Origin of the sequence: Gemmobacter megaterium (genome assembly GCF_900156815.1) — a bacterium.
Taxonomy (GTDB): domain Bacteria; phylum Pseudomonadota; class Alphaproteobacteria; order Rhodobacterales; family Rhodobacteraceae; genus Wagnerdoeblera; species Wagnerdoeblera megaterium.
Window position 1 is genome coordinate 57,672 of sequence record NZ_FTOT01000002.1, and the last position, 785,300, is coordinate 842,971.

Consider the following 785,300-nt stretch of genomic DNA (forward strand, 5'->3'; position numbering starts at 1 on the left):
GTCCGCGAGGCATTTCGCCAGCTGGAGGCGCAGGGCCTGGCCGAGAACCTGCCCCGGCGCGGGGTGCGTGTCACCGATTTCGACATTGCCGAATTGCGCGAGGTGGCCGAGATGCGCGCCAGCCTGGAATCGCTGGCCCTGCGACATGCCGCGCCGCATATGACCAAGGCAATTCTTGCGCAGGCTGAAGAGGTTACACGGCTGTGTGACACCGCAACCGATGTCCGAGGCTGGGAGGCGGCCAACCGCCGATTTCACCAGATGATCCTGATGCCGTGCCAGATGCCGCGCCTGCTGAAAACCATCGACGACCTGCAAGCGGCCAGCGCGCGTTTCTTGCTGGCGGCCTGGCGGCAAGACTGGGAATCGCGCACCGATCACGACCACCGGACCATTCTGGACGCCCTGTCCCGCGGCCAGACCGATCTGGCCTGCGCCACCCTGGCGCGGCATGTCGGCTGGATCGGCAAGCGCAAGCCGGGCACAAAAAATTCCGACCCACGAGGAACTTACGAGATTTCCGGATAATTATCTATAATCTTGATTGCCGATCCTGCCAACTCTCGTCGAAAATATAGATAGAGCAGACATCTATCGACGGAGGATCCGCATGTCATCGTTCCCGCGTTCCGAACCCCAAACCCTGACCCAGCCCGCCGCGATGGGCCGCACTCTGGCGCTCGTGCTGGCCGCCGCCGCGCTGATTGCGCTGGGGGCCAAGGTGCAGGTGCCGTTCTGGCCCGTTCCCATGACGCTTCAGACCCTTGCCGTGCTGGTGATCGCGGCGGGGTTGGGGCCGCGCCTTGGTGTGGCGGCAATGGGCAGCTATCTGGCCGCAGGCATGGCCGGGCTGCCGGTCTTTGCAGCGGCAGGGGCGGCAGGGCCGGCCTATATGGCGGGGCCGACGGGCGGGTATCTGGTAGGGATGCTGGTGGCAGCCGGTGTCACCGGCTGGCTGGCGCAGGGGCGCGGCTGGGCGGGTCAGGCGCTGGCGATGCTGGCAGGCACCGCCGCCGTCTATGTCGTGGGCCTGAGCTGGCTGGCGACCTTTGTGCCCGCGTCGAAACTGATTGCGGCCGGGCTGGCGCCGTTCGTGCTGGGCGATGCGGTCAAGCTGGCACTGGCCTGCATGGGCCTGGCCGGGCTGCGCCAGTGGAAGGCGCGCAAGGCCTGAGCCTTGCACAGATGCCGGGGCGATCAGGCCCCGGCTACATGCCCAGATAGGCCTTTTGCACCTCTTCGCTTTTCAGCAGATCCGCCGCGGCGCCCTGCCCCGTGATCACGCCTTTTTCCAGCAGATAGCCCCGGTCGGAAATCGCCAGGCTGTGGTGCGAGTTCTGTTCCACCAGCAACACCCCCGCCCCGGTGGCCGCGATGCGCGGCAAGGCGCGGAACAGTTCCGCCGTCAGCAGCGGCGACAGGCCCAGCGAGGGTTCGTCCAGCAACAACAGCTTGGGGCAGGTCATCATCGCCCGACCAATCGCCACCATCTGTTGCTCGCCCCCGCTCATGGTGCCCGCGATCTGGCCAAGCCGCTGCTTGAGCTTGGGGAACACTTCGAACACCCGTTCCAGACTGGCCTCGGCCTGCGCGCGCGTGCGCGGCATGAACGCGCCAAGTGCCAGGTTTTCCGCCACGCTCAGCGTGCTGAACAGATGCCGCCCCTCGGGCACCAGTGCCAGCCCGGCCTCGACAATACGATGCGCAGGCAGTTTGTGCAGCGCCGTGCCGTCCAGCGTCACCCGTGCACCGGGATGGGGCGCGACCAGACCGGACAATGCCTTGATCAGCGTGGATTTCCCGGCCCCGTTGGACCCCAGGACGACCACGATTTCCCCCGCCGCAACCGTCAGCGCGGCGGATTCCAGCGCCAGATGCCTGCCATAGCTGACGGACAGCCCCGAAACCTCAAGCATGATGCGGTTCTCCCAGATAGGCTTCGACGACATGGGGGTCGGTCAGCACGGTGGCAGGCGTGCCTTCGGCGATCTTGCCCCCGGCGTTCATCACCACACAGCGGTCGCACAGCGAATGGATGGCCGACATGACATGTTCCACCATGATGATGGTGGTGCCCATGTCGCGCACCTTGCGGATGATCTCGATCCCGCTGCGCAGTTCGGTGGCGTTCAGCCCGGCCAGCCATTCATCCAGCAACAGCACCTTTGGCTCCATCGCCAGGGCACGGGCCAGTTCCAGCCGTTTCTGGTCGATATAAGTCAGCTTGGACACTTCCAGCCCGGCCTTGTCAGCCAGCCCCACCACCTCCAGATAGGTCTGGCAGCGGGTGACAAGCTCTGCATTCCAGGGCTGACCGGGGCGAAAGGCCATGCCGACGGCGGCATTCTCGGTCACGGTCATGTCGTCGATCAGGCGCAAAAGCTGAAAGGTGCGGGCGATCCCCTTGCGCGCCACCCGGTTGGCGGGCAGCCCCGAAATGACGGCGCCGTCCAGCGTGATCGTGCCCCGGTCCATCCCGAAGGCGCCCGAGATCAGGTTCATCGTCGTCGTCTTGCCCGAGCCGTTGGGCCCGATCAGCCCCAGAATCTCGCCCCGGTGCAGATCAAAGCTGACATCGTTCACCGCCACCAGCCCGCCAAAGGCCTTGCGCACGCCGTTCAGGCGCAGGATCGGGTCGGTCATGGGCGCTCTCCGGCTGGAACGGTGGGGGTGTCCGGCGCGCGGCGGGTCCGGGCAAAGGCCTCTTCGATCCGGCCGACGATGCCGTTGGGCAGCAGATAGACGATGACGATGAACACCAACCCCAGCAGCAGCGAAAACGCCTGCGGAAAGCGGCTGCCCAAGGCCTCGAACAGGAAGGACATCAGCAGCGCGCCCAGAAGCGGCCCCCAAATGCGGTGCATCCCGCCCAGCAGTGCCATGATCACCACCTGAAACGACAGCGTGGCGTTAAAGGCGATGGCCGGGTCGATATAGGTCCAGCGCGGCGCCATGATGGCCCCTGCCAGCGACATGATCACCGAACTGGCGACGAACAGCGCCAGCTTGGCAAAGGTCGGGTTCAGGCCGAAATGCCGCGCCATCGTCTCGTCCCCGCCGATCACCCGCAGCGCAAAGCCCAGGCGCGACCGTTGCAGCGCGACCGCCCCGATCAGCACCACCGCCAGCAGCGCCAGCAACTGCCAGAAGATCTGCGTCTGGGTGATGTCGAGAAAGATGTAGCGGCCAATCGACAGGGTGACATTCACCTCGTACCAGGTGACGAGCTGGCGCACCATTTCCGACAGACCGAAGGTGAAGATCACAAAATAGATGCCAGCCAGGCGCAGCGTGGCCAGCCCCACCACCAACGCCACCGCACCCCCGATCAGCGCGGCCATCGCCAGCACCGCAGGCCAGGGCATCGCCTCGCCCAGCACTGCCACGGTGTAGGAGCCGATGCCGAAAAACACCACGCTCGCCAGCGAGACATAGCGTGTCGGCCCCGAAAACAGCCCCCAGGCGGTGGCCAGAACCATGAAATTCAGGCAGCCGATGGCAAAGGCCAGTTGAAAGCTGGAGGCGACAAGGGGCGTAAAGGCCAGCGCGCCGAACACGGCGACGATCAGGGCATAGGGCCAGGGGGTCCGGCTGATCATCGCGCTGCCTTTCCGAAAATGCCCGACGGGCGCATCAGCAGCGTCAGCAGGAACACGGCATAGATCACCGCCACGGTCAGGCCGGGGTCAAGATAGGCCGCCACAAAGGCCTCGATCAGCCCCAGCGCCAGCCCGGCGATCAGCGCGCCCATCACATGGCCGACCCCGGCCATGATCACGACGATCAACGCCTTCATGGTAAAGACCACGCCCATCTCGGCGGTAAAGGTCATGTAGGTGCTGATCAGCACGCCCCCCAGCGCCGCGATGGCGCCGCCCAGGCCAAAGGCAAGGCCCGCCGCCCAGGTCACGTCGATGCCGACCAGCCGGGCCCCGACCGGATCGACCGCCACGGCGCGCAACGCCATGCCGGTCCGGGTGCGCATCAGCAGCCCATAGGCCAGCGCCCCGACCAGAACCGCCGCAATGAACGAGGCCAGCCGGTTCAGCGCCACCGTTTCCCCCATCAGATGCACCGGCACCGACAGATAGGAATAGCTGGTATAGTTGCCGCCGAAGAACAGCACGAGCACGCCCATCATCGCAAACAGCAACCCGAAGGTCAGCAGCAGGCTGTCGATCTCCAGCGCCATGGGCGATCTGGCCCGGCGCACGATCGGCATCAGCATCACCCGATAGACCAGCCAGGACAGGCCATAGGCCACAGGCACGATCACGATGGCCAGCAGATAGGGGCTGATCCCCAGCGTTCCGAACAGCATGAACACGGCAAAGGCGGCCCCGATCAGGAACTCGCCATAGCCAAGGTTCATCGTGCGCGACACGCCATATTGGATCGTCAGCCCCAGGGCCACCAGCGCATAGACCCCGCCAAGCGTCAGACCGCTCAGCACTGCGTTGACGAACATGGTATTTTCCCTTCGAGGAGTGCCGGGGCGCCATCAGGCGGCGCCCCGGCATCAGGTTTCAGCGTGCAGGCCAGGGGGCCTTGGGCATGACGAAATCGCCCCGGCCAGAGGCATCGGCAGGCCCCAGCCCCACGACCCAGCCATCGCGGATCTGCCCCGCCTTGAAGATGTTCGGCATCATCTGCGAGCCCAGGTTGATCTCGCCCAGCACAGTGTCGAAGGTGCCCGATTTCAGTTCTGCCGCAATGTCATCGCCCTTGAGGCTGCCGGTACGCTCGATGGCCTGTTCCATCGCCTGAAGTGCGGCATACATCACGATGGATCCCGCGCTGTCCGGGCGGCGGCCGGTCACTTCGACATGTTTGTCGATATAGCCCTTGACCCGCTCATCGGCGAGGTTGAGGCCCCCATGCGTCAGCAGCGTATCCGCGCTGGCCCCGAAACGGTCAAGGAACATCGGAAACGCGCCGCCGATGCCCACATACATGACGTTCGGGCTGAAATTGTGCAGTTGGGCATTGTCGGTGATCGCAATGGTATCCGGCGGATAGCTGAAGGCGACAAACGCCTTGGTGTCGCGCACCTCGGCCATGATCGAGGAAAAGTCCTGCGTGCCCACCGGATAGGTCCGGTCATAGGTCAGCTTGAACCCGGCCTCGGCAAAGGCCTTGCGCGCCGCCGCCGCAAGGTCGATCCCGAAGGCATCTGCGACCGAGACCATGGCGACATTGTCGTCGATATGCCCGGCGGCCCGTGCCTCGGCCATCAGTTCGACCACCGGCTCGGCCCAGGATGCCGCAGTGCCCGACAGCAGGAAGGCCCGCGGCCAACGCTTGATCAGATCGGGCGCGCGGTCGGTGATCGCGGTGGGCGTCGCCTGGATATAGCCGGCCCGGTCGAACAGCGGGCCAACCGCCAGGTTCAGCGCCGTGCCCCAGGGGGCCAGCAGGATATCCACCTTGTCCTGCGTGATCAGCCGTTCTACCGCCTTGACCGCTTCTTCGGAGTTCGAGCGGTCATCATATTCGATGATCTCGATGGGGCGTATCACATCGCCCACCTTGATCCCGCCCTTCTCGCGCAGATCATGGGCCCAAAGCTGATAGTTGGGCAGGATGGTTGTGCCCGCCCCGCCGGCATTCGGCCCGGTCAGCGAGATGGCATAGCCGATTTTGACCGGCGTCGTGGCATCCTTGGCCTGGGCGGGGGCCAGTCCCAGCCCCCCCATCAGCCCGATACCGGCCAACGAGGCCATGGCGGTTCGTCTGGTGAAAGTCATGTCTTCCTCCCTGAAGATCGTTTGGTCGCCTGAAAGGTGCGGCCGGGCTCCTCTTCCCGCCGCACCGGCCGAAGGGCGCGGGCCTAGCGGGCCAGCACCTGATGCAGCACCCGTCGCAGATCGGCGGCGGGATCGTCCGTCAGCACCGGCGCACGCCAGCAGACGTGATGGTCCGGGCGCACCAGCAGGCAGCCGCTGTCGCGGATCTCCGAGGCGCGCGCCCAGTCGCCGGAATGGTCCACATAGGGCTGACGCGGCCCGACAAGATGGGTGACAAGATCAATCCCCATTTCTGCCGCCACATCGCGCGCCGCCGTCACCCAGCCCTCGCCACCCAACCCGGTCAGCAGGCTGAACCGCCCGTGCCCGCACAGATCCAGGGTCGACACCTCGGCCCCGGTGTCGCGCCGGTACAGCCAGACATGCGGCAGACGGGCGCCGGGCCAAGTGGTGGGTTGATAGAACAGATCGGCATCCAGTTGGAAATCGGGTTCGATCTGGCCATCGCTGACAATGGCCGCCGACCGATACCGCTGGTTCATCTCGACACCATGGGCATCGAATTCGTATTTCTTGAACGCAATGGCCTTCCGGATCGCCTCGCGCTGCGCCTCGGCCTCGGGGGTGCCGCCGGTGCGGGCCTGAAGGTTCTTCTGCATCTGTTCGGGGTCCACCCCCTCGGCCATGCCAAGTGCGGCAAAGATCGGGCCGGTTTCACCGATCGACTGGTTCGCGCGGGTGACGATCTGCTTGGCGATGGGCGCGCGTTCGGCATCATAGCTGTCCAGCAGCCTGCCGCCCGCCTGCCCCTTGAGCACCATGGCCATCTTCCAGGCCAGGTTGAACGCATCCTGGATCGAGGTATTGGATCCCAGACCGTTCGACGGCGGATGGCGATGGATCGCATCGCCCATGCAGAACACCCGGCCATTGGCGGTGCGGGTGGCGTAATAATTGTTCACCGTCCAGATATTGGCCGACAAAAGCTCGATATCCAGATCCGGGTCGCCAATCAGTTGCCGCGCCACGCCGGTGGCGAATTCGGGCGTCACCTCGGGTTCCGGCCCGTTGATGTCATAGCCCCAGACGATCAGCCATTCGTTCCAGGGCCGCACCATCCGCACCAGCCCCATGCCGATCCCGCCCACATCGGCGCCCGGCTGCATCACCCAATACAGCACCGAGGGGCGGTGGGCGACATAGCGCGACAGATCGGCCCGGAACAGGATGTTCATGCTGCCGCCCACGCCCATCTTGCCTTCGAACGGCAGTCCGGCATGTTCGGCCACCAGCGATTTGCCGCCATCGGCGCCGATCAGGTATTTCGACCGCACCGTCAGCTCCTGCCCTGTCAGGCGATCGCGCAGGGTGGTGGTGACGCCATCCTCGTCCTGATCGTGGCGCAGATATTCGGTGGACATCCGCGCCTGTGTGCCGCGCGAACAGGCGGTCTTGAACAGCAGCGGCTCCATATAGGTCTGCGGCAGATCGTTCATCTTGGTCGGCGACGACATCAGATGTTCGGCGCGGCTGAGCGGATGGTTGCCCCAGGCTTTCATCCGGCCGATCTCTTCACCGGCCAGGCTTTCGCAAAAGATGTTCTCGCCCATCAGATCCTGGTGGGTGGCGAACATATACGCCTCGTCCTCGACCTCGCGGCCCAGATCGCGCAGCACCTCCATCGCACGCTGGTTGGTGATATGCGCGCGCGGCGTGTTGGCCAGCCAGCGATAGCGGTTCACCGCCATATTGGCGATGCCATAGCTGGACAAAAGCGCCGCCGCCGCCGAACCGGCAGGGCCGGTGCCGATGATAAGCACATCCGTCGTGATGTCAGCCATCGAGGGTTCCTTTCAACTCGGTCTGCTGGTCAGCCCGGCGGCGCGATGTCCAGATCACGAACATCGCCGCACATGCCGGCCTATCCTGTGAGGCTCCTCCCAGAACCCGCGCGGTCAGGGTATCCGCTTGAACGCGGGATATTGATCGGATCACGACGGGATAATATGATCCCGCGTTATGAAAATAGACAGCGAACACCTGGAGATTCTGGCCGTCATCGTCGAAAAGGGCGGCCTGACCGAAGGCGCCGAGGCGCTTGGCAAATCGCAACCCTCGGTCTCGCGCAGCATGGCGCTGCTGGAACAGCGCATCGGGATCCCGCTGTTCGAACCGGGACGCCGCCCGTTGCGCCCGACCGAACTGGGCCATAGCCTTGCGCGCATCGGCACGCGGATCCGCAATGCCAACCAGGAAGCCAGCCTGTTGATCCGCAGGTTCCAGCAAGGTCAGGCGGGGCGGCTGCGGGTGGGGGGATCGCCGATCTTCATGGATGGCGTGGTGTCGACCATGATCGCCGAATTCCAGACCCGCTATGGCGATATCCAGATCGAACAGAGCTATGGCTATCTGGACACGCTGGCCCAGGGGCTGCGCAACGGCTCGCTCGACATGGCCATCCTGCCGCTGCACACCAGCCAGGTGCCGCCCGAAATGACCTTTGTGCCCTTGCTGGCGGGGCACAATGTGATCGCGTGCCGCGCAACCCATCCGCTGACCCGGCGCAAGGGGATCACGCTGGCCGATATCGACAGCTTCACCTGGATCGCGCCCCCCACCGACAGCCCGCTGTTCCGCGACCTGCAACGCGCGATAAAATCCATCGGGGGCGAGGATTTCCGCGTCAGCTTTTCCGGCGGTTCTCTGGCGTCGATCCTGTCGGTCCTGACCGGATCGGATGCGCTGACGGTGCTGCCCTATTCGGTGGTGTTCCTGGCGCGGCGCACGATGCAACTGGACGTGCTGCCGCTGCGCATTGAACATCCCGACCGCCAACTGGGCCTGATGACGGCCACAGACCGGCCCCCCAAGGCCAATCTCAAGCCGTTCGTCGCGTTTCTGACCAGTGAGTTCCATCGGCTCCAGAACCGGATTGACCATGACCTGCAAGTGGCGCGGCGGCGGGGCTGACGGCTATTTCATCGCGATATAGGTCACGGGATCCATGGTCAGAAAGCGCACGGCCGTATGCAGGCCCGCCGCCTCCTGCACCATCGCGCGCAACTCTGCGCCGACCGCGCGCAGCACCTCGGGCGTGCGGGCATTGCCGGGCAACAGCATCAGCTCGGCATTGACCGGCGGCTGATCGGCCATTCCCGCCACCGGGATCACCGCCAACTGGCACGCGGCCTGCGGAATGCCCAGACGGTCGCTCAGCATGTCGCGCAAGGATGGCAGCGCGGCGCGCAGGGCCTCGCGCGCGGCAGGGCAATGCGTGTCATCGACAAAGAACTTGACGTTCGGCATCTCACCCTCTGACCAGCACGAAATCAAACGGCGAGCACCAGGCGGTATCGGCCCCGTCCAGCCGCTCATAAGGGGCGATCAGCGATTGCTTGACCCCGAACACCGCATCCGATGCCAGATAATCGTCGCCCCCCACGAACGTATGCGTCACCAGCCTTTGATACCCCGGCGCCGTAACCAGATAATGCATATGCGCCGGACGATAGGGATGCCGGCCAAGATGGCCCAGCATCTGCCCCACCGGGCCGTCATCGGGGATGGGATAGCTGACCGGCTTGATCCCGCGGAACGCATAACGGCCATCCGGCCCGGTGAAGAACCGCCCCCGGTTGTTCCACTTTGGCTGAATGCCGGGTTGCTGGACGTCATAATAGCCATCGGCATTGTCGGACCAGACATCGACGCAGGCGCCCTCGATCGGGGCGCCGTCCAGATCCAGCACGCGGCCTTCGAACAGGCAACTCTCGCCCTTGCCGTCCAGCGATATGGTCTCGCCCATCTGGCGGATCGGCGCATCGGCAACGTGGAACGGACCAAAGACGGTGTTTTCGGTTGCCCCTTCGGGGCGGCGGTTGTTGATGGCATCGACCAGCATCGACATACCCAGAACATCCGACAGCAGAATGAATTCCTGCCGCTCGCCCGAACACATCTGGCCGGTTCGGGTCAGAAAACCGATGCCATACTCCCATTCCTCCTGCGTCAGGTTCACCTCGACGGCGAATGCGTGCAGGTGCTTGACCAGACCTGTCATGACCTCGCGCAGGCGGGGGTCGGTGCTCTCGCCCATGCGCGCGTTCACGGTGTCAACGGAATTGGCTTCGGTGAAATAGCTCATGGTCGCATCCATCGTATTGCAGGGAGGAAGGCCCCGGCCCGCCACGGGCCGGGACATTCGCAGTCAGGACGTCAGAGGGCCGTGGGCACCGTCATTTCCTGGTTTCGACCAGATCATAGAATTGCCAGGTCCGGTCGCTCCAGACGCCGCCGATTTCGCGGCCCGCAGCGGTCACGATCGACGGTGCGATGGTGAAATGGTTCACCGCCACCATCATGTCGCGGAACACCCGCTGAATGGTTCCCGCGCGCAGGCCCGCCCCGCCCGCCGCACGATAGGCAAAGTTGCAGGCCGCCTCGCCCGCCTCGTGGATTTCCGATTTGGCCAGATGCACCATGGTGATCTGGCGGGTCGATACGGCCTCGCCCCGTTCGCAGGTCGCCTCGATATCGCCCCAGACCTCCATGACAAAGGCACGGGCGGCCCGGACGCGGGCCTCGGCACGGCCATAGTCGAACCAGAACTTCTCGCTTTCGCCCAGCAACCCGGCGCGGCCCGATTTGGTGCGCGCAAAGGCGGCGATCTCGTCCAGCATCCGGCGCGCGGCACCCATGGCCCAGCCGGTATGCCCAAAGGCCGCCAACCCGATGACGCCCAGACCGAACAGCTCTTTCAGGCGCTGGGGTTCGGCGGTGGCGATGGGAAAGGACATGTCTTCGGGGATGAACAGATCTTCGGCGGCATAGTCGATGGACCCTGTGCCCTTCAGCCCCAGCACATCCCAGTTGCCCAGGGGCTTGTGCTCGGGGATCGGCGCATGGACGCACAGGATCAACGGGCCGCCCGTCTTGGGATCCATTGCCGGTTTGCCGGTGCCGTCATCGACAAAGCAGGCGCTGTGCGAATAGGTGGCATGGCTGAATCCCGACCCATAGCTCCAGCGGCCCGACAGGCGGTATCCGCCCTCGACCTTCTTTGCCATGCCAAGCGGCGCGCCCTGCCCGGAAAATCGCTGGTCGATGCCGGTGTTGTACAGACGCGACGTGGCGCTGTCGGGCAGAAAGGCGGCCGACATGGCGCCGATAGCGGCGTGCACCATCGACACCCACCCGGCCGAACCAGAATACCAGGTGATCGCCTCGACCAGTTCCAGCGCGGCACGGGGCGGCAACTGCATTCCGCCCAACGCCTCGGGCACCAGGACATGCGACATGCGCAAGGGTTCCAGCGCCTTGAAACTTTCGGGCGTCAGCTCTCCGGCGGCATCATCGGCATCGGCGTTCTTTTCCAGCAGGGGGCCGATCTCGGCAATGCGCTTGAGCAGGTCGCGGTGATCGGATGTCTGGCCCCAGTACGAATGGCGCAGCGGCTTGTTCATGATGTCTCCTCCTCGGGAAAGGCGTCAGGCGGCGAGGAAATCGCCGATGGCGGTCATGGTCTCGGGGCGTTCCTGGGCCAGCAGGTGGCCGGCCCCCTCGACCAGATGCAGCCGTGCATCGGGCAGCGCCGCGACCCACAGCGGCGCCTGCGCGGCAGGCAGCAGCCGGTCCTCGGTGCCCCAGACGACCAGCGCGGGATTGGTGATGCGCGCCAGAAACCGGCGCAGGTTGGGGTGGCCCATCCCGTGATGCGCGCACAGACGCCCGACCATGTCCCCCTCGCGTCCGCGGGCGGCGCCAAACGCCTCGGCGGCGGCCGGATCGCTGCCATCGGGGAAATAGCGCAGCGCCACCGCCACATCATGGGCCAGATAGCCAGGCAGATCCTGCGGGGCGATGGCGCCCAGATCGGCCGCCGGATGCGCCGGATCGTTCAGCCCCGCAGGCGCCATCAGCACCACCTTGTCAAAGCGGTCGCGGGCAATGGCCGCCAGTTCGGTGGCCATCCAGCCGCCCATGGAAAACCCGATCAGATGGGGCTTTTCCGCCAGATCCAGCGCATCCAGCAGGTTCAGATAATGGACCAGCATGTCGCGCATGTCGGCGACATGGGGCGCATCGCCGGAATGGCCCATGCCGGGATGGCTGGGACACAGCACGCGAAAGCGGTCTGCCAGCCCGGCGGCAAAATCGAACCCCTCCAGCGTGGCGGCGCCATGCAGAAAGATCACCGGCTTGCCCGTGCCGATCGCCTTCACAACCGTCTGCACGCCGCCGATGTCGTAGGTCAACGTTTCGAAATCCACCGCCATGTCATCCTCCTTTGCCGGGGCCTTGCCCTGTGGGCCAGCCTGCCGCCGTGTCCCGCCTGAATGTTCCCATGCCGGGACCGCCGATGACATGCACATGCCCTCGTCCCGGCCCCGGACAGGGGCCAGAGTGCGGATCAAACCTGGAAAACATCCGCGCCCGGCTCCTCTCCGGTCGCGCTACGGGTCCACTATCGGGGGTGTTGCGCGGACAAGTCAAATGCGCAAACTCCGGTTCTATATAGCGATGCGTTATGTTTTCCAGCCCAGGGCACGGCAGTATCGCCTGCAAGCCGCCATATGGCCCGGATCAACGCGAGGTCTCCTCTCCGACGCCCGGCCCATGCAGCCAGCGGCGCACGGGAAACAACTGCACCCCGGTCCGATCCGAGATCAGGCCCCACAGCCCGCGCGGCGCAAACAGCATGACGACAATGGCAATGACCCCAAGCGTCAGCAGATACCAACTGCCATAATCCGCCAGCAGCGACCGCAGGGCAAAGAACACCAGCACGCCCAGGATGGGCCCTTCGATGGTGCCGATCCCGCCGATCACCACGATGAAGATGACATAGGCCGTCCAGTCCGTCAGCGCGAAGGCAGCATCGGGCGAGATGCGCGCGGTTTGCAGGAAGATCAGCGCGCCCGTTACCCCCGTCGCGGCAGAGGCCAGCAGGAACACTGCCCATTTCATCCGCCGCACATCGACACCGACCGAGCGCGCCGCCTCGATATTGTCGCGCACCGCGATCAGCCCCAGCCCCAGCCGGTTGCGCAACAGCCAGTAGATACCGCCGATCACCGCCACCGCCAGCATCAATGCCAGCCAATAGGCCAGGATGTCGCGCGCCGCCGCCGCCCGCACCCCGAACAGCGCCCCGATCCAGTCCAGCACCTTCATGCCGCTGGTCGCATCGCGGGGCAGCGATGTGCCGGTGCCACCGCCCAGGGCCTTCCACTGGGCGATGGACAGCCGCGCCACCTCGGCCATCACCCAGGTGCCGATGGCGAAATAGGCACCATGCAGGCGAAAGGCAAAGAACGCCATCGGCACCGCCAGCACCAGCGCCGCCAGCCCGCCCAGCAGCAGCGCCAGCAGCGGGTCCATGCCCGCCAGGATCACCCCGCCGAACAGCGCATAGGCGCCGATGCCGACAAAGGCCTGCTGCCCCACAGAGACCAGCCCGCCATAGCCCGCCAGCAGGTTCCAAAGCTGCGCCAGCGTCAGCATCGTCAGGATGTAGAACAGGTCCTGGATCAGCTTGCGCGAGGCAAAGGCAGGCAGCACCAGCCCCAGCACGATCAGCGCCAGCGCCAGCCCCCCCGTCACAAGGCCGGCACGGGTCAGGGTTGTCATGCGCCAATGCGTCGGTGTCATCTGCCCTGCCCTAGTCGTTGGCGCGCGGAAACAGCCCGCGCGGCCGAATCAGCAACACCGCCAGAAAGGCGATATGCCCGGCAAGGATTTGCCATTCCGGGTTGAGGGCCGCGCCCGTCGTCTGGGCGACCCCGAGGATCACCCCGCCGATCAGCGTGCCCCACAGGCTGCCCAGACCGCCGATGATCACGGCCTGAAACGCATAGATCAGCCGCGCCGGGCCAATGGCCGGATCGAAATTCGCCCGCGTTCCCAGATACAGCGCGGCAATCGTCACCACCACCATCGCCAGCCCGGTGGCCAGGGCAAAGATCCGCCTCGGGTCGATCCCCATCAGCCCTGCCGTCACCGGATCGTCAGAGGTGGCGCGGAACGCCCGGCCCAGCGGCGTGGCATAGATGATGCGGTTCAGCACCAGGATCACCGCCACCGCCGACCCAAAGGTCAACAGCGGCATCACGCCCAGGTTCAGCGGCCCGACCGCGACCGAGGCTCCTTCGAGCGCGGGGTTGGGAATACGGCGGCTGTCGGCGGAAAATCCTTCGAGCAGCGCGTTCTGAAGCGCAATGGACAGGCCGAACGTCACCAGCAGCGGCGGCAGGATATCGGGGCCAAGCACCCGGTTCAGCACCCAGCGTTGCAGCATCCAGCCCAGGCCGAACATCACCGGCGCCGCCACCAGCACCGCCAGCCAGGGCGACAGGCCCAGCAGGGTGACGACCAGCAGGATCAGATAGGCCGCCAGCACGATCAGATCGCCATGCGCCAGATTGACCAGCCGCATGATGCCGAACACAAGACTGAGGCCAGTGGCGAACAGCGCATACAGCCCGCCCAGCAGGATCCCCTGGGCAATCGTATCCAGCCAGATCATGCGTGACCTCCGAAATAGGCATCATGAATCGCCGCCCGGCTCAGATCGCCGGGGCGTCCGGTCAGGGTGACGCGCCCTTCCATCAGGCAATAGACCCGATCGGCCACCGTCAGCGCCTGGGTGATGTCCTGCTCGACCACCACCACCGCAGCGCCTGTCGCGCGGATGCGTGGCAGGGCGGCATAGATGTCGCGGATCACCACGGGCGCCAGGCCCAGGCTGATTTCGTCGCACAGCAGCAGGTCGGGGTTCGACATCAGCGCCCGTCCGATGGCAACCATCTGCTGCTGGCCACCTGACAGGGCGGTTCCGGGGCTGGCGCGCCGCTCGCGCAGGATGGGGAACAGTTCATAGACGCTTTCCAGCGCCCAGGGGCCGGTTCCTCGGCGCATCTGTGCACCGATCAGCAGGTTTTCTTCGACGGAAAGCGAGGGAAACAGCCGCCGTCCCTCGGGCACCATGGCAATACCGCGCTGCATGACCTGCGGTGCGGGCAGATGGCCGATGGGCACGCCCCGATGCAGGACCATGTCGGGCGCGCTGCGCAGCACACCGGAAATGGCGCGCATCAGCGTGGATTTTCCGGCCCCGTTCGCCCCGATGATCGCCACGCATTCACCGGGTTCCACGGCAATATCCACACCGAACAGCGCCTTGAAACGGTCATATCCGGCGTGAAGTCCGCAGGTCTGCAACAGCATCAGATGTCGATCCCCAGATAGATCTCGCGCACCTCGCGCGAGGCCATGATCTCCTCCGGCGCGCCCACGCCGATCAACCGGCCGAAATCCAGCACCGCCAGCCTCTCGACCACCGAATTGAGCGCGTGCAGCACATGCTCGATCCAGATGATCGTGGTGCCGCCTGCGTGAATCTCGCGGATGGTGTCCACCAGACTGCGGCATTCGGCCTCGGTCAGGCCCCCGGCGATCTCATCCAGCAACAGCAGCTCTGGCGCCGTCGCCATCGCGCGGGCCAGTTCCAGCCGCTTGCGGTCCAGCAGGCTCAGGCTTCCGGCCAGCCGGTTGGCCCTGGGCAACATTCCGGTGCGGCGCAGGATTTCGGCGCAATCCTGCGCCATCTGGTCGCGCGGCGCCCCTGCCCCGCCAAAGCTGGCCGCCGTCAGCAGATTTTCGAACACCGTCAGCCCCTCGAACGGCTGGGGGATCTGAAAACTGCGCCCAACCCCCATGCGGACCCGCGCCATGGCAGGCAGGCCCGTCACATCACGGCCCAGAAAGCCGATACGCCCGGCATCGGGCAGGACATTGCCGGTGATCAGGTTGAACAGCGTCGATTTGCCCGCGCCATTCGGGCCGATGATCCCCAGCGCCTGCCCGCGCGGCACCTGCAAGCTGACCGCATCAGTCACCTTGAGCGCCCCGTAGGATTTGGACACCGACTCAAGCTCCAGGATCATCGCGCGCTCCCCTCTGGCTGGATCATCGGGGGCGGTCGCCGGGGCCGCCCCCGGCGCTCAGGCCAAAGCCTCCATCGTGCCGCCTGCGGGGATCGCCGGAGCGGTCTGGTTATCGACAATCACCAGATCGAATCCGCCATCTGCCTGGCGGCGCCACTGCCCACCGACCAGCGGGGTCTTGCACACGTTCTGCGCGGCAAACGGCGGCACGCCCGCGCCATCCCAGGCGATGCGGCCGACCATGGTGTCCAGGCGGGTCGCGGCAATCGCCGCAGCCACCTTGTCGGCATCTTCGGGCGCATCGACGCGGCCCATCACATCGGCCGCAATCTCGAACAAGGAATGGATGAAACCGATGGGCTGGGTCCAGGGGCGCCCGGTTTCGCGGGTGAAATCCTCGGCCAGCGCACGGGCGTCCTGCCCGGTCAACGAGGAGGCGAACGGGTGATTGGGCGACCACCAGACCTCGGACGACAGGTTGTGCCCGGCCTCGCCCAGGGTTTCCACCGACTGCGGGAACAGCAGCGCCTTGGCCACTGTCACCGCCTTGGGGCGGAACCCCTGCTGGCGCGACTGGTTCCAGAAGGTGGTAAAGTCCGGCGGAATGACCACGCCGGTGACGATCTGAGCATCGGCAGCACGGAAGGCATTGATCTGGGCGGTGAAATCATCGCTGAGATTCTGATAGCGGCCCGGATCGGACAGGGTGAACCCCGCCGCCGCCAGACCGGGGCGCAGGCCATTGTCGGGGTCGCCCCAGGCATTGCCATCGGCATCGTTGGGAAACAGCCCGCCGACCTGTCGGTTGGTGCCCAGTTGTGCCCACATGTTGGTGAACACCGCGATCACATCTTCCAGCCCCCAGAAATAGTGGAACGCAAAGTCAAAGGGGCGCCAACTTTCGGGGTTGCCGGGGTTGCCCTGCTGGCCGATGAACCAGGGCTGCCAGGGCGCCTTGGTGGAAATACAGGGCACGCCCTCGGCCTCGCAGGTGGTGGCGACCGGATTGGTGTTCTCGGGCGTCGAGGCGACAAGCATCAGGTCGATGCCGTCCGAAATGATCAGATCCTTGGCCACCTCGGCTGCGCGCGTCGGGTTGGACTGGCTGTCCTTGACGATGACGTCAAAGTTCCGCCCGGCATCGGTCGCCAGAAACCGCGCGATATTGTAGGCATCGCTTTCGGCAAACCCCGCCAGCGGCCCGGTCTGCGGCGAGACATAGCCCAGCCTGATCTTGCGCCCCTGTGCAAGGGCTGGCGCCGCAAGCCCCGAAGCTGCAAGCGAAACACCGGCGGCCGAAGTCCCTAGAAAACTGCGTCTGGTCAGCATGGTCGTCCTCCCTTGGATGGTTCAACTGCCAGGGCGGCGCCCCTCCCAGGCGGCCTGCAGCAGATGGCGGATCCCGGCCTGATCAAAGGGTCGGGGGTTCGGATAGCGGTTTTTCACCGCCAGCGCGGCGGCGCGGTCCAGATCGGCCTCGGTCAGGCCCAGATCCTTCAGGCTTTCGGGGGCAGAGACGCGGCGCGCAAAATCCCACAGGCCGCCCCCCGCCGACCCGCCGCCAAAGGCATCGGCAATCGGGGCCAGCGCCTCTGGCACGGCATCTTCATTGAAGGCCGTGGTATAGGGCAACAGAATGGAATGCGTTTCGGCATGGGGTGTGTTGAACGACCCGCCCAGCACATGCGCCAGCTTGTGGTGCAGCGCCATCGAGACATGGCCAAGCGCGGTCGAACAGCACCAGGCGGCATACAGCGCCAGACCACGCGCCTGTGCATCCTGCGGATCGGCGATCAGGCGCGGCAGCGCCGTGGCGAACCGTGCCATGGCATCGCGGCACATCAACTCTATCACCGGGTTGCGATCGGGGGCATAGAACGCCTCCATCGCATGGGCGATGGCGTTCATCGCCGATGTCACCGTCAACCCCACCGGCAGGGTCAGCGTCAGGTCCACATCATAGATCACCGTTTCAGGCCGGATATCGGGGGACCGGCGCGTGGTCTTTTCGCCGTTCGCGGTCTCGCCCAGGATGTCTGTCATCTCGGAACCGGCGTAAGACGTGGGGATCACCAGTTGATCTGCGCCGGTCCGCACCGCTATGGCCTTGCCAAGCCCGGTCGTGGACCCGCCGCCCAGGCTGATCACCGCCGTGGCGCCGCTGTCGCGATAGGCGGCCAGGGCCGAGTCCGTCACCTCGACCGGGGTGTGCATCGCCGCCCCGGCGAATACCGCTGCGGCCCGCGCGCCCAGGCTGTCGGCCAGCCGCCGCGCATCGGCTTCCTGCTGCGGGGTGGACAGGACCAGCGCGCGGTCATGCCCCATACGGTCCAGTTCCGCGCCCGCTTGCGACAGGGTTCCGCGCCCAAAGACGACCCTGGTGGTCAGGCCGGGAAAAACGAAGGACTCTTTCATCGTGCCGCCTCCAGCGCGGGTGCGTGGCCAGCCACCAGATCGGCCAGCATGGCGCGCAGCATGGCGATTTCGGCCACAGCCACCTCGTGGCCCCGACCGGGGAACAGATCGGCCCGCAGCGCCCCCCCGCGCCGTCCCAGCGCCAGCGCCGCCTCGGCCCAGGCCCCGACGGGGATCCAGGGGTCATCGTCGCCGCCGGTCAGATAGACCGGCAAGCCCTGCGGGGCGCGGTCGGGCCGCACACAGGCGGCGGTGCCCACACGACAGCCCGTCAACAGGGCCGCTGCGGCAGGCGGCGGATCCCCCCGGCACAGATATTCCAGCGCCAGACAGGCGCCTTGCGAAAACCCCGCAAGCAGAAGGGGCCGGCCGGGATAGTCGGCACGGATCGCCGCCACCTCGGCCGACAGATGATCCAGCGCGGCGGACAACTGCGCGCGGGTCGGATCGTCCAGCGGATCGACGGCCCTTGCGTCATACCACGACCCGCGCGGCGCGCGGGGCAGATGAAAGGCCACATGCGCCGCGCCCAGCCGGTCCACCACATCGGTTTCCATCATCTCGGGCGACTGGCCACGGCCATGCACGAAGACGCACAGCGCCCGCACATCGCCCCCGCGCGCCCCGCAACGCAACGCCCCCGGCATGGCCATCAGGTGAAATCCGCCGCTTCCAGGCCTTCGCGCAATTCCGCCTCGCGGTCCTTGAACCACGGCGGAAACACCAGCGTCTTGCCGATCTGGCCCGGCGGTTCGTCCTTGGCCCAGCCTTCGGGCGTGGTCCAGGCCAGTTCGAACAGCGCCCCGCCAGGGCTGCGGACATAGCAGGATTTGAAGTAGTTGCGGTCCTTCTGTTCGGAAATATCGGTAAAGCCCAGGCCCTCGATATGGGCGCGCAGTGCCAGCTGGCTGTCCTCGTCGCCGGTGTTCAGCGCAAGATGGTGAATGGTGCCGCCGGACAGCGTCCAGGTGCCCTGCGGACTGCTGCGGTCGTCGATCACCTCGACCCGCTGGATCACGCCCGAGGCATCGGGCACGCGATAGACGGTCCCTTCGTGCGAGTCGGCCTCCTTGCTCAGCGGCAGGGCGATGGTCATGAAATCGTCCATCGCCGTGCGATCGAAACAGGCGACCAGCGCGCCGTAGATGCCTTTGATTCCATGCGCGGCACCAATGCCCTGACCGGCATTCACGATCGGCGCGCGCGGGTCGCTGTCGCTTTCGACCAGTTCATGCGGAATGCCACAGGGATGGGCAAAGGCCACCCGATCAGCCCCGAAGCGGGTAATCTTCTGCGCGGCGATACCGCGCGCGTTCAGCCGGTCCACCCAGAAATCGGCCGCGCCCATCGGTATCGCCTGCATGATCGTGCGCGACTGGTTGGTCCCGCGCCGCCCGTAGACACCAGGCTTGCGGAACGGAAATGTGGTGATGATCGTCGAGGCATCCCCGTCGGGCGAGCCATAATACAGGTGATACACCGGGATCACCCCGTCGAACAGCACCGTACGCTTGACCGAATGCAGGCCCAGCGTCTTGGTGTAAAAATCGAAATCCTCCTGCGCACCATCGGTGGACATCGTCAGATGATGGTAGCCGTTGATCCTGGACATGGCGTGCCCCTCCCCGAGCTGTCGGCCGCACAGCCGCATCCGGCAAAGCTGGCCGGGCATGTCGCGGGCTGTGGGCTATCAAAGCCCTCGATCACCGAAGGCCCCCTCCGGGCGGGAGTATGTCGCGCTGCGGATGAATGTGGGATGAGTTGTGCGCCGATAAAAATATCTTAAAGGTATATAATTCTCGTGCGACCCTGCCGCAGACCAGCGCACCCAACCGCTGGCGCCGGTCCCGCCGCCTCGCCGTTGCGCGGCATCCGGCAGCACCGTGCCGGGGCGCCGGGCGTTGGTTCAGCCCCGCGCATCCTCCAGGATCATCCGTGCGGCCTTTTCCGCGATCATCAGGGTGGGCGCGTTGGTATTGCCGCTGGTGATCGTCGGCATGACAGAGGCATCGGCCACCCGCAGCCGCCCCAGCGCACGGAACCGCAAGCGCGGATCGACGACCGAACCGGGATCGGCCCCCATCCGGCAGGTGCCTACGGGATGAAAGATGGTGGTCCCGATGTCGCCCGCCGCGCGCACCAGATCGGCCTCGGTCTCGTAGGTCGGGCCGGGGCGGTATTCCTCGGGGTGGAACCGGGCAAAGGCGGGTTGCGTGGCAATCTGCCGGGTCAGGCGAATGGACCGGGCCGCAACCTGCCGATCCGCCTCGGTCGCCAGATAGTTGGGCCGAATGGCGGGATGCTGGCGGAAATCGGCGGTTTTCACATGCACAGATCCCCGGCTGTCGGGCCGCAGGTTACACACGCTGGCGGTGATGGCGGGAAAGGGATGAACCGGGTCGCCGAATTTGTCCAGGCTGACCGGCTGGACATGGTATTCCAGATCCGCCGTCGCCTTTTCGGGGCCAGAACGGGTAAAGATGCCCAACTGGCTGGGCGCCATGGCCATGGGACCAGAGCGGTTGACCAGATATTCCAGCCCGATCGCCGCCTTGCCCCACAGGCTGCTGGCCTTTTCGTTCAGCGTGGGCACGCCCGTCACCTTGTAGACCAGCCGCAGTTGCAGATGGTCTTGCAGGTTTTCGCCGACCCCCGGCACCTCGACCTGTGGGGCGATCCCGGCGGCCTGAAGCACCTCGCCCCGGCCAACCCCCGACAGTTCCAGCAATTGCGGAGATCCGATGGCCCCCGCCGCCAGTATGGTTTCGCGCGCCGCGCGCACCTCTTTGCGCTGGCCGTCGTGGTGATAGACCACGCCCTGCACCTCGCCGTCCTCGATGATCAGGCGTTCGGCATGGGCGCCGGTCAGCACCAGCAGATTGGCCCGCCCCTTGGCCGGGCGCAGGAACGCCTTGGCCGTGTTCCAGCGGATGCCCCGGCGCTGGTTGACCTCGAAATAGCCCACGCCTTCGTTGTCGCCACGGTTGAAATCGTCGTTGCGCGGGATTCCGGCCTGAATGGCCGCATCCCGAAACGCATCCAGCACATCCCAATGCAGACGTGCCTTTTCCACCCGCCATTCCCCGCCCGCGCCATGCTGGTCATCGGCGCCCAGATGGTAATCCTCTTGTGCGCGGAACAGCGGCAGCACCTCGTCCCAGCCCCAGCCGGTGCAGCCCATCTGGCGCCAACCGTCGAAATCCTGCGCCTGGCCACGCATGTAGATCATGCCGTTGATCGACGAACAGCCCCCCAGAACCCGCCCGCGCGGATACAGCAGATCGCGCCCGTTCAGGCCCGGTTCTGCCTCGGTGCGAAAGCCCCAGTCCGTGCGCGGATTGCCGATGCAATACAGGTAGCCGACGGGAATGTGGATCCAGTGGTAATTGTCGCGCCCGCCCGCCTCCAGCAGCAGCACGCGGTTGCGCGGATCGGCCGACAGCCGGTTGGCCAGCACACATCCCGCACTGCCCGCGCCGATGATCACATAATCGAACCCGTCCATCCCGTTCCCCCGCCCTGTCTGAACATGCCCATCGCCACCTTGCCGGGGCGTTGGCGGCAAGGTGCCGCGAACGCGGATCGGGCGCAAGGCGGCGCGGCCGATTGTTTTTGCGCCACCGTTGACCCAGACTGCGCAAGGGCGGCCCGCCCCCCGCCCGCCACCTATGCCAAACCGGCGGCACCCCGCCCCTTGCCAGAGGCCATCTGCGGATGTCATCTGGCCCGAACGGTTGCAGCCCATGGCACGAGGCCCCGATGCGTCAGGATACCCGCCTTTCCCGCCTGCTCCATGTTCTGCTGCACATGGCCCAGACCGAGGCGCCCATGACCTCGGAGCAGATCGCGCAGATGCTGGGCTCCAATGCCGTGGTGGTGCGGCGCATCATGGCCGGGCTGCGCAATGCGGGCTATGTCGCGGCAGAGCGTGGCCATGGCGGCGGCTGGCGTCTGGTGCGGCCCACCGACCAGATCACGCTGATGGATGTCTACCGCTCGCTGGATGAACCCGACCTGTTCGCCTTCGGCTTTTCCAACCCGGCGCCGCAATGTCTGGTGGAACAGGCGGTGAATGCCACGATCGAGACCACCGTATCCGAGGCGGCGGCAGCCTTGCGCCAACGGTTCGGTCAGATCCGGCTGTCCGACATCGAACAGGATGTCGAGCGGCGATGGCAGGTGCTCCGCGACCTGCGGTATTGACCAGGCGACCCTGACCGGGCGGGGCCGCCCTGCTGTCATGGCAGGCGATGCAGCCATGCCTCGGAGGAAAACTTCTCTTGCGCAAGGGTCTCGGCGCTGGTCCGTTCCTCGGGCGTCAGGGCACCGTCCTGCCCACCGTTCAACGCGATGAAGGTCGCCTTCATGCGCGCCATCACCTCGGCCCGTTCCAGCCCCGTCTGGCTGCGCACCGGATCCACCCGTTTGGCGGCGCTGGCGATGCCCTTGTCCGACAGCTTTTCCCGCCCGATGCGCAGCACCTGCATCATCTTGTCGGCATCCATGTCATAGGCCATCGTGACATGGTGCAGCACCGCCCCGCCGGCATAGCGTTTCTGGGCGGCACCACCGATCTTGCCCCTGGAACTGGCGATGTCGTTCAAGGGCTTGTAGACCGCATCAATCCCCATGTCGTTCAGCGCCTGCAACGCCCAGGCGTCCAGAAACGCATAGGACGCGCCAAAATCCATGTCGGCCACCAGATCGGCAGGCGCGTATAGCGACCAGGTGATCGTCGATCCCGGCTCAACGAACATCGCCCCGCCTCCGGTGACCCGCCGCACCACCTGCACCCCCAGACGGGCGCAGGCCGCCAGATCGACCTCGTTCTGCACCGACTGGAAATTGCCGATGATGATGGCGGGGCGGTCCCATTGCCAGAACCGCAGGGTCGGGCCACGGCGGCCCGCCGCCACCTCGCGCGCAAGAACCTCGTCCAGCGCAAGATGCATCGCAGGCGACTGGATGCCGTCCAGCAGGGTCCATTCGTAGTCGCGCCAGCCGCGCGCCGTGCCAAGCGCGCGGCGCACCGCAATGGCGACGGCCTCGGGCGAGAATCCCATCAGCATCGCATCGGGACGCAGGCCCCGGCGGATCGCGGCGGCCATTCCGGCGGCGTCGGTCGTCGCCTCCAGCCCCTCCAGCGCGGCGATGATGTCACCCAGCGCCTCGTCAGGCTCAAGAAAGAAATCGCCCGAAATCCGCACATTGGCCAGCCGCCCGTCGCGCAGATCCAGATTCGCCACCACCAGCTTGCCCCCGATGACCTTGTATTCGCCGTGCATCGCCCGCCCCCTGCCTTGTCGCCCATGACCATCACCATGAAGCTTGCTGCCACATCGGGCCACAAATCGAAAGCCGGTCCGCCCGACAGGCGGCGCCAACCCGCCACGCGGCGCGAAATCCCCCCGGCGGCACTGGACCCTGCCCGCCACGCCCCCATATATAAGGATATGTGGCTGGTAAATGTTTGGCCGATCTGTGGTTTGAGGGGTAGACGCCGCGCATGATGGCCGGAATGACTGTTGCCGACTCCGCCGGGCCCGACCTTGTTGCCTGCCCGACCTGCGATGCGTTGCATCGTGTCGGGTCGGTTCCGTTGGGTGCGCGTGGCCGGTGCAGCCGCTGCGGAACGGTGCTGGCGGCGCCACGTGCCGGGGCGATGACTCGCATCGTGATGCTGGCCGCAACATCGCTGGTGCTGATGGTGGCGGCCGTGTTCTTTCCGTTCCTGGAAATCAGCGCCGGGGGCATGACGCGCAAGAGCTCTGTCCTTGATGCCGCGCTGGCCTTTTCCGACGGGCTGACCCTGCCGCTGACCCTGGCTGTGGCCGCATTCATCATCGTCTTGCCAGCCTTGCGGCTGGGGCTGATCATCTACGCGCTGGCCCCCATGGCGCTGGGATGGCATCCCGCCCGGCGGGCCGTGCCCGCCTTTCGCCTGGCAGAGTCCTTGCGGCCCTGGGCCATGGCCGAGATCTTCGTGATCGGCGTGGCCGTCGCGCTGGTGAAGGTGGGGGGACTTGCAACGCTGCACTTCGGCGTTGCCTTCTGGGCCTTTGTCCTGCTGGTGCTGGTCAATGTGCTGAATGACAACTTCATGTGCAGGCTCACGATATGGCGCACGCTGGAACAACGCAGCCGGTCCTGACCGCGCGCGGCGCGGGCTTGCGGGGGTGCCGCACCTGCGGCAAGGCCAATCCGGCCGAGGCAGCGCAATGCCTGCGCTGTGGCAGCGCCCTGCTGCCCGAACCGGGCTTGCAGGCAGTCTGGGCCTGGTTGTTCGCCGGAATGGTCGTCTACATTCCCGCCAACGTCTATCCCATGCTGCGCACGCTGACGATGGGACGGATGCAGGACAGCACCATTGTCGGCGGCGCGGTGGAACTGGCCCGCCACGGTTCGTGGGGTGTCGCGCTGATCGTCATTCTGGCCAGCGTGGTGATTCCGGTCGCAAAGTTCGGCATCATCGCCTATCTGGCGCTGGCAGTGCGCAATCGCTGGCCGATGCGGGGCAACAGCCGGCATCACCTGTACGAGATCGTCGAATTCGTCGGTCGCTGGTCGATGATCGACGTGTTTGTCGTCGCCATCCTGTCGGCGCTGGTGAAATTCAGCCTCGTCGCGACGATCGCGCCGGGGATCGCTGCGGTCAGCTTTGCCTTGTCGGTGATCTTCACCATGCTGGCCGCCCAAAGTTTCGACCCGCGCCTGATCTGGCGCTCTACGGATAGCAAGACCGCATGACCCAGCCGCCCGACATGGACATCCAGCCCGCCCGCCGGTCTTTCTGGCGCAACCTGTCGCCGGTCTGGCTGGTGCCGGTGCTGGCCGTTGCCGTTTCGCTGGGCATCGCCTGGCGCAGCTTCAACGACCGGGGCGTGCTGGTCGAGATCACGTTCCAGAACGCCGCGGGCATTTCGCCGGGCGAAACGGCGGTGCGGCTGCGCGATGTGCCCATCGGCCATGTCGAACGGGTGGCCTTTTCGCCGGATCTGTCCGAGGTGATCGTCTTCACCCGCATCGACCGCACCGTGGCAGAGGTGATCCCGCCCGATGCCAGCTTCTGGGTGGTGCGCCCCGAGGTCAGCGCGCGGGGCATCACAGGGCTGACGACGGTTCTGTCCGGCGTCTATATCGAAGCCTCGTTCCTGCCCGGCACCGACGACAGCGCGCGCCGGTTCACCGGGCTGGAGACCGCCCCGCTGGTGGCACCGGGGCGCGAGGGCACCCGCATCACCCTGCGCGCGCCCGACGGCAACCGGCTGACGCCCGGCGCCCCTGTGCTGTATCGCGGCATCCAGGTCGGCCATATCGAACGCCCCCGCCTGATGGACGGGCTGGACGGAATTGTCGTCGATGCCTTTATCGAAGCGCCGCATGATCAGCGCCTGACCACCGCGACGCGGTTCTGGGACACCTCGGGGTTTTCGGTCTCGCTCGGGCCTTCGGGTGTGCGGCTGAGCGTGGGCAACCTGGCCTCGTTGCTGACGGGAGGGATCACCTTTGATACGATCACCTCGGGCGGGGCGCCTGTCGCGGCCGATATGGTCTTTGAACTCTACACCGATGAAAACGCCGCGCGCGAAGGGGCGGCGATTGGGGCTGCGGTGAACGCGCTGCGCGTATCGGCGGAATTCGACGGATCGGTCCAGGGGCTGAATGCCGGGGCGCAGGTCCGCTATCGCGGGGTGCGCGTGGGCGAGGTCACGTCGATCAGCCCCAGAGTGACGATCATCAACGACACCCCCAGCGTGCGGATGCAGGTTTCGCTGGCGCTGGATCCTGCGGCGATGGGGCTGGCCGACGATGCCGGCCCGGCAGAACTGGAACAGGTGTTGTCCGGTCTGGTGGCCGAGGGCCTGCGCGCGCAGCTTGCGCCTGCCTCGTTCTTTCGCACCTCGCTGGTGATCGAACTGGTAGAGCGGCCCGAAGCCCCCCCCGCCACATTGATGCAGCCCGAGAATGGTGTGCCCGTCATCCCGTCGCTGCCATCCGACATTCCCGATCTGACCGCCACGGCGCAGGGGATGCTGGGCCGGATCAACAGCCTGCCGATCGAGGATCTGCTGACGCAGGCCATTTCGCTGATGGCGACGGCCGAAACCCTGATCGGCTCTGACGAGACCCGCGCCGCGCCGGGCGCCGTGGTGGCGCTGATGGACGAGGCGCGCAAGCTGATCGGCAGCGCGGATACCCAGGCGCTGCCCGGCGACATCCGCAGCGCCGTTGCCGGGCTGAGCGGTGTGCTGGAGGCGTTGAACGAACAAAAGGCCGTGGACCGTCTGGTCGCCGCACTGACCGCCGCAGAGGAGGCGGCCGGTTCGGTCAGCACCTCTGTCGAGGATTTCCCGGCCATCGCCGAAGAACTGCGTGCCGTGGTGCAAAAGGCCGACGCCCTGGAGATCGAAGGACTGATTGCATCTGCCAACAAGGTGCTGGACAGCGCGGATCGCTTTATCAACGCCGATGGAACCCAATCGCTGCCCCCCGCCCTGACCGGCGCCCTGGGCGAGATCGAGGCGGCGCTGGCAGAGTTGCGCGCAGGCGGTGTGGTGCCGAACATCAACAGCACTCTGGCCTCTGCCAGCACCGCGGCAGAGGCCGTGGCCGAGGCCACCAAGGATTTGCCGCAACTGGCCGCCCGGTTGGACCGGCTGGTTGATCAGGCCGAGGCGCTGGTTGGCGCCTATGGTGCGCGCTCGCCGGTGAACGAGGAAATCCTGTCGGCCCTGCGCGAGGCACGGGCAACCGCGCGGGCCTTCTCGCAACTTGCGCGGGCGCTGGAACGCAACCCCAATTCGCTCTTGTTTGGACGGTGACATGATGACCCTGCTGCCAAAAGCCCTGACGCTGCCCCTGATCCTGACGCTTGCCGCTTGCAGCGGCGAGTCGACACGGTTCCTGATCGAGCCTGCCCCGACCGAGGCGCCGGTGCGCCTGCGGGTGTCCAGCATCGAGATGCGCGAGGTTGTCCTGCCCGCCTATGCCGCCGACAGCCAGATCCTGGCCGAAGGGGCCGATGGCGGCCTGCGCCCGGTCAAGGGGGCGGAATGGGCGGATGGGTCGGCCCAGGCGGTGACGGCGCAACTGGCCCGCAGCCTCGATCTGCGCAGCACGGCCAGCGTGGCCGCCGAACCCTGGCCCCTGACCGAACCCGCCGATGTCCGCCTGGAGGTGCGCATCGACCGCATGGTTGCGCGGGCGGATGGCCGGTTCCAGCTTTCGGGGCAATATGCCCTTGCCTCGCCGGACCGCAAGATCCGCGACAGCCTGACCCGGTTCGACCTTTCGGCCCCGTTGGCCGACGAGGCGCCGGGCGCCATCGCGGCGGCCTATGCGCAAACCCTGGATCAGCTGGGCCGGCGCATCATCGCCACCTTGCAGGGCCGCTAAGACTGCCATCCGGGCCGCCGATGCGGCGGCCCTAGCCCGACATGGGCGGAGTGGCCGGGATCGCCGGGGCCTCCATCATATCGGCAACCTGGGCAAAGGCCGACAGGATGCCCGCCCGCACCGCCTCGTCCAGCGCCATGAAGGCGTCCTGGAACTGACGCCCGGACGGAACCGGCACCGCGCGCAGGGCACGGGCGCCTGCCTCGGTCAACGTCGTATGCACCACGCGCCGGTCCAGTGCCGAACGTTCGCGGCGGATCATGCCCTTGGCCTCCAGCTTGTCCAGAATCCCCACCACGGTGGGCGGGCTGAGATGCGCCGCCGCCGCAATGGCGCGGCTGTGCGCGCCTGCGCCCAGCGATTGCACGCAGGACAGCACCGAGACCTGCGGCAATGTCAGACCGAATTCCCGGTCGATCCGGCGCGAATGCACCTCGGTCGCATGGGCAATGCGGCGCAGCGAATGCTGCAAGCCCAGAAGTTCCATCGCATCGGTCGTGGTCAATTCCCGCCTCATAGGTTGAATACTAAACGTTAGAACACTAATTAGTGCGCATCAAATGAATTTCATGGAGGTTCGGCACCGACAATGTGCGGCATTTGCGGAGAAATCACTTTTGACGGCAGTCAGGCCAGCGCGGCCCGGATCGAGACCATGGCCGATGCCATGGCGCCCCGTGGCCCGGACGGGTCGGGCGTCGCGGTCTTTGGCCGCGTCGGGCTTGGGCATCGTCGGCTGAAGATCATCGACCTGTCCGATGCCGCGCGCCAGCCCTTTGTCGATCCGGCAACCGGGCTGAGCATTGCGTTCAACGGCTGTATCTACAACTACCCCGAGCTTCGGGCCGAGTTGGAGGCCAAGGGCCACCGCTTTGCCTCGACCGGGGATACAGAGGTCATCCTGAAGGCCTGGGCGGAATGGGGCGAGGAGACGCCCGCGCGGCTGTTCGGCATGTTCGCCTTTGCGCTGCACGACCGTGACAGCGGCACCGTCTGGCTGGTGCGCGACCGTTTCGGGATCAAGCCGCTCTATCTGGCCCAGACCGCCGGGCGGCTGCGCTTTGCCTCGACCCTGCCCGCGCTGGTGCGCTCGGGCGGTGTGGATACCAGCATCGACCGCGTGGCGCTGCACCATTACCTGAGTTGGCACGCCGTGGTGCCTGCCCCCCGCACGATCCTGCAAGGGGTGCGCAAGCTGCCCGCCGCCACGATCCGCCGTATCGCCGCCGATGGCACACAGACCGACCGCGTCTACTGGCGCCCCGACCACAGCCGCAGCGCCGAGGATCTGGCCCGCCCCGAGGCGGAATGGCAACAGATGCTGCTGGACGTCATGCGCCGTGCAGTCCGGCGCCGTATGGTGGCGGATGTGCCCGTGGGCGTGCTGTTGTCGGGTGGCGTGGACAGTTCGCTGATCACCGGGTTGCTGGCCGAGGAAGGGCAAAGCGATCTGGCCACCTATTCCATCGGCTTCGAGGCCGCCCATGGCGAAAGCGGCGACGAATTCCGCTGGTCCGACCTGATCGCCAAGCATTACGGCACCAACCATCACCGCATCTTCATTCCGTCCGAGGAAATGCGCGCCAACCTGCCCGCAACCATCGCGGCCATGTCGGAACCGATGGTGTCCTATGACAATGTCGGCTTTTACCTGTTGTCCCGCGAAGTGTCGAAGACCATCCGCGTGGTGCAATCGGGACAAGGGGCCGACGAAGTGTTCGGCGGCTATCACTGGTATCCGCCGATGGCGGGATCGAACGATCCGGTCAGCGACTATGCCGCCGCGTTCTTTGACCGCAGCCATGCCCGGATGGCGGAACATGTGGCCGCCGACTGGCTGTGCGACCGCGACGAAAGCCTGGAGTTCGTGCGCGCCCAGTTCGCCAGCCCCGGCGCGCAGGATCCGGTGGACAAGGCGCTGCGGATCGACACCAATGTCATGCTGGTGGACGATCCGGTGAAGCGGGTCGACAACATGACCATGGCCTGGGGTCTGGAGGCGCGGGTACCGTTCCTTGATCACGAGGTGGTGGAACTGGCCAACCGGATGCCTGCGGAGATCAAGCTGGCGCATGGTGGCAAGGGCATTCTCAAGGAAGCCTCGCGCCATGTGATCCCGCACGAGGTGATCGACCGGCCCAAGGGCTATTTCCCGGTGCCCGCGCTGAAATACATCGAAGGCCCCTATCTGGACATGGTGCGCGATGCGCTGACCTCGCAGGCCGCGCGCGAACGAGGGCTGTTCCGCAAGGACTATCTTGACCGGCTGTTCGCTGCCCCGGCGGACCATATCACCAAATTGCGCGGATCCGAACTGTGGCAGGTCGGGTTGCTGGAACTGTGGTTGCAAGAACAAGGGGTCTGACCCATGGCACGACAGAAGCTCTCCTCGGCGCATCGGTTGAAACGCATGAACGCCGAAAGCCTGTCGGCCCCGCAATCAAGGGAACAGCCCCGCGCGATGGTCGATTGCGGCTGGGGACGGCTGATCTTTGCCCAGACCTTCGAGTCGGATGCCGATCTGCCCGAGGTGCTGCGCGGCGAAAGCGCCGAAAGCCGCGACATCGCCTTTTACGTGCGCGACCCGCAGGTGGCCATCGCCCGCGCCCCGCAAGAGGTGTTCCTGGACCCCTCGCTGACCTGGCGGCTGGATCTGGCCACCTATCGCCCGGCCCGCCGGGCGCGGCGCGGCTTTCACGTGCGGCGCCTGACCAGCCGGACCGATGCGCAGGCGATCAACGCCATCTATGCCGAACATGCCATGGTGCCGGTGCCCGAAGACTATGTCTGGTCGCGCCGCGATGCCCGCACCGTCACCTTGCTGGTGGCCGAGGACGACCAGTCCGGCGAATTGATCGGCACGGTGATGGGGGTGGATCACGGACGGGCCTTTGACGACCCGGCGCGCGGTGCCTCGCTGTGGTCGCTGGCCGTCAGCGCGCGCACCGGGCACCCCGGCGTGGGCGAGGCGCTGGTGCGGCGACTGGCCGAACTGTTCCAGACCCGTGGCGCGGCCTATATGGATCTGTCGGTGCTGCATGACAACGCGCCTGCCTGTGCGCTGTATGAAAAGCTGGGCTTCCGGCGGATCAATGTCTTTACGCTCAAGCGGCGCAATGTGATCAACCAGCCGCTGTTCATCGGCGAATTGCCGGAGACGGCGCTGAACCCCTATGCCCGCATCATCGTCAACGAGGCGCGGCGGCGCGGCATCGGGATCGAGATCATCGACGCCGAAGGCGGCATCTTCCGGCTGACCCATGGCGGGCGGTCCGTCCTGTGCCGCGAGGCGCTGTCGGAACTGACCTCTGCCGTGGCGCTCTCGATCTGCGATGACAAGCGGGTGACACGCCGCGTGGTGGCGCGGGCTGGGCTGCGCCTGCCCGATGCGCTGAGCGAGGATAGCGCCATGGCCCGCCGCGCGTTTCTGGCGCAGCATGGCAGCCTTGTGGTGAAACCCGCGCGCGGCGAACAGGGCAAGGGCGTGGCCGTCGGCCTGACCGATCCCGACGCGGTCGAGGCGGCGGTCGAGGCGGCGCGCGCGCTGTGCCCCGAAGTGATCGTGGAAACCTGCTTTACCGGCACCGATCTGCGCCTTGTGGTGATCGGTGACGAGGTGGTGGCCGCCGCCATCCGCAAACCCGCCTGCGTGACCGGCGATGGCGTCACCCCGCTGCGCGCACTGGCCGAGGCGCAAAGCCGCCGCCGCGCCAGTGCCACCGGGGGCGAAAGCCGCATTCCGTTCGATGCCGAAACCGATCGCTGCATTGCCGATCAGGGGCTGGACTGGGACAGCATTCCCGACTCGGGGCGCGAGGTGGCATTGCGGAGAGCGGCCAATCTGCACACCGGCGGCACCATTGTCGATGTCACCGACCGCCTGCACCCGGTGCTGCGCGATGCGGCCCTGACGGCGGCCCGCGCCATCGGCATCCCTGTGACAGGCATAGATCTGATGGTCAAGGATCCCTCGCAGTCCGACTACGTGTTCATCGAGGCGAACGAACGCCCCGGTCTTGCCAATCACGAACCCCGCCCGACCGCAGAGCGTTTTGTCGATCTGCTGTTTCCCCTGACCGTGCCCGCAACCCGAAAGGACCGGCATGACACTGATGCCTGACCAAACCCTGCCCGAGATCGACGCCGACTATCTGCGCGACGAACTGGCTGCCCTGCTGGACATTCCCAGCCCGACCGGCCTGACCGATGGCGCCGTGGCCCATGTCTGTGGCGCGCTTCAGGCCATGGGGCTGGAGGTGGCGCTGACCCGGCTGGGCGCGATCCGTGCGCGGTTGCCCGGCGCCCAGGCCGAAGGGGCACGGGCCTGCGTCGGGCATCTGGACACGCTGGGCGCACAGGTCAAGGCGCTGAAACCCAACGGGCGGCTGGCGCTGGTGCCGGTGGGGCACTGGTCGGCCCGCTTTGCCGAAGGCGCCCGCGTGACCGTGATGGCAGAAACCACCCGCATCCGCGGCACGATCCTGCCACCGCTGGCCTCGGGCCATACCTTCGGCGACGAGGTGGACCGGGCGCCCATCGGGTGGGATCATGTCGAGTTGCGCATTGATGCCCGCGCCGAGACCGCCGCCGATCTGGAGGCGCTTGGCATTGCCATCGGCGATCATGTCGCCATCGACCCGCAGACCGAATTCATGGACAGCGGCTATATCGTCTCGCGCCATCTGGACGACAAGGCCGGGGTGGCCGCGATGCTGGCGGCGCTGAAATCGCTGGTGGCCAGCGGCCTGACGCCGCCGGTCGATTGCTGGTGGTTCTTCACCATCGCAGAGGAAGTGGGCCATGGCGCCGCGGGCGTGGTCCTGCCCGACATCGCCTCGCTGGTGGCGGTCGACAACGGGACGACGGCGCCGGGGCAGAATTCGCGCGAAACCGGCGTGACCATTGCCATGGCCGACCAGACCGGACCATTCGACTATCACCTGACCCGCAAGCTGGTGCAGTTGTGCCGCGCCGACGGCATCGACCATCAGAAGGACATTTTCCGCCACTACCGCTCTGACAGCGCCTCGGCGCTGGAGGCGGGGGCCGATGTGCGGACGGCCCTTGTCACCTTCGGCGTCGATGCCAGCCATGGATACGAGCGCATCCATATGGACGCGCTGACCTCGGTTGCGCGGCTGCTGGCGCTGTATGCGCTCAGCCCGGTCGAAATCGCGCAGGACGCACTTCCGTTGCACGATCCGCGAACCGGCGCCTGACCGCGCGGCTCAGCGTTCCGGGCGATAGGTCGGCCACGGGGTTCCCGGCGGATGCGACAGCAACGACCGCAGATGGTCGCGCCGCGCGGCCTGTACCCCCGGCGGGCACGGATGCCAGTGGCTGCGATTGCCCATCTCGGGCCGCCGACCATAGCACCAGCCCAAAGCGTCCAGACGGTCAGCCACCTCCTGACGCCAGTCACAGACCGGCGAGCGAGGGTCCGCGCCCTCTGGCCCAAGGCAGCGCCGGTCCAGCGCGCGTTCCTGCGCGATCAGCGACTCGATCCGGGGATCGGCAGGTTGCGCCACAGCAGGCATGGCAAGGACAAGGGCAGAGAACAACAACATACGCATGGCAAGACCTGTGATCTGGTGGCGTGACGGCAAGTCTACACAGATCGCCCGTTGAACGACAGGATTGGCAAAGCACAGTGCCGTGAGCCGGGGAACGGGGCGCCGCGCGGCACAAACCATCTGTCATTCCTGCGGCGGTCCGGCTATACGGCGCCATGACCGACACCTTGCCCCCCTGCCCCGACTGCGGATCCGCCTATACCTACGAGGTGGGCGCCCTGCTGAACTGTCCCGAATGCGGGCACGAATGGTCCGCCGAAACGGCACAGGACGCAGGAACCGATGTGCGCGACAGTGTCGGCAACCTGCTGGCGGATGGCGATACCGTTACGGTGATCAAGGACCTGAAGCTCAAGGGCACGTCCAGCGTGATCAAGGTTGGCACCAAGGTACGTGGCATCCGCATCGTCGAGGGGGATCACGACATTGATTGCCGGATCCCCGGCATTGGCCAGATCGGCCTCAAGTCGCAATTCGTGAAAAAGGTCTCCGACTAGCCGCACCAGCGCATCACATCGCCTTGGCCGCGCAAGCCGGGGCTGGCGTTGCAGGGGGCTGTGCGGGTATTCCGAACGGGTACCGGGGCGCACCGCCCCGTTGTGTCGGGATCGGGACCATGGCGCGCGCAAGATTCTGGCTCTATCGCGGTGTCCAAGGCGGGGTGCTGGCGCTGACCACCGGCCTGGGCGCGCTGGGGCTGTCGCAACAGACCCTTGTGCGCCCCTATGTCGATCGCGGCACCGAAAGCGCCGCGCGGGCCGTCGAATCCGCATTTCGCGCCACCTTTACCCCCGGCTGGGTCGCCCAATCGCTGAACGACGCCCTGGCGGCCGAGGATACCGACCGTGTGCTGTGGCTGGCCGATCTGGCCGACGCCGAAGGCGTGGCGCTGGATCCCGCGCAGGCCGCCATCGTGGCCCGGATCCGGGCAGAAGAGTCCGGCTGGATGAAGGCCGCAGGCGACTGCGCCGCCTGCGCCATCGACATTCGCAGCTGCGGATCCCTTGCGGAAATCAGCGCCTGCGCCATTCCGGTGGAACTGTCTCCGCTGGGCGACGTGAACGCGCTGCGCCGTCAGGGCCTGGCCGCCCTTGCGGGACAAGAGGTGGACAGGCTGGAAACCGGATTGGCGCTGGTCGGTCTGGCGGCGACTGCGGCGGTGGTCGCGTCGGGCGGATCGTCGGTGATGATCAAGGCGGGCGCCAGCACGGTGCGGATGACACGGCGGCTGGGAAATCTGACGCCCGGCATGGTGCGGGCGCTGGACGATGTCGCGGATCTGCCGGTGAACTGGGGCGCTGCGATGCGGATGGCCCCGCTGGACGAGATCACCGATACCGCACGTCTGGCGCGCGCCACCGGACTGGCCCGCGATGTGGGGCAGATCGCCAAAAATACCTCGGTCGCCGATACGCTGGTGCTGCTGCGCCATGTCGATGGCGCCGAGGATGCGGCACGTATGGCGCGGCTGTCGGATGTTGCGGGCACACGCACGCTGAGCCGGGTCGAGGTGCTGGGCAAGGCGCGCGCCTTCCGCGCCATGGTGCGGCTGTCGGATCTGGCGCTGGGAACGCTGGCCGCGCTCTATGCCGCTGTGTTGCAGGTGGTGCTGATGCTGTCGGGGCGGCTGGGGCGCGGGGTGGTGCGCGTGTTCAAACCCTGATCATTCCGCCGCCTTGGTCGCCGCCTCGATTTCAGAAGCCTTCTGTTCGACCAGTTCGACAATGTGATCCACCATCTGGTCATTGGTCATGCGGTGGCTTTGCTTGCCGGCCAGATAGACCATGCCGTTCCCGGCACCGCCGCCGGTAAAGCCGATGTCGGTCATCAGCGCCTCGCCCGGCCCGTTCACCACGCATCCGATGATCGACAGGCTGAGCGGCGTCTTGATATGTTCCAACCGCTGTTCCAGCTTCTCGACCGTCTTGATCACGTCGAACCCCTGGCGCGCACAACTGGGGCAGGAAATGATCTGCACCCCGCGCGTGCGCAGGCCGAGGGATTTCAGGATTTCGAACCCGACCTTCACCTCTTCGACCGGATCGGCGGACAGGGACACGCGGATCGTGTCGCCAATGCCGAACCACAGAAGCGAGCCCAGGCCGATGGCGGATTTCACCGTCCCCGCCATCAGGCCGCCCGCCTCGGTGATGCCCAGATGGATCGGCGCATCTGTGACGGTGGCCAGTTGCTGATAGGCCGCCGCCGCCATGAACACATCCGATGCCTTGACCGAGATCTTGAATTGGTGAAAGTCGTTGTCCTGCAACAGCTTGATGTGGTCGAGGCCGGATTCCACCATCGCATCGGGGCAAGGCTCGCCGTATTTGTCCAGCAGATGCTTTTCCAGCGATCCGGCATTGACGCCGATGCGGATGGAACAGCCGTGGTCCTTGGCGGCCTTGACCACTTCGGCCACGCGCTTGGCATCGCCGATATTGCCGGGGTTGATGCGCAGACAGGCGGCGCCTGCCTCGGCCGCCTCGATGGCGCGTTTGTAGTGGAAATGGATGTCGGCCACGATGGGCACCGGGCTTTCCGCCACGATCTGCCGCAGCGCACGGGTGCTTTCGACATCGGGGGTGGACACGCGCACGATGTCGGCCCCGGCATTCGCCGCGCGCTGGATCTGGTCGATGGTTGCGCGGGCATCGGTGGTCAGGGTGTTGGTCATGGTCTGCACCGTGATCGGTGCATCGCCGCCGACCAGCACATTGCCAACACGAATCTGGCGCGATTTGCGCCGGTCGATGTTGCGCCAGGGGCGGATAGGATTGTGCGACATGACCAGCCTCCGCGTTCAGGGGTCAGGACCAGATAGCCTTGCCCGGCAGGCCGGGCAAGGGCTGGCCGATCACTCCTGCGCGTCGTCGGTGCCCAGATGACGGGCTTGTGCCACCTGTACCAGACGGGCGACATCCGGTTTCTGGTCCAGATCGACCAACGCATATTTGCCCGCCAGCGCCTCGGGGGACAGCGCAACGTTGCTGACCACCTGTGCCCCGGCAGCGGCAGGACCATAGGCCTGGCCCTTGACCATGAAATAGACCGAACCGGAATTGCCCGCCCGCAGGGTCGGGGCGGCCTCGGCCTGCGGCACGACATAGGTTTCGCCCGCATCGAGGATCTTCTCGAACAGCACGGTTCCGTCTGCGGCGCGCACGCGCACCCACGAGGGTTGCACCGCCATGATCTCGACCGCGGGCGCCGCTTCTGCCAGCACGCGGACGGGCTGTTCCTCGACCTCGGCCAGCACCGCAGCCACGGCGGCATCGGTATCGGGACGCTCGGGCAGGATCGAGGCGATAGGGCCATCGCGCGAGACCATCTGCGGCACGTCCAGCGCCTGCGGACGATAAAGCCGCCCCAAAGCCTCTGCCGTGGGGGCCAATGGGCGTGTCTCTTCGGGCTGGCCGTCGGCCACCTTCAGGGCGCTGCCCGATCCCACATTGCCCAGCGGGTCGATGGAGGCCACCACAGACGGCGCCTGTTCGATCGGTGCCACCTGAACGCGCTGCACCTCGCGCAGGACGGACCAGCCGCCATAGCCGATACCGGCGATCAGCAGCAGCAGCACCAGAACGGACCCCGCCGCGCCCGGTTCGATCCGGCTGACCCAGCGTTCGCCACGCGGTACGAACAGCGCATTCGGATCGGCCAGTGCATCCAGCCCGCGCGGGCGCGGGCGCACAGGCTGCACTCGCGACGGCGTGTTGGACGACAATCCCTTGGGAATCGCCGTGAAATTCGCCTCGGTACAGAATTGTTGATAGGCGGAATCCGGGTCCATGCCCAGATACCGGGCATAGGACCGCACGTAGCCTGCCACAAATCCCGGCGTCTCGAAGGCCGATACATCGGCATTCTCGATCGCGGCAATGTAGGTGGCCTTGATCTTGAGTTCCCGCTGCACATCAAGCAGCGACTTTCCCAGCGTGGCGCGTTCGCCCCGCATCAGATCCCCCAGGCGCAGGTCATAATCGTCAAAGCCTTTCGGCTTCTCCTCAACCTCTGCCGAAGGTTTGCCCTTCCGCCAAATCATGCAGCCTGCCCCATGCCGATATTCTTGCTGCCGGTCGCCCCCGGCGGCGCGACTCGGCTTTTAGCGAAACCCCAAGGAATTTCTAGCACAGTTCGCTGCGTTGCACACACGAGGATTTGTATTAGGCGGACAACTCGGCACGATTTAGCGCACATTGCGCCCAGAGCGAATCCATCGCGTGCACCAGACGGTCAATCTGCCCCGAATCATGCACGGGCGACGGCGTGAACCGCAGCCGTTCGGTGCCACGCGGCACGGTGGGGAAGTTGATCGGCTGGACATAGATCCCGAAATCCTCCAGCAGCATGTCCGACAGCATCTTGCAATGCACCGGGTTCCCGACATGCACCGGCACGATATGGCTGCCATGGTCGATGATCGGCAGGCCCATGCCCTTGAGCCGCATCTTCAGGATGCGGGCGTGCAACTGCTGGGCATCGCGCAGCTTCTGCCCGTCTTCGGTCTTGAGCAGGCGGATCGAGGCGGCGGCCCCGGCCGCCACCACCGGCGGCAGCGATGTGGTGAAGATGAAGCCCGGCGCATAGCTGCGGATCGCATCCACCATGCGGGCCGATGCCGCGATATAGCCACCGAACACCCCGAACGCCTTGCCAAGCGTTGCATTGATGATGTCGATCCGATGCATCTGGCCATCGCGTTCGGCCACCCCGGCGCCACGCGGGCCATACATGCCGACGGCGTGCACCTCGTCCAGATAGGTCAGGGCGCCCACCTCTTCGGCCAGATCGCAGATTTCGCGGATCGGGCCAAAATCGCCATCCATCGAATAGATCGATTCAAAGGCGATCAGCTTGGGCGCGGCCGGATCATCCGCCGCAATCAGCTCGCGCAGATGGGCCACGTCGTTGTGGCGGAAGATGCGCTTGGGGCCATTGCCGCGCCGCACACCCTCGATCATCGAGGCATGGTTCAGCGCGTCGGAATAGATGATCAGCCCCGGAAACAGCAACCGCAAGGTGCTGAGCGTGGCATCATTGGCAATATAGGCCGAGGAAAAGACCAGCGCGGCCTCCTTGGCGTGCAAATCGGCAATCTCGGCCTCCAGCCGTTTGTGATAGACGGTCGTGCCAGAGATGTTGCGCGTGCCGCCCGATCCGGCGCCGGTGGCATCCAGCGCCTCGTGCATCGCGGCCAGAACCGTGGGGTTCTGGCCCATGCCCAGGTAATCGTTGCCGCACCACACGGTGATATCCTGCTCCGATCCGTCCGGCTTGCGCCAGACGGCATGGGGGAAATGGCCCTTGCGACGCTCGATGTCGATGAAGGTGCGATAACGGCCTTCGTCGTGCAGCCGTTGCAGGGCGGCATCCAGCTGGGCGTCGTAGGTCATCGGTGGTCTCCCGTGGCTTCCAGTGCTGCGGGTATGGCTACCGCGCGGCGGGGGCTTCGGCTTTGACATGCGTCAATAAAAGATGCACGGGAAGGGGGCAATTTGCCGCTACCCTGCACTTTTCCCCGGCAACCGGGGACATTCGCAGCCGCGCGAACCATGCCAAAAGCTGCTCAGCTTGACAACTTCATAAGCGTCAGCCCCGACAGGATAAGGCCCGCAGCGATCAACCGCGGCGCCGTCGCCGGTTCCCCCAGCGCGATGATCCCCACGGCAAAGGCGCCAAGTGCGCCGATGCCAGTCCAGATCGCATAGGCAGTGCCCAGGGGCAGAACCCGCATCGAGGCAGACAGCAAGGCAAAGCTGGCGATCATCGTTACAAGGGTGATCAGCGATGGAACCAGCCGGGTAAATCCGTGCGATTGCTTCATCGCAAAGGCCCAGACAACCTCCAGCAGACCTGCAAGACCAAGAAAGACCCAAGCCATGGACGACACTCCGAAAAGCGGGTCGTCCCGAACAGCCCCGATACGGGTGAGGTCGTCCTCACTGGCAGGCGCAATCTATTTAGTGCCGATCGCCCTGGAAATCAAGGGATCAGCGCGCCGGGGCCACCTCCAGCACGACAACGCAGTCGGGGCCCTTGGCCTTGGCCGCGTTGCAGGTGGCCATCGCATCGGCGCGGGCGGTTTCGGCATTTGGCAGATCGGAAATCGCCGTGGCCGAGGCGACCGGCTGGCCAGCGCGGATGAACCCTTCGCCCGGCGCGACGGCAATCGCAGTGTGGCGGCCCGGACGGGTGACGAACAGCGACAAGGCCTGTTCATTGGTCGACACCAGACGCAGGGTGCCCAGTTCTTCCTCTGTCAGGAAAGGATGCACATGCAGCGTGACCTGCTGCTGGCCAAGGCGCGTCACCTCGGTCGTCACCTGTTGCGCGGCAAGCGGGGTTGCCAGAACCGCCAGACCAAGACCCATCGTCGCAAAACGTATCATCTTCCGCTCCACCATTCACCGGAATACCGGGAGCCAATACACGCTGGCGCACGCCATGGACAGTCCCCCACGCGGGGGCTAGCGTGGAGTTGATGCGGCCAGACCGCGCCACGACAGGAGTTTCCCGCATGAGCCTGCAACCCGTCCTTGACCGGATCGACGCCGATCTGCCCGCCGCGCTGGAGCGGCTGATGGATTTGCTGCGCATCCCGTCGATTTCCACCGATCCGGCCTTCAAGGGCGATTGCGACCGGGCGGCGGACTGGATGGTCGCCGATCTGGCCTCGATGGGGTTTGATGCCCGCAAATGCCCGACACCGGGCCATCCGATGGTGGTCGCGCATCACAAGGGACCAGAGGGCACGCCCAACCTGCTGTTCTACGGCCATTATGACGTGCAGCCGGTGGACCCGCTGAACCTGTGGCACCGCGACCCCTTCGACCCCGAAGTGCAAGAGGAAAACGGCCAGCGCGTGATCCGTGGCCGTGGCGCCTCGGATGACAAGGGTCAGTTGATGACCTTTGTCGAGGCGTTCCGCGCCTGGATCGCCGTGCATGGCGCCCTGCCCTGTTCGATCACCGTATTTCTGGAAGGCGAAGAGGAATCCGGCTCGCCCTCGCTCATCCCGTTCATGCGCGACAATGCCGAGGAATTGCGCTGCGATCTGGCGGTGATCTGCGACACCGGGCTGTTCGACAGCCGGGTGCCCGCCATCACCACCATGCTGCGCGGCCTGCTGGGCGAGGAATTCACCATCCGCGGCCCCAACAAGGATTTGCATTCGGGCAGCTTTGGCGGCGCGGCCATCAACCCGCTGCGCGTGATGGCCAAGGCGCTCGCCTCGTTGCATGACGAAACCGGGCGCATCACTGTTCAGGGCTTTTATGACGACGTGCCCGAATTGCCGGACGATCTGCGCGCGCAATGGCAAGGGCTGGCCTTTGACCACGAGAAATTCCTGGGCGATGTCGGCCTGTCGCTGCCTGCCGGTGAACAGGATCGCACGCCGCTGGAAATGCTGTGGTCGCGCCCGACCTGCGAAATCAACGGCATGTGGGGCGGCTATACCGGCGCGGGCTTCAAGACCGTCCTGCCGTCCGAGGCCCATGCCAAGGTCAGCTTCCGCCTTGTCGGCCAGCAGGATCCCTTCAAGCTGCGCGAGGCGTTCCGCGACCATATCCGCGCCCATATCCCGGCCGATTGCACGGTGGACTTCCACGGCCACGGCGCGGCGCCCGCATCGGTCATGCCGGTCGATGACGCGGCCTTTGAACAATCCCGCGCCGCGCTGACCGAGGAATGGGGCATCCCGGCGGCCTATATCGGCTGTGGCGGGTCGATCCCCATCGCGGGCTATTTCCGCGACATTCTGGGCATGAACGCCATGCTGATCGGCTTTGGCAAGGATGACGACCAGATCCATTCACCGAATGAAAAGTACGATCTGGACTGTTTCCACAAGGGGATCCGCAGCTGGGCGCGGATTCTGGCGCGGGTCACGGCCTGAGCCCCTTGCGCGGGCGGGCCTCCTCGGCTACGGCGGCTCCCCCGCCGTATCAAGAGGTCTGCCATGCCCGCGCCCACGCTTGCCGTCGATTTCGGCACCTCGAACACCGCTGTCGCCATTCTGGAGAACGGCACCATCCGGCGGTTGGAGATCGAACGGGGGGCAGACACCTTGCCGACGGCCGTATTCTTTCCCTTGCGTGGCGAGATGCGCATCGGCTCTGACGCCGCGCGCGCGCTGATCGAAGGGGCCGAAGGGCGCTATATGCGCGCGTTGAAAAGCGTGCTTGGCACGGCGCTGTTCCACGAACCGCGCCTCATCGCCGGGCGCCGCCGGACGCTGGCCGATATTGTCACGGCATTTCTGGTGGCGCTGAAGGCGCGGGCCGAGGCACAGACCGGCCACCGCTTTACCCGTGTCCTGTCGGGACGGCCCGTGCATTTCCACACGAATGCCCCCGACCGCGACCAACAGGCCGAAGCTGATCTGCGCGGATGCTATCATGCCGCCGGGTTCGACACGGTGGAGTTCCTGTTCGAACCCGAAGCCGCCGCCATCTCCAGCCGCAACACCCAAGGATTGGGCCTGATCGTCGACATCGGCGGCGGCACATCGGATTTCACGGTGTTCCGCAGTGGCGCAAGGATGGAGATTCTGGCCAGCCACGGCATCCGACTGGGCGGGACGGATTTCGACCATGCGGTCTCGATGCATCATGCCATGCCGCTGCTGGGCCTTGGCGGGCAGTTGCGCCGCACCTTTGGCGAAGGGCTGCTGCCGGTACCGCGCGGGATTTACGTCGATCTGTCAACCTGGGCGATGATCCCTTTCCTCTACAGCCGCGATACCGAACGGCTGGTCGAGGACATGATGAAACACGCAGTCGATGTTCCGGCCATGGCACGGCTGGCCAGCGTGATCACCGATCAGCTTGGCCACGATCTGGCCTTTGCGGTCGAGGCGGGCAAGATCGCCGCGAACGAGGGGCATCGGGACGCCACCATCGACATGTCGATGATCGCACCGGGCCTGACGGCACCCATTTCCCCGGCCGGGCTGACCACTGCCCTGACCGAAAGCCGCCTGCCGCTGGGCACGGCCATCCGCCAGACCCTGTTCGCCGCTGGCACAGACCCCGAGGCGGTGCAGACCATCGTCCTCGTCGGCGGCTCCAGCCTGCTCTCGCTGGTCCAGCACGAGGCTCGGGCCGCCTGCCCCGCGGCGCACCTGCACCGGAGCGAAGTGTTCACGGCGGTAGTTGACGGGCTGGCACTGGCAACCGCCTGACATGCAAAAAGCCGCCCCGAGGGGCGGCCCTGCATAGGATCAATCAGGCGGATGCCTTACTTGATCTTGCCTTCCTTGTACTCGACATGCTTGCGCACGACCGGGTCGTATTTGGTGACCGAGAATTTCTCGGTCATGGTGCGGGCGTTCTTCTTGGTCACATAGAAGTGCCCGGTGCCCGCCGAGGAATTCAGGCGGATCTTGATGGTGGTCGGTTTCGCCATGGTCTGTCTCCTGCGCGATCTGGGGCAGCGGTCAGTCGCCGACAGGGCGCGGTCCGCAAAATCTGAGCCCCGCCTTTGCCTTGGTGGCCAGGCAGAGTCAAGCCGGAATATACCGGATCATGCCTTTGGCGCGGGTTTGCCAAGGCTGGCATGAAGCCCGGCGACCGTGGCGGGTTCCAGGGCAAGCCCTCTGGCAAGTGTGGCAAGAAATTGCGCTTCGGCCGGGCTGTCGCCCTGAATGGTCGTCACCGCAGCCGAATAGACTTGGGCGCGCGCCACATCCGCCGTATCGCGGGCCAGCGCGACGGGATCGACCGGGGCCATCATCTCGGCCTCGACAAAGGCGCGCTCCTCGGGCGTGGACTCGCCCAGATGTTCCATGATCACCGCACGCTCGGCATCGGTGATCTGCCCGTCTGCGCGCGCGGCCTGAATCATGGCCCGGATCATCAGCCGGGCATTGGTTTCAACGGCATCGGTCGCTGCCGTGGTCCCGGTCATCTGATCGATCATTCCGGTCACATTCGCACTGGCCGCAGCCCCCATGCCCCCCAGCGCGCCCAGAACACCGGAAAGCCCGCCAGCCCCGCCAGCGCCTGCGCCGCCCAGCTTGCCCAGCATGGCTTCGGCCTGCGCCGCCAGCCCTGCGGTCTGCGGATTCTTCTTCAGGGCATCCTGCACCCCGGCCATGCCCCCCATCTGCTTGTATTTGTCAAAGCCTTTGGCGGCGGCAAACCCTGCGGCCAATGTGGCAAGCGTGCGGACGAAACTCATGATGCGATTCCCTGTCTGCGGCGCCGGGCAACTGCCCGGTCTATTGAAACCATAGCGCAGGATCGACGCGGAACCGCGGGGAAAGTTCCCCGGCCGATCCGATCCGGCACAAAACCGCATATGGGAATGACGTCAGTTGCGCGGAAGGCCTGTAAGCCGGATTCTGTCCGGGGGTTGCCCCCTTGGATGACCATTCCTCTGGCCCCGCCGTTACCGGCGGGATCTAGCTGCCAACCCGGACCTCTCGGGCTGAAACATCCCTGCGGCGGTATCCCGGACCGAGGCCCTGGACCTGCCCCGCGCGAGGCCCCTATTCGGCATTGCTCCGGGTGGGGCTTGCCGTGCCGTCCCGGTTGCCCGGTCCGCGGTGGGCTCTTACTCCACCGTTTCACCCTTACCCCGCATGCGGGGCGGTCTCGTTCTCTGTGGCGCTTTCCCTGGGGTTGCCCCCGCCGGGCGTTACCCGGCACCCTTGCTTCATGGAGTCCGGACTTTCCTCGCATCCGGCGGTTTCCCCTTGCAGGGACTTCGCCGAACACGCGGTCATCCAGCCTTCCGCGCCCGCACTCCCTACGCGCGGCGCGCGGCGGCGTCAACGGCTCAGGCGCCCTCGCCCAGCCGATGTTCCATGGTCACCGACGGCTGCGCGCAACCGGCTTCGCCGACCACCCGCGCCGGAACCCCGGCCACCGTCGAACAGGGGGGGACATCGGCAAGCACAACCGATCCCGCCGCAATGCGCGAGCAATGTCCGACATGGATGTTGCCAAGCACCTTGGCCCCCGCACCGATCAGCACGCCATCGCCGATCTTCGGATGACGGTCGCCGTCTTCCTTGCCGGTGCCCCCCAAGGTTACCGAATGCAGCATGGATACATTGTCCCCGACCACCGCTGTCTCGCCAATGACGATCGAATGGGCATGGTCGATCATCAGCCCCTTCCCGATGCGCGCCGCAGGATGAATATCGACGCCAAACGCCTCCGACACACGCATCTGCACGAAATGCGCCATGTCGATCCGCCCGTTCCGCCATAGCCAATGGGCCACACGATAGGCCTGGATCGCCTGATAGCCCTTGAAGAACAGGATCGGCTGGATCAGCCGGTGGCAGGCCGGATCACGATCCAGCACCGCCATCATGTCGGCGCGGGCCGCCTGCCCCAACTGATCGTCGCTTGCATGGGCCTCGTCGGCGATCTCGCGCAGGATCTGCTCGCTCATCTCGCCCGAAGCCAGCTTGAGCGAGAACCTGTAGGACAAGGCACGTTCCAGCGTCGGATGATGCAGGATGCTGCCATGGATCAGCCCGCCCAGCAGGGGCTCCTGCCGCACGGCATCTTCGCATTCGCGGCGGATTCGGTCCCAGACGGGATCCACAGCGGCAAGGCGGTGCAGGGTGTCGGGCATGTCGGGCCTCCGTGACAGGCGTTCAGTCTAACAGATAGACCGCATGATCGCCACGGGAAGTGCCCCGCCGGAATTCCGCCTCAATCCGGCAGATCCATGCCACGCCACAGACCGGCTCCGACTCTGTCAGACACCTGCGCGACCTCCAGCCGCCAGGGCCCCAGCACATCATCGGCAATCCGCTCCGCGGTGGAATAGACCCATTCGGGCTGCGTCACCGTGACCTCACGCTTGATGATCGCGCCCTGCCGCACCCGCACGCGATAGCTTTCGGTCGCCTCGCCCAGCGGGACATCCTCCGACAGCCAGGTGTCCCCGTCGATCCGCGTGCGCCGCACCCAGGTGAACCGGTCGTCGCCGCCCGGCCGGTCATGGCGCAGATGCACAGGCGCCAGCGGACGCAACCCGTTGCCCGCAAACGCCTCTGCACGATGCACCACCGCCGGATCATCATAGCCGCGCGCGGCAACCCCGATGCGGTACTGCCGCGTCAGCCCGCGTTTCGACGGCGCAAGGGAAACCTGCCCGACCGTCCGGTCCAGTACGACCAGCACCGATCCCGCAGGCCATTCCTCAGGCATCACGGCATCGGTTCCCGCCTGCCCGCGCAACCGCAATGACAGATCCCACTCCCCCGGCGCCACCGCAGCCGCCTCGACATATTGCAGCACCTCCCAACCCTCCGCGCTGCCATCGCCAATGGCCACCGCATTCGCCCCGTTCAGCACCTGCGCCATGCTGGCCGATGACAACTGCCCCCGGATCATGCGGACCCGCAGCGCCTCGCCACGATCCCACAGGCCCGCCCGCGCTCGACGCAGCGGCGTCTGGGTCACACCGATTGCAGACGGCGCCGACACCAGCCGGTTCACCTCATATCCGGCATCCAGATCAGAGTCCCAGACGGCAACCGCACCCGGCCAAGGCAGCGCGGCCACCGCCAGATGCGGCGCCAGCGGATCTTCGGTTCCGGTCAGCAAGGGCAAATCCAGAAACACCGGAAAGACCGGAACAGGCGGCACAAAGGCACGCGGCACCGCCCGCGCCTCGGCCTCGTCCGACGCCACATAGACGGCAGGCTCGACCCGAACCGCCTCGATCACCCGCAGTCCCGCACTTTCGGCACGATCAATGCGGTACAGCCCCGCCGCGCCCAGATCCAGCACATCGCCCGCACCCAGCCTCGCCTGCGACGGCGGCAATGCCAACCGCGCGCCGTCCCGCGCCACGCGCGCCTCGGCCAGCCAGCGTTGCGCCAGCGCCCGTCCCTCTGCGCGCGTCAGCAGCAGCGGCAATTCCGACAGGGCGGCGCCCAGATTGACCTCATCGGGAAACGCGGCCTCTTCGGTGCCGGCGGCGAAATCCGCCTCGGCCTCGACAAATCCCACGCGAACCCGGCCTGCCACGCTCGCCCCGGCGGCGCGCGTCAGTTCCAGCACCCCCTCGGCATCGCGCTGCACCGCCAGATCCTCGGGCGCCACCCGCGCAGTGAGGCGGCCGTCCCGCATCCTGAACCGCAGAACGCCATCGCGCTCGACCACCTCGAACCCATATGCCAGCATCAGCGGTTGCAACGCCGCGCGCGCGGTGCCGCCATCCCCCTGCTGATAGCCGCGCACCACCCCGTACAGCCCCGAAACATCAACCGCCCCCACACCGGCCCGCGCGCAGATCTCCGCCACGACAGCGGCCAGCGGCTGCGAGGCGCTGCGCCCCGAGATCCAGTGCCCCCGGCTATAATTGCCCCCATCCGCCCAGATCTCGGTCCGGCCGGGAAATTGCGGAAAGGGCCGCGCATCCCAGGCCCAGACAAACGCCCGCGACATGTCAACCATCCGCCCGCCGTACAGGGGCGACAGCGGGTTGTTCCCGGCCTCTCGCCAATATCCGGCCATCGCGCGCAGATACTGCATCTGGATCAGGTCGTCGCGCCGCCCCGTGGAATATTTCGGCAAAGTGGATTCCGACGATTTGGGGTCCAGAAACAGGTTGGGCTGGTTGGTGCCCTTGTCGATCGCAGCGCACCCCATCTCGGTGAACCAGAAAGGTTTCGATCCCGGCACCCACATGCTCGGCTCGGCCTGACGCACGCCGTCAATCCGCGCATGATGCGCGTTCTCCCACCATCCGCGCAAATCCTTGTAGCGCCAGATCCAGTCCTCTCCATGCGCGACATCGGTGATCGGCGTGCGGATCTGCGCCGCCTCGCCCTGGGGGCTGGCATAATACCAGTGATACCCTTCGCCGCCCGCGACATTCGCCTTCAGATAGTCCAGATCATAGATCGCCCCCCATCCGGCATCCGCATGATCCTCGCCATCGCGCCAGTCCGACAGCGGCATGTAATTGTCGATCCCCACGAAATCGACCTGAGGATCGGCCCACAGCGGATCCAGATGGAAATAGCGGTTCCCCTCCGGGCTCTGATATCCCCAATATTCCGACCAGTCCGCCGCATAGGAAATCTTGCAGTCCGGTCCCAGGATGTCCCGCACCTCGGCCACCAGGTGCCGCAACGCCGCGACGGCCGGAAAGCTGTCCCCCGCCCCCCTGATCTGGGTCAGGCCCCGCATCTCCGATCCGACGCAAAATGCATCCACCCCGCCCGCCAGCGCGCATAGATGGGCATAGTGCAGGATGAACCGGCGATAGCCCCAGTCTCCCGCTGGCCCGGTGTAGACCACCTGCCCCTGCGCCCTCAGGAAATCTCCGGGCTGAACGGCGCCAAAGAACGCCGCCACCTCGGCATCGGCCGCCGCAGAACGGTCGGGGCTGTTGCCCCGCCCCGGCGCCACCGACAGCGTGATCCGGCCCCGCCATGGCAGCGCGGGCTGATCCGGCGCCCCTGACCAGGGATCGGCCAGCCCGTTCCCCGCCATCTGTTCCATCAGAACAAAGGGATAGAACATCACCGCCTGCCCGGCGTCCTTCAAGGCAGCAATCGCCTCCAGCACACTCGCATCGCCCGGAGACCCGCCATAGACCGGGCGCCCGTCGCCATCCTGCGGCACAGCCTGCGCCTGCGCACGACCGATCCCGCCGGCTCTCCAGGGTTGGCCCACCCCGTCAAAGCTCGTCTGTTCGACCTTGGGCTGCACCTGGCAACTGCCGCAGCGCAGATCGTTGCCGAACCAGCTGACAATCAGCGACACCGCGCCGCACCCCGGCGCCTCGCCCGCCAACTGGTCCAGCGCCAGCGAAAAGTCGGTGCGTCGACCGATGCCGTGCACATTCGCCGTCGCCGCCTGCCCCGGCCCATACGCAAGATGCACCGGCGTCGTCGCCAGCGCATATTCGCCGGTTCCCGGTATCATTGCCACGGCCTGCACCGCATCGGCCAGCCCGTCGGCCTCTGCCGCAGCACGGATCACTTCAAAGGAAAATTGCGGCACCCGGTTCCCGAACCGGCCCAGATCCAGATCCTCGATCACCACATAGGCAATCCCGCGATAGGCCGGCGCAAGCCCCGCGCCCTCGACAGCCTCGATCCTGGGATCGGGCAGTTGTGTCTCCGTCCCGGTATAGATCCGCAGATCCAGGCTGTCGGGATCCACCTCCTGGCCATCGGCCCAGATCCGCCCGACCCGCAGGATCACGCCTTCACACAGGGCCACCGCCAACGACACCGAATAGGAATACTCCAGCGACACCGGACGGCTCATGCCCTTGCCTCCGCGTGTCCGTGTCACATCCTCCTGAAACCGCGACGCCCAGATCACCTGCCCGCCCAGGCGCACCCGGCCCCAGACCTGCGCCACCGCCTGGCCTTCGCCCGCGCCCATCACACGAAAGCGGTCTACCCGCCCCACCTCGACCGGGGCCGAGCCGCGGCCCAGCAGCCGTTCGTCGATCACACGGCCCAGCGTGGCGCCAACGGCCCGGCCGATCACCGCACCCGACAGCCCCAGCACGGTGCCCCCGACACCCGATCCGATGGCAGCGCCCGCCGCCGACAGCAACAAGGTCGCCATTGCCTACCCCCATGCCTGCAAGACCACGCCTTGCCTTCGTTCTGACAGAAATATCCTCCGGGGGGCCGCCCCGGATCCGCCGCTGGTTCAACACCCCGCGACAGCGCCCGCATCCCCTGCGCGGCGTCAGTCCGGCCAGCCGAACCGCCCGGCGATCCGCCGTGCCCAGGGGCCCGACAGGGGGCTCTCCACCACGCAGTGCCCCGAATAGGCGTGAACGAAACTCGCCCCGGCACCCGTTTCGGCCTGCACCCCCAGATGCTTGGCAATACCGCCTGCCCGCATCCGGAACACCAGCACATCCCCCGGCGCCACCTTGGCCAGCGGCTTCTCCACCAACCAGTGCCGCGCGGCGTCCAGCAGCACTTCCTGCCGGTCCGGTTCGGCCCAATCAGCGGTATATGCCGGCACCGGACAGGGCTCCTGCCCGCGCACCGCCCGCCAGACGCCACGCAGCAGGCCCAGACAATCCGTCCCCGCACCGCGACACGAGGCCTGATGCACATAGGGTGTCCCGATCCAGCGCCGCGCCTCGGCCAGAACCCTAACCTGTACGTCGTCCGCCATCGTTCACCTCTCCCCCACGCGGCACCGCCGCCAGCCAGTCCTCGCCCGGAAGATGGGGAAAACCACGAAAGTTCAGAAAGTTGGCGAACTTCAACCGACAGGTTTCAGCCCTTCGGTCACATCCGGCTTCCAGCCGGATGCGGTCGCCCGCAACCACCGGCGCCCGGATCGCCTGCCACAGCTCCACACTGCGCGCCCGCCCGGACAGCCGGTCGTTCTTGATGACCTCGACCAATCCGGCCGCTGCACCGCTCAACACCACAAGGCGCCCGCGCTCGAACCAACGATCGTCAAAACCCAGAAAATCAGCGAACCGGAAAACACGCCCCTCATCCGCCTCCTCGACCTCGCGTTCCTCAAAATAGCCCCCCAAGGTCAGATCGACTCCGCAGCGCCCATCACCCAGAATGGCCGAACATGATACCTGATAGACACGACCCTGCGGCTGGTTCAGCAATTCGGTCAAACCGCGCAATTCGGCCTGAAACGCCCCGCCGGCTTGCGCCACTTCGCCGATGGTGCCGCGAAACTCCAGCATCCGCTGCGTCACATCGGCCCAGTTCACCTGCCAGGCCTCGACCTGCGCGCCGTCGAAGCGGCCCGCGAGCAGATCGGCCTCGGTGATGGCGGCATCCGACAAGGCACCGGCCGCCTCGGTGTTGTCCACCGCAAGGCCAGTGGTCTGGCTCAGCGCCCTCGCGCTCAGGCCCGCACCGGCGGCAAAGACCGTTTCGTCAAACACCAGATCGCGGTCGTGATCGGTAAAGCCCAGCACCACGCCATCGGCCCGCGTCACCCGCCAACAGCGGGCAACCGTGGTGGCCCCGGTCGCCAGATGATCCAGCAGACTGGTCATATCCGTACCTCCACCACTGGCACCACCGGCACATCCCCCGCCTGAAACGACGCAACGGACACAGCGATGCGGTCGGTGTCGAACCGCACAGGAACGTCGAACTCGAACCCGGCCCGCACCTCCACCCCCTCGGGCACCGGATCGGCAAAGCGGATCTGGCCGGTCGCCGGGTCCAGATCCCATGCCTCGGTCTCGACCATGGCGCGTCCCGCCAGACTGACCCGCACCGTGCCCACAACGGGTTTCGCCACCGGACGCCAATAGACCTGCGCCCCGGAATGATAGGCCTTGCGCAAGCCAAAGACCCGACTGGCCCCGTCGCCATGACCAAGGATCTGGTCCATGTCGCCGGGAACCGCCTTGGGCGCACAGGATTTGAAATCGGCCCAGTCCTTCCAGCGAAAGCCGTGCAACTGCCCGGCGCGCGCCTCAAAGAACGCCACCAGCGCGGCAACATCATCCAGCGATCGCAGCCCCAGCCCCGCATCATACCGCCGCCGGGAATGCGCCCAGGGGCTGTTCCTTTCCTCGAAACCGCTGGCCAGCGTCACGATCTCGGTGCGCCGCTCGGGTCCGCCGACCGAGCCAAAGCTCAGATTGGCGGGAAATCTCACCTCGTGGAATGCCATCTGAATCCCCGTCACCCGTTCCTGTGGCCGCGGGCCAGTGCCCGGCTCATCTGCGCCGCGATCTGGCTCTGGCTGCGCTGGAAGCCACCGACATCGGGGGTGGAAATGTTCATCACCACAGTCACCGCCCGCCCGCCGCCACTGGCCACCACGCCCAGCCGCCCATCGGCGCCGCGCGCCAGCGGCATGATCGCCTCTGGCCCCGCCTCGCCCATCAGCCCCGTGCCCCCCCGCATCGGGAACGCGACGGGAGAGGTCACGACGCCTCCCTGCGCAAAGGGCATCACCCGCCCCTGCGAAAACGCGCCGCCATTGGCAAAGGGCATCAACCCCGACAACAACGAGTTGATGCCGCCCGCAATCGCGCCGCCCACGGCGGTCTGCACCGGACGCATCGCTGTGTTGTAGACGCTGCTGACCATCGACTGCGCCACCTGCCGCAGCGCGTCCGACAGCTTCAGCCCGTCGAACACCAGCCCGTCAAAGGCCCGCCGCAGCCCGCCGCCGATGCCCAGTGTCAGGCTGCCCACCTCGCGCCCGGTGAACACCATGCTTTCCTGCATCCGGCGCAATTCGCCGTCGAACGCCGCCGTCATCGCCTGCGCGCCGCCAAGGCTTGCCTCCAGCGCTGCCAGTTGCTCCGACAGGCTGTCAATATCCGCCATCACCGCCTCCTGTCCTGCCATCGGGAAAGGCCGCCATCAGCGCCTCCAGCCGGGCCCGCCCGACCGGCACCTCGGCCTCGCCAATCCCCAGCATGATCCGCAATTCCACCGGGCTCAGGCGCCAGAACTCGGCCGGGGTCAGCCCCAGCCCGCCTGCCTCCCGGCGCCCCAGCCCCACCCGCATCAGCCCGGCCCAGTCGATGCGCCGCATCCTGCCTCCTCCGGCAGGGCAAAGGCCCGCGCCAATAGCTGCGCCGCCACCCGCGCCGCCGCCACCGGGCCGCCGTCCACCTCGGCCCGCCCCAGATCGGCGGCCGTCCCCGGCCAGCCGCCGCCGCGCAACCCCGCCAGCAACACCGCCAGCACATCGCGGGCCGAAAACCGCCCCGCCTCGAACCGTTCGACCAAGTCGATCAGGCTACCCGCCTGCACCGCCGCCTCCAGTTCGGCCAGCGCGCCCAGCGTCAGCCGCGCCACATGGCGTTCGCCGTCGATCACCACGGCCACCTCGCCTGCCCAGGGGTTCACACTCACAGCGCGACAAACTCCAGCGCCCCGGCCGACGCCAGGCTGAGGCTATAGGTCGCCTCGCCGTTGTGGCTCCCGGCATATTCGATGCTGGTGATCTGGAACCGCCCTTCGACGATGCCGAAATCCGGGATGACCACCTGAAACGCCGGCGTCTCGCCGTCGAAGAAGATCTGCCGCGCCCGCGCATCCGTGGCCGCGTCGCGGAACACCCCCGAGCCCGAGATCGAGGCGCTTTTCACCCCTGCCCCCGACAGCAGTTCACGCCAGCCGCCGGTGGAGTCCAGGCTGGTCACATCCACCGTTTCCGCATTGAAACTGATGCGCGTGGCCCGCAGGCCCGCCACCGTCTCGAACTGGCCATCATCCGAAAGATCAACCTTCAGCAATAGGTCCTTGCCGTTCTGCACTGCCATGGGAATCTCCGATTTTCCTGGGAATGCGGCCGCTGCGCCCGCGTGCGCCCGCCCGAATGTTGTAAAAGATCAAGCGGTGTTACAGCTCGACCCGCGCACGGAACGTCAGGTCGATCCGCCGCAACGCGCCATTGTCCAGCCGCAGGGCGCGGGCCTTCACGAACGACAGCCCCACCAGGCGGCCCCGCGCCAGTTCCAGCGCGGCGCCCTCCAGCGCATCGGAAATCGCTTCTGCGATGCCCTTTGCCGCCAGGAACCCCATGGCCCGGCTGACCACGCCCAGCACCAGGCGATGTTCCGCCCCCGCACCGGAAATGTCCGAGGCGTCGCGCGCCTCTTCCGTGCCGATCAGCACATAGGTGTCAGGCGCCTGCCCCGCCGGGACCGCATCCAGCACCGGCACCCCCGCCAGGGCAGGCCATCCGGCCAGCCGGTCGTATAGCGCCGCCTGCAAGGCGGCTGCCCCTGCATAGCTCATGCCGCTACCTCCTCGCGCGCGTGGCATGTCAGATAGCGACCTGCCGCATCGGCCTCGGCCACCGCCAGAATGCGGAACAGCCGCGCGCCCTCGCGCAGGCGCTGTCCGGCAACGGGGCGCGACGGCGCGCCCTCGGGTGCGCCCCGCACCGTGATCCGCAGCGCCACCTCGCCCAGGCTCACCGCCTCCGACCCGCCTTCACGGCCCGCACCCGGCAGCACCGCCGCCCACAGATCGCCCAGCGCGACCCAGGACACCACCAGGCCGCCCGCACCATCCGCGACCTCCGACCGTGCCTCCAGCACCATGCGCCGGTTCAAACGCAACGCCGTCATGCGCGCGCCCCCAGCATCCGCACCGTGCGCCACCGCTCGATCAGCGCCATCACGCCAAAGGGCATCGCGGCCACCGCGCTTTCGTGGCGCAACTCATGGTATTGCGCCGCCAGCAGCAGCACCGCCTGCCGCAAATCCGCTGGCACCGTGTCCCACCCGCCAAAACCCGCGTCGAACAGCACCTCGATCCGCCCGCCCGGCGACACGTGCGGCAACATCGGCCCCACCGCCACAAGGCGCGGACGATGCAGATCCGGCTCCAGCCGCCAGCGCGCCGCAGCCAGCGGCACTGCGGCCCCTGCGCTGTCCATCAATGTGACCGACACCACCTGCGCCACCGGCGCCACCGGCAGCGCCTGGGCCGAACGATCCCGCCAGCCGATCAGCTCCAGCGCAAACCGCCGCATGATCAGGGCCTTGCCGATCCGCCCCTCGATCGCCGCCATCGCAGATCGCAGATACCCCAGGATCAGCGCATCCTGCATCCCGTCGTCGGCAAACCCCGAACCCAGCCGCAAATGGTCCTTCAAAGCCTGCACCGGCAGCGCGGCATCCGGCACCGCCACCTGTTCCGTCAGCATCATGTCCCGCTCTCCTAACCCCTCTGCAAAGGGGGCGCGCACCCCCGGCGCCGCTCGGACGGAGGGGTATGCTAGACAACACCGTCAAAGGTGCGCGCCCGCCCGGCGACAGGGCACAAGCCCCGCCGCCGGACCCGACTCCCGTCAGGAGACGGCGAACCGCAACAGCTTGATGGCGGCAAAGTCGCTCACGTCGCCGCCGACACGCTTGGTGGCATAGAACAGCACATGTGGCTTTGCGCTGAACGGGTCGCGCAGCACACGCAGATCCGGGCGTTCGGCAATGGTATAGCCCGCGCGGAAGTCACCAAAGGCAATCGCATAGGTGCCTGCGCCGATATCCGGCATATCCTCGGCGATCAGCACCGGATAGCCCATCAGCCGCGCGGGTTCCCCGGCGGCCAGCCCGTCCGACCACAGAAAGCGGCCGTCGGCATCCTTCATCTTGCGAACCGCCCCGGCGGTCTTGGAATTCATCACGAAGGTTCCATTGGCCCGATAGCCCGCGTCCAGCGCATAGACCAGATCGACAATGGCATCGGCCGGGTTGGTCGTGCTGAAATCGCCCGCCGCGCCCGTGGCGACATACCCCAGACTGCCCCAGGCCCAGGCCGCATCGGCAACCTTGGTATGGTCCAGAAATCCCGTCGGCTTGCTGTCGCCATCCCCGCCGACAAAGGCCGCCGCCTCGGCGCGGGCGAACTTGTCCGCGATACGGCCGGCAAGCCAGCCCTCGATGTCAAAGGCCGCATCGTCCAGCAGCCGCTGGCTTGCCTTGGGCATGGCGTTCAACTCGTGCAGCGGGATGGAAATCCGCTCGATCTGCGCCGACCCCGTCTCGGCCACGGCCGTCGCCTCGGTCCCCCACCCATGGCCCACATCGCCCCGGTCCACCAGCACATCGAAACTGGTCGCCTCGACCTGAACCACATTCGCCACCTGACGCAGCGACGAGGTGGTGGTCAGCACCGCGCGGATGGTATCGGCCGTCTTGGGATCCACCAGATAGCCGCCCTCGGCGTTGACGGCGGTGTTCAGTCCCTTGCCCTCCAGCACCAGGCCCCGCAGGCCATCGTCATCGCCACAGCGCAGATAGGCGTCAAACGCCTTGCGATGGGGCACTTCCACTTCGGCAGTCATCGACAGGGCGGGGCGGCCATGGGCCATGGTCTTGCGATCCAGCATCGTCACACGCTCTTCCGTTTGTTGCAGACGTTTCTTCACCTCGGCCTGAAAGCCGGTGAACTCCTCCAGGAAACCCGCCATCCGGCGGGCCGCCTCGCCGGGCACAGCGTCCCCGGTCCGAGACTTCAGCTCGGTCATTCCTTGCTCCTTCGTGGAAATGGCCTCAGTGGCCCGCCAGCTCACGCCGCGCCTCGGCAAAGGCGTCGGTGAGCATCCCGATCAGATCCAGCCCGGCATCCGCCTTGGCCTGGACCCGTGCCGATGGCAGCATGGGGAATGTCACCAACGACACCTCCCACAACTCCACCTCGGCAAGCAGCCTGCGCCCCTTGCCGTCCTTTTCCGCCCGCTTGGTGCGATAGCCGATGGACAACCCGTCTACCGCCCCCGCAGCGATCAGCGCCACAGCCTCGCGGCCTCGCGCGACCTCGGGCAGCAACCGCCCCGACACCCACAGGCCGCGGTCATCCTCGCGCACCTCGTCCCAGACGCCGATGGGCTGCGCGGGGTCATGCTGCCACAGCATCTTCACCGCGCCGCCCCCCGCCTTCAGACTGGCCAACGAGACCGCATAGGCGCCGGGCAGCACCATATCGCCCCCCTGGTCGGTTGCCCCGAACAGACTGGCATAGCCCGCGATCCGCTGGTCACTGTCCACCGACAGCCCCCGCTCGGGCCGATGGAACTTGCGCTCCAGGCCCCCGTCATCCCAACCCATGTTGCCTCCTATCTCAACGCCGCCTTCAGGATGGCCTCGGCGCCCTGCGCCAGCAGAAACGCCGCCACCCCGTAAACCCCCAGCCAAAGCCGCTTTTCCAGCCGCTCCAGCGCATCGTCGATCTGCCCAAGCCGCCGCTCCAGCGCCGCCCAGCGTTCCTCGGCGACCCGCTCATTCGCCTCGATCCGCGCCGCCGCCGCATCGAAACTGTCATACAGAAACCGCGACCCGCCCGACGATCGCCGCGCCGTCATGCCCCCTCCGGCATCGGCGGCAAGCCCAGCAGGGCGCGCTTTTCCGCCAGCGTCAGGAACTCTGCCCCCGCCACACGCGCCCATTGGGCATCGCGTTCGGTGGCCAGGGCGGGCACCTGATCCAGATCGGGGCGAATCTCCACCGCATCGCCGCCAAAGCCCGACAGCCAATGCGCCACCGCCGCTGTCACCTTTGCCGCCAGCGGCAGCACCGTCAGACGAAAGAACGCGCGGTTCGCCTCCTGGTAATTCGCATAGGTGGCATCGCCGGGGATCCCCAGCAGCATGGGCGGCACGCCAAAGGCAATGGCAATTTCCCGCGCCGCCGCCTCCTTGGTCTGATGGAACTCCATGTCGCTGGGGCTGAAGCCCATCGGCTTCCAGTCCAGCCCACCCTCCAGCAGCATGGGGCGCCCGGCATTGCGCGCGCCCATGTGATGCGTCTCCATCTCGGTCACCAGACGGTCATACTGATCCGCGCTCAGCGACCCCGCCCCGTCCATCCCCTTGTAGACGATCGCACCCGAAGGCCGCGCCGCATTGTCCAGCAGCGCCTTGGACCATCGGCTCGCGCTCGAATGCACATCCAGCGCCACCGCCGCCGCCTGCAAGGGCGAGAACCCATAATGGTCATCCTGCGGATGGAACGCCCGGATATGGCACACCGGCTGCACCTCGCCCGTCATGTCGAACCGATGCCTGCGCCCGCCCACCGTGTAATCATAGGCCACCGGCCAGCCATCCGGCCCCGGAACCAGCGCCATCCGGTCCGGCCGCAGCACATGCAGTTCCGCCACGCCCGCCGTGCCCGGCACCGCCTCCAGATAGGCATTGCCCGACAACAGCAGATGGCCATAGACCGCCTCCAGGAAATCCGCCCGCCCCTGCACCGGATTGGGCCGCCGCATCAGCTCCAGCACCGGATGCACCTCATAGCGCCGCACGCTGTCCTGCACGACCAGCGGCAAGGCCGCCGCGCTTTCCGCAATCAGCTTCACCGCCCGGAACGCCACCGGATTGCCCTGAAACCCGCTGCGCGTCAGCGATACCGTATCCCGCGGGCTCCAGGCCACACCGCCGCCCGTCGCCATCGCCACAACCCGCCCGGTGGCGCTGGCCTTGGCCTCCGGCACCGTCTGCGCCGCGCCGCGCCTTAGAAAATCGAACACCATTCGCCGCTCCTGTTGATCAGCCAGGGCAGGACCGGGCTCCGGCTTGCCACCACCGGACCCATCCGCATTCCCTGCTCCCTGTGTGGAAAAACCCGCACGATCCACCGCGCGCGCCAGAAACAGACAGCCCGACAGACGCCCGCGCCCCGGTCCGCCGATCGCCCGTTTCATCTTGCCGCAAATACCCCGCGGGGGGTCCGGGGGGCGCGACGCCCCCCGGCGCCAGCCGCCCCGCGCCTACAATCCCCGGACGCGGGGCCGGCCACCCGGCTCGACCATCAGCTCGGTCAGCGCCCAGACCAGCGCATCCACGCGGTCCGGGCTGCCCTTGCCCTGATAGCCCTGCACCGTCATGCGGCACATCTGGTCCTCCAGACCACCCAGCCCACGCACGTGCCGTACCCGCCCCTGTTCGTACAACGCCGCCACCGGCTCGGCCCGCGCCGCCTTGCCGCGCGTGGCGCGCACGGCCTTGACCGGCGCCATGCCATCCACCGACCGGATCACCCGCGCCACCAGATCGCCGCCCTGGTTCACCTCGGCCACGATCCGTTCCGCCCCATGGCGTTCCCGCGCCGCCACCGCCGCGCGGGCCCACTGGTCGGGGCTTGCCCCGGCCACCGTCGCGTCTTCCAGAACAAAGGCGCGCCACTCCTGCGGCGCGCCTTTCATTTCCACCCCGACGACCACGATCCCGCATTCGTCCGATCTGTTGGTCCCCGTCACCGGCGGATCCACAGCCACCACCACCCGGTCCAGCGGCGGCACGGCTTCGACCCGGCACCCCTCGATCCCGGCGCTGGTCCACAGCGCACCTTCGGCATCTTCCAGCAACACACCGTCCAGTTCCTGCCGCCCCAGCCGCGTGCCCTGATACCGGATCCGCACCTCCTCCAGGAAACTGGCCGCCAGATAGGCCCGGTTCGCCTCGGTCGGCGCATGGGTCTCCACCGTCGAGGGGTTCCGCAGGATCGTCTTCAGCACGGCCACATTCTGCGGTGTCGTCGTGACCACCTGGCGCGGATGCTGCCCCAGCCGCAGCGCGAACTGCAACATGTCCCAGGTCGCCTCGGCCTTCTTCCACTTGGCCAGCTCATCGACCCAGGCCGCATCGAACTGCGGCCCCCGCAGACTGTCCGGCTCATGCGCCGAATAGATCTCGGCCACCGCGCCGTTGGGCCACAGCAGCCGCCGCCGCCCGGCCTGCCATTCGGGGCGCCGGTCGGGGGGCGCACAGGCCATGATCCCGCTTTCGCCAAAGATCATCACCTCGCGCACCTGATCCAGCGTTTCGCCCACCAGCGCCACGCGCCGTGCCCGCCCCGCATCGCAGGGCCGCGCGCCTTCCACCTCGGCGCGCACCCACTCGGCGCCCGCGCGGGTCTTGCCCGCGCCGCGTCCGCCCATGATGACCCAGGTTTTCCAGGCCCCTTCGGGCGGCAACTGATGCGGCAGCGCCCAGAATTCGAACACCCAGGGCAACGCGGCCAGCGTCGCATCGCTCAGCCCTCCCAGAAAGCCGTCAATCTGGTCCGGCGTCGCGGAGGCAAGCCAGGCGGCGCCCGATCTCATCGCGCGCCGCGTCAAGGTCGAACTCCCGGCCGCCTGCCAACTCTCCGGCGTCTCGGCGAAGTTTCTCAACATTCTGTCTCTCCGTGACCAGCACCTTCAGGGCGCCGCTGACGTCTTTGGTATAGGTGGCCAACTCCCGCGCCGTCTGGGCCGAGGCTTCCGCTTGCGCCTCGTCCAGAAGCTTTCTCAGGATGGTGCTGGCCAGATCGAACAATTCCAGGGCCTCCGCGGCTTCATTCCGCGAAAGCCCGTCTTGCGGGACCGACGTGTGGATTGTCATGGTGCTCGTGAACCTGCTCTCATGCACCCGCACGAGCGGAAACGGAAAAGCGGCCGAGGGGTTTCCCCCAGGCCGCTGACCCACTTCTTCTAGCATGCACTCTTTCTACCAAAGAGCGTTCGCTATGTCAATCCACTTTCGCAATGGTTGTGCATCGCACCTCCCTCCCCCCTCGTGGGAGAGGGGGAATGGCTCGCGTAACAAATTGACTCTGCTATGACTTTACGCCAGCAACTGCGCCCAGACCGGCACATGATCCGACGGTTTGTCCCGCCCCCGTTCGGCCTTGTCGATCCCCACATCCTCCAGCAGATCCGCGGCCTGCGGGCTCAACAGCAGGTGGTCGATTCGAATCCCGTTGTTCCGGTCCCAGGCCCCGGCCTGATAGTCCCAGAACGAATAATGCCCCGGCCCCTGCACCTTCAGCCGGAACGCATCATAATAGCCCAGCGCCAGAATCCGGCGGAACGCCGCCCGGCTTTCGGGGCGGAACAGCGCGTCATCCACCCAGGCCTCGGGCTTGGCGGCATCTTCGGGCTGCGGGATCACGTTGTAATCGCCCGCCATCACGACGGGCTCCTCGCTGGTCAGCAACGCGGCGGCCCGTGCGTGCATCCGCTCCATCCACGCCAGCTTGTAATCGAACTTCGGCCCCGGCGCCGGGTTGCCGTTGGGCAGATACAACCCCGCCACCCGGACCGCGCGCGCCGCGCCGATCACCGTCGCCTCGATCCAGCGCGCCTGCTCGTCGGTCTCGTCTCCCGGCAATCCGCGCGCGACATCCTCCAGCGGCAACCGCGACAGGATGCCGACGCCGTTGAACCCCTTTTGCCCATGGGTTTCCACGCGGTAGCCCATGTCCTCGAAATGCGCGCGCGGGAATCCGCTGTCGACCGACTTGATCTCCTGCAACAGCACCACATCGGGCAGCGCCTCGGGCAGCCAACGGGTCAGCGCCTCGAACCTCGCCTTTATCCCGTTGATATTGAATGTATAAATCCGCATCCCGCCCCCTCGCGCATCGCTCAGGCCCCATGATTACCCCGCTGCGGGCCACAGGCCAAGCATGGTTTCGCCATTGTTTCGCCCAAGTCGCCAAATGCGCAACCAGCACCTGAGTTTGTTTCCACATTAGGGTTTCCGAATCCTGACGAACCTGAGTAAGACTCATCTGAACAGGGATTCTCCAAGGCTGCCGCACACCATGTTCACACGTCCGGCATCCTTGCCCAGGTTCAGGAATGGTCCACCGGGCACGTGCGCCCATGCCTTGCCCACTGGGGTCACGTCGACATGAAGCGTATCTCGGCTGTCGCCTGCCTTGCCCTCTCTGCCTGCGTCACCCCGCAGCCGACAGAGGTGCCGCAGCGTCGCGCCATCGCGGCCCAGGTCACGCCGAACATGAACGCCATCAGCACCTTCGCCCCGCAAGCGGTCGCGCGGGTCTCACGGTCGAATACCTCTGTTGCGGCGGATTTCCTCGATCTCAGCTTCCGCATGGAAAGCGGCCGCACAATTCCGGTTCTTTCCCGGTTCGAAACGCCCATCCGCGTCGCGCTTACCGGCAATGTCCCCGCGACGGCGGCGCGGGATGCCTCGGCGCTGCTCGGGCGTCTGCGCGCCGAAGCGGGGCTTGATATTGCGCTGGCCCAGGGCGATCAGGCGAATATCGTCGTACAGTTCCTGCCACGCGCAACCATGCAGGCCGCCGTTCCCAATGCCGCATGTTTCGTGGTGCCCCGCGTGACATCGTGGGACGAATTCCGCGCCGCGCGCGGAACCTCCCGCATCGACTGGACCACGCTGACGGTGCGCGATCGCGCGGCCATCTTCATTCCCTCCGACGTTGCCCCGCAAGAGGCCCGCGACTGTCTGCACGAAGAACTCGCCCAGGCGCTTGGTCCGCTGAACGACATGTATCATCTGTCGGATTCGGTGTTCAATGACGACAACTTCAACGCCGTGCTGACCGGCTTTGACATGCTGGTCCTGCGCACCACCTATGCGCGCGAGCTGCGCAGCGGGATGACACGGGCCGAGGTGGCCGCCCGCCTGCCGTCCATCCTGCCCCGGCTGAACCCCGCAGGGGGCGGCGTCAGTGCCGGCGCAGGCGTTCAAACCCCGCGCGACTGGATCTCTGCGGTGGAAACCGCGCTGGCGCCCCGCTCCTCCGACAGCGCCCGCCGCGCGGGCGCCCAACGCGCGCTGGCCATGGCACAGGCCCAGGGCTGGACCGACAACCGCCGCGCCTTTGCCCATTTCCTCATGGGCCGGCTCTCCATGGGCAGCCAGATCGAACAGGCGGTGATCCACTTTGCCGAAGCTGCCCGGTTCTATGCCGCGCTTCCCGGCGGTGCATTGCATCAGGCCCATGTCGATATGCAGATGGCCGCCTTTGCCCTGTCGTCCGGCCAGTATGACGAAGTTCTGCGCCTGACCCAGCGTGCAACCCCTGTCGTCACCCGCGAACAGAACGCCGCCGTTCTGGCCACGCTTCAGATGCTGCGGGCCGAGGCGCTGTCCGCCACCGGTCGCGGCGCCGAAGCGCAGGCCGCACGTCTCGACAGTCTGGGCTGGGCGCGCTATGGCTTCGGCTCCGAGGCGCAGGTGAAGGCGCGCCTGTCCGAGGTTTCCGCCCTCGCAGCGCGCCGCACCGCAAGCCGGTAACCAACCGACCACGCGGGGGATAGCATGATCATCTTGGCCGGGCTCCTGATCGGGGCCGTCTGGGGCGCGTCGTTGGCGCGCAAGCGCAAGGGCTCGCGTCTGGACATTGCACAATATGCCGTTGGCTTTGCCATTGCCTTTGGCATTCTGGGCCTGTTCGCCACCCTGATCATCGACCGCTTCATCTGACCGGCGGAGGCAGCCATGTTCCTGCCCTTCTTCGATGCACTGCGCCGCCAGGGGGTTCCGGTCTCGCTGCGGGAATACCTGGCCTTTCTGGAAGGTGTCGGCGCAGGGCTTGTCACCTATGATGTCGATGGCTTCTACTATCTCGCCCGCACCGCCATGGTAAAGGACGAGCGCCACATCGACCGTTTCGACCGCGCCTTCGCCGCCGCCTTTTCCGGGCTGGAGGCTGTATCGGTCCAACAGGTGCTCGAGGCGCTGGACCTGCCGCCCGAATGGCTGGAAAAACTGGCGGAAAAGCATCTGACGCCCGAAGAAATGGCCGAAATCCAGGCGCTTGGCGGCTTTGACAAGCTGATGGAAACCCTGCGCCAGCGGCTGGAGGAACAGCAGGGCCGCCATCAGGGTGGCAACAAATGGGTCGGCACGGCCGGCACCTCGCCCTTTGGCGCCTATGGCTACAACCCCGAAGGCGTGCGGATCGGCCAGAAAGAGGGGCGCCACGGCCGCGCGGTCAAGGTCTGGGACAAGCGCGAATTCCGCAACCTCGACGATCAGGTCGAACTGGGCACGCGCAACATCAAGGTGGCCATGAAGCGGCTGCGCAAATGGGCCCGCGACGGCGCGCATGAGGAACTCGATCTCGACGGCACGATCCGCGCCACCGCCGAACAGGGCTGGCTGGATGTGAAAACCCGACCCGAGCGGCGCAACGCCGTCAAGGTGCTGATGTTCTTTGACGTCGGCGGCAGCATGGATCCGCATATCAAGGTGGTCGAGGAACTGTTCTCTGCCGCCCGCGCCGAATTCAAGCATCTGGAATATTTCTACTTTCACAACTGCCTGTACGAAGGTGTCTGGCGCGACAACCGCCGCCGGTGGGAGGCCCAGACCCCCACCGCCGAGGTGCTGCGCACCTATGGCCCCGACTGGAAATGCATCTTTGTCGGCGACGCCACCATGTCCCCCTACGAGGTGATGCATCCCGGTGGCGCCAATGAACACTGGAACCCCGAGGCCGGGCAGGTCTGGCTGGAACGTGCGCGCCAGCAATGGCCGGGCAATCTGTGGATCAACCCCACGCCGGAACGGTTCTGGGACCATACCCAATCCATCCGGCTGATCCGCCAGATCTTCGAGGACCGCATGGTTCCCATGACGCTGGACGGGCTGACCCGCGGCATCAAGGATCTGGGCCGGTGACACCGCGCAGGCGCCGCCACCTGCTTCTGACAGGGGCTGTGCTGGCGGCGGTCGTCGCGGCGATGTTTCTCACACGGGCGCTGCTGATCCTGGCAGGCTGGGGCCCGGATCCCGCCCGCCCCGTCGAAGGCTGGATGACACCGCGCTATCTGGTACAGGTCTATGATCTGCCGCCGGACCGGCTGGCTGAAACGCTGGGGGTGGATCCGCATGGCGCAAGAGGCGAGCCCCTGGAACGTATTGCCGCCCGGCGCGGCATTCCGCTGCGCACCTTGATCGACCAGGTCGAATCCCTGCGGGGGGACGACTGACCATGGCGCTGTCTGACGACCTGATGGCCATGGTTCCGGTCTATGGCCCCGGCCTGATCGGCGCGATCACCTTTGCCTCCTGCGTCGCGCTGCCGGTCCCGGCCTCGCTGGCGATGCTGATCGGCGGCGCCTTTGCCGCAACCGGCGATCTGGACGCCGACGAAATCGCCGCAGCCGCGCTGGCAGGGGCCGTCGCGGGCGACCAGATCGGCTGGTGGCTGGGCCGCACCGGGGCGCCCTTGCTGATGCGGATGGCGGCAACGCCCGCGCGCCGCCGCCTGCTGGACCGCGCCCAGTCGCGGCTGAACCGGCACGCCCTGCCCACCGTCTACCTGTCGCGCTGGCTGTTCAGCCCGCTCGGGCCATGGGTCAACCTGGCCGCCGGGGCGGCAGGCATGAAATGGGCGCCCTTCACCCTTGCCTCGGTGACTGGCGAGACGACATGGGTCGCGCTCTATGTCGGGCTTGGCTGGGTCTTTGCCTCTCAGGTGGACCGGCTGGGCGGGCTGGTGGCGGATCTGTCGGGCTTCGCCGCCGCGGCGGTGGTCGCGGCGCTGCTGGCGCGCGCAGTCTGGCGCAAACGCCGCGGCCGCCCCTAATCCGTCTCGCGGCCCGTCGCCTGCGCCAACCACGCCTGCATCGCCGCCCAGGCCCCCAGGTTCGCCTCGGCATTGGCGGCGGCAGTGCCCCCGTTGGTTGTCAGCACCCCCGACACGGGATGAACCGACGAAATCCGCGTCGTCGGCACATGGGGGAACAGGATGGAATGGCCCGCCTCGGGCCAGTTCTTCCAGACCACCGGATGCGGATGCCCCGCCGCTGTCAGGCTGGCCTGAACCATCAGCGCATATAGATCCGACGGCCAAGCCCCGTCATCCCCGCCCGAAATCAGCAGCACCGGCCCCCGGATGCGTTCCACCGGGATCCGGGCGCGCGCGCAGGCCTGCGGATCGCCCAGCGCCGTGACCATCGCCTTGCTGTTGCGCCGCGGCGGCGCCCCCTCGTCATAGGGTGCCCAACTGGCCGCGCGATTGTCATTCCAGATATGCACCAGCGGCACATCGTTCAGCAGCCACGACGGCCCGTCGCGCCCATGCGCCGGATCCGCCGCCGCCTGCCCGCCATGCACAAAGGCACTTGGCACCCAGCCGGCCACCGCCGACACCTTGTCGGGATAGGTCGCGCCCAGCAGCAACGCCAGTTCGCCCCCGCGCGACTGACCGCTGACAGCGACAAAGCCATCCTTGGGCTGCACCCTGGCGCGCAGCCAGTCCAGCGCGTCGGCAAAATACTCAAGCCGCGTGTTGGAGATATGGCGCTGCACCCCCGCATAGCCGAAATAGGCCAGCGTCATGGCATGATAGCCCTTGGCCGCCATCAGCGCGGCCCGCGGCTCGTTCACCCCGCCGTTCGATCCGTTGAGGAACATCACCGCAGGGAACGGCCCCGCGCCCGGCGGGCGATACAGCACGCCGACGATCCCGCCTTCGGAGATCTCTTCGCGCACCACGCCCGGCGCCAGCAGGCGCTGCACCAGGTCGGCCCGCGCCTCTGCACCGTCGGCCGACACCGTCAGCCGCGTCACCAGCGGCTCTGCGGTCGAGGCGTTGAATTGCGCATGGTCCCTGGCCCCGCCGGTCGGACTGACCTGCGACCAGATCAGCCCCATGTCCGAGACCCCCGCATAATCGCCGCCCACCGGCGCATCGCGGCCCAAATCCACCGCTCCCACCGCATCGGCCCGGAACACCGCCCGGCTGAGCCAGGGGTGGCCCGACCGGGACGTTTCCGTCCCGATCGTCACCAGCGCCCCCGGCTTTGCGCCGGATACGGTGATCCGCCGCGGCACGTCGATCAGGGCGTCGACCGGATCGACGCGCAGCGACAGGTTGGTCATGCGCCGTTACTCCGAACTAACCTGCATCGGCACCGAACGGTCCGAGGTCCAGGGAACCACTTTCAGGCCAGGGCGGCTGGCCCAGATGTTCTTGTAGTGGAACAGCGGGATGATCCCGACCTCGGCGCTCACCACCTTGACGGCATCGCGGATGATCGCCTCGCGTTTGGCATCGTCGAATTCCGAGGTCGCGGCCTCCAGCAGCCGGTCATGCTCGGCAGAGCTGTAGCGGCCCCAGTTCGATGCGCCCAGGCCCTTTTCCTTACTGACCGTGCCAAGGATCGTGGTCATGGCATAGGTGCCTTCGCCCGTGCCATTGCCCCAGGCAATCGTCGCCATGGCATATTCATTGGCATTCGCCCGCCCCGAATAGACCGAGAAGGGGACAACCTCGACCTGGGTTTCCACGCCCACGCGGGTCCAGAACTGGGCGATGGCCTGCGCGGCCTCCGGGGCCATCGGATAGCGTTCCCCCGGCACATGCATGGTCAGCTTGAAGCCGTCGGGATAGCCGGCCTCGGCCAGCAGCGCCTTGGCCCGGTCGGGATCAAAGGCGATGGGGCCGGTCTCGGGATCATATCCGAAGGTGCCTTCGGGCATCCACTGGCTGGCCACCGTGGCGCCGCCCCGCAACACGCGGTCGGCGATCAGGTCGCGGTTGATGGCAATGTTCAGCGCCTCGCGCACCCGCTGATCCAGCAAGGGGTTCACCTCCAGCGGCTTGCCGGACTTGTCGGTGATGAATTCGCTGGGTTCCGGGTTGAAGCTGGGTTGCAACAGCAGCGCCCGCAGGCCCGGATAGTCGTGCACCGTCACGGCATCGTTGTCGCGCAACGATTGCAGATCCGACAGCGAGACCTTGTCGATCACATCCACATCGCCTGCCAGCAAGGCCGCCGTCCGGGCCGCCGGATTGGCGATATAGCGGAAGGTCACGCGCTGCCATTCCGGCTTGTCGCCCCAGAAATCCTCGTTGCGCGTCATCACCACGCGATCGCCGGGCACATAGCTTTCCAGCTTGTAGGGCCCCTGGCTGACCATGGCCTTGCCGCTGTTGTAATCCTCGGTCGTTGCAGTGGCCCCGACATGCTTGCTGACAACGTAAACCGTGGACAGGTTGGTCGGCAGCAGCGGGTTGGGCACGTTCGTGCGGATGATGACGGTCTTGGGATCCTTGGCCTCGACCGACTCGACCGTGCGCACGAAGCCGCGGAAGCTCGCCACCGAACCGGGCACGTCGCGCACACGCTCATAGCTGAAGGCGATGTCGTCCGCCGTCACCGGCGTGCCATCGGTCCAGTTGGCGGTGTCGCGGATCTTGAACTCCCAGGTCTGGGGGTCGATCAGGGTCCAGCTTTCGGCCAGCCAAGGCACCAGGCCGCCGGTATCCTTGGGGGTCAGCGCGGCCCAGAACATCTGTCCCGCGTTATGATCCCCGGCATGGTTGTTCAACTGTGGATCAAGCGACGAGATCGGATCCGTATAGCCAAAGCGCAAGTCCTGCGCCGATGCGGCCGAGGCGATCAGCGCGGCGGCCAGCGCCGTCGAGATGGCAAGATGTTTCATCAAAGGCTCCCTTGTTGGCGTGTTGATTGGTCGTTGATGTCGTTCAGATGGCAGGCGCTGCGATGCCCTGCACCGATCTGCGCCAGTGCCGGGCGTTCGACGCGGCAGCGATCGAAGGCATGGGGACAGCGCGGATGAAAATGGCAGCCCTTGGGCGGGTCGATGGGGCTGGGGATCTCGCCCTTGATCGTCACCCAGGTCTTGCGGCGCTGGTTCAGGTCGGGCAACTCGCCCAGCAGGGCGCGGGTATAGGGATGATTGGCCGCGCCAGAGAATTGCAGCGCCGGAATATCCTCGACGATGCGGCCCAGATACATGATGACCACGCGGTCGCAGATGTGCTGCACCGCCCGCAGATCATGGCTGATGAACAGATAGGTCAGATTAAGTTCATCGCGCAGATCCATGAAAAGGTTCAGAATCTGCGCCTGGATCGACACATCCAGCGCCGCGATGGATTCGTCGCAGACCAGAAAACGCGGGGCCAGCGCCAGCGCGCGGGCAATGTTGATACGCTGACGCTGCCCGCCGGAAAACTGATGCGGAAAGCGTGACCGCACCGCCGGATCCAGCCCCACCCGCGCCAGTTGCGCGCTGACATAGCTGTCAAATCCGGCCTTGTCGGTCATGCCATGGACCAGCGGCGCCTCGCCCACCGCCTGATCCACACGCAGGCGCGGGTTCAGACTGGCCTGCGGATCCTGAAAGATCATCTGCACATCGCGGTGCACCGCCTTGTCGCGCGCCGCATCGCGGCCATAGACGCGCACCGTGCCGTCACTGGGTGTCATCAGCCCCGCCGCGATCCGGCCCAGCGTCGACTTGCCCGACCCGGATTCGCCCACCAGCCCGACAACCTCGCCGGGCGCGATGGTCAGATCGACCCCGTCCAGCGCATGGACCACCGGCTTTTGCGGTATCAGACCCAGCCGCACCGCGACCGAGCGTTTTTGTTCGCCAAAGCGTTTCGACACCCCGCGCAGGTCGAGAACGGGTTGATCGGCAGCACTCATGGCAAGGTCTCCTCGATGGCCGAGGCCGGGCCGGACAGCGGATGGAAACAGCGCACCCGCTGCGGCATGGCGGGGCCCAGCGTGGGCTGGCGCTGGCAATCGGCCGTTGCATGGGCACAGCGCGGGGCAAAGGCGCAGCCGGGCGGCGGGGCATACATGTTCGGCGCCGTTCCGGGGATCTGCTGCAACCGCGCGCCATGCGGCGCCTGCCCCGGTAAGCTGGCGATCAGCCCGGCGGTATAGGGATGGCGCGGCGCATCCAGCACCGGATCGACCGGCCCGATCTCGACAATCCGGCCCGCATACATCACCGCGATTTCATCCGCGATGCCCGCCACCACCGACAGGTCATGCGTGATCCAGATCATCGCCATGCCGGTCTGGCGCACCAGTTCCTGCACCTCGACAAGGATCTGCGCCTGGATCGACACATCCAGCGCGGTGGTCGGCTCGTCCGCAATGATCACGTCGGGACGGTTCAGCATGGCAATGGCAATCGCCACCCGCTGGCGCATTCCGCCCGACAACTGGTGCGGATAGGCATCCAGCCGACTTTCGGGGCTGGGAATGCCCGTCGCGGCCAGCGCATCACGGGCACGGGCGCGGGCGGTCGCGGTATCCACCCGCTCATGCGCCTGGATCGCCTCGATCATCTGGACACCGATGCGCAGCACCGGGTTCAGCGTCATCATCGGGTCCTGGAACACCATGGCGATGCGGTTGCCCTGCAACTGGCGCATCTGGCGGCGCGACAACCTGGCCAGATCCTGCCCCTTGTACAGGATCTGCCCGGCATGGATGCGCCCCGGCGGGTCGATCAACCCCATGATGGAAAACCCCGTCACCGACTTGCCGGACCCCGATTCCCCGACCAGCCCCAGCGTCTTGCCTGCGGACAGGGTAAAGGACACATCCTCGACCGCCCGCAACTCGCGCCCGCCCTGACGGAACCGGGTGCACAGGTTGCGAACCTCCAGCAGCGGCGCGCTCATGTCAGGGCCCTCGGGTCGAACACCTCGCGCAGACGGTCGGCGATCAGGTTGATGGAAACGATGGCGAACAGCAGCGTCAGGCCGGGAAAGAAGCTGATCCAGTAATCGCCCGACAGCATGTACTGGAACCCGTTCGACACCAGCAGGCCCAGCGAGGGCTGCGTCACCGGAACGCCCAGCCCCAGAAAGCTCAGCGTCGCCTCCAGCGTGATCGCGCGGGCAATCTGAAGCGTGCCGATCACGATCAGCGGCGGCAGGCAGTTGGGCAGGATATGGCGGATCAGGATGCGCCCCGCGCCCAACCCCAGCCCGCGCGCCGCCTCGACATAATCGCGCTGGCTCTCGACCAGCGCCTGGCCACGGGCGGAACGGGCGTAATAGGCCCATTCCATCAGCACCAGCACCAGCACCACATTGCCGACACCCCGGCCAAAGGCGGCCAGCATCAGCAGCGCGACCAGGATCGAGGGCAGCGCCATGACCAGATCCACGATCCGCATCAGCAGCGCATCGACCGACCCGCCCGCATAGGCCGCAATCAGGCCCAGCAGCGTGCCGACCGCCCCCGCGATCACGGCAGAACCGATGCCCACCGTCAGGCTGGTGCGCAGACCATACAGGATGGCCGAAAACAGATCGCGCCCCTGCCCGTCCGTCCCCAGCGCATAGATCATGTCACCGGCGAAATTGTCGGATCCCGGTGGCAGGCGCGCATCCATCACGTCGATCTGCATCAGATCATAGGGATTCTGCGGCGCGATCCATGGCGCAAACACCGCCAGAACCACGAACCCCAGCGCCATCACCAGCCCCAGAACGGCCAACGGCGAGCGGAAATAGGCACGCAGCTTGTCGGCCAGCGGCGATTGCGGCGGGGCTTCGGTCGTCGTCAGCGTCATTGCGGCGCCCCCCCGATACGGACCCGCGGATCAAGCACGCGGTAAAGGATATCGACGATCAGGTTGATCGTGACGAACAGCATGACGATCACCAGCAGATAGGCGACCACCACAGGCCGATCGAGCGCATTGATGCTGTCCAGGATCAGCTTGCCCGCACCGGGCCAGGCAAAGATGCTCTCGGTCACGACGGCAAAGGCGATGGTTGATCCCAGTTCCAGCCCCAGCACCGTGACCAGCGGGATCATGGTGTTGCGCAGGATATGCATCCGCACGATGCGCATGGGCGACAGGCCCTTGGCGCGGGCGAACTTGACGTAATCCAGCGCCACCACCTCGCGCACGCCGGACCGGGTCAGGCGGATGACCATCGAGACCTTGAACAGCGACAGGTTGATCGCAGGCAACACAAGGTGGCGTATCCCGTCCCATGTCAGGAATGACCATTCCGCGCCCAGAACCCGCACCGTCTCGCCCCGTCCGCTGGCAGGCAACAGGCCCATCTGCACGCTGAACACCATGATCAGCAGCAGGCCGACCCAGAAGGTGGGCAGCGAAAATCCCAGAATGGACCCGGTGGTGATCAACCGCGCCAGCGGGTTGTTCGGCTTCAACCCGGCGAACAGGCCCAGCGGAACGCCGATCACCACGGCAATGGTCAACGCGGCAAAGGCCAGTTCCAGCGTGGCGGGCAAGCGTTGCAGGATCAGCGTCACCGCAGGGGTGTTATAGACGAAGCTGCGCCCCATCTCGCCTTGCAACGCACTGACGAGAAAGCGGAAATACTGCACCCATATCGGCTGGTCCAGGCCAAGGTCGCGGATCAGCCGTTCGCGGTCTTCCAGCGTGCTTTCCTGCGACAGCAGCACATCGACCGGGCTGCCGACGAAATGCATGCCGACAAAGACGATGACCGACATGGCCAGCACGACCAGCACCGCCTGAAGGATCCGGCGCAGAAGCCAGACGCCCATGGTCATGCCGTCACCTCCTGCGGATGAGGGGCCGGGGTCCATTCGTCACCGAACACTTCGGGGATGCTGTGCTCCATCATCCGGCGATAGTGATGGTCGATGTCCTCGCGCCAGAGCGATCCGGCAATGCCACGGGCCAGCCGCCGCGCGCCTTCGGAGATGGCGGGAATATCGCCCGAGATGTTGCCTTGCGACATGACCGCCGGATAGCAGAAGCAATGCACCTGCCCGATCCCGGCCGCCTCGGCCCCCGGACGCGGCTGGAATTCGAACGCGGGGCCCAGATCGGGCAATCCCAACAGCCCCGCCGGATCCGCCTCTGGCACAGGCTGGATCCGGTCGCGCCACAGCCGGGCATCGCGGGCGATGCGGGCCAGAAACGGGCGTGCGGCCCAGTCCACCTTGAACCCGGTGGCAAAGACCACGAAATCCACCCGATAGGGGCCTTTGGTCGTGTCCAGCACCACCTCTGCCCCCTCCATCCGGGCGCCGGTCACGGCGCAGCCGAGGTGGAAATGTGCCGTCTCGTGACGCGAGACCCGCAACACGCTCAGGCGCGGCGGCGGCACCTGCGCCTCGGCCAGCGAGGTCTGGATGCGCCATTTCCAGTCATCGGCCAGATCGCGCATTCCGTAGACAGAGCCGGGATTGCCCATCGCCATGCCACGGTTGACGCGCGGAATATCCGCACGGCGGATCAACAGATCAACCCGCGCCGCCCCTGCCTCCAGCGCCGTGCCCGCGCTGTCCATGGCCGAGGCCCCGGCGCCGATCACCGCCACGCGCTTGCCGTGCAGCGCCGCATAATCGTTGCGGTCCGACGAATGCGCCCAGACCTCGCGCGGCAACGCCGCCACCAGGGGCGGCAGCGATGGCCCGCCCAGACCGTCGCGCCCGGTCGCCACCACCACACGGCGCGCGCGGCGCAGCAGGCGGCCTTCGGGGCCGATCATCTCCAACTCGACATGATCGGCCATCGGGCGGATGTCGGTCACGCGGTGATCGTTGCGCAGATCCAGCCCCAGAACCTCGCGGTACCAGCGCAGATAGTCCATCCATTGCAGGCGCGGGATCTTGTCCAGCCGCTCCCATTCGGCGGCGCCGAACTGCGCCTCGAACCAGGCGCGGAAGGTCAGCGACGGAATGCCCAGCGCCGGCCCGGTGAGGGTTTTGGGCGACCGCAGCGTTTCCATCCGTGCCGTCGTGGCCCATGGCCCCTCGTATCCCTTGGGGCGTTCGTCAAAGGCGGTCACGCGCAGCCCCATATGGCCCAGCACCGCCGTCACGGTCAGCCCGGCCATGCCCCCGCCGATCACGGCCACATCCAGCAGGGTTTCGCCCTCGTGGACCACATCGGGCACCCATCGGGCGGCAGGCAGCGTCAGGCAGGCCAGATCGCGCGCAACGCAGGCGTTCAACTCGGCCAGCGAGTTGGGGGTGGCGGTCATGGGGTTTCCTCCAAAAGGGCCATGCGGGCAACGATCTCGTGATGCGCTTCGGGCGGGCTGGTGACAAAACCGGGCACGCGGGCCTCGGCCTCGGCCTGCAAGGCGGCGATCAGGGCGGCGCTGCGGTCGCAGGGCTGGCCGGGGTTGGGCGTGACGACGCCGACATGATAGGGAATCGAGGTCTCCAGCGGCAAAAGCCGCACATCGGGCACCGGCGTTCCCGCAGAGGACAGCGGTTCGATCACGCTGATCCCGCAGCCCGCCCGCACAAAGGCCAGCACGTTCATGGTCGAATTGGTCTGGATGCTGGCGCGGGCCACCCCCGCCTGCGCCAGCGCGCGGCGGATGCGGCTGGGCAGGCCACGGGGGTTGCCAAGACCAACCATCGTCCGCTGGCGCAACGCCGCCAGCGCGACCGGCCCGGTCTGTTGCGCCAGGGGATCATCCTCGCGCACCGCCAGCACACAGGGCGCCGCGCCCATCCACCGGATCGTCAGATCGCGATGTTCCAGCGGCAGGCTGCTGGCGCCGATATCGGCATTGCCTTCGCAGACCTCGCTGCGCACCCGTTCGGGGCTGGTCGTTTCAATGACCATTTCGCCGCGGGTTTCGGGATCCAGCCGCTGGCAGGCATGGGGCAGCAGGCCAAAGGCCAGCGACGACACCGCCGCCACGCGCAGCGGCTTTTGCGGGCTTTCCCCCAACGAGCGGGCGCGCACCATCACATCGGCCACAGAGGACAGCGCGCGTTCCACATCATCGCGCAGCAACATGCCCACGCGGGTCAGCACCAGCCGCTGGCCCACCCGTTCGAACAGCGGCTGATCCAGTTCGCGTTCCAGATCCTGGATCATCCGGCTGACCGAAGGCTGCGAGGTATTCAGATGCCGCGCCGCCGCCGTGACGCTGCCCAGCGTGGCGACCACCAGATACGCCTCCAGCGCCTTCAGATTCCGCATGATGCGCCCCCGCCTGCCATTCAGTCCTCGGCCCGGACGGGATCGCCCAGCACATGCATCAGCCGGTTCGCCCAGCCGAACATCGCCGAGGCCAGCACCAGATCGGCAATTTCCAGATCATCCAGCCCCGCCGCCCGCAGCGCCGCGACCTCGTCTGCCCCCACCTCGGGCGGGGTCTGCGACAGCTTGACCGCGAAATCGAACATCGCCTGATCGCGGGCACCCAGCCGCGCCGCAGGACCGGCGCGAAAGATCTCGTCGGTCACACCGGGATCCTTGCTCAACTGCGCGTGACGCTGGGCATGGACCGCCGCGCAGTAGATGCAGCGGTTGACGATAGAGGCGCCGATGGCGCCGATCTCGCGCCCGGCGCGGTCCAGCCCGTCGCGGCCATACATCACCGCGTTGAACAGCGGCGAGCGGGCATCCAGGCTTTCGGCATCATGCGCCAGCACCAGCACATAATCGGAAACCTTGGTGTTCGACGGCGTGACCTTCAGCGCCTGCAACTGTTCGGGCGTTGCCTCGTCCAGCCGGACGGGCGTCACGCGCGGTTGCCAGCCGGGAACGACGCGGGTGAATTTGTGGATGATGCGGCTCATGCCCCGGCCCCCTTGATCAGCGACAGCCCCCGCGCAACGCGGCATTGATAGGCCAGAAAGGCCGCCATCTCGCACAGGCGCACCACATCGGCATCGGCAACGCCTGCGGCTTGCAGCGCCGCGATATCCGCGGCCAGAATGTCGCGCGGGCGGGTGGCCACGCGATCGACAAAGCCAAGAACGGTCTGTTCCACCGCATCGCGCCCGCTGTTGGCCGGATCGCCCAAGGGCCGCAGGGCCGGGTCGTCCACCTGGGCCAGATAGCCCTCTGCCAGCCCGGTCGCTGCGTGCTGGCGGCAGATCCGCGCCGCCACCGCATGGCGCCACTCCACCGGCCAGGCACCGGGCTGTGCCGGGGCCAGCACCGACTGGCGGGCCTTGCGGCTCATCTCGGCAATGTCGCTGCGGGCGGTCGGCAACAGGCCGAATCCGTCGTCATGAACTGGCTGTGCGGTCATCGCGCCTCTCCCCACAGAAAGCCGAATCTCGGCCGAATCATTCATCTTCTGCATCAAGTTGGATCTATCATTCATTTTATGTCTACCTTTTCCTGCATCGGTGCCCAAAAAAGAAACAGGCGTCCGCCCCTGCGAGGCCGGGGCGAACGCCTGTGCCAAAACTCTGTGCCAATGACGAATGTTTTACCCCGCGCCCTGCCCCCAAGGTCAGAGCGGCAGCGGGCGCGCGTCGAAAATCGATTCCATTGCGAAAAAGGATGTGACCGTCTCCAGCCCCTCCATGCGGATCAGTCGCTGATAGACGCCATCATAGGCCGCCATGTCGCTGGCCATGATCTTGAGCAGATAGTCGTAATCCCCGCTGATGCGGTAGAATCCGACCACCTCGGGGATGGTCTCGACATGCAGCCGGAACTGTCGCAGCCAATCGGTGGAATGGCGCCGCGTGCGCAGCATCACAAACACCGCCAGGGCCGCGCCCACCGCCTCGGGGGCGACACGGGCGGTATAGCCCTGGATCACCTCTGCCGTCTCCAGCGCCTTGAGCCGCCGCCACAATGCGTTTTGCGACAGCCCCACCTCCTCGGCCAGATCCCGTTGCGACCGGGACGAGTCTCGTTGCAGGGCGTGAAGAATGCGGCGGTCTATCTGATCTATTTTGTGGGTCATATTTCGATCAAACCTTGCATCATGGCTGCGCTCATGTGGTAAATTATGGGAAAATCGTTGAACGGGAAAGTGCTAGCGTTGATCCATGCCCGGAGACGCAACATGACCCTGCACCGCCAGCCCCGCCCCGCCACCAGCCTGCCTGCCCCCGATTGCGCCAACCGCGCCTGGGCCCGGCGCAGCATTGCACTGCTGCAAGGCGATGCCCGACGCTCGGCCGATACGCATCTGGTCAAGCCGGTGTTTTCCGGCCTGCGCGGCATCGACGTCTATCTCAAGGATGAAAGCACCCATCCGACCGGCAGCCTGAAACACCGGCTTGCGCGGTCCCTTGTGCTTTACGGCATCTGCAACGGCTTCATCGGGCCAGAAACCACGCTGGTCGAGGCGTCGTCCGGGTCTACCGCTGTTTCCGAGGCGTATTTCGCCCGGTTGCTGGGCCTGCCCTTTGTGGCGGTGATGACGCGCGGCACTTCGCGCCAGAAGGTGGCAGAGATCGAACGCTTTGGCGGGCGCTGCCATTTCGTTGACCGCGCCTGCGAGGTCTATGACGCGGCAGAGGCCATCGCCGCCCAGACCGGCGGGCATTATCTGGACCAGTTCACCTATGCCGAACGGGCAACCGACTGGCGCGGCAACAACAACATCGCCGAAAGCATCTTTACCCAGATGGAACAGGAACTGCATCCGGTTCCCGACTGGGTGGTCATGAGCGCGGGTACCGGCGGCACCTCGGCCACGCTGGGCCGCTATATCCGGTATCGCAACCTTGAGACGCAGCTATGCGTGGTGGATGTGGAAAACTCCGCCTTTTACGACTGCTACCAGACCGGCGACCGCTGTGTCACCAAGCCCACCGGATCGCGGATCGAAGGGATCGGACGGCCACGAGTGGAACCTTCGTTCCTGCCAACGGTGGTCGATCACATGATCCGGCTGCCTGACGCCGCCTCGATCGCGGCGGCGCGGGTGCTGTCGGACATGATCTTTCGCCGGGTCGGCCCTTCGACCGGCACGAATTTCCTTGGCCTGTGCTGCATTGCCGCCGACATGATGCAGTCGGGGCGCAGCGGCTCGCTGGTTTCGATCATCTGTGACAGCGGCGCGCGCTATAGCGACACCTATTACGATGACACCTGGCTGGAGGCGCAGGGCATCGACATCGCCCCGCATGTCGCCGCCCTCCATGAGTTTGTCGAAACCGGAGAGTGGCGCCTGCCCTTTGGCTCCCAGGGTCTGGTCTGATCCATCGCGGGCTGGACCGGCGGCGCCCTTGGCCCTAGGGTTCGCCCTGCACGAATCCCGGAAGGCCCGATGACCGAGACCCCCCGCTACCAGGTTCTGGCCCGCAAATACCGGCCCGAGACCTTTACCGATCTGGTCGGCCAGGACGCCATGGTGCGCACGCTCAAGAATGCGTTCGCGGCAGGGCGGATTGCGCAGGCGTTCATCATGACCGGCATCCGGGGCACCGGCAAGACGACCACCGCCCGCATCATCGCCAAGGGGCTGAACTGCATCGGCCCCGATGGCGCGGGCGGCCCGACGACCGAACCTTGCGGGGTGTGCGAACATTGCCGCGCGATCATCGAGGGACGCCATGTCGATGTGATGGAAATGGACGCCGCCAGCCGGACCGGCGTGGGCGATATCCGTGAAATTATTGACTCCGTTCACTATCGCGCGGCTTCGGCCCGCTACAAGGTGTATATCATCGACGAGGTTCACATGCTCTCGACCAGTGCGTTCAACGCGCTGCTCAAGACGCTGGAAGAACCGCCGCCGCATGTGAAATTCATCTTCGCCACCACGGAAATCCGCAAGGTTCCGGTGACGGTGCTGTCGCGCTGCCAGCGGTTCGACCTGCGTCGGATCGAGCCCGAGGTGATGATCGCCCTGCTGCGCAAGATCGCCGGGGCCGAGGGTGCACAGATCACCGATGCGGCGCTGTCGCTGATCACCCGCGCGGCCGAAGGCTCGGCCCGCGATGCCACCTCGCTGCTGGATCAGGCGATTTCCCATGGCGCGGGCGAAACCGGCGCCGATCAGGTGCGCGCCATGCTGGGGCTGGCCGACCGGGGCCGCGTGCTGGATCTGTTCGAGGCGATCATGCGCGGCGATGCGGCGGGCGCGCTGAACGAGCTGGGCACCCAATATGCCGATGGCGCCGACCCCATGGCCGTGCTGCGCGATCTGGCAGAGATCACCCATTGGCTTTCGGTGCTGCAAGTCACGCCCGAAGCTGCCGAAGACCCGACCGTCCCCCCCGACGAACGCGCGCGCGGGTTGGATCTGGCGGGCCGCCTGCCGATGCGGGCGCTGACCCGCATGTGGCAGATGCTACTGAAGGCGCTGGAGGAGGTCGCCCTGGCCCCCAATGCCATGATGGCCGCGGAAATGGCCGTCATCCGCCTGACCCATGTGGCCGATCTGCCCGATCCCGGCAGCCTGATGCGCGAATTGGCCGCCTTGCGCGATCAGCCAGGCGGGATTGCCGGGGCGATGGCGCCGGCCGGCGGTGGCGGTGGCGCGCCACGGGCGATGGCCGCGCACTCTGCCCCGCAGCGCAGCGTGACCCAGGCCAGCGGCGCCGCTGTCGCGCTGGCGCAGGCGCCCGGCGTGCTGCCCACCACCATGGCGGCACTGGCCGATCTGATCCGCGAAAAGCGCGACCTGAAACTGCTGGTCGAGGTCGAAAGCCATATCCGCCCGGTGCGCTTTGGTCCGGGCCGGATCGAATTCGAACCCACGCCGCAGGCCGCCCCCGACCTTGCGGCCCGGCTGGCCCAGCGTCTGCAACTGTGGACAGGGCAACGCTGGGGCATTTCGGTTGTCGGCACCGGCGGCGGATCGACGCTGGCCGAGGAAAAAGACGCCGATTTCACCGCCGCCAAGGCCGAAGCCGAACAGACCAATCCGCTGGTGCAGGCGGTTCTGGCCGCCTTTCCCGGCGCGCGCATCACCGAAATACGCTCTGCCGCGGCACTGGCCGAACAGGCCGCCGTCGAGGCGCTGCCCGAGGTCGAGGATGAATGGGATCCCTTTGAACAGGACTGACCCGTTCGCCCCTTGTTCTTCGCCCCTTGTTCCGGGGGCCTGCGCCCCGTATCTGTGTCACTGACAAGCACGGGAGACATGACATGCTGAAAGGTCTTGGCGGCCTGGGCGACATGGCCAAGATGATGAAGGCCGCGCAGGAGATGCAAGAGAAACTGGGCCAGATGCAGGCCGATCTTGCCAATCTGACGGTCACGGGGGAATCCGGCGCCGGGCTGGTCAAGGTGACAGCCACCGCCAAGGGCGAGGTCAAGTCGCTGGATATCGACCCGTCGATCCTCGTCGCTTCGGAAAAAGAGGTGGTCGAGGATCTGATCCTGGCCGCGATCCACGATGCGCAAGCCCGCGCGCAAGTGGCCGCACAGCGCGAAACGCAGCGGCTGGCGGACTCGCTGGGTCTGCCGCCCGGCATGAACCTTCCGCTCTAGGATGTCGGGCCCGAAGGGCGATATTGAAACACTGATCGCGCTGATGGCGCGCCTGCCGGGGCTGGGGCCGCGATCCGCGCGGCGCGCGGTGCTGCATCTGCTGCGCAAGCGCGACTTGCTGATGGCCCCGCTGGCCGAAACCATGGCACGCACCGCGGCCAGCACGCGCGACTGCGCCATCTGTGGCAACCTGACCGCGCAGGAGATCTGCGAGATCTGCGCCGCCCCCGCGCGCGCCACCGGCGAGATTTGCGTGGTCGAGGACGTGGCCGATCTGTGGGCGCTGGAACAGTCCGGCGCCTTCCGCGGGCAGTATCATGTGCTGGGTGGCACGCTGTCGCCGCTGGATGCCGTCGGGCCAGAGGATCTGCGCATTCCCGATCTTGTCGCCCGTGTCACGGACACCCGCGCAACCGAGGTTATCCTCGCCCTGCCTGCCACCGTCGATGGCCAGACGACCGCACATTACCTGGCCGATGCGCTGGCCGTCACGGGCGTAACCGTGTCGTCGCTGGCCCAAGGCGTGCCGGTGGGCGGAGAGCTCGACTATCTGGACGAAGGCACGATCACCGCCGCACTGCGCGCACGCCGAAGTTTCTGACGGCGACGATAGTCCCGGTCAGCCCTTGCCCTTGGCGATCAGCCCGCTAGTCTTGCACCAAGACGAGGTGCGAGGCGAACAGTGGAAACCGGGCTGGACACAACCAGAAACACCGATAAGCAAGCAGCCACAGTTTCCGGCGCTGCGTTTGACAGTATCCGGTCAGCCGGGCCAGCCGAAATGCACCGGATGCACATTTCCTACGTCAATGGCAGCCGTGTGCAGTTCACGCTGCATGAACTGCTGGGGTTTCATCGTGAGCGGCACTCGGCCACCCTGTTTCTTGCCACCTGGCTGGGGCTGATTTTTCTTGGCCCCTTCCCCGCCATGGCCGCCTTGCCGCTGGCCAATCAGGTGGTGTTCTGGGGGCTGGTCTTTCCGGGAACGTTCGCGGTCTATATGATCACGCTGATCGCCATGGGGCGGCACCTGCGGCTGGCGCGAAGCTGGATCGCCCATGTCGTCGGCGCCACGGCCTGCGGGCTGATCTCGCCTGAAATCGGGACATGGGTCGGGCTGGTCCATACCGGCTCGATGAGCCATCTGCGGCTGATCATCGGGGCCTTTTCACTGGTCTGCTCAATGGCCTCGGAATTCCTGATGGTCACCTATCTGATGCCGCGCTACGTGGCCCGGCTGCGTCGCGCGGCGCCAGAACCGGCCCCCGCCACTGCCCCACCGCAGGCCGCGACGCCGCCCGCGCCCCTGCCAACCACATCGCCTGCCGACACCACGGCCCGGCCCGCGCAACCCGCGATGGTCGTGCTGCTGGGGCGCCCCTTCGCGCTTGCGGATCTGCTGCTGATCTCGTCCGAGGAACATTACGTTCAGGTTCAGACCATCGACGGGCGGCATATGCTGCGCGGGCGGATTTCGGATATCGAGGCACAGTTGCCCGACACGCTGGGCCTGCGGGTTCATCGGTCGCATTGGGTGGCGGCAGCGGCGGTGGCCGGTCTGACCCGAACGCGCGAAGGCTGGACCCTTGACCTGACCGATGGCACGCAGGTTCCGGTCGCCCGTGCCCGGCGCGATGCGGTTCGCCAATGGATGGAGGCGATGGGCAAGGCCGCCTGACATGAAAAGGCCGCCCGAAGGGGCGGCCCATGACGCTCAGCGCACCAGCTGGTCGTCGTCATCCTCGTCGTCGTCGTCATCGCCCTGCGGCAGGTTGAAGAAGCTTTCCGCGTCAGAGTAATCCGCCGCCTTCTCTTCCTTGGACGACAGGCTGAACTCTGCAATCGCATCGGGGATGCGCGCATCGGGCGCCATGCCCAGCGAGGTCTGCGTCGAGACCAGCTTGCGCCGTTCGTCATCCGACATCACGCTGCCTTCGGCGGCGCGCTTCTTGACGGCGACCTGCACCGCCGCATCCAGTTCCGACTGGCGGCACAGCCCCAGCGCCACCGGATCGACCGGCGAGATGTTGGCAATGTTCCAGTGGGTGCGTTCGCGGATCTGCTGGATCGTCGGCTTGGTGGTGCCGACCAGTTTCGAGATCTGGCCATCCGACAGTTCGGGATGGAACTTGACCAACCACAGAATGGCGGCCGGACGGTCTTGCCGTTTGGACAGCGGCGTATAGCGCGGGCCGCGGCGTTTTTCCTCGCCCACGGCGGCGGCATTGAACTTGAGCTTCAGCCGGTACAGCGGATCTTTCTCGCCCCGATCAATCTCGATCTGGTCCAACTGGTTGTTGGCCACCGGATCAAAGCCCTTGACGCCCCCGGCAACATCGCCATCGGCGATGCCCTGCACTTCCAGCTCGTGCATACCGCAGAAATCTGCGACCTGCTTGAAGGTCAGCGTGGTGTTGTCCACCAGCCAGACAGCGGTTGCCCGCGCCATCAGCGGCTTTGTCATCGGATCACTCCTTTACAAATCTCTCCCGTGCCGGGAAAACGGCTGCGTCCCCGTTGGGTCCGCCGATCCTCGTTTTCGGGGAATTGCCGTCCCATATACGCTCACCGGCTGCCGGAGGAAAGAGAAAATGCGCCTGTTCGCCGCCATGCTGGCCGTCCTTTGCCAGTCGATGCCCGCGACCGCCGATCGCGCCGGGGCGTTCGACTATTACGTCCTCGCGCTTAGCTGGACCCCGAACTGGTGCGCCGAGGAGGGCGATTCCCGGCAGGATGACCGCTGCCGGACGGGGGCCGGTCTGGGCTGGGGGCTGCATGGGTTGTGGCCACAATACGAACGCGGCTGGCCGCAATACTGCCGGACGCCCGAACGCGACCCGACCCGCGCCGAAACCGCCGCGATGGGGCGGTTCATGGGATCGTCCGGGCTGGCCTGGCACCAGTGGAACAAGCACGGCCGCTGTTCGGGCCTGTCGGCGCAGGCGTATTTCCTCGCCTCGGCCCGTGCGCTTGGCAAGGTCAGGCTGCCCGAGATATTCGGCAAGCTCGACACATCGGTCCGCCTGCCCGCCAAGGTCGTCGAAGATGCCTTTCTGGAGGCGAATCCGGGCCTGACGCGCGATATGGTGACGGTCACTTGCAAGAACCGCGCGATTCAGGAAGTACGCATCTGCCTGACCCGTGATCTTGAACCCCGCCGCTGTGGCGCGGATGTGATACGGGATTGCACGCTGCGCGATGCAGCGATGGATCCGGTGCGCTGATCGGCGCACCGGCACGTTATACCCAGAGCCGCCTGATCAGAGCAGGCGCAGATCCCCGGCCGAAGCCCGGCCATCCCGGCCAGACAGCAGTTCGTAGGCCACTTTCTGATTGTCGTTCAGACCTTGCAGCCCGGCGCGTTCCACCGCCGAGATATGCACGAATACGTCCTTGCCACCATCATCGGGCGCAATGAAGCCGTAACCCTTCGTGGAGTTGAACCATTTCACGGTGCCGGTCGGCATTCCGTCTCTCCCAAGTCGCGTTCCCCCGTGGCGACATGCCGCGAGGACGTGCGGCAAGTCTTCCAGAAAACCGCGATGCCGGGGCATTGGCGGGCAGAAAGTCTGACGTCACGCGCCAAGCATGACCAAACGCAGAAAAAAATCAAGCGTGCGTTAACAATGACAGGGCGGTTCGCGCCGCCCTGCCCAATCCTTTGGCTGTCGCCCGCGGGATTACCGCTGATCGGGGGCCCTGGCCGCAGCGGCGAATTCGGCCACCGCCTCGTCCATCGTCATCGCAGCGGTCCGGGTATCGCCCAGCCGACGGACGGAAACGGTGCGTTCCTTCACCTCGTTCATGCCGATGGCGAGGATGACAGGCACCTTCGCCACGGAATGTTCGCGGACCTTGTAGTTGATCTTTTCGTTGCGCATGTCGGCTTCGGCGCGCACCCCGGCAAGGGTCAGCGCCTCGACCACTTCGGCGACATAGTCATCGGCATCCGACACGATGCTGGCCACCACCACCTGACGCGGGGCCAGCCAGAATGGCAGCTTGCCAGCGTGGTTTTCGATCAGGATGCCGATGAACCGCTCGAACGATCCAAGGCAGGCGCGGTGCAGCATGATCGGGCGGTGCTTCATCCCGTCTTCGCCGATGTAATGCGCATCCAGCCGTTCCGGCAGGTTCGGATCCACCTGGAAGGTGCCGCATTGCCAATCGCGCCCGATGGCATCGCGCAGCACGAATTCCAGCTTGGGCCCATAAAACGCGCCTTCGCCGGGGAAAATCTCGAAGGCATGGCCCGCCGCCGTCACGGCATTGGCCAGCGCCTCTTCGGCATAATCCCAGCTTTCCTCGGTGCCGATGCGCTTTTCGGGGCGGGTGGACAGTTTGATCCGCCATTCGTCAAAGCCCAGATCGGCATAGACCGCAGCGAGGAACTCGATGAATTTCTTCGCCTCGGCCTCGATCTGCGCTTCGGTGCAAAAGATATGTGCGTCGTCCTGGGTAAAGCCGCGCACCCGCATGATGCCGTGCAGCGCGCCCGAAGGTTCATACCGCGCGCAAGATCCGAATTCCGCCATCCGCAGCGGCAGGTCGCGGTAGGATTTCAGCCCGACATTGAAGATCTGCACATGGCAAGGGCAGTTCATCGGTTTCAGCGCGTTGATGGTCTTTTCGCGGGCGTGTTCCTCGTCCACTTCGACGATGAACATGTTTTCCTGGTAGTTTTCCCAGTGGCCCGACGCCTCCCACAGCTTGCGGTTCACAACCTGCGGGGTGTTCACCTCGACATAGCCGCCACGGCGCTGCTGGCGGCGCATGTAGTCCTGCAACTGCGTGTAGATCGTCCAGCCGTTCGGATGCCAGAAGATCTGGCCCGGCGCCTCTTCCTGCATGTGGAACAGGTTCATTTCGCGGCCCAGCTTGCGGTGGTCGCGTTTCGCGGCCTCCTCCAGCATGGTCAGATGGGCCTTGAGATCGTCGCGGTTGCGAAAGGCGATGCCGTAGATGCGCTGCAACATGGGGCGGGACGCATCGCCCAGCCAATAGGCCCCGGCCACATGGGTCAGCTTGAAGGCATCCGCAGGCACCTGGCCGGTATGTTGCAAATGCGGGCCACGGCACAGATCCTGCCAGTCGCCATGCCAGTACATGCGGATGTCTTCGCCCGCCGGGATCCGGTCGAGAAGTTCGATTTTGAACGGCTCGCCGCGATCTTCATAGTATTTGCGCGCGCGTTCGCGGTCCCAGAGTTCGGTTTTCACAGGCTCGCGGGCGTTGATGATCTGTTTCATCCTCGCTTCGATCTGGCCCAGATCCTCGGGGGTAAAGGGTTCGGCGCGGTCAAAGTCATAAAACCAGCCATAGTCGCGCACCGGGCCGATGGTCACCTTCACATCCGGCCAGATGTCCTGGACTGCGCGGGCCATGATATGGGCCAGATCGTGCCGGATCAGTTCCAGCGCAGGGCCTTCGTCTTTGATCGTGTTGATCGAGACGGATGCATCGGCAGGGATCGGCCAGGCCAGATCCCAATGCGCGCCGTTCACCTGCGCGGAAATGGCGGATTTCGCCAGCGAGGGCGCGATGGAGGCGGCGACCTCGGCGGGTGTCACACCTGCGGGATAGTCGCGCTGTTTGCCATCGGGAAAGGTCAGGGAAATCTGGCTCACGGCCTAGCTCCTCGTCGGTTTGGCGCCCACGGAACGCCCGGTTGCGGGTATATGGTGCCGTCCTTCTGCGGCTGGCCTTGGCCAAGGTCAAGCGGGATGCGGGATGTTTATGGATTGTTCTTGATCCAATCCGCAGGCTTTGGCAGTCTCGCCACAGGATGCGGAGGCCGTGATGCGCAGCTACGACGAAATTCTGGCGATTGCCGCCGAACGCAAGGGCGGCTTTGGCGCCGTGCTCGACGATGCCCCCGTGCCGCTGACGCCAGAGGCGCTGGCCGCCATCCCGGATGACCGCTGGCTGTCCACCATGGCGCGCGGCATCTTTCAGGCTGGCATCAGCTGGAAGGTGGTCGAGACGAAATGGCCCGGCATCGAAGAGGCGTTCCACGGCTTTGACGTCGGCCGCGTGTCGATGATGGACGACCTGTGGTTCGATGCGCTGGTGGCGGACCCCCGCGTGATCCGCTCGGCCCCCAAGATCGCCGCGATCCGCGACAATGCCGCGTTCATCCGTCGGGTCGCGGCGGAGCATGGCGGTTTCGGGCGCCGCATCGCCGACTGGCCAGCGCGCGACTTTGCCGGGTTGCTGGCCTGGCTGGCACGCGAGGGCAGTCGGCTGGGCGGATCGACCGGCCCCTACATGTTGCGGTTCATGGGGCGGGATGGCTATATCCTGTCGCAAGATGTGGTCAAACGGCTGATCGCCGAAGGGGTGATCGACGGCCCGCCCACCTCGGCCAAGGCGCGGGCGGCGGTGCAGGCGGCATTCGACCACTGGCAGGCACAATCGGGGCAGACCCTTACCACCATCAGCCGGGTTCTGGCGCGCAGTATCGGTTGAGCCTGCAGATTGGTCGGCGAAGGCGGGACTTGCGCCCCTCTGCGCATATCGCGGGGTCAGCGCCCCATGGCGTTCGGATCAACGCAATGGGGCGGCGGGGGTGCTTTCCGCGCGGCTGTGGGGCTGATACACAGGTGGCCGATATTGCGAGGAGTGACCATGCCGGAGTATCTGACCACGCCGCAAGGGCGACGGATCGCCTATCACCGCACAAAGGGTGCCGGGCCGGGCGTGGTGTTCCTGGGCGGGTTCCGTTCGGACATGACGGGCACCAAGGCGATGGCGCTTGAGGACTGGGCAGGCCGGACGGGACGCGCCTTTGTGCGATTCGACTATTCCGGCCATGGCGCGAGTTCCGAGGCGTTTCTGGATGGCTGTATCGGCGATTGGGCCGAAGATGCGGTCGCCGCGATCACGGCACTGACCCAGGGCCCGCAGGTGCTGGTCGGCTCCTCTATGGGCGGATGGATCGCCCTGCTGGCCGCCAAGGCACTGCCCGAGCGGGTTGCGGGGCTGGTGGGCATTGCCGCCGCGCCGGACTTTACCGAAGACAGCATGTGGGCCGGGTTTTCCGACAGCCAGAAGCTGGCGCTGACCACAAGCGGCCAATTGGACCTGCCGTCGGACTATTCCGACGCGCCCTATGTGATCACGCGGAAACTGATCGAGGATGGCCGCCAGCGGCTGGTCCTGCGCGATCCCCTGCCCCTGCCCATGCCGGTGCGCCTGCTGCAAGGGACAGCCGATACCGATGTGCCGCCCGCTGTCGCCTTGCGGCTGATGGATCATGCCGAAAGCCCGGATTTGCGGCTGACCTTGGTCAAGGGGGCCGATCACCGTTTCTCGACCCCTGACTGCCTGGCGCTGATCGAAGCGGCGCTGGAGGATGTTCTGGCGCGGATCGGAGGCTGAGATGCGGACATTCGGAAAATGGCTCGGGCGGGCCCTGCTGGTTCTGGTATTGCTGGCAGGCGCAGTCTGGCTGTGGCCGCGCGACACCCGGATTGCCCCGCCCGCCTTTGACGCGGCGGCGGTGCCTGCCGATCTGGAGGGCTGGCTGAAGGCGCGGGAAGATGTGTTCGCCGATCTGGTGCCCGGCACGCAAAAGCGGGTGATCTGGCACGATGTGCCCGGCGTCAGGACTCCGCTGTCGGTGGTCTATGTCCATGGATTTTCGGCCAGTTCCGAAGAATCCCGCCCGGTGCCCGACATGCTGGCCGGGGCGTTGGGCGCCAATCTTCATTTCACGCGGCTGGCCGGGCATGGGCGCGACGGCGCGGCGCTGGGGGCCGCCAGCGCAGAGGACTGGATGACCGACCTGGCAGAGGCGCTGGCCATCGGCGCCCGGATCGGTGATCGCGTGGTGGTGGTCGCCAGTTCGACCGGGGCCTCGATCGTGCTGGCGGGGCTTGCCACACCGGACCTGCGCGCCGCGATGCCTGCGGCAGAAAAGGTGGCAGGGGTGGCGATGATCTCGCCCAATCTGCGCCTGGCCTCGGCACTGGAAAACTGGGTTCTGGATCTGCCGGGCGCCGCGCATGTCCTGCCGGGGCTGATCGGCGCCGATCAGATCTGGCCCAGCCGCAACCCCGACCATGCCAGATACTGGACCTTGCGCTACCCGACCGCCGCGCTGTTTCCGATGGCCAAGGCCATGCGCGCCGCGCGGGCGGCCGATCCGGGGCGCGTGACCGTTCCGCTGCTTGTATTGACCTCGCCCGATGATGTTGTCGTCAGCCCGGCGGCAACCGAGGCGATGGCGGCGCGCTGGGGCGGCACGGTCGCTCGTGAAAGCTGGCCGCTGCGCGCGGGCATGGACCACGAGGCGCATGTGATCGCGGGGGATATCCGGTCCCCCGGCATGACAAAGGCGGTGGCCGACCGGCTGATCCTGTGGGCCGAGGGGCTATGACCCGCCCGCACTGATCAGGGTTCGCGCCAAAGGCCCCCGGCGCCCATGACGGGCGCCGGCGCCAAAGCGGTGTCAGACCGCCTGCAACTTGACGGCCGCCTTGGGCGCCGCCGAATTCGAATCGATGAAGTTCAGCACCAGCGGGCGGATGTTGTTGCGCCAGCTTTTCCCGGCAAAGATGCCGTAATGCCCCGCACCGGGTTCCAGATGCTGCGCCTTTTTGCTGGCGGGCAGTCCGGTGCACAGATCCAGCGCCGCGACGCATTGGCCGGGGGCGGAGATGTCGTCATTCGCCCCTTCGACCGTCATCACGGCCACCGAGGTGATGGCGCCGATATCAACCTTTTTTCCATCCACCACAAAGGCGTTGCGGGCAATCTCGAGGTTCTTGAAGATACGCTCGACGGTGGAAAGGTAGAATTCCGCCGTCATGTCCATGACCGCGAGATATTCGTCATAGAACACGTTGTGCCGGTCGTGTTCGCTGTCCTCGCCCTTGGATGCCGCGAGGATCTTGTCCTGGAACGCCTTGGAATGCGTTTCAAGGTTCATCGAGATGAACCCCGCCAGTTGCAGCAGCCCCGGATAGACCAGACGCCCGGCGCCCGCGTATTTGAAGCCGACGCGCTGGATGGCCAGATGTTCCAACTGGCCCATGGTCACGCGGCGTCCGAAATCGGTGACTTCGGTATCGGCGGCATCCGGGTCGATCGGGCCCCCGATCAGGATCAGGCTGCGCGGCTGGGCCTCGGGGTCTTCGGCCGCAAGATAGGCGGTGGCGGCCAGGGTCAGGGGCGCAGGCTGGCAGATGGCGACGACATGGGTATCGGGCCCAAGGTGGCGCATGAAATCCACCAGATAGAGCGTGTAATCCTCGATGTCGAATTTCCCGGCCGAAACCGGAATGTCACGCGCATTGTGCCAATCGGTCACATAGACGTCGCAGTCCGGCAGCAAGGATATGACGGTAGACCGGACCAATGTGGCATAATGGCCCGACATCGGCGCAACGATCATCACCTTTCGGGTGCGGGGCTCCTGCCCCAGCACCTTGAAATGGACCAGATCGCCAAAGGGGCGGGCCACGGCGGTTTCAACCTCGACCAGATGATCGCGGCCATCGTCGCCGACGATGGAGCGGATGCCCCAGTCGGGTTTGATGACCATGCGGGCAAAGCTGCGTTCGGTGACGCGGCCCCAGGCGGACATCATCTTGAACATCGGGCTGGGCGCCAGGCCCCAGACGGGCGAGGAGGCGAAGGCACGGGCTGTTGCACCAAGCCACTCGTTCGTGTTCCGAGTGGCTTCCATCACATCATAGGTGTACATATACTTCATGTCGTCTCCTTGCGCGGGGAGGAGCCCCGGCATCTCCGTCGCTTCCCCCCCAGTCAGGCGACGCAATGCTGCAAAGGCAAAATAGGGGGGAAAAGTTTACATGGCAACTGACGAGTATGCGGCTGCAGCACTGTCCGAGAAGATGCAGGCAAACCTGCAACGGATCGAGCAGCTGTCTCAACGGCTGGTTGCGGCACTGACCCGCAAGCAGGCCAGCGACCCCGCGCTGGAAGGCCCCGATCCGAACCTTTACATGCAGACGGCATCGGCCTGGATGCAGGACGCCATGAAGAACCCGGCGAAGGTGGTGGAACAGCAGGTCGCCTGGTGGGGCAAGACGCTGAAACACTATGTCGAGGCGCAGCATGTGCTGACCCAGGGCAAGCTGGCCGCTCCGCCCGATCCGGGCCCGAAGGACCGCCGCTTTGCCAATCCGCTGTGGGACACCCACCCGTATTTCAACTTTCTCAAGCAGCAATATCTGCTGAACGCCAAGGCATTGCAGGATGCCGTCGCCGGAATCGAGACGCTGGAGCCCAACGACCGCCACCGGGTGGAATATTTCACCCGGCAGATCACCGACATGATGTCGCCCACCAATTTCCTGGGCACCAATCCCGACGCGCTGGAAAAGGCCGTCGAAACCGAGGGCGAATCGCTGGTCCGCGGGCTGGAAAACCTGGTGCGCGACATCGAGGCCAACAATGGCGAGGTGCTGGTCACGCTGTCCGACCCCGAAGCCTTCAAGGTCGGGCACAATATCGGCACCACCCCCGGATCTGTCGTGTTCCGCAACCGGATCCTGGAGCTGATCCAGTTCACCCCGACGACCGACAAGGTCCATCGCACGCCCTTGCTGATCTTTCCGCCCTGGATCAACAAGTTCTACATCATGGATCTGAAGCCCCAGAACAGCCTGATCAAATGGATCGTCGATCAGGGTTTCACGCTGTTCGTGGTCAGTTGGAAGAACCCCGATGCCAGCTATGCCGATTTCGGCATGGATGATTACATCCGCGAAGGCTATCTGGAGGCGATCGACGCCGTGAAGGCGATCACCGGCGAAGACAAGATCAACGCCGTCGGCTATTGCATCGCGGGCACCACGCTGAGCCTGACGCTGGCGATGCTGGCACAACGCGGCGATCCGTCGATCAAATCCGCGACCTTCTTTACCATGTTGTCGGATTTCTCGGATCAGGGCGAATTCGCGCCGTTCCTGACAGACGATTTCGTCGACGGGATCGAACGGGAATGCAAGATCAAGGGCGTGCTCGCCTCGCAGATCATGGCGCGGACCTTCAGTTTTCTGCGCTCCAATGACCTGATCTATCAGCCCGCGATCCGCAGCTACATGATGGGCGAACGCCCGCCGGCCTTTGACCTGTTGTTCTGGAATGGCGACAGCACCAACCTGCCCGCCCGCATGGCCGTGGAATATCTGCGGTGGCTGTGCCAGCAGGACCGCTTTGCCCAGGGAACCTATGAAGTGGATGGCACGCCCGTCTCGCCCAAGGAGATCAAGCTGCCGATCTGCGCCATCGGTTGCGAGACCGACCATATCGCGGCCTGGAAGGCCAGCTTCAACGGGTTGCGGCGGTTCGGCTCCAAGGACAAGACCTTCATCATGTCGCAGTCGGGGCATATCGCCGGCATCATCAATCCGCCGGGCAAGGACAAATATGGCCATTACACCAACGAGACCCCGATTTCGGATCTGACGCCCGACGACTGGCTGAAGGACGCGACCTTTACCAAAGGGTCCTGGTGGCCGCGCTGGGGCCAGTGGCTGGCCAAGCGGTCCGGGGCCATGGTGGCGGCCCGCGAGCCCGGCAGCGTCGCGGGCTATCCGGTGCTGTGCCCATCGCCCGGAACCTATGTGCTGCGCGAATCAGGCGGGTCGGCGAACGCCGAGACCTGACCCCGCAGCCGGGGCGCCCGACACCCTCGGGCGCGCCACAGCGGGCCACTTTCCCCGTGGCGGAACCAGTGATGCCCCGCCCCAGGGGCCAGGTGTCATCGGGCCGTTACCTGCGGGCCGAATGTGCCGCATCCGGGCCGCAGCCGCGGGGCCAGATCGGTGCAGCGTGGCGCGCGCCCGCAAGGTGCCGGTAAACCACCAATCTGACGCGGAATTTTCACGGCTGGCCAAGCTCCACCGCGTTGCAGGACCGTTGCGCAGCCCCCAGATACCCTAAGCGGAATAGTCAGGCAGCGGGCGGATATGCTGCATCGCAGCAATTCAGTTTCCCCAAGAACGGAAGGAAAATCTGCAACGCGGATTCAGGTTTCCGTTAGGTAAATCTTCTGCAACGCAGCGCCAAACCCCTTGCAATGCTGCACCGCAGCATGTATATGGAAGATCAGCGCAGAGCAGGGAACGGTCCCTGAACGCAGCAAGGAGAATTGACATGGCCAAGACCAATGATTTCACCAAGACCTTCCAGGACATGATGGCCGCATTCCCGGTCGACACCACGTCGTTCCAGGATGCCTTCAAGACCCAGGCCGCCCTGGCAGAGAAAATGTCGAAAGTCGCTCTGGAAGCCGCCGAGAAATCGACGGAAATCACCGCGAAATGGACCAAGGACACCATCGCCAAGATGGGCGAAGTGACCAAGGCCAAGACCGAAGCCACCGATTACAGCAAAGCTGCCTCGGACTTCGCCTCGTCGGCTGCCGAAATGGCTGCCGAGAACATGGCTGCCTTTGCCGAAGTGGCGAAGAAAGTGCAGATGGAAACCGTCGAGCTGATGCTGGCCGCTGGCAAGGACATGTCGGAAGACGCGACCGCCGCTGTCAAGAAAGCCACTGCCGACGTGACCACCGCCGCCAAGAAGGCCACGACCGCCGCCGCCGCGAAGTAAGGCGCCGGACCCCGGTTCCGACCCCAGCTTCCCCTCCCCTCCCATCGGGGACCGGACCGGACACAAGGCGGGCCTTTCAGGCCCGCCTTTGGTTTTTTCTGCACACGCTTGCATTTTTTCTGCACTGGCATAGGCTTGTCGCAATCAGACACCGGGGAGGGAGCCTATGGCCAATACCGACAAGCCGCTCTTAATCAAGCGCTATGCGAGCCGTCGGCTCTACAACACCGAGACCAGCGATTACGTCACGCTGGAGGATATCGCCGGTTTCATCCGTGCGGGCCGCGAGGTCAGCATCGTCGATCTGAAATCCGGCGACGATCTGACCCGGCAATATCTGTTGCAGATCATCGCAGAACACGAATCCAAGGGTGATTCGGTCCTGCCCATCAATGTTCTGACCGATCTGGTCCGCAGCTACACCACCGAAGTAAACAGCGTGGTGCCCCAGTTCCTGGCCGCCAGCTTCGAGATGCTGCGCGAGGGGCAATCGAAGATGTTCGAGAACATGGGCGTGTTCCCCAACCCGATCTCCACCGTGCCTGGCTTCGAGGCGATGCAGCGCCAGCAAGAAGCGTTCATGAAGATGATGGCAGGCTGGCGCCCCGGCACCTCCGGCCCCGAGCGCGAAGACGGCGACGAGGGCAGCGCCAAGGAAGAACTGGCCGACATCAAAAAGCAACTGGCGGCATTGCAGGCCAAGCTGTCCAAACTCTGACAGCACAAAGGGGGGCCGCCTGCCCCCCTCTCGCCCGTCACACCCGCAATACCCCCTGCACTCCGCAAGGCGATGTGCCAGAGGCGCCGCGTAAACCGCCCTTGGGCTCAGACGGCGCGAACCTCCTCGGCGGCCGCGATCAGCGCATTGGCCAGAAAGTCGATCTCCTCCGCCGTCAGCCGGGCCGGAAGCCGCAGATCGCAGGTGCGCAAAAGCATGGCGCGGGTCTTTGGCAACTCCGGTGTCTCGGCCAGGAACTGCCAGTTCCAGAACGCGCGCGCATTGTCGGGCGACAACCCGAACACATGGGCTGCCGCCCCGCGGCGCCGCGCGGCGGCTTCGAACCGGCGCGCCTGATCATCCGACCAGCCCCCGCGCAGGCGGAACTGAATGGAATCCGGCGCGCGCTGTTCGGGCGGCAAGGCCGGGGGAACGGCAAAATGCGCGGTCGCGTTCAGCCTGTCCGCCATGCGGTCGTGGTTGGCCCGGCCTTGCGCGACCCGGCGCGCGATTTCTGGCAGTTGGGGCCGGATCACCGCCGCAGAGAGATTCTGCATCCGCATGTTGTACAGCGGCAGCCGGTTCTGCCAGTGATGATAACTGTTCTGAAGGCCGGGATGCTTTTTCCAGTTGTATTCATAGGCGCCCGACATGATCACCGCCCGCGCGGCGATTTCGGGATCGTCGGTGACGAACATGCCGCCTTCGCCCGCATTCACCAGCTTGTAGGATTGAAAGCTGAAGGCGCCGATCCTGCCGATCGTGCCAATGTTGCGGCCCTGCCAGGTGGTGCCCAGCGAATGAGCCGCATCTTCGACCACGGGAATGTCACGCGCGCCGCACAACGCCATGATGGCATCCATGTCCGAGGTATGGCCGCGCATGTGACTGATCATCACCGCCGCCGCCCCGTCGAGCTTGGCCGCGAAATCGGCCATGTCGATGCGCAGGCTGTCGTCAACCTCGATCAGAACGGGGGTGCAATCCGCGTGCAACACCGCCGACGGCACAGCGGCAAAGGTGAAGGCGGGCACCAGCACCCTGGCCCCGCGCGGCAGGTCCAGCGCCTTGAGCGCGAGGAACAACGCCGCCGAACAGGACGACACCGCCAGCGCATAGCGCACCCCCAGCAGCGCGGCGAACTCGGCCTCCAGCCGGGCCACGGGCGCCCCTTCGGGCGCCGTGTAGCGGAACAGATCGCCAGAGGCGAGCAATCGCTCGATTTCGGCCATGGCGGCAGGCGGGATCGGTTCGGCGTCGTAGAGGTTGGGCGCCTGCGGCAGCAGATCGGCGGACATGGGTCATTCCTGATCGGGGGCCTCGCGGGCCTTCGGTGCACCGAATATACGCTGGAGCGGGGATTTTCCAGCGGCGCGTTGCACACCGGCGGTCAGATGCCCAGCCGGTCGCGCAGGGCAAACCATGTCATCGCCAGCACAAGCACCGGATGCCGCAACAGCGTGCCGCCGGGAAACCGCGGCGTGGGCAGACGGGCCATCACATCGAACCGTGCGGTCTGGCCTGCAATGGCCTCGGCCATGATCTGCCCTGCCATGGTGGCCAGTGCCACCCCGTGACCGGAATAGCCCGAAGCCGACAGCACATTCGGCTGCGGCCGGATGAAACAGGGGTTGCGCGTGGGCGTGATGGCCAGCGTGCCGCCCCAGGCATGGTCGATCCGCGCATCGGCAAGCTGGGGGTAGACCTGCAACATCGGCTTGCGCACCGTCGCCGGAATATCGGGAAACCGCCAGCCATAGCTTTCTCCCCCCCCGAACAACAGGCGCCCGTCAGGGGTCTGGCGCCAGTAGTTCACCACAAAGCGGGAATCGGCCACGGCCACCGGGCGCGACAAAGGCGCGCGGCTGCCCAGCGGCTCGGTCGCCACGATGAAATTGTTGATCGGCATGACCCGCGCCGCCACCTTTGGATCCAGCCCACCGAGATAGCCATTGCAGGCAAGAATCACATGGTCGGCCCGAACCTCGCCCGCCGCCGTGCGCAGCCGCGCCGGACGACCGGGCTCCAGCGCCAGAACCTCGCTGTCCTCATGGATCACCGCGCCCGCCGCTTCGGCAGCCCGCGCCAGCCCCAGCGCAAAGTTCAACGGATGAATATGTGCCGCGCCACCATCCAGCTCGCCCCCCGCATAGACATCGGTACCCAGCAGGCCGGCGGTTTCGGCACGATCAAGCGGCGCGATCTGGTCATACCCGTAGTCCTCGGCCAGATGCGCGGCATAGCGACGGGCCGCCTCGACCTCTGACATGTGCTGAAAGGCATGGGCAACGCCAGGACGCCAATCGGCGCCGGGCATGTCGCGGGCCAGGTCGCAAACCAGGGCCTTGGCCGATTCGGCGATCTGCCACAGATGGCGCGCATCGTCGCGGCCCAGCCGTGCGGCGATCCAGTCCTGATCAAGACGCTGGCCAGAACCCACCTGCCCCCCGTTGCGCCCCGAGGCCCCCCAACCCACGCGATGCGCCTCAAGCACCATGACCCGCAGCCCCTGCCGCGCCAGATGCCATGCCGACGACAGGCCGGTATAGCCGCCCCCCACCACACAGACATCCACACAGACTTCCCCCCGCAAGGCCACCCGGCGCGGCGCGTCCACAGCCGTCGCCGCGTACCACGAGGCCGGATAGCTGCCCGGACGGTCATTTGCATGAAGCAGGTTCATCAGCACTCTCCGAAATGCGCCGCGACCCTAGCCCTTCGCGGCCCGGTTGGAAATGGGCGCCCCGACCGGACCACACACCCAGCCCCCACCCGACCCTCCGGGAGGGGTATTTTTCGCAAGATGAAATCGCAACCGGGTTCGAGGTGCTTTCATCTTGCCAAAAATACCCCCGCCGGAGGCGTCCGCCGCAGCAACCGGGCCGTGTCATCAGGCAGAGGCACCAGCGCGCCGCGCAAGCGGCGCAGGGCCCAAGGCCACGGGAATGCCCTGGGGCATTCACACGGGTGCGGGAGCCCCCCTTGCCCGCCCCCCGGCCCGCGGGCTACGATGCGCGCATTCATCATCCGAGAGTTCCATGCTGATCGGCATCCTGCAAACCGGCCATGCGCCAGACGCCCTTGTCGCGCAATCCGGCACCTATCCCGACATGTTCCGCAATCTGCTGGCCGGGCGGGGCTTCACCTTCCGCGACTATGCCGTCGTGGACATGCAGTTCCCCGCAGACGTCCATGACTGCGACGGCTGGTTGCTGACCGGCTCGCGCCATGGCGCCTATGAGGATCATCCCTTCATCGCGCCGCTGGAGGCGTTCATCCGCCGCGCCTATGCCGCGCATGTGCCCATGGTCGGCATCTGCTTTGGCCATCAGATCATCGCCCAGGCGCTGGGAGGCAAGGTGGAGAAATTCGCAGGCGGCTGGTCTGTCGGCGCGCAGGACTACGATTTTGGCGGCGAGACCATCCGGCTGAACGCCTGGCATCAGGATCAGGTCACCGCCCTGCCCCCTGGCGCGCAGGTGGTGGCGACCAGCCCCTTCTGCACCCATGCCGCGCTGGCCTATGGCGACCGTGCCTATACCGTGCAGGCACATCCCGAGTTTTCGAGCGATTTCGTGTCCGGGCTGATGGACAAGCGCGGCAAGGGCGTCGTGCCCGAGGCGCTGATGGACGCCGCACGCGACCGGCTGGACCAACCGCTTGACGACCAGACCATTGCCGCGCGCATTGCCGCCTTTTTCAAGGCGCCGCGCGGCCAGAAAAGGTAATCCCCATGTCCGGTGAATGGACCGAGAAGCTGCCCGAAGCCGCCCGCGACTATGTCTCGGGCCGTCGTCTGGACGAGGTGGAATGCATCGTGCCCGACATTGCCGGGGTGGCGCGCGGCAAGGCGATGCCCGCCTTCAAGTTCGAGCATCAGAAGAGCTTTTTCCTGCCGACCTCGATCTTCTTGCAGACGATCACCGGCGAATGGGCCGATGCGCCCAAGGGCGAGGATGAATACAAGGAACCGGACATGACGCTGGTTCCCGACTTCACCACGGCGACCGCGGCGCCCTGGACCGCCGACATCACCTTGCAGATCATCCATGATGCGCTGGACCAGAAGGGCGATCCGGTGCCGACCGCGCCGCGCAACGTGCTCAAGCATGTTCTGGGGCTGTATGCGGCCGAAGGCTGGCGCCCGGTGGTGGCGCCCGAGATGGAGTTCTTCTTTGTCGCACCGAACCTCGACCCCAACATGCCGGTACAGCCCCCGATGGGCCGGTCCGGTCGGAGGGCGGCCGCCAAACAGGCCTATTCCATGAGCGCGGTGGACGAATACGGCAAGGTGATCGACGACATCTATGATTTTGCCGAGGCCATGGGGCTGGAGATCGACGGCATCCTGCAAGAAGGTGGCGCTGGTCAGGTGGAAATCAACCTCGCGCATGGCAACCCTGTCGATCTGGCCGACCATATCTTCTATTTCAAGCGGATGATCCGCGAGGCGGCGTTGCGCCACCAGTGTTTCGCCACCTTCATGGCCAAGCCGATCGAGGGCGAGCCGGGCAGCGCCATGCATATCCATCATTCGGTGGTGGACATTGCCACGGGACGCAACATCTTTTCCGACGAGCAGGGCCGCGAAACGCCGGCCTTCCTGCATTTCATCGCCGGAATGCAGACGCATCTGCCAGCCGCAGTTGCGCTGCTGGCGCCCTATGTGAACAGCTATCGCCGCTATGTTCCCGACTTTGCCGCGCCGATCAATCTGGAATGGGGCCGCGACAACCGTACGACGGGGCTGCGGGTGCCGATTTCCGGCCCCGAGGCGCGACGGGTGGAAAACCGGCTGGCCGGGATGGATTGCAACCCCTACCTTGGCCTCGCCGCCAGTCTGGCCTGCGGCTATCTGGGCCTGAAAGAAGGCAAGGCGCCGCGCCCGGAATGCACGGTCAATGCCTATATGGGTGCGGATGAGCTGCCGTTGAACCTGTCCGATGCCATCGACCTGCTGGAAGAGGATGCCGCGCTGGTCGAGGTGCTGGGGCCGGATTTCGTGGCGCTGTATGCCTCGGTGAAGCGGCATGAATACAAGGAGTTCCAGCAGGTCATCAGCCCTTGGGAGCGTGAGCATCTGTTGCTGAACGTCTGAGCCTCCCTGGCGGCGGGCGCCGCCGGTGCATAGCCGGATGCGGCGCCTTGGGGCCCTGGGCGGCGGATTTGGGTATTTGCGGCAAGATGAATGGGCAGGGCAGTCCTGGTCAGCGGATCAGGATGGCGCGGAAGTCGTTGACATTGGTGCCGGTGGGCCCTGGTGTGAACAGATCACCCAGCGCGTCGAAGGCCGTCCAGGCGTTGTTGTCAGCCAATAGAGCGGCGGGATCATGCCCGAGCGCGCGCAGCGACGCGGCGGTGCTGCCGGTGGCAAAGGCGCCTGCATTCTGTTCGGATCCGTCGATACCATCGGTATCGGCGGCCAAGGCGGCAAAGGGGAGACCCTCGGTGGCAAGTGCAAGCGCAAGCAGGAATTCCGAATTGCGCCCGCCCTTGCCCTGGCCCTTGAGCGTGACGGTGGTTTCGCCCCCCGACAGGAGGACGACGGGCCGGGCAAAGGGACGGTCGCGCAGCGCGACCTCGCGGGCGATGGCGGCATGGACGCGGGCGACCTCGCGCGCTTCGCCTTCGATCGCATCCGACAGGATGACGGCGGGAATGCCAAGGGCCTGAGCCTGGGCGGCCGCGGCCTCGAGCGACAGGCGGGCCGAGGCGATGACCTGAACGCTGGTGCGGGCAAAGGCGGGGTCGGCCGGGTCGGGGGCCAGTCCGCGATGACCTGCCAGCCAGTCGGCCACGGTGGGCGGCAGGTCGATGCGCCAGTTGGCCACCAGCGCGCGGGCCTGGGTGCGGCTGGTGGCATCGGGAACCGTGGGGCCAGACGCAACCTGCGCCGGATCATCGCCCGGCACATCCGACACCACCAGCGTAACCACCTGTGCCGGGGCGGCCGCCAGTGCCAGCCGCCCGCCCTTGATGCCCGAGACCTGCTTGCGGATCGCATTCATGGCCGAGATCGGCGCCCCCGATGCCAGCAGCGCGCGGTTCAGCGCCGCCTCGTCCTCCAGCGTCAGATCGCCGGGGGGCATGGGCAGCAGGGCCGATCCGCCGCCGCAGATCAGCGCCACGACCAGATCGTCAGGGCCAAGGCCAGACACCGCCTGCATCAGCGCGGCAGAGGCCGCAAGGCCCGCCGCATCCGGCACGGGATGCGCCGCCTCGATCACGCGGATATGCCGGGTCGGGCAGGCATAGCCATAGCGGGTGACGACCACCCCGGAGAGAGGGCCGTCCCACAGCGTTTCAAAGGCCGCTGCAAGTTGCGCCGCCCCCTTGCCTGCCCCGACCACCACGGTCCGGCCCGCTGGCCGCGCGGGCAGATGCGCGGCCAGGGCGCGGGCGGGATCGGCGGCCGCGACGGCCGTGTCGAAAAGGCGGGTCAGCAAGGTGCGGTCGGTCTGGTCCATGGGGCGACCATAGCGCCAATCCGCCGCGTCGCCAGCGGTTTTCGGGCCGCCTAGAACCAATCGGTATCCGGATCGGGATCGGGGATCGCCGCCAGCAATTCGCGGGTATAGGCGGCCTGGGGATGGGCAAACACCTCGTCGCAGGGGCCATCCTCGACGATCTGGCCCTGATAGAGCACGATCACCCGGTCACACAACCGCCGGATTACCGACAGGTCATGGCTGATGAAGGCCAGTGTCAGCCCCAGATCGCGCACCCGGTCCTTGAGGATGGCCAGCACCTGCGCCTGGCTGGAGACGTCGAGGCCCGAGACGATTTCATCCGCCAGGATGAAATCGGGCCGCAGCGCGATGGCGCGGGCGATGCCCACGCGCTGACGCTGACCGCCGGACAGTTCATGCGGATAGCGGCTGGCAAAGCTGCGCGGCAGTCCGACCTGATCCAGCGCGCGCAGGGCCGTCTCGTGCGGGGCCTCGACGCCGTGCAGGATCAGCGGGGCGGCGATGATCTGTCCCACCCGGTGACGCGGATTGAGCGAGGACATCGGATCCTGAAAGATCATCTGGATCCGCCGACGGTAGGGGCGCAAGGCCGCCTCGGGCAGATGCGTGATGTCGGTGCCCTCGAACAGCACCCGCCCGCCCGAAGGTTCGAGCAGGCGCAACAGCGCGCGGCCCAGCGTGGACTTGCCCGACCCCGAGCCGCCGACGATGCCCACGATCTCGCCGCGCCGGATGCGGAAGGTCAGGCCCTTGAGGATCTCCAGCCGGGGGGCGGGGCCGAACAGCGGCTTGCGCGCCATATCGGCCAGCGACAGGCGCAGCCCTTGCACGTCGTAGATGTCATCCATGGCGCTGCATCCTGTCTGCGGCGGCCACCTCGGCCCGGACCGCCTGCACCACATGGTCGGGCACCGGGGTCAGGCTGGCGGCGGGGTCATCGTGGCGCGGGGTCGCGGCCAGAAGGGCGGCAGAATAGGGATGGCCCGGCGCCTTGAAGAACGACCGCACGTCGGTCTGTTCCAGCACCATCCCGCCATACAGAACCGTCATCTTCTGGCAGATCTTGGCGACCACCCCCAGATCATGCGTCACGAACAGCAGCGCCGTGTTGTGGCGCGCCTGCATGTCGCGGATCAGGCGCAGGATCTGCTTTTGCACCGTCACATCCAGCGCCGTCGTCGGTTCATCCGCCACGATCAGCTTTGGCTCGGCCGCAAAGGCCGATGCGATCAGGATGCGTTGGCGCATCCCGCCTGACAATTCATGCGGGTAGCAGCGCAAGACCCGGTCGGGATCGGGGATCTGCACCTCGGCCAGACTCTCGCGCGCCCGGTCGCGCGCACGCGCCTTGTCCCAGCCCAGAATGTCGACCAGCCGGTCGGTGATCTGCGGCGCGATGCGGCGGCTGGGGTTCAGCGCCGTCAGGGGATCCTGCGGGATCAGCGCCGCCTTGGCCCCGATGCGTTGGCGGCGCAGCCGGGGCGGCAGGGCCAGCAGGTTTTCGCCATCCATCTCGATCACGCCGCCCAGCACCTCGGCCGAACGTGGCAGAATGCCCAGGATCGCCTTGCCGATCATCGACTTGCCAGCACCGCTTTCCCCGACCAGCCCCATCACCTCGCCTGCATCCACAGACAGGGAAACGCCGCGCAGCAGCCGGTCGCCGGTGCCTTTCAGGCCGACAGTCAGGTTCTCGATATGCAGATAGCTCATCGCAACACCGGATCAAAGCGGTCCTTCAACCCTTCGCCCAGTTGGGAAAAGGACAGGACGGTCAGGAACAGCGCAACCAGCGGGACCACCAGCACCCACCATGCCTGATGGATCGAGGTGCGCCCCTCGGCGATCATCCCGCCCCAGGTGGGCTGGTCGGTCGAGATCGACAGGTTCACAAAGGACAGGATCGCCTCGACAATCACCGCAATGCCCATTTCCAGCGTCAGCAGCACCACGATGGTGGGCAGCACATTGGGCAGGATTTCCACCAGCAAGGTGGAAAACCGCCCCCGTCCCGCCACCTGCGCCGAGGCGACATAATCCATTGCGCCCTGCCCCATCGCCTCGGCCCGCACCACGCGGGCAAAGCGCGTCCAGTCGATGATCACAATGGCAATGATGATCGAGGTCAGCCCCGGCCCCATCACCGCGATCAGCAGGATGGCGAACAGCACCGGAGGAAAGGCCATCCAGATGTCGATGAACCGCGACACCACCATATCCACCCAGCCGCGATAGAATCCCGCCAGCAGCCCCAACGCGGCCCCCAGCACTGCCGTGGCCAGCCCGGCGACCAGCGCCACGGCAAAGGCCACACGGGCCCCGTGCAACAGGCGGCTCAGCACATCGCGCCCCAGTGAATCGGTGCCCAGCCAATACAGCGGATCGGCCCCCTGCACCCAGAAGGGCGGCATCCGCCCGGCGAACAGATCCTGCGCCAGCGGATCATGCGGCGCGATCCACGGCGCCAACAGCGCCGCCCCCGCCGCCAGCATCAGCCAGCCGCCCGACAACCACAGCCGCAGCCCTGCCCGGCGCCTGACCCTGGAACGTCCGTCAAGCATGGCGCAACCTCGGGTTCAATACGGTATACAGCAGATCGACAATCAGGTTCACCCCGGTGAAGATCAGCGCGAACAGGATCACGATGCCCTGGATCAGCGGCAGATCGCGGTTGATCACCGCATCAATGGCCATGTTGCCAAGCCCTTCATAGGAAAACAGCCGCTCGATGATCACCGTGCCACCGATCAGAAAGGTGAACTGCACCCCCACCAGCGTCAGCGTCGGCAGCACCGCATTGGGCAAGGCGTCGCGCGTGATCACATGGGTCTCGTCATAGCCCTTGGTACGGCTCAGCGTGACGTAGTCCAGATGCATCGTCTCTTTCAGGCTCTGCTTGAGCAGTTGTGCGATGATCGCCGCCAGCGGCAGCGCCAATGCCACCGCCGGCATGAACATATGCGCCACGATGTCGGCCCACAGATCGAACCGCAGCCGCAGCACGCTTTCGAACAGATAGAAATTGGTGGTGAACGGCAGGTCCAGGCTGGGCGAGATGCGCCCCGAAATGTGGAACACCGGCCACAGCACCCCGAACAGCAGGATCAGCACCAGCCCCCACAGGAAATCGGGCACCGACAGCGCCATACCATTGCCCACATCCACCGCCGCCTCTGTGCGGCCGCCCCGGAACCGGGTGCCGATCAGCGCCAGCGCGCCGCCCCAGACCACCGCCAGCACCAGCGCCATCACTGACAGCTCCAACGTGGCCGGTAGCCGCCCCAGCACCAGGCCCAGCACCGGCTGGCGCGTGCTGATCGACGTGCCGAAATCGCCGCGCAGCACCCCGCCCAGCCAGATAAAGAACTGCTCGGCAATGGATTTGTCCAGGCCATACAATGCCTTGAGCCGCAGCTCATCCTCTGGCGTCGCGCCAGGGGGCAACATCATGGCAATCGGGTTTCCGGGCACCACCCGGATGACGACAAACACGATCACCGCCACGCCCAACAGCGTGACCAGCGTGCTTGCCAGCCGCAACAGACTTCTTCTCAGCACAGGACGACCCCTGACATGCACGACACCACGCGGGCGCCCTGCTTCGCTCTGACCCAACTATTCTCGGGGGTTTCCCAAGGGGGGTGGACACCCCCCCTTGGGGCGGGGGTGCGGGGGCGGCAGCCCCCGCTTGCCCCCTCAGGCCCGCGTCATCAGATGCGGCAAGAGCGCGCCCGAGGCATGAGGCACCACCTTGACCCGTGCATCATGCAGGATCGGCTGGACATACTGGAACAGCGGCAGCACCAGCGCCTCTTCGGCGATATGGGCGCTGACCTTCTTCCAGCCGTCAATCCGCTTGGCCTCGTCCGGCTCGCCCCAGAGCGGGTTGATCATGTCGATCACATCCTGCCCGTCCCAGACCGAATGGGGCGAGGGGCCATACATCGCAAAGCCTGTCGAGGTAGTCGGATCACCCACCGAATTGCCCCAGTTGTAGAAGGCCGCCGGGGCCAGTTGATCGGCCGCGCGCAGTTCGAAATGCTTGGCCACCTCGTAGACCTCGATCTCGGCCTCGATGCCGACGCGGCGCCACAGGCCGACGATGGCCTGGATGATCTCGTAATCCTTGGGCTTGAAGCCACGGGTGGTCTGAATCTTGAACCGCACCGGATTTTCGGGGGAGTAACCCGAGGCGGCCAGCAGTTCCTTGGCCTTTTCCGGGTCATAGGGCACCTCGATACTGGCATCGAAGGCGTCGTATTCCGGGGTTTCCAGCGTGGCCAGCGGCACGCCATAGCCCGACAGCAGCCGGTCGATGATGGTCTGCTTGTCCACCGCCAGCACCGCCGCCTTGCGCACGTTGGGATCGAGCATCACGTCGATATCGTTGAAGAAGATCATCGCAATATCGGAAATCGGCGCCGCGGTCCCGGCAAGGCCGCTCCGGCCCTTGAGGCGGTCGAATTCCTCGTAGGGCATTTCCAGCGTGACATGGCTGTTGCCCGATTCCACCTCGGCCACGCGGCTGGCGGCATCGGTGACGAATTTGATGGTCACGGTCTCGAACGCAGGTGCGCCGCCCCAATAGTCGGGATTGGCCTTCAGCCGGACAAAGGCGTTGCGTTCGTAGCGGTCGACCATATAGGGGCCGGTGCCGATCGGCGCAGCCTCGAACCCTTCGGCCCCGACACGCTCGTAATACGCCTTGGGCAGCACATAGCCGGTCAGGAAATACATCCACTTGAAGATGGTGGGGTCGAACTGTTTGACATCGGCAATCACGCGGTTGCCCTCGACCCGGTGATTTTCCAGTGTGCCCCAGACGAACTGGATCGGGCTGCCGGTGTCGGGATTGGCCACGCGCGCCAAGCTCCAGGCGACATCCTCGGCGGTAAAGTCCGATCCGTCATGCCATTTGACGCCTTCGCGCACATCCATCCACACCTGGGTGCGGTCGTCGTTCCAGCCCCAGTCGGTCAGCAGGCCGGGCGCGGGCGACAGATCGGGCTTTTGCAGGATGAACTGATCAAAAACCGACTGGTACAGCCCCTGGATGGTGGGGTTCACGGCGCTGGGGCCGGTGGTCGGATCCCAGCTTGGCAGGTTGACGTTATAGGCGATGACCAGTTCGGTGATGGCCTGGGCCAGCACTGGCCTGGCAAAGGCCAGCGTCATGCTGGCGGCCGAAATCTGCAGCAGGCTGCGGCGCGAAAGTGTCATGGTGTTTCCCTGTTGGTTGCTTTGCTTTGTTGCTTGCGTCGTCGTCGGGTTGGTCGGTCGGTTCAGGCCCCTGCCAGCTTTTGCGCCAGCAGCCAGCCCGGCCCGGCCCCCGTGCCCGCCCCCGGCCAGACCGCAGCGCCGGTCAGGTGAAGGTTGCGCAAGGGGGTCGATCCGTCGGTGCGCCCGCGCATGGGCCGGAACAGGAAGTGCTGCGACAGGTGGTGGCTGCCACAGATCTGGTCGCCCCCCACCAGATTGGGGTTGTCGGCCTCCAGCGCGGCGGGGCTGACGATATGCTGCCCCAGGATATGACCGCGCAGGCCGGGGGCATAGCGTTCCAGGATGTCCAGCGCGCGTTCCGCCATTGGCCCCGACGCATCTGCCCAATCGGTGGCGGCGATCCGGCCAGCCGCATCGCCCAGAATGGTGCCGGGCACCATGCGGACCTGAACCCACAGCACATGCTTGCCCTCGGGCGCGCGGCTGGGATCGACCACGGTGGGCTGGCCGACAACCAGCGCCGGTTCATCCGGCAACAGCCCGGCGCTGGCCTGCTGATAGGTGCGCGCCATCTGGTCCAGCGAGGGTGCCAGATGCACATAGGCATAGCGGTGCAGATCTGCCCCTGCGGCCCAGGGCGGCAGCGCATCCATGGCCAGATGAATCATCATGGTGCCCGGCGCGTGGCGATAGCGCGTCATCGCCCCGTCAAAACCGGCATCGCCCGTGCCCCCGGTCAGCCGCATCAGCCCCTTGGGCGCGACGCCCGCGATCACCGCCTTGCGCGCGGTGATGGTCCGCCCATCCGCCAGTTCGATCCCGCTGGCCGCCTCGCCGGTGTGCAGGATGCGCACGACGGGGGCGTTGCATTCCACATGCCCGCCGCGCGCCGAAATCTCGGCCACCAGCGCATCTGTCACCCGGCCTGCCCCGCCCTTGGCCAGAACCATGCCGAAGGCCTGGCCTGCCATCCCCTCCAGATAGGGAAAAAGCGCGCCACCCGCGACGTCGGGAGCATAATCAAGATGCAGCCCCCAGGCGCCGAGGGTGGCCCGCAGGTGGGGAGACTCGAACGTGTCCTCCAGCCAGGCGCGGGGCGACGACAGCAGGAACTTGCCCATGTCCTGCGTGCCGCCGATGCCGCGCTCGCGCCAAAGGCGCCACAGAATGGATGCGAGTGCACGCATTTTCATGGGCGAGCCCAGCAGCGCGAAGATGTGATTCGCATCGGCCGGGAACTGGCCTGCCAACCGCGCCCATGTGGCTGCATCGGCTGCCGAGAACGCGGCAATCCGCGATTGCGTCTCGGCCAGGTCGGTGCCGATCCCCAGCCAGCGGCCATCCGGAAAGGCGCTGGCAAAGGGATGGCTCGTCGGCGCCAGTTCCAGCCCCCGTGCCATAAGCGCCGGGCCATACGCCTTGAAAAATTGGCTTCCAGCGAACAGCGACATGTTCATCGCGGCCCAGTCATGGCGGAATCCCGGCAGCGTATATGCCCCCGTGCGCACCGCGCCGCCCGGTTCGGCGGCCTGTTCGAACACGCCGACCGACCAGCCCCTGGCGGTCAGGTGCAGGGCACAGGCCAACGCATTGTGGCCCGCGCCGATGATCACGGCGTCGAACGTGTCGTTCATTGCTCCCTGGTCCTTCTTTTTAGAATATACTTGCAAATGCATTCATTTCTGTCCAGCATCATTTCACCGCATCCGACGGGGGCCCTACCCCCGCCAATCTCAGGGAGACATACGCATGACCTCTGCCGCCGTTCTGCAGAACCTCGGGACCATGATCCTTTCGGGGGGAATCGAGGTGGTCGATTGCTCGGGCACGCTCGGGCCCGAGACGCCGCTGCTGAAGCTGCCGCCGGAACTGGCCAAGGACACCCCGCCGATCAAGATCCACAAGATCAGCGAATACGACAATGACGGTCCGTTCTGGGCCTGGAACTGGCTGGAACTGGGCGAACATTCGGGCACCCATTTCGATGCGCCGCATCACTGGATCACCGGCAAGGACAACCCCGAAGGCTACACCGACACGCTGAAGGTGCAGCGGCTGGTCGCCCCGGTCAACGTGCTGGATTTCAGCAAGGAAGCCGCCGAGAACCACGATTTCCTGCTGACCATCGAACATGTGAAGGCCTGGGAGGCCGAACATGGCGAGATCGGCAAGGACGAATGGGTCGTGATGCGGTCGGACTGGGACAAACGCAACCATGACGAGGCGCTGTATCTGAACGCCGATGCCAACGGCCCGCATACCCCCGGACCGACGGCCGAGGTGATCCAGTACCTGATCGACAAGGGCATCGTCGGCTGGGGCACGCAGTGCATCGGCACTGATGCCGGTCTGGCCGGTGGCATGACCCCGCCCTTCCCGGCGCATAACCTGCTGCACGCCAACAACCGCTTTGGCCTGGCCTCGTTGACCAATCTGGACAAGCTGCCACCGAAAGGTGCGATCCTGATCGCGGCGCCGCTGAAGATCAAGCAGGGCACCGGCTCGCCGATCCGCGCGCTGGCGCTGGTTCCGAAGGCCTGACGCCATGGGGGCCGATCACGTCATCATCGGGTCGGGCATCAACGCGCTGGTCGCGGCGGCCCTGCTGTCGCGCAAGGGCAAGAAGGTGCTGGTTCTGGAACGCGCAGAGGTGCCCGGCGGGTGCCTGCGGACCGAAGCCGCCACCCTGCCCGGCTTTACCCATGACGTGATGGCCACCACCTTCGTGCTGTTCATCACGTCTCCGGCCTATGCAGAACTGGCCGGGGATCTGGCCCGGCACGGGCTGGAGTTCTGCCATACGCCCCATCCGACCGCCGTTCTGCGGCCGGGTGGCGAGGCGCTGGTCCTGACCACGGACCGCGCAGAGAATATTCGCAATTTCAATGATGTGCTGGCGGGCGACGGCGATCAGCATGGCCGCGATGTCGGCGCGCTGGAGGCGGATGCACCCTTCCTGTTCAGCCTGCTGGGCGGCAATCTGTGGTCGTGGAAAACCGCGCGGCTGCTGCTGGGTCAGGCGCGCAGGCGCGGCCTGTCCGGCCTTGCCGCCTGGTTCGGCACCGCACTGGCCCCCGCGCGCGGCTGGCTGGAAACCGACTACCGCAGCCCCGTCGTGCAGGCGTTGTGGGCGCCCTGGGTGCTGCATTGCGGCCTGACCCCCGAAAGCGCCTATTCCGGGCAGATGGCCAAGGTCGTCGCCTTTGCGCTGGAGGCTGCCGGGGCGCCCATCGTCAAGGGTGGATCGGTCGCCGCCGTCAACGCCTTTGTCAGCCTGATCGAGGCGAATGGCGGCGAGATCCGCACCGGCGCCGATGTGGACCGGATCCTTGTCCGGGATGGCCGCGTCACCGGCGTGCGCCTGTCCGGCGGCGTGGAAATCGCGGCCGGATCCGTCCTTGCCTCGGTTGCGCCGGGGCAACTGTACGGGCGGCTGCTGAACGGGGTGAACCTGCCACAGGACCGCGCCGCGACCCGGACCTTCCGCCATGGCCGCGCCGATTTCCAGTTGCATTACGCGCTGGACCGGGCGCCCGAATGGACCACACCGGGGCTGGATCAGGTGGCGCTGATCCATCTGGCCGACAGCATCGATTCGGTCTCCAAATCCGCGAACGAGGCCGAACGCGGCCTGTTCCCCGAAACCCCCACCATCTGCGTGGGCCAACCCACGGCGCTGGATCCGTCGCGCGCACCACAGGGCAAGGCGGTGATCTGGATCCAGATCCCCGATGCCCCCCGCGAGATCAAGGGCGATGCCGCAGGCCAGATCCCCGGCCGCACATGGGACGAAGCCACGCGCGAGGCGTTTGCCGACCGGATCGAGGCCATTCTGGCGCAGCACATCAAGGATTTCGACGCGATCAAGCTGGCCCGCCGCGCCTATAGCCCGGCGGATCTGGAGGCGATGAACATCAACCTTGTCGGCGGCGATCCCTATGGCGGGGCCTGTTCCATCGACCAGTTCTTTATCTGGCGTCCCTTTGCCCATTCGGCCAAGGGCAGCGCAGTGCGCGGGCTGACCCATATCGGCGCCTCGACCCATCCCGGCCCTGGTCTGGGCGGCGGATCGGGCTATCTGGCGGCCAAGGGCCTGGGCGCATGAGCGACGATCTGTCCCCCCACGACACGCTGCCACGTCTGGGCGAGATCGGGCTGTCGAATTTTGCGCCCTATCTGATGAACCGCATCATGGCGCGCTACAATGCGTCGCTGCGCGATGAGCTGACGAAACAGGGGCTGACCACGGCGAAAATGCGCGCGCTCGCCTCGCTTTCCGTGCTGGACGGGCCGCTGATCCGGGAACTGGCCGTCTATACGGTGATCGAACAATCCACCCTGTCGCGCGCGCTGGACCAGTTGGATGCAGCGGGCCTTGTGCGCCGCGAACCCGACCCGACCGACAGCCGCGCCACCCGCGTGACCATCACCGAGGCAGGCCGTGCCGCGCATGAGGCGCTGTGGCCGCAGATGTTCGACGCCTATGACCGCATGTTCCGGGGCATCCCCGACAGCGAACGGCGCGCCTTTGTAGGCACGCTGCAAAAGATACTCTCCAATATCCGCAAGCACGATATCTGACAGGAACCAGCCATGGCGGAACGCAGTTTCAAGGCCGAAGTCGAACACCTGCGCAAAGGTGCCGGCGAGACGTTCACCGGCGAGGGGATCCTCGCCATCACCAAGGCGCTGCTGGAAAACGGCGTCGGCTATGTCGGCGGCTATCAGGGGGCACCGATCAGCCATCTGATGGACGTGCTGGCCGATGCCGAGGAACTGCTGGGCGAGCTTGGCGTGCGCTTCGAGGCCAATGCCAACGAGGCCGCAGCGGGGGCCATGCTGGCCGCCTCGGTGCATTATCCCATTCGCGGCGCCATCACCTTTAAGGGACCGGTGGGGGTGAACGTCGCATCCGACGCGCTGGCGAACCTGGCATCCGGCGGGGTGACGGGCGGCGCGCTGATCATCGTGGGCGAGGATTACGGCGAAGGCTCCAGCATCATGCAGGAACGCACCCACGCCTTTGCGATGAAATCGCAGATGTGGCTGCTGGATCCGCGCCCCAACCTGCCGAGCATCGTCAAGGCGGTGGGTCACGGGTTTGAGCTGTCCGAGGCGTCGAACACCCCCGTCATGCTGACCGTGCGCATCCGCGCCTGCCATGTGACGGGCAGCTTCGAATGCAAGGACAACCGCGCGCCCACCCTGCCCGTGGCCGAGGCGCTGGCCAATCCGCGGTCGGATTTCAAGCGCGTCGTGCTGCCGCCCTATTCCTTCGTGCATGAACACGAAAAGATCGACGTGCGCTGGCCCGCAGCGGAAAAATACATCCGCGACAACCAGTTGAACGAATTTTTCGGGCCCGAGAAGTCCAAGATCGGCTTTGTCCTGCAAGGCGGGATGTACAACAACGTCATCCGCGCGCTGCAACGGCTGGGGCTGGCCGACATTTTCGGCAATACCGACATCCCGCTCTATGTGCTGAACGTCGCCTATCCGCTGGTCAAGGACGAGTTCCTGGAATTCTGCGAGGGCAAGGAGTCGATCCTCGTCATCGAGGAAGGCCAGCCCGAATTCATCGAACAGACGCTGACCACCTATCTCTACCGCGCCGGGTCCAAGGTGCAGGTCGAAGGCAAGGGCATCCTGCCGATGGCCGGGGAATACACCGGCCAGGTGCTGCTGGACAGCATCACCGCCTATCTGAAAAAGGCCGCGCCCGACATGGTGCCCGCCATGGTCCGCGCCCCCAATCAGGAGGCGCCGCAGATCCCCGATCTGTCCAAGGTCGTGCCGATCCGCCCGCCGGGGTTCTGCACCGGCTGCCCGGAACGCCCGATCTTTGCCGCCATCAAGCTGGTGCAGAAGGAACTGGGCAAGCATCAGATCGCCGGCGACATCGGCTGTCACCTGTTCGGCTCGCTGCCACCTTTCGAGGTGGGCGGCCAGACCATGGGCTATGGCCTGGGTCCTGCGGGCAACGGCGCCTTTGAGGGCGGCGGCAAGAAACGCTCCATCGCCATGGTGGGTGACGGCGGCTTCTGGCACAACGGCCTGTCGTCCTCGTTCACCAACATGGCCTTCAACAAGGCCGATGCGGTCGCGGTCGTGGTGGACAACTATTATTCGGCCGCGACCGGCGGGCAGGACATCATGTCGTCCCGCGCCAAGAACCCGACCAAGGCCACCAACAACCCGATTTCCAAGGCGCTGGAAGGCATTGGCATCAAATGGGTGCGCCAGATCGACCGCACCTATGACGTGACCCACATGCGTAACGTGCTGCGCGAGGCGCTGACCACCCCGGAAAAGGGCCCCAAGGTCATCGTCGCCTCGTCGGAATGCATGCTCAACAAGCAGCGCCGGGAAAAGCCGCTGACCGCCAAGGCCATCAAGGACGGTCGCCGGGTGGAAACCCCGCGCTTTGGCGTGGACGAGGATATCTGCACCGGCGATCACGCCTGCATGCGGCTGTCGGGCTGCCCCTCGCTGGGCCTCAAGGTGCTGGACGATCCCTTGCGCGACGATCCGGTCGCCAGCATCGACCAATCCTGCGTCGGCTGCGGCAACTGCGGCGAGGTGGCGGATGCCGCCGTCTTGTGCCCGTCGTTCTACGAGGCGCGGGTGGTGCACAACCCCAGCGCCATGGAAACCCGCATCGCCAAATGGCGCGATGGCATCATCGGCTGGCTGCAAGCGCGCCGCGCCGCGCGCCGCCTGAACTTTGGAGAGGCCGCATGAACGCCCCCCTGTCGCACAAGACGCCCGATGCCCGGCTGCAAGGCATCATCAAACTGGCAATCCTGGCCGTGGGCGGTCAGGGCGGCGGCGTCCTGACCAACTGGATCGAGGATCTGGCCCGCGCCAATGGCTATGCCGCCCAGGCCACCAGCGTGGCCGGCGTGGCCCAACGCACCGGCGCCACGGTCTATTACATAGAAATGGCGCCCGCCGCCGGGGGTGTGCCGATTTTCTCGCTGATGCCTGCTGCGGGCGATGTCGATGTGATGATCGCCGCCGAAATGATGGAGGCTGGCCGCTCGATCATGCGCGGCTTCGTCACCCCGGACCGCACCACCCTGATCGCCTCGACCCACCGCTCGCTGGCGGTGTCGGAAAAGATGGTGCCCGGCAACGGCATCGCCTCGGCGGACGAGGTGATGGCAGCGGCAGAAATCGCCGCCCGCCGGTTCATCGCGGCGAATTTCGATCAGGTGGCAGTGAAACAGGGCTCGGTGATCTCCGCCTCGATCTTTGGCGCGCTGGCCGCCTCGGGGGCACTGCCCTTCCCGCGCTCGGCGTTTGAGGATGCGATCCGCGCCGGGGGCAAGGGGGTCGAGGCCAGCCTGCGCGCCTTCAACGCCGGGTTCGACGCCGCGGTGAACGGCGTTCAGTCCGAGGCCGCGCCGGCCCCGAAACCCATGGCCAAGGCCGCCGTGTCCGGCCCTGCCCGGCTGAAAACGGAATGGGACAGGCTGGCCGCCCGCGCCGCCGCCCTGCCCGGCCCGGTGGCCGAAATGGCGCTGCCTGGCCTGGAAAAGGTGGTGGATTTCCAGGATCTTGCCTATGGCACCGAATATCTCGACCGGCTGGACAAGGTGCTGGCGCAAGACCGCGCCGAAAACGGCTGGGCGCTGGGGCGCGAGGCGGCAAAGTACATCGCCAATGCGCTGTGCTATGACGACATCATCCGCGTGGCCGACCGCAAGACCCGCGCCGCCCGGTTTGCCCGCATCAAGGGCGAGATGAAGGTCAAGGACGGCACCCTGATGCAGTTGACCGAATATTTCCATCCGCAGGCCGCCGAGATCAGCGGCATGATGCCCGCGGCCATGGGTGCGCGCTGGCAGGCCGACCCGGCGAAAATGGCCCGCCTGACCCGCTGGTTCGACAAGGGCCGCCGCCTGCGCTCCGACAGCCTGACAGCCTATGTCATGCTCTATGTGCTCGGCGGGATGAAGGGCTGGCGCCGGAAAACCCTGCGCCACCAGCAGGAACAGACCCACCTGCACCGCTGGCTGGAAACGGCCCTGTCCTACCGCGCTGCAAATTATGACCTGGCGGTCGAGGTGCTGCGCTGCCGCCGCCTGGTCAAGGGCTATTCCGACACCCACAGCCGCGGCCTGTCGAAATTCGACCGCGTGCTCGACGGCATCGCGCTGGTGGCCAACCGTGCCGACGCCGCCGACTGGGCCCGCCGCCTGCGCGAAGCGGCGCTCAAGGATGAAGATGGCACCGATCTGGACGGCGCGATCCAGACCATCCGCAGCTTCGCCTGACCACCCGCCATCCGCATCGGAAAAGGGGCGCCGCAAGGCGCCCCTTCATGTCATGCACTGCTGTCAGCGCCCGCCCAGGGGCCTTGCCCTTCCGCCCCCATTCATCTTGCCGAAAATACCCCACGGGGAGGTCTGGAGGGGTGTGAAACCCCTCCAGCGCCGGGGCCGGGCGTTCCCGTTCCGGCCCTCGCGCCTCAGCGGATGCCCGCCTTGGCCAGACGCGGCAGAACCTCGTCGGCGAAATAGGGGAACTCCTTGACATAATTGACAAAGGACAGCGTGGTCCCGGCCAGCCCGGCCTCGTGCAGGCTGATGATGCCCGCAGCCACCTGATCCGGCGTGCCGATCAACGGAAAGCCGCCATGCCCCAGCGCCATGCCAAAGCGCATCTGCGCCAGCAGGTCATGCGGGAACGACAGGGCAAAGGCGAATTGCAGCTTGATCAGGTTGTCGGTGGCTTCCCAATCCGCATTCTCGTCCACCACATAGTGGACGTAATCGCGCGCCTCTTTCTCGGTCGGGCGGCAGACCACATGGCTGAAGGTCAGCACATTGACATCGCGGCCCTTGGCGGCGGCCTGGGCCTTCAACTCGCCGATCTCGGTCTTGGTGCGGCCCAGGTCGATGGCGGGGGTAAACAGGAAATTCGCGTTGCTGGTGGCAAAGTCGCGGCCCTGCGGCGAGCCTGCGGCATTGATGATCGGCACATCGCCGCGCACCGGCGCAGGGCGGCCCTTCTGCCCGCGGATATTCTTGAAATACGTCCCGTCCCAGTCGAAATGTTCTTCGGATTTCCAGACCTTGCGGATCAGATCGAACCATTCCTGCGCATAGCCGTAGCGGGTTTCGTGATCATCGGCAAAGGCGATGCCCATGGCATCATATTCCGGCTTGTTCCAGCCGGCGACGATGTTCAGCCCGGCCCGGCCGTGGCCGATCTGGTCGATGGTCGCAATCTGCTTGGCCACCACGATCGGGTGGTTCGCCGTGGTGTGGATGGTCGCAAACACCGTCAGGTTCTTGGTCGAGGCCAGCAGGCCCGCGGCCCAGGTCATCGTCTCCAGCACGCCGCCATGAAAATCGGTCGGGCCGCCATAGCCGATCCAGCGCGCGATGGGCAGCATGAAGTCGATCCCGGCTTCGTCCAGCATCTTGGCCAGCGTGACGTTGCTGTCCCAACTCGCATCCCAGCGGTCGGGGATCTGCGTGGGTGTCATGCCCGACGAACAGTTGGTGGAAAAGGTGCCCAGCTTGAAGCCGCCGGTGGTCATCCGGTTTACAGTCATTGCAAACGTCCCTGTTGAGGTTTGGTGGTATTTTATGATTGAAAGTCTATCTTAAAATCGCATTGCGTCAACAGGATTGTCAGACCATGCTCCGCCCGTGCAAGGAGGCCCGCCATGGCAGAGAAACCCGAGTTTTCCCAAAAGGATAACACCAGGACGGGCGAGGATTTCACCTGGCATCTGGCGCATGGCGGCCCCGAGGCGGCGACGGCCGAGATGGAATTTGCCATCATGCGCGCCTTCGAAGGCTTTGGGCGCTGGCAGTCGGAATGTCTGGCGGCGGTGTGCGATCTGGCGGCGACGGGGCCGGAAAACGCCATGCTGCACATCATCCGCATGAACGAACGGCCGAAGTCGATCAAGGACATTGCCCGGCTGATGAACCGCGATGATGTGCCCAACATCCAGTATTCCCTGCGCAAGCTGATCGGCGCCGGGCTGGTGGAGCGCAAAGGGTCGGGGCGCAGCGGCGTGACCTATGAGGTGACGCAGGCGGGCCGCCGCGTCACCGATGACTACAGCGACGTCCGCCGCCGCCTGCTGATTGCCGCGATCACCGCACAACCGGGCCTCGCCGAACGGCTGACAGAGGCGACGCGCACCCTGACCCAGTTGACCGGCGTCTATGAAGAAGTGGCCCGCGTCGCCGCAACCCGGCGACGCGGATAGCTGTCAGATCGGTTCCAGCCGGTGAAAGCGCGACTGTTCATAGACCAGCGGCGCCCCGTCATTCAGCCGAACGCCGACGATGCGCCCGATCATCACGGTATGCGATCCCGCCTGCACCTGTTCGGCGACCTCGCAGCAGAAGGTGACGACGGCATCGGCCAGCATCGGCAAGCCGCGTTCGCAGGTCAGCCAGCGGCCTTGGGCAAACTTGTCCTCGCCTGTCACACCGCCTGCCCCGGCAAAACGCATGGCGGTGCTGCCACCATCCCCGGCCAGCAGCGACACGTTGAACATGCCCGTGTCGGCCACCATGGCGCAGGTGCCGGTCGCCCGGTTCAGGCACACCAGCAGGCTGGGCGGATCGGCCGTGACCGAACATACGGCGGTGGCGGTGATCCCACGCCGCTCACCCCCTCCTGCGGTGGTGATGATCGTCACCGCGCCGGGAAACCGGGCCATCGCGGCCCGGAAGGTGGCGGCATCTACCGGCACGCCCATGTCACGCCGCCTTGCGCAGATCGGCCAGATAGGCCCCGGCCGCATCCGGATCGGCAAACCACGGGAAGAAGTCGCGCGGATCGTCAAAGGCATTGGCCATGCGCTGCGCCAGTTCCGGGACGGCGCAGGCCGTTCCCATGATCTCCAGCACAAAGGGCGGCGGGGGTTGCAGCATCATGTTGGTCCAGCGCACGACCCATTGGGCATAGTCCCAGAACCGCTCGAACGTGGCGCGCATGAATGCCTCGTCATAGGCGCGCTCGCCGTGGCTCAGGATGCACTGCAAATAGACCGCCGCCGCCTTGGAGGCATTGTTGGACCCCTGCCCGGTGATCGGATCGTTCAGGCAAACCGCATCGCCCAGCCCCAACACCTTGCGCCCCGACGGCAGCGTGGCGACCGGATGGCGCACCGTGGGCGGAAAGCGACCGGCCAGAATGCCGTTCGGATCGGTCAGTTCGCAGCCCTTCGAGCGTTCGTATTCCCATGGCAGAAAGGTCTTGAGCACCCACAACGATTTTTCCAGATGCTGCTCGGGCGTCTTCACATCGGCCCAGCAATCCATCGGGCCGCCTGGGATGCCCTCCAGCACCATGATCTCGCACGGGCCGGTGGTGGTCAGCGACGGAAAGACGAAATATTCGCCCACGCCGGGGATCAGGTTGAACTCCACCGCCGAATGCGGCGCGCGCGGGGTCATGCCCGTGACATAGGTCAATGCCAGCGCACGCTGCGGCTTGTCAAAGGGCGAGCGGTCGGGATCGCGGGTGAACAACTGGCCGATCTCGCCCTTGCCAGAAGCGACGATGACCAGATCATCCTCGCGCGCAAAGGTTTCCAGTTCGGCAATCCCGGCATCCTTGATGACCAGTTGCCCGCCCAGTTTCTGGAATTCCTCCAGCCAGCGGGGCATCTTGACCCGCTGGTCCACGGCATAGGCGTTCTTGTCCAGCTTGCCGGTCCAGTCGATCAGTTTTTCGCCCGGCTTCTCGGGATGGGGCACGATGAAGTTGATGCCCTGCACCGGCGGGCAACTGTCGGACCAGAAATCTATTCCCAGATCGCGCTCATGCTGGACCGAGTTGGAAAACATGCACTGGCTGGACAGAACCTTGCCGTTGGCAATCTCCTCGCCGGTGCGGTTCTGCACGACGCGCACCTGATGGCCGGCCTTCAGCAGGCCGATGGCAACCATCAACCCCGATTGTCCGCCACCGACGATGGTGAATCTCCGCATAGTCATCTCCCTGTTATTGTTGATCATTCCATCAGTTTAGGAATGGCGGGCACCGCCTGTTCCGGGCCCATGGCGGTATAGCCGCCATCGACGCAGATATCGGTGCCGGTGATAAAGCTGGCCTCGTCCGAACACAGGAACAGCACGCTTTGCGCCACTTCCTCGGGGTTGCCCACCCGGCCCAGCAGGTGAAACGGTGCGGCCACGGCATCGGTCTTGGCGCGGTTGCCGCCGGTAAGCTGATCCATGATGTTCGACCAGGTCCAGCCGGGCGACACGGCATTCACCCGGATGCCATCAGGCGCCAGATCCATCGCCTGATTGCGCGTCAGTTGCAGGATCGCCGCCTTGGACACCGGATACAGCCACCGCCCGGTCTGTGCCACGCGGCTGGAAATCGAGCCGAAGTTGACGATCGCGCCCTTGTTGCGTGCCAGTTCCGCCCGCGCGGCCTGCATCAGCATGACCGAGCCGACAATATTGACATCCAGCGCCTCCAGCCATTCCGACCGGGTCGAGGCGGCGCCATTGTCCAGATAGGTGCAGGCGACATTGACCAGAAAGTCGATGCGGCCCCATTTTTCGGTGGTGGCTGCGACCAGCGCGGCAATATCCTCGTCGCTGCGCACATCGCAACGGGTAAAGGCCACGCCATCGCCCTCCATCGCGCGGCCAGCCTCTTCGGCAATGTCCGCCACCATCACCCGCACGCCTGCGGCGGTGAACGCCTGCACCACCGCCTGCCCGATCTTGGTGGCGCCGCCTGGCACGATGGCAACCTTGCCTTGCAATCCCCGCATGTCCCGCTCCCTGGTCTGTTTGAATTTCAAGCAGTCTTGGGCCAAGGCGCCTGCCCCGCTATCCGGCGCCCGCAGAGACTATCCGGAAAACGAAAAAATCTGGCGCGGGGCTGCGCGATTCTGCCACAGACGTGATACGCTGGCGTCACAACAGGGAAACCAGCGATGCTTCAGCCCCTGGCGCCACGGCCCTTGCAGGCCCATGCGCTGTTTCAGTCCACCGACCTTGACGAGGCGCGCGAGCGTGTCGCGGCCGTGTTTTGCCCGCACCGGCTGGAAACACTGGGGCGCCGCGCCCGGCTGAATGCGCGCCAGCATCATCTGCGCGGCGAGCGCCTGAGCCTGAACTACATCGAATATGGCGCCAAGGCACTGATCGCACCGGGGGAACTGGACAGATTCTATCTGGTGCAGATCCCGCTGGCAGGCGGGGCGATGATCGCCAATGGCGGGACGGCCTATTATTCGTCGCCTGCGCGTGCCGCCGTGCTGAACCCGCACCGTCCCACCACGATGATCTGGGACGAAGGCTGCGCGCAACTGCTGATCCAGATCGACCGCCAGGCGATGATGGACCATCTAGCCGCCCAACTGGGCGCGCGCTCTGACCGGATGCTGACCTTTGATGGCCCGCTGGATCTGACCACCGGCCCCGGCGCGGCGTTGCGGCGGCTGGCGCTATATCTGGCGGCCGAGGCCGATCAGGGCCGCGCACCGCTGGGTCAGGGGCTGATGGCGCGGCAGGTGGAATCGGCGCTGATGTCGGGGCTGCTGGATTCGGGCGCGCATGACCATGCGGCCCACCTTGGCCGCGCGCGCGCCGCACCGCGCCCGCGCCACCTTCGGCTGGCCGAAAGCTATATCGAGGCCAATCTGCGCCGCCCCCTGACCATCGAGGAGGTGGCGGCAGCGGCCGGAATTTCGGCCCGCGGACTGCAACTGGCGTTCCGGCAATGGCGCGGCACCACACCGCTGGGCTGGTGGCGCGACCGGCGGCTGGAGGCCGCCCATGCCGATCTGATGGCCGGCCAGACCAGCGTCACCGATACTGCGCTGGCCTGGGGCTTCACCCATTTCGGGCGGTTTGCCGAAAGCTATCGGGCGCGCTATGGCATTCCGCCGTCCGAGACCCTTCGCGCCGCCCGCACCCGGTTCGAAGACTGAGGGCCTTGACCTTTTCTTCCGGTTCTGGATCGTGCGCGCACCCTGACCGCGATGGTGCCCCATGCTTTTTGCCTATCGGCCCGATGGCCTCCGCCTTGCCCGGATGGACCATGACGCACCACCTGCCGCCGCGATGTGGCTGGATCTGTATCGCCCGATGCCCGCACAGGTCGAGGCGGTGCAGGCCCTGGGGCTGGAGGTGCCGACACTGGCCGATATGGAAGAGATCGAAATCTCCAACCGGCTGTATCGGGAGAATACATGACGGTCGTCCTGCCCGGCGCCGATGTGAACGGCGATCAGGTGTCGGGGCCCGTCACCTTCATCCTGACAGCGGAGAGGCTGGTGACCGTGCGCCACCACAACCCCCGCCCGTTCGAAACCTATCCGGGGCGAGCGGAAAAGGTGGGGCTCGGCTGCGGGCATCCCGGCGACATCCTGCTGGGCCTGTTCGAAGAGATCATTGGACGGCAGGCCGACCTGCTGGAAGGGGCGGGCAAGGCGTTGGACGAGGCCAGCCGCCGGGTCTATCACGAAGATCCGGGCACCGACATCGCCGCGCTGCGCAGCCTGCTGCGCAACACCGGGCTGGAGAACGAGCGCATCGGCCGGGTGCGGCTGGGGCTGTTGACACTGGAACGCGCATTGGGGTTTCTGGAACAGTCCCCCCAACCGCTGCCCAAGAAATTCGCCAGTGCGATCAAGGCAATGCGCCGCGATATCGGCGCGCTGTCGGTTCATGCCGACTTTCTGGGAACGCGGGTGGAAATGGCCAGCGATGTGACGCTTGGCATCATCAACATCGGCCAGAGCCAGACCACCAAGACCGTCTCGGTCGTCGCGGTGATCTTCATGCCCCCCACACTGGTGGCGTCGATCTACGGGATGAACTTTCGGATCATGCCGGAACTCGACTGGTCCCTGGGGTATCCGGGCGCTTTGGCGGCGATGCTGGCCTCGGCGGCCGGCGCCTATGCGTTCTTTCGCTGGCGGCGCTGCCTGTAGGGGGCGGTGGCCCGCCCCCGGCTAGTTCAGACGGTATCGAGATACAGCTCCACCTGCTCCTCGGGCGTCAACTCGGCCATGTAGTGCAATTCCTGCCGCTTGGTGAACATGTAGTTGCGCACCAGTTCGGGCGGCAGGATCCGCGCGATGAATGGCGATTTCTCAAAGGCGTCGATCGCGGCGGCCCAGGAACCGGGCAACTGCGCCAGATCCTCCATCGCATAGGCGTTGCCGGTGACAGGGGCCGGGGCTTGCAGCCCGTCCTCGATGCCCACAAGCGCCGCGCCCAGAATGGCCGCCAGCATCAGATAGGGGTTCACGTCCCCCCCGGCCACCCGATGCTCGATCCGCCGGGCCGAGGGGCTGCCCGACGGCACGCGAATGGCCACGGTCCGGTTCTCGTAGCCCCAGCAAATCGCCGTCGGCGCATGGGCACCGGGCACCAGCCGGTCATAGCTGTTCGCATGGGGTGCAAAGACCAGCGCGGAATCGTGCATTCCGGTCAGGCAGCCTGCCACCGCCTGCCGCAAGACCTCGGTCCCTTCGGGGCCGCCATTGTCAAACACGTTGCGCCCCTGGGCATCCAGCAGGCTGAAATGCGTATGCAGGCCATTGCCGGAATATTCCGGGTAAGGCTTGGCCATGAAACTGGCGGCAAAGCCATGGCGACGAGCCAGGCCCTTGACCAGCATCTTGAACAGCCAGGCATCATCGGCGGCGCGCAAGGCATCGTCGGTGTGCATCATGTTGATTTCGAACTGCCCCAACCCGGTTTCCGAGATGGCCGTATCGGCGGGAATATCCATCGCCTCGCAGGCATCGTAGAGATCGGTAAAGAAGGTGTCGAAGGCATCCAATGCCCGGATCGACATGGTTTCCGCCGCCTTGCGCCGCTTGCCGGATCGCGGGCTTGGCGGCACCTGCAAGGTCTTGCCGGAATCGTCGATCAGAAAGAACTCCAGCTCGACGGCGACAACCGGCGTCAGGCCGTGGGTGCGGTAACGGTCCACCACCGCACGCAGGGCATGGCGCGGATCGCCATCATAGGGCTGGCCATTCTCGCGGAACATCCAGATCGGCAACAGCGCCGTCGGCGCCTCCAGCCAGGGCATGGGCATGAAGCCGCGTTCGGTCGGGCGCAGGATGCCATCGGCATCGCCCATCTCGAACACCAGCGGGCTATCCTCGATATCCTCGCCCCAGATGTCGAGGTTCAGCACCGACATGGGAAAGCGCGTGCCGTTCTTGAGCACGTTTTCCGCAAAGCGGGCCGGAATGCGTTTGCCGCGCGCCTGACCGTTCAGGTCAGCGGCAGCCACGCGGATGGTGCGCACATCAGTGTGCTTGCGCAGCCAGTTTGACAGGTCTTTCATCGGATGATCTGCGGCCGATAGCGGAACTTTGGCCGCACCTCTCTTGGCAAATGCCGGTTGAGCCGCCGGTTGACCGCCCCAAAGGCGGCAATGATCCCCAGCGTCGCCAGAATGAAATAGGCGGCAATGATCGGATAGGCGACGAAGGGGTTGAAGGTCTGGTCCGCAAAATAGCGCGCGTAATACAACGCATCGCCCGATTGCTGCCAGGCGGGAAAGCCTGAAAAGAACACCAGCGTGGTGGCGTGAAACAGAAAGATCGCCTCGTTGGTATAGCTGGGCCAGGCCAGCCGCAGCATGGTGGGCCAGGTGATGCGGCGAAAGCGGGGCCAGCCCGACAGGCCGTAGGCATCCGCCGCCTCCATGTCGCCCCGCGGCACAGACCGCAGCGCACCATGGAAAATCTCTGCCGTATAGGCGGAGGTATTCAGGAACAGCACGATCAGCGCCCCAAGCCAGGCCCGCGTCAGCCAGCCGGTCGTGACCGAAAGCTCCACCAGCCCAAGGTTCAGCGTCCCTGTCACCTTGGGCAGGATCTGAAAGAACTCATAGGCAAAGAAGAACTGGATGAACAACGGCGAGCCGCGAAAGACAAAGATGAACGCCTTGGCAGGGGCCGACAGCCAGCGGATCGCGCTGCCCTTGGCCACCGCGATCGCCGTGGCCAGCCAGAACCCGAGCACCACCGCGACAAGAGCGAAATACAGGTTCCACAGCATCCCCGAACCGATCAGCACCACCTGATCGCACAACGAGATATCGGCGCCCTTGGGCAGAAGGGTGGCCCCGAACTCGCGCCCCAGTGCACGCAAGCCGTAGTCGGACAGGGATTCCGCACAGGTTCTCATGCCGCACCCGCCTTGCGCAGGGCCTCGCCCGCGGCCGTGGCCTGCCCGACGGACAGATGCCGCTGTACCCGGCCCAGCACCTTTTCACTGCCCCAGGTCAGCAGCAGATAGAACCCGAGCAGCGCCAGGAAATACCAGACCCGCCAGTCGGGATGCGGATAGGCGAAAATCTGGGTCTTGGATCCGCCCAGTTCGCGCGCCCAATACACGATGTCCTTGATCCCCAACAGGAACAGCAGGGGCGTCGCCTTGACCAGGATCATCCACAGATTCGACAGTCCCGGCAGGGCATAGACCCACATCTGCGGCAGGATCACCCGACGAAACGATTGCGCAGGCGACATGCCATAAGCCTCGGCCGTTTCGACCTGCGCGCGTGGAACCGCCGCCATGGCGCCCTTCAGCGTGTTGGCGGCAAATGCGCCGAACACCAGCGCAAAGGCCAGCAGCGCCAGCACAAAGGCATAGGCGTCATGCACATATTTCGGCGCCGACGACAGCGGCACCTTGGCCTGCGGGCAGACCACGAAATCCGCGCCCCGGCGCACCGGCTCTGTCCAGTCCGAACAACGCGTCACATGCATCAGATATTCCAGCCCCTGATCCACCGCGATCGGCACGAACAGAAAGAACACGATATCCGGCACCCCGCGCACCATGGCGATATAGCCATTTCCCAGCCAGGCCACCGGCGGCACATGGGACCGCGCCATCAGCGCCCCGCCAAAGCCGAAGGCCAGCGCCGACGGCGCCGCCAGCGCAAGCAGCAACAGCACAGTCAGCACCGACCAGTACATGGCCAGATGCGTGCCGGAGGTCAGGTAGCACGCGAACCACGCGGCACCTTCCAGCGATTTGGGATCGGCGCAGAATGCAAACATCTGGGAAGTGCCCGGAAAGGCGGGGCGCCGCAGGGGCGCCCCGGCCGTGGATCAGAACTTAGGCGATTCGGGGCCGAACCACTTTTCGATCAGCACATTCAACGTACCGTCAGCCTTCATCGTGCCGATGGCCGCATCGAACTTGCCACGCAACTCGGTGTCGGACTGGCGCAGCCCCATGCCGACGCCGCCTCCCAGCAGCACATCCTCGCCCACGAACATCAGCGCACCGCCGGATTCCGCCACGATCGGCGCCAGGAAATCCTTGTCGGCAAATACCGCATCCGCTTCCCCGTTGCGCACGGCCGCGATGGTTTCATCCGGCGTGGCAAATTCCACCAGCGTGGCGCCGGTTTCGGCGACATGGCCCGCCTGGATCGTGCCGGTCTGTGCCGCGATCACTGCGTTCAGATTGGCATCGCCCGCCGTCGCCACATAGGCCGATGCCGCAGGGGGGGTGTAGTTCTGGGTGAACGAGATCACCTTGGCGCGCTCTTCGGTGATCGACATGCCCGCGATGATCGTGTCGTAGTTGCCGGCGGTCAGGTTCGGAATGATCGAATCCCAATCGGTCGTCACCCATTCGCAGGTCAGTTCGGCGCGTTTGCACAGTTCGTCGCCCAACTCGCGCTCAAACCCGTCCACTTCACCCTTGTCGTTGATGAAGTTGAAAGGAGGATAGGCGCCCTCGGTGCCCATCCGCACCGTCTGCGCCATCGAGGCCGTGGCGGTCAGCGCCAGCACGCCCAGGGTAAGTGCAAGTTTCTTCATGTTTCCCCTCTGTCTTGTTATGGTTGATGAAGCTCAATGCGCCATGGTGGCCGACAGGAACTGACGCAACCGTTCCGATTTCGGTGCCCCGAACACCGCCCCCGGCGCGCCCTGTTCCTCGATCAGCCCCTTGTGCAAAAAGATCACATGGTCGCTCACATCGGCCGCCAGCTTCATGTCATGCGTCACGATCAGCATCGTGCGCCCCTCGTCGGCCAACGCCTTGATGACGCGCACCACTTCCTGCTCCAGTTCCGGATCCAGCGCGGATGTCGGCTCGTCGAACAACAGGGCGCGCGGCTCCATGCACAGGGCGCGGGCAATGGCGGCGCGCTGCTGCTGGCCACCCGACAGTTGCGCAGGCCAGGCATCGGCCTTGTCGGCGATGCCCACCTTGGCCAGATACTCCCGCGCCTTGGCCTCGACCTCGGCCCGGTCGCGGCCCAGCACGGTGACGGGCGCCTCCATGACGTTTTGCAGGATCGTCAGATGGCTCCACAGATTGAACTGCTGGAACACCATCGACAGATTGGTCCGGATACGCCGCACCTGCGCCTTGTCGGCCGGATGGCGGTGCAGCCCTTCGCCGCGCCAGCGCACCGGCTCGGCCTCAAAGATCACCTCTCCCTGCTGGCTGTCCTCCAGCAGGTTGCAGCATCGCAGCAAGGTGGATTTTCCCGACCCGGACGACCCGATCAGCGACACGACGTGACCCCTGGGCGCAACGAGATCGACGCCCTTCAGCACCTCAAGGCTGCCATAAGCCTTGTGCAGGCCACGAATTTCGATCACCGGCGCGGTTGCGGTGTTCACGTTATCCCCTGTCGTCTTGTTTTTGTTACCGACCAGTTGTGCCGATCCGGGCCCACATTGCAATGCGGATTTTGCAGCCCCGACGCCCTTGCGCCAAAAATTGATCAATTTACGCGACGGAAGGTCGGGCAATCGGTCGCCGGACTAACCCAGCAACCGCGCCGCCCGCTGCCGCGCCAGACCCGACTCCGGGTCCGTCACCCCCAGCAACGAGACCACAAGCCGCATCAAGCGGTCTTCCTCGGCATCCCGCCCACCATCGGCAAGGGCCACCGACCACAGCGCCTCGACCAGCCCGATCCGGTCCTCCAGCCGCACCGCCGCCTTGATCGCGCGGGTAAAGCGCACGGTATCCGGCGCCTCGCGCTCCAGCATTTCGGCCTCGGTCCGCAAGGCCGCCGCCCCCGGCGCATCCAGGCCGAACACCGCCGCCAGAACCCGGTCGATCCGCGCGATTTCCGCCAGGGCATAATCGCCGTCCGAACGCGCCAGCCGTACCATCAGAACCGCCAGGGCCACACGCGCCTCGTCCTGCGGCAGTTGCATCGGCTCCGGCGCCGCCAGCCACTGAAACAGCTTTCTCATCCCGCTCGCCCCGCTCGTCCGCCCATGTTCATCTTGCCCGAAATACCCTCGGGGGGTGAATGGCCCGGAACGGGCCAGAGGGGGGCAGACAGCCCCCCTTCCCCGGCACGTGCCCCGCGATCAGCCGTCCCAGCCTTCGACAATCACCATATCTCCGGTCGAGACCGGGTCGCGCAATGCCTTGGCAGCCTGATATTCTGGGCTGTCATAACAGGCGATGGCGGTCTCCAGACTGTCGAACTCGATCACCACGGTGCGGGCCTTGACCGCCCCCTCGCGCACCTCCTGCGCACCTCCACGCACGACAAAGCGCGCACCATATTTGCCAAAGGCCGCGGCATTGGCCTGTCGGTAGGCCTCGTAGGCCTGCGGATCGCGCACATCCACATGGGCGACCCAATATCCCTTTGCCATCATCCCCTCCGTTCCGGCACCCGGATGCGCCCTTCGGCCACCCGCACCGCCTGTCCTGCAACCCGCGCTGCCACCAGCGCACCATCCCTCACCACCGCCGTCAGGCGCAAGCGGCTGGGCCGCCCCATCTCGATCCCTTGATCGACCGTGATCTCGGTTTCCCCGTCGGCCAGCGCCCCCGCCTGCATCAGCACCGAGGCAAAGACCGCCGTGGCCGAGCCGGTGGCCGGATCTTCGGGCACCCCGGCGCCGGGCGCAAACATCCGCGCCTGAACCGACCGCGCGCCGGTCCGGCACCAGACCCACATCTTGCCCGGCAACCCCGCCGCCCCCAGCGCCGACCAGGCGGGTTCCTGCGGGCGGGCGCGGGCCAGCGCGTCCAGCGAGGCCACTTCGGGGTAGAGAAACCGCGATCCGCCCTCATGTACGCTGGCGCCCCGCACATCGGTCAGGCCCAGGGCCGTGGCGACCTGCGCCACATCAACTGGCATGGAAACCGCAAAAGGCACCACAGGCGCCGTGAACTCGGCCACCGGCGCCCCGCCCGTGCCCAATGTCACCGGAACCAGCCCGGCGCGTTCCTCCAGCACCAGCGCCCCGGTCAGCCCGCGCAGATCGGCCAGCAGCAGCGCGCAGCCGATGGTGGGATGTCCGGCAAAGGGGATTTCGGCCAGCGGCAGGAAAATCCGCACCTTGGCCGCATGAGCCGGATCCTCGGGCGTCTGGACAAAGATCGTCTCGGACAGGTTGAACTGCCGTGCGATGGTCTGCATCTGCCAGTCTTCCAGCCCATCGGCCTCCAGCACCACCGCCAGCGGATTGCCCGAAAACGGCCGGTCGGTGAACACGTCCAGAATGTGATAGTCCAGCATCATCCGCACCCCTGCCTACCCTGCTGATTGTCGCAAAACCTCAAACGCCCAGATCGCGGAACAGCGCCGAGATACGCGCAGCTTCTTCCGCCATCCCCCATGCGGGATTGATGACGAACATCCCGGACCCCACCATGCGATGACCCGGCCGCACCGGGGCAAAGCGCACCTCGTGGCGAAGGGCCTCGGGATGGGCGGCGACCAGCCGCTCCAGCATGGGGCGATGCGCCCCGCCGGTCAGCAGCGGATACCACAACACGATCACCCCGACCGGCCATTTGCGGGCAATGGCGCCGATCAGGCCCGGCAGGCGGTCGTAATCCTCTTTCACCTCGTAGGACGGGTCGATCACCAGCACCCCGCGCCGCGGTGTCGGCGGGCACATCGACAGCGCCATGGCCAGGCCGTCTTCGCGCCGCACATCGGCATAGACATCGGCCATCGCCTCGCACAGCGCGGCATGTTCGCGCGGGTGCAGTTCGGCCAGGACGATCCGGTCAAAGGGCCGCAGCAGCGCCGCGGCAATCCGGGGCGAGCCGGGATAGGCCGAAGGCCCCGCAACGGCCCGCACCGCATCCAGACAGCGGCGATAGGGATGATCGGGGGGAAACCCCGCCTCCATCCGGGCAATGCCGGCCGCCGCCTCGCCCGTCTTGACCGCCTCTGGCGCGTCCAGCGCATACAGGCCCCGACCGGAATGGGTTTCCATATAGGTCAGCGCCTTGTCCTTGGCGGTCATGTAGTCCAGCAACCACGCCAGCAGCGCGTGTTTCTGAACATCGGCCGGATTGCCGGCATGATAGATGTGCTGATAGGACAACATGCCCCAGCCCTAGCGCCTTGCCTTGTGCACGGCAAGCCGCGTCGCATTCGGACTTGCGCAGAGGCGCCGCCCGGTCCACCAAGACCTGCAAGAGGATCGCGCCGATGACCACGCCCAAACCCCTGACCCGCATCCAGCAGAAAAACCGCGAGATGATTCTTGCCGCCGCGCTGGAGGTCTTTTCGCAGCAGGGCTTTCGCGGGGCGACGCTGGACCAGATCGCCGAAGCCGCGGGCCTGTCCAAGCCCAACCTGCTGTATTACTTCCCCTCGAAGGAGGCGATGCACAGCGCCTTGCTGGATGATCTGCTCGACGTCTGGCTGCAACCCCTGCGCGATCTTGACCCCATGGGCGAACCCATGGAGGAACTGCTGCGCTATGTCCGCCGCAAACTGGACATGAGCCGCGACATGCCCCGCGAAAGCCGGCTGTTCGCCAACGAGATGCTGCAAGGCGCGCCGCGTGCCGGTCCCTTGCTGGACGGGCCGCTCAAGGCGCTGGTCGATGACAAGGCGGCAACCTTGCAGGACTGGATGGACGAGGGGCGCCTGGCACAGGTGCCGCCACAGCATCTGATCTTTTCGATCTGGGCGCTGACCCAGCACTATGCCGATTTCGAAATCCAGGTCCGCGCCGTGCTTGGCCCCGGCCATGATCCCTTTGACGAGGCCGGGGCCTTTCTGGACATGGTGTTCCGCCGCCTTCTGGAACCGGGACAGAACGCCCGCTAGCGCCCTGGTCGATATGGCGCCGCGCGGACGGACGGACGGGCCAGCCGGCCCGCCCGCCCGTCTCGCACTTGCGTCACCCGCCCTGCACCTAAAGCCCGCCCAGCACCTCGGCGGCAATCGCATAGCTGCGCTTGCGGGCCGCATGGTCATAGACCTGGGTCGCCAGGATCACCTCGTCCGGTTGCAGATCGGCGGTGATCCGCAGGATCTCGCGGCGCAGGGTTTCCGGCCCGCCGGTCGCCGAACAGGACAGCGCATGATCCACCCCGGCGCGGACCGACGGGGGGATGCGGCTGTCAATGTCATGGACCGGCGGTTGCAGCTTGCCCGGCCGCCCCAGCCGCAGATTGGCAAAGGTCTGCTGCATGGAGGTGCGCAGGAACCGCGCCTCGTCGTCGGTGTCAGCAGCAAAGCACCCCATGCCCATCATGAAATAGGGCTTGTCCAGCCAGGCCGAGGGGCGGAACTGCGCCCGATAGGTCGCCGCCGCCTGATGCAGGAAGTCCGGCGCGAAATGGCTGGCAAAGGCATAGGGCAACCCCAGATAGGCCGCCAACTGCGCGCCAAAGGTTGATGACCCGAGAATCCAGACCGGAACCTGCGTCCCCTGCCCCGGAAAGGCGTGCACGGGGCCGTCGGACGCATCTCCCAGAAAGCCCAGCAATTCCACGACATCCTCAGGGAAGGTATCCGCCCCCGCCATATAGCGCCGCAGCGCCCGCATCGTCGGCTGGTCGGTGCCCGGCGCACGGCCCAACCCAAGGTCGATGCGCCCAGGGAACAGCGTGGCCAGCGTGCCGAACTGTTCGGCCACCACCAGCGGCGCATGGTTGGGCAGCATGATCCCCCCGGCCCCCACCCGGATGGTCCGCGTGGCGGCCGCCACATGCTGGATCACCAGCGGCGTAGCAGCACTGGCAATACCCGGCATGTTGTGATGTTCGGCCAGCCAGTAACGGGTATAGCCTAGGCTCTCGGCATGTTGTGCCAGATCTGCCGAATTGCGCAACGCATCGGCAAAACTGCTGCCTTCGGGCACCGGCGCCAGATCCAGAACCGAAAATTTCATGCTGCCACCTCCAGCAGGCCACGGCCCTTCAACAGCGCCTCTGGCCCCGGCATCCGGCCCCGGAATGCGATGTAGAGATCATCGGCCTCGACCGACCCGCCCCGCGACAGGATGAACTCATGCAGCTTGGCCGCCATTCCCGGATCGAACGGCCCGCCCGCCTCTTCAAAGGCTTCGAAGGCATCGGCGTCCATCACCTCGGACCACATATAGCTGTAGTAGCCCGCCGCATAGCCGCCGCCCGAAAACACATGCCCGAAATGCGGTGTCGCATGCCGCATGACAATGGCGCGCGGCATCCCCAGACCGGCCAGAACCTCGGCCTGTTTCGCCATCGGATCCACCGGCGGCGCGCCTTCATGGAAGGCCATGTCCACCAGCGCCGAGGCGACATATTCCACCGTGGCAAACCCTTGGTCATAGGTCTGCGCCGCCAGCAAGCGGTCACGCAGATCGGCGGGCATCGGCGCGCCGGTCTGCCAATGCCGCGCATGGGCGTCCAGCACCTCGGGCACCGACAGCCAGTGTTCATACAACTGGCTGGGCAGTTCCACGAAATCGCGCGCCACATTGGTGCCCGACAGCGACCCATAGGTCACATCCGACAACATACCGTGCAACGCATGGCCGAACTCGTGGAACAGCGTGCGCGCATCATCCCATGACAACAGCGCCGGCGTCCCCTTGACGAAGTTGCACACATTCACGATCACCGGCCGCTCGGCGCCGCCAAACACCCGCTGACCGCGGAACGACGACATCCAGGCGCCCGAGCGTTTTGAGGGCCGGGCGAAATAATCGCCAATGAACACCGCCACATGGGTGCCGCCGCGCGTCACCTCCCAGGCCCGCGCATCGGGGTGATACAGCGGCACGTCCAGCGCCCGGAATTCCAGCCTGAACAAGCGGTTGGCACAGTCAAAGGCCGCCGCGATCATCGCATCCAGCGACAGATAGGGCTTCAGCGCCGCCTCATCCAGATCATGCTCAGCCTTGCGGCGCTTCTCGGAATAATACCGCCAGTCCCAGGGCTCCAGATCGCCATTGAGGCCATCGTCGTGCATCATCGCCGTCAGCACCGCCGCATCCGCCTCGGCCCGCGCCCTGGCAGGCGACCAGACCCGCATCAGCAGATCGCGCACTTTGCCCGCATCGCGTGCCATTTCGGTTTCCAGCTTGTAGGCCGCGAAATCCGCATAGCCCAGCAACTGCGCCCGCTCGTGCCGGATCGCCAGCGTTTCCGCCGCAATGCCGCGGTTGTCCGTAGCGCCGCCATTCTCACCCCGCGCCACCCAGGCACGAAAAGCACGTTCACGCAAATCACGCCGGGGCGAGAATTGCAGAAACGGCACGATCAGCGACCGGCCCAGCGTGATCACCGGCCCCGGACGCCCCCGCTCTGCCCCGGCATCACGGGCGGCGGTCCTGACAAACTCGGGCAACCCGTCCAGATCAGCCTCGGTCAGATCCATGAACCAGTCGCGCTCATCGGCAAGCAGGTTCTGCGAAAACTGCGTCCCAAGCACGGCGGCCCGCTCGTTGAGCGCCTTCATCCGCTCCGCCTGATCGGGCGCCAGCGCCGCGCCCGCCCGCACAAAGCCGCGCCGCGTCAACTCCAGCAACCGCACCTGCTCAGGCGTCAGATCCAGCCCGTCGCGGGCCTGCCACACCGCCTCGACCCGCGCGAACAGGGCCGGGTTCAGCACCCTTTCGCTGGAATAGGCCGCGAGCTTCGGCGCCAGATCGCGCTGCAACGCCTCGCGCGCGGGGGTGCTGTCCGCGCCGACCAGGTTGAAAAACACCCCTGCCACATGCTCCAGCCGGTCTTCGGCCGTTTCCATCGCCTCGATGGTATTGGCAAAGGTCGCAGGCTCGGGGTTTCCGGCAATCGCCGCAATAGTCGCCCGCGCCTCCTGCAAGGCCACCTCAAAGGCCGGGGCAAAATCCTCGTCCCGGATCTCGGCAAAGGGCGGCAGGTCGAACGGCAGCGCCGGGGGCGCCAGCAGCGGGTTGGTCATGGCAGATCTCCTTTGGCAGGAAACCTAGGCCCTCGCCCCCCGCGTTGAAAGCCCCGCCCCTTTCATCTTGCCCGAAATACCCTCGGGTGGGGTCCGGGGGAGGGTCCGAGGGCCCTCCCCCGGCGGGGGGTGCGGGGGGCAGGCCCCCCGCCCCTCCCTCAGACCAGATCGCCGGCCAGGGCACGCGCCATCAGGGCGCGGGTCTCGTCGATGCCATAGAGCGCGATGAACCCGCCAAAGCGTGGCCCCTCGCTGGCGCCCAGCAGCACCTCATACAGCGCCCTGAACCAGTCGCGCAGGGTCTCGAACCCATGATCCTTGCCAACGGCGAAGGCCAGCGATTGCAGCGCCTCGGCATCCAGCCCGCCCTCCCAGGCCGCCAGACGCGCCGACATATCCTCCATCGCCGCACGCTCCTGATCGGTCGGCAGGCGGAACACCCGCTTGGGCGCCACGAAATCGGCAAAGTAGCGCACGGCAAAACCCGCCGCCTGATCCAGTTGCGGATGGGTCTCGGGGCTGGCATCGGGCGCATAGCGACGGATAAAGCCCCACAGCCCCTTGGCATCCTTTGCCCCCGCCACCGAGGCCAGGTTCAGCAACATCGAGAACGGGACAACCATGTCCGATTTCGGCGGGGCGCCGGAATGGATATGCCAGACCGGGTTGTTCACCTGCTTGTCGGGGTCATTCGCTTCGGCATAGGCGCGCAGTTGCTGGTGATATTCGTCCACGGCCTTGGGGATCACGTCGAAATGCATCCGCTTGGCGGTTTTCGGCTTTTGATACATGAAATACGACAGGCTTTCGGTCGAGGCATAGGTCAGCCATTCGTCGATGGTCAGCCCGTTGCCTTTCGACTTGGAAATCTTCTCGCCGTTTTCATCCAGGAACAGCTCATAGGTGAAATGCTCGGGCTTCCTGCCACCAAGGATCTCGCAGATCCGGTCATAGATCGGCGTATTGGTGCTGTGGTCCTTGCCATACATTTCAAAGTCGACGTCCAGCGCCGCCCAGCGGGCACCGAAATCGGGCTTCCATTGCAGCTTCACATGGCCGCCGGTGACCGGCAGGGTCCATTCGCGGCCATCCTCGTCGTCAAAGGTGATGGTGCCGTCCTTGGCGTTCACCTCTTTCATCGGCACATAGAGCACCCGCCCCGTTTCCGGGTGGATCGGCAGGAAACACGAATAGCTTTGCTGGCGTTCTTCGCGCAGGCTGGCCAGCATCACCTCCATGATCGCGTCATAGCGTTCGGCGGCGCGCAACAGCACGGTGTCGAACTGGCCCGAGCGGTAGAAGTCGGTCGCACTGATGAATTCGTATTCGAACCCGAAAGTGTCGAGGAACCGGCGCAGCATGGCGTTGTTGTGATGGCCAAAGCTTTCGTACTCGCCGAACGGGTCGGGCACGCTGGTCAGCGGTTTCTGCACATTGGCCAGCAACATGTCCCGGTTGGGCACGTTGTCGGGCACCTTGCGCATCCCGTCCAGATCGTCCGAAAAACACACCAGCCGCGTCGGAATGTCGCTGATCAGCTCAAAGGCGCGGCGGATCATCGTGGTGCGCGCCACCTCGCCAAAGGTGCCGATATGCGGCAGGCCACTGGGGCCATAGCCGGTCTCGAACAGCACATGGCCCTTTTCCGGTGCCTTCTTTTCATACCGTTTGAGGATGCGGCGCGCCTCTTCGAACGGCCAGGCTTTCGATTTCATCGCGGCGTCACGCAAGGCAGACATCGGCGCATCCTCAACAAACCGTGCAAGCCCCATGCCGGCACGAACCCCCGCCCTCTATTGCCGGGGACGGCTCAGGTCAATAATCTGCGCAGCAAACCCGCTTGCAGGAGCCACCATGCCCGCCGATACCCCCTCGATGTCGCCCCAGGATGCCCTGGTCGCCGTGATGATTGCGGTCTCCGCCTCGGACGAACAGATGCACACGCCCGAACTGGTGGCCATCCAGCGCATCGTGAACCACCTCCCGGTGTTTGGTGATTATGACGCCGACCGGATGAAGACCATCGCCCAGACCGTCTTTGACCTGCTGGAAGAGGAAGACGGGCTGGACGCCCTGTTCGGCCTGGTGCGCGAGGCCCTGCCCGAACGGCTGTACGAAACCGCCTATGCGCTGGCCTGCGACGTGGCGGCAGCCGACGGCACCCTGCGGCAACCCGAACTGCGGATGCTGGAAGAGATCCGGCACGAGTTGAACGTCAGCCGTCTGCACGCGGCGGCCATCGAACAAGGCGCCAGGGCACGCCACCAGCGGCCATGACGGGAACGTCCTGATGCCGGCCTTCGGCGCATTCGGTGAAATCGCGCTGCTGCTGGTGATGGCCGCAGCCATCGGGCTTGTCGGCACGCTGGCCCGGCAGCCCCTGATCGTCAGCTTCATCGCCGTCGGCCTGATCGCGGGACCATCGGCGCTGGACGTGGTGCATTCCGATGAACAGATCCACCTGTTGTCGGAACTGGGCATTGCGGTGCTGTTGTTCCTGGTCGGGATCAAGCTGGACGTAAAGCTGATCCGGTCACTGGGCGTGGTCTCGGTGCTGACCGGCCTTGGCCAGGTGATGTTCACCGCCTTCTTCGGCTATCTGATCGGCCTTGCCCTGGGTCTTGGGCATGTCACCAGCCTGTATGTCGCCGTGGCGCTGACGTTTTCGTCAACCATCATCATCGTCAAGCTGCTGTCCGACAAACGCGAGATCGACGCGCTTCATGGCCAGATCGCCCTGGGCTTTCTGATCGTGCAGGATCTGGTCGTTGTTCTGGCAATGATCGTGCTGTCGGCCATCGGCATCGGCGCGCCGGGGCAGGATGGCGGCGCGGGCGGTTCGGTCACCGCGGTGCTTGTGTCTGGGTTGGCGATGGTTGCGGCGGTGGTGCTGTTCGTGCGCTATGCCGCCACCCCGCTGACCGAACGATTGGCGCGCGCGCCCGAGCTGCTGGTGATCTTTGCCATCGCGCTGGCCGCGATGTTTGCCGCGATCGGCGATCTGGTGGGGCTGGGCAAGGAGGTGGGTGGCCTGCTGGCAGGTGTGGCGCTGGCCTCTACCCCCTACCGCGAGACCATCGCCGCCCGGCTGGCCCCCTTGCGCGACTTTCTGTTGCTGTTCTTCTTCATCGCGCTTGGCGCGACGCTGGATCTGTCGCTGCTGGGCACACATGTGACCGGGGCCATCCTGTTCTCGGTGTTCGTGCTGGTGGGCAATCCGCTGATCGTATTGGCCATCATGGGCGCCATGGGCTATCGCAAGCGCACCGGCTTTCTGGCAGGGCTGACCGTGGCGCAAATCAGCGAATTCTCGCTGATCTTCATCGCGATGGGCGTCACCATTGGCCATGTGACCGAGGACGCCCTGGGCCTTGTGACCATGGTCGGACTGATCACCATCGCCGTATCTACCTATATGATCAGCTACTCGCATCAGCTCTACAAGGTTTTCGAACCGCTGCTTGGCGTCTTTGAACGCAAGGGCACCCCGCGCGAACCGTCAGAGACCGGGGGCCATGATGACGGCGGGTTCAAGGTCATCATCTTTGGGCTGGGCCGCTTTGGAACCGCCATCGGGCTGCGGCTGAAAAAGCGGGGCATCCGGGTGCTTGGCGTGGATTTCAACCCGCAGGCGGTGCGACGGTGGCGCGACCTGGGGCTGGAGGCGGATTTCGGCGATGCCAGCGACCCGGAGTTCATTGCGGAACTGCCCTTCCGCAGGGCGGAATGGATGGTCTCGACCGTTCCCGTGCATCCGACCGGCCTCAGCTACGAGGATACGCGCCGGACGCTGATCCAACTGGCCCGATCTGCGGGGTTTGCCGGACGCATCGCCGCCGCATCGCACAGTGCCGCAGAGACCGACGTGATGCAGGGGGCCGGGGTCGATCTGGTGCTGGAGCCCTTTCAGGATGCAGCGGACCGCGCCACAGACCTGCTGTGCGGCGCCGCCGGAGCAGAGCGCACCGACTTTCCCGAGATTGCCGCCGAAGGCCGGGCGCCGTTGTAGCCCCTGCCCCATCACAGCCGCGCGCCCGTGAACGCGAAGGGCCGCCCCCAGCCGGGGGCGGCCCTTGGTACCCAAAGCATCCGGGCCATCACCGCCCCGATCGGCCGACAGCTAGGCCAGCGCCTGCGACGGCGGGATCGACGGCAGGCCAAGCGCATCTCCGACCGCCGCATAGGTCAGGTGTCCGGCATGGACATTCAACCCGGCCAGCAGATGCGGATCCTCGGCGCAGGCGCGTTTCCAGCCCTTGTCGGCAAGCGCCAGCATGAAGGGCATGGTCGCATTGCCCAACGCCATGGTCGAGGTGCGGGCCACCGCGCCGGGCATGTTGGCGACGCAGTAATGGATCACGCCATCCACCGTATAGATCGGATCGGCATGGGTGGTCGCGCGGGCGGTTTCGAAACACCCGCCCTGGTCAATCGCCACATCGACGATGACAGAGCCCGGCTTCATGCTGGAAAGCTGCACGCGGCTGACCAGCTTGGGCGCCGCCGCACCGGGAATCAGCACGGCACCGATCACCATATCGGCCTCGGGCAGCAGGTCGGCCACGGCGGCCGCGCTGGAATATTGCGTGGTCAGACGGCCCTGGAAAATGTCATCCAGATAGGACATGCGCGGCACCGAACGGTCCAGCACGGTGACATTGGCGCCCATGCCCACGGCCACCCGCGCTGCGGCAGTGCCAACCACGCCGCCGCCGATGATCATGACATTCGCAGGCCGCACGCCGGGCACGCCCCCCAGCAGCACACCCCGCCCGCCATTGGCCTTTTGCAGCGCCCAGGCGCCCATCTGCGGCGCAAGACGCCCTGCCACTTCGGACATCGGCGCCAGCAGCGGCAGGCCGCCGTTGCGATCCGTCACCGTCTCGTAGGCAATGGCGGTCACACCCGAGGCCAGCAGGTCGCGGGTCTGATCCGGGTCGGGCGCCAGATGCAGGTAGGTGAACAGCAACTGACCTTCGCGCAGGCGCGCGCGCTCGACCGCCTGCGGCTCCTTGACCTTGACGACCATTTCGGCGGTGGCAAACACCTCTTCCGCCGTAGAGACGATCCGGGCGCCAGCGGCCTCGTAATCGGAATCGGCGAACCCGGCGCCCATGCCGGCCCCGGCCTCCATCAGCACCTCATGGCCATGGCCGACAGCCTCACGCGCGGCCTGTGGCGTAAGGCCGACGCGGAATTCCTGCGGTTTGATCTCTTTCGGGCAACCGATCTTCATGTATCCTCCCAAGGGGTCCAACCCGGTCTTGCCGCCGGGACATGGGTTGATGATGCGCGCGAATCGTCGCAAAGGTTTGGGAACTTGGCCCGAATACCTCGCCACCGACGCAAACCTGTTGCGCAGGATGCCGATTTGCCCGAAGATCCTTCGCATGAGCACGCTTGATCCGACCGACCGCCGCATTCTGACCGTCCTTCAGCGCGACGGGCGGATTTCCAATGCCGATCTGGCGGAACAGATCAACCTGTCTGCCTCGGCCTGCCACCGCCGGGTGCAGCGACTGGAAGAAGACGGCTATATCGACCGCTATGTTGCCTTGCTGGACGCGCGCCGCCTGGGGCGGCCGACCACCGTCTTTGTGGAGATCACGCTGCAAGGCCAGGCGGACGAATTGCTGGACGCCTTCGAGCGCGAGGTCGCCAAGGTGCCCGACGTGCTGGAATGCAACCTGATGGCCGGATCGGCCGATTATCTGCTCAAGATCGTGGCGCAGGATACCGAGGATTTTGCACGTATCCACCGGCAGTACCTCAGCCGCCTGCCCGGAGTCGCCAAGATGCAGTCGTCATTCTCCCTGCGCACGGTGCTGAAGACCACGGCGCTTTCCGTCTGACGCTGCGGGGTGAAACCGGCCAGACCGAACGGCCCGGCCGGTTCATCTTGCGATTCGGCCCTCAGATATGGACCTGCTGCGGCGGCACCTGAATCGGTCGACCGACAAAGGTCTTGTCGCCATCGCGGATTGCAATGCGGCCATCGCCCAACGCGCGGACGAAAAGCCCTTGAACTGACACACAACTTCCCAGCGTTATCGTGCGGATCATGTTTTCCCCCAAGGCTCCCCCAAACAAGCCTTCTGCAAGAGTTACCCATTCCGGCGACAAAAGCATCACAGATTTGATACTGCCGTGCAGAATAGCAGCAGTTTGGAAACACTTTATTGACGGCCACCCTGCCCCGCAAAGGAAAGGCCCCGGACGATGCCGGGGCCTTGTGACGTCAGACGCGGGCCGGTTCAGGCCTCGTCATCGTCCTTTTTCTTCTCGACGATCTCTGCCCCGGTCTCCTGATCGACCATCTTCATGCCAAGGCGGACCTTGCCGCGCTCGTCAAAGCCCAGCAGCTTGACCTTCACTTCCTGGCCTTCCTTCAACATCTCGTTCGGATGCTGAAGACGCTTGTTGGCGATCTGCGAGACATGCACCAGACCATCACGCTTGCCGAAGAAGTTCACAAAGGCGCCGAAATCAACCAGCTTCACCACTTTCCCGGTGTAGATCTGGCCCATTTCCGGCTCTGCCACGATCGACCAGATCATGTCATAGGCCTTCTTGATCGCCGCCGCATCGCTGGAGGCGATCTTGATCACGCCATCGTCGTTGATGTCGACCTTGGCACCCGAAACCTCGACGATCTCGCGGATGACCTTGCCGCCCGACCCGATCACTTCCCGGATCTTGTCGGTCGGAATGGTCAGCGTCTCGATCTTGGGGGCATATTCGCTGAAGCCTTGCGGGGCCGACAGCGCCTTGGACATCTCGCCCAGGATGTGCAGACGGCCGTCGCGGGCCTGCGCCAGCGCCTGTTTCATGATGTCCGGGGTGATCCCCGCCACCTTGATGTCCATCTGCAACGAGGTGATGCCGTTCTCGGTGCCTGCCACCTTGAAATCCATGTCGCCAAGGTGATCCTCGTCGCCCAGGATATCGGTCAGCACGGCGTATTTGCCACTGTCTTCCAGGATCAGACCCATGGCCACGCCCGCCACCGGCGCCTTCAGCGGAACACCGGCATCCATCATCGCCAGCGACGATCCGCAGACCGTTGCCATCGAGGACGACCCGTTGGATTCCGTGATCTCGGACACCAGACGCAAGGTATAGGGGAAGTCGGTTGGCGCCGGCAGAACCGCCTGAAGCGCGCGCCAGGCCAGCTTGCCATGGCCGATCTCGCGGCGGCCGGGGCTGCCCACGCGGCCAACCTCGCCCACCGAATAGGGGGGGAAGTTGTAATGCAGCAGGAAGTTCGACCGCGTGTTGCCGTTCAGCGCGTCGATGATCTGCTCATCCTCGCCGGTGCCCAGCGTGGTGACACAGATCGCCTGGGTCTCGCCACGGGTGAACAGGGCCGATCCATGGGTGCGCGGCAGCACGCCGGTTTCCACCATGATCGGGCGCACGGTTTTCGTGTCGCGCCCGTCGATCCGGGTGCCGTTGGCCACCACGTCGCCACGCAGGATCGACGATTCCAGCTTCTTGATCGCCGAACCAAGGTTGATGTCGGCCAGGTCTTCTTCGGTCATCGCGGCCTTGATGGCGGCAACGGCGGCCGAAATGGCATTGGTCCGCTCCTGCTTGTCGCGGATCGCAAAGGCAGCGCGCATCTGCGCCTCGCCTGCCGCTTTCACCTTGCCATAGATCGTGGTCAGATCCGGCGGGGTGAAATCGAACGGTTCCTTGGCGGCGGCTTCGGCCAGGTCGATGATCAGGTCGATGACCGGCTGCATCTGGTCGTGGCCAAAGACCACGGCGCCCAGCATTTCTTCCTCGGTCAGCTCGTAGGCTTCCGATTCCACCATCATCACGGCGTCCTTGGTGCCCGCGACGACCAGATCCAGACGCTGCTCGGGCTTGCCGCGCAGTTGGGTCATGTCGTCCATCGCAGGGTTCAGGACATATTTGCCATCGACGAAACCGACGCGGGCCGCACCGATCGGGCCCATGAAGGGAACGCCCGAAATGGTCAGCGCGGCCGAGGCGGCAATCATCGCCACGATATCGGGATCATTGACCAGATCGCACGACAGCACGGTCGCCATGACCAGCACTTCGTGCTTGAAACCTTCGACGAACAGCGGGCGGCAGGGACGGTCGATCAGACGCGAGGTCAGCGTCTCTTTTTCCGACGGGCGCGCCTCGCGCTTGAAAAAGCCGCCTGGGATCTTGCCGGCGGCGTAGTATTTTTCCTGATAATGCACGGTCAGGGGGAAGAAATCCTGGCCCGGTTTCGCCTGTTTGGCAAAGGTCACGTTGGCCATGACCGAGGTTTCGCCCAGCGTGGCGATGACAGAGCCATCCGCCTGACGGGCAACCTTCCCGGTTTCCAGCGTGAGCGTCTCATTGCCCCACTGGATGGATTTTCTGGTGATGTTGAACATTCAGTTTCCTCTGGGGAGCACTCCCGGCCCCTGCCGGGTCTCCCGATCCTATGGCGGCCCCATTGCCGCCGCTCCAATCCTTCGCATGTGCCCGGAGCCAAGGGCGTCACGTCACAGATGGACGCGGCACTTACACCAAATCGGGGCGTTTGGAAAGCACAAGATGCGCGCGCGGTCCCTGCCCCTGCCGCGCTCCGGGCCTTGCGCTGATGCAGATCTCCTCGGGGGGCAAGGTTCGCCCCCCTGCCCATGCCCCCGCGCGCTGCACTGGGCCCATGGGCAAAGGAAAACGCCCGCACCTTGCGGCACGGGCGATCCTTTGGTCTTTTGCGGCGACTTAGCGGCGCAGTCCCAGACGGCCGATCAACGCGGTATAGCGCGCCTGATCGCGGGCCTTCAGATAGTCCAGCAGCTTGCGGCGCTGGGCCACCATCATCAACAGGCCGCGACGCGAATGGTTGTCTTTCTTGTGCGACTTGAAGTGCTCGGTCAGCGTGGCGATACGCGACGACAGGATGGCGACCTGAACTTCGGGCGAACCGGTGTCGCCTTCTTTCGTGCCGTATTCCTTGATGAGCCGGGTCTTTTCTTCGACGGTGATCGACATCGGGGTCTCCTTTTCAGGTTCGGGGTGCATGGCGCAAGCCGGGATGTCGTCCAGCAGGGCCCGTGGAGTCACCCGCCGGTTCAGGCGGATGGGGGCCTTTAGGGCAAATTGCGCGAAAGATAAAGCCCAAACCGGGCCACAGGCACAAACGCAGGCGATCCGCTCCGCGTTCGCGCCTTGTTCACGCCACGATTCCCTGTTATTTATACATATATATCATAGTGTTAACCGAAATCATGGTTAATTTCGGCCATGCGGCGGAAAGGTGGGGGAAATGTTTGGACTGTTCGGAATGCTCGGTCTGCTGATGGTGGGACTGGCAGGCAGCAGCCTGGTCATGCGCGGCTCGACCAGCGAGGATGAGGACGCGCCGCCCGCAGAGCCCGACGCCCCGGAGCCCTCCGGGACCGAGGAGGACGCGGCCCAGCCCCCCGCACAGCTTTGGGATGCCGGGATCGACGAGGGGGCGCCCACGGGCGACAGCGCCGATCCCGCGCAGGAGGCCCCGGCGCACCCCCAGCCGCAAGACGCGCAGGCGCTGCCCCACAGGCTGCACATGGTGGCGGCAGACCACGGCGCGGCCGATGCGGCCCAGCGTCTGGTCGGCGGGCGGGGCAATGATGGCATCGAGGGCAGCGACGGCCGGGACCGCATCTTCGGCCGCCCCGGAGACGATCAGTTGCACGGCGGCGGCGACAACGACCGGATCCGCGGCGGCGACGGGGACGACACCGTGCTGGGAGGCTTTGGCGATGACCGGATCTGGGGCGCGACAGGCGACGACACGCTGTTCGGGCAGGAAGGCAACGATACCCTGTTCGGCGGCGCCGGACAGGATACGGTGCTTGGCGGCAACGGAAACGACACCCTTGCCGGGGACGAGGGCGACGACTGGCTGGCAGGCGGCATGGGCAACGATCTGCTGATTGCCGGTCCGGGGCAGGACACGCTGGATGGCGATGCCGGCGACGATACGCTTGTCGGGGCCTTTCACGGCGACTGGGGCAATGCCGGAAACTACCTCAACGGCGGCGAAGGCCATGATGTGCTGCGCGTCGGTGCGGGCGACATCGCCACCGGCGGCAACGGAATGGACCGTTTCGAGCTGGCCGCTGACACGCAGGGACAACTTGCCCGCATCATGGATTATGACCCCACGCAGGATGAGCTGATCGTGGTCTATGATGCCGCAGGCCCGGCGCCGCAGGTGACGCTGACCCCCGGCGGCATCGCCGATGATGTCCTCATCCTGCTGGATGGCAGGCCCGTGGCCGAGGTGGCCGGCGCCGCCGGACTGACCCCCGACAGCATCCGGCTGGCCCCGCGCTAGGTGCCCCGGCAGGGAACCCGCGGGCAGCACCGGAGCGCGGCGGCCCGGCCCGACGGGCGGGGGAATGCCCGGCGCCCGGCCCGCCCGGCTCGCGCAAGGCGCCGGGCGGCCTATGGCGCGGGCCAAGGCTGCGGACGCACCGCATAGGCGGTGTACAGCGGATGGCGAGGCTGCCCCTGCCCGGTCAGTCCAAGATGATGCAGCCGGTGCCCCGCCGCCCGCAACAGCGCCGCGACCTGCGCGCCGCGCCCCAGATGCGTGCCATGATTTCCCCAGCCACAAACCAGAAGCTCCACCTCCGCCATCGCCAGGACCAGCGCCGCATCGGCCCCGGCCCCCAGCGGATCGACGGCCCGTTTCAGATCGCGCGGGTCGGTGGCGCGATAGGCGAACAGGTTGCCGATCGAGATCCCGCCAAAGCCCATGGCACGGGCACGGGCGCCGCATCGGGCAATGGTCGGGTCGTCCTGCGCCTCGGTCGCGGTCGAGGGGTTCAGCATCACCCAGCCCAGGACCGGCCCCCCGGCCCAGCGCCGATGCAGCGCATGGCGAAAGGACAGGCACGGCGAATAGAGCGCCTGCGAGACGACAGGGCCGGCAATATGGTCGCGGCAGATCATCGCCGCGTGATGCCGCACCGCGCCCCTGTTGACAAGCCAGGCCGGGCCGCGCAGAGGAAGGCCATGATCTGGACCCTTTCACAGGTGGCCTTGGGCGGTGCTGTCGGCGCCGTCGCGCGGTTTGTCACCGTCAGCGGCATTGCCCGTCTGGCGGGCACCGGCTTTCCGCTGGGCACGATGGTGGTGAATGTGGCCGGATCGTTCCTGATGGGCGTGCTGTGGATCTGGCTGGAGGCGCGGGGGCTGACCCGGCTTGCGCCCTTGCTGATGGCGGGGGTTCTGGGTGGGTTTACCACCTTTTCCGCCTTTTCGCTGGATGTGCTGCGGCTGTGGGATACTGGCGAAACACTGGCGGCGGCGGGCTATGCAATGGGCTCGGTCATGCTGTCGGTCGGGGCACTGGTCGCTGGCGCGACCCTGATGCGGGGAATGGTATGAACAGCGTCCAGATGGTCACGGTGACCGAGGCCGAAGGCGAACAGCGGCTGGACCGCTGGATGAAGCGGCGGTTCGAGCAACTGAACCAGAGCGCCGTCGAAAAGATGTGCCGCACGGGACAGGTGCGGGTGGATGGCGCGCGCGCCAAGGCCAGCGACCGGGTGGCCCCCGGCATGGTCGTCCGCGTGCCCCCCCTGCCCGACACCCCGCCCGCGCCCAAAGCCGAAGGCGGCATCACCGCAGAGGATGCGGCGATGATCCAGTCCTGCGTGTTGTGGAAGGATCAGCACCTGATCGTGCTGAACAAGCCTGCGGGCCTGCCCAGCCAGGGCGGCAGCGGGCTGGACCACCGCCATGTCGACGGGCTGACCCCCGCGCTGATGTTCGGCTACAAGGAACGCCCCAAGCTGGTGCACCGGCTGGACAAGGACACCAGCGGCCTGCTGGTGCTGGCCCGCACCGACCGCGTGGCCCGCGCCCTGTCCGAAGCGTTCCGCCTGCGCACCACCCGCAAGATCTATTGGGCCGCCGTCGCTGGTGTGCCGAACCCCAAGATGGGCACCATCCGCTTTGGTCTGGTCAAGGCGCCGGGCCATGGCAAGTCGGGCGAGGGTGAAAAGATGATCTGCATCCACCCCAACAAGGTGGACGCAACCGAAGGCGCCAAGCGCGCGACGACCGATTACGCCGTGATGGAAATCCTTGGCTCTCGCGTCAGCTGGGTGGGTCTTGCCCCGATCACGGGGCGGACCCACCAGTTGCGCGCCCATATGGCCGAACTTGGCCATCCGATCATCGGCGATGGCAAATACGGTGGCAGCGGTCAGGAAAACATGGGCGATGGCTGGGGCGCGCAACTGGGCGGCGAGATCAGCCGCAAGCTGCACCTGCACGCAAGGCTGCTGAGCTTTGACCATCCGGTGACGAAAAAGCACATGACCTTTACCGCCCCCCTGCCGCAGCACATGGAAAAGACCTGGAAGACGCTGGGATGGGATGTGCATTCGGTCCCGCCGGATCCGTTCAACCTGGACAACTGGCCGGGCGTCACGGCACCCCGGCGGCGCGACTGACGAAAGAGGGTGGCATGAGCGGCTGGACGGCAAAGCGGTTCTGGACAACGGCGACGGTCGAGCCCGAGGGATCGGGCTGGGCGGTGCGGCTGGACGGGCGGGCGGTCAAGACCCCGGCCAAGGCGCCGCTGCTCGTGCCCACCAGGGCCATGGCCTGTGCAATCGCGGCCGAATGGGACGCGCAGGATGGCGTGGTGAAACCCGACACGATGCCTGTCACCCGCGCCGCCAATTCGGCCATCGACAAGGTGACACCGCAATTCGATGCCGTGGCCGAGATGCTGGCCGACTATGGCGGCACCGACCTGCTGTGCTACCGTGCCGAGGCCCCCGCCCCCCTGGCCGCCCGGCAGGCGGCAGCCTGGGATCCGCTGCTGGACTGGGCGGCGCATAGCCTTGGGGCACGGCTGGTCCCGGTGTTCGGCGTGGTGCCGGTGCCGCAGGATCCTGCCAGCCTTGACCGGCTGGCACAGCAGGTACGGGGCTTTGACCCGTTCCGCCTGACCGCGCTGTACGATCTGGTGGCGATCTCCGGCTCGCTTGTCATCGGGCTGGCCGTCGCATCCGGCCGGATCCCTGTCGACCAGGGCTGGATGATCTCGCGGATCGACGAACACTGGCAGGCCGAACAATGGGGGGCCGATGCCGAAGCCGAGGCCACCGAGGCAGTGAAACGCACCGCCATGCAGGATGCAGCGCGATTCCTGCACCTTTGCACCGCCGAATAGGCCGCGCCGAAACAGTGTTGCGCCAAACCGGGCCGATCAGCAAGGATCGGACCCGGACTATTGCGGCCTCAAGAACTTTCTGCAAATGCAAAGGCCTGAGTTACGCGAGCCTTGACGCAGCCAGCAGCTTCGTCGCACTATCTTCGATACCCCGTGGCAGGGACACGAAGGGCATCTTCAGCCGCTGCGGGATCCAAAAAGAATGATCCGCCGGGCCTTCCGGTGGCAACTCAGGAAGAGGTACGCATGAAAAAATCCGTTTTCCTTGGCACGCTTTCGCTGACTGCCCTCGCGGCGGGCTTCGCGTCGGCAGCCACGCTGGACGACGTCAAGGCGCGCGGCACGCTGAACTGTGGCGTGTCCACCGGCGTCAACGGTTTCTCTGCGCCCGACTCGAATGGCGTGTGGCAAGGCTTTGACGTGGCGATCTGCCGCGCTGTGGCGGCAGCCGTGCTGGGCGACCCGATGAAGGTGAACTTCATCACCACCACCGGCCAGACCCGTTTCTCGGCCCTGGCTTCGGGCGAGATCGACATCCTTGCCCGGAACACCACCTGGACCTTCAGCCGCGACGCGGACCTGAAATTCACCTTCGCTGGCGTGAACTACTATGACGGCCAGGGCTTCATGGTGAACAAGGCACTGGGCGTGTCGTCGGCAAAAGAACTGGACGGCGCGACCGTCTGCATCCAGACCGGCACCACGACCGAACTGAACCTGGCCGACTACTTCAAAGCCAACAACATGAAGTATGAGCCGGTTCCGATCGAAACCAACGCCGAAGCACAGCAGCAGTACCTTGCCGGTGCCTGTGACGTCTACACGACCGATGCTTCGGGCCTGGCCGCGACCCGCGCCACCTTTGCCGATGCAGAGAATCACATCGTTCTGCCCGAGATCATCTCCAAAGAGCCGCTCGGCCCGCTGGTGCGCCAGGGCGATGAACAGTGGTCGGACATCGCCCGCTGGACGCTGAACGCCCTGATCGCCGCCGAAGAATACGGCGTGACCTCGGCCAATATCGAGGAACTGGCAAAAAGCACCGAGAACCCCGAGATCAAGCGCCTTCTGGGCACCGAAGGGGAACTGGGCAAGATGCTGGGCCTGGACAACGACTGGGCCGTGCGCGCCATCAAGGCCGGCGGCAACTATGGCGAGATCTTCGCGTCGAACATCGGCGAGGCCACCCCGATCGGTCTGGCCCGCGGCCTGAACGCACAATGGACGCAAGGCGGCCTGCTCTACGCACCGCCCTTCCGCTAAGACACCACCGGAAGGGGCGCGGTTCCTGCGCCCCTTCCCGCTTTCTCGATCTGCGACAATCAATCCGCCCCGGCACATGCCGGAGAGTGCAAAGCGCCAGGCGGAGCAGGGGGTAAATTCATGGCGACCATGCCCGACGTCCGCAAGGACGGGTTTCGGCTGAGCATGCTGATATATGATACTCGGTATCGCTCAATCACGCTTCAGGTCATCTTTCTCGGTATCTTTGTCATTGCCGCATGGTGGCTGATCCACAATACCGTCGAAAACCTGCGTGCCCTTGGCAAGGATTTCAGCTTCGGTTTTCTGACGGTCCGCTCGGGCTATGACATCAACCAGAGGCTGATCGAGTATTCCAGCGACAGCACCCATGCCCGCGCATTTCTGGTCGGGTTGCTCAATACCTTGCTGGTGGCGTTTCTGGCCTGCATCAGCGCCACGGTCGTCGGGGTTCTGGCCGGTGTCCTGCGCCTGTCCAAGAACTGGCTCGTCGCCCGGCTGATGACGGTCTATGTCGAAGCCTTCCGCAACATCCCCTTGCTGATCTGGATCCTGCTGATCTTTGCGATCATGACAGAATCCATGCCCGCCCCCAGCGCCTTCCGCGGCGAGAACGCGACCAGTTCGATGATGCTGTTCGACAGCATTGCGGTCACAAACCGCGGTGTTTATGTGCCCGAACCGCTGTTCAGCCGGTCGCTTGGCAATCTCGATCTGGGCATCTTCCTGGTTTCGCTGGATCTTCTGGCCATTGTCGCGGTCATCCTGGGCAGCGTTCTGGCCAACCGCAAACTGCTGAAAACCGCCGAGCGGATCCAGAACGATACCGGCGTGCGTCCGGTCACCTGGTGGAAATCCATCCTGATCTTTCTGGCCCCGCTGGTGGTGCTGAAATTCGCGCTCGGGTTCCATCTGGGCCTGCCAGAGCTGCGCGGCTTCAACTTTGCCGATGGCACATTTCTGCGCAACTCGCTGATCGCGCTGTGGTTCGCGCTGACCGTCTATACCGGCGCCTTCATCGCCGAAACGGTGCGCGCCGGGATCATGGCCGTATCGCATGGTCAGACCGAGGCCGCAGCAGCCCTTGGCCTGCGTCCCGGCCGGATCATGAGCCTTGTGGTTCTGCCACAGGCGCTGCGCGTGATCATTCCCCCGATGATCTCGCAGTATCTCAACATCACCAAGAACACGTCCCTCGCCCTTGCCGTCGGGTATATGGACATCCGGTCCACCCTTGGCGGGATCACCATCAACCAGACCGGGCGCGAGCTGGAAGGGATGCTGCTGATGATGCTGACCTATCTGGTCATCAGCCTGCTGATCTCGATGGCGATGAACGTCTACAACGCCAGCGTCAAATTGAAGGAGCGCTGAGATGAGCGATACGCACGCCCAGACCGTTCCTTTCGTCCGCGACACGATGCTGCCGCAGCAAGCCCCGCCGACCAGTCAGATCGGTGCGGTGCGCTGGCTGCGCGAGAACCTGTTTTCCAGCGTGTTGAACGTGGCGCTCACGGTTCTTGCCGTCGGCACGATCGTGTGGATCGTCATGCACATCGGCCCCTGGCTGATGAATTCCGTCTGGAATGCCAACAGTCTGGCGGAATGCCGCCAGATCCTTGCCGGGGAATCCGGCGCCTGCTTTGCGGTGATCCGTGACCGCTGGCATCAGTTGATGTTCGGCTTCTACCCGTCGGATCTGTACTGGCGGCCGATCCTGGCCATGGTGCTGATGCTGGTCGCCATCGCGCCCATCCTGTTCGACAAGCTGCCGCGCAAGCTGATTTGGTTTTCGGCACTCTATCCGTTCGTGGCCTTCTGGCTGCTGTGGGGCGGCTCGCTTTGGCTGCCGCTGGCCGTGATCGGCGGCTTTGCGGTGGGCTACGGCGCCTTTCTCGGGCTGAGCCGGGTGACTGGCAGCGTCCTTGCACTGATCGGTGCCGTTCTGGCGGCCATCGTCTGGTGGGTCTGGCTGGCGGCCCCGGTGTCCTCGGCGCTGCAATCGGCGGTTTCCCTGTCGATCCGCCCGGTGCCCAGCCGTGATTTCGGCGGCTTCATGCTGTCGATCATCATCGGCGTCACCGGTATCGCGCTGTCGCTGCCGCTGGGCATCATGCTGGCGCTCGGTCGCAAGTCGGACATGCTGCTGATCAAGGCGATCAGCGTCGGCTTCATCGAATTCATCCGAGGCGTGCCGCTGATCACCCTGTTGTTCACCGCATCGCTGCTGCTGAACTACTTCCTGCCTCCGGGCACCAGCTTCGACATCATCCTGCGCGTGATCATCATGGTGACGCTATTCGCGGCCGCCTACATGGCCGAGGTGATCCGCGGCGGTCTGGCGGCCCTGCCCCGCGGCCAGTACGAGGCAGCGGATGCATTGGGGCTGGATTACTGGAAGGCGATGCGGCTGATCATCTTGCCGCAGGCCCTGAAAATCTCGATCCCCGGCATCGTCAACACCTTCATCGGGCTGTTCAAGGACACCACGCTGGTGGTGTTCATCGGCCTGCTGGATCCGATCGGCCTGTCGAACGCCATTCGCGCCGACACGAACTGGAACGGTATCTACTGGGAACTGTTCATCTTCATCGGCGTCTGCTTCTTCATCTTCTGCTTCGGCATGTCGCGTTATTCCATGTATCTGGAACGCCGGCTGAAGACGGACCATAGGTAAGGAATTCCCCCAATGTCCGAACTTGTACTCGACCACGACATCGACCGCAGCAAGATGAAGGTCTCGAACGAGATCGCCATCCAGATCGTCAAGATGAACAAGTGGTACGGCCAGTTCCACGTCCTGCGTGACATCGACATGACCGTTCATCGCGGCGAGCGTATCGTGATCTGCGGCCCCTCCGGCTCGGGCAAGTCCACCTTGATCCGCTGCATCAACCGGCTGGAGGAACACCAGTCCGGGCAGATCGTGGTGGATGGCACCGAACTGACCAGCGACCTCAAGAACATCGACAAGGTGCGGTCCGAGGTGGGCATGGTGTTCCAGCACTTCAACCTGTTCCCGCATCTGACCATCCTGGAGAACTGCACGCTGGCGCCGATCTGGGTGCGCAAGACCCCCAGAAAAGAGGCCGAGGAAATCGCCATGCACTTTCTGCGCAAGGTGAAAATCCCCGAGCAGGCGCTGAAGTACCCCGGCCAGTTGTCGGGCGGTCAGCAACAGCGCGTCGCCATCGCGCGGTCCTTGTGCATGAAGCCGCGCATCATGCTGTTCGACGAGCCGACCAGCGCCCTTGATCCCGAGATGATCAAGGAGGTGCTGGACACCATGATCGAGCTGGCCGAGGAAGGCATGACCATGCTTTGTGTGACGCATGAGATGGGCTTTGCCCAGGCGGTGGCGAACCGGGTGATCTTCATGGATCAGGGGCAGATCGTCGAACAGAACGAGCCCAAGGAATTCTTCAACAATCCCCAATCCGACCGGACGAAACTGTTCCTCAGCCAGATCCTTGGCCACTGACCACGTCGGGGCCCTGCCCCGCCGCGCATCCTTGCATTCTCTGGGCGGCGGGTTTGCGAAACCCGCCGTTTCCGTTTAAGGGCTGCCTCCAGCGGAGGCGCGAATGATCTTTACAGTGGCAATCGACGGGCCGGCAGCGGCCGGCAAGGGCACGATCAGCCGGGCGGTGGCGGCACGGTTCGGGTTTGCCCATCTGGATACCGGGCTGCTGTACCGGGCGGTCGGCGCCAAGGTCGCAGCCGGGGTAGAGCCAGAGGCGGCGGCGCTGGCGCTGGTCCCCGCAGATCTGGATGCCGCAGGTCTGCGCACCCTTGCGGCCGGGCAGGCCGCAAGCCGTGTTGCGGCCCTTCCCGCCGTGCGGGCGGCATTGATCGAGTTCCAGCGCCGCTTCGCGCGACAAGAGGGCGGCGCCGTGCTGGACGGGCGGGACATCGGCACCGTGATCTGCCCCGAGGCAGAGGTGAAATTGTATGTCACCGCCAGCCCTGAAATACGCGCCCACCGGCGCTGGCTGGAAGTCGGCGGCGATGCCGGGCAGGTTCTGGCCGAAGTGCGCGAACGCGATGCCCGCGACATGCACCGCGCCGATGCCCCGCTTCGCCCGGCGGCGGATGCCGTGGTGATCGACACGTCGGACATGCCCGTCGAAGAGGCCATCGCCCGGGCAACCGCGCTGATCGCCGCGCATATGGAAAGCCCATAGCATTCTATCTGTTAAGCCCGCCCTAACGCTGCCTGTGCCACCACTGGGTCCGGGTGAGACGAAAGGGTGATTGGAATGGCCAGGCAAGGCAATGCCGCGCCGGTCATCATCAAGCGCAAGAAGGTTGTCGGCGAACACGGGCATCATGGCGGGGCGTGGAAGGTCGCCTATGCCGATTTCGTGACCGCGATGATGGCGTTCTTTCTGCTGATGTGGCTGCTGAATGCGACGACCGAGAAGCAACGCAAGGGAATCGCGGATTATTTTGATCCGGTGATCGCGGTAAACCGGATTTCCGGCGGCGGCGACGGGGCCTTTGGCGGGGAAAGTATGTTCTCTGAGGATGTGCTGGCGCAGACCGGCACAGGGGCCAGCGCGGCCCGCCCGACGGAACAGCGGCAGGCCATGGGCCTCACCGGCGACGCCGAGGCCGCGGCAGAGCAACGCGCGCTCGAAGATCTGGACTCGGCCCTGCGCGCGACCAGCGGCGAAAGCATGACGATGGAGCGTCTGATGCGCCATGTGGTCACGCGGATCACGGACGAGGGTTTGGTCGTCGAACTGTTCGATCTGCCGGACTCGCCGCTGTTCATTCCCGCATCCGCCACCGCCACTCCGCTGTTGAAAGAGCTGATGCAGGTCGTGGCCGACAGCTTTCGGCTGGTGGGGAATCAGGTGGCGGTGCAGGGATTCGTGCCATCTTTTCCGATAACGCTGATCGAGAACCCCGTCTGGGCCCTGTCGGCAGAGCGGGCGCTGGGCGCGCGGGCCTTGTTGCAGGGGGCGGGCCTTGACCCCGAGCGTATTCAACGTGTTACCGGCTATGCCGACCGCCGCCCGGCCGTCAACGATCCCATGGCCCTGCGCAACAACCGGCTGGAACTCGTCCTGCTGCGCACCGGCAGATGAGCGGGCCGCGCGCATTAGGCGGAAATTAAGCCCACGCCGTCATTCTGCCTGCGGCACATGTCGCAGCAGTAGAAAGGCGCGATCAGATGACGATTTCCTCCTCGCTCAACGCCGGTGTGGCCGGGCTGAACGCCAATGCCGCCCGGCTGGCCTCGATTTCCGACAACATCGCCAATTCGGCGACCTATGGTTACAAGCGCAATACCGTCGATTTCCATTCGATGGTGATCGGCTCGTCAAACCCCGGCCGGTATACTGCGGGCGGCGTGCGCACCACGGCGCTGCGGCTGATCGACGAACGCGGGCCTTTGGTGCGCACCGACAATGCCACCGATCTGTCGGTGGACGGGCGCGGGTTTCTGCCTGTCACCTCGATGTCGTCTCTGGGCAGCGACGGGGCCGCCAGCACCTTGCAACTGATGACGACAGGATCCTTTCGCCCGGATGCCAGCGGCTATCTGACCACGGCCACCGGCCATGTGCTGATGGGCTGGCCTGCGGGTGCGGACGGGACGGTCGGGACACGAACCCGCGAATCCATGGCAGGGCTGGAACCTGTGCGCGTGAACATGAACCAGTTCACCGCAAATCCGACCACGGCCATCGGCCTGACCCTGAACCTGCCCGCCACAGCCACGACAGCGGGCGCCACAGGTGGCGCGCAGGAAGTGGCGATGGAATATTTCGACAATCTCGGCCTGTCGCGCACCCTGACCTTTTCCTTCACGCCCAATGTGCCTGCCACCGGCGCCTCGAACAGCTGGTCTCTCTCCATCCATGATTCCGCCTCGGATACCGTCGTGGGAGAATATACCATGGCCTTTGCCGACACCCAGACGGGCGGTGGTTTGCTGAATGCCATCACGACCCTGTCGGGCGGCGCCTATGACCCGGCGACGGGCGTGATGGCCCTGACGGTGGCAAGCGGCCCGATTTCGCTCAACATTGGCAAACCCGGCCAGTTGGACGGGATGACACAGTTGTCGTCCGATTTTTCCCCCGGCACGCAGACCAAGAACGGCACCCCCGTCGCGTCGATGGTCGCTGTGGAATTCGACTCTGCCGGCAATCTTTATGGCGTTTATGATCAAGGGTTTACTCGAAAACTCTACCAGGTGCCCGTCGCCGATGTCCGCAACCCCAACGGCCTTACTGCTGTCGGGGAACAGACCTACGAGGTGTCGATGGCCTCTGGCGGGTTCTACCTTTGGGATGCCGGCGATGGCCCCACCGGCGCCATGTCGCCCTATTCGCGCGAGGAAAGCGCGACGGATGTCGCGACCGAACTGACCCAGTTGATCCAGACCCAGCGCGCCTATTCCTCGAACGCAAAGGTCATCCAGACCGTGGACGAGATGTTGCAGGAAACCGCGAACCTCAAGCGTTGAACATAGGGAGGCAGGGCCATGAGCCTGTCGCAAAGCCTGACTGCGGCCATGTCCGGCCTGACCGCCGCCTCACGCGGGGCGCAGACCGTGGCCACCAACCTTGCCAACCTGCGCACCGCGGGCTTCGGGCGCCGAGATCTGCTGCTGAGCAGCCTTGCCAGTGGCGGGGTGCTGGTCGGCGCTGTCTTGCGCAACAGCACGCCGCTGATCACCGCAGACCGCCGCATCGCGCTGGCGGAAAGTTCGGTCGCGGACACGCGGCTGGGGTTTCGCACTGCGCTGGAGGGCTGGCTGGGAACACCGGGCACCGAAGGGTCGCTGACCACACGGATCGGGGCACTGGACTCCAGCTTGCTTGCCGCCGCAGCCGCGCCCGGAACCGAAGCGACGCTCGCAGCGGTGCTGAACGCGGCCATGGGGCTGGCCGGCACGCTTGCCAGTGTCTCGGCCAAGGTGCAGCAGGCCCGCAGCACGGCGGACGGCGCGATCGCCAATGATGTCGCCACGTTGAACCTGACGCTGGCACAGGTCGCCGACCTGAACCACAGCATCGTGAAAATGTCTGCCCTGGGGCGCGATACAGCGGCATTGGTCGATCAGCGTCAGGTGCTGGTCGACCAGATTGCCGCGATCGTTCCGTTGCGCGAGGTGCAGCGCGAGAATGGGCAGATCGCGCTCTATTCTGCCGGGGGCGCCACGCTTCTCGATGGCCGGCCGGCACATTTCGGCTTTGCGCAGGCGGGGGTGGTTGCCGCCGACTCGGGCGCCCTGTCTGACCTCACGATGAACGGGCGCCCCCTGTCCGCGGCGGATGGCGCGGCCATGGGCGGCGGCAGGCTTTCGGCGAATTTCGCCATCCGCGACGATCTGGGGCCTGCGGCCCAGCACCAGCTCGACGCCATCGCCCGCGATTTGATCACCCGGATGCAAGAGGCGGACTCGACCCTCGCCCCCGGCGCGGCGGGACTGTTCACCGATTCCGGCGCGGCATTCGACAGCGCGCGCGAACGCGGGCTGGCGTCACGGATCCGCGTGAACGCCGCCGTCGACCCGGCACAGGGCGGGGCGTTGTGGCGGCTGCGCGACGGGATTGGCGCTGTCTCGCCCGGTGACAGCGGGAACGGCGCAGGTCTGAGCGCCTGGGCCGCCGCCTTGTCCGAACCACGTGCTGCGGCGTCCGGCGGGTTCCTGCCCGGCTTGCGCAGCCTGTCCGGCCTGGCAGGCGACATGATGTCGGGGATCGCCACCGCGCGGCTGGCCGACGACGTTCAGGCCACCGTCGCCCACAGCCGCAGCAGCGCCCTGTCAGAACTGGAGGCCGCATCGGGCGTGGACAGCGACCGCGAGATGCAGATGCTGTTGCTGATCGAACGGTCCTATGCAGCAAATGCCAAAGTCATCCAAGCCGTGGATGGCATGATCGCAAACCTTCTGGAGATCTAAGCGATGACCATGATTTCATTGGGTGATCTGGCGCGCAACCTGATGCTTCAGCGCCAGACCTCTGCAACGCACAGCCGCCTGTCCAGACTGACACAGGAAATTGCCACCGGACGCCACGCCGATCAGGCCGCCGCGTCGCGCGGCAATCTGGGTCCGCTCTTGGGCATCGAGGCGGCACTGGCACGGATCGGCGGCTGGCAGACGGCCACCCGCACACTGGAGACCCGGCTTGACACGATGCAGGCCGCACTTGGCGCGCTGGATGGCATCGGCGGCGCGGTTGCCACGACCCTCCTCTCCGCAGGCAGCGCAACGCAGGATGACCAGGTCGATCTTGCCGCACAAGAGGCCCGGTCGCATCTGGACGCCGCCATCGGAATTCTGAACGCGCGCTCGGGCGATTATTCCGTCTTTGCCGGTGCCCGCAGTGACCATCCTGCCGTGATCAGCCCGGATGCGCTCCTCGATCTCGTGCTGCCGCTTGCCGCATCGCAAACGACCGCCGCCGGTGTTCAGGCCGCCATTGCCGCATGGTTCGACGATCCGGCCGGTTTCGACAGCCAGGCCTATACCGGGGGCGCCGCGCTGGCCGAGATCTGGGTCGGGCCGGAACAAAAGGCGGGGCTCCCGGTCACGGCCACGGATCCCGCGTTGAAATCGCTGCTTGCGGGCCTTGTGACGGCGGCGGTCATGGACCGTGGCATTCTCTCCGACGACCCCGTGCAGCGGCGCGAACTGGCGGGACGGGCAGGCGAAACGCTGTCGTCGAACGCAGCCCCGCGCACCGCACTTGCGGCCCGGATCGGCACAGTCCAGGCCCGGCTGACCCAGGCGCAGGCCCGCAATGCCGCCGAAGACTCCGTTCTGGGCATTGCGCGCAGCGGGCTTGTCTCGGTTGATCCCTATGCCACCGCGTCGGACATCGAAGCTACCCGGACCCAGTTGGAAACTCTCTACACCCTGACCGCGCGCCTGTCCGGTCTCAGCCTGATAGAGATGTTCAGATGATCCGCGTTGCCATATTCTGTCTGGTCTGCGCCGCACAGCCGGTTGCGGCGGCCCCGGTCCGGGTCAAGGATCTGGTCGAATTCGACGGCGTGCGCGGGAACGATCTGGTCGGCTACGGGCTTGTCGTGGGGCTCAACGGCTCGGGCGACGGGTTGCGCAACGCGCCCTTCACCGAAGAAATCCTGTCCAATCTGCTCGAACGGCTGGGCGTCAACGTCACTGGCGAGCAACTGCGCCCCAAGAATGTGGCCGCTGTGATGGTCACCGCCAGCCTGCCGCCCTTCTCCCGTGCCGGGGGCCGGATTGACGTGACGGTTTCCGCGATCGGCGATGCGAAAAGCCTGCTGGGTGGCACGTTGGTCATGACGCCGTTGAATGGTGCCGACGGCCAGATCTACGCCGTGGCGCAGGGGGCCGTGCTGGCTGGCGGCATCGCCGCCGAAGGCGCGGCTGCGCGCATTGTGCAAGGTGTGCCCACGGCCGGCGTGATCCCGAGCGGCGCACGGGTCGAGCGTGAAGTGGAATTCGACTTCACCACGCTCTCGGCCATCCGGCTGGCGCTGCGCAGCCCGGACTTCACCACGGCGGCGCGGATCGAGGCCGCAGTGAATGCGGAATTCGGCCGCCCGATTGCCTCCATGCTGGATGGCGGGACCGTGGCGGTGGACATCGACGCGGCGCGTATGCGCTCTGCCGCCCATGTCATTGGCCGGATCGAGAACATCCCGGTCGAACCCGAACGCCGCGCCCGCGTGGTCGTCGATCAGCGATCGGGAACCATCGTGATGGGGGCGGATGTCCGGATCAGCCGCGTTGCGGTTGCACAGGGCGGATTGACCCTGCGGGTCGACGAGACGCCGGTCGTTGTCCAGCCCAACCCTTTCAGCCGGGGCGAGAGCATCGTCGTTCCTCGCAGCGCGGCCGCCATCGACCAGCCCCCCGGCACCGGGCTGGCCGAGGTCAGCGGCGGGACCAACCTGTCCGAAATCGTCGCGGGGTTGAATGCCCTTGGGGTTGCACCGCGGGACATGATCGACATCCTCAAGACGATCAATGCTGCGGGGGCGCTGCACGCCGAATTCGTCGTCCAGTAGATCAGCAAAGGGTGCCAGGCCACGCGGCCCCGGCACCCTTTGCGCGATCTGTCTCAGGAATAGCTGCGGACCAGGGCGGCGGCGATCAGGCTCCAGCCATCGGCGACCACGAAGAACGCGAGTTTGAACGGCAGCGAGACGACAGCCGGCGGCACCATCATCATGCCCATCGACATCAGGATGGCCGCAACGACCAGATCAATGATCAGAAACGGCAGGAAAACCAGAAAACCGATCTGGAATGCGCGTTCGATCTCGCTCAGCAGAAAGGACGGCACCAACACCGACAGCGGCGCCTCGGGTGCAGCGGGCGTCTCTGCCAGGCCAGGGCGCAGCGCCGCAAGGGTTGCAAAGGTATCGGCATCAAGCCGCGCCGCCATGAATCGGCGGAACGGTTCCATGGACCTTGTGAAAGCCTCCTCCAGCGGCAGCCGCCCCTCGGAGAAGGGTGCCATGCCGGTTGTCCAGGCCTCGGTCAGGACGGGATCCATCACGAACCATGTCAGAAACAGCGCAAGGGTGATGATCAGCATGTTCGGCGGTGCCGCCTGCAAGCCGATCGCCTGCCGCAAGATGGACAGGACTGTGACAACAAAGGGGAAACAGGTGATCATCACCGCAAGGCCCGGCACAAGGCTGAGCAATGTCACCAATGCCAGCAGTTGCACCGTGCGCGCGGTGAAGGTGCCACCATCGCCCATGGTCAGCGTGATGTCCTGCGCGGCGGCCGGACCTGCCAGCAGAACCAGCAGCAGGGCAAGCCGGATCACGATCCGCCACGCAGGTTGACAACCTCTGTCAGGCGAACGGCCAGTTGGCCGGAGCTGTCTCCGTCGATCTCGTGCAATTCGCCGCGCGCGATCAGCCGGTCGCCAATATACAGATCCACCGGATCCTCGATCCGGCGGTCCAGCGACAAGACTGCATCGCGGCGCAGGCGCAACAACTCGCGGACCTGCAGGCGGGCCTTGCCGACAGAAACCGTGATCTCCATCGGCACCTGATCAAAGGGATGCACGCCATCCCCCGCCGTCACCTCATCCATGGCGGCTCTCCTTTGCGGCAAGAGTAAAGAAATCGTCCAGCGCGGCGCGGATCGTGGCCAGCGCGGCATCAATGTCGACCCGTGTCTCCGTCTCGCCCAGCCCGAGCCAGATCTGACCTGGGGGCAGCCCGTCATCCTCGTGGTAGGCAATCGGAAGGCCGGGCGTGGTGCCCACCATGGCCTCGACCCGCTGGCGGATCGACGGATGCAACACGACCCGGACCGGCGCCTCGGCGGCAATCTCGACATAGGGGGTCAGCGCCTCGGCCACCAGATGCGGCAAGGCGGCATGGGCAATCTCTGGCAGCAGACGTGTGGCGAGTTCGGCGACCAGAGGGTTGAGCGCGCGCAGAACATGGCTGCGTGCCTCGTGGTAGGTGAAGGCCAGCCCCTGCAGGTTGCGCGCGATATCCGTGCGGATCTCGGCATCCTGATCGGCCTGAGCGGTCACGGCATCATCCCAGCCCGCACGATATCCGGCCTCGAAACTGACCAGGCGATCCTCCTCGATGGCGGTGTCGGGCGCGGCGTTCTGCCGGGTCGGATCACGCTGTGGGCTTGTGCCGAAATCCTCCAGAATCAGGGGCATCAGCGGCTTTCCTCGCGGTCTTCCATCCAGGTGCGCAGAATCTCCACTGATTCGACCTGACGTTCTGCGATCAGTTGCCGCAGGCGTTCAACCGGATCGCGGGGTTGGCCCTCGCCGGCGCTGGTGGCGACGACAGGCATCGCGCCCATGTCCGCATCATCATCGATCTCTCCGGTCAGGACCGGCACGGAAGACGCGCGCACCGGCGGCAATGCCATTGGCGGTGCCGCCACATCGCGGGCCGGACGCAGCAGCGGGCGCAGCACAAACAGACCCAGGACGAGGATCACGCTGGCGATGACGCCAAGCTGGATCAGCGCCATCGGGTCCAGCCGGTCCAACACACCGGCGGTCGCCGCGTTTTCACCGCCTGGCACCGGCTCGAATTCCATCGACTTGATGGTGATCACATCTCCCCGCGCAGCGTCGAACCCAACGGCCGATGCAACAAGATCGCGCAGATCGGCAAGTTCGGCCTCGGCCCGCGGCTGCCAACTTCCATCGGCGGCGCGCAACCCGTCAATCAGGACGGCCACCGTCAGCCGGCGCACGCCACCGGGCGCGCGCAGCACCTCGCGCGCGGTTTCCGACACCTCATAGTTGATGCGTTCGCGGGTCTCTGCCCCTTGGCTGCGGCTGCCTTCGCCTTGCGCCGCGTCGCCCTCGGGCAGGTTCGACGCCACCGTCACCCCCGGAGGAGATCCGGTGGCCGAGTTGGTCTTTTCCTCGGTCTCGGAAGAGATCATCACCCGCCCCTGCGGGTCGAACCGCCGTTCGGAGATGGACTCGCGCTCGGTCACGATCTCGACGGTCAGTTCGACCATTGCGCGCCCCTGCCCGACCCGTGCCGCAAGCAGGCGTTCGACCGCGCGCTTCATCTCGTCGCCACGCCCTTCGGCTGCACCGCCAGGCGACAGGCCGGGCATCGGTATCAGGCCACCGGCGGCGTCGATCACCGACACATCCTCGACCCCCAGACCCGCAACCGCCGAAGCCACCAGGTGACGGACAGCCTGGGCCTGGGCCGGGGTCATCATCCCCGAGAAGGTCGACACCGTGACCGACGCCGTCGATCGCTGATCCCGCCGGAAAGGCTGCGCTGCGGGAACCGCCAGATGGACACGGGCGCTGCGGACAAAGGGGCTGGCCGCGATGGTTCGCGCAAGTTCGCCTTCCTTGGCCCGCAGATAGGCCGCATCGAACATCTGCGAGGTGGTCCCGAACCCCGAGAGCTGATCCAGAAGCTCGTATCCCGCCCCGCCACCGGCGGGCAGACCATCCGCCGCGAGCGCCATGCGCAGCTGGTCGCGTTGCGGTTCAGGCACCCAGATCGAATCGCCACGCACCTCATAGGCGACACCGCGCTGCCCCAACGCGCCCACGACGTCCCCTGCGGCGGGCGGCTCAAGTCCTGCATAAAGCAACGCCATCGAAGGCGACGCGGCCATGCGGGCCAACGCGAGAATGGCCGCGAACATGGCCACAGTCACCGCCACGACGACCATTCGCCGCCGCATGTCCAGCATGGACCAGAAGGAAAGCACCTGTTGCACCGGATTCTCCGATCAGCGGCATCGCCTGATGTCCGATGCTTCGCGGATTGGGCTTAATAATCGGTTAGTGCCCACGCGCTTATACCTGTCGATACCGAACGGAGGCCAAGATGACAGACAGCGCAGTCCAGCACGCCGACGAAACCGGGTCCGGAAAAGGGATCCGCACCCTGATTTTATCAGTGTTTCTGGCTCTTCTGGCCGGAGGGGGCGCGTTCTACGCCACCTGGTCGGGCCTGATTCCCAGCCCGCTGCAACAGGCACCACCACGGTTGGCCGCCTTGCCCGACATTGATTTCGTTGCGCTCGACCCTCTGGTCATAAGCCTGGCCAACGGCGGCCAGACCCGACACCTGCGGTTCACCGCCCAGATCGAGGTGGAGCGCCCGTACAAATCCGAGGTCGAGCATCTCAAGCCGCGCATTCTCGATCTGCTGAACGGCTATCTGCGCGCACTGACACCATCCGAGCTGGAGGCGCCGGCCGCACTGGTCCGTCTGCGCGCACAGATGCTGCGGCGGCTTCAGATCATCACGGGCGAAGGCCGGGTGCGCGACCTGCTGATCACCGAATTTGTCATTAATTGAAGGAGTTGCGGTGTGGAACTGATCGCCGATGTATTTCTGGCAGCCGGCGCCTTCGGCGCCGCTGTCTATTGTTTCGTGCTGCAGCGTCGCCTGCGCCGGTTCACACAGCTTGAAAGCGGAATGGGTGGGGCAATCGCCGTACTCTCGGCGCAGGTCGACGATCTGACCAAGGCGCTGGCGACCGCCCGCGGGGCGGCCAACGACTCGACAGGCCGTCTTGAGACACTGACAGTCCGCGCTGATTCCCTCGCCGCGCGACTGGAGCTGCTGGTCTCGTCCCTGCACGATCTGCCCGAAGCCGAGGACAGGGGCGATACCTCAGGCGACCGGCGCATGAGATTCGTACGTTCTCGTGGACGACGCGATTCGGTGGAGGTCGCCGAATGATCCGGCGCAACCGTGGCCCTGTGCGCGGGGTGTTGGTCTTTCTCGCGGGTCTGATGCTTGCATCGGGGCTGATCCGGGTCGGTCTCGGGCTGACCCAGGCGCAAGCGGTACCGGCCCCGGACACACCCATGCACGCGCAGCCTGCGGCGGGATGCGCACAGCCGGTCAAAGAATTGGCAGATGCTCTGGGCCTGCGTGAAAGTCGCCTGTCCGTTCAGGAATCGGCGATCAATCAGCGGATGGCGGCGCTCGCCCTTGTGGAAGAGGCGCTTGCCGCCCGGTTGCGTCAGGTCGAAGCGGCCGAGGCAAGCCTCTCTGCCACGCTCGCGGCGGCAGATGGCGCCGCCGAAGGCGATCTGACGCGGTTGACCAGCGTCTACGAGGCGATGAAACCCAAGGACGCCGCCGCGCTGTTTGGCGCGATGGCGCCGGAATTCGCCGCCGGCTTTCTGGGCCGAATGCAGCCCGAAGCCGCCGCCGCCGTCCTGTCCGGCATGAGTACGGAAGGCGCCTATGCCATTTCGGTGCTGCTGGCAGGGCGCAATGCCCGTGTGCCAACCGAATGATGCGACACTTTCTTAACCCGCCTCTGCGAGGCTCGGGGCAGGAAACGGAACGGGGATTCACCAATGATCGGTATCGTCGGCATAGCTGTGATCTTTGTCATGGTGTTCGGAGGCTATCTGGCCGCGGGCGGCAAGATGGGGATCATCATGAAATCCCTGCCTTTCGAACTGATGATGATCGGCGGGGCCGCTGTCGGGGCGTTTCTTCTGGGCAACGATGGCAGTTCTGCCAAGGCGACGCTGAAAGACATCGGCAAGGTGTTCAAGGGGCCGACGTGGAAACCGGCCGACTACCGCGATCTCCTGTGTCTGCTGTTCGAACTGATCCGCATCGCCGGGACGAATCCCGTCGCGCTGGAGGAACATGTTGAAAATCCCCACGACTCCGCAGTGTTCGGGCGATATCCGCGCATTCAGCACGACCACGAGGCCGTGGAGCTGATCTGCGATACATTGCGCGCCGCCTCGATGAACTACGACGATCCCCATCAGGTCGAGGAAGTCCTGGACAAGCGGATGGAGGCAACCCGCCATCACGCCCTGCACCCCAGCCATGCCTTGCAGACCATGGCTGACGGCCTGCCCGCGCTGGGGATCGTTGCGGCCGTTCTGGGCGTGATCAAGACCATGGGTTCCATCGACCAGCCACCCGAAGTCCTGGGCAAGATGATTGGCGGCGCGTTGGTCGGCACCTTTCTCGGGGTGTTTCTGGCCTATGGAATCGTGGGCCCGTTCGCCGCAAAGGTCCGGGCTGCGGTCGAGGAGGATCAGCATTTCTATGGCCTGATCCGCGAAGTACTGGTCGCCAACCTCCACCGCCACCCTGCAAACATCTGTATCGAGGTGGGTCGGCAGAATACCCCGCATCACGTGCGCCCGAGCTTTGGCGATCTCGAAGATGCGCTGCGCGCGCTCAAGCAAGAGGCCGCCTGAGATGCTGCGGCTGATCGTGCTTGCCTGGCTGGTCTTGTCTACGGGAGCCTTCGCGCAGGTGGTCACCGTGCGCTCGGGAGAGCACGACGGGTTCACACGGCTCGTCCTGACCTTTCCCGAACCGGCTGGCTGGGATTTCGGGCGAACCGGCGATGGCTATGGGTTTCGAACCCGGCAACCCCGCTGGCGCTATGATATCTCGACCGTGTTCTCGCTGATCCCACGGGATAGGCTGGCGGCGCTGTGGGTCGATCCGGACAGCGGCGTGCTGCGACTGGGGCTTGCCTGCCCCTGCCATGCGATTGCAACGCCGTTTCGTCCGGGGATCGTTGTGGTCGATATCCGTCCCGGCCCGCCACCCCCCGGTTCGCCCTTCGAACAGGTACTGGATAACGCCGGACGGGACATGCCACACCTAACGCAACGAACAGCATTGCGCCCCAGGGAGCGTCCTCGGGATTTCCGTCCGCTCCCCGCCCCTGCCCTGCCTGCCTGGCACCTGGCCGCAGACAAGGGCGCGGACCCGTCGCTGGTCCCGAACCTTGCCCTTGACCCCGATCCACGGGCGGCAGTGCTCAAGGAGCGCCTGCTCCGCGAGCTTTCCCGCGGCATCGCGGCTGGAAGCCTGAGCCCGATGGCCACCATTCCCGCCACACCTCCCCCCACAGCCAAGACCCCCGAGGTTGACGTCGGGCAGCCGCCGCCGGGGGGAACGCAACTGCGGGTTCTCCCCCATGACGCGACCGCGCTGGCGGGCCTGTCCGACACCGGGCGCGCCTGTGTTCCCGATGATCAACTGGACATACCCGCCTGGGGCGCGGATGCGCCGCCCGCCGATCAGATTGCGCGTTTGCGTGCCGGACTGTCGGGAGAGTTCGACCGGGCCGATACGTCGCGGATCCTCCAGCTTGCGCGGCTGTATGTTCACCTCGGTTTCGGAGCGGAAACACGGTCGTTGCTCGCAGCCTGGAACCTGGATGGTGCGGATCACAGCCTGTTGGACACACTGGGAATTCTGGTGGATGGCGGCCTGGCGGAGCGCGGGTTCGATGGCATGGCCAGTTGCAATGGTCGCGCGGCCCTGTGGGCCGTGCTCGCCTCGCCGCATCTGCCGCACAAGGACGCAACAAACACCGCAGCCGTGCTGCGCGCATTCTCGGAATTGCCCCTTGGGTTGCGCCGAACCCTTGGCGTTTCTCTGGCGGACAGGTTCCTTGCCGCAGGCGATTCGGCCACGGCGCGGAGCATTCGCGACGCGATCAGTCGTGCGACGGACCGGGAGGACGGGCCTGTCGGCCTGATCGACGCGGGCTTGGACCGCCAGTCCGGTGCGGCAGTGCAGGCGGAAGCCAAGTTGATCCAGGTCGCCCGGCACGACACCACCCTCGCACCGCGCGCCCGCGCGGACCTGATCGACAGCCGCATCCGCCGCGGTGAAACCCCCGATCCCGATACCATCGCCGAACTGGAGGCGTTGATGCGGGAGCAGCGGGGTAGCGCGGATGAACCCGCGCTGCGCCGGGCGCTTGCGCAAAGCCTTGTCCTGACCGGAAATGCGCAGCGCGCGTTCTCTGAACTTGCCGGCGGGGATCCCTCGCTCGCCGCGCATCTATGGTCCCTGCTCACGGAGCGTGGCGATGGCATGGACCTTGTCGAACAGGCTCTGACCGCTGGTGACAGCGCACAGCAACTGCTGCCGTCGGTCCGGCAGTCGGTCGCCCGCCGCCTGATTGCCAACGGTTTTCCCGATGCAACCGGGAATTGGTTGTCCGGCCTGCCTGAACCGGGCGCCGCACTGTTGCGGGCAGAGGCCGCCCTGGCAATGCGGGATGGGCGGGCCGCGCTGCGGGAACTTGCCGGACTTTCAGACGCTGACAGCAACCGCCTGCGCGCCGGTGCCTTCGAACTGGTCGGAAACCTGGACGAGGCACAGCAAGCCTGGGAGGATGCGGGCGATCCCGCACAGGCCGCCCGCGTGCGGTTTCTGGCCCGGCACTGGCGCGATCTGGATCCGTCCGACGATTCCACCATCGCAGAGCTGCTGTCGGCCGCCCTGGCACCGGCGCCAGAGGGATTGGCGGCCATCGGACTGGCCGATGGCCAGAGCCTCCTGGACGCCAGCCGGGCGACACGGCAGGCCGCCGACGGACTGCTGCGCGACATGCCCGTCCCTTGAACCGCGAAACCTTTCGTCAACCTCGATGTGTCACGATCTGGACAGGCAGAATGCCCATATGCGAGGCTCAGGTGACAACAGTCAGGTTCTACCCCTTCGCCGCGCTCCACCTCCCTGCCCTCGCCTTGATGGTCGGGTTGCTTGGGGCGACATCGGCCAACGGCCAGTCGGACCTGTGCGAGACAGCGGTCCGCATGGCATCGGCGGAAACCGGGGTACCGCTGCCCGTCCTGCGCGCCATCATGCTGGTCGAGACCGGACGAACGCTGGCCGGCACACCGCAGCCATGGCCCTGGGCCGTGAACCACGCCGGCACCAGCCACTGGTTTCCCTCGCGCAAAGCCGCGGTCGACTTTGCCGCACAGGCGCTTGCCGATGGGTCCGGCAACCTGGATATCGGCTGCTTCCAGATGAACCATCGCTGGCACGGCGCCAAATTCTCGTCGCTGGACCAGATGTTCGACCCGGTCGAGAATGCCCGCCAGGCCGCGCGGTTCCTGCAACAGCTGCATCGTGACAGCGGCGATTGGGCGCAGACCGCAGGGCGCTATCATTCCCGGACACCCCATCTGGCCGAACGCTACCGCGCGCGGTTTGCAACACAGCTGGCGGCTGCGGATCAGCCAGACATGCCCGCGCCAGTGCGCAAGGGTGCCAATGGTTTTCCGCTGCTGCACGCCGGCAAAGGCGGCGCTCTGGGATCCTTGGTGCCGGCGGATGCCTCCGCGCGGCGCCTGCTGTCGGGGTCCGGTACGCCTTTGATCGGGGGATGACATGGCGCCTGTGATCACGTTATCCTCGGTGTTCCGCCCCACTGTGCTGATGGCGCTGGCCCTGATGATGGTCATCGTGATGATGGTCCTTCCGGTTCCGGCCTGGCTTCTGGACATCGGGCTTGCCGCCTCCTTCGCGCTGGCGATCCTGATCTTCACTGTGACGCTGTTCATCGAACGGCCACTGGATTTCTCGTCGTTTCCGACGATCCTGCTGGCCAGCCTCATGCTGCGCCTGTCGCTCAACGTCTCCTCGACCAAGCTGATCATCGGCCAGGGCCATACTGGCACCCATGCGGCCGGTTCGGTGATCGAGGGGTTCGCCAGTTTCATCATGGGCGGGTCGGTGCTTCAGGGCCTGGTCATATTCGGGGTGCTGCTGATCGTGAATTTCATGGTCATCACGAAAGGGGCCGGCCGCATGGCAGAGGTCAGCGCCCGTTTCGCGCTGGATGGTATGCCTGGACGGCAGCTTGCCATCGACAGCGACATGAACGCAGGCGCCATCGACCACACCGAAGCGCGGACGCGCCGTGAACGCGAACTGGCCGAAACCACCTTCTTCGGGTCGCTGGACGGGGCGTCCAAATTCGTCAAGGGCGATGCGGTTGCCGGTCTGCTGATCACCCTGCTGAACATCCTGGTCGGGCTGGGCGTGGGCATCGTCGGACATGGAATGCCGTTTGGCCAGGCCTTTGAAACCTATGCGATCCTGACTGTCGGGGATGGGCTGGTCGGTCAGATACCGGCGGTGATCACCTCGGTGGCCGCCGCCTTGCTGATGGCGCGGGGCGGGGCGACCGGCGCGGTGGACACCGCGATGACCGCGCAGCTTGGCCGCTATCCGGCGGCGATTGGCACCGTGGCCGCGCTGATGCTGCTGTTCGCGGTGTTTCCCGGACTTCCGTTCCTGCCCTTTGTGACCGGCGCCGCCGGGCTTGCGGGCATCGCCTATTGGCTGCACCGGAACAGGAGCCGGGCGGCGGTTCCGGCGCCCGAGCCGCCCGCGACCCCGGCCAAACCCCGTGCCATGGGCGACATTCTGGACTTCGACGAAATCCATGTCGAGTTTGCCCCCGATCTGGTCGCCATGGTGCTTGACCCTGGCACCGGGCTGGATGTGCGCATCGCCTCGATCCGCACCCATATTGCCACCACCTATGGCATCATCTTGCCGGAAATGCGCCTCACCGACGAGGCGACCCTGCCGCCCGGCGGCTATCGCATCCGCATTCAGGGTGTCGAGGTGGTGCAGGATCGCCTGGTGCCCGACAGGGCGCTGCTGCTGTTGCCAGAGGGGCAGGATGTCGGCCCCGATGGCCAGGATGTCCGCGAGCCGGTCTATGGCGCCCCGGCGCGCTGGATCGCCACCGACCGGCAAGAGGATGCAACCCTTGCCGGGTTGACTGTCGTGTCTCCTGCCGAAATTCTGGCCACCCATCTGCTGGAGGTGCTCAAGGGCAACCTTGCGCGCCTGCTCACCTTGCGTGGTCTGCGCAGGTTGCTCGATGCGTTCATCGCCCCGTCGGACCCGACCAGAGCCGAGGCGAACCGCCGCCTGCTGGACGAGTTGATCCCCGAAAAAGTGCCGCTGGACCTGCTGCTGTCGGTCTTGAAGCTTTTGCTGGAGGAACGGGTTTCGGTGCGCAACCTGCCCCTGATCCTAGAGGCGATGGCAGAACTGCGGACCACGACGCTCGCCCCCGAGGCGGTCTGCGATCATGTGCGCCAGCGGCTGGGTTTCCAGTTGGTAGCAGAGCTGAAGCGGCCCGACGGAACCATTCCGCTGATCCAGATGGCCGCAGACTGGGAACAGATCTTCACGCGCTATCAGATCGACGGCAATCGCGGGCTGCATGATGTTGCCTTGCCCCCGGTCGAATTCACCCGATTGGCCAATGCTCTTGGCGCGCAGGTTGCCAAGGCCGCAGAGCAGGGTATTGCCCCGGTTCTGGTAACATCGGCGCTGCGCCGGCGGTTCCTGCGCGGTGTCGCAGCGGCGCGGGGGCTGTCGATCGCCGTTCTGTCCTATGACGAGATCGGGGCCGATGCCCGGCCTGCGCTGATCGGCATGGTCCCCGCATGACCGGATTGCAGGAGGCCCTCGACTGGATGGAAGGCAGCGGTCTTGCCCTGTTCTGGTCCGGCTTTCTGTGTTTCGTCCGCATCGGCGCGGTCATGGCACTGTTGCCCGCCTTTGGCGACCAGGCGGTCCCTGCACGGTTCCGCCTGGTCCTGGCACTGGGGCTGACATTGGCCGTTGCCCCCACAATCGCCGAACCCGCCGACATCCGGCCAGGCTCAATGCTGGCCGAGGCGGCTATCGGGCTTGCATTGGGCGCGGGCTTTCGGCTTTTCGTCGTCGCCTTGCAGGTGGCAGGGGCGATGGCGGCCCAGTCCACCTCGCTGGCGCAGATTTTCGCCGGGGCCGGGGCAGAGCCGCAATCGGCCATTTCATCGCTGCTGACGATGGCCGCGCTGGCCCTGGCCTTTTCCATCGGGCTTCACCTGCGCGCCGTCGAGGCGCTGATCCTGTCGCACCAGCTTTTGCCGCAGGGCCGGTTCCCGTTGGCAACCGATATGGCCGATTGGGGGCTGGCCCAGATCCGGCACTGTTTCGCTCTGGCGTTTTCCCTCGCCGCACCGTTCCTGATCGGGGGGATGCTGTACAATGCGGCGCTTGGCGCGATCAACAAGGCAATGCCAACCCTGATGGTTGCCTTCGTCGGCGCACCGGCATTGACCCTGGGCGGGCTGGTCTTGCTCGCCATCTGTGCCCCATTGATGCTGGCGGCCTGGCTGGACGTGTGGCTGGGCTGGCTTGCCGATCCGTTCTCGCTGGCACGGTGATACCGCATGGACGAACCGAATGCAGAAAAGGAATTCGCCCCGACCGAACGCCGTCTCGACGAGGCGCGCCGCAAGGGTGAGGTTCCGATCGGGCGCGATCTTCTGGCGGCGGCGGCCTTTGCCGGGCTGGTCCTCGCGGCAGTCGCCGCGCCGGACAGCCTGATCCGGCTGGGCCAGTCCGGCACCGTATTGCTGGATCAGGCCGACCGTCTCGCCCCGCTCTTTGCGTCGGGGGGGCCATCGCCCGCCGGTGCATTGGGGGCCGCCTTGCTCTTTGCGGTCCTGCCCTGGTTCGCTCTGCCGGCCCTGGCCGTGCTTGCCATGCTGATCGCCCAGAGAGCGCTGGTTTTCGCCACAGCGCGGCTGGAGCCGAAATTGTCGCGGATTTCCCTGCTTCAGGGGGCAAAGCGCAAGTTCGGTCGCGCCGGTCTGTTCGAATTCGGCAAGAGCTTTGCCAAACTTCTGGCCGTATCAGGAATTCTTGCCGGCTATCTGTCGGCCCGTGCGGCGGCAATCCTCCACAGCCTCTATCTTGAACCGCCGCAGGTGACGGCGCTGATGGTGCGGCTGCTGGTCGAATTCCTGCTGCTGGTCACGGTGCTGCAGGCGCTGATCGGCGGGCTGGATCTGTTGTGGCAGCGGCACGAACATTTGCGCCAACACCGTATGTCGCGCAAGGACATGACCGACGAGATGAAGCAGTCCGAGGGGGATCCGCATGTCAAGGCGCAGCGGCGCCAACGCGCGATGGAGATTGCAAGCAACCAGATGCTGGCCGATGTGCCAAAGGCCGATGTCGTTATCGTCAATCCCACGCATTATGCCGTTGCGTTGAAATGGAACCGCCAGTCCAGCGGCGCGCCGGTCTGCGTCGCCAAGGGGGTGGATACTGTGGCGGCACGCATCCGCGAGACGGCGGCGGCCGCGGGTGTACCCATCCGCAGCGATGCGCCAACGGCGCGCGCCCTTTATGCGTCTGTCGATCTTGGCCAGGAGATTCGGCCCGAACACTACCGCACGGTTGCAGCCGCCATCCGATTTGCGGAAGCGATGCGGCGCCGCGCCCATGCTCGGCGAGGGGCAGGAGACCAGACATGAACCTCGACATGCAAAGCCGCCTGCACCGGCTGGCCACCCTTGCCGCCCTGATCCAGGACCGGGCACAGGCGAGTTTGCGGCACCATACGCAGGCCTGCGCCGAAACGCGACAGCACCTGGCCAATCTGGATACGCCCGCCGCCGCACCCGCCGGGATCCCCCCGCAGGTGATGGAAAACGTCGCCGTGCAGCACCAGCAATGGGCCGGACCACAGCGCGCACGGTTGAATGCGGTCCTTGCGCGGCAGACGGCGGACAGGATGGCCGCCGAAACAGCGGCGCGCACGGCATTCGGCCGTGCGCATGTTCTGAATGAATTGCTTACCAGACAGCGGCCAGGCCGGGATTAACCGTCCTGCCGAAGAATATCGGTGATCAACACATCCGACACCGCCGCAGCGCCTGTCACCTTGCGCGCCGCCTCCAACAAGGCCCGGCGCAGGGCAACGAGGTTGCCGCCATCGGTGAATGTGCCACGAAAACCGCCGGCATTGGCGTGATCGAACAGCACGCGCAGAAATTCGTCCCGCAACTTTGGCTCGCGGGTGAAAATCGCGTCAGAGCCACCCACCGGCACCTCCAGGCTGAGCGCGAGCACAACCAGGGACCCGACCCGCCCGCCCTCCAGAACAGGCACGACGAACTGATTGGGCAATTTCACATAGTCGCGGGCGTCAGATGCGGTTGTGTCGGGCCCGGCCTCCTCGGGCGGGATCTCCGGTTCGGTCGTCGGGCGCAACACCAGGCCCGCCGCACCACCGGCGATGGCCCCCACGATCAGCACCACTAGAGGCAACAATTTGCGCAAGGCCAAACCTCCCTAGAACGGCAGGACAAGATCGGTGATCTGCTGTCCCCAGCGTGGCTGCTGGACATCGCTGATCTGCCCGCGACCGCCATAGGAAATGCGCGCGCCGGCGATCTTGTCATAAGTGATCTCGTTCTGGCGCGAGATGTCGCCCGGCCGGACATAGCCCGAGACCAGCAATTCGCGCAGCTCATGGTTGACCCGCACCTCCTGCTGGCCTTCGATCCGCAGAACGCCATTGGGCAGATCCTCGACCACTGTGGCGGCGACCCGCAACGCGAGCTTTTCCTTGCGCGCGACCGATCCATCCCCCGAAAAGGTCGAGGCGCCCTGCGCCTTGACAGCCTCTGCCATGCTCGCCCCTTCTGGAAGTTTCGCGTCGAGCCGCTGGGGGATGCCGAACAACTGGGGAATGCCCATCGAACTGTTACCGTTCCGCGATCTGTCGGTCGCGTTTGAAATCTCTGCCTTGTCGTCGATCTCGATCACTACGGTCAGAATATCGCCACGCCGCGCCGCACGGCGATCCCCGAACAGCGAGGCGCGCGTGGCCGTCCACAGCGAGGCCCCTTCGGTCGGGGCGGCACCCGCCGTTTCGGGAAAGGGCGCGGTGTACAGCGCATAATGTTGGGTGCCACCCTCCAGCGGGCTGAAACCGGGCGCCCGGCCCACCTCGTGCAGGCGGCCGCACCCCGAGACCAGGATCAAAAGACAGATGATCGCGCGCATTGGCAGTCCTCTTGGGTCAGGGTTGCACGGTTACGGCACCATCGGCCCCGATACGGCCGCTTACCGTGGATCGGGACGCCAGGTTCATCACGCGGATCGTATCGCCCACGGCCCCCCGCGACAGGGCACGCCCCTCTGTCTGGATCGACAGCCGACCGGACAGATAGCTCAGCGGCACGATCTGGTTGCGCTCGACGATGGCCGGCGGGCCAAGGTCGGTCGGGCGGATCGGCCGGCCGGCGTACAGCGTGACGCGCGCCTCCTGCCCGATCGCCTCCGCCGGGTCGCGCAACATACCCGGTCGCGTGTCGCGGATCAGGCCGATGTCGTCGGCCGTCAGCACGGTTTGGGCACGCAACGTGCGCGTTGCGACCAGCGTATCCGCATGGACAGGCGCGGCCAACAGAACCAGCCCAAGCCAACGCATCAGCGCACCTGCGTCGTGGCGCCCAGCATCTGGTCGGCTGCCGTGATGACCTTGGCATTCAGTTCATAGCCCCGCTGCGCCTTGATGAGTTCCGTCACCTCGCGCACCGCATCGACGGAACTGTCCTCCAGATAGCCCTGTCGCAGTGTGCCCAGACCATCTTCGCCAGGATTGCCGGCGATGGCAGGGCCCGACGCGGCGGTTTCGAGATAGAGGTTGGATCCCGTCGCCTCCAGTCCGCGCTCGTTGGTGAAGCCGACGAGGTTGAGCTGGCCAAGCTGTTCCGGCGCCACCCTGTCGGAGAAATAGGCCCAGACCTCGCCTGCGGCGTTGATCGACAGGCTGCGGGCGTCGGCGGGGATGGTAAGGCCAGGGGCCACCGGATGACCGTCAGAGGTGACGATCTGGCCGTCGGCGGACCGTTTCAGCCCGCCATCGCGGGTATAGGCCGACAGGCCGGAGGGCAATGTCACCTCCAGCCAGCCTCGTCCCTCGATGGCAAGGTCCAGATCGCCCCCGGTGGCCGTCAGCGTGCCCTGTTCCAGCATCTGCGCGACCGAAGTGGCCCGAACCCCCATGCCCAGTTGAAGGCCGGTCGGCAGCATGGTGCCGCTTTCGGAGGAGACGGTGCCGGGCCGCGCCATCTGCACGTAATGCAGATCGGCAAATTCCGCGCGCCGGGCGTTGTAGCCGGTCGTCGACATGTTGGCGAGGTTGTGGGACACCACATCCACCCGCATCTGTTGGGCCGCCATGCCGCTGGCGGCGATCTGAAGGGCCTTCATCGGGGTCTCCTATCGCCCAAGGGTTTGAATCACGCCGCGAATGCGCTCATCCTCGCGGTCCAGCAGGGACTGGCCCAGTTCATAGGCGCGCTGCACCTCGATCATGCGGGCGACTTCAAGGATCGGATCGGTGTTCGACCCTTCCAGATGGCCTTGCAGGATCGTGCCGCCGTCTTCCATCGGTTCGGGGGCATCTGCGGTGAACAATGTGCCGGCCTGGTGCCGCAGGCTTGTGGGATCGGCGGGGAGCCACAGGCCAATGCGCGCCACCGGCACGCCATCGGCGGAAAGCGTGCCGTCCCGCGCAAGGCTGACGGCGCGGGCCTCTGGCACCACGACAGGAGCGCCCCCGGCATCCAGCAGACGATAGCCGTCGGGGTTCAGCAATTCCCCCTCGGGGCCCGGCGTGAAATGCCCCGCACGGGACAGGCGTTCGCCCTGCGGCGTCTCGATCAGGAAAAAGCCGTCGCCCTGAATGGCAAAGTCAAAGCTGCCGCCCGTCGGTGCAAGATCGCCTTGCGACAGGTCGATCGCACGGGCCGACGCCCGCGCCATCGACAGCGACGGCGCATCCCCCAGCGCCCTGACATATTCCGAAAAGACGACGCCCTCGCGGCGAAATCCGGTGGTGGCCATATTGGCAAGGTTGTTCGCCACCACCTGCATTTCGCGCATCAGACCCGACTGGCGGGTAAGCCCGGCGTAGATTGCATTGTCCATGGATCAGCCTCCGGCGATCAGGGGTATGATGCGGCTGGTGAAGAAATCGGTCAGCGTGGCCGTCATGAACGACATCGACACCCAGAAGACGACCAGCATCGCCCCGACCTTGGGGACAAAGGTCAATGTCATCTCCTGTACCGAGGTCAGAGCCTGCAACAGGCCGATGGCCAGCCCGGCGATCAGCGCCACGGTCAGCAGCGGCGCCGCCATGCTGACCGCGACCCACAACCCCTGGCGCAACACATCGTAAATGACAGCCTCGCCCAGCATCAGACCGGCATCCGCAGGATTTCCTGATACGCCTCGACAACCTTGTCTCGCAGCGTCACGGCGGTTTCGACAGCCAGTTCGGTGGCCGACAGCGCCTGGACCAGGGCGTGGGGATCGGCCCGGCCGGTCATCGTGGCCCTGGCCGTCTCGTCCCCCGCATTCAGAACATCGGTGAAGTCCTGCGCAAGCCCGCGCAGCCCACCCGCCTGGGGTTCGGGCTGGGTGGCAGGCCGCGCACGGGCATAGGCATGGGCGGCAAGGCCGGAGGTAATATCCATTCTGGAACTCCTGTTCTGGATCAGCGCCGCAGAAGGTCGATCAGGCCCTGGGTCATCTGACGGGCCTGATCGAACATCCTGAGGTTCGCCTCATAGGATCGCTGCGCTTCGCGCGCGTCCGCGATTTCGACCACCATGTCGACATTCGATCCCTGATGGTGGCCGGTTTCATCGGCCAACGGATGGCCGGGGTCGTGGATCCGTTCGAGATCCGACGGGTCGAGGCGCACCGGGCCGGGCCGTACCAGCCCATCCATTGCGGTGCGAAAATCAATGGTCTTGCGCCGGTAGCCGGGCGTATCGGCATTGGCGATGTTTTCGGTGGAGTGGCGCAAGCGGCGGGCCTGTGCCTCCATCCCGGAGGCCGAGAGGGACAGGCTGTGCAAGAGGTCGGCCATGGTTTATCTCCGCCCCAGGGTTGCGCGAATGTTCCCCGACAGACTGCGATAGATGGCCAATGCCATGTCATGCGCCTGCCGCGCCTCGGCCGCCTTGACCATTTCGGCTTCGAGCGAGACGGAATTGCCATTGGGGCTGACATTCAGCCGATCCGGCATCATACCGGCACCGGCCTGGAAACCGCCGCCCAGATGACCGGCACGGGTGGCGCGCAACGCCATCCCCTGCCCCTGCCAGACATCGGCGAAACTGATCAGGTCGCGGGCGCGGTAGCCCGGCGTATCGGCATTGGCGACATTGGCGGCAATGACCCCCTGCCGTGCGGCGGCATGAGATGCCATGGCGCGCGCCATTGTCAGGACTTCGACCTTGTTGACGAACATCGGGATTCTCCCTGGCTCTGCTTCACCAAGGCTTAAGGGTGATTCCTTTAGAAACCGTAATGACCAGCAGGGAGTTTGCGGAATGGCCGGAATGGTATTCGATGGGCTGCGGGCCGAGGTGGCGGGCGTCCGTGTGGCGCGGCGCGTCGGCCGCATCGCCGGGCTGTCACGCGGGTTGATGGAAGTCTCGGGCCTGACACGCCAGACGGCCATGTCCGACCGGGTGGAGATCCTCGGGCGCGACGGCCCCTTGGGCGGCGAGGTGCTGGGCCTGTCGCACGACAGGGTGACGGTTCTGGCGGATGGCGGATCCGAAGGGTTGGGCATCGGCGATCCGGTCCTGGTGTCGGGCCGGTCTGACATAGCACCGGATGACAGCTGGATCGGCCGCGTGATAGATCCGTTCGGCCGTCCGCTGGACGGGCGGCCCCTGTTCCGGGGCGCCCTTGCGCGCCCGCTGCGTGCGCCTGCGCCCGCCGCCGCCACACGGCGGATGCTGGGCGGGCGACTGGAAACGGGCTTGCGCGCCTTCAACACCCTGTTGCCGCTGGTGCGCGGGCAACGGATCGGGCTGTTTGCCGGATCCGGTGTCGGCAAGTCCAACCTGCTGGCCAAGTTCGCCACCGGGGTGGAGGCGGATGTTGTCGTCATTGCCCTGATCGGAGAACGCGGGCGCGAGTTGCGGGCCTTCACCGAACGCGTGCTGGGGCCGAGGGGAATGGCCCGCAGCGTGGTGGTGGCCGCCACATCCGACCAGGCGCCGCTCGTGCGGCGACGCTGCGCCTGGACGGCGATGGCGGTGGCGGAACATTTCCGCGATCAGGGGATGCATGTGCTGCTGCTGGCCGATTCCGTCACCCGCTTTGCCGAGGCCCATCGCGAAATCGCACTTGCCGCCGGCGAGGAGGCGAGCCTGCGGGGCTATCCGCCCTCGGTCGCCCATGCCATCATGTCGCTGGCCGAACGCGCGGGGCCGGGGCCGACCGGCGCAGGCGATATCACGGCGGTGTTTTCGGTTCTGGTGCCCGGATCGGATATGGACGAACCCGTGGCCGACATCCTGCGGGGCACGCTGGATGGGCATGTCGTGCTGGATCGCAAGATTGCCGAACGCGGGCGGTTTCCCGCCATTGACCTGCTGCGCTCCGTCTCGCGCAGTCTGCCCGATGCGGCGACGCCTGACGAAAACGCGCTGATCACCCGCGCCCGCCATCTGCTGGGCGCCTGGGACCGTGCCGAACTGATGGTGCAGGCCGGGCTCTATGCGGCGGGCAGCGATCCGGTGGTGGATGCGGCGATCCGGGCCTGGCCCGATCTGGATGCCTTTCTGTCAGAAGACGAAGACGCCGACACGGCCGCAAGCTTTCGCCATCTGGCCGAATGCCTGCCCCGCGACGCCTAGGCGCATCCGGCCGCTCAGAATGGACAGGGCGCCGAGACTGTCAGGCTGGCGCCGGTGTCCGGGTGGCGCAGGCACAACGACTCCGCGTGCAGCATCAGGCGCGGATGGGCGCGCGCCGCGCCGGTGGCGTAAAGCGAATCCCCCAGGATCGGGTGGCCCAGTTCGGCCATATGCACCCGCAACTGGTGGCTGCGCCCGGTGCGGGGCATCAGATGCACGCGGGTTTCCCCCTGGCCGACCGCAATCACCTGCCAATCGGTCACGGCGGGCCTGCCGGTGTCGTGGTTCACATGCTGGCGCGGGCGGTTCGGCCAATCGACGATCAAGGGCAGGTCCACCGTACCCGTGGCTTGCGCCAATTCGCCATGCAGGCGGGCGACATACACCTTGGTGACGCTGCGCGCCTCGAACTGCTTGCCCAGCCCGCCTTGTGCGGCCTTGGTCCGGGCAAAGACCATGATCCCGGATGTATCCAGATCCAGCCGGTGCACCAGCAGGACATCGGGATAGTCGGCGCGCAAGCGGTTGATCAGGCAATCCGCCCGATCCTCGCCCCGACCTGGCACGGACAGCAGGCCCTCGGGCTTGTCCACGATCAGGATCGCACTGTCGGCGTGCAAGACCCGTGGCGGGCCTGGCGGCGGGTCATACTGAAAGGGCGTATCGGTCATGCCGCGGTCATACCGCCTGATGGCTCAGGCGTCGAGCGCAAGACGCGCGGCCAGACCTGCAAACAACACAGACGCGACGCGGTTCAGCGCCCCCATGCGACGGGCCAGCGCCTGCCCGGCATGGCCAGCGACAATGCCGTAGCCCATTGTGACCAACGTGCCGGTAAAGGCAAAGACCAGGCCCAGCGCAACGATCTGTTGCCAGATCGGCGGGCCACCCTGCACCACGAATTGCGGTAGAAAGGCCATCACGAACAGCACCGGCTTGGGGTTCAGCATATTGGTCAGCGCGCCTTTGCGAAACGCGCGCCACAAATCGGCCTGGCCGCGCGCCGCCCCTGTGGGGCCGGCATTCCACGCCTTGATGGCAAGCCACACCAGATAACCCGCGCCAGCCCAGCGCAGCACATCCAGCGCCGCGGGATGGGCCGCGATCAGGGCCGCCACCCCGGCCGCCGCCAACCCGACATGCCACAGCACCCCGCATCCGGCCCCAAAGCCTGATGCGGCCCCCGCGCGCGGCCCGCCCTGAATGCCACAGGCGGTGGCCAGCACCACATCCGCACCGGGCACCACATTGACGACAAGCCCGCCCAGCACAAAGGCAAGGAACTGATCTGGGGTGAGAAAACCGAGAATCTCTGTCATGGTCCACCGGCAGCGGGCCGGGCGACCACCGCCCGGCAAAACCATCTCGGGCTGGAGGGCCGATCAGCCCTGCAGCGTGCGCACCCCATATCCCTCGCTGCGGGCCTTCATGGCGGCAACGGCGGCAATGGCCCCGGCAGCGGTGGTGAAATAGGGGATCTTGTCCATCAGCGCCACGCGGCGGATATCGCGGCTGTCGGTGATCGACTGTGCGCCTTCGGTGGTGTTCATCACCACGGCGATCTCGCCGTTCTTGAGCGCGTCCACCACATTCGGGCGGCCTTCGTAGACCTTGCCGACCGGAATGGCCTTGACCCCTTCGGTCGCCAGCCATTTCGCCGTGCCACGGGTTGCCGTGATCTCGAAGCCCAGCCCAAGCAGATCGCGCGCCGCTTCGGCAAGGGCCGCCGTCTTGTCGGCATCCTTGATCGACAGGAACACCCGTCCGCTTTCGGGCAAATGCACACCAGCGCCCATCTGCGCCTTGAGGAAGGCCAGCGCAAAGGTGCGATCCCAGCCCATCACCTCGCCGGTCGACCGCATTTCCGGGCCAAGCAGCGGATCGACACCGGGGAAGCGGGCAAAGGGCAGCACCGCCTCCTTGACGCTGAACCACGGGGTTTTCGGATCGGCCAGGGTCAGCGGATCGGCCAGCGGCAGCGGCGTATCGGGGCCGACACCCGCCGGATAGGGCGCCCGCAGCGGGAAGGCCGACAGTTTTTCTCCGGCCATCACACGGGCGGCGATGCTGGCGATGGCGCTGTCGGTCGCCTTGGCGACAAAGGGCACGGTGCGGCTGGCGCGCGGGTTCACCTCCAGCACATAGATCGTACCGTCCTTGATGGCGAACTGCACGTTCATCAGGCCGACGACGTTCAGCGCGCGGGCCATCAGCACGGTCTGACGCTTCAGCTCCTCGACCGTTTCGGCATCCAGGCTGTGGGGCGGCAAACAGCAGGCGCTGTCACCGGAATGGACCCCCGCCTCCTCGATATGTTCCATGATTCCGGCCACATGCACCGCATCGCCGTCGCACAGCGCATCGACATCCACCTCGATCGCGCCGGTCAGATAGCTGTCCAGCAGCACGGGGTTCTTGCCCGAAACCTGCACGGCCGTGGTGATGTAGCGTTTGAGCTGATCGGCATCGCGCACGATTTCCATGGCCCGGCCGCCCAGCACGTAAGACGGGCGGATCACCAGCGGATAGCCCACACGTTCGGCAATCTTGAACGCCTCGTCGCCGGAATGGGCAATGCCATTGACCGGCTGTTTCAGGCCCAGATCGTTCAGCAGTTTCTGGAACCGTTCGCGGTCTTCGGCCAGGTCGATGGCATCGGGCGTGGTGCCAAGGATCGGGATGCCCTCGTCCTTGAGGGCCTGTGCCAGTTTCAGAGGAGTCTGGCCGCCGAACTGCACGATCACGCCGTGCAGCGTGCCCGCATCCTGTTCCACCCGCAGGATTTCCAGCACATGTTCCAGGGTCAGCGGTTCGAAATACAGCCGGTCCGAGGTGTCGTAATCCGTGGAAACGGTTTCAGGGTTGCAGTTGACCATGATCGTCTCATAGCCCGCCGCAGTCAGCGCATAGCAGGCATGGACACAGCAATAGTCGAACTCGATCCCCTGCCCGATCCGGTTGGGGCCACCGCCCAGGATGACGACCTTTTTCTTGTCGCTGGGCCGCGCTTCGCATTCCACATCGCCCATCGCGGGGACTTCGTAGGTGGAATACATGTAGGGCGTCTGCGCCTCGAATTCGGCGGCGCAGGTGTCGATGCGCTTGAACACCGCCTTGACGCCCAGATTGCGGCGGGCGCGGCGGATCTGGTCCTCGACGCGGCCCGTCAGGGTCGCCAGGCGCGCATCGGTGAACCCCATCATCTTGAGCTGACGCAGGCCATGTTCGGTGACTGGCAGGCCCTCCTTGCGGATCTGGGCCTCTGCCTCGATGATTTCGCGGATGCGGGCCAGGAACCACGGATCAAAGGCGGTGATCGCCTGGATTTCTTCGTCCGAGAACCCTTCGCGCATCGCCTGGGCGATCACGCGCAGCCGGTCGGGGGTTGCCTGGCTCAGCGCCTTGGAAATAGCCGCGTTGTCCGGGGCGCCCGGAATGGCGATTTCGTCAAAGCCGCTCAGGCCGGTTTCCAGCGAGGCCAGCGCCTTTTGCAGCGATTCGTGGATCGTGCGGCCAATCGCCATAGCCTCGCCCACCGATTTCATCGCGGTGGTCAGCAGCGGCTCGGATCCGGGGAACTTCTCAAAGGCAAAGCGCGGGATCTTGGTGACGACATAGTCGATGCTGGGCTCGAAGCTGGCAGGCGTCACCTTGGTGATGTCGTTGTCCAGCTCGTCCAGGGTATAGCCCACGGCCAGCTTGGCCGCGATCTTGGCAATCGGGAACCCCGTCGCCTTGGAGGCGAGCGCCGAGGACCGCGACACCCGCGGGTTCATCTCGATCACCACCATCCGGCCATCGGCAGGGTTGATCGCCCATTGCACGTTGGACCCGCCGGTTTCCACCCCGATCTCGCGCAGCACGGCAATGCTGCCGTTGCGCATGATCTGATATTCCTTGTCGGTCAGCGTCAGGGCCGGGGCCACCGTGATCGAATCGCCGGTGTGCACGCCCATCGGATCGACGTTTTCGATGGAACAGACGATGATGGCATTGTCGGCGCGGTCGCGCACCACCTCCATCTCGTATTCCTTCCAGCCCAGCAGGGATTCATCAACCAGAACCTGCGCCATCGGGCTGGCTTCGAGGCCGGAGCGCACGATCGCCTCATAGTCGTCGCGGTTATAGGCGACGCCCCCGCCAGTGCCACCAAGCGTAAAGGCCGGGCGAATGATCGCGGGCAGGCCGATGTGTTCCAGATCCTGCATCGCCTGCCGGATGCCTGCGGCGATGTCGTATTTGCCATTAGGCAGCTTGGGCGCCGCAACGATGGTGGCCTTGGGGTTTTCCAGCCCGATCCGGTCCATTGCCTCGCGGAACAGCTTGCGGTCCTCGGCCATTTCGATGGCCTGACGGTTGGCGCCGATCAGTTCGACCCCGAATTTCTCCAGCACGCCCATATCGGCCAGCGACAGGCTGGTGTTCAGCCCGGTCTGCCCGCCCATGGTGGGCAACAGCGCATCGGGGCGTTCGATCTCGATGATCTTGGCGACGACTTCGGGGGTGATCGGCTCGATATAGGTGGCATCCGCCAGCCCCGGATCGGTCATGATCGTCGCGGGGTTCGAGTTCACGAGGATGACGCGGTAGCCTTCCTCTTTCAGCGCCTTGCAGGCCTGGGCGCCCGAATAGTCGAACTCGCAGGCTTGGCCAATGACGATGGGCCCCGCGCCGATGATCATGATGGACTTGATATCGGTTCTTTTCGGCATGTCAGGACCCCTCGGCGCAAATTGTCCGGCGTTATATCCATGGGCGTCCCACGTGCAAGGCCGAATGGCACTCGGGCCGTCGATTGGGCAGCCGCGCGCGGGGCGACATCCGCCCCCCTTGCACGACCGACCCGGCCCGCGCACACTCCGGCAGGCATCTACGAGGTCAATTCATGCAGCCCCTGCCCCGGCTTGTCCAGAAACTTGCGGCATCGGCGCTGGTGCTGATGCTGGCCAGCCCGGAGGCGGTGGCGCATCCGCACGAGTTCATCGACGCGGGCGTCGAGTTGCGCTTCGACGCTGACGGGCGTCTGGCGGCGGTGCGTGTGGTCTGGGTCTATGACGATCTGACGTCGCTGATGATCCTGACCGACCGGGGCCTGGACCCGGACGGGCCGCTGACCGAGGCTCAGGCCGCAGATCTGTCGGGATTCGACATGGGCTGGGACGCGGATTTCGCAGGCGACACCTATCTGCTGATGGGCGACACGCCGCTGGACCTTGGCAGGCCGCAGGACTGGACGGCGCGCGTGGTGCAGGGCCGCATCATCACCACCCATGTCCGGCGGCTTTCCGCCCCTCTGCCCCCCGGCGCGGCGCCGTTTGTGGTGCAGGTCTACGACCCCGGCTATTACACCGCCTATACCATCGCCACCGCGCCGCTGATCCGGGGCCGCGAGGATTGCCGGGCCGAGGTCTATGGTCCCGACATCGCCGCTGCCGATGCTGCGCTGGCCGAGGCGATCCGGGAACTTTCGGGTGACGACCCCGAGGCGGATTTTCCCGCCATCGGGGCCGCCTATGCCGAGGAGGTGCGCGTGACATGTCGCCAGGACTGACCCGCTGGCTCGGGCTGAGCGCGCTGGCCGTCGTTGCGGGGCTGCTGGCGACTTGGGCGCTTGGCGGCTTTGACGCGCTGGCGGCACAGGGCATCGCCGCCCAGCGCGGCTTTCGCGATTCGCTGGCAGGCAGTCTGCGCGCCTTGCGCAGCGGTCAGGCCGGGGCGGTCTGGGGGCTGGTCGCGCTGTCCTTCGGCTACGGCGTGCTGCACGCGGCAGGGCCGGGCCATGGCAAGGTGCTGATCGGCGGGTATGGCGCGGGGGGGCGGGTGGCGCTGGTCCGGCTGGTCGGCATCGCGCTGGTGGCCAGCCTGGCGCAGGCGACGGTGGCCATCGTGCTGGTCTATGGCGGACTTGGCCTGTTCGGGCTGACACGCGATGCCATCGGGGCCGCAGGCGAAGGCTGGATGATGGTGACAGGCCATCTGATGATGGCCGCCATCGGCCTGTGGCTGGTCTGGCGCAGCCTGCGCGCCCTGCCGCGCCTGCCCGGCAGGCCGATGCAGGCGGCAGGCCAGACGATGCACAGCCACCATGGCCACGACCATCACGGCCACGGCCACCGGGACCAGCCTCCCCACGATCACAGCCATGGCCATCCGCCGCAGGACGGCACCTGCGCGGCATGTGGCCACCGTCACGGCCCTACGCTGGACGAGGTGCAGGCCGCCAGCACCTGGCGCGAGGCAGCGGCGCTGGTTGCGGGAATCGCCATTCGCCCCTGCACCGGGGCGCTGATGCTGCTGGTGCTGACCTGGCAACTGGGGCTGGTCTGGGCCGGTATCGCGGGGGCCTATGCCATGGGGCTGGGCACAGCCCTGATCACCACAGGCGTGGCCGTCCTGTCGGTCACGGCACGCGAAGGCGCGCTGGCGGGCCTGCCCGGCCTGGCGCGGGCACGGGCCGCCCTGCCCTTTGCCGGCATCGTCGCGGGACTGGTGATTGCGGGCGCGGCGCTGGTCATGCTGGCCAAGGGTGTCTGAACGGCCACAACCCCAAAGCGACGGACTTTCCTGTCTTGCCGCTTTTTCGGGCACAGTATAGACAGGTCGCTTCGCGCAATTTCGCCGCACCCGGTTCCCCGATGTCTGGTCTTCGCCTGTCCCCGCTTGCCCATGCCCGCGCCTTGCTGCTGCTGGCCTTTCCGCTGATCGGCAGCCACGTCGCGCAGATTCTGCTGCAAGTGACCGATACCATCATGCTGGGCTGGTACGGGGTCGAGGAACTGGCAGCAGGCGTGCTGGGCGCCTCGTCGTTCTTCATGGTGTTCATGCTGGGCTCGGGCTTTGCCCATGCGGTGATGCCAATGGCCGCCGCCGCGCTGGGGCGCGAGGATGAAACCCAGGTGCGCCGCGATGCCCGCATGGGCATGTGGCTGTCGATTGCCTATGGCGTTCTGGCCTTTCCGGTTTTCTGGTGGTCGGAGCCGTTGCTGCTGGCACTGGGGCAGCAACCCGAGATCGCCGCATTGGGGCAGGATTACATGCGCATCGCGGGGCTGGGCATGATTCCGGCCTTGCTGGTCATGGTGCTGAAAAGCTTCCTTGCCGCGATGGAACGGGCGCAGGTCGTGCTGTGGGTCACGCTGGCCGGGGTGGGCGTGAACATCGCCTTGAACTGGATGCTGATCTTCGGCAACTGGGGCTTTCCGGAACTGGGCATCCGCGGCGCGGCCATCGCCTCGGTTCTGGTGCAGGTGCTCAGCCTGATCGTCCTGGGCCTGTGGGTCGTCCTGCACCGCGATTTCCGCCGCTTTCGCCTGTTCCAGAACTTCTGGCGCCACGATGCGGCGCTGAAACAGGTCTGGCGGCTGGGATGGCCCATCGGCCTGACCTCGCTGATGGAGGGCGGGCTGTTTCACGCTGTCGCCCTTATGATGGGATGGATCGGCACGGTGGGACTGGCGGCGCACGGGATTGCGCTACAGATCACCGCGGCCACTTTCATGGTGCATGTCGGCCTGTCGAATGCCGCAACCGTGCGCGCGGGCCGGGCCGAAGGTGCGGGCGATGCCCAGCGGCTGCGCGATGGCGCCTGGGTGGCGCTGGTGGTCAGCCAGGGGCTGGGCGTCTTTGTGATTGCCGCATTCCTGCTGATGCCAGAGCCGCTGGTCCGGCTGTTCCTTGATGAAGCGCATCCGCGCGCGCCGCAGATCATCGCCTATGGCAGCATCCTGCTGGGCATGGCGGCGCTGTTCCAGGTGGCCGATGCGGCGCAGGTGATGGCGCTGGGGCTGCTGCGCGGCATCCGCGACACACGCGTGCCCATGGTGATCGCCATCGTATGCTATTGGGGCATTGGCCTGCCCGCCGCCTATATACTGGGGTTCAAGACCGACATGGGCGGCGTCGGCCTGTGGACCGGCCTTGTGATCGGCCTGTCGCTGGCAGCGGCGGCCCTGCTGGTACGGTTCTGGCGCCGCGCGCCCCGGCCCTGAGCCGGGTCAGGCGCGGCCCAGCTTTGCCTCGCGTGCCGAACGCAACTGCGCGAAATCCTCGCCGGCGTGATAGCTGGACCGGGTCAGAGGCGTGGCCGATACCATCAGAAACCCCTTGTTGCGCGCACTTTTCTCATAGGCGGCGAATTCATCGGGGGTGACGAAACGGGCCACGGCATGGTGCTTGGGCGTCGGTTGCAGATACTGGCCGATGGTCAGGAAATCGACATCCGCCGAACGCATGTCATCCATCACCTGCAAGACCCCCTGCCGATCCTCGCCCAGACCCACCATGATGCCGGATTTGGTGAACATGCCCGGATCCAGTTCCTTGACCCGTTGCAACAGGCGCAGCGAATGGAAATAGCGCGCACCGGGGCGCACTTCGTGATAAAGGCCAGGCACGGTTTCCAGATTGTGGTTGAACACATCGGGGCGCGCCTCGACCACCGCTTCCAGCGCGGAGGGCGGACAGCGCAGGAAATCCGGCGTCAGAATCTCGATCGTCGTCTCGGGCGCACGGTGGCGGATCGCGCGGATGGTCTGGGCAAAGTGGTCGGCCCCGCCATCGTCCAGATCGTCGCGGTCCACCGAGGTGATCACGACATGCTTGAGGCCCAGCTTCTGCACGGCATGGGCGACGCGGCCTGGTTCAAAGGCATCCAGTGTCTGCGGCTTGCCGGTGGCCACGTTGCAGAAGGTGCATCCGCGCGTGCAGATCTCGCCCATGATCATCATGGTGGCGTGGCCCTGGCTCCAGCATTCGCCAACGTTGGGGCAGCCCGCCTCCTCGCAGACCGTGACGAGGCGGTTCGCCTTCAACAGATCGCGCGTGGCCTTGTACCCTTCGGAGGTCGGGGCCTTGACGCGAATCCACGCCGGCTTTTTCGGCTGGGCATTGTCGGGACGATGCGCCTTTTCCGGATGGCGCTGGTCGGGCAACTTGAGATCGCGCACGGGAAGTTCCCCCTGACGGAATGACGTCCTTCCGGATACGCCGAAATGACCCCGAAGGCAACGGCGGGCGCCCCGCGCGGCGCATCTGTTTCGGTGGATCTGGATGCAGTTTCCCGCAGCGCGGCGGGACAGGAGTGAGTGACATGGTACGCAAGATGATTGCAGAGGCGCTGGGAACGCTGGTGCTGGTCCTGTTCGGATGTGGCGCGGCGGTGATTGCCGGCGCGGATGGTGCAAGCGGGATAGGATTGACGGGCATCGCGCTGGCCTTCGGGCTGGCCATCGTGGCCGCGGCCTATGGGCTGGGCGCGATATCCGGCGCGCATCTGAACCCCGCCGTGTCCCTGGGCATGGTGGCCGCCGGGCGGATGGGCTGGGGCGATGCCTTTGGCTATATGCTTGCACAGGTGATCGGCGCGGTGCTGGGCGCTGCGGTGCTGTATGGCATCGCATCGGGCACCGCGGGGTACAGCATCGCCCAGAATGGCCTTGGGCAGAACGGGTATGGCGCGGGCTATCTGGGCGAATACGGGCTGACAGCCGCACTGCTGTTCGAAGGCGCGATGACGTTCCTTTTTGTCACGGTCATTCTTGGGGCGACCGGCCCCGGTGCGGCCCCCGGATTTGCCGGTCTGGCCATCGGCCTGACCCTGACCGCCATCCATCTGGTCGGGATCAAGGTCACGGGCGTCTCGGTCAACCCCGCGCGTTCCATCGGGCCTGCGGTGTTTGTCGGCGGCAGGGCAATCGCGGATCTGTGGGTCTTCATCGTCGCGCCACTGGCGGGCGGCGGATTGGCCGGGATCCTTCACGCCATCGGCCTGACCCGCGCCGAAGACTAGGCAGGGCAACCGCCCGGCGTTGGATCGGTGCGAACCGGCCCCACCCTGGGCAACGGGGCCGCATCAGGGCCGGGTGACGGGACGTTCCCGTCCCGCCCGCCGCCCGAACCCGGAGGGATCTAGTTCCAGCAGGCGACCTGCACCGTCATGGCGGTGCCTGTCGCGGTCAGGTCTTCGGGGGACATCAGGCCGATGGGCGCAGGGGGCACAGTGCTGGCCATGCCGCGTTCCGCCAGAAGCGTCGCAATGGCCGTCGCAGGGGTCAGGTAAAAGACCCCATCGGGCAAGATGCGTGCGGGATCGACCGACGCGGGCTGCAACAGCCCGATGACCAGCCCGTCGGCGCCCAGCACCGGACCGCCGACATCCCCCGCCAAGGCAGGCAGGCTCAGCCGGGCACGGGTCTCGGCCCCGGTCAGATCGGCCGCAGCCTCGAACCGGCCAAAGGTCATGGTCGGCAGGGGCAGGTCTCCACCATAGGAATACCCGGCGACCGCCACATCCGTACCCGGCACCGGAAGGCGGGTCGCAAGTTCGGCATGGCCCAGCGGGGACAGCGCAGCGGCCGGGCGCAGAATGGCCAGCCCCGACACGGTATCCGCCGCCAACACCGATGCCTCCAGCCCTGCATCCAGCGTGATCCGGGCGCAGCCCTCGACATTGGCTGCTGCGGTCAACACATGGCCCTGTGCATCCGCATAGAACCCCGAGGCAGACCGCGCAGGCCGCCGCACCTCGACACCGGCCAGCAACCCGGCCCGTGTGGCTTCGTCCAGCGGCACAAGGCCGGGATCCAGCACGCGATCGCCAAACGGACGGAAGCTGGACTTCATCGCCTGAAGCACGCGGGTGGTGCGGGCCGAATCGGCGGTACGGGCGGTGATCAGAAAGCCCCGGATCGCCCCACGGGTCAGCTCTGCCTGGGCATGGGCCTCGACATCGGCGGTCCGGCCCGCAATCTCGAATCCGCGCGGATGGCGGTTGCGCGGGCCTTCGGACGGCATGACGGCCAAGGACTGGATCATGTCATACAGACCATACAGCGCCTCTTGATCCCCCGGCTGGCTGATCAGCCAGACCTGCACACCGCTGTCATCGCGGGCGGCGTATTGCGCAAAGGGCGGCGTGTAGCGGTCAAAGACCACCAGACCCAGCGGCAAGGAAATCTCGATGCCCGCCTCTTCGTCCCGCACGATTTCCAGCCCAAGTTCGGCCAGATCGGCCTGCCAGCCGTCGATCAGCGCGCGGCGCTGATCCGACAGCAGAACCCCGGTTGCCTCGGCCCCCTGCCCGGCCTGCCATGCGGCAATGGCCCCACGGGTGCCCGGCCCGAAGGCGCCGTCGATACCGGCAGTATAGACACCGTCCCATTGCAGGGCGCGCTGGATATCCATGCGTTCCTGGCGGGTCAGGGCGGCCTCTGCCCGGCGGGCCTCGGCCAGCGTTTCTACGGGCGGGGCCAAGGGAACCGCCTCGACCGGCGATGTCACCACAGGCGCAACCGGCTGCGGGGTGGCGGGTGGGGCGGCAGCGGCCTCCGGCTCTGGCGAGGCGGTCGTCACCTCTGCCCCGGCAGGCGGCCAGAACTGGCCGCGATACAGCCGCCCATCGGCAATGAAGCTGTCGCCAGGAACCCGCCCCATGGCGCGCAGATCGGACAGCCGGGCCGCCGCTTCGTCCGCAGCATAGGGGCCAAGCGCAATGGCAAACCACCCCGAGGCAAGGGCATGGCCGCTGACATCCGGCAGACCCATCGCCCAGTCGCGGGCACGATCCTCGGCGGCGGCGCGCGAATTCTTTGCCTCGATCTGGATCCAGACCTGCGCCTCGGCCCGCGCCGCACCCAGCCAGAGCATTGCCATCGCGGCCATCACCAGCGCCGCCACCATTCCCGAAATACGTTGCATCCTGCCCTTTCGCCCTTCCTGTCCAGCGACGCCAGAGGCGTCAATCCGGCCCTTGCGGACAATCACACCGAAGCGGCGATTGACCCTTCCCTGCCTCTTGCCTATGAGGACAGGGCTTTTCAAGAGGTCTGCCATGGCTGAAAGCCCCGAGAAACCCCGCAGTTTCCAGGAAGTGATCCTGCGCTTGCAGAATTACTGGGCGGCCCGTGGCTGCGCGGTGTTGCAACCCTACGACATGGAAGTCGGCGCCGGAACCTTCCATCCGGCCACCACATTGCGCGCGCTGGGATCGCGGGCATGGGCAGCCGCCTATGTCCAGCCCAGCCGCCGCCCCACCGACGGGCGCTATGGCGAAAACCCCAATCGCCTTCAGCACTATTATCAGTTCCAGGTCATCATCAAACCTTCGCCCCCCGACCTGCAGGATCTGTATCTGGGCAGCCTGCGCGCCATCGGGCTGGATCCGGCGCTGCACGACATCCGCTTTGTCGAAGATGACTGGGAAAGCCCCACTTTGGGCGCCTGGGGCCTGGGATGGGAGATCTGGTGCGACGGCATGGAAGTGTCGCAATTCACCTATTTCCAGCAGGTCGGCGGGCATGACTGCAAGCCTGTCTCGGGCGAGTTGACCTATGGGCTGGAACGGCTGGCGATGTATGTGCTGGGGGTGAGCCATGTCATGGACATGCCCTTCAACGATCCGCAATCGCCCATTCCGCTGACCTATGGCGACATCTTCCGCCAGACCGAACAGGAATACAGCCGCCACAACTTTGACGGCGCGACAACCGACATGCTGCTGCGCCATTTCGAGGATGCCGAGGCGGAATGCGACCGTCTGCTGGCCATGGAACCGGCGGATCCGCGCTTTCGCGGTCGCGCGAATGTGATGGTCCATCCCGCCTATGACCAGTGCATCAAGGCCAGCCACCTGTTCAACCTGCTCGACGCGCGCGGCGTGATCTCGGTGACCGAACGGCAGGCTTATATCGGGCGGGTGCGCGCATTGGCCAAGAAATGCGCCGATGCCTTTGTCGGCACCGAAGCCGCAGGGGCAACCCCGTGACCGGACGCATTGCCGCGATTGCCATCGTGCTCTCTGCCATTGTGGCCGGGGCCGCCATGTACTGGATGCAGGTCTATGCGTTCTACGACCGGCTGCCGGAAACGACCGTGCTGCGCGTCAGCACGGAAACCGGCGTTCAACCGCTGTCGCTGGCCGCATTCGAGGGGATCGACGCCAATTCCTCACCGCTGCGCTTTCGCGCCTGTGCCCGTCTGGCGGAGATGACCGAGGTGGCCCATGCCCTGCCCGCAACCGACCCCGACCCGCTGACAGCGCCGGGCTGGTTCGGCTGTTTCGACGCCGAGGCCATCGGAACCGCCATCAAGCGCGGCGAGGCCACGGCCTATCTGTCCGAACGCGAAATTCATCGCGGGGTGGACCGCCTGATCGCGGTATTCCCCGATGGCCGGGCCTATGCCTGGCACCAGCTCAACGGCACGTTGGAGGATTGATCCATGCCGGACCTTCTGATCGAGCTTTTCTCCGAGGAAATCCCGGCCCGTATGCAGGGCCGCGCCCGTGACGATCTGAAAAAGCTGGTCACCGACGGATTGGTCGAGGCAGGCCTGACCTATGCCAGCGCGGGCGCCTTTTCCACCCCGCGCCGGCTGGCGCTGACGGTGCAGGGCCTCAGCGCCCATTCGCCTGCCCTGAAGGAAGAGCGCAAGGGCCCGCGCACCGATGCGCCCGAGGCCGCGCTCGCAGGCTTCCTGCGCTCGACCGGGCTGACGAAAGAGCAACTGGAAATCCGCGACGACAAGAAGGCGCAGGTCTATTTTGCCGTCGTCGAAAAACCGGGCCGCCCGGCTGCTGCCATCGTGGCCGAGGTGCTGGAAAAAACCATCCGCACCTTCCCCTGGCCCAAGTCGATGCGCTGGGGGTCGGGCAGCCTGCGCTGGGTGCGCCCGCTGCATTCCATCCTGTGCATCCTGAGCGATGAGGCTGGCACCGAGGTCGTGGAGATGGAGGTCGATGGCCTGCACGCCGGGGCCACCACCGAGGGCCACCGCTTCATGGCGCCGGGTCGCTTTGCCGTATCGTCCTTCGACGACTACGCCGCCAAACTGCGCGCGGCCAAGGTGATGCTGGACGCCACCGAGCGCGCCGATCACATCTGGAACCACGCCACCCAGACCGCCTTTGCCCAAAGGCTGGAAATCGTGCCCGATGCCGGTCTGCTGACCGAAGTGGCGGGGCTGGTCGAATGGCCGGTCCCGCTGATGGGGCCGATCGCCGATGACTTCCTGCATCTGCCGCCCGAGGTGCTGCAAACCTCGATGCGCGAGCATCAGAAATTCTTTTCGGTGAAAAATCCGAAAACCGGCCGGATCGAGAAATTCCTGACCGTCGCCAATACCGAAACCGCCGACCATGGCGCGACAATCCTGGCCGGCAATGGCAAGGTGCTGGCCGCCCGCCTGTCCGATGCCCGCTTCTTCTGGGACAACGACCTGCGCGAGGCCAAATCCGGCATGGCGAAATGGGCCGAAGGGCTGCGCAGCGTGACCTTCCACAACAAGCTCGGCTCTCAGGCCGACCGGATCGACCGGATCGCCGCGCTGGCCCGCGACCTGGCCCCGGTGGTCGACGCCGCTCCCGATCAGGCCGAACGCGCCGCCCGCATCGCCAAGCTGGATCTGCGCTCGGCCATGGTCGGGGAATTCCCCGAACTGCAAGGCACGATGGGCCGCTATTATGCGCTTGAGGCGGGCGAGGACGCAGCCGTGGCCGATGCCGCGCGCGACCACTATTCGCCGCTTGGCCCGTCGGATGACGTGCCGACGGCGCCGGTCTCGGTCGCCGTCGCGCTGGCCGACAAGCTGGACACGCTGGCCGGGTTCTGGGCCATTGACGAAAAGCCCACAGGGTCGAAAGACCCCTTCGCCCTGCGTCGCGCGGCGTTGGGAGTGATCCGGTTGGTGCTGGGGAACGGCGCGCGGTTTGGCTTGGGCACTGTCATTGAGGCCGGTCTGCGAAATTTCGAGGAGACAAAGCGATTCTACAAGGTCGCAGAGCTCGACCTCCTCGCCTTCATCCACGACCGTCTCAAGGTCTTCCTGCGCGACGAAGGCATCCGGCACGACATCATCGACGCCTGCCTGGCCATGCCGGGCAATGATGACCTGACCCTGCTGGTCAAGCGGGCGCGCGACCTGTCGGCCATGCTGGCGACCGAGGATGGCGCAAACCTGATCCAGGGGTTCAAGCGCGCCAACAACATCCTCACCCAGGCCGAAGCCAAGGATGGCGTCGAATATTCCTACGGCGCCGATCCGAAATTCGCCGAAGGCCCCGAGGAAGCCGCGCTCTTTGCCGCCCTCGATGCTGCCGAGGCACAGATCGCCCCCGCCATGCAGGCCGAGGATTTCGCCGCCGCCATGGCCGCCATGGCCACCTTGCGCGCCCCGGTGGATGCGTTCTTCACCGCCGTCCAGGTCAACAGCGACAACCAGATCCTGCGCCGCAACCGGCTGAACCTGCTCAGCCGCATCCGCACCACCTGCGGCCAGGTCGCTGATCTGTCCCGGCTCGACGGCTGATCCAACGCAAAAGAGGCCACCCCGGCGGCGGCCTCTTTCATCTTGCCCCAAATACCCAAGCCCGGTCCGCCCTGACGCGGTCCCTCGCAGCAGGGCAAGGATCCGCGGCACCCTTGCCGCGCCCTTGGCCCGCCAGCCGTTTCATCTTGCCCCAAATACCCAGACCCGGCCCGCCACCCGGCGGACCATCGGGTCAGGGGCGCGCGGTCACGGGGCACCGCGGCCCCGCAGCGCGCCGACCCGCCCCTCAGCCTGCCAGCAGACCGTCCAGCAGTTTCGACAGATCGGCATAGGTCATGTTGCCGTGCTTCTTGCCGTTGATGACGAACGACGGCGTGGAATCGATGCCATCCGCCGCGCTGTCCTTCTGAAACTTGGCCACCATCGCCTCGGCCATCGCGCCATCCTGCATACAGGCGTCCAGCGCCTCGTTGGTCAGCCCGGCCTTCAACCCGATCTTGCGCAGCGCCGCCACCACATCGACCGCACCGCCCGCCCCCGACCAGTCGGCCTGTTCGGCATAAAGCATGTCCTGAATGCCGAAATAGCGCATTTCTCCGCCACAGCGCGCGACCATCGCGGCCCACAGGCCGTAGCGGTCAAAATACACTTCGCGGTAGATGAACCTGACCTTGCCGGTGTCGATGTAATTGGCCTTCAGATCCTTGAACACCCGCGCATGAAAGGTCGCGCAATGCGGGCAGGTATACGAGGCATATTCGACCACCGTCACCTTGGCATCGGGATTGCCGATGACCAGATCAGCCACTTCGGGCGCGGTGGCCGGGGTTTCGGCAAGGGCCGGGCGCATCAGCCCCGGAATCGCGGTGGCCAGGGCCGTCAGCGCCACGGCGCCAAGCAGGGTTCTGCGGTTCATCGACATTCCTCTCTCAGGTGCGCTTGCGGGATAGGACATTCTGCGCCAGTTGCTCAAGCGCGCGGCGCAGGCCATCGTCTGCAACATCATGGGCAACCGCCCGTGCCTCGGGGCCGGGTTCGGGCAAGGCGCGCGGGGCGTCGGACCGGGGGCCATGAGCGAACTCTGCCTGCCCGTCGGCAAAGCCGGTGGCGGCGGTCTGGGTGATATGGATACGCGAAATGGCATTGTAGCCATAGACGGCGTTGACGCGCTCGCGCAGGCGTTCCTTGCGCATCTCGACCATCGGCGCATGGGCCGGGGCCACCAGCAGGGTCAGCGTCGCGCCGATACCTTCGCGGGTGTAGCCCACCTTGACCGGACGGCTGATCGCGGCCAGATCGGCGCCCGCAACCTCGGCCCAATGGGTCAGCAGGCGGGTGACGGCAAAGCCCCGCGTCTCGCCCGCCTTCTGGATGCGGCGCGACATCAGCCCGCCAGCCGGTTCGAACCCACGCATCCGGCGCGAGGGCGAGAAGGCATCGGGGCTGTCGGGCTTGCGCGCCATCGGCGGGGTTTTCCTTGCGGTATCGGTGGCTATTGTAGCCCAACAGGCGGTATGTGCCACAGTGCAGCGGGAAAGGGCACTTGAAATATGCGTGACAGTTTCGCCATCGACCTGCTGGGCTGGTATGACCGGCACGCCCGCGCGCTGCCCTGGCGCATCGGCCCGGCAGATCGCGCGGCGGGGATGCGGCCCGATCCCTACCGGGTCTGGCTGTCCGAGGTGATGCTGCAACAGACGACCGTCGCGGCCGTCAGGGCCTATTTCGCGCGTTTCACCAGTCTTTGGCCCGATGTTCAGGCGCTGGCCGCCGCCCCGGATGCGGCGGTCATGGCGGAATGGGCAGGGCTTGGCTACTATGCCCGTGCGCGCAACCTGCTGGCTTGCGCGCGGGCAGTGGCGGCGCAAGGTGGCTTTCCCGATGCCGAGACCGGGCTGCGCCGGCTGCCCGGTATCGGTCCCTATACCGCCGCTGCCGTGGCCGCCATCGCCTTTGACCGGCCTGCCGTGGTGGTGGATGGCAATGTGGAACGGGTGATCAGCCGCGTCTTTGCAGTTCACGAACCGCTGCCCAGGTCGCGCCCGCAGATCGCCGCGCTGGCCGCTACGGTGACGCCGCAGGATCGCCCCGGCGATTATGCCCAGGCGATGATGGATCTGGGCGCGACGCTCTGTACCCCGCGCAATCCGGCCTGCGGCATCTGCCCGGTGATCGCCCATTGCGAGGGCCGCCGCGCCGGGATCGCGGCCGATCTGCCACGCAAGCAGGCGAAACCGGCCAAGCCGACACGGCGCGGCGTGGTCTTTGTCGCGCGCCGTACCGATGGGGCCATGCTGCTGGAACGCCGCCCCGACCGTGGCCTGCTGGGCGGAACGCTGGGCTGGCCCGGCGGCGACTGGTCCGAGACCCCCGCCCCCGCCCACCCCCCTCTGGCCGCACAGTGGACCCCGCTCAACACCGAGGTGCGCCATACCTTCACGCATTTCCACCTGATCCTGTCGGTACAGATCGCCCATGCCGCACCGGATGCCGAACCGGACAGCGGCACATTCGTGCCCGACTTTGCCCCCAGGAGCCTGCCGACGGTGATGCGCAAGGTCTGGGACGCCGCTGCGCCGCATTTCACCTGAGGTGCGGCACGGCGCACCATTCCCCTGCGCGCGCCTTGCGCTATGATCCCGCCTGCGACCCGGACCGCCGTCGCCCGAAAGGACACCGCCATGCCTGCCGAACCGACCCGTGGCGCCAGGGAGATCCGCCGCCTGAGAAACGCTCTGCCCTTCTGGATCTCGTTGCTGTTGCTGCCGGTGGCATGGGTGGCGGCGACGGTGGGCGGCTGGGCGGTGCTGCTGCTGCCGCTGTTCGGCTGGGGCATGGTCACGGTGCTGGATATTGCGGGCGGGCTGGACGAGTCCAACCCGGACCCGCAGGTCGGCGAGGGGGATCTGCTCTGGTACCGGCTGATCACCCTGATCTGGTTTCCGGTCCAGTTCGTGACCGTGTTCGGCTGTCTGTGGTGGGCGACCCATGGCGGCATGGAGGGCACGCTGGAAAAGATCGGGCTGTTCTTCGGCCTAGGCGTGATTTCCGGCGCGGTCGGCATCGTCTATGCCCACGAGCTGCTGCACCAGCGCAACCGGGCGGAACGCTGGCTGGGTGATCTGCTGTTGGCGATGGTGTTGTATTCGCATTTCCGCTCGGAACACCTGCTGGTGCATCACCGCTATGTCGCCACCCCGCGCGATCCGGTATCGGCCCGCTACAACGAAGGGTTCCACCGCTATTACCTGCGCGTGCTGCGAAGCTGTCCGCCATCCGCCTGGCGGGCCGAGGCGCAGATGCTGGCGCGCAAGGGGCTGGGCCCATGGCATTGGTCGAACCCGTTCTGGAAATACGCCGCATTGCAGGGCGCGATGCTGGGCCTTGCCCTGGCGATTGGCGGCTGGGCCGGGCTGGGGCTGTTTCTGGTGCAGGCGTCCAGTGCGATCTGGCAACTGGAACTGACAAACTACATCGAACATTATGGGCTGACCCGGCGTCATCTGGGCGATGGACGATACGAACATGTCCTGCCGCGCCATAGCTGGAACGCCGCGCACAAGGTATCCAACTGGTTCCTGATCAACCTTCAGCGTCATTCCGACCACCATTACAAGCCGGATCGCCGTTTTCCGCTGTTGCAGACCTATACCGCCGACGAGGCGCCGCAACTGCCCTATGGCTATCCGGCCATGACGACGCTGGCCATGATACCCCCGCTCTGGCGCCGGGTGATGAACCCGCGCGTGCGCGCCTGGCGGCGGCAATTCTATCCCGACATCGAGGATTGGACCCCCTACAATCGTGGGCGGCTGCCAAAACCGCGCGGCGCGTCCTGAGGCCATGTCTTTGCCCGAAAATTGCCGCAATTCGATGGATCGGGCATCCGCCACAGGCAGGTTCCGGCCCTAGCTCTGTCCGGGCCGCGTGACTCAAAAACGCGAGATAGCGCCATACCGGCTGGCCAGACCCACAAGATGTGTCGATTCGGACACATATGCCCGCCCGATTCGCCGATCCGCCCCATTTTCCGCACACGATTCGAATCGGGGAATTTTCCCACTGGCGATTGTGGCGGTCGTTGGGTATCTTCGTGGCAATAACAGAGAAAAAGCAGCCCAAGCGCTGCGGTCTGAGGCGGAGCAGTAACTATGGCTAAGGCGATTGATTTCGTCTTGCGCTCGCGTATGGGCGCAATTCGGAAAGGTGTGATCTCCGACGGTGACAACACCACCAGCATTGACCTGACAGGGGGCGGCGATGTGTCGCTGAACCTGCGCAAGGCCGATGTCCTCGGATATGTACGCGACGGCAACGATCTGCACATCACCCTGGCAGATGGGCGCATGGTGGCGGTCAAGGGCTATTTCGGCGCTTCGGGGCCCGCGAACCGGCTGTTCCTGTCGACCGATGGCGACATCACGATGGTGGCGCTGGATGGCGGACCCGAAAACAGCATGGTGCCGACCTATGGCCGCACCGACGCCTGGGGCAAATGGAGCCCGAATGACGCGCTGACCTTCCTGAACGATGTCGACGTCGCACCGGGCGAAGACGATATCGCGGGCATGGCCCCGTTTACACCGGCACTGCTGGGTGGGATCGGTGGCGGCCTGGGACCGGCCGCAGCCATCGTCGGCGGCGCCACGCTTCTGGCTGCCTCCAGCTCTGGCAGTTCCGCAGATCCGACGGAGCCGACAGAACCAACGGAACCGACAGAGCCAACGGAGCCAACGGAGCCGACAGAACCAACGGAGCCGACAGAACCCACGGAGCCGACGGAACCGACAGAACCAACGGAGCCGACAGAACCCACGGAACCAACGGAGCCGACAGAACCCACGGAGCCGACGGAGCCAACGGAGCCAACGGAGCCGACAGAACCCACGGAGCCAACGGAACCGACGGAGCCGACGGAACCGACAGAACCCACGGAGCCGACAGAACCCACGGAGCCGACGGAACCGACAGAACCAACGGAGCCGACAGAACCCACGGAGCCGACGGAGCCAACGGAGCCGACAGAACCCACGGAGCCAACGGAACCGACGGAGCCGACGGAGCCGACAGAACCCACGGAGCCAACGGAACCGACGGAGCCAACGGAGCCGACAGAACCCACGGAGCCAACGGAACCGACGGAACCGACGGAGCCGACGGAGCCGACAGAACCCACGGAGCCGACGGAACCGACAGAACCAACGGAGCCAACGGAACCGACGGAGCCGACGGAACCAACGGAGCCGACAGAACCCACGGAGCCGACGGAGCCAACGGAGCCGACAGAACCCACGGAGCCGACGGAGCCAACGGAACCGACGGAGCCAACGGAGCCAACGGAGCCGACAGAACCAACGGAACCGACAGAACCCACGGAGCCGACGGAGCCAACGGAACCGACAGAACCCACGGAGCCGACAGAACCCACGGAGCCGACGGAACCGACCGAGCCGACCTGCCCGACCGATCCGACAGAGCCAACGGTTCCGACAGAGCCGACCGAGCCAACGGAACCGACAGAACCCACGGAGCCGACGGCACCGACCGAGCCGACAGAGCCCACGGTTCCAACGGAACCGACCGAGCCAACGGAACCGACAGAACCCACGGAGCCGACGGCACCGACCGAGCCGACCTGCCCGACCGATCCGACAGAGCCCACGGTTCCGACAGAGCCGACCGAGCCAACGGAACCGACAGAACCCACGGAGCCGACGGCGCCGACCGATCCGACTTGCCCGACCGATCCGACAGAGCCCACGGCTCCGACAGAGCCGACCGAGCCAACGGAACCGACAGAACCCACGGAGCCGACGGCACCGACCGATCCTACCTGCCCGACCGATCCAACAGAGCCCACGGTTCCAACGGAACCGACCGAGCCAACGGAACCGACAGAACCAACGGAGCCAACGGCACCGACCGAGCCGACCTGCCCGACCGATCCGACAGAGCCCACGGTTCCGACAGAGCCGACCTGTCCGACAGAGCCGACCTGCCCTGTCACCGACGTCGATCCTTCGGTCGACAATCCGGGTGCGACATGGCTGATCACCGGCAATGACGCCGCACAGCGGATCAGTGTCACGGGCTGGGCTCCTGCCGGATCTGCGGTGGTCGTCGTCCTGGGCGGCAAGGCGGTGGCAGCCACCACCGGCGCCAATGGCCGCTGGGAGGTCGCCTTCGAGGGCGGCACACTCCCTGCGGATGGGACCTGGCGCGCCTCTGTCACCGTCACCGAACCAAGCGGAGAGGTGACGCATCTTGCCGGGCCACGGGCCATCATCGACCTGACCCCGCCGGATCTGGACCTGACCGCAGGCACCGAAAGCACCGGCCATGTGTTCGATACGGAGGACCGCGCCGATGGCGTGGAAATCGGCGGCACATCGGAACCCGGCGCCAGGATCACCATCACGCTGGAGGGCGTGGCTGGTGGCACCGCAACGGTCTGGGCCGGAATGGATGGCACATGGGACGTCACCTTCCCCGCCGGAATGTTCCCGACCGGCAACTATGAACAGCCGATCTCGGTCATGGCCGAAGACGCCTATGGCAATGCTGTCACCACCCGCGACGCGGTGGTCATCGACGCCCATGGCTGCGGCTGTGCCCGGATCAGCATCGATCCCGTGACCGCCGACAACACCGTCAACGCGGCCGAGGATCAGGCCGGCGTGACACTGAGCGGAACAGCCATGGCAGGCGCCACCGTCAGCCTGGTTCTGAAGCTGGAGAACGGCGAGACGCTGGAGGCGGAAACCACCGCCAACACCGCCGGGCTGTGGTCGGCACGGTTGCCCAAGGATCTGCTGCCGGATGGCGAATATGGCGCAACGCTGATTGCCACGGCAAAAGGCACGAACGGGGCCGAAGTGCGCGACGTGCACGAATTCCGGGTGGATACGCTGGTGAACACCGGCGAGATCCACGCCGACAGCGTCACGGGCGATGGCATCGTCAATGCAGCGGAACTGCTGGGCGGCTTCGTGCTCACCGGCAAGACCGAAGCAGGGGCCACCTCGGTCGATGTGCATTTCGAAGGGGTGCGCCGCGCGGCCACCGTCGCCAGCGATGGCAACTGGAGCGTGACCTTCGGTCCCGGCGAGATCGCGGGCGGCGAGTTCAGCTCGGCGGTCACGGTCCGGGCGGTCGATGCCGCAGGCAATGTGCGGATCGACACCGCGCTGATTGCCGTCGACAGCATCGCCCCCGAAGCGGCCCGGATCACCGGCGCCACCCATGGCACGGCAGGCGCATTGGGGCTGGCGACCGAGGGCGACGCCACGCTGTATGTGGTGGATGAGGACGGCCACAGTGCCGTCGCCTCGACAAGCTATGCCACACCGGCGGGCCAGATGCATTTCTTCGATGCGCCCTTGCCGGACGGCAGCACGCTGGTGGTCAGCAACATGGATGCGGCTGGCAACCGCACCGATGCGCTGGTGGTGCTGGGCGACGAAGGCCGGACCGAACTCGACCTGTCGCGGATGGATCTCGACGGGTTCCAGATCGCCGAAATCGACCTTGGCTTTGCGCCCGAGGCCAATCTGGTGATCACCGAGGCACAGTTGCGCGACCTGTCGGGCAGCACCGATGCGCTGGTGGTGCACGGCGATGCACAAGACACCGTCACGGCCCTGGGTGCGCAGGCAACCGGCGCCAATGTCGAGATCGAAGGCAACACCTACCACGTCTATACGCTGGGCGATGCAGGCGCGACGCTGATCGTGGGCGAGGACGTGACCGTCCATACCTCTGTCATCTGACGGGGCCTGTCCGACAGGGTCTTTGCCCTGTCGGACCTTACCATGTGACGAGTCGGAAAAGGGAACGTGGCCATGGTCGATCCGGCATACCGCGCCCTGATGCGGGGCGTATCTCTGGCCGGTCTGGCGCTGGCGCTGTCGGGCTGCATGGGCGGATGGACCCCCGGTGCCGGTGTCACGAAATCCGCGCAATCTCCGGGCCAGGAGGCGCTGGCCTCACGCCCTGAACGCAAGGTCGAGGGGTCGGCGGTCATCGCCGATCTGGCAGGCCGGCGCAGCATCCTTCCCGCCGGTTCCAGCTATGACCACATCGCCCGCGCGGTGCTGGCCGCCGATGCGGGCAGCGCACAGGCCGAATTGCGCGTGAAGCGACTGACCGCCGAGGCGCGGTCCAAGAACTGGCTGCCGTCGCTGGGCCCGTCGGTCAGCCTGACCTCGCTGAGTTCGGTGGCCACATCCTTGCTGTTGAACCAGACGCTGTTCGATTTCGGCCGCCGCAAGGCCGAGCGTGAATATGCGGTGGCCGATGTCGAGGTGGCGGCAGTAACCCTGTCGGTCGATGCGAACCGCAGGGTGTTCCAGGCGCTGAGCCTCTATGTCGATGCAGAGGCCGCGCGCGCCCGCACAGCCGTTGCCCTTGATGCGCTGTCCCGTCTGTCCGATTTCGACCGCATCATGGCCCTGCGCGTCCAGGGCGGGGTCGCCAACATGTCGGAGCAGACAGTCCTGCGCCAGAAACTGAACGAAATGCAGGCCACGCTCCAGGCCGACCGTGACGCCGAACTGCTGGCGGCATCGGAACTGGACCAGATGGCGCAGGCGCCGGTTTCGGGATCTGCCGGTCTGACAGAGTTGCCGGGCGCCATGCCGGGTGTCACGCCGCTGGCCGTCCGGCTTGCAGAGGCGGAAAAGGAACGTACCATTGCCGAACTGAAGGTCAACCGCGCGGACTATCTGCCGGGGCTGGGGGCCAGCAGCAATCTGGGCAAGGGTGGCATCGGTGTGTCGGGCGATATCGACAACGGGCTGGGTCTGGGCAGCAAGGCGGCGCTGGAAGCGGTGAACGCCGGGGCCGATGCGGCCGTCGCGCGGGTGGCACAGTCCGGGCAGGATGCCGCACGCAAGAAACAGGCGCTGGAACTGAAAATCGCAAACCTTGACCGGCAAAGCGCGGCACAAGCCGATGTGGCCCGGCAGATGCGCGACAACCTCCGGCGGTTCGAACAACAGTACAAGGCCGGGGTGCGACCGCTGATGGATCTTGTGACGCAGCACGAATCCCTTGCCGCAATGGAGCGTGATCTGGTCAACATGCGGCACGAACGCGCCCGCGCCCGGCTGGAAATCGCGCGCGATCTTGGCCTTCTGGCGGATGGGGCCGGGATATGACGGACAAGGTTGTCTCGTTCGACATGGGTGCGGCGCGCAGGGCGGGTCAGTCGACGCTGACCCCGCTGTCCCGCAGCGCAAGCCGCATCGAACGCGCCGCCACCACCGACCCTGCACCGCCGCCCTCTGCCCCGGTGCAGGACCAGCGCATCGGCGCACCCACAACGCCAGCCGCCCGCCCCCGGCCCGGACTATCGGCGCGCGCCAGGGCACGGGCCGAACTTGCAGCGGTCTATGCCGGCTGGCTGGGCACAGAGGTGCCACTCGCGGAACTGACCGAACATCTGATGCGCGAACATGGTGAGGCGCCGGTCGGCCTGACCGAATTGGCGGCAGCCCTGCGGTGTCATGGGCTGACCACCAGCGTCGAGACCACGCGCGCCCCCGCTGCCGGTCTGTGGCCCGCACTGGCCCGGATGACCAGCGGGCAACTGATCCTGGTCCTGTCGCAAGAGCGCGACACGCTGACCATCTACGACGCGACCCAGCCCGACCGCCGGGCCGAAGTCCCCGTGGCGGAATTCGCACCGTTCTTTGCCGGAGAGACCCTGCGCGCACGCCCGACCCTTGGCCAATTGACTAGGGCGCATACCGGCACGGGCAAGCCGCCGCATTGGTTCTGGGGCGAATTTCGCCACCATCGCCGCGCCTTTTCCGAAGTCGCCCTCGGGTCGTTCGTGGCCAATGTGCTGGCGGTGGCCGTCGCGCTGTTTTCGCTTCAGGTCTATGACAGGGTGATCCCGCATCAGTCGCAAGCCACGCTCTGGGTTCTGGCGATTGGCGCCGGGCTGGCGCTGCTGATGGAATCCATGCTGAAGCTCGCCCGCGCGCGGTTGATGGACAGCGCGGGCCGCCGGATCGAGCTGTCGATCCAGACCCGGCTGATGGACCGCCTGCTGGGCATGAAACGCGAGCCCGGCGGAGCCTCGCCCAGTTCGCTGTTCCAGGCGATGCGCGAATTCGGCTCGGTGCGTGAATTCTTCACCGCCTCGACCGTGGGAACCGTGGCCGACCTGCCCTTTCTGCTGCTGTTTCTGGTGCTGATCTGGTCGATCGGCGGGCCAATCGTTGCCGTGGTGGTGCTGGGCGGGATCCTGATGGTGATCCCCGGCTTTCTGGCGCAAAAGCGCATGGTGCGGCTGACGCAGGAAACCCATGGCGCGGGCGCCCGGTCGGCCCGGTTGCTGCACGAGACGATCTTCGAGGCGGAAACCCTGCGCACCCAGCGGGGCGAGGCGCGGGTCCGGCGGCTGTGGGCGGAACTTTCGGCGCTGACCTCGCTGAAATCCTCGGATCAGCGGCGGCTGGCATCGCAACTGACCTATTGGGCGCAAGGCGTTCAGCAGGCCACCTACATCACCACCGTCGTCATCGGCGCCTATATGGTGTTTGCCGGCGAGTATACGGTTGGCACCATTATCGCCATCGGTATCCTGACCGGGCGCACGCTGGCGCCGCTGTCGCAGTTGTCGGCGACCTTTGCGCGCTGGTCCAACGTCAAGACCGCGCTGGAAGGGCTGGAAACCATCGCCTCTGCCGATCAGGTCGAGGCCGAGGATCGCAGCTATCTGCGCCGCGACCGTATTGGCGGCGCCTGGGAGATGAAGGGCATCGCCTTTCGCTATGATGCCGATGGCACGGCGACGCTGGACATTCCCGCGCTGGCGATCACAGCGGGGCAGCGCATTGCCGTTCTGGGCCCGAATGGATCGGGCAAATCCACCTTCCTCAAGCTGCTTGCCGGGTTGTATGCGCCCAGCGAAGGGCGGCTGATGCTGGACGGTGTGGAAATGGCGCAGATCCACCCCCGCGACCTGCGCCGCTCGGTCGGGTATCTGGGGCAAGAGGTGCGGCTGTTCGCCGGAACCCTGCGCGACAACCTGAACCTCAGCCAGTTGGAACGCGACGACGACCGCCTGTTCGCCGCGCTGGAATTCGCCGGGCTGGCCCCCTTTGTCAAAGGGCATCCCAAGGGGCTGGACATGGAAATCCGCGATGGCGGCGAGGGGCTGTCGGTCGGCCAGCGCCAAAGCATCGGCTGGGCCCGCATCTGGTTGCAGGATCCGCGTGTCGTGCTGCTGGACGAACCCACCGCCGCGCTGGACCAGACACTGGAGGCGACCGTCGTGTCCCGGCTGGGGGCCTGGCTGCAGGGGCGCACGGCCATCATCGCCACTCACCGCGTGCCGATCCTGGCGCTGACGGACCGTGTGCTGATCCTGCAGAATGGCAAGCTGGCCGTGGACGGCCCGCGCGAGGCGGTGCTGGCCCATCTGATGAACGGCAAGGGCAACGCCCCCCGGCCGCAGACCGAGGTGCGTACCGGATGACCACCACATTCGAACAGGATCTGGAAGATCGGTCACGGATGCCCAGCCTGACCATCCGTCTGGTGGCCGCGACCGTCGCCCTGTTCATCGGCTGGGCCGCCTTTGCCACGGTCGATGAAATCGTGCGCGGCAACGGCGAGATCATTCCAACATCGCGGCCCCAGATCATCCAGAACCTCGAAGGCGGGATTCTGGCCGAGTTGATGGTGCGTCAGGGCGATGTGGTGAACCCCGGCGATGTGCTCGCCCGGTTGTACGGCACCCAGTTTCAAAGCCAGGTCGATGACCTGACCGCCCAGATCGACACGCTGGAAGTGCGCCGCCTGCGGCTGGAGGCCGAAGTGGCCGGGCACCACAGTTTTGACCTGCCGCCCAGCCTCGCCGCGCGGGTGCCCGACATCGCCGCATCGGAACGCGCCTTGCTCGTGGCCCGTCAGGCCGATTACGAAAGCCGCCGCGACGGCACCAAGCGGGTGCTGGATCAGGCCGCCAAGGAACGCAGCCTGCTGGAAGACCTGCACAAGAAGGAAATCGTCTCGCTGATTGAGGTGACCCGCGCGCGCAAGGCCCATTCCGACGCAGAGAACCGCCACAAGGAGATCATCACCCAGAGCGGGCTGGACCGCGCCAGCGAGCTGTCGGACACACTGAAGGAACTTGCCTCTTTGCGCCAGACGCTGAAGGCAGCGCAGGACCAGTTGAACCGCACCATCCTGACCTCGCCCATGAAGGGCATCGTCAACAGCCTGTCCGTCACCACCATCGGCGGTGTTGTCCGGCCCGGCGAGGAAATCCTCCAGATCATTCCGCTGGACGAGGAATTGTTCATCGAGGCCCGCGTCAAACCTCAGGACATTGCGAACGTCAAACCCGGCCAGAAGGCAACGATCAAGCTGTCGGCTTATGATTATACGATCTATGGCGCGATGCATGGCGAAGTCACCTTCGTCTCTGCCGATACGTTCAAGGACGAACGGTCACGCGACGAGCAGACCTACTACCGCGTCACAGTTTCTGTGGACATGGCGCATCTGTCCGAACGGCAGAGCACGCTGGAAATCCGCCCCGGTATGCAAGCAACGGTCGAACTGCACACCGGATCCAAGACGGTGCTGCATTACCTGACCAAGCCGCTGTACAAATCCCGCGAGGCGCTGCGCGAAAAATAGGAATCACATTCTAACTATTGAATTTGAATATATGAGCCGCTATATCGACAGGAACGGCAGGCGCGGGGCCTGCCTGCAACCTTTCGGATCCGCCATGACCCTTGATCGCGCCGTCCTGATGTTCGCTGGCTTTGTTGTCCTGCTCAGCCTTGCACTGGGGTATTTTCTGTCGCCCTACTGGTTCCTTCTGACCGCCTTTGCCGGGCTGAACATGATTCAGGCCTCGATCACCGGGTTCTGCCCGGCCGCCATGATCTTCAAGCTGTTCGGCATCAAGGAAGGCTGCGCCTTCCGCTGATCCTGCGCCACCACTCGCAGTGTGGGGGTCGTCCGTTGCGCGGGCGGCCCCTTTTCCTTTGGCGCGCTGCGCTGTAATCCGGGGGCATGAACACCCTGCCCCAGATCTACGAAACCCGCGTCGCCGATGGCAGCCTGCGCCCGGATCCCGCGCAAAAGGCGGTTCTGCCCCGGCTGGAAGAGTTGCGCCACTGGTTGGAAAGCACGGACGCACGGCCCAAGGGGCTGCTGTCCGGCCTGTTCCGCAAACCCCCTGCCCCGCCAAAGGGTCTGTATCTGTGGGGGGGCGTCGGGCGCGGCAAATCCATGCTGATGGATCTGTTCATCGACACTCTCGCAATTCCGGCCAAGCGCCGGGTGCATTTCCATGCCTTCATGCAGGAAATCCACCATGGGATGCACGCGGCGCGCAAGACCGGGGTGGATGACGCGCTGGCCCCGGTGGCCGCGACGGTGGCGCGGGATCTGCGACTGCTTGCATTCGACGAGATGCAGATCACCGACATCACCGACGCGATGATCGTGGGGCGGCTGTTCCAGATGCTGATGGATGCCGGCGTGGTGATCGTGACCACCTCGAACCGGCCTCCGGACGATCTGTACAAGAACGGGCTCAATCGCGGGCTGTTCCTGCCCTTCATTGATTTCCTCAAGGACCGGATGGAAATTCACCATCTGGAAAGCCCGAACGACTATCGCCAGCACAGGCTGGAAGGGGCGCAGGTGTATTTCGCGCCCGCCGATGCCAAGGCGAAACGGGCCATCGAGGAAATCTGGGGCGATCTGACCGGCGGCGGCACCGGGGACAAGCTGAAACTGGTGGTGAACGGCCGGGATCTTGTGCTGGATCAGGTGCAGAACGGCGTTGCCCGCGCCAGTTTCTGGGATCTGTGCGGCCGCCCCTTGGGGGCTGCGGACTTTCTGGCCATCGCCGATGCGGTGCGCGTGCTGATCCTGGAGGACATTCCCCGCCTGTCCGCGGCGAATTACAACGAGGCCAAGCGGTTCGTCACACTGGTCGATGCGCTGTACGAAGGCAAGGTGCGCCTGATCGCCTCGGCGGCGGATGTGCCCGAACACCTGTACATGGAAGGCACCGGCGCCTTCGAATTCGAACGCACGGCAAGCCGTCTGCGCGAGATGCAGGGCGAGGATTGGGGCCGCGACACCGCAGCCCCCTGACCTGCCGGGGCGCGCAAGGTATGATGCGCGCCGGACAGTCCGATCTGTCTGCCCCATTCTGTCTGCCCCATGCCGGGCGACCGCCCGGCACGGAGCCAAGACCAAGGGCTCAGCCCTCGGCGCGGGCCTGGCGCTTGCGCTCGTGCGGATCGAGATAGCGTTTGCGCAGGCGGATGATCTTGGGCGTGACCTCGACCAGCTCGTCATCGTCGATATAGGCGATGGACTCTTCCAGGCTCATCCGTACCGGGGTGGTCAGGCGCACCGCCTCGTCCGTGCCCGAGGCGCGCACGTTGGTCAGCTTCTTGCCCTTGAGCGGGTTGACCTCAAGGTCATTGTCGCGGCTGTGCTCGCCGATGATCATGCCTTCGTAAACCTGTTCCTGCGCGCCGATGAACAGCTTGCCACGCTCTTCCAGGTTCCACAGCGCATAAGCCACCGAAACGCCGTTTTCCATGCTGATCAGCACGCCCTGACGGCGGCCTTGAATGGCACCCTTGTAGGGGGCCCAGTCGTGGAAGATGCGGTTCAGCACGCCGGTGCCGCGGGTGTCGGTCAGGAACTGGCCGTGATAGCCGATCAGGCCGCGCGACGGCACATGCGCCACGATGCGGGTCTTGCCCACACCGGCCGGTTTCATCTCGACCAGATCGCCCTTGCGCTCGCCGGTCAGCTTGTCGATCACGGCGCCGGTGTATTCGTCATCGACATCGACGATGACCTCTTCGATGGGTTCCAGCCGCTCGCCGTTTTCCTCGCGCATGATCACGCGGGGACGGCTGATCGACAGTTCGAACCCTTCGCGGCGCATGTTCTCGATCAGAACGCCCATCTGCAATTCGCCCCGGCCCGAGACGATGAACGCCTCGCCGCCCGGAGTGTCCTCGATCTTGATGGCGACGTTCGATTCGGCCTCCTTGAACAGGCGTTCGCGGATGACGCGGCTTTGCACCTTGCTGCCGTCGCGGCCAGCCAGCGGCGAATCGTTGATGCCGAAGGTGACAGAGATGGTCGGCGGGTCGATCGGCTGCGCGGGCAGCGCGGCATCGACATCCAGCGCGCACAGCGTATCGGCCACGGTCGCCTTGCTCATGCCTGCCAGGCTGACGATGTCACCGGCCACAGCCTCGTCGATGGCGGTCTGCGCCAGACCGCGGAAGGCGAGGATCTTGGTGACGCGGAACTGTTCGATCCGGTCACCATCGCGGGTCAGCGCCTTGAGCGTGGTGCCCACGCTCAGCCGTCCCGATTCCACGCGGCCGGTCAGGATACGCCCGATGAACGGATCGGATCCCAGCGTGGTCGCCAACATGCGGAACGGTTCTTCGCTGCGGGTCTGTTGCGCCGGCGAGGGCACGTGACGCACGATCAGATCGAACAGCGCCGACAGATCCTTGCGCGGGCCGTCCAGCCCCTCATCCGCCCAGCCAGAGCGGCCAGAGGCATAGAGATGCGGGAAATCAAGCTGTTCGTCGCTGGCGCCCAGGTTGGCGAACAGGTCGAACACCTCGTTCAGCGCGCGGTCGGGTTCGGCATCGGGCTTGTCGACCTTGTTCAGCACCACGATGGGCCGCAGGTTCAGCGCCAGCGCCTTGGCCAACACGAACTTGGTCTGGGGCATCGGGCCTTCGGCGGCATCGACCAGCAGGCAGACGCCATCGACCATCGACAGGATCCGCTCCACCTCGCCACCGAAATCGGCGTGGCCGGGGGTGTCGACGATATTGACGCGCACACCCTTCCATTCCACCGAAGTCGCCTTGGCCAGGATGGTGATCCCGCGCTCGCGTTCGATGTCGTTGCTGTCCATCGCACGTTCGGTCACCTGCTGGTTCTCCCGATAGGTGCCGGACTGTTTCAGAAGCTCGTCCACCAGCGTGGTTTTGCCATGGTCGACGTGCGCGATGATCGCGATGTTGCGGATGTCCATATGTTCGCCTTGAATGCTGCGCTGCCGCGCATACACGAGCAAGAGCCGATTGGCCAGACTCAGCCGGGCAGATACCAGTCGCGGCGATGGTTCATGGCGATCACAAAATTCAGAACCAGCGCACCGACCAGCGACCACAGCACCTGTGGCAGCGGCAGAACAAGAAACGCCACCGCAAACAATGCCGCATCCCACCCCAGTTGCACCCAGCCCGCGCGGATGCCGAAACGGTCCTGTAGCAGGATGGCAACGATCGACACGCCGCCCAGGCTGGAGCCATGTCGGAACAGACCCAGCAGACCCACCCCGGCAATCACCCCGAACAGCAGCGCAGCCATGCCCGGATGCAGATAGGACAGGGTCAGGTAGTCGGGCAGCAGTTCGGCCAGCCAGGACACCGCCGACACCGCCGCGAGGCTTTTGAGCGCAAAGACCGGGCCGCGCGTCCACCAGGCCAATGCATAGAACGGCAGGTTCACCGCAAAGAAGACCCAGCCAAAGCCCCAGCCTGTGAGATACGAGACAAGCAGCGCCAGCCCCGCAGTGCCCCCTGTCACCAAGCCCGCAGAGCGCAGCAGCATGATGCCAGCCGCCCCGCCGATGATGGAAACGACCAAACCTTGCAGGTCTTCGATCCGGGAATAGCGCGGTGGGGTGGGGGCGACACTGGCGGTCATGGCATCCTCTTGGCCAAAGGCGTATCAAAGGATGTTGCACTGCCGCATATACGTCAATGACACTGACGCATTTTTAGCACCAGGCATGGCGGGTCTGCCCCCTGCGCATGACCTCAGGTGGCGATATAGCGGTCTTTGCGATGATTTATGGCAATAACCAGATTGACCACCAATGCACCGATGAAACTGTAGGCAACCGCAGAAACCGGCAGCATCAGCAAGGCCACGGCAAACAGGACGGCATCGAATCCCAACTGAACCCAGCCCGCGCGCCATCCCAGCCGGTCCTGCAACAGCAGCGCCAGAATGCCGATGCCTCCCAGGCTGGCCCCATGCCGGAACAGCGCCAGCAGCGCCGAACCAGAGGCCAGGCCGAACAGCACTGCGCCGAACAGCGGGTTCAGATTGGCAAAGCTGACCCACCCCGGCATCAGCATGGTCAGCGCCGACAGGATGGCGACCGCCGCAAAGGTCTTGAGCGTGAACTGCCAGCCCATCCGCCACAGTCCCAAGGCATAGAACGGAATATTGACCACAAAGAACACCGGGCCAAAGCCCCAGCCGGTCGCATAGGCAATCAGCACCGCAAGCCCCGCCGTCTGGCCGGTGACAAGGCCAAGATGCGTCAGAACCACCATGCCAAAGGCCGCCATCGTGGCACCATAGGCGATGCCTTGGGCATCTTCGGCCAGGGAATGGGTTTTGGGATCGGTCATGGTGCCCCTCGTTGCCGCAGCTTTGGTCCTCATGCCGCAGGAATGCCTGTGTCCGCAATGCCTCAGATCGGCAGGAAATCCGCGCCCCGGCGGTGGAAAGGCTGGACAGGCGCCTGCCCCCTGCGGCAATCCGTCGCTATCCGGCACATCAGACAGGAGGGCGGACAATGATCGTACGATTTACCGCACCTCGCGCCGGTGGGCACCATGATGGCGCATCCTGCGCCCGATATCCGGGCTGGTCGCGCCGTCAAGGCTGATCCATCGGCCGCCCGGCCCTCACTGTCTGTCACATCCCCCTGATCTGTCCGGCGCCACAGGGCGCCTGCCCAAGCGGCGCCGCGCGTGACGCGGGGGGTTTTCCACCTTTGATACGAAAGGCCGGTCCCTTGGGCCGGAGATGCCAGTCATGCACCTGTTGACCATTGACGACCTGATCCAGATCCACGGCCCGCGCCGCGTTCTGTTCGCGGCCCTTGGCGCCATGTTCACCCCCAGCCCACGCCTCAGGATCGGCGGGATCGAGGGCATGGACGACCGACTGCTGCGCGACATTGGCCTGCCACCCCGGAGCGGGGCACCCCCGAGGCTGCATTCGAGACTGATGCGGTAAGCGGCCCCGGCCCGTCACGCCGGAGTGACGGGCCGGACGACCGTTGATCAGAACAGAAAGTTGTCCGCATCGCGCAGATCGTCAAGCGCGACATTCTGCACCAGAACCGTGCCATCGCCGACCCGGAGCAGCACGTCATCGCCCTGCGCGGCAAAGGAAATGTCGCGCAGGCGAGAGGCGTTGCCGAACTGGAGCACGTCCATCCCGATCTCGAAATCGGTGATCACATCGTCGCCATGCCCACGGGCAAAGCGGAACACATCCGCGCCCCAGCCGCCGGTCAGCACATCATTGCCCTTGCCGCCGATCAGCGTGTCATCGCCATCCATTCCAAACAGCGAATCCTTGCCACCGCCGCCGCGCAGGACATTGCCCTCCTGATTGCCGACCAGCCGGTCCGCCTTGCCGCTGCCGGTCAGGTGCTCGAACCCGTCCAGCCAGAACCAGCCGCGCGAGTCCTTGCCCTCGGGGACGATCTGCTGATAGCCACTGGCCGACAAGGACACGTCAAGCGCCACCCTGGCCCGCGACAGATCCAGCGTATCACTGCCGTTTCCGCCCCAAATACGCACCGAGGCAAGCGGCTCCAGCCCGGCCGTGGCAAGCGTGTCATGGCCATCGCCCAGATCCACCAGACCGGCGCCGCCGGTGCCCAGCCGCACCAGATCGTCGCCATCCATGGTGCGGATCGTGCCGACATATTCGGCATTGGTCCTGACAACATCGCCGCCCAGCCCGGTCCGGATGGAATCGGCACCGCCCTTCAACACCAGGTCCACCCCATCGGGCCCCGTCGCCACCAGCGCCCCGACCCAGCCCTTGGAGGTGATCTTCTGCGTCGCGCCGGTGGTTCCGATCAGGGAGATCTGGCCAATCCCCCCGGTGCCGATCCGCAGGTCCACGGTGGTCTCATGCGCCACCAGCGCATCCACATGGCCCGCGCCGGTGGTCAGCCGCAGATCTCCCGCATCGGTCTTGAGCATGGAGATCCGGGCCGCGTCGGACAGGGTCAGGCGCATCTCTCCGCCTGCCATCATCGCCTGTTCGATCATGGCAGTTCCCGAAAGGTCAAAGGTCTTGACGCCCCCATCGCTGCGCAGGCTCTCAATCCGGGCGTCGCCGGTCATCGTCAGGCTGTCGCGCCCGTCATACAGCCGGACCCAGCCGATCGCGGCCCCCTCGCCCATGGTGATCCGGTCATTCCCGTCGCCCATGATCAGCGCCTCGACGCTGCCGGTCCCGGCAGTAAATCGGTTGTTGCCGCCGCCCATGTCGATGGTGGTGACGCGGCCGCTGCCGCCGATGACGGTATCGTTGCCCTCAAACAACTCGACCGATGTGGTTCGCCGGATGCCCAGCGTGATCGCATTGCTTTCGGTGTCAAAGGCGGTGATGTGGCGCACCCGCGTTTCGCCCAGCACGACCTGCGCCCCGCCATCCCCCAGCCACAGCCAGTCGATGCGGCGTTCCAGACCATCGCCGGACTCCGTGAAGCGTGACGAGACCCCGAAATCCCCAAGGCGCAGGTGGCGGATCAACCAGTCGCCCTGCATGGTGAAGTCCAGCCGATGGTCGGTTCCGTCGTCGGGAAAGGCGATCCCCAGAAAATCGAGCCGCCCGTCCTGCCAGGTGTAGGTCTGGTCAAGCTCTATTGGCGTGACCCCGTCCAGAACGATGGTGTGCACAACTGTGGCCATGTCCGTCTCCTCGCCCTTCGGCTGGCTGGCAGCTTTGGCGCACACTACCTGACCGGCAACGGTCCGGGCAATCTTCGCCCGGACCGTGTGGTGTTCACAACTTCGGTGGTGCTCAGACCCCGGCGTAGATGCTGGCCACGCGGGCCACGGCGGCCTCGGGGCTCATCTCCTCGGAGGTGCCGGTGCGGCGGCAGGTCAGTTCCACCTTGCCCGCAGCCAGGCCGCGCGGCCCCACCGTGATGCGCCAGGGCAGTCCGATCAGGTCCATGGTGGCGAATTTCGCGCCCGCCCGCTCGTCCCGGTCGTCATACAGCGCCTCGAGACCCTTGGCCGCAAGCCCCTTGTAGATACCTTCGCAGGCCAGATCGGTCGAACCATCGCCTTGCTTGAGGTTGACGATGCCAACCGGGAAAGGCGTCACGCCTTCGGGCCAGATGATGCCCTTGTCGTCGTGGCTCGCTTCGATGATCGCGCCCAGCAGGCGCGACACGCCAATGCCATGGCTGCCCATTTCCACCGGCACGCGGCTGCCGTCGGCGGTCACGACGGTGGCGCCCATCGACTCGGAATATTTGGTGCCGAAATAGAAGATCTGCCCCACCTCGATGCCGCGACCCACCTTGCGGTGTTCCTCGGGGATCTGGTCGAACAGCGCCGCATCATGGGTTTCATCGGTGCGCGCGTAAAGCGTGGTGAATTCCTCGCACACGGCGGCCACCTGCCCGCGGTCGTCATAGTCGATGTCGCGCGCGCCCAGTTTCAGCGCGGTGACGCGATCATCATAGAACACCTCGGATTCGCCGGTATTGGCCAGCACCAGGAATTCATGCGTATTGTCGCCGCCGATCGGGCCACTAGCCGCGCGCATCGGAATGGCGGTCAGGCCCATCCGCTCGTAGCTGCGCAGATAGCTGACCATGTGGCGATTGTAGGCATGCAAGGCGGCGTCGCGGTCCACGTCGAAGTTGTAGCCATCCTTCATCAGGAACTCGCGCCCGCGCATCACGCCAAAACGGGGGCGCACCTCATCGCGGAACTTCCACTGGATGTGATACAGCGTCAGCGGCAGATCCTTGTAGCTGCCGACATGGGCGCGGAAGATGTCGGTGATCATCTCCTCGTTGGTGGGCCCATACAGCATGTCGCGGTCGTGCCGGTCCTTGATGCGCAGCATTTCCTGGCCGTAGTCGTCATAGCGCCCGGATTCGCGCCACAGATCGGCCGGTTGCAACGTGGGCATCAGCAACGGGATATGGCCCGCGCGCTGCTGTTCCTCGTGCACGATCTGCTCGATCCGGCGCAGGACGCGATAGCCCAGCGGCAGCCAGGAATAGATGCCCGCCGCCTGCTGCTTGATCATCCCGGCCCGCAACATGTAGCGGTGCGAAACGATCTGCGCCTCGGCAGGGTTTTCCTTGAGAACGGGCAGGAAATAACGCGACAGACGCATCGGTGGCCTCCAGAATGCACGGGTCGCGCCGTCCTAGCGCGGCGCGGGCCAAAGCGCAATCGGCAGGGCGGCCTTGCACGAACCGCCTCTGGACGGCGACCACCCTGCACGGCTAGGGCTTTGGCAAAGGCGTCGCGCGCGCCGCTGAGCTGTTCGTGGCGGAACCGACATGCCCCCTGCACTGCGAAAACCGACGGTCTTGGCCCTGATCGTGATGGCTGGCGCAGCGGCCGCCCTTTCGGCGGTCCTGTCTCCGCCGGCACTGGTGGGCGGCGGGCTGCTTGCCCGTGGATATGTCGCCGACATCGACCGCGCGCCCATCCACGAGGTTGCCGACAACCTGTCGGGGCTGACCTATTCCGACGCGACAGGCACGTTGTTTTCCGTGACGAACCGCCCGCCACAGGTGGTGGAACTGACGCCGGACGGCCAGCTTGTGACCCTGATCCCGCTGGACGGGTATCTCGACCCCGAAGGCATCACGCATGTGGCTGGCGAGGTGTTCCTGATTGCCGACGAAGGCGACCAGAGCCTGCACCGCGTGACGATCAACGCGGGCACGCGGCGCCTTGCGGCAGCGCCCGACACGCGGGTCGCAACGGGGATCGGCGCCTGGCGGAACATGGGGATCGAGGGAATCTCCTGGGACGCACGGCACGGGCGGCTGTTCCTTGCACAGGAAATGCTGCCAATGCGCGCCCTGATCCTGGAAGGGTTCGACAGCGCGGCCCGCCTGACATCCGCGGCCCCGCAGGTCTCCGAGTGGTATCCCGCAAGCCTGTCCTCGCTGGAAACGCTGGACCTGTCTTCGCTGACCCTGCACGAAGCGACGGGGCATCTACTGTTGCTGAGCCACCTGTCCTCGGCAGTGGTGGAATATGACCAGACCGACCGCCTGATCGGGCGCATGGGGCTGGGTGGCGGGCAAAGCGGCCTTGCGGCTGGGATCGGGCAGGCCGAGGGGCTGGCGGTGGGGCCGGACGGGTCCATCTTTGTGGTGGCAGAACCCAACCTGTTCTATCGCTTTCGCATGGGTTCGCCCTTGCCATGATCCGCACCGAGCCGCGTGCCCCGTTTGCCTTCCGGCGTGGAATATGCGACCTGTGGCGAATGAACGCTCCGGCATCCCAGCTACGCCTGACGGGGGCAAGGCTTCTCGCCTTGTTCATGGTGCTTGCCGTGGCCGTTCTGTGGCAACCGCGCATCGCCGGTCGCACGGCCGGCGCCGGTCCGGCAGAGGCGTTGCTGACCACCGCGACGCTGCAAGGCGACAAGGGCCAGACACCCCGCGCCGCTGTCATGGTCAAACGCGCAACCGAGGATCGCGGTCCGGGCGCGCCCCCCGGCCTGATCCTTGCCGCCCTGCGCAGCATCGGCCCTGCCTGGCATCCGACACCCCAAGGCCGTGTCGCGGCAATTGCCGCCTGCCCCCCGGATCAGCCCTGCGCCCGACAGGCCCCGCGCGCACCGCCGCTGGCCTGATCGCCCATCTTTCGCCGCCCTGCCCCACGTCAGAGGCGTTCCTCTCCGTTGACCCGCCCGTCCCAGCGTGCCCGATGGCATGATCCGCACGGGCGCTTCTGGACACCACCCATGCAAAACACCGCCTTGTGGAAACGCCTCATCATCTGGGGCATCTGTCTTTGGGGCCTTCTGGCCGCCATGCCCAACGCCTTTTACACGCAAGTGGAAAAGCACAACGATGCCGCTGCGCTGATCGAGACCGGCGCGACGCTGACGCCCGAACAAACCTCTGAACTGGCCGGCTGGCCGAACTGGTTGCCGTCCAGCCTGGTCGCGCTGGGGCTTGACCTGCGCGGGGGCGCGCATCTGCTGGCCGAAGTGCGGGTGCAGGATGTCTATGCCGCGCGCATGGACAGCTTCTGGCCCGAGGTGCGCGACACGCTGCGCGCCCAGCGTGATCAGGTCGGCGCGATACGCCGCATCACCGGCGCCCCTGGCGAGCTGAAGGTGGAAATCGGCAACCCCGACGGGATGCAGGCGGCGGCAGATGCGATCCGCAAGCTGGCCACCCCTGTCGTCAGCCTGACCGGCGTGGGCCAGAACGACATCGAGGTCTCGACCGCCGCCAATACGCTGACCATTCGCCTGTCCGATGCCGAACGCGCCGGGATGGACGACCGGACAATGCGGCAAAGCCTGGAAATCATCCGCCGCCGCGTGGACGAGGTGGGCACCCGCGAGCCGACGATCCAGCGTCAGGGTGCCGACCGTATCCTGATTCAGGTGCCCGGCATCGGTTCGGCGGCCGAACTCAAGGCGCTGATCGGGACCACGGCGAAACTGACCTTCAACCCTGTCATTGGCGTGGCCTCCAGCGCCGATGAGGTGGCGCCGGTCGGCGCCACGGTGCTGCCCTCGATGGATCAGCCGGGGGTTTACTACATCATCGAACAGTTGCCCGTCGTCACCGGCGAGGAACTGGTCGATGCCCAGCCCGCCTTTGACCAGAACGGTCGCCCGGCGGTGAACTTCCGCTTCAACCCATCGGGCGCGCGGGTCTTTGGGGATTATACGGCCAACAACATCGGCCGCCCCTTTGCCATCGTGCTGGATGACGAGGTGATTTCGGCACCGACGATCCAGAGCCACATTCCCGGCGGCTCGGGCATCATCACCGGGCGCTTCACGGTCGAGGAAAGCACCCAGCTTGCCGTTCTGCTGCGCGCCGGTGCCTTGCCCGCTGGCATGGACTTTCTGGAAGAACGCACCGTCGGCCCGGAACTGGGCCAGGACAGCATCGACGCAGGCAAGACCGCCTCGATCATCGCCATGGTGGCCGTCATCGTCTTCATGGTTGCGGTCTATGGCACCTACGGCATGATCGCCAACGTGGCCCTGACCATCAACGTGCTGCTGATCCTTGCCATCCTCTCGGCACTGGGCGCAACGCTCACCCTGCCCGGCATCGCGGGCATCGTCCTGACGATGGGCATGGCGGTGGATGCCAACGTTCTGATCTTCGAACGCGCCCGAGAAGAATTGCGATTGGGCAAACCGGCAGGGCGTGCCATCGAGCTGGGCTTTGACAAGGCGCTGTCGGCGATCATGGATTCGAACATCACCGGCCTGCTGACGGCGGTGATCATGTTCTCGGTCGGCTCTGGTCCGGTGCGCGGCTTTGCCGTGACGCTGGGGATCGGGATCATCACCTCGATGTTCACCGCGGTCTATGTGACGCGCCTGCTGATCCACACCTGGAACAGCCTCCGCAAGCCCCGCAGCGCGCCGCTCAAGGGGTTCATCACGCTGATCCCCAACGATACCAAGATCAACTTCTTCCGCTGGCAATGGGCGACCTTCGGCACCTCGATGGCGATGATGGCCGCGTCGATCGTGCTGATCGCCACAATGGGGCTGAACTTTGGCATCGACTTCCGGGGGGGCACAACCATCCGGACAGAATCGACCCAGGCGGTGGATGTGGGCATCTACCGGACCGCGCTGACACCGCTGGACCTGGGCGATGTGGCGATCACGCAGGTCTTTGACCCGACCTTCCGCGACAACCAGCATGTCGCCATGATCCGCATCCAGGCGCAGGAAGGCGACGAGGCGATCACGCCCGAGATCATCACGAGCATCGAAGCCGCGCTCAAGGCGGTGGATCCGGCGATCACTTTCCCCTCGGTCGAATCCGTCGGGCCGAAAGTATCGTCCGAGTTGATCTGGCTTGCACTGGCGGCGGTCGCGGCCGGATCGGTCGGCATCCTGATCTATATCTGGCTGCGGTTCGAATGGCAGTTCGCGGTGGGTCTGGTTGTCGCGCTTCTGCATGACGTGATCGTCACGGTCGGGATCTATTCGTTGTTCCAGCTCAGGTTCGACCTGACCATCGTGGCCGCGCTGCTGACCATCCTTGGCTATTCGGTCAATGACACGGTCGTCATCTTTGACCGCCTGCGCGAAAACATGGCCAAATACAAATCCATGCCGCTACGCGACATGATGAACTTGACCACGAACGAAACCCTTGGACGAACGTTGATGACAGCGATCACCACGATCCTTGCGCTGACCGCGCTGATCGTGTTCGGCGGCGACGTGATCCGGGGCTTTGTCTTCGCCATGCTGCTGGGCGTGTTCCTTGGCACATGGTCCACGCTGTATGTCGCCAAGAACATTGTGCTGCTCCTTGGGCTCGACCGCAGCGACAAGCCCAAGAAGAAGGGATCGGATCACGAATTCTCCAAGATCGACGCCTGAAAAACCGCCGGGCCCCGTTTCGGGGCCCGGCACGATTCCCCACCGAAAGGGCGATCCATGAAAGGCTGGCGTCAGCCGCGCGCGTTGCGCTTCAGGATCATCTGGGTCTGCGTCACCTGCGCCGCCAGCTTGCCATCCCCGCGGTAGACAGAGGTCTGCCACACCTTGGTTGTCCGCCCGTTGTGCAGCAACCGTGCCACCGCCCGCGCGGTATCGCCGAATTCCAGCGACCGGAAGAAGTTGGTCTTGCTTTCCGAAGTGGTGGTGAATTCGTCCTCGGCCACATGCAGAAAGGTCGCCGTGCCGCCGGTATTGTCCGCAAGCGACATCAACGCGCCACCGTGCAGCACACCGTTGCGATTGATCAGCGCCTCGGTCACGGGCATCTCGGCCACCACTTCCTCGGGCGTGGCCGACACGACCCTGATGCCCAGATGGCGCGCATAGGGCGGCTGGCCATCCACAACGATCTCGACGTATCTGTCTTCCATCCTGCGCTCCTTCGGTTCCGTCGCGGGTATGGGCGTGGCCTGTACCCCTGTCAACGTCGCCGATGCCGGGTCTCGATCCGGCGGTCGGGTCTGACAGATCGGCACGATTAGCTGATTTGCAATTATCAGATTTGATATTGCACAATATTTGCAAATTTTCTGATTTCTTCTTTGTCACAGCATCGCCCTGCCCTATGGTCGCCGCGACAGAACGGGGAGACTGCGATGAAGGACATCCTGCAAGAGCTCGAAGACCGCCGCGCCGTGGCGCGTATGGGCGGGGGCGAACGCCGGATCGCGGCGCAGCACGCCAAGGGCAAACTGACCGCGCGCGAACGGATAGAGCTGTTGCTTGACGAAGGCTCGTTCGAAGAATTCGACATGTTCGTCGCCCATCGCTGCACCGATTTCGGCATGGAACAGGACCGCCCTGCGGGGGATGGCGTGGTGACAGGCTGGGGCACGATCAACGGGCGCCAAGTCTATGTCTTTTCGCAGGATTTCACGGTCTTTGGCGGCTCGCTGTCGGAAACCCATGCCCAGAAGATCTGCAAGATCATGGACATGGCGATGCAGAATGGCGCCCCGGTGATCGGCATGAACGACTCGGGCGGCGCACGGATTCAGGAAGGCGTGGCCTCTCTGGCCGGCTATGCGGATGTGTTCCAGCGCAACATCATGGCCAGCGGTGTGGTGCCGCAGATCAGCCTGATCATGGGCCCCTGCGCAGGCGGGGCCGTCTATTCGCCCGCGATGACCGACTTCATCTTCATGGTGAAGGACAGCAGCTACATGTTTGTCACCGGCCCCGACGTGGTCAAAACCGTGACGAACGAGGTGGTGACGGCCGAGGAACTGGGCGGCGCCATCACCCACACCAAGAAATCCAGCGTGGCCGACGGCGCCTATGAAAACGATGTCGAGGCGATTGCCGAAACCCGCCGCCTGTTCGATTTTCTGCCGTTGTCGAACCGCGAAAAGGCCCCGGTGCGCCCGTTCTTTGATGATCCGGCGCGGGTGGAATCCAGCCTCGACAGCCTGATCCCCGACAACCCGAACCAGCCCTATGACATGAAGGAGCTGATCACGAAGGTTGCCGACGAAGGCGACTTCTTCGAGATCCAGAAGGATTACGCTGGCAACATCATCACCGGCTTTGTCCGAATCGAAGGGCAGACGGTCGGCGTGGTGGCGAACCAGCCGATGGTGCTGGCCGGATGTCTGGATATCGACAGCAGCCGCAAGGCCGCGCGATTCGTCCGGTTCTGCGATGCCTTCGAGGTGCCGATCCTGACGCTTGTGGATGTTCCGGGCTTCCTGCCCGGAACGGGCCAGGAATATGGCGGCGTCATCAAGCACGGGGCAAAGCTGCTGTTCGCCTATGGCGAGGCGACCGTGCCCAAGGTGACGGTGATCACCCGCAAGGCCTATGGCGGCGCCTATGACGTGATGGCCTCCAAACACCTGCGCGGCGATTTCAACTATGCCTGGCCAACGGCAGAAATTGCCGTGATGGGCGCCAAGGGGGCGGTCGAAATCCTGTATCGCAGCGAACTGGCCGACAAGGACAAGATCGCAGCCCGCACCAAGGATTACGAAGACCGCTTCGCCAACCCCTTTGTCGCGGCCGAAAAGGGCTTCATCGACGAGGTGATCATGCCACATTCGACGCGCCGCCGGGTGGCACGGGCCTTTGCGAGCCTTCGGAACAAGAAGCTCTCGAACCCGTGGAAAAAGCACGACAACATCCCGTTGTGATCCTGCGATGCGCGGGGCCTGGGCCGTCGCATTGCTGACAGTATCTCCTGCCTTCGGGCAGGAACTGGTACCTGTTCCATCCGGGCAACCCGTGACCTTGCAGGACGTCGTCCTGAACGCACCCGGCCCCGCCGGATTGACCGCCCGTTTCCGCTTTGTCGCGCCGCAGATCGCGCGATTTGGCGGAACGATAGATTTCGAAACCGCAGTCGCCGACATGGATCACCTGTGCGCCACCTATGCCCTGCCGCGAATCGACACCATCACCGGGCCGCGCCCGGCCGAGGTGGTGATCTCGTTGTCGGACAGGCCGGTGGAGTTCGGCGTGATCACCCCCGAGGCGACACAGTTCTTCGAAGCCTATTCGATCCAGGATGGCACCTGCGTATGGGAGGCGTTCTGATGCGGTCACGCGATGCCTCCGCCTGTGATGCAGGCCAGCCACAAGGCGGATCTATGGCGGCGATGCCATGGGCGAAGCCATGCGCATACGCTATGATATTGCCTCGCGGCCCGTTCATGGCCGTGGTATTGCAGCCGTCGCCGGGCACCACATCCGCCCGGACGAACCCGGATAACAGGAGCAGTGGATGTCCTTTACCCTTCGCGCCACCTCGGCACTCATGCTGGTCGCCTTCGTTGCGGCCTGCGCCAAGAAAGAAGAGCCGGTCTATGTCACCGAGCCGGTTCCCGCCGCGCCGGTCTACACCGGCAAGTACAAGTGATCTGACAACAGGTCATCGCTCGCGGGCAGGCACGGGCCTGCCCGGAGCAAGCCTTCCGCGCGCCATGGCCGGAAGGAGTTCCCGATGCTGAAACATCGCGGGTTTCCGGGCCGACTGCCCGGTACGGATTTTCAATTCGTCATTCGCCGCGCCAACAAGGACGGCGCAACCAAGATCATCCGGCGCGAACGCTATGCCGACCGCGCCTATCCCGATCGCATGGCCGATCAGGGCTTCATGCAGGCCCTTTGGGAACAGTTCGGCGAAGACCCGTTCGAGCGCGGCAATCTGGATGCCGGCCGCCTGTCCTGGCTGTTCGGCCGCGAAGTGGTGCCGGCCGAAGATCCGTTCAACCCGGCCTCGTATGACGCACTGCTGCGCATCGACGTCAAACGCGCCCGCGCCGCCTTTCCCGAAGTCTTTGCCGAACCCGAAGGCCCGTGGTCGCCTGACGAGGACGATTGGGACGACGAGGATCTGGACGACGAGGACGAGGCATGACCCCGCCGATGTCCCTGCGCAACCGGCGAACTGCCGCGCATCCCGCCGCGGGGCGCAACGTACCGCTTGCACAGATGGCATCGGCACCGAATGCTGGGTGCAGGCTGGCGCGTGTGCGTCGTGTCGGCCCGATCCTGCTGGATCACCCCCCTTCCCATGACTTGCGCCCGGACCGCCTGTCGGCCGGGCGCACTTTTCCCGACCGGGATCGCGCCGGAACCGGGCGGAATTTCGCCGCGCCCGGAAAGTTGATCGGTATTGCCATTGCAGCGGGAACCGCGTTGCGGGACTCTGCGTTCATACAACCAGAACACCGCAAACGAGGCAGTTCCCCATGCGCAAGCTCATTCTTCTTCCGTTCCTCATCGCGCCGCTTGCCGGCTGTATGCAGGATCCCATGTCGCGCGGTGCCGGTGGCGCCGTCGCGGGTGCCGTCATCGCCGATGCCACGGGGGGCAGCGCGCTTACCGGCGCCGTTGTCGGTGGCCTGGCCGGTGCCGCGACCTGCGGCGTCAACGTCGGCCTGCCGCCGTGCCGTCCGCGCTACTGATCTGATCCGCGCCGCTTCGCTGCGGCGCCCCGCCCTGTTGCAAACCACCCGGAGCCTGCGGCCTCGGGTGGTTTTTTCATGTCTTGCGCCCGCAGTCCCGCGCGCATCCCAGGAGGACCAATGTTCAAGAAGATCCTGATCGCCAACCGGGGCGAGATCGCCTGCCGTGTCATCAAGACCGCGCGCAAGATGGGCATCCAGACGGTTGCGGTCTATTCCGACGCCGATCGCAACGCGCTGCATGTGCGCATGGCAGACGAGGCGGTGCATATCGGCCCGTCGCCTGCGAACCAGTCCTATATCGTGATCGACAAGATCATGCAGGCCATCCGGCAGACCGGCGCCGAAGCCGTGCACCCCGGTTATGGCTTTCTGTCCGAAAACATGAACTTTGCCGCCGCCCTGGAAAAGGAAGGCGTGGTGTTCATCGGCCCGCCCAGCCCGGCCATCGAGGCGATGGGGGACAAGATCACCTCGAAAAAACTGGCGCAAGAGGCCGGTGTCTCGACCGTGCCCGGCTATATGGGCCTGATTGCCGACGCGGATGAGGCCGTGAAGATCTCGAACGAGATCGGCTATCCGGTGATGATCAAGGCCTCTGCGGGCGGCGGCGGCAAAGGGATGCGCATCGCCTGGTCGGAATCCGAGGTCAAGGAAGGCTTTGAATCGTCCAAGAACGAAGCCGCCAACAGCTTTGGCGACGACCGGATCTTTATCGAGAAATTCGTGACGCAACCGCGCCACATCGAAATTCAGGTGCTGGCCGACAAGAAAGGCAACTGCGTCTATCTGCACGAGCGCGAATGCAGCATCCAGCGGCGCAACCAGAAGGTCATCGAAGAAGCACCTTCGCCGTTCCTGGACGAGGCCACGCGCAAGGCGATGGGCGAACAGGCCTGTGCCCTGGCCAAGGCGGTGGGCTATACCAGCGCGGGCACGGTGGAATTCATCGTCGACGGGAATCGCAACTTCTATTTCCTGGAAATGAACACCCGCCTTCAGGTGGAACACCCTGTCACCGAACTGATCACCGGGATCGACCTGGTGGAACAGATGATCCGCGTGGCCGCAGGCGAACCGCTGCCCTTCGCCCAGGGGGATCTGAAGATCAACGGCTGGGCGATGGAATCGCGGCTGTACGCCGAGGATCCCTATCGCAACTTCCTGCCCTCGATCGGCCGCCTGACGCGCTATCGGCCGCCAGCCGAGGGCGAGACGACCCGCGGCGGCATCGTGCGCAATGACACCGGCGTCTATGAGGGGGGCGAGATCAGCATGTTCTACGACCCGATGATCGCCAAGCTGTGCACCTGGGCGCCCACCCGCGAAGCCGCGATCGAGGAAATGCGCCTGGCGCTGGACACGTTCGAGGTGGAGGGCATCGGGCACAACCTGCCCTTTGTTGCCGCCGTGATGGACCATCCGAAATTCGTCGCAGGCGACATGACCACCGCCTTCATCGCCGAGGAATACCCCGATGGGTTCCAGGGCGCCGCGCTGGACGAGTCCCAGTTGCGCAAGGTGGCCGCCGCCGCAGCCGCGATGAACCGGCTGGCCGAGATCCGCCGCACCCGCATCTCTGGCACCATGGACAACCATCAGCGCCGGGTCGGCAATGATTGGGTGGTATCGGTCGGCGGGCATGAACTTGCGGTAAAGATCGACGCCGACCGCGACGGGGCGACCGTGACCTTTACCGATGGCGCGGCGCATCGCGTGACGTCGGACTGGACGCCCGGTAGCCAGCTGGCCCGCACGACCGTCGATGGCGCGCCGGTGGTGATGAAAGTGGGCGAGATCCCGATGGGCTTCCGCCTGCGGCTGCGCGGCGCGGATCTCAAGGTTCATGTCCGCACCCCGCGCGCGGCGGAACTGGCCAAGCTGATGCCGGAAAAACTGCCGCCCGACACCTCGCGCTTCCTGCTGTGCCCGATGCCGGGTCTGGTGGTGAAGATCAACGTCTCCGAAGGGGACGAGGTGCAGGAAGGTCAGGCCCTGGCCACCGTCGAGGCGATGAAGATGGAAAACATCCTGCGCGCCGAAAAGAAGGCCGTGATCAAGAAGATCAACGCCGCCCCCGGCGCCAGCCTGAAGGTGGACGATGTGATCATGGAGTTCGAGTGAGCGTCACCCGAAGGGGCCATCCATGCGGCAAGGTTCGATCCAGCCACAGACGGACGCAGGCGGCGTGCCGCCCGCGTCGCCCTACCGCCCCGAGGGGTGCCGTTCCAGCACTTCCTGGCGGCGCAGGGGAAACTTGTCGATGGCTGCGATGATCTCGCGCACATCCCAGGGCAGCGGCTTGCGGATCACGGGTTGCAAATCCTTGTCCAGCAGCACCAGCGAAAAGCCGCGCGGGCGGTATCGCTGCCGCCATTCGCTGCGCGCGGCGGGATCGGCATCGAACACCACCACAACATCGCGTTCCGCCAAGGCGTCGGGATTGCGGGCCAGCAACTCCAGCTGGCGCTGGAAATTCGGATCGTTCGGACTGTCGGCAAAGACCAGAATGGGGCGGGTGACGAACATCTGGTCCGCCATCACCACCTCGTCCGCGGGCTTGGCATCAAATTCCAGGGCCTGCACCGGCCCGACCATCAGCGGCCACAGGGCCGCAAGCAGAACATAGAGCGGTTTCATCGCGCCTCCCTTGTTCCCCATACATAGGGGCGGGCGCCGCGAAACCCAAGACAATCCGGGGAGTTCCCCGCATCAGACCAAGGAGAATGGGCGTGGCCGACAAGCTCGATCAATGGCGCCAGCTGGCAAGCAAGGAACTCAAGGGCGCCGATCCCGACGAGAAACTGGCCTGGAACACGCTGGAAGGCATCCGGGTCAAACCGCTTTACACCGAGGAGGACGTCAAGGGCCTGCCCCAGATCGGCGAAATCCCCGGCGTGGCGCCCTTTACCCGTGGGGTCCGTGCCACGATGTATGCCGGGCGGCCCTGGACGATCCGGCAATATGCGGGCTTTTCCACCGCCGAGGAATCGAATGCCTTCTACCGCAAGGCTCTGGCGGCCGGGCAACAGGGCGTGTCGGTAGCCTTCGATCTGGCCACCCATCGCGGCTATGATAGCGACCATCCCCGCGTGGTGGGCGATGTCGGCAAGGCGGGTGTGGCCATCGACAGCGTCGAGGACATGAAGATCCTGTTCGACGGCATCCCGCTGGACAAGGTGTCGGTGTCGATGACGATGAATGGCGCTGTGATCCCGATTCTGGCCAATTTCATTGTCACCGGCGAGGAACAGGGCCACGACCGCGCGCTGCTGTCGGGCACGATCCAGAACGACATCCTCAAGGAATTCATGGTCCGCAACACCTATATCTATCCGCCCGAGCCCTCGATGCGGATCATTGCGGACATCATCGAATACACCTCGAAGGAGATGCCGAAGTTCAACAGCATCTCGATCTCTGGCTACCACATGCAGGAGGCCGGCGCGAACCTGGTGCAGGAGCTGGCCTTTACCCTGGCCGATGGCCGCGAATATGTGCGCGCCGCGATTGCCGCAGGCATGGATGTGGATGCGTTCGCCGGGCGGCTGTCGTTCTTCTTTGCCATCGGCATGAACTTCTTCATGGAGGCGGCCAAGCTGCGCGCCGCGCGCCTGTTGTGGACGCGCATCATGCAGGAATTCGAGCCGAAGAAACCCGGCAGCCTGATGCTGCGCACCCATTGCCAGACCTCGGGCGTGTCGTTGCAGGAACAGGATCCCTATAACAACGTGATCCGCACCGCCTATGAGGCGATGGCGGCGGCGCTGGGGGGCACGCAATCGCTGCACACCAATGCCCTCGACGAGGCCATTGCGCTGCCGACCGAATTCAGCGCCCGCATCGCGCGCAACACCCAGTTGATCCTGCAAGAGGAAACCGGCATCACCCATGTCGTCGATCCGCTGGCCGGGTCGTATTACGTCGAAAGCCTGACAGCGGAACTGGCCGAAAAGGCCTGGGCGCTGATCGAAGAGGTCGAGGCGATGGGCGGCATGACCAAGGCCGTGGCCAGCGGGATGCCCAAGCTGCGGATCGAGGAAACCGCCGCACGGCGCCAGGCGCTGATCGACCGGGGCGAAGATGTGATCGTCGGCGTCAACAAGTACAAGCTGGCCAAGCAGGATCCGATCGACATCCTGGAGATCGACAACACCAAGGTCCGCGATTCCCAGATTGCCCGGCTGGAGCAGATGCGCGCCACCCGCGACGAGGCGAAATGCGAGGCGGCGCTGCTGGAACTGGGCCGGCGCACCGTCGAGGGCGGCAACCTGCTGGAGGCCGCGGTCGAATGTGCCCGCGCTCGTGCCAGCGTGGGGGAAATCTCGCTGGCCATGGAAGGGACTTTCGGACGGCATCGGGCAGAGGTGAAGACATTGGCAGGGGTATACGGGGCCGCCTACGAGGGCGACGAGGGCTTTGCCGCCATCCAGAAGGATGTCGAGGATTTCGCCGCCGAAGAGGGCCGCCGCCCGCGGATGCTGGTGGTCAAGATGGGCCAGGACGGCCATGATCGCGGTGCCAAGGTGATTGCCACCGCCTTTGCCGACATCGGCTTTGACGTCGATGTCGGGCCGCTGTTCCAGACCCCAGAAGAAGCCGCACAGGATGCCATCGACAATGACGTGCATATCGTCGGCATTTCCTCGCAGGCCGCCGGACACAAGACGCTGGCGCCCAAACTGGTCGAGGCGCTGCAGGCCGCAGGTGCCGGGGACATTCTGGTGATCTGCGGCGGGGTCATCCCGCAGCAGGATTACCAGTATCTTTACGATCGCGGGGTAAAGGCGATCTTTGGGCCGGGCACCAACATTCCCGATGCGGCGCGTGACATCCTCAAGCTGATCCGCGCAGCGCGGTCTGCCTGAAGGCGCCGCCGGGGGCGGGCGCCTCGTCCTTTGGCCGCCGCCGCAGGCCCTGTCGGCCGGTCGAGGCAAGCGATTGCCGCACGGCTGGCAGGGTCAGCAGCCTTCGGCGCGATATCCGGTTCCTCGGCGCGGCAGGACCGCGCCGGATCGCAGACAGGCCATTGCGCCTTTGGCGGGGGCGCGGCAGTCTGCGCGCCAGGGACTCGGGCGCAGGAGCGGGCATGGCACTGACACTGGACATGATGGACGGGCTGGCGGTCTACGGCCCGGCCATCGGAGAGGCCCTGCCCGGCGTGGTGATCGTCCACGGATCGGAAGGGCCCGCCGCCGGATGGAGCCATCGCTTCGCCGCGATCCTGGCCGCACATGGCATGTTGGCAGCCCCCTGGGCCTATGGTGCCGGGGATTTGTGGCACGCAGGGCCGATTGCCGATGTGCCGTTGCCAGAGTTGATTGCGGCCGGGCATATATTGGCGCGGCATCCGCGCTGCCGGGGCGTGGGGGTGTTTGGCTGGTCGTTCGGGGGCGGTCTGGTGCTGATCGCGTCGGCGCTTCAGGGTGCCGAAGGGCCCTTCAAGGCGGTTGCCAGCCATGCCGGGGCAGATTTCGTGACGCAAGCCTTCGACCCGGCGAACTTCCTGTCGGGGGAGCATCGGCGCAGACCGGGACCAGAGGCGCCGCGCGCCCTTGTCTGGCCCGGCGAAGAGGCCGCGCTGGCGCCTGGAACGCCGCTGCCGCTCGACCGGCTGCGCGTTCCGGTCTTTCTGTCGGTCGGCGATGCCGATCCGGTCTGGCCCCATGAGCAGACCCTGAACATCGCCGCGACATTGCGCGCGCAGGGCAAGGCCGTCGATCTGATGATCGGCAAGGATCAGGGGCATGGCTACGACTTTGACCACGAACCAGAGCTGTGGGCGCGGCTGCTGGCCTTCTTTGGGGAGCATCTGTGATGCTGTGGCTGGATCATGTCGCGGTCGCCTGCACCGGACTGGAGACGGGCGTCACAGCGGCAGAGAACGCCCTTGGGGTGGCATTGGCACCGGGGGGTGAGCATGTGGCAATGGGCACGCACAACCGCCTGCTGTCGCTGGGCGCCGGGGAATACCTGGAGGTGATCGCCATCAACCCCACCGCACCGCCGCCGGGGCGGCCGCGGTGGTTCGATCTTGACCGTTTCGCCGGCCCGCCCCGATTGGCAAGCTGGGTCTGTGCCTGTGACGACATGGCGACCGCGCTTGCCGCCTGCCCTGCCGGGGTGGGGCGGCCCATGGAACTGGCGCGGGGCGATCTGCGCTGGCAGATGGCGGTTCCCGATGACGGGCGACTGCCATTCGACGGCGTGTTTCCGGCGTTGATCCGCTGGGATGGCAGCGCCCATCCCGCCCCACGCCTGCCGGATCATGGCGTTCGGCTGACCGGCCTTCGGCTGAGCCATCCCGAGGCCGATGCGCTGCGGCAGACCCTGGCCGCGTTGATCGCAGATCCGCGCCTTGTGGTGACGCAAGGGGCCCCCGGCCTGTCCGCCACCTTCTCCACCCCGCAGGGAGAGCGTCGGCTGTGATCCGCGCGGCCCGGCCAGACGATGCCCCCGCGATACTCGCCTTCTGGAACCCGCTGATCCGCGAGACCCTTGTCACCTTCAACCCGACGGAAAAGACCGAGACAGAGCTGCGCGCGACAATCGAAGCCAAGCCTCTGGCAGGACAGGCGTTTCTTGTGGCGGAAGTTGACGGGGCGATTCTGGGCTTTGTCACCTATGGCCAGTTTCGCGCCGGGGTCGGCTATGGCCGGGCGATGGAGCACACCATCATCCTCGCGCCGGCCGCGCAGGGCAAGGGCGTGGGACGCGCGCTGATGGCCGCCGCCGAAGATCACGCCCGCCGCCAAGGATACCATATCATGGTGGCGGCGGTGTCGGGCGGCAACCCGCAGGGCCGTGCGTTTCATGCGGCGCTTGGCTATGCCGAAGTCGGCGTCATCCCCGAAGCGGGCTGGAAATTCGACCGCTACTGGGATCTTGTGCTGATGCAGAAAGTTCTGACCTGACAGCGCCGGGCGCCGCCGTTATGCTGGCACCATGTCGATCTGGACCCGCATTTCCGAAGCACTGGCCGCCCTTGCCAATGGCGAGGGGCTGGCGGCTGTGTTCGACCGCCTGCGTACCCCGCCAGAGCGTTCGATCGCCTTCACCATCGCCATCATCGGTCTGGGCGCCAAGATGGCCAAGGCCGATGGCGAAGTGACCCGCGACGAGGTGCGCGCCTTTCGCCAGATCTTTTTCATCCCGCCACAGGAAGAGGCGAATGCGGCCCGTGTCTTCAATCTCGCCCGTCAGGACGTGGCCGGGTATGACGCCTATGCCCGCAAGATCGCGCGGATGTTCGCAGGCGACCGCGAGACGCTGATGGACATCATGGAGGGACTGTTCCGCATTGCGGTGGCCGACGGCGACTACCACGAGGCGGAAGATGCGTTCCTGCGCGACGTTGCCGGGATCTTCGGCCTGCGCGAATGCTGCTTCAGAGGGTTGCGCGAACGCCATGTTCCGAACCTTCCGCATGATCCTTATGATGTGCTGGACGTTGACCATGACGCACCGCTGGAAGAGATCCGCGCGGCCTGGCGCACGGCAGTCAAGGAGAACCACCCGGATCGCATTCAGGCGCGCGGGGTGCCGCCCGAAGCCGTCCGGTTGGCCGAGCAGCGCCTGATTGCCATCAATGCGGCCTGGGAGGAGATCAGCCAGGCACGCGCGGCGTGATGCGACTGGCAACCTGGAACATCGAATGGATGAACGCGCTGTTCGATGACGACGGCGAACCGCTGGACGATGACGGACCATCGGCCAGATACCGCGTGACACGGCGCGAACAGCTGGTTGGCATCGGAATCGTTCTGGCCGCAATGGATGCCGATGCGGTGTTCATCGTCGAGGCACCCGACGACAACCGACGCCGCAGCACGGTGCGCGCGCTGGAAACGCTGGCCGAGGTATGTGGCCTGCGCACCCGCCGCGCCATCATGGGGTATCGCAGCGACACAGAGCAGGAACTCGCGCTGCTGTATGATCCCGACAGGATGAGCGTGGCGGTCGATCCGCAGCATTCCGACAACGCGCCACGCTTCGATGGCGACGCCACAATAGACCTTGGCAATGGCAACGGGGCCGAGCTGATACGCTTCGCCCGCCCACCGCTGGAACTGGCCGTCACGCCTGCCAGAGGAACGCCATTCCGCCTGATCGGCGCCCATGCAAAATCCAAGGCACCGCACGGCGCGCGCACCAAGGCCGATGTCTGGCGGCTGGGCTTGGCGAACCGCCGCAAGCAGTTGGCCCAGTGCATCTGGCTGCGGAGGCGCATCGAAGCCCATCTGACGGCTGGCGACGATCTGATCGTGATGGGCGACCTGAACGACGGACCCGGCATCGATTCCTTCGAAGGGGTTTTCGGCATCTCCGGGGTCGAGATCGTCATGGGATGCGCCGAAATGGCAGGATGTTCGATCAGCGGGCCGATGCGCCTGCACGATCCACATGCCATGGAGGCGCTGCGGCGGCCCATGGGCGGCGGGCCGTCCAGCGCACGATTTTACAGCAAGGAAACCGAACGGTACTTTTCGGCGCTGCTGGACTATATCCTGGTTTCGCCCTCTCTGGCCGCCAGGCGGCCGAAATGGCGGATCTGGCATCCTTTCGACGATCCGGTCTGCTGGAAAACCCCCGAGTTGCGACAGGCCCTTCTGGCAGCGTCGGATCACTTCCCGGTGACGCTGGATTTGCCGTCGTGACGTTGTCCCGATGCGGGGCTAATCTGCGCCTATGCGTGTGTCCGTTGCCCTTGCCCTCCTGCTGCTGACAACCGCCCCTGCGGCGGCTGACGATCCGCCCGCGGCCGCACCACCGGCAGACAGCGAGATGGATCAGGGGCTAAGTCTGCTGGGCGAAGGCGCGCGGCTGCTGTTTCGCGGCCTGATGGCAGAGATGGAACCGGCGCTGGATGAAATGGCCGGGCAGTTGCAGGCAATGGAACCCATGCTGCGGTCGCTAGCGGAAATGATCGGCGACATGCGCGCCTATGATGCCCCGGTCAAGCTGCCGAACGGCGACATCCTGATCCGCCGCAAGCCGCCCGTGATCGTGCCGGAGACCGACTCACCGGCAGAGCCCGAGATCGAGCTTTAGCCGCCGGCGGCGATCACCTTGAACACGCATGGATCGCTGACCAGTTCCGGGGGGGTCGCACACAGCCCCTGGGCCACCTGCCAGGCCGCCAGCACCTTGGGCACATAGGCGCGGGTTTCGGCATAGGGGGGAACGCCACCGTTGGTTTTGACCGCCCCCTCCCCCGCATTATAGGCCGCCAGCACCATCAGCGGATCGCCGTCGAAATGCTTCATCAACCAGTCGAGATAGGCGACCCCTCCGCGCAGGTTCTGCACCGGATCCGTGCTGTCCGTCACCCCGAAGCGGCTCGCCGTGGCCGGGATCAACTGCATCAGCCCGACCGCTCCGGCACTGCTGACCGCATCGGCGCGGCCACCGCTTTCGATCCCCATCACCGCCAGCACCAGCGCCGGAGAAACCCGTGTGCCGATGGTCGCCTTGAGGATCTCTGTGCCAAAGCGGTTCGCCATATCCTGCATGGCCTGCATCCGCGGCGCCGCCACGCTGCCCCCACCCGGCGCCTTGCCCAGCATCTCCAGCGCCTTGCCAAAGCGTCCCGTCACGGAGCCCAGCGTTGGCGTCACCTCCGCCCAATACCAGTCGAACAAGCCAGGCGCACCAGAGGGCGGCGGCGGGGCCACCGCCCCCCCTTCGACGGAGACCTGCGGTTCCGGCCGGGCCGCGGGGATCGCCAGCAGTCGCGCCTGTTCCGCCGGGTCGATCTGCACCAGCGCGCGCTTTTCGCCGGCGGCAGGCACCTTGACCCGTTTGAAGGTGAAATCGTTGGTCGGGGCTTCGGCCCATCCCGGCGCAGCCGCCAGTGCGGCGGCAACGACACCCGCACATAGGCCGATACGCGCCCCCGTTGCGAGGCGCCGCCCAACTTGAAACTGCAACATCACTGCTCTGCCCGTTATTGCCCGGCTTTGCGCCAGTTTGCCAGAATATACCCGATTTCAGAAGTCTTGCGTGATCGCTGCGGCAATCGCCCGGCAAAAGCGGCAAATCTGCCGCGATCCGCCAGGGGAGTCATCAGACTTCATACAAATTACTATTTAATATCAAGTAATTAGATTAAAATTTGGATAGTTTGATTAGTCCGAAAATACCCGATACCTGCCCAACTCGTGCCACGATTCAAAGGCCATATCCACTCATGCCAAGACGGAAGGCAGACCGGAACAGAGGCCGGGATGACGCACTCCAGACCGGCGAACTGAACCGAGCAAACATCCTGTTGGAAGGACTCCAGAATGAAACTCTTCTCGCTGCTGAAAAAATTCCGTGCCGACGAATCGGGCGCCGTGACCGTTGACTGGGTCGTGCTGACCGCCGCCATCGTGGGCCTGGGCGTCATCGTCATCCAGACCGTCGGCGGTGGCATCACCACCGTGGCCGATGAAATGGCCCTCAAGATCGAAGAAACCGTCGTCGGCTACTGATAGCCCCCTGGCAACCTGATTTCCCGATATCGCGGCTGATCGTGCCACAGGGCGCTGGTCGCAAGAAACCAAAGGACAAGACCATGAAACTCTTCTCGCTGCTGAAAAAATTCCGTGCCGACGAATCGGGCGCCGTGACCGTTGACTGGGTCGTGCTGACCGCCGCCATCGTGGGCTTGGGCGTCATCGTCATCCAGACCGTCGGCGGTGGCATCACCACCGTGGCCGATGAAATGGCCCTCAAGATCGAAGAAACCGTCGTCGGCTACTGATAGCCGCCGCTCTGGTAAACTCAGGCAAAGGCCGCGCCACGGGCGCGGCCTTTCCTCTTTCGCATCCCCAGGCATCGCGCGGCGATTGACGCCACGATTGTTCATCGAGCTTCCGTACAACCTCCCTGTTTTCGCCACATTCCACCGACACTCTTTTCCAATAGCGCCGCACGGGGCGGAAGCGGAACCGGGAGACACCAGTGAAGCGGGTTGCGAACGACTTCATGACGAACGAGGACGGCGCGGTCTCGGCCGATTTCGTTGTCCTGACTGCCGGTGTGATCGGGCTGTGTATGCTGTTCATCATTCCGGTCCTGAACGAATCGGTGAACTGGGGACAGGCGATTGCCGATCTGGCATCGCGCAACCTGGGGAACTGAACGGGTGACTCGGCCGAAAGCCAAGGGGGCTGGCCGTCAGATCGAGGAAGACTGAGATGCGTATGGTATTTTCGTTGGTCATGGTGCTCGGGATCGCGCTCGCTGGCTTTGCCGCCTGGAAAACGTCGCAATTCATCAACGTGACCAAGGCGCGCGAGCAAGCGGCCTTGCGGCGCATCGTGCCGACGGTCGAGGTGTTCGTCGCCAAGAAGCCCCTGCCCTTCGGCCATGTGCTGACCCCGGATGATGTGGTCAAGGTCGCCTGGCCAAAGAACGCCCTGCCCGAGAACACGTTCCAGGATCCGGCACTGCTGTTCCCCGGCGATGGCGCCCGCCAACGTACCGTGATCCGCCAGATGGAAAAGTTTGAACCCCTGCTCGTCTCCAAGGTCACGGAACCCGGCGAGGATGCGGGCCTGAACACCCGCCTTGGTCGCGGGATGCGGGCCTTTACCATCCGCGTCGATGCCTCGTCCGGTGTATCGGGCTTTCTGCGCCCCGGCGACCGGGTGGATATCTACTGGACCGGCACGACGGCCGGCCTCACCGACGAACGCTCTGGCGAGATCACCAAGCTGATCGAATCCGGCATCAATATCGTCGCCATCGACCAGAACACGGAAGGCGGCTCTTCCAGCGCGGCCCGCACCGTGACGGTTGAAATCTCGCCGCAGCAGGTTGCCCGGCTCGCCCAGGCGCAAATGACCGGCCGACTGGCCTTGTCGCTGGTAGGTATCGCCGACGACACCCAGGCCGCCGCCGCCGATGTCGACAAACGCGGGCTGCTGGGCATCGAGCGCGAGGAAATCGCGCCGGTAGAAGCCGCAAGGGTCTGCACCATCCGCACCCGCAAAGGCGCCGAGGTGGTGGAGATCCCGATCCCCTGCACCAACTGAGCCCCGATCCGGCACTCCGGCCGCGGTGCGCCCACCAGGGCCGCCGCGGCCTTGCGTTGCGCAGCATGGCCATTGCAGCGATGCGATCACACGGCCCTTGCGCCCTGATCCGGGTATACACACCGCAGCCATCCGACGCAGGCCACGGGCGCCGACAGACGGATCAGCCCCGGAAATGCTTGGACAGCTTCAACCCCTGGCCCTGATAATTGGACGCGATTCCAGCGCCGTACAGCGTATCCGGGCGCTCGGTCATGCGTTCATACACCAGCCGGCCCACCACCTGCCCATGCTCCAGCACAAAGGGCGCCTCGTGGCAGCGCACTTCGAGCACCCCCCGGCTGCCCGCGCCCCCCGCAGCGGCATGGCCGAACCCAGGATCGAAAAACCCGGCGTAATGCACCCGGAATTCCCCGACCATCGCAAGATAGGGCGCCATTTCAGCCGCATGATCCGGCGGGATTGTCACGGCCTCGCGGCTGACAAGAATATAGAAAGCGCCGGGGTCCAGGATGATGCGTCCCTGGGCGCTGTGCACCTCTTCCCAGAAGTCGGCAGGATCATAGGCGCCGACCCGGTCCAGGTCGATCACGCCGGTATGCGGCTTGGCGCGGTAGCCCACCAGATCGCCGTCCTTTGGGCGCAGGTCCACAGAGAACCCCAGCCCGCCGGAAATCAGCGGCTCGCCCGACACCAACGGTTCCCGCGCATGGAGAGCCGCCAAGGCGGCATCGTCCAGCATCGCATTCCCCCGGCGCAGGCGCAGCTGATTCAGCCGCATTCCCGGCCGCACCAATACCGAAAAACTGCGCGGACAGATCTCGGCATACAGCGGGCCGTGATACCCTGCCGGGATCCTGTCGAATTCCACACCGCCATCCGTGATCGTCCGGGTCAGAAGATCCAGCCGCCCGGTCGAGCTTTTGGCATTGGCCACTCCGCCGACATCCCCCGGCAACGCGAGATGTTCCATCAAAGGCACGACATAGACGCAGCCCTTCTCCAGCACAGCGCCATGGGTCAGATCCACCCGATGCATCTCGAATTCGGCAATCCGGTCCGCGACCCGCTGCCCCTGCCCGGCCAGGAACGACGCGCGCACGCGATAGGCCACCATGCCCAATCGCAAATCCAGGCTGGCTGGCTGTATCTGCCCCGGCGGAACGGCGGGATCGGCGGCGATGGCACCATCGGCGATCATCTGCCGGATCGTCTGAGCAGGCAGAACGCCGTCACCCATGATAGCCCCCTTGGAAAACGGAACCGCCCGCGCTGCCGAATGGCAGGCGGGCGGTTTCGGTAATGGTCGGGCCGGTGAGATTCGAACTCACGACCTTCCGCCCCCCAGACGGACGCGCTAACCAGGCTGCGCCACGGCCCGACGAGGGGGATACATACCCATATTCCGCGCAGGAGCAAGGGCGAAATCGCGTCACGCCAAACCTATTGCGATCACACATGCCCCCCGTCGATGCGATCACGCAACAGACGCAGGTCGCGGGCAATGTCTCGCAGGATCATGCGGTTCTGGGCCGAGGGCGAAATCCGCCGGATATGCCTTGCCAGCAAAGGCATATCGTACTGCATGTCATCGGGTGCCGACGATTGGGCTGTCTCGGGCACCCGCAGGACGGGCGCCGACAGCGAAACCGGCGCAGGGGGCTGCGCGAACAATGGCAACCCTTCGAACGGATGGGCCGCGGCGCCGGAGGGATCGGAAAGGTCCGGCACCGGGGGATCATCCCCCGCGAGATGCCCTTCGGCAGACGTCCCCGCCGGTGGCGCCTCTGGCGGGGCGCGCAGCATATCATCCTCCTCGGCCGCAGTGAGCGGCGCATGGTCTGTGACAGATGGTTGGTCGTCCGCCACCGGCTCGGGCGGGATCGAGAGTGTTCCGCCTGACGCAGCAGGCGCCGCCTCGACCATGAGATGCTCCGCAGGTTCGTGCAGCGCCGCTTCGTCCAACGCATCCAGCGATGGGGCGGGCTGGGTGTCCGGCGCTGACAGGTCCGGCGCTGACAGGGCGCTGTCCGGCAGGGGCGGATCTGACGGCCCGCTCGGCCCATCGGCCTGGGGCTGCGTCTCCGCGTTCTCCACTGCGCCCGCAGGCAAAGGCAGCGCGGCATCGGGCTGGCGCGGGCCGGGCCACGGGATCACCCGCTCTGCCCCGGCTGGCGGCGGGGCCACGACAGTCGCATCCTCATCGGACCATTCCTGCTGCGCATCGGAGGCAAGCCCCTGATCCGCCAATTCACAGACATGCCGGACACCCTGTTCGCGCAGGATCTTCTGCACACCGCGGATCGTGATGCCCTGATCGTGCAACAGACGCCGGATGCCCGCCAGCAGCGCGACATCCGTTGGTCGATAATACCGCCGCCCACCGGCCCGTTTCACCGGGCGGATCTGCGTGAACCGGCTTTCCCAGAACCGCAGAACATGCGCAGGCACCTCCAGCAGGTCGGCGACCTCGCTGATCGTGCGGAACGCATCGGGCGATTTTTCCATCCGCCCTGCGCCCTTCAGCCTTTGCCAGCCGCCACGCGATCCTTCATCAGGTGCGAGGGCCGGAAGGACAGCACGCGGCGCGGCGAAATCGGCACCTCTTCGCCCGTCTTGGGATTGCGACCAACGCGGGCGGCCTTGTCCCGCACCGAGAAGGTGCCGAACGAGGAAATCTTCACCGTCTCTCCGGCGACCAGCGCATCCGAGACATGTTGCAGAACCGATTCAACAAGTTGCGCCGATTCATTGCGCGACAGCCCGACCTCTCGGAATACGGCTTCGCTCAGATCCATGCGTGTCAGAGTCTTTTCGCCCATACCGTCCCCCCGGTGTTTGGGGCAGAATGGGCCAGCCAATTTTCCGAGTCAATATCAATGGCTTGCAGTGGCGCCTTGACGCCTACCAGCGCAGCACCACCGCGCCCCAGGCCAGACCGCCGCCGATGGCCTCTGTCACCAGCAAATCACCCTGCTTGATCTGCCCGCGCGCCTTGCCGACCGAAAGCGCCAGGGGGATCGACGCGGCCGAAGTGTTGCCATGGTCCTGCACGGTGACGATCACCCGCTCCATGGGAACCTGCATCCGTTCGGCAGTGGCCGTAATGATGCGCAGATTGGCCTGATGCGGCACGATCCAGTCCACATCGGCGCCGCTCAGCCCGGCCTTGTCCAATGCGGTATGGGCGGTTTCAGCCAGCTTCTGCACCGCATGTTTGAAAACGGCATTCCCCTGCATCCGCAGATACCCGGCCTGTCCGGTCGAGGACACCCCGCCATCGACATACAACAGGTCGCGGTAGCGTCCGTCGGAATGCAGATCGACCGACAGGATCCCGCGATCTGCGACCGCACCCGTCCCGTCTTGGGCCTCCAGCACCAGGGCACCGGCGCCATCACCGAACAGCACGCAGGTGCCGCGGTCAGTCCAGTCCATGATGCGCGAAAAGGTCTCTGCACCGATCACCAGAACGCGGCGGGCCTGTCCCGACAGAATCAGCCCGTTGGCGTTGGCCAGCGCAAAGACGAATCCGGCACAGACCGCCTGCACATCATAGGCAAAGCCCCGTGTCGTCCCCAGCCCGGCCTGAACCATGGTGGCCACCGAGGGAAACGTGAAATCCGGTGTCGAGGTTGCCACGACAATCGCGTCGATGCTGTCCGCCGGCATACCGGCATCGGCCAGTGCCGCCTGAGCGGCACGGATGGCCAGATCAGAGGTCGCCTGCCCCTCGGCCGCGAAATGCCGCTGCTGGATACCAGAGCGCGACCTGATCCAGGCGTCGGTGGTGTCGAGGGTTTTCTCGAATTCGCTGTTGGGGACCACGCGTTCGGGCAAATAATGCCCAACGCCCCGTACGACGGCGCGGATTGTCATGAATTGAACGCGGCTCCTTCCCCCTGCCCGGCCGTATCCTGCCCCGCCGCACCGGCAGATGCAACCCGCGCGGCCAGTCGTTCGATGAACCCTGCGCGAGCGAGCCGGCAGGCCAGACCGATCGCAGCCTCGACGCCCATCGCATCGGCCGACCCATGGGATTTCACAACCGTGCCGTTCAACCCCAGAAAGACCCCGCCATTCACCCGGCGCGGATCAATCCGCGTCTGCAACCGCTTCAATGAGGTCAGCGCCAGCAACGCGGCAATCTTGGACAGGAACGTCGCATTGAACGCCGCGCGCAGCGCATCGCCGACAAACCGGGCCGTGCCCTCGCCGGTCTTGAGCGCGATGTTTCCGGTGAAACCATCGGTCACGATCACATCGACCCGGTCAGAGGGGATATCCCCGCCTTCGACGAACCCGACATAGTCAAAGCCACCCGCCCCGGTGGCCGGACCGATCAGATCATGCGCGGCCTTCAGCTCTGCCCGGCCCTTGTGCTCTTCGGTGCCGACATTCAGCAACCCCACGCGCGGCCGCGCCAGACCAAGGCCGTTCCGCGCATAGGACGCCCCCATCAGGGCATATTGCAGCAGGTCGGGCGCATCCGCCTTTACGTCGGCGCCAACGTCCAGCATCACATTGAACCCGCCGGGGTTCCGGCTGGGCCACAGACAGGCGATGGCCGGACGGTTCACGCCGGGCATCCGGCGCAGACGGATCATGGAAACCGCCATCAGCGCGCCGGTATTGCCACAAGACACCGCCGCCGCCGCCTCGCCCGAGCGCACGGCCTCGATGCAGGACCACATCGACGTGCCTTCGCCATGCCGCATGACCTGGCTCGGCTTGTCCTCCATCGTCACCACCCGTGGGGCGTGACGCAGTTCCACCATGGACGAAAGGCCCGGCTTCTTGTCTAGAAGCGGGCGCAAAACGGCTTCGTCGCCATGCAGGATCACGCGGACATCAGGGTTGGCAGCGATAACCGCTGCCACGCCCGAAACAACAGCCGAAGGGCCGCGATCTCCGCCCATCGCATCGACCGATATGACCAGACCTTGCCGCGATCCGGCATGTCCAGCGTGATCAGTCTGTTCCGATCCGGTCGAACCCATGGCGGAACGCGGCAAGCGGCGTCAGGCCGAAGCCTTACGCCGCGTCCTCGTCCAGATCGACTTCGCTTGCGGTCGAGACCACTTCGCGCGAATCGTAGTGGCCGCAGGCACCGCACACATGGTGCGGGCGCTTCAGCTCACCGCAGTTCGGGCATTCATTGGGGTTCGCGGCGACGAGCGCATCATGGGCACGACGCATGTTGCGGCGCGAACGGGTGACTCGGTTCTGCGGAACGGCCATTTCTAAACCTCGGGCTTGTCGGGGACACGCCCCTGATTCTCTTGCGTAAATCGCTCTGATCGCCGGATTTTGACCGGCTTGGTGCGACCTGTCTTGCGAGGCGCGGAACATAGACGGATTCTGCGCGGGCGCAAGGGGTTTCTGCGGGGTCCGGCGGCTCAGCCCTCCAGCTTTCCCTTCAGCGCCGCCAGGCCGGCAAAGGGCCGCAATGCCTCGTCGGTCAGCGGCTCTGTCCCCGGCTCGGTGAACACGGCCTGCCCCAGTTCGGCGCCGGGCGCGCGCGGATAGTCGGGCAAGGCCAGGGCCAGCGCCTCGACCATCACGGCCTCCAGATCGACCGCCTCGGGCAAGGGCTCGCGGCTGTCATCCGCCGGCATCTCCACCTCGTCGCCGTCCGGGTCCGGCATGTCGGCGACGTAGACCCGACCCACCCGGACATCGAGCGCGAAGGGCACGGGTGCAAGCGTGACAACGCAGGCCTGATCGCCTGCCGCTTCCAGCCGCCCGTCCAGCGCAACATCCGAGCGGCCATGCGGCCGCAACTCGCCGCTGAAGCGCAACTGCGTCAACGTCAGAAGCCCCAGGTCGTCGGCCAGGGCTGCGCGATCCGGCGCATCGGGCGCAAGCTCGAACGCGCGGCGGCGGTTGCCGGTCAGTTCCGCAGTGCGGATACGGTTGGTGGAACGGTCGGTCATGCGGGCCTCCGTCTGATCGCGCGGTCTTGCTTGAACCGCGCCGAAACCTTCTGTAAGCCGGATAGGAGGCTTCGGCAGTCAAGACAAGAGGACGCGATGGCTAAGGCGATAATCGGGTTGCGCATGGCCCTGGTTGGGTTGGCGCTGCTGACGCTTGGCGCCTGCGCCGAGATCATCCGTAACCACGGCTATACACCATCTGACGAGGAACTGGCCGATGTCGTCGTCGGAACGGACACCCGCCAGTCGGTTGCGGCCAAGGTCGGGCGCCCCTCGGCCGGTGGCCTGATGGCCGACAGCGGCTGGTACTATGTCCAAAGCCAATGGTCCCATCGCGGTGCCCGCGCGCCCGAGGAAATCGACCGTCAGGTTCTGGCGGTCAGCTTTGATGACCGGGGCCGCGTGGCCAATATCGAAAGGTTCGGCTTGCAGGACGGCCAGGTCGTTGCCTTGTCGCGCCGCGTGACAGAGACCAACATCCGCGGCGTCGGGTTCATCCGGCAGATGATGGGCAACCTCGGCCGCTTCGACGCCGGCCAGTTCATCCGCCAGGGGCTCTGACCCACCCGGCACAGGCGACCGGAGGCTGGCATCGCCCGCCTCCGGCGCGACAGGTGGAGCAGGGACCAAAGGCACGCCGTCCTGGGATTTACGGACAGCGGCCTGCCTGTGCGGCGACTCAGCCGCGCGCGGCCATGAAGCGTTGCAGCCGTGCCAACCCCTCTGCAATGTCGGCGGTCGCCCGCGCATATGAAAAGCGCAGCGTCCGGTGCCCGCGCACGGGATCGAAATCCAGCCCCGGCGTGACCGCAACCCCAGCCCCGTTCAGGATGTCGGCGGCCAGCGCGCGGCTGTCATCGGTCAGGTCGGACACATCGGCATAGATATAGAACGCCCCGTCTGGCGGCGCGATCCGCGTGAACCCTGCTTTGGGCAACCCCTCCAGCATCAGGCGGCGATTCTCGGCATAGACGGCCCGATTTGCCTCCAGCTCCGGGATGCAGTCCAGCGCGGCCAAGGCGGCGATCTGGCTGGCATGGGGCGGGCAGATGAACATGTTCTGTGCCAGGCGTTCGACAGGCCGCACCAGCCCGTCGGGAACCACCATCCAGCCAATGCGCCAGCCGGTCATCGAGAAGTATTTCGAGAACGAGTTGATAACCACCACCTCGTCCGTAACCTCCAGCGCGCTGACCGCCGGGGTCTCGTAATGCAGCCCGTGGTAGATCTCGTCAGAGATCAACGCGATGCCCTGCGCAGCGCAATGGGCGGCAAGGGCCGCCAGTTCGGCCTTGCCCAGCATGGTTCCCGACGGGTTGCCGGGCGACGCGACAATAAGCCCTGCCAGATCCTCGGAAATCTGCGCAGGAACCGGCTGGAACCGCGTTTCCGGGCCGGTCGGCACGCCGACGGCCGTCAGGGACAGCGCCTTGAGGATATGCCGGTAGCTCGGGTATCCCGGCAGGCCAAGCCCCACCTTGTCGCCCGCCTCGAACAGGGCGGTGAACGCCAGCAGGAACGCGGCAGAGGATCCGGCCGTCACCACCACCCGCTCGGGGCTCACCTCGACGCCATACCAGCGGCGATAGAGCTGTGCGATTCCCGCACGCAGTTCCGGCAGGCCAAGCGCCACGGTATATCCCAGCGGATCGCGCCCCATCGCATCGGCCAGCGCCTGTCGCGCCGCCTCTGGCGCCGGGGTGCCCGGTTGCCCCACTTCCATGTGGATGATGTGGCGCCCCTGCACCTCCAGGCTGCGCGCGGCCTCCATCACGTCCATCACGATGAAGGGATCCACATCGCCTCGACTTGAAACCCGCATGTGCTGCCCCCTATGGTACATTAAGACCGTGGACTTGTTCCGCGCCGGCGCCCCCCGGTCAAGGGTCGATCATCAATCACCGCCGGACCTCCGGCACCTCAACCGGAGTGACCATGCGCCTTCTGACCGCCGCCCTTTGCCTTGCCCTTGCTGCACCGGCCTCGGCCCTTGATCTCTCCGCGATGTCCGCCACCGAACGCACGGCCTTTGGTCAGGCGGTGCGGGAATATCTGCTGGAAAATCCCGAGGTGCTGATGGAGGCGATAGGGGTTCTGGAACAAAAGCGCGAAGCCGATCAGGTTGCCACTGATCTGAAGATCATGCGCGACAATGCCGATATGCTTTACACCAATCCCGCAGACTGGGTGGGCGGCAATCCGGCAGGCGATGTGACGGTGGTGGAATTTCTCGACTATCGCTGCGGCTATTGCCGGAAGGCATGGGAGGATGTGGAAAACCTGGTCGCCGCCGATGGCAACATCCGGCTGGTGCTGAAGGAGTTTCCGATTCTGGGCGAGGATTCGCTTGCCTCGTCGCAATTCGCCATTGCCGCGCGCAAACTGGGCGGCGACGAGACCTACAAGAAGGCGCATGATGCGCTGATCTCGCTGGTCGGCCCGGCGGATGAGGCCGCGCTGTCCGATCTGGCAGAGGACCTCGGGCTCGACCCGGCCAAGGTTGCCGCCGAGATGATGTCGGACGAGACGGCGGCCATCATCCGCGCCAACCATCAGCTTGCGACCTTGCTGCAAATCAATGGCACGCCCACCTTCGTGGTGAACGAAACCATGGTGCGTGGCTATGTCCCGATGGACGGGATGCGCCAGATCGTCGATGGCCAGCGCAAGAAGGCAAACTGAGCCGGAGCCGTCACCTTTGTGTGACCCTTGGCGGAAATCGGCCGCCCGAACAGCCGTGTTTGCGGTAACACCATGATTTGGCGGGGATTCCGCGCTTTCGCCTTACCGAAATCCGGTGTAACGGGGCGGCAATCCCCTTTTCATGGAGTCGCGCATGACCATTACCATCGGCATCAACGGCTTTGGCCGCATCGGGCGCTGCACGCTGTCCCATATCGCCGAGGCTGCGCGGACGGACGTGCGCGTGGTCGCCATGAATGCCACCGGCCCGATCGAGACCAATGCCCATCTGCTGAAATACGACAGCGTGCATGGCCGGTTCGGTGGCACGGTCAAGGTGGATGGCACCACGATGGATGTGGGTCAGGGCCCGATCCGCGTGATGTCCACCTACAACCCCGAGGAACTGGACTGGTCCGGCGTCGATGTCGTTCTGGAATGCTCGGGCAAGTTCAACGACCGCGACAAGGCCGCCGTCCACCTGCGCCATGGCGCCAAGCGGGTGCTGGTGTCGGCCCCGGCCAAGAGGGCTGACAAGACCATCGTGTTCGGTGTGAACGACGGCACGCTGACCGCCGAGGATCTGGTCGTGTCGAACGGATCGTGCACGACCAACTGCCTGGCCCCGCTGGCCAAGGTGCTGAACGACACGGTCGGAATCGAATCGGGCATCATGACCACGATCCATTCCTACACCGGCGATCAGCCCACGCTGGACCGCCGCCACAGCGACCTCTACCGTGCCCGTGCTGCGGCCATGGCAATGATCCCGACAACCACCGGCGCTGCCAAGGCCCTGGGCGATGTGCTGCCCGAACTTCAGGGCAAGCTGGATGGCTCGGCCGTGCGGGTGCCGACGCCGAACGTGTCCTGCGTTGATCTGACCTTTTATGCCGGCAAGGATGTGACCGCCGCCGAGATCAACGAAATCATGCGCGAAGCCGCTGCCGGTCCGATGGGCGCGGTGTTGGGGTATGACCCCGAGCCCAAGGTCTCGATAGATTTCAACCATACCACGCAATCGTCGATCTTCGCGCCGGACCAGACCCGCGTGGTCGGCAAGCGCATGGTGCGCGTGCTGTCGTGGTACGACAACGAATGGGGGTTCTCGGCCCGCATGGCGGATGTGGCGGCGGCGATGGGCCGTCTGCTCTGATCCCGCTATGCCATCGTGACACGGGAAAGGGGCCGCAAGGCCCCTTTTGCTTGCCTGCACGGCGCGCCCGGCTTAACGCTGGCACCGACCGGAACCGTAGGAACCGACACTGTGACCAACACGCTCGCCATCATCCTTGCCGGGCTGGTTCTGGCCGGACTGGGCCTGGACTACCTGCTTGGGACCGGCGCGGGGCTGTTTCTGGCCCGGCGCTTTCTTGATCTGGTCGACTGGATGGTCTTCTGGCGATAGCCCAGCAAGTGGCTATTCGGATGTCAGCGCCGCCGTCAGCGGAGCCAGCGCCAAAGAGGCCGCCCGTCCGTCCAGCGCCCATTCCAGCAGCGCCGTCACGGTTTCGGGGCGCAACCGGCCCAGCACAACCGCGCGCCCGTCCTGCTGCGCCTTGAAGGCCGCACGGTCCAGGTAGCGGCGGATCACCGGCGACGTTTCCTCCTTGGCGTCCAGATCACGAAAGATGGAAACCGTCGGCAACCCGCCGCGCCGCGCGATCTGATCTGCGGCGTTCAACCCGCGATCCCAGGTCACAAGCGCAAATCCACGCGCGGCCAGGGCGGGGGCCAGCGCCCCGGCCCAGGCACGATCCCCCTGCATCCCGCCGTCCGGCAGATCGACAACCGCCAGCGCCTGCGGAAACTGTGCCTCCAATGCCTCCATGGCGATTTCCATGTCGGCCGGGCCGCCCCGGCGCGGCAGGCCCGAGGCCAGCAAGGCCACCTCTTGCCCGGCGGCCCGCCAGACTGCGGCACGGTCCTGCGCATCGGGGTGCGACGGGTCCACGACCAGCGTCAGGGCCAGATCACTGGCCGCCAGTTCTGCCAGATCGACAGACATATCGGCACTGTCCAGCAACAGCACAGCGAATGGCGGCTTGGCATCGGAGTTGGCAAACGGACGCGCATTCCGCGCCAGCGCACCAACGGGCACCGTCGCTTGCGGCTCCGCCAGGGGCGCATCCTCGGGCGCGGCGATCCGGGGCAACCGCCCTGTCCGCACCCCCTCGACCGCACCGCTGAAGCCCGGCGCCGGACGGGGCGGGGGGGTACCTTCGGCCTCTGGCTCTGGTGTGTCGGGCCGTGTCTGCGGGGTCGGAACCGGCGCGTCGGGCAGAACCCGCGGCCCATCCGCCATCCGCTCCTCCTCGGCCAGGGGCGGAGGGCTGGGGGCTGCCAGTTCGGGGACCGGATCCGCCGGGGGCAGAACGGGCGCCGCCTCTGACGGGACGGCCAGTGCTGGCGGCGCCGCCGGAGCCTCGGTCGGGACCGGCGCCACAGGCGACAGATCCCCGGTGCTGCCGGGCAGGTCGGGCACCGGCGCGGGCAGTATCGAGGAGGGCGGCAGATCCACCGGCCCGCTGTCCGGCGCAGATGGCGCGACAGGCCGATCCACTGGCGCGACCGCCTGCGGCAATGTCGCCGGAGGCTGATCCGCACCGTCGGCCAGCACCGGCGCCGTGTCAGCGTCGTCCCCCGCCTCGCCTTCGGCATCCGGGGGTGCGGTCGCGGGAGGCTCTGTCGGCGGCGCTTCGGCATCGGGCATCGCTTCGGGTGTCAGGGGCTGCTGGGCGGGCACCTCTGGCAGGTCCGTCGCGGGAGCTTCGGGCAATGCGGGTTCCGCCGGTTCGACAGGCCCGGCGTCCGGGGTCTCGACAGGATCTGGAACTGCGGACGGGCTGGCGGGGTCTGCCACCGGCTCTGCCGGGGTTGGCTCCGGGGGCGCCACAATCGGCGGCGTTTCGGGTGCTGACGGTGCTGCGGGGGGGGTGGCCGGATCGGGCGACACCCCGACAGGCGTTTCTGCAACCGGAGACACCGGCAAAGGTGTGGTCAACGAGACCGCCACCAGCCCGACGCCCCCCAGAACCCCGCCCCAGAACATCCCTGCCAGAATTCCCCGGATCACAGATCCCTCCTGCCTCATACTGCCGCACGGTCCGGCAAACCTGTCCGTGGCGGTCTTGACGCCCTGCCCGCGCTGCGCGCATCTATAGCGCGACATCGGACGGGGTTCACCCCCTGAATACGCCGCAGACCGGCACAACGCCATGGGGGCACCGGCATGATCCTGCTGATCGATAACTACGACAGCTTCACTTTCAACCTGGTCCACTACCTTGGCGAACTTGGGGCAGAGGTGAAAGTGGTGCGCAATGACGCGCTGGACGTCGGGCAGGCCATGGGCCTTGGACCCGATGCGATCGTGTTGTCGCCTGGTCCCTGCGACCCTGACCGGGCGGGGATCTGCCTGCCCCTGACACTGGCCGCCGCCAAGGCGCGGGTGCCGCTGCTGGGCGTTTGCCTCGGCCATCAGACTATCGGCCAGGCCTTTGGCGGCCAGGTGGTCCGCGCCCCGCAGATCGTGCATGGCAAGACCGACCTGATGCAGCATCAGGGCCAGGGCGTGTTCGCCGGATTGCCCAACCCGCTGCGCGCCACCCGCTATCATTCGCTGGTGGTGGACCGCGCCACCCTGCCCGCCTGCCTTGACATTACCGCCGAGACCGGAGACGGGCTGATCATGGGCCTGCGCCACCGCGATCTGCCGATCGAAGGCGTGCAGTTCCACCCGGAATCCATCGCCTCGGATCATGGCCACGACATGCTCCGCAATTTCCTGACCAAAGCAAGGGTGCCCGCATGAGCATGGCCCTCAAGCCGCTGATCGCTGCCGCCAGCATCCGCCCCCTGACACGCGCCGAGGCAGAGGACGCGTTCGGCATCCTGTTCGCGGGCGAAGCAACCCCGGCACAGATGGGCGGTCTGCTGATGGCGCTGCGCACGCGGGGCGAAACGGTGGACGAATATGCCGCTGCCGCCTCGGTGATGCGGGCGAAATGCGTCAAGGTGACCGCCCCCGAAGGCGCAATCGACATCGTGGGAACCGGCGGCGATGGCAAGGGCACGCTGAACATCTCGACAGCCACATCCCTGGTCGTTGCCGGGGCCGGCGTCACGGTGGCCAAACATGGAAACCGCAATCTGTCGTCCAAATCCGGCGCCGCAGATGCGCTGACCGAACTGGGGCTGAACGTGATGGTCGGGCCCGACATCGTGGAGCGCTGCCTGACCGAGGCGGGCATCGGTTTCATGATGGCACCCATGCACCACCCGGCCACCCGCCATGTCGCGCCGGTGCGGATGGAACTCGGCACCCGCACCATCTTCAACATCCTCGGACCGCTGACCAACCCGGCCGGCGTGCGGCGGCAACTGACCGGCACTTTCGCCGCCGATCTCTGCCGTCCGATGGCCGACACACTGGCCGCGCTGGGGGCCGTCAAGGCATGGATCGTGCATGGAGGCGACGGGACCGACGAACTGTCGATCGCCGCCCCATCGACCGTTGCGGCGTTGCAAGACGGGATCGTGACCGAATTCACCCTATCGCCCGACGATGCGGGCCTGCCCTGGCATCCGTTCGAAAAGCTGCTTGGCGGAAGCCCGGCCGAAAACGCCGTCGCGCTGCGCGCGCTGCTGGATGGCGAGACCGGCGCCTATCGGGATGCCGTGCTGCTGAACTCTGCCGCGGCCTTGATCGTTGCCGACCATGCCACCACCCTGCCCGAGGGCGTGGACATGGCCCGCAGATCGCTGGACAGCGGCGCCGCACGGGACCGGCTTGACCGGCTGCGTCGGATCACGCCCGCACAATGAACCGGCCAGAGCCCCCCGCCGCCTGGGCACACCTGCCGTTTTTCGCAACGCAATGGCCCGCGCTTTGGGACCGGCTGGCCGCAAATCCCGGCTGGCAGCCAGCCCCCGAGGCGATCTTTCGTGCCCTGGCGCTGACCCCGCCCGATGCGGCACGGGTGGTGATCCTGGGGCAGGATCCCTACCATACGCCAGGCCGCGCCACCGGGCTGGCCTTTGGGTTTCCCCCTGGCACACCGCCCAGGGACAGCCTGCGCAACATCCTGACCGAGGTTGCCACCGACACCGGCCATGTCGCGCCCTCTGCCGATCTGACCGGCTGGGCGCGGCAGGGGGTTCTGCTGCTGAACACGGTGCTGACCGTGCCTGTCGGCCAGGCCAATGGCCACAAGGGTTGGGGCTGGGAACCACTGGTCGCGCAGATCCTGTCGCACCTGGCCACAACCGCACCGCGGGCCTTCCTGCTGTGGGGGGCGCCTGCGCAAAAGCTGTGCGCCAAGCTGCCGCGTGATGGGCACCTGTTCGTCGAAAGCCCCCATCCGTCGCCACTTGCCGCCTATCGCGGGTTCTTCGGTTCGCGCCCGTTCAGTGCCACCAATCGCTGGCTGGCCGCACAGGGCCTGTCCGAAATCGACTGGTCGGCCTGAGCGGTCCCGCGCCAGGATCGCATGGGCCACCGACCATGCCCAAAGCCTTCCATTCGCGGCGCTCCCGCGCTACTCACGGGAAAAGGAGATCGCCCATGACCACGATCCTCGACCGTATCAAGGCCTACAAGCTGGAAGAGATCGCCGCCGCCAAGGCCGCGTTGCCGCTCTCGGATCTTCAGGCCCAGGTGGCTGCCGCCCCCAGCCCGCGCGACTTTTCCGAGGCGCTGAGCCGTGCGGCCGTTCAAGGCTATGGGCTGATTGCCGAGATCAAGAAAGCCAGCCCGTCCAAAGGGTTGATCCGCCCCGATTTCGATCCGCCAGCCCTTGCCCGCGCCTATGAGGAGGGCGGCGCCGCCTGTCTGTCGGTCCTGACCGATGGCCCCTCGTTCCAAGGCGCGCCCGAGTTTCTGATGCAGGCACGCGCGGCGACCGAACTGCCCTGCCTGCGCAAGGATTTCCTGTACGACCCCTGGCAGGTGCTGGAGGCGCGGGCCTGGGGCGCGGACTGCATCCTGATCATCATGGCCTCGGTCGATGACACGCTGGCGGCCGAACTTGAAACCACGGCCATGGATCTGGGCATGGATGTCCTGATCGAAATCCATGACCGGGACGAGCTGGAACGCGCAACCCGCCTGCAATCGCCGCTGATCGGCATCAACAACCGGAACCTGCATACCTTCGAAACCAGCCTTGGGGCCACGCGCGACCTGTCGCGTCGCGTGCCCGAAGACCGGCAGGTCGTTTCGGAAAGCGGATTGTTCACCCCCGCAGATCTGGCAGACATGGCACAATACGGCGTCCGCCGGTTCCTGATCGGCGAGGCGCTGATGCGACAGGACGATGTTGCCGCAGCCACCAGGACATTGCTGGGCCAGCCGCTGACGGCACAGGGCGGGCTCTAGGGATGCTGACGCATTTCGACGGCAAGGGTCAGGCCCATATGGTCGATGTCTCGGACAAGGACGTCACATCGCGCACGGCCGTTGCACAGGGCGAGGTGCGGATGTCGGCCGCCACGCTTGCCCTTGCGACCGATGGCGGCGCGAAAAAGGGCGATGTGCTGGGCGTCGCACGGCTGGCAGGCATCATGGGGGCCAAGCGCACCGCCGACCTGATCCCGCTGTGCCACCCCCTGCCCATCACCAAGGTTGCGGTTGAGTTGACCCCGGACACTGACCTGCCCGGCATCCGCATCACCGCCACCGTCCGGACCACCGGCCAGACCGGCGTCGAGATGGAGGCGCTGACGGCCGTTTCCGTCGCCGCGCTGACGATCTATGACATGCTCAAGGCCGCTGAAAAGGGGATGGAGATCGGCGCGATCCGGTTGGTGCGAAAGGAAGGCGGCAAATCCGGCCGCTACGAGGCGCCATGATCCCCGTCGACGATGCGCTGAGGCGTCTCCTGTCGCTGGTTCCCCCCGTTCAGGCCGAACCGCTGGCGCTGGCGCAGGCGGCGGGTCGCGTTCTTTGGGCCGATGCGGTAGCGGACCGTGCGCAGCCGCCCTTTGCGGCCTCGGCGATGGATGGCTATGCCATCGCAACCCAGCCGATGGCAGGCCAGACCTTTGACATCATCGGCACCGCCCAGGCAGGGGCCGGATTTTCCGGTCGCGTCGGCCCCGGCGAAGCGGTGCGCATATTTACCGGTGCCTCGGTTCCCCAGGGGGCCCAATGGGTGGTGATCCAGGAAGATGTGACGCGGGACGGCGCGCGCATTACCATTTCCGACACTCTGGGAGACGGCAGAAACATCCGCCCCGCCGGAGCCGACTTTTCCGCCGGATACCGGCTGACCGCGCCACGGCGTCTTCGCGCCGCCGACCTTGCCCTGCTGGCCGCGATGAACTGCGCCACGCTCTCGGTCGCGCGCAAACCCGTGGTGGCGTTGATTGCGACCGGCGACGAACTCGTCCAGCCGGGAGAGCCCCCCGGCCCGAACCAGATCGTCGCCTCGAACATCTTTGCATTGAAAGCCATGGCAGAGGCCGAAGGCGCGCATGTCCGCCTCTTGCCCATCGCACGCGACACCCAGGCGGCGCTGACCCAGGTTCTGGCGTTGGCCCGTGGTGCCGATGTGATCGTCACCATCGGCGGCGCGTCAGTGGGCGACCATGACCTGGTGGCCCGCGTGGCAGAGGCCGAAGGAATGGAGCTTGCGTTCCACAAGATCGCCATGCGCCCTGGCAAGCCGCTGCTGTCGGGCAGGCTGGACGGCTCGATCCTGCTGGGCCTGCCCGGCAATCCGGTCTCGGCAATCATATGCGGCCATCTGTTCCTGGTGCCGCTGGTGCGCGCCCTGCAAGGGCTGCCCGACCCGGCGCCGCGACCGCTCAGGGCGCGTCTGGTCTGCGACCTCCCGGCCAACGGGCCGCGCGCCCATTACATGCGCGCCGTGCTGACGGGCGACGACGGCCTGCCCATGATCGACCCGTTTCCCGATCAGGACAGCGGTCGCCTGACGCCATTGGCAGGCGCGCAGGCCCTGCTCATCCGCCCGGTTTCTGCCCCCGCCGCAACCGTCGGCGATGTCGTGGACTACCTGCCGCTTGTCTAGCACGAATGGTTGACACAAAACGGGAACGGTGACAGAACATACCGGAACCTTGGCGAAAGGGGCCGGAATGCTGACCCGCAAACAGCTGGAACTGCTGGATTTCATTCGTGTCCGGATGGAGGCCGATGGCGTTCCCCCATCCTTTGACGAGATGAAGGATGCGCTTGACCTGAAGTCGAAATCCGGCATTCACCGGCTGATCACGGCATTGGAAGAGCGGGGGTTCATCCGCCGTCTGGCGCATCGCGCCCGTGCGATCGAAATCGTCAAACTGCCCGAAGCCATGGAAAAACCGGGCTTTCGCCCCCGTCTGGTGGCCCAGACGCCAGCCCCGCCCAGCGGTGCGCTGCCGGTTGCGGCAATCCATGCCCTTGAACTGCCCGTCATGGGCCGTATTGCGGCAGGCGTGCCGATCGAGGCGATCAACCATGTCTCGCATCATGTTGCCGTTCCGGGCTCGATGCTGACAGGCAGCGGCCAGCACTACGCGCTGGAAGTGCGCGGGGATTCGATGATCGAGGCAGGTATCAACGATGGAGACATCGTGGTGATCCGCGAACAGATCACGGCCGAGAATGGCGATATCGTCGTTGCTCTCGTCGAAGATCAGGAAGCCACATTGAAGCGCTTTCGCCGCCGCAATGGCATGATCGCGCTGGAGGCGGCGAACCCCGCCTATGAAACCCGCGTCTACCCCGATCATGCCGTCAAGGTGCAGGGACGTCTGGTTGGCCTGATCCGTACCTACTGACCGGATGCCTGCGCATCGCGCGGGCTTTGGAACGTCAGGGCCGTCAACTGCGCCGGATCGGGCGGGGGTGGGTGCCCTGACCATCGGCGCAAGTGGCTTGGGCGTGTTGCGCGCAGGTCCAGCCGGCCCTCTGGGTCCAGGCGGATCGCCAGCGGCCCCGTGCGCGTCAAAAGGGACTGGTCGATCACGCGGCATCCTTGCGGCGGCGGCCCGTCAAGCCGTCCGGCCAGAATGACAAGATCCGCATCGGCACAGGCGGCCTCGACACGCTGGGCGGCGCCCTTGCCTGTCAGCGACGCCCCCAGAACCGGACCCAGCGCAAACCTCAGATCCCCCTTGACCCCTGTAAAGCCGGCTCTGCGGGCGGCCATGTCCTGAATCGCGGGATCGCCATCGTTCTCCAGCCAGCTTCGCGCCGAAAAGCCATTGCCACGCGGGGCGGATATGGCCCGCCCACCGTCGCCCATCAGCCCCAGCAAAGCCCCATCCGCCGATATCAGCAGATGAGGGCGATCCTCTTGCCACAGCAGCAGCACCGCCACGACCGGCAAGGCACCCAGCAACCGCGCGCGCCCGCGCATCAAGACCAACGTACAGCCCCCCAGCGCCAGAACAGGCAGCGCCCAAGGCGCAGGGGCGGCAATCATGGTCACGGCGCCGTCCCATCCTGCAACCATGCGCGCGATCGCCAGAATCCACCCTGTCCCGAGGTCCAGCAGCCACAAGGCCGGTGCCCCCAGCCCGACCGGCGCGAGCACCGCCGCCATGACGGCCGAGGGCATCACCATCAGCCCCATCAGCGGCGATGCCAGCACATTCGCAACCAGCCCGTAGTCGGTGAAACGGTTGAAATGCGCCGCAGCAAACGGCGCCGAGGCAAATCCCGCCAACACCGACGATACGACCAGAGCCACAAGCGGCCGCAGCCAGCCTGGCATCCGCCCCGGAGGAACCAGCCGGGAAAAGGCGCCAAAGCCCGCCACCAACGCAACCGTCGCCGCAAAGGACATCTGAAAGCCGGGTTCTGCCACGCCTTCGGGTTGCAATGTCAGCAGGACGACCGCCGCCATCGCGACCGAGCGCAGGGTCACGGCGCGACGGTCCAACAGGACCGCCCCCAGCATCATGGCCACCATCACAAAAGCGCGGCTGGTGGCCACATCCCCGCCCGACAGCACCAGGTAAAAGGCCGCCGCCACCAGCGCGACCACCGCCGCCACCTTGCGCGTCGGTATGCGCAACGCCAAAGGCGGGATCATCGCCAACCCATACCGCAAGGCCGCAAAGACAAATCCCGCCAGCAGCCCCATATGTACCCCCGAGATCGACACAAGGTGGTACAAGCTGGAGTCGCGCAAGGCACGCACGGCCTCGGCCCCCATGCCCGAACGGTCCCCCGTCATCATCGCGGCGGCAAACGCCCCCGGCTCTCCAGGGATGGCGGCTTGCAACGACTGCGACAGATACATGCGCAGGCGGGTGATCCAGGCCTCCCATGCCGCGGGTGGGCTATGAGGCAGGACCGGCGTGCGCACATATCCGACCGCGCCAAGCCCCCTGAACCACGAAAGACGCTGAAAATCGAACCCGCCGGGTTCGACCGCACCCTCCGGCGGGGTCAGATGCGCCGTCATCATCACCCGCATCCCCGGCTGCGGATCGACAAAGCCCTGATCGCCATGCAGCGCCACCCGCACCCGCCCCGGCGTGCGCTCGGGCGGTACCCGCTCCAGCACCACCCGGTCGAGCGTCAGGCGCGGCCGATCCGACTGCGAACGGTCGATATCGACGATCCGCCCCTCGACCGGACCGTAGTAGCGAAAACCGAGCACCGGCGCGGCCACCCTGTCCGACCGCGCGCCTGCCAACAGAAAGCCCAGACAGCCGGCCAGCAAGGCGGCCCCCAGGGGCTGGACCACCGCCGCCGGCGCCTGCCAGACGGCCAGTCCGGCCAGCGCCAGACCGAACGCGACCCAATAGGCCCCCGCAGGTTCCCCCGGCCAGGACAACCACATGCCGATGCCGCAGGCCATGCAGACCGGCACCCAGGGAAACAACCGCCCCCGTTCCGCCAGCAGCCATGCGCCGACCCCGCCCACTTGCCGCGCCCCCCGCGATTGCCTAGACAGTCAGCGATCGTGAACCAAATTGGTTTCCCGAACGTTAATCCAGAAGACCGCACCCGAAAGGCCCCGCCCATGCCCGGCCCTGCCGACCGCCCCGTCGTGACCCGCTTTGCCCCCTCGCCCACCGGCTATCTGCATATCGGCGGGGCCCGGACCGCGCTGTTCAACTGGCTTTACGCCCGAGGCCGCGGCGGCAGGTTCCTGTTGCGGATCGAGGATACCGACCGCGAACGCTCCACCCCCGAGGCGACGGCCGCCATCCTGCAGGGGCTGCAATGGCTGGGTCTGGATTGGGACGGCGCGGCAATCAGCCAGTTCGAACGCGCCCCCCGCCATGCCGACGTCGCGCATGAAATGCTGGCGCGCGGCAAGGCCTACAAGTGCTTTTCCACCCCCGAGCAGATCAACGCCTTCCGCGAGACGGAAAAGGCGGCGGGGCGCTATCCGGTCTTTCTCAGCCCCTGGCGCGACGCCGATCCCGCGATCCATCCCGAAGGCGCCCCCTATGTGATCCGCATGAAGGCGCCGCGCGTCGGCGAAACCGTGGTCCGGGACGCGGTGCAGGGCGACGTGCGCGTAAAGAACGAGAACCTCGACGACATGATCGTGCTGCGCTCGGACGGAACGCCGGTCTACATGCTGGCCGTGGTGGTTGACGACCACGACATGGGCGTCACCCATGTGATCCGCGGCGACGATCACCTGAACAACGCCTTTCGCCAACAGATGGTCTATGACGCAATGGAATGGGAGATTCCGGTCTGGGCGCATATACCACTTATTCACGGTCCCGATGGCAAAAAGCTGTCCAAGCGGCATGGGGCGGTAGGTTTGCACGAATACGCGACACTGGGCTATCCGGCGCAAGCCATGCGCAACTACCTGTCCCGGCTGGGCTGGGCGCATGGCGATGCCGAGTTCTTTTCCGACGCCCAGGCCATCGAATGGTTCGATCTGGCGGGAATCGGCCGCGCGCCTGCACGGCTGGATTTCAAGAAGCTCGAGAATCTGTCGGGCCAGCACATTGCCAGCATGGACGACGCCGCACTGCTGCACGAATTGCAGGCATATCTGCAAGCCGCCGGCCGCCCGCCCCTGACCGATCCACAGGCCGACATGATGTTGCGCGCCATGCCCGCACTCAAGGAACGATCCAAGACTTTCCCGGAACTGCTTGACAAGGCAACGTTTATCCTGGTCGCGCGCCCACTTTCCCCTGAGCCCAAGGCCCTGGCTGCGCTGGATCCGGTATCCCGTGGTATACTGTCCGAATTGACGCCGCGCCTGCAAACTGCTACTTGGTCGCGCGAGACGCTTGAGGCGGTGGTAGCGGAAACAGCCGCCACACACGGGCTGGGGTTGGGCAAGATTGCCGCACCGCTGCGTGCGGCGCTGGCAGGCCGGACCGTCACCCCCAGCGTCTTCGACATGATGCTGGTCATCGGGCGTGACGAATCGATGGCGCGGCTTGCGGAGGCTGCGGTCTGGCCGGCATCGGCCTGACCCCTCCGTGCGGGAATGAGCTTTCGCAGGGGCAACTGCCCCGGCACCTAGAAGAGGGACCAGAATGCCGAAACAGATCAAGACCGCCAAGCTGACGCTCGACGACAAGACCTATGACCTGCCGGTGTATGCCCCGACGGTCGGCCCCGACGTGATCGACATCGGCAAGCTCTATGGGCAGGCGGGCGTCTTTACCTTCGACCCCGGCTTCACCTCGACGGCTGCTTGCGACTCGACCATCACCTATATCGATGGCGACAAGGGCGAGCTGCTGTATCGCGGCTATCCCATCGAACAACTGGCCGAGCAGTCGCACCACCTCGAAGTCTGCTACCTGCTGCTGTACGGCGAACTGCCGACCAAGGCCCAGATGATCGACTTTGAAACCCGTGTGACCCGCCACACGATGGTGCATGAACAGATGCACAACTTCTTCCGTGGCTTCCGCCGCGATGCGCATCCGATGGCCACCATGGTCGGCGTGGTGGGCGCGATGTCCGCGTTCTACCACGACTCGACCGACATCAACGATCCCTGGCAGCGCGAGGTTGCCGCGATCCGCATGATCGCCAAGATCCCGACCATTGCCGCCATGGCCTATAAATATTCGGTCGGCCAACCCTTCGTCTATCCGAAGAACGACCTCAGCTATGCGGGCAACTTCCTGCGCATGTGCTTTTCGGTCCCGGCCGAGGACTATGTGGTCAACCCGATCCTGGAAAAGGCGATGGACCGCATCATGATGCTCCATGCCGACCACGAACAGAACGCCTCGACCTCGACCGTGCGTCTGGCTGGCTCGTCGGGCGCCAATCCCTTCGCCTGCATCGCGGCCGGCATTGCCTGTCTTTGGGGACCGGCCCATGGCGGCGCCAACCAGGCCTGCCTCGAAATGCTGCGCGAGATCGGCACCGTGGACCGCATCCCCGAATTCATCGCGCGCGCCAAGGACAAGAACGATCCCTTCCGCCTGATGGGCTTTGGCCACCGCGTCTACAAGAACTTCGACCCGCGCGCCAAGGTGATGAAGGAATCGGCCGACGAGGTGCTCAACCTGCTGGGCATCCACGACAACGAGACGCTGAGGGTCGCCAAGGAGCTGGAGAAGATCGCGCTCGAAGACCCCTATTTCGTCGAGAAGAAGCTCTATCCCAACGTCGATTTCTATTCGGGCATCATCCTCGAGGCGATGGGCTTCCCGACCTCGATGTTCACCCCGATCTTCGCCCTGTCGCGCGCCGTGGGCTGGATCGCCCAATGGAAAGAGATGATCTCGGATCCGGCCGGCAAGATCGGCCGCCCGCGTCAGCTCTATGTCGGCGCCACCATGCGCGACTACGCCCCCGTCGAGACGCGCTGATACGCCGCACGATCCCAGACCAAGGCCCTGCCCGACCGGCAGGGCCTTTTGCATGATGCCGGCCGCCCTTGCCATCCCACGCGCCCCTGCCCCATTCATCTTGCCGGAAATACCCTCGGGGGTGAATTGGCCGCAGGCCAAGAGGGGGGCTGACAGCCCCCCTTCGCCAGCCCCCCCGCGATACCGCTTGAGTTTCAGCGCGAAACATACCAGATGGTCGGTATTATCATGTCAGGTCGAATCATGCCCACCATCCTGCAATCCTGGGCGGCGCTTGGCGTCGCCATCGTGCTCGAAGTCGCCGGGTCGTCGTTTCTGTTGAAATCCGAACAGTTCAGCCGGCTTGTCCCCTCGGCCATGACGCTGATCCTCTATGCGCTGGCGTTCTACATGCTGTCCTTTGCCCTGCGGCATATTCCCCTTGGGGTGGCCTATGCAATCTGGTCGGGGGTTGGCATCGTGCTGACCGCAATGATCAGCGTCGTCATCTTCCGCCAGAGCCTGGATATGGCAGCCCTGGTCGGCATCGGCTTCATCATGACCGGCGTGATCATCATGAACGCCTTCTCGCGCGCGGCGGCCCATTGAGCGGGGCGCATCACCGCCGCAAGCAGCCCGATCTGGTGCGGGCCACCATCCTGGCCGAGGCCGGGGCGCTGGCTGCGCGGATCGGGGTGCAGGCCCTGACGGTTCAGGCCGTTGCCGAAGCCTCGGGCGTCACAAAGGGCGGCTTGCTGCACCACTTCCCCAGCAAGGATTTGATGGTGCGCGCCCTTCAGGCCGAGGCCATCGACGCATTCCAGTCCGCGATTGCCGGATACATGGCCGCAGATCCGCTGCCCCAGGGGCGTTTCACCCGTGCCTATGTCCGGACTTGCCTGGACGGCGCGGCCGATGGCCCCTCCCCCATGCTGATCGCCGCGCTCTGGGCCGATCCGATCCTGCGCCGCGACTGGTATGACTGGATGGCACGGCAAGAGACGCGCCATGCCGCAACCGACGGCACCCCGCAGTTGCAACAGCTCCGCTTTGCCGCCGATGGGGTCTGGCTGGCGCTGACCAATGGCAATGATGTCAGCGATTGGCTGGACCGGCTGCTCGACGCCACCCGTGCCTAATGTGCGCGGCGCGGCGGATCGCGACGGCCGGACACCGGCAGAACCAGCAGCGCGGTGCCGATCACAAGCCCCGTGATGCCGGGCACCGGCCCATGTACAAACGTTGCCAGCCCCAGCAACGGAATGCCCGTCACTGTCAGCACCGCGCGCAGCACTCTGGCATGGGCGGGGCGCGAACGGCGGGCAATCAGAACCGCCGCCAGCCAGAACGCCATGCTGATCGTCGTCAGAATCATCGGCGGCCCTCTATGGCTCGTCGCGCGCTCACGCGGCGGATTGTGCAGCCCTCAGGGCCTCGGGCAGGCCGTTCGCCCAGGTCGAGATGGTCCCCGCCCCAAGGCATACAACCATATCCCCCGGCCGCGCCTGTTCACGCACCAGACGGGCCAGATCGGCCTCGTCCAGAATGGCACGGGCGTGGCGATGGCCATGGGCGATCAACCCGGCGACCAGATCATCCCGGCTGGCGCCCGGAATGGGGTCTTCGCCTGCGGCATAGATCTCGGCTATGGCAACGACATCGGCCTCGTTGAAACAGGTGCAGAAGTCCTCGAACAGATGCGACAGGCGGCTGTATCGGTGGGGCTGATGCACAGCGATCACCCGCCCCCTGGTCGCCTGACGTGCGGCCTTGAGCACCGCCGTGATTTCTACCGGATGGTGGCCGTAGTCGTCGATGATGGTAACGCCATTCACCTCGCCGACCTTGGTGAAACGCCGGTTGACCCCGCCGAACTTTGCCAGCGCCTCACGGATATCCTCTCGCGAGATGCCAAGATGGCGGGCCACCGCCACCGCAGACAGCGCGTTCGACACATTGTGGTCGCCCGGCATCGGCAGCGTACATCCCTCGATCATCGCCCCCTCGCCTTCGCCCTGCAACTGGATGTCGAAATGGGCAACACCGTTCTCATAGTGCAACCCGGTGGCGCGCACGTCGGCCTGCGCATTGAACCCGAAGGTGACGACCCGGCGATCCGTGACACGGCCGACCAGCGCCTGCACCTCGGGGTGATCGGTGCAACAGACCGCAAGGCCATAGAACGGGATGTTCGAGACGAAATCGGTGAACCCCTTGCGCAGCGCGTCAAAGCTGCCCCAGTGCTCCATATGTTCGGGGTCGATGTTGGTCACGATGGCGATGGTGGCCGGCAGACGGTTGAAGCTTCCGTCCGACTCGTCGGCCTCGACCACCATCCATTCCCCCGCGCCCGCGCGCGCGTTCGACCCATAGGCATGGATCACGCCGCCGTTGATGACCGTCGGATCAACGCCCCCCTTGTCCAGCAGCGCCGCGACCATCGTGGTTGTCGTCGTCTTGCCATGCGTGCCGGCGATGGCGACGTTTGACTTCAACCGCATGAGTTCGGCCAGCATCTCGGCCCGCCGGACCACCGGCAACTTGCGCCGGCGCGCTTCCTCAAGCTCAAGGTTGCCCTTCTTGATCGCAGAGGAAATGACCACGACGGCGGCATTGCCGATGTTCTCCGCCGCCTGCCCTTCAAAGAATGTTGCGCCCAGCCTGACCAGCCGGTCGGTGATCCGGCTGGCCTTGGCATCCGACCCTTGCACGGTATAGCCAAGCGTGATCAGCACCTCGGCGATGCCGGACATGCCGATACCGCCGATACCGACGAAATGGATAGGGCCAAGCTCATGTGGCAGTTTGGTGGCGGGGCTCATGTCTTGGCTTTCGTAGCTAGCTCGCTCACAAGGTGAACAAGGGCATCGGTTGCATCGGGGCGGCTGGCACGCAAGGCGTTGTTCGCCATGCGCAAGGCGGCTGGCGGATCGCCCAGAACGGTTGCGATCTGGTCCGCCAGTGCGGTGGCATCTGCCGCAGGTTCCGGCATCAGGATGGCGGCCTGCGCCTCGACCAGCCCACGGGCATTCGCTGTCTGATGGTCGCCCGTCGCGGCTGCAAACGGGATCAAGATCGACGGGCGGCCGATCACCGAGATATCGGCCACCGACGAGGCGCCGGACCGCGATATGACCAGTTGCGCCTCGGACAGGCGGCGAGGGATATCCGCAAAGAACGGCTCGACCTCGGCACGGATACCCGCCGCATCATAGGCGGCTGCGACACGCTCCATGTCTTCGGGCCGGGCCTGGTGCGCAATGCGCAGATTTCCCCGCAAACGCTCTGGCAGCCGGGCCATCGCCTCGGGCACCACATCCGACAGGATGCGCGCGCCCTGGCTGCCACCGATCACCAACAGGCTCATGGGATAGTCACCGGGCGGGATATAGCCTGCCCCGGCCCGCTCCAGAACCGCCGCGCGCACAGGGTTTCCGGTATGCGTCCCCTCGACACCGGCGGGCAGGGCCGTGGGCCAGGTGCCGCAGGCCACCGCATCGACCCGCGCGGCAAATAGCCGGTTCACCTTGCCCAGAATGCCATTCTGTTCGTGGATCATGCGGGGCAGCCGCAGCGCCGTTGCCGCAGACAGCGCGGGTATCGACGGATAGCCGCCAAACCCCACCACCACCGCCGGACGGTCGCGCAGCATGGACCAGACCGCCGCCACCACCCCGCCCGCGATGCGCAGGGGCACCAGCGCCTTGGCCGCCCCACCGCCGCGGGCAAAGGTGGCCGAGCTGACCTGTTCGATCCCCACGGCTTGCGGAAAGCCACCGGCGTAGCGGGCGCCACGCGCATCGGTCGACAGTTTCACGCGCCAACCGCGGGCGATCATGGCCTCGGCAAGCGCCTGGGCCGGAAACATGTGCCCGCCGGTTCCCCCGGCCGCGATCAACAGCAACGGTGCGGTCATTTCAGCGCCCCCGACGCAGCAGGAGGTTGCTGATCTCTCCTTGCGGGCGATGGCGCGTCAGCGCGAACAGCGCCCCGACCGTCAAACCCGCCGCAACCACCGAAGAGCCGCCATAGGACACGAACGGCAGCGTCATCCCCTTGGTCGGCAGCAGTCGCACCGCCACCCCCATATTGATCATCGCTTGAACAGAGAAGATGCAGGCCAGCCCGGCGCCCGCCAGCCGGATGAAAGGATCGCGCTCGCGCGTCAGCCGCATCAGCGAACGGATGACGATGGTGCCGTACAGCAGGATGATCAGGCTGACCAGAACAAGGCCATATTCCTCGGCGGCAACCGCAATGATGAAATCGGTATGCGCATCGGGCAGTTGCCATTTCACCTGCCCTTCGCCAACGCCGGTGCCGAAGAAGCCGCCATTCTGGATGGCCGTGGTCGCATAGCCGATCTGGGTGCGCGGGTCGATCTCGGCAGACAGAAAGCCGTTGATCCGCCCGGCAAAATGGCTGGAACTGTTGTAGGCCACCGTGCCGCCCGCCACCACAAGCGAGGCCACGACCAGAAGGATCCGCATCGGAGCGCCCGAGACGAAATAGACGACGCCCCAGCCGAACAGCACCAGCGACGCCTGCCCGAAGTCGGGTTGCAACACCAGCAGCGCGGTGACCAGGATCAGCAGCCCGAAGGACCAAGCGCGCCCCGGTGGACCGTTGATGTCCGCCGCCGCCGCGATCAGCCAGGCTGTCACGATGATGAATCCGGGCTTGAGAAATTCAGAGGGCTGCACCGAGCCGAAGCCCAGCGAAAACCAGCGCACCGCGCCCTTGCCATAGTTGGTGCCGAAGAACGGCAACAGCATCAAACCAATGAATGCGACCAGAAACAGCACAACCCCCAGCCGCCGGATCTGGCGCGGGTCCATCATCGAGGTGCAGACCATGGCGGCGATCGCGGCAAGGCCAAAGGCCAGTTGCCGCTGCACATAATGGAACGACGGCAGGTTGTTCCGCTCTGCCAGCGGCACGCTGGCCGCCAGACCCAGCAACAGCCCGATACAGAACAGCGCCAGCACAGCAGCCATCGACCATTTGTCGATGGTTCGCCACCATCGCGGAAGAACTGGCTCACCTGCCCGCAGGGGCAAGGTGCCATGCACCATTTCCGTCATTGCTGTCCGCCTGTCTCTGGCCCGCGCCCACGGGGTCTGCACTGCTCTAACCTGCCCGGTGTCCGGGTCTTGGCCATGAATCTACCCCGAAGCCGCCCGATTTTCCAGCATAAAGGCGGGGGATCGGCGGTTGGACGCGCGCCTGTCGCAATGTTGAACAAATGGTTGAAAAATGGCCAGGATACCCTATATCTCGCAGGCTGGCCGTGGTCGGTCCGACAAGATGATGTGGTGTACATTCGCGTCCCATGCGCCTGGCGCATGACTGACATTCCGAATGGGAAATACCGAATCGCCACTAAAACGTCATATTCGGCCATAGGTCTGCGGACGCAATACGCATAATTATAACGACGGAAACACAAGGACGACGAAATGGCTGATTTCGTTGATGGAAGCGCCTTCAACTTCGAGCAGGGCCAGCGCGCGCGCAAGCTGTTTGCCGCCGTCGTGCTTGCTGCTTTGGACGACGCTATCGCGGATGACAAGAAATACGGCAATGGACCCGAGCAAATCGCCCGCTGGGCACGCTCGCGCGATGGGCGCGAAGTGCTGTCCTGCGCCGGTATCGACCCGAACGAACGGGTGGTCAAAGGGCTGATGGAATTTGTCGGCAAGGGTGTCCGGACTTCGGTCGCACTGTCGCGCGAAGAATCCGAACGCCGTGCGGCGATGGAAGCCGAGCATTCCGAAGCTGCCTGATCCGGGCTGCCCCATTCACGAAAGCCGCGCCTGTCCTCAGGCGCGGCTTTCGTTTTGCCTTGGGCGTGCGTGATCAGGTCGGGCTTAGACAATACCGCGGGCGGTCAAGGCCCGGCCAATCTCTGTGCGGATCATCTTGCGCAGGTTCCGGGTGACACGCTCGCCAATCTCGCCCTGCAACTCCTCGCGCAGCACGTCGCGGATCAGGTCGCGCAACAGCGCCTCGTCCAGCATCGGCCCATGCAAGGAAGCGTCCTGCCCGACAGGCTCTGACAGGGCGGCAGGGGCCTGAACATCATCCTGCACGGCTGGAACAGCGTCCGCGTCCTCTGTGTCGTCCTGATAGAACGGCGCTTCGGCCGCATCGGCAATCCGGTGAATCGCAAGCGGAACATCCGGCACCGAATCCGCCTCGTCGTCGAAGGACTGCTCTTGCGCGTCAAGAATTGCTTCCAGCTCGGCCAGGCGAACCGCAAGATCGGGCTGCGGCGTTTCCACTGCTGGCGGCGGAACGGCTGGTTTTGGCTGCCGGACAGGTCGGTCCACGCGCAGCGCAGGTGTCAGGACCAGACGCGGCACCTGTTCGAACGCGGGTTCTGCGACCGGCGACGCGACACGCAGATCCTCTGAAACCAAGCGCCGGATCGAAGACAGGACGTCCTCGATCTCGACATTGCTCATACGGTCGCTCATGCGAAGCCTGCCCCGGTGTGTTTTTCACAGTCTAGCCACGAAACCTCCCGGACACAACAGACCGGGAAATTTGCGCGGATTTCTGCGGGGTCAGTTCCGCTGGTAGGTCTGCAAAATCCGGTCCAGACGTTTGCCCTGTGCCGAAGCGGCCGGAGCGTTCTTGACCGCATTGTAATAGGCGGTCACGTCATAGGTCGGGATGCCCAGCTTCAGATGCTCGACTGTCAGATAGCCCATTGCCGCCAGCAGGCCGTAGGTCGAAATGTACTCGTTCGTCACAACCGTCAGCCGGTCGGCGCGCGCATCCAGAAGTTCCTGTTCGGCATTCAGCAGATCCAGCGTCGTCCGGGCGCCAAGCGTGGTTTCCTCGCGCACACCGTCATAGGCGGCCTGCGCGGCCACGATCTGACGATCGGTCGCTTCGATAGAGGCGCGGGCAACACTGCGCTGCGCCCAGGCCTCGCCTACGGCCTGTTCGACCTCTGCCACCTTGTACTGAAGTGCCGAGCGGGCCGCATCGCGCTGCGCCATCGCCCTGCGGTAGGCCGAGGACATGCCGCCGCCCTGATACAGCCGCTGGGACAGGCCCAATGTGACCGAACGATCCACAAGCCCGGAATCATCCATGCCCACGCTGCCTTGCACCGTCACCGACGGCCCCATCCGGGCCTTGGCGCGCTGAAGATTGATCTCGGCGGCTGCCAACTGGTGCTGAAGCTGCTTGATCGCATAATGCTGTCCGCGGGCGATCCGCTTTGCTTCCTCGACACTGCGGGCGGTGACGGGCAGGCGCGGCGGATTGCTCAGCCGGCCCGGCGGCTTGCCGATGGCGAGAATATAGGTTTCGCGCCCCACCAGCACGTTGCCTTGCGCGGCCGAAAGCTCTGCACGGGCCCCTGCCAGACGCGCTTCGGCCAGGGCCACATCGGTACGGGTGATCTCGCCCAGGTCGAACCGATCCTGCGCAGCCTCAAGTTCGCGCGTCAGAACACGCACGTTGCCCTGCCGCAGCGCAACGATGTCTTCATACATCCGTAGCATCATGTAGGCACGCACGGCGCTGTACAGCACCGAATGCTCAACCCCGATCAGCCCCTGACGGGTCGCAAGCACCGTTTCCTTGGCCGCCGCGATCCCCATGCGGTTCACGCCACCATCATACAGCGTCAGGCTGGCGGTCAGGCTGGCGGTCAGCGTCAGGCTGTCGGGCGACACGCTGGCACCAGTGGGCAACCGCGCCTCGTTGTGCAGATGCGTGGCACGGGTCACGAAATCCACCACCGGGCGCAATGCCGAAACCGCCTGCGCCACATCCTCGTCCGCAGCCCGCAGCAACGCGCGGTTCTGCTCCAGAAGACTGGAATTCTTGTAGGCAGAGATCAGGGCATCGCCCAGAGTTTCCGCCTGCACCGGGGCCGCAGCCACAATGGCCACCGCTGCCCCCAGCATCATCTGCCTTGCCCTGCCCAGCATCCTGCCCGCTTCCTTCTTGTTGACCCTGCTCCGGGGTTCTTGCTTCGGGGTCTTACAATGCGAATTGCCGCTTGCGCCCGAACCCCGGCAAAACCGGGGCTGCCGCATTGAACGCATCGCGCCATACAATTCCGTCGCCGGATTTTGTGCCAATCCTTACAACGCCAAGTTCACCCTGCATGAACAGGCATCCGATGCGCCCGCCAGGCTTGAGCTGCGTCACCAGCGCCTCGGGCACCTCTTCGACGCCACCTTCCACGCAGATCACATCATAGGGCGCGTGCCTGGCAGCCCCATCGGTCAGCGCACCGGCGACGACGGCAACGTTATCCACCCGCTGTTCGCCAAGTGCGGCCTGCATCTCGGCGGCAAGCGGCTCTTCCTCCAGGGCGACCACGGCTTCGGCCATACGGGCGATCACGGCCGCCGAATAGCCAAGGCCGGCCCCTACATCCAGCACAAGCTCGTCCGCCTGGACGTTCAGCGCATCCAGCATCTTGGCCAGAGTGCGCGGATCCAGCACCACGCGGCGCGGGCCAAGCGGCAGGTTTTCGCCCATATAGGCGGCCTCGCGCCGGTCCGATGGCACATAGGCCTCGCGCGGGACGGCCAGCATGGCGGCGATTACCGGGTATTTGGTCACATCCGATGGGCGGATCTGGTTGTCGACCATCATCACGCGGCGGGCGGCGAAATCCGACATTGGGGGCCTTCAAAGCAGATTGATTACGCTAGTCTCTTGCCACAATCGACGCGACGGGGCAACCGCCGTGGCCGCCGCAGTCATGCGCCTGTGTCCACGGAATATTCCGCCAGCAGTTGCATTCCGAACAGCCGGGGGATCTCTACCTTGGGGCAACGGTCCTGCACCACTGCAAGCCCCCTTGCGCGCGCGGCGGCCGCGGCCTCGGCATTGGCGATGCCCATCTGCATCCAGACCGTGCGCAGATGCGGCAGATGCGCGAGCGCCTCGTCGACCACCGGCGGAACCTGCTCGGATCGGCGGAAGATGTCCACCATATCCACCTGCACCTCGGGCGGGATGTCGGCAAAGCTGGCCAGGATCGTCTGCCCGAGCGCCTGTTCGCCCGCCCGTGCCGGATTGACGGGAATGATCCGGTATCCCCGGTCCTCCAGAAATCTGGCCACGTAATTGCTGGGCTTCAGTTCGTCGGGCACGATGCCGGCCACCGCGATCACCCGCGTGGTGGAGAGGATGCGGCGCAGCGTCGCATCGTCGGTCTGGTCGGCCATGAGATCACCTCCAAAGAAAAAGGCGCCCGGGGAGGTTATCCGGGCGCCAGTGTTGGAACGAGGGACAGTGAGAACAGGCGCGGAAGTTCCAATTCCGCACCTGTAGACTGAGATAGGAATGTTTCGATTGCGTAAAAGCCCGGTCGCGCATGTGTGATCAAGCCCCGCGCGTCGCTTCGTACAACGACACCGCTGCGGCGTTCGAAACGTTGAGCGACCCGAACCCCCCGCCATAGGGAATACGCACCAGCGCATCACAGGTCTCGCGGGTTTTTTCGCGCAGGCCGGGCCCTTCGGCGCCCAGAACCAGCCCGATGGGCCGCCCGTCGGCCATCGCCACACCATCGGCCAGGCTCTGCTCTGCCTCGCCATGCAGGCCCAGCAGCAGATATCCCATCTCGCGCAGCGCGACCATCGCCTCGGACAGGTTGGTCACGCGCAGGTAGGGCTGACGTTCCAGTGCGCCCGATGCGGTTTTCGCAAGTGCGCCGGTTTCGGGGGCCGAATGGTGGCGCGGCGCAATCACCGCGCGCGCGCCGAACACCTCCGCCGAGCGCAGGATCGCGCCGACATTGTGCGGGTCGGTCACACGATCCAGCAGAACGACAAGGGGGCGCCCTGCCCCGGACACCGCCACATCCTCCAACGTGCCCCAATCCAGCGGGCGCACCTCCAGCGCGGCGCCCTGATGGACCGACTCGGGGTCGATGGGCGCCTGAAACTTGCGGGCGTCCTGCATCTCGGGGTCCATGCCGCTGATGCCTATGGCCTCGGCCAGCTTGTCGGCGGCATTCTTGGTGACCAGCAGGCGCAGCTTTTCCCGTGCCGGGTTCTGCAATGCATCACGTACGGCATGAAGACCGAACAGCCAGACGGTTTCCCGGTCTGCCGCGATCTTGGCGCGTTCCTTGTCAATCACCCAGGCGGGTTTCTTCATGGGTCTTCTCCTGATGCCCCCCAAGATGCGCCCCTCACGCGCCCGGCGCAAGAGGCCGAAACTTCGCGCATCCGGGCCCCATTCCGCCCTTGACGTCCCCCGACCGCTTCGATATTCCCGCCGCAGCGTCGGGCGACGTGCTGCAAGGTGCGGCAGCGGACTGTAACTCCGCCGGGGAGACCCATGCCTGGTTCGATTCCAGGGTCGCCCACCATTTCCCCTTGACTTGCAAGGCAATGGTGAAATACCGACGATGCCGAAGCATTGCCAAACAGGGCAGCTCCAAACATCAGCCCGCAGAATCCTAACGAATACGTGACACGACTTTCCGTACCGGTACTTCCTTCATTCGACGCACTACACAACTCGCCACAAGAGAGCATTTTGGTCCGCGCAATACAGCGCAGCTAAGAAAGTAGCCCATTGGCAAAAGTTGTCTCAGTAGCCGACGTGTTCATAGACACGAATATTTTGAAGTTTTCAGCAGTCAAGAAGCATGTATTCCGCCCGAGGAAAGACAAGATCAACTGGGGAGGCATAGAGCAAGAGATTGTGGTGCACGACATGTTCACCACGAATGACCTAAACAAGATCAAGAACGAAACGCAGAAGCGCGACGCGGTTCTCTTGGGAATGCTGGCTTATGCAGGTATCTCTGGCCAACTCAGGTATCATATTCACCTAGAAGTTGACCTTGAAACGTGGGGGCTGCCGGGCATGGCAAGCGCCTCCGGTCGCTTCTTCGGCTGTCCAATCCACGAAGTAGCTGACCCAATCGCTCCACAATCTCGCATTATCGCCGGTGGGCCAAAGAAGCCTAGAGAATATGTGCTGGATTTTCTGTCGGGTATTCAGCACCCGCGCTATATTGAACTAACGAAAATGACGGGGGCGTATCAAGGAAAAGGCAAACCGCTGAACCTAAACCAAGCACGCGACGCGTACCACATCTGGTGTGCCGAATGCTCCAATATGAACTACTTTCTAACGATGGACTACAAACTTAAAAAGGTTGTAGATACAGCGAAGATCACGACACCGGTTGCTATCAAAACGCCTGACCAGCTCTTGCGGGAAGTTGTGCCGAAATTTGGCGTCATAGGCGCAATCAAGTTTATGTGGCAAGGATACCGCTTCACAGTACCTCGCGTTGGCTTTGAAGAAGGCAAGGGGTGGACCTAAAAAAGAACTCCGCCGAAGCGGAGCTAAGTGCTTTCACACCTTGAACGCGGCTGGCGTCTCGTTCCACTTTTCCATCCGCGGAGGCTTGCCGGGGCGCCTGAAACCCGGCAGATTCGCTGCATGTCGATGCTGGCGGCCCTCCCGTGCGGAACCGCGTGTACCGGCCCTGCCACCTCGTCCTGAAGCGGTTCGAAAAGGTTGACCCGCCCCGGCGGGTGAGCTGCATACCGCAGCAAGATACGGAGAACACCAGATGACCAGACATGATCCCATCGTCATCGTCGGCGCCGCGCGCACCCCCATGGGCGGGTTTCAAGGCGACTTCACCCATGCGATGGCCGCCGATCTGGGCGCCGTGGCCATTGGCGCAGCCCTGGCCGGCGCCGGACTTGCCCCCGACGCGGTGAATGAGGTGGTGATGGGCTGCGTCTTGCCCGCAGGTCAGGGCCAGGCCCCGGCCCGGCAGGCGGCGCTGAAGGCGGGGCTGCCGCTGGGCGCCGGGGCGACGACCGTCAACAAGATGTGCGGATCGGGAATGCGCGCGGCGATGTTCGCCCATGACATGCTGCTGGCCGGATCGCAGGATGTGATGGTGGCGGGCGGCATGGAAAGCATGACCAATTCCCCTTACCTGCTGCCGAAAATGCGCGGCGGGGCGCGGATCGGCCATGCGCAGGTGCTGGACCACATGTTTCTCGACGGGCTGGAAGATGCCTATGACAAGGGCCGCCTGATGGGCACCTTTGCCGAGGATTGCGCGCAGGCGATGCAGTTCACCCGCCAGCAACAGGACGACTATGCCATCACCTCGCTGACCCGCGCGCAACGCGCCATCACCGAAGGACTGTTCGCGGCCGAGGTGGCCCCGGTCACGGTGCGCGCAGGCAAGTCGGAAACCGTCGTCACCATCGACGAACAACCCGGCAAGGCGCGGCTGGACAAGATCCCCACGCTGAAACCAGCGTTCCGCGAGGGCGGCACGGTGACGGCGGCCAATTCTTCGTCCATCTCGGACGGGGCTGCGGCGCTGGTGATGATGCGCGCCTCCGAGGCGGAACGCCGCGGCCTGACCCCGCGCGCCATTCTGGTGGGCCATTCCACCCATGCCGACAAGCCGGGGCTGTTCCCCACCGCGCCCATTGGCGCGATGACCAAACTGTCGGACAAGACAGGCTGGAGCCTGAAAGACGTGGATCTGTTCGAGATCAACGAGGCGTTCGCGGTGGTCGCCATGGCCGCCATGCGCGAACTGGACCTGCCGCATGACAAGGTGAACGTGCATGGCGGCGCCTGCGCCCTTGGCCATCCCATCGGGGCATCCGGCGCGCGGGTGATGGTGACGCTGCTGGCCGCGCTGGAAACCTACGGGCTGAAGCGCGGCATCGCCTCGCTGTGCATCGGCGGGGGCGAGGCGACGGCCGTTGCCATTGAACGGGTGATCTGATGCTGCTGACCGAAACCCAGGAACAGATCCGCGACGCCGCCCGCGCCTTTGCTCAGGACCGTCTTGCCCCCGGTGCCGCACAACGCGACCGCGATCACAGCTTTCCCCGTGCCGAGATTGCCGAGATGGGCGCATTGGGCTTCATGGGGATGCTGGTCCCCGAGGATTACGGCGGGTCAGACCTTGGCACCGTGGCCTATGCGCTGGCGCTGGAAGAGATCGCGGCCGGCGAAGGCGCGACCTCTACCATCCTGTCGGTGCATTCCTCGGTCGGCTGCGCGCCGATCCTGCGCTTTGGCACCGAAGACCAGAAACAGCGGTTCTTGCCGAAGATGGCATCGGGCGAATGGATCGGCGCCTTTGCCCTGACCGAACCGCAGGCGGGGTCTGATGCCTCGGCGCTCAGGACGCGGGCACGGCGCGAGGGCGACCACTACATCATCGACGGCACCAAGCAATTCATCACCAGCGGCAAGAACGCAGGCGTGACGATTGTCTTTGCCGTCACCGACCCTGCGGCAGGGAAAAAGGGGATCACCGCCTTTATCGTGCCCACGGATACGCCCGGCTACGAGGTGGTGTCGATTGAACGCAAGCTGGGGCAGAATGCGTCGGACACCTGCGCTCTGGCCTTTGCCAACATGCGTGTGCCGGTGGAAAACCGGCTGGGCGCCGAAGGCGAGGGGTATCGGATCGCACTGGCCAATCTGGAAGGCGGACGCATCGGGATTGCCGCGCAGGCGGTCGGCATGGCACGGTCCGCGCTGGACCATGCGACGGCCTATGCCAAAGAGCGCAAGGCCTTTGGCCAGCCGATCTTTGCCAATCAGGCGATTGCGTTCAAACTGGCGGACATGGCAACCAAGGTCGCGATGGCCCGCCACATGGTCCTCCATGCGGCGGCGCTGCGCGAGGCGGGGCGCCCCTGCCTGACCGAGGCGTCGATGGCCAAGCTGGTCGCGTCGGAAATGGCAGAAGAGGTCTGTTCAGCGGCCATCCAGATCCACGGTGGCTATGGCTATCTGGCGGATTACCCGGTCGAACGGATCTACCGCGATGTCCGGGTCTGCCAGATTTACGAAGGCACCTCCGAAGTGCAGCGGCTGGTCATCGCCCGATCGCTCTGAGGCTGATCTGGATCAAGGCGGCCCCGGCCCTGCGATGACAGGCTGGGGCCGTAGCTGATTGGGGGATCACATGCGCCTGATGTTGCCTGCCGTGCTTGCCCTGCTGTCTGCCCTGCCCGTGCAGGCGCAGGACGCCACACGTGGCGCCGCGATCTTTGCGCGACATTGCGCGGCCTGTCATGGGGCCGAGGCCGACGGCCAAGGCCCAATGGCGGCGATATTGACCCTGCCACCGACCGACCTGACACGGCTGTCAGCCGGCGGTGCCTTTCCAACCATCCGGGTGGTGATGCGGATCGACGGGCGCGATGCGCTTGTGGCCCACGGGTCGCCAATGCCACTGTTTGGTCAGTTGTATGAACGGCAGGACGTCACAATCACGACGCAGGATGGCACGCCGGTGGTGACAAGCGCGGAGATCGCCGATCTTCTGGCCCATCTGGAACGCCTTCAGCGGCCCTGATTCACCGGATCAGAGCACGTCCAGCACGGCCTCGGGCGGGCGACCTATGGCAGCGCCACGAGGACCGATCAGGATGGGACGCTCAATCAGCTTTGGCGCGGCGGCAAGGTGATCGAGGATCTGGTCATCGCCCAGATCGCGCGGCAACTCTGGTGCATCCTTCCACCGGATCAGGCTGTGTGCAGGCAGGTTCAGCGCCACCAACTCTGCCCGGCTGGGCGGGTCGTCCAGATACCGCCGGATATCGGGCACCAGCCCGCACGCCTCCAGCAAGGCAAGCGCCTTGCGCGACGTGGAACACCGCGGATTGTGCCACAGGATCAAAGCCATGCCCCACGCCCCGTGCCGGTCAAGTCGGACACACGGGCAAGGCCATTCGCCGCCAGATGCGCCTCGATTCCACGCACGATCTGCGGCACCAGCGAAAAGCCCTGATAGACCAGCGCCGAATACACCTGCACCGCAGATGCGCCAGCCTTCAGTTTCTCGACGGCCTGCTCGGCCGACCCGATGCCGCCCACACCGATCAAGGGTATCCTGCCGCCTGTCGCCTGGGACAGCAGCGCCAGCACGCGCGTAGACTTTTCGAACAACGGTGCCCCTGAAAGACCACCAGCCTCGCCCCGGCTGGCACTTTTCAGACCTTCGCGCGAAAGCGTGGTGTTGGTGGCGATGATCGCGGCAATTCCCGCACCCATCGAGACCTCGGCAATGGCCGCAATCTCCTCCGGGTTCAGATCCGGCGCGATCTTCAGAAAGACCGGGATCGGACGGGGCAGCGCGGCACGGGCCTGCATCACCCTGTCCAGCAAGGCTGCAAGCGCAGCGGGCCCTTGCAGATCCCGCAGCTTTTCCGTGTTGGGGGACGACACATTGACCGTGGCGAAATCGACATGCGGGCCGCAGTGCGCCAGCACCCTGGCAAAGTCGCCTGCCCGATCCTCGCTGTCCTTGTTCGCCCCCAGATTCAGGCCCACAGGCACTGCGCCGGGGCGGCGGGCGGACAGCCGGGCGGCAATCGCCTCTGCCCCCTCGTTGTTAAATCCAAAGCGGTTGATCACTGCCCGATCCTCGGTCAGGCGGAACAGCCGGGGGCGGGGGTTACCGGGTTGCGGGCGGGGCGTGGCCGCACCCACCTCGACAAAGCCGAAACCGGCGCCCGCCAGCGGCGCAAGCGCGACGGCATTCTTGTCATAGCCCGCCGCCAGCCCGACCGGGTTCGGCAGTTCCAGCCCTGCCAGCCGCGTTGCCAGACGCTCCGAGGTCAGCAGCCCCGGCAAAGGCACCACCCCGGCCCGCAGCGCGGCCAGGGACAAGCCATGTCCGGTCTCGGGGTCGATCCGGTGCAAAAGGCCCAGGCCCAGGCGTTCGATCAGAGTCACCAGACACCTTCAGGAAAAATGTGGCCCGAAGCACCGAGCGGCAGGGACTTGTCCCACAAAACCTCGTCCAGACGCAGCGCCCGATACAGATGGGGAAACAAGGCCCCGCCCCGCGACGGTTCCCATTTCAGGGCAGTTCCAAGGCGGTCGGGATCGACAGCCACCAGCACCAGATCGCTTTGGGTGGCGAAATGCTTGGCCGCCGTTTCGGCCACCTGGGCCGCCGTGGAAAAATGGATATATCCATCGGCCAGATCGACCGGGGCGCCCAGCGTCTCGCCTGCGGCCTTGAAGGCATCCCATTCGGGGCGGAGGAAGATCTTGTAGATAGGCATGGCCGTTCCATGCCCCGGATTGCAAGCCGGGTCAATCCGGCAGGCCCCGCAGCACCAGAGAGAGCGCAATCGCCCACATCGTCAGCCCGACGATCACCTCCAGAATCACCCAGGCGCGTGGGCGCGCAAAGACCGGCGCCAAGGCCCGCGCGCCAAAGCCCAGCGCCGAAAAGAACGTCAGCGATGCACAGGCCGCCGCAATCCCGAAGGCCAGCCGGTGCGGTGCGTATTGCGCCGAAATCGCGCCCAGCAGCACCACGGTATCCAGATAGACATGCGGATTGGCCCAGGTGAACATCAGGCACATCAGCAGCACACGGCCCAGAGGCGCCGGCACACCGGGGGCAGGCATCAGCGCCTCACCCCCCTTGAGTGCCGCCTTGAACCTGAGCGCACCATAAAGCAGCAAGAATCCGGCCCCACCCCACAGCATGACCGGGCCAAGCCATGGCACCGCCGTGCTCAGCCGCCCAAAACCCGCCACCCCGGCGCCGATCAGCACCGCATCGGAGATGGCGCAGACCAGCACAACCGCCAGCACATGCTCGCGCCGCAAACCTTGCCGCAACACAAAGGCATTCTGCGCGCCGATGGCGGCGATCAATCCGATCGAAGTTCCAAAACCGGCCAGCGCTGCCTGCAACATCATGTTCTCCCGTTGACCAGCGTTGACTAGTCAGTTCGGCGAGATTAGCCAAGATAAACAATCTAATCATGGATAAGTATCTCTAATGATGGATCCCGCTCAGCTTGCGGCGCTGGCCGCCATTCACCGACGCGGCAGCTTTGAGGCGGCGGCAGGCGTTCTGGGCGTGACCCCCTCGGCCATTTCCCAGCGCCTGAAAGCCCTGGAGGACCGGATGGGCTGTGTGCTCATTCGCCGGGGCAGTCCTTGCCTGGCAACACCTCCCGGCTTGCGGTTGATTCGCCATCACGACGAGATTGCCGCACTGGAAGCCGCGCTTGCCCAGGATTTGCAGATGGGGACGACCGGCCCGGTCACCCTGCGGCTTGCGGTAAATGCCGACAGCCTGGCGACATGGGTCATCCCCGCCCTTGCCGCCGTAGACGGCGCGCTGTTCGACCTGGTGATCGACGATCAGGCCCATAGCCAGGACTGGTTGCGCCGGGGCGAGGTGGCGGCGGCCGTCACCTCGCACCCCGGACCGCTTCAAGGCTGCGAGACGGTCGCCCTGGGCCATCTGCGATACCGGGCCACGGCCAGTCCCGGCTATATGGCCCGCTGGATGCCCGGCGGGGCGAGCCGGGCCAACCTTGCCACGGCGCCCGGCTTGACATTTTCCGACAAGGACACGCTCCAGAACGATTGGATCCTGGCCAATTTCGGCACCGGGCTTGTCTTTCCAACCCATCGCCTGGCCTCAAGCCATGGGTTCGTCGATGCCGCGCTGGCCGGGTTGGGCTGGGGCATGAACCCCGAGCCGCTGGTGGCAGAGCACCTGGCGGCTGGCCGTCTGCTGGAGATCGCGCCGGACCGGGCGCTGGATGTGCCGCTGTACTGGCAATTCACCCGGCAATCGGCCCCCGTCCTGGCCCCCGTCACCCGCGCCATGCGGGCAGAGGCGGCACGGGCGCTTTTGTCGCCAGACGTCACAGGTGCCGGTTTCTGAAATAGCCCGCCCCGCCAGCGACGGACCCGATGCCGACGGTTGCGCAGAAGCGCGCGCGGCACTGTCATGCAGTTGTTACACAAACGCAGCACAAGCGTCACGAAGCACGGCTATCTCGTCCTTAGCGGTCGAATCCCGGCCCGTTCATCAAAGGAGCGATCCATGTCCTTCGTGAAACTCTCGGCTTCGGCCCTTGCCATTGCCGCCGTCTCTGCCACCGCCGCAATGGCGCGCGACCAGATCCGCATCGTCGGCTCGTCCACCGTGTTCCCCTACACCCAGGCGGCTGCAGAAGAATTCGCCAACCAGACCGGCGCCCCGGCCCCGATCGTGGAATCGACCGGCACCGGCGGCGGCTTCCAGGTGTTCTGCGGCGGTATCGGTGAAGGCCATCCCGACATCACCGGCGCCTCGCGGGCCATCAAGAAGTCGGAATTCGACCTCTGCGTCCAGAACGGCGTAACCGAAATTTCCGAAGCCCTGATCGGCAACGACGGCCTGTCGATGTCGGTGGCGCGCGCGAATGACTTCGACTGGGACATGACGCTGGGCGAAATGTTCCTGGCTCTGGCCGCCGAGGTTCCGGTGGATGGCGAATGGAAAGCCAACCCCTACAAGATGTGGAACGAGATCAACGCCGATTTCCCGGCGACCCCGATCACCGTTTATGGCCCCCCGCCCACCTCGGGCACCCGCGACGCCTGGGTTGAAATCGCCATGCATGGCGGCTGCAAGCAGCTCGACTTCGTGAAATCCGGCGGGTTTGACAGCAAGTGGGTCAACGAGAACTGCTCGCGGATGCGCACCGACGGCCCGTTCATCGAGGCTGGCGAGAATGACAACCTGATCGTGCAGCAGCTTGTCGCCAACCCCAACGCGCATGGCATCTTCGGCTATTCGTTCCTGTACGAGAACGCCGACAAGCTGAAGGGCGTCAAGTTCGGCGGCGTCGAGCCGACCTTTGACACCATCGCCACCTATGACTATCCGATCTCGCGCCCGCTGTTCTTCTACGTCAAGAATGCGCATCGCGGCGTGATCCCGAACATGCAGGAATTCATCGAAGAGTACATGTCCGATGCGGCCCTGCAACAAGGCGGCTATCTGGCAGAGCGCGGCATGACCCCGCTGCCGGAAGCCAAGATGAAGGAAGTTCAGGCCGCGGTGATCGAAGGCGTTGCCATGTCGGCCCCGACCAAGTGATACGACCGGCGCGGCCTGCCCCATCGGGCGGGCCGCGCACCCTTTCCAGGCAGGACAGGCCATGACCTTGATCGCATTCCTTCTTTTGTTCGCGGCAGCCATTCTTGGCTATGTCCTGAACCGTTCCGCAGCCCGCAGTCTTCGTGCAGGTGGTGCGCAGCTTCATTCTCTGAGCACCTTTCACGGCGGCTTTGCCGCCTTGCTGGTTCTGGTGCCGACCTTCCTTTTCATCATCTTGTGGCTCCTGTTCCACGCCTCGGTGCTTGATCGGCTGACCATGGGCGGCCTGCCCGCAGGCACGCTGGACGGGCTTGACAGCGGTGCGACACAACTGATCTTGGCCGAAATCAAATCCATTGCGGGCGGACGGATTTTCGGATCGCCCGAACCCTGGAAGATCGAGGCCGCCGAGCGCCTGGCAGGCTATCGCGCCATGTCGGCCAATCTGATGCTTGGCCTGACCGCGCTGTTGGCGCTTGGCCTGCTGGTCATCGCACGGCGCACTGTGTCCCCAGAGTTCCGCGCCCGGCAGCGCGCCGAAGGCATCATCAAGGGACTTATGATCTTCTGCTCGTCGGTCGCCATCTTTACCACGATCGGCATCATTGCATCGCTGGTGTTCGAAACCGTCCGCTTCTTTCAGATGGTTCCGTGGCACGAGTTTCTGTTCGGCACCACCTGGGAACCCCAGATGCCGATCCGCGCCGATCAGATCGCGGCCGAAGGCGCCTTTGGCTGGCTGCCTGTTTTCCTGGGCACGTTGGTCATCACGGTGGTGGCGCTGTTCTTTGCGGTGCCCATCGGCCTGCTGTCGGCGATCTATCTGAACGAATTTGCCAGCCCGCGCTTTCGCAAGTTCGCCAAGCCGGTGCTGGAAGTGCTGGCCGGGGTGCCGACGGTCGTCTACGGATTTTTCGCCGTGCTGACCATTGCGCCAGCCTTGCGCACCTTCGGAGAGATGACCGGGCTGCCGATTGCACCCAACACGGCGATGGCCGCCGGTCTGGTAATGGGGGTGATGCTGATCCCCTTCATTTCGTCCTTCGCGGATGACGCCCTGTCGGCGGTGCCCCGCGCCCTGCGGGACGGTGCGCTGGCCTTGGGGGCAACCCGCGCGGAAACGGTTCTGAACGTGCTGTTCCCCGCGGCAATCCCCGGCATCGTGGGCGGGGTTCTGCTGGCGGTCAGCCGCGCCATCGGGGAAACCATGATCGTGGTGATGGCCGCCGGTCTGATGGCGAAGATGACGATCAACCCGCTGGATAGTGTGACGACCGTGACCGTGCAGATCGTGACCCTGCTGATCGGGGATACCTCGTTCGACAGCCCCAAGACACTCGCCGCGTTCGCCCTGGGCTTCATGCTGTTCATCGTGACGCTGGGGATCAACGTTCTGGCCTTGCGCATCGTGCACAAGTACCGCGAAATCTATGACTGAGGACCGGACAATGACCGACATGACCTCGCACCCCGGCCCCAAGTCCATCGACTGGACATCGGATGAAATCGGCGCCCGCGTGCGCAAGCGCAAGGCGGCCGAGAACCGGCTGCGCTACATCGGGCTGGGCGCCATCGGGATCGCCTTTGCCATGCTGGCGCTGCTGATATCGTCGCTGGTCTCGACGGGCTGGCAAGCGTTCCGGCAGACCCATGTGACGATCCAGGTGACCTATACGCCGGAGTTCATCAACCCTGACAACCTGCAACGGTCCAACTATCGCGGCTTGCTGGAAGCGACGATGCTGGACCTGATCCCCGGCGCCACCAATGGCCGGAGTGTTGCGGCGATCCTGTCCAACGGCGCGCAATTTACCGCCCGCGACCGGATCATCGCCGATCCTGCGCTGATGGGGCAGACGGTCACGCTGCGGGTTCCGACCTCTGATCCCTATGATCAGTTGGCCAAGGGCCTGATCGACCGCGACACGCCCGAAGCCAACCGCCGCCTGAAGAACGACGAGATCGCCGCCTTTGACGCCCTGCTGTCGCAAGGGGTGGTGTCCAAGCCATTCAACTGGGCCCTGCTGGGGAACGCGGATTCGCGCTTTCCGGAACAGGCTGGCCTGAAAGGGGCGCTTTGGGGGTCGTTCTACGCGCTCTTGACCTGCTTCCTGCTGGCCTTTCCCATCGGCATCGGTGCGGCAATCTATCTTGAGGAATTCGCCCCCAAGAACAAGATGTCCGACTTCATCGAAGTGAACATCAACAATCTCGCGGCCGTTCCTTCGGTGGTGTTCGGCTTGCTGGCACTGGCGGTGTTCCTCGGCTGGTTCGGCATGGGGCGGTCCATCCCCTTTGTCGGTGGCATGACGCTGGCCCTGATGACCCTGCCGACGATCATCATCGCCACCCGCGCGGCACTGAAGGCGGTTCCGCCCAGCATCCGCGAGGCAGCACTTGGCGTTGGCGCCAGCAAGCAGCAGGTGGTGTTCCACCATGTCCTGCCGCTGGCGATGCCCGGCATCCTGACCGGCACGATCATCGGCCTGGCCCAGGCGCTGGGGGAAACCGCGCCCCTGCTGCTGATCGGGATGAACGCCTTTGTCACCGCTGCCCCTGCAACCCCGTTCGACCCCTCGACAGCCCTGCCGACGCAGATCTTCATCTGGGCCGACAGCCCCGAACGTGGGTTCGTCAGCCGCACCTCGGCCGCCATTCTGGTGCTGCTCGGGTTCCTGGTGATGATGAACGCCGTTGCCATCTATCTTCGTAACCGCTTCGAGCGGCGCTGGTAAGAAAGTATAGCCATGAACGACATGCGCATCGTGGAGAGAACCGTGGACAGCCATCAGACCAAGATTACCGCCCGCGGCGTTCAAGTGTATTACGGCGAAAAGCACGCGCTCAAGGATGTCGATGTCGACATCCTGGACAAGACCGTCACCGCCTTCATCGGCCCTTCGGGCTGCGGGAAATCCACCTTCCTGCGCTGTCTGAACCGGATGAACGACACCGTGGCCATTGCACGGGTGCAAGGCGACATCCGGCTGGATGGCGACGACATCTATGACAAGCGGGTCGATCCGGTGCAACTGCGCGCCAAGGTCGGGATGGTGTTCCAGAAACCGAACCCCTTTCCAAAGTCGATCTATGACAACGTCGCCTATGGCCCGCGCATTCACGGGCTGACGGCCAACAAGGCCGAACTGGACGCAATCGTCGAAACATCGCTGCGCAAGGCTGCATTGTGGAACGAGGTCAAGGACCGGCTGGCTGAAAGCGGAACCGGCCTGTCAGGCGGCCAGCAACAGCGCCTGTGCATCGCCCGTGCCATCGCCACCAGCCCCGAGGTGCTGCTGATGGACGAGCCGTGCTCGGCGCTCGACCCTATCGCAACCGCACAGGTCGAAGAACTGATCGACGAACTGCGCAGCCAGTTCTCGGTGGTGATCGTGACCCATTCGATGCAACAGGCTGCCCGTGTCAGCCAGCGCACCGCCTTTTTCCACCTCGGCAATCTGGTGGAATACGGCGAGACGGGCCAGATCTTTACCAACCCCAAGGATCCGCGCACCGAATCCTACATCACCGGCCGCATCGGCTGATCGGAGAGCGACCATGAGCCATCAACCGCACATCGCCTCGGCTTTCGACCGCGATCTTGAAGCCGTGCAGGCGCTGATCATGAAAATGGGGGGGCTGGTCGAGGCCGCCATCCTCGATTGCGCCCGCGCCCTGGAAACCCGTGACGAAGAACTGGCCCGCCAGGTCGTCGCCGGCGACAAGGTGATCGACGCCCTCGAAGCGCAGGTGAACGACGAAACCGCCCGCCTTATCGCCCTGCGCTCCCCCACCGCGACCGACCTGCGCACCGCACTGACGGTGATGAAGATCGCAGGATCGCTGGAGCGTATGGGAGACTACGCCAAGAACATCGCCAAACGTTCGACCGTGCTGTCACAATCGGCCCCGATCGGCGGCACCGCCGGCACCGCGCGCCGCATGGCCAAGCTGGTGGAACAGATGCTCAAGGACGCGCTGGATGCCTATATCCGCCGCGACGTGGCCCTGGCCGCCGACGTGCGCCAGCGCGACAAGGATGTAGACCAGATCTACAACACGCTGTTTCGCGTCCTGCTGACCCACATGCTGGAGGATCCGCGCGCGATCACCAATTCGATGCACCTGCATTTCATTGCCAAGAACCTGGAGCGCATGGGCGACCATTCGACCAGCATCGCAGAGCAGGTGATCTATCTTGTCACCGGCGAGTTGCCCGACGAGGCGCGTCCCAAGGGTGACAGCACTGCATTCGTCACCTCTGCCAAAGACTGAAGAGGCCCAAGATGCTTGCGCAACGACAACCTGTCGTGCTGCTGGTCGAGGATGAAAGCGCGCAGCGCGAAGTCCTGACCTACAACCTCGAAGCCGAAGGCTTCAACGTGGTCAGTGCCGTCAATGGCGACGAGGCCCTGTTGATGGTTCAGGAAGAGGCCCCCGATCTGGTGCTGCTGGACTGGATGCTGCCCAATGTCAGCGGAATCGAGGTCTGCCGCCAGATCAAGGCCCGCCCCGAAACGCGCAGCATTCCGGTCATCATGCTGTCCGCCAGATCCGAGGAACTGGACCGCGTCCGCGGGCTGGAAACCGGGGCTGACGATTATGTGGTCAAACCGTATTCCGTGGCCGAGCTGATGGCCCGCCTGCGGACCCAACTGCGGCGGGTGCGCCCGGCGGCGGCGGGTGAACGGCTGGTCTGGCAGGATATCCTGCTGGATGCCGCCGAACATCGCGTCTGGCGCGACAGCCAACCGATCAGCCTTGGTCCGACAGAGTTCCGCCTGCTGACCACCTTCATGGAAAAACCGGGTCGCGTGCTGTCACGCGAACAGCTTCTGGACCGGGTCTGGGGCCGCGACATCTATGTCGATACCCGGACCGTGGATGTCCACGTCGGGCGGCTGCGCAAGGCATTGATGAAGCAAGGCGGAACAGACCCGATCCGCACCGTGCGCGGGGCGGGGTATTCGCTGGGCTGACGGCGTTGTGAAGTCTGTGCGCATGGGCTAGAGTCTCGCCCAAGATGAAGGCAGGGCCTGACCAAAGGGCCAGGGCAGAATGACGGCGCTTCGCAAATACGCCAGACTGGAAACCATCGGCTTGTGGCGCCCCGTGCCCGATGCCCAGCGGCGCGAGGTGATTGTGTCGTTCGGCGAAGCATCGCTGGTGCTGACTGACGGGCGCACCGAAATGCCGCTGAGCCATTGGTCGCTGCCCGCAGTGCAGCGGCGCAACCCCGGCGAGATGCCGGCGCTTTTTGCCCCAAGTGGCGACACGATGGCCGAAACCCTCGAGATCGACGACCCCGGCATGATCGAGGCGATCGAGACCATCCGTACCGCGGTTCAACGCCGCCGCCCCCGGCGCGGGCGCGGACGGCTTGCCGTTGTGGCGGTGACCGGCATGGCCATCCTCGCAGGGGCCGTGTTCTGGCTGCCCGGCGCGGTGGTCGGGCACACCACCCGCATCGTCCCCTTTGTCAAACGCGAACAGATCGGGCGCGATCTTCTGGTGTCGATGGCCCGGTTCACCGGCACGCCCTGCGCCGACCCGCAAGGGCTGGCTGTTCTGGGGCGGCTGTCCGCGCGCCTGTTCGGCCGCGATGGCGCACAGGTCGTGGTGCTGCGCGACGGCTTGCCTGCGGGGGGAACGGCCCATGTGCCGGGGCGGCATCTGCTGGTCGATCACAGTCTGATCGAACTGCCCGACGGCCCCGAGGTTCTGGCCGGCCATCTGATCGTCGAAAGGTTGCGCGGGGATCTGTCAGACCCGCTGGCAGAGGTTCTGCGGGCTGCCGGACTGCGCGCCACCTTCACGCTGTTGGCAACCGGCAGCCTGCCCGCCTCTGCACTGGAAGGACAGGCACAGACCCGCCTGCGCGCCCCCGCCATTGCGTTGCCGACCGAGCAGGTGCTGGCGCGATTTGCAGCAGCGGGCGTGCCAGCCACCCCCTATGCGCTGTCGGTGGATCCCAGCGGCACCACGACGCGCGCATTGATCGAGAACGATCCCATTGCACCCGGAACATCGCCACGACTGATGGCCGACGCCGACTGGCTGGCCTTGCAGGCGATCTGCCGCCGCTAAGCACCGGAAACGAAAACCGCCGCCCCGATCAGGGCGGCGATATGCGCATTACACCATTCGGGCTGTGATCAGCGCCGCAGGATGGCGTCCCCGAACCCGGCACCGCGCGCGGCCTGCAAGGCCGACGCCGCCTGCGCCTCGGACGCGAATGGCCCGGCCCGCACGATCTGCACCGGCTTGCCCTTGATCGCGCCACGACTGACCTGCACCGGCAATCCCATGGCCTGCAACCGCGCCACCGCGCGCGCAGCGTTCTGGGCCACGCCAAAGCTGCCGACCTGCACGAACCTTGCCCCGGTGGCCCCTTGCGGCACCATCACGCCTTTCGAGCTTGCCACCGCCCGTCGCGGCTGCGCAGAGGCAGGATCGCGCAGGGTTTGCGGCACCTCATCCGTCCAGACCTGCCGCATCTGCCAGTTCCCCTCGGCACTGCCACGCGCGCGGTTGGGGTTCAGCCGATCATCCCGCCAGGCTGCCTTGTAGCCCGGCGGCGGAGTCATCAGATCGGACGATGCAACCCGCGCGGCCTGCGTCACAGGTGCGGGAACGGGCCCGTCCGCCGGGATGCCCGGCACTCCGGCCAGCACCACATTCGGCACCGGCTTCGGGCTGTTGGAACACAACAGGATCGTGCGTCCATCCCGCAGCGCATAGTAATGGCCATGAGGGGCCCGGTCCGGGCATCCCGCATGGCGATTGACCAGCGGAGGATGGCCGCCGGTCGTGACCGCAGAGCGATCATGCGCCACCACCAGCGGCGCAGCCCTGGGCGCCGTCACCGGGACCGCGGCAGGCGGCGGCGGTGTCGAACCCGACGCAGTCGCGGCGCGCAAGGGCATAGGCTTGCCATAGGTCACAGGCGGCGGAACATATTGCGACGGGGCAACCCCCTGCGCCACCGGGGCGGCACGCACGGGCGCCGCGGCAACAGCGACCGGCGCCGGTGCGGCCAGTTCGCGCCGGGCCTGTGCCATTACGGCCGACGTCGGCGCCTGTCCGCAGATCGGCTTGCGCGCGCGGTCGATCCGGGCCACCCAGTTCACCTGCCCGCCATGCCCGGCGCGGATGTACAGGCACCCCCGGCTGTCGACATATTGCTGACCGGAAAATCCCGGAGGCGGCAATTCCGCAGGCGGGCGGCTCTGCGCATTGGCAATGGATACACTTGCAGCGGCCGCAACCAGGGCGACCGGCAGAATTTTAAGCAGCATGACTACCCCCTAGCAGCTCAGGGCATCATGGCGCCCTTCATCTTGCGAGTAAAGCCCCTGCCAACGCTTGATACGGTGTTACTTCGTCCCGAACATCCGATCGCCCGCATCGCCAAGGCCAGGCACGATATAGCCATGATCGTTCAGGCACTCATCCACCGCCGCGGTCACGATCGGCACGTCGGGATGCGCCGCCTGCATCCGGGCGATCCCTTCGGGCGAGGCAAGCAGACACAGGAAGCGGATTTCGCGCGCGCCCTTCTGTTTCAGCAAGTCCACCGCCGCAACCGAGGAATTGCCGGTCGCCAGCATCGGATCGACGACGATTGTCACCCGGTCCTCCAGGTGATCCGGCACCTTGCAGTAATACTGCACGGGTTGCAGGGACTCGGGATCGCGGTACAGGCCGACAAATCCGACCCGCGCCGCCGGGATCAACTCCAGAATCCCGTCCAGCAGTCCATTGCCCGCCCGCAGGATGGAAATCAGCGCCAGCTTCTTGCCCTCGATCGCCGGCGCGTCCATCTGGCACAGCGGGGTTTCGATCTGCCGCGTGGTCATCGGCAGTTCACGCGTGACCTCATAGGCCAGCAGCAGGCTGATTTCGCGCAAAAGCTGACGGAACGAGGCGGTCGAGGTGCCCTTGTCGCGCATGATCGTCAGCTTGTGCTGCACCAGCGGGTGCGACACGACAGTCAGGTGTTCCAACATCAGGCGGCCTCCAGTACCTTGGCGATCTTGGCCTTGGTATCCGCATCACAGAAGGCGGCGTCAAGCGCGGTCCGGCTGATCCGGGCAAACTGCCCGTCATCCCAGTCGAACGCGCGGTGCAGCATCTGGAACTCATGCTCCATGGTCGTATGGAAAAACGGCGGATCGTCGGTGGACACCGTCACCCTGACCCCGCGCCGGTCGAGTTCGCTGATCGAATGCTTGCGCCAGTCCGGGAACACCCCCAGCGCGATATTCGACCCCGGACAGACCTCCAGCACGATCCCGCGCTCTGCCAGTTCATCCACCAGCGCCAGATCCTCGATGGCGCGCACGCCATGACCAACCCGCTCCACCCCAAGGTCGCTCAACACGTCCCGGATGCTCTGCGGTCCGCCCCATTCCCCGGCATGAGCGGTCAGCCGCAACCCGGCCTCGCGCGCACAGTCAAAGGACCAGCGGAAATCCTTGGGCTGGCCCGAGGTCTCATCCCCCGCAATGCCAAAGCCGGTGATGAAATCGCCCACCGTCTCGGCGGCACAAAGCGCGGTTTCCCGCGCCTTGTCGGGGCCAAAATGCCGGATGCAGGTGACAATGCCGCGCAACTCCGGCCCGCCCTGCACCGCAACCGCAGATGCGGCATCCCGGATCGCATGAAGATACTCGCGCCACGCCCCCAGATCGCGCCCGCCACAGAAATCCGGGCTTACAAAGGTCTCGGCATAGACCACGCCACTCGCCGCGCATTGTTCCAGCACGGCACGGGTCAGGCGCGCGTAATCCTCCGGGGTCTGCAACACACTGGTCGCGGCCTCGTAAACCTTTAAAAAGTGCCAGAAATCGGTAAAGACATACCCGCCCTGCGCATCGAAAATCCCGGAAATGTCGATGGATTTCTCCTTCGCAAGCCCGCGCACAAAAGCCGGGGGCGCAGCCCCTTCCAGATGCAGATGCAGTTCGACCTTTGGCAGCACCGCGTTCTCCTTCAGCTTGCTCCAAATACCCCAGGGGGGTCCGGGGGGCTGGCCCCCCGGTTCCGTCAGATCAGATTGCGTCCCGGTCCGGGGGACGTGAGACCCAGATGCGCGGCGACTGTCGCCGCCACATCGGTGAACCCACACAAACCCAGCGCCCCGACACCCGCTCCCGCACACAACACCGGCACGCGCTCGCGTGTGTGCTCGGTGCCGCGCCAGGTCGGGTCGTTGCCGTGATCGGCAGTGAACACGGCCAGATCTCCGGGCTGCAACCGGCGCAGCATCTGCCCGGCCTGGGCATCGAACCATTCCAGCGCCCGCGCATAGCCCGCAACGTCGCGCGGATGGCCATACAGGCTGTCAAACTCGACGAAGTTGGCAAAGGTCAAGGATCCCGGCTCCGCCTCTTCCGTCAATCGCAGCAGATGTTCGAAAAGGTCAGCATCGCTCTTGCCCTTGTGCAGGGTACCGATCCCGCGCATCGAGAAGATGTCGCCGATCTTGCCCACGGCATGGGTCGCCCGTCCGGCCTGTGCTGCGACGTCCAGCAGGGTATCGGCCGGCGGGGCGATGGCAAAATCCTTGCGGTTCGCGGTGCGCCGGAAATCGCCGCAGCCGCCGGTGAACGGACGCGCGATCACCCGGCCCACCTTCATCGCGTGCAGGGTCGGGGCCAAATCGGCGCACAACGTCAGCAGACGCTCCAGCCCGAACGCCTCTTCGTGGGCGGCAATCTGAAACACGCTGTCGGCACTGGTATAGCAGATCGGCCAGCCGGTGCGCAGATGCGCCTCGCAATGTTCCGCTATGATGGGCACGCCCGAGGCGTGGCAGTTTCCCAAAATTCCCCCGGTTCCCGCCAGGGCACAGACCTGCGCCACCAGATCGGCAGGAAAGGCAGGGCGGGTATCGGGGAAATAGGTCCAGTCCCACGGCACCGGAACACCGGCCAGTTCCCAGTGCCCCGACGGGGTGTCCTTGCCCCGCGACACTTCGGTTGCAGCGCCCCAGCGCCCCTGCGGCACGGCGCCAAGACCCGGCGCCTCCACTCCACTCGCCAGCCGGATCGCGGCGCCCAGTCCAAGCCCGTCCAGCACCGGCATGTGCAGCGGCCCGCTGCGCCCGGTCTCTGCGCACCCGTCGGCACAGGCTTGCGCGATATGGCCCAGCGTGTTCGCGCCTTCGTCCCCGAAGGCCGCAGCATCAGGGGCGCCGCCGCAGCCCACAGAGTCCATCACGATCAGAAAGACACGCGCCATCTCAGCCCACCCGGTCCTGCACCAGTTGCGGAAGGCCGGGGCTATCGCCCAGATCATAGGCCGCCTGCAAGGCCGCAATCGCACGATCCGCCGCCACTGACGTTGCGGCATGGACGCGGGCAAGGGGTTCACCCGGCCCTGCCGTCATCCCCAGACCTTTCAGGTCAGAGAACCCTACGCCCGGATCAATGCTGTCGCCATTGCGCAGGCGCCCGCCCCCCAGATGCACCACCGCCTCGCCCACCGCACGGGTATCAATGCGCGCGACGATACCCTGGCCAACGGCCGGCACATCGCGGATGACCGGCGCGGCGGGCAGATACACCGACCAGCGCGCCAGAAAATCTGCCGGCCCCCCTTGGGCGGCGATCATGCGGGCAAAGCGGTCTGCGGCCCGGCCCGACTCCAGGCTGGCAAGGATGCGCTGGCCGCCCGCATCGGCATTGACCGCAGCGCCGCACAGGGCCAGCAATTCGCCCCCCAGCGCGACGGTCAGATCCCGCAGCCTCGGATGCACCCTGTCGCCGGTCAGCGTGCCCATCACCTCGGCCACCTCCAGCGCATTGCCTGCGCAAGCCGCCAATGGCTGGTCCATATCGGTGATCAGCGCCGAGGTGCGGCAACCTGCGCCATTGGCCGTCGTGACCAGCGAACGCGCCAGCCCCTGCGCCTGCGCCGCCGAGGGCAGAAAGGCGCCCGACCCGACCTTGACGTCCAGCACCAGCGCATCAAGCCCCGCCGCCAGCTTTTTGGACAGGATCGACGCTGTGATCAGGTCGATGCTTTCCACCGTCGCCGTCACGTCGCGGATCGCATAGAGGCGCCGGTCTGCAGGGGCGATCTCGGCTGTGGCCGCAACGATGGCACAGCCGACATCGGCCACGATACGGCGAAAGTCGGCCTCGGACTGATCGACGCGGTAGCCGGGGATCGCCTCCAGCTTGTCCAGTGTTCCGCCGGTATGCCCAAGGCCGCGGCCCGACACCATCGGCACATAGACCCCGCAATCGGCCAGCGCCGGTGCCAGAAGCAGCGAAATGGAATCCCCCACCCCGCCTGTCGAATGCTTGTCCACGACGGGGGCGGGCATGTTCCAGCGCAGGACACGGCCGGAATCGCGCATCGCTTCGGTCAGCGCGACGCGGCCCGCCTCGCCCAGCCCTTTCAGCAGGACGGCCATGGCAAAGGCGCCCGCCTGCGCATCGGTCACGCCGCCATCGGCCAGCCCGCCAGCGAACCAGCGCAGATCATCGGCCGAAGGCATCCCCCCGTCGCGCAGCGTGGCGATGATGCGCCGCGCGTCGGTCATGTGCGATCCATATGGCCGGGGGTAAAGGCGCCCGGCAGCAACTCGCCGATGGTTGTGACATGCGTTTCGCCATCGGTGGTGCACAATGTAACGGTGGTGTCCGGTGCACCGAATTCCGCCAGTTTTTGCCGACAGCCCCCGCATGGCGGCACAGGCGCCGGGCAATCGGCAATGACCAGAACCTCGGTCAGCCGGGTTTCCCCTGCGGCGACCATGGCTGCGATCGCGCCTGCCTCGGCACAGGTTCCTTCGGGGTAGGCCGCATTCTCGACATTGCAGCCGCGATAGATGGCACCCGATGCGCCCCGCACTGCCGCGCCTACCTTGAAGCGGGAATAGGGCACATAGGCATTCTCACGGACTTCGGTAGCGGCTTGCAACAGGGTCATCGGCGCCTCGGACAGGGATACCCGTGCATCCTGACGCGCCAGTGGGGTCTTGTCCATACGGTCAGAAACCGGCCGCCTGCCCGCGCGAACGTGCCTCGATCATGGTGGCCAGCCTGGCCACCCCCTGCTGATACCGACGCACCGCCCGTCCGCGCGCAAGTTTCACGGATTGCAGGAACAGCCGGGCCGCCAGCGTCAAAGGGCGCAACTCGGTCGTCACGGTCATACGGGTGCGACGCGGTCCGAGTTCAACCAGTTCGACCGTCATGGTGCCGGACACCAGCCGCCCTTCGCCATGGAACACCAGAAGACCCGGTGCCTCGGCCCGCTCTTGCCGCAGCGCCAAGGTCCGGGGTTTGCCCTTGAAGGTGAAGGTCGCCTGCCAAGCGGGCACCGCGCTGCCCGTCTGCCGTATCACATCCACCCCACGCCGCAGGGCGGCAAGCTCAAAGCTGTCGAAATCGGTTGCAACCGCCCAGACCTTGGAAATCGGTGCCTCAATATCCTCTCGGGCGTTGAACTTCATGTATGCCTCTCACTCGCGTTGCCCCGTTGCGGGTTATGCAGGGCAAGCGCCCGTCAGTCCAGAAGATCCGCCACCCAGGCATTGATCAGGAAATGGGCGATGGCACCGCGGCGGGCCGGTTTCACCCTTGGATGCCGCCCTCCCAGCACCTCGATCATGTCCTCGCGGGAGATCCAGAGCGCATCCTCGATCTCTGCGGGATCGAGGGTGATCGCATCACTCACCGCTTCGGCGGCACAGCCCAGCATCAGGGACGCCGGAAAGGGCCAGGGCTGGCTGGCCAGATACCGCACCGCATCAACCTTGACCCCGGTTTCCTCGACAACCTCGCGGCGCACGGCGGCCTCGATCGTCTCGCCCGGCTCGATGAACCCGGCAAGCAGCGAATACATGCCTTCGGGCCACCCATGAGAGCGGCCCAGCAAAACGCGGTTGCCATGCGTGACCAGCATGATCACCACCGGATCGGTGCGTGGAAAATGCGGCGCGTTGCAGGCGGGGCAGTGCCGTTGCCAACCGGCCATGGCCATGTCGCTGGCATGGCCACAACGCGCACAGAACCCATGGCTGCGGTGCCACTCGAACAGGCCGCGCGCCGTCGCCGCCAGTTCCGCGTCCAGCGGTGACAACCGCGTCATGACGCCACGCAACTCCACGAACAGATGATCGGCGGGAACGGCAGGGTGGCGTTGCTCGGTCGCATCAAAGAACGCACCACCCTGCGCCGCCGCATCAATGCCCACCGGCTCCCAGGCAGACAGATCCAACGCGAACACCGGGCCATCCGCAGCAATGCCCAGAAACAACCGCGGCCCCCGGGCCCCCGCAACAAGCGGATGCCCTGCGGGCAGCAGGGCCAGCCGGTCGCGCGCCTCGCCCGCAACCATAGGCTTGCCGCGCCAAAGCACGATGACCCGCGCGGTTCCCTCGCCCCACAAGGCCGCCTGCCGTGCGGCATCGCCCCGAAGTTCCGCCGCGCGGTCCAAGCCGCCCAAACCGCCAAAGGTGACTGTTTCACCGTCGCGCATCGCTGTCTCCCGTCCCAGTTCCGCATCGTGATGGCACGGCTGAGCCCCCCGAAAAAGGGGGGCGCGCATGACGTTGCGGAAATGCAACCATGAGTTGCCAGCACGATACAGACATATGTTTCAAGCTGGCGCCCATGGAAAGCGGTCTTAAGACTCGATTGCAGCATATGGACAGGAAACAGATTTTGGCCCCCTCGCGCCTGCCGCCCCCGCCCTCCGTCACCTGCGAGATGACGGTATTCGCCACAAGCGACCTGCATCTGAACCTGTTTCCCTGGGACTATTACGGCGATCATGCAGCACCGGGGGCCGGGCTTGCATCGGTCGCGGCGCAGATCGTCGCGTTGCGAGAGTCAGCGCCCAATTCGTTGCTTGTGGACAACGGCGACTTTCTTCAGGGCACCGCGCTTGGCGATGCCCTGGCAGCGGCGCATCCCACCGGGCACAAACCCCCGCATCCCATGATCGAGACCATGAACCTGCTGCGCTACGACGCTGTGGGTCTGGGAAACCATGACTTCGACTATGGGCTGGAGTTTCTCGCACAGGCCCTGCAAGGGGCGGACTTTCCGGTGCTATGTGCCAATCTGCGCCGTATCGACGGCGGCACATTGCCGTTTTGCGAAGGCGTTGTGCTGGAGCGGGAGGTTCAGGACCGGCACGGGCAACGCTGGCCGATCCGGGTGGGCATCGCGGCCTTTCTGCCACCGCAGGTGATGGTGTGGAATCACCCCCATCTGCATGACAGGGCAGAGGCGGCAGGCATCGTCGAGACTGGCCGGCGGGTGGTGCAAACCCTGATCTCCGCCGGCGCAGAGGTGGTGATCGCCCTGTGTCATTCCGGATTTGGCACGATCGAAGCGGGCGAGGATCCGCAGGCAGAACATGCCGCCTTGGCGCTGGCCAGTCTGCCCGGCGTGGATGCCGTGGTGGCTGGCCATACGCACAGGCTGTTTCCCGGCCCCGATCTGCCCGCGCAATCCGGTGTCGATCCGATCCTGGGCCATCTGGCGGGCAAACCGGCCTGCAAGCCCGGCTCTGGTGCGAGCCATCTTGGCGCGCTGCGCCTGACGCTGAACCGCGGCCCGGATGAACGCTGGCGCTGTATCGGCGGCAGGGCCGAAGTCCTGCCGCTGTCACGCAGCAGTTCCGATCAGATCCCTGCGCCGTTCCTGCATCTGTGCAAGTCGGCCAGTGCCGCAACACGCAAGCACCTCGACCGCATTGTCGGCCGCACCGAGGTCAGGCTGAGCACCCATTTCACGCTGATCGGCGACTGCGCCGCGACGCGCCTGATCGCAGGGGCCATGCAGTGGCATGTCGCCGGGGCCATGCAGGGCGGGCCCTACGCGCATCTGCCGGTTCTGGCCGCGACGCCCCCTGCCCGGTCGGGCGGGCGGGGTGGCGTCACGAACTACACGAACCTGCCGGCCGGCCCGTTGCGCGAACGCGATCTGGCCGCGCTCTACCCCTATCCGAACGCGATCCGGGCCCTGCGTGTCAGCGGCGCCGACCTGGCCGCATGGCTCGATCATTCCGCCCGGATTTTCCATCAGGTCGCACCAGGGGCACAGGATGCGCCATTGCTTGACCCGGACTGGCCCGCCTACAATTTCGATGTCATCGAGGGGCTGAGCTACGAAATCGACCTCTGCGCCAGGACGGGACCGGGACGGGTGCGCAACCTGCGCCACAATGGCAGCCCCGTCGATCCGCAGGCGAGCTTCATTCTGGCCACCAGCAGCTACCGGGCCGCAGGGGGCGGCACCTTTCCCGCCACCGGCCCGACCGCCGATCTGGTCCTGTCGTCCGACATCCCGGTGCGCGGCATCGTCGCCACCTGGCTGGCAAAAGAGGGCAGCTATCGCCCGCCACCTGCCGATCTGTGGCGCTTTGGCCCCTGCCCCGGCACGTCCGTCGTGCTGGAGACCAGCCCCCAAGCCCTGCCCCATCTGCCCCGCGCCGGGCTCACACCGCTCGACCTGACGGACAATGGATTCCTGCGCCTGCGCCTGTCGCTCTGACCCTTGCATCGCAACGCGACACAGCGTATCTGCATCGGCGAGAGGTTGGCGCGGGCAGGCGCCTCGCCAACCCGGTCAGGTCCGGAAGGAAGCAGCCGTAACGAGCCCCGTCTGGGTCGTTGTCCAGCCTCTCACCTCTTCCACCCCAATTCTTTGAAAACGCAGGGAAGCGTTGACCCTCACGGGTGCTGATCGCAATTCGGCCTTTTGAGCCAGGCACGGAAATTGGTCGAGAGGGTCGAGCCATCTGGCACCCGAGCGACTCGCACCGTCGCCATCGCGCTTTCCTCAATGGAACGATGCCGTTGCGGCCCGACCGGGGCCTGCATGTCGGGCGCAACCGCATGGATTGCGAAAGAGTGAGACAGTCATGGATGGACGCGCGGCCAAGCCTGCACGCCGCGCCGGGTACCATGCCTGCTCACTGCGTATCAGCGCACCCCCGTCGGGCGGTCACTCGCTGCTCCTGGTCGATAGATCGACCGCCAAGGTTCCGTTGACAAAGCCCGTCGCCGCACGGCGCGAGTTCCAGCAGAAGATGTGTCTCATACCTGCATTGCGGGACAAAGCGGACGTCCGGGCCGGGTCATCATGCCGGAAAGAGGCGGCTCAGGTAGTCGTCAAGATGAGGTGTCCAGAGGGCAGGCTTGAACATCAGGGCGTGCCCTCCCGCAGCAGATACGAAGTGCCCCTGACCGCCTGACGACAGGAACCTTTCAAAATTTCCTCTGCAATGCCCTATCCGATAGTACTGATCATAGCTTCCGTGCACCCAAAGCGTCGGAACTCCCGCCTGGGCACCGCGCTCGAACAACTGCGGGTTCACGGTCTCATGGCTTGGGCAGGCTCGGCCAAGCCACCCGCCGTTGAAGTTTATTGCGCCCCTGAATGTGCCCGGACGCATTCCGGCATAGGCAATCGCAAGGATCCCTCCGCGGGAGACGCCGCCGATCAGCAGCCTGCTCTGGTCAGCATCATGGAGGCAACCCAGGTTGCGCACCACGTCGTCGATATCAGCGACGGCCCTTTCGAAACCTGCCAGCGCGATATCAGTGTCACAGGAATACCCGGATCCATTCGACGCCAGCCCCTCGCCATAGACACCACCGGACTTTCCTCTGCCGCGTCGCTGCGGGAAGATGGTCATCCATCCCCGGTCCGCGAAATAGTTCGCAATGACTTCGGGGTAGATTGTCCGCTTGGACACAGCATTGTTCCGCCCGCTTCCTGTGGAGCCGTGATTGAAGACGATTGTCGGAAACGGCCCGTCGCATCCGGGCCTTGCGACGACAAGTTCCAGATTCGTCCCGGCTTCACTGGAGGGAACGAAAATTCTCTCAAACTTGCTGCGGCCAACCAATGTTCACCTCCATCCGATGGAACCCGTTGATATATTGCGCGCCATTCGACCGATGCATGACAGACGTCTCGGGGGTCCAGCCGCGCCCCCTCACACCGCCCGGTCAATCCGCGTCGACAGATGAATCAGCGATTCCGACGACTTCACCCCTGACATCTGCCCGATGCGGTCCAGCACCTCGTCGAGTGCGGCGGTGCTGGGGGCGGCGACTTGCAGCAGCAGGTCGAAGCGGCCCGAGGTGGAATGAGCCACCTCGACCTCGGGCACCGTCTTGAGCCGCGTAAGGATGCCGGCTTGCGACCGGGGTTCGATCGTCAGCAGGATGGTGGCGCGGATGCGGGCGGCCTTGGCGGCCTCGCCCAGCTTCAGGGTGTAACCGGCGATGACGCCCGTCGTCTCCAGCCGTTCCAGCCGGGCCTGTACGGTCGAGCGCGCAACCTTCAAGCGCCGCGCGAGTGTCGCCACCGACATGCGGGCATCCGCGCTGAGCAAGCCCAGAATGGTTCGATCCATGTCATCCACGTAACACCTCGCAATTTGACCGGCAATCTCGGCGATATAACGACATCTCACAGCATTTCATAGGTTTTCTTCGCAGCTTTGATGCCTCATATGCCCCGCACGAAGTTTCAGGAAAAGGGCGGCTCATACGCACCTGGCCTGGTTGGATGAAACGCACACGCGCGTTCCCCAACCCGTTGTCCGGGGCAAGGAGGCTGCGTTCTGTTGGCCCGAAAGGATGTGCCGATGGGACTGTCCAAGACCATATGGTCGAAACCCGCCGAATACCTGTCGCAGTGTCGGCCACAGGCGCCGGTGATGTTCTTTGCGCCCGGCATCCTGCACGATACGGCGCGACGGTTCATCGACGGCTTTCCCGGCCTTGTCAGCTATGCGGTCAGTGCGAACCCGCAGGATGTGGTGATCGAAAATCTGGCAGCGGCTGGCCTGCGCGGGTTTGATGTCACCTCGCGTGCCGAAATGCTGCTGATCCGCCGCCTCGCCCCCGAAGCCGCGATACATTGCGCCACCCCGATTCGCCGCCGGTCAGAGATTGCTGCAGCGGTGGCCTTGGGCCTGCGGTCCTATACGGTGGACAATGCATCGGATCTGACCCGGCTGATCGACCTAGTTCCGGCGCGTGGCGCCGGGATTTCGGTGCGTGTCCGGGTGCCACAGCCAGGAGCCGTCGCTGATGCTGGCTTAGGGTTCAGCGGATCGCCGGATTTGGCCGCCGAGCTTCTGGGCCGTATCGCCACCGCAGGTTTCGCTCCGTCGCTGACCTGCCAGCCCGATGCCCGAAGCACGGATCCGACAGTCTGGGAGACCCATATCCGCACCGCTGCCGAGATCGCCGGGGCAGCCGATGTCACGCTTGCCCGGCTGAACCTGTGCGGCACCTTTCCCGCCGACCGATTGAACGGATCAGATCGGGATACGGATACGAGCTTTGGGCGGATCGACAAGGCGGCGGCGGTGTTTGGCGCATCCCGCCCCGTACTGGTCTGCAATCCGGGGGGCGCGATGGTTGCCGACTCCTTCACCCTGGCCGCCCGCGCCCCGACGGTGGTCGATGACCGCCCCCTTCCGGCGCCAGACGGCGCATTTCTGGCGGCCCAGATACCGCTGCGCGCTGGCGCCAGTCGTCAATCGGTCGAGCGGCTGCCCGGCGCCAACGGAGATTACGTCTTGTTTCGCGGGATGGGGGCCGGGCCGGCATCCACCACCGCCTGTGGCGGACCCTATGGCGATACAGGGATCGAAACGGTGCTGTCGATGGGCTGATCGGGCCAGCCTGCCCGACAGGGGCAGGTCCGGCACCGGGCCACGGGATCAGACCCCTGCCGTTGGCTCCGCCTGATCCGCATCGCCAAGCCGGGTCGCTGCCACCCACCACTCCGGGCAGGCGCGGCGCAACAGGCCAGCTGCATCGGACGCGGCGGCAGCAGTGGCAAACAGGGCAAAGCATGTCGCCCCGGACCCGGACATGCGCGCCAGAAGCACATCGGGCAGCCCGGACAGACGCGCAAGCACGGCGCCAATCGCGGGGGCGACGGCGACGGCGGCGGCTTCCAGATCATTGCGGTGGCGCCGCAACCATTCGGCCAGGTCCGGGGCATCGGCGCAACGCGGCACCACGGCGGGCATGGGCGCGCCGTCACGACGTGTCAGCGCCGCGAATACGGCAGGGGTGGGCACCGCGATACGTGGATTGGCCAGCACCGCCCATAGCGGTGGCAGCGGAGGCACCGGAGACAGATATTCGCCGATCCCTTGCATCCGGCAACTGCGCCCGTACAGACAGACCGGAACATCCGCCCCAAGCGCCAGTATCTGGGCTTCGCCGGGTGCGGGGCGCCCCCACAGCCGCGCCAGTGCCCGGACAGTCGCCGCCGCATCCGCCGACCCCCCCCCGATGCCCGAAGCGAGTGGCAAACGCTTGTCCAGGGTGATCCGCGCGCCCTGCCCGGTCATCCCGAACGCAGCAGCGGCCCGCAGCACCAGATTGTCGGTCCCGACCGCAAGCCCCGCGCCTTCGGGACCGATGACCTGCAAGGACAGGCGGTCGGCCGGGGCAAAGCTCAGATGATCGCCCATGTCGGCAAACGTGACCAGACTGTCGAGCAGATGATACCCGTCCGCCCTTCGCCCGGTGACATGAAGCGTCAGGTTGATCTTGGCAGGCGCCAGAACCGTCAGCGTCATTTCCGGCCGCGTTCGGACAGGGCGGGCAGCCCTTCCTCGGCCAGGACGTCATCAAGCCCGATTTCCAGCTTGCGCCGGATGCGGGCGGCATCCTGTTCGGTCGGCCCAAAGGACAGCGCGCGGTGCCACTGGAACCGTGCCTCGCTCAGGCGCCCCACGGCCCAATAGACATCGCCCAGATGGTCAGTGACAATCGGATCCACCGGCATCAGCAGCGACGCCCGCTCCATCTGGATCACCGCCTCGTCGTAGCGGCCAGTCAGGAAATAGCCCCATGCCAGGGAATCGATGATGTAGCCATCATCGGGCCGCTGTGCCACGGCGCGTTCGATCATGCCAAGCGCCTCTGGGATCTTGTCGTTGCGATCAAGCAGCGAATACCCCAGATAGTTCAGCACCTGCGGTTGCTCGGGCCGCAATTCCAGCGCCTTGCGAAAATCCGGCTCTGCCTTGTCCCATTGTTTCGCCTGCTCCCATGCAATGCCGCGAGAGTAGTACAGGCCCCAATGACGCTCATCCGGGGCATCCACCAGGCTGATGGCGCGGGAATAGGCATCGGCGGCATCGGCGTACCGTTCTTCGCGGCGCAGCAGATCGCCCAGGGCGACATGAACCGACAGATACTGGCCGTGGCTGCGGACCAGGTCTTCGGCCGCGGCGATCGCATCGGCCTTGCGGTCAAGCTTGTACAACGCCTGCGTCTTGCCGGTCGCCGCAGCCAGATGGGCGGGCCTGTCCGTACCGATCCTGTCATAGGCGGCGATGGCCAGTTCCTCTTGCCCCAAAGCGTCAAGGACAGCCGCCGACAACAATATGGCATCGGCATGGTCGGCACGCAGGAATTCGGCCATGCGGGCATGTACCAGAGTCTGGAGATCCGGCGCGTCGCCCTGAAAGACGACCGCCAGAACATAGAACACCTCGGCCATGCCGTCGCGGGGGCTGCGAACCGTATCAAAGGGGACCGGCGCCTCGGCCCGCAACCCAGCCCGCAGCGCATCAAGTTCCGGGTCGGTCGCAGAGGCGCCGAACAGATCATCCAGCCGGGCCAGCGCGGCATCATCGCGATCAAGCTGCGACAACACCTGTGCATGGGCAAAGACCGCCCGACGCATCCCCATCAGCGGGTTCTGGGCATCGCGGAACAGGGCATCGGCCCCTTCGAAATCGCCCACCATCCCCAGCGCGAGCGCCTTGTGATACAGCCCGAACACCTCAAGGCCCTGTGTCTTCGACAATTTGTCGAATTCTTCCAGCGCCTGCGCCATGCTGCCCGCGCCAAGATGCGCCCAACCGCGCACCAGGGGATCTATGACAGGCCCAAGAATCCGCACCTCGGGATCCGCCAGATCGGCCAGCACCTGCGCGTAATCTTCCTGCACCAGCGTCGCGGTCAGCAACGTCATCGCAGCGATCTGGCTTTGCGCCCCAAGGCTGGCCAGACGGCGCGCCACCGGAACAGCACTGTCAAACTCCCCAAGGCCCACATAGGCCGTGATCAGCGCATCCAGCAGTTCGGGATTTGTCGCATCCTGTCCCAGCGCCCTGACCAGATAATCGCGCGCCGGTGCGAAATCCGTGGCGATATCTGCCGAACGGGCCGCCAGATAGGCTCCGGCCAGTTCGGCGCGGGCCGGAACCGGAAATATGGCAGCCAGGGCGCCAGCAAGGGCAAGGGCAATACGGGCTCGTCGCATCGGGGGCAAAGCGGTTCTCCGGTCGGTCGCCCCCGAAGCTAGAGGCCCTTCGACGCCAAGGCAATCCGCCCCGGCGCCGTTCACGCAGGCGTCACATGTTGGGATAGTTCGGCCCGTCCCCGCCCTGCGGCGTGGTCCAGTTGATGTTCTGGCTGGGATCCTTGATGTCGCAGGTCTTGCAGTGCACGCAGTTCTGGAAATTGATCTGGAACCGCGCCTCGGCCCCTTCGCCGATCACTTCGTAGACCCCGGCCGGGCAATAGCGCTGCGCCGGTTCGGCATATTCTGGCAGGTTCACTGCGATCGGGATCGACGGATCCTTCAGCTTCAGATGCGCAGGCTGGCTTTCCTCGTGGTTGGTAAAGCTGAAGGCGACGTTCGTCAGCCGGTCGAACGACAGCACCCCATCGGGGCGCGGATAGTCGATAGGCTTGAAATCCTTCGCCTTGCCGGTCGAGGCCGCATCGGTCTTGCCATGCTTGAGGGTGCCGAACAGCGACAGGCCGGTCAGTGCATTGGTCCACATGTCGAACCCGCCCAGCGGCAAGGCTGCGGCCAGACCCAGCTTGGACCACAGCGGCTTCATGTTGCGGACAGGCTTGAGATCCTTGGCAATCGGGCCGCTGCGCACATCGGTTTCGTATCCGGTCAGCTCGTCGCCCTGACGGCCCGCCTTGATGGCGGCATGGGCAGCTTCCGCCGCGGTCTTGCCCGACAGCATGGCGTTGTGGTTGCCCTTGATGCGCGGCACGTTGACCATGCCCGCCGAACACCCCAGCAGCGCCACGCCCGGCGCCACCAGCTTGGGCAGGCTCTGCCAGCCGCCCTCGGTGATCGCCCGCGACCCATAGGCCACGCGCTTGCCGCCCTTCAACAGGTCGGCCACCATGGGATGGTGCTTGAACCGCTGGAATTCCATATAGGGGAAAAGATAGGGGTTCTTGTAGTTCAGGTGAACCACAAATCCGACATAAACCTGATTGTTCTCAAGGTGATAGATGAAGCTTCCACCCCCGGCGGCGTTGCCAAGGGGCCAGCCCATCGTATGGGTCACGGTGCCTTCGCGGTGCTTGTCCGGGTCGATTTCCCAGATTTCCTTGATGCCGATGCCGAATTTCTGCGGCTCCTTCCCGGCAGAGAGATCGTATTTCGCAATCACCTCTTTCGACAGGCTGCCCCGAACCCCTTCGCCCAACAGGACATATTTGCCCAGCAGTTCCATGCCCGGCTCGTACTGCGGTCCGGGAGTGCCATCGGCGTTCAGGCCCATTTCGCCCGCGACCACACCCTTGACCTCGCCGCCCGGCCCATAGACCAGCGCGCTACAGGCCATGCCGGGGAACACCTCGACCCCCAGTGCCTCGGCTTGCTCTGCCATCCAGCGGCAGACATTGCCCATGCTGACGATATAATTGCCGTGGTTGTGCATGAACGGCGGCATCGGCCAGTTCGGAATGCGCAACGATCCCGCCTCGCCAAGGATCAGGAAATTGTCATGGCGCACAGGAACGGTGATCGGGGCGCCGCGCTCTTTCCAGTCGGGAATCAGCGCATCAAGGCCCGAGGGGTCCAGAACCGCCCCCGACAGGATATGCGCGCCGACCTCTGACCCCTTTTCCAGCAACACGACCGACAGATCGGGATCCAGTTGTTTCAGGCGGATGGCCGCCGACAGGCCCGCTGGCCCGCCGCCTACGATGACCACATCGTATTCCATCGACTCGCGTTCGATCGCTTCCGCCATTCCTGCCTCCGTGTCGGGTCGCGCGCCCGTGCGCGTGGGTTCATGCTGGCGCCTTGCTACCGAAGGGGGCGGCGGCGGTCAATCGTGACGCAACATCATTGCGCCACAAGCAATTCCAGCGACATTCTTGTCTGCACCCCGCCTGGCGCGGACAGGGCCCGCACGGCGCCCGCCCAAGACACGGCCACACGCGCCCATCGGCGCCGCGCCGCAGCCAGCCAGCGCCCGTTGGCAAGGGGCTTGCATTCGCATCGCGCAGGGGTCAGGTATTGGAAAAGACCGTCAGGCGCCGCACCCCTTTTTCGGGGCGGCGCCTGTCTACACCAAGGGGCCGAAGATGGAAAAGATCCCGATGACCCGGTCAGGGTTCGACACGCTGGACGCAGAACTGCGGCAGCTGAAATCCGCAGAACGCCCGGCCGTGATCCGCGCCATCGCGGAGGCGCGCGAACATGGCGATCTGTCCGAGAATGCAGAATACCACGCCGCTCGGGAAAAGCAGAGCTTCATCGAAGGCCGGATCAAGGAGCTGGAATCGATTCTGGGCAGGGCCGAGGTGATCGACACCGCGCGGCTGTCGGGGTCGATCAAGTTTGGCGCCCGCATCACCATCGTGGATGAGGATACCGAAGAAGAGCACCATTATCAGATCGTGGGCGAAGCCGAAGCCGACATCGAGCGTGGCCTGCTGAACATCCGATCCCCCCTTGCCCGCGCCCTGATCGGCAAAGACGAAGGTGACAGCGTCGAAGTCCGCACCCCCGGCGGGGAACGCAGCTACGAGGTGATCTCGGTCCGCTACGAATAGGCGGCTCCCGAAACAGGAGGCCCCGCATGACCGACCCTAGACCGGATCGTCCGACAACGCTGGGCGCAGCGGTGCCGCGCGCAGATGCGCCAAGGATCACCCTTACAGAAATCGTCGCCGGGTTGCTGAGCCTGATCTGGCTTGGCGTGGTGATCGGCTGGTTCACGCTGACCGGACCCGCCGATGGTGACGCATCGGCCAGCGGGGCGCGCGACGGGTTTATCCTGAAGCTCTTCGTGGTCTTTCTGCCGATCGCGCTGATATGGGTCGCTGCCGTAACGTCCCGCACCATCCGCGATCTGAAGGACGAGGCCCGCCGCCTTCAGGTGGCGGTCGATGCGATGCGCCACAGCTATGTCCAGCAACAACAGGCCGCCGCTGCCGCGACCCGGCCCAGCGTGGAAAAACGGCTGGACGAGATCGCGGCATCGACGAAACAGGCCGAAACCGCCATCGTTACCTTCACCTCGTCGCGCCGCGATGGGGCTTTGGCCATGCGGCAGCCCCCTGCTCCGCCGCCACAGGTCGAGCAACCGGGGCTGGCCCTTGACCAGCCACCCGAGGATCAACGCCCGCCCATCGCGGTGGATGAATTCATCCGCGCGCTGAACTTTCCCGACAATGCCGAGGACAAGGAGGGATTTCGCTGCCTGCGCCTGGCACTGGAAGACCGCGAGGCGGCGCGGCTGATCCGCGCGGCACAGGATGTGCTGACCCTGCTGGCGCAAGACGGAATTTATGTCGATGACCTGCGCCCCGACCGCGCAAAACCCGAGGTATGGCGCAGGTTTGCCGCCGGCGAGCGCGGGCGGGCCATCGCGGCCTTGGGCGGGATCCGGGATCGGTCCTCCATCGCGCTGACCGCTGGCCGGATGCGCAACGATACGATCTTTCGGGACGCATCGCATCATTTCCTGCGCCAGTTCGACCGCAGCTTTCAAGTCTTCGAGAAAAGCGCGACCGATCAGGACATTGCCGAACTGGCCGATACCCGCACCGCCCGCGCCTTCATGCTGTTCGGGCGCGTGACAGGTGTGTTCGACTGAATCGCCGGGACCGGCGGGATCGCCCGTGGCCGCACGACCCCGGCCCCCGCGCCCAAGAGCAGGTCTGTCACCGCGAAGGCTTCACGGGGTGAGGGACAATGTCCGCTCGCGCAGCATGGCCAGCCAGCCGCGCGGATCGGCGGACCAAGGGGCAATCTCCTGCGCGGGGATCGGCTCACCGATGACCGGCCGCTGCGGCTTGTTCAATGCCGCGCGGATTTCGTTCAGCAGCAAGCTCTGACGCAGGGTTGCCGAGGTTCTGGCCGCCCATTGATAGGCGCGGGTGTTCTGTCCGGGAAAGTGGATCGGCAGCACCGAAGCCCCCGAGCGCATCACCATCTTGGCCGTGAACGGGTTCCACTCCGCCTCGACCGCCGGTCCCATCCATGTATCGGAATGGGCAACCCGGCCGGCCGGAAACAGCACGATGCAGCCCCCCGCCCTGAGCACCCGCATACATTCGGCGCGCATCGCAAGGCTTTCCTCGCGGGCGTTCTCCTCGTGCGGAAAAGGAACCGGCAGCATGAACTCTGCGATTTCGGGAATGCCGGTCAGCAGGGAGCGCGTCAGAATCTTGTAGTCCTGCCGCACCTGTCCGACCAGCCATGCGAGAACCATGCCATCAACCAGACCATGCGGATGATTGGCGACGACAACCAGCGGGCCGGTGGCCGGGATCCGGGCGATCTCGTGTGGCGGGGTCTGCACGTCGATCCCCATGACCTCCAGCGCCTGAGGCCAGAATGTCTGCCCGACGGGGGCGCCCTGCCGTTCGAACCTGCGGATCAGCGACAGCAACCTGGGCTTGGCCGTCAGCCATTCGATCGTGCGGATCGTGCCCGATTTCCAAGGGTTGGTGAAGGTTCCGGCATAGCTCAGGCGGCGCTTGTCATAGGGCTTGGGCGGTGACAGCGACGGAACCTCTGTGCCGGCCAATTTCACGCGTCCTCGCCAAAGCGGTTGGCAACCAGATGTTCCAGCGCCTTTGCCAGCGCCTCGGCCTCGGCGCCTGATGTCTCAACCTCGATGGTGGTGCCCTTGTGCGCGCCCAGCATCAACAACCCCATGATCGAATCGCCGGAAACCCGCATTCCGTCGCGGCTAACCATGGCAGTGGCATCGAACCCCTCGACCTGTTCGACAAAGCGGGCCGATGCGCGGGCGTGCAGCCCTTTTTCGTTCACAATACGCAAGCTGCGGGTGATCATGCGCGCACCTCTCCAGAGCCGAGTTCCCGGCCATCTATATATTTGCGTCCAGCAACAAGCGCAGCCTGGGCCGCAGCGTCCAGCGGCAGGTGGCGGGACTGCGCAAGTTTCAGCAGCATCGGCACGTTGGCCCCTGTCAGGATATGGCGCGGGGCGGGGCCGCGCACCGCCTGGCACAGGTTGGCGGGAGAGCTGCCATGCAGATCGACCACCACCACCACACCATGCCCATCGTCAACCGCATCGGCGGCGGCCCGAATCTCAGCGCCCTTTGCCTGCCTGTCATAGTCGGGATCTATGCTGATCGCGCGCACGCCTGCCAGCTTGCCGACCACATGTTCGACAGCCGCCAGCAATTCGCGCGCGAGACCGCCATGGGCCACGACCACAATTCCGATTTCACCCGGCTTGTCCAAACCCATAACGGACTGGCCCATCACCTGTCACCCTGCCCACGTCCCGCCAGGGGCTGGGCGCCCGATGGCGCCCTCTCCAGCTCCCGGTGGCGGCGGGAAATCTGCCATCCGGCCTGCTCTAGGGTATCGCCCAGTTTTTCTGCAACTGCAACAGACCTGTGCTGCCCGCCTGTGCATCCGAAACCTATCGTCAGATGTGCCTTGCCTTCCTCGATATGCGCGGGCAGCAACATGCCGATCAGACCCCCGACACGATCAAAGAATTCGGCAAACCGCGAATCGCCGGCAACATAGGTTGCCACCTCGGGGCTGCGGCCATCCAGCTTGCGCAGCGCGGGCACCCAATAGGGATTGCGCAGGAACCGGCAGTCGAACACCATATCGACACCACGCGGAACGCCACGCTTGTAGCTGAAGGATTGCAGCGATACCGCCATGCGCTGCGCCGGTGTTGCCCCCATCCATGTCGCCACTTCGGCCTTGAGATCGTGGGGGGTGAAATCCGACGTGTCGATCAGCAGATCGGCCCGCACCTTGACCGGCGCCAGCAGATCGGTTTCCCGCAGGATGCCCGTCAAGGGCGGCTCTGCCGGAAACAGCGGATGGCGGCGGCGGGTTTCCGAATAGCGCCGCTCCAGCACCTCGATGCGGCAATCGAGAAACATCACCTCAAGCGCAACACGCGGATCGGCGGTCAGCGTGTCAATCAGCTCGATCAAGGCCGAGGACGAGAAATCGCGGTTTCGGACATCCACCCCCAGAGCGATCGACCGGCCCAGCGGCGGCCCGTCCAGCAGACGGGGGATCAGCGACAACGGAAGGTTGTCGATGGTTTCGCAGCCCAGATCCTCCAACGCGCTGATAGCCGTGGACCGCCCGGCGCCCGAGGGGCCAGTGACCAGGATCAGACGTTGTTGCGTGACATCCGACATGGATCAATCCTTGCGACCCATTAGGATATAGTGGCGGATCGCCGCCGCAAAATGCCCGCTCACGGGACCGTGGACAACCTCCACCGCATGATTATGCAACAGCATGTTGCGCCGCTGCGGCAGACGGGCGGTTTCGGCCTGCCCCAGATCCACCGCCAGCACGATCTGCGCCTGCGGTTGCAGCGCCGCATTCAACAGCCCGATTCCGCGCGCCTCGATCAAGGCGGGCAATCCGGGGGGGGCCGTGGCGCACAGCCGCGCCCCGTCGCGGTTCAACAGGACACGATCATCGGCCACCAATGCGGCCCCAAGCGCCATGAGTTGCAGCGCAAGCGCGGACTTGCCAGAACCGGAAGGGCCAAGGATCAGCGCACCGCGGTCTCCGAAAGCGATGCAGGTGGCATGAATCACCTGCCCTGGCCCCTCTGTCACACCGGCAGACCCACCACAAAGCGCGCGCCCAGCGGATCCGAGGTCGCATCATCATCGGTCGGCCGGATGTTCTCGGCCCAGATGACCCCGGCATGAGCCTCGACGATCTGTTTCGAGATCGACAGGCCAAGGCCCGAATTGTTCCCGAAATGGGTGGCGGGGCGATCAGAATAGAACCGTTTGAAGATCTTGGTCAGCGCCTGTTCAGGTATGCCCGGCCCGGTATCTTCGACCACGATCAGGACGCGATTGTCACGCCGGCGGGCCCAGACTCGGACGGCATCGCCTTCGTCGCAAAAGGAAATCGCATTGGTGATCAGGTTGACGAACACCTGGGCCAGCCGCTCTTCGAGACCATGAATCAGGATCGGTTCGGCGGGCAGGTCGGTGATATAATCCACGCCCTTTTCCGCAGCCTGTTGGGCCAGATGCTGATTGATGTTGTTCAAGGTGCGGATAAGGTTGAATTCCTCTTGCTCTTCCTTGACCAGTTCGCTGTCCAGCCGCGAAGCGTTCGAAATGTCGCTGACCAGACGGTCCAGACGGCGCACGTCATGTTCGAGAACATCCAGCAGACGTTCGCGCTGTTCGTCCTTTCGCACCATTCGCAAGGAGCCAACCGCCGAGCGCAACGAGGCCAGCGGATTCTTGATCTCATGCGCGACATCGGCGGCGAATTGTTCGTTCGCCTCGATCCGGTCGTAGAGTGCGGCAACCATCCCGCGCAGCGCGCCTGACAATCGGCCAATCTCGTCAGGGCGCGCGGTCAGGTCGGGAATGCGAATGCGGCCCGGCGCCATCTTGCGGGCGTTCCGGTCGCGACCCAGTTCCGCGGCTGCCGCCAGGTCGGACAACGGGTTGGCGATGGTCGAGGCCAGAACCAGGCTGAGCGCGATCGACACAAGCAAGGCCACGATGAACATGCGCAAGACCTGCTCACGCTCATTGCGCACCAGAAGATCCAGTTCTCCGGCGGCAGAGGTCACGGCAACGACGCCAAGAACCCCTCCATCCCGCAGAATCGGCGTGGCGACGGAAAACAACGTCGCGCCCTGGGCGTCCTGCCCGCTGCGCACCGTGGTGTTGCCGTGGCGTGCCGTTTCGACCAAGCCCTGCGCGAGAGTAGCGGAATCGAATCCCTGCCCCGGCGAGGACTGGCCCGGCATCAGGCGCGACACGCTGTCCCAGGCGGCGCTGAGCAGATCCGTCAGATAGGTGTTGCGCGACACCGGAGGCAGAACCGCCGGGGGCACATCTGCGCGCGGTCGCCCGACGGTCGAGGCGATCAGCGTGCCCGTGCGGTCATAGATGAACAGTTCGGTCCCCGGCGCAACTTCGATCCGCGCAAGGGTCAATGCGGCGACCGCCTCCTGGGTCGGCGCGTCCTGCATGGGGCCGGCAGTCTGCGGAAGCCGCGCCTCGACCGCCGAAGCGATCAGGCGGGCTTCGGTCACAAGACCGGCTTCGCGTTGCAGCACAAGGCTGTCGCGCGACGGGTTTAGGAACAGAACCCCCGCCACCAGCACGACCAGCGCCAACAGGTTGAACACCACGATCTTGCGCGCCAGAGGCGATCGGTTCGGCGACACGATGCTGCGCTTCTTGCGATCCGCGCGCAGTGCCGGATCGCTGGCGCCCTCGGGGTTTACCCAGTCCTCTCCCAGGACCACGCCACCCTGTTCCTGCCGTGGTGCAGGCGCCGATGCGGTAGTGTCGAAACGGCTGGCCAGGGTCATTCTTCGTTGTAGCGGTAGCCGATGCCATACAGCGTTTCGATCGCCGAGAATTCGGCGTCGACGCTGCGCATCTTCTTGCGCAGGCGCTTCACATGGCTGTCGATGGTGCGATCATCGACATAGACCTGATCGTCATAGGCCACGTCCATCAACTGATCGCGCGATTTCACAAAACCGGGACGCTGCGCCAGTGCCTGCAAAAGCAGGAACTCTGTCACCGTCAACGAGACGTCCTGACCTTTCCATGTCACCGAATGGCGCAAGGGATCCATGCGCAGGTGCCCGCGTTCCATCAGCTTGGATTCGTCCGTCGTCGGCGCATCGCCAGCCGCGATCGCCTCTTGCCGACGCAGCAACGCCCGGATGCGTTCGACCAGCAGACGCTGGCTGAACGGCTTCTTGACGTAATCATCCGCGCCCATGCGCAGGCCAAGAACCTCGTCGATCTCGTCATCCTTGGACGTCAGGAAGATCACCGGCATGTTGGTTTTCTGCCGCAGGCGCTGCAACAGGTCCATCCCGTCCATGCGGGGCATCTTGATGTCCAGCACAGCCATGTCGGGGAGGCGCCGGTTGAACGCGTCCAGGGCCGACTGGCCATCATTGTAGGTTTCCACTTCGAAGCCTTCGGCCTCAAGGGTCATGGATACCGAGGTCAGAATATTACGATCGTCGTCGACGAGGGCGATCCTTGACATGGTTTATCCTTGTACTGCTCACGTGCCTATTTTTTGCCACATTCTCCGTCTTTCGCCCCGGTGAATCAACCGTCAAGTACGAATCGCCCCGGCCTGCCACCCAAAGAACACTGAAAATTTCCAAACCAATGGCTAATTTGCCGCAGTTTATTGCGTGATTGCGCTAACCGCGGCGTGGTTGCGCTAACTGCGCCATTGCGTCCTGTTCCCCTCGACGGGCATCATGCTATAGCGCGCCCATCGCATCCTGCCGGGTTGCGAGCGGTGCAACATTTTCCTGACGCACCGTCTGTTCGGAATTCAGATCTTGCCGCCAGCGCGGCACGGGAGCCCTGCACATGGATCATGGACGCGTGAACCCAGCCCATACACTTGACGCTCAAGGTCTCACGGGGCTTGGCAACGTCTATTACAACCTGATCGAACCCGCACTGGTCGAGGCCGCTGTGGTCCGGGGCGAAGGCAGGCTGGGCAACGGTGGTGCGTTCCTGGTGTCCACCGGGCAATTCACCGGCCGCTCGCCGAAAGACAAGTTCGTGGTCCGCACGCCTTCGGTGGAAAATACCATCTGGTGGGAAAACAACGCCCCCATGGCCCCCGAGGCGTTCGACCTGCTCTATGCCGACATGGTCGCCCACATGAAGGGCCGCGACTATTTCGTTCAGGATCTGTATGCAGGCGCAGACCCCGCGCATCGGCTGGATGTCCGGGTCGTCAGTGAACTGGCCTGGCACAACCTGTTCATCCGCCACCTGCTGCGCCGTCCCGATGCCGCCGAGCTTGCCAGCTTCGTGCCGGAATGGACGATCATCAACTGCCCCAAGTTCAAGGCCGATCCCGCGCGCCACGGCTGCCGCACCGAAACGGTGATCGCGCTGAACTTCGACAAGAAGATCATCCTGATCGGCAACACCGAATATGCCGGCGAGAACAAGAAATCGGTGTTCACGCTGCTGAACTACCTGCTGCCCGAAAAAGGCATCATGCCGATGCACTGCTCGGCCAACCATGCGCCGGGCAACCCCGAGGAAACCGCCGTGTTCTTTGGCCTGTCGGGCACGGGCAAGACCACGCTGTCGGCCGATCCGAACCGCGTGCTGATCGGGGATGACGAACACGGCTGGTCGGACAACGGCACCTTCAACTTCGAAGGTGGCTGCTATGCAAAGACGATCAACCTGTCGGCCGAGGCAGAGCCCGAGATCTACGCGACCACCACCAAGTTCGCCACCGTGATCGAGAACATGGTGTTCGACCCCGACACGTTCGCTCTGGATTTCCAGGACAGCAGCCTGACCGAAAACATGCGCTGCGCCTATCCGCTGGACTATATCTCGAACGCCAGCGATACCGGCCTGGGTGGCCAGCCGAAGAACGTGATCCTGCTGACCTGCGATGCCTACGGCGTTCTGCCGCCGATCGCGCGTCTGACCTCGGCCCAGGCGATGTACCACTTCCTGTCGGGCTTCACCTCCAAGACCCCCGGCACCGAACGCGGCGTGGTCGAGCCGACCCCGACGTTCTCGACCTGCTTTGGCGCCCCCTTCATGCCGCGTCGGCCCGAAGTCTACGGCAAGCTGCTGCAACAGAAGATCAAGGACACCGGCGCCTCGTGCTGGCTGGTCAATACCGGCTGGACCGGCGGCGCCTTTGGCGCGGGCAAGCGGATGCCGATCAAGGCCACCCGCGCCCTGCTGACCGCCGCCCTGGACGGTTCGCTGAACAATGTCGAATTCCGCAAGGATCCGAACTTCGGCTTCGAGGTTCCCGTTGCGGTTCCCGGTGTTGACACCGCTTTGCTGGATCCGCGCGGCACCTGGGCCGACGCCTCGGCCTATGACGCGCAGGCGGCCAAGCTGGTCGGGATGTTCTCGAAGAACTTCGGCCAGTATGTTGCCCATATCGACGACGACGTGAAGGCGGCAGCCATCGGCTAGGCGGCGGCAGGCCCGCAGGTTCAGGGCCCCGCAGTCATCCGGCTGCGGGGCTTTTTCGTATTTCATGCAAGTTTGCGCGACCGGGGTTGGTCCGGGCGCGAAGCGGGCTACATCCGAACCAGCCAAGCAAGGAACATGCCATGCTGTTGAACGATCCGATGTTCTACCTTGTCGCAGGTTCCAGCCTTGCGGTACTGGTTGTGCTGATGCTGGGCCTGGGCAGCTTTGCCAAAGGTGGCGATTTCAACCGCCGCAATGCCAACCGCTTCATGCGGTGGCGCATTATCGCTCAGGCAATCGCGGTCGCCCTGATCGTGGGCTTTGCCTTCATTCGACACACCTGGGGGAACTGATGGTCGTCCTGTCCAAGATCTATACGCGCACCGGCGATACGGGCGAAACCGCGCTTGTCGATGGAACCCGCGTGCCCAAGCACTCGGCCCGTGTGAACGCCTATGGCACGGTGGACGAAACCAATGCCACCGTTGGCCTGGCGCGGTTGCACGCCACCGGCGACATGGCCGACGCCCTTGCGCGCATCTCGAACGACCTGTTCGATCTGGGCGCCGATCTGGGCCGCCCCGCGATGGAGAAGGATGCCGAGGCGGGCTATACCGTGCTGCGGATGCTCCCGAGCCAGGTGGCCAGACTGGAAGCAGAGATCGACACGATGAACGCGCGCCTGACGCCGCTGCGCAGCTTCATCCTGCCCGGCGGCAGCCCGCTGTCCGCGCAGTTGCACCTGTGTCGCACCGTCTGTCGCCGCGCAGAGCGGTTGTCGGTGGAACTGGCCGCCGCTGAATCGGTCAACCCCGATGCGGTGAAATATCTCAACCGCTTGTCGGACTGGTTCTTCGTTGCCGGGCGTATCGCCAACAATGATGGGGCCGATGATGTGTTGTGGGTGCCCGGCCTCACCCGCTGAGATATGACGAGAGCGCAATTTCATATGCAGAAAACGCGGCGTCGCAGCACACATGTGAACGATTTTTGTCTGTTTTTGCATCTGCAGAAGGGCTAACACCCTGTCAGACTCAGGGCGCGGCCCCAAAGCCGCGACAACAAAGGGAGAGCTTTGCCGATGAAGGTTCTGGTCCCGGTGAAACGGGTGATCGACTATAACGTGAAGGTCCGTGTAAAGGCGGATGGTTCGGGCGTCGATCTTGCGAACGTCAAGATGTCGATGAATCCCTTCGACGAGATCGCGGTAGAAGAGGCGATCCGCCTGCGCGAAAAGGGTGTCGCGACAGAGATCGTCGTGGTGTCGATCGGTGTGAAACAGGCGCAGGAAACCCTGCGGACCGCACTGGCCATGGGCGCAGACCGCGCCATCCTGATCGAAGCCTCGTCCGACGTGCACACCGATATCGAGCCGCTGGCCGTGGCCAAGCTGCTGGCTGCCGTAGTCAAGGACGAAGCCCCCGGCCTGGTGATCGCCGGCAAGCAGGCGATCGACAACGACATGAACGCCACCGGGCAGATGCTGGCGGCCCTGCTGGGTTGGGGTCAGGCGACCTTTGCCAGCGAAATCACCGTCGATGGCGATGCCGCCACCGTGACGCGCGAGGTTGACGGCGGGTTGCAGACCATCAAGGTCAAGCTGCCTGCCATCGTCACCGCCGACCTGCGTCTGAACGAGCCGCGCTATGCAAGCCTGCCGAACATCATGAAGGCGAAGAAGAAGCCGCTCGAAGAAAAGACCGCCGCCGATTACGGCGTCGATGTCACCCCGCGCCTGACCGTGGTGAAGACCGCCGAGCCGGCAGGCCGCAAGGCTGGCGTCAAGGTTGGTTCGGTGGACGAGCTGATTGCGAAACTGAAAGACGAAGCGGGGGTGATCTGATGGCTGTTCTCCTTCTGGCCGATGTGAACAACGGGCAGCTTGCCACCGATGCGGTTGCCAAGACGTTGACGGCGGCGAAATCGCTGGGCGACGTGTCGGTTCTGGTCGTCGGTCCTGCCACCGCCGCCGCCGAAGCCGCCAAGCTGGATGGCGTGGCCAAGGTGCTTCATGCCGAGGATGCGGGCCATGGCCTGGCAGAGCCTGTGGCCGATCTGATCGTGTCCCTGGCAGGCGATTACAGCCACATCGCCGCCGCATCGACCGCGTTCTCCAAGAACGTGCTGCCGCGCGTCGCCGCGCTGCTGGACGTGATGGTCCTGTCGGATGTCACCGCCGTGATCGACGCCGACACGTTCGAGCGCCCGATCTATGCAGGCAACGCGATCCAGACCGTGAAATCCGGCGACGCGACCAAGGTGTTCACCGTGCGCACCGCCGCCTTCTCGGCCGCTGGTCAGGGTGGCTCGGCCGCGGTTGAAACCGTTGGCGCCAAGGCATCGGACCTGTCGTCCTGGGTCGAGGACAAGGTGGCCGCCAGCGACCGCCCCGACCTGACCTCTGCCAAGATCGTGGTTTCGGGCGGTCGTGGTGTCGGCTCGGAAGAAAACTTCGCCATGATCGAGAAACTGGCCGACAAGCTGGGCGCCGCCGTTGGGGCAAGCCGCGCAGCGGTCGACTCGGGCTATGCACCGAACGACTGGCAGGTGGGCCAGACCGGCAAGGTCGTGGCACCGCAACTGTACATCGCAGTCGGCATCTCGGGCGCGATCCAGCATCTGGCCGGGATGAAGGACAGCAAGATCATCGTTGCCATCAACAAGGACGAAGAGGCGCCGATCTTCCAGGTCGCCGATTACGGCCTTGTCGGCGACCTGTTCACGCTGCTGCCGGAACTGACCGAAAAGCTCTGATCCACGCGGATCGGTCTACAGGGCGCCCTTCGGGGCGCCCTGTTGCCTTGCAAGCCAGGGCACCAGCGCCTGCGCGACACGCCGATGCGCCGCAGGTCCGGGCAGCGCGCGCGCGGCCACCTCTTCCATCGGCCCGAATTCCATACCTTCGGTATCCCCGATGAACTCGGGCAAGGCCACTTCGACCAACCCCAGAACGCGGGGGCGCACGGCCTGCACCATCATCCGGTCCACCAGCAACGGCGCTCCGGGCGTAAGCTGTAGTCGTTCTCCCGGCAAGGGCGGCCCGCGCTCTCCCAACCACAGCAGCAAGGTGCCGGGCCCCAACGCCTCCAGAAGCTCGGTCATACGGCCCAGCCACGCGTCGCCCAGCACCTTGGCAACCTCGGCAAAGCGCTGCGCGCCTCGCGCGGCCAAGGCGCGGATCATGTGGCGGGTAAAGGCAAAATCCATGAAATCGACATCGGGGAACATCCGTTGCAGGCGCGGGCTGGCGCAAAGGAAGCGATCATTCCGACGCGGATGCACGGTGTACAGCGGGTTCGACAGGTTGACCGCACCGGGCACCTGGAGAATGCGCATCTCTGCCGCCTTGGCCATGCGCAACAGATCGGGTTCATTCAGCCAGGCATCGGGCCCGGCATGGGGCACGCCCAGGTTCAGCACCATGCGCCCTGTCGCGCGCTCCAGTTGCTGCGGCCACGGCGCGGCGACAAAGCGGCCATATGTCTCTTCGCCTCCGATCGCCACGGCATAGGGGGCTCTTGCAGCCCGCCACGGTCCCCGGAAGACAAGCCGCGACTGGCCATACCGGCATGGAAAATAATCGAGCGCCCCGGCGCCCGGCATTTCATATGTCATTCTACCCACCCTAGTGCAGTCACCCGACCCCAGAATGCCCGTTCAAGGTTACCTTCTGCCTAAGGTTTCGAATTGCACCGATTTTCCACGGCCCCTTGCACCTGCCCTGCCCGCCCGCATAAGGTCGATCCGGGTTCTTGATGGAGTGGCTGGCATGGATATCCGCACGGTCGGGGTGATTGGCGCAGGGCAGATGGGCAATGGCATCGCCCATGTGTTCGCGCAGGCGGGCTATGATGTGCTGCTGACCGACATCAGCCAACAGGCGCTGGACGACGCCGTGGCGCTGATCGACAAGAACATCGAGCGTCAGGTCAGTCGCGGCAAGACCACTGCGGAAGACAAGGCCGCCGCCATGGCCCGTATCCGCACCACGCTGAAGCTGGCCGATCTTGGCCCCACCGACCTGGTGATCGAGGCTGCGACCGAACGCGAAACGGTGAAGAACGCCATCTTCGAGGATCTTCAACCTCATCTGGCGCCCCATACGATCCTGACGTCGAACACCTCGTCGATTTCCATTACACGACTTGCTGCACGCACCGACCGCCCCGAAAAGTTCATGGGCTTTCACTTCATGAACCCGGTGCCGGTGATGCAACTGGTCGAGCTGATCCGGGGCATCGCAACGGACGAACAGACCTACAAGACGATGCTCAAGGTCGTCGAAAGCCTTGGCAAAACTGCCGCCAGCGCCGAGGATTTCCCCGCCTTCATCGTCAACCGCGTGCTGATCCCCATGATCAACGAAGCGGTCTATGCGCTTTACGAAGGTGTCGGCAATGTCCGCTCCATCGACCAGTCGTTGAAGCTGGGCGCGAATCATCCGATGGGGCCGCTGGAATTGGCGGACTTCATCGGGCTCGATACCTGTCTTGCCATCATGAACGTGCTGCACGACGGGCTGGCCGATACCAAATACCGCCCCTGCCCGCTGCTGACGAAATATGTCGAGGCGGGCTGGCTGGGGCGCAAGACCAAGCGCGGCTTCTACGACTATCGCGGGCCTGAACCCGTGCCCACCCGCTAAGCGCAGGATGGACCCGCAAGGGTCCATCAGCTATGCCAGCGGCGAGGGAATTTCAGCCGCAGGAAATGCCATGTCCGCCCATGCCGACCCCATTCCGATGACCGCCCGCGCCTCGGCCCCGCTCCGGGGCGTGGCTGAAGTGCCGGGCGACAAGTCGATCAGCCACCGCGCGCTGATTCTGGGGGCCATGGCGGTAGGGCAGACCCATGTGACCGGCCTGCTCGAAGGGCAGGATGTGCTGGACACCGCAAAAGCCATGCGCGCCTTTGGCGCGACCGTGACCCGCCTGGGACAGGGCGAATGGACGGTGCAGGGCGTGGGCGTCGGCGGCTTTGCCGAACCGGCCGATGTCATCGACTGCGGCAATTCCGGCACAGGCGTGCGACTGATCATGGGCGCGATGGCGACATCGGCGATCAGCACGACCTTCACCGGCGATGCCTCGTTGCGCAAACGCCCGATGGGCCGGGTTACACAGCCGCTGTCCCTGTTCGGAACCCAGTCCTATGGCCGTCAGGGGGGCCGCCTGCCGATGACGGTGATCGGCGCCGCCGACCCGGTTCCCGTGCGCTACACGGTGCCGGTCCCTTCGGCGCAGGTAAAATCGGCGGTCCTGCTTGCCGGGCTCAACGCCCCCGGCGAAACCGTGGTCATCGAAAAGGAAGCCACCCGCGACCATTCAGAACGGATGCTCGCAGGCTTTGGCGCCGCCATCCATGTGGAAACCGCCGCCGAAGGGCGCATCATCACCCTGACGGGCCAACCGGAGTTGCGCCCGCAGACGGTGGCGGTGCCGCGCGATCCGTCCTCCGCCGCCTTTCCGGTCTGTGCCGCGCTGATCGTGCCGGGGTCGGACATCCTCGTCCCCGGCGTCTCGCGCAATCCGACGCGCGACGGGCTGTTCGTGACATTGCTGGAAATGGGCGCCGATATCACCTACGAAAACCCGCGCGAAGAAGGAGGCGAGCCGGTGGCCGACCTGCGCGTCCGCTTCAGCGGTGATCTGACAGGGGTGGAAACACCCGAGGACCGCGCCGCCAGCATGATCGACGAGTTTCCCATCCTGTCGGTCGTGGCCGCCTGTGCCAGCGGCATCACCACCATGCGCGGCGTCAAGGAACTCCGGGTCAAGGAATCCGACCGCATCGACGCCATGGCACGAGGTCTGGAGGCGTGCGGCGTGCGGATCGAGGAAGACGAGGATACCCTTGTGGTTCACGGTATGGGCCAGGGCAATGTCCCCGGCGGCGCCACCTGCGCCACCCATCTCGATCACCGGATCGCCATGAGCTTTCTCGTGCTCGGCCTTGCCAGCAAGGCGCCGGTCTCGATCGACGATGGCGCGCCCATTGCGACCTCTTTTCCGGTGTTCGAGCCGCTGATGAAACAGCTTGGCGCCTCTATCGAACGCACACATGGCTGACCACCTCTCGCGCCTGAGCCGGAGGGACCGGGGACCTGCGCCGCCAACCGGGGGCAGCCCAGCCGCCTGAACCAGGATCAAGGGCGGGGGTATCCCCGCCCTTTCGCATTCAATACAGGATCACCGACCGGATGGATTTGCCTTCATGCATCAGGTCGAAGGCATGGTTGATCTCCTCCAGCGGCATGGTGTGGGTGATCATCGGGTCGATCTCGATCTTGCCATTCATGTACCAGTCCACGAACTTCGGCACATCGGTCCGCCCCTTGGCGCCGCCAAAGGCCGTGCCTTTCCACACCCGGCCCGTCACAAGCTGGAACGGACGGGTCGAGATTTCCGCCCCCGCAGGCGCGACACCGATGATCACCGACACACCCCAGCCGCGGTGCGAACATTCCAGCGCGTCGCGCATCACCTTCACATTGCCGGTAGCGTCAAAGGAATAGTCCACGCCGCCAATCTGATCGTCGCCCTTTTTGGTCAGGTTGACGATATGCTGCACGACCGAGCCGTCGATCTTTGACGGATTGACGAAATGGGTCATCCCGAACTTGCGGGCCATCTCTTCCTTGTCGTCGTTCAGATCGACCCCGATGATCATGTCGGCGCCCGCCATCCGCAGGCCCTGGATCACGTTCAACCCGATTCCGCCCAGCCCGAAGACCGCCGCAGTCGCGCCGATTTCGACCCCGGCGGTATTGATCACCGCACCGATGCCGGTCGTGACGCCGCAGCCGATATAGCAAATCTTGTCAAAGGGCGCGTCCTCGCGCACCTTGGCCAGCGCGATTTCCGGCAGCACCGTGTGGTTCGCAAAGGTCGAACAGCCCATGTAGTGATAGATCGGTGTGCCATCCAGCATCGAGAACCGCGTGGTGCCATCGGGCATCAGGCCCTGGCCTTGGGTATTGCGGATTGCGGTGCACAGGTTGGTCTTGCCCGACCGGCAGGACGGACACTGGCGGCATTCGGGGGTGTAAAGCGGGATGACATGGTCGCCCGGCTTCAGCGTGGTCACGCCCTCGCCCACCTCGATCACGACGCCTGCGCCCTCGTGGCCAAGAATGCAGGGAAACAGCCCCTCGGGATCGTCCCCCGACCGGGTGAATTCGTCGGTATGGCATACGCCCGTCGCCTTCACCTCGATCAGCACCTCGCCCTTTTTCGGGCCATCGAGATTGACCTCCATGATTTCCAACGGCTTGCCTGCGGCAAGGGCAACGGCGGCACGGGTGCGCATGGGACTCTCCTGTTCGTTTGCGTCAGGCTGGATCGGATCGGGCGCCGATGCAACCGGCGCGCACGGAATCTTGTGCAGCTTTGTCTTGCATTTCAATCAGATCCCGTCACGCTCTGCCACCTTGAAGAAAGGACAGCCATGCGCCTGTTTCCGATTTCCCTGGTGATTGCGCCACTGTTGGCCGCCTGCATGGCGGACCAGCCCGCCACCGTCCCGGCCAACGATTGTCGCGCAGGCAGCTATGCCGATCTGATCGGCGCGCCGCTCAATGCCTTCAACGCCGATCAGGCGGCGGGGCCAGTGCGCATCCTGCCCCCCGGCGCCGCGATGACGATGGATCATAACCCGAGCCGGCTGAACATCCATCACGATTCCGGCAAGCGGATCACACAGATAACCTGCGGCTAGCCACCCCGGCACGGCGCAGCGCCATCACGCGCCCATCCACCAGCAAAAGACCGCAGGGCACCGGGTGCCCTGCGGCTAGCGGTCATTTCTTGACGCGATAGACCTCGTGGCAGGATTGGCAGCTTCCGCCGATCGCGCCCATCCCGGCCTTGAGCCCGTCCAGCGAGGCCACATCGACCGCCTCGGCCGCCGTCACCAACGCCTCGGCTCTGGTGGTGAAACCTGCATAATCTTCCCAGATCTTCGGGCTGCCTTCCGACACCGGATCATCTTCGTTGGCCTGGAACTTCACCACGATTTCGGCGGCTGCCGCCGCAAGGGCCGTCTTGGCCGCCGTGGCCGCCGCCGGATCGAAAGCCTCTTTTCCACTGGCCATGTTGCCAAGGGTCCCGGTGTTCACGCGAATGGTCTGCATCAGATCCATCCGCTCCTTGACGACGGGGTTGGTCACGCCGTCTTTGGCCGCAGCGGCACCGGCTGCGGCGATCAGGCACAGGGCAACAGTCTTGGACAGGAATTTCATTGGCTTGCTCTCCATGGCTTGCAATGATGGTGCGGGCACGTAAGGGCCAAGACTAACGACGCCCCGGCCTGTCGGCCAAGTGACATGATCACGGCTCACGCATATGTCAGCGCAGCTTTTTCAGCAGCGCTTCGTTGACATATCCATCGGGGGCCGCGCCCTGTGCCATCTGCCAGGCGCGAACCGCCTCCATCGTGCCAGAGCCGGTCACACCGTCGATTTCGCCCTGATAATAGCCCATATCGGCCAGACGGCGCTGAATCTCCTTGCGCTCGGCCTCGGTCAACGGGCGATCAGAGCGTGGCCATCCCTTGACCAGCCCGCCACGCCCGGCCAGATGGTCGGACAACAGGCCCACCCCCATCACATAGCTGTCGGCATTGTTGTACCGGCTGATGACGCGGAAGTTGTCAAAGATCATCAGCGCCGGTCCATTGGCACCGGCGGGCATCAGAATGGAGGCGGTGCCATGGTCGGCAATGCGCCCGCCGCGCACGGCCTGCACGCCCTGTGCCTGCCATTGCGAGGGCTGCTTCTTGATGGATTTGCCCGCCTCCCGGAAGCCTGCGGGAACCGTGACCTCGACCGCCCAGGGCTGACCCGTCGTCCAGCCCATCCGCGCCAGATAGTTGGCCGCCGAGGCGAGGGCGTCGGTCGGATTGTCGGACCAGATATCGCGCTTGCCGTCGCCGGTGAAATCCACCGCATAGGACAGATAGCTGGTCGGCATGAACTGGGTGTGTCCCATGGCGCCCGCCCAACTGCCCATCATGCTGGCGGGGTCCACATCGCCCGCTTGAATGATCTTCAAGGCGGCAACCAGTTGCTCTTCAAAGAACGCACCCCGCCGCCCGTCATAGGCCAGCGTGGCGAGCGACGGGATGATCCCCTTGCGGCCCCGGTTCACGCCATAGCTGGTTTCCATGCCCCAGATGGCGGCCACCACCTCCTTGGGAACGCCATAGCGCGCCTCGATACGCGACAGCACCGCACCATGGTCGGCCAAGGCTTTGCGGCCATTGGCAAGGCGGGTGTCCGAAACCGCACTGTCGAGATATTCCCAGATCGGCCGGGCAAATTCCGCCTGCCGGCGGTCCAGGCGGATCACATCGGGGTCATAGGCAGCGACGCGCATCGCGCGGTCCACCACGGCAGGGGAAATCCCCTTGCCGACAGCGCGGGCGCGGAACCCTGCCGCCCAACGATCAAATCCGGCTGTCTGTTCTGCGCTGGCCACGGCTATCAGCGCAGGCGCCGCCGCAGGCCGCGCGGATGCGACATAGCGTTCCGATCCGGCACTGCCGCAGCCGATGGGCAGCAGCGCGAGGCCGATTGCGAATACCTTGGCGGTATGGGGCATGAGGGCACCTGTCGTTTCCGTTGTTGTCTGCTCTTTTGCGACAATCTAGCCGGAAACGCGCGGCCCGACTAGGGCCGCCCCAGGGTCAGCGCGGTTTGCGCGTGATCTTGCGAGACTTTGCGCCCGGCCGGTCGGAGGGGCGGTGGCTGCGCCCCTTGCCGCGCGAAAAGCTTTTGCGCGTGCGTGCCGCCCGGCCCGACGGCAGGCCCTTGTCTTCGACCGACAACAGCTCCAGCAACAGCCCCCCCGTTACCGGCACGGCCTCGGTCAAGCGCACCGTCACACGCAGGCCCACACCCAGGGTCAGGCCGGTATCGGCGCCCATCAATGTCTGGCTGTCCGGGTCATAGTGAAAGAACTCGCGCCCGATCTCGCGTATGGGGATCAGCCCATCGGCACCCGACTCGTCCAGCCGCACGAACAGCCCGAACCGCTGGACGCCGGAAATGCGACCCGTGAATTCGGCCCCCACCCGGTCCGACAGCCAGGACGCCAGATAGCGGTCTGTCGTGTCACGCTCCGCCGCCATGCTCCGCCGTTCCGTATCCGAGATCTGCTTGGCGGTTTCGGCCAGCACCTCGATATCGTCGCGGCTCAGGCCATCGTCGCCCCAGCCATGGCCCAGGATCAGGGCCCGATGCACGATAAGGTCGGAATATCTACGGATCGGGCTGGTGAAATGGGCGTAAGACCGCAGCGCAAGTCCGAAATGTCCAAGATTGCGGGGGTCGTAATAGGCCTGCGTCATCGACCGCAGCGTCGTCAGGTTCAGCAATTCGTCAAAGTCGCTGCCCTCGGCCTGCCGCAACAGATTGTTCAGATGCTGGGTCTTCAGCACCTGCCCCTTGGCCAGCACAAAGCCCGACGCCTCGGCCACCTCGCGCAACGCGTCGATCTTGTCGAGGCTGGGTTCTTCGTGCACCCGGTACAGCAGCGGGCGCTTCACCCGCTCCAGTTCCTCGGCGGCGGCCACATTGGCCAGCACCATGAATTCCTCGATCAGCTTGTGGGCATCATAGCGTTCCTTGAACGCGACCGAGACCACCTTACCCTCGTCCGACAGGATGATGCGGCGCTCTGGCAGATCCAGTTCCAGCGGCTGGCGCACGGCGCGCGCGCGTTTCAACGCGTCATAGGCGGCGTACAGCGGGCGCAGCACAGGCTCCAGCAGCGGTTCGGTCTGGGCATCGGGGCGCCCGTCAACGGCCGCCTGCACCGCCTCATAGGCCAGCGACGCTTGCGACCGCATCAAGCCACGGGTGAACCGATGCGAAATCTTGTTGCCCTGCGCGTCGATCCTCATGCAGACCGCCAGGCAGGCGCGGTCCACCCCCTGATGCAGGGAACACAGATCGCCCGACAGCCGGTCAGGCAGCATCGGCACCACACGATCAGGAAAATAGGTGGAATTGCCGCGCTTGCGCGCCTCGCGGTCCAGCAGCGAACCGGGGCGGACATAGTGCGCCACATCGGCAATCGCCACCCAGATCACATGCCCGCCGGGGTTGGTCTTGTCGGTATCGGCATGGGCCAGCACCGCATCGTCGCGGTCGCGCGCATCGGCCGGGTCGATGGTCACAAGCGGCAGATGGCGCAGATCCTCGCGGTCGCCCAAGGGTGCGGGTTCCTGGCGCTCAGCCTCCATCACCACGTCATCGGGGAAATCATCGGGGATCCCGTGCTGGTGAATGGCGATCAGCGACACGGCCCTTGGTGCGCCCGGATCGCCCAGCCGCGCAATGATGCGCGCGCGCGGCAGGCCCATGGATTCGCGCTTGCCGACCAGTTCCGCCTCGACCAGTTCGCCATCCCTGGCATTCTGGGTCGCATCGCGGCCCACCAGCCATTCCTTGGTTTCGCCCTTGTCGATGGGCAGGATGCGCCCGCCTTCGGTGGATTTGCGGAACAGGCCCAGAATACGCCGCGCGCCCTGGCCGATGCGGCGGATCAGCCGGGCGGTATGGCTATGCCCCTCGCCCTCGACCTTGGTCAGGCGCACCAGAATGCGGTCTCCGGCCCCAAGTGCCGGATCCTCCTTGGCGGTCATCACCAGGATGCGTGGCGCCTCGCCCTCGCCCTCCCATTCCAGCGCGGTTGCGAACAGATCGCCCTGGCGGTCCGGCCCTGTCACCTGCAACACCGCAACCGCCGGCAGCTCGCCCGGCGCGCCATAGCGCCGCGCCTTCTTTTCCAGCGCGCCCTCTGTTTCCATCGCCTTCAGCATCCGCTTCAGCTCGATCTTCAGCGGACCCTTGATGCCAAAGGCGCGGGCAATGTCGCGCTTGGCCGGGTCGCCGGGGTTCTGGGCGATCCAGTCAAGGATCTGCTGGCGGGACGGAAGCTGGGTCGCAGGTTTTTTCATAGGATCGCCCTAGCACGCGGCCCCTCGGGCGTCATGTGGAAAAGCCGCGCTGGCTGACGCGACGACACGGTTGCGCAGGCGCCCACGGCCACCACACTGCACCACGGGAGGACCGCGCCATGATCGAAGACCCAGTGGCAATTCCTGGCCCCGGCGGGGTGCTGGCAGGGCGGCTGATCACGCCGCCGACCGCCCCGGAGAAGGCCATCGTGCTGAATGCCGCCACAGCGGTTCCTGCCGCCTATTACGCCGGATTTGCCCGCTGGCTGGCCGAGGCGCAGCGCGCCGCCGTGCTGATCTGGGACTACCGCGATTTTGCCGCCTCGGGCGATCCGCGGCGTTCGCGGGCCACCATGGCGGATTGGGGCGTGCGGGATGCAGCGGCGGCACGGGGCTGACTGGCCACGCGGTTTCCCGGCCTGCCGCTATGGGTGATCGGCCATTCGCTGGGGGGGCTCGCCCTGCCCTTTCAGCCCGACCTGCACCGCGTGGACCGCGCGATTCTGGTCGCGGCCGGCCCGGTCCATCTGCGAGAACATCCCTGGCCGCTGCGCGCGGGCATCGCGGCAATGTGGCACCTGCACGGCCCGGTTCTGAACGCAACGCTGGGCTACTTTCCCGGCCGCCGTTTCCTGCTGGGCGCCGATGTCCCCGGCCCGGCCTTTCGCCAATGGCGCCGCTGGTGCACCCGGCCCGGTTCCTGCCTGGCCGACCCCGACATGCCGCCCCTGCAATCAGAGGCGTTGACCTGCCCGGTCACGCTGGTCAGCTTCACCGATGACGGCATGGTTCCAAGCACGGCGGTCTGGCGGTTGGGGGCCTGGATGCCAAAGGCGGCGGTGACCCGCCGCCTGATCGCGCCCGCCGATCATGGCGTGACCAGCATCGGGCATATCGCCGCCTTTGCAAATCGCAACCGCGCTGTCTGGCCGGCGCTGGTCGCCTAGGTCAGGCGTTGGCTTCGCGGATCTGGTCGGCCTTGGCCTTGTCATAGGCAATGCCCTTGGCATCGAACAGCTGATCCAGCTCGCCCGACAGGGTCATCTCGGTGATGATGTCGCAGCCGCCGACAAACTCGCCCTTCACATAGAGCTGCGGAATCGTCGGCCAGTCCGAGAAATCCTTGATGCCCTGACGGATATCCGCATCCGCGAGCACATTCACATCGGCATAGTCGATGCCCATGAAATTCAGGATGCCCGCCACGCGGCTGGAAAATCCGCATTGCGGCATCATCTTGGTGCCCTTCATGTAAAGCACCACATCGTTCGACTGGATCGTTTCGCGGATCTGGTCCTGCGCGCTCATCTGCTTTCCCTTCCGGCCTGTCCGCGCCATGCGGTGGCCCAATTTCCCAGGATCACGCCCGCCGCGCTGCCAGCACCAATCCGACAACCACCAGCACGGCCAGCACGATCCACAACATCACTCCGGCGCCTTGGTCGTCAGCGCCAGCGCGTGCAACTCGCCGTTCGCCCCATCCATCTTGCCCTTCAGCGCGGCATAGACGGCGCGCTGTTGCTGCACCCGGTTCATGCCGCGGAAACTCTCGTCGATGACTTCGGCGGCGAAATGCGCGCCATCATCCCCCTGGACGGTGATCTTCGCCTGCGGAAAGCTTTCGCGCAGAAGGTTTTCAATATCCTGGGCCTGTATCATGGGGTCGCTCCTTCGCACCTGTTGCCAATCTAGGCTGCGCAGGCGCGGCCTGCAAGCGGAGCGGTGGTCTGCCGACGCGGCACATCATGCGCAACTGGCGCGGAACCTATCCCCGCGCCAGCCGCCGGATGGAGGCTCAGCCCTTCTTGGCCACGCGGGCGTTGCGCGTGGCGATCAGCTTCAGCCGCAGCGCATTCAAGCGGATAAAGCCTTCGGCGTCCTTCTGGTTATAGGCACCGGCGTCTTCCTCAAAGGTCACATGCTTTTCGGAATACAGCGAATGCTCCGACCAACGCGCCACCGTCCGCACCGAACCCTTGTACAGCTTCAGCCGCACGGTGCCGGTGACATGTTCCTGCGTCTTGTCGATCAGCGCCTGCAGCGCCTCACGCTCGGGCGAGAACCAGAAACCGTTATAGATCAGTTCCGCATAGCGCGGCATGATGCTGTCTTTCAGGTGGCCCGCGCCCGCATCCAGCGTGATCTGCTCGATCCCGCGATGGGCCTCCAGCAGGATGGTGCCGCCGGGGGTTTCATACACGCCACGCGATTTCATGCCGACAAAGCGGTTTTCCACGAAATCCAGCAGGCCAACGCCATGGCGGGCGCCGATTTCGTTCAGTCGGGTCAGCAACATGGCAGGCGAAAGTGCCTCGCCGTTGATTGCCACAGCATCGCCGGTCTCGAAGGTCACTTCGATGAATTCGGGCGTATCCGGCGCATCCTCGACGGCAACGATGCGTTGCGCCACATAGTCGGGAGCCTCGACGCCGGGATCCTCCAGCACGGTGCCTTCGGACGAGGTGTGCAACAGGTTGGCATCGACCGAGAACGGCGCCTCGCCCCGCTTGTTCTTGGCGATCGGAATCTGGTTGGCCTCGGCAAATTCCAACAGCTTGGTACGGCTGGACAAATCCCATTCCCGCCAGGGAGCGATCACACGGATCGACGGATCCAGCGCCAGCGCCGACAGTTCGAACCGCACCTGATCGTTGCCCTTGCCGGTCGCACCATGGGCCACCGCGTCGGCGCCGTGCTTTTGCGCCAGCGCCACCAGATGCTGCGAAATCAGCGGCCGCGCGATCGAGGTGCCCAGCAGATACAGCCCCTCGTACACCGCATTGGCGCGGAACATCGGGAATACGAAGTCGCGCACGAATTCCTCGCGCACGTCGACGATATGGATGTTCTCTTCCTTGATGCCCAGCATCAGCGCCTTCTGGCGCGCGGGCTCCAGCTCTTCGCCCTGGCCAAGGTCGGCGGTGAAGGTGATGACTTCGCAACCGTATTCGGTTTGCAGCCACTTGAGGATGATCGAGGTATCGAGGCCGCCGGAATAGGCAAGCACGACTTTCTTGGGCGCGGACATGGGGCAGCTCCGTCAAGGGAAAACCGCGCAGGGTCTAGTCGCTTTTCGCCGGGGCGGCAAGGGTGCGCTGGACGGGCACGCCACGCTTGACGCCCTACAGGGGCGATCACTATCGACGCGATCATATCAAGATGTTGGAAGGCGGGACATGGGCTGGCGGATTTTCATCCATTCATTGCGACAGGTTTTTGGCAATCTCGAAGGCGCGCTGAGGGTCTCGGCAGTGCTGACGCTGTTGCAGGCGCTGATCACGCTGTCCGCAACCCAGATGCCGGTTCCCGACAGCACCGGGCCCGGCATCGGACCGAGTGTCGTATCGACACTGGCCAGTCTTGTGAACGCCTTTCTCGGGATCTGGCTTATGGTCGGCTGGCACCGCTACATCCTGCTGAACGAACGACCGGGGCTGGTGCCGACGATGCGAAGGGACCGGATTCTGGGCTATTTCGGCAAGGCAATGCTGACCGTTCTGATCGCAGTAACCCCGTTCTTTGTTCTTGTAGTGGTCCTGAATGCTGCGGGCCTTACCTTTTTCAGAATGCGGCCGAACGACGGCAATCTCCTCTCCGCTCTGCCGACATTGTTGATCATGCTGCCATTTGCTGTCGTGTTCACCCGGCTGGCGACCGTTCTGCCTGGCGCGGCGCTAAAGGCCGGTGTGCCGCTTTTCACCGGCTGGGCGGCAACACGCGGACACACCGAGGCCATTTTCATCGTGGTCTTCCTGTCGATGCTGGGTTCTCTGGTCCTGACGCTCGTATCCGGGTATCTGTTCGAGGATCCGCTCAGCCTGTTGGCACAGCTTGCCATGGTGCCCGTCAACTGGGTTGAAACCATGGTAAGCGCGTCGATCCTGACCACGCTTTACGGCCACTACGTGGAACGCCGCGCGCTTTTGTGATCTTGCGTGGCGGGACAGCTTGGGTCATGGATTTTGGCATGACCCAGTTCGCCCCCGCTGTCCAAGCCGCCGCCCTTGCCCTGCGCGATCTGTTCGGGCCAACGCCGCTGCAACGCAACGATCACCTGTCGGCCCGCTTCGGTGCCGACATCTGGCTCAAGCGCGAGGATCTGACCCCGGTGCGCAGCTACAAGCTGCGCGGCGCGTTCAACGCCATGCGCAAACTGCGGGCAACCCAGCCCGATCAGCGCCAGTTCGTATGTGCCAGCGCAGGCAACCACGCGCAGGGCATGGCCTATGCCTGCCGCCATTTCGGGGTGCGCGGCACGATCTTCATGCCAGTCACGACGCCGCAGCAGAAGATCGACAAGACCCGCACCTTCGGCGACGGCGCCGTGGAAATCGTGCTGACGGGCGACTACTTCGATCAGACCCTTGCAGCGGCCAAGGCGTTTTGCGCCCGGCAGGGGGCGCATTTCCTTGCGCCGTTCGATGATGCAGATGTCATCGAGGGCCAGGCGACTGTTGCCGTCGAAATGCTGGAGCAACTGGGCCGGGCCCCGGACATGGTGGTGATTCCGGTCGGTGGCGGGGGGCTGGCCGCTGGTGTCACCCGCTATCTCTCGGCGACGGCACCGGGCATCGACTACCGCTTTGTCGAACCGCTGGGCGGCACCAGCCTGGCCGCCGCATTGGCCGAGGACGGCCCCGTCACCCTGGCCCGCATCAACAGCTTTGTCGATGGCGCTGCCGTCGCCCGGCTGGGGGATCTGCCGTTTGACGCCTTGCGCGGGACAGATCCGGCGCATGTGCTGGCCGCGCCGGAGGACCGCATCTGCATCACCATGCTGGAGATGCTGAACGTCGAGGGGATCGTTCTGGAGCCCGCCGGTGCCCTGTCGATAGATGCGCTGCCCGATCTGGCAGACCAGATCCGTGGCAAGACCGTGGTCTGCATCACCTCGGGCGGCAACTTCGATTTCGAGCGCCTGCCCGAAGTCAAGGAACGCGCCATGCGCTTTGCCGGAAAGAAGAAATATTTCCTGCTGCGGATGCCGCAACGCCCCGGCGCCCTGCGCGAGTTCCTGACCATGCTGGGCCCGGACGACGACATTGCGCGCTTTGAATATCTGAAGAAATCGGCGCGCAATTTCGGATCGGTGCTGATCGGGATAGAGACCTCGCGCCCCGAAAACTTTACAACGCTGCTTGCCCGCCTCGATGCCGCCGCCTTTGTCTGGCGCGACATCACCGGGGATGAGACGCTTGCCGAATTCCTGATCTGAACATCACGCGGGGCGCTGGTCCAGACCATCCAGGAACGTTTCGCGCGACTCTTCGTAGACGATGACGATCGAGGGGATATCCACCTCATGCGCGCGGCCTTCGGCCGCCATCCGCTCCCCGTTCTGGCACATCTCGCCCAGAGCCTCGAAACCCAGATTCAATGCGCTGCCCTTGAGAAAGTGCATGTCGCGTTCGACATTGCCCGGATCCGGCGTTTCCCGAAAGCGGGACACCACCTCGTCCACCTCGTCAAGAAACAACGCAACAACCTCCATGAAGCTGTCGGCACCGACCTCATCCCGCAGGGTGGTCACTCTTTCCCAATTGATCATCTTGAACCTCCTGCACCGCGCTGCCGATATAAGACTCACCCTCAGACACGGGCGTTGCACGGTGGAGAATGGTCCCCGCACCGCCCGGTTTCAACTGCAATTTTAACGTTCACCGTGCCTTAACACCCTGGGGCGAATGCTTGCCGCGTTGAATTGGGGGTGATTGTGTCGGCAGATATGGGGCAGGCGAAAGCCGGGGATGAGGGCAGGCAGCGCGTGCTGATCGTCGATGACAGCCGCGCCCAACGGGTGTTGCTGCGGGCGTCGCTGACGCGCTGGGGCTATGATGTGGCAGAGGCTGCGGCAGGGGACGAAGCCCTGGCGCTGTGTCAGCGCGAACACTTCGACATCATCCTTTCGGATTGGGTCATGCCGGGGCTATCCGGGCCGGAATTCTGCCGCGCCTTTCGCAATCTGCCGGGCGAAGACTACGGGTACTTCATCCTTTTGACCTCCAAGTCCGAAAAGGACGAAGTCGCCCTGGGCCTGGATGCCGGGGCCGACGATTTCCTGTCCAAGCCGGTGACTCCGGCCGAACTGCGCGCCCGGATGCGGGCGGGAGAGCGGTTGATCGGAATGCACCGCGCCTTGCGCGACAACAACCGGCTGCTGGGCGCCGCACTGGACGAATTGCGCGGTGTCTACGATTCGCTCGACCGCGACCTGATCGAGGCGCGCAAGCTGCAACAATCGCTGGTCCGGGACCGCCACCACGATTTCGGCGCCGCCCGGATCGCATTGATGCTGCGGCCCTCCGGGCATGTCGGCGGCGATCTGGGCGGGTATTTTCCGCTGGCCCCCGGCAAGCTGGCGTTCTTTTCGGTGGATGTTTCAGGGCATGGCGTGGCCTCTGCCATGATGGCGGCGCGGCTGGCCGGAATGCTGTCGTCCAGCTTTGCCGATGGCAATATTGCCTTGTCCTATGATTCCGGCGCCTTGCGGGTATTGCCCCCCGAAACCGTGGTCGAACGCCTGAACCGCCTTGTGCTGGAGGTGATGCAGGTGGATCAGTATTTCACCTGTGTCTACGGCGATGCCGATCTGCGCAGCGGGCATATCCGCATGGTGCAGGCAGGCCACCCCCACCCCCTGCTGCTGGAGGCTTCGGGCAGCATCCGCGCATTGGGGCATGGAGGGTTGCCCGTTGGGCTGGTGCCCGGCGCCACATGGGACCGTCTGGACCTGCGGCTGACGCCTGGCGACCGGCTGTTCCTGATGACCGATGGCCTGACCGAATGCCGCGACCCCGAGGACAGGGAGCTTGGCGAAGCAGGGTTGATAGCCCTTGTCCGCCAACATCTTGCGCTATGCGGCGAGGATTTTCTGGATGCGCTGCAACACGATGTCGAGGCATGGGGCGGCGGCGGCGACCCGGCAGACGATATCTCTGGCCTGCTGCTGGACTGGCGCGGCTCAGACCAGTGAGGCCATGAACAGGCGATCCCCCGGATTTCCCAGGATCTCGGCCGCCTGGCGCGGCGTGGCCCAGATCGCGGAATGCCCCGGCTCGCTTGGTAGCCCCAGGCGCAGGATGGGCCGCGCAAGATAGATCGTGCACAGCTTTTCCGCCCACAGATCGTATTCCGGCATATAGGTGAACCGCCGGAACGCCCCCAGCCGCCGCACGACTTGCATGGTCCAGCCGGTTTCCTCGCGCACCTCGCGGTGAAGCGCCGGCAGCGGCTGCTCGCCCGGATCAATGCCGCCGCCGGGCAACTGCACCTCGGGCCAGGGGGCCTGTTGATGGGTCAGCAGCACCCGGTCACCCCGCATCAGAACGGCATAGACACCCGCGCGGCGGGTATAGCGGCGGCCCGGCTCGGGCGGCTGGTCGATACGGCGGATCATCACGGCCTCTTGGCTGCGGCGGCTGATCGCCTATATACAGGCCAACATTCCCACTGCGCCATGCCCAAAGGCCGGCAAGGAACCCCCGATGACCACCAATACCACACCGATCTGGGACGACAGCGTCCTGCCCTTTCAACTGGACCGTGCCGATGTGCGGGGCCGTGTCGCGCGGCTGGACGGTGCGCTCAACACCATTCTGGGCCAGCACAACTACCCCCCCGCCATCGAGGCGCTGGTGGCCGAAGCCGTTTTGCTGACCGCGCTGATCGGCCAGACCATCAAGCTGCGCTGGAAACTCAGCCTTCAGGTCCGCGGCAAAGGCCCCGCCCGTCTGGTGGCGACCGACTATTACGGACCAACCGCCGATGGCCAACCGGCCCGGATCCGCGCCTATGCCAGCTATGACAAGGACATGCTTGACCCGACGGGTCCGGCCTTTCCTCAGATCGGCGAAGGCTACTTTGCCATGCTGCTGGATCAGGGCGCCGGAACGACGCCCTATTCCGGCATCACCCCGATTGCGGGCGGCTCGCTTGCAAGCTGCGCCGAGGCGTATTTTGCCCAGTCCGAGCAACTGCCGACCCGCTTTGCGCTCAGCTTTGGCCAGTCCCAGTTGCAAGGCCAGCGGGCAGGCTGGCGCGCGGGTGGCGTCATGTTGCAACAGATGCCCAAAGCCTCGCCGCTCGCCGGAAATGTGGGGGGATCGGGCCAGGACGGTCTGCTGACGGCGCAGGATCTGCTGCATGGCGAAGACGGCGAACACTGGCAGCGCGCCAACATCCTGCTGGATACCGTCGAAGAGCTGGAGCTGATCGGCCCCGGCGTCTCGCCCGACCGGCTGCTCTACCGCCTGTTCCACGAGGAAACGCCGCGCGTCTTTCCAACCCAGCCGGTGAATTTCGGCTGCTCCTGTTCGGCCGACAAGGTGCGCAACAGCCTGTCGATCTATTCGGCCAAGGACATCCGGCACATGACGACGCCCCAGGGCACCGTTACCGCCGATTGCCAGTTCTGCGGCGCGCATTACGTGCTTGATGCGGCAACGGTCGGATTCGAGGCCAAAAAGGAGGCGCCGGGTGCCTGATGCGCTGGAGCGGCTGCGCCGGGCGCTTGGCGATCCTGCGGGGGAATCGTCCGACTATGACCTGAACCCCGGCAACGCCCCGCCCGAGGGTCGCGTGCTGCGCCCCGCCGCCGTTCTGGTCGCATTGACCGAAGGGGCGGCAGGGCCGGATCTTGTTCTGACCAAGCGGTCATCGGCGCTGCGTCACCATCCGGGGCAGATCGCCTTTCCCGGTGGCAAGCAGGATCCGGGCGATCCGACCCCCGAAGCCGCCGCGCTGCGCGAGGCGCAAGAGGAAATCGGTCTGGATCCCCGGCAGGTCGAACTGCTCGGCCGGATGCCGGCCCATGAAACCGTGACGGGTTTCATGATCACGCCGGTGATCGGCCGTATTCGCGGCCCCTTTCGGCCGATCCCCGAGGCAGGCGAGGTGGAGGAAGTGTTCCGCGTGCCCTTCGCCCATGTGATGGATCCGGCGCGCTTCCGCATCGAACGGCGGATCTGGCAAGGCCAGTGGCGCGCCTATTACACGGTTCCATGGGGCCCCTATTACATCTGGGGCGCGACGGCGCGCATCCTGCGCGGTCTTGCCGGGCGGCTGCGCCCGTGAAGATCACGGGCGACTGGCTGGCCCAACCGGGCACCCGCGCCCTGTGCATCGCGCTGGAACAGGCGGGGCATCAGGCGCTGTTCGTGGGCGGCTGCGTGCGCAACGCGCTTCTGGGCGAGCCGGTATCCGACCTCGACCTTGCCACTGACGCCACGCCGCCGCAGGTGATCGACATTGCGACCGCCGCCGGGCTGAAGGCCGTCCCGACCGGCATCGCACATGGCACGGTGACAGTCGTCGCCCATGGCATCCCGCACGAGATCACGACCTTTCGCCGCGATGTCGAGACCTTTGGCCGCCACGCCACAGTGGCCTTTTCCCGCCGGATCGAAGACGATGCCGCGCGGCGCGATTTCACCATGAATGCGCTCTATGCGCGCATCGACGGAACCGTTGTCGACCCGTTGAACGGTCTGCCAGACCTGCGGGCGCGCCGCCTGCGGTTCGTCGGCGACGCCCATGCCCGCATTGCCGAAGACTACCTGCGCATCCTGCGGTATTTCCGCTTTCACGCCTGGTATGGCGATGTCGCACAGGGGCCGGATCCCGACGCTCTGGCAGCCATCACCAGCCAGCAGGACGGGCTTGACCACATCTCCCGCGAACGCATCGGGCACGAGATGCGCAAGCTGCTGGCCGCCCCCGATCCGGCACCATCGGTTGCCACGATGCAGGCAACGGGCATCCTTGGGCGTATCCTGCCCGGCACCGATGCCCGTGCCCTTGCCCCGCTGGTCCACCTTGAGGCAGATCGCCCTGTGCGCTGGCAGCGCAGGCTGACGGCACTGGGTGGCCCGGATCCCACACCCGCCCTGCGCCTGTCGCGCGCCGAAGCGGCCTGCCTGCACCACATCCGCCAGGCCATGACGCTCCCCCTGGTCGAGGCCGCCTGGCGCCTTGGCGCCGCTCCGGCCCTTGATGCGGCGCTCCTTTCCGCGGCTACCCTTGGCACGCCGCTGCCTGATGGGCTGGAAACCCGCATCGCACAGGCTGCTGCCGCATGCTTTCCGCTTCGCGCTGCGGATCTGCCGCCGACGCTGCGGGGCCCTGCCATCGGTGCTGCGCTGAAACAACTGGAATCGCGTTGGATCGCTTCGGATTTCTCGCTGACGCGCACGGAGCTGCTGGCCAGCCTGCGGCCGGACGACGCCCCCCCTTCGCTCTGATCCAAAGTCCTGCGGGCGAAGCGGTCCGGTTGCCCTGATGCGGATCGCATCGGGGGCAAGCCCCCGCTTCGCGGTCGCAGGCGGGCTACATATCCCGATCCACCGACCGTATCATCTTGCGCTCAAGCACACGCAGCACATGTGGCAGTTCGTGCCCGCGCCGCATGATCTGCCCTTCGGCACCGATCACGGCATACTGGCCCTGCTTCAGGCGCAGCTTTGGTCGCTTTTCGATGCGATAGACCGGGGTTTCCGCCGTCCGCCGAAATACCGAAAACACGGCCACATCGCGCAGGGTTGAAATGCCGTAATCCCGCCACTCCCCCGCAGCGACCATCCGTCCGTAGATCGACAGGATCTGGCCCAACTCGTGCCGGTCAAAGCTGACCACTTCGGTCAGTCGCTCTGGCAGCGGAAAGGGTATGGGGCTGTGTTCCGTCATGGTCCTGTCATGTTACCCCGCCTTTCGGCGGGATCAATGACAAACCTTCAGCCGTTTTCGCGCAGGACCGATCCTGCCAGATACAGCGACCCGCAAATCACCACGCGCGCCTGCGGCTGATCGGCCAGAATTGCGGCCAGCGCCTCGGCCACGCTGCCCGCCACCCTGGCCGCGATTCCCACGCCCAGGGCGGCGGCTTCGGTTTCCGTCGCGGCCAGGGTTGCCTTTTCGCCGGGGATCGACACCGCTTGCAGCGACGACAGATGCGGTGCCAGCGGGCGCAGAAAGCCCGAGACATCCTTGGTGTTCAGCATTCCACAGATCGCATGGGTCGGGCGCACAGGCATCGCGGCCAGGGTGGCGGCCAGCGCCTCGCCCGCTGCCGGGTTATGCCCGCCGTCCAGCCACAGCTCTGCCTGTGGCGCGGCCTCGACCAGCGGCCCGTGCCGCAACCGCTGCATCCGCGCTGGCCAATAGGCGCGGGTGACGGCCGCCTCATAGGCCGCCTCGGGCATGTCCAGATGGCGCAGCACCGCCAACGCGGCCCCGGCATTGTCAATCTGGTGCGGCCCCGGCAGGTTGGGCAGCGGCAAATCCAGCAACCCGTTCTGGTCCTGAAACACCAGCCGGTCGCGTTCGCGCCAGCTTTGCCAGTCGCGGTTGGCGACGATCAGCGGCGCACCGATGGCCTCGGCCTGCGACTCGATGGCCTCCAGCCCTTCGGCGGTTTGCGGACCGACCACGCAAGGCACGCCGGGCTTCAGGATGCCCGCCTTTTCGCCGGCAATCTCCCGCACCGTTTCGCCCAGATATTGCTGATGGTCCAGCGATACGGGGGTGATCACACAGACCGCCGGTGCCCGGACAACGTTCGTCGCATCGAACCGCCCGCCCAGGCCCACCTCCAGCAGCAGGTAATCGGCAGGCGTCCGGGCAAAGGCCAGAAAGGCCGCGCAGGTGGTGATCTCGAAATAGGTGATCGGGTCGCCGGCGTTGGCGGCCTCGGTCTCTTCCATCAGGGCGGTCAGGTCGGGGTCAGAGATCAGCTCCCCTGCCACCCGGATACGTTCATGAAACCGCGCCAGATGCGGCGAGGTATAGGCGTGACAGACCTTTCCCGCTGCCTCCAACCCGGCTCGGATCATCGCCTGGGTGCTGCCCTTGCCGTTGGTTCCCGCCACATGGATCACCGGGGGCAGCGCCAGATCGGGGCGGCCCATACGGTCCAGCAGCACCTGCATCCGGTCCAGCCGCAGGTCGATGATCTTCGGGTGCAAGGACATCAGCCGTTCAAGAACGACGTCCGACCCGGCAAGGGCGGGGGTGCTGGTCATGGCAGGGTCTTTCTGCTGCGGTCCGGGTCAGAGAGGCGCGCGGGTGATCGCCGACAGATCCGCGTTCACATCAAAGCTGTGCGCCACGATGCCGGTGACGCCAAACGAGGCCAGCCGGGCAGAATGCTTGTCCCGATAGGCCGCTGCCGCGTCCGGATTGTCAAAGACATAGATGCCCCCTGCCCGCCCGTCGGCCGCGTTCTCGGTCCAGATCTTCCAGACCAGTCCCGGCTCTGCCGCGATATCCTGCGCAAGACCGCCCAAGGCTTCTGTCATGCCTGCGCCCCAGGGCCCGGCAAACGGGAAATCGAACTGAACCAGCGTGAGGGCCATGGTTTCATCCTCTGAATGACCGCGACGGGCGCAGGATAGCCGGAGGATACCCCGGCTGGAAACGGAATCTGTCGGGCCGGTCAGCTTGCAGCCGGGGCCTCGGGCGCGGCCTCGACGGGTGCCGGCGGCGGCTGGGGCAATTCCCCCTTGATAGCGGGGGGCTGGCCGGTCAGCATCCGCAGGATCGTGACCAGTTCATCCCGCAATGCCTTGCGATGTGTCACGCGGTCCAGCATTCCGTGGTCCAACAGATATTCGGCGCGCTGGAAACCCTCTGGCAGCTTTTCGCGGATGGTCTGCTCGATCACGCGCGGCCCGGCAAAGCAGATCAGCGCGTTCGGCTCGGCAATCTGGACATCCCCCAGCATGGCATAGCTGGCCGTCACACCGCCCGTGGTGGGGTGGGTCAGCACAACGACATAGGGCAACCCCGCCTCTTTCAGCATCTCGATGGCCACTGTCGTCCGCGGCATCTGCATCAGCGACAGAATCCCCTCCTGCATCCGGGCGCCACCAGCCGCCGCAAACACGACAAAGGGCCGCTTGAGCTCGACCGCGCGACGTGCACCGGCAATGAAGGCATTGCCGACATACATGCCCATGGAGCCCGCCATGAATGCAAAATCCTGCGCCGCAGCCACGACGGGGGTGCGCAGCACCTCGCCTTCGGCCACCAGCATCGCCTCTTTCTCGCCGGTGGCTTTCTGCGCCGCCTTCATCCGCTCGGGGTACTTTTTCTGATCCTTGAAATGCAGCGGATCGGCCAGCGGCTCGGGCACCTTGATCTCGACGAAGATACCGCCATCGAACAGCGCCTTGAAACGGTCGCGCGGGGTGATCGCCATATGATGATCACAGTTCGAGCAGACGTTCAGATTGTCGGCAAGTTCGCGGTGGAACAGCATCGTCCCGCATTCGGGGCACTTGGTCCACAGATTCTCGGGCACTTCGCGGCGCGAGAACAGCGAGTTGATCTTGGGTCGGACGTAGTTGGTGATCCAGTTCATCGCGGGCCCTCGAGTAGCGGGATGGAGCCCCGCAGATAAGCCGTAGGGCCGGGAAATGCAATCGCAGCGAAGGCCATGGCGCAGAAGGCGGGGGTTTTACCCCCCGCACGGCCCGGCTCGGGGAACCGGGCAGCCGCCCCCCGCAGCCTATCGGGGCCAATGCGACGGATCAGTCACCCTTGCGCAGCAGGAAACGTTGAATCTTGCCGCTGGCGGTTTTCGGCAAGTGCCCCACGAAATGGACCCGCCGGGGGTACTTGTAGGGCGCGATGGTTGCCTTGACGTGATCTTGCAGGATCTTCACCTCTTCCGGGCCGGGCTCGACACCCTGGGCCAGCACGACATAGGCCGAAACAACCTGACCGCGCGCATCGTCGGGTTCGCCAATGACGGCGCATTCCAGCACATCGGGATGTTTCAGCAGCGCCGCTTCGACATCGGGACCAGCGATATTGTAGCCTGCACTGACGATCATGTCGTCATTCCGGGCGGCAAAATGGAAATAGCCGTCCTGATCCTGCCAGAAGGCATCGCCCGTCAGGTTCCAGCCGTTCTGGACATATTTCAACTGGCGATCATCGGCCATGTAGCGGCAGCCGATCGGGCCGCGCACCGCCAGCCGCCCGACCTCGCCGCGCGGCATCTCGTTGCCCTCTTCGTCAACGATTCTGGCCTGATAGCCCCGCAAGGGTTTGCCTGTGCAGGCCGGGCGATGGTCGCCAAAGCGGTTGGAAATGAAGATGTGCAGCATCTCTGTCGCCCCGATGCCATCCAGCATCGGCTTGCCCGTGCGCTTCATCCATTCCTCATACACCGGACCGGGCAGCGTTTCGCCCGCGCTGACAGCGGCGCGCAGCGACGACAGGTCGGCCCCTTCCTTCATCGCCTTGATCATCACGCGGTAGGCGGTGGGGGCGGTAAAGCAGATGGTCGCCTTGTACTGCTGGATCAGGTCGATCAGATTGGGGGGCGAGGCGTTTTCCAGCAGGCAGGCAGCCGCGCCGAAGCGCAGCGGGAACACCGCCAGCCCACCCAGACCGAAGGTAAAGGCCAGCGGCGGCGATCCGACGAACACATCCTCGGGCGTGGGGTTCAGCACCTCTTTGGCATAGGCATCCGCGATGATCAGGATATCGCGGTGAAAATGCATCGTCGCCTTGGGGTGGCCCGTGGTGCCCGAGGTGAAGCCCAGCAGCGCCACGTCATCGCGTCCGGTTTTCACCGCATCGAACCGCACGGATTTCTTCAGCGCCGCGCGGTCCAGTTCGGCATCGTGGTTCGCCGTGCCGTCAAAGCCCACGACGGTATGCAGATGCACCGAACCCTTGGCACATTCCACCATCTCGTCCATCAGCCGGGAGTCGCACAGCGCCACGCCGATTTCGGCCTTGTCGACGATCTGGGCCAGCTCGCCCGCGCGCAGCATGGGCATGGTGTTCACCACCACGGCGCCGGCCTTGGTCGCAGCCAGCCAGCAGGCCACCATCGCCGGGTTGTTGGCCGAGCGGATCAGCACCCGATGGCCGGGCTTGACGCCGTAATCCTCGACCAGCGCATGGGCGAGGCGGTTGGTCCAGTCGGCCAGTTCCTTGTAGGTGCGCATCCGGCCATTGCCGATCAGCGCGGTATGGTCGCCAAAGCCCCGTTCGACCATGCGGTCGGTCAGTTCCACCCCGGCATTCAGCCATTCGGGGTAGTCAAACCCCTCCATCAGCAGCTCTGGCCACTGGTCGAGAGGGGGCAGATTATCGCGGGTGAAGGTATCGACATGCCCCGAAGGGCCCAGCACATGGCCAGTCATTGGTGTCTCCCGGTTTGGTCGGCCTCTGACGGGCCATTGTAGGACAGGCGCCCCGGACTGGCCGGGGCGCTGAAAGAGTGTCAGTCAGGGATAACGGCAGTTGCCTCGATTTCCACCTTGGCACGGTCCTCGACCAGCGCCACGACCTGCACCAGCGCCATGGCGGGGAAATGTTTGCCGATGGTGTCGCGATAGGCGCGGCCCACCTCGCGCATCCCGTCCAGATATTCGCGCTTGGAAGTGACATACCAGGTCAGCCGCACGATATGCTCCGGCCTGCCGCCAGCCTCGGCCAGCACGGTGACGATATTGTCCAGCGTCTGGCGGACCTGGCCGGCGAAATCGTCGGTCTCGAATTCCTGCTGGCCGTTCCAGCCGATATGGCCGCCAAGGAACACCATCTTGCCGCGCGCGGCCACGCCATTGGCATAGCCGACCGCAGGCTTCCAGCCCTTGGGGTTAAGGAACTCATGCGGGCTTTGCTCAGCCATCTTGGCCTCCTGTCTGGAGCATGTCTTGCAGTTTCATCCGGATTTCCTCGGGCCAGGGCGCCGCCTTGCCGTCGTCGATCCAGACCAGTGTATTCTCTGTGATCAGCCGCACCTCACCTCCCACGGCCGCCGTGATCCGGACTTTCACGCTCGACCGGCCCACGGACAGCACCTCCAGCGTGAAGGGCACCTTGTCCCCCAGCCGCGACGGCGCCATGAAGTTGCAACTGATCGAGACAGTCGGCACGCCATTATGCTTGCCGCCCGTGTGCATTCGGGCAAAAGACCAGCCGACGTGATCCTCGAAGAAATTCTCGACGACCGAATTGATCATCTCGAAATAGCGCGGATAGAACACGATTCCCGCCGGATCGCAGTGGTTGAACTCGATCGGAACGATGCGGGTATAGCTCATGCGTCCAGCGCCGCCCGCGCGATCACCACCTTCTGCACATCGGTCGCGCCCTCATAGATGCGCAACGCGCGGATCTCGCGGTACAGGCTCTCGACGACAAAGCCCTTGCGCACCCCGTCGCCGCCATGCAGTTGCAGCGCGGTGTCGATGACGCGCTGCGCGGCCTCGGTCGCGTTCAACTTGGCCATCGCCGCTTCGCGGCTGACCCGCGGGGCGCCCATGTCCTTGGTCCAGGCGGCGCGATAGACCAGCAGGGCGGATGCATCGACATCCAGCGCCATGTCGGCGATATGGCCCTGCACCATCTGCAACTCATGCAGCGGCGCGCCGAACAACTGCCGCTCCTTGACCCGCGCCAGCGCCTCGTCCAGCGCGCGGCGGGCAAAGCCCAGGGCCGCCGCCCCCACGGTGGACCGGAACACATCCAGCACCGACATGGCCACCTGGAACCCCCGCCCCGGCTGGCCGATCATCGCGCTGGCCGGCAAGCGGATATCGTTGAACCGCAGATGCGCCAGCGGATGCGGCGCGATCACCTCGATCCTCTCGACGATCTCCAGTCCAGGGGTGTCTGCGGGCAGCAGAAAGGCCGACAGCCCCTTGGCCCCCGGCGCCTCGCCCGTGCGGGCAAAGACGACATACAGATCGGCAATCCCGCCATTGGAAATATAGGTCTTTTCGCCGTTGAGGACAAAGCCGTCGCCGTCCCGAACCGCCGTGGTCGCCGTGCGCGCAACGTCGGACCCCGACCCCGGCTCGGTCAGGGCAAAGGCCGAAATCGCCCTGCCCGCCCGTGTCTTGTCCAGCCAGCCGCGCTGCTCGGGCGTGCCGAACAGCGACACCGCCCCCATCCCCAGCCCCTGCATGGCAAAGGCGAAATCCGCCAGCCCGTCATGCCGCGCCAAAGTCTCGCGGATCAGGCACAGGCTGCGCACGTCCAGGCTTTCGCCTTCGCCCGCGCCGGAATGCGTCAGCCATCCGCCCTGCCCCAGCATCGCCACCAGCGACCGACAGGCGGCATCGGTATCTGAATGATCCACATGCAGATGGTCCGCACACCAGGCATCCAGCCCCTCGGCCAGTTCGCGGTGCCGGTCCTCGAAGAACGGCCAGTTCAGAAAGCTACGATCTGCCATCATCTTGCTCCAAATACCCTCGGGGGATTTTCAAGGGGGCGCGAGCGCCCCCTTGAAGCGGGGTGCGGGGCGGCAGCCCCGCCGCCCCCTCAGTTCCCTTCGAACACCGGCTTTTCCTTGGCCACAAAGGCATTGTAAGCCCGCACGAAATCCTGCGTCTGCATACAGATCGCCTGGGCCTGCGCCTCGGCCTCGATGGCCTGTTCCAGCCCCATGTTCCATTCCTGGTTGATCTGGGTCTTGGTGATCCCATGCGCGAAGGTCGGGCCGGCGGCAATGCGGCCGGCCAGCTTCATCGCCTCGGCCTCCAGCGCCTCCGCGGCATGCAGCGCGTTCCAGAAGCCCCAGCGCTCGCCCTCATCGGCGCTCATCACCCGGCCGGTATACAGCAATTCGGCCGCCCGGCCCTGGCCGATGATACGCGGCAGCATGGCGCAAGCGCCCATGTCGCAACCGGCCAGGCCGACGCGGGTGAACAGGAAGGCGCATTTCGCATCCGGCGTCGCCACCCGCAGATCCGAGGCCATGGCGACAATCGCGCCGGCGCCCACACAGATGCCGTCCACCGCCGAGATGATCGGCTTGCCGCAGCCGATCATCGCCTTGACCAGATCGCCGGTCATGCGGGTAAAGGCCAGCAGTTCCTTCATGTTCATCTTGGTCAGCGGGCCGATGATCTCGTGCACATCGCCGCCCGAACAGAAATTGCCCTGGTTCGAGGCGAACACCACCACATCCACATCGGTCGCATAGACCAGCTTGCGGAAGGTATCGCGCAGTTCGGCATAGCTTTCGAACGACAGCGGGTTCTTGCGCTCGGGCCGGTTCAGGCGGACGGTGGCAATGCGGTCCTTGACCTCCCACAGAAAATGCTGCGGCGTCAGGCCCGCCATCTCGAATTCGGTCATTCCTTCTCTCTCCCCATGCGTTTCAGGATCGCGGTCAGCGCATCCAGATCGGCCTCGTCCACATGCTCGAAGATGCGGCTCAACTCGGCCTCATGCCCTGCGGCCCAGACCTCGAAGACCCGGCCGCCTTCCTCGGTCAGCGCGACATAGACGGTGCGGCGGTCGGTGGCCGAAGGCGAGCGTTTGACCAGCCCGTCCTTTTCCAGCCGGTCCACCACCGTCGTCGCATTGCCGTTCGAGACCAGCAACATTCGGCTGAGCTCGCTCATCGTCACCCCGTCGCGGCGGCGCCACAGCGCGGCCATCACGTCAAAGCGCGGCAGCGTGGTATCATGGGTCACGCGCAGATATTCGCGCAGGCCCCCTTCGGCGGCGCGGGTCACGCCCAGCAGCCTGATCCACATCTTCAACCGGCGCTTTGACAACGGGTCCGTCATACCTCACCCCCGGCAATCGCAATCGACTGTCCGTTCATGGCATCGGATCCCGGCCCGCACAACCACAAGGCGGCAGACGTCACCTCGGCGGGCTGCACAAGGCGACCCTGCGGGTTGGTGGCGGTCAATGCGCCCAAGGCATAGGCGCGGTCCTTGCCGGTCTTGTCCATGATGTTGGCGATGGACCGCTCGGTCATTTCCGTGTCCAGAAAGCCGGGGCACAGCGCATTCACCGTGACCGGCTTTTTCGCCACCTCTTGCGCGACGGAACGGACCAGCCCCACCACGCCATGCTTGGCCGCCGCATAGGGCGCGACATAGCCATAGCCCTTGAGCCCCGCGGTCGAGGCCACGGCGATCAGCCGACCCCAGCCAGAGAATTGCCGCAGCCCTTCGCGGAATGTCAGGAAGGTGCCGGTCAGGTTGACTGCAAGCATGGCGCTCCAATGCTCCATCGTCACCCGGCCCAGCGGCGCGCTGTCCGAGGCCCCGGCATTGGCGATCACGATGTCACACGGCCCGGCCTGTTCGAACATCGCCTTGACGCTGGCCTCGTCCGTCACATCTGCGGTGATGGCGCGGGCACCCGGCAGGGCCCCCGCAACCTGTTCCAGCGGCTCGGCACGGCGGCCTGTCACCACAACCTCGGCCCCGGCTGCGGCAAAGCCGCGCGCCAGATCGGCCCCCGTTCCGGTGCCGCCCCCGGTGATCAGAACCCGCTTGCCTGCCAGTATCATGCCCTCAACACCTCTTGCTGCCGTTCGCGCAGACGATACAGCAGATCGCGCCCGCCCTTGTAGGGTTTTGGCCAGTCGCTGGCCTGATCGCCCTGTTCGGCCGCCGCGTGCAGCGTCCAGTAGGGGTCGGCCAGGTGCATCCGCGCCAGCATGACCAGATCGGCCCGACCCGCCATCAGGATGCCATTCACCTGATCCCAGTCGCTGATATTGCCCACCGTCATCGTCGGCATGATGCCTTCGTTGCGGATGCGGTCGCTGAACGGGGTCTGGAACATGCGGCCATAGACCGGCTTTTCGGCCGGATCGGTCTGGCCCGACGACACGTCGATGATGTCGGCGCCCGCGGCACGGAACGCCTTGGCGACCTCGACCGCCTCTTCCGGTGTCACGCCGCCATCAATCCAGTCATGGGCCGAGATACGGACCGACATGGGCTTGGCCTCGGGCCAGACCGCGCGCATCGCGCTGAACACCTCCAGCGGATAGCGCAGGCGGTTTTCCAGCGACCCGCCGTATTCATCGTCCCGCGTGTTGGTGATGGGCGAGATGAAGGCCGCCAGCAGATAGCCGTGGGCGGCGTGCATCTCGATCATGTCGGCGCCGGCGCGGTCGGCCATCTGGGCCGCGGACACGAATTGCGCCTTCACCTCGTCCAGATCGGCCTTGTCCATTGCCTTGGGCGTCTGGCTTGTGGGTTTGTAGGGGATCGCGCTGGCCGACATGATCGGCCAGTTGCCAGAGGCCAGCGGCGCGTCGATCCCGCCGCCGTCCCATGGCACACAGGTCGATGCCTTGCGCCCGGCATGGCCGATCTGGATGCAGAACTTCGCCGTGGTTTCCGTATGGATGAAGTCGGCCAGCCGCGTCCACGCCGCCTCATGTTCGGGCGCATAGAGCCCCGGACAACCCGGCGTGATGCGGCCCACATCCGACACGCAGGCCATTTCGGTATAGACCAGCCCCGCGCCACCCTTGGCGCGTTCGGCATAGTGGATCAGGTGCCAGTCGGTCGGGCAGCCATCCACGGCCTTGTATTGCGCCATCGGCGACACGACGATGCGGTTTTTCAGATCCATGTCGCGCAGACGGAACGGTGCGAACATCGGGCGGCGGCCCGTCTGCCCCCCGGCCTGTTCCTGGAACCAGTCTTCGGCGGACGCCAGCCATTCCGGGTCGCGCAGGCGCAGGTTTTCATGGCTGATGCGCTGGCTGCGGGTCAGCAGCGAATAGGCAAACTGGGTCGGGTGCATGTCGAGATACCGCTCGACCTGTTCAAACCATTCCAGGCTGTTGCGCGCAGCCGATTGCAGGCGCAGCACCTCGACGCGGCGCTCGTCCTGATACCGCTGGAAGGCCGATTGCATGTCGGGTTCCGAATGCAGGTATTCGGCCAGTGCGATCGCACTGTCAAACGCCAGCCGCGTGCCAGAGCCGATCGAGAAATGCCCGGTCGCCGCCGCATCGCCCATCAGGACGACGTTTTCATGATACCACTTTTCGCAGATCACGCGCGGGAACTGGATCCAGACCGCCGAGCCGCGCAGATGCGCCGCGTTCGACATCAGGTCATGGCCGCCCAGATGCGATTCGAAGATCTTGCGGCAGGTCTCGACGATCTCTTCTTTCGACATCTGCTCGAACCCCCACTTGTCCCAGGTCTCGGGAAGGGTTTCGACGATGAAGGTCGCCGTATTGTCGTCGAACTGGTAGACGTGGGCCCACATCCAGCCGTGTTCGGTCTTTTCGAAGATGAAGGTAAAGGCGTCGGCAAATTTCTGGTGGGTGCCCAGCCAGATGAATTTGCATTTGCGCACGTCGATATCCGGCTTGAACACATCCTTGTATTCACTCCGCACCAGGCTGTTCAGCCCGTCGCAGCCCACCACCAGGTCATATTCCTTGCGGTATTCCTCGGCGGCCTTGAACACGGTCTCGAATTGCAGGACCACGCCCAGTTCGCGGGCGCGCTGCTGCAACAGGATCAGCATCGCCTTGCGACCGATCCCGGCAAAACCGTGACCGCCAGAGACCGACCGCACGCCATTGTGCACCGTTGCGATATCGTCCCAGTACGCAAAGCTGGACCGGATCGCCTCGGTAGAGACGGGGTCGTTCTTCTGCATACGGCCCAGTGCATCGTCCGAAAGCACGACGCCCCAGCCAAAGGTATCGTTCGCCTTGTTGCGTTCCAGCACGGTCACATCGTGCGAGGGGTCACGCAGTTTCATGGAAATGGCGAAGTACAGACCGGCAGGGCCGCCGCCGAGGCAGAGAATCTTCATCGGGTTCCTCCGAGTGGCGCGTTATGGAGATCAGGCTAGCAATGCGGTGAATATATTTCAATCTTAAAATTTCGATCTTCAAGATTACTGTTTTTCCCTGTGAATGGCTTGCCAGACAGAGGTTTCTTTGCAATTGCGCAGCCACGACAGGTAGGGGACCAGTATGGAATTCGAGCCGGAATTCATCGAGAACGTCATGAGTCACATCCAGCCGGTGCTGGACCTTGCGGTAAGCTGGCTGACCAGCCCGGCGGCCTGGTCGCAGTTTGCGCTGCTGGTGGTGGCCTGGCTGATGGCCCGTCTGGTGACGCGCCGGATGCAGCCGCATCTGGCGGCCTTGCTGACCCCGGCCCCCGGCGCCACCCACATTCTGGCCCCGACAATGGTGTTTTTGCGCAGCCTGCTGCCGCTGCTGATGCCCTTGCTGGCCTTTCTGTTCACGGCCGTGGGCGAGGAACTGACCCGCTCGCTGTTCGGATCTGGCGCCGTGATCGCCTTTGGCAAACGGATCTTCCTGTTCGTCGCGGCCCGTATCCTTGTCGAACAGGTGCTGACGGATCGCTTTCTGCGGACGATGGGGCGCTATGTCCTGTTGCCGATCATGGCAATCTACATGGTCGGTCTGCTGGAGCCGGTGTCCGAACGGCTCCACGCCATCCGCGTGGAACTGGGCGACATCCGGTTTACCCTGATGGGTCTGATCCGCGGCCTGATCGCCGGGGCGCTGCTGTTCTGGGCGGGGTCGTGGTCCACCCGCCAGTCAGAAACCTACATCAAGCGGCAAGAAGAACTGCGCCCTGCCACCCGCGAACTGGCCTCGAAAGCGGCGCAGATCGTGATCTTCGGCACCGCCTTCCTGATCCTGATGCAGATCATGGGCATCGACCTGACCGCCATTGCCGTTCTGGGCGGGGCGGTAGGCGTCGGCATCGGGCTGGGCCTGCAACAGATCGCCGCGAACTTTGTTTCTGGCGTGATCCTGTTGCTGGAAGGTCAGACAACAGTCGGCGACTATGTCGAACTCGATGACGGCCAGGCCGGCACCATCATCAAGATGACCGCCCGCGCCTGCATTCTGCAAACTGTCGATGGTCGCTGGATCGTGGTGCCGAACGAGAATTTCATCACCTCGCGCGTGGTGAACTATTCCGACGCAGGGACCGCGCACCGCTACGAAGTGGAGTTTTCGGTCGCCTATGAAACCGACATCCACCGCGTGCCCCCGCTGATCGAGGCGGCGGTCCAGACGCTGCCTTTCGTGTTGTCCGATCCCGAACCTGTCGAATGCGAATTGCGCGGGTTTGGCGACAGCGCGGTGAACTTCGGGGTCGAATTCTGGGTGAACGGTATCGAGGATCTCACCGACAAATACCAGTCGCAGGTGCTGTTCGCCGTCTGGGATGCGCTGAAGGCCGAAGGCATCCAGATGCCCTTCCCGCAGCGTGTGATACATATGGCCAAGGCATGACAACAGCCCTCGTCATCGGCGCTGGCCCGGCCGGGCTGATGGCGGCAGAGGAACTGGCCGGGGCGGGTTGGTCCGTCGTTGTGGCCGAAGCAAAACCCTCGCCCGCCCGCAAGTTCCTGATGGCGGGAAAATCCGGTCTCAACCTGACGCGGGACGAACCGCTGGCGGATTTCACGGCCCACTATTCCCAAGGTGCGGCGTGGCTGGCGCCCATGCTGGCCGCCTTCGGGCCCGATCAGGTGCAGGGCTGGGCGCGAGGGTTGGGGCAAACGGTGTTCACCGGCTCTACCGGCCGGGTGTTTCCGGTCGAGATGAAAGCCTCGCCCCTGCTGCGCGCCTGGCTTGCACGGCTGGCCGGGCGTGGCGTGGCGCTGCGCACCCGCTGGCGGTGGACCGGATTTGACGGCGGCGCCTTCGCATTCGATACGCCGGACGGCCCGCAGCTTCTGACACCGGCGCGCACCGTGCTTGCCCTGGGCGGCGCCAGTTGGGCCAGGCTTGGGTCAGACGCCGCCTGGGTGCCCGTGCTGGCACAGGCCGGGGTCGAGATCGCGCCCTTTCGCGCGTCGAACGCCGGTCTGGTCGTCCGTTGGTCCCCGCATATGACCCGCCACTTCGGCGCGGCGCTCAAGGGCATACGGCTGACCGCTGCCAGCCTTGCCAGCCGGGGCGAAGTCACGATCTCGGCCCGTGGGCTGGAGGGCGGCGGGCTGTATCCGCTGACCCCGGCGCTACGCGACAGCGCGCCCCTGACGATAGACCTGCTGCCCGACATCCCCCCCGACACGCTTGCGCAACGCCTGAGCGGGCGCGGCAAGGACAGCCTGGCCAACACCCTGCGCAAGGCCGCTCTCGATCCGGCCAAGAGTGCGCTGGCACAGGAATGCGCCCGCCCCTTGCCCACCGATCCCGCCGCCCTTGCACGGCGGCTCAAGACCCTGCCAGTCCCGTATGACGGCCTCCGCCCGATGGACGAGGCGATTTCCACGGCTGGCGGCATCCGGCAGGCTGCGGTGGACGGCGGGCTGCAACTGCACGCCCTGCCCGGCGTCCATGTCGCAGGCGAAATGCTTGACTGGGATGCCCCGACGGGCGGATACCTTCTGACCGCCAGCCTTGCGACGGGTCGCTGGGCGGGGCGGGCCGCCGCAGGGCGTTCGCCCACCGCGCGCCCGTGCCCTTATCCGGGCGACGTCTAGGGAAAGCCCCTTGCGCGTTTGGGGGGGGCGAGGGGGCAGCCCCCCCGCCGCATGGGCTACCCGCGCGCGGGCTGTAGCAAACCGCGCTGCACCGCCGGTCGGTCCAGAAACCGCTCCAGATAGGCCGGGACATTCTGCAAGGCCCCCCATCCGGCGATATCGCCCGCCTTGTAGAAATCGCGCAATGTCCGCAACCAGGGCGCAATCGCCATATCCGCAATGGAATATTCGCCCGCCACCCAGTCACGCCCGGCAAGTTGCCCGTCGAGCACCTTCAGCAGGCGCTCGGCCTCGGCGCGGAAACGTTCCTTGGGACGCGGATCCTCGATTTCCTTCCCGGCGAAATGGTGGAAATACCCCAGTTGACCGAACATCGGCCCGAGGCCACCCATCTGGAACATCAACCACTGGATCACCTCGTAGCGCTGCCCCTCCGGCAGAAAGCGACCCGCCTTATCCGCCAGATAAATCAGAATCGCCCCGCTTTCGAACAGCGCCAGCGGCCGCCCGCCCGGACCGTCAGGGTCAAGGATCGCCGGGATCTTGTTGTTGGGGTTCAGGCTGAGAAACTCGGGGGACATCTGGTCGTTGTTGCCGAAATCCACCACATGCGCGTCATAGGCCAGACCGCATTCTTCCAGCATGATCGAGACCTTCACCCCGTTGGGCGTTGGCAGGGAATACAGTTGGATCACGTCGGGCCGACGCGGCGGCCAGCGGCGGGTGACGGGAAAATCGGCAAGCACGGTCATGGCAGGCTCCTTCGCGGTTCCGGTTCGTGCTACCTGTAAATTCCCCGTGAAAAAAGCGCGAACCCTGTGCAATAGTGCCTTCGGACCTGTGCGCATGGATCGCCCCTGCGCATTGCGGGCCAGATCACACTCGCGGGGACAGGACAGGGGACTGGAATGCTGGACGAATTCAAGAAATTCATCATGCGCGGCAATGTCATGGATATGGCAGTCGGCATCATCATGGGCGCGGCCTTTACCGCCATCGTCACCTCTCTGGTCGACGACCTTGTCAATCCGCTGCTTGGCCTGGTGATCGGCGGGATAGATTTTTCCCAGATCAGCGTCGGGCTGGGTGACGCACAGTTCATGATCGGCAATTTCATCAATGCCATCATCAAGTTCCTGTTGATCGCCTGGGTTGTCTTCCTGCTGGTCAAGGGCTTGAACACCATGAAGGACCGCGCCTTCCGCAAGGAAGAGGCCGCCGCACCGCCCAAGGGCCCGACCGCCGAAGAGTTGCTGGCCCAGATCCGCGACGAACTGCGCGCCCAGCGCTGACATTGCCTTGCGCCTGACCACGCGGACCGCCGCGGGTCAGGCGCCACCCGGCCCGAACCGACCTGTCACGCCGCGCTTCGCCAGCCTGCCCTCGGATCGGGACGCGGAACTGGCGCACTCACCTTCCGGCATTCGATCATGGGGATCGGGGGCGGGCCGCCCCGCGCAGATGCTGCGCGAACGATGGCGCCATTCAGGTGCACCGGCCGCCGGCCTGACCGCATCGCACCGTGAGCGGAGAATGGAAGGCGCCGCCCCCGGAAATCCGATACCCTCCATATTTCAGCGCATTGCCGGAACAGCCGATGCATTGGGGCATCTCGTGCAATTCATTGATCCGCCGCCAGGGACACGACACCTTGCGATCATCGGGGCGCGTTTCCTGTTGTGACGGAATGGCGGCTCTGATCTTGTCAGACCCGACCCAGCACCCGGATCGTTGTCATGACCACTGCACAAATCCTGATCTTTGGCATTCTCGTTGCAACCATGGCGCTGTTCCTGTGGGGGCGGTTCCGCCACGACATGGTGGCCCTTGCGGCCCTGCTGGCCTGTGTGCTGGCCGGGCTGATCCCGGCAGAAGAGGCCTTCGTCGGGTTTGGCCATCCGGCCGTGATCACCGTCGCTTGTGTACTGGTTCTCAGTCAAGGATTGCAGAACACCGGGGCCGTGGACTGGATGGCGCGCGCCCTCCTGCCGCGCGAAGCCGGGCGACTGACGAGTATGGCCGCCCTGATGGGGCTGGGCGCCGCCCTTTCGGGATTCATGAACAATGTGGGGGCCATGGCGCTGCTGATGCCGGTTGCCGTGCAACTCTCGGGCCGCCTGAACTTGACACCGGGGCAGATCCTCATGCCGCTGGCCTTCGGAACCATCCTTGGCGGCATGACGACGTTGGTCGGCACCCCGCCAAACCTGATCGTTTCGGGATTTCGGGCCCAGGCGGGCCTGGGTCATTTCGGAATGTTCGATTTCGCCCCGGTCGGCGTTGCGGTGGCGGTGGCGGGCACCATCTTTGTTGCCCTGATCGGCTGGCGCCTGGTGCCGGCACGCAAATCCGCGACCGGCGAAGGGTTCGACACGGGAACCTATCTGACCGAAGTGCGCGTGCCGGAAAACAGCAAAGCCGTCGGACTGACCCTGCGCGCCTTCGAGCGCGAAATAGATGCCAGCGACGCGCAGATCGTGGGGCTTGTGCGCAACGATGTCCGCATGACCGCCCCGCATGGCGGCCGCCGCATCCGGGCCAATGACATTCTGGCGCTGGATGCCGATGTTGACGCGCTGGCCGAGACGCTCTCGGTATTCGACATCACGCTGGAGGAACTGGGCTCCTCCTCGCAGGGCGAAAGCGCCGAGACCGAAGGCCAGGACGCTTCTGCGGACCGCCAGCAGGGCGGGGACGGAGCTAAGGAAAAGGACACAGGGCAGCCCGCGCCGAAACCCGCCGAACGCGACGAAGACATCGTGTTGCGTGAACTGGCCGTTCTGCCGGGGTCGAACATCGTCGGTCGCTCGGCGCGCGGAATGCATTTGCGCACCCGCTATGGGCTGAACCTGCTTGCCGTGTCGCGCGCAGGCACACCGCCCCGAGAACGGCTGGGGTCGTTGCCGCTGGCATCGGGAGATCTGTTGCTGATGCAGGGCCCGGCCGAAGCCATTGCCGAATTCATCAATGATACCGGGTGCGTACCGCTGGGAGAGCGTGAGTTGCGCCTTCCGGAGCGGCGGATGGCGATACTCGCGGGGGCGATCATGCTGGGCGCGGTCGGCATCGTGGCGCTTGGCCTGCTGCCAGCGGCGCCGGCATTCATGCTGGGCGTGCTGCTGTCCATGTTGCTGCGCACCGTGCCGCCGCGTCAGGTCTATTCGGCCATCGACTGGCCGGTGATCGTGCTGTTGGCGGCGCTGATCCCGGTGGCAGGCGCGATGCAGACCACAGGCGCCGCAGACCAGCTGGCGCAATTTCTGGTCGGAACGATTGCCCAGGGCAATGCCATCGCCGCGCTGACCGTGGTATTGATCACCACGATGTTCCTGTCGGACGTGATGAACAACGCCGCCACGGCGGCGGTGATGTGCCCGATTGCCATTGGAATCGCCTCCGCACTTGGCGTCAACGCCGACAGCTTTCTGATGGCGGTGGCCATCGGGGCCTCTTGTGCGTTCCTGACCCCGATCGGCCACCAGAACAACACATTGATCCTGGGGCCCGGTGGCTTCCGGTTTGGCGATTACTGGAAACTGGGATTGCCGCTGGAGGGGCTGGTCATCCTTGTCAGCGTGCCGCTGCTGCTGATCATCTGGCCCTTGTGACCCTACGCTTTGGCAGGCCATGGCCTGCCCGAGGCTCCGGCCCGGCCCGACGGCACAGAGGACCGCGGGCCGCGCCCGCACTCAGGGCCTGCGGACGCGCCGCATATCCAGTGTCACCTGCTCTGACAGGTTTTCCAGACTGTCATGCAGAAGTTGCAGGATGTAGGTTGGATTGTGCACATAGCCGCCGGGATCCTTCATGGCGACCTGATAGTTGTACGCGGCTTTCAGCAAGCGGGGCGTCCAGCTCTGATAGCGATTGGGAAAGATCGCCTCGTCCGGGCCAATCTGGCCATCCGCGTTGGTGTCGTTGAAGAAATAGGGAAACGTACCGTTGGCATAGCCTATGGGCGCGCGCGCAACCGTGGCGGCATAGCTCTGGATCGCGGCATACAACCGGGCGTGCAACCCCAGGATCTCGGAATGTACCCCACCGGCCGCAGAGCCGTCGCCGTCAAAATCGCCGTGGCGTGTGCGGATATCCCGGAGGCTGGTCACCCCACGGTGGCACGACAGGCAGCCATCGGTGGCCACCTGGGTGGTATGAGGATCATGGCAGGCCACACAGCTATTGGCACTGGGCACATGGGCAAACCGACCGGCATAGCTCTTGCCGGGGTAGTGAAAGCCGCCCCGCACATCGGCCCCGTGCATCACGGCCGCGGCCACGCCATAGTGCACGTTCAGGAACCCAAGCTGCGAGGATACCGCATCTTCGTCCAGGCCCTGGGTGGCCGTGATCACATTATCCCCTGCCTGCCGCCCCTGATGGCACACCGTGCAGACCGCCGACGGGCCAAGACCGGCGACAGTCTCGCCAGACGGAAAGCCCACGCGGTCCAGCGCATGGGCGGCGGCGGTATGACAGGACGCGCAGCCGATCGGCGCATTGATGGCCGCCGGGTGATCCACCACGCCGGGGGCACTGCCATCCGCCCCCAGCCAGTCAATGAACCCCGGCTGGGAATGACAGGCCGCACAGGCCACTGGCACTGCGCCGTCCTTGTTCCAGTAGGTGAACGACAGCGAACTGTAATCGCCATGCGGCGAAGCCAACCAGCGTTCGACCAGCTTTGGCAGATCCGCCTCGTGCTGCGACGCCACGGGCGACGCCATCCCGAGGCCCACAGCCAGGGCACACACCACGCGCAACAGGCTGGACAATGACATCGCTGATCTCCTCCGGTTCTGTCGGACAGGCGAACATTCTGCCTGAATGCAGGTTTCATACCTTGATCAGGGTCAATGTGAGATACCGTGGGCGTGCTACCCTGCGCCTCGGCAACGTCGACGGATGGATAAATGAAACCGGATCTGCCCGCACGCGCCCGCACGGGGCACAAGCCCCGCCTGCATCTGACGGGGCCGCGCTTGGCCGGGATCTATCTAGCGGTGTGCCTGCTGCCGCTGGGCGTGGCGGCAACGCAAGATGTTGCTCCGCCGGACACCTGGGAACGGGCGGCGGCGGCGCTGGGGCTGATCGCCCTTGTCGCCATGGCAATCCAGTTTGTCACATCCGGCCGGTTCGAAAGCGTCTCGGGCCGACTTGGTATCGACAAGGTGATGGCGTTTCACAAGATCGCCGCCTGGTGGGTGCTGATTGCTGCGGTGCTTCACCCGCTGGCCTATGTGCTGCCCACCTGGCTTGACGCGCCCGACCTGGGGGGCGAGCGGCTGGCCGCCTACCTGACCTTGCCGCACTATCGGTCAGGGGTCGTGGCGCTGGCCGCGCTGCTGGCGCTGGTCATCACCTCCGTTCTGCGCGACCACCTGCCCTGGCGCTACGAGATCTGGCGGGCGGTTCACGTCATACTGGCCCTTCTGGCCGTTGGTGGCGGGCTGCATCATGCAATTTCTGCCGGGCGCTTCAGCGCCACAGGGCCGCTCAACGCAGCCTGGTGGGTAACGGGTCTGCTCGTCGCGCTCGTCATCGCCATTCTATATGTGTGGCGTTGGGCGCGGCTGCACGGGCGGCCCTGGCGCCTGGTCTCTGTCACCAGACTTGCAGATCGGCTGTGGGAGCTCGACATTCAGCCCGCGCCGGGCACCCCGGCCCTCGACTATGCGGCAGGTCAGTTCGTCTGGATGACCGAAGGCCGACGCCGGTTTCCGCTGTTTGACCATCCGTTCTCGATTGCGGACAGCCCGCTGCGGCCGGGGCTGAGCCTGATCGTCAAGGAAGCGGGCGATTTCACCCGGACCATCGGCGCGCTGCCCCCCGGAACCGCCATCGGCATCGACGGACCCTATGGCGAATTCACGCTGGAGGCCCACCCTGGCAGCGCGGTTCTGCTGGTGGCGGGCGGGGTCGGCATTGCCCCCGTCATGGGGCTGCTGCGCGATCTGGTGGCCCGGCGCGATCCGCGACCAGTGCGCCTTGCCTATGCGGCGGGTGCCCCGGCGAACTTTGCCTGCCTGCCAGAGATAGAGGCGGCGAAAACCGTGCTTGATCTGCGGGTCTTGCTGGTCAGCGAAACCGATGGCCCAGGCTGGGATGGCGAACTGGGCCGCCTGTCCGACCAACGGCTGCACCACCTGTTGGCCGGGCTGGAGCTGGATCAGACAGTGGCCCTGATCTGCGGCCCCGGCGCGATGGTGACAGCGGTGTCCGACGCACTTGTGTCGTTGGGGCTGCCGATGAATCAGGTGGTCTATGAACGCTTCGACTACACAGGCGGCGCATCCCGGCAGGATCGGCGGCGTGCCTTGGGATTTCTGACCATCGGCGCAGTGCTGGCCTGTGCCGTGGCAGGATTTTCCGCGCTCTGACAGCATCCATCTGCTGGCGTCGCGTCGCCACCGGCCTATGTGCGCCCCCCGCCTGCCGACCCGGCGATCATGCCTCGCGCAACGCCACCGCGCGGCGCAGGAAGCTGCGGTTCACCGGGGAATGCGGGCGTGTCGCCAGACGCTCGCGTGCAAGTGCCTCTGCAAGGCCCGGCATCCGCCCACGTATCGCGGTCTCGGCCAGGGTCCAGTCGATGACATCGCGCTGTGCGTGGCTGCCACCAAAACCGCCAGAGATATGGCGTGCCTGCATCAGGCGATCTGCGGCGAGGTCATAGTCGCCCCGGCGGAATGCGATCACGCCTTCGACCAGTGGCAGGCCATAACGGCGCATCCAGCCAGCCGCCTCGCTGTCGCCCGATGCCCCGGACAGCAACCTCCCCGCACGATCAAACCGGCCAGCCCCGACATGCGCCATGGCCGCGTGGAGATCGTTGAACGCATAAAAGCCGGGGGCCTCGTGCCCTTCCCATTTGTCGGACAGCTCCTCCCAGCGCGTGCCGACATCCGCCCCCTGCATCTCCAGCCGCCACAACAGGGCCGCCCCATCGGCAAGCGGCAAGGCCAGCCCCAGTCCGCCACGGCGCACCGGCCCGTCATATAGCGCCAATGCCCCGGCGATGTCGTCGGTCTCGATATGGCACAAGGCGCGGTGCCACCAGTTGTGCACCTGAAGGTTGTCGTCGTCCGATGCCCAATAGGGCTCGCGCGCGATCATCCAGCCAAGACCATCCTGGGGGCGCCCCATCATTTCCATCACATGGGCAACCGCATGATGCGCCCATGAATCGCGTGGATCGCGCTCCACCGCCTCGCGCCCGAGGTCTTCGGCACGCGCATAATCGCCCGCCTCCTCAAAGCCAAAGGCGGCCATGCCCATCACCCAGCTTTCTCCGGGCACATCACGCCACAGCGGCAGCACACGCGCCACCCGATCCCGCAAGGCCCGCGCATTGGCGCTGAAGAAGTCGATCAGATGCCCCGATTGCAGCGCCAGCAGGTCATGCGGCATCTCTGCCTGCCAGCGTTCCAGGACAAGCCCTGCCGACGTCCAGTTGCCTGCCAGCAACCGCGCCAGCGCCTCGCCGTGCGCCGCTTCGCGCTTGCCGCCCGCCAGCGCCTGCGCCCGCGCAACGAAGTCACGCGCCATCGCCGTTGCGCCGGGTTCGGTCGCAAGCCCGTAGAGCCAGGCCTTGGCCAGCCACAGCATCGCGCACTCCGGTGCCGCAGCAATACCCCGGTCAAGCGCGGCCACAGGATCGCCGTGATAGGTGGCATAGGCGCGCAAAGCTTCATCGAATGCCACCACCGCGGCCGGGTTTGCCCCCAACAGCGGATTGCCCTGAAGATCCTGCGCCATGCCCATCTTGGTCCCGTCCCGTATCGCCATCCGCCCGCACGAGACACCGCGCCGCCCAAAAGGTCAACGCCCCTGGCACGGAGGCCCAGCTATGAACTTGACCCCTGCGCCACGATCTGCCACCCATGGCGCAGGTCGGGCCTGTAGCTCAATGGTCAGAGCAGGGCGCTCATAACGCCTTGGTTGGGGGTTCGAGTCCCTCCGGGCCTACCAACGCACAAAATTAATGCATTAATATCAATCCATTACAACAATTTCGCCCCACGACAATATAGCGCGTGGGACACAAGCTCTCAGCCCCAGGCAAGGTCCGCCACCGTCTTGCCCATCCGGGTCCAGAGCCGCTTGTCGGGGGCCGACTCGTGCACCAGTCATGCAAGGCGGCCCTGGCGCGGCGCGGCGCCAGTTGCGGTCCATCCTGAACAGCGCCCCCCAGCGGGCCAAACACGCCGTCAGAATACCCTAGCCCCGTCTTGCCCAGTCCATCTGCCCAGATGTCTCGATCGCGCAGGGGCGCGCGGCGCGCAGCCGGATCAGCGCGGCATCGGGCGCTTCGCCGCTGCGCACCATAAGCCTCAGTGCCAGCATTCCCGACCGGCCACAGCCGCCAAGGCAATGCAGCGCGATCCGCCCACCAGACGCCAGCCGCGCCGACAATTCGTCAACCAGCACCAGCCCTTCGCCCGGTCCCGGCACACCATAATCCGGCACCGGCAGATGCCGCCAGCCAAGCCCCGCCAACCCCAGGGCACCCGCCAGATCGCCCGTGTCCATTTCCTGTGCCTGCGTCAGGCTGACCACCAGATCGGCCCCCCACGCCGCCAGCGCAGCCACATCGCCGGCCAGATCCCCGCCGCGCCCCGGCAAGGGCGACAAGGACAGCCAGCCAGCCCCGACCGGCACCTGTGCGGCAGGAAGGCTCACAACCGGTCCGTCCCGAAGGTGTCGCAGGCATCCATGCGGCCACGTTCGTACCCGCGTGTGAACCAGCGAACACGCTGGGCGGAGGAGCCGTGGCTGAAGATGTGCGGCTGCGGAACCCGGCCCGCCCGGCGCTGCAAGGTATCGTCCCCGATCTGCCGCGCCGCAGTGATCGCCTGCTCCACATCTCCGGGTTTCAACAACGCATTGACGCTTTCGGCCCAGACCCCGGCCAGGCAATCGGCCTGCAACTCGATCCGCACCGAGACCGCATTCGACTCCGCCGGAGACATCCGCGCCCGCGCCTGGTTCGCCTTGCCCAGAATGCCAAGCTCATCCTGAACATGATGCGCCACCTCATGAGGCGATCACATAGGCCGCCGCAAGCTCCCCAGGCGCCCCCAGTTCGCGCGCCATGGTGGCAAAGAACGCAGTATCGAGGTAAATCTTGCGATCGCCAGGGCAGTAGAACGGCCCCGTCGCCCCGGACGCACCGCCACACGGGCTTTGCGTCACGTCGGCATACAGCACCAGTACCGGCGGCGTATACCGCGCGTTCAACTCGGTACGGAATCGCTCGGCCCAGACATCCTCGGTGGTGCCCAGCACCTGACCGACCCAAACCCCTGCCTTTTCCTCCTCGGGGGTCAGAGCGCGGCTTTCGCCCGGTGCCCCGCCCTGATCCAGCCCCTGCAACAGCGGGGTCACGTCAATGCCGACAAAATAGCCGATCGCCAGGACTGCCAGCAGCGCGACTCCCGACAGCCTGCCCACGGCAGCGCCCCCCCTGCCCCGGCGATCCTCGACATTCCGGCTCCGCCGCTGCCCGCCAAACCGCATGATAGCCCTCCACCGACTCGATCCGATCAGCCTAGCCGCCCGTCCCGAGGATGGAAACGCCCAGTATCCGCCCCCGTCCGCGCGCAGGGTCTGCCATTTCATCTTGCCCCAAATACCCCTGGGGGGTCCGGGGGGCAGCGCCCCCCCGGCGTATCCAAACGCGGGCGGCCCGGCATCGCGCAGGACCGGCAAAAAAACGGGGCCGCAGCTTGCGCTGCGGCCCCCAAACGTCCCGATGCGCCCGTCAGGCCACCAGATCGAAGCGGTCGGCGTTCATCACCTTGGTCCAGGCCGCCACGAAATCCTTGACGAACTTCTCCGCATTGTCGTCCTGGGCATAGACCTCGGCATAGGCACGCAGGACCGCGTTCGAGCCGAACACCAGATCCATCCGCGTGGCCGTCCACTTCACCGCGCCAGTCTGGCGGTCGCGGATTTCATAGTGGTCTCCGGCCTTGGCCCAGGTGTTCGCCATATCGGTCAGGTTGACAAAGAAGTCGGTGGTCAAGGCGCCCACCCGGTCGGTGAGCACGCCATGCGCGGTGCCACCGTGGTTGGTGCCCAACACCCGCATCCCGCCGACCAGACAGGTCATCTCGGCCGCCGTCAGGCCCATCAACTGGGTACGATCCAGCATCAGTTCCTCGGGGCTGACCACATAGTCCTTCTTCAGCCAGTTGCGATAGCCATCGGCCAGCGGCTCCAGCACGTCGAACGAGGCCGCATCGGTCATCGCATCGGTTGCGTCACCGCGGCCCGGCGCAAAGGGCACCGCCACGTTGAAACCCGCGGCCTTGATGGCCTGTTCCAGACCGACATTGCCAGCCAGAACGATGACATCCGCCACGCTTGCCCCGGTGTCGGCCGCGATCGGCTCCAGCACCGACAGCACGCGGGCCAGACGGGCGGGCTCGTTGCCGTCCCAGTCCTTTTGCGGTGCCAGACGGATACGCGCGCCATTGGCACCGCCCCGCATGTCGGACCCGCGATAGGTGCGCGCGCTGTCCCAGGCGGTGGCGATCATCTCGGCACCCGACAGGCCCGAGGCGGCGATACGTGCCTTCACCGCATCGACGTCATAGGACATGTTCCCTGCGGGCACCGGATCCTGCCAGATCAGATCTTCGGCAGGCACCTCGGGGCCGATGTAGCGTGCCTTGGGCCCCATGTCGCGGTGGGTCAGCTTGAACCAGGCGCGCGCGAAGGTGTCCTTGAAGTATTCCGGATCCGCCATGAACTTTTCGCAGATCGCGCGATAGACCGGATCCACCTTCATCGCCATGTCGGCGTCGGTCATCATCGGGTTATGACGCTTGGTCGGGTCGGTCGCATCCAGGGGCTTGTCTTCCTCGCGGATGTTCACCGGCTCCCACTGCTGGGCGCCGGCGGGGCTGCGGCGCAGTTCCCACTCGTGGCCGAACAGCATGTCGAAAAAGCCCATGTCGAACACGGTCGGATGCGTGGTCCAGGCCCCTTCCAGCCCCGAAGTCACGGCATTCGCGGCCTTGCCCGCCATGTGCGGGTTGGACCAGCCCATCCCCTGCTCGGTCACGTCCGCCGATTCCGGGTCCAGACCCAGCGCCTGTGCGTTGCCGTTGCCATGGGTCTTGCCGACCGTATGGCCACCAGCGGTCAGCGCAACGGTTTCCTCGTCATTCATCGCCATGCGGGCGAAGGTCTCGCGCACCTGGGCTGCCGTCTTGAGCGGATCGGGCTTGCCGTTCACCCCTTCGGGGTTGACGTAGATCAGCCCCATCTGCACGGCGGCCAGCGGGTTTTCCATCGTCTCGGGGTTCTCGACATCGCCATACCGGCTGTCGGACGGCGCGAGCCATTCCTTTTCCGAACCCCAGTAGACATCCTTCTCGGGATGCCAGATATCCTCGCGGCCATAGCCGAAGCCAAAGGTTTTCAGCCCCATGGATTCATAGGCGACATTGCCCGCCAGGATGATCAGGTCGGCCCAGCTGAGCTTGTTGCCGTATTTCTTCTTGATCGGCCACAGCAGACGGCGGGCCTTGTCGAGGCTTACGTTGTCAGGCCAGCTGTTCAGCGGGGCAAAGCGCTGGTTTCCGGTGCCGCCGCCGCCCCGGCCATCGGCCAGACGGTAGGAACCGGCGGCGTGCCAGGCCATGCGGATCATCAGGCCGCCATAATGGCCCCAATCCGCCGGCCACCACGACTGGCTGTCGGTCATCAGGGCATGGACGTCGCGCTTGACCGCATCGAAATCCAGTGTCTTGACCGCATCCCGATAGCTGAAGTCCTTGCCCATCGGGTTGGTCTTGCTGTCATGCTGGTGCAGGATGTCCAGGTTCAGCGCATTCGGCCACCAATCGGTGTTCGACTTGCCCGCCGCCGTCACCGCGCCGTGCATCACCGGGCATTTGCCGCCCGTGTTCACTTCATTTCCATCCATCGTGGCCTCCGTCTGTGCTGCATCACCCTGCGGCGGCCCGCTGGGGTCCGCTGCAATCTGGAATCATTCTTATCAGGAACTTCGCATCAGAGGAACTTGATAGTTCTGATCATGGTGATAAGTTTATCTGATGCTGAACCTGACCCTCAAACAAATGCGCTATTTCGAGGCTCTGGCCCGCCACCGGCATTTCGGCCATGCGGCCGAGGCCTGCTCTGTCACGCAACCTGCCCTGTCGATGCAGATCAAGGAACTGGAACTTACCCTGGGCGCCCCGCTGCTGGAGCGCAGCGCGCGGCAAATCCGGCTGACCGGCTTTGGCGAGACCTTTCTGGAACGCGCCAGTGGAATCCTGCGTGCGGTGGACGAGTTGGACGACCTGGCGCAAGCCGCCAACGGCAAACCCGCCGGGCGCCTGCGGATCGGGGTCATTCCCACGGTCGCCCCCTATCTGTTGCCTGCGATCATCGGGCAACTGACGCAGCACTATCCCGGCCTGGACCTGAACCTGCGCGAGACCGTCACCCCGAAGCTGTTGCAGGAACTGCTGGACGGGCGGCTGGATACCGCCATCGTCGCGCTGCCTGTTTCGGAACCGGCGCTGACCGAAGTGGCCTTGTTTTCCGAAGACTTTGTTCTGGTCCGCCCAGCACAGGACGCCGACCGCCCGGTGCCCGATGCCGCAATGCTGCGCGAGATGCGCCTGCTGCTGCTGGAAGAGGGCCATTGCTTCCGCGATCAGGCTCTGTCGTTTTGCAGCATGGCCAGCACCCGCCCACGTGAATTGATGGATGGCAGCTCGCTGGCCACATTGGTGCAGATGGTCGCGGCAGGTATCGGTGTGACGCTGATCCCGGAAATGGCCGTGCCGGTGGAAACCCGCTCCGCCAATGTGTCGGTGACACGATTCCGCGATCCCAGACCAAGCCGCACGATCGGCATGGTCTGGCGCCGCAGCAGCCCCGTGACGCGGCAGCTTGCGGACATCGCCGCCGTGGTACGCCAGACCGCGCAAAAGCAGCCCTCCCCCGTCATGCCGGCGTGAGCGTATCCCTCGGCCCGAAACCCGCGGCGCCTGACCTGCCCGCCCCGACGACGGCCACGCCAGACGCCGATGCCCACCAAATAGACACCGCCCCCACCCCACAGCCACGCGCCCGTTGCGGTTCACTCCGCGCGAGCCCCCGCGCGCGCGGAACGATTGACACCGGGGGCGCACGACGGGCATAGGTTTTTGGCGCGGATCGAGCGTTCCGGGCCAATCCGAAATGGAAGAAAACCAAGACTAAGGGGGAGAAATCCACATATGAATGCTCTCTTGGCACTGTCCAGAGGCATAGACCGCTTGAACGAGATTGTCGGCAAGATCGTGATGTGGGCGATCCTTGTGGCAATCCTGATCAGTGCGGCCAACGCCCTTATCCGCAAGATATTCAGCATGTCCTCGAACGCCTGGCTCGAGGCGCAATGGTACCTGTTCGGCGCGGCATTCCTGCTGGCGGCCGCCTATACGCTGAAGCAGAACGAACATATCCGCATCGACATCGTCTACGGCATGTTCAGTCGTCGCGTGCAGCACTGGATCGACCTTGTGGGCCATGCCCTGTTCCTGCTGCCCTTCAGCCTGCTGATGGTCTACTACCTGTGGCCCTACACCATGAAGTCGATCCGCTCTGGCGAAATGTCCTCGAACGCCGGGGGGCTGATCATCTGGCCCGCCAAGGCGCTGCTGCTGGTGGGTTTCATCCTGCTGACCATCCAGGCCATCTCGGAAATCATCAAGAAGATCGCGGTGATGCGTGGCGACATCGAAGACCCTACCCCCTTCGTATCCTCGCATGACGCCGCCACCGTCGAAGCCGAGTCATTGATCGGAGAGCTCAAGAAATGATGGAATTCATCGCGCTGAACATGGCGCCCATCATGTTTGCCTCTCTGATCCTGTTCCTGCTTCTGGGCTATCCGGTGGCATTCTCGCTGGCCGCACATGGCCTGCTGTTCTTCTTCATCGGTGTCGAACTGGCGCCGCTGTCGAACGGGTCGATCAACCTGTCCTGGCCCCTGCTGGCCGCCTTGCCCGACCGTTTCTGGTCGGTGCTGTCAAACGAGACATTGCTGGCCATTCCCTTCTTCACCTTCATGGGGGTGATCCTGGAACGCTCGGGCATGGCCGAGGATCTGCTGGATACCATCGGCCAGTTGTTCGGCCCCATCCGCGGCGGCCTTGCCTATGCGGTGGTTCTGGTGGGGGCGCTTCTTGCGGCGACCACCGGGGTCGTCGCGGCATCGGTGATCGCCATGGGCCTGATCTCTCTGCCGATCATGCTGCGCTATGGCTATGACAGATCGGTCGCGGCCGGGGCCATTGCGGCCTCTGGCACACTGGCGCAGATCGTGCCGCCCAGCCTTGTGCTGATCGTGCTGGCCGACCAACTTGGCCGGTCCGTGGGCGACATGTACAAGGGGGCGCTGATCCCCGGCCTGACGCTGATGACGCTGTATCTCTTGTATATCTTCGTCATCTCGATGATCCAGCCCAAGAAACTGCCCGCCCTGCCGCTGGAGGCGCGCACGCTGGGATCGGGCGTCACCTCGCTGGTCGTGGCACTGGCCGCCTGCGCGGCAATCACCTGGGGGTCGCACCACTGGTTTGCAGCCAAATACGGCGCCAACAATGCCGACATGCTGGGCTTTGCCGCCGGGGTGCTTGTGGTTTACCTGTTCGCGCTGCTGGACAGAGGCATGAAGCTGAACGTGATGAGCCGCCTGGCCCAACAGGTGATCATCGTGCTGATCCCGCCGCTGGCGCTGGTGTTCCTTGTGTTGGGCACCATCTTCCTCGGCATCGCCACCCCGACCGAGGGCGGCGCGATGGGTGCCGTCGGCGCGCTGCTGCTTGCTGCCGCCAAAAAGCGCCTCAGCCTGTCGGTGATCTCGGCGGCCGTCGCCTCGACCACCCGGCTTTCTGCCTTCGTGATGTTCATCCTGATCGGGGCACGGGTGTTCTCGCTGACCTTCTACGGTGTGAACGGGCACCTCTGGGTGGAACACCTGCTGGTGTCGCTGCCGGGGGGCGAGCTGGGCTTTCTCCTTGTGGTGTCGGTCCTGGTGTTCTTCCTGGCGTTCTTCCTCGACTACTTCGAACTGGCCTTCATCATCGTTCCGCTGCTGGTGGCTCCGGCCCAGGCGCTGGGGATTGACCTGATCTGGTTCGGGGTGATCCTCGCGGTGAACATGCAAACCTCGTTCATGCATCCGCCGTTCGGCTTTGCACTGCACTTCCTGCGCTCGGTCGCACCACGACAAGCCTATCTTGACCGGATCACGGGGCGCACCATCGCCCCGGTGACAACGGCGCAAATCTATCTGGGCGCCATTCCGTTCCTGTGCATCCAGCTTGTGATGATCGGGGTGGTGATCGGCTTCCCGCAGATGGTGATGCACTACAAGGGGCCGCCGGTGGACACCACGAATGTCACCATCACCCTGCCCCAGATGCCGGGGTTGGGCGGGCTTGGCGTTCCTGGCGGATTGGGTATGCCCGGCGGGCTGGGTGCGCCGGGTGGGCTAGGCGCCCCCGGCGGCCTGCAACCGCCAACGCCGGGCAACTGACCGACGCAACAGCGCAGCACGGCCCCCGTCACCGGGGGCCGTTTTCGTTTGGCCGTCACGTCAGCGCCTGTGCCTGGATCCAAGTACCCGAAGGGGGCCACGCCACGCCGGGGCTGCACATCCGCCCCATGGCAGCAGCACCCCCGCCCAAGCGCCATGACAAAAGGCCCCGGCTTGCGCCGGGGCCTTCTGGCAGTGCATAGGGGCGGCTTACAGCTCGCCCGAGTTCTGCTTCATCATCATGAAGGTGTCGTAGTTGTATTCGGCAATCTGCGCCCAGGTGTAGTTCTCGGAGCGGAACGCCTTGATCGATTCCCAGATCTTGGCAAATGCCGGATTGCTGGCCGACATTTCCGCATAGACCTCGTTCGCCGCCTTGAAGCAGGCATCGAGGATCTCGGGGGTAAAGGGCCGCAACTGGGTGCCCTGCGCCACAAGCGAGCGGATCGCGGTCGGGTTCTTGTAGTCGTATTTTTGCAGCATGTCGGCATCGACACCCTGACACAGCGACTTCAGCAGCGACTGATACGCCTTGGGCAGTTCTTCATAGGCTTTCTTGCCGAACATGAAGTGAACCGTCGGGCCACCTTCCCACCAGCCGGGATAGTAGTAGTAAGGCGCGACCTTGAAGAAGCCCAGCTTCTCGTCGTCATAGGGTCCGACCCACTCGGCGCCGTCGATGGTGCCTTTTTCCAGCGACGGATAGATATCGCCACCCGCGATCTGCTGCGGCACGACGCCCAGCTTTTCCATGACCTTGCCGGCAAAGCCGCCAACGCGGAATTTCAGGCCCTTGAGATCTTCGACGGTGTTGATTTCCTTGCGGAACCAACCGCCCATCTGGGTGCCGGTGTTGCCACCGGGCAGCGCGTAGATGTTCTTGTCGGCCAGGAATTCGTTGTACAGGTCGATGCCGCCACCATGATAGTGCCAGGCATTGGTCCCGCGTGCCGACAGCGAGAAGGGCACAGCAGCAGGCAGCGCCCAGGTCGGATCCTTGCCGAAGTAGTAGTAGCCGACGGTATGGCACGCCTCGACCACGCCATCCGACACGGCATCCGCTGCCTGAAGGCCGCCGACGATCTCACCGGCCGCAAAGACCTGGATGCTGAAATTGCCGTCGGTCGCCTCGGACAGGCGCTGCGACAGGACTTCTGCGCCACCGTAAATCGTATCGAGCGATTTCGGGAACGACGATGTCATGCGCCAGTTGATTTTGGGCATCGACTGGGCGATGGCCGGAGCGGCCAGGGTGGCAGCCGAAGCTGCCCCAACGCCAGCGATACCGGCCTTGGTCAGGAATGAACGACGATCCAAGGATTCCTCCCCTTTCACAATGTGTTGCTGGGCTGCCCCGGCACCTTCCGTACCTTCAACAGCAGCACTGCGCGGTCAGTTTACACGCGCGAATGCCTCTGTCCAGCAGCAGCACGGGGCTTTTGCCAAGATCCTGACATTCCGGCAGAATATGGCCGCCGTTGACGCTTCGGCAGCCGCCCGGTCTGCCACGTCCGGCAGCAGTTGCCTGCGAGTTGATCACCATGCGGCGCGGGCGCGCGGGCCTGTCAGGCGCGGCCAGAATGCTCCGCCGTCGGGGGCAGCGGCGGCTGCGCCCCCTCCCAACCGCAGGTGGCAGCGGCGGCGACGGTGGCCTCTGCCATGGCGTCGGGCATTGGCATTCCGGTCGCCAGGGCCGCGGCAAGGGCGCCGGTAAAGCTGTCCCCCGCGCCGGTGGTGTCGATCACCTCGATCTGCGCGGCGGGCTGGTGCCAATGCGTTCCATCCGGCAGCACCGCCTCGGCCCCCTTGTCCCCGAGGGTACGGACCAGCGCAAATCCGAACGCACCGGCCAGCGCCTCTGCGGTTCCGGCATCACGGGGGCGCATGGCCAGGATCGCGGCGGTTTCATGTTCGTTCATCACCAGAACATCCGTCAGCGACAGCAACTCCTCCAACTGTGCGGCGTCGATGGTTCTGGGCGCCGGCGCGTAGTTCAGCAAGACGCGCCCTCCGGCGGCGCGGGCGCGACGCGCCGCCCGCAGGTTTTCCGCCAGCGGCACTTCCATCTGCAACACACAGATGCGCATGTCCTCGAACACGGCAGAGGACAGGTTCTGCGCCGAAACCTCTCCGTTGGCGCCGCTGGCCACGGTGATGGCATTCTCGCCGTGCTGATCGACGGTGATGAACGCAAGGCCGGTGGCCAGGTCTGCGCGCTGCAAAAAAGCGGTGCCGACGCCTCGGCGGCGCAGATTTTCAGCACAGCTCTGGCCGAACCCGTCCGGCCCAACCGCGCCGACCATCTGCACCAGCACCCCGGACTGCGCCGCAGCCACCGCCTGATTGGCCCCCTTGCCGCCGAAATGAGTGGCACAACCAGCGGCAAGGACCGTCTCGCCAGGGCGCGGAATGGCCTCCACCCGCGCAACCAGATCCACGTTGATGGAACCGAAGACAAGGATCACGACAGCCCCCAGTCATTAGACCTCTGTGTCCGAGATATCGGGCCGATCGGCGCGAATGGCAAGCGGCACGGCCCGGCCGTTACTCAGCCAAAGACAAGCCCGCCATCGACAATCAGGTTCTGCCCCGTCACCGCCCGCGCCCAGGGGGAGGCAAAGAACAACACCGCATCCGCCAGATCGTCAGGTGTTGTCACCCGGCCCAGCGGGGTCTGGGCCGCGACAAGGTCGAACACCGCGTCCGGGGTCGCGGCGCTGGCATCCGTCGTGCGCAACAGCCCGCCAGACACCATGTTGACCGTCACGCCCATCGGCCCGAGTTCCTTGGCGGCGGTCCGCGTCAGCCCCAGCAACGCGGCCTTGGCGGCGGTGTAGTCGTGATAGGGAACAACGGGATTCTGCACCAGATTCGTGCCGATGCTGATAACACGGCCATACCCTTGCGCCATGAAATGCGGCCGCAGCGCCCGAAGACAGGCCAGCAGCCCGCCAACTGCCGTCTCGCCCTGATGGGCCATGTCCGCCCATGTCAGCCGGTCAAGATGCGCCCGCGCCTCGCCGTTGAACGAAAACCCGGCAAGCGCGTTGTGAATCAGGACATCCGGCGCCCCAAACCGCTCGGTGATCGCCGCCACCATGTCCATGACCTGGGCGGCGTCTGTCACATCGGCCTGAAAGGCGGCGGCACGGGGGCCGATGTCCTGGGCCAGCGCCTGCGCGGCGCCCTCGCTGGCGCGGTAATTGATGGCCACCCGCGCACCTTCGCGGGCGAAGGCGCGGGCAATCGCAGCCCCAAGCCCCCGGCCTGCGCCGGTGACAAGAACGGTCTGGTCCGAAAGCGATCTGGTCATGTGAGACGTACCTTTGTGGTCGAAACGTGAAAATGATGGATCGGGCCGTGGCCGTGGCCGACCGACAGCTCACCCGAAGCCGCAATCGCCGCAGCGACATGCGCCTTGGCGCGCCGCGCCGCCTCGGGCAGCGGAACCCCATGGCCAAGCCAGGTCGCAAGCGCGGAGGACAGGCTACACCCCGTGCCATGGGTGTTCTTGCCCGCGTGCCGTGGCCCGTCGATCCAGTGCAGGCCGCCGCGTTCCGCCAGCAGATCGGGCGACCCTGCCCCGCCCAGATGGCCGCCCTTCAACAGCACGGCGCTTGGCCCCAGGTCCAGCAGGGCGCGGGCCTGATCCTGCATGTCCTCCCGGCAGGCGGCCTCTTGGCAGCCCAGCAGATCGGCGGCTTCGGGCAGGTTGGGCGTGATCACCGTCGCGCAGGGCAAGAACGCCCGCAGCGCGGCAACCGCACCGGCCTGCAAAAGCCGGTCGCCGCTTTTCGCCACCATCACCGGGTCAAGCACCACGGGCGCAGTCAGGCCGTTCAACGCATCGGCAACGGCCTCGACGACGTCGCCGGCCCCCAACATGCCGATCTTGACCGCATCAATGCGGATATCCTCGCGGATCATCGCGATCTGGTCGCGGATCATTGCGGGGCGCACCGGATCCACGGCGCGCACGCCACGGGTGTTCTGCGCTGTCAGCGCGGCAAGGGCGGCCATGGCATAGCCGCCATTGGCCGAAATCGCCTTGATGTCGGCCTGAATACCCGCGCCCCCCGAGGGGTCGGATCCCGCTATGGACAAGATGTTGGGGATCATGCCTGCCTCCAGTCCAGCAGCAAGGCACGGGTTGCAGCTTCGGGATCGGCGGCGCGGGTGACGGCGCTGACCACCGCCATGCCCACGGCGCCTGCCTGTTTCAACGCCGCCGCATCCCCCAGCGCCAGACCGCCGATGGCAATCACCGGCACCGGCGCGGCCGCAGCAATCCCGGCCAGCCCCGCCAGCCCGACAGGTGGCGCGTGGTCGGGCTTTGTCGCGGTGGCACGCACGGGACCGGCCCCGATGTAATCCACGCCCGGCGGCACCCTGCGGGCCTGGGACAGGGTTTCGACCGACAGCCCCACAAGGCGCCCCGACCCCAATCGCGCGCGCACGGCGCGGGGATCGCCGTCGCCCTGACCGATATGCACGCCATCCGCACCTGCGCTGATGGCCACCTCGACCCGGTCATTGACGATCAGACGCACAGCCAGCGCCGCCATTTCCGGCAAAAGCTGCCGGACCAGCGCGTGCAGCTCCGCATCGCTGGCCTGCTTGTCCCGCAGTTGGACCGCCCATGCCCCGCCGCGCGCCGCGGCACGCGCCTGTTCGATCACCGGCACCGCCGATGCCGGGTCCGTCACCACGTAGATTGGCCCGATCATAGCGCCAGAACCCTGGCGTCACGGGTCAGATCCTCGGGTGTCACGGCACATAGCGCGTCCAGAAAGGCAACGGCAAAACTGCCCGGCCCTTGCGCGGCACGCCCGGCCATTTCGCCTGCAAGCCCATAGCAGGCCATCGCCGCCACCACGGGTTCAGGGCCGGGATCACCCGCGACAAAGGCCGCGATGACCCCGTTCAACGAGCAACCAAGCGCGGTCACACGCGGCATCAGTGCATGACCATTCTCCACCCGCCACCCCCGGCTGCCATCGGTGATGAAATCGACCGGCCCGGAAACCACGACGACCGCCCCCGTCCACCGGGCCAGATCGCGGGCCGCCTCTTCGGCCGCCGCCACGCTGTCCGCCGCATCGGTCCCCTTGCCCCCCGCCCCAAGGCCGACCAGGGCCAATATCTCCGACGCATTGCCCCGGATGACCGAGGGCCGCAGGTCCAGCAGACGAGCACAGACATCCTGCCGAAACCGTGTTGCGCCGACGCCGACCGGGTCAAGCACCCACGGGCGCCCCCGCGCCGCCATGGTCCGGGCCGCAAGCTCCATCGCCTCGGCCCAGGCGGGATCCAGCGTGCCGATGTTCACCGTCAGCGCCTGCGCCAAGGCGGCGAATTCCGCCACTTCCTCGCGGGCATGGACCATTGCGGGCGAGGCCCCGACGGCCAGCAGCACATTGGCCATGACATTCATCGCCACGAAGTTGGTGATATTGTGCACCAGCGGAGCCTGCGCCCGCATGTTCCGCAAATACTGTCCGATTTCGTCCATATCGCCCCCTGCCGACTGCGAGGGCTGAAGGCAGGTCGGGTCCACGACGGAACGGAAGCCTGCTCTCAGAACTCCCTACGCCAGCATGATCTGGTTCAGGTTCAAAGGGTGCTTCTCAGCCCGCGCGCACGCGAACGCCCCTGTCCGAGCCGCGATCAGATCGCCATGGCGGCAGAATGTCAAGGCGCCCGGCCCGCGGGACAACGTCAGGGGCGTGATCCTCGACCGGCGCGGCAAGTCTTTGCCGGCACAGATGCCTTGGCCCATCGGCGGTTGACACATTCGTGAGTCGTGGCAAATCCTTGGGGTGGCGTGCGATGGAACCGGATGCGGCGGATCACCGCCCGGCATCAGGCTCTGCGGTTCCCACGCCGTGTAGGGGCGGGCAAGTCCCCGCCAATCGGTTCGAGTCCCCACTGCATCGAAATCCAAAGGCAGGACACAGATGTCGATACTCGTGAACGAAGCAAGCAAGCGGCTGGAGCGGCTGCCGCTGCCAACCGCCCTGGAATTTGCCAGTGGCGCACGGATTGGTGCGCCCGACCCGCAGATCACGCTACGCCTGCCGGACGAAAAGGCGCTGCGCCTGCTGACCGGAAACCGCCTGGATGCCATCGCGGATGCCATCGTCGAAGGCAAGGTCGGCATCGAGGGCCGGATGCGCGATCTGATGACCCTGACCGCCGGGCTGATCCGCCCAATGGGGGCCGCCGTGCAGGCCGGCTGGCTGCGGCGGGCCATCTATACCCTGCGCTCCGCCCGGATGCATACCCGCGCCAGGGACGCCGGCCAGATCAGCTTTCACTACGATGTGTCGGACGACTTCTATCAGTTGTGGCTGGATCCGCGCCGCGTCTATTCCTGCGCCTATTTTGCCGACCCGTCGATGACACTGGCCCAGGCACAGGAGGCAAAGCTGGACCTGATTTGCCGCAAGCTGGACCTGAAGGCAGGCGAACGGTTCCTGGATGTCGGTGCGGGTTGGGGCGGTCTGTTGCTGTGGGCCGCAGAAAACTATGGGGTCACTGCGACAGGCATCACCTTGTCCCGGAACCAGCACGCCCATGTGAACCGGCTGATCCATGAAAAGGGGCTGGAACGCCGCGTAACTATGGAGCTGCGCGATTACCGCGACCTTCCCGATGACCAGCCTTATGACAAGATCGCCTCTGTCGGCATGTTCGAACATGTGGGGCGGGTCAATCTGCCGATATATTTCCGCAAGCTGCGCGCGTTGTTGCGGCCCGGTGGACTCTTGATGAACCACGGCATCACATCGGGCTTTCTGGATGATGCGGCGGTGTCAGGCGGCCTGGGAAACTTCATCGAAAAGTACATTTTCCCAGGCGGCGAGCTGTTTCACATCTCGCATGTCCAGCGCGAAATGGCCGGCGCGGATCTGGAAGTGGTGGATACGGAATCGCTGCGTCCCCATTATGCCAGGACGCTCTGGGCATGGTCGGACGGGCTGGAGGCGTGCTTGCCGGAAGCCGAGCGCATTCTGATCCAGAGCCACGGCGAGGACCGCGGCCATCAGGTGCTGCGCGCCTTTCGGCTGTATCTGGCAGGCTGCGCCATGGCCTTCGAAGAGGGTTGGGTCTCGCTGCACCAGATCCTTGCTACGCGGCCCGACGGCAATATGGACAGCGGCGATCTGCGCGGCGCGCAATCGACCTATCCGTTCCGTCGTGGCTACATGTATGCGAACCGGCCCTGATCCCCCGGCCGCCTTGCGGAAACAGGTTCAAAGACCTTCGGCACACTTCGCAAAAGCAAACGCCCCAACTGCGAAGTTGAGGCGCCGCGTGGAATTCATGGTGGGCGATAACGGATTTGAACCGCTGACATCTTCGATGTGAACGAAGCGCTCTACCGCTGAGCTAATCGCCCGATGGCCGGGGGTTTACCGCTACTCCTCGACCGGCGCAAGAGGGGTTTCCGGCTCTTTTTGCGCAGCGTCGCGTTTGCCGCCACCGCGCTTGAGCTTGATCACCAGTTTGTGGCCCGCCTCGTCGTCAGAGCTGCGGCTGACCTTGGCCCTGCCAAGCGGCGGAAGCACAAAGCCCTCGGACCGGGCCAAAGAGGCGCCCAGTTCGTGAAGCACCGCCTCGACAAGCCCCTTGGCCTGCTTCTTGTTGGCCCCGGTCCGCGCGGACACCCGATCCAGCAGATCCTTCATCTTCAGCACGCCGCCTTCGACCGGGCCCTCGATGGGCGCAACCGGCGCGGGTGCCGCGGCGCGGGGTTTCTTCGGCGCGCTGGCGGTTTTCCTTGCGCGGGGCTTGGCAGTCGCCGGTTTGGTGGATTTGGCCATGGGAAGGCACCCTCTTGCGATGTTTCACCGCAGAATAGGGCCACTTGCGCGGACAACAAGCCAATTTCGCAGCATCACACGCGACTTAAAACGGTTTTGCGACAGTCGGGCGCCGAAAACGCACAGGGCCGCCTGTGCGGCGGCCCTGCGTGGCATCGGAACCGGCGTCAGTGCGCCATCTGGCCTTCGCGTCCGGCCCCTTCGGCACGGCGGGCGAGGGCTGCGGCCTCTTCAGCGGCCTCGTCCCATTCCACCGGCTCGGGCTGGCGAACCAGCGCCAGTTTCAGCACCTCGGACACATGCTTGACCGGAATGATCTGCAAGCCTTGCTTCACATTCTCGGGGATCTCGGGCAGATCCTTCTCGTTCTCTTCGGGGATCAGCACCGTGGTGATGCCACCGCGCAGGGCCGCGAGGAGTTTTTCCTTCAATCCGCCAATGGCCATGGCATTGCCGCGCAGCGAAACTTCGCCCGTCATGGCGATGTCCTTGCGCACCGGAATGCCCGTCAGCACCGAGACGATCGACGTCACCATGGCCAGACCGGCCGAGGGGCCATCCTTCGGAGTGGCGCCATCGGGAACGTGGACGTGGATGTCGATGGCATCGAACTTCGGCGGTTTCACCCCGATCCTGGGCGCGATGGAGCGGACATAGCTGGCCGCCGCATCAATCGACTCCTTCATCACATCGCCCAGTTTCCCGGTCGTCTTCATGCGGCCCTTGCCGGGCAGTTTCAGCGCCTCGATGTGCAGCAGATCGCCGCCCACGCTGGTCCAGGCAAGCCCCGTGACCACACCGACCTGATCTTCCTGTTCCGCAAGACCATAGCGGAACCGACGCACGCCCAGCATGGATTCCAGCCGGTCCGGCGTCACCTCGACGGTCTTGGATGTGCCCTTGACGATTTCGGTCACTGCCTTGCGTGCGGTCTTGGCGATTTCACGCTCCAGATTCCGCACCCCGGCTTCGCGGGTGTAATAGCGGATGACATCGTTCAGCGCCTCGTCGGTGATCGCGTATTCGCCTTTCTTGAGGCCATGCGCCGTGACCTGTTTGGTGATCAGATGCTGGCGCGCGATCTCGCGCTTTTCGTCTTCGGTGTAGCCGGCAAGGCTGATGATCTCCATCCGGTCAAGCAGCGGCCCCGGCATGTTGTAGCTGTTGGCCGTGGTCAGGAACATGACGTTCGACAGGTCATATTCCACTTCCAGATAGTGATCGACAAAGGTGCCGTTCTGTTCTGGATCCAGCACCTCCAGCAGGGCGCTGGCAGGATCGCCACGGAAGTCATGCCCCATCTTGTCGATTTCATCGAGCAGGATCAGCGGGTTGGACGTCTTGGCCTTTTTCATCGCCTGGATGATCTTGCCGGGCATCGAGCCGATATAGGTGCGCCGGTGGCCCCGGATCTCGGATTCATCACGCACGCCGCCAAGGCTGATGCGGATGAATTCGCGCCCCGTCGCCTTGGCGACCGACTTGCCAAGCGAGGTCTTGCCGACACCCGGAGGGCCGACAAGGCACAGGATCGGGCCCTTGAGCTTGGACGAACGATTCTGCACCGCCAGATATTCGACGATGCGCTCCTTGACCTTTTCCAGACCGTAATGGTCGGCGTTCAGCACATCCTCGGCCTTGCCCAGATCCTTCTTGACCTTGGACCTGACGTTCCACGGCACCCCGAGAATCCAGTCGAGATAGTTGCGCACCACGGTCGCCTCGGCGCTCATGGGGCTCATGGTCTTGAGCTTCTTGACCTCGGCCTCGACCTTTTCCTTGGCCTCTTTCGACAGCTTGGTGCGTGCGATGCGGGCCTCGATCTCGGCAATCTCGTTCTGGCCGTCCTCGCCGTCGCCCAGCTCCTTCTGGATCGCCTTCATCTGTTCGTTCAGATAGTATTCGCGCTGGGTGCGCTCCATCTGCGACTTGACGCGGGACTTGATCTTTTTCTCGACCTGAAGGACGGACATCTCGCCCTGCATATGGCCATAGACCTGCTCCAGCCGCTCGGCCACGTCCAGCGTTTCCAGCAGCTTTTGCTTTTGCGCGACGGTCACACCCAGATGGCCCGACACCAGATCGGCCAACCGCGCGGATTCGCGGGTTTCGGCGACGGCGGCCAGCGCCTCTTCGGGGATGTTCTTCTTGATCTTGGCGTAGCGTTCGAATTCGTCCGAAACGGTGCGCACCAGCGCCTCGACCGTGGCCTCGTCGCCGGGCAGTTCGGTCAGGCGCGCGGCCTCGGCCTCGAAAAAGCTGTCGTTTTCGATGAACCGCACGATGCGGACACGCGAACGGCCCTCGACCAGCACCTTGACGGTGCCATCGGGCAGCTTCAGCAGTTGCAGCACATTCGCAAGGACACCGACCTTGTAAATCCCGTCGCTGCCGGGATCATCCACCGTGGGATCGACCTGCGACGACAGCAGGATCTGGCGATCCTCGGACATGACCTCTTCCAGCGCGCGCACGGATTTCTCGCGCCCGACGAACAGCGGCACGATCATATGCGGGAATACCACGATGTCGCGCAGCGGCAGCACCGGATAGCTGGGGGAAAGGGGTTCGTTCATCATCGTTCCTTAGCTGGCAGGAAGGCACCGGCCCCGAGGAATTCGGCAGCGCCCGGCCTTCCCCTGTCAAGACAGTCTAGATGGTGTCACAGCCAACGCAAGTCAACGGGTGGCACCTGGGAATGATGGCGCAGCAAGGGGGGCTTTGCGCCGCCCGCCGTTTGTCTGTTCCGGGCAATTCCCCGCAAGGATATTCGGAGCAAAGCGACCGGGTGCCACTACCAGCGCCCGGTCAGCGCGGCCCAGGTCAGGCTGCCACGACGCGCGAATTCGCTCAGGGCAAGCGTTCCGGACGCGACCCTTGCAGGCTCTTTCATCGCCAGTGCCAGGAGCGGGCGGGCCTGCCACCCTGCCAGCAACGCAGGCAGCGCCGGGCCGGGCACCTGCCCCCGGCCCCTGCGGGCCGCCGCGATACGGTCCAGCCCCTGACGTGCAAGCTCGGACACGGCATCCGCCGCCGGGTCCGGCAGCGGATGGCGCCCCCGCGCGGTGAGCGACGGCACAGCGCGCAGCCAGGCAGCCAGCGCCGCAGCCGAGCCGAACTGGCGCACGGTGGATTCCGCGCTGTCCGGCGCGCCAAGCAGGCGGGCCGCCAACCACATCAGCGCCCCGCCAGTGGACTCGAGATGATCCCACAGCGCCCCGGATCCGGCAAAGGGATCGCCCCAGACATCCCAGCGCCGTGCCTCGACCAAGCGGTCAAGCACCGCGACCGCTGCGCCATCCCCTTGCAGAAACCCGCAGGTTTCCAACACCGGATGCCCTGTGCGGGGGGGCGCCCCCTGCCCGAGTTCGGCCAGAACATCGCGCCACCATTGCAGCCGCATCTCGGCGACCAGCGGCTCGGTGCTGGCCCATGCCGCGCGCGAGATCTCGACATTGAGCGCGTAGAGCGGGATCAGCAACGCCTGCGCGGCCCGAGGCGCCGCCTCTGCCGTGCGCAGGCGGTCGGGATCGGCAGAGACCAACAGGGCGCGGCAGTGATCAAGGCTCATCGCAGGTCCGCCAGCCAGTCCCGAATGGCCGCGAACGTATCCGGATGGTCGACCACATCCAGATGCCCGGCCTGCACCAGCCTGTACTGGCCGCCGTGCGGATTTGCGGCGGACATGGCGGGCTGATAGGCGGTGGCGACAAACGCCTCGTCAGCAGTGCCTGCAACCAGCAGGAAGGGCGGCAGGCTGGCCACATCGCGCGGCCAGTCGCGGCGCGGCGCATAAGAGGTGTTCAACCGAAAGGAATAGGCGGTGGTCGCCGCCTCGCCGCCCGGCGCGGCCAGAACCGCATCGGGAAAGGCAAAGCGGATCACCTCCAGATGGTTCAGCGCCCGGATGCCAAAGCTGTTGAGGATCGTCAGCCCGATGATCCGCGGCAAGGCCACCTGTGCCCAGCCACCGGCATTGGGCCTGGTCGTCGGGGCATCATGTTGCAGGAATGGCGCCAGCAGAATCGCCCCGTGCAGCACCCCGCCATGCGCGCCACCCGCCATACGGACCACCAGACCGCCACCTGACGAATGGCCCAGCAGGATCACCAGCTGGTCTGGCCCTGCGGTGGCCGCGATCAGATCGGCCAGATCATCCTCCATCTGGCCGATGTAGTCGACATCCCCGCGCCGCTTCGGACTGGTGCCATGGCCCCGCAGGTCAGGCGCCACCACATCGGCCAGACCTTCGGCGGCCAGTGCAGCGCCGAGGCCACGAAACTGCCCGCCATGCCAGCCAGAGCCATGCACCGCAATCACCAGCGGCACATCGGCCCGCACCGAGTCCCACCGCCGATAGGCCAGTGGCACGCCGTCGCGCGCCATCACCTGCGCCAACGGGACATCTGCCGCCAGGGGTTCCGGCCCGCCGAACCGCAGCCCCTGCCCCGCTTCGGGGGCGCGCCGCTCCCCCGGACCGCCAAACAGCGCCAGCCCTGTCGCCACCGCCAGCGTGCCGCCCAGACCGATACCCGCCGCAATCACCAGTCGCGTCAGCGCACGTCTCAAGCCGGACCCACCCCGTCGCGGATCAGTTTCCAGTTGATCGCATCCAGCAGCGCCATGAACGAGGCATCGACCAGGTTCGGGCTGACCCCAACGGTGGACCAGCGGCGCCCCTGCCCGTCCTCGCTGTCGATCATCACCCGCGTGACCGCGTCAATGCCGCCTTGCGTGATGCGCACCTTGAAATCGACCAGCTTCATATCGTCGATACTGGCCTGATAGGGGCCCAGATCCTTGGCCAGCGCCGTGGACAGCGCGTTGACCGGGCCGCGATCCTCCCCGCTCTCGTCCAGCGATTCCGAGACCGACAGTACCCGCTGGCTGCCGATCCTGACCACGACCACGGCCTCGGACAGGCTGACCGTGCGCCCTTCGCGGTTGCGCCGCCGCTCTACCGTCACCCGGTAGCGTTCGATCTCGAAAAAGCGCGGGACCAGCCCCAGTTCGCCGCGGGCGAGCATCTCGAAACTGGCCTGGGCACCATCATAGGCAAAGCCCTGATCCTCGCGCTCTTTCACCCGGTCCAGGATGCGGGCCAGCCGCGGATCGCCGGGCGGCACCTCCAGCCCCGCTTCGGCCAGCCGCGCGCGCAGGTTCGATTGCCCGGCCTGGTTCGACATCGGAATGATGCGGGTATTCCCGACCGTCGCAGGCTCGATATGCTCGTAGGTCGAGGGATCCTTGAGAATGGCACTGGCGTGCAGCCCCGCCTTGTGGGCAAAGGCGCTGGCCCCGACATAGGGCGCGGATCGCATCGGCACCCGGTTCAGGATGTCGTCCAGCATCCGGCTGATCCGCACCATCTGCGGCAGGCTGTCCCGCGCCACTCCGGTGTCGAACCGGCTGGCATAGGGTTCCTTGAGCAGCAGCGTGGGGATCAGCGAGGTCAGATTGGCATTGCCGCAGCGTTCGCCAAGCCCGTTCAGCGTGCCCTGCACCTGCCGCACCCCGGCATCCACCGCCGCCAGCGAACAGGCCACCGCATTGCCGGTATCGTCATGGCAATGGATGCCCAGACGGTCGCCGGGGATGCGCGCCACCACCTCGGCCACGATCCGCCCGACTTCGGCAGGCAAGGTGCCGCCATTGGTATCGCACAACACGATCCAGCGCGCGCCGGCCTGATAGGCGGCCTCCAGACAGGCCAGGGCATAGGTCGGGTTGGCCTTGAACCCGTCAAAGAAATGCTCGGCATCGAACAGGGCCTCGCGCCCCTGGGCAACCATATGCGCGACCGAGGCGCCGATAGCCTCGACATTTTCCTCCAGCGTCACCCCCAGCGCGGTGGTGACGTGGAAATCATGCGTCTTGCCCACCAGACAGACCGCAGGCGTTCCGGCATTCATCACGGCGGCCAGCACATCGTCATTGGCCGCCGACCGCCCGGCCCGCTTGGTCATGCCAAAGGCGGTAAAGGTGGCGCGGGTCTGTGGGCGGGCCGCGAAAAAGTCGCTGTCGGTCGGATTGGCCCCCGGCCAGCCGCCCTCGATGTAATCCACCCCCAACAGGTCCAGCGCCTGCGCGATCTGGATCTTGTCGGCGACCGAGAATTGCACGCCCTGCGTCTGCTGCCCGTCGCGCAGCGTGGTGTCGTATAGGTAAAGACGTTCCCTCACGCCTCGCCTCCCTCTCGCCTCGTCCGCCGGATGGCCCGACCACCCCCGCACCGCCCCCAAGGGAACCGGCGCCCTGTTTCATCTGTCCACAAATATCCTCGGGGGTCCGGGGACAGACAGCCCCCGGCGTCAACCACCCCACGAACCGCTCAGATATCCTCCAGCTTGGCCGGGTCGAACCCCGGCCCTGGCACCAGTTCCACCCCCGTCTTGGACATGCGCACCTCGACCCCAGCGGTGATGAGGGCGGATTTCAGGGCATCGACGGCGGAGAAGTCCTTGGTGGCCGTGGCTTGCAGGCGAAGGGTCACTAGACGCAGACCATATTGTGCCAGGTCCATAGGGCTGAACAACGGTACATTTCCATCGATGAGCAGCCCCAATAGATTCGCAGATGCCAAGAACTGACCTTCAATCTCTGTTGCTCTTGAACGTTCTTCAGAACTCGTCGCTGCTCCTTTTAGAAACGTCCATAGATTGAAAAGCGTATTCAGTTCCGCAAGAGCCAAAGGGGTATTCAGGTTTTCGGATAGAGAACGCCGAACGGGTTCCGCAGGCAAGGTCGGACCGACTCCAGTGAGTTCTCTGCGCCACTTCCGCAACACACCTTCTGCCTCGCGCGCCTTGTCGGCCGTCCAGTCCATCGGCTTGGAATAATGCGTCATCAGGAACACATAGCGGATCACCTCGCCCGGCACCCCCTGATCCAGCAATTCGCGCACGGTGAAGAAATTGCCCAAACTCTTGGACATCTTCTTGCCCTCGACCAGCAGCATCTCGTTATGCAGCCAGTAGTTGGCAAACCCCTTGGCCGGATCCGCCGCGCCATGGGCGCAGCAGCTTTGCGCCACTTCGTTCTCATGGTGCGGGAATTGCAGGTCGATCCCGCCGCCGTGAATGTCGAACACATGCGGGGCGGCCAGCGCCTCGGGCGACAGGCGGTCCTTCATCGCCTCCCACAGCAGGCCATCCGACATCGCAGAGCATTCGATGTGCCAGCCTGGCCGCCCCACGCCCCAAGGCGATTCCCAGCCCGGCTGATCGCCTGTGGAGGGTTTCCACAGCACGAAATCCATCGGATCTTCCTTGTAGGGCGCCACCTCGACCCGCGCGCCGGCGATCATGTCATCGACCGACCGGCCCGACAGCGCGCCATAGGCGGCAAACGACCGGACGCGGAACAGCACATGCCCTTCGGCGGCATAGGCGTGGCCGCCCGCGATCAGCCCTTCGATCATTGCGACCATCGCCGGGATCCACTCGGTCGCGCGCGGTTCCGCCGTGGGGCGCAGCGCGCCCAGCGCGTCCATGTCGGCGTGATACCAGGCAATCGTCTCGTCGGTGATGTCGCGGATCGGGCGCCCGGTCTCGGCGGCCTTGGCGTTGATCTTGTCGTCCACATCGGTGAAATTGCGCACATAGGTCACCGCCGCCTCGCCATAGACATGGCGCAACAGGCGGAACAGCACGTCGAACACCACGACGGGCCGGGCATTGCCCAGATGCGCCCGGTCATAGACCGTGGGCCCACAGACATACATCCGCACATTGCCGGGGTCGAGCGGCACAAAATCCTCGACCTTGCGGGTCATCGTGTTGCGCAAGCGGATGCGGGCCATGGCAGTCCTTCCCTGATGCCTTTGCGGCATTCCCCCGAGGGCGGGCTTACCAACTTCGCTTTTCCTTGGGAACAGCTTGGAACGGCCCGCCTGACAAAAGTCAGCAGGTAATGCAGCAGATGCAGATGATCGCGGTTCCGTTCATGCCTGCCTCGTATCACGCGGCGCGGTCTGCGTCCAGCCTTCAGGCGCGGCGCAGACCGCCCTACAGCTAGCGCATTTGGCCACCAGACCAGCCAAATATGGAGCGACGGCCACGCATGGACTGGTCAAGCACGCCGGGCTGGATTAACGTTTGCCGAACCGCAGACGGAGACCCCCGGTGGAAGTCCGCCACGAACCACCCAGCGCCGAAACCATGTTCCGCCTGCGCGCCCCGCTGCATGTCGGGTTTCCCGACGGTCAGGCCGTCAAGGTGTCGGACTGGTCGCTCAAGGCGCTCTACACCCCCGATCTGGACGGACGCGATCTGGATGGCCTGATGCTGTCGATCCCGTTCCAGGGGGCAGGCGTCTATTTCCCCATCGAGCTGGAAAAGGGCGAGGCCGAGAACGAATATCTGTTCCGCAACCTCACGGGGCGCCAGCGCGAGACGCTGGCCCTGTTCTACCGCAACCTGATGTCGGGCCGCATGTCGAGCACGGCCGACATGATCACCGCGCTGGATTCCCCCGTGGATCTTGTGCCGATGGGCGAGACAGACGCCGAACGCCAGGCAGGCGAGGCGCGGGTCGGGTCGCGGCGGTCGCGGGCGCTGGTGAACCTGGCCTATTACGGCGCCCTGTTCGCGCTGGTGGCGGGATTTCTGGGCATGGTCGCGTGGAACCGCTTCAGCACGGTGCCGGTGCTGTCGGCGCATGTCGCCGCCGCCACCAGCCAGATCGTTGCCCCCGTCACCGGCTATGTCCGTGAACTGCCGGTTCCCGCCGGGACCAAGGCGCAGGACGGCGACGTGATCGTCCGGCTGGACGATCAGGATGCGTTGCGCCTGCTGGCCGAGGCCGAGACGGCCGAGGCGGAAACCGCGCAGATGCTGATCGCCACCGAGGCCCGTCTTGCCGCCCACGCAGCCCAGGCGACCGAGGCCCGCGCCGCCTTTCGCGGCGGGATAGAGCGCTTCGATCAGGGCGTGTCGGTGAACACCGGCGACTACCACGACGTGCGCCTGAAGCTGGAGGCCGAAGCCAATGCACAGCGCGCCGAAATCGAACGCCTGAAAGGCCGCATCGCCAGTTTCCGCGAACGGGCCGAGGCCACGGCATTGATCGCACCGGGGCCGGGAACGGTGCTGGAACATCTGATCCGCCCGTTTGACATGGTGCGCCCCGGCGATCCGCTGGTCCTGTTCGAACTGGACGAGCCGCGCAGCATCGTGGCCCACCTGCCCGCAAGCTCTGTTCTGAAAATCTGGCCCGGAATGCGCGCGGACATCGCCTATATGCGCGATGGCGAGCGGTTCGGCGTTCAGGGGGCGGTCCAGCGGATTGTCGTGGACGGGCGGGGGGCCTCTCAGCTTCTGGTTGCCACGATCACGGTTCCGGGTCTGGGGGTCGAGGACAGCCGCCGCCTGTTCGTCGAAGGGATGCCGGTGTTCGTGGCGCTGAAGCCCGAGCATCTGTCCCACTGGCTTCAGGGCTGGCGCCAATGACCGACCGCGACGGCGGATATGTCCCGCCGGGCGATTATGCGCTGGAAAAGGAAATCGCCCGCCGCCTGCGCGACCAAATCGCTCCGGCCCCTGTCGGGATGGCGCGGTATCCGCCCGTGTTCCTGTTGCGGCTTGGATTGCTGCTGGGGGTGCTGTGGGGCGTGGCGGTGTTGTTGCCCAACCGTTTCCTGCACCCTGACAACCTGCATATCACCGTGGCGCTGGGGCTGCTGGGGCTGTGGCGCTTTGGCTGGTGGTTCAACCATGCGCTGCGCTCTGACAGCTACCGCCGCATGATCTGGCCCGAGCGGCGCGAACAGGCGGCCCGCGTCTGGGCCAGCGGATGGCGCCCGCGCCGGTTGCATATCCAGATGACGACCTACCGCGAGGAACGCGCGATCACGCGGCTTGTGCTGCTGTCGATCCTGTCGCAAATCCGGCGCGAGCGGGTGCCCACCTCGATCTGGATCGGCACAGGCAGCGCCGAGGATGAACTCAACATCCGAGAGATGGTCCAGACCCACGCTGCCGACATCCCCGATGATCTGGCCGAGGTGATCTTTGTCCGCCAGAACCAGCCGGGCAAGCGCATGGCCATCGGCCTGATCCTGCGCGGAATCAGCCGCCATGACGTAGAGGCCGATGACCTGGTGATCTTCATGGATGGTGATGCCGTCTATGGGCCGGATGTGTTGGAAAAGACCCTGTCGATGTTCGGCGCCGACCCGGAATTGCAAGCGCTGACCACCGACGAAGAGGTCATGTGCTTTGGTCCAGGCTGGATCGAGAAATGGCTGACCATGCGCTTTGCCCAACGGCGCCTGGCAATGGAAAGCCATGCCGTCAGCGACCGGGTGCTGACACTGACCGGCCGCTTCAGCGTGTTCCGCGCCCGCCACATCATCGACCCCCAGTTCATCCGCACCATCGAGGCCGACCATCTGGACCACTGGCTGTGGGGCCGGTTCCGGTTTCTGTCCGGAGACGACAAATCGACCTGGTATCACCTGCTGACCAAGCGGGCCAAGATGACCTATGTGCCCGATGCCTGCGTCTATACGATCGAGATCATCAAGGGGTCCGGCCTGCAACGGATGGTAGAGAACTTTCGCCGCTGGTCGGGCAACATGCTGCGCAACGGCAGCCGCGCAATCGCGCTGGGGCCCGCGGTGGTGCCGCCGTTCATCTGGTGGTGCGTGGTGGATCAGCGCATCGCCATGTGGACGATGATGGTCAGTCCGATCCTGGCGATCTATGGCACGATCCTCGATCCGCTCTATGCCACCAATGTGTTCCTGTGGGTCATCGCGTCACGCCTGTTCCTGTCGGCGTGGCTGTGGCGGTATGCCCGCGTCCCCGATCTGTCCTGGCCCTTCATCCTGTATTTCAATCAGTTGATCAATTCGGGCGTCAAGATTTACATGCTGTTTCACTTGGCCAAACAGAAGTGGTTCAACCGCGGCGGACAGGCGGTCGGGCAGCGAAAAAGCCGGATGGATGCCGTGCGCGACCATATTGCGCTGTTCCAGCTTGTGACATCGGTCATGGCCTTTGCGACGTTTCTGGGCATTTATGCCGGCGTGCTGCCACGGCCATTCTGAACGGACAAAGCCCGGAGCGTTGGCGCTCCGGGCTCTGGGAATAGTTATGGCGGGGCCTCAGGCGAACTGGATAGACCCCCAGACATCCTCGACCTGCAAGGCCACCTCGGACTGCACGAGGATCGACAGGTCCCCGATGGCGATCTGCACTGCGCCGGTGTCGAGCAGGCTCATCGCATCCGACAGGAAACTGTCGGCGGTCCAGCCCTTGTCCAGCAGGCACAGGTCGGCCAGGTCGATGCTGTCCCTGCCCGCCTCGAAATCGGCGACAACATCGGTCCAGACGCCGATATCCTGCGTGCGCCAGACGAACACATCATTGCCCGCCCCGCCATACAGGGTATCGTTGCCCTCGCCGCCGATCAGCGTATCGGTGCCGGTGCCGCCATACAGCACGTCGTCATCATGGCTGCCGTCCAGCAGATCATTGCCGGCGTCACCATAAAGCGTGTCGTTGCCCCGCCCGCCATGGACCTGGTCAAAACCGCCGCCGCCATAGACGAGATCGTCCCCTTCGCCGCCGTGCAGGGTATCTGCGGCCGCGCCGCCATAGATCGTGTCGTTGCCGGTGTCGCCCCAGATCAGGTCAGCGCCGTCCCCGCCGTCGATCAGGTCGTGCCCCGCGCCGCCATAGACAATATCGTCGCCGTTCTGGCCATAAAGGCTGTCATCGCCCTGGCCACCATACAAGGTGTCGTTGGCCGAGCCGCCGTCGAGCCAGTCGTTGCCCGACCCGCCTTCGAGCAGATCGTTGCCATCACCGCCATAGAGCGCGTCGTCGCCCGCGCCGCCCTTCAGGGTATCGCTGCCGTTGCCGCCATAGAGTGCATCATCGCCCGACCCGCCGTGCATCAGGTCGTGCCCCGACCCGCCGATCAGCTTGTCATTCCCGCTGCCGCCGTACAGCGCATCATCGCCGTTTCCGCCATCCAGCACGTCATCGCCGGACTCGCCGTAAAGCGTGTCCTTGCCGCTGCCGCCGAAAAGCTGATCATTGCCCGCCCCACCGTCCAGCCAGTCGCGGCCCGACTCGCCGTACAGCACATCGTTGCCGGCATTGCCTTCCAGAAAATCCTGCCCGACGCCGCCATAGATCGTATCGGCCCCGGCGCCCCCCTTCAGCGTGTCGTTCCCTTCGTCGCCATGGATCAGGTCATCACCCGTGCCGCCCCAGGCCTTGTCATTGCCGGTGCCGCCGCGGATCTTGTCGTTGCCATCGCCGCCATGCATGTGATCCTTGCCGTCGCCGCCGAAGATATTGTCGCCGCCGCCGCCGCCATAGATGGTATCGTTGCCGTCCCGGCCTTGCAGGACGTCATTGTCTTTCGGGCCGCCCGCCCAATCCGAAAAGGTCGGTTGCACCGGCTGCGTGGTAAGCGGGACCGCGCCGTAGCCGTGGATGATGTCATCGCCAGCCGTGCCGATGATCGCATCGGTCTTGGCAGAGCCCCAGAAGGTGGTGATCTTTGCAGTGGTCATTGGGTATCCAATCGCATCAAGGCGCCAGGCGCCGGAACTCGGTCAAATTACCAGCCGATACCGCACAGCGCGGTTGGCTGGTCGGCGCGGGCCTTGAACAGCCGCACGACGTCGATCACCGGCTGCACCAGCGGGGCCACTACCTGGCGGTAAAGGTCGCTGGCGTGGGTCACGATCACCGCATCGGCCCCCGCCACGGCGCTTTCGGCACTTGCCGCAAGCATCCCTGCCAGTTTCGGCGCCAGCCGCTTCAGCCCCGGCGCGGCATGTTCCACATAGGCCAACTGCGCCTCGATCCGGGTTTCGGCGGTGACGGCAGCATCATGGGCCACCACTTCGACACCCGCATCCGTCAGGGCCGCGATGACATCCAGAATGGGGCTTTCGCGCAGATCGTCGGTGCCAGGCTTGAACGCCAGTCCCAGAACGGCCACCTTGCGGGCGCCGGTGGCGCGCACCATCTCCAGCGCGGTCTCGACCTGGGTACGGTTCGACTGGGTCAAAGCCCCGATCAGCGGCAGCGACACCCCCAGTTCTTCGGCGAGGTGGGTCACGGCGCGAACCTCCTTGGGCAGGCAGGAGCCGCCAAAGGCAAAGCCGGGCTTGAGATAATAGGGTGACAGGTTCAGCTTGGTGTCCTGAACGAAGATGTTCATCACCTCGTGGCTGTCGACGTTCAGCGGCTTGCACAGACGGCCGATCTCGTTGGCAAAGGTCACTTTCGTGGCGTGCCATACGTTGTCGACATATTTCACCATCTCGGCCACTTCGATCGAGGTGAGGATGATGTTCGGATCCACCTTTTCATAGATCCGCGCGACCACGGCCGCCGCGCGTTCGTCGCTGGCACCGATCACGGTCTTGGGCGGCGCATGGAAATCCGCGATTGCCACGCCTTCGCGCAGGAACTCCGGGTTGAAACAGATCCCGAAGTCGCGGCCTGCCACCTTGCCCGATGCCTCCTCGATCTCGGGCACCATCACGCCCAGCGTCGTGCCCGGCGGGATGGAACAGCGCATGACCACGACGTGATAGCCCTCCTTGATGGCCAGAGCCCGGCCGATGCCGCGCGCAGCCGAGATGATGTGGCGCATGTCGCAGCCGCCATCCGGCGCCGTTGGCGTACCAACGGAAACGAAGGTCACATCGGTATCGGCCACCGCCGCCACAATATCGTCGGTCGCGCTGACCAGCCCGTCGGCCACGCCCTGGGTCAGCAGGTCTTGCAGACCTTCCTCGTGCAAGGGGGCGTGGCCTGCGTTGATCTGGGCGACCTTCACGGGATCCACATCGACCCCCACCACCCGGTGCCCCAGCGCCGACAGGCAGCCGGTAGAGACCGCGCCGACATATCCAAGCCCGATAACCGACACCGCCGCACGCGGTTCGATGACGGTGAACGGGGCAAATCCCTGAGGTACGACATTGTGGAGCATGACGTGATCTTCCTGGCGAACCGGGGAGCCGGTCTTGGTTTCTGTTGCATTTACCAATCGCCGGGGAAGCGGGCCGGATTCAGGCGCCAGAAAGGTGATTTGTGACCGATATTCCGCCAGTTTGGGCAAACCTGCGGGCGGTGCCGCAATGCCGCCGCAATGGAATTGAGGCCAGAATCGGCCCTGATCCCCCTGATTTTCCGCAAGAACGGCCCTGATTGTTCGCGCCTGCGCGATCAATCCGCAACCTGTCGGTGCATAGGTGCCTATGGCGCAACCAGGAACGGGTGAGGAAATGCGGCAACCCCTACAGGGCCGCGCCAAAATCCACCGGGCTTCCGTCCGAGAACCGGACGAAGCGAAAGCGGCTCAGATCGTGGCCCACGGGCTGCCCCATCGCCATGTCGGCCAGAACCCGGCCCACGCCCGGCCCTATGCCAAAGCCATGACCGGCCATTCCGGTCGCAAGGATCAACCCCGGCAGCGCCGCGACCCGGTCGATCACGGGGACAACATCGGGCAGCGTGTCGATCATGCCGGCCCAGACAGTGCGAAAGCGCAGCGGCCCGGCCTGTGGAAAGGCCCGTTCCAGGGCCACGCGCGCCCGGTTCAGCGTCGCCATGTTGGGGCGGGGCGACAGGATGCGCAGCGCCTCGAACGGGCTTTCCCCCGTCCAGCGGCGCGGGGTCGTCCAGCCATCGGGAAAGCCGCGCGGCGCCCAGGGGCGGAAATGGGTGGACCGGAAGTCCTGCCGCAGCGTCGACATATACCGGAACAAGCTGGCAAAGGCGTCGGGACCGATGAAGACGTCATGCTCCGATCCCGGCGCCAGCGTCAGTCCCCCGTCCGCCCGCGTCCGAAACGCATAGTCGCCATCCGAGAACCCGCCCGCGAACAGACCCGGCACCGGATCGGTCGATGCCACCGATGACAGCACCGACAACTGCGGAATGTGCACGCCATACGGCGCAAGAAACAACCGCGACCATGCGCCCGCCGCAACGATCACCTGCGGGGTTCCGATCCGGCCACGTTCGGTATCCACCCCGGAAATCTGCCCGCCCGACACCTCCAGCCCACGCACCGCGCAAGCCTCGCGGATGGCAACACCCCGCGCCTGCGCCAGTCGCGCCAGCGCCGACACCGCGACCCAAGGCTCGGCCCGCCCGTCCGATGGCGTAAAGACCCCGCCCGCATAATCGACCGCCGCACCCGGTACCATGTCGCGCATTTCGGCGCGCGACACCATCCGTGTATCGACCCCAAAGGGCTTGGCCAGCCGCAGCCATTCCGCGCTGCGCGCCAGATGCGTCTCGGTGCGCGATGCCTTGAGGATGCCGGTCCAGCGCAACCCGAGCGTATCGTCGCCAAGTTCCGCCTCGAAGGCCCGCCAATGTCCGATGGCCTCCATCACGATGGGCAACTCGCCCAGATCGCGGCCTTGCTGACGGATCCAGCCCCAGTTGCGGCTGGACTGTTCGCCCGCCACCCTGCCCTTTTCGCAGACCACCACCTTGAGCCCGCGGTCGGCGGCAAAGATCGCCGCACAGATGCCGATAATGCCAGCCCCCACGATCACCAGATCGCACGACGCGGGCAACGCATCGGCAAAGACGACCGGACTTGCCGGGGTGATCGGAAAGCCGGTCATCGCGACAGTTCGTCCAATATGCCCTGCATGAAGCGCCAGCCGTCCTGGAACTGCGCAAGTTCCAGATATTCGTTCGGCTGATGCGCCTGGGCGATGTCGCCTGGACCGCACACCACGGTGGAGTAGCCGCCCAGTGCCTGGAACTGCCCGCCTTCGGTGCCATAGCTGACCACATGGCTGGCATTGTCACCTGTCAGACGCCGCGCCAATGCCTCCGCCACCCCATCCGTCTCGGGCGACAGGGCAGGCGCGGCAAAGGCAACCGTAACGTCGATACCGGCCTCGGGGCGGACGGCCTGCATCAGGGCGGCAATACGTGCCGCCTCGGCCCGCGCCGCCGCCTCCCATGCGGCCGGATCCTCGCCCGGCACGACCCGGAACCCCAGCACGAACCGGCAGTCCTTTGCCGTGATGTTATGCGCCGTCCCCCCCTCGATCAGGCCGACATGCGCCGTGGTGAAATGCGGATCGAACCCCACGGCCAGCGGATTGGGCGGGCGCGCGGCATTTTCGGCATTCCGATCATTCGCCCACTGGATCAGCCGCGCGCCCTCCATGATCGCGCTGACGCCATAGGGTTGCAGCGAGGAATGCACTTCGAAGCCCCGCACGTGACAATGCAGCGCGATCCCCCCCTTGTGGCCCGTCACCACCTTCATCATCGAGGGTTCGCCCACGATCACTGCTGCTGCCTTGGGCAGCGCATCCACCATGGCGCGCACCAGATCGGCCACCGCCATGCAACCGACCTCTTCGTCATAGGACAGCGCCAGTTGCAACGGGCGCGTCAACGGCCGGCGCGCGCCCTCGACCAGCGCGGCGATGGCCAGCGCGTCAAACCCCTTCATGTCGCAGGTGCCACGGCCATACAACCGGCCGTCCCTTTCGGTCACGGTCCAGGGATCGGTCTCCCAGGCCTGCCCGTCCACCGGCACCACGTCGCTATGGCCCGACAGCAGGATCCCCCCGTCAATCGCAGGCCCGACATGCGCATAAAGATGCGCCTTGGTTCCACAGGGGCTTGGCACCCGCGTGGACGCAATGCCATGGCTGCCCAGATACTCCTGCACCCAATCCACCAGCGGCAGGTTCGTATCGCGGCTGACCGAAGGAAAGGCGACCAGACGGTCCAGGATTTCGCGCGGGGAAAGGGTGGGCATGACGGCTCCTGCAGGGATTTCCGTCACGCTGACCGCGAGCGCCGGAAAGGTCAAGGCGACAGCCGCACAAGTTCGGTCCGCATCGCGCAAACGGGTTTTCCCGCGCGCGCCTGTGCGGTAATGGGCTGGAATGGCCGGAACCAAAGGGGGCGCCGATGACCGAAAGACTGATCGCCCGCTGCGAGGACAAGGGCTTGCGCATGACAGACCAGCGCCGGGTGATCGCCCGCGTGATCGGCGCGGCCGAAGACCACCCGGATGTCGAGGCCCTGCACGCCCGCGCCGCCGCCATCGACCCGCGCATCTCCATCGCCACGGTCTATCGCACGGTGAAACTATTCGAAGAGGCCGGTATCCTTGACAAGCTGGAATTCGGCGATGGCCGCGCCCGCTATGAAGACAGCGCCCGCGACCATCACGACCACCTGATCGACCTGACCACCGGAGAGGTCATCGAATTCGTCGATCCCGAGATCGAGGCCTTGCAAGAGCGTATCGCCGCGCGACTGGGCTACAAGCTCAAGGGCCACAGGCTGGAACTATATGGGGTGCGGGTGAAACCCCCGACAGCTTAGGCCGGATACGGCAAGGGGATCCGGCACGACGCACCCCGCCCTCCCGAACCCCTCTGCCATCTTCTGCGGCATAAGATGGACCCGCCACAGATCCCTTGCGCGCGGCCCGCGATGTTGCATGCCCCAGCCCGCAGGGGATCAGTTCACCCGGTGATCCGCTCGATCTGGTCCCGAAACTTGTACCAACCCGTCATCGCGGGCAGGAACCAAGCCGTCTCGCGATAAAGCGGCATGGTCGGAAAATCGAGGTTCCAGAAGGCCGAGCGTTCTCTGCCTGCCATCGCCTGTCCAGCCATGTGCCCGAGATAGCTTTGCATCGCCACGCCCGAGCCGTTGCAGCCCAGCGCATAGGCGATACCCTCGTGTTCGCCCAGGTGCGGCAACAGGTCAAAGGTAAACGCGATCTGGCCGGACCAGGCGTAGCGGATGGGAACACCCTTGGTTTCGGGAAAGACGGCGTGCAGCCTGCGGGCCAGTTCGCCCGCCAATCCGGCCGCGTCGCGGACGCGCAGGCTGGCGCGACCGCCGAAAAGGATGCGCTTGCGGTCCGGTGTCGGCCGGAAATAGCTGAGCAACCGGCGGCTGTCGACCGCCGTGCGACCCGCAGGCAACAGCCGGTCGATCAGCCCGTCGGGCAGCTCGTCCGTCACCACGATGTAGCTTGCGGCCGGAATGACGCGCCGCCGCACCCAAGGGTTCAGCCCGTCGGAATAGCCATTGGTCGCAATCAGCACCTTGTCGCAGCGAACAGAGATCGTGCCCGCGCGAACCTGCCACGCGCCCCCGGCACGCTCGATTCCGGTCACGCGGATGTTGTCGCACAGCACCGCGCCACGGGCCGCCGCCATGTCGATCAGGCCCTGCACATATTTGCCGGGATGCAACTGCCCCGCACGGTCGATGGTCATCGCCCCGTGATACTGGTCAGAGCCGATCACCTGCCGCTGCCGATCCCGTTCATACAGGGTCACGCCATCTCGCTGCATCTTGGCGGACTTGAGCTTCATCGCCTCGAAATGACCGGGAAGGGTTGCGCAGACCACGCGGCCAGACCGACGATACTGCGCATCCCGTGCAAGCGCCGCGACCCGCGCCTCGACAAAATCGAACGACGCGGCGGCCTCGGCCTTCAGCGTGTCGAAAACACCCTCGGGCAGCCGCTGCTCCAACGGCGAGCGGACATTCGACGCAGAGGCCGTCTTGCCAAGGTTCACCCCGCTTGACACATGCCCCGCGTTGCGGCCGCTGGCACCATGGCCCATGTCCTCGGCCTCCAGAACCACAGCCTCCACCCCTGCCCCACGCAGCGCAATGGCCGCGTTCAGGCCGGTGAATCCTCCGCCGACGATCACCACATCGGTCCGGGCGGGGGGGGCGTGGCCCAGCCTGCGTGGCGGGGCATCCTCCCACCAATAGGGGGTCAGGATCAGGCCCATCAGTCCCGCTCCACAAAGAACTGGATGCCTATGACCCTGTCCAGGATGAAGACCATCAGCGAGGTGAACAGCACCAGCGCCGCAGAGACCGCCGCAATGATCGGGCTCGCGCTTTCCAGAACTTCGGAAAACACCTGCACCGGCAACGTCATGACAAAGGGGCCGACAAGGAACAACGTCACTGTCACCTCATCGAACGAGATGATGAAGCTGAACAGAAGCGATGTCACAAGGCCGGGCCGCACCGCAGGAAGCGACACCAGCCAGAAGGTCCGCCATGGGCGCGCTCCAAGGCTTTGCGCGGCTTCCTCCAGCGCCGGGTCGGCCTTGCGCAGTGCAGCGACGATGGGCCGGTAGGCATAGGGGATCGTCAGGATGCAATGCACGAGGACCAAGCCAGAAAATGTGCCAAGCCATCCCAGCCCCGACAGCGTCATGATCATGATCACGCCAATGGCCGCATGGGGAAAGATCAGCGGGGTCAGCAGGAGTGTCTCGTAGGTCGTGCCAAAGCGCATGTTGTGCCGCACGACGGCCCAGGCTGCGGCAAAGGACGCCGCAGTGCTGACACACGCACCGATCAGCGCCAGCAGTGCCGAAACCCCCAGCACCCTGAGCCAGTCTGCCGAACCGAGAAATTCGGCGTACCAGCGCAGCGACAGCCCCTTGATCGGGAACGAAAGATATCCGGCAGCGGTAAAGGATGACAGGACGACGATAACGATCGGCAGCGGCAGGAACAGAAGCACTGCGATGGCGATGTAGCGGGTGATCATGCGGCACCTCCGTCGGACAGGCGCCGGGCCAGCCAGCGTTCAAGGATCTGGATCGGCAGGACGACGGCAAGCGCGGTGACAAGCAGGACCGTCGCCAGCGCGGCCGCCTTGGGATAATCGAAGAAGTGCATGACTTCCTGAAAAATCTCGGTCCCCAGCATCGTATTGCCCAGACCACCCAGCAACAATGGCGTAACAATCGCGCCTGTAGCCATCAGGTAGACCAGCGTGATCCCCGTCAGCACACCAGGCAATGACAGCGGCAACAGCACCGTGCGAAAGCTGTATCCGGGCCGCCCGCCAAGGCTCATCGACGCCTCTTCAAGGTTGCGCGGGATCTGCATCATCACCGACAGGATGGCGATGATCATGAAGGGCAGCAGGACATGCGCCAGCCCAAGGATCACTCCGAAATCGTTGTACATCAGCTTGAGCGGCCGCGCCGCCAGACCGGACCATGTCAGCAGGCTATTGATCAGGCCGCGCGGGCCAAGGATCACGACCCACCCATAGCTGCGCACCACAATGGACACGAGCCAGGGAAAGATGATTAGCAGCAGCAGGAAATTGCGGTTGCCGCGATAGCGCGCGACGAAATACGCCGTCGGAAACCCCAGAACGAGGCAGACAAAGGTGGTCATCGCGGCAGTGCGCAGAGTGCGACCCAGCATGGCAACATAGTCGGCACGGCTGAGGATCGCATCATAATAGGCGAAGTCGAGCCGCCCTTCGATCAGCAGAGACGACCCGATCAGGCGGACAAGCCCAAAGAGGAAGACACCCATCAGGATCGCCGATGGAAGCAGCAGCACTGCAATGCGGAGGGGTCTCGACACGGTGGCAAACTCCGGTTTCGGGAAAAGTCCCGCCGGTGCGAACCGGCACCGGCGGGCAGGTACGTCGGCCGGGATCACCCCGAACCGCAGGGAGCCTCAGAGTGTGGCGAGCATCTGGTCGATGGCGGCGACGATATCCTTCTGGTTCTCTGCGATGTAACCCCAGTCCGGCTGGTAAAGTCGGGCGCGCAGGTCGTCATACTCCCCGCCCAGCTTGGCCTTGATCTCACTCGTCGCGACGGCATCCCTGTTCGCCGGAATATAACCGGAAAGTGCCGCGCCGCGTTCCTGTGGCGCGGCCGAGGCTATGTGGTTCAGCCAGTCCGCAACCATCCCGCGATCCTTGACGCCTTTCGGTGCAAAGATCACATAGGGCAGCAGCAGCGCGCCCTCCTCGGGGATGAGGATCTTGACGTAGTCAACGCCTGCCTCGTTCAGTGACCAGACCCGGACGGAATAGAACGGCATCGCCGCCACTTCGCCACGCTCCAGCATGGTGTTCTGTTGCGCAAGCGAGTTGGAAACGTTGAGCACGTTTCTTGCCATGCCCTTGAGCAGTTCCATGCCGCCTGCGGTGTCATATTCGTCATCGCCCGCCGCCTTGGCCAGAATCGTCAGATCATATGTCGAGAGGTAGATCGGCCGGGTCATGCCAAGACGCCCCTTCCACTTCGGGTCGGCAACGGATTTCCAGGACTGGAAGTCCTCGACCGACGCCTCGTTCGTGTTCACCGCGATACCGTAATAGGCGAAATACGGGGTGACGCCCGCGATGCGGCCATCCTCGGTCTTGAGCCAGTATTTCTCGTCGATGTTCCTCATGTTCGGGATTTCATCGAGGCTGAAGGTCTCGAGCATGTCATCCCGCATCATGTTGACACCCTGCACAAAGGTGCCGATCCCGGTGTGATATTGCGGATCTCCGGCATGGGCGCGGAACTGCGCCTCGGGGTTGGGAAGCTCGACGATGCGCACGGCAGTTCCGGTATCGGCGGTGTAGGGGCCGGCGAAGGCCACGGTCCAGGTATCGCCGACACCCCCGCCCCAGGAAGCGTGCAGGATGGGGCCGGACTGGGCAAACAGCCTGGCCGGCATGGACAGCGCCGCCGTGGCGCCAAGGGCGCTGGCAAGGGTCTGACGTCTGGTAAGTGTCATTGTTGGTCCTCCAGGTCGGGATGGGTTGCCCCGGCTAGTCCGGGATCACGGTTACGTTTTCTTCGGCCCAGCCGACCCGCACCTCTTCGCCGTGCGGGAAGGGATGCCCCTGCCCCGGCCGGAACGGCACTTGTGCCAGCAAATGCCCGGCAGCACTGTCCAGTGCGTAGGTCACGGTTGCGCCGGAAAAGCTGTGCGACGCGACTCTGGCCCTGAGCGCGGGTCCGGCGGCCCGGCCGATGGTGATGTATTCCGGCCGGACAGCGACCCAGACCGCATCACCTGCACGCACGCCAGCCCCCGGCGTTACAGCGACAGTCATCGGCAGGTCTACCCCCGCAACGGATAGCGACACGCTGTCGCCGTCGCGCCTGATGGCGCGGGCCTCGAACAGGTTGGTCTCGCCGACAAACTGAGCGACGAAACGGGTGCGCGGGTGATGATACGTCTCTACAGCGGTGCTGAACTGTTCCACCCGGCCCGCGTTCATCACGGCGATGCGGTCGGACATCGACAATGCCTCCTCCTGATCGTGGGTGACGAAGATGAAGGTGATGCCCGTCTCTTTCTGGATTCGCTTGAGTTCGACCTGAAGCTGGCGCCGCAGCTTGAGGTCCAGCGCAGACAGCGGTTCGTCCAGCAGCAGCACGTCAGGCGACGTGACCAGCGAGCGCGCCAGCGCCACGCGCTGACGCTGGCCGCCGGAAATCTGGCCGGTGCGGCGCTTTTCGAAACCATCCAGCCCGACAAGCGCCAAGATGTCACGCACCTTGCGGTCCAGCCCTTCGGTCCGCTTGCGGGCGCGCAAGCCGAACGCAACGTTGTCATAGACGTTCATGTGCGGAAACAACGCGAGGTTCTGGAACACCAGGCCGATCTCGCGCTCGTAAGCCGCATCTTTCGACATATCCCTGCCACGCATCAGGATTCGGCCAGAGGTCGGGGTTTCGAAACCGGCCATCATGCGCAGCAACGTCGATTTTCCGCAGCCTGACGGGCCAAGCAGCGTCACGAATTCGCCTTCGGCCACGTCAAGGGTCACCCGGTCCACGGCGGTGGCGCCGTCGAAGACCTTGGTGACAGTATCAATCTGCAGGATCGGCTGGGGCATGGTGGCTGTCTGGGGCACGCAGATGCTCCGGGTTACATGATGGGTGTCGGTGGATCGGATATCGAACATGCCTCATTTGAAACGCCACGCATGGGGCCCAAGTCAAATATCAAGTCCACAGGATATCATTCCCAAATATTATGAAGCTGAAATTCGGATCTCCGCCGCCAATCTTATTCAAAAACAGATGCCTGGGCAGAATCTCAAAAATAACCTTTAGTTATAATATGGGCTGCATTCGAAATTTGCAGGCATCCCGGCGCGCTGGCTAATTGGGTCTGACCGGACGGTAGGACGCCGCACCTTCAACAAGAAATCCAGGACAACTTTCCCAATGACGCCCGTTCCCCTGACCACTCCCGACCAAACTCCTGCAGAACGGCGAGAGACGATTGAAAAGGCCCCGATGCCACTGTCGATTTCGGCCCTGCTTGACGAGGCGGCGGCGGATTGCCCGGATGCGCGGCTGTGGGAGTTCTTTGACGAAGGCGCAACCGCGACCTACCGGGAGGTGCGCCGCGACAGCATGAAGATCGGCGCGCTGCTGGCTGGCGAAGGGATCCGGCGCGGGGATCGGGTGGCCGTCATGCTGCCCAATGTGCCGGAAATGCCGCTGACCTGGCTGAGTCTGGCCCGGATCGGGGCAATCATGGTGCCGGTCAACACACGCTCCTCCGCCAGGGAACTCGCCTATGCGGTGGAAAATTCCGGCGCGCGCCTTCTGCTGATTCACGAGGAACTGGCCGGGATATTCGACGACGGGGATCCGGGCATCGGTGTCCTGATCGTCGGCACAGCCGACTGGTGCAAAAGGTTCGACGCCGCCGCGGCAGAGGAGTGCCCCGCCCCTGCGCTGGACCGCGACACGATCGTCAACATCCAGTATACGTCGGGCACGACGGGCCTGCCCAAGGGCTGCCTGCTTTCGCACCGCTACTGGCTGACGGCCGGTATGGTGAACGCCTGGCGCGACGGCCTGCGCCTGCGCCGCATCCTGGCGACGACGCCCTTCACCTATATGGACCCGCAATGGCTCCTGCTGATGGCGATGTACCAGCGCGGCACGCTGGTTGTCGGCCGCAAGCAGAGCGCCTCGAAATTCTCCAGATGGCTGGCGGATCATGCCATCGAATTCTGCCTCTTTCCCGAGGCAGCCAGCAAACAGCCCCCGGCACCGCATGACGCGGAAAATGTCGTGAAACGCGCCAACATCTATGGCGTCCGCGCCTCGGCCCATAGGGAGATAGAGGCGCGCTATGGCTTCAAGGCCCGCGAGGCCTTCGGCATGACCGAGATCGGATCCGGCATGTATGTCCCGCTGGAAGCCGAAGACATGATCGGCTCTGGCAGTTGCGGGATCGCCTCGCCCTTCCGCGAAACGAAGGTGATCGACGACAACGGGCAAGAGGTCGCACCGGGCGAGGTTGGCGAGTTGCTGATCCGGGGCCCCGGTATCCTTCAGGGCTACTGCAACAATCCCGAGGCGACCGCCGAAGTGTTGCAGGACGGCTGGTTCCACTCTGGCGACCTGTTCCGAAAGGACGCGGCCGGCTTCCACTATATCGTTGGCCGCAAGAAGGACATGATCCGGCGCTCTGGCGAGAATATCGCCTGCCGCGAGGTCGAAGGCGTGCTGCGCGACATGGACAAGATCGAGGAAGTCGCGCTGATCGGGGTCGCGGACGACATGCGCGGCGAAGAGGTCAAGGCGTTTGTGACCCTTCAGAACGGCCAGAAGGCCGACGTGGCCCTGATCGACGAGATCGTGGAATATGCCGAAAGGCGGCTCGCCTCGTTCAAGGTGCCCCGATACTTTGAATTCATCGAAACGATGCCGCGCACCACGTCCTTCAAGGTGTCAAAAACCGAACTCATCAGGAGCCGGAACGACCAGCGCCAGGGCGCCTTCGACAGGGTCGAACGGATCTGGCGGTAGGAGCATTTCGATGATCATCGACTACGGTGCAACACCGCCCATTCCTGAACTGTCGCTGTCCAACGGAACCCATCTGGCCAATTACCGGCGGGTCTATGCGACTGCCGAAAAGGCCGCAGGCCGCGGGGCGATGGACTTGGACCAGTGGTTCGCCGCCGTGGACGAGGCCGGCATCGGACTGACCGTGATCAAAGCCCGCGATGTGGAAACCACCTTTGGCGCACGTATCCCGAACGAAGCCGTCGCCAAGGTGGTCGCAGATCACCCCGGCCGCTTCCTTGGGTTTGCCGGGGTCGATCCGAACAAGGGTATGACCGCCTTGCGGGAACTGGAACACGCCGTGACCGTTCTGGGGCTGAAGGGGCTCAATATCCAGTGTTTCGAGAACCGCCTCGCCGTCGATGATCGCCGCATGTACCCGATCTATGCCAAATGCGTCGAGTTGGATATTCCGGTGAATATTCACGTCGGCATGAACTTCTCGCTCAAGTCCTCGCCGGAGTTCGGGCATCCGATGCTTCTGGACAAGGTGCTGTGCGACTTCCCTGAATTGCGGGTGATTGCCTCGCCGCCCGGTTGGCCCTGGGTCGCGGAACTTCTGGCCGTCGCCTGGCGCCATCCGAACCTGTCGATCGGGCTGGTCGCAATGCGCCCCAAACTTCTGGGGGTCGAGCATTCTGGCTATGGGCCATTGATGCAATATGGCCGGACGATCCTGAAGGACCGGATGATCTTTGGCACGGCCTGGCCGATGCTGCCGATGAAGCGCGCCATCGAGGAGATCCGCGCCCTGCCGATCAGCCCCGAGATTGCAGATCGCTGGCTTGGCGGCAACGCCAAGGCGCTGTTGCGTCTTTGACACGAACCGGCGGATGCGCCCCGGCCCCGGATGCGCCACTATGTATGTTGGACGGAGAGGAAACACACCCATGACCGATGATGACCTGTGCCGCATGTCCGCGACAGAGCTTCTTCCCCGCCTGAAACGCGGAGAGATCAGGGCCGCCACACTGATGCGCGCGGTTCTCGACCGCATCGACCGGCTGGATGCTGAAACCAACGGCATCACCCATGTCGACCCCGACCTTGCAATGGCCGAGGCAGAGGCGCGCGATGCCGCCCTCGCAGCCGGAGACACCCCTGGCGCGTTGCAGGGCATCCCGGTCACGGTCAAGGATCTTCTCAAGGTGAAGGGGCTGCCGATTGAAATGGCCTCCTATGCCTTCGAAGGCGACATCGCGGCGACGGATGCCGAAAGCATCGCCCGCCTGCGTCGCGCCGGGGCCATCCCCTTTGCCAAATCCGCCACGCCGGAATTCGGCCACAAGGTTCTGACCGACAGCCCGATCAATGGTGTCAGCCGCAATCCATGGAACCTGTCGCGCAGTTGCGGCGGGTCGTCCGGCGGATCCGGCATTGCGGCTTCGATGGGGTTCGGGCCGATCCACGTTTCCTCCGACGGGGCCGGATCCGGGCGCATCCCTGCCTCTGTCTGCGGGGTCACGGGCTTGAAACCGACCTGGGGCGCGATCCCGCACGAGACAACGCCGGATGTGTTCGGCTCGCTCACCGTGATCGGCGTGATGGCCCGGACTGTGTCGGACCTCGTCCTGGGCTTCAACACCATGAAGGGACCGGACCGGCGCGATCCGATGTCGTTCGGCGGCACCACAGATCCGGTCCGCCTGCCCGACGATCCGCGCCGCATTCTCAGGGGGCTGCGCTACCGCGTTGTCATGCGCACGGTGAACGACTGGCTGGACCCAGAGGTCGAGGCGGCGGTCCTGAATGCCGTGCAGCGGATCAAGGACGCCGGCGCCACCGAAGTGGGCATGATCAACGATCCGGTATATGACATCAACAACGCGCTGATCTTCATGCGCGGCTATCAGTATGCACGTTTCGGCCACCTCATGCAGACCCATGGCGACAGGCTGGACAGAACCGCGAAAACCTCGCTGACCGTCAATCCCGGCCTGACCTACGAGTCGCTGGCCAAGTCGATGAAAGCGCGGACCGACATCTTTCACGAGATCGAACGTCAGTTCGACGGCGCCGACATATACATCACGCCGACGATCACCACCCCCTCGCTGCCAGCCGACCAGAAGCAGGACGAGCCCCTCGTCGTCGACGGGATCACCCGCGGCCCGCTGCGCGAGGCGTGGTATCCCTATACGGTGCCGCAGAACGCCAGCGGGCATCCCGCGATGTCTGTTCCTGTCGGCATGTCCTCTGGCGGCATCCCGATCGGAATGCAGATCGTCGGCCCCTGGCACAGCGAAGCGCGCCTTCTTTCTGTCGCCGCCGCGATCGGGGCGCTGATGCCCTGGGCCAACCGATGGCCCCCGGCAGCGCGGTGACGCCCTGCCCCGACGGCTGAAGGCCCGGAAAGTCCCATTGTCTTCCAGAGCACGACCGCTAGGGTGAGCCGAGGGGGCAGGACACATGCGTATCACTCATCGCCAGCTAGAGGCGTTCATCCAGTTCATGGAAACCGGCACCGTGACGGCCGCAGCCGACCGGATGCTGGTGACCCAGCCCGCAATGAGCAAGATGCTGGCGGGGCTGGAGATCGACCTGAAGCTGGCGCTGTTCCAGCGCGAAAAACGTCGGCTGATCCCGACCGACGAAGCGCGGCTGCTGTACAACGAGGTGCGCCGCCTGTTTGCCTCCCTGTCGGATGTGGAACGCTTCGCCGACGACCTGCGCACCTTCCGCACCGGAGAGTTGCGGATCATCTCCAGCTCCACCCTTGGCCTGACACTCGTGGCGGACGCCTTGTCGGATTTCTGCAAGGAAAACCCGGAAGTCGATGTCCTGATGGACATGTCCTCCAACGTCGGTCCCGATGTGCTGGCTGCCAATGCCGATATCGGATTTTCTGTCACGCAGTTCCAGCATCCGTCGTTGAAGATCGAGCCCTTGTTTCACGTCAGCTCGGTCTGTGTCGTGCACAAGGACCACCCGCTGGCGGCGCGGCAACGGCTCGGCCCGAAGGATCTGGAGGGGGAGGAGTTCATCTCCTTTACCCGCAACACCCGGATGCGGCACATCACCGATGGCGTCTTCGAACAGTACCGCGTCGCCCGCAAGATGCGGATCGAGGTCTTCGCCTCGGCCGAGGCGAACGCCCTGGTCTCGCGCGGGGTAGGCGTCGCAATCGTCGAACCACTGGGGGTGCGCCAGAATTTCTGGCCCGACATCGTGGCAATCCCGTTCGATCCACCGATCGAGTTCACCTTCTCGGCCTTCCGGCCGCGCGACCGTATCGCCTCGCCGCTGACCAACCGCTATATGGAGATATTGCAGCGCTACGTCCGCCAGATGCGCACCGGCGAAAGCCATCTGCCGCACTGGATGGAAGTCCGCCTGCCCGGAGAGGCAAGACCGGCGACCGGCTGACAGACCGGACAACGGGGCAGCAACCCGGCACCGCTGCGCATCGCGGCATCCGACAGCGTTTGCCTCGAAACCTGTCTCGACCTGCGGGATGAGTGTCGCCAGCGGGCCCGGACGGCGGAACGCATCGCGGCAGGCAGGGCGCACCGCGCGTCCGGCGGGCAGGTCAGATAGGGGCGGACCTATGTGCGGCGTTTCGGCATGGCCCCGGACGTGCCGTTGCGCGCCGCCTGCGGCGGGCCTTTCACACCATCGGCACTCAATGGAAATCCCGGCTGGGAAACAACCGCTTCGCCTGCTCTCGGGGGTGATGCGCGCGCGGGGCATACCGCGCAGGACGGGGCGCATCGTCGGCTTGTGGCTGGGTGATGCCGACGGCGCCGTCCAGCGGATGGCCAAGATCGGCGAGGCGGTGCGAGAGATCCTCGATCCTCTCCGCGATCAGATGGGTGACGATGCCTTCGCGCTCCACCCGACCTGTCACGCGCAGCAACCGCCCCCCCATCACGATCCGGCGGAACCGCGTGTAGGTCTTGGGCCAGACGACGATATTCGACACGCCCGTTTCATCCTCCAGCGTCAGGAATATCACGCCCGAGGCGGTTCCGGGGCGTTGGCGGGTGATGACCAATCCGCAAACCGAAACGCGCCCTGGCGGGATCCGGCATAGTTCGGCATGGGGGAGAAGACCGGGGATCGAGGGGCGCAGCAGTTCCATCGGATGCGCACGCAAGGTGAGGCGCATGGCGATGTAATCCTCGACCACCTCCTCGCCCAGGTGCATGGCGGGCAGCGTGACGGCAGGTTCGCTCACCCCTTCGCCGTCCAGCGGATTCGAGAACAATGGCAACGGCGCCCGCGCGCGAATCGAGCGCACCGCCCACAGCGCATCGCGCCGGGTCAGGCCCATGCCGGTAAAGGCGTCGGCCTCGGCCAGACGCTCCAGAACCGGGGGCATGACGCCCGCCCGCAGCCAGAGGCTTTCGGGATCCGGATATCCGTTGCCGCGCCCGGCGGCGATCAGTTCGGCATCCGCCTCGCGGAAACCCTTGATCTGGCGGAACCCCAGCCGCAGGGCAAGCGCCCCATCCGGGCGCCGTTCCAGCCGGTTGTCCCAAGTGCTGTGGTTCACGCAGACGGGACGGATCTCGACCCCATGTTCACGCGCATCGCGCACGATCTGGGCAGGCGCATAGAACCCCATCGGCTGGGAGTTCAGCAACGCACAGGCAAAGATCGCCGGGTGACGGCATTTCAGCCAGGACGATACATAGGTCAGCATGGCAAAGGCCGCAGCATGGCTTTCGGGAAAACCGTAGTCGGCAAAGCCCTCGATCTGGCTGAAGCATCTTTCGGCAACATCGCGGCTGTAACCGTTGGACAACATGCCGTTGATGAATTTCTGCTTGTGCTGGCCGATAGTTCCCATGCGCCGGAACGAGGCCAGCGAACGGCGCAACTGGTCTGCCTCTTCGGCGGTATAGCCCGCTCCGACCATGGCGATTTGCAACGCCTGCTCCTGGAACAGCGGCACCCCAAGCGTCCTGCGCGTCACCTCCTCCAATGCGGGGCCGAAGGGCTCTGGGTTTTCCAACCCCTGCCGCCGCTTGATATAGGGCTTGACCATGCCGCCCTGAATGGGACCGGGGCGAACGATGGCAACCTCGATCACCAGATCGTAGAATTCGCGCGGCTTCATCCGGGGCAGGAAATTCATCTGCGCCCGGCTTTCGACCTGGAACACACCGACCGCATCGGCACGGCAGAGCATGTCATAGGTCGCCTGGTCCCCCTGCGGGACAGAGGCCAGCGTGTGGCGGATGTTCTCGTGCGTTTCCAGCAGGTCGAAAGCCTTGCGGATGCAGGTCAGCATCCCAAGGCTCAGCACATCAACCTTGAGGATGTTCAATGCGTCGATATCGTCCTTGTCCCATTCGATGCAGGTGCGATCTTTCATCGCGGCGTTCTCGATCGGACACAACTCGTCCAGCCTGCCCTTGGTGATGACGAAGCCACCGACATGCTGGGACAGATGGCGCGGAAATCCGATGACATCGCGGATCAGCGCGATGGTCTGGGCAAGCCTGCGGTCCTCGGGGTCAAGACCAAGATCGCGGATCCGCGCCGGATCCGCACCGCCATCCGACAGGCCCCATATCTGCCCCGAGAGACTTGCAGTCACATCCGCGCTCAGCCCCATGACCTTGCCCACCTCGCGGATCGCGGCGCGGGAGCGGAAATGGATGACCGTGGCGCAGAGCCCGGCACGTTGGCGGGTGTATTTTTCATAGATCCACTGGATCACCTCTTCGCGCCGCTCATGCTCGAAATCCACGTCGATGTCGGGCGGCTCGCCCCGGTGACGCGACAGGAACCTCTCGAACACCATGCCGATCATGTCGGGCGAGACATCGGTGATGCCAAGCGCCCAGCAGATGATGGAATTGGCCGCCGAACCGCGCCCCTGGCACAGGATGCCGCGTTTGCGGGCCTCGGACACAATGTCATGGACTGTCAGGAAATAGGCGGCATAACCAAGCTCGGCCACCACGCCCAACTCTTTCGCCAGCAGGGCTTGATAGCGGTCGGGAATGCCTGCCGGACAGCGCCGCACCAGCCCTTCGCGCGCCAGCCGCTCCAGCCGGTCCTGCGGCATTTCGCCATCCGCGATCTCGTTGGGATATTCGTAGCTGAGTTCGGACAGATCAAAGCTGCAGCGGGCCGCAATCTCCAATGTGCGGCGGATCGCAGCCGGGTGGCGATGATACAGCCGCTCCATATCCGTGGCCCCCTTCAACCGGCGTTCGGCATTCAGCAAGGCGCGGCTGCCGATCTGGTCGATGGTGATATGCTCGCGCATACAGGTCAGCACATCGGCCAGCGGCCGGCGGGCGGCACGGTGCATCAGCACGTCGCCCACGGCCACCATGGGGCTCGATGCCCGCAGCGCAAGACCCGCGCAGGCATCGAACCACGCCTGATCCGACCCGTCATAGCGTGGCGCGGCGCCCAGAAAGACATGGCCGGGATAGCGGCGTGCCATGTTTCGGACCGGATCGAGCGTCTGGTCAAGGTCGGCCGGTGTCAGGTTTCCGGGTGGCAGTGCGATCAGGATCATGCCCCGGCACCCGCCTTGAGCATCGGGGGCGGCCAGGTCGGCCAATGTCAGGTGGCATTCCGCCTTGCCGGCCCGGCCCTTGCCCAATGTCAGAAGACGCGAAAGCCGGTGCCAGGCCGGGCGGTCCGTCGGAAGGGCCAGCCATTCGACCGGGCAATCGCGCAGCACCAGCCGCGCGCCCACGATCAGCTTGGGCAGCTTCGGCACGGCCGGACGGGCCAGATCCCGCGGCTGCCCGATTTCCTGCCGGGAACTGGTGTCAACGCGCGTGGTCGAGCGGATGCGCAGGCTGTCTTGCGTCTTTTTCCGAAGCGTCTTGAGGGCGGTCCATGCCCGGACAACCCCGGCCAGGGTGTTGCGGTCGGTGATCGCAATCGCCTCCAGCCCCAGATCGGCGGCATGCAGAACCAGCTCCTCGGGATGCGAGGCGCCGGTCAGAAAGGTGAAATTCGTGGTCACGCAAAGTTCGGCATACCGCGACCGCGCAAAGCCGTCTTCTGCCACAGGAAAGGCGGGGTCGTTCATGCGAATTCTCCCTGCACGAACCAGCCTGGGTCTTGCGGTGTGTGAAACAGCCAGAGCCGCCACCCCTGATGGGTTTCCACACGCCAGTAATCGCGCAGCCCAGAACGCCAACTGTCGTCATCCACCCACCATTCCGGGGCGATCCGTTCCGGCCCGGTGGCGCGGGCAGTTGTCAGGCGCATCCGTCGCCAGCGGAACCGCGCTGGCGGGGCCGCGCCATGGACGGCGATGGGTTCCGGCGGAAACAGCCGCAGGGGGCGCGAACGGGGGGCATTCCAGGCACCGCTGGCCGTCGTCCCCGCAGCGGGAACCATGACGAAGCTGCGTTCAGGGATATGACTGTCCGCAGGCAGAAAGCGCAGAATGTTGTCCAACCCGATACGGGTGCCGATACGGGTGATCAGATTGTCCAGCCGGTCCGGGGCGTCCGAGGCCGGGCCGGTCTGCTGGATGGGCAGGGGTTCGACCAGCGTGGCCTCCAGCCGCAACTGGTCGATGCCAAAACCTGCATCGACCGTTTCCACCGCCCGCGCGAAAAGCGGCAGGATGCGCGCAGGGTCGCGCATCGCCGTCGCCAGCCGCAGGTCTACCGCCTGGCTGTGCTGATCAACCCGGCGCAGGGTCAGGCGCAGCGCCCGCGCCCCGGCTTCCTGCGCCTTGAGCCTGTTGCAAAGCGCATCAAGCAACCGCGCCGTTCCGGCCATGACATCCGCGACCAGACCGATCGGGTCGGGCAAGGTCAGGCGGGCCGCATAACGAGGTGGATCGGCCAGCGGGGTGATCGCTTCGGGCTGGGCCCCGGTTGCCTGGTCCAGCCGTGTCAGCAACCCCGGCCCGAAACGCCGCGCAAGCGGCGCGCGGGGCGCGGCGGCCACGGCCCCGATGGTCCGCAGGCCAAGCCGCTGCAAGGCGATGTCCGTGCCCTCGTCAAGCCGCAGAGCTGCGACAGGCAGCGACTTCAGCGCGGCAAGACCTTCACCCGGCGCCGCGATTCCCCCGCCATGACGGGCCAGCGCCCAGGCAGCACCGCGTGTGTCGGCCAGCCCGGTCCGCACCTCGAACCCCGCCCGGTCCAGCCGCCCCTGCATGTCGTCGATCATGGCAGGCTCATCGCCCCAAAGATGGGCCGCGCCGGTGATGTCGAGGGTCAACCCGTCCCGCCCCTCGATCCCCACCCAAGGGCAGTATCGGGTCGCCCATCGGCGCAATGCCTCAAGCAGGCGGGCATCATGCGCGGGATCGGCCGGGGTGCTTTGCAGTACAGGACAAAAGGCCCGCGCGTCCGACAGCGACATCCCGCGATGCAGCCCCCTGGCCTCGGCCAGCCTATTCAGACACCAGATTTTCTCGGCATTGCCGAGCCGGAGGGTAACGGCAAATGCCCCTTCAATCGGACGCAGACGCAGGGCCCGGTCGCTGGACAACCGGGGAAACCACATCGAGACGATGCGCCGCCGCGTCCCACCGCACATGCCAAACCCCAAAAGTTCCTGATTTGTTCTTAATAATCTCCCATCGCATCAGAGTCGAGTCCGACCGTTCCTGCGGATCAAGGACGGGGGTGCAATGCCAGCGCGTCTCGCTGGCATTGCTGCCTGCGCCCTCCGGGATCAGGCACAAGCCCGTCGTTTGCCCGGCCTTTGCCGCCAGTTGCAGCCGCCGCCCCTCGCGCAGGTCAAGCGGGCGGGTGATCTCTATCACCACCATGGTCACCGCACCGTCCCGCAGCGCCTCTTCGGCAACAGCAAGCGTGTCGGCCTGACTCTTCGTCCGCGCGATCAGAATACGCGCGGGATCGCAGATCGCCGAGAGGCCGACAGGATCAGGCGTTCCGGCCTGCCAGCCCTCGCGCACCCACAGCACAGGCCCCTTGCCCTGCGCACAGACGACAGCGGCAAAAGCGGTCACACCCGGCCCACAGGCTTCATGCACGCGGGCAGGACGCAAGGGAGACGGAGGAGCGGGTGTCTCGGGCATGGGCATGGGCAACAGTATGGGGTCATGGACGGCATTATTAAGCAACATCGCCGAAAGTCCGGCAAGATCGGCGCAAGTGGGCACCCTGCAGGTGCAGTCTTTGAACCCTGCGACCAAAGAGGGCAATCCGGATACGACACGCTCCGGATTGGTGCGGCAAGAGGCGAACCGGGAAACGGTGCCGACCGGCTGTTCGGCGGGATCGCCCCGCAAGGGGGCGCCGGGGCCGATACCCGGCATGGCGGGGCGGGGCGGACGGACCTGGACGGCGGCGGATTTCAGCTTTGGATGACGATGGCCATCACCCGCGCAAGACCGTGAAGGCCGGAAACCGATCCGGCCAGAGGGGGGGGCAGCGGCAGGTGGTCGGGCCATACACACCGCAATACCGCCACCACTCAGGATGACGTGCGGCGCAACCGGCCCTCGTCGTTCAGCAGGGCAACGGCTGCGGCGCGCGTTGATGCCGTCCATCCCTGCGGCAAGGCCCCATCGGGGCCAGGACAGGCAATCGGCAGGCCACCGGGGGCCAGGATGGCCGGGGTTTCCGGCACCGCAACGGCCATCAGCAGGCTGCGCAACGGGCCAGGCACACGACGGGCGACCGGATCGGGCAGATGACCGGCGCGTACCCCAACCTCGCGCAGGCCATACAGATGCTGGACAGCCTCGCCCCGGACGGCAAGGCAGGTCATCGGCCCCGCCAGCAGATCACGGGCAATCGGCAGCCGTATGGCCCGCAACCGAAGCGGGCTGAACGGAAAGCCGGGGGGAATTTCCGCCAGATGCAGGGCGGCAAGCCGCAGCGGTCTTCCGTTTGCATCCAGAACCGGATCGCCTGCCGCCAGAGTGCCCAACGGGCGCGGGCCGCGCGGCGTGTCAATCGGCGTGCTGGCGGATATTGCGGCGGCGGACCACCCCAGATCTTCTGGCGCCGGACCATTGCGCACCGCGTGACGCACCCCCACCGACCCCAGGGCAGGATGCGCCAATCTGTGCGCCCCCGCCCGGCTGGCCGCCCAGGCTGCCGCGCCATCGGGCGCCAGCGCGCCCTGGCCGGAGACGCTGGGCACCAGAGGCCGGCCTTCGGCATCGGTCAATGTCAGCGCCCAGCGGCCCGCCGGCCTGTCAAGACCGGCGCCCGACCATTCCAGCCGCAGAACGAGGGGGCCGCCTTCCGCAGGCAGCGGCCCCGGAAGCGCATGGGAGACGACCTGCCCTCCACGACGATGGCGCAGCACCAGGCCGATGTCGCGCGCGCCCAGCAAGGACAGCCCCGACGAGGGCGGAAGCACCGGACCCGGCCACAGGGAGGCTTGCCGCGCCTGCGTCGTGACGGCCCCTTCGGGAACGTCCAGCACTACGGTTGCCTGATCGGCCAATCCACCCAGAACAACCAACAGCGCACCGGACCGCAGCCGCACATCCGCGGCCCTGGGAGCAGGATCAGACCCAAGAGCCACCCAGCCGGTCATCGGCATTGACTGTCCCCTCCGTTGCCCATGCACGCCCCCCCGGCCCCGAACCTGTCCCGCATCCTGCCCCTATCCCGCGCGCCTGTCACGCCGGTGCCGTTGCGCATCGCGCTGGGGGTGACGTCGCCGCAACACCGCTTTTCGCTGGAAACGCCCCGGCGGGCTGACTAGGTTGCCCCCGGATGCGCGCTCAAGGAACCTGCCATGACCGATACCGCCCTGCCCTTCGACCCCAGCGATCCGGTTGCGCTGACAGCCGCCCTGATCCGCTGCCCCTCGGTCACACCGGAAGAAGGCGGCGCGCTTGTTCTGCTGGAAACGGTCCTGAGCGGCGCGGGATTTACCTGCACGCGGGTGGATCGCGGCGGCGTGCCCAACCTGTTCGCCCGCTGGGGTGACAAGGGCCATGCGCGCAGCTTCGGGTTCAACGGCCATACCGATGTGGTCCCCGTGGGCAATCCGGCGGATTGGAGCTGTGATCCGTTCGGCGCGGAAATCCGGGATGGCCGCATCTGGGGTCGGGGCGCTGCCGATATGAAATCGGGCGTCGCGGCCTTTGCTGCGGCGGCGATGGATTTCGTGCGCGACACGCCGCCCGATGGTGCCGTCATCCTGACCATCACCGGCGACGAGGAAGGCGTCGGCACCGATGGCACGCTTGCGTTGCTGGACTGGATGGTCGCCAATGACGAGGCGATGAGCCACTGCCTTGTGGGCGAGCCCACCTGTCCGGCAGAGATGGGCGAGATGATCAAGATCGGCCGCCGAGGGTCGATGACCGCGAATTTCACCGCGCGCGGCGTGCAGGGGCATTCGGCCTATCCGCACCGGGCCAGGAACCCGGTGGCGGCCATGGCGCGGCTGATGGACCGGCTTGCCAGTCATGATCTGGATCAGGGCACCGCGCATTTCGATGCATCTACCCTTGCGCTTACCACGATCGACACCGGAAACTTGGCCAACAACGTGATCCCTGCGGCTTGCAGGGGCACGGTGAACATCCGCTACAACGACCTGCATACGGGGGCGAGCCTGTCAGACTGGCTTTCGGCCGAGGCCGCAAAGGTGCAGGCCGAAACCGGCGTGATCTTTACCGTCGAGTTCTATCAGGCCGGAGACAGTTTCCTCACCCCGCCCGGTCGCTTGTCGGATCTGGTCGCGGCCGCAGTGCAGGCGGAAACCAACCGCACGCCGGAACTGTCCACCTCTGGCGGGACGTCTGACGCGCGGTTCATCAAGGATCATTGCCCGGTGGTCGAATTCGGCCTTGTCGGCAAGACGATGCATCAGGTGGATGAGCATGTCGAACTTGCGCATATCCATCAGTTGAAGTCGATCTACAGCCGCATCCTGCGCGACTATTTTGCATGATCATCGCCGAAACCCGCGATATTGTCACATGTCTTGCCTTGCGTCGCACCGTGTTCATTGAGGAACAGGGTGTATCCGAAGCGGATGAACTGGACGATCTGGACCAGGCGGCAACCCATCTTCTGGCAACGCTCGACGGTCGCCCTGTCGGATGTGCCCGACTGCTGACCGATGGCGGAACCGGCAAGATCGGCCGTGTCTGCGTCTTGGCCGAGGCGCGGGGAACCGGGCTGGGCGCGGCGCTGATCCGCGCGGCGATTGGGCATTTTGCGGCAGGAGGCCAGGTGGATGTCGTGAAGCTGGGCGCCCAGACCCATGCGCTGGCCTTCTACGAGAAACTCGGTTTTTCCGCCTATGGGCCGATCTATGACGATGCAGGCATCCCGCACCGCGATATGGCGCTGACGCTTTAGCCTGCGCCGCAGGGGCCTTTCACACGCGCCGCAGGCCGCATATGCTGACCGGCAACAGGAGGAACCGCCATGCAGATGAACGACAGCCGCCTCATTGCCGCCCCGCCCGCCACCGTCTGGGCCGCCTTGTTCGACCCCCAGGTTCTGCAAGCCTGCGTGCCGGGGTGCGAGGAACTGACCGGCACCGCCGCCGACGGGTTCGAGGCAGCCGTCGTCCAGAAGGTCGGGCCGGTCAAGGCACGTTTCACCGGCATCGTGAAACTGTCCGACATCGTCGAAGGCGAAAGCTGCACCATCTCGGGCGAAGGCAAGGGCGGCGCGGCGGGCTTTGCCAAAGGTGCGGCGCGGGTCAAGCTGACGCCAGAGGGCGAGGGCACGCGCCTCGACTATGACGTCGAGGCGAATGTCGGCGGCAAACTGGCGCAGTTGGGCAGCCGCATCATCGACGGATTCGCCCGCAAGATGGCCGACGAGTTCTTCAACCGCTTTCAGGACGCGGTCGAAGGCCCCGACGACGCAGATCCCGCGCCCGAAGGCGATGCCCCGAAAAAAGGCTGGTTCCGGCGCCTTATCGGATAGCAACCTGACGGGCCAGCCCCGCAACATGATCGTGGCACGGACAACTAACCATGTGGTCGTTCACCATGCCGGTCGCCTGCATGAAGGCATAGGTGATGGTCGGCCCGCAGAACCGGAAGCCCGCCTTCTTCAGCGCCTTTGACATCGCCTGTGCGACAGGGGTTTCCGCGGGAACCTCGCGCATGGTCGCAAAGCGGTTCTGAACCGGGCGTCCATCGACGAATTGCCACAGGAACGGGGTAAAGCCGCCCTTTTCCTCGATTGCCAGCCACGCCCGTGCATTGCCGATGGTCGCCTCGATCTTGCCGCGATGGCGCACGATGCCCGCATCGGCCAGCAATCGCATGACCTCGGGTTCACCCCACCGGGCGATCACCTCGGGGTCGAACCCTTCGAACGCGGCGCGAAAGCCTTCGCGTTTGCGCAGGATGGTGATCCATGAAAGGCCCGCCTGAAACCCGTCGAGAATCAACTTCTCCCACAATGCGCGCGGATCGGTTTCAGGCACCCCCCATTCGGTATCGTGGTAATTGACATACAGTGGATCACTACCGCACCAGGTACAGCGTTCGGACATTTATATTTTTCCTCAAAGACTTGAGCCGATTTCGTCCATTTTAGCACAATTAGAACAAAATGGGAATATTTACCGATTGTTCATGCCTTGGGCAGCATGATGTCACAGTTTCGGGACGGAGCATGCAGATGTACACCACGCCATATGAGGACGGTTTTCACGAAGGCCCGGCCGACCCGCTGTCCGCAGCAGTGGCGGAACGCGACAAGGGCACCCTGGCCATGGTCGATCAGGCGCTGCGCGAGGGCCGGACGCTTCTGGCCTTTCAGCCGGTCGTTCTGGCGGCAAATCAGTCTCGTGTGGCCTTTCACGAAGGCATGATCCGCATTCTCGACCCTGGGGGCCGTGTGATCCCCGCGCGCGAATTCATCGGGGCTGTCGAAACCCGCGAGACCGGCCGCCTGATCGACTGCGCCGCGCTGCGCATGGGGTTGTCCGCCCTGGCCGAAGTGCCGGATCTGCGCCTGGCGATCAACATGTCGGCACGATCCATCGGATATTCGCCATGGATGAAGATTCTGCGCGATGGCCTGCGGCGGGACGATACTGCGGGCGAACGGCTGATCATGGAGATCACCGAAAGTTCGGCCATGCTGATGCCCGATGTGGTGACTGCATTCATGGATGACCTGCATGGTGAAGGAATCTCCTTCGCGCTCGACGATTTCGGTGCCGGTTACACGGCCTTTCGCTATTTCAGGGATTTCTTCTTTGATGTGGTGAAGATCGACGGCCAGTTCATACGCAACATCGCCTCGAACCCGGACAATCAGGTGCTGACGCGGGCGCTGACGTCGATCGGCAAGCATTTCGACATGCTGGTCGTGGCAGAATCCGTTGAATGCCAGGCCGATGCCGACTGGCTGCGCGAAAACGGCATGGATTGCCTTCAGGGGTTTCACTTCGGTGCCCCGATGATCCATCCCGCATGGTTGCCCCGGTCGCACGGACAGCGGCAGCAGGTGGCAAAGTGACGCCGCGTTGGCCTGAAATCTGCAATTCCCTTGCGATTCTACCGCCAGACCCTTAGCCATGCTGCAAGGCGGCAGGCCAGCCCTGCCCTGAGCTTCGCATCGGGAAGAGGAGCCCCCAATGACCAACGTGGTGATTGTCTCGGCAGCGCGTACAGCTGTCGGCAGCTTCAACGGGTCTTTCGCAAATACCCCCGCGCATGATCTTGGTGCCGTGGTGCTGGAGGCGCTGTGCGCCCGTGCCGGTGTCGACAAGGCCGAGGTCTCGGAAACCATCCTGGGCCAGGTGCTGACCGCCGGTCAGGGCCAGAACCCGGCCCGGCAGGCCCATATCAAGGCGGGCTTGCCACAGGACTCGGCCGCATGGTCGATCAACCAGGTCTGTGGATCGGGCCTGCGGGCCGTGGCCTTGGCCGCACAGCATATCCAACTGGGCGATGCCGCCATCGTGGCCGCTGGCGGACAGGAAAGCATGTCGCTGTCCCCCCATGTCGCGCATCTGCGGGCCGGGCAGAAGATGGGCGATCTGAATTTCATCGACTCGATGATCAAGGACGGGCTGTGGGATGCGTTCCATGGCTACCACATGGGCCAGACCGCAGAAAACGTTGCCCAGAAATGGCAGATCAGCCGTGAACAACAGGATGAATTCGCGCTGGCCAGCCAGCTCAAGGCCGAAGCCGCCCAGAAGGCTGGCAAGTTCAAGGACGAGATCGTCCCCGTCACGCTGAAATCCCGCAAGGGAGAGGTGGTGATGGATGCCGACGAATACATCCGCCATGGCGCCACGATCGAGGCGATGCAAAAGCTGCGCCCCGCCTTTGCCAAGGACGGCTCGGTCACAGCCGCCAATGCCAGCGGCCTGAACGATGGCGCTGCCGGCCTGCTGCTGATGTCCGAAGAGGATGCCGCCAAGCGCGGCCTCAAGGTGCTGGCGCGCATCGCCTCTTATGCCACGACCGGCCTCGATCCGGCCATCATGGGCGTCGGCCCGATCTATGCCAGCCGCAAGGCGCTGGAAAAGGCCGGCTGGAATGCCGCTGACCTCGACCTGGTCGAGGCGAACGAGGCCTTCGCCGCCCAGGCCTGCGCCGTCAACAAGGATATGGGCTGGGATCCGGCAAAGGTGAACGTCAATGGCGGCGCCATTGCCATTGGCCACCCGATCGGCGCATCGGGCGCACGTATCCTCAACACGCTGGTGTTCGAAATGCAGCGCAGCGGTGCTAAAAAGGGGCTGGCCACCCTGTGCATCGGCGGCGGCATGGGCGTCGCCATGTGCCTCGAACGCTGAGCCGCAGCGACATTTTTCTGCAATAGCGGAAACTGGCGCGCAACATTCTTGCGCGCCATTCTTATTCACGGTAACAGAGTTTCAATACACAATTCGTTGCAGGAGGAATCATGTCGAGAGTTGCTTTGGTCACCGGGGGCTCGCGCGGCATTGGCGCGGCGATTTCCATTGCGCTGAAGAATGCGGGCCATACCGTGGCGGCCAACTATGCGGGCAACGACGAGGCAGCCGCCAAGTTCACCGCCGAAACCGGCATCAAGACCTACAAATGGAACGTCGCGGACTACGACGCCTCCAAGGCCGGGATCGCACAGGTCGAGGCGGATCTCGGCCCGGTGGACATTGTGATCGCCAATGCGGGCATCACCCGCGACGCGCCCTTTCACAAGATGACGCCGGATCAGTGGAAGCAGGTGGTCGATACCAACCTGACCGGCGTGTTCAACACCGTGCACCCCGTCTGGCCAGGAATGCGCGACCGCAAGTTCGGCCGCATCGTGGTGATTTCCTCGATCAACGGGCAAAAGGGGCAGTTCGGCCAGGTCAACTACGCAGCCACCAAGGCGGGCGATCTTGGCATCGTGAAATCGCTGGCCCAGGAAGGTGCCCGCTTTGGCATCACCGCCAATGCCATCTGCCCCGGCTATATTGCGACGGAAATGGTGATGGCGGTGCCGGAAAAGGTGCGCGAGTCGATCATCGCTCAGATCCCGACCGGACGCCTGGGCGAACCCGAAGAAATCGCGCGCTGCGTGGCCTTCCTGGTGGCCGATGACGCGGCCTTCGTCAACGGCTCGACCATCAGCGCGAATGGCGGCCAGTTCTTCGTCTGAGCCCCTCGACAGATGACAAATGGCCGGGCCCAGCCCGGCCATTTGCATGTCACGGCTTGCCGCGACCCTCAGTCTGCTGCACAGTTTCAAGGCATAAGCCTTGGGTCTGCCAAGAAATCAATCGCCCGACCGGCACGCCCAGACCGGGCATCGGCGGGACTTTGCCAATCGGGCCGCTGTCATGGCAGCGTCATCCCCGGATCAACAGGAGGTTTGCATGTTCCACCGTGCCCTGACCGCAGCCGCCACCAGCCTGCTGCTGGCCAGCACCGCCATGGCCGAGACCGCGATCAACTTCGCGCTCGACTGGAAATTCGAAGGCCCCGCCGCGCCCTATTTCGCCGCCATCGACAACGGCCATTTTGCCGCCGAAGGGCTGAAAGTGGAGATCCAGGCCGGGCAAGGCTCGCTGGATGCCATTCCCAAGGTGGCGACCGGCGCCTTCCCGATGGGGTTCGCCGACATGAACTCGATCGCCAAGTTCCTTGACCAGAACCCCGGCGCCCCGGTTACGGCGGTGATGATGGTCTATGACAAGCCCCCCGCCGCAATGGTCGGGCGCAAGTCGCTGGGCATCTCCGAGATCAAGGACATCGAAGGCAAGGTGCTGGGCGCCCCGCCGCCCGACGGGGCATGGTCGCAGTTCCCCGTCTTTGCCAAGGAAACCGGCCTTGACATGAGCAAGGTCACGGTGGAACCGCTGGGCTTCCCGACCCGCGAGCCGATGCTGGCCGAGGGCAAGGTCGCGGCCGTCACCGGATTCTCGTTCTCGGTCGTGCTGAACCTGACCCGGCTGGGCGTAGCGGAAGACGACATCTCGGTCTTTACGATGGCCGACCACGGCGTCGACTACTATGGAAACGCCGTGATCGTGAACACCGACTTTGCCAAAGCCAACCCCGAAGCGGTGACAGGCTTTATCCGCGCCCTGGCAAAGGGGTGGAAAGATGCTGCGACCGAACCGGAAAAGGCGGTTGGCCAGATGATCAGCCGCACCCCGGCCTCGGATGTGGCGCTGGAAACCCGGCGTTTGCAAATGGCGTTGGAGGGAACGGTGCTGACCGACTGGGTCAAGGCGAATGGCATGGGCAATGTCGACCCGGCGCGCTATGCCCGCTCGATCGAACAGCTCAAGGAAATCTACGAGTTCAAGAATGCGCCGACGCCGGATCTCTATTTCACCGATGCCTATCTGCCGACCGATGGCAGCCTGACATTCGAATGATCCGGTCGGCCCCCCTGTTGGGGGGCCGCACCGCCTGGGGGACCGGATGGCCGATCTTGTGGAAATCAAGGGCGTGACGCACGCCTACCGCACCAAGGCAGGCCCGCTGCCGGTGCTGAATGACTTGACGATTTCGATCCCTGAGGGCGAATTCTGCGCTGTCGTAGGGCCGTCTGGTTGTGGAAAATCGACATTGACCCGGCTGATCGCCGGTCTGATGAAACCCGACAGCGGCGAAGTCTGGTTGCATGGCGAACGGGTGAAATCCCCGCGCAAGACAGTGGGGATGGCGTTCCAGAACCCTGTCATGCTGGAATGGCGCACAATTCTGGAAAACGTCATGCTGCCCTTGGAGATCGTGGCGCCGTCGATGCCCCGCGCCAGGCGCGAAGAGCGTGCGCGCCAACTGCTGGCGCTGGTTGGCCTGTCGGGGTTCGAGGGCAAGCGGCCCAGCCAGTTGTCCGGCGGGATGCGCCAGCGCGCCAGCCTGTGCCGTGCCATCGTGCACAAGCCCGAAGTGCTGATCATGGACGAACCCTTCGGCGCGCTGGATGCCTTCACCCGCGAAGATTTGTGGCAGCTGATGCACCGCCTGCGCGCCGAGGAGCCATTCACCGCGCTGCTTATCACCCATGATCTGCGCGAAAGCGTCTATCTGGCCGACGAGGTCATCGTTCTGTCGGATCGCCCGGCCCGCGTGCAATACCGCATGAGGATCGACACCCCCTCACCGCGACCCATAGAAATGCTCTACGAACCCGACAGCGTGGCCCGGCTTGCCATCCTGCGCGAGCAGATCGAGATTGCCCAAGGCCGCAGCGGGGGGGCGCATTGATGGAGTTTCTGCGCAAAGCCGCACCACCCCTTATCGCCATTGCCCTGATCCTGGCGTTCTGGGAATGGCTGGTCTGGTTCAAGGGTTGGCCGACGTACAAGATGGCGGCGCCATCCGACCTGTGGCCGGCTTTCTGGAAATACCGCACCCTGTTCGTGAAAATGGGCTGGGAAACGCTATGGCGCACGGTGGTGGGTCTGGGCGTGGCAGTGGTGTTCGGCACACTGCTGGGCATGATCATGGGCTTTTCACGGCTGATGCGCGATGCGTTGTATCCCGTGCTGGTGGGTTTCAACGCGATCCCCAAGGCGACGGTGGTGCCGGTGATCGCCCTGATCTTCATCGGTCAGCATGATTTCAACACCATCCTGATCGCCTTCATGATCTCGTTCTTCCCCATCGCTGTATCGGTGTCCATCGGGCTGTCCACGCTGGAGCCTGAATACCGTGACATTCTGCGCGCCTTGGGGGCCAGCCGGCTGACGATCTTCTGGAAGATCGCGCTGCCAAAAACGCTTCCCGAGTTTTTCGGCGCGCTGAAAGTGGCTGTGACGCTGGCCTTCATCGGCACAAACCTGATGGAGATCGTCGAGCCGCATGGCCGTGGCCTGGGTGCATTGTTCGACAGCGGCAAGATCAATGCGGATTATCCGCTGATGTTCGCCGTTCTGTTCGCACTCGCCTTTCTGGGGATCGTGCTGTTCTACTTCGTGGTGCTGCTGGAACGGATCTTCGCTGGCTGGGCGGATCGCTCTGCAAGCTGAACTGCCCTCGGGCAGCCTCTGTTCGGATGGGCAATCAGCCCTTCCGAACAGAGGAGACGGGACAGGGCCCCCGATCAGAAGCTTGCGGCGGGATACACCTGCGCAAGGTCGTGGTCCCAGGCACCGTTCCAGGCCGCAAGCAGATCGTCGGCCTGGGTGCGTCCGGTGGCGGCGTGCAGATCCAGCGGTTCCAGAAAGCGCGCCTCGTCCTTGCCGCGCGCTGCAAGCCCGGACCGGGACAGTTTCAGCACCTCACGGGCCAGATCCAGCATGACGACACCATCGGCTTCGGCCCCAAGCGCGCGCTCCGAGGCTGCGACACGCAGCGACTGCCGGGTTTCTGCGCTCCATCCCTTGACCAGATCCCAGGCGGCATCAAGCGCGCCCGCGTCATACATCAGCCCGGTCCAGAAGGCGGGCAGCGCCAGAAGATGCGCGCGGCTACCCGCATCTGCGCCGCGCATTTCCATGTATTTCTTGATGCGCGCCTCGGGAAAGACGGTCGTCAGGTGATCTGCCCAGTCCGAAAGGGTCGGAATTTCACCTGGCAGCGCGGGCAGCCGGCCGGCAAGAAAATCCCGGAAGGACTGACCGCGCGCGTCCAGATACCTGCCGTCGCGGTAGACGAAGTACATCGGAACATCCAGAACCCAGTCGGCGTAGCGTTCGAAGCCAAAACCCTCCTCGAAGGCAAAGGGCAGCATTCCGGTGCGGGAATCGTCCAGACCACGCCAGATGCGGCTGCGCCAGCTGCGATGGCCATTCGGCTTGCCCTCAAAGAACGGCGACGATGCAAAGAGCGCCGTGGCGACAGGTTGCAGCGCAATGGCAACGCGCAGCTTTTTCACCATGTCGGCTTCGGACGCGAAATCCAGATTCACCTGCACGGTGCAGGTGCGGTACATCATCTGCGTGCCGTGGGTTCCGACACGCCCCATGTAGTCGGTCATCAACCGATAGCGCCCCTTGGGCATCACCGGCATATCCTCGTGGCGCCATTCCGGCGCAGCACCCATGCCCATGAAGCGCACGCCCAGAGGCTCGGCAATGGACGCGACTTCGGCCAGATGGGTATCAAGTTCTGCCTGAGTCTGGTGAATATCAACCAGAGGCGCCCCGGAAAGTTCCAACTGCCCGCCCGGTTCCAGAGAAACATTCGCGCCATCGCGGGTCAGGCCGATCAGCGCATCGCCCTCGCGCACTTCGGTCCAGCCAAAGCGGTCACGCAGACCTTCCAGCACGGCGCGAACCGAGGCCACACCGTCGTAGGGCAGGGGTTGGCGGGTCGAGGTCAGCCAGCCGAACTTTTCATGCTCGGTGCCGATGCGCCACTGATCGGCGGGCTTGCAGCCCGACGCCAGGTATTCGATCAACTGCCCCGGATGTTCGATCGGCCCGCCGCCGGACTGGGGAATGGACATTGGGGGCAGCTCCGATTTTCTGGTTTACGGTGGGCAGAGGTGGCGCCAAGGCGGCGCCGAGTCAAGCCCGCGGAAAGCGAAGAATGCGCGACGGCGCGTGCTGCCATATCATCGGCGTATCGGCGGGGCTTTCCAACGCGGCCAGCAGGCGGCGCCCTTCGATCCCCGGCAGGGTGGTCAGCGCGTCGAACAACTGCTCGGCCCCCTGTGCATCCACCGGCACCAGAAGCAGTTGCCCGTCGGTCTGGCGCAGGCGCCAGACGCGCAGCCCCTGCACCGTGACCAGCCCCAGATCCGCCAGATCGGCAACCGAAACAAAACCGCCGACACCAGGTCCGAACCACGCGATCTGGCCTTCGTCCACCTCGACCACGCCCGGTCCCAGAGACGAAGGCGCAAAGCGCAGACGCTGGAGCGCCGCGACCAGCAGCCCCCCGCCGATCAGCGCAACCGCGCCGCCCAGCCCGGCCAGCACCCAGCCGCCGCGCGTGGCAATCCACAAGCCCAGCGCCAACGTGACTGCGGCCGCAATAGCCTCGCGTCCACGCAGCAGGCGCCGGGCAACTTCGGGGCGGATCAGGCTCATGTGCGACGCTCCTTGCCGGGCCGGGCCGCGCGCCACGGGACGGGACCGTTCATCCTGCGGCCTCGCCAATCACAGCGGGCGGTCGCCACAGCGCCATGCGATACCGGCCAATGCGGGCAAAGCCGATACGCAGATACGCCCGCGCTGCGGCATCGGAGGCCGCGAACAACAGGGCGCGGGTTGCGCCCGCGCGGCGGCGCTCTGCCAGCAGCGCGGCCACGACCTGCCCTGCGAAGCCCTGCCCCCGCAACTGCGGCGGGGTATAGACCCCGCCCACCTGCACCGCATCGCCCGCTGCGGCATTGATCCCTGCCATGGCGACGGGCTGGCCATCGCGCAGCAACAGGCGGACAGGGCCGCCCTGAATGGCGTCCCGCGCCCGTTCAGCCGCGCCAGAGGTCACTCCGGTCTGCGTTTCCTGCATATAGGCGGCGAACCAGCCGGTCAGCAGCGCAAGCTCCGACCGATCCGGCGGGCGGATCGTCGCCGCCACCGGAGGAAGGCGGCAGAGATCAAGCGTGAACAGCGGCTCGACCGTGTCGAGCTGCGGCGCGGGCATCACCGCCTCCAGAAATGTGGCGACCTGAGCATCGTCGCCGGTCATGCCTGCTGCGGTACGCCCGCCCAGCAATCGGGCCATCGCGCGGGCCTGCACCGGCGCAAGCTGCGGCGCCTGACACATCAGAAAGCCGTTGTTGGACAATCCCAGAACGGCACGGACCACCCCGTCCTGTTCGTCCAGCACAAAGCGGGTTGCATGAGGATGGGTGCTGGCGGCAAGCCCTTGCGATTCAAGATTGCCGTACAGGAACATCGAGGTTTCCAGATGGCGCGACAGAAACCCTGTCAGCGCGGCCTCGTCTCCCGGTGCGGCAAGCCTGATCATCCCCAATCCCCAAGGTCTGCCTGCCACAGGGCCAGCGCCGCAACCGCCGCCGTATCGGCCCGCAGGATGCGTGGCCCCAGCGACAACGCATGAACAAAGGGCAGCGCCCGCAGCCGCCGCTGTTCCGCAGCAGAAAAGCCGCCTTCCGGCCCGATCAACACAGCCCAGGGGCCGCGCGGCAGCCCGGCAAGCGAGCGGGACTGGCCCACCATCGACTCGTCGCACCACAGCAGATTGCGGTCGGCAGGCCAGACGGCCAGCACCTTGGACAGCGGTTGCAGATCCTCCACCACCGGAACGAAGGTGCCGCCGCATTGTTCGGTCGCCTCGACAGCATGGGCTTGCAGGCGATCCTGCCGAATGCGTTCGGCATTGGTGTATTCCGTCATCACCGGCATGATGCGGGCGGCCCCCAACTCGGTGGCCTTTTCGACGATGAAATCGGTGCGCGCCTTCTTGATCGGGGCGAACATCAACCAAAGGTCGGGCGGCATCAGCACAGGGCGTGTCCGGGATTCGGCCACAAGTTCGCCGCCACGCTTCGATGCGGCCGTGACCCGCGCCACCCATTCGCCATCGCGCCCGTTGAACACCAGAAGTGTCGCCCCCACCTCCAGCCGCATCACGGCAAAGAGATAGTTGGACTGGTCCCGATCCAGTTGGAGCGGTTGCCCAGAGGCAAGCGGCTGGTCTAGATGAAGGCGTATCTTGGGTGTCATGGGAACAGGTGTATGACCGACGCGCCACGAATGCCAGAGCCTGCGGGCCAGGTGGCCGACGCCGTTGCCGGCAACTGGGTGGACCGCTGGGCCCCCGTCGGCGCCCGGCCCTATCTGCGCCTGTCGCGGGCGGATCGGCCGATTGGCACCTGGCTGCTGCTGCTGCCCTGCTGGTGGGGCGTGGCATTGGCCGCTGCGGCAGACAGTCCCGGCTGGTGGGACTTGTGGGTCGGGGTCGCCTGTGGACTTGGCGCGTTTCTGATGCGTGGTGCAGGCTGCACCTGGAACGACATCACGGACCGAGACTTTGACGCAGCCGTCGCCCGCACACGCTCGCGTCCCATTCCATCGGGCCAGGTGACGGCGCGGCAGGCCGCCGGCTGGATGGTTGCACAGGCATTGATCGCCTTTGGCGTGCTGCTGACCTTTCCGCCGCTGGCGATCTGGCTGGGGGTCGGGTCGCTGGCCCTGGTGGCCGTGTATCCTTTTGCCAAGCGATTCACCTGGTGGCCCCAGGTCTTTCTGGGGCTGGCGTTCAACTGGGGCGCGTTGCTTGCCTGGGCCGCGCATGACGGAACACTTGCCTGGCCCGCGCTGGTCCTGTGGCTGTCCGGGATCGCCTGGACCCTGTTCTACGACACCATCTATGCCCATCAGGACAAGGAAGACGATGCGCTAATCGGGGTCAAATCCACCGCGCGGCTGTTTGGCACGCATACGCTGGCCTGGCTCAAGGGGTTCATGGCCATCGCGGTGCTGCTGCTGACGCTGGCCGTCCTGCTGGCGCTGCTGGGGGGCGATGCGGGCGGACTGGCGGTGCTGATCGCCCTGGCGGGGATCTGGGCCTTTGCGGCGCATCTGGGCTGGCAGTTGACGCAACTGAACATCGACGACCCGGCGAACTGCCTCAAACTGTTCCGTGCCAACCGGGATGCCGGCCTGATCGTTGCGCTGTTTCTTGCCGGTGCGGCACTGGCGTGATTGAACTGCACCCCCCTGCGACGTACCTGTGGGCCCCAACCACGCGGAATCGCCTATGCGTCTGAGCCCTGTCCTCCTTACCGTCGCGGCCTTTCTCGGCGCGGCCGTCCTGTCGCTCTTGATGGCGCTGGTCGTGGCGGGTGCGCTGGAATCGCGCAGCCAGCGGCATGTGACCCGTGCCTTGACGGCCGCGGGCCTGGACTGGGCCAGCGCCTCTGCCGATGGTTTGCTGGTAACGCTGAGCGGCACCGCACCGACCGAGGCGATGCGGTTTCGGGCCAATACGGTGGCCGGGCGGGTCGTCGGGGCCAGCCGGGTGATCGACGGGCTGGATGTGACACCGGCCAAGGCGCTGACCGCCCCGCGCTTTTCGCTGGAACTCTTGCGCAACGATGATGGGATCTCGATGATCGGGTTGGTCCCGGCCAGTTGGGATACGACGGCGCTGCTGACCACCGCCAGCCAGCTCGCCCCCGAGGACGCCTTGGCGAACATGCTGGAAACCGCAGATTTTCCCGTGCCGTCGAATTGGGACAGCGCGGTTGATTTCGGAATGGTCGCGCTGCGCCTGTTGCCGCGTTCCAAGATCTCGGTCGCGGCAGACAGCGTTCGGGTCACGGCCATTTCGGACAGCCCGGCCCAGAAGCGCCGCTTTGAATCTGACCTTGGGCGCGCCCTGCCCCAGACCGTGCCGGTCACGCTGGAGATCTCGGCGCCGCGCCCCGTGATTGCCCCGTTCACCTTGCGCTTTGTCGTGGACGAAGACGGGCCGCGCTTCGATGCCTGCGCCGCCGACACCGAACGCTCGCTCGTGCGGATTCTGGCGGCCGCACGGCTGGCCGAGGTGCCTGGAACACCGGCCTGCACCCAGGGCCTTGGCGCGCCGTCGCCGCGCTGGCCGGATGCGGCCGAAGCCGTGATCGCGGCCATGTCGGAACTCGGTGCAGGCTCGGTAACGATCTCGGACGTGGACGTCACCCTGATCGCCGAGTCCAGCGTCGCACAGGCGGAATTCGACCGCGTCATAGGCGAGTTGACGACCCGGTTGCCCGATGTGTTTTCCCTGAAGGCCACGCTTTCACCACGACCCCAGGCCGAAGGCCCGCAAGGCCCGGCACAGTTTACAGCCACCCGCTCGCCCGAAGGCGCCGTGCAGTTGCGTGGGCGTCTGGCGGATGAGCGGATGCGCGACGCCGTCGAAGCCTTTGCCCGCGCCCGGTTCGGGGCCGCGAACGTCTACACCGCCGCCCGGCTGGACGAAAACCTGCCGAATGGCTGGGGCGGGCGGGTGCTGGCGGGGCTGGCCGCACTGGCCGAAGTGCACAATGGCGCCTTGCTTGTGGAACCCGAGCGGGTCGCCATCCGGGGTGTTACCGGCAACAAGGACGCACGATCAGAAATCTCGCGGCTGCTGTCCGACCGGCTTGGGCAAGGCGCGGGGTTTTCGGTGGATGTCACCTATGAAGAGCGACTGGATCCGGCCCGCGCCCTGCCGACCCCGGAGGAGTGCCTTGCCCTTGCCTCGGCAGTGCTGGACAGGCGCCAGATCACCTTTGCCCCCGGATCGTCCGAGATCGAAGGCGAGGCGAATGCGATCATCGCCGAACTGGCGGATGCCCTTGCCGATTGCGTGGCGACCCCGATGGAAATCGGTGGCCATACGGATTCGCAGGGTCGCGCGGCAACCAACCTTGCCCTGAGCCAGGACCGTGCCGATGCCGTGCTGGAGGCCCTGGACGCCCGCGGGGTCGATACATCGGAGATGACGTCGCGCGGCTATGGTGCCGCCGAACCCATTGCCGACAATGCAACCGAGGATGGCCGCGTCGCCAATCGCCGCATCGCTGTCAAGCTGGTGCTGCCCGACGATGATGCCGAGGCGCCGGCGCTGATCCAGATCGACCCCGAAGACGATGGCGAGGCCCTGCCCCCCCCACCCGCACGCCCCGACGATCTTGTCCCCGAGGGGGATGAGCCGATGGGGGATGCGGGCGATCTGGAGATCGACGACGACGGCGGGGACGAGGGCGAGGACGCCCCGGCGGTCGAGGCGGAGGAGCCTGCGGTTGCCGACCCGGAGGCAGGCGCGACAGGCAGCAGCGCCCCCGGCCCCGCCGATGCCGGCGCGTTGATCCGTGACGCGCTGGGGGCCGATGGCGACCCCGAACTTGGCGAATGGCGCAACACCGCAGGCCCCACGGCCTTGCGCCCGAAATCCCGGCCCTGAAAGGAAGCCCCGTGAACAGCACCGAACTGATCTTCGGCATGGCCATCATCCTGTTCGTCGCCTTTGGGCTTGGGTGGTTCGCCTATTGGCTGATGCACAGGTTCACCCGTGTGCCCGGCGCCGATACCGCAGAGCTTGAACGCCTGGCACTTGCGCTGCACGAGGCCGAAGAAACGCGGGACGAGGCCATCGTCTATCTGCAACAGCGCGAAGCCGAACTGGCCAACCGCATTGCCCAGACCGAAGCAGAGTTGCGCGCCGCGATGGATGGGCTGCGCAATGCCCGTGCCGAGGCGGAACAGTTGCGCAGCCAGTCAGGTCGTCGGCGCGAGGACACCGAATGATCCGTCTGGCGACCGTGGCAACCTGCCTGCTGGTGCTGGTCAGCGCCTCGCCAGTGGCTGCGCAGCAGGGCTGGGTTGTCGGTCCGCTGCCCCTTGGCGATGCGCTGACCCTGCGCACCGGACCGGCGCCGGATTTCGAGGCAATCGGCCAGCTTGCCTCCGGCACCGGGCCGCTGTCGCGCGAAACCTGCGTGCGCCTGATCACGGATCCGGCAGAAACCCATGTGCCGAACCTGCCGGAATGGTGCCGCATGGCCCGCAATGGCCAGATGCTGGGCTGGGTGGCGGCACGCTATCTGAGCCCGGCGGACGAGGCCCTGCGCTTGGTGCGCGGCTGGCGTGGCGAGGGCGATGCCTGCCGCATCGCCGGGGAAACCGCGCTGACCGTCGAGTATCTGGACGATAGCGCCGATCTGGTGGCCTGCCCGGACGGGCACCCGGAACTCTCGTCGCTGCAACAGGACCGGCGCGCGCGTATTGTCGGCCATATCCTTGGCCACACCTTGCTGAGTGTTCCGCGTTGATCCGGCCGGTTTGCCAAAGCTGAGGCGGCTTTGCCGCAGGCAGGTTTGGCCGGGCACCTGTACCCGATACGGCGGCTAGGCCGCCTCGAACCGGATCGGGCGGCGCAGGAACTGCGTTGCCTTGGCAGACACGCTGCCCGGATCGCCTGTCGTCAGGAATTTCGATTGCGTGCCGATCCCGATGAACTCTGGCCGCCGCGCCAGATAATCGGCCAGAGACTCCGCAACCAGATTGGCCTGACTGAACACCTTCACATCGGGCCCCAGGGCGGTGGCAAAAGCCGCCTCCATCAGCGGGTAATGCGTGCAGCCCAAAATGGCCGCCTGTGGATGGGGCATCCGGCGCTTCAGCGCCTCGACATGGCTGCGCACCAGCGCCTCGGCGAGGATCTCGTCGCCCTGCTCGATCGCGTCCACCACGCCGCCGCAGGGTTGCGCCTCGACATCCACCCCGATGGCGCGAAACGCCAGTTCGCGCTGGAACGCCCGGCTGGCCACCGTGGCAGGCGTCGCAAACAATGCCACATGCTTGACCGCCACCTCGCGCGGGGGGGAATTGTCGCCCCACTGGCGTTCGGTCAGCGACTCGATCAGTGGCACGAAGACGCCCAGAACGCGCTTGTCAGCGGGAACCCAGGTTTCCTGCATCCGCTTCAGCGCCGCTGCGCTGGCGGTGTTGCAGGCCAGGATCACCAGATCGCAGCCTTCGACCCACAGCCGTTCCACCGCCCGGCAGGTCAGATCGAAGATATCCTCGGACGTGCGCACGCCATAGGGGGCATGGGCGTTGTCGCCCAGATAGACGAACGGTACATCCGGCAACCGCCGCGCCACCGCGTCCAGAACCGTCAGACCACCCAGTCCCGAATCGAACACGCCGACTGCCATATGTCCCGCCTATCGCTTGTGATGGGCCTCGAACTCATGGCCATATCGGCCCGCATCCAGCCCCCGTGGCGCAAGCTCATAAGTGGAACGGCGCAGAAAATCCATCATCGCCTTGCTGTCTCCGAGAAAAGCCGCAAGCCGTGTGGCCGGAATCGGCGTGCCGATCACCAGACGCACTGGCCGATCCACCCGTGCACGAAATTCGCGCAGCAACAGCGCATGGCGCAGATTCAGGTGCAGGTGGCTGGCAAGCTGGAACAGGCGCGAGTTCGCCCCCTCGAACCACACCGGCACCACCGTTGCCCCGGTCCGCGAAATCAGCCGCGCGGTGAAACTGCGCCAGACCGGGTCCATCGGTTGTTCAAAAGGGCGCGCGGCGGTGGAGACCGTGCCGCCGGGAAACACTCCAATCGCGCCGCCCCCTGCAAGATAGGCCACCGCCTGCCCGCGCATGGCAATATTCGCCCGCCGCGCCGTGGTGGTTTCCGAAAAATCGACCGGCAGCACGACCTGCCGCAGGTCGGGCGCATTCCCAAGCACGGCATGGGCCATCAGGCGGAAATCCCCGCGCAACGCCGACAGGATATGCCCCATGACCAACCCATCGAGAATGCCGTAGGGGTGATTGGCGATCATCACCATCGGGCCGACCGTCGGCACATCATCAAAGCTGCCGCCCAGTAGTTCCAGATGCAGACCATACCGCCGCATCATCTCGCGCCAGAGATCGCCCGCAGGCACAAGCCCCGCATCATATCCGCGCGCACGACGCACCAGGGCCATGCGGCCGGTCAGGTTTTCGACGGTGCGGATCAGCAGCCGCCCAGCCGGGCTGCGCGCGGATGGCGCATAGGAGATCTGGGCCGCGATGGGCGAAGGCAGGGCGCTGCGGGCGGCGGTTTCATGGGGGACAAGCGCAGTCATGGGGCGGGCCTCCGGGGCGGATATGCCCCGTTGGTAGCCGGTGCCAGTGACGCTTTGACGACAGCGACAGGGCGTGTCAGGAATGCGGCATGACCCCGGACCGTCTGAACCTGCTGTTCATCACCATTGACCAGTTGCGCGCCGATGTGGTGGCGGGCGGGCTGCATGGCATTGTGCCGACCCCCGCGCTGGACCGCTTGCGGCGGGAAGGAACATGGTTTGCCGAGGCGTTCACCGCGGCCGTGCCCTGTGGCCCGGCCCGTGCCAGCCTGATGACGGGCCTGCATGCCTTCAACCATCGCGTTGTGCGGAATGGCGCCCCCCTGGCCCGGCACCATGCGACGCTGGGAACCGAACTGCGCAAACTGGGGCGCGAGCCGCTGTTGTTCGGCTACGGCGACATAGGCCCCGACCCCGGCGCCCATCATGCTGCCGACCCTGACATGTCCACCTATGAACTGCCCGCGCCAGGGTTCCGCGAAGTGCTGAACATGCGCTTCGAGGCACCGATGGACTGGATCGCCCATCTGCGCCGCAAGGGATATGACCTGCCAGCCCCGCAACCCGACCGCTGGTACGACCTGCACCGTTCGGAAGGCGGCGGTATCGCCGACCCGGCGCTGTACCGGGCCGAAGACAGCGACACCGCTTTTCTGACCGACCGCCTGCTCGAGGCGCTGGACGCCCGGCGCGATGGCACCTGGACCGTTCATGCCACCTATATCCGTCCGCATCCCCCCTTTGTGGCGCCCGCGCCCTGGAACAGCCTGGTGGATCCCCGGCTGGTTCCGCAGCCTGTCGCGGCGGCGCCAGATCACCCGTTCCGCAGCGCCTGGTTTTCCGAACCCGCCGCACGCGGGCTGTGGATGGGTTTCGATGGCAATGTCGCCGCACTGACACCGGCGCAGGTGGCCGACATGCGCGCGGTCTATCTTGGCCTGGTGGCCGAGGTGGACCACCATCTTGGCCGGGTGCTGGATTGGCTGGATGCGACGGGACTGGCCGACCGAACCTTGCTGATCGTGATGGCCGATCATGGCGAAATGCTGGGGGATCAGGGATACTGGGGCAAGGACACGGTCTTTGCCGCCGCGCATCAGGTGCCGATGATCGTGCGGGGGCCGGGGGTCATGGCTGGTCATCGGGTGGCCGGGCCGGTCTGCACCACATCGGTGGCGCCAACGCTGCTGACCGCATTGGGGGCGACGGTTCCGGCGGCGATGGATGGCGCCCCCCTGCAACCGCTGTTGTCTGGCGGCCATGTCGATGCCGATGCCTTTGCCCTGACAGAAATCGATCTTGCACATCCGGTGATCGGAACAAGATTCCAGCGGTATCTTGGACTTTCCGAGCATTCTGCCAATGCCGCCATCCTGCGCGAGGCACGCTGGACACTGGTGCATTTCAACGGTGGACTGCCGCCGATGCTGTTTGACCGGGCCGCCGATCCGCAGGAAACGCGCGACCTTGCACACGAGCCTGGGGCGGCACCCGAGATCAGCCGCCTGCGCACCCGGATGCTGGATCACCGCATGGCCCGCGCTGATCGACGCCTGACACATTGGAGCATCGGCGCCTGAGCCGGTGAGGCCGCCGTGCCGCATCGCGGGGGGGGCCTGCCCCCCAATGCCTGTAGCATTCCCGCAGGATACCCGGATCAATGCGACACGGGTGCATGGGCCGGGAGGTTGACCCGGCGCCACATTCTGTTAACCTGTTAATAGTAAATATGGAGGCGCGAGATGTTCGAACCAGCCCCCGACCTGCCGCGACTGGTGAGTTTCCTGCGGGACGGACACCCCGGATGGGGCGTGCTCCACGGGGATCATGTCGCGCCTTTGCCCGGCAGCCTGCGCAGCGCATTGGAGACTGCGGGGCTGATGGCCGCCCTCCCCCACGCCGGAGCGGCGATTCCGCTGTCGGAGGTGACGTTGACCATTCCGGTGCCGAATGCCGAAAAGATCATCTGTGTGGGTGTCAACTTTCCCGACCGCAATGCCGAATACAAGGATGGACAAGAGGCGCCGCCCAACCCGTCGCTGTTCATCCGCTTTGCGCGCAGTTTCACTGCCCATGGCCTGCCGCTGATCCGTCCGCCGGAATCAGATCAACTGGATTACGAAGGCGAGATCGCCATCGTGATCGGCACGGGCGGGCGGCGGATTGCCGAGGCGCAGGCGCTGGACCACATCGCCGGGCTGACGCTGGCCAACGAGGGCACCCTGCGCGACTGGGTGCGCCATGCCAAATTCAACGTGACCCAAGGCAAGAACTTCGACCGCTCGGGCGCCATGGGGCCATGGCTGGTGCCGTTCCGCAGCCCGGCGCAGTTGGAGGATATCGCACTGGAAACGCTGGTGAACGGCACTTTGCGGCAAAGCGACCGGACAGGGCGGATGATCTTTTCCTTTCGCCGGATCATCGCCTATGTTTCGACCTTCACCACGCTGGTGCCGGGCGATACCATCCTGTGCGGCACGCCGACTGGGGCGGGCGCACGGCTTGACCCGCCGGTCTGGCTGCGGCCGGGCGATGTGGTCGAGGTGCGGGTCGAAGGGATTGGACGCTTGGTCAACACCATTGCCGACGAATAGGGGAAACCGATGACCGAGCCAGAGATCGCCGCTGCCGCCGAGGCGCTGTGGCAGGCCGAACAGACCGGGGTGCAGACCGGGCTGCTATCGCAGGCCCATCCGGGCATGACCATGGACGATGCCTATGCGGTGCAGGCGGCGCTGGTCGCGCGCAAGCTGGCGGCGGGCCGCCGGGTGATCGGCTGGAAGATCGGCCTGACCTCGCGCGCAATGCAGCAGCAGTTGGGCATCGAGACCCCGGATTCCGGGGTTCTGCTGGAGGACATGGCGTTCGAGGATGGCGCGGTGATCCCCCGCGGCCGCTTCATCGCCCCCCGGATCGAGGCGGAGCTGGCCTTTGTGATGAAGGCGCCGCTGCTGGGCCCCGGAGTGCAGCCCTGGGATGTGCTGGCCGCGACGCAGGTGGTGGTTCCGGCGCTGGAAATCCTCGATACGCGGATCGTGCGGGTGGACCGCGCCACCGGGCAGGCGCGCACCATCGTGGACACGATCGCCGACAATGCCGCCAATGCGGGCATCGTCACAGGGGGGCGTGCCGTGGCCCCCGACACCGATCTGCGCTGGTGCGGCGCGATCCTGAGCCGCAATGGCGCGGTCGAGGAAACAGGCCTGGGCGCAGGTGTGCTGAACGATCCGGTCCGCGCGATTGCCTGGTTGGCGAACCGGCTCGCACTCTATAATCAGGGGCTCGAGGCCGGGCAGATCGTGCTGTCGGGGTCGTTCATCCGCGCGGTCGAATGCCGGCCGGGCGATACCATTTCCGCCGATTTCGGCCCGCTGGGCACGGTTTCGGTGCATTTTGACCGGGGACTCTGATGGCCGATGTCAACCGTTTCAAGGCCGCGCTGGCGGCAGGCCAGCCGCAGATCGGGCTATGGGTGGCGTTGGCCAGCGCCAATGTGGCCGAGCTTCTGGGCCATTGCGGCTATGACTGGCTGCTGATCGACGGGGAACACGCGCCGAATGACCTGCCGCTGATGCAGGCCCAGTTGCAGGCCATGCAGGCGGGGGGCAGCCATGCCGTTGTCCGCATTCCGGTGGGCGAGGTCTGGATGGTCAAACAGGCGCTGGACATCGGGGCCCAGACCATTCTGGTGCCCATGGTGGATACGGCAGCCGAGGCGGCTGAAATGGCGCGCGCCATGCGATATCCGCCCGCAGGCATCCGGGGCATGGGGGCGGCGCTGGCGCGCGCCTCGCGCTTTGGGATGGATACCGACTATGTGACAACCGCGAACGGGCAGGTCTGTCTGCTGGTGCAGCTCGAAAGCCGCAAGGCCCTGGAAAACCTGGACGCAATCTGCGCGGTGGACGGGGTGGACGGGGTGTTCATCGGCCCGGCCGACCTGTCGGCAGATATGGGTTTTCCGGGGAATTCCGGCGCGCCCCAGGTGCAGGCGGCCATTGCCGACGCCATGACGCGGATCGTGGCCAGCGGCAAGGCGGCGGGCATTCTGGTCGGCGGGGCCGAGGCGGGGCAGCGCGCCGTCGCCCAGGGCGCGACATTCGTGGCCATCGGCAGCGACGTGGGCGTGTTGCGCCAGGGGGCGCAGGCGCTGCGCGCGGCGATGGACGCGACGTGATCATGCGCGATGCGGTGGCAGCGGATGCTGCTGCCATCGCCAGCTTTCACACCCGGATCTGGCAACAGACCTACCGTGATCTTGCCCCGCCCGAAGCGATCGCCCGGCTGGATGTCGGGCACCGTCTGCGCCAGTGGGAACGGGTGTTGCGCGATCCGCCGACGCAGGCGGCAATCTTGGCCGAAACCTGCGGGGCGATTGCGGGGCTGGTCAGCTTTGGCGCCACGGATACGCCTGTCTATGACGGGCGGGCCGAATTGTCGCATCTGTATGTCGCCCCGGACCATCGCGGACGCGGGCTTGGCAGGCAGCTACTGGCGATGGCCCACGGGCGGCTGATGGCGGCGGGATTTCCCGGCATGGGGCTGGCGGTGGTGCGGGGCAACCATGCTGCACGGGCGTTCTATGCCGCCCTTGGCGGGATAGAGGCGGCAGCCTTTGCCGACCCCGGCCCCTTGTGGAAATCCGACAACCTGTTGGTGGTGTGGGGCGCTACACCGCCCGGTCCATCACAGTAGAACCGCTGATCCCGAACACCGGCGCCAGCAGGCGCAGGCGCTGATGACCAACCGCGCCGAACCCCAGGCGTTCATACAGCGCACGGGCGCGCGGGTTCTGATCCGCGACATCCAGCCGCAAACGGGCATAGCCGCGCGCGCGTGCCTCGGCGGCCAACGCCTCGATCAGCGCCGTGCCTATCCCGTGGCCACGCCATCCGCTGTCCACCGCCAGGCCGTCTATCAGAAAGCGGTCGTTGTCCTCGTCTGCGGACAGCCGGTTCAGCAGGGCAAACCTCCAGGCTGCACCCATTGGCCCATAAACCGCCGTCAGATGCGGACGGGTCAGCGACATGAACCCGCCGCGCGCGCTGCGAAATCCGGCGACGCCGACCACATCGGGGCGGTCGCGGGCCACAGCGACAATGGCGTGATCCGCGCGTATGGTGCGATCCAGCAGGGTCAGCGCCCGCGTTTCAGGCCCCAGCAAGCGGCCGAGCTTGCCACCGAAGGCCGACCAGTACAGCCGGGCCGCCTGGGCGACGGCCTCGGACGGCAGACCGTCCAGGCGCCGGATCATGCACATGCGACCTGACAAAATTCCCTGACCCCATGCCATTGCCCTTAGCCGCAGGATTGCCTAATCCGGTCAGGCAGGTCCATCCCCGATGAAAGCGCGCGCATGTCTGCCCCCTATCCCGAGAACCGCCGCATGGCGATGCTGCGCGGCATGTTGGCCAGCGCGCCCTTTCTGCTTGTCATCGTGCCTTTCGCGCTGCTGTTCGGTGTGGTGGCGACCGAGGCCGGGCTGAACATCGCCGAAGTCCTTGGCTTTTCCCTGGCGGTCTTTGCCGGGGCCGCCCAGTTCACCGCCTTGCAACTGATGCAGGAACAGGCGCCGACGCTGGTGGTGTTGGCGACCTCTCTGGCGGTGAACCTGCGGATGGGGATGTATTCGGCGGCCCTGACGCCATCGCTGGGCAAACTGTCCTTGGGCAAGCGCGCGGCAGTGGCGTTCTTTCTGGTGGACCAATCCTATGCCGCCTCGATGGTGGAATTCGAGAAGCGCCCCGAAATGACCACGGGCGAGCGGCTGGCCTTTTTCGCCGGCACCGTCCTGCCGGTCGCCCCCGCGTGGTACATCGCCACCTGGATCGGGGCGGTGGTCGGCGCACAGATTCCGCCAGAGTTCGCGCTGGATTTCGCGATGCCGATCACCTTCATTGCGATGACCGCCCCGATGCTGCGGACAGCCGCCCATATTGCTGCGGCTTTGGTGTCGGTCGTGGGCACGCTGGCGCTGGCCTGGATGCCGTTTTCGTCGGGTGTTCTGGTGGCTGCGCTGCTGGCGATGACAACCGGCGCAATGGTGGAGTTGTGGCGGGAGAAACGCACATGACCGGATATAGCGGCCTGCAAATCTGGCTGATCATCGTGGCGCTGGGGCTGGGCACCTTTCTGATCCGCTTTTCGTTTCTGGGGCTGGTCGGCGACCGCGAGTTGCCGCCCTTTGTCCTGCGGCTGCTGCGCTATACTGCCGTTGCGGTGATTCCGGGGCTGGTCGCGCCGCTGGTGGCATGGCCTGCTGCGACGGGCGGCCAGCCGGACGCTGCGCGCCTGTTGGCGGCCGCCGTCGCCTTGGGGCTGGGCGTGGCGTTCCGCAATGTCCTGCTGGCGATCTTTGGCGGCGCCGCGACGCTGTTCACCGTGCAGGCGCTGCTGGGATAGGGGGGCGCTGCCCCGGCATCAGGCGCCGGGACGAATGCCTGTCGCCGCGACGATGACCGGCGACATCTTCGGCACGCGGTTGGGATCGGCCTCGTCCGGGGAGCCGAATTCCACCGTGGTCTGCACGCCCGGCATATCGGCGACGGATTCCATCAGGCGGCGGGGGAACATCGTGCTTGTAACATTCCCGAACCCCGGCAACTGACGCAAGATCCCCGATGTGGCAGAGGCGCAGAATGCATCGGGGACCGGCCCGTTGGATTTGGCCAGTTGCAGCGCCAGTTCGGCAGCTTCGCCGGAAACGGGTATCCGCTGGATCACGGCGTGATAGGGGCCATGGGATTGAAAGGCGAAATAGCTGGCCTGCATCTGCGGGGTAAAGCCATAGCGCACATCGTTGCGTTCCGGTGCGTATCTGCTGTCCCAGTTTCCGGCAGGATCGAACAGCACCCGTTCGGAGGCGTTGATCACAAGCGCGCTGTGCGCGCCTTCGCCGGATCTGTCGTTGATCGAGGTGATCAACATCAGTTCAGGCTGACCACCCGGCGCATAGCGCGCGGCCTGCACAGCCTCGTCCGGGGCCCATACACGCTCACCAGCGCATCCCGAAAGCGCAACCGCAATGGCGATTGCGGCGATACCCTGCTTCACTGGCACGGTCAGGCGTTCACAAGAGCCATGAAGACCAACAGGACAATCACCAGCGCGACAACCCAGTTGGTAAAGCGGATAAAGCCGGCAAAGGTCTTTTCCTGTACGCGGATATCCATGCTGCCATGCTTGTGTTCGGCCATGCTCTCGGCTCCCTCGTTCGCGTTTTCAAAGTCGGTCTAGCCGATTCATCCGGCGCTGTCACGGGGCGTTAGCGCGTTCCCCTGACGGTCGAATCTCATCCTCACGCGGTGCTTGGGGAGATCGGCGAGGTCTGCGCCTCCTCCAGCCGAAAGCCGATGCGGCGCGGCGGCTCGCTGGGCGGGCTTTCCTTGCGCACCGCGCGCAGCATCACGTTCAACTGGCCAACATGCTGGATCAACTGCGTCCGCGCCCCGGTTTCGTCCTCGCCATAGAATGTCAGGATATCGGGATCGAAAAATCCCAGCCCCTCGATCCGCAAGACACCTGCATCGGATCCGGCAAAACCAAGCGCCACCTCGTGTTCGCCATCCAGCTGGCTTTCGAAATTGCGCAGATACAACAGAATCCGCTCATAGGCCCAGCGGGCCGGGCTTTTCGTTTCTGGCGGTTCTCGGGTCATGGCTTCGGGCAGCGGCTCCTGCTCGGCCATCGGCATGGACTCGGTCGCAGACGAGCACCGCGCAAGGCCGCGCATCCAGTCAAGCGCCGAGGCTTCGTGCACTTCTGCTGCGGTCATGATGTCGTCTGTGGTCATGTCTGTATCCTTTGCCAAAGCCAGGCGTCGTTCTCGCCGCGCCAGCGGCGGACCTCGCCCAGTTTCAGCAGATGGTTCAGGTGCGCAACCGATTCGACCATCGCCAGACCATAGGCATCCCCCGTGATCTCGCGTCCGAACAAGGGCACAAAGCACTCGCACGCGGTATGCGGCCGCGCCAGATGGGCGCGCAGCCGCTCCAGCGCACCATGATGATTGTCCACCATCTGGCGCAGGCGATGCGGCAGCCCCTTGAACGGCAGCTTGTGCCCTGGCAACACCAGTTGCCGGTCGGTGACATGGGGTTGCAGCCGGGCACAGGCCGCCATCCATTCCGCCAGCGGATCCGCCAGCGGCTCCGAGGCATGAACCCCGATATTGGCCGAGATGCCCGGCAGGATCTGGTCGCCGCCGATCACCAGGTCGCCGCCCACTTCCCAGAAGGTCGCATGTTCGGGGGCGTGCCCGTCGCCCATGCGGACAATCCAGTCGCGCCCGCCCATCCGGATTGTATCCCCTTCGACGATACGGCTGTATCCCAGCGGCAGGGGGGCCACGACATCGGCAAAGTTGTACGGCTTCTCCGCCGCGCGCTTGGCATAGATCTCGGGCGCCATGCCCGCGCCGCGCCAATAGGCCAGCGTTTCAGGGGTGGGCCGGTCCTCGACATCCAGCGTCAGCATCCGCGCATAAAGCCAGGCGGTGCGCGTCGTGACCAGTTCTGCACCCTGTTCCTGAAACCAGCCTGCCAGACCGATGTGATCGGGATGGTGATGCGTCACCACCACCCTGCGAACCGGACGAAAGGCCAGCGGCCCCGCCAGCAGCATGTCCCACGTCTTGCGGCACCGCCCGAAATCCGCCCCCGTATCGACGATGGTCCAGCCATCGCCATCATCCAGCGCATAGACATTCACATGGTCCAGCACCCAAGGCAGCGGGATACGCATCCACAGCACGCCTTCGGCCAGTTCGGTCGCAGTGCCCGGCACTGGCGCATCGGGAAACGGAAAGCGGATCTGAGCCGCCGACAGATCGGTCACGCTGCAAGATCCTCGGGGCTCAGGGCATAAAGGGCCGCCGCCCCATCCCGCATTTCCGCCAGCAGCGCGGTATACTGCGGCAACTGGCGGCGGATATAGACCTGTGCCAATGCGGCGCGCGCGCCCTGCCCGGCGTCGGCAATTGCCGCGCGCAGGTGGAAATGCGCCCCAAGCACCAGCGCAAAGGCGCGCAGATAGGCCACGGATCCGGCCAGCCGGTCCACCATGTCCTGCGCAACCAGCGCCTCGGTCCCCTCGCGCAGCGATTCGGCGGCATCCCAGACCTCGCCCGCCAGTTCGGGCAGATGCGTGCGGGCGGCCTCGGCTCCGTCCTGCACCTCTTGCAGCAGGCGGAACGCTGCCTCGCCTCCGTCCATCATCTTGCGGCCCACCAGATCAGCCGCCTGAATGCCGTTGGTCCCTTCGTAGATCGCCGTCACCCGCACATCGCGCAAATATTGCGCGGCCCCGGTCTCTTCGATGAAGCCCATGCCGCCATGCACCTGAATGCCTGTCTGCGCGACGGCAATGCCGGTATCCGTGCCATAGGCCTTGGTGATCGGCGTCAGCAAGGCCGCGCGGGCGGACCATTCGGCATCCCCCGTGGCGCGCGCCATGTCGATTGCCACGGCATTGGCCAGCGCGATGGCGCGGGCGGCGAACAATTCCGCCTTCATCCCCGCCAGCATCCGGCGCACATCGGGATGATCGACAATGGCGCCGGTCGTGCCGGTGATCGGCTTGCCCTGCTTGCGGTCGATCGCATAGGCCAGCGCATGTTGATAGGCGCCCTCGGCGACCGAAATCCCCTGAATACCAACACCCAGCCGGGCATTGTTCATCATGGTGAACATCGCGGCCATACCCTTGTGCGGCTCGCCCACCAGCCAGCCGGTCGCGCGGTCATATTCCATCACCGCTGTCGGGCTGCCATGCAGGCCCATCTTGTGCTCCAGGCTGACCACACGCAGCGAATTGGGCTGGCCTGGGTTGCCGTTTTCATCGGGAATCAGCTTGGGCACCAGAAACAGGCTGATCCCGCGGGTGCCCGGCGCACCGTCGGGCAAGCGCGCCAGCACCAGATGGCAGACGTTGCCGCCGAAATCATGATCGCCCCAGCTGATGAAGATCTTCTGGCCCGACACCGCATAGGTGCCATCGCCATTCGGCTCGGCCTTGCTGCGCAGCGCACCCACGTCAGACCCGGCCGACGGCTCCGTCAGGTTCATGGTGCCGGTCCATTCGCCCGAAATCAGCCGGGGCAGATACAGTGCCTGCAACTCCGGGCTGGCATGATGTTCCAGCGCCTCGATCTGGCCTTGCGTCAGCAGCGGATTCAGTTGCAGCCCCAGACAGGCCGCCCCCATCATGTCATTGACACAAGAGGTCAGGGCAATCGGCAAGCCCATCCCACCGTGATCCTGCCCCGCCGACAGCGCCACCCAGCCACCTTCGGCGATCTGGCCATAGGCCTCGGCAAAGCCGGGAGTGGTCCGGACGATGCCGTTCTCCAGCCGCGCGCCCTGCAAATCGGATGGGCGCTGCAACGGGGCCAACACCTCGTCGCACAACTTTCCGGCACCATTCAGGATCGCCTCGACAGTATCCGGTGTCGCCTCGGAAAAAAGATCGGTCGCGGCGACCTGCGAAAAGCCGACGACATGGTCCAGCAAAAAGCGGTATTCGGTGATCGGGGCACGAAAGGGCATGGTTCCTCCGGTTGGCTGGCGCCTTGCAGGCGCGGCCGCTCTGTGGCACGGGACATTTGCGCAAATGTTACCGCCTGCCCGCGCACCCGCAACCGATACGCCGCGTCAGATATGATTACCACCCTGCGTTTGTTGCCCGATGCCGATGGCATCGCCCGCTCTGCCGCCATTCTGAAGGATGGCGGGCTGGTCGCGTTCCCGACTGAAACGGTGTACGGCCTTGGCGGGGCTGCCACCATCGACAGCGCGGTCCAGGGTATCTACGCAGCCAAGCGCCGCCCTGGCCACAACCCGCTGATCGTGCATGTCCCCGACCTTGTGGCAGCCGAAAAGCTTGCCGTGTTCGATGAACAGTCCCGCAGGCTGGCCCATGCCTTCTGGCCCGGACCGATGACATTGGTTCTGCCACTGCGCGCAGGTGCCGGACTGTCCCAGCATGTCACCGCGGGCCATAGCAGCGTGGCGCTTCGCATCCCCGCGCATCCTGTGGCGCAGCAACTTCTGCGGGCGACCGGACTGCCCCTTGCCGCCCCATCCGCCAATCCCTCTGGCAGGATCAGCCCCACCACGGCCCGCCATGTGCTTGACGGCCTCTCGGGCCGCATCGCGGCGGTGCTGGACGGCGGGCCATGTACGGTCGGGGTCGAATCGACGATCATTGCGCCCGGCACCCCGGCCCGACTGCTGCGCCCCGGCGGTATCCCCATCGAGGCGCTGGAACTGGTGCTGGGTCACACACCCAGCCGCACCGCAGATGCCGCGCGCCCCCTGGCACCCGGACAGCTCGCCTCGCATTACGCGCCCGATGCGGCGCTGCGGCTGAACGTCACCACCCCGAACGCGGGCGAGATCTGGATCGGGTTTGGCCCATGCCCTGGCGCCGCGCTCTCGCTCTCGGCTTCGGGCGACGTGACCGAGGCGGCGACATGCCTGTTCGACATCCTGCGCCAGGCCGACGCACTGGCCGGTCCTGCGGGCCACATTGCCGTTGCGCCGGTGCCCTTGACCGGCCTCGGCCTCGCCATCAATGACCGCCTGATCCGGGCTGCGGCACCGCGCGGCTGAAGTCTCGCTGGTCCAGATACTCTGGGGGGCAGCGCCCGCTCGCATTGCGCAACCGCCCCGGAATAGCAAAATCAGCGCAAAGGCCGGAGGATCAGCCCAGACCGGCGATGATGGCGCGCAGCGTTTCGAGCCCTTCGCCCTTCTCGGACGAGGTGACGATGATCTCTGGATAGGCTGCGGGATGTTTCGAAAGTGCCGCCTGAACCTGCGCGATGGTTGCCTGCCGGGTTGCCAGGTTCACCTTGTCTGCCTTCGTCAGGACCACCTGGAAGGTGACGGCGGACTTGTCCAGCAGCGTCAGGATCTCCTGATCGACCGATTTGATCCCATGCCGCATGTCAACCAGCACGAACACCCGACGCAAAGTCGCGCGCCCGGCCAGATACTGCTTGAGCAGCGCCTGCCATTTGGCGACCACCGCCACCGGCGCCTCTGCATAGCCATAGCCCGGAAGGTCGACCATGTAGAACGACTCGCCTAGCGCGAAATAGTTGATCTCTTGCGTGCGCCCCGGCGTATTCGAGGCGCGCGCCAGGTTCTTGCGCCCGGTCAGACCGTTGATCAGGCTTGACTTTCCCACGTTGGAACGGCCGGCAAAGCAGAACTCCACACGATCCGCAGGTGGCAGGCCCGGCATGGCCACCACGCCTTTGACGAAATCGACCGGCCCTGCAAACAGCAGGCGCCCCTTTTCGCGGGCGAATTCCTCGGGCTCGGCAGCCAGCGGAAAGGTCAGCTGCATATCCGCACCTCGTCCCCGACGGCGACAGCGCCGTTCGTGATCACCTCGGCATAGAGGCCGAACTCCTGCTCGGACCAGAGCGTGTCGAGCGCGCGCAGCGTATCCCCGTCGACCTTTCCTGTCGCGGGGTTCACCGTTGTGGCCTTGCAACGGGTGATCCGTTCCCGGATACGCAAACGCACCGGGCCGACGTCCAGATCGGCCCCGACCAGATCCGTCTCCTGCCAGGGCGCCCAGCCCCTGACCCAAAGATTGCCGCGAAAGCGGTGCGGCGACAGCTCGATGCCCATATGCGCACTCAGCACCTCCAGCCGGTCCAGCGACAGGATGGAGACCGATGGCCAGTCGCTGTCCGTCAGGGGTTGGCGGGCGGTGACGATCTGCGCGGGCTGCGCGCGATCGGGCGGGTTCAGAGCCCGCAACCACGCGACTGCCCCGGCCATTTCCGCCTCGTCGCCCAACCGGAACACACAGGTGCCCCGTTCGGGATGGCTCAGGGTCAGGCGGCCCGTCGCCTCGTCCAGACGGCTTTCCAGCGCCATCAGTTCCGGGGCCTTGGCGCCGCGGGCAAAATTGGCGCAGCGGCTCCAGCCGCCTGCGGGATCAAGACGCGCCGCCTCGTGCGCCACGGCCCAGACACGGTCCCATGGCATGGCCTGCCCGGCGGAAAGGCAAACGGACGCGAGTTCCTCGCGTCCGTGGCCCTTCAACGGATGCCGGCAGATCAGGGCCAGCCGGGCCGTCATTTCTTGCCGGCCTTTTCAGGTGCCTTCGGCTTGTTGGCGGGTTTGGCCGCCGGATCCGGCTTGGGCTTGCGCTTCACGCTGGACTTGATGTTGCCAAAGATGTCCGGCTTGTGGCCATGGCTGCGCATGATCGCATATTGCTGCGAGAAGGTGATGATGTTGTTGGTGATCCAGTACACCACCAGGCCGCTGGCAAAGCCGCCCAGAATGAACATGAACACCCACGGCATCCAGGCAAAGACCTGCGCCTGCACCGGGTCGGTGGGGGCCGGGTTCAGCTTTTGCTGCAACCACATCGACAGCCCGAGCAGGATCGGCAGGATGCCGATGAAGATCAGCGCCAGGAACGAGGTCGGGTCCGGGGAGGCCCAGGGCAAAAGCCCGAACAGGTTGAAGATCGAGGTCGGATCCGGTGTCGACAGGTCGTTGAACACCCCGAAGAACGGCGCATGGCGCAGTTCGATGGTTACAAAGATCACCTTGTAGAGGCTGAAGAAGATCGGGATCTGCAACAGGATCGGCAGGCACCCGGCGGCCGGGTTGACCTTTTTGTCCCGATACAGCTTCATCATCTCTTGCTGCATCTTTTGGCGGTCGTCGCCGACGCGCTCCTTGAGCGCCTCCATCTCGGGCTGCAATTCCTTCATCCGCGCCATGCTGACGTAGGACTTGTAGGCCAGCGGCAGCACCAACGCCTTGAGGATGAAGGTCAGCGCGATGATCGCCCAGCCCATGTTCCCGATGATCGCGTTCAGCCAGTGGAGCAGCGCAAAGATCGGTTTGGTCAGAAAGAAGAACCAACCCCAGTCGATGGCGTCGATCAGGCCGGGCACCGGCTGGGCCGCTGCGTTCACCTCGGTTCCGAACAGCCGCGACATGAAGCCGGGGGTATTCTCGTACTCCCGCAGCAGCGCCCATTCCTTGGCGCCCGCGAACAGGCGGCTTTCGACGGTGGTCGTCTCACCCGGCGCGACGGAAACGGCGGCCATGCGGGTTTCGGTCTGCCAGACATCGCGCGAGGGGAAATACTTCTGCACAGCGGCAAAGGTCTGGTCCGCCCCCGGAATCAGGGTGGTCATCCAGTATTTGTCACCAAAACCCAACCATCCCGAGGCGGCGGCCTGCGCCGTCACCATCGGCACGCCTTCGGTTGGCGATACTGCGGCCTCCTGGATGTCGGAGTAATCCAGCTCGGTCAGGCGGCCATCCACCATCTGGATGGTGCCTTCATGGCTGATGAAGAAATTCTCCAGATCCTGGGGCAGTCCATGCCGGGCGACGAGGCCATAAGGGGCCAGACGTGCCGCTTCGGTACCCGTGTTCGTCACCGACTGGGTGATCGAGAACATGAAGTTGTCGTCCACCGCGATCGTGCGGCGGAAGGTCAGCCCCTTGTCATTCGCCCATTCCAGCACCACAGGCTTGCCCGGTGCCAGCGTATCGCCCTGGGCCACCGACCATTCGGTGTTCGGTCCCGGCACATCGGTATCGGCAAGATTGCCGCCCGGCGCCCAGCCATAAAGCGCATAATAGGCATTCGCCCCACCCATGGGCCGCAGCAGACGCACGATATCCGCGCCATCCTCGGCGGTCTCGCGGTAGTCGCGCAGGCTCAGATCGTCCAGCCGCCCCCCGGTCAGCGCGATGGATCCGGTCAGCCGCGGGGTTTCCACCGCGATCCGGGCCGTTTCCGGCGCTGTTTCGGGTGTCGCCGCCGTGGCGCCCGGCCCGGTCAGCGCCGGAGGGACCGCACCTTCGGGCGCGGCAGCCACGGGCACGTTCGGGTCCACCGCCGGCTGCTCGGGCGGGAACAGGACGAACCACACGAGGATCACGAGGAAGCTCAGCGCCGTCGCAAGAATGAGGTTCTTGTTCTGATCGTTCATGATGGGGGGGCTACCTGCCAATTCTGGTCAGCGCGGTTCAACAGAACGGGGACCGAAAGGTCAAGCGGAAACGCCGCCCGGCCCGGTAACAACCGGCAACCTTCTGCCCCTGGCCAGTCATCCCGGCGGTATTGCCACCATTCGCCGCGGGTTCGGCCCCCCGTGGCAGCGGGGAACGACGCCCCCGCCTGCCTGCCCGGCAAGCGCCGGTTCACACCGGCACGAACCGGCCGAGTTCGGGCTCGTACTGCTCCAGCGTTCCTTCGCCGGTAGAGGTCCACAGGCCATGCAGCGTCAGTTCCTCGGTTTCGACCGCCGCGCGCACGAAGGGAAAGGTCATCAGGTTTTCCAGGCTGACCAGAACCGCCTCTTTCTCCAGCGCGCCCAGCCGATCACCTTCCGGCAGATGGGAGACACGTTCGAAACCAGGGCGCAGGATGTCCATCCAACGGCCGACAAAGCTGGTCTTTTCCTCCAGCGCGGGCGCATGGCCGCTGCACATGTCGTGGCAGCCCTTGACGCCACCGCAGTTCGCATGGCCCAGCACCACCACATGCGCCACCTTCAGCGCGGTCACGGCATATTCCACCGCCGCCGAGGTGCCGTGCGGCTCGCCATCGGCCTGATAGGGCGGAACAAGATTGGCGATGTTGCGGTGAATGAAGAATTCGCCCTCGTCCGCGCCAAAAATCGAGGTGACATGCACCCGGCTGTCGCAACAGGAAATCACCATGGCGCGGGGATGCTGCCCCCCCGTGGCCAGCTTTCGGTACCAGGCCTTGTTGTCCTGCCATGTGGTCGCGCGCCAACCGTGAAAGCGCTGGATAAGATAACTGGGAAGGGGGCGGGCCATGTTCATCTGAGGTCTCTCCTTGCCTGGGTGTTCACATAGGATGCGGGATGGAAGAATTCGAGATATTTTTGCGATGCGACGAAACGGATTCTTCAGCATGACCCCACATTCTGCCGCCGGGTGAACGGGAATGATGTGGAGGGTGCCGTGGCTGCATTGGTCACGTATCTATGTCCGCGCGAACGGATCTGGCTTGATCCGTCGCGGATCGGATTGTTGTATGCCGAACTTGGCGGGGCCGAGGTGCAGGCCCTGCTGGATCGCGCCATGGCGGAACTGGCCGACGTGCATGAAGACTTGCGCCTGCACTATGTCGCGCGCGATCTGGATGGCTTTTCCCGCAGCCTGCGGCGGATGCGGCGGATCGCGGATCATCTGGGCCTGACCACGGTGGCCCGGATCACGGGCGATGTATCCGATTGTCTGGAACGCGCCGATCCGACGGCCCTGTCCGCCACCTGGGCGCGGCTGTCCCGCAGCGCCGAACAGGCGCAGACGGGCAACTGGAACAGCATCTGACGCAGCCAAACTAGGCGCGCGGCTGGTGAAAGCGAATCGTCACCTTACCACGATCGCATGACAGCCATGCATCCGCGCGACCGCCCCTTGCGGCTGCCGATGAGAGGGATAGGCTGACCTCAACAGGAGGATCCGCCATGACCGACCCGCACCGCCTTGCGTTCGCCCCGGCCGATGCCGACGCACTGCCCTTGCATGTGGTCCGGCAAGAAGACGCCGGGGACTTTCTTGCTGGGCAGCCCCTGGCTGCACGAACCTGGCTGGAGGCACAAGGATGGACTGGCGCGGCAGGCGATCCGGTTCTGCTGGCAGGCGATGGCGGTGCCGTGGCAGGTGCGGTCATGGGGCTGGGCGATGCCACAGCCCGCGCGCGGCAGCGGTTTGCCGTCGCCCGTGCGGCCGCAAAGCTGCCTGCCGGGGTCTGGACCCTGAAGGGAGATCTGACCGCAGAAGAGCGCGACGAGGCGGCGCTTGGCTGGCTGCTGGCAGGCTACCGCTTCGACCGCTACCGCAGCACCAAGGCCCCCGGCGCACGACTTGTCGCCCCCGACGGCTGTGATGCCCGGCGCATCGAGGTCATCGCCAATGCCGAGGCGCTGACCCGCGACCTGATCAATACCCCTGCCGCCGATATGGGGCCTGCCGAGTTGCAAGCCGCGGTCGTCGCCATGGCCGAACGTCATGCCGCCCGACTGACCTGCATTCTGGGGGACGATCTTCTGGCGCAGAACCTACCCATGATCCATGCCGTCGGACGGGCCAGCCCCCGCGCGCCGCGATTGCTGGACCTGCGCTGGGGCGACAGCGGCCCCAGCGTGACGCTGGTTGGCAAGGGCGTGTGCTTTGACACCGGTGGCCTGGACCTGAAACCCGCCTCTGGACTGTTGCTGATGAAAAAGGACATGGGCGGGGCGGCCACGGTGATCGGGCTGGCCGAGATGATCATGGCCACCCGCCTGCCGGTGCGGCTGCGGGTCTTGATCCCGGCGGTGGAGAACGCGGTTTCGGGCAATGCGATGCGCCCGCGCGACATTCTGACAAGCCGCAAGGGCCTGACAGTCGAGGTGAACAATACCGATGCCGAAGGGCGCCTTGTGCTGGCCGATGCCATGGCGCTGGCCTGTGAGGACGCGCCCGACCTGCTGGTGACGATGGCGACGTTGACCGGGGCGGCACGCGTTGCGCTGGGGGCGGATCTGCCGCCCTATTATACCGATGACGACACGGTGGCGCAGGCGCTGGACCAGGCCGCGCGCCGGGTGCGTGATCCGGTGTGGCGTATGCCCTTCTGGGATGCCTATGAGCCGCAGATCGAGCCTGGCATCGCCGATCTGGACAATGCGCCCGGCGGCGGCATGGCCGGGTCGATCACGGCGGCACTGTTCCTGCGCCGCTTTGCCGATGCGCCGCGCTATGTGCATTTCGACATCTACTGCAACCAGATCTCGGATGCCCCCGCCCGTCCCAAGGGGGGTGTCGGCCAGGGCGCACGCGCCCTGTTCGCCGCCCTGCCCGCCGTGTTGGGGGTGTAACATCATGGATCGTCGCACCACGCCATTTTCCGGCCGCATCGCCCATAGTTCGTTGCAAGGCGAGGTCCAGGCCGACGGCTATACAGACGGCACACCCGCCCGCGTGGTCTGGCCGCTCGCCGATCTGAACCGCAGCCCCGGTGGCGCCAGGGATCGTCAGGTGCTGTGGGGCGACAGGATGTGCGTGATCGACCGGCGCGACGGTCATGCCTATGTCCGCGCGGACAAGGACGGGTATTGCGGCTGGATTTCAGAGAGCGCCCTTGGCCCCGATCATCCCGTGACCCACCGCGTCACCAGCCTGTTCAGCCAGATCTACCCCGAGCCCCGCGTCCAGGCGCGCGAAACGCTGACCCTGCCATTCGGGGCCCAGGTGCAGGTGCTGTCCGTTGGCGGCAAATTCGTGGAAACGCCGCAAGGGTTTGTCCCGCTGGCCCATCTGCGCCCGCACGGCGACCATGATGCCGATCCGGTTGCGGTGGCCGCGCGGTTCCTGGGCGTGCCGTATCTGTGGGGCTGCAACAGCGCCTCGGGGCTGGATTGCTCCGGGCTGGCGCAGGGCGCGATGCTGGCCTGCGGCATCGCCTGCCCCGGCGACAGCGATCTTCAGGCCGCCGCCGGCGCGGAGGTGGCCGAAGATGCGCTGGCCCCCGGCGACCTGGTGTTCTGGAAGGGTCACGTCGCCATCGTGTCAGATGTGGACGAGATCATCCACGCCACGGCCGCCTACATGTCGGTGGTGCGCGAACCGCTGCACAAGGCGGTGTCGCGTATCATGGCGCAAGGGGGCGGGCCGGTGACACACCGGCGCCGCCTGCGCTGAAACGGCCGCTTACAGCGTCCGCAGCCACCGGCGCAGGATACGCTCCAACTTGGCGGCACCCATCGGGGCGCTGGCCTTGGTATGTTCGTGGCTGATGTTTTCGTCGCTCATGCCTGCCGCCATGTTGGTAATCACCGACACCGCCCCGCAGGTCAGGCCATAAAAGCGCGCCAGGATCACCTCGGGCACCGTCGACATGCCCACCGCATCCGCACCCAGCAGTTTCAACATGCGGATTTCGGCCGGAGTTTCGAAGTTGGGACCAGAGTACCAGGCGTAGACACCTTCGTTCAGAGGCAGATCCTCGGCCTTGGCCGCCGCCTTCAGCCCGGCGCGAATGGCGGGGTCATAGGCGTTGGTCAGGTTGACGAACCGCGCATCCGTGGGCTCCCCGATCAGCGGCGACCGGCCGGAATAATTGATATGATCGGCAATCAGCATCAGCGCGCCAGGCGGATTTTCTGGCAGGAACGATCCGGCGGCATTGGTCAGGATCAGCGTATCGGCACCCAGCCCCTTGAGCACCTCGATCGGCAGGCGCATCGCATCGGCGCGGCCTTCCTCGTAGTAATGCGCGCGGCCGCCGAACACAGCCACCGGCACCCCTTCCAGCGTGCCGACCACCAGCTTGCGTGTGTGGCCCGAGACCCCCGCATGGGGAAAGCCCGGCAGGTCGTCATAGTCGATGGCGACGCCCTGCACCGCTTCGGTCAGATGACCAAGGCCCGAACCAAGGATCAGGCCAAGGCGCACCTTGGCGCCTCCGGTACGGGCATTGATGATGGCAAGTGCCTCGGCGGCTGACATGGGCAATCTCCTGCTGTTTGTGCCGTTCTACGTCATGGCGGCGGCTTTGCCAGCCCCCGTTGACGGGCGGCGGATCGGATCGGCCAGCAGGCGCAGCCCGTTCAGCACCACCAGCACGGTGCCCCCTTCGTGCCCGATCACCGCCAGAGGCAGCGGCAGATCCCAGACCAGGGCGCCCGTCACCAGCACCAGCATGGCGCCAATGGCGAAGATCAGGTTCTGCCGGATGATGCGCGCGGTGCGGCGGGCCAGGCGATGCGCCTCGGCCAGCCGGGTCATGTCGTCGGACATCAGCGCGACGCCCGCGGCCTGCAACGCCACCTCGGATCCGGCGGCCCCCATGGCGATGCCCACGTCGGCGCGCGCCAGCGCGGCCGCATCATTCACCCCGTCGCCGACAAAGGCCACCTTGCCCTGACCAGCCATCACCGCGATCAATGCCACCTTGTCATCCGGCAGCAGATCGGCATGGATCTCCTCGGGGCGCAGGCCCAATTCGGCGCCGATACGCTCGGCCACAGGGCGGCGGTCGCCGGTCATCATGGCCAGCGTCCGGACCCCACTCTGCCGCAGCGCCGCCAGCCCCGCCGCGGAACTGGCGCGCGGGCGGTCGGCCACCGAAACCGCGCCCAGCACCCGGGCCCCCTGCCCCAGCCAAACAACCGTCTCCGATGCCTCGTCAAAGCCCGCCAGCCCCTCCGCCTCGGGATTCGCCCCCATACGGGCCATCAGACGCCGGTTTCCCGCCCACAGACCACCATCGGCGGTCAGCCCTTCGCTGGGATGGGCCGTCACATTCTCCACAGCCACAGGCACCAACCCGCGCGCGATAGCCTCGGCCCGGATCGCAGCGGCGATGGGGTGTTCGGACTGCGCCTCGATCCCCGCCAGCAGGGCCAGCATTGCACCCTCGTCGCCCGTTGCGGCAATCCGGCGCACCTGTGCCTGGCCCGTGGTCAGCGTTCCTGTCTTGTCAAAGGCAAAGCCGCGCACTGCGGCAAGGGTTTCCAGTGCCGCGCCGCCCTTGAACAACACCCCGCCGCGCGCAGAGGCGGACAGCGCCGACAGAATTGCCGCCGGCACAGAGATCACCACTGCACAGGGGCTGGCGGCAACCAGCAGCGTAGCGGCCTTGTAAAGTGCGGTGTCGAACGGATGGCCCGACGCCAGGAAAATGCCCAGCGCCAAGACTGCCCCCACCAGGACCGCCACCGTATACCGCTGGCCGAACCAGTCGCTGAACCGTTCCGACGGGGCCCGCGCGGCCTGGGCCTCTGTCACCAACCGGATCATGCGGGCGACCGTGCTGTCGGACAACGGTCGCGTCACCTGCACCTCAAGCACGCCGGTCAGGTTCACCGTCGCCTCGAACACCTGATCGCCGGGCGCGCGGGTGACAGGCAGGGATTCCCCGGTGATGGTAGATTCGTCCATCGACCCGCTGCCCGTCACAACCCGGCCATCCACCGGCACGCGCGCACCAGGGCGCAGCACGACCACATCACCGGCCACAAGGCTGGCCGATGCGACCTCGACCACCTCTGCCCCGCGCCGGAGCAAGGCGGATTCGGGGCGCAGGTGCATCAGCGCCTCTACAGCCCGTCGCGCACGACCCATGGCGCGGTGTTCCAGCGTGCCCGACAGCGAAAACAGTGCCAGCAGCACCGCCCCTTCCATCGGGGCGCCCACGGCTGCGGCGGCCATGGCCGCGACGACCATCAGCAGGTCGATGTCCAGCACCCGGTCCACCACCAATGCCCGCGCGGCGGACAGGCCACTGGGAATTCCCCCGGCCAGATAGGCCGCGATCCAGAACAGGGTCGCCAGTTGACCTGCCCCGCTCCAATGCGCGGCGAGCCCGCCAAGTGTCGCGCCTACGGTTATCACGGTCAGCCAAAGGCCGACCCGGTCGGACGACAGGAGCATTTTGTTGCCTTGCACCTTGGGGCACTGGGTGATCACCAGCCTTGGCCATCCGCACCGGGTTTGCAAGGGCCGAAGTCGCCTTGCCCTGCCGCTGCCATACGCTAGAATACGCGGCAAAATGACGCCCGAGGAGTGCCCGGAGATGACCGCCCAGCCCACCCATGCCGCACCAGAAACCGAAACCGTCGCCCGCTGGAAGGTGGCCTGCGATGGCGGCGAAGGGGCGCTTGGCCATCCCCGCGTCTGGCTGGTGATCCCGGAGGAAACCGGCTGGGTGGATTGTCCCTATTGTGACAAGCGGTACGTTCACGAAAGCGCGGCTGGCAAGGCCGCCTGATCGGGCGTCCGAACCGTTGCCCATGGGTCAACGTGGTTGGACCCGCCGGGCGGGCCGTCAGACCGATTTCCGGCTGTGTGCCGGGCGCCCACCCGCCTGGCCCGAACCAGAGCCGCGCAACCGGAAAACCGGCCGCCCCGCCCGGTCTGTTCTGCATTCGGCAGATCACACACCGACAGGCCGCACGGCGCAGGGCACGCAGCCGGCACATACGGCTGTCTGAGGTTGCGCAGCGTCAGGATTGGCATAGGTTTCCCCATGGGTCGCCCCTCGCGGCCAGCCTGACGGTGGGCACTCTGCACCAGATGCAATGGCCTGTGCGAAAATCCGCAATGGGCGGCCACCGCGAAACGCCGTAACCAGATTGCCAGACAGGATATCCCGACTGGCCGCAGCAGGAGACCAACATGCCCCCCCTTCGCCGACTTGGCCAGACCGATCTCCATATTGCCCCGCTGGTGCTGGGCACCAACACCGCAGGCTGGACCGCAGACGAGGCAACCAGCTTTGCCGTGTTCGATGCCTTTCTGGACCTCGGTTTCACGGCACTCGACACCGCCGACGTCTATTCGCGCTGGGTTCCCGGCAATGACAGCGAAAGCGAGCGGATCATCGGCCGCTGGATGGCGGCGCGCGGCAACCGCGACCGGGTGCATGTGCTGACCAAGGTCGGGTCCGACATCGGTCAGGGCAAGCGCGACCTGTCCGCAAAATGGATCATGCAGGCGGTAGAAGGCTCGCTGTCGCGTCTGCAAACCGATTATATCGACCTCTACCAAAGCCACTGGCCGGACACGACCGTCGCGCAAGAGGAAACGCTCGAAGCCTATGATCGGCTGATCACCGCAGGCAAGGTGCGCTGGATCGGCTGCTCCAACTATGACGAGGCCTTGCTGACCGAGGCGCTGGCAGTATCAGAGGCAAAGGGTCTGCCGCGCTATCAGACCGTGCAGAACGAATACAATCTGTACAACCGCGGCGCCTATGAAGGCGCCGTCCAGCAAATCGTGCTGCGTGAAGGGCTGAGCCTGATCCCCTATTTCTCGCTCGCGTCGGGATTTCTGACCGGAAAGTACCGCAGCGCAGAGGATCTGGCCCAAAGCCAGCGCGGCAAGGGGGTCGAGAAATACCTGACCGACAAGGGCATGGCGATCCTTGCGGCACTGGACAAGGTGGCAGCCAGCACCGGCGCAACCCAGGCCGAGGTTGCGCTGGCATGGGTCTCCGCACAGGCCGGCGTTGTGGGGCCGCTTGCCTCGGCCACCTCGGTCACACAGCTTGAAAGCCTGGCGCGCGGCGCAAGGCTGCACCTGGACGCCGACGATCTGGCGACACTGACAGCGGCGGGGGCCTGACCCCGCCCGAAAGGGGGCCGACATGGCAGGTCTGAGCATGGGGCGCGTTGCCCTTGTGGTGCGGGACATCGACAAGGTGGGCGCATGGTATGAACAGGCGGTCGGCCTGCACCTGCTGCGGCGCGATGGGGAAACCGCATGGTATGGTGCGGGAGACACCGTGCTGCTGGAACTGCGCCGCGACACAGCGGCCCGGATGCGCGACCGGAACGAGGCGGGGTTGTTCCATACCGCGTTCCTTTTGCCTGACCGGGCCAGTCTGGGCCAGTGGGTCGCCGATGCCGCTGCCCGTCAAACCCGCGTGGACGGCGCTGCGGACCATCTGGTCAGCGAGACCCTCTATCTGACCGACCCCGAAGGCAACGGGGTGGAGATTTATGCCGACAGACCGCGCGAGGCCTGGACCCGCAGGGGCATAGAGGTGCAGATGGCCAGCGACCCGCTGGACATACCCGCCCTTGTGGCCAGCGCCGCGGGGAGAGAGGCATGGCAAGGCGTCCCCGATGGCACGGTCATCGGCCATGTCCACCTGCAAGCGGGGGCCATCCCCGACGCCGATGCGTTCTATTCCGGCGTGCTGGGCCTGGATCTGACAGCGCGCTATCCGGGCGCCAGCTTTTACGCGGCAGATGGCTACCACCACCATCTGGGCGCGAATATCTGGAACAGCCGGGGCGCCGCGCCGCGCAGCTTCCCCTCGACCGGGTTGGCAGAGGTCGAGATCCGTCTGGATGCCACGCGCGCCGCCGCTATCCGCGACCGGGCGACGGTGGCGACAGTGGGGGACAGGCTGATCCTGACCGATCCCTGGAACACCCCGATCTCACTGGTGACAGTGGGCTAGGCACGGCGGACAGGTCTGCAACAGACACCCACAGAAGACGCGCGCCTGACAGAATCGAACATGTCGTGGCCGGATATTGCGGCATGACGGGCTGCCCACCTGCCCTGCCTGTCCGAATCCAACTTGGGCGATCCACGCCAGCCGGGGCGCCCGGTCAGGCACGCCCCCGGCCATCGGGGCCGCTGCCGGGCACCGGCAACGGCCATGCAGGGCTCAACACGCGGCCAGCGCAGCCTTGGGCTGTGGCGTGCCGCCCTTGCGGAACAGGTCGAGCAGTTCCAGCCGACGGGCCGCCGCCTTTGTCGCATTGGCCTCTTTGACCGGGCCAAAGCCCCTGATGGTCAGTGGCAATTCCGCCAGCTCGCGCGCGACCCCAAGGCGATCTGGCGTAAGCCCTGCCAGAACCTCGGCCATGTCGCGTTCATACTCTGCAATCAGTGCACGCTCCATCCGCCGCTCGGAGGTCCGGCCGAATATGTCCAGCGGCCCGCCGCGCAGACCTTTCATCGCGGCCAGCACCCGGAACAGCGGCATGACCCAAGCACCAAATTCACGCTTTTTCGGCCGCCCGTCTGCATCGGTGCCGCCAAGGATCGGCGGCGCGAGATGAAAACGCGGTTTGAGATCGCCATCGAATTCGGCGCGCGCCTTGTCCATGGTGGACAGGTGCAGGCGGGCCACCTCGTATTCATCCTTGTAGGACAAGAGCTTGTGGTAGCCCTTGGCAACAGCCAGCCGCAGCGCGGGATCACCGATCCGGTCCAGCAGCGCCAGATACCGCGCCGCCAGCGCATCGTTCTGATAGACGCGCAGATGATCCGCCCGGAACGTCACAGGATCCACCGGATCCGCCGCAACCTCGGGGTGCAGCAGAGCCGCCGCCTGATCGGGGTGGGCCACCGCCCAGCGGCCAATGTCAAAGGCGCGCAGGTTCGCCTCGACCCCGGCGCCATTCAACTCGACCGCCCTGCGGATCGCGTCCAATGACAGCGGGACCAGCCCCTGTTGCCATGCCGCGCCGAACATCATCATGTTGGAAAAGATCGAGTCGCCCAGCACCACGCGCGCCAGTTCCGAGGCATCGAACAGCGCGATATTGCCAGCCAGCCGGGCCTGCAACGCCAGTTTCAGCCGGTCGGCGGGCAGGCGGAAATCGGGTTTGCGGGTGAATTCGCCGGTGACAATCTCGTGGCTGTTGACCACGGCCCCGGTGCGGCCTGTCGTCATCAGACCCAGCGTCTTGGCCCCGGCCGTCACCACCAGATCGCCGCCGATCACGGCATCGGCCTCTCCCACGGCAACGCGGACGGCGGTGATATCCTCGGGCCGGTCTGCGATGCGGCAGTGAATGTGGACAGCGCCCCCCTTTTGCGCCAGCCCGGCCATTTCCATCATGCCGGCCCCCTTGCCATCGACATGGGCCGCCATGGCAATGATCGCCCCCACGGTGACAACCCCGGTGCCCCCGACGCCAGTGACAACGATGTTCCAGGTGCCATCAATCGCGGGCAGCTTTGGCAGCGGCAGATCCGGCAGATCCAGCGCCTTGGTCGCCTGCTTTTTCACCTTGGCGCCTTCCAGCGTGACAAAGCTGGGGCAGAACCCCTTTACGCAGGAAAAGTCCTTGTTGCACGACGATTGGTCAATGGCGCGCTTGCGGCCAAGTTCGGTTTCTACTGGAACCAGCGACACGCAATTCGACTGAACGCCGCAGTCGCCGCAGCCTTCGCAGACATCGGTGTTGATGAAGACGCGCTTGTCAGGGTCGGGGAAGGCGCCGCGCTTGCGGCGCCGACGCTTTTCGGCGGCACATGTCTGGACATAGACGATGGCAGACACGCCGGTGATCTCTGCCATCTCCCTCTGGACGGCCATAAGTTCGTCGCGCAGGCGGAACGTGATGCCGGGCGGAAAGGAGGTCAGGTCCAGCCCCTCTTTCGGGTCATGGACCACGACAATGGACTTCACCCCCATCGCCTGCACCTCGCGCACGATCTGCTGCGCGGTCAGGCCACCTTCGTTCGGCTGGCCGCCGGTCATGGCGACGGCATCGTTGAACAGGATCTTGTAGGTGATGTTGGTTCCCGCAGCGACCGCCGCGCGGATGGCGAGCGAGCCAGAGTGGTTGTACGTGCCGTCGCCCAGATTCTGGAACACATGGCCGCGCGTGGAGAACGGCGCCTCCCCCACCCAGTTGGCCCCTTCGCCCCCCATCTGGGTAAAGCCGGTGGTCTCGCGGTCCATCCACTGCACCATGTAGTGACAGCCAATCCCCGCATAGGCCCGGCTGCCATCGGGCACGCGGGTCGAGGTGTTATGCGGGCATCCCGAACAGAACCAGGGGGTGCGCGCCGCGATCTCGGGCGCGTTGTCGGCGCGGCGGGTTTCCACGAGCCGCGCCAGCGCGCTCCGGATACGGTCGGTGCCGCGCCCTTCCTCGATCAGGATGTCGCCCAGACGTTCGGCAATCAGAATCGGGTCCAGCGCATAGCGGGTGGGGAACAATTCCACCCGGCGGCCATTCTCCCATGTGTCGCCCTTGTGCCAGCCATAGACGCGACGGCCGCGACGGTCGTCGAACAGCGCCTCCTTGACCTGCACTTCGATCAGCTTGCGCTTTTCTTCGACGACAATGACCAGATCCAGCCCCTCGGCCCAGTCGTGAAAGGTTTCCATATCCAGCGGGAAGGGCTGGCCCACCTTGTAGGTGGTGATGCCCAGCCGCTCTGCCTCGGCCTCATCAATGCCCAGCAGGTGCAGGCCATGGACCAGATCCAGCCAGTTCTTGCCTGCGGCCACCATGCCGATCCTTGCGCCCGGCTTGCCCCAGACACGCTTGTCCATACCATTGGCGCGGGCAAAGGCTTCGGCGGCAAACCGCTTGAAGTCGATCATCCGCGCCTCTTGCGCCACGGGCGTATCGGCAAGGCGGATGTTCAGCCCCCCAGGGGGCATGGCAAAGTCGGGGAGGACGAACTGCATCCGGTCGGGGCGGCCATCGACGACGGCGGTGGCCTCGATCGTGTCCTTCATGGTCTTGAGACCCACCCAGACACCGGCAAAGCGTGACAGCGCCCAGCCATATAGCCCGTAATCCAGAATTTCCTGCACCCCCGCAGGCGAGACCACGGGCATGTAGGCATCGACCATCGCCCAGTCGGACTGGTGCAGCGTGGTCGAGCTTTCGCCGGTATGGTCATCGCCCATCGCCATCAGCACCCCGCCATGGGGCGAGGTTCCGGCCATGTTGGCGTGGCGCATCACATCGCCCGAACGGTCCACACCGGGGCCCTTGCCATACCACAGGGCAAAGACGCCATCATGCTTGCCTTCGCCGCGCAGTTCCGCCTGCTGGCTGCCCCAGACAGCCGTGGCCGCCAGATCCTCGTTGAGACCCGGCTGGAACAGGATGTCATTGGCCTTGAGCAGCTTGTCGGACCGCGTCATCTGCTGGTCCACCCCGCCAAGCGGAGAGCCGCGATACCCGGTCACATACCCTGCGGTGTTCAGCCCGGCGGCCGCGTCGCGCGCCTTTTGCATCAGCATCAGCCGCACCAGCGCCTGGGTGCCGTTCAACAATACGGGCGATTTCTTCAGATCAAAACGGTCGTTCAGAGACACATCCTGCCTGCTCATCGGGCACCTCCCCTGCGGTCCGAGCAATTTTCACCATAATAGGTCAAAAAAGCTGACCTACAAAGCGGAAATTTCATCCCGCTTTCATTTGCAATCGTTATGGCTCGCGCATATCTGTCATGCGTCTGGCGCGGATCTGGAGACACAAAGTTACATCATGGACTGGGACAAACTGCGAATCTTTCATGCGGTGGCCGATGCTGGCAGCCTCACCCATGCGGGCGAGTCGCTGCACCTGTCGCAATCTGCCGTCAGCCGCCAGATTCGCGCGCTGGAGGAATCGCTTTCGGCGACCCTGTTCCACCGCCATGCCCGCGGGCTGATTCTCACCGAACAGGGCGAACTGCTGTTCGAGGCGACCAACGCCATGGCCAAGCGGCTGGATTCTGCGGCAGCGCGAATCCGCGACAGCGAGGATGAAGTTTTCGGCGAATTGCGCGTCACCACCACCACCGGCTTTGGCACCATGTGGCTGGCCCCGCGCCTTGCGACGCTTTACCAGCAGTACCCCGACCTGCGCATCGACCTGATGCTGGAAGAGCGCGTTCTGGACCTGCCCATGCGAGAGGCCGATGTCGCCATTCGCATGAAGGAACCCAGCCAGGCCGACCTGATCCGCAAGCGGCTCATGGTCATTCGGATGCAGATGTTCGCAAGCCCGCAGTATCTGGACGAGCGGGGGCGCCCCAAAACCCTGTCGGATTTGCGCAATCACCGCATCATCTGCCAGCAAACCGGCGCGGCACAGGTCGCCGCAGGGGCGCGGATGGTTCAGGAAGTTCTGGCGCACGAACCGGGTTCGACGCTGAAGGTGAACAACTACTTCGGGGTGCTGCAAGGTGTTCTGAACAATCTGGGCATAGGCATTCTGCCCGCCTATCTGACACCGGATTTTCCGCATCTGGAACGAGTCTTGCCCGACGTCGAATCAGAGGATGTGCCGGTCTTTCTCGCCTATCCCGAGGAACTGCGGCAATCGAAACGCGTGGCGGCCTTCCGCGATTTCATCATGGATGAGGTCATCGCCCACCGGCGCAGCGTTCGGGAGTGATCTTTCTGCGCCTGCAAACATTGCTGCGCCTGCACAAATTGCAGGTGCGACAAGAACTTGCACAGAATTCAGGCAAGACATGCACAAGGCACATATCGGCCATGCTGCGCCTGCGGCGACTTAACGCTTGAACGAGGCCGCACCGCCCCCTAAATGCTGTCTCGAGGGCAGTGATTGAGTTTCTCTTACTGTCCTTTACCTCCCTGTTGGACTTCGGCCGAGCGAAAGCTCGGCCTTTTTTTTGGCGATGCGCCTGACTGCTCCAAGTTTGGGCGCAAACATTGGCCGACGCCCCGATCTGCGGCAAAGTCTGCACCCCGGCTGCACGAAAAATCCCTGCCGCGCGCCCTTGCCATGCTGCGGATGCTTCCCCTTTGGCCCCTTGTGCCGTAAGAGGCGCGGCAACGCCGCTTATGGGAGTTGCTGCCATGTCCGAACCCGAGATCACACCCGACCTGGTGGCCGCCCACGGGATCAAGCCGGACGAATGGGACAGGTTGCTGGGCATCATCGGTCGCCAGCCGACATTCACCGAGCTTGGCATCTTTTCGGCCATGTGGAACGAGCATTGTTCCTACAAGTCGTCCAAACGCTGGCTGCGCACCCTGCCCACCACCGGGCCTCAGGTGATCTGCGGTCCGGGCGAAAATGCGGGCGTGGTGGATATTGGCGATGGCCAGGCGGTCATCTTCAAGATGGAAAGCCACAACCACCCCAGCTACATCGAACCGCATCAGGGCGCGGCCACCGGCGTGGGTGGCATCCTGCGCGACGTGTTCACCATGGGCGCCCGCCCGATTGCCGCGATGAACGCGCTGTCCTTCGGCCTGCCCAGCCACCCCAAGACCGCGCATCTGGTCAAGGGCGTGGTCGAAGGCATCGGCAGCTATGGCAACGCGTTTGGCGTGCCCACCGTCGGCGGCGAAGTGCGCTTTCATGCGGCCTATAACGGCAACTGCCTGGTCAATGCCTTTGCCGCCGGTCTGGCCGATGCCGACAAGATCTTCTATTCCAAGGCCAGCGGCGTGGGTATGCCCGTCGTCTACCTTGGCGCCAAGACAGGCCGCGATGGCGTCGGCGGCGCCACCATGGCATCCGCCGAATTCGACGACACGATCGAGGAAAAGCGCCCCACCGTTCAGGTCGGCGACCCGTTCACCGAAAAGCGTCTGCTGGAGGCCTGCCTGGAACTGATGGCCTCTGGCGCCGTGATCTCTATTCAGGACATGGGCGCCGCTGGGTTGACCTGTTCGGCGGTGGAGATGGGCGACAAGGGCGGGCTGGGCATCAAGCTGCAACTGGACCACGTGCCCCAGCGCGAACGCGGCATGAACGCCTATGAGATGATGCTGTCCGAAAGCCAGGAGCGGATGCTCATGGTGCTGAAGCCGGAAAAAGAGGCCGAAGCGCGGGCGATCTTTGTCAAATGGGATCTGGATTTCGCCATTGTGGGCGAAACCATCCCCGAGGATCGATTCCTGATCCTGCACGGCAACGAGATAAAAGCCGACCTGCCGCTGTCCAAACTGTCGTCCAGCGCGCCGGAATATGACCGGCCCTGGGTGGAAACACCGGCCGCCGCGCCGCTGGGTCCGATCCCCAAGGCTGACCCGATGGATGCGCTCAAGGCGCTGATCACCTCGCCCAGCTACGCGCACAAGGGCTGGGTCTGGGAACAGTATGACAGCCAGGTCGGCGCCGACACGCTGGTCACTCCGGGCCTGCCTGCTGGCGTGGTGCGCGTGCATGGAACCGGCAAGGCGCTGGCCTTTACCAGCGACGTGACGCCCCGCTATGTCAAGGCCAACCCGTTCGAGGGCGGCAAGCAGGCAGTGGCCGAAGCCTATCGCAACCTGACCGCCATGGGCGCCCTGCCGCTGGCCAGCACCGACAACCTGAACTTCGGCAATCCCGAAAAGCCAGAGATCATGGGCCAGTTCGTCGGCGCCATCAAAGGCATCGGGGCCGCCGTCGCCGCGCTGGACATGCCGATCGTGTCGGGCAACGTCTCGCTTTATAACGAAACCGATGGCCAGCCCATCCTGCCCACCCCCACCATCGGCGCTGTCGGCTTGCTGGCCAGCCTGGACGAGTTGATCGCAGGCAAACCCGACACCGGCGACGTGGCCCTGATGGTCGGCGCCTGCCACGGCCACCTTGGCCAGTCGGCCTTGCTGGCGGAATTCTGGGGCCGCGAGGATGGGGATGCGCCTGCGGTGGATCTTGCAGCAGAGCGGCGCAACGGGGACTTCCTGCGGGCCAATCGCGCGCTGATCCGCGCCGCGACCGATCTGTCCGACGGTGGATTGGCGCTGGCCGCATTCGAAATGGCGGAGGATGCGGGCGTTGGCGTCGCGTTGGACGATGGCGCCCTGCCCTGGCTGTTCGGCGAGGATCAGGCGCGCTATCTGGTCGCCTGCACGGTGGAAGACGCCAAGGCGCTCATTGACGCGGCATCGGCGGCGGGCGTGCCTGTGCAGCCGGTCGGACGATTTGGTGGCGGCTACATGCGCATGGGCAATGCCGAAGCCCCGCTGACAGAACTGTCGCGCCTCTATCGCAGCGCCTTTGCCACCGCGATCGGCGACGTCTGACGCAGCCTGCCCAGAACAGGCTCTGACTGGCCGCTGCCCGTGACGGCGGCCAGAACGATCCTGGCGCGCTCAAGGGCTGACGCCATCAATATCGCCCCAGGCTGTCGCGCCAGCGCCGGGAACGCAATGATCCGCACCCGGAATCGCACCGCATCCCTGCCGGGCCGAATGCTGCAAGCCCCTGGCCAAAACCGCCTCGGATGCGGGCAACGATGCCCCCCCTGAACACGGGCATTGCCCCAATGCCCTTATTTTGACTAAGGTGGCCTCATCTTCTGACACGAGGTGATAGCATGAAACGCGTTCTTCTGGCCTGTGCAACGGCCCTTTTTGCCACTCCGGTCTTTGCTGCGGGCTGGACAGTCGATGATCTTGGATCGATGGCAGAACGATCCGCCTGCATGACGCGGGCAGAAGCCACGATGAAGAAATACTTCGCGCAGCATGGCGGCAAGGAAAGCATCGGCAAAAGCGAATGGACGCTGGGCGGCTATGGGTTGCGCGGCTCGGTCGTCAACGGCCTGATCATCTGCCCGATCGAGGCGGGCCTTGTTGCGCCATTTCTGATTGTACACAACACAGACAGCGACAATGACGCGCGCAAGATCGTTGCCGACCGGCTCAAGGCGATCTGGCAAGCGCAGCCCTGATCCGGCTTCCAGCGCGGGGCAATTTCGGGCACAAGGGCGATCAAATCGAAGGAAGTCTCATGCCCGAATCCCGCGCCCCGCGCCTGTGCGTTCTGATTGACGCCGACAACGTGCCCGCCAGTTATGCCGAGGCAATTTTCGAGGAAGTTGCCACCTTGGGCGAGGCATCGGTTCGCCGTATCTATGGTGACTGGTCAGCCCAGCGGCTGAACAAATGGGCGGAAAAGGTGGCCGCCCTCGGTCTGGTCGCCGATCAGCAGTTTTCCAATACAAGGGGCAAGAACGCCTCTGACATCGGGCTGGTGATCTCGGCGATGGATTTCCTGCATTCCGGCCTGTTCGACGGCTTTGTGCTGGTTTCGTCCGACAGCGATTTCACCCGGCTCGCCGCGCGGATCCGCGAACAGGGGCTCGATGTCTACGGTATCGGGGAAAAGAAGACGCCCGAGGCTTTTCGCATGGCCTGCAAGCGCTTCATCTATGTCGAGAACCTCGGGCCTTCGGAACCCCTGCGCATGTCCACCCCGCAGGCCACCCCGGAGCCTGCGCGCGCACCCGGTGGAAAAGAGGCGCCGACCGTCGCCATCCCGTTGATCGTTTCAGCGATGCGCGCGATCGACCCCGACGGCGAATGGTATTCCCTGGGCCAGATCGGCCAGTTCATCACCCAGGCCAACCCTGATTTCGACACCCGCACCTATGGCGCGGCAAAACTGTCGGATCTGATGCGCAAACTCCCCCGGTTCGAAGTGCAACAAGGCCCCGGCGGCCAGTTGCAGGCGCGCGATGTGACCTGACGCTCCGCCGCAGCGACGGGGGGCCGCTGCGCCCCCCCATCGCCGCATTTCCGGGATCAACAGGATAATGCTGCAAGTCGCATGACCGCGCTTGCAGCACTGGTCTGGCGTCGACTGCAGGAACTGTCTGGTAGCCGACACCACGGGCAACAACCTCCCCGCCGCGCGCTGACGGTTGCCACGCCGAAGGCCACCTGAGCAGATCACAGGCTGGTCAAACGCGGACAATCAGAACAGATCCGGAACGCCGAAGCCATCACCGGCAGGATAACCGCTTGACGCCCACGCCAGAAGAACCTAATCAGACCGAGGCTCCGGCGGGTTGGCGGAGAGGTTACGCAGCGGATTGCAAATCCGTGAAGACCGGTTCGATTCCGGTACCCGCCTCCATATCTTTTCAATGCCTTGCGAGACGTGCCCCATTGCGCGGGGTACTCCGTTTACAGGGGCGTTTACAGTTTTGTTCACGCTGCGCCCCCTTTTGCGTGCGCCAGCTTCACCAAGACAGCGTCGGTTTCGTCCGGGGAAACACGAGCATAGTGCTCGATCACGTGGGCCGCGTAGCGAACAGACCAGCCCATGTGGTTGGCGATCTCGGCAGGCGACTGTAGCGGCGCGCCAGCTTCCGGACGGAGGTGTATCAGCTTCCGGACAGAAATTTTGGCAGGAGTGTCAGGAACCAGCGCCGCCCCCGGATCCTGACATCCCCCTTACTCTGCCTCCGCCTCCTGCAGCCTGACATCGACCCAGCGCCCGCCGGGCACGTCCATCGGTGCACCTGCGATCCAGAGGCCATTGTCCCAGACCGGCTCCGCGATGGCGATGGTCAGCACGCCATCCGCCCAGCCGGTGGCCACATGCACCAGACGATTGCCGTTGTGATCGCGGGGCACCTCGATCTGCCAGCCGGATTGCGCGAGGCCAAGGCTGCCGGTGATCTGGTAGACTCCGATCCCGCTGCGGGTGATGGCAACGCCGCTGGCGTCCGAGTTGACCGCGCCATCGCCTGCCGCCGCAAAGCCCTGGCCTGTGTCGGCCCCACCGCCCACGCGGGCAATGGGCGAGGCTGATTTCACAAAGCCGTTGCCATCCACAGTGGTGTTGGCCGTGTTGCGCACCTGGTGCCAGCTGCTCCAGGTGCCATTCGCGTAGCGGCGGATCCAGATCTCGTCCGGGTTGGCCGCAGCCACCCGCATGGCGCGCAGGGTAAAGAACGTCGAATTGAACCGCTCGACCACGACGATGCCGAAGTTGCCGCTGGCATAGCCCGGCGGCATGTCGGCCTGTTCGGTCGTGGTGGCCCCAAAGACATAGACCCCGCTCGGCGCATCCGTGCGCGTCCACGAACCGATGTTCGCCGGGGCGCTCGACAGCGACCCCCAGCCAAAATCCGCCGTCTTCATCAGCCGGTTGGCCGTGGCATCGGTCGAAGACTGGGTCACGGCCGTGCCTGCAAGCACGCCATTGACGGTCAGGTTCCCCGCCAGCGTATAGGCGGTTCCGGCCCGGCTGAGCGCGGTGCCGCCCAGCAGGCCGCGCGCCTGGCTGGTCAGGTCTGCCAGCGCCATGGCATTGGCGCCAGAGAAATACGGCAGCTTGTTCGCCGCCGAGGCCAGACCCGCAAGGCTGGTCAGCGTGCCATTGCCCAGGGCATTCATCAGCGTATTGGCCGCGACCAGGGCCTGCGCTTCGGCAAGGCGACCGGGGGGCAATGGCGATGGTGGACATCAGTTGGCCGCGACGCGGCCCGCGAGGGCGACCATCGCGGTCTTGCGACCACGACGTTGCGCCAGTTGGGCCACACCAAAAAGCGGGGGCTTGTTGCAAGCCGTTCAAAAGGCAAGGCTGGAAGCCGAGGCTGCCCAAGCGGTTTACCCGTGCTCGGTCCCGCGTGGTCCAGCCGACAGCGCCAAGACGGACCTGGCGAGTGTCTGCCGGTCCAGTCCGTAATAGTGATAGAGATCGCCGATCGTGCCGGTCTGGCCGAAATGCTCCACCCCGTGAGAGACGGTCCTGTGCCCTGCAACGGACCCAAGCCAGGCCAGCGTGGCCGGGTGGCCGTCGATCGCGGTGACGAGCAGGCAGTCGCGCGGCAGATCGCCCAGCAGCGTTTCGATATGGCTGCGCGCCGCACGGTTGCCGCGCGCGCGAGCGCGCTGCGCCGCTGTCCAGCCCGCGTTCAGCCGGTCAGCTGAGGTGACGGCCAGCACGCCCACATCGCGGCGGTGCTCGCCGATGATCCCGGCAGCCGCGATGGCTTCGGGCGCCACAGCACCCTGATAGGCGATCACCACGTCGCAATTCGGGCCGGGCTTGCGCAGCCAATAGGCCCCGTCGATGGCGCCCTGGCGGAAGGCGCCGTCCTGGCGTTTGCCGGGTTGCTCCAGCGGGTTGGTGGTGAGCCGCAGATAGACCGATCCGCCGGTTTCATCCCGCAGCCAGGTGCGCTCGTCAGGATCGCCGTCGCCATCGCGTTGCAGATAGTCGAAGGCCCATTCCATGATGACGGCCAGTTCATCGGCAAAGGCGGGCTCGAACGCGGCCAGCCCGTCCTGCGACATGCCCGTCAAGGGCGTGCCGATGGACTGGTGCGCCCCGCCTTCGGGCGCCAGCGTGGCGCCGGACGGCGTGCCGACGATGATGAACCGCGCATCCTGATAGCAGGCGTAGTTCAGCGCATCCAGACCGCGATGCACGAAGGGGTCATAGACCGTGCCGATGGGAAACAGCCGCTTGCCGAACAGGCTGTGCGACAGGCCCGCAGCCCCCAGCAGAAGAAACAGGTTCATCTCGGCGATGCCCAGTTCGATATGCTGGCCTGTGGGCGCGAATTCCCACTTCGCGGTAGACGGAATGCGGTGTTCGATGAAGGCATCGGCTTGCGGCTGGCGGGCAAACAACTTGCGCCGGTTCACCCAGGGGCCAAGATTGGTGGTCCCGGTCACATCGGGCGAGGTGGTGACGATCCTCGACGCCAGAACGCTATCACCCTTGGACAGGTCATCGAGGATCTTGCCAAAAGCGGCTTGCGTCGAAATCTCGCGGTCGGTGTCGATGGCAATGCGCGGCACGGCGATGCGGTCGTCATGGAACCGGCGGCGACCGCGTGCAAAGAACGGCACGCGCGACAGGAAACCCTGTAGGGCGGCGGGGTCGGGAACGGCGGCGAAGCGCTCCCATTCCTGGCCCTGCGGCACGCCCATGTGGGTTTGCCAGGCGGCGAATTGCGTGGGGTTCATCAGCCCGCCGTGGTTGTCCTTGTGGCTCGCAATCGGGGTGCCCCAGCCCTTGATCGTATAGGCCAGAAAGCAGGTCGGGCGGTCATGCTCGATGGCGTCAAACGCCTCGGCCATAGTCTCGACGCAGTTGCCGCCCAGGTTTTCCATCAATGCCGCCAGCGCCGCATCGTCGCGCCGGTCGATCAACGCGCTGACATCGCCCTGATCGCCCAGATCCTCCATCAGCCGCTTGCGCCAGACGGCGCCGCCCTGATAGGTCAGCGCGGCATATTGCTGGTTCGGGCAAGCGTCGATCCAGTCGCGCAAGGCCGCCCCGCCCGGCTCGGCAAAGGCCGCGCGTTGCAGGGCACCGTATTTCACCCGCACCACATCCCAGCCGAAGGCATCGAAGATCTTCTCGATCCGCCCGAACAGCCCCTCGCGCACGATCCCGTCCAGCGACTGGCGGTTGTAGTCGATGATCCACCAACAATTGCGCAGGTCGTTCTTCCAGCCCTCTTGCAGCGCCTCGTAGACATTGCCCTCGTCCAGTTCGGCATCGCCGACCAGCGCCACCATGCGGCCAAGGGGCAGATCGCCGCCCCAGCTTTTGGCCGCGACATAATCCTGCACGATGGAGGCAAACGAGGTGATCGCCACCCCCAGCCCCACGGACCCGGTGGAGAAATCCACATCATCCACATCCTTGGTCCGGCTGGGGTAGCTTTGCACCCCGCCGAAGCCGCGGAAATTCTCCATCCGCGCGCGGTCGAGGTTGCCCATCAGATACTGGATCGCGTGAAACACCGGCGAGGCATGGGGCTTGACCGCCACCCGGTCCTCTGGCCGCAAGGTGTGGAAATAGAGCGCGGTCATGATCGACACCATCGAGGCCGACGACGCCTGATGCCCTCCGATCTTGATCTGATCCACCTTGGGCCGGATGTGGTTGGCGTGGTGAATCATCCAGTGCGACAGCCACAACAGCCGCTGCTCAAGGGTCTTCAGATGGGCGGCGTCGGGGGTCATCGGCGGCTCCTCGGGGGTCAGGCGGCAGAGCGGGTGGCAATAAATTCGCCGGTAAGGGCGACGGGATTCAGAATGGTCCGGGCATTCGGGCTGTGCGCCACGGCACGGGCCCGAAGGGCGGCCAGTTGTTCGGGCCTAGCATCCGACGTCACATGCAACCTATCGCAAATTTCCGGAAAACCCACCGGCGCATTGCTGCCGATCCCGAGAAATCCGCGCAGATCCAGTTTGGCGTCAAGCTCGATGCGGAGGCTTTCCAACTGGATGCCGTCGGCCGTGGCCATGGGCTCTGCCATCAGGATCACGCGGCTTCGGCATTGTGGGCGGCAAGCGCCTGCATCAGGTCGTCAAGGATGTCCTCCACCCCTTCCAATCCGACCGACAGCCGCACCAAGCCTTCGGCAATGCCGTGGGCAGCGCGTTCCTCGGGGGTATAGGTGGAATGGGTCATCGAGGCGGGGTGCTGGATCAGGCTTTCGGCATCGCCCAGACTGACCGCGCGCTGGATCAGCCGCAGACGGTTCATCATGGCAATGCCGCCGGCCTTGCCGCCGACCACCTCAAAGGGGATCATGCCGCCAAACGCCGCCATCTGCCGCCGGGCAAGGCCCGCCTGTGGAAAGCTGTCCAGCCCCGGATAATGCACGCATTTCACCGCCGGATGCGCCTCCAGCGCGCGGGCGACAGTCAGGGCTGCGGCGCTATGGGCGCGCACCCGCAGGTCCAGCGTCTTGATCCCGCGCAGCAATAGCATCGCGGTCAGGGGCGACATCACCGCGCCGGTCATGTCCTTGATACCTACAAGGCGGATCTGCTGCATGTCCTCGGCCCGACCCACGATCAGCCCGGCGATTACATCGCCATGGCCGCTGAGATATTTGGTCGCCGAATGTACCACGATATCTGCACCATGCTCGACGGGGCGTGTCAGCACAGGCGTGGCATAGGTGTTGTCGACCACCACCTTCGCGCCGTGGCGATGGGCGATCTCGCTGATCGCGGCAATGTCCACCAGCCGGTTGTTCGGATTGGCCGGGGTTTCGAAATAGACGATCCGGGTCTTTGGCCCGATGGCTTCGGCCAGGTTCGCCGGGTCGGACAGGTCCACCGGGCGCACCGAGACGCCAAAGCGCGGCAGGCCGTGGGTGAGGAAGGCGAAGGTGCAGCCATAGAGCGTCTTGTCCAGGATCACCTCGTCACCTGCCTGAAGGAAGGTCCAGAGCGTCGATGTGATCGCACCCATCCCCGACGCCGTGCAAAGCCCTGCCTCTGCCCCTTCCAGATTGGCGATGCGCCGCTCCAGCGCCTCCAGCGTCGGGTTCGAGATGCGGCTGTAGAAATGCCCCACGGCCTGACCCGCGAACATTGCGCCGCCCGCCTCGGCCGTGTCGAAGGTGAAGGTCGACGACAGATAGACCGGCGGGTTCAGCGCGCCCTGATGGTCGCGGGCGTCATAGCCATGGTGAATGGCGCGGGTGGCAAGGCTGGGGCGCGTTTCGGGCATCGGTTTGTCCTCTTGACTGGCCCCAAGTCTGCGCTTGTTGGCGTGGCATTTGGTTGCTATTTATGCCAAGTATAGTGCCATTTTGGGCATTTTATGCCAGGATTGACCCATATGGACGACAAAGACCGCCAAATCATCCGCGCCCTGCAGCGCAATGGCCGCGCCACGAATCTGGAAATCGCAGCCGAGGTGAACCTGTCGCCTTCGCCCTGCCTGCGCCGGATCCGCCTGCTGGAGGACAGCGGCGCGATCCAGGGCTATCGCGCAGTGGTGGACCAGCGTGCCTATGGCCTGCCGGTCACGGTCTTCATCCGCATCAGGCTGGAACGGCATGGCGCCGAAACGGTCGCGCATTTCGAATCCCGGATCCGGGCGCTGGACGAGGTGCTGGAATGCCACCTGATGACCGGCCCAGCGGATTACCTGCTGCGCGTCATCGTCGCGGGACTGGATGCCTATGAGGACTTCATCCGCAACCGCATCCACCCCATCGGCGGCATCGCATCGATCGATTCCAGTTTTGTCTATGGCACGGTGAAGAACACAGGGGAGTTCCCCCTCGTTGGATGAAGTGACGAGACACAGGCGCTGAAATAGGCGGTGACGGAGCTACGAATCTGTCTGGACGACATCCATTCCGGGGTGAGTGAAAGGGCGGGAACCAACACATCTCGCTCCGTAACTCCTGCATCGCACCCAAGCATTCAGCCGCGACCGGATCGAGCGAAGCAGGCAGGAATACAAGGCCGGGAAGATCGCAGGGGCAATACCCGGATCACCGCCGCCGCGGTCCGCAATGGAACCGTGAAGGTCCAGCACGTACACAGGGCGATGGGAAGGCTTCAAGAGACCAATGACCCATCGAGCCTGCGAACCGCCCCTGAGGGGCTAGCAAACATGAGGAAAACCCCATGCGTTCCAATATCTTAGCGGAGGAAATGGCAGCCCGTAGGGGAGTCGAACCCCTCTTTTCAGGTTGAAAACCTGACGTCCTAACCGATAGACGAACGGGCCACACTTGGCGTGAGCGGGTATCTAGAGAATGGTAGCAGGAGGCGCAAGGGGGAATTTGCGACTTTTCCGAAACTTTTTTCTGCCAGCCTTTCCGGCCACTTGCATGAGGCGGATCAGGTCCGCGCCGCATCCTCCAGCCGCAGTTGCACACGCTGGCGACCGCCCCAGGAATCGACCTCGACCCGACCGGCGAGATGGAACCGCCCCGCAGCCCCTGCGCACAGCGCCGCGCCCAGCGGGGTATCGTAGATCCCGAAGGCGATCGCCTGCAATCGGGCGCCATCGCCAAAGGTCAGGCGCAGATGGTTCTCGCCGATCTTGCGCGCGTCGGTGATGCGCTGATCGGCAAAAACGAAGCGCGGCGCCGGAGCAGAGGCGCCAAAGGGACCGGCTGCCTCGATCTGCGCGATCAAATCCGGAGTGGCGCCTTCGGGCGCAAGCAGACCGTCCACCGCCAGATCCCGCGGACCGATCTCGCCCGCACCCTGCCGCGCCAGAAGCTCGGCCAGCCGCGCCATGGCAGGTTCCAGCATTTCCCGCGCCACCGTCAAACCGGCCGCCATGCGGTGCCCGCCGCCCTTGATCAGCAACCCCTCGGCCGCCACCCGTTGCACGGCCGCCCCCAGATCGACACCCGGCACCGACCGCGCACTGCCCTTGCCGATCCCGTTCTCAAATCCGATGACCACCGAGGGACGGTCGAACGCCTCTTTCAACCGGGCTGCGGCAATGCCGACAACCCCCGGATGCCAGCCCTCGCCCGCCGCCCAGACCAGCGGGCCATCGGTCCCGCGTGCCTCTGCCTGCGCCATAGCCTCGGCCCGCACCGCAGCCTCGATCTCGCGCCGTTCGGTGTTCAGTTCATCCAGACGCTGGGCCAGAACCACAGCTTCGGCCGGGTTGTCGGTGGCCAGCAAGCGGGCGCCCAGGTCCGCCTGCCCGATCCGCCCCCCGGCATTCACCCGCGGCCCAAGCAGAAAGCCAAGCGCATGGGTGTCCGGCGCCTTGGTCATGCGCGCCACATCCGCCAGAGCCACCAGCCCAGGCCGCTCGCGTCGCCCCATCACCGCCAGGCCCTGTCGCACCAGGGCCCGGTTGACACCGATCAGGGGCGCCACATCCGCAACCGTCGCCAGCGCCACCAGATCCAGCAGGCGCATCAGATCCGGCCCTTGCACCCCCTCGCCGCGCAACCGCCGGTTGGCCTCGACCAGCACAAGGAACACAACCCCAGCGGCACAAAGATGACCCAGCCCGCCAGCCTCGTCCTGCCGGTTGGGATTGACCACCGCAACGGCAGGCGGCAGGGTGTCGCCACCAAGGTGATGGTCCAGCACGATGACGTCACAGCCCGCCGCGGCAATCGGTTCGTGGCTCAGCGTGCCGCAATCGACACAGACAATCAGGTCATGCGCCCGCCCCAGCGCCTGCATGGCAGGCACGTTCGGACCATAGCCCTCATCTATCCGGTCAGGAATATACAGCGTCGCCCCAAGTCCCATGGCGCGCAGCCAAACGATCAGCAGCGCGGCAGAGGCGCCGCCATCCACATCGTAATCGGCAAAGACTGCAATCCGCTGCCGATCCCGCAAGGCACGCAGAAACCTGTCCGTCGCAGCCCCCATGTCCCGCAGGACCATCGGGTCAGGCAGCAGGTCGCGCAACGCCGGAGCCAGAAAGCCGGGCGCCTCGTCCGGCGCCACCCCGCGCCGCGCCAGCACCCGCGCCACGGGCAAGGGCAGACGCTGACCCTGCGCGATCGCTTCGGCCAGACGGTCCTGGTCATCCGAAAGACCAACCCAGCGCCGCCCGGTCAGCGACAGCTCGACGCCCAGAAACGCCATCGGTGCCCTTTCGCCTTGCTGAAAATACCCCGGGGGTGCGGGGGCTGGCCCCCGCTGCCCTGCATACCGGGGCGCTTACTTCACCGGAGTGCGATAGGTCATGCGCCGGACCGAGCCTGTCTTGGACCGCATCAGCACCGTTTCCGTCGTCACCCAGCCGACTTCGCGCTTCAACCCGCGCAGGATCGACCCATCCGTCACCCCCGTCGCAGCAAAGATCACATCGGCCGTGACCATCTCGTCCCGCGTGTAGATGCGGCCCAGATCGGTGATCCCGGCACGCTCTGCCCTGCTCTTCTCATCGTCATTGCGGAACAGGAGCTGTCCATAGATCTGGCCGCCCATGCATTTCAGCGCCGCCGCCGCCAGCACACCTTCCGGCGCACCGCCAGAGCCCATGTACATGTCGATCCCCGTGGTCTCGGCCTCGGCGCAATGGATCACGCCGGCGACATCCCCATCGGTAATCAGCCGGATCGCCGCGCCGGTCGAGCGGACAGCACTGATCAGATCCTGATGCCGGGGCCGTTCCAGGATGCAGACGGTGATATCCTCGGGCTGCCCTCCCTTGGCCTTGGCCAACTGACGCACCCGCTCGGCCGGATCCATGTCCAGCGAGACCACGCCTTCGGCATAGCCGGGGCCGATGGCCAGCTTGTCCATATAGACATCAGGCGCATGAAGCAGCGTGCCACGCGGCGCCATGGCGATCACGGCCAGCGCATTCGGCATGTCCTTGGCCGTCAGCGTGGTCCCTTCCAGCGGGTCCAGCGCGATATCCACCGCCGGCCCCTTGCCGGTGCCGACCTCTTCACCGATGAACAGCATCGGCGCCTCGTCACGCTCGCCCTCGCCAATCACGACGGTCCCTGCGATATCCAGCAGGTTGAGTTGGGTGCGCATGGCATCGACAGCGGCCTGGTCGGCAGCCTTCTCATCGCCCCGCCCGATGAGCCGGGCCGAAGCAATCGCGGCGGCTTCGGAAACGCGGGCAAGGCCCAGCGACAACATGCGGTCGTTGAAATCGACGGTCTGCGGCATGACTGCATCCAGTTTGGGACAATTTGGCCAAGGTTGTACCGCTTGAGACGGCCAAAGGAAACCCCGCGCAACCGGCCCGCGCTTTGCCACACGCTGCGCCAGCGCCCGGCAGCGAACTGTCGGTCCCAGGATCGTCACAGGGTGTGCGACATGATATCAGTTGAAAACGCGTGCGACACTCCGTAACACCAAAGTGCCGCGACCAACCGCCAGACTGGCGGCTTTTGGTCTAGGCTCAACAAAAACCTGCCTGGCCCGGCCGGCAAGAACACCCACAGGCTTTGATGTCCGACCGCACCGACACCCCGCGCACAGCGCGCGAATGGCTCAGCATTCTGGCACGTTACCGCGAGCCATCAACCCGGCGCAGCCTTTTTGAACTCGCCGCCACGCTGGCGCCGTTCATCGCCCTCTGGGCACTGGCCTGGATGGCACTGTCGATCAGCCCCTGGCTGACCCTTGCCCTGGCCATGCTGAACGGCGCGTTCCTCGTGCGGATTTTCATCATCCAGCACGATTGCGGCCACGGGGCCTTTTTGAAGAACCGCAAGGCGCAGGACTGGGTGGGCCGCGTGCTGGGTGTCCTGACGCTGACCCCCTATGCGGTCTGGCGGCGGGCGCATTCGCTGCATCATGCGACCCACGGGAACCTCGATCAGCGTGGCATCGGCGATGTGCTGACCCTGACGATAGAGGAATATCGCGCACGGTCCCCGCTGGGGCGCCTGATGTACCGGCTTTACCGGCATCCGCTGGTCCTCTTTGTTCTTGGCCCCAGCTACCTGTTCATCCTGCAAAACCGTTTGCCGTTCGGGCTGATGAATTCGGGCTGGCGCTACTGGACCTCGGCCATGGGCACCAATGCGATGATCGGCATCGCATTGGGGCTGATCATCTGGTTCGGCGGGCTGCTGCCGGTTCTGCTGATCTTTCTGCCCACATCGGTGATCGCGGCCACCATCGGCGTCTGGCTGTTCTACGTGCAGCACCAGTTCGAAGAAACCCATTGGTCGCGCGGTGAGGACTGGCAGTTGCATGACGCCGCCCTCGAAGGCAGCTCGCATTACGTGCTGCCTCAGCCCTTGCGTTGGCTTTCGGGCAACATCGGCATCCACCACGTGCATCATCTTTATTCGCGCATTCCGTTCTACCGCCTGACCGAGGTGATCCGCGAACACCGCGAACTCGCCGAGGCGCAGCGGCTGACGATCCGCGAAAGCCTTGCCACGGTGAAACTGCACCTGTGGGACGAGGCGCAGGGCAAATTGCTGTCCTTTGCCGAGGCGCGCGCGCGATACGGCATCAGCTGACCAACGGGCGCCAGCGCCGCGCAAAACCGGCGCGCGGCGCGGACAGCCCGCCCGCGCAGAATCCCGGTCGATAGAACTGGTATCAGGCGCCACGGCACTTTGTCGGGGCCTTGTGACCTGCCAGGCGGCAACAGCGCGGACCGCAGGGGGCGCCACGGCCGCCAGATGCGGGGATCGCGTTGCCACGAAGCCGGGTTGTCAGTCGAAATAGGGTGTCAGCACCGCGACGATGACAGAGTTTTCGGCCAGGGCCCGGTCCATCAGGCCGCCTTCCTCGGGGTCGATCACCTCCCCCGCCGCTTCCCGCTCTGCTCGTGTGCCGTGACCCGTGACCTCCAGAACCGACAGTTCGGCCTGTTGCAGGATCGCCACCGTTTCGCGCACGGCCTCGGCCTCGTCCACGCCGGAGGCATAGCACAGTAGGCCCGCCCCGGTCGCATCCTTGGGCAGGCCATCGTCAGGCTTGCGACCGACCTCGACCAGCAGGGTATGCACCTGCTGCGGGCGTTTCTGCTTGGGCGCGTCGGGCTTGGGATCGGTGGTCATGGGGAACTCCGGCTGATACGGTTGCCTTAGCAATGGCGGGACGCCGGAGCAAGCGATGCGACCCCGGCGCCGTCAGTCGATCCGCAGCCGGGGCGACACGCCCCGGTCGGCGATACGGCCAACCACGGCGGCCTGTGCAAACCCATGGCGCCGGAAGATGTTCAGCACCTCGGAGGCCACGGCGGGATCGCACGCAACCAGCAGCCCGCCCGACGTCTGCGGATCGGTCAGGATCGCGCGGGCCCCTGGCGCAAGATCATCGGACAATATCACTTCATGGCCATAGCTGGCCCAGTTGCGGCCCGAGGCGCCGGTGACTGTTCCGGCCTGGGCCAGTTCTGCCACCCCTGGCAGCAACGGCACGGCAGACCAGTCCAGCCGCAGATCCGCCCCGGCCCCCCGCGCCATTTCCAGCGCATGGCCGCCAAGGCCAAAGCCTGTCACGTCGGTCATGGCATGTACGCCAGCCATACGCGCCAGTTCTGGCCCCGGCGTATTCAGTTGCGTGGTCGTCGCGATCATCCGGGCGTAGCCGGCATCGTCCAGCACCCCTTTTTTCAGCGCGGCAGACTGTATGCCCACGCCCAGCGGCTTGCCCAGGATCAGCACGTCACCGGGCCGCGCATCGGCATTGCGCTTCAGATGGGCCGGGTCCACCAGACCCAACGCCACCAGACCATAGATCGGCTCGACGGAATCGATGGTATGCCCCCCGGCCACCGGAATGCCCGCCAGGGCACAGGCCGCAGCGCCGCCCGAAAGGATCTGCCCGATCGTCTCGACGGACAAGACATTGATCGGCATTCCGACCAGCGCCAATGCCATGATCGGCGTGCCCCCCATGGCATAGACATCCGATATCGCATTGGTCGCGGCGATGCGCCCGAAATGGTCAGGATCGTCCACGATGGGCATGAAAAAATCCGTCGTCGCCACCAGCGCCTGACGGTCGTTCAACAGATAGACCGCCGCATCGTCGGAGGTCTCTATCCCGACCAGCAGCGCCTCTGGCACCGGCAGACCAGAGGTGCCACGCAGGATGCCCGACAGAACGCCGGGGGCGATCTTGCAGCCGCATCCCCCGCCATGGGACAACGAGGTCAGACGCGGTTCTGTCAATGTAGTAGGGGCAGTCATGCGGCACCTCTAGTCAGGCTCGGCAAGGAAAGCGTGGCGACCAGCCTGTCGGCCACGCCATGCAGGGCGGACGGGGCCAGCGACGGGGCGGGCACATCGACAACCGGCACGGATGCGCGGGCGCGATGCTTGCGATAGCGCGGATCATAGTGCTGCTCGATCAATTCGGCGGCAAGCGTCTCAAAGCTCCCCACTCCCGCCAACGCCTGCCAGCGGGCAATGTGCTCGGCGGGATGGTAGGGGCGCAGATTGTCCAGCGTGCCGGACAGCCGCTCCGGATCCTCGGTGACATCGGCATAGGCACGCGCCAGATAGGCCGCGCGTTCGGCCACCGGCACCTCCAGCGCCAGGCGGGGGGCCGCACACATCGCGCGCCACAGCGGAGTCGGCAGGCGCAGATTGCCCACCTTGGCGCTTTCCGCCTCGATCACCACGGGACGCACAGGATCCAACGCCGCCAGCGCCATGGCCAACCGGCCCTCGAACAGTTTTTGCGATGGCTGCACGCCCCGCGCACCGAACACAGAGCCACGGTGATGCGCCAGCCCTTCCAGGTCGATCACCTGCACGCCTCGCAGCGCCAGCAGCCCCAGCAGTTCGGTCTTGGCCGTGCCGGTGTTCCCGTCCAGCAGCACGACAGGCGCAGGACATGGTTGGTCATGCACCGCCTGCACCACCAGCCTGCGCCAACTCTTGTACCCGCCCGCGAGCGTCTCCACCCGCCATCCGATGCTGGACAATATGGTGGCAAAGGAACCCGACCGCATTCCGCCACGCCAGCAATAGACCAGCGGGCGCCACCCTCCCGGCTTTTGCGCCAATGGTCCTTGCAGATGACGTGCCGCATTTGCCGCCACCAGCGCCCCGCCGATCCGGCGGGCATCGAACGGCGAGATCTGTTTGTAAACCGTGCCGACACGGGCGCGCTCTGCATCGTCCAGCACAGCCAGGTTGATGGCCCCCGGCAAATGGTCGTCCGCAAATTCCGACGGCGCGCGCACATCAATGATGTCATCGAAACGATGACGCGCGAGTTCGGTCAACGAGGTCAGGGTGATGGCCATTCCTGGCGCTTTACCTCAAGGGCGGCGCGAGAGAAAGGGCTCTCGCGCCCACTCCGGGGCTGGCTGCCCCGGTTGCCGACCCGCGGGGCTGCTTCGCCCCACCCGGCGCGGATGCCGCCTGACGGCTCAACCCCGAACGCGGCGACCGATCCAGATCAGCAGGGCAGCACCTGCGGCCCCGACAACCAGTTGCGGCAGCCAGGCGCGTTCGGCATAGATCCCGGCCCAGCCAAGGATCATGTTCAGCACCACCGCCCCGATTATTCCAAGAATGATATTGGTAAACAGGCCGGTGTTGGCCTTCATGATCATGCTGGCGATCCACCCGGCAAGGCCGCCGATGATGATCGACATGATGATACCCAGTCCCATAGCATACTCCGCACGCTTGCATTCACGTGGACGTTAACATGGAACCGGACAAGCGGTTCCAAAAATGTGCCCCGGCCGGCAGCAGATTCCACGCCTTCCGACGCATGCGGCAGGTGGAGGCGCGGCCCGAACGCCCGACCCTGAACCTCGCTCCGCCAGCACGCACACCGCCATGCCCGGCCGTCACCCCTGGCACAAATGACGCTACGGATGGGCCGATCCACAGCAAAACCGCTGTTTGCCCCTGACAGCCGCCACGTTTTGCTGTCTTGCCTCTTGAAAATTCCTGAAACGGCGCTCATTAGGTCGCATGTCTGCAGTTCCCGCAGACGTAAGGATCGGAGTGACCATGGCCAAGGAAGAACTGCTCGAATTCCCAGGCGTCGTGAAGGAACTCCTGCCGAACACGACGTTCAAGGTCGAGCTGGACAACGGCCATGAACTGATCGCTACGATGGCAGGCAAGATGCGCAAGAACCGCATCCGTGTTCTCGCGGGCGACCGGGTTCAGGTTGAAATGACGCCCTATGATCTGACCAAGGGCCGGATCAACTACCGCTTCAAGTGATGCGGCTGATCCTTGGGTCGGCCAGCCCGCGCCGGAAAGAGCTTCTGGCGCAGATCGGCCTTGTGCCCGATGCCGTTCTGCCCCCCGACATCGACGAGACGCCGCGGCGCGGGGAACTGCCACGCCCCTATTGCGCGCGCATGGCCGCCGAAAAGGCCGCCGCCGTCACGGCGGGGCCCGACGATGTGGTGCTGTGCGCCGATACCACGGTCGCCCTGGGGCGGCGCATCCTGGGCAAACCTGCCGATGCCGGCGAAGCCGCCGCGTTCCTGACCCTGCTGGGCGGGCGGCGGCACGAGGTGATCACGGCGGTCGCCGTGCGGCGCGGCACCCGCATGTGGACGCGCGAGGTTGTCTCGGTCGTCAAGTTCAAGCGCCTGTCGGACCCGGAGTTGAACGCCTACCTTGCCAGCGGCGAATGGCAGGGCAAGGCGGGCGGCTACGGCATTCAGGGCCTGGCAGGTGCGTTTGTGCCCTGGATGCAGGGGTCGTTCACCGGGGTTGTCGGCCTGCCGGTGGCGGAAACCGCCGCGCTGTTGCACGCAGCTGGCTGGCCGGTCTGGAGGGTGGCATGAAGGGGCGCGTTGTCGTGCTGGATCGCTGGCAAGGCCGCGAGGCGGCGGCACTGGTGGTCGATGGCCGGTTGGAGGATCTGTTGATCGACCCGGCAGATGACAACCCGCTGCGCCCCGGTGCCATCCTGCGCGGGGTGGTGGACCGCCCCGTCAAGGGACAGGGCGGCGTCTTCGTCAAGTTGCCTGGCGGGTCGGGCTTTCTGCGCCAGGTCTCCGGCCTTGCACCTGGGCAACGGGTGATCGTGCAGATCACCGGCGCGACCGAGCCCGGAAAGGCGGCGCCGGTGTCGCTGCGGGTGCTGTTCAAGTCGCGGCTGGCCATTGTCACGCCGGGCGCACCGGGCCTGAACATCTCGCGCCGGATCAAGGACGAAGATCTCCGGGGCGATCTTCAGTCGCTTGCGGCCGAGGCCATGGCGGGCGCGGCCCAGGACCACGGCCTCATCCTGCGCTCGGCCTGTGACGCTGCGGGCGAAGACGAAATCGCAGATGACATCATGGCGATGCGCGATCTGGCCGCCGCCGTGACGGCAGATCTGGCCGGAGGCCCGGAACTGCTGGTCGAGGCACCGGGCGCACAGGACCATGCCTGGCGCGAATGGTCGGACCCTGCCCCGGACGAGGTAGACCAGACCGAGGGCGCCTTTGCCCGGCACGAGATCGAGACCATGATCGACGACCTGCGCAGCCCGGTCGTGGCCCTGACCGCGGGCGCCTCGATGATCATCGAGCCGACACGCGCGCTGGTTGCGGTCGATGTCAATACCGGCCCCGACACATCGCCCGCCGCCACCACCAAGGCCAATATCGCCGCCGCCCGCGATCTGCCGCGCCAATTGCGGCTGCGGGGGCTGGGCGGCCAGATCACGGTCGATTTCGCCCCCATGCCCAAGAAGGATCGCGGCACGCTGGAACAGGTGTTGCGCGCCGCCTTCAAGGGCGAGGCCGCAGAGACCACTCTGGCAGGCTGGACACCGCTGGGCTGCTTTGAACTGCAGCGCAAGCGCGACCGCCCCCCACTGGCAAGCCTGCTATGAGCGCCTGCCCGATCTGCGGCAAACCCGCACAGGACAGCTACAGCCCCTTCTGCTCGAAACGCTGCGCCGATGTCGATCTGGCCCGCTGGCTGAATGGCAGCTATGCGATTCCCGCTGTCGAGGACGACGCCGAGGAGGACGCAGCCCCGCCGCCGGCACCCCACTAGATTTCATCTTGCCCCAAATACCCTCGGGAGGGTTCAGGGAGGGCCGATGGCCCTCCCTGACGGGGGGTGCGGGGGGCTGGCCCCCCGCCGCCTTCCCCGATAGAACGCCGCCCAAAGCCGGAGGCCCAGATGACTCACCCGAAACCTGTCGTTCTTTGCATCCTCGATGGCTGGGGCCTGTCGCCCGACACATCGGCAAACGCCCCTCATCTGGCGCAGACCCCGGCCTTTGATCGCGCCTGGGCAGACGGCCCCCACGCCACGCTGATCACCCATGGGCCCGATGTCGGCCTGCCGACCGGCCAGATGGGCAATTCCGAGGTCGGGCATACCAACATCGGCGCAGGCCGGGTGGTGGCGATGGATCTGGGGCAGATCGACCTTGCGATCGAGGATGGCAGCTTCTTTGCCAATGCCGCGATCCTCGCGTTCATCGGCAGGTTGCAGGCCACGGGCGGGACAGCGCATCTGATGGGCGTGGCCTCGGATGGCGGGGTGCACGGGCACATCAGCCATATTCTGGCGGCGGCAAGACTGATCGCTGCGGCAGGCGTGCCGGTGGCCATCCATGCCATCACCGATGGCCGCGATGTGGCCCCGGTCTCTGCCGCCGGATATATCGAGACCCTGGAAAGCGGCTTGCCCGCGAATGCCCGGATTGCGACGGTGATCGGCCGCTACTGGGCGATGGACCGCGACAATCGCTGGAAACGGGTTGAACGCGCCTATGACGCGATGGTCCGCGCCGATGGCTTCCCCTCGATCAGCGCCGCCGAAGCGGTCGCGCGCGCCCATGATGCCTCGGAAACCGACGAATTCATCCAGCCCCGCGTCATCGCGGGATACGAGGGCATCAAGGATGGCGACGGCGTGTTCTGCCTGAACTTCCGCGCCGACCGGGCGCGGGAAATCCTGCTGGCGCTTGGTCAGCCTGGCTTTGCCGAATTCGACGTGACCGGGCGGCCTGACATGACATTGCTGGGCATGGTCGATTATTCCAGGGACCACGACAGGTTCATGACCGCTGCCTATCCCAAGCAGGCCATCCGCAACACGCTGGGCGAATGGGTGGCACAGCACGGTCGCACCCAGTTCCGTCTGGCCGAAACGGAAAAATACCCGCATGTCACCTTCTTCCTGAATGGCGGCCAAGAGACCCCGGCACAGGGCGAAGACCGCTTCATGCCGAAATCGCCCAAGGTCGCCACGTATGACCTGCAACCCGAAATGTCGGCGGATGAGGTCACGGAAAAGTTCCTGTCCGCAATCGCCGCAGGCTATGACCTGATCGTTGTCAACTACGCCAACCCGGATATGGTAGGGCACACAGGCAACCTGCCCGCCGCCATCGCTGCCTGCGAGGCGGTGGACCGTGGGCTGCAACAGGTGATTCCGGCCGTTCGGGCCGCTGGAGGGGCGATGCTGCTGACGGCAGACCACGGCAACTGCGAAACGATGGTCGATCCGGTCACGGGCGGCCCGCATACCGCCCATACGCTGAACCCCGTTCCGGTCATCCTGATCGGCGGTCCCGACGGGGCCCGGCTGCGCGACGGCCGGCTGGCAGATGTGGCGCCGACGCTGCTGGCGCTGATGGGGCTGCCGCAACCGCCCGAGATGACCGGGCAGAGCCTGATCGCATGATCCTGCGGGCTGCGCTTCTGGTCGCCGCCATGGGGGCAACAGCCCTGCCCGCCGCGGCCCAGACTGTGGCCGAACAGGCCGCAGCCGCCCGGACCGATCTGATCCTTGCCATCGAGACCCTTGAAAAGACCACCAGCGGCCGGGATCAGGTTGCCGCCCTGTCGCAGACGATCACCGCCTATGAACGCGGGCTTGGCGCCCTGCGCGAGGCGCTACGGCAAGCCACCATCCGTGAAGCCGCCCTGCTAATGCGGTTCGAGGCCAAGCGGGACCGGGTCGCCCGGCTGGTCGGCGTGATGTCTGCCATGGGCACCGATCCCTCGCCGCTGCTGCTGCTGCACCCGTCAGGACCGCTGGGCACGGCACGATCCGGCATGATGCTGGCCGACGTCACCCCCGCCCTTCAGGCAGAGGTAGACCAGCTTCGCGCCGAATTGCAGGAGGTGGCCGAACTGCGCCGCCAGCAATCCGGCGCCGCCGACACGCTGCAACGTGGCCTGACTGCGGCGCAAGCGGCACGCACGGCGCTGAGTCAGGCGATTGCCTCTCGCGGGCCCCTGCCCCGCCGGTTCACCGATGACCCCGAACGCCTGACGCTGATGATCGAGGACGCCGATACGCTGGATGCGCTGGCCACCGGCCTTGCCCCGGATCTGAATGCCGACTCGACCGGCCTTGCCGATTTCGCCAGCGCCATGGGCCGGATCGCGATGCCTGTGGTCGGCCAGATCCTGCGCCGGTTCGGCGAAGCCGATGCTGCCGGGATAGAACGTCCCGGTCTGGTCATTGCAACCCGCCCCCAGGCGTTGATCACCGCGCCGTGGTCAGGCACCATCCGGTATCGCGGGGCCTTTCTGGACTACGGAAACGTGATGATCCTGGAGCCGGGGCCGGGCTATCTTCTGGTTCTTGCAGGGCTTGGTACGTTGTATGGAGAAGTGGGCGAGGTCGTGGGCGCTGGTGCGCCCCTTGGTTTGATGGGCGGCACCGACAGCACCGCAGACCCGGTGCAAGAGACGCGAAACGCCTCTGGATCCTCGGGGACGGAAACGCTCTATATGGAACTCAGACAGGGCGGTCAGCCCGTGGACCCCGGCGATTGGTTCGCCGAAGCGAAGGAATAGGACGACGCCATGAGAAAATATGTGTTGGCCGCCTTGGGGGGCACCGTTGCCGGAGCCGTCATCGCCGCGCAACTTGCCGGGCCGCTTCTGGCGCAAGAGGCCGCCAGCAAGGCGTCTGTCTATCAGCAACTCGATCTGTTCGGCGATGTGTTCGAACGCATCCGCGCCCAGTACGTCGAGGATGTGACGCCTGAAAAGCTGATCGAGGCGGCGATCAACGGCATGTTGACCTCGCTCGACCCCCATTCGTCCTTCCTGCCCAAGAAGGCGTTCGACGACATGCAGGTCCAGACCCGCGGCCAGTTCGGCGGCCTGGGCATCGAGGTCACGCAGGAAGACGGCTACGTCAAGGTCGTGACCCCCATGGACGACACGCCAGCCGCAGCGGCGGGCATCCAGCCCGGAGATTTCATCACGCATGTGGATGGCGAATCAGTGCTGGGCCTGACACTGGACCAGGCGGTGGAAAAGATGCGCGGCCCCATCGGGTCCGAGATCGTCATCACCGTGGTGCGCGAGGGAACGGCTGAGCCGTTCGACGTGTCGATCATCCGCGACACCATCAAACTGACCGTCGCCCGCGCCCGGCTCGAAGGCAGCACGGCGGTGGTGCGCCTGACCACCTTCAACGACCAGACCTATCCGGGGCTGGAGGCCGGCCTCAAGAAAGTGTTCGAAGAGGCGGGCGGCGCCGACAAGGTGAACGGCGTGGTGCTCGACCTGCGCAACAACCCTGGCGGATTGCTCAATCAGGCGATCAAGGTCTCGGATGCGTTTCTGGAACGCGGCGAAATCGTTTCGACGCGCGGCCGCAAACCGGGGGACGGAGAACGTTTCAACGCCACGCCCGGCGATCTGACCGGGGGCAAACCGCTGGTCGTCCTCATCAATGGCGGGTCCGCTTCGGCATCGGAAATCGTGGCGGGGGCCTTGCAGGACCATCATCGCGCGATCCTTGTCGGCACCAAGAGTTTCGGCAAAGGGTCCGTGCAATCGGTGATCCCGCTGCGCGGCGATGGCGCCATGCGGCTGACGACCTCGCGCTATTACACGCCGTCGGGCCGGTCGATCCAGGCCTTGGGCGTCCATCCCGACATCCTTGTCCAGCAGCCGCCGCGCGCGCCTGCCGATGACAGCGCCTCGTCCACGCCATCGCGCGCGCGCACCGAGGCCAGCCTGCGCGGCAGCCTGACCAACGATTCGATGACCGACGATGAAAAGCGGATGCTGGAGGAAGAAGCCGCGCGGGCCGAAGCCTCGGCCAAGCTGCGGGCCGAAGATTATCAGTTGGCCTATGCCATCGACATTCTGCGCGGTTCGGCGGCGGTGAACAAGTGACGGCCCCGGACGACCTGCCCTATCGCCCCTGTGTCGGGGTGGTTCTGGCAAACCGGGATGGGCTGATCTTTGCGGGGCAGCGGCTGGACAGTGACAGCCCTGCCTGGCAGATGCCGCAAGGCGGCATTGACGATGGCGAAAAGCCCCGCAAGGCCGCCTTGCGCGAGTTGTGGGAGGAAACCGGGGTCACGCCGGATCTGGTCGAGTTCGTGGACAAGACCAGGGGCTGGGTGACCTATGATCTGCCGCCCGAATTGCTGGGCAAGGTCTGGGGCGGAAAGTTTCGCGGCCAGCGGCAGAAGTGGTTCCTGTTCCGGTTCACCGGCAGCGACGATCAGATTCGCATCGACACCGATCACCCGGAATTTTCCCGATGGAAATGGGTGCAGGCCGACGAGATGCTGGCCGGAATCGTACCTTTCAAGCGCGCGGTCTATGACCAGGTCGTCACCAGCTTTCGCGCGCATCTGGCCTGACCCCCGGTGCCGTTGCCCTCGCTCGGGATGACCGGGCGGCCTTGCTGCGCTGGCGGGTGCGCATGACGAGCCAGCGGCCACCAGACGTCGGCCTTTCCCTTGGCCCGGCATGGGCAGGACCGTGCCGGGGGAGGCAATGGGACGATTTCGACCGTCTGGTCGAAATCCCCGCTTGCCAAGTGTAACGGTTTTATGTCTGCCTTTTGCACAGGGTGCCGCGCGTGGCACCGCAGGACCGTCACAGAACGGTTGCAAAACGGGTTCTACAAGGGGTCAGAGAATCCGACCCCAATCCAACGGAGAGAAACATGACACGGATGATGACCGCGAGCCTGGCCATTTCGGCGCTGCTCGGCTCGACCGCCATGGTCAGCGCGCAGTCGATGGACGAGATCATCGAGGGTGCCAAGGCCGAAGGTATGCTGACCACCATCGCCTTGCCGCATGACTGGTGCGGCTATGGCGACATCATTGCCAGCTTCAAGGCCAAGTATCCCTTTCTGACCGTCAACGAACTGAACCCCGACGCCGGGTCCGCCGACGAGCTGGAAGCCGTCCGCGCCAACAAGGACAACAAGGGCCCGCAGGCGCCGGACGTGCTCGATATCGGCCTGTCGTTCGGGCCGCAGGCCAAGAGCGAAGGGCTGATCCAGCCCTACAAGGTCTCGGTCTGGGATCAGATCCCCGACAGCGTCAAGGATGCCGATGGCTATTACTATGGCGCCTATTACGGTGTGATGGCCTTTATCACCAACAAGGATCTGGTCGATACCGCCCCGACCGAATGGGAAGATCTGCTCAAGCCGGACTACGCCGGCCAGGTTGCCCTGGCAGGGGATCCGCGCGCCTCGAACCAGGCCATTCTGGGCGTCTTGTCCGCAGGCATGGCGCGCGGCGCCGCGGCCGGGACCGAATCGGGCGAAGCTGGCCTGAAATTCTTCAAGGAACTCAACGATGCCGGCAACTTCGTTCCGGTGATCGGCAAGGCGGGGACGCTGGCACAGGGCACCACGCCCATCATGGTGATGTGGGACTACAACGCCCTTGCCGCGCGAGATGCACTGAACGGCAACCCCCCGGTCGAAGTCACCGTGCCGACCAAGGGCACGCTGGCAGGCGTCTATGTGCAGGCGATCTCGGCCTATGCGCCACATCCGAACGCCGCCAAGCTGTGGATGGAGCATATCTTCTCTGACGAAGGTCAGAACGGCTATGTCAAAGGCTACTGCCACACCGCGCGCTTCAACGAGATGGTGGCCGATGGCAAGATCCCGCAAGACCTGCTGGACGCCCTGCCCCCGGCAGAGCCCTATGCCAACGCCTATTTCCCGACCATCGACGAACAGGATGCCAACAAGGCCGCTGTCGTAGGCGGCTGGGACTCGACCGTCGGCGCAAACGTTCAGTAAGCTGAGCTGAACCGTCGCCCTCTGGCGGCGCAGGCGGGGGCGGCACAGCTTGCCCCCGCCTTGGACTTACGGAGCCCCGGCGATGCCCATCCGATCTGCCACCAGCCGCTTTCGGTTCAACCCGCACTGGCTGGGCCTGCTGCCATTCGCACTGTTCACGGTGCTGTTTCTTGTGCTGCCAACGATGAAGATAGTCGTGGGCGCCTTCCAGACGCCCGAGGGCAGCTTTACCCTGAACAATATCCGCGGCTTGAACACGCCCTCTATTCTGTCGTCCTATTGGGTGTCGATCCAACTCAGCCTCGTGACCGCCACATTGGGATGCCTCGTCGGGTTCATGATGGCGGCCGCCGTGATTTTGGGCGGTTTGCCGCGCTGGGTGCGCAGCCCGTTGATGACCTTTTCGGGCGTCGCCTCCAACTTTGCCGGTGTACCGCTGGCCTTTGCCTTTCTGGCCACGCTGGGGCCGGTGGGGCTGGTCACACTCTGGCTCAGGCAGGAGTTCGGTATCAACCTGCGCGCGATGGGGTTCAACCTGCTGTCGTTCTGGGGATTGGTGATCGTCTATCTGTTCTTCCAGATCCCGCTGATGATCCTGATCATCGCCCCGGCCATCGAAGGGCTGAAACGCGAATGGCGCGAGGCTGCGGCCATTCTGGGCGCCACTGGCGCGCAATATTGGCGGATGGTGGCGCTGCCGATCCTGTTCCCATCGCTGCTGGGCACCTTCGCGTTGCTTTTTGCCAATTCCTTTGGCGCCATCGCCACCGCATTCGCCCTGACAGGTCCGCAATTGAACATTGTCCCCATCAAGCTGTTTGCCCAGATCCGGGGCGATGTGCTTGGCGATCCGCATCTCGGCTATGCGCTTGCCTTCGGCATGATCGTGATCACCGGCATCGCCAACGGGCTTTACATCTGGCTGCGGGTGCGCAGCGAAAGGTGGCTGAAATGACCCGCCTGTTCGCCTGGGGCAGCGTGATCCTCGGCTGCGTGTTCTTTGCCCTGCCCTTGATCGGCATGACCGAATTCAGCCTGCGGATGCGCCGCGGAGAATATTCGTTCGATGCCTATGCCGTGGTGCTGGCTGACCCGCGGTTTCAACAGACCTTCGGCTATTCCGTGCTGATGGCATTGGCCACGATTCTGGTCGGCGCCCTGCTGGTCGTGCCCACGGCCTTCTGGGTGCGGCTGAAGCTGCCTGCGGCCCGGCCTTGGGTGGAATTCGTCACCCTGCTGCCGCTGGTCATTCCGGCGATCGTCGTGGTGTTCGGCTATATCCGGCTTTACAACACCTCCAGCTTTCTGCCGCTGACCGGATCCGCGACCGGCACCAACATCCTGCTGATGTGCGGCTATGTCATGCTGGCACTGCCCTATATGTATCGCGCCGTCGATACCGGGCTGCGGTCCATCGACGTGGCCACGCTGACCGAGGCCGCCCAGTCGCTTGGTGCCGGCTGGATCACCATTCTGGCCAAGGTCATCTTGCCGAATGTACTGACAGGCGTCCTGTCGGGGGCCTTTCTGACCTTTGCCATCGTGATCGGCGAATTCACCATGGCCGCCTTGCTGAACCGCCCGGCCTTTGGCCCCTTCATGCAGGTGCTTGGCGCCAACAGGGCCTATGAACCCGCCGCGCTGGCGGTGATCGCCTTTGCAATCACCTGGGCCTGCATGGGCCTGATCCAGCTTGTCACCCGTTTCACCAAACATACCAGAGCGCAGGGCTGATGGCATTTCTTGAAATCGAACATCTGGAAAAATCCTTCGGCACAAACCGTGTTGTCAAGGATTTCAACCTGTCGGTCGCCAAGGGCGAGTTCATATCGCTGCTTGGGCCATCCGGCTGCGGCAAGACCACCGTTCTGCGCATGGTGGCCGGATTTGAATCCCCCAGCACGGGCGCGATCCGGATCGACGGCAAGGATGTGGTGAAACTGCGACCGAACCAACGCAACATCGGCATGGTGTTTCAGGCCTATGCGCTGTTTCCGAACCTGACCGTCGCCCAGAACGTGGCCTTTGGCCTAAAGGTCGCCGGCGTCGGGCGCGCGGAACGCGAGGCGCGGGTGGTCGAGATGCTGCGCCTGATCGGCCTGCCGGACAAGGGGCCGTCCTATCCGTTCCAGTTGTCGGGTGGCCAGCAACAGCGTGTGGCGCTGGCGCGGGCGCTGGCGGTGCGGCCACAGGTGCTGTTGCTTGACGAACCCCTGTCGGCACTGGACGCCAAGATCCGCGTGTCCCTGCGCGCCGAGATCCGGCAGATCCAGCGCGAGCTTGGCATCACCACGATCTTTGTGACCCACGATCAGGAAGAAGCCCTGTCGATGTCCGATCGTGTTGTGGTGATGAATGGCGGCGTGGCCGAACAGGTGGCGGAACCGTTCGAAATCTACAACCGCCCGGCAACGCGCTTTGTCGCGAACTTTGTCGGCCAACTCAATCGGATCGAGGCGCGGGTCATCGCGCCGACGACCGGCGAGATCGAGATCGGCGGCACGCGTCATATGCTGGGGCGCAGCCTACCATCAGGTGATGTCGCGCTGGCCCTGCGCCCAGAGGCGCTGCACATGGGGGCCGATCCGGCTCGGGAACTCAATCTGACCGGCCAGGTGACCGAGGTGGATTTTCTTGGGTCGGTGATCCGGCTGCGGGTGGATGTGGCGGGCAACCGGCTGTCGGCGGATGTCTTCAACCGCCCCGATGCCCCCCCGCCCGCGTTGAACAGCACTGTCACACTGTCGGCATCCGCATCTGACCTGATCATTCTGACGGCCTGACGGCGGGCCGCCGCGGATTTTGCGACAGAGTGTTGCGCCCCTGCCCTAGCAGGCGGATGCCCCGGCTGCTAACCTTGCTGCATAATCAGGTGCGCAAAGCACCGTCGAGCAGGCACCGCGCAATACATGCGCCACAGGCAAGTGAGCAGTCATATGGCACCGGGCTACCGGGGCACTTTCGTTGTTTCATGGTCTCAGACAGAGGCTGATGGTCTGCCGGGTCCGGCGCCCGATCTGCTGCGCGTCGGCGCCGGATGGCGCTGGCTTGGGCAGGCGGTCCGGGTCGATCATCCCGGTTCGATCCTGCTGCTGGAGGGCGCAGAGGGCGCTGAAGATCTGCACCGACGCGCCGCGCGGATGGTGCGGCGGCTGGTCGGCGCGGCGGTTGCGACGGGTGGGGCGCCCCCCCCTGATGGGCTGGCGGCAGCACCTGAACAGGGGTTTGTCGTGACCGACGGGCGCCAGACCTGGGCAGCCACGATCATCCCGGTCCCTGAAAGCGCCGCGCGGCTGGTGATGTTCGTGGGATCCATGCCCCCGTCAGGGCGGGATCTGTGGATCGTCCGGTCCTCTGTCGATGCGCGGCGGCTGGCCCCCGGCACGCCACGGGAAGGTGGCGTCATCTGCTTTACTCCCGGCACGCTGGTGGCAACGCCGCAAGGCCCGCGCCCGATCGAGGCGCTGCGCCCCGGCGATCGGATCGACACGGCGGATTGCGGTCCGCAGGACATACTCTGGTGCGGCCAGCGCCGCATGACGGGTGCGCGCCTCTATGCCATGCCGCATCTGCGTCCGGTTCGTATCCGCGCCTTGTCACTGGGTGCCAATCAGCCGCAGGCTGATCTTCTGGTCTCGCCGCAACACCGGATGCTGCTGCGCGGCAGGGCTGCGGATGCGCTGTTCGGAACGCCCGAAGTTCTGGTCCGGGCCCAGGATCTGGTGAATGACCATAGCGTGCTGATCGACACCTCGCTGCGCGAAGTGACCTATGTGCACATCTTGCTGGAAGCGCATCAGATCGTCTTTGCCAATGGCGTTCCGAGCGAGAGCTTTCACCCCCAGAGCGCGGCGCTGGAGACCCTGGATCCTGCGCAACGTGCAGGCTTGCTGGCCCTGCTGCCCGATACGTCGGCCTATGGTGGCTATGCGCGGCGCAACCTGAGCGGCCCCGAAGCCGCGATCCTGCGCCACGAGGCGGCCTGACCCCGGATCGGCAAAGGCCGCAGCACGCCGCCTGGCAGGGGGGCACCACCGGGGAAACCGTCGCGTTCAACGGTTTTCCCGGCCTTGCACGGCGCGGACCCTTTTTTAGCCGGGGCGGATGGTCTATATAGAAAGCTATCCCGCGACCCGACAGACGAGGCCACCCACCATGCACGAAGCCTGGACCATGACCGACCGCAAGGACGGACCGGGCGACGACACCTCGATCGTCACCAAGACGCGGCCCAAGACGCAGCGCCCGCCGCTGTACAAGGTGTTGCTGCTGAACGACGATTACACACCGATGGAATTCGTCGTTCATGTGCTGGAGCGTTTTTTCGGCCTGAGTCATGCCCAGGCTTTCGAGATCATGCTGACAGTTCACAAGAAGGGGCTGGCGGTCGTCGGCGTATTCAGTTTCGAAGTGGCTGAAACCAAGGTGGCACAGGTGATGGATTTCGCGCGCCGCCATCAGCATCCGCTACAATGCACCATGGAAAAGGAATAGGGCCGCTCTGCGGTCGCCCATGCGTTCCGAACGGTTGACCCTGGCGCTGGAAAGCGGTGCCGTTGAACTTCCCCCCCAAGGGCGGATCCTGGTGTTGCGGCCCCGTGCCGGAGATGACCTGTCGTCGTTGCAACGGGATCGGGTGCAGGTTGTGACGGGGTTCCGGCCTGATCATGATTTCTTTGCCGCGCAGGGGTTTGACGTCGCCACCGACCCAGTGGGGCAATATGCCGCCGCATTGGTCTGCCTCCCCAGGGCGCGCGAACAGGCGCGGGCGCTGCTGGCCCAGGCGGCGGCCCATGTGCAGCCGGGCGGCCCCATCCTGGTGGATGGGCAAAAGACCGATGGCATCGAGGCCGCGCTGCGCGAATTGCGCGATATGGGCGCTGCGCCGGGTGCCCCGCTGTCCAAGGCACATGGCAAGACTTTCTCGGTCGCGGCCGGGCGGGATCTGTCAGACTGGGCTGCCAGGGACCGCCTGATCGACGGCGGTTTTGTCACCCGGCCCGGCGTGTTTTCCGCCGATGGGATCGACCACGCCTCTGCCTTGCTGGCGGCGGCCTTGCCGGAAAAGCTGCCTGCACGGGTGGGCGATCTGGGGGCTGGCTGGGGCTATCTTTCCAAGGCGGTTCTGTCACGCACCGGCGTTGCCGAATGCCACCTGATCGAGGCCGAGGCCGAGGCGCTGGAGTGCGCGCGGCACAACCTTGCCGATGTGCGGGCGCGGTTTCACTGGGCCGATGCCCTGCGGTTCCGCCCGGATCGCGCCTTTGATGCGGTTGTCTGCAATCCGCCCTTCCATACGAGCCGCGACGCCGATCCCGCGCTTGGCATCGCGTTTTTGCGGGCGGCGGCCGGGATGCTGACGACATCCGGCACGCTGTGGCTGGTGGCGAACCGCCATCTGCCCTATGAACCCGTACTTGCCGAACTGTTTCGTGAGTTGGAGGATCGGGGTGGCGATTCCCGGTTCCGTCTGTGTCGTGCCAGCCGTCCCATGACACGCCCTGCCCCCGGCACCGTCCCGCGCAGACCGGCCTGAAGGACATTCCTGCCCATGACCCTTTCGATTTCCGGCAAGACGGCCATCGTGACCGGAGCTGCCCACGGCATTGGCCGCGCCATCGCCCGGCATTTCGTCGATCGCGGCGCAAACGTAATGTTCGCGGATCAGGACGAAGATGCGCTTGAACGCGACCTTGGCGAGGAAGCCCACGCCGAAGGCCCGGTACGCTGGTTTGGTGGCGATCTTTGCAAGAAGCTGACCATCAACAACCTGTTGTCCGCCACCCTGGACGCCTTTGACCGGGTGGACATTCTGGTGAACGCGCATCGCAGCATCGTGCTGTCCGATCCCTTGTGCGTTGACGAGGACGCGGTAGAGGAAATGGTGCAGCAAAACCTGATGACCTCGCTGCGTCTGGCCCAGCATGTCGGACGACGGATGATCGCGCAGGCGGGGAAGTCGGGCGATACCGGGCCGGCGGGCAGCATCATCAATGTGTCGTCGATTGCCGCGCGCCTGACGCATCCAGAGTTGCTGGGCTATTCCATGGCCTGCGCCGGCATTGAACAGATGACACGTTCCATGGCTGTGGCGCTGGCTCCGCAACGGATTCGCGTGAATTGCGTCGCCTTCGGCAGCGTCATGAGCGCCAGCCTGCAAGCCGCCTTGAAAGACAATCCCGACTGGCGCGACGAAATCCGTCGCGGCACCCCGGCGGGCCGTATTGCTGCCCCTGCGGAACTGGCAGAGACGGTACAGTTTCTGGCGTCCGACGGGGCGGGGTTCGTGACGGGACAGGTTCTGACGGTCGATGGCGGGCGCAGCCTTATAGATCCGGTCCGGCTGCCCGCACATTAGCCAAAGCCATCTGCGAATGGCTTTCGGGCCTGACGTTGCGGGCTATTCCGGGTATTTCGCCTTGCACGCGGCAATCACGGGGGCTGCCTCTTGCGCAAGTTGCCGCCGCTTTGCCTCCATCGAGGCGAGTTTGGCGCGCTCTTCGACCAGGTTCACCGCCTTTGGGCGGCGTTCGATGCGCGGCACATTCTCGAAGCAGCGTCGCGGCGGGCCGGCAACCTGCCCGTTCACCATCGGAGGAGGACCACAGACAACCCAGACCCAGTTGTCGACCTCTGTCTCCTCGATGGCATACCCCCGTTGCAGGGTGGCGCGGCTTTCCGCAATCAGACGATCCATGACATGCAGGTCGCGGGCTCCCATGCGGATGCACTGTTCCTGCGGTGTGCCGCAGGCAGCCAGCAAACCCAGGACCAACAGGGTGTGGCGTGCGCGCATGACGGGCCTCCTTCGTCACAAGCGTAGAACAATCGCGCCCGGTTGCAACCCCCGGCCTGCGAGCGCCCTCTTTCCGGTTGCCTCTGTGCTGTTACACTCGGCTGATTGAAGGAGTGCGAATCCCGTCGCCGCGCCCTGCGCGGCCTCCCATCAAGGAGCCTGCCATGTCGTTGCAGATCACTCGTCGTCGCCTGATCCTGACATCCGCCGCCGCCGGAGGTTTGGCGCTGGTACACCCGTTCACCGCCCGCGCGCAGGCGGGACAGGCGCATTTGCGGATCCTGTCCACCACGGATCTGCATTGCCACGTGCAGCCCTACGACTACTACGCCGACCGCGCCGTCGACACGGCGGGCCTTGCACGCACGGCCAGCATCCTGACCGAGTTGCGGGCCGAGGCCGCGAACAGCCTTACGGTGGACAATGGCGATTACCTGCAAGGGAACCCGATGGGCGATTACATCGCCTACAAGAAGGGGATGGCCTCGGGCGACGTTCACCCGATCATCGCGGGCATGAACGCCGTGGGCTATGACGCGGGCACGCTGGGCAATCACGAATTCAACTATGGGGTGGAATTCCTGACCAATGTGAATGCCGGCGCGGGGTTCCCCGTGGTCTGCGCCAATGTGGCGACCCAACTGGGCACTACCCCGCTGGACGACACGCTGCTGGTGCAGCCCTTTGTCGTGCTGGACCGGATGGTGACCGACGGGGCGGGCACCGCGCATCCGCTGAAGATCGGTATCATCGGATTTGTCCCGCCGCAGATCATGGCTTGGGACCGCGCCCATCTGGAGGGAAGCCACCACGCCCGAGATATCCTCGAAGCGGCGCGCGCCTGGATCCCGGAACTGCGCAAGCAGGCCGACGTGATCGTCGTGCTGTCGCATAGCGGCATCGACACTGCGGACGAAACGCCATGGATGGAGAATGCCGCCTGGCATCTTGCCGGGATCGAAGGGGTCGATGCCATCGTCCTGGGGCATCAGCACAAGCTGTGGCCTGCCAAGGATTTCGACGGCGCGGACCTGGATGCCGCAACGGGACGGATCAAGGGCGTACCCGCCGCGATGCCCGGATTCTGGGGGTCGCACCTGGGTGTGATCGACCTGATGCTGGAACGCGACAGCGACGGCTGGAAAGTCGCCTCTGGCGAAAGCGCGCTGCATCCGATCAGCCAGCGGCAGGAAGACCGCTCGATCAAGGCGCTGGTCGCAGACTACGCCCCGGCGATCGAGGCTACGGCGGCCGTCCATGGCGAAACGCTGGAATATGTGCGTGCCGAGGTCGGCCAGACCGACGCCGCGCTGCATTCCTATTTCGCGCTGGTGGCCGATGATCCGTCGGTGCAGATCGTCAACATGGCCCAGTCGTGGTACGTCGCCCAACTGCTCAAGGGGACAGAGCATGAGGGGCTGCCCCTTGTGTCGGCGGCCGCCCCGTTCAAGGCCGGTGGCAGGGGCGGGCCGGACTACTACACCGATGTCGCACCGGGGCCGGTGGCGATCAAGAACGTCGCGGATCTGTACCTGTATCCGAATACGTTGCAGGTCGTGCGGATCACCGGCGAACACCTGAAAGGCTGGCTGGAACGGTCCGCAGGGGCCTTCAACCAGATCGAGCCGGGCAAGACCGACCAGCCGCTGCTGAACCCCGATTTCCCCAGCTACAACTATGATGTGATCGACGGTGTGACCTACCGGATCGACCTGTCGCAACCGTCGCGGTTCCTGCCCAATGGCGACGTGAACCAGCCGGATGCCAGCCGGATCGTGGACCTGATGTATCAGGGCAAGCCGGTCGCGCCGGAACAGGAATTCATCGTTGCCACAAACAACTACCGCGCCAGCGGCGGCGGCAAGTTTCCCGGCGCCGATGGGTCCACCGTCATCCTTCAGGCCCCGGATACCAACCGCGATGTGATCGTGCGCTATATCGTCGAGAGTGGCACCATCGCACCCGCGGCCGATGCCAACTGGACCTTTGCCCCGATCGAAGGGGCGACAGCACTGTTCCTGACCGGCCCCAAGGGCGAAGCCTATCTGGACGAGGTGCGCCAGCGCGGGCTGAGCATTGAACTCGCCGGGCCGGGCGCGGATGGCTTCGCCAGCTATCGCATCACGTTCTGACACCCGACCGCAGGCCAGCCCCCTTTCCGTCGGGGCTGGCCTGCGGCGCGGCAGGGCGCCCCTTCTGGCGCCGTGTGTCTGCTTGCGAGGGCAGCACCGCTTTCCCTGTGACGGGCAGTGACCGGAACATGAGGCCGCCTGCGACATCAGAGATGCGGGGCTGGTCTGGAATGACCTGCACCATCTTGCTATGGCAGGACCAGCGGCCACAGGGGGGTGCCATGCTCGATTCCGATTTCGAAGACCGCAAGTCCAGGGCTTCGGACTGGTTCCGTGAGCTGCGGGACCGCATTGTTGCCGCCTTTAAGGCGCTGGAGGATCGGCATCAGACCGGACCGGGATCCGATCTGGCGGCAGGCCGGTTCGAGGTGACACCGACGACGCGCGCCAATGATGGCGGCGGCGGCATCATGTCGGTCATGCGTGGTGGTCGCGTGTTCGAAAAGGTGGGCGTGAACTGGTCCGCCGTTCATGGCACCCTGCAACCGCGGGCGCAAAAGGCGATGGCCGCGCGCGGTGTGCCGGGCATGGAACACGATCCCCGGTTCTGGGCCAGCGGCATCAGCCTTGTCGCACATATGCGCAACCCGCATTGTCCGGCGGTTCACATGAACACGCGCATGTTCTGGACGCCCCACGCATGGTGGTTCGGCGGCGGCGCCGATCTGAACCCCGCGCTGGAATATGCCGAGGACACCGCACATTTCCATTCCGTGCTGGAGGCCGCCTGCGACGCACATGATCCGCGCTATTACGAGCGTTTCCGCTCATGGGCAGACGAATATTTCTTCATCCCCCATCGCGGCCGTGCGCGGGGCGTCGGCGGCATCTTTTACGACGACCTGAACACCGGCGACTGGGAGGCCGATTTCGCCTTTACCCGCGCGGTGGGCGAGGCGTTCCTGCCCGCCTTCGTGCCACTGGCAGACCGGCGCCGCCCGACCCCCTGGAACGACGACCACCGCGAAGCGCAACTGGTTCATCGCGGCCTGTATGCCGAGTACAACCTCGTCTACGACCGGGGCACGAAATTCGGCCTTGAAACGGGCCACGATGCCAATGCGGTGCTGATGAGCCTGCCCCCGGTGGCCAAGTGGATTTGACGAAACGCTTCAGGCATCCTTAAGGTTGGGCGCGCAGACCAAGGCCCGACACAAGACCGGACGAGGGCCGTGAGAATTCTGATCGTCGAGGATGACGATATGCTGAGCGACGGGCTGACCGTCGGCCTGCGGCTGGCGGGGTTTTCGCCCGACGCTGTGCCGACCTGCGCCGATGCGCGGGCCGCCCTGGGCGCTGGCTGCTTCGAGGGTATGGTGCTGGACGTCATGTTGCCCGATGGGTCCGGGCTGGACCTGCTGGCCAGCTTGCGCGCCGAAGGAATGGACCTGCCGGTTCTGGTTCTGACCGCACGCGACGGGCTGGAAGATCGGGTTGCCGGGCTGGATGGCGGGGCGGATGATTACCTTGGCAAACCCTTTGAGTTGCAAGAGCTTGCGGCACGGCTGCGGGCCATCCTGCGCCGACGCCAGGGACGGGCCGAGGCCGTGCAGCACTGGAACGGTCTCTGCCTGGATCCGGCGCGGATGCGCGGAACGCTGGGCGGCCGCAGTCTCCAGTTTTCGCGCCGCGAATTCACCATTCTGCAAGCCCTGATCGAACGCCCCGGCGCGATCCTGTCCAAGGCGTTCCTTGAGGATCGTCTCTATGGCTGGCAAGAAGATATCGAAAGCAATACGGTCGAGGTGCATATCCACAAGCTGCGCATCAAGCTGGGTACAAGCTTCATCGAAACCGTTCGCGGGGCGGGGTATCGTCTGGCCGATGCCGCAGTGCAAAGCGATCCGGCATGAATTCCATCCGCAAACGCCTGTTCCTGATCCTGCTGGCCGCGACGGGGGTCTTGTGGCTGTCGGCGGTACTGTGGATCCAACATTCCACGCGAACCGAGGTCGGCCTGGTGCTGGACCGGCGCTTGCAGGAATCGGCGCAGATGGTGGCATCGTTGATCGCACGCAGCGGCGGAATCGTGGACAAGGAGGCCGCGTCGCTGGTGCACGCGCCCGCCTTGCCCGGCGACACCCCGCATGACATTGCGCGGCAACTGATCTGTCAGGTCTGGGGCATTGACGGCGTGATGAAAAGCGGCTCCGACGGGGCCCCCGCCGCGCGGCTGTCCGAAGGGCAATCGGGCTTCAGCGAACGCGCCGTGGATGGAACCGTTTGGCGCGTCTACACCCATGTTGACGCCAGAAGTGGCCTGCGCGTGATGGTGGGCGATGCGCGCACGGTGCGCGAAGACCTTGTCGGCGGCGTGGTTCTGGGGCTGCTGGCCCCAACGGCGCTGATCCTGCCGCTGCTGGCGACAGCGATCTGGCTGGCGGTGGGGCGCGGGCTGGCCCCCCTGGACAGAATGACCCAAGCCCTGAGCACCCGATCCGCAACGGATCTGCACCCGCTGGATACCCATGGCACCCTGCGCGAATTGCAGCCCATGGTAACGGCCCTGAACGGCCTGTTTCGCCGCGTCGAAGGATTGCGCGAGCGGGAGCGGAGCTTTACCGCCTTTGCCGCGCATGAGTTGAAGACCCCGCTTGCCGGGCTGAAGACCCAGGCCCAGATTGCGGCGATTGCCCCGGACGCGCCGACCCGCGCCCGCGCGCTGGACCAGATTTCGCGCGGGGTGGACCGGACCGACCGCATGGTCCGCCAGTTGCTGGACATGACCGCCGCCGAAAACGCCGTCGATGCGATGGAAGGGCCGACGCAGGATGGTGCCCGCCTGCTTGCCGATGTGGGCGATGGTCTGGCCAGCCTGGCCAGCGCCCGCCGGGTCCGGCTGGACCTGCGCGCCACGCCGGGCGACTGGCGCACGACGCAGGCGGCCCTTGTTGCGCCTGCCCTGCGAAATCTTCTGGAGAACGCCATCCTCGCCTCGCCCGAAGGGGCTGTGGTCGAGGCGGTTCTGGAACGCATCCACGACAGGGTGCGCTTTCGCATTCTGGACCGGGGACCGGGAATTGCCGAAAGCGACCGGCCACATGTCACCGAACGCTTCTATCGCGGCGCGACCGGCAAACCGGGCAGCGGCCTGGGGCTGGCCATCGTTGCCGCTGTCACGCGGCGGATGGGTGGGGAACTGCACTTGTCGCGGCGCGAGGGCGGGGGCGAGCAGGCTGACCTCGTCCTGCCTGCCACCCCCTGAGGGCCATCGTCAGAGCACCCGCACCTGCGTGCCGATCGGGCACAGCTCGAACAGCTCGGCAATCATCTCATTGTACAGGCCGATGCAGCCATCCGAGGATTTTCTGCCGATCTTGCGCGTATCATGGGTGCCGTGGATGATATAGGCGGGCCAGGACAGATACATCGCATGGGTGCCAAGCGGGTTTTCCGGCCCCGGCGGAACCGGCTTCCAGTCCGGATACCGCTCCATCTGCGAGGCCGTGGGCGTCCAGGACGGGCCGACCTTCTTGCGCACGATGCTGGTGTAGCCGCGTTTGGTCAGATCATCCGAAATCGGGACCGATGTGGGATAGATACGATGATCGCTGCCGTCCCCGCTCCAGAAATGCAAGGCACGCGATACGGTGTCGGCCACGATGGTCGCCTTGCCCAGAGTGTCGAAATGGTCGCGCCAGTCCTGCGTGCGAAAGCTGGAGATGTTGTTGCGCACGACGTCCTGCGCACGGGCGGTCGCGGGCAACAACAGCCCGGCGGTCGCGCCCAGGCCAAGCGCCAGCGTGGTACGGCGGGAAAGGGTCATGTCTGTTTCCTTCTAGCAGAACAGCGCACGCCAGCCTGGGCGTGCACAGCCGTGACGGCGTTGATCAATGTGTGTCGGTGGGCCGACACCCGCGGTGGAGAACGGGCCGCGCCTGCCCGGCACGGGCATTCCTGCCCGCTGACTGGCCGACTGAGAGCGGTGGCCTGACCTGCGCCCGACCCAATGCCTCAACCCTCCTCCTTCCGCCCCCGGCAGAACATGGCCCAGGCGCATAGCAGACCGCACTCCAGGCGCTGGCCGGAGGCGATGGCAAGACAATGTCTTGGGGGAAAGGGGCTGGACGGGTCAGCAACAGGGCGCGAACTTCTCTCATGGGTGGCGAAGTGCCCCGCGAAACTTAAGCGAGACTTAAGTCCGCCGCCAATCACGCGTCGTTGATTTCGGCATGGCTGACGGGACTGTGTCCGCAGCGATTGGATCCGGGCCAGCAACACCCGCGATTTGCCTCGCAATACCGGCGAGTTGACCACGCAAGCCCATTGTCCTACGCGCCAATACAGCGCCCTTTGGCAGCAGATCATGGCCCTGCACTGCTGGCTCGCAAGGAAACAGTGCCCCGCAACTACGCGAATTGAGACAAATTTTCGCCACTATTTCCCGGCTTTGTTCATTCACGGGTTGTGCCGAATGTTCACAATCCGGGTCCAATAGAGACGGAACAAGAGGCGAGCCATGGCACCGATGCGAATATTGGCGGTTGATGACGACCCCGTGTTCCTGTTGTTGCTGGAGCATATTCTCAGTTCTATCGGATATACCGATCTGCGCTGTGTCGGGTCCGGGGCCGAGGCGCTGGCCCTGCTGCGGGACCGACAAAACAGCTTTGACTGTTTGCTGCTCGACATCGACATGCCCGAGATGACCGGGATCGAACTATGTCGGCGCGTGCGCAGCCTGCCAGACTATCGTGACACGCCGGTCGTGATGATCACGGCCATGAAAACCCTGCAATATGTCGAGGGGGCCTTCCGTGCAGGCGCCAACGACTATGTGCACAAGCCGGTTGACGAACTCGAAATTCGCACCCGCCTGCGCATGGTCGGCGATCTGCTGGACGAACGTCGGCGCCGCGCATCTGTGGAATCCCGCATCTCGAGCGATTTCGGCTTGCCTGCGGTGAACATCACCTTCGAAGAGGCGTTCCCGATCACCGAGGTCTCCAGCACCATCGCGTATCTCGCGTTGGAAAACTATGCGCTGACCTTGGGGCGGCTGCGGCTGTATGGCCATACAGCGGTGGCCTTCAAGGTTGTGAACGCCGAAGGAATTTTCTGTTCGACCGACGGAATCGGCTACATCGACACGATGGCCAATGTCGCGGCGGCAGTGGACGGGGCGTTGAAATCCTACACCCACCTGATAGCCTATGCCGGAAAGGGCGAGTTCATCGCCATGATCTCGCAACGGTGTGAGCTGGATCCCTATGCCTTGCAGGATGCCATCGAGATGACGCTGGAACGGTACGAGCGCCTGTACCAGACGTTGAACATCCCGCTTCCGCGCGTCTGCGTTGGCGAAGCGCAGCACGCCGGTTTCTTCACCCGGACGTCCGTCAGCAGCCTGATGCGCGACGCCCGTGAGAGCGCGCGTCGCGCAATGGCTGCGAGGTGACCATGTCCATGTCTGAAACGCCGGGCCACTCTGCCACGACCACGCGACCGGATCCGCTTGGCGCTATCCGTCAACGGTTTCTGGCCTTGGCTGACAGCTATTCGGTCGAAATAGAAATCCTGATGGAAGACGCCGCCGACCCGGCGCAAACCGCCGAGGCCCTGGGCGAGGTTGGGGCGATTGCCCATCGCGTTGCCGGAGTGGCCGCAACGCTGGGTTTCGAGAGGTTGGGCGACCTTGCCGCACGGCTGGACCGCCAGTTGACAGAGGCGCGCAGACAGGGCGCTCTGTCCGTAGACAGCCACGACGGATTGATCCGGGAATTTCACGCCGCCATGGAAGACCTGCTGGAACGCGGGCGCCGCTGAACAACGTATCGAACTTTGGGCGTGACAGGCCAGGGTCGCTGCCCTAATGGGCGTTGTGTCCGACGAGGTTTCCAATGTTGCATTGCTTCGATGTGTCGCAGATCGATGCGCTCAGTGGTCTGACGCTGTTTTTCTGGTTCGGCATTTTTTACCTGCTGTATCGCGCCTGTAGCAGCTACTTTTTTGGCCGCACCTATTTCGTGATCAGCCTGGTCGCCATGCTGCTGTGGCTCTTTGCGGTCTTCATGGAGATTTCGTCGGTCAGCGCCGCGTGCAAGATCTTCTGGTCAGGCACGGCGTGGCCGATGATCGTGCTCCTGCCGACGGCTTGGGTCTTTTTCCTGACCGACTACACTTTTGGCGCCCCGCAAAAACCCCGGCTGTGGCGAAAGTTCATCCTATGGGCTGGGCCGCTGGCGGCGGCGCTTGTGGTCGGCAGCAACCACCTGCATCATCTGTTCTATGGGCCGGGGGCGGGGCCTGTCATCGTGAATGGGCAGATGTCCATCGCATATGACCGCGGGCCGCTGTTCTACCTGTTTTCGACCTATCTCTACACCATGATGATCTGCGCGATGGTCGTGACGCTGCGCGGCGCATTGCTGGCAAACGCGCATCACCGCACCTTTTTCATCGGACTGTTTCTTGTCACCCTCGCCCCTGCGTTCAGCGACATTTTGTACATGTTTGCAGGGGTCACGATCCGCGGCTACGATCCTACGCCTTTTGCGTTTTCCATCTCGCTGTTCATCCTGCTGATGATGGTGGCACAGAATCGGCTGATGGATGTCGGCGCGATTGCCAAGGATCTGTTGTTCAACAACTCGCCCGATCCGATCTTTCTGCTCGACATCGAGGGCAATCTGGTCGGGCGAAACCCCGAAGCCAATCGCATGTTCGGCGCCGGGCATGGCAAGAGCCTTCCGCTCAGCACTCAAAGCCACGATCTCAAGACCTTCATCGACGAGATCATCCAGACCAATGGCAGCCCCCTGCGCCGGGCGCTCAGCGTTCGCAACCGGCATTTCGAGCCGGACGTCTTTCCGGTCAACCAGCATGTGGGGCGGCCCGGCACGGTCGTCGGCTGGGTGCTGCGTTTGCAGGACACGACCGAGCGGCGATTTCTGTCCGGCGCGCTCCAGGCCGAGCGGGATTTTCTGTCGCGGCTGATGGAAACCAGCATGGCGGGCATCCTTGTGCTGGATTCCACAGGCGAAATCACGTTCATCAATGCCGAGGCCGAACAGGTTCTGGGCTTGCAGAACCGGGCAATCTCGGATGTCAGCCTGAAAGATCCTGCCTGGCAATTCGAATGGCCCGAAGGCGTCCCTGCGACGGATCTGGGCGCGGCGTTCGTGCAGTTGATCCGCGACCGCAAACCCGTACGCGACCGGCTGATATCGTTGAAACGGCTGTCTGACGGGGAACGCCGCGTCATATCCATCAACGCCTCGCAACTTGCCGCCCCCGGATCCGAGGCAAAGGCCGTTGTCTCGCTGGCCGATGTGACCGATCAGTACCGGACAGAGCTGCATCTGCGGGATGCCGCCGCAAAGTCGGAATACGAGAACCGCAGCAAATCGCAGTTCATCGCCAACATGAGCCACGAGATCCGGACGCCGCTGAACGGTGTTCTCGGCATGGCCGAGGTGCTGGACCGGCTGATCAAAGACCCCGAGCAAAAGCGCATGATCACCACGATCAGGCATTCGGGCGAACTCTTGCTGGCGATTCTGAATGACGTGCTGGACATGTCCAAGATCGAGGCTGGCAAGCTGGAACTGGAAGCCGCCCTGTTCCGCCCCGACCATCTTGCCGCCCGGATCGAGGAGCTTTTCACCGTTGCCGCAGACGAAAAGCAACTGGCGTTCGAGGTGTTCACCAGCGGGCGGGCCGACCTGCAACGTATTGGCGACCCCCATCGCCTGATGCAAATCCTGCAAAACCTGGTGAGCAATGCGATCAAGTTCACGCCGGATGGCGAAATCATGGTCACGTTTTCCTGTGCTGTCGGAAAGCCCATGATCGTCGAGGTGCGCGACACGGGTATCGGCATGTACTCCGAGCAAGTCGATCGCATTTTCCGGCCATTCGAACAAGCCGACGGCAGCGTCACACGGCGCTTTGGAGGCACCGGGCTGGGCATGGCAATCGTGGCGAAGCTGGTCGAGCTGATGCATGGACAGATCGAGGTGCACAGCGAGCTTGGCGAAGGCACGACGATCCGGCTTGTCCTGCCGCTGGAACTGGCGTGACGCTCTCAGCGCCCCGTCAGGCGGCCTACGGCATCCAGAAAACTGGCCGCCCGGATCGGCTTTGGCAACACGATATCGACCAGCGCAGACGCACGGTTGCCAGACAATATCCCCGATGCGTCAACCGCTGCGGTAAACAGAATCATGGGTGATGTCGAATTGAGCGACTGGCTGGCACGCAGATGGCGAATCAGGCGGTCGCCGTTGATATGCGGCATGTTCAGATCAAAGATCAAAAGATCGAAGCGTTGAGTCTGCGCCAGCTCCAAGGCGCGGCGGCCATCTTCCACCAGTGTGAGCTGAATATCAGACCGTTCAAGGATGATGTGGGTTACAATCGCACGGTTGATCTCATCATCATCCGCGACCAGGATCCGCAAGGGTCGATCCGGTGAGGGCGTGAGCGCAGCAGCAAACGCAACGCTGTCGCTTGCGCGGTCATCCTCCGGCATAAACCAATCCTCAACAAACTGACATCATGCGCGATATACCCCAAGATGAGGATAAAAAGAAAGAAAATGATTGTGGCTCAGGAAAAAATTATTTTCTGAGTGTCAGGATCGCATGCATCAGGTCTTTGCGGCGGAAGGGTTTGGCAAGATGCGTGTCAAAGCCTGCGACCAGATAATCGGCCACCTGGTTCACCAGGGCATTCGCCGTTACCGCGATCGCCGCAGTGGGGGCCATGCCCCGTGTCACCTCGGCGGCGCGAATTTCCCGAATGGCCGTGACGCCATCCATGACCGGCATCGAAATATCCAGCAGCAGCAAGTCGAATTGGCCATCCAGCCAGATATCGACGGCCTCTTTGCCATCCTGCACGCTGGTCAACTCTGCGCGGGTGTCTGCAAGCATCTCCTCCAGCACAAGACGGTTGGTCGCGCTGTCGTCGGCAATCAGGATCCGCACCCCCTCCAGACTTGCCGCGTCTTCCTCGGGGGCAACATCGTCCCTTGCGTCATCCAGTTGGATTTCAGGCCAAGGCAGGGTAATCCGCACAGTCCGGCCCTGCGTGTTCGTGATCGTGGCGACCGTCCCCCCCAGCCGGACCACCAGGTCCTCGACCGAAGGATCGACCGGGGGCAGTTCCTCGTCGGCCAGAACATCGACGACAATCGGCTTGCCCACCTTGGCGCTGACCTTCAGACGCAAGCTGCGGCCTGGGCGGTCGAACGGCGCAAGGCCAAGAATCGTCTGAACCAGGCTCATCATCGCCTCGGGGTCGCCGATCCTGCCGTTCTCGCACCCCAGACTGCCAAACGCCTCGAACGAACCGCTTCCGGCCTCGGCCTGAGCGGAATACGCCGTCTCCAGCCGGCGGAGAACATCGACTGGCCTGAAAGGCGTCTGTTCCACTGTAAATCCTTGAGTCTTTGCCTGCGTTCAGGTCGGGTTCCGCTGCCCTCAAGAGGGTGCCGGAGAGGTTCCGGCGAACTTCAATAAAATAGTAATCAGCCAGACGCTAGGCCCGCCGTTACAGTACTTGTTACACAGCGCACGCGTACAGCCCGACCCAGACCCGTGCAATCACCATCAGCATCTTACCGCAATGTTTAGCACAATGCGAATCCGCAATACAACCTATAAGGTAGCTGCACCATGACAGATCTGCATAAAGGCCCGTGGATGCGGCATTTTGGCACAGAAAGGATGTATCACTTTGGCACATCTTGGCGCAGATTCTGACCCTGCCCTGCAACAGCCACCTTGCTGTATCGCTGTGGTTGAGTGCAGTTTATCTACAGAAGCCGCGAACAGCCCTGTATCATGCCTGTCCAGCCGCCGACATAGCTGAGACAAGGGACCAAAATCAACCCGTGGCAAGGCCATACGGACCGAATGCACAGAAAGGACCGCCTCATGGCGCGGCATATCTTGGTGACACGGGTTCTGCGAAACCTTCTCGCCACGCCCGCTTCGGAACTGGGGACCGGCATCGGCGCGGCGCTGCGCGAAATGTCCGCCGTGCTGGGTGGTGGCAGATCATGGACCTTTCTGACCGAGAATAGCGGCGAATTTCGTGTGGGCCATGCCAGCCATCCACAGGACGGCATCCCCGTTATCGACCGTTTTCCCTTGCCGCCCCCGGCACAGGCCGGGGTGATCGACGCGACCACAGATCTTGACGGTTCACCCGTGCTGGCCCGGTTTCTGTCTGACCTCGGCATCCGACGCTGCGCGGTGGCCCTGATGCGCGCCGATGATGACATTCTGGGCTTTCTGTGCTGCGAGATGGCCGAAACCTTCGAGACCGGCGATGACTATCTGCCGTTTCTGCAAGAAATTGCAGGCGTTCTTGCCGAAGTGTCGCGCAAGGGGCGGACCGAAATCGCCAGGATCGTCATGGCAGACCGGCTGGAGACGACGCTGCGTGCCCTGCCCGATCTTTTGTTCGAGGTTGATGCGACCGGCCACTACACCAACTTTGCCGGTGGCCCGGAAAACCTGTTTCTGGTGGAACCCGAGCAATTCGCCGGCAAGGAAATCGGATCGGTGCTGCCGCCCGGCGCGGCAGAGGTTGCGCGAGAGGCGTTTCGCCGCGTGCAAAAAGACGGCAAGGTCGGCAACCTGACCTTTGCCCTGGACCTGCCGACAGGTCGGTACATGTTCGACATCAGCGGCGCCCGCAAGTCATCGTCCGCCGCCGACCCCAATCCGGCAAGCGTCTTTCTTGTGCGTGACGTGACCGAAGCACACAAGATGAAAGAGGAATTGCGCACGCTGGGCAGTGTCACCCGCGCCATGAGCAACCTTGTCGTGATCATGGATACCGGCCTTTGCGTCACATGGGTGAACCGCGCATTCGAAACCCACACCGGATGGACGCTGGCGGAAATCCGCGGCCGCAACCTGCCAGATCTGGTGCGGTGCGAGGAAAGCGATCCGGCCATGGTTGCCAAGGTCGGCGACGCAATCGCCCAGGCCCAGCCGCTCCGTGGCCAGATGATCAACAAGGACCGGCACGGAAACCGCTACCACGTCGAATTCAACGTGCTGCCCCTGATGGATGAGGATGGAACACTTCAGGGCTTTGTCTCGGTGGAAACGGTCGTCACCGAACTCAAGCAACAGCAGGCCGCTGTCGAACAGCTTGCACGCTCGGCGGCAGCCGCGCAGTCGCAACTGGAAAACGCGGTGAACGCCCTGCCCGATGCGGTGATGATCTTTGACGCCCAGGAACGGCTGCTGGTGTGCAACCCGGCCCAGGTCGCGGCCTTTCCCCAGCTTGCCGACATACTGGTTCCCGGACTGGCCCTGCGCGACCTGCTACGAATTTCCATGGAGCGCGGGCTGCATGACCTGCCAGCTCAAGAGGCGTCGGTCGATGCCTATCTGGAGCGACTGCTTCTGGCCTACCGCCAGGCCAGCTATCTTGACGAGTACCGCACCATGGATGGCCGCTGGTTCCGTAGGGTCAACAGCCGCACGGTGGATGGCGGCCTGATCGCGGTGCAGATCGACATCACGACGCGGCACAATCAGATGGCCGCACTCGACACCGCGAACCTGCAACTGAAGATCGCCCTGAATGAACGGGCCGTTGCCGAACAACGGCTGCACAACATCATGGACTGGACCCGCGTGGGCACCTGGGAACTGGATCTGGCCAAGGGCGTGGTGGTCGTTTGCAGGCAGTGGTCGCAGATTGTGGGATTGCCGACCGATCACGATAACCTGACGCTGACACATCGCGCCTTTCTGGATCTGGTCCATCCCGACGACAGGCACATGCTGGAATCCAGTGCGCCACAGCTTCGCGGCCAGACGCCGGATGTGTTCGAGCATGAGTTCAGGATGCGTCACACCGATGGGCATTGGGTCTGGGTGCTGTCGCGCGGCCGTATCGTCGGACGCGGCACCCAGGGAGAGCCGCAGCAGTTCGTCGGGGTCGACATCGACATCAGCGAACAAAAGCGCCTGGAACAGGAAGTCCGCCAGAGCGACGCCTATCTCACCTCCGCCATGGAAAGCAACGTCGCCGCCATCGCCATTTACGATGACCGGGATTTTCTGCTGTACTGCAACTCCGAGGCCGAACAGGTGCTGCGCCTGAAGCCGGGATTGTTTTATGGGCGACAACTCGACGGGCCTGTCTGGACGCTGGAAACCCTTGATGGCACGCCGATGTCGCTGGATCAGGGCCCCTGCAATCTGGCGCGGGCGGCTGGCACAATCCTGCGCGACATCCGGTTTGCCGTGCGCTGGTCGGACGGGCGACGCCAAATACTGACCTGCAATGCCACCCCTGTGGAGACTGCAGAAGGCCGGCGGAACACCGTGATCTCGTTCTGGGACATCACCGAGCAACTGCTCGCCACCGAGCGGCTGCAAGAGGCATTGGCCAGGGCAGAAGACATGAGCCGCGCCAAATCCATCTTCCTCGCCAACATGAGCCACGAGATTCGCACCCCGCTGAACGGTGTGCTGGGATTGGCCGAAGTTCTGGGGATGCAGATCACCAACCCCGAACAGCAACGCATGATCGCAACGATCCGCCAATCCGGCGAAACGCTGCTGACAGTTCTGAACTCCATCCTCGACATGTCCAAGATCGAAGCAGGCAAGATGGAGATAGAAAACGTGCCTCTGGTGCTGCACGACATTCTGGCACAGATCGACGCGGTCTATGCAATTCAGGCCGATGAGAAAGGTCTGGAATTCGATATTGTCGCCTCGACCGGCGTTGACCTGCGCCGCATCGGCGATCCGCATCGCATCCAGCAGATCCTGCACAACCTGCTCAGCAACGCGATCAAGTTCTCAACCGCCGGATCGGTCACGCTCAGCGTTTCGTGCCGCGCCAATCAGCCTGTGGTGTTCGAAGTGCGGGATACGGGTGTGGGCATGACCCCCGAACAAAGCGACCGCGTCTTTCGCAGCTTCGAGCAGGGCGATGGCAGCGTGACCCGCAGATTCGGGGGGACTGGCCTTGGTCTGTCCATCGTGCGCGAGCTGGTGCTGCTGATGGGGGGCGACATCCGACTGGACAGCCAGGCCGGGGTGGGAACCTGCGTTCGCGTCGTCCTGCCGCTCCCCATGGCCGAAGATGCCGAAGCCGCCGCAGGGTGATCCGGCAGCCCGCAACGATGTGAAATCCTACCGCTGCCACAATCGTGTCTATATTTAACCAATTTCGCGGATCAAGTTTCCAGAAGATGAATAAACGCGCGACCGAAGCCCCCTCGGCGCGAGATGCGACGGCCCGAACGCGCCGGAAAGGTAAGAACGATGAGAATTCTTGCTGTCGATGACGAGCCCCTGTTCCTCGAAATCCTCGAGGTGGCTTTGCAAGAGCAAGGCTTCAGCGACATAACGCCGGTCTATTCCGCCAAGGAAGCCCTGCGCGAACTCGAGATGAGCAAGGAGTTCTTTGACTGCATCCTGCTCGACATCCGTATGCCGGGCATGGACGGGGTGGAACTGTGCCGCAAGATCCGCGCTGTCACGGGCTACAAGCGCACGCCGATCCTGATGATCACCGCCATGAACGATCGTCAGTATATCGACGATGCCTTTGCTGCCGGAGCGTCGGATTATCTGACCAAACCGCTCGACTCGCTGGAACTGCGCGCCCGGATTCAGATGGTCGAACGCCTCATCGCAGAACAGTCGCGCAACCTGCTGCTCGAACAGCGCATCGGCCTGATGAGCGAGGCCGCCGACACCTCGATCCTGCCCGAGGAGCTGGATTTCGATCTCGCCAGCCGCATCATGCTGCAAGGTTTCGACCGGATCATCGAATTCTCCGCGCTGGAGAACTACCTGCTCAGCCTCAGTGTCAAGGACAGCTACGGCACCGCGGCCTGCGCCTTCACGATCCGAAACGCGGATGTGATCTTCGAGGCGACATCGCGCGTGAGCTTCCTCAACATGCTCTATGATGTCGGCGTCACGATCGAGACGGCGCTGAAATCGTCCAAGGCTCTGATCTCTTATGCCGGCAACGGCACCTTCGTTGCCGTCCTGGGGGATATGAGGGGCGCCGACATGCAGGACATCGAAGACCAGATCCGCACACGGCTGCACGATTTCGATGACATCTATGTCTCGGACAAGGTACCGGCGCCGGTGATCGCGGTTGGACAGATCGTGCGCAAGTCGTTCTTCTCGCGCCCGCGCGGCACGGAAATGCTCCAACAGGCCATCGCATCGGTGACAAACGACAAGGCAGATGTGGCCGAAGAGTCCTTTAAGACCGCCTGAGCCGCTGGCACGCCGCCGGGAACGCCCCGAACCGCGTTCACGGCGGCCCGCTAGCGTGCCAGCGCCAGCAGCGCCCCGACATCGACATGGGCCTCCAGATGCACCGCCAGCCGGTCCAGCACCCCATCGACCGCCGCTCCATAGCAGGTGGCGCCCGGCACCGCGCCAAGCGCCGCCACCCAATCTGACCGAAAACGATCTTCGGCGAACATCCCATGCAGATAGCTGCCCTCGACCCGGCCATCGGCGGATCGCGCCCCCTCCGGACGGCCCTCGACATGGGCAAATGGCCGGGCCCGGTCCGGGCCCTGTGTTGTCCCGATGTGGATCTCATAGCCTGACACCACCAACCCGGTGCCTGCATGGGTGCCCCGAACCCGCGCCAGCCGCTTGTGCGGGTGCATCACAGTATCGACCTGCAGCAATCCCAGGCCCGCGGTGATCCCCGGAGGCCCCTCAAGCCCCTCCGGATCGGACACGCTGCGGCCCAGCATCTGATAGCCACCGCAGATCCCCAGTATTCGCCCCCCACGCCGGTGATGCGCCAGCAGATCTATGTCCCAACCCTGGTCGCGCAGAAATGCCAGGTCGCCGCGGGTGGATTTGGTCCCCGGCACAATCACCAGCCCGGCATCGCCCGGAATCGCCTGGCCCGGCATCAGCATCTGCACGCTCAGGCCCGGCTCCATCTTGAGCGGATCGAGATCGTCAAAGTTTGCAATGCGGGACAGGCCCAGGCACACCACCTTGACCGGCCCGCCACCTGCCGGGGCCAGATCAAGCGCATCCTCGGCAGGCAACAGCCGCGCATCGGCAAACCATGGCACCACGCCAAAGCCGCGCCACCCGGTGCGCGCCTCTATCAGCCGATAGCCATCGTCAAACAGGCGCGGATCACCCCGGAACCGATTGATCACAAATCCGGCGATCATCGCGGTGTCGCCGGGCTCCAGAACTGCCTGGGTGCCGACAATCTGCGCGATCACCCCGCCCCGATCAATATCTCCCACCAGCACGACAGGCACATCGGCCGCACAGGCGAACCCCATGTTGGCGATATCCCCATGCCGCAGATTGACCTCTGCCGGGCTGCCCGCACCTTCGACAATCACCAGATCGGCCTGCGCCCTCAAGCGCGAAAAACTGTCCATCACCGCCGCAGCCAACTGAGGCTTCAATCCGCCATAGGCCCGTGCCGCATAGCTGCCAAGCCGACGCCCCTGCACGATCACCTGCGCGCCGATGTCTGTTTCGGGCTTGAGCAACACGGGATTCATGTCCACACGCGGTTCGACCCCACAGGCGAGTGCCTGCAACGCCTGCGCCCGCCCGATCTCGCCCCCGTCAGAGGTGACAGCCGCGTTGTTCGACATGTTCTGAGGCTTGAACGGCAACACACGCAAACCCCGGTTACGCGCCGCCCTGCACAGACCGGCAACAAGCAGGGATTTTCCCACATCGGATCCGGTACCCTGAATCATCAACGCAGTCATCTGCGGCGATCCGACCAGGAAAGGGGGCCTTGCCCCCTCGCGCTTGCAGCGCTCACCCCCAGGGTATTTGAAGGCAAGATGAAACCCCCGGCAAGATCGCGCCGCACCTCGGGCCGCCAAGGCGGGGGAGGCGCGGCGCTTTCACCTTGCGCGGTCATCGGGACCCCTCCCTGTACCGCAGCCCCATGATCGCCCAAGTCGGTTAACATCGTGTTACTTTCATCTTGCCTGAAATACCCTGGGAGAGTCGCCCGGAACGGGCGGCGGGGGCAAAGCCCCCTTCGTTGCGGCCTACACGAGCGGCGCTGCCGGGCACATGGCGAGTCCGTCATCAAAAAGGGGGCGTGCCACCGCACGCCCCCCTTGGTCCAATCCGTGCAAGGCCGGGATCAGCCCGCCAGGGCCTTGTTCAGATACTCATCGACCTTTTCCAGATAGCCCATCGTCGACAGCCACTTCTGATCCGGGCCGACCAGCAGCGCGAGATCCTTGGTCATGAAGCCGTCCTCGACGGTTTGCACCGTCACCCGCTCCAGCGTTTCGGCAAAGCGCAGCAGGTCCGCGTTGTTGTCCAGCTTGGCGCGGTGCTTCAGCCCGCCGGTCCAGGCAAAGATCGACGCGATGGAGTTGGTCGAGGTTTCCTTGCCCTTCTGATGTTCGCGGTAGTGGCGGGTCACGGTGCCGTGCGCCGCCTCTGCCTCGACCGTCTTGCCATCGGGCGTCATCAGCACCGAGGTCATCAGGCCCAGCGATCCAAAGCCCTGCGCGACGGTGTCCGACTGCACGTCGCCATCATAGTTCTTGCAGGCCCAGACGTAGCCACCCGACCATTTCATCGCCGAGGCGACCATATCGTCGATCAGGCGGTGTTCATAGGTGATGCCGGCAGCCTTGAACTTGTCGGCGAATTCCTCGTCGAACACCTGCTGGAACAGATCCTTGAAGCGGCCGTCATAGGCCTTGAGGATGGTGTTCTTGGTGCTGAGGTACACCGGCCAGCCCTTGACCAGGCCATAGTTCATCGAGGCGCGGGCAAAGTCGATGATCGACTGGTCCAGGTTGTACATGGCCATGGTCACGCCCGAACCGGGGGCATCGAACACGTCGCGTTCGATCACGGTGCCGTCTTCGCCAACAAACTTGATCGTCAGCTTGCCCTTGCCGGGGAAGCGGAAATCGGTGGCGCGGTACTGGTCGCCAAAGGCATGGCGGCCCACCACGATGGGCTGGGTCCAGCCCGGCACCAGGCGGGGCACGTTCTTGCAGATGATCGGTTCGCGGAAGATCACGCCGCCCAGGATGTTGCGGATGGTGCCGTTGGGCGACTTCCACATTTCCTTGAGGCCGAATTCCTCGACGCGGGCTTCGTCCGGGGTGATGGTGGCGCATTTCACCGCGACGCCGACCTCTTTGGTCTTGTTGGCAGCGTCGATGGTGATCTGGTCGTTGGTGCGGTCCCGCTCTTCGATGCCCAGATCATAATACAGCAGGTCAACGTCCAGATAGGGCAGGATCAGCTTCTTCTTGATGAAGTCCCAGATGATCCGGGTCATCTCGTCGCCGTCCATCTCGACGATGGGGTTTGCCACCTTGATCTTGCTCATTCGTGCCGCCCTTTCAGGTTGGAGGATTCGCTGGGGGCGTCTTATCGCAACCGCGCTGGTTTGGGAAGTCCGGTATGCGATTGCATACCGAATTGAACGCAGCTGCCGTTGCGCAGCCGGCGCTGATCGCCGTCGCGCTCTGCTGCCGGGCGGGTGGTCGGATCACCCTCCGGTCTGGCGTTGCAGTTTGCGCACCTGGTCGGCCGTCATATAGCCGGTGACGGTTTCACCGGCCGCTCGCTGCCATGCGGAGATCGCACTGCGCGTCAGGGGGCCGAAGGTGCCATTGGTCCCTTGGGTGCCATGGCCAAGCAGCGTCAGGCGCAACTGTATCTCGCGCCGTTCGCTGGCCGTCAGATCAAGGGCACGCTCCGCCCGTTCCGCATCAGACCCTGGCGCGGGGCGCGACGGGGTGATCCTGGAAAACTGATCCGAAATCATCTGCACCTGCCGGGCGGTGACATAGCCGGTGACGGAGTGCCGGTTCGCGGATTGCCAGCGCGAAATCGCGCTGCGGGTGTTGCTGCCCCACAATCCGTCGGCCCCGCGGGTGTCATAGCCCAGTCGGGTCAGTTGTTGCTGGATTTCCAGCCGTTGCGCGCGACTCAGACCGATCTGGGCTTCGAGGGCGGCAGGCGTATCCGCCGCTGGCGGCGTCACCGGCTGGGGGTCGGGGCGCGAAACGATATCGCCCAGGCGTTCCAGGGCGCGTTGGGCATCGGCCTTGTGCAGGCCGTTCGGAAATCGCGAAAGATAGTTGCGATATGCGGCTGCCGTGTCCGCGCGCTGCGCCTCGGCAAAGGCGGTGCGGTCCACCTGCTGGGCAAGCAGGGTCTGCGCAATGCCTGTGATTGCGTCCCCCAGATCCTGGGCTGCCGCGGGAACCGGCGCCGCCAGCGACGCACCAAGCACAAGGGGAAGAACTAGGCTCCGCATGATCCGGCCTCCTGACCAGTGACGTGCCGCGGGACCAGCCCCGCAGCGTTCGGCAAGGTAACGCCGAAGGGCGGAAATGGTTGCATGAGCGGCGCGCGATCAGCCCTCGGCGGCGACCTGTCCCTCGGCCAGCCGAACCACGCGGTCCATCCGGGCGGCGAGTTCCATGTTGTGCGTGGCGATCAAGGCGGACAAGCCGGTTTCCCGCACGATGTCCATCAGCACCGCAAAGACCTGATCCGCAGTTGCGGGATCCAGGTTGCCGGTGGGCTCGTCGGCCAGCAGCAGCTTTGGGGCATTGGCCAGTGCACGGCAGAACGCGACGCGCTGCGCCTCGCCTCCTGACAGTTGCGCGGGGCGATGCCCGGCGCGCGGGCCAAGGCCGACCCGTGACAGAAGCTCCATCGCCCGGTCCCTGGCCCTTCGGGCGCTGGCGCCATTGGCCTGTTGCGGCAACATGACATTTTCCAGCGCGCTGAATTCGGGCAGCAAATGGTGAAACTGGTAGACGAACCCCACCTCGGCCCGCCGGATGGCTGTGCGCGCGCGATCAGACAACCGGCCGGCGTCCTGCCCTGCAATCTCCACCACGCCCTTGTCGGGGGTGTCCAGCAGCCCCGCGATATGCAGCAGCGTGGACTTGCCCGACCCCGACGGTGCGACCAATGCCACAACCTCGCCCCGCGCGATCGGCAGGCTTGCGCCGCGCAGGACATGCACCGCGCCCACAGTGCCGGGGTTATATGTCTTCTGGATCCCGTCCAGCCGCAGAACCGTCTCACTCATGCCGCAGCGCCTCGACCGGATTCATGCGGGCGGCCCGCCACGCAGGCGGCAAGGTCACGATGAACGACAGGCCCAGCGACAGGGCCGCCGATTTCAGCACATCGACCAGCCGCAGTTCCGCCGGCAACGCATAGATGCCCCGGATCGACGGATCCCAGACGCCGCCCTGCCCGATGCCGTTCACCACCGCAAAGATAAAGTCGATGTTCTGCACGAACAGCACCCCGAGACCCAACCCCAACAGCGTGCCGGTAACGCCTGTCGCCACGCCACACAGAAAGAAGATGCGCAGCACCGCGCCTTCGGTCAGGCCCATGGTGCGCAGGATGCCGATGGCCCGGCTTTTGGTGCGCACCAGCATGATCAGCCCGGCGATGATGTTCAACGAGGCGATCAGCACCAGAATGGACAGGATGACGAACATCACATTGTCCTCGACCGTCAACGCCCGCAGAAAGCTGCCCGAGGCATCGCGCCATGTCCAGACAAGCGCCCCGTCGCCTGCCTGTTGCAGCAGGGACATGGCCATATCATCCACCTTGTCGGGGTCGCGCACCATCACTTCGATCTCGTCGGCAAGACCTTCGCGGTTGAAATAGCTCTGCGCCTCGGCAAAGGGCATGTAGATGCGCGTGCGGTCGATGTCCCAGCGCCCGGCTGTGAAAATCGCGACCACCTCATAGGCATTGACGCGGGGCGATGTGCCAAAGGCCGTCTTGACCCCCTCGGGCGAAATTACCTTGATCCGGTCGCCGATCATCACGCCAAGTTCGCGGGCCAACCCCGATCCGATGGCAATCCCCTCGTCAAAGCGCGCCAGATCGCCTTCCAGCTCTGCTTCGGCGCCCGCAACGCGCGGTATGCCGCGCAGATCGTCCAGCGCAATTCCGAACACCTCGGCCCCGGCATTGCGGCCATTCGCATTCGCCATGATCTGGCCACGGATCAACGGCGCCGCGCGCGTGACGTCGGGCACCCGCACCAGACGCTCGGCCCAGCCGTCATAGTCCTGTATCCCGCGCTCTATCCCGCCCTGCTCGGTCGTGCGTGCCGACGCATAGACGGTGACATGCGCATTCGCGCCCAGAATCGTATCGACAAACTCGGTACGAAAGCCCGACCGCACCGCCAGCGTGGCCACCAGCGCGAATACCGCCAGCGTGATTCCCAGCAGGCTGATGATGGTGACGATCGAAACGCCGCCATCGGCGCCGATCCCGCGCATGTAGCGCCAGGCGATCATCCATTCGAAGCGGGAAAAGGGTGTTGTGCGGCTGGCCAAGGGATCCCCCGGAGTGTCAGGCAGACATGCCCGCGCCCCCTGAAAAGGTCAACCCTGACAGACCGCCCGCCGCTTCACAAAGCCGAAGCCCCGGCGGGGCGCCGCACATTCAGGAAAAGCGTGGCGCCGCTGCGTGCGGGCTGGGCAATCCGGCGGGTTCCGGGCTAGGCTGGTCCCATGTCGGACATCGCCTCCCGCCCCTTTGCACCTGATGACTTTGCGGCTTGCCTGTCGATCTTCGACAGCAATGTGCCGCCTTTTTTCGATCCCTCGGAACGACCGGAGTTCTGCGCGTTCCTGCACGGCATCACGGCAGATCGCACCCCCTATCTGGTCCTGCTGCGCAATGGCATTGTGGTCGGCTGTGGCGGGCTGATCATAGATGCCGATGCCCGGCAAGCGACATTGTGCTGGGGCATGATCCACCGTGCCTGCCACGGCGCCGGGCTGGGAACCGCCCTGACGAGGGAACGGCTTGGGCTTGCTGCCGCATTGCCGCAGGTGGACGAGGTGGTTCTGGCCACCAGCCAGCACACACAGCAGTTTTATGCGGGGTTCGGCTTCGGCCTGCGGTCCGTCGCCCCCAACGGCTTTGGCGCGGGGCTTGACCGTTGGGATATGGCCCTGCGCCTGCGCCCGGCACGGCGCTGATCACGCCACCGCCGACACGGTCATACGTGCTGCGCGCCATTCACCTCGATCTCGGTTCCCGAGATATAGCTCGATTGCTCCGAACACAGGAACCAGATCGCATCCGCGACCTCGCTTGGCTGGCCCAGGCGGCGCATCGGCAATGCTTCGACGATCTTGTCGGTGCCGGGCGACAGGATCGAGGTTTCCACCTCTCCCGGCGCGATGGCATTGACCCGCACGCCCAGCGGCCCGAAGTCATGCGCCATCTCCCGCGTCAACGCGGCCAGCGCGGCCTTGGACGTGGCATAGGCCGCTCCGGCAAAGGGATGGACCCGGCTGCCCGCGATCGAGGTGACATTGACGACCGCCCCCTTGGCGGCCGAAAGTTCGTCCTTCAGCCCGCGCGCCAGCACGACGGGGGCAAAGAAATTGACGTGGAACACCTGCCCCCAGGTCCGCAGGTCGGTATCCAGCGTCCCCAGCCGCGCGCCCCCCGCGCCCTTGGGCGAGATCCCGGCATTGTTCACCAGCGCATGAACCCTGCCGCCGACCTTGGCCTTGATGGTTTCAATGGCGGCGATGGTCTTTTCCGGGTCCACAAGATCAAGCTGGATGTGGTTTTCCTCTCCTCCCGGCCAGGGACAGCGCGCATCGAAGGGCTGGCGCGAACAGGTCAGCACGCGCCATCCTTCTGCCGAGAACCGCTTGACCGTGGCGTGGCCAATCCCGCGCGAGGCGCCGGTCAGGACAAGGGTTTTCTGTTCGGGCATTCACGCCTCCGCTGCTGTGGTCCCAAGGTAAGCTGCGGGCGGGAAAAGGCAAGGGTGCCGGATCACCCGCCCTTGGCAGACGCGGCGCAAGCGGTTACGAAACGGCACCCATCCACTGTGCCCCGACCGGAGGCCCCATGAAAAAGCAGCTTGCCATGACGCGCGATCCCGCCGCCACCGCAAAGACCCTGTCCGAGGCCCTGCCCTATCTGCAACGCTATGCCGGCGCCATCGTGGTGGTGAAGTTCGGCGGCAATGCCATGGGAGACGAGGCTGCAATGGCCGAATTCGCCCGCGACATCGTGCTGATGCGCCAGGTGGGGGTCAATCCCGTCGTGGTGCATGGCGGCGGACCGATGATCAACGATCTGCTGGCCCGGCTGGGGATCAAGTCGGAATTCGTGCGCGGCAAGCGCGTGACCGACAAGGCCACGGTCGAGGTGGTGGAAATGGTGCTCACCGGCCTTGTGAACAAGCGCATCGTCCAGGCCATCATGGACGAAGGCGGCCGCGCCGTCGGCCTGTCCGGCAAGGACGACGACATGATGGTCTGCGAGGCGGACGACCCCGAACTGGGCTTTGTCGGCAAGCCGGTGGAAATGAACGTCCAGGTGCTGCGCGATCTGTTCAGCGCGGGCATCATTCCCGTGGTGGCCCCCGTGGCCACCGGGATGAACGAGAACGAGACCTTCAACGTCAACGGCGACACCGCCGCCGGTGCCATTGCCGGGGCGCTCAAGGCCGATCGCCTGTTGCTGCTGACGGATGTTGCAGGCGTCAAGAACGCCGCCGGCGAGGTGATGACCCAACTCACCCCCGAGGAGGTCCGCCAGATGACCGATGACGGCGTGATTGCCGGCGGCATGATCCCGAAGACCGAAACCGCGCTGGCCGCGCTGGATCAGGGCGTGCGCGCCGTGGTCATCCTGGACGGGCGCGTCCCGAATGCCTGCCTGCTGGAACTGTTCACCGATCAGGGCGCAGGCAGCATGATCCGCACCACCGAGCCGCGCGTGAAACCGCGCGAGGCGTGAGCCTGGGCGACATCTCCGCACGGCTGGCCGCGCATCGGCTGGCCGTGTTCGGCGGTTTCCATCCCGGCCCGGACGACGGGGCGCCGCCCGGCACCCGCACCTTGCTGCTGATCGGCCCGGACGAGCCGGGATTCTGGCCTCGGTTCACCGCCGATCCCGAATGGCAGGACGGCCGCCCCGACCCGATGGACCGCTGGTCGCGCCGGGTGATCGGTCGCATCGCCTGTGATCTGGCGGCCAAGGCGGTGTTCCCGTTTGGCGGCCCGCCCTTTGCCCCGTTCTACCGCTGGGCGCTGGCCAGCGGGCGGGCCTGGGCCAGCCCGGTGCATCTGCTGGTGCATGACAGGGCCGGGCTGATGGTCAGTTATCGCGGCGCATTGGCGCTGAAACGGCACCTCGATCTGCCGCCGCCGCCGCCCTGCCCCTGCGATGGCTGCCCCCGCCCCTGCCTGTCCGCCTGCCCCGCCACCGCGTTGACCGGCGCAGGGTACGACGTGCCCGCCTGCCGGACCTGGCTGGCAGCCTCTGGCACCGACTGTCTTGCCGCAGGCTGCCAGGTGAGACGGGCCTGTCCAGTTGCCCAAAGCTATGGCAGGGTGGAGTCGCAATCCGCCTATCACATGAGCATGTTTCATAAATGAGCACCCTTCGTCTGATTCTGACCCGCCACGCCAAATCCAGTTGGGATGATCCCACCGTCGCAGACCACGACCGCCCGCTGAATGCGCGCGGCATCCGGGCGGCGGGGTTGATCGGGGGCTGGCTGGCCTCGCGCGGGGATGTGCCGGGGGAAGTGTTGTGCTCTGATGCTGCCCGCACCCGCGAAACCTGGGAGCGGATCGCTCCCCATCTGCCCGGCACGCCGGAGGCCACGCTGAAACCCGCGCTGTACCATGCCGGGCCCGACGTGATGCTTGCTGTGCTGCGCAGCGCCACCGCGCCCGTGGTCATGATGCTGGGCCACAACCCCGGCATCGCGGAATTTGCCGAACGCCTGCTGGCCCGCGCCCCGGCCGACCCCGAGTTCCGCCGCTATCCCAGCGGCGCCACCCTGGTGGCCACCTTCGAGGCCGCGCGCTGGCAGGATGTCGCTTTCGGCACCGGGTCGGTGCTGGATTTCGTGGCACCGCGCAGCCTCGAAGGCTGATCCGTTCACGCCCGATCACGATTTCCCGAGGTTTTCTCTGGACACGCCCCGCTCTGCCCCACAAAGAGGCAAGTGGGGAAACCAGAGAAGACACGAGAGGACGGCAGATGGCGGGCGACCCTGGCCAGGCCGGCACCGACGGCGCCCTGCTGCGTCTGTCGCTACTGGGTGGGTGTGACATCGCGGGGGCCGACGGGCAATCGCTGCATCTTGCATCCCGCAAGGCCAAGGCGGTGCTGGCGGTGCTGGCCCTGTCTGACGGCATGGCTCTGGGCCGCGACCGGCTTTGTGGTCTGCTCTGGGCCGAAGCGGCCGAAGATCAGGCCCGCGCCTCGCTTCGTCAATGCCTCAAGCTGATCCGCCAGGCCCTGGGCGCACAGGCAGAGCCGGTCATCAAGGCCGACCGGCTGACCATGGCGCTTGATCGTGCGGGCGTCGATCTTGACGTGACGCGCCTGCTGGACCGCCTGGCCAAGGCCGACCTGACCGATCCCGCGCTTTTGCAGCCGATGCTGCACGAAAGCCTGCTTGCAGGGTTCGACGGCATCGACCCCGGCTTTGATGCCTGGCTGGCCGTGTGGCGCGAAACGCTGCGCCGCCGTGTGCAGGCGGTGCTGGAAACCGCCATGACCGCCGATCCGTCCAGCGAGCGCCAGGAACAGGCGGCCCAGGCGCTGCTCGCCCTCGATCCCGCGCATGAGCCCGCCTTGCGCGCCCTGATGCGCCACCGTGCCGGGCGCGGCGACCGCGCGGGCGCCCTGCGCGAGTTCGAGACCTTCCGCGCCCGCCTGCTGGCCGACTATGACGCCGAACCCGATTCCGACACGCTGGATCTGCACGCCACCCTCAGGGACGACACGCCCCGCCCGGTGCAGGCAGCTGCCCAGCCCATGCCCGCACCAGCCCCCGCAGGCAGCGTCACCGTGATCGCAGTTGCGGAAACGCTGTCGGGCGATACCGAGGCGGATGCGGCCTGCCGGTCCTTTGGATTGGCGCTGCGCGGAATGCTGGCACGGTTCCGCCACTGGACGGTGATCGCGGCCCCGCCCGACGCCGAACCCGCCCTGCCCCCCGGCAGCCATGTGCTGCGTCTGACCCCCCTGCCCAGTGCGGGCGGCTTGTCGCTCTCGGTCGTTCTGGCAGGCGCCGGGCCGCAGGGCGCGACGATCTGGACCCAGATGGCCGACATCTCCACCGCCCGCACAATGGCCAGCCAGGAAGCGGTCTTGCGCGGCATCTGCGGGGCGCTGGATGTCTACCTGTCACAGGCCCGCCTGTCGCAGTTGCGCCTGCGCGAGCCGCACAGCCTGAACGCGCTTGAAAAATGGATGCGCGGCCAACAGTTGATGGACCAATGGGATCCGACCGCTGACAGCCGGGCCGAAACCATGTTTCTCGAAGCGATCCACGCCTGGCCCGATCACCCGACGCTGCTGGCCAATCTGGCCGATCTCTACAACTCACGCCACATCGTCTATCCCGGTGTGCGTCGCCGCCCCGAGCTGGAACGCAAGGCGATGCAGCTTGCACGCCGCGCCGTCGCGCTCGATCCGCTGGATCCGCGCTGCCACGTCACGCTGGGCTGGTCGCTGGCCATGGCCGGGCGCTTTGAACAGGCCGGACACAGCTTTCTGCGCGGGCACGAACTGAATCCGGCAGACCCCGCCATCGCCATGTCTGCGGCCCACGGCATGGGGGTGCTCGACCGGCTTTCGGATTCGCTACGCCTGTGCAAGGCAGCCTTCGACTGCCACCCCGCCCCGCCCTGGACCTTCTGGGGCTTTGAATCCAACCTGCTGTTCCTGGCGGGAGAGTATGACGGCGCCGTGCGCTCTGCCGATCGTTCGGGCGAGGTCAAGGCCAATATCCTCGGCTGGAAATGCGCGGCCCTTGGTATGCTGGGCGACCCTCGGGCACGGGGCGACGCGCAGGAATTCCTTGACCGCATCCGCGAGGCATGGACCGCCGACAGCCCACCGACCGATGCCGAGGCGATTTCCTGGTTCGTCGATATCTTCCCCTTCGCCCGCCCCGCCCAACGCGCCCATCTGTGCGAAGGTCTGTCCCGCGCGGGTTTGCCGGTGCCGGATAGCGCGGCACGTTAGGCCGTGCCGTGCCAGGCTGGCGCGCGCACCCCTGACTCTGATCCGATTGTTTCGCGGGATGAATTGGCCTGAATGGCCAAGATTGGGGCAGTCGCCCGCCCATCCAAGGCAGCAGATGCAACCGAAACCGCCCGGCATCCCTTGCGGGATACCGGGCGGTTGCCCCAGGGCGGGGAGGGGAGCCACACCCATCCCCGAGGCGATGGCCGTCGGGGCGCGCCTGCCCCTTGGCCTAATGAATAGATGAAAATGTCTGCCTGAAATGGCACCCGCCGCTGGGGACGGCGGTGTTCCGGGCCTGCCTAGCGACAGTAGTTGAGCGTGTAATCGCCCACCCGGAATTCATAAAACTGCTCTTCGGTCAGGCCCGCGTTGCCCTCGACCCATTCCTTGTATTGCGGCGGCAACGGGTAATCGCCACCCGGCTGACGGAACCGGCACACCGCCGCCAAGGCCATTTCGGGGCTGGGATACATCGCGATGAAGGTCTTGGCCGGACGCGGCTCGAACCGGATCGCCCAATCCGCCGGAACGGGAATGCCCAGATCGTCCAGCACCTCGCGCATCACCGGCTCCGGCACTGCTGCCGGGTCCAACTCGCCCAGCGCCAGTTTCAGGATCAGACGGCCAAAGCGGGCAAAGGCATGGGAATCCGGCACCTGCATCAGCAGCGACGGGTCGGCTTGCGTACAATCCAGCGCATAGTCCTGCGAGAGAATCTCGATGACCTGTTCCTTGGTCAGCGGGGCGGGCGGGGCGTTGTTTTCCTGTTGGTCGTTCATACGTGCATCCTTCCGTTTCGCGCCTTGTTTGTGCGTTGCATGTGCAACGGGCATCCGGGCGGCGCGTGCCCGGTGCTACTGTTCGGTCATCCTGCGGCAAAATCCACAAGTTCAGGCATCGTGGCGGGCATACCGGGCCCGGACGGGTAAAGTTCGCGCCACAACAGGGCGGCAGCGTCATCAAGGCTGGCCTCGCCGCCAAAACCGGGATCGGCCAGCGCCGCGGCAAAGGTTTCGGCCACAACCAGACCGCCGACCGGCCCCAGCCGCTCTCCCGCCCCGAAATGCCGGGCTTCGGCCAGAATGTAGAAGAACAACGGTGTACGCTGCGACAGAAAGCCGATGTCGGCCTCTGTCACACAGCGTTCCCCGATACAGCCCGCCGTGCGCCCAGTCCGCAGGATATGGTCCAGTGCCGCCTGCGGCAGCACCTCAGTCGGGGCAATCTTGCCTGCCTGAACCAGATGCCGCGCCAACGCCTGTCCGGTTGGCAGCCGCGCCATCAGCCCCTTGGCCATGGTTCGCCACCCCAGCCCCAGACGATGCCCGGCCAGACCGGGCAGATCGGCGGGCGGCGCGACGCGGGTCGCCGCATGGCGGCGCAGCGGCTCGGCAATGGTGGGACCAAGCGGGCGGGCGCGGTTCATGCGCGGATTGGCCGCCTGCCCTGTCAATGGATCGAAGAACAGCGACCAGTCGATCACCCAGGTGTCATCGGCAGGCAGATCGCGGGTCGGATGCAGGCCGAAAAAATCCATCAACCGCTCCAGCCGGGCCGGACCCGACGGGCCGGACCCGGAATGCACCGCGCTGAACTCATAAACCGGCTGCACCATCGCGTGCCCAAAGCGCAGCACCGCCAGCGCCGCCTCCAGCCCCACGGGACCGGCGGTGGCAGGGGTCGCCAGCCGGGCCAGCGCGGATGGCGGCAACAGACGCGGCAGAAAATCCCCGCGCAGGATCTGGCGGTAGATCGCGGTCAACATGCAGCGCGCCGCCTCGAAGGGGCGGGCGAACAGCCGGTTGTGCGCCCGTCCCGATGCCGCATGATCCTGCGCCGCATCATACAGGCGGTTGTGCGTCTTCATCAGCAACACGACCAGTTGGCTGACGATCAGGTTGTCGGCATTACGTGTATCGGCCAGCAAAGGGTCGAACCGCGTGTCGCCGGGGGCTGCCCCCAGTTCGGGGCCCAGTGGCAGGCGGGGAATGTCCTCTTGCCGGGTCGGATGGCCGCGTAGTGCCGGATCGCCGCTGCTGTCACGCATCCAGCCCAGCCGGAACCGGGCCCGATGCTCGGTCGCGTCCGTCGGCTCGAAAAAGGCCGGGCTTCCAGCGGGGCCGCCACCGTAAAGCGATGCCAGATCCAGCGCCGCGCTCTGGATGTTGCCGAACTGGCGGCGCGGCAGGTTGCGGTCCAGCGTGGTGCGGAAACTGGCGGTATTGACCAGATCATGGATGGCGAACTGCGCAAGATAGGTATAGCCCGCCGGCAGATCGCCCAGGCTGCCCGTCAGCTTCAGCGCGCCGACATGCATCTGCGTCGACAACCGCGCAAGCATGTCCAGCAGTTCGGGCAGCGCGACACCGGTCGCAGGATCGTCCAGCAGATCTTCGGGGGCATAGTCGAACATCGGCTCATAGCGGTCAAAGCCCGGCAAGGGCTCTGCCCGCGATGCAGGCGGCTGCGCGGCAAGACGCAGCCATTCCTGAAAGACCAGATCGAATCCCTGCCCGTGGCGCATTGTGTGTTCCGTTTCCTTCACATCGTCCGCAGCGTCGCTTCCGGCGGCGCGGGACTATCCAACAGCACAAGCGGCGTTGCGCGGGCGACCAGCACGGGCAGATCGGCCGGCGGAACCCCCACCACCAGATGCCGCACCCGCCCCCAGTCCAGCAACGACGCCGGACAGGCAGGATCAATCTCCGACCGGCAAATGACCTGACCCAACGCAGGGTAACGCGCCCACAGGTGGCGTATCAACTGCGCCAAGGCCAGGGTCTGCCACCCCGATGGGGCGACATCGGGCGCCTGCGGGCTGGCGGCAACAAGGACCGACAGGGTGACATGGTTCAGGCGCGGCTTGCCGCCTGCAAGGGCCGGATGCGCCAGTCGGGCGGGAAGATGCCGCGCCGCGCGCCCCTCGGGCGCCGCGGCCCACAGGAACCGGCCATGCTGATCCTCGCCCTCTGCGGGGATGATCCAGTGCCAACTGGCCCGCCCGGCCTGCATCAGCGCCAACGCCTGATCGGTTCCCGTGCTGCGCGCGCAATGCACCACCAGCGCCTCGACCCCGAACACAGGATCCCCGGCCTGACGCAGGGTTGACTGCTTCCAGACCGAGCGGATACCGGGATAGGCCTCGACGGCCACGGGCGCACTCAGCGGGCGCTGCGCGGCGGGAAGGGAAAACTGGCGGACACTCACACGGCTCATGTACATATCGGGCCTTTCACGGGGCGGAACACCGGATCACCATCCGGCACCGGAACTGCGATTCGCATAGGTCGCGTGATTGCAGCGTGATTGCACGACAGCACAGGAGCAGCGGATGCAGCCACAGGACTTTGCACAGGCCGCTGCGGCCTTGCGCGCTGGTGCCGCGCTGGTCGATGTGCCGGGGTTTCCCGGCGGTCTGGGTCAGGGCATGGCCGCGCTGGCCGCACTCGCCGCCGGGTGCAGCCATCTGTTCCTGGCCCGCCCCCCGATGGCCCCCGGCGCTGTCCTGTGCGGGGCGAGCCATGTGCCGCAGCCGGGCCTGCGCGCCCATGCCGCTGGTCTGGGGCCGACGCCGCAGGCCGCCTTTGCCCGCGCGATGGGCGAAGTCGCGGAAACGCGCGCCTTGTACCGCAGCCCCGGCGACCCACGGATCGACATGGCGGACACCCTGCCCTTGCTGGGCGCGGAACTGCGCCCGTCAGGCAGAATTCCGGCGCATGGCCTGCTGCGCGACGCGGACCGCAATGCCCATGGCAATGGCCTTGGCGCGGGCCATGACGTGACCATGGCCGCCAGCGCCGCCTGGCGCGAGGCTGTCGAGCGACATGCCATCGCCGTCTGGTTCCGCAACCAGGCGCCCGCCGTTCCCCTGCCCTCGCCTGCCGCAGCGCAGCGACTGGAATCCGCGCTGCGGCGCAACTTCAAGGCGGAGCCGTTGCGATACCTTCTGTTGCCGGGCGCCGTGCCGGGGCTGGTCGTCGTCGTGGCATTGTCCGAAGGGACATGGGGCTGCCTGCCCGGATATGGCTGTGCCCCGACCGCAGCCGAAGCCGCCTGCAAGGCCGCTACAGAAGCCGTGATGGGGGAATTCGCACTGTATCTGGAACATCGCGCCAGAACCGAAGAGGGGCGCGCACCACCGGCGCAGGGCTTTACCGCCCGTGCCGCGATGCTGGCCACCCGAACCGATCTGACCCAGCCCCCCGCAGGCGGCGCACTGATGACAGGCGCAGCGCGGCAACCGGCCTTTGCGGATCTGACCGTTGCGGATGATGGCCTTGTGGTCCTGCGCAGCGTGACGCCGGGCCTGCTCTACCCGGACGAAACACCCGGCCCGGTCTAGGGCCGGACAGCCCAAGTGGTGCATCGGCCTTGAGAACACCGGCCATGCCCGACGGCACCAGCCGACAGGCCATGCCCCCGGTTCCGGGGGGGATGCAGTCACAGCATTTCACGTTAGGTTGAACCGATCGCGAATCGACGACACATCCTCACCAGGCTCCAAATGCCACGCTGGCTGAACACCCCGATCACGCTGCCTTTGACGGCGCTCGCCCTTGGCCTGCTGATGGCGGCGATCACCGTCGCGCTGACCCTTGGCCAACCGTGGATGGGCCTGCGCCTGGCCGCGAGCCCCGAGGAGAATGCGGTCGTGATCACGGCCGTTGCGCCAACCGGCCCTGCGGCCCAGGCCGGGGCGCAGCCCGGCGCGGTGCTGGTCGCGCTGAACGGCATTGCCCTCGAAGCCGACGACCTGATCGAGGAACCCGACATGATCGAGTCCTTCGATGCCTTCGCGCGGTTCATCGCGCGGCAGGATCGTCTGGCCCAACAGCTTCAGGGCGGGGGAAGCATCCTGATCGCGCTGGACGAAGACGAGGCGCGCGCGTTGCACCCCGCCCCGCTGCGCCCGTTGCAAACCTTGCCCGCCGCCTTCTGGGCGCAGGTGCTGGTCGGGTTGTTCGGATTCGTTGCCGGAAGCTGGGTTCTGGGATTGCGGCGCAGCCGGGCGGCGGCGTTCCTATGGCTGGCAGGCGTGGGATTGCTGCTGTCAGCCCACGCAGCGGCGATCTACTCGGCGCGGGAACTCGCCTTGCCGGGCGCGCAGTTCCAGATGCTCTCGTCGCTCAACCATCTTGGCGCGCTTGGGTTCGGGGCGGGAATGATCGGCCTGTTTCTGTGCTACCCGGTCCGTCTGGTTCCGTCGCGCTGGCAATTCCTGCCCGGCATTGCGCTGCTGATCTGGTGGGGGGCGAACCAACTTCGGCTGTTGCCCACCCCGGCTCTGGGGTTCCAACTGCCGGTGGCACTGGCACTGGCCGCCATCGCGGTCTGCGTCGCGCTGCAATACCGCGCCACACGGACCGATCCGCGCGCACGTGCCGCGCTGCGCTGGCTGGGACTGGCGGTCCTGATCGGCGCCGGGGCCTTTGTGATGACGATCATCGTGCCGATCCTGCTGGGATTCGATGCGCCGTTGTCACAGGGATTTGCCTTTCTGTTCTTCTTGCCGATCTATGCGGGCCTGGCGCTTGGCGTGGCCCGCTATCGGCTGTTCGAACTGGAGGACTGGGCCTTTCGCATCCTGTTCTATCTGGCAGGCATGGTGATGCTGCTGGTGCTGGATGCCTCGTTGATCGCCCTGATCGCGATGGATCGCGCCCCGGCCTTTGGCCTGTCGCTGCTGGCGGTCAGCCTGCTGTACCTTCCGTTGCGTGACGACATCGGGCGGCGCCTGCTGCGACGGCGCAACGACGTGTCCGGCCAAATGTTCCGGGCGATCACCGATGTCGCGCTGACCCCGCCGGACACCTCGCGGATCGAACGGTGGCAGGCGCTGCTGACCGCCAGTTTCGACCCGCTTCGCATCGAACCCATGGCCGAGACCCCGCCACATGTCAGGCTGGCCGAGGAAGGCTCCGTTCTGGAAATTCCCGCCGTGGACACGCTGCCACCGCAACGGCTGGTCTGGGCGCGGGGCGGGCGGGCCTTGTATTCGCTCCATGATCTGGCGCGCGCCGAAGAGATGGTGACAATGCTGGATCAGGCGGCCGCCAGCCGTCGCGCCTATGAAATGGGGGCCGCCGAAGAGCGCGCCAGGATCGCACAGGACATGCACGATAACATCGGCATCCAGTTGACCGGCGCACTGCATTCCGGCTCTGCCGCCCGCAAAGACGCGCTGATCCGCGAAACGCTGAGCGACCTGCGCGACATCATCTCGAATGCCAATCGTGCCGATCTGGAACTGGAAGAGTTGCTCGCCGATCTGCGTGCAACCATGGGCGAGCATCTTTCGTCTGTCGGCATCGCGCTGGACTGGAAAGTAGTCGGGGCCGGCCCCTCCCGCTCGGAGCCACGCCAGGCCCATGCGCTGCGGTCCATCCTGCGCGAGGCGGTCAGCAACGCCCTGCGCCATTCCGGCGCGTCGCAGGTGCGGGTCCGTGTGCGGATTTCCCCCGACGCGGTGCATGTCTCCGTCGAGGACAATGGCCGCGGCATCGGCGATGCCATCCCACAACCGGGCGGCGGAAACGGCCTGTCCAACATGCGCGCGCGTGCCAACGGGATGGGGGGCGAGGTCATCATCACCGAGATCCCCGGTGGAGGAACGCGCGTGGAGGCGGTTTTGCCCATGGCATCGGCAGGAAAAGCAGCATGAGATCCGTCCTGATCGTAGAGGACGTTGCGGAAACCCGCCGCTGGCTGGGGGGGATCGTGCACAGGGCCTTTCCAGAGGCACAACTGGTCGAGGCATCGACCCTGCGGATGGCACAAGGGTTGTTGCGCGAAAGCTTCGACCTGGCGCTGATCGACCTTGGCCTGCCCGACGGTAGCGGGCTGGACGTGCTGCGCGCCCTGCGCAATCAGCAAAGCGGGGCGCTGTGTGTCGTCACGACGGCGATGGGGGACGATGCCAGCATCGTGGCCGCCTTGTCATCCGGGGCGGATGGCTATCTGCTGAAAGAACAGCCTGCCGAAGTGCTCTCCCGGCAACTGCTGCAACTTGCGATCGGGGTTCCGGCACTGTCCCCCGCAGTCGCCCGGCGGATCATGGAGCATTTTCGCCTGACCGGACCTGCGGCGCCGCCGGACACCGGCCTGACCCAGCGCGAAACCGAAGTGCTGGGCCTGATCGGTCGCGGAATGCGCAACGTCGAGGTGGCGGCAGAGCTTGGCCTCGCCGAAACGACGGTGGCCGGGTACATCAAGGCAATCTACCGCAAACTCGGTATCTCCTCGCGCGCCGAAGCGTCCTGGCACGCCACACGGATGGGGCTGGGGGCGCGGCCTCATGGCGACGACTGATCCCGCCGACGACGACCGCCCCCGCATCGGCGGCGGCTATTCACCCAGACTGTTCAGCGCGCGTTGCATCAGGGCATCCAGCCCAAGACGCGCCTGATCCGCAACCGCGACATAGGCGTCCAGCATCGGTTCTGCCGACGGAACGGCCTGCACGATGGCGGGCGCCTGCGCATACAGCCCCCAGGCCAGAACAGCCAGCAAAAGCATCAGCCCGAAGCCCAGGCGGAACCCCGCGCGGCGTAGTTCGGGTGGTTCGGGCACATGAACAGCAGCTTCGCCCCGGCGCGAGGCGGAACTGGCGTTCAAGGTTGAATTGATGGCCTCTATGTCCGGCAGCAATTCGCGCCGGGCCGCGCGATTGGACAACGACGGCGCAGAGGGGGCCTCGGCCGTCGCCTCGCCCTCGTCCGGATCCTGCGCACGCGGGCGGATCCGCAGGCGCGACGGTTCCGCATCGGTCAGCCCCAGCTCTGGCTGGGTTTCCAGACTGCGAGCTGCGGCGCGGGCGGCCTCCTCGGCGCGGGCTCTGGTCTCGCGCTCGGCCTCTTCGCGCAGCACGGCCAGCATGGATTCGTCCAGAGAATGACGCCGGAGAACCTGCGGATCTTCGATATCGGGCTCAGGGGCCGACCCCAGATCCGGCTCGGGTTCCGGTTCCGGCTCAGGCACCACAGGCGGATCCGCCATCACGGCCAGATCGACAAGTTCCTCGTCCGCCTCGGTCATGTCGGGAGGTTGGAACCACACATGGCCGCAGGCAGAACATTGCACATCCCGCCCTTCGGCTGGTATCAACGCTGCATCCACCTCGTACTGGGCGTCGCAATTCGGGCAGATCAATCGCATCGGCCTGTGTCCCCACTCGTGCTGCCCGGCCCTTGTGGCAGCGCCCCTTATGGTCTGTTGTATCAAGGGAATGTCCAGGCTTCCAGTATTCCCAACACCTTTGCGCCAGTGATTGCAACGCCGGACGCCACGGGCCATTCTGCCCCCGCCTGATTCGCAAAGGGGCCAGCGTGATTTCGTTCGACAAGGTAGGGTACAGCTATGGCGGGGGCGAGTTGCTGTCGGAGATCTCGCTGACATTGTCGCCGGGATCGTTCCACTTTCTGACCGGGCCCTCGGGGGCGGGCAAGACCACGTTCCTCAAGCTGTGTTACGCCGAGCTTTTGCCCACTGCCGGGCGCTTGACCCTGTTCGACGGCGAGGCCCGCGGATTGTCGCGCGATGACGTCGCCATGGTGCGCCGCCGCATCGGTGTCGTGCATCAGGATTGCCAGTTCCTGGATCACCTGCCGGTGGCGGCCAATGTGGCGCTGCCGCTGACGGTGACGGGCAAGGACGCCGAAGTCGCCGATCTGCAGGATCTGCTGACATGGGTGGGCCTGCGCCCGCTGGCCGATGCGCTGCCCCCCTCGCTGTCGGGGGGCGAACGGCAGCGAGCCGCCGTGGCCCGCGCCGTGATCATGTCGCCCGATGTGATCCTTGCGGACGAACCGACCGGCAACCTCGACTGGGAAATGTCGCAGCGGCTGCTGCGGCTGTTTTTGGAGTTGAACCGCATGGGCAAGACCATCGTGATCGCAACCCATGACATGAACCTGATCCGCACCGCCAAGGGCCAGGTCGCCGCGCGCGTGCTGCGCATCCAGAACCGGCGCGTCCAACTGGCGGGGGCCGATCTGTGAAGGAACTCCTGCAACGCCTTGGCCTGATCTGGTCGGATCGCGCCTCTGACCGGGTGGTCCCCCCTACGGGACACACCGCCTGGCTGACCGGATTCACGGCAGGGGCGATGGCATTCCTGGCGGTGTTCGCGCTGGCGCTGTCGCTGGCCTCCGGGCGGCTGGCCGACCGCTGGGCCGAGGCGCTGAGCAATACGGCAACCATCCGCATTTCCGCCCCGCCCGACCAGATGACGGCCCAGACGCGGGCCGTCCTGAACCTGCTTGGCACCACCCCCGGCGTGCAGGGCGCGCGCGCCCTGAGCCCCGAGGAACAACGCGCCCTGCTGGAGCCGTGGTTCGGCCCCGATCTGCCGGTGGACAGCCTGTCGCTGCCGCAACTGGTGGAATTCACCGAAGCCGACGGCGGCTATGACGCCCAGGGCCTGCGCCTGCGCCTGCAAGCCGAGGCCCCTGGCGCGGTGCTGGACGACCATACCCGATGGCGCCGCCCGTTGACGGTGGCAGCCGAACGGCTGCGCCTGCTGGGCTGGCTGTCGCTGGTGCTGATCGGCGGGGCGCTGGCCGCGATGATCACGCTGGCCGCCAATGCCTCTCTGGCCGCCAATGCGCAGGTGATCCGGGTGTTGCGCCTGGTCGGGGCGCAAGACCGCTTCATCGCCGGGGCCTTCGTGCGCAGGTTCACGCTGCGGGCTGCCATCGGCGCAAGTGCCGGCGTGGCCATGGGCCTGCTGGGGATAGCGCTGCTGCCATCGGCCGATGCGGCCGGCGGGTTTCTGACCGGCCTTGGTTTTCAGGGCTGGGGCTGGCTGGTTCCGCTTGTCCTGCCGGTCATGGCCGCGCTGGTCGCCTGGACCGCCACGCGGATTGCCGCCCTTGCCAAACTGCGGGAGCTGAAATGATGGGGCCTGTACGCCTTGCGCTGCAATATGTGCTGTCGCTGATCTTCATCGTGCAGATGTATCTCATGATGGCGATCATGGCGGTGGTGTTCCTGCCCTGGGCGCTGATCTCGCCCGCCGGGGCCTTTGCAGCCTGCCAGAGCTTTTGTCTGTGGGTCCGGTTCACGGCGCGCTGGTTGATCGGACTCAAGACCGAAATCCGTGGCACACCGCCTCGCGACGCCGTTCTCGTCGCGGCCAAGCATCAGTCCTTTCTGGACATCCTGCTGATCTTCTCCGCCATGCCCCGCCCCCGTTTCATCATGAAACGCGAACTGATCTGGACCCCGATCCTTGGGCAATATGCGCTGCGCATCGGTTGCATTCCTGTCAACCGTGGCCGACGCGGGGCAGCGATCAAGCAGATGCTGGCCGACGTGGCCTCGGGCAAGGACAAGGGTGGACAACTGACCATCTATGCCCAGGGAACCCGCGTGGCACCGGGCGTCAAGGCGCCCTACAAGATCGGGATCGGCGCCCTGTATCAGGAACTGGGGCAGGATTGCGTGCCGGTGGCCACCAATGTGGGCGTGTTCTGGCCCCGCCACGGCATCCTGCGCAAACCGGGAGTGGCGGTGGTGGATTTCCTGCCGCGCATACCGGCAGGCAAGCCCCTGCCAGAGTTCATGGCAGAACTGGAACAGGCCGTGGAAACCCGCTCTGACGCCTTGCTGACCGAAGCGGGATTCCGGCCCGACGCAACCTGACGTGACCTCCGGCTACGCGCGCGCGCCCAGCTTGCCCTGAACAAAGGCAACGATATCCGCAGCCGGGCGTGCGCCGGCCAGCCCCGCCACCTCGCGCCCGCGATGATACAGGATCAGCGCGGGAATGCCCTGAATACCGGCACGCGACGAAACCTCGGGATGGTCTTGCGTGTTCAGCTTGGCCAGCCGCACCTTGGGGGCCAGCGCCTTGGCAGCCTTGGCGAATTCGGGCGCCATCATCCGGCAGGGGCCACACCAAGGCGCCCAGTAATCGACCAGAATGGGCAGATCGTCGCGCTTTGTCACCTTGTCATGGGCGGCAGCATCCAGGTCGGCGGGTTTGCCCGGTATCAGCGGGTCGCCGCAACTGCCGCAGCGGGGGTTTTGGTCCAGTCGCGCAAGCGGAACACGGTTGGCCTGACCACAGGTCAGACAGGTCAGTCGGGTGGCATCCATGGCGGTCCTCGTGGGATGGCTTTCCCTGTAGATGGGCGCGCGCGACGGTTTGCCAAGGCCACAGGCCCTGCGACGAACGGCGCACGCTTGCGCCCCCTCCTTGCCAAGGCTAGAGCCGTCGGACGAACCGCGCAAGCGGTCGGGGTCGGATGGCCTGTCCCACCCCGTCCCGACCCCTGCCCGCAAAGGACGATTGCCGCATGACCCGCGCCCGCGCCACCGCGATCGGCTTCATCGCCGTCCTCCTGTGGTCGTCACTGGCCTTGCTGACCGTGGCAACGGCCCCGGTGCCCCCGTTCCTGTTGAACGCCCTCACCTTCGGGATCGGCGGGGCGGTCGGATTGGCGTGGATCGTCGGGACAGGCGGCGGCAGGCGGTTGCGCGCGGTCTCGCCAGCTGTGCTTGCCTTTGGCATTGCGGGATTGTTCGGCTATCACGCGCTGTATTTCAGCGCCCTGCGATTGGCCCCCGCAGCCGAAGCCGGCCTGATCGCCTATCTGTGGCCGCTGCTCATCGTGCTGTTTTCCGGCCTGTTGCCCGGCGAACGGCTGACCCGGCGCCATATCCTTGGCGCGTTGATCGCCTTTGCAGGGGCGGCCCTGATCATCCTGTCCCGTCAGCGCGATGCGATGGCCTCCGGTGCCGCTGTCGGGTTGGGGCTGGCCTTTCTGTGCGCCCTGACCTGGGCGGCCTATTCCGTGGGCTCGCGTCGACTTGGCACAGCCCCGACCGAGGCGGTCGCCGTTTTCTGCCTTGCCACGGCGCTGTTGTCGGTGCCGTTCCATCTGGCGCTGGAAGAGACGCAGTGGCCACAGGATGCCATCGGCTGGGGCGCTGTGCTGGGGTTGGGTCTGGGGCCTGTCGGATTGGCGTTCTATGTCTGGGATGTCGGCATGAAGAAGGGCGATATCCAGCTTCTCGGCGTCGCGTCCTATGCCGCGCCGCTGCTCTCGACCCTGGCGCTGGTTCTGGCCGGTGTCGCGGAACCGACGCCGGTTCTGGCACTGGCCGCCGCCCTGATTGCCGCAGGGGCATTGCTGGCCGCACGCGCAGGTCAGGGCGGGAAACGACACTCCAGCCAGCCATAGGAACGTTGCGCCCTGTCGGGCGCAGGGGTCAGGCGGCGCCGTCCGGGACTGCCGGACAGGGCGACGACCAGATCATGCCGCCCGGCCCCGCCAGCCCATGGCCACGCCCGACGCAATGATGACACCCATTCCGATCACCGCGACCGGCCCGATGGTCTCGCCCCAGATCAGCCATGCCCAGATCGCCGAGAACGGCAGAACGACGTATTCCAGCACCGAAACCCGGCTGGCCTCGGCCAGTTGATAGGCACGCACCATCAGACCGACCGCCACCACAGAGCCTATGGCCTGAATGGCGATCCAGAACAGCACCTCGTTCGATGGCCAGTTCGGACCGCGGATCAGAAATCCGGCGGCCCCCTGCGGCGCCGCTGGCGCAATCCACCACAGCAGGGCCAGGACCAGCGCCGCCAACACGCCCATCACCAGCATGTAGGAGACGACCAGCGTCGCAGCACTTTCCCGGCCGCACCATTCCCGCGTGGCGATATTGGCCAGCGCATACAGCGCCCCTCCCAGCACCGGCACCAGCGTACCTGGGCCAAGCGCCTGCGGATCGGGCGACAGCACCATCAGCACCCCGGCAAACCCCGCCAGCGCCGCAGCGATCCGCCAGGGGCCCAGCCTGTGGCCATAGGCGAACCGCCCGATCAGCAGCACAAAGATCGGTGCGGTGAACAACCCCGCCGCTGCCTGCGCAACCGACAGAAACCCCAGACTGCCGAAATAGGTGAACATCGCCGCCGACTGGACCAGCGCACGGGCCAGCACCGCTCGCGGCGCCACCACCCGCAACTGAGGCGCGAATGGCAGCGCCATCACCGCCATCAGCATCAGCGCGACCATGCCCGACCGCATCGCCTGAAACTGCCACAGCCCCGTGCCGTCCGCGATCACGCGGACATAATTGTCGATGTAGCCGATCAGCGCGGCATAGATCAGGATGGCCCCGGCGGCGGCCAACATGCGGTTCGGGCGATCAGAAGGGGTCATGGACACTCCGTCGGGGCTTTCCACTCCCGGCTTATCCCGCCAGTATGCCGCACCACAAGCACGCATCGGGGAGGATCGCATGGGATGGCTGGCGGATGAAACCGGGCTGGGGCGCAACCAGGCCAACCATGTGCCCCTGACCCCCTTGTCGCATCTGGCCCGTGCGGCCGACATCTGGCCGGATCACGAGGCGCTGGTCTATGGCACCATCCGCCGCAGCTATGCCGACTACCGCGCCCGCGTCAGCCGCCTGGCCTCGGCCCTTGCCACACGGGGAATACGGCCCGGCGATGTGGTGGCCACGATCATCCCCAACCTGCCCGCACAGGTCGAGGCGCATTTTGGCGTACCCGCCTGCGGGGCGGTGCTGAACACCATCAACACCCGGCTGGATGTGGATACGGTCGCCTATATCTTTGCGCATGGCGGGGCCCGGCTGGTGCTGGTGGATACCGCCTTCCTGCCGCTGGCCGAGGCGGCCTGCGCCGCGATGGAGGGGCCACCACCCGGCATTGTCGAGGTCGCAGACCCCCAGGCCGGATTTCCCGCCACCGGCCGCTATCCGGAATACGAAGCCATGCTGTCCGCCGGTGATCCCGACTTCGCCTGGCTGATGCCACAGGACGAATGGGAATCACTGGCGCTGAACTATACCTCGGGCACGACCGGGCGGCCCAAGGGCGTTGTCTATCACCATCGCGGGGCCATGTTGTCCACCTTCGGCCAGGTCGTCAGTTGGCGGTTGCAGTTGCATCCGCGCTATCTGACCATCGTGCCGCTGTTCCATTGCAACGCCTGGTGCCACCCCTGGATGATGCCGCTGCTGGCGGGTACCGTGATCTGCTGCCGAGATGTTACGGCGCGGGCGCTCTATGCCGCATTTGCCGATGAGCGCGTCACCCATTTCGGCGGCGCCCCCATCGTGCTGAACACCATCATCCATGCCCGCGACGAGGACCGCCGCCCCTTTGACCAGATCATCGAGGTCTTCACCGCTGGCGCCCCGCCTCCGGCGGCCACGCTGGCCGCCATCGAGCCGCTGGGCTTCAATGTCACACAGGTCTATGGCCTGACCGAAACCTACGGCCCCGATGTGGAATGCGTCTGGCAAGCCGGTTTCGAGGGATTGACTGGCGACGACCGCGCCGCAGTCAAGGCGCGCACCGGCGTTGCCATGCCCTTCATGGAACATGTCACGGTGCTGGATCCGACCGATGCCCCCGTGCCCCGCGACGGCACCACACTGGGAGAGATCGCCCACCGTGGCAATGGCGTGATGAAGGGCTATTACAAGAATCCCGAAGCCACGGCAGAGGCATTCAAGGGCGGCTGGTTCCGCTCAGGCGACATCGCGTTCCGCCATCCCGACGGCTATATCAAGATCGCCGACCGCGCCAAGGACATCATCATTTCTGGCGGCGAGAATGTCAGCTCGGTCGAGGTGGAAGGCGCGCTGATGCACCACCCCGCCGTGGCCCTCTGCGCCGTCGTCGCCCGGCCGGACGACAAATGGGGCGAGGTGCCTTGCGCCTTTGTCGAATTGAAGGACGGCGCCAGCGCGACCGAAGCCGAACTGATCGCCTTTGCCCGCACCCGTCTGGCCGGGTTCAAAACGCCCAAACAGGTAATCTTCTGCGACCTGCCGAAAACCTCCACCGGCAAGATCCAGAAATTCGAACTGCGCAACCGCGCCAAAGGCCTGTGATCCCCGAGCGAAACAGTCGGGCGCCCCTGTCGCATGGGCGCCCCGTGTCGACGGCGTTAGACATCGTGCAGCAAGATGGCCTGCGACCCTCCCGTCCGGCGGCCATCCAGCCCTCCTCCCCCTGACATTCCAGCACGCCAGCCTCGCGCCAGCCAGCGGAATGTCAGGCCGGATGTTCCAGAACCTCGACCGACAGGATCGTCGGCATGTGCCGCGCGATTTCGGTCCAGGTGTCTCCCTCGTCCAGACTGGCAAAGACCGATCCGCTGTTGCTGCCGAAATAGACCCCCGCGGGCGTATGCCCGTCCCCCGCCATCGCCTGGCGCAACACGGTAAAGAAACACGCCTCCTGCGGCAGGCCCTGACGCAATGCCTGCCAGCTTGCCCCGCCATCGCGCGACCGCCAGACAGCACAGGCCGCATCAGGGGGAAAACGCCCGGCACTGTCGCCGTTCAGGGGAAGCGTCCAGAGCGTATCGGGGTCGCGCGGATGCACCCGGATCGGAAACCCGAACGTCGAAGGCAAGCCGGACGTGATGTCGTCCCAGCTTCGTCCCCCGTCGTTCGACCGCCAGACGCCATGATGGTTCTGCTGATACAGCCGGTCCTCGCCCCCCGGTGCGCGCATCATGTTGTGCACGCAATGCCCCACCTCGCCTCCCCCTGGGCCTGCCGGATGGTCGTGATCCGCGCAGGCATCTGCATTGGACAGCCGGTTGCGCCGCTCCCAGGTCGCGCCGCCATCCTCGCTGGCAAAGACCCCCGCCGCCGAAATGCCCAGCCACAGCTTTTGCGCGTCGCCCGGATCGGACACGATGGTGTGCAGCACCAACCCGGCGGCGCCAGGGCTCCAGCCAGGGGCAGAGGGATGGTCGGTCAACCCGTCCACCCGCATCCAGCTTGCCCCGCCATCGCGGCTTGCCAGCAGGCCAGCAGGCTTGGTCCCGGCATACAGCACACCATGGACATGGCCCAAGGACCACACCTGGGCAAACTCATCGCCAAACGGCAACGCAGCCTCGGCCCAACCGATCATGGCAGCAAAATCCGGATCCTTCGCCGCCCATTCGTCCATCGTCCCGCTGGTCAGGCGCGTAACCGTCCAGCTCGCCCCGCCATCTTCCGACCGCCAGATCCCCGCCCCATGCCAGTCACCACCGCCTCCGGCCCAGATCGTGCCAGAGCCCGGATCGCCCACCACATGGTTGATCGGCCACCCATCGCAGAACGGGCCACGCACCGACCACCCGCTGCGCGCGCGTCCCCCGTCGATCAGAAACACTCCCTTGGTCGTCCCGACCAGCACCGTGATCTTGCCCGCCATCGCAACGCCTCCCCTTGCGGATATGCGGAAAGCCTATCACAGATCGGCTGTCGGGCCATGCGCGGGCTGCTTCATCTTGCCGCAAATACCCCGGGGTCCGGGGCAGCGCCCCGGAGGTCCGCCACAGGCGCACCGGATCAGATTGCGCTGGAATGCCCGGCCTTGGACAGATCGTAGGCGTCAAAGGCCCGCGCCACCATGCGGGTCAGCGGGCGGCCCGGTTCGGGTATCGACAATCCGGTTTCGTCCAGCCGCACCATGTCTCCGAACTGCTCGGCGGCTGCCTGGAACATCGCGTCCAACGCAGATTCCTGCACCGGAAAACAGTCCAGCAACTCGGCCCGGCTGACGCGGAAGTCGCACATCAGCGCCTCGATGATGCGCGCGCGCAAAAGATCCTCGCCGCGGAACGTATGCCCCTTGCGGGTGGCGAACTGGCCCGAGCGGATCAGCTTGGTATATTCGCCGGTCGCCGGGGCGTTCTGGGCATAGCCTTGCGGAAACCGCGAGATCGACGAGGCCCCCAACCCGACCAGCACCGGCGCGGGATCGTCGGTATAGCCCTGGAAGTTCCGTCGCAGGGCGCCATTGGCCAGCGCGCGGGCCATGCCGTCGGTGGGGCGGGCAAAATGGTCGATACCCACATCCACATAGCCGTCCCACAGGAACAACTTTCGCGCCACGTCGAACAGGTTCAACCGCTCTTGCGGTGTCGGCATGGCGTCCGACGGGATCATCTGCTGGCGGCGGCTCATCCATGGCACATGGGCATAGCCGTAAAGCGCGACCCGGTCGGGCGACAGGCTGAGCAGCTTTTGCACCGAATCCGCGATCCGCTCTGGCGTCTGATGCGGCAGGCCATAGAGGATGTCGGCATTCAGACTGTGCACGCCGCGCGCGCGGATCATCTCGACCGCGTCGCGGGTGATGTCATAGCTTTGCTCGCGGCCGATGGTCTTTTGAATCTCCGGGTCGAAGTCCTGCACACCGATCGAGGCGCGGTTCATCCCCGCTGTGGCCAGCGCATCCAGCCGGGGCGCGTCAATCTCGTTCGGGTCGATCTCCACCGAGAATTCGCCATCGCGCGCCATGGGCGCCACTGCAAACACCGCCTGCGCCAGATCCGCGATCAGATCCGGGCCCAGCAACGTGGGGGTTCCCCCGCCCCAATGCAGGCGCGACAGCCGCACGCCGGGCGCAAGATACTGCCGCAGCAGGGCCAGTTCCGCCTTGAGTGTTTCCACATAGGCATAGACCGGCCCATCCGATGTGGTGCCCTGGGTGCGACAGGCGCAGAACCAGCACAACCTTCGGCAGAACGGCACATGCAGATACAGCGAGATTTCAGAGCCCGCCGGGATCTGCCTGATCCATCCGGCGAATTGTGCGGGGCCTGTCGTGGTATTGAAATGCGGGGCCGTGGGATAGCTGGTATACCGTGGCACCCGCGCATCAAAAAGCCCGAGGCGTGCGAGTTGCGATTCCGTGTCCATTCGTATAGCCTAAAGGCAGAGTTGGGCAGCGGCCTTGACCTAGATCAACAGCGACGAGCGGCATGGCCCTTAAAGACGCCCCGGTTCTCAGCCACGTATCCTGCGGAGACTGCCCGATCCGGCATCGGGCCGTTTGTGCCCGCTGCGAATCCGACGAACTGGTCGCGCTGGAACGCATCAAGTATTACCGCAGCTACGAAGCGGGACAGACAGTGGTATGGTCTGGCGACCGCATGGATTTTGTCGCCTCGGTCGTGACCGGAATCGCCACGCTGACCCAGACGCTGGAGGACGGGCGCCGCCAGATGGTGGGTCTGCTGTTGCCGTCGGATTTCGTGGGGCGGCCAGGGCGATCGAACGCGGCCTATGACATCACCGCGACCACCGATCTGGTGATGTGCTGTTTCCGCAAGAAGCCGTTCGAAGATCTGATGGCCCATACCCCGCATATCGCCCAGCGACTTCTGGAAATGACGCTGGATGAACTGGATGCCGCACGGGAATGGATGCTGCTGCTTGGCCGCAAGACCGCGCGGGAAAAGATCGCCAGCCTGATTGCCATCATCGCCCGCCGGGATGCCTCGTTGAAGGCAGAGGGCAGAGACGGGCCGCTTGTGTTCGATCTGCCGCTCACGCGCGAGGCGATGGCGGATTATCTGGGGCTTACGCTGGAAACCGTCAGCCGCCAGATCTCTGCCCTGCGCAAGGATGGGGTGATCGTGCTGGACGGCAAGCGTCATGTCACCGTGCCCGACATTGACCGCCTGCTGCTAGAGGCGGGCGACGACAGCGATGGCGGTTTCATCGGCTGACCCTGGCCTGCCCCTTCGGCACAGGCAAAATCCTGTTGCCCCCTGCATTCGCCATTCACAACCGCGTGCGCGTGCCGTAAGTCGGGATCATGCGGATACTTTTTCTTGGCGATGTGATGGGACGGGCCGGGCGCAACGCGGTTGCGACGCGCCTCAAGGGCCTGCGCACCGAATGGGCGCTGGATTTCGTCGTGGTCAATGGCGAGAATGCCTCCAGCGGGGCGGGGCTGACAGCGGCCCATGCCAAGGCGTTGCTGGAAGCCGGGGCCGACTGCATCACCCTGGGCGATCATGCCTTTGACCAGAAGGACATGATCGGTTTCATCGAGCAGGAGCCGCGCATCCTGCGACCGCTGAACTACGCCAAGGCCGCGCCGGGGCGCGGGGCGCGTCTGTTCACCGATGCGCGCGGGCGCAAGGTGCTGGTGACGCAGGTTCTGGGCCAGGTGTTCATGAAGCGCCCGTTCGACGACCCGTTCTCTGCCATCCAGCCGGTGCTGCACGCGCATCCTTTGGGCGGCATGGCGCAGGCCGTGATCGTTGACATGCATTGCGAGGCCACCAGCGAGAAAATGGCCATGGGCCACTGGTGCGATGGCCGGGCCAGTCTGGTGGTCGGCACCCATACCCATGTGCCCACCGCCGACGCCATGATCCTGCCCGGCGGCTGCGGCTATCAGACCGATGCCGGCATGTGCGGCGACTACAATTCCGTCATCGGGATGCAGAAGGAAGAACCGATGCGCCGGTTCATCACCCAGATGCCAGGCGGGCGTTTCGAACCCGCAGGGGGCGAGGCCACACTGTCGGGCGTCATGGTCGAAACCGACGACCGCACCGGCAAGGCGACCCGGATCCGCATGATCCGCATCGGCGGCAGGCTGGAAGAAGCACAGCCCTGAACCCCGCGCCACCGGCCTGCGACATCCGGGCCGTCACGCCACGCTTGTTTCAGAAATAATCTCTGCTAGAAAGGTCGAGATTAATTCACACAGGCGACCATGTTCGGCATAGAGCTTTCCCAGACCGTTCAAGCCCTCATCGCCATTGGCATCGTGATTGCGATGCTGGTCATGTTCATCCGCGAGACCTACCCCGTCGAGGTGGTGGCAATCGGCGGCGCCGTCGCAATGCTTGTGACCGGCGTCCTGCCGCAGGCCGAGGGGCTCAAGGTATTCGCCAACCAGGCGCCCTGGACCATTGCCGCGCTGTTCATCGTGGTGGGCGCGCTGGTGCGCACCGGCGGGCTGGACTGGGTGTCGCGCAAGGCATCGGCCAGCATCGAACGGCGCCCTGTGCGCACGGTCGTGATGCTGGCCCTGACCGCCCTGACGATGTCGGCCTTTGTCAACAATACGCCTGTGGTCGTGGTCATGATCCCGATCTTCATGCAACTGGCCAAAAAGCTCTCGCTCTCGCCGTCAAAAGTGATGATCCCGCTCAGCTATCTTACGATCCTGGGCGGAACGCTGACCTTGCTTGGAACCTCAACCAACCTTCTGGTGGATGGCGTGGCCCGCCAGGCAGGGCTGCCTGGATTCAGCCTGTTCGAAATCACGCCGCTTGGCCTGATCGTGGCGGCCTTTGGCCTTGCGTATATTGCGCTGTTCGCACGCCGTCTGCTGCCCGACCGCGACAGCATGGCATCCCTGTTGTCCGACAAGTCCAGGATGAAGTTCTTTACCGAAGTTGCCGTGCCCGAGGGTTCTGCCCTGATCGGCAGGCGGCTGGATGAAGTCGATATCTTCAAGCGCGATACAGCCAGGGTCATCGACGTGCTGCGCGGCGATGCCTCGTTGCGGCGCAATCTTGGCGACGTCGTGATGGAACAGGGCGACCGCGTGGTTCTGCGAACCCCGATGTCCGAAGTGCTGGGGCTGCAACAGAACAAGGATCTGCGACTGATCGACAAGCTGTCGTCGGTGCAGACATCGACGGTCGAAGTCCTGATCACGCCCGGTTGCCATATGGTCGGTCGCTCGTTGGGCTCGTTGCGCCTGCGGCGGCGCTATGGCGTCTATCCGCTGGCGGTGCACCGGCGGAACCAGAACATCGGGCGGCAGATCGACGACCTGGTCGTTCAGGTGGGCGATACCCTGCTGCTGGAAGGCGCGCAGGCCGACATTCAGCGCCTGGCGCTGGAGATGAACATGGTCGACATTTCGCAGCCATCCGAGAGGGCCTATCGGCGCGGCCATGCGCCGATCGTCCTGGCAACGCTGGTCGGGATCGTCCTGCTGTCGGCAATCGAGGTTGCCCCCATCATGGTGCTGGCGATCATCGGCGTCGCCATTGTGCTGCTGACCCGCTGCATCGACGCCGAAGAAGCCTTCGAATTCGTCGAGGGGCGGTTGCTGGCGCTGATCTTCGGGATGCTTGCGGTGGGCGCGGGGCTGGAACATTCCGGCGCCGTGCGCATGATCGTCGAGACACTCGCGCCCTGGCTGGTCGGCCTTCCTGCCCCCCTGCTGATTCTGGCGGTCTATGTACTGGCGTCCACACTGACGGAAATCGTGTCCAACAACGCCGTTGCGCTGATTGTCGCGCCGATTGCCATCGGACTGGCCAGCACGCTGGGTATTGATCCGCGCCCCTTGCTGGTGACGGTGATGTTCGCCTCGTCCGCCGCCTTCTCGACACCGATAGGCTATCAGACCAACACGCTGGTCTATGGACCCGGTGGCTACAAGTTCACCGACTATCTGCGCATCGGCCTGCCGCTGAATATCGGACTGGCCATCGTCGTGGCCGTGACGGTCCCGCTGCTGTGGCCGTTCTAGGCCGGGGTTGCGGGCGGGGCCAAGGCTGGACTATACCGACGCATCCACAGATCGTGCTTCCGGGGGAAGGTCATGGCAGGCCATTCGAAATGGGCGAACATCCAGCACCGCAAGGGCAAACAGGATGCGATCCGCTCGAAAATGTTCTCGAAGCTGGCGAAGGAAATCACCGTCGCCGCCAAGATGGGCGATCCTGACCCCGACAAGAACCCGCGCCTGCGGCTGGCGGTGAAGGCGGCCAAGGCCGTCTCGATGCCCAAGGACGTGATTGACCGCGCGATCAAGAAATCCCAGATGGGCGACGCGTCGGACTACTCGGAAATCCGCTACGAGGGGTATGGCGTCAACGGAATCGCCATCATCGTCGAGGCGATGACCGATAACCTGAACCGCACCGCATCGAACGTGCGCAGCTATTTCACCAAATGTGGCGGCAACCTTGGCCAGACCGGATCTGTCGCGCACAGCTTTGATCGGGTGGGCGAAATCACCTATCCGGCATCGGCGGGCGACGCCGATACGGTGATGATGGCCGCGCTGGATGCGGGCGCCGAGGATGTGGACTCGGACGAGGACGGGCATTTCATCTATTGCCAGGTCGAAGATCTGTCAGCGGTTTCCGACGCTCTGGAAACCGCGTTGGGGGAATCGACCGAATCCAAGCTGATCTGGCGCCCGCAAAGCCGCACCGAGGTGGATCTGGAAACCGCGCAAAAGCTGATGCGGCTTGTCGAAATGCTGGAGGATGACGACGACGTTCAGACCGTCACCCACAATTTCGACGTACCCGACGATGTGGCGGCCCAGCTCTAGCCATCCATCGCCCACCAAGGTCTGAGAGGGGCGCTGCTGCGGCGCCCTTTTTGCTGCGATGGCAACAAAAAGACCCGGCACCATGGTGCCGGGCCAGTCCGGGACGCAAAGGCCGGGCGGTCTATTCGCCGCCGCCAAGCCCGTGCACATACACCGCGACAGCGCGGATATCGGCCTCTGACAGACGGGTCGTCCAGTTCGGCATCACACCATACCGTGCAAAGCGGACCGAATGGGTCAAAGAGGCCACATCGCCACCATAGAGCCAGATAGCATCCGTCAGGTTCGGCGCGCCTTGCGAACGGTCGCCGGTGCCATCCTCGGCATGGCACGAAGCGCAGTTGTCGGCATAGACCTCTGCACCCGGTCCGGCCAAGGCCGCGTCATAGTCCTGCCGCGAGATCTGGCGCACATATTGCACAACCTGCGAAATTTCCTCGTTCGACAGCATGTCGCCAAAGGCGGGCATCTGGCTGAAACGGGCGTCGTCATCGGTCGTGTTGCGGATGCCATGGGCAACCGTGTAGTGGATCGACTCTATGTCGCCCCCCCACAGCCAGTCATCATCCAACAGGTTCGGGTAGCCCGACGCCTGGACCCCGGCCGCGCCCGCGCCATGGCACTGCGCGCACCATGTTTTGAACACGGCCGCACCCGCCTGGTTGGCGAATTGCACCAGTTCGGGATTGCTGGTGATCTCTGTCAGCTCGGTTTCCACCAGCCGCGCCCGGATCGGGGCATTCATGCCCGCGAAGCGGTCGATCTCGGCGTTCAACTCGTCGATGCGATTGTAGCCCAGCACGCCTTGCGTGGCGCGTGTCAGCATCGGCCAGGCCGGGTAGGCAATCGAATAGATCAGTGCCCAGACGATACAGGCGTAGAACGTCCACAACCACCACCGCGGCATCGGGTTGTCGTATTCCTCGATCCCGTCCCAGGTATGGCCGGTGGTCTGCACCTCGCCGACAACCTTGCGCTTCAAGACGACCTTGGGGTCGGGATACTGCCGTTCGGGTGGTGTGACCTTGTTTTCCGGCACGCGGTCTTCTGGATCGACCATCACTGCATCTCCTTGGTGGCAGAGGCGCTGTCAGGCGCCGGGCGGTCGTCGTTGCGGAAGATCGAGTTCGCCACGTCACGGTGGACCTTGTTCGACCCAGGGCGAATCGCCCAGACGAAAACGCCGATCAGGAACAGGAACATGAACAGCAGATGCCAGCTGTCCGCGAAGTTGCGCAGGAAGGAATAGGTTTCAGTTCCCATGATGTCCTCCCTCAGCGCAGCGGATCAGGCTGGAAGGTCGAGAAATCGACCATCGTGCCCAGAACCTGGATATAGGCGATCAGTGCATCCGCTTCGGTCAGTTGCGGCTGACCGTCGAAGTTGCGCACATCCACCCGTTCGCCATAGCGTTCAAGCAGCCCGCCGGTATCGGCATCGGGATCGGCCTGCGCGATGAAGTCGGCCTGCGCGGCTTCGATCATCTCGCTGGTATAGGGCACACCGAACACCGCGTTGGTCTTCATGCTGTCCGCGATATACCGGCCATCGATCGGCGTCCGGAACAGGAACGCATAGGGGGGCATGACCGATTCCGGCACCACAGACTTTGGATCGCGGAAGTGATCCTGGTGCCATTCGTCGGAATACCGCCCACCCACACGCGCCAGATCCGGGCCGGTCCGTTTGGACCCCCACTGGAAGGGCCGATCATACATCGACTCGGCCGCCAGCGAGTAGTGGCCGTAGCGTTCCACCTCGTCCCGCATCGGTCGGATCATCTGGCTGTGGCAGACGTAGCAGCCTTCGCGGACGTAGATATCCTTGCCAGCCAGTTCCAGCGGGGTGTAAGGGCGCATCCCCTCCACCTTTTCGATGGTGTTCTCGATGTAGAACAGCGGCACGATCTGCACGATACCGCCGATGGTGACGACCAGGAAACTCAGCACCAGCAGCAGCGTGGCGTGCGTCTCGATGGCCTTGTGCTTGTCAAGAAATGCCATGGTTCACACTCCGGTCATTCTGCGGGGACAAAGTTGTTCGCGTTCACCGGCGCCTTGGCCGGCTGGGCACGAACGGTCATCCATAGGTTGTAGCACATGATGATGGCCCCCAGCAGGAACATCACCCCGCCCAGCATCCGCACCACATACATCGGCAACTTGGCACTGACCGTGTCGGCAAAGGCGTTGACGAGGAACCCGTTGGCGTCAACTTCGCGCCACATCAGCCCTTCCATGATGCCCGTGACCCACATCGACGAGGCGTAGAGCACGATCCCGATGGTGGCGAGCCAGAAGTGCCAGCTCACAAGGCTCAGCGAATACAGCCGTTCACGGTTCCACAGCCGGGGCACCAGGAAATACAGCGCGCCGAAGGTGATCATGCCGTTCCAGCCCAGGGCGCCGGAATGAACGTGGCCGATGGTCCAGTCCGTGTAATGCGACAGGCTGTTGACCGCCTTGATCGACATCATCGGGCCTTCGAAGGTGGACATGCCGTAGAAACCTACCGCGATCACCATCATGCGGATCACCGGATCGGTGCGCAGCTTGTCCCAGGCCCCCGACAGCGTCATCAGGCCGTTGATCATGCCGCCCCAGCTTGGCATCCACAACATGATCGAGAAGATCATGCCCAGGGTCGAGGCCCATTCGGGCAATGCGGTATAGTGCAGGTGGTGCGGACCGGCCCAGATATACAGGAAGATCAGCGCCCAGAAGTGGATGATCGACAGCTTGTAGCTGAAGACCGGGCGTTCGGCCTGCTTGGGCACAAAGTAGTACATCATGCCCAGAAAGCCCGCCGTCAGGAAGAAGCCTACGGCATTGTGGCCATACCACCACTGGATCATGGCATCCTGCACACCCGCATAGGCCTGAACCGAGGCGGAACCGAACACCGACACCGGCAGCGCGGCATTGTTGACCACATGCAGCATGGCAACGGTGACGATGAACGACAGATAGAACCAGTTGGCCACATAGATATGCGGCTCTTTCCGGTTCCAAAGCGTTCCAAGAAACGCCAGCAGGAACGCCACCCAGACCACCGTGATCAGGATGTCCACATGCCAGGGCATTTCAGCATATTCCTTGCCCTGCGAGCCACCAAAGACATAGCTGGTCGCCGCCAGGACGATGATCAGTTGCCAGCCCCAGAAGACGAACCAGCCCAGATTGCCGCCCCACAACCGCGCCGCCGTGGTGCGTTGCACGACGTAAAAGGCAGTTGCGATCAGCGCGTTGCCGCCAAAGGCGAAAATAACGGCCGAGGTGTGCAGCGGCCGCAGGCGGCCGAAGTTCAGGTAGGGCTGGGCCCATTCGAAATTGAGCACCGGGAAGGCAAGCTGCGCTGCCACCACGACCCCGACAAGAAAGCCCACCACGCCCCAGAACGCGGTCGCAATGACCCCGGCGCGCACGACGCCGTCAAAATACTCGTTCTTCGGTGCTACCGCCTTTGGCTCGCCCGTGTTCCGCAAGGTCCAGATGAACGTGGCGGCTGCGGCAAGCATTACGGTAAGCGCATTGACCAGATAGGCCTCGTCGCGCGCATAATTGGCGGCGATCGCGGCAAGCAGCGCGATCACGCCAAGCGCGACCAGTTTAACGTAATCCCACATGTTGCGTCCCTTCGTCTCGTCGTCCGGCAAGGTTTTCGCCCTGCCACATGTTATACGACAGCGTTGGTGATGGCTGCGATGCGGCAAAGATACCTTGATCCATGTCAAGATGTCGCGCTTTCCTGTCGTCGTGCCGAACATCAGGTGCAACCTTGTGTTGATCCGTATCAAGGTGCAGGCTGGCAGGGCGTGCCAACCTCGTAGCCACATGAACAGGAACCGGCGCCGGTGCGCCGACATCAAGGAGGCAATCCATGGCCTGCAAAACCCTGCTTACCGTCGTGACAGAACAGGGGGCCGATGGCCCCGGCCTGGCCGGGCTGGAAACCGCCATTGCCCTGGCACGGCGCGAAGACGCGCATCTTGAGGTGCTGGTCCTTGGCATCGACCAGACCCAATATGGCTATTTCAGTGCCGGGGCAGGCATCGCAATGGTTCAGGAAACGCTGAACCAGGCCATCGCCGCCTCTGAAACGTTGGAAACGACTGTGCGCAAGCGTCTGGCCAGCGAAGAGATTCGCTGGTCCGTTGACCGGGCTGTGGCACAGCTTGGCGGCGTGGCGCCCCTGGTCGCGCACCGCGCACGCTTTTGCGATCTGGTCGTGCAGGCGCGCCCCTATGGTGCCGGCCGCTCGGCCACGGACGAAGCCGTTGTCGAATCCGCCATGTTCGACGGTCAGGCCCCGGTGCTGATCATGCCCGACGGCATGGTACAGCCGCCTGCCTTCGAGCGTGTGGTCGTCGCCTGGAACCAGTCGCCAGAAGCGATGGCCGCGATTCGCCGGGCTCTGCCGCTGCTGAAACGCGCCTCGGTGATCGACATCACCATTATTGATCCGCCTGCCCACGGGCCGGAACGCTCTGACCCCGGCGGCCTTGTCAGCCAGTGGTTGTCGCGCCACGATGTGCGGGCCGAGGTTTCGGTTCTGGCGCGCACGCTGCCGCGGGTGTCCGATGTGCTGGCCCGGCATCTGCGCGACCGCGATGCCGATCTGCTGGTGATGGGCGCCTATGGCCATTCCCGCTTTCGCGAGGCGATTCTGGGCGGCGCGACCCGCGACATGCTGGAAAACACCCCGGTCCCGGTGTTCATGGCGCGCTGACGACCCGTCATTCCCATCAACAAAAGCCCCGGCCACACTGGCCGGGGCTTTGCTTTGCACAGGTTGGCGCCGGAATGGGCCGACCCGCCTAGGGCTTGGGGTGATCGTCCCAGTCGCTGGTCAGGATACGTCGCGAATCGCCTTCGGGGTCTTCGTACTGGCGGTGCCGCATCGTCCAGAAGAACAGCACCAATCCCAATGCCCCCAGAAACAGCGAAACCGGAATCAGAATCGTCAGAACTTCCATGGGCTTACTTCAACCTCAGCGCATTCAGGGCCACGGTGATCGAGGACAGCGACATCGCCAGCGCCGCCCACAGGGGCGTGGCCAGCCCCACCAGCGCAATCGGCACCGCCACCACATTATACGCCGCCGAGATCCAGAAATTCTCGCGGATCCGCCGCGTGGACTTTCGGGCGATCCGCAGCGCATCGGCCACCGGCGCGATGTTGCGGCCCAGCATCACGATATCCGACGCCACCCGAGCCGCATCCAGCGCCGTGGCAGGCGAGACAGAGGCATGGGCCGCCGCAAGTGCGGCGGTGTCATTCAGCCCGTCGCCTACCATCAGCACACGGCGACCGCTCGCCGTCAGCCGCGCCACTTCGCCTGCCTTGTCTTCGGGCAAGGCGCCTGCGGTCCAGTCCGCGATGCCCAGCCGTTCTGCCAGATCCCGCACCGCACCCGGCGCATCGCCCGAGATCAGCTTGACAGCCAGCCCCTGCGCCTTGACGGCCGCCACCACCTCGACCGCCCCTTCGCGCAGCGCATCGGCAAAGGTAAAGGCCGCGACCGTTCCATCCGGCAAGGCAAGATAGGTGGCCGTTACGTCCAGCGATTGGGCGCCGACCCATTCAGCGCGGCCCAGACGAACACGACGCCCATTGTGCCACCCTTCGATGCCATATCCAGGGACTTCCGCCAGATCCGTGACATCTGCGGGCGAGACTCCGCCAGCCCTGCAAGCCATGGCCAGCGATTGCGCCAATGGATGCCCCGATGCCCCCGCCAATGCGGCCGCCACGTCCAGCACCGAACGGGGATGGTCGCCCAGATTGGTCGGCTCCGGGGTGCCCATCGTCAATGTGCCGGTCTTGTCGAACACGACCGTATCCACCTCGGCCAGCCGTTCCAGCGCCGTGCCTGACTTGATCAGCAGCCCTCGGCGGAACAGTTGGCCACTGGCCGCAGTGACAACCGCAGGCACCGCCAGCCCCAGCGCACAGGGGCAGGTGATGATCAGCGTCGCCGCAGAAATATTGATGGCAAAGCGCACATCGCCGCCAGTCGCCCACATCCAGTAGCCAAATGCAGAGAAAGACAGCAGATGGACCAGCGGCGAATACGCCCGCGCCGCACGGTCGGCCAACCCGGTATAACGTGTCTTGGCGCTTTCCGCGATAGCGACCAGTTCGGCCATGCGCGACAGTGAACTGTCCTTGCCCGCCGCCGTCACCCGAACCGTCAGCGGCCCGGTCAGATTGACCTCACCCGCACTGACCACACGGTCGGGGCCGGCGAATACCGGCAGAACCTCGCCCGTCAGCAGCGAGCGGTCCAGTTCGGACGTGCCTTCGGTCACGACGCCATCCACGGGGATTCGCCCCCCCGGACGCACAAGCACCAGATCGCCGACGCGCAGTTCGGCGACATTTACCGTTTCCTCGGCGCCTGCCAGCAACCGAATGGCACGGGGCACCTCCAGCGCCGCCAGTTCCTGTGCGGCGGACCGGGCGATGGCGCGGGTGCGATGGTCCAGATAGCGCCCGATCAGCAGAAAGAACGTCAGCATCACTGCGGCATCGAAATAGGCGTGATGCCCCGACATCCAGGTTTCGTAGACCGAGATCCCCGAGGCCAGAACCAAGGCCAACGAGATCGGGAAATCCATTCCCAACCGCCCCGCCCGCAGCCCACGCCACGCGGATTTGAAGAACGGCTGCCCGGCGAAGGCCACGGTCGGCAAGGCGATCATGCCGGAAATCCAGTGGAACAGGTCGCGCGTGGAATCCGTCGCCCCCGACCATACCGCGACTGACAACAGCATGATGTTCATCATGCTGAAGCCTGCAACGCCAATCCGCATCAGCAGCTCGCGCCCCTGGCGATCGGTGTCTGTCACCGAAAGAACCCCGGCATCCAGTTCATGGGCCTCATAGCCCAGCCGATCCAGATGCGGGATCAGGCTGGCCGCCGTCACCTGGGGATCCGCCTCGACCAGAACCCGGCGCAATGTCAGGTTCACCCGCGCCGACCGCACGCCGGGCAGTTTCTCCAGCCCTTGTTCCACCGTCGAGATGCAGGCGGCGCAATGCGCGGCGGGAATCGACAGCATCAGCCGCGCCTCGCGCGGGGCGGCCATCTGGGCAATCCGCTCTGCCGAAGGGGCGGCCACACAGGCGGGGCAGGCAGACAGCGATGCGCGGGTTTCCGGTTCGGCAGCCAGCGACATGTGATCAGCCCCTGATATACAACTGGCGCTGCTGGCGGAACAGCGTGCCATTGGCGGCGACCGCCTCGATACGCAGGATCCACTTGCCGGGCGCCAGATCGACCGGCGCGACGAACGCCCCGGCCTCGCGGGCAAAGACTGGTCGCTGGTCGTCACGGGATTCGGTTGCCCGGCCGATCAGCACCTGAAAATCGACGATCTCACCCGGAGTGCCGCTGTCCTTTTCGGTGATGCGCAACATCAGCTGGCCATCGGTGTAATCCTGCGCGACCTCCCAGCCCAAGGCCTCCTGCGCCCGCATCGCCGCGTTGAAATTCTGGCTGGCGTAGTAGGTGTTCTTTGCCTCGACCCCCGGAAAGGTGCTGATTGCGGAGTAGGCCATGAACAGATTGACCCCGATAATCACGCTGAACGCCCCCACGGTGCCAATCAGAACATGTCGCCCGGTGATTTCGCGTGCCATTGTCACTGTCCTTTTCCGTTGAATACCGTGCCAGCACTGACCCGGCTGGACGACCCTTCGGCCTGGAACCAGAAGGTGATGTCCGTTCTTGCCATATTGGCCGCAGGCGAACCGGGCGGTGCGATGATGTAGACCCGCTGCTGCAAGGTTGCATCAGGTGCCATCCGCGCGGTGGCCGCATCTTCGCCCTCCAGTTCCAGGCGCAATCCAGGCGGAGCGTCGATGGAAAAGCCCAGCGTGCGTTCCTCATGGTACTTGTTGCGCAGGCGGATGTCATAGGTATTGCGGATAGATCCGTCCGACAGTGTCACAAAGGTCGGGTTGCGCACCGGGGTCACGTTGACGTCGATGTCCGACCGCAGGAACAGCGCCACCAGCAGCGCAAGGCCCACGCCTGCCCACAGGACCGTATACAGCACCGTGCGCGGACGCAGAATGTGTTTCCACACAGGCTTGGGCGTGCTGCCTGCACGTTCTGCCGCCTCGTCGGTCAGGGCCATATAGTCGATCAAGCCGCGAGGCTTGCCGATCTTGTCCATCGTGTCGTTGCAGGCGTCGATGCACAGGCCACAGGTGATGCACGCCAGTTGCTGGCCGTTGCGGATGTCGATGCCCATCGGGCAGACGTTGACGCAGGCCATGCAGTCGATGCAGTCGCCCTGGGCCACGGTCGGCGCTGCGGCACCCTTCTTCAGCTTGCCGCGCGGCTCGCCCCGCCAGGACCGATAGCCGACCGTGATGGTGTCTTCGTCCATCATCGCGGCCTGAATGCGCGGCCAGGGACAGGCATAGATGCAGATCTGTTCGCGGGCGAACCCGCCAAAGACAAAGGTGGTCGCGGTCAGTGTGGCTATGGTCAGCCAGGCGACAGGATGGGCACTGAAGCTGAGCAGATCGCGCAAGAGCGACGGCGCGTCCGTGAAATAGAACACCCAGGCGCCGCCCGTCGCCACCGAGATCAACAGCCACGACACCCATTTGACCAGCCGCTTGCGGACCTTTTCCGCGTCCCATTTCTGCCGGTGCAGACGCAGGCGGGCGTTACGATCCCCCTCGATCCAACGCTCCACCAGGATGAAAAGGTCGGTCCATACCGTCTGCGGGCAGGCATACCCGCACCACACCCGGCCCGCGGCGCTGGTGAACAGGAACAACCCAAGCCCCGCCATGATCAGCAACCCAGCCACGAAATAGAATTCGTGCGGCCAGATCTCGATCATGAAAAAGAAAAAGCGCCGGTTGGCCATGTCGATCAGCACGGCCTGATCGGGCATATTGGGGCCGCGATCCCAGCGAATCCACGGCGTCAGGTAATAGATCCCCAGAGTCACGGCCATGATCCACCACTTGAGCGTGCGGAAGTTTCCTTTCACACGCCGGGGGAATACCGGCTCGCGGGCGGCATACAGGCTGGGCGGGGTGCTCGAATCGGTTGGCAAGGGACTGTTCCCGGACATTTGGCTGACCTTCCATCGCGCTTTCACGCGCATCCTACATTGACCTGCATCAAAATGCCGAATGAACGATGCAACTAATCGACGCACCCGGAAAAAAAGGCCGGAATTCCCCAAGGAATCCGGCCTGTTGGCTGTTTTGTCGCACCGACGCCCCAGGAAACGCGCGAACAGGACGGGGCGTCGGTGCCGGGCCCCAACGCGGGGCTTGCAGACGTTCTGGCACGACTCGGGCGCGGGCGATTTGACCTGCATCAAGCCAGCGACGGGCGCGGGCGCGGCAGGCTGTCGCAGTCCGGCCGCGTTTCAGGCGGCTGTGGTCCGCTGGCGCAGATGGCGCTCCAGCCGCCGCAACCCAAGCGACAGGCTGACCGTAAGCCCGAGATAGATCAGCGCGACCATATTGTAAGTTTCGAAATAGCGAAAATTCCCGGCGGCCGCGACCTTGCCCAGTTGTGTCACATCCGTGACCCCCAGCACCGAGACCAGCGAACTGTCCTTGACCATGGCGACGAAATCGTTGCCCCAGGGTGGCAGGATGGTACGAAACGCCTGGGGGGCCACGATCAGGCGGAACCTCTGCCGCCGGTTCAGGCCCAGGGCTTCGGCAGCCTCGATCTGCCCGGCGGGAACCGACTGGATGCCGGCGCGGAACACTTCGGACAGAAAGCTGGCATAGGCCAGTACCAGCGCCAGAACCGCCCGCCACAGCAGTGGAATGTCGCGGGTGCGAGCCTCGGGCAGGCCAAGGGCGTTCCAGCCCTCGACCGCCAGAGGCACTCCGACAAAGGCGACATACAGCAGCAGCACGATGATGGGCACGCCGCGCATCACCTCGACATACAGTCGCACGACCTGCCGGATCAGCCAGATGCGCGACATGCCACCAAGCGCCAGCAGCAAGCCCAGCGCCGACGCCCCGGCAAATGCCATCAGCGTGACCAGCAAGGTGATGCCAAGCCCTTTCCACAGGATCGACAGGATCTGTGCATGGACCTCCGACGCAAGGGCGGCGCCCAAGGCCCAGATCCCGGCGCCCGCCAGGATGATCAGCCAGAGCGGAAAGTCGCCTTCGCCGCGCGGAGCCGACGTCACGGGGCGCCCCGCCTCATTCGCCCATCTTGTAGTCCAGGAACCATCTGGTGTTCAGCGCATCCAGCGTGCCATCGGCCTGCATCGCAGCAAGGGCAGCATTCACCGGGCCGACCAGATCGGACCCTTTGGGAAAGATGAACCCGAAATCCTCGGTGCCCAGGGGCTCTCCGACGATCTTGAGCGCGCCTTCCGCCGCCGCGACATAGCCGTGTGCGGCCGTCGAATCCGACAGCACCATATCCACGTCCCCCGCCCTCAGCGCCGCAAGCCCGGCCCCAAAGGTCTCGAACTTGATGATGCGGGCGTTGTCCTCGTTGCCGTCAAGCACCTCGTAGACACCGACATAGAACGGCGTGGTTCCGGGCTGTGCCGCCATCAGCAGCAAGGGATCCCCGGCGAATCCCGCCGCATCGGCAAACCGCTCCTCGTCGCCGCGCACGATCATCAGCATCTCGGACCGCAGATAGGGCACCGAGAAATCCACCTTGTCCATGCGATCCTCGCGGATGGTGATCCCGGTCATGCCGATGTCGTACTGGCCCGAGGACACGGCCGGGATCATCGCATCCCAACTGGTGTTCTGATAGGCGATCCGGGCATTCAGCCGCTGGCCAATTTCTGCCATGGCATCGTATTCCCAGCCCACGGCCATGCCCTGCCGGTCAAGAAACTGTAGCGGAGGATAGGCATTCTCTGTCACCACGACGATCTCGCGTCCTTGCAGATCGGGCAAGGGCTGAGCCAGCAGCACAGGCGTCGTCAGGACAAGGGCAAGCCCGGCAAGCAGGGTTCGGCGCAGCATCGGCAGTCTCCAGTCTGAATCCTGGCGCAGTATGCAGGCTGTTCCGCAGATTGCCACCCCCTTGCAAGCGGTTGTGAGCCCTGTGTCAGCCCCCGCGCGCCACGCCACTGCAAATCGGGCAATCCGCGCGAGGGTGCACGCCCACCATCCGCGACTCGCCATAGAGCCCGTCAAAGATCATCAGCCGCCCCGACAAGGTCTCTCCTGCGCCGGTCATGTGCTTGACGGCTTCCAGCGCCATGACCGACCCGACGACACCCGGCAAGGGGGCGATCACCCCGGCCTCGGCACAACTTGGCACCAGCCCCGGCGCGGGCCGCTCGGGAAAGACGCATTCATAGCACGGGGCGCCCAGCTTGGGCGCAAACAGCGATATCTGCCCCTCCCACTGGCCGATAGCACCGGAAATCAATGGCTTGCCCAGTTCGACGCAAATACGGTTGACCAGATAGCGCGTGTCGAAATTGTCGGTCCCATCCAGCACAAGATCATACGCGCCGATCAACTCGCGCGCGACAGCCTCGTCCAGGCGGCGCTGGTAGGGGCGCACGTCCACATGCGGATTCAAGGCCTGCGCGGCAATCTGCGCGGAACGCACCTTTGGCAACCCTATGCGATCATCGGCATGAAGGATCTGGCGTTGCAGGTTGCCCGGCTCCACGATGTCGTCATCAATGACGCCGATCACGCCCACCCCTGATGCGGCCAGATACAGCACCACAGGGCTGCCCAGCCCCCCGGCGCCTACCACCAGCACCCGCGCCTGTTTCAGCCGCACCTGTCCCGGCCCCCCCACCTCGCGCAGCACGATATGGCGGGCATAGCGGGTGAGTTCCGCGTCAGACAGCGGACCGGTCGCCTCTGGCCTGGCTTCGGGTGCCGCGCGGCCCTTCAACCAGCGCAGGCCAGCGCGATAGCCAAGGATCAACAAGCCAACGCCGCCCAGCACCAGCCAGGGTTCCGCCCGCCCGCCCGTCGCCACCCGCAGCGCCGATCCTTCGGGCAACACCAGTTGCGCCAGGATCACCGCCAGATACAGCAGCCCCAGCAGCAACCCGCGCAATGGGCGGGACAGGCGCAACGCCGCGCCGCCCAGCCAGATCACCGCCGCCAGGGCCAGGACCGCCAGCACGGCCTAGCCTCCGGTCGAGCCAAAGCCGCCCGCCCCGCGCGCCGTCTGCTCGGAAAACTCCGTCACCACGGTAAAGTCGGGCCGGACAACCGGCACAAAGATCATCTGCGCGATGCGTTCCCCCGGCTCGATGACAATGGGATCGGTACCCGGACCATTCCGGTTCCAGGCACTGATCAGAATCTCGCCGGTATAGTCGGGGTCGATCAACCCGACGGTATTTCCCATGACCAGCCCGCGCTTGTGCCCTGCCCCCGAGCGCGGCAACACCAGCGCGGCAAAGGAGAAATCACCGAACGACAGCGCAATGCCCGACCGGACCAGAACCGCGGGGGTCTGCGGCGCAATCCGCAAAGGCGCATCAATGCAGGCAAACAGATCCACCGCTGCGGCCCCGGCCGTCTGATAGGCGGGCAAGCCCCAGTGCTGAAGCCGGGGGTCGAGGACCTTGATCTGCATGTCGGATTCCCATGGTCTGTTGCACGCCAGCATATACCAACCGCGCCGGGCCAAGACCAGCGGCCCGGACAGGGCCGGTCCTCAGCCCTGCCCGGCCGCCTTCAGCGTGTCCAGCGCATCGCAGATATCGGCGGTGATCGCCGCCCTCAGCGCCGCCTCGTTGCCCGCACGGACCGCGCGCAGCGCCGCCTGATGCCTGTCGGTCGCCAACTGGGCGGACGCCCGATCGAACAACAGATGCATCCAGGGACCGAACTGCAACCACAGGCTCTCGATCAACGGGGCCAGAACAGACTCTGGCGCCGCACGATACAGGCGAAAGTGAAAACGGTAATTCAGGCGCATGTAGCTGGCCGGATCCCTGGCCAGAATCGCCTGTGACAAGGCGGCGTCCGTCTGGGAAAGCTCGGCCACATCCGACGGCCCCAGGAACGGCAGCGCATCCGCCGCCGCCTCGGGTTCCAACAGCAGGCGGGCGCGCATCAGCGCCTGAAACCGCGCCGACCCCAACGCAGGCACAGTCAGCCGCCGGGTCTCGCTTGCGCTCAAGCCGCCTTCAGCGGTCAACCGCCGCACGGCCTCGCGCATCGGCATGGTCCCGGTGCCCAGCAATGCCGCAAGGGAGGCGACCGTGACCGGCTGGCCGGGCGGAATCCGCCCTTCCAGCAAGGCTTCCTTCAGCGCCAGATACGCAAGGTCATGCAGCGGAGTGGCGGCCATCAGGCGGCCTGCCACAGCCCTTCGGCCCGAACCTTGGCCGCAGCCTCGTCCAGCGACACCCATGCCCGTTCGATCAGCAGATCAATCTCTGCCGGGGTGATGACCAGCGGCGGCGCGATGATCATGCGGTCCCCGACATGGCGCATCACAAGGTTGTTGGCAAAACACCGTTCGCGGGTGATCAGGCCGACCGTGCCCTCTTCGGCGGCAAACGCCGCGCGCCTTGTCTTGTCCGGGCTCAGCGCGATAGAGCCCATCAGCCCCACCAGCCGGGCCTCGCCCACCATCGGATGATCCGCCAGTTGCGCCCATTTCGCCGCAAGATGCGGATGTGCCACGTCGCGGACGTGATCGACCACCTTTTCCTCGGACAGGATACGCAGGTTTTCCAGCGCCAGCGCCGCAGAAAGCGGGTGGCCGGAATAGGTATAGCCGTGATTGAACTCGTCGCGCCCGATGACCTCGGCCACCTCGTCACAGACAATGGACCCGCCAATCGGCGCATAGCCCGACGACAGGCCCTTGGCGATGGTCACGATATGCGGGCGGATGCCAAAGGTCTGGCTGCCGAACCAGTTGCCGGTGCGGCCAAAGCCCGTGATCACCTCGTCCGCAATCAGCAGGATGCCGTATTCGTCGCAAATCCGCTGGATCTCCGGCCAGTAGGTGCTGGGCGGGACAATCACCCCGCCAGCGCCCTGGATCGGCTCGCCGATAAAGGCTGCGACAGTCTCGGGGCCAAGCTCCTTGATCTTGGCCTCCAGTTCACGCGCACGCAGCAGGCCGAAGTCCTCGGGCGTCATGTCGCCGCCTTCGGCATACCAGTGCGGCTGGCCGATGTGGACAATGCCGGGAATCGGCAGCCCGCCCTGTTCGTGCATAGGCTTCATGCCACCCAAGCTGCCCCCGCCCATGGTGGATCCGTGATATCCGTTGCGGCGGCTGATCAGGATATGCTTTTCCGGTTTGCCCTTCAGCGCCCAGTACTGCCGCACCATGCGGATATTGGTGTCATTCGCCTCTGACCCCGAGCAGGCGTAGAACACATGGTTCAGATCGCCCGGCGCCAGTTCCGCGATCTTTGCCGCCAGCGCAATGGCCGGGACATGGGTCGTCTGGAAAAAGGTGTTGTAATAGCTCAGTTCCTTGACCTGACGCGCGGCGACCTCGGCCATCTCTTGCCGGCCATAGCCGATGTTGACGCACCACAGCCCGGCCATGCCGTCGATGATTTCATTGCCTTCGGAATCCGTCAGGAACACGCCTTGCGCCCGCGTGATGACCCGCGCGCCCTTGGCCCCCAAGGCGTTTCCGGCGGTAAACGGATGCATGTGATGGGCCGCATCCAGCGCCTGAAGCTCTGCGGTCGGCAGATGGTTGGTGATCATGGTCATGTCAAAATCCCCTTTTGGCGCAACCTGAGCCAGATGCGTCAAAAGGTCAACATATTTTGATCAAAATATTGCGCCAAGCAAAGGCCCCGGCGAACCGGGGCCTGCGCATCACTTGGCCGGAACAGCCGCCGTGACGATGATTTCCACACGGTATTTCGGTGCGGCCAGCTTGGCCTCGCCCGTGGCGCGGGCGGGCGTGTGACCGGCAGGAACCCATTTGTCCCAGACCGCGTTCATCTCGGCGAAATCGGCCATGTCTGCCAGCCAGATGATGGTTTGCAGGATGTTTTCCTTGGACGAGCCGATCTCGGCCAGGATGCGGTCCACCTGGGCCAGGCAATCTGCGGTCTGTTCGGCGACGGTGGCCCCCTCACCGACCTGACCGGCCAGCCATGCGGTGCCATTGTGGATGACAGCCTCGGACATGCGAGGGCCGGGATTGACGCGCTGGATCATGGGATACCCCTTGTTGTGATATGGCTATGGCCCCGGATGCGGGCAGCGGCGGATTGGCACCCAAGACCCCCCGTTGGTAGGAACTGCATCCCGGAAGATCAAGGCATCCTCGACCGATATGCCGCAAAGCGGTGCCCATTGCGGTGACGCCACGGCACGGTTTCCGGACAGGTGACAAGCGCGCGCCCCTCGCGCAATCTGGCGCGACAGGGGGAACCAGCCATGAGCCAGTATCCGAATCTTCTCGCACCGCTTGATCTGGGGCATGTGATCCTGCCCAACCGCGTCCTCATGGGTTCCATGCATACCGGGCTCGAAGAAACCGGCGACTGGAACCGGGTGGCCGAATTCTACGCCAGCCGCGCGCGCGGCGGTGTTGGTCTGATGGTGACAGGCGGCATGGCCCCGAACCGCGAAGGCGGCGTGTTTCCCGGCGCCGCGGGATTGTTCACCGCGCAGGACATCGCCAACCACCGCATCGTGACCGACCGGGTTCACGACGGCGGCGGGCGGATCGCCATGCAGATCCTCCATGCGGGCCGCTATGCCTATGGCAAGGAGTGCGTCTCGGCCAGTGCGATCAAATCGCCGATATCGCCCTTTGTGCCCCGCGAACTTGACGAAGACGGCATCGAAAAGCAGATCGCCGATATCGTGACCGCCGCCACCCGCGCCCGCGAGGCCGGATATGACGGCGTCGAGGTGATGGGATCCGAGGGGTATTTCCTCAATCAGTTCATCGTGCGCCATACCAACCGGCGCGAGGATCGCTGGGGCGGCAGCTATGAAAACCGCATCCGCCTGCCGGTCGAGGTGGTGCGCCGCGTGCGCGCGGCTGTCGGACCGGATTTCATCGTGATCTACCGGATCTCGCTGATCGACCTTATCCCCGATGGCTCGACCTGGCCCGAGGTGGTCCAGCTTGCCCAAGCCATCGAGACGGCGGGCGCCTCGATCCTGAACACAGGCATCGGCTGGCACGAGGCACGGGTGCCGACCATTGCCACCTCGGTTCCGCGTCGCGCCTTCACCTGGCTGACCGGACGGTTGCGCCCTGAAGTCGGGATCCCGGTCATCACCTCGAACCGGATCAACACCCCCGACGTGGCCGAAGCGGTCCTGGCCGACGGATGCGCCGATATGGTCAGCATGGCCCGCCCCTTCCTCGCCGACCCCGATTTCGTCGCCAAGGCACGCAGCGGACGCGCCGCCGAGATTGCGCCCTGCATCGCCTGCAACCAGGCCTGCCTGGACCATACCTTTTCGGGCCGTCTGACCAGTTGCCTCGTGAACCCCCGCGCCTGTGCGGAAACCGAACTGACCTACCCGCCCGCCGCCACACCGAAAACCGTCGCCGTGGTCGGGGCCGGTCCCGCAGGCATGATGGCCGCCATTGTCGCCGCGCAACGCGGCCACACGGTCACGCTGTTCGAATCCGCCGCCCAGGTGGGCGGCCAGTTGAACCTGGCCAAGCAGGTACCGGGAAAAGAGGAATTCCACGGGCTGGTGCAGTGGTTCGCCACCATGCTGGCCACCACAGGCGTCAACCTGCGCCTGAACACAGCCGCCACCCTGCCCGACCTGCAAGGCCATGACGAAGTGATCATCGCCACCGGCGTATCCCCCCGCGACCCAGGCATCCCGACCGATCCCGGCGCGCGGGTGCTGGGCTATATCGACGTGCTGCAAGGTGCGCCTGTCGGCCCGAGTGCGGTGGTCGTCGGCGCCGGGGGAATCGGCTTTGATGTCTCGGAATATCTTGTGCATCAGGGCACCAGCCCCACCGAGGATCTCGACCTGTGGCTCCGGGAATGGGGTGTCGCCGACCCCGCACAGGCCCGCGGCGGCCTTGCCCCCGCCGGCCCCCAACCCGAACCCCCGGCCCGCAAGGTGACGCTGGTCCAGCGCAAGGCAGAAAGGCCAGGTCGCCATCTGGGCAAGACCACCGGCTGGATCCACCGCGCCAGTCTCCAGATGAAGGGCGTCGAGATGCGCGGCGGCATGACCTATCGCCGCATCACCACCCAAGGGCTGGAGGTTGATACCCCGCAGGGCCCGGAACTGCTGGCGGCAGACACCGTGGTCCTTTGCACCGGACAGGATCCCCGGCGTGACCTTGCCGATGCCCTGAGCGCGGCGGGACTGACCCCGCACCTGATTGGTGGCGCCGATGTGGCCGCCGAACTCGATGCCAAGCGCGCCATTGATCAGGCGGCACGCCTTGCCGCAACCTTGTGATCCGGGGTATCGGTTCGCACCATGATGTTTTCGCCCTGATCCACGTGTCCTGCCGGGGGCCGGGGGGTGCACACCCCCTGTCCGCCTGCCAATGCCAGAGAGCCGCAGATGAATATCGCCATGTGGTCCGGGCCCCGGAACCTGTCCACCGCCATGATGTACGCCTTCGCCGCCCGAGGCGATTGCGCCGTCTGGGATGAACCCTTCTACGCCGCCTATCTTGCGGCCACTGGCATCGACCATCCGATGCGCGACCAGATCCTCGCCGCGCATGATCCCGATCCGGCCCGCGTTTCTGCCCTGTGCGCGGCGCGCCCGGCCACCGGCGAGCCGTTCTTTTACCAGAAGCACATGACGCTGCACATGTTGCCCAGCATCGACCGGGGCTTCATGCGCGCCTGCGCCAATGTCTTTCTGATCCGCCACCCTGCCCGCGTCGTCGCCTCCTATGCCAAAAAGCGCGAAGGGCCGGTGCTGTCCGACATCGGCTTTGTCCAGCAGGCAGAGCTGTTTGACGAGGTGGCGAGCTGGATGGGCCGGGCGCCGCTGGTGATCGACAGCGCCGACATTCGCGCCGATCCGGCGGGTGCGCTCGGGCGGCTTTGTACGGCCCTGGGCGTCCCCTACACGGATCAGATGTTGCGCTGGCCAGCCGGGGCCAAGCCCTACGACGGCGTCTGGGCGCCGCATTGGTACGGCGCTGTGCACCGTTCTACCGGCTTCGAGGATCCCGAAGGCGCGCTGCCAGACCTGGCCCCCGACTATGCGCGGCTGGCCGACAGCGCCCTGCCCTATTACGAACGCCTGCGCGCCCACGCGCTCTGATCTGCGACACTTGACGCTTTCGTGAGCCGGGCGCATCTTCGCCGCCCGTCCCCCCGGAGCGCGTGATGACCCAGACCAAGGCCCCCCTGATGACACCCGTGCTGATCGCGGGGTGTATCATGCTGATGCTCGGCTTTGCCGTGCGTGCGTCGTTCGGAGTCTTCCAGATTCCCATTGCAGAGGAATTCGGCTGGGCACGGTCGGAATTCTCGCTTGCCATCGCCATCCAGAATCTGGCCTGGGGCATCGGCCAGCCGCTGTTCGGCGCGGTCGCCGAACGCTTTGGCGACCGCCGCGCGATCATTCTGGGGGCGTTGGCCTATGCAGGCGGGCTGGTGCTGTCGGCCTTTGCGACCACGCCCTTTGCCATGCAATCGCTGGAGGTGCTGGTCGGCTTTGGCATCGCGGGCACCGGATTTGGCGTGATTCTGGCCGTGGTCGGCCGCGCCGCCGCGCCCGAACACCGCTCGATGGCGCTTGGCATCGCCACTGCTGCCGGGTCGGCGGGACAGGTCTTTGGCGCACCGACTGCCGAGATCCTGATGGGCTTTGTGCCGTGGCAAGGCGTGTTCATCATCTTTGCCGGTGTCATCCTGGCCTCTCTGTTCGCCCTGCCCTTCCTGCGATCCGCCCCGATGGCCAGCAAGACCGAACTGGAGGAAAGCCTGGGCACCGTGCTGAACCGCGCCTTCCGCGACCCCAGCTATACGCTGATCTTTCTGGGGTTCTTCTCTTGCGGGTATCAACTGGCGTTTATCACCGCCCATTTCCCGGCCATGGTGACAGAGATGTGCGGCCCGGTGGCGCCTAATGGAATGCTTGCCTCGCTGGGCATCACCACGACATCGGCGCTGGGGGCGCTGTCCATCGCGGTGATCGGGCTCGCCAACATTGCGGGCACGATCTTTGCAGGCTGGCTGGGGGCGCGATACACGCGGAAATACCTGCTGGCAGGCATCTACACGCTGCGCACCATCGCGGCGGCGCTGTTCATCATGATGCCGATCACTCCGGCATCGGTGCTGGTATTCTCCCTGGTGATGGGGGCCTTGTGGCTGGCCACCGTGCCGCTGACGTCCGGGCTGGTCGCGCATCTCTACGGTTTGCGCTACATGGGCACGCTCTATGGGTTCATCTTCCTGTCGCACCAGATTGGCGGGTTTCTGGGTGTCTGGCTGGGCGGCAAGATGTATGACCTGACCGGCGACTATACCCTCGTCTGGTGGGTGGGCGTCGGGGTTGGCGCGTTTTCGGCCATCGTCCATCTGCCCGTGCGCGAACATCGGCCCACGGCGGCACTCGCGGCCTGAGCCAGCCACCGCCCCCTAACGCGGGCGGTGGACATGCGCGCTCTGGACCAGACCGAAGCCGATCATCAGCACCAGCATCGCCGATCCGCCATAAGACACCAGCGGCAGGGGCGAGCCCACGACAGGCGCCAGCCCCATGACCATCGCCATGTTGACGCCGAAGTACAGAAAGAACGTTGCCGCGATCCCCAGCGTCACCAAGGCCGCAAAGCGGTCCTTGGTCCGCAAGGCTGTGATGATGCAGAACACGATGACCAGCGAATACAGCGTCAACAGGCTGATCCCGCCAATGAAACCGAATTCTTCGGTCAGGGTGTTGAAGATGAAGTCGGTGTGCTTTTCGGGCAGAAAGTTCAGCCTGCTCTGCGTGCCCTGCATGAAGCCCTTGCCAGCCCACCCCCCGGAACCTAGCGCGATCTTGGCCTGGCTGATGTGATACCCGGCCCCAAGCGGATCTGATCCGGGATCAAGGAATGTGTCGATCCGGCGATACTGATAATCCAGCAGGACCTGCCACTCGGTTCCACGCGACAACAGAACGGTGGCAACGCCCCCCGCGCCCATGGCCAGAACCGACGCGAAATAGGCCCAGTGGACCCCGGCAACCAGCATCACCGCCACGCCGGACCCGACCAGCATCAGCGATGTGCCCAGATCCGGTTGGCGCAACACAAGGGCGGTGGGCAACAGGATCAGGAACACCGGCACAAGCACCCAGAACGGGCGCGACGTGCGCTTGACGTCCAGCCAGTCGTAATAGGCTGCAAGCATCATCACCATGGCAACCTTCATCAATTCAGAAGGTTGCAGGCGCATGAAGCCCAGATCCAGCCAACGCTGCGCACCCATGCCGACATCGCCAAAAAGCTCAACCGCGATCAACAGCAACAGCGACACGCCATAGGCAACGCCAGCCATGTTGCGCCAGAACCAGATCGGCACCAGCCCGATGGCCAGCATCACCACCAGCCCAAGGCCAAAGCGTTCCATCTGTGGCTCTGCCCAGCGGTCGATATCGCCGTCCGCCACGGAATACAGCATCAGGAACCCGACCGAGGCGATGGCCGCCAGCAGTACCGCAAGGGCCCAGTTGATATGCAGCAGCTTGCGAAAACCCGCTGGGACGCGCTTGACCGAGTATTCCAGATAGCTCATCGGATGCCCCCGCCCGTCAGGCCCGCGTACGGCTGGTTCCAGCCAATTGGCCTGGATCGCGCAGCGGCATGGTGCGGTGCTGTGTCTCGATCCGGTTGCGCTGCGCCGCCGGATAGGCCGTTTCCGGTGGAATGCCGCCATGCAGCGCGAACAGCAGGATGTCGCGCGCGATGGGGGCTGCCACGCCCGACCCGCCGCCGCCATGTTCGACCACCACCGAGACCGCATAGCGCGGCGCGTCCGAGGGCGCATAGGCGACATAAAGCGCATGGTCGCGCCGGTTCCACGGCAACTGATCGTTGCGCAGCACACCACGCGCACGCTCGGCCGCGGTGATATTGCGCACCTGGCTGGTTCCGGTCTTGCCCGCGATCAGGGTCGCCTTGTCATCGGAGCGCGATGAATATGCGGTACCGCTGCGGGTATTGGTCACGGCGAACATCCCTTGCTGGACCGCCCGCAAGTTCTGCGGCTTCAGCCCCAGCGGGGCGGCTGCGGACACGGGCACATCCACGCCATCGACGGCCTTGACCAGACGGGGTTCGACGGCAAGCCCGGTCGCCAAGCGCGCGCTCATCACCGCCAACTGGATCGGCGAGGCAAGGACATAGCCTTGCCCGATAGAGGCGTTGATCGTGTCGCCGATCCGCCATTCCTGTCCGCGCTTTTCCCGTTTCCAGTGGCGGTTCGGGTTCAGCCCTTCGGCAATCGCCGACATTGGCAGATCATGCCGCACACCCAGCCCCAGCCGCTCCGACATGGCGGCAATGGCGTCGATACCGACCCGCTGGGCGATGTCGTAGTAATAGACGTCGCAGCTTTCGGCCAGGCTGCTGTTCAGGTTCACCGCGCCATGGCCGCCGCGCTTCCAGCAGTGGAACCGCCGCCCGCCCGCATCGTAATGGCCAGGGCAGCGCACCGTCGTTTCCGGCGTGATCACGCCGGCCTCCAGCGCCGCCAGGGCGGTGACCATCTTGAAGGTCGATCCGGGCGGATAGGCGCCCGACACCGCCTTGTTCGACAAGGGGCGAAAATCGGCATCATCCATCAGCGCGCGAAAATCGGTGTTGGAAATGCCCCTCACGAACAGGTTCGGATCGAACGACGGCACCGAGACCAGCGCAACGATGTCGCCCGACTGCACATCCATCACAACGGCGCTGGCACTCTCGCCCCCCAGCCGGATGCGGGCATAGTTCTGCAAGGCGACATCCAGCGTCAGCACGACATCGGCGCCTTCGTCGCCTTCGCGCCGGTCCAGCTCGCGCATCACGCGGCCAGCGGCGTTGACCTCGATCCGCCGCGATCCGGCGGCCCCGCGCAGCGCATCTTCCATCCGCCGTTCCACCCCGACCTTGCCGATCTGGAACTTGGGTATCTGCAACACCGGGTCGGGGCTTTCCAGCTGGGCCAGGTCGCTTTCCGACACCGGGCCGACATATCCCACCGCATGGGCGAAATCCTGATCCAGCGGATAGACGCGGCTCAGCCCAACCTCGGGCTGCACCCCCGGCAACGAGGGCGCATTGACCGAAACCCAGGACAACTGTTCCCAGGTCAGCCGCTCGGCCACGATGATGGGAACAAAGGGGCTGCGGCGCTTCACCTCCCGCAAGGTCCGCTCGATATCGTCCTCGGTCAGGGGGATCCCCTCGGCCAGACGATGCAGCACCGCCTCGACATCGCCTGCGTCCTCTCTGGTGATCGTGACACGGTAATTCTGTTCGTTGCCGGCGATCAACACGCCGTTGCGGTCAAAGATCTGGCCGCGCGCGGGGGGCACAAGGCGGATGGAAACCCGGTTCTCCTCGGCCAGCAAACGGAACTGGTCCGCCTGTTCGACCTGCATGTATCGCAACCGGGCGGCCAGAACCGCGACGACAGCGGCCTGACATCCCCCCAGAAACAGCGCCCGCCGCGTGACCTTGCGGGCAGCATCATCGGTATCGCGGGCGCTGCGTCTCATAGCCGCCTCCCCATGGCGTCAACCTCGCCGGTGGCGGGCTTGCGCAATCCGAACGCCACCCGCAAGACGCCCACCACGAAGGGATAGGCCAGGACCGAGAACACGAACTGCACAAGCGTCAACCCCAGACCCGGCTGGGGCAACATCGTCAGCGCCAGCACAAAGCGGTAGGCCAGCAGCATGGCCAGCATGACAATCGCCACCATCACCCATTCCGAGACCAGCGTCAGTTCGCGCGAGAATGCGGCCCGGCTGCGCAGGAATTCCGTGCCGATCAGCATCAGCGCCGCCCACAAGCCAGGTGGGCGCATCAGCAACATGTCTTCGACCAGCACGGCCCCGGCGATGAGCAGCGCAGGCAGATGGTCCGGCCGGCGCAAGACCCAGGCGCAACTCAGGCACATCAGCAAATCCGGGCCGGGCAAGCCACCTGCCTGCGACCGCAGCGGCAGAATACGCAGGAACAGCATCACCGCGACCGCCGCGACAAACAGCCCGCGCCACATCCACAAACTGTCGCGTGCGCCCTCAGCCATCGGCGCCCCCATCGGGAACGGCGGCCTGCGGCTCGGGCAGGGTTCCGGGCGGTGGCGGGATCAGCACACCGGGGTCGTCGATCCGCTCGGCCTCGTGGCTGCGCAGCACGCGCAGGAATTCCAGCCGCAGGTAATCGGCCGCAGGCGCGACGCGCAGGCGCCGGTCAGCCCCCTGAACAACCTGCCCCACCAGCAACCCGGCCGGAAACACACCCCCATCGCCCGAGGTGACAACCCGGTCGCCGGGGCGCACAAGATCGGATTTCTCCAGAAAATCCAGCGGCGGCAACGGCGAGTTGTCACCTGACAGGATCGCCCGCTGCCCCGATGGCTGGACCGTCACCGGCACGCGGCTGGAAGCATCGGTCAACAGCACCACCCGGCTGACCGTGCGCCCCACCCCCGAGATGCGCCCCACCACGCCCAGCCCGTCCATCGTGGCCCAGCCATCGCGGATCCCGTCACGCGCGCCCACGTTCAGCAGCACCGACTGCCGGAACGGGCTGCCGCTATCGGCCAGCACCACCCCTGTAACATGGGTCAGCTTGGGATCCAGCCGCACCTGGTTCAGGTCCAGCAGCTTGGCGTTCTTTTGTTCCAGTTGCAACGCAGCCTCGCGCCACGCCTTCATCTGCTGCAACTCGCGGCGCAATTCCTGGTTCTGTTCGTAAACCCGGGTATAGGACTGAAACCCGTCCACCACGCCGGCGCCCCAGGTGATGGGCGCCATGGCCCAGTCCATATTGGGCACGATCCGGTCCAGAAGCGCCATGCGGAACCGTTCCACCCGCGGACTGTCGATGCGCCACAACAGGAACAGACCAAGCAGCGCAACACCAAGTGCGCCGACAAGAATGCGGCGCACCGGGCGGGAATACTGCTGTGGGTCACGGTCCCTTGCCAAGGCCGCCTCTCGATAGGTTCAGGCCGGGGTGGTGCCCCTCAGCTGTCGTAGTCTATCACATGCCGGAGCTGCTTTTCGTATTCCAGCGCCTTGCCGGTGCCCAGAGCCACACAATTGAGTGACTCATCAGCAACCGAGATCGACAGCCCCGTCTGTTCACGCAGCGCCAGATCCAGCTCGCCCAGCAACGCCCCGCCGCCGGTCAGCATCACGCCCCGGTCCACGATATCTGCGGCCAGATCGGGTGGCGTCGCCTCCAGCGCCTGCATCACGGCATCGCAGATCTGCTGCACCGGCTCGGCCAGCGCCTCGGCCACCTGGGCCTGGTTGATCTCGGTTTCCTTGGGCACGCCGTTCAGCAGGTCGCGGCCGCGGATGGTCATGGACTGGCCGCGCCCGTCATCGGGCATCCGCGCGGTTCCGATCTGGCACTTGATCCGTTCCGCCGTCGCCTCGCCGACCAGCAGGTTCTGGTGGCGGCGCAGATAGCTGACGATCGCTTCATCCATGCGATCCCCGCCGACCCGCACAGAACGGGCATAGACGATATCGCCCAGGCTCAGCACCGCGACTTCGGTCGTGCCACCGCCGATATCCACCACCATGCTGCCGGTGGGATCGGTGATCGGCATCCCCGCCCCGATGGCCGCCGCGATAGGTTCCGCGATCAGACCCGCACGGCGCGCACCCGCAGACAGCACCGACTGGCGGATCGCCCGCTTCTCCACCGGCGTCGCGCCATGCGGCACGCAGACGATGATCTTGGGCTTGGAAAAGGTGGTACGCTTGTGCACCTTGCGGATGAAATACTTGATCATCTCTTCCGCGGTGTCGAAATCCGCAATCACGCCATCGCGCATCGGACGGATCGCCTCGATGCTGCCAGGGGTGCGGCCCAGCATAAGCTTGGCATCCTCGCCCACGGCGAGAACCTGCTTTTTGCCATCCTTGACGTGATAGGCCACAACGGAAGGTTCATTCAGCACGATCCCCCGGCCCTTGACGTAGACGAGCGTATTCGCCGTTCCGAGGTCGATGGCCATGTCCGACGAAAAGAGGCCCGAGAAAACCGACATCCTGAGGTGATCCTGTCCGTGCAAGCGTGAATGCCCGCGACTCGATCAGCGGCAGGCGGCTTGTTGTAACGTTGCTGACCCAGCAGGGAAAGGGGGCGGGGGGCGCACGGGCGCAATTCCGCGTGTTTCATCGCCCAGGGCCATCACCCCCCTATGAAAATGCCGGCCAGAGCGGTGGGCACCGCCCCGCAATGCACCCCATCGGGCACAAGCGATGCGCCCGCCAACATGGGCGGGCGCGGCTGTTTGACGCCCCCGCCCCGCAGACCGGGATTGCGCCACAGCGACGGGGCGGCCCGCGTCAGATCGAGAGGCAGACGTATTTCATCTCCAGATAATCCTCGATTCCGTGACGGCTGCCCTCGCGCCCCAGACCCGATTGCTTGACGCCCCCGAACGGCGCAACCTCGGTCGAGATGATCCCGGTGTTCACCCCGACGATGCCATATTCCAGGGCTTCCTGGACGCGGGTGATGAGACCGATGTCGCGGGCGTAGAAATATGCCGCCAGCCCAAAGATGGTGTCATTGGCATATCCCACGACCTCTTCCTCGGTTTCGAACCGGAACAGGGGTGCCAGGGGGCCAAAGGTCTCTTCCTTCGACACCATCATATCCTGCGTGACCCCGGTGATGATGGTGGGCTGAAAGAAGTTTCCACCGCGTTCGTGCCGCTGCCCCCCTGCGACGACCTTGCCACCCTTGGCGACGGCATCGGCGACATGCTCCTCGACCTTCTCGACTGCGGCCATGTTGACCAGCGGCCCCAGTTCCACCGTTTCGGTCAGCCCGTCCCCGACGCGCATCTTGTCCACCGCCGCCGCCAGCTTGTCGGCAAAGGCATCGTAGACCCCGGCCTGCACATAGATCCGGTTGGCGCAAACGCAGGTCTGCCCGTTGTTGCGATACTTGGACATGATGGCACCCTGTACGGCGGCATCCAGATCGGCATCGTCAAAGACGATGAACGGCGCATTGCCGCCCAGCTCCATGCTGCATTTCATCACCTGATCCGCCGCCTGCCGCAGCAGGATGCGCCCCACCTCGGTCGATCCGGTAAAGGTCAGCTTGCGGATCGCGGGGTTCTCGCAGAACTCCTTGCCGATATCGGACGAGCGTTTCGAGGTCACGATCGAGAACAGCCCCCCTGGCACCCCGGCGCGTTCTGCCAACACCGCCAGCGCCAGCGCGGACAGCGGGGTTTCCGCCGCCGGGCGCCCGACAAAGCCGCAGCCCGCCGCCAGCGCCGGGCCACATTTGCGGGTGATCATCGCGTTGGGAAAGTTCCATGGCGTGATCGAGCCAACAACCCCGATGGGCTGCTTGAGCACAGTGATCCGCTTGTCCGGTTGGTGGCCGGGGATCGTCTCGCCATAGATGCGCTTGGCCTCTTCGGCGAACCATTCGATGAAGCTGGCGCCATAGGCGACCTCGCCCTTGGCCTCGGCCAACGGCTTGCCCATCTCTGCTGTCAGAATGGCGCCCAGATCGTCCTGGTTCGCCATCATCAGATCGAACCATTTGCGCAGGATGTTGGCGCGTTCCTTCGCGGTGCGCGTCTGCCATGCCTTCATCGCGGTTTCCGCGGCGGCAATGGCGCGCGCCACCTCGGCCCTCCCCAGGTTCGGCACGGTGCAGATCACGTCGCCCCGCGCAGGGTTGGTCACAGGAAAGGTCGAACCATCGTCTGCCTCGATCCATTCGCCCGCCACATAAGCCTTGGTTGCCAACAGCGTCGGGTCTTTCAACAGTGATTTCAGATCGCTCGCGGTATCCAGCATCGGGGCCTCCCATTTCGGTTCAGAACATGTCAAGCATGGCCCGACAGGCTTGTCCAGCGACGGAGGAATGACGGATGGATTGGGATCGTGCCTATGCGAATGCGGATTTCATCCCGCAAGGGGCGGACTATCCCGCGCGCTGGCAAGCCGATGCCGAGGCGTTCCGCGCCACCGCACGGGCCCGGCTGGACCTGCCCTATGGCGAAGGCGCGCGGCATCGCTACGACCTCTTCCTGCCCGATGGCCCACCCAAAGGCGTGGTCGTGTTCATCCACGGCGGCTACTGGCTCGCCTTCGGGCGCGAGATCTGGTCGCATCTGGCTGCGGGGCCACTTGCGCATGGCTGGGCGGTGGCTTTGCCGTCCTACACCCTGGCGCCCGACGCCCGGATTTCGCAGATGACACAAGAGATTGGCGCCGCCATCACCGCCATCGCCGCCCAGGTGCCCGGCCCCATCGTGCTCACCGGCCACAGCGCCGGGGGGCACCTGACGGCCCGCATGGCCTGCGCCGATGCCCCGCTGGCACCGGACATTGCGGCCCGCATCCTGCGGGCGGTGCCGGTGTCGCCCCTGGCCGATCTGGAACAGATCGCGCTGACCGGAATGAACGCCAAACTGCGGCTCGTCTCCGCCGAGGTGGCCGCCGAAAGCCCCGCGCGTCTGCGGCGCCGCGCCGGGCAGGATGTGCTGGTCTGGGTCGGCGGGCAGGAACGCCCCGCCTTCCTGTGGCAGGCGCGGCTCCTGTCGGAAAACTGGGATTGTCCTTGGCAAGTCTCGGCCGGGCACCACCACTTCGACGTTATCGCCCCGATGACCGATGCCACCAGCCCGCTGACCAGGGCACTGATCGGATGATCGTCCTGCTGCGGCATGGCCAGACCGAATTCAACGTGGCAGGGCGGCTTCAAGGTCAGCTCGACTCACCGCTGACCGAGATTGGCCGCGCCCAGGCCCTGCGCATGGGCGACAGGCTGGCGCAACTGGCTGCAGGGCGGCGGGTGGCCATCCACGCCAGCCCGCTGACACGCGCCTTCGACACGGCGCGGATCGTTGCGGACCGGATCCCCGGATCGCCCGAACCCCTGGTCGATCCGGGCTTCAAGGAAATCAGCTTCGGCGCGTGGGACGGATTGACCCAGCCGGAAATCGACGCGCGCTGGCCCGGTCTGCGCGCGCAGGTGCCACGGCACCATTGGTTTTTTCACGGCCCGAACGGCGAAACACTCGACATGCTGATGGCCCGCATCGCGCCGGCGCTGGCCAGGGTCGCCGCCGATCCGGCAGAGCTGCGGGTGATCGTGTCGCATGGCATTGCCGGCTGGGTCATACGCATGGCCCATACCGGCCAGACGCCCGAAGACACCATCCTCCCCGGCCTGCAACAGGATTCACTCCAGCATCTGACACCGGATCGCCGCGTCATCCTGTTGTAACCCGCGGCGGAATGCCCCGCTTGGCCATCAGCCGTATCGGGGCCCGGATACCAGGCGGATGTCACCGTCCATAAAGGCTGGCCCAGGACGGCTGTACATCGCCATCCATGGCCGTTGCCGCATGAACCCCCCGCGCGATGGCACGGGCCAGAACCGTCGCCGCCGCATGGCCCAGCGTAAAGACATCCGCATCGCCGTGCTCCAGATCCCGCGCTCCGGTCGATACGCCAAAGACCAGATCGCCATCGAACGGTGTATGGCTGGGCACGATGGCCCGCGCCATCCCGTCCTGGGCAGCCGTCGCCATGCGCAGCGCCTGCGCCTGAGTCAGCCGCGCATCCGTCGCCACGATCGCGATCGTGGTCGCCTCGCGCAATGCCTTGCCGGGGCGCATCTCCTCATCCGCCGGATAGATTTGCGCCACGCCGCCTGCGCCGAACTCGCCGTCCATCTCCCAGGGCGCCGCCCAGAACTGCCCGGTGTCGCCCACCACAACCGACCCCAGCGGGTTGACCGCCACCAGCGCCCCCACCGTCACCCCGTTCGACAGCACGGCCGACGCCGACCCCAAACCGCCCTTGAGGTTCTTCGTCGTCGCCCCATAGCCCGCGCCGGCCGATCCGATGGCGAAATCCTCCGCCACCGCAGCCAGCGCCCGTCGGCCAAGCCCCGGATAGGGGCTGGCATCCCAGCCCTTGTCCCCGCCATTCACCAGATCAAAGATGATCGCCCCCGGCACCACCGGCACATGCAGGCCATGCACCGGAAAGCCCCGCCCCATGGCCCGCAGGCCATCCACCACACCGCCGACAGCATCGAGCCCATAGACCGACCCCCCCGACAGCACCAGCGCCTCAACCTCCTGCACCACCTTGTCGGGTGCAAGCAGATCAGTCTCCCGCGTGCCGGGCGATCCGCCCATGACCGAAACCGCCGCGACGAAAGCCCGCTCGCCCAACAGGACGGACGTGCCGGTGCGCACATGCGCATCCTCGGCATTGCCCACCTTCAGCCCCGGAACATCCGTGATCAGGTTTCTCGGTCCTGGCCGCATCGCAGCGCCCTCCATCTGTTTCATCTTGCCGCAAATACCCTCGGGGGGTCCGGGGGGCAGACAGCCCCCCGGCGCTGGCCGCCCCGCACCAGCGCCTAGATGCAGCGCCCGCCGTCGACTTCCATCGCCACGCCCGTCACCATGCCCGCCTCGTCCGAACACAGGAACAGCGCCGCATTCGCCATATCCTCTGGGGTCGAGAACCGCCCGATCGGGATGGTGGACAGGAATTTGGCCCGCACCTCGGGGGTATCCTCGCCCATGAAGCTCTTCAGCAGCGGCGTCTCTCCGGCAACCGGGTTGATCGCATTCACCCGGACGCCGAATGGCGCCAGTTCCACCGCCATCGCGCGGGTGGCCGTGATCATCCAACCCTTCGAGGCATTGTACCAGTTCAGCTTGGGCCGCGGGCTGACCCCGGCAGTCGAGGCGACGTTCAGGATCGCCCCCGAGCCGCGGGCCTTCATCCCCGGCACCAGCGCCCGCGCGATCAGGTAGACCGACTTGGCATTCACCAGCAGTACCCGGTCGAAATCGGCCTCGGACACATCCTCCATGAAGGCGGGCAGATGGGTGACACCCGCGTTGTTCACCAGAATGTCCGGCGTTCCGCCAAAGGCCGCCACAGCCGCAGCGGCCATGGCATCCACCGACTCGCCGTTGCCGACATCGACACCTTGGGCAATGCCGCCGATCTCGTCCGCGACAGACCGCGCCGCTTCGGCGTTGATGTCCGCAACCATGACACGTGCGCCTTCCAGCGCGAAGCGCCGGGCGATGCCCGCGCCAAATCCCGAACCTGCCCCGGTCACGATGGCCGTCTTGCCCTGAAGTCGCATCCGTCTCTCCCCTCGCTGGAATCGCGCGGATAGGGCCATGTTTCCGTAGGCTCTGCAAGCCGTTGGCCGCAGAAGGCGCAGAACTTTGCCTTTTGCCGCCCGGTGAAGGACGGGCGGCAAAGGTATCGGCCCCGGTCGCGCGGGCCTATTCCGGCTGATAGCCACCGATTAGTTGCTGCAACCCCAGCGCCGCCCCTGCGGCGATCGCGATCAGCGTCACAGGGCCGGACCATGCCAGCGTGGCAAAGGCAGTGACCCCCTGCCCGACCGAACACCCCATCGCCACAACGCCGCCGACCCCCATCAGAGCGGCGCCGCCAACCTGACGGCCGAGTTCGCGCGGGTCTTCGCAGGCTTCCCATTTGAACAGGCCACGGGAGATCGACCCGATCAGTGCCCCCGCCATCACACCGACGACAGAGCCGACGGAAAAGGTGATACCACCGGCGGTCGAGGTCATCAGATAGATCAGCGTCCGCCCGACCGGCGCGGTGAAGGACGGGCCTTCGACCGCCACCTCGCCAAGGCTGTGGTCATAAAGCCAACTGGTGCCCAGAAAGGTCCAGGTCACCGCAAGCCCGGCCGCCGCGCCCCAGGCGACCATCTTTGGCCGGGCGCGCAGCGGCGCATGGGACAGGCCCCAGATCAGCGCGCCCAGGCCGATCACCGCGACCACCGCCACGGCCGGAACGCCAAGGCTGCCCAGATCGTGGACAATGCCCTGCGGCCCGGTTGCCTCGGGCTGGGGAAACAGCATCACCCGCAGCGGCGCCAGCGGCCCTGCCAGGGCGAAAAATCCGAAGATGCCCATGACCACCACCACGACCAGCGACCGCAGATCGCCGCCACCGAACCGCACCAGCGCGCCAAAGCCGCAATTCCCAGCCATCGCCATGCCATAGCCGAAAACAAGCCCGCCAATGATGGAGCCAAGCGGATTCCAGGCGATGCTGTGGTAAAAGGTTCCCTGCAACTCGATCAGCCCGGCCATGGCAAGGCCCTGGGTGCCCAGGATCGCCACGCCCAGCACCACCCCCCACAGACGCAGGCGGCGGTAGTCCTTGCCATAGATCGCCGACTCCAGCGCGCCGAGCGTGCAGAAATCACCCAGACGGGCCGACAGGCCCAGGACGATACCGCCCAGCAACCCCACCAGCGCCGCCAGCACTCCGACCGGAAGCTCTTCCATCGCATTCCTCCCCACCAAGAGGGGTCGGCCCCTCGCAGTGTCTTCGCAGCCTTGTCAGCAGGCCCCGCCATACAGCCTTTTCAGAACCGCCAGGATGTCAACGACCTTTGGATCCAGAATGGAATAATAGATCGCCTGCCCCTCGCGCCGGGCACTGACCAACCCTTCGTATCGCAAGCGGGCAAGTTGCTGGCTGACCACCGCCTGGCGGGACGCCAACAGATTTTCCAACTCTGTCACACTCTTGGGGCCCGTCAGCAGATGACACAGGATCGTCAGCCGACCATCGTGCCCAAGTGCCTTAAGGAAGGTCGATGCATCGGACGCAGCGGCGACCAGCCCGTCCAGCTCGCTGTCCCATTCGCCTTGATCGCCCACCATATCTTCCACGGCCCCGCCCCTTCCCTTGGCCCCTAAATGCCGGGGAAGTCGCCGCAGGGCAACTGAAACCGGGGAGCCGGAGAAATTTGTCGGCCGCAGCCTAGTTCGCCTGCGCTGCGGCAATCATCCTGGCCAGCATCGGCCAGAAGAAATCCTCGGCGGTGTATCCTTCAAGGCGCCCGTGCTCGACGCCGTCGGCCAGCAGAACGAATGTCGGCGTGAAATTGACCGGCCGGGCAAGCGTGACATCTTCGGGCAAGGCGGCGCGCAACTGCACCCGGCGCAGCGGCGCGGCGCGCCCCTCTTCCGTAATGGGATATTCCGGCGCGACGTCCTCGTTCCAGCGCGCGCAATAGATGCAGCCGGGTTGTTCGAACATCAGCAACTCCAGTTCGGCGCCCAATGCTTGCAGCGGCAGGACGACGGCCAGCATCAGCGACAGGGCAAGACGTTGAATCATGGCAGCCACCCGCAGGATTGACGAACACAGAAGAACATAGAAATATGCTAATGTAACCGGGCGTGCTCTACAAGCGTTGCCCACCTGCGAGCTTCGAGGAGGGGCGATGCTCGATATCACTTTTGGCGGGGCCGCGCTGGCGGGGCTTCTGTCCTTCCTGTCGCCCTGCATTCTGCCGATGGTGCCGTTCTATCTGTCCTATATGGCGGGATCGTCGGTCAATGACCTGCGCGATGGCGGGCAACTGGCCCCCGGCGCCAGACGGCGGCTGGTGTTGCGCGCCTTGGCCTTTGCCCTTGGCGTCACCACCATATTCCTGCTGCTTGGCCTGGGCGCCACCGCCGTGGGCAAGGCATTTGCACAATGGAAAGAAACCCTGTCCTGGGTCGCCGCCGCCGTGCTGATCCTGTTCGGCCTGCATTTCCTGGGCGTGCTGAAAATCGGCCTGCTGTACCGCGAGGCGCGCGTCCAGTCGGATGCAAAACCCTCCAGCTTTGTCGGCGCCTATGTGATGGGCCTTGCCTTCGGCTTTGGCTGGACCCCCTGCGTCGGCCCGGCACTGGCGGCGATTCTGATGGTTGCCGGCGGCATGGGCGACTTGTGGCGCGGCGGGCTGCTGCTGGTCGTCTACGGGCTGGCCATGACCCTGCCCTTTGTGGTCGCGGCATTCTTTGCCGGGCCGTTTCTTGGCTGGGTCGCCCGGCATCGCAACATGATGGGGTATGTTGAAAAGGCGATGGGGGTCATGCTGATCGTGTTCGGCCTGCTGATCGCCACCAATTCGGTGAACCTCATTGCCGACTGGATGATTCGCAACTTCGACTGGTCCGCCACGCTGAAATGAAGGGAAGTCTGCCATGAAACCGATTCGCGCCCTGTTCGTCGCCCTGCTGCTGGCTTCCGCCCCCGCGCTTGCCGCGACTGTCGGAGATGACGGGTTGCACAAGCCTGACTGGCTGCGCGAGACCTTCAAGGATCTGCCCGAGGATCTGGCCGAGGCAAATGCCGAAGGCAAGCGGCTGTTGATCATCGTGGAACAGCGCGGCTGCATCTACTGCAAGAAGATGCACGAAGAGGTATTCGCCGATCCCGAGATCGACGCATTGATTAGAGACACCTATTTCGTCGTGCAGATGAACCTGTTCGGCGATGTCGAGATCACCGACTTTGACGGCACCACCCTGGCAGAAAAGGATATGGCGGTGCGTTGGGGGGTCATGTTCACGCCAACGCTGATCTTTCTGCCCGAACAGGTGGCAGACGACGCGCATACCGGCACCGCCGCTGTCGCCATGATGCCCGGAGCCTTCGGCAAAGGCACCACCAAGGCGCTCCTGTCCTGGGTCAGGGATCACGGCTATGAAAACGGCGAACATTTTCAAAAGTTTGTCGCCCGCACCCTTGGCGGAACGGATTGACGCGCCATCTTGACGCACCCAAGACATAGGAATATTCAAAAATACATATATCCATGTTGTCACCTGCGACGTTTTGGCACTATCATGGATACCGGGAGAGGACAGGGAGGACAGCATGAACAGCCATCTATGGTACGTGTCGGCACTGGCATTGGCCATTGCGACACCTGCCATTTCCGAGACCGGGCCGAAGGACGCCGTCTTCGTGGACGGCGCGATCGAGGCATCGCTGACCGGCGTTCCGGGCGATGCCGCGAATGGGGTCAAGGTCATGACGACCGCAGCCCTTGGCAATTGCGTGGCCTGCCACCAGATCGGCGCCCTGCCGGACGTCGAGTTTCCGGGCGACATCGGCCCGCCGCTGGACGGCGCGGCCGACCGTTGGACCGAAGGCCAACTGCGCGGCCTGGTTGCGAATGCCAAGATGACATTCGACGGAACCTTCATGCCCGCCTTCTTCAAGGGCGAAGGCTTCGTTCGCCCTGGTGACGCCTATACCGGCAAGGCAGGCACGGAACCACTGCCGCCCATTCTCAAAGCCCAGCAGATCGAGGATGTCGTCGCCTTCCTCTTGACCCTGAAGGACTGACGCCCGCTTCGCGCCGGGCCGCCCAACACGAAGGAGAAACCGATGAAACTTTCACGACGCGATGCGCTCTGGGTCGGCTTTGGCGGTCTGGCGGCCGCAATGCTGCCGGGCTCTGCCGCCCTTGCGAAAACGGTCGAGGAACTGACCACCGCTTTTGCCGGCTCTGCCAGCATCGGCGAAGGCGGGCTGACGCTGACCGCCCCCGAAATCGCGGAAAACGGCAACACGGTTCCGATCGAGGTGAATGCACCCGGCGCCGTCGCCATCATGCTGATGGCCGCTGGCAACCCCGAACCGGCCGTCGCCACCTTTACCTTTGGTCCGGCGGCTGGTGCCCAGCGGGCTGCGACCCGTATCCGCCTTGCCTCGACCCAGGACGTGATCGCCCTGGCGAAAATGGCGGATGGGTCGGTGATCAAGGCACAGACCACCGTCAAGGTGACCATCGGCGGCTGCGGCGGCTGAGTTCAGGAACAGGAGAAACGACATGGCAAAAGATGCAAAGCCCCGCGTGAAGGTTCCGAAGTCGGCCAAAGCGGGCGAGGTTGTCACCATCAAGGCGCTGATCTCGCACAATATGGAATCCGGCCAGCGCAAGGGCTCGGACGGCAATCTGATCCCGCGGTCCATCATCAACCGCTTCACCTGCGATCTGAACGGGGTGAACGTGGTGGATGTGGCCATCGACCCGGCCGTCTCGACCAACCCCTATTTCGAATTCGACGCCAAGGTCGAGGCCGCAGGCGATTTCAAATTCACGTGGTATGATGACGACGGCTCCGTCTACGAAGACGTGAAGCCGATCGAAATCGCGTAAAGCCCGCATCCGTCCAGGGAGGAGACGCCATGGGGCGCTTTACCAAGACTACAAGAACACTGGCCGCAACGGCCCTTGGCCTTGCCATATCGGGCGCGGCCTTCGCTGGCCCGGCAGAGGATGAACTGGTCATCGAAACCGAAGACGGTGCCGTCGAGATCGTGACCAAAACCGATGCCCCGCCGTATCTGGATGGCGCCTTGACCGAGATCTATTCGGGCTGGCTGTTCCGCGACGATGCGACCAGGGACATGGAGCGGGACGATTTTGACAACCCCGCCATGGTGTTCGTGGATCGCGGGATCGACAAATGGAATGCCGCGATGGGCAAGAACGGCGAAAGCTGCGCCGGCTGCCACCAGGGCCCCGAGTCGATGGCTGGTCTGCGGGCCGAGATGCCCCGAGTCGATGCCAAGACCGGCAAGCTGATGATCATGGAGGACTACGTCAACAACTGCGTCACCGAGCGTATGGGCCTGGAGCCGTGGGGCATGACCTCGGCCAACATGAAAGACATGCTCTCGGTCATCTCGCTGCAATCGCGCGGGATGCCGGTCAAGGTTGCGATCGACGGGCCTGCCGCCCCGTTCTGGGAAAAGGGCAAAGAGATCTACTACACCCGGTATGGTCAGCTTGAAATGTCCTGCGCGAATTGCCACGAGGACAATTACGGCAACATGATCCGTGCCGACCACCTGAGCCAGGGGCAGATCAACGGCTTTCCGACCTACCGGCTGAAAGATGCAGGCATGGTCACGGTGCAGCAGCGGTTCGTCGGCTGCGTGCGCGATACCCGTGCCGAAACCTTCAAGGCCGGATCCGACGAGTTCAAGGCGCTGGAACTTTACGTCGCCTCGCGCGGCGCGGGTCTGAGCGTCGAGGGCGTTTCGGTCCGGCACTAAGATTTGGGGCCGCCGGTTCGCCCGGCGGCCCCCTGCAACAGACCAAAACAGACCGTCATGGGGCAACCGCCTGATGCGCTTTGGCGCAACGGTTTTGTGTTGTCCAACGATTACAGGAGTGTCCGGGGATGATCACCCGCCGCGAGTTTTTTCAGGCCGCCATGGCCACCACAGCCATCTATGGCGCGTCGGGCTTTGGCAACTGGTCGCGGCTGGCGGCGCAGCAAATGCTGACCCAGGACCAGTTGCTGCAATTCGACGATTTCGGCAATGTGACCCTGATCCATATCACCGACATCCACGCCCAGCTCAAGCCGATCTGGTTCCGCGAACCAGAGATCAATCTAGGCGTCGGCGCGGCCAAGGGGCAGGTGCCGCATGTCACCGGGACCGAGTTCCAGCAGATGTTCGGCATCGCCCCCGGATCGGCCGATGCCTACGCCCTGACCTACACCGATTTCGAGTCGCTGGCCCGCACCTACGGCAAGATGGGCGGCATGGATCGCGTGGCGACCGTGGTGAAATCCATCCGCGCGGCACGCCCAGAGGCGCTGCTGCTGGATGGCGGCGACACCTGGCACGGCTCGATGACCTCGCTTCTGACCAAGGGGCAGGACATGGTCAACGTGATGAATGCCCTTGGCACCGAAGCGATGACCAGCCATTGGGAATGGACCTTTGGCACCGAACGGGTGCAGGAAATCGTCGAAGGGCTGCCCTTCCCCTTCCTTGGCGCCAATATCTTTGATGCCGAATGGGACGAACCGGCCTTCGAGCCCTACAAGATCTTTGAACGGGGCGGTGTACGCATCGCCGTGATCGGCCAGGCCTTCCCCTATATGCCGATTGCCAACCCGCGCTGGATGTTCCCCGAATTTTCCTTCGGCATCCGCGAAGAGAATATGCAGAAATTGGTGGATGAGGTGCGCGCCGAAGGCGCCGATCTGGTGGTCTGCCTGTCGCACAACGGCTTTGACGTCGACAAGAAAATGGCCGGGCGCGTCAAGGGCATCGACGTCATCCTGACCGGCCATACCCATGACGCGGTGCCAGAGCCCGTTCTGGTGGGCGACACCATCCTGATCGCCAGCGGATCGAACGGCAAGTTCGTGTCCCGCGTCGATCTGGATGTGCGCGATGGCCGCATGATGGGCTTCCGGCACAAGCTGATCCCGATCTTCTCGGATGTGATCACGCCCGATGCCGAGATGGCCGCGCTGATCGACGCCGAACGCGAACCGTTCAAGGCGCAGCTTGAGGAAAAGATCGGCACCACCGAAAGCCTGCTCTATCGGCGCGGCAATTTCAACGGCACCTGGGATGACCTGATCTGCGATGCGATCCGGTCCGAGCGCGACGCCCAGATCGCCATGTCGCCCGGCGTGCGCTGGGGCACCACCCTGCTGCCAGGCGATGCGATCACCCGCGAGGATATCCACAACGTCACCAGCATGACCTATGGCAAATGCTACCGCACCGAAATGACGGGCGAGATGCTGAAGACCATTCTGGAAGACGTGGCCGACAACATCTTCAACACCGACCCCTATTACCAGCAGGGCGGCGACATGGTGCGCGTGGGCGGGCTGGCCTATGCCATCGACGTGTCCAAACCCATTGGCGAGCGGATCAGCGCAATGGCACTGGTCGACACTGGCGAGGCGATCGACGCGGCCAAGTCCTATACGGTCGCCGGCTGGGCCTCGGTCAACGAAGGCACCGAAGGGCCGCAGATCTGGGATGTCATCGAATCCCACATCAAGAAGATCGGCACCGTCCGTCTTGAACCCAACACCTCGGTCACCGTGACCGGCATCTGACACGACCAAGGAGTGTTCGCCCATGAATAATGACGAACCCGAAACCGGCACCTCGCGCCGCGGCTTCCTGCGCCAGACCGCGCTGGCAGGCGCGGGGCTGGTGGCCGGCACCATCGCAGCCCGCGCCGAAGGCGCCGATCCGCTGATTACCGAAGTTCAGCCCTGGGCAACCGAATTCGGCGACCCGGTGGATGCCGTGCCCTATGGCATGCCCATCCGCTTTGAACAGCATGTGGTGCGGCGCAATGTGGAATGGCTGACGGAAAGCCCTGTCAGCTCCATCAACTTCACGCCGATCCACGCGCTGGAAGGCACGATCACCCCGCAAGGCTGCGCCTTCGAGCGTCACCATTCGGGCGCGATCGAGCTGTCCAAGGCGGACTACCGCCTGATGATCAACGGCCTGGTCGAACGGCCTTTGGTATTCACCTTCGAGGATCTGCTGCGTTTCCCCCGCGCCACCGTCACGGCCTTTTGCGAATGCGCGGCGAATGGCGGGATGGAATGGGGCGGCGCCCAGTTGGAAGGCTGCCAGTTCACCCAAGGCATGATCCACAACATGGAATATGTCGGCGTGCCGCTGCGGGCATTGCTGGACGAAGCCGGGGTCAAGCCCGAGGGCAAATGGCTTTACGCCGAAGGGGCCGATGCCTCGTCCAATGGCCGCTCTATCCCGATGGAAAAGGCGCTGGATGACGTGATGCTCGCCTTTTATGCCAATGGCGAGGCACTGCGGAAAGAACATGGCTACCCTGCCCGTCTGGTCGTTCCCGGCTGGGAAGGCAACATGTGGGTAAAATGGGTCCGCCGTCTGGGCGTCTATGACCAGGCGGTCGAAAGCCGCGAGGAAACCTCGAAATACACCGATCTGATGCCCGATGGCCGCGCCCGGAAATGGACCTGGGTGATGGATGCGAAATCCGTGATCACGGCACCCAGCCCGCAGGTGCCAATCCGCCATGGCAAGGGCCCGCTTGTGATCACGGGCCTCGCATGGTCCGGCAACGGGCGCGTCACACGGGTGGATGTATCGCTGGACGGTGGCAAGAACTGGACCGAGGCACGCATCACGGGGGACGCGAAATCCAAGGCGCTGACCCGGTTCCACCTGGATATCGACTGGGACGGATCCGAGATGCTGCTGCAATCGCGCGCCATCGACGAGACGGGCTATGTCCAGCCGACCAAGGATGCGCTGCGTGAGATCCGTGGCCGCAACAACGTCTATCACAACAACGGGATCCAGACCTGGTGGGTCAAGGCCGACGGGGAGGTCGAGAATGTCGAAGTCGCTTAAGCTGTTTCTGGGCTCGGCGCTGGCGGTTTCGGTCCTGGCCGGTCCGGCGCTGGCGCAATCGCTTGGCCTGGGTCGCGTCGCGCTGCCCGAGGAAGTTTCCGCCTGGGACGTTGCCGTCCTGCCCGATGGTCAGGGCCTGCGCCCCGGATCCGGCGATGTGGAAACCGGCGAGTCGGTGTTCGGAGAGCATTGCGCCTCGTGCCACGGCGATTTCGCCGAAGGGCTGGACAGTTGGCCCGTTCTGGCCGGTGGTGACGGCACGCTGACCGACCCGCGCCCGGTCAAGACCATCGGCAGCTACTGGCCCTATCTGTCCACCGTCTATGACTATATCCACCGCTCGATGCCATTTGGCGCGGCGCAGACGCTATCGGTGGACGACACCTATGCCATCACCGCCTTCCTGCTGTATTCCAACGGTCTGGTGGATGATGATTTCGTCCTGTCCGACACGAATTTCACCGAAGTTGTGCTGCCGAACGCGGATGGGTTCTATGCCGATGACCGGCCGGAAACCGAATATCCGCTGTTCTCGCAAGCGCCCTGCATGACCGACTGCCTGCCCTCGGTGAGCGTCACCAAGCGCGCGGTCGAACTGAATGTCACGCCAAGGGATCCGGACGGCAAACCTGCGGGCACCCTGCCCGACCTGCACGCCGCAGCGGTTTCTGCCGCCACGGAGCCGGAGGCGGCAACCGAAGCCGCCGCCGCGACCGAAGCCGAGCCCGAGCCCGCAGCCGAGGTGGTCGCCGCCGTGGACCCGGCCCTGATTGCCGAAGGCGAGAAGGTGTTCAAGAAATGCGCTGCGTGCCACAAGGTCGGCGACAAGGCGCGAAACGGCACCGGCCCCTTGCTGAACAACATCGTTGGCCATCCGGCCGGGCAGATCGACGGTTTCAAATATTCCAAACCGCTGCTGACCATGGCAGACTCCGGTCTGGTCTGGGATGAAGCGTCGCTGGATGCATTCCTGGCCAATCCAAAGGGCTTCATGAAGGGAACCAGAATGTCGTTCGCAGGGCTCAAGAAGCAGGACGAACGCGCGGCAGTCATCGCCTATCTGTCCACGTTCAACGACTGATCGCCATGAGGCGCGTGCTCTCTCTTGCGCTTCTGATCGTCGCCATGGGGTCGGGCCCCGTGGCGGCGGACGTCATAGGTGACGCCGAACGCGGGGCCACGCTGTACAAACGCCAGTGTTCCGCCTGCCACCAGATCGGCCCCGATGCGGTGAACCGCGTCGGTCCGCGTCTGAACGGGATTTTCGGCCGCCGGGCGGGCGCGCTGGAGGATTTCAAATACTCCAAGCCCATGGCGCGAATGGGCGCCGATGGCCTGACATGGACACTGGACACCCTGCACGCCTATGTTGAAAATCCCAAGGCGCTGGTGTCGGGAACCCGGATGAACTATCGCGGCATGGCAGATGCCGAGGCCCGCGGCGCGCTGCTGGCCTATCTGCGCGAATGGTCCGACAAGCCGCAGAACATCCCCGAAGCGGAGCCGACCGCCCTCAAGACCAATCCTGACCTGTCGCCTGCCATCCTCGCGCTGAAGGGGGATGCGGATTACGGCGAATACCTCGCCGCCGAATGCAGCACCTGCCACAGGGCGGATGGCTCGGACCAAGGGATTCCAGCGATCAATGGCTGGCCGGAAGAAGACTTCGTGGTTGCGATGCACGCCTACAAGCAAAAGCTGCGCCCCCATCCTGTCATGCAGATGATGGCCGGGCGGCTGTCAAACGACGAGATTGCGGCGCTGGCAGCCTGGTTTGCCACGCTCGACTAGACCTGGGGGGCGATCCGGCATGGGAGGATGCCGGAGAACAACGTTCCACCAAGGTCTCAATACAAGGAAGAATCGCGCTTTTTGTGCGCTTTTTCAATAGTTTACAATGGAATCGGGAACAGGGAAACTGGTTTCTACCCGATCCAACCGTGGGAGGATGCACATGACAATGAACAGACGCCTGTTTCTGGGCACCATGGCCGCTGGCAGCGCCATTCTGTCGGCCCCGATGGTGCTTGGCCAGGCCAAGCCCCGTGTCGTCGTCATCGGCGGCGGCGCCGGTGGTGCCACCGCAGCGCGCTATCTGGCCAAGGACAGCCAGGGCGCGCTGGATGTGACGCTGATCGAGGCAAATCCGATCTATACCACCTGCTTTTTCTCGAACCTCTATATCGGAGGATTCTACAACTTCGAGGATCTCCAACACGGATATGACAAGATTGCCGCAGGCGGCGTGACTGTCATCAACGATCTTGCCACCGGCGTGGACCGCGCCGCCAAGACCGTCACGCTGGCAGGTGGGCAGACAGTGCCCTACGACCGGCTGGTTCTGTCGCCGGGCATCGACTTCAGGGAAGGCTCGGTCGCCGGCTGGTCCGTCGCCGATGCCGAGGTGATGCCTCATGCCTACAAGGCCGGTCCGCAGACGCAACTGCTCAAGGCCCAGATCGAGGCCATGCCCCAGGGCGGCACCTTTGCCATGATCGCCCCGCCCAACCCCTACCGCTGCCCGCCCGGACCCTACGAGCGGATCAGCATGGTTGCTTGGTATCTCAAGCAGAACAACCCCACCGCCAAGATCCTGATCGCAGACCCCAAGGAGAATTTCTCCAAGAAGGCGCTGTTCGAAGAAGGCTGGGGGCGGCATTACAGCGGGATGGTCGAATGGGTCGGCCCCGACATGGGTGGAAACGAGATCGAGGTGCGCCCCGGCAGCATGGAAGTGCTGATCGACGGCGAAGTCACCAAGGTTGACGTCTGCAACGTCATCCCCGGCCAGGTCGCAGGCCAGATTGCCGCCTTGGCGGGCGTCACGGCGGACAGCGGATGGGCGCCGGTGGACCCGGCCAACATGCGGTCGAAGATGGACGAGAATATCTGGGTTCTGGGCGATTCCAGCGCGCAGGGCGACATGCCGAAGTCCGGATTCTCGGCCAACAGCCAGGCCAAGATCGCCGCCATGGCCATTCGCGGCGACCTGCTGGGCAGCCGCGTGTTCCCGGCCAAATACTCCAACACCTGCTGGTCGCTGATCGCCGCCGATGATGGCGTCAAGGTCGGCGCGGCCTATGAACCGACCCCGGAAAAGATTGCCAGCGTCGAAAGCTTCATCAGCCAGACTGGCGAGGATGCGGCCCTGCGCAAGGCAACCTATGAGGAAAGCCTGGGCTGGTATGCCGGGATCACCGCCGACATGTTCGGCTGATCCTTTCAACTTTCGGGACAGGCGGCCCCTGTTGCGGGGGCCGCCACAAGACAAAGGTACACCATGCTGACCCGCCGCCACATCCTGCTGGGCGCTGCCGCGCTGACCATGCCGATCGCCCCCCGCCGTCTATGGGCGGGAACTTCGCTGGACATGGGCGGCCTGCGCATCGACACGCTGTCCGATGGCAATCTGGTGCTGCCGGGCAATTTTGCCTTTGGCGACATGTCGCCCGAAGAAATCGCTGCGCTGGTGGCCCGCCATGGGCTGTCTGCGGATCAACTGACCCCGCCCTGCAACCTGACCTTGCTGCGCGACGGCACCCATACCGTGCTGTTCGACGTCGGCGCGGGGCCGGATTTCATGCCAAGTGCAGGCAAGCTGGCCGATGCGCTGGACGCGCTGGGGCTGAGCCCGGACGAGATCACCCATGTCGTGTTCACCCATGCCCATCCCGATCATCTGTGGGGCCTGCTGGATGAGTTCGACGACCCCATATTCCCCGACGCCGCCTATCTGATCGGCGCCGATGAACTTGCCTACTGGACCGATCCCGCAACGGTGGAGACGATCCGCGAAGACCGCAAGACCTTTGCCGTTGGTGCCGCCCGGCGGCTGGAGGCCATCGCAGATCGCATCACGACGCTGGCCGATGGCGACGAGGTGCTGCCCGGCCTGATCGCCCGCCTGACGCCGGGCCATACGCCGGGCCACATGAGCTTTGACATCAGCGGCCCCGACGGCACTGTGGTGGTGATCGGCGATGCCATCGGCAATCACCACATCGCCTTTGACCAGCCCGACCGGCCCTCGGGCTCGGATCAGGATCCCGAACTTGGTGCTGCCACCCGCGTGGCACTGATGGACCGGCTGGCCGAACGTGGCGATCTGATCGTCGGCTTTCACCTGCCCGGCGGTGGCCTGGGTCGCGTGGAACGTGACGGTGCCGCCTATCGCTTTGTCGAGGTCTGAACCATGCGCGCCCTTGCCCTCTTGCTGCTGACCGCTGCCCCTGTCCTGGCCTCTGAAGATATTCCCGACCAGTACCCGCAATCGGTTCTGTATTCCAAACCCGTCGAGGTCATTCCCCACGTCTTTTCCGCCATCGGCGCCACGGCGCCCCCGACCTATGAGAACGCGGGTCACAACAACAATCTGTCGTTCATCGTCACCGGCGATGGTGTGGTGGTGGTGAATTCCGGCGCGTCCTGGAAACTGGCCGAGGCGCTGCACACCGAGATCAAGACTGTCACGGACCAGCCGGTCCGGCTGGTGATTGTCGAGAATGGCCAGGGCCATGCCATGCTGGGCAACGGCTATTGGGCCGCGCAAGGCGTGCCGATTCTGGCGCATGACGAGGCGGCAGAGGAATTCGCCGATGGCGCGGCGCAGGATCTGGCTGCGCTGCAACGCTATGCCCGCGAGAATGCCGAAGGCACCGTGATCACACCGCCTAGCGAGACCTTTTCCGACCGCCGTGTCATCACCATGGGGGATGTCACCATCGAGGTGCTGCACCTTGGCCCCGCCCACAGCCCCGGCGACACACAGGTCTGGATCCCGGACTGGTCGCTGATGATCGCCGGGGATATTGCCTTTCACGAACGGATGCCCCCGATTTTCGAAGGCACCTGCACGGCCTGCTGGATAGAAACTTGGGACAGCGCGCTGGTGCCGCTGGCGCCGACCTATGTGATCCCCGGCCATGGCCATCCGACCAACCTTGCCCAGGTGCAGCGATACACCCGCGATTACCTGCTGGATCTGCGGGCAAAGATCGGGGCGCATATCGAAGACGGCGGTGATCTGGCCGGGGCCTACTATGTCGATCAGTCGCGCTGGTCGCATCTCGACACGTTCGAGGAACTGGCAACCCGCAATGCCGGAGTGGTCTTTGCCGAGATGGAGTTCGAATAGCGGGCCTCGTCACGCGGCGGCCCGCGCCCCCGACTGATCGACCATCAGGTCGGTGAGCATGGCGCCCACCCACATCGACAGCAAGGCAAGCCAGGCGGTGGCGGCAAAAACCGACCCGCCCGTCACCCCTGCCCCGATGGCGCAGCCACCGGCGAGCATGGCGCCAAAGCCCATCAGCGCAGCCCCGAACATTGACCGGCGCATCTGGCTCTCGCCGTCAAAGCCCTGGAACCTCAGGCTGCGCTTCAGCGCGCCCGAAACCAGCGCGCCAAGGGCCACACCCGGCACCAGCCCGATATCGAAGTCCAATGCGGGGCTATCGGTCAGGAAAAACATCAGCGTATTGGCCGATGGCCCCGAGAAGGTCGCAGAGGTCACGCTGACCGGATCAAACGCCACCTGCGCCAGGCTCCATGTCAGCACCCAGCCAAGGGCAACCGCAAAGCCGACGCCCGAGCCGAACACCAGAACGCGCCAGCCGATCGCATTGCGCACAGCCAGCCACAGCGCCAGCGCCGCCAGCAGGAACCCAAGGGCAAGACCCGCCCCCTCGGGCAATCCCAGCATGGCCAGAAGGTGCAGGTTCTGCCCGCCTGGCGTCACCCATATCCCGGCCAGCCATTGCCGCACGGGCGCCAGCCAGCCATGCAGCGCCATCTGCGCCACCACGGCAAAGATCAGGCCCGAGACGACAGAACGCAGGTTTCCCGTCGCGGCCAGCACCAGCAGACGGCCCGAACAGCCCCGCGCCAGCACCATCCCCGCGCCGAACATCAGCCCGCCGATGATCGCACCGGACCAACTGCCCGCCACGGCCATCACCCGCGCATCCTGCCCCCGGAACAGGCCCAACGCCTGCGCGCCCTGCACCCAGATCACCGCCGTCGAAAAGGTCAGCAACCAGACCGCCACTTTCGGCCCCATCCGGCCCCGCGCAAACTCTACCGTCGCAGCGCGCAGGCAGAACGACGACCGTTCGGCCGAAAACCCAAAGACGGCGCCGACCATCAGGCCGAACAGCGCGGCAAGTTCCGGTTCAGGCAACAGGTCAAGCAAAACGTCCACGGCGCGTCCTCCTGCCCTGTCCCATACCGAACGGGGCAGCGCGCGCCTTGATCCATGTCAGGTGGCGGATGCGACGTTACTTGCCGCGCAGATGGTCCGGTGCGCCGTCGGCAGCCGGCCACTGGCGATACAGCGCCGTGGCGTGAAACGCGGCATCGCGCAGATGGTCCTGCAACTCGTCACGGATGCGCGCGGCATCGCGCAGGCGCAATGCCTCGATCAACGGCTCATGCTGGCGCGCAATCTCTACCGGATCGTCATACACGCGGCCCACCAGCGCAATGCCTGACCGAAGTTCGGTGGCAATCTGGTCGAACAGTTTCAGGATCCGCGAATTGCCCCCGATCTCGCACATCATGCGGTGAAAGGCGTAGTCCTCTGCCACCTGTTCCTGCATCCGCCCTTCGGCGCCCAGCTTTTTCAGCAGATCGACCTGCGCCTCCAGTCGCGCCAGATCGGCAGGGGTCATCCGCTCGACCAGCGCCTGCGCATTATGCAGCTCCAGGCATTCGCGCAGATCGTAGATCTCCGCCAGTTCGTCGGCGTCATAGAGTTTGACAAAGAACCCGCGCCGGGGGTGCGAAACGATCAGCCCCTGGCTTTCCAGCAGCCGCAACGCCTCGCGCACCGGGGCACGGGATGTTCCGAGCTGTTCGGCAAGACGCGCCTCTGTCACACGCTCGCCAGGGCGCAACAGCCCGTCACCTATGGCGCGCAAGACCTGGTCGGCGATCCGGCTGGGCAGGTCGGCTTGCTGCAATGCCTTGAACATGGGTTCCATTACGGGTCCGCCGGGCAACGCCGCCCCTTTCATGCAGATGATCGGCGCACAGGCTGCCCGTTCCTTGAGCGTCGCGTCCTGCCGCAAGCAATGTGCCATCTAGACATACAATATGTCGATTGTCGACACTTGAAAAGTCGACGCGAATTTTCCAACCTTGGGCCAACAAGATCGACGGTCGCACAACCAAGGCGATTCGCGGACAGGGAAAAACGATGACGATACCGGCACCGAACGCGATGCGGACGGCCCTGCCCCCCACCGGCTGGTGGGGTGGCCGTGCGGCCCGCTGGCAAAAGCTCGCCCGATGACCCAGGGACAGCCCCCCGAGGTGCTGAATATCGTCGCACTGTCGCGGGTGTTCGACCTGCCAGAGCTGTTTGCCGCCGCCAATACGCCGACCGTTCGGGTCATCGGCCCCGATCAGGTGACGGATCCGTCGCAGATCGAGGTCGCCATCAGTTGGGCGCCCGAACCCGACGCCTTTGCCCGCTATCCCAACCTGCGGATGGTATCGTCCATCGCCGCAGGGGTGGACCGCATCCTGACCTGCCCGTCGTTGCCCCCGCATGTCGCCGTGACACGCATCCGCGATCAGGCACAGGCCGACATGATGGCCGGTTTCGCGGCATGGCATGTGGTCTGGCATCATCGGCGGATGGGCACCTATGTGGCCAACCAGCCCAAACGCCTGTGGGAGCGCAGCTTTCAGGCCCCGCCCCCTGGGCAGGTGCGGGTGGGCATCCTGGGCTATGGCCTGATGGGCCAATCCTGCGCGCGGGCGATCGCCGCCATGGGGTTTGCCGTCACCGCCGCGCGCCAGTCGCAGGGCGGCGCGCATCCCCCCGATGGGATCACGGTGATTACGGGGCACGAAGCGATTCAGACGGTGGCCGCGCAATCGGACATCCTGATCAACGTGCTGCCGCTGACAGACAGCACCCGCGACGTGCTGAACGCCGCGCTGTTCGCCCGGATGCCGCAAGGTGCGGTTCTGGTACAGATCGGGCGCGGGGAACATCTGGTCGAGGCAGATCTGCTGGCCGCGCTGTCCGCGGGCCATCTGGGCGGGGCCAGCGTGGATGTGTTCCGCACCGAACCGCCCCCACCGGACCATCCCTTCTGGGATCATCCAGCAATCCTGATCACGCCGCATCGTGCCTCTGACACCAGCCGCCCTGAAATCCTGCGGCAGATTGCCGAGAATTATGCCGCCCTCAAGGCTGGCCGCCAGCCACCGGGCGCGGTCAGCCGCGCGGCTGGCTACTGAAACCCGCAGGGCCCCGCCCCGCACCCAAGGAGACTGCCCATGACCGCCCCGACCCGCATTCTGACCAACGGTAAAATCTGGTGCGGCCTTGCCGAAGGCTTTGCCGAGGCGTTGGCCATTTCCGGCGACAAGGTTCTGGCCACCGGCACGGCAGACGACATCGCGGCGCTGGCAGGCCCCGATACGGATGTGATCGACCTTGAAGGCCGTCTGGCCGTGCCAGGGCTGAACGATGCCCACCTGCATCTGCACATGTATGGCAAAAGCCTTGTCGAACTCGACATGCGGCCAGAGGCAGGCATCACCAGCGTTCAGGCCTTTGTGGACCGGGTGGCCGAGGCGGTGAAGAACGCCAAACCCGGCCAGTGGATCCTGGGGCGCGGCTTTGACCATGACAAGCTGGATGAACGCCGCTTTCCCACCCGGCACGAACTGGATGCGGTATCGCCGGACAATCCGGTCTATCTGTCGCGCACCTGCGGCCATTCGGCGGTGGCCAATACCGTCACCCTGCGCGCCGCCGACATCGGTCACAACACCCCCGACCCGTTCGGCGGCAAGATCGAGCGCGTGGCAGGCGATCTGACCGGCGTTCTGTACGAAAACGCCCGCGCGCCGGTGATGGCCATCCTGCCGCCCTTGTCCGAGGAAGAACTGGTCGATGCCATCGAACGTGGTGGCAAAAGCCTGCTGTCCTACGGCATTACCTCCTGCATGGAGGCCGCCATCGGCCTACAGGTCGGCACCGTCGAGCTGGATGCCTATCTGACCGCGCGCAAGGCCAACCGGATTCCCGTCCGCGTCGCAGGCACGTTGATGGGCGATCTGGAACGCAACGTGCTGGACTATGCCTATCAGAAGGGTCTGGTAACAGGCGTGGGCGATGACATCTTCCGCATCGGGCCGGTGAAATATTTCACCGATGGCTCTGCCGGGGCGGGCACCGCCTGGATGTCGAAAGCCTATGAGAACGACCCGACGAACTTTGGCGTCCAGTGCCTGACACAGGAACAGACCGACGCGCTGACCATGATCGCGCATGAACGCGGCTATCAACTGGCCCCCCATGCCATCGGGGATGCCGCCATCGACATGGTGCTGAACGCCTATGAAAAGGCCTATGCCGCCAGTCCCGCCCCGGACCGCCGCCATCGCATCGAACATTGCGGCTGGCACAAGCCCGAGGATCTGCCCCGCATGATCGAGATGGGCGTGATCCCGGCCGGGCAGCCCAGCTTCCTGTACTTCTTCGGCGAAGGCTACCACACCATCCTGGGCGACGAACGCCCGCAGCATTGTTACCCGTTCAAGACCTGGCTCGACAGCGGGCTGCACCCTTCGGCCTCGACCGATTGCCCGGTCACTTCGCCCGATCCGCTGCCCTGCCTGTACGCGCTGGTCGCCCGGCGGTCGGACAGCGGCAAGCCGCTGGGGCTGGATCAGGCGCTGACCATGGCCGAAGCGCTGCACCTCTACACCTACGAGGCCGCCTATGGCGTGCATGACGAAGAGCGCAAGGGCCGCCTGATCCCCGGACAACTGGCCGATGTCGCGGTGTTCGACACCGATTTCTTCACGGTGCCGCACAAGGACATCCTCAAGGCGCGCTGCCTGATGACGATGTTGGGCGGCGAGGTGGTGTACCGCGCCGAAGCCGCCTGACCCATGGACCGGCCTGCGCGGTCGTTCCGCGCCAGCCGGTCCGCCCATACCTTAGCCAGACAGGACCACGCCATGACCTCAGCCAATAGGACCGCCCGATGAACCCCGATCTGATCCTGACCAACGGCAAGATCTGGTGCGGCATGACCGAAGGCTTTGCCGAGGCGCTGGCGATTGCGGGCGATACGGTGCTTGCCACCGGCAGCGCCGAAGACATGGCCGCGCTGGCCGGGCCGGACACCCAGGTGATCGACCTGGGCGGGCGGCTGGCCACACCGGGGCTGTATGACGTGCATACCCATCTGTCACTGTTCGGGCTGGGGCTGAAACACCTGGATCTGAACCCCGGCCGGGTACAGACCATCGACAGTCTGCTGGGCATCGTGGCCGAGGCGGCGAAAACCCGCAAACCGGGTGAATGGATCATCGGGCGCGGCTATGACCATGCCAAACTGGCTGAATACCGCCACCCCACCCGGCGCGAACTGGATGCGGTGGCCCCTGACAACCCGGTCTATATCTCGCGGGCCTGCGGACATGTCGGGGTGGCGAACACGGTTGCGCTGACCATGGCGGGCATCGGGCACAACACCCCGGACCCCGACGGCGGCGCGATCCAGCGGGCGAACGGCGAATTGACGGGGCTTCTGGCTGAGAACGCCCGCCGCCCCGTGCTGGATCTGCAACCCGAACCGGGGCTGGCCGATTACGTCGATGCCATCGAGGCCGGCGGGCGCCTGATGCTGGCCTATGGGATCACCTCGACCATGGATGCCGCAGTCGGCATGAGCCATGGCTGGACCGAATTTCTGGCCTATCAGGCGGCAAAGGACAGCGGGCGCCTGCCGGTGCGCGTGTCGATGTGCCTGATCGGCGACAAGGACCGCGACATCCTGGATCAGGCCATCGCCGAAGGGCACACTTCGGGCAGCGGCTGCGACATGCTGCGCGTGGGTCCGGTCAAATTCTTCATCGACGGCAGCCTTGGCGGCAAGACCGCGGCGATGAAGGACGCCTATCCCGGCACCAGCGATCGCGGAATCTTCTGCCTGTCGGATGACGATTGCAACGCGCTGGCCAAGCGCGCGCATGACAACGGGTTTCAACTGGCCGTCCATGCCATCGGCGATGCCGGGATCGAACAGTTCCTGTCCGCCGTGCGGCTAGCACAGGCGGCCAATCCCGCGCCAGACCGACGCCACCGGATCGAACATTGCGGCTGGGTCACGCCCGACCAGATCGCCACCATGCAGGAGCTGGGCGTGATCCCCGGCCCGCAACCCGATTTCATCTATTACTTCGGCGACCAGTATGTCGAGGCGATGGGGAAGGAACGGGCCGATACCTCCTACCCCATGCGGGCCTGGATCGACGCGGGGCTGCGCCCCTCGGCCTCGACCGATTGCCCGGTCACGGCGCTGAACCCCTTTGCCGGGCTGTACGCCATGGTCACGCGCACCACCGACAAGGGCACTGTCCTCGGGGCCGACCAATGCCTGACCATGGCCGAAGCGCTGAACGCCTATACGCTCGACTCGGCCTATGCCACGCATGACGAGGCCCGAAAGGGACGCCTGGTGCCAGGACAACTGGCTGATATCGCCGTCTTTTCGCAGGATCTGTTCGCCATTCCACCTGCGGCCATTCTGGAAACCGGCTGCGTGATGACCCTGCTGGGCGGCAAGGTCGTGCATGACACCATGACGGGGGGCTAGGCCATGGTTGCAACGCTGCTGCGACGTATCGGCCTGTCGATCCCGGTTCTGCTGGGCGTAATGGTCTTCGGTTTTTTGCTGCTGCAAATGGTGCCCGGCGATCCGGCCATCGTGTTGGCCGGACCGACCGCCCCGCCCGAAGTGGTCGAGGCGATCCGCAAATCCATGGGACTGGACCGGCCGCTGATCGTACAGTTCTGGATGTATTTCGAACGCATCCTTGCCGGAGATCTGGGCCGGTCGATGATTTCGAACAAGCCGGTAACAGAGGAACTAGCCGCTGCCATCGGCCCCACCATCGAACTGATGGTCGCCTGCCTGATCTGGTCCATCCCGCTGGGCATCGCCATGGGCACCGTCGCGGCGATGAAACGTGGCTCGCTGGTGGACCGGGCTGTGATGGCGCTGTCGGTGGCCGGCGTATCGCTGCCGGTCTTCTTCATCTGCCTGCTGCTGATCCAGCTTTTCGGCATCACCTTTCGCTGGCTGCCCTTTGTGGGGCGCGGCGGCCCGGTCTGGACGCTGGAGGGCCTGCGCCATCTGGCCCTGCCCGCCATGTCGCTGGGCATGGTGTTCATCGGGCCGGTGGCGCGCATGACCCGGTCGTCCGTGCTGGAGGTGCTGAAGCTGGATCATGTGCGCACCGCACGCTCGAAAGGGCTGACCGAACGCGCGGTGGTCATACGGCACGCGCTGCGCAATGCGCTGATCCCGGTTGTCACGCTGGTGGGATTGCAGGCGGGCTATCTGCTGGGCGGTGCTGTCGTGACAGAGACCATCTTCGGGTGGCCGGGCGTCGGTCGGCTGGCCGTGGGCGCGATCCTGTCGAGCGATTTCACCATCGCGCAGGGCTGCATCCTGGTCATGGCGCTGACCTTCATCGCCATCAACCTGATCGTCGACATCCTCTATTCCGTGCTTGATCCGAGGGTGCAGAAATGACCGATGCAACTGCCGGAACCGTCGCGCAAACCACCACCCCGCCACAACGCCGTTCCTGGTGGCGCCGCCTGCTGCGCGACCGCGCCGCCGTTCTGGCGCTGGTGGTGTTGGCGCTGATCTTTGCCGCCGCAGCACTTGCGCCGTGGATCGCGCCCTATGACCCCTATGCCAGTTCACGCAAGGTGATGCTGCCTCCCGCCTGGGCCGCGCGCGGAACGATGGAGCATTTGCTGGGAACCGATCCGCAAGGGCGCGACATCCTTAGCCGTCTGCTGTATGGCACCCGCCTGACATTGCTGATCGGGTTGTCCAGCATCCTGATCGGCGGGATGTTCGGCTCTTTCCTCGGGCTGCTGGCGGCGTTCTATGGCCGGCTCGACCCCTGGATCATGCGGGTCTCCGACGTGCTGCTGTCGCTGCCCGCCATCCTGCTGGGGCTGGCCTTGGTAGCTGCGATGGGACAGGGCATCATGCCGGTGGTTCTGGCGCTGATCATCTCGACCATTCCAGACTGCGCGCGCATTGCCCGCGGCATTGCCATGGGCATCATGAAACAGGAATTCATCGAGGCGGGCCGCGCCCTTGGTCTGCCCGACAGGCAGTTGTTCGTGCGCTATCTGCTGCGCAATGCGATTTCCTCGATCCTGATCTTTCTCAGCCTGCGGTTCGGGCAGTTGATCCTGATTGCCGCATCGCTGTCGTTCCTGGGGCTGGGCGCCCGCCCGCCGGTGGCCGAACTGGGGATGATGGCGGCACAGGGGCGCGATTTCTTTCTGTTCGCGCCACATATCGCCGTGATCCCCTCGGTGCTGATCCTGATCATCGTGCTGGCAGCCAATATCGCCGGCGACGCGCTGCGCGACGTGCTGGACCCGCGCCTGCAAACCTGAACCTGCGGGCGCAGTGCCGCCCGCCCCTTCTCAACACGGCCACCAAACGAGCCGCGAGCGACCTGCAACCAAGACCACCCAACAAGGAGCCCGACGCGATGTTTTCCAGAAAGTCATCCCTGCTGCTGAGCGCGGCACTTGCCGCCGCGCTTCCGGCCGCCGGCCTTCAGGCGCAAGAGGTCAAGCTGGCCCGCCTGATCGATTCCAACAGCTATGATCCGCACAAGACCACCGCGACAGCCGCGGCCGAGGTGCTGTTCATGATCGCCGATACGCTCGTGGCGATCGACTCCGACATGAAGACGCTGCATCCGGGACTGGCCAAGAGCTGGGACATTTCCGAAGACGGCCTGACCTACACCTTCCATCTGCGCGATGACGTCACCTTCTGCGATGGCAAGAAGATGACCGCCGCCGATGTCGCCTTCAGCTTTAACCGCTGGATCGACCCCGAGGTGAAATCGCCCGTCGCCTGGCGCGCTGGTCAGGTCGATGCGATCACCGCCATTGACGATACCACACTGGAATACAAGCTGAAGGCGCCGTTCTCGGAACTGCTGTATCAGCTCACCCAGAACTTTGCGGTGGTGATCGACAAGGAAACGGTGGACAGGCTGGGCCCCGATTTCGGCGTGGCGGGTTTCAACGGCACCGGGCCGTTCTGCTGGGGCGAATGGCTGCCGCGTGACCGGTTCACCATGACGCGCAACCCCAACTATACCTGGGGCCCCGAGATCTATGAAAACACCGGCCCGGCCAAGGTGGAAAAGATCACCTGGAGCATCATCCCCGAGGCGAACACCATCACCGCCGCGCTGATGACCGGCCAGATCGACGCCACCAACTATGCCCCGCATATCTCGCTCGACCAGTTCGAGACGATGCCGGGGTTTGTGGTCAGCCCGTCGGATTCGGCGCGCTACACCTATTTCGTCGGCTTCAAGCTGGACAAGCCGACCGTGTCCGATCTGGCGGTGCGCCAGGCGATGAACTATGCCTTTGACCGCGTGGCCCTGGTCGAGGACCAGTTCTATGGCAAGGTGCTGCCCGCCTACAGCTATATCGCCACCGATACACTGGACTGGAGTGCCGATGTCGAAAAGGTGCTGATCCAGAACTACGACATCGACAAGGCCAAGGCGCTGCTGGATGAAGCGGGCTGGTCGGTTGGCTCTGACGGGATCCGCGAAAAGGACGGGGTAAAGCTCAAGCCCGTGCTCTACAGCCTGTCGGGCGTATGGCCCAACATCATTCAGGCATTGCAGGCCGAACTGCTGAAGGTCGGTATCGACCTTGAACTGAACGTCTTTGACCCGACCGTGGGCTGGGGCAAGCTGGCGACCCAGGAATTCGACATGTTCACCATGGCCTATCCCTATGTCTCGGCCGGCGACGCGATGAACCTGTATTTCCGCTCGGGCAACACCCCTGCCCCGAACCGCACCAACTGGAAGGACGCGGAAACCGATGCCTGGCTGGCCGCCGGTTCCGCCGCACTCAGCGATGCAGAACGGGCCGAAAACTTTGGCAAGGTGCTCTACAAGGTGCACGAGGCCGTGAACTGGCTGCCGCTGTACCACGCGCCTATCATCATCGTGCAGTCCGACAAGCTGAAGCCGATGACCGCGCATCCGATCTATGGCGCGGCCTATTACAAGGGCCTGGGCATCGAGCCCGCGCAATAAGCCCCCACCATGGCCGGTCCCGCCTGCGCGGGCCCGGCCCCTGACTCCTGCCCCAGCCAGCCCCGGAGCCCCCGATGCCAGATGCCCAACCGCTTCTCGAGGTGCGCGACCTCCATGTCCATTTCAACACCGATGCCGGTCTGTTCCGCGCGGTGGACGGCATCAGTTTTTCGGTGCGCAAGGGGGCAACGCTGGGGATCGTGGGGGAATCCGGCTGCGGCAAGTCCGTGACATCGCTGGCCATCATGCGGCTGCTGGCGCAGCCGGTGGCGCAATATGCGGGCGGCGACATCCTGTTCCAGGGCCAAAGCCTGCTGGCGCTGTCGGAACCCGACATGCGCAAGATGCGCGGCGGCAAGATCGGGATGATCTTTCAGGAACCGATGACCAGCCTGAACCCGGTCTATACCATTGCCGATCAGATCATAGAATCCCTGCGCGCCCATGGCGTGACCGACAAGGCGCAAGCCCGCGCCATCGAAATGCTGAAGCTGGTCGGCCTGCCCTCGCCCGAAAAGCGCGCCGATGATTACCCGCACCAGCTTTCGGGCGGACAGCGGCAGCGCGTGATGATTGCCCTTGCGCTGGCGAACGACCCGCAACTGCTGATCGCGGACGAACCGACCACTGCGCTGGATGTGACCATCCAGGCGCAGATCCTGGCGCTGATGCGTGATCTGTCGGCACGGACCGGCGCGGCCATCGTGCTGATCACCCATGATCTGGGCGTGGTGGCGGAAACCTGTGACGAGGTGGTGGTGATGTATGCGGGCAATGTGGTGGAACGCGCGCCCGTCGCCTCGCTGTTTGCCGCACCGCAACACCCCTATACCATCGGCCTGATGGCGGCCGTGCCGCGCATCGACAGCACCGCCGACCGGCTGGAGACGATCCCCGGATCGGTGCCCCCGCCCTATATGGTGATCCCCGGCTGCAAGTTCGCCTCGCGCTGCCCGATGGCGGATGCGCGCTGCACCGGCGAACGCCCCCCCCTGCGCGAGATTGCCCCGGCGCATTTCGTCGCCTGCTGGTATGCACCCATCGAGGAGGCCGCCCAATGAAACCGCCCGTGCTGGAGGCTGTGAACCTGACCAAGCACTATCCGGTGCACAAGGGCATCCTGAACCGCCAGATCGGCGCGGTGCAAGCCGTGTCTGATGTCAGCTTTCGCCTGATGGAAGGGGAAACGCTGGCCATCGTCGGGGAATCCGGCTGCGGAAAATCCACCCTGGGCCGGGCGTTGCTGCGGCTGTCGGAACCGACGGCGGGCAATGTGCTGCTGGACGGGCGCGACATCACCACCCTGCCGACGGGACAACTGCGCACCACCCGGCGCGAGATGCAGATGGTGTTCCAGGACCCGTTCGGATCGCTCAACCCTCGCATGACGGTGCGCGAAACGCTGCTGGAACCGATCATCCTGCACGGCGTCGCCACGGGGGCCGACGCCGATGCCATGGTGTCGGAGCTGCTGAAAACCGTGGGCCTGTCGGAATTCCATGCCGGGCGTTATCCGCATGAGTTTTCCGGCGGCCAGCGCCAGCGCATCTGCATCGCCCGCGCGTTGGCGACAAAACCACGGCTGATTGTCTGCGACGAGCCGGTCTCGGCGCTGGATGTGTCGGTTCAGGCGCAGATCGTCAACCTGCTCCAGGATCTGCAACGCCAGTTCGGCCTGTCCTACGTGTTCATCAGCCATGACCTTGCCGTGGTGCGCCACATCGCCGACCGGGTGGCGGTGATGTATCTGGGGCGCATCGTGGAAATGGGCGATGCCGAAACGCTGTTCCACGATCCGCGCCATCCCTATACCCGCGCGCTGGTCGCGGCGGCGCCCAAACCCATGCCCGGCGCCGTGCTGCCCGACCGCGCGGTCAAGGGCGACATGCCCAGTGCGCTGAACCCGCCATCGGGCTGCGCCTTCCACACCCGCTGCCCCATTGCGCGCGATGTCTGTTCGCGCGACCGGCCCGACTTGCGCGAGACCGGCGGCAAGCTGGTCGCCTGCCATTTCCCCGACGAGGCGGCCACGATCCCCGCCCCGGCCACCGCGCCGATGTCGGACGTTCTGCAAAAACGGCTGGCGGTGCTGGAGCAGCGCCGCCGCGCCGCGCTCGTGTAAAGGGAGGACACCATGCGCACCGTCATCAACGCCGGCCACATCATCGCCTATCAGGACGGGGGCCATCGCCACCTGACAGACGGGCATATCGTGGTGGAGAACGACCGCATCGCCCATGTCGGTGGCGGGGCCTTTGAGGGCACGGCAGACGAGATCATCGACGCCCGCCACCAGATTCTGACGCCCGGCTTCGTCAACACCCATGCCCATATCAGCGAGTCGCCGCTGGACAAGTCCTTTGTCGAGGATCGCGGCCCGCGTAACTTCTACCTCTCGGGGCTGTTCGAGTTTCTGACGGCACGCAAGGGCGCGCTGACCGATCAGGCGCGGCAGGCAGCGGTGGATTTCTCGATGGCCGAACTGATCCGCACCGGCACCACGACCATTGTCGAGATGGGGCTGATGGGGCCCTATGTGGCCGAACAGGCGGAAAAATCCGGCCTGCGCGCCTGGATCGGCGAGATGTACTCCTCAACCACCTGGTACACCGATGATGGCCGCACCGTCGGCTATCGCCCGCGCGGCGACGATGGGGCAGCGGGCCTGGCCCAGGCCGTGAAGTTCATCGAGGATGTCTCGGGCCGCGCCAACGGGCGCATCCAGGGTTTCCTCAGCCCTGCGCAGGTGGACACCTGTTCCGAGGATTTGTTGCGCAAGACCAAGGCCCTTGCGGCCGATATGGGGGTGCCGACCGCGCTGCACACGTCGCAATCGGTGCCGGAATTCCAGGAAATGGTGCGCCGCCATGGCTGTTCGCCCATCGAATGGCTGGACCGGATCGGGTTTCTGGGGCCGGAACTGCTGATGGGCCATGCGATCATGCCGGGCGGCTCCAGTTGGGTGAACTATCATGCGCCAGATCTGGATCTGCTGGTGGACAGCGGCACCAATGTCACCCATTGCGTCTGGGTCTATTGCCGCCGCGGCATCGCCATGGAAAGCTATTCGAAATACCTTGCCAAGGGCATCAACATGACCCTGGGCACCGACACCTGCCCACAAAGCATGATCGAGGGGCTGCGCTGGACCGCCGTGATGTCCAAGGTGCAGGACCGCCGGACCGAGGTGGCGACGGCCGCCGATGTCTTCAACTCGGCCACGCTCGCTGGGGCCAAGGCGCTGGGGCGCGACGATATTGGCCGGATCGCCAAGGGGGCCAAGGCCGATCTGCTGTTCTGGGATATCGCCAGCACCTTCATGACGCCGATGCGCGACCCTGTGCGCAACATTGTCTATTCGGCCCAGACAAATGACCTGAAATCCAGCATGATCGACGGACATTTCGTGATGCGCGACCACATCATTCCCGGCTATGACGAGGCGACGCTTGCCGCAAACCTGCAAAAGGGGGCCCAGCACATGTGGGACCATATGCATGTCGAGGACTGGGCGCACCGCAGCATTGACGAGCTGTCGCCGAACAGCTTCCCCGCATACCGCGCCTGACCGGCGCCCCGGTGCCCCGCAAGGGGCATCCCTTCAGGAAAAGGCAGACGACCCATGGACATGCTTCCCAACTCGACCGAAGCCCGCGACATCCGCTATCAGATGCCCGCCGCCGCCGACATGCGCAAACACGAAGAGACCGGATCGGTCGTCATCGAACGCGGCGAAGGCATCTATGTCTACGACAACACCGGCAAGCGGTATATCGAGGGGCTTGCCGGGCTGTGGTCGGTGGCGGTGGGCTTTGGCGAACCGCGTCTGGCCAAGGCGGCCTTTGACCAGATGTCCAAACTGCCCTATTACCACCAGTTCAACTACAAGACCCATGGCCCTTCGGTCGATCTGGCAGAAAAGCTGCTGTCGCTGATCCCGTTCCCGATGTCGAAGGTGCATTTCACCTCGTCCGGGTCCGAAGCGAATGATCTGGTCGCCAAGATGGTCTGGTACCGCTCGAACGCCATGGGGCGGCCGGAAAAGAAAAAGATCATCGGCCGGATCAAGGGCTATCACGGCGTGACCATCGCCGCCGGGTCAATCACCGGGATCGAGCGCAACCATACCAGCTTCGACCTGCCCCTCGACCGGATGATCCACACCTCCTGCCCCAGCTACGAGCTGTTCGGCAAGGAGGGCGAGTCCGAGGCCGACTTCACCGCCCGGATGCTGGCCGATCTGGAGGCATTGATCGAACGCGAAGGCGCCGACACCATCGCCGCGATGTGGGGCGAGCCGGTGATGGGCGCAGGCGGCGTGCTGCCGCCCCCGGCAGGCTATTGGGCCGGGGTGCAGGCGATCCTGCGCAAGCACGATATCCTGCTGGTTGCCGACGAGGTGATCTGTGGCTTTGGCCGGACGGGCAAGATGTTCGCCTGCGAAACCTATGACATCGTGCCCGATGTGCTGGTGCTGTCCAAGCAACTGTCGTCCTCGTATCTGCCGCTGTCGGCCATCGTGATCAACGATGCCTTCTACCAGCCCATCGCGGATGAATCGCACCGCATCGGGTCGTTCGGGCATGGGTTCACGGCCTCGGGCCATCCGGTCGCCACCGCAGTGGGGTTGGAGAACGTCAAGATCATCGAAGAACGCGATCTGGTTGGCAATGCAGCGCGTCTGGCACAGATGTTCCAGGCCGGGATCAAGGATCTGGCCACCCATCCGCTGGCCGACCATGCGCGCGGTGTCGGCCTGATCGGGGCGGTGGAACTCAAGGGTTGGGACAAGCCGGGGCAGGCTGGCACCGCCGTAGCCGACCGGATGCAGGCCGAAGGGCTGATCATTCGCGGGATCGGCGATGCGATCTGCTTCTGCCCGCCGCTGATCATCACCGAGGCGCAGGTGACAGAGATGTTCGCCATTGCCCGCGCGGCGATGGATGCCGTTGCCGCAGAGCGCGGCTGACAGCGTTGACGCGGGGGGGCACAAGCCCGCCCGCGCACGCCCCCGCCCGTACGACGCGGGCAAGCCCCTGAAATGTGGATCAGAGCGACAGCGGCGCCCCCCGACGCCGAGGATCAGAGCGCCATGTCATCGCGGTGGATCAGCGCCGCGCGACCAGGGTAGCCAAGGATCCCCGCAATATCGCCAGAGCGATGGCCCGCGATGGCGCGCGCCTCTTCGGCCGTATAGCGGATAAGACCCTTGCCAAGCTCCGCCCCGTCCGGGCCCTCGATGCGAACGGGTTCGCCACGGCCGAACTGCCCCGACACCGCGCGCACACCCGCCGGCAGCAGCGACTTTCCAGCCTGAAGCGCCGTGACAGCACCCGGATCGACCATGACGGTCCCGCGCGGCTTCATGGCCGCGATCCAGCGCTTGCGCGCGGCCTGCGGATCGCCTGCGGCCACAAACCAGGTGCGGTTCGCCCCCGCTGCCAGGGCCATGAGCGGGCGATAGGTCGAGCCCTCCATGATGGCCATGGCGCATCCCCCGGCGACGGCGGTTTTCGCCGCCATCAGCTTGGTCTTCATGCCGCCCTTCGACAGGCCAGAGATGGGATCGCCCGCCATTGCCTCGATTGCAGGCGTGATATGGTCCACAACATCGAAACGGCGCGCGGAGGGATCTTCCTTGGGATTGGCCGTGTAGAAGCCATCCACATCGGACAAGAGGATCAACTGATCCGCCCCCACCGTCACGGCGATTTGCGCCGCCAGCCGGTCGTTGTCGCCAAAGCGGATTTCGTCGGTTGCAACCGTATCATTCTCGTTCACGATCGGGATGACACCCAGCGACAGCAGCGTCGCCAGCGTCGCACGGGAATTGAGATAGCGGCGGCGGTCCTCGGTATCTTCCAGCGTCACCAGCACCTGCGCGGCCTTGAGCCCATGCGGCACCAGCACCTCTTCATAGGCGCGGGCAAGCCGGATCTGGCCGACGGCGGCCGCTGCCTGCGATTGTTCCAGCGGCAGCGCCCCTTCGGGCAGGCCCAGAACGCGGCGCCCCAGCGCGATGGAACCAGAGGAAACAAGGATCACATCGGTACCGCGCGCGCGGGCGGCGGCCACATCCTCGGCCAGGCCGCGCAGCCAATCGCCGCGCAACCCAGTGACACGGTCCACCAACAACGCAGAGCCGATCTTGATCACCAGCCGCCGAGCGGCGGCAACATCGGGGCTCAGGGGCGCCATGGTCCTTGATCCTGCTCCGAGGGTGCACGATCCGCCTCGATTTCGGCCATCAGCGCGCGCAGCACCTCTGTCAGCCCCAGCCCCGCCGCGCCGGAAATGGCATACACCTTGCCGCCCGATGCTTTTTCAAGTGCGCGGCGCCGGGTGGACAGCGTTTTCGAATCGAGAGCGTCGATCTTGTTCAGCGCCGTGATGCGCGGCTTGTCGGCCAACTTGCCGCCATAGGCCTCAAGCTCGCCGATGATCGTGCGGTAATCCTTGGTGATGGTGGAGGAGGTGCCATCGACCAGGTGCAGCAGCACCGCGCAGCGTTCCACATGGCCAAGGAACTGATCGCCCAGCCCCCGGCCTTCGGACGCGCCTTCGATCAGGCCGGGGATGTCGGCCATCACCAGTTCCTTGCCATCGACACCCACGACACCGAGATTTGGCACCAGGGTGGTAAAGGGATAGTCCGCGATCTTGGGGCGGGCGTTCGACGTCGCGGCCAGGAAGGTGGATTTTCCGGCATTGGGCAGGCCCAGCAAACCCGCATCGGCAATCAGCTTCAGTCGCAGCCAGATGGTGCGCTCGACCCCTTCCTGTCCCGGATTGGCACGCGCCGGCGCCCGGTTGGTCGAGGATTTGAACCGCAGGTTACCCCAGCCGCCGTTGCCGCCCTGGGCCAGCAGAACGCGCTGCCCCGGCTCGGTCAGATCGGCGATGATCGTTTCCTCGTCTTCTTCGAGGATCTCGGTGCCGACCGGCACTTTCAGCACGATGTCGTCGCCCGTCTTGCCGGTGCGCTGGCTGCCCATGCCGCCCTGCCCCGACTTGGCAAAGAAATGCTGCTGATAGCGAAAGTCGATCAGCGTGTTCAGCCCTTCGACGGCTTCGGCATACACAGACCCGCCGTTCCCGCCATCGCCACCGTCCGGGCCGCCGAATTCGACAAACTTCTCGCGCCGGAACGAGACGCAGCCACCGCCACCACCGCCCGATCGGATATAGACCTTGGCTAGGTCGAGGAACTTCATGGCGTGGTCCTTTCCGGGACGGGGTTGCGGCCCGCTTCCTAGCGCATCGGAGGGGGCAGGCTCAACAGCCTATCGCATCAGGCAGCGCAGCACCCAGACATCGTAGCGCGCATGATCCAGCGCCGACAAGGCCGGGCTGGAGGCCACCATCCAACCGGAATAGACCGGATCGGGGGCCAGGCTGTCGCGAATGGTCAGATGCGCATAGGCTTCGCCTGCAGGATTGTCCTCCGGGTAGCGGCAACCATCGAGCTGAATCGTCAAGCGGCCCCAGGCCGCTGATTGTCCGCGCGACAGTTCGACATCCGCCGTTTCACCCGACGCCTTGTCCAGCCAGCGCAACTCGGCACCGGGTGCCTCGCGCATGGATTGCGCCTGGGCCGCACCGACCGCAAGACAGACAAGAAGAACCGAAAGCCGGATCATTCGGCCGCTCCGGCCCCGTCTTTCAGCGCATCCTCGGCAGATCCCCCGACGAACTTCATCAACAGACCTGTCAGACTGACAGACCCTTGCGTATCCTCGATCTCTGCCCCCGGCTCCAGGTTGAAGGGCGACCCGCCTGGCATGATCTCCAGGAAGTTGCCGCCCAGAAGCCCTTCGGAGGAAATCAGCGCAGTGCTGTCGTCCGGCAGCTCTATCCCGTCACGGATGGTAAAGCGCGCCTCGGCCATGAAGGTCTGAGGGTTGAGATCCAGCCGGGTGATTGCCCCGATCTTGACGCCGCCCAGCCGCACATCAGTGCCAACCCGCACACCCTCGACAGATCGAAATGCGGCACGCAATTCATAGCTGTCCGCCTGCGGGCCAAGACCTGTTGCCTGAACCGCATAGATCAGAAACGCCGCCGCAACAGCAAGCACACCACCGCCGACCGCGACCTCGGTCAGATTCTCGCCGCTCATTCCGGCTGCCATGCCTCGTAGTCGCGACGCTCGACCGGGGCCGGGCGGCGCAGCGATCCGGCGGGCACATAGGCCGCATCGGTGCCTGTCATGTTCTCGTGGTGCGGCTTTTCCCATGGCTTGTGGGCCAGCGGCTTGTCGGTCGGCGGCTCGTCCCAGGTGTGGTGCAGCCAGCCGTGCCAATCGGGGGGCACGCGGCTCGCCTCCATCTCGCCATTGAAGATGACCCAGCGTTTCTTGCCATCGCGCGAGCGATAATAGACGTTGCCCTGGGCATCCTCGCCCACCTTGACGCCATTGCGCCAGGTGAAGAAGCGGGTGTTCAGCGTCTGGCTGTTCCACCAGGTCAGGAAGCTGAGCAGGAACTTCATCGGGATTCCTCCGGCATTGCTTGGCACTCTATGAACCATAGGCGCGGCAAGATCCAGCGGCAACAGCGGCGCTGGCACGGCTGAGTTCTGCGCCAACCGATATCGGCCGATATTTACCGGGCATTCAGAAATCCTTGCGACATTTCAAGGGAGCAGCACCAAGGGGGGCATGAATGTCCGTCACTTCGACCATTGGCAATGTCTACCTGTTCACGGGCAGCCTGGTCTCGCTACAGACCGGCGGTCTTCTGGATGTCAGCGTTCTGAACAGCGCCGGGTCTGCCAACAGCGCGACATTCGTTGACGATGACGGGCGGCTGACCCAGGCCGACGATGGTGATGCGACCGTCTCGATCAATGGCGCGGCACCTGTCGCCATCGACTATCTTGGGGCGGGAAGCGTCTCGACCGCCACACTGCTGGGGATCCCCCTTCTGGCCAAACCCATGATGGCCTTTCAGGCCGATGGCGCGATCTATCTGCATTTCCCGGACGGGCTGCCCCCCTTGTCGGGCCTGCTGATCAGCTTCAATCTTGATGCAGGTGCCGCATTCGCCCTGCCCAATCCGATGCCGATCTGCCTGACCCATGACACGCGGGTCCGGACGTTGCGGGGCGATGTGGATGCCGGCTTGCTGCGATGCGGGGATATCGTGCTGACGCGGGATCATGGGCCGCAGCCCATTCGCTGGATCGGGCGGCGCGCCGTGGGACTGGCAGAGCAGCAAGTGGAACCCCGGTTGCGCCCGGTCCGAATCGCGGCGGGCGCGCTTGGCGAGGGAATCCCGCTGCGGGACATGCTGGTAACCCAGCACCATCGGATCCTGCTGCAAACAGGCCGACACACCGAAACCCTGGTCGCGGCAAAACATCTGGTCGGTCGGCCGGGGATCGTCCTTGATGCTGCGACAACGCCTCGCACATATATCCACCTGCTGTTTGACAGGCACGAGGTGATCGTCACCGACGGCTGCGCAACCGAGTCGCTGTATCTTGGCACCCAGGCGGTGCAGGCGCTTCCGGCTGCGGCACGGGCCGAAATCGGCCTGCTGTTTCCCGCCGCACTCGCCGGTGCACCGGCCCCACCTGCCCGGCCCATTCTGCCACGGCAGGCGGCGATGAAACTGTCGGCCGCCACCGGCCCCCCGATCTAGGCCACGCGGGCGGTCACTTCAATTTCGATCTTCATCGCATCCTCCATCAGCCGCGCCTCTATCATCGTTGCGGCGGGACGGGCTGTGGCAAAGGCCTGCGACAGTTGCGGCCACAGCTTGGGGAAATCCTGTCGATCCGGCAAGATGTAGGTCACGCGCACCACGTGATCCAGACTGCTACCCGCCTCGGTCAGCGCCTTGGAAATGCTGGCAAGCGTATTGGCGCATTGCGTCTCGACGTCATCGGGCAATGTCATCGTGGCATAGTCATAGCCGGTCGTGCCCGCCACGAAGACCCAGCCATCCTGCACCACCGCGCGGGAGTAGCCGATGGTCGCCTCAAAGCTGGAACCGGATGAGATCAGTTTGCGCATGGCAAGCCTCCGCTGTCTGTGTGATCCTCAGTCCCGCAAACCGTGCAGGACCGCAAGCCCGATCCCGAGCCACCAGAGCCGGACGGCATCGTGGGGCAACCCGTCAGCACCGCAGCATGACGTTCGCCGCCATCGCCCTGCAAGCCGGGAGTTGCGGTTCACGAACGACAAAGGGCGGGCCATTCCCGGCCCGCCCCTGCGCTATTGTGCTGTCACCAAGGTCTCAGGCACTGGCCGCCTGTTTCTTCTTGCCGCCTTCGGCATGAACGACCAGCGGTTTGGCCGTGCCGTTCACGACTTCCTCGTTCACAACGACTTCCTGCACACCCTGCATTCCGGGAAGTTCGAACATGGTATCCAGCAGGATATCTTCCATGATAGACCGCAGGCCACGGGCGCCGGTCTTGCGCTTGATCGCCCGCTTGGCAATGGCCAGCATGGCATCCGGGCTGAAGGTCAGCTTCACACCCTCGATGTCGAACAGCTTCTGGTACTGCTTGACCAGGGCGTTCTTGGGCTCTGTCAGAATCGTGACCAGCGCGCCTTCGTCCAGATCGTTCAGCGTGGCGATAACGGGAAGACGGCCGACGAATTCGGGGATCAGGCCGAATTTCAGCAGATCCTCCGGCTCCAGCTCGCGGAACAACTCGCCAACGCCGCGGCCCTCGGGGTCTTTCACATCGGCACCAAAGCCGATTCCGGTGCCCCGTCCGCGCTGTGCGATGATCCGCTCCAGCCCGGCAAAGGCGCCCCCGCAGATGAACAGGATGTTCGTGGTGTCGACCTGAAGGAATTCCTGCTGCGGATGCTTGCGGCCACCCTGCGGCGGCACGCTGGCCACGGTGCCTTCCATGATTTTCAGCAAGGCCTGCTGCACACCCTCGCCGCTGACGTCACGGGTGATCGACGGATTGTCGGACTTGCGCGTGATCTTGTCGACCTCGTCGATATAGACAATGCCGCGCTGCGCGCGTTCGACGTTGTATTCGCTGGCCTGCAACAGCTTGAGAATGATGTTCTCCACATCCTCGCCCACATAGCCCGCCTCGGTCAGCGTGGTGGCATCGGCCATGGTGAACGGCACGTCCAGAATCCGCGCCAGCGTCTGCGCCAGCAGCGTCTTGCCGGTGCCGGTCGGACCAATCAGCAGGATATTCGACTTGGCCAGTTCCACTTCGCCCGACTTCCCGCCGGAGTGGTTGAGCCGCTTGTAGTGGTTGTGGACCGCCACAGACAGCACGCGCTTGGCATGGTCCTGCCCGATGACGTAATCATCCAGCACCTTGGCGATCTCGCGCGGCGTCGGAACGCCATCGGTGGTCTTGAGCCCCGAGGTCTTGGTCTCCTCGCGGATGATGTCCATGCAGAGTTCGACACATTCGTCGCAGATGAACACCGTTGGGCCGGCGATCAGCTTGCGTACCTCGTGCTGGCTCTTGCCGCAGAACGAGCAGTAGAGGGTGTTCTTGCTGTCGCCCGAATTGCTTGCCATGCGTATAGGTTCCTCTGGCCTTTCGTCCCTGCGCTCCCGCAAGATTACGGGAGCGCCGCGCCCATCACAACGCCAAATCGCCGCAAGGCGTCTGGTCTTACTTCGTCTCGGGGTCGGCCTTGTTGCGGCTGTCGACGATTTCGTCGATCAGACCCCAGGCCTTGGCGGCTTCTGCCGACATGAAATTGTCCCGCTCCAGCGCGGATTCGACGGTGTCGTAGTCGTTGCCGGTGTGTTTGACATAGATTTCGTTCAGCCGCCGCTTGAGGTTCTCGGTCTCGCGCGCGTGGATCAGGATGTCGGTCGCCTGGCCCTGATAGCCGCCCGAGGGCTGGTGCACCATCACACGGCTGTTGGGCAGCGAGAAGCGCATCCCCTTTTCGCCCGCTGTCAGCAGAAGCGAGCCCATCGAGGCCGCCTGGCCGATCACCAGGGTCGAGACCTTTGGCTTGATGTATTGCATCGTGTCATAGATCGACAGGCCCGAGGTGACGACACCGCCGGGGCTGTTGATGTACATGCTGATTTCCTTGGTGGGATTCTCCGCCTCCAGGAACAGCAACTGGGCGACGATCAGCGTGGACATGCCATCATGCACCGGACCGGACAGAAAGATGATCCGCTCCTTCAGCAGCCGCGAAAAGATATCATAGGCCCGTTCCCCCCGGCTGGTCTGTTCGACAACCATGGGGACAAGGGTGTTCATGTAGAATTCTGCCGGATCGCGCATGTTCGCCTGCCTCTGGATGTTGTCGCGTTTTGCCACAGTTGGCCTTGCCAGAGTCTTAGTGGCGCGGTCTGCCCCCTGCAAGGGGCGGGGGGAAAATCGTTGGCCGGGCCTCCGGCGGGGGAATATCCGGATCAGGGCGAAGCAGGCGCGCGGCGCAGGGCAGAGGCGACAAGCAGGACGGCAAAGATCACCGCGGCGGTGGCAATGATCGACGGGCCTGCGGGCGTGTCCTGCGCGATCGACAGGCCGAGCCCACCAAAGGTGGCCAGAATGCCGATCAGTGTTGCGCCGACCGCCATCGCCTCAGGGGTGCGGGCGAGAGAGCGGGCGGCGGCAGCGGGCACGATCAGCATCGCCGCGATCAGGAGGGCGCCGACAACCTTGAGCGCCACGGCGACCACAACGGCGAGCGACAGCGTAAGGACAAGGCGTTCGCGCGCCGGGTTCAGCCCTGCGGAACAGGCCAGATCCTCGTTCAGCGTCGCGGTCAGCAGGGCCTGCCAGCGCCAGACGAGCAATCCGGCAACGACAAGCGCACCTGCCCAGATCACCGCCAGATCGACTCGCCCGACGGCAAGGATATCGCCGAACAGAAAGGCCGACAGATCCACCCGCACACCCGGCAGGAACGATACCGCAACCAGCCCGAAGGCCAGCGCGGAATGGGCCAGGACGCCCAATGTGGTGTCCATCGCCCAGCCCCGGCCCGCCAGCGCCGACACCGTGCCCGCCATGGCCAGCGCCACCAGCGTGGTGCCCGCAAGGACCGGCAGGCCAAGCGCCAATGCCATGGCCACGCCAAGGATGGCGGCATGGGATGTCGCATCGCCGAAATAGGCCATGCGGCGCCAGACCACAAAGGAGCCAAGGGGGCCGGCGGCCACCGCCACCCCGGTTCCGGCAAGCGCGGCGCGGGTCAGGAAATCGTCAAGCATGAGTGTGTGGCCCGTGATCATGGGAAAACGGCGCATGGGGCGCATGATCATCGCCGTGATCGTGGTCATGTTCGTGGTCGTGTTCATGGCGATAGAGCGCAAGGGCGCCCTGGGTGCCCAGCCCGAACAGCGCGCGGTATTCCGGCGCCGTGGACACCACACGCGGCGTGCCTTCGCAGCAGACATGACCGTTCAGACAGACCACACGATCCGACGCCGCCATGACGACATGCAGGTCATGGCTGACCATCAGCACGGCAGCGCCGGTCTGGGCGCGGATATCCTCGATCAGGCGGTAGAAGGCCGCTTCTCCGGGCTGGTCCAGCCCTTGGGTCGCCTCGTCCAGCACCAGGATCTGCGGGTCTCCCAGCAGGGCGCGCGCCAGCAGCACCCGTTGCAACTGCCCCCCGGACAGCGCCCCGAGTTGACGCCCCGCCAATGCACGGGGCAGCCCGGTGCGGTCCAGCGCAGCCATAGCCTGGGGGTCGCTGACCCGTCGGGGCAGCGACAGGAAGCGGCGCACGGTCAGCGGCAGGTTGCGGTCGATCGCCAGTTTCTGGGGCACATAGCCGATGCGCAGCCCCGGCGCGCGCAGCACGCGCCCGGCCGAAGGTGCGACGATTCCCATCAGCGCGCGCAGCAGCGTGGATTTGCCGGAGCCGTTCGGGCCAAGCACGGTCACGATCTCGCCCGGAGCGATACGAAAATCGACCCTGGACAGCACGTCGGCGCCACCCAGGCGGATGCTCAGGCCCTGCGCCTCGATCAGCGGTGTCATGCGGCCTCCTGGCAGGCGGGGCACAGACCCGTGGCTTCGACGCTGATCCGCTCGACAGCAAAGCCGGTACCGGCGGCGGCAGACTGAAGCGCGTCACGCACCGTTTCGGCCGGCGCTTCGGCAATGCGGTTACAACTGCGGCAGATCAGAAAGGCCGGCTGATGCGCATGTGCGGGATCCATGCAGGCGGCAAAAGCGTTCAGCAACTGGATGCGATGCGCAAGCCCATGTTCCACAAGGAATTCCAGCGCGCGATAGGCAACCGGGGGCTGGCGTCCATAGCCTTCGGCGGCAAGACGGTCCAGCACATCATAGGCCCCCATCGCCCGATGCGATTCCAGCAAGATCTCCAATGTGCGGCGACGCACAGGAGTCAGGCGCGCGCCCCGCGCCTTGGCCAGACGCTCTGCCTCGATCAACGCGGCATGGGTGCAGGCGTGGTGATCATGCGCCTGGAATGGTGTGGCCGGATCGGTCATCGGGCGATCCCCTCTTGACATGTTATCTTATCACATACACTCATCGCGGCGAGACCGAAAGCCCGACGGAGGCCCGACATGAGATATTCCCTGGCGCTTGCCCTGGCCATGCTGCCCGTGCCTGTGATGGCCGAAGTTCCACGCGTTGTCACGGATATTCCCCCGGTTCACGCGCTGGTGTCGCTGGTGATGGGGGATCTTGGCGCACCCGATCTGCTGCTGGATCGCGGCGCGGATCCGCATAGCTTTGCCCTGCGTCCCAGCCAGGCGGCAGGGTTGCAGCGGGCCGATCTTGTGGTCTGGGTCGGGCCGCAGATGACGCCCTGGCTTGACCGCGCCCTGGGCAGCATCGCAGGTCAGGCCCACCGGCTGGAATTGTTGGGCGTCGCGGGAACCGTGCGGCGCGACTTTGGCGACGACCACGACCACGACCACGACCACGACCACGACCACGACCACGACCACGACCACGACCACGACCACGACCACGACGAAGCGGGCCATGATCACGGCGACCATGGCCATGGGCATCACGATCATGTGCACACCGGCCTTGACCCCCATGCCTGGCTGGATCCGGGCAATGCACTTGTCTGGCTCGATGCGATTTCCGCCGAGTTGTCAGAGCACGATCCGGCCAATGCGGCGGTCTATGCCGCAAATGCCGGCAAGGCGAAGGACCGGATCGCGGCGCTGGATGCCAGCGTGTCGGCAGACCTCGCACCGATCAAGGACCGCCCGTTCGTGGTATTTCACGATGCCTATGGCTATTTCGTCAGCCACTACGGCCTGACCGTGGCAGGAAGCGTCACCCTTGGCGATGCGGCTGCCCCCGGCGCGGCGCGTATGCAGGAAACCCGCGCCCGACTGATCGAGGGCAAGGTGGTCTGCGCCTTTCCCGAAACGCCGCACGACCCCGGATTGCTGACCACATTGATCGAAGGCACCGGCGTGGCGGTCGGCGATGCGCTGGACCCGTCAGGCAGCAGCCTGGAGCCGGGGCCAGAGCTGTACGAAACCTTGATACGCAGGCTCGCAGGTTCCATGACAACCTGTCTGGCCCAGGAATGACCTGACGCCGCCAGCCCTGCCGCGAAAGCGTCGGCACGGCTGGCCGCCACAAGGTGCCGCGCGGGGCTATGCCCGATATGGCCGAAACCGGCCCCCCGCCGATTGGGCGGTCAGGCCGCGGATGGCAGGTCCAGCCGGTGATGTATCCGGTCCACCTTCGTTCCATCCCGCATCGGAACCGCTGGACTGCGATCATAGGGCACGAACCCCATCTTGCGATAGAACGCCAACCCTCCGGTATTGTCGGCCCGGATCGTGGCATTGATCGCAACCAGCGCCAACGCCCCGAGACCTGCCAAGGTCGCATCAAACACTGCGCGGCCAACCCCCGGAACCTTGCCGTCCTGCCGGGCAAATGTGGCGATGTCGGCCCAATCCGCTGACAGACCGGCGTGTCGCGTCAGCGCCTGAAACCCCAGAAGGCGGCCACCGGCATCTTCGGCCACCATGCAGGAGATCGCATCCGGGCCGCCGATATAGCTGCGTTCAAGCTGCACCGCCGAATAGGGAACTTCCAGTGCCGTAGTGCCGCCACGCGCGATGATCGCATTCAGAATCACGGCCAACTCTGCGGCATCGCGGCCATGGGCGGGGCGCACCACGACGCCGGACATCAAAAGGCCCGGCGCCGCTCGGGCCGCGCCAACAGGCCGAACCCGATCACAGCCAGCGCCAGGGTGATGCCGGATGCGATGGTGCGGATCAGGTTGAACTCTTGCCAACGCGGCGAATAGCCCGCCCAGATCTCTCGCGCGGCGTCGATGTCATCGGGTACGGGCGTCACGGCCAGCACCTCGTTCATCGGAACGTTGACCTGCAACGTCACCAACAGCGCAGCCCCGGCATAGACAACCCCCGCCAGCCCCAGCGCCAGCCCTGCCGCCCGGTTCACCCGCAGGGCGAAAACAGCGGCCAGTGCCAACACCGCCGGTGTACCGAAGAATGCAGGCGCAAAGACCACATTGCGCACACTGCCGTTCATGGCCTGCATCGCGGCAATCGCCACACGGGGATCGGCGCTGTCCAGCCCCCACATGGCAGAACAGAGCCAAGCATAGAAAAAGCCAAAGATCGCGCCGGACAGCAACACACCGACGAACGCAGTAAGAATCGCAAGGGGGCGCATCGGCACCTCCGTCGTGAGCATTTCAGGACCAAACGCGGGCGGCGCCCGCTTCCGTCGCGCTCAGGCGAGCTTCAATGCGACGATGCCCGCGACGATGAGGCCAATCCCCGCCAGCCGCAACAGGTTGACCGCATCCCCCAGCAGGATCATGCCGAAAACCGCCACCCCCAGCGCCCCGATACCTGTCCAGACGGCATAGGCCGTGCCAGCGGGCAACGATTTCATCGCATGGGCCAGCAGCCAGAAACTGGCAACCGCCCCGACGAGGGTAATGACCGACGGCCAGAGCCGACTGAAGCCGTCAGAGTACTTCAACCCCAGCGCCCAGACGATCTCGAACAGTCCTGCAACGACCAGAATGGTCCAGGCGTTCATCTCAGGCCGCCAAACCCTTGGCGCCCATGTCCAGGAATTTCTGGCGGCGATCCTTGACCAGCCAATCGGACTTTTTGCCGGACAGCTCCTTCAGCATCGCCTCGATGGCCTTGCCGACCGCCTCGATCGCGGCCTCGCGCCCGCGCTGCGCGCCACCCAGCGGTTCCTTGACGATGCGGTCAACCACCCCAAGCCGCAGCAGATCCTGCGCCGTCAGACGCAAGGCCTCGGCCGCATCGCGGGCACGTTCGGCATCTTTCCACAGAATGCTGGCGCAACCTTCGGGCGTGATCACCGAATAGACCGAATGCTCCAGCATCGCCACACGGTTTGCGGTGGCCAGTGCGACCGCCCCGCCGGATCCGCCTTCGCCGATGACCATCGAGATCAGCGGCACGCCGATCTCCAGGCATTTCTGGGTGGATCGCGCAATCGCCTCGGCCTGCCCGCGCTCCTCGGCCCCCTTGCCCGGATAGGCGCCAGGCGTATCCACCAGCGTAATCACCGGCAGGCCAAAGCGGTTGGCCATCTCCATCAGCCGGATCGCCTTGCGGTATCCTTCGGGCCGCGCCATGCCGAAATTGCGCTCGATCCGGCTTTTGGTGTCATGGCCCTTTTCCTGGCCGATCACCATCACCGCCCGGTCGTTGAACCGCGCCAGCCCGCCCATCACCGCATGGTCATCGGCAAAGTTCCGGTCCCCCGCCAGCGGCGTATACTCGGTGAACAGCGCGTCGATATAGTCGCGGCAATGCGGGCGATCCGGATGGCGCGCCACCTGGCATTTCCGCCACGGCGTCAGATCCTTGTACAGATCCTTCAGCAGCGCCTCGGCCTTGCGGTCCAGCGCCTCGGCCTCCTTGGCCACATCCATCTCGGAATTCGACCTGGCCATGGCGCGCAGTTCCTCGGCCTTGCCTTCGATCTCTGCCAGCGGCTTTTCGAATTCCAGATACTGCATCGCATTCTCCCCAAGGGTCGCAGCCTATATGGCCAAGACCGCGCCCCGATGCAACCGCAGCAGCGTCAGAGTCCGCCGCCCGGCAGCCTCGCCCCTGTCAAGCCAGCAGCTCGTTCACCATCGGGATCACCCGCCTGCCATAGAGTTCGATACAGCGCATCAGATCGGCATGGGGCACCGGGCCGGTGGCATATTTCATGTCGAACCGCTGGACACCCAGCGCCCTGACCGCAGCGGCGATCTTGGTCGCCACCGTCTCGGGAGAGCCGACATACAGCGACCCGTGCTCGACTTCCTGCAAGAAATGCTCCTTCGTCGTCGGCGCCCAGCCGCGCTCGGCGCCGATGCGACCGAAACTGGCCTGATAGGCCGGCCACAGAATCTCGCGTGCCTGCTCGTCGGTCTCGGCGACGAAACCGGGCGAGTGGATCCCAACCGGCCGCAGCGGCGTGCCGATCTGGGCGCAGGCCCGCTTGTAGAGATCGACATAGGGGACAAAGCGGCGCGGATCGCCACCGATGATCGCCAGCATCAGTTGCAGATCCTGCCGCACCACACGCACAACCGACTCCGGGCTGCCGCCCACACCGACCCAGGCCGTCATGCCCTCGGCTCCCAGCGGCGGATAGACCCGCTGGGCGGTCAAGGCCGGGCGATGCTGGCCCTTCCAGGTCACCTCGGGGTTCCGCAGGAGTTTGGCGAACAGATCGAGTTTCTCCTCGAACAGCAGATCATACTCCTGAAGATCATGCCCGAACAGCGCATAGCTTTCGGTAAAGCTGCCACGCCCCAGGATGGGCTCTGCTCGCCCGTTCGACAGCGCGTTGAGCGTCGAGAACCGCTGGAACGCGCGCACGGCATCATCCGTGGACAGCACGGTGACAGCCGTGCCCAGCTTGATCCGGCTGGTCCTGCCCGCAATGGTCGCCAATACGATCTCCGGGGCCGAAATGGCGAAATCGCTGCGGTGATGTTCGCCCAGGCCGATGAAGTGGATCCCCGTCTCGTCCGCCAGGACAGCCTGGTCCACGACATCGCGCAAGACCTGATCCATCGGCAGATCCCGGCCATCCGGCCCCTTGGTCACATCGCCGAAAGTATCGAGGCCCAGTTCCACGGTGGTCGTCATAGCGCATCTCCTGCCGGTTATCGGGGGCAACCTAAGCGAGCCCCGCCTGTGCGCAAAGGCACGAGCGCGCACAGGGTTCTGTTCAACTCCGCGCAGAGATTGCCGTGATCTTGCAAGAACCGCCCAAGCCCGGCGACCGTCTCAGTCAGACAGACCGGATTCGTCCAGCAGCGTCCGCCCTTCACGACTTTCGATCTCGATCACCCACAGATCCGGGTCGCGGGCGCGTTGACGCGCAAGCAGCGCATCGACTTCCGGCTCGGCCCCGTCGGCCAGCACGACCCAGGCCCGTGCCCCCGTCATCAGATCAAAACTGCGTTGAAACGCTGTGGCAGTCCCATCCAGCCGCGCACATTTGACAATCACCGCGCCTGCCGTGGGATCCCCCCTGGCCGTGACGTAGACGGGAATGTCGGCCAGCCGCAACCGGGTCAGGTAGGCGCGGACCCAGAAATCGGCCGTAAGACGGGCCGTCATCCCGCCATGCCCCGACCGCCCACGCCCGGCGATGCCTGGATCACGGCGAAGGCGCGCGCAGAACGGCCCCGGCTCTGCCCCCGCAACCGTGCGCGGTCAGTTGCCATCGCGGAAGTCGAGGCCCATTTCGGTGTAGCGTTCGGCCTCGTCCAGCCATTCGGGACGGACCTTGACTGTCAGGAACAGATGTACCGGGCGGCCCAGAAACTCTGTCATTTCCTGGCGTGCAGCCGTGGAAACCGCCTTGATCGTCGCGCCCTTGGCCCCCAGCAGGATACCCTTGTGACCATCGCGGGCAACATAGACGATCTGGTCGATGCGGGTAGATCCGTCGGGGCGGTCCTCCCATTTTTCGGTTTCGACCGTCAGTTGATAGGGAATTTCCTCATGCAGGCGCAGGGTCAGCTTTTCGCGGGTGATCTCTGCGGCGATCATGCGCATCGGCAGATCGGCAATCTGGTCTTCGGGATAGAGCCAGGGATGTTCGGGCAGTTCGGCGGCCAGCCAGTCGCGCAGCCCCTCGACCCCGTAGCCGCGTTCGGCCGAAATCATGAAGGTCCGCACGAAGGGATAGGCGGTGTTCATCTCTTCGGTCAACGCCAGCAGGGTTTCGGCCTTCACCCGGTCAATCTTGTTGATCGCCAGTGCAACGGGGGTGGCCCGCGGCAGGCGGTCCTTGATGGTGCTGATGATGGCCTTGGTGCCTTCGGTCAGGCCGCGATGCGCCTCGATCAGCAGCACGACGATGTCGGCATCCGCAGCACCGCCCCAGGCTGCGGCAACCATGGCACGGTCCAACCGGCGGCGCGGACGGAACAGGCCGGGCGTATCGACAAAGACGATCTGGGCATTCCCTGCCATGGCCACGCCGCGGATGCGGGCGCGGGTCGTCTGAACCTTGTGGGTGACGATCGACACCTTGGCGCCGACCATGCGGTTGAGCAAGGTGGATTTGCCTGCATTGGGTTCGCCGATCAGGGCAACGAACCCGGCGCGCTGCAACAGGTTTTCGGTCATGGCTGAGACTCCATGCGCGCAAGCAGCGCGCGGGCGGCGGCCTGTTCGGCCTGACGTTTCGATCCGGCGCTGGCCTGTTCGGTTTCGCCGGTGCTGAGGCGGGCCGCGATGGTGAACACCGGCTGATGCGGTGGCCCTTCGCGCGAGATTTCATCATAGCCGGGCGGCGGCAGGCCACGGGCCTGCGCCCATTCCTGCAACGACGTCTTCGGATCGCGGGCATCGGCCTTGACCTGCCCCACCCGATCGCCCCACAGCCGCAGGACCAGCGTGCGCGCGACATCGAACCCCGCATCGCGGTAGACAGCGGCAATGACCGCCTCCATCGCGTCGGCCAGCAGCGCCTCCTTGCGGCGCCCGCCGGACAACATTTCAGACCGGCCCAGGCGCAGAACCTCGCCCAGTTCCAGATCTCGGGCCACTTCCGCGCAGGTTTCCTTGCGCACCAGCGCGTTGAAGCGGGGCGCCAGTTGCCCTTCCGAGGCGCCCTTGTCGGCCATCAGCAGCGCCTCGGCCATCACAAGGCCCAGAACGCGGTCGCCCAGGAATTCCAACCGCTGATTGTCGGGCCGCGAGGCGGTGGCAATCGACGGATGGGTCAGCGCGCGGACCAGAAGTTCGGGCCGCTGGAAGCGGTGCCCCAACCTGGCGGAAAACGCCTGGAGATCCGCCGACATTTTCACTCGACCGCCTTGAACAGACGGTCGGTCCGCCAGGTCCAGATGTAGAACAGCGACCGGCCAGCGGACGAAAAGACGATGCGGTCGGCCCGGCCGATCAGGTAGTCGGCCGGCACAAAGCCAACGCCGCCCACTGCCCGGCTGAACCGGCTGTCCTGGCTGTTGTCGCGGTTGTCGCCCATGAAGAAGTAATGGCCCGCCGGAACGGTAAAGGCGGGGGTATCGTCGCCAAAGCCGCCATCGGTGATGTTGAGCACATCATGGGTGCGGCCGCCCGGAAGCGTCTCGGTATAACGCGACTTGGTGCACATGCCGCCCTGGCCGACCGGCGCATTCTCGCAGCGCGGCTCATGGCCCATGGGGCCCTGGGGTTCATACAGCTCTTCGAACTGGCCCGCAGGCGTTTGCGGCACTTCTTCGCCATTCAGATAGATGACGCCACCGCGCATCTGCACCGTGTCGCCTGGCAAGCCGATCAGTCGCTTGATGAAATCCGATCCGTTCACCGGATGACGGAACACCACGACATCGCCCCGCTCTGGTTCAGAGGCGAAGAGGCGCCCTTCGAACGGGCACAGCCCCATCGGGCAGGAATAGCGCGAATAGCCATAGGCCATCTTGTTGACGAACAGGAAGTCGCCGATCAGCAACGTGTCCTTCATGCTGCCGGACGGGATCCAGAAGGGCTGAAAGAACAGCGTGCGGAACACGACGGCGATGGCGACGGCATAGACCACGGTCTTGACCGTCTCGAAAAAGCCGTCCTTCTTTTGCGCCTTGCTTGCCATGATGGGCCTTTCCTGCTGATCGGGGCTTCATGCGCGCGCCCTGCCTGCCTGTCAAGGCAGCGGACGGGCCTCGATCACGACGAAAGCCTGCGCCCAAGGGTGATCGTCGGTCAACGAGACGTGAATGACCGCTTCGTGTCCGGGCGGCGTCATGGCCGCCAGCCGCTCTGCCGCCCAGCCCGTGACCTGCATCACCGGCTGGCCGGTGCGCAGGTTGGTCACCGCCATGTCACGCCAGGCGATTCCCATGCGCAGCCCGGTGCCCAGAGCCTTGGAGCACGCCTCCTTGGCCGCCCACCGCTTGGCATAGGTGGCGGCGGTTTCGCGGCGACGCTCGGCCTTGGACTGTTCGGCCACGGTGAAAACGCGGTTGCGGAAACGGTCGCCAAAGCGGTCAAGCACCCCGGCGATGCGGTCGATATTGGCCAGATCGGTGCCAATCCCCAGAATCATCGCGCCACGGCCCACAAGGTTCGGCGCCCAGGCCAGACCGGCAAGCCCGTCAGGCGAATGCGCATCGTGCCTCGTCCATCAGACGGCGCATTTCCGCGATGGCGGGGGTCAGGCCAAGGAACACCGATTCCGAAATCAGGAAATGCCCGATGTTCAACTCCACCACCTCGGGCACCGCTGCCACCGGCTGTACGGTTTCATAGGTCAGGCCATGGCCCATGTGCACCTCCAGCCCGAGTTCATGGGCAAGGGCGGCACCGGCCATCAGATGGCGCAGTTCCTCGTCACGCTCGGCAATCCGGCCCTCGGCGTGCAGGTCGCAGTAGTGGCCGGTGTGCAGTTCGACCACAGCCGCACCGATCCGGGCCGATGCCTCGATCTGGCGCGGGTCGTGGCCGATGAACAGGGAAACACGGCTGCCGGCCTCGCGCAGCGGCGCGATGAAATCGCTCAGGCGATTGTCATCGCCAGCCACGTCCAGGCCCCCTTCGGTTGTCCGTTCCTCGCGCTTTTCAGGGACGATGCACACCGCATGAGGGCGATACCGCAGCGCAATGGCCTGCATCTCCGCGGTGGCCGCCATTTCGAAGTTCAGCGGTATGCGGATGGCGTCCATCAGGCGGGCGATGTCGGCGTCGATGATGTGCCGCCGATCCTCACGCAGATGGGCCGTAATGCCGTTGGCCCCGGCGGCTTCGGCCATCAAGGCGGCGCGCACGGGATCGGGATAGGCCCCGCCCCTTGCGTTGCGCAGGGTGGCAACGTGATCAATGTTGACGCCAAGGCGTAGAGGCTGGGCAGACATGGCGGCACTCCGTTCCCGTGTGGTGCAAACCTAGTGCGCGCGCGGTGGGAAGGGAACACCCCGCAGCTATTTCCGGGGCGGTTTGTCACCCGGATCATCCGCGCCCAGAAGCTGCCAGTCCGCCGCCTCGGCCTGCGCCATCTTGACCCGCTGCGAGGCGCGGCGGCGCTCGATTCGCTCGACCGTCTTGCGGCTGCGCAGGCGTTGATAGGCGCGGATCAGCGGCAGGCTGGCATATTGGAACATCAGCCCGACAATCGTTCCCGGAATGATCGCCCCGACCAGATAGGGGAGATACACCTTGGTAAAGAATACCTTCAGCGGCTCCCAATAGGTTTCGCCTCCGTGCAGAAGGCGGATGAGGTTGCGGCTCAACTGCGCCCCGGCCTCGCCAAAGGCGGGCATGACCGCTGACAGCGGCAGCCGGTACTCTGCCCCCAGCAACCAGTATCCCGTTTCCAGCGACATTGTGGCGAAAATGGGAAAGGTGATCGGATTGCCGACGAATGTGGCCAGCAGTGCCGCAAGGATGTTTCCGCGATAGGCCCAGGCCACCGTCGCCGCAGCCAGAAAATGGAACCCGTATAGCGGTGTGAACGAGACGAAAACACCCGCGAAAACGCCGCGCGCGATACGATCTGGCGTATCGGGCAACCGGCGCAGGCGATGCAGGATATAACTGGACGCGCGCCGCCAACCACCGCGTGGCCAGAAAAACTCCAGCACAACCCGCGGCCAGGACCGGGAATCGCGTCGTTTGAAGACCAAGGCCGTTCCTTCCCCTGCCGCGGCCCCGCCGTCAGGGCCTTCGCTTCTGATCGCGGACGCGGACAACCCGCGCCACGTCGCTTTCGGCATCCAGCGCCATGGTAACGTTGTGCAGGTGCTCGACATCCCGAAGATCGACGTCGATGACGATGCGATAATAATCGGGCTTCTTGTCGGCAAAATGAAGGTCGGAAATGTTCGCCTTGCGATCACCGATCAGTGTGCAGATCCGACCCAGCACACCCGCCGCATTCGAAATGGTCAATTCCAGCGTGACGGTGTTCACCGCGGCATGACGACCGGAATGCCATTGCAGATCAATCCAGCGATCCGGCTGATCATCCAGTTCGATCAGGGTGGGGCAGTCGATGGCATGGGCGACAACACCCTTGCCGCGATAGGTGATGCCGACAATCCGCTCTCCCGGCAGTGGCTGGCAGCAGGATGCACGCGTAAAGGTCTGCCCCTCGGCCAGCCCCAGGACAGGGCGCGCACCATCCACCTCGTCCTGCGAGATGCTCAGCTCTGGATACAGCGTCTCGACCACCTTGCGGGCGGTCAGTTCCGCCGACCCGATCCGCGCCAGCAATTCCTCGTCATCGGCAAGGCCAAAGGCGCGGGCAGCGGTCTGCAACGCCTTGTCGGTGGACTTCTTGCCATAGCGTTCGAAGGTGACACGCGCCAGTTCGCGGCCCAACTTGACGAACCGGCCCCGGTCCTCCTCGCGCAGCGACTTGCGGATGGCGGCCTTGGCCCGCCCGGTGGTCACGATGTCGATCCAGCTGGCCTGCGGCTTTTGCCCTTCGGCGGTGATGATCTCTACCGCCTGACCATTGCGCAGCCGGGTCCACAACGGTACGCGGATGCCATCGACCTTGGCCGACACACAGGCATTCCCGATCCGGGTATGGATCGCATAGGCGTAATCCAGCGGCGTCGCCCCACGCGGCAACTGCACCACATCCCCCTTGGGGGTAAAGCAGAACACCTGGTCGGAATACATCTCCAGCTTGACGTGTTCGAGGAATTCGTCGGTGTCGCCTTCCTCGAACCGTTCGGTCAACTGGGCAATCCACTTGGCCGGATCGACGGCAAAAGGGTTGGCGCTGCGCTGGCCATCGCGGTACGACCAATGCGCGGCGACCCCGGCCTCGGCCACTTCGTGCATTTCCTGGGTGCGGATCTGCACCTCGACCCGCTTGCCATCGCGACCCGACACGGTGGTGTGGATGGATCGGTAGCCGTTCTGCTTGGGCTGGCTGATATAGTCCTTGAACCGCCCCGGCACTGCGCGCCAGCGCTGATGCACAACCCCCAGCGCACGATAACAATCGGCAACATCCCGCGTGATGATGCGGAACCCGTAGATGTCGGACAGGCGGCTGAAGGCCAGATCCTTTTCCTGCATCTTGCGCCAGACCGAATACGGCTTCTTGGCACGACCGTAGACGTTCGCCTCTATCGCCACCTTGTCCAGTTCGGTCCGGATATCGGCGGTGATCTTGTGGACCACATCCCCCGCTTCACGTTGCAACAGAATGAACCGCCGCAGGATCGAGTTGCGCGCCTCGGGGTTCAGCACGCGGAACGACAGATCCTCCAGTTCCTCACGCATCCATTGCATCCCCATGCGTCCGGCAAGGGGGGCATAGATCTCCATCGTCTCGCGGGCTTTCTGGGCCTGTTTCTCCGACTTCATGCTGCGGATCGTGCGCATGTTGTGCAGCCGGTCGGCCAGCTTGACCAGGATCACCCTCAGATCCTTGGACATCGCAAAGAACAGCTTGCGAAAGTTCTCTGACTGTTTCGACTGGGTCGAGGATAGTTGCAGGTTGGTCAGCTTGGTCACGCCATCGACCAGTTCCGCGACCTCGGTCCCGAACAGACGCTCCACCTCTGTATAGGTGGATTTCGTATCCTCGATGGTATCGTGCAGCAGGGCGGTGACGATGGTCGCGTCATCCAGCCGCATCTCGGTCAGGATCGCCGCCACCGCGACCGGATGGGTGAAATAGGGCTCGCCAGAGTGGCGCAACTGCCCGTCATGCATACGCCGCCCGTAATCATACGCGCGGCGCAACAGATCCTCGTTGGTGCGGGGATTGTACAGGCGAACGAGCGCGATGAGGTCTTCGACGTCGATCATCGCAGCTCCGCCGGGCCTGTCAGTCTTCCCGTTGTGCTTCGACGAGCATACGCAACATACGCTCTTCGGACATGTCGTCGCTGGAGGGGCGATCCATTTCGGCGCCCATCAGCAGCGACATCTTGTCTTCTTCCGGCTCGTCCACCTCGATCTGGGTCTGGAGGCTGGAAATCATCCGTTCGCGCAGCGCATCGGCTTGCTGGGTTTCCTCGGCGATCTCGCGCAGGGATACGACCGAATTCTTGTCGCGCTCACGCTCGACGGTAATCGGGGCTCCGGCCGCGATCTCGCGCGCACGGTGGGACGCAAGCATCACAAGCTCGAAACGGTTCGGAACCTTGTCAACGCAATCTTCGACCGTCACGCGGGCCATGAGTCACTCCAGTTCGATCGGGGGCATGGAGCAGCCTAGCTAGTCGATCAACAGGGGATTGACAAGGGCGGAATCCAGTGACAGCGCGTCGCAGATGCGAATGGCGCCCGAAATTCAACCAAAAGTTGAATTTCCGCCATCAACAGCCCGCCATGGATGAACGAAGCCCTTCCCCGGCCACATGGCCAATGCTACACTTTCGTATGATGTATGTTGCAGTCACGGAGGTTTGGAATATTTACGATCTGTGGTCCGAAATCGTTTGGTCATTCACCGCGCGCCACTCACGCTTGATCGATTTCTGACCATTTTTTGAGGGGACATGATATGTTTTACAAGGACGATCGGTTGGCGCTGTTCATTGACGGCTCCAACCTCTACGCCGCAGCCCGCGCCCTGGGCTTCGATATCGACTACAAACTGCTGCGGCAAGAGTTCATGCGCCGGGGCAAACTGGTGCGGGCCTTCTACTACACCGCATTGCTGGAGAACGAGGAATATTCGCCCATCCGGCCCCTGGTCGACTGGCTGCACTACAACGGCTTTGCCATGGTCACGAAACCGGCCAAGGAATACACCGACAGCCAGGGCCGCCGGAAGGTCAAGGGCAACATGGACATCGAACTGACGGTCGATGCCATGGAACTCGCACCGCGCGTGGATCACATCGTGCTGTTCTCGGGCGATGGCGATTTCAAGCCTTTGGTCGAATCCCTGCAACGCCAGGGCGTGCGGGTTTCGGTCGTCTCGACGATCCGCAGCCAGCCCCCGATGATCGCCGACGAACTGCGCCGGCAGGCCGACAACTTCATCGAGCTGGAAGAACTGCGCGACGTCATCGGCCGCCCCCCGCGCGAGCCGCGCCCCCTGACCGACAGGCCGGTCGGCGAACGCGACGAAGCCCCGGCCGAGGCCCGGTGACGCCCGCATCGCGCATCTTCGGCGCCGGATGACCTCTGGCGTCTTCCTTGCGTTGCTGGGCCTTGCGGCGGCATCCTTTGCCGCTGCAACGCCGCTGCCGATGACATCCGAGCCGCTGTTCGTCGGCATGTTGATGTCGGGGCTGGCGCTTCCGGCCCTGACCGTGGCGGTGGCTGCGCTGGCCAATACCGCCGGGTCGGTGCTGACCTATGCCCTTGCCCGAGTCGCCGGGAATGCGGCCAACGGTCATCTGCCGACGCGGGCGGGACGCTGGCAAGCCCGGATCGAGGCATGGTATTCCCGTTGGGGCCTGTGGTCTTTGCTGCTGTCCTGGTTGCCCGGCGGGGATCTTCTGGTGGTTCTGGCTGGCTTGGCCAAGGCCCCCTTTGCACTGGTCCTTGCCATTCTTGCCCTTGCCAAGACCCTGCGCTTTGTCGTGCTTGCGCTGGTCACTCTGGGACTGGTGGGCTGAGACTGGAATTCCCGCGCCACAGGCCCTAGATTGCCCCGAGCAACAAGGAAACCGCATGAGCCTGCCGCCGCTGACCCTGTACCTTGCCGCGCCACGCGGGTTCTGCGCCGGTGTGGACCGCGCGATCCGCATCGTCGAAATGGCGTTGGAAAAATGGGGCGCCCCGGTCTATGTCCGGCACGAGATCGTGCACAACAAGTTCGTGGTTGACGGGCTGCGCGCCAAAGGTGCGGTCTTTGTCGAGGAACTTGACGATTGCCCGCTGGACCGCCCGGTGATCTTTTCCGCCCATGGCGTGCCCAAGGCGGTCCCCGCCGAAGCGGCCCGGCGGCAGATGATTGCCGTGGATGCCACCTGCCCGCTTGTCACCAAGGTTCACAACGAAGCCCAGCGCCATTCCGAGAACGGATTGCAACTGGTGATGATCGGCCATGCGGGGCACCCTGAAACGGTCGGCACGATGGGCCAGTTGCCACCAGGCGAGGTTCTGCTGGTCGAAACCGTCGCGGACGTCGCCACGCTGCGGGTGCGTGACCCCGCGAAACTGGCGTTCATCACCCAGACCACGCTTTCGGTGGACGACACTGCTGAAATCGCAGCCGCGCTCAAGGATCGCTTTCCAGCGATTCTGGCACCTGCGCATGATGACATCTGCTACGCCACCACCAACCGGCAGGCCGCCGTCAAGGCGATCTCGCCGCAGATCGACGCGCTTCTGGTGATCGGTGCCCCGAATTCCTCGAACTCGCGCCGACTGGTCGAGGTCGGCAAAGCGGCGGGCTGCGCCTATTCCCAACTGGTCCAGCGGGCCGCCGACATCGACTGGCGCGCGCTGGCCGGTATCCGGTCGGTCGGCATCACCGCTGGCGCCAGCGCCCCCGAAGTTCTGGTCAACGAGGTGATCGACGCCTTTCGCGCACGCTTTGACACCACGGTCGAACTGGTCGAAACCGCGCAGGAACATATCGAGTTCAAAGTGCCACGCCTGCTGCGCGAACCCGCCTGAGACCTTCGGGGCCAGGCGATTCGCCTGTCGGGACAACCAGTCCCTGCCAATCAAGAGCACGGGGGGACTCTCGCATTTGACGCCCGCTTGGGAGGGGGCAAGTCCGCCGTTGCGCGGATCCGTGCCGCCTGATGCCCGTTCCCGTCTGACCAGCGACGCCGGACCACAGCAGTCGCGCGCCCGAGGCATCGGAGCCGCAGCAGATTGCACCCGCCCCCGGCATCGGCGATGATCATCACCATCATGCGCAAACCCTTCTCCTACCGAGACGATCCCGCAGTTCCAGATTTCGACGACAGTGCCCCCGTCGCGGTGATGGATGCCGAATGCGCGATTTGCAGTTGGGGTGCGCGGATGATCCACCAACTCGACCATTCGGGCACGGTGCGCATCTGCCCGATCCAGAGCCCGCTGGGCGCGGCCCTCTTGCGCCACTATGGGCTGGTGCCCGAGGATCCTTCGTCCTGGCTGTTCATTGACAATGGTTTGCTGCATCAGGACTTCGAGGCGGTGCTTCACGCGGGTCGGCGCTTTGGCGGCTGGGCACGGCTGACCGGCGTGCTGCGCATCGCACCGCGACCGCTGCGCGACTGGCTTTACACGCGGCTGGCGCGCAATCGGTATGCCCTCTTTGGCCGCGCCGACATGTGCACCCTGCCGGATGCAGCGTTTCAGCGTCGGCTGCTGCGATGAAGGTGCTGGTCCTTGGCGGCTATGGCGTCTTTGGCGAGCGTGTCGCCCGGTTGCTGCTGCGCGACGGACATGGTGTGACCATCGCCGGACGTGATGCAGCCAGGGCGCAGGCGCTGGCCGCATCGCTTGGATGCGATTGGCTGCGCATGGACCGCGACCGCGATCTGCACCTGCTGGCGGGGCATGAGGTCGTGGTCGATGCCGCTGGCCCCTTCCATGCCTATGGCGACGATCCTTACCGCCTGCCCCGTGCCGCCATCGCCGCCGGAATGCACTACCTGGATCTGGCCGATGATGCCCGGTTCTGCGCCGGAATCCACACGCTGGATGCCTCGGCGCGGGCGGCGGGGTGCTGTGTGCTTTCGGGCCTTTCCTCGGTTCCGGCGCTGTCCAGCGCCGCCGTGCGCGCGCTGGTCGGATCGGACAGGCCGCAGGTGATCGACACCGCGATCCTGCCCGGCAATCAAAGCCCGCGCGGATTGTCTGTCATGGCGTCGATCCTGTCGCAGGCCGGACAACCGATGCAGGTCTGGCGCGGCGGGCGCTGGATGCCCGCAACCGGCTGGTCCACACCGCGCGACTATGCCTTGCCGGGCGGGTTGACCCGCCAGGGCTGGCAAATCGAGGTGCCGGACCTGACCCTGTTCCCAGGACATTTCGGCGCGCAATCCGTGCAGTTTCGCGCCGGGCTGGAACTGGCAGTCATGCGCTACGGGCTGGCCGCCTTTGCCCGGCTGCGGCGCTGGGTCGGGATCCCTGTCAACGCCCCGGTCCTGCGCGCCTTCAAGCTGGCCGCCGATCTGCTGGCCCCCTTCGGCAGTGGCCGTGGCGGCATGACGGTCATGGTGGGGATCAACGGAGAGCGCCGCTTCTGGCGTCTGTTGGCCGACGACGGCGATGGTCCCTTCATCCCGGCCGTTGCGACCCGCGCCCTTCTCCGGCGCGCTACCCTGCCCTCTGGCGCAGGCCCGGCGATCGAGGCGATCACCCTGGCCGAAGCCGAAGCAGCGATGACGGATCTGCATGTGCGGACCGAGTACGTGACAGAACCTGCCATCGCACTGTTTCCCCGAGTGCTTGGCCCAGACTTCGACATATTGCCCGCGCCGGTCAGGGCCACGCATCTAACAATGGACATCAGCCATTGGCAAGGCACCGCCGCTGTCCAGCGCGGCACAGGGCTTTGGGCCGGGCTGCTGGGTCGCATCTTCGGCTTCCCGCCGACCGGAACGGATGTGCCGGTCGAGGTCATCAAGACCGCCACGCCCAAGGGCGAAACATGGCAGCGGCACTTCGGGGCGCAGGTCTTCCGGTCGCGCCTGGCGGCAAACGCTGATGGCATGACCGAAAGCTTCGGCCCCTTCACCTTCCGCCTCGGGCTGAAGGTTGAAGGCGAGGCGCTGCATTTCCCGGTGGCCTCGGGCCACCTTGGCCCCATTCCCCTGCCGCGCTGGCTGCTGCCGGTGTCCATCGCGCGGGAACATGCCGATGCAGGACGATTCTGCTTCGACGTCAGAATCCTTGCGCCAATGACACGCAGCCTGCTGGTCCACTACCAGGGCACCTTGGCTGCGGCGGCCCCGGAGTGACCGGCCCGTAGAGCAGCGAGGCCGCGCGCTCCCGGCCTCTGGCCCCCAAGGCTACGCGAATGGCCGCGATGCAACCCGATGAGGAGCGTTCGCCGGGCCAGGCCGGATTGACGCCGCCGGTAGAACGCACCCCTGGCGACCTAGCGGCGCCATATCAGGCGTCCAGTTCCGCGTCCCAATACAGATAATCGACCCAGCTTTGGTGCAGGTGGTTCGGCGGGAACTTTCGGCCCGCGTTCCGCATCTCTTCGGGCGAAGGCGCGCGGGGGATTCGCGTCAGCCTCAGCCCGGATTGCTTCAACGACCGATTGCTTTTGCGCAGGTTGCAGGGGCTACAGGCCGCGACCACGTTCTCCCAGGACGTCGTCCCGCCGCGCGAGCGCGGAATGACATGGTCAAACGTCAGATCATGCACGCTGCCGCAATACTGACAGCGGAACTCGTCCCTCAGAAAAAGATTGAAGCGCGTGAATGCCACGCGCTTCTGGGGTTTCACATAATCTTTCAGCACCACGACGGAAGGTATCCGGAACTCGGCCCTTTGGCTTCGGACCGTGGCCTCATATTCGGCCACGATCTGCACCCGCTCCAGCACCACGGCCTTCACCGTCTCCTGCCAGGGCCAGAGAGACAGCGGGTAATAGCTGAGCGGCCGGTAATCGGCATTCAGCACCAAAGCGGGAAAATGCTTCAGCGAGGCCGGATCGCGGACAAATCCGGTACGGAATTCGGTTTCGGCTGTGTCAAGCAAGACCCATGCCTCCTTGGCCCTGTCAGGCAGGGCGGGAGCCCCGCCCCGTCCTCCAGACTATATATCGCGCTTGCAGCATGGCAAGCCCCGCGATCTGTGATCGCGTGGCGAATCTGGCAGTCATTGATGACAGGCGCGTGACGGATCAGCCCAGACGGTCACGCAAGAAATTCAGCGCGACCCCAAGGCCATCCGGCGCAATTCCGTGGCCCGTCCCCTTCATCACATGCGCATAGGTTTCGACCCGCGCCTCGACCAGGGCCTCGGCGGCCTTGCGCATATCGTCAAAAGGAACGACCGGATCGGCATCCCCATGCACCAGCAGCACCGGCGGTTTCACCTTCATCTCTGTCATCAACCGATCCGGGCGCAGCAATCGACCGGAAAAGGCGACGACACCCGCCAGTTCCTCGTCCCGGCGCAGGGCGACATGCAGGCTCATCATCGTGCCCTGAGAAAAACCCACCAAGGCCAGCCGGTCCGGCGCCAGCCCCTCGGTCGCCAGCACGCTGTCGATATAGGCGTTCAGATCGTCCGCCGCCGCCGCCAGGCCCGCCTCTGCCTCGGCGTCGCTCGATCCGTCCAGCCATGGGATGGGAAACCACTGGAACCCGAAAGGATTTCCCGTGCAACGCTCGGGCGCGTCGGGGGCATGAAAGGCCGTGTCCGGCAGATGTGGCGCCAGCGGGTCGGCAAGCCCCAGCAGATCGGCACCATCCGCGCCATAGCCATGCAGAAAGATCACCGCCGATTTCACATCGCCCGATTGCGAGGGCTTGCGTTTGGCATTCAACTTGCGCGTCATCTTGTTCCCTCACGGTCCTTGGCCACCCGGTAATAGGCCCACAACAGCCGTGCCGCAACCGCCCGCCAGGGCGACCACTCCGCCGCCATAAGGCGCAGCGCCTTTTCGGTCGGTCGCGTCTCCAGGCCGAACAGTAACCGCGCCGATTCCTGCAAGGCCAGATCGGCAGGCGCGAAAACGTCGGCACGGCCAAGACTGAACATCGCATAGATCTCTGCGGTCCAGCGCCCGATTCCGGGCAAGGCCACCAACGTGGCCACCACGGTCTCGTCCGGCATGTCGCGCAGCCCGTCGAAGTCGAGCCCCGCCGCCGCCAGCGCCTGTGCATAGCGCACCTTCTGGCGCGACAGGCCGCAAGCGCGCAGCTCCGCATCGCTTGCCTGGGCCACGGCCTCGGGCCGGGTCATCCCGGCGTCCACCATCCGCGCCCATATCGCGTTGGCAGAGGCGACGCTGACCTGTTGCGACACGATGGCCCCCAACAGATCGTGAAATCCACCCTGCTTCCGCCGCAGCGGCAGCGGCCCCGTCAACACAAGCGCCTCGGCAAATCGCGCATCGCGTGACGCCAGCCATTCGGCGCCTTCGGCCACACAGGCGTCGGTCTCGATAAGTCTGCCGGTCATGGCTTTGCTCTGATGAAATGTCCCCGCCGGAGGCATCCCCGGCGTGCAGCCCCGCTACAGCGCCGGGTCGCGCGCGGTGATCAGGCCGCGTGTCAGATCCGACAGCGCCACGACCTGCCTCCCCTCGACAAAATTCGCCGGATCCAACCACCGCCGATAGGCCGCCTCAAGGACGGGCCACTCGACATCGGTGATGGAAAACCACGCCGTGTCCCGATTCCGGCCCTTGATCACCATATGCTGGCGAAAGGTGCCTTCGTAGCTGAACCCCAACCGCTGCGCGGCGCGGCGCGACGGCAGGTTCAGCGCATTACACTTCCATTCATAGCGCCGATACCCAAGGTCAAAGGCAAAGCGCATCATCAGCACCATGGCCTCGGTCGCGGCGGGCGTGCCCTGCAAGACGGGTGAAAACAGGATGTTGCCCACCTCGATCACGCCATCCTTCGGGGTGATCCGCAGATAGCTGGCCATTCCCGCCCAGTCCCCGCCCTTGGGCCGGATGGCCCAGAACTGCGGATCCGCGCCCGGCGCAACCGTTACGATCCACTCGGCGAACTCGGCCTCGGACGCAAAGGGGCCGCCGCCCATATAGGTCCACAATTCCGGGCGCGCTTCGACCGCGCGCCACAGCGCAGGGGCATGATCCACCGACAGCGGGGCAAGATCCACCCATGCGCCAGAGAGTTCCACCCGCGGCGGATGCGGCGGAGCCTGCCACGCTCCAAGCTCTGGGCCGATGGCCCCCGGTTTGAACATCACTCGTCCTTTCGCAGATCAGTACGGCGGTAGATGCCTTCGGGCAGATTGAGCGCCGCCGCAAGATCGCGCACCTGCGTCGGGCTCAGGATGATCCGCTGCACCTCGTCGCTGCGGGGGTCCAGTTGCTCAAGCGTCACCCCGTCTTCGAAGGCGGTTACCGTGACGTCCTCCTCCAGCGGGCTCGCACCTTCGTCCACCAGGGTGATGACCGTCGCGTCAAACTCGTGTTCGATGGTGAACATGGCGCACCTCCTGCGGTTCCCGCGATCCTGCCATGGCTGCGGCCCGAGGGCAAACCCCCCTCACGTCCCTGTCAAACACCGCATGGCCGCTTTCCCCCGCTGCGCCGCCCCGCTAGATTGCTTCCGCGCAAAGGGCATGGCGGGGCGACTATGAAACGGACAGGGCTGATTCTGGCAGTGCTTGCGGGGCTGGCTGGTTGCACCATGACACCGACGGCGATGCCTGCGCCGCCTGCGCCTGCGCCCGTACCTTCCACCGCGCCCGACTTTCGCGTCGCCGCACGCACCTTCGTGGAGGTGGTTGCCCAAGTGGAGCCTGTGGCCGAACGCTACTGCCGCGAAAAGCGGCCGGACCTGAACTGTGATTTCCGCATTGTCATCGACAACCGTGCCGGGGCACCGTCCAACGCCTTTCACACGCTGGATCCGCAGACCGGCCAGCCCTTGATCGGTTTCACGCTGGCGTTGATCGCCGATGCCAGGAACGCCGATGAACTTGCCTTCGTGCTCGGCCACGAAGCCGCGCATCACATCGCGGGGCATATCGGGCGCTCGCGCAACTCTGCAATGGCGGGGGCCGCCATCCTTGGCACCATCGCCGCACTCGGCGGGGCGAATGCCGGCGCCATACGCTCTGCGCAGGACATCGGCGCGTCGGTGGGTGCCCGCAGCTATTCCAAGGACTACGAACTGGAAGCCGACGCCATTGGCACCATCATCGCATGGCGGGCCGGCTATGACCCGGCGCGGGGGGCGGGTTTCTTCACCCGCATTCCCGATCCGGGCGACCGTTTCCTGGGATCCCACCCCCCGAATGCCCAGCGCATCGGGATCGTCAACGCCACGCTGGCGGACTTGCGCGCCGGGCGCCTGCACTGAGCGGTTGACCTGGATCAAGGCGCGGGCGCAAGGGGTGCGCGACCATGCAGCGGTATCCCTTGATGGAGCCATACGATGCTGGCAAATCCGCGAACTCAGGCCCATATCCAGTTGATGACCCGCATGGCGCGGGTCGTCGGCGCCGACCTTGACCACCTTGGCGATGCCGAATGGTCTGTCGCGCTCGAACGTTGCTGCGCCTGCGCCAATCCGGGAAGCTGCGAGGATTGGCTGGACGACAACTCCGATGGCGCCCCGCAGCCCCCGAGGTTCTGCCCGAACCGCAAGCTGATGACCGCTGCCGCTGGCTGATCCGGCGCTTGCTGTCGCCGTTGCCGCGTGGTTCTGTGCGCATGATCTGACGGGAGAATGCGCATGGTCAGCCGGTTTCGCTGGAACCTACGGCTCCTGCTACGCAAGGTCTGGGTGCGGGCCTTGGGGTATGGCGTGTTGGGGGTGGCCACCGCCCTGGCTGCCCTGCTGGTAAAGCCGCTGCTGCCCCCTGATCTTGGGACGAAGATCGGCGCCGATGCGGTCGAGCAGATACTCGGAATCCTCGCCTCCTCGATGTTGGCGGTGACGACATTCTCCTTGTCGATCATGGTCACCGCCTTTGGCGGCGCCACAAGCAACGCCACGCCTCGCGCCATCGAACTGCTCAAGCAGGATCCGACAACCCAAAAGGTTCTGGCCACGTTCCTGGGTGCCTTCCTGTTTGCGCTGGTCGGGATTGTCGCCCTGAAAACAGGGGTCTACGGGGACAGGGGCCGACTGGTGCTGTTTGTCGTGACGATCGGCGTGCTGGCCATGGTTGTCGGCACCCTGTTGCGGTGGATCGCGCATCTGATGGATTTCGGCCGCCTGTCCGATACGCTGGATCGGGTGGAGCAGGCCGCGTCAGAGGCATTGCACGGCCGGGTAGAAATGCCGTTTCTGGGAGGGTACCCGCTGCGCGGCGCCGTCCCGATCAGCGCGCCGCCTTTGACGGCAGACACCACCGGCTATGTGCAGCATGTGGATATGGCGCAGTTGTCGGCGTTGGCGGACCGCGCAGGGCGCGACATGTATCTGGCGGCACTACCGGGAACCTTCGTCCACCCTGCAGCGCCATTGCTCCATATGGCGGATCTGCGGGACGATCTGCACGAACAGGCCAGAGCCGCCTTCAGCATCGGGCACTGCCGGACCTATGACCAGGATCCGCGCTTTGGTCTGATTGCCCTGACCGAAGCCGCCTCGCGGGCCCTGTCTCCTGCGGTGAACGACCCTGGCACGGCAATCGAGGTGATCGGACGTCTGGTCCGTGTGCTGTCGGAATGGGACGAGCCGCCAGAGACCGACATCCGCTGGCCACGCCTGCATGTGCCCCCCATCCGCAGTGCCGATCTGATCGACGATGCATTTCGCCCCATCGCGCGCGATGGCGCCGGCCTGATCGAGGTGCAGGTCCGGCTTCACAAGGCCCTGCTGGCGCTGGCAGGCATGGCGCCTGCGGTTTTTGCCCAGGTGGCGGCCCGCGCCAGTGCAGAAGCCATGGATCGCGCGGCCAGCGCCGGCCTGCTACCGTCGGAGCTGGATCTTCTGGCCGGGCTTTCCGCCAGGATTTCGGCCATTGCCGATACACAGCCGAAGGCGTCGGAACTCTAGCCGTTTGATCTGACTCAAGGCGCGGCGGTCGTTCGACAGGCAGGCTGTATGCGTGAAGCGGGCGAACGGAGGCATCAATGGCACGGCACCATTCCCGGAACATGGAGACACATCCATGATCGGATTTCCCGAACAACAGCGGAGCTGGTGGATGGCGCATGGCATGGCGCGCGCCTCTGGCCTGCATCTTGCGCGCGCGGTCGTCGATGGTTGGCTGACGCGCAGCGATCTTGCGCGGATGGTGCAGTCCTGCGCGCATTGCAGCAAGACATCCGAGTGCCAGCAGTGGCTGGCCGACCCCAGCCACACAACGCCGCCGGATTTCTGCCGGATCGGGCTCGAGATTTCGGCCCTGGCCCCCGCGCATCCATGACAGCAGGCGGAAAGCCCATGCAATGGCGCAGATCGACAGCAGCACCACGCTGATCACCGGCCGCACTCAGGCGAAGGGGCGGGGCATTTCGCCCATCCGCAAGGCGACAAGCCCTGTCAGATAGGTCAGCCGCGCAGAATCGGCATAGGGCAGGTCTTCGGCAGCGCGGGCCAGTGCCGTATCGCGCGTGCTGCGGGCAATGCCTGCCAGAAACCGGGCGAGATAGGCGCGCTGCGCCGCATCCGGCCCCTCGGCCAGTATCCCCGCAGCATGTGCGAGATCTTCGCGCAATGCGAACCTGTCAGGTTCCGGATCGTCCCCGCTATGCGATGCGGCGAGGCGGCTTGGCAGATGCGCCAGCACCGCAGACTGGAATTCGGCCAATCCGGCGACCGGCTTTTCCATGAAACCGGCGGCGCCGGCGGCCAGGGCGATGCCGCGCTGCGCCGGATCGCCGCTTAACCCCAGAAGGACGGACGGCGCCGTGCCGGACTGGGCCAGGTCGCGGACAAGACCAGCCCCCGACCCATCCGGCAACCCCATGTCGACGATCACCACATCGGGCACATAGATCGCAAGATGACGCCGCGCATCTGCAAGTGTCTCGGCCCGCCGCAGCCGGGCACCCGAACGCTGCGCCATCAGCCGGAAGGCTTCGGAGGCATAGCGGCTGTCCTCGACCACAAGGATCGTAAGCCCTTGCATCGGCAAAGCCGGATCACAGCCTTTGGGACGAGAATCGGAATACGGCACAGCCAAGCCTCCTGCATAGGCGTCCAGTGAACCCCGGCCGGGTTTCCATCGGGTTAACGCCTCGGCCCTGCGGCGCAACGTCCGCCCCGGAGACACCCCCTTGCCAGGCCGCGCCCCTGCCCGCATAAACCGGCCAACGAGGATCCCCCAGACCGGAGCACGCCCAATGATCGGACGCCTGAACCACGTCGCCATCGCCGTTCCAGACCTGGAGGCGGCAACCGAGCAATACCGCACCACGCTTGGCGCCAATGTCCGCCCCCCGCAGGACGAACCCGACCACGGCGTGACAGTGGTGTTCATTGACCTGCCCAACACCAAGATCGAACTGCTGTATCCCTTGGGCGAAAACTCCCCCATCGCGGGTTTTCTGGAGAAGAACCCCTCGGGCGGCATCCACCACATCTGCTATGAGGTCGAGGATATCCTTGCCGCCCGCGATCGACTGAAAGCCGCAGGCGCGCGCGTTCTGGGCACGGGAGAGCCGAAGATCGGCGCCCATGGCAAGCCGGTGCTGTTCCTGCACCCCAAGGATTTCAACGGCTGCCTTGTGGAACTGGAGCAGATCTGATGTCGATTTCCGCCGCCATCGTCCTGTTCGCCGTCTGCTGGTTCATGGTGTTCTTCATCGTGCTGCCCTTGCGGCTGATCACGCAGGACGATGCGGGCGAGGTGGTGCCCGGCACACCGCGCAGCGCGCCTGCCGGGTTCGTGGTCAAGCGCAAGGCCAAGATCACCACGGTGGCCGCCCTCCTGGTCTGGGCGGCCATCTACATCGTGATCACGCAAGGTTGGATCACCGTGCGCGACTTTGACGTCATGGGCCGGTTGCCCCCACCCGCGCAGTTGGACTGAACGGCGCCGCCGCAGTGCCGTTCAGGCGGTGGAACATATGGGTAAAGGTGGCGGCCCCCAAAAGCGGGATCAACAGGTTCACCACCGGGACTGACAGCGGAATGGCCATCAGCACCCCTGCCACCCATATCTGGCCAGGATAGCGCGCCCGCAGCGCCCGCGCGCCATCACGCCCCAATCGCCGCATCGCGGCCAGGGTGAAATACTCGCGCCCCAGCAAGAAGCCGTTCACGGCCCAGAACACGACAGGGATCGCCGGGCCTGCAAAAATCGCCAGCACGAGCGCGACGAGGTTCACGAGGATCAGCACCGCAAAGAAGTTCAGCGAGTCCTTGATCGATTCGTAAAGGCTGATCTTCGGCGCGGGCGGCAGCCAGGGATAATGCCGATCTTCGACCGCCTGGGCGACATCCTCCAGAAAAAAGCCGGTGAATACCGAGGCGACCGGCACCATCAGGAAAATGCTCAGCGCGATCATGAACAGGAATGATCCGACCGACAGCAATGTGTCCAGCCCGCCAACCGGGCCGACCAGCGGAATTTCCACCGTGTCGGGTGTCAGCGACTGGATGGCGAACAGGAACAGCGCATAGACGGCCACCAGCAACGCAAGTGTCAGCGCAAGCCCCAGCAGCAGCACGCGGCGAAAGCGGGGATCGGGCAACTGGCGCACCGCCTTGAGAAAATCGGCAAAAATCATTCGGAAATCCAGGTCGTGATCGCGGCGATGTCGGGGCGCGGCCTTTCGGCGGGTGCGGTATCGGTCGTGCCAATATGGACAAACCCGGCAACCCATTCGCCGGGTTGCAGGCCAAGCACATCGGCCATCAAGGCGCGATCATGCGCGGCCCAGCCGGTCAGCCAACTGGCCCCCCATCCCGCTGCCAGTGCAGCATTGACCAGCGACAGGCAGACAGCGCCAGCCGAAAGGGTCTGCTCGATCTCCGGGATACGATCGAACCCCTTCGGGCTGGCAATCACCGCCACTGCGAGCGGGCTGTCGTCGAATTGGCTGCGACCTTTGGCGGCCTGCTCTGGCGCCATCTCGCGCTCTGCCGCGCGCGCGGCGACGGATTCTGCGATCCGGCGCAGGGCGGGCTTGTGCAACACGATGAACCGCCAAGGCTCCAGCTTGCCATGGTCGGGCACGCGGGCGGCGGCGGTCAGCAACAGGTCAAGACCGGCGCGGTCCGGCACCGGCGCCGACAGCAACTTGGCGGGACGCGACCGGCGGGTCAGAAGGAAGTCCATAACGGGGGGGTGTGGCATCATCATCTCCAAAGACCTGTGCCTGATGTCGGCCCTGCCCGCCCCAAGGTCAAGTTGACTGGGCGCCGAAACGCTAACGCCCTGAGCACAAGGCCCAGGGCGTTCCTCCCACGTGGTCGCCGGGGCCTCCTCTCCCCAACGGCCGGAGGGTTCAGGCGGCAGAAATCATCTCTGCCTGTTTGACAATCACTTCTGCCTGTTTGATGGACGCGATGTCAACGAGTCTTCCCTTGTACACCGTCGCGCCCTGCCCGGCGGCCTTGGCGGCCTCCATGGCGGCAAGGATTTCCCGCGCCTCGGCGACGGCCGCGTCGGAGGGGGTGAACACCTCGTTTGCAAGCGCGACCTGTTTGGGATGGATGGCCCATTTCCCGACCATTCCCAGCGTGGCCGAGCGGCGCGCCTGGGCCCGGAAACCATCGTCATCGCTGAAATCGCCGAACGGCCCATCCACCGGCAACACCCCATGGGTGCGGCAAGCGGCCACGATCGCCGCCTGCGCCCAGTGCCACGGATCAGACCAGTGCTGCACCCCGGCGCGCAACATATAGTAGTTTTCCTGCGTGCCGCCGATACCCGTAGTCTGCATTCCCATGCTGGCCGCGAAATCCGCCGCGCCCAGGCTCATCGCCTGCAACCGGGGGCTCGACGCTGCGATCTCCTCGACATGGGCGATCCCGGCGGCGGATTCGATGATCACCTCAAAGCTGATGCGCTTCTTGCGCCCCTTGGCCGCCTCGATCGCCGTCACCAGCGCGTCCACGGCATAGACATCGGCCGCACAGCCCACCTTGGGAATCATGATCTGGTCCAGACGGTCGCTTGCCTGTTCCAGCAGGTCCACCACATCGCGGTACCAGAATGGGGTATCCAGGCCATTGATCCGCACCGACAACAGCTTGGTGCCCCAATCCACGTCGTGGGTCGCCTTGATGATGTTCGCGCGCGCCGTGTCCTTGTCCGCCGGAGCGACCGAATCCTCCAGGTCGAGGTTGATCACATCCGCCGCACTCGCGGCCATCTTTTCGAACAAGGCCGGGCGGGATCCGGGCCCGAACAACTGGCAGCGGTTGGGGCGGGCAACAGGAGCGGGTTGCAGGCGAAAGGACATCTGGCCTCGCAAGTATATTTCAGGGACAACTGAAATTCAGCTACATTATTGCGCCCGATCCCGCAAGCACGGAAATGTTGCGTCGCAGCATCGGCGCGGCGCGGCAGCAGGCCAGACCCGGCGTGTACCGTACCCACCGCATTGATGCCGCCAGAGGCAAGATCGACACATCGCTTGCCAGCCAGCTTCAGGCGCACGCCATGCAGCCCACCGCGACGACACCCGCGAACCAGGTTCGTTGAATCGCGGTGCGGCGCATCTTCCCCGCTCCGGGGCCGTTCCACAGGCAGGGCGGCGTGACGCTGAACACCAGAGAGTTGCCCCGAACCTGTCGGTGCGCTGGCGTCCCCGCCCTCATGCCGCGGGCGGGCCTGATGGCACGGTCAAGGAGTATCACCTGGGCCCGACATTCCCGCTCTGGTAGCCGTCGCCTGGCCCTTGCGGCGCGGGGACCGGGGCGGCGCTGCGGGACCATGTCGATCTTGACGCGCCGCCGGTTCTGTCCGAAGACCGCTCCGTGCCTTTTTTTTGCGCGCAGGATACCGCCCCTTACCCGCCCGCCCCCGGAACAGTGGGGCAGAGATGAACAGGAGACCGAAATGACCCGCATCGTCCACCTGAACGGCGAATGGTTGCCAGAGGCAGAGGCGAAGGTCTCGATCTTTGACCGTGGTTTCCTGATGGGCGATGGCGTCTATGAGGTAACAAGCGTGCTGGGTGGCAAGCTGATCGACTTCGAAGGTCATTGCCGCCGCCTTGACCGCTCGCTCAAGGAACTCGGCATGGGCAATCCCCATACCGACGACGAATGGCTGGCGATCCACCGCGAGATCCTGAACAGGAACAATATCGGCGACGGCCTGATCTACCTGCAAGTGACACGGGGCAATCCGGGCGACCGCGATTTCGCCTATCCGAATCCCCCGGTGCCGCAGACCGTGGTGCTGTTCACGCAGTCGAAGCCCGGCATCGACAAGACACCGCTCGCGGACTCGGGCCTCAAGGTGATCAGCCTGCCGGAACTGCGCTGGCATCGCCGCGACATCAAGACCGTGCAACTGCTGTACCCCTCGATGTGCAAGATGGCGGCCAAGGCCGCCGGCGCCGATGACGCCTGGTTTGTCGAGGACGGCAAAGTGACCGAAGGCACATCGAACAACGCCTGGATCGTCAAGGGCGGCAAGATCATCACCCGACAGCTGAGCAACGACCTGCTGCACGGCATCACCCGCGCGTCGGTCATCCGTTTCGCAAAAGAAGCGCAGATGGAAATCGAAGAGCGCGCCTTCACCATCGAGGAAGCCCAGGCCGCCGATGAGGCCTTCATCACCTCTGCCGGGGTTTTCGTGATGCCGGTGGTGGAAATAGATGGCGCGACGATTGGCGATGGCACCCCCGGCAAAGTCGCCCGGCGCCTGCGCGAGCTGTATCTGGACGAGACGCGCAAGGTAGCACTCTGATCCCCACCGTCTGACGACGGTCCGGGGCGATGGGCACTGCCCGTCGCCCCTGGCGTCACAGGCCGGATCAGGCGCGATGAATCATTCGCGCGGCTTGCCGACGTTCGCGTCAAAGGCGGCCTCGAAGGCGGCCTTTTGTTCGGCAGAGGCTTCGATCTGGTGGCGCGCGCGCCAGTCGTCATAGGGCATCCCATAGACGATCTCGCGCCCCTGATCCTTGTCCATCTCGATACCTCTGGCATTCGCTTCTTCCTGATACCAGCGGGACAGGCAGTTGCGGCAAAAACCGGCAAGGGTCATCAGGTCGATGTTCTGCACATCGGGGCGCTTGTCCATCAGATGCGCGACCAGGCGGCGAAAGGTGGCCGCTTCGAGTTCGGTTCGGGTGGTATCATCCATCACGGTCTCCATCTGATTCTGCGGGCCCAAAGGGGCTCTGTCTGCCCGCCTTGGCGCGTGCCGCGCCCTTCCCCCAAGGATATTTGGATCAAGGCGACGTGGAAAGGGCCCGTTCCAGAATCGGGGCAAGCCGCGCGGCCCAGGCATGTTGATCGGAGGCGTTGGCAATAAGATCGTTGCGCAGTTCGATCAGGGTGTTGTGGCGGCCTTGCGCCAAGGCGTGCCGGTCGATGGAATCGCCAGGAAGATGGCCGGAATAGGGCTCGTTGTCGCCGACGCACAATGCCGGATCGGCGGACAGCAACTCGATGATCCGGCGCGACAACCGATCATCGCGCGGCGAATAAAGGACACCAACCTGCCAGGGCCTCGGTGCCCGGCCACGCAGGCACGGCGTAAACGAATGGACCGCGCAGATGACCGTATCGGGACGACGGCTGGCCAACCGCTCCAGCGCCTGATGGTACGGCCGGTGCAGGGCCGTCAGCCTCCGCTCGGTCTCTGCCGCGTCGGCATGGCGATTGGCCGGGATGATCGTGCCGTCATACAGCTTCATCAGCAGGGTCGGATCATCCTCACCCCGGTTCGGGTCAATCACCAGGCGCGAGAAATCGGAGAGGATGCACGGGCTGTCGAGATGTTCCGCCAATGCGGCGGCAAGACCGGCGGCGCCGACATCATAGGCGATGTGGCGGGCCATATCCGCGGGCGCGATTCCCAGATCGCCATCATTCACCCATTCCGGGACGCGATTTGTGGCATGATCACAGGTGATCAACCAGCGGCCGGGACGTGCTGCGCCAAGAATGTGGAAAGGTGTCTGCGTCATGATGCTGTTGCCTCGGACAGGGCAAATCCGCTTTACAGGCAGACAGCGCCGGGTTCCAGTTGCCGCGACGGACGAAACCGGGCAAAAGGCGCCCATGTTTGCGCAAACACAAGGAGATGTCGGATGAGACGCCACCGCAAGATCAAGATCGTGGCAACGCTGGGACCGGCATCTTCGGACAAAGCCACCATCCGCGCGCTGTGGGAGGCCGGGGCAGATGTGTTCCGCCTGAACATGAGCCACGGCACCCACGAGGACATTGCGACCCGCCATGCCATCATCCGCGAAATCGAAGCCGAGATCGCGCGCCCGATTGCCATTCTGGCGGACCTGCAAGGGCCAAAGCTCCGGGTGGGTGTATTTGCCGCCGGGGCAGTCGAACTGGAAGAAGGACAGGGCTTTCGCCTGGATCTGAGCGATGCACCCGGCGATGCGCAAAGGGTGCAGTTGCCGCACCCCGAGATCTTTCAGGCGCTTGAGCCAGGCGGCGCATTGCTGGTCAACGATGGCAAGATTCGGTTACAGGTCACGGAATGCGGTGCCGACTTTGCCGAATGCCGCGTCATCGTGGGCGGGACCATCTCCAACCGCAAGGGCGTGAACGTGCCCGATGTGGTGTTGCCGCTGGCTGCGCTGTCCGACAAGGACCGGCGCGATCTGGAATTCGTCTGTGCGCTGGGGGTGGACTGGCTGGCCCTTTCCTTTGTCCAGCGTCCCGAAGATGTGCTGGAAGCGCGCGATCTGGCACGGGGGCGCGCGGCGATCCTGTCCAAGATCGAAAAGCCCGCCGCCGTCAAATCCTTTGACGCGATTCTTGCGGTATCGGATGGCATCATGGTGGCGCGCGGGGATCTGGGGGTGGAATGCCCGGTGCAGGCCGTGCCGCCGATCCAGAAGCGCCTGGTGCGCGCCGCGCGCGCTGCGGCAAAGCCGGTGATCGTGGCGACCCAGATGCTGGAATCCATGATTGAAAGCCCGATGCCGACACGGGCCGAAGTATCGGATGTTGCAACCGCAATCTACGAAGGGGCCGATGCCGTGATGCTGTCGGCCGAATCGGCAGCGGGGCAGTATCCGGTACAGGCTGTGACCACCATGGATGCCGTTGCCCGAGAGGTCGAAGGCGATCCAATCTATCGCGAAGTGATAGAGGCCAGCCGCAAGGTCAACCGGAGCACGGTGGCCGACGGCATCGTCTCGGCCGCGCGCGAACTGGCCGAAACGACGGATATCAAGGCGATCTGCTGCTTTACCCAATCGGGCACCACGGCCGCGCTGGTGGCGCGTGAACGACCGCGCGTCCCGATCCTGGCGCTGACCCCCTTGATGCGCACCGCGCGCAAACTGTGCCTGACCTGGGGGGCCCATTGTGTGCTGGTGCCGCCGCAGGAGCGTTTCAAGGGCGCTGTACTTTCCGCCGCCAAGGCCGCGCGCGAAGATGGGTTCGCCGCAAGTTCCGATTATATCGTTGTCACCGCCGGCGTGCCCTTCAACGTGCAGGGAACCACGAATATCCTGCGCGTGGCGCCCTGCGACGAACGGTTGATCTTCCGTGCCGATCCTGAATAATCGCGCAAGGCCGATGGTGTAGCGCGGCCTTGTGTCAGGGGTATCCGTATGAACAGCGACTTGATGCTGGTGGTCGGACTGATCGTCGGGGTGTTGACGATTCCCGCATTGTTGAACGCCTGGACAGAAGGACGGCCGCCACGGGCTGCGGCGATCATGGTCATGATCGCCATCGGGCTTGTGGTCATGGCGGTGCGGCTGGCCCCCGGCGGGTATGCGCTGGACGATCTGCCGGACGTGTTCTTCCGTGTGGTCGGCAGGCTGATGAACTAGGGCTTTGTGCTTGCCAATCCCGCGGGGTCGCGGTAATGCGGCGGCTCATTCTGCGCGACCGGCCTATGTGGCATGCCGAGTCGCGTCTCGACCACTCGAACCAGGAGATGGAAATGCCCAAGATGAAGACGAAATCCGCTGCGAAAAAGCGGTTTTCCTTTACCGCGACCGGCAAGGTCAAAGCGGGCCCCGCTGGCAAGCGCCACGGCATGATCAAACGCTCGACGAAATTCATCCGCGAAGTGACCGGGACCATGATCCTGTCCGATGCGGACGCGAAGATCGTCAAGAAATACATGCCGTACAACCGCTAAGGAGAGCCAGATATGTCCCGCGTCAAATCCGGCGTCGTCACCCATGCGGCGCACAAGAAGGTTCTGAAGAAGGCGAAAGGCTATTACTCGGCCCGTTCGCGCAACTTCCGCACCGCAACCCAGGCCGTCGACAAGGCCAACCAGTACGCGACCCGCGACCGCAAGGCCCGCAAGCGCAGCTTCCGCTCGCTGTGGATCCAGCGTATCAACGCGGCTGTTCGCCTGGTTGATGCCCAGATGACCTATTCGAAGTTCATCTTCCTGCTCGACAAGGCCGGGATCACGGTGGACCGCAAGGTTCTGGCCGATCTGGCCGTGGCCGAGCCCGAAGCCTTTGCCGCCATCGTCGGCCAGGCCAAGGCGGCTGCCTGATTTCAAGCCTGTATGGCAAGGAACCCCCCGCGCAACACAGGTTGCGCGGGGGGTTCTCGTTTGACCGGCCCGGTCCGATGGCGCACTCCGCTGGGGGGGTCGGCCCTGCGTGGCGCAGAGGGCAGTTCCGCCTCAGACCGGGAAAGGGGCCAGCGATAGCGCCAGCAGGCCGCCATAGGCGACAAACGCTGCGCCCGTAAGGCGACGGAACCACGCGCTGGCCACGGCAGACAGCGCAGACCGCCCCATACGCGCACCCAGCGCTGTCCACCCCGTGTAGCTGAGTCCCGTCATCGCAAGGGCCGTCGGATAGATCACCGCCATCTGCGGCCAGATCGCGCGGCCCGGCTCCACAAACTGGGTGAACGCGGCCAGATAGCCCATCAGGCTTTTCACGTTGAGCGTAGCGATCAGGAACGCACGAAGCCAGATGGCACGGCTTGGCGTCGCGGGCTCCAGCGGCTGCCCCGCCCGCAGGATGCCGCGCAACCCCAGCCAGACAAGCACGGCGGCACCCGCCAGCTTCAGCGTATCGAGGGCAGAGGGCATCGCAGCCAGCGCCACCGTCACACCGGCGGCCGCAAGCGTCAGGAACAGCGCCGCCTGCGTCAGGATCGCAGAAACACCCCAAAGCGAGCGACGAAAGCCGAATGCCATGCCGTTGGCAACGCAGTTCACCGCATTCGGGCCAGGAGAGGTGACAAAGACCGCCCAGAATGCCGCAAAGGCAAGCCAGGCCTGAATGCTCATGCCAACGGATCGGCGCAGTCGTGGAACGTCTCTGCCAGAATGGCCGTCAGCGCCTGGACATCGTCGTCCGTAAACGCGGCAGGCGTGTTGCTGTCCAGATCGAACACGGCAATCAACGCGCCCTGCCCGTTCCACACCGGCAGGACCAGTTCGGAGCGGGTCGAGGACGCACAGGCAATGTGATCGGGAAAGGCGTCCACATCGGGCACCAGTTGCACCTGCCCGGTACGGGCCGCTGCGCCACACACCCCGCGCGAAAACGGGATGACAAGACAACCGTGCCCGCCCTGATAGGGGCCGATCTTCATAAGATCCGGCGCCACCACGCGGTAGAATCCGGTCCAATCGGACAGCGTATGGGCATGATGAACTTCGCAGGCCACCGTCGCCATCAGCGCGACGGCGTCGGTCTCTGCGTGGGTCAGCGACCGCACTGCGGCTGCCAGCGCGGGATAGTCACAGGCGGGTTCAGCCAATCTTTGCCTCGATTGCAGCAAGGCGGGCCTTCAGCGCCTCGTTTTCCTCGCGCGCTTTCTGGGCCATGGCCCGCACGGCATCGAATTCCTCGCGCGTGACAAGGTCGCGTTCCGCCAACCAACGGTCAAGCAGCGACTTCATCGCATTCTCGGCCTCGGTCCGGGCGCCTTGCGCCACGCCCATGGCATTCGTCGCCAGCCGCGACAGGTCGTCAAAAATCTTGGTTCGGGTCTGCATGGCAGCCTCCGTTGCGATCTTGTGACCATATGGCGCCTGATGCCCGCCTGCGCAAGGTTGACAAGCGGGCAAGCCACCCTGACAACCCCGACTGTCGGAACAGCGAGGCGCCATGACCTATATCCCCTTCCCCGAGATTGCGCCCGAGATTTTCACCATCCGCATCGGCGAATTCGCCTTTTCGCTGCGGTGGTACGCGCTGGCCTATATCGCGGGGCTGGTGCTGGGCTGGCAACTGGTGGTCGCCCTGATGAAACGGCCCGCGCTGTGGGGCGGAACGGCCCCGACCGAGCCGCGCCGCATCGAGGATCTGCTGACTTGGGTCATCCTCGGGGTCATCCTGGGCGGACGGCTGGGGTTCGTGATGTTCTATCAGCCCGGCTACTACCTGGCGAACCCCGCAGAGATCCTGAAGGTGTGGGAGGGCGGCATGTCCTTTCATGGCGGGTTCATGGGCGTCGTGATCGCGGCCTGGATCTGGGCTGGCCGCAATGGCGTGCCGCGCCTGTCTCTGGCCGATGCGCTGGCGGTGGCGGCACCGGCCGGGCTGTTGTTCGGGCGGATCGCAAACTTCATCAACGCAGAGCTTTGGGGCCACCCCACGACGATGCCCTGGGGAGTTGCCTTTCCGGGCCTGGGGCAAGACTGCCCAGGCGTGATCGGCATCTGCGCCCGGCATCCAAGCCAGCTGTATGAGGCGGCTCTGGAAGGGCTGTTGCTTGGCGCGGTGCTGATCTATGGCGTCTGGCGGCGCGGCTGGCTGCGCTGGCCCGGCCGGGTTCTGGGCATCTTTCTGGCCGGGTATGGGGCCGCCCGCTTTGTCGTCGAGTTTTTCCGCGAGGCGGACGCGCAATTCGTTACGCCCGACAATCCTGGCGGCGCGGTGGTTCTGGGAATGCAGATGGGGCAGATCCTGTCCTTGCCGATGATCCTTCTGGGTCTCTGGTTCATCCTGAGGTCGCGGCACGCATGACAACGGCACTTGCGGATCTGCTGGTGCGCCGGATCGCCGCAACAGGGCCGATCAGCCTGGCAGATTACATGGCCGATTGCCTGCTGCACCCGGAGTATGGGTATTATACCCGCGCCGAGCCCTTTGGCGCTGCCGGAGATTTCATCACAGCCCCCGAGATTTCGCAGATGTTCGGCGAGTTGCTGGGCTTGTGGCTGGCGCAATGCTGGCTGGATCAGGGCGCGCCCCCGCGTTTCGTACTGGCGGAACTTGGACCGGGGCGCGGGACGCTAATGGCGGATGTGCTGCGCGCAACGCGCGGCGTGCCGGGGTTTCACGCGGCAGCCGAAGTTGTGCTGGTCGAGGCGTCGCCCCGCTTGCAGGCCATTCAGCACCAGCGCCTGGCACCGCATCCCGTATCGTGGCTGGACACCCTGAGCCAGGTGCCAGAGGCGCCGCTGTACCTGCTGGCCAACGAATTCTTCGATGCGCTTCCGATACGCCAGTTCACCCGCGCGGGCGCGGGTTGGGCGGAAACCATGGTGGCGCTGGATGCCGACAGGCTTGCGCTGGCCCGCGCCGCGCCGGCCCCGCTGGCGGCGCTGGACCACCGGCTGAACGACACGCAGGACGGCGACATCGTAGAGGTTTGCCCCGCCGCCCCTGGACTTGCGCAGACAGTTGCCAGCCGCGTGGCGCAGCACGGCGGAGCGGCCCTGGTGGTGGATTATGGCGGCTGGCGCTCGCGTGGCGATACGGTGCAGGCCATGCGATCCCACGCCTACACCGGCCTTCTGGACTGTCCGGGCCAGGCCGACCTGACCGCCCATGTCGATTTCGAACCGCTGGCCGGGGCTGCGCGATCTGCCGGCGCAACCACCTATGGGCCAATCGCGCAAGGTGTGTTGCTGGAGCGTCTGGGCATCGCCGCGCGGTCTGCACGGCTGCGCAAGGGGTTGAGCGGGGACCGCCTATCCGCGCATCTTGCCGCAACCCGCCGCTTGACCCATCCCGAGGAAATGGGAACCTTGTTCCAGGCGCTGGCAATCCTGCCCGCCTCTGCCCCTTTGCCCGCCGGATTTGTCACGTGACCGCAACCGCCGCCCTGGAAATTCTCACCTCCCGCGCCCTGCGCCCGGTCCGGCACGGGTTCTTTACCCGCAAGGGCGGCGCATCCTCTGGCATTTTCGCCGGGCTGAACTGCGGTCAAGGCTCCTCCGACATGGCCGAAGTGGTGGAGATCAACCGCAGCCGTGTGGCCGAGGCGATGGAGGTGGACCCCTCCCGGCTGGTGACACTCAACCAGATTCACTCAACCCAGGTTGCCGTGCTCGACTCTGTGCCAGAACGCCGCCTGCCCGCCGATGCGATGGTCACGGCAACCCCCGGCATCGTGCTGGGCATCCTGACGGCCGACTGCCAGCCCGTGCTGTTCGCAGATCACAAGGCCGGGGTGATCGGTGCCGCCCATGCCGGGTGGCGCGGGACATTGGACGGTGTGCTCGAAGCCACACTCGACACAATGGAGACGCTGGGTGCCCGGCGTCAGGACACGGTTGCCGTGATCGGCCCGACGATCAGCCAGGCCGCCTATGAGGTCGGGCAAGAGTTCCTCGATCGGTTCATGTCCGAGGATCCGATGCTGTCGCGCTTCTTCGTCAATGGTCAAGGCGGGCGATACATGTTCGATCTGCCCGCCTATGGCCTGCATCGCCTGCGCGAGGCCGGAATCGGGGCGGCCGAATGGACGCGGCACTGCACCTACAGCGATGAAGCACGATTCTATTCCTATCGCCGTACGACTCACCGCAGCGAGGCGGATTACGGAAGATTGATCTCGGCAATCCGGCTCTGACCGTCCGCGTTTGTCCCAATCCCGCCGCAATATCGGGCACATCACGGCCCGAATCGCAGGTTTCTTCGCAAAGCGCCGGTCCCCTCGTGGCGGCTCAAACCCGGAAAATGCCACGCAACCAACCAAAAGTCGGCCGCATTCTCTGGAACACTGTCTCCATGGCGGGAACGATTCCGCCCAATGGAAAACCGGGCAGTACGAGGTCTATCATGCAAACCGAACGCCGCTGGCTCAAAGCCGCCATCCTTGCCGCTTCCGGGCCTGTCCCCGCATTGCCGTGGGAGCGCACGGCCAAGGCCAATCCCGCACCTGTCCAGCCCTCCGCGTCGATGGCCGCACGCTGACCTTGCCGGGGTTTCTGCGATACTGGCAACAATCGCCCGACGATGGCCAGACCTGTCCTGCGATCTGCGGCGCTGCGGATTTGCTTTGACAGGGCGCCTGGTTTCAGACACATTCAGCCTGTCCAATATCGGGGCGCGCAGGGTCGCATATGACTCGCCGCCACTGAACCGGGTAGCTCGGAAACGGCGGCTCTGCTCTGCGTCCTCTGACCCGCAGGCAGGGCCGCTGCCGTTTCATCGGGGCGGTATCGTGCGAGGACAGCCCTGCCCGCAACACGCTCCTGCACCTGTGCGCGACCTGATCAGGCCTGCCGCGCGATCCGATCTTCCAGAACATCGAACGGAACGCCCGGTTCGTCCTTGGCACAGCGGATCACCAGGCTGGTCTTGACGTTCGCCACATGCGCGGCCTTCAACAGATCGCCGGTCAGGAAGTTCTGAAACGACGACAAGTCGGGCGCCACGCATTTCAGGATGAAATCAATCTCGCCGTTCAGCATGTGGCATTCACGCACAAGCGGCCAGGTCCGGCACCGCGCCTCAAAGGCCGACAAGTCGGCCTCTGCCTGGCTGGACAGCCGGACCATGGCAAAAACCTCGACCTCGAACCCCAGTTCGCGGGCGTCGATATCGGCGTGGTAGCCACGGATATAGCCCTGCTCTTCCAGCGTCCGAACCCTGCGCAGACAGGGCGGGGCAGAGATGCCGACCCGCTTGGCCAGTTCCACGTTGGTCATCCGGCCATCCGCCTGCAACTCGGCCAGAATATGCCGGTCAATCGGATCAAGTTTCGCGCCTGCCATCGTGCTGCCTCCAGAATTGCGCGGAACTTATGCGTTTGGCCCCGGATGCGCAATATTGTTTCGCCAGATGGCCAAAGTTTGATACGTCGCACCTGCGTCGCCACACCACTGGCGCAGATCGACGGTGCCGCCTATATGGGTCCAACCAGCAAGGAAAGGGCACATCCATGGCCGAGACGCGGCACACCAAGGTTCTGATCATCGGGTCCGGCCCGGCCGGCTACACCGCCGCCGTCTATGCCAGCCGTGCCATGCTGAACCCCATTCTTGTTCAGGGTATGCAACCCGGTGGCCAGTTGACCATCACCACAGACGTGGAAAACTGGCCCGGCGACAAGACGGTGATGGGCCCCGACCTGATGCTGCGGATGGAAGACCACGCCCGCGAGATGGGGGCAGAGATCGTGATCGATGTGATCACCGCGCTGGATCTGTCAAAACGCCCCTTCACCGCCACGGGCGACAGCGGTACGACCTACACCGCCGATGCCGTCATCCTTGCCACGGGCGCTCAGGCAAAATGGCTGGGCCTGCCGTCCGAGGACAAGTTCAAGGGCTTCGGCGTCTCCGCCTGCGCCACTTGCGACGGGTTCTTCTATCGCGGCAAGGAGGTCGTCGTGATCGGTGGCGGCAACACCGCCGTCGAAGAGGCGTTGTTCCTGACCAACTTCGCCTCGAAGGTCACACTGATCCACCGCCGCAACAGCTTCCGTGCGGAAAAGATCATGCAGGACCGTCTGTTCAAGAACCCCAAGGTCCATGTCATGTGGAACCACACGGTGGAGGAAGTCCTGGGGGCCGAAACGCCGCTGGGCGTGACCGGACTGCGTACCAGACATGTGGAAACCGGCGAGGAAACCATCGTGCCCGCCGATGGGTTTTTCGTCGCCATCGGTCATGCCCCGGCCTCGGAACTGGTAAAAGATCAGCTGGAGTTGCATTCCGGCGGCTATGTCAAGGTCGAACCCGGCAGCACCCGCACCAGCATTCCCGGCGTTTTCGCCGCGGGCGATCTGACCGACCACATCTATCGTCAGGCCGTCACCTCGGCAGGCATGGGCTGCATGGCGGCGCTCGATGCCGAACGTTTCTTGTCCGGCCACTGATCTGTCAGGCCGCTTTTGGCGCATTTTGCCAGAGGCGGCTGACCCGCTTTCGCCGGTGCTTTCTGCTGAGGGGCGGTTTCACCACGACGGCCAGCCCGCGCTTTACTGCTCTCCCACGCCAGAGGCCGCTGGCCATGCGATTGCACGCTATGTCAAACCGGGCGACCCCATGCGGGTGGCGTTTCCGCTATGGCTGGACGGCGCGCGGGTCATAGACCTGCGGACTCCGGCCACACTGGTTGCGCTGGGGCTATCCAGGTATGAAAGCGCCACACCATGGATGCCCGAACGCGAACTGGGCCAGCCCGCAACCACGTGGCGCGCGTCGGACGCCGCGCGCGGGACCGGAGCCTGCGGTATGATCTACACCGCCCGGTCAGCGCCCGAACGCTGGCATCTGGTGTTATTCCGCTGGAACCTTCCGGGCCGCGCGCAACTGCGACGTGACGGGGCGCCAGAACCGGCGCGTTGATGCGCTCAGGCCGCCAGCGGCGCCTTGTCGACCAGCGCGACGATATCCATCATGATGCGGTTCAGCTCGAAATCCTTTGGCGTATAAACGGCGGCAACGCCCATGGCGCGCAGCTTCGCCGCATCTTCTTCGGGGATGATGCCGCCCACCACCACCGGCACATGGGTCAGGCCCGCCGCCCGCATCCGGCCCATCAGATCCTCGATCAGCGGCAGGTGGCTGCCCGACAGAATCGACAGGCCGACCACATGCGCCTGCTCGGCCTCGGCAGCCGCCACGATCTCGGCTGGCGTCAGGCGGATCCCCTCGTAGGTGATGTCCATCCCGCAATCGCGGGCACGCGCTGCGATCTGTTCGGCGCCATTGGAATGGCCGTCCAGGCCCGGCTTGCCGACCAGAAACTTCAGCCGCCGCCCCAGACGCGACGACACCGCATCCACCGCCTCGCGGATCGGCTCCAGCCCCTCAGTGCGGTTCGACACCGCACGCGACACGCCGGTCGGACCACGGTAGAGACCGAAGGCAGACCGCACCGTCTCGCCCCATTCTCCGGTGGTCGCGCCTGCCTTGGCCGCGGCAATAGAGGCAGGCATCACATTCGCGCCCGATTGGGCATCGGACCGCAACCGCGCCAGGGCCGCTTGCACCGCAGCCTCGTCCCGGCTGGTGCGCCAGGCCTTCAGTCGGCCGATCTGGTCGGCCTCCGCCTCTTCATCCACAACCATGATGGCGCCGTTCCCGGCGGTCAGCGGTGAAGGTTCGGTCGAGGTAAAGCGGTTCACGCCAACCACAACCGTTTCGCCGCCTTCGATCCGGCCGATCCGGTCGGCATTGGCCTCGACCAGGCGGGATTTCATGTATTCGATGGCCTCGATCGCGCCACCCATGGCGTCGATCTGCGCAAGCTCGGCACGTGCCCCATCCTTGAGCGCGGCCACCTTGGCCTCGATTGCCGGGTTGCCATCGAACAGATCACCATATTCCAGAAGGTCGGTCTCATAGGCGAGGATCTGCTGCATCCGCAGCGACCATTGCTGATCCCAGGGGCGCGGCAGCCCCAGCGCCTCGTTCCAGGCCGGCAACTGGACCGCCCGCGCGCGCGCCTTTTTCGACAGCGTCACCGCCAGCATTTCCAGCAGGATGCGGTAGACGTTGTTTTCCGGCTGCGGCTCGGTCAGGCCCAGCGAGTTCACCTGCACACCATAGCGGAAACGGCGGTACTTCGCATCTTCGATGCCATACCGCTCCAGGCAGATCTCGTCCCACAGATCGACAAAGGCGCGCATCTTGCAGAGTTCGGTGACAAACCGGATCCCCGCATTCACAAAGAACGAGATGCGTCCAACCATGTTGGGAAATTCGGCCGGGGCAACCTTGCCCTTCAGATCGTCCAGCACCGCCTGGGCCGTTGCCAGCGCAAAGGCCAGTTCCTGTTCCGGCGTCGCGCCCGCCTCTTGCAGGTGGTAGGAACACACGTTCATCGGGTTCCATTTTGGCAGATGCTGTTGCGTATAGGCCGCGACGTCGGTGATCATCCGCAGACTGGGACGCGGCGGGCAGATATAGGTGCCACGCGACAGATATTCCTTGATGATGTCATTCTGCACCGTGCCTTGCAGCTTGCTGACATCCGCGCCCTGTTCCTCGGCCACCGCGATGTACAGCGACAGCAACCACGGCGCCGTGGCGTTGATCGTCATCGAAGTGTTCATCTGCTCCAGCGGGATATTGTCGAACAAGGCCCGCATGTCACCGATGTGGCAGACGGGCACGCCCACCTTGCCCACCTCGCCGCGCGACAGTTCGTGATCGCTGTCATATCCAGTCTGGGTCGGCAGATCGAACGCGACCGACAGGCCGGTCTGCCCTTTGGACAGGTTGTTCTGATACAGCTCGTTCGACGCCGCAGCCGTGGAATGGCCGGCATAGGTGCGGAACAGCCAAGGCTTTTCCTTCTGGGTCATGGCGGGGCCTCCGTGCAATCGCAGCGCAACATTCTTGCCAAACCGATGATGCAGGCGCAAGATCATGTCAAGCCATTTTCGCCGCATTGCGGCACGGGCGGCTTGCCGGGACGGAACATTCGCGGCACTGTGGAACCATGTTCGGGACAGTGGAACTCCCCGTCTGGTTGCTTGTGCTGATCCTGGCGTTTGCTGCGGTCACCTTTGCGTCGCATTTCCTGTTTCCGTCGGTCCGCTGGTTCTTTCGGCGCAGGATGGAGCGCGCGGTCGGCGAGTTGAACCGTCGGCTGCATCGACCGATCGAGCCGTTCAAGTTGCTGGAGCGCCACGACCGTATCCAGCAGATCATCTATGATCCTCAGGTTCTCTCGGCCACGCTCGACCATGCCCGCGCAGAAGGCGTGCCGCGAAACGTCGCCTTTGAATCCGCGCGGCGCTATGCGCGGGAAATCGTGCCGGGGTTTTCGGCCAGCGTCTATTTCGGCTTTTCGGTCCGGGCCGCGCGCTGGCTGTCGCGGCTGCTGTACCGGGTGGAGGTGATCTCGCCCGACGAGTCGGCCTTGCAGACCGTCGAGCGCGAGGCGACCGTCGTCTTTGTCATGAACCACCGCAGCAATATGGATTATGTGCTTGTGACCTGGCTGGTGTCCAATCGCATGACCCTGTCCTATGCGGTGGGCGAATGGGCGCGGGTCTGGCCGCTGTCCTGGCTGATCCGGGCGATGGGGGCCTATTTCATCCGGCGCCGCACACCGAACATGCTGTATCGCAGGGTTCTGGAACGCTATGTGCAGACCGCCACCGCCGAAGGCGTCGCGCAGGCCATCTTTCCCGAGGGCCATCTGTCGCTGACCGGGCGGGTGGGACAGGCGCGGCTTGGCCTGCTCAGCTATATTCTGGCCGAGGCGCAGAAAGGTGCGCGCCCGGTTGTCTTTGTTCCCGTCGGCCTGGGCTATGACCGTGTTCTGGAAGACAAGCTTCTGGTCGCGGCCGAAGAAACCGGCGTGCGGCGGTTCCGCACCAAACTGTCGTTGATCATGCTGCATGTGGCACGGATGCTGTGGCGCAGGCTTTGGGGGCGCTGGCAAGGCTTTGGCGCGGCGGCTGTCAGCTTTGGCAAGCCTATCCCGTTGGCGCCGCTGTTGGCGCGAGATCCCGATCTCACGCCCGAAGCACTTGGCGCGCATCTGATGCGCGATGTTCGGCAGGTGGTGCCGGTTCTGCCCGTTCCGCTGGTGGCCGCGGCACTGCTGCGCGCCGGGCTTCCCATCGACGCCTCCGAGGTGGCGCCCGCCGTCGCGGCATTGAGAGCCGAGCTTGAGGCGACCGGCGCCGTCCTGGCACTGGGCGCCCTGCCCGAGGCTGACATGCTGTCCGGCGCGCTGGATGCGCTGACGGACCGGGGCTTGCTTGCCAAAGACAACGGCGCGCTGATCGTGACGGATCCTGCGTTGCTGGCCTTTCAGGCCGCGCCAGTGCAGCAAATTCAGGATGCAACTGCGGCGAAAACGCCACAAGGGCAAACCGCAGAGACATAAAATTACAATTAGTGACCGCAACCTATTGCAATGTTGCGCGGCGATTTCTATCCAAAGCGCATGGTGCCGCCCGATTCTGCGGCGCGGCACAGATATGCAGGAACACGCCAAGGAGGCACCCATGGCTCTGGACACGAATCCCGACATCATCGCCTATGACGCCCCCAAGAAGGATCTGTACGAAATCGGTGAGATGCCGCCCCTGGGCCATGTCCCTGCCAAGATGTACGCCTGGGCGATCCGCCGCGAGCGTCATGGCGAGCCGGATACCGCCATGCAGGTCGAGGTGGTGGACACATGGACGCTGGACAGCCACGAAGTGCTGGTTCTGGTGATGGCGGCCGGCGTGAACTACAATGGCGTCTGGGCGAGCCGGGGCGAGCCGATCTCGCCCTTCGACGGGCACAAGGCCCCGTTCCACGTGGCAGGATCCGACGCCTCGGGCATCGTCTGGGCTGTCGGCGACAAGGTCAAACGCTGGAAGGTCGGCGACGAGGTCGTGATCCATTGCAACCAGGACGACGGCGACGACGAACATTGCAACGGTGGCGACCCGATGTTTTCGCCCAGCCAGCGCATCTGGGGCTATGAAACCCCGGATGGGTCGTTCAGCCAGTTCACCCGCGTGCAGGCGCAGCAACTTATGCCGCGCCCCAAGCATCTGACCTGGGAAGAATCGGCCTGCTACACCCTGACGCTGGCCACCGCCTATCGCATGTTGTTCGGCCACGAACCGCATGACCTGAAGCCGGGGCAGAACGTGCTGGTCTGGGGCGCCTCGGGGGGGTTGGGCTCCTATGCCATCCAGTTGATCAATACGGCGGGCGCCAATGCGATCGGTGTGATCTCGGACGAATCGAAGCGCGATTTCGTCATGGGCCTGGGCGCGAAGGGCGTGATCAACCGCAACGATTTCAAATGCTGGGGCCAGTTGCCCAAGGTGAACTCGGACGAGTACAACACCTGGCTGAAAGAGGCGCGGAAGTTCGGCAAGGCAATCTGGGACATCACCGGCAAGGGCGTCAGCGTCGACATGGTGTTCGAACATCCCGGCGAGGCGACCTTTCCCGTCTCGGCGCTGGTGGTGAAAAAGGGCGGCATGGTGGTGATCTGTGCCGGGACCAGCGGGTTCAACTGCACCTTTGACGTGCGCTACATGTGGATGCACCAGAAGCGTCTGCAAGGGTCGCACTTCGCCCATCTGGCGCAGGCCAGCGCCGCGAACAAGCTGATGCTGGAGCGCCGTCTGGACCCTTGCATGTCCGAGGTGTTCCCCTGGGCCGAGATCCCGGCAGCGCATATGCTGATGCGCCGCAACCAGCACAAGCCGGGCAACATGGCCGTGCTGGTGCAAGCGCCCCGCACCGGGCTGCGGACCTTCGAAGACACGCTCGACGCCAGCCGCGGCGCCTGATGGCCGGCCGGGAGCGGGGGTTTCACACCCCCGCACCCCCGTGGGGTATTTCGGGCAAGATGAAACGGGAACCGGGGCTTGCGGCGGCAAGGTCCGGCGTGCCTTTGCGGGGTTCCTCTGCCCAGGGCGCCATGCGATAAGCGCCGCACAAGTCTGGCAGGAGGCGCAACGTGACCCGGATCATTCAGGAACTGGCCGAGATTTCGGACCGCTACGATGTATTGTTCTGCGATCTCTGGGGCTGCGTCCATGATGGCGTGCAGGCCATGCCAGCGGCCGTTGCGGCGCTACAGGCCTTCCGCGCGAAGGGTGGCGCGGTTGTGCTGCTGACCAACGCGCCGCGCCCGAAGCCCAGCGTGGCCCGGCAGATCGCGCGGCTGGGCGTGCCTGAAGACGCATGGGACGACATCGTGACCTCGGGCGATGCGGCCCAACATGGGCTGGTCACAGGCGCGGTTGGCCGCAAGATCTGGCATATCGGCCCGTCGAAGGATCTGACGTTTTTCTCGGAAATGTCGCCCGACCTTCCGAAGGCCGACATCGCATTGGTGCCGCAGGCCGAGGCGGAGGGCATCGTCTGCACCGATCTGTTCGAGAACCTGACAGAGCAGCCAGAAGACTATCGCGGACGTCTGATGCTGGCGCGCGAGGCCGGGCTGCCGATGTTGTGCGCCAATCCGGATCTGATGGTGGACTATGGCGACAAGCGGGTCTGGTGCGCCGGTGCGCTGGCGAAGCTATATGAGGAGATCGGCGGAACGGCCCTGTATTTCGGCAAGCCGCATCCGCCGATCTACGATCTTGCCCGGCGGCGGCTGGCCGCGCGCGGGATCGAAGTGGTCGAAGACCGCATCCTGTGCCTTGGCGATGGAATCGGCACGGATGTCGCCGGGGCGGCCGGCGAAGGGCTGGATGGGTTGTTCGTGACAGGCGGCCTGGCTGCCGCCGACTTCGGACCGGACCCCGAGCACCCGGATCCGCAATCGCTGAATACCTGGCTCGCGGCGCGCGGGGCGGCGCCGCAATGGTCCATCGGGCGGGTGCGCTGAGATCCGAGCGCAACAATATTGCACCAGGATCACGCCGTGGGTAAAAAAATTACGCTGCAGCGTTGTGCTGCGGCGCAGCGTATGGTATGATTTGCGCACCTTCACCAAGGAATCGCAGGATGCTGGACAACAACCCGCGCGGAACCATCTGCATCGAGGATATCGAGCTTGGCATGACCCGCTCCTTGCGCAAGGTCGTGACGGATCGGGATATCGAACTGTTCGCCGAAGTGTCCACCGATCGCAACCCGGTGCATCTGGACGATGACTACGCCCGCGATACGATCTTTCAGGGTCGCATCGCGCATGGAATGCTGACTGCGGGCCTGGTCTCGGCAGTCATCGGCGAACAGTTGCCGGGCCATGGTACCGTCTATCTGGGCCAGAGCCTGAAGTTCATGGCGCCCGTTCGGCCCGGCGACACGGTCGAGGCTGCCGTGACTGTCACAGCGGTTGACCATTCGCGGCGGCGCGTGACCCTTGAAACCCGCTGCGCGGTGGGTGATACGGTTGTCCTGAAGGGCGAGGCGCTGGTTCTGGCGCCCAGCCGCAAGTTCGACTGACAGGCGGGCGGCCCCGCCATCCGGGGGCAGATGAAACGGCACCATCACTGGAACGGGCTGACGGAGGCAGAGCGTGGCGCCTCGGTCGCCATGGGGAATTTCGATGGCGTGCATCTTGGCCATCGCTCGGTGATCGACCTTGCAAGGCGCGATGGCATGGCCCTGGGCGTCGTGACCTTTGAGCCCCACCCGCGCGAGTTCTTTGCCCCGGACTCTCCTCCGTTCCGCCTGATGAACCCCGAAGCGCGGGCGAATCGGCTGGCACGGCTGGAGGTCGATCAGCTTTATGAACTCCCCTTCGATGCCGCGCTGGCCGCGCTGGCGCCGGAAGACTTTGCCCGGACTGTGCTGTCCGATGGACTTGGCATCCGCCATATTGTCGTCGGCGCAGATTTCCGCTTTGGCAAGGGCCGGGCGGGCACCGTAACGGATCTTGAGGCGCTTGGTCGCAGGTTCGGCTTCGATGTGACGGTTGCGCCGCTGGTGGAAACCGGCGGGGTCGAGATTTCGTCGACGGCCATCCGCAGCGCACTCGCCGCCGGAAGGCCTCGTGAGGCGGCGGTCATGCTGGGGCACTGGCACAGGATCGACGGCGAGGTGTTGCACGGCGAGAAACGCGGGCGCGAGCTGGGCTTTCCCACTGCCAACATGGCCATGACCGGCCTGCATCTGCCGAAACTGGGCGTCTATGCCGTCAAGGTCGATGTTCTGACGGGCCCGCACAGGGGCAGCTATCACGGCGCGGCAAGCCTTGGCGTGCGCCCGATGTTCGGAGAGAACCTGCCGAACCTCGAGACCTTCATCTTCGACTTCAAAGGCAGCCTGTATGGCGAACATCTGTCGGTTGCGCTGGTCGAATTCCTGCGGCCGGAGCTGACATTCGACGGACTGCCCGGTCTGATCGCGCAGATGGACGCCGATTGCGCGCGCGCGCGGACAATCCTGGCAGAAATCTAGCCGGAACGCATCACGCCGGTGACAGCAATCAGCGGCGACGACAGGTCTGCAATTGGTTCCGATAGGTTTCAGCCCGGCTGGCAACACGGTCTGCGACCGCCAGCAGCCACGGCTTGGCATTGTGGCTGCCCCGCGCATAGCCGGATCTGCCTTCGTGATAGGCCAGATATTGATTGCGCGCATCATGCTTGGAGATGCCGAGCGCCTTTTCCGCCTTGTCGAAATACCAGCCCATGAAGTCTGTCGCGTCCTGAATGCGATCCCGCCGCGCGCCGCCACGGCGGGCTTCGTCCTGATATTCGCGCCATGTATCGTCCAGCGCCTGACTATAGCCATAGGCCGAACTCTGGCGCCCCATCGGGATAACCCCCAGCGCATAGCGATAGGGGGTTCGCGCATTGCCGACGAAACGTGATTCCTGATGGATTACGGCCATCTGGACATGCACCGGCACGCCCCAACGACGTTCGGTTGCCTGCATCGCACGAAAGTATTTCGGTCGCTCGTCCGCCAGACCACATGCGTTGTCGAGACTGCGGGGGGCCGAATAATTCGCCCCGCACGATCCAAGCACCAGTAGCAACGCCACGGCACGAAAGACTTTGCCCATCTGCTCTTGCCCATTCTTTTTTCCCAGTCTAGCCGAAACCGGCCCGACTGAAAATCCCGTGCGGATGGGATGCGATCAGAAAGCCGTGTCCGGGCCATGTCGAACAGACTGTTTCGCAAGCCGTACCGCCCCCGAGGTGGACAAATGCCATGTGCAAGGGTAGTTAACCACTTGGGGGTCGATATCATGCTGAAGTCTCAGGCCAAGTACCATCTCGGTCAGGTGCTCCGTCACCGCAAGCACCCCTTTCGGGGCGTTGTGTTTGATGTGGACGCCATGTTCTCGAATACAGAGGAATGGTATTCCGCCATTCCCGAAGAAAGCCGTCCGCAAAAGGACCAGCCTTTCTATCATCTGCTGGCCGAGAACGACCAAAGCTATTACGTCGCCTATGTCTCGGAACAGAACCTTGTTCCCGACGATACGGGCGAACCCGTGGATCACCCGGATCTGCCGGATCTGTTCGGTGATTTTCAGGATGGGCGCTATCCGCTTCAGTTCCAACTGAACTGACGACGGGCTTTCGTGGCGTCGCGTTGACGGCTATGGTCTTTGCATGACCCTAGCCGCGCTGATCCAGGCCTTCACCCTGACGGATGCCGTTGCGCTGGCCCTTCTGGTGGCCGGTTGGTGGGGTCTGGGCTGGCTGATCGAACATCCGCCTGCCCGGCGGCCTTCTGTTGCGATCCTGATGGGGGACATGCGGCGCGAGTGGATGCGCACCTTCGTCACCCGGCAGCCCCGCATCTTCGATGCCAATGTGATCGACAGCCTGCGGCAATCCACGGCCTTTTTCGCGTCTGCCACGATGATTGCCATGGGCGGTGGCGTCGCGCTGATGGGCGATACCGAGCGTCTGGCAGGGTTTGTCAGCGACTATACCTTGCAGACCAGCCGCCGCGCGCTGGAAGTCAAGCTGCTGGTGGTGTTGCTGCTGGTGGCCAATGCCCTGCTCAAGTTCATCTGGGCGAATCGACTGTTCGGGTACTGCTCGATCCTGATGGCCTCTGTGCCGAACGACCCCGAAGATCCGCTGGCCTATCCACGCGCGGCACAAGCCGCCGAGGTCAACATCACCGCCGCGCGCAGCTTCAACCGGGGTCTGCAATCGGTCTATTTCGCGCTGGCGGGGCTGGCCTGGCTGGCGGGGCCGCTGGCGCTGGCGGGGGCAGTGGTGCTGACCTGTGCCGTCATGGCGCGGCGCGAATTTGCCTCGGAATCGCGGCGGGTCATCCTGGGGGCCGGCGAGGGGCGTCGGGGATGACCACCGCGCTGGTACTTGGCATCACGGCCGATCTGGATTTTGCCGCGGGTACGTTTCTCGCCGGGTTCTTTCGCCATAATCCCGGTTTTGACGGCGATGTCGTGGTGCTGCACGATGGCCTGCGCCAGGACGCGCAGCAGGCCCTTGCCCACCTTGCACCCCGCCTGCGGCTGGAGCCCTATGGCCCGCGCCGTGCGCGGCGCAGACTGGCCGAAGCCGGGTTGGAACGCCCCGCGCAGATCCACAAGGCCCTTGGGCGACGCAGCCCGATGATGCTGGCCAAATTCGAAATGTTCGACTGGCTCGATCGCTATGAAACCTGTGTCTGGTGCGATTGCGACATGCTGGTCCAGGCGCCTGTCAGCGATCTGTGGCAGGCCGGGCCGCTGGGCTGGCGGGCGCTGGCCGCCGGTGCCCTGGGGCGGCGCGCACAGGTGCTGGCGTCCGTGTCCCACCTGCTGACCGTGCCGGATGTGCCGCTTGCAAATGGTGGCGTGGTGGTGGCCGGGGCCGCGCTGCGGACGCGCTGGGGCCTGGGCGCGCGGGATCTCTATGCCATGGCCGCAGAGCTGGTGCGCCACACCCGGATCGAGACGCTGGATGAAATGGCGCTGTTTCTTTTGGCCAGCCACCATGGGCTGCCGGTCTCGGCGCTGGATCCGGGGTTGAACCATTCGATTGCCGCCCCCGGTACGGTACGCGCGCGCATCCTGCACGCAATCGGGCCGGACAAGTTCTGGAATGCCGCCCCGCTCTACCATGCTTGCCCGCAATGGCGCGCGGACCATGACCTGTGGATCGCGGCCGGCGGCCACCCTGCCCCGGCGCCCACCCGACTAACGCAGGTTCATCCGCTCGCCCCGGACGCCGCCTTGGCTGCGGCGCGCAACCGCGAGATCTGGCACTCCCTCTGGGTGGATCTCGGGCCATCCCTGCCGCCGGGGCTTTGGCCGGATCTGGCGACCGACCGGCCATTCCTGCGGCTCTATCCCACGGGACAGGGGCGCGCCGTCTGGGCCGAACTGACCCCCACGGCGGTGCCAGATCGCTTTCGCATGGCCGTGGGCGTGGAACGGGCGCAGGTGCCCGACCCCGGCCTGCCCGACAGGCTGCATGATGCCCTCGCCGCAACCGGCCTTCGCGTGAAGCGCAAGGATGCGCGAGTGGTGCATGTCTGGTTCGCCGAAGTTCCGCGCAATACCATTCCCGCCGCGTTGACGCTGATGCGCGATGCGCTGATACACGCTCTTCTGCCGCAGGACATACCATGACCGCCGCCCTGATCGTCGCCCACGGATCGCCCGCCGACCCGGATCCACAAGAGGCGGCCTTGCAGGCGCTTGCCCGGCACGTGGCCGCCGAATTGCCGGGCTGGTCGGTCCGAGGCGCCACACTGGCCGCGCCAGGGGCGCTGGAAAGGGCGCTGGAACGGCTGGGGCCAAAGGCGGTGATCTATCCGTTCTTCATGGCGCAAGGCTGGTTCACCGGGCGAGAGCTGCCGCGCCGGTTGGCTTTGGCGGGAATGCCGGATCTGCACCAGTTGCCGCCCTTTGGAACAGATCAGGATCTGCCCGCGCTGATGGCACAGGTTGCGCTGGCCGGGGCGCTGGAGGCGGCGTTGGATCCGCCCGCGACGACCCTGCTGCTCGCCGCGCATGGCAGCAAGATTTCACGCACGTCGGCCAATACAACCTATGACATGGCTGAACAGATGCGCCGCCTGACGCCCTTTGGGCAGGTTAGTGTCGGGTTTGTCGAGGAAGCCCCCTTCCTGCAAGATGCAGCCCGGATCGACGGGCCAGCGGTGTGCCTGCCATTCTTCGCCCTGCGCGCCGGGCATGTGGCCGGGGATGTCCCCGAAGCGCTGGAGCAGGCCGGTTTCACCGGCCCGCTGCTGCCTGCCATCGGCGAACATCCTCTGGCCGCCCGCCTGATCGCCGCTGCGCTGTTGCGCTGCGCCCTGCCAGAGCGATGATCCCACTGTCAGGCCCGTTCAATCAGTCCGGAATAGCATCCCCGCCGCGCATAATGCGCGTGGATATAGGCGATGTCGGGATTTTCGAACAGCCGATGGATCAGCGGCGCGATGCCGTCGCCTTCGGCCAGATCGGCATCCAGAATGAACCCGCGCGCGTCAAAGCCACGCAAGGCGAGCATTCGGCAGTGCATCACATCAGGCACCGTATCGACGGCATCATAAGGCGCATCCGCGCCTTCCTTGACGAAAATCGCATGACGCGAGCGGTAAGGCGAGGCGACAGGCAAGTGTTCGTAGTTCATCAACAGCGCCGTTTCACCTGGCGCCATATCCTGCATCGTCACGCGGTCGGGGAAACCGGGCTGGGTATCGACCTCATACCGCACGACCCCTTGGGCAGCCAACGCCGCGTCTGACAGGCCGAAATATCTCTGGAACGGGGCGGGATCGAGCCCGCGAACACGAAACGCCATATCTGCCTCCTTGCATTGCGTGGCAGCAGATATGGCCGAGGGGCAACGTCATGGCAGCCCGTTTCCTGCGCATTGCACCGCAGACCCCGGCCCGATCAATGTTCGGGCAACAGGATCTCGCGCTTGCCGACGTGGTTGGCGGTGCTCACGACCCCCTGATCTTCCATCTGTTCGACCAGTCGCGCCGCCTTCTGATAGCCGATCCCCAGCTTGCGCTGGATATAGCTGGTCGAACATTTCCGGTCCCGTGCCACGATGGCGACAGCCTGATCGTAGAGAGCATCGTCGGAATTGTCGCCGCCACCCAGCCCCAGCACCATGTCGATATCGTCGGCCTTTTCCTCGTCCGGCCCTTCGACGACGCCGGACATATAGGTCGGCGGCCCAAAGGATTTGAGGTGGTTGACGATCTCTTCGACCTCTTCATCCGACACGAAGGGGCCGTGAATCCGGCTGATCCGCCCGCCGCCTGCCATATACAGCATGTCGCCCATGCCCAGCAGTTGTTCGGCCCCCATCTCACCCAGAATGGTGCGGCTGTCGATCTTGGACGTCACCTGGAACGAGATCCGGGTCGGGAAGTTCGCCTTGATCGTACCTGTGATCACATCGACGGAGGGCCGCTGGGTTGCCATGATCAGGTGAATGCCGCTTGCCCGCGCCATCTGTGCCAGACGCTGGATGCAAGCCTCGATCTCTTTGCCTGCCACCATCATCAGGTCGGCCATCTCGTCCACGATAACGACGATATAGGGGAAGGGCTGGGGTTCGAACTCGTCGGTCTCGAACACCGGATCGCCGGTTTCCTCGTCAAAGCCGGTCTGGATGGTGCGCTTGAACATCTCGCCCTTGGACAGCGCCTCGCGGACACGACCGTTGTAGCCCTCGATGTTACGCACGCCCATCTTGGACATCTTGCGGTACCGTTCCTCCATCTCGCCCACGACCCATTTCAGGGCGACGACCGCCTTTTTCGGATCGGTGACAACGGGGGACAGCAGATGCGGAATGCCGTCATAGACCGACAGTTCCAGCATCTTTGGGTCGATCATGATCAGCCGGCATTCCTCGGGCGTCAGCTTGTACAGCAGCGACAGGATCATGGTGTTGATCGCCACCGACTTGCCCGACCCCGTGGTCCCCGCAATCAGCAGGTGGGGCATCTTGGCCAGGTTCGCCACGATGGGCTCGCCGCCGATATCCTTGCCCAAGGCAAGTGGCAGCCGCATGTTGCTGTCGCCAAAATCACGGGCGGCCAGAATTTCGCGCAGCACCACCTTTTCGCGGGTGGCATTGGGCAGTTCGATCCCGATCACCGACCGGCCCGGCACGGTGGAAACGCGCGCCGACAGCGCCGACATGGAGCGCGCGATATCGTCCGCCAGACCGATCACGCGGGATGCCTTGAGCCCAGGGGCGGGTTCGAGTTCATACATGGTGACGACGGGGCCGGGGCGAACGCTGACGATCTCGCCCTTGACGCCGTAATCGTCCAGCACGTTTTCCAGCATCCGCGCGTTTTCTTCCAGCGCCTCGTCCGACAGATGGTGACGTTCGATCGTGGCGGGATTGGTCAACAGATTCAGCGGCGGCGCCTCGTAGTCGGCAGTCGCGCGTTCGTCGAATTTCAGACGCGGCTGCGCCTCTGCCTGGGCCTGGCGCGAAGGGGCAGCCGGTTTGCGCACCGGATGCTGCACGACGCCGCGCTTGATATCCGGGCCAACCTGCGGCGCACGATGCGCGGCCCAGGCGTCCGGGATCCCGTCATCGGCATCATCGTCATCGCCATAAGCATCATCCTGCACGGCCGCCAGCATCTCGCGCGCGGTCTGCTGCGGTTCGTCTTCCGCTGGCGTCTGCCAATCGTCGTCGAGCGACCAATCTTCGGGCGGCAGTTCATCGGCCAGCGGCGTTTCCAGTTGCTGGGGCAGATCCTCCCATTCGGGCGGCGCGGGCCAGACCTGCGCAGCTGGCGCGCGGGCCACAACCGGCGGCTCGACAGGGCCAGGGGTGACTGCAAGCCGCATGGGCGCGGTTGCGGCGGCCGCGGCGCGGGCCTGTGCCCCAGCGATGGCGCGGGAAATGGCTGGAATTGCGGGCAATTCCTCGCCCCGCGGCCCCCGCACAACGGGCGGCTCTGCCCGCCCGCCCGCGGCTGCTGGCATTGCTTGCCGTGTCTTGGCGCGGATCGCATCGGAAATGCGCGCGCGGATGCGGTCCTCGCCCGGCGCCTCGGTCACGACATGGCCGAAGTCAGGCTCGATCAACTCCGGCTCGGGGTCCGGAACCCGCCGGATCAGGCCGGCCACACGCGCCCGCAGCCCCTGAACCGCCTCGTCCCCCGATAGAACGGGGGGTTCCTGGCGCCCCGGAAACGGGGGTTCGATCAACTCGTCCATCACGGACGCTTCGCGCGCCGCACGTCGGGACTGCGCCTTTTCCTTCAGCCGCGTGCCAACCCCGACAGCCCCCGAGGCGGCGCGCAACCCTGCCAGATGCAGGGCCGACAGCAGCCAACCGTAAAGCACCACGGTGCCGATATAGAGAAACCGCCCGGTGCTGCGCAGTTCGTCCTTGTCAAACCCGAGTGTGAACAGCCCCGCCGCCAGCAGTGCCACAGCAAGCACCAGCGACACCAGCTTCAGCGCGGCCCCCAGCCCCATCGGTGCCACGCCCAGCATGGCGCCCAGCATCGTATCGCCTAAAAGACCGCCAAGCCCAAAGGAATGCACCCACTCATTGCCCGGCACATGGGTTGCCGCATAGGTGGCGGCCACGATCACCAGCACCCAGGCAAAGATCGCGCGGCCAACCGCGCGATCCCCGCCCCGGTGCAGCACGAACCGCACCCCCCAGACCATCGCCAGCACCGGCAGGCTCCAGGCGCCAAGCCCAAGGATGATGATCAGCGTCGAGGACACCGCAGCCCCGACCCGGCCCAAGGCGTTGCGGGCAGGTTCGTCAGTGGCCACCATCCAACCCGGATCATCGGGTGAATAGCTGCCCAGCATGAGCATCATCACGAACCCAAGCGCCAGCAGCAGCAACCCCAGCAATTCCTTGCTGCGCTTCTCCACCATCGCCTGTGTGGTGCGATCCAGAAGCGGATCGCGTTGCCGTGCATGATAGCTCGCCATGCCCTTCCTCACCCGTAAAGACAATCGCGGATCTGTGTCAGACCCCGCTTGGTTTCGTCAGCCGGGGCGACCAGCGCCACGCGGATATAGCCCTTGCCGGGATTGTGGCCCTGGGCCTCTCTGGCCAGATAGGCGCCGGGCAGCACACGCACCCCGGTTTTCTGCCACAGGTCCAGCGCCGCCTGTTCGCCGTCCTCGACGGGCATCCACAGGAAAAAGCCGCCTTGCGGCAAACTCACCCCCTGATGCCCCGAGAATATCTCGGCCGCATCGCGGAACTTGTCCTGATACAGGCGCAGGTTCTCGGCCACATGGGTTTCGTCGGACCACAGCCGCTCTGACACGCGCTGAAGCGGCAGCGGCACTGGCGCGCCAGAATACGAACGCAGGCGGCGGATATGCCCCATCGACTTTGGCCCTGCCGCGACAAACCCCGACCGGATCCCCGGCACGTTCGACCGTTTGGACAGCGAGTTGAACACCACCACCCTTTCAGGATCGGCGCCCTTGGCTGCCGCAACCTCCAACAGGCCGGGGGGCGGGGCTTCGCGCCAGATCTCGGAATAGCATTCGTCGCAGAATACCGTGAAATCGTGTTTCTCTGCGAGGTCCAGCAAGTCGGCCAGATAGTCGCGCGATGCAATCGCACCCTGCGGATTGGCGGGCGAACAGACATAGGCTACCGCCACGCGATTCAGAACATCCGCCGGAAGGCTGCGGTAATCGGGCAGAAAACCATTGGCCGCCGTCGCGTTGACATACACCGGCTCGGCATTCAGCGCGAGCGTGGCAACCGCATAAACCTGATAGAACGGGTTGGGTATCAACACCACCGGGCGCTGGCCGTCTTTGGTTTCCGGGCACAGCGCGATCAGGGTATTGAACAGACCTTCGCGGGTGCCGTTCAAATTCATCAGACGCGATACAGGCATCTCGACGCCATAGCGCCGACCGATCCAGCCGGAAATCGCGGCCAGCAACTCGGGCGTGCCGTCATTCGGCGGATACACGCCGAACCCGTCCAGCGTCTGCGCCAGAACCTCGCCGACCAGCGCCGGAACCGGATGCTTCGGCTCGCCTATGGTCATGGCAAGGGGCGTGCCCCCTGGCTGGTGATGATCCAAAAGCGCCCGCAACCGCGGAAACGCATACTCCGGCAAGTCGGAGAACCGCTCGGGAAATGCCATGTCTGCCTCGATTTTCGGGGTCGTATCGCCCCGTTAGACCCGAACACTAGCCGTCTTTTCCACGCGGGTCCAGAAAAACGCCACGCAGGCGCGGGGTTGCGTGGCGGAAATGGCACGGAGAGGCCAAAACAAAGGCGGCGCCACAGGCGCCGCCGAAACCGATACCCCAAGACGGACTACGATCAGATCGCCATGTCCTCGGGCGCCTTGCCGCTGGCCAGAGCTTCGACAAACCACCGCGGCTTGCGCCCGCGCCCGGACCAGGTATCCGACGGATCGGCAGGGTTCGCATATTTCGGCACCGACACGGAACGCGACCGCGTCGCCTTGGCGGATTGAATGGACATCAGCTCAGCCAGATTGAAGCCCATCTCGCGGGCCTTGTCTTCCAGTTCCGACAGGGCTTCCCTTTTGCGTCGATCTTCATAGGTGGCGACAGCCTTCGCAACGCGAGTCTGCAAGTCCTTGAGTTCACGAAGCGATAGCGCGTTGAGATCAAAATCCATCGCGTTTCCTTTCACGAGTTTGGCGCGCGGTTAAAATACCGTACCCAAGCAAGCGCAGAAAACCACGCACGGCGCAAGCGATTCAACATGAAACGGGTTTTGCATATCGCAAAATACCCTCAGGGTTGTGCTACCGGGGGCTGCGCTTGGCAAGAATACGCTGAAGCGTGCGCCGATGCATGTTCAATCGCCGCGCGGTTTCAGAAACATTGCGGTCGCATTGCTCATAGACACGCTGGATATGCTCCCACCGGACACGGTCGGCGGACATCGGATTTTCGGGCGGCGGGGGCAACGCCTCGCCGCGCGACAGCAACGCATTTGTGATGTCATTCGCGTCGGCCGGCTTGGAAAGATAGTCCGCAGCCCCGATCTTGACCGCTGCAACAGCGGTCGCAATCGCGCCATACCCCGTCAGCACCACAATACGGCAATCGGGCCGGCGTTCGCGCAACGCCTCGACAACGTCCAGCCCGTTCCCGTCTTCCAGACGCAGATCGACCACCGCATACGCCGGGGGCCGGCTTTGCGCGATGGCCTTGCCCATGGCGACGCTCTCGGCTGTTTCCGGCACGAAGCCGCGCTTTTCCATGGCCTTTGCAAGCCGTTTCACAAACGGCTCATCGTCATCCACCAGAAGAAGGGAGCGATCGTCACCCAGATCGGCCGGATCGAAGTCGGACATTGCAGGATATCCTTGCAGCACTCTGTCCGTTTCCGTTCTAGGCTCATGCAGGCACAGGGTCAAACCTGCATTTTCCGCAGGCTCGGCGCCGCTACCCCTTGTCCAGGAAGCACGACACCTGCGCCGCCAGGTCTTCGGGTGTCAGATCCCGCTTGAAAAACTCCAGAAACCCCTTTTGCGGATCCACCAGGTAGGTGAATGTGGAATGGTCCACCAGGTAATAGTCGTCGGACTTGTCCTGTGCCTTGTAATAGGTCCGATAGGCCCGAGAGGCCGCCTGGACCTGATCCGGCGATCCGGTAAGGCCGATCATCCGCGGGTGCAGAAGATCCGCATAATCGCCCATCACTTCGGGCGTATCGCGTTCGGGGTCGATGGAAATGAAAACGGGCGTCACCTCATGGCCCATTTCCTCCAGAATATCGACGGCTTCGGCATTGCGCGCATTGTCCAGCGGACACACGTCGGGACAGAATGTATAACCGAAATATACCAGCGACGGCTTTGTGATCACATCCTTTTCCGTGACGGTCTGCCCGGTTCGGTCCACCAGTGTGAACGGCCCGCCAATCGCCCCCGGCCCGCCCGCAATCGCCGATTGGCGGCAATCGGCAAAGGGATCGGCAGACTGACGCTGCATCACATACCATGCGGTTCCACCGAGAAGGGCCGCGACCGCAATCACCGCAACCCCTGCATACACCTTGATCATTTCGAAACCTCCGTGCCTGTCCTGCGGATTGATTGCTGGACAGCGCCTCGCTAACAAGGGCAAGACACCCCCCGGAGCCGCCAGAGTCAATGCCGCGTTTTGCCATAGACCCGCAGGTCGGGACCGAGTCCACCACATGGATCAGGCTGCGCACGCTGATCCTGCTGCGCTGGATCGCCGTCGCCGGACAGATCGCGGCCATCCTGACCGCATCGGTCTGGTTCGGGCTGGCATTGCCGCTGGGGGCTTGTGCCTTTGCCGTCGGTCTGTCGGTCGTCGCCAATCTGGTGTCGATGACCGTACTGCCCGCCAGCTATCGGCTGACCAGCCGTGGCGCGCTGCTGATGCTGTTGTTCGATCTGGGTCAGTTGGCCTTGCTTCTGGGCTTGACCGGCGGGCTGAACAACCCGTTTGCCTTGCTGGTCGTGGTCCCCGTCACCATCGCCGCCACCGGCCTGACCGACCGCAGCACAGCCCTGATCGGCGCAGCGACGCTGATCTGCACGGGGCTGTTCTCGGTGTTTCGCCTGCCCTTGCAACTGGCCAGTGGCGCAGAGATCCGAATGCCACCATTGCTGGAGTTCGGCCACGCCATCGCCATCGTCATCGGGGTCGGGTTTCTGGCAATCTATGCCCGTCGCGTCTCGGGCGAGATCCGCAGCATGTCCGAGGCGCTGATGGCCACCCAGATGGCTTTGGCGCGCGAGCAGAAGCTGACGGATCTTGGCGGTGTCGTCGCGGCCGCTGCGCATGAAATGGGCACACCGCTGGCCACCATCAAGCTTGTCAGCTCCGAAATGATCGCGGATCTGGCCAACCGCGACGACATGGCCGACCTGCGCGACGATGCCGCCCTGATCCGCGATCAGGCCGACCGTTGCCGCGATATCCTGCGGTCCATGGGGCGCGCGGGCAAGGACGACCTGCATATGCGCCATGCGCCGTTGGATACCGTGCTGCGCGAGGCGGCGGAACCCCATGCCCATCGCGGCAAGCGGCTGATATTCGACCTGCACCCGGACGATGGCGCGGATCCCCGGCAGCCGCAAATCCGGCGTGCGCCCGAGATCATCCATGGCCTGCGCAACCTGATCCAGAATGCGGTGGATTTTGCCGCCTCTACGGTATGGATCGACGGCCAATGGTCGGGCGATGTGCTGATCGTGCGCGTCATCGACGATGGCCCCGGCTACCCCCCAAGTCTGCTGGGCCGGATTGGCGACCCGTTCCTGCGCCCGCGCGCCGACGACGGTCGGGACAGGCCGGGCTACGAAGGCATGGGCCTGGGGTTGTTCATCGCCAAGACCTTGCTGGAACGCTCGGGCGCCACGCTCAGCTTTGCCAATGGTGGCGATCCGTTCCTGCGCCAGGACGAACGCCCCGTCCGTTCAGGCGCCATCGTCGAGGTTGCCTGGCCGCAGGACATGGTAACGGCGCCCGCCACCGGGCCGCTGGGCGAAAACCGACCGATAGAGGGATAGCCCCGGCAGATCGTCGCGGCATATTCCTTATCAAAGCCACAATTCGTTAACATGTGATTAACCTATTCAGCTTTAGGTTGCTTTGGTCAACCAAATTCCCGTCGCAGGAGGGTCCATGACGTTTGAACACCTGATCTGGCTTTTTGCGATCAGCTTCACTGCGGCAACGCTTGCCCTGGCAGCAACGGCCCTGGCCGAACGACGACGCAAACAGGCACGAACCGGTGTATTTGGCGACCAGCAATCCGGCGCGGTCCTGCTGTTCGATGGCGACACGCTGCTGGACGCCACCTCGGCCGGGCGGGCGCTTTTGGCCGCCTCGCGCAGCCGCGGCACGGCATGGCAACGGTTCATGGCATGGGCCGCGCCGCGCTTTCCGGGCGTTGATCAGAAACTGGCGGAACTGCCGGATCTGGGGCGTGTCAGCCTGACGTCAGCAGGCGCCGAAGGACTGACGCTGATTGCGGAATGGCGCAGCGGTGTGCGGCGCATCGCGGTGCTGGAGCCGCATCTGGACAGCCGGGGGCTGCTGATGGACTCGCTCGCCCAGCGCGCACAGGATGAGGAACTCGAAGCCCTGCGCCAGATCACCGACGAGGCCCCCCTGCCCCTGTGGCGTGAAGATGCCGCAGGCACGATCACCTGGGCGAACCGGGCCTATGTGGCGCTGGCCATGCAACAGGCCCCCGAGGACACGCCGGTCGGCTGGCCCTTGCCCCGGTTGATCGAGATCGCCGCCGATGGCCGCAAGGCGCTGCCCGCCTCCGGCGACGGGGCGCCGACGTGGTTCGACTGTACGATCAGCCCGCAGCCCAATGGCGGGCGGATTGTCTTTGCGCTGCCCGCAGATGCCGCCGCTCAGGCGGAACAGGCGTTGGGCAGCTTTGTGCAAACCCTCAGCAAGACCTTTGCGCATCTGCCAATCGGGCTGGCCATTTTCGACAGGCAACGCAAGCTGCAACTGTTCAATCCCGCATTGACCGATCTTTCGGGCCTGCCGGTGGATTTTCTGTCGGCCCGTCCCGGCCTGTTCGCCTTTCTCGATGCCATGCGAGAGCGTGGCATGATCCCCGAACCGAAAGACTACAAATCGTGGCGGCTGCAAATGGCCGCGCTGGAGGAATCCGCTGCCAGTGGCCAGCATGAGGAGACCTGGGCCTTGCCGTCCGGGCTGACATATCGGGTGATCGGCCGCCCACATCCCGAAGGCGCGCTGGCATTGCTGTTTCAGGACATCAGCGACGAGATCACCCGCGCCCGCCGGATGCGCGCGGATCTGGAGCTTGGGCAATCCGTGATCGACGCCACGGACGAGGCGATCGCGGTGTTTTCCTCGGCCGGACAGCTTGTCATGTCGAATGTCGCCTACGCGCGGCTCTGGGCTCACGACCCCTCTGAAATGCTGACCGACCAGTCTCTGGCCGGTCTGGCAGCCCTGTGGCGCACCGCCTGCGCGCCCAGTCATTTCTGGTCGCTAGCCGAAAGCTACGCCGCAAGCGCCGGGCCGCGCGAACCATGGGTGTCGCAAGCGCGCCTCAATGACGGGCGCAGCTTGCGGTGTAGGCTGGCACCCCTTGCCGGCGGCGCGACACTTGTCGGATTTTCGGCAGAATCAGGGCCGGACATGGCGGGAGATCCGGCCATGCGGCTGATCCTGTCGCCCGATCCGGTCCCCACCTCGGGCGCTGATGCCCCGCCGCCACTGCGGCGCGCGCCGGGCTGATCGGCCCCCTTCCTCCGAACGGCCGGGCAGGATACAACCGCCCCATGACCGCCGACCGCCCCGCCATAACCCTCGATCTGCCAGACCCCGCCGCGACAGAGGCCGTGGCGCGCTGGCTTGCGGACCATCTGGGGCCTGGGGATGTGCTGTTGCTGCAAGGGCCGATCGGCGCCGGGAAAACCCATCTGGCCCGCACGCTGATCCAGCACCGGCTGGCGGCCGATGGCACGATGGAAGATGTGCCGTCGCCCACCTTCACGCTGGTGCAGGTCTATGACACTCAGGGCGGCGAGATCTGGCATGCCGACCTATACCGGCTGTCGCATCCGCAAGACGTGCTCGAACTCGGCCTGGACGAGGCATTCGACACCGCGCTGTGCCTGATCGAATGGCCCGACCGGCTGGGCAGCCTGACCCCACCACAGGCGCTGACCCTGACCTTGACCCCGCGTGGCGAAGGCCGTCGCGCGACGCTTACCGGCCCGTCCGCACGCCTCTCCGCGCTTGGAGCGCCGCCCCCCACATGAGTGACCGCAAGACCCTTTCCGACAAGTTTGTCGCCAAAGCGGGCTGGGGCTTGGCTGCGCGCAGCTTCCTGGCCGGCGATGCCTCGCCCCGCAGCTACGACCGGCTTGCACGCGGAACGGAAACCGCCGTTCTGATGGATGCGCCGCCCGAACGGGGCGAGGATATACGCCCCTTTGTCGCCATGGCGCACCACCTGCACGCGCTGGGTCTGTCGGCCCCTCGGATCCTTGCCCAAGATGCAGCACACGGCTTCCTGTTGCTGGAGGATCTGGGCGACGATCTGTTCGCCCGCGTGCTTGACAGGGAACCGGCGCTGGAACGGCGGCTTTACACTGCGGCTGTCGACATTCTCGCCACCATCCATGCCGCACCGCCCCCGGACGGTCTGTCGGCCCATACGCCGGAATTCATGGCCGCCGCCGCCGGGCTGGCCCTGACATGGTACGCAAGCGCAGTCACCGGCCGACCACACCAGGCAGACGCCCTGACAGAGGCCATGGCACAGGCGATGGCCGCGCATTGCACCGCGCGCCCGGTGCTGGTGCTGCGCGATTATCATGCCGAAAACCTGCTGTGGTTGCCCCGGCGTAGCGGCCCTGCGCAGGTCGGCCTGCTGGATTTCCAGATGGGGTCGATGGGCCAGCCGGAATATGACCTGATCTCGTTGCTGCAAGATGCCAGGCGCGATGTGCCGCGCGATCTGGCCGACCAGATGATCGCCCATTTCGCCCGCGTGACCGGCGCCGACCCCGAACGCACGGCAACGGCCTGTGCTGTCCTGGGGGCGCAGCGCAATCTGCGCATTCTTGGCGGGTTCACCCGGCTGTCGCTGCATTTCGGCAAGCCGGGATATGTCCGGCTTATCCCCAGGGTCTGGGCGCATCTGCAACATGATCTCGCACATCCGGCCTTGGGGGGGGTGCGCGCGGCAGCGGCCCTGCCCGAACCTTCCCCTGACGCCCTGCAAAGGATCATCGAGCTGTGCGGAACCGTCCAGACGCCCTGATGTTGTTTGCCGCCGGCTTCGGCACCCGGATGGGCGCGATGACAGCCGACCGGCCCAAGCCGCTGATCGCCGTGGCGGGCCGCCCGCTGATCGACCATGCGCTGGCGCTGGCGGATGCGGCAGGCATTGGCCGTGTCGTGGCCAATCTGCACTATCGCGGCGACCAGATTCGCCGCCACCTGAGCGGGCGCGACATCCTGTTCAGCGAGGAACAGCCGCATATCCTGGAAACCGGGGGCGGTTTGCGGGCCGCCCTGCCGCTGCTTGGGGCTGGCCCGGTCTTTACGTTGAACACCGATGCCGTCTGGACCGGGCCGAACCCGCTGGAGACGCTTGCCACGGCATGGAAGGCTGATATGGGGGCCCTGCTGTTGCTGGCCCCTGTGAGCCGGACACGGGGGCACGGGGCGCGGGGCGACTTCACCCTGAGCCCGGATGGCCGCATCCTGCGCGGTGGCGACATGGTCTATCTGGGCGCCCAGATCCTCGATCCTGCCGGACTTGATCAGATTGCAGAGCCCGTCTTTTCCCTGAACCGTCAGTGGGATGCGCTGATCGCACAGGGGCGCGCATTCGGCACCCTTCACCCCGGCCTATGGTGTGACGTCGGTCGCCCCGAAGGCATCGCCGAGGCCGAGGCCATGTTGCGCGAGGCTGCGCCATGACTGAGCCATCTCGCCTGTTCGGCATCCCGCCGGGTCTCGATTTCGGCGCGGCGCTGGTCGCCGGGCTGCGCGAACGGCTGGCGGGGCAGCCGCCAGAGGCGATGGCGCGGGCCACCCTGTGGGTAAACTCGTCGCGGATGCGAAGCCGGGTCAAGGCGCAGTTCGGCGCGCATGAGTTGTTGCCGCGCGTCCGGCTTGTGACGGACCTGGCCGAGGCGCTGCCCTTGCCCGGCCTGCCACCGCCGGAACCCGGCTTGCGCCGCCGGTTGCAACTGACCCAGTTGATCGCCCGGCTTCTGGACGCCGAGCCCGACCTGGCGCCGCGTTCGGCGCTCTATGATCTGGCGGACAGCCTGGCAGGATTGATCGACGAGATGGCCGGCGAAGGCGTCCCCCCCGAGGCTGTCGCGGGCCTTGATGTGTCGGACCACTCGCTGCACTGGGCACGTACGCAGCGGTTTCTGGGCATCGTCGCGCCATTCTTCGGCCCCGATGCAAGCCCGCAGGCAGAGACGCGCCGCCGGATGGTTGCCGCGCGGCTGACGGCGATCTGGGCGGACCACCCGCCACAAGGGCCGGTGATCATCGCAGGCTCGACCGGATCGCGGGGGGCGACGGCGCTGATGATGCAGGCTGTGGCCGCACTGCCGCAGGGCGCCCTGGTTCTGCCAGGGCATGATTTCGACATGCCGCTGGCGCTGTGGAACCGGCTGGACAACGCCCTGACATCGGAGGATCACCCGCAATACCGCACCCGGCGCCTGCTGGACCTGCTGGGCGAAACGCCCGACCGCATCGCCCGATGGACGGATCTGCCGCCGCCATCACCTGGGCGGAACACTCTGGTATCGCTCGCGTTGCGCCCGGCACCCGTCACCGACCAATGGCTGTCCGAAGGCGCCGCCATGCCCGACCTGCGCGAGGCGACGGCGCAGATGACGCTGATCGAGGCGCCCAGCCCGCGTGCCGAGGCGCTGGCCATTGCGCTGATCCTGCGCCAAGCCGCAGAGGACCATCGCCCCGCCGCCCTGGTCACGCCCGACCGCGACCTTGCCCGCCAGGTCACAGTGGCGCTGGATCGTTGGGGCATCGTCCCCGATGACAGCGCAGGCCGCCCGCTGGCCCTGTCGCCACCGGGCCGCCTGTTGCGCCAGATCGCGGGGTTGTTCGGGCAGCGCCTCACCGGCGACCGGCTGCTGGCCATGCTGAAACATCCGCTGGTGCATACCGGGGCGGATCGCGGTGAACATCTGCGGCTGACCCGCGATCTGGAACTGCATCTGCGCCGCAGGGGACCAGCCTTTCCAGACCCCGGATTTCTGCGCGGCTGGGGGGCGGCCCATCAGGCTGCCGACTGGGGGAACTGGCTGGCCGAATGCATCGCGGGGCTGGAACAGGCGGGCACCCGCCCCCTGACCGCGCATCTGGCGCATCACCGCGCCGTTGCCGAGCGGCTTGCGGCGGGTGTCGTGCCAGGCAGCGGCGAGCTTTGGCTGGAGAACCCCGGCGAGGTGGCGCTGGCCGCCTTTGGCGCGCTGGAATTCGAGGCCGCCCACGGGGGCGAGTTGGCGCCACATGACTACGCCGCCCTGTTCGATGCCGTCATCGCCGGGCAAGAGGTGCGCGATGTTCTGACACCGCATCCGCTGATCCGTATTCAGGGCAGCCGCGAGGCGCGCGAACTGGACTCTGATCTGGTCATCATGGGGGGCTTGAACGACGGATCCTGGCCGCAGTTGCCGCCGCCGGATCCCTGGCTGAACCGGCAGATGCGGCTCAAGGCAGGGTTGCTGCTGCCCGAACGCCGCATCGGCCTGTCCGCACATGACTTTCAGCAGGCGATCGCCGCGCCCGAAGTTATCCTGACCCGCGCCGCCCGCAGTGACGAGGCGGAAAGCGTGCCCTCCCGCTGGCTGAACCGGCTGACCAACCTGATGCAGGGCCTGCCCGATCGCCATGGCCCTCAGGCGCTGGCCGCGATGCGGGACCGCGGCAAGGGCTGGCTGGAAATGGCGCGGGCGCTGGAACGCCCGGACGCCGAGATCCCGCGAGCGCCGCGTCCCTCTCCGGCGCCACCAGTCGATGCGCGTCCGCGCGAACTGCCCGTCACAGGGATCGAAACCCTGATCCGCGATCCCTATGCCATCTACGCGCGCGAAATTCTGCGGCTGCGGCCGCTGGACCCGCTGCGGGCGGAACCGGATGCCCGCCTGCGCGGCTCGGTCCTGCACAAGGTCATGGAGGTCTTTGCCCGCGCGGGGGATCGGACGGTGGGGGGCCTGTTGGCCGCCGCCGATACCGTGCTGGCGGACGAGGTGCCATGGCCTGCCGCCCGCATCCTGTGGCGTCAACGCATAGCGCGTGTCGCGGACTGGTTTCTGGCCTTCGAGGCGGATCATGCCGGCACGCCTGTCCTGCTGGAAAGTGCGGGCGGAGTCGCCGTGGGGCCAACCGGCTTTCGCCTGACCGCCCGCCCCGACCGCATCGACCGGCTGCCGGACGGGAGCCTGCATCTGTACGATTACAAGACCGGCAGCCCCCCCAGCCAGAAACAGCAGCAATATTTCAATCAGCAACTGGTCCTGCAAGCCGCCATGGCGCGGCTGGGCGGCTTTGACCGCATCGGCGTGGCCGAGGTTGCGGCGGCCACCTATGTGGGACTTGGATCAACCCCGAAGGCCGAGCCGGTGGATGTCAGCGAGGCGAACCTCGACAAATCCTGGGCGGGGCTGGTGAAGCTGATCGGAACCTATCTGGATCCGGCAACCGGCTTTGCCGCCCGACGGGCCATGCACAAACATGCCTTTGGCAGCGATTACGATCTGTTGTCGCGATATGGCGAATGGACGATGGCGGACAGTGCACTCCGGATTGTCGTGACGAAGAGAGGCGCCACATGACCCTTTCCGCCTCTGCGGTACAACAGATGGCCGCGGATCCGTCGCATTCGGTCTGGACTTCGGCCAATGCAGGATCGGGCAAGACCAAGGTGCTGACCGACCGCGTGGCCCGCCTGCTGCTGTCGGGCACTGAACCACAGCGGATCCTGTGTCTGACCTATACCAAGGCGGCCGCCGCCGAGATGCAGAACCGGCTGTTCCGCCGCCTTGGCGAATGGGCGATGATGCCCGAGCCCGCCTTGCGCGACGCGCTGGCCGGACTGGGACTGACCGCGGCGCCCGATGCCGATACGTTGGCCGCCGCGCGGCGCCTGTTCGCCCGCGCCATCGAAACGCCCGGCGGGCTGAAAATCCAGACGATCCACAGCTTTTGCGCCTCGCTCCTGCGGCGCTTTCCACTTGAGGCGCAGGTCTCGCCGGGGTTCTCCGAAATGGACGACCGCTCCGCCGACCTGTTGCGCGCCGAGATCGTCGAAGATATGGCCGAACGGCTGGCCCCGCAGATCATCGCGCGGCTGGCGCGGCACTATACCGGCGAGGATTTCCTGCGTCTGGCCGCCGAAGTCGCGCGCAACCGGGCGCGCTTTGCGGGTCAGACGCGCGCAACGCTGGCGACGGCGCTTGGGCTGGCCGCCGACGATACACCACAGCGCCTGCTGGCCGATGTCTTTCTGGGGGGCGAGGCCGAATGGTTGACGCAGGTCGCCGCATTGCTGGCAGCCGGCAGCACAACCGACAGCAAGGCCGCGCAGCGCATCAAGGCGCTGGATCTCCTCCGCGCCGGTCTGCGCGATCTGGCGGGGCTGGAATCCGTCCTGCTGACCGGAAGCAGCGCCAAGGAACCGTTTTCTGCCAAGATCGGGGCCTTTCCGACTAAGGCGACGCGCGGCAAGCTGGGCGATCTGATCACACCGCTGGAAAATCTGATGGCGCGGGTGGAATCCGCCCGCCCCCGCCGTCTGGCGCTGGAGTCGCTGGAGCGGTCCTGCGTGCTGCATGACTTTGCCGCCACGTTCCTGCCAGAGTACGACCGGCGCAAGCAGGCGCGGGGCTGGCTGGATTTCGACGATCTGATCCTGCGCGCGCGCGATCTGCTGTCGGTCTCGTCGGTGGCGCAATGGGTGTTGTACCGGCTGGATGGCGGGATCGACCATATTCTTGTCGACGAGGCACAGGACACCGGACCCGATCAATGGCGGGTGATCGAGTTGCTGGCCCAGGAATTCACCGCCGGGCAAGGCGCGCGCGATCAGGGGCGCACGATCTTTGTGGTGGGGGACAAGAAACAGTCGATCTATTCGTTCCAGGGTGCCGATCTGGAAAAATTCGACGCGATGCAGACGCATTTTACCGAACGGCTTGCGGCCATGGGAACGGCGCTGCATCTGCATCCGCTGGAGTATTCGTTCCGCTCCTCGCCTGCCGTTCTGGGCGCCGTCGATGCCACCTGTGCCCCGTTCGACAGCCTTGGGCAGGTATCGCATATCGCCTTTCGCGCCGCGATGCCGGGCCGCGTCGATCTTTGGCCAGCGGTCGAGGCCGAGGATGACCCCGATCCCGGCGACTGGTTCGATCCGGTGGACCTGCCCAGCCCGCGCGCGCCCGAAGTCGTGCTGGCCGAACGGATCGCCTCCCAGATCAAGGCACTTCTGGCCGCAGGCACGCGCATACCGATTTCCGGCGGGGGCAGCCGGGCAATGCAGGCGGGCGATGTGCTGATCCTTGTGCAGCGCCGAAGCGCGTTGTTCCACGAGGTCATCCGCGCCTGCAAAGCCGCGGAGTTGCCGATCGCGGGCGCCGACCGGCTGAAGCTTGGGGCGGAAATCGCGGTCAAGGATCTGGCCGCGCTCCTGGCGTTTCTGGCAACGCCCGAGGATGATCTGTCGCTGGCAACCGCGCTGCGATCGCCGCTGTTCGGCTGGGACGAACAGCAGATTTACGACCTGGCGCAGGGTCGCGGGCGGCAATGGCTGTGGGAAACCCTGCGAAAACGCGATGATCACGCCGTAACCTTGACCGTGCTGCACGATCTGCGCAACCGCGCCGATTTCCTGCGCCCGTTCGAGCTGATCGACCGCATCCTGACCCGTCACGATGGCCGCCGCCGCCTGATCGCCCGCCTTGGGGCAGAGGCCGAGGATGGCATCGACCAGTTCCTCAGCCAGGCACTGGCCTATGAACGGATGGAGGTACCCAGCCTGACCGGCTTTCTGACCTGGCTGTCCACCGACGATGTCGAGGTCAAGCGCCAGGCCGACAGCGCGGGCAACCGCATCCGGGTGATGACCGTGCATGGCTCCAAGGGGCTGGAGGCGCCGGTGGTGATCCTGCCCGATACCGGCGACCGGCGCCCCGCGCAGGGCGGCGAGGTATTGGTGCTGGAGGACGGCACACCCGTGTGGAAAACGGCGGCAGAGCAGGCCCCACCCCGGATGGCCGAGGCACTGGAAAACGGACAGCGCCGCTGGCGCGAGGAAAACCAGCGGCTGCTGTATGTTGCCATGACGCGGGCCGAAAGCTGGCTGATCGTTGCTGCGGCAGGCAAGACGGAAAAGCCGGAAAGCTGGCACAGCTGCATCCGCGCGGGGCTGCAACGCCTGAATGCCGTCCCGCTGGAAACACCCTCCGGGACTGGTCTGCGCCATGCCTTTAGCGACTGGCCGGTCGATGGCCCGCCCGAACAGGCGGTTCAGCCGTCGCTGCCTGCGCTGCCTCGCTGGGCCGCTACACCCGCCGCGCCCGTAACCAAGGCGCCTGCACCGTTGAAACCGTCTGACCTTGGCGGGCCAAAGGCACTGCCGGGCGAGTCCCCGCTGACCGAGGCAGAGGCAAAGGCGCGCGGCACCCTGCTGCACCGGCTGCTGGAGGTGCTGCCCGACCACGCAGCCACCGACTGGCCTGCACTGGCAGAGGCGATGGAGGCGGACCCCGCCTTGCTGGCCGAGGCGCAGGGCGTCCTGACGGCGCCCGATCTGGCCTTTCTGTTCGCGCCCGGCACGCTGGCCGAAGTGGAATTTGCCAGCCTTTTGAACGGACGGCCGATGCCCGGTCTGATCGACCGTCTGGTGGTTATGCCCGACCATGTGCTGGCGGTGGATTTCAAATCCAACGCCACGGTGCCCGACAGCCCGGCCGAGGTGCCCGAGGGGCTGCTGCGCCAGATGGGCGCCTATGCCCATGCGCTGGCAGCCATCTACCCCGACCGCCGCATCGACACTGCGCTGCTGTGGACATCCTGTGGCCGGCTGATGCACCTGCCCCACGATCTCGTGTCGCAGGCCCTGACCCGTGCCGGCCTGCCTTGACGTGGCGGGCGGGGGTTCTTACCTTCGCTTGCAACTTCATATTCCTGACAGGAGATATGTCATGGCCACCGTGCCCGTCACCGATGCCACCTTCGACGCCGAAGTCCGCCAGTCCGATATCCCCGTTGTGGTGGATTTCTGGGCCGAATGGTGCGGCCCCTGCCGCCAGATCGGCCCGGCTCTGGAGGAGCTTTCGGCAGAGTTCGAAGGCAAGGTAAAGATCGTCAAGGTCAACGTCGACAGCGATCAGCAAGCGGCGGCCCAGTTGGGCGTGCGCGGCATTCCCGCCCTGTTCCTGTTCAAGGACGGCGAGGTCGTGTCGAACAAGGTTGGCGCAGCCCCCAAGGCCTCGCTGCAAAGCTGGATCCAGTCGGCGATCTAATCGCCACGACCGGATCATGCTGAAGTAAAAGGGTGCCGTCCTGTTCCGGGGCGGTTTCCCTTTTCGCGCTGCGGGCCTATATCGGGCATCCAAGGAAGGCGCGCATGTTCCGGTATTTTGAAAATCTCGTAGATCCCTATCAGTCTTACCAACAGGTCGATGCCCCGCCACGCGGGCTGTGGCCGTTCATGCGGCAGTATGTGCTGCCGTTCCGCAGGGTGTTTGCGGTCACCGGATTCGTCTCGCTGCTGGTTGCATCCGGTGACATCGTTCTGATCTGGTATGTCGGTCGTCTGGTCGACCTGCTGGCGGCTGGCACGCCGACCGAGGTGCTGGCCTCGCATGGCTGGGAATTTGTGATCGTTGCGCTGATCATCGCGCTGATCCGTCCGCTGGTATCCGGCGCCGGAACGGCCCTGCTGCACAACACGATCCTGCCGAACTTCGGCACCATGATCCGCTGGCGGGCGCATCGGCATGTGCTGCGTCAGCCCGTCGGCTGGTTCGAGGGCGATTTTGCCGGGCGCATCGCCAACCGTATCATGCAGACACCGCCTGCCGCAGGCGATGCGGTGTTTCAGACATTTGATGCCATGGCCTTCGGCTCTGTCACGGTGCTGGGGGCGGGGATCCTGCTGGCCGATGCCGACCCGCGCCTGCTGGTGCCGCTTGTGGCATGGTTTGCCGCCTATGGGCTGCTGGTACGCTGGACGATCCGACATGCGGGCCCGGCCGCCAAAGCCAGCGCAGATGCCCGCAGCGCCATCACGGGCCGCGTCGTCGATGCCTATACCAACATCCATTCCGTCAAGCTGTTCGCCCACCATGACCGCGAGATCAGCTATGCCAAGGATGCGATCGAAACGGCGCGGCAGAAATTCCAGCAGGAAATGCGGATCATCACCCGCATGGATGTGACGCTGACAGTCCTGAACGGGTTGCTGATCGTTTCGGTGATCGGATGGGCCGGGCTGCTGTGGTATCAGGGGGCGGCGACCGTTGGGGCCGTCGCGGCGGCATCGGCGCTGGTTCTGCGGTTGAACAACCTGACCTACTGGCTGATGTGGGCCACCACCGGATTGGTGCAGGCGCTGGGAACCGTGTCGGAAGGGATGGAGACGATCACACAGCCCGTCACCGTCCTGGACACGGCTGATGCCAAGGCGCTGGATTGGCGCGAAGGGCGGATCGAATACCAGAATGTGCGCCACCACTACGGACGCGATACAGGCGGGTTGCAAGGCGTCGATCTGGCCATCCGCCCCGGCGAAAAGGTCGGTCTGGTCGGGCGCTCGGGTGCTGGCAAGACCACGCTGGTCAAGCTGTTGCTGCGGTTCTACGACGTCGAGGCCGGGCAGATCCTGATCGACGGGCAGGACATTGCGCAAGTTACCCAAGACAGCCTGCGCCGCCAGATCGGCATGGTGCAGCAGGACAGCAGCCTCCTGCACCGTTCGGTGCGGGACAACATCCTGTATGGTCGCCCCGATGCAAGCGAGGCCGAGATGATAGAGGCCGCCAAACGCGCCGAGGCGCATGATTTCATCCTGACCCTCGAAGACCCCGAAGGGCGCAGCGGCTATGATGCCCATGTCGGCGAGCGGGGTGTGAAGCTTTCGGGCGGACAGCGGCAGCGGATCACGCTGGCGCGGGTGATCCTGAAGGATGCCCCCATTCTTGTTCTGGACGAGGCAACAAGTGCGCTGGATAGCGAGGTCGAGGCGGCCATTCAGGATACGCTCTACCGCGTGATGCAGGGCAAGACCGTGATCGCCATTGCGCACCGGCTGTCGACCATCGCCGCGATGGACCGCATCGTGGTGCTGGACAAGGGCCGCGTGGCCGAGGACGGGACCCATGCCCAACTGCTGGCAAAAGGGGGGATCTACGCCGGGTTGTGGTCCCGGCAATCGGGTGGGTTCCTGGGTGACGAGGCGGCGGAATGACGGTGGCGCCCCGATCTCTGGCACGCCGCGCCATGCGGCAATCGTGGTTGCAGGCGCATCCGGGGGCATCTGGCAACGGCATCGCACCGGCACGCGATGCCGCCGGGCAGGATGACCCCCTGCGCACCACATCGGACGCGCGGGTCCGCGCGCCGGACGATCTGCACCGGGAGTGCGCAGCGTGAAACTGTCCAACCTGATAACCCCGTTTCAACCCGCCGATGGCGCCCCGCCACGACGGCTGGGGGCGTTCTTCATGTGGTGCCTTGGCGGTTCCTGGAAGGCGCTGCTGATCGCCTCTGTGGTCTCTGCCCTGGCAGGGGTGACAGAGATCATTTCCGCCACCATCCTGGGGCGGGTGATCGACGCAACCGCCGGGACAGCGCCCGAGGGGTTCTTCGGCAATCACCTTTGGCTGATCGGCCTGTTCCTGGCGTTTTATCTGGTCGCCCGGCCGCTGATCTTTGCCGCCTCCTCCGCCGCGAACTCGGTGGTGATCGGGCCGAATGTCATGCCGCTGGTCCTGTCTCGCCTGCACCGCTGGACCATGGGGCAGGCCGTCACCTTCTTTGACAACGATTTCGCCGGGCGCATCGCCACCAAACAGATGCAGGCCGCCCGCGCTGTCACAGAGGTGGTCACGGAAAGCATCAACACGGGTGTCTTTGCGCTGGCCTCTGTCGTCGGATCCGCGGTGTTTCTGCTGGATATCGACGCCCGCATGGCCCTTGCACTGGCGGTGTGGCTAGTGGCCTATCTGGCGCTGATCCGCTTTTTCATGCCGCGCATCCGGGCGACCTCTGTCAGCCGGGCGGCGGCGCGGGCGAATATCACCGGGCAGGTCGTCGATACGATCACCAATATCAAGACGGTCAAGCTGTTCGCCCATTCTGAACACGAAGACCGCGCCGCGCTGAAATCCATGGGGCTCTACCGCGAGAAATCCATAGATTTCGGCATCGTTTCAGCATGGTTCCGGCTGACGCTGATGACCCTCGCCGGGGCGTTGCCGGTGGTTCTGATCGGCGGAACGACATGGCTGTGGACGCATGGCGCGGCCACTGCAGGCGATATTGCGGCAGCCGGCACCATTGCCATCCGCATCGCCCAGATGACCGGCTGGGTCAGCTTTACCCTGATGGGGATCTACGCCAATGTCGGCGAGGTCGAGGATGCGATGCGCACGCTGACCCCGCCCCATGCATTGACCGATTCCCCCGATGCCACCGATCTTGTCCGGGTGAAGGGCGAGGTGCGCTATGATCATGTGACCTTCACCTATGGCGGCCCCACGGGCGGCGTGCGCGGGCTGGATCTGGCGATCCGCCCTGGTGAACGGCTGGGTATCGTCGGGGCGTCGGGCGCGGGCAAGTCCACATTGGTCGCACTGCTGCTGCGGCTGTACGACCCGGAAACGGGCACCGTGCGGATCGACGGCCAGGACGTGGCGGCGGTGACACAGGAATCCTTGCGCCGCCAGATCGCCATGGTCACGCAGGAAACCGCGATGTTCAACCGCTCTGCCCGCGACAACATCCTTTACGGCCGGCCTGACGCAACCGAGGACGAGGTGATCGCCGCCGCCCGCGCCGCCGAGGCGCATGAGTTCATCCTGACGCTGAAAGACCACAAGGGGCGCACCGGCTATGATGCCCATCTGGGCGAACGTGGCGTCAAGCTGTCGGGCGGGCAGCGGCAACGCATCGCGCTTGCCCGCGCGTTTCTGAAGGATGCCCCCATTCTGGTGCTGGACGAGGCAACCAGCGCGCTGGATTCCGAGGTCGAGGCGCAGATTCAGGATGCGCTGGATCGGGTGATGCAGGGCAAGACGGTTCTGGCCATCGCCCATCGGCTGTCCACCATTGCCGCCATGGACCGTATCATCGTGCTTGATCAGGGCCGGATTGTCGAACAGGGCAGCCATGCCGATCTGCTGACTTCAGACGGGCTCTATGCGCGGTACTGGGCGCGGCAATCGGGCGGGTTCCTGGGGCTGGAGGATGCAGCGGAATGACCCTGACCATCGAACGGCTGGGCCATCATGGCGACGGTATCGCGCGCGGCCCCGACGGGCCGGTCTTTGTGCCCGGCGTCTTGCCGGGCGAGGTGGTGGAGGGCGAGATACAGGGTAGCCGCCTGAGCACGCCGCGTATCGTCACGCCATCGGCCCATCGCCGAAGACCGCCCTGCGCCCATGCGCGTGCCTGCGGCGGATGCGCGTTACAGCACGCTGACGATGCCTTTGTCGCCGACTGGAAACAGGGGGTCGTGCAACAGGCGTTGCAGGCTCAGGGGCTGGAGGCCGCGTTCCGCCCTATCCTCACCTCGCATCCGCACAGCCGCCGGCGCGCGACGCTGTCAGGGCGGCGGACCAAGGCGGGCGCGACCTTGGGCTTTCACATCCGCGGTTCCGATCAGGTGGTCGCTGTCCCCGGTTGCCAGTTGCTGCACCCCGATCTGATCGCCGCTTTTCCGGGGCTGGAGGCGCTGACCCGCACAGGCGCTTCGCGCAAGGGCGAACTGTCGCTGACCGTGACCGCCACCCTGTCAGGGCCCGATGTCGCGGTGACGGGCGGCAAGCCACTGGATGCGCCGCTGTTGCAAGACCTGGCAGGTCTGGCGGAAACGCATCGACTGGCACGCCTGACATGGGAGGGCGAGGTGGTCGCCCTGCGCGCCCAGCCGGTGGTGGACATGGGTCGGGGGCGGGTGCCCCTGCCCCCCGGCGCGTTCCTGCAAGCGACCGCAGACGGCGAGGCCGCGCTGCTGGCTGCCGTCCGCGATGCCGTGGGTCCGGCGCGGCGCATTGTCGATCTGTTCGCAGGTTGCGGCACCTTTGCCCTGCCATTGGCCGATCGGGCCGAGGTTCACGCCGTCGAGGGCGAGGCCGCCCTGACCACCGCCCTGACCGCAGGCGCCCGCGCCACGCCGGGACTGAAGGCGGTCAGCGTGGAAACCCGCGACCTGTTCCGCCGCCCGCTGCTGCCCGACGAGCTGCGTTTTGACGCCGCCGTCATCGACCCGCCCCGCGCGGGCGCCGAGGCACAGGTGGCCGAACTGGCCCGCGCCCATGTGCCGGTGCTGGCCATGGTGTCGTGCAACCCGGCAACCTTCGCGCGTGATGCGAAAACGCTCGTCGATGCGGGCTATCGGCTGGATTGGGTGCAGGTGGTGGACCAGTTCCGCTGGTCGACCCATGTCGAGCTTGCGGCGCGGCTGTCCTTGCCCCATATGGCCGCCTGAACCCGCACACAGGAGCCCCGAGCATGACGCCGCGCCAACGGATTGACGCCTGGCTGGAAACCCCGCTTGTCCGCAACGCCATCATGGCAGTGATCGTGTTCAACGCGATCATACTGGGCACGGAAACATCGGCCACCCTGATGGCGCGGGCGGGTGGGCTGATCGTGACGCTGGACCGCCTGTGCCTTGCAATCTTTGTGCTGGAGCTGCTGGCCAAGATGTACGCGCGCGGCTGGCGGTTCTTTCGCAACGGCTGGAACATCTTTGATTTCGTGATCGTCGGAATCTCGCTGATGCCCACGGCGGGCGGGCTGTCGGTGCTGCGCGCCCTGCGCATCCTGCGGGCACTGCGGCTGGTGTCCGTGGCGCCACGTCTGAGACGTGTGGTCGAGGGCTTTGTCAGCGCCTTGCCCGGCATGGCGTCGGTTTTCCTGTTGATGGCGCTGATCTTCTACATCGCCTCGGTCATGGCGACGAAGCTGTTCAGCAGCAGCTTTCCACAGTGGTTTGGCGATCTGGGCAATTCCGCCTATTCGCTGTTCCAGATCATGACGCTGGAAAGCTGGTCCATGGGCATCGTGCGTCCGGTGATGGAGGTGCATCCCTATGCCTGGGCGTTCTTTGTGCCCTTCATCATGATGACCACCTTTGCGGTGGTCAACCTGCTGGTCGGTCTGATCGTGAACTCGATGCAGGATGCCCATTCGCAAGAGGAAAACAGCCGCACCGATGCCTACCGCGAGGAAGTGCTCGCCCGGCTGGTCGAGATCGAAAAACGCCTGGCGGCCCGCGACAACACGCCGTTGTGATGCGACCGCCCTTCCCTGCCTGGGGTAGGGAAAGGGACAGCGCGGGGGCCGGTTCGTGTCGTCCGGTCCGCGCGCGATATGGATCCAATCGAAAGGACAGCCGCCACAGAGCGGCGTCTGAGAGGCAGCGATGCAATTCTGGAACAGGCGACAGGCGATACTGGGCGCGATCGCGGTGGGACTGGCGGCCTGCGCCCCGTCCAAGTTCCGCAGGTATAACGGCCCCGAGGTGACGCGGGTAGAGATCCACAAGGGCGCTCGCAAGATGTACCTGCTGCACCATGACAAGGTGCTCAAGCAATATGATGTGGGGCTGGGGGCGGCGCCGGTCGGGCACAAACAGTTTGAAGGCGACAGCAAGACCCCCGAAGGGCTGTACTACATCGACCGCCGCAATCCGAATTCGAATTTTCACCTGTCCGTCGGCATTTCCTATCCCAATCCTGCCGATCGGGCCTTTGCTCGGGCTCAGGGCAAGTCACCTGGCGGCGACATTTTCATTCACGGCCAGGCTGGCAAGCATATGGGGCGTGGACGCGGGCGCGACTGGACCGATGGCTGCATCGCGGTGACAGACCGCGAGGTCGAGGATATCTACGCGATGCTACGGCTTGGCACGCCCGTCGCGATCTATCCCTGACCCGCAGACCGGGCCTCATTGCAGCCAAGGGGGGCTATCCGCCCCCATGGTGTGCACCACGCCCACTCCCCCAGCATATCTGGATCGAGGCAAAGGCGCGGCCAGACATTCCGCCCCGCCAGACCGCGTGATAGTCTGGTAGGCCGGAGCCGCCTCAGCCGTAGCTGCGGCGGTCTTCGATCACCTTGCCATCGTTCGGCAGGCTGCCCGGCGGCACCAGTTCGACCCGGCCCTTCAACTTCAGCACATCCAGCACCGACCCTTCATAGAGCGCGGGATTGGAGGCGCGGGTTTCCACCTGAACCGTCATCACATCCATCTCGCCATCGCGGTCGGCGATGACTCTGGCGCGTGTGACTTCGGCATGGCGGGCGACAAAATCCGCAACCTGTTCGGGGCGGACGAACATGCCCTTGATCTTGGTGGTCTGGTCCGCGCGACCCATCCAGCCCCTGATCCGCAGATTGGTGCGGCCGCAGGGCGACTGGCCCGGCATCAGCGCCGAAAGATCGCCGGTGGCAAACCGGATCAACGGATAGTCCGGGTTGAGGGTGGTGACGACGACCTCGCCGACCTCGCCCAAGGGCACGGGATCGCCCGTGCCGGGGCGGACGATTTCGACGATGACCCCTTCGTCAAGGATCATGCCTTCCATCGCGGCGGATTCATAGGCGATGTTCCCCAGATCGGCCGTAGCATAGCACTGACGGCAGGTGATGCCGCGATCCGCATATTCCTGCCGCAGCGACGGGAACAGCGCACCACCGCCCACCACGGCCTTGGCCAGTTTGAGCGCGACCCCCATCTCGGCCGCCTTGTCGAGGATGACCTTGAGAAAGTCCGGCGTGCCGGCATAGGCCGTCGTTCCGATATCGGCCGCTGCGCGCACCTGCAGTTCGGTCTGGCCCGTTCCGGCCGGCACAACGGTCGCGCCCACCGCGCGGGCGGCATTGTCGAACATCATCCCGGCGGGCACCAGATGGTACGAAAAGCAGTTCTGCACGATGTCGGCCGCCCCGATCCCGCTGGCATAGAGAAACCGGCCAAGGCGCCACCAGTCATAGCCCAGCCCCCCCGGTTCATAGATCGGGCCAGGCGACTGAAAGATCTGCGCCACGTTCGATGCGGCCACACCGCCAAAGGGCGGCTGCGCCTGCTGGCCCGCGACCAACGCCGATTTACGCATGATCGGCAGCGACGACAGCTCGGCCAGCGACGCCAGGGCCACACCCTGCAAGGCGGCACCCGCCGGGCATTTGGCGGCACGCGAAAGCTGGGCGCGCAGACTGACGAGTTGATCCGCCTCGCGTTCATCCTGGCTGCGGGTTTCCAGGGCGTCGTAATACGGCATGACCCGTTCCTCCTTAGGCCAGCCAGCGTTTGCGGCGGCGATAGCTGCGCACATCGCGGAAGCTTTTGCGCCCCTTGTCCGACATGCCCAGGTAGAATTCCTTTACATCAGGGTTCTCGCGCAGATCTTGCGCCGTCCCCTCCATCACCACGCGCCCGCTTTCCAGAATATACCCCGTGTGGGCATAGCGCAGCGCCACGTTGGTGTTCTGCTCTGCCAACAGAAAGGTCACACCTTCCTTGTCGTTCACTTCGCGCACGATCTCGAAGATCTGCTCCACCAACTGCGGCGCAAGTCCCATCGAGGGTTCATCCAGCAGGATCGTTTCGGGGCGGCTCATCAAGGCGCGGCCGATGGCGGTCATCTGCTGTTCGCCGCCCGAGGTATAGCCAGCCTGGCTTTTGCGTCGTTCACGCAAGCGGGGGAAATAGGTATAGACCATCTCCAGGTCGCGGGCGACATCGGCCCGGCTGGCGCGGGTATAGGCGCCGGTCAGCAGGTTTTCCTCGACCGTCAGGTGTTCAAAGCAATGTCGCCCCTCCATCACCTGGATGACGCCCATGCGCACAAGATCGGCCGGGTTGCCCTCGGCGATATTCTGGCCGCGATAGAGGATCGACCCTTTGGTCACGTCGCCGCGTTCCGATTTCAACAGGCCCGAAATCGCCTTGAGCGTCGTGGACTTGCCAGCACCGTTGCCGCCCAGAAGCGCCGTGATCGCGCCCTTGGGCACGGAAAGGCTGACCCCTTTCAGCACCAGGATGACGTGGTTGTAGATCACCTCGATGTTGTTGACCTCCAGCAAGGTCTCGCGGGTGGGTGCGGCATCCAGCATGGCAGGGTTTCCCTTGGGCGTGGTTCCCGGCCCGCGGGATGCGGGCCGGGAAAGTGGCATCAGTTGCAGCGTTCAGCGATCTTGTTCTCGGCCGCATAGGCCGCGGAATCTTCAAGCACCAACGGATCGAGCACATCGTGATCGGGCTCGATGAAATCGGTGATCAGGTTCCACTTCTTGGCCGACGCATCCCACTGCTTGATCATTGCCGCGCCGGGGCCGCCATGGTCGGCACAGGTCGCCTGGAAGGGCTGGCCGAAATTCGGCAGGCCAAGCTCGGCCAGCCGCTCCGGGGTCAGCGCCAGAGCTTCCATCCCGTCACGCAGCTGCGGCGGAGTGATCTTGGAGCTTCCGACCGCCGCTTGCGTGGTGCGGATCGCCTCTGCCACGACCATCGCGGCATACATGCCACGCGAATAGACCGCGCTGCCGATCTGATCGCCTGCGCCGGCTTTCTTGCCCGCGTCGTAGACATATGTCTTCAGGTCGTCATACACCGGATAGTCCATGCCCACGCCGTGGAACGTCAGCGCCTTGTAGCCATTGGCCCCATCGCCCGCCGGGTTCACGTCGTTTTCCGACCCCGACCACCAGATGCCGATGAAATTCTCCATCGGGAACCGGATGTTCGCCGCTTCCTGGATTGCCACGGCATTCATGACACCCCAGCCCCACATCAGCACATAGTCGGGCTTGTCGCGGCGGATCTGCAACCACTGCGATTTCTGCTCCTGTCCGGGGCTGTCAACGGGCAGCAGGCTGAGCGTGAAGCCGTGCTTCTTGGACAGTTCTTCCAGGGTGCGGATCGGTTCCTTGCCATAGGCAGAATTGTGATAGACCAGCGCAACCTTCTTGCCGTTCAGATCGCCGCCATTTTCCTGCAGCAGATACTTGATCGCCACCGAAGCGCCATCCCAGTAGTTCGCCGGGTAGTTGAAGACCCATTCGAACACCTTGCCGTTGGCCGCCGAGGTCCGGCCATAGCCGGGGGTATACATCGGGATCTTGTCGGCCGTGACCCTGGGGATCAGCTGATAGGTGATGCCGGTCGACAGCGGGTTGTAGATCAGCGCGCCCGAACCCTTGGTCGATTCATAGCATTCGACACCCTTCTCGGTGTTATAGGCCGTCTCGCATTCCGGCACGACGATCTTTTCGCCGCCGATGCCGCCATCGCGTTCGTTCAGCAGGGTGAAATAGTCGCTGAAACCATCGGCATAGGGAATGCCACCTGCGGCGAACGGCCCCGTGCGGTAGCTCAGGTTCGGCACCACCAGATCGGCCTGCGCCATCCCCGCTGCCGACGCGGCAATCGCAGCCGCCGCCAGCATCGTAAAGGTCTGTTTCATTCTGCATCCTCCCAGTTGCAATATCGCCGGTTGTCCCGGCATCCCTTCGGCCCGGACCTAGTGCGGAAAGGGCCAGAGTCTCAGTTTTTCCTTGGTCACGCGCCACAGTTGCGCCAGCCCGTGCGGCTCCAGGATCAGGAATGTGACGATCAGCGCGCCGATGATCATCAACTCGATATGGGCCGCGAGATCCGTCGGCCAGCCCAGCATTCCGACCAGCACGTTCTTGAGAAACACCGGCAACAGCACCAGGAACGCAGCCCCTGCAAAGCTGCCGAAGATGCTGCCCAGACCGCCGATGATCACCATGAACAACACGAGAAAGCTCTTGTTGATCCCGAAGGACTCGCCCACCTCGGCCGCCCCCAGATAGACGGCAAAGAACAGCGCCCCGGCGATCCCGATAAAGAAGGACGAGACCGCAAAGGCCGACAGCTTGCTGCGCAGCGGGTTCACGCCGATGATCTCCGCCGCGATGTCCATGTCCCGGATCGCCATCCACTGCCGACCGATGGACCCACGCGTCAGGTTGCGCGCGATCCAGGCGACAATGAACAGGATCACCAGACAGAACAGATACTTGGCCCAGGCCGGCGTGTTCGCACCAGTAACGGCGATGCCAAATACCGTACGTTCCGGCGCGTTGATCTGCCCCGAGGCCGAGTAGTTGTAGAACCACGGCACCTTGTTGAACAACCACACCAGAAAGAACTGCGCCGCCAGGGTCGCCACCGCCAGATAGAACCCCTTGATCCGCAAGGATGGCAGGCCGAACAACACCCCCACCATGGCGGTGATGCCCCCTGCGAGCATGACGTGGAAAAAGATGTTCACATCCGGAAAGCCGGTCATCAGCTTGTAGCAGGCATAGGCCCCCACCGCCATGAACCCGCCCGTCCCAAGCGAGACCTGACCGCAATAGCCGGTCAGGATGTTCAGTCCCAGCGCCGCAATGGCATAGATCAGGAACGGCACGAATACCGCGTTTGCCCAGTAGTCATTGATCAGGAACGGCACCACGCCAAAGGCGACGGCCATCAGCACATAATATCCGGTCCGGTCGAACCGGATCGGAAAGGTCTGGCTGTCGTCGCGGTAGGTGGCCTTGAAATCCCCTGCCTCACGGTAAAGCATCGCTCAGACCCTCCCCACGGTCACGCAAAAGGGCGCGGATCCCGGCATGGGATCGCGCGCCCTGAAATGTTGATCTTGCCGCGCCCCGGCCGTCAGGCGTGCGCGGTTTCCTCTTGCGTCACGCGCTCTCCGCGCGCCAGTTCCTGCGTCAGGGCGACCAGCCGCACCCGCGCCCAGATCCCCGCTCCAAGGCCCAGCAGCGCCAGCACCAGCACCGCACCGAACAGCGGATGCCCGTCGATGAAGGCCAATACCGACAGCCCTCCGAACACCCAGAAGGCCGAGAAGCCCAGCGTGCAGGCGATTGCCCAGAACTTCTTCATTCCGCGACCCCTCCCAGAGTCCGGCGCGGGATGCGCCAGTATGCCGCAGAGTAGAAACGCCGCAGACACGCGGTGTCAACATGCATTCGGAATTCGGCATGTGACGATTGCCCTGTTTTTCATCTTGCAGAAATACCCTCCGGGGGGTGCGGGGGGTGGAAAACCCCCCGCTGCGGCCGGTTCGGGTGAAGCGTGCGTCCGACATGGTCATACCCGCTCGATGATCTTTTCGCCGAACAGCCCCTGCGGGCGGAACACGAGGAAGATCAGGGCCAGCACATAGGCGAACCAGTTCTCGGTTGCGCCGCCGATCAGAGGGCCGGCGAAGAATTCGAACAGTTTCTCGCCCACACCGATGATCAGCCCGCCGACAATGGCACCGGGGATCGAGGTAAAGCCGCCCAGCATCAGCACCGGCAGCGCCTTGAGCGCGATCAGGCTGAGCGAGAACTGCACACCGGACTTGGAGCCCCACATGATGCCCGCAACAAGGGCGACGAAGCCCGCGATCGACCAGGTCAGCACCCAGATGAACCGCAACGAGATGCCGACCGACAGCGCGGCCTGGTGATCATCCGCGACGGCCCGCAGGGCCCGGCCCTGTTTGGAATACTGCGAGAACAGCGTCAGGCTGACCACAAGGATCACCGCCACCACCGTCGCCACGATATCCAGCTGGTCGATGAAGAACCCATAGCCAAAGGCGTTGTAGGTGAAATCGTCGATGGCCCCCGACATGCCTTGCGGAATGCCCACGTCCAGCTTCTTGATGTCGGCGCCCCACATCACATCGCCCATACCTTCCAGGAAATAGGCCAGGCCGATGGTCGCCATGAACAGGATGATCGGCTCCTGGTTCACCAGATGCTTGAGCACGAAGCGTTCGACCAGAATGGCCAGTCCGACCATGACGAGGGCTGTCAGCAAGATGGCGAGAACGGCCGGGACATGCCAACCGAAATGGTGGATCGACGTGCCGAAGATCGCGTTGATCAGATGGGCAAAGGGCACCTGCCCGTTCTGGATGCCCACCAGCGTCAGCGCCGCGAACAGCGCCAGCACCCCTTGCGCATAGTTAAAGATACCGCTGGCCTTGAAGATCAGCACAAAGCCCAGGGCCACCAGCGCATAGAGCACCCCGGCCATCAGGCCGTTCAGCGTGACTTCGATGGCGTAAAGAAGCGTCTCGGGCATCACACCCTCCCTTGGGCGGAACGGAACAGGCGATCAGTCATGGCTCACCCCCAGATAGGCGTCGATCACGGCCTGATTGCTGCGAATGTCATCGGGCGACCCGTCGCCGATCTTTTTGCCGTAATCCATCACGACCACACGGTCCGACAGATCCATCACCACGCCCATGTCATGTTCGATAAGGGCAATCGTGGTGCCGAATTCGTCGTTCACATCCAGGATAAAGCGGCACATATCCTCTTTTTCCTCGACGTTCATGCCGGCCATCGGTTCGTCCAGCAGCAACAGCTTGGGTTCTGCGGCCAGTGCGCGCGCCAGTTCCACCCGCTTTTTCAGGCCATAGGGCAGTCGCCCCACGGGTGTCTTGCGGATGTGCTGGATCTCCAGAAAGTCGATGATCTTCTCGACCTTCTCGCGGTGCTCGTCTTCCTCGCGCTGCGCGCGGCCCCACCACAGGGCCTGTTGCGCAATATTGGTGTTCATCATCGTCAGGCGGCCGGTCATGATGTTGTTCAGAACCGACATGCCTTCGAACAGGGCGATGTTCTGGAAGGTGCGGGCAATGCCCTGACGCGCGACCTCATAGGGTTTCATCGGCGGGCGCCGGGCGCCACGGAACCAGACCTCGCCCTCTTGCGGGACGTAGAAACCCGAAATCACGTTGAGCATCGACGATTTCCCGGCTCCGTTCGGCCCGATGATCGCGCGGATCTCGCCTTCGCGGATGTCAAAGGAAATGTCGGTGATCGCCTTCACCCCGCCGAAACGCAGCGTGATGTTCTTCATTTCCATCAGCACGGGGCCGATCTTGCGGCCATCGGCGGTGGTCCAGCCCTCGGCGGGCATCGTCTGGGCGGCGGCGGTCATGCGGCCTCCTTGCGGGATTTGGCGACGGGCACGACCTTGGCATCACGCAGTTCCAGCGTGGCGCTGATATAGCCCTTGCGGCCGTCCTCATAGGTGACTTCGGTACGGGTGCTGACCTGTTTGGCGCCGTCGTACAGACCCGCAATCAGATCGGAGAATTTTTCCGCCACGATATTGCGGCGCACCTTGCGGGTACGCGTCATTTCGCCATCGTCGGCGTCCAGTTCCTTGTGCAGCACAAGGAAGCGGTGGATCTGACATCCCGACAGCATCCGGTCTTGCGCGACAGAGGCGTTCACCTCTTCGACATGGCGCTGGATGGTGTCCAGCACCTTGGGGTGCCCGGCCAGTTCCTGATAGCTGGAATAGGCGATGTTGTTGCGTTCCGCCCAGTTGCCAACCGCCGTCAGATCGATGTTGATAAAGGCGGTGCAGCGGTCGCGCCCGGCACCAAAGACCACCGCCTCCAGGATGTTCGGGTAGAACTTCAGCTTGTTTTCCACATATTTCGGGGCAAACAGGCTGCCATCGGCCATCTTGCCGACATCCTTGGCCCGGTCGATGATACGCAGGTGCCCAGTGCCCTCCTCGAAGAACCCGGCGTCGCCCGTCGCCACCCAACCCTCGGGATCCTTGGTCGATGCGGTGCTTTCGGGATTCTTGTAATAGGCCACAAAGGTGCCGGGGCTGCGGTACAGCACCTCGCCATTGTCGGCGATCCTGACCTCGACCCCTGGCGAGGGCACACCCACCGTATCCGACCGCACCTGGCCATCAGGCTGCTGGGTGATGAACACCGTCGCCTCGGTCTGGCCATAGAGCTGTTTGAGGTTGATCCCCAGCGAGCGGTAGAAATCGAAGATCTCGGGGCCGATCGCCTCGCCCGCAGTATAGCCGACGCGGATGCGCGAAAAGCCCAGCGTGTTTTTCAACGGTCCGTAGACGAGCAGATCGCCCAGCGCATAGCGCAGGCGATCCATGCCCGACACGGGCTTGCCATCCAGAATGTCAGGACCGACACGCCGTGCCACCGCCATGAAGTGATCGAACAGCTTCTTCTTGAACCGTCCCGCGTCTTCCATGCGGATCATCACGCTGGTGAGCTGGCCTTCGAACACCCGCGGAGGCGCAAAGAAATAGGTCGGTCCGATTTCCCGCAGGTCGGTCATCATCGTGGCGGCCGATTCCGGGCAGTTCACGCAAAAGCCTGTCCAGTACGCCTGCCCGACCGAAAAGATGAAATCGCCGACCCAAGCCATGGGCAGATAGGCCAGAATATCGTCACCCGCCGCCAGCCGGTCGAATTCGGACGAGTTCCGCGCCGTTTCTATGACATTGCGGTTCGACAGCACCACACCCTTGGGCTTGCCCGTGGTCCCGGATGTGTAAAGCATCACACAGGTATGGTCCCAGGTCAGTTCCGCGATGCGGGCGTCCAGCTCTGCCTCGACGCGCTGATGGCCGGCGCGGCCTTCTTCGGCCACATCATGCAGCCAGTTCAGGTGGCTGTGATCGTATTTCCGCATCCCGCGTTTGTCGTGATACAGGATATGCTCGATGTTCGGCAGCCGGTCCTGAACCTCCAGCACCTTGTCCACCTGTTCCTGATCGCCCACGATCACGAAGCGCGCACCGCAATGATCCAGCACATAGGCCATCTCTTCGGCAACGGCATCCTGATAGAGCGGAACCGGAACCGCACCGCACATCTGCGCCGCGACCATGGACCAATAGAGCGCCGGGCGGTTGCGCCCGATGATGGCAACATGATCGCCCCGGTTGATGCCAAGCACCATAAGCCCCAGCGCCATGTTCCGGATCTCTTGCGCCGTCTGGGCCCAGGTCCAGCTTTGCCAGATGCCGAATTCCTTTTCCCGGTAGGCGGCCTTGGCGCCATGCACCTGCACATTGCGCGCGAGCAGCGCCGGGATGGAGCAAAGTTCGCCTGTCGGCGTTTGCGAAACCACGGAATATCCCTCCCTTGGCCGGAAAGCTGCCGCGCCTCCACGCAGCAACCTTTCGGCGCCTCCTCTGCTTTGCGACATTGGTCGGGGGGAAAGCTTGCCTGACTTTTTCGCAATCCTTACGAATTGTAACGGTCGCGCAAAACACTTTCCGGCCCGTGGAAACGGGTGCTAGACCGGACAGACACCGCCCGCATTCATCGGCGGACCGGGGCCCTTGGCGGCTTGCGGTCAGGCGCGGAACATGGACGGTCTTGGGGAGGATGCGGATGCCGGCGGCAGAAGAGACCCATGCAGGGTTGATCCGGGCAGGGCTGAACCTGATCCAGCAAGGGCTGTCGATCTTCGACAGCGACCTTCGGCTGGCGGTCTGCAACCGGCGTTTCCAGAGCATGTTCGACTTTCCTGACGAACTGGTCACGCCGGGGGCCGCCTTCGAAGACGTCATCCGCTTTCAGGTCGGGCGCGGTGAATATGGCCCGGTGGACGACGCCGATGCCGCAGTGCGGATGCGGGTCGAGGCGGCCCGTGCCTTTGTGCCGCATTACATGGAACGCCAGCGTGCGAATGGGCGCTGGATTTCCGTCGAGGGGGCTCCTTTGCCGCAAGGCGGATGGGTGACTGTCTACACCGACATCACCGAAGTGAAGCTGCAAGAGGGCCTGCTGCGCGCGCGGTCAGAAGAACTGTCCGACGAGGTTCTGGCCAATGCCGAACGGCTGGCGCAGACAAACCGGCAACTCGCGGCCAGCAACGCCGCACTGGAAGAAGCCAAGCGCGAACTGACAGAGATGGAGGCACGCACCCGGCTGACGACCGAGATGATGCCCGCGCATATCGCCCATGTGGGCCGCGATCTGCGGTATACCTATTCCAACAGGCGGCTGAATTCCGTGTTGCCGGGCCGGCCTTCCAACATCCTGGGGCTGACCGGGCGCGAGGCTCTGGGCCCGTCCACCTTTGCCAAAATCGAACAGAACCTTCGCCAGGCACTGGCCGGCGAGGCCACGGTATTGGAGTTTTCCGACGACGACAGCGGGCGGCGCATCCGGGGCGCCTTTACCCCTGATCGCGTCGGCGACGGGCCGATCAGCGGGGTCTACATCCTGTCGATGGACGTAACCGAAGAGGTGCAGGCCCGTGCCGCCCTGACCCAGACCCGCAAACGGGAACTGGCCGCGCAGTTGACCAGCGGCCTTGCGCATGACTTCGCCAATCTGCTGACGATCATCCTGGGGCTGCAATCGCGGCTTGCCAAACTGGAGCTTCCCGCCGAAGCCCCTGATCTGGTTCAGGGCACGCTGGCCGCCGCCCGGCGCGGCGGTGTCTTGCTGGACCGGATCGGCTCGATCTCCGGCAAGCGGGCCCTGAAACCTGTTGCCGTGGATCTGACCGCCTTTGGCACGGAGCTGCGCACGCTGGCGCGGGCTGCATTGTCGGACCGGATGACGCTGGAAATCCGCATCGACGATTTCGGCGGCCCGGTGCTGCTGGACCCTGGCGCGATGCAGGACGCCTTGCTCAACTTGATCCTGAATGCCCGAGACGCCATCGGGTCCGCCGGAGGGCGCATCACGGTGACAATCCGGCCGGTGCGCGACACATGGGCAGAGTTCACCGTTGCCGACGACGGCCCCGGTTTCACCCCCGAGGCGCTGGAGCGGGGTCTGGATCCGTTCTTCACCACCAAGGGGGGCGAAGGGTCGGGGCTGGGTCTGGCAATGGTGTTCGACCATGCCAATCTGGCGGGCGGGTCCGTGCGGCTGGCCAACCGGGTGCCGCGTGGCGGGCTGGTGACATTGCGCTTGCCGCTGCGGCGGGTCGCGGCGCCAGGGCCGCCGGGGCTGGTGCTTCTGGTCGAGGACAGCGACGACATCCGCCAGTCCGTGCGCGAAATGCTGCGCAGTTTCGGCCATGCGGTGATCGAGGCCACGAGCGCCGAGGAGGCGCTATCGCTGGCCGCCCTGCCCGGATTGCGGCTGATCCTGTCGGACATCAACCTGAAAGGCGCCGCAACAGGGGTGGATCTGGCAGAACATCTGACCAACGATGAGGTAGACGTGCCGGTCATGCTGATGACGTCATTGCCGGCCACGGATCCGCGCCGCAGGCGGGCAGAACACCGCTTTCCGGTCCTGGCAAAACCCTTTGATGCTGTCACGCTGTCGGCCTTCCTGTCCGGCGTGCCCCAGAAAGAGCCCGCTGCATGACCCAGTCTCATATTGCCGTTCTGGATGACGAACCGGAAATCCGCCGGATGCTGGCCGATGCGCTGACCGAGGCAGGCTATCGCGTCACCACATTCGCCCGCGCGACCGAGTTCGAGGCGGCCTTGAACCGTGGAACGCCGGATGTGTGCCTGGTGGATCTTGGCCTGCCCGACCGCGACGGATTGGCCGTGGTGCACCGTCTGGCCCTGGAATCGGGGGCGGCGATCATCATCATTTCCGGTCGCGCGCAGGTGCAGGACCGGGTCACCGGGCTGGAACTGGGCGCCGACGATTACATCATCAAGCCGTTCGAACCCGCCGAAGTGGTGGCCCGCGTACGCGCCCGGCTGCGCAAGGGGCGCGGCGAGGCGGCCCCCCGCGCGCCCCAGGTGGCCCGGTTCAACGGCTGGCGGGCCGAATTCGACCGCTATGTCCTGGTGGCAGCGGACGGCACAGAAGTGCCGTTCAGCCATGCAGAGGGCGAAGTCCTGCGCATGTTCCTCGACAGCCCCAAGCGGCTTATCAGTCGCGCCCAGATGCAGGAAACCCTGGGCGGTGCGGCAGGAGAGAGCTTTGACCGCGCGATGGACGTGCGCATCTCGCGCCTGCGCACCAAGCTGGGAGAGGATCCCAAGAACCCCCACCTGATCAAGACGATCTATGGCGCAGGCTATATCTTTCTGGGTGAGGTGAGTTGGACCTAGGGCCAGAGCGCCGCGCCGGGGATCTGCACCAACGGCACGGCCCCCCTTGCCTTTCCCCTGCGGAAGGGTCTTTCTGCGGCGGACCCTGATCCGAGTCTTTCGCTCGGCCGGTCTGTCCGTCTGCAAGGAAGCGAACACCCCAGATGACAACTGCAACCCTTTCGGCCCCAACCCGCCCCCGCACTTATACCGCCGTGCTGATCGTTCTGGGCATGAGCCATTTCCTGAACGACCTGATGCAGTCGCTGATCCCGGCCGCCTATCCGTTGCTGAAGGAAAGCTACGCCCTGGATTTCTGGCAGATCGGCATGATCACCATGACCTTCCAGATCGCCGGGTCGCTGTTGCAGCCGGTCATCGGCTTTGTCACCGACAAGCACCCGGCCCCCTATTCGCCGGTGGTGGGCATGATGTTCACGCTGTCGGGGCTGGTCAGCCTGGCCTTTGCGCACAGCTATGCGGTGATCCTCGTCTCTGTTGCGCTGATCGGCATCGGCTCGTCGATCTTTCACCCGGAAGCGACCCGCATGGCCCGCTATGCGGCGGGCGGGCGGCAGGGACTGGCGCAGGGCATCTTCCAGGTCGGCGGTCAGGCAGGCGGGGCGCTGGGGCCGGTTTTTGCCGCGCTGATCATCGTGCCGTGGGGGCAGCCCAGCCTGGCCTGGTTCGCCGTCACGGCGCTGTTGGCGATGGCGCTGCTCGGCTGGATCGGCAGCAGACAACGCGAGATCGCCGCCGCCTTTGCCGCAGGCCGGGCGGCCAGCACCGCAGGGGGCAAGGCCGCAGTCGCCCACGCCCCCCGGACGGTGCTGATCGGCATGGTGGTCCTGACCCTGTTGATGTTCTCCAAGAACGCCTATGGCGAGAGTTTCCGGTCGTTCTATACCTTTTACCTGATGGACCGCTTCGGGCTGTCGATTCCCTCGGCGCAGATGATGCTGTTCATCTTCCTGTTGGCCGCCGCAGCAGGCGCCTTGATTGGCGGCATGGTGGGCGACCGTATCGGACGATATCGGGTGATCTGGATCTCGGTGCTCGGCCCCTTGCCGCTGACGCTGATCCTGCCGCATGTCGATCTGTTCTGGACGGGCATCCTGACGGTGATGATCAACCTGATCATGGCCAGCGCCTTTGCCTCGATCCTGATCTACGCGATGGAACTGGCCCCGAACCGCATCGGGCTGATCGGCGGGTTGTTCTACGGGCTGAACTTCGGCCTTGGCGGTATTGCCGCCGCGATTCTGGGGGCATTGGCGGACAGCTATGGCGTCGAGACCGTCTATCAGATCTGCGCATTCCTGCCCCTGGCGGGCTTGCTGGCATGGTTCCTGCCAAAGATCGACGACGGGCGCGGGGTGGGCGGTTAGACCGGGCCGTCAAAGGGGCGCGGGCATCCTGCGCCCCGCCCCATTGCAGCACCTGGCCTCGCTGATCCACAAAGAAAAAGGCCGCATCCGAAGATGCGGCCTTTTCTGCAAGCCCTGCGAAGCGGCTTAGCCCTGACGGGCCTTGTAGCGCTTCTGCGTCTTGTTGATCACATAGATCCGGCCCTTGCGGCGCACGATCTGGCAATCGCGGTGACGCTGCTTGAGCGAGCGGAGCGAGTTTGCGACCTTCATCGGTACTCTCCTTCTTCGCGGCGCGTCGCGCGCCTTTGGGTTGCCGTCTGCCCGTCGCCGGGCGGTGAATGGTGGGCGCGACAAGGATCGAACTTGTGACCCCTACGATGTCAACGTAGTGCTCTACCGCTGAGCTACGCGCCCTTCCCGCAAACCTGCCCGATCCCTTGCCGAAAAACAAAGGACGCGGAGCAGGACCGCGTCTGCGACTGGCGTATAGACAGAGTCGCGGGCGGCTTCAAGGGGGTCGATGACGGTTTCGCGCAAAAGCTCGGAAGGCATCGACAGCGGCGCGGATTGAGATGTAGCATTGCGGCCAAGGGGATACCGATGATCCGCACTGCATATGACCTGTTCCTGCCGCGCCGGCACGACACGGCGACCATCTTTGCCTCGCCCCATAGCGGACGGGACTATCCCGAAGGATTCGTTGCGCAAAGCCCGCTGGACCGGCGGGCGCTGCGATCGTCCGAGGATGCCTTTGTCGATATCCTGTTCGGCGCGGCCCCCGACCATGGCGCCCCGCTGCTTGCTGCGCGTGCGCCCCGTGCCTGGGTGGACCTGAACCGTGCCTGCGACGAACTCGACCCCGCCCTGATCGAGGGGGCGGCTCGTGGCGCGTTGAACCCGCGGGTCGCCTCGGGGTTGGGGGTGATTCCCCGCGTCGTCTCTGGCGGGCGCGTGATCCACCCCGGCAAGATCAGCCGGGTCGAGGCCGATGCGCGCCTTGCGGCGGCCTGGCATCCCTATCATCAGGCGTTGCAGTCCCTGTTGCAGGACGTGCGCCGACGGCAGGGCGCGGCCCTGTTGATCGACTGCCATTCGATGCCGCACGAAGCCATCGCCGCCCATTGCGCGCCTGGCAAGACCTGTCCCGAAGTGGTGCTGGGCGACCGTCATGGCTCTGCCTGCGCGCCGCAGGTGATGGCGGCGGTCGAGACCGCCTTTCAGCGCGCCGGTTTCCGGGTGGCACGCAACACACCTTTCGCCGGGGCCTATGTCAGCCATGCCTATGGCCGCCCCTCCATCGGGCAGCATGTCGTTCAGGTGGAAATCGACCGCGGGCTGTATATGGACGAAGCGCGCATCCTGCCTGCGCCGGGCTTTGACCCTGTCCGGCACCGCGTGACCCAGGTGGTGGCCGAACTGGCCGCGTTGGGGCGTCAGCTTGGATCGGGCCTGTCGCTCGCGGCGGAATAGGCGGCTGGCATCGGCCTGTTCTTGGGTGTATCGCGGGCAAGGTGACGCGCCCACGATCATTGCGGGGCCGCCACGGGACAAGGAACAGACGCAGCTCCCGGCAGGAGAAGGCATGAGCGAGAGCGGAAGCAAGGCGCGGTCGCATGGGCGGTTTTCGGTACAGGTCTCGGCACAGCCGCGTGATCTGATGCAAGACCCGCGCACCGTGCGCGGCGCATGGCGCGCACGCGTCATCACCCTGTTCCCGGAGGCGTTTCCAGGGACACTGGGCCTGTCGCTGACCGGCAAGGCACTGGATCAGGGATTGTGGGCGCTGGAGGCCATTGCGCTGCGCCAGTTTGGCGAGGGCCGCCACCGCAATGTCGATGATACGCCCGCAGGCGGCGGCGCGGGCATGGTGCTGCGGGCCGATGTGGTGACACGGGCATTGGCCGAGGCCAGTCAGGGCACCCCCCCTGACCGCAAGCTCTGGCCTATCGTCTATCTGTCGCCACGGGGGCAGCGGTTCGATCAGGGAACGGCGCGCTCCTGGGCCGCCGCAGAGGGCGTGACCATCATCTGTGGCCGGTTCGAAGGTGTCGATCAGCGCGTGCTGGACCGATTTGCCATCCAGGAGGTGTCCTTGGGCGATTTCGTGATGACCGGCGGAGAGATTGCCGCACAAGCGATGATCGACGCCACCGTCCGCCTGCTGCCCGGCGTGCTGGGCAATGCCGCCTCGACCGAGGAAGAAAGCTTTTCCGACGGCCTGCTGGAACATCCGCAATACACCCGCCCTGCCATCTGGGAAGGGCGCGAGATTCCGGCGGAGCTGACCTCTGGCAATCACGCCGAGGTCGAGAAATGGCGCCGCGCCGAGGCAGAGCGGATCACAGCCGAACGCAGACCAGACCTCTGGGCTGCCTATCTGGCGCGCAATTCCCGCGGCTGACCCGGACTCAACCGATTGTTCCCTGTTTTAGGCCTGGGACAGGCGGCGCAAGCGCCCATTGGCCTTGCCCTTGGGCGGGTGTGCCGCTAGCTAGATTCCGCTGACCCTTGCCCGGAGTGACAGATGACCTCGCTGCTGCAAATCCTGCTCATGATCCTGCAACTGGCGCAGTTCGTCATCATCATCCACATCATCATGAGCTGGCTGATCAACTTTCAGGTGCTGAACCTGCGCCAGCCGCTGGTCTATCAAATCTGGAACGGTCTCGAACGGCTGCTGGCCCCGATCTATGACCGTATCCGGTCGGTGCTGCCCAATCTGGGCGGGCTGGATCTGGCGCCGCTGATCGCGCTGCTGGCGATCTATGCGCTGCGTATCGTGATCATCAACAATTTCGCCGCCTTCTGATCTGATGCCCGACCCGCAAGAGGTACTGTCCCGCGTCTTCGGGTTTCCGGGATTCCGCCCCGGCCAGTCCGAGATCGTGCAGGCTGTTCTGGCGGGGCGCAACACGCTGGCCATCATGCCCACGGGCGGCGGCAAATCGCTGTGCTTCCAACTGCCGGCACTGTGCCGCGATGGCGTGACGGTGGTGATCTCGCCGCTGATCGCCCTGATGCGCGATCAGGTGCGCGCCCTGCGCGCCGTCGGGGTCGAGGCGGGGGCGCTGACATCGGGCAACACCGAGGCCGAAACGGACGAGGTGTTCCAGGCGCTGGACGACGGGCGGCTGAAACTGCTGTATTTGGCACCCGAGCGGCTGGCGAATGCGGGCACCCAGGCCATGCTGCGCCGCGTTGGCTGCACCATGATCGCCGTGGACGAGGCGCATTGCGTCAGCCAATGGGGCCACGACTTCCGCCCCGATTACCTGCGCATCGGGGAATTGCGGCAGTCGCTGGGCGTGCCACTGGCGGCCTTTACCGCCACCGCCGATGCCGAAACGCAAGGCGAGATCATCGCCCGGCTGTTCGGCGGCCAGACACCCGAGACCTTTCTACGCGGGTTCGACCGGCCCAACATCCACCTGGCCTTTGCCGCCAAGGACCAGCCGCGCAAACAGATCCTGTCGTTCATCACCGCCCGGCGGGGGCGGTCGGGCATCGTCTATTGCGGCACCCGCGCACGGACCGAAACCCTGGCCCAGGCGCTGCGCGACGAGGGGCACCCGGCCATCGCCTATCATGGCGGGATGGAGGCCGAGTTGCGCCGACAGGCCGAGGTGCGGTTCCAGCAGGAAGATGGCCTGATCGTGGTGGCCACCGTCGCCTTTGGCATGGGGATCGACAAGCCCGACATCCGCTGGGTGGCCCATGCCGACCTGCCCAAGTCGATCGAGGGCTATTATCAGGAAATCGGCCGCGCGGGCCGCGACGGTGCCCCCGCCGAAACCCTGACGCTTTATGGCGCGGACGATATCCGCCTGCGCCGCAGCCAGATCGACGAAGGTCTGGCCCCAGCCGACCGCAAGCAGGCCGACCATGCCCGCCTGAACGCCCTGCTGGGGCTGGCCGAGGCCACGGGCTGTCGCCGTCAGGTGCTGCTGGGCTATTTCGGCGAACAGGCTGGCCCCTGTGGCAACTGCGACCTGTGCGACCGGCCTGTCGAGATCTTCGACGCCACCGAAGCCGTGCGCAAGGCGCTGTCGGCCATCCTGCGCACCGGCGAAAGCTTTGGCGCCGGTCATCTGATTGACATCCTGCGCGGCAACGCGACGGACAAGGTCAAGGCGCGCGGGCACGACCGGCTGCCCACCTTTGCCGTCGGGCGCGACATGGCGAAATCCGCCTGGGATGCGGTATTCCGTCAGATGATGGGCCGCGATCTGGTCCGCCCCGATCCCGAGCGCCATGGTGCGCTGCGCATGACCGATGCCGCCGTGCCGGTGCTGAAGGGCGAACAACCCATCCACCTGCGCCGCGATGCGTTGAAATCGACGGACCGCCCCGCCGTCAAGGCGCTGGTGGCGGACGAGGATGCGCCGCTGCTGTCCGCACTCAAGGCCAAGCGGCGGGCGCTGGCCGAGGCGGCGGGCGTTCCGGCCTATATCGTCTTTCCTGACCGCACGCTGGTGGAAATGGCCGAGCGGCGCCCGATGACGATGGACGACATGGCAGGCATCACCGGCGTTGGTGCAAAGAAACTCGAAAGCTTCGGCGCCGCGTTTCTGGAAGTCATCGCAGGGGCGGCAGAGCCACTGCACCCGCAACGGATGCGGCTGGCAGGCCGCGCGGCAGGCGAGGTGTTCGATCGCTTGCAGGAAGCGCAACTGGACCTGTCGCGCGGGGCTGACGGGACCGGCAAGTATCTGTCCTGCACCCAGGCGACCTTGCGGGTGATCGCAGAACGTCGGCCATCCACGCTTGACGAGCTGGAGCGCGTGCAGGGGATGGGGCCGCACAAGGTGGAACGCTTTGGCCGCGCGTTTCTGGACATCTTGCGCGAAGGCTAGGGTGCAGTCGGCATCCCCGGCGGCGGGCCCACACCGCTGCCATTGCCGCAACACCCCCACGGTGATATGCCCCGGCAGGAAATTGGCAACGGCCAAAGGTGAAAAGGACAGATCATGTCGCAGGACTACATCATCAAGGATATCGGGCTCGCGGGTTTCGGTCGCAAGGAACTGGACATCGCCGAAACCGAAATGCCCGGCCTGATGGCCTGCCGTGCAGAGTTCGGCGAGAGCAAGCCGCTCAAAGGCGCCCGGATCGCAGGCAGCCTGCACATGACGATCCAGACGGCGGTGCTGATCGAAACGCTCAAGGCGCTGGGTGCCGATGTCCGCTGGGCATCGTGCAACATCTTCTCGACGCAAGACCACGCAGCGGCCGCGATTGCCGCCAGCGGCACCCCGGTGTTCGCCATCAAGGGCGAGAGCCTTGAGGAATACTGGGACTATACCGACCGCATCTTCCAGTTCGGGGGCGTCGGCGGCACCTGCAACATGATTCTGGACGATGGCGGCGACGCCACCTTGTACATCCTGCTGGGCGCGCGGGTCGAGGCCGGAGAAACCGACCTGATCGCCGTGCCCACCAGCGACGAAGAGGTCTGCCTGTTCAACCAGATCCGCAAGCGGCTGGCCGCCAGCCCCGGCTGGTTCACCAAGCAGTGCGCGGAAATCCGCGGCGTGTCCGAAGAAACCACAACCGGCGTGCACCGCCTGTATGATCTGCACAAAAAGGGCCTGCTGCCCTTCCCGGCGATCAACGTGAACGACAGCGTCACCAAGTCGAAGTTCGACAACAAATATGGCTGCAAGGAATCGCTGGTCGATGGCATCCGCCGCGCGACCGACGTGATGATGGCAGGCAAGGTGGCCGTGGTCTGTGGCTATGGCGACGTTGGCAAGGGATCGGCCGCCTCGCTGGCCGGGGCCGGTGCGCGGGTGAAGGTGACAGAGGTGGACCCGATCTGCGCGCTGCAGGCAGCGATGGACGGGTTCGAGGTTGTGCTGCTGGAAGATGTCATCGACAGCGCCGACATCTTCATCACGACCACCGGCAACAAGGACGTCATCCGCATCGAGCATATGCGCGCGATGAAGGACATGGCCATCGTCGGCAACATCGGCCATTTCGACAACGAGATCCAGGTGGCCGCGCTCAAGAACCACAAATGGACCAACATCAAGGAACAGGTGGACATGATCACGATGCCTTCGGGCAGCCGGATCATCCTGCTGTCCGAAGGCCGCCTGCTGAACCTGGGCAACGCCACCGGGCACCCCAGCTTTGTCATGTCGGCCAGCTTTACCAACCAGGTGCTGGCCCAGATCGAATTGTGGACGAAAACGGCAGAGTATGCGCCTGGCGTCTACATCCTGCCCAAGCATCTGGATGAAAAGGTCGCACGCCTGCACCTTGACCGGATCGGCGCCAAGCTGACCGTGCTGCAACCGGATCAGGCCGCCTATATCGGCGTAACACCCGAAGGCCCGTTCAAGCCCGAGCACTACCGCTATTGATCCCGTCAGGGTCAAGGCACAGGCCGCCGGTTCCCTCCGGCGGCCTTTTTCATGTCGCCCTCAAGCGGTGCCTTGCGCAGGGGGAGAAAGCGACAAGATTTCCCTTGGTCGGTTCCGCGCCTTGCGCCTAAGCTGCCCGCGCGCCCAAGCTGCCGCAAAGGGCACGGACAACGAACCAGACGGGGACATGGAATGAGCAAACGTGACGCACTGATCGCCAAATATGCCGAAGACCTGCGCACCAAGTGCAAGGTCGAGCCTGACATGGCGCTGCTGACCAAAGTGACCATTGGCTGCGGCCCGGCGATCTACAATGCCGACAGCGAGACTGTTGCCGCCTCGCAGCCAAGCGAGTTGGAGACAGTGAAGAAAAACTTCCTGATGAAGAAACTCGGCCTGCCGGACACGCCTGCACTGATGGACGCCATCAACGCCGTCATCGACATTTACGGCAAGTCCGAACGCAACAAACATCGCGCCGTCGTCTATTACCTGCTGGTCAAGCATTTCGGCAAAGAAGCCGTTTACGGCTGAGCCATTGCGCAGGATTTTACAACAATCCCGCGCATTCGCCATTTGCCGCAACCCGGCTGCGGATGTATCACGGACAAAAGGCCAGTATGGCCGGAACCGATGATCTTCCCGTGGTGCGAAGGGGTGCGCCTGGGTGTGAAGGGGGGTTCCGGTTCGCCGGGCCCCCCGTTTCCTTGACCTGACACCGCCTTGGCGCAGCGCGATGACCGTGCCGTCAAGGCTGGCGGATGCTGCCACCCGCTCAGGCGCGGATGGTTCCATCCCCATCGACAAGATACTTGAAGCTGGTGAGTTGCTCGGCGCCAACCGGGCCGCGTGCGTGCATCTTGCCGGTGGCGATGCCGATTTCCGCGCCCATACCGAACTCGCCACCATCCGCAAACTGGGTCGAGGCGTTCCGCATCAGAATCGCACTGTCCAGACGCTGGAAAAAGCGTTCGGCCGTGGCATCGTCTTCGGTCAGGATGCTTTCGGTATGCTGTGACCCATAGCGGCGGATATGCGCGATGGCGCCGTCCACGTCGTCCACGACGGCGGCGGCAATGATCATGTCCAGAAACTCGCGTCCGAAATCCTCGACAGCAGCGGGTTTGACACCGGGCAGATGATGCAGCCCCTCGCCCGCGCGCACCTCGACCCCGGCCGCGACCAGATCGGCAATCACCCGAGCGCCCAGGCCATCGACCAGATCGCGGTGAATCAGCAGGCATTCGGCGGAACCGCAGATGCCGGTCCGCCGGGTTTTGGCGTTCACCACCACGCGGCGAGCCTTGTCGGGATCGGCAGCCGCATCAAGATAGACGTGGCAGATACCTTCCAGATGCGCAAACACCGGCACGCGCGCCTCTGCCTGCACCAGGCCGACCAGCCCCTTGCCGCCGCGCGGCACGATGACGTCGATGTGATCGACCATGCGCAGCATCGCGGCAACCGCCGCCCTGTCCCGCGACGGCACAAGCTGAATGGCATCCTGGGGCAGGCCAGCCGCCTGCAAACCCCGCACCATCGCGGCGTGAATGGCAGTCGAGGAATGGAAGCTTTCCGAGCCGCCCCGCAAGATCACCGCATTGCCCGCTTTCAGGCACAGGGCACCTGCATCGGCCGTGACATTGGGGCGCGATTCGTAGATCACCCCGACCACCCCCAGCGGCGTGCGCACCCGGCGGATGTGCAAGCCGGACGGCATGTCCCATTCCGCCAGCACCTGGCCCACCGGATCAGGCTGCGCGGCAACCGCGCGCATCCCCTCGGCAATGGCCTGAATGCGGGCTTCGTCCAGGATGAGCCGGTCGATCATGGCATCGCTCAGGCCCTTCTCGCGGCCATAGGCAAGATCGGCGGCATTCGCGGTCAGCAAGCCGGGAATATCGGCAAGCAGGGCCTCTGCGGCGGCCGACAAGGCCGCAGCCTTTTGCGGTGCCGGGGCAAAGGCCAACTCTGCCGCCGCCGCACGTGCGCGGCGGCCCATTGACTGCATCAGTTCGGCGATTTCGTCGGCCATGCCCTGCCCTCATCCCTTGATATGCGGTCCCGGCGCCATGTCGTGGCGCCGCCGCCATGCCGGGTCGGGCGGGGCGCGCAGATCAGATCTGACGTTCTGGCAGATTGACCACCAGCCCGTCGAGCGCATCCGTCACCTTGATCTGGCACGTAAGGCGCGAACGCGCCGGATCGGGCTTGTACGCAAAGTCCAGCATGTCGGCTTCCATCGCGTCCTTGGGCGACAGCTTGTCCACCCAGGCCGGATCCACATAGACATGGCAGGTGGAACAGGCACAAGCGCCGCCGCAATCCGCCTCGATCCCCGGAACGCCATTGTCGCGCGCGCCTTCCATGACCGTCAGGCCGGGCGCGACGTCAATCTCATGCCGGGTTCCGTTATGCTCGATGTAGGTAATGCGTGCCATGCGCCGCTGCCCCGTTTCTGGCTGTCGGCGGATGACATAGGGCAGATCGAAGCGATTGGCCAGAGGCTGCGGCTTTTCGCGCGATGGCGAAGTCGTTATGGTGCCGGCAACAAGAGGGATTGCGCATGTGGCGTGGACGACTGGCAGGGGGAGTGACCACGCTGTGGCTTGCAGCCTGCACGGCTGGAAATCTTCCGGTCGACCCCCCCGTGACCGCACCGGCGTTCGACGCCGCACTGCGCGCAGAACGCCCGACCGGCCCGGAACACGCCTGCTGGCACGAAAGTCAGCGTCCTGCATTGTTCGAGACAGTGACCGTCCAGGTGATCGTCACCCCGGAACAGCGGGACGCGCAAGGCACAGTGATCCGACCCGCGACCTTTCGCAGCGACACACAACAGCGCGAATTGCGGCCGCGCCAGACCGTCTGGTACCGCATCCCCTGTCGCAGTGACATTGATTCAGAGGCCAGCTTCACGGCATCGCTCCAGCGGGCGCTCAAAGCGCGGGGGCTGTATGGCGGCAGTGTGACCGGAACCATGGACGATGCGACCGAAACCGCTGTGCGCCGCTATCAGGCCGCCAACGGGCTGGACAGCGCGGTTCTGTCTCTTGCCGCGGCACAGGCGCTTGGGCTGGTCTCGGTGGCCGACTGACAGGCGCCGACCTGCCGCTCACGCGACGAAGGGGCGCCCGGCGTTGACGCTCAGACTTTCTGGCACGAATCCTGCTGTTCTGGCCGCAGAAATGAACGCGCGCCGTGCAGAGCCGACAGAGGCCAGGCAGTTCATCGCCGCATCAAGCTGATCCAGCGCCCGGTCCTGCGCAATGTCTGCCACGGGCCATTTTCTGCGCAGCCAGTAGTGCGCCTGTTCTATGGTGGTGAATTTTTGTACATCGCCCTCGGGCGATACGACGAACGACAGGGGTTCCCCCCAGTGAATTTCTATCATGTCTCTGTTTCTGAAAATGAATCTTGCCGTGGGATGCACTTTGCAGCCAGGCGGCAAAACAAGGGCGGGGCCGGCAACTGGCCGGCCCCGCCCCGAAAGTCAACCAGCGAGCTGATCAGGCGAGAACGAGGTTCGTCGCCGATTCACGACCATTGCGGTCACGCTCGATGTCGAAGCTGACAGCCTGGCCATCATTCAACTGACGGATGCCAGCGCGTTCCAGAGCGGAGATGTGGACGAACACGTCCTTGGAGCCGCCTTCCGGAGCGATGAAGCCGAAGCCTTTGGTGGAGTTGAACCATTTCACGGTGCCATTTGCCATCGTGATATTCCTTATCGAAAGATGCCGCTCACACTGCGCAGCGGCCCGGCAAAGCTGAAGATCGAAAGCTGAGCCGTGAGGAACAGGTCCGAAAACAAGAGATGCAGCGTTTACATAGCACGCCTCGGCCGGTTTTGCGAGAGGCTCTGAAAAATAAACTGGCACCAGAGGCTGGCTTCGGCACGGCGGCCCGAAAGCGAATGCGCCCGCCAGAGCCGGGGGCGCATTCCATGAGTGACAGCCTGGAGTCTCAGTTCACCGACAGCGCAACGAAACGCGGATCACCAGCGCGGCGCACCAGCAACAACAGGGACTTGCGCCCGGCCTCCTTGGCCTCTGTGATGCGCGCGGTCAGATCCGACAGCGCCGCAACGGGCTTTTGCCCCGCCTCGGTGATGACATCGCCGGCGGCAAGGCCCTTGCTGTCGGCTTCGGAACCTGCGGCGACACCGACCACGAGCAGACCGCTCGAACCGGGGGCCATGCCTGCGGCCTGACGCTCCTCTTCGGTGGGGACGCGCAGGGTCATGCCCAGCAGGTCTTCCTGTTGCGGGGCCGATTGTCCGCTGCCCGACGCTGCCGGGGCCTCGCCTTCGGCGGTTTCCCTGCGCCCCAGGGTCACGCTCAGCGTCTCGGTCTTGCCGTCGCGTAACACGACAACGCGCACCGCCTTGCCGACATCGGCATCCGCCACGCGGCGCACCAGCTCGCGCGTATTGGCAACATCGGCCCCGTCAAAGCTGATGATGACGTCATTGGCCAGCAACCCCGCCTCCTTGGCCGGACCGTCGGGAACATCCGTCACAAGGGCGCCTGTGGGCTTGGGCAGGGCCATCGCTTCGGCGATATCCGGCGTCACATCCTGGATGCGCACGCCCAGCCAACCGCGGCGGGTTTCGCCAAAATCGCGCAACTGCTTGACCACCTTGTCCACGACGTTCGATGCCATGGCGAAACCGATGCCGATCGACCCGCCATTGGGCGACAGAATCGCCGTGTTCACCCCGATGACCTGCCCATCCATGTTGAACAGCGGCCCGCCCGAGTTGCCACGGTTGATTGCCGCATCGGTCTGGATGTAATCGTCATAGGTGCCCTGCAACATACGCCCACGGGCCGAAACGATCCCGGCAGACACCGAGAACCCCTGACCCAGCGGGTTCCCCATGGCCATCACCCAGTCGCCGACGCGCATCCGGTCGGAATCACCGAACTGCACATAGGAAAGTGGCACATCGCTTTCGACCTTCAGCACTGCAAGGTCGGTGTTGGGATCGGTTCCGACAACTTTGGCCTTGAGCCGGTTGCCAGAGAAAAACTCGATCTCGATATCATCGGCGCCTTCGATGACATGGTTGTTGGTGACGATGAACCCGTCTTCGGAAATCACAAATCCGGATCCAAGCGCCTGACCGCGCCGGGGGGCCTGATCGCCACCACGGTTGTTGCGGTCCATGAAGTCACGGAAAAACTCCTCGAAAGGGGATCCTTCGGGCAGTTGCGGGCGACGGTCGGCCGCCTGTGCGATCACCGTTGACGTGGTGATGTTCACAACCGACGGGCTGACCTTGTCAGCCAGATCGGCAAAACTTTCCGGGGCGCCGCGCGCCTCGACGGCCAGGGACTGGGCAAGTGCGAAAGCCAGTGCCAGAACACCAAGCCACATGGCCCGCAGCGTCACCTGCGGCAATGGCCGGGCGAGAACCCGTGAATGCATGGGCAAATCCTCCATCCTGAAACCGGGGCCCGCCCGGTCTTGAGCGAACAATGGGCAAGCGCCCCGGCGAAAGCAAACCACGTTGCAAAACTCTCAATCGGTTGTGAAGCGCCGCGACTGCGCCGCGATCAGATCGCCCCCATCTGACGGGCCAGCCACACCAACCCCACGCCAACGGCCAGCATGGCCAGCCCCAGAAGCCGCCGCACCTCGACGGGAAGCCGGGCGATCAACGCGACGATATCCTCCATACGCGAAGGGGCCAGCGCAAAGGCCAGCCCCTCGACAACAAGCACCAGCCCGATGGCCAGAACCGCCAGCATCATTCCTGCGGCTGTGCGGGTCTGTCGGACCGCAGATATTCAAAGAACGTGCTGTCCGGCTGCATCACGATCGACGAATTGCCCCCCTGAAGCGCGCGTTCGTAGGCGGTCAACGAGCGGGTGAAGGCAAAGAACTCCGGGTCGCGGCCAAAGGCTTCGGCGTAAACGCGGTTACGTTCGGCATCGGCCTCGCCGCGGATCACCTCTGCCTGGCGGCGGGCGTCCGAGGTCAGCTCGATGACGGTCCTGTCCGCGGTGGCGCGGACACGTTGTGCCGCCTCTTCGCCGCGCGCGCGCTCGTCCGCCGCCTCGCGTTCACGCTCTGCCCGCATCCGGGCATAGGTGGCCGCAAGGTTCTGTTCCGGCAGATCGGTGCGCGTCAGCCGGACGTCAACAACATCGACCCCCAGCGACAGCGCAGAGCGACGCGCACTGTCCCGGATCTGGTTCATCAGCGCGGTCCGGTCCTCGGACAGCACCCGGTTCGACGGCACGCCACCCAGCACTTCACGGATGGCCGCGGTGACGATCCGGTTCAGCCGGACCTGGGCGGCGTCTTCACCGGCAGACCCGATGGCCTCGCGGAAGTCGATCAGGTTGACGATGCGCCAGCGCGCAAAGGCATCGACGACCAGACGCCGGTCATCCAGCGGCGTCACTTCCAGCGGCTGGGTCTGAAGGCCAAGGATGCGGTCCTCGTATTTGACCACTTCCTGGATCAGCGGAATCTTGAAGCCAAGCCCCGGTTCTTCCTTGACCTGTTTCACCTGACCGAATTGCAGGACCAGCGCCTTTTCCCGTTCATCGACGATGAACAGCGACGACAGCACCACGGCCACAATCACGGCAAGGACCGGCAGTATCAGCGCGGAACGGTTCATTGACCCACCCCCCGGTTCAGTTCGTTCAGCGGCAGATAGGGCACCACGCCCTGCCCGCCATCGCCGGACACACCATCAAGGATCACCTTGTTCATGTCGGCCAGAACACGTTCCATGGTTTCAAGATACATCCGGCGGCGGGTCACATCCGGCGCCTTTACGTATTCCTCGTAGACGGCGAGGAACCGGCTTGCCTCACCCTGCGAGGCGTTGACCACCTCGGCGCGATAGCCTTCGGCCTGTTCCATCAGGCGTGCGGCTTCACCACGCGCGCCGGCGGTCACACGGTTGGCATAGGCGTCGGCCTCTTTCTCCAGCCGGTCACGTTCCTGCTGCGCGGCCTGCACTTCGCGGAAGCTGTCGATCACCTCGCGCGGCGGATCCGCACGGTCGAACAGAATCCGAACCACGTTTATCCCGGCCTGATAGCTGTCCAGCGTGCCCTGCACGGCGGCCAGCAGATCGTTGGCAATGGCGCCGCGGTCGCGGTTCAGAATGGGCGAAAGCTCGGACCGCGCGATGATGTCCCGCATCGCGGATTCAGCGACAGCACGGATCGTGTCGCCGGGCTCGCGCAGATTGAACAGGAACAATGCAGGGTCCGACACGTTCCAGACCACCTGGAATTCAATATCCACGATGTTCTGGTCGCGCGTCAGCATCAGGCCCGTATCCATCGCGCCAAGGCGCCCGGTGCCGACATCGGTCACCCGCTCGCCCGTCACCTGCACGATTTCCGCCGTCACGAATGGCCAGGGTGCGAAGTTCAGACCCGGATTGCCGATGCCACGGAATTCCCCCAGCATCAGTTCGACCGAACGTTCCTCGGGCTTGACGGTGTAGAACGAGGCCATGCCCCAAAGCACCGCGGCTGCCGCAAGGCCCAGCAGGATGCCGCCACGCGAGAACATCGGCGAAGGGCCGCGCCCTGGACCGCCGGTTCCCCGATTACCGCCGCCCTGGCCGCCGCGCCCGCCCATAAGGACGCGCAGTTGCTCCTGGCCCTTTTTCATCAGTTCGTCGATCTCGGGGATCTGGGGGCCGTCGGGGCCCTTGCGCCCACCACCGCCATTCTGACCCCGGTCGTCGCCCCCGCCACCGCCGGAGCCGCCGCCCCAAGGTCCTCCACTTCCCGCCATCGGTGTTTATCCCTTCTCTGTCCGTTTCGGTCTAACTGGTCATTCCGGCGCGAAAATCAAGCGTTTCCGACCCGTCGCGCCGGGGTTTTCATCGTGACCAGTTCCTCTGCAATCGTAGGATGAACCGCAACCGTGCGGTCGAAATCCTCTTTAGTCGCGCCCATCTTAACAGCAATCGCCGCAAGTTGGATCATTTCACCGGCACCGGCAGCCACGATGTGGCAGCCTAGGACCTTGCGGGTCGCCTGGCTGACGATCAGCTTGAACAGGGATCGGTCCTGACGCCCCGCAAACAAGGTCTGCATCGGCCGGAAGGTCGCCACATACACCTCGACAGGTTCCTGCGCGGCGGCTTCTGCCTCTGTCAGTCCGACAGTGCCCAGTTCGGGCTGGGTGAATACGGCCGATGGCACCTGATCATGGTCGGCCTGCCGCGGGGTGCCCTTGAAGACGGTATCGGCAAAGGCATGGCCCTCGCGGATGGCAACGGGCGTCAAGGCGATACGGTCGGTCACATCTCCGACCGCAAAGATCGACGGCACCGAGGTCTGGCTGTAACCATCCACCAGAACCTCGCCATTCCCGCCCAGACCGACGCCCAGATGTTCCAACCCAAGGCCCTGGGTGTTCGGCTTGCGGCCGGTGGCATACAGAACGGCATCATAGACACCCCCCGCACCGTTGGTTCCGGTCGCGCGGATACCTTCACCAGCCTTGTCCAGCGCGGTGACATCGGCCTCGCAACAGATCTCGATGCCATTCGCCTTCATGGCATCCGCAACATGGGTACGCGCCTCGTCATCGAAGCCGCGCAGCACATGCGTGCCACGATAGGCCAGCGTGACCTTGACGCCCAGCCCGTTCAGAATGCAGGCAAATTCGCAGGCAATGAACCCGCCGCCCACGATCAGCACCGAGCTTGGCAGCCTGTCCAGCAGGAACATGTCATTCGACGTCAGTGCCAGATCCGCCCCCGGAATCTCGGGCACGAAAGGGCGCCCTCCGGTGGCGATCAGTATGTGCTTGGCCGTGATCCGTTGGCCATCGGCCAACCGCACCGTATGGGCATCCTCGACCACCGCGCGGCTGTCATGCACAGTCACGCCCGCGTTCAGCAGGCCGCTGCGATAGGCGCCTTCGAGGCGGACAAGTTCCTGATCCAGCGTGGCACGGAACCGGGACCAGTCGAATCCGCCAGCAGACACATCCCAGCCATAGGCCCGCGCATCCGCGATCTGACCGGGAAAGGCACTGGCATAGACCATCAGCTTCTTGGGAACGCAGCCGCGGATGACGCAGGTGCCGCCCATGCGGTATTCTTCGGCCAGGGCCACCCTCGCGCCACCCTCGGATGCCGCGATCCGCGCCGCGCGCACACCGCCCGAGCCGCCACCGATGACGAAAAGATCAACGTCGAACGTCATGTTGTCTCCTTGCAGGCGATGCTACGGGATCAATCCGCGCCGAAAACATTGTCGGTATCGGCGAATTCCACCACCTCATGCGCGACGGTTCCGGCGTTGATATCGCGCACATCGACGCGGCCATCACCATGGCCAACGATCACGATATCGCAGATGTCGATGAACAGACCGTTCTCCACCACACCGGGGATCTGGTTCATCACCAGCGACAACTGGCGCGGGTTGTCGATGCGGCCCAGATGCAGATCAAGGATATAGTTCCCCTCGTCGGTCACAAAGGGCCGGTCACCGTTCATGCGCAACGTCACCTCGCGGCCCAGCACATCCAGGCTGCCCAGGGTTTCACCAACCAGCGCGCGCGTCGTCTGCCAGCCAAAGGGGATCACCTCCACCGGCAGGGGAAACGCGCCCAGATGTGCAACCTCCTTGGCCGCATCCGTGATGACGATCATCTGGTCCGAGGCGGTCGCAACGATCTTTTCTTGCAACAACGCCCCGCCGCCGCCCTTGATCAACGCAAGGTTCGCATCGAACTCGTCAGCGCCGTCAATGGTCAGGTCCAGCCATTTCGCCTCGTCCAGCGAGGTGATGCGGATGCCCAGTTGGCGCGCAAGTTCCGCAGTGCGGGTCGATGTTGGCACACCAGTTACCCGCAACCCCTCGTTCTGCACCCGGTCAGCCAGGCAGCGCACCATCCAGGCGGCGGTGGACCCTGTTCCAAGACCAAGCCGCATCCCGTCCTCGACAAAGGCGACGGCGCGACGGGCGGCCACGAACTTGGCCTTGTCGATGGGGGAAAGGGCGGCAGGCATGGCGCGGTCTCCGGCAGGCAGGGTCGCGCTGGTTATAGGCAATGCCCGCCCCGCGTGCGAGGGGGAATCGCCGCCCTGCGGCAATACCCCCGGCCAGGGCGCGTCAGATCGACCTGAGATCCGCTGTCAGCGCGTTGATGTCGCCCCGGCGGCGATCAAGCATGGAACCGATCTCGGTCCGCTCCGCCGCAAGCATGTTCACACCTTCGATGATGATGTTGAAGAACAACTGCCGGCCTGAACGGTCCGACACATGCCAGCGCAGATCGAACGGCGACTGCCCACGCAGCTTGGCGACGGAAACCACCTCATAGTAGCTTTTCAGCGGCTGGGCGCCTGTCACCTCGATCTGTCCCCCGATGAATTCGCGGAACCGGCGGCCGTATTTTCGGGCGATATAGACGCGGAACGCCTCGGTGAAGGTCGCCAGTTGCGATGCGCTGGCGGAACGCGCCGCAGGCCCCAGGGCCGAACGGGCAATCGTCGGCACATCGGCATAGCGGGTAAAGATACCCTCGAAGTCCTTCAGCATCGCTGCCTCGGGCTTGCCGGAGTTGATCGTGCCGTTCACCTCGCCCACCGCCCGATCAATGAGCGCGCGCGCCTGATCGACGGTGAACGCCATGACGGGCGTGCCCGTCAGCAACATGCCAGCATAAACCGCCCCACCGGCCAGCAAGGCACGCCGGCGCGGATCAGTCGCCGTAAGGGTCTGCATACGGGTCGATGAACGCGTCATCCGCAACCTCCTGTCCCAATTCGAAACGGCGATTTTGCAGATACAAAAGCCGCATCTGGGCATAACTATCCGCACTTTCGTGCAGGATCGAGTCCACGGTGTCGCCAAAACGGGCCCGATCAACCACTTTTGAGGCGGCCTTGAAGCCACGCGCCCAATGGCTTTCGGGCGACTTCAGCACATGCCCCAGCGGATCCAGCACCGTATCGACGACCTTGCCGAACGCATCCCGTTCGGTCGAAGGGCCAAGCACCGGCAGCACGACAAAGCCACCCTCACCTGCGCCCCATGTGTGCAGTGTGCCCCCGAAATCCGCGTCGCGTTCTGTCAGGCCCATGGCCCCTGCGGGATCGAACAAGCCGCCCAACCCTATCGTGGTATTCAGTGCGAACCGCCAGGTGTTGTGGACCGCATCCTCTGCCTTGCCCTGCAACACCTTGTTCAGGATGACCGACGGCATGAACAGGTTGCCTGCCACATTCCTGACGCCCTGCCCCACCGGCCCGCGTGCCACCCCGGCAGAGCCGCGCGCCACGGGACGGATCAGATTGCGGTCCAGCGACTGGTTGAAGGCATGAACCCGGCGGTTCGCATCTTCGTACGGGTCGGCATCCGACACCGGCGGTGCGGCGCAAGCGGCCAGAAGGCACAGCCCGAGAATCGGCAGCGAAAGGCGGGCGGCAACTGGAGACAGGGAAAAAAACAATGGAAAACCTGCTGTTCACTTTCTATGGTCGCGCAGACAACAGCGCCGTAGTGATGGCTCCGTGACGACCGAGAATTATCAGGCCGGGCAGCAGAGGCAACGCAGACCGGCACACTTTTTTGACATCAGGCCGTTTTCCGCCGCAGCGAAAGCTGCAACAATGGCGCAGCGTTCACGAAAGACCAAACCATGAGCACCCCCGAAACCGCCCGCGGCAGAGCCGAGCTTCGCGCGGCACGCGCAGAGAACCGAAAGCTTTTCTGGGCGGTATTCCTGTTCAGCGCCCTGGTGAACATCCTGATGCTGACCGGCCCGCTGTACATGCTTCAGGTCTACGACCGGGTGCTCGGTTCGCATTCCGAGGCGACACTGGTCGCACTGACCGGATTGATCGTGTTCCTGTTCCTGGCCATGGGTCTGCTGGACCATGCCCGCTCCCGCGTTGCGGCACGTATCGGCGCCCGGTTCATGGACAAGCTGGACCGCCGGGTCTTTGCCGCGTCGATCCGCATGTCCGCTGTGGCGCCCAACGAGCCAAGCGCCCAGGCCGCGCAGCGCGATCTGGAATCGATCCAGCGGTTGCTGGTCTCGCCGGTGCTGATGGCGATGTTCGACTTGCCGTGGACGCCGGTCTTTCTGGTCGCGATCTTTCTGTTCCATCCGCTGCTTGGCTGGCTGGCCATCGTCGGCGGCGGCATCCTGATCATGGTCACGCTGCTCAACCAGGCCATGACCAAAGAGCCGACGACCACCGCCAACGGCACCACGGCCGCCGCCGAGCGCCTGTCGGAGCAGATCAAATCGGAATCCGAACTGATCCAGAGCCTCGGGATGCGCGGGGCCGCCTTTGCCCGCTGGTCGCGTGCGAGAGAGGCGCAGACGGCGGCGGTGATGAAGGCGTCGGATCTGACGGGCGGTTTCAGTGCTGCGACCAAGACATTCCGGCTGTTCCTGCAATCGGCCATGCTGGGTCTGGGGGCCTGGCTGGTGTTGCAGGGCCAACTGACCCCCGGCGCCATGATCGCAGGCTCGATCCTGCTGGGCCGCGCCCTTGCCCCGATCGAGATGGCCGTGGGCCAGTGGTCGTTGGTCCAGCGCGCGCAAGAGGGCTGGGGGCGGCTTGCCAGCCTGCTGTCGCGCGTGCCGGTGGAACAGGACATGACCGCCCTGCCCCGCCCGCGCGCCATTCTGGAGGCACAGGCCATTTCCGTCGCACCTCCGGGGGAAAATGTCGCGGTGATCAAGGGGGTATCCTTCCGCCTTGATCAGGGCCAGGCCATGGGCGTGATCGGCCCGTCCGGTGCCGGCAAATCCACATTGGCCCGCGCGGTCTGTGGCGTCTGGCGTCCGGGTGCGGGCAAGCTGCGGCTGGATGGCGCGACGCTGGACCAGTTCGACCCCGACACGCTGGGCAGCTATATCGGCTATCTGCCGCAACGGGTCAGCCTGTTTGACGGCACGATTGCCGAGAACATCGCCCGCCTGTCACCAACCCCCGATGCCGCTGCCGTGGTCAAAGCCGCCCAGAAGGCCGCCGCGCATGACATGATCCTTCAGTTCCCCCAAGGCTATGACACCCGGATTTCGGCCATCGGCAGCCGTCTGTCGGGCGGCCAGTTGCAGCGCATCGGCCTGGCGCGCGCCATGTACGGCGACCCGGTGATCCTGGTGCTGGACGAGCCGAACTCGAACCTCGACAATGAGGGGTCGATGGCGTTGAACACGGCAATCCGCACGATGAAAGCCGAAGGCAAGGGCGTCATCATCATGGCCCATCGTCCGGCAGCCATCCAGGAATGCGACGTGCTGCTGGTGCTGGAGAACGGCGTCCGCACCGCATTTGGGCCGCGCGATACGGTTCTGCGCGAAATGGTCAAGAACCACACCGAAATCATCCGCTCTGCCGGACCGGGAGGCGTGTCGTGACCCAACCCCAGAAATCGAAATGGTCGGTCGCCCGGCCGATGGCGCTTGGCCTGATCACGTCGGCCGTGCTGATCGGCGGAACCGTCGGCTGGGGCATGATGACGACCATCACCGGGGCTGTTGTCACCTCGGGCCAGTTGGAGGTCGATCGCAACCGGCAGATCGTCCAGCACGCCGATGGCGGCACCGTTCAGGAGATCCACGTCACCGAAGGCGCCTTTGTCGAGGCCGGCGATGTGCTGATGATCCTTGACGGAACCCTGCTGCGATCCGAACTGACCATCGTCGAGACGCAGTTCTTCGAGATTCTTGCCCGGCGCGGCCGCCTGGAGGCGGAACGCGACGATGCCCGAACCATCTCTTTCCCTGCGGAACTGGTCGAAGTCTCGGCCAGAGCGCCGGATGTGGCCGATCTGATGACAGGTCAGGAACGCCTGTTCAGCGCGCGCGCCGAAACGCTGACCAGTCAGATCGAACAACTGCAAAAGCGCAAATCGCAGACCATGAGCCTGATCGAAGGGATCGACGCCCAGCGAGAGGCGCTGACCACGCAACGCCGCCTGATTGCCGAAGAACTGGCCAGCCAGCGCGAATTGCTCAGCAAGGGCCTGGCGCAGGTAAGCCGCGTGCTGGGACTGGAACGCGAGGAAGCCCGCCTTGCCGGACAGGTCGGCGAACTTACCGCCAGCCGCGCACAGGCCGAAGGCCGCATCACCGAGACCGAGATCGAGATCCTGCGCATGTCCTCGACCCGGCGCGAAGAGGCAAGCACCCAGTTGCGCGATATCGGCTACCGCGAACTGGAACTCGCCGAACGCCGCCGCGCGCTGCACGAACGCATGGCCCGGCTGGACATCCGCGCGCCGGTGTCCGGCGTTGTCCTTGGCCTGCGGGTCACGACCCCCCGCGCAGTGCTGCGCGCCGCGGATCCGGTGCTGTTCATCATCCCGCAGGACCGCCCGCTGGTGATCGCCACCCGCGTTCCGACCGTGCACATTGATCAGGTCCGCCCCGGACAGGAAGCCAAGGTCGTGTTCTCTGCCTTTTCCATGCGGACCACGCCGGAAGTGTTCGGAACCGTCACGATCGTCTCGCCCGACGTGCTGGTGGACGAGGCGACCAATGCCCCTTACTATCGCGCCGAGATCGAGCTCAACCCCGGCGAACTGGCCAAGCTTGGTGACATACGCCTGATCCCCGGTATGCCCGTCGAGGCATTTATCCGCACCGATGAACGCACGCCGGTGCAGTTCCTGACCAAGCCCTTCACCGACTATTTCAACCGCGCCTTCCGCGAAAGCTGAGAGACTGACGACATGACCGGAACCATCGACGCCCGCCTCGCCGAACTGGGCATCACCCTGCCCGCCGCTCCCGCCCCGGCAGCGAACTATGTGCCCTTCGTGATCAGCGGCAAGATGCTTTATGTTTCCGGCCAGATCAGCTCGGACGAGAACGGTCTGATCAAGGGTCGGCTTGGCGATGGTCTGGAGGTTGCCGAGGGTGCGGCGGCCGCGCGGCGCTGTGCGCTGTCGCTGATCGCGCAGGCCAAGGCGGCCTGCGGTGGGGATCTGGACGGGATCGCCCGTGTGGTGAAGCTGGTGGGCTTTGTGAACTCGACCGCCGATTTCACCGATCAGCCCAAAGTGGTCAACGGCGCATCGGATCTGATGGTCGAGGTATTCGGCGACGCCGGGCGCCATGCGCGCTCTGCCGTGTCGGCAGCCGCCCTGCCGCTGGGAGTGGCGGTCGAAATCGAGGCGATCTTCGAGCTCCGCTGATCCCGTCATGCAACGCCCTCGCCTGCCCGAGACCCTGCGCCGCCTGCCTGTTGCGCACCGGGCGTATCACGACCGCGCTGCCGGTCGGGTCGAAAACAGCCGCGCGGCCATCCGCGCGGCCATTGATACCGGTTATGCCATAGAGATCGACCTGCAACTGTCCGCCGATGGTCACGCCATGGTCTTCCATGACGACGATCTGGACCGGCTGACGCAGGCCGCAGGCCCCGTGCGTGCACGCAGCGCGGCGGAACTCGCCGGGATCAGGCTGACCGACACCGACGAGGGGATCCCCTCGTTGGCAGAGGTGCTGCATCTGGTGTCCGGCCGCGTGCCCTTGCTGGTGGAGCTGAAGGATCAGGATCGCGGCTTCGGCCCCGGCGTCGGCACATTGGAGGCGACAACGGCCCGGCTGCTGGCAGGATACGCCGGAGATCTGGCGGTCATGTCGTTCAACCCGCATTCCATGGCACAGATGGCGCGCCTTCTGCCGCGCGTTCCCCGCGGCCTTACCACCTGGCAATGGCGCGGCCATGGCGCGGATGACCTGCCCGCCGAACGCCGCGCGTCGCTATTGGCGATTGCCGATTATGATCGGGTCGGTGCCAGCTTTGTCTCGCACAACTGGACGGATCTGATGCGCCCAAGGGTGCGGGAACTGGCCGCGCAGGGGGCGGATGTGCTGTGCTGGACCATTCGCTCGGCCGAGGAAGAAACGGAGGCGCGCAAGATGGCTTGCAACATCACCTTCGAAGGATACCCCGCCACCATCCCGCAAGCGTGATCGCAGGTGGCTGGCGCTGGATGAGTCTGGCGGAGATATTCGGATCAGAGCAAGGCTACGCAGGCAGGAGCGTGACGAATGGATGCGCAGCTTGAACTGGAGGTGACACTGGCAAACGGGGTCGCCGATGTGGCGGCGGCCGAGTGGGATGCCTGCGCCAACCCCGGTGGCGGGGTTCCGCTGGATCCGTTCACATCCCACCGCTTCCTTGTTGCGCTGGAGGCATCGGGATCGGTCGGTCAGCGGAGCGGATGGCTGCCCCGCCCGTTGGTGGTGCGGGCCAAGGGGCGGGTCGTTGCCGTCGCGCCGATGTATGTGAAGTCCCACAGCCAGGGCGAGTATATCTTTGACCATAGTTGGGCCGATGCCTGGGAACGGGCGGGCGGTCGCTACTACCCGAAATTGCAGGTCGCGGTTCCCTTTACCCCCGCGACGGGACGGCGGTTCCTGTGCAGACCGGAGTGGGAGGTGGCAGGCCGGGCGGCCCTGTTGGGCGGGATCGAACAGATCGCGGCGCAGAACGGCTTATCCTCGGCGCATGTCACCTTCTGCACCGAAACCGAGGCGACGGCGGCGCCCGGATGGCTGCACCGGGTAACGCAGCAGTATCATTGGCAGAATCAGGGCTATGAGTCATATGATGCGTTTCTGGGCGTATTGTCGTCGCGCAAACGCAAGGCGCTGCGCAAAGAGCGGGCGGCGGCGCGCGCCTTTGGCGGCTCCATCGAGACGCTGACCGGCGATGCGCTGAGGCCCGAGCACTGGGATGCCTTCTGGCAATTCTATCAGGATACGGGCAACCGCAAATGGGGGCGGCCCTATCTGACGCGCGCCTTCTTTGACGAGGTGCAGGCCAACCTGCGCGACGATGTGCTGCTGGTGCTGGCAAAACGCGACGGGCACCCCATCGCCGGGGCGCTGAACTTCATCGGGCGCGAAACGCTATTCGGGCGGTATTGGGGCTGTATCGAAGATCACCCCTTCCTGCATTTCGAACTGTGCTACCATCAGGCCATCGACTGGGCGATCGGGCGGGGTATGGCGCGGGTCGAGGCCGGGGCCCAGGGCGAACACAAGCTGGCGCGCGGCTATCTGCCATGTCCGGTGCACTCCTTGCACTGGATCGCCGATCCCGGCTTTCGCGGCGCGGTCGGCCGCTATCTCGACGCGGAACGTGCGGCCGTGGACGAAGAGATCGAGGTGGCAACGGCCCTTGGGCCGTTCCGCCGCAGCCAGGGAGACGACCATGACTGACCTGACCTTCTGGACCAGCCCGCGATCGCGCGGGGCCATCGTCCGGTGGATGCTGGAAGAGGTGGGCGCACCATATACGACGATCATGCTGGACTATGGGGCACCGATGAAGACGCCGGAGTATCTGGCGATCAACCCGATGGGCAAGGTGCCCGCGATCCGCCACCTGGGGCAGGTTGTGACCGAATGCGCGGCGATCTGCGCCTATCTTGCCGATGCCTTTCCGCTGGCGGGGCTGGCACCGCCGGCACCGGACCGGGCGGCCTATTACCGCTGGCTGTTCTTTGGCGCCGGGCCGGTGGAAGCCGCCGCAACCAATGCGGCCCTGGGCGTGGTTGTCCCCGAGGATCGCCGGAGCATGGTCGGCTATGGAGATGCCCGAAGCGTGATCGCAGCAGTGGAACAAAGACTTGACGCAAGCGCCTATCTGGCTGGCGACAGCTTCAGCGCCGCCGATGTCTATACCGGAAGCCAGATCGGCTGGGGGCTGAAATTCGGCACTGTTCCCGACCGTCCGATCTTCCGCGACTACTGGGCGCGTCTTTCGGCACGTCCGGCCCATGCGCGCGCGACAGAGCTGGACGCCGCGCTGTCTGGCGGTGCCGCATGACGGCTCTGGCGCCCGCAATCCGCGACCGCGACCTGCCCGTACTGGCAGAGGGCGGCTGGCAGATGGTGCCGGGCCGCGATGCCATCCGCAAGATCTGGCGCTTCTCTGGCTTTGCCGAAGCCTGGGGGTTCATGTCGCAGGTGGCGCTGCTGGCCGAGCGGATGGACCACCACCCGGAATGGACCAACCGATACAACATCGTCGATGTCACGCTGACAACCCACGATTGTGGCGGATTGTCGGACTTGGACATTGCCATGGCGCAGGCCATGGACAGGATCGCAGGCGCCACGCCGGTTGTCGGCGCAGATGCCCGGACCACCTGCGAAGACCGCGCGGCGGCGCGATAGCTGGCGGCCCGACCGCCCTATCCCCGCCCGACAAGTGGCATGGTGGTCGCCATGAGCGTCATGGACTGGACATTTGCCTCCAGCGGCAACGAGGCGAGGTGCACCACGGTATCGGCCACCGTCGCCACGTCGATCATGGGGGTGTCCGGCGCATCCGGGTCGGCGGCCTTCACCCGGCGGACATGGCTTTCCAGTAGCGGTGTCCGGGCATTGCCGATGTCGATCTGGCCCGACGCGATGCGGAACGGTCGGCCATCCAGCGACAGTTGCTTGGTCAGCCCCGTCACCGCATGTTTGGTTGCGGTATAGCACACTGCACCAGGCCGGGGCGCTTGGGCGGCGACAGAGCCGTTGTTCAGGATACGCCCGCCCTGGGGTGTCTGCCGCCGCATCTGGCCAAAGGCGGCGCGGGCGCACAGGAACATGCCGGTCAGATTCACCGCGACCGATTGCGTCCAGTCCTCCAGCGGTATCTCGTCGATCAGCCCCGCCGGTGTAAAAATGCCCGCATTGTTGAACAGAAAGTCGATGCGGCCAAATCGGGCCGTCACTGTCCCGAACGCGGACTGAACCTGCGCCGGATCGGTCACATCGCAGATCAGCGGCAGCGCGGCGGCATGGCCGGCGGCCACCGCCTCCAGCGCGGCCTTGCGACGGGCCAGCAGGGCAACCTGCCATCCGGCCGCAAGCAGGGCGCGGGCGGCTGCGGCCCCGATCCCATCCGAGGCGCCGGTCACAACGGCGATGCCCGGCATCTCAGAACGCCTTGAAGGTCATGGTGGTCAACGTGCGCACGATGCCGGGAATGCCGAACAGTCGCTCTGCAAGATAATGTCCGACATCGGCGCCATCCGGAATGTAGACCTTTGCAATCAGGTCATATTCTCCCGAGGTCGAATAGAGTTCTGACACGACTTCGGCATCCCAGACGGCATTGGCCACCTCGTAGGTCTTGCCGGGCTGGCATAGGAACTGGACGAAAACGCAGGTCATGGCGGGCTCCCTTCAGGCTTCGTGCAACGATAGGCCGAGCAGAGCCGGTGCGAAAGGGGCGCAGGTTACCGTTTGTCAACGGATTGGCGCTAGGCTGAGCGGACGGCATGGGAAAGGTACGGCATGGACATCACCTGCGAACACGCTGGCGACACACTGATCGCAAGGATACACGCCACACGGATCGACGCGGCTGCGGCCATCCGCTTCAAGGATCGGATGCGCGAGGTGTTGCAGGCGGCCGCCCCGCGCGTCGTGCTGGATCTGTCGCGCGTCGATTTTCTCGACAGCAGCGGCCTGGGGGCTGTGGTCGCGGTGAAGAAACTTGCGGGGCCGGGCCGCAACCTCGAACTGGCCGCGCTGACCCCGACCGTGCAAAAGGTGTTCCGGTTGACCCGCATGGATCAGGTTTTCACCATTCATCCGAACGCACCCGCAGGGGTGCGCCATGTCGGCTGAGCAGCCTCGCATGGAGGATACGCCCCCCCCCGGCGTGGTTCGGCTGGTGATTCCGGCTGACCCTTTGGCCGTCCGCCACGCGCTGGAACGGCTGTTCTCGAATTTCTCCCCGGACATCTTGCCCAACGATCTGCGGTGTTCGGCAGAGATTGTAATCGCAGAGGTGCTGAACAACATCGTTGAACATGCCTATGCCGGATCACAGGGCGACATCGAACTGTCCGTGCAGCCGGTACCGGGGGGGCTATGGTGTTCGGTGACGGATCACGGCACGCCGATGCCCGACAACATGCTTCCCGGCGCCAGGGCTCCAGATGTTCAGGCGGATGACATGCCCGAAGGGGGATTCGGCTGGTACATGATTCATGCATTGGCACAGGGCATCCGATATGCGCGCGTGGGGGGCACGAACAGGCTGACATTCCACCTTCGGGCGGAACAATAGCGCGCCAGAGGCAAAACTGTGGGCCGAACGGAAACGCTGCCCTGAAAATGCCCCGCTTCCCCCGCAGTTGCGCCACGCTCTGGCATCAGAACAGTCTTGTAGCTGCATAAAGCTCCCCTCGACGTCGCGGAAACAGCCCCCACCCAGCCCGCGGCGTCGAGGAACCAAATGCAGATACGCGATAAAGGCGGCTGCCCGGACGGGCGGCCGCCTTTCCTTTGCCCGCACGCCCGGCCCGGCGGCCATCAACCGCACGATCCGACAGCGGGCGGAATCGCGGTTCTACGCAACGGTCCATCCCCCTTGTGTCTGACGCCATGTGGTCTATGCTCTGCCCCACCTCGGGGTGCCTGCGGATGTTCCGCCGGCTGAGATGCGCAAGCGAACCCGTCGAACCTGAACCGGATCATACCGGCGGAGGGAAGGTGCGAGAGCGATCTCCGGTACCGACCTGTTCCGTCGCAACTGGAGGACATGATGAAAGCTCCCTTCCTTGCGACCTGTGGCCTGATGGCCGCGAGCACTTTGGCGATGGCGGACACGCCTGTCCTGACGGTGCTGACCTATGACAGCTTTGCGTCAGACTGGGGCCCCGGACCCGTGGTGGAAAAAGCCTTCGAGGCAGAATGCGGATGTGACCTGCGGTTCATTCCGGCAGGCGACGGCGCCGCGCTTCTGGCGCGCCTGCGGCTGGAAGGCGCACGGTCCGAGGCGGATGTCGTGCTGGGACTGGACACCAACCTGACGGCCGCCGCCGCAGAGACCGGGCTGTTTGCGCCTCATGGTGTCGCGGCCACCCTGGATCTGCCCGTTGACTGGAGCGATGCGAACTTTCTGCCCTTTGACTGGGGATGGTTTGCCTTTGTCCATGACACCACACGCGTGCCCTCGCCCCCAACATCCATCGAGGCCCTGGCAGAGTCGGATCTGAAAATCGTGATCCAGGATCCCCGCTCGTCCACGCCGGGACTTGGCCTGTTGATGTGGGTCAAGGCGGCCTACGGCAGCAGGTCCGAGGAGATCTGGGGCAAGTTGGCGGACAATATCCTGACGGTCACGCCGGGCTGGTCGGAATCCTATGACCTGTTCCTGAAGGGCGAAGCGGATATGGTGCTGTCCTATACCACCTCCCCCGCCTATCACCTGATCGCCGAGAACGACGAGTCCAAGGCGGCGGCGGCATTTTCCGAGGGGCATTACCTGCAAGTCGAGGTGGCAGGCGTGCTGGCCAATGCCAAACAGCCAGAACTGGCGCGGCGCTTCATGGAATTCATGGTGTCCGATGCGTTCCAGTCGGCAATCCCCGAGACGAACTGGATGTATCCGGCCAAGACCCCTGCCGGCGGCCTGCCAGAGGGGTTTGGCGGCCTGGTCCTGCCCGAAACATCGCTGCTGTTCCCTGCCGACGAAGCGCAAGCCCTGCGGGATGCCGCGATCGAGGAATGGCGCGGCGCGCTCGCCCGGTGATCATGCCGAAGCCTGATCGCACCGCCGGGGGTTTCGCGCCCCCGGCCCCCCGCAGGAGGCTTCCGTCAAGGCAAGGCGGATGGCCGGGGATCGTGCTTGCCGCAGCGATTGCCGGGCTGATGGCGGTCGCGCTCGCGGTTGTGTTCTTTCGGGCCGGATCATCCCGGCTGGGGGCGGCCGACTGGGCCGCGGTGCGGTTTTCGGCAACGCAGGCGGCGGTTTCGGCATTGGCATCGGTTGCCCTGGCAATTCCCGTGGCGCGGGCGCTGGCGCGGCGGCGCTTTGCCGGGCGAGCGGGTCTGATTGCGGCGCTGGGTGCCCCGTTCCTGTTGCCGGTGGTCGTGGCCGTACTGGGGTTGCTGGCCATTTTCGGACGGGCAGGGGTCTTGAACAGCGGCCTGGCGGCGCTTGGGCTGCCGCAGGTTGGAATCTATGGGTTTCACGGTGTGGTTCTGGCCCATGTGTTCCTGAACATGCCGCTGGCGGTCCGCATGATCCTGCATGGATGGCAAGGGGTTCCGGCAGAACGGGTCCGGCTGGCGCAAAGTCTGGGGTTGGGGCCGGGCGGGGTGTTCCGGCATATCGAGGTGCCCATGCTGCGCGGTGTGGTGCCGGGGGCGTTGCTTGCCGTTTTCCTGATCTGCCTGACAAGTTTTGCCGTTGTGCTCATTCTGGGTGGCGGGCCGCGCGCGACAACGGTCGAGCTGGCCATCTGGCAGGCCGTGCGCTTTGATTTTGACCTGAGTCGCGCCGCGATGCTGGCCGCGGTACAGTTCGGGCTTTGTGCCGCAGCGGTGCTGCTGGCGGCACGCTGGACAGCGCCGGCTGCACTTGGGGCCGGGTTGGACCGCCCGCTGGCATTGCCCGCGCCGGGTGGATGGCGAAGGATGGCCGATGGTCTGGTGATTTTCGTCGCGGCGCTGTTTCTGGCACTGCCGGTCGCGGTGCTGGTGGTCTGGGGTGTTTCGGATCTGGCGGATTTGCCGGCGGGTGTGTGGAACGCGGCAGCAACCTCGGTGGCGCTGGCGCTGGTGGTGGCAGGGCTGACCGCGCTGGCGGTTGTCGCGCTGGCTTCGGCTGTGGCGCGGGGCGGCGGACTGGCGCGTATGGTCGAGGCGGCGGGAATGCTGCCGATGGCCGCGAGTTCGCTGGTGCTGGGGATCGGGCTGTTCCTGATGCTGCATCCCTTTGTTGCCCCATCGCGGCTGGCGCTGCCGGTGACCGCACTGGTCAACACGCTGATGGCGCTGCCCTTTGCCTTGCGGCTGGTATTGCCGGCCTGGCGCGCGGCAGAACTGACCCAAGGGCGGCTTGCCGACAGTTTGGGCCTTGTCGGGTGGGCGCGGTTCCGTCTGGCGGTCCTGCCACGCATTCGCCGCCCGCTGGGCATGGCCGTGGGACTGGCCGCTGCGCTGGCGATGGGCGACCTGGGGGTGATCGCGCTGTTTGCCAGCGATCAGGGCGTCACCTTGCCCTTGCAGGTCTGGCGGCTGATGGGGGCCTATCGGACGGATCAGGCCGAAGCCGCCGCGCTGTTGCTGATGGGGTTGTCTTTTGCCGTTTTCATCCTGTTCGATTCGTGGGGGCGCCGTGGGGCTGACACTTGAAAAACTGGCGCTGGAGCAGGGCACATTCCGGCTGGAGGCCGATTGGACCGTGCCGCAGGCGGCCCGCGTGGCGGTGATCGGTCCGTCGGGTGCGGGAAAATCCACTCTGCTTGCCGCGATTGCCGGGTTTCATCCCCCGGCATCGGGCCGCATTCTGTGGGCGGGGGCAGATATCACCCAGTTGCCACCGGGGGACCGGCCGCTGTCGGTGTTGTTTCAGGATGGCAATCTGTTTCCGCATCTGACGGTTGCGCAGAACCTTGGGCTGGGCCTGTCGCCACGGCTGCGCCTGACACAGGCGCAGCGGGAGGCCGTGGCCGGAGTTCTGGCGCAGGTTGGCCTTGGCGACAAAGCTGAACGCAAGCCAGCCGCGCTGTCGGGGGGCGAACAGTCACGGGTCGCTTTGGCCCGCGTGTTGCTGCGGGCCCGGCCGCTGCTGCTGCTGGACGAGCCATTCGCCGCCCTGGGCCCCGCGCTGAAGGCGCAGATGCTGGATTTGGTGGACCGGATTGCCGGACAGACCGGGGCCACCGTGCTGATGGTCACCCACGATCCCGAAGATGCGCGGCGCCTGTGCCCGCTGACGGTGGTCGTGGCGGATGGCACTGCCGCAGCACCGACCGCCACTGGGCCGGTTCTGGACGATCCGCCCCCCGCCCTGCGGGCCTATCTGCGCGGCTGAGCGCGCGCGACAGCCCAGCAGAGGTCAGTGGGCGCTGACCGGGGACAGGTCGTTCTGGCGCGCCAAGGCAAACGCCAGTTGACGATCCCGGACAAGTGCCAGCCGCTCGCCATCGGGGCGGTTGACGGAATAGATGATGTCCAGCCCGGTCGCTTGTTGGCGCAGGGCTTCGGGCAGTTCCGCAACGGCAACGGGACGCACATAGACGATGCGGTCCGCGACATCGGGGCCAAAGTTGAACGGATGATCCATCGTGCCCTCCTTTCAGGCGCTGACGATTTGGATGGTCTGAACGACAGGTTCCGGGGTTGACCGGCGCAGGTCCAGGTGCAGAAGGCCGTTTTCCAGGCGGGCGCCCCCGACCTCCACGCCTTCGGCCAGCACGAAGCTGCGCTGAAACTGACGCGCCGCAATGCCCCGGTGCAGGAACACGCGCGCATCAGCGGCATCATCCTGACGCCCGCGCACCACAAGTTGGCGATCCTCAAGCGTGATCTGCAACTCCGCCTCACGAAAGCCGGCGACGGCCAGCGTGATCCGATAATCGTTCTCGCCCAGACGCTCTATGTTGTAGGGCGGATAGCCATCTGCCGCCGTTTTGGCGGTGCGCTCGACCAGCCGTTCAAGCTGTTCGAACCCAAGAAGGAAGGGGTGCCCCCCGAAACTGGTCTTGGTCATTCGCGGTGTCCTTGGTGCAAGCGACATGTCCGGCGGGCCCCGGCGTTCGGCAACCCGTGGTGTGAATATGGGGAGCGGAGGAGCGCCCGGCAAGCCCCTTGAAAAACTTCCAACAATCCCCACGAATCGCTATAGTGAGGGCTCAGTGCCCGCGACTCAGAAGAAGGCCGCAAGCGATGAATGCCCCGCCCGAGTTGAACACCGAAGAAGTTCTGTGCATCCGGCTGGAAGTGATGCGCCGCGAACACCGCGATCTTGATGATGCGATCCACGCATTGGAGATTTCGGGCACCGCCGATCAACTGACACTGCGCCGCCTGAAAAAGCAGAAACTGGCGCTGAAGGACCAGATCGCGCGCCTTGAAGACCGACTGATCCCCGACATCATCGCCTGACGCACCCTTTGCCGTTGACCGCGCGCGACGCCACGGCTACGCCGCAAGGCGCAACGACAGCCGGAGGACGGGCATGGCCGGACAGGTGGAAGTGGGCATCATCATGGGCAGTCAGTCCGACTGGGCCACGATGAAGGAAGCGGCAAACATCCTTGATGAGCTGGGCGTGCCCTACGAGGCGCGCATCGTCTCGGCCCATCGCACCCCCGACCGGCTGTGGACCTATGGCAAGACCGCCGTGGACAGGGGGCTCAAGGTCATCATTGCGGGCGCTGGCGGTGCGGCGCATCTGCCCGGCATGATGGCCAGCAAGACCCGCGTGCCCGTCATTGGCGTGCCGGTCCAGACCCGTGCGCTGTCCGGCGTTGACAGCCTGTATTCCATCCTTCAGATGCCCAAGGGCTTTCCCGTCGCCACCATGGCAATTGGCGCGCCCGGCGCCGCGAATGCCGGGTTGATGGCCGCAGGCATCCTGGCCATCAGCGATCCCGCCCTGGCAGAGCGGCTGGACACATGGCGCGCGGCGCTGTCCGCCTCTATCCCCGAGGAACCACAGGATGACTGAACCACTGGCCACCGGATCGACGATCGGCATTCTGGGTGGCGGGCAGTTGGGCCGGATGCTTGCGGTCGCCGCCAGCCGCCTGGGGCTGCGCGCGCATGTCTACGAGCCGGCTGCCAACCCGCCTGCTGCCGATGTGGCGCATCGCGTTACAACCGCATCCTATGACGATGCCGCCGCGCTGACCGCATTCGCGCAATCCGTCGACGTCGTGACATACGAGTTCGAGAATATCCCCACCTCGGCCCTGGATCTGATCGAGGCGATCCGCCCGATCCGCCCCAACCGCCGCACATTGGCCATCAGCCAGGACCGGGTCGAAGAGAAGGGGTTTCTCAACGCCATCGGCCTTGCGACCGCCCCCTGGGCCGCCGTGAATGACGCAGCGGAGCTGGAGTCGGCGCTGGGTGCCATCGGCGCACCTGCCATTCTGAAAACCACGCGGCTGGGCTATGATGGCAAGGGGCAGGCCCGCATCATGACACCGGAAGATGCCGCCGCGGCCCTGACAGCCATGAGCGGTGCGCCTGCGGTGCTGGAGGGGTTCGTGCCCTTCACCATGGAAATCTCGGTCATCGCCGCGCGGGCATTGGATGGTCAGGTCGCGGCGTTCGATCCGGGCGAGAATGTGCACCGCGACGGCATTCTGCACACCACCACCGTTCCCGCCCGCCTGCCCCCGGCCCGTCGGTCGGATGCGGTGCTGATCGCCGCACGGATCCTGAATGCCCTGGACTATGTGGGCGTGATGGGGGTGGAGCTGTTCGTGACGCCACAAGGCTTGCTGGTGAACGAGATCGCACCGCGCGTCCACAACTCGGGCCACTGGACGCAGAATGGCTGCGCGGTGGACCAGTTCGAACAACATATCCGTGCGGTTGCAGGCTGGCCGCTGGGGGATGGCAGCCGCCATTCCGACGTGACCATGGAAAACCTGATCGGCGACGATATCGACCGGGTTCCCGCGCTGGCGACCGAGGCGGGCACGGCCATCCATCTGTATGGCAAGGCCGAGGCGCGCGCCGGGCGCAAGATGGGTCACATCAACAGGATACGCCCGCGCGGCTGAAACCTGCGCGGTGCTTTGGACAGGGCCAGTCGCAGGCGCGCCCCGGCGCCCCTGCGCCACTTGCCCTTGCGCCTAGGCGGATGCTACAGGAAGCAGAGGTGCGAGGCAGGGAGAAGCACGTGTATCCAACCAGGTTCGATCGGGAAGACCTTTTGAAATGTGCGCGGGGCGAATTGTTCGGGCCCGGCAATGCGCAGCTTCCCGAGCCGCCGATGCTGATGATGGACCGGATTACCGACATCTCGGCGGATGGCGGCGAACACGGCAAGGGGCATGTGGTCGCCGAATTCGACATCACCCCCGACCTGTGGTTTTTCGCCTGTCACTTCCCCGGCAATCCCATCATGCCAGGATGTCTGGGGCTGGATGGTCTTTGGCAGCTGACCGGCTTCAACCTGGGCTGGCGCGGCTGGCAAGGGCGCGGCTATGCGCTGGGGGTCGGCGAGGTCAAGCTGACCGGCATGGTCCGCCCGGATCGCAAGATGCTGCGCTATCATGTCGATTTCACCAAGGCCGTGCAGACCCGCCGTCTGACCATGGGTGTGGCCGATGGCCGCGTCGAGGCGGATGGCGAGACCATCTATCTTGTCAAGGACATGAAGGTCGCCCTGTCGGCCAGCTAAGGAAGGAAGCCCATGCGTCGCGTCGTCATCACCGGCATCGGCATCGTCTCGCCCATCGGAAACTCAGCCGAAGAGGTGCAGGAAAGCCTGCGCCTTGGCCGCTCGGGCATCATCGCCTCGCCGGAATATGCGGAACACGGGTTCCGTTCACGCATCCACGGCCAGCCGCAGATCGTGCTGGAAGACCATATCGACAAGCGCGACCTGCGCTTCATGGGCGATGGCGCGGCCTACAACTTCATCGCCATGCAGCAGGCAGTGAAGGATTCCGGCCTCGACCCCTCGGATGTGTCGAACGAACGCACGGGGATCATCGTGGGGTCCGGCGGGCCGTCGACCAAATCCTTCTACAAGGCGCACAACATCGTGCGCGACAGCGGCAGCCCCAAGCGGATCGGCCCCTTTGGCGTGACCAAGGGCATGTCGTCCACCAATTCCGCCTGCCTCGCCACGCCCTTCAAGATCAAGGGCGTGAACTATTCCATCACCTCGGCCTGCTCGACCAGCGCGCATTGCATCGGGAACGGCACCGAGTTGATTCAGATGGGCAAGCAGGACATCGTCTTTGCCGGCGGCGGCGAGGAACTGGACTGGACCCTGTCGTGCCTGTTTGACGCAATGGGTGCCATGTCGTCGAAATACAATGACACGCCCGCCACAGCCTCGCGCGCCTTCGATGCCACGCGGGACGGGTTCGTCATCGCCGGAGGCGGGGGCGTCGTGGTGCTGGAGGAGTTGAACCACGCCCTGGCCCGTGGCGCCAAAATCTATGCCGAAGTCACCGGCTATGGCGCCACCTCGGACGGGCACGACATGGTGGCCCCCTCGGGCGAGGGCGGCGAACGGTCGATGCGGCTGGCGCTGTCCACCCTGCCGCAGGGGCGCAAGATCAGCTACATCAATGCCCACGGCACCTCGACCCCTGCGGGCGATGTCACCGAGGTCAAGGCAGTGCGCCGCGTCTTTGGCGACGGAAACGTGCCGCTGATCTCGTCCACCAAATCGCTGACCGGCCATTCGCTGGGCGCGACGGGCGTGCACGAGGCGATCTATTCGCTGCTGATGATGCAGGGTGGCTTCATCGCGGCCTCGGCAAACATCACCCAACTCGACCCCGAACTGAAACCCGAGGAAATCGCCACCACGCTGCACGAGAATGTCGATTTCGACAGCGTGCTGTCGAACAGCTTCGGCTTTGGCGGGACGAACGCCACCCTGGTGATGAGCAAATATCTCGACTGAGACCGGAGACGGACATAAATGGCAGACCTTCTGAAGGGCAAGCGCGGGCTGGTCATGGGGGTCGCCAACGAGCGCTCCATCGCCTGGGGAATCGCAAAGGCCATGGCGTCCGAGGGCGCCGAACTTGCATTTTCCTATCAAGGCGAGGCTTTCGGCAAGCGGGTCGAACCGCTCGCCGCTTCGGTCGGTTCGTCATTGCTGGTCGATGTGGACGTGACCGATGATGCCAGCCTGGATGCCTGCTTTGGCAAGCTGAAAGAGGCATGGGGCACGATGGACTTTCTGGTCCATGCCATCGCCTATTCCGACAAGAACGAGCTGACCGGACGGTTCATCAACACCAGTCGCGCGAATTTCCAGAACTCGCTGACCATCTCGTGCTTCAGCTTCATCGACGTGGCCCGCCGCGCATCAGAGATGATGCCCGAGGGCGGAACGCTGCTGACGCTGACCTATGGCGGGTCCAACCGGGTGACACCGAACTACAACGTGATGGGTGTGGCCAAGGCGGCGCTAGAATCGGCTGTTCGATACCTTGCCAATGATCTTGGACCGCAGAAAATCCGGGTCAACGCCATCTCGCCCGGCCCGATGAAGACACTGGCAGGTGCAGCCATCGGTGGCGCCCGCGCCACCTATCGCCACACCGAAAGCAATGCCCCGCTGCGCTCGAACGCCACGCTTGAGGCGGTGGGCGGCACGGCGGTCTGGCTGGCCTCGGGGGGCGGGGCCTTCACCACGGGCGAGATCGTCCGGGTTGACGGCGGCTTTCACGTTCTGGGTATGCCACAGGGCGACAACCTCTAGCGGCTCCCGCTGGCCATCACCTGCCCTGCCCTGGTGATCACTCCCCTTGGGCGGGACATCCACGCCTTGCGCAGCCATTGGCACGGCGCCGTGTGGCAAGGATCAGCGCGCCGGAACTGCGATCAGCCGCGCAACATCAAAGCCGTTGAAGGCCAGAACATCCCGAGCGGCTTGCAGCCGGTCGGGTGATATGCGCCCCCGGTCCAGCACCACCGCAGAGGTGCCGGAAGGCGGCGCGATGACCAGTGTGCGGTCGCCGTGATCGGACCAGATCACCCACCAATCCTCGGCCCTGCCCGACAGCGCAAGGCGGCCCGGACCCACGGGCACCGCGCGGGTATCGACGGGCTGGACCCCGCCGCCCGTGCAAAGCCGACCCGTGACACGCAACGCGGCGCCGTCGGCGCGGATGGCCAGTGTTTCCGCACCGCACCGGGTGCCGATGGGGGCAAGGAACGCCGCCGCCTGCCAATCGCCAACCATGCGGGCAAAGTCGTATCCGGCGATCGAGCGCAGCGGACTCGCCGCGTCGCGCAACGCAACGCTGCGCGGGGCCACTGCACAGGCCGCGACCAGCAGCAGCGGCAAGACAGTCAGTCGCGGCACAGCGTTGCCCTGCGACCGTCATTCATCAGAATGTCGTTGCACCCGAACAGCGGCCGGACCGGCGCACAGGTGCCGCTGCGGGCCAGACAATCGCCCTGACACTCCACAGACGCCCGGCATTGCTTACCGGAATCGGTGGTCTCGTGAATGCAGGTCATCGCAGAGGAGAGGCCCGCCCGCACCATCCGCCCCCCCGTGCGCGTGCAGTCCTGCGTCGCCACATCAAGCGGATTGGGGGGCAAGGGCGCCGGTCCGGCATCCTCGCGGCACGCCGCCAGCGCCAGCACAACCAACAAGAGCGCCGCTGGACGCATCAGTAGGGCATCGGATGCTGACGCCGGGTTGCGGCGATGTCTGCAAGCACCTCATCGGACAACGTCAGCCCCGCCGCCCCAAGATTGGTGCGCAGTTGTTCCAGCGTTGTCGCCCCGATGATCGGGATCGTCGGAACCGGGCGCGAGCGAACGAAGGCCAGCGCCATCTGGCACGGATCAAGCCCATGGTCGGCCGCGACGCCCAGATAGGCCGCGACGGCCGGAAAGACCTGCGGTGTGATGCGCCCGCCCAGGTCGGGTGTCGCAACGCGCCGGGTCTTGTCCGGGGTCACATCGCCGGCATATTTGCCACTCAGCAACCCTGCGGCCAGCGGTGAGAAGGCCAGCGGCGTCACGGCCTCGTTGTGGCACAATTCGGCAAGATCCGAATCGAAATGCCGGCAGAGCAGCGAATATTCATTCTGGATCGAGGCCACACGCGGCCAGCCGTTCACCTCGGCAAGCCGCAGCCATTGCGCCGTGCCCCAGGCGCTTTCATTCGACAGGCCAAAGGCGCGGATCTTGCCTTCGCTCACCAGTTTTCCCGCCTCGGCCAGCACATCTTGCATATGCGCGATAACGGCGGCCCGGTCCTGCCCCGTCGGATCAAACCCCCAGTTGCGGCGAAAGTGATAGCTTCCGCGGTTCGGCCAGTGCAACTGGTACAGGTCGATCACATCGGTCTTCAGCCGCCGCAGCGCCTGCTCCACACAACTGCGCAATGCCGCCCCCGTGATCGGCGCACCACCGCGGACCTGATCATGGCCCGCCCCGGTGATCTTGGTCGCAATGACCCAATCGCCACGACGCTTGTGCGACGCCATCCAGGAGCCGATGATCTCCTCCGTGCGGCCGACGGTTTCGGCACGCACGGGATTGGTCGGATACATCTCCGCCGCATCCAGAAAGTTCACCCCATGGTCCAGCGCCATATCCATCTGGGCATGGCCTTCGGATTCGGTGTTCTGGCTGCCCCAGGTCATCGTGCCCAGGCACAGCTCGCTGACCTGGAGGCCGGAGCGCCCCAGCGGAAGTTTCTGCATCGGTCTCTCCTTCGTTGCAGACAAGACTAGTCGCCACCGCGCCAAGGGCAAGGGGGCACGTCCACCGGATCGCCGCCCCGCCGGGCCATTGCCGTGATGTTGACCGCCCGGCAGGGCAGCAAGCCGCCTGCAAACATGGCAGAATGTTGCGCAAGCGTTGCCGCGCGTGTATCAGCTTGCCGGATGAAGCGATTGTCGATGAGGAGACATGCATGCGTCGGGTAGTGGTGACGGGACTTGGCATGGTCACTCCGCTGGCTTGCGGAGTCGAGGAAACCTGGTCGCGCCTGCTGGCCGGGCAATCGGGTGCTGGTCCGATCACGCGGTTCGATGCCTCGAACGTGGTCACGCAATATGCCTGCGAGATCCCCTTTGGTGATGGCACGGACGGCACCTTCAACCCCGACCACTGGATGGAGCCGAAAGACCGCCGCAAGGTGGATGATTTCATTCTTTACGGCATGGCCGCCGCCGTGCAGGCCGTGAACGATTCCGGCTGGCAGCCCACGACGGACGACGACAAGGAACGCACCGGCGTGATGATCGGCTCGGGCATCGGCGGGTTGACCTCGATTGCCGAAACCGCGGTGCTGATCAAGGAAAAGGGCCCCAAGCGGGTTTCTCCCTTCTTCATACCTGGCGCGCTGATCAATCTGATCTCTGGGCAGGTGTCGATCCGCTTTGGCTTCAAGGGGCCGAACCATGCCGTGGTCACTGCCTGTTCCACCGGCGCCCATGCCATTGGCGATGCCGCGCGGCTGATCATGATCGGCGATGCCGATGTGATGGTCGCGGGTGGCGCGGAAAGCCCCATCAGCGAGATCGGCATTGCCGGGTTCAACGCCTGCAAGGCCCTGTCGACCAAGCGTGCCGACGACCCGACCAAGGCCAGCCGCCCCTATGACGCCGACCGCGACGGCTTTGTCATGGGGGAAGGCGCGGGCGTCGTGGTGCTGGAGGAATACGAACACGCCAAGGCGCGCGGCGCAAAAATCTATGCCGAGGTGCTGGGCTATGGCCTGTCGGGCGATGCCTATCACATCACCGCCCCGTCCGAGGACGGCGACGGCGGCTTCCGCAGCATGAAGGCGGCGCTGAAACGGGCCGGGATCACCCCCGATCAGATTGATTACATCAACGCCCACGGCACCAGCACAATGGCCGACACGATCGAACTTGGCGCCGTGGAACGCCTGATGGGCGATGCGGCGACCAGCGCCACGATGTCGTCGACCAAGTCCAGCATCGGCCACCTTCTGGGCGCGGCGGGTGCTGTCGAGGCGATCTTCTGCATCCTCGCCATCCGCGATCAAGTGGCACCGCCGACGATCAACCTGGACACTCCAGCGGTGCAACCCAAGCTGGACCTGGCGCCGAATACCGCCGTGAAGCGCAAGATCGACATCGCCCTGTCGAATTCCTTCGGCTTTGGCGGCACCAATGCCAGCCTGGTGCTGGGCAAGGTAAGCGACTGATGTGGAAGGCCATCGCCTCGAACGCACTTACGCTGTTCATCGTCGTTCTGGTGGCCGTGGCCGGGCTTTTGGCCTGGGGCAAACGCCAGTACGAAGGGCCGGGCCCGCTGGCCGAGGCGATCTGTTTCCGCGTGGATCGCGGCGCCTCTTTCGCCGCGGTCAGCCGCGGACTTGAAACCCAAGGGGCAATCAGCGATGCTCGCATCTTCCGCATCGGCGCGGATTATACCGGCAAGGTCCAGGGACTACGGTTCGGATCCTACCTGATCCAGCCGCAGACCAGCATGGACGACATTGTCGATCAGCTCACTCGCGGTGGCCAGTCGACCTGCGGATCCGAAATCAACTATCGCATCGGTGTCACAACCGCCGATGTGGTGCTGCGCGAGCTGGACCCTGGCACCCAGCGGTATGTCGAAGTGGTCAAATTCGATCCCGCAATCGACAACACACCCCCGGAATACACCGCCGCCATCGACGACCCCGGCATCCGCTTTCGCGTGACCCTTGCCGAAGGCACCACGGTCTGGCAGGTCGCCGAGGCGCTGAAACGCATCGACATCATGGAAGGCGACATCGGCGCCCTACCGCCCGAAGGCACTCTGGCCCCCTACAGCTATGAGATTTCCAAAGGCAGCAATCGTGCCGAACTGGTCGCAGAAATGCGCGACCGCCAGTCCCGCATCCTGAACGATCTCTGGGCCGCCCGCGCCGACGGATTGCCCTATGCAACCCCCGAAGAGGCGCTGATCATGGCCTCGATCGTGGAGAAGGAGACCGGCGTCCCCGATGAGCGCGGCACGGTCGCCAGCGTGTTCGTCAACCGTCTGCGCACCGGCATGAAGCTTCAGACCGACCCCACCGTGATCTATGGCGTGACCAAGGGACAAGGCGTTCTTGGCCGTGGCCTGCGACAGTCGGAACTGCGCGGGGCAACGCCGTGGAACACCTATGTGATCGACGGCCTGCCGCCGACGCCGATTGCCAATCCCGGTCGTGCCAGCATCGAGGCAACGCTGAACCCGCCAACCACGCCCTATATCTTCTTTGTCGCCGATGGCACCGGCGGCCATGCCTTTGCCGAAACGCTTGCAGAACACAACGCCAACGTGGCGAAGTGGCGCCAGATCGAGGCCGAACGGGCCCGTCAGCCATCGGCACAGCCCGCAGGAAACTGACGCAGCCCATCGCCTCGGGCCAGATACTTCGGGGATGAATACGCCGCAAGGCGCAGCGGGGGCCAGACGCCCCCCCTGCGCTGACAGGGCAGCGCCGCGCCCGGTCAGCCGTTGCGCCGGAAGGTCAGATAGTGCGGATCCCGCCCTTCACGCAGGGCCTTCTGCTCGTAGCGGGTTGACAGCCAGTCCTCCCATGCCGCGCCGGGGCCTGCCTGGCGTTCCAGCGTGAACCCCGCTGGCGGCACTTCTTCCAGCGTTTGGCGGACATAGTCGGGAATATCGGTCGCCACACGGAACTCGGCGCCCGGCGCTGTGACCCGTGCAAGCGGCAACAGGTATCCGGGCGTCACGAAACGGCGCCGATGGTGGCGTGCCTTGGGCCAGGGATCGGGATAGTTGAGGAACACTTTCGCCACGCAGGCATCCGGCAGCACATCGAACAGATCCCGCACGTCAGCGGGATGAATGCGCAGATTCTCGACACCCGCGACCCGGATCTTGCCCAGCAGCATCGCAATGCCGTTCACAAAAGGCTCGCACCCGATCAGCCGGATACCGGGGTTGCGGGCCGCCATATGCACCATATGCTCGCCGCCGCCGAACCCGACCTCGAGCCAGAGCGAGCCGGTGCCGGGAAAGGCGGTGTCCAGATCCAGCGGTGCGCGGTCGGGGTTGTCCTGCACCGATACGCCCGGCAGGCGCAGCCGGTCGAGATCCTCGGCGAGGTAGGTCTTTTGCGACGCGCGCAGCGTCTTGCCATGGGCGCGGCCATAGAAATTGCGGCGGGGCGTGTCAGCGTTGGTCATCGTGGTTCCTGTCGGAAGGCAGGGCGGGGGACCAGTCCCCCGCACCCCCTGCTCAAGGGGGCCGCTGGCCCCCTTGAGAAACCCCCAGGGGTATTTGGGGCAAGATGAAAGATCAGACGGCCTTTTTCAGAGCCTCGATCAGGTCGGTACGCTCCCAGCTGAAACCGCCGTCGGCGTCTGGCTGGCGGCCGAAATGCCCATAGGCGGAGGTGCGGGCATAGATCGGCCGGTTCAGGCCAAGATGGGTCCGGATGCCCTGCGGGGTCAGATCCATCAGGGCCATGACCGCCTTTTCAATCTGGGCATCCGGGACTACGCCGGTGCCATGCGTGTCGACATAGATCGACTGCGGTTCCGCCACGCCGATGGCATAGGAGACCTGGAGCGTGCAACGATCCGCCAGACCGGCCGCCACAATGTTCTTGGCCAGGTAGCGCGCGACATAGGCGGCGGAGCGGTCCACCTTGGTCGGATCCTTGCCCGAGAAGGCACCACCGCCATGGGGGGCCGCGCCGCCATACGTATCCACGATGATCTTGCGTCCGGTCAGGCCCGCATCGCCATCCGGGCCGCCGATCACGAACATGCCGGTCGGATTGACATGCCAGACGGTGTTGCCGGTGATCCAGCCTTCGGGCAGAACCTCGCGGATATAGGGTTCGACAATGGCGCGGATGTCTGCGGATGTCTGTTTCTTGCTGACATGCTGGTGCGACAGCACGATCGACGTCACCTCGACCGGCTTGCCATCCACATAGCGCACCGAGAGTTGCGACTTGGCATCGGGTAGCAGCGTCGGCTCGGCGCCCGATTTGCGGGCCTCGGCCAGACGGCGCAGGATGGCATGGGCATACTGGATCGGCGCCGGCATCAAATCCTCGGTTTCGCGGCAGGCATAGCCGAACATGATGCCCTGATCGCCCGCGCCTTCGGCCTTGCCCTTCTTGTCGTTCGCATCCACGCCTTGTGCAATATGGGCGGATTGTCTGTGCAGATGGTTCTGCACCTTGACCGTCTCCCAATGGAATTTCTTCTGTTCATAGCCGATGTCGCGGATGGCATCGCGGACAAGACCATCGACGCGGCCCAGCATCTCTTTCAGCTTGTCCTTGTCGGACAATCCGACCTCGCCGCCGACGACAACGCGGCCAGTGGTCGCAAAGGTCTCGCAAGCAACGCGGGCATGGGGTTCAACCGTCAGGAACGCATCCAGGATGGAATCGGAGATACGGTCGCAGACCTTGTCGGGGTGACCTTCCGAAACGCTTTCGGAAGTGAAGACATAGTTCTTGCGGGACATGAAGGGTGCTCCATTGCAATATGCCGCCACGCCAGGAAGCCGTTGTGACGGTCAAACACCGCGCATACAGCGCAGCCGGGGGGTGGTCAATGCGTGACGACGCGGCGACGAAAAAGCAACAGCCCGCCAAGCGCCCAGATTGCAATGCCCGGCACGCGCCCCGTCGCGGCATGGACAGTGGCCGGGAGCGCCCCCGGCAGCGCAACATCCAGAATGCCCATCCGGCTCAGGCCAAGCTGCGCCACCACCCCACCGCGTGCGTCGATCACCGCCGAAACGCCGGTGTTGGCCACCCGGACCAGCGGAACGCCGCTTTCCACCGCGCGCAAGCGCGCAAGCGCCAGGTGCTGGAACGGGCCTGCATCCTCGCCGAACCACGCATCGTTCGTCACCTGCAACATCCAGTCCGCCCGTGGCACGCTGCGCTGAAAATAGGGGAACACCGCCTCGTAGCAGATCAGCGGCAACATCTGGCCCAGATCGCCCATGTCGATCAAGCGGGGGCCGGGGCCGGGGGTGTAGCCGAACCCTTCGCGCGGGGAAAAGCTGAAGATCCCCAGCCAATCGGCCATCAGATCGCCCAGCGGAACATATTCCCCGAAAGGCACCAGATGCGCCTTGTCATAGACCGCCCGAACCTCTGGCACGCCCAGCGCATCCGCGCCGACCACGGCAAGCGAATTGAAAGCGCGGGCCCCTTCGGTCCGCTGGATGCCCAAGGCGACCGGAACCCCGGACGCCGCCGCCGCAATCGCAGCCAAACCGCCCCGATCATCGTTCAACAGGAACGGCACCGATGTTTCAGGCCAGACCACAAGGTCGGGCCGGCGCCCGGCGGGCCGCGCCGTCAGATCAAGATGGCGTTCGAAATAGTCGCGCGCATATTCAGGCAACCATTTCAACCGCTGATCGGCATTCGGCTGTACCAGGCGGATCACCGGCCCCGGTTCGGGCGGTAGCGGCTGGGCCTGCCGCCAGTGCCCCCACCCCCAGACCGCCGCCAATATCGTGGCGGCCAGACCCGCCCCGCGCCAGCGGCCCACCACCAGCAACAGGGCAAGCCCCAGCGTCAGCAGGGTCAGCCCCCCTGCCCCGACCAGGGCCGCCGCCTGCATTGCAGGCAGATCAAGCCAGATATGCCCCGGCATTGCCCAGGGAAATCCTGTCAGCACCGTGCCGCGCGCGGCTTCTGCGGCTGCCAGCGCCAACGCGAACCCAAGCGCCCGCTGTCTGGCATAGGACGAGAGCAAACCCGCGGCGCCCCAGAACAATGCCAGGCCACCCGCCATGAACGCCCAGGCAAAAGGCGCCATCCACGCATCGCGCTCGGCTTCGATCTGGAAGGGCTCGGTGATCCAGTGCAGCGCCACCAGGAAATGCGTGGTCCCGAAGGCCCAGGCCCGCAGCGCGGCCTGCGCCCGCGTCGCCGCACCGGAGACCAGCCAGATGCCCCCGGCATATCCCGCAAGCGCCAGCCACCACAGCGACCAGGGCACCTGCCCCAACGCCGCCGCCAGCCCCGCAACAGCCGCCAGCCCCAGACCGACCCAGCGTCCCGCCACCATGGTCACGGCCGGGGATACAGACCTTCGTAGATCGGCTGCAAGGTTTCGGTCTCGAACAGCGACGATACGGAGTTCCCGTTCCAGATGTTCAGGATCGCCTGGGCAAAGATCGGCGCGGTCGGCACGATCCGGATATTCGGGGCCGCCTTGACAGCCGCCGTCGGCTCGATGGAATCCGTAATCACCAGGGATTTCATGCGCGACTTTGTCACACGTTCCACCGCAGGGCCAGAAAGCACACCGTGGGTGATATAGGCGTGCACCTCGGCGGCGCCCTTGTCCAGCAGCAGATCGGCCGCCTTTACCAGCGTGCCTGCCGTGTCGCAGATATCGTCCACGATGATGCAGGTCTGTCCTTCCACATCGCCGATCACGGTCATCTCGGCAATTTCACCGGCCTTTTCGCGGCGTTTGTCCACGATGGCCAATGCGCAGCCAATGCGCTTGGCCAGTTCACGGGCACGCGCCACACCGCCCACGTCCGGCGAAACGATGGTCACATTGTCCAACCGGCCCCGGAACTGATGCTCCACATCCATGGCAAAGATCGGCGCCGCATAAAGGTTGTCGACCGGCACATCGAAGAAGCCCTGAATCTGTGCCGCGTGCAAATCCATGGTCAGCACACGGTCCACACCCGCCTCGGTCAGCAGGTTGGCCACCAGCTTGGCGGAAATCGGCGTACGCGCCTTGGCCCGGCGGTCCTGTCGGGCATAGCCGAAATAGGGAATCACCGCCGTGATGCGGTTGGCCGACGACCGGCGCAGTGCATCGGTGATGATCAGCAACTCCATCAGGTTGTCATTCGCCGGATTCGAGGTCGGCTGGATGATGTACATGTCCTCGCCCCGGACATTGTCATAGACCTCGACATAGACTTCCTGGTCATTGAACCGCTCGACCCGCGCGTTCAACAGACTCACGGACATGCCCCGATGCATCGACATCCGGCGGGCGATGGCGCTGGCCAGCGACTTGTTGGCATTCCCGGCAATCAGCTTGGGTTCGGTCATCACGGGCATGGGACAGTCCTTGCGCAGGGGATTCGAGGCGTTGACACCGCTTATCACCCGACTAGGGTCCAGCGGAACCCTCTGGCCACCGGGAAACGCACCATGCCGCAGATCGACTACTATTTTACACCCGTCTCGCCCTGGTGCTATCTGGCAGGCGACCGACTGGAACGCATCGCCGCCAAGCATGGCGCGACCATCCGCTATCTGCCGTTCGACACGCCGGGCATCTTTCCGCGCACCGGGGGCAAGGTGCTGGCCGAACGACATGAAAGCCGCAAGGCCTATCGCTTGCAGGATCTGCGGCGGACGGCAACCAAGCTGGGCATCCGGATCGACCTTCAACCGCCGTTCTTTCCCACCAACCCCGCACCGGCCAGCTATGCCATCATCGCGGCGCAGGCCGCAGGCGGCGGCGATCTGCCGGGGCTGGTGCAGGGCCTGATGGGCGCCTGCTGGGCCGAAGGCAAGAACATCGCCGAGGACGACGTGATCCGCGACCAACTCTCGCGCCACGGGTTCGATCCGGCACTGGCGGACAAGGGCCTGTTCACCGGCGCCGAAACCTATGGCCGGAACCTGGAACAGGCGATTGCCGCCGGAGTCTTTGGCGCGCCGTTTTACATTGTCGGCGACGAACGGTTCTGGGGTCAGGACCGGCTGGAGGATCTGGACCTGCATCTGGCGGGAAAGCTCTGATGAAGACCGAACCTGTCGGCGGACATCCGACCCATCTGCGCCGCTTCGGAACCGGCGCACGCCCGGCCCTGGCGCTGCATTGCTCGCTGGCGCATGGCGGCGCATGGGGACCGATGGCCGCGGAACTGGGCGATGTGCTGACACTGACCGCACCCGACCTGCCCGGCCATGGCCATAGCGCCGACTGGCCTGCAAACGGCTCGTTGCACGATACTGCAACAGATGTCGCGGCCGCGCTGGCCCGTCGCATCGGCGACGGAGCGCCCGTGGACATTCTGGGCCATTCCTTCGGCGGCACCGTCGCCCTGCGGCTCGCCCTGGAACACCCGGAACTGGTACGCAGCCTGACGCTGTTCGAGCCTGTGATGTTCTCTGCCGCAGCCGCAGACAATGCCCCAGAGGCCGCAGACTGGATCGGCAAACAGGCCCGTTTTCACAACCTTCTCGATCAGGGCCGCCGTAACGAGGCCGCCGCAGTCTTTCACGCGCTCTGGGGCAACGGCACACCGCTGGACCACCTGCCCGACTCCCAGCGCCGCTACATCATCGACCGGATCGAGGTGATACGCGCCGCCGAAGATGTGGTAGAACGCGACCGGACCGGCCTTGTCGCCCCCGGCCGGCTGGAGGCCCTGCGCCTTCCCGTCCTGCTCGCCGCAGGCAGCAGGTCGCCGGGCGTGATCCACGCGATCATTCGCGCCCTGGCGACCCGCATCCCCGGCGCAAGGCACATCGTCATGGAGGGCGCGGGCCACATGCTCCCCCTCAGCCATGCAGCCCTGCTCGCACCTGCCGTCCGCGATCATCTGGGGTTGCAGGCCCGCCGCTGACGCATCCCCTTCATCTTGCCCCAAATACCCGAAAGCCGGGCCGCAGGCCCGGCCCCGCCCAACGGGAGGCGCGGTGCCTGCACCGTGCCGACGGGCGGGAGCGCGCGGTCAGTCCAACTCCCACAGATCGTCATCGCGCAACGCTCCAAGCGCGGTCCAATCCGCGCGAACACGGGCGATGCGCGTATCGCCCCAGGTGCGGAACACCAGGTCGAACCCGGCCTCTGTCACGGTTTCGGCGGAAATATCGGCACGCAGATTGGTCTTGCGGTCGGCATCCCACATCGAGATCGACACCATCACCGCCGGCGGCGCGGCAAAGGCCTCGGCAAATTTCACTGCCTGGCGGCTTTCGCGCGGCCCAGATCCTGTCCACATCGGCCCATCATGGGCAAAGTCCGAGAACATCACACAAGACCCTTGCACAATGCCGACCGGATGGGGGGAAATTCGTTTCATGTCTTGCCGTCATTACGTCAGGTCAGCAGCCTAACCCGGATACAGGCAAAATTCCGGCATGACAGCGGAAATCGCGTGGCACATGGGTCAGTCGCGCGCAAAAAGCGTGTCGGGCAAACCGGGCAATACCGCCAGCAGATGGTCCAGGTGCAACCGGGCCGCTGCCTCTGCGCCATCGCAATCACCGGCAGCAACCGCCGCCACCAGCGCCGCATGGCTGGCAGCACTGGCAGCGGCGTGATCGCGCATCTGCGCACGCACCAGCGGCACCTGGATCGACGGCAGCAGGCGCATCACCTCGCGGTTGCCTGCCAACGCGGCAAGCGCCCGATAATACCGCGCCCGCGCCCGCTGGCGTCCGCTCTCATCCGCCGCGGCATATTCGGTCGCCGCCTGCACCAGATCGGCCGCACTGGTCCCCGCCGCCACCGCCTCGGCCGCCTGCCGGGCGGCCAGAGCCAGCAGCGCCGCAGCGACGCGCAGCACATCCGCCGCCCCCCGCCGGGTCAGGAGCCGGATCGTGGCGCCCCGGTGCGGCACGATTTCGACCAGACCGTCCGAAGCCAGACGCCCCAATGCCTCGCGCACGGTGCTGCGCCCCACGCCATAGCGCGCGATCAGATCCGGTTCGGCAAGCCGCTGCCCCGGTACGAACCGGCCTTCCGCCAATCCATACAGGATATCGCGCGCCAGGGCCTCGGGGCCCGATCCTTGCTGCGTCGTCATATCTTGCGGGCCATATCCCAGGCGATCTGCGCCAAGGGTTCCGCCTTGGCGCCAACCTCGACGGCCTCTGCGCTGGCCGCCGTGCCATCCTGCGCGCGTTTGGCAATGCCTTGCAGGATCGCGGCAATGCGGAACAGGCTGAGGATAACGTAAAAGTCAAAGTTCTCGGGCCGCTGCCGCCCGGTGCGGCGGCACCACGCGTCGACATATTCCGGCTCCGGTGGAATGCCGGTGCCTGCCAGGGCCACACCGCCAAGGCCACGGAACAGCTCGGGCGCAATCCGCCAGACCATGACGTTATAGGCAAAATCCGCAAAGGGGCAGCCAAGCGTGGACAATTCCCAGTCCACCACGGCCAGAACGCGCGGTTCGGTCGGATGCAGGATCAGGTTGTCCAGCCGGAAATCGCCATGGGCGATCCGCACCTCCTCGGGCGTGGTCGGCAGATGCTGCGGCAACCAGTCGATCAACGCATCCATCGCGGGAATCGGCCGCGTCTCGCTGGCGCGATACTGTCTGGTCCAGCGCGAGACCTGACGTTCGACATAGCCACCCTGACGACCATAGTCACCCAAGCCGACGGCCAGTGGATCGACCATCGAAATCGCGGCGATGGCCGCATTCATGCTGTCAAAGATGGCTGCGCGTTCCGTTGGCGACTGGTCAGGCAGGCGCGGGTCATAGAACACCCGCCCCTCGATATGATCCATGACAAAGAACATGCTGCCCATGACCGCATCATCCTCGCACAGGGCGATCATGCGGGGCACGGGCACATCCGTGCCTTGCAGCGCGCTCATCACGCGGTATTCGCGGTCCACCGCATGGGCCGAGGGCAACACCTTGCCCACCGGCTTTTGTCGCAGGACATAGCGCGCGCCGGGCGTGTCCACCCGCCAGGTCGGGTTGGATTGCCCGCCCGACAACTGCGTCAGCGTCAGCGGACCCGCGAACCCCGGCACATTCCGGGCCATCCACGCTGCCAGTTGTGCCTCGGCCATCCCCGCATCCTCCCCTTGGCTTTTCCGCAGGATGCCGCGCGGGAGGGTGCGGCGTCAAGACATATCGTCAGACGATCTTGTCAGATATAACTGCCGTGCTAAGGTGACGGCAAGGAGGACCGCCCATGATCCCGGAAAAATCCGCACGCGTGATCGACCTGTCAGCCAGACTGACGGCCTTCATGGATGAACATATCTACCCGAACGAGGCGCGCTACTACCGCGAGGCCGAAGAGCTCGGGCCATTCTGCACCTATCCGGTCATGGACGAGTTGAAACCCAAGGCCCGCGCCGCAGGATTGTGGAACCTCTTCCTGCCCGAATCGGACAGAGGCGCCGGGCTGACCAACGTGGAATATGGCCACCTGTGCGAAATCATGGGCCGGTCGCTGCTGGCGCCAGAGGTGTTCAACTGCAACGCTCCCGACACCGGCAACATGGAGGTGCTGGAACGCTATGGCACCGACGAACACAAGGCGCGCTGGCTGCGGCCCCTGCTGGCCGGAGAGATCCGCAGTTGCTTTGCCATGACGGAGCCGGATGTCGCATCCTCGGACGCCACCAATATCGAGGCTGAAATCCGCCGCGATGGCGACGACTATGTGATCAACGCCCACAAGTGGTACACCACAGGCGCCAGCAATCCTGCGACGAAGATCTGCATCTTCATGGGCAAGACCGATCCGGCAAACCCCGACCGCCACCGGCAGCAATCCATGATCCTTGTGCCGATGGACACGCCCGGCATTACCGTAACCCGGTCGATCCCGATCTTTGGCTATTATGGCGTGCCGGACCGCGCCTCCGAGGTATTGTTCGAAAACGTGCGGGTTCCGGCCAGCAACATGCTGCTGGGAGAGGGGCGTGGGTTCGAAATTGCTCAGGGTCGTCTGGGGCCAGGACGCATCCACCATTGTATGCGCTCGATCGGGCTGGCCGAACGGTTGCTGGAAGGCATGTGCGACCGCGCCCTGCAACGGGTGGCCTTTGGCAAAAAGGTCGCCGATCAGGGCGTCACACGCGAACGGATCGCCAATGCGCGCATCCTGATCGACCAGTGCCGCCTGCTGACCCTGCACGCCGCGCACCGCATGGACACGGTGGGCAACAAGGTGGCCAAAGCCGAGATCGCCATGATCAAGGTGGCGGTGCCCAACATGGCCTGTCAGGTGGCCGACTGGGCCATTCAGGTTTTCGGCGGTGGCGGCACCGGAAACGACTTCGGGACGGCCATCGCCTATGCCGGTGCCCGTGTCCTGCGGCTGGCCGATGGCCCGGACGAGGTGCACCGCGATCAACTCGCCCGGATGGAGTTGAAAAAGCGCCAGGGCCGGACCCACCCCGGATGGACTCCACTTGTCACGCGGCTGGGCCGCAACCCGAGGCTGGCGTGATGGGGGGCGCATTGCAAGGCAAGGTTGCCATTGTCACCGGCGCGGCAGGCGGCATCGGGCGGGCCAGCGCGCTGATGCTGGCCAGCCGGGGGGCCACCGTACTGGCCGTGGATCGGGCGCCCGAGGTGATTGACACCGCCGCCCTGATCGCGGGGCGTGGCGGACGGGCCGATGCGGTACAGGCCGACTGCGCCGCCGAAAAGGACGTCTCCGCCTTTGTCGCGCAAGCCATGCGCGATTTCGGGCGGATTGACATTCTCCATGCCAATGCCGGGATTCTGGGCGCCTTCGTCCCATCGTTCGAGGAAGGACCGGACCGCTTCATGGAGGTGCTGCGCATCAACCTGCTGGGTCCATGGCTGGCGATCCGGGCCGCCGTGCCGCATATGGGCAAGGGCGGATCCATCATCTGCACCGCCTCGGTCGCGGGGTTGCGGGCGGGGGCCGGGGGTGTCGCCTATTCCGCCTCGAAGGCCGGGGTCATCAACCTGGTGCAATCCACCGCCCAATTGTTGGCAGGCAGCGGGATCCGCATCAACGCAGTGGCGCCGGGACTGGTGGAAACGGGGATGACCGCACCCCTGTTCGACGCGGCCCGCGCGCGCGGGCGCGAAGGCCGCATCGGCCAGTTGAACCCGCTGCGCCGGTCGGGCGATGTGAGCGAAATTGCCGAAGCGGTCGCCTTTCTGGCCTCGGACGCGGCAAGCTATGTGAATGGTCAGGTGTTGCCGGTAGATGGCGGGCTGAGCAGCAGCCATCCCTTTGCCCCACGCCCGGCCGGAAGCTGAGACAGCCGCCCAACTTTCGCCGCATCAGCCTGCCACGGCGGGGCACTATTGATGCCTCGCAGGTTCCCGATGCGTACCCCTTTTGTGTTGCTCTGTCTTTCGCTCGCGCTCTGGGCGGCAACCTTCCTGCCGAACAGCCTTCTTCACCCCGACCTCGCGCCGCTGGCCCTGTTGTCTGCGGGCGCGGCTGTCTTCCTCATGCTACGCGGATGGCTGCGACCTACATGGAAACGGATCGTCGTGGACGGGTCAAATGTGCTGTACTGGGCCGGACAGACCCCCGATCTCATGAGCCTGTCCACCGTGTTGGCAGAACTGCGGGGGTATGATCTTGATGCCATGGTCTGGTTTGACGCCAACGCCGGCCATCTGATCGCGGGCCGCTATCTCACGGCCGGCCAACTGGCCGGCCAACTTGGCTTGCCCAAAGGCTGCGTGCATATCGCCCACCGTGGCACGCCAGCCGACCCGCACATCCTCGCCATGGCAAACAAAGACAATCTCCAGATCGTCAGCAATGATCGGTATCGCGACTGGTTCGATCACTACCCGCGTCTGGCAAAGCCCGGCCTGCTGGTTACCGGCACCGTCATGGACGGCCAGGCCAGGCTGCGGTTTCCAACCGTTACCGCCGCCGCCGCTTCACCCCGCCGCGCTGACCGGGCCGCCCGGCGGTGGAGCGCCCTTTGGCCTGCTGCGCGTCTTCCACGGCCTCCTCGATCACCGATTGCCGGGCCAGCGGATCGTCCGCGATCGCAAGTTCGACGGCCTCCAGCCGCTTGACCTCGTCGCGCAGACGGGCGGCTTCCTCGAACTCCAGATTCTCGGCGGCCTTGCGCATCTGACTGCGCAGCGCATCCAGATGCGCGGCCAGGTTCTGGCCCACCATGGGCTTGTCAACCTTGGTCGTCACGCGGCTTTGGTCGGTATCGCCCTGCCACAGACCGGCCAGCACATCCTCGACGTTCTTCTTGACCGTTTCGGGCGTGATACCGTGTTCGATGTTGTAGGCCATCTGCTTTTCGCGGCGGCGGTTGGTTTCGGCCAGCGCGCGCTCCATACTGCCGGTGATGCTGTCGGCATACATGATCACCCGGCCCTCGGCGTTGCGCGCCGCCCGGCCGATGGTCTGGATCAACGAGGTTTCCGACCGCAGGAACCCTTCCTTGTCGGCATCCAGAATCGCCACCAACCCACATTCGGGAATATCCAGCCCCTCGCGCAGCAGGTTGATGCCGACCAGCACGTCGAACGCCCCAAGCCGCAGATCGCGCAGGATCTCGATCCGCTCGATCGTGTCGATGTCGCTGTGCATATAGCGGATGCGGATGCCCTGTTCGTGCAGGTATTCCGTCAGATCCTCGGCCATGCGCTTGGTCAAGGTGGTCACGAGCACGCGCAAGCCCCGCGCAGCGACCTTGCGGATTTCGTCCAGGACGTCATCGACCTGGGTCTTGACCGGACGGATCTCGACCTCGGGGTCGAGCAGTCCGGTAGGACGGATCACCTGTTCAGCGAACACGCCGCCCGCCTGTTCCATTTCCCATTTGGCCGGTGTGGCCGATACGAACACCGACTGCGGGCGCATCGCGTCCCATTCCTCGAACTTCAGGGGGCGGTTGTCCATGCAACTGGGCAGACGGAAGCCATGTTCGGCCAGCGTGAACTTGCGCCGATAGTCGCCCTTGTACATGCCCCCGATCTGCGGCACCGACACGTGGGATTCATCGGCAAAGACAATGGCATTGTCGGGGATGAATTCGAACAGGGTCGGTGGTGGCTCACCCGGCGCGCGCCCGGTCAGATAGCGCGAATAATTCTCGATCCCGTTGCAGACGCCCGTGGCCTCAAGCATTTCCAGATCGAAGTTGCACCGCTGCTCCAACCGCTGCGCTTCCAGCAGCTTGCCTTCGGCGTTCAACTGCTTGAGCCGCTGGAACAGCTCGTCCTTGATGCCCCGGATCGCCTGCTGCATCGTCGGGCGCGGGGTGACATAGTGGCTGTTGGCATAGATGCGAATCTGTTCGAACGTATCTGTTCTGGCCCCGGTCAGCGGATCGAATTCGGTGATCGACTCCAGTTCCTCGCCAAAGAAGGAAAACCGCCAGGCCCTGTCCTCAAGGTGGGCGGGCCACATCTCCACGACATCGCCGCGCACGCGGAACATGCCGCGCTGAAACGCCGCCTCGTTGCGCTTGTACTGCTGGGCGACCAGTTCGCGGATGAACTCGCGCTGATCATAAAGGCCGCCGACCTTGAGATCCTGCGTCATCGCCGAATAGGTTTCCACCGAACCGATACCGTAGATGCAACTGACCGAGGCGACGATGATCACATCATCCCGTTCCAGCAGCGCTCGCGTGGCCGAATGGCGCATCCGGTCGATCTGTTCGTTGATCTGGGATTCCTTCTCGATATAGGTATCGGTCCGGGCCACATAGGCTTCGGGCTGGTAATAGTCGTAGTATGAGACGAAATACTCGACCGCATTGTCAGGGAAGAACCCCTTGAACTCGCCATAAAGCTGCGCCGCCAATGTCTTGTTGGGGGCCAGGATGATGGCGGGGCGCTGCGTTTCCTCGATCACCTTGGCCATCGTGAAGGTCTTGCCCGTGCCCGTCGCACCCAGCAGAACCTGGTTCTGTTCACCCGACCGCACCCCTTCGGCGAGTTCCGCGATGGCCGCCGGCTGATCGCCCGCCGGTTTGAACGGCGTCTGCATGACAAACCGCCGCCCGCCTTCCAGCTTGGGCCGGGTCAGCACATCGGGGCGGGGGGCAAGGGCATTGGTGTTGTTGTGGGGCATGGGTGATTCCCTCTCTGGCCCCTAGACTTGGTCACATTTTGTTCCGGTGCAAGGGGCGCCTAGCCCGCCTTGGCCACCTTGCCACTGCGCCAGATGGTGAACACGCCCGCCGCGCAGACAATCAGCGCGCCCAGGAACACATTGACGGCGATGGTCTCGTTGAACACAAACACCCCGATGAACGACACGAACACCAGTTGCAGATAGGCAAAGGGCTGCACGGCCCCCGCCTCGGCCACCTCATAGGCCCGGATCATCAGCCAGTGGCCAAGGATCCCCGTGCAGCACAACAGCGCCATCCACCCCCAGTCGCGCGCGATCATCGGCTCCCAGAACCACGGCCCGATCAGTGTCATCACCACACAGCCCATGGTGCCCGTCCAGAACAGGCTGACCGACGAACTGTCATGGCGCCCGACATACCGCGTCATCAGACCATAGAGCGCGAACATGAAGGCCCCCAGCAACGCCAGCAACGCCCGCGGATCAAACACTGCATATCCGGGCCGCAGGATCACCAGCACGCCGACAAAGCCGATGCCGATCGCGGTCCAGCGCCGCCAGCCCACGCGCTCGCCCAGCACCGGCCCCGACAATGCGGCAATCAGCAGCGGATAGGCGGCAAAAACCGCATGGGCATTGACCAGCCCCAACAGCGAAAAGGCCAGCACCGCCACGCAGATCTCCAGCGCCAGCACCACCCCGCGCCCGACCTGCATCAAAGGGTAATGGGACCGCACCGCAGCCCGCAGCCCCCCCGGCGCCCGCGTCGCCAGAAAGATCACGAACGCCGCAAAGAACCAGTAGCGGATCATCACCACCATCCAGACGTTGTATTCGCCTGCCAGATGGCGCGAAATCCCGTCCTGCACAGCGAAGACCGCCGTGGTGGCCACCATCAGCATAATGCCCAGGCGCGTGTTCTGAACTGCCATCTCAGGCCCCCTGTGTCTGCCTGCGGCCAATGCGCATCACCGTCATCAGCCCCGCGCCCACCACAATGGCCGCCCCGATCAGCGTGGCCGCCTCCAGCGGCTCGCCAAAGACGACTACACCCATCAGCATCACGAACACCAGTTGCAGATAGGCAAAAGGTTGGACCACATTCGCCTCGGCGCGGGTGTAGCAGCGGATGATCAGCCAGTTCGACAGAATGGCCACCAGCCCGTTCGCAACCGTCAATCCCCAATGGGCCAGGGGCATCGGTTGCCAGAACCAGATGCCAATGGCCGTCATCATCGCCGCGCCCAGAATGCCGGACCAGAAAAAGGCGACAAATGACGGCTCGGTCCGCGTCGCCAGCCGGGTCAACACGGAATAGAGCGCAAACAGCGCGGCAGAGGCCAGCGGCAGCACCGCCAGAGGCGAAAACAGATCGCTGCCCGGCCGCAGGATGATCAGGATGCCGCAAAACCCCGCCCCGATCGCCAGCCAGCGCGCCAGGCCCACACGCTCACCCAGCACCGGACCGGCCAGCGCGGCGATGATCAGCGGGCAGACCGCAAAGAGCGCATGGGTGTTGATCAGCCCGATCAGCGTGAAACTGGCCACGATCACGCAGATCTCCGAAATATGCAGCACCGCCCGCGCAAGGTTCAGGCCCGGCTGGCGCGTGCGCACCGCAGCCCGAAACCCCAACGGCTGGCGCCAGGCCAGCAACAGCACAAAGGCGGCAAAGAACCAGTAGCGGATCATGATGGTCTGCCAGACGGTGTATTCCCCCGCCAGATGCCGCGATAACCCGTCCTGCACGGTAAAGCTGGCCACCGCGCCGATCATCAGCCAGATGCCTGCGCGATTGTCCGCGGCGGTCATGTCACCCCAACCTGCCCACGCTCATGTGGCGCTTGAACCCGAATCCTGCCTGCCGCTGTACCTGAAAGCCGGCCGCCTGCAAGGCCCGGCGCACATGACCTGCTGCCGTATAGGTGGCAAAGCTGCCCTGTGGCGCGGTATGCGCCCCCACCTCGGCCATCAGCCCCTCGCCCCACATCTCGGGGTTCTTGGCCGGGGAAAAGCCATCCAGAAACCAGGCATCCGCCCAACCTTGCCAGCGCGGCAACGTCTCGCGCACATCCCCGATGATCACCTCGGCCTCCAGACCCGGCAACCGGATCACGCGCGCGCCTTGTGCCCATTGCTCCAGAAATGGCCCCGCCACCGCGGCCGCCTCGGGAAAGGCCGCCAGCGCCTGGGCAATATCCGCCGCCGCCAGCGGAAAGCCTTCGAAACTGGTAAACCGCAAGGGCCCCGCAATCCCCGCTCCCCTCCAGGCGATCAGCGCCGCCAACATGTTCAACCCGGTGCCGAACCCCAGCTCGGCCACATGAAATCCGGGCCGGAACCGCCCCGGCAGCCCGTTGCCGTCCAGAAAAACATGGCGCGTCTCCGCCAGCCCGTTTCCCAACGAGAAATACGGGTCATCGAACCGGCACGAGACGGGAACACCGCCCTCTTTCCACTCCAGCTTCTCGTGTGCGACCATCTTTGCCCTTGCCGCTTCATCTTGCCCCAAATACCCCGGGGGAGGCCGCCACAAGGCGGCCGGGGGCAGCGCCCCCTTCTTCGGCTGCGACAGGGACAAAGACAAGGCATGAGCGATCTGACCATACTGGGCGCGGGAATCTTCGGCCTGGCCTGTGCATGGCAGGCCGCACGACGCGGCGCGCGGGTTCAGGTGCTCGACCCACACGGCCCCGGCGCCGGAGCCTCGGGTGGGCTGGTCGGGGCACTTGCCCCCCACGCGCCCGAAGGGTGGACCACCGCCAAGGCGTTGCAACTTCAGGCCCTGACCATGGCCCCGGACTGGTGGGCAGGGGTCGAGGCGGCATCAGGACTGCCCTCGGGCTATGCGCGTTCAGGCCGGGTGCAGCCGCTGAAGGACGCTCGCGCCATAGACCAGGCGCGGGGCCGCGCAGCCGGTGCCGAGGCGCTATGGCAGGGCAAGGCACAGTGGCGCCTCCGTCCGGCAGATCGCCCCGGCGATCCGGCCAGCCCCAGCGGCCTCGTGGCCGAAGACACCCTGACCGCCCGCCTGCATCCACGCATGGCGCTGGCTGCGCTGGTCGGCGCCATCCGGGCGACAGGGGGCACCGTGGACCGGGCCGGCACACCCAGGGGCCCGGTGATCCATGCGACCGGCGCCGCAGGGCTGCGCGATCTGTCCTCCACGTTCGGGCGCGAGATCGGGCGCGGAGAAAAGGGGCAGGCGCTGTCGCTTGCCTTCGATGCGCCCGGCTGGCCGCAAATCTATGCGCCGGGCCTGCATATCGTGTTCCATGCCGACGGCACGACGGCCATCGGATCGACATCCGAACGCAGCTATGACCGGCCCGACACCACCGATGCCCAGCTCGACGCGCTCCATGCCCGCGCGCTGGAGGTGCTGCCCGCGCTTCGGAATGCGCCGGTCCTGACCCGCTGGGCAGGAGAGCGCCCCCGCGCGGCCAGCCGTACGGTGCTGTTGGGGGCATGGCCCGGCAGGCCGGGGCATTTCATCGCCAATGGCGGGTTCAAGACCGGCTTTGCCATGGCGCCACTGGCGGCGGACAGGCTGGTCGAGCGTGTCCTGACCGGCACCGACCACATCCCACCCGACTGGCGCCTGTCCCTCTAGCCCTTGGGCGGCCAGACCGGGCGGTCCAGCTGGAACATGTCCTGCGTGCGGGCATACCAGCCAGACCCATGCATTCGCCCCACCAGCTCCAGCGCGGGGGTGTCGATGTGGCCGCGTTCGACGTTGCTGACATAGGCATCGTCGATATGGACGGCCAGGATTCGCCCGATCACCACCGTCTGCTGCGGCCCCGTGACCACTGCCGACAGGGTGGTGCATTCAAAGCTGACCGGGCTTTCGGCAATGCGCGGCGCGTGGATATGCGTGCTGGGTGCGGGAGTCAGGCGGGCGATGTCCAACTCTGAGACATCGGCCGGCGCGTCGATGCAGGTCATGTTCATCGCCTCGGCCAGCCGCTCGGGCACAAGGTTCACGACGAATTCGCCAGTATCCAGAATATTGCGCGCCGTATCCTTGAAGCCGCGCACCGGATCGGCCAGCAGACCCAGCGCCAGCGTGGGCGGGCTGTGCCCCATCGCATTGAAAAAGCTGTAGGGCGCGGCATTCACCACCCCGGATTTTCCCAAGGTCGAGACCCAGGCAATCGGGCGCGGGGTGATGGTGGCTGTCATCAGCTTGTAGCCGATGCCGGGGGCGAGCGTGTCGTAATCGAACCTCATGCTTCGCGCACCGCCGGTTTGGCTTTGGTGTCGACGGTCAACTGGAACACATCGGGCCGGGCATAATGGCCGGTACAATCGAAATCATACTTGCCCCGCGCCACATCCACCGGATCCAGCGTGGCATAAAGGATGGTTTCACCGCTGAAATCCGGTCCGGCGATCACCTTGCCCAAGGGCGAGACAATGGCCGATCCGCCCCGCATCAACACCGTTTCCGGCGCGTCGCCCAGCGCGCATTCATGATCCGCCGGATAAGCCGCCCGCGTGATGTGCTGGCACGAGGTGAGCACGAAACACCGCCCTTCCAGCGCGATATGCTGCATGGTGGAAATCCAGGTATCGCGGTCATCCGCCGTCGGCGCGCAATAGAGCGTGACGCCCTGATGATACATGTGCATCCGCAGCGCCGGCATGTAGTTTTCCCAGCAGATCACCGCGCCGATGGTGCCGAAATCGGTCTTGAACACCGGCAGGGTCGACCCATCGCCGAACCCCCAGATCAGCCGTTCGCCAGCCGTGGGCATCAACTTGCGATGCTTGCCGACCAGCCCCTTGGCCCCGTCGAAGTAAAGCGCCGTGCAATAAACCGTGCCGCCATCACGCTCGATCACGCCGATGACAGCGAAGGCGCCGGTCTCGGCCGTGGCCTCGGCGATCAGGGCGACTTCGGGACCGTCGAGATCAATGGCCGCCGCGTGATAGCGGGCAAAGGCCTCGCGTCCCTCCGGCTTGCGCATCCCGATCGGGGCGCCGAAGCTGGCGCCCTTGGGATAGCCACCGATCAATGCCTCTGGAAAGACCACCAGCCGCGCGCCCTGCCCGGCCGCGTCGCGCAAGGTGGCGGCCGTCTTTTCGGCGGTGGCAAGGCTGTCGGCCGGGATAGAGGCGATTTGCGCGACGGCGACCTTGAAGGGGGCAGACATGGCAAGCGGTCCTTTTACGGCGGCGGAGAACCGGGGGTTTCACACCCCCGGACCCCCGTGGGGTATTTCAGGCAAGATGAAAGGGGCGGCCTAGCGCGTCAACCCGTCGTGACGTCGATCACCGGATGGCGAATGGTGCCAATCCCCTCGACGCTCGCGACGACCGTATCGCCTGGCCACATCCATTCCTGCGGCTTGCGCCCTGCCCCGACCCCTTCGGGTGTGCCGGTGGCGATGATGTCGCCCGGTTCCAGCGTGATGCCGCTGGAGATGTCGGCGATCAGCTCATCAACCTTGAACAGCATCTTGGCGGTGTTGGAGCGTTGCTTTTCCACGCCATTCACCGTCAGCCACAGATCCAGCGCCTGGGGATCGGGGATATCGTCTGCTGTCACGATGCAGGGGCCGAAGGGGGCATAGCTATCCATGCCTTTGGAGAAGATCCATTGTCCGGCACGGCGGTTGTCGCGGGCCGAGACGTCGATCATCACCGAATAGCCGAAGACATGGCTCAGCGCATCCTCGCGGGCGATGCGGCTGGCGGTGGTGCCGATGATCACGGCCAATTCGACTTCCCAGTCCAGTTGCTGGGTGATGGCCTTGTTGTGCCGGATCGGTTCGCCCGGCCCGATCACGCTGGTCGGCGGCTTGGAAAAGATCACCGGCTGCTTGGGCAGATCGGCGGATGTATCCAGCGCCGACGAGCTTTCGGCCACGTGGTCCAGATAATTCAGGCCGATGCCAAAGATGTTCTTGCGCGGGCGCGGGATCGGCGCCAGCAGGCGGACATTCGCCAATGCCATGGCCGTGCCCGGCGGGAACGACCCCTCGCATTCGTCGAGCATCGCGCGCAACGCGTCGAGCCCCGGACGGCCAAGGTCGATCAGGCCCAACATGCTGTCCGGCATCGTTTCATCGAAAGACGCGCCAAGGCGGGCAACGTCCACGACCAGATCATCGGCGATCACGCCAAGGCGGGCCGCGGTTTCAACCGTGGCGCGATAGGTGACAAGTTTCATGCTGTCCTCACTTGATGGGCTGATGGCCGCCGTTTTCACCGAAGGCCTGTTCGCGGTAGAGCCCCAGCGCCCGCATCACCGGCAGATCGCTCAGGCAGAACAGGCAGGCGTCTTCGGTCGCGGAGCCATTGACATGTTCATGCCAGGCCCAGGAGGGCACGCAGAAGATGTCACGTTCCGACCAATCGAACCGCTTGCCGTTGATGATGCTGTGCCCCGAGCCCTTGGCCACGGTATACAGATAGCTTCCGGTATGACGATGCGCCTTGGTATGTTCGCCAGGGCGCAGCATCTGCATGCTTGCGCCCAGCGTGCGCATCACGGGGCCGTTGGTCGTGGGATTGACGTATTCCATCATCACCCCGTCAAACGGCGATCCGTCGGTGCAGCCGGCATAGCGCTGCAAGGCGTCGTAGGTCGGCGCCCATTCATATTTGAACATCGGGCTGTAGCCCTTGGCCCAGTCGCCCCCCGATGGCGTCAGGCCGGCATTCCCCCAGGTCTTGGTCATGTCGTCCACCGCATAGCCCACGGCCTGCGTCAGATCCGGGTGAACCTCGTAGAAATTCGCTTCCATCGCATTGACGAAGGGAATGTCCAGGCAATCCTGCCAGATGCAGGGGCTGCCTTCGGCGGCGACGGCATGTTCGTGCCAGGTGCCGTTCGGGGTCAGCACGAAATCGTTACGGCCCAGCGTCATCTTGTGGCCATCGACGACGGTATAGGCGCCCGCGCCTTCGAGAATGAAGCGGATCGCAGAGGCGGAATGGCGGTGCGCGCTGGCGGCTTCGCCAGGATTCATCACCTGAAGGCCGGAATAGATCCAGCCGACCGCTGCCGCCACATCATCGCGCCCCGGATTGCGCAGGTAGATCACCCGCCGCCCAGCCTTTTCCGGCGTCACCAGATCGACCGAGCGCAGCACCGGCTCGCGCAATTCGGTCCAGCGCCACAGCATCGGCACCGAGGAGGACTGCGGCTCCCAGGGTTCGATCTTGTTGGCCACGGTCCACAGCGCGCCTGCGCCGAAACGGTCCAGATCGGCGTAATAGGCCAGCAGTTCGGGCGTGTCTTCCACGTTCGCGCGGCCAGCTACATCCTCGCGGTGGTTTTCATGCGGGCGTGCCATCGAGTCCTCCATGGTGGGATCGGGGCGGAGTGTGCGGCGCGCGCCCCCGGATTGCAACAGGATTTTCGAAAATATTGCCCTAAATGGCGCCTCGCTTGCCCTGATGCGCCGATCCGGCGACCGGAGGTGCGGCCGGGCCTGATGGCGCAGCAACAAGGGGGGCAACGCCCCCCTTTCGCGTCCGCCTGACAGGTCGGGCGTCAGAAATCCAGATTCTCGACGCTCAACGCGTTTTGCTGGATGAACTCGCGGCGCGGCTCCACGACATCGCCCATGAGCTTGGTAAAGATGTCGTCCGCCTCTGCCACATCGTCGATGCGCACCTGAAGGAAGGTGCGGGCGTCCGGGTCAAGCGTGGTTTCCCACAGTTGCTCGGGGTTCATTTCGCCCAGCCCTTTGTAGCGTTGCAGCGCAAGGCCCTTTTCACCCTCTGTCAGAACGGCGTTCAACAGATCCATCGGACCGTTGATCGGGGTCTCGCGCTCTTTGCGCACCAAACGGCTGCCGTTGACATAGGCATCCCGCGTGGTCGCCGCCACCTGCGACAGACGCCGCGCCTCGCCCGACCGCAGCACAGCGCCATCGAGCGTGCGAATCTCTTCGACACCACGCAGCACGCGGGCCAGTCGGATGCCGTGATCCTGCGTGATCCGCCCCTGCCAGCCGCGTTCATATTCCACCGCAACAGCATCCAGTCGCGCCGCCACCTTGTCGGCCACGGCTTGCAGATCGCTCTGGCCGGCCTCGAATGCCCCGGCGATCGCAGCCTGCTCCAGAATGGCGCGCGGATAATGCGTCGGGAACGCCTCAAGGATTCGACGGAAGGTCCGCGCCCCTTCGATCACGCGCGCCAGATCGGCGCCTGCGATCTCTTCCCCCGAACCAAGCCGCAGCACGGCGCCATCGGTGCCCTGTGCGATCAGGTAGTCATCCAACGCCGCCTGATCCTTGAGGTAAACCTCGGACTTGCCGCGCGATACCTTGTAGAGCGGCGGCTGCGCGATATAGAGATAGCCGCCCTCGATCAACTGCGGCATCTGACGGAAGAAGAAGGTCAGCAGCAGCGTGCGAATATGCGCGCCATCGACATCGGCATCGGTCATGATGACGATCTTGTGGTAACGCAGCTTGCCGATATCGAATTCGTCCCGCCCGATGCCCGTACCCAGGGCCGTGATCAGCGTACCGATCTCGGCGCTGGACAGCATCTTGTCGAAACGCGCCCGCTCTACGTTGAGGATCTTGCCGCGCAATGGCAGCACGGCCTGATTGGCGCGGCTGCGGCCCTGTTTGGCCGATCCGCCCGCCGAGTCACCCTCGACCAGGAACAATTCGGATTTCGACGGATCGCGCTCCTGGCAATCGGCCAGCTTGCCCGGCAGGCTTGCCACATCCAGCGCGGTCTTGCGCCGCGTGAGTTCACGGGCCTTGCGTGCCGCCTCGCGCGCCAGCGCGGCCTCGATGATCTTGCCCACGATGCCCTTGGCGGGGCCGGGATTTTCCTCGAACCATTCAGCCAGCTTTTCGTTGACCAGGTTTTCGACTGCGGGCCGCACCTCGGAACTGACAAGCTTGTCCTTGGTCTGGCTGGAGAATTTCGGGTCCGGCACCTTGACCGACAAGACGCAGGTCAGTCCTTCGCGCGCATCGTCGCCGGTGAAATCAACCTTCTCGCGCTTGGCGATACCGCTGGTCTGGGCATAGCTGTTGATGGTGCGCGTCAGCGCGCCGCGAAAACCGGCAAGATGGGTGCCGCCATCGCGCTGCGGGATGTTGTTGGTGAAGGGCAGCACGTTTTCATGGTAGCTGTCATTCCACCACATGGCGATTTCAACACCGATGCCGTTCTTTTCGCCTTCCATGTAGATCGGTTCGGGGATCACGGCCGACTTCGAACGATCCAGGTATTTGACGAACTCCTTGACGCCGCCTTCATAGAACAACTCGGTCCGCAGCGGTTCCGCCGGGCGGGCATCCTCGATGATGATGCGCACGCCGGAATTGAGGAATGCGAGTTCCCGCAGGCGGCTTTCAAGCGTCTTGAAGCTGTACTCAAGGTTGGAGAACGTGCCATCCGGCCGGTTGATCTTGGCCGAGGCCATGAACCGAACCTCGGTGCCCCGTTCGCCCGGCGCGGGGCCGACCGGGTGGACATGCACAACGCATTCGCCATTCTCGAAACGGGCACGATATTCGGTATCGTTGCGCCAGACCCGCAGCTCCAGCCAGTCGGACAGGGCATTCACCACCGAAACGCCGACGCCATGCAGGCCGCCGGACACCTTGTAGGCGTTGCCGCCGTCATCGGTATTGTTGAATTTCCCGCCCGCGTGCAGTTGGGTCATGATGACCTCGGCCGCGCTCACGCCCTCTTCGGCATGAATGTCGATCGGGATGCCGCGGCCGTTGTCGCGCACGGAAACACTGGAATCGGCGTGAATCGTGACTGTCACGGCCGTCGCATGACCGGCCAGCGCCTCGTCAATGCCGTTGTCCACGACCTCGTACACCATGTGATGCAAACCGCTGCCATCGTCGGTGTCACCGATGTACATGCCGGGGCGTTTGCGGACCGCCTCCAAGCCTTTGAGAACCTTGATGGAATCGGCGCCGTATTCGTCGGCCTTCCGTACTGCTTCGGCCATGCCTGCGTTGTCCTTCACCTTGCCCGCAGGTTATAGCTTCGGGGGCAGGGAATGTCACGCCTTGCAGGGCCGATTCCGCTTACGTGAACGGAATCACCAGGCCGACGAAAATCAGCAGCACCCCGGACCCCACATTCAGGCGGCGCACCGCCTCGGGGCTCGACAACAGCCGTCGCGCCCTGTCCAGAAACAGCGCCAGCCCAAGGTTTCCCAGCATCGGAACGACTGCCGAGATCGCCAGGATGGCCAGGATGTCCCACAAGGTCACGCGCGACAGGTCAAAGAACCCCGGCAGAAACCCCATATAGAACAGTATTGCCTTGGGATTGCCGATCACCGCAGCGACGCCCACCGAAAAACCGGCCCACACGCCCGGCCGTGTCATCCGGCTGTTGGTGCCCGGCGCTGCGGCTGGCTTGCGGATCAACAGCACGCCCATCACGACGAACACCGCCGCGGCCACCCAGCGCAGCACCTCCAGCGCATCGCCATACAGCGACAAGACCCAGGCAAGACCCAGAATCGCGCATAGCGGCCAGATCAGATCGCCCAGCGCCACGCCCACCGCCAGCGGCCATGCGGCGGCCATCCCCCCGGACAAGGCACGGGCCGTCAGCGCCACCCAGACCGGCCCCGGCACCGCCCAAAGACCCGCCATGCCCAGCGCATAGAGCATGAGCTGCGAGAACGTCACCGTCATGCGGCACCTTCGGGCAGGGTCAGGCTGCCATCATCCGCCAAAGGCCAGAACGGGTTCATGGCCACCTCCCAGACATGTCCGTCCGGATCGGCCCAATAGCCGGAATAGCCGCCCCAGAACACCTTCTCGGGCCGTTTCAGGGCAATGCCACCCGCCCGCAAGGCGGCCTCAAAGGCCGCGTCCACCTCGGTCTCGGTGGCAAAGTTCTGCGCCAGCGTCACCGCCCCCACCCCGAGCGCGGCGTCGGACCGCCCCTGATCCGCTGCCAGATCCGCCAGCCCGAACAGCGCCAGAACCGCGCCATGCATCTGGTAAAAGGCAACGCCCGGCTGGCTTTCGCCATGCTCTGTCCAGCCCAGCCGGGCATAGAAGGCACGCGATGCGGCAAGATCGGCCACGCCAAGGGTTGTCAATGTCACGCGCTGGGGGGTCATGCCGGGCTCACTGTGGAAACGCCGCCGGTTTCGGCGACAGCAAATCCTTGGGCTCTTTGCCCCAAGGTGTCAAACAGCCCCGGCTCTGTTCCGGTCAGGAACGCCTGCGCCCGCAAGACACAGATCTCGTCGTACAAGGCCGCTCGACGGGCCGGATCCAGATGCGCTGCAACCTCGTCCAGCAGGATCAGCGGCGGTCGCCCCAGTTCCTCGGCCGCAATCCGCGCGCTGGCCAGGACAAGTGAAATCAGCAATGCCTTCTGCTCGCCGGTTGAACAAAGCGCCGCAGGCATGTCCTTGGCGGCCCAGACCGCCCGCAGATCGGCGCGATGCGGACCGGCCAGCGTCCGCCCGGCGGCCATGTCGCGCCGCCGCCCCTCTGCCAACGCAGCCGCCAGATCCCCAGTTCCCTCGCCCGGTTCCAGCTCCAGCGTCGCGGCGGGAAAGGCACCGTCCACCTGCGCCGCCTGCAACCGCGCCACCACCGAGCGACGGGCCGCAGTGATCCGCCCCCCCGCATCTGCCATGCGCGCCTCGATCACGCCGTACCAGGCCGGATCCTGCACCTGCTCTTTCAGCAGGCGGTTCCGCTCGCGCATTGCGCGCTCATAGTCCAGGGTCGCTTCGGCATGATCGGACTGCAAGCTCAGCACGAGCCGGTCCAGAAAACGCCGCCGCCCCTCGGGTGCCTCGATCCACAGCCGGTCCATGGCGGGCACCAGCCAGACGACCCTGGCCAGCGCGCCCATGGCGGTCTGGGTCGCGCCTTTGCCGTCGATCCGCACCTGACGCCCCGCCCCTTCGGCCCAGGTCTCGACTTCGCGCCCGTCCAGCACCGCGGCCACTTTCCAGCCTGCCGCGTCGGGGCGCCGGCCGACATCCTCTGCGGCAGCCCGGCGCAAACCCCGGCCCGGCGACAGCAAAGAAACCGCTTCGAGGATATTGGTCTTGCCTGCCCCGTTCGGCCCCCATATCGCCACGGGCCGCCCGTCGAACGTCAGCCGCAATGCCTTGTGGCTGCGGAACAGGGCCAGACGCAGATCCGACAGCATCGCGCTACTTCGCCTTGATCCAGATATCCTCGGGGGTACAGGGGCAGACAGCCCCCGCTGCGCCCTGCGTCACACGCGCATCGGCATGACGACATAGACCGCCGACGTATCATTGCCTTCGCGCATCAGGGTCGGATCCCCCGACGAGTTGAACAGGAACACGGCATTCTCGCGGTCCACCTGACTGGCGATTTCCAGCAGATATTTGGCGTTGAAACCGATTTCCAGCCGCTCGTCGCCATAGGCCACGACCAGTTCCTCCTCGGCGGCGCCCGAATCCGGCGCGTTCACCGACAGGACCAGACGGTCTTCGTCCAGGCTCAGCTTCACGGCGCGGCTGCGCTCGGACGAAACGGTGGCCACCCTGTCCACGGCCTTGGCGAAATCGCCGGCGTCCACTTCCAGCCGCCGGGTGTTGCCCACCGGGATCACGCGGGAATAGTCGGGGAATGTGCCGTCGATCACCTTGGAAGTCAGCGTGATGGTCGGCGTCGCAAAGCGCACCTTGGTCTCCGAGACCGAGACGGCGATCTGCGCATCGTCATCATCCAGCAGTTTGCGCAACTCGCCAACGGTCTTGCGCGGCACGATCACACCGGGCATTCCGCCAGCCCCTTCCGGCAAGGGCGCATCGATACGCGCCAGCCGGTGGCCATCGGTCGCCACACAGCGCAGCACAGGCCCCTCGTCGCCCGTCGCGGTGTGCATATAGACGCCGTTCAGATAGTACCGGGTTTCTTCGGTCGAAATGGCGAATTTCGCCTTGTCGAACAGCCGCCGCAGGACGGGCGCCGGGGCCGAGAAGTTCGAGGCATATTCCGACGAGGCCATCACCGGAAAATCCTCTCGCGGCAAGGTGGCCAGGTTGAAGGTTGACCGGCCCGCCTCGATCAGCAGCCGCCCGCTTGCCGCCTCGTCCGTCAGCGTGACCAGCGCGCCATCGGGCAGCTTGCGCACGATCTCGTGCAGCATGACGGCGGAAACCGTGGTGGCGCCGGCGCGTTCGACCTGGGCCACAGCCTTGTCCACCACCTCGATATCCAGATCGGTGGCACGGAACGATACGCCGGCCCCTTCCGCCTCGACCAGAACGTTGGCCAGAATGGGAATCGTGTTCCGCCGCTCGACCACCGACTGGGCCTGCGCCACGGCTTTCAAAAGCGTCGCGCGCTCGATGCTGAACTTCATACGAACCCCCTGTTCTTGCCCGCCGGGGCGGCAGCCCCCGGGGCCACGAAACTACCCGGAATCCCGCGCGGCACAAGGGGGTTGGCAGGACAAACCGCCATGAATGGCCAAGGTGCAACGCCGTAGGGCACGCGCCAGGGGATCAGAAGGTGCCCGCGCCCCTTGCAGGGGGCGCCGCCTTGCCTACAGCAGGCCCGGAACCACCTGATCCGGCGGGCGGTGGCCATCGGCAAAGGTCTTGATGTTCAGGATGACCTTTTCGCCCATCTCGACCCGCCCCTCGATGGTCGCCGAGCCCATATGCGGCAACAGCACCACGCTTGGCAGTTCGCGCAAGGTGGGATTGATCTCGACGCCATGCTCATAGACATCCAGACCGGCGCCAGCCAGTTCGCCGCCCTTCAGGGCGCGGACCAGTGCATTCTCGTCGATGACCTCGCCACGCGACGTGTTCACGATGACGGCCGAAGGTTTCATCAGCTTCAGCCGCCGCGCATTGAGCAGATGGAAGGTCGAGGGCGTATGCGGACAGTTGATCGACAGCACATCGACCCGCGCCAGCATCTGATCCAGGCTTTCCCAATAGGTTGCCTCGACCTCTGCCTCGACCTCGGGGCGCAAGCGGCGACGGTTGTGATAGTGGATCTGCATCCCGAAAGCCTGTGCCCGGCGCGCCACGGCCAGCCCGATCCGGCCCATGCCCAGAATCCCCAGGCGACGCCCCCCGACACGGCGGCCCAGATGCGCCATCGGCGACCAGCCCTGCCAGTTTCCGCCCATCATCTCGGAAATCCCCTCGGGCATCTTGCGCAGCACCGCAAGGATCAGCGCCATGGCCATGTCGGCGGTATCGTCCGACAAGACCCCTGGCGTGTTCGATACCAGAATGCCCCGCTGACGTGCCGTCGCCACGTCGATATGATCGACCCCTGCACCATAATTGGCGATCAGCCGCAGCCGGTCGCCCGCCTGGGCCAGCAGATTCGCGTCGATCTGATCGGTCACACAGGGCACCAGCACATCGGCGGCACGCATCGCCGCCGCCAGTTCATCGCGGCTCATCCGTGTGTCCGGGTCGCGCAAGGTGACGTCGAACAGTTCGGTCATCCGGGTCTCTACCGCCTCGGGCAACCGTCGCGTCACGACAACACTCAGCCTTTTCGCGGGCATGTTATACCTCCCTGCACTTCCAAACCGCTGCCTGTGGTGGCAAGGTGGCGCAAGCGCGGGCCGGGCACAAGCACCCCGGCACCGACAACAGCCACGACGCGGCAAAAAGACCGCGCGATCCCCGAGGCGTCGGCGCCCCAGCGCCGCAATGACAGGCAGAACCGATGCGTCAGGCGATCTTTGCGCTGGGACTTGCGGCCGCGGCACTGGCCTGGCCCGGTGGCGCAACCGCGCAGATGGCCGAGGACGGCAGCGCCGCCCAACCCGCAAACACCCAGGCAGGCGCCAGGGATTGTCCGCCAGGATTTGGCTGCGTCACGCGGCGCCCCTTGCCGCGCTACGTTTCGGTCAAGGGCGCCGAGGCACGCGCCCGGCGCGGACCGGGGCAGGACCATCGTGTCGACTGGGTGTACAAGCGTCCGGGCCTGCCGCTGCGGGTAACAGCGGAATATGAAAACTGGCGCCGCGTCGAAGATGCCGAAGGGGCGGGCGGCTGGATGCACTATGCCCTGCTGTCGCCGTCGCGCACCGCAATCGTGACAGATGAGGTGGCGGACCTGCGTGCAAGCCCCGATGCCGGCGCCGCCGTTGTCGCCCGCGCCCAGGGCGGGGTTGTCGCGCGTCTGCTGCAATGTCAGCCGGACTGGTGCCGCATTTCGGCGGACGGAACGCGCGGATGGGTGCCGAAAACAGCCGTATGGGGCGTTGAACCCGGCGAAGTCTTCGACTGATCCTTGCCCATGATGGAATCAGGTGGCATGACAGGCCCCTTTTTGCCAGAGATCCGCCCATGCCCGACACTGAATCGCTTCGGCTCAACCTGTCCGCTGCCCGTGCCTCGGTTGGCGTCGCCCTTGCCCTGATAGCGGTCAAGATCTGGGCGCTCTGGGTCACAGGCGCATTGTCGATTGCGGCGTCTCTGGCGGATTCGACCATGGATCTCATCATGTCGCTGGGCGCCATGCTGGCCGTGCGCTATGCCGCAAGACCGCCGGACGAAGACCATGCGTTCGGCCATACATCGGCAGAGGATCTCACAGCCTTTGTCCAGTCGCTGTTTCTGACGGCGGCGGCCGTTGGTCTGGTGGTGTCCGCAGTATCCCGCCTGATGGCCGAAGCACCGCCCGAACTGGCCCGCGAGGGGGCAGGCATCGTCGCCATGGTGATCTCGATGGCGCTGACGGCCGGTCTGGTGCTGTGGCAGGGCCATGTCGCCAAACGGACAGGGAACCGGGTGATCGCGGCGGATCGCCTGCACTATCTGGCAGACCTGTTGCCCGCCATGGGCGCGATCGCGGCACTGATCGCCTCGCGGCTCTGGGGCCTGTGGCAACTGGACGCTGCGGTTGCCCTGATCGCGGCGCTGGTATTGGCACGTGGCGCATGGACCATCGGGCGCGGGGCATGGGATGCCCTGATGGATCGCCGCGCCGACCCCGAGATCCTGAGGGGCATCGCCCGAATTACCGAGTCCTGGCCCGGCGTCAGGGGCTGGCACGATCTGAAATCGCGCACAGCAGGCAGCCGGGTGTTTGTGAACCTTCATATCGAACTGGACGGCGACCAATCGCTGCGCGAGGCGCATGACATTGGCGCAGGGCTGCGCGCCGCCATCCTCGACGCTTATCCCCAGGCGGATGTCATCATCCACAAGGATGTTGCGGCGCCCCCGACGCAGCCATAGCCCATCGCATTGCAAACGCCCCGCCCACGGCGGCCCACCCTGGATTCAGACGCAACAGGATGATCCCCGCGCGACCGCCTAAACGGTTTGACCATTTCCCGGCCCGTTGCTAGACAACCTCAAACCGGGAGGAACCGATGACAACTTCTGCATCAGGCGATTGGGCCACGCCATATGGCGCCGACACCACGACAATCATGGGCCGGATCGACGGCAAGCCACTGACGGGCGGGCGCAGCTTCGACATTCTCAATCCCGCGAACGAACAGGTCATTGGCCAAGGGGTCGCCGCCTCGCCCGAACAGGTGCAGGCTGCGCTGACCTCCAGCGCCGCCGCGTTCGAAACATGGCGATTCAGCCCGGTTCAGCAACGCTCGGCCATCCTGCATCGCGCCGCGGCCCTGATGCGGGACAAGGCGCAGGAGCTTGCCCTGACGCTGACGCTGGAGCAGGGTAAACCGCTGGCACAGGCGCTGGTCGAAATCCAGATCTCGGCCGAGGCGCTGGACTGGTTTGCTGGTGCCGCCTTGCGCATTGATGGTCGTGTGATGCCTGGCCGCACCCCCGGTGCACGGCAGATCACGGTGCCCGAACCCATCGGCCCGGTTGCCGCGCTGACGCCGTGGAACTTTCCCGCCTTGCTGGCCGTGCGCAAGATCGGCCCCGCGCTGGCCGCAGGGTGTACCGTTGTGCTGAAGCCTGCCGAAGAAACCCCGGCCATTACCGTGGCTATTGCCGATGCCTTTGCCCAGGCGGGTCTGCCGGATGGTGTGCTGAACCTGGTCTTCGGCAACGCGGCAGAGATCTCCTCGGCGCTGATCGCCTCGCCCGTGATCCGCAAGGTCAGCTTCACCGGATCGGTCCCTGTCGGAAAGCTGCTGGCCGAACAGGCCGGGCGCCATATGAAGCCCTGCACGCTGGAACTTGGCGGCCATGCCCCGGTGCTGGTGATGGACGACGCCGATCCGGTCAAGGCCGCAGCCGCCTCGGTGCTGGGCAAAAGCCGGAACTCGGGTCAGGTCTGCACCTCGCCGACCCGGTTTTTTGTGCAGGATGCCGTGCATGACCGCTTTCTGTCGGCCTTTACCGAAGGCATGGCCGCGCTCAAGGTGGGCGATGGCACCCAGCCGGGGATGGACATGGGGCCACTGGCCAATGGCCGGCGCATCACCGCAATGGAGGAACTGGTGGCCGATGCCATTCAGCGCGGCGCCAAGCTGATGACCGGGGGGGCGCGCATCGGCAACCGTGGCTATATGTTCGAGCCGACCGTCCTGGCCGGCGTCCCCGATGACGCCATGATCATGTCGTCCGAGCCGTTCGGCCCCATCGCCATCGTCAACCGTGTCGCCGATCTGGACGAGGCATTGGCCAAGGCCAACAGCGTATCGGTCGGGCTGGCGGGCTATGCCTTCACCGACAGCCAGACCCGCGCCGTCGCCATTGCCAACCGGCTGGAGGTCGGGATGCTGGCGATCAACAACTTTGCCGTGTCTCAGATCGAGGCACCGTTCGGCGGGGTCAAGGACAGCGGCTACGGCTACGAGGGTGGCCCCGAAGGTCTGTCACATTACCTGCATCACAAGCTTGTCCACCACGCCTGACAGGCGCCAGCCGATCCGCCACCTCCCCTATCCGTGCGGATGGCCGGACTGGACGCAGCCCGCCGGGAAGCCGGCGGGCTTTTTTCTTCGCCCATATCAGACGGTATGCAGATACAGATCGTAATCCACATCCGGAATCGTGCGCGCAACACGGGCGTATTCTGCCGCCTTGATGGCACAGAAGGTGCGGTGCATCTCCTCGCCCAGCGCATGTTTCAGGAACGCCGATCCCTCTGCGGCCCGGATCGCCTCGCGCCAGTCACGCGGAATGCGGTCCGATCCCGGCACATCATAGCCGTTGCCCGTGGTTTCAGGACCGGGATCCACCTTGTGGGTCAGGCCATGCCGAATACCGGCCAGAACCGTGGCGCCAACCAGATAGGGGTTGGCATCAACCCCTGCCGGGCGATGTTCGATCCGCCGCGCCCTGATGTCACCAGCCGGGATGCGCAACGCGACCGAACGGTTGTTCACCCCCCAGGTCGGGCTGACCGGCGCATAGCTTTGCGCGGCAAAGCGGCGCCAGCTGTTGGCGTGGGGGGCAAACACCAGCATCGATTCGGCCATCGTCTCGATCAGGCCACCCAGTGCATTCAGGATCAGCGGGGACCACTGCCCCGGCGCCTCCTCCATCAACAGATTGTCGCCAGCGGGCGATTGCAGCGACACATGGAAATGCATTCCCGACCCGGCATAGTGTTCAACCGGCTTGGCCATGAAACAGGCCGTCACGCCATGCCGCCGCGCCTGCATCCGCACGATACGCTTCAGCCGCATCAGATCATCGGCCGCCTCCAGCACATTGGTGCGGTAATGCAGCGTCAACTCGTACTGGCCCGGTGCATATTCCGAAATCATCGTCTCGGCCTTGATCCCCGCCAGATCGGCCGCCGCATAGATGTCGGAGAACAGCGGTTGCATTCCATGCAGATGGTCTACCGAATACACTTCGGTCTTGGACGACGGCCGGCCGTCCAGCACGGCATGGGCGGGCTGCACCCTGCCGCTTGCATCGCGGTCATTGGCCAGCAGAAAGAACTCCAGCTCGAACGCCCCGGCGGGATGCAGGCCATCCGCCTCCATCTTGGCCAGGTTGCGCGCGAGCGCATGGCGCGGATCGGACCCCATGGGCAGCCCATCCAGCGTGTACATCGACATGAACACCTCGGCCCGCGCCGGGCAGGTGCCATGCAGCCGTTTCAGCGTGTCGGGAATCGGCCAGGCGCGCAGGTCGCCATCGCCCTGGTCCCAGATCAGGCCGGTTTCGTGCACATCCTCGCCACAGATATCCAGGCCCAGGATCGAAATCGGCAGATGCCGCCCGTTGCGATAGAACGGCACCAGCTCATGCCGCCGGATGATCTTGCCGCGCCCGATGCCGTTGGCATCGTGCAGAACGATGTCGACGGCTTCGATATCGGGATTGGCCGCCAGAAATGCCTCGGCTTCGGCAACAGAGGAACCAGAGGGGGATGTGGTCATGATCTCACGCGAAAAGGTCTGAGAGGGCTTCGTCAAAGGCGGCGATCAGGCGATCAATCTGCGCCTTCTTCGTCGCAGGACTGACAAGCATCATGTTGTGGAACGGCGCGATCAGGCAGCCACGATTCAGCAACATGGTGTGAATCGCGCCTTCCAGCCGGGGCTGGTGGGCCGCAGCCGCCTCGGCACCGTTGCGCAAGGGGCCGGGGGCGCAGATGAATTCGACCCGCGCACCGACCCGGACCACATGCCAGGGCGCCTTGTACCTTGCGATCACATCCGCCAACCCGTTTTGCAGGCGTTCGGCCCCCTTTTCCATCCGGCCATAGGCTTTGGGCGTCATCACCTTGTCCAGCGTGGCACGCAGACAAGCGAATTGCATCGGATTGGCCGAAAGCGTGGTCCCCATGCCCGAATGGCCCGGACCGCGGGTTTCATCATAGGCCGCCAGACGCCCCGCGACTTCCTCGGTCACGCCCCAGACGGCGGTCGGCATCCCGCCAGCCACGCATTTTCCGACGACAAGGATGTCGGGCGACAAGGAATGAACGCGGGCATAGCCGCCCAGACCGCTGGAAATCGTATGCGTCTCGTCGATGATCAGCAATGCACCATGGCGGCGGGTCAGGGTGCGCAGGCCATCGTGGAACCCCGCTTGCGGCAGCACCATGCAGGAATTGGTCATCACCGGCTCTGTCAGAACGGCGGCAATCTCTCCGGTTGCCAGCGCAGCCTCGACCGCAGCGATATCGTTGAACTCGACACAGACCGCGACATCGGACAGATCCGCGACCTGCCCCACCAGCCCCGGCCGGTTGAGCGTGCGGCCCTGGTCGTGCACCACCATCGCATCGTCAACCGTGCCATGATAGCAGCCGTTGAACACCAAAACCTTGCGCCGCCCCGTTACCGCGCGGGCGACCCGCAGGGCAAAGCGGTTGGCGTCGGTTGCCGTGGTGGCGATCTGCCAGCGGAAATTGCCAAACCGCTCGACCAGCAGATGACCCACTGCCAGCGCCTCTTCGGTCGGCAGCATATAGGTGAGCCCGCGCCCCGCCTGCCGCCGGATCGCCTTGGCCACAGGGGCAGGAGAGTGGCCGAACATGCTGCCTGTATCGCCCAGACAGAAATCGTCGATCCCGTAGCCGTCGATGTCCTCCAGCCGCGCACCCGCAGCCCGCGCGACCACCAACGGGAACGGCATGGGCCAGTCCTTCATCCAGTGCATCGGCACACGGCCCAGAAATGGCCCGGCGTCCTTTTGCAGCACCTTGAAGCTGCGCGGGCGCGAGGCGGCATACCGCCGGGCCTCGCGCAGGGAAATGCGCGCCAGCCGGTCGGCGGGCACGCCTGCGATCAGATCGGGATTGGACATGGGACCACCACGGGGTTTTCCCTGTCATACCGCTGCGGTCGGGGCGCGTCCACTCCCCGACCAGCGATCATTCGGCCGGGATCAGCCGCGGCTCCGACGGGGTGACAGGCCCTGGAACCGGGCGACGGGCGGGCAGTTCGCCCCGGACACGCGCCTGTTCCATCACCAGGAAGCATCCGGCGCCGATGATGCAGGCGGCCCCCACGAAGGTGCCGGCTTCGGGCACCTCGCCAAATGCGATGCGGCCGATCACCACCATCCAAACGAATTGCAGGTTCATCAGCATCATCGCGACATGGGCTTTCAGCCGGGCCAGCGCGGGAACCATCAGCCAGCGGGCGGCAAACACCGCAACCGAATAGGCCGCGACCAATCCTACATCGGCCAGCGACATCGGCTGCCAGACAAAGGGCAGCGCGCCGCCCATCACCGCCACCATGGCGGCATGGGGCCAGAACACCTGCGCCAGCGTGTTCGGTTCGGATTTCGTCATCCGGCGCATCAGCACCAGCGACAGCGTGCCCGACCCGACCCCCGACGCGGCGGCCAGATGGCCCCAGCCAATCCCGGCCAGCCCTTGCGGGAACAGAAACAATACACCGAAGGCCCCGGCCCCCAACGCAACCCAGGCCGCAGGCGCCACCGCCTCGCCCAGAACCGGGCGCGACAGAATGGCGGCCAGCAACGGCATCATGCCGATGAACACAAAAACCTCGGCCAGCGGCAGGCGGGCAAATGCATGGTAGTAGGAGACGACCGACACAAGCACCAATGCCGATCGCAGGGCCAGCAGCCAGCCATGCCGGGTTGCCAGTCGGCCGGTCGGCCCCAGTGCCGGGGTCGCCCGGTTCATGAACAGGCTCATGCCCGCAACCACAAGGCCGCAGAAGAAATACATCTGTGGCGGCGCAAAGCTTCCGGTCAGATGCTTGGTCAACCCATCCGCCGCAGCTGATACCAGCGTGGTGGACAATACCAGTCCTACCCCGACAACAACGGCGATATCCCAGTTGCGGCGGTTCATGCGGCACGTCCTTTCCGGTCAACCCGCGCAAAGCGGGCAAAAAACGTCTCGAAGGCAGGGGTAGAGGCGGCGGCACTGTCCAGAACATCCAGCGCAGGGGCCGACAGCCGCGCCGCGATCCGGCGGCGCATCACCGACCAGTCCGCACTGCGCGCCGCATCGAGCTCCATCAGGACGGACGACACCTCGCCAAGCGCCGACACTCGACGCGGCGCGACAAAGCCAAGCGCCCCTCCGGGCAACATCCGGTCCAGCGGTCGCCCACCGGCGGCCGTCGCAGACCATGCCGCCATCAACCAGGCATGATAATCGTCGGATCCCGCCGCAGCCCCGGCCGGACCGACATGAAAGGCCGCCAGATCCTCTGCGACCCCACGCGCCCACAGCTCGGGCACCGCCAGACCGCAAAACAGCATCGCCAGACAGACTTCGGCCAGCAGATCGGTGTTCTGCTCCAACCAGGCGACGAGACCTGCGTATTGCAGGCTCTCGCGCATCGCCTCGGCCCCATCAAAGGGGTGCAGGCCATAGTCCGACAGGTAGAAGGCAATGTGGGTCAGTTCGTAAGCGGCCTTTTTGTTCGGCAGCGCAAAGGTTGCCGAACGCGCGGCAAACCGCAGCAGCCGCTCTGTCAAACCGTCATCAGGACCGGCAAGCCCGACCCGCTGCGCGAACAACCGCGCCTCGGCCCGTTGCAGGTCTGACATCTCGGCTTCGGGCAGGCCGTCCGACATTGCCCGCGCGACCAGGGCCTCCGCATCGAGATCCGTCAGCCCCAACGCATTGAGGTCCAGGGCTATTGAAAGAAAGAACCGATAGTATTGCGGGAAGAACCCCAGACGCGCCGGCAATTCGCGGGCGGTCTGGCCATGAACCCTGTGCAGCAGGTCAGGATCCAGCCCCTGACCCGTGGCAACCAGCAGGCGCAGAACCTCGGCATTCTCTTTCAGCCAGCGGACATCACCGGGGCCGTGCCGGTGCTGTGCGAACAGTTCCACCAAACGCTCTGGTGCCGCGACCGGCAACCGGCGCCGGCGCATGTCCGGCAAAGTCAGGATATTCGACATGATCCCCCCAGGACCGTCGGCGAGAAATCGGCCTGCCCAGGCGCACCCGGACCAGCCAGCGTCAGGGCGCGGGTGGCTGGCAGGCCACCCGCAGCCCCGGTCGGTCTGTTCAGCGGTCCGATGCCGACGAGAACATCTGCACCGCATCGCCACGGTCGATATCGCGCGCGATCGACGGGGACGATGCCGACGAGAACATCTCGACAGCGTTGCCGCCCGTCATTCCATGGCTGACCGGCGCAGAGGCGGACGAGAACATTTCCACCGCATGACCACCGTCCATCGCAAAGGCGACCGGCGACGAGGCAGAGGAGAACATTTCGACGGCATGGCCCGACATCAGGTCGAACCCGGCGGTGATGGAGGCGGACGAGAACATCTCGACAGCGTCGCCCGCCAGCATATCCAGCCCGGAATCCACCGAAGCCGCAGCATAGTCTTTGATCTTGAGAGTGTTGAACACTTGATTCCCCCAGTGTCATGAAGTGGCAGTCCGCAAAGCCTAGCAACCAATGCGGGACTTTCAAATACTAAAAATTCCCCCATAAGAATAATTATTTCAGCACAATTCTACTTATAGGAGAAAAACGCAAATCGGGCACGCGACGGCCTCCGTCGCATGCGGCATGGGGGAAATTGACTTTGGCCGCATGTTCCGCCGCAATCGTCGCCTGGCAGCGCGTCGGAACTCTTGGCCCTTTGAAAGCTGCGTCAAAGCGGGTAGTCGCGCAAGAGGTGGTCTTTCTCAAACTGCCTTGCCGCGACCGCCCGCGACCGCCACAATAGGGAAAACCTGAACCAAGTAAGGATAGCCGATGCCCCTGATGCGCTCTTGGGTCGAAAGCGCCAACACTCCCACCACAGACTTTCCGCTGAACAACCTGCCCTGTGGCGTCTTTTCCAGAGATGGGGATGACCCGCGCTGTGGCGTGGCAATTGGCGACATGATTCTCGACGTTGCCGCCATGGAGGAATCGGGCCTGCTGCGCCTGGCCGACGAGCCGGTGCTTGATGTGCCGTTCTGGAACGAAGTCATGGAGTTGGGCCCGCAAGCCTGGGCGCGGATGCGGATCCTGCTGCTGGGCTTTCTGACCGAAGGCTCGGAAGTGAAGTCGCAGGTGGAACCGTTTCTGGTGCCCCAGCATGGCAGCAAAATGCATATGCCGTTTCTGGTTTCGGAGTATACCGATTTCTATGCAGGGCGGCATCACGCCTTCAACGTAGGCTCGATGTTCCGCGACCCGGACAACGCCCTGCCCCCGAATTGGCTGCATATTCCGATTGGCTATAACGGACGGGCCTCGTCGGTTGTCGTGTCAGGCACCCATGTGCGCCGCCCCTTGGGGCAATTGAAGCCACCCGGATCCGATGCCCCGGTATTCGGCGCCTCGCAACGGTTCGATTTCGAGCTGGAAATGGGGGCGGTCGTCGGCACCGCCTCGGACGGGATGATTTCGGTTGCCCAGGCCGATGATATGATATTCGGCTATGTAATCCTGAACGACTGGTCGGCGCGCGACATCCAGGCGTGGGAATATGTTCCGCTTGGGCCGTTTCAGGCCAAGGCGACGGCAACCACAATCTCGCCGTGGATCGTGATGAGGGCCGCGCTGGACCCGTTCCGCACCACAACCCCCGAGCGCGAGGTGCCGCTGTTGCCCTATCTGCGCGAGCCCGGCCCCCTGCTGTATGACATTGCGCTGGAGGTGGCTTTGGCGCCCGAAGGCAAGACAGAAACCGTCATCGCCCGCACCAGCTATGCCGAAATGTACTATTCGGCGCCCCAGCAACTGGCGCATCATGCCAGTAGCGGCTGCCCGATGAATGTCGGCGACCTGCTGGGGTCGGGCACCATCTCTGGCCCGTCAAAAGACAGTCGCGGCAGTTTGCTGGAACTGTCATGGGGCGGCAAGGAACCCGTTTCCATCGCCGGGGAGGACACGCGCAGTTTCATCGCGGATGGCGATACGATCATCATGCGCGGGCATTGTCAGGGCGATGGCTATCGCGTCGGCTTTGGCGAATGTCGCGGCAAGGTGATTGCGGCCCAAGCCGTGCCCGACTGGGCCAGGTAATGCTCTGGGCCGGGATGTTGGCAGTGCAGGCGGTGGTCTTTGTCATCTGGACATGGCTGGCCTATCGCAGCCTGTTCCGGCTGCGCGCACGGGCCGTCGAACGCACGGGACACGCCTTTCCGGGTCTGTCCGCGACATTAGAGTCCTTTGCCGCCTTTCTGCGCCACCCCGATTATACCAAGGACCGTCGCCAGCTTGGCCTGGCGACGGCGGCCATGATGGCCATGCTGCTTGCAAACGGACTGCTGAGGGCATCGCATGGATAAGCCGCTGGCGGCAGAGATCGCGGTGGTTGGCGCAGGTGTCATCGGCCTGACCTGCGCGCTGCGACTGGCCCGCGCCGGGCACGAGGTGGTTCTGGTCGACCCGGCCACACCCGGAATGGGCGCATCCTATGGCAATGCCGGCACGATTGCCGACTATGCGGTCATGCCGGTCGGCACCCCTGACGTGCTGCGCAACCTTCCAGCGCTGCTGTTCGACAAGAATTCGCCCCTGGCGATCCGCAAGGCGGCGATCCTGTCGCTGACACCCTGGCTTGCGCGCTTTGCCTGGCAATCCCTGCCCCGCCAGGCCGCCACCAATGCGGCGCGCATCGCGGCATTGGTCGCGGATGCCGGCCCGCTGTGGGCCGAACTGGCAGCGGAAATCGGCGGCACCGCAATCTTGCGGCCGCAAGGCGCGATCTATGTGTATGAAACCCAGGCGGCGCTGAAAGCCGCCAAGGCCGATATGGAGACCCGGCGGCGGCTTGGCGTCTCTGTCGATCTGATCGATTCGGCAGAACTGGCGGTGCTGGAACCCGGCCTTCCCCCGGCTGCGGGCGGGGCATTCTTTCGCAATGCGCTGTTCCTGTCCGATCCAGGCCAGATGGTCGCGCATCTGGCGCAAACCGTGGCCGCAGCGGGTGTGCCACATTTCAGGGCGCGGGCCGAGCGGCTGGTTCGCGGCCCGGATGGTGTGCACCTCTCGGGGCCAGGACTGCATCTGACCGCACGGCGGGTGGTGATCGCCGCAGGTGCCCATTCGCGCGATCTTGCCGTGCAGGCGGGGGATCGTGTGCCGCTGGACACCGAGCGCGGCTATCATTTGGAATGGGACATGGCCGAACCGCTGCTGACCCGGCCCTGCTGCCCCACATCGCGTGGATTCTACCTGTGCCCGATGGCGGGGCGGCTGCGTGTGGCCGGCACGGTCGAGCTTGGCGGGCTGGATGCGCCCCCGTCGGCCCACCGGATCGCGCGACTGCAAGACGGCGCGCAGATGTACTTTCCCGGCCTTGGCGCCCCGTCGCGCAGTTGGATGGGGTTCCGACCGTCGCTGCCCGACAGTTTGCCGGTGATCGGGCCATCCAAGGCAGGGCCGGAGGTGATTCACGCCTATGGACATGGCCACATCGGCCTGACGCTCGCCCCGGTGACAGCGCAGCTCATCGAGGCCATCGTGGCAGGGCGACACCCGGACCGGACGCTTGAACCGCTACGACCAGGCCGGTTCTGAATGCGCCTGTTCCTGCTGACCGCGCTTGCCATGGTCGCCTTTGCCGGAAACTCGTTGCTGAACCGCGCAGCGGTCGGGGCGGGTCATATCGACGCCTTCACCTTTGCGGCCATTCGGGTGGCAACCGGGGCGGCCGTCCTGCTGGTACTGGCGCGATCCCAAGGCAAGACGCTGCCATGGCGCGGACGGCTGGTCCCGGTACTGGCGCTGACGGCCTATATGCTGGGCTTTTCCGCGGCCTATCTTGGGCTGGAGGCCGGACCGGGCGCGTTGATTCTGTTCGGCACGGTGCAGATCACCATGTTCGCAGGCGCCGTGATCGCAGGCGAAACGCTGCCACGCCGACGCTGGCTTGGGGCAACCGTGTCACTGGCCGGGCTTGCCGCGCTGCTGCTGCCCGGCACCGGCGCCATACCGGCGCTGTCACCGGCGCTGGCGATGGTGGTCGCGGGCATCGGCTGGGGGATCTATTCCCTCTCTGGCCGCGCGGGTGCCGACCCGCTGGCTGCGACGGCGGCGAATTTTGCCTTGGCGCTTCCACTGGTGCTGATCCCGCTGGCGCTCATGCCGTTGCAGGCCAATCTGACGGGGGTCGCATTCGCCATGGCATCCGGCGCGGTCGCCTCTGGCCTTGGATATGCGCTATGGTTCGCCGTTGTCCCACGCCTGGGCGCCGCGCGCGCCGCCGTGGCGCAGCTGTCCGTGCCCGTCATCGCCATGGCAGGCGGGGCACTGCTGCTGGCCGAACTGCCAGCGCCTGGCGTGATACTCGCCTCGGGACTCGTTCTCGCCGGGGTGGCGTTGGCCAGCCGCCGCTAGTCCGCCATCTGGCGCGCAATCGCCCATGAAACCGGAATGGCCAGCACGAACCCGACCGCCGCCGCGATCAGAATGGGTTGCAGCGTGTCGTATCCCGTGGTCAGCGCGACCACCACGCCAATTCCCATAAGCGTGGTGGCCACCATGGAGAAGATCATCATCATCAGGCGGGTCATGGAAGCGTCCTTGCACTGTGCGTTTCGCCGCCAAGCTGCACCGGCACGAAGCATCGCGCCTTGATCCGCATCAACATCGCCCTACCCCGACAGGCGCCGGACCACATCTTTCAACCGGGCCGTCTTGGCGCCGGCAAGCTGCCACATCTGTTGCCCCTGCCAGAAGGCAAACAGCACTGCGGCCGACTCGCGGCCCCGCGATCCACCGCCAAGGCGCAGCGCCAGTTCCGCCTCGATCCGGCTGCGCCATATCATCGCGCGCTCTGGATCGGCACCAACCGGGGGCAGGCCCAACCCACCCAGCGACTTCAGCAAGACGACAGCCCCCTTCGGACCCTGCGCTGCACCGGCAACCGCTGCCTCTGTCGCGCTCTCGATCCGGCTCCAGACACCGGCATAGGTATCGGAGATCATGCCCGCCACGCTGCCGTGCCGCTCTGCCAGGGACGAGGCCGCAAGCCCCGCGCGTGCAGCAACCGCCGAAAACGTCACCGCCTTTTCGCCCTTGCTGCGAATCAGGGACAGCACGGCATCGTGGACTGTGGCATCGGGAACACTGCGGGGGCGGGCCATGGCACCAGCATAGCGCCGGATGCGCGACTGAAAAGGGGTCAGACGCGCGGCGGGCGGGGGCGATAGGCCGGAAGGCTCCAGCCGAATGCCAATGATCCTGCGCGCAAGGCGAATGTGACCCCGGCGCAGACCAGCAGGGCAACGACCTGCCCGCCGCCCGCCTGCAAGGCGAACAACGCCGCGGCGCCACCCGCAAGGGCGCAGGTCGCGTACAACTCGCCCTTCTTCAATACCAGCGGCACCTCGTTGCAGACCACGTCGCGCATCAGGCCACCCATGGCGCCTGTGACCACGCCGGCCACCAGCACGATGGGCCAGGGCTGTCCCTGGTTCAGCGCAATACCCACACCGGCCGGCACGGCAACCGCCAGCGCAAGCGCATCCAGCCATGTCAGCGCCTTGATACGGCTTTCCAGCAGATGCGCGGTGAAGAACACGATCAATGCGGCCAAGGTCGCCAGGCCCAGATAGCGCGGGTCCGCCACCCAAAGGACGGTGCGATCCAGCAACAGGTCACGGACGGTTCCGCCACCCACCGCCGTCAGGCTGGCGATGAAGATGAACCCCACCACATCCAGTTGCGCCCGGCTTGCCGCCAGCCCGCCCGTCAAGGCAAAGACAAACACCGCCGCCAGATCCAGAAGCCCGATCAGCGTCATGGTGCCTTGCCCGGCTTGAACGGCGCCATGCCTGCGCGGGCCAATGCATCGGCGCGTTCGTTCTCGGCATGGCCGGCATGGCCCTTGATCCACTTCCAGATCACCTGATGGCGGGCCTGTGCGGCCTCAAGCCGCTGCCACAGATCCACGTTCTTGACCGGCTTCTTGTCGGCCGTGCGCCAGCCGTTCCGCTTCCAGCCGTGAATCCAGCCGGTGACACCATTCTTCACATAGGCACTGTCGGTGACAATCGTCAGCTCCGACGGGCGTTGCAGGGATTCCAGCGCGTTGATCGCCGCCAGAAGCTCCATCCGGTTGTTGGTGGTATCCGCCTCGCCGCCCGCCAGTTCCCGTTCCTTGAGAACGGCATCTCCCTCGCGTGCAACGAGCAATACGCCCCAGCCACCCGGACCGGGATTGCCGGAGCAGGCTCCGTCGGTATAGGCGAAAAGCTCTGGCATCGGAGACCCCGGATCGGACGTTGCAGGTACTTACCCCCGATGGCACGCGATGGCCAGAGCGCGCAGAGCGGGCATCAGGCCCAACACGCCGGTGGCATGTTCGTCAGAGCGGCATCAGATACGGAACCGCAGGCGAAGCGGCTGCCCCTGCCGGATCAGGTCGATGGCCCAGTTGCGGGACCGTTCCGTCGCGGCGCGCTCGGTATCGTCCGGCGTCATCACGCGCGCACCGTTGATGGCAAGAAGAACATCGCCAACGCGCAGTCCCGCCTGCGCCGCCCAGTCCTCGGCCCCGGTCACAACCACGCCTTCGGCCTGGAGCGGCAGGTCATATTCGGCAATCACCGCCGGATTGATCCGGGCGATCTGCAATCCGGCCAAGGCGCTTCCTGCCCCGATGCGGCGGGTGTCCCGCGCCGGAGTGTCAGGCGGGGCAATCAGGCTGACGGATGCGACCTGCGGGGCCCCGTCACGCAGATAGTCCACCTCCAGCGTCGCACCGACACCACGAGCCGACATGCGAAAGATCATCTCTGCCGGGGAGTTCACGGGCACACCATCCAGCCGCACGACCACATCGCCAGGCCGCAGCCCGGCTGTGGCAAAGGGGCTTTCCGGGTGGAGTTCGGAAAAGATCACCCCTTCCGGCACGGGCAGACCCAAGCTCTCGGCCATCCCACCATCGACCCCCTGCCCGCTGACCCCAGCCCAGGGACGTTGAAACCGGGTCGCCCCCGCCTGGGCCTGGGCCACGACGGCGCGTACAAGATTGGAAGGAATGGCAAAGCCCACCCCGTTCGAACCGCCCGATTGGGTCAGGATCGCGGTATTGATACCGACCAGTTGCCCCGCCGCATCCACCAGCGCACCGCCGGAATTACCGGGGTTGATGGCCGCATCGGTTTGCAAAAAATACCCGTGCCCATCGCCGACCGAGATAGAAGATCGCGCAAGCGCCGAAATGATCCCCATGCTCACGGTCTGGCCAATCCCGAACGGATTGCCGATGGCAAGGACCAGATCGCCCACCTCGACCCCATCGCTGTCCCGAAACGGCAGCACCGGCAAACGGTCAGCGCCGTCCAGACGAAGCACCGCAAGATCATTGACCTTGTCCGCCAGAATAACCTCGGCCCGATATTCGCGGCGGTCTTGCAGGACGACCGTGATTTCCGTCGCCGCATCGACCACATGATAGTTCGACACGACCAGCCCATCTGCCGACACGATGACACCGGACCCAAGCGAGTTCTGCACCTCTGGCCGCGTCGCGCCGAAATCACGAAACAAACGGTCAAAAAACGGATCGCCGGCAAAGGGGCTGATCCGGCTTTCCACGACGCGCGTTGCATAGATGTTCACCACCGCCGGTGCCGCGGCCTTGACCACCGGAGCGAACGACAGGCTGATCTCGGACTGTGAAACCGGCGGGCGGGTTTCGGCAGGCAACGGTGCCGCAGCCGTCAACGCGACGAGCAGGACAGCAAGGCGAATGACAGTCATGGAACCTCCCGCTAGACCGGCCTCTGATATGGGCGGCGGGCGCAGCGCCTGCAAGCGCCCGAAATGCAAAAGGCCCGCCATTGGCGGGCCTTGGCCGTCAGATGGGCGAGGATCAGTCCTCGGCCGCTTCCTCTGCCTCGACGCGGGCGCGGTCGGCAGCGCCTTTGGCCGACGGATCACGGTCGACGAATTCGATGATCGCCATCGGCGCCATGTCGCCATAGCGGAAACCGGCCTTCAGAACGCGGATGTAGCCACCCTGACGGTCCTTGTAGCGCGGGCCGAGGATCTCGAACAGACGCGCGACCAGACGCTCTTCCTTGAGCTGCGACGACGCCTGACGGCGGGCGTGCAGATCGCCGCGTTTGGCCAGCGTGATCAGTTTTTCAACGATCGGACGCAGTTCTTTCGCCTTGGGCAGGGTCGTCTTGATCTGCTCGTGCTCGATCAGCGATCCCGCCATGTTGGCAAACAGTGCCTTGCGGTGTTCATGGGTGCGGTTCAGGCGGCGGTAGCCACGGGCGTGACGCATGATGGTCTCCTTACGTCTTTTGCTTTGTCCTGCGTGCCGTGCGTGCGGCGCGCTTCGTTGGGGCAGGATTGCCCAGGCTTTCCCGGTACAGAACCGGCATATGTCCGGGGGCGTCTAGAGGACGCCCCCGCAAACTGCAAGATCAGAACTGATCTTCGAAACGCTTGGCCAGGTCCTCGATATTCTCTGGTGGCCAGTCCTCGACTTCCATGCCAAGGTGCAGGCCCATTCCGGCCAGGACTTCCTTGATCTCGTTGAGCGACTTGCGGCCGAAGTTCGGGGTGCGCAGCATCTCGGCTTCGGTTTTCTGGATCAGATCGCCGATATAGACGATGTTGTCGTTCTTGAGGCAGTTCGCCGAACGCACCGACAGTTCCAACTCGTCAACCTTCTTGAGCAGAAGCGGGTTGAACTCCAGCCCGGTGTCGATTTCGCCGGCCTTGGCCGATTCCGGTTCATCGAAGTTGACGAAGATCGACAGCTGATCCTGAAGAATGCGCGCAGCATAGGCCACGGCGTCATCCGGGGTCAGCGAGCCGTCGGTTTCGATCTTCATCGTCAGCTTGTCATAGTCCAGCACCTGACCCTCACGGGTCGGCTGCACTTCGTAGCTGACCTTCTTGACCGGCGAGTAGATCGCGTCGATCGGGATCAGGCCGATGGGCGCATCCTCGGGCCGGTTCTTGTCGGCCGAGACATAGCCCTTGCCGGTGTTCACGGTGAGTTCCATGAACACGTCGGCGCCTTCGTCGAGATGGCAGATCACATGATCCTTGTTCAGGATCGTGATGCCGTTCGATTCCGAAATGTCGCCCGCGGTGACAACGCCCGGACCCTTGGCGGAAATCGACAGACGCTTGGGCCCTTCGACTTCCATCTTGATGGCCACGCCCTTGAGGTTCAGCACGATGTCGGTGACGTCTTCACGCACACCGGCAACCGAGGAAAACTCGTGCAAAACGTTGTCGATCTGGACCGAGGTGATGGCGGCGCCTTGCAGCGAAGACATCAGCACGCGGCGCACGGCGTTGCCGAGCGTCAGACCAAAGCCGCGCTCCAGCGGTTCGGCCACGACCGTCGCAACCCGCGACGGATCGGAGCCCGGTTTGACCTCGAGCTGCTGCGGCTTGATAAGTTCCTGCCAGTTCTTGTGGATCATGCGTGTCGCCTCCATACCTGCCTGCCATCCATGTCCGTAAACGGCAAACGCCCGAGGATCGTATCAATACGTATGGGCCGCGCCCGAAGGCACGGCCCTGAAGGGATTGCCGGGGGTTAGACCCGGCGACGTTTCGGCGGACGGCAGCCGTTGTGTGCGATCGGGGTCACATCACGGATCGAGGTGATGTTGAAACCGACAGCGGCCAGCGCGCGCAGCGCGGATTCGCGGCCCGAACCGGGGCCCTGCACTTCGACTTCCAGCGTCTTGACGCCGTGTTCCTGTGCCTTGCGTCCCGCATCTTCGGCCGCCATCTGGGCAGCATAAGGGGTCGATTTGCGCGACCCCTTGAATCCCATCGTGCCAGCCGACGACCACGAGATCGCATTGCCTTGCACGTCCGAGATCAGGATCTTGGTGTTGTTGAACGAGCTGTTCACATGAGCAACGCCGGTGGCGATGTTCTTGCGCTCTTTTTTCTTGCCGCCACGGGCTTTGGTATCGCGTGCCATTACCTTGCGCTCCCCTTACTTCTTCTTGCCGGCGATGGGTTTCGCCGGGCCCTTGCGGGTGCGGGCGTTGGTGTGGGTGCGCTGACCGCGAACCGGGAGGTTCTTGCGGTGACGCAGGCCACGGTAGCAACCAAGATCCATCAGGCGCTTGATGTTGGTGGAGACTTCGCGGCGCAGGTCGCCTTCGACGGTGTAGTTCGCGTCGATATGTTCGCGGATCGCCAGCACTTCGGCATCAGACAGTTCGTTGATGCGGCGCGCGCGGTCGATGCCGACAGCTTCGCAGATCTTTTCAGCCACATCCGAGCCGATGCCATGGATGTACTGAAGCGCGATCGGGACGCGCTTGGCGGTGGGGATGTTGACGCCAGCAATACGTGCCACGCGTAAATTCCTTTCGTTGCGGTTCCGTGATCCCAGAACCTTTTTTCACAACGCAAACCTGCGGGACGGTTTCCCGCAGGCCAATGCATCGTCATGGAGTGGTTCGTCGTCAGGCCAAAAGCCCCAGGACGATTCCCTTGCGGGACGGTGTTCCCTATGGGGTTTTCTGCCTGACGTCAAGGCGCATCAGCCCTTGTCAAGCACTTTCGAAATGGCGGCCGATACATCGTCCATCTCTGCCAGCCCATCCACGCCAACCAGATTGCCCTTGGCCCAGTAATAGCCAATCAGCGGCGAGGTCTTCTTGTAGTATTCCATCAGCCGGGTCTTGAGGCTGTCCTCGTTGTCATCGGCACGCCGCTTCATGTCGGTGCTGCCGCACACATCGCAGACGCCCGCAACCTTGGTCGGCTTGGTCACGTCATGGTAGACCGCGCCACAGTTCCCGCAGGTAAAGCGGCCCGTGATGCGCGCCACCAGCGCGGCATCATCAACCTGCATCTCTACCACGGCGTCCAGCGTCTGCCCCACCCTGGCCATCAGCGCCTCCAGCGCATCGGCCTGTGCCAGCGTGCGGGGGAAGCCATCGAAGATGAAGCCGCCACCCTGTTCGCCGGTCAGCTTTTCCTCGATCAGGCCGATGACGATCTCGTCCGTCACCAACTCGCCACGATCCATCACATCGGCCACACGCTTGCCCATCTCGGTGCCCGAAGTCCGAGCGGCGCGCAGCATGTCACCGGTGGACAGCTGCACCATGCCGCGCTCCTCTTCCAGCCGCTTGGCCTGGGTGCCCTTGCCCGCACCTGGCGGCCCAAGAAGGATGATGTTCGGCATGGCGGCTGGCTCCTCTCTGTCTCAGCGGCGGGCGGGCGCGCGGGTCCCGCGCTTTTTGCCTGTCAGGCGGCTTTTCTCGATCAGGCCCTCATATTGGTGGGCCAGAAGGTGGCTTTGCACCTGGTTGATCGTGTCCATCGTCACCGAGACCACGATCAGCACCGATGTGCCGCCGAAGTAGAACGGAACCGCCAGTTGATTGCGCAGCACCTCGGGCAACAGACACACGGCCACCAGGTAGAACGACCCAAGCACCAGAACGCGATTGACGACGTATTCCAGATACTCCTCAGTCTTCTTTCCCGGACGGATCCCAGGAATAAAGCCAGTCTGGTTCTTGAGGTTGTCCGCCACGTCTTCGGCCTTGAACGACACGTTGTGCGTGTAGAAGTAGCTGAAGAAGACGATCATGCCCGCGAAGAACAGCAGATACAGCGGCTGGCCGGGGCCGAAATAGGCCAGAATCGTCGACATCACCGGGCCGGTCTGGTTGCCGGAGAAGGTCGAGATGGTCACGGGCAGCAGCAGCAGCGACGACGCGAAGATCGCGGGAATCACCCCTGCGGGGTTTACCTTGATCGGCAGGTGGCTGGAACCGCCGTCATAGACCTTCATGCCCACCTGGCGGCGGGGATACTGGATATGGATCTTGCGCAACGCCCGTTCGACAAAGACGACCACCGCAATCACCACGATGACCATCAGTATCACGCCGACAATCACCGCCGGGGAAATCGCGCCCGAGCGGCCCTGGCTGAAGAACTGGGCCAATGCCGAGGGAATCTCGGCCACGATACCGACAAAGATGATCAACGAGATGCCGTTGCCGATGCCGCGCTGGGTGATCTGCTCGCCCAGCCACATCAGGAACATCGTCCCACCTACCAGCGTGATCACCGCGCCGATGCGGAAGAACATGCCGGGATCATGCGCCAGATCGCCCGCCTCAAGGCTGACGGCGATCCCCCACGCCTGAAAGATCGCCAGCGCGACCGTGCCATAGCGGGTATACTGGTTCAGCTTCTTGCGACCCGCCTCGCCCTCTTTCTTCAGCGCCATCAGGCTGGGCACCATAGAGCCCAGCAACTGCACGATGATCGAGGCAGAGATATACGGCATGATGCCAAGCGCAAAGATGCCCATGCGGCTGATCGCACCGCCGGTGAACATGTTGAGCATTCCGCCGATACCGGCGGCCGCCTCGTCCATGAACTCTCGCAGCGCGAATGCGTCGATGCCCGGCACCGGGATATAGGTACCAAGCCGATAGACGATCAGCAGCCCGATGGTGAAGAAGATACGTTGGCGCAGGTCGGTCGCCTTGCCGAGCGCGGCCCAGCTGAGGTTCGCCGCCATTTGCTCTGCAGCAGATGCCATGTCCGGTCTCTTTCATGACTGCGCCGCCGAACCGTTTTCCGGTCGGCGGCGCTGGAAAACTTGTGCAGATGTAAGCGGGGCTGGCCCCGCCTGCAACCGCTTATTCCGCCGCTGCGACGGTCTGCGCGGTCAGGGTGATCTTGCCACCCGCTTTTTCGATCGCTTCGACGGCCGATTTCGACGCGCCCGACACAACCAGCGTCAACGCCGTGGCGATCTCGCCCTTGGCCAGAACGCGGATGCCATCGCGCTTGTGCGAGGTCACACCCGCCGCAACGATCGCATCTTCGGTGATCTCGGCTTTTCCGTCCAGCTTGCCAGCCTCGATGAACTTCTGGATCAGACCCAGGTTCACCACGGCCCATTCCTTGCGATTCGGCTTGGTAAAGCCGCGCTTGGGCAGGCGGCGGTACAGCGGCATCTGGCCGCCTTCGTAGCCGTTCAGCGCCACACCCGAGCGGGATTTCTGGCCTTTGATACCGCGGCCTGCGGTCTTGCCCTTGCCCGAACCGGGGCCGCGCGCCACGCGCTTCTGCTTCTTGGCGGCGCCGTCGTTGTCGCGCAGTTCATTCAGTTTCATGTCGCTATCTCCTTGGCCGGAACTGCCCCGCCAGCGACGGATGGGGCAAACACGGCATTTCTTGAGTCTGTTGGCCACAGTGGCACCCGGCGCGGGTACACCGTCTGCGGACGGATTGCAAGCCGGGCCTGTGCCGGCCCGGCATATGGGCTCAGTTCTGCTCCGGTACGAACAGGCCCCAGCCCTGCGGCGCAAACCCGTGCACCGCAGCCAGCAGCGTCAAACGCTCCTCATGCGCCCAGATGGCCTCGACCGTGACCTTGCAGTTGGGCACGGTGACTTCGACCCAGCGGTCCTCGGGGCCTTCGCCTTCGTACCATTCGACCTCGAGGCCGAGAGCCTCGACCGCTTCGGTCAATGCATCCCAGTCCGCATCATCGGCTTCCGGCGCAAACTGGAAATCCACCCCGGCCCGCTCGGGCAGCGGACCAGAGGCTGCCATCTCGCTGAACACGGCTTGGGTTTCGGCTTTCTGATCTTGCAGGTCCATTCCAGGCTCCTTGATGTCGCCAGCGGCTGATGCCGCAAAAAGGGAACGCCCCGGCCAAACAGCCGGGGCGTCTTGTTTTGTCAAGAACCGGGAAACCCGATCCTCAGCCGCGCTCTTCGATGATCTTCACAAGATGCGAGATCTTGTTGACCATGCCGCGGACCGAAGGCGTATCCTCCAGTTCACGGGTGCGGCGGACCTTGTTCAGACCGAGGCCCTTGAGCGTCGCGGTCTGAATAGCGGGACGGCGTGCGGCCGAAGCCACCTGCTGTACAACGATGGTTTTCTTGGTCATCGCGCCGCTCCTCAGGCTTCAGCCGGGGCCGCTTCGGCCTCGGGCTTTTTCAGGATGTCGGCGACTTTCTTGCCGCGACGTGCCGCCACCGAACGGGGCGACGATTCCTGCTTCAGACCGTCGATCGTCGCGCGGATCATGTTGTAGGGGTTCTGCGAGCCGAGCGACTTCGCAACAACGTCCTGAACACCCAGCATCTCGAACACGGCGCGCATCGGACCACCGGCGATGATGCCGGTCCCCGGAACCGCGGTCCGCATCACGACCTTGCCAGCGCCGTGGCGCCCTTCGATGTCATGATGCAGCGTGCGGCCATCGCGCAGCGCGACACGGATCATCTGGCGTTTGGCCTGCTCGGTCGCCTTGCGGATCGCCTCGGGCACTTCCTTCGCCTTGCCCTTGCCGAAGCCGACACGACCGCGCTGATCACCGACAACCACGAGTGCCGCAAAGCCAAAGCGCTTGCCGCCCTTCACGGTTTTCGACACGCGGTTGATCGCAACCAGACGATCTGCGAATTCCGGGGTTTCCTCACGCTCTGCGCGACGTTCCCGGCGGTTATCACGTTCTGCCATAAGGCATTCCTTCCGTGACGGCGCGCAAAGCACGCCTTGTTTTGCCGATCCTGGTGAGCAGGCGCATCAAGGCCGGCTCCCGGATCATCGGGGTGGCGCCAGGCGCCACCCGCATGGATCAGAACTTCAGTCCGCCCTCACGGGCAGCGTCGGCCAGGGCCTTCACTTTTCCGTGGAACAGGAAGCCGCCCCGGTCGAAATAGCAGGTTTCGACGCCTGCCGCTTTCGCCCGCTCTGCGATGGTCGTGCCGACCTTCGCGGCCGCCTCGACGTTGTTCTTGCCGAAGTACCCCAGATCCTTCTCCAGGGTAGATGCGGCAGCAACGGTTACACCGCGCACGTCGTCGATCAGCTGTGCGCTGATGTTCTTGTTCGAGCGATGCACCGACAGACGCAGACGCCCATCGGAAGTTTTCCGCAGCTTGTTCCGAACGCGCAGGCGGCGTTTGATGAACAGCTCTCTTTTCGTGTTCGCCATTTTCGCAGCCCTTACTTCTTCTTGCCTTCCTTGCGGAAGATGTACTCACCCTTGTAGCGGATGCCTTTGCCCTTGTAGGGCTCGGGCTGACGCCATTCGCGGATGTTCGCGGCGACCTGACCGACAACCTGCTGGTCGATACCTTCGACCACGATCTCGGTCTGCTTGGGCGAGGTGACCGTCACTTCCGTCGGAGCGGTGAAGTTCACTTCGTGGCTGTAGCCGAGCGACAGCTTCAGCACGTTGCCCTGCATGGCCGCACGATAACCAACGCCCTGGATTTCAAGCTCTTTCTTGAAGCCCGAGGTAACGCCGGTCACCAGGTTCGCAACCATCGACCGCGACATGCCCCACATGGAGCGTGCGCGCTTGGACGACCCGCGCGGAGTGACCTTGACCTCCGAACCTTCGATCACGATGGTCACGTCGTCGGGTGCGGTGAAGCTGCGGGTGCCTTTCGGCCCCTTCACTTCGATGGTCTGGCCGGACAGGGAGGCGGAAACCCCCTTGGGCAGCTCGACCGGTTTCTTCCCAATACGAGACATTCCACCCTCCTCAGAACACGGTGCAAAGCACTTCGCCGCCAACGTTGGCTGCGCGTGCATTTGCGTCCGACAACACGCCCTTGGGCGTGGAGACGATGGCGACACCCAGGCCATTGCGCACCGACGGCAGCTCTTGCGAGCCAGCATAGACGCGGCGGCCGGGCTTCGACACCCGTTTGATCTCGCGGATCACCGGGGTACCTTCGAAGTACTTCAGGCTGATTTCCAGCGAGGGGTGGCCGTTTGCATCGGTACCGCGCTCGTAGCCGCGGATGTAGCCTTCAGAGGCCAGCACATCCAGCACCCAGGCGCGCAGCTTCGAAGCGGGCGACGTAACGGTGGACTTCCCACGCATCTGCGCATTGCGGATGCGGGTCAGCATATCGCCGAGCGGATCGTTCATCGACATGCGTTCCTCCTTACCAGCTCGACTTCACCATGCCGGGGATCTGACCGAAAGAGGCCAGTTCCCGCAGCATGATCCGCGACAGTTTCAGTTTGCGATAATAGGCGTGCGGACGCCCGGTCAGCTCGCAACGGTTGTGCAGACGGGTTGCCGAAGAATTGCGCGGCAGTTCGGCCAGCTTGAGGCTGGCACGGAAGCGCTCTTCCATCGGCTTCGACTCGTCCTTGACGATCTCCTTGAGAGAAGCGCGCTTGGCAGCATACTGCTTGACCAACCGTGCGCGCTTTTTCTCGCGTTCGACCATGGAAACTTTTGCCATTGTCCTATCCTCCCGCGATCAGGCCATGAAGGGCATGTTGAAATGCTTCAACAGTGCCTTGGCTTCCGCGTCGGTTTTCGCGGTGGTGCAGATGATGATGTCCATGCCGAGGATCTCGTCGACCTTGTCGAAGTCGATCTCGGGGAACACGATATGTTCCTTCAGGCCCATCGCGTAGTTGCCACGACCATCAAACGAATTGCCCTTCACACCACGGAAGTCGCGCACGCGCGGCATTGCGATGTTGATCAGACGATCCAGGAATTCGTACATGCGGTCGCCGCGCAGCGTGACCTTGCAGCCCAGCGGCATCTTTTCCCGAACGCGGAAGCCGGCGATCGACTTCTTGGCATGGGTCACGACAGCTTTCTGGCCGGCGATCCTGGACAGTTCCTCGGCGGCCTGCTTGACCTTCTTGGTGTCCTTGACCGCCTCGCCAACACCCATGTTCAGCACGATCTTGTCGAGCTTGGGCAGTTGCATCGGGTTGGTGTAGCCGAATTCTTCGGTGAGGGCAGCCTTGATGCTGTCTGCATAGACGGCCTTGAGGCGCGGGGTATAGGTTGCAGCGTCAAGCATCAGATCGCCTCCCCGGTCGACTTGGCGAAACGCACCTTCTTGCCGTCTTCCTCGCGGAAGCCGACGCGGGTGGCCTTGCCGTTCTTGTCCACGAGGGACAGGTTCGACAGGTCGATCGGCATCGCTTTCGGGATGCGGCCGCCCTGGCTGGTTGCGCTTTGCTTGGTGTGGCGGATGGCCACATTCACACCATCGACAACGGCTTTGTTGTCCTTGGGCATAACTTGGGTGATTTCACCCTGCTTGCCCTTGTCCTTGCCGGTGAGCACGACGACCGTGTCACCCTTGCGGAGCTTCGCGGCCATTACAGCACCTCCGGCGCCAGCGAGATGATCTTCATGAAGTTCTTCGCACGCAGCTCGCGAACGACCGGCCCGAAGATACGGGTGCCGACCGGTTCGCCCTGGTTGTTCAGGATGACGGCGGCGTTACGGTCGAAGCGAATGGCGGTGCCATCTTCACGACGGACTTCCTTGGCGGTGCGAACGACGACAGCCTTGCGGACATCACCCTTCTTCACGCGACCCTTCGGAATCGCCTCCTTGACCGACACCACGATGATGTCGCCCACGGATGCGTAGCGGCGGTGCGAACCACCGAGAACCTTGATGCACTGAACCCGGCGAGCGCCAGAGTTGTCAGCAACATCCAGATTGGTCTGCATCTGGATCATTGGTTGTCTCCCGACCTTTGGGGACGATCATGCAGCTGACCGCCCCAGGGTTTCGAATATTGCCTTGCGGCGATCAGGCGTTGGCCTCGGTCACCACATGCCAGCGCTTGGTCTTGGAAATCGGGGCGCATTCAACGATGCGGACCGAATCGCCGGCCTTGAACTGGTTTTCGGGATCATGCGCGCGATATTTCTTCGACTTGCGCACGGTCTTTTGCAGCAGCGGGTGCTTGAAGCGACGCTCGACCAGGACGGTGATCGTCTGATCGTTCTTGTCCGAGGTCACGGTGCCTTGCAGGATACGACGGGGCATCTGTGGCTCCTCAGTTCGCCGCCGCTTGCGCGGCCATTTCGTTCAGCACGGTCTTGATGCGCGCGACATCCTTGCGGACAGCGTTCATGCGTGCGGTGTTGTCAAGCTGGTTGGTAGCCTGACGGAAGCGCAGGTTGAACGCTTCCTTCTTCAGAGCGGTCAGCTGGTCGCGCAGCTGGTCCGGCGTCTTTTCGCGCAGTTCCTTGGCGTTCATCGCCTCGTTCCTTTTCACAATCACCAGAGGGCCCCTGCGGATTGCTCAGGGTGACCTTGAACCTGGTGGATCAATGACAGACGCGCGACTCCCGTAGCCGGGAATCGTGCGATGCGCCCGTATAGGGGGGATGCCGGGAAAGGGCAAGGAAAACTTGGCAATCCCGATGCCCCCGCAAATGCAAACGAAAAGGCCCCCGCCGGATGTCCGGCGGGGGCCTTTCGCGGCGGGGCGTGCCCCGTCAGATCTTACCAGTCTTCGCGGGCGACGACACGGCTGGTGACCGGCAGTTTCATCGCGCCGAGACGCAGGGCCTCGCGGGCGATGACTTCGGACACGCCGTCGATTTCGAACATGATCCGGCCGGGTTTCACCTTGCAGGCCCAGTAATCCACCGAGCCCTTACCTTTACCCATCCGCACCTCGGTCGGCTTCGACGAGACCGGAACATCCGGGAACACGCGAATCCAGACGCGGCCCTGACGCTTCATGTGACGGGTGATCGCGCGGCGAGCCGCTTCGATCTGGCGCGCGGTGACCCGCTCCGGCTCGGTTGCCTTCAGGGCGAACGAGCCGAAGTTCAGGGCGAAACCGCCCTTGGCTTCGCCATGGATGCGGCCCTTGTGCTGTTTGCGGAACTTCGTCCGTTTAGGTTGCAGCATTGTTCCTTACTCCCCTCAGGCGCGGTCGCGGTCGCGGCGAGGACCGCGCGGCGACGGGCCTTCGTTGCCTTCGGCAGCGCGACGGTCACGGGCCTGCGGATCATGTTCCATGATCTCGCCTTTGAAGATCCAGACCTTCACCCCGATGATGCCATACGGCGTCGTTGCTTCGGACAGCGCATAGTCGATGTCGGCGCGCAGCGTGTGCAGCGGCACACGACCTTCGCGGTACCATTCGGTACGCGCGATCTCGGCCCCACCCAGACGACCCGCAACGTTCACCCGGATACCCAGGGCGCCCATGCGCATCGCGTTCTGCACGGCACGCTTCATCGCACGGCGGAACGAAACGCGACGCTCCATCTGCTGTGCGATCGACTCGGCCACCAGTTGCGCATCGACTTCCGGCTTGCGGACTTCGACGATATTCAGGTGCAGTTCCGACTTGGTGAAGTTCGCAAGTTTCTTGCGCAGCGTCTCGATGTCCGCACCCTTCTTCCCGATGATGACGCCGGGACGGGCGGTGTGGATGGTGACGCGGCACTTCTTGTGCGGACGCTCGATGATCACGCGGCTGACACCAGCCTGCTTGACTTCCTCGTGGATGAACTCGCGCATCTTGAGGTCTTCAAGCAGCAGGTTGCCGTAATCCTTGGAGTCGGCATACCAGCGGCTGTCCCAGGTACGGTTGACCTGGAGACGCATCCCGATCGGGTTGACCTTCTGACCCATTATGCAGTCTCCCCTTTCTGACGCACCTTGATCGTGATCTCGGCGAAGGGCTTCATGATCTTGCCAAAGCGACCACGGGCGCGCGGACGGCCCCGCTTCAGGGTGATGTTCTTGCCGACCCAGGCTTCGACGACGACCAGTTCGTCAACGTCGAGACCATGGTTGTTTTCAGCGTTGGCGATGGCGGACTGAAGGCATTTCTTCACTTCGCCAGCAACACGCTTTTTCGAGAAGGTCAGATCGGCCAGGGCCTTGTCCACCTTCTTGCCACGGATCATCGCCGCGACAAGGTTCAGCTTCTGAGGGCTGGTCTTGAGCATACGCGCGATGGCCATTGCCTCGTTGTCCGCCACGCGGCGCGGATTTTTCTCCATACCCATGGCTTACTTCCTCTTGGCTTTCTTGTCGGCCGCGTGACCATAATAGGTCCGGGTCGGGGAATATTCACCGAACTTCTGGCCGATCATTTCCTCGGTCACAGCGACCGGAATATGCTTGTGGCCGTTGTACACACCAAAGGTGAGCCCGACGAACTGCGGCAGAATGGTGGAACGACGCGACCAGATCTTGATGACCTCGCTGCGGCCCGATTCACGGGCTTTCTCGGCCTTTTTGAGGACGTAAGCGTCGACAAAGGGGCCTTTCCAAACAGAGCGCGACATGGATCAGCGTCCCTTCTTCTTCGCGTGACGCGAACGGACGATGTACTTGTCCGTCTGCTTGTTGGAGCGGGTCCGGTTGCCCTTGGTGCCCTTGCCCCACGGAGTGACCGGGTGACGGCCGCCCGAAGTCCGGCCTTCACCACCGCCGTGCGGGTGGTCGATCGGGTTCATGGCCACACCGCGAACGGTCGGGCGAACGCCCATATGCCGCTTGCGACCGGCCTTGCCCAGGTTCTGGTTCGAGTTGTCGGGGTTCGACACGGCGCCGATGGTGGCCATGCATTCCTGACGCACCATCCGCAGCTCGCCCGAGGACAGGCGGATCTGCGCGTAGCCGCCATCGCGGCCGACGAACTGGGCATAGGTGCCAGCAGCGCGGGCGATCTGACCGCCCTTGCCGGGCTTCATCTCGACGTTGTGCACGATCGTACCGATCGGCATACCCGAGAACGGCATCGCGTTGCCCGGCTTCACATCGACCTTTGCACCGGCCAGCACCTTGTCGCCAACGGCGAGACGCTGCGGCGCGATGATGTAGTTCACTTCACCGTCTTCATACTTGATGAGCGCGATGAAGGCCGTCCGGTTCGGATCGTATTCGATCCGCTCTACGGTGGCGGCAACGTCGAACTTGCGACGTTTGAAGTCAACGATGCGGTAGAGCCGCTTGGCCCCGCCGCCCTTGTGCCACATCGTGATGCGTCCGGTATTGTTCCGCCCGCCCGTCTTCACGAGACCCTCGGTGAGTCCCTTGACGGGGCGGCCTTTCCAAAGCTCCGAACGGTCGATCAGCACCAGCCCACGCTGGCCAGGCGTCGTCGGTTTATACGACTTGAGTGCCATGGTTTCTGTCTTCCGTCTGCTGCGGGTCATTCGACCCGGGTTACAGGGCTCCGTAGATCCCCTATCTGAATTCCGGCCTGCATTAACCACGTTGGCCGGAAAAATCCGCGGCCCCGGAAAGCCGGGGCCGCGAGATTCGTTCGGCTTCTATCAGAGGCCGGTAGAGACGTCGATGGTGTTTCCGTCTTCCAGCGTCACATAGGCCTTCTTCACATCCGAACGGACGCCGGGGCGACCGCGGAAGCGTTTGGCCTTGCCTTTGGTGATGGTGGTGTTGACCGCCTTCACCTTGACTCCAAAGACGTTCTCGACCGCGGCCTTGATCTCCGGCTTGGTCGAATCCATCGAGACCTCAAAGACCACCGCGCCGTTCTCAGACGCCATCGTGGCCTTCTCCGTGATCACCGGACGGCGAATCACGTCATACTGTTCGGGCTTCGCGCTCATTTCAGGCGTGCCTCCAAGGCTTCGACACCTGCTTTCGTGATGATCAGAACATCACGTTTCAGGATGTCATAAACGTTGGCACCGATGCCGGGCAGCACGTCGATGCCTTCCAGGTTACGCGCCGCCTTGGCGAAGTTCTCGTCGATGGCCGCGCCGTCGATGATCAGCGCACGCTTCCAGCCCAGGGCGATCTTCGCCTTGGCCAGCTGCGCGGTCTTGGCATCGGTCAGCGTTGCCGCGTCCAGAACCACCAGCTCGCCTGCCTTGGCTTTCGCCGACAGAGCGTGCCGCAGACCCAGCGCACGGAACTTCTTGGGCAGGTCGTGAGCATGCGACCGGGGGGTCGGGCCTTTGTAGACACCGCCCTTGCGGAAGATCGGCGCCTTGCGAGAGCCGTGGCGTGCGCCGCCCGTGCCCTTCTGGCGATAGATCTTCTTGGTCGAATAGCTCACGTCCGACTTGCCCAGCGTCGAGTGGGTGCCGGCCTGGGCTTTCGCCCGCTGCCAGCGCACCACACGGTGCAGGATGTCGGCGCGCGGCTCGAGGCCGAACAGGGCCTCGTCCAGCTCGATCTCGCCGGCCTTGCCGCCATCGAGCTTGATCACGTCAAGTTTCATGCTTCACCCCCTTCGGCGGCCACTTCGGCAGCCGGAGCAGCGGCGGTGCGGACCGCGGCCGGTTTCGGAGCGTCGGCATGAGCCGGCTTCTTCACCGCGTCCTTGATCGTCACCCAGCCGCCACGCGAACCGGGAACCGCGCCCTTGACCAGGATCAGGCCCCGCTCGGCGTCGGTCTTGACGACTTGCAGGTTCTGCGTGGTCACACGGACGGCGCCCATGTGGCCGGCCATCTTCTTGCCTTTGAACACCTTGCCGGGGTCCTGGCACTGGCCGGTCGAGCCATGCGAGCGGTGGCTGATCGACACACCGTGCGAGGCGCGCAGACCACCGAAGTTGTGCCGCTTCATCGCACCGGCAAAGCCTTTGCCGATCGAGGTGCCCGCGATGTCGACGAACTGACCTGCGACATAGTGTTCCGCCGAGATTTCGGCGCCCACGTCGATCAGGTTGTCGGACGACACACGGAACTCCGCCAGCTTGCGCTTGGGTGCCACGTTCGCCTTGGCGAAATGGCCGCGCATACCCGCGGTGGTGCGTTTGGCCTTGGCATTGCCTGCGCCAAGCTGGACGGCGGTATAGCCATCCTTGTCGGCGGTGCGCTGCGCGACCACTTGCAGATTGTCCAGTTGCAGAACCGTGACCGGAACCTGTTTCCCGTCATCCAGGAACAGACGGGTCATGCCCAGCTTCTTTGCGATAACTCCAGAGCGCATCGTGATGCCCCCCTTATACTTTGATCTCGACATCCACGCCGGCGGCAAGGTCGAGCTTCATCAGCGCGTCCACCGTCTGCGGGGTCGGATCCACGATATCGAGCAGACGCTTGTGGGTGCGGATCTCCCACTGGTCGCGCGACTTCTTGTCAATGTGCGGCCCACGGAGAACCGTGAACTTTTCGATCTGGTTCGGCAGCGGAATCGGGCCGCGCACTTGTGCGCCGGTCCGCTTGGCCGTGTTGACGATTTCCTGCGTCGAGGCATCCAGGACGCGGTAATCGAAGGCCTTGAGCCGGATGCGGATGGTTTGTCCAGACATCTGAGTTCCCTTCGACGGATGGAAGGCGGGGTTAGCCGCCCCCCTTCCGATCCTGATTAAGCGATGATCTTTGCGACGACGCCGGCGCCGACGGTGCGGCCGCCTTCACGGATGG

General features: G+C 65.1%; 792 protein-coding genes, 7 tRNA genes, 2 other RNA genes, 2 pseudogenes and 3 riboswitches (1 of these 806 only partly in view). Of the genes and pseudogenes, 370 read left to right on the plus strand and 433 right to left on the minus strand.

What is annotated here, in order from left to right; all coding sequences use genetic code 11:
- Window positions 1–528, plus strand: the 3' portion of a protein-coding gene (locus BW970_RS04710; protein ID WP_076529279.1) for a GntR family transcriptional regulator. It extends 141 nt beyond the left edge of the window; 528 of the gene's 669 nt are visible here — the last part of the coding sequence; the start codon falls outside the window, past its left edge; its stop codon occupies window positions 526–528.
- Window positions 529–610: 82 nt separating this feature from the next.
- Entirely contained in the window at window positions 611–1,174 is a 564-nt protein-coding gene (locus tag BW970_RS04715) for a biotin transporter BioY (protein WP_083701138.1), read from the plus strand.
- A 34-nt stretch (window positions 1,175–1,208) separates the two neighbouring features.
- Here the strand turns inward: BW970_RS04715 and BW970_RS04720 are convergent, their stop codons facing one another.
- The 6 genes from BW970_RS04720 to BW970_RS04745 form a co-directional block, all read right to left on the minus strand.
- A complete protein-coding gene (locus tag BW970_RS04720) occupies window positions 1,209–1,916 on the minus strand; it encodes an ABC transporter ATP-binding protein (RefSeq protein WP_076529280.1) in 708 nt (235 codons plus the stop codon).
- Window positions 1,909–2,643 (minus strand): ABC transporter ATP-binding protein, encoded by a 735-nt coding sequence (locus BW970_RS04725; RefSeq protein ID WP_076529281.1) that lies wholly within the window; start codon window positions 2,641–2,643, stop codon window positions 1,909–1,911. The genes BW970_RS04720 and BW970_RS04725 overlap by 8 nt, the downstream gene beginning before the upstream one ends.
- Window positions 2,640–3,599, minus strand: coding sequence for a branched-chain amino acid ABC transporter permease (locus BW970_RS04730; protein ID WP_076529282.1), 960 nt, complete (start codon window positions 3,597–3,599; stop codon window positions 2,640–2,642). The genes BW970_RS04725 and BW970_RS04730 overlap by 4 nt, the downstream gene beginning before the upstream one ends.
- Window positions 3,596–4,468: a branched-chain amino acid ABC transporter permease gene (locus BW970_RS04735; protein ID WP_076529283.1), complete on the minus strand. Its 873-nt coding sequence runs from the start codon at window positions 4,466–4,468 to the stop codon at window positions 3,596–3,598. Before BW970_RS04735 ends, BW970_RS04730 begins: the two co-directional genes overlap by 4 nt.
- 58 nt (window positions 4,469–4,526) lie before the next feature.
- A complete protein-coding gene (locus BW970_RS04740; RefSeq protein ID WP_076529284.1) occupies window positions 4,527–5,747 on the minus strand; it encodes an amino acid ABC transporter substrate-binding protein in 1,221 nt (406 codons plus the stop codon).
- An 83-nt stretch (window positions 5,748–5,830) separates the two neighbouring features.
- Window positions 5,831–7,588 carry an FAD-dependent oxidoreductase gene (locus BW970_RS04745; protein WP_076529285.1) on the minus strand — a complete coding sequence of 586 codons (1,758 nt, stop codon included), beginning with the start codon at window positions 7,586–7,588 and terminating at the stop codon, window positions 5,831–5,833.
- A 178-nt stretch (window positions 7,589–7,766) separates the two neighbouring features.
- Here BW970_RS04745 and BW970_RS04750 point away from each other — a divergent pair, with 178 nt between their 5' ends.
- Complete coding sequence (locus BW970_RS04750) at window positions 7,767–8,717, plus strand: LysR family transcriptional regulator (RefSeq protein ID WP_076529286.1); 951 nt, start codon at window positions 7,767–7,769, stop codon at window positions 8,715–8,717.
- Window positions 8,718–8,720: 3 nt separating this feature from the next.
- Here the strand turns inward: BW970_RS04750 and BW970_RS04755 are convergent, their stop codons facing one another.
- From BW970_RS04755 to BW970_RS04815, 13 genes are all read right to left on the minus strand, one after another.
- Complete coding sequence (locus BW970_RS04755) at window positions 8,721–9,053, minus strand: hypothetical protein (RefSeq protein WP_076529287.1); 333 nt, start codon at window positions 9,051–9,053, stop codon at window positions 8,721–8,723.
- A gap of 1 nt (window position 9,054) precedes the next feature.
- Window positions 9,055–9,891 carry an intradiol ring-cleavage dioxygenase gene (locus BW970_RS04760; protein WP_076530112.1) on the minus strand — a complete coding sequence of 279 codons (837 nt, stop codon included), beginning with the start codon at window positions 9,889–9,891 and terminating at the stop codon, window positions 9,055–9,057.
- A gap of 91 nt (window positions 9,892–9,982) precedes the next feature.
- Window positions 9,983–11,209: an acyl-CoA dehydrogenase family protein gene (locus BW970_RS04765; RefSeq protein ID WP_076529288.1), complete on the minus strand. Its 1,227-nt coding sequence runs from the start codon at window positions 11,207–11,209 to the stop codon at window positions 9,983–9,985.
- A gap of 24 nt (window positions 11,210–11,233) precedes the next feature.
- Window positions 11,234–12,022 (minus strand): alpha/beta fold hydrolase, encoded by a 789-nt coding sequence (locus tag BW970_RS04770; RefSeq protein WP_076529289.1) that lies wholly within the window; start codon window positions 12,020–12,022, stop codon window positions 11,234–11,236.
- 307 nt (window positions 12,023–12,329) lie between these two features.
- Window positions 12,330–13,397 carry a branched-chain amino acid ABC transporter permease gene (locus BW970_RS04775; protein ID WP_076529290.1) on the minus strand — a complete coding sequence of 356 codons (1,068 nt, stop codon included), beginning with the start codon at window positions 13,395–13,397 and terminating at the stop codon, window positions 12,330–12,332.
- A 10-nt stretch (window positions 13,398–13,407) separates the two neighbouring features.
- Entirely contained in the window at window positions 13,408–14,271 is an 864-nt protein-coding gene (locus BW970_RS04780) for a branched-chain amino acid ABC transporter permease (RefSeq protein ID WP_076529291.1), read from the minus strand.
- A complete protein-coding gene (locus tag BW970_RS04785) occupies window positions 14,268–14,975 on the minus strand; it encodes an ABC transporter ATP-binding protein (protein WP_076530114.1) in 708 nt (235 codons plus the stop codon). Before BW970_RS04785 ends, BW970_RS04780 begins: the two co-directional genes overlap by 4 nt.
- On the minus strand, window positions 14,972–15,691 hold the full coding sequence (locus BW970_RS04790) for an ABC transporter ATP-binding protein (protein ID WP_076529292.1): 720 nt from the start codon (window positions 15,689–15,691) through the stop codon (window positions 14,972–14,974). The genes BW970_RS04785 and BW970_RS04790 overlap by 4 nt, the downstream gene beginning before the upstream one ends.
- Before the next feature lie 57 nt (window positions 15,692–15,748).
- Window positions 15,749–17,020: an ABC transporter substrate-binding protein gene (locus tag BW970_RS04795; RefSeq protein ID WP_076529293.1), complete on the minus strand. Its 1,272-nt coding sequence runs from the start codon at window positions 17,018–17,020 to the stop codon at window positions 15,749–15,751.
- Between the two features lie 21 nt (window positions 17,021–17,041).
- Window positions 17,042–18,106, minus strand: coding sequence for a maleylacetate reductase (locus BW970_RS04800; RefSeq protein WP_076529294.1), 1,065 nt, complete (start codon window positions 18,104–18,106; stop codon window positions 17,042–17,044).
- Window positions 18,103–18,759: an alpha/beta hydrolase gene (locus BW970_RS04805; protein WP_200799273.1), complete on the minus strand. Its 657-nt coding sequence runs from the start codon at window positions 18,757–18,759 to the stop codon at window positions 18,103–18,105. The genes BW970_RS04800 and BW970_RS04805 overlap by 4 nt, the downstream gene beginning before the upstream one ends.
- Window positions 18,759–19,718, minus strand: coding sequence for a VOC family protein (locus BW970_RS04810; RefSeq protein WP_076529295.1), 960 nt, complete (start codon window positions 19,716–19,718; stop codon window positions 18,759–18,761). Before BW970_RS04810 ends, BW970_RS04805 begins: the two co-directional genes overlap by 1 nt.
- 294 nt (window positions 19,719–20,012) lie before the next feature.
- Entirely contained in the window at window positions 20,013–21,611 is a 1,599-nt protein-coding gene (locus BW970_RS04815; protein ID WP_076529296.1) for a GMC family oxidoreductase, read from the minus strand.
- A gap of 254 nt (window positions 21,612–21,865) precedes the next feature.
- On the opposite strand from BW970_RS04815, the gene BW970_RS04820 reads away from it, so the two are divergent.
- Entirely contained in the window at window positions 21,866–22,309 is a 444-nt protein-coding gene (locus BW970_RS04820) for an Rrf2 family transcriptional regulator (RefSeq protein WP_076529297.1), read from the plus strand.
- 35 nt (window positions 22,310–22,344) lie between these two features.
- Here the strand turns inward: BW970_RS04820 and BW970_RS04825 are convergent, their stop codons facing one another.
- A complete protein-coding gene (locus BW970_RS04825; protein ID WP_076529298.1) occupies window positions 22,345–23,391 on the minus strand; it encodes a lipoate-protein ligase LplAB in 1,047 nt (348 codons plus the stop codon).
- Between the two features lie 233 nt (window positions 23,392–23,624).
- Here BW970_RS04825 and BW970_RS04830 point away from each other — a divergent pair, with 233 nt between their 5' ends.
- Genes BW970_RS04830 through BW970_RS04845 form a run of 4 tightly spaced genes read left to right on the plus strand, consistent with a single transcriptional unit; the run spans window position 23,625 to window position 27,502 of the window.
- A complete protein-coding gene (locus BW970_RS04830; RefSeq protein WP_083701139.1) occupies window positions 23,625–24,257 on the plus strand; it encodes a paraquat-inducible protein A in 633 nt (210 codons plus the stop codon).
- Window positions 24,224–24,853 carry a paraquat-inducible protein A gene (locus BW970_RS04835; RefSeq protein ID WP_076529299.1) on the plus strand — a complete coding sequence of 210 codons (630 nt, stop codon included), beginning with the start codon at window positions 24,224–24,226 and terminating at the stop codon, window positions 24,851–24,853. Before BW970_RS04830 ends, BW970_RS04835 begins: the two co-directional genes overlap by 34 nt.
- A complete protein-coding gene (locus BW970_RS04840; RefSeq protein ID WP_076529300.1) occupies window positions 24,850–26,928 on the plus strand; it encodes an MlaD family protein in 2,079 nt (692 codons plus the stop codon). Before BW970_RS04835 ends, BW970_RS04840 begins: the two co-directional genes overlap by 4 nt.
- A 1-nt stretch (window position 26,929) precedes the next feature.
- Window positions 26,930–27,502 carry a PqiC family protein gene (locus BW970_RS04845; RefSeq protein ID WP_076529301.1) on the plus strand — a complete coding sequence of 191 codons (573 nt, stop codon included), beginning with the start codon at window positions 26,930–26,932 and terminating at the stop codon, window positions 27,500–27,502.
- A 31-nt stretch (window positions 27,503–27,533) separates the two neighbouring features.
- Here the strand turns inward: BW970_RS04845 and BW970_RS04850 are convergent, their stop codons facing one another.
- Entirely contained in the window at window positions 27,534–28,007 is a 474-nt protein-coding gene (locus BW970_RS04850; protein WP_159441419.1) for a MarR family winged helix-turn-helix transcriptional regulator, read from the minus strand.
- Between the two features lie 84 nt (window positions 28,008–28,091).
- Here BW970_RS04850 and BW970_RS04855 point away from each other — a divergent pair, with 84 nt between their 5' ends.
- The 3 genes from BW970_RS04855 to BW970_RS04865 are packed head-to-tail and all read left to right on the plus strand — an operon-like array spanning window position 28,092 to window position 32,721.
- On the plus strand, window positions 28,092–29,867 hold the full coding sequence (locus BW970_RS04855) for an N-acetylglutaminylglutamine amidotransferase (protein WP_076529303.1): 1,776 nt from the start codon (window positions 28,092–28,094) through the stop codon (window positions 29,865–29,867).
- A gap of 3 nt (window positions 29,868–29,870) precedes the next feature.
- Entirely contained in the window at window positions 29,871–31,622 is a 1,752-nt protein-coding gene (gene ngg / locus BW970_RS04860; RefSeq protein ID WP_076529304.1) for an N-acetylglutaminylglutamine synthetase, read from the plus strand.
- Complete coding sequence (locus BW970_RS04865; protein WP_076530120.1) at window positions 31,615–32,721, plus strand: osmoprotectant NAGGN system M42 family peptidase; 1,107 nt, start codon at window positions 31,615–31,617, stop codon at window positions 32,719–32,721. Before ngg ends, BW970_RS04865 begins: the two co-directional genes overlap by 8 nt.
- Window positions 32,722–32,730: 9 nt before the next feature.
- Here BW970_RS04865 and BW970_RS04870 read toward each other — a convergent pair whose 3' ends face one another.
- Window positions 32,731–33,075, minus strand: coding sequence for a hypothetical protein (locus BW970_RS04870; protein ID WP_144038882.1), 345 nt, complete (start codon window positions 33,073–33,075; stop codon window positions 32,731–32,733).
- A gap of 155 nt (window positions 33,076–33,230) precedes the next feature.
- Here BW970_RS04870 and BW970_RS04875 point away from each other — a divergent pair, with 155 nt between their 5' ends.
- Together BW970_RS04875 and BW970_RS04880 are read left to right on the plus strand one after the other, a co-directional pair.
- On the plus strand, window positions 33,231–33,572 hold the full coding sequence (locus tag BW970_RS04875; RefSeq protein WP_076529306.1) for a zinc ribbon domain-containing protein YjdM: 342 nt from the start codon (window positions 33,231–33,233) through the stop codon (window positions 33,570–33,572).
- A gap of 119 nt (window positions 33,573–33,691) precedes the next feature.
- Window positions 33,692–34,738 (plus strand): hypothetical protein, encoded by a 1,047-nt coding sequence (locus tag BW970_RS04880; RefSeq protein ID WP_076529307.1) that lies wholly within the window; start codon window positions 33,692–33,694, stop codon window positions 34,736–34,738.
- On the opposite strand, the gene ispG is transcribed toward BW970_RS04880, so the two are convergent.
- The 5 genes from ispG to BW970_RS04905 all read right to left on the minus strand — a co-directional run bounded on the left by ispG (window position 34,739) and on the right by BW970_RS04905 (window position 39,464).
- Window positions 34,739–35,860 carry a flavodoxin-dependent (E)-4-hydroxy-3-methylbut-2-enyl-diphosphate synthase gene (gene ispG, locus BW970_RS04885; RefSeq protein WP_076529308.1) on the minus strand — a complete coding sequence of 374 codons (1,122 nt, stop codon included), beginning with the start codon at window positions 35,858–35,860 and terminating at the stop codon, window positions 34,739–34,741.
- Window positions 35,861–35,929: 69 nt separating this feature from the next.
- Window positions 35,930–37,117, minus strand: a complete 1,188-nt coding sequence (locus tag BW970_RS04890; RefSeq protein ID WP_076529309.1) for a helix-turn-helix domain-containing protein — start codon at window positions 37,115–37,117, stop codon at window positions 35,930–35,932.
- Window positions 37,118–37,238: 121 nt separating this feature from the next.
- Window positions 37,239–38,468 (minus strand): 5-aminolevulinate synthase, encoded by a 1,230-nt coding sequence (gene hemA / locus BW970_RS04895; RefSeq protein WP_076529310.1) that lies wholly within the window; start codon window positions 38,466–38,468, stop codon window positions 37,239–37,241.
- 173 nt (window positions 38,469–38,641) lie between these two features.
- Window positions 38,642–38,956: a DMT family transporter gene (locus BW970_RS04900; protein WP_076529311.1), complete on the minus strand. Its 315-nt coding sequence runs from the start codon at window positions 38,954–38,956 to the stop codon at window positions 38,642–38,644.
- Between the two features lie 109 nt (window positions 38,957–39,065).
- Window positions 39,066–39,464 (minus strand): hypothetical protein, encoded by a 399-nt coding sequence (locus tag BW970_RS04905; protein ID WP_076529312.1) that lies wholly within the window; start codon window positions 39,462–39,464, stop codon window positions 39,066–39,068.
- A gap of 128 nt (window positions 39,465–39,592) precedes the next feature.
- Here BW970_RS04905 and BW970_RS04910 point away from each other — a divergent pair, with 128 nt between their 5' ends.
- On the plus strand, window positions 39,593–40,972 hold the full coding sequence (locus tag BW970_RS04910; protein ID WP_076529313.1) for a M20/M25/M40 family metallo-hydrolase: 1,380 nt from the start codon (window positions 39,593–39,595) through the stop codon (window positions 40,970–40,972).
- Between the two features lie 63 nt (window positions 40,973–41,035).
- Window positions 41,036–42,259: an Hsp70 family protein gene (locus BW970_RS04915; RefSeq protein ID WP_076529314.1), complete on the plus strand. Its 1,224-nt coding sequence runs from the start codon at window positions 41,036–41,038 to the stop codon at window positions 42,257–42,259.
- Between the two features lie 56 nt (window positions 42,260–42,315).
- On the opposite strand, the gene rpmG is transcribed toward BW970_RS04915, so the two are convergent.
- From rpmG to xth, 22 genes are all read right to left on the minus strand, one after another.
- Window positions 42,316–42,483, minus strand: coding sequence for a 50S ribosomal protein L33 (gene rpmG / locus BW970_RS04920; RefSeq protein WP_076529315.1), 168 nt, complete (start codon window positions 42,481–42,483; stop codon window positions 42,316–42,318).
- Window positions 42,484–42,600: 117 nt separating this feature from the next.
- Window positions 42,601–43,257, minus strand: coding sequence for a DUF533 domain-containing protein (locus BW970_RS04925; RefSeq protein WP_076529316.1), 657 nt, complete (start codon window positions 43,255–43,257; stop codon window positions 42,601–42,603).
- 136 nt (window positions 43,258–43,393) lie between these two features.
- An RNA gene (gene rnpB / locus BW970_RS04930) (RNase P RNA component class A) lies at window positions 43,394–43,816 on the minus strand.
- A gap of 41 nt (window positions 43,817–43,857) precedes the next feature.
- Window positions 43,858–44,667, minus strand: coding sequence for a serine O-acetyltransferase (cysE, locus tag BW970_RS04935; RefSeq protein WP_076529317.1), 810 nt, complete (start codon window positions 44,665–44,667; stop codon window positions 43,858–43,860).
- Between the two features lie 80 nt (window positions 44,668–44,747).
- Entirely contained in the window at window positions 44,748–48,638 is a 3,891-nt protein-coding gene (locus BW970_RS04940; protein WP_076529318.1) for a baseplate multidomain protein megatron, read from the minus strand.
- A 126-nt stretch (window positions 48,639–48,764) separates the two neighbouring features.
- Complete coding sequence (locus BW970_RS04945; RefSeq protein WP_076529319.1) at window positions 48,765–49,205, minus strand: C40 family peptidase; 441 nt, start codon at window positions 49,203–49,205, stop codon at window positions 48,765–48,767.
- Window positions 49,183–50,061: a DUF2163 domain-containing protein gene (locus BW970_RS04950; RefSeq protein WP_076529320.1), complete on the minus strand. Its 879-nt coding sequence runs from the start codon at window positions 50,059–50,061 to the stop codon at window positions 49,183–49,185. Before BW970_RS04950 ends, BW970_RS04945 begins: the two co-directional genes overlap by 23 nt.
- A complete protein-coding gene (locus BW970_RS04955) occupies window positions 50,058–50,690 on the minus strand; it encodes a DUF2460 domain-containing protein (protein WP_076529321.1) in 633 nt (210 codons plus the stop codon). Before BW970_RS04955 ends, BW970_RS04950 begins: the two co-directional genes overlap by 4 nt.
- An 11-nt stretch (window positions 50,691–50,701) precedes the next feature.
- A complete protein-coding gene (locus BW970_RS04960) occupies window positions 50,702–51,355 on the minus strand; it encodes a phage tail tape measure protein (protein WP_076529322.1) in 654 nt (217 codons plus the stop codon).
- Window positions 51,342–51,566, minus strand: coding sequence for a rcc01693 family protein (locus BW970_RS04965; RefSeq protein ID WP_076529323.1), 225 nt, complete (start codon window positions 51,564–51,566; stop codon window positions 51,342–51,344). The genes BW970_RS04960 and BW970_RS04965 overlap by 14 nt, the downstream gene beginning before the upstream one ends.
- Window positions 51,539–51,883, minus strand: a complete 345-nt coding sequence (locus BW970_RS04970; protein WP_076529324.1) for a gene transfer agent family protein — start codon at window positions 51,881–51,883, stop codon at window positions 51,539–51,541. The genes BW970_RS04965 and BW970_RS04970 overlap by 28 nt, the downstream gene beginning before the upstream one ends.
- 2 nt (window positions 51,884–51,885) lie before the next feature.
- Window positions 51,886–52,299 carry a phage major tail protein, TP901-1 family gene (locus tag BW970_RS04975; RefSeq protein WP_076529325.1) on the minus strand — a complete coding sequence of 138 codons (414 nt, stop codon included), beginning with the start codon at window positions 52,297–52,299 and terminating at the stop codon, window positions 51,886–51,888.
- Window positions 52,300–52,378: 79 nt separating this feature from the next.
- Window positions 52,379–52,777: a DUF3168 domain-containing protein gene (locus BW970_RS04980; RefSeq protein ID WP_076529326.1), complete on the minus strand. Its 399-nt coding sequence runs from the start codon at window positions 52,775–52,777 to the stop codon at window positions 52,379–52,381.
- Window positions 52,774–53,112 carry a head-tail adaptor protein gene (locus tag BW970_RS04985; protein ID WP_076529327.1) on the minus strand — a complete coding sequence of 113 codons (339 nt, stop codon included), beginning with the start codon at window positions 53,110–53,112 and terminating at the stop codon, window positions 52,774–52,776. The genes BW970_RS04980 and BW970_RS04985 overlap by 4 nt, the downstream gene beginning before the upstream one ends.
- The gene (locus BW970_RS04990) at window positions 53,109–53,696 is read right to left on the minus strand and encodes a head-tail connector protein (RefSeq protein WP_076529328.1); all 588 of its coding nucleotides are present in this window, start codon (window positions 53,694–53,696) and stop codon (window positions 53,109–53,111) included. The genes BW970_RS04985 and BW970_RS04990 overlap by 4 nt, the downstream gene beginning before the upstream one ends.
- A 141-nt stretch (window positions 53,697–53,837) precedes the next feature.
- On the minus strand, window positions 53,838–55,016 hold the full coding sequence (locus BW970_RS04995; RefSeq protein ID WP_076529329.1) for a phage major capsid protein: 1,179 nt from the start codon (window positions 55,014–55,016) through the stop codon (window positions 53,838–53,840).
- Window positions 55,017–55,041: 25 nt separating this feature from the next.
- Complete coding sequence (locus BW970_RS05000; protein ID WP_076529330.1) at window positions 55,042–55,596, minus strand: HK97 family phage prohead protease; 555 nt, start codon at window positions 55,594–55,596, stop codon at window positions 55,042–55,044.
- An 8-nt stretch (window positions 55,597–55,604) separates the two neighbouring features.
- Complete coding sequence (locus BW970_RS05005; protein WP_076529331.1) at window positions 55,605–55,850, minus strand: GTA head formation protein, RCAP_rcc01685 family; 246 nt, start codon at window positions 55,848–55,850, stop codon at window positions 55,605–55,607.
- On the minus strand, window positions 55,847–57,022 hold the full coding sequence (locus BW970_RS05010) for a phage portal protein (RefSeq protein ID WP_076529332.1): 1,176 nt from the start codon (window positions 57,020–57,022) through the stop codon (window positions 55,847–55,849). The genes BW970_RS05005 and BW970_RS05010 overlap by 4 nt, the downstream gene beginning before the upstream one ends.
- Before the next feature lie 237 nt (window positions 57,023–57,259).
- Window positions 57,260–58,594 carry a DNA-packaging protein gene (locus tag BW970_RS05015; RefSeq protein ID WP_083701140.1) on the minus strand — a complete coding sequence of 445 codons (1,335 nt, stop codon included), beginning with the start codon at window positions 58,592–58,594 and terminating at the stop codon, window positions 57,260–57,262.
- The gene (locus tag BW970_RS05020) at window positions 58,545–58,970 is read right to left on the minus strand and encodes a hypothetical protein (RefSeq protein WP_083701141.1); all 426 of its coding nucleotides are present in this window, start codon (window positions 58,968–58,970) and stop codon (window positions 58,545–58,547) included. Before BW970_RS05020 ends, BW970_RS05015 begins: the two co-directional genes overlap by 50 nt.
- Window positions 58,971–59,096: 126 nt before the next feature.
- Window positions 59,097–59,879 carry an exodeoxyribonuclease III gene (xth, locus tag BW970_RS05025; protein ID WP_076529333.1) on the minus strand — a complete coding sequence of 261 codons (783 nt, stop codon included), beginning with the start codon at window positions 59,877–59,879 and terminating at the stop codon, window positions 59,097–59,099.
- Window positions 59,880–60,167: 288 nt separating this feature from the next.
- Between xth and BW970_RS05030 the strand changes: the two genes are divergently transcribed.
- From BW970_RS05030 to BW970_RS21225, 5 genes are read left to right on the plus strand one after another with little or no spacing between them, the layout of a single operon-like run.
- Window positions 60,168–61,541, plus strand: coding sequence for a DUF2927 domain-containing protein (locus BW970_RS05030; protein ID WP_076529334.1), 1,374 nt, complete (start codon window positions 60,168–60,170; stop codon window positions 61,539–61,541).
- A gap of 24 nt (window positions 61,542–61,565) precedes the next feature.
- On the plus strand, window positions 61,566–61,730 hold the full coding sequence (locus BW970_RS20910) for a hypothetical protein (protein WP_188475544.1): 165 nt from the start codon (window positions 61,566–61,568) through the stop codon (window positions 61,728–61,730).
- Between the two features lie 15 nt (window positions 61,731–61,745).
- Entirely contained in the window at window positions 61,746–62,930 is a 1,185-nt protein-coding gene (locus BW970_RS05035) for a vWA domain-containing protein (protein WP_076529335.1), read from the plus strand.
- A complete protein-coding gene (locus BW970_RS05040; RefSeq protein ID WP_076529336.1) occupies window positions 62,927–63,241 on the plus strand; it encodes a hypothetical protein in 315 nt (104 codons plus the stop codon). Before BW970_RS05035 ends, BW970_RS05040 begins: the two co-directional genes overlap by 4 nt.
- A gap of 2 nt (window positions 63,242–63,243) precedes the next feature.
- The gene (locus tag BW970_RS21225) at window positions 63,244–63,840 is read left to right on the plus strand and encodes a DedA family protein (protein WP_076529337.1); all 597 of its coding nucleotides are present in this window, start codon (window positions 63,244–63,246) and stop codon (window positions 63,838–63,840) included.
- On the opposite strand, the gene BW970_RS05050 is transcribed toward BW970_RS21225, so the two are convergent.
- The 11 genes from BW970_RS05050 to BW970_RS05100 all read right to left on the minus strand — a co-directional run bounded on the left by BW970_RS05050 (window position 63,837) and on the right by BW970_RS05100 (window position 74,718).
- Window positions 63,837–65,138: an acyl-CoA thioesterase/bile acid-CoA:amino acid N-acyltransferase family protein gene (locus BW970_RS05050; protein WP_076529338.1), complete on the minus strand. Its 1,302-nt coding sequence runs from the start codon at window positions 65,136–65,138 to the stop codon at window positions 63,837–63,839. The two genes, BW970_RS21225 and BW970_RS05050, sit on opposite strands and share 4 nt — an antisense overlap.
- Window positions 65,139–65,144: 6 nt before the next feature.
- Window positions 65,145–66,704: an ABC transporter substrate-binding protein gene (locus BW970_RS05055; RefSeq protein WP_076529339.1), complete on the minus strand. Its 1,560-nt coding sequence runs from the start codon at window positions 66,702–66,704 to the stop codon at window positions 65,145–65,147.
- Window positions 66,704–67,717 (minus strand): ABC transporter ATP-binding protein, encoded by a 1,014-nt coding sequence (locus tag BW970_RS05060; RefSeq protein WP_076529340.1) that lies wholly within the window; start codon window positions 67,715–67,717, stop codon window positions 66,704–66,706. The genes BW970_RS05055 and BW970_RS05060 overlap by 1 nt, the downstream gene beginning before the upstream one ends.
- Window positions 67,714–68,709: an ABC transporter ATP-binding protein gene (locus BW970_RS05065; protein WP_076529341.1), complete on the minus strand. Its 996-nt coding sequence runs from the start codon at window positions 68,707–68,709 to the stop codon at window positions 67,714–67,716. The genes BW970_RS05060 and BW970_RS05065 overlap by 4 nt, the downstream gene beginning before the upstream one ends.
- Window positions 68,706–69,608, minus strand: a complete 903-nt coding sequence (locus tag BW970_RS05070) for an ABC transporter permease (RefSeq protein WP_076529342.1) — start codon at window positions 69,606–69,608, stop codon at window positions 68,706–68,708. The genes BW970_RS05065 and BW970_RS05070 overlap by 4 nt, the downstream gene beginning before the upstream one ends.
- A complete protein-coding gene (locus tag BW970_RS05075) occupies window positions 69,605–70,588 on the minus strand; it encodes an ABC transporter permease (protein ID WP_308469320.1) in 984 nt (327 codons plus the stop codon). The genes BW970_RS05070 and BW970_RS05075 overlap by 4 nt, the downstream gene beginning before the upstream one ends.
- A complete protein-coding gene (locus BW970_RS05080) occupies window positions 70,585–72,030 on the minus strand; it encodes an FAD-dependent oxidoreductase (protein ID WP_076529343.1) in 1,446 nt (481 codons plus the stop codon). Before BW970_RS05080 ends, BW970_RS05075 begins: the two co-directional genes overlap by 4 nt.
- A complete protein-coding gene (locus tag BW970_RS05085; RefSeq protein ID WP_076529344.1) occupies window positions 72,027–72,989 on the minus strand; it encodes a LysR family transcriptional regulator in 963 nt (320 codons plus the stop codon). The genes BW970_RS05080 and BW970_RS05085 overlap by 4 nt, the downstream gene beginning before the upstream one ends.
- A gap of 20 nt (window positions 72,990–73,009) precedes the next feature.
- Window positions 73,010–73,591 carry a peroxidase-related enzyme gene (locus BW970_RS05090; RefSeq protein ID WP_076529345.1) on the minus strand — a complete coding sequence of 194 codons (582 nt, stop codon included), beginning with the start codon at window positions 73,589–73,591 and terminating at the stop codon, window positions 73,010–73,012.
- Window positions 73,588–74,049 (minus strand): hypothetical protein, encoded by a 462-nt coding sequence (locus tag BW970_RS05095; RefSeq protein WP_076530127.1) that lies wholly within the window; start codon window positions 74,047–74,049, stop codon window positions 73,588–73,590. Before BW970_RS05095 ends, BW970_RS05090 begins: the two co-directional genes overlap by 4 nt.
- A gap of 207 nt (window positions 74,050–74,256) precedes the next feature.
- Window positions 74,257–74,718, minus strand: coding sequence for an Lrp/AsnC family transcriptional regulator (locus BW970_RS05100; protein WP_076529346.1), 462 nt, complete (start codon window positions 74,716–74,718; stop codon window positions 74,257–74,259).
- A gap of 102 nt (window positions 74,719–74,820) precedes the next feature.
- Here BW970_RS05100 and BW970_RS05105 point away from each other — a divergent pair, with 102 nt between their 5' ends.
- The 5 genes from BW970_RS05105 to BW970_RS05125 all read left to right on the plus strand — a co-directional run bounded on the left by BW970_RS05105 (window position 74,821) and on the right by BW970_RS05125 (window position 79,881).
- On the plus strand, window positions 74,821–75,963 hold the full coding sequence (locus BW970_RS05105; RefSeq protein ID WP_076529347.1) for a PLP-dependent cysteine synthase family protein: 1,143 nt from the start codon (window positions 74,821–74,823) through the stop codon (window positions 75,961–75,963).
- 69 nt (window positions 75,964–76,032) lie between these two features.
- A complete protein-coding gene (locus BW970_RS05110) occupies window positions 76,033–77,775 on the plus strand; it encodes a DNA polymerase III subunit gamma/tau (protein ID WP_076529348.1) in 1,743 nt (580 codons plus the stop codon).
- 83 nt (window positions 77,776–77,858) lie between these two features.
- Window positions 77,859–78,203 (plus strand): YbaB/EbfC family nucleoid-associated protein, encoded by a 345-nt coding sequence (locus BW970_RS05115; protein ID WP_076529349.1) that lies wholly within the window; start codon window positions 77,859–77,861, stop codon window positions 78,201–78,203.
- Between the two features lies 1 nt (window position 78,204).
- On the plus strand, window positions 78,205–78,804 hold the full coding sequence (recR, locus tag BW970_RS05120; protein WP_076529350.1) for a recombination mediator RecR: 600 nt from the start codon (window positions 78,205–78,207) through the stop codon (window positions 78,802–78,804).
- 189 nt (window positions 78,805–78,993) lie between these two features.
- Window positions 78,994–79,881, plus strand: coding sequence for a LytTR family DNA-binding domain-containing protein (locus BW970_RS05125; protein WP_159441420.1), 888 nt, complete (start codon window positions 78,994–78,996; stop codon window positions 79,879–79,881).
- Between the two features lie 36 nt (window positions 79,882–79,917).
- Here BW970_RS05125 and BW970_RS05130 read toward each other — a convergent pair whose 3' ends face one another.
- Complete coding sequence (locus tag BW970_RS05130; protein WP_076529352.1) at window positions 79,918–80,667, minus strand: DUF1013 domain-containing protein; 750 nt, start codon at window positions 80,665–80,667, stop codon at window positions 79,918–79,920.
- Window positions 80,668–80,794: 127 nt separating this feature from the next.
- On the opposite strand from BW970_RS05130, the gene BW970_RS05135 reads away from it, so the two are divergent.
- A complete protein-coding gene (locus BW970_RS05135; RefSeq protein WP_076529353.1) occupies window positions 80,795–81,427 on the plus strand; it encodes a ribonuclease T2 family protein in 633 nt (210 codons plus the stop codon).
- A gap of 36 nt (window positions 81,428–81,463) precedes the next feature.
- Here BW970_RS05135 and BW970_RS05140 read toward each other — a convergent pair whose 3' ends face one another.
- Window positions 81,464–81,670: a cold-shock protein gene (locus BW970_RS05140; RefSeq protein ID WP_076529354.1), complete on the minus strand. Its 207-nt coding sequence runs from the start codon at window positions 81,668–81,670 to the stop codon at window positions 81,464–81,466.
- Window positions 81,671–81,883: 213 nt separating this feature from the next.
- Window positions 81,884–83,830 (minus strand): threonine--tRNA ligase, encoded by a 1,947-nt coding sequence (gene thrS, locus BW970_RS05145; protein WP_076529355.1) that lies wholly within the window; start codon window positions 83,828–83,830, stop codon window positions 81,884–81,886.
- Between the two features lie 172 nt (window positions 83,831–84,002).
- On the opposite strand from thrS, the gene BW970_RS05150 reads away from it, so the two are divergent.
- The 3 genes from BW970_RS05150 (at window position 84,003) to BW970_RS05160 (ending at window position 86,583) form a co-directional block, all read left to right on the plus strand.
- Window positions 84,003–84,671: a DNA-3-methyladenine glycosylase I gene (locus BW970_RS05150; RefSeq protein WP_076529356.1), complete on the plus strand. Its 669-nt coding sequence runs from the start codon at window positions 84,003–84,005 to the stop codon at window positions 84,669–84,671.
- Between the two features lie 153 nt (window positions 84,672–84,824).
- Entirely contained in the window at window positions 84,825–85,583 is a 759-nt protein-coding gene (locus tag BW970_RS05155) for an alpha/beta fold hydrolase (RefSeq protein WP_076529357.1), read from the plus strand.
- Between the two features lies 1 nt (window position 85,584).
- Entirely contained in the window at window positions 85,585–86,583 is a 999-nt protein-coding gene (locus BW970_RS05160; RefSeq protein ID WP_076529358.1) for an alpha/beta hydrolase, read from the plus strand.
- 72 nt (window positions 86,584–86,655) lie between these two features.
- Here the strand turns inward: BW970_RS05160 and phaZ are convergent, their stop codons facing one another.
- Window positions 86,656–87,921: a polyhydroxyalkanoate depolymerase gene (gene phaZ, locus BW970_RS05165; protein WP_076529359.1), complete on the minus strand. Its 1,266-nt coding sequence runs from the start codon at window positions 87,919–87,921 to the stop codon at window positions 86,656–86,658.
- A 100-nt stretch (window positions 87,922–88,021) separates the two neighbouring features.
- On the opposite strand from phaZ, the gene BW970_RS05170 reads away from it, so the two are divergent.
- From BW970_RS05170 to phaR, 3 genes are all read left to right on the plus strand, one after another.
- Window positions 88,022–89,842: a PHA/PHB synthase family protein gene (locus BW970_RS05170; protein WP_076529360.1), complete on the plus strand. Its 1,821-nt coding sequence runs from the start codon at window positions 88,022–88,024 to the stop codon at window positions 89,840–89,842.
- A 490-nt stretch (window positions 89,843–90,332) separates the two neighbouring features.
- Window positions 90,333–90,788, plus strand: coding sequence for a Phasin (locus BW970_RS05175; RefSeq protein ID WP_076529361.1), 456 nt, complete (start codon window positions 90,333–90,335; stop codon window positions 90,786–90,788).
- Window positions 90,789–90,954: 166 nt separating this feature from the next.
- On the plus strand, window positions 90,955–91,506 hold the full coding sequence (phaR, locus tag BW970_RS05180) for a polyhydroxyalkanoate synthesis repressor PhaR (protein ID WP_076529362.1): 552 nt from the start codon (window positions 90,955–90,957) through the stop codon (window positions 91,504–91,506).
- A gap of 107 nt (window positions 91,507–91,613) precedes the next feature.
- Here phaR and BW970_RS05185 read toward each other — a convergent pair whose 3' ends face one another.
- On the minus strand, window positions 91,614–92,804 hold the full coding sequence (locus BW970_RS05185) for a DegT/DnrJ/EryC1/StrS family aminotransferase (RefSeq protein WP_076529363.1): 1,191 nt from the start codon (window positions 92,802–92,804) through the stop codon (window positions 91,614–91,616).
- 92 nt (window positions 92,805–92,896) lie between these two features.
- Window positions 92,897–94,189, minus strand: coding sequence for an NAD(P)/FAD-dependent oxidoreductase (locus BW970_RS05190; protein WP_076529364.1), 1,293 nt, complete (start codon window positions 94,187–94,189; stop codon window positions 92,897–92,899).
- A 355-nt stretch (window positions 94,190–94,544) separates the two neighbouring features.
- Here BW970_RS05190 and BW970_RS05195 point away from each other — a divergent pair, with 355 nt between their 5' ends.
- Both BW970_RS05195 and BW970_RS05200 read left to right on the plus strand, forming a co-directional pair.
- The gene (locus BW970_RS05195; RefSeq protein WP_076529365.1) at window positions 94,545–95,234 is read left to right on the plus strand and encodes a type 1 glutamine amidotransferase; all 690 of its coding nucleotides are present in this window, start codon (window positions 94,545–94,547) and stop codon (window positions 95,232–95,234) included.
- A 5-nt stretch (window positions 95,235–95,239) separates the two neighbouring features.
- The gene (locus tag BW970_RS05200) at window positions 95,240–96,604 is read left to right on the plus strand and encodes a glutamine synthetase family protein (protein ID WP_076529366.1); all 1,365 of its coding nucleotides are present in this window, start codon (window positions 95,240–95,242) and stop codon (window positions 96,602–96,604) included.
- Between the two features lie 109 nt (window positions 96,605–96,713).
- On the opposite strand, the gene BW970_RS05205 is transcribed toward BW970_RS05200, so the two are convergent.
- The 7 genes from BW970_RS05205 to BW970_RS05235 form a co-directional block, all read right to left on the minus strand.
- Window positions 96,714–97,973, minus strand: a complete 1,260-nt coding sequence (locus tag BW970_RS05205; protein ID WP_076529367.1) for a glycerate kinase type-2 family protein — start codon at window positions 97,971–97,973, stop codon at window positions 96,714–96,716.
- Window positions 97,974–98,023: 50 nt separating this feature from the next.
- Window positions 98,024–98,824: an ATP-binding cassette domain-containing protein gene (locus BW970_RS05210; RefSeq protein WP_076529368.1), complete on the minus strand. Its 801-nt coding sequence runs from the start codon at window positions 98,822–98,824 to the stop codon at window positions 98,024–98,026.
- Complete coding sequence (locus tag BW970_RS05215) at window positions 98,817–99,689, minus strand: ABC transporter ATP-binding protein (protein ID WP_076529369.1); 873 nt, start codon at window positions 99,687–99,689, stop codon at window positions 98,817–98,819. Before BW970_RS05215 ends, BW970_RS05210 begins: the two co-directional genes overlap by 8 nt.
- On the minus strand, window positions 99,686–100,537 hold the full coding sequence (locus BW970_RS05220; RefSeq protein ID WP_076529370.1) for an ABC transporter permease: 852 nt from the start codon (window positions 100,535–100,537) through the stop codon (window positions 99,686–99,688). Before BW970_RS05220 ends, BW970_RS05215 begins: the two co-directional genes overlap by 4 nt.
- Complete coding sequence (locus tag BW970_RS05225; RefSeq protein WP_076529371.1) at window positions 100,530–101,534, minus strand: ABC transporter permease; 1,005 nt, start codon at window positions 101,532–101,534, stop codon at window positions 100,530–100,532. Before BW970_RS05225 ends, BW970_RS05220 begins: the two co-directional genes overlap by 8 nt.
- 138 nt (window positions 101,535–101,672) lie before the next feature.
- Window positions 101,673–103,196 (minus strand): ABC transporter substrate-binding protein, encoded by a 1,524-nt coding sequence (locus BW970_RS05230; protein ID WP_076529372.1) that lies wholly within the window; start codon window positions 103,194–103,196, stop codon window positions 101,673–101,675.
- A 62-nt stretch (window positions 103,197–103,258) separates the two neighbouring features.
- Entirely contained in the window at window positions 103,259–104,830 is a 1,572-nt protein-coding gene (locus tag BW970_RS05235) for a phytoene desaturase family protein (RefSeq protein ID WP_076529373.1), read from the minus strand.
- 115 nt (window positions 104,831–104,945) lie between these two features.
- On the opposite strand from BW970_RS05235, the gene BW970_RS05240 reads away from it, so the two are divergent.
- The 5 genes from BW970_RS05240 to BW970_RS05260 are packed head-to-tail and all read left to right on the plus strand — an operon-like array spanning window position 104,946 to window position 111,475.
- Window positions 104,946–105,737 carry a cyclase family protein gene (locus BW970_RS05240; protein ID WP_076529374.1) on the plus strand — a complete coding sequence of 264 codons (792 nt, stop codon included), beginning with the start codon at window positions 104,946–104,948 and terminating at the stop codon, window positions 105,735–105,737.
- Window positions 105,738–105,741: 4 nt separating this feature from the next.
- Window positions 105,742–107,301, plus strand: coding sequence for a phytoene desaturase family protein (locus tag BW970_RS05245; protein WP_076529375.1), 1,560 nt, complete (start codon window positions 105,742–105,744; stop codon window positions 107,299–107,301).
- Window positions 107,298–107,777 carry a MarR family winged helix-turn-helix transcriptional regulator gene (locus BW970_RS05250; protein ID WP_076529376.1) on the plus strand — a complete coding sequence of 160 codons (480 nt, stop codon included), beginning with the start codon at window positions 107,298–107,300 and terminating at the stop codon, window positions 107,775–107,777. The genes BW970_RS05245 and BW970_RS05250 overlap by 4 nt, the downstream gene beginning before the upstream one ends.
- A 12-nt stretch (window positions 107,778–107,789) precedes the next feature.
- Window positions 107,790–109,937 (plus strand): thiamine pyrophosphate-dependent enzyme, encoded by a 2,148-nt coding sequence (locus BW970_RS05255; RefSeq protein WP_076529377.1) that lies wholly within the window; start codon window positions 107,790–107,792, stop codon window positions 109,935–109,937.
- A complete protein-coding gene (locus tag BW970_RS05260) occupies window positions 109,934–111,475 on the plus strand; it encodes an indolepyruvate oxidoreductase subunit beta family protein (RefSeq protein ID WP_076529378.1) in 1,542 nt (513 codons plus the stop codon). The genes BW970_RS05255 and BW970_RS05260 overlap by 4 nt, the downstream gene beginning before the upstream one ends.
- A gap of 194 nt (window positions 111,476–111,669) precedes the next feature.
- Here the strand turns inward: BW970_RS05260 and BW970_RS05265 are convergent, their stop codons facing one another.
- Entirely contained in the window at window positions 111,670–112,761 is a 1,092-nt protein-coding gene (locus BW970_RS05265) for an LLM class flavin-dependent oxidoreductase (RefSeq protein WP_076529379.1), read from the minus strand.
- A gap of 114 nt (window positions 112,762–112,875) precedes the next feature.
- Between BW970_RS05265 and BW970_RS05270 the strand changes: the two genes are divergently transcribed.
- Window positions 112,876–113,430 carry a winged helix DNA-binding protein gene (locus tag BW970_RS05270; protein WP_083701144.1) on the plus strand — a complete coding sequence of 185 codons (555 nt, stop codon included), beginning with the start codon at window positions 112,876–112,878 and terminating at the stop codon, window positions 113,428–113,430.
- A gap of 3 nt (window positions 113,431–113,433) precedes the next feature.
- On the opposite strand, the gene BW970_RS05275 is transcribed toward BW970_RS05270, so the two are convergent.
- From BW970_RS05275 to BW970_RS05285, 3 genes are read right to left on the minus strand one after another with little or no spacing between them, the layout of a single operon-like run.
- Window positions 113,434–113,928 (minus strand): flavin reductase family protein, encoded by a 495-nt coding sequence (locus tag BW970_RS05275; protein ID WP_076529380.1) that lies wholly within the window; start codon window positions 113,926–113,928, stop codon window positions 113,434–113,436.
- 1 nt (window position 113,929) lies between these two features.
- On the minus strand, window positions 113,930–115,165 hold the full coding sequence (locus BW970_RS05280) for a styrene monooxygenase/indole monooxygenase family protein (RefSeq protein ID WP_076529381.1): 1,236 nt from the start codon (window positions 115,163–115,165) through the stop codon (window positions 113,930–113,932).
- A gap of 23 nt (window positions 115,166–115,188) precedes the next feature.
- A complete protein-coding gene (locus BW970_RS05285) occupies window positions 115,189–115,965 on the minus strand; it encodes an SDR family oxidoreductase (RefSeq protein ID WP_076529382.1) in 777 nt (258 codons plus the stop codon).
- A gap of 165 nt (window positions 115,966–116,130) precedes the next feature.
- On the opposite strand from BW970_RS05285, the gene BW970_RS05290 reads away from it, so the two are divergent.
- From BW970_RS05290 to BW970_RS05295, 3 genes are all read left to right on the plus strand, one after another.
- Window positions 116,131–117,129, plus strand: coding sequence for an AraC family transcriptional regulator (locus tag BW970_RS05290; protein WP_076529383.1), 999 nt, complete (start codon window positions 116,131–116,133; stop codon window positions 117,127–117,129).
- Between the two features lie 61 nt (window positions 117,130–117,190).
- Entirely contained in the window at window positions 117,191–117,394 is a 204-nt protein-coding gene (locus tag BW970_RS21065; protein WP_229740465.1) for a hypothetical protein, read from the plus strand.
- Window positions 117,391–118,134 carry a CorA family divalent cation transporter gene (locus tag BW970_RS05295; RefSeq protein WP_229740464.1) on the plus strand — a complete coding sequence of 248 codons (744 nt, stop codon included), beginning with the start codon at window positions 117,391–117,393 and terminating at the stop codon, window positions 118,132–118,134. Before BW970_RS21065 ends, BW970_RS05295 begins: the two co-directional genes overlap by 4 nt.
- Window positions 118,135–118,160: 26 nt before the next feature.
- On the opposite strand, the gene BW970_RS05300 is transcribed toward BW970_RS05295, so the two are convergent.
- The 9 genes from BW970_RS05300 to BW970_RS05340 all read right to left on the minus strand — a co-directional run bounded on the left by BW970_RS05300 (window position 118,161) and on the right by BW970_RS05340 (window position 125,514).
- The gene (locus tag BW970_RS05300; protein ID WP_076530131.1) at window positions 118,161–119,498 is read right to left on the minus strand and encodes a glutamine synthetase family protein; all 1,338 of its coding nucleotides are present in this window, start codon (window positions 119,496–119,498) and stop codon (window positions 118,161–118,163) included.
- 5 nt (window positions 119,499–119,503) lie between these two features.
- A complete protein-coding gene (locus BW970_RS05305; protein ID WP_076529384.1) occupies window positions 119,504–120,355 on the minus strand; it encodes an ABC transporter permease in 852 nt (283 codons plus the stop codon).
- Window positions 120,352–121,236, minus strand: coding sequence for an ABC transporter permease (locus BW970_RS05310; RefSeq protein WP_076529385.1), 885 nt, complete (start codon window positions 121,234–121,236; stop codon window positions 120,352–120,354). The genes BW970_RS05305 and BW970_RS05310 overlap by 4 nt, the downstream gene beginning before the upstream one ends.
- A gap of 51 nt (window positions 121,237–121,287) precedes the next feature.
- Entirely contained in the window at window positions 121,288–122,007 is a 720-nt protein-coding gene (locus BW970_RS05315; protein WP_076529386.1) for a transporter substrate-binding domain-containing protein, read from the minus strand.
- A 33-nt stretch (window positions 122,008–122,040) separates the two neighbouring features.
- Window positions 122,041–122,820 carry an ABC transporter ATP-binding protein gene (locus tag BW970_RS05320; RefSeq protein ID WP_076529387.1) on the minus strand — a complete coding sequence of 260 codons (780 nt, stop codon included), beginning with the start codon at window positions 122,818–122,820 and terminating at the stop codon, window positions 122,041–122,043.
- 144 nt (window positions 122,821–122,964) lie between these two features.
- A complete protein-coding gene (locus BW970_RS05325) occupies window positions 122,965–123,405 on the minus strand; it encodes a tellurite resistance TerB family protein (protein WP_076529388.1) in 441 nt (146 codons plus the stop codon).
- Window positions 123,406–123,525: 120 nt separating this feature from the next.
- Window positions 123,526–123,819: a DUF1330 domain-containing protein gene (locus BW970_RS05330; RefSeq protein ID WP_076529389.1), complete on the minus strand. Its 294-nt coding sequence runs from the start codon at window positions 123,817–123,819 to the stop codon at window positions 123,526–123,528.
- Window positions 123,819–124,691 carry a PhzF family phenazine biosynthesis protein gene (locus BW970_RS05335; RefSeq protein WP_083701176.1) on the minus strand — a complete coding sequence of 291 codons (873 nt, stop codon included), beginning with the start codon at window positions 124,689–124,691 and terminating at the stop codon, window positions 123,819–123,821. Before BW970_RS05335 ends, BW970_RS05330 begins: the two co-directional genes overlap by 1 nt.
- Before the next feature lie 40 nt (window positions 124,692–124,731).
- Window positions 124,732–125,514: a 23S rRNA (adenine(2030)-N(6))-methyltransferase RlmJ gene (locus tag BW970_RS05340; RefSeq protein WP_076529391.1), complete on the minus strand. Its 783-nt coding sequence runs from the start codon at window positions 125,512–125,514 to the stop codon at window positions 124,732–124,734.
- A gap of 104 nt (window positions 125,515–125,618) precedes the next feature.
- On the opposite strand from BW970_RS05340, the gene BW970_RS05345 reads away from it, so the two are divergent.
- Complete coding sequence (locus BW970_RS05345; protein ID WP_076529392.1) at window positions 125,619–126,245, plus strand: TetR family transcriptional regulator C-terminal domain-containing protein; 627 nt, start codon at window positions 125,619–125,621, stop codon at window positions 126,243–126,245.
- A gap of 88 nt (window positions 126,246–126,333) precedes the next feature.
- Here the strand turns inward: BW970_RS05345 and BW970_RS05350 are convergent, their stop codons facing one another.
- The 3 genes from BW970_RS05350 to BW970_RS05360 all read right to left on the minus strand — a co-directional run bounded on the left by BW970_RS05350 (window position 126,334) and on the right by BW970_RS05360 (window position 131,071).
- Window positions 126,334–127,314 carry an LLM class flavin-dependent oxidoreductase gene (locus BW970_RS05350; protein ID WP_076529393.1) on the minus strand — a complete coding sequence of 327 codons (981 nt, stop codon included), beginning with the start codon at window positions 127,312–127,314 and terminating at the stop codon, window positions 126,334–126,336.
- Complete coding sequence (locus tag BW970_RS05355; RefSeq protein ID WP_076529394.1) at window positions 127,311–129,332, minus strand: M3 family metallopeptidase; 2,022 nt, start codon at window positions 129,330–129,332, stop codon at window positions 127,311–127,313. Before BW970_RS05355 ends, BW970_RS05350 begins: the two co-directional genes overlap by 4 nt.
- A gap of 158 nt (window positions 129,333–129,490) precedes the next feature.
- Window positions 129,491–131,071 carry a lysine--tRNA ligase gene (locus tag BW970_RS05360; protein WP_076530133.1) on the minus strand — a complete coding sequence of 527 codons (1,581 nt, stop codon included), beginning with the start codon at window positions 131,069–131,071 and terminating at the stop codon, window positions 129,491–129,493.
- Window positions 131,072–131,186: 115 nt separating this feature from the next.
- On the opposite strand from BW970_RS05360, the gene BW970_RS05365 reads away from it, so the two are divergent.
- On the plus strand, window positions 131,187–131,609 hold the full coding sequence (locus tag BW970_RS05365; protein WP_076529395.1) for a tellurite resistance TerB family protein: 423 nt from the start codon (window positions 131,187–131,189) through the stop codon (window positions 131,607–131,609).
- Between the two features lie 13 nt (window positions 131,610–131,622).
- Complete coding sequence (locus BW970_RS05370) at window positions 131,623–133,341, plus strand: cation:proton antiporter (RefSeq protein WP_076529396.1); 1,719 nt, start codon at window positions 131,623–131,625, stop codon at window positions 133,339–133,341.
- 111 nt (window positions 133,342–133,452) lie between these two features.
- On the opposite strand, the gene ald is transcribed toward BW970_RS05370, so the two are convergent.
- Entirely contained in the window at window positions 133,453–134,568 is a 1,116-nt protein-coding gene (gene ald, locus BW970_RS05375) for an alanine dehydrogenase (protein ID WP_076529397.1), read from the minus strand.
- 154 nt (window positions 134,569–134,722) lie between these two features.
- Between ald and BW970_RS05380 the strand changes: the two genes are divergently transcribed.
- Window positions 134,723–135,184, plus strand: coding sequence for an Lrp/AsnC family transcriptional regulator (locus BW970_RS05380; RefSeq protein ID WP_076529398.1), 462 nt, complete (start codon window positions 134,723–134,725; stop codon window positions 135,182–135,184).
- A 61-nt stretch (window positions 135,185–135,245) separates the two neighbouring features.
- Here the strand turns inward: BW970_RS05380 and BW970_RS20720 are convergent, their stop codons facing one another.
- From BW970_RS20720 to rpsO, 3 genes are all read right to left on the minus strand, one after another.
- Window positions 135,246–135,461 (minus strand): hypothetical protein, encoded by a 216-nt coding sequence (locus BW970_RS20720; protein WP_159441421.1) that lies wholly within the window; start codon window positions 135,459–135,461, stop codon window positions 135,246–135,248.
- A 125-nt stretch (window positions 135,462–135,586) separates the two neighbouring features.
- Complete coding sequence (gene pnp / locus BW970_RS05385) at window positions 135,587–137,728, minus strand: polyribonucleotide nucleotidyltransferase (protein WP_076529399.1); 2,142 nt, start codon at window positions 137,726–137,728, stop codon at window positions 135,587–135,589.
- A gap of 337 nt (window positions 137,729–138,065) precedes the next feature.
- Window positions 138,066–138,335, minus strand: a complete 270-nt coding sequence (gene rpsO / locus BW970_RS05390) for a 30S ribosomal protein S15 (RefSeq protein WP_076529400.1) — start codon at window positions 138,333–138,335, stop codon at window positions 138,066–138,068.
- 274 nt (window positions 138,336–138,609) lie between these two features.
- Between rpsO and BW970_RS05395 the strand changes: the two genes are divergently transcribed.
- The gene (locus BW970_RS05395) at window positions 138,610–139,665 is read left to right on the plus strand and encodes a calcium-binding protein (protein ID WP_076529401.1); all 1,056 of its coding nucleotides are present in this window, start codon (window positions 138,610–138,612) and stop codon (window positions 139,663–139,665) included.
- A 110-nt stretch (window positions 139,666–139,775) separates the two neighbouring features.
- On the opposite strand, the gene BW970_RS05400 is transcribed toward BW970_RS05395, so the two are convergent.
- Window positions 139,776–140,303 (minus strand): DUF1643 domain-containing protein, encoded by a 528-nt coding sequence (locus tag BW970_RS05400; RefSeq protein ID WP_308469319.1) that lies wholly within the window; start codon window positions 140,301–140,303, stop codon window positions 139,776–139,778.
- A gap of 45 nt (window positions 140,304–140,348) precedes the next feature.
- Between BW970_RS05400 and crcB the strand changes: the two genes are divergently transcribed.
- The 13 genes from crcB to BW970_RS05465 all read left to right on the plus strand — a co-directional run bounded on the left by crcB (window position 140,349) and on the right by BW970_RS05465 (window position 153,813).
- A complete protein-coding gene (gene crcB / locus BW970_RS05405) occupies window positions 140,349–140,723 on the plus strand; it encodes a fluoride efflux transporter CrcB (RefSeq protein ID WP_076529403.1) in 375 nt (124 codons plus the stop codon).
- Complete coding sequence (locus BW970_RS05410; RefSeq protein WP_076529404.1) at window positions 140,720–141,796, plus strand: RluA family pseudouridine synthase; 1,077 nt, start codon at window positions 140,720–140,722, stop codon at window positions 141,794–141,796. The genes crcB and BW970_RS05410 overlap by 4 nt, the downstream gene beginning before the upstream one ends.
- Window positions 141,797–141,810: 14 nt before the next feature.
- Window positions 141,811–142,524, plus strand: coding sequence for an ATP12 family chaperone protein (locus BW970_RS05415; RefSeq protein WP_076529405.1), 714 nt, complete (start codon window positions 141,811–141,813; stop codon window positions 142,522–142,524).
- 246 nt (window positions 142,525–142,770) lie between these two features.
- A complete protein-coding gene (locus tag BW970_RS05420; protein WP_076529406.1) occupies window positions 142,771–143,787 on the plus strand; it encodes an amino acid ABC transporter substrate-binding protein in 1,017 nt (338 codons plus the stop codon).
- Window positions 143,788–143,907: 120 nt separating this feature from the next.
- A complete protein-coding gene (locus BW970_RS05425; RefSeq protein WP_076529407.1) occupies window positions 143,908–145,161 on the plus strand; it encodes an amino acid ABC transporter permease in 1,254 nt (417 codons plus the stop codon).
- Window position 145,162: 1 nt separating this feature from the next.
- On the plus strand, window positions 145,163–146,464 hold the full coding sequence (locus BW970_RS05430) for an amino acid ABC transporter permease (RefSeq protein ID WP_076529408.1): 1,302 nt from the start codon (window positions 145,163–145,165) through the stop codon (window positions 146,462–146,464).
- Between the two features lie 12 nt (window positions 146,465–146,476).
- On the plus strand, window positions 146,477–147,268 hold the full coding sequence (locus tag BW970_RS05435) for an amino acid ABC transporter ATP-binding protein (protein ID WP_076529409.1): 792 nt from the start codon (window positions 146,477–146,479) through the stop codon (window positions 147,266–147,268).
- Between the two features lie 103 nt (window positions 147,269–147,371).
- Window positions 147,372–147,971, plus strand: coding sequence for a (d)CMP kinase (locus tag BW970_RS05440; protein WP_076529410.1), 600 nt, complete (start codon window positions 147,372–147,374; stop codon window positions 147,969–147,971).
- A 75-nt stretch (window positions 147,972–148,046) separates the two neighbouring features.
- Window positions 148,047–148,880, plus strand: coding sequence for a flagellar motor protein MotB (locus tag BW970_RS05445; RefSeq protein WP_076529411.1), 834 nt, complete (start codon window positions 148,047–148,049; stop codon window positions 148,878–148,880).
- A gap of 86 nt (window positions 148,881–148,966) precedes the next feature.
- On the plus strand, window positions 148,967–150,268 hold the full coding sequence (locus tag BW970_RS05450) for a flagellar hook protein FlgE (protein WP_076529412.1): 1,302 nt from the start codon (window positions 148,967–148,969) through the stop codon (window positions 150,266–150,268).
- An 18-nt stretch (window positions 150,269–150,286) separates the two neighbouring features.
- Window positions 150,287–151,711 (plus strand): FlgK family flagellar hook-associated protein, encoded by a 1,425-nt coding sequence (locus tag BW970_RS05455; protein ID WP_076529413.1) that lies wholly within the window; start codon window positions 150,287–150,289, stop codon window positions 151,709–151,711.
- 3 nt (window positions 151,712–151,714) lie between these two features.
- Window positions 151,715–152,719: a flagellin gene (locus tag BW970_RS05460; protein WP_076529414.1), complete on the plus strand. Its 1,005-nt coding sequence runs from the start codon at window positions 151,715–151,717 to the stop codon at window positions 152,717–152,719.
- Window positions 152,716–153,813 carry a flagellar basal body P-ring protein FlgI gene (locus tag BW970_RS05465; RefSeq protein WP_076529415.1) on the plus strand — a complete coding sequence of 366 codons (1,098 nt, stop codon included), beginning with the start codon at window positions 152,716–152,718 and terminating at the stop codon, window positions 153,811–153,813. The genes BW970_RS05460 and BW970_RS05465 overlap by 4 nt, the downstream gene beginning before the upstream one ends.
- A gap of 53 nt (window positions 153,814–153,866) precedes the next feature.
- Here BW970_RS05465 and fliP read toward each other — a convergent pair whose 3' ends face one another.
- From fliP to fliF, 4 genes are read right to left on the minus strand one after another with little or no spacing between them, the layout of a single operon-like run.
- Window positions 153,867–154,580, minus strand: coding sequence for a flagellar type III secretion system pore protein FliP (gene fliP / locus BW970_RS05470; RefSeq protein ID WP_076530135.1), 714 nt, complete (start codon window positions 154,578–154,580; stop codon window positions 153,867–153,869).
- Window positions 154,580–154,858 (minus strand): FliM/FliN family flagellar motor switch protein, encoded by a 279-nt coding sequence (locus BW970_RS05475; protein WP_076529416.1) that lies wholly within the window; start codon window positions 154,856–154,858, stop codon window positions 154,580–154,582. The genes fliP and BW970_RS05475 overlap by 1 nt, the downstream gene beginning before the upstream one ends.
- Window positions 154,851–155,447 (minus strand): FliH/SctL family protein, encoded by a 597-nt coding sequence (locus BW970_RS05480; RefSeq protein WP_076529417.1) that lies wholly within the window; start codon window positions 155,445–155,447, stop codon window positions 154,851–154,853. Before BW970_RS05480 ends, BW970_RS05475 begins: the two co-directional genes overlap by 8 nt.
- Complete coding sequence (gene fliF, locus BW970_RS05485) at window positions 155,447–157,000, minus strand: flagellar basal-body MS-ring/collar protein FliF (protein ID WP_076529418.1); 1,554 nt, start codon at window positions 156,998–157,000, stop codon at window positions 155,447–155,449. Before fliF ends, BW970_RS05480 begins: the two co-directional genes overlap by 1 nt.
- A gap of 110 nt (window positions 157,001–157,110) precedes the next feature.
- On the opposite strand from fliF, the gene BW970_RS05490 reads away from it, so the two are divergent.
- The 10 genes from BW970_RS05490 (at window position 157,111) to BW970_RS05535 (ending at window position 166,720) form a co-directional block, all read left to right on the plus strand.
- Window positions 157,111–157,587, plus strand: a complete 477-nt coding sequence (locus BW970_RS05490; protein ID WP_076529419.1) for a flagellar basal body-associated FliL family protein — start codon at window positions 157,111–157,113, stop codon at window positions 157,585–157,587.
- Between the two features lie 12 nt (window positions 157,588–157,599).
- Complete coding sequence (locus tag BW970_RS05495; protein ID WP_076529420.1) at window positions 157,600–157,974, plus strand: hypothetical protein; 375 nt, start codon at window positions 157,600–157,602, stop codon at window positions 157,972–157,974.
- Entirely contained in the window at window positions 157,971–158,540 is a 570-nt protein-coding gene (locus tag BW970_RS05500) for a MotE family protein (protein WP_076529421.1), read from the plus strand. Before BW970_RS05495 ends, BW970_RS05500 begins: the two co-directional genes overlap by 4 nt.
- 63 nt (window positions 158,541–158,603) lie before the next feature.
- Window positions 158,604–159,473: a flagellar motor stator protein MotA gene (gene motA, locus BW970_RS05505; RefSeq protein WP_076529422.1), complete on the plus strand. Its 870-nt coding sequence runs from the start codon at window positions 158,604–158,606 to the stop codon at window positions 159,471–159,473.
- A 1-nt stretch (window position 159,474) separates the two neighbouring features.
- Entirely contained in the window at window positions 159,475–161,649 is a 2,175-nt protein-coding gene (locus BW970_RS05510) for a hypothetical protein (RefSeq protein ID WP_076529423.1), read from the plus strand.
- A 71-nt stretch (window positions 161,650–161,720) separates the two neighbouring features.
- Window positions 161,721–162,422, plus strand: a complete 702-nt coding sequence (locus tag BW970_RS05515) for a lysozyme family protein (protein ID WP_229740463.1) — start codon at window positions 161,721–161,723, stop codon at window positions 162,420–162,422.
- Window position 162,423: 1 nt separating this feature from the next.
- Complete coding sequence (flhA, locus tag BW970_RS05520; protein ID WP_076529425.1) at window positions 162,424–164,508, plus strand: flagellar biosynthesis protein FlhA; 2,085 nt, start codon at window positions 162,424–162,426, stop codon at window positions 164,506–164,508.
- Window positions 164,505–165,272, plus strand: a complete 768-nt coding sequence (locus tag BW970_RS05525) for a flagellar biosynthetic protein FliR (protein WP_076529426.1) — start codon at window positions 164,505–164,507, stop codon at window positions 165,270–165,272. Before flhA ends, BW970_RS05525 begins: the two co-directional genes overlap by 4 nt.
- 6 nt (window positions 165,273–165,278) lie before the next feature.
- A complete protein-coding gene (gene flhB / locus BW970_RS05530) occupies window positions 165,279–166,370 on the plus strand; it encodes a flagellar type III secretion system protein FlhB (protein ID WP_076529427.1) in 1,092 nt (363 codons plus the stop codon).
- Window positions 166,367–166,720 (plus strand): hypothetical protein, encoded by a 354-nt coding sequence (locus tag BW970_RS05535; RefSeq protein ID WP_076529428.1) that lies wholly within the window; start codon window positions 166,367–166,369, stop codon window positions 166,718–166,720. The genes flhB and BW970_RS05535 overlap by 4 nt, the downstream gene beginning before the upstream one ends.
- Here BW970_RS05535 and BW970_RS05540 read toward each other — a convergent pair.
- From BW970_RS05540 to BW970_RS05580, 9 genes are read right to left on the minus strand one after another with little or no spacing between them, the layout of a single operon-like run.
- A complete protein-coding gene (locus tag BW970_RS05540; protein WP_076530137.1) occupies window positions 166,717–167,178 on the minus strand; it encodes a flagellar basal body-associated FliL family protein in 462 nt (153 codons plus the stop codon). The two genes, BW970_RS05535 and BW970_RS05540, sit on opposite strands and share 4 nt — an antisense overlap.
- Before the next feature lie 12 nt (window positions 167,179–167,190).
- The gene (gene flgH, locus BW970_RS05545; RefSeq protein WP_076529429.1) at window positions 167,191–167,907 is read right to left on the minus strand and encodes a flagellar basal body L-ring protein FlgH; all 717 of its coding nucleotides are present in this window, start codon (window positions 167,905–167,907) and stop codon (window positions 167,191–167,193) included.
- A gap of 16 nt (window positions 167,908–167,923) precedes the next feature.
- Window positions 167,924–168,334 carry a flagellar basal body P-ring formation chaperone FlgA gene (gene flgA, locus BW970_RS05550; RefSeq protein ID WP_083701146.1) on the minus strand — a complete coding sequence of 137 codons (411 nt, stop codon included), beginning with the start codon at window positions 168,332–168,334 and terminating at the stop codon, window positions 167,924–167,926.
- On the minus strand, window positions 168,334–169,119 hold the full coding sequence (gene flgG / locus BW970_RS05555; RefSeq protein WP_076529431.1) for a flagellar basal-body rod protein FlgG: 786 nt from the start codon (window positions 169,117–169,119) through the stop codon (window positions 168,334–168,336). The genes flgA and flgG overlap by 1 nt, the downstream gene beginning before the upstream one ends.
- 9 nt (window positions 169,120–169,128) lie before the next feature.
- Window positions 169,129–169,839 carry a flagellar hook-basal body complex protein gene (locus BW970_RS05560; protein ID WP_076529432.1) on the minus strand — a complete coding sequence of 237 codons (711 nt, stop codon included), beginning with the start codon at window positions 169,837–169,839 and terminating at the stop codon, window positions 169,129–169,131.
- Window positions 169,840–169,842: 3 nt separating this feature from the next.
- Complete coding sequence (locus BW970_RS05565; RefSeq protein ID WP_371870129.1) at window positions 169,843–170,112, minus strand: flagellar biosynthetic protein FliQ; 270 nt, start codon at window positions 170,110–170,112, stop codon at window positions 169,843–169,845.
- Window positions 170,112–170,390: a flagellar hook-basal body complex protein FliE gene (fliE, locus tag BW970_RS05570; RefSeq protein ID WP_076529433.1), complete on the minus strand. Its 279-nt coding sequence runs from the start codon at window positions 170,388–170,390 to the stop codon at window positions 170,112–170,114. The genes BW970_RS05565 and fliE overlap by 1 nt, the downstream gene beginning before the upstream one ends.
- Before the next feature lie 20 nt (window positions 170,391–170,410).
- Window positions 170,411–170,788, minus strand: a complete 378-nt coding sequence (flgC, locus tag BW970_RS05575; protein ID WP_076529434.1) for a flagellar basal body rod protein FlgC — start codon at window positions 170,786–170,788, stop codon at window positions 170,411–170,413.
- A gap of 3 nt (window positions 170,789–170,791) precedes the next feature.
- Complete coding sequence (locus BW970_RS05580) at window positions 170,792–171,172, minus strand: FlgB family protein (RefSeq protein WP_076529435.1); 381 nt, start codon at window positions 171,170–171,172, stop codon at window positions 170,792–170,794.
- An 82-nt stretch (window positions 171,173–171,254) separates the two neighbouring features.
- Here BW970_RS05580 and BW970_RS05585 point away from each other — a divergent pair, with 82 nt between their 5' ends.
- A complete protein-coding gene (locus BW970_RS05585; protein WP_076529436.1) occupies window positions 171,255–172,574 on the plus strand; it encodes a FliI/YscN family ATPase in 1,320 nt (439 codons plus the stop codon).
- Between the two features lie 14 nt (window positions 172,575–172,588).
- On the opposite strand, the gene BW970_RS05590 is transcribed toward BW970_RS05585, so the two are convergent.
- The 3 genes from BW970_RS05590 to carB form a co-directional block, all read right to left on the minus strand.
- On the minus strand, window positions 172,589–173,245 hold the full coding sequence (locus BW970_RS05590; RefSeq protein ID WP_076529437.1) for an RluA family pseudouridine synthase: 657 nt from the start codon (window positions 173,243–173,245) through the stop codon (window positions 172,589–172,591).
- A gap of 24 nt (window positions 173,246–173,269) precedes the next feature.
- Window positions 173,270–173,893 carry a LysE family translocator gene (locus tag BW970_RS05595; RefSeq protein ID WP_076529438.1) on the minus strand — a complete coding sequence of 208 codons (624 nt, stop codon included), beginning with the start codon at window positions 173,891–173,893 and terminating at the stop codon, window positions 173,270–173,272.
- Between the two features lie 63 nt (window positions 173,894–173,956).
- Entirely contained in the window at window positions 173,957–177,286 is a 3,330-nt protein-coding gene (gene carB / locus BW970_RS05600) for a carbamoyl-phosphate synthase large subunit (protein WP_076529439.1), read from the minus strand.
- 173 nt (window positions 177,287–177,459) lie between these two features.
- On the opposite strand from carB, the gene BW970_RS05605 reads away from it, so the two are divergent.
- The 3 genes from BW970_RS05605 to BW970_RS05615 all read left to right on the plus strand — a co-directional run bounded on the left by BW970_RS05605 (window position 177,460) and on the right by BW970_RS05615 (window position 180,562).
- Entirely contained in the window at window positions 177,460–178,125 is a 666-nt protein-coding gene (locus BW970_RS05605; protein ID WP_076529440.1) for a DUF1007 family protein, read from the plus strand.
- Window positions 178,110–179,108: a nickel/cobalt transporter gene (locus tag BW970_RS05610; protein ID WP_076529441.1), complete on the plus strand. Its 999-nt coding sequence runs from the start codon at window positions 178,110–178,112 to the stop codon at window positions 179,106–179,108. The genes BW970_RS05605 and BW970_RS05610 overlap by 16 nt, the downstream gene beginning before the upstream one ends.
- 101 nt (window positions 179,109–179,209) lie before the next feature.
- Window positions 179,210–180,562 carry an MATE family efflux transporter gene (locus tag BW970_RS05615; RefSeq protein ID WP_076529442.1) on the plus strand — a complete coding sequence of 451 codons (1,353 nt, stop codon included), beginning with the start codon at window positions 179,210–179,212 and terminating at the stop codon, window positions 180,560–180,562.
- A gap of 6 nt (window positions 180,563–180,568) precedes the next feature.
- Here BW970_RS05615 and lipA read toward each other — a convergent pair whose 3' ends face one another.
- The gene (gene lipA / locus BW970_RS05620; protein WP_076529443.1) at window positions 180,569–181,519 is read right to left on the minus strand and encodes a lipoyl synthase; all 951 of its coding nucleotides are present in this window, start codon (window positions 181,517–181,519) and stop codon (window positions 180,569–180,571) included.
- A gap of 143 nt (window positions 181,520–181,662) precedes the next feature.
- Between lipA and BW970_RS05625 the strand changes: the two genes are divergently transcribed.
- Entirely contained in the window at window positions 181,663–182,361 is a 699-nt protein-coding gene (locus BW970_RS05625) for an aquaporin (protein ID WP_076529444.1), read from the plus strand.
- Window positions 182,362–182,480: 119 nt separating this feature from the next.
- Here BW970_RS05625 and BW970_RS05630 read toward each other — a convergent pair whose 3' ends face one another.
- Window positions 182,481–184,268 (minus strand): serine protease, encoded by a 1,788-nt coding sequence (locus tag BW970_RS05630; protein WP_083701147.1) that lies wholly within the window; start codon window positions 184,266–184,268, stop codon window positions 182,481–182,483.
- A gap of 133 nt (window positions 184,269–184,401) precedes the next feature.
- Here BW970_RS05630 and BW970_RS05635 point away from each other — a divergent pair, with 133 nt between their 5' ends.
- From BW970_RS05635 to glyS, 3 genes are read left to right on the plus strand one after another with little or no spacing between them, the layout of a single operon-like run.
- Entirely contained in the window at window positions 184,402–185,334 is a 933-nt protein-coding gene (locus tag BW970_RS05635; protein ID WP_076529445.1) for a glycine--tRNA ligase subunit alpha, read from the plus strand.
- Window positions 185,331–185,786: a DUF6446 family protein gene (locus BW970_RS05640; protein WP_076529446.1), complete on the plus strand. Its 456-nt coding sequence runs from the start codon at window positions 185,331–185,333 to the stop codon at window positions 185,784–185,786. The genes BW970_RS05635 and BW970_RS05640 overlap by 4 nt, the downstream gene beginning before the upstream one ends.
- Window positions 185,787–185,789: 3 nt before the next feature.
- Window positions 185,790–187,874 (plus strand): glycine--tRNA ligase subunit beta, encoded by a 2,085-nt coding sequence (gene glyS / locus BW970_RS05645; RefSeq protein WP_076529447.1) that lies wholly within the window; start codon window positions 185,790–185,792, stop codon window positions 187,872–187,874.
- A 247-nt stretch (window positions 187,875–188,121) separates the two neighbouring features.
- On the opposite strand, the gene BW970_RS05650 is transcribed toward glyS, so the two are convergent.
- Both BW970_RS05650 and BW970_RS05655 read right to left on the minus strand, forming a co-directional pair.
- Window positions 188,122–188,751: a DsbA family protein gene (locus BW970_RS05650; protein WP_076530143.1), complete on the minus strand. Its 630-nt coding sequence runs from the start codon at window positions 188,749–188,751 to the stop codon at window positions 188,122–188,124.
- Between the two features lie 13 nt (window positions 188,752–188,764).
- On the minus strand, window positions 188,765–189,298 hold the full coding sequence (locus tag BW970_RS05655; protein WP_076529448.1) for a DUF721 domain-containing protein: 534 nt from the start codon (window positions 189,296–189,298) through the stop codon (window positions 188,765–188,767).
- 87 nt (window positions 189,299–189,385) lie between these two features.
- On the opposite strand from BW970_RS05655, the gene BW970_RS05660 reads away from it, so the two are divergent.
- From BW970_RS05660 to zapE, 8 genes are all read left to right on the plus strand, one after another.
- On the plus strand, window positions 189,386–190,426 hold the full coding sequence (locus tag BW970_RS05660) for an A/G-specific adenine glycosylase (RefSeq protein WP_076529449.1): 1,041 nt from the start codon (window positions 189,386–189,388) through the stop codon (window positions 190,424–190,426).
- Window positions 190,427–190,516: 90 nt separating this feature from the next.
- A complete protein-coding gene (locus BW970_RS05665) occupies window positions 190,517–191,674 on the plus strand; it encodes an alkane 1-monooxygenase (protein WP_076529450.1) in 1,158 nt (385 codons plus the stop codon).
- A 312-nt stretch (window positions 191,675–191,986) separates the two neighbouring features.
- Window positions 191,987–195,604 (plus strand): Ig-like domain-containing protein, encoded by a 3,618-nt coding sequence (locus BW970_RS20290; RefSeq protein WP_083701148.1) that lies wholly within the window; start codon window positions 191,987–191,989, stop codon window positions 195,602–195,604.
- Window positions 195,605–195,676: 72 nt separating this feature from the next.
- Window positions 195,677–196,993: a TolC family protein gene (locus BW970_RS05680; protein ID WP_083701149.1), complete on the plus strand. Its 1,317-nt coding sequence runs from the start codon at window positions 195,677–195,679 to the stop codon at window positions 196,991–196,993.
- A complete protein-coding gene (locus BW970_RS05685) occupies window positions 196,990–199,323 on the plus strand; it encodes an ATP-binding cassette domain-containing protein (RefSeq protein ID WP_229740462.1) in 2,334 nt (777 codons plus the stop codon). The genes BW970_RS05680 and BW970_RS05685 overlap by 4 nt, the downstream gene beginning before the upstream one ends.
- Window positions 199,320–200,492 carry an HlyD family type I secretion periplasmic adaptor subunit gene (locus BW970_RS05690; RefSeq protein ID WP_076529453.1) on the plus strand — a complete coding sequence of 391 codons (1,173 nt, stop codon included), beginning with the start codon at window positions 199,320–199,322 and terminating at the stop codon, window positions 200,490–200,492. The genes BW970_RS05685 and BW970_RS05690 overlap by 4 nt, the downstream gene beginning before the upstream one ends.
- Window positions 200,493–200,586: 94 nt before the next feature.
- A complete protein-coding gene (locus BW970_RS05695) occupies window positions 200,587–200,790 on the plus strand; it encodes a YgaP family membrane protein (RefSeq protein ID WP_076530149.1) in 204 nt (67 codons plus the stop codon).
- An 86-nt stretch (window positions 200,791–200,876) separates the two neighbouring features.
- Window positions 200,877–201,971, plus strand: a complete 1,095-nt coding sequence (gene zapE, locus BW970_RS05700; protein WP_076529454.1) for a cell division protein ZapE — start codon at window positions 200,877–200,879, stop codon at window positions 201,969–201,971.
- Between the two features lie 109 nt (window positions 201,972–202,080).
- Here zapE and typA read toward each other — a convergent pair whose 3' ends face one another.
- The 3 genes from typA to BW970_RS05715 form a co-directional block, all read right to left on the minus strand.
- Window positions 202,081–203,901, minus strand: coding sequence for a translational GTPase TypA (typA, locus tag BW970_RS05705; RefSeq protein ID WP_076529455.1), 1,821 nt, complete (start codon window positions 203,899–203,901; stop codon window positions 202,081–202,083).
- 59 nt (window positions 203,902–203,960) lie between these two features.
- The gene (locus BW970_RS05710; protein ID WP_076529456.1) at window positions 203,961–204,578 is read right to left on the minus strand and encodes a YitT family protein; all 618 of its coding nucleotides are present in this window, start codon (window positions 204,576–204,578) and stop codon (window positions 203,961–203,963) included.
- A gap of 113 nt (window positions 204,579–204,691) precedes the next feature.
- The gene (locus BW970_RS05715) at window positions 204,692–205,294 is read right to left on the minus strand and encodes a YitT family protein (protein ID WP_076529457.1); all 603 of its coding nucleotides are present in this window, start codon (window positions 205,292–205,294) and stop codon (window positions 204,692–204,694) included.
- Between the two features lie 409 nt (window positions 205,295–205,703).
- On the opposite strand from BW970_RS05715, the gene BW970_RS05720 reads away from it, so the two are divergent.
- Window positions 205,704–205,907, plus strand: a complete 204-nt coding sequence (locus tag BW970_RS05720) for a hypothetical protein (protein ID WP_076529458.1) — start codon at window positions 205,704–205,706, stop codon at window positions 205,905–205,907.
- A 47-nt stretch (window positions 205,908–205,954) separates the two neighbouring features.
- On the opposite strand, the gene BW970_RS05725 is transcribed toward BW970_RS05720, so the two are convergent.
- Window positions 205,955–207,604: a calcium-binding protein gene (locus BW970_RS05725; protein WP_076529459.1), complete on the minus strand. Its 1,650-nt coding sequence runs from the start codon at window positions 207,602–207,604 to the stop codon at window positions 205,955–205,957.
- A gap of 112 nt (window positions 207,605–207,716) precedes the next feature.
- Window positions 207,717–209,054 (minus strand): proline--tRNA ligase, encoded by a 1,338-nt coding sequence (gene proS, locus BW970_RS05730; RefSeq protein WP_076529460.1) that lies wholly within the window; start codon window positions 209,052–209,054, stop codon window positions 207,717–207,719.
- Window positions 209,055–209,223: 169 nt separating this feature from the next.
- On the opposite strand from proS, the gene BW970_RS05735 reads away from it, so the two are divergent.
- The 3 genes from BW970_RS05735 to secD all read left to right on the plus strand — a co-directional run bounded on the left by BW970_RS05735 (window position 209,224) and on the right by secD (window position 213,281).
- On the plus strand, window positions 209,224–210,105 hold the full coding sequence (locus tag BW970_RS05735; RefSeq protein ID WP_076529461.1) for an SdiA-regulated domain-containing protein: 882 nt from the start codon (window positions 209,224–209,226) through the stop codon (window positions 210,103–210,105).
- A gap of 59 nt (window positions 210,106–210,164) precedes the next feature.
- Window positions 210,165–210,536, plus strand: coding sequence for a hypothetical protein (locus BW970_RS05740; protein ID WP_144038883.1), 372 nt, complete (start codon window positions 210,165–210,167; stop codon window positions 210,534–210,536).
- Window positions 210,537–210,647: 111 nt separating this feature from the next.
- On the plus strand, window positions 210,648–213,281 hold the full coding sequence (gene secD, locus BW970_RS05745; protein ID WP_076529463.1) for a protein translocase subunit SecD: 2,634 nt from the start codon (window positions 210,648–210,650) through the stop codon (window positions 213,279–213,281).
- A gap of 71 nt (window positions 213,282–213,352) precedes the next feature.
- Here secD and BW970_RS05750 read toward each other — a convergent pair whose 3' ends face one another.
- A complete protein-coding gene (locus BW970_RS05750) occupies window positions 213,353–213,772 on the minus strand; it encodes a PaaI family thioesterase (RefSeq protein WP_076529464.1) in 420 nt (139 codons plus the stop codon).
- Between the two features lie 225 nt (window positions 213,773–213,997).
- Here BW970_RS05750 and BW970_RS05755 point away from each other — a divergent pair, with 225 nt between their 5' ends.
- The 6 genes from BW970_RS05755 to BW970_RS05775 all read left to right on the plus strand — a co-directional run bounded on the left by BW970_RS05755 (window position 213,998) and on the right by BW970_RS05775 (window position 219,430).
- The gene (locus BW970_RS05755) at window positions 213,998–215,530 is read left to right on the plus strand and encodes an acyl-CoA carboxylase subunit beta (protein WP_076529465.1); all 1,533 of its coding nucleotides are present in this window, start codon (window positions 213,998–214,000) and stop codon (window positions 215,528–215,530) included.
- 7 nt (window positions 215,531–215,537) lie between these two features.
- Complete coding sequence (locus BW970_RS05760) at window positions 215,538–215,933, plus strand: DUF6497 family protein (protein WP_076529466.1); 396 nt, start codon at window positions 215,538–215,540, stop codon at window positions 215,931–215,933.
- 187 nt (window positions 215,934–216,120) lie between these two features.
- Window positions 216,121–216,255, plus strand: coding sequence for a hypothetical protein (locus BW970_RS21230; RefSeq protein ID WP_268235087.1), 135 nt, complete (start codon window positions 216,121–216,123; stop codon window positions 216,253–216,255).
- Between the two features lie 84 nt (window positions 216,256–216,339).
- A complete protein-coding gene (locus BW970_RS05765) occupies window positions 216,340–216,756 on the plus strand; it encodes a hypothetical protein (RefSeq protein ID WP_076529467.1) in 417 nt (138 codons plus the stop codon).
- A 334-nt stretch (window positions 216,757–217,090) separates the two neighbouring features.
- Window positions 217,091–217,306 (plus strand): hypothetical protein, encoded by a 216-nt coding sequence (locus BW970_RS05770; protein ID WP_076529468.1) that lies wholly within the window; start codon window positions 217,091–217,093, stop codon window positions 217,304–217,306.
- 120 nt (window positions 217,307–217,426) lie between these two features.
- Entirely contained in the window at window positions 217,427–219,430 is a 2,004-nt protein-coding gene (locus tag BW970_RS05775; RefSeq protein ID WP_076529469.1) for an acetyl-CoA carboxylase biotin carboxylase subunit, read from the plus strand.
- 81 nt (window positions 219,431–219,511) lie between these two features.
- Here BW970_RS05775 and BW970_RS05780 read toward each other — a convergent pair whose 3' ends face one another.
- A complete protein-coding gene (locus BW970_RS05780; protein WP_076529470.1) occupies window positions 219,512–219,946 on the minus strand; it encodes a DUF4174 domain-containing protein in 435 nt (144 codons plus the stop codon).
- A gap of 92 nt (window positions 219,947–220,038) precedes the next feature.
- On the opposite strand from BW970_RS05780, the gene scpA reads away from it, so the two are divergent.
- The 7 genes from scpA (at window position 220,039) to BW970_RS05815 (ending at window position 226,357) form a co-directional block, all read left to right on the plus strand.
- Window positions 220,039–222,174: a methylmalonyl-CoA mutase gene (scpA, locus tag BW970_RS05785; protein ID WP_144038884.1), complete on the plus strand. Its 2,136-nt coding sequence runs from the start codon at window positions 220,039–220,041 to the stop codon at window positions 222,172–222,174.
- Between the two features lie 221 nt (window positions 222,175–222,395).
- A complete protein-coding gene (locus tag BW970_RS05790; RefSeq protein WP_076529472.1) occupies window positions 222,396–223,124 on the plus strand; it encodes an alpha/beta hydrolase family protein in 729 nt (242 codons plus the stop codon).
- On the plus strand, window positions 223,124–223,735 hold the full coding sequence (locus tag BW970_RS05795) for a VOC family protein (RefSeq protein ID WP_076529473.1): 612 nt from the start codon (window positions 223,124–223,126) through the stop codon (window positions 223,733–223,735). The genes BW970_RS05790 and BW970_RS05795 overlap by 1 nt, the downstream gene beginning before the upstream one ends.
- Window positions 223,732–224,220, plus strand: a complete 489-nt coding sequence (locus tag BW970_RS05800; RefSeq protein WP_076529474.1) for a GNAT family N-acetyltransferase — start codon at window positions 223,732–223,734, stop codon at window positions 224,218–224,220. The genes BW970_RS05795 and BW970_RS05800 overlap by 4 nt, the downstream gene beginning before the upstream one ends.
- A gap of 31 nt (window positions 224,221–224,251) precedes the next feature.
- The gene (locus BW970_RS05805) at window positions 224,252–224,935 is read left to right on the plus strand and encodes a molecular chaperone DjiA (RefSeq protein ID WP_076529475.1); all 684 of its coding nucleotides are present in this window, start codon (window positions 224,252–224,254) and stop codon (window positions 224,933–224,935) included.
- Window positions 224,935–225,963, plus strand: coding sequence for an endonuclease/exonuclease/phosphatase family protein (locus BW970_RS05810; protein ID WP_076529476.1), 1,029 nt, complete (start codon window positions 224,935–224,937; stop codon window positions 225,961–225,963). Before BW970_RS05805 ends, BW970_RS05810 begins: the two co-directional genes overlap by 1 nt.
- A 31-nt stretch (window positions 225,964–225,994) precedes the next feature.
- Window positions 225,995–226,357: a hypothetical protein gene (locus BW970_RS05815; RefSeq protein WP_076529477.1), complete on the plus strand. Its 363-nt coding sequence runs from the start codon at window positions 225,995–225,997 to the stop codon at window positions 226,355–226,357.
- On the opposite strand, the gene BW970_RS05820 is transcribed toward BW970_RS05815, so the two are convergent.
- The gene (locus BW970_RS05820) at window positions 226,354–227,193 is read right to left on the minus strand and encodes a lytic transglycosylase domain-containing protein (RefSeq protein ID WP_407645263.1); all 840 of its coding nucleotides are present in this window, start codon (window positions 227,191–227,193) and stop codon (window positions 226,354–226,356) included. The genes BW970_RS05815 and BW970_RS05820 overlap by 4 nt on opposite strands.
- 399 nt (window positions 227,194–227,592) lie before the next feature.
- Here BW970_RS05820 and BW970_RS05825 point away from each other — a divergent pair, with 399 nt between their 5' ends.
- From BW970_RS05825 to cpaB, 4 genes are all read left to right on the plus strand, one after another.
- The gene (locus BW970_RS05825) at window positions 227,593–227,781 is read left to right on the plus strand and encodes a Flp family type IVb pilin (RefSeq protein WP_076529479.1); all 189 of its coding nucleotides are present in this window, start codon (window positions 227,593–227,595) and stop codon (window positions 227,779–227,781) included.
- An 83-nt stretch (window positions 227,782–227,864) separates the two neighbouring features.
- Window positions 227,865–228,053, plus strand: a complete 189-nt coding sequence (locus BW970_RS05830; RefSeq protein WP_076529479.1) for a Flp family type IVb pilin — start codon at window positions 227,865–227,867, stop codon at window positions 228,051–228,053.
- Between the two features lie 200 nt (window positions 228,054–228,253).
- Window positions 228,254–228,433 (plus strand): hypothetical protein, encoded by a 180-nt coding sequence (locus tag BW970_RS05835; RefSeq protein ID WP_076529480.1) that lies wholly within the window; start codon window positions 228,254–228,256, stop codon window positions 228,431–228,433.
- Window positions 228,434–228,489: 56 nt separating this feature from the next.
- Window positions 228,490–229,329: a Flp pilus assembly protein CpaB gene (gene cpaB, locus BW970_RS05840; RefSeq protein ID WP_076529481.1), complete on the plus strand. Its 840-nt coding sequence runs from the start codon at window positions 228,490–228,492 to the stop codon at window positions 229,327–229,329.
- Window positions 229,330–229,492: 163 nt separating this feature from the next.
- On the opposite strand, the gene BW970_RS05845 is transcribed toward cpaB, so the two are convergent.
- The 8 genes from BW970_RS05845 to BW970_RS05880 form a co-directional block, all read right to left on the minus strand.
- Window positions 229,493–230,569: a 2'-deoxycytidine 5'-triphosphate deaminase gene (locus tag BW970_RS05845; RefSeq protein WP_076529482.1), complete on the minus strand. Its 1,077-nt coding sequence runs from the start codon at window positions 230,567–230,569 to the stop codon at window positions 229,493–229,495.
- A 63-nt stretch (window positions 230,570–230,632) separates the two neighbouring features.
- Window positions 230,633–230,710 (minus strand) — tRNA-Pro (locus tag BW970_RS05850).
- Between the two features lie 71 nt (window positions 230,711–230,781).
- Window positions 230,782–231,837: a MerR family transcriptional regulator gene (locus tag BW970_RS21070; protein ID WP_229740461.1), complete on the minus strand. Its 1,056-nt coding sequence runs from the start codon at window positions 231,835–231,837 to the stop codon at window positions 230,782–230,784.
- 14 nt (window positions 231,838–231,851) lie between these two features.
- The gene (gene ihfA / locus BW970_RS05860) at window positions 231,852–232,151 is read right to left on the minus strand and encodes an integration host factor subunit alpha (RefSeq protein ID WP_076529483.1); all 300 of its coding nucleotides are present in this window, start codon (window positions 232,149–232,151) and stop codon (window positions 231,852–231,854) included.
- Between the two features lie 82 nt (window positions 232,152–232,233).
- Window positions 232,234–233,208, minus strand: a complete 975-nt coding sequence (locus BW970_RS05865; RefSeq protein WP_076529484.1) for a beta-ketoacyl-ACP synthase III — start codon at window positions 233,206–233,208, stop codon at window positions 232,234–232,236.
- On the minus strand, window positions 233,205–234,329 hold the full coding sequence (gene plsX / locus BW970_RS05870) for a phosphate acyltransferase PlsX (RefSeq protein WP_076529485.1): 1,125 nt from the start codon (window positions 234,327–234,329) through the stop codon (window positions 233,205–233,207). Before plsX ends, BW970_RS05865 begins: the two co-directional genes overlap by 4 nt.
- A gap of 34 nt (window positions 234,330–234,363) precedes the next feature.
- Window positions 234,364–234,570, minus strand: a complete 207-nt coding sequence (gene rpmF / locus BW970_RS05875) for a 50S ribosomal protein L32 (RefSeq protein WP_076529486.1) — start codon at window positions 234,568–234,570, stop codon at window positions 234,364–234,366.
- Between the two features lie 158 nt (window positions 234,571–234,728).
- Entirely contained in the window at window positions 234,729–235,265 is a 537-nt protein-coding gene (locus tag BW970_RS05880) for a YceD family protein (RefSeq protein ID WP_144038885.1), read from the minus strand.
- A gap of 96 nt (window positions 235,266–235,361) precedes the next feature.
- Between BW970_RS05880 and BW970_RS05885 the strand changes: the two genes are divergently transcribed.
- Window positions 235,362–235,826 (plus strand): outer membrane protein assembly factor BamE, encoded by a 465-nt coding sequence (locus tag BW970_RS05885; RefSeq protein WP_076529487.1) that lies wholly within the window; start codon window positions 235,362–235,364, stop codon window positions 235,824–235,826.
- 118 nt (window positions 235,827–235,944) lie between these two features.
- On the opposite strand, the gene BW970_RS05890 is transcribed toward BW970_RS05885, so the two are convergent.
- Window positions 235,945–237,087 (minus strand): pyridoxal phosphate-dependent aminotransferase, encoded by a 1,143-nt coding sequence (locus BW970_RS05890; protein ID WP_076529488.1) that lies wholly within the window; start codon window positions 237,085–237,087, stop codon window positions 235,945–235,947.
- Window positions 237,088–237,200: 113 nt separating this feature from the next.
- Here BW970_RS05890 and BW970_RS05895 point away from each other — a divergent pair, with 113 nt between their 5' ends.
- The 3 genes from BW970_RS05895 (at window position 237,201) to BW970_RS20915 (ending at window position 239,355) form a co-directional block, all read left to right on the plus strand.
- Window positions 237,201–237,947, plus strand: coding sequence for a DsbA family protein (locus tag BW970_RS05895; RefSeq protein WP_076529489.1), 747 nt, complete (start codon window positions 237,201–237,203; stop codon window positions 237,945–237,947).
- Between the two features lie 154 nt (window positions 237,948–238,101).
- A complete protein-coding gene (gene gap / locus BW970_RS05900; RefSeq protein ID WP_076530153.1) occupies window positions 238,102–239,103 on the plus strand; it encodes a type I glyceraldehyde-3-phosphate dehydrogenase in 1,002 nt (333 codons plus the stop codon).
- A 111-nt stretch (window positions 239,104–239,214) separates the two neighbouring features.
- Window positions 239,215–239,355 (plus strand): hypothetical protein, encoded by a 141-nt coding sequence (locus tag BW970_RS20915; protein ID WP_188475542.1) that lies wholly within the window; start codon window positions 239,215–239,217, stop codon window positions 239,353–239,355.
- A 12-nt stretch (window positions 239,356–239,367) separates the two neighbouring features.
- On the opposite strand, the gene BW970_RS05905 is transcribed toward BW970_RS20915, so the two are convergent.
- A complete protein-coding gene (locus BW970_RS05905; RefSeq protein ID WP_076529490.1) occupies window positions 239,368–241,023 on the minus strand; it encodes a divergent polysaccharide deacetylase family protein in 1,656 nt (551 codons plus the stop codon).
- Window positions 241,024–241,179: 156 nt separating this feature from the next.
- Between BW970_RS05905 and BW970_RS05910 the strand changes: the two genes are divergently transcribed.
- The 7 genes from BW970_RS05910 (at window position 241,180) to lexA (ending at window position 246,731) form a co-directional block, all read left to right on the plus strand.
- The gene (locus tag BW970_RS05910; protein WP_076529491.1) at window positions 241,180–241,761 is read left to right on the plus strand and encodes an anthranilate synthase component II; all 582 of its coding nucleotides are present in this window, start codon (window positions 241,180–241,182) and stop codon (window positions 241,759–241,761) included.
- The gene (gene trpD, locus BW970_RS05915) at window positions 241,758–242,774 is read left to right on the plus strand and encodes an anthranilate phosphoribosyltransferase (protein WP_076529492.1); all 1,017 of its coding nucleotides are present in this window, start codon (window positions 241,758–241,760) and stop codon (window positions 242,772–242,774) included. Before BW970_RS05910 ends, trpD begins: the two co-directional genes overlap by 4 nt.
- Window positions 242,771–243,418, plus strand: coding sequence for a uracil-DNA glycosylase (locus tag BW970_RS05920; protein WP_076529493.1), 648 nt, complete (start codon window positions 242,771–242,773; stop codon window positions 243,416–243,418). Before trpD ends, BW970_RS05920 begins: the two co-directional genes overlap by 4 nt.
- Before the next feature lie 95 nt (window positions 243,419–243,513).
- Window positions 243,514–244,326: an indole-3-glycerol phosphate synthase TrpC gene (trpC, locus tag BW970_RS05925; protein ID WP_076529494.1), complete on the plus strand. Its 813-nt coding sequence runs from the start codon at window positions 243,514–243,516 to the stop codon at window positions 244,324–244,326.
- A gap of 2 nt (window positions 244,327–244,328) precedes the next feature.
- Complete coding sequence (moaC, locus tag BW970_RS05930) at window positions 244,329–244,799, plus strand: cyclic pyranopterin monophosphate synthase MoaC (protein ID WP_076529495.1); 471 nt, start codon at window positions 244,329–244,331, stop codon at window positions 244,797–244,799.
- Entirely contained in the window at window positions 244,796–245,980 is a 1,185-nt protein-coding gene (locus BW970_RS05935) for a molybdopterin molybdotransferase MoeA (RefSeq protein ID WP_076529496.1), read from the plus strand. Before moaC ends, BW970_RS05935 begins: the two co-directional genes overlap by 4 nt.
- 67 nt (window positions 245,981–246,047) lie before the next feature.
- The gene (gene lexA / locus BW970_RS05940; RefSeq protein ID WP_076529497.1) at window positions 246,048–246,731 is read left to right on the plus strand and encodes a transcriptional repressor LexA; all 684 of its coding nucleotides are present in this window, start codon (window positions 246,048–246,050) and stop codon (window positions 246,729–246,731) included.
- Here the strand turns inward: lexA and BW970_RS05945 are convergent.
- The gene (locus BW970_RS05945; protein ID WP_076529498.1) at window positions 246,725–248,830 is read right to left on the minus strand and encodes a ComEC/Rec2 family competence protein; all 2,106 of its coding nucleotides are present in this window, start codon (window positions 248,828–248,830) and stop codon (window positions 246,725–246,727) included. The two genes, lexA and BW970_RS05945, sit on opposite strands and share 7 nt — an antisense overlap.
- Window positions 248,831–248,929: 99 nt before the next feature.
- Between BW970_RS05945 and gltX the strand changes: the two genes are divergently transcribed.
- The 4 genes from gltX (at window position 248,930) to BW970_RS05965 (ending at window position 252,838) form a co-directional block, all read left to right on the plus strand.
- A complete protein-coding gene (gene gltX / locus BW970_RS05950) occupies window positions 248,930–250,360 on the plus strand; it encodes a glutamate--tRNA ligase (protein ID WP_076529499.1) in 1,431 nt (476 codons plus the stop codon).
- A 64-nt stretch (window positions 250,361–250,424) separates the two neighbouring features.
- Window positions 250,425–251,720 carry a citrate synthase gene (gltA, locus tag BW970_RS05955; protein ID WP_076529500.1) on the plus strand — a complete coding sequence of 432 codons (1,296 nt, stop codon included), beginning with the start codon at window positions 250,425–250,427 and terminating at the stop codon, window positions 251,718–251,720.
- A 243-nt stretch (window positions 251,721–251,963) separates the two neighbouring features.
- The gene (locus tag BW970_RS05960) at window positions 251,964–252,308 is read left to right on the plus strand and encodes a DMT family transporter (protein WP_076529501.1); all 345 of its coding nucleotides are present in this window, start codon (window positions 251,964–251,966) and stop codon (window positions 252,306–252,308) included.
- Window positions 252,305–252,838, plus strand: a complete 534-nt coding sequence (locus BW970_RS05965; RefSeq protein ID WP_076529502.1) for a TetR/AcrR family transcriptional regulator — start codon at window positions 252,305–252,307, stop codon at window positions 252,836–252,838. The genes BW970_RS05960 and BW970_RS05965 overlap by 4 nt, the downstream gene beginning before the upstream one ends.
- Here BW970_RS05965 and BW970_RS05970 read toward each other — a convergent pair.
- The 4 genes from BW970_RS05970 to BW970_RS05985 are packed head-to-tail and all read right to left on the minus strand — an operon-like array spanning window position 252,835 to window position 256,783.
- Window positions 252,835–253,074 (minus strand): DUF2484 family protein, encoded by a 240-nt coding sequence (locus BW970_RS05970; protein WP_076529503.1) that lies wholly within the window; start codon window positions 253,072–253,074, stop codon window positions 252,835–252,837. The two genes, BW970_RS05965 and BW970_RS05970, sit on opposite strands and share 4 nt — an antisense overlap.
- Before the next feature lie 28 nt (window positions 253,075–253,102).
- Window positions 253,103–254,521 carry a UDP-N-acetylmuramate--L-alanine ligase gene (murC, locus tag BW970_RS05975; protein ID WP_076529504.1) on the minus strand — a complete coding sequence of 473 codons (1,419 nt, stop codon included), beginning with the start codon at window positions 254,519–254,521 and terminating at the stop codon, window positions 253,103–253,105.
- Entirely contained in the window at window positions 254,518–255,615 is a 1,098-nt protein-coding gene (locus BW970_RS05980; protein WP_076529505.1) for a UDP-N-acetylglucosamine--N-acetylmuramyl-(pentapeptide) pyrophosphoryl-undecaprenol N-acetylglucosamine transferase, read from the minus strand. Before BW970_RS05980 ends, murC begins: the two co-directional genes overlap by 4 nt.
- A 1-nt stretch (window position 255,616) precedes the next feature.
- The gene (locus BW970_RS05985) at window positions 255,617–256,783 is read right to left on the minus strand and encodes a peptidoglycan glycosyltransferase FtsW (RefSeq protein WP_076529506.1); all 1,167 of its coding nucleotides are present in this window, start codon (window positions 256,781–256,783) and stop codon (window positions 255,617–255,619) included.
- Window positions 256,784–257,158: 375 nt separating this feature from the next.
- Here BW970_RS05985 and BW970_RS05990 point away from each other — a divergent pair, with 375 nt between their 5' ends.
- The gene (locus BW970_RS05990) at window positions 257,159–257,485 is read left to right on the plus strand and encodes a DUF6280 family protein (RefSeq protein WP_076529507.1); all 327 of its coding nucleotides are present in this window, start codon (window positions 257,159–257,161) and stop codon (window positions 257,483–257,485) included.
- 84 nt (window positions 257,486–257,569) lie between these two features.
- Here the strand turns inward: BW970_RS05990 and BW970_RS05995 are convergent, their stop codons facing one another.
- The 5 genes from BW970_RS05995 to rlmB form a co-directional block, all read right to left on the minus strand.
- A complete protein-coding gene (locus BW970_RS05995) occupies window positions 257,570–258,178 on the minus strand; it encodes a hypothetical protein (protein ID WP_144038887.1) in 609 nt (202 codons plus the stop codon).
- Window positions 258,179–258,268: 90 nt separating this feature from the next.
- Window positions 258,269–259,630 (minus strand): TolC family outer membrane protein, encoded by a 1,362-nt coding sequence (locus BW970_RS06000; RefSeq protein ID WP_076530155.1) that lies wholly within the window; start codon window positions 259,628–259,630, stop codon window positions 258,269–258,271.
- 73 nt (window positions 259,631–259,703) lie between these two features.
- Complete coding sequence (locus BW970_RS06005) at window positions 259,704–260,354, minus strand: protein-L-isoaspartate O-methyltransferase family protein (protein ID WP_076529509.1); 651 nt, start codon at window positions 260,352–260,354, stop codon at window positions 259,704–259,706.
- Between the two features lie 80 nt (window positions 260,355–260,434).
- Complete coding sequence (locus tag BW970_RS06010; protein ID WP_076529510.1) at window positions 260,435–260,905, minus strand: CoA-binding protein; 471 nt, start codon at window positions 260,903–260,905, stop codon at window positions 260,435–260,437.
- Window positions 260,906–261,062: 157 nt separating this feature from the next.
- Complete coding sequence (gene rlmB / locus BW970_RS06015; RefSeq protein WP_076529511.1) at window positions 261,063–261,842, minus strand: 23S rRNA (guanosine(2251)-2'-O)-methyltransferase RlmB; 780 nt, start codon at window positions 261,840–261,842, stop codon at window positions 261,063–261,065.
- Between the two features lie 130 nt (window positions 261,843–261,972).
- Between rlmB and BW970_RS06020 the strand changes: the two genes are divergently transcribed.
- The 5 genes from BW970_RS06020 (at window position 261,973) to BW970_RS06040 (ending at window position 266,058) form a co-directional block, all read left to right on the plus strand.
- Window positions 261,973–262,056 (plus strand) — tRNA-Tyr (locus BW970_RS06020).
- Between the two features lie 209 nt (window positions 262,057–262,265).
- Window positions 262,266–263,024, plus strand: a complete 759-nt coding sequence (locus BW970_RS06025) for a hypothetical protein (protein WP_144038888.1) — start codon at window positions 262,266–262,268, stop codon at window positions 263,022–263,024.
- 253 nt (window positions 263,025–263,277) lie between these two features.
- On the plus strand, window positions 263,278–264,468 hold the full coding sequence (locus BW970_RS06030; protein ID WP_076529513.1) for an acetyl-CoA C-acyltransferase: 1,191 nt from the start codon (window positions 263,278–263,280) through the stop codon (window positions 264,466–264,468).
- Window positions 264,468–265,595 (plus strand): acyl-CoA dehydrogenase family protein, encoded by a 1,128-nt coding sequence (locus tag BW970_RS06035; protein ID WP_076529514.1) that lies wholly within the window; start codon window positions 264,468–264,470, stop codon window positions 265,593–265,595. The genes BW970_RS06030 and BW970_RS06035 overlap by 1 nt, the downstream gene beginning before the upstream one ends.
- Before the next feature lie 70 nt (window positions 265,596–265,665).
- Window positions 265,666–266,058: a c-type cytochrome gene (locus tag BW970_RS06040; protein ID WP_076529515.1), complete on the plus strand. Its 393-nt coding sequence runs from the start codon at window positions 265,666–265,668 to the stop codon at window positions 266,056–266,058.
- A gap of 9 nt (window positions 266,059–266,067) precedes the next feature.
- On the opposite strand, the gene BW970_RS06045 is transcribed toward BW970_RS06040, so the two are convergent.
- The 4 genes from BW970_RS06045 to BW970_RS06060 are packed head-to-tail and all read right to left on the minus strand — an operon-like array spanning window position 266,068 to window position 268,421.
- Window positions 266,068–266,388, minus strand: coding sequence for an ArsC/Spx/MgsR family protein (locus tag BW970_RS06045; RefSeq protein WP_076529516.1), 321 nt, complete (start codon window positions 266,386–266,388; stop codon window positions 266,068–266,070).
- Window positions 266,379–267,440, minus strand: coding sequence for a quinone-dependent dihydroorotate dehydrogenase (locus BW970_RS06050; protein WP_076529517.1), 1,062 nt, complete (start codon window positions 267,438–267,440; stop codon window positions 266,379–266,381). The genes BW970_RS06045 and BW970_RS06050 overlap by 10 nt, the downstream gene beginning before the upstream one ends.
- Window positions 267,437–267,775, minus strand: coding sequence for a DUF952 domain-containing protein (locus tag BW970_RS06055; protein WP_076529518.1), 339 nt, complete (start codon window positions 267,773–267,775; stop codon window positions 267,437–267,439). The genes BW970_RS06050 and BW970_RS06055 overlap by 4 nt, the downstream gene beginning before the upstream one ends.
- Window positions 267,776–267,806: 31 nt before the next feature.
- On the minus strand, window positions 267,807–268,421 hold the full coding sequence (locus BW970_RS06060) for a LysE/ArgO family amino acid transporter (protein ID WP_188475541.1): 615 nt from the start codon (window positions 268,419–268,421) through the stop codon (window positions 267,807–267,809).
- 85 nt (window positions 268,422–268,506) lie between these two features.
- Between BW970_RS06060 and BW970_RS06065 the strand changes: the two genes are divergently transcribed.
- From BW970_RS06065 to BW970_RS06100, 8 genes are all read left to right on the plus strand, one after another.
- Window positions 268,507–269,406, plus strand: a complete 900-nt coding sequence (locus tag BW970_RS06065) for a LysR family transcriptional regulator ArgP (protein ID WP_076529519.1) — start codon at window positions 268,507–268,509, stop codon at window positions 269,404–269,406.
- Between the two features lie 162 nt (window positions 269,407–269,568).
- Window positions 269,569–270,609: a substrate-binding domain-containing protein gene (locus BW970_RS06070; RefSeq protein WP_076529520.1), complete on the plus strand. Its 1,041-nt coding sequence runs from the start codon at window positions 269,569–269,571 to the stop codon at window positions 270,607–270,609.
- Between the two features lie 61 nt (window positions 270,610–270,670).
- A complete protein-coding gene (gene pstC, locus BW970_RS06075; RefSeq protein WP_076529521.1) occupies window positions 270,671–272,047 on the plus strand; it encodes a phosphate ABC transporter permease subunit PstC in 1,377 nt (458 codons plus the stop codon).
- A gap of 10 nt (window positions 272,048–272,057) precedes the next feature.
- Window positions 272,058–273,344 carry a phosphate ABC transporter permease PstA gene (gene pstA, locus BW970_RS06080; protein WP_076529522.1) on the plus strand — a complete coding sequence of 429 codons (1,287 nt, stop codon included), beginning with the start codon at window positions 272,058–272,060 and terminating at the stop codon, window positions 273,342–273,344.
- 12 nt (window positions 273,345–273,356) lie between these two features.
- Window positions 273,357–274,154, plus strand: a complete 798-nt coding sequence (gene pstB / locus BW970_RS06085) for a phosphate ABC transporter ATP-binding protein PstB (protein ID WP_076529523.1) — start codon at window positions 273,357–273,359, stop codon at window positions 274,152–274,154.
- 13 nt (window positions 274,155–274,167) lie between these two features.
- Window positions 274,168–274,884 carry a phosphate signaling complex protein PhoU gene (gene phoU / locus BW970_RS06090; protein ID WP_076529524.1) on the plus strand — a complete coding sequence of 239 codons (717 nt, stop codon included), beginning with the start codon at window positions 274,168–274,170 and terminating at the stop codon, window positions 274,882–274,884.
- An 11-nt stretch (window positions 274,885–274,895) separates the two neighbouring features.
- Window positions 274,896–275,588 carry a phosphate regulon transcriptional regulator PhoB gene (gene phoB, locus BW970_RS06095; RefSeq protein ID WP_076529525.1) on the plus strand — a complete coding sequence of 231 codons (693 nt, stop codon included), beginning with the start codon at window positions 274,896–274,898 and terminating at the stop codon, window positions 275,586–275,588.
- 79 nt (window positions 275,589–275,667) lie between these two features.
- On the plus strand, window positions 275,668–276,696 hold the full coding sequence (locus BW970_RS06100) for a hypothetical protein (RefSeq protein ID WP_076529526.1): 1,029 nt from the start codon (window positions 275,668–275,670) through the stop codon (window positions 276,694–276,696).
- A 68-nt stretch (window positions 276,697–276,764) separates the two neighbouring features.
- On the opposite strand, the gene BW970_RS06105 is transcribed toward BW970_RS06100, so the two are convergent.
- The 8 genes from BW970_RS06105 to nudC all read right to left on the minus strand — a co-directional run bounded on the left by BW970_RS06105 (window position 276,765) and on the right by nudC (window position 284,106).
- Window positions 276,765–277,907 (minus strand): SPOR domain-containing protein, encoded by a 1,143-nt coding sequence (locus tag BW970_RS06105; RefSeq protein ID WP_076529527.1) that lies wholly within the window; start codon window positions 277,905–277,907, stop codon window positions 276,765–276,767.
- Window positions 277,908–277,985: 78 nt separating this feature from the next.
- Window positions 277,986–278,621, minus strand: a complete 636-nt coding sequence (upp, locus tag BW970_RS06110) for a uracil phosphoribosyltransferase (protein ID WP_188475551.1) — start codon at window positions 278,619–278,621, stop codon at window positions 277,986–277,988.
- Entirely contained in the window at window positions 278,618–279,592 is a 975-nt protein-coding gene (locus BW970_RS06115) for an adenosine deaminase (protein WP_076529529.1), read from the minus strand. The genes upp and BW970_RS06115 overlap by 4 nt, the downstream gene beginning before the upstream one ends.
- A gap of 65 nt (window positions 279,593–279,657) precedes the next feature.
- Complete coding sequence (locus BW970_RS06120) at window positions 279,658–280,854, minus strand: phosphopentomutase (protein WP_076529530.1); 1,197 nt, start codon at window positions 280,852–280,854, stop codon at window positions 279,658–279,660.
- Between the two features lies 1 nt (window position 280,855).
- A complete protein-coding gene (locus BW970_RS06125) occupies window positions 280,856–282,163 on the minus strand; it encodes a thymidine phosphorylase (RefSeq protein ID WP_076529531.1) in 1,308 nt (435 codons plus the stop codon).
- The gene (locus BW970_RS06130; RefSeq protein ID WP_159441425.1) at window positions 282,160–282,552 is read right to left on the minus strand and encodes a cytidine deaminase; all 393 of its coding nucleotides are present in this window, start codon (window positions 282,550–282,552) and stop codon (window positions 282,160–282,162) included. Before BW970_RS06130 ends, BW970_RS06125 begins: the two co-directional genes overlap by 4 nt.
- A gap of 61 nt (window positions 282,553–282,613) precedes the next feature.
- Complete coding sequence (locus BW970_RS06135; protein WP_076529533.1) at window positions 282,614–283,078, minus strand: SRPBCC family protein; 465 nt, start codon at window positions 283,076–283,078, stop codon at window positions 282,614–282,616.
- A gap of 53 nt (window positions 283,079–283,131) precedes the next feature.
- Entirely contained in the window at window positions 283,132–284,106 is a 975-nt protein-coding gene (gene nudC, locus BW970_RS06140; protein ID WP_076529534.1) for an NAD(+) diphosphatase, read from the minus strand.
- 185 nt (window positions 284,107–284,291) lie between these two features.
- On the opposite strand from nudC, the gene BW970_RS06145 reads away from it, so the two are divergent.
- Complete coding sequence (locus BW970_RS06145; protein ID WP_159441422.1) at window positions 284,292–286,130, plus strand: 5'-nucleotidase C-terminal domain-containing protein; 1,839 nt, start codon at window positions 284,292–284,294, stop codon at window positions 286,128–286,130.
- 39 nt (window positions 286,131–286,169) lie between these two features.
- Window positions 286,170–286,266: signal recognition particle sRNA small type (gene ffs / locus BW970_RS06150), an RNA gene on the plus strand.
- A gap of 453 nt (window positions 286,267–286,719) precedes the next feature.
- On the opposite strand, the gene BW970_RS06155 is transcribed toward ffs, so the two are convergent.
- Together BW970_RS06155 and BW970_RS06160 are read right to left on the minus strand one after the other, a co-directional pair.
- Window positions 286,720–287,490 carry an alpha/beta hydrolase family protein gene (locus BW970_RS06155; RefSeq protein WP_076529535.1) on the minus strand — a complete coding sequence of 257 codons (771 nt, stop codon included), beginning with the start codon at window positions 287,488–287,490 and terminating at the stop codon, window positions 286,720–286,722.
- Window positions 287,491–287,580: 90 nt separating this feature from the next.
- A complete protein-coding gene (locus BW970_RS06160; protein WP_028030036.1) occupies window positions 287,581–288,012 on the minus strand; it encodes an Lrp/AsnC family transcriptional regulator in 432 nt (143 codons plus the stop codon).
- 225 nt (window positions 288,013–288,237) lie between these two features.
- Here BW970_RS06160 and BW970_RS06165 point away from each other — a divergent pair, with 225 nt between their 5' ends.
- Window positions 288,238–289,275, plus strand: a complete 1,038-nt coding sequence (locus tag BW970_RS06165; protein WP_076529536.1) for a type III PLP-dependent enzyme domain-containing protein — start codon at window positions 288,238–288,240, stop codon at window positions 289,273–289,275.
- Window positions 289,276–289,323: 48 nt separating this feature from the next.
- On the opposite strand, the gene BW970_RS06170 is transcribed toward BW970_RS06165, so the two are convergent.
- The 3 genes from BW970_RS06170 to BW970_RS06180 all read right to left on the minus strand — a co-directional run bounded on the left by BW970_RS06170 (window position 289,324) and on the right by BW970_RS06180 (window position 293,637).
- Entirely contained in the window at window positions 289,324–290,196 is an 873-nt protein-coding gene (locus BW970_RS06170; RefSeq protein ID WP_076529537.1) for a 4-(cytidine 5'-diphospho)-2-C-methyl-D-erythritol kinase, read from the minus strand.
- Complete coding sequence (locus BW970_RS06175) at window positions 290,193–291,893, minus strand: tetratricopeptide repeat protein (RefSeq protein WP_076529538.1); 1,701 nt, start codon at window positions 291,891–291,893, stop codon at window positions 290,193–290,195. Before BW970_RS06175 ends, BW970_RS06170 begins: the two co-directional genes overlap by 4 nt.
- A 91-nt stretch (window positions 291,894–291,984) precedes the next feature.
- Window positions 291,985–293,637 (minus strand): electron transfer flavoprotein-ubiquinone oxidoreductase, encoded by a 1,653-nt coding sequence (locus tag BW970_RS06180; RefSeq protein WP_076529539.1) that lies wholly within the window; start codon window positions 293,635–293,637, stop codon window positions 291,985–291,987.
- 337 nt (window positions 293,638–293,974) lie between these two features.
- Here BW970_RS06180 and greA point away from each other — a divergent pair, with 337 nt between their 5' ends.
- On the plus strand, window positions 293,975–294,445 hold the full coding sequence (gene greA, locus BW970_RS06185) for a transcription elongation factor GreA (RefSeq protein WP_076529540.1): 471 nt from the start codon (window positions 293,975–293,977) through the stop codon (window positions 294,443–294,445).
- A gap of 26 nt (window positions 294,446–294,471) precedes the next feature.
- The gene (locus BW970_RS06190) at window positions 294,472–295,491 is read left to right on the plus strand and encodes a hypothetical protein (protein ID WP_076529541.1); all 1,020 of its coding nucleotides are present in this window, start codon (window positions 294,472–294,474) and stop codon (window positions 295,489–295,491) included.
- A gap of 81 nt (window positions 295,492–295,572) precedes the next feature.
- On the opposite strand, the gene BW970_RS06195 is transcribed toward BW970_RS06190, so the two are convergent.
- Genes BW970_RS06195 through BW970_RS06225 form a run of 7 tightly spaced genes read right to left on the minus strand, consistent with a single transcriptional unit; the run spans window position 295,573 to window position 300,913 of the window.
- Window positions 295,573–296,433: a lysophospholipid acyltransferase family protein gene (locus tag BW970_RS06195; protein WP_076529542.1), complete on the minus strand. Its 861-nt coding sequence runs from the start codon at window positions 296,431–296,433 to the stop codon at window positions 295,573–295,575.
- A complete protein-coding gene (locus BW970_RS06200) occupies window positions 296,430–296,699 on the minus strand; it encodes an HPr family phosphocarrier protein (RefSeq protein ID WP_076529543.1) in 270 nt (89 codons plus the stop codon). Before BW970_RS06200 ends, BW970_RS06195 begins: the two co-directional genes overlap by 4 nt.
- Window positions 296,696–297,136, minus strand: a complete 441-nt coding sequence (locus tag BW970_RS06205) for a PTS sugar transporter subunit IIA (RefSeq protein ID WP_229740460.1) — start codon at window positions 297,134–297,136, stop codon at window positions 296,696–296,698. Before BW970_RS06205 ends, BW970_RS06200 begins: the two co-directional genes overlap by 4 nt.
- Window positions 297,136–298,047, minus strand: a complete 912-nt coding sequence (rapZ, locus tag BW970_RS06210; RefSeq protein ID WP_076529544.1) for an RNase adapter RapZ — start codon at window positions 298,045–298,047, stop codon at window positions 297,136–297,138. Before rapZ ends, BW970_RS06205 begins: the two co-directional genes overlap by 1 nt.
- Window positions 298,048–298,050: 3 nt before the next feature.
- A complete protein-coding gene (locus BW970_RS06215) occupies window positions 298,051–298,458 on the minus strand; it encodes an HPr kinase/phosphorylase (RefSeq protein ID WP_229740459.1) in 408 nt (135 codons plus the stop codon).
- Between the two features lie 17 nt (window positions 298,459–298,475).
- Window positions 298,476–300,215 carry a sensor N-terminal transmembrane domain-containing protein gene (locus BW970_RS06220; RefSeq protein ID WP_076529546.1) on the minus strand — a complete coding sequence of 580 codons (1,740 nt, stop codon included), beginning with the start codon at window positions 300,213–300,215 and terminating at the stop codon, window positions 298,476–298,478.
- The gene (locus tag BW970_RS06225; RefSeq protein WP_076529547.1) at window positions 300,212–300,913 is read right to left on the minus strand and encodes a response regulator transcription factor; all 702 of its coding nucleotides are present in this window, start codon (window positions 300,911–300,913) and stop codon (window positions 300,212–300,214) included. Before BW970_RS06225 ends, BW970_RS06220 begins: the two co-directional genes overlap by 4 nt.
- 338 nt (window positions 300,914–301,251) lie before the next feature.
- Here BW970_RS06225 and BW970_RS06230 point away from each other — a divergent pair, with 338 nt between their 5' ends.
- From BW970_RS06230 to BW970_RS06250, 5 genes are all read left to right on the plus strand, one after another.
- Window positions 301,252–302,850 (plus strand): phosphoenolpyruvate carboxykinase, encoded by a 1,599-nt coding sequence (locus tag BW970_RS06230; protein ID WP_076529548.1) that lies wholly within the window; start codon window positions 301,252–301,254, stop codon window positions 302,848–302,850.
- Window positions 302,851–302,993: 143 nt separating this feature from the next.
- The gene (locus BW970_RS06235; protein ID WP_076530165.1) at window positions 302,994–303,203 is read left to right on the plus strand and encodes a twin transmembrane helix small protein; all 210 of its coding nucleotides are present in this window, start codon (window positions 302,994–302,996) and stop codon (window positions 303,201–303,203) included.
- Window positions 303,203–303,775, plus strand: a complete 573-nt coding sequence (locus BW970_RS06240) for a cob(I)yrinic acid a,c-diamide adenosyltransferase (RefSeq protein WP_076529549.1) — start codon at window positions 303,203–303,205, stop codon at window positions 303,773–303,775. The genes BW970_RS06235 and BW970_RS06240 overlap by 1 nt, the downstream gene beginning before the upstream one ends.
- Before the next feature lie 156 nt (window positions 303,776–303,931).
- Window positions 303,932–304,693, plus strand: a complete 762-nt coding sequence (locus BW970_RS06245; protein ID WP_076529550.1) for an electron transfer flavoprotein subunit beta/FixA family protein — start codon at window positions 303,932–303,934, stop codon at window positions 304,691–304,693.
- Entirely contained in the window at window positions 304,693–305,604 is a 912-nt protein-coding gene (locus tag BW970_RS06250) for an electron transfer flavoprotein subunit alpha/FixB family protein (protein WP_076529551.1), read from the plus strand. The genes BW970_RS06245 and BW970_RS06250 overlap by 1 nt, the downstream gene beginning before the upstream one ends.
- Before the next feature lie 15 nt (window positions 305,605–305,619).
- Here the strand turns inward: BW970_RS06250 and BW970_RS06255 are convergent, their stop codons facing one another.
- Window positions 305,620–306,465 carry a DUF6473 family protein gene (locus tag BW970_RS06255; RefSeq protein ID WP_076529552.1) on the minus strand — a complete coding sequence of 282 codons (846 nt, stop codon included), beginning with the start codon at window positions 306,463–306,465 and terminating at the stop codon, window positions 305,620–305,622.
- 154 nt (window positions 306,466–306,619) lie between these two features.
- Here BW970_RS06255 and BW970_RS06260 point away from each other — a divergent pair, with 154 nt between their 5' ends.
- Window positions 306,620–307,495: a 3-hydroxybutyryl-CoA dehydrogenase gene (locus BW970_RS06260; protein ID WP_076529553.1), complete on the plus strand. Its 876-nt coding sequence runs from the start codon at window positions 306,620–306,622 to the stop codon at window positions 307,493–307,495.
- A 70-nt stretch (window positions 307,496–307,565) separates the two neighbouring features.
- A complete protein-coding gene (gene aroA, locus BW970_RS06265; RefSeq protein WP_076529554.1) occupies window positions 307,566–308,918 on the plus strand; it encodes a 3-phosphoshikimate 1-carboxyvinyltransferase in 1,353 nt (450 codons plus the stop codon).
- A gap of 109 nt (window positions 308,919–309,027) precedes the next feature.
- On the opposite strand, the gene BW970_RS06270 is transcribed toward aroA, so the two are convergent.
- On the minus strand, window positions 309,028–310,158 hold the full coding sequence (locus BW970_RS06270) for an S-(hydroxymethyl)glutathione dehydrogenase/class III alcohol dehydrogenase (RefSeq protein ID WP_076529555.1): 1,131 nt from the start codon (window positions 310,156–310,158) through the stop codon (window positions 309,028–309,030).
- A 138-nt stretch (window positions 310,159–310,296) separates the two neighbouring features.
- Between BW970_RS06270 and BW970_RS06275 the strand changes: the two genes are divergently transcribed.
- On the plus strand, window positions 310,297–310,566 hold the full coding sequence (locus tag BW970_RS06275; protein WP_076529556.1) for an I78 family peptidase inhibitor: 270 nt from the start codon (window positions 310,297–310,299) through the stop codon (window positions 310,564–310,566).
- 82 nt (window positions 310,567–310,648) lie between these two features.
- On the opposite strand, the gene BW970_RS06280 is transcribed toward BW970_RS06275, so the two are convergent.
- From BW970_RS06280 to rnr, 3 genes are all read right to left on the minus strand, one after another.
- On the minus strand, window positions 310,649–311,089 hold the full coding sequence (locus tag BW970_RS06280; protein WP_076529557.1) for a c-type cytochrome: 441 nt from the start codon (window positions 311,087–311,089) through the stop codon (window positions 310,649–310,651).
- A 106-nt stretch (window positions 311,090–311,195) separates the two neighbouring features.
- Window positions 311,196–312,449: a lytic murein transglycosylase gene (locus BW970_RS06285; protein ID WP_076529558.1), complete on the minus strand. Its 1,254-nt coding sequence runs from the start codon at window positions 312,447–312,449 to the stop codon at window positions 311,196–311,198.
- 85 nt (window positions 312,450–312,534) lie between these two features.
- On the minus strand, window positions 312,535–314,811 hold the full coding sequence (rnr, locus tag BW970_RS06290; RefSeq protein WP_076529559.1) for a ribonuclease R: 2,277 nt from the start codon (window positions 314,809–314,811) through the stop codon (window positions 312,535–312,537).
- A gap of 119 nt (window positions 314,812–314,930) precedes the next feature.
- Between rnr and BW970_RS20295 the strand changes: the two genes are divergently transcribed.
- Complete coding sequence (locus BW970_RS20295) at window positions 314,931–315,209, plus strand: hypothetical protein (RefSeq protein ID WP_083701153.1); 279 nt, start codon at window positions 314,931–314,933, stop codon at window positions 315,207–315,209.
- 33 nt (window positions 315,210–315,242) lie between these two features.
- Entirely contained in the window at window positions 315,243–315,758 is a 516-nt protein-coding gene (locus BW970_RS20300; protein WP_083701154.1) for a hypothetical protein, read from the plus strand.
- A 1-nt stretch (window position 315,759) separates the two neighbouring features.
- Here BW970_RS20300 and grxD read toward each other — a convergent pair whose 3' ends face one another.
- The 3 genes from grxD to BW970_RS06310 all read right to left on the minus strand — a co-directional run bounded on the left by grxD (window position 315,760) and on the right by BW970_RS06310 (window position 317,839).
- Window positions 315,760–316,119: a Grx4 family monothiol glutaredoxin gene (gene grxD, locus BW970_RS06300; protein WP_144038890.1), complete on the minus strand. Its 360-nt coding sequence runs from the start codon at window positions 316,117–316,119 to the stop codon at window positions 315,760–315,762.
- A 117-nt stretch (window positions 316,120–316,236) separates the two neighbouring features.
- Entirely contained in the window at window positions 316,237–316,470 is a 234-nt protein-coding gene (locus tag BW970_RS06305) for a BolA/IbaG family iron-sulfur metabolism protein (protein ID WP_076529561.1), read from the minus strand.
- A 136-nt stretch (window positions 316,471–316,606) separates the two neighbouring features.
- Window positions 316,607–317,839 (minus strand): argininosuccinate synthase, encoded by a 1,233-nt coding sequence (locus tag BW970_RS06310; RefSeq protein WP_076529562.1) that lies wholly within the window; start codon window positions 317,837–317,839, stop codon window positions 316,607–316,609.
- Window positions 317,840–317,987: 148 nt separating this feature from the next.
- Between BW970_RS06310 and BW970_RS06315 the strand changes: the two genes are divergently transcribed.
- Window positions 317,988–318,740, plus strand: a complete 753-nt coding sequence (locus BW970_RS06315; RefSeq protein WP_076529563.1) for a hypothetical protein — start codon at window positions 317,988–317,990, stop codon at window positions 318,738–318,740.
- Between the two features lie 38 nt (window positions 318,741–318,778).
- A complete protein-coding gene (ilvA, locus tag BW970_RS06320) occupies window positions 318,779–320,026 on the plus strand; it encodes a threonine ammonia-lyase IlvA (protein WP_076530167.1) in 1,248 nt (415 codons plus the stop codon).
- A gap of 3 nt (window positions 320,027–320,029) precedes the next feature.
- Here the strand turns inward: ilvA and BW970_RS06325 are convergent, their stop codons facing one another.
- Window positions 320,030–320,359: an Hpt domain-containing protein gene (locus tag BW970_RS06325; RefSeq protein WP_076529564.1), complete on the minus strand. Its 330-nt coding sequence runs from the start codon at window positions 320,357–320,359 to the stop codon at window positions 320,030–320,032.
- A gap of 177 nt (window positions 320,360–320,536) precedes the next feature.
- Between BW970_RS06325 and BW970_RS06330 the strand changes: the two genes are divergently transcribed.
- Entirely contained in the window at window positions 320,537–321,784 is a 1,248-nt protein-coding gene (locus tag BW970_RS06330) for a PP2C family protein-serine/threonine phosphatase (protein WP_076529565.1), read from the plus strand.
- On the opposite strand, the gene BW970_RS06335 is transcribed toward BW970_RS06330, so the two are convergent.
- On the minus strand, window positions 321,773–322,207 hold the full coding sequence (locus BW970_RS06335; protein ID WP_076529566.1) for an NUDIX domain-containing protein: 435 nt from the start codon (window positions 322,205–322,207) through the stop codon (window positions 321,773–321,775). The two genes, BW970_RS06330 and BW970_RS06335, sit on opposite strands and share 12 nt — an antisense overlap.
- Before the next feature lie 88 nt (window positions 322,208–322,295).
- Here BW970_RS06335 and hslO point away from each other — a divergent pair, with 88 nt between their 5' ends.
- The 3 genes from hslO to BW970_RS06350 are packed head-to-tail and all read left to right on the plus strand — an operon-like array spanning window position 322,296 to window position 325,049.
- A complete protein-coding gene (gene hslO, locus BW970_RS06340; RefSeq protein ID WP_076529567.1) occupies window positions 322,296–323,294 on the plus strand; it encodes an Hsp33 family molecular chaperone HslO in 999 nt (332 codons plus the stop codon).
- A complete protein-coding gene (locus tag BW970_RS06345) occupies window positions 323,245–323,883 on the plus strand; it encodes a CoA pyrophosphatase (protein ID WP_076529568.1) in 639 nt (212 codons plus the stop codon). Before hslO ends, BW970_RS06345 begins: the two co-directional genes overlap by 50 nt.
- Complete coding sequence (locus tag BW970_RS06350) at window positions 323,880–325,049, plus strand: CCA tRNA nucleotidyltransferase (RefSeq protein WP_076529569.1); 1,170 nt, start codon at window positions 323,880–323,882, stop codon at window positions 325,047–325,049. The genes BW970_RS06345 and BW970_RS06350 overlap by 4 nt, the downstream gene beginning before the upstream one ends.
- Before the next feature lie 85 nt (window positions 325,050–325,134).
- On the opposite strand, the gene BW970_RS06355 is transcribed toward BW970_RS06350, so the two are convergent.
- The 12 genes from BW970_RS06355 to BW970_RS06410 form a co-directional block, all read right to left on the minus strand.
- A complete protein-coding gene (locus BW970_RS06355) occupies window positions 325,135–325,491 on the minus strand; it encodes a DUF2794 domain-containing protein (RefSeq protein ID WP_076529570.1) in 357 nt (118 codons plus the stop codon).
- 47 nt (window positions 325,492–325,538) lie between these two features.
- Window positions 325,539–326,825, minus strand: coding sequence for a bifunctional folylpolyglutamate synthase/dihydrofolate synthase (locus BW970_RS06360; RefSeq protein WP_076529571.1), 1,287 nt, complete (start codon window positions 326,823–326,825; stop codon window positions 325,539–325,541).
- 27 nt (window positions 326,826–326,852) lie between these two features.
- Window positions 326,853–327,158, minus strand: a complete 306-nt coding sequence (locus BW970_RS06365; protein WP_076529572.1) for a monooxygenase — start codon at window positions 327,156–327,158, stop codon at window positions 326,853–326,855.
- Window positions 327,159–327,238: 80 nt separating this feature from the next.
- The gene (gene accD, locus BW970_RS06370) at window positions 327,239–328,165 is read right to left on the minus strand and encodes an acetyl-CoA carboxylase, carboxyltransferase subunit beta (protein ID WP_076529573.1); all 927 of its coding nucleotides are present in this window, start codon (window positions 328,163–328,165) and stop codon (window positions 327,239–327,241) included.
- A gap of 169 nt (window positions 328,166–328,334) precedes the next feature.
- Window positions 328,335–329,966 carry an AMP-binding protein gene (locus BW970_RS06375; RefSeq protein WP_229740457.1) on the minus strand — a complete coding sequence of 544 codons (1,632 nt, stop codon included), beginning with the start codon at window positions 329,964–329,966 and terminating at the stop codon, window positions 328,335–328,337.
- Between the two features lie 80 nt (window positions 329,967–330,046).
- Entirely contained in the window at window positions 330,047–330,457 is a 411-nt protein-coding gene (locus BW970_RS06380) for a RidA family protein (RefSeq protein WP_076529574.1), read from the minus strand.
- Window positions 330,450–330,872 (minus strand): acyl-CoA thioesterase, encoded by a 423-nt coding sequence (locus BW970_RS06385; RefSeq protein ID WP_076529575.1) that lies wholly within the window; start codon window positions 330,870–330,872, stop codon window positions 330,450–330,452. The genes BW970_RS06380 and BW970_RS06385 overlap by 8 nt, the downstream gene beginning before the upstream one ends.
- A complete protein-coding gene (locus BW970_RS06390; protein ID WP_076529576.1) occupies window positions 330,869–332,008 on the minus strand; it encodes an acyl-CoA dehydrogenase family protein in 1,140 nt (379 codons plus the stop codon). Before BW970_RS06390 ends, BW970_RS06385 begins: the two co-directional genes overlap by 4 nt.
- An 89-nt stretch (window positions 332,009–332,097) precedes the next feature.
- Window positions 332,098–332,916, minus strand: coding sequence for an enoyl-CoA hydratase family protein (locus tag BW970_RS06395; RefSeq protein WP_076529577.1), 819 nt, complete (start codon window positions 332,914–332,916; stop codon window positions 332,098–332,100).
- A complete protein-coding gene (locus BW970_RS06400; RefSeq protein WP_076529578.1) occupies window positions 332,913–333,353 on the minus strand; it encodes a MarR family winged helix-turn-helix transcriptional regulator in 441 nt (146 codons plus the stop codon). The genes BW970_RS06395 and BW970_RS06400 overlap by 4 nt, the downstream gene beginning before the upstream one ends.
- A complete protein-coding gene (locus BW970_RS06405; protein WP_076529579.1) occupies window positions 333,350–334,090 on the minus strand; it encodes an SDR family NAD(P)-dependent oxidoreductase in 741 nt (246 codons plus the stop codon). Before BW970_RS06405 ends, BW970_RS06400 begins: the two co-directional genes overlap by 4 nt.
- The gene (locus BW970_RS06410) at window positions 334,087–336,375 is read right to left on the minus strand and encodes a bifunctional salicylyl-CoA 5-hydroxylase/oxidoreductase (RefSeq protein WP_076529580.1); all 2,289 of its coding nucleotides are present in this window, start codon (window positions 336,373–336,375) and stop codon (window positions 334,087–334,089) included. Before BW970_RS06410 ends, BW970_RS06405 begins: the two co-directional genes overlap by 4 nt.
- Before the next feature lie 163 nt (window positions 336,376–336,538).
- Between BW970_RS06410 and BW970_RS06415 the strand changes: the two genes are divergently transcribed.
- Both BW970_RS06415 and BW970_RS06420 read left to right on the plus strand, forming a co-directional pair.
- The gene (locus BW970_RS06415; RefSeq protein WP_076529581.1) at window positions 336,539–337,843 is read left to right on the plus strand and encodes a mechanosensitive ion channel family protein; all 1,305 of its coding nucleotides are present in this window, start codon (window positions 336,539–336,541) and stop codon (window positions 337,841–337,843) included.
- The gene (locus tag BW970_RS06420; protein WP_076529582.1) at window positions 337,840–339,042 is read left to right on the plus strand and encodes a TIGR03862 family flavoprotein; all 1,203 of its coding nucleotides are present in this window, start codon (window positions 337,840–337,842) and stop codon (window positions 339,040–339,042) included. The genes BW970_RS06415 and BW970_RS06420 overlap by 4 nt, the downstream gene beginning before the upstream one ends.
- A gap of 56 nt (window positions 339,043–339,098) precedes the next feature.
- Here the strand turns inward: BW970_RS06420 and BW970_RS06425 are convergent, their stop codons facing one another.
- Entirely contained in the window at window positions 339,099–339,794 is a 696-nt protein-coding gene (locus tag BW970_RS06425) for a glutathione S-transferase N-terminal domain-containing protein (protein WP_076529583.1), read from the minus strand.
- A 156-nt stretch (window positions 339,795–339,950) separates the two neighbouring features.
- On the opposite strand from BW970_RS06425, the gene mscL reads away from it, so the two are divergent.
- Together mscL and BW970_RS06435 are read left to right on the plus strand one after the other, a co-directional pair.
- Complete coding sequence (gene mscL / locus BW970_RS06430; protein ID WP_076529584.1) at window positions 339,951–340,334, plus strand: large conductance mechanosensitive channel protein MscL; 384 nt, start codon at window positions 339,951–339,953, stop codon at window positions 340,332–340,334.
- A 444-nt stretch (window positions 340,335–340,778) separates the two neighbouring features.
- Window positions 340,779–342,650 (plus strand): SLC13 family permease, encoded by a 1,872-nt coding sequence (locus tag BW970_RS06435; protein ID WP_076529585.1) that lies wholly within the window; start codon window positions 340,779–340,781, stop codon window positions 342,648–342,650.
- 81 nt (window positions 342,651–342,731) lie between these two features.
- Here the strand turns inward: BW970_RS06435 and BW970_RS06440 are convergent, their stop codons facing one another.
- Window positions 342,732–343,820 carry a polyheme membrane-associated cytochrome C gene (locus BW970_RS06440; protein ID WP_083701155.1) on the minus strand — a complete coding sequence of 363 codons (1,089 nt, stop codon included), beginning with the start codon at window positions 343,818–343,820 and terminating at the stop codon, window positions 342,732–342,734.
- Between the two features lie 132 nt (window positions 343,821–343,952).
- Here BW970_RS06440 and BW970_RS06445 point away from each other — a divergent pair, with 132 nt between their 5' ends.
- Window positions 343,953–345,419, plus strand: coding sequence for a ferredoxin reductase family protein (locus BW970_RS06445; protein WP_083701156.1), 1,467 nt, complete (start codon window positions 343,953–343,955; stop codon window positions 345,417–345,419).
- 67 nt (window positions 345,420–345,486) lie between these two features.
- Here BW970_RS06445 and BW970_RS06450 read toward each other — a convergent pair whose 3' ends face one another.
- Window positions 345,487–346,797: a tetratricopeptide repeat protein gene (locus BW970_RS06450; protein WP_076530176.1), complete on the minus strand. Its 1,311-nt coding sequence runs from the start codon at window positions 346,795–346,797 to the stop codon at window positions 345,487–345,489.
- A gap of 137 nt (window positions 346,798–346,934) precedes the next feature.
- On the opposite strand from BW970_RS06450, the gene BW970_RS06455 reads away from it, so the two are divergent.
- Window positions 346,935–347,010, plus strand: a tRNA-Ile gene (locus BW970_RS06455).
- A 249-nt stretch (window positions 347,011–347,259) separates the two neighbouring features.
- Here BW970_RS06455 and BW970_RS06460 read toward each other — a convergent pair.
- The 3 genes and pseudogenes from BW970_RS06460 to katG all read right to left on the minus strand — a co-directional run bounded on the left by BW970_RS06460 (window position 347,260) and on the right by katG (window position 350,977).
- Window positions 347,260–347,721 (minus strand): protein-tyrosine phosphatase family protein, encoded by a 462-nt coding sequence (locus BW970_RS06460; protein WP_076529586.1) that lies wholly within the window; start codon window positions 347,719–347,721, stop codon window positions 347,260–347,262.
- Window positions 347,718–348,558, minus strand: a pseudogene (ypfJ, locus tag BW970_RS21370) (KPN_02809 family neutral zinc metallopeptidase). Before ypfJ ends, BW970_RS06460 begins: the two are co-directional and overlap by 4 nt.
- 244 nt (window positions 348,559–348,802) lie before the next feature.
- Window positions 348,803–350,977, minus strand: a complete 2,175-nt coding sequence (katG, locus tag BW970_RS06470) for a catalase/peroxidase HPI (RefSeq protein ID WP_076529587.1) — start codon at window positions 350,975–350,977, stop codon at window positions 348,803–348,805.
- A 130-nt stretch (window positions 350,978–351,107) separates the two neighbouring features.
- On the opposite strand from katG, the gene BW970_RS06475 reads away from it, so the two are divergent.
- The 3 genes from BW970_RS06475 to BW970_RS06485 all read left to right on the plus strand — a co-directional run bounded on the left by BW970_RS06475 (window position 351,108) and on the right by BW970_RS06485 (window position 354,589).
- A complete protein-coding gene (locus tag BW970_RS06475) occupies window positions 351,108–352,022 on the plus strand; it encodes a LysR substrate-binding domain-containing protein (RefSeq protein WP_076529588.1) in 915 nt (304 codons plus the stop codon).
- 261 nt (window positions 352,023–352,283) lie between these two features.
- Window positions 352,284–352,868, plus strand: coding sequence for a TRAP transporter small permease subunit (locus tag BW970_RS06480; RefSeq protein ID WP_076529589.1), 585 nt, complete (start codon window positions 352,284–352,286; stop codon window positions 352,866–352,868).
- The gene (locus tag BW970_RS06485) at window positions 352,865–354,589 is read left to right on the plus strand and encodes a TRAP transporter large permease (protein WP_076529590.1); all 1,725 of its coding nucleotides are present in this window, start codon (window positions 352,865–352,867) and stop codon (window positions 354,587–354,589) included. Before BW970_RS06480 ends, BW970_RS06485 begins: the two co-directional genes overlap by 4 nt.
- Window positions 354,590–354,799: 210 nt before the next feature.
- Here the strand turns inward: BW970_RS06485 and BW970_RS06490 are convergent, their stop codons facing one another.
- The 6 genes from BW970_RS06490 to thiM form a co-directional block, all read right to left on the minus strand.
- Complete coding sequence (locus BW970_RS06490; protein WP_076529591.1) at window positions 354,800–355,906, minus strand: TRAP transporter substrate-binding protein; 1,107 nt, start codon at window positions 355,904–355,906, stop codon at window positions 354,800–354,802.
- Between the two features lie 248 nt (window positions 355,907–356,154).
- Window positions 356,155–357,054 (minus strand): ribokinase, encoded by a 900-nt coding sequence (locus BW970_RS06495; RefSeq protein WP_076529592.1) that lies wholly within the window; start codon window positions 357,052–357,054, stop codon window positions 356,155–356,157.
- Window positions 357,055–357,137: 83 nt separating this feature from the next.
- Window positions 357,138–357,902: a 3-oxoacyl-ACP reductase gene (locus BW970_RS06500; RefSeq protein ID WP_076529593.1), complete on the minus strand. Its 765-nt coding sequence runs from the start codon at window positions 357,900–357,902 to the stop codon at window positions 357,138–357,140.
- Entirely contained in the window at window positions 357,899–358,708 is an 810-nt protein-coding gene (thiD, locus tag BW970_RS06505) for a bifunctional hydroxymethylpyrimidine kinase/phosphomethylpyrimidine kinase (RefSeq protein WP_076529594.1), read from the minus strand. Before thiD ends, BW970_RS06500 begins: the two co-directional genes overlap by 4 nt.
- The gene (gene thiE, locus BW970_RS06510; RefSeq protein ID WP_076529595.1) at window positions 358,705–359,316 is read right to left on the minus strand and encodes a thiamine phosphate synthase; all 612 of its coding nucleotides are present in this window, start codon (window positions 359,314–359,316) and stop codon (window positions 358,705–358,707) included. The genes thiD and thiE overlap by 4 nt, the downstream gene beginning before the upstream one ends.
- Entirely contained in the window at window positions 359,313–360,101 is a 789-nt protein-coding gene (gene thiM, locus BW970_RS06515; RefSeq protein ID WP_076529596.1) for a hydroxyethylthiazole kinase, read from the minus strand. Before thiM ends, thiE begins: the two co-directional genes overlap by 4 nt.
- A 55-nt stretch (window positions 360,102–360,156) precedes the next feature.
- A riboswitch (TPP riboswitch) is annotated at window positions 360,157–360,253 on the minus strand.
- 293 nt (window positions 360,254–360,546) lie between these two features.
- On the opposite strand from thiM, the gene BW970_RS06520 reads away from it, so the two are divergent.
- Window positions 360,547–361,818: a class I SAM-dependent methyltransferase gene (locus tag BW970_RS06520; protein ID WP_076529597.1), complete on the plus strand. Its 1,272-nt coding sequence runs from the start codon at window positions 360,547–360,549 to the stop codon at window positions 361,816–361,818.
- Between the two features lie 98 nt (window positions 361,819–361,916).
- Here BW970_RS06520 and BW970_RS06525 read toward each other — a convergent pair.
- The 7 genes from BW970_RS06525 to cysS form a co-directional block, all read right to left on the minus strand.
- Window positions 361,917–361,991 (minus strand) — tRNA-Val (locus tag BW970_RS06525).
- Between the two features lie 19 nt (window positions 361,992–362,010).
- Entirely contained in the window at window positions 362,011–362,415 is a 405-nt protein-coding gene (locus BW970_RS06530) for an HU family DNA-binding protein (protein ID WP_076529598.1), read from the minus strand.
- Window positions 362,416–362,582: 167 nt separating this feature from the next.
- A complete protein-coding gene (gene lon / locus BW970_RS06535) occupies window positions 362,583–364,991 on the minus strand; it encodes an endopeptidase La (RefSeq protein WP_076529599.1) in 2,409 nt (802 codons plus the stop codon).
- A 218-nt stretch (window positions 364,992–365,209) separates the two neighbouring features.
- The gene (locus BW970_RS06540) at window positions 365,210–365,986 is read right to left on the minus strand and encodes a squalene/phytoene synthase family protein (protein ID WP_076529600.1); all 777 of its coding nucleotides are present in this window, start codon (window positions 365,984–365,986) and stop codon (window positions 365,210–365,212) included.
- A complete protein-coding gene (locus BW970_RS06545; RefSeq protein ID WP_144038891.1) occupies window positions 365,983–366,984 on the minus strand; it encodes an alpha/beta hydrolase in 1,002 nt (333 codons plus the stop codon). The genes BW970_RS06540 and BW970_RS06545 overlap by 4 nt, the downstream gene beginning before the upstream one ends.
- Window positions 366,981–368,597 (minus strand): citramalate synthase, encoded by a 1,617-nt coding sequence (gene cimA, locus BW970_RS06550; protein WP_076529601.1) that lies wholly within the window; start codon window positions 368,595–368,597, stop codon window positions 366,981–366,983. The genes BW970_RS06545 and cimA overlap by 4 nt, the downstream gene beginning before the upstream one ends.
- A gap of 149 nt (window positions 368,598–368,746) precedes the next feature.
- Complete coding sequence (gene cysS / locus BW970_RS06555) at window positions 368,747–370,216, minus strand: cysteine--tRNA ligase (RefSeq protein WP_076529602.1); 1,470 nt, start codon at window positions 370,214–370,216, stop codon at window positions 368,747–368,749.
- Between the two features lie 322 nt (window positions 370,217–370,538).
- On the opposite strand from cysS, the gene BW970_RS06560 reads away from it, so the two are divergent.
- Both BW970_RS06560 and BW970_RS06565 read left to right on the plus strand, forming a co-directional pair.
- Window positions 370,539–371,864, plus strand: coding sequence for an HlyD family secretion protein (locus BW970_RS06560; protein WP_076529603.1), 1,326 nt, complete (start codon window positions 370,539–370,541; stop codon window positions 371,862–371,864).
- On the plus strand, window positions 371,861–373,465 hold the full coding sequence (locus BW970_RS06565) for a glycosyltransferase (protein WP_076529604.1): 1,605 nt from the start codon (window positions 371,861–371,863) through the stop codon (window positions 373,463–373,465). The genes BW970_RS06560 and BW970_RS06565 overlap by 4 nt, the downstream gene beginning before the upstream one ends.
- Window positions 373,466–373,522: 57 nt before the next feature.
- On the opposite strand, the gene BW970_RS06570 is transcribed toward BW970_RS06565, so the two are convergent.
- The 4 genes from BW970_RS06570 to argE form a co-directional block, all read right to left on the minus strand.
- The gene (locus BW970_RS06570) at window positions 373,523–374,944 is read right to left on the minus strand and encodes a calcium-binding protein (protein WP_076529605.1); all 1,422 of its coding nucleotides are present in this window, start codon (window positions 374,942–374,944) and stop codon (window positions 373,523–373,525) included.
- Window positions 374,945–374,991: 47 nt separating this feature from the next.
- On the minus strand, window positions 374,992–376,380 hold the full coding sequence (locus tag BW970_RS06575; protein ID WP_083701180.1) for a UDP-glucose dehydrogenase family protein: 1,389 nt from the start codon (window positions 376,378–376,380) through the stop codon (window positions 374,992–374,994).
- Window positions 376,381–376,687: 307 nt separating this feature from the next.
- Window positions 376,688–378,031, minus strand: a complete 1,344-nt coding sequence (locus tag BW970_RS06580; protein WP_076529606.1) for an NAD(P)/FAD-dependent oxidoreductase — start codon at window positions 378,029–378,031, stop codon at window positions 376,688–376,690.
- Complete coding sequence (gene argE / locus BW970_RS06585) at window positions 378,028–379,191, minus strand: acetylornithine deacetylase (protein ID WP_076529607.1); 1,164 nt, start codon at window positions 379,189–379,191, stop codon at window positions 378,028–378,030. Before argE ends, BW970_RS06580 begins: the two co-directional genes overlap by 4 nt.
- A 155-nt stretch (window positions 379,192–379,346) precedes the next feature.
- Between argE and BW970_RS06590 the strand changes: the two genes are divergently transcribed.
- Window positions 379,347–379,766, plus strand: a complete 420-nt coding sequence (locus BW970_RS06590) for a Fur family transcriptional regulator (RefSeq protein ID WP_076529608.1) — start codon at window positions 379,347–379,349, stop codon at window positions 379,764–379,766.
- A 143-nt stretch (window positions 379,767–379,909) separates the two neighbouring features.
- Here BW970_RS06590 and BW970_RS06595 read toward each other — a convergent pair whose 3' ends face one another.
- From BW970_RS06595 to BW970_RS06615, 5 genes are all read right to left on the minus strand, one after another.
- Entirely contained in the window at window positions 379,910–381,202 is a 1,293-nt protein-coding gene (locus BW970_RS06595; protein ID WP_076529609.1) for an NAD(P)/FAD-dependent oxidoreductase, read from the minus strand.
- Entirely contained in the window at window positions 381,202–381,978 is a 777-nt protein-coding gene (locus BW970_RS06600; protein WP_076529610.1) for an ABC transporter permease, read from the minus strand. Before BW970_RS06600 ends, BW970_RS06595 begins: the two co-directional genes overlap by 1 nt.
- Window positions 381,975–382,814, minus strand: coding sequence for an ABC transporter permease (locus tag BW970_RS06605; protein WP_076529611.1), 840 nt, complete (start codon window positions 382,812–382,814; stop codon window positions 381,975–381,977). The genes BW970_RS06600 and BW970_RS06605 overlap by 4 nt, the downstream gene beginning before the upstream one ends.
- 96 nt (window positions 382,815–382,910) lie before the next feature.
- Entirely contained in the window at window positions 382,911–383,969 is a 1,059-nt protein-coding gene (locus BW970_RS06610; protein WP_076529612.1) for an ABC transporter substrate-binding protein, read from the minus strand.
- Window positions 383,970–384,003: 34 nt separating this feature from the next.
- Entirely contained in the window at window positions 384,004–385,098 is a 1,095-nt protein-coding gene (locus tag BW970_RS06615; protein ID WP_144038892.1) for an ABC transporter ATP-binding protein, read from the minus strand.
- A gap of 388 nt (window positions 385,099–385,486) precedes the next feature.
- On the opposite strand from BW970_RS06615, the gene BW970_RS06620 reads away from it, so the two are divergent.
- The 4 genes from BW970_RS06620 (at window position 385,487) to BW970_RS06635 (ending at window position 390,421) form a co-directional block, all read left to right on the plus strand.
- Window positions 385,487–387,016: a class I adenylate-forming enzyme family protein gene (locus tag BW970_RS06620; protein ID WP_229740456.1), complete on the plus strand. Its 1,530-nt coding sequence runs from the start codon at window positions 385,487–385,489 to the stop codon at window positions 387,014–387,016.
- 10 nt (window positions 387,017–387,026) lie between these two features.
- Window positions 387,027–387,875, plus strand: a complete 849-nt coding sequence (locus tag BW970_RS06625; protein ID WP_076529614.1) for an amidohydrolase family protein — start codon at window positions 387,027–387,029, stop codon at window positions 387,873–387,875.
- A gap of 70 nt (window positions 387,876–387,945) precedes the next feature.
- Window positions 387,946–389,379 (plus strand): amidase, encoded by a 1,434-nt coding sequence (locus BW970_RS06630; RefSeq protein ID WP_076529615.1) that lies wholly within the window; start codon window positions 387,946–387,948, stop codon window positions 389,377–389,379.
- An 85-nt stretch (window positions 389,380–389,464) separates the two neighbouring features.
- A complete protein-coding gene (locus BW970_RS06635; RefSeq protein WP_076529616.1) occupies window positions 389,465–390,421 on the plus strand; it encodes a LysR substrate-binding domain-containing protein in 957 nt (318 codons plus the stop codon).
- Between the two features lie 256 nt (window positions 390,422–390,677).
- On the opposite strand, the gene BW970_RS06640 is transcribed toward BW970_RS06635, so the two are convergent.
- The 4 genes from BW970_RS06640 to BW970_RS20525 form a co-directional block, all read right to left on the minus strand.
- A complete protein-coding gene (locus tag BW970_RS06640) occupies window positions 390,678–394,061 on the minus strand; it encodes an error-prone DNA polymerase (protein WP_076529617.1) in 3,384 nt (1,127 codons plus the stop codon).
- A complete protein-coding gene (locus tag BW970_RS06645; RefSeq protein ID WP_076529618.1) occupies window positions 394,058–395,533 on the minus strand; it encodes a Y-family DNA polymerase in 1,476 nt (491 codons plus the stop codon). The genes BW970_RS06640 and BW970_RS06645 overlap by 4 nt, the downstream gene beginning before the upstream one ends.
- Window positions 395,448–396,038, minus strand: coding sequence for an ImuA family protein (locus BW970_RS06650; protein WP_076530185.1), 591 nt, complete (start codon window positions 396,036–396,038; stop codon window positions 395,448–395,450). The genes BW970_RS06645 and BW970_RS06650 overlap by 86 nt, the downstream gene beginning before the upstream one ends.
- A 398-nt stretch (window positions 396,039–396,436) precedes the next feature.
- The gene (locus BW970_RS20525) at window positions 396,437–397,519 is read right to left on the minus strand and encodes a Hint domain-containing protein (protein ID WP_076529620.1); all 1,083 of its coding nucleotides are present in this window, start codon (window positions 397,517–397,519) and stop codon (window positions 396,437–396,439) included.
- A gap of 198 nt (window positions 397,520–397,717) precedes the next feature.
- On the opposite strand from BW970_RS20525, the gene dapE reads away from it, so the two are divergent.
- The 3 genes from dapE (at window position 397,718) to BW970_RS06675 (ending at window position 399,876) form a co-directional block, all read left to right on the plus strand.
- Window positions 397,718–398,884 (plus strand): succinyl-diaminopimelate desuccinylase, encoded by a 1,167-nt coding sequence (dapE, locus tag BW970_RS06665; protein ID WP_076529621.1) that lies wholly within the window; start codon window positions 397,718–397,720, stop codon window positions 398,882–398,884.
- Entirely contained in the window at window positions 398,881–399,297 is a 417-nt protein-coding gene (locus BW970_RS06670) for a GNAT family N-acetyltransferase (RefSeq protein WP_076529622.1), read from the plus strand. The genes dapE and BW970_RS06670 overlap by 4 nt, the downstream gene beginning before the upstream one ends.
- A gap of 69 nt (window positions 399,298–399,366) precedes the next feature.
- A complete protein-coding gene (locus BW970_RS06675; protein ID WP_076529623.1) occupies window positions 399,367–399,876 on the plus strand; it encodes an SRPBCC family protein in 510 nt (169 codons plus the stop codon).
- Here the strand turns inward: BW970_RS06675 and BW970_RS06680 are convergent.
- Window positions 399,866–400,453 (minus strand): DNA-3-methyladenine glycosylase I, encoded by a 588-nt coding sequence (locus BW970_RS06680; RefSeq protein WP_076529624.1) that lies wholly within the window; start codon window positions 400,451–400,453, stop codon window positions 399,866–399,868. The genes BW970_RS06675 and BW970_RS06680 overlap by 11 nt on opposite strands.
- Window positions 400,454–400,575: 122 nt before the next feature.
- Here BW970_RS06680 and BW970_RS06685 point away from each other — a divergent pair, with 122 nt between their 5' ends.
- From BW970_RS06685 to BW970_RS06710, 6 genes are all read left to right on the plus strand, one after another.
- On the plus strand, window positions 400,576–401,427 hold the full coding sequence (locus tag BW970_RS06685) for an EAL domain-containing protein (protein ID WP_083701160.1): 852 nt from the start codon (window positions 400,576–400,578) through the stop codon (window positions 401,425–401,427).
- 118 nt (window positions 401,428–401,545) lie between these two features.
- Window positions 401,546–402,718: an acetyl-CoA C-acetyltransferase gene (locus BW970_RS06690; RefSeq protein ID WP_076529626.1), complete on the plus strand. Its 1,173-nt coding sequence runs from the start codon at window positions 401,546–401,548 to the stop codon at window positions 402,716–402,718.
- 110 nt (window positions 402,719–402,828) lie between these two features.
- Complete coding sequence (gene phbB / locus BW970_RS06695) at window positions 402,829–403,551, plus strand: acetoacetyl-CoA reductase (RefSeq protein ID WP_076529627.1); 723 nt, start codon at window positions 402,829–402,831, stop codon at window positions 403,549–403,551.
- 217 nt (window positions 403,552–403,768) lie between these two features.
- Window positions 403,769–404,776: an ABC transporter substrate-binding protein gene (locus BW970_RS06700; RefSeq protein WP_076529628.1), complete on the plus strand. Its 1,008-nt coding sequence runs from the start codon at window positions 403,769–403,771 to the stop codon at window positions 404,774–404,776.
- 46 nt (window positions 404,777–404,822) lie between these two features.
- The gene (locus tag BW970_RS06705; protein ID WP_076529629.1) at window positions 404,823–405,611 is read left to right on the plus strand and encodes an ABC transporter ATP-binding protein; all 789 of its coding nucleotides are present in this window, start codon (window positions 404,823–404,825) and stop codon (window positions 405,609–405,611) included.
- The gene (locus tag BW970_RS06710; protein ID WP_076529630.1) at window positions 405,611–406,375 is read left to right on the plus strand and encodes an ABC transporter permease; all 765 of its coding nucleotides are present in this window, start codon (window positions 405,611–405,613) and stop codon (window positions 406,373–406,375) included. Before BW970_RS06705 ends, BW970_RS06710 begins: the two co-directional genes overlap by 1 nt.
- Window positions 406,376–406,449: 74 nt before the next feature.
- Here the strand turns inward: BW970_RS06710 and BW970_RS06715 are convergent, their stop codons facing one another.
- The 4 genes from BW970_RS06715 to BW970_RS06730 form a co-directional block, all read right to left on the minus strand.
- Window positions 406,450–407,796, minus strand: coding sequence for a glutamate--cysteine ligase (locus BW970_RS06715; protein ID WP_076529631.1), 1,347 nt, complete (start codon window positions 407,794–407,796; stop codon window positions 406,450–406,452).
- Window positions 407,797–407,857: 61 nt separating this feature from the next.
- On the minus strand, window positions 407,858–408,382 hold the full coding sequence (locus BW970_RS06720) for a hypothetical protein (protein WP_076529632.1): 525 nt from the start codon (window positions 408,380–408,382) through the stop codon (window positions 407,858–407,860).
- A 49-nt stretch (window positions 408,383–408,431) separates the two neighbouring features.
- Window positions 408,432–409,268 carry a GNAT family N-acetyltransferase gene (locus BW970_RS06725; RefSeq protein WP_076529633.1) on the minus strand — a complete coding sequence of 279 codons (837 nt, stop codon included), beginning with the start codon at window positions 409,266–409,268 and terminating at the stop codon, window positions 408,432–408,434.
- Window positions 409,265–409,987: a 16S rRNA (uracil(1498)-N(3))-methyltransferase gene (locus BW970_RS06730; RefSeq protein WP_076529634.1), complete on the minus strand. Its 723-nt coding sequence runs from the start codon at window positions 409,985–409,987 to the stop codon at window positions 409,265–409,267. The genes BW970_RS06725 and BW970_RS06730 overlap by 4 nt, the downstream gene beginning before the upstream one ends.
- 12 nt (window positions 409,988–409,999) lie before the next feature.
- Here BW970_RS06730 and ubiA point away from each other — a divergent pair, with 12 nt between their 5' ends.
- The 4 genes from ubiA to BW970_RS06750 are packed head-to-tail and all read left to right on the plus strand — an operon-like array spanning window position 410,000 to window position 414,063.
- Complete coding sequence (gene ubiA / locus BW970_RS06735) at window positions 410,000–410,968, plus strand: 4-hydroxybenzoate octaprenyltransferase (protein WP_076529635.1); 969 nt, start codon at window positions 410,000–410,002, stop codon at window positions 410,966–410,968.
- A 55-nt stretch (window positions 410,969–411,023) separates the two neighbouring features.
- Window positions 411,024–413,195 (plus strand): OmpA family protein, encoded by a 2,172-nt coding sequence (locus tag BW970_RS06740; protein WP_076529636.1) that lies wholly within the window; start codon window positions 411,024–411,026, stop codon window positions 413,193–413,195.
- 11 nt (window positions 413,196–413,206) lie between these two features.
- Entirely contained in the window at window positions 413,207–413,539 is a 333-nt protein-coding gene (locus BW970_RS06745; RefSeq protein ID WP_076529637.1) for a hypothetical protein, read from the plus strand.
- Window positions 413,536–414,063 (plus strand): SH3 domain-containing protein, encoded by a 528-nt coding sequence (locus BW970_RS06750; RefSeq protein WP_076529638.1) that lies wholly within the window; start codon window positions 413,536–413,538, stop codon window positions 414,061–414,063. The genes BW970_RS06745 and BW970_RS06750 overlap by 4 nt, the downstream gene beginning before the upstream one ends.
- 75 nt (window positions 414,064–414,138) lie before the next feature.
- On the opposite strand, the gene BW970_RS06755 is transcribed toward BW970_RS06750, so the two are convergent.
- Together BW970_RS06755 and BW970_RS06760 are read right to left on the minus strand one after the other, a co-directional pair.
- Window positions 414,139–414,951: a glutamate racemase gene (locus tag BW970_RS06755; RefSeq protein ID WP_076529639.1), complete on the minus strand. Its 813-nt coding sequence runs from the start codon at window positions 414,949–414,951 to the stop codon at window positions 414,139–414,141.
- A 9-nt stretch (window positions 414,952–414,960) separates the two neighbouring features.
- On the minus strand, window positions 414,961–415,875 hold the full coding sequence (locus BW970_RS06760) for a lysophospholipid acyltransferase family protein (protein WP_076529640.1): 915 nt from the start codon (window positions 415,873–415,875) through the stop codon (window positions 414,961–414,963).
- Between the two features lie 89 nt (window positions 415,876–415,964).
- On the opposite strand from BW970_RS06760, the gene BW970_RS06765 reads away from it, so the two are divergent.
- The 5 genes from BW970_RS06765 to BW970_RS06785 all read left to right on the plus strand — a co-directional run bounded on the left by BW970_RS06765 (window position 415,965) and on the right by BW970_RS06785 (window position 420,570).
- Window positions 415,965–417,455 carry a sulfatase-like hydrolase/transferase gene (locus tag BW970_RS06765; RefSeq protein ID WP_076529641.1) on the plus strand — a complete coding sequence of 497 codons (1,491 nt, stop codon included), beginning with the start codon at window positions 415,965–415,967 and terminating at the stop codon, window positions 417,453–417,455.
- 162 nt (window positions 417,456–417,617) lie between these two features.
- Complete coding sequence (locus tag BW970_RS06770; RefSeq protein ID WP_076529642.1) at window positions 417,618–418,469, plus strand: fumarylacetoacetate hydrolase family protein; 852 nt, start codon at window positions 417,618–417,620, stop codon at window positions 418,467–418,469.
- A 9-nt stretch (window positions 418,470–418,478) separates the two neighbouring features.
- A complete protein-coding gene (gene hpaH, locus BW970_RS06775) occupies window positions 418,479–419,285 on the plus strand; it encodes a 2-oxo-hept-4-ene-1,7-dioate hydratase (RefSeq protein WP_076529643.1) in 807 nt (268 codons plus the stop codon).
- Window positions 419,282–420,052, plus strand: a complete 771-nt coding sequence (locus BW970_RS06780) for an HpcH/HpaI aldolase family protein (protein WP_076529644.1) — start codon at window positions 419,282–419,284, stop codon at window positions 420,050–420,052. The genes hpaH and BW970_RS06780 overlap by 4 nt, the downstream gene beginning before the upstream one ends.
- A gap of 2 nt (window positions 420,053–420,054) precedes the next feature.
- Complete coding sequence (locus BW970_RS06785; RefSeq protein WP_076529645.1) at window positions 420,055–420,570, plus strand: GNAT family N-acetyltransferase; 516 nt, start codon at window positions 420,055–420,057, stop codon at window positions 420,568–420,570.
- Here the strand turns inward: BW970_RS06785 and BW970_RS06790 are convergent.
- Window positions 420,545–421,129: a GNAT family N-acetyltransferase gene (locus tag BW970_RS06790; RefSeq protein WP_076530187.1), complete on the minus strand. Its 585-nt coding sequence runs from the start codon at window positions 421,127–421,129 to the stop codon at window positions 420,545–420,547. The two genes, BW970_RS06785 and BW970_RS06790, sit on opposite strands and share 26 nt — an antisense overlap.
- 102 nt (window positions 421,130–421,231) lie before the next feature.
- Here BW970_RS06790 and BW970_RS06795 point away from each other — a divergent pair, with 102 nt between their 5' ends.
- Window positions 421,232–421,948, plus strand: coding sequence for an AzlC family ABC transporter permease (locus tag BW970_RS06795; protein ID WP_076529646.1), 717 nt, complete (start codon window positions 421,232–421,234; stop codon window positions 421,946–421,948).
- On the plus strand, window positions 421,945–422,277 hold the full coding sequence (locus tag BW970_RS06800; RefSeq protein WP_076529647.1) for an AzlD domain-containing protein: 333 nt from the start codon (window positions 421,945–421,947) through the stop codon (window positions 422,275–422,277). The genes BW970_RS06795 and BW970_RS06800 overlap by 4 nt, the downstream gene beginning before the upstream one ends.
- An 18-nt stretch (window positions 422,278–422,295) precedes the next feature.
- On the opposite strand, the gene BW970_RS06805 is transcribed toward BW970_RS06800, so the two are convergent.
- From BW970_RS06805 to BW970_RS06825, 5 genes are all read right to left on the minus strand, one after another.
- On the minus strand, window positions 422,296–422,928 hold the full coding sequence (locus BW970_RS06805) for a hypothetical protein (RefSeq protein WP_076529648.1): 633 nt from the start codon (window positions 422,926–422,928) through the stop codon (window positions 422,296–422,298).
- Between the two features lie 8 nt (window positions 422,929–422,936).
- Complete coding sequence (locus BW970_RS06810; RefSeq protein ID WP_076529649.1) at window positions 422,937–423,071, minus strand: aa3-type cytochrome c oxidase subunit IV; 135 nt, start codon at window positions 423,069–423,071, stop codon at window positions 422,937–422,939.
- 101 nt (window positions 423,072–423,172) lie between these two features.
- Window positions 423,173–423,667 (minus strand): DUF6173 family protein, encoded by a 495-nt coding sequence (locus tag BW970_RS06815; protein WP_076529650.1) that lies wholly within the window; start codon window positions 423,665–423,667, stop codon window positions 423,173–423,175.
- Window positions 423,664–424,701: an MBL fold metallo-hydrolase gene (locus BW970_RS06820; RefSeq protein WP_076530189.1), complete on the minus strand. Its 1,038-nt coding sequence runs from the start codon at window positions 424,699–424,701 to the stop codon at window positions 423,664–423,666. Before BW970_RS06820 ends, BW970_RS06815 begins: the two co-directional genes overlap by 4 nt.
- A 5-nt stretch (window positions 424,702–424,706) precedes the next feature.
- On the minus strand, window positions 424,707–426,419 hold the full coding sequence (locus BW970_RS06825; RefSeq protein ID WP_076529651.1) for an acyl-CoA dehydrogenase family protein: 1,713 nt from the start codon (window positions 426,417–426,419) through the stop codon (window positions 424,707–424,709).
- A 114-nt stretch (window positions 426,420–426,533) separates the two neighbouring features.
- Here BW970_RS06825 and BW970_RS06830 point away from each other — a divergent pair, with 114 nt between their 5' ends.
- Window positions 426,534–427,484, plus strand: coding sequence for an L-threonylcarbamoyladenylate synthase (locus tag BW970_RS06830; RefSeq protein WP_076530191.1), 951 nt, complete (start codon window positions 426,534–426,536; stop codon window positions 427,482–427,484).
- A 91-nt stretch (window positions 427,485–427,575) separates the two neighbouring features.
- Here the strand turns inward: BW970_RS06830 and yihA are convergent, their stop codons facing one another.
- The 4 genes from yihA to BW970_RS06850 all read right to left on the minus strand — a co-directional run bounded on the left by yihA (window position 427,576) and on the right by BW970_RS06850 (window position 431,717).
- The gene (gene yihA, locus BW970_RS06835) at window positions 427,576–428,226 is read right to left on the minus strand and encodes a ribosome biogenesis GTP-binding protein YihA/YsxC (RefSeq protein WP_076529652.1); all 651 of its coding nucleotides are present in this window, start codon (window positions 428,224–428,226) and stop codon (window positions 427,576–427,578) included.
- Window positions 428,217–428,879 (minus strand): MOSC domain-containing protein, encoded by a 663-nt coding sequence (locus tag BW970_RS06840; protein WP_327078214.1) that lies wholly within the window; start codon window positions 428,877–428,879, stop codon window positions 428,217–428,219. Before BW970_RS06840 ends, yihA begins: the two co-directional genes overlap by 10 nt.
- 89 nt (window positions 428,880–428,968) lie before the next feature.
- Window positions 428,969–430,858 carry a membrane protein insertase YidC gene (yidC, locus tag BW970_RS06845; RefSeq protein ID WP_076529654.1) on the minus strand — a complete coding sequence of 630 codons (1,890 nt, stop codon included), beginning with the start codon at window positions 430,856–430,858 and terminating at the stop codon, window positions 428,969–428,971.
- Window positions 430,859–431,069: 211 nt separating this feature from the next.
- A complete protein-coding gene (locus tag BW970_RS06850) occupies window positions 431,070–431,717 on the minus strand; it encodes a carbonic anhydrase (protein ID WP_076529655.1) in 648 nt (215 codons plus the stop codon).
- A 141-nt stretch (window positions 431,718–431,858) separates the two neighbouring features.
- Between BW970_RS06850 and BW970_RS06855 the strand changes: the two genes are divergently transcribed.
- The 3 genes from BW970_RS06855 (at window position 431,859) to BW970_RS06865 (ending at window position 434,585) form a co-directional block, all read left to right on the plus strand.
- Complete coding sequence (locus BW970_RS06855) at window positions 431,859–432,230, plus strand: hypothetical protein (RefSeq protein ID WP_144038896.1); 372 nt, start codon at window positions 431,859–431,861, stop codon at window positions 432,228–432,230.
- Between the two features lie 137 nt (window positions 432,231–432,367).
- Entirely contained in the window at window positions 432,368–433,762 is a 1,395-nt protein-coding gene (locus tag BW970_RS06860; protein WP_076529657.1) for a leucyl aminopeptidase family protein, read from the plus strand.
- A 4-nt stretch (window positions 433,763–433,766) separates the two neighbouring features.
- Window positions 433,767–434,585, plus strand: a complete 819-nt coding sequence (locus BW970_RS06865) for a C40 family peptidase (protein WP_076529658.1) — start codon at window positions 433,767–433,769, stop codon at window positions 434,583–434,585.
- A gap of 9 nt (window positions 434,586–434,594) precedes the next feature.
- Here BW970_RS06865 and BW970_RS06870 read toward each other — a convergent pair whose 3' ends face one another.
- Both BW970_RS06870 and BW970_RS06875 read right to left on the minus strand, forming a co-directional pair.
- Window positions 434,595–435,392 (minus strand): purine-nucleoside phosphorylase, encoded by a 798-nt coding sequence (locus BW970_RS06870; RefSeq protein WP_076529659.1) that lies wholly within the window; start codon window positions 435,390–435,392, stop codon window positions 434,595–434,597.
- 27 nt (window positions 435,393–435,419) lie between these two features.
- Entirely contained in the window at window positions 435,420–437,318 is a 1,899-nt protein-coding gene (locus BW970_RS06875) for a heavy metal translocating P-type ATPase (protein WP_076529660.1), read from the minus strand.
- A 142-nt stretch (window positions 437,319–437,460) separates the two neighbouring features.
- Here BW970_RS06875 and BW970_RS06880 point away from each other — a divergent pair, with 142 nt between their 5' ends.
- The 3 genes from BW970_RS06880 to BW970_RS06890 all read left to right on the plus strand — a co-directional run bounded on the left by BW970_RS06880 (window position 437,461) and on the right by BW970_RS06890 (window position 439,854).
- A complete protein-coding gene (locus tag BW970_RS06880; protein WP_076529661.1) occupies window positions 437,461–437,655 on the plus strand; it encodes a zinc-finger domain-containing protein in 195 nt (64 codons plus the stop codon).
- A gap of 407 nt (window positions 437,656–438,062) precedes the next feature.
- On the plus strand, window positions 438,063–439,010 hold the full coding sequence (locus tag BW970_RS06885) for an aldo/keto reductase (RefSeq protein ID WP_076529662.1): 948 nt from the start codon (window positions 438,063–438,065) through the stop codon (window positions 439,008–439,010).
- A 22-nt stretch (window positions 439,011–439,032) separates the two neighbouring features.
- Entirely contained in the window at window positions 439,033–439,854 is an 822-nt protein-coding gene (locus BW970_RS06890) for a VOC family protein (protein ID WP_076529663.1), read from the plus strand.
- A 213-nt stretch (window positions 439,855–440,067) separates the two neighbouring features.
- Here BW970_RS06890 and BW970_RS06895 read toward each other — a convergent pair whose 3' ends face one another.
- Entirely contained in the window at window positions 440,068–443,490 is a 3,423-nt protein-coding gene (locus BW970_RS06895; RefSeq protein ID WP_076529664.1) for an indolepyruvate ferredoxin oxidoreductase family protein, read from the minus strand.
- Between the two features lie 157 nt (window positions 443,491–443,647).
- Here BW970_RS06895 and BW970_RS06900 point away from each other — a divergent pair, with 157 nt between their 5' ends.
- From BW970_RS06900 to BW970_RS06920, 5 genes are all read left to right on the plus strand, one after another.
- Window positions 443,648–444,541: a LysR family transcriptional regulator gene (locus tag BW970_RS06900; RefSeq protein WP_076529665.1), complete on the plus strand. Its 894-nt coding sequence runs from the start codon at window positions 443,648–443,650 to the stop codon at window positions 444,539–444,541.
- A 428-nt stretch (window positions 444,542–444,969) separates the two neighbouring features.
- Window positions 444,970–447,135: a phosphoribosylformylglycinamidine synthase subunit PurL gene (gene purL, locus BW970_RS06905; protein ID WP_076529666.1), complete on the plus strand. Its 2,166-nt coding sequence runs from the start codon at window positions 444,970–444,972 to the stop codon at window positions 447,133–447,135.
- A 293-nt stretch (window positions 447,136–447,428) separates the two neighbouring features.
- Complete coding sequence (locus BW970_RS06910; RefSeq protein ID WP_076529667.1) at window positions 447,429–447,785, plus strand: hypothetical protein; 357 nt, start codon at window positions 447,429–447,431, stop codon at window positions 447,783–447,785.
- Window positions 447,786–447,844: 59 nt separating this feature from the next.
- Window positions 447,845–448,582, plus strand: a complete 738-nt coding sequence (locus BW970_RS06915; protein WP_076529668.1) for an NYN domain-containing protein — start codon at window positions 447,845–447,847, stop codon at window positions 448,580–448,582.
- Between the two features lie 316 nt (window positions 448,583–448,898).
- Window positions 448,899–448,972: transfer RNA gene (locus tag BW970_RS06920), tRNA-Cys, on the plus strand.
- Window positions 448,973–449,292: 320 nt separating this feature from the next.
- Here the strand turns inward: BW970_RS06920 and BW970_RS06925 are convergent.
- The 4 genes from BW970_RS06925 to BW970_RS06940 all read right to left on the minus strand — a co-directional run bounded on the left by BW970_RS06925 (window position 449,293) and on the right by BW970_RS06940 (window position 454,333).
- Window positions 449,293–450,294, minus strand: coding sequence for a pyocin knob domain-containing protein (locus tag BW970_RS06925; protein ID WP_076529669.1), 1,002 nt, complete (start codon window positions 450,292–450,294; stop codon window positions 449,293–449,295).
- A gap of 159 nt (window positions 450,295–450,453) precedes the next feature.
- Window positions 450,454–452,829 carry a 1-deoxy-D-xylulose-5-phosphate synthase N-terminal domain-containing protein gene (locus BW970_RS06930; RefSeq protein ID WP_076529670.1) on the minus strand — a complete coding sequence of 792 codons (2,376 nt, stop codon included), beginning with the start codon at window positions 452,827–452,829 and terminating at the stop codon, window positions 450,454–450,456.
- Between the two features lie 17 nt (window positions 452,830–452,846).
- Complete coding sequence (locus BW970_RS06935) at window positions 452,847–453,113, minus strand: OsmC family protein (RefSeq protein WP_159441423.1); 267 nt, start codon at window positions 453,111–453,113, stop codon at window positions 452,847–452,849.
- Window positions 453,114–453,130: 17 nt separating this feature from the next.
- Window positions 453,131–454,333, minus strand: coding sequence for a methionine gamma-lyase (locus BW970_RS06940; protein ID WP_076529672.1), 1,203 nt, complete (start codon window positions 454,331–454,333; stop codon window positions 453,131–453,133).
- Window positions 454,334–454,444: 111 nt separating this feature from the next.
- Here BW970_RS06940 and BW970_RS06945 point away from each other — a divergent pair, with 111 nt between their 5' ends.
- Window positions 454,445–454,903, plus strand: coding sequence for an Lrp/AsnC family transcriptional regulator (locus BW970_RS06945; protein WP_076529673.1), 459 nt, complete (start codon window positions 454,445–454,447; stop codon window positions 454,901–454,903).
- A 369-nt stretch (window positions 454,904–455,272) separates the two neighbouring features.
- Here BW970_RS06945 and BW970_RS06950 read toward each other — a convergent pair.
- From BW970_RS06950 to glpX, 3 genes are all read right to left on the minus strand, one after another.
- A tRNA-Glu gene (locus BW970_RS06950) sits at window positions 455,273–455,347 on the minus strand.
- Window positions 455,348–455,460: 113 nt separating this feature from the next.
- The gene (gene recJ, locus BW970_RS06955; RefSeq protein WP_076529674.1) at window positions 455,461–457,191 is read right to left on the minus strand and encodes a single-stranded-DNA-specific exonuclease RecJ; all 1,731 of its coding nucleotides are present in this window, start codon (window positions 457,189–457,191) and stop codon (window positions 455,461–455,463) included.
- Window positions 457,192–457,266: 75 nt separating this feature from the next.
- Window positions 457,267–458,232 carry a class II fructose-bisphosphatase gene (gene glpX, locus BW970_RS06960; protein ID WP_076529675.1) on the minus strand — a complete coding sequence of 322 codons (966 nt, stop codon included), beginning with the start codon at window positions 458,230–458,232 and terminating at the stop codon, window positions 457,267–457,269.
- 284 nt (window positions 458,233–458,516) lie between these two features.
- On the opposite strand from glpX, the gene BW970_RS06965 reads away from it, so the two are divergent.
- Window positions 458,517–459,542 carry a fatty acid desaturase gene (locus tag BW970_RS06965; RefSeq protein WP_076529676.1) on the plus strand — a complete coding sequence of 342 codons (1,026 nt, stop codon included), beginning with the start codon at window positions 458,517–458,519 and terminating at the stop codon, window positions 459,540–459,542.
- Between the two features lie 198 nt (window positions 459,543–459,740).
- On the opposite strand, the gene BW970_RS06970 is transcribed toward BW970_RS06965, so the two are convergent.
- The 4 genes from BW970_RS06970 to BW970_RS06985 all read right to left on the minus strand — a co-directional run bounded on the left by BW970_RS06970 (window position 459,741) and on the right by BW970_RS06985 (window position 462,661).
- A complete protein-coding gene (locus BW970_RS06970; RefSeq protein ID WP_076529677.1) occupies window positions 459,741–460,088 on the minus strand; it encodes a hypothetical protein in 348 nt (115 codons plus the stop codon).
- Window positions 460,089–460,160: 72 nt separating this feature from the next.
- A complete protein-coding gene (selD, locus tag BW970_RS06975) occupies window positions 460,161–461,225 on the minus strand; it encodes a selenide, water dikinase SelD (protein WP_076529678.1) in 1,065 nt (354 codons plus the stop codon).
- Complete coding sequence (gene mnmH / locus BW970_RS06980) at window positions 461,222–462,289, minus strand: tRNA 2-selenouridine(34) synthase MnmH (RefSeq protein WP_076529679.1); 1,068 nt, start codon at window positions 462,287–462,289, stop codon at window positions 461,222–461,224. Before mnmH ends, selD begins: the two co-directional genes overlap by 4 nt.
- Before the next feature lie 126 nt (window positions 462,290–462,415).
- The gene (locus tag BW970_RS06985) at window positions 462,416–462,661 is read right to left on the minus strand and encodes a GlsB/YeaQ/YmgE family stress response membrane protein (protein WP_076529680.1); all 246 of its coding nucleotides are present in this window, start codon (window positions 462,659–462,661) and stop codon (window positions 462,416–462,418) included.
- A gap of 349 nt (window positions 462,662–463,010) precedes the next feature.
- On the opposite strand from BW970_RS06985, the gene infA reads away from it, so the two are divergent.
- The 16 genes from infA to BW970_RS07065 all read left to right on the plus strand — a co-directional run bounded on the left by infA (window position 463,011) and on the right by BW970_RS07065 (window position 477,357).
- Entirely contained in the window at window positions 463,011–463,229 is a 219-nt protein-coding gene (gene infA / locus BW970_RS06990) for a translation initiation factor IF-1 (RefSeq protein ID WP_028031421.1), read from the plus strand.
- Window positions 463,229–463,804, plus strand: coding sequence for a Maf family protein (locus tag BW970_RS06995; protein ID WP_076529681.1), 576 nt, complete (start codon window positions 463,229–463,231; stop codon window positions 463,802–463,804). Before infA ends, BW970_RS06995 begins: the two co-directional genes overlap by 1 nt.
- Window positions 463,801–464,841, plus strand: coding sequence for a ribonuclease E/G (locus tag BW970_RS07000; RefSeq protein WP_076529682.1), 1,041 nt, complete (start codon window positions 463,801–463,803; stop codon window positions 464,839–464,841). The genes BW970_RS06995 and BW970_RS07000 overlap by 4 nt, the downstream gene beginning before the upstream one ends.
- A complete protein-coding gene (yacG, locus tag BW970_RS07005) occupies window positions 464,838–465,008 on the plus strand; it encodes a DNA gyrase inhibitor YacG (RefSeq protein WP_076529683.1) in 171 nt (56 codons plus the stop codon). Before BW970_RS07000 ends, yacG begins: the two co-directional genes overlap by 4 nt.
- A 129-nt stretch (window positions 465,009–465,137) precedes the next feature.
- Window positions 465,138–466,652: a 2,3-bisphosphoglycerate-independent phosphoglycerate mutase gene (gene gpmI, locus BW970_RS07010; RefSeq protein WP_076529684.1), complete on the plus strand. Its 1,515-nt coding sequence runs from the start codon at window positions 465,138–465,140 to the stop codon at window positions 466,650–466,652.
- A complete protein-coding gene (locus BW970_RS07015; RefSeq protein WP_076530194.1) occupies window positions 466,652–467,776 on the plus strand; it encodes a murein hydrolase activator EnvC family protein in 1,125 nt (374 codons plus the stop codon). Before gpmI ends, BW970_RS07015 begins: the two co-directional genes overlap by 1 nt.
- A 9-nt stretch (window positions 467,777–467,785) precedes the next feature.
- Window positions 467,786–469,114: a S41 family peptidase gene (locus BW970_RS07020; protein WP_076529685.1), complete on the plus strand. Its 1,329-nt coding sequence runs from the start codon at window positions 467,786–467,788 to the stop codon at window positions 469,112–469,114.
- Complete coding sequence (locus BW970_RS07025; protein WP_076529686.1) at window positions 469,111–469,590, plus strand: RNA pyrophosphohydrolase; 480 nt, start codon at window positions 469,111–469,113, stop codon at window positions 469,588–469,590. Before BW970_RS07020 ends, BW970_RS07025 begins: the two co-directional genes overlap by 4 nt.
- Window positions 469,591–469,910: 320 nt before the next feature.
- Window positions 469,911–470,999, plus strand: coding sequence for an ABC transporter substrate-binding protein (locus tag BW970_RS07030; protein WP_200799276.1), 1,089 nt, complete (start codon window positions 469,911–469,913; stop codon window positions 470,997–470,999).
- A gap of 82 nt (window positions 471,000–471,081) precedes the next feature.
- On the plus strand, window positions 471,082–471,954 hold the full coding sequence (locus BW970_RS07035) for an ABC transporter permease (RefSeq protein WP_076529688.1): 873 nt from the start codon (window positions 471,082–471,084) through the stop codon (window positions 471,952–471,954).
- Window positions 471,951–472,733: an ABC transporter permease gene (locus BW970_RS07040; protein ID WP_076529689.1), complete on the plus strand. Its 783-nt coding sequence runs from the start codon at window positions 471,951–471,953 to the stop codon at window positions 472,731–472,733. The genes BW970_RS07035 and BW970_RS07040 overlap by 4 nt, the downstream gene beginning before the upstream one ends.
- Window positions 472,733–473,782 (plus strand): ABC transporter ATP-binding protein, encoded by a 1,050-nt coding sequence (locus BW970_RS07045; RefSeq protein ID WP_076529690.1) that lies wholly within the window; start codon window positions 472,733–472,735, stop codon window positions 473,780–473,782. Before BW970_RS07040 ends, BW970_RS07045 begins: the two co-directional genes overlap by 1 nt.
- A gap of 153 nt (window positions 473,783–473,935) precedes the next feature.
- Window positions 473,936–474,985, plus strand: a complete 1,050-nt coding sequence (locus BW970_RS07050) for a Hint domain-containing protein (protein WP_076529691.1) — start codon at window positions 473,936–473,938, stop codon at window positions 474,983–474,985.
- 187 nt (window positions 474,986–475,172) lie between these two features.
- Window positions 475,173–475,493, plus strand: a complete 321-nt coding sequence (clpS, locus tag BW970_RS07055; RefSeq protein WP_188475538.1) for an ATP-dependent Clp protease adapter ClpS — start codon at window positions 475,173–475,175, stop codon at window positions 475,491–475,493.
- A 19-nt stretch (window positions 475,494–475,512) separates the two neighbouring features.
- Window positions 475,513–476,535, plus strand: coding sequence for a class I SAM-dependent methyltransferase (locus tag BW970_RS07060; RefSeq protein WP_076529693.1), 1,023 nt, complete (start codon window positions 475,513–475,515; stop codon window positions 476,533–476,535).
- A 15-nt stretch (window positions 476,536–476,550) separates the two neighbouring features.
- Window positions 476,551–477,357 (plus strand): SDR family NAD(P)-dependent oxidoreductase, encoded by an 807-nt coding sequence (locus BW970_RS07065; protein ID WP_076529694.1) that lies wholly within the window; start codon window positions 476,551–476,553, stop codon window positions 477,355–477,357.
- A gap of 42 nt (window positions 477,358–477,399) precedes the next feature.
- Here BW970_RS07065 and BW970_RS07070 read toward each other — a convergent pair whose 3' ends face one another.
- Window positions 477,400–477,795 carry a hypothetical protein gene (locus tag BW970_RS07070; RefSeq protein WP_076529695.1) on the minus strand — a complete coding sequence of 132 codons (396 nt, stop codon included), beginning with the start codon at window positions 477,793–477,795 and terminating at the stop codon, window positions 477,400–477,402.
- A gap of 164 nt (window positions 477,796–477,959) precedes the next feature.
- On the opposite strand from BW970_RS07070, the gene BW970_RS07075 reads away from it, so the two are divergent.
- From BW970_RS07075 to BW970_RS07090, 4 genes are all read left to right on the plus strand, one after another.
- On the plus strand, window positions 477,960–479,927 hold the full coding sequence (locus tag BW970_RS07075) for a bifunctional 2',3'-cyclic-nucleotide 2'-phosphodiesterase/3'-nucleotidase (RefSeq protein WP_076529696.1): 1,968 nt from the start codon (window positions 477,960–477,962) through the stop codon (window positions 479,925–479,927).
- A 221-nt stretch (window positions 479,928–480,148) separates the two neighbouring features.
- Window positions 480,149–481,030, plus strand: a complete 882-nt coding sequence (gene hemF, locus BW970_RS07080; protein WP_076529697.1) for an oxygen-dependent coproporphyrinogen oxidase — start codon at window positions 480,149–480,151, stop codon at window positions 481,028–481,030.
- 69 nt (window positions 481,031–481,099) lie between these two features.
- On the plus strand, window positions 481,100–481,780 hold the full coding sequence (locus BW970_RS07085) for a response regulator (protein ID WP_076529698.1): 681 nt from the start codon (window positions 481,100–481,102) through the stop codon (window positions 481,778–481,780).
- Window positions 481,777–483,132 carry an ATP-binding protein gene (locus tag BW970_RS07090; RefSeq protein ID WP_076529699.1) on the plus strand — a complete coding sequence of 452 codons (1,356 nt, stop codon included), beginning with the start codon at window positions 481,777–481,779 and terminating at the stop codon, window positions 483,130–483,132. Before BW970_RS07085 ends, BW970_RS07090 begins: the two co-directional genes overlap by 4 nt.
- Window positions 483,133–483,141: 9 nt before the next feature.
- Here the strand turns inward: BW970_RS07090 and BW970_RS07095 are convergent, their stop codons facing one another.
- Window positions 483,142–483,693, minus strand: coding sequence for a L,D-transpeptidase (locus BW970_RS07095; RefSeq protein WP_076529700.1), 552 nt, complete (start codon window positions 483,691–483,693; stop codon window positions 483,142–483,144).
- A gap of 693 nt (window positions 483,694–484,386) precedes the next feature.
- On the opposite strand from BW970_RS07095, the gene BW970_RS07100 reads away from it, so the two are divergent.
- From BW970_RS07100 to BW970_RS07110, 3 genes are all read left to right on the plus strand, one after another.
- The gene (locus BW970_RS07100) at window positions 484,387–485,325 is read left to right on the plus strand and encodes a response regulator (RefSeq protein ID WP_076529701.1); all 939 of its coding nucleotides are present in this window, start codon (window positions 484,387–484,389) and stop codon (window positions 485,323–485,325) included.
- Between the two features lie 2 nt (window positions 485,326–485,327).
- A complete protein-coding gene (locus tag BW970_RS07105) occupies window positions 485,328–485,693 on the plus strand; it encodes an Hpt domain-containing protein (RefSeq protein ID WP_076529702.1) in 366 nt (121 codons plus the stop codon).
- 74 nt (window positions 485,694–485,767) lie between these two features.
- Entirely contained in the window at window positions 485,768–487,948 is a 2,181-nt protein-coding gene (locus BW970_RS07110) for a sensor histidine kinase (RefSeq protein ID WP_076529703.1), read from the plus strand.
- Window positions 487,949–487,953: 5 nt separating this feature from the next.
- Here BW970_RS07110 and BW970_RS07115 read toward each other — a convergent pair whose 3' ends face one another.
- Both BW970_RS07115 and BW970_RS07120 read right to left on the minus strand, forming a co-directional pair.
- Entirely contained in the window at window positions 487,954–488,400 is a 447-nt protein-coding gene (locus BW970_RS07115; protein WP_076529704.1) for a response regulator, read from the minus strand.
- A gap of 88 nt (window positions 488,401–488,488) precedes the next feature.
- A complete protein-coding gene (locus BW970_RS07120) occupies window positions 488,489–489,304 on the minus strand; it encodes a response regulator (RefSeq protein WP_076529705.1) in 816 nt (271 codons plus the stop codon).
- Window positions 489,305–489,808: 504 nt separating this feature from the next.
- Here BW970_RS07120 and BW970_RS07125 point away from each other — a divergent pair.
- Window positions 489,809–493,018 (plus strand): PAS domain-containing sensor histidine kinase, encoded by a 3,210-nt coding sequence (locus BW970_RS07125; RefSeq protein WP_076529706.1) that lies wholly within the window; start codon window positions 489,809–489,811, stop codon window positions 493,016–493,018.
- A gap of 159 nt (window positions 493,019–493,177) precedes the next feature.
- Window positions 493,178–494,152 (plus strand): response regulator, encoded by a 975-nt coding sequence (locus BW970_RS07130; RefSeq protein ID WP_076529707.1) that lies wholly within the window; start codon window positions 493,178–493,180, stop codon window positions 494,150–494,152.
- 50 nt (window positions 494,153–494,202) lie between these two features.
- On the opposite strand, the gene BW970_RS07135 is transcribed toward BW970_RS07130, so the two are convergent.
- From BW970_RS07135 to BW970_RS07155, 5 genes are all read right to left on the minus strand, one after another.
- Window positions 494,203–495,645 (minus strand): cobyric acid synthase, encoded by a 1,443-nt coding sequence (locus BW970_RS07135; RefSeq protein WP_076529708.1) that lies wholly within the window; start codon window positions 495,643–495,645, stop codon window positions 494,203–494,205.
- Window positions 495,646–496,034: 389 nt separating this feature from the next.
- Complete coding sequence (locus BW970_RS07140) at window positions 496,035–497,249, minus strand: NADP-dependent isocitrate dehydrogenase (protein ID WP_076529709.1); 1,215 nt, start codon at window positions 497,247–497,249, stop codon at window positions 496,035–496,037.
- Between the two features lie 162 nt (window positions 497,250–497,411).
- Window positions 497,412–498,185: a peptidoglycan-binding domain-containing protein gene (locus tag BW970_RS07145; RefSeq protein WP_076529710.1), complete on the minus strand. Its 774-nt coding sequence runs from the start codon at window positions 498,183–498,185 to the stop codon at window positions 497,412–497,414.
- A 99-nt stretch (window positions 498,186–498,284) separates the two neighbouring features.
- Window positions 498,285–498,971 carry an ABC transporter ATP-binding protein gene (locus BW970_RS07150; RefSeq protein ID WP_076529711.1) on the minus strand — a complete coding sequence of 229 codons (687 nt, stop codon included), beginning with the start codon at window positions 498,969–498,971 and terminating at the stop codon, window positions 498,285–498,287.
- On the minus strand, window positions 498,964–500,253 hold the full coding sequence (locus tag BW970_RS07155) for an ABC transporter permease (protein WP_076529712.1): 1,290 nt from the start codon (window positions 500,251–500,253) through the stop codon (window positions 498,964–498,966). The genes BW970_RS07150 and BW970_RS07155 overlap by 8 nt, the downstream gene beginning before the upstream one ends.
- 177 nt (window positions 500,254–500,430) lie before the next feature.
- Here BW970_RS07155 and BW970_RS07160 point away from each other — a divergent pair, with 177 nt between their 5' ends.
- Complete coding sequence (locus BW970_RS07160; protein ID WP_076529713.1) at window positions 500,431–500,904, plus strand: GNAT family N-acetyltransferase; 474 nt, start codon at window positions 500,431–500,433, stop codon at window positions 500,902–500,904.
- 20 nt (window positions 500,905–500,924) lie between these two features.
- On the opposite strand, the gene BW970_RS07165 is transcribed toward BW970_RS07160, so the two are convergent.
- The gene (locus tag BW970_RS07165) at window positions 500,925–501,656 is read right to left on the minus strand and encodes an SDR family oxidoreductase (protein ID WP_076529714.1); all 732 of its coding nucleotides are present in this window, start codon (window positions 501,654–501,656) and stop codon (window positions 500,925–500,927) included.
- A 155-nt stretch (window positions 501,657–501,811) separates the two neighbouring features.
- Between BW970_RS07165 and argB the strand changes: the two genes are divergently transcribed.
- From argB to BW970_RS07185, 4 genes are all read left to right on the plus strand, one after another.
- The gene (gene argB / locus BW970_RS07170; RefSeq protein WP_076530196.1) at window positions 501,812–502,690 is read left to right on the plus strand and encodes an acetylglutamate kinase; all 879 of its coding nucleotides are present in this window, start codon (window positions 501,812–501,814) and stop codon (window positions 502,688–502,690) included.
- Entirely contained in the window at window positions 502,687–503,331 is a 645-nt protein-coding gene (locus BW970_RS07175) for a ferredoxin (protein WP_076529715.1), read from the plus strand. The genes argB and BW970_RS07175 overlap by 4 nt, the downstream gene beginning before the upstream one ends.
- Window positions 503,328–503,837, plus strand: coding sequence for a SixA phosphatase family protein (locus BW970_RS07180; protein ID WP_076529716.1), 510 nt, complete (start codon window positions 503,328–503,330; stop codon window positions 503,835–503,837). The genes BW970_RS07175 and BW970_RS07180 overlap by 4 nt, the downstream gene beginning before the upstream one ends.
- Window positions 503,838–503,944: 107 nt before the next feature.
- Window positions 503,945–505,942 (plus strand): AfsR/SARP family transcriptional regulator, encoded by a 1,998-nt coding sequence (locus BW970_RS07185; protein ID WP_076529717.1) that lies wholly within the window; start codon window positions 503,945–503,947, stop codon window positions 505,940–505,942.
- Between the two features lie 302 nt (window positions 505,943–506,244).
- Here the strand turns inward: BW970_RS07185 and BW970_RS07190 are convergent, their stop codons facing one another.
- From BW970_RS07190 to BW970_RS07200, 3 genes are all read right to left on the minus strand, one after another.
- Window positions 506,245–506,724, minus strand: a complete 480-nt coding sequence (locus tag BW970_RS07190; RefSeq protein WP_076529718.1) for a hypothetical protein — start codon at window positions 506,722–506,724, stop codon at window positions 506,245–506,247.
- Between the two features lie 86 nt (window positions 506,725–506,810).
- The gene (locus BW970_RS07195) at window positions 506,811–508,469 is read right to left on the minus strand and encodes a peroxidase family protein (RefSeq protein WP_076529719.1); all 1,659 of its coding nucleotides are present in this window, start codon (window positions 508,467–508,469) and stop codon (window positions 506,811–506,813) included.
- 17 nt (window positions 508,470–508,486) lie between these two features.
- A complete protein-coding gene (locus tag BW970_RS07200; RefSeq protein WP_144038898.1) occupies window positions 508,487–509,161 on the minus strand; it encodes a hypothetical protein in 675 nt (224 codons plus the stop codon).
- Window positions 509,162–509,276: 115 nt separating this feature from the next.
- Here BW970_RS07200 and BW970_RS07205 point away from each other — a divergent pair, with 115 nt between their 5' ends.
- From BW970_RS07205 to BW970_RS07215, 3 genes are all read left to right on the plus strand, one after another.
- Complete coding sequence (locus BW970_RS07205; RefSeq protein WP_076529721.1) at window positions 509,277–510,287, plus strand: YcaO-like family protein; 1,011 nt, start codon at window positions 509,277–509,279, stop codon at window positions 510,285–510,287.
- A gap of 162 nt (window positions 510,288–510,449) precedes the next feature.
- Window positions 510,450–512,606 carry a sensor histidine kinase gene (locus BW970_RS07210; RefSeq protein ID WP_076529722.1) on the plus strand — a complete coding sequence of 719 codons (2,157 nt, stop codon included), beginning with the start codon at window positions 510,450–510,452 and terminating at the stop codon, window positions 512,604–512,606.
- On the plus strand, window positions 512,603–513,253 hold the full coding sequence (locus tag BW970_RS07215) for a LuxR C-terminal-related transcriptional regulator (RefSeq protein ID WP_076529723.1): 651 nt from the start codon (window positions 512,603–512,605) through the stop codon (window positions 513,251–513,253). Before BW970_RS07210 ends, BW970_RS07215 begins: the two co-directional genes overlap by 4 nt.
- 36 nt (window positions 513,254–513,289) lie before the next feature.
- Here BW970_RS07215 and BW970_RS07220 read toward each other — a convergent pair whose 3' ends face one another.
- Window positions 513,290–514,099, minus strand: a complete 810-nt coding sequence (locus tag BW970_RS07220; protein ID WP_076529724.1) for a zinc-ribbon domain-containing protein — start codon at window positions 514,097–514,099, stop codon at window positions 513,290–513,292.
- Between the two features lie 170 nt (window positions 514,100–514,269).
- On the opposite strand from BW970_RS07220, the gene BW970_RS07225 reads away from it, so the two are divergent.
- Genes BW970_RS07225 through BW970_RS07235 form a run of 3 tightly spaced genes read left to right on the plus strand, consistent with a single transcriptional unit; the run spans window position 514,270 to window position 516,586 of the window.
- Entirely contained in the window at window positions 514,270–514,941 is a 672-nt protein-coding gene (locus BW970_RS07225) for a cell division ATP-binding protein FtsE (protein WP_076529725.1), read from the plus strand.
- Entirely contained in the window at window positions 514,938–515,840 is a 903-nt protein-coding gene (locus BW970_RS07230; RefSeq protein WP_076529726.1) for a cell division protein FtsX, read from the plus strand. Before BW970_RS07225 ends, BW970_RS07230 begins: the two co-directional genes overlap by 4 nt.
- On the plus strand, window positions 515,837–516,586 hold the full coding sequence (locus BW970_RS07235; RefSeq protein WP_229740454.1) for a lysophospholipid acyltransferase family protein: 750 nt from the start codon (window positions 515,837–515,839) through the stop codon (window positions 516,584–516,586). The genes BW970_RS07230 and BW970_RS07235 overlap by 4 nt, the downstream gene beginning before the upstream one ends.
- 12 nt (window positions 516,587–516,598) lie before the next feature.
- Here the strand turns inward: BW970_RS07235 and trxA (BW970_RS07240) are convergent, their stop codons facing one another.
- A complete protein-coding gene (trxA, locus tag BW970_RS07240) occupies window positions 516,599–517,042 on the minus strand; it encodes a thioredoxin (protein WP_076529727.1) in 444 nt (147 codons plus the stop codon).
- A 200-nt stretch (window positions 517,043–517,242) separates the two neighbouring features.
- Between trxA (BW970_RS07240) and yddG the strand changes: the two genes are divergently transcribed.
- A complete protein-coding gene (gene yddG / locus BW970_RS07245; protein WP_076529728.1) occupies window positions 517,243–518,130 on the plus strand; it encodes an aromatic amino acid exporter YddG in 888 nt (295 codons plus the stop codon).
- A gap of 72 nt (window positions 518,131–518,202) precedes the next feature.
- On the opposite strand, the gene BW970_RS07250 is transcribed toward yddG, so the two are convergent.
- Window positions 518,203–519,123 (minus strand): DMT family transporter, encoded by a 921-nt coding sequence (locus BW970_RS07250; RefSeq protein WP_076529729.1) that lies wholly within the window; start codon window positions 519,121–519,123, stop codon window positions 518,203–518,205.
- Between the two features lie 79 nt (window positions 519,124–519,202).
- Between BW970_RS07250 and BW970_RS07255 the strand changes: the two genes are divergently transcribed.
- A complete protein-coding gene (locus BW970_RS07255) occupies window positions 519,203–520,828 on the plus strand; it encodes an AMP-binding protein (protein ID WP_076529730.1) in 1,626 nt (541 codons plus the stop codon).
- 163 nt (window positions 520,829–520,991) lie between these two features.
- Here BW970_RS07255 and BW970_RS07260 read toward each other — a convergent pair whose 3' ends face one another.
- Both BW970_RS07260 and hemN read right to left on the minus strand, forming a co-directional pair.
- Window positions 520,992–522,152, minus strand: coding sequence for a sialidase family protein (locus BW970_RS07260; RefSeq protein ID WP_076529731.1), 1,161 nt, complete (start codon window positions 522,150–522,152; stop codon window positions 520,992–520,994).
- A 137-nt stretch (window positions 522,153–522,289) separates the two neighbouring features.
- Complete coding sequence (gene hemN / locus BW970_RS07265; protein WP_076529732.1) at window positions 522,290–523,645, minus strand: oxygen-independent coproporphyrinogen III oxidase; 1,356 nt, start codon at window positions 523,643–523,645, stop codon at window positions 522,290–522,292.
- A gap of 62 nt (window positions 523,646–523,707) precedes the next feature.
- On the opposite strand from hemN, the gene fnrL reads away from it, so the two are divergent.
- The 4 genes from fnrL (at window position 523,708) to BW970_RS07285 (ending at window position 528,050) form a co-directional block, all read left to right on the plus strand.
- The gene (gene fnrL / locus BW970_RS07270; RefSeq protein ID WP_076529733.1) at window positions 523,708–524,457 is read left to right on the plus strand and encodes a transcriptional regulator FnrL; all 750 of its coding nucleotides are present in this window, start codon (window positions 523,708–523,710) and stop codon (window positions 524,455–524,457) included.
- Between the two features lie 89 nt (window positions 524,458–524,546).
- Entirely contained in the window at window positions 524,547–525,359 is an 813-nt protein-coding gene (locus BW970_RS07275; RefSeq protein ID WP_076529734.1) for a TIGR00282 family metallophosphoesterase, read from the plus strand.
- Between the two features lie 99 nt (window positions 525,360–525,458).
- On the plus strand, window positions 525,459–527,237 hold the full coding sequence (locus BW970_RS07280) for an SLC13 family permease (protein ID WP_076529735.1): 1,779 nt from the start codon (window positions 525,459–525,461) through the stop codon (window positions 527,235–527,237).
- Window positions 527,238–527,309: 72 nt separating this feature from the next.
- Window positions 527,310–528,050 carry a YebC/PmpR family DNA-binding transcriptional regulator gene (locus BW970_RS07285; protein ID WP_076529736.1) on the plus strand — a complete coding sequence of 247 codons (741 nt, stop codon included), beginning with the start codon at window positions 527,310–527,312 and terminating at the stop codon, window positions 528,048–528,050.
- Between the two features lie 121 nt (window positions 528,051–528,171).
- Here the strand turns inward: BW970_RS07285 and ccoP are convergent, their stop codons facing one another.
- From ccoP to ccoN, 4 genes are read right to left on the minus strand one after another with little or no spacing between them, the layout of a single operon-like run.
- Window positions 528,172–529,110 carry a cytochrome-c oxidase, cbb3-type subunit III gene (gene ccoP, locus BW970_RS07290; protein WP_083701163.1) on the minus strand — a complete coding sequence of 313 codons (939 nt, stop codon included), beginning with the start codon at window positions 529,108–529,110 and terminating at the stop codon, window positions 528,172–528,174.
- A complete protein-coding gene (locus BW970_RS07295; protein WP_076529737.1) occupies window positions 529,110–529,313 on the minus strand; it encodes a cbb3-type cytochrome c oxidase subunit 3 in 204 nt (67 codons plus the stop codon). The genes ccoP and BW970_RS07295 overlap by 1 nt, the downstream gene beginning before the upstream one ends.
- Before the next feature lie 11 nt (window positions 529,314–529,324).
- On the minus strand, window positions 529,325–530,053 hold the full coding sequence (gene ccoO / locus BW970_RS07300) for a cytochrome-c oxidase, cbb3-type subunit II (protein WP_076529738.1): 729 nt from the start codon (window positions 530,051–530,053) through the stop codon (window positions 529,325–529,327).
- 14 nt (window positions 530,054–530,067) lie between these two features.
- Window positions 530,068–531,675, minus strand: coding sequence for a cytochrome-c oxidase, cbb3-type subunit I (gene ccoN / locus BW970_RS07305; protein ID WP_076529739.1), 1,608 nt, complete (start codon window positions 531,673–531,675; stop codon window positions 530,068–530,070).
- Between the two features lie 254 nt (window positions 531,676–531,929).
- On the opposite strand from ccoN, the gene BW970_RS07310 reads away from it, so the two are divergent.
- Window positions 531,930–532,778, plus strand: coding sequence for a universal stress protein (locus tag BW970_RS07310; protein ID WP_076529740.1), 849 nt, complete (start codon window positions 531,930–531,932; stop codon window positions 532,776–532,778).
- A gap of 88 nt (window positions 532,779–532,866) precedes the next feature.
- Here the strand turns inward: BW970_RS07310 and ccoS are convergent, their stop codons facing one another.
- The 11 genes from ccoS to BW970_RS07365 all read right to left on the minus strand — a co-directional run bounded on the left by ccoS (window position 532,867) and on the right by BW970_RS07365 (window position 543,206).
- Window positions 532,867–533,025, minus strand: coding sequence for a cbb3-type cytochrome oxidase assembly protein CcoS (gene ccoS, locus BW970_RS07315; RefSeq protein WP_076529741.1), 159 nt, complete (start codon window positions 533,023–533,025; stop codon window positions 532,867–532,869).
- A 4-nt stretch (window positions 533,026–533,029) separates the two neighbouring features.
- Complete coding sequence (locus BW970_RS07320; protein WP_076529742.1) at window positions 533,030–535,231, minus strand: heavy metal translocating P-type ATPase; 2,202 nt, start codon at window positions 535,229–535,231, stop codon at window positions 533,030–533,032.
- Between the two features lie 4 nt (window positions 535,232–535,235).
- Entirely contained in the window at window positions 535,236–535,694 is a 459-nt protein-coding gene (locus BW970_RS07325) for a FixH family protein (protein WP_076529743.1), read from the minus strand.
- Window positions 535,695–535,696: 2 nt separating this feature from the next.
- Window positions 535,697–537,151 (minus strand): cytochrome c oxidase accessory protein CcoG, encoded by a 1,455-nt coding sequence (gene ccoG, locus BW970_RS07330; RefSeq protein WP_076529744.1) that lies wholly within the window; start codon window positions 537,149–537,151, stop codon window positions 535,697–535,699.
- 303 nt (window positions 537,152–537,454) lie between these two features.
- Window positions 537,455–538,243, minus strand: coding sequence for an amino acid ABC transporter permease (locus BW970_RS07335; RefSeq protein ID WP_076529745.1), 789 nt, complete (start codon window positions 538,241–538,243; stop codon window positions 537,455–537,457).
- 13 nt (window positions 538,244–538,256) lie between these two features.
- Window positions 538,257–539,045, minus strand: a complete 789-nt coding sequence (locus tag BW970_RS07340; RefSeq protein ID WP_076529746.1) for a transporter substrate-binding domain-containing protein — start codon at window positions 539,043–539,045, stop codon at window positions 538,257–538,259.
- An 85-nt stretch (window positions 539,046–539,130) separates the two neighbouring features.
- Window positions 539,131–540,177, minus strand: coding sequence for a HesA/MoeB/ThiF family protein (locus tag BW970_RS07345; RefSeq protein ID WP_076529747.1), 1,047 nt, complete (start codon window positions 540,175–540,177; stop codon window positions 539,131–539,133).
- Between the two features lie 3 nt (window positions 540,178–540,180).
- Complete coding sequence (gene dut / locus BW970_RS07350; RefSeq protein ID WP_144038899.1) at window positions 540,181–540,636, minus strand: dUTP diphosphatase; 456 nt, start codon at window positions 540,634–540,636, stop codon at window positions 540,181–540,183.
- An 81-nt stretch (window positions 540,637–540,717) separates the two neighbouring features.
- Window positions 540,718–541,356: a GntR family transcriptional regulator gene (locus tag BW970_RS07355; RefSeq protein WP_076530204.1), complete on the minus strand. Its 639-nt coding sequence runs from the start codon at window positions 541,354–541,356 to the stop codon at window positions 540,718–540,720.
- Window positions 541,356–542,750: an aspartate aminotransferase family protein gene (locus BW970_RS07360; RefSeq protein ID WP_076529749.1), complete on the minus strand. Its 1,395-nt coding sequence runs from the start codon at window positions 542,748–542,750 to the stop codon at window positions 541,356–541,358. Before BW970_RS07360 ends, BW970_RS07355 begins: the two co-directional genes overlap by 1 nt.
- A 108-nt stretch (window positions 542,751–542,858) precedes the next feature.
- The gene (locus BW970_RS07365; protein WP_076529750.1) at window positions 542,859–543,206 is read right to left on the minus strand and encodes a RidA family protein; all 348 of its coding nucleotides are present in this window, start codon (window positions 543,204–543,206) and stop codon (window positions 542,859–542,861) included.
- A 222-nt stretch (window positions 543,207–543,428) separates the two neighbouring features.
- On the opposite strand from BW970_RS07365, the gene BW970_RS07370 reads away from it, so the two are divergent.
- The 3 genes from BW970_RS07370 (at window position 543,429) to BW970_RS07380 (ending at window position 547,579) form a co-directional block, all read left to right on the plus strand.
- The gene (locus tag BW970_RS07370) at window positions 543,429–545,444 is read left to right on the plus strand and encodes an oxidoreductase (RefSeq protein ID WP_076529751.1); all 2,016 of its coding nucleotides are present in this window, start codon (window positions 543,429–543,431) and stop codon (window positions 545,442–545,444) included.
- Between the two features lie 108 nt (window positions 545,445–545,552).
- The gene (locus tag BW970_RS07375) at window positions 545,553–546,269 is read left to right on the plus strand and encodes a sulfotransferase-like domain-containing protein (protein ID WP_144038900.1); all 717 of its coding nucleotides are present in this window, start codon (window positions 545,553–545,555) and stop codon (window positions 546,267–546,269) included.
- A 65-nt stretch (window positions 546,270–546,334) separates the two neighbouring features.
- Complete coding sequence (locus tag BW970_RS07380; protein ID WP_076529752.1) at window positions 546,335–547,579, plus strand: MFS transporter; 1,245 nt, start codon at window positions 546,335–546,337, stop codon at window positions 547,577–547,579.
- A gap of 15 nt (window positions 547,580–547,594) precedes the next feature.
- Here BW970_RS07380 and rodA read toward each other — a convergent pair whose 3' ends face one another.
- The 6 genes from rodA to BW970_RS07410 form a co-directional block, all read right to left on the minus strand.
- Complete coding sequence (gene rodA / locus BW970_RS07385) at window positions 547,595–548,734, minus strand: rod shape-determining protein RodA (protein WP_076529753.1); 1,140 nt, start codon at window positions 548,732–548,734, stop codon at window positions 547,595–547,597.
- A gap of 16 nt (window positions 548,735–548,750) precedes the next feature.
- Window positions 548,751–550,700: a penicillin-binding protein 2 gene (gene mrdA, locus BW970_RS07390; protein WP_076529754.1), complete on the minus strand. Its 1,950-nt coding sequence runs from the start codon at window positions 550,698–550,700 to the stop codon at window positions 548,751–548,753.
- Window positions 550,697–551,236, minus strand: coding sequence for a rod shape-determining protein MreD (locus BW970_RS07395; protein ID WP_076530209.1), 540 nt, complete (start codon window positions 551,234–551,236; stop codon window positions 550,697–550,699). The genes mrdA and BW970_RS07395 overlap by 4 nt, the downstream gene beginning before the upstream one ends.
- Window positions 551,229–552,140, minus strand: coding sequence for a rod shape-determining protein MreC (mreC, locus tag BW970_RS07400; protein ID WP_076529755.1), 912 nt, complete (start codon window positions 552,138–552,140; stop codon window positions 551,229–551,231). The genes BW970_RS07395 and mreC overlap by 8 nt, the downstream gene beginning before the upstream one ends.
- 38 nt (window positions 552,141–552,178) lie before the next feature.
- A complete protein-coding gene (locus tag BW970_RS07405) occupies window positions 552,179–553,216 on the minus strand; it encodes a rod shape-determining protein (RefSeq protein ID WP_076529756.1) in 1,038 nt (345 codons plus the stop codon).
- A 301-nt stretch (window positions 553,217–553,517) separates the two neighbouring features.
- Window positions 553,518–554,996: an NAD-dependent succinate-semialdehyde dehydrogenase gene (locus tag BW970_RS07410; RefSeq protein ID WP_076529757.1), complete on the minus strand. Its 1,479-nt coding sequence runs from the start codon at window positions 554,994–554,996 to the stop codon at window positions 553,518–553,520.
- Between the two features lie 74 nt (window positions 554,997–555,070).
- Here BW970_RS07410 and BW970_RS07415 point away from each other — a divergent pair, with 74 nt between their 5' ends.
- Complete coding sequence (locus BW970_RS07415; RefSeq protein ID WP_076529758.1) at window positions 555,071–555,853, plus strand: alpha/beta hydrolase; 783 nt, start codon at window positions 555,071–555,073, stop codon at window positions 555,851–555,853.
- Window positions 555,850–556,431 (plus strand): histidine phosphatase family protein, encoded by a 582-nt coding sequence (locus tag BW970_RS07420; protein WP_076529759.1) that lies wholly within the window; start codon window positions 555,850–555,852, stop codon window positions 556,429–556,431. The genes BW970_RS07415 and BW970_RS07420 overlap by 4 nt, the downstream gene beginning before the upstream one ends.
- A gap of 61 nt (window positions 556,432–556,492) precedes the next feature.
- On the opposite strand, the gene BW970_RS07425 is transcribed toward BW970_RS07420, so the two are convergent.
- The 5 genes from BW970_RS07425 to BW970_RS07445 all read right to left on the minus strand — a co-directional run bounded on the left by BW970_RS07425 (window position 556,493) and on the right by BW970_RS07445 (window position 560,354).
- Window positions 556,493–557,485 carry a P1 family peptidase gene (locus BW970_RS07425; protein WP_076530212.1) on the minus strand — a complete coding sequence of 331 codons (993 nt, stop codon included), beginning with the start codon at window positions 557,483–557,485 and terminating at the stop codon, window positions 556,493–556,495.
- A 95-nt stretch (window positions 557,486–557,580) separates the two neighbouring features.
- Window positions 557,581–558,324 carry a glucose 1-dehydrogenase gene (locus BW970_RS07430; protein ID WP_076529760.1) on the minus strand — a complete coding sequence of 248 codons (744 nt, stop codon included), beginning with the start codon at window positions 558,322–558,324 and terminating at the stop codon, window positions 557,581–557,583.
- Window positions 558,325–558,469: 145 nt separating this feature from the next.
- The gene (locus tag BW970_RS07435; protein ID WP_076529761.1) at window positions 558,470–559,513 is read right to left on the minus strand and encodes a YeeE/YedE family protein; all 1,044 of its coding nucleotides are present in this window, start codon (window positions 559,511–559,513) and stop codon (window positions 558,470–558,472) included.
- A gap of 54 nt (window positions 559,514–559,567) precedes the next feature.
- Window positions 559,568–559,894 (minus strand): ArsR/SmtB family transcription factor, encoded by a 327-nt coding sequence (locus BW970_RS07440; protein WP_076530215.1) that lies wholly within the window; start codon window positions 559,892–559,894, stop codon window positions 559,568–559,570.
- Between the two features lie 100 nt (window positions 559,895–559,994).
- The gene (locus BW970_RS07445) at window positions 559,995–560,354 is read right to left on the minus strand and encodes a thioredoxin family protein (RefSeq protein WP_076529762.1); all 360 of its coding nucleotides are present in this window, start codon (window positions 560,352–560,354) and stop codon (window positions 559,995–559,997) included.
- A 106-nt stretch (window positions 560,355–560,460) separates the two neighbouring features.
- Between BW970_RS07445 and BW970_RS07450 the strand changes: the two genes are divergently transcribed.
- The 13 genes from BW970_RS07450 (at window position 560,461) to BW970_RS07510 (ending at window position 572,331) form a co-directional block, all read left to right on the plus strand.
- The gene (locus BW970_RS07450) at window positions 560,461–561,198 is read left to right on the plus strand and encodes a cytochrome c biogenesis CcdA family protein (RefSeq protein WP_076529763.1); all 738 of its coding nucleotides are present in this window, start codon (window positions 560,461–560,463) and stop codon (window positions 561,196–561,198) included.
- Between the two features lie 13 nt (window positions 561,199–561,211).
- Window positions 561,212–561,772: a SoxW family protein gene (locus BW970_RS07455; protein ID WP_076529764.1), complete on the plus strand. Its 561-nt coding sequence runs from the start codon at window positions 561,212–561,214 to the stop codon at window positions 561,770–561,772.
- 115 nt (window positions 561,773–561,887) lie between these two features.
- A complete protein-coding gene (gene soxX, locus BW970_RS07460) occupies window positions 561,888–562,361 on the plus strand; it encodes a sulfur oxidation c-type cytochrome SoxX (RefSeq protein ID WP_076529765.1) in 474 nt (157 codons plus the stop codon).
- A 42-nt stretch (window positions 562,362–562,403) separates the two neighbouring features.
- Entirely contained in the window at window positions 562,404–562,826 is a 423-nt protein-coding gene (soxY, locus tag BW970_RS07465; protein ID WP_076529766.1) for a thiosulfate oxidation carrier protein SoxY, read from the plus strand.
- A gap of 22 nt (window positions 562,827–562,848) precedes the next feature.
- On the plus strand, window positions 562,849–563,178 hold the full coding sequence (gene soxZ / locus BW970_RS07470) for a thiosulfate oxidation carrier complex protein SoxZ (protein ID WP_076529767.1): 330 nt from the start codon (window positions 562,849–562,851) through the stop codon (window positions 563,176–563,178).
- Window positions 563,179–563,207: 29 nt separating this feature from the next.
- On the plus strand, window positions 563,208–564,080 hold the full coding sequence (soxA, locus tag BW970_RS07475; RefSeq protein WP_076529768.1) for a sulfur oxidation c-type cytochrome SoxA: 873 nt from the start codon (window positions 563,208–563,210) through the stop codon (window positions 564,078–564,080).
- Window positions 564,081–564,208: 128 nt separating this feature from the next.
- On the plus strand, window positions 564,209–565,900 hold the full coding sequence (gene soxB, locus BW970_RS07480) for a thiosulfohydrolase SoxB (RefSeq protein ID WP_076529769.1): 1,692 nt from the start codon (window positions 564,209–564,211) through the stop codon (window positions 565,898–565,900).
- Window positions 565,901–565,922: 22 nt separating this feature from the next.
- Window positions 565,923–567,197 (plus strand): sulfite dehydrogenase, encoded by a 1,275-nt coding sequence (gene soxC, locus BW970_RS07485; RefSeq protein ID WP_076529770.1) that lies wholly within the window; start codon window positions 565,923–565,925, stop codon window positions 567,195–567,197.
- Window positions 567,181–568,278: a c-type cytochrome gene (locus BW970_RS07490; protein WP_076529771.1), complete on the plus strand. Its 1,098-nt coding sequence runs from the start codon at window positions 567,181–567,183 to the stop codon at window positions 568,276–568,278. Before soxC ends, BW970_RS07490 begins: the two co-directional genes overlap by 17 nt.
- Before the next feature lie 5 nt (window positions 568,279–568,283).
- Window positions 568,284–568,988, plus strand: coding sequence for a c-type cytochrome (locus tag BW970_RS07495; protein WP_076529772.1), 705 nt, complete (start codon window positions 568,284–568,286; stop codon window positions 568,986–568,988).
- Between the two features lie 163 nt (window positions 568,989–569,151).
- Window positions 569,152–570,414, plus strand: coding sequence for an NAD(P)/FAD-dependent oxidoreductase (locus tag BW970_RS07500; RefSeq protein WP_076529773.1), 1,263 nt, complete (start codon window positions 569,152–569,154; stop codon window positions 570,412–570,414).
- A 63-nt stretch (window positions 570,415–570,477) separates the two neighbouring features.
- Window positions 570,478–571,386, plus strand: coding sequence for an MBL fold metallo-hydrolase (locus BW970_RS07505; RefSeq protein ID WP_076529774.1), 909 nt, complete (start codon window positions 570,478–570,480; stop codon window positions 571,384–571,386).
- Between the two features lie 3 nt (window positions 571,387–571,389).
- Window positions 571,390–572,331 (plus strand): MBL fold metallo-hydrolase, encoded by a 942-nt coding sequence (locus BW970_RS07510; protein ID WP_076529775.1) that lies wholly within the window; start codon window positions 571,390–571,392, stop codon window positions 572,329–572,331.
- Between the two features lie 9 nt (window positions 572,332–572,340).
- Here the strand turns inward: BW970_RS07510 and BW970_RS07515 are convergent, their stop codons facing one another.
- Both BW970_RS07515 and BW970_RS07520 read right to left on the minus strand, forming a co-directional pair.
- Complete coding sequence (locus tag BW970_RS07515) at window positions 572,341–573,339, minus strand: YeeE/YedE family protein (protein WP_371870130.1); 999 nt, start codon at window positions 573,337–573,339, stop codon at window positions 572,341–572,343.
- A gap of 133 nt (window positions 573,340–573,472) precedes the next feature.
- Window positions 573,473–574,177, minus strand: coding sequence for a GntR family transcriptional regulator (locus tag BW970_RS07520; protein ID WP_076529777.1), 705 nt, complete (start codon window positions 574,175–574,177; stop codon window positions 573,473–573,475).
- Between the two features lie 307 nt (window positions 574,178–574,484).
- On the opposite strand from BW970_RS07520, the gene BW970_RS07525 reads away from it, so the two are divergent.
- The 10 genes from BW970_RS07525 (at window position 574,485) to BW970_RS07570 (ending at window position 587,310) form a co-directional block, all read left to right on the plus strand.
- Window positions 574,485–575,447 carry a 2-hydroxyacid dehydrogenase gene (locus BW970_RS07525; RefSeq protein ID WP_076529778.1) on the plus strand — a complete coding sequence of 321 codons (963 nt, stop codon included), beginning with the start codon at window positions 574,485–574,487 and terminating at the stop codon, window positions 575,445–575,447.
- Between the two features lie 39 nt (window positions 575,448–575,486).
- Window positions 575,487–577,109, plus strand: coding sequence for an amidohydrolase (locus tag BW970_RS07530; protein WP_076529779.1), 1,623 nt, complete (start codon window positions 575,487–575,489; stop codon window positions 577,107–577,109).
- Between the two features lie 98 nt (window positions 577,110–577,207).
- A complete protein-coding gene (locus BW970_RS07535) occupies window positions 577,208–578,824 on the plus strand; it encodes an amidohydrolase (protein ID WP_076529780.1) in 1,617 nt (538 codons plus the stop codon).
- Between the two features lie 3 nt (window positions 578,825–578,827).
- Complete coding sequence (locus BW970_RS07540; RefSeq protein WP_076529781.1) at window positions 578,828–579,766, plus strand: ABC transporter permease; 939 nt, start codon at window positions 578,828–578,830, stop codon at window positions 579,764–579,766.
- A complete protein-coding gene (locus BW970_RS07545; protein WP_076529782.1) occupies window positions 579,763–580,656 on the plus strand; it encodes an ABC transporter permease in 894 nt (297 codons plus the stop codon). Before BW970_RS07540 ends, BW970_RS07545 begins: the two co-directional genes overlap by 4 nt.
- A gap of 98 nt (window positions 580,657–580,754) precedes the next feature.
- Entirely contained in the window at window positions 580,755–582,341 is a 1,587-nt protein-coding gene (locus BW970_RS07550; protein WP_076529783.1) for an ABC transporter substrate-binding protein, read from the plus strand.
- A gap of 74 nt (window positions 582,342–582,415) precedes the next feature.
- Window positions 582,416–583,402: an ABC transporter ATP-binding protein gene (locus BW970_RS07555; RefSeq protein ID WP_076529784.1), complete on the plus strand. Its 987-nt coding sequence runs from the start codon at window positions 582,416–582,418 to the stop codon at window positions 583,400–583,402.
- The gene (locus BW970_RS07560; protein WP_076529785.1) at window positions 583,399–584,463 is read left to right on the plus strand and encodes an ABC transporter ATP-binding protein; all 1,065 of its coding nucleotides are present in this window, start codon (window positions 583,399–583,401) and stop codon (window positions 584,461–584,463) included. The genes BW970_RS07555 and BW970_RS07560 overlap by 4 nt, the downstream gene beginning before the upstream one ends.
- Window positions 584,464–584,475: 12 nt before the next feature.
- Complete coding sequence (locus tag BW970_RS07565) at window positions 584,476–585,909, plus strand: amidohydrolase family protein (protein ID WP_076529786.1); 1,434 nt, start codon at window positions 584,476–584,478, stop codon at window positions 585,907–585,909.
- Window positions 585,910–585,963: 54 nt separating this feature from the next.
- Window positions 585,964–587,310 carry an aspartate aminotransferase family protein gene (locus tag BW970_RS07570; protein WP_076529787.1) on the plus strand — a complete coding sequence of 449 codons (1,347 nt, stop codon included), beginning with the start codon at window positions 585,964–585,966 and terminating at the stop codon, window positions 587,308–587,310.
- Between the two features lie 113 nt (window positions 587,311–587,423).
- On the opposite strand, the gene proB is transcribed toward BW970_RS07570, so the two are convergent.
- The 5 genes from proB to BW970_RS07595 all read right to left on the minus strand — a co-directional run bounded on the left by proB (window position 587,424) and on the right by BW970_RS07595 (window position 590,831).
- The gene (gene proB, locus BW970_RS07575; protein WP_076529788.1) at window positions 587,424–588,539 is read right to left on the minus strand and encodes a glutamate 5-kinase; all 1,116 of its coding nucleotides are present in this window, start codon (window positions 588,537–588,539) and stop codon (window positions 587,424–587,426) included.
- The gene (gene obgE, locus BW970_RS07580) at window positions 588,527–589,555 is read right to left on the minus strand and encodes a GTPase ObgE (protein WP_076529789.1); all 1,029 of its coding nucleotides are present in this window, start codon (window positions 589,553–589,555) and stop codon (window positions 588,527–588,529) included. Before obgE ends, proB begins: the two co-directional genes overlap by 13 nt.
- Before the next feature lie 69 nt (window positions 589,556–589,624).
- A complete protein-coding gene (locus BW970_RS07585; RefSeq protein ID WP_076529790.1) occupies window positions 589,625–589,981 on the minus strand; it encodes a DUF2155 domain-containing protein in 357 nt (118 codons plus the stop codon).
- Complete coding sequence (mlaD, locus tag BW970_RS07590; protein ID WP_076529791.1) at window positions 589,978–590,460, minus strand: outer membrane lipid asymmetry maintenance protein MlaD; 483 nt, start codon at window positions 590,458–590,460, stop codon at window positions 589,978–589,980. Before mlaD ends, BW970_RS07585 begins: the two co-directional genes overlap by 4 nt.
- Entirely contained in the window at window positions 590,457–590,831 is a 375-nt protein-coding gene (locus tag BW970_RS07595; RefSeq protein ID WP_076529792.1) for an NADH:ubiquinone oxidoreductase subunit NDUFA12, read from the minus strand. Before BW970_RS07595 ends, mlaD begins: the two co-directional genes overlap by 4 nt.
- A 173-nt stretch (window positions 590,832–591,004) precedes the next feature.
- Between BW970_RS07595 and BW970_RS07600 the strand changes: the two genes are divergently transcribed.
- Entirely contained in the window at window positions 591,005–591,985 is a 981-nt protein-coding gene (locus BW970_RS07600) for a Hint domain-containing protein (RefSeq protein WP_076529793.1), read from the plus strand.
- Here BW970_RS07600 and BW970_RS07605 read toward each other — a convergent pair.
- From BW970_RS07605 to BW970_RS07630, 6 genes are all read right to left on the minus strand, one after another.
- Entirely contained in the window at window positions 591,982–592,359 is a 378-nt protein-coding gene (locus tag BW970_RS07605) for a RidA family protein (protein WP_076529794.1), read from the minus strand. The genes BW970_RS07600 and BW970_RS07605 overlap by 4 nt on opposite strands.
- A 223-nt stretch (window positions 592,360–592,582) precedes the next feature.
- Window positions 592,583–593,851: an ATP-dependent Clp protease ATP-binding subunit ClpX gene (gene clpX / locus BW970_RS07610; protein ID WP_076529795.1), complete on the minus strand. Its 1,269-nt coding sequence runs from the start codon at window positions 593,849–593,851 to the stop codon at window positions 592,583–592,585.
- Between the two features lie 97 nt (window positions 593,852–593,948).
- Window positions 593,949–594,581 carry an ATP-dependent Clp protease proteolytic subunit gene (locus BW970_RS07615; protein WP_076530217.1) on the minus strand — a complete coding sequence of 211 codons (633 nt, stop codon included), beginning with the start codon at window positions 594,579–594,581 and terminating at the stop codon, window positions 593,949–593,951.
- A 131-nt stretch (window positions 594,582–594,712) separates the two neighbouring features.
- Window positions 594,713–595,516, minus strand: coding sequence for a metal ABC transporter permease (locus BW970_RS07620; protein ID WP_076529796.1), 804 nt, complete (start codon window positions 595,514–595,516; stop codon window positions 594,713–594,715).
- Window positions 595,509–596,294, minus strand: a complete 786-nt coding sequence (locus BW970_RS07625; RefSeq protein ID WP_076529797.1) for a metal ABC transporter ATP-binding protein — start codon at window positions 596,292–596,294, stop codon at window positions 595,509–595,511. The genes BW970_RS07620 and BW970_RS07625 overlap by 8 nt, the downstream gene beginning before the upstream one ends.
- Window positions 596,291–596,773, minus strand: coding sequence for a Fur family transcriptional regulator (locus BW970_RS07630; protein WP_076529798.1), 483 nt, complete (start codon window positions 596,771–596,773; stop codon window positions 596,291–596,293). The genes BW970_RS07625 and BW970_RS07630 overlap by 4 nt, the downstream gene beginning before the upstream one ends.
- A gap of 78 nt (window positions 596,774–596,851) precedes the next feature.
- Between BW970_RS07630 and BW970_RS07635 the strand changes: the two genes are divergently transcribed.
- Window positions 596,852–597,844: a zinc ABC transporter substrate-binding protein gene (locus BW970_RS07635; RefSeq protein ID WP_076529799.1), complete on the plus strand. Its 993-nt coding sequence runs from the start codon at window positions 596,852–596,854 to the stop codon at window positions 597,842–597,844.
- 110 nt (window positions 597,845–597,954) lie between these two features.
- On the opposite strand, the gene BW970_RS07640 is transcribed toward BW970_RS07635, so the two are convergent.
- The 14 genes from BW970_RS07640 to rpoZ all read right to left on the minus strand — a co-directional run bounded on the left by BW970_RS07640 (window position 597,955) and on the right by rpoZ (window position 608,942).
- Complete coding sequence (locus BW970_RS07640) at window positions 597,955–598,458, minus strand: GNAT family N-acetyltransferase (RefSeq protein WP_076529800.1); 504 nt, start codon at window positions 598,456–598,458, stop codon at window positions 597,955–597,957.
- Window positions 598,458–598,970 carry an anthrone oxygenase family protein gene (locus BW970_RS07645; RefSeq protein WP_076529801.1) on the minus strand — a complete coding sequence of 171 codons (513 nt, stop codon included), beginning with the start codon at window positions 598,968–598,970 and terminating at the stop codon, window positions 598,458–598,460. Before BW970_RS07645 ends, BW970_RS07640 begins: the two co-directional genes overlap by 1 nt.
- A 60-nt stretch (window positions 598,971–599,030) precedes the next feature.
- Window positions 599,031–599,345 (minus strand): quaternary ammonium compound efflux SMR transporter SugE, encoded by a 315-nt coding sequence (gene sugE / locus BW970_RS07650; RefSeq protein WP_076529802.1) that lies wholly within the window; start codon window positions 599,343–599,345, stop codon window positions 599,031–599,033.
- Window position 599,346: 1 nt separating this feature from the next.
- Complete coding sequence (locus BW970_RS07655) at window positions 599,347–600,306, minus strand: acetyl-CoA carboxylase carboxyltransferase subunit alpha (RefSeq protein ID WP_076529803.1); 960 nt, start codon at window positions 600,304–600,306, stop codon at window positions 599,347–599,349.
- A 97-nt stretch (window positions 600,307–600,403) separates the two neighbouring features.
- On the minus strand, window positions 600,404–601,435 hold the full coding sequence (locus tag BW970_RS07660; protein ID WP_076529804.1) for an LLM class flavin-dependent oxidoreductase: 1,032 nt from the start codon (window positions 601,433–601,435) through the stop codon (window positions 600,404–600,406).
- A 141-nt stretch (window positions 601,436–601,576) separates the two neighbouring features.
- Window positions 601,577–601,912, minus strand: a complete 336-nt coding sequence (locus BW970_RS07665) for a DUF1491 family protein (protein WP_076529805.1) — start codon at window positions 601,910–601,912, stop codon at window positions 601,577–601,579.
- 96 nt (window positions 601,913–602,008) lie between these two features.
- Window positions 602,009–602,929, minus strand: a complete 921-nt coding sequence (era, locus tag BW970_RS07670; RefSeq protein ID WP_076529806.1) for a GTPase Era — start codon at window positions 602,927–602,929, stop codon at window positions 602,009–602,011.
- Complete coding sequence (gene rnc, locus BW970_RS07675) at window positions 602,926–603,612, minus strand: ribonuclease III (RefSeq protein WP_076529807.1); 687 nt, start codon at window positions 603,610–603,612, stop codon at window positions 602,926–602,928. Before rnc ends, era begins: the two co-directional genes overlap by 4 nt.
- On the minus strand, window positions 603,609–604,397 hold the full coding sequence (gene lepB / locus BW970_RS07680) for a signal peptidase I (RefSeq protein ID WP_076529808.1): 789 nt from the start codon (window positions 604,395–604,397) through the stop codon (window positions 603,609–603,611). The genes rnc and lepB overlap by 4 nt, the downstream gene beginning before the upstream one ends.
- 51 nt (window positions 604,398–604,448) lie before the next feature.
- Window positions 604,449–604,850: a holo-ACP synthase gene (acpS, locus tag BW970_RS07685; protein ID WP_076530219.1), complete on the minus strand. Its 402-nt coding sequence runs from the start codon at window positions 604,848–604,850 to the stop codon at window positions 604,449–604,451.
- Between the two features lie 49 nt (window positions 604,851–604,899).
- On the minus strand, window positions 604,900–605,655 hold the full coding sequence (locus BW970_RS07690) for a pyridoxine 5'-phosphate synthase (RefSeq protein WP_076529809.1): 756 nt from the start codon (window positions 605,653–605,655) through the stop codon (window positions 604,900–604,902).
- A 66-nt stretch (window positions 605,656–605,721) separates the two neighbouring features.
- The gene (locus tag BW970_RS07695) at window positions 605,722–606,423 is read right to left on the minus strand and encodes a DUF2062 domain-containing protein (RefSeq protein WP_076529810.1); all 702 of its coding nucleotides are present in this window, start codon (window positions 606,421–606,423) and stop codon (window positions 605,722–605,724) included.
- Window positions 606,424–606,454: 31 nt separating this feature from the next.
- On the minus strand, window positions 606,455–608,569 hold the full coding sequence (locus tag BW970_RS07700; protein WP_076529811.1) for a RelA/SpoT family protein: 2,115 nt from the start codon (window positions 608,567–608,569) through the stop codon (window positions 606,455–606,457).
- Between the two features lie 19 nt (window positions 608,570–608,588).
- Window positions 608,589–608,942 carry a DNA-directed RNA polymerase subunit omega gene (gene rpoZ, locus BW970_RS07705; protein WP_076529812.1) on the minus strand — a complete coding sequence of 118 codons (354 nt, stop codon included), beginning with the start codon at window positions 608,940–608,942 and terminating at the stop codon, window positions 608,589–608,591.
- A 327-nt stretch (window positions 608,943–609,269) separates the two neighbouring features.
- Here rpoZ and BW970_RS07710 point away from each other — a divergent pair, with 327 nt between their 5' ends.
- The 5 genes from BW970_RS07710 (at window position 609,270) to BW970_RS07730 (ending at window position 613,623) form a co-directional block, all read left to right on the plus strand.
- Window positions 609,270–609,863 carry a LabA-like NYN domain-containing protein gene (locus BW970_RS07710; RefSeq protein ID WP_076529813.1) on the plus strand — a complete coding sequence of 198 codons (594 nt, stop codon included), beginning with the start codon at window positions 609,270–609,272 and terminating at the stop codon, window positions 609,861–609,863.
- A gap of 28 nt (window positions 609,864–609,891) precedes the next feature.
- Window positions 609,892–610,335 carry a YqaA family protein gene (locus BW970_RS07715; RefSeq protein WP_076529814.1) on the plus strand — a complete coding sequence of 148 codons (444 nt, stop codon included), beginning with the start codon at window positions 609,892–609,894 and terminating at the stop codon, window positions 610,333–610,335.
- Window positions 610,336–610,390: 55 nt separating this feature from the next.
- Window positions 610,391–611,341 carry a 4-hydroxy-3-methylbut-2-enyl diphosphate reductase gene (gene ispH / locus BW970_RS07720; protein ID WP_076529815.1) on the plus strand — a complete coding sequence of 317 codons (951 nt, stop codon included), beginning with the start codon at window positions 610,391–610,393 and terminating at the stop codon, window positions 611,339–611,341.
- A gap of 228 nt (window positions 611,342–611,569) precedes the next feature.
- Entirely contained in the window at window positions 611,570–612,034 is a 465-nt protein-coding gene (locus tag BW970_RS07725; protein WP_229740452.1) for a thiol-disulfide oxidoreductase DCC family protein, read from the plus strand.
- Complete coding sequence (locus BW970_RS07730; RefSeq protein WP_076529816.1) at window positions 612,031–613,623, plus strand: saccharopine dehydrogenase family protein; 1,593 nt, start codon at window positions 612,031–612,033, stop codon at window positions 613,621–613,623. Before BW970_RS07725 ends, BW970_RS07730 begins: the two co-directional genes overlap by 4 nt.
- Before the next feature lie 154 nt (window positions 613,624–613,777).
- Here BW970_RS07730 and BW970_RS07735 read toward each other — a convergent pair whose 3' ends face one another.
- From BW970_RS07735 to BW970_RS07755, 5 genes are all read right to left on the minus strand, one after another.
- Window positions 613,778–614,374 carry an HNH endonuclease gene (locus tag BW970_RS07735; protein ID WP_076529817.1) on the minus strand — a complete coding sequence of 199 codons (597 nt, stop codon included), beginning with the start codon at window positions 614,372–614,374 and terminating at the stop codon, window positions 613,778–613,780.
- 145 nt (window positions 614,375–614,519) lie between these two features.
- Window positions 614,520–615,179, minus strand: coding sequence for an alpha/beta hydrolase (locus BW970_RS07740; protein WP_076529818.1), 660 nt, complete (start codon window positions 615,177–615,179; stop codon window positions 614,520–614,522).
- Window positions 615,176–615,805 carry a DNA-3-methyladenine glycosylase family protein gene (locus BW970_RS07745; protein WP_076529819.1) on the minus strand — a complete coding sequence of 210 codons (630 nt, stop codon included), beginning with the start codon at window positions 615,803–615,805 and terminating at the stop codon, window positions 615,176–615,178. The genes BW970_RS07740 and BW970_RS07745 overlap by 4 nt, the downstream gene beginning before the upstream one ends.
- Window positions 615,806–615,859: 54 nt before the next feature.
- Window positions 615,860–616,564 carry a GNAT family N-acetyltransferase gene (locus BW970_RS07750; protein WP_076529820.1) on the minus strand — a complete coding sequence of 235 codons (705 nt, stop codon included), beginning with the start codon at window positions 616,562–616,564 and terminating at the stop codon, window positions 615,860–615,862.
- Window positions 616,564–616,809, minus strand: coding sequence for a hypothetical protein (locus BW970_RS07755; RefSeq protein ID WP_076529821.1), 246 nt, complete (start codon window positions 616,807–616,809; stop codon window positions 616,564–616,566). Before BW970_RS07755 ends, BW970_RS07750 begins: the two co-directional genes overlap by 1 nt.
- Window positions 616,810–616,959: 150 nt before the next feature.
- Between BW970_RS07755 and BW970_RS07760 the strand changes: the two genes are divergently transcribed.
- The 4 genes from BW970_RS07760 (at window position 616,960) to BW970_RS07775 (ending at window position 619,708) form a co-directional block, all read left to right on the plus strand.
- A complete protein-coding gene (locus tag BW970_RS07760; protein WP_076529822.1) occupies window positions 616,960–617,688 on the plus strand; it encodes a M48 family metallopeptidase in 729 nt (242 codons plus the stop codon).
- Window positions 617,689–617,763: 75 nt separating this feature from the next.
- Window positions 617,764–618,000 (plus strand): DUF6455 family protein, encoded by a 237-nt coding sequence (locus BW970_RS07765; RefSeq protein WP_076529823.1) that lies wholly within the window; start codon window positions 617,764–617,766, stop codon window positions 617,998–618,000.
- Window positions 618,001–618,063: 63 nt separating this feature from the next.
- The gene (locus tag BW970_RS07770; RefSeq protein ID WP_076530224.1) at window positions 618,064–619,335 is read left to right on the plus strand and encodes a DUF2254 domain-containing protein; all 1,272 of its coding nucleotides are present in this window, start codon (window positions 618,064–618,066) and stop codon (window positions 619,333–619,335) included.
- 115 nt (window positions 619,336–619,450) lie between these two features.
- Window positions 619,451–619,708 carry a DUF6455 family protein gene (locus BW970_RS07775; RefSeq protein WP_076529824.1) on the plus strand — a complete coding sequence of 86 codons (258 nt, stop codon included), beginning with the start codon at window positions 619,451–619,453 and terminating at the stop codon, window positions 619,706–619,708.
- A 66-nt stretch (window positions 619,709–619,774) separates the two neighbouring features.
- Here BW970_RS07775 and BW970_RS07780 read toward each other — a convergent pair whose 3' ends face one another.
- Entirely contained in the window at window positions 619,775–620,461 is a 687-nt protein-coding gene (locus BW970_RS07780) for a response regulator (RefSeq protein WP_229740451.1), read from the minus strand.
- A 166-nt stretch (window positions 620,462–620,627) separates the two neighbouring features.
- Here BW970_RS07780 and mce point away from each other — a divergent pair, with 166 nt between their 5' ends.
- Both mce and BW970_RS07790 read left to right on the plus strand, forming a co-directional pair.
- On the plus strand, window positions 620,628–621,032 hold the full coding sequence (mce, locus tag BW970_RS07785; protein ID WP_076529826.1) for a methylmalonyl-CoA epimerase: 405 nt from the start codon (window positions 620,628–620,630) through the stop codon (window positions 621,030–621,032).
- Window positions 621,032–621,316 carry a DUF1467 family protein gene (locus tag BW970_RS07790; protein WP_076529827.1) on the plus strand — a complete coding sequence of 95 codons (285 nt, stop codon included), beginning with the start codon at window positions 621,032–621,034 and terminating at the stop codon, window positions 621,314–621,316. The genes mce and BW970_RS07790 overlap by 1 nt, the downstream gene beginning before the upstream one ends.
- Here the strand turns inward: BW970_RS07790 and BW970_RS07795 are convergent.
- The 3 genes from BW970_RS07795 to BW970_RS07805 all read right to left on the minus strand — a co-directional run bounded on the left by BW970_RS07795 (window position 621,279) and on the right by BW970_RS07805 (window position 623,696).
- Window positions 621,279–622,013, minus strand: a complete 735-nt coding sequence (locus BW970_RS07795) for an EI24 domain-containing protein (RefSeq protein WP_188475548.1) — start codon at window positions 622,011–622,013, stop codon at window positions 621,279–621,281. The genes BW970_RS07790 and BW970_RS07795 overlap by 38 nt on opposite strands.
- Window positions 622,013–622,591, minus strand: coding sequence for a nitroreductase family protein (locus tag BW970_RS07800; RefSeq protein WP_076529829.1), 579 nt, complete (start codon window positions 622,589–622,591; stop codon window positions 622,013–622,015). The genes BW970_RS07795 and BW970_RS07800 overlap by 1 nt, the downstream gene beginning before the upstream one ends.
- Window positions 622,592–622,736: 145 nt before the next feature.
- Window positions 622,737–623,696: an L-malyl-CoA/beta-methylmalyl-CoA lyase gene (locus tag BW970_RS07805; protein ID WP_076529830.1), complete on the minus strand. Its 960-nt coding sequence runs from the start codon at window positions 623,694–623,696 to the stop codon at window positions 622,737–622,739.
- 74 nt (window positions 623,697–623,770) lie between these two features.
- On the opposite strand from BW970_RS07805, the gene BW970_RS20725 reads away from it, so the two are divergent.
- Window positions 623,771–623,938: a hypothetical protein gene (locus tag BW970_RS20725; RefSeq protein WP_159441424.1), complete on the plus strand. Its 168-nt coding sequence runs from the start codon at window positions 623,771–623,773 to the stop codon at window positions 623,936–623,938.
- A 357-nt stretch (window positions 623,939–624,295) separates the two neighbouring features.
- Entirely contained in the window at window positions 624,296–625,156 is an 861-nt protein-coding gene (locus tag BW970_RS07810) for a D-amino-acid transaminase (protein ID WP_076529831.1), read from the plus strand.
- 81 nt (window positions 625,157–625,237) lie between these two features.
- On the opposite strand, the gene BW970_RS07815 is transcribed toward BW970_RS07810, so the two are convergent.
- Window positions 625,238–625,555: a DUF1244 domain-containing protein gene (locus BW970_RS07815; protein WP_076530227.1), complete on the minus strand. Its 318-nt coding sequence runs from the start codon at window positions 625,553–625,555 to the stop codon at window positions 625,238–625,240.
- A gap of 88 nt (window positions 625,556–625,643) precedes the next feature.
- Complete coding sequence (locus BW970_RS07820) at window positions 625,644–626,384, minus strand: N-formylglutamate amidohydrolase (protein WP_076529832.1); 741 nt, start codon at window positions 626,382–626,384, stop codon at window positions 625,644–625,646.
- Between the two features lie 123 nt (window positions 626,385–626,507).
- On the opposite strand from BW970_RS07820, the gene pyk reads away from it, so the two are divergent.
- The 4 genes from pyk to rplT all read left to right on the plus strand — a co-directional run bounded on the left by pyk (window position 626,508) and on the right by rplT (window position 628,912).
- Window positions 626,508–627,953, plus strand: a complete 1,446-nt coding sequence (gene pyk / locus BW970_RS07825) for a pyruvate kinase (RefSeq protein ID WP_076529833.1) — start codon at window positions 626,508–626,510, stop codon at window positions 627,951–627,953.
- A gap of 48 nt (window positions 627,954–628,001) precedes the next feature.
- Window positions 628,002–628,226 (plus strand): hypothetical protein, encoded by a 225-nt coding sequence (locus BW970_RS07830; protein ID WP_076529834.1) that lies wholly within the window; start codon window positions 628,002–628,004, stop codon window positions 628,224–628,226.
- 113 nt (window positions 628,227–628,339) lie between these two features.
- Window positions 628,340–628,540, plus strand: coding sequence for a 50S ribosomal protein L35 (gene rpmI / locus BW970_RS07835; RefSeq protein ID WP_076530230.1), 201 nt, complete (start codon window positions 628,340–628,342; stop codon window positions 628,538–628,540).
- Window positions 628,541–628,552: 12 nt separating this feature from the next.
- A complete protein-coding gene (gene rplT, locus BW970_RS07840) occupies window positions 628,553–628,912 on the plus strand; it encodes a 50S ribosomal protein L20 (protein WP_076529835.1) in 360 nt (119 codons plus the stop codon).
- Window positions 628,913–629,044: 132 nt separating this feature from the next.
- On the opposite strand, the gene BW970_RS07845 is transcribed toward rplT, so the two are convergent.
- Genes BW970_RS07845 through BW970_RS07855 form a run of 3 tightly spaced genes read right to left on the minus strand, consistent with a single transcriptional unit; the run spans window position 629,045 to window position 630,376 of the window.
- Window positions 629,045–629,662 (minus strand): LysE family translocator, encoded by a 618-nt coding sequence (locus BW970_RS07845; protein WP_076529836.1) that lies wholly within the window; start codon window positions 629,660–629,662, stop codon window positions 629,045–629,047.
- A complete protein-coding gene (locus BW970_RS07850) occupies window positions 629,659–630,138 on the minus strand; it encodes a GAF domain-containing protein (protein WP_229740450.1) in 480 nt (159 codons plus the stop codon). The genes BW970_RS07845 and BW970_RS07850 overlap by 4 nt, the downstream gene beginning before the upstream one ends.
- Entirely contained in the window at window positions 630,131–630,376 is a 246-nt protein-coding gene (locus BW970_RS07855) for an accessory factor UbiK family protein (RefSeq protein WP_076529837.1), read from the minus strand. Before BW970_RS07855 ends, BW970_RS07850 begins: the two co-directional genes overlap by 8 nt.
- A 112-nt stretch (window positions 630,377–630,488) precedes the next feature.
- Between BW970_RS07855 and lgt the strand changes: the two genes are divergently transcribed.
- The 3 genes from lgt to pgeF are packed head-to-tail and all read left to right on the plus strand — an operon-like array spanning window position 630,489 to window position 633,183.
- On the plus strand, window positions 630,489–631,349 hold the full coding sequence (gene lgt / locus BW970_RS07860) for a prolipoprotein diacylglyceryl transferase (RefSeq protein ID WP_076529838.1): 861 nt from the start codon (window positions 630,489–630,491) through the stop codon (window positions 631,347–631,349).
- The gene (locus BW970_RS07865; protein ID WP_076529839.1) at window positions 631,346–632,419 is read left to right on the plus strand and encodes a class I SAM-dependent methyltransferase; all 1,074 of its coding nucleotides are present in this window, start codon (window positions 631,346–631,348) and stop codon (window positions 632,417–632,419) included. Before lgt ends, BW970_RS07865 begins: the two co-directional genes overlap by 4 nt.
- Window positions 632,416–633,183: a peptidoglycan editing factor PgeF gene (gene pgeF, locus BW970_RS07870; RefSeq protein ID WP_229740449.1), complete on the plus strand. Its 768-nt coding sequence runs from the start codon at window positions 632,416–632,418 to the stop codon at window positions 633,181–633,183. The genes BW970_RS07865 and pgeF overlap by 4 nt, the downstream gene beginning before the upstream one ends.
- 646 nt (window positions 633,184–633,829) lie before the next feature.
- On the opposite strand, the gene BW970_RS07875 is transcribed toward pgeF, so the two are convergent.
- Window positions 633,830–634,330 (minus strand): Lrp/AsnC family transcriptional regulator, encoded by a 501-nt coding sequence (locus BW970_RS07875; protein ID WP_076529840.1) that lies wholly within the window; start codon window positions 634,328–634,330, stop codon window positions 633,830–633,832.
- A gap of 167 nt (window positions 634,331–634,497) precedes the next feature.
- On the opposite strand from BW970_RS07875, the gene trxB reads away from it, so the two are divergent.
- Window positions 634,498–635,436 carry a thioredoxin-disulfide reductase gene (trxB, locus tag BW970_RS07880; protein ID WP_076529841.1) on the plus strand — a complete coding sequence of 313 codons (939 nt, stop codon included), beginning with the start codon at window positions 634,498–634,500 and terminating at the stop codon, window positions 635,434–635,436.
- On the plus strand, window positions 635,408–635,908 hold the full coding sequence (locus BW970_RS07885) for an RES family NAD+ phosphorylase (RefSeq protein ID WP_083701166.1): 501 nt from the start codon (window positions 635,408–635,410) through the stop codon (window positions 635,906–635,908). Before trxB ends, BW970_RS07885 begins: the two co-directional genes overlap by 29 nt.
- Before the next feature lie 5 nt (window positions 635,909–635,913).
- Here the strand turns inward: BW970_RS07885 and BW970_RS07890 are convergent, their stop codons facing one another.
- Window positions 635,914–637,872 (minus strand): methylmalonyl-CoA mutase family protein, encoded by a 1,959-nt coding sequence (locus BW970_RS07890; RefSeq protein WP_076530239.1) that lies wholly within the window; start codon window positions 637,870–637,872, stop codon window positions 635,914–635,916.
- A gap of 137 nt (window positions 637,873–638,009) precedes the next feature.
- Here BW970_RS07890 and BW970_RS07895 point away from each other — a divergent pair, with 137 nt between their 5' ends.
- The 5 genes from BW970_RS07895 (at window position 638,010) to BW970_RS07915 (ending at window position 643,393) form a co-directional block, all read left to right on the plus strand.
- Window positions 638,010–639,410, plus strand: a complete 1,401-nt coding sequence (locus BW970_RS07895; RefSeq protein ID WP_076529842.1) for a 1-acyl-sn-glycerol-3-phosphate acyltransferase — start codon at window positions 638,010–638,012, stop codon at window positions 639,408–639,410.
- A 121-nt stretch (window positions 639,411–639,531) separates the two neighbouring features.
- Complete coding sequence (gene ccrA, locus BW970_RS07900) at window positions 639,532–640,824, plus strand: crotonyl-CoA carboxylase/reductase (RefSeq protein ID WP_076529843.1); 1,293 nt, start codon at window positions 639,532–639,534, stop codon at window positions 640,822–640,824.
- A gap of 170 nt (window positions 640,825–640,994) precedes the next feature.
- A complete protein-coding gene (locus BW970_RS07905; protein ID WP_076529844.1) occupies window positions 640,995–641,873 on the plus strand; it encodes a TIGR01459 family HAD-type hydrolase in 879 nt (292 codons plus the stop codon).
- A gap of 119 nt (window positions 641,874–641,992) precedes the next feature.
- Entirely contained in the window at window positions 641,993–642,436 is a 444-nt protein-coding gene (locus BW970_RS07910) for a MaoC family dehydratase (RefSeq protein WP_076529845.1), read from the plus strand.
- 30 nt (window positions 642,437–642,466) lie between these two features.
- Entirely contained in the window at window positions 642,467–643,393 is a 927-nt protein-coding gene (locus BW970_RS07915) for a bifunctional riboflavin kinase/FAD synthetase (protein ID WP_076529846.1), read from the plus strand.
- A 28-nt stretch (window positions 643,394–643,421) separates the two neighbouring features.
- Here the strand turns inward: BW970_RS07915 and BW970_RS07920 are convergent, their stop codons facing one another.
- Window positions 643,422–644,003 (minus strand): transglycosylase SLT domain-containing protein, encoded by a 582-nt coding sequence (locus BW970_RS07920; protein WP_076529847.1) that lies wholly within the window; start codon window positions 644,001–644,003, stop codon window positions 643,422–643,424.
- Between the two features lie 186 nt (window positions 644,004–644,189).
- On the opposite strand from BW970_RS07920, the gene hspQ reads away from it, so the two are divergent.
- Genes hspQ through BW970_RS07940 form a run of 4 tightly spaced genes read left to right on the plus strand, consistent with a single transcriptional unit; the run spans window position 644,190 to window position 647,242 of the window.
- On the plus strand, window positions 644,190–644,516 hold the full coding sequence (gene hspQ, locus BW970_RS07925; RefSeq protein WP_076530242.1) for a heat shock protein HspQ: 327 nt from the start codon (window positions 644,190–644,192) through the stop codon (window positions 644,514–644,516).
- Window positions 644,517–644,559: 43 nt separating this feature from the next.
- Window positions 644,560–645,267 (plus strand): DUF599 domain-containing protein, encoded by a 708-nt coding sequence (locus BW970_RS07930; protein ID WP_076529848.1) that lies wholly within the window; start codon window positions 644,560–644,562, stop codon window positions 645,265–645,267.
- Entirely contained in the window at window positions 645,264–646,538 is a 1,275-nt protein-coding gene (locus tag BW970_RS07935; RefSeq protein WP_076529849.1) for a glycosyltransferase family protein, read from the plus strand. Before BW970_RS07930 ends, BW970_RS07935 begins: the two co-directional genes overlap by 4 nt.
- A complete protein-coding gene (locus BW970_RS07940; protein WP_076529850.1) occupies window positions 646,535–647,242 on the plus strand; it encodes a sirohydrochlorin chelatase in 708 nt (235 codons plus the stop codon). Before BW970_RS07935 ends, BW970_RS07940 begins: the two co-directional genes overlap by 4 nt.
- Window positions 647,243–647,250: 8 nt before the next feature.
- On the opposite strand, the gene BW970_RS07945 is transcribed toward BW970_RS07940, so the two are convergent.
- The 6 genes from BW970_RS07945 to BW970_RS07970 all read right to left on the minus strand — a co-directional run bounded on the left by BW970_RS07945 (window position 647,251) and on the right by BW970_RS07970 (window position 653,945).
- Window positions 647,251–647,718 carry a DUF1203 domain-containing protein gene (locus tag BW970_RS07945; RefSeq protein ID WP_076529851.1) on the minus strand — a complete coding sequence of 156 codons (468 nt, stop codon included), beginning with the start codon at window positions 647,716–647,718 and terminating at the stop codon, window positions 647,251–647,253.
- Window positions 647,719–647,813: 95 nt separating this feature from the next.
- A complete protein-coding gene (locus BW970_RS07950; RefSeq protein ID WP_076529852.1) occupies window positions 647,814–650,855 on the minus strand; it encodes a DNA translocase FtsK in 3,042 nt (1,013 codons plus the stop codon).
- Window positions 650,856–650,863: 8 nt separating this feature from the next.
- Window positions 650,864–652,042: an aminotransferase class I/II-fold pyridoxal phosphate-dependent enzyme gene (locus tag BW970_RS07955; RefSeq protein ID WP_076529853.1), complete on the minus strand. Its 1,179-nt coding sequence runs from the start codon at window positions 652,040–652,042 to the stop codon at window positions 650,864–650,866.
- A gap of 182 nt (window positions 652,043–652,224) precedes the next feature.
- Complete coding sequence (locus BW970_RS07960) at window positions 652,225–652,548, minus strand: H-NS histone family protein (protein ID WP_076529854.1); 324 nt, start codon at window positions 652,546–652,548, stop codon at window positions 652,225–652,227.
- Window positions 652,549–652,678: 130 nt separating this feature from the next.
- Entirely contained in the window at window positions 652,679–653,233 is a 555-nt protein-coding gene (locus BW970_RS07965; RefSeq protein WP_076529855.1) for an ActR/PrrA/RegA family redox response regulator transcription factor, read from the minus strand.
- A gap of 91 nt (window positions 653,234–653,324) precedes the next feature.
- On the minus strand, window positions 653,325–653,945 hold the full coding sequence (locus BW970_RS07970; protein WP_076529856.1) for an SCO family protein: 621 nt from the start codon (window positions 653,943–653,945) through the stop codon (window positions 653,325–653,327).
- 89 nt (window positions 653,946–654,034) lie between these two features.
- Here BW970_RS07970 and regB point away from each other — a divergent pair, with 89 nt between their 5' ends.
- The 14 genes from regB to BW970_RS08035 all read left to right on the plus strand — a co-directional run bounded on the left by regB (window position 654,035) and on the right by BW970_RS08035 (window position 672,573).
- Entirely contained in the window at window positions 654,035–655,426 is a 1,392-nt protein-coding gene (regB, locus tag BW970_RS07975; protein ID WP_076529857.1) for a sensor histidine kinase RegB, read from the plus strand.
- A 115-nt stretch (window positions 655,427–655,541) separates the two neighbouring features.
- Window positions 655,542–657,149 carry a PAS-domain containing protein gene (locus BW970_RS07980; protein ID WP_076529858.1) on the plus strand — a complete coding sequence of 536 codons (1,608 nt, stop codon included), beginning with the start codon at window positions 655,542–655,544 and terminating at the stop codon, window positions 657,147–657,149.
- 44 nt (window positions 657,150–657,193) lie between these two features.
- Window positions 657,194–657,676 carry a tRNA (adenosine(37)-N6)-threonylcarbamoyltransferase complex ATPase subunit type 1 TsaE gene (tsaE, locus tag BW970_RS07985; RefSeq protein WP_083701167.1) on the plus strand — a complete coding sequence of 161 codons (483 nt, stop codon included), beginning with the start codon at window positions 657,194–657,196 and terminating at the stop codon, window positions 657,674–657,676.
- Window positions 657,673–658,683, plus strand: a complete 1,011-nt coding sequence (locus BW970_RS07990; RefSeq protein ID WP_076529859.1) for an aminoglycoside phosphotransferase family protein — start codon at window positions 657,673–657,675, stop codon at window positions 658,681–658,683. The genes tsaE and BW970_RS07990 overlap by 4 nt, the downstream gene beginning before the upstream one ends.
- Entirely contained in the window at window positions 658,683–659,348 is a 666-nt protein-coding gene (locus tag BW970_RS07995) for a nucleotidyltransferase family protein (protein WP_076529860.1), read from the plus strand. The genes BW970_RS07990 and BW970_RS07995 overlap by 1 nt, the downstream gene beginning before the upstream one ends.
- A complete protein-coding gene (addB, locus tag BW970_RS08000) occupies window positions 659,345–662,248 on the plus strand; it encodes a double-strand break repair protein AddB (RefSeq protein ID WP_076529861.1) in 2,904 nt (967 codons plus the stop codon). The genes BW970_RS07995 and addB overlap by 4 nt, the downstream gene beginning before the upstream one ends.
- Window positions 662,245–665,553, plus strand: coding sequence for a double-strand break repair helicase AddA (gene addA / locus BW970_RS08005; protein WP_076529862.1), 3,309 nt, complete (start codon window positions 662,245–662,247; stop codon window positions 665,551–665,553). The genes addB and addA overlap by 4 nt, the downstream gene beginning before the upstream one ends.
- Before the next feature lie 61 nt (window positions 665,554–665,614).
- Entirely contained in the window at window positions 665,615–665,935 is a 321-nt protein-coding gene (gene trxA, locus BW970_RS08010; protein WP_076529863.1) for a thioredoxin, read from the plus strand.
- A 104-nt stretch (window positions 665,936–666,039) separates the two neighbouring features.
- Window positions 666,040–667,881 (plus strand): ABC transporter ATP-binding protein, encoded by a 1,842-nt coding sequence (locus BW970_RS08015; RefSeq protein WP_076529864.1) that lies wholly within the window; start codon window positions 666,040–666,042, stop codon window positions 667,879–667,881.
- Window positions 667,878–668,066, plus strand: coding sequence for a hypothetical protein (locus BW970_RS20535; protein ID WP_144038902.1), 189 nt, complete (start codon window positions 667,878–667,880; stop codon window positions 668,064–668,066). Before BW970_RS08015 ends, BW970_RS20535 begins: the two co-directional genes overlap by 4 nt.
- Complete coding sequence (locus tag BW970_RS08020) at window positions 668,054–669,895, plus strand: ABC transporter ATP-binding protein (RefSeq protein ID WP_076529865.1); 1,842 nt, start codon at window positions 668,054–668,056, stop codon at window positions 669,893–669,895. Before BW970_RS20535 ends, BW970_RS08020 begins: the two co-directional genes overlap by 13 nt.
- Window positions 669,892–671,124 (plus strand): class I SAM-dependent RNA methyltransferase, encoded by a 1,233-nt coding sequence (locus BW970_RS08025; protein ID WP_076529866.1) that lies wholly within the window; start codon window positions 669,892–669,894, stop codon window positions 671,122–671,124. The genes BW970_RS08020 and BW970_RS08025 overlap by 4 nt, the downstream gene beginning before the upstream one ends.
- A 23-nt stretch (window positions 671,125–671,147) precedes the next feature.
- Window positions 671,148–671,933, plus strand: coding sequence for an ion transporter (locus BW970_RS08030; protein ID WP_076529867.1), 786 nt, complete (start codon window positions 671,148–671,150; stop codon window positions 671,931–671,933).
- 130 nt (window positions 671,934–672,063) lie between these two features.
- Entirely contained in the window at window positions 672,064–672,573 is a 510-nt protein-coding gene (locus tag BW970_RS08035; RefSeq protein WP_076529868.1) for a L,D-transpeptidase family protein, read from the plus strand.
- A 154-nt stretch (window positions 672,574–672,727) separates the two neighbouring features.
- Here the strand turns inward: BW970_RS08035 and BW970_RS08040 are convergent, their stop codons facing one another.
- The 8 genes from BW970_RS08040 to BW970_RS08075 form a co-directional block, all read right to left on the minus strand.
- Complete coding sequence (locus BW970_RS08040) at window positions 672,728–673,924, minus strand: phenylacetate--CoA ligase family protein (RefSeq protein WP_076529869.1); 1,197 nt, start codon at window positions 673,922–673,924, stop codon at window positions 672,728–672,730.
- A gap of 13 nt (window positions 673,925–673,937) precedes the next feature.
- Window positions 673,938–674,759, minus strand: coding sequence for an ABC transporter ATP-binding protein (locus tag BW970_RS08045; protein ID WP_076529870.1), 822 nt, complete (start codon window positions 674,757–674,759; stop codon window positions 673,938–673,940).
- A gap of 59 nt (window positions 674,760–674,818) precedes the next feature.
- A complete protein-coding gene (locus tag BW970_RS08050; protein WP_076529871.1) occupies window positions 674,819–676,108 on the minus strand; it encodes an ABC transporter substrate-binding protein in 1,290 nt (429 codons plus the stop codon).
- A gap of 57 nt (window positions 676,109–676,165) precedes the next feature.
- Window positions 676,166–677,242 (minus strand): branched-chain amino acid ABC transporter permease, encoded by a 1,077-nt coding sequence (locus BW970_RS08055; RefSeq protein ID WP_076529872.1) that lies wholly within the window; start codon window positions 677,240–677,242, stop codon window positions 676,166–676,168.
- Window positions 677,243–677,334: 92 nt separating this feature from the next.
- Window positions 677,335–677,565 (minus strand): hypothetical protein, encoded by a 231-nt coding sequence (locus BW970_RS08060; RefSeq protein ID WP_076529873.1) that lies wholly within the window; start codon window positions 677,563–677,565, stop codon window positions 677,335–677,337.
- A gap of 207 nt (window positions 677,566–677,772) precedes the next feature.
- On the minus strand, window positions 677,773–678,759 hold the full coding sequence (locus BW970_RS08065; RefSeq protein ID WP_076529874.1) for a branched-chain amino acid ABC transporter permease: 987 nt from the start codon (window positions 678,757–678,759) through the stop codon (window positions 677,773–677,775).
- Window positions 678,760–678,792: 33 nt separating this feature from the next.
- Entirely contained in the window at window positions 678,793–679,626 is an 834-nt protein-coding gene (locus tag BW970_RS08070; RefSeq protein WP_076529875.1) for an ABC transporter ATP-binding protein, read from the minus strand.
- Entirely contained in the window at window positions 679,623–681,593 is a 1,971-nt protein-coding gene (locus BW970_RS08075; RefSeq protein WP_076529876.1) for a long-chain fatty acid--CoA ligase, read from the minus strand. Before BW970_RS08075 ends, BW970_RS08070 begins: the two co-directional genes overlap by 4 nt.
- A 266-nt stretch (window positions 681,594–681,859) precedes the next feature.
- Here BW970_RS08075 and BW970_RS08080 point away from each other — a divergent pair, with 266 nt between their 5' ends.
- The 3 genes from BW970_RS08080 (at window position 681,860) to BW970_RS08090 (ending at window position 685,871) form a co-directional block, all read left to right on the plus strand.
- Window positions 681,860–683,800, plus strand: a complete 1,941-nt coding sequence (locus BW970_RS08080) for a hybrid sensor histidine kinase/response regulator (protein WP_076529877.1) — start codon at window positions 681,860–681,862, stop codon at window positions 683,798–683,800.
- Window positions 683,797–684,504, plus strand: coding sequence for a response regulator transcription factor (locus BW970_RS08085; RefSeq protein ID WP_076529878.1), 708 nt, complete (start codon window positions 683,797–683,799; stop codon window positions 684,502–684,504). The genes BW970_RS08080 and BW970_RS08085 overlap by 4 nt, the downstream gene beginning before the upstream one ends.
- A 143-nt stretch (window positions 684,505–684,647) precedes the next feature.
- A complete protein-coding gene (locus BW970_RS08090) occupies window positions 684,648–685,871 on the plus strand; it encodes an MFS transporter (RefSeq protein ID WP_076529879.1) in 1,224 nt (407 codons plus the stop codon).
- Between the two features lie 126 nt (window positions 685,872–685,997).
- Here the strand turns inward: BW970_RS08090 and ykgO are convergent, their stop codons facing one another.
- Both ykgO and BW970_RS08100 read right to left on the minus strand, forming a co-directional pair.
- On the minus strand, window positions 685,998–686,123 hold the full coding sequence (ykgO, locus tag BW970_RS08095) for a type B 50S ribosomal protein L36 (RefSeq protein ID WP_028031613.1): 126 nt from the start codon (window positions 686,121–686,123) through the stop codon (window positions 685,998–686,000).
- Window positions 686,124–686,192: 69 nt separating this feature from the next.
- Window positions 686,193–686,267, minus strand: a tRNA-Val gene (locus tag BW970_RS08100).
- 186 nt (window positions 686,268–686,453) lie between these two features.
- Here BW970_RS08100 and BW970_RS08105 point away from each other — a divergent pair.
- From BW970_RS08105 to BW970_RS08130, 6 genes are all read left to right on the plus strand, one after another.
- Window positions 686,454–687,323 carry an N-formylglutamate amidohydrolase gene (locus BW970_RS08105; RefSeq protein WP_076529880.1) on the plus strand — a complete coding sequence of 290 codons (870 nt, stop codon included), beginning with the start codon at window positions 686,454–686,456 and terminating at the stop codon, window positions 687,321–687,323.
- Window positions 687,324–687,435: 112 nt separating this feature from the next.
- Window positions 687,436–688,254: a tRNA (guanosine(37)-N1)-methyltransferase TrmD gene (gene trmD, locus BW970_RS08110; protein ID WP_083701169.1), complete on the plus strand. Its 819-nt coding sequence runs from the start codon at window positions 687,436–687,438 to the stop codon at window positions 688,252–688,254.
- A gap of 123 nt (window positions 688,255–688,377) precedes the next feature.
- Window positions 688,378–688,662, plus strand: coding sequence for a YggT family protein (locus BW970_RS08115; protein ID WP_076529881.1), 285 nt, complete (start codon window positions 688,378–688,380; stop codon window positions 688,660–688,662).
- Window positions 688,663–688,666: 4 nt separating this feature from the next.
- Complete coding sequence (recQ, locus tag BW970_RS08120; RefSeq protein ID WP_076529882.1) at window positions 688,667–690,706, plus strand: DNA helicase RecQ; 2,040 nt, start codon at window positions 688,667–688,669, stop codon at window positions 690,704–690,706.
- Between the two features lie 114 nt (window positions 690,707–690,820).
- Window positions 690,821–692,221, plus strand: a complete 1,401-nt coding sequence (ahcY, locus tag BW970_RS08125) for an adenosylhomocysteinase (RefSeq protein WP_076529883.1) — start codon at window positions 690,821–690,823, stop codon at window positions 692,219–692,221.
- Window positions 692,222–692,413: 192 nt separating this feature from the next.
- Entirely contained in the window at window positions 692,414–692,755 is a 342-nt protein-coding gene (locus BW970_RS08130; RefSeq protein WP_076529884.1) for a DUF2853 family protein, read from the plus strand.
- Window positions 692,756–692,996: 241 nt separating this feature from the next.
- On the opposite strand, the gene BW970_RS08135 is transcribed toward BW970_RS08130, so the two are convergent.
- Both BW970_RS08135 and BW970_RS08140 read right to left on the minus strand, forming a co-directional pair.
- Window positions 692,997–694,256, minus strand: coding sequence for a glutamate-5-semialdehyde dehydrogenase (locus BW970_RS08135; RefSeq protein ID WP_076529886.1), 1,260 nt, complete (start codon window positions 694,254–694,256; stop codon window positions 692,997–692,999).
- Between the two features lie 82 nt (window positions 694,257–694,338).
- Window positions 694,339–694,662, minus strand: coding sequence for a 2Fe-2S iron-sulfur cluster-binding protein (locus BW970_RS08140; RefSeq protein WP_076529887.1), 324 nt, complete (start codon window positions 694,660–694,662; stop codon window positions 694,339–694,341).
- Window positions 694,663–694,787: 125 nt separating this feature from the next.
- Here BW970_RS08140 and BW970_RS08145 point away from each other — a divergent pair, with 125 nt between their 5' ends.
- Window positions 694,788–695,318 (plus strand): peptidoglycan-binding domain-containing protein, encoded by a 531-nt coding sequence (locus BW970_RS08145; RefSeq protein ID WP_076529889.1) that lies wholly within the window; start codon window positions 694,788–694,790, stop codon window positions 695,316–695,318.
- An 18-nt stretch (window positions 695,319–695,336) separates the two neighbouring features.
- Here BW970_RS08145 and BW970_RS08150 read toward each other — a convergent pair whose 3' ends face one another.
- From BW970_RS08150 to BW970_RS08195, 10 genes are all read right to left on the minus strand, one after another.
- On the minus strand, window positions 695,337–695,615 hold the full coding sequence (locus BW970_RS08150) for a DUF982 domain-containing protein (protein WP_144038903.1): 279 nt from the start codon (window positions 695,613–695,615) through the stop codon (window positions 695,337–695,339).
- A 115-nt stretch (window positions 695,616–695,730) separates the two neighbouring features.
- Window positions 695,731–695,937 carry a cold-shock protein gene (locus BW970_RS08155; protein WP_076529891.1) on the minus strand — a complete coding sequence of 69 codons (207 nt, stop codon included), beginning with the start codon at window positions 695,935–695,937 and terminating at the stop codon, window positions 695,731–695,733.
- A gap of 250 nt (window positions 695,938–696,187) precedes the next feature.
- Complete coding sequence (locus BW970_RS08160; RefSeq protein WP_371870128.1) at window positions 696,188–697,654, minus strand: Do family serine endopeptidase; 1,467 nt, start codon at window positions 697,652–697,654, stop codon at window positions 696,188–696,190.
- A 128-nt stretch (window positions 697,655–697,782) separates the two neighbouring features.
- The gene (locus BW970_RS08165; RefSeq protein WP_308469314.1) at window positions 697,783–697,977 is read right to left on the minus strand and encodes a DUF2065 domain-containing protein; all 195 of its coding nucleotides are present in this window, start codon (window positions 697,975–697,977) and stop codon (window positions 697,783–697,785) included.
- Window positions 697,977–698,858: a protease modulator HflC gene (gene hflC / locus BW970_RS08170; protein ID WP_076529895.1), complete on the minus strand. Its 882-nt coding sequence runs from the start codon at window positions 698,856–698,858 to the stop codon at window positions 697,977–697,979. The genes BW970_RS08165 and hflC overlap by 1 nt, the downstream gene beginning before the upstream one ends.
- A complete protein-coding gene (hflK, locus tag BW970_RS08175; protein WP_076529897.1) occupies window positions 698,855–699,997 on the minus strand; it encodes an FtsH protease activity modulator HflK in 1,143 nt (380 codons plus the stop codon). The genes hflC and hflK overlap by 4 nt, the downstream gene beginning before the upstream one ends.
- Before the next feature lie 56 nt (window positions 699,998–700,053).
- Window positions 700,054–701,421, minus strand: coding sequence for a glutathione-disulfide reductase (gor, locus tag BW970_RS08180; RefSeq protein WP_076529900.1), 1,368 nt, complete (start codon window positions 701,419–701,421; stop codon window positions 700,054–700,056).
- Between the two features lie 29 nt (window positions 701,422–701,450).
- Window positions 701,451–702,233 carry a ribose-5-phosphate isomerase RpiA gene (rpiA, locus tag BW970_RS08185; RefSeq protein WP_076529902.1) on the minus strand — a complete coding sequence of 261 codons (783 nt, stop codon included), beginning with the start codon at window positions 702,231–702,233 and terminating at the stop codon, window positions 701,451–701,453.
- A 103-nt stretch (window positions 702,234–702,336) separates the two neighbouring features.
- The gene (locus tag BW970_RS08190; protein ID WP_371870127.1) at window positions 702,337–702,972 is read right to left on the minus strand and encodes an MlaC/ttg2D family ABC transporter substrate-binding protein; all 636 of its coding nucleotides are present in this window, start codon (window positions 702,970–702,972) and stop codon (window positions 702,337–702,339) included.
- Window positions 702,929–703,678 carry an MlaA family lipoprotein gene (locus BW970_RS08195; RefSeq protein ID WP_076529906.1) on the minus strand — a complete coding sequence of 250 codons (750 nt, stop codon included), beginning with the start codon at window positions 703,676–703,678 and terminating at the stop codon, window positions 702,929–702,931. The genes BW970_RS08190 and BW970_RS08195 overlap by 44 nt, the downstream gene beginning before the upstream one ends.
- Before the next feature lie 189 nt (window positions 703,679–703,867).
- On the opposite strand from BW970_RS08195, the gene BW970_RS08200 reads away from it, so the two are divergent.
- The 7 genes from BW970_RS08200 (at window position 703,868) to BW970_RS08230 (ending at window position 710,383) form a co-directional block, all read left to right on the plus strand.
- Window positions 703,868–705,604, plus strand: a complete 1,737-nt coding sequence (locus BW970_RS08200; RefSeq protein ID WP_076529908.1) for a type I secretion system permease/ATPase — start codon at window positions 703,868–703,870, stop codon at window positions 705,602–705,604.
- A 38-nt stretch (window positions 705,605–705,642) separates the two neighbouring features.
- Window positions 705,643–706,908, plus strand: a complete 1,266-nt coding sequence (locus tag BW970_RS08205; protein ID WP_076529910.1) for an HlyD family type I secretion periplasmic adaptor subunit — start codon at window positions 705,643–705,645, stop codon at window positions 706,906–706,908.
- Between the two features lie 12 nt (window positions 706,909–706,920).
- A complete protein-coding gene (locus BW970_RS08210) occupies window positions 706,921–707,385 on the plus strand; it encodes a RidA family protein (RefSeq protein WP_076529912.1) in 465 nt (154 codons plus the stop codon).
- Between the two features lie 7 nt (window positions 707,386–707,392).
- Window positions 707,393–708,169 carry a glycerophosphodiester phosphodiesterase family protein gene (locus tag BW970_RS08215; RefSeq protein ID WP_076529914.1) on the plus strand — a complete coding sequence of 259 codons (777 nt, stop codon included), beginning with the start codon at window positions 707,393–707,395 and terminating at the stop codon, window positions 708,167–708,169.
- Window positions 708,170–708,247: 78 nt separating this feature from the next.
- Complete coding sequence (locus BW970_RS08220; protein WP_076529916.1) at window positions 708,248–709,423, plus strand: GNAT family N-acetyltransferase; 1,176 nt, start codon at window positions 708,248–708,250, stop codon at window positions 709,421–709,423.
- Window positions 709,416–710,033 (plus strand): glutathione S-transferase family protein, encoded by a 618-nt coding sequence (locus BW970_RS08225; RefSeq protein WP_076529918.1) that lies wholly within the window; start codon window positions 709,416–709,418, stop codon window positions 710,031–710,033. The genes BW970_RS08220 and BW970_RS08225 overlap by 8 nt, the downstream gene beginning before the upstream one ends.
- A complete protein-coding gene (locus BW970_RS08230; protein ID WP_076529920.1) occupies window positions 710,030–710,383 on the plus strand; it encodes a 4a-hydroxytetrahydrobiopterin dehydratase in 354 nt (117 codons plus the stop codon). Before BW970_RS08225 ends, BW970_RS08230 begins: the two co-directional genes overlap by 4 nt.
- A 17-nt stretch (window positions 710,384–710,400) precedes the next feature.
- Here the strand turns inward: BW970_RS08230 and BW970_RS08235 are convergent, their stop codons facing one another.
- Window positions 710,401–711,138 (minus strand): SDR family oxidoreductase, encoded by a 738-nt coding sequence (locus BW970_RS08235; RefSeq protein WP_076529922.1) that lies wholly within the window; start codon window positions 711,136–711,138, stop codon window positions 710,401–710,403.
- A 1-nt stretch (window position 711,139) separates the two neighbouring features.
- Window positions 711,140–711,376 carry an Lrp/AsnC family transcriptional regulator gene (locus BW970_RS08240; RefSeq protein ID WP_076529924.1) on the minus strand — a complete coding sequence of 79 codons (237 nt, stop codon included), beginning with the start codon at window positions 711,374–711,376 and terminating at the stop codon, window positions 711,140–711,142.
- Between the two features lie 123 nt (window positions 711,377–711,499).
- Between BW970_RS08240 and BW970_RS08245 the strand changes: the two genes are divergently transcribed.
- The 5 genes from BW970_RS08245 to BW970_RS08265 all read left to right on the plus strand — a co-directional run bounded on the left by BW970_RS08245 (window position 711,500) and on the right by BW970_RS08265 (window position 716,036).
- Complete coding sequence (locus BW970_RS08245) at window positions 711,500–711,835, plus strand: STAS domain-containing protein (protein WP_076529925.1); 336 nt, start codon at window positions 711,500–711,502, stop codon at window positions 711,833–711,835.
- A complete protein-coding gene (locus tag BW970_RS08250; protein ID WP_083701172.1) occupies window positions 711,825–712,280 on the plus strand; it encodes an ATP-binding protein in 456 nt (151 codons plus the stop codon). Before BW970_RS08245 ends, BW970_RS08250 begins: the two co-directional genes overlap by 11 nt.
- Before the next feature lie 332 nt (window positions 712,281–712,612).
- A riboswitch (TPP riboswitch) is annotated at window positions 712,613–712,720 on the plus strand.
- 37 nt (window positions 712,721–712,757) lie between these two features.
- A complete protein-coding gene (gene thiB, locus BW970_RS08255; protein WP_083701185.1) occupies window positions 712,758–713,747 on the plus strand; it encodes a thiamine ABC transporter substrate binding subunit in 990 nt (329 codons plus the stop codon).
- Window positions 713,748–713,866: 119 nt separating this feature from the next.
- Window positions 713,867–715,354 (plus strand): ABC transporter permease family protein, encoded by a 1,488-nt coding sequence (locus tag BW970_RS08260; protein ID WP_083701186.1) that lies wholly within the window; start codon window positions 713,867–713,869, stop codon window positions 715,352–715,354.
- Window positions 715,338–716,036 (plus strand): thiamine ABC transporter ATP-binding protein, encoded by a 699-nt coding sequence (locus tag BW970_RS08265; RefSeq protein WP_371870126.1) that lies wholly within the window; start codon window positions 715,338–715,340, stop codon window positions 716,034–716,036. The genes BW970_RS08260 and BW970_RS08265 overlap by 17 nt, the downstream gene beginning before the upstream one ends.
- Before the next feature lie 24 nt (window positions 716,037–716,060).
- On the opposite strand, the gene BW970_RS08270 is transcribed toward BW970_RS08265, so the two are convergent.
- On the minus strand, window positions 716,061–716,288 hold the full coding sequence (locus tag BW970_RS08270; RefSeq protein ID WP_076529931.1) for a DUF1150 family protein: 228 nt from the start codon (window positions 716,286–716,288) through the stop codon (window positions 716,061–716,063).
- Between the two features lie 12 nt (window positions 716,289–716,300).
- Window positions 716,301–716,714 carry an Hsp20 family protein gene (locus BW970_RS08275; RefSeq protein ID WP_144038904.1) on the minus strand — a complete coding sequence of 138 codons (414 nt, stop codon included), beginning with the start codon at window positions 716,712–716,714 and terminating at the stop codon, window positions 716,301–716,303.
- Between the two features lie 176 nt (window positions 716,715–716,890).
- Between BW970_RS08275 and BW970_RS08280 the strand changes: the two genes are divergently transcribed.
- From BW970_RS08280 to BW970_RS08305, 6 genes are all read left to right on the plus strand, one after another.
- Window positions 716,891–717,109, plus strand: coding sequence for a YdcH family protein (locus BW970_RS08280; protein WP_076529935.1), 219 nt, complete (start codon window positions 716,891–716,893; stop codon window positions 717,107–717,109).
- 73 nt (window positions 717,110–717,182) lie between these two features.
- Window positions 717,183–717,674 carry a 5-(carboxyamino)imidazole ribonucleotide mutase gene (gene purE, locus BW970_RS08285; protein ID WP_076529936.1) on the plus strand — a complete coding sequence of 164 codons (492 nt, stop codon included), beginning with the start codon at window positions 717,183–717,185 and terminating at the stop codon, window positions 717,672–717,674.
- Window positions 717,667–718,740, plus strand: a complete 1,074-nt coding sequence (locus BW970_RS08290; RefSeq protein ID WP_076529938.1) for a 5-(carboxyamino)imidazole ribonucleotide synthase — start codon at window positions 717,667–717,669, stop codon at window positions 718,738–718,740. Before purE ends, BW970_RS08290 begins: the two co-directional genes overlap by 8 nt.
- A 119-nt stretch (window positions 718,741–718,859) precedes the next feature.
- A complete protein-coding gene (gene fabA, locus BW970_RS08295; protein ID WP_229740447.1) occupies window positions 718,860–719,363 on the plus strand; it encodes a bifunctional 3-hydroxydecanoyl-ACP dehydratase/trans-2-decenoyl-ACP isomerase in 504 nt (167 codons plus the stop codon).
- 12 nt (window positions 719,364–719,375) lie between these two features.
- Window positions 719,376–720,605 (plus strand): beta-ketoacyl-ACP synthase I, encoded by a 1,230-nt coding sequence (gene fabB, locus BW970_RS08300; protein ID WP_076529942.1) that lies wholly within the window; start codon window positions 719,376–719,378, stop codon window positions 720,603–720,605.
- Window positions 720,606–720,623: 18 nt separating this feature from the next.
- The gene (locus BW970_RS08305) at window positions 720,624–721,412 is read left to right on the plus strand and encodes an enoyl-ACP reductase FabI (protein ID WP_076529944.1); all 789 of its coding nucleotides are present in this window, start codon (window positions 720,624–720,626) and stop codon (window positions 721,410–721,412) included.
- Window positions 721,413–721,514: 102 nt separating this feature from the next.
- On the opposite strand, the gene BW970_RS08310 is transcribed toward BW970_RS08305, so the two are convergent.
- The 3 genes from BW970_RS08310 to BW970_RS08320 are packed head-to-tail and all read right to left on the minus strand — an operon-like array spanning window position 721,515 to window position 723,375.
- Window positions 721,515–722,018: a lipocalin/fatty acid-binding family protein gene (locus tag BW970_RS08310; RefSeq protein ID WP_076529946.1), complete on the minus strand. Its 504-nt coding sequence runs from the start codon at window positions 722,016–722,018 to the stop codon at window positions 721,515–721,517.
- Window positions 722,006–722,332 carry a hypothetical protein gene (locus tag BW970_RS08315; RefSeq protein ID WP_076529948.1) on the minus strand — a complete coding sequence of 109 codons (327 nt, stop codon included), beginning with the start codon at window positions 722,330–722,332 and terminating at the stop codon, window positions 722,006–722,008. Before BW970_RS08315 ends, BW970_RS08310 begins: the two co-directional genes overlap by 13 nt.
- The gene (locus BW970_RS08320; RefSeq protein WP_076529950.1) at window positions 722,332–723,375 is read right to left on the minus strand and encodes an aldo/keto reductase; all 1,044 of its coding nucleotides are present in this window, start codon (window positions 723,373–723,375) and stop codon (window positions 722,332–722,334) included. Before BW970_RS08320 ends, BW970_RS08315 begins: the two co-directional genes overlap by 1 nt.
- Window positions 723,376–723,587: 212 nt before the next feature.
- Here BW970_RS08320 and fabF point away from each other — a divergent pair, with 212 nt between their 5' ends.
- Together fabF and mltG are read left to right on the plus strand one after the other, a co-directional pair.
- The gene (gene fabF / locus BW970_RS08325) at window positions 723,588–724,850 is read left to right on the plus strand and encodes a beta-ketoacyl-ACP synthase II (protein ID WP_076530257.1); all 1,263 of its coding nucleotides are present in this window, start codon (window positions 723,588–723,590) and stop codon (window positions 724,848–724,850) included.
- The gene (gene mltG, locus BW970_RS08330; protein WP_076529952.1) at window positions 724,850–726,028 is read left to right on the plus strand and encodes an endolytic transglycosylase MltG; all 1,179 of its coding nucleotides are present in this window, start codon (window positions 724,850–724,852) and stop codon (window positions 726,026–726,028) included. The genes fabF and mltG overlap by 1 nt, the downstream gene beginning before the upstream one ends.
- 104 nt (window positions 726,029–726,132) lie before the next feature.
- Here the strand turns inward: mltG and trmB are convergent, their stop codons facing one another.
- The 4 genes from trmB to BW970_RS08350 all read right to left on the minus strand — a co-directional run bounded on the left by trmB (window position 726,133) and on the right by BW970_RS08350 (window position 730,721).
- A complete protein-coding gene (gene trmB / locus BW970_RS08335; RefSeq protein ID WP_076529954.1) occupies window positions 726,133–726,834 on the minus strand; it encodes a tRNA (guanine(46)-N(7))-methyltransferase TrmB in 702 nt (233 codons plus the stop codon).
- Between the two features lie 112 nt (window positions 726,835–726,946).
- Entirely contained in the window at window positions 726,947–728,134 is a 1,188-nt protein-coding gene (gene metK, locus BW970_RS08340) for a methionine adenosyltransferase (RefSeq protein WP_076529956.1), read from the minus strand.
- A gap of 6 nt (window positions 728,135–728,140) precedes the next feature.
- Window positions 728,141–728,188: riboswitch (SAM-SAH riboswitch) on the minus strand.
- Window positions 728,189–728,220: 32 nt separating this feature from the next.
- Complete coding sequence (gene lnt, locus BW970_RS08345; protein ID WP_076529958.1) at window positions 728,221–729,699, minus strand: apolipoprotein N-acyltransferase; 1,479 nt, start codon at window positions 729,697–729,699, stop codon at window positions 728,221–728,223.
- A 2-nt stretch (window positions 729,700–729,701) separates the two neighbouring features.
- Complete coding sequence (locus BW970_RS08350) at window positions 729,702–730,721, minus strand: ribose-phosphate pyrophosphokinase (protein ID WP_076529960.1); 1,020 nt, start codon at window positions 730,719–730,721, stop codon at window positions 729,702–729,704.
- Window positions 730,722–730,814: 93 nt separating this feature from the next.
- On the opposite strand from BW970_RS08350, the gene BW970_RS08355 reads away from it, so the two are divergent.
- Together BW970_RS08355 and BW970_RS08360 are read left to right on the plus strand one after the other, a co-directional pair.
- Entirely contained in the window at window positions 730,815–731,411 is a 597-nt protein-coding gene (locus tag BW970_RS08355) for a 2-hydroxychromene-2-carboxylate isomerase (RefSeq protein ID WP_076529962.1), read from the plus strand.
- Window positions 731,411–732,241, plus strand: a complete 831-nt coding sequence (locus BW970_RS08360) for an alpha/beta fold hydrolase (RefSeq protein ID WP_076529964.1) — start codon at window positions 731,411–731,413, stop codon at window positions 732,239–732,241. Before BW970_RS08355 ends, BW970_RS08360 begins: the two co-directional genes overlap by 1 nt.
- Window positions 732,242–732,349: 108 nt before the next feature.
- Here BW970_RS08360 and BW970_RS08365 read toward each other — a convergent pair whose 3' ends face one another.
- From BW970_RS08365 to BW970_RS08375, 3 genes are all read right to left on the minus strand, one after another.
- Window positions 732,350–732,700 (minus strand): H-type lectin domain-containing protein, encoded by a 351-nt coding sequence (locus BW970_RS08365; RefSeq protein WP_076529966.1) that lies wholly within the window; start codon window positions 732,698–732,700, stop codon window positions 732,350–732,352.
- An 87-nt stretch (window positions 732,701–732,787) separates the two neighbouring features.
- Entirely contained in the window at window positions 732,788–733,426 is a 639-nt protein-coding gene (locus BW970_RS08370) for a GntR family transcriptional regulator (protein ID WP_076529968.1), read from the minus strand.
- Window positions 733,423–734,427: a phosphotransferase gene (locus BW970_RS08375; protein ID WP_076529971.1), complete on the minus strand. Its 1,005-nt coding sequence runs from the start codon at window positions 734,425–734,427 to the stop codon at window positions 733,423–733,425. Before BW970_RS08375 ends, BW970_RS08370 begins: the two co-directional genes overlap by 4 nt.
- 125 nt (window positions 734,428–734,552) lie before the next feature.
- Here BW970_RS08375 and BW970_RS08380 point away from each other — a divergent pair, with 125 nt between their 5' ends.
- The 3 genes and pseudogenes from BW970_RS08380 to BW970_RS21330 form a co-directional block, all read left to right on the plus strand.
- Window positions 734,553–735,821 (plus strand): acyl-CoA dehydrogenase family protein, encoded by a 1,269-nt coding sequence (locus BW970_RS08380; protein WP_083701173.1) that lies wholly within the window; start codon window positions 734,553–734,555, stop codon window positions 735,819–735,821.
- On the plus strand, window positions 735,821–736,609 hold the full coding sequence (locus BW970_RS08385) for an SDR family NAD(P)-dependent oxidoreductase (RefSeq protein WP_076529974.1): 789 nt from the start codon (window positions 735,821–735,823) through the stop codon (window positions 736,607–736,609). The genes BW970_RS08380 and BW970_RS08385 overlap by 1 nt, the downstream gene beginning before the upstream one ends.
- Window positions 736,610–736,897: 288 nt before the next feature.
- A pseudogene (locus BW970_RS21330) lies at window positions 736,898–737,107 on the plus strand (NYN domain-containing protein); the annotation flags it as partial.
- Window positions 737,108–737,234: 127 nt separating this feature from the next.
- Here BW970_RS21330 and uvrB read toward each other — a convergent pair.
- Genes uvrB through mnmD form a run of 4 tightly spaced genes read right to left on the minus strand, consistent with a single transcriptional unit; the run spans window position 737,235 to window position 741,900 of the window.
- On the minus strand, window positions 737,235–739,415 hold the full coding sequence (gene uvrB / locus BW970_RS08395) for an excinuclease ABC subunit UvrB (RefSeq protein ID WP_076529978.1): 2,181 nt from the start codon (window positions 739,413–739,415) through the stop codon (window positions 737,235–737,237).
- A 59-nt stretch (window positions 739,416–739,474) separates the two neighbouring features.
- Window positions 739,475–740,350, minus strand: coding sequence for a DMT family transporter (locus BW970_RS08400; protein WP_076529980.1), 876 nt, complete (start codon window positions 740,348–740,350; stop codon window positions 739,475–739,477).
- A gap of 1 nt (window position 740,351) precedes the next feature.
- Entirely contained in the window at window positions 740,352–741,230 is an 879-nt protein-coding gene (locus tag BW970_RS08405; RefSeq protein WP_076529982.1) for a DMT family transporter, read from the minus strand.
- 1 nt (window position 741,231) lies between these two features.
- Window positions 741,232–741,900, minus strand: a complete 669-nt coding sequence (mnmD, locus tag BW970_RS08410; RefSeq protein WP_076529984.1) for a tRNA (5-methylaminomethyl-2-thiouridine)(34)-methyltransferase MnmC2 — start codon at window positions 741,898–741,900, stop codon at window positions 741,232–741,234.
- A gap of 108 nt (window positions 741,901–742,008) precedes the next feature.
- Between mnmD and BW970_RS08415 the strand changes: the two genes are divergently transcribed.
- Window positions 742,009–743,031, plus strand: coding sequence for an NAD(P)/FAD-dependent oxidoreductase (locus BW970_RS08415; RefSeq protein WP_076529986.1), 1,023 nt, complete (start codon window positions 742,009–742,011; stop codon window positions 743,029–743,031).
- Here BW970_RS08415 and BW970_RS08420 read toward each other — a convergent pair.
- From BW970_RS08420 to BW970_RS08465, 10 genes are all read right to left on the minus strand, one after another.
- Window positions 743,028–743,651, minus strand: a complete 624-nt coding sequence (locus BW970_RS08420) for a flavin reductase family protein (RefSeq protein ID WP_076529988.1) — start codon at window positions 743,649–743,651, stop codon at window positions 743,028–743,030. The two genes, BW970_RS08415 and BW970_RS08420, sit on opposite strands and share 4 nt — an antisense overlap.
- Window positions 743,648–744,577 (minus strand): carbon-nitrogen hydrolase family protein, encoded by a 930-nt coding sequence (locus BW970_RS08425; protein WP_076529990.1) that lies wholly within the window; start codon window positions 744,575–744,577, stop codon window positions 743,648–743,650. The genes BW970_RS08420 and BW970_RS08425 overlap by 4 nt, the downstream gene beginning before the upstream one ends.
- 98 nt (window positions 744,578–744,675) lie before the next feature.
- A complete protein-coding gene (locus BW970_RS08430; protein ID WP_076529992.1) occupies window positions 744,676–745,596 on the minus strand; it encodes a fumarylacetoacetate hydrolase family protein in 921 nt (306 codons plus the stop codon).
- A 7-nt stretch (window positions 745,597–745,603) separates the two neighbouring features.
- Window positions 745,604–746,725: a cupin domain-containing protein gene (locus BW970_RS08435; protein WP_076529994.1), complete on the minus strand. Its 1,122-nt coding sequence runs from the start codon at window positions 746,723–746,725 to the stop codon at window positions 745,604–745,606.
- 200 nt (window positions 746,726–746,925) lie between these two features.
- Window positions 746,926–749,370 (minus strand): DNA topoisomerase (ATP-hydrolyzing) subunit B, encoded by a 2,445-nt coding sequence (gene gyrB, locus BW970_RS08440; protein ID WP_076529996.1) that lies wholly within the window; start codon window positions 749,368–749,370, stop codon window positions 746,926–746,928.
- Between the two features lie 79 nt (window positions 749,371–749,449).
- The gene (locus BW970_RS08445; protein ID WP_076529998.1) at window positions 749,450–750,070 is read right to left on the minus strand and encodes a LysE family translocator; all 621 of its coding nucleotides are present in this window, start codon (window positions 750,068–750,070) and stop codon (window positions 749,450–749,452) included.
- The gene (locus tag BW970_RS08450; RefSeq protein WP_076530000.1) at window positions 750,067–750,504 is read right to left on the minus strand and encodes a VOC family protein; all 438 of its coding nucleotides are present in this window, start codon (window positions 750,502–750,504) and stop codon (window positions 750,067–750,069) included. The genes BW970_RS08445 and BW970_RS08450 overlap by 4 nt, the downstream gene beginning before the upstream one ends.
- Entirely contained in the window at window positions 750,501–751,556 is a 1,056-nt protein-coding gene (gene recF / locus BW970_RS08455; RefSeq protein ID WP_076530002.1) for a DNA replication/repair protein RecF, read from the minus strand. Before recF ends, BW970_RS08450 begins: the two co-directional genes overlap by 4 nt.
- Before the next feature lie 69 nt (window positions 751,557–751,625).
- Window positions 751,626–752,744, minus strand: coding sequence for a DNA polymerase III subunit beta (gene dnaN, locus BW970_RS08460; RefSeq protein WP_076530004.1), 1,119 nt, complete (start codon window positions 752,742–752,744; stop codon window positions 751,626–751,628).
- A 183-nt stretch (window positions 752,745–752,927) separates the two neighbouring features.
- Window positions 752,928–753,914: a 2-hydroxyacid dehydrogenase gene (locus BW970_RS08465; protein WP_076530007.1), complete on the minus strand. Its 987-nt coding sequence runs from the start codon at window positions 753,912–753,914 to the stop codon at window positions 752,928–752,930.
- Window positions 753,915–754,078: 164 nt separating this feature from the next.
- On the opposite strand from BW970_RS08465, the gene BW970_RS08470 reads away from it, so the two are divergent.
- The 3 genes from BW970_RS08470 to BW970_RS08480 all read left to right on the plus strand — a co-directional run bounded on the left by BW970_RS08470 (window position 754,079) and on the right by BW970_RS08480 (window position 757,202).
- Window positions 754,079–754,645 (plus strand): SH3 domain-containing protein, encoded by a 567-nt coding sequence (locus tag BW970_RS08470; RefSeq protein WP_076530010.1) that lies wholly within the window; start codon window positions 754,079–754,081, stop codon window positions 754,643–754,645.
- 59 nt (window positions 754,646–754,704) lie between these two features.
- On the plus strand, window positions 754,705–755,598 hold the full coding sequence (locus BW970_RS08475) for a cation diffusion facilitator family transporter (protein ID WP_076530012.1): 894 nt from the start codon (window positions 754,705–754,707) through the stop codon (window positions 755,596–755,598).
- 137 nt (window positions 755,599–755,735) lie between these two features.
- Window positions 755,736–757,202 (plus strand): NAD-dependent succinate-semialdehyde dehydrogenase, encoded by a 1,467-nt coding sequence (locus BW970_RS08480; RefSeq protein ID WP_076530014.1) that lies wholly within the window; start codon window positions 755,736–755,738, stop codon window positions 757,200–757,202.
- A gap of 96 nt (window positions 757,203–757,298) precedes the next feature.
- On the opposite strand, the gene BW970_RS08485 is transcribed toward BW970_RS08480, so the two are convergent.
- From BW970_RS08485 to BW970_RS08505, 5 genes are all read right to left on the minus strand, one after another.
- A complete protein-coding gene (locus BW970_RS08485; RefSeq protein WP_076530259.1) occupies window positions 757,299–758,684 on the minus strand; it encodes a glutamine synthetase family protein in 1,386 nt (461 codons plus the stop codon).
- Window positions 758,685–758,688: 4 nt separating this feature from the next.
- On the minus strand, window positions 758,689–760,059 hold the full coding sequence (locus BW970_RS08490; protein WP_076530017.1) for an aspartate aminotransferase family protein: 1,371 nt from the start codon (window positions 760,057–760,059) through the stop codon (window positions 758,689–758,691).
- Window positions 760,060–760,126: 67 nt separating this feature from the next.
- Window positions 760,127–761,083: a DMT family transporter gene (locus BW970_RS08495; protein ID WP_076530019.1), complete on the minus strand. Its 957-nt coding sequence runs from the start codon at window positions 761,081–761,083 to the stop codon at window positions 760,127–760,129.
- Window positions 761,080–762,150 (minus strand): DUF6902 family protein, encoded by a 1,071-nt coding sequence (locus BW970_RS08500; RefSeq protein WP_076530021.1) that lies wholly within the window; start codon window positions 762,148–762,150, stop codon window positions 761,080–761,082. The genes BW970_RS08495 and BW970_RS08500 overlap by 4 nt, the downstream gene beginning before the upstream one ends.
- Window positions 762,151–762,259: 109 nt before the next feature.
- Complete coding sequence (locus BW970_RS08505) at window positions 762,260–762,613, minus strand: DUF6749 family protein (RefSeq protein ID WP_076530023.1); 354 nt, start codon at window positions 762,611–762,613, stop codon at window positions 762,260–762,262.
- Between the two features lie 352 nt (window positions 762,614–762,965).
- Here BW970_RS08505 and fahA point away from each other — a divergent pair, with 352 nt between their 5' ends.
- Genes fahA through BW970_RS08525 form a run of 4 tightly spaced genes read left to right on the plus strand, consistent with a single transcriptional unit; the run spans window position 762,966 to window position 766,544 of the window.
- Window positions 762,966–764,225, plus strand: a complete 1,260-nt coding sequence (gene fahA, locus BW970_RS08510; protein ID WP_076530025.1) for a fumarylacetoacetase — start codon at window positions 762,966–762,968, stop codon at window positions 764,223–764,225.
- Window positions 764,225–764,491, plus strand: coding sequence for a hypothetical protein (locus BW970_RS08515; protein WP_076530027.1), 267 nt, complete (start codon window positions 764,225–764,227; stop codon window positions 764,489–764,491). The genes fahA and BW970_RS08515 overlap by 1 nt, the downstream gene beginning before the upstream one ends.
- The gene (locus BW970_RS08520; protein ID WP_076530029.1) at window positions 764,484–765,725 is read left to right on the plus strand and encodes an NAD(P)/FAD-dependent oxidoreductase; all 1,242 of its coding nucleotides are present in this window, start codon (window positions 764,484–764,486) and stop codon (window positions 765,723–765,725) included. The genes BW970_RS08515 and BW970_RS08520 overlap by 8 nt, the downstream gene beginning before the upstream one ends.
- On the plus strand, window positions 765,726–766,544 hold the full coding sequence (locus BW970_RS08525; protein ID WP_076530031.1) for a DMT family transporter: 819 nt from the start codon (window positions 765,726–765,728) through the stop codon (window positions 766,542–766,544). It begins immediately after the preceding gene.
- On the opposite strand, the gene BW970_RS08530 is transcribed toward BW970_RS08525, so the two are convergent.
- The 33 genes from BW970_RS08530 to rpsJ form a co-directional block, all read right to left on the minus strand.
- Window positions 766,541–766,720 (minus strand): CTP synthetase, encoded by a 180-nt coding sequence (locus BW970_RS08530; RefSeq protein ID WP_076530033.1) that lies wholly within the window; start codon window positions 766,718–766,720, stop codon window positions 766,541–766,543. The genes BW970_RS08525 and BW970_RS08530 overlap by 4 nt on opposite strands.
- 81 nt (window positions 766,721–766,801) lie before the next feature.
- Window positions 766,802–767,293 carry a hypothetical protein gene (locus BW970_RS08535; RefSeq protein WP_076530036.1) on the minus strand — a complete coding sequence of 164 codons (492 nt, stop codon included), beginning with the start codon at window positions 767,291–767,293 and terminating at the stop codon, window positions 766,802–766,804.
- Between the two features lie 38 nt (window positions 767,294–767,331).
- Window positions 767,332–767,952, minus strand: coding sequence for a trimeric intracellular cation channel family protein (locus BW970_RS08540; RefSeq protein ID WP_076530038.1), 621 nt, complete (start codon window positions 767,950–767,952; stop codon window positions 767,332–767,334).
- Window positions 767,949–768,413: a ribonuclease HI gene (gene rnhA, locus BW970_RS08545; protein WP_076530040.1), complete on the minus strand. Its 465-nt coding sequence runs from the start codon at window positions 768,411–768,413 to the stop codon at window positions 767,949–767,951. Before rnhA ends, BW970_RS08540 begins: the two co-directional genes overlap by 4 nt.
- A gap of 114 nt (window positions 768,414–768,527) precedes the next feature.
- Window positions 768,528–769,916, minus strand: a complete 1,389-nt coding sequence (locus tag BW970_RS08550; protein ID WP_076530261.1) for a trypsin-like peptidase domain-containing protein — start codon at window positions 769,914–769,916, stop codon at window positions 768,528–768,530.
- A 112-nt stretch (window positions 769,917–770,028) separates the two neighbouring features.
- Window positions 770,029–770,448 carry a 50S ribosomal protein L17 gene (rplQ, locus tag BW970_RS08555; RefSeq protein ID WP_076530042.1) on the minus strand — a complete coding sequence of 140 codons (420 nt, stop codon included), beginning with the start codon at window positions 770,446–770,448 and terminating at the stop codon, window positions 770,029–770,031.
- Between the two features lie 142 nt (window positions 770,449–770,590).
- Entirely contained in the window at window positions 770,591–771,607 is a 1,017-nt protein-coding gene (locus BW970_RS08560; protein WP_076530263.1) for a DNA-directed RNA polymerase subunit alpha, read from the minus strand.
- A 116-nt stretch (window positions 771,608–771,723) separates the two neighbouring features.
- Window positions 771,724–772,119 (minus strand): 30S ribosomal protein S11, encoded by a 396-nt coding sequence (gene rpsK / locus BW970_RS08565; protein ID WP_076530044.1) that lies wholly within the window; start codon window positions 772,117–772,119, stop codon window positions 771,724–771,726.
- A gap of 15 nt (window positions 772,120–772,134) precedes the next feature.
- Window positions 772,135–772,503, minus strand: a complete 369-nt coding sequence (gene rpsM / locus BW970_RS08570; protein WP_076530046.1) for a 30S ribosomal protein S13 — start codon at window positions 772,501–772,503, stop codon at window positions 772,135–772,137.
- A gap of 186 nt (window positions 772,504–772,689) precedes the next feature.
- Complete coding sequence (locus tag BW970_RS08575; protein WP_076530048.1) at window positions 772,690–773,340, minus strand: adenylate kinase; 651 nt, start codon at window positions 773,338–773,340, stop codon at window positions 772,690–772,692.
- Window positions 773,341–773,361: 21 nt separating this feature from the next.
- On the minus strand, window positions 773,362–774,717 hold the full coding sequence (gene secY, locus BW970_RS08580; RefSeq protein ID WP_076530050.1) for a preprotein translocase subunit SecY: 1,356 nt from the start codon (window positions 774,715–774,717) through the stop codon (window positions 773,362–773,364).
- A gap of 100 nt (window positions 774,718–774,817) precedes the next feature.
- Window positions 774,818–775,297: a 50S ribosomal protein L15 gene (gene rplO / locus BW970_RS08585; protein WP_076530052.1), complete on the minus strand. Its 480-nt coding sequence runs from the start codon at window positions 775,295–775,297 to the stop codon at window positions 774,818–774,820.
- 151 nt (window positions 775,298–775,448) lie between these two features.
- Window positions 775,449–775,787 (minus strand): ribonuclease E inhibitor RraB, encoded by a 339-nt coding sequence (locus BW970_RS08590; protein ID WP_076530054.1) that lies wholly within the window; start codon window positions 775,785–775,787, stop codon window positions 775,449–775,451.
- A gap of 103 nt (window positions 775,788–775,890) precedes the next feature.
- Complete coding sequence (rpmD, locus tag BW970_RS08595; RefSeq protein ID WP_076530056.1) at window positions 775,891–776,082, minus strand: 50S ribosomal protein L30; 192 nt, start codon at window positions 776,080–776,082, stop codon at window positions 775,891–775,893.
- Between the two features lie 11 nt (window positions 776,083–776,093).
- On the minus strand, window positions 776,094–776,657 hold the full coding sequence (gene rpsE, locus BW970_RS08600) for a 30S ribosomal protein S5 (RefSeq protein WP_076530058.1): 564 nt from the start codon (window positions 776,655–776,657) through the stop codon (window positions 776,094–776,096).
- A gap of 118 nt (window positions 776,658–776,775) precedes the next feature.
- Window positions 776,776–777,135 carry a 50S ribosomal protein L18 gene (rplR, locus tag BW970_RS08605; protein ID WP_076530060.1) on the minus strand — a complete coding sequence of 120 codons (360 nt, stop codon included), beginning with the start codon at window positions 777,133–777,135 and terminating at the stop codon, window positions 776,776–776,778.
- Between the two features lie 11 nt (window positions 777,136–777,146).
- On the minus strand, window positions 777,147–777,680 hold the full coding sequence (gene rplF, locus BW970_RS08610) for a 50S ribosomal protein L6 (protein WP_076530062.1): 534 nt from the start codon (window positions 777,678–777,680) through the stop codon (window positions 777,147–777,149).
- Window positions 777,681–777,690: 10 nt separating this feature from the next.
- Window positions 777,691–778,089: a 30S ribosomal protein S8 gene (rpsH, locus tag BW970_RS08615; RefSeq protein WP_188475536.1), complete on the minus strand. Its 399-nt coding sequence runs from the start codon at window positions 778,087–778,089 to the stop codon at window positions 777,691–777,693.
- A gap of 10 nt (window positions 778,090–778,099) precedes the next feature.
- Window positions 778,100–778,405, minus strand: a complete 306-nt coding sequence (gene rpsN / locus BW970_RS08620) for a 30S ribosomal protein S14 (protein ID WP_076530066.1) — start codon at window positions 778,403–778,405, stop codon at window positions 778,100–778,102.
- An 18-nt stretch (window positions 778,406–778,423) separates the two neighbouring features.
- Complete coding sequence (gene rplE, locus BW970_RS08625) at window positions 778,424–778,984, minus strand: 50S ribosomal protein L5 (protein ID WP_076530069.1); 561 nt, start codon at window positions 778,982–778,984, stop codon at window positions 778,424–778,426.
- Window positions 778,984–779,289, minus strand: coding sequence for a 50S ribosomal protein L24 (gene rplX, locus BW970_RS08630; protein ID WP_076530071.1), 306 nt, complete (start codon window positions 779,287–779,289; stop codon window positions 778,984–778,986). The genes rplE and rplX overlap by 1 nt, the downstream gene beginning before the upstream one ends.
- Window positions 779,289–779,657 (minus strand): 50S ribosomal protein L14, encoded by a 369-nt coding sequence (gene rplN, locus BW970_RS08635; protein WP_013066055.1) that lies wholly within the window; start codon window positions 779,655–779,657, stop codon window positions 779,289–779,291. Before rplN ends, rplX begins: the two co-directional genes overlap by 1 nt.
- A 73-nt stretch (window positions 779,658–779,730) precedes the next feature.
- The gene (gene rpsQ / locus BW970_RS08640) at window positions 779,731–779,970 is read right to left on the minus strand and encodes a 30S ribosomal protein S17 (RefSeq protein ID WP_076530073.1); all 240 of its coding nucleotides are present in this window, start codon (window positions 779,968–779,970) and stop codon (window positions 779,731–779,733) included.
- Window positions 779,971–779,980: 10 nt separating this feature from the next.
- Window positions 779,981–780,184, minus strand: a complete 204-nt coding sequence (gene rpmC, locus BW970_RS08645; RefSeq protein ID WP_076530075.1) for a 50S ribosomal protein L29 — start codon at window positions 780,182–780,184, stop codon at window positions 779,981–779,983.
- Between the two features lie 248 nt (window positions 780,185–780,432).
- Window positions 780,433–780,846, minus strand: a complete 414-nt coding sequence (rplP, locus tag BW970_RS08650; RefSeq protein ID WP_076530077.1) for a 50S ribosomal protein L16 — start codon at window positions 780,844–780,846, stop codon at window positions 780,433–780,435.
- A gap of 15 nt (window positions 780,847–780,861) precedes the next feature.
- Window positions 780,862–781,578 carry a 30S ribosomal protein S3 gene (gene rpsC, locus BW970_RS08655; protein ID WP_076530079.1) on the minus strand — a complete coding sequence of 239 codons (717 nt, stop codon included), beginning with the start codon at window positions 781,576–781,578 and terminating at the stop codon, window positions 780,862–780,864.
- A complete protein-coding gene (rplV, locus tag BW970_RS08660) occupies window positions 781,578–781,958 on the minus strand; it encodes a 50S ribosomal protein L22 (RefSeq protein WP_076530083.1) in 381 nt (126 codons plus the stop codon). Before rplV ends, rpsC begins: the two co-directional genes overlap by 1 nt.
- A 3-nt stretch (window positions 781,959–781,961) precedes the next feature.
- Window positions 781,962–782,240 carry a 30S ribosomal protein S19 gene (rpsS, locus tag BW970_RS08665; protein WP_076530085.1) on the minus strand — a complete coding sequence of 93 codons (279 nt, stop codon included), beginning with the start codon at window positions 782,238–782,240 and terminating at the stop codon, window positions 781,962–781,964.
- A 3-nt stretch (window positions 782,241–782,243) separates the two neighbouring features.
- Window positions 782,244–783,083 (minus strand): 50S ribosomal protein L2, encoded by an 840-nt coding sequence (gene rplB / locus BW970_RS08670; protein WP_076530088.1) that lies wholly within the window; start codon window positions 783,081–783,083, stop codon window positions 782,244–782,246.
- A gap of 150 nt (window positions 783,084–783,233) precedes the next feature.
- A complete protein-coding gene (locus BW970_RS08675; protein WP_076530090.1) occupies window positions 783,234–783,530 on the minus strand; it encodes a 50S ribosomal protein L23 in 297 nt (98 codons plus the stop codon).
- Entirely contained in the window at window positions 783,527–784,147 is a 621-nt protein-coding gene (gene rplD, locus BW970_RS08680; RefSeq protein ID WP_076530092.1) for a 50S ribosomal protein L4, read from the minus strand. Before rplD ends, BW970_RS08675 begins: the two co-directional genes overlap by 4 nt.
- On the minus strand, window positions 784,144–784,863 hold the full coding sequence (rplC, locus tag BW970_RS08685; RefSeq protein WP_076530094.1) for a 50S ribosomal protein L3: 720 nt from the start codon (window positions 784,861–784,863) through the stop codon (window positions 784,144–784,146). Before rplC ends, rplD begins: the two co-directional genes overlap by 4 nt.
- Window positions 784,864–784,876: 13 nt before the next feature.
- Window positions 784,877–785,185, minus strand: a complete 309-nt coding sequence (gene rpsJ, locus BW970_RS08690) for a 30S ribosomal protein S10 (RefSeq protein ID WP_076530096.1) — start codon at window positions 785,183–785,185, stop codon at window positions 784,877–784,879.
- Window positions 785,186–785,300: the final 115 nt, after the last annotated feature.

Coding starts and splice junctions, on each gene's coding strand:
- BW970_RS04715 (WP_083701138.1), top strand. CDS start 611: ATGTCATCGTTCCCGCGTTCCGAACCCCAAACCCTGACCCAGCCCGCC.
- BW970_RS04720 (WP_076529280.1), bottom strand. CDS start 1,916: ATGCTTGAGGTTTCGGGGCTGTCCGTCAGCTATGGCAGGCATCTGGCG.
- BW970_RS04725 (WP_076529281.1), bottom strand. CDS start 2,643: ATGACCGACCCGATCCTGCGCCTGAACGGCGTGCGCAAGGCCTTTGGC.
- BW970_RS04730 (WP_076529282.1), bottom strand. CDS start 3,599: ATGATCAGCCGGACCCCCTGGCCCTATGCCCTGATCGTCGCCGTGTTC.
- BW970_RS04735 (WP_076529283.1), bottom strand. CDS start 4,468: ATGTTCGTCAACGCAGTGCTGAGCGGTCTGACGCTTGGCGGGGTCTAT.
- BW970_RS04740 (WP_076529284.1), bottom strand. CDS start 5,747: ATGACTTTCACCAGACGAACCGCCATGGCCTCGTTGGCCGGTATCGGG.
- BW970_RS04745 (WP_076529285.1), bottom strand. CDS start 7,588: ATGGCTGACATCACGACGGATGTGCTTATCATCGGCACCGGCCCTGCC.
- BW970_RS04750 (WP_076529286.1), top strand. CDS start 7,767: ATGAAAATAGACAGCGAACACCTGGAGATTCTGGCCGTCATCGTCGAA.
- BW970_RS04755 (WP_076529287.1), bottom strand. CDS start 9,053: ATGCCGAACGTCAAGTTCTTTGTCGATGACACGCATTGCCCTGCCGCG.
- BW970_RS04760 (WP_076530112.1), bottom strand. CDS start 9,891: ATGAGCTATTTCACCGAAGCCAATTCCGTTGACACCGTGAACGCGCGC.
- BW970_RS04765 (WP_076529288.1), bottom strand. CDS start 11,209: ATGAACAAGCCGCTGCGCCATTCGTACTGGGGCCAGACATCCGATCAC.
- BW970_RS04770 (WP_076529289.1), bottom strand. CDS start 12,022: ATGGCGGTGGATTTCGAAACGTTGACCTACGACATCGGCGGCGTGCAG.
- BW970_RS04775 (WP_076529290.1), bottom strand. CDS start 13,397: ATGACACCGACGCATTGGCGCATGACAACCCTGACCCGTGCCGGCCTT.
- BW970_RS04780 (WP_076529291.1), bottom strand. CDS start 14,271: ATGATCTGGCTGGATACGATTGCCCAGGGGATCCTGCTGGGCGGGCTG.
- BW970_RS04790 (WP_076529292.1), bottom strand. CDS start 15,691: ATGATCCTGGAGCTTGAGTCGGTGTCCAAATCCTACGGGGCGCTCAAG.
- BW970_RS04795 (WP_076529293.1), bottom strand. CDS start 17,020: ATGCTGACCAGACGCAGTTTTCTAGGGACTTCGGCCGCCGGTGTTTCG.
- BW970_RS04800 (WP_076529294.1), bottom strand. CDS start 18,106: ATGAAAGAGTCCTTCGTTTTTCCCGGCCTGACCACCAGGGTCGTCTTT.
- BW970_RS04805 (WP_200799273.1), bottom strand. CDS start 18,759: ATGGCCATGCCGGGGGCGTTGCGTTGCGGGGCGCGCGGGGGCGATGTG.
- BW970_RS04810 (WP_076529295.1), bottom strand. CDS start 19,718: ATGTCCAGGATCAACGGCTACCATCATCTGACGATGTCCACCGATGGT.
- BW970_RS04815 (WP_076529296.1), bottom strand. CDS start 21,611: ATGGACGGGTTCGATTATGTGATCATCGGCGCGGGCAGTGCGGGATGT.
- BW970_RS04820 (WP_076529297.1), top strand. CDS start 21,866: ATGCGTCAGGATACCCGCCTTTCCCGCCTGCTCCATGTTCTGCTGCAC.
- BW970_RS04825 (WP_076529298.1), bottom strand. CDS start 23,391: ATGCACGGCGAATACAAGGTCATCGGGGGCAAGCTGGTGGTGGCGAAT.
- BW970_RS04830 (WP_083701139.1), top strand. CDS start 23,625: ATGACTGTTGCCGACTCCGCCGGGCCCGACCTTGTTGCCTGCCCGACC.
- BW970_RS04835 (WP_076529299.1), top strand. CDS start 24,224: ATGGCGCACGCTGGAACAACGCAGCCGGTCCTGACCGCGCGCGGCGCG.
- BW970_RS04840 (WP_076529300.1), top strand. CDS start 24,850: ATGACCCAGCCGCCCGACATGGACATCCAGCCCGCCCGCCGGTCTTTC.
- BW970_RS04845 (WP_076529301.1), top strand. CDS start 26,930: ATGATGACCCTGCTGCCAAAAGCCCTGACGCTGCCCCTGATCCTGACG.
- BW970_RS04855 (WP_076529303.1), top strand. CDS start 28,092: ATGTGCGGCATTTGCGGAGAAATCACTTTTGACGGCAGTCAGGCCAGC.
- ngg (WP_076529304.1), top strand. CDS start 29,871: ATGGCACGACAGAAGCTCTCCTCGGCGCATCGGTTGAAACGCATGAAC.
- BW970_RS04865 (WP_076530120.1), top strand. CDS start 31,615: ATGCCTGACCAAACCCTGCCCGAGATCGACGCCGACTATCTGCGCGAC.
- BW970_RS04870 (WP_144038882.1), bottom strand. CDS start 33,075: ATGCGTATGTTGTTGTTCTCTGCCCTTGTCCTTGCCATGCCTGCTGTG.
- BW970_RS04875 (WP_076529306.1), top strand. CDS start 33,231: ATGACCGACACCTTGCCCCCCTGCCCCGACTGCGGATCCGCCTATACC.
- BW970_RS04880 (WP_076529307.1), top strand. CDS start 33,692: ATGGCGCGCGCAAGATTCTGGCTCTATCGCGGTGTCCAAGGCGGGGTG.
- ispG (WP_076529308.1), bottom strand. CDS start 35,860: ATGTCGCACAATCCTATCCGCCCCTGGCGCAACATCGACCGGCGCAAA.
- BW970_RS04890 (WP_076529309.1), bottom strand. CDS start 37,117: ATGATTTGGCGGAAGGGCAAACCTTCGGCAGAGGTTGAGGAGAAGCCG.
- hemA (WP_076529310.1), bottom strand. CDS start 38,468: ATGACCTACGACGCCCAGCTGGATGCCGCCCTGCAACGGCTGCACGAC.
- BW970_RS04900 (WP_076529311.1), bottom strand. CDS start 38,956: ATGGCTTGGGTCTTTCTTGGTCTTGCAGGTCTGCTGGAGGTTGTCTGG.
- BW970_RS04905 (WP_076529312.1), bottom strand. CDS start 39,464: ATGATACGTTTTGCGACGATGGGTCTTGGTCTGGCGGTTCTGGCAACC.
- BW970_RS04910 (WP_076529313.1), top strand. CDS start 39,593: ATGAGCCTGCAACCCGTCCTTGACCGGATCGACGCCGATCTGCCCGCC.
- BW970_RS04915 (WP_076529314.1), top strand. CDS start 41,036: ATGCCCGCGCCCACGCTTGCCGTCGATTTCGGCACCTCGAACACCGCT.
- rpmG (WP_076529315.1), bottom strand. CDS start 42,483: ATGGCGAAACCGACCACCATCAAGATCCGCCTGAATTCCTCGGCGGGC.
- BW970_RS04925 (WP_076529316.1), bottom strand. CDS start 43,257: ATGAGTTTCGTCCGCACGCTTGCCACATTGGCCGCAGGGTTTGCCGCC.
- cysE (WP_076529317.1), bottom strand. CDS start 44,667: ATGCCCGACACCCTGCACCGCCTTGCCGCTGTGGATCCCGTCTGGGAC.
- BW970_RS04940 (WP_076529318.1), bottom strand. CDS start 48,638: ATGGCGACCTTGTTGCTGTCGGCGGCGGGCGCTGCCATCGGATCGGGT.
- BW970_RS04945 (WP_076529319.1), bottom strand. CDS start 49,205: ATGGCGGACGACGTACAGGTTAGGGTTCTGGCCGAGGCGCGGCGCTGG.
- BW970_RS04950 (WP_076529320.1), bottom strand. CDS start 50,061: ATGACCAGTCTGCTGGATCATCTGGCGACCGGGGCCACCACGGTTGCC.
- BW970_RS04955 (WP_076529321.1), bottom strand. CDS start 50,690: ATGGCATTCCACGAGGTGAGATTTCCCGCCAATCTGAGCTTTGGCTCG.
- BW970_RS04960 (WP_076529322.1), bottom strand. CDS start 51,355: ATGGCGGATATTGACAGCCTGTCGGAGCAACTGGCAGCGCTGGAGGCA.
- BW970_RS04965 (WP_076529323.1), bottom strand. CDS start 51,566: ATGCGGCGCATCGACTGGGCCGGGCTGATGCGGGTGGGGCTGGGGCGC.
- BW970_RS04975 (WP_076529325.1), bottom strand. CDS start 52,299: ATGGCAGTGCAGAACGGCAAGGACCTATTGCTGAAGGTTGATCTTTCG.
- BW970_RS04980 (WP_076529326.1), bottom strand. CDS start 52,777: ATGAGCTATGCAGGGGCAGCCGCCTTGCAGGCGGCGCTATACGACCGG.
- BW970_RS04985 (WP_076529327.1), bottom strand. CDS start 53,112: ATGACGGCGTTGCGTTTGAACCGGCGCATGGTGCTGGAGGCACGGTCG.
- BW970_RS04990 (WP_076529328.1), bottom strand. CDS start 53,696: ATGATGCTGACGGAACAGGTGGCGGTGCCGGATGCCGCGCTGCCGGTG.
- BW970_RS04995 (WP_076529329.1), bottom strand. CDS start 55,016: ATGACCGAGCTGAAGTCTCGGACCGGGGACGCTGTGCCCGGCGAGGCG.
- BW970_RS05000 (WP_076529330.1), bottom strand. CDS start 55,596: ATGGGTTGGGATGACGGGGGCCTGGAGCGCAAGTTCCATCGGCCCGAG.
- BW970_RS05005 (WP_076529331.1), bottom strand. CDS start 55,850: ATGACGGCGCGGCGATCGTCGGGCGGGTCGCGGTTTCTGTATGACAGT.
- BW970_RS05010 (WP_076529332.1), bottom strand. CDS start 57,022: ATGGTGTTCGATTTTCTAAGGCGCGGCGCGGCGCAGACGGTGCCGGAG.
- BW970_RS05015 (WP_083701140.1), bottom strand. CDS start 58,594: ATGAGATCGGGCGCCGCCTGGCTTGCCTCCGCGACGCCGGACCAGATT.
- BW970_RS05020 (WP_083701141.1), bottom strand. CDS start 58,970: ATGCTAGAAGAAGTGGGTCAGCGGCCTGGGGGAAACCCCTCGGCCGCT.
- xth (WP_076529333.1), bottom strand. CDS start 59,879: ATGCGGATTTATACATTCAATATCAACGGGATAAAGGCGAGGTTCGAG.
- BW970_RS05030 (WP_076529334.1), top strand. CDS start 60,168: ATGAAGCGTATCTCGGCTGTCGCCTGCCTTGCCCTCTCTGCCTGCGTC.
- BW970_RS20910 (WP_188475544.1), top strand. CDS start 61,566: ATGATCATCTTGGCCGGGCTCCTGATCGGGGCCGTCTGGGGCGCGTCG.
- BW970_RS05035 (WP_076529335.1), top strand. CDS start 61,746: ATGTTCCTGCCCTTCTTCGATGCACTGCGCCGCCAGGGGGTTCCGGTC.
- BW970_RS21225 (WP_076529337.1), top strand. CDS start 63,244: ATGGCGCTGTCTGACGACCTGATGGCCATGGTTCCGGTCTATGGCCCC.
- BW970_RS05050 (WP_076529338.1), bottom strand. CDS start 65,138: ATGACCAACCTGTCGCTGCGCGTCGATCCGGTCGACGCCCTGATCGAC.
- BW970_RS05055 (WP_076529339.1), bottom strand. CDS start 66,704: ATGAAACATCTTGCCATCTCGACGGCGCTGGCCGCCGCGCTGATCGCC.
- BW970_RS05060 (WP_076529340.1), bottom strand. CDS start 67,717: ATGAGTGCTGCCGATCAACCCGTTCTCGACCTGCGCGGGGTGTCGAAA.
- BW970_RS05065 (WP_076529341.1), bottom strand. CDS start 68,709: ATGAGCGCGCCGCTGCTGGAGGTTCGCAACCTGTGCACCCGGTTCCGT.
- BW970_RS05070 (WP_076529342.1), bottom strand. CDS start 69,608: ATGACGCTGACGACGACCGAAGCCCCGCCGCAATCGCCGCTGGCCGAC.
- BW970_RS05075 (WP_308469320.1), bottom strand. CDS start 70,588: ATGACCATGGGCGTCTGGCTTCTGCGCCGGATCCTTCAGGCGGTGCTG.
- BW970_RS05080 (WP_076529343.1), bottom strand. CDS start 72,030: ATGACCGCCACCCCCAACTCGCTGGCCGAGTTGAACGCCTGCGTTGCG.
- BW970_RS05085 (WP_076529344.1), bottom strand. CDS start 72,989: ATGCGGAATCTGAAGGCGCTGGAGGCGTATCTGGTGGTCGCCACGCTG.
- BW970_RS05090 (WP_076529345.1), bottom strand. CDS start 73,591: ATGAGCCGCATCATCCACAAATTCACCCGCGTCGTTCCCGGCTGGCAA.
- BW970_RS05095 (WP_076530127.1), bottom strand. CDS start 74,049: ATGACCGCACAGCCAGTTCATGACGACGGATTCGGCCTGTTGCCGACC.
- BW970_RS05100 (WP_076529346.1), bottom strand. CDS start 74,718: ATGACCCACAAAATAGATCAGATAGACCGCCGCATTCTTCACGCCCTG.
- BW970_RS05105 (WP_076529347.1), top strand. CDS start 74,821: ATGACCCTGCACCGCCAGCCCCGCCCCGCCACCAGCCTGCCTGCCCCC.
- BW970_RS05110 (WP_076529348.1), top strand. CDS start 76,033: ATGACCGAGACCCCCCGCTACCAGGTTCTGGCCCGCAAATACCGGCCC.
- BW970_RS05115 (WP_076529349.1), top strand. CDS start 77,859: ATGCTGAAAGGTCTTGGCGGCCTGGGCGACATGGCCAAGATGATGAAG.
- recR (WP_076529350.1), top strand. CDS start 78,205: ATGTCGGGCCCGAAGGGCGATATTGAAACACTGATCGCGCTGATGGCG.
- BW970_RS05125 (WP_159441420.1), top strand. CDS start 78,994: ATGCACATTTCCTACGTCAATGGCAGCCGTGTGCAGTTCACGCTGCAT.
- BW970_RS05130 (WP_076529352.1), bottom strand. CDS start 80,667: ATGACAAAGCCGCTGATGGCGCGGGCAACCGCTGTCTGGCTGGTGGAC.
- BW970_RS05135 (WP_076529353.1), top strand. CDS start 80,795: ATGCGCCTGTTCGCCGCCATGCTGGCCGTCCTTTGCCAGTCGATGCCC.
- BW970_RS05140 (WP_076529354.1), bottom strand. CDS start 81,670: ATGCCGACCGGCACCGTGAAATGGTTCAACTCCACGAAGGGTTACGGC.
- BW970_RS05150 (WP_076529356.1), top strand. CDS start 84,003: ATGCGCAGCTACGACGAAATTCTGGCGATTGCCGCCGAACGCAAGGGC.
- BW970_RS05160 (WP_076529358.1), top strand. CDS start 85,585: ATGCGGACATTCGGAAAATGGCTCGGGCGGGCCCTGCTGGTTCTGGTA.
- phaZ (WP_076529359.1), bottom strand. CDS start 87,921: ATGAAGTATATGTACACCTATGATGTGATGGAAGCCACTCGGAACACG.
- BW970_RS05170 (WP_076529360.1), top strand. CDS start 88,022: ATGGCAACTGACGAGTATGCGGCTGCAGCACTGTCCGAGAAGATGCAG.
- BW970_RS05175 (WP_076529361.1), top strand. CDS start 90,333: ATGGCCAAGACCAATGATTTCACCAAGACCTTCCAGGACATGATGGCC.
- phaR (WP_076529362.1), top strand. CDS start 90,955: ATGGCCAATACCGACAAGCCGCTCTTAATCAAGCGCTATGCGAGCCGT.
- BW970_RS05185 (WP_076529363.1), bottom strand. CDS start 92,804: ATGTCCGCCGATCTGCTGCCGCAGGCGCCCAACCTCTACGACGCCGAA.
- BW970_RS05190 (WP_076529364.1), bottom strand. CDS start 94,189: ATGAACCTGCTTCATGCAAATGACCGTCCGGGCAGCTATCCGGCCTCG.
- BW970_RS05195 (WP_076529365.1), top strand. CDS start 94,545: ATGCTGATCGGCATCCTGCAAACCGGCCATGCGCCAGACGCCCTTGTC.
- BW970_RS05200 (WP_076529366.1), top strand. CDS start 95,240: ATGTCCGGTGAATGGACCGAGAAGCTGCCCGAAGCCGCCCGCGACTAT.
- BW970_RS05205 (WP_076529367.1), bottom strand. CDS start 97,973: ATGGACCAGACCGACCGCACCTTGCTGACCCGCCTTTTCGACACGGCC.
- BW970_RS05210 (WP_076529368.1), bottom strand. CDS start 98,824: ATGGATGACATCTACGACGTGCAAGGGCTGCGCCTGTCGCTGGCCGAT.
- BW970_RS05215 (WP_076529369.1), bottom strand. CDS start 99,689: ATGAGCTATCTGCATATCGAGAACCTGACTGTCGGCCTGAAAGGCACC.
- BW970_RS05220 (WP_076529370.1), bottom strand. CDS start 100,537: ATGCTTGACGGACGTTCCAGGGTCAGGCGCCGGGCAGGGCTGCGGCTG.
- BW970_RS05230 (WP_076529372.1), bottom strand. CDS start 103,196: ATGACACTTTCGCGCCGCAGCCTGCTGCAGATTTCGGCCGCCAGCATG.
- BW970_RS05235 (WP_076529373.1), bottom strand. CDS start 104,830: ATGAACGACACGTTCGACGCCGTGATCATCGGCGCGGGCCACAATGCG.
- BW970_RS05240 (WP_076529374.1), top strand. CDS start 104,946: ATGACCTCTGCCGCCGTTCTGCAGAACCTCGGGACCATGATCCTTTCG.
- BW970_RS05245 (WP_076529375.1), top strand. CDS start 105,742: ATGGGGGCCGATCACGTCATCATCGGGTCGGGCATCAACGCGCTGGTC.
- BW970_RS05250 (WP_076529376.1), top strand. CDS start 107,298: ATGAGCGACGATCTGTCCCCCCACGACACGCTGCCACGTCTGGGCGAG.
- BW970_RS05255 (WP_076529377.1), top strand. CDS start 107,790: ATGGCGGAACGCAGTTTCAAGGCCGAAGTCGAACACCTGCGCAAAGGT.
- BW970_RS05260 (WP_076529378.1), top strand. CDS start 109,934: ATGAACGCCCCCCTGTCGCACAAGACGCCCGATGCCCGGCTGCAAGGC.
- BW970_RS05265 (WP_076529379.1), bottom strand. CDS start 112,761: ATGACTGTAAACCGGATGACCACCGGCGGCTTCAAGCTGGGCACCTTT.
- BW970_RS05270 (WP_083701144.1), top strand. CDS start 112,876: ATGGCAGAGAAACCCGAGTTTTCCCAAAAGGATAACACCAGGACGGGC.
- BW970_RS05275 (WP_076529380.1), bottom strand. CDS start 113,928: ATGGGCGTGCCGGTAGATGCCGCCACCTTCCGGGCCGCGATGGCCCGG.
- BW970_RS05280 (WP_076529381.1), bottom strand. CDS start 115,165: ATGCGGAGATTCACCATCGTCGGTGGCGGACAATCGGGGTTGATGGTT.
- BW970_RS05285 (WP_076529382.1), bottom strand. CDS start 115,965: ATGCGGGGATTGCAAGGCAAGGTTGCCATCGTGCCAGGCGGCGCCACC.
- BW970_RS05290 (WP_076529383.1), top strand. CDS start 116,131: ATGCTTCAGCCCCTGGCGCCACGGCCCTTGCAGGCCCATGCGCTGTTT.
- BW970_RS21065 (WP_229740465.1), top strand. CDS start 117,191: ATGCTTTTTGCCTATCGGCCCGATGGCCTCCGCCTTGCCCGGATGGAC.
- BW970_RS05295 (WP_229740464.1), top strand. CDS start 117,391: ATGACGGTCGTCCTGCCCGGCGCCGATGTGAACGGCGATCAGGTGTCG.
- BW970_RS05305 (WP_076529384.1), bottom strand. CDS start 120,355: ATGAGAACCTGTGCGGAATCCCTGTCCGACTACGGCTTGCGTGCACTG.
- BW970_RS05310 (WP_076529385.1), bottom strand. CDS start 121,236: ATGTTTGCATTCTGCGCCGATCCCAAATCGCTGGAAGGTGCCGCGTGG.
- BW970_RS05315 (WP_076529386.1), bottom strand. CDS start 122,007: ATGAAGAAACTTGCACTTACCCTGGGCGTGCTGGCGCTGACCGCCACG.
- BW970_RS05325 (WP_076529388.1), bottom strand. CDS start 123,405: ATGAGAAAGCTGTTTCAGTGGCTGGCGGCGCCGGAGCCGATGCAACTG.
- BW970_RS05330 (WP_076529389.1), bottom strand. CDS start 123,819: ATGGCAAAGGGATATTGGGTCGCCCATGTGGATGTGCGCGATCCGCAG.
- BW970_RS05335 (WP_083701176.1), bottom strand. CDS start 124,691: ATGCTGGACTATCACATTCTGGACGTGTTCACCGACCGGCCGTTTTCG.
- BW970_RS05340 (WP_076529391.1), bottom strand. CDS start 125,514: ATGTTGTCCTATCAGCACATCTATCATGCCGGCAATCCGGCCGATGTT.
- BW970_RS05345 (WP_076529392.1), top strand. CDS start 125,619: ATGACCACGCCCAAACCCCTGACCCGCATCCAGCAGAAAAACCGCGAG.
- BW970_RS05350 (WP_076529393.1), bottom strand. CDS start 127,314: ATGAAATTTTCGGTTCTGGATCTGGCGCCGGTGCCCGAAGGCAGCAGT.
- BW970_RS05355 (WP_076529394.1), bottom strand. CDS start 129,332: ATGACCAACCCGCTGCTGGCGCCCCCGGCGCTGCCGTTCGACCTGCCG.
- BW970_RS05360 (WP_076530133.1), bottom strand. CDS start 131,071: ATGTCTGCCTTGCGTGACGCCGCGATGAAATCGAAAGCCTGGCCGTTC.
- BW970_RS05365 (WP_076529395.1), top strand. CDS start 131,187: ATGCCCGCCGATACCCCCTCGATGTCGCCCCAGGATGCCCTGGTCGCC.
- BW970_RS05370 (WP_076529396.1), top strand. CDS start 131,623: ATGCCGGCCTTCGGCGCATTCGGTGAAATCGCGCTGCTGCTGGTGATG.
- ald (WP_076529397.1), bottom strand. CDS start 134,568: ATGAAGATCGGTTGCCCGAAAGAGATCAAACCGCAGGAATTCCGCGTC.
- BW970_RS05380 (WP_076529398.1), top strand. CDS start 134,723: ATGAGCACGCTTGATCCGACCGACCGCCGCATTCTGACCGTCCTTCAG.
- BW970_RS20720 (WP_159441421.1), bottom strand. CDS start 135,461: ATGCTTTTGTCGCCGGAATGGGTAACTCTTGCAGAAGGCTTGTTTGGG.
- pnp (WP_076529399.1), bottom strand. CDS start 137,728: ATGTTCAACATCACCAGAAAATCCATCCAGTGGGGCAATGAGACGCTC.
- rpsO (WP_076529400.1), bottom strand. CDS start 138,335: ATGTCGATCACCGTCGAAGAAAAGACCCGGCTCATCAAGGAATACGGC.
- BW970_RS05395 (WP_076529401.1), top strand. CDS start 138,610: ATGTTTGGACTGTTCGGAATGCTCGGTCTGCTGATGGTGGGACTGGCA.
- crcB (WP_076529403.1), top strand. CDS start 140,349: ATGATCTGGACCCTTTCACAGGTGGCCTTGGGCGGTGCTGTCGGCGCC.
- BW970_RS05410 (WP_076529404.1), top strand. CDS start 140,720: ATGAACAGCGTCCAGATGGTCACGGTGACCGAGGCCGAAGGCGAACAG.
- BW970_RS05415 (WP_076529405.1), top strand. CDS start 141,811: ATGAGCGGCTGGACGGCAAAGCGGTTCTGGACAACGGCGACGGTCGAG.
- BW970_RS05420 (WP_076529406.1), top strand. CDS start 142,771: ATGAAAAAATCCGTTTTCCTTGGCACGCTTTCGCTGACTGCCCTCGCG.
- BW970_RS05425 (WP_076529407.1), top strand. CDS start 143,908: ATGGCGACCATGCCCGACGTCCGCAAGGACGGGTTTCGGCTGAGCATG.
- BW970_RS05430 (WP_076529408.1), top strand. CDS start 145,163: ATGAGCGATACGCACGCCCAGACCGTTCCTTTCGTCCGCGACACGATG.
- BW970_RS05435 (WP_076529409.1), top strand. CDS start 146,477: ATGTCCGAACTTGTACTCGACCACGACATCGACCGCAGCAAGATGAAG.
- BW970_RS05440 (WP_076529410.1), top strand. CDS start 147,372: ATGATCTTTACAGTGGCAATCGACGGGCCGGCAGCGGCCGGCAAGGGC.
- BW970_RS05445 (WP_076529411.1), top strand. CDS start 148,047: ATGGCCAGGCAAGGCAATGCCGCGCCGGTCATCATCAAGCGCAAGAAG.
- BW970_RS05450 (WP_076529412.1), top strand. CDS start 148,967: ATGACGATTTCCTCCTCGCTCAACGCCGGTGTGGCCGGGCTGAACGCC.
- BW970_RS05455 (WP_076529413.1), top strand. CDS start 150,287: ATGAGCCTGTCGCAAAGCCTGACTGCGGCCATGTCCGGCCTGACCGCC.
- BW970_RS05460 (WP_076529414.1), top strand. CDS start 151,715: ATGACCATGATTTCATTGGGTGATCTGGCGCGCAACCTGATGCTTCAG.
- BW970_RS05465 (WP_076529415.1), top strand. CDS start 152,716: ATGATCCGCGTTGCCATATTCTGTCTGGTCTGCGCCGCACAGCCGGTT.
- BW970_RS05475 (WP_076529416.1), bottom strand. CDS start 154,858: ATGGATGAGGTGACGGCGGGGGATGGCGTGCATCCCTTTGATCAGGTG.
- BW970_RS05480 (WP_076529417.1), bottom strand. CDS start 155,447: ATGCCCCTGATTCTGGAGGATTTCGGCACAAGCCCACAGCGTGATCCG.
- BW970_RS05490 (WP_076529419.1), top strand. CDS start 157,111: ATGACAGACAGCGCAGTCCAGCACGCCGACGAAACCGGGTCCGGAAAA.
- BW970_RS05500 (WP_076529421.1), top strand. CDS start 157,971: ATGATCCGGCGCAACCGTGGCCCTGTGCGCGGGGTGTTGGTCTTTCTC.
- motA (WP_076529422.1), top strand. CDS start 158,604: ATGATCGGTATCGTCGGCATAGCTGTGATCTTTGTCATGGTGTTCGGA.
- BW970_RS05510 (WP_076529423.1), top strand. CDS start 159,475: ATGCTGCGGCTGATCGTGCTTGCCTGGCTGGTCTTGTCTACGGGAGCC.
- flhA (WP_076529425.1), top strand. CDS start 162,424: ATGGCGCCTGTGATCACGTTATCCTCGGTGTTCCGCCCCACTGTGCTG.
- BW970_RS05525 (WP_076529426.1), top strand. CDS start 164,505: ATGACCGGATTGCAGGAGGCCCTCGACTGGATGGAAGGCAGCGGTCTT.
- flhB (WP_076529427.1), top strand. CDS start 165,279: ATGGACGAACCGAATGCAGAAAAGGAATTCGCCCCGACCGAACGCCGT.
- BW970_RS05535 (WP_076529428.1), top strand. CDS start 166,367: ATGAACCTCGACATGCAAAGCCGCCTGCACCGGCTGGCCACCCTTGCC.
- flgH (WP_076529429.1), bottom strand. CDS start 167,907: ATGCGCGCGATCATCTGTCTTTTGATCCTGGTCTCGGGGTGCGGCCGC.
- flgA (WP_083701146.1), bottom strand. CDS start 168,334: ATGCGTTGGCTTGGGCTGGTTCTGTTGGCCGCGCCTGTCCATGCGGAT.
- flgG (WP_076529431.1), bottom strand. CDS start 169,119: ATGAAGGCCCTTCAGATCGCCGCCAGCGGCATGGCGGCCCAACAGATG.
- BW970_RS05560 (WP_076529432.1), bottom strand. CDS start 169,839: ATGGACAATGCAATCTACGCCGGGCTTACCCGCCAGTCGGGTCTGATG.
- BW970_RS05565 (WP_371870129.1), bottom strand. CDS start 170,112: ATGCTGGGCGAGGCTGTCATTTACGATGTGTTGCGCCAGGGGTTGTGG.
- fliE (WP_076529433.1), bottom strand. CDS start 170,390: ATGGATATTACCTCCGGCCTTGCCGCCCATGCCTATGCCCGTGCGCGG.
- flgC (WP_076529434.1), bottom strand. CDS start 170,788: ATGGCCGACCTCTTGCACAGCCTGTCCCTCTCGGCCTCCGGGATGGAG.
- BW970_RS05580 (WP_076529435.1), bottom strand. CDS start 171,172: ATGTTCGTCAACAAGGTCGAAGTCCTGACAATGGCGCGCGCCATGGCA.
- BW970_RS05585 (WP_076529436.1), top strand. CDS start 171,255: ATGGCCGGAATGGTATTCGATGGGCTGCGGGCCGAGGTGGCGGGCGTC.
- BW970_RS05590 (WP_076529437.1), bottom strand. CDS start 173,245: ATGACCGATACGCCCTTTCAGTATGACCCGCCGCCAGGCCCGCCACGG.
- BW970_RS05595 (WP_076529438.1), bottom strand. CDS start 173,893: ATGACAGAGATTCTCGGTTTTCTCACCCCAGATCAGTTCCTTGCCTTT.
- carB (WP_076529439.1), bottom strand. CDS start 177,286: ATGCCGAAAAGAACCGATATCAAGTCCATCATGATCATCGGCGCGGGG.
- BW970_RS05605 (WP_076529440.1), top strand. CDS start 177,460: ATGCAGCCCCTGCCCCGGCTTGTCCAGAAACTTGCGGCATCGGCGCTG.
- BW970_RS05610 (WP_076529441.1), top strand. CDS start 178,110: ATGTCGCCAGGACTGACCCGCTGGCTCGGGCTGAGCGCGCTGGCCGTC.
- BW970_RS05615 (WP_076529442.1), top strand. CDS start 179,210: ATGTCTGGTCTTCGCCTGTCCCCGCTTGCCCATGCCCGCGCCTTGCTG.
- BW970_RS05625 (WP_076529444.1), top strand. CDS start 181,663: ATGGTACGCAAGATGATTGCAGAGGCGCTGGGAACGCTGGTGCTGGTC.
- BW970_RS05630 (WP_083701147.1), bottom strand. CDS start 184,268: ATGCAACGTATTTCGGGAATGGTGGCGGCGCTGGTGATGGCCGCGATG.
- BW970_RS05635 (WP_076529445.1), top strand. CDS start 184,402: ATGGCTGAAAGCCCCGAGAAACCCCGCAGTTTCCAGGAAGTGATCCTG.
- glyS (WP_076529447.1), top strand. CDS start 185,790: ATGCCGGACCTTCTGATCGAGCTTTTCTCCGAGGAAATCCCGGCCCGT.
- BW970_RS05650 (WP_076530143.1), bottom strand. CDS start 188,751: ATGAACCGCAGAACCCTGCTTGGCGCCGTGGCGCTGACGGCCCTGGCC.
- BW970_RS05655 (WP_076529448.1), bottom strand. CDS start 189,298: ATGGCGCGCAAGCCCGACAGCCCCGATGCCTTCTCGCCCTCGCGCCGG.
- BW970_RS05660 (WP_076529449.1), top strand. CDS start 189,386: ATGCGTGACAGTTTCGCCATCGACCTGCTGGGCTGGTATGACCGGCAC.
- BW970_RS05665 (WP_076529450.1), top strand. CDS start 190,517: ATGCCTGCCGAACCGACCCGTGGCGCCAGGGAGATCCGCCGCCTGAGA.
- BW970_RS20290 (WP_083701148.1), top strand. CDS start 191,987: ATGGCTAAGGCGATTGATTTCGTCTTGCGCTCGCGTATGGGCGCAATT.
- BW970_RS05680 (WP_083701149.1), top strand. CDS start 195,677: ATGGTCGATCCGGCATACCGCGCCCTGATGCGGGGCGTATCTCTGGCC.
- BW970_RS05685 (WP_229740462.1), top strand. CDS start 196,990: ATGACGGACAAGGTTGTCTCGTTCGACATGGGTGCGGCGCGCAGGGCG.
- BW970_RS05690 (WP_076529453.1), top strand. CDS start 199,320: ATGACCACCACATTCGAACAGGATCTGGAAGATCGGTCACGGATGCCC.
- BW970_RS05695 (WP_076530149.1), top strand. CDS start 200,587: ATGACCCTTGATCGCGCCGTCCTGATGTTCGCTGGCTTTGTTGTCCTG.
- zapE (WP_076529454.1), top strand. CDS start 200,877: ATGAACACCCTGCCCCAGATCTACGAAACCCGCGTCGCCGATGGCAGC.
- typA (WP_076529455.1), bottom strand. CDS start 203,901: ATGGACATCCGCAACATCGCGATCATCGCGCACGTCGACCATGGCAAA.
- BW970_RS05710 (WP_076529456.1), bottom strand. CDS start 204,578: ATGACCGCCAGTGTCGCCCCCACCCCACCGCGCTATTCCCGGATCGAA.
- BW970_RS05715 (WP_076529457.1), bottom strand. CDS start 205,294: ATGACCGATCCCAAAACCCATTCCCTGGCCGAAGATGCCCAAGGCATC.
- BW970_RS05720 (WP_076529458.1), top strand. CDS start 205,704: ATGCACCTGTTGACCATTGACGACCTGATCCAGATCCACGGCCCGCGC.
- BW970_RS05725 (WP_076529459.1), bottom strand. CDS start 207,604: ATGGCCACAGTTGTGCACACCATCGTTCTGGACGGGGTCACGCCAATA.
- proS (WP_076529460.1), bottom strand. CDS start 209,054: ATGCGTCTGTCGCGTTATTTCCTGCCCGTTCTCAAGGAAAACCCTGCC.
- BW970_RS05735 (WP_076529461.1), top strand. CDS start 209,224: ATGCCCCCTGCACTGCGAAAACCGACGGTCTTGGCCCTGATCGTGATG.
- BW970_RS05740 (WP_144038883.1), top strand. CDS start 210,165: ATGAACGCTCCGGCATCCCAGCTACGCCTGACGGGGGCAAGGCTTCTC.
- secD (WP_076529463.1), top strand. CDS start 210,648: ATGCAAAACACCGCCTTGTGGAAACGCCTCATCATCTGGGGCATCTGT.
- BW970_RS05750 (WP_076529464.1), bottom strand. CDS start 213,772: ATGGAAGACAGATACGTCGAGATCGTTGTGGATGGCCAGCCGCCCTAT.
- BW970_RS05755 (WP_076529465.1), top strand. CDS start 213,998: ATGAAGGACATCCTGCAAGAGCTCGAAGACCGCCGCGCCGTGGCGCGT.
- BW970_RS05760 (WP_076529466.1), top strand. CDS start 215,538: ATGCGCGGGGCCTGGGCCGTCGCATTGCTGACAGTATCTCCTGCCTTC.
- BW970_RS21230 (WP_268235087.1), top strand. CDS start 216,121: ATGTCCTTTACCCTTCGCGCCACCTCGGCACTCATGCTGGTCGCCTTC.
- BW970_RS05765 (WP_076529467.1), top strand. CDS start 216,340: ATGCTGAAACATCGCGGGTTTCCGGGCCGACTGCCCGGTACGGATTTT.
- BW970_RS05770 (WP_076529468.1), top strand. CDS start 217,091: ATGCGCAAGCTCATTCTTCTTCCGTTCCTCATCGCGCCGCTTGCCGGC.
- BW970_RS05775 (WP_076529469.1), top strand. CDS start 217,427: ATGTTCAAGAAGATCCTGATCGCCAACCGGGGCGAGATCGCCTGCCGT.
- BW970_RS05780 (WP_076529470.1), bottom strand. CDS start 219,946: ATGAAACCGCTCTATGTTCTGCTTGCGGCCCTGTGGCCGCTGATGGTC.
- BW970_RS05790 (WP_076529472.1), top strand. CDS start 222,396: ATGGCACTGACACTGGACATGATGGACGGGCTGGCGGTCTACGGCCCG.
- BW970_RS05795 (WP_076529473.1), top strand. CDS start 223,124: ATGCTGTGGCTGGATCATGTCGCGGTCGCCTGCACCGGACTGGAGACG.
- BW970_RS05805 (WP_076529475.1), top strand. CDS start 224,252: ATGTCGATCTGGACCCGCATTTCCGAAGCACTGGCCGCCCTTGCCAAT.
- BW970_RS05810 (WP_076529476.1), top strand. CDS start 224,935: ATGCGACTGGCAACCTGGAACATCGAATGGATGAACGCGCTGTTCGAT.
- BW970_RS05815 (WP_076529477.1), top strand. CDS start 225,995: ATGCGTGTGTCCGTTGCCCTTGCCCTCCTGCTGCTGACAACCGCCCCT.
- BW970_RS05825 (WP_076529479.1), top strand. CDS start 227,593: ATGAAACTCTTCTCGCTGCTGAAAAAATTCCGTGCCGACGAATCGGGC.
- BW970_RS05830 (WP_076529479.1), top strand. CDS start 227,865: ATGAAACTCTTCTCGCTGCTGAAAAAATTCCGTGCCGACGAATCGGGC.
- cpaB (WP_076529481.1), top strand. CDS start 228,490: ATGCGTATGGTATTTTCGTTGGTCATGGTGCTCGGGATCGCGCTCGCT.
- BW970_RS05845 (WP_076529482.1), bottom strand. CDS start 230,569: ATGGGTGACGGCGTTCTGCCTGCTCAGACGATCCGGCAGATGATCGCC.
- BW970_RS21070 (WP_229740461.1), bottom strand. CDS start 231,837: ATGGAAAAATCGCCCGATGCGTTCCGCACGATCAGCGAGGTCGCCGAC.
- ihfA (WP_076529483.1), bottom strand. CDS start 232,151: ATGGGCGAAAAGACTCTGACACGCATGGATCTGAGCGAAGCCGTATTC.
- BW970_RS05865 (WP_076529484.1), bottom strand. CDS start 233,208: ATGACAATCCGCGCCGTCGTACGGGGCGTTGGGCATTATTTGCCCGAA.
- plsX (WP_076529485.1), bottom strand. CDS start 234,329: ATGGGTTCGACCGGATCGGAACAGACTGATCACGCTGGACATGCCGGA.
- rpmF (WP_076529486.1), bottom strand. CDS start 234,570: ATGGCCGTTCCGCAGAACCGAGTCACCCGTTCGCGCCGCAACATGCGT.
- BW970_RS05880 (WP_144038885.1), bottom strand. CDS start 235,265: ATGACCGACCGTTCCACCAACCGTATCCGCACTGCGGAACTGACCGGC.
- BW970_RS05885 (WP_076529487.1), top strand. CDS start 235,362: ATGGCTAAGGCGATAATCGGGTTGCGCATGGCCCTGGTTGGGTTGGCG.
- BW970_RS05890 (WP_076529488.1), bottom strand. CDS start 237,087: ATGCGGGTTTCAAGTCGAGGCGATGTGGATCCCTTCATCGTGATGGAC.
- BW970_RS05895 (WP_076529489.1), top strand. CDS start 237,201: ATGCGCCTTCTGACCGCCGCCCTTTGCCTTGCCCTTGCTGCACCGGCC.
- gap (WP_076530153.1), top strand. CDS start 238,102: ATGACCATTACCATCGGCATCAACGGCTTTGGCCGCATCGGGCGCTGC.
- BW970_RS05910 (WP_076529491.1), top strand. CDS start 241,180: ATGATCCTGCTGATCGATAACTACGACAGCTTCACTTTCAACCTGGTC.
- trpD (WP_076529492.1), top strand. CDS start 241,758: ATGAGCATGGCCCTCAAGCCGCTGATCGCTGCCGCCAGCATCCGCCCC.
- BW970_RS05920 (WP_076529493.1), top strand. CDS start 242,771: ATGAACCGGCCAGAGCCCCCCGCCGCCTGGGCACACCTGCCGTTTTTC.
- trpC (WP_076529494.1), top strand. CDS start 243,514: ATGACCACGATCCTCGACCGTATCAAGGCCTACAAGCTGGAAGAGATC.
- moaC (WP_076529495.1), top strand. CDS start 244,329: ATGCTGACGCATTTCGACGGCAAGGGTCAGGCCCATATGGTCGATGTC.
- BW970_RS05935 (WP_076529496.1), top strand. CDS start 244,796: ATGATCCCCGTCGACGATGCGCTGAGGCGTCTCCTGTCGCTGGTTCCC.
- lexA (WP_076529497.1), top strand. CDS start 246,048: ATGCTGACCCGCAAACAGCTGGAACTGCTGGATTTCATTCGTGTCCGG.
- gltX (WP_076529499.1), top strand. CDS start 248,930: ATGCCCGGCCCTGCCGACCGCCCCGTCGTGACCCGCTTTGCCCCCTCG.
- gltA (WP_076529500.1), top strand. CDS start 250,425: ATGCCGAAACAGATCAAGACCGCCAAGCTGACGCTCGACGACAAGACC.
- BW970_RS05960 (WP_076529501.1), top strand. CDS start 251,964: ATGCCCACCATCCTGCAATCCTGGGCGGCGCTTGGCGTCGCCATCGTG.
- BW970_RS05970 (WP_076529503.1), bottom strand. CDS start 253,074: ATGATTCTGACGACGATCAGCATGGCGTTCTGGCTGGCGGCGGTTCTG.
- murC (WP_076529504.1), bottom strand. CDS start 254,521: ATGAGCCCCGCCACCAAACTGCCACATGAGCTTGGCCCTATCCATTTC.
- BW970_RS05980 (WP_076529505.1), bottom strand. CDS start 255,615: ATGACCGCACCGTTGCTGTTGATCGCGGCCGGGGGAACCGGCGGGCAC.
- BW970_RS05985 (WP_076529506.1), bottom strand. CDS start 256,783: ATGACGGAAATGGTGCATGGCACCTTGCCCCTGCGGGCAGGTGAGCCA.
- BW970_RS05990 (WP_076529507.1), top strand. CDS start 257,159: ATGGCTGATTTCGTTGATGGAAGCGCCTTCAACTTCGAGCAGGGCCAG.
- BW970_RS05995 (WP_144038887.1), bottom strand. CDS start 258,178: ATGAGCGACCGTATGAGCAATGTCGAGATCGAGGACGTCCTGTCTTCG.
- BW970_RS06000 (WP_076530155.1), bottom strand. CDS start 259,630: ATGATGCTGGGGGCAGCGGTGGCCATTGTGGCTGCGGCCCCGGTGCAG.
- BW970_RS06005 (WP_076529509.1), bottom strand. CDS start 260,354: ATGTCGGATTTCGCCGCCCGCCGCGTGATGATGGTCGACAACCAGATC.
- BW970_RS06010 (WP_076529510.1), bottom strand. CDS start 260,905: ATGGCCGACCAGACCGACGATGCGACGCTGCGCCGCATCCTCTCCACC.
- rlmB (WP_076529511.1), bottom strand. CDS start 261,842: ATGAAGAAACCCGCCTGGGTGATTGACAAGGAACGCGCCAAGATCGCG.
- BW970_RS06030 (WP_076529513.1), top strand. CDS start 263,278: ATGACCAGACATGATCCCATCGTCATCGTCGGCGCCGCGCGCACCCCC.
- BW970_RS06035 (WP_076529514.1), top strand. CDS start 264,468: ATGCTGCTGACCGAAACCCAGGAACAGATCCGCGACGCCGCCCGCGCC.
- BW970_RS06040 (WP_076529515.1), top strand. CDS start 265,666: ATGCGCCTGATGTTGCCTGCCGTGCTTGCCCTGCTGTCTGCCCTGCCC.
- BW970_RS06045 (WP_076529516.1), bottom strand. CDS start 266,388: ATGGCTTTGATCCTGTGGCACAATCCGCGGTGTTCCACGTCGCGCAAG.
- BW970_RS06055 (WP_076529518.1), bottom strand. CDS start 267,775: ATGCCTATCTACAAGATCTTCCTCCGCCCCGAATGGGATGCCTTCAAG.
- BW970_RS06060 (WP_188475541.1), bottom strand. CDS start 268,421: ATGTTGCAGGCAGCGCTGGCCGGTTTTGGAACTTCGATCGGATTGATC.
- BW970_RS06065 (WP_076529519.1), top strand. CDS start 268,507: ATGATGGATCCCGCTCAGCTTGCGGCGCTGGCCGCCATTCACCGACGC.
- BW970_RS06070 (WP_076529520.1), top strand. CDS start 269,569: ATGTCCTTCGTGAAACTCTCGGCTTCGGCCCTTGCCATTGCCGCCGTC.
- pstC (WP_076529521.1), top strand. CDS start 270,671: ATGACCTTGATCGCATTCCTTCTTTTGTTCGCGGCAGCCATTCTTGGC.
- pstA (WP_076529522.1), top strand. CDS start 272,058: ATGACCGACATGACCTCGCACCCCGGCCCCAAGTCCATCGACTGGACA.
- pstB (WP_076529523.1), top strand. CDS start 273,357: ATGAACGACATGCGCATCGTGGAGAGAACCGTGGACAGCCATCAGACC.
- phoU (WP_076529524.1), top strand. CDS start 274,168: ATGAGCCATCAACCGCACATCGCCTCGGCTTTCGACCGCGATCTTGAA.
- phoB (WP_076529525.1), top strand. CDS start 274,896: ATGCTTGCGCAACGACAACCTGTCGTGCTGCTGGTCGAGGATGAAAGC.
- BW970_RS06100 (WP_076529526.1), top strand. CDS start 275,668: ATGACGGCGCTTCGCAAATACGCCAGACTGGAAACCATCGGCTTGTGG.
- BW970_RS06105 (WP_076529527.1), bottom strand. CDS start 277,907: ATGCTGCTTAAAATTCTGCCGGTCGCCCTGGTTGCGGCCGCTGCAAGT.
- BW970_RS06120 (WP_076529530.1), bottom strand. CDS start 280,854: ATGGCGCGTGTCTTTCTGATCGTGATGGACTCTGTGGGCTGCGGCGGC.
- BW970_RS06125 (WP_076529531.1), bottom strand. CDS start 282,163: ATGACCGACGCGCGGCGCATCATCGCCACGCTGCGCGACGGGGGGATG.
- BW970_RS06130 (WP_159441425.1), bottom strand. CDS start 282,552: ATGACCCTGTTGCAAGCCGCTACCGAAGTCCGTGAGAATGCCTATGTG.
- BW970_RS06135 (WP_076529533.1), bottom strand. CDS start 283,078: ATGAAGTTCAACGCCCGAGAGGATATTGAGGCACCGATTTCCAAGGTC.
- nudC (WP_076529534.1), bottom strand. CDS start 284,106: ATGCGCGACGGTGAAACAGTCACCTTTGGCGGTTTGGGCGGCTTGGAC.
- BW970_RS06165 (WP_076529536.1), top strand. CDS start 288,238: ATGGGACTGTCCAAGACCATATGGTCGAAACCCGCCGAATACCTGTCG.
- BW970_RS06170 (WP_076529537.1), bottom strand. CDS start 290,196: ATGACGCTGACGGTTCTGGCGCCTGCCAAGATCAACCTGACGCTTCAT.
- BW970_RS06175 (WP_076529538.1), bottom strand. CDS start 291,893: ATGCGACGAGCCCGTATTGCCCTTGCCCTTGCTGGCGCCCTGGCTGCC.
- BW970_RS06180 (WP_076529539.1), bottom strand. CDS start 293,637: ATGGCGGAAGCGATCGAACGCGAGTCGATGGAATACGATGTGGTCATC.
- greA (WP_076529540.1), top strand. CDS start 293,975: ATGGAAAAGATCCCGATGACCCGGTCAGGGTTCGACACGCTGGACGCA.
- BW970_RS06190 (WP_076529541.1), top strand. CDS start 294,472: ATGACCGACCCTAGACCGGATCGTCCGACAACGCTGGGCGCAGCGGTG.
- BW970_RS06200 (WP_076529543.1), bottom strand. CDS start 296,699: ATGATCACCCGCAGCTTGCGTATTGTGAACGAAAAAGGGCTGCACGCC.
- BW970_RS06205 (WP_229740460.1), bottom strand. CDS start 297,136: ATGGGCCAGTCCGTTATGGGTTTGGACAAGCCGGGTGAAATCGGAATT.
- rapZ (WP_076529544.1), bottom strand. CDS start 298,047: ATGTCGGATGTCACGCAACAACGTCTGATCCTGGTCACTGGCCCCTCG.
- BW970_RS06220 (WP_076529546.1), bottom strand. CDS start 300,215: ATGACCCTGGCCAGCCGTTTCGACACTACCGCATCGGCGCCTGCACCA.
- BW970_RS06225 (WP_076529547.1), bottom strand. CDS start 300,913: ATGTCAAGGATCGCCCTCGTCGACGACGATCGTAATATTCTGACCTCG.
- BW970_RS06230 (WP_076529548.1), top strand. CDS start 301,252: ATGGATCATGGACGCGTGAACCCAGCCCATACACTTGACGCTCAAGGT.
- BW970_RS06240 (WP_076529549.1), top strand. CDS start 303,203: ATGGTCGTCCTGTCCAAGATCTATACGCGCACCGGCGATACGGGCGAA.
- BW970_RS06245 (WP_076529550.1), top strand. CDS start 303,932: ATGAAGGTTCTGGTCCCGGTGAAACGGGTGATCGACTATAACGTGAAG.
- BW970_RS06250 (WP_076529551.1), top strand. CDS start 304,693: ATGGCTGTTCTCCTTCTGGCCGATGTGAACAACGGGCAGCTTGCCACC.
- BW970_RS06255 (WP_076529552.1), bottom strand. CDS start 306,465: ATGACATATGAAATGCCGGGCGCCGGGGCGCTCGATTATTTTCCATGC.
- BW970_RS06260 (WP_076529553.1), top strand. CDS start 306,620: ATGGATATCCGCACGGTCGGGGTGATTGGCGCAGGGCAGATGGGCAAT.
- aroA (WP_076529554.1), top strand. CDS start 307,566: ATGTCCGCCCATGCCGACCCCATTCCGATGACCGCCCGCGCCTCGGCC.
- BW970_RS06270 (WP_076529555.1), bottom strand. CDS start 310,158: ATGCGCACCCGTGCCGCCGTTGCCCTTGCCGCAGGCAAGCCGTTGGAA.
- BW970_RS06275 (WP_076529556.1), top strand. CDS start 310,297: ATGCGCCTGTTTCCGATTTCCCTGGTGATTGCGCCACTGTTGGCCGCC.
- BW970_RS06280 (WP_076529557.1), bottom strand. CDS start 311,089: ATGAAATTCCTGTCCAAGACTGTTGCCCTGTGCCTGATCGCCGCAGCC.
- BW970_RS06285 (WP_076529558.1), bottom strand. CDS start 312,449: ATGCCCCATACCGCCAAGGTATTCGCAATCGGCCTCGCGCTGCTGCCC.
- rnr (WP_076529559.1), bottom strand. CDS start 314,811: ATGAAAAAACCTGCGACCCAGCTTCCGTCCCGCCAGCAGATCCTTGAC.
- BW970_RS20295 (WP_083701153.1), top strand. CDS start 314,931: ATGATCGAAGACCCAGTGGCAATTCCTGGCCCCGGCGGGGTGCTGGCA.
- grxD (WP_144038890.1), bottom strand. CDS start 316,119: ATGAGCGCGCAGGACCAGATCCGCGAAACGATCCAGTCGAACGATGTG.
- BW970_RS06305 (WP_076529561.1), bottom strand. CDS start 316,470: ATGATACAGGCCCAGGATATTGAAAACCTTCTGCGCGAAAGCTTTCCG.
- BW970_RS06310 (WP_076529562.1), bottom strand. CDS start 317,839: ATGTCCGCGCCCAAGAAAGTCGTGCTTGCCTATTCCGGCGGCCTCGAT.
- BW970_RS06315 (WP_076529563.1), top strand. CDS start 317,988: ATGGGCTGGCGGATTTTCATCCATTCATTGCGACAGGTTTTTGGCAAT.
- ilvA (WP_076530167.1), top strand. CDS start 318,779: ATGACCCAGTTCGCCCCCGCTGTCCAAGCCGCCGCCCTTGCCCTGCGC.
- BW970_RS06325 (WP_076529564.1), bottom strand. CDS start 320,359: ATGATCAATTGGGAAAGAGTGACCACCCTGCGGGATGAGGTCGGTGCC.
- BW970_RS06330 (WP_076529565.1), top strand. CDS start 320,537: ATGGGGCAGGCGAAAGCCGGGGATGAGGGCAGGCAGCGCGTGCTGATC.
- BW970_RS06335 (WP_076529566.1), bottom strand. CDS start 322,207: ATGATCCGCCGTATCGACCAGCCGCCCGAGCCGGGCCGCCGCTATACC.
- hslO (WP_076529567.1), top strand. CDS start 322,296: ATGACCACCAATACCACACCGATCTGGGACGACAGCGTCCTGCCCTTT.
- BW970_RS06345 (WP_076529568.1), top strand. CDS start 323,245: ATGCGGCAACGGTCGGATTCGAGGCCAAAAAGGAGGCGCCGGGTGCCT.
- BW970_RS06355 (WP_076529570.1), bottom strand. CDS start 325,491: ATGACGGAACACAGCCCCATACCCTTTCCGCTGCCAGAGCGACTGACC.
- BW970_RS06360 (WP_076529571.1), bottom strand. CDS start 326,825: ATGACCAGCACCCCCGCCCTTGCCGGGTCGGACGTCGTTCTTGAACGG.
- BW970_RS06365 (WP_076529572.1), bottom strand. CDS start 327,158: ATGGCCCTCACGCTGGTTCAGTTCGATTTCCCGTTTGCCGGGCCCTGG.
- accD (WP_076529573.1), bottom strand. CDS start 328,165: ATGAACTGGATCACCAACTACGTCCGACCCAAGATCAACTCGCTGTTC.
- BW970_RS06375 (WP_229740457.1), bottom strand. CDS start 329,966: ATGACTGGCCATGTGCTGGGCCCTTCGGGGCATGTCGATACCTTCACC.
- BW970_RS06380 (WP_076529574.1), bottom strand. CDS start 330,457: ATGGCTGAGCAAAGCCCGCATGAGTTCCTTAACCCCAAGGGCTGGAAG.
- BW970_RS06385 (WP_076529575.1), bottom strand. CDS start 330,872: ATGAGCTATACCCGCATCGTTCCGATCGAGTTCAACCACTGCGATCCG.
- BW970_RS06390 (WP_076529576.1), bottom strand. CDS start 332,008: ATGGCAGATCGTAGCTTTCTGAACTGGCCGTTCTTCGAGGACCGGCAC.
- BW970_RS06395 (WP_076529577.1), bottom strand. CDS start 332,916: ATGACCGAATTCGAGATGGCGGGCCTGACGCCGCAGCATTTTCTGTGG.
- BW970_RS06400 (WP_076529578.1), bottom strand. CDS start 333,353: ATGACGGACCCGTTGTCAAAGCGCCGGTTGAAGATGTGGATCAGGCTG.
- BW970_RS06405 (WP_076529579.1), bottom strand. CDS start 334,090: ATGATACTGGCAGGCAAGCGGGTTCTGATCACCGGGGGCGGCACCGGA.
- BW970_RS06410 (WP_076529580.1), bottom strand. CDS start 336,375: ATGAAGATTCTCTGCCTCGGCGGCGGCCCTGCCGGTCTGTACTTCGCC.
- BW970_RS06415 (WP_076529581.1), top strand. CDS start 336,539: ATGGAATTCGAGCCGGAATTCATCGAGAACGTCATGAGTCACATCCAG.
- BW970_RS06420 (WP_076529582.1), top strand. CDS start 337,840: ATGACAACAGCCCTCGTCATCGGCGCTGGCCCGGCCGGGCTGATGGCG.
- BW970_RS06425 (WP_076529583.1), bottom strand. CDS start 339,794: ATGACCGTGCTTGCCGATTTTCCCGTCACCCGCCGCTGGCCGCCGCGT.
- mscL (WP_076529584.1), top strand. CDS start 339,951: ATGCTGGACGAATTCAAGAAATTCATCATGCGCGGCAATGTCATGGAT.
- BW970_RS06435 (WP_076529585.1), top strand. CDS start 340,779: ATGACCACTGCACAAATCCTGATCTTTGGCATTCTCGTTGCAACCATG.
- BW970_RS06440 (WP_083701155.1), bottom strand. CDS start 343,820: ATGTCATTGTCCAGCCTGTTGCGCGTGGTGTGTGCCCTGGCTGTGGGC.
- BW970_RS06445 (WP_083701156.1), top strand. CDS start 343,953: ATGAAACCGGATCTGCCCGCACGCGCCCGCACGGGGCACAAGCCCCGC.
- BW970_RS06450 (WP_076530176.1), bottom strand. CDS start 346,797: ATGGCGCAGGATCTTCAGGGCAATCCGCTGTTGGGGGCAAACCCGGCC.
- katG (WP_076529587.1), bottom strand. CDS start 350,977: ATGGATGGAAATGAAGTGAACACGGGCGGCAAATGCCCGGTGATGCAC.
- BW970_RS06475 (WP_076529588.1), top strand. CDS start 351,108: ATGCTGAACCTGACCCTCAAACAAATGCGCTATTTCGAGGCTCTGGCC.
- BW970_RS06480 (WP_076529589.1), top strand. CDS start 352,284: ATGAATGCTCTCTTGGCACTGTCCAGAGGCATAGACCGCTTGAACGAG.
- BW970_RS06485 (WP_076529590.1), top strand. CDS start 352,865: ATGATGGAATTCATCGCGCTGAACATGGCGCCCATCATGTTTGCCTCT.
- BW970_RS06500 (WP_076529593.1), bottom strand. CDS start 357,902: ATGACCAGATCGCTTTCGGACCAGACCGTTCTTGTCACCGGCGCAGGC.
- thiD (WP_076529594.1), bottom strand. CDS start 358,708: ATGATCCCCAACATCTTGTCCATAGCGGGATCCGACCCCTCGGGGGGC.
- thiE (WP_076529595.1), bottom strand. CDS start 359,316: ATGATCGGGCCAATCTACGTGGTGACGGACCCGGCATCGGCGGTGCCG.
- thiM (WP_076529596.1), bottom strand. CDS start 360,101: ATGGACGAAATCGGACAGTATTTGCGGAACATGCGGGCGCAGGCTCCG.
- BW970_RS06520 (WP_076529597.1), top strand. CDS start 360,547: ATGTCGATACTCGTGAACGAAGCAAGCAAGCGGCTGGAGCGGCTGCCG.
- BW970_RS06530 (WP_076529598.1), bottom strand. CDS start 362,415: ATGGCCAAATCCACCAAACCGGCGACTGCCAAGCCCCGCGCAAGGAAA.
- lon (WP_076529599.1), bottom strand. CDS start 364,991: ATGAACGAACCCCTTTCCCCCAGCTATCCGGTGCTGCCGCTGCGCGAC.
- BW970_RS06540 (WP_076529600.1), bottom strand. CDS start 365,986: ATGAGCCTTGATCACTGCCGCGCCCTGTTGGTCTCTGCCGATCCCGAC.
- cysS (WP_076529602.1), bottom strand. CDS start 370,216: ATGGCCCGCATCCGCTTGCGCAACACGATGACCCGCAAGGTCGAGGAT.
- BW970_RS06565 (WP_076529604.1), top strand. CDS start 371,861: ATGACCGACCGCGACGGCGGATATGTCCCGCCGGGCGATTATGCGCTG.
- BW970_RS06570 (WP_076529605.1), bottom strand. CDS start 374,944: ATGACCACTGCAAAGATCACCACCTTCTGGGGCTCTGCCAAGACCGAT.
- BW970_RS06575 (WP_083701180.1), bottom strand. CDS start 376,380: ATGCTCCACAATGTCGTACCTCAGGGATTTGCCCCGTTCACCGTCATC.
- BW970_RS06580 (WP_076529606.1), bottom strand. CDS start 378,031: ATGACCGGCTTTCCGATCACCCCGGCAAGTCCGGTCGTCTTTGCCGAT.
- argE (WP_076529607.1), bottom strand. CDS start 379,191: ATGCCCACCCTTTCCCCGCGCGAAATCCTGGACCGTCTGGTCGCCTTT.
- BW970_RS06590 (WP_076529608.1), top strand. CDS start 379,347: ATGACCGAAAGACTGATCGCCCGCTGCGAGGACAAGGGCTTGCGCATG.
- BW970_RS06595 (WP_076529609.1), bottom strand. CDS start 381,202: ATGGGCCTGATCCTGACCCCCTATTGGTGGGAGGATGCCCCGCCACGC.
- BW970_RS06600 (WP_076529610.1), bottom strand. CDS start 381,978: ATGATCACCCGCTACATCGCCATCGCAGTGCTTCTGTTCCTGCCGCTG.
- BW970_RS06610 (WP_076529612.1), bottom strand. CDS start 383,969: ATGACACTTACCAGACGTCAGACCCTTGCCAGCGCCCTTGGCGCCACG.
- BW970_RS06620 (WP_229740456.1), top strand. CDS start 385,487: ATGCCACTGTCGATTTCGGCCCTGCTTGACGAGGCGGCGGCGGATTGC.
- BW970_RS06625 (WP_076529614.1), top strand. CDS start 387,027: ATGATCATCGACTACGGTGCAACACCGCCCATTCCTGAACTGTCGCTG.
- BW970_RS06630 (WP_076529615.1), top strand. CDS start 387,946: ATGACCGATGATGACCTGTGCCGCATGTCCGCGACAGAGCTTCTTCCC.
- BW970_RS06635 (WP_076529616.1), top strand. CDS start 389,465: ATGCGTATCACTCATCGCCAGCTAGAGGCGTTCATCCAGTTCATGGAA.
- BW970_RS06640 (WP_076529617.1), bottom strand. CDS start 394,061: ATGAACGACCCCGCCTTTCCTGTGGCAGAAGACGGCTTTGCGCGGTCG.
- BW970_RS06645 (WP_076529618.1), bottom strand. CDS start 395,533: ATGTGCGGTGGGACGCGGCGGCGCATCGTCTCGATGTGGTTTCCCCGG.
- BW970_RS06650 (WP_076530185.1), bottom strand. CDS start 396,038: ATGCCCGAGACACCCGCTCCTCCGTCTCCCTTGCGTCCTGCCCGCGTG.
- BW970_RS20525 (WP_076529620.1), bottom strand. CDS start 397,519: ATGCCGATGACCGGCTGGGTGGCTCTTGGGTCTGATCCTGCTCCCAGG.
- dapE (WP_076529621.1), top strand. CDS start 397,718: ATGACCGATACCGCCCTGCCCTTCGACCCCAGCGATCCGGTTGCGCTG.
- BW970_RS06670 (WP_076529622.1), top strand. CDS start 398,881: ATGATCATCGCCGAAACCCGCGATATTGTCACATGTCTTGCCTTGCGT.
- BW970_RS06675 (WP_076529623.1), top strand. CDS start 399,367: ATGCAGATGAACGACAGCCGCCTCATTGCCGCCCCGCCCGCCACCGTC.
- BW970_RS06680 (WP_076529624.1), bottom strand. CDS start 400,453: ATGTCCGAACGCTGTACCTGGTGCGGTAGTGATCCACTGTATGTCAAT.
- BW970_RS06685 (WP_083701160.1), top strand. CDS start 400,576: ATGCAGATGTACACCACGCCATATGAGGACGGTTTTCACGAAGGCCCG.
- BW970_RS06690 (WP_076529626.1), top strand. CDS start 401,546: ATGACCAACGTGGTGATTGTCTCGGCAGCGCGTACAGCTGTCGGCAGC.
- phbB (WP_076529627.1), top strand. CDS start 402,829: ATGTCGAGAGTTGCTTTGGTCACCGGGGGCTCGCGCGGCATTGGCGCG.
- BW970_RS06700 (WP_076529628.1), top strand. CDS start 403,769: ATGTTCCACCGTGCCCTGACCGCAGCCGCCACCAGCCTGCTGCTGGCC.
- BW970_RS06705 (WP_076529629.1), top strand. CDS start 404,823: ATGGCCGATCTTGTGGAAATCAAGGGCGTGACGCACGCCTACCGCACC.
- BW970_RS06710 (WP_076529630.1), top strand. CDS start 405,611: ATGGAGTTTCTGCGCAAAGCCGCACCACCCCTTATCGCCATTGCCCTG.
- BW970_RS06715 (WP_076529631.1), bottom strand. CDS start 407,796: ATGTCCATTCCCCAGTCCGGCGGCGGGCCGATCGAACATCCGGGGCAG.
- BW970_RS06720 (WP_076529632.1), bottom strand. CDS start 408,382: ATGAGCCTGATCCGCCCCGAAGTTGCCCGGCGCCTGCTGCGTGGACGC.
- BW970_RS06725 (WP_076529633.1), bottom strand. CDS start 409,268: ATGATCAGGCTTGCCGCACCGGGAGACGAGGCCGCGCTGACAGGGTTT.
- BW970_RS06730 (WP_076529634.1), bottom strand. CDS start 409,987: ATGACACCCAAGATACGCCTTCATCTAGACCAGCCGCTTGCCTCTGGG.
- ubiA (WP_076529635.1), top strand. CDS start 410,000: ATGACCGACGCGCCACGAATGCCAGAGCCTGCGGGCCAGGTGGCCGAC.
- BW970_RS06740 (WP_076529636.1), top strand. CDS start 411,024: ATGCGTCTGAGCCCTGTCCTCCTTACCGTCGCGGCCTTTCTCGGCGCG.
- BW970_RS06750 (WP_076529638.1), top strand. CDS start 413,536: ATGATCCGTCTGGCGACCGTGGCAACCTGCCTGCTGGTGCTGGTCAGC.
- BW970_RS06755 (WP_076529639.1), bottom strand. CDS start 414,951: ATGGCAGTCGGCGTGTTCGATTCGGGACTGGGTGGTCTGACGGTTCTG.
- BW970_RS06760 (WP_076529640.1), bottom strand. CDS start 415,875: ATGACTGCGCTTGTCCCCCATGAAACCGCCGCCCGCAGCGCCCTGCCT.
- BW970_RS06765 (WP_076529641.1), top strand. CDS start 415,965: ATGACCCCGGACCGTCTGAACCTGCTGTTCATCACCATTGACCAGTTG.
- BW970_RS06770 (WP_076529642.1), top strand. CDS start 417,618: ATGTTCGAACCAGCCCCCGACCTGCCGCGACTGGTGAGTTTCCTGCGG.
- hpaH (WP_076529643.1), top strand. CDS start 418,479: ATGACCGAGCCAGAGATCGCCGCTGCCGCCGAGGCGCTGTGGCAGGCC.
- BW970_RS06785 (WP_076529645.1), top strand. CDS start 420,055: ATGCGCGATGCGGTGGCAGCGGATGCTGCTGCCATCGCCAGCTTTCAC.
- BW970_RS06790 (WP_076530187.1), bottom strand. CDS start 421,129: ATGATCCGGCGCCTGGACGGTCTGCCGTCCGAGGCCGTCGCCCAGGCG.
- BW970_RS06795 (WP_076529646.1), top strand. CDS start 421,232: ATGTCTGCCCCCTATCCCGAGAACCGCCGCATGGCGATGCTGCGCGGC.
- BW970_RS06800 (WP_076529647.1), top strand. CDS start 421,945: ATGACCGGATATAGCGGCCTGCAAATCTGGCTGATCATCGTGGCGCTG.
- BW970_RS06810 (WP_076529649.1), bottom strand. CDS start 423,071: ATGGCCGAACACAAGCATGGCAGCATGGATATCCGCGTACAGGAAAAG.
- BW970_RS06815 (WP_076529650.1), bottom strand. CDS start 423,667: ATGACCACAGACGACATCATGACCGCAGCAGAAGTGCACGAAGCCTCG.
- BW970_RS06825 (WP_076529651.1), bottom strand. CDS start 426,419: ATGCCCTTTCGTGCCCCGATCACCGAATACCGCTTTTTGCTGGACCAT.
- yihA (WP_076529652.1), bottom strand. CDS start 428,226: ATGCAGCTGACCTTTCCGCTGGCTGCCGAGCCCGAGGAATTCGCCCGC.
- BW970_RS06840 (WP_327078214.1), bottom strand. CDS start 428,879: ATGCCATGGGACCGTGTCTGGGCCGTGGCGCACGAGGCGGCGCGTCTT.
- yidC (WP_076529654.1), bottom strand. CDS start 430,858: ATGAACGATCAGAACAAGAACCTCATTCTTGCGACGGCGCTGAGCTTC.
- BW970_RS06850 (WP_076529655.1), bottom strand. CDS start 431,717: ATGAACATGGCCCGCCCCCTTCCCAGTTATCTTATCCAGCGCTTTCAC.
- BW970_RS06860 (WP_076529657.1), top strand. CDS start 432,368: ATGACCGACCCGCACCGCCTTGCGTTCGCCCCGGCCGATGCCGACGCA.
- BW970_RS06865 (WP_076529658.1), top strand. CDS start 433,767: ATGGATCGTCGCACCACGCCATTTTCCGGCCGCATCGCCCATAGTTCG.
- BW970_RS06870 (WP_076529659.1), bottom strand. CDS start 435,392: ATGTCAGCCGCCGAGGCACTTGCCATCATCAATGCCCGTACCGGAGGC.
- BW970_RS06875 (WP_076529660.1), bottom strand. CDS start 437,318: ATGCTCCTGTCGTCCGACCGGGTCGGCCTTTGGCTGACCGTGATAACC.
- BW970_RS06880 (WP_076529661.1), top strand. CDS start 437,461: ATGACCGCCCAGCCCACCCATGCCGCACCAGAAACCGAAACCGTCGCC.
- BW970_RS06885 (WP_076529662.1), top strand. CDS start 438,063: ATGCCCCCCCTTCGCCGACTTGGCCAGACCGATCTCCATATTGCCCCG.
- BW970_RS06890 (WP_076529663.1), top strand. CDS start 439,033: ATGGCAGGTCTGAGCATGGGGCGCGTTGCCCTTGTGGTGCGGGACATC.
- BW970_RS06895 (WP_076529664.1), bottom strand. CDS start 443,490: ATGAGCAGGCAGGATGTGTCTCTGAACGACCGTTTTGATCTGAAGAAA.
- BW970_RS06900 (WP_076529665.1), top strand. CDS start 443,648: ATGGACTGGGACAAACTGCGAATCTTTCATGCGGTGGCCGATGCTGGC.
- purL (WP_076529666.1), top strand. CDS start 444,970: ATGTCCGAACCCGAGATCACACCCGACCTGGTGGCCGCCCACGGGATC.
- BW970_RS06910 (WP_076529667.1), top strand. CDS start 447,429: ATGAAACGCGTTCTTCTGGCCTGTGCAACGGCCCTTTTTGCCACTCCG.
- BW970_RS06915 (WP_076529668.1), top strand. CDS start 447,845: ATGCCCGAATCCCGCGCCCCGCGCCTGTGCGTTCTGATTGACGCCGAC.
- BW970_RS06930 (WP_076529670.1), bottom strand. CDS start 452,829: ATGACCCCCGACGCCGCCCATCTGAAGACCCTTGAGCAGCGGCTGTTG.
- BW970_RS06935 (WP_159441423.1), bottom strand. CDS start 453,113: ATGGCCACGGCCGACGGCATCCAGTTGGAAAGCCTCCGCATCGAGCTT.
- BW970_RS06940 (WP_076529672.1), bottom strand. CDS start 454,333: ATGCCCGAAACGCGCCCCAGCCTTGCCACCCGCGCCATTCACCATGGC.
- BW970_RS06945 (WP_076529673.1), top strand. CDS start 454,445: ATGGACGACAAAGACCGCCAAATCATCCGCGCCCTGCAGCGCAATGGC.
- recJ (WP_076529674.1), bottom strand. CDS start 457,191: ATGGCGTTTCTGGGCGTCGAGCTGTCGCTGACCGGGCGGCGCTGGGTT.
- glpX (WP_076529675.1), bottom strand. CDS start 458,232: ATGCCGCAGACCGTCGATTTCAACGACCGCATGTTGTCGCTGGGCCTT.
- BW970_RS06965 (WP_076529676.1), top strand. CDS start 458,517: ATGTCCGACCGCACCGACACCCCGCGCACAGCGCGCGAATGGCTCAGC.
- BW970_RS06970 (WP_076529677.1), bottom strand. CDS start 460,088: ATGACCACCGATCCCAAGCCCGACGCGCCCAAGCAGAAACGCCCGCAG.
- selD (WP_076529678.1), bottom strand. CDS start 461,225: ATGACTGCCCCTACTACATTGACAGAACCGCGTCTGACCTCGTTGTCC.
- mnmH (WP_076529679.1), bottom strand. CDS start 462,289: ATGGCCATCACCCTGACCTCGTTGACCGAACTCGCGCGTCATCGTTTC.
- BW970_RS06985 (WP_076529680.1), bottom strand. CDS start 462,661: ATGGGACTGGGTATCATCATGTCGATCATCATCGGCGGCCTTGCCGGG.
- infA (WP_028031421.1), top strand. CDS start 463,011: ATGGCCAAGGAAGAACTGCTCGAATTCCCAGGCGTCGTGAAGGAACTC.
- BW970_RS06995 (WP_076529681.1), top strand. CDS start 463,229: ATGCGGCTGATCCTTGGGTCGGCCAGCCCGCGCCGGAAAGAGCTTCTG.
- BW970_RS07000 (WP_076529682.1), top strand. CDS start 463,801: ATGAAGGGGCGCGTTGTCGTGCTGGATCGCTGGCAAGGCCGCGAGGCG.
- yacG (WP_076529683.1), top strand. CDS start 464,838: ATGAGCGCCTGCCCGATCTGCGGCAAACCCGCACAGGACAGCTACAGC.
- gpmI (WP_076529684.1), top strand. CDS start 465,138: ATGACTCACCCGAAACCTGTCGTTCTTTGCATCCTCGATGGCTGGGGC.
- BW970_RS07020 (WP_076529685.1), top strand. CDS start 467,786: ATGAGAAAATATGTGTTGGCCGCCTTGGGGGGCACCGTTGCCGGAGCC.
- BW970_RS07030 (WP_200799276.1), top strand. CDS start 469,911: ATGACCGCGAGCCTGGCCATTTCGGCGCTGCTCGGCTCGACCGCCATG.
- BW970_RS07035 (WP_076529688.1), top strand. CDS start 471,082: ATGCCCATCCGATCTGCCACCAGCCGCTTTCGGTTCAACCCGCACTGG.
- BW970_RS07040 (WP_076529689.1), top strand. CDS start 471,951: ATGACCCGCCTGTTCGCCTGGGGCAGCGTGATCCTCGGCTGCGTGTTC.
- BW970_RS07045 (WP_076529690.1), top strand. CDS start 472,733: ATGGCATTTCTTGAAATCGAACATCTGGAAAAATCCTTCGGCACAAAC.
- BW970_RS07050 (WP_076529691.1), top strand. CDS start 473,936: ATGGCACCGGGCTACCGGGGCACTTTCGTTGTTTCATGGTCTCAGACA.
- clpS (WP_188475538.1), top strand. CDS start 475,173: ATGACCGACCGCAAGGACGGACCGGGCGACGACACCTCGATCGTCACC.
- BW970_RS07060 (WP_076529693.1), top strand. CDS start 475,513: ATGCGTTCCGAACGGTTGACCCTGGCGCTGGAAAGCGGTGCCGTTGAA.
- BW970_RS07065 (WP_076529694.1), top strand. CDS start 476,551: ATGACCCTTTCGATTTCCGGCAAGACGGCCATCGTGACCGGAGCTGCC.
- BW970_RS07070 (WP_076529695.1), bottom strand. CDS start 477,795: ATGCGCGCACGCCACACCCTGTTGGTCCTGGGTTTGCTGGCTGCCTGC.
- BW970_RS07075 (WP_076529696.1), top strand. CDS start 477,960: ATGTCGTTGCAGATCACTCGTCGTCGCCTGATCCTGACATCCGCCGCC.
- hemF (WP_076529697.1), top strand. CDS start 480,149: ATGCTCGATTCCGATTTCGAAGACCGCAAGTCCAGGGCTTCGGACTGG.
- BW970_RS07090 (WP_076529699.1), top strand. CDS start 481,777: ATGAATTCCATCCGCAAACGCCTGTTCCTGATCCTGCTGGCCGCGACG.
- BW970_RS07095 (WP_076529700.1), bottom strand. CDS start 483,693: ATGACCCTTTCCCGCCGTACCACGCTGGCGCTTGGCCTGGGCGCGACC.
- BW970_RS07100 (WP_076529701.1), top strand. CDS start 484,387: ATGGCACCGATGCGAATATTGGCGGTTGATGACGACCCCGTGTTCCTG.
- BW970_RS07105 (WP_076529702.1), top strand. CDS start 485,328: ATGTCCATGTCTGAAACGCCGGGCCACTCTGCCACGACCACGCGACCG.
- BW970_RS07110 (WP_076529703.1), top strand. CDS start 485,768: ATGTTGCATTGCTTCGATGTGTCGCAGATCGATGCGCTCAGTGGTCTG.
- BW970_RS07115 (WP_076529704.1), bottom strand. CDS start 488,400: ATGCCGGAGGATGACCGCGCAAGCGACAGCGTTGCGTTTGCTGCTGCG.
- BW970_RS07125 (WP_076529706.1), top strand. CDS start 489,809: ATGGCGCGGCATATCTTGGTGACACGGGTTCTGCGAAACCTTCTCGCC.
- BW970_RS07130 (WP_076529707.1), top strand. CDS start 493,178: ATGAGAATTCTTGCTGTCGATGACGAGCCCCTGTTCCTCGAAATCCTC.
- BW970_RS07135 (WP_076529708.1), bottom strand. CDS start 495,645: ATGACTGCGTTGATGATTCAGGGTACCGGATCCGATGTGGGAAAATCC.
- BW970_RS07140 (WP_076529709.1), bottom strand. CDS start 497,249: ATGAGCAAGATCAAGGTGGCAAACCCCATCGTCGAGATGGACGGCGAC.
- BW970_RS07145 (WP_076529710.1), bottom strand. CDS start 498,185: ATGCGGAGCCTAGTTCTTCCCCTTGTGCTTGGTGCGTCGCTGGCGGCG.
- BW970_RS07150 (WP_076529711.1), bottom strand. CDS start 498,971: ATGAGTGAGACGGTTCTGCGGCTGGACGGGATCCAGAAGACATATAAC.
- BW970_RS07160 (WP_076529713.1), top strand. CDS start 500,431: ATGTCGGACATCGCCTCCCGCCCCTTTGCACCTGATGACTTTGCGGCT.
- BW970_RS07165 (WP_076529714.1), bottom strand. CDS start 501,656: ATGCCCGAACAGAAAACCCTTGTCCTGACCGGCGCCTCGCGCGGGATT.
- argB (WP_076530196.1), top strand. CDS start 501,812: ATGACGCGCGATCCCGCCGCCACCGCAAAGACCCTGTCCGAGGCCCTG.
- BW970_RS07180 (WP_076529716.1), top strand. CDS start 503,328: ATGAGCACCCTTCGTCTGATTCTGACCCGCCACGCCAAATCCAGTTGG.
- BW970_RS07185 (WP_076529717.1), top strand. CDS start 503,945: ATGGCGGGCGACCCTGGCCAGGCCGGCACCGACGGCGCCCTGCTGCGT.
- BW970_RS07190 (WP_076529718.1), bottom strand. CDS start 506,724: ATGAACGACCAACAGGAAAACAACGCCCCGCCCGCCCCGCTGACCAAG.
- BW970_RS07195 (WP_076529719.1), bottom strand. CDS start 508,469: ATGCGCCACGGGCAGGGATTCGATCTGGTCTTTCAGGAATGGCTGCGT.
- BW970_RS07200 (WP_144038898.1), bottom strand. CDS start 509,161: ATGAGCCGTGTGAGTGTCCGCCAGTTTTCCCTTCCCGCCGCGCAGCGC.
- BW970_RS07205 (WP_076529721.1), top strand. CDS start 509,277: ATGCAGCCACAGGACTTTGCACAGGCCGCTGCGGCCTTGCGCGCTGGT.
- BW970_RS07210 (WP_076529722.1), top strand. CDS start 510,450: ATGCCACGCTGGCTGAACACCCCGATCACGCTGCCTTTGACGGCGCTC.
- BW970_RS07215 (WP_076529723.1), top strand. CDS start 512,603: ATGAGATCCGTCCTGATCGTAGAGGACGTTGCGGAAACCCGCCGCTGG.
- BW970_RS07220 (WP_076529724.1), bottom strand. CDS start 514,099: ATGCGATTGATCTGCCCGAATTGCGACGCCCAGTACGAGGTGGATGCA.
- BW970_RS07235 (WP_229740454.1), top strand. CDS start 515,837: ATGATGGGGCCTGTACGCCTTGCGCTGCAATATGTGCTGTCGCTGATC.
- trxA (WP_076529727.1), bottom strand. CDS start 517,042: ATGGATGCCACCCGACTGACCTGTCTGACCTGTGGTCAGGCCAACCGT.
- yddG (WP_076529728.1), top strand. CDS start 517,243: ATGACCCGCGCCCGCGCCACCGCGATCGGCTTCATCGCCGTCCTCCTG.
- BW970_RS07250 (WP_076529729.1), bottom strand. CDS start 519,123: ATGACCCCTTCTGATCGCCCGAACCGCATGTTGGCCGCCGCCGGGGCC.
- BW970_RS07255 (WP_076529730.1), top strand. CDS start 519,203: ATGGGATGGCTGGCGGATGAAACCGGGCTGGGGCGCAACCAGGCCAAC.
- BW970_RS07260 (WP_076529731.1), bottom strand. CDS start 522,152: ATGGCGGGCAAGATCACGGTGCTGGTCGGGACGACCAAGGGAGTGTTT.
- hemN (WP_076529732.1), bottom strand. CDS start 523,645: ATGGACACGGAATCGCAACTCGCACGCCTCGGGCTTTTTGATGCGCGG.
- fnrL (WP_076529733.1), top strand. CDS start 523,708: ATGGCCCTTAAAGACGCCCCGGTTCTCAGCCACGTATCCTGCGGAGAC.
- BW970_RS07275 (WP_076529734.1), top strand. CDS start 524,547: ATGCGGATACTTTTTCTTGGCGATGTGATGGGACGGGCCGGGCGCAAC.
- BW970_RS07280 (WP_076529735.1), top strand. CDS start 525,459: ATGTTCGGCATAGAGCTTTCCCAGACCGTTCAAGCCCTCATCGCCATT.
- BW970_RS07285 (WP_076529736.1), top strand. CDS start 527,310: ATGGCAGGCCATTCGAAATGGGCGAACATCCAGCACCGCAAGGGCAAA.
- ccoP (WP_083701163.1), bottom strand. CDS start 529,110: ATGGTCGATCCAGAAGACCGCGTGCCGGAAAACAAGGTCACACCACCC.
- BW970_RS07295 (WP_076529737.1), bottom strand. CDS start 529,313: ATGGGAACTGAAACCTATTCCTTCCTGCGCAACTTCGCGGACAGCTGG.
- ccoO (WP_076529738.1), bottom strand. CDS start 530,053: ATGGCATTTCTTGACAAGCACAAGGCCATCGAGACGCACGCCACGCTG.
- ccoN (WP_076529739.1), bottom strand. CDS start 531,675: ATGTGGGATTACGTTAAACTGGTCGCGCTTGGCGTGATCGCGCTGCTT.
- BW970_RS07310 (WP_076529740.1), top strand. CDS start 531,930: ATGGCCTGCAAAACCCTGCTTACCGTCGTGACAGAACAGGGGGCCGAT.
- ccoS (WP_076529741.1), bottom strand. CDS start 533,025: ATGGAAGTTCTGACGATTCTGATTCCGGTTTCGCTGTTTCTGGGGGCA.
- BW970_RS07320 (WP_076529742.1), bottom strand. CDS start 535,231: ATGTCGCTGGCTGCCGAACCGGAAACCCGCGCATCGCTGTCTGCCTGC.
- BW970_RS07325 (WP_076529743.1), bottom strand. CDS start 535,694: ATGGCACGCGAAATCACCGGGCGACATGTTCTGATTGGCACCGTGGGG.
- ccoG (WP_076529744.1), bottom strand. CDS start 537,151: ATGTCCGGGAACAGTCCCTTGCCAACCGATTCGAGCACCCCGCCCAGC.
- BW970_RS07340 (WP_076529746.1), bottom strand. CDS start 539,045: ATGCTGCGCCGAACCCTGCTTGCCGGGCTTGCCCTTGTCCTGACGACG.
- dut (WP_144038899.1), bottom strand. CDS start 540,636: ATGCAGATCAAGGTCCTCGACCCCCGGCTTCAGCACTGGGGCTTGCCC.
- BW970_RS07355 (WP_076530204.1), bottom strand. CDS start 541,356: ATGGCCGCCACTCCGCTGCATGACCTTGCGTATCTGGCGCTGAAGGAA.
- BW970_RS07360 (WP_076529749.1), bottom strand. CDS start 542,750: ATGACCATGATCACCAACCATCTGCCGACCGCAGAGCTTCAGGCGCTG.
- BW970_RS07365 (WP_076529750.1), bottom strand. CDS start 543,206: ATGATCCAGCGCGTCAATCCCGGCCCTCGCATGTCCGAGGCTGTCATC.
- BW970_RS07370 (WP_076529751.1), top strand. CDS start 543,429: ATGAGCCAGTATCCGAATCTTCTCGCACCGCTTGATCTGGGGCATGTG.
- BW970_RS07375 (WP_144038900.1), top strand. CDS start 545,553: ATGAATATCGCCATGTGGTCCGGGCCCCGGAACCTGTCCACCGCCATG.
- BW970_RS07380 (WP_076529752.1), top strand. CDS start 546,335: ATGACCCAGACCAAGGCCCCCCTGATGACACCCGTGCTGATCGCGGGG.
- rodA (WP_076529753.1), bottom strand. CDS start 548,734: ATGAGCTATCTGGAATACTCGGTCAAGCGCGTCCCAGCGGGTTTTCGC.
- mrdA (WP_076529754.1), bottom strand. CDS start 550,700: ATGAGACGCAGCGCCCGCGATACCGATGATGCTGCCCGCAAGGTCACG.
- BW970_RS07395 (WP_076530209.1), bottom strand. CDS start 551,236: ATGGCTGAGGGCGCACGCGACAGTTTGTGGATGTGGCGCGGGCTGTTT.
- BW970_RS07405 (WP_076529756.1), bottom strand. CDS start 553,216: ATGTCGGTTTTCTCGGGCCTCTTTTCGTCGGACATGGCCATCGACCTC.
- BW970_RS07410 (WP_076529757.1), bottom strand. CDS start 554,996: ATGCTGGATACCGCGAGCGATCTGAAATCACTGTTGAAAGACCCGACG.
- BW970_RS07415 (WP_076529758.1), top strand. CDS start 555,071: ATGGATTGGGATCGTGCCTATGCGAATGCGGATTTCATCCCGCAAGGG.
- BW970_RS07420 (WP_076529759.1), top strand. CDS start 555,850: ATGATCGTCCTGCTGCGGCATGGCCAGACCGAATTCAACGTGGCAGGG.
- BW970_RS07425 (WP_076530212.1), bottom strand. CDS start 557,485: ATGCGGCCAGGACCGAGAAACCTGATCACGGATGTTCCGGGGCTGAAG.
- BW970_RS07430 (WP_076529760.1), bottom strand. CDS start 558,324: ATGCGACTTCAGGGCAAGACGGCCATCGTGACCGGGGCAGGTTCGGGA.
- BW970_RS07435 (WP_076529761.1), bottom strand. CDS start 559,513: ATGGAAGAGCTTCCGGTCGGAGTGCTGGCGGCGCTGGTGGGGTTGCTG.
- BW970_RS07440 (WP_076530215.1), bottom strand. CDS start 559,894: ATGGTGGGCGATCAAGGCGAATGGGACAGCGAGCTGGACGGGCTGGTC.
- BW970_RS07445 (WP_076529762.1), bottom strand. CDS start 560,354: ATGATTCAACGTCTTGCCCTGTCGCTGATGCTGGCCGTCGTCCTGCCG.
- BW970_RS07450 (WP_076529763.1), top strand. CDS start 560,461: ATGCTCGATATCACTTTTGGCGGGGCCGCGCTGGCGGGGCTTCTGTCC.
- BW970_RS07455 (WP_076529764.1), top strand. CDS start 561,212: ATGAAACCGATTCGCGCCCTGTTCGTCGCCCTGCTGCTGGCTTCCGCC.
- soxX (WP_076529765.1), top strand. CDS start 561,888: ATGAACAGCCATCTATGGTACGTGTCGGCACTGGCATTGGCCATTGCG.
- soxY (WP_076529766.1), top strand. CDS start 562,404: ATGAAACTTTCACGACGCGATGCGCTCTGGGTCGGCTTTGGCGGTCTG.
- soxZ (WP_076529767.1), top strand. CDS start 562,849: ATGGCAAAAGATGCAAAGCCCCGCGTGAAGGTTCCGAAGTCGGCCAAA.
- soxA (WP_076529768.1), top strand. CDS start 563,208: ATGGGGCGCTTTACCAAGACTACAAGAACACTGGCCGCAACGGCCCTT.
- soxB (WP_076529769.1), top strand. CDS start 564,209: ATGATCACCCGCCGCGAGTTTTTTCAGGCCGCCATGGCCACCACAGCC.
- soxC (WP_076529770.1), top strand. CDS start 565,923: ATGAATAATGACGAACCCGAAACCGGCACCTCGCGCCGCGGCTTCCTG.
- BW970_RS07490 (WP_076529771.1), top strand. CDS start 567,181: ATGTCGAAGTCGCTTAAGCTGTTTCTGGGCTCGGCGCTGGCGGTTTCG.
- BW970_RS07495 (WP_076529772.1), top strand. CDS start 568,284: ATGAGGCGCGTGCTCTCTCTTGCGCTTCTGATCGTCGCCATGGGGTCG.
- BW970_RS07500 (WP_076529773.1), top strand. CDS start 569,152: ATGACAATGAACAGACGCCTGTTTCTGGGCACCATGGCCGCTGGCAGC.
- BW970_RS07505 (WP_076529774.1), top strand. CDS start 570,478: ATGCTGACCCGCCGCCACATCCTGCTGGGCGCTGCCGCGCTGACCATG.
- BW970_RS07510 (WP_076529775.1), top strand. CDS start 571,390: ATGCGCGCCCTTGCCCTCTTGCTGCTGACCGCTGCCCCTGTCCTGGCC.
- BW970_RS07515 (WP_371870130.1), bottom strand. CDS start 573,339: ATGGTCGGCGCCGTCTTTGGGTTTTCGGCCGAACGGTCGTCGTTCTGC.
- BW970_RS07520 (WP_076529777.1), bottom strand. CDS start 574,177: ATGGAACCCATGTTCAAGGCATTGCAGCAAGCCGACCTGCCCAGCCGG.
- BW970_RS07525 (WP_076529778.1), top strand. CDS start 574,485: ATGACCCAGGGACAGCCCCCCGAGGTGCTGAATATCGTCGCACTGTCG.
- BW970_RS07530 (WP_076529779.1), top strand. CDS start 575,487: ATGACCGCCCCGACCCGCATTCTGACCAACGGTAAAATCTGGTGCGGC.
- BW970_RS07535 (WP_076529780.1), top strand. CDS start 577,208: ATGAACCCCGATCTGATCCTGACCAACGGCAAGATCTGGTGCGGCATG.
- BW970_RS07540 (WP_076529781.1), top strand. CDS start 578,828: ATGGTTGCAACGCTGCTGCGACGTATCGGCCTGTCGATCCCGGTTCTG.
- BW970_RS07545 (WP_076529782.1), top strand. CDS start 579,763: ATGACCGATGCAACTGCCGGAACCGTCGCGCAAACCACCACCCCGCCA.
- BW970_RS07550 (WP_076529783.1), top strand. CDS start 580,755: ATGTTTTCCAGAAAGTCATCCCTGCTGCTGAGCGCGGCACTTGCCGCC.
- BW970_RS07555 (WP_076529784.1), top strand. CDS start 582,416: ATGCCAGATGCCCAACCGCTTCTCGAGGTGCGCGACCTCCATGTCCAT.
- BW970_RS07560 (WP_076529785.1), top strand. CDS start 583,399: ATGAAACCGCCCGTGCTGGAGGCTGTGAACCTGACCAAGCACTATCCG.
- BW970_RS07565 (WP_076529786.1), top strand. CDS start 584,476: ATGCGCACCGTCATCAACGCCGGCCACATCATCGCCTATCAGGACGGG.
- BW970_RS07570 (WP_076529787.1), top strand. CDS start 585,964: ATGGACATGCTTCCCAACTCGACCGAAGCCCGCGACATCCGCTATCAG.
- proB (WP_076529788.1), bottom strand. CDS start 588,539: ATGGCGCCCCTGAGCCCCGATGTTGCCGCCGCTCGGCGGCTGGTGATC.
- obgE (WP_076529789.1), bottom strand. CDS start 589,555: ATGAAGTTCCTCGACCTAGCCAAGGTCTATATCCGATCGGGCGGTGGT.
- BW970_RS07585 (WP_076529790.1), bottom strand. CDS start 589,981: ATGATCCGGCTTTCGGTTCTTCTTGTCTGTCTTGCGGTCGGTGCGGCC.
- mlaD (WP_076529791.1), bottom strand. CDS start 590,460: ATGAGCGGCGAGAATCTGACCGAGGTCGCGGTCGGCGGTGGTGTGCTT.
- BW970_RS07595 (WP_076529792.1), bottom strand. CDS start 590,831: ATGAAGTTCCTGCTCAGCTTCCTGACCTGGTGGAACAGCCAGACGCTG.
- BW970_RS07600 (WP_076529793.1), top strand. CDS start 591,005: ATGTCCGTCACTTCGACCATTGGCAATGTCTACCTGTTCACGGGCAGC.
- BW970_RS07605 (WP_076529794.1), bottom strand. CDS start 592,359: ATGCGCAAACTGATCTCATCCGGTTCCAGCTTTGAGGCGACCATCGGC.
- clpX (WP_076529795.1), bottom strand. CDS start 593,851: ATGGCAAGCAATTCGGGCGACAGCAAGAACACCCTCTACTGCTCGTTC.
- BW970_RS07615 (WP_076530217.1), bottom strand. CDS start 594,581: ATGCGCGATCCGGCAGAATTCTACATGAACACCCTTGTCCCCATGGTT.
- BW970_RS07620 (WP_076529796.1), bottom strand. CDS start 595,516: ATGCTTGACGATTTCCTGACCCGCGCCGCGCTTGCCGGAACCGGGGTG.
- BW970_RS07625 (WP_076529797.1), bottom strand. CDS start 596,294: ATGACACCGCTGATCGAGGCGCAGGGCCTGAGCATCCGCCTGGGTGGC.
- BW970_RS07630 (WP_076529798.1), bottom strand. CDS start 596,773: ATGACCGATCCGGCCACACCATTCCAGGCGCATGATCACCACGCCTGC.
- BW970_RS07635 (WP_076529799.1), top strand. CDS start 596,852: ATGAGATATTCCCTGGCGCTTGCCCTGGCCATGCTGCCCGTGCCTGTG.
- BW970_RS07640 (WP_076529800.1), bottom strand. CDS start 598,458: ATGTCCGGCGTCGTGGTGCGCCCCGCCCATGGCCGCGATGCCGCAGAG.
- BW970_RS07645 (WP_076529801.1), bottom strand. CDS start 598,970: ATGCGCCCCCTTGCGATTCTTACTGCGTTCGTCGGTGTGTTGCTGTCC.
- sugE (WP_076529802.1), bottom strand. CDS start 599,345: ATGAACGCCTGGACCATTCTGGTCGTTGCAGGACTGTTCGAGATCGTC.
- BW970_RS07655 (WP_076529803.1), bottom strand. CDS start 600,306: ATGCAGTATCTGGAATTCGAAAAGCCGCTGGCAGAGATCGAAGGCAAG.
- BW970_RS07660 (WP_076529804.1), bottom strand. CDS start 601,435: ATGACGACCACCGTGGAACTGGGCCTCGATACTTTCGGCGATGTGACC.
- BW970_RS07665 (WP_076529805.1), bottom strand. CDS start 601,912: ATGACGGCCCGTCTTACGGCCGATTTCTGGGTCCGCGCCTACCTGACC.
- era (WP_076529806.1), bottom strand. CDS start 602,929: ATGACCGAAAACCTGTTGCAGCGCGCCGGGTTCGTTGCCCTGATCGGC.
- lepB (WP_076529808.1), bottom strand. CDS start 604,397: ATGGCAAGCAAGGCGCAAAAGAAGGACGGCTTTTTCGAGACGGTCAAG.
- acpS (WP_076530219.1), bottom strand. CDS start 604,850: ATGATTCTGGGGATTGGCACCGATCTGGCCAATATCGACCGCATCGCC.
- BW970_RS07690 (WP_076529809.1), bottom strand. CDS start 605,655: ATGTCTGCCCAGCCTCTACGCCTTGGCGTCAACATTGATCACGTTGCC.
- BW970_RS07700 (WP_076529811.1), bottom strand. CDS start 608,569: ATGATCGACGTCGAAGACCTCATCGCGCTCGTTCGCCTGTACAATCCC.
- rpoZ (WP_076529812.1), bottom strand. CDS start 608,942: ATGGCCCGCGTGACGGTCGAAGATTGCGTTGACAAGGTTCCGAACCGT.
- BW970_RS07710 (WP_076529813.1), top strand. CDS start 609,270: ATGTTTTACAAGGACGATCGGTTGGCGCTGTTCATTGACGGCTCCAAC.
- BW970_RS07715 (WP_076529814.1), top strand. CDS start 609,892: ATGACCTCTGGCGTCTTCCTTGCGTTGCTGGGCCTTGCGGCGGCATCC.
- ispH (WP_076529815.1), top strand. CDS start 610,391: ATGAGCCTGCCGCCGCTGACCCTGTACCTTGCCGCGCCACGCGGGTTC.
- BW970_RS07725 (WP_229740452.1), top strand. CDS start 611,570: ATGATCATCACCATCATGCGCAAACCCTTCTCCTACCGAGACGATCCC.
- BW970_RS07730 (WP_076529816.1), top strand. CDS start 612,031: ATGAAGGTGCTGGTCCTTGGCGGCTATGGCGTCTTTGGCGAGCGTGTC.
- BW970_RS07740 (WP_076529818.1), bottom strand. CDS start 615,179: ATGACGCGCAAGTTGAATGCCAAACGCAAGCCCTCGCAATCGGGCGAT.
- BW970_RS07745 (WP_076529819.1), bottom strand. CDS start 615,805: ATGACCGGCAGACTTATCGAGACCGACGCCTGTGTGGCCGAAGGCGCC.
- BW970_RS07750 (WP_076529820.1), bottom strand. CDS start 616,564: ATGTTCAAACCGGGGGCCATCGGCCCAGAGCTTGGAGCGTGGCAGGCT.
- BW970_RS07755 (WP_076529821.1), bottom strand. CDS start 616,809: ATGTTCACCATCGAACACGAGTTTGACGCGACGGTCATCACCCTGGTG.
- BW970_RS07760 (WP_076529822.1), top strand. CDS start 616,960: ATGAAACGGACAGGGCTGATTCTGGCAGTGCTTGCGGGGCTGGCTGGT.
- BW970_RS07765 (WP_076529823.1), top strand. CDS start 617,764: ATGCTGGCAAATCCGCGAACTCAGGCCCATATCCAGTTGATGACCCGC.
- BW970_RS07770 (WP_076530224.1), top strand. CDS start 618,064: ATGGTCAGCCGGTTTCGCTGGAACCTACGGCTCCTGCTACGCAAGGTC.
- BW970_RS07775 (WP_076529824.1), top strand. CDS start 619,451: ATGATCGGATTTCCCGAACAACAGCGGAGCTGGTGGATGGCGCATGGC.
- mce (WP_076529826.1), top strand. CDS start 620,628: ATGATCGGACGCCTGAACCACGTCGCCATCGCCGTTCCAGACCTGGAG.
- BW970_RS07790 (WP_076529827.1), top strand. CDS start 621,032: ATGTCGATTTCCGCCGCCATCGTCCTGTTCGCCGTCTGCTGGTTCATG.
- BW970_RS07800 (WP_076529829.1), bottom strand. CDS start 622,591: ATGATGATGCCACACCCCCCCGTTATGGACTTCCTTCTGACCCGCCGG.
- BW970_RS07805 (WP_076529830.1), bottom strand. CDS start 623,696: ATGTCCTTTCGCCTGCAACCCGCTCCTGTTGCCCGCCCCAACCGCTGC.
- BW970_RS20725 (WP_159441424.1), top strand. CDS start 623,771: ATGTTGCGTCGCAGCATCGGCGCGGCGCGGCAGCAGGCCAGACCCGGC.
- BW970_RS07810 (WP_076529831.1), top strand. CDS start 624,296: ATGACCCGCATCGTCCACCTGAACGGCGAATGGTTGCCAGAGGCAGAG.
- BW970_RS07815 (WP_076530227.1), bottom strand. CDS start 625,555: ATGGATGATACCACCCGAACCGAACTCGAAGCGGCCACCTTTCGCCGC.
- BW970_RS07820 (WP_076529832.1), bottom strand. CDS start 626,384: ATGACGCAGACACCTTTCCACATTCTTGGCGCAGCACGTCCCGGCCGC.
- pyk (WP_076529833.1), top strand. CDS start 626,508: ATGAGACGCCACCGCAAGATCAAGATCGTGGCAACGCTGGGACCGGCA.
- BW970_RS07830 (WP_076529834.1), top strand. CDS start 628,002: ATGAACAGCGACTTGATGCTGGTGGTCGGACTGATCGTCGGGGTGTTG.
- rpmI (WP_076530230.1), top strand. CDS start 628,340: ATGCCCAAGATGAAGACGAAATCCGCTGCGAAAAAGCGGTTTTCCTTT.
- rplT (WP_076529835.1), top strand. CDS start 628,553: ATGTCCCGCGTCAAATCCGGCGTCGTCACCCATGCGGCGCACAAGAAG.
- BW970_RS07845 (WP_076529836.1), bottom strand. CDS start 629,662: ATGAGCATTCAGGCCTGGCTTGCCTTTGCGGCATTCTGGGCGGTCTTT.
- BW970_RS07855 (WP_076529837.1), bottom strand. CDS start 630,376: ATGCAGACCCGAACCAAGATTTTTGACGACCTGTCGCGGCTGGCGACG.
- lgt (WP_076529838.1), top strand. CDS start 630,489: ATGACCTATATCCCCTTCCCCGAGATTGCGCCCGAGATTTTCACCATC.
- BW970_RS07865 (WP_076529839.1), top strand. CDS start 631,346: ATGACAACGGCACTTGCGGATCTGCTGGTGCGCCGGATCGCCGCAACA.
- BW970_RS07875 (WP_076529840.1), bottom strand. CDS start 634,330: ATGGCAGGCGCGAAACTTGATCCGATTGACCGGCATATTCTGGCCGAG.
- trxB (WP_076529841.1), top strand. CDS start 634,498: ATGGCCGAGACGCGGCACACCAAGGTTCTGATCATCGGGTCCGGCCCG.
- BW970_RS07885 (WP_083701166.1), top strand. CDS start 635,408: ATGCCGAACGTTTCTTGTCCGGCCACTGATCTGTCAGGCCGCTTTTGG.
- BW970_RS07890 (WP_076530239.1), bottom strand. CDS start 637,872: ATGACCCAGAAGGAAAAGCCTTGGCTGTTCCGCACCTATGCCGGCCAT.
- BW970_RS07895 (WP_076529842.1), top strand. CDS start 638,010: ATGTTCGGGACAGTGGAACTCCCCGTCTGGTTGCTTGTGCTGATCCTG.
- ccrA (WP_076529843.1), top strand. CDS start 639,532: ATGGCTCTGGACACGAATCCCGACATCATCGCCTATGACGCCCCCAAG.
- BW970_RS07910 (WP_076529845.1), top strand. CDS start 641,993: ATGCTGGACAACAACCCGCGCGGAACCATCTGCATCGAGGATATCGAG.
- BW970_RS07915 (WP_076529846.1), top strand. CDS start 642,467: ATGAAACGGCACCATCACTGGAACGGGCTGACGGAGGCAGAGCGTGGC.
- BW970_RS07920 (WP_076529847.1), bottom strand. CDS start 644,003: ATGGGCAAAGTCTTTCGTGCCGTGGCGTTGCTACTGGTGCTTGGATCG.
- hspQ (WP_076530242.1), top strand. CDS start 644,190: ATGCTGAAGTCTCAGGCCAAGTACCATCTCGGTCAGGTGCTCCGTCAC.
- BW970_RS07930 (WP_076529848.1), top strand. CDS start 644,560: ATGACCCTAGCCGCGCTGATCCAGGCCTTCACCCTGACGGATGCCGTT.
- BW970_RS07935 (WP_076529849.1), top strand. CDS start 645,264: ATGACCACCGCGCTGGTACTTGGCATCACGGCCGATCTGGATTTTGCC.
- BW970_RS07940 (WP_076529850.1), top strand. CDS start 646,535: ATGACCGCCGCCCTGATCGTCGCCCACGGATCGCCCGCCGACCCGGAT.
- BW970_RS07945 (WP_076529851.1), bottom strand. CDS start 647,718: ATGGCGTTTCGTGTTCGCGGGCTCGATCCCGCCCCGTTCCAGAGATAT.
- BW970_RS07950 (WP_076529852.1), bottom strand. CDS start 650,855: ATGGCGAGCTATCATGCACGGCAACGCGATCCGCTTCTGGATCGCACC.
- BW970_RS07955 (WP_076529853.1), bottom strand. CDS start 652,042: ATGGCATTTCCCGAGCGGTTCTCCGACTTGCCGGAGTATGCGTTTCCG.
- BW970_RS07960 (WP_076529854.1), bottom strand. CDS start 652,548: ATGGATTTTGATCTCAACGCGCTATCGCTTCGTGAACTCAAGGACTTG.
- BW970_RS07965 (WP_076529855.1), bottom strand. CDS start 653,233: ATGTCCGACTTCGATCCGGCCGATCTGGGTGACGATCGCTCCCTTCTT.
- BW970_RS07970 (WP_076529856.1), bottom strand. CDS start 653,945: ATGATCAAGGTGTATGCAGGGGTTGCGGTGATTGCGGTCGCGGCCCTT.
- regB (WP_076529857.1), top strand. CDS start 654,035: ATGCCGCGTTTTGCCATAGACCCGCAGGTCGGGACCGAGTCCACCACA.
- BW970_RS07980 (WP_076529858.1), top strand. CDS start 655,542: ATGACGTTTGAACACCTGATCTGGCTTTTTGCGATCAGCTTCACTGCG.
- tsaE (WP_083701167.1), top strand. CDS start 657,194: ATGACCGCCGACCGCCCCGCCATAACCCTCGATCTGCCAGACCCCGCC.
- BW970_RS07990 (WP_076529859.1), top strand. CDS start 657,673: ATGAGTGACCGCAAGACCCTTTCCGACAAGTTTGTCGCCAAAGCGGGC.
- BW970_RS07995 (WP_076529860.1), top strand. CDS start 658,683: ATGTTGTTTGCCGCCGGCTTCGGCACCCGGATGGGCGCGATGACAGCC.
- addB (WP_076529861.1), top strand. CDS start 659,345: ATGACTGAGCCATCTCGCCTGTTCGGCATCCCGCCGGGTCTCGATTTC.
- addA (WP_076529862.1), top strand. CDS start 662,245: ATGACCCTTTCCGCCTCTGCGGTACAACAGATGGCCGCGGATCCGTCG.
- trxA (WP_076529863.1), top strand. CDS start 665,615: ATGGCCACCGTGCCCGTCACCGATGCCACCTTCGACGCCGAAGTCCGC.
- BW970_RS08015 (WP_076529864.1), top strand. CDS start 666,040: ATGTTCCGGTATTTTGAAAATCTCGTAGATCCCTATCAGTCTTACCAA.
- BW970_RS20535 (WP_144038902.1), top strand. CDS start 667,878: ATGACGGTGGCGCCCCGATCTCTGGCACGCCGCGCCATGCGGCAATCG.
- BW970_RS08025 (WP_076529866.1), top strand. CDS start 669,892: ATGACCCTGACCATCGAACGGCTGGGCCATCATGGCGACGGTATCGCG.
- BW970_RS08030 (WP_076529867.1), top strand. CDS start 671,148: ATGACGCCGCGCCAACGGATTGACGCCTGGCTGGAAACCCCGCTTGTC.
- BW970_RS08035 (WP_076529868.1), top strand. CDS start 672,064: ATGCAATTCTGGAACAGGCGACAGGCGATACTGGGCGCGATCGCGGTG.
- BW970_RS08040 (WP_076529869.1), bottom strand. CDS start 673,924: ATGCCGTATTACGACGCCCTGGAAACCCGCAGCCAGGATGAACGCGAG.
- BW970_RS08045 (WP_076529870.1), bottom strand. CDS start 674,759: ATGCTGGATGCCGCACCCACCCGCGAGACCTTGCTGGAGGTCAACAAC.
- BW970_RS08050 (WP_076529871.1), bottom strand. CDS start 676,108: ATGAAACAGACCTTTACGATGCTGGCGGCGGCTGCGATTGCCGCGTCG.
- BW970_RS08055 (WP_076529872.1), bottom strand. CDS start 677,242: ATGCTTTACCGTGAGGCAGGGGATTTCAAGGCCACCTACCGCGACGAC.
- BW970_RS08060 (WP_076529873.1), bottom strand. CDS start 677,565: ATGAAGAAGTTCTGGGCAATCGCCTGCACGCTGGGCTTCTCGGCCTTC.
- BW970_RS08065 (WP_076529874.1), bottom strand. CDS start 678,759: ATGCCCGAGACGCTTCTTTACGCCATCGAAGTCACGCTGAACGGCCTG.
- BW970_RS08070 (WP_076529875.1), bottom strand. CDS start 679,626: ATGACCGCCGCCGCCCAGACGATGCCCGCCGAGGGCTGGACCACCGCC.
- BW970_RS08080 (WP_076529877.1), top strand. CDS start 681,860: ATGCCGGCGGCAGAAGAGACCCATGCAGGGTTGATCCGGGCAGGGCTG.
- BW970_RS08085 (WP_076529878.1), top strand. CDS start 683,797: ATGACCCAGTCTCATATTGCCGTTCTGGATGACGAACCGGAAATCCGC.
- BW970_RS08090 (WP_076529879.1), top strand. CDS start 684,648: ATGACAACTGCAACCCTTTCGGCCCCAACCCGCCCCCGCACTTATACC.
- ykgO (WP_028031613.1), bottom strand. CDS start 686,123: ATGAAGGTCGCAAACTCGCTCCGCTCGCTCAAGCAGCGTCACCGCGAT.
- BW970_RS08105 (WP_076529880.1), top strand. CDS start 686,454: ATGATCCGCACTGCATATGACCTGTTCCTGCCGCGCCGGCACGACACG.
- trmD (WP_083701169.1), top strand. CDS start 687,436: ATGAGCGAGAGCGGAAGCAAGGCGCGGTCGCATGGGCGGTTTTCGGTA.
- BW970_RS08115 (WP_076529881.1), top strand. CDS start 688,378: ATGACCTCGCTGCTGCAAATCCTGCTCATGATCCTGCAACTGGCGCAG.
- recQ (WP_076529882.1), top strand. CDS start 688,667: ATGCCCGACCCGCAAGAGGTACTGTCCCGCGTCTTCGGGTTTCCGGGA.
- ahcY (WP_076529883.1), top strand. CDS start 690,821: ATGTCGCAGGACTACATCATCAAGGATATCGGGCTCGCGGGTTTCGGT.
- BW970_RS08130 (WP_076529884.1), top strand. CDS start 692,414: ATGAGCAAACGTGACGCACTGATCGCCAAATATGCCGAAGACCTGCGC.
- BW970_RS08135 (WP_076529886.1), bottom strand. CDS start 694,256: ATGGCCGACGAAATCGCCGAACTGATGCAGTCAATGGGCCGCCGCGCA.
- BW970_RS08140 (WP_076529887.1), bottom strand. CDS start 694,662: ATGGCACGCATTACCTACATCGAGCATAACGGAACCCGGCATGAGATT.
- BW970_RS08145 (WP_076529889.1), top strand. CDS start 694,788: ATGTGGCGTGGACGACTGGCAGGGGGAGTGACCACGCTGTGGCTTGCA.
- BW970_RS08150 (WP_144038903.1), bottom strand. CDS start 695,615: ATGATAGAAATTCACTGGGGGGAACCCCTGTCGTTCGTCGTATCGCCC.
- BW970_RS08155 (WP_076529891.1), bottom strand. CDS start 695,937: ATGGCAAATGGCACCGTGAAATGGTTCAACTCCACCAAAGGCTTCGGC.
- BW970_RS08160 (WP_371870128.1), bottom strand. CDS start 697,654: ATGCATTCACGGGTTCTCGCCCGGCCATTGCCGCAGGTGACGCTGCGG.
- BW970_RS08165 (WP_308469314.1), bottom strand. CDS start 697,977: ATGCTGGCGGTTCTGGCCATCGGGCTGGTGCTTGTTGTCGAGGGGCTG.
- hflC (WP_076529895.1), bottom strand. CDS start 698,858: ATGAACCGTTCCGCGCTGATACTGCCGGTCCTTGCCGTGATTGTGGCC.
- hflK (WP_076529897.1), bottom strand. CDS start 699,997: ATGGCGGGAAGTGGAGGACCTTGGGGCGGCGGCTCCGGCGGTGGCGGG.
- gor (WP_076529900.1), bottom strand. CDS start 701,421: ATGACGTTCGACGTTGATCTTTTCGTCATCGGTGGCGGCTCGGGCGGT.
- rpiA (WP_076529902.1), bottom strand. CDS start 702,233: ATGCCTGCCGCCCTTTCCCCCATCGACAAGGCCAAGTTCGTGGCCGCC.
- BW970_RS08190 (WP_371870127.1), bottom strand. CDS start 702,972: ATGACGCGTTCATCGACCCGTATGCAGACCCTTACGGCGACTGATCCG.
- BW970_RS08200 (WP_076529908.1), top strand. CDS start 703,868: ATGAGCACCCCCGAAACCGCCCGCGGCAGAGCCGAGCTTCGCGCGGCA.
- BW970_RS08205 (WP_076529910.1), top strand. CDS start 705,643: ATGGCGCTTGGCCTGATCACGTCGGCCGTGCTGATCGGCGGAACCGTC.
- BW970_RS08210 (WP_076529912.1), top strand. CDS start 706,921: ATGACCGGAACCATCGACGCCCGCCTCGCCGAACTGGGCATCACCCTG.
- BW970_RS08215 (WP_076529914.1), top strand. CDS start 707,393: ATGCAACGCCCTCGCCTGCCCGAGACCCTGCGCCGCCTGCCTGTTGCG.
- BW970_RS08220 (WP_076529916.1), top strand. CDS start 708,248: ATGGATGCGCAGCTTGAACTGGAGGTGACACTGGCAAACGGGGTCGCC.
- BW970_RS08225 (WP_076529918.1), top strand. CDS start 709,416: ATGACTGACCTGACCTTCTGGACCAGCCCGCGATCGCGCGGGGCCATC.
- BW970_RS08230 (WP_076529920.1), top strand. CDS start 710,030: ATGACGGCTCTGGCGCCCGCAATCCGCGACCGCGACCTGCCCGTACTG.
- BW970_RS08235 (WP_076529922.1), bottom strand. CDS start 711,138: ATGCCGGGCATCGCCGTTGTGACCGGCGCCTCGGATGGGATCGGGGCC.
- BW970_RS08240 (WP_076529924.1), bottom strand. CDS start 711,376: ATGACCTGCGTTTTCGTCCAGTTCCTATGCCAGCCCGGCAAGACCTAC.
- BW970_RS08245 (WP_076529925.1), top strand. CDS start 711,500: ATGGACATCACCTGCGAACACGCTGGCGACACACTGATCGCAAGGATA.
- BW970_RS08250 (WP_083701172.1), top strand. CDS start 711,825: ATGTCGGCTGAGCAGCCTCGCATGGAGGATACGCCCCCCCCCGGCGTG.
- thiB (WP_083701185.1), top strand. CDS start 712,758: ATGAAAGCTCCCTTCCTTGCGACCTGTGGCCTGATGGCCGCGAGCACT.
- BW970_RS08260 (WP_083701186.1), top strand. CDS start 713,867: ATGGCGGTCGCGCTCGCGGTTGTGTTCTTTCGGGCCGGATCATCCCGG.
- BW970_RS08270 (WP_076529931.1), bottom strand. CDS start 716,288: ATGGATCATCCGTTCAACTTTGGCCCCGATGTCGCGGACCGCATCGTC.
- BW970_RS08275 (WP_144038904.1), bottom strand. CDS start 716,714: ATGACCAAGACCAGTTTCGGGGGGCACCCCTTCCTTCTTGGGTTCGAA.
- BW970_RS08280 (WP_076529935.1), top strand. CDS start 716,891: ATGAATGCCCCGCCCGAGTTGAACACCGAAGAAGTTCTGTGCATCCGG.
- purE (WP_076529936.1), top strand. CDS start 717,183: ATGGCCGGACAGGTGGAAGTGGGCATCATCATGGGCAGTCAGTCCGAC.
- BW970_RS08290 (WP_076529938.1), top strand. CDS start 717,667: ATGACTGAACCACTGGCCACCGGATCGACGATCGGCATTCTGGGTGGC.
- fabB (WP_076529942.1), top strand. CDS start 719,376: ATGCGTCGCGTCGTCATCACCGGCATCGGCATCGTCTCGCCCATCGGA.
- BW970_RS08305 (WP_076529944.1), top strand. CDS start 720,624: ATGGCAGACCTTCTGAAGGGCAAGCGCGGGCTGGTCATGGGGGTCGCC.
- BW970_RS08315 (WP_076529948.1), bottom strand. CDS start 722,332: ATGCGTCCAGCGGCGCTCTTGTTGGTTGTGCTGGCGCTGGCGGCGTGC.
- BW970_RS08320 (WP_076529950.1), bottom strand. CDS start 723,375: ATGCAGAAACTTCCGCTGGGGCGCTCCGGCCTCCAGGTCAGCGAGCTG.
- fabF (WP_076530257.1), top strand. CDS start 723,588: ATGCGTCGGGTAGTGGTGACGGGACTTGGCATGGTCACTCCGCTGGCT.
- mltG (WP_076529952.1), top strand. CDS start 724,850: ATGTGGAAGGCCATCGCCTCGAACGCACTTACGCTGTTCATCGTCGTT.
- trmB (WP_076529954.1), bottom strand. CDS start 726,834: ATGACCAACGCTGACACGCCCCGCCGCAATTTCTATGGCCGCGCCCAT.
- metK (WP_076529956.1), bottom strand. CDS start 728,134: ATGTCCCGCAAGAACTATGTCTTCACTTCCGAAAGCGTTTCGGAAGGT.
- lnt (WP_076529958.1), bottom strand. CDS start 729,699: ATGGTGGCGGGACGCTGGGTCGGTCTGGGGCTGGCGGCTGTTGCGGGG.
- BW970_RS08350 (WP_076529960.1), bottom strand. CDS start 730,721: ATGCCCGTGATGACCGAACCCAAGCTGATTGCCGGGAATGCCAACAAG.
- BW970_RS08355 (WP_076529962.1), top strand. CDS start 730,815: ATGCCGCAGATCGACTACTATTTTACACCCGTCTCGCCCTGGTGCTAT.
- BW970_RS08360 (WP_076529964.1), top strand. CDS start 731,411: ATGAAGACCGAACCTGTCGGCGGACATCCGACCCATCTGCGCCGCTTC.
- BW970_RS08365 (WP_076529966.1), bottom strand. CDS start 732,700: ATGAAACGAATTTCCCCCCATCCGGTCGGCATTGTGCAAGGGTCTTGT.
- BW970_RS08370 (WP_076529968.1), bottom strand. CDS start 733,426: ATGACGACGCAGCAAGGATCGGGCCCCGAGGCCCTGGCGCGCGATATC.
- BW970_RS08375 (WP_076529971.1), bottom strand. CDS start 734,427: ATGGCCGAGGCACAACTGGCAGCGTGGATGGCCCGGAATGTGCCGGGG.
- BW970_RS08380 (WP_083701173.1), top strand. CDS start 734,553: ATGATCCCGGAAAAATCCGCACGCGTGATCGACCTGTCAGCCAGACTG.
- BW970_RS08385 (WP_076529974.1), top strand. CDS start 735,821: ATGGGGGGCGCATTGCAAGGCAAGGTTGCCATTGTCACCGGCGCGGCA.
- uvrB (WP_076529978.1), bottom strand. CDS start 739,415: ATGCCCCACAACAACACCAATGCCCTTGCCCCCCGCCCCGATGTGCTG.
- BW970_RS08400 (WP_076529980.1), bottom strand. CDS start 740,350: ATGGCAGTTCAGAACACGCGCCTGGGCATTATGCTGATGGTGGCCACC.
- BW970_RS08405 (WP_076529982.1), bottom strand. CDS start 741,230: ATGACCGCCGCGGACAATCGCGCAGGCATCTGGCTGATGATCGGCGCG.
- mnmD (WP_076529984.1), bottom strand. CDS start 741,900: ATGGTCGCACACGAGAAGCTGGAGTGGAAAGAGGGCGGTGTTCCCGTC.
- BW970_RS08415 (WP_076529986.1), top strand. CDS start 742,009: ATGAGCGATCTGACCATACTGGGCGCGGGAATCTTCGGCCTGGCCTGT.
- BW970_RS08420 (WP_076529988.1), bottom strand. CDS start 743,651: ATGAGGTTCGATTACGACACGCTCGCCCCCGGCATCGGCTACAAGCTG.
- BW970_RS08425 (WP_076529990.1), bottom strand. CDS start 744,577: ATGTCTGCCCCCTTCAAGGTCGCCGTCGCGCAAATCGCCTCTATCCCG.
- BW970_RS08430 (WP_076529992.1), bottom strand. CDS start 745,596: ATGAAACTTGTCACCTATCGCGCCACGGTTGAAACCGCGGCCCGCCTT.
- BW970_RS08435 (WP_076529994.1), bottom strand. CDS start 746,725: ATGGCACGCCCGCATGAAAACCACCGCGAGGATGTAGCTGGCCGCGCG.
- gyrB (WP_076529996.1), bottom strand. CDS start 749,370: ATGGCCGAAGCAGTACGGAAGGCCGACGAATACGGCGCCGATTCCATC.
- BW970_RS08445 (WP_076529998.1), bottom strand. CDS start 750,070: ATGACGGTGACGTTCTCGCAGCTCATGCTCTATGCGCTGGGCATGGCG.
- BW970_RS08450 (WP_076530000.1), bottom strand. CDS start 750,504: ATGACCCCCCAGCGCGTGACATTGACAACCCTTGGCGTGGCCGATCTT.
- recF (WP_076530002.1), bottom strand. CDS start 751,556: ATGCTGTCGGATCTGCGTCTGGCCCTGTTCCGCAGCCACAAGGCATTG.
- dnaN (WP_076530004.1), bottom strand. CDS start 752,744: ATGAAGTTCAGCATCGAGCGCGCGACGCTTTTGAAAGCCGTGGCGCAG.
- BW970_RS08465 (WP_076530007.1), bottom strand. CDS start 753,914: ATGCCCGCGAAAAGGCTGAGTGTTGTCGTGACGCGACGGTTGCCCGAG.
- BW970_RS08470 (WP_076530010.1), top strand. CDS start 754,079: ATGCGTCAGGCGATCTTTGCGCTGGGACTTGCGGCCGCGGCACTGGCC.
- BW970_RS08475 (WP_076530012.1), top strand. CDS start 754,705: ATGCCCGACACTGAATCGCTTCGGCTCAACCTGTCCGCTGCCCGTGCC.
- BW970_RS08480 (WP_076530014.1), top strand. CDS start 755,736: ATGACAACTTCTGCATCAGGCGATTGGGCCACGCCATATGGCGCCGAC.
- BW970_RS08485 (WP_076530259.1), bottom strand. CDS start 758,684: ATGACCACATCCCCCTCTGGTTCCTCTGTTGCCGAAGCCGAGGCATTT.
- BW970_RS08490 (WP_076530017.1), bottom strand. CDS start 760,059: ATGTCCAATCCCGATCTGATCGCAGGCGTGCCCGCCGACCGGCTGGCG.
- BW970_RS08495 (WP_076530019.1), bottom strand. CDS start 761,083: ATGAACCGCCGCAACTGGGATATCGCCGTTGTTGTCGGGGTAGGACTG.
- BW970_RS08500 (WP_076530021.1), bottom strand. CDS start 762,150: ATGTCGAATATCCTGACTTTGCCGGACATGCGCCGGCGCCGGTTGCCG.
- fahA (WP_076530025.1), top strand. CDS start 762,966: ATGCCCCTGATGCGCTCTTGGGTCGAAAGCGCCAACACTCCCACCACA.
- BW970_RS08515 (WP_076530027.1), top strand. CDS start 764,225: ATGCTCTGGGCCGGGATGTTGGCAGTGCAGGCGGTGGTCTTTGTCATC.
- BW970_RS08520 (WP_076530029.1), top strand. CDS start 764,484: ATGGATAAGCCGCTGGCGGCAGAGATCGCGGTGGTTGGCGCAGGTGTC.
- BW970_RS08525 (WP_076530031.1), top strand. CDS start 765,726: ATGCGCCTGTTCCTGCTGACCGCGCTTGCCATGGTCGCCTTTGCCGGA.
- BW970_RS08530 (WP_076530033.1), bottom strand. CDS start 766,720: ATGACCCGCCTGATGATGATGATCTTCTCCATGGTGGCCACCACGCTT.
- BW970_RS08535 (WP_076530036.1), bottom strand. CDS start 767,293: ATGGCCCGCCCCCGCAGTGTTCCCGATGCCACAGTCCACGATGCCGTG.
- BW970_RS08540 (WP_076530038.1), bottom strand. CDS start 767,952: ATGACGCTGATCGGGCTTCTGGATCTGGCGGCGGTGTTTGTCTTTGCC.
- rnhA (WP_076530040.1), bottom strand. CDS start 768,413: ATGCCAGAGCTTTTCGCCTATACCGACGGAGCCTGCTCCGGCAATCCC.
- BW970_RS08550 (WP_076530261.1), bottom strand. CDS start 769,916: ATGACTGTCATTCGCCTTGCTGTCCTGCTCGTCGCGTTGACGGCTGCG.
- rplQ (WP_076530042.1), bottom strand. CDS start 770,448: ATGCGTCACGCCCGTGGCTACCGCCGCCTGAACCGCACCCATGAACAC.
- BW970_RS08560 (WP_076530263.1), bottom strand. CDS start 771,607: ATGATCCACAAGAACTGGCAGGAACTTATCAAGCCGCAGCAGCTCGAG.
- rpsK (WP_076530044.1), bottom strand. CDS start 772,119: ATGGCACGCGATACCAAAGCCCGTGGCGGCAAGAAAAAAGAGCGCAAG.
- BW970_RS08575 (WP_076530048.1), bottom strand. CDS start 773,340: ATGCCGAACATCATCCTTCTTGGGCCGCCAGGTGCGGGCAAGGGCACC.
- secY (WP_076530050.1), bottom strand. CDS start 774,717: ATGGCATCTGCTGCAGAGCAAATGGCGGCGAACCTCAGCTGGGCCGCG.
- rplO (WP_076530052.1), bottom strand. CDS start 775,297: ATGAAACTGAATGAACTGCGCGACAACGACGGCGCCGCCAAGAAGCAG.
- BW970_RS08590 (WP_076530054.1), bottom strand. CDS start 775,787: ATGGACCTGCAAGATCAGAAAGCCGAAACCCAAGCCGTGTTCAGCGAG.
- rpmD (WP_076530056.1), bottom strand. CDS start 776,082: ATGACCAAGAAAACCATCGTTGTACAGCAGGTGGCTTCGGCCGCACGC.
- rpsE (WP_076530058.1), bottom strand. CDS start 776,657: ATGGCAGAACGTGATAACCGCCGGGAACGTCGCGCAGAGCGTGAGGAA.
- rplR (WP_076530060.1), bottom strand. CDS start 777,135: ATGGCGAACACGAAAAGAGAGCTGTTCATCAAACGCCGCCTGCGCGTT.
- rplF (WP_076530062.1), bottom strand. CDS start 777,680: ATGTCTCGTATTGGGAAGAAACCGGTCGAGCTGCCCAAGGGGGTTTCC.
- rpsH (WP_188475536.1), bottom strand. CDS start 778,089: ATGTCGATGAACGATCCGCTCGGCGATATGCTGACCCGCATCCGCAAT.
- rpsN (WP_076530066.1), bottom strand. CDS start 778,405: ATGGCAAAAGTTTCCATGGTCGAACGCGAGAAAAAGCGCGCACGGTTG.
- rplE (WP_076530069.1), bottom strand. CDS start 778,984: ATGCTTGACGCTGCAACCTATACCCCGCGCCTCAAGGCCGTCTATGCA.
- rplX (WP_076530071.1), bottom strand. CDS start 779,289: ATGGCCGCGAAGCTCCGCAAGGGTGACACGGTCGTCGTGCTCACCGGC.
- rplN (WP_013066055.1), bottom strand. CDS start 779,657: ATGATCCAGATGCAGACCAATCTGGATGTTGCTGACAACTCTGGCGCT.
- rpsQ (WP_076530073.1), bottom strand. CDS start 779,970: ATGCCCCGTCGTATCCTGCAAGGCACCGTGACCTCGGACAAGAACGAT.
- rpmC (WP_076530075.1), bottom strand. CDS start 780,184: ATGAACGCCAAGGAACTGCGCGAAAAGACGCCGGACCAGCTGCGCGAC.
- rplP (WP_076530077.1), bottom strand. CDS start 780,846: ATGCTGCAACCTAAACGGACGAAGTTCCGCAAACAGCACAAGGGCCGC.
- rpsC (WP_076530079.1), bottom strand. CDS start 781,578: ATGGGTCAGAAGGTCAACCCGATCGGGATGCGTCTCCAGGTCAACCGT.
- rplV (WP_076530083.1), bottom strand. CDS start 781,958: ATGGGTATGGAGAAAAATCCGCGCCGCGTGGCGGACAACGAGGCAATG.
- rpsS (WP_076530085.1), bottom strand. CDS start 782,240: ATGTCGCGCTCTGTTTGGAAAGGCCCCTTTGTCGACGCTTACGTCCTC.
- rplB (WP_076530088.1), bottom strand. CDS start 783,083: ATGGCACTCAAGTCGTATAAACCGACGACGCCTGGCCAGCGTGGGCTG.
- BW970_RS08675 (WP_076530090.1), bottom strand. CDS start 783,530: ATGAGCGCGAAGCCCGAACAGTATGACGTGATTCGCCGTCCGGTGATC.
- rplD (WP_076530092.1), bottom strand. CDS start 784,147: ATGAAACTTGACGTGATCAAGCTCGATGGCGGCAAGGCCGGCGAGATC.
- rplC (WP_076530094.1), bottom strand. CDS start 784,863: ATGCGCTCTGGAGTTATCGCAAAGAAGCTGGGCATGACCCGTCTGTTC.
- rpsJ (WP_076530096.1), bottom strand. CDS start 785,185: ATGTCTGGACAAACCATCCGCATCCGGCTCAAGGCCTTCGATTACCGC.